The 922,746-nt window shown below is 69.3% G+C and carries 770 protein-coding genes, 1 tRNA gene, 15 pseudogenes and 1 riboswitch (2 of these 787 cut by a window edge); of the genes and pseudogenes, 438 read left to right on the plus strand and 348 right to left on the minus strand.

Annotation, left to right across the window (positions count from 1 at the left end; genetic code table 11):
• From trpB to ACQP2E_RS08130, 4 genes are all read left to right on the plus strand, one after another.
• Positions 1 to 1,079, plus strand: partial view of a tryptophan synthase subunit beta gene (trpB, locus tag ACQP2E_RS08115; RefSeq protein WP_433829428.1) — the 3' portion only. The gene continues 163 nt to the left of window position 1, outside the view; 1,079 of the gene's 1,242 nt are visible here — the last part of the coding sequence; the start codon falls outside the window, past its left edge; its stop codon occupies positions 1,077 to 1,079.
• Between the two features lie 29 nt (positions 1,080 to 1,108).
• The gene (trpA, locus tag ACQP2E_RS08120) at positions 1,109 to 1,915 is read left to right on the plus strand and encodes a tryptophan synthase subunit alpha (protein ID WP_433829430.1); all 807 of its coding nucleotides are present in this window, start codon (positions 1,109 to 1,111) and stop codon (positions 1,913 to 1,915) included.
• A 90-nt stretch (positions 1,916 to 2,005) separates the two neighbouring features.
• Positions 2,006 to 3,091: a prolipoprotein diacylglyceryl transferase gene (gene lgt, locus ACQP2E_RS08125; protein ID WP_433829432.1), complete on the plus strand. Its 1,086-nt coding sequence runs from the start codon at positions 2,006 to 2,008 to the stop codon at positions 3,089 to 3,091.
• 14 nt (positions 3,092 to 3,105) lie between these two features.
• Entirely contained in the window at positions 3,106 to 4,293 is a 1,188-nt protein-coding gene (locus tag ACQP2E_RS08130; protein WP_433829434.1) for an FAD-dependent oxidoreductase, read from the plus strand.
• Between the two features lie 1,518 nt (positions 4,294 to 5,811).
• Here the strand turns inward: ACQP2E_RS08130 and ACQP2E_RS08135 are convergent.
• Entirely contained in the window at positions 5,812 to 6,684 is an 873-nt protein-coding gene (locus ACQP2E_RS08135; RefSeq protein ID WP_433829436.1) for a GNAT family N-acetyltransferase, read from the minus strand.
• A gap of 204 nt (positions 6,685 to 6,888) precedes the next feature.
• On the opposite strand from ACQP2E_RS08135, the gene gltB reads away from it, so the two are divergent.
• The 4 genes from gltB to ACQP2E_RS08155 all read left to right on the plus strand — a co-directional run bounded on the left by gltB (position 6,889) and on the right by ACQP2E_RS08155 (position 15,538).
• A complete protein-coding gene (gene gltB / locus ACQP2E_RS08140) occupies positions 6,889 to 11,418 on the plus strand; it encodes a glutamate synthase large subunit (protein WP_433833836.1) in 4,530 nt (1,509 codons plus the stop codon).
• Positions 11,411 to 12,880, plus strand: a complete 1,470-nt coding sequence (locus tag ACQP2E_RS08145) for a glutamate synthase subunit beta (protein ID WP_433829438.1) — start codon at positions 11,411 to 11,413, stop codon at positions 12,878 to 12,880. Before gltB ends, ACQP2E_RS08145 begins: the two co-directional genes overlap by 8 nt.
• 346 nt (positions 12,881 to 13,226) lie before the next feature.
• Positions 13,227 to 14,663, plus strand: coding sequence for a pyruvate kinase (gene pyk / locus ACQP2E_RS08150; protein ID WP_433829440.1), 1,437 nt, complete (start codon positions 13,227 to 13,229; stop codon positions 14,661 to 14,663).
• Positions 14,660 to 15,538 carry an acyl-CoA thioesterase gene (locus ACQP2E_RS08155; protein ID WP_433829442.1) on the plus strand — a complete coding sequence of 293 codons (879 nt, stop codon included), beginning with the start codon at positions 14,660 to 14,662 and terminating at the stop codon, positions 15,536 to 15,538. Before pyk ends, ACQP2E_RS08155 begins: the two co-directional genes overlap by 4 nt.
• A 117-nt stretch (positions 15,539 to 15,655) precedes the next feature.
• On the opposite strand, the gene ACQP2E_RS08160 is transcribed toward ACQP2E_RS08155, so the two are convergent.
• Entirely contained in the window at positions 15,656 to 16,543 is an 888-nt protein-coding gene (locus ACQP2E_RS08160; protein ID WP_433829444.1) for an HdeD family acid-resistance protein, read from the minus strand.
• Positions 16,544 to 16,809: 266 nt separating this feature from the next.
• Positions 16,810 to 16,883, minus strand: a tRNA-Leu gene (locus ACQP2E_RS08165).
• 179 nt (positions 16,884 to 17,062) lie between these two features.
• Between ACQP2E_RS08165 and ACQP2E_RS08170 the strand changes: the two genes are divergently transcribed.
• The 5 genes from ACQP2E_RS08170 (at position 17,063) to ACQP2E_RS08190 (ending at position 22,009) form a co-directional block, all read left to right on the plus strand.
• Positions 17,063 to 17,677 carry an ANTAR domain-containing response regulator gene (locus ACQP2E_RS08170; RefSeq protein ID WP_111648711.1) on the plus strand — a complete coding sequence of 205 codons (615 nt, stop codon included), beginning with the start codon at positions 17,063 to 17,065 and terminating at the stop codon, positions 17,675 to 17,677.
• A gap of 165 nt (positions 17,678 to 17,842) precedes the next feature.
• The gene (locus ACQP2E_RS08175; protein WP_433829447.1) at positions 17,843 to 19,132 is read left to right on the plus strand and encodes a branched-chain amino acid ABC transporter permease; all 1,290 of its coding nucleotides are present in this window, start codon (positions 17,843 to 17,845) and stop codon (positions 19,130 to 19,132) included.
• 10 nt (positions 19,133 to 19,142) lie between these two features.
• Positions 19,143 to 20,132, plus strand: coding sequence for a branched-chain amino acid ABC transporter permease (locus tag ACQP2E_RS08180; RefSeq protein WP_433829448.1), 990 nt, complete (start codon positions 19,143 to 19,145; stop codon positions 20,130 to 20,132).
• Positions 20,122 to 21,234 carry an ABC transporter ATP-binding protein gene (locus tag ACQP2E_RS08185; RefSeq protein WP_433829450.1) on the plus strand — a complete coding sequence of 371 codons (1,113 nt, stop codon included), beginning with the start codon at positions 20,122 to 20,124 and terminating at the stop codon, positions 21,232 to 21,234. The genes ACQP2E_RS08180 and ACQP2E_RS08185 overlap by 11 nt, the downstream gene beginning before the upstream one ends.
• Complete coding sequence (locus ACQP2E_RS08190; RefSeq protein ID WP_433829452.1) at positions 21,227 to 22,009, plus strand: ABC transporter ATP-binding protein; 783 nt, start codon at positions 21,227 to 21,229, stop codon at positions 22,007 to 22,009. The genes ACQP2E_RS08185 and ACQP2E_RS08190 overlap by 8 nt, the downstream gene beginning before the upstream one ends.
• Positions 22,010 to 23,184: 1,175 nt before the next feature.
• Here the strand turns inward: ACQP2E_RS08190 and ACQP2E_RS08195 are convergent.
• Positions 23,185 to 24,450, minus strand: a complete 1,266-nt coding sequence (locus ACQP2E_RS08195; protein WP_433829454.1) for an ABC transporter substrate-binding protein — start codon at positions 24,448 to 24,450, stop codon at positions 23,185 to 23,187.
• A gap of 228 nt (positions 24,451 to 24,678) precedes the next feature.
• Between ACQP2E_RS08195 and polA the strand changes: the two genes are divergently transcribed.
• Together polA and ACQP2E_RS08205 are read left to right on the plus strand one after the other, a co-directional pair.
• Complete coding sequence (gene polA, locus ACQP2E_RS08200) at positions 24,679 to 27,372, plus strand: DNA polymerase I (RefSeq protein ID WP_433829456.1); 2,694 nt, start codon at positions 24,679 to 24,681, stop codon at positions 27,370 to 27,372.
• A 156-nt stretch (positions 27,373 to 27,528) separates the two neighbouring features.
• On the plus strand, positions 27,529 to 27,927 hold the full coding sequence (locus ACQP2E_RS08205) for an ArsR/SmtB family transcription factor (protein ID WP_433829459.1): 399 nt from the start codon (positions 27,529 to 27,531) through the stop codon (positions 27,925 to 27,927).
• Here the strand turns inward: ACQP2E_RS08205 and ACQP2E_RS08210 are convergent.
• Both ACQP2E_RS08210 and ACQP2E_RS08215 read right to left on the minus strand, forming a co-directional pair.
• Positions 27,914 to 28,117: a DUF2945 domain-containing protein gene (locus ACQP2E_RS08210; RefSeq protein WP_433829461.1), complete on the minus strand. Its 204-nt coding sequence runs from the start codon at positions 28,115 to 28,117 to the stop codon at positions 27,914 to 27,916. The genes ACQP2E_RS08205 and ACQP2E_RS08210 overlap by 14 nt on opposite strands.
• A 25-nt stretch (positions 28,118 to 28,142) precedes the next feature.
• The gene (locus ACQP2E_RS08215; RefSeq protein ID WP_433833838.1) at positions 28,143 to 28,943 is read right to left on the minus strand and encodes a class I SAM-dependent methyltransferase; all 801 of its coding nucleotides are present in this window, start codon (positions 28,941 to 28,943) and stop codon (positions 28,143 to 28,145) included.
• 332 nt (positions 28,944 to 29,275) lie between these two features.
• Here ACQP2E_RS08215 and rpsA point away from each other — a divergent pair, with 332 nt between their 5' ends.
• From rpsA to uvrB, 3 genes are all read left to right on the plus strand, one after another.
• Positions 29,276 to 30,787, plus strand: a complete 1,512-nt coding sequence (gene rpsA / locus ACQP2E_RS08220) for a 30S ribosomal protein S1 (RefSeq protein WP_433829463.1) — start codon at positions 29,276 to 29,278, stop codon at positions 30,785 to 30,787.
• Positions 30,788 to 30,924: 137 nt separating this feature from the next.
• Positions 30,925 to 32,097, plus strand: a complete 1,173-nt coding sequence (gene coaE / locus ACQP2E_RS08225) for a dephospho-CoA kinase (protein WP_433829465.1) — start codon at positions 30,925 to 30,927, stop codon at positions 32,095 to 32,097.
• A gap of 364 nt (positions 32,098 to 32,461) precedes the next feature.
• Positions 32,462 to 34,579 (plus strand): excinuclease ABC subunit UvrB, encoded by a 2,118-nt coding sequence (gene uvrB / locus ACQP2E_RS08230; RefSeq protein ID WP_433829467.1) that lies wholly within the window; start codon positions 32,462 to 32,464, stop codon positions 34,577 to 34,579.
• Between the two features lie 11 nt (positions 34,580 to 34,590).
• Here uvrB and ACQP2E_RS08235 read toward each other — a convergent pair whose 3' ends face one another.
• On the minus strand, positions 34,591 to 34,920 hold the full coding sequence (locus tag ACQP2E_RS08235) for an antibiotic biosynthesis monooxygenase family protein (RefSeq protein ID WP_433829469.1): 330 nt from the start codon (positions 34,918 to 34,920) through the stop codon (positions 34,591 to 34,593).
• 506 nt (positions 34,921 to 35,426) lie between these two features.
• On the opposite strand from ACQP2E_RS08235, the gene ACQP2E_RS08240 reads away from it, so the two are divergent.
• On the plus strand, positions 35,427 to 36,422 hold the full coding sequence (locus tag ACQP2E_RS08240) for a TerC family protein (protein ID WP_433829471.1): 996 nt from the start codon (positions 35,427 to 35,429) through the stop codon (positions 36,420 to 36,422).
• Between the two features lie 1,439 nt (positions 36,423 to 37,861).
• Here ACQP2E_RS08240 and typA read toward each other — a convergent pair.
• The gene (gene typA, locus ACQP2E_RS08245) at positions 37,862 to 39,724 is read right to left on the minus strand and encodes a translational GTPase TypA (RefSeq protein ID WP_433829473.1); all 1,863 of its coding nucleotides are present in this window, start codon (positions 39,722 to 39,724) and stop codon (positions 37,862 to 37,864) included.
• Between the two features lie 150 nt (positions 39,725 to 39,874).
• Here typA and ACQP2E_RS08250 point away from each other — a divergent pair, with 150 nt between their 5' ends.
• On the plus strand, positions 39,875 to 40,681 hold the full coding sequence (locus ACQP2E_RS08250; RefSeq protein WP_433829475.1) for a transglycosylase SLT domain-containing protein: 807 nt from the start codon (positions 39,875 to 39,877) through the stop codon (positions 40,679 to 40,681).
• 185 nt (positions 40,682 to 40,866) lie between these two features.
• Positions 40,867 to 41,289: an uL11 family ribosomal protein gene (locus ACQP2E_RS08255; protein ID WP_433829477.1), complete on the plus strand. Its 423-nt coding sequence runs from the start codon at positions 40,867 to 40,869 to the stop codon at positions 41,287 to 41,289.
• A 48-nt stretch (positions 41,290 to 41,337) separates the two neighbouring features.
• Here the strand turns inward: ACQP2E_RS08255 and ACQP2E_RS08260 are convergent, their stop codons facing one another.
• Entirely contained in the window at positions 41,338 to 41,967 is a 630-nt protein-coding gene (locus ACQP2E_RS08260) for an ATP-dependent Clp protease proteolytic subunit (protein WP_433829479.1), read from the minus strand.
• A 218-nt stretch (positions 41,968 to 42,185) separates the two neighbouring features.
• On the opposite strand from ACQP2E_RS08260, the gene ACQP2E_RS08265 reads away from it, so the two are divergent.
• Complete coding sequence (locus tag ACQP2E_RS08265) at positions 42,186 to 42,899, plus strand: GntR family transcriptional regulator (RefSeq protein ID WP_433829481.1); 714 nt, start codon at positions 42,186 to 42,188, stop codon at positions 42,897 to 42,899.
• 231 nt (positions 42,900 to 43,130) lie between these two features.
• The gene (locus ACQP2E_RS08270) at positions 43,131 to 44,882 is read left to right on the plus strand and encodes a protein kinase domain-containing protein (protein WP_433829483.1); all 1,752 of its coding nucleotides are present in this window, start codon (positions 43,131 to 43,133) and stop codon (positions 44,880 to 44,882) included.
• Between the two features lie 8 nt (positions 44,883 to 44,890).
• Here the strand turns inward: ACQP2E_RS08270 and ACQP2E_RS08275 are convergent, their stop codons facing one another.
• The 3 genes from ACQP2E_RS08275 to ACQP2E_RS08285 all read right to left on the minus strand — a co-directional run bounded on the left by ACQP2E_RS08275 (position 44,891) and on the right by ACQP2E_RS08285 (position 47,051).
• On the minus strand, positions 44,891 to 45,286 hold the full coding sequence (locus ACQP2E_RS08275; RefSeq protein ID WP_433829485.1) for a roadblock/LC7 domain-containing protein: 396 nt from the start codon (positions 45,284 to 45,286) through the stop codon (positions 44,891 to 44,893).
• Positions 45,283 to 45,624, minus strand: a complete 342-nt coding sequence (locus tag ACQP2E_RS08280) for a hypothetical protein (protein WP_433833840.1) — start codon at positions 45,622 to 45,624, stop codon at positions 45,283 to 45,285. The genes ACQP2E_RS08275 and ACQP2E_RS08280 overlap by 4 nt, the downstream gene beginning before the upstream one ends.
• Positions 45,625 to 45,860: 236 nt before the next feature.
• Positions 45,861 to 47,051 carry a hypothetical protein gene (locus tag ACQP2E_RS08285; RefSeq protein ID WP_433829487.1) on the minus strand — a complete coding sequence of 397 codons (1,191 nt, stop codon included), beginning with the start codon at positions 47,049 to 47,051 and terminating at the stop codon, positions 45,861 to 45,863.
• Positions 47,052 to 47,198: 147 nt separating this feature from the next.
• On the opposite strand from ACQP2E_RS08285, the gene ACQP2E_RS08290 reads away from it, so the two are divergent.
• Genes ACQP2E_RS08290 through ACQP2E_RS08305 form a run of 4 tightly spaced genes read left to right on the plus strand, consistent with a single transcriptional unit; the run spans position 47,199 to position 50,717 of the window.
• Positions 47,199 to 48,716 (plus strand): NCS1 family nucleobase:cation symporter-1, encoded by a 1,518-nt coding sequence (locus ACQP2E_RS08290; protein WP_433829489.1) that lies wholly within the window; start codon positions 47,199 to 47,201, stop codon positions 48,714 to 48,716.
• Positions 48,717 to 48,754: 38 nt separating this feature from the next.
• A complete protein-coding gene (locus ACQP2E_RS08295; protein WP_433829491.1) occupies positions 48,755 to 49,498 on the plus strand; it encodes an aspartate/glutamate racemase family protein in 744 nt (247 codons plus the stop codon).
• The gene (locus tag ACQP2E_RS08300) at positions 49,495 to 50,016 is read left to right on the plus strand and encodes a SigE family RNA polymerase sigma factor (protein WP_433829493.1); all 522 of its coding nucleotides are present in this window, start codon (positions 49,495 to 49,497) and stop codon (positions 50,014 to 50,016) included. Before ACQP2E_RS08295 ends, ACQP2E_RS08300 begins: the two co-directional genes overlap by 4 nt.
• Positions 50,013 to 50,717: a hypothetical protein gene (locus ACQP2E_RS08305; protein ID WP_433829495.1), complete on the plus strand. Its 705-nt coding sequence runs from the start codon at positions 50,013 to 50,015 to the stop codon at positions 50,715 to 50,717. Before ACQP2E_RS08300 ends, ACQP2E_RS08305 begins: the two co-directional genes overlap by 4 nt.
• Before the next feature lie 69 nt (positions 50,718 to 50,786).
• On the opposite strand, the gene ACQP2E_RS08310 is transcribed toward ACQP2E_RS08305, so the two are convergent.
• Positions 50,787 to 51,383: an MBL fold metallo-hydrolase gene (locus ACQP2E_RS08310; RefSeq protein ID WP_433829498.1), complete on the minus strand. Its 597-nt coding sequence runs from the start codon at positions 51,381 to 51,383 to the stop codon at positions 50,787 to 50,789.
• Positions 51,380 to 52,078, minus strand: coding sequence for a maleylpyruvate isomerase family mycothiol-dependent enzyme (locus tag ACQP2E_RS08315; RefSeq protein ID WP_433829500.1), 699 nt, complete (start codon positions 52,076 to 52,078; stop codon positions 51,380 to 51,382). The genes ACQP2E_RS08310 and ACQP2E_RS08315 overlap by 4 nt, the downstream gene beginning before the upstream one ends.
• 170 nt (positions 52,079 to 52,248) lie before the next feature.
• On the opposite strand from ACQP2E_RS08315, the gene rsgA reads away from it, so the two are divergent.
• From rsgA to ACQP2E_RS08380, 13 genes are all read left to right on the plus strand, one after another.
• Entirely contained in the window at positions 52,249 to 53,256 is a 1,008-nt protein-coding gene (rsgA, locus tag ACQP2E_RS08320; protein ID WP_433829502.1) for a ribosome small subunit-dependent GTPase A, read from the plus strand.
• A 21-nt stretch (positions 53,257 to 53,277) separates the two neighbouring features.
• Positions 53,278 to 55,083 carry a hypothetical protein gene (locus ACQP2E_RS08325; protein WP_433829504.1) on the plus strand — a complete coding sequence of 602 codons (1,806 nt, stop codon included), beginning with the start codon at positions 53,278 to 53,280 and terminating at the stop codon, positions 55,081 to 55,083.
• Positions 55,084 to 55,213: 130 nt separating this feature from the next.
• On the plus strand, positions 55,214 to 58,153 hold the full coding sequence (gene uvrA, locus ACQP2E_RS08330; protein ID WP_433829506.1) for an excinuclease ABC subunit UvrA: 2,940 nt from the start codon (positions 55,214 to 55,216) through the stop codon (positions 58,151 to 58,153).
• A 178-nt stretch (positions 58,154 to 58,331) separates the two neighbouring features.
• Positions 58,332 to 58,868: a Rieske (2Fe-2S) protein gene (locus ACQP2E_RS08335; RefSeq protein ID WP_433829508.1), complete on the plus strand. Its 537-nt coding sequence runs from the start codon at positions 58,332 to 58,334 to the stop codon at positions 58,866 to 58,868.
• 97 nt (positions 58,869 to 58,965) lie between these two features.
• Positions 58,966 to 60,891 (plus strand): excinuclease ABC subunit UvrC, encoded by a 1,926-nt coding sequence (gene uvrC, locus ACQP2E_RS08340; protein WP_433829510.1) that lies wholly within the window; start codon positions 58,966 to 58,968, stop codon positions 60,889 to 60,891.
• A gap of 68 nt (positions 60,892 to 60,959) precedes the next feature.
• Complete coding sequence (gene rapZ / locus ACQP2E_RS08345; protein ID WP_433829512.1) at positions 60,960 to 61,895, plus strand: RNase adapter RapZ; 936 nt, start codon at positions 60,960 to 60,962, stop codon at positions 61,893 to 61,895.
• Positions 61,892 to 62,884 carry a gluconeogenesis factor YvcK family protein gene (locus tag ACQP2E_RS08350; RefSeq protein WP_433829515.1) on the plus strand — a complete coding sequence of 331 codons (993 nt, stop codon included), beginning with the start codon at positions 61,892 to 61,894 and terminating at the stop codon, positions 62,882 to 62,884. The genes rapZ and ACQP2E_RS08350 overlap by 4 nt, the downstream gene beginning before the upstream one ends.
• Positions 62,885 to 62,941: 57 nt before the next feature.
• Positions 62,942 to 63,922: a DNA-binding protein WhiA gene (gene whiA, locus ACQP2E_RS08355; RefSeq protein WP_111650180.1), complete on the plus strand. Its 981-nt coding sequence runs from the start codon at positions 62,942 to 62,944 to the stop codon at positions 63,920 to 63,922.
• 292 nt (positions 63,923 to 64,214) lie between these two features.
• Complete coding sequence (gene gap / locus ACQP2E_RS08360; protein ID WP_433829518.1) at positions 64,215 to 65,213, plus strand: type I glyceraldehyde-3-phosphate dehydrogenase; 999 nt, start codon at positions 64,215 to 64,217, stop codon at positions 65,211 to 65,213.
• Positions 65,213 to 66,415 carry a phosphoglycerate kinase gene (locus ACQP2E_RS08365; protein WP_433833842.1) on the plus strand — a complete coding sequence of 401 codons (1,203 nt, stop codon included), beginning with the start codon at positions 65,213 to 65,215 and terminating at the stop codon, positions 66,413 to 66,415. Before gap ends, ACQP2E_RS08365 begins: the two co-directional genes overlap by 1 nt.
• Positions 66,415 to 67,203 (plus strand): triose-phosphate isomerase, encoded by a 789-nt coding sequence (tpiA, locus tag ACQP2E_RS08370; protein WP_433829520.1) that lies wholly within the window; start codon positions 66,415 to 66,417, stop codon positions 67,201 to 67,203. Before ACQP2E_RS08365 ends, tpiA begins: the two co-directional genes overlap by 1 nt.
• 104 nt (positions 67,204 to 67,307) lie before the next feature.
• Complete coding sequence (secG, locus tag ACQP2E_RS08375; RefSeq protein ID WP_111650252.1) at positions 67,308 to 67,562, plus strand: preprotein translocase subunit SecG; 255 nt, start codon at positions 67,308 to 67,310, stop codon at positions 67,560 to 67,562.
• Positions 67,563 to 67,694: 132 nt separating this feature from the next.
• Entirely contained in the window at positions 67,695 to 68,039 is a 345-nt protein-coding gene (locus ACQP2E_RS08380; protein WP_111650251.1) for an RNA polymerase-binding protein RbpA, read from the plus strand.
• A 53-nt stretch (positions 68,040 to 68,092) separates the two neighbouring features.
• On the opposite strand, the gene ACQP2E_RS08385 is transcribed toward ACQP2E_RS08380, so the two are convergent.
• From ACQP2E_RS08385 to tkt, 6 genes are all read right to left on the minus strand, one after another.
• Positions 68,093 to 68,701, minus strand: coding sequence for a GNAT family N-acetyltransferase (locus ACQP2E_RS08385; protein WP_433829523.1), 609 nt, complete (start codon positions 68,699 to 68,701; stop codon positions 68,093 to 68,095).
• A 39-nt stretch (positions 68,702 to 68,740) separates the two neighbouring features.
• A complete protein-coding gene (pgl, locus tag ACQP2E_RS08390) occupies positions 68,741 to 69,460 on the minus strand; it encodes a 6-phosphogluconolactonase (RefSeq protein WP_433829525.1) in 720 nt (239 codons plus the stop codon).
• A 73-nt stretch (positions 69,461 to 69,533) separates the two neighbouring features.
• The gene (locus tag ACQP2E_RS08395; RefSeq protein WP_433829527.1) at positions 69,534 to 70,520 is read right to left on the minus strand and encodes a glucose-6-phosphate dehydrogenase assembly protein OpcA; all 987 of its coding nucleotides are present in this window, start codon (positions 70,518 to 70,520) and stop codon (positions 69,534 to 69,536) included.
• A complete protein-coding gene (zwf, locus tag ACQP2E_RS08400) occupies positions 70,517 to 72,034 on the minus strand; it encodes a glucose-6-phosphate dehydrogenase (RefSeq protein ID WP_433829529.1) in 1,518 nt (505 codons plus the stop codon). Before zwf ends, ACQP2E_RS08395 begins: the two co-directional genes overlap by 4 nt.
• Positions 72,035 to 72,112: 78 nt before the next feature.
• Positions 72,113 to 73,249, minus strand: coding sequence for a transaldolase (gene tal / locus ACQP2E_RS08405; RefSeq protein WP_433829531.1), 1,137 nt, complete (start codon positions 73,247 to 73,249; stop codon positions 72,113 to 72,115).
• Between the two features lie 20 nt (positions 73,250 to 73,269).
• Entirely contained in the window at positions 73,270 to 75,309 is a 2,040-nt protein-coding gene (gene tkt, locus ACQP2E_RS08410) for a transketolase (RefSeq protein WP_433833844.1), read from the minus strand.
• Positions 75,310 to 75,648: 339 nt separating this feature from the next.
• On the opposite strand from tkt, the gene ACQP2E_RS08415 reads away from it, so the two are divergent.
• The 3 genes from ACQP2E_RS08415 to ACQP2E_RS08425 all read left to right on the plus strand — a co-directional run bounded on the left by ACQP2E_RS08415 (position 75,649) and on the right by ACQP2E_RS08425 (position 77,982).
• Positions 75,649 to 76,578, plus strand: a complete 930-nt coding sequence (locus ACQP2E_RS08415) for a heme o synthase (RefSeq protein WP_433833846.1) — start codon at positions 75,649 to 75,651, stop codon at positions 76,576 to 76,578.
• Between the two features lie 216 nt (positions 76,579 to 76,794).
• Complete coding sequence (locus tag ACQP2E_RS08420) at positions 76,795 to 77,088, plus strand: hypothetical protein (RefSeq protein WP_111650170.1); 294 nt, start codon at positions 76,795 to 76,797, stop codon at positions 77,086 to 77,088.
• Positions 77,089 to 77,982 carry an ATP-grasp domain-containing protein gene (locus ACQP2E_RS08425; protein WP_433829534.1) on the plus strand — a complete coding sequence of 298 codons (894 nt, stop codon included), beginning with the start codon at positions 77,089 to 77,091 and terminating at the stop codon, positions 77,980 to 77,982. It begins immediately after the preceding gene.
• Between the two features lie 762 nt (positions 77,983 to 78,744).
• Here the strand turns inward: ACQP2E_RS08425 and ACQP2E_RS08430 are convergent.
• Positions 78,745 to 79,680 carry a COX15/CtaA family protein gene (locus ACQP2E_RS08430; RefSeq protein WP_433829536.1) on the minus strand — a complete coding sequence of 312 codons (936 nt, stop codon included), beginning with the start codon at positions 79,678 to 79,680 and terminating at the stop codon, positions 78,745 to 78,747.
• Between the two features lie 115 nt (positions 79,681 to 79,795).
• On the opposite strand from ACQP2E_RS08430, the gene ACQP2E_RS08435 reads away from it, so the two are divergent.
• From ACQP2E_RS08435 to ACQP2E_RS08475, 9 genes and pseudogenes are all read left to right on the plus strand, one after another.
• Positions 79,796 to 80,524, plus strand: a complete 729-nt coding sequence (locus tag ACQP2E_RS08435; protein WP_433829538.1) for a helix-turn-helix transcriptional regulator — start codon at positions 79,796 to 79,798, stop codon at positions 80,522 to 80,524.
• Positions 80,521 to 81,942, plus strand: coding sequence for a Fe-S cluster assembly protein SufB (gene sufB, locus ACQP2E_RS08440; protein WP_433829540.1), 1,422 nt, complete (start codon positions 80,521 to 80,523; stop codon positions 81,940 to 81,942). Before ACQP2E_RS08435 ends, sufB begins: the two co-directional genes overlap by 4 nt.
• Positions 81,943 to 81,983: 41 nt before the next feature.
• Positions 81,984 to 83,111: a Fe-S cluster assembly protein SufD gene (gene sufD, locus ACQP2E_RS08445; protein WP_433829542.1), complete on the plus strand. Its 1,128-nt coding sequence runs from the start codon at positions 81,984 to 81,986 to the stop codon at positions 83,109 to 83,111.
• Complete coding sequence (locus ACQP2E_RS08450; protein WP_433829544.1) at positions 83,111 to 83,443, plus strand: Rieske (2Fe-2S) protein; 333 nt, start codon at positions 83,111 to 83,113, stop codon at positions 83,441 to 83,443. Before sufD ends, ACQP2E_RS08450 begins: the two co-directional genes overlap by 1 nt.
• Complete coding sequence (sufC, locus tag ACQP2E_RS08455; RefSeq protein ID WP_433829546.1) at positions 83,440 to 84,198, plus strand: Fe-S cluster assembly ATPase SufC; 759 nt, start codon at positions 83,440 to 83,442, stop codon at positions 84,196 to 84,198. The genes ACQP2E_RS08450 and sufC overlap by 4 nt, the downstream gene beginning before the upstream one ends.
• Before the next feature lie 9 nt (positions 84,199 to 84,207).
• Positions 84,208 to 85,437 carry a cysteine desulfurase gene (locus ACQP2E_RS08460; RefSeq protein WP_433829548.1) on the plus strand — a complete coding sequence of 410 codons (1,230 nt, stop codon included), beginning with the start codon at positions 84,208 to 84,210 and terminating at the stop codon, positions 85,435 to 85,437.
• Complete coding sequence (gene sufU / locus ACQP2E_RS08465; RefSeq protein ID WP_433833848.1) at positions 85,434 to 85,889, plus strand: Fe-S cluster assembly sulfur transfer protein SufU; 456 nt, start codon at positions 85,434 to 85,436, stop codon at positions 85,887 to 85,889. The genes ACQP2E_RS08460 and sufU overlap by 4 nt, the downstream gene beginning before the upstream one ends.
• 194 nt (positions 85,890 to 86,083) lie before the next feature.
• Positions 86,084 to 86,491 (plus strand): annotated as a pseudogene (locus ACQP2E_RS08470) (metal-sulfur cluster assembly factor); the annotation flags it as partial.
• 73 nt (positions 86,492 to 86,564) lie between these two features.
• On the plus strand, positions 86,565 to 87,299 hold the full coding sequence (locus tag ACQP2E_RS08475; RefSeq protein ID WP_433829550.1) for a maleylpyruvate isomerase family mycothiol-dependent enzyme: 735 nt from the start codon (positions 86,565 to 86,567) through the stop codon (positions 87,297 to 87,299).
• On the opposite strand, the gene ACQP2E_RS08480 is transcribed toward ACQP2E_RS08475, so the two are convergent.
• From ACQP2E_RS08480 to ACQP2E_RS08495, 4 genes are all read right to left on the minus strand, one after another.
• On the minus strand, positions 87,296 to 88,237 hold the full coding sequence (locus ACQP2E_RS08480) for an alpha/beta fold hydrolase (protein ID WP_433829552.1): 942 nt from the start codon (positions 88,235 to 88,237) through the stop codon (positions 87,296 to 87,298). The two genes, ACQP2E_RS08475 and ACQP2E_RS08480, sit on opposite strands and share 4 nt — an antisense overlap.
• Positions 88,238 to 88,270: 33 nt before the next feature.
• On the minus strand, positions 88,271 to 89,539 hold the full coding sequence (locus tag ACQP2E_RS08485; RefSeq protein WP_433829554.1) for an MFS transporter: 1,269 nt from the start codon (positions 89,537 to 89,539) through the stop codon (positions 88,271 to 88,273).
• A complete protein-coding gene (locus tag ACQP2E_RS08490) occupies positions 89,512 to 90,024 on the minus strand; it encodes an ArsR/SmtB family transcription factor (RefSeq protein ID WP_433829556.1) in 513 nt (170 codons plus the stop codon). Before ACQP2E_RS08490 ends, ACQP2E_RS08485 begins: the two co-directional genes overlap by 28 nt.
• A 61-nt stretch (positions 90,025 to 90,085) precedes the next feature.
• Positions 90,086 to 90,775 (minus strand): histidine phosphatase family protein, encoded by a 690-nt coding sequence (locus tag ACQP2E_RS08495; protein WP_433829558.1) that lies wholly within the window; start codon positions 90,773 to 90,775, stop codon positions 90,086 to 90,088.
• A gap of 751 nt (positions 90,776 to 91,526) precedes the next feature.
• Between ACQP2E_RS08495 and ACQP2E_RS08500 the strand changes: the two genes are divergently transcribed.
• Positions 91,527 to 92,159, plus strand: coding sequence for a LysE family transporter (locus ACQP2E_RS08500; RefSeq protein WP_433829560.1), 633 nt, complete (start codon positions 91,527 to 91,529; stop codon positions 92,157 to 92,159).
• Between the two features lie 5 nt (positions 92,160 to 92,164).
• Positions 92,165 to 92,797, plus strand: a complete 633-nt coding sequence (locus tag ACQP2E_RS08505) for an acVLRF1 family peptidyl-tRNA hydrolase (protein ID WP_433829562.1) — start codon at positions 92,165 to 92,167, stop codon at positions 92,795 to 92,797.
• A 27-nt stretch (positions 92,798 to 92,824) separates the two neighbouring features.
• Here the strand turns inward: ACQP2E_RS08505 and ypfJ are convergent, their stop codons facing one another.
• Positions 92,825 to 93,733, minus strand: coding sequence for a KPN_02809 family neutral zinc metallopeptidase (gene ypfJ, locus ACQP2E_RS08510; RefSeq protein ID WP_433829564.1), 909 nt, complete (start codon positions 93,731 to 93,733; stop codon positions 92,825 to 92,827).
• A 203-nt stretch (positions 93,734 to 93,936) separates the two neighbouring features.
• On the opposite strand from ypfJ, the gene ACQP2E_RS08515 reads away from it, so the two are divergent.
• The 5 genes from ACQP2E_RS08515 to ACQP2E_RS08535 all read left to right on the plus strand — a co-directional run bounded on the left by ACQP2E_RS08515 (position 93,937) and on the right by ACQP2E_RS08535 (position 99,188).
• Entirely contained in the window at positions 93,937 to 95,541 is a 1,605-nt protein-coding gene (locus tag ACQP2E_RS08515) for an ABC-F family ATP-binding cassette domain-containing protein (RefSeq protein ID WP_433829566.1), read from the plus strand.
• 444 nt (positions 95,542 to 95,985) lie between these two features.
• Entirely contained in the window at positions 95,986 to 96,213 is a 228-nt protein-coding gene (locus ACQP2E_RS08520; protein ID WP_014441759.1) for a helix-turn-helix domain-containing protein, read from the plus strand.
• Entirely contained in the window at positions 96,210 to 96,998 is a 789-nt protein-coding gene (locus ACQP2E_RS08525; RefSeq protein ID WP_433829570.1) for an enoyl-CoA hydratase/isomerase family protein, read from the plus strand. Before ACQP2E_RS08520 ends, ACQP2E_RS08525 begins: the two co-directional genes overlap by 4 nt.
• An 88-nt stretch (positions 96,999 to 97,086) precedes the next feature.
• Positions 97,087 to 98,973, plus strand: a complete 1,887-nt coding sequence (locus ACQP2E_RS08530) for an ABC transporter ATP-binding protein (RefSeq protein WP_433829572.1) — start codon at positions 97,087 to 97,089, stop codon at positions 98,971 to 98,973.
• On the plus strand, positions 98,970 to 99,188 hold the full coding sequence (locus ACQP2E_RS08535) for a hypothetical protein (RefSeq protein WP_433829574.1): 219 nt from the start codon (positions 98,970 to 98,972) through the stop codon (positions 99,186 to 99,188). The genes ACQP2E_RS08530 and ACQP2E_RS08535 overlap by 4 nt, the downstream gene beginning before the upstream one ends.
• A gap of 23 nt (positions 99,189 to 99,211) precedes the next feature.
• Here ACQP2E_RS08535 and ACQP2E_RS08540 read toward each other — a convergent pair whose 3' ends face one another.
• From ACQP2E_RS08540 to ACQP2E_RS08565, 6 genes are all read right to left on the minus strand, one after another.
• Entirely contained in the window at positions 99,212 to 99,610 is a 399-nt protein-coding gene (locus ACQP2E_RS08540; protein ID WP_433829576.1) for a TA system VapC family ribonuclease toxin, read from the minus strand.
• Positions 99,607 to 99,834 carry a hypothetical protein gene (locus ACQP2E_RS08545; protein WP_433829578.1) on the minus strand — a complete coding sequence of 76 codons (228 nt, stop codon included), beginning with the start codon at positions 99,832 to 99,834 and terminating at the stop codon, positions 99,607 to 99,609. Before ACQP2E_RS08545 ends, ACQP2E_RS08540 begins: the two co-directional genes overlap by 4 nt.
• Positions 99,835 to 99,907: 73 nt before the next feature.
• A complete protein-coding gene (gene mug, locus ACQP2E_RS08550) occupies positions 99,908 to 100,450 on the minus strand; it encodes a G/U mismatch-specific DNA glycosylase (protein WP_433829580.1) in 543 nt (180 codons plus the stop codon).
• A complete protein-coding gene (locus ACQP2E_RS08555; RefSeq protein WP_433829582.1) occupies positions 100,447 to 101,208 on the minus strand; it encodes an SDR family oxidoreductase in 762 nt (253 codons plus the stop codon). The genes mug and ACQP2E_RS08555 overlap by 4 nt, the downstream gene beginning before the upstream one ends.
• Before the next feature lie 99 nt (positions 101,209 to 101,307).
• Positions 101,308 to 102,087 carry a prepilin peptidase gene (locus ACQP2E_RS08560; protein WP_433829584.1) on the minus strand — a complete coding sequence of 260 codons (780 nt, stop codon included), beginning with the start codon at positions 102,085 to 102,087 and terminating at the stop codon, positions 101,308 to 101,310.
• A 235-nt stretch (positions 102,088 to 102,322) separates the two neighbouring features.
• On the minus strand, positions 102,323 to 102,901 hold the full coding sequence (locus tag ACQP2E_RS08565) for a TetR/AcrR family transcriptional regulator (RefSeq protein ID WP_111650147.1): 579 nt from the start codon (positions 102,899 to 102,901) through the stop codon (positions 102,323 to 102,325).
• 152 nt (positions 102,902 to 103,053) lie between these two features.
• On the opposite strand from ACQP2E_RS08565, the gene ACQP2E_RS08570 reads away from it, so the two are divergent.
• On the plus strand, positions 103,054 to 103,701 hold the full coding sequence (locus ACQP2E_RS08570; RefSeq protein WP_111650146.1) for an HAD family hydrolase: 648 nt from the start codon (positions 103,054 to 103,056) through the stop codon (positions 103,699 to 103,701).
• A 150-nt stretch (positions 103,702 to 103,851) separates the two neighbouring features.
• The gene (locus ACQP2E_RS08575; RefSeq protein WP_433829587.1) at positions 103,852 to 104,751 is read left to right on the plus strand and encodes a serine protein kinase RIO; all 900 of its coding nucleotides are present in this window, start codon (positions 103,852 to 103,854) and stop codon (positions 104,749 to 104,751) included.
• A 250-nt stretch (positions 104,752 to 105,001) separates the two neighbouring features.
• On the opposite strand, the gene ACQP2E_RS08580 is transcribed toward ACQP2E_RS08575, so the two are convergent.
• A complete protein-coding gene (locus tag ACQP2E_RS08580; RefSeq protein WP_433829589.1) occupies positions 105,002 to 105,247 on the minus strand; it encodes a DUF2630 family protein in 246 nt (81 codons plus the stop codon).
• A gap of 581 nt (positions 105,248 to 105,828) precedes the next feature.
• Here ACQP2E_RS08580 and ACQP2E_RS08585 point away from each other — a divergent pair.
• Positions 105,829 to 106,491, plus strand: a complete 663-nt coding sequence (locus ACQP2E_RS08585) for a tetratricopeptide repeat protein (protein ID WP_433829591.1) — start codon at positions 105,829 to 105,831, stop codon at positions 106,489 to 106,491.
• 25 nt (positions 106,492 to 106,516) lie between these two features.
• Here ACQP2E_RS08585 and acnA read toward each other — a convergent pair whose 3' ends face one another.
• A complete protein-coding gene (gene acnA / locus ACQP2E_RS08590) occupies positions 106,517 to 109,303 on the minus strand; it encodes an aconitate hydratase AcnA (protein WP_433829593.1) in 2,787 nt (928 codons plus the stop codon).
• Positions 109,304 to 109,493: 190 nt separating this feature from the next.
• Between acnA and ACQP2E_RS08595 the strand changes: the two genes are divergently transcribed.
• The 4 genes from ACQP2E_RS08595 to ACQP2E_RS08610 all read left to right on the plus strand — a co-directional run bounded on the left by ACQP2E_RS08595 (position 109,494) and on the right by ACQP2E_RS08610 (position 114,607).
• On the plus strand, positions 109,494 to 109,883 hold the full coding sequence (locus ACQP2E_RS08595) for a hypothetical protein (protein WP_433829595.1): 390 nt from the start codon (positions 109,494 to 109,496) through the stop codon (positions 109,881 to 109,883).
• Between the two features lie 24 nt (positions 109,884 to 109,907).
• A complete protein-coding gene (gene pulA / locus ACQP2E_RS08600) occupies positions 109,908 to 113,120 on the plus strand; it encodes a pullulanase-type alpha-1,6-glucosidase (RefSeq protein ID WP_433829597.1) in 3,213 nt (1,070 codons plus the stop codon).
• Positions 113,121 to 113,125: 5 nt separating this feature from the next.
• A complete protein-coding gene (locus tag ACQP2E_RS08605; RefSeq protein WP_433829599.1) occupies positions 113,126 to 114,040 on the plus strand; it encodes a DUF6891 domain-containing protein in 915 nt (304 codons plus the stop codon).
• A 63-nt stretch (positions 114,041 to 114,103) separates the two neighbouring features.
• Positions 114,104 to 114,607, plus strand: coding sequence for a hypothetical protein (locus ACQP2E_RS08610; protein ID WP_433829601.1), 504 nt, complete (start codon positions 114,104 to 114,106; stop codon positions 114,605 to 114,607).
• Here the strand turns inward: ACQP2E_RS08610 and ACQP2E_RS08615 are convergent.
• From ACQP2E_RS08615 to ACQP2E_RS08630, 4 genes are all read right to left on the minus strand, one after another.
• Positions 114,595 to 115,356 carry an alpha/beta hydrolase gene (locus tag ACQP2E_RS08615; RefSeq protein WP_433829603.1) on the minus strand — a complete coding sequence of 254 codons (762 nt, stop codon included), beginning with the start codon at positions 115,354 to 115,356 and terminating at the stop codon, positions 114,595 to 114,597. The two genes, ACQP2E_RS08610 and ACQP2E_RS08615, sit on opposite strands and share 13 nt — an antisense overlap.
• Before the next feature lie 62 nt (positions 115,357 to 115,418).
• Positions 115,419 to 118,085: an NB-ARC domain-containing protein gene (locus ACQP2E_RS08620; protein WP_433829605.1), complete on the minus strand. Its 2,667-nt coding sequence runs from the start codon at positions 118,083 to 118,085 to the stop codon at positions 115,419 to 115,421.
• A 46-nt stretch (positions 118,086 to 118,131) separates the two neighbouring features.
• Entirely contained in the window at positions 118,132 to 119,583 is a 1,452-nt protein-coding gene (locus tag ACQP2E_RS08625) for an aminopeptidase P family protein (RefSeq protein ID WP_433829607.1), read from the minus strand.
• A 186-nt stretch (positions 119,584 to 119,769) separates the two neighbouring features.
• A complete protein-coding gene (locus tag ACQP2E_RS08630) occupies positions 119,770 to 120,429 on the minus strand; it encodes a superoxide dismutase family protein (protein ID WP_433829609.1) in 660 nt (219 codons plus the stop codon).
• Positions 120,430 to 120,683: 254 nt separating this feature from the next.
• Between ACQP2E_RS08630 and ACQP2E_RS08635 the strand changes: the two genes are divergently transcribed.
• Together ACQP2E_RS08635 and ACQP2E_RS08640 are read left to right on the plus strand one after the other, a co-directional pair.
• Complete coding sequence (locus ACQP2E_RS08635) at positions 120,684 to 121,124, plus strand: hypothetical protein (protein ID WP_433829611.1); 441 nt, start codon at positions 120,684 to 120,686, stop codon at positions 121,122 to 121,124.
• A 191-nt stretch (positions 121,125 to 121,315) separates the two neighbouring features.
• A complete protein-coding gene (locus ACQP2E_RS08640; RefSeq protein WP_433829613.1) occupies positions 121,316 to 122,254 on the plus strand; it encodes a carbohydrate kinase family protein in 939 nt (312 codons plus the stop codon).
• Here ACQP2E_RS08640 and ACQP2E_RS08645 read toward each other — a convergent pair.
• The 4 genes from ACQP2E_RS08645 to ACQP2E_RS08660 are packed head-to-tail and all read right to left on the minus strand — an operon-like array spanning position 122,229 to position 124,933.
• The gene (locus ACQP2E_RS08645; RefSeq protein WP_433829615.1) at positions 122,229 to 122,627 is read right to left on the minus strand and encodes a thioesterase family protein; all 399 of its coding nucleotides are present in this window, start codon (positions 122,625 to 122,627) and stop codon (positions 122,229 to 122,231) included. The two genes, ACQP2E_RS08640 and ACQP2E_RS08645, sit on opposite strands and share 26 nt — an antisense overlap.
• An 18-nt stretch (positions 122,628 to 122,645) precedes the next feature.
• The gene (locus tag ACQP2E_RS08650) at positions 122,646 to 124,178 is read right to left on the minus strand and encodes a PH domain-containing protein (RefSeq protein ID WP_433833850.1); all 1,533 of its coding nucleotides are present in this window, start codon (positions 124,176 to 124,178) and stop codon (positions 122,646 to 122,648) included.
• A gap of 11 nt (positions 124,179 to 124,189) precedes the next feature.
• Positions 124,190 to 124,702, minus strand: a complete 513-nt coding sequence (locus tag ACQP2E_RS08655) for a PH domain-containing protein (protein WP_433829617.1) — start codon at positions 124,700 to 124,702, stop codon at positions 124,190 to 124,192.
• Between the two features lie 9 nt (positions 124,703 to 124,711).
• The gene (locus tag ACQP2E_RS08660; protein WP_433829619.1) at positions 124,712 to 124,933 is read right to left on the minus strand and encodes a hypothetical protein; all 222 of its coding nucleotides are present in this window, start codon (positions 124,931 to 124,933) and stop codon (positions 124,712 to 124,714) included.
• 349 nt (positions 124,934 to 125,282) lie between these two features.
• Between ACQP2E_RS08660 and ACQP2E_RS08665 the strand changes: the two are divergent.
• The 3 genes and pseudogenes from ACQP2E_RS08665 to ACQP2E_RS08675 all read left to right on the plus strand — a co-directional run.
• A pseudogene (locus tag ACQP2E_RS08665) lies at positions 125,283 to 126,320 on the plus strand (AAA family ATPase); the annotation flags it as partial.
• A gap of 392 nt (positions 126,321 to 126,712) precedes the next feature.
• Entirely contained in the window at positions 126,713 to 127,732 is a 1,020-nt protein-coding gene (locus tag ACQP2E_RS08670) for a DUF58 domain-containing protein (RefSeq protein WP_433833852.1), read from the plus strand.
• Entirely contained in the window at positions 127,729 to 128,679 is a 951-nt protein-coding gene (locus tag ACQP2E_RS08675) for a VWA domain-containing protein (RefSeq protein WP_433829621.1), read from the plus strand. Before ACQP2E_RS08670 ends, ACQP2E_RS08675 begins: the two co-directional genes overlap by 4 nt.
• A 384-nt stretch (positions 128,680 to 129,063) precedes the next feature.
• On the opposite strand, the gene ACQP2E_RS08680 is transcribed toward ACQP2E_RS08675, so the two are convergent.
• Positions 129,064 to 129,726, minus strand: a complete 663-nt coding sequence (locus tag ACQP2E_RS08680; protein WP_433829623.1) for a response regulator — start codon at positions 129,724 to 129,726, stop codon at positions 129,064 to 129,066.
• Positions 129,723 to 130,940 (minus strand): sensor histidine kinase, encoded by a 1,218-nt coding sequence (locus tag ACQP2E_RS08685; protein ID WP_433829625.1) that lies wholly within the window; start codon positions 130,938 to 130,940, stop codon positions 129,723 to 129,725. The genes ACQP2E_RS08680 and ACQP2E_RS08685 overlap by 4 nt, the downstream gene beginning before the upstream one ends.
• Before the next feature lie 96 nt (positions 130,941 to 131,036).
• Here ACQP2E_RS08685 and ACQP2E_RS08690 point away from each other — a divergent pair, with 96 nt between their 5' ends.
• The 6 genes from ACQP2E_RS08690 to ACQP2E_RS08715 are packed head-to-tail and all read left to right on the plus strand — an operon-like array spanning position 131,037 to position 137,193.
• A complete protein-coding gene (locus ACQP2E_RS08690) occupies positions 131,037 to 131,741 on the plus strand; it encodes a beta-ketoacyl-ACP reductase (RefSeq protein WP_433829627.1) in 705 nt (234 codons plus the stop codon).
• Positions 131,742 to 131,773: 32 nt separating this feature from the next.
• Complete coding sequence (gene fabI, locus ACQP2E_RS08695) at positions 131,774 to 132,541, plus strand: enoyl-ACP reductase FabI (protein WP_111650128.1); 768 nt, start codon at positions 131,774 to 131,776, stop codon at positions 132,539 to 132,541.
• Positions 132,542 to 132,561: 20 nt separating this feature from the next.
• Entirely contained in the window at positions 132,562 to 133,590 is a 1,029-nt protein-coding gene (locus tag ACQP2E_RS08700) for a ferrochelatase (protein WP_433829630.1), read from the plus strand.
• On the plus strand, positions 133,590 to 134,369 hold the full coding sequence (locus tag ACQP2E_RS08705; RefSeq protein WP_433829632.1) for an HAD-IIA family hydrolase: 780 nt from the start codon (positions 133,590 to 133,592) through the stop codon (positions 134,367 to 134,369). The genes ACQP2E_RS08700 and ACQP2E_RS08705 overlap by 1 nt, the downstream gene beginning before the upstream one ends.
• A gap of 35 nt (positions 134,370 to 134,404) precedes the next feature.
• Complete coding sequence (locus ACQP2E_RS08710) at positions 134,405 to 134,980, plus strand: hypothetical protein (RefSeq protein ID WP_433829634.1); 576 nt, start codon at positions 134,405 to 134,407, stop codon at positions 134,978 to 134,980.
• The gene (locus ACQP2E_RS08715) at positions 134,977 to 137,193 is read left to right on the plus strand and encodes an RCC1 domain-containing protein (RefSeq protein WP_433829636.1); all 2,217 of its coding nucleotides are present in this window, start codon (positions 134,977 to 134,979) and stop codon (positions 137,191 to 137,193) included. Before ACQP2E_RS08710 ends, ACQP2E_RS08715 begins: the two co-directional genes overlap by 4 nt.
• Here ACQP2E_RS08715 and ACQP2E_RS08720 read toward each other — a convergent pair.
• Complete coding sequence (locus ACQP2E_RS08720) at positions 137,178 to 137,696, minus strand: signal peptidase I (protein WP_433829638.1); 519 nt, start codon at positions 137,694 to 137,696, stop codon at positions 137,178 to 137,180. The two genes, ACQP2E_RS08715 and ACQP2E_RS08720, sit on opposite strands and share 16 nt — an antisense overlap.
• A gap of 79 nt (positions 137,697 to 137,775) precedes the next feature.
• Here ACQP2E_RS08720 and ACQP2E_RS08725 point away from each other — a divergent pair, with 79 nt between their 5' ends.
• Positions 137,776 to 138,429: a hypothetical protein gene (locus ACQP2E_RS08725; protein WP_433829640.1), complete on the plus strand. Its 654-nt coding sequence runs from the start codon at positions 137,776 to 137,778 to the stop codon at positions 138,427 to 138,429.
• A gap of 30 nt (positions 138,430 to 138,459) precedes the next feature.
• Positions 138,460 to 138,870 (plus strand): NUDIX hydrolase, encoded by a 411-nt coding sequence (locus ACQP2E_RS08730; RefSeq protein ID WP_433829642.1) that lies wholly within the window; start codon positions 138,460 to 138,462, stop codon positions 138,868 to 138,870.
• Positions 138,871 to 138,872: 2 nt separating this feature from the next.
• On the opposite strand, the gene ACQP2E_RS08735 is transcribed toward ACQP2E_RS08730, so the two are convergent.
• Positions 138,873 to 139,364, minus strand: coding sequence for an NUDIX domain-containing protein (locus ACQP2E_RS08735; RefSeq protein ID WP_433829644.1), 492 nt, complete (start codon positions 139,362 to 139,364; stop codon positions 138,873 to 138,875).
• Positions 139,365 to 139,368: 4 nt separating this feature from the next.
• On the minus strand, positions 139,369 to 140,151 hold the full coding sequence (locus ACQP2E_RS08740) for a hypothetical protein (RefSeq protein WP_433829646.1): 783 nt from the start codon (positions 140,149 to 140,151) through the stop codon (positions 139,369 to 139,371).
• A 90-nt stretch (positions 140,152 to 140,241) separates the two neighbouring features.
• Here ACQP2E_RS08740 and ACQP2E_RS08745 point away from each other — a divergent pair, with 90 nt between their 5' ends.
• Positions 140,242 to 141,048, plus strand: a complete 807-nt coding sequence (locus ACQP2E_RS08745; RefSeq protein WP_433829648.1) for a DUF3097 domain-containing protein — start codon at positions 140,242 to 140,244, stop codon at positions 141,046 to 141,048.
• On the opposite strand, the gene ACQP2E_RS08750 is transcribed toward ACQP2E_RS08745, so the two are convergent.
• Positions 141,029 to 142,330 (minus strand): PLP-dependent aminotransferase family protein, encoded by a 1,302-nt coding sequence (locus ACQP2E_RS08750; protein ID WP_433829650.1) that lies wholly within the window; start codon positions 142,328 to 142,330, stop codon positions 141,029 to 141,031. The two genes, ACQP2E_RS08745 and ACQP2E_RS08750, sit on opposite strands and share 20 nt — an antisense overlap.
• Positions 142,331 to 142,812: 482 nt before the next feature.
• Here ACQP2E_RS08750 and ACQP2E_RS08755 point away from each other — a divergent pair.
• Both ACQP2E_RS08755 and ACQP2E_RS08760 read left to right on the plus strand, forming a co-directional pair.
• Positions 142,813 to 143,040, plus strand: a pseudogene (locus tag ACQP2E_RS08755) (hypothetical protein); the annotation flags it as partial.
• A 178-nt stretch (positions 143,041 to 143,218) separates the two neighbouring features.
• Positions 143,219 to 143,767 carry an EamA family transporter gene (locus tag ACQP2E_RS08760; RefSeq protein WP_433833854.1) on the plus strand — a complete coding sequence of 183 codons (549 nt, stop codon included), beginning with the start codon at positions 143,219 to 143,221 and terminating at the stop codon, positions 143,765 to 143,767.
• A 1,077-nt stretch (positions 143,768 to 144,844) separates the two neighbouring features.
• On the opposite strand, the gene ACQP2E_RS08765 is transcribed toward ACQP2E_RS08760, so the two are convergent.
• The gene (locus tag ACQP2E_RS08765) at positions 144,845 to 146,149 is read right to left on the minus strand and encodes a serine hydrolase domain-containing protein (protein ID WP_433829652.1); all 1,305 of its coding nucleotides are present in this window, start codon (positions 146,147 to 146,149) and stop codon (positions 144,845 to 144,847) included.
• A gap of 110 nt (positions 146,150 to 146,259) precedes the next feature.
• On the opposite strand from ACQP2E_RS08765, the gene ACQP2E_RS08770 reads away from it, so the two are divergent.
• The 5 genes from ACQP2E_RS08770 to ACQP2E_RS08790 all read left to right on the plus strand — a co-directional run bounded on the left by ACQP2E_RS08770 (position 146,260) and on the right by ACQP2E_RS08790 (position 152,089).
• Entirely contained in the window at positions 146,260 to 146,709 is a 450-nt protein-coding gene (locus ACQP2E_RS08770; RefSeq protein ID WP_433829654.1) for an NfeD family protein, read from the plus strand.
• Between the two features lie 30 nt (positions 146,710 to 146,739).
• A complete protein-coding gene (locus ACQP2E_RS08775; protein ID WP_433829656.1) occupies positions 146,740 to 147,861 on the plus strand; it encodes an SPFH domain-containing protein in 1,122 nt (373 codons plus the stop codon).
• A 224-nt stretch (positions 147,862 to 148,085) separates the two neighbouring features.
• Entirely contained in the window at positions 148,086 to 148,763 is a 678-nt protein-coding gene (locus tag ACQP2E_RS08780) for a hypothetical protein (RefSeq protein ID WP_433829658.1), read from the plus strand.
• A gap of 100 nt (positions 148,764 to 148,863) precedes the next feature.
• Complete coding sequence (locus tag ACQP2E_RS08785; protein ID WP_433829660.1) at positions 148,864 to 149,658, plus strand: TrmH family RNA methyltransferase; 795 nt, start codon at positions 148,864 to 148,866, stop codon at positions 149,656 to 149,658.
• A gap of 319 nt (positions 149,659 to 149,977) precedes the next feature.
• On the plus strand, positions 149,978 to 152,089 hold the full coding sequence (locus ACQP2E_RS08790) for a flavohemoprotein (protein WP_433829662.1): 2,112 nt from the start codon (positions 149,978 to 149,980) through the stop codon (positions 152,087 to 152,089).
• A 47-nt stretch (positions 152,090 to 152,136) separates the two neighbouring features.
• On the opposite strand, the gene ACQP2E_RS08795 is transcribed toward ACQP2E_RS08790, so the two are convergent.
• Genes ACQP2E_RS08795 through ACQP2E_RS08805 form a run of 3 tightly spaced genes read right to left on the minus strand, consistent with a single transcriptional unit; the run spans position 152,137 to position 154,876 of the window.
• The gene (locus ACQP2E_RS08795; RefSeq protein WP_433829664.1) at positions 152,137 to 152,499 is read right to left on the minus strand and encodes a signal peptidase I; all 363 of its coding nucleotides are present in this window, start codon (positions 152,497 to 152,499) and stop codon (positions 152,137 to 152,139) included.
• An 11-nt stretch (positions 152,500 to 152,510) separates the two neighbouring features.
• A complete protein-coding gene (locus ACQP2E_RS08800) occupies positions 152,511 to 153,581 on the minus strand; it encodes a serine hydrolase domain-containing protein (protein WP_433829666.1) in 1,071 nt (356 codons plus the stop codon).
• A 2-nt stretch (positions 153,582 to 153,583) separates the two neighbouring features.
• Complete coding sequence (locus tag ACQP2E_RS08805; protein ID WP_433833856.1) at positions 153,584 to 154,876, minus strand: hypothetical protein; 1,293 nt, start codon at positions 154,874 to 154,876, stop codon at positions 153,584 to 153,586.
• Between the two features lie 118 nt (positions 154,877 to 154,994).
• Between ACQP2E_RS08805 and murD the strand changes: the two genes are divergently transcribed.
• The 10 genes from murD to metH all read left to right on the plus strand — a co-directional run bounded on the left by murD (position 154,995) and on the right by metH (position 170,099).
• Positions 154,995 to 156,347, plus strand: a complete 1,353-nt coding sequence (murD, locus tag ACQP2E_RS08810; RefSeq protein ID WP_433829668.1) for a UDP-N-acetylmuramoyl-L-alanine--D-glutamate ligase — start codon at positions 154,995 to 154,997, stop codon at positions 156,345 to 156,347.
• An 808-nt stretch (positions 156,348 to 157,155) separates the two neighbouring features.
• Positions 157,156 to 158,166, plus strand: a complete 1,011-nt coding sequence (locus tag ACQP2E_RS08815) for a MurR/RpiR family transcriptional regulator (protein ID WP_433829670.1) — start codon at positions 157,156 to 157,158, stop codon at positions 158,164 to 158,166.
• A 37-nt stretch (positions 158,167 to 158,203) separates the two neighbouring features.
• Complete coding sequence (locus ACQP2E_RS08820; protein WP_433829672.1) at positions 158,204 to 159,517, plus strand: extracellular solute-binding protein; 1,314 nt, start codon at positions 158,204 to 158,206, stop codon at positions 159,515 to 159,517.
• Positions 159,518 to 159,578: 61 nt separating this feature from the next.
• Entirely contained in the window at positions 159,579 to 160,553 is a 975-nt protein-coding gene (locus tag ACQP2E_RS08825) for a carbohydrate ABC transporter permease (protein ID WP_433829674.1), read from the plus strand.
• A complete protein-coding gene (locus ACQP2E_RS08830) occupies positions 160,553 to 161,410 on the plus strand; it encodes a carbohydrate ABC transporter permease (protein ID WP_433829676.1) in 858 nt (285 codons plus the stop codon). The genes ACQP2E_RS08825 and ACQP2E_RS08830 overlap by 1 nt, the downstream gene beginning before the upstream one ends.
• A gap of 19 nt (positions 161,411 to 161,429) precedes the next feature.
• On the plus strand, positions 161,430 to 162,866 hold the full coding sequence (ngcE, locus tag ACQP2E_RS08835; protein WP_433829678.1) for an N-acetylglucosamine/diacetylchitobiose ABC transporter substrate-binding protein: 1,437 nt from the start codon (positions 161,430 to 161,432) through the stop codon (positions 162,864 to 162,866).
• Positions 162,867 to 162,887: 21 nt separating this feature from the next.
• The gene (locus ACQP2E_RS08840; protein WP_433829680.1) at positions 162,888 to 163,787 is read left to right on the plus strand and encodes a carbohydrate ABC transporter permease; all 900 of its coding nucleotides are present in this window, start codon (positions 162,888 to 162,890) and stop codon (positions 163,785 to 163,787) included.
• Complete coding sequence (locus ACQP2E_RS08845) at positions 163,787 to 164,689, plus strand: carbohydrate ABC transporter permease (RefSeq protein WP_433829682.1); 903 nt, start codon at positions 163,787 to 163,789, stop codon at positions 164,687 to 164,689. Before ACQP2E_RS08840 ends, ACQP2E_RS08845 begins: the two co-directional genes overlap by 1 nt.
• 34 nt (positions 164,690 to 164,723) lie before the next feature.
• Entirely contained in the window at positions 164,724 to 166,358 is a 1,635-nt protein-coding gene (locus ACQP2E_RS08850; RefSeq protein WP_433829684.1) for a bifunctional 3'-5' exonuclease/DNA polymerase, read from the plus strand.
• 111 nt (positions 166,359 to 166,469) lie between these two features.
• Complete coding sequence (gene metH / locus ACQP2E_RS08855; protein WP_433829686.1) at positions 166,470 to 170,099, plus strand: methionine synthase; 3,630 nt, start codon at positions 166,470 to 166,472, stop codon at positions 170,097 to 170,099.
• Here metH and ACQP2E_RS08860 read toward each other — a convergent pair.
• The 3 genes from ACQP2E_RS08860 to ACQP2E_RS08870 all read right to left on the minus strand — a co-directional run bounded on the left by ACQP2E_RS08860 (position 170,084) and on the right by ACQP2E_RS08870 (position 172,700).
• Positions 170,084 to 170,788, minus strand: a complete 705-nt coding sequence (locus ACQP2E_RS08860) for a helix-turn-helix domain-containing protein (protein WP_433829688.1) — start codon at positions 170,786 to 170,788, stop codon at positions 170,084 to 170,086. The genes metH and ACQP2E_RS08860 overlap by 16 nt on opposite strands.
• A 557-nt stretch (positions 170,789 to 171,345) precedes the next feature.
• On the minus strand, positions 171,346 to 172,167 hold the full coding sequence (locus ACQP2E_RS08865) for a metal-dependent hydrolase (RefSeq protein ID WP_433829690.1): 822 nt from the start codon (positions 172,165 to 172,167) through the stop codon (positions 171,346 to 171,348).
• 110 nt (positions 172,168 to 172,277) lie between these two features.
• On the minus strand, positions 172,278 to 172,700 hold the full coding sequence (locus ACQP2E_RS08870; RefSeq protein ID WP_433829692.1) for a DUF1707 domain-containing protein: 423 nt from the start codon (positions 172,698 to 172,700) through the stop codon (positions 172,278 to 172,280).
• A 217-nt stretch (positions 172,701 to 172,917) separates the two neighbouring features.
• Between ACQP2E_RS08870 and ACQP2E_RS08875 the strand changes: the two genes are divergently transcribed.
• Positions 172,918 to 174,267, plus strand: a complete 1,350-nt coding sequence (locus ACQP2E_RS08875; RefSeq protein WP_433829694.1) for a sensor histidine kinase — start codon at positions 172,918 to 172,920, stop codon at positions 174,265 to 174,267.
• Positions 174,268 to 174,280: 13 nt separating this feature from the next.
• Positions 174,281 to 174,961: a response regulator gene (locus ACQP2E_RS08880; RefSeq protein WP_433829696.1), complete on the plus strand. Its 681-nt coding sequence runs from the start codon at positions 174,281 to 174,283 to the stop codon at positions 174,959 to 174,961.
• A 7-nt stretch (positions 174,962 to 174,968) separates the two neighbouring features.
• On the opposite strand, the gene ACQP2E_RS08885 is transcribed toward ACQP2E_RS08880, so the two are convergent.
• A complete protein-coding gene (locus ACQP2E_RS08885; RefSeq protein WP_433829698.1) occupies positions 174,969 to 175,463 on the minus strand; it encodes an NUDIX hydrolase in 495 nt (164 codons plus the stop codon).
• 123 nt (positions 175,464 to 175,586) lie between these two features.
• Here ACQP2E_RS08885 and ACQP2E_RS08890 point away from each other — a divergent pair, with 123 nt between their 5' ends.
• The 4 genes from ACQP2E_RS08890 (at position 175,587) to ACQP2E_RS08905 (ending at position 180,452) form a co-directional block, all read left to right on the plus strand.
• Positions 175,587 to 178,211 carry an MGH1-like glycoside hydrolase domain-containing protein gene (locus ACQP2E_RS08890; protein WP_433829700.1) on the plus strand — a complete coding sequence of 875 codons (2,625 nt, stop codon included), beginning with the start codon at positions 175,587 to 175,589 and terminating at the stop codon, positions 178,209 to 178,211.
• Between the two features lie 45 nt (positions 178,212 to 178,256).
• Entirely contained in the window at positions 178,257 to 178,793 is a 537-nt protein-coding gene (locus ACQP2E_RS08895; protein ID WP_111650084.1) for a SigE family RNA polymerase sigma factor, read from the plus strand.
• A complete protein-coding gene (locus ACQP2E_RS08900) occupies positions 178,780 to 179,964 on the plus strand; it encodes a hypothetical protein (RefSeq protein WP_433829702.1) in 1,185 nt (394 codons plus the stop codon). Before ACQP2E_RS08895 ends, ACQP2E_RS08900 begins: the two co-directional genes overlap by 14 nt.
• A gap of 62 nt (positions 179,965 to 180,026) precedes the next feature.
• Complete coding sequence (locus ACQP2E_RS08905; protein ID WP_433829704.1) at positions 180,027 to 180,452, plus strand: VOC family protein; 426 nt, start codon at positions 180,027 to 180,029, stop codon at positions 180,450 to 180,452.
• A 5-nt stretch (positions 180,453 to 180,457) separates the two neighbouring features.
• Here the strand turns inward: ACQP2E_RS08905 and ACQP2E_RS08910 are convergent, their stop codons facing one another.
• From ACQP2E_RS08910 to ACQP2E_RS08925, 4 genes are all read right to left on the minus strand, one after another.
• The gene (locus ACQP2E_RS08910; protein WP_111650081.1) at positions 180,458 to 180,730 is read right to left on the minus strand and encodes a hypothetical protein; all 273 of its coding nucleotides are present in this window, start codon (positions 180,728 to 180,730) and stop codon (positions 180,458 to 180,460) included.
• Positions 180,731 to 181,016: 286 nt separating this feature from the next.
• On the minus strand, positions 181,017 to 181,979 hold the full coding sequence (locus tag ACQP2E_RS08915; RefSeq protein ID WP_433829707.1) for a DUF559 domain-containing protein: 963 nt from the start codon (positions 181,977 to 181,979) through the stop codon (positions 181,017 to 181,019).
• Positions 181,980 to 182,537: 558 nt separating this feature from the next.
• Positions 182,538 to 184,319, minus strand: a complete 1,782-nt coding sequence (locus ACQP2E_RS08920; protein ID WP_433829709.1) for an anthranilate synthase family protein — start codon at positions 184,317 to 184,319, stop codon at positions 182,538 to 182,540.
• A gap of 221 nt (positions 184,320 to 184,540) precedes the next feature.
• A complete protein-coding gene (locus tag ACQP2E_RS08925) occupies positions 184,541 to 184,771 on the minus strand; it encodes a hypothetical protein (RefSeq protein ID WP_433829711.1) in 231 nt (76 codons plus the stop codon).
• 217 nt (positions 184,772 to 184,988) lie between these two features.
• Here ACQP2E_RS08925 and ACQP2E_RS08930 point away from each other — a divergent pair, with 217 nt between their 5' ends.
• Complete coding sequence (locus ACQP2E_RS08930) at positions 184,989 to 185,363, plus strand: response regulator transcription factor (protein ID WP_433829715.1); 375 nt, start codon at positions 184,989 to 184,991, stop codon at positions 185,361 to 185,363.
• A 759-nt stretch (positions 185,364 to 186,122) separates the two neighbouring features.
• On the opposite strand, the gene ACQP2E_RS08935 is transcribed toward ACQP2E_RS08930, so the two are convergent.
• Positions 186,123 to 188,345, minus strand: a complete 2,223-nt coding sequence (locus tag ACQP2E_RS08935) for a glycoside hydrolase family 3 C-terminal domain-containing protein (RefSeq protein ID WP_433829716.1) — start codon at positions 188,343 to 188,345, stop codon at positions 186,123 to 186,125.
• Between the two features lie 128 nt (positions 188,346 to 188,473).
• Here ACQP2E_RS08935 and ACQP2E_RS08940 point away from each other — a divergent pair, with 128 nt between their 5' ends.
• On the plus strand, positions 188,474 to 189,085 hold the full coding sequence (locus tag ACQP2E_RS08940) for a TetR/AcrR family transcriptional regulator (RefSeq protein ID WP_433829717.1): 612 nt from the start codon (positions 188,474 to 188,476) through the stop codon (positions 189,083 to 189,085).
• Between the two features lie 20 nt (positions 189,086 to 189,105).
• On the opposite strand, the gene ACQP2E_RS08945 is transcribed toward ACQP2E_RS08940, so the two are convergent.
• A complete protein-coding gene (locus tag ACQP2E_RS08945) occupies positions 189,106 to 190,347 on the minus strand; it encodes an NYN domain-containing protein (protein ID WP_433829718.1) in 1,242 nt (413 codons plus the stop codon).
• A 233-nt stretch (positions 190,348 to 190,580) separates the two neighbouring features.
• On the opposite strand from ACQP2E_RS08945, the gene ACQP2E_RS08950 reads away from it, so the two are divergent.
• The gene (locus tag ACQP2E_RS08950) at positions 190,581 to 191,066 is read left to right on the plus strand and encodes a hypothetical protein (protein WP_433829721.1); all 486 of its coding nucleotides are present in this window, start codon (positions 190,581 to 190,583) and stop codon (positions 191,064 to 191,066) included.
• A 28-nt stretch (positions 191,067 to 191,094) separates the two neighbouring features.
• Here the strand turns inward: ACQP2E_RS08950 and ACQP2E_RS08955 are convergent, their stop codons facing one another.
• On the minus strand, positions 191,095 to 193,191 hold the full coding sequence (locus ACQP2E_RS08955) for a sigma-70 family RNA polymerase sigma factor (protein WP_433829724.1): 2,097 nt from the start codon (positions 193,189 to 193,191) through the stop codon (positions 191,095 to 191,097).
• A 179-nt stretch (positions 193,192 to 193,370) separates the two neighbouring features.
• Between ACQP2E_RS08955 and ACQP2E_RS08960 the strand changes: the two genes are divergently transcribed.
• From ACQP2E_RS08960 to ACQP2E_RS08975, 4 genes are all read left to right on the plus strand, one after another.
• Positions 193,371 to 194,801, plus strand: coding sequence for a DNA polymerase IV (locus ACQP2E_RS08960; protein ID WP_433829726.1), 1,431 nt, complete (start codon positions 193,371 to 193,373; stop codon positions 194,799 to 194,801).
• 607 nt (positions 194,802 to 195,408) lie between these two features.
• Positions 195,409 to 197,157: an aa3-type cytochrome oxidase subunit I gene (ctaD, locus tag ACQP2E_RS08965; protein WP_433829728.1), complete on the plus strand. Its 1,749-nt coding sequence runs from the start codon at positions 195,409 to 195,411 to the stop codon at positions 197,155 to 197,157.
• A gap of 137 nt (positions 197,158 to 197,294) precedes the next feature.
• Entirely contained in the window at positions 197,295 to 198,743 is a 1,449-nt protein-coding gene (locus tag ACQP2E_RS08970) for a hypothetical protein (protein WP_433829730.1), read from the plus strand.
• A 105-nt stretch (positions 198,744 to 198,848) separates the two neighbouring features.
• Entirely contained in the window at positions 198,849 to 199,418 is a 570-nt protein-coding gene (locus ACQP2E_RS08975) for a TetR family transcriptional regulator (RefSeq protein WP_433829732.1), read from the plus strand.
• A gap of 253 nt (positions 199,419 to 199,671) precedes the next feature.
• On the opposite strand, the pseudogene ACQP2E_RS08980 reads toward ACQP2E_RS08975, so the two are convergent.
• Positions 199,672 to 200,004: pseudogene (locus ACQP2E_RS08980) on the minus strand (GtrA family protein); the annotation flags it as partial.
• Between the two features lie 258 nt (positions 200,005 to 200,262).
• On the opposite strand from ACQP2E_RS08980, the gene ACQP2E_RS08985 reads away from it, so the two are divergent.
• Both ACQP2E_RS08985 and ACQP2E_RS08990 read left to right on the plus strand, forming a co-directional pair.
• A complete protein-coding gene (locus ACQP2E_RS08985; RefSeq protein ID WP_433829734.1) occupies positions 200,263 to 201,453 on the plus strand; it encodes an amidohydrolase in 1,191 nt (396 codons plus the stop codon).
• A 100-nt stretch (positions 201,454 to 201,553) separates the two neighbouring features.
• Positions 201,554 to 201,991, plus strand: a complete 438-nt coding sequence (locus ACQP2E_RS08990; protein ID WP_433829736.1) for a chemotaxis protein CheW — start codon at positions 201,554 to 201,556, stop codon at positions 201,989 to 201,991.
• Between the two features lie 13 nt (positions 201,992 to 202,004).
• On the opposite strand, the gene ACQP2E_RS08995 is transcribed toward ACQP2E_RS08990, so the two are convergent.
• From ACQP2E_RS08995 to ACQP2E_RS09045, 11 genes are all read right to left on the minus strand, one after another.
• Positions 202,005 to 202,928, minus strand: a complete 924-nt coding sequence (locus ACQP2E_RS08995) for an NAD-dependent epimerase/dehydratase family protein (RefSeq protein WP_433829738.1) — start codon at positions 202,926 to 202,928, stop codon at positions 202,005 to 202,007.
• Positions 202,929 to 202,959: 31 nt separating this feature from the next.
• A complete protein-coding gene (locus ACQP2E_RS09000; protein WP_433829740.1) occupies positions 202,960 to 204,042 on the minus strand; it encodes a cytochrome P450 in 1,083 nt (360 codons plus the stop codon).
• The gene (locus ACQP2E_RS09005; RefSeq protein ID WP_433829742.1) at positions 204,039 to 204,803 is read right to left on the minus strand and encodes a glycosyltransferase family 2 protein; all 765 of its coding nucleotides are present in this window, start codon (positions 204,801 to 204,803) and stop codon (positions 204,039 to 204,041) included. The genes ACQP2E_RS09000 and ACQP2E_RS09005 overlap by 4 nt, the downstream gene beginning before the upstream one ends.
• Complete coding sequence (locus tag ACQP2E_RS09010) at positions 204,800 to 206,266, minus strand: class I adenylate-forming enzyme family protein (protein WP_433829744.1); 1,467 nt, start codon at positions 206,264 to 206,266, stop codon at positions 204,800 to 204,802. The genes ACQP2E_RS09005 and ACQP2E_RS09010 overlap by 4 nt, the downstream gene beginning before the upstream one ends.
• Positions 206,263 to 207,003 carry a glycosyltransferase family 2 protein gene (locus ACQP2E_RS09015; RefSeq protein ID WP_433829746.1) on the minus strand — a complete coding sequence of 247 codons (741 nt, stop codon included), beginning with the start codon at positions 207,001 to 207,003 and terminating at the stop codon, positions 206,263 to 206,265. Before ACQP2E_RS09015 ends, ACQP2E_RS09010 begins: the two co-directional genes overlap by 4 nt.
• A complete protein-coding gene (locus ACQP2E_RS09020) occupies positions 207,000 to 207,980 on the minus strand; it encodes a 3-oxoacyl-ACP synthase III family protein (protein ID WP_433829748.1) in 981 nt (326 codons plus the stop codon). The genes ACQP2E_RS09015 and ACQP2E_RS09020 overlap by 4 nt, the downstream gene beginning before the upstream one ends.
• 144 nt (positions 207,981 to 208,124) lie before the next feature.
• A complete protein-coding gene (locus tag ACQP2E_RS09025) occupies positions 208,125 to 209,801 on the minus strand; it encodes a protein kinase domain-containing protein (protein ID WP_433829750.1) in 1,677 nt (558 codons plus the stop codon).
• Positions 209,802 to 211,537: 1,736 nt separating this feature from the next.
• Positions 211,538 to 213,085 carry a hypothetical protein gene (locus ACQP2E_RS09030; RefSeq protein WP_433829752.1) on the minus strand — a complete coding sequence of 516 codons (1,548 nt, stop codon included), beginning with the start codon at positions 213,083 to 213,085 and terminating at the stop codon, positions 211,538 to 211,540.
• The gene (locus tag ACQP2E_RS09035) at positions 213,082 to 214,458 is read right to left on the minus strand and encodes a glycosyltransferase (RefSeq protein ID WP_433829754.1); all 1,377 of its coding nucleotides are present in this window, start codon (positions 214,456 to 214,458) and stop codon (positions 213,082 to 213,084) included. Before ACQP2E_RS09035 ends, ACQP2E_RS09030 begins: the two co-directional genes overlap by 4 nt.
• Positions 214,455 to 216,434: a glycosyltransferase gene (locus ACQP2E_RS09040; protein WP_433829756.1), complete on the minus strand. Its 1,980-nt coding sequence runs from the start codon at positions 216,432 to 216,434 to the stop codon at positions 214,455 to 214,457. Before ACQP2E_RS09040 ends, ACQP2E_RS09035 begins: the two co-directional genes overlap by 4 nt.
• A 64-nt stretch (positions 216,435 to 216,498) precedes the next feature.
• Entirely contained in the window at positions 216,499 to 219,945 is a 3,447-nt protein-coding gene (locus ACQP2E_RS09045; RefSeq protein ID WP_433829758.1) for a PA14 domain-containing protein, read from the minus strand.
• Between the two features lie 407 nt (positions 219,946 to 220,352).
• Between ACQP2E_RS09045 and ACQP2E_RS09050 the strand changes: the two genes are divergently transcribed.
• The gene (locus ACQP2E_RS09050) at positions 220,353 to 220,907 is read left to right on the plus strand and encodes a TetR/AcrR family transcriptional regulator (RefSeq protein WP_433829760.1); all 555 of its coding nucleotides are present in this window, start codon (positions 220,353 to 220,355) and stop codon (positions 220,905 to 220,907) included.
• Between the two features lie 9 nt (positions 220,908 to 220,916).
• Here ACQP2E_RS09050 and ACQP2E_RS09055 read toward each other — a convergent pair whose 3' ends face one another.
• Positions 220,917 to 221,459 (minus strand): TetR/AcrR family transcriptional regulator, encoded by a 543-nt coding sequence (locus tag ACQP2E_RS09055; protein WP_433829762.1) that lies wholly within the window; start codon positions 221,457 to 221,459, stop codon positions 220,917 to 220,919.
• Positions 221,460 to 221,551: 92 nt separating this feature from the next.
• Between ACQP2E_RS09055 and ACQP2E_RS09060 the strand changes: the two genes are divergently transcribed.
• From ACQP2E_RS09060 to ACQP2E_RS09125, 14 genes and pseudogenes are all read left to right on the plus strand, one after another.
• Positions 221,552 to 223,153 (plus strand): FAD-dependent oxidoreductase, encoded by a 1,602-nt coding sequence (locus tag ACQP2E_RS09060; RefSeq protein WP_433829764.1) that lies wholly within the window; start codon positions 221,552 to 221,554, stop codon positions 223,151 to 223,153.
• A 57-nt stretch (positions 223,154 to 223,210) separates the two neighbouring features.
• Positions 223,211 to 224,512, plus strand: coding sequence for a hemolysin family protein (locus tag ACQP2E_RS09065; protein WP_433829766.1), 1,302 nt, complete (start codon positions 223,211 to 223,213; stop codon positions 224,510 to 224,512).
• A gap of 136 nt (positions 224,513 to 224,648) precedes the next feature.
• Positions 224,649 to 225,887: an SLC13 family permease gene (locus tag ACQP2E_RS09070; protein WP_433829768.1), complete on the plus strand. Its 1,239-nt coding sequence runs from the start codon at positions 224,649 to 224,651 to the stop codon at positions 225,885 to 225,887.
• Positions 225,888 to 227,610: 1,723 nt separating this feature from the next.
• Positions 227,611 to 227,700, plus strand: a complete 90-nt coding sequence (gene kdpF, locus ACQP2E_RS09075; protein WP_433829770.1) for a K(+)-transporting ATPase subunit F — start codon at positions 227,611 to 227,613, stop codon at positions 227,698 to 227,700.
• On the plus strand, positions 227,700 to 229,346 hold the full coding sequence (gene kdpA / locus ACQP2E_RS09080) for a potassium-transporting ATPase subunit KdpA (protein WP_433829772.1): 1,647 nt from the start codon (positions 227,700 to 227,702) through the stop codon (positions 229,344 to 229,346). Before kdpF ends, kdpA begins: the two co-directional genes overlap by 1 nt.
• Positions 229,343 to 231,433, plus strand: coding sequence for a potassium-transporting ATPase subunit KdpB (gene kdpB / locus ACQP2E_RS09085; protein ID WP_433829774.1), 2,091 nt, complete (start codon positions 229,343 to 229,345; stop codon positions 231,431 to 231,433). Before kdpA ends, kdpB begins: the two co-directional genes overlap by 4 nt.
• A 5-nt stretch (positions 231,434 to 231,438) precedes the next feature.
• Positions 231,439 to 232,263, plus strand: a complete 825-nt coding sequence (locus ACQP2E_RS09090; protein ID WP_433829776.1) for a potassium-transporting ATPase subunit C — start codon at positions 231,439 to 231,441, stop codon at positions 232,261 to 232,263.
• Between the two features lie 6 nt (positions 232,264 to 232,269).
• Complete coding sequence (locus ACQP2E_RS09095) at positions 232,270 to 234,750, plus strand: DUF4118 domain-containing protein (RefSeq protein ID WP_433829778.1); 2,481 nt, start codon at positions 232,270 to 232,272, stop codon at positions 234,748 to 234,750.
• A gap of 22 nt (positions 234,751 to 234,772) precedes the next feature.
• Positions 234,773 to 236,134: pseudogene (locus tag ACQP2E_RS09100) on the plus strand (sensor histidine kinase); the annotation flags it as partial.
• Positions 236,131 to 236,796, plus strand: coding sequence for a response regulator (locus ACQP2E_RS09105; RefSeq protein ID WP_433829780.1), 666 nt, complete (start codon positions 236,131 to 236,133; stop codon positions 236,794 to 236,796). The pseudogene ACQP2E_RS09100 and the gene ACQP2E_RS09105, both read left to right, overlap by 4 nt.
• A gap of 59 nt (positions 236,797 to 236,855) precedes the next feature.
• Positions 236,856 to 238,406: a methyl-accepting chemotaxis protein gene (locus tag ACQP2E_RS09110; protein ID WP_433829782.1), complete on the plus strand. Its 1,551-nt coding sequence runs from the start codon at positions 236,856 to 236,858 to the stop codon at positions 238,404 to 238,406.
• Positions 238,407 to 238,485: 79 nt separating this feature from the next.
• Positions 238,486 to 239,601, plus strand: a complete 1,116-nt coding sequence (locus tag ACQP2E_RS09115) for a WD40/YVTN/BNR-like repeat-containing protein (RefSeq protein ID WP_433829784.1) — start codon at positions 238,486 to 238,488, stop codon at positions 239,599 to 239,601.
• A complete protein-coding gene (locus tag ACQP2E_RS09120; RefSeq protein ID WP_433829786.1) occupies positions 239,598 to 239,894 on the plus strand; it encodes a MoaD/ThiS family protein in 297 nt (98 codons plus the stop codon). Before ACQP2E_RS09115 ends, ACQP2E_RS09120 begins: the two co-directional genes overlap by 4 nt.
• 929 nt (positions 239,895 to 240,823) lie before the next feature.
• Positions 240,824 to 241,372: a TetR family transcriptional regulator gene (locus tag ACQP2E_RS09125; protein ID WP_433829788.1), complete on the plus strand. Its 549-nt coding sequence runs from the start codon at positions 240,824 to 240,826 to the stop codon at positions 241,370 to 241,372.
• A 512-nt stretch (positions 241,373 to 241,884) separates the two neighbouring features.
• Here ACQP2E_RS09125 and ACQP2E_RS09130 read toward each other — a convergent pair.
• The gene (locus ACQP2E_RS09130) at positions 241,885 to 242,883 is read right to left on the minus strand and encodes an SDR family NAD(P)-dependent oxidoreductase (RefSeq protein ID WP_433829790.1); all 999 of its coding nucleotides are present in this window, start codon (positions 242,881 to 242,883) and stop codon (positions 241,885 to 241,887) included.
• Between the two features lie 157 nt (positions 242,884 to 243,040).
• Here ACQP2E_RS09130 and ACQP2E_RS09135 point away from each other — a divergent pair, with 157 nt between their 5' ends.
• From ACQP2E_RS09135 to ACQP2E_RS09180, 10 genes are all read left to right on the plus strand, one after another.
• On the plus strand, positions 243,041 to 245,020 hold the full coding sequence (locus tag ACQP2E_RS09135; RefSeq protein ID WP_433829792.1) for an MDR family MFS transporter: 1,980 nt from the start codon (positions 243,041 to 243,043) through the stop codon (positions 245,018 to 245,020).
• A gap of 29 nt (positions 245,021 to 245,049) precedes the next feature.
• Positions 245,050 to 246,255 carry a hypothetical protein gene (locus tag ACQP2E_RS09140; RefSeq protein WP_433829794.1) on the plus strand — a complete coding sequence of 402 codons (1,206 nt, stop codon included), beginning with the start codon at positions 245,050 to 245,052 and terminating at the stop codon, positions 246,253 to 246,255.
• Between the two features lie 52 nt (positions 246,256 to 246,307).
• Positions 246,308 to 248,572 carry an FdhF/YdeP family oxidoreductase gene (locus tag ACQP2E_RS09145; protein WP_433829796.1) on the plus strand — a complete coding sequence of 755 codons (2,265 nt, stop codon included), beginning with the start codon at positions 246,308 to 246,310 and terminating at the stop codon, positions 248,570 to 248,572.
• Between the two features lie 98 nt (positions 248,573 to 248,670).
• Positions 248,671 to 249,693, plus strand: coding sequence for an ABC transporter substrate-binding protein (locus ACQP2E_RS09150; RefSeq protein ID WP_433829798.1), 1,023 nt, complete (start codon positions 248,671 to 248,673; stop codon positions 249,691 to 249,693).
• Positions 249,694 to 249,697: 4 nt separating this feature from the next.
• A complete protein-coding gene (locus tag ACQP2E_RS09155) occupies positions 249,698 to 250,447 on the plus strand; it encodes an ABC transporter permease (protein ID WP_433829800.1) in 750 nt (249 codons plus the stop codon).
• Positions 250,440 to 251,222 (plus strand): ABC transporter ATP-binding protein, encoded by a 783-nt coding sequence (locus ACQP2E_RS09160; protein WP_433829802.1) that lies wholly within the window; start codon positions 250,440 to 250,442, stop codon positions 251,220 to 251,222. Before ACQP2E_RS09155 ends, ACQP2E_RS09160 begins: the two co-directional genes overlap by 8 nt.
• Positions 251,219 to 252,139, plus strand: a complete 921-nt coding sequence (locus ACQP2E_RS09165; protein WP_433829804.1) for an ABC transporter substrate-binding protein — start codon at positions 251,219 to 251,221, stop codon at positions 252,137 to 252,139. The genes ACQP2E_RS09160 and ACQP2E_RS09165 overlap by 4 nt, the downstream gene beginning before the upstream one ends.
• Positions 252,136 to 253,470, plus strand: coding sequence for a TIGR03618 family F420-dependent PPOX class oxidoreductase (locus ACQP2E_RS09170; RefSeq protein WP_433829806.1), 1,335 nt, complete (start codon positions 252,136 to 252,138; stop codon positions 253,468 to 253,470). Before ACQP2E_RS09165 ends, ACQP2E_RS09170 begins: the two co-directional genes overlap by 4 nt.
• Positions 253,467 to 254,024 (plus strand): dephospho-CoA kinase, encoded by a 558-nt coding sequence (locus ACQP2E_RS09175; RefSeq protein WP_433829808.1) that lies wholly within the window; start codon positions 253,467 to 253,469, stop codon positions 254,022 to 254,024. Before ACQP2E_RS09170 ends, ACQP2E_RS09175 begins: the two co-directional genes overlap by 4 nt.
• A 3-nt stretch (positions 254,025 to 254,027) precedes the next feature.
• Entirely contained in the window at positions 254,028 to 255,389 is a 1,362-nt protein-coding gene (locus ACQP2E_RS09180; protein ID WP_433829810.1) for an LLM class flavin-dependent oxidoreductase, read from the plus strand.
• Between the two features lie 127 nt (positions 255,390 to 255,516).
• Here ACQP2E_RS09180 and ACQP2E_RS09185 read toward each other — a convergent pair whose 3' ends face one another.
• The 8 genes from ACQP2E_RS09185 to ACQP2E_RS09220 form a co-directional block, all read right to left on the minus strand.
• Positions 255,517 to 257,013, minus strand: a complete 1,497-nt coding sequence (locus ACQP2E_RS09185) for a PstS family phosphate ABC transporter substrate-binding protein (protein WP_433829812.1) — start codon at positions 257,011 to 257,013, stop codon at positions 255,517 to 255,519.
• Positions 257,014 to 257,160: 147 nt separating this feature from the next.
• Complete coding sequence (locus ACQP2E_RS09190) at positions 257,161 to 258,096, minus strand: 1-phosphofructokinase family hexose kinase (RefSeq protein WP_433829814.1); 936 nt, start codon at positions 258,094 to 258,096, stop codon at positions 257,161 to 257,163.
• A 28-nt stretch (positions 258,097 to 258,124) separates the two neighbouring features.
• Positions 258,125 to 258,925, minus strand: coding sequence for a carbohydrate ABC transporter permease (locus ACQP2E_RS09195; protein WP_433829816.1), 801 nt, complete (start codon positions 258,923 to 258,925; stop codon positions 258,125 to 258,127).
• Entirely contained in the window at positions 258,922 to 259,788 is an 867-nt protein-coding gene (locus tag ACQP2E_RS09200; protein ID WP_433829818.1) for a carbohydrate ABC transporter permease, read from the minus strand. Before ACQP2E_RS09200 ends, ACQP2E_RS09195 begins: the two co-directional genes overlap by 4 nt.
• Positions 259,785 to 261,026, minus strand: a complete 1,242-nt coding sequence (locus ACQP2E_RS09205; protein ID WP_433829820.1) for an ABC transporter substrate-binding protein — start codon at positions 261,024 to 261,026, stop codon at positions 259,785 to 259,787. The genes ACQP2E_RS09200 and ACQP2E_RS09205 overlap by 4 nt, the downstream gene beginning before the upstream one ends.
• Before the next feature lie 13 nt (positions 261,027 to 261,039).
• Positions 261,040 to 262,146 (minus strand): LLM class flavin-dependent oxidoreductase, encoded by a 1,107-nt coding sequence (locus ACQP2E_RS09210; RefSeq protein WP_433829822.1) that lies wholly within the window; start codon positions 262,144 to 262,146, stop codon positions 261,040 to 261,042.
• A 61-nt stretch (positions 262,147 to 262,207) separates the two neighbouring features.
• The gene (locus ACQP2E_RS09215) at positions 262,208 to 264,361 is read right to left on the minus strand and encodes an ATP-binding protein (RefSeq protein WP_433829824.1); all 2,154 of its coding nucleotides are present in this window, start codon (positions 264,359 to 264,361) and stop codon (positions 262,208 to 262,210) included.
• A gap of 63 nt (positions 264,362 to 264,424) precedes the next feature.
• Complete coding sequence (locus ACQP2E_RS09220) at positions 264,425 to 264,853, minus strand: response regulator (protein ID WP_433829826.1); 429 nt, start codon at positions 264,851 to 264,853, stop codon at positions 264,425 to 264,427.
• Positions 264,854 to 265,011: 158 nt separating this feature from the next.
• On the opposite strand from ACQP2E_RS09220, the gene ACQP2E_RS09225 reads away from it, so the two are divergent.
• Complete coding sequence (locus tag ACQP2E_RS09225) at positions 265,012 to 267,240, plus strand: putative bifunctional diguanylate cyclase/phosphodiesterase (protein ID WP_433829828.1); 2,229 nt, start codon at positions 265,012 to 265,014, stop codon at positions 267,238 to 267,240.
• Here the strand turns inward: ACQP2E_RS09225 and ACQP2E_RS09230 are convergent.
• Positions 267,204 to 268,556 carry an NAD(P)/FAD-dependent oxidoreductase gene (locus ACQP2E_RS09230; protein WP_433829830.1) on the minus strand — a complete coding sequence of 451 codons (1,353 nt, stop codon included), beginning with the start codon at positions 268,554 to 268,556 and terminating at the stop codon, positions 267,204 to 267,206. The genes ACQP2E_RS09225 and ACQP2E_RS09230 overlap by 37 nt on opposite strands.
• Between ACQP2E_RS09230 and ACQP2E_RS09235 the strand changes: the two genes are divergently transcribed.
• Positions 268,464 to 268,679: a hypothetical protein gene (locus ACQP2E_RS09235; protein ID WP_433834294.1), complete on the plus strand. Its 216-nt coding sequence runs from the start codon at positions 268,464 to 268,466 to the stop codon at positions 268,677 to 268,679. The genes ACQP2E_RS09230 and ACQP2E_RS09235 overlap by 93 nt on opposite strands.
• Before the next feature lie 43 nt (positions 268,680 to 268,722).
• On the opposite strand, the gene ACQP2E_RS09240 is transcribed toward ACQP2E_RS09235, so the two are convergent.
• A complete protein-coding gene (locus ACQP2E_RS09240; protein WP_433829832.1) occupies positions 268,723 to 269,892 on the minus strand; it encodes a S8 family peptidase in 1,170 nt (389 codons plus the stop codon).
• Between the two features lie 166 nt (positions 269,893 to 270,058).
• Between ACQP2E_RS09240 and ACQP2E_RS09245 the strand changes: the two genes are divergently transcribed.
• The gene (locus tag ACQP2E_RS09245) at positions 270,059 to 272,092 is read left to right on the plus strand and encodes an ATP-binding protein (RefSeq protein ID WP_433829834.1); all 2,034 of its coding nucleotides are present in this window, start codon (positions 270,059 to 270,061) and stop codon (positions 272,090 to 272,092) included.
• Between the two features lie 104 nt (positions 272,093 to 272,196).
• Entirely contained in the window at positions 272,197 to 273,369 is a 1,173-nt protein-coding gene (locus ACQP2E_RS09250) for a GAF domain-containing sensor histidine kinase (RefSeq protein ID WP_433833858.1), read from the plus strand.
• A gap of 37 nt (positions 273,370 to 273,406) precedes the next feature.
• On the opposite strand, the gene ACQP2E_RS09255 is transcribed toward ACQP2E_RS09250, so the two are convergent.
• The 5 genes from ACQP2E_RS09255 to ACQP2E_RS09275 form a co-directional block, all read right to left on the minus strand.
• On the minus strand, positions 273,407 to 275,758 hold the full coding sequence (locus ACQP2E_RS09255; RefSeq protein WP_433829836.1) for a PAS domain S-box protein: 2,352 nt from the start codon (positions 275,756 to 275,758) through the stop codon (positions 273,407 to 273,409).
• 38 nt (positions 275,759 to 275,796) lie between these two features.
• The gene (locus tag ACQP2E_RS09260) at positions 275,797 to 276,402 is read right to left on the minus strand and encodes a hypothetical protein (protein ID WP_433829838.1); all 606 of its coding nucleotides are present in this window, start codon (positions 276,400 to 276,402) and stop codon (positions 275,797 to 275,799) included.
• A gap of 9 nt (positions 276,403 to 276,411) precedes the next feature.
• Positions 276,412 to 277,614, minus strand: a complete 1,203-nt coding sequence (locus ACQP2E_RS09265) for a GAF domain-containing sensor histidine kinase (RefSeq protein WP_433829840.1) — start codon at positions 277,612 to 277,614, stop codon at positions 276,412 to 276,414.
• Positions 277,611 to 279,701 (minus strand): ATP-binding protein, encoded by a 2,091-nt coding sequence (locus ACQP2E_RS09270; RefSeq protein WP_433829842.1) that lies wholly within the window; start codon positions 279,699 to 279,701, stop codon positions 277,611 to 277,613. The genes ACQP2E_RS09265 and ACQP2E_RS09270 overlap by 4 nt, the downstream gene beginning before the upstream one ends.
• A gap of 70 nt (positions 279,702 to 279,771) precedes the next feature.
• Positions 279,772 to 281,037, minus strand: a complete 1,266-nt coding sequence (locus tag ACQP2E_RS09275) for a pyridoxal phosphate-dependent aminotransferase (RefSeq protein ID WP_433829844.1) — start codon at positions 281,035 to 281,037, stop codon at positions 279,772 to 279,774.
• 161 nt (positions 281,038 to 281,198) lie between these two features.
• Between ACQP2E_RS09275 and ACQP2E_RS09280 the strand changes: the two genes are divergently transcribed.
• Genes ACQP2E_RS09280 through ACQP2E_RS09290 form a run of 3 tightly spaced genes read left to right on the plus strand, consistent with a single transcriptional unit; the run spans position 281,199 to position 282,662 of the window.
• On the plus strand, positions 281,199 to 281,696 hold the full coding sequence (locus ACQP2E_RS09280) for a DUF6069 family protein (RefSeq protein ID WP_433829846.1): 498 nt from the start codon (positions 281,199 to 281,201) through the stop codon (positions 281,694 to 281,696).
• A gap of 55 nt (positions 281,697 to 281,751) precedes the next feature.
• Entirely contained in the window at positions 281,752 to 282,222 is a 471-nt protein-coding gene (locus tag ACQP2E_RS09285) for a hypothetical protein (RefSeq protein ID WP_433829848.1), read from the plus strand.
• The gene (locus tag ACQP2E_RS09290; protein ID WP_433829850.1) at positions 282,219 to 282,662 is read left to right on the plus strand and encodes an RDD family protein; all 444 of its coding nucleotides are present in this window, start codon (positions 282,219 to 282,221) and stop codon (positions 282,660 to 282,662) included. The genes ACQP2E_RS09285 and ACQP2E_RS09290 overlap by 4 nt, the downstream gene beginning before the upstream one ends.
• Before the next feature lie 66 nt (positions 282,663 to 282,728).
• On the opposite strand, the gene ACQP2E_RS09295 is transcribed toward ACQP2E_RS09290, so the two are convergent.
• From ACQP2E_RS09295 to ACQP2E_RS09305, 3 genes are read right to left on the minus strand one after another with little or no spacing between them, the layout of a single operon-like run.
• Entirely contained in the window at positions 282,729 to 283,034 is a 306-nt protein-coding gene (locus ACQP2E_RS09295; RefSeq protein WP_433829852.1) for an SHOCT domain-containing protein, read from the minus strand.
• A gap of 5 nt (positions 283,035 to 283,039) precedes the next feature.
• The gene (locus ACQP2E_RS09300; RefSeq protein ID WP_433829854.1) at positions 283,040 to 283,504 is read right to left on the minus strand and encodes a DUF6325 family protein; all 465 of its coding nucleotides are present in this window, start codon (positions 283,502 to 283,504) and stop codon (positions 283,040 to 283,042) included.
• An 8-nt stretch (positions 283,505 to 283,512) separates the two neighbouring features.
• Positions 283,513 to 283,935 (minus strand): DUF6325 family protein, encoded by a 423-nt coding sequence (locus ACQP2E_RS09305; protein ID WP_433829856.1) that lies wholly within the window; start codon positions 283,933 to 283,935, stop codon positions 283,513 to 283,515.
• 124 nt (positions 283,936 to 284,059) lie between these two features.
• Between ACQP2E_RS09305 and ACQP2E_RS09310 the strand changes: the two genes are divergently transcribed.
• The gene (locus ACQP2E_RS09310; protein ID WP_433829858.1) at positions 284,060 to 285,469 is read left to right on the plus strand and encodes a hypothetical protein; all 1,410 of its coding nucleotides are present in this window, start codon (positions 284,060 to 284,062) and stop codon (positions 285,467 to 285,469) included.
• A 79-nt stretch (positions 285,470 to 285,548) separates the two neighbouring features.
• Here ACQP2E_RS09310 and ACQP2E_RS09315 read toward each other — a convergent pair whose 3' ends face one another.
• The 5 genes from ACQP2E_RS09315 to ACQP2E_RS09335 all read right to left on the minus strand — a co-directional run bounded on the left by ACQP2E_RS09315 (position 285,549) and on the right by ACQP2E_RS09335 (position 289,256).
• Positions 285,549 to 286,946: a DUF2252 domain-containing protein gene (locus ACQP2E_RS09315; protein WP_433829860.1), complete on the minus strand. Its 1,398-nt coding sequence runs from the start codon at positions 286,944 to 286,946 to the stop codon at positions 285,549 to 285,551.
• Positions 286,943 to 287,437 carry a DUF1269 domain-containing protein gene (locus tag ACQP2E_RS09320; protein WP_433829862.1) on the minus strand — a complete coding sequence of 165 codons (495 nt, stop codon included), beginning with the start codon at positions 287,435 to 287,437 and terminating at the stop codon, positions 286,943 to 286,945. The genes ACQP2E_RS09315 and ACQP2E_RS09320 overlap by 4 nt, the downstream gene beginning before the upstream one ends.
• A complete protein-coding gene (locus ACQP2E_RS09325; RefSeq protein ID WP_433829864.1) occupies positions 287,434 to 288,537 on the minus strand; it encodes an AI-2E family transporter in 1,104 nt (367 codons plus the stop codon). Before ACQP2E_RS09325 ends, ACQP2E_RS09320 begins: the two co-directional genes overlap by 4 nt.
• The gene (locus tag ACQP2E_RS09330; protein WP_433829866.1) at positions 288,521 to 288,967 is read right to left on the minus strand and encodes a DUF7144 family membrane protein; all 447 of its coding nucleotides are present in this window, start codon (positions 288,965 to 288,967) and stop codon (positions 288,521 to 288,523) included. Before ACQP2E_RS09330 ends, ACQP2E_RS09325 begins: the two co-directional genes overlap by 17 nt.
• A 91-nt stretch (positions 288,968 to 289,058) precedes the next feature.
• A complete protein-coding gene (locus ACQP2E_RS09335) occupies positions 289,059 to 289,256 on the minus strand; it encodes a hypothetical protein (RefSeq protein ID WP_433829868.1) in 198 nt (65 codons plus the stop codon).
• A gap of 225 nt (positions 289,257 to 289,481) precedes the next feature.
• Here ACQP2E_RS09335 and ACQP2E_RS09340 point away from each other — a divergent pair, with 225 nt between their 5' ends.
• The 6 genes from ACQP2E_RS09340 to ACQP2E_RS09365 all read left to right on the plus strand — a co-directional run bounded on the left by ACQP2E_RS09340 (position 289,482) and on the right by ACQP2E_RS09365 (position 301,766).
• Positions 289,482 to 289,976: a DUF1269 domain-containing protein gene (locus ACQP2E_RS09340; protein WP_433829870.1), complete on the plus strand. Its 495-nt coding sequence runs from the start codon at positions 289,482 to 289,484 to the stop codon at positions 289,974 to 289,976.
• Between the two features lie 101 nt (positions 289,977 to 290,077).
• Positions 290,078 to 291,784, plus strand: coding sequence for a SulP family inorganic anion transporter (locus ACQP2E_RS09345; RefSeq protein WP_433829872.1), 1,707 nt, complete (start codon positions 290,078 to 290,080; stop codon positions 291,782 to 291,784).
• Positions 291,785 to 291,806: 22 nt separating this feature from the next.
• Entirely contained in the window at positions 291,807 to 294,488 is a 2,682-nt protein-coding gene (locus ACQP2E_RS09350) for an MGH1-like glycoside hydrolase domain-containing protein (RefSeq protein ID WP_433829874.1), read from the plus strand.
• Positions 294,485 to 295,954, plus strand: a complete 1,470-nt coding sequence (locus ACQP2E_RS09355) for an alpha-amylase (protein ID WP_433829876.1) — start codon at positions 294,485 to 294,487, stop codon at positions 295,952 to 295,954. The genes ACQP2E_RS09350 and ACQP2E_RS09355 overlap by 4 nt, the downstream gene beginning before the upstream one ends.
• Positions 295,955 to 296,072: 118 nt before the next feature.
• The gene (locus ACQP2E_RS09360) at positions 296,073 to 298,736 is read left to right on the plus strand and encodes a LuxR C-terminal-related transcriptional regulator (protein WP_433833860.1); all 2,664 of its coding nucleotides are present in this window, start codon (positions 296,073 to 296,075) and stop codon (positions 298,734 to 298,736) included.
• Between the two features lie 501 nt (positions 298,737 to 299,237).
• Complete coding sequence (locus ACQP2E_RS09365; protein WP_433829878.1) at positions 299,238 to 301,766, plus strand: LuxR C-terminal-related transcriptional regulator; 2,529 nt, start codon at positions 299,238 to 299,240, stop codon at positions 301,764 to 301,766.
• On the opposite strand, the gene ACQP2E_RS09370 is transcribed toward ACQP2E_RS09365, so the two are convergent.
• A complete protein-coding gene (locus ACQP2E_RS09370) occupies positions 301,752 to 302,645 on the minus strand; it encodes a YihY/virulence factor BrkB family protein (RefSeq protein ID WP_433829880.1) in 894 nt (297 codons plus the stop codon). The two genes, ACQP2E_RS09365 and ACQP2E_RS09370, sit on opposite strands and share 15 nt — an antisense overlap.
• 85 nt (positions 302,646 to 302,730) lie before the next feature.
• On the opposite strand from ACQP2E_RS09370, the gene ACQP2E_RS09375 reads away from it, so the two are divergent.
• From ACQP2E_RS09375 to ACQP2E_RS09385, 3 genes are read left to right on the plus strand one after another with little or no spacing between them, the layout of a single operon-like run.
• Positions 302,731 to 304,698 carry a phage holin family protein gene (locus ACQP2E_RS09375; protein ID WP_433829882.1) on the plus strand — a complete coding sequence of 656 codons (1,968 nt, stop codon included), beginning with the start codon at positions 302,731 to 302,733 and terminating at the stop codon, positions 304,696 to 304,698.
• A 12-nt stretch (positions 304,699 to 304,710) separates the two neighbouring features.
• A complete protein-coding gene (locus tag ACQP2E_RS09380) occupies positions 304,711 to 305,547 on the plus strand; it encodes a class II glutamine amidotransferase (protein ID WP_433829884.1) in 837 nt (278 codons plus the stop codon).
• On the plus strand, positions 305,544 to 306,299 hold the full coding sequence (locus tag ACQP2E_RS09385) for a metallophosphoesterase family protein (RefSeq protein WP_433829886.1): 756 nt from the start codon (positions 305,544 to 305,546) through the stop codon (positions 306,297 to 306,299). Before ACQP2E_RS09380 ends, ACQP2E_RS09385 begins: the two co-directional genes overlap by 4 nt.
• Here ACQP2E_RS09385 and ACQP2E_RS09390 read toward each other — a convergent pair.
• A complete protein-coding gene (locus tag ACQP2E_RS09390) occupies positions 306,296 to 306,796 on the minus strand; it encodes a hypothetical protein (protein WP_433829888.1) in 501 nt (166 codons plus the stop codon). The two genes, ACQP2E_RS09385 and ACQP2E_RS09390, sit on opposite strands and share 4 nt — an antisense overlap.
• Positions 306,797 to 306,915: 119 nt before the next feature.
• Here ACQP2E_RS09390 and ACQP2E_RS09395 point away from each other — a divergent pair, with 119 nt between their 5' ends.
• Positions 306,916 to 307,464, plus strand: coding sequence for an Rv1733c family protein (locus tag ACQP2E_RS09395; protein WP_433829890.1), 549 nt, complete (start codon positions 306,916 to 306,918; stop codon positions 307,462 to 307,464).
• A gap of 14 nt (positions 307,465 to 307,478) precedes the next feature.
• On the plus strand, positions 307,479 to 309,002 hold the full coding sequence (locus tag ACQP2E_RS09400; RefSeq protein ID WP_433829892.1) for an MFS transporter: 1,524 nt from the start codon (positions 307,479 to 307,481) through the stop codon (positions 309,000 to 309,002).
• On the opposite strand, the gene ACQP2E_RS09405 is transcribed toward ACQP2E_RS09400, so the two are convergent.
• The 4 genes from ACQP2E_RS09405 to ACQP2E_RS09420 are packed head-to-tail and all read right to left on the minus strand — an operon-like array spanning position 308,975 to position 312,094.
• A complete protein-coding gene (locus tag ACQP2E_RS09405) occupies positions 308,975 to 309,916 on the minus strand; it encodes a YihY/virulence factor BrkB family protein (RefSeq protein WP_433829894.1) in 942 nt (313 codons plus the stop codon). The genes ACQP2E_RS09400 and ACQP2E_RS09405 overlap by 28 nt on opposite strands.
• Positions 309,913 to 310,326 (minus strand): DUF7144 family membrane protein, encoded by a 414-nt coding sequence (locus ACQP2E_RS09410; RefSeq protein WP_433829896.1) that lies wholly within the window; start codon positions 310,324 to 310,326, stop codon positions 309,913 to 309,915. Before ACQP2E_RS09410 ends, ACQP2E_RS09405 begins: the two co-directional genes overlap by 4 nt.
• Positions 310,326 to 310,736 (minus strand): hypothetical protein, encoded by a 411-nt coding sequence (locus ACQP2E_RS09415; RefSeq protein WP_433829898.1) that lies wholly within the window; start codon positions 310,734 to 310,736, stop codon positions 310,326 to 310,328. Before ACQP2E_RS09415 ends, ACQP2E_RS09410 begins: the two co-directional genes overlap by 1 nt.
• On the minus strand, positions 310,733 to 312,094 hold the full coding sequence (locus tag ACQP2E_RS09420; RefSeq protein WP_433829900.1) for a diacylglycerol/lipid kinase family protein: 1,362 nt from the start codon (positions 312,092 to 312,094) through the stop codon (positions 310,733 to 310,735). Before ACQP2E_RS09420 ends, ACQP2E_RS09415 begins: the two co-directional genes overlap by 4 nt.
• Positions 312,095 to 312,207: 113 nt before the next feature.
• On the opposite strand from ACQP2E_RS09420, the gene ACQP2E_RS09425 reads away from it, so the two are divergent.
• The 6 genes and pseudogenes from ACQP2E_RS09425 to ACQP2E_RS09450 all read left to right on the plus strand — a co-directional run.
• On the plus strand, positions 312,208 to 313,053 hold the full coding sequence (locus tag ACQP2E_RS09425; RefSeq protein ID WP_433829902.1) for a M48 family metallopeptidase: 846 nt from the start codon (positions 312,208 to 312,210) through the stop codon (positions 313,051 to 313,053).
• A gap of 80 nt (positions 313,054 to 313,133) precedes the next feature.
• Positions 313,134 to 313,913, plus strand: coding sequence for a polyphosphate kinase 2 (gene ppk2, locus ACQP2E_RS09430; RefSeq protein WP_433829904.1), 780 nt, complete (start codon positions 313,134 to 313,136; stop codon positions 313,911 to 313,913).
• A gap of 26 nt (positions 313,914 to 313,939) precedes the next feature.
• Complete coding sequence (locus ACQP2E_RS09435; RefSeq protein WP_433829906.1) at positions 313,940 to 314,182, plus strand: hypothetical protein; 243 nt, start codon at positions 313,940 to 313,942, stop codon at positions 314,180 to 314,182.
• Positions 314,179 to 314,838, plus strand: coding sequence for a potassium channel family protein (locus ACQP2E_RS09440; RefSeq protein ID WP_433829908.1), 660 nt, complete (start codon positions 314,179 to 314,181; stop codon positions 314,836 to 314,838). The genes ACQP2E_RS09435 and ACQP2E_RS09440 overlap by 4 nt, the downstream gene beginning before the upstream one ends.
• Positions 314,839 to 314,861: 23 nt before the next feature.
• Positions 314,862 to 315,056 (plus strand): annotated as a pseudogene (locus tag ACQP2E_RS09445) (DUF308 domain-containing protein); the annotation flags it as partial.
• A gap of 9 nt (positions 315,057 to 315,065) precedes the next feature.
• A pseudogene (locus tag ACQP2E_RS09450) lies at positions 315,066 to 315,407 on the plus strand (DUF308 domain-containing protein); the annotation flags it as partial.
• A gap of 60 nt (positions 315,408 to 315,467) precedes the next feature.
• On the opposite strand, the gene ACQP2E_RS09455 reads toward ACQP2E_RS09450, so the two are convergent.
• From ACQP2E_RS09455 to ACQP2E_RS09480, 6 genes are all read right to left on the minus strand, one after another.
• Positions 315,468 to 316,805: a dipeptidase gene (locus tag ACQP2E_RS09455; RefSeq protein ID WP_433829910.1), complete on the minus strand. Its 1,338-nt coding sequence runs from the start codon at positions 316,803 to 316,805 to the stop codon at positions 315,468 to 315,470.
• The gene (locus ACQP2E_RS09460) at positions 316,805 to 317,221 is read right to left on the minus strand and encodes a hypothetical protein (protein ID WP_433829912.1); all 417 of its coding nucleotides are present in this window, start codon (positions 317,219 to 317,221) and stop codon (positions 316,805 to 316,807) included. Before ACQP2E_RS09460 ends, ACQP2E_RS09455 begins: the two co-directional genes overlap by 1 nt.
• Entirely contained in the window at positions 317,218 to 318,654 is a 1,437-nt protein-coding gene (locus tag ACQP2E_RS09465) for an APC family permease (RefSeq protein WP_433829914.1), read from the minus strand. Before ACQP2E_RS09465 ends, ACQP2E_RS09460 begins: the two co-directional genes overlap by 4 nt.
• Positions 318,655 to 318,667: 13 nt before the next feature.
• Positions 318,668 to 319,156 (minus strand): DUF2231 domain-containing protein, encoded by a 489-nt coding sequence (locus tag ACQP2E_RS09470; RefSeq protein WP_433829916.1) that lies wholly within the window; start codon positions 319,154 to 319,156, stop codon positions 318,668 to 318,670.
• 71 nt (positions 319,157 to 319,227) lie between these two features.
• On the minus strand, positions 319,228 to 320,448 hold the full coding sequence (locus ACQP2E_RS09475) for a threonine/serine exporter family protein (protein ID WP_433829918.1): 1,221 nt from the start codon (positions 320,446 to 320,448) through the stop codon (positions 319,228 to 319,230).
• On the minus strand, positions 320,445 to 321,689 hold the full coding sequence (locus ACQP2E_RS09480) for a threonine/serine ThrE exporter family protein (protein WP_433829920.1): 1,245 nt from the start codon (positions 321,687 to 321,689) through the stop codon (positions 320,445 to 320,447). The genes ACQP2E_RS09475 and ACQP2E_RS09480 overlap by 4 nt, the downstream gene beginning before the upstream one ends.
• 100 nt (positions 321,690 to 321,789) lie before the next feature.
• Here ACQP2E_RS09480 and ACQP2E_RS09485 point away from each other — a divergent pair, with 100 nt between their 5' ends.
• The 3 genes from ACQP2E_RS09485 (at position 321,790) to ACQP2E_RS09495 (ending at position 327,056) form a co-directional block, all read left to right on the plus strand.
• A complete protein-coding gene (locus ACQP2E_RS09485; protein ID WP_433829922.1) occupies positions 321,790 to 323,298 on the plus strand; it encodes an MFS transporter in 1,509 nt (502 codons plus the stop codon).
• Entirely contained in the window at positions 323,295 to 324,404 is a 1,110-nt protein-coding gene (locus ACQP2E_RS09490) for a M24 family metallopeptidase (RefSeq protein WP_433829924.1), read from the plus strand. Before ACQP2E_RS09485 ends, ACQP2E_RS09490 begins: the two co-directional genes overlap by 4 nt.
• A 162-nt stretch (positions 324,405 to 324,566) precedes the next feature.
• Positions 324,567 to 327,056, plus strand: a complete 2,490-nt coding sequence (locus ACQP2E_RS09495; RefSeq protein WP_433829926.1) for a LuxR C-terminal-related transcriptional regulator — start codon at positions 324,567 to 324,569, stop codon at positions 327,054 to 327,056.
• Between the two features lie 7 nt (positions 327,057 to 327,063).
• Here the strand turns inward: ACQP2E_RS09495 and ACQP2E_RS09500 are convergent, their stop codons facing one another.
• Positions 327,064 to 328,806, minus strand: a complete 1,743-nt coding sequence (locus tag ACQP2E_RS09500) for an ABC transporter ATP-binding protein (RefSeq protein ID WP_433829928.1) — start codon at positions 328,804 to 328,806, stop codon at positions 327,064 to 327,066.
• Complete coding sequence (locus ACQP2E_RS09505) at positions 328,803 to 330,473, minus strand: ABC transporter ATP-binding protein (RefSeq protein WP_433829930.1); 1,671 nt, start codon at positions 330,471 to 330,473, stop codon at positions 328,803 to 328,805. Before ACQP2E_RS09505 ends, ACQP2E_RS09500 begins: the two co-directional genes overlap by 4 nt.
• Before the next feature lie 154 nt (positions 330,474 to 330,627).
• Here ACQP2E_RS09505 and ACQP2E_RS09510 point away from each other — a divergent pair, with 154 nt between their 5' ends.
• Positions 330,628 to 331,542 (plus strand): DUF559 domain-containing protein, encoded by a 915-nt coding sequence (locus tag ACQP2E_RS09510; protein ID WP_433829933.1) that lies wholly within the window; start codon positions 330,628 to 330,630, stop codon positions 331,540 to 331,542.
• A gap of 1,078 nt (positions 331,543 to 332,620) precedes the next feature.
• Here ACQP2E_RS09510 and ACQP2E_RS09515 read toward each other — a convergent pair.
• Positions 332,621 to 332,755: a hypothetical protein gene (locus ACQP2E_RS09515; RefSeq protein ID WP_433829935.1), complete on the minus strand. Its 135-nt coding sequence runs from the start codon at positions 332,753 to 332,755 to the stop codon at positions 332,621 to 332,623.
• Positions 332,756 to 332,991: 236 nt separating this feature from the next.
• Positions 332,992 to 334,770: an SIP domain-containing protein gene (locus tag ACQP2E_RS09520; protein ID WP_433829937.1), complete on the minus strand. Its 1,779-nt coding sequence runs from the start codon at positions 334,768 to 334,770 to the stop codon at positions 332,992 to 332,994.
• A gap of 141 nt (positions 334,771 to 334,911) precedes the next feature.
• Here ACQP2E_RS09520 and ACQP2E_RS09525 point away from each other — a divergent pair, with 141 nt between their 5' ends.
• Entirely contained in the window at positions 334,912 to 335,661 is a 750-nt protein-coding gene (locus tag ACQP2E_RS09525; RefSeq protein WP_433829939.1) for a helix-turn-helix domain-containing protein, read from the plus strand.
• The gene (locus ACQP2E_RS09530) at positions 335,639 to 336,448 is read left to right on the plus strand and encodes a siderophore-interacting protein (protein ID WP_433829941.1); all 810 of its coding nucleotides are present in this window, start codon (positions 335,639 to 335,641) and stop codon (positions 336,446 to 336,448) included. Before ACQP2E_RS09525 ends, ACQP2E_RS09530 begins: the two co-directional genes overlap by 23 nt.
• On the opposite strand, the gene ACQP2E_RS09535 is transcribed toward ACQP2E_RS09530, so the two are convergent.
• From ACQP2E_RS09535 to ACQP2E_RS09575, 9 genes are all read right to left on the minus strand, one after another.
• Complete coding sequence (locus tag ACQP2E_RS09535; RefSeq protein ID WP_433829943.1) at positions 336,411 to 338,048, minus strand: sensor histidine kinase; 1,638 nt, start codon at positions 338,046 to 338,048, stop codon at positions 336,411 to 336,413. The genes ACQP2E_RS09530 and ACQP2E_RS09535 overlap by 38 nt on opposite strands.
• Before the next feature lie 37 nt (positions 338,049 to 338,085).
• Entirely contained in the window at positions 338,086 to 338,985 is a 900-nt protein-coding gene (locus tag ACQP2E_RS09540; RefSeq protein ID WP_433829945.1) for a type II secretion system F family protein, read from the minus strand.
• Between the two features lie 3 nt (positions 338,986 to 338,988).
• Positions 338,989 to 339,951 carry a type II secretion system F family protein gene (locus tag ACQP2E_RS09545; RefSeq protein ID WP_433829947.1) on the minus strand — a complete coding sequence of 321 codons (963 nt, stop codon included), beginning with the start codon at positions 339,949 to 339,951 and terminating at the stop codon, positions 338,989 to 338,991.
• Positions 339,948 to 341,336: a CpaF family protein gene (locus tag ACQP2E_RS09550; protein ID WP_433829949.1), complete on the minus strand. Its 1,389-nt coding sequence runs from the start codon at positions 341,334 to 341,336 to the stop codon at positions 339,948 to 339,950. The genes ACQP2E_RS09545 and ACQP2E_RS09550 overlap by 4 nt, the downstream gene beginning before the upstream one ends.
• A complete protein-coding gene (locus ACQP2E_RS09555) occupies positions 341,336 to 342,508 on the minus strand; it encodes an AAA family ATPase (RefSeq protein ID WP_433829951.1) in 1,173 nt (390 codons plus the stop codon). Before ACQP2E_RS09555 ends, ACQP2E_RS09550 begins: the two co-directional genes overlap by 1 nt.
• Positions 342,505 to 343,344, minus strand: coding sequence for an RcpC/CpaB family pilus assembly protein (locus tag ACQP2E_RS09560; RefSeq protein ID WP_433829953.1), 840 nt, complete (start codon positions 343,342 to 343,344; stop codon positions 342,505 to 342,507). Before ACQP2E_RS09560 ends, ACQP2E_RS09555 begins: the two co-directional genes overlap by 4 nt.
• Before the next feature lie 57 nt (positions 343,345 to 343,401).
• Entirely contained in the window at positions 343,402 to 343,863 is a 462-nt protein-coding gene (locus ACQP2E_RS09565; protein ID WP_433829955.1) for a TadE/TadG family type IV pilus assembly protein, read from the minus strand.
• A gap of 19 nt (positions 343,864 to 343,882) precedes the next feature.
• Positions 343,883 to 344,062, minus strand: coding sequence for a Flp family type IVb pilin (locus ACQP2E_RS09570; RefSeq protein WP_433829957.1), 180 nt, complete (start codon positions 344,060 to 344,062; stop codon positions 343,883 to 343,885).
• 115 nt (positions 344,063 to 344,177) lie between these two features.
• A complete protein-coding gene (locus tag ACQP2E_RS09575; protein WP_111649970.1) occupies positions 344,178 to 344,588 on the minus strand; it encodes a response regulator in 411 nt (136 codons plus the stop codon).
• A gap of 224 nt (positions 344,589 to 344,812) precedes the next feature.
• On the opposite strand from ACQP2E_RS09575, the gene ACQP2E_RS09580 reads away from it, so the two are divergent.
• The gene (locus ACQP2E_RS09580; protein WP_433829960.1) at positions 344,813 to 345,760 is read left to right on the plus strand and encodes an NmrA/HSCARG family protein; all 948 of its coding nucleotides are present in this window, start codon (positions 344,813 to 344,815) and stop codon (positions 345,758 to 345,760) included.
• Positions 345,761 to 345,918: 158 nt separating this feature from the next.
• A complete protein-coding gene (locus ACQP2E_RS09585; RefSeq protein WP_433829962.1) occupies positions 345,919 to 346,494 on the plus strand; it encodes a GNAT family N-acetyltransferase in 576 nt (191 codons plus the stop codon).
• 715 nt (positions 346,495 to 347,209) lie between these two features.
• Here the strand turns inward: ACQP2E_RS09585 and ACQP2E_RS09590 are convergent.
• From ACQP2E_RS09590 to ACQP2E_RS09605, 4 genes are all read right to left on the minus strand, one after another.
• The gene (locus ACQP2E_RS09590; RefSeq protein WP_433829964.1) at positions 347,210 to 347,863 is read right to left on the minus strand and encodes a hypothetical protein; all 654 of its coding nucleotides are present in this window, start codon (positions 347,861 to 347,863) and stop codon (positions 347,210 to 347,212) included.
• 51 nt (positions 347,864 to 347,914) lie between these two features.
• Positions 347,915 to 349,207, minus strand: a complete 1,293-nt coding sequence (locus ACQP2E_RS09595; RefSeq protein WP_433829966.1) for a DUF4832 domain-containing protein — start codon at positions 349,205 to 349,207, stop codon at positions 347,915 to 347,917.
• An 8-nt stretch (positions 349,208 to 349,215) separates the two neighbouring features.
• The gene (locus tag ACQP2E_RS09600) at positions 349,216 to 351,738 is read right to left on the minus strand and encodes an HAD-IC family P-type ATPase (protein WP_433829968.1); all 2,523 of its coding nucleotides are present in this window, start codon (positions 351,736 to 351,738) and stop codon (positions 349,216 to 349,218) included.
• Positions 351,739 to 352,565: 827 nt separating this feature from the next.
• Positions 352,566 to 353,165, minus strand: a complete 600-nt coding sequence (locus ACQP2E_RS09605; protein WP_433829970.1) for a TetR/AcrR family transcriptional regulator C-terminal domain-containing protein — start codon at positions 353,163 to 353,165, stop codon at positions 352,566 to 352,568.
• Positions 353,166 to 353,585: 420 nt separating this feature from the next.
• Here ACQP2E_RS09605 and ACQP2E_RS09610 point away from each other — a divergent pair, with 420 nt between their 5' ends.
• On the plus strand, positions 353,586 to 354,554 hold the full coding sequence (locus ACQP2E_RS09610) for a glycosyltransferase family 2 protein (RefSeq protein ID WP_433829972.1): 969 nt from the start codon (positions 353,586 to 353,588) through the stop codon (positions 354,552 to 354,554).
• Between the two features lie 7 nt (positions 354,555 to 354,561).
• Positions 354,562 to 355,659 carry a glycosyltransferase gene (locus tag ACQP2E_RS09615; protein ID WP_433829974.1) on the plus strand — a complete coding sequence of 366 codons (1,098 nt, stop codon included), beginning with the start codon at positions 354,562 to 354,564 and terminating at the stop codon, positions 355,657 to 355,659.
• 790 nt (positions 355,660 to 356,449) lie between these two features.
• Here the strand turns inward: ACQP2E_RS09615 and ACQP2E_RS09620 are convergent.
• The 6 genes from ACQP2E_RS09620 to ACQP2E_RS09645 all read right to left on the minus strand — a co-directional run bounded on the left by ACQP2E_RS09620 (position 356,450) and on the right by ACQP2E_RS09645 (position 361,710).
• Positions 356,450 to 357,964, minus strand: a complete 1,515-nt coding sequence (locus tag ACQP2E_RS09620; RefSeq protein ID WP_433829976.1) for a hypothetical protein — start codon at positions 357,962 to 357,964, stop codon at positions 356,450 to 356,452.
• The gene (locus ACQP2E_RS09625) at positions 357,961 to 358,890 is read right to left on the minus strand and encodes a hypothetical protein (protein WP_433829978.1); all 930 of its coding nucleotides are present in this window, start codon (positions 358,888 to 358,890) and stop codon (positions 357,961 to 357,963) included. Before ACQP2E_RS09625 ends, ACQP2E_RS09620 begins: the two co-directional genes overlap by 4 nt.
• A gap of 50 nt (positions 358,891 to 358,940) precedes the next feature.
• Positions 358,941 to 359,249, minus strand: coding sequence for a DUF3349 domain-containing protein (locus ACQP2E_RS09630; protein WP_433829980.1), 309 nt, complete (start codon positions 359,247 to 359,249; stop codon positions 358,941 to 358,943).
• Between the two features lie 3 nt (positions 359,250 to 359,252).
• The gene (locus tag ACQP2E_RS09635; protein ID WP_433829982.1) at positions 359,253 to 359,567 is read right to left on the minus strand and encodes a hypothetical protein; all 315 of its coding nucleotides are present in this window, start codon (positions 359,565 to 359,567) and stop codon (positions 359,253 to 359,255) included.
• Positions 359,564 to 360,778 carry an anion permease gene (locus ACQP2E_RS09640; protein ID WP_433829984.1) on the minus strand — a complete coding sequence of 405 codons (1,215 nt, stop codon included), beginning with the start codon at positions 360,776 to 360,778 and terminating at the stop codon, positions 359,564 to 359,566. The genes ACQP2E_RS09635 and ACQP2E_RS09640 overlap by 4 nt, the downstream gene beginning before the upstream one ends.
• A 107-nt stretch (positions 360,779 to 360,885) precedes the next feature.
• Positions 360,886 to 361,710, minus strand: a complete 825-nt coding sequence (locus ACQP2E_RS09645; RefSeq protein WP_433829986.1) for an SGNH/GDSL hydrolase family protein — start codon at positions 361,708 to 361,710, stop codon at positions 360,886 to 360,888.
• Between the two features lie 58 nt (positions 361,711 to 361,768).
• On the opposite strand from ACQP2E_RS09645, the gene ACQP2E_RS09650 reads away from it, so the two are divergent.
• The 8 genes from ACQP2E_RS09650 (at position 361,769) to ACQP2E_RS09685 (ending at position 370,464) form a co-directional block, all read left to right on the plus strand.
• Entirely contained in the window at positions 361,769 to 362,068 is a 300-nt protein-coding gene (locus tag ACQP2E_RS09650) for a SelT/SelW/SelH family protein (protein ID WP_433833862.1), read from the plus strand.
• 34 nt (positions 362,069 to 362,102) lie between these two features.
• A complete protein-coding gene (locus tag ACQP2E_RS09655) occupies positions 362,103 to 363,179 on the plus strand; it encodes a calcium:proton antiporter (RefSeq protein WP_433829988.1) in 1,077 nt (358 codons plus the stop codon).
• Between the two features lie 512 nt (positions 363,180 to 363,691).
• The gene (locus ACQP2E_RS09660; protein ID WP_433829990.1) at positions 363,692 to 364,663 is read left to right on the plus strand and encodes a permease; all 972 of its coding nucleotides are present in this window, start codon (positions 363,692 to 363,694) and stop codon (positions 364,661 to 364,663) included.
• Complete coding sequence (locus ACQP2E_RS09665; protein WP_433829992.1) at positions 364,660 to 365,379, plus strand: TIGR03943 family putative permease subunit; 720 nt, start codon at positions 364,660 to 364,662, stop codon at positions 365,377 to 365,379. The genes ACQP2E_RS09660 and ACQP2E_RS09665 overlap by 4 nt, the downstream gene beginning before the upstream one ends.
• Positions 365,376 to 366,458, plus strand: a complete 1,083-nt coding sequence (locus ACQP2E_RS09670) for a hypothetical protein (RefSeq protein WP_433829994.1) — start codon at positions 365,376 to 365,378, stop codon at positions 366,456 to 366,458. Before ACQP2E_RS09665 ends, ACQP2E_RS09670 begins: the two co-directional genes overlap by 4 nt.
• A 90-nt stretch (positions 366,459 to 366,548) precedes the next feature.
• Complete coding sequence (locus ACQP2E_RS09675; RefSeq protein WP_433829996.1) at positions 366,549 to 368,012, plus strand: Y4yA family PLP-dependent enzyme; 1,464 nt, start codon at positions 366,549 to 366,551, stop codon at positions 368,010 to 368,012.
• Complete coding sequence (locus ACQP2E_RS09680; protein WP_433829998.1) at positions 368,009 to 369,313, plus strand: pyridoxal-phosphate dependent enzyme; 1,305 nt, start codon at positions 368,009 to 368,011, stop codon at positions 369,311 to 369,313. Before ACQP2E_RS09675 ends, ACQP2E_RS09680 begins: the two co-directional genes overlap by 4 nt.
• A gap of 41 nt (positions 369,314 to 369,354) precedes the next feature.
• Complete coding sequence (locus ACQP2E_RS09685; RefSeq protein ID WP_433830000.1) at positions 369,355 to 370,464, plus strand: aminotransferase class V-fold PLP-dependent enzyme; 1,110 nt, start codon at positions 369,355 to 369,357, stop codon at positions 370,462 to 370,464.
• Between the two features lie 692 nt (positions 370,465 to 371,156).
• Here the strand turns inward: ACQP2E_RS09685 and ACQP2E_RS09690 are convergent.
• Positions 371,157 to 371,498, minus strand: coding sequence for a hypothetical protein (locus ACQP2E_RS09690; protein WP_433834296.1), 342 nt, complete (start codon positions 371,496 to 371,498; stop codon positions 371,157 to 371,159).
• Between ACQP2E_RS09690 and ACQP2E_RS09695 the strand changes: the two genes are divergently transcribed.
• Genes ACQP2E_RS09695 through ACQP2E_RS09710 form a run of 4 tightly spaced genes read left to right on the plus strand, consistent with a single transcriptional unit; the run spans position 371,401 to position 374,378 of the window.
• The gene (locus ACQP2E_RS09695; protein ID WP_433833864.1) at positions 371,401 to 371,916 is read left to right on the plus strand and encodes a copper chaperone PCu(A)C; all 516 of its coding nucleotides are present in this window, start codon (positions 371,401 to 371,403) and stop codon (positions 371,914 to 371,916) included. The genes ACQP2E_RS09690 and ACQP2E_RS09695 overlap by 98 nt on opposite strands.
• Positions 371,913 to 373,085: a Dyp-type peroxidase gene (locus ACQP2E_RS09700; protein ID WP_433830002.1), complete on the plus strand. Its 1,173-nt coding sequence runs from the start codon at positions 371,913 to 371,915 to the stop codon at positions 373,083 to 373,085. Before ACQP2E_RS09695 ends, ACQP2E_RS09700 begins: the two co-directional genes overlap by 4 nt.
• A gap of 14 nt (positions 373,086 to 373,099) precedes the next feature.
• The gene (locus tag ACQP2E_RS09705) at positions 373,100 to 373,639 is read left to right on the plus strand and encodes a copper resistance protein CopC (RefSeq protein ID WP_433833866.1); all 540 of its coding nucleotides are present in this window, start codon (positions 373,100 to 373,102) and stop codon (positions 373,637 to 373,639) included.
• Positions 373,640 to 373,667: 28 nt separating this feature from the next.
• Positions 373,668 to 374,378 (plus strand): YcnI family copper-binding membrane protein, encoded by a 711-nt coding sequence (locus tag ACQP2E_RS09710; protein ID WP_433830004.1) that lies wholly within the window; start codon positions 373,668 to 373,670, stop codon positions 374,376 to 374,378.
• Between the two features lie 67 nt (positions 374,379 to 374,445).
• Here the strand turns inward: ACQP2E_RS09710 and ACQP2E_RS09715 are convergent, their stop codons facing one another.
• Both ACQP2E_RS09715 and ACQP2E_RS09720 read right to left on the minus strand, forming a co-directional pair.
• Complete coding sequence (locus ACQP2E_RS09715; RefSeq protein WP_433830006.1) at positions 374,446 to 375,006, minus strand: N-acetyltransferase family protein; 561 nt, start codon at positions 375,004 to 375,006, stop codon at positions 374,446 to 374,448.
• A gap of 85 nt (positions 375,007 to 375,091) precedes the next feature.
• Entirely contained in the window at positions 375,092 to 375,454 is a 363-nt protein-coding gene (locus ACQP2E_RS09720; RefSeq protein ID WP_433830008.1) for an MmcQ/YjbR family DNA-binding protein, read from the minus strand.
• A gap of 156 nt (positions 375,455 to 375,610) precedes the next feature.
• Here ACQP2E_RS09720 and ACQP2E_RS09725 point away from each other — a divergent pair, with 156 nt between their 5' ends.
• Positions 375,611 to 376,555, plus strand: a complete 945-nt coding sequence (locus ACQP2E_RS09725; protein ID WP_433830010.1) for a sulfite exporter TauE/SafE family protein — start codon at positions 375,611 to 375,613, stop codon at positions 376,553 to 376,555.
• 126 nt (positions 376,556 to 376,681) lie between these two features.
• Here ACQP2E_RS09725 and ACQP2E_RS09730 read toward each other — a convergent pair whose 3' ends face one another.
• Both ACQP2E_RS09730 and ACQP2E_RS09735 read right to left on the minus strand, forming a co-directional pair.
• The gene (locus tag ACQP2E_RS09730; RefSeq protein WP_433830012.1) at positions 376,682 to 377,677 is read right to left on the minus strand and encodes a ribonucleotide-diphosphate reductase subunit beta; all 996 of its coding nucleotides are present in this window, start codon (positions 377,675 to 377,677) and stop codon (positions 376,682 to 376,684) included.
• Entirely contained in the window at positions 377,677 to 380,091 is a 2,415-nt protein-coding gene (locus tag ACQP2E_RS09735) for a ribonucleoside-diphosphate reductase subunit alpha (protein ID WP_433830014.1), read from the minus strand. Before ACQP2E_RS09735 ends, ACQP2E_RS09730 begins: the two co-directional genes overlap by 1 nt.
• Before the next feature lie 120 nt (positions 380,092 to 380,211).
• A riboswitch (cobalamin riboswitch) is annotated at positions 380,212 to 380,426 on the minus strand.
• A gap of 178 nt (positions 380,427 to 380,604) precedes the next feature.
• Here ACQP2E_RS09735 and ACQP2E_RS09740 point away from each other — a divergent pair.
• Together ACQP2E_RS09740 and ACQP2E_RS09745 are read left to right on the plus strand one after the other, a co-directional pair.
• Positions 380,605 to 381,243: an RNA polymerase sigma factor gene (locus ACQP2E_RS09740; protein ID WP_433830016.1), complete on the plus strand. Its 639-nt coding sequence runs from the start codon at positions 380,605 to 380,607 to the stop codon at positions 381,241 to 381,243.
• Complete coding sequence (locus ACQP2E_RS09745; protein WP_433830018.1) at positions 381,240 to 382,190, plus strand: CU044_5270 family protein; 951 nt, start codon at positions 381,240 to 381,242, stop codon at positions 382,188 to 382,190. The genes ACQP2E_RS09740 and ACQP2E_RS09745 overlap by 4 nt, the downstream gene beginning before the upstream one ends.
• A gap of 43 nt (positions 382,191 to 382,233) precedes the next feature.
• On the opposite strand, the gene ACQP2E_RS09750 is transcribed toward ACQP2E_RS09745, so the two are convergent.
• Positions 382,234 to 383,157 (minus strand): diacylglycerol/lipid kinase family protein, encoded by a 924-nt coding sequence (locus ACQP2E_RS09750; RefSeq protein WP_433830020.1) that lies wholly within the window; start codon positions 383,155 to 383,157, stop codon positions 382,234 to 382,236.
• Positions 383,158 to 383,167: 10 nt separating this feature from the next.
• Positions 383,168 to 384,310, minus strand: coding sequence for a cytochrome P450 (locus ACQP2E_RS09755; RefSeq protein WP_433830022.1), 1,143 nt, complete (start codon positions 384,308 to 384,310; stop codon positions 383,168 to 383,170).
• 128 nt (positions 384,311 to 384,438) lie between these two features.
• Here ACQP2E_RS09755 and ACQP2E_RS09760 point away from each other — a divergent pair, with 128 nt between their 5' ends.
• Together ACQP2E_RS09760 and ACQP2E_RS09765 are read left to right on the plus strand one after the other, a co-directional pair.
• Complete coding sequence (locus ACQP2E_RS09760; protein WP_433830024.1) at positions 384,439 to 387,210, plus strand: BTAD domain-containing putative transcriptional regulator; 2,772 nt, start codon at positions 384,439 to 384,441, stop codon at positions 387,208 to 387,210.
• Complete coding sequence (locus ACQP2E_RS09765) at positions 387,207 to 388,271, plus strand: class I SAM-dependent methyltransferase (RefSeq protein WP_433830026.1); 1,065 nt, start codon at positions 387,207 to 387,209, stop codon at positions 388,269 to 388,271. Before ACQP2E_RS09760 ends, ACQP2E_RS09765 begins: the two co-directional genes overlap by 4 nt.
• On the opposite strand, the gene ACQP2E_RS09770 is transcribed toward ACQP2E_RS09765, so the two are convergent.
• The 3 genes from ACQP2E_RS09770 to ACQP2E_RS09780 form a co-directional block, all read right to left on the minus strand.
• Entirely contained in the window at positions 388,240 to 388,803 is a 564-nt protein-coding gene (locus ACQP2E_RS09770) for an MFS transporter (RefSeq protein WP_433830028.1), read from the minus strand. The genes ACQP2E_RS09765 and ACQP2E_RS09770 overlap by 32 nt on opposite strands.
• 67 nt (positions 388,804 to 388,870) lie before the next feature.
• Complete coding sequence (locus ACQP2E_RS09775) at positions 388,871 to 390,679, minus strand: VanW family protein (protein WP_433830030.1); 1,809 nt, start codon at positions 390,677 to 390,679, stop codon at positions 388,871 to 388,873.
• Between the two features lie 86 nt (positions 390,680 to 390,765).
• Entirely contained in the window at positions 390,766 to 392,790 is a 2,025-nt protein-coding gene (locus ACQP2E_RS09780; protein WP_433830032.1) for a response regulator, read from the minus strand.
• 94 nt (positions 392,791 to 392,884) lie between these two features.
• On the opposite strand from ACQP2E_RS09780, the gene ACQP2E_RS09785 reads away from it, so the two are divergent.
• Positions 392,885 to 396,106 (plus strand): PAS domain S-box protein, encoded by a 3,222-nt coding sequence (locus ACQP2E_RS09785; RefSeq protein ID WP_433830034.1) that lies wholly within the window; start codon positions 392,885 to 392,887, stop codon positions 396,104 to 396,106.
• On the opposite strand, the gene ACQP2E_RS09790 is transcribed toward ACQP2E_RS09785, so the two are convergent.
• On the minus strand, positions 396,095 to 397,069 hold the full coding sequence (locus ACQP2E_RS09790; protein ID WP_433830036.1) for a TerC/Alx family metal homeostasis membrane protein: 975 nt from the start codon (positions 397,067 to 397,069) through the stop codon (positions 396,095 to 396,097). The genes ACQP2E_RS09785 and ACQP2E_RS09790 overlap by 12 nt on opposite strands.
• A gap of 261 nt (positions 397,070 to 397,330) precedes the next feature.
• Between ACQP2E_RS09790 and ACQP2E_RS09795 the strand changes: the two genes are divergently transcribed.
• Positions 397,331 to 397,495, plus strand: a complete 165-nt coding sequence (locus ACQP2E_RS09795) for a hypothetical protein (protein WP_433830038.1) — start codon at positions 397,331 to 397,333, stop codon at positions 397,493 to 397,495.
• 44 nt (positions 397,496 to 397,539) lie between these two features.
• Here ACQP2E_RS09795 and ACQP2E_RS09800 read toward each other — a convergent pair whose 3' ends face one another.
• On the minus strand, positions 397,540 to 398,166 hold the full coding sequence (locus tag ACQP2E_RS09800) for an alpha/beta fold hydrolase (RefSeq protein WP_433830040.1): 627 nt from the start codon (positions 398,164 to 398,166) through the stop codon (positions 397,540 to 397,542).
• A 154-nt stretch (positions 398,167 to 398,320) separates the two neighbouring features.
• Between ACQP2E_RS09800 and ACQP2E_RS09805 the strand changes: the two genes are divergently transcribed.
• From ACQP2E_RS09805 to ACQP2E_RS09835, 7 genes are all read left to right on the plus strand, one after another.
• Positions 398,321 to 399,472: a diaminopimelate decarboxylase family protein gene (locus ACQP2E_RS09805; protein WP_433830042.1), complete on the plus strand. Its 1,152-nt coding sequence runs from the start codon at positions 398,321 to 398,323 to the stop codon at positions 399,470 to 399,472.
• A 67-nt stretch (positions 399,473 to 399,539) separates the two neighbouring features.
• Positions 399,540 to 400,673: a glycosyltransferase family 4 protein gene (locus ACQP2E_RS09810; protein WP_433830044.1), complete on the plus strand. Its 1,134-nt coding sequence runs from the start codon at positions 399,540 to 399,542 to the stop codon at positions 400,671 to 400,673.
• Positions 400,674 to 400,683: 10 nt separating this feature from the next.
• Positions 400,684 to 401,676 (plus strand): helix-turn-helix domain-containing protein, encoded by a 993-nt coding sequence (locus ACQP2E_RS09815; RefSeq protein WP_433830046.1) that lies wholly within the window; start codon positions 400,684 to 400,686, stop codon positions 401,674 to 401,676.
• Positions 401,677 to 402,762: 1,086 nt separating this feature from the next.
• Positions 402,763 to 405,567 (plus strand): LuxR C-terminal-related transcriptional regulator, encoded by a 2,805-nt coding sequence (locus tag ACQP2E_RS09820; protein ID WP_433830048.1) that lies wholly within the window; start codon positions 402,763 to 402,765, stop codon positions 405,565 to 405,567.
• Between the two features lie 10 nt (positions 405,568 to 405,577).
• Entirely contained in the window at positions 405,578 to 406,744 is a 1,167-nt protein-coding gene (locus ACQP2E_RS09825) for an alpha-amylase family protein (RefSeq protein WP_433830050.1), read from the plus strand.
• 54 nt (positions 406,745 to 406,798) lie between these two features.
• Complete coding sequence (locus ACQP2E_RS09830) at positions 406,799 to 407,287, plus strand: SigE family RNA polymerase sigma factor (RefSeq protein WP_433830052.1); 489 nt, start codon at positions 406,799 to 406,801, stop codon at positions 407,285 to 407,287.
• A complete protein-coding gene (locus tag ACQP2E_RS09835; RefSeq protein WP_433830054.1) occupies positions 407,284 to 408,321 on the plus strand; it encodes a hypothetical protein in 1,038 nt (345 codons plus the stop codon). Before ACQP2E_RS09830 ends, ACQP2E_RS09835 begins: the two co-directional genes overlap by 4 nt.
• Here ACQP2E_RS09835 and ACQP2E_RS09840 read toward each other — a convergent pair.
• Positions 408,318 to 409,148 (minus strand): hypothetical protein, encoded by an 831-nt coding sequence (locus tag ACQP2E_RS09840; RefSeq protein WP_433830056.1) that lies wholly within the window; start codon positions 409,146 to 409,148, stop codon positions 408,318 to 408,320. The two genes, ACQP2E_RS09835 and ACQP2E_RS09840, sit on opposite strands and share 4 nt — an antisense overlap.
• Before the next feature lie 114 nt (positions 409,149 to 409,262).
• Between ACQP2E_RS09840 and ACQP2E_RS09845 the strand changes: the two genes are divergently transcribed.
• The 4 genes from ACQP2E_RS09845 (at position 409,263) to ACQP2E_RS09860 (ending at position 416,236) form a co-directional block, all read left to right on the plus strand.
• Positions 409,263 to 409,859, plus strand: coding sequence for a TetR/AcrR family transcriptional regulator (locus ACQP2E_RS09845; RefSeq protein ID WP_433830058.1), 597 nt, complete (start codon positions 409,263 to 409,265; stop codon positions 409,857 to 409,859).
• Positions 409,860 to 409,876: 17 nt separating this feature from the next.
• Complete coding sequence (locus tag ACQP2E_RS09850) at positions 409,877 to 410,626, plus strand: MBL fold metallo-hydrolase (RefSeq protein ID WP_433830062.1); 750 nt, start codon at positions 409,877 to 409,879, stop codon at positions 410,624 to 410,626.
• 72 nt (positions 410,627 to 410,698) lie between these two features.
• Positions 410,699 to 415,789, plus strand: coding sequence for a diguanylate cyclase (locus tag ACQP2E_RS09855; RefSeq protein ID WP_433830064.1), 5,091 nt, complete (start codon positions 410,699 to 410,701; stop codon positions 415,787 to 415,789).
• A gap of 147 nt (positions 415,790 to 415,936) precedes the next feature.
• Positions 415,937 to 416,236 (plus strand): hypothetical protein, encoded by a 300-nt coding sequence (locus ACQP2E_RS09860; RefSeq protein ID WP_433830067.1) that lies wholly within the window; start codon positions 415,937 to 415,939, stop codon positions 416,234 to 416,236.
• Positions 416,237 to 416,248: 12 nt separating this feature from the next.
• On the opposite strand, the gene ACQP2E_RS09865 is transcribed toward ACQP2E_RS09860, so the two are convergent.
• On the minus strand, positions 416,249 to 417,031 hold the full coding sequence (locus tag ACQP2E_RS09865; RefSeq protein WP_433830069.1) for a M15 family metallopeptidase: 783 nt from the start codon (positions 417,029 to 417,031) through the stop codon (positions 416,249 to 416,251).
• Between the two features lie 996 nt (positions 417,032 to 418,027).
• Between ACQP2E_RS09865 and ACQP2E_RS09870 the strand changes: the two genes are divergently transcribed.
• Complete coding sequence (locus tag ACQP2E_RS09870; RefSeq protein ID WP_433830071.1) at positions 418,028 to 419,224, plus strand: FxsB family cyclophane-forming radical SAM/SPASM peptide maturase; 1,197 nt, start codon at positions 418,028 to 418,030, stop codon at positions 419,222 to 419,224.
• Here ACQP2E_RS09870 and ACQP2E_RS09875 read toward each other — a convergent pair.
• Positions 419,154 to 420,275: an AI-2E family transporter gene (locus ACQP2E_RS09875; protein WP_433830073.1), complete on the minus strand. Its 1,122-nt coding sequence runs from the start codon at positions 420,273 to 420,275 to the stop codon at positions 419,154 to 419,156. The genes ACQP2E_RS09870 and ACQP2E_RS09875 overlap by 71 nt on opposite strands.
• A gap of 81 nt (positions 420,276 to 420,356) precedes the next feature.
• Positions 420,357 to 421,406 carry a DUF3068 domain-containing protein gene (locus ACQP2E_RS09880; protein WP_433830075.1) on the minus strand — a complete coding sequence of 350 codons (1,050 nt, stop codon included), beginning with the start codon at positions 421,404 to 421,406 and terminating at the stop codon, positions 420,357 to 420,359.
• Between the two features lie 107 nt (positions 421,407 to 421,513).
• Here ACQP2E_RS09880 and ACQP2E_RS09885 point away from each other — a divergent pair, with 107 nt between their 5' ends.
• Positions 421,514 to 422,710, plus strand: a complete 1,197-nt coding sequence (locus tag ACQP2E_RS09885) for an acyltransferase family protein (protein WP_433830077.1) — start codon at positions 421,514 to 421,516, stop codon at positions 422,708 to 422,710.
• Here ACQP2E_RS09885 and ACQP2E_RS09890 read toward each other — a convergent pair.
• Positions 422,623 to 426,879: an alpha-(1->3)-arabinofuranosyltransferase domain-containing protein gene (locus tag ACQP2E_RS09890; protein ID WP_433830079.1), complete on the minus strand. Its 4,257-nt coding sequence runs from the start codon at positions 426,877 to 426,879 to the stop codon at positions 422,623 to 422,625. The genes ACQP2E_RS09885 and ACQP2E_RS09890 overlap by 88 nt on opposite strands.
• 156 nt (positions 426,880 to 427,035) lie before the next feature.
• Between ACQP2E_RS09890 and ACQP2E_RS09895 the strand changes: the two genes are divergently transcribed.
• The gene (locus ACQP2E_RS09895) at positions 427,036 to 428,202 is read left to right on the plus strand and encodes a glycosyltransferase family 4 protein (protein WP_433833868.1); all 1,167 of its coding nucleotides are present in this window, start codon (positions 427,036 to 427,038) and stop codon (positions 428,200 to 428,202) included.
• A gap of 54 nt (positions 428,203 to 428,256) precedes the next feature.
• Here ACQP2E_RS09895 and ACQP2E_RS09900 read toward each other — a convergent pair whose 3' ends face one another.
• Both ACQP2E_RS09900 and ACQP2E_RS09905 read right to left on the minus strand, forming a co-directional pair.
• Positions 428,257 to 428,433, minus strand: coding sequence for a hypothetical protein (locus ACQP2E_RS09900; protein WP_181557662.1), 177 nt, complete (start codon positions 428,431 to 428,433; stop codon positions 428,257 to 428,259).
• Positions 428,434 to 428,479: 46 nt separating this feature from the next.
• Positions 428,480 to 430,024, minus strand: coding sequence for a hypothetical protein (locus ACQP2E_RS09905; protein ID WP_433830082.1), 1,545 nt, complete (start codon positions 430,022 to 430,024; stop codon positions 428,480 to 428,482).
• A 121-nt stretch (positions 430,025 to 430,145) separates the two neighbouring features.
• On the opposite strand from ACQP2E_RS09905, the gene ACQP2E_RS09910 reads away from it, so the two are divergent.
• The 4 genes from ACQP2E_RS09910 to ACQP2E_RS09925 all read left to right on the plus strand — a co-directional run bounded on the left by ACQP2E_RS09910 (position 430,146) and on the right by ACQP2E_RS09925 (position 439,692).
• Positions 430,146 to 431,360 (plus strand): polysaccharide biosynthesis protein, encoded by a 1,215-nt coding sequence (locus ACQP2E_RS09910; protein ID WP_433830084.1) that lies wholly within the window; start codon positions 430,146 to 430,148, stop codon positions 431,358 to 431,360.
• Positions 431,361 to 431,389: 29 nt separating this feature from the next.
• Positions 431,390 to 433,861 (plus strand): fibronectin type III domain-containing protein, encoded by a 2,472-nt coding sequence (locus tag ACQP2E_RS09915; RefSeq protein WP_433833870.1) that lies wholly within the window; start codon positions 431,390 to 431,392, stop codon positions 433,859 to 433,861.
• Between the two features lie 47 nt (positions 433,862 to 433,908).
• On the plus strand, positions 433,909 to 435,669 hold the full coding sequence (locus tag ACQP2E_RS09920; RefSeq protein WP_433830086.1) for a putative bifunctional diguanylate cyclase/phosphodiesterase: 1,761 nt from the start codon (positions 433,909 to 433,911) through the stop codon (positions 435,667 to 435,669).
• Positions 435,670 to 435,750: 81 nt separating this feature from the next.
• Positions 435,751 to 439,692, plus strand: a complete 3,942-nt coding sequence (locus ACQP2E_RS09925; protein WP_433830088.1) for a molybdopterin-dependent oxidoreductase — start codon at positions 435,751 to 435,753, stop codon at positions 439,690 to 439,692.
• A gap of 1,358 nt (positions 439,693 to 441,050) precedes the next feature.
• Here ACQP2E_RS09925 and ACQP2E_RS09930 read toward each other — a convergent pair.
• Positions 441,051 to 441,404 carry a nucleotide pyrophosphohydrolase gene (locus ACQP2E_RS09930; protein ID WP_433830090.1) on the minus strand — a complete coding sequence of 118 codons (354 nt, stop codon included), beginning with the start codon at positions 441,402 to 441,404 and terminating at the stop codon, positions 441,051 to 441,053.
• Positions 441,405 to 441,428: 24 nt separating this feature from the next.
• Between ACQP2E_RS09930 and ACQP2E_RS09935 the strand changes: the two genes are divergently transcribed.
• The 15 genes from ACQP2E_RS09935 (at position 441,429) to ACQP2E_RS10005 (ending at position 458,393) form a co-directional block, all read left to right on the plus strand.
• Positions 441,429 to 442,232: an isocitrate lyase/PEP mutase family protein gene (locus ACQP2E_RS09935; RefSeq protein WP_433830092.1), complete on the plus strand. Its 804-nt coding sequence runs from the start codon at positions 441,429 to 441,431 to the stop codon at positions 442,230 to 442,232.
• 96 nt (positions 442,233 to 442,328) lie between these two features.
• Positions 442,329 to 442,625, plus strand: coding sequence for a hypothetical protein (locus ACQP2E_RS09940; protein WP_433830094.1), 297 nt, complete (start codon positions 442,329 to 442,331; stop codon positions 442,623 to 442,625).
• A 162-nt stretch (positions 442,626 to 442,787) separates the two neighbouring features.
• Positions 442,788 to 444,302: an ABC transporter substrate-binding protein gene (locus tag ACQP2E_RS09945; RefSeq protein WP_433830096.1), complete on the plus strand. Its 1,515-nt coding sequence runs from the start codon at positions 442,788 to 442,790 to the stop codon at positions 444,300 to 444,302.
• Positions 444,303 to 444,304: 2 nt separating this feature from the next.
• Positions 444,305 to 445,249 (plus strand): ABC transporter permease, encoded by a 945-nt coding sequence (locus ACQP2E_RS09950; RefSeq protein ID WP_433830098.1) that lies wholly within the window; start codon positions 444,305 to 444,307, stop codon positions 445,247 to 445,249.
• Complete coding sequence (locus tag ACQP2E_RS09955) at positions 445,246 to 446,040, plus strand: ABC transporter permease (RefSeq protein ID WP_433830100.1); 795 nt, start codon at positions 445,246 to 445,248, stop codon at positions 446,038 to 446,040. The genes ACQP2E_RS09950 and ACQP2E_RS09955 overlap by 4 nt, the downstream gene beginning before the upstream one ends.
• Entirely contained in the window at positions 446,037 to 446,849 is an 813-nt protein-coding gene (locus ACQP2E_RS09960; RefSeq protein WP_433830102.1) for an ABC transporter ATP-binding protein, read from the plus strand. Before ACQP2E_RS09955 ends, ACQP2E_RS09960 begins: the two co-directional genes overlap by 4 nt.
• The gene (locus tag ACQP2E_RS09965) at positions 446,846 to 447,628 is read left to right on the plus strand and encodes an ABC transporter ATP-binding protein (protein ID WP_433830104.1); all 783 of its coding nucleotides are present in this window, start codon (positions 446,846 to 446,848) and stop codon (positions 447,626 to 447,628) included. The genes ACQP2E_RS09960 and ACQP2E_RS09965 overlap by 4 nt, the downstream gene beginning before the upstream one ends.
• 16 nt (positions 447,629 to 447,644) lie before the next feature.
• Positions 447,645 to 448,241 (plus strand): TetR family transcriptional regulator C-terminal domain-containing protein, encoded by a 597-nt coding sequence (locus ACQP2E_RS09970; RefSeq protein ID WP_433830106.1) that lies wholly within the window; start codon positions 447,645 to 447,647, stop codon positions 448,239 to 448,241.
• Positions 448,238 to 449,287: an agmatine deiminase family protein gene (locus ACQP2E_RS09975; RefSeq protein ID WP_433830108.1), complete on the plus strand. Its 1,050-nt coding sequence runs from the start codon at positions 448,238 to 448,240 to the stop codon at positions 449,285 to 449,287. The genes ACQP2E_RS09970 and ACQP2E_RS09975 overlap by 4 nt, the downstream gene beginning before the upstream one ends.
• The gene (locus ACQP2E_RS09980) at positions 449,284 to 450,276 is read left to right on the plus strand and encodes a nitrilase-related carbon-nitrogen hydrolase (RefSeq protein WP_433830110.1); all 993 of its coding nucleotides are present in this window, start codon (positions 449,284 to 449,286) and stop codon (positions 450,274 to 450,276) included. The genes ACQP2E_RS09975 and ACQP2E_RS09980 overlap by 4 nt, the downstream gene beginning before the upstream one ends.
• Entirely contained in the window at positions 450,273 to 451,031 is a 759-nt protein-coding gene (gene ddaH / locus ACQP2E_RS09985) for a dimethylargininase (protein WP_433830112.1), read from the plus strand. Before ACQP2E_RS09980 ends, ddaH begins: the two co-directional genes overlap by 4 nt.
• The gene (locus ACQP2E_RS09990) at positions 451,028 to 452,596 is read left to right on the plus strand and encodes an amidohydrolase (protein ID WP_433830114.1); all 1,569 of its coding nucleotides are present in this window, start codon (positions 451,028 to 451,030) and stop codon (positions 452,594 to 452,596) included. The genes ddaH and ACQP2E_RS09990 overlap by 4 nt, the downstream gene beginning before the upstream one ends.
• Positions 452,597 to 454,102: 1,506 nt before the next feature.
• Entirely contained in the window at positions 454,103 to 455,404 is a 1,302-nt protein-coding gene (locus ACQP2E_RS09995; protein WP_433830116.1) for a hypothetical protein, read from the plus strand.
• A 35-nt stretch (positions 455,405 to 455,439) separates the two neighbouring features.
• A complete protein-coding gene (locus ACQP2E_RS10000) occupies positions 455,440 to 457,335 on the plus strand; it encodes a PAS domain-containing protein (RefSeq protein WP_433830118.1) in 1,896 nt (631 codons plus the stop codon).
• Between the two features lie 62 nt (positions 457,336 to 457,397).
• A complete protein-coding gene (locus tag ACQP2E_RS10005; protein WP_433830120.1) occupies positions 457,398 to 458,393 on the plus strand; it encodes a pectinesterase family protein in 996 nt (331 codons plus the stop codon).
• Between the two features lie 9 nt (positions 458,394 to 458,402).
• On the opposite strand, the gene ACQP2E_RS10010 is transcribed toward ACQP2E_RS10005, so the two are convergent.
• Positions 458,403 to 459,065, minus strand: a complete 663-nt coding sequence (locus ACQP2E_RS10010) for a PaaI family thioesterase (protein WP_433830122.1) — start codon at positions 459,063 to 459,065, stop codon at positions 458,403 to 458,405.
• 155 nt (positions 459,066 to 459,220) lie between these two features.
• Between ACQP2E_RS10010 and kstD (ACQP2E_RS10015) the strand changes: the two genes are divergently transcribed.
• Both kstD (ACQP2E_RS10015) and ACQP2E_RS10020 read left to right on the plus strand, forming a co-directional pair.
• Positions 459,221 to 460,897 carry a 3-oxosteroid 1-dehydrogenase gene (kstD, locus tag ACQP2E_RS10015; protein ID WP_433830124.1) on the plus strand — a complete coding sequence of 559 codons (1,677 nt, stop codon included), beginning with the start codon at positions 459,221 to 459,223 and terminating at the stop codon, positions 460,895 to 460,897.
• An 18-nt stretch (positions 460,898 to 460,915) separates the two neighbouring features.
• Positions 460,916 to 461,344, plus strand: coding sequence for a type II toxin-antitoxin system Rv0910 family toxin (locus ACQP2E_RS10020; RefSeq protein ID WP_433830126.1), 429 nt, complete (start codon positions 460,916 to 460,918; stop codon positions 461,342 to 461,344).
• On the opposite strand, the gene kstR is transcribed toward ACQP2E_RS10020, so the two are convergent.
• Positions 461,333 to 461,929, minus strand: a complete 597-nt coding sequence (kstR, locus tag ACQP2E_RS10025; RefSeq protein WP_433830128.1) for a cholesterol catabolism transcriptional regulator KstR — start codon at positions 461,927 to 461,929, stop codon at positions 461,333 to 461,335. The genes ACQP2E_RS10020 and kstR overlap by 12 nt on opposite strands.
• A 100-nt stretch (positions 461,930 to 462,029) precedes the next feature.
• Here kstR and ACQP2E_RS10030 point away from each other — a divergent pair, with 100 nt between their 5' ends.
• From ACQP2E_RS10030 to ACQP2E_RS10055, 6 genes and pseudogenes are all read left to right on the plus strand, one after another.
• Complete coding sequence (locus ACQP2E_RS10030) at positions 462,030 to 462,761, plus strand: acyl-CoA dehydrogenase family protein (protein WP_433830130.1); 732 nt, start codon at positions 462,030 to 462,032, stop codon at positions 462,759 to 462,761.
• Positions 462,742 to 463,869: an acyl-CoA dehydrogenase family protein gene (locus ACQP2E_RS10035; protein WP_433830132.1), complete on the plus strand. Its 1,128-nt coding sequence runs from the start codon at positions 462,742 to 462,744 to the stop codon at positions 463,867 to 463,869. The genes ACQP2E_RS10030 and ACQP2E_RS10035 overlap by 20 nt, the downstream gene beginning before the upstream one ends.
• Positions 463,866 to 464,729, plus strand: a pseudogene (locus ACQP2E_RS10040) (bifunctional MaoC family dehydratase N-terminal/OB-fold nucleic acid binding domain-containing protein); the annotation flags it as partial. The gene ACQP2E_RS10035 and the pseudogene ACQP2E_RS10040, both read left to right, overlap by 4 nt.
• 48 nt (positions 464,730 to 464,777) lie before the next feature.
• On the plus strand, positions 464,778 to 465,089 hold the full coding sequence (locus ACQP2E_RS10045) for a MaoC/PaaZ C-terminal domain-containing protein (RefSeq protein ID WP_433833872.1): 312 nt from the start codon (positions 464,778 to 464,780) through the stop codon (positions 465,087 to 465,089).
• Positions 465,086 to 466,225, plus strand: a complete 1,140-nt coding sequence (locus tag ACQP2E_RS10050) for a lipid-transfer protein (protein WP_433830134.1) — start codon at positions 465,086 to 465,088, stop codon at positions 466,223 to 466,225. Before ACQP2E_RS10045 ends, ACQP2E_RS10050 begins: the two co-directional genes overlap by 4 nt.
• A gap of 42 nt (positions 466,226 to 466,267) precedes the next feature.
• Positions 466,268 to 466,771, plus strand: coding sequence for an FBP domain-containing protein (locus ACQP2E_RS10055; RefSeq protein WP_433830136.1), 504 nt, complete (start codon positions 466,268 to 466,270; stop codon positions 466,769 to 466,771).
• A 472-nt stretch (positions 466,772 to 467,243) separates the two neighbouring features.
• Here the strand turns inward: ACQP2E_RS10055 and dmpG are convergent, their stop codons facing one another.
• The 3 genes from dmpG to ACQP2E_RS10070 are packed head-to-tail and all read right to left on the minus strand — an operon-like array spanning position 467,244 to position 469,995.
• Positions 467,244 to 468,257: a 4-hydroxy-2-oxovalerate aldolase gene (gene dmpG, locus ACQP2E_RS10060; RefSeq protein WP_433830138.1), complete on the minus strand. Its 1,014-nt coding sequence runs from the start codon at positions 468,255 to 468,257 to the stop codon at positions 467,244 to 467,246.
• Positions 468,254 to 469,117, minus strand: coding sequence for an acetaldehyde dehydrogenase (acetylating) (locus tag ACQP2E_RS10065; RefSeq protein WP_433830140.1), 864 nt, complete (start codon positions 469,115 to 469,117; stop codon positions 468,254 to 468,256). The genes dmpG and ACQP2E_RS10065 overlap by 4 nt, the downstream gene beginning before the upstream one ends.
• The gene (locus tag ACQP2E_RS10070; RefSeq protein WP_433830142.1) at positions 469,114 to 469,995 is read right to left on the minus strand and encodes a 2-keto-4-pentenoate hydratase; all 882 of its coding nucleotides are present in this window, start codon (positions 469,993 to 469,995) and stop codon (positions 469,114 to 469,116) included. The genes ACQP2E_RS10065 and ACQP2E_RS10070 overlap by 4 nt, the downstream gene beginning before the upstream one ends.
• Before the next feature lie 85 nt (positions 469,996 to 470,080).
• On the opposite strand from ACQP2E_RS10070, the gene kstD (ACQP2E_RS10075) reads away from it, so the two are divergent.
• Positions 470,081 to 471,637 (plus strand): 3-oxosteroid 1-dehydrogenase, encoded by a 1,557-nt coding sequence (gene kstD, locus ACQP2E_RS10075; RefSeq protein WP_433833874.1) that lies wholly within the window; start codon positions 470,081 to 470,083, stop codon positions 471,635 to 471,637.
• Between the two features lie 89 nt (positions 471,638 to 471,726).
• Here kstD (ACQP2E_RS10075) and ACQP2E_RS10080 read toward each other — a convergent pair whose 3' ends face one another.
• The 3 genes from ACQP2E_RS10080 to ACQP2E_RS10090 all read right to left on the minus strand — a co-directional run bounded on the left by ACQP2E_RS10080 (position 471,727) and on the right by ACQP2E_RS10090 (position 474,701).
• Positions 471,727 to 472,155 (minus strand): hypothetical protein, encoded by a 429-nt coding sequence (locus ACQP2E_RS10080; protein ID WP_433830144.1) that lies wholly within the window; start codon positions 472,153 to 472,155, stop codon positions 471,727 to 471,729.
• A gap of 261 nt (positions 472,156 to 472,416) precedes the next feature.
• Complete coding sequence (locus ACQP2E_RS10085; RefSeq protein WP_433830146.1) at positions 472,417 to 473,340, minus strand: flavin reductase family protein; 924 nt, start codon at positions 473,338 to 473,340, stop codon at positions 472,417 to 472,419.
• A 248-nt stretch (positions 473,341 to 473,588) separates the two neighbouring features.
• Positions 473,589 to 474,701 carry a Rieske 2Fe-2S domain-containing protein gene (locus tag ACQP2E_RS10090; protein WP_433830148.1) on the minus strand — a complete coding sequence of 371 codons (1,113 nt, stop codon included), beginning with the start codon at positions 474,699 to 474,701 and terminating at the stop codon, positions 473,589 to 473,591.
• Between the two features lie 106 nt (positions 474,702 to 474,807).
• Here ACQP2E_RS10090 and hsaA point away from each other — a divergent pair, with 106 nt between their 5' ends.
• The 4 genes from hsaA to hsaB are packed head-to-tail and all read left to right on the plus strand — an operon-like array spanning position 474,808 to position 478,226.
• Positions 474,808 to 475,974 carry a 3-hydroxy-9,10-secoandrosta-1,3,5(10)-triene-9,17-dione monooxygenase oxygenase subunit gene (gene hsaA, locus ACQP2E_RS10095; protein ID WP_433830150.1) on the plus strand — a complete coding sequence of 389 codons (1,167 nt, stop codon included), beginning with the start codon at positions 474,808 to 474,810 and terminating at the stop codon, positions 475,972 to 475,974.
• 4 nt (positions 475,975 to 475,978) lie between these two features.
• A complete protein-coding gene (gene hsaD, locus ACQP2E_RS10100; protein ID WP_433830152.1) occupies positions 475,979 to 476,776 on the plus strand; it encodes a 4,5:9,10-diseco-3-hydroxy-5,9,17-trioxoandrosta-1(10),2-diene-4-oate hydrolase in 798 nt (265 codons plus the stop codon).
• Positions 476,773 to 477,672 (plus strand): iron-dependent extradiol dioxygenase HsaC, encoded by a 900-nt coding sequence (gene hsaC / locus ACQP2E_RS10105; RefSeq protein WP_433830155.1) that lies wholly within the window; start codon positions 476,773 to 476,775, stop codon positions 477,670 to 477,672. The genes hsaD and hsaC overlap by 4 nt, the downstream gene beginning before the upstream one ends.
• On the plus strand, positions 477,669 to 478,226 hold the full coding sequence (gene hsaB / locus ACQP2E_RS10110) for a 3-hydroxy-9,10-secoandrosta-1,3,5(10)-triene-9,17-dione monooxygenase reductase subunit (protein WP_433830157.1): 558 nt from the start codon (positions 477,669 to 477,671) through the stop codon (positions 478,224 to 478,226). Before hsaC ends, hsaB begins: the two co-directional genes overlap by 4 nt.
• A 149-nt stretch (positions 478,227 to 478,375) precedes the next feature.
• Here hsaB and ACQP2E_RS10115 read toward each other — a convergent pair whose 3' ends face one another.
• Genes ACQP2E_RS10115 through ACQP2E_RS10140 form a run of 6 tightly spaced genes read right to left on the minus strand, consistent with a single transcriptional unit; the run spans position 478,376 to position 484,641 of the window.
• Positions 478,376 to 479,203 (minus strand): hypothetical protein, encoded by an 828-nt coding sequence (locus tag ACQP2E_RS10115; RefSeq protein ID WP_433830159.1) that lies wholly within the window; start codon positions 479,201 to 479,203, stop codon positions 478,376 to 478,378.
• 33 nt (positions 479,204 to 479,236) lie between these two features.
• Complete coding sequence (locus ACQP2E_RS10120) at positions 479,237 to 480,220, minus strand: acyl-CoA dehydrogenase family protein (protein WP_433830161.1); 984 nt, start codon at positions 480,218 to 480,220, stop codon at positions 479,237 to 479,239.
• A complete protein-coding gene (locus ACQP2E_RS10125) occupies positions 480,217 to 481,188 on the minus strand; it encodes an acyl-CoA dehydrogenase family protein (RefSeq protein ID WP_433830163.1) in 972 nt (323 codons plus the stop codon). Before ACQP2E_RS10125 ends, ACQP2E_RS10120 begins: the two co-directional genes overlap by 4 nt.
• Positions 481,185 to 482,318: an acyl-CoA dehydrogenase family protein gene (locus ACQP2E_RS10130; protein WP_433830165.1), complete on the minus strand. Its 1,134-nt coding sequence runs from the start codon at positions 482,316 to 482,318 to the stop codon at positions 481,185 to 481,187. The genes ACQP2E_RS10125 and ACQP2E_RS10130 overlap by 4 nt, the downstream gene beginning before the upstream one ends.
• A complete protein-coding gene (locus ACQP2E_RS10135) occupies positions 482,315 to 483,145 on the minus strand; it encodes an enoyl-CoA hydratase (RefSeq protein ID WP_433830167.1) in 831 nt (276 codons plus the stop codon). The genes ACQP2E_RS10130 and ACQP2E_RS10135 overlap by 4 nt, the downstream gene beginning before the upstream one ends.
• Positions 483,142 to 484,641 (minus strand): FadD3 family acyl-CoA ligase, encoded by a 1,500-nt coding sequence (locus ACQP2E_RS10140; protein WP_433830169.1) that lies wholly within the window; start codon positions 484,639 to 484,641, stop codon positions 483,142 to 483,144. Before ACQP2E_RS10140 ends, ACQP2E_RS10135 begins: the two co-directional genes overlap by 4 nt.
• A 45-nt stretch (positions 484,642 to 484,686) precedes the next feature.
• Between ACQP2E_RS10140 and ACQP2E_RS10145 the strand changes: the two genes are divergently transcribed.
• The 3 genes from ACQP2E_RS10145 to ACQP2E_RS10155 all read left to right on the plus strand — a co-directional run bounded on the left by ACQP2E_RS10145 (position 484,687) and on the right by ACQP2E_RS10155 (position 487,733).
• Positions 484,687 to 485,874, plus strand: coding sequence for an acyl-CoA dehydrogenase family protein (locus ACQP2E_RS10145; RefSeq protein WP_433830171.1), 1,188 nt, complete (start codon positions 484,687 to 484,689; stop codon positions 485,872 to 485,874).
• A complete protein-coding gene (locus ACQP2E_RS10150) occupies positions 485,871 to 486,641 on the plus strand; it encodes an SDR family oxidoreductase (protein ID WP_433830173.1) in 771 nt (256 codons plus the stop codon). Before ACQP2E_RS10145 ends, ACQP2E_RS10150 begins: the two co-directional genes overlap by 4 nt.
• Before the next feature lie 63 nt (positions 486,642 to 486,704).
• Positions 486,705 to 487,733, plus strand: a complete 1,029-nt coding sequence (locus ACQP2E_RS10155) for a DUF3068 domain-containing protein (RefSeq protein WP_433830175.1) — start codon at positions 486,705 to 486,707, stop codon at positions 487,731 to 487,733.
• 52 nt (positions 487,734 to 487,785) lie between these two features.
• Here ACQP2E_RS10155 and ACQP2E_RS10160 read toward each other — a convergent pair whose 3' ends face one another.
• Complete coding sequence (locus ACQP2E_RS10160) at positions 487,786 to 487,953, minus strand: hypothetical protein (RefSeq protein WP_433830177.1); 168 nt, start codon at positions 487,951 to 487,953, stop codon at positions 487,786 to 487,788.
• Between the two features lie 10 nt (positions 487,954 to 487,963).
• A complete protein-coding gene (locus ACQP2E_RS10165) occupies positions 487,964 to 489,070 on the minus strand; it encodes a steroid 3-ketoacyl-CoA thiolase (protein WP_433830179.1) in 1,107 nt (368 codons plus the stop codon).
• 102 nt (positions 489,071 to 489,172) lie between these two features.
• Between ACQP2E_RS10165 and ACQP2E_RS10170 the strand changes: the two genes are divergently transcribed.
• The 3 genes and pseudogenes from ACQP2E_RS10170 (at position 489,173) to ACQP2E_RS10180 (ending at position 491,178) form a co-directional block, all read left to right on the plus strand.
• Positions 489,173 to 490,393 carry a cytochrome P450 gene (locus ACQP2E_RS10170; RefSeq protein WP_433830182.1) on the plus strand — a complete coding sequence of 407 codons (1,221 nt, stop codon included), beginning with the start codon at positions 489,173 to 489,175 and terminating at the stop codon, positions 490,391 to 490,393.
• Positions 490,394 to 490,495: 102 nt separating this feature from the next.
• Positions 490,496 to 490,648: pseudogene (locus ACQP2E_RS10175) on the plus strand (hypothetical protein); the annotation flags it as partial.
• Between the two features lie 104 nt (positions 490,649 to 490,752).
• On the plus strand, positions 490,753 to 491,178 hold the full coding sequence (locus ACQP2E_RS10180; protein ID WP_433830184.1) for an AfsR/SARP family transcriptional regulator: 426 nt from the start codon (positions 490,753 to 490,755) through the stop codon (positions 491,176 to 491,178).
• 86 nt (positions 491,179 to 491,264) lie between these two features.
• Here ACQP2E_RS10180 and ACQP2E_RS10185 read toward each other — a convergent pair whose 3' ends face one another.
• From ACQP2E_RS10185 to ACQP2E_RS10210, 6 genes and pseudogenes are all read right to left on the minus strand, one after another.
• Positions 491,265 to 493,073 carry a S8 family serine peptidase gene (locus ACQP2E_RS10185; protein ID WP_433830186.1) on the minus strand — a complete coding sequence of 603 codons (1,809 nt, stop codon included), beginning with the start codon at positions 493,071 to 493,073 and terminating at the stop codon, positions 491,265 to 491,267.
• 34 nt (positions 493,074 to 493,107) lie between these two features.
• Positions 493,108 to 493,641: a hypothetical protein gene (locus ACQP2E_RS10190; protein WP_433830188.1), complete on the minus strand. Its 534-nt coding sequence runs from the start codon at positions 493,639 to 493,641 to the stop codon at positions 493,108 to 493,110.
• 122 nt (positions 493,642 to 493,763) lie between these two features.
• The gene (locus tag ACQP2E_RS10195) at positions 493,764 to 495,341 is read right to left on the minus strand and encodes a GMC family oxidoreductase N-terminal domain-containing protein (RefSeq protein WP_433833876.1); all 1,578 of its coding nucleotides are present in this window, start codon (positions 495,339 to 495,341) and stop codon (positions 493,764 to 493,766) included.
• 17 nt (positions 495,342 to 495,358) lie between these two features.
• A complete protein-coding gene (locus ACQP2E_RS10200; protein WP_433830190.1) occupies positions 495,359 to 496,510 on the minus strand; it encodes a thiolase domain-containing protein in 1,152 nt (383 codons plus the stop codon).
• Between the two features lie 62 nt (positions 496,511 to 496,572).
• A pseudogene (locus ACQP2E_RS10205) lies at positions 496,573 to 497,580 on the minus strand (lipid-transfer protein); the annotation flags it as partial.
• Positions 497,577 to 498,512 (minus strand): Zn-ribbon domain-containing OB-fold protein, encoded by a 936-nt coding sequence (locus ACQP2E_RS10210; protein WP_433830192.1) that lies wholly within the window; start codon positions 498,510 to 498,512, stop codon positions 497,577 to 497,579. The pseudogene ACQP2E_RS10205 and the gene ACQP2E_RS10210, both read right to left, overlap by 4 nt.
• 100 nt (positions 498,513 to 498,612) lie before the next feature.
• Here ACQP2E_RS10210 and ACQP2E_RS10215 point away from each other — a divergent pair, with 100 nt between their 5' ends.
• Complete coding sequence (locus ACQP2E_RS10215) at positions 498,613 to 500,154, plus strand: acyl-CoA synthetase (protein ID WP_433830194.1); 1,542 nt, start codon at positions 498,613 to 498,615, stop codon at positions 500,152 to 500,154.
• Here ACQP2E_RS10215 and ACQP2E_RS10220 read toward each other — a convergent pair.
• Complete coding sequence (locus tag ACQP2E_RS10220; protein WP_433830196.1) at positions 500,151 to 500,726, minus strand: TetR/AcrR family transcriptional regulator; 576 nt, start codon at positions 500,724 to 500,726, stop codon at positions 500,151 to 500,153. The two genes, ACQP2E_RS10215 and ACQP2E_RS10220, sit on opposite strands and share 4 nt — an antisense overlap.
• An 87-nt stretch (positions 500,727 to 500,813) precedes the next feature.
• On the opposite strand from ACQP2E_RS10220, the gene ACQP2E_RS10225 reads away from it, so the two are divergent.
• Positions 500,814 to 501,176, plus strand: coding sequence for a DUF4267 domain-containing protein (locus ACQP2E_RS10225; protein WP_433830198.1), 363 nt, complete (start codon positions 500,814 to 500,816; stop codon positions 501,174 to 501,176).
• Between the two features lie 48 nt (positions 501,177 to 501,224).
• Here ACQP2E_RS10225 and ACQP2E_RS10230 read toward each other — a convergent pair whose 3' ends face one another.
• The 3 genes from ACQP2E_RS10230 to ACQP2E_RS10240 form a co-directional block, all read right to left on the minus strand.
• Positions 501,225 to 501,923 (minus strand): hypothetical protein, encoded by a 699-nt coding sequence (locus tag ACQP2E_RS10230; protein ID WP_433830200.1) that lies wholly within the window; start codon positions 501,921 to 501,923, stop codon positions 501,225 to 501,227.
• 207 nt (positions 501,924 to 502,130) lie between these two features.
• Positions 502,131 to 502,739 (minus strand): hypothetical protein, encoded by a 609-nt coding sequence (locus ACQP2E_RS10235; RefSeq protein ID WP_433830202.1) that lies wholly within the window; start codon positions 502,737 to 502,739, stop codon positions 502,131 to 502,133.
• Positions 502,740 to 503,279: 540 nt separating this feature from the next.
• The gene (locus ACQP2E_RS10240; protein WP_433830204.1) at positions 503,280 to 504,212 is read right to left on the minus strand and encodes a TIGR03619 family F420-dependent LLM class oxidoreductase; all 933 of its coding nucleotides are present in this window, start codon (positions 504,210 to 504,212) and stop codon (positions 503,280 to 503,282) included.
• 205 nt (positions 504,213 to 504,417) lie between these two features.
• On the opposite strand from ACQP2E_RS10240, the gene ACQP2E_RS10245 reads away from it, so the two are divergent.
• Together ACQP2E_RS10245 and ACQP2E_RS10250 are read left to right on the plus strand one after the other, a co-directional pair.
• Positions 504,418 to 505,269, plus strand: a complete 852-nt coding sequence (locus ACQP2E_RS10245) for a hypothetical protein (protein ID WP_433830206.1) — start codon at positions 504,418 to 504,420, stop codon at positions 505,267 to 505,269.
• Between the two features lie 143 nt (positions 505,270 to 505,412).
• On the plus strand, positions 505,413 to 505,952 hold the full coding sequence (locus ACQP2E_RS10250; RefSeq protein WP_433830208.1) for a snapalysin family zinc-dependent metalloprotease: 540 nt from the start codon (positions 505,413 to 505,415) through the stop codon (positions 505,950 to 505,952).
• A 44-nt stretch (positions 505,953 to 505,996) separates the two neighbouring features.
• Here ACQP2E_RS10250 and ACQP2E_RS10255 read toward each other — a convergent pair whose 3' ends face one another.
• Positions 505,997 to 508,132 carry a hypothetical protein gene (locus ACQP2E_RS10255; RefSeq protein ID WP_433830210.1) on the minus strand — a complete coding sequence of 712 codons (2,136 nt, stop codon included), beginning with the start codon at positions 508,130 to 508,132 and terminating at the stop codon, positions 505,997 to 505,999.
• A gap of 179 nt (positions 508,133 to 508,311) precedes the next feature.
• Between ACQP2E_RS10255 and ACQP2E_RS10260 the strand changes: the two genes are divergently transcribed.
• Positions 508,312 to 508,896 (plus strand): GNAT family N-acetyltransferase, encoded by a 585-nt coding sequence (locus ACQP2E_RS10260; RefSeq protein WP_433830212.1) that lies wholly within the window; start codon positions 508,312 to 508,314, stop codon positions 508,894 to 508,896.
• Here the strand turns inward: ACQP2E_RS10260 and ACQP2E_RS10265 are convergent.
• Positions 508,803 to 509,639 carry a helix-turn-helix transcriptional regulator gene (locus tag ACQP2E_RS10265; RefSeq protein ID WP_433830214.1) on the minus strand — a complete coding sequence of 279 codons (837 nt, stop codon included), beginning with the start codon at positions 509,637 to 509,639 and terminating at the stop codon, positions 508,803 to 508,805. The two genes, ACQP2E_RS10260 and ACQP2E_RS10265, sit on opposite strands and share 94 nt — an antisense overlap.
• 103 nt (positions 509,640 to 509,742) lie before the next feature.
• Between ACQP2E_RS10265 and ACQP2E_RS10270 the strand changes: the two genes are divergently transcribed.
• From ACQP2E_RS10270 to ACQP2E_RS10300, 7 genes are all read left to right on the plus strand, one after another.
• Entirely contained in the window at positions 509,743 to 510,729 is a 987-nt protein-coding gene (locus ACQP2E_RS10270; protein ID WP_433830216.1) for an aldo/keto reductase, read from the plus strand.
• Between the two features lie 72 nt (positions 510,730 to 510,801).
• Positions 510,802 to 511,962 carry an eCIS core domain-containing protein gene (locus ACQP2E_RS10275; protein WP_433830218.1) on the plus strand — a complete coding sequence of 387 codons (1,161 nt, stop codon included), beginning with the start codon at positions 510,802 to 510,804 and terminating at the stop codon, positions 511,960 to 511,962.
• Positions 511,959 to 512,210, plus strand: coding sequence for a hypothetical protein (locus tag ACQP2E_RS10280; RefSeq protein ID WP_433830220.1), 252 nt, complete (start codon positions 511,959 to 511,961; stop codon positions 512,208 to 512,210). The genes ACQP2E_RS10275 and ACQP2E_RS10280 overlap by 4 nt, the downstream gene beginning before the upstream one ends.
• Before the next feature lie 82 nt (positions 512,211 to 512,292).
• Entirely contained in the window at positions 512,293 to 513,264 is a 972-nt protein-coding gene (locus ACQP2E_RS10285; protein WP_433830222.1) for a glycerophosphodiester phosphodiesterase family protein, read from the plus strand.
• A gap of 115 nt (positions 513,265 to 513,379) precedes the next feature.
• Positions 513,380 to 514,351, plus strand: a complete 972-nt coding sequence (locus ACQP2E_RS10290; RefSeq protein WP_433830224.1) for a hypothetical protein — start codon at positions 513,380 to 513,382, stop codon at positions 514,349 to 514,351.
• Positions 514,352 to 514,366: 15 nt separating this feature from the next.
• Positions 514,367 to 515,020: an alpha/beta hydrolase gene (locus ACQP2E_RS10295; RefSeq protein ID WP_433830226.1), complete on the plus strand. Its 654-nt coding sequence runs from the start codon at positions 514,367 to 514,369 to the stop codon at positions 515,018 to 515,020.
• The gene (locus ACQP2E_RS10300; protein ID WP_433830228.1) at positions 515,010 to 515,741 is read left to right on the plus strand and encodes a class I SAM-dependent methyltransferase; all 732 of its coding nucleotides are present in this window, start codon (positions 515,010 to 515,012) and stop codon (positions 515,739 to 515,741) included. Before ACQP2E_RS10295 ends, ACQP2E_RS10300 begins: the two co-directional genes overlap by 11 nt.
• A 20-nt stretch (positions 515,742 to 515,761) precedes the next feature.
• Here ACQP2E_RS10300 and ACQP2E_RS10305 read toward each other — a convergent pair whose 3' ends face one another.
• The 4 genes from ACQP2E_RS10305 to ACQP2E_RS10320 all read right to left on the minus strand — a co-directional run bounded on the left by ACQP2E_RS10305 (position 515,762) and on the right by ACQP2E_RS10320 (position 519,274).
• Positions 515,762 to 517,708, minus strand: a complete 1,947-nt coding sequence (locus ACQP2E_RS10305) for a hypothetical protein (RefSeq protein WP_433830230.1) — start codon at positions 517,706 to 517,708, stop codon at positions 515,762 to 515,764.
• Positions 517,709 to 517,796: 88 nt separating this feature from the next.
• A complete protein-coding gene (locus ACQP2E_RS10310) occupies positions 517,797 to 518,150 on the minus strand; it encodes a nuclear transport factor 2 family protein (protein ID WP_433830232.1) in 354 nt (117 codons plus the stop codon).
• Between the two features lie 13 nt (positions 518,151 to 518,163).
• Entirely contained in the window at positions 518,164 to 518,754 is a 591-nt protein-coding gene (locus tag ACQP2E_RS10315) for a DinB family protein (protein ID WP_433830234.1), read from the minus strand.
• A gap of 61 nt (positions 518,755 to 518,815) precedes the next feature.
• Entirely contained in the window at positions 518,816 to 519,274 is a 459-nt protein-coding gene (locus ACQP2E_RS10320; RefSeq protein ID WP_433830236.1) for an Lrp/AsnC family transcriptional regulator, read from the minus strand.
• A 79-nt stretch (positions 519,275 to 519,353) separates the two neighbouring features.
• Here ACQP2E_RS10320 and ACQP2E_RS10325 point away from each other — a divergent pair, with 79 nt between their 5' ends.
• Together ACQP2E_RS10325 and ACQP2E_RS10330 are read left to right on the plus strand one after the other, a co-directional pair.
• Positions 519,354 to 520,364 (plus strand): Glu/Leu/Phe/Val dehydrogenase dimerization domain-containing protein, encoded by a 1,011-nt coding sequence (locus ACQP2E_RS10325; protein WP_433830238.1) that lies wholly within the window; start codon positions 519,354 to 519,356, stop codon positions 520,362 to 520,364.
• Complete coding sequence (locus ACQP2E_RS10330) at positions 520,361 to 521,017, plus strand: HAD family hydrolase (RefSeq protein WP_433830240.1); 657 nt, start codon at positions 520,361 to 520,363, stop codon at positions 521,015 to 521,017. The genes ACQP2E_RS10325 and ACQP2E_RS10330 overlap by 4 nt, the downstream gene beginning before the upstream one ends.
• Positions 521,018 to 521,036: 19 nt before the next feature.
• Here the strand turns inward: ACQP2E_RS10330 and ACQP2E_RS10335 are convergent, their stop codons facing one another.
• The 4 genes from ACQP2E_RS10335 to ACQP2E_RS10350 form a co-directional block, all read right to left on the minus strand.
• Positions 521,037 to 521,213 carry a hypothetical protein gene (locus tag ACQP2E_RS10335; protein ID WP_433830242.1) on the minus strand — a complete coding sequence of 59 codons (177 nt, stop codon included), beginning with the start codon at positions 521,211 to 521,213 and terminating at the stop codon, positions 521,037 to 521,039.
• Positions 521,210 to 521,374 carry a hypothetical protein gene (locus ACQP2E_RS10340; RefSeq protein ID WP_433830244.1) on the minus strand — a complete coding sequence of 55 codons (165 nt, stop codon included), beginning with the start codon at positions 521,372 to 521,374 and terminating at the stop codon, positions 521,210 to 521,212. Before ACQP2E_RS10340 ends, ACQP2E_RS10335 begins: the two co-directional genes overlap by 4 nt.
• A 117-nt stretch (positions 521,375 to 521,491) precedes the next feature.
• Positions 521,492 to 522,115 carry a hypothetical protein gene (locus tag ACQP2E_RS10345; protein ID WP_433830246.1) on the minus strand — a complete coding sequence of 208 codons (624 nt, stop codon included), beginning with the start codon at positions 522,113 to 522,115 and terminating at the stop codon, positions 521,492 to 521,494.
• A gap of 69 nt (positions 522,116 to 522,184) precedes the next feature.
• Complete coding sequence (locus ACQP2E_RS10350) at positions 522,185 to 522,874, minus strand: hypothetical protein (RefSeq protein ID WP_433830248.1); 690 nt, start codon at positions 522,872 to 522,874, stop codon at positions 522,185 to 522,187.
• 370 nt (positions 522,875 to 523,244) lie between these two features.
• Here ACQP2E_RS10350 and ACQP2E_RS10355 point away from each other — a divergent pair, with 370 nt between their 5' ends.
• From ACQP2E_RS10355 to ACQP2E_RS10415, 13 genes are all read left to right on the plus strand, one after another.
• A complete protein-coding gene (locus ACQP2E_RS10355) occupies positions 523,245 to 523,499 on the plus strand; it encodes a hypothetical protein (protein ID WP_433830250.1) in 255 nt (84 codons plus the stop codon).
• A complete protein-coding gene (gene pstC / locus ACQP2E_RS10360; protein WP_433830252.1) occupies positions 523,496 to 524,509 on the plus strand; it encodes a phosphate ABC transporter permease subunit PstC in 1,014 nt (337 codons plus the stop codon). Before ACQP2E_RS10355 ends, pstC begins: the two co-directional genes overlap by 4 nt.
• On the plus strand, positions 524,509 to 525,684 hold the full coding sequence (gene pstA, locus ACQP2E_RS10365) for a phosphate ABC transporter permease PstA (RefSeq protein ID WP_433830254.1): 1,176 nt from the start codon (positions 524,509 to 524,511) through the stop codon (positions 525,682 to 525,684). The genes pstC and pstA overlap by 1 nt, the downstream gene beginning before the upstream one ends.
• Complete coding sequence (pstS, locus tag ACQP2E_RS10370) at positions 525,681 to 527,408, plus strand: phosphate ABC transporter substrate-binding protein PstS (protein WP_433830256.1); 1,728 nt, start codon at positions 525,681 to 525,683, stop codon at positions 527,406 to 527,408. Before pstA ends, pstS begins: the two co-directional genes overlap by 4 nt.
• Positions 527,405 to 529,924, plus strand: a complete 2,520-nt coding sequence (locus ACQP2E_RS10375; RefSeq protein ID WP_433830258.1) for a hypothetical protein — start codon at positions 527,405 to 527,407, stop codon at positions 529,922 to 529,924. Before pstS ends, ACQP2E_RS10375 begins: the two co-directional genes overlap by 4 nt.
• Positions 529,925 to 530,046: 122 nt before the next feature.
• Positions 530,047 to 531,024: a hypothetical protein gene (locus ACQP2E_RS10380; protein WP_433830260.1), complete on the plus strand. Its 978-nt coding sequence runs from the start codon at positions 530,047 to 530,049 to the stop codon at positions 531,022 to 531,024.
• Between the two features lie 21 nt (positions 531,025 to 531,045).
• The gene (locus ACQP2E_RS10385; RefSeq protein WP_433830262.1) at positions 531,046 to 532,605 is read left to right on the plus strand and encodes an Ig-like domain repeat protein; all 1,560 of its coding nucleotides are present in this window, start codon (positions 531,046 to 531,048) and stop codon (positions 532,603 to 532,605) included.
• Positions 532,606 to 532,665: 60 nt separating this feature from the next.
• Positions 532,666 to 533,649 (plus strand): WxL protein peptidoglycan domain-containing protein, encoded by a 984-nt coding sequence (locus ACQP2E_RS10390; RefSeq protein ID WP_433830264.1) that lies wholly within the window; start codon positions 532,666 to 532,668, stop codon positions 533,647 to 533,649.
• Entirely contained in the window at positions 533,636 to 534,013 is a 378-nt protein-coding gene (locus ACQP2E_RS10395) for a hypothetical protein (protein ID WP_433830266.1), read from the plus strand. The genes ACQP2E_RS10390 and ACQP2E_RS10395 overlap by 14 nt, the downstream gene beginning before the upstream one ends.
• Before the next feature lie 20 nt (positions 534,014 to 534,033).
• Positions 534,034 to 534,834, plus strand: coding sequence for a hypothetical protein (locus tag ACQP2E_RS10400; RefSeq protein WP_433830268.1), 801 nt, complete (start codon positions 534,034 to 534,036; stop codon positions 534,832 to 534,834).
• Positions 534,835 to 534,836: 2 nt separating this feature from the next.
• The gene (locus ACQP2E_RS10405) at positions 534,837 to 535,763 is read left to right on the plus strand and encodes a sortase (protein ID WP_433830270.1); all 927 of its coding nucleotides are present in this window, start codon (positions 534,837 to 534,839) and stop codon (positions 535,761 to 535,763) included.
• A gap of 25 nt (positions 535,764 to 535,788) precedes the next feature.
• Complete coding sequence (locus ACQP2E_RS10410) at positions 535,789 to 536,604, plus strand: phosphate ABC transporter ATP-binding protein (RefSeq protein WP_433830272.1); 816 nt, start codon at positions 535,789 to 535,791, stop codon at positions 536,602 to 536,604.
• A gap of 57 nt (positions 536,605 to 536,661) precedes the next feature.
• Positions 536,662 to 537,951 carry an alpha/beta hydrolase gene (locus tag ACQP2E_RS10415; protein WP_433830274.1) on the plus strand — a complete coding sequence of 430 codons (1,290 nt, stop codon included), beginning with the start codon at positions 536,662 to 536,664 and terminating at the stop codon, positions 537,949 to 537,951.
• A gap of 54 nt (positions 537,952 to 538,005) precedes the next feature.
• Here ACQP2E_RS10415 and ACQP2E_RS10420 read toward each other — a convergent pair whose 3' ends face one another.
• The gene (locus ACQP2E_RS10420; protein WP_433830276.1) at positions 538,006 to 538,698 is read right to left on the minus strand and encodes a hypothetical protein; all 693 of its coding nucleotides are present in this window, start codon (positions 538,696 to 538,698) and stop codon (positions 538,006 to 538,008) included.
• Between the two features lie 131 nt (positions 538,699 to 538,829).
• On the opposite strand from ACQP2E_RS10420, the gene ACQP2E_RS10425 reads away from it, so the two are divergent.
• Entirely contained in the window at positions 538,830 to 541,838 is a 3,009-nt protein-coding gene (locus ACQP2E_RS10425; protein WP_433830278.1) for a BTAD domain-containing putative transcriptional regulator, read from the plus strand.
• 28 nt (positions 541,839 to 541,866) lie between these two features.
• Here ACQP2E_RS10425 and ACQP2E_RS10430 read toward each other — a convergent pair whose 3' ends face one another.
• Positions 541,867 to 542,079 carry a hypothetical protein gene (locus tag ACQP2E_RS10430; RefSeq protein ID WP_433830280.1) on the minus strand — a complete coding sequence of 71 codons (213 nt, stop codon included), beginning with the start codon at positions 542,077 to 542,079 and terminating at the stop codon, positions 541,867 to 541,869.
• A 382-nt stretch (positions 542,080 to 542,461) separates the two neighbouring features.
• On the opposite strand from ACQP2E_RS10430, the gene ACQP2E_RS10435 reads away from it, so the two are divergent.
• Together ACQP2E_RS10435 and ACQP2E_RS10440 are read left to right on the plus strand one after the other, a co-directional pair.
• The gene (locus ACQP2E_RS10435; RefSeq protein WP_433830282.1) at positions 542,462 to 543,253 is read left to right on the plus strand and encodes a hypothetical protein; all 792 of its coding nucleotides are present in this window, start codon (positions 542,462 to 542,464) and stop codon (positions 543,251 to 543,253) included.
• Between the two features lie 21 nt (positions 543,254 to 543,274).
• Positions 543,275 to 543,586, plus strand: a complete 312-nt coding sequence (locus ACQP2E_RS10440; protein ID WP_433830284.1) for a hypothetical protein — start codon at positions 543,275 to 543,277, stop codon at positions 543,584 to 543,586.
• Here the strand turns inward: ACQP2E_RS10440 and ACQP2E_RS10445 are convergent.
• A complete protein-coding gene (locus ACQP2E_RS10445; RefSeq protein ID WP_433833878.1) occupies positions 543,575 to 544,732 on the minus strand; it encodes a lycopene cyclase family protein in 1,158 nt (385 codons plus the stop codon). The two genes, ACQP2E_RS10440 and ACQP2E_RS10445, sit on opposite strands and share 12 nt — an antisense overlap.
• Before the next feature lie 69 nt (positions 544,733 to 544,801).
• Here ACQP2E_RS10445 and ACQP2E_RS10450 point away from each other — a divergent pair, with 69 nt between their 5' ends.
• The 4 genes from ACQP2E_RS10450 to ACQP2E_RS10465 are packed head-to-tail and all read left to right on the plus strand — an operon-like array spanning position 544,802 to position 547,218.
• The gene (locus tag ACQP2E_RS10450) at positions 544,802 to 545,167 is read left to right on the plus strand and encodes a YbaB/EbfC family nucleoid-associated protein (protein WP_433830286.1); all 366 of its coding nucleotides are present in this window, start codon (positions 544,802 to 544,804) and stop codon (positions 545,165 to 545,167) included.
• Entirely contained in the window at positions 545,160 to 545,462 is a 303-nt protein-coding gene (locus ACQP2E_RS10455; protein WP_433830288.1) for a type VII secretion target, read from the plus strand. The genes ACQP2E_RS10450 and ACQP2E_RS10455 overlap by 8 nt, the downstream gene beginning before the upstream one ends.
• Complete coding sequence (locus ACQP2E_RS10460) at positions 545,459 to 546,748, plus strand: hypothetical protein (protein ID WP_433830290.1); 1,290 nt, start codon at positions 545,459 to 545,461, stop codon at positions 546,746 to 546,748. The genes ACQP2E_RS10455 and ACQP2E_RS10460 overlap by 4 nt, the downstream gene beginning before the upstream one ends.
• Before the next feature lie 8 nt (positions 546,749 to 546,756).
• Complete coding sequence (locus ACQP2E_RS10465; protein ID WP_433830292.1) at positions 546,757 to 547,218, plus strand: SitI3 family protein; 462 nt, start codon at positions 546,757 to 546,759, stop codon at positions 547,216 to 547,218.
• On the opposite strand, the gene ACQP2E_RS10470 is transcribed toward ACQP2E_RS10465, so the two are convergent.
• The gene (locus ACQP2E_RS10470; protein ID WP_433830294.1) at positions 547,213 to 547,782 is read right to left on the minus strand and encodes a TetR/AcrR family transcriptional regulator; all 570 of its coding nucleotides are present in this window, start codon (positions 547,780 to 547,782) and stop codon (positions 547,213 to 547,215) included. The two genes, ACQP2E_RS10465 and ACQP2E_RS10470, sit on opposite strands and share 6 nt — an antisense overlap.
• A 113-nt stretch (positions 547,783 to 547,895) precedes the next feature.
• Between ACQP2E_RS10470 and ACQP2E_RS10475 the strand changes: the two genes are divergently transcribed.
• Both ACQP2E_RS10475 and ACQP2E_RS10480 read left to right on the plus strand, forming a co-directional pair.
• Entirely contained in the window at positions 547,896 to 548,930 is a 1,035-nt protein-coding gene (locus ACQP2E_RS10475) for an aldo/keto reductase (protein WP_433830296.1), read from the plus strand.
• Positions 548,927 to 549,793, plus strand: coding sequence for an LLM class flavin-dependent oxidoreductase (locus ACQP2E_RS10480; RefSeq protein ID WP_433830298.1), 867 nt, complete (start codon positions 548,927 to 548,929; stop codon positions 549,791 to 549,793). Before ACQP2E_RS10475 ends, ACQP2E_RS10480 begins: the two co-directional genes overlap by 4 nt.
• Positions 549,794 to 549,797: 4 nt before the next feature.
• On the opposite strand, the gene ACQP2E_RS10485 is transcribed toward ACQP2E_RS10480, so the two are convergent.
• Positions 549,798 to 549,983, minus strand: a complete 186-nt coding sequence (locus ACQP2E_RS10485) for a hypothetical protein (RefSeq protein ID WP_433830300.1) — start codon at positions 549,981 to 549,983, stop codon at positions 549,798 to 549,800.
• Positions 549,984 to 550,165: 182 nt separating this feature from the next.
• On the opposite strand from ACQP2E_RS10485, the gene ACQP2E_RS10490 reads away from it, so the two are divergent.
• A complete protein-coding gene (locus ACQP2E_RS10490) occupies positions 550,166 to 550,444 on the plus strand; it encodes a hypothetical protein (RefSeq protein ID WP_433830302.1) in 279 nt (92 codons plus the stop codon).
• A 63-nt stretch (positions 550,445 to 550,507) separates the two neighbouring features.
• Positions 550,508 to 551,239 carry a lysoplasmalogenase family protein gene (locus ACQP2E_RS10495; protein WP_433830304.1) on the plus strand — a complete coding sequence of 244 codons (732 nt, stop codon included), beginning with the start codon at positions 550,508 to 550,510 and terminating at the stop codon, positions 551,237 to 551,239.
• Here ACQP2E_RS10495 and ACQP2E_RS10500 read toward each other — a convergent pair.
• Positions 551,132 to 552,334, minus strand: coding sequence for a S8 family peptidase (locus tag ACQP2E_RS10500; RefSeq protein WP_433830306.1), 1,203 nt, complete (start codon positions 552,332 to 552,334; stop codon positions 551,132 to 551,134). The two genes, ACQP2E_RS10495 and ACQP2E_RS10500, sit on opposite strands and share 108 nt — an antisense overlap.
• Before the next feature lie 169 nt (positions 552,335 to 552,503).
• On the opposite strand from ACQP2E_RS10500, the gene ACQP2E_RS10505 reads away from it, so the two are divergent.
• Positions 552,504 to 552,992 (plus strand): CAP domain-containing protein, encoded by a 489-nt coding sequence (locus ACQP2E_RS10505; protein ID WP_433830308.1) that lies wholly within the window; start codon positions 552,504 to 552,506, stop codon positions 552,990 to 552,992.
• Between the two features lie 130 nt (positions 552,993 to 553,122).
• On the opposite strand, the gene ACQP2E_RS10510 is transcribed toward ACQP2E_RS10505, so the two are convergent.
• Positions 553,123 to 564,549 (minus strand): amino acid adenylation domain-containing protein, encoded by an 11,427-nt coding sequence (locus tag ACQP2E_RS10510; protein ID WP_433830310.1) that lies wholly within the window; start codon positions 564,547 to 564,549, stop codon positions 553,123 to 553,125.
• A gap of 228 nt (positions 564,550 to 564,777) precedes the next feature.
• Between ACQP2E_RS10510 and ACQP2E_RS10515 the strand changes: the two genes are divergently transcribed.
• The 6 genes from ACQP2E_RS10515 (at position 564,778) to ACQP2E_RS10540 (ending at position 571,336) form a co-directional block, all read left to right on the plus strand.
• On the plus strand, positions 564,778 to 565,323 hold the full coding sequence (locus tag ACQP2E_RS10515; RefSeq protein ID WP_433830312.1) for a hypothetical protein: 546 nt from the start codon (positions 564,778 to 564,780) through the stop codon (positions 565,321 to 565,323).
• Between the two features lie 2 nt (positions 565,324 to 565,325).
• Entirely contained in the window at positions 565,326 to 565,988 is a 663-nt protein-coding gene (locus tag ACQP2E_RS10520; RefSeq protein WP_433833880.1) for a PIG-L deacetylase family protein, read from the plus strand.
• A gap of 8 nt (positions 565,989 to 565,996) precedes the next feature.
• Positions 565,997 to 567,418 carry a glycosyltransferase gene (locus ACQP2E_RS10525; protein WP_433830314.1) on the plus strand — a complete coding sequence of 474 codons (1,422 nt, stop codon included), beginning with the start codon at positions 565,997 to 565,999 and terminating at the stop codon, positions 567,416 to 567,418.
• A complete protein-coding gene (locus tag ACQP2E_RS10530) occupies positions 567,415 to 569,436 on the plus strand; it encodes an ATP-grasp domain-containing protein (RefSeq protein ID WP_433830316.1) in 2,022 nt (673 codons plus the stop codon). Before ACQP2E_RS10525 ends, ACQP2E_RS10530 begins: the two co-directional genes overlap by 4 nt.
• Positions 569,433 to 570,584 carry a non-hydrolyzing UDP-N-acetylglucosamine 2-epimerase gene (wecB, locus tag ACQP2E_RS10535; RefSeq protein WP_433830318.1) on the plus strand — a complete coding sequence of 384 codons (1,152 nt, stop codon included), beginning with the start codon at positions 569,433 to 569,435 and terminating at the stop codon, positions 570,582 to 570,584. Before ACQP2E_RS10530 ends, wecB begins: the two co-directional genes overlap by 4 nt.
• A gap of 83 nt (positions 570,585 to 570,667) precedes the next feature.
• A complete protein-coding gene (locus ACQP2E_RS10540) occupies positions 570,668 to 571,336 on the plus strand; it encodes an HAD family hydrolase (protein WP_433830320.1) in 669 nt (222 codons plus the stop codon).
• Here the strand turns inward: ACQP2E_RS10540 and ACQP2E_RS10545 are convergent.
• On the minus strand, positions 571,333 to 572,364 hold the full coding sequence (locus ACQP2E_RS10545) for a hypothetical protein (protein ID WP_433830322.1): 1,032 nt from the start codon (positions 572,362 to 572,364) through the stop codon (positions 571,333 to 571,335). The genes ACQP2E_RS10540 and ACQP2E_RS10545 overlap by 4 nt on opposite strands.
• Positions 572,365 to 572,930: 566 nt before the next feature.
• Here ACQP2E_RS10545 and ACQP2E_RS10550 point away from each other — a divergent pair.
• The 4 genes from ACQP2E_RS10550 to ACQP2E_RS10565 are packed head-to-tail and all read left to right on the plus strand — an operon-like array spanning position 572,931 to position 578,638.
• Positions 572,931 to 573,233, plus strand: coding sequence for a GNAT family N-acetyltransferase (locus ACQP2E_RS10550; RefSeq protein WP_433830324.1), 303 nt, complete (start codon positions 572,931 to 572,933; stop codon positions 573,231 to 573,233).
• Between the two features lie 57 nt (positions 573,234 to 573,290).
• Complete coding sequence (locus tag ACQP2E_RS10555; protein WP_433830326.1) at positions 573,291 to 575,504, plus strand: NACHT domain-containing protein; 2,214 nt, start codon at positions 573,291 to 573,293, stop codon at positions 575,502 to 575,504.
• Between the two features lie 32 nt (positions 575,505 to 575,536).
• The gene (locus ACQP2E_RS10560) at positions 575,537 to 577,726 is read left to right on the plus strand and encodes an NACHT domain-containing protein (protein WP_433830328.1); all 2,190 of its coding nucleotides are present in this window, start codon (positions 575,537 to 575,539) and stop codon (positions 577,724 to 577,726) included.
• Positions 577,727 to 577,786: 60 nt separating this feature from the next.
• Positions 577,787 to 578,638: a patatin-like phospholipase family protein gene (locus tag ACQP2E_RS10565; protein WP_433830330.1), complete on the plus strand. Its 852-nt coding sequence runs from the start codon at positions 577,787 to 577,789 to the stop codon at positions 578,636 to 578,638.
• Here the strand turns inward: ACQP2E_RS10565 and ACQP2E_RS10570 are convergent.
• A complete protein-coding gene (locus ACQP2E_RS10570; RefSeq protein WP_433830332.1) occupies positions 578,599 to 579,351 on the minus strand; it encodes a LamG domain-containing protein in 753 nt (250 codons plus the stop codon). The genes ACQP2E_RS10565 and ACQP2E_RS10570 overlap by 40 nt on opposite strands.
• A 76-nt stretch (positions 579,352 to 579,427) precedes the next feature.
• Positions 579,428 to 581,038, minus strand: coding sequence for a M28 family metallopeptidase (locus tag ACQP2E_RS10575; RefSeq protein ID WP_433830334.1), 1,611 nt, complete (start codon positions 581,036 to 581,038; stop codon positions 579,428 to 579,430).
• A gap of 113 nt (positions 581,039 to 581,151) precedes the next feature.
• Here ACQP2E_RS10575 and ACQP2E_RS10580 point away from each other — a divergent pair, with 113 nt between their 5' ends.
• Genes ACQP2E_RS10580 through ACQP2E_RS10595 form a run of 4 tightly spaced genes read left to right on the plus strand, consistent with a single transcriptional unit; the run spans position 581,152 to position 585,940 of the window.
• The gene (locus ACQP2E_RS10580; protein WP_433830336.1) at positions 581,152 to 582,951 is read left to right on the plus strand and encodes a Xaa-Pro dipeptidyl-peptidase; all 1,800 of its coding nucleotides are present in this window, start codon (positions 581,152 to 581,154) and stop codon (positions 582,949 to 582,951) included.
• A gap of 49 nt (positions 582,952 to 583,000) precedes the next feature.
• On the plus strand, positions 583,001 to 583,984 hold the full coding sequence (locus ACQP2E_RS10585; RefSeq protein WP_433833882.1) for a Bug family tripartite tricarboxylate transporter substrate binding protein: 984 nt from the start codon (positions 583,001 to 583,003) through the stop codon (positions 583,982 to 583,984).
• Complete coding sequence (locus ACQP2E_RS10590; RefSeq protein ID WP_433830338.1) at positions 583,981 to 584,445, plus strand: tripartite tricarboxylate transporter TctB family protein; 465 nt, start codon at positions 583,981 to 583,983, stop codon at positions 584,443 to 584,445. Before ACQP2E_RS10585 ends, ACQP2E_RS10590 begins: the two co-directional genes overlap by 4 nt.
• A gap of 1 nt (position 584,446) precedes the next feature.
• Complete coding sequence (locus ACQP2E_RS10595; protein ID WP_433830340.1) at positions 584,447 to 585,940, plus strand: tripartite tricarboxylate transporter permease; 1,494 nt, start codon at positions 584,447 to 584,449, stop codon at positions 585,938 to 585,940.
• On the opposite strand, the gene ACQP2E_RS10600 is transcribed toward ACQP2E_RS10595, so the two are convergent.
• The gene (locus tag ACQP2E_RS10600) at positions 585,882 to 586,478 is read right to left on the minus strand and encodes a DUF5947 family protein (protein ID WP_433830342.1); all 597 of its coding nucleotides are present in this window, start codon (positions 586,476 to 586,478) and stop codon (positions 585,882 to 585,884) included. The genes ACQP2E_RS10595 and ACQP2E_RS10600 overlap by 59 nt on opposite strands.
• A 123-nt stretch (positions 586,479 to 586,601) precedes the next feature.
• On the opposite strand from ACQP2E_RS10600, the gene ACQP2E_RS10605 reads away from it, so the two are divergent.
• Positions 586,602 to 589,808 carry an NACHT domain-containing protein gene (locus tag ACQP2E_RS10605; protein ID WP_433830344.1) on the plus strand — a complete coding sequence of 1,069 codons (3,207 nt, stop codon included), beginning with the start codon at positions 586,602 to 586,604 and terminating at the stop codon, positions 589,806 to 589,808.
• Between the two features lie 137 nt (positions 589,809 to 589,945).
• Here the strand turns inward: ACQP2E_RS10605 and ACQP2E_RS10610 are convergent, their stop codons facing one another.
• Positions 589,946 to 590,905, minus strand: coding sequence for a pectate lyase family protein (locus ACQP2E_RS10610; RefSeq protein ID WP_433830346.1), 960 nt, complete (start codon positions 590,903 to 590,905; stop codon positions 589,946 to 589,948).
• Between the two features lie 198 nt (positions 590,906 to 591,103).
• Here ACQP2E_RS10610 and ACQP2E_RS10615 point away from each other — a divergent pair, with 198 nt between their 5' ends.
• The 3 genes from ACQP2E_RS10615 (at position 591,104) to ACQP2E_RS10625 (ending at position 597,363) form a co-directional block, all read left to right on the plus strand.
• Entirely contained in the window at positions 591,104 to 592,438 is a 1,335-nt protein-coding gene (locus ACQP2E_RS10615; RefSeq protein ID WP_433830348.1) for a TrkH family potassium uptake protein, read from the plus strand.
• Positions 592,431 to 593,114 (plus strand): potassium channel family protein, encoded by a 684-nt coding sequence (locus tag ACQP2E_RS10620; RefSeq protein WP_433830350.1) that lies wholly within the window; start codon positions 592,431 to 592,433, stop codon positions 593,112 to 593,114. Before ACQP2E_RS10615 ends, ACQP2E_RS10620 begins: the two co-directional genes overlap by 8 nt.
• Positions 593,115 to 594,084: 970 nt before the next feature.
• Positions 594,085 to 597,363, plus strand: coding sequence for a BTAD domain-containing putative transcriptional regulator (locus ACQP2E_RS10625; protein ID WP_433830352.1), 3,279 nt, complete (start codon positions 594,085 to 594,087; stop codon positions 597,361 to 597,363).
• Here ACQP2E_RS10625 and ACQP2E_RS10630 read toward each other — a convergent pair.
• The 4 genes from ACQP2E_RS10630 to ACQP2E_RS10645 all read right to left on the minus strand — a co-directional run bounded on the left by ACQP2E_RS10630 (position 597,360) and on the right by ACQP2E_RS10645 (position 601,015).
• Entirely contained in the window at positions 597,360 to 598,193 is an 834-nt protein-coding gene (locus tag ACQP2E_RS10630) for an ABC transporter permease (protein WP_433830354.1), read from the minus strand. The genes ACQP2E_RS10625 and ACQP2E_RS10630 overlap by 4 nt on opposite strands.
• Positions 598,190 to 599,161, minus strand: a complete 972-nt coding sequence (locus ACQP2E_RS10635; RefSeq protein ID WP_433830356.1) for an ATP-binding cassette domain-containing protein — start codon at positions 599,159 to 599,161, stop codon at positions 598,190 to 598,192. Before ACQP2E_RS10635 ends, ACQP2E_RS10630 begins: the two co-directional genes overlap by 4 nt.
• A 54-nt stretch (positions 599,162 to 599,215) precedes the next feature.
• Entirely contained in the window at positions 599,216 to 600,085 is an 870-nt protein-coding gene (locus ACQP2E_RS10640) for a sulfotransferase domain-containing protein (RefSeq protein WP_433830358.1), read from the minus strand.
• A gap of 201 nt (positions 600,086 to 600,286) precedes the next feature.
• Positions 600,287 to 601,015: a crotonase/enoyl-CoA hydratase family protein gene (locus tag ACQP2E_RS10645; protein WP_433833884.1), complete on the minus strand. Its 729-nt coding sequence runs from the start codon at positions 601,013 to 601,015 to the stop codon at positions 600,287 to 600,289.
• Positions 601,016 to 601,130: 115 nt separating this feature from the next.
• Here ACQP2E_RS10645 and ACQP2E_RS10650 point away from each other — a divergent pair, with 115 nt between their 5' ends.
• Together ACQP2E_RS10650 and ACQP2E_RS10655 are read left to right on the plus strand one after the other, a co-directional pair.
• Positions 601,131 to 602,681: an acyl-CoA synthetase gene (locus ACQP2E_RS10650; RefSeq protein ID WP_433830360.1), complete on the plus strand. Its 1,551-nt coding sequence runs from the start codon at positions 601,131 to 601,133 to the stop codon at positions 602,679 to 602,681.
• Complete coding sequence (locus tag ACQP2E_RS10655; protein WP_433830362.1) at positions 602,671 to 603,762, plus strand: NAD(P)H-dependent flavin oxidoreductase; 1,092 nt, start codon at positions 602,671 to 602,673, stop codon at positions 603,760 to 603,762. Before ACQP2E_RS10650 ends, ACQP2E_RS10655 begins: the two co-directional genes overlap by 11 nt.
• 54 nt (positions 603,763 to 603,816) lie before the next feature.
• Here ACQP2E_RS10655 and ACQP2E_RS10660 read toward each other — a convergent pair whose 3' ends face one another.
• From ACQP2E_RS10660 to ACQP2E_RS10670, 3 genes are all read right to left on the minus strand, one after another.
• Positions 603,817 to 604,020 (minus strand): cold-shock protein, encoded by a 204-nt coding sequence (locus tag ACQP2E_RS10660; RefSeq protein WP_111647097.1) that lies wholly within the window; start codon positions 604,018 to 604,020, stop codon positions 603,817 to 603,819.
• A gap of 340 nt (positions 604,021 to 604,360) precedes the next feature.
• The gene (locus ACQP2E_RS10665; RefSeq protein ID WP_433830365.1) at positions 604,361 to 606,235 is read right to left on the minus strand and encodes an ABC transporter ATP-binding protein; all 1,875 of its coding nucleotides are present in this window, start codon (positions 606,233 to 606,235) and stop codon (positions 604,361 to 604,363) included.
• Between the two features lie 1,071 nt (positions 606,236 to 607,306).
• Positions 607,307 to 608,317, minus strand: coding sequence for an alcohol dehydrogenase catalytic domain-containing protein (locus ACQP2E_RS10670; RefSeq protein ID WP_433833886.1), 1,011 nt, complete (start codon positions 608,315 to 608,317; stop codon positions 607,307 to 607,309).
• Positions 608,318 to 608,396: 79 nt separating this feature from the next.
• Here ACQP2E_RS10670 and ACQP2E_RS10675 point away from each other — a divergent pair, with 79 nt between their 5' ends.
• The 3 genes from ACQP2E_RS10675 to ACQP2E_RS10685 are packed head-to-tail and all read left to right on the plus strand — an operon-like array spanning position 608,397 to position 611,419.
• Entirely contained in the window at positions 608,397 to 609,524 is a 1,128-nt protein-coding gene (locus tag ACQP2E_RS10675) for a hypothetical protein (protein ID WP_433830367.1), read from the plus strand.
• A gap of 3 nt (positions 609,525 to 609,527) precedes the next feature.
• Positions 609,528 to 610,298 (plus strand): SDR family oxidoreductase, encoded by a 771-nt coding sequence (locus tag ACQP2E_RS10680; protein ID WP_433830369.1) that lies wholly within the window; start codon positions 609,528 to 609,530, stop codon positions 610,296 to 610,298.
• Positions 610,298 to 611,419, plus strand: coding sequence for a sulfotransferase family protein (locus ACQP2E_RS10685; protein WP_433833888.1), 1,122 nt, complete (start codon positions 610,298 to 610,300; stop codon positions 611,417 to 611,419). Before ACQP2E_RS10680 ends, ACQP2E_RS10685 begins: the two co-directional genes overlap by 1 nt.
• A gap of 61 nt (positions 611,420 to 611,480) precedes the next feature.
• Here ACQP2E_RS10685 and ACQP2E_RS10690 read toward each other — a convergent pair whose 3' ends face one another.
• The 3 genes and pseudogenes from ACQP2E_RS10690 to ACQP2E_RS10700 all read right to left on the minus strand — a co-directional run bounded on the left by ACQP2E_RS10690 (position 611,481) and on the right by ACQP2E_RS10700 (position 614,058).
• Positions 611,481 to 612,350 carry a TIGR03619 family F420-dependent LLM class oxidoreductase gene (locus ACQP2E_RS10690; protein ID WP_433830371.1) on the minus strand — a complete coding sequence of 290 codons (870 nt, stop codon included), beginning with the start codon at positions 612,348 to 612,350 and terminating at the stop codon, positions 611,481 to 611,483.
• A pseudogene (locus ACQP2E_RS10695) lies at positions 612,347 to 612,754 on the minus strand (acyl-CoA dehydrogenase family protein); the annotation flags it as partial. The gene ACQP2E_RS10690 and the pseudogene ACQP2E_RS10695, both read right to left, overlap by 4 nt.
• A gap of 188 nt (positions 612,755 to 612,942) precedes the next feature.
• Positions 612,943 to 614,058 carry an acyl-CoA dehydrogenase family protein gene (locus ACQP2E_RS10700; protein WP_433830373.1) on the minus strand — a complete coding sequence of 372 codons (1,116 nt, stop codon included), beginning with the start codon at positions 614,056 to 614,058 and terminating at the stop codon, positions 612,943 to 612,945.
• 69 nt (positions 614,059 to 614,127) lie between these two features.
• Here ACQP2E_RS10700 and ACQP2E_RS10705 point away from each other — a divergent pair, with 69 nt between their 5' ends.
• On the plus strand, positions 614,128 to 615,249 hold the full coding sequence (locus tag ACQP2E_RS10705; RefSeq protein WP_433830375.1) for an acetyl-CoA C-acyltransferase: 1,122 nt from the start codon (positions 614,128 to 614,130) through the stop codon (positions 615,247 to 615,249).
• A gap of 1,380 nt (positions 615,250 to 616,629) precedes the next feature.
• On the opposite strand, the gene ACQP2E_RS10710 is transcribed toward ACQP2E_RS10705, so the two are convergent.
• The 4 genes from ACQP2E_RS10710 to ACQP2E_RS10725 are packed head-to-tail and all read right to left on the minus strand — an operon-like array spanning position 616,630 to position 619,917.
• A complete protein-coding gene (locus ACQP2E_RS10710) occupies positions 616,630 to 617,679 on the minus strand; it encodes an NAD(P)H-dependent flavin oxidoreductase (RefSeq protein ID WP_433830377.1) in 1,050 nt (349 codons plus the stop codon).
• On the minus strand, positions 617,676 to 618,362 hold the full coding sequence (locus ACQP2E_RS10715; RefSeq protein ID WP_433830379.1) for a CoA-transferase subunit beta: 687 nt from the start codon (positions 618,360 to 618,362) through the stop codon (positions 617,676 to 617,678). The genes ACQP2E_RS10710 and ACQP2E_RS10715 overlap by 4 nt, the downstream gene beginning before the upstream one ends.
• Positions 618,359 to 619,183: a CoA transferase subunit A gene (locus tag ACQP2E_RS10720; RefSeq protein ID WP_433830381.1), complete on the minus strand. Its 825-nt coding sequence runs from the start codon at positions 619,181 to 619,183 to the stop codon at positions 618,359 to 618,361. Before ACQP2E_RS10720 ends, ACQP2E_RS10715 begins: the two co-directional genes overlap by 4 nt.
• Positions 619,180 to 619,917, minus strand: a complete 738-nt coding sequence (locus ACQP2E_RS10725; protein ID WP_433830383.1) for an enoyl-CoA hydratase family protein — start codon at positions 619,915 to 619,917, stop codon at positions 619,180 to 619,182. Before ACQP2E_RS10725 ends, ACQP2E_RS10720 begins: the two co-directional genes overlap by 4 nt.
• A gap of 48 nt (positions 619,918 to 619,965) precedes the next feature.
• On the opposite strand from ACQP2E_RS10725, the gene ACQP2E_RS10730 reads away from it, so the two are divergent.
• The 3 genes from ACQP2E_RS10730 to ACQP2E_RS10740 are packed head-to-tail and all read left to right on the plus strand — an operon-like array spanning position 619,966 to position 623,282.
• Entirely contained in the window at positions 619,966 to 620,682 is a 717-nt protein-coding gene (locus ACQP2E_RS10730) for an SDR family oxidoreductase (protein ID WP_433830385.1), read from the plus strand.
• Positions 620,683 to 620,732: 50 nt separating this feature from the next.
• Positions 620,733 to 622,241, plus strand: a complete 1,509-nt coding sequence (locus ACQP2E_RS10735; RefSeq protein WP_433830387.1) for an aldehyde dehydrogenase family protein — start codon at positions 620,733 to 620,735, stop codon at positions 622,239 to 622,241.
• A 45-nt stretch (positions 622,242 to 622,286) separates the two neighbouring features.
• Positions 622,287 to 623,282 carry an MBL fold metallo-hydrolase gene (locus ACQP2E_RS10740; RefSeq protein ID WP_433830389.1) on the plus strand — a complete coding sequence of 332 codons (996 nt, stop codon included), beginning with the start codon at positions 622,287 to 622,289 and terminating at the stop codon, positions 623,280 to 623,282.
• Here ACQP2E_RS10740 and ACQP2E_RS10745 read toward each other — a convergent pair.
• The 5 genes from ACQP2E_RS10745 to ACQP2E_RS10765 form a co-directional block, all read right to left on the minus strand.
• On the minus strand, positions 623,268 to 623,864 hold the full coding sequence (locus tag ACQP2E_RS10745) for a TetR/AcrR family transcriptional regulator (protein WP_433830391.1): 597 nt from the start codon (positions 623,862 to 623,864) through the stop codon (positions 623,268 to 623,270). The genes ACQP2E_RS10740 and ACQP2E_RS10745 overlap by 15 nt on opposite strands.
• Before the next feature lie 11 nt (positions 623,865 to 623,875).
• Positions 623,876 to 624,328, minus strand: a complete 453-nt coding sequence (locus tag ACQP2E_RS10750; protein WP_433830393.1) for a pyridoxamine 5'-phosphate oxidase family protein — start codon at positions 624,326 to 624,328, stop codon at positions 623,876 to 623,878.
• Positions 624,325 to 625,236, minus strand: a complete 912-nt coding sequence (locus ACQP2E_RS10755) for an SDR family NAD(P)-dependent oxidoreductase (protein WP_433830395.1) — start codon at positions 625,234 to 625,236, stop codon at positions 624,325 to 624,327. Before ACQP2E_RS10755 ends, ACQP2E_RS10750 begins: the two co-directional genes overlap by 4 nt.
• A gap of 1 nt (position 625,237) precedes the next feature.
• Positions 625,238 to 625,990 (minus strand): glucose 1-dehydrogenase, encoded by a 753-nt coding sequence (locus ACQP2E_RS10760; protein ID WP_433830397.1) that lies wholly within the window; start codon positions 625,988 to 625,990, stop codon positions 625,238 to 625,240.
• A 69-nt stretch (positions 625,991 to 626,059) separates the two neighbouring features.
• Positions 626,060 to 626,650 (minus strand): TetR/AcrR family transcriptional regulator, encoded by a 591-nt coding sequence (locus ACQP2E_RS10765; protein WP_433830399.1) that lies wholly within the window; start codon positions 626,648 to 626,650, stop codon positions 626,060 to 626,062.
• Positions 626,651 to 626,740: 90 nt separating this feature from the next.
• Between ACQP2E_RS10765 and ACQP2E_RS10770 the strand changes: the two genes are divergently transcribed.
• Together ACQP2E_RS10770 and ACQP2E_RS10775 are read left to right on the plus strand one after the other, a co-directional pair.
• The gene (locus ACQP2E_RS10770) at positions 626,741 to 627,820 is read left to right on the plus strand and encodes a zinc-binding dehydrogenase (RefSeq protein WP_433830401.1); all 1,080 of its coding nucleotides are present in this window, start codon (positions 626,741 to 626,743) and stop codon (positions 627,818 to 627,820) included.
• The gene (locus tag ACQP2E_RS10775; protein WP_433830403.1) at positions 627,820 to 628,839 is read left to right on the plus strand and encodes an LLM class F420-dependent oxidoreductase; all 1,020 of its coding nucleotides are present in this window, start codon (positions 627,820 to 627,822) and stop codon (positions 628,837 to 628,839) included. The genes ACQP2E_RS10770 and ACQP2E_RS10775 overlap by 1 nt, the downstream gene beginning before the upstream one ends.
• Here ACQP2E_RS10775 and ACQP2E_RS10780 read toward each other — a convergent pair.
• Positions 628,836 to 629,474: a hypothetical protein gene (locus ACQP2E_RS10780; protein ID WP_433830405.1), complete on the minus strand. Its 639-nt coding sequence runs from the start codon at positions 629,472 to 629,474 to the stop codon at positions 628,836 to 628,838. The genes ACQP2E_RS10775 and ACQP2E_RS10780 overlap by 4 nt on opposite strands.
• A 112-nt stretch (positions 629,475 to 629,586) precedes the next feature.
• Between ACQP2E_RS10780 and ACQP2E_RS10785 the strand changes: the two genes are divergently transcribed.
• From ACQP2E_RS10785 to ACQP2E_RS10805, 5 genes are all read left to right on the plus strand, one after another.
• Positions 629,587 to 630,285 (plus strand): hypothetical protein, encoded by a 699-nt coding sequence (locus tag ACQP2E_RS10785; protein ID WP_433830407.1) that lies wholly within the window; start codon positions 629,587 to 629,589, stop codon positions 630,283 to 630,285.
• Between the two features lie 98 nt (positions 630,286 to 630,383).
• A complete protein-coding gene (locus ACQP2E_RS10790; protein ID WP_433830409.1) occupies positions 630,384 to 636,359 on the plus strand; it encodes a DUF7507 domain-containing protein in 5,976 nt (1,991 codons plus the stop codon).
• A 204-nt stretch (positions 636,360 to 636,563) separates the two neighbouring features.
• Entirely contained in the window at positions 636,564 to 638,030 is a 1,467-nt protein-coding gene (locus ACQP2E_RS10795; protein WP_433830411.1) for a lysyl oxidase family protein, read from the plus strand.
• A gap of 140 nt (positions 638,031 to 638,170) precedes the next feature.
• The gene (locus ACQP2E_RS10800) at positions 638,171 to 638,806 is read left to right on the plus strand and encodes a GntR family transcriptional regulator (RefSeq protein ID WP_433830413.1); all 636 of its coding nucleotides are present in this window, start codon (positions 638,171 to 638,173) and stop codon (positions 638,804 to 638,806) included.
• A 9-nt stretch (positions 638,807 to 638,815) separates the two neighbouring features.
• Positions 638,816 to 639,826 (plus strand): 1-aminocyclopropane-1-carboxylate deaminase, encoded by a 1,011-nt coding sequence (locus ACQP2E_RS10805; protein WP_433830415.1) that lies wholly within the window; start codon positions 638,816 to 638,818, stop codon positions 639,824 to 639,826.
• A gap of 3 nt (positions 639,827 to 639,829) precedes the next feature.
• Here ACQP2E_RS10805 and ACQP2E_RS10810 read toward each other — a convergent pair whose 3' ends face one another.
• From ACQP2E_RS10810 to ACQP2E_RS10820, 3 genes are all read right to left on the minus strand, one after another.
• Positions 639,830 to 640,195: a hypothetical protein gene (locus tag ACQP2E_RS10810; protein WP_433830417.1), complete on the minus strand. Its 366-nt coding sequence runs from the start codon at positions 640,193 to 640,195 to the stop codon at positions 639,830 to 639,832.
• Between the two features lie 126 nt (positions 640,196 to 640,321).
• On the minus strand, positions 640,322 to 640,804 hold the full coding sequence (locus ACQP2E_RS10815; protein ID WP_433830419.1) for a hypothetical protein: 483 nt from the start codon (positions 640,802 to 640,804) through the stop codon (positions 640,322 to 640,324).
• A gap of 151 nt (positions 640,805 to 640,955) precedes the next feature.
• Positions 640,956 to 644,684 carry a hypothetical protein gene (locus ACQP2E_RS10820; protein ID WP_433830421.1) on the minus strand — a complete coding sequence of 1,243 codons (3,729 nt, stop codon included), beginning with the start codon at positions 644,682 to 644,684 and terminating at the stop codon, positions 640,956 to 640,958.
• Positions 644,685 to 644,884: 200 nt separating this feature from the next.
• Here ACQP2E_RS10820 and ACQP2E_RS10825 point away from each other — a divergent pair, with 200 nt between their 5' ends.
• Together ACQP2E_RS10825 and ACQP2E_RS10830 are read left to right on the plus strand one after the other, a co-directional pair.
• Positions 644,885 to 645,895, plus strand: coding sequence for an intradiol ring-cleavage dioxygenase (locus ACQP2E_RS10825; protein WP_433830423.1), 1,011 nt, complete (start codon positions 644,885 to 644,887; stop codon positions 645,893 to 645,895).
• A 165-nt stretch (positions 645,896 to 646,060) separates the two neighbouring features.
• Positions 646,061 to 646,288 carry a hypothetical protein gene (locus ACQP2E_RS10830; RefSeq protein WP_433830425.1) on the plus strand — a complete coding sequence of 76 codons (228 nt, stop codon included), beginning with the start codon at positions 646,061 to 646,063 and terminating at the stop codon, positions 646,286 to 646,288.
• A gap of 9 nt (positions 646,289 to 646,297) precedes the next feature.
• Here the strand turns inward: ACQP2E_RS10830 and ACQP2E_RS10835 are convergent, their stop codons facing one another.
• Positions 646,298 to 646,795: a VOC family protein gene (locus ACQP2E_RS10835; protein WP_433830427.1), complete on the minus strand. Its 498-nt coding sequence runs from the start codon at positions 646,793 to 646,795 to the stop codon at positions 646,298 to 646,300.
• A gap of 1,353 nt (positions 646,796 to 648,148) precedes the next feature.
• On the opposite strand from ACQP2E_RS10835, the gene ACQP2E_RS10840 reads away from it, so the two are divergent.
• Positions 648,149 to 650,587 (plus strand): GH36-type glycosyl hydrolase domain-containing protein, encoded by a 2,439-nt coding sequence (locus tag ACQP2E_RS10840; RefSeq protein ID WP_433830429.1) that lies wholly within the window; start codon positions 648,149 to 648,151, stop codon positions 650,585 to 650,587.
• Positions 650,588 to 650,626: 39 nt separating this feature from the next.
• Here the strand turns inward: ACQP2E_RS10840 and ACQP2E_RS10845 are convergent, their stop codons facing one another.
• The gene (locus tag ACQP2E_RS10845) at positions 650,627 to 651,616 is read right to left on the minus strand and encodes an aldo/keto reductase (RefSeq protein WP_433830431.1); all 990 of its coding nucleotides are present in this window, start codon (positions 651,614 to 651,616) and stop codon (positions 650,627 to 650,629) included.
• A gap of 156 nt (positions 651,617 to 651,772) precedes the next feature.
• On the opposite strand from ACQP2E_RS10845, the gene ACQP2E_RS10850 reads away from it, so the two are divergent.
• The gene (locus tag ACQP2E_RS10850; RefSeq protein ID WP_433830432.1) at positions 651,773 to 652,645 is read left to right on the plus strand and encodes an alpha/beta fold hydrolase; all 873 of its coding nucleotides are present in this window, start codon (positions 651,773 to 651,775) and stop codon (positions 652,643 to 652,645) included.
• Here the strand turns inward: ACQP2E_RS10850 and ACQP2E_RS10855 are convergent.
• Together ACQP2E_RS10855 and ACQP2E_RS10860 are read right to left on the minus strand one after the other, a co-directional pair.
• The gene (locus ACQP2E_RS10855; RefSeq protein ID WP_433830434.1) at positions 652,640 to 653,593 is read right to left on the minus strand and encodes a TIGR03885 family FMN-dependent LLM class oxidoreductase; all 954 of its coding nucleotides are present in this window, start codon (positions 653,591 to 653,593) and stop codon (positions 652,640 to 652,642) included. The genes ACQP2E_RS10850 and ACQP2E_RS10855 overlap by 6 nt on opposite strands.
• 31 nt (positions 653,594 to 653,624) lie before the next feature.
• Entirely contained in the window at positions 653,625 to 654,782 is a 1,158-nt protein-coding gene (locus ACQP2E_RS10860) for a monooxygenase (protein WP_433830436.1), read from the minus strand.
• 594 nt (positions 654,783 to 655,376) lie between these two features.
• Between ACQP2E_RS10860 and ACQP2E_RS10865 the strand changes: the two genes are divergently transcribed.
• The gene (locus ACQP2E_RS10865) at positions 655,377 to 656,480 is read left to right on the plus strand and encodes a hypothetical protein (RefSeq protein ID WP_433830438.1); all 1,104 of its coding nucleotides are present in this window, start codon (positions 655,377 to 655,379) and stop codon (positions 656,478 to 656,480) included.
• Between the two features lie 38 nt (positions 656,481 to 656,518).
• On the opposite strand, the gene ACQP2E_RS10870 is transcribed toward ACQP2E_RS10865, so the two are convergent.
• Entirely contained in the window at positions 656,519 to 657,271 is a 753-nt protein-coding gene (locus tag ACQP2E_RS10870; protein WP_433830440.1) for an SGNH/GDSL hydrolase family protein, read from the minus strand.
• Positions 657,272 to 657,363: 92 nt separating this feature from the next.
• Between ACQP2E_RS10870 and ACQP2E_RS10875 the strand changes: the two genes are divergently transcribed.
• Positions 657,364 to 657,711: a hypothetical protein gene (locus ACQP2E_RS10875; RefSeq protein WP_433830442.1), complete on the plus strand. Its 348-nt coding sequence runs from the start codon at positions 657,364 to 657,366 to the stop codon at positions 657,709 to 657,711.
• A gap of 150 nt (positions 657,712 to 657,861) precedes the next feature.
• A complete protein-coding gene (locus ACQP2E_RS10880) occupies positions 657,862 to 658,551 on the plus strand; it encodes a DivIVA domain-containing protein (protein WP_433830444.1) in 690 nt (229 codons plus the stop codon).
• 46 nt (positions 658,552 to 658,597) lie between these two features.
• Here the strand turns inward: ACQP2E_RS10880 and ACQP2E_RS10885 are convergent, their stop codons facing one another.
• Both ACQP2E_RS10885 and ACQP2E_RS10890 read right to left on the minus strand, forming a co-directional pair.
• On the minus strand, positions 658,598 to 660,334 hold the full coding sequence (locus tag ACQP2E_RS10885; protein WP_433830446.1) for an acyl-CoA dehydrogenase family protein: 1,737 nt from the start codon (positions 660,332 to 660,334) through the stop codon (positions 658,598 to 658,600).
• 17 nt (positions 660,335 to 660,351) lie between these two features.
• Positions 660,352 to 660,897 carry a PadR family transcriptional regulator gene (locus tag ACQP2E_RS10890; RefSeq protein ID WP_433830448.1) on the minus strand — a complete coding sequence of 182 codons (546 nt, stop codon included), beginning with the start codon at positions 660,895 to 660,897 and terminating at the stop codon, positions 660,352 to 660,354.
• A 440-nt stretch (positions 660,898 to 661,337) separates the two neighbouring features.
• Between ACQP2E_RS10890 and ACQP2E_RS10895 the strand changes: the two genes are divergently transcribed.
• From ACQP2E_RS10895 to ACQP2E_RS10905, 3 genes are read left to right on the plus strand one after another with little or no spacing between them, the layout of a single operon-like run.
• Complete coding sequence (locus ACQP2E_RS10895; protein WP_433830450.1) at positions 661,338 to 662,849, plus strand: FAD-binding oxidoreductase; 1,512 nt, start codon at positions 661,338 to 661,340, stop codon at positions 662,847 to 662,849.
• A gap of 1 nt (position 662,850) precedes the next feature.
• The gene (locus ACQP2E_RS10900) at positions 662,851 to 663,672 is read left to right on the plus strand and encodes a carbohydrate kinase family protein (RefSeq protein ID WP_433830452.1); all 822 of its coding nucleotides are present in this window, start codon (positions 662,851 to 662,853) and stop codon (positions 663,670 to 663,672) included.
• Between the two features lie 19 nt (positions 663,673 to 663,691).
• Complete coding sequence (locus ACQP2E_RS10905; protein ID WP_433830454.1) at positions 663,692 to 664,189, plus strand: hypothetical protein; 498 nt, start codon at positions 663,692 to 663,694, stop codon at positions 664,187 to 664,189.
• Here ACQP2E_RS10905 and ACQP2E_RS10910 read toward each other — a convergent pair whose 3' ends face one another.
• Positions 664,190 to 664,609, minus strand: coding sequence for a nitroreductase family deazaflavin-dependent oxidoreductase (locus ACQP2E_RS10910; protein WP_433830456.1), 420 nt, complete (start codon positions 664,607 to 664,609; stop codon positions 664,190 to 664,192). It lies immediately after the preceding gene.
• 143 nt (positions 664,610 to 664,752) lie between these two features.
• Between ACQP2E_RS10910 and ACQP2E_RS10915 the strand changes: the two genes are divergently transcribed.
• The 3 genes from ACQP2E_RS10915 (at position 664,753) to ACQP2E_RS10925 (ending at position 669,098) form a co-directional block, all read left to right on the plus strand.
• Entirely contained in the window at positions 664,753 to 666,360 is a 1,608-nt protein-coding gene (locus ACQP2E_RS10915) for an ABC transporter transmembrane domain-containing protein (protein ID WP_433833890.1), read from the plus strand.
• Entirely contained in the window at positions 666,357 to 668,108 is a 1,752-nt protein-coding gene (locus ACQP2E_RS10920) for an ABC transporter ATP-binding protein (RefSeq protein ID WP_433830458.1), read from the plus strand. The genes ACQP2E_RS10915 and ACQP2E_RS10920 overlap by 4 nt, the downstream gene beginning before the upstream one ends.
• Positions 668,109 to 668,843: 735 nt before the next feature.
• On the plus strand, positions 668,844 to 669,098 hold the full coding sequence (locus tag ACQP2E_RS10925) for a hypothetical protein (protein WP_433830460.1): 255 nt from the start codon (positions 668,844 to 668,846) through the stop codon (positions 669,096 to 669,098).
• Positions 669,099 to 669,933: 835 nt separating this feature from the next.
• On the opposite strand, the gene ACQP2E_RS10930 is transcribed toward ACQP2E_RS10925, so the two are convergent.
• Both ACQP2E_RS10930 and ACQP2E_RS10935 read right to left on the minus strand, forming a co-directional pair.
• The gene (locus ACQP2E_RS10930) at positions 669,934 to 670,926 is read right to left on the minus strand and encodes a permease prefix domain 1-containing protein (protein ID WP_433830462.1); all 993 of its coding nucleotides are present in this window, start codon (positions 670,924 to 670,926) and stop codon (positions 669,934 to 669,936) included.
• Positions 670,923 to 671,264 carry a PadR family transcriptional regulator gene (locus ACQP2E_RS10935; protein WP_433830464.1) on the minus strand — a complete coding sequence of 114 codons (342 nt, stop codon included), beginning with the start codon at positions 671,262 to 671,264 and terminating at the stop codon, positions 670,923 to 670,925. The genes ACQP2E_RS10930 and ACQP2E_RS10935 overlap by 4 nt, the downstream gene beginning before the upstream one ends.
• 103 nt (positions 671,265 to 671,367) lie before the next feature.
• Between ACQP2E_RS10935 and ACQP2E_RS10940 the strand changes: the two genes are divergently transcribed.
• Entirely contained in the window at positions 671,368 to 672,018 is a 651-nt protein-coding gene (locus ACQP2E_RS10940; RefSeq protein ID WP_433830466.1) for a pyridoxine/pyridoxamine 5'-phosphate oxidase, read from the plus strand.
• Here the strand turns inward: ACQP2E_RS10940 and ACQP2E_RS10945 are convergent.
• Entirely contained in the window at positions 671,996 to 673,189 is a 1,194-nt protein-coding gene (locus ACQP2E_RS10945; RefSeq protein WP_433830468.1) for a macrolide family glycosyltransferase, read from the minus strand. The genes ACQP2E_RS10940 and ACQP2E_RS10945 overlap by 23 nt on opposite strands.
• Positions 673,190 to 673,287: 98 nt before the next feature.
• On the opposite strand from ACQP2E_RS10945, the gene ACQP2E_RS10950 reads away from it, so the two are divergent.
• Both ACQP2E_RS10950 and ACQP2E_RS10955 read left to right on the plus strand, forming a co-directional pair.
• The gene (locus ACQP2E_RS10950; protein ID WP_433830470.1) at positions 673,288 to 673,857 is read left to right on the plus strand and encodes a TetR/AcrR family transcriptional regulator; all 570 of its coding nucleotides are present in this window, start codon (positions 673,288 to 673,290) and stop codon (positions 673,855 to 673,857) included.
• Positions 673,854 to 675,023: an MFS transporter gene (locus ACQP2E_RS10955; protein ID WP_433830472.1), complete on the plus strand. Its 1,170-nt coding sequence runs from the start codon at positions 673,854 to 673,856 to the stop codon at positions 675,021 to 675,023. Before ACQP2E_RS10950 ends, ACQP2E_RS10955 begins: the two co-directional genes overlap by 4 nt.
• Here ACQP2E_RS10955 and ACQP2E_RS10960 read toward each other — a convergent pair.
• On the minus strand, positions 674,995 to 675,708 hold the full coding sequence (locus ACQP2E_RS10960) for a carbon-nitrogen hydrolase family protein (protein ID WP_433830474.1): 714 nt from the start codon (positions 675,706 to 675,708) through the stop codon (positions 674,995 to 674,997). The two genes, ACQP2E_RS10955 and ACQP2E_RS10960, sit on opposite strands and share 29 nt — an antisense overlap.
• A gap of 112 nt (positions 675,709 to 675,820) precedes the next feature.
• On the minus strand, positions 675,821 to 677,620 hold the full coding sequence (locus ACQP2E_RS10965) for a glycoside hydrolase family 15 protein (RefSeq protein WP_433830476.1): 1,800 nt from the start codon (positions 677,618 to 677,620) through the stop codon (positions 675,821 to 675,823).
• Between ACQP2E_RS10965 and ACQP2E_RS10970 the strand changes: the two genes are divergently transcribed.
• Positions 677,619 to 678,443, plus strand: coding sequence for an aminotransferase class IV (locus tag ACQP2E_RS10970; protein WP_433830478.1), 825 nt, complete (start codon positions 677,619 to 677,621; stop codon positions 678,441 to 678,443). The genes ACQP2E_RS10965 and ACQP2E_RS10970 overlap by 2 nt on opposite strands.
• A gap of 402 nt (positions 678,444 to 678,845) precedes the next feature.
• On the opposite strand, the gene ACQP2E_RS10975 is transcribed toward ACQP2E_RS10970, so the two are convergent.
• The 4 genes from ACQP2E_RS10975 to ACQP2E_RS10990 form a co-directional block, all read right to left on the minus strand.
• The gene (locus ACQP2E_RS10975) at positions 678,846 to 679,340 is read right to left on the minus strand and encodes a CAP domain-containing protein (RefSeq protein WP_433830480.1); all 495 of its coding nucleotides are present in this window, start codon (positions 679,338 to 679,340) and stop codon (positions 678,846 to 678,848) included.
• Between the two features lie 262 nt (positions 679,341 to 679,602).
• Complete coding sequence (locus ACQP2E_RS10980; protein WP_433830482.1) at positions 679,603 to 680,190, minus strand: TetR family transcriptional regulator; 588 nt, start codon at positions 680,188 to 680,190, stop codon at positions 679,603 to 679,605.
• Between the two features lie 35 nt (positions 680,191 to 680,225).
• Positions 680,226 to 681,674, minus strand: a complete 1,449-nt coding sequence (locus tag ACQP2E_RS10985) for an MFS transporter (RefSeq protein WP_433830484.1) — start codon at positions 681,672 to 681,674, stop codon at positions 680,226 to 680,228.
• Between the two features lie 31 nt (positions 681,675 to 681,705).
• Complete coding sequence (locus tag ACQP2E_RS10990) at positions 681,706 to 682,098, minus strand: RICIN domain-containing protein (RefSeq protein WP_433830486.1); 393 nt, start codon at positions 682,096 to 682,098, stop codon at positions 681,706 to 681,708.
• 450 nt (positions 682,099 to 682,548) lie between these two features.
• On the opposite strand from ACQP2E_RS10990, the gene ACQP2E_RS10995 reads away from it, so the two are divergent.
• Complete coding sequence (locus tag ACQP2E_RS10995; RefSeq protein WP_433830488.1) at positions 682,549 to 683,043, plus strand: CAP domain-containing protein; 495 nt, start codon at positions 682,549 to 682,551, stop codon at positions 683,041 to 683,043.
• A 282-nt stretch (positions 683,044 to 683,325) separates the two neighbouring features.
• Positions 683,326 to 683,484, plus strand: a complete 159-nt coding sequence (locus tag ACQP2E_RS11000; RefSeq protein WP_433830490.1) for a hypothetical protein — start codon at positions 683,326 to 683,328, stop codon at positions 683,482 to 683,484.
• Positions 683,485 to 683,487: 3 nt separating this feature from the next.
• Here the strand turns inward: ACQP2E_RS11000 and ACQP2E_RS11005 are convergent, their stop codons facing one another.
• The 8 genes from ACQP2E_RS11005 to ACQP2E_RS11040 all read right to left on the minus strand — a co-directional run bounded on the left by ACQP2E_RS11005 (position 683,488) and on the right by ACQP2E_RS11040 (position 692,864).
• Entirely contained in the window at positions 683,488 to 683,886 is a 399-nt protein-coding gene (locus ACQP2E_RS11005; RefSeq protein WP_433830492.1) for a hypothetical protein, read from the minus strand.
• A 93-nt stretch (positions 683,887 to 683,979) separates the two neighbouring features.
• Positions 683,980 to 684,771: an alpha/beta hydrolase gene (locus ACQP2E_RS11010; protein WP_433830494.1), complete on the minus strand. Its 792-nt coding sequence runs from the start codon at positions 684,769 to 684,771 to the stop codon at positions 683,980 to 683,982.
• Positions 684,768 to 685,601, minus strand: a complete 834-nt coding sequence (locus ACQP2E_RS11015) for an alpha/beta fold hydrolase (protein WP_433830496.1) — start codon at positions 685,599 to 685,601, stop codon at positions 684,768 to 684,770. The genes ACQP2E_RS11010 and ACQP2E_RS11015 overlap by 4 nt, the downstream gene beginning before the upstream one ends.
• The gene (locus tag ACQP2E_RS11020; RefSeq protein ID WP_433830498.1) at positions 685,598 to 686,428 is read right to left on the minus strand and encodes an alpha/beta fold hydrolase; all 831 of its coding nucleotides are present in this window, start codon (positions 686,426 to 686,428) and stop codon (positions 685,598 to 685,600) included. Before ACQP2E_RS11020 ends, ACQP2E_RS11015 begins: the two co-directional genes overlap by 4 nt.
• A gap of 102 nt (positions 686,429 to 686,530) precedes the next feature.
• Positions 686,531 to 688,762, minus strand: coding sequence for an ATP-binding protein (locus ACQP2E_RS11025; RefSeq protein WP_433830500.1), 2,232 nt, complete (start codon positions 688,760 to 688,762; stop codon positions 686,531 to 686,533).
• 44 nt (positions 688,763 to 688,806) lie between these two features.
• Positions 688,807 to 691,485 carry an AAA family ATPase gene (locus ACQP2E_RS11030; RefSeq protein WP_433830502.1) on the minus strand — a complete coding sequence of 893 codons (2,679 nt, stop codon included), beginning with the start codon at positions 691,483 to 691,485 and terminating at the stop codon, positions 688,807 to 688,809.
• Between the two features lie 34 nt (positions 691,486 to 691,519).
• On the minus strand, positions 691,520 to 692,368 hold the full coding sequence (locus tag ACQP2E_RS11035; protein WP_433830504.1) for a DMT family transporter: 849 nt from the start codon (positions 692,366 to 692,368) through the stop codon (positions 691,520 to 691,522).
• A gap of 112 nt (positions 692,369 to 692,480) precedes the next feature.
• Positions 692,481 to 692,864 carry an HPF/RaiA family ribosome-associated protein gene (locus ACQP2E_RS11040; RefSeq protein ID WP_433830506.1) on the minus strand — a complete coding sequence of 128 codons (384 nt, stop codon included), beginning with the start codon at positions 692,862 to 692,864 and terminating at the stop codon, positions 692,481 to 692,483.
• 205 nt (positions 692,865 to 693,069) lie between these two features.
• On the opposite strand from ACQP2E_RS11040, the gene ACQP2E_RS11045 reads away from it, so the two are divergent.
• Positions 693,070 to 693,297 carry a PAS domain S-box protein gene (locus ACQP2E_RS11045; RefSeq protein WP_433830508.1) on the plus strand — a complete coding sequence of 76 codons (228 nt, stop codon included), beginning with the start codon at positions 693,070 to 693,072 and terminating at the stop codon, positions 693,295 to 693,297.
• Between the two features lie 728 nt (positions 693,298 to 694,025).
• Here ACQP2E_RS11045 and ACQP2E_RS11050 read toward each other — a convergent pair.
• Positions 694,026 to 695,174 carry an acyl-CoA dehydrogenase family protein gene (locus tag ACQP2E_RS11050; RefSeq protein WP_433830510.1) on the minus strand — a complete coding sequence of 383 codons (1,149 nt, stop codon included), beginning with the start codon at positions 695,172 to 695,174 and terminating at the stop codon, positions 694,026 to 694,028.
• A 103-nt stretch (positions 695,175 to 695,277) separates the two neighbouring features.
• Here ACQP2E_RS11050 and ACQP2E_RS11055 point away from each other — a divergent pair, with 103 nt between their 5' ends.
• From ACQP2E_RS11055 to ACQP2E_RS11105, 11 genes are all read left to right on the plus strand, one after another.
• Entirely contained in the window at positions 695,278 to 697,002 is a 1,725-nt protein-coding gene (locus ACQP2E_RS11055) for an ABC transporter substrate-binding protein (protein WP_433830512.1), read from the plus strand.
• Positions 696,999 to 697,946: an ABC transporter permease gene (locus tag ACQP2E_RS11060; protein WP_433830514.1), complete on the plus strand. Its 948-nt coding sequence runs from the start codon at positions 696,999 to 697,001 to the stop codon at positions 697,944 to 697,946. The genes ACQP2E_RS11055 and ACQP2E_RS11060 overlap by 4 nt, the downstream gene beginning before the upstream one ends.
• Complete coding sequence (locus ACQP2E_RS11065; RefSeq protein ID WP_433830516.1) at positions 697,946 to 698,791, plus strand: ABC transporter permease; 846 nt, start codon at positions 697,946 to 697,948, stop codon at positions 698,789 to 698,791. Before ACQP2E_RS11060 ends, ACQP2E_RS11065 begins: the two co-directional genes overlap by 1 nt.
• Positions 698,788 to 700,395, plus strand: a complete 1,608-nt coding sequence (gene nikE, locus ACQP2E_RS11070) for a nickel ABC transporter ATP-binding protein NikE (RefSeq protein WP_433830518.1) — start codon at positions 698,788 to 698,790, stop codon at positions 700,393 to 700,395. Before ACQP2E_RS11065 ends, nikE begins: the two co-directional genes overlap by 4 nt.
• Positions 700,396 to 700,404: 9 nt before the next feature.
• Positions 700,405 to 701,613, plus strand: coding sequence for an LLM class flavin-dependent oxidoreductase (locus ACQP2E_RS11075; RefSeq protein ID WP_433830520.1), 1,209 nt, complete (start codon positions 700,405 to 700,407; stop codon positions 701,611 to 701,613).
• A complete protein-coding gene (locus ACQP2E_RS11080) occupies positions 701,610 to 702,533 on the plus strand; it encodes an LLM class flavin-dependent oxidoreductase (RefSeq protein ID WP_433830522.1) in 924 nt (307 codons plus the stop codon). The genes ACQP2E_RS11075 and ACQP2E_RS11080 overlap by 4 nt, the downstream gene beginning before the upstream one ends.
• Positions 702,530 to 703,729 (plus strand): acyl-CoA dehydrogenase family protein, encoded by a 1,200-nt coding sequence (locus ACQP2E_RS11085; protein WP_433830524.1) that lies wholly within the window; start codon positions 702,530 to 702,532, stop codon positions 703,727 to 703,729. The genes ACQP2E_RS11080 and ACQP2E_RS11085 overlap by 4 nt, the downstream gene beginning before the upstream one ends.
• 29 nt (positions 703,730 to 703,758) lie before the next feature.
• A complete protein-coding gene (locus tag ACQP2E_RS11090; RefSeq protein ID WP_433830526.1) occupies positions 703,759 to 704,721 on the plus strand; it encodes an aldo/keto reductase in 963 nt (320 codons plus the stop codon).
• Entirely contained in the window at positions 704,718 to 705,728 is a 1,011-nt protein-coding gene (locus ACQP2E_RS11095) for an LLM class flavin-dependent oxidoreductase (protein WP_433830528.1), read from the plus strand. Before ACQP2E_RS11090 ends, ACQP2E_RS11095 begins: the two co-directional genes overlap by 4 nt.
• Before the next feature lie 26 nt (positions 705,729 to 705,754).
• The gene (locus tag ACQP2E_RS11100) at positions 705,755 to 706,600 is read left to right on the plus strand and encodes an NtaA/DmoA family FMN-dependent monooxygenase (protein WP_433830530.1); all 846 of its coding nucleotides are present in this window, start codon (positions 705,755 to 705,757) and stop codon (positions 706,598 to 706,600) included.
• 126 nt (positions 706,601 to 706,726) lie between these two features.
• Complete coding sequence (locus ACQP2E_RS11105) at positions 706,727 to 707,392, plus strand: nitroreductase family protein (RefSeq protein ID WP_433830532.1); 666 nt, start codon at positions 706,727 to 706,729, stop codon at positions 707,390 to 707,392.
• On the opposite strand, the gene ACQP2E_RS11110 is transcribed toward ACQP2E_RS11105, so the two are convergent.
• Complete coding sequence (locus ACQP2E_RS11110; protein ID WP_433830534.1) at positions 707,347 to 710,511, minus strand: BTAD domain-containing putative transcriptional regulator; 3,165 nt, start codon at positions 710,509 to 710,511, stop codon at positions 707,347 to 707,349. The genes ACQP2E_RS11105 and ACQP2E_RS11110 overlap by 46 nt on opposite strands.
• Positions 710,512 to 710,689: 178 nt before the next feature.
• Between ACQP2E_RS11110 and ACQP2E_RS11115 the strand changes: the two genes are divergently transcribed.
• The 3 genes from ACQP2E_RS11115 (at position 710,690) to ACQP2E_RS11125 (ending at position 712,739) form a co-directional block, all read left to right on the plus strand.
• Positions 710,690 to 711,217 carry a DUF6817 domain-containing protein gene (locus tag ACQP2E_RS11115; protein WP_433830536.1) on the plus strand — a complete coding sequence of 176 codons (528 nt, stop codon included), beginning with the start codon at positions 710,690 to 710,692 and terminating at the stop codon, positions 711,215 to 711,217.
• A 68-nt stretch (positions 711,218 to 711,285) separates the two neighbouring features.
• Entirely contained in the window at positions 711,286 to 712,506 is a 1,221-nt protein-coding gene (locus tag ACQP2E_RS11120; protein ID WP_433830538.1) for a WXG100 family type VII secretion target, read from the plus strand.
• Between the two features lie 2 nt (positions 712,507 to 712,508).
• Positions 712,509 to 712,739 carry a hypothetical protein gene (locus ACQP2E_RS11125; protein ID WP_433830540.1) on the plus strand — a complete coding sequence of 77 codons (231 nt, stop codon included), beginning with the start codon at positions 712,509 to 712,511 and terminating at the stop codon, positions 712,737 to 712,739.
• A 3-nt stretch (positions 712,740 to 712,742) separates the two neighbouring features.
• Here the strand turns inward: ACQP2E_RS11125 and ACQP2E_RS11130 are convergent, their stop codons facing one another.
• Both ACQP2E_RS11130 and ACQP2E_RS11135 read right to left on the minus strand, forming a co-directional pair.
• Complete coding sequence (locus ACQP2E_RS11130; protein ID WP_433830542.1) at positions 712,743 to 714,332, minus strand: xylulokinase; 1,590 nt, start codon at positions 714,330 to 714,332, stop codon at positions 712,743 to 712,745.
• Positions 714,333 to 716,555, minus strand: coding sequence for an aminotransferase class III-fold pyridoxal phosphate-dependent enzyme (locus tag ACQP2E_RS11135; protein ID WP_433830544.1), 2,223 nt, complete (start codon positions 716,553 to 716,555; stop codon positions 714,333 to 714,335). It abuts the gene before it with no gap.
• 126 nt (positions 716,556 to 716,681) lie between these two features.
• Between ACQP2E_RS11135 and ACQP2E_RS11140 the strand changes: the two genes are divergently transcribed.
• The 6 genes from ACQP2E_RS11140 (at position 716,682) to ACQP2E_RS11165 (ending at position 723,707) form a co-directional block, all read left to right on the plus strand.
• Positions 716,682 to 717,824, plus strand: a complete 1,143-nt coding sequence (locus ACQP2E_RS11140; RefSeq protein ID WP_433830546.1) for a PucR family transcriptional regulator — start codon at positions 716,682 to 716,684, stop codon at positions 717,822 to 717,824.
• A 41-nt stretch (positions 717,825 to 717,865) separates the two neighbouring features.
• Positions 717,866 to 718,984, plus strand: a complete 1,119-nt coding sequence (locus ACQP2E_RS11145; RefSeq protein ID WP_433830548.1) for an FAD-dependent monooxygenase — start codon at positions 717,866 to 717,868, stop codon at positions 718,982 to 718,984.
• A gap of 74 nt (positions 718,985 to 719,058) precedes the next feature.
• Positions 719,059 to 720,885 (plus strand): diguanylate cyclase domain-containing protein, encoded by a 1,827-nt coding sequence (locus ACQP2E_RS11150; RefSeq protein WP_433830550.1) that lies wholly within the window; start codon positions 719,059 to 719,061, stop codon positions 720,883 to 720,885.
• A gap of 55 nt (positions 720,886 to 720,940) precedes the next feature.
• Positions 720,941 to 722,125 carry a cytochrome P450 gene (locus ACQP2E_RS11155; protein WP_433830552.1) on the plus strand — a complete coding sequence of 395 codons (1,185 nt, stop codon included), beginning with the start codon at positions 720,941 to 720,943 and terminating at the stop codon, positions 722,123 to 722,125.
• A 197-nt stretch (positions 722,126 to 722,322) separates the two neighbouring features.
• A complete protein-coding gene (locus tag ACQP2E_RS11160; RefSeq protein ID WP_433830554.1) occupies positions 722,323 to 723,141 on the plus strand; it encodes a slipin family protein in 819 nt (272 codons plus the stop codon).
• 200 nt (positions 723,142 to 723,341) lie between these two features.
• Positions 723,342 to 723,707, plus strand: a complete 366-nt coding sequence (locus ACQP2E_RS11165) for a DUF2203 domain-containing protein (RefSeq protein ID WP_433830556.1) — start codon at positions 723,342 to 723,344, stop codon at positions 723,705 to 723,707.
• A 1,659-nt stretch (positions 723,708 to 725,366) separates the two neighbouring features.
• Here ACQP2E_RS11165 and ACQP2E_RS11170 read toward each other — a convergent pair.
• From ACQP2E_RS11170 to idi, 4 genes are all read right to left on the minus strand, one after another.
• Positions 725,367 to 725,744 (minus strand): YccF domain-containing protein, encoded by a 378-nt coding sequence (locus tag ACQP2E_RS11170; RefSeq protein WP_433830558.1) that lies wholly within the window; start codon positions 725,742 to 725,744, stop codon positions 725,367 to 725,369.
• A 71-nt stretch (positions 725,745 to 725,815) separates the two neighbouring features.
• The gene (locus tag ACQP2E_RS11175; RefSeq protein WP_433830560.1) at positions 725,816 to 727,186 is read right to left on the minus strand and encodes a glycoside hydrolase family 43 protein; all 1,371 of its coding nucleotides are present in this window, start codon (positions 727,184 to 727,186) and stop codon (positions 725,816 to 725,818) included.
• Positions 727,183 to 728,031: a family 43 glycosylhydrolase gene (locus tag ACQP2E_RS11180; RefSeq protein ID WP_433830562.1), complete on the minus strand. Its 849-nt coding sequence runs from the start codon at positions 728,029 to 728,031 to the stop codon at positions 727,183 to 727,185. The genes ACQP2E_RS11175 and ACQP2E_RS11180 overlap by 4 nt, the downstream gene beginning before the upstream one ends.
• Before the next feature lie 188 nt (positions 728,032 to 728,219).
• Positions 728,220 to 728,885 (minus strand): isopentenyl-diphosphate Delta-isomerase, encoded by a 666-nt coding sequence (idi, locus tag ACQP2E_RS11185; RefSeq protein ID WP_433830564.1) that lies wholly within the window; start codon positions 728,883 to 728,885, stop codon positions 728,220 to 728,222.
• A gap of 333 nt (positions 728,886 to 729,218) precedes the next feature.
• Here idi and ACQP2E_RS11190 point away from each other — a divergent pair, with 333 nt between their 5' ends.
• Both ACQP2E_RS11190 and ACQP2E_RS11195 read left to right on the plus strand, forming a co-directional pair.
• Entirely contained in the window at positions 729,219 to 730,298 is a 1,080-nt protein-coding gene (locus tag ACQP2E_RS11190) for a tryptophan dimethylallyltransferase family protein (RefSeq protein ID WP_433830566.1), read from the plus strand.
• Entirely contained in the window at positions 730,288 to 731,676 is a 1,389-nt protein-coding gene (locus tag ACQP2E_RS11195; RefSeq protein WP_433830568.1) for a tryptophanase, read from the plus strand. Before ACQP2E_RS11190 ends, ACQP2E_RS11195 begins: the two co-directional genes overlap by 11 nt.
• Before the next feature lie 83 nt (positions 731,677 to 731,759).
• Here the strand turns inward: ACQP2E_RS11195 and ACQP2E_RS11200 are convergent, their stop codons facing one another.
• Genes ACQP2E_RS11200 through ACQP2E_RS11215 form a run of 4 tightly spaced genes read right to left on the minus strand, consistent with a single transcriptional unit; the run spans position 731,760 to position 735,361 of the window.
• Entirely contained in the window at positions 731,760 to 732,314 is a 555-nt protein-coding gene (locus tag ACQP2E_RS11200) for a GTP-binding protein (protein ID WP_433830570.1), read from the minus strand.
• Between the two features lie 8 nt (positions 732,315 to 732,322).
• On the minus strand, positions 732,323 to 732,688 hold the full coding sequence (locus tag ACQP2E_RS11205; RefSeq protein ID WP_433830572.1) for a DUF742 domain-containing protein: 366 nt from the start codon (positions 732,686 to 732,688) through the stop codon (positions 732,323 to 732,325).
• Positions 732,678 to 733,079: a roadblock/LC7 domain-containing protein gene (locus tag ACQP2E_RS11210; protein WP_111646991.1), complete on the minus strand. Its 402-nt coding sequence runs from the start codon at positions 733,077 to 733,079 to the stop codon at positions 732,678 to 732,680. The genes ACQP2E_RS11205 and ACQP2E_RS11210 overlap by 11 nt, the downstream gene beginning before the upstream one ends.
• Positions 733,076 to 735,361: a sensor histidine kinase gene (locus ACQP2E_RS11215; protein ID WP_433830574.1), complete on the minus strand. Its 2,286-nt coding sequence runs from the start codon at positions 735,359 to 735,361 to the stop codon at positions 733,076 to 733,078. The genes ACQP2E_RS11210 and ACQP2E_RS11215 overlap by 4 nt, the downstream gene beginning before the upstream one ends.
• Positions 735,362 to 735,752: 391 nt before the next feature.
• On the opposite strand from ACQP2E_RS11215, the gene ACQP2E_RS11220 reads away from it, so the two are divergent.
• The gene (locus tag ACQP2E_RS11220) at positions 735,753 to 736,721 is read left to right on the plus strand and encodes an anti-sigma factor RsbA family regulatory protein (protein WP_433833892.1); all 969 of its coding nucleotides are present in this window, start codon (positions 735,753 to 735,755) and stop codon (positions 736,719 to 736,721) included.
• On the opposite strand, the gene ACQP2E_RS11225 is transcribed toward ACQP2E_RS11220, so the two are convergent.
• The 3 genes from ACQP2E_RS11225 to ACQP2E_RS11235 are packed head-to-tail and all read right to left on the minus strand — an operon-like array spanning position 736,617 to position 740,430.
• On the minus strand, positions 736,617 to 737,090 hold the full coding sequence (locus tag ACQP2E_RS11225; protein ID WP_433830576.1) for a hypothetical protein: 474 nt from the start codon (positions 737,088 to 737,090) through the stop codon (positions 736,617 to 736,619). The two genes, ACQP2E_RS11220 and ACQP2E_RS11225, sit on opposite strands and share 105 nt — an antisense overlap.
• Entirely contained in the window at positions 737,078 to 738,988 is a 1,911-nt protein-coding gene (locus ACQP2E_RS11230; protein ID WP_433830578.1) for a primary-amine oxidase, read from the minus strand. Before ACQP2E_RS11230 ends, ACQP2E_RS11225 begins: the two co-directional genes overlap by 13 nt.
• Entirely contained in the window at positions 738,985 to 740,430 is a 1,446-nt protein-coding gene (locus ACQP2E_RS11235) for an APC family permease (protein ID WP_433830580.1), read from the minus strand. Before ACQP2E_RS11235 ends, ACQP2E_RS11230 begins: the two co-directional genes overlap by 4 nt.
• A 114-nt stretch (positions 740,431 to 740,544) precedes the next feature.
• Here ACQP2E_RS11235 and ACQP2E_RS11240 point away from each other — a divergent pair, with 114 nt between their 5' ends.
• Together ACQP2E_RS11240 and ACQP2E_RS11245 are read left to right on the plus strand one after the other, a co-directional pair.
• Positions 740,545 to 741,159 carry a TetR/AcrR family transcriptional regulator gene (locus tag ACQP2E_RS11240; protein WP_433830582.1) on the plus strand — a complete coding sequence of 205 codons (615 nt, stop codon included), beginning with the start codon at positions 740,545 to 740,547 and terminating at the stop codon, positions 741,157 to 741,159.
• A gap of 38 nt (positions 741,160 to 741,197) precedes the next feature.
• A complete protein-coding gene (locus tag ACQP2E_RS11245) occupies positions 741,198 to 741,533 on the plus strand; it encodes an STAS domain-containing protein (protein ID WP_433830584.1) in 336 nt (111 codons plus the stop codon).
• Here the strand turns inward: ACQP2E_RS11245 and ACQP2E_RS11250 are convergent.
• Both ACQP2E_RS11250 and ACQP2E_RS11255 read right to left on the minus strand, forming a co-directional pair.
• A complete protein-coding gene (locus tag ACQP2E_RS11250) occupies positions 741,530 to 743,191 on the minus strand; it encodes a DEAD/DEAH box helicase (protein ID WP_433830586.1) in 1,662 nt (553 codons plus the stop codon). The two genes, ACQP2E_RS11245 and ACQP2E_RS11250, sit on opposite strands and share 4 nt — an antisense overlap.
• Before the next feature lie 86 nt (positions 743,192 to 743,277).
• Positions 743,278 to 744,246, minus strand: coding sequence for an iron-containing redox enzyme family protein (locus ACQP2E_RS11255; RefSeq protein WP_433830588.1), 969 nt, complete (start codon positions 744,244 to 744,246; stop codon positions 743,278 to 743,280).
• Between the two features lie 76 nt (positions 744,247 to 744,322).
• Here ACQP2E_RS11255 and ACQP2E_RS11260 point away from each other — a divergent pair, with 76 nt between their 5' ends.
• A complete protein-coding gene (locus ACQP2E_RS11260) occupies positions 744,323 to 744,562 on the plus strand; it encodes a CDGSH iron-sulfur domain-containing protein (RefSeq protein WP_433830590.1) in 240 nt (79 codons plus the stop codon).
• On the opposite strand, the gene ACQP2E_RS11265 is transcribed toward ACQP2E_RS11260, so the two are convergent.
• Positions 744,536 to 745,123: a pentapeptide repeat-containing protein gene (locus tag ACQP2E_RS11265; protein WP_433830591.1), complete on the minus strand. Its 588-nt coding sequence runs from the start codon at positions 745,121 to 745,123 to the stop codon at positions 744,536 to 744,538. The genes ACQP2E_RS11260 and ACQP2E_RS11265 overlap by 27 nt on opposite strands.
• A 9-nt stretch (positions 745,124 to 745,132) precedes the next feature.
• Positions 745,133 to 746,137 (minus strand): LacI family DNA-binding transcriptional regulator, encoded by a 1,005-nt coding sequence (locus ACQP2E_RS11270; RefSeq protein ID WP_433830593.1) that lies wholly within the window; start codon positions 746,135 to 746,137, stop codon positions 745,133 to 745,135.
• A gap of 153 nt (positions 746,138 to 746,290) precedes the next feature.
• Here ACQP2E_RS11270 and ACQP2E_RS11275 point away from each other — a divergent pair, with 153 nt between their 5' ends.
• The 5 genes from ACQP2E_RS11275 to ACQP2E_RS11295 are packed head-to-tail and all read left to right on the plus strand — an operon-like array spanning position 746,291 to position 752,133.
• Positions 746,291 to 747,580 (plus strand): extracellular solute-binding protein, encoded by a 1,290-nt coding sequence (locus ACQP2E_RS11275; protein WP_433830595.1) that lies wholly within the window; start codon positions 746,291 to 746,293, stop codon positions 747,578 to 747,580.
• A 9-nt stretch (positions 747,581 to 747,589) separates the two neighbouring features.
• Positions 747,590 to 748,525, plus strand: coding sequence for a carbohydrate ABC transporter permease (locus ACQP2E_RS11280; RefSeq protein ID WP_433830597.1), 936 nt, complete (start codon positions 747,590 to 747,592; stop codon positions 748,523 to 748,525).
• The gene (locus ACQP2E_RS11285) at positions 748,522 to 749,352 is read left to right on the plus strand and encodes a carbohydrate ABC transporter permease (protein WP_433830599.1); all 831 of its coding nucleotides are present in this window, start codon (positions 748,522 to 748,524) and stop codon (positions 749,350 to 749,352) included. Before ACQP2E_RS11280 ends, ACQP2E_RS11285 begins: the two co-directional genes overlap by 4 nt.
• 13 nt (positions 749,353 to 749,365) lie before the next feature.
• The gene (locus tag ACQP2E_RS11290) at positions 749,366 to 750,598 is read left to right on the plus strand and encodes an ABC transporter ATP-binding protein (protein ID WP_433830601.1); all 1,233 of its coding nucleotides are present in this window, start codon (positions 749,366 to 749,368) and stop codon (positions 750,596 to 750,598) included.
• Positions 750,595 to 752,133 (plus strand): glycoside hydrolase family 13 protein, encoded by a 1,539-nt coding sequence (locus tag ACQP2E_RS11295; protein WP_433830603.1) that lies wholly within the window; start codon positions 750,595 to 750,597, stop codon positions 752,131 to 752,133. The genes ACQP2E_RS11290 and ACQP2E_RS11295 overlap by 4 nt, the downstream gene beginning before the upstream one ends.
• 35 nt (positions 752,134 to 752,168) lie before the next feature.
• Here the strand turns inward: ACQP2E_RS11295 and ACQP2E_RS11300 are convergent, their stop codons facing one another.
• From ACQP2E_RS11300 to ACQP2E_RS11310, 3 genes are read right to left on the minus strand one after another with little or no spacing between them, the layout of a single operon-like run.
• The gene (locus ACQP2E_RS11300; protein ID WP_433830605.1) at positions 752,169 to 752,807 is read right to left on the minus strand and encodes a MarC family protein; all 639 of its coding nucleotides are present in this window, start codon (positions 752,805 to 752,807) and stop codon (positions 752,169 to 752,171) included.
• Between the two features lies 1 nt (position 752,808).
• Positions 752,809 to 754,050 (minus strand): arginine deiminase, encoded by a 1,242-nt coding sequence (gene arcA / locus ACQP2E_RS11305; protein WP_433830607.1) that lies wholly within the window; start codon positions 754,048 to 754,050, stop codon positions 752,809 to 752,811.
• Between the two features lie 14 nt (positions 754,051 to 754,064).
• Complete coding sequence (locus tag ACQP2E_RS11310; RefSeq protein ID WP_433830609.1) at positions 754,065 to 755,465, minus strand: basic amino acid/polyamine antiporter; 1,401 nt, start codon at positions 755,463 to 755,465, stop codon at positions 754,065 to 754,067.
• A 458-nt stretch (positions 755,466 to 755,923) separates the two neighbouring features.
• Here ACQP2E_RS11310 and ACQP2E_RS11315 point away from each other — a divergent pair, with 458 nt between their 5' ends.
• Complete coding sequence (locus ACQP2E_RS11315) at positions 755,924 to 756,388, plus strand: ASCH domain-containing protein (RefSeq protein WP_433830611.1); 465 nt, start codon at positions 755,924 to 755,926, stop codon at positions 756,386 to 756,388.
• A gap of 91 nt (positions 756,389 to 756,479) precedes the next feature.
• Here the strand turns inward: ACQP2E_RS11315 and manD are convergent, their stop codons facing one another.
• The 8 genes from manD to ACQP2E_RS11355 all read right to left on the minus strand — a co-directional run bounded on the left by manD (position 756,480) and on the right by ACQP2E_RS11355 (position 763,962).
• A complete protein-coding gene (manD, locus tag ACQP2E_RS11320) occupies positions 756,480 to 757,688 on the minus strand; it encodes a D-mannonate dehydratase ManD (protein WP_433830613.1) in 1,209 nt (402 codons plus the stop codon).
• Positions 757,685 to 758,518, minus strand: a complete 834-nt coding sequence (locus ACQP2E_RS11325; RefSeq protein WP_433830617.1) for an ABC transporter permease — start codon at positions 758,516 to 758,518, stop codon at positions 757,685 to 757,687. The genes manD and ACQP2E_RS11325 overlap by 4 nt, the downstream gene beginning before the upstream one ends.
• Entirely contained in the window at positions 758,515 to 759,402 is an 888-nt protein-coding gene (locus ACQP2E_RS11330; protein WP_433830619.1) for an ABC transporter permease, read from the minus strand. The genes ACQP2E_RS11325 and ACQP2E_RS11330 overlap by 4 nt, the downstream gene beginning before the upstream one ends.
• A complete protein-coding gene (locus ACQP2E_RS11335) occupies positions 759,399 to 760,445 on the minus strand; it encodes an ABC transporter ATP-binding protein (RefSeq protein ID WP_433830621.1) in 1,047 nt (348 codons plus the stop codon). Before ACQP2E_RS11335 ends, ACQP2E_RS11330 begins: the two co-directional genes overlap by 4 nt.
• Entirely contained in the window at positions 760,442 to 761,518 is a 1,077-nt protein-coding gene (locus ACQP2E_RS11340) for an extracellular solute-binding protein (protein ID WP_433830622.1), read from the minus strand. The genes ACQP2E_RS11335 and ACQP2E_RS11340 overlap by 4 nt, the downstream gene beginning before the upstream one ends.
• A gap of 143 nt (positions 761,519 to 761,661) precedes the next feature.
• Positions 761,662 to 762,666: a LacI family DNA-binding transcriptional regulator gene (locus ACQP2E_RS11345; protein ID WP_433830624.1), complete on the minus strand. Its 1,005-nt coding sequence runs from the start codon at positions 762,664 to 762,666 to the stop codon at positions 761,662 to 761,664.
• Between the two features lie 79 nt (positions 762,667 to 762,745).
• Positions 762,746 to 763,612 carry a DUF1648 domain-containing protein gene (locus ACQP2E_RS11350; protein WP_433830626.1) on the minus strand — a complete coding sequence of 289 codons (867 nt, stop codon included), beginning with the start codon at positions 763,610 to 763,612 and terminating at the stop codon, positions 762,746 to 762,748.
• Entirely contained in the window at positions 763,609 to 763,962 is a 354-nt protein-coding gene (locus ACQP2E_RS11355; RefSeq protein WP_433830628.1) for a GntR family transcriptional regulator, read from the minus strand. The genes ACQP2E_RS11350 and ACQP2E_RS11355 overlap by 4 nt, the downstream gene beginning before the upstream one ends.
• Positions 763,963 to 764,530: 568 nt before the next feature.
• On the opposite strand from ACQP2E_RS11355, the gene ACQP2E_RS11360 reads away from it, so the two are divergent.
• Entirely contained in the window at positions 764,531 to 765,463 is a 933-nt protein-coding gene (locus tag ACQP2E_RS11360) for an ATP-binding protein (RefSeq protein WP_433830630.1), read from the plus strand.
• 12 nt (positions 765,464 to 765,475) lie between these two features.
• Positions 765,476 to 766,153 carry a hypothetical protein gene (locus ACQP2E_RS11365; protein ID WP_433830632.1) on the plus strand — a complete coding sequence of 226 codons (678 nt, stop codon included), beginning with the start codon at positions 765,476 to 765,478 and terminating at the stop codon, positions 766,151 to 766,153.
• Here the strand turns inward: ACQP2E_RS11365 and ACQP2E_RS11370 are convergent.
• Positions 766,150 to 767,268, minus strand: coding sequence for an acyl-CoA dehydrogenase family protein (locus ACQP2E_RS11370; protein WP_433830634.1), 1,119 nt, complete (start codon positions 767,266 to 767,268; stop codon positions 766,150 to 766,152). The genes ACQP2E_RS11365 and ACQP2E_RS11370 overlap by 4 nt on opposite strands.
• A 93-nt stretch (positions 767,269 to 767,361) precedes the next feature.
• On the opposite strand from ACQP2E_RS11370, the gene ACQP2E_RS11375 reads away from it, so the two are divergent.
• Positions 767,362 to 768,813 carry an aldehyde dehydrogenase family protein gene (locus ACQP2E_RS11375; RefSeq protein WP_433830636.1) on the plus strand — a complete coding sequence of 484 codons (1,452 nt, stop codon included), beginning with the start codon at positions 767,362 to 767,364 and terminating at the stop codon, positions 768,811 to 768,813.
• 7 nt (positions 768,814 to 768,820) lie between these two features.
• Here the strand turns inward: ACQP2E_RS11375 and ACQP2E_RS11380 are convergent, their stop codons facing one another.
• The gene (locus ACQP2E_RS11380; protein WP_433830638.1) at positions 768,821 to 769,474 is read right to left on the minus strand and encodes a GntR family transcriptional regulator; all 654 of its coding nucleotides are present in this window, start codon (positions 769,472 to 769,474) and stop codon (positions 768,821 to 768,823) included.
• Between the two features lie 53 nt (positions 769,475 to 769,527).
• Here ACQP2E_RS11380 and ACQP2E_RS11385 point away from each other — a divergent pair, with 53 nt between their 5' ends.
• Both ACQP2E_RS11385 and ACQP2E_RS11390 read left to right on the plus strand, forming a co-directional pair.
• Positions 769,528 to 770,418 carry an oxygenase MpaB family protein gene (locus ACQP2E_RS11385; RefSeq protein ID WP_433830640.1) on the plus strand — a complete coding sequence of 297 codons (891 nt, stop codon included), beginning with the start codon at positions 769,528 to 769,530 and terminating at the stop codon, positions 770,416 to 770,418.
• A 6-nt stretch (positions 770,419 to 770,424) separates the two neighbouring features.
• On the plus strand, positions 770,425 to 771,297 hold the full coding sequence (locus tag ACQP2E_RS11390) for an oxygenase MpaB family protein (RefSeq protein ID WP_433830642.1): 873 nt from the start codon (positions 770,425 to 770,427) through the stop codon (positions 771,295 to 771,297).
• Between the two features lie 95 nt (positions 771,298 to 771,392).
• Here ACQP2E_RS11390 and ACQP2E_RS11395 read toward each other — a convergent pair whose 3' ends face one another.
• Positions 771,393 to 772,448: an NAD(P)-dependent alcohol dehydrogenase gene (locus tag ACQP2E_RS11395; protein ID WP_433830644.1), complete on the minus strand. Its 1,056-nt coding sequence runs from the start codon at positions 772,446 to 772,448 to the stop codon at positions 771,393 to 771,395.
• A complete protein-coding gene (locus tag ACQP2E_RS11400) occupies positions 772,445 to 772,912 on the minus strand; it encodes a DUF4334 domain-containing protein (RefSeq protein ID WP_433830646.1) in 468 nt (155 codons plus the stop codon). The genes ACQP2E_RS11395 and ACQP2E_RS11400 overlap by 4 nt, the downstream gene beginning before the upstream one ends.
• 120 nt (positions 772,913 to 773,032) lie before the next feature.
• On the opposite strand from ACQP2E_RS11400, the gene ACQP2E_RS11405 reads away from it, so the two are divergent.
• Both ACQP2E_RS11405 and ACQP2E_RS11410 read left to right on the plus strand, forming a co-directional pair.
• On the plus strand, positions 773,033 to 774,403 hold the full coding sequence (locus ACQP2E_RS11405; RefSeq protein ID WP_433830648.1) for a cellulase family glycosylhydrolase: 1,371 nt from the start codon (positions 773,033 to 773,035) through the stop codon (positions 774,401 to 774,403).
• A 139-nt stretch (positions 774,404 to 774,542) separates the two neighbouring features.
• On the plus strand, positions 774,543 to 776,651 hold the full coding sequence (locus ACQP2E_RS11410) for a molybdopterin oxidoreductase family protein (RefSeq protein ID WP_433830650.1): 2,109 nt from the start codon (positions 774,543 to 774,545) through the stop codon (positions 776,649 to 776,651).
• 66 nt (positions 776,652 to 776,717) lie between these two features.
• Here ACQP2E_RS11410 and ACQP2E_RS11415 read toward each other — a convergent pair whose 3' ends face one another.
• Genes ACQP2E_RS11415 through ACQP2E_RS11430 form a run of 4 tightly spaced genes read right to left on the minus strand, consistent with a single transcriptional unit; the run spans position 776,718 to position 784,256 of the window.
• The gene (locus ACQP2E_RS11415; RefSeq protein WP_433830652.1) at positions 776,718 to 779,627 is read right to left on the minus strand and encodes an FtsX-like permease family protein; all 2,910 of its coding nucleotides are present in this window, start codon (positions 779,625 to 779,627) and stop codon (positions 776,718 to 776,720) included.
• The gene (locus tag ACQP2E_RS11420; RefSeq protein ID WP_433830654.1) at positions 779,624 to 782,731 is read right to left on the minus strand and encodes an FtsX-like permease family protein; all 3,108 of its coding nucleotides are present in this window, start codon (positions 782,729 to 782,731) and stop codon (positions 779,624 to 779,626) included. Before ACQP2E_RS11420 ends, ACQP2E_RS11415 begins: the two co-directional genes overlap by 4 nt.
• The gene (locus ACQP2E_RS11425; protein ID WP_433830656.1) at positions 782,728 to 783,399 is read right to left on the minus strand and encodes an ABC transporter ATP-binding protein; all 672 of its coding nucleotides are present in this window, start codon (positions 783,397 to 783,399) and stop codon (positions 782,728 to 782,730) included. Before ACQP2E_RS11425 ends, ACQP2E_RS11420 begins: the two co-directional genes overlap by 4 nt.
• Complete coding sequence (locus tag ACQP2E_RS11430) at positions 783,396 to 784,256, minus strand: ATP-binding cassette domain-containing protein (protein WP_433830658.1); 861 nt, start codon at positions 784,254 to 784,256, stop codon at positions 783,396 to 783,398. Before ACQP2E_RS11430 ends, ACQP2E_RS11425 begins: the two co-directional genes overlap by 4 nt.
• A 107-nt stretch (positions 784,257 to 784,363) precedes the next feature.
• On the opposite strand from ACQP2E_RS11430, the gene ACQP2E_RS11435 reads away from it, so the two are divergent.
• From ACQP2E_RS11435 to ACQP2E_RS11465, 7 genes and pseudogenes are all read left to right on the plus strand, one after another.
• A complete protein-coding gene (locus ACQP2E_RS11435; RefSeq protein ID WP_433830660.1) occupies positions 784,364 to 784,864 on the plus strand; it encodes a SigE family RNA polymerase sigma factor in 501 nt (166 codons plus the stop codon).
• Complete coding sequence (locus ACQP2E_RS11440; protein WP_433830662.1) at positions 784,861 to 785,856, plus strand: hypothetical protein; 996 nt, start codon at positions 784,861 to 784,863, stop codon at positions 785,854 to 785,856. The genes ACQP2E_RS11435 and ACQP2E_RS11440 overlap by 4 nt, the downstream gene beginning before the upstream one ends.
• An 80-nt stretch (positions 785,857 to 785,936) precedes the next feature.
• Complete coding sequence (locus ACQP2E_RS11445; RefSeq protein WP_433830664.1) at positions 785,937 to 786,923, plus strand: hypothetical protein; 987 nt, start codon at positions 785,937 to 785,939, stop codon at positions 786,921 to 786,923.
• Entirely contained in the window at positions 786,904 to 787,365 is a 462-nt protein-coding gene (locus ACQP2E_RS11450; RefSeq protein ID WP_433830666.1) for a hypothetical protein, read from the plus strand. The genes ACQP2E_RS11445 and ACQP2E_RS11450 overlap by 20 nt, the downstream gene beginning before the upstream one ends.
• Positions 787,362 to 787,730, plus strand: a complete 369-nt coding sequence (locus ACQP2E_RS11455) for a hypothetical protein (RefSeq protein WP_433830668.1) — start codon at positions 787,362 to 787,364, stop codon at positions 787,728 to 787,730. The genes ACQP2E_RS11450 and ACQP2E_RS11455 overlap by 4 nt, the downstream gene beginning before the upstream one ends.
• Before the next feature lie 564 nt (positions 787,731 to 788,294).
• Positions 788,295 to 789,653: a dihydrolipoyl dehydrogenase family protein gene (locus ACQP2E_RS11460; protein ID WP_433830670.1), complete on the plus strand. Its 1,359-nt coding sequence runs from the start codon at positions 788,295 to 788,297 to the stop codon at positions 789,651 to 789,653.
• Between the two features lie 297 nt (positions 789,654 to 789,950).
• A pseudogene (locus ACQP2E_RS11465) lies at positions 789,951 to 790,079 on the plus strand (ATP-binding cassette domain-containing protein); the annotation flags it as partial.
• A gap of 118 nt (positions 790,080 to 790,197) precedes the next feature.
• Here the strand turns inward: ACQP2E_RS11465 and ACQP2E_RS11470 are convergent.
• Positions 790,198 to 791,148 carry a LysR family transcriptional regulator gene (locus ACQP2E_RS11470; RefSeq protein WP_433830672.1) on the minus strand — a complete coding sequence of 317 codons (951 nt, stop codon included), beginning with the start codon at positions 791,146 to 791,148 and terminating at the stop codon, positions 790,198 to 790,200.
• A gap of 72 nt (positions 791,149 to 791,220) precedes the next feature.
• Between ACQP2E_RS11470 and ACQP2E_RS11475 the strand changes: the two genes are divergently transcribed.
• The 3 genes from ACQP2E_RS11475 to ACQP2E_RS11485 all read left to right on the plus strand — a co-directional run bounded on the left by ACQP2E_RS11475 (position 791,221) and on the right by ACQP2E_RS11485 (position 793,567).
• The gene (locus ACQP2E_RS11475) at positions 791,221 to 792,180 is read left to right on the plus strand and encodes a DMT family transporter (protein WP_433830674.1); all 960 of its coding nucleotides are present in this window, start codon (positions 791,221 to 791,223) and stop codon (positions 792,178 to 792,180) included.
• Between the two features lie 44 nt (positions 792,181 to 792,224).
• A complete protein-coding gene (locus tag ACQP2E_RS11480; RefSeq protein WP_433830676.1) occupies positions 792,225 to 792,863 on the plus strand; it encodes a GTP pyrophosphokinase in 639 nt (212 codons plus the stop codon).
• 149 nt (positions 792,864 to 793,012) lie between these two features.
• Entirely contained in the window at positions 793,013 to 793,567 is a 555-nt protein-coding gene (locus ACQP2E_RS11485; protein ID WP_433830678.1) for a hypothetical protein, read from the plus strand.
• Positions 793,568 to 793,630: 63 nt separating this feature from the next.
• Here the strand turns inward: ACQP2E_RS11485 and ACQP2E_RS11490 are convergent, their stop codons facing one another.
• Positions 793,631 to 794,134 carry a MarR family winged helix-turn-helix transcriptional regulator gene (locus tag ACQP2E_RS11490; protein WP_433830680.1) on the minus strand — a complete coding sequence of 168 codons (504 nt, stop codon included), beginning with the start codon at positions 794,132 to 794,134 and terminating at the stop codon, positions 793,631 to 793,633.
• Between the two features lie 70 nt (positions 794,135 to 794,204).
• Here ACQP2E_RS11490 and ACQP2E_RS11495 point away from each other — a divergent pair, with 70 nt between their 5' ends.
• Together ACQP2E_RS11495 and ACQP2E_RS11500 are read left to right on the plus strand one after the other, a co-directional pair.
• The gene (locus ACQP2E_RS11495) at positions 794,205 to 795,227 is read left to right on the plus strand and encodes an LLM class flavin-dependent oxidoreductase (RefSeq protein ID WP_433830682.1); all 1,023 of its coding nucleotides are present in this window, start codon (positions 794,205 to 794,207) and stop codon (positions 795,225 to 795,227) included.
• Positions 795,224 to 795,841: an NADPH-dependent F420 reductase gene (locus ACQP2E_RS11500; RefSeq protein WP_433830684.1), complete on the plus strand. Its 618-nt coding sequence runs from the start codon at positions 795,224 to 795,226 to the stop codon at positions 795,839 to 795,841. The genes ACQP2E_RS11495 and ACQP2E_RS11500 overlap by 4 nt, the downstream gene beginning before the upstream one ends.
• A 1-nt stretch (position 795,842) precedes the next feature.
• On the opposite strand, the gene ACQP2E_RS11505 is transcribed toward ACQP2E_RS11500, so the two are convergent.
• Complete coding sequence (locus tag ACQP2E_RS11505) at positions 795,843 to 797,012, minus strand: MFS transporter (RefSeq protein ID WP_433830686.1); 1,170 nt, start codon at positions 797,010 to 797,012, stop codon at positions 795,843 to 795,845.
• 1,201 nt (positions 797,013 to 798,213) lie between these two features.
• Here ACQP2E_RS11505 and ACQP2E_RS11510 point away from each other — a divergent pair.
• Positions 798,214 to 799,377, plus strand: a complete 1,164-nt coding sequence (locus ACQP2E_RS11510; protein ID WP_433830688.1) for a hypothetical protein — start codon at positions 798,214 to 798,216, stop codon at positions 799,375 to 799,377.
• Positions 799,378 to 799,389: 12 nt separating this feature from the next.
• Here ACQP2E_RS11510 and ACQP2E_RS11515 read toward each other — a convergent pair whose 3' ends face one another.
• The 4 genes from ACQP2E_RS11515 to ACQP2E_RS11530 form a co-directional block, all read right to left on the minus strand.
• Positions 799,390 to 799,755, minus strand: coding sequence for an Asp23/Gls24 family envelope stress response protein (locus tag ACQP2E_RS11515; RefSeq protein ID WP_433830690.1), 366 nt, complete (start codon positions 799,753 to 799,755; stop codon positions 799,390 to 799,392).
• A gap of 830 nt (positions 799,756 to 800,585) precedes the next feature.
• Positions 800,586 to 802,394, minus strand: a complete 1,809-nt coding sequence (locus tag ACQP2E_RS11520; protein ID WP_433830692.1) for a carbohydrate-binding module family 20 domain-containing protein — start codon at positions 802,392 to 802,394, stop codon at positions 800,586 to 800,588.
• 130 nt (positions 802,395 to 802,524) lie between these two features.
• Entirely contained in the window at positions 802,525 to 803,013 is a 489-nt protein-coding gene (locus tag ACQP2E_RS11525; RefSeq protein WP_433830694.1) for a hypothetical protein, read from the minus strand.
• A gap of 35 nt (positions 803,014 to 803,048) precedes the next feature.
• Positions 803,049 to 803,627, minus strand: coding sequence for a TetR/AcrR family transcriptional regulator (locus tag ACQP2E_RS11530; protein ID WP_433830696.1), 579 nt, complete (start codon positions 803,625 to 803,627; stop codon positions 803,049 to 803,051).
• Positions 803,628 to 803,710: 83 nt separating this feature from the next.
• On the opposite strand from ACQP2E_RS11530, the gene ACQP2E_RS11535 reads away from it, so the two are divergent.
• The 5 genes from ACQP2E_RS11535 (at position 803,711) to ACQP2E_RS11555 (ending at position 811,065) form a co-directional block, all read left to right on the plus strand.
• The gene (locus ACQP2E_RS11535) at positions 803,711 to 805,822 is read left to right on the plus strand and encodes an MMPL family transporter (protein WP_433830698.1); all 2,112 of its coding nucleotides are present in this window, start codon (positions 803,711 to 803,713) and stop codon (positions 805,820 to 805,822) included.
• A gap of 13 nt (positions 805,823 to 805,835) precedes the next feature.
• Positions 805,836 to 808,124: a WD40 repeat domain-containing protein gene (locus ACQP2E_RS11540; protein ID WP_433830700.1), complete on the plus strand. Its 2,289-nt coding sequence runs from the start codon at positions 805,836 to 805,838 to the stop codon at positions 808,122 to 808,124.
• On the plus strand, positions 808,121 to 809,638 hold the full coding sequence (locus tag ACQP2E_RS11545) for an NB-ARC domain-containing protein (protein WP_433830702.1): 1,518 nt from the start codon (positions 808,121 to 808,123) through the stop codon (positions 809,636 to 809,638). Before ACQP2E_RS11540 ends, ACQP2E_RS11545 begins: the two co-directional genes overlap by 4 nt.
• A 360-nt stretch (positions 809,639 to 809,998) precedes the next feature.
• A complete protein-coding gene (locus tag ACQP2E_RS11550; RefSeq protein WP_433830704.1) occupies positions 809,999 to 810,760 on the plus strand; it encodes an AzlC family ABC transporter permease in 762 nt (253 codons plus the stop codon).
• Entirely contained in the window at positions 810,757 to 811,065 is a 309-nt protein-coding gene (locus ACQP2E_RS11555; RefSeq protein WP_433830707.1) for an AzlD domain-containing protein, read from the plus strand. The genes ACQP2E_RS11550 and ACQP2E_RS11555 overlap by 4 nt, the downstream gene beginning before the upstream one ends.
• A gap of 71 nt (positions 811,066 to 811,136) precedes the next feature.
• Here ACQP2E_RS11555 and ACQP2E_RS11560 read toward each other — a convergent pair whose 3' ends face one another.
• On the minus strand, positions 811,137 to 811,883 hold the full coding sequence (locus ACQP2E_RS11560) for an alpha/beta hydrolase (protein WP_433830709.1): 747 nt from the start codon (positions 811,881 to 811,883) through the stop codon (positions 811,137 to 811,139).
• Positions 811,884 to 812,060: 177 nt separating this feature from the next.
• On the opposite strand from ACQP2E_RS11560, the gene ACQP2E_RS11565 reads away from it, so the two are divergent.
• Positions 812,061 to 814,502, plus strand: coding sequence for a M14 family zinc carboxypeptidase (locus ACQP2E_RS11565; protein WP_433830711.1), 2,442 nt, complete (start codon positions 812,061 to 812,063; stop codon positions 814,500 to 814,502).
• Between the two features lie 99 nt (positions 814,503 to 814,601).
• Complete coding sequence (locus ACQP2E_RS11570; RefSeq protein ID WP_433830713.1) at positions 814,602 to 814,958, plus strand: STAS domain-containing protein; 357 nt, start codon at positions 814,602 to 814,604, stop codon at positions 814,956 to 814,958.
• A gap of 33 nt (positions 814,959 to 814,991) precedes the next feature.
• Here the strand turns inward: ACQP2E_RS11570 and ACQP2E_RS11575 are convergent, their stop codons facing one another.
• The 3 genes from ACQP2E_RS11575 to ACQP2E_RS11585 all read right to left on the minus strand — a co-directional run bounded on the left by ACQP2E_RS11575 (position 814,992) and on the right by ACQP2E_RS11585 (position 816,824).
• Positions 814,992 to 815,171, minus strand: a complete 180-nt coding sequence (locus ACQP2E_RS11575) for a Flp family type IVb pilin (RefSeq protein WP_433830715.1) — start codon at positions 815,169 to 815,171, stop codon at positions 814,992 to 814,994.
• Positions 815,172 to 815,252: 81 nt separating this feature from the next.
• Positions 815,253 to 816,131 carry a serine hydrolase gene (locus ACQP2E_RS11580; RefSeq protein ID WP_433830717.1) on the minus strand — a complete coding sequence of 293 codons (879 nt, stop codon included), beginning with the start codon at positions 816,129 to 816,131 and terminating at the stop codon, positions 815,253 to 815,255.
• 102 nt (positions 816,132 to 816,233) lie between these two features.
• Positions 816,234 to 816,824, minus strand: coding sequence for a dihydrofolate reductase family protein (locus ACQP2E_RS11585; protein WP_433830719.1), 591 nt, complete (start codon positions 816,822 to 816,824; stop codon positions 816,234 to 816,236).
• An 82-nt stretch (positions 816,825 to 816,906) separates the two neighbouring features.
• On the opposite strand from ACQP2E_RS11585, the gene ACQP2E_RS11590 reads away from it, so the two are divergent.
• Complete coding sequence (locus ACQP2E_RS11590) at positions 816,907 to 817,464, plus strand: hypothetical protein (protein ID WP_433830721.1); 558 nt, start codon at positions 816,907 to 816,909, stop codon at positions 817,462 to 817,464.
• Positions 817,465 to 817,575: 111 nt separating this feature from the next.
• Positions 817,576 to 818,112 carry a hypothetical protein gene (locus ACQP2E_RS11595; RefSeq protein ID WP_433830723.1) on the plus strand — a complete coding sequence of 179 codons (537 nt, stop codon included), beginning with the start codon at positions 817,576 to 817,578 and terminating at the stop codon, positions 818,110 to 818,112.
• On the opposite strand, the gene ACQP2E_RS11600 is transcribed toward ACQP2E_RS11595, so the two are convergent.
• The 3 genes from ACQP2E_RS11600 to ACQP2E_RS11610 are packed head-to-tail and all read right to left on the minus strand — an operon-like array spanning position 818,092 to position 820,557.
• Positions 818,092 to 819,828: a tetratricopeptide repeat protein gene (locus ACQP2E_RS11600; RefSeq protein ID WP_433830725.1), complete on the minus strand. Its 1,737-nt coding sequence runs from the start codon at positions 819,826 to 819,828 to the stop codon at positions 818,092 to 818,094. The genes ACQP2E_RS11595 and ACQP2E_RS11600 overlap by 21 nt on opposite strands.
• A gap of 8 nt (positions 819,829 to 819,836) precedes the next feature.
• Positions 819,837 to 820,088 (minus strand): DUF4242 domain-containing protein, encoded by a 252-nt coding sequence (locus ACQP2E_RS11605; protein ID WP_433830727.1) that lies wholly within the window; start codon positions 820,086 to 820,088, stop codon positions 819,837 to 819,839.
• A 46-nt stretch (positions 820,089 to 820,134) separates the two neighbouring features.
• The gene (locus ACQP2E_RS11610; protein ID WP_433830729.1) at positions 820,135 to 820,557 is read right to left on the minus strand and encodes an OsmC family protein; all 423 of its coding nucleotides are present in this window, start codon (positions 820,555 to 820,557) and stop codon (positions 820,135 to 820,137) included.
• A gap of 1,108 nt (positions 820,558 to 821,665) precedes the next feature.
• Between ACQP2E_RS11610 and ACQP2E_RS11615 the strand changes: the two genes are divergently transcribed.
• Positions 821,666 to 822,031 carry a hypothetical protein gene (locus tag ACQP2E_RS11615; protein ID WP_433830731.1) on the plus strand — a complete coding sequence of 122 codons (366 nt, stop codon included), beginning with the start codon at positions 821,666 to 821,668 and terminating at the stop codon, positions 822,029 to 822,031.
• A gap of 62 nt (positions 822,032 to 822,093) precedes the next feature.
• Positions 822,094 to 822,972: an alpha/beta fold hydrolase gene (locus tag ACQP2E_RS11620; RefSeq protein ID WP_433830733.1), complete on the plus strand. Its 879-nt coding sequence runs from the start codon at positions 822,094 to 822,096 to the stop codon at positions 822,970 to 822,972.
• A 6-nt stretch (positions 822,973 to 822,978) separates the two neighbouring features.
• On the opposite strand, the gene ACQP2E_RS11625 is transcribed toward ACQP2E_RS11620, so the two are convergent.
• The 7 genes from ACQP2E_RS11625 to ACQP2E_RS11655 form a co-directional block, all read right to left on the minus strand.
• A complete protein-coding gene (locus tag ACQP2E_RS11625; RefSeq protein ID WP_433830735.1) occupies positions 822,979 to 823,815 on the minus strand; it encodes a hypothetical protein in 837 nt (278 codons plus the stop codon).
• Between the two features lie 11 nt (positions 823,816 to 823,826).
• On the minus strand, positions 823,827 to 827,747 hold the full coding sequence (gene fxsT / locus ACQP2E_RS11630; RefSeq protein ID WP_433830737.1) for an FxSxx-COOH system tetratricopeptide repeat protein: 3,921 nt from the start codon (positions 827,745 to 827,747) through the stop codon (positions 823,827 to 823,829).
• Positions 827,744 to 828,787: a hypothetical protein gene (locus ACQP2E_RS11635; RefSeq protein WP_433830739.1), complete on the minus strand. Its 1,044-nt coding sequence runs from the start codon at positions 828,785 to 828,787 to the stop codon at positions 827,744 to 827,746. Before ACQP2E_RS11635 ends, fxsT begins: the two co-directional genes overlap by 4 nt.
• Before the next feature lie 139 nt (positions 828,788 to 828,926).
• A complete protein-coding gene (locus tag ACQP2E_RS11640; RefSeq protein WP_433830741.1) occupies positions 828,927 to 829,721 on the minus strand; it encodes an aminoglycoside N(3)-acetyltransferase in 795 nt (264 codons plus the stop codon).
• Positions 829,718 to 832,039 carry an FxsB family cyclophane-forming radical SAM/SPASM peptide maturase gene (locus ACQP2E_RS11645; RefSeq protein WP_433830743.1) on the minus strand — a complete coding sequence of 774 codons (2,322 nt, stop codon included), beginning with the start codon at positions 832,037 to 832,039 and terminating at the stop codon, positions 829,718 to 829,720. Before ACQP2E_RS11645 ends, ACQP2E_RS11640 begins: the two co-directional genes overlap by 4 nt.
• Before the next feature lies 1 nt (position 832,040).
• A complete protein-coding gene (locus ACQP2E_RS11650; protein WP_433830745.1) occupies positions 832,041 to 832,214 on the minus strand; it encodes a hypothetical protein in 174 nt (57 codons plus the stop codon).
• Between the two features lie 224 nt (positions 832,215 to 832,438).
• Positions 832,439 to 833,365 (minus strand): DMT family transporter, encoded by a 927-nt coding sequence (locus ACQP2E_RS11655; RefSeq protein WP_433830747.1) that lies wholly within the window; start codon positions 833,363 to 833,365, stop codon positions 832,439 to 832,441.
• Between the two features lie 73 nt (positions 833,366 to 833,438).
• Between ACQP2E_RS11655 and ACQP2E_RS11660 the strand changes: the two genes are divergently transcribed.
• From ACQP2E_RS11660 to ACQP2E_RS11680, 5 genes are all read left to right on the plus strand, one after another.
• The gene (locus ACQP2E_RS11660) at positions 833,439 to 834,407 is read left to right on the plus strand and encodes a LysR family transcriptional regulator (protein ID WP_433830749.1); all 969 of its coding nucleotides are present in this window, start codon (positions 833,439 to 833,441) and stop codon (positions 834,405 to 834,407) included.
• On the plus strand, positions 834,379 to 834,921 hold the full coding sequence (locus tag ACQP2E_RS11665; RefSeq protein WP_433830751.1) for an HD domain-containing protein: 543 nt from the start codon (positions 834,379 to 834,381) through the stop codon (positions 834,919 to 834,921). The genes ACQP2E_RS11660 and ACQP2E_RS11665 overlap by 29 nt, the downstream gene beginning before the upstream one ends.
• 121 nt (positions 834,922 to 835,042) lie before the next feature.
• Positions 835,043 to 836,389, plus strand: coding sequence for an FAD-dependent oxidoreductase (locus ACQP2E_RS11670; protein WP_433830753.1), 1,347 nt, complete (start codon positions 835,043 to 835,045; stop codon positions 836,387 to 836,389).
• 135 nt (positions 836,390 to 836,524) lie between these two features.
• Positions 836,525 to 837,160: a TetR/AcrR family transcriptional regulator gene (locus ACQP2E_RS11675; RefSeq protein ID WP_433830755.1), complete on the plus strand. Its 636-nt coding sequence runs from the start codon at positions 836,525 to 836,527 to the stop codon at positions 837,158 to 837,160.
• Positions 837,157 to 837,603: an acyl-CoA thioesterase gene (locus ACQP2E_RS11680; protein ID WP_433830757.1), complete on the plus strand. Its 447-nt coding sequence runs from the start codon at positions 837,157 to 837,159 to the stop codon at positions 837,601 to 837,603. The genes ACQP2E_RS11675 and ACQP2E_RS11680 overlap by 4 nt, the downstream gene beginning before the upstream one ends.
• Before the next feature lie 67 nt (positions 837,604 to 837,670).
• Here ACQP2E_RS11680 and ACQP2E_RS11685 read toward each other — a convergent pair whose 3' ends face one another.
• Complete coding sequence (locus ACQP2E_RS11685; protein ID WP_433830759.1) at positions 837,671 to 839,290, minus strand: hypothetical protein; 1,620 nt, start codon at positions 839,288 to 839,290, stop codon at positions 837,671 to 837,673.
• A 965-nt stretch (positions 839,291 to 840,255) separates the two neighbouring features.
• Here ACQP2E_RS11685 and ACQP2E_RS11690 point away from each other — a divergent pair.
• A complete protein-coding gene (locus ACQP2E_RS11690; protein ID WP_433830761.1) occupies positions 840,256 to 840,777 on the plus strand; it encodes a hypothetical protein in 522 nt (173 codons plus the stop codon).
• Positions 840,774 to 841,403: a TetR family transcriptional regulator gene (locus ACQP2E_RS11695; RefSeq protein WP_433830763.1), complete on the plus strand. Its 630-nt coding sequence runs from the start codon at positions 840,774 to 840,776 to the stop codon at positions 841,401 to 841,403. The genes ACQP2E_RS11690 and ACQP2E_RS11695 overlap by 4 nt, the downstream gene beginning before the upstream one ends.
• A 46-nt stretch (positions 841,404 to 841,449) precedes the next feature.
• Here ACQP2E_RS11695 and ACQP2E_RS11700 read toward each other — a convergent pair whose 3' ends face one another.
• The 3 genes and pseudogenes from ACQP2E_RS11700 to ACQP2E_RS11710 all read right to left on the minus strand — a co-directional run bounded on the left by ACQP2E_RS11700 (position 841,450) and on the right by ACQP2E_RS11710 (position 842,346).
• Positions 841,450 to 841,746, minus strand: a complete 297-nt coding sequence (locus ACQP2E_RS11700) for a VOC family protein (RefSeq protein ID WP_433833894.1) — start codon at positions 841,744 to 841,746, stop codon at positions 841,450 to 841,452.
• Positions 841,735 to 841,824: pseudogene (locus ACQP2E_RS11705) on the minus strand (VOC family protein); the annotation flags it as partial. The pseudogene ACQP2E_RS11705 and the gene ACQP2E_RS11700, both read right to left, overlap by 12 nt.
• 9 nt (positions 841,825 to 841,833) lie before the next feature.
• Complete coding sequence (locus ACQP2E_RS11710; protein WP_433830765.1) at positions 841,834 to 842,346, minus strand: DUF1697 domain-containing protein; 513 nt, start codon at positions 842,344 to 842,346, stop codon at positions 841,834 to 841,836.
• A gap of 158 nt (positions 842,347 to 842,504) precedes the next feature.
• Between ACQP2E_RS11710 and ACQP2E_RS11715 the strand changes: the two genes are divergently transcribed.
• A complete protein-coding gene (locus tag ACQP2E_RS11715) occupies positions 842,505 to 842,999 on the plus strand; it encodes a CAP domain-containing protein (protein WP_433830488.1) in 495 nt (164 codons plus the stop codon).
• A 140-nt stretch (positions 843,000 to 843,139) separates the two neighbouring features.
• On the opposite strand, the gene ACQP2E_RS11720 is transcribed toward ACQP2E_RS11715, so the two are convergent.
• Genes ACQP2E_RS11720 through ACQP2E_RS11735 form a run of 4 tightly spaced genes read right to left on the minus strand, consistent with a single transcriptional unit; the run spans position 843,140 to position 845,700 of the window.
• On the minus strand, positions 843,140 to 843,889 hold the full coding sequence (locus ACQP2E_RS11720) for an SDR family oxidoreductase (RefSeq protein WP_433830767.1): 750 nt from the start codon (positions 843,887 to 843,889) through the stop codon (positions 843,140 to 843,142).
• Positions 843,890 to 843,936: 47 nt separating this feature from the next.
• Complete coding sequence (locus ACQP2E_RS11725; RefSeq protein WP_433830769.1) at positions 843,937 to 844,449, minus strand: hypothetical protein; 513 nt, start codon at positions 844,447 to 844,449, stop codon at positions 843,937 to 843,939.
• Entirely contained in the window at positions 844,449 to 844,769 is a 321-nt protein-coding gene (locus ACQP2E_RS11730; RefSeq protein WP_433830771.1) for a helix-turn-helix domain-containing protein, read from the minus strand. Before ACQP2E_RS11730 ends, ACQP2E_RS11725 begins: the two co-directional genes overlap by 1 nt.
• A gap of 25 nt (positions 844,770 to 844,794) precedes the next feature.
• Entirely contained in the window at positions 844,795 to 845,700 is a 906-nt protein-coding gene (locus tag ACQP2E_RS11735) for an SDR family oxidoreductase (protein ID WP_433830773.1), read from the minus strand.
• 1,550 nt (positions 845,701 to 847,250) lie between these two features.
• On the opposite strand from ACQP2E_RS11735, the gene ACQP2E_RS11740 reads away from it, so the two are divergent.
• From ACQP2E_RS11740 to ACQP2E_RS11750, 3 genes are all read left to right on the plus strand, one after another.
• Positions 847,251 to 848,006, plus strand: coding sequence for a 3-hydroxybutyrate dehydrogenase (locus ACQP2E_RS11740; RefSeq protein WP_433830775.1), 756 nt, complete (start codon positions 847,251 to 847,253; stop codon positions 848,004 to 848,006).
• Complete coding sequence (locus ACQP2E_RS11745) at positions 848,007 to 849,887, plus strand: helix-turn-helix domain-containing protein (protein ID WP_433830777.1); 1,881 nt, start codon at positions 848,007 to 848,009, stop codon at positions 849,885 to 849,887.
• Between the two features lie 106 nt (positions 849,888 to 849,993).
• Positions 849,994 to 851,346: an MFS transporter gene (locus tag ACQP2E_RS11750; RefSeq protein ID WP_433830779.1), complete on the plus strand. Its 1,353-nt coding sequence runs from the start codon at positions 849,994 to 849,996 to the stop codon at positions 851,344 to 851,346.
• Here the strand turns inward: ACQP2E_RS11750 and ACQP2E_RS11755 are convergent.
• A complete protein-coding gene (locus tag ACQP2E_RS11755) occupies positions 851,340 to 851,867 on the minus strand; it encodes a hypothetical protein (protein WP_433830781.1) in 528 nt (175 codons plus the stop codon). The two genes, ACQP2E_RS11750 and ACQP2E_RS11755, sit on opposite strands and share 7 nt — an antisense overlap.
• A gap of 48 nt (positions 851,868 to 851,915) precedes the next feature.
• Here ACQP2E_RS11755 and ACQP2E_RS11760 point away from each other — a divergent pair.
• The 6 genes and pseudogenes from ACQP2E_RS11760 to ACQP2E_RS11785 all read left to right on the plus strand — a co-directional run.
• A pseudogene (locus ACQP2E_RS11760) lies at positions 851,916 to 852,170 on the plus strand (redoxin domain-containing protein); the annotation flags it as partial.
• 71 nt (positions 852,171 to 852,241) lie between these two features.
• A complete protein-coding gene (locus ACQP2E_RS11765) occupies positions 852,242 to 854,383 on the plus strand; it encodes an MMPL family transporter (RefSeq protein WP_433830783.1) in 2,142 nt (713 codons plus the stop codon).
• 25 nt (positions 854,384 to 854,408) lie between these two features.
• Positions 854,409 to 855,308 (plus strand): AEC family transporter, encoded by a 900-nt coding sequence (locus ACQP2E_RS11770; protein ID WP_433830785.1) that lies wholly within the window; start codon positions 854,409 to 854,411, stop codon positions 855,306 to 855,308.
• A gap of 25 nt (positions 855,309 to 855,333) precedes the next feature.
• On the plus strand, positions 855,334 to 855,861 hold the full coding sequence (locus ACQP2E_RS11775; RefSeq protein WP_433830787.1) for a hypothetical protein: 528 nt from the start codon (positions 855,334 to 855,336) through the stop codon (positions 855,859 to 855,861).
• A 72-nt stretch (positions 855,862 to 855,933) separates the two neighbouring features.
• On the plus strand, positions 855,934 to 856,389 hold the full coding sequence (locus ACQP2E_RS11780; RefSeq protein WP_433830789.1) for a hypothetical protein: 456 nt from the start codon (positions 855,934 to 855,936) through the stop codon (positions 856,387 to 856,389).
• A gap of 248 nt (positions 856,390 to 856,637) precedes the next feature.
• Positions 856,638 to 858,140: a family 43 glycosylhydrolase gene (locus ACQP2E_RS11785; RefSeq protein ID WP_433830791.1), complete on the plus strand. Its 1,503-nt coding sequence runs from the start codon at positions 856,638 to 856,640 to the stop codon at positions 858,138 to 858,140.
• A 333-nt stretch (positions 858,141 to 858,473) separates the two neighbouring features.
• Here ACQP2E_RS11785 and ACQP2E_RS11790 read toward each other — a convergent pair whose 3' ends face one another.
• Complete coding sequence (locus tag ACQP2E_RS11790) at positions 858,474 to 860,033, minus strand: pectate lyase family protein (protein ID WP_433830793.1); 1,560 nt, start codon at positions 860,031 to 860,033, stop codon at positions 858,474 to 858,476.
• 326 nt (positions 860,034 to 860,359) lie between these two features.
• Between ACQP2E_RS11790 and ACQP2E_RS11795 the strand changes: the two genes are divergently transcribed.
• The gene (locus tag ACQP2E_RS11795; RefSeq protein ID WP_433830795.1) at positions 860,360 to 860,587 is read left to right on the plus strand and encodes a hypothetical protein; all 228 of its coding nucleotides are present in this window, start codon (positions 860,360 to 860,362) and stop codon (positions 860,585 to 860,587) included.
• Here the strand turns inward: ACQP2E_RS11795 and ACQP2E_RS11800 are convergent.
• From ACQP2E_RS11800 to ACQP2E_RS11810, 3 genes are read right to left on the minus strand one after another with little or no spacing between them, the layout of a single operon-like run.
• Positions 860,574 to 861,209 carry a nucleoside/nucleotide kinase family protein gene (locus tag ACQP2E_RS11800; protein ID WP_433830797.1) on the minus strand — a complete coding sequence of 212 codons (636 nt, stop codon included), beginning with the start codon at positions 861,207 to 861,209 and terminating at the stop codon, positions 860,574 to 860,576. The genes ACQP2E_RS11795 and ACQP2E_RS11800 overlap by 14 nt on opposite strands.
• Positions 861,206 to 862,072 (minus strand): sugar phosphate isomerase/epimerase family protein, encoded by an 867-nt coding sequence (locus ACQP2E_RS11805; RefSeq protein ID WP_433830799.1) that lies wholly within the window; start codon positions 862,070 to 862,072, stop codon positions 861,206 to 861,208. Before ACQP2E_RS11805 ends, ACQP2E_RS11800 begins: the two co-directional genes overlap by 4 nt.
• Positions 862,065 to 862,913 (minus strand): substrate-binding domain-containing protein, encoded by an 849-nt coding sequence (locus tag ACQP2E_RS11810; protein WP_433830801.1) that lies wholly within the window; start codon positions 862,911 to 862,913, stop codon positions 862,065 to 862,067. Before ACQP2E_RS11810 ends, ACQP2E_RS11805 begins: the two co-directional genes overlap by 8 nt.
• A gap of 125 nt (positions 862,914 to 863,038) precedes the next feature.
• On the opposite strand from ACQP2E_RS11810, the gene ACQP2E_RS11815 reads away from it, so the two are divergent.
• Positions 863,039 to 864,235 (plus strand): ROK family protein, encoded by a 1,197-nt coding sequence (locus ACQP2E_RS11815; protein ID WP_433833896.1) that lies wholly within the window; start codon positions 863,039 to 863,041, stop codon positions 864,233 to 864,235.
• A gap of 50 nt (positions 864,236 to 864,285) precedes the next feature.
• On the opposite strand, the gene ACQP2E_RS11820 is transcribed toward ACQP2E_RS11815, so the two are convergent.
• Genes ACQP2E_RS11820 through ACQP2E_RS11830 form a run of 3 tightly spaced genes read right to left on the minus strand, consistent with a single transcriptional unit; the run spans position 864,286 to position 868,465 of the window.
• Positions 864,286 to 866,340, minus strand: a complete 2,055-nt coding sequence (locus tag ACQP2E_RS11820; RefSeq protein ID WP_433830803.1) for a DUF3488 and transglutaminase-like domain-containing protein — start codon at positions 866,338 to 866,340, stop codon at positions 864,286 to 864,288.
• Positions 866,337 to 867,365, minus strand: a complete 1,029-nt coding sequence (locus ACQP2E_RS11825) for a DUF58 domain-containing protein (RefSeq protein WP_433830805.1) — start codon at positions 867,363 to 867,365, stop codon at positions 866,337 to 866,339. The genes ACQP2E_RS11820 and ACQP2E_RS11825 overlap by 4 nt, the downstream gene beginning before the upstream one ends.
• Positions 867,366 to 867,400: 35 nt before the next feature.
• Positions 867,401 to 868,465, minus strand: coding sequence for an AAA family ATPase (locus tag ACQP2E_RS11830; RefSeq protein ID WP_433830807.1), 1,065 nt, complete (start codon positions 868,463 to 868,465; stop codon positions 867,401 to 867,403).
• Positions 868,466 to 868,696: 231 nt separating this feature from the next.
• Between ACQP2E_RS11830 and ACQP2E_RS11835 the strand changes: the two genes are divergently transcribed.
• Both ACQP2E_RS11835 and ACQP2E_RS11840 read left to right on the plus strand, forming a co-directional pair.
• Entirely contained in the window at positions 868,697 to 870,442 is a 1,746-nt protein-coding gene (locus tag ACQP2E_RS11835; protein WP_433830809.1) for a hypothetical protein, read from the plus strand.
• 13 nt (positions 870,443 to 870,455) lie between these two features.
• Positions 870,456 to 871,034 (plus strand): hypothetical protein, encoded by a 579-nt coding sequence (locus tag ACQP2E_RS11840; RefSeq protein ID WP_433830811.1) that lies wholly within the window; start codon positions 870,456 to 870,458, stop codon positions 871,032 to 871,034.
• 12 nt (positions 871,035 to 871,046) lie between these two features.
• Here the strand turns inward: ACQP2E_RS11840 and ACQP2E_RS11845 are convergent, their stop codons facing one another.
• From ACQP2E_RS11845 to ACQP2E_RS11855, 3 genes are all read right to left on the minus strand, one after another.
• Positions 871,047 to 873,578, minus strand: a complete 2,532-nt coding sequence (locus ACQP2E_RS11845; protein ID WP_433830813.1) for a CHAT domain-containing protein — start codon at positions 873,576 to 873,578, stop codon at positions 871,047 to 871,049.
• A gap of 2 nt (positions 873,579 to 873,580) precedes the next feature.
• The gene (locus ACQP2E_RS11850; protein ID WP_433830815.1) at positions 873,581 to 873,934 is read right to left on the minus strand and encodes a hypothetical protein; all 354 of its coding nucleotides are present in this window, start codon (positions 873,932 to 873,934) and stop codon (positions 873,581 to 873,583) included.
• A gap of 194 nt (positions 873,935 to 874,128) precedes the next feature.
• Entirely contained in the window at positions 874,129 to 874,530 is a 402-nt protein-coding gene (locus ACQP2E_RS11855; RefSeq protein ID WP_433830817.1) for a hypothetical protein, read from the minus strand.
• 309 nt (positions 874,531 to 874,839) lie between these two features.
• Here ACQP2E_RS11855 and ACQP2E_RS11860 point away from each other — a divergent pair, with 309 nt between their 5' ends.
• The gene (locus ACQP2E_RS11860) at positions 874,840 to 880,287 is read left to right on the plus strand and encodes a carboxyl transferase domain-containing protein (RefSeq protein WP_433830819.1); all 5,448 of its coding nucleotides are present in this window, start codon (positions 874,840 to 874,842) and stop codon (positions 880,285 to 880,287) included.
• A gap of 63 nt (positions 880,288 to 880,350) precedes the next feature.
• The gene (locus ACQP2E_RS11865; RefSeq protein WP_433830821.1) at positions 880,351 to 882,561 is read left to right on the plus strand and encodes an ATP-binding protein; all 2,211 of its coding nucleotides are present in this window, start codon (positions 880,351 to 880,353) and stop codon (positions 882,559 to 882,561) included.
• On the opposite strand, the gene ACQP2E_RS11870 is transcribed toward ACQP2E_RS11865, so the two are convergent.
• From ACQP2E_RS11870 to ACQP2E_RS11880, 3 genes are all read right to left on the minus strand, one after another.
• On the minus strand, positions 882,483 to 882,935 hold the full coding sequence (locus ACQP2E_RS11870; protein WP_433830823.1) for a response regulator: 453 nt from the start codon (positions 882,933 to 882,935) through the stop codon (positions 882,483 to 882,485). The two genes, ACQP2E_RS11865 and ACQP2E_RS11870, sit on opposite strands and share 79 nt — an antisense overlap.
• Positions 882,932 to 884,599, minus strand: coding sequence for a PP2C family protein-serine/threonine phosphatase (locus ACQP2E_RS11875; RefSeq protein ID WP_433830825.1), 1,668 nt, complete (start codon positions 884,597 to 884,599; stop codon positions 882,932 to 882,934). Before ACQP2E_RS11875 ends, ACQP2E_RS11870 begins: the two co-directional genes overlap by 4 nt.
• A gap of 76 nt (positions 884,600 to 884,675) precedes the next feature.
• Entirely contained in the window at positions 884,676 to 885,920 is a 1,245-nt protein-coding gene (locus tag ACQP2E_RS11880; RefSeq protein ID WP_433830827.1) for a glycosyltransferase family 39 protein, read from the minus strand.
• Between the two features lie 176 nt (positions 885,921 to 886,096).
• Here ACQP2E_RS11880 and ACQP2E_RS11885 point away from each other — a divergent pair, with 176 nt between their 5' ends.
• Entirely contained in the window at positions 886,097 to 889,324 is a 3,228-nt protein-coding gene (locus tag ACQP2E_RS11885; RefSeq protein ID WP_433830829.1) for a S8 family serine peptidase, read from the plus strand.
• Positions 889,325 to 889,370: 46 nt separating this feature from the next.
• Here the strand turns inward: ACQP2E_RS11885 and ACQP2E_RS11890 are convergent, their stop codons facing one another.
• On the minus strand, positions 889,371 to 889,895 hold the full coding sequence (locus tag ACQP2E_RS11890) for a hypothetical protein (protein WP_433830831.1): 525 nt from the start codon (positions 889,893 to 889,895) through the stop codon (positions 889,371 to 889,373).
• A 205-nt stretch (positions 889,896 to 890,100) separates the two neighbouring features.
• Between ACQP2E_RS11890 and ACQP2E_RS11895 the strand changes: the two genes are divergently transcribed.
• Both ACQP2E_RS11895 and ACQP2E_RS11900 read left to right on the plus strand, forming a co-directional pair.
• The gene (locus ACQP2E_RS11895) at positions 890,101 to 891,354 is read left to right on the plus strand and encodes an exo-beta-N-acetylmuramidase NamZ family protein (RefSeq protein ID WP_433830833.1); all 1,254 of its coding nucleotides are present in this window, start codon (positions 890,101 to 890,103) and stop codon (positions 891,352 to 891,354) included.
• 361 nt (positions 891,355 to 891,715) lie between these two features.
• The gene (locus tag ACQP2E_RS11900) at positions 891,716 to 892,354 is read left to right on the plus strand and encodes a DUF6308 family protein (protein WP_433830835.1); all 639 of its coding nucleotides are present in this window, start codon (positions 891,716 to 891,718) and stop codon (positions 892,352 to 892,354) included.
• A gap of 16 nt (positions 892,355 to 892,370) precedes the next feature.
• Here the strand turns inward: ACQP2E_RS11900 and thyX are convergent, their stop codons facing one another.
• Positions 892,371 to 893,090, minus strand: a complete 720-nt coding sequence (gene thyX / locus ACQP2E_RS11905; RefSeq protein WP_433830837.1) for an FAD-dependent thymidylate synthase — start codon at positions 893,088 to 893,090, stop codon at positions 892,371 to 892,373.
• Between the two features lie 95 nt (positions 893,091 to 893,185).
• Here thyX and ACQP2E_RS11910 point away from each other — a divergent pair, with 95 nt between their 5' ends.
• The gene (locus ACQP2E_RS11910; protein ID WP_433830839.1) at positions 893,186 to 893,839 is read left to right on the plus strand and encodes a GOLPH3/VPS74 family protein; all 654 of its coding nucleotides are present in this window, start codon (positions 893,186 to 893,188) and stop codon (positions 893,837 to 893,839) included.
• Between the two features lie 16 nt (positions 893,840 to 893,855).
• Here ACQP2E_RS11910 and ACQP2E_RS11915 read toward each other — a convergent pair whose 3' ends face one another.
• The 3 genes from ACQP2E_RS11915 to gabT all read right to left on the minus strand — a co-directional run bounded on the left by ACQP2E_RS11915 (position 893,856) and on the right by gabT (position 898,058).
• The gene (locus ACQP2E_RS11915; RefSeq protein ID WP_433830841.1) at positions 893,856 to 895,313 is read right to left on the minus strand and encodes a cellulase family glycosylhydrolase; all 1,458 of its coding nucleotides are present in this window, start codon (positions 895,311 to 895,313) and stop codon (positions 893,856 to 893,858) included.
• 118 nt (positions 895,314 to 895,431) lie between these two features.
• The gene (locus tag ACQP2E_RS11920; protein WP_433830843.1) at positions 895,432 to 896,802 is read right to left on the minus strand and encodes an NAD-dependent succinate-semialdehyde dehydrogenase; all 1,371 of its coding nucleotides are present in this window, start codon (positions 896,800 to 896,802) and stop codon (positions 895,432 to 895,434) included.
• The gene (gabT, locus tag ACQP2E_RS11925) at positions 896,799 to 898,058 is read right to left on the minus strand and encodes a 4-aminobutyrate--2-oxoglutarate transaminase (RefSeq protein ID WP_433833898.1); all 1,260 of its coding nucleotides are present in this window, start codon (positions 898,056 to 898,058) and stop codon (positions 896,799 to 896,801) included. Before gabT ends, ACQP2E_RS11920 begins: the two co-directional genes overlap by 4 nt.
• Before the next feature lie 158 nt (positions 898,059 to 898,216).
• Between gabT and ACQP2E_RS11930 the strand changes: the two genes are divergently transcribed.
• Positions 898,217 to 899,062, plus strand: a complete 846-nt coding sequence (locus ACQP2E_RS11930) for a LysR family transcriptional regulator (RefSeq protein ID WP_433830845.1) — start codon at positions 898,217 to 898,219, stop codon at positions 899,060 to 899,062.
• Here the strand turns inward: ACQP2E_RS11930 and ACQP2E_RS11935 are convergent.
• Positions 899,055 to 899,408: a fibronectin type III-like domain-contianing protein gene (locus ACQP2E_RS11935; protein ID WP_433830847.1), complete on the minus strand. Its 354-nt coding sequence runs from the start codon at positions 899,406 to 899,408 to the stop codon at positions 899,055 to 899,057. The two genes, ACQP2E_RS11930 and ACQP2E_RS11935, sit on opposite strands and share 8 nt — an antisense overlap.
• A gap of 162 nt (positions 899,409 to 899,570) precedes the next feature.
• Between ACQP2E_RS11935 and ACQP2E_RS11940 the strand changes: the two genes are divergently transcribed.
• The 3 genes and pseudogenes from ACQP2E_RS11940 (at position 899,571) to ACQP2E_RS11950 (ending at position 900,808) form a co-directional block, all read left to right on the plus strand.
• A complete protein-coding gene (locus ACQP2E_RS11940; protein WP_433830849.1) occupies positions 899,571 to 899,744 on the plus strand; it encodes a hypothetical protein in 174 nt (57 codons plus the stop codon).
• 74 nt (positions 899,745 to 899,818) lie between these two features.
• Positions 899,819 to 900,043 (plus strand): LacI family DNA-binding transcriptional regulator, encoded by a 225-nt coding sequence (locus ACQP2E_RS11945; protein ID WP_433830851.1) that lies wholly within the window; start codon positions 899,819 to 899,821, stop codon positions 900,041 to 900,043.
• Positions 900,019 to 900,808 (plus strand): annotated as a pseudogene (locus ACQP2E_RS11950) (LacI family DNA-binding transcriptional regulator). The gene ACQP2E_RS11945 and the pseudogene ACQP2E_RS11950 overlap by 25 nt, the downstream one beginning before the upstream one ends.
• Here ACQP2E_RS11950 and ACQP2E_RS11955 read toward each other — a convergent pair.
• The gene (locus ACQP2E_RS11955; RefSeq protein WP_433830853.1) at positions 900,771 to 901,505 is read right to left on the minus strand and encodes an SDR family oxidoreductase; all 735 of its coding nucleotides are present in this window, start codon (positions 901,503 to 901,505) and stop codon (positions 900,771 to 900,773) included. The pseudogene ACQP2E_RS11950 and the gene ACQP2E_RS11955 sit on opposite strands and share 38 nt — an antisense overlap.
• A gap of 80 nt (positions 901,506 to 901,585) precedes the next feature.
• Between ACQP2E_RS11955 and ACQP2E_RS11960 the strand changes: the two genes are divergently transcribed.
• Positions 901,586 to 902,593: an aldose epimerase family protein gene (locus ACQP2E_RS11960; RefSeq protein WP_433830855.1), complete on the plus strand. Its 1,008-nt coding sequence runs from the start codon at positions 901,586 to 901,588 to the stop codon at positions 902,591 to 902,593.
• 269 nt (positions 902,594 to 902,862) lie between these two features.
• Here the strand turns inward: ACQP2E_RS11960 and ACQP2E_RS11965 are convergent, their stop codons facing one another.
• The 3 genes from ACQP2E_RS11965 to ACQP2E_RS11975 form a co-directional block, all read right to left on the minus strand.
• Positions 902,863 to 904,185, minus strand: coding sequence for a hypothetical protein (locus ACQP2E_RS11965; RefSeq protein WP_433825281.1), 1,323 nt, complete (start codon positions 904,183 to 904,185; stop codon positions 902,863 to 902,865).
• Between the two features lie 797 nt (positions 904,186 to 904,982).
• Positions 904,983 to 905,648, minus strand: a complete 666-nt coding sequence (locus ACQP2E_RS11970) for an HAD family hydrolase (protein WP_433830857.1) — start codon at positions 905,646 to 905,648, stop codon at positions 904,983 to 904,985.
• A gap of 11 nt (positions 905,649 to 905,659) precedes the next feature.
• On the minus strand, positions 905,660 to 906,364 hold the full coding sequence (locus tag ACQP2E_RS11975; RefSeq protein WP_433830859.1) for a mechanosensitive ion channel family protein: 705 nt from the start codon (positions 906,362 to 906,364) through the stop codon (positions 905,660 to 905,662).
• A 128-nt stretch (positions 906,365 to 906,492) separates the two neighbouring features.
• Here ACQP2E_RS11975 and ACQP2E_RS11980 point away from each other — a divergent pair, with 128 nt between their 5' ends.
• Positions 906,493 to 907,230: an alpha/beta fold hydrolase gene (locus ACQP2E_RS11980; protein ID WP_433830861.1), complete on the plus strand. Its 738-nt coding sequence runs from the start codon at positions 906,493 to 906,495 to the stop codon at positions 907,228 to 907,230.
• On the opposite strand, the gene ACQP2E_RS11985 is transcribed toward ACQP2E_RS11980, so the two are convergent.
• Positions 907,196 to 909,769, minus strand: coding sequence for a LuxR C-terminal-related transcriptional regulator (locus ACQP2E_RS11985; protein WP_433830863.1), 2,574 nt, complete (start codon positions 909,767 to 909,769; stop codon positions 907,196 to 907,198). The two genes, ACQP2E_RS11980 and ACQP2E_RS11985, sit on opposite strands and share 35 nt — an antisense overlap.
• A 3-nt stretch (positions 909,770 to 909,772) precedes the next feature.
• A complete protein-coding gene (locus ACQP2E_RS11990; RefSeq protein WP_433830865.1) occupies positions 909,773 to 912,337 on the minus strand; it encodes an AAA family ATPase in 2,565 nt (854 codons plus the stop codon).
• A gap of 210 nt (positions 912,338 to 912,547) precedes the next feature.
• Here ACQP2E_RS11990 and ACQP2E_RS11995 point away from each other — a divergent pair, with 210 nt between their 5' ends.
• The gene (locus ACQP2E_RS11995; protein WP_433830867.1) at positions 912,548 to 913,375 is read left to right on the plus strand and encodes an alpha/beta fold hydrolase; all 828 of its coding nucleotides are present in this window, start codon (positions 912,548 to 912,550) and stop codon (positions 913,373 to 913,375) included.
• Positions 913,376 to 913,393: 18 nt separating this feature from the next.
• On the opposite strand, the gene ACQP2E_RS12000 is transcribed toward ACQP2E_RS11995, so the two are convergent.
• On the minus strand, positions 913,394 to 913,834 hold the full coding sequence (locus tag ACQP2E_RS12000; RefSeq protein ID WP_433830869.1) for a hypothetical protein: 441 nt from the start codon (positions 913,832 to 913,834) through the stop codon (positions 913,394 to 913,396).
• A gap of 224 nt (positions 913,835 to 914,058) precedes the next feature.
• On the opposite strand from ACQP2E_RS12000, the gene ACQP2E_RS12005 reads away from it, so the two are divergent.
• The gene (locus ACQP2E_RS12005; protein WP_433830871.1) at positions 914,059 to 916,338 is read left to right on the plus strand and encodes a hypothetical protein; all 2,280 of its coding nucleotides are present in this window, start codon (positions 914,059 to 914,061) and stop codon (positions 916,336 to 916,338) included.
• Positions 916,339 to 916,444: 106 nt separating this feature from the next.
• Positions 916,445 to 917,386 (plus strand): fumarylacetoacetate hydrolase family protein, encoded by a 942-nt coding sequence (locus tag ACQP2E_RS12010; RefSeq protein WP_433830872.1) that lies wholly within the window; start codon positions 916,445 to 916,447, stop codon positions 917,384 to 917,386.
• 146 nt (positions 917,387 to 917,532) lie between these two features.
• On the opposite strand, the gene ACQP2E_RS12015 is transcribed toward ACQP2E_RS12010, so the two are convergent.
• Positions 917,533 to 918,420: an SDR family oxidoreductase gene (locus ACQP2E_RS12015; protein ID WP_433830874.1), complete on the minus strand. Its 888-nt coding sequence runs from the start codon at positions 918,418 to 918,420 to the stop codon at positions 917,533 to 917,535.
• Between the two features lie 85 nt (positions 918,421 to 918,505).
• Between ACQP2E_RS12015 and ACQP2E_RS12020 the strand changes: the two genes are divergently transcribed.
• Positions 918,506 to 919,057, plus strand: a complete 552-nt coding sequence (locus ACQP2E_RS12020) for a helix-turn-helix domain-containing protein (RefSeq protein ID WP_433830876.1) — start codon at positions 918,506 to 918,508, stop codon at positions 919,055 to 919,057.
• Positions 919,058 to 919,780: 723 nt separating this feature from the next.
• Here the strand turns inward: ACQP2E_RS12020 and ACQP2E_RS12025 are convergent.
• The gene (locus ACQP2E_RS12025; protein WP_433830878.1) at positions 919,781 to 920,464 is read right to left on the minus strand and encodes a hypothetical protein; all 684 of its coding nucleotides are present in this window, start codon (positions 920,462 to 920,464) and stop codon (positions 919,781 to 919,783) included.
• 171 nt (positions 920,465 to 920,635) lie between these two features.
• Between ACQP2E_RS12025 and amrS the strand changes: the two genes are divergently transcribed.
• Together amrS and ACQP2E_RS12035 are read left to right on the plus strand one after the other, a co-directional pair.
• Positions 920,636 to 921,646, plus strand: a complete 1,011-nt coding sequence (gene amrS / locus ACQP2E_RS12030; protein WP_433830880.1) for an AmmeMemoRadiSam system radical SAM enzyme — start codon at positions 920,636 to 920,638, stop codon at positions 921,644 to 921,646.
• A gap of 1 nt (position 921,647) precedes the next feature.
• Positions 921,648 to 921,857, plus strand: coding sequence for a radical SAM-modified peptide, FtsH ternary system-associated (locus ACQP2E_RS12035; protein WP_433830882.1), 210 nt, complete (start codon positions 921,648 to 921,650; stop codon positions 921,855 to 921,857).
• A 4-nt stretch (positions 921,858 to 921,861) separates the two neighbouring features.
• On the opposite strand, the gene ACQP2E_RS12040 is transcribed toward ACQP2E_RS12035, so the two are convergent.
• Positions 921,862 to 922,746, minus strand: the end of a protein-coding gene (locus ACQP2E_RS12040) for a hypothetical protein (protein WP_433830884.1). 2,196 nt of this gene lie beyond the right edge of the window; 885 of the gene's 3,081 nt are visible here — the last part of the coding sequence; its start codon lies off the right edge, out of view; the stop codon is at positions 921,862 to 921,864.

Consider the following 922,746-nt stretch of genomic DNA (forward strand, 5'->3'; position numbering starts at 1 on the left):
ACTACGCGGGTGTGCCGTCGCTGCTGTACCGGGCGACCCGGCTCTCCGAGAAGCTGGGCGCGGAGATCCTGCTGAAGCGGGAGGACCTGAACCACACCGGCGCGCACAAGGTGCGCAACGTGCTGGGCCAGGCGCTTCTCGCCAAGCGGATGGGCAAGCCCCGGGTGATCGCCGAGACCGGCGCAGGCCAGCACGGTGTCGCGAGCGCCACGGCGGCCGCGCTGCTCGACCTCGAGTGCGTGGTCTACATGGGTGAGATGGACACCGAGCGGCAGGCGCTGAACGTGGCGCGGATGCGGATGCTCGGCGCCACGGTCATCCCGGTGACGAACGGCTCGCGGACCCTCAAGGACGCGCTGAACGAAGCCCTCCGGGACTGGGTCACCACCGTCGACAGCACCCACTACCTGCTGGGCACCGCGGCCGGTCCGCACCCGTTCCCGGAGCTGGTCCGCGACTTCGTCGGCGGCATCGGCGTCGAGGCTCGGGCGCAGGTCCTGGAGATGAACGGCAAGCTGCCCGACGCGGTGGCCGCCTGTGTCGGTGGCGGCTCCAACGCGATCGGCATCTTCCACGCGTTCGTTCCCGATGAGGGCGTGCGTCTCTACGGCTTCGAGGCCGGCGGCGACGGCGTGGAGACCGGCCGGCACGCGGCGTCGATCACCGGTGGCTCGGTGGGTGTGCTGCACGGCAACCGGACCTACCTGCTCCAGGACGACGACGGCCAGACCATCGAGTCGCACTCGATCTCGGCAGGTCTTGACTACCCGGGCGTCGGACCGGAGCACGCCTGGCTGCACGACACCGGGCGGGCCGTTTACGAGCCGGTCACCGACGCGGAGGCGATGGCGGCGTTCACGCTGCTCTGCCGTACCGAAGGGATCATCCCGGCGATCGAGAGCGCGCACGCCCTGGCCGGGGCCGCGAAGATCGCGCCGCGGCTGCGCGCGGAGCTGGGCCGGACCCCGACCATCGTGGTCAACCTGTCCGGGCGCGGTGACAAGGACGTGCACACGGCGGGCGCCTACTTCGGCATCCTCGACCCGGTCGAGACGGTCGTCCCCGGGGAGAACACGTGAGCCCTGCTAGCCCCGCGGCGGAAAACAGAATGCAAAATCGCGGAATCGCCGACACCTTCGCCAAGGCGAAGTCGGAGAACCGGTCGGTGCTGGTCGGCTGCATGCCGGCCGGTTTCCCGACGGTCGACGACAGCATCGAGCAGATGATCGAGATGCACCGGGCCGGGTGCGACGTCATCGAGGTCGAGCTGCCGTACTCGGACCCGGTGATGGACGGCCCGGTGATTCAGAAGGCGAGCGACATCGCGCTCGCCAACGGTGTCCGCACCCGGGACACCCTGAAGATCATCGACGCGGTCTCGTCGGCCGGCGCCACAGTGGTGCTGATGACGTACTGGAACCCGATCGAGAAGTACGGTGTCGACGCGTTCGCCCGTGACCTCGCCGCGGCCGGCGCCACCGGGCTGATCACGCCCGACCTGATCCCGGACGAGGCGCAGGAGTGGATCGCGGCTTCGGACGCCCACAGGATCGACCGGACGTTCCTGGTCGCGCCGAGTTCGACCGACGAGCGGATCGCGATGACCGTGGCGAACTGCCGGGGCTTCGTCTACGCCACCGCCCTGATGGGTGTGACCGGCGCCCGTACCTCGGTGTCCTCGCAGGCGCCGGAGATCGTGGCCCGGATCCGCGAGGCCGACCCGGCCATCCCGATCGGTGTCGGTCTGGGTGTCGGCAACGGCAAGCAGGCCGCCGAGGTGGCCGCTTTCGCGGACGGTGTGATCGTCGGCAGCGCCCTGATCCGGTGCGTGCTGGAGGCTCCGGACCGGACCACCGGATTGGACCGGCTGCGAGCGCTCAGCGCCGAGCTCGCCGAGGGTGTCCGCACCCGCTGAGATCGTGCTGAGGAAGGGCCCGGTCTCTTTATCGAACTGGGCCCTGCCCGGGACTTCCCTTCCAGTTGAGCGCCGGTAGCGTGTGCACCCGTGAACATCGCCGCCATCCCCAGTCCCACGACATCCGTGTGGCATCTCGGCCCGTTCCCGGTGCGCGCGTACGCGCTCTGCATCATCGCCGGAATGGTCGTCGCCACACTCTTGATGGAGAAGCGCCTGCGTAACCGTGGCGTGGCGCCGTGGGTCTCGCTGGACATGGTGGTGTGGGCGGTGCCGTTCGGCATCGTCGGCGCCCGCGTCTACCACCTGATCACCTCGCCGCAGGACTACTTCGGCGCCGGTGGCGACCCGATCCGGGCTCTCTACATCTGGGAGGGCGGCCTCGGCATCTGGGGCGCGGTGATCGGCGGCGCCCTCGGCACCTGGATCGCGGCCCGGCAGATCGGCCTTCCGTTCAGCGTCTTCGCCGACGCGCTCGCCCCGGCGCTGCCGGTGGCCCAGGCGATCGGCCGGTTCGGCAACTGGTTCAACAACGAGCTGTACGGCAAGATCACCACGCTGCCCTGGGGCCTTGAGATCCACGAGATGGACTCGGCCAACCCGGGCCACGCCACCGTGATCGACGGTGAGCCGGTGACCAAACCGGATCTGTACCACCCGACCTTCCTCTACGAGGTCATCTGGGACCTGGGCGTCGCGGGCCTGGTCTGGCTGCTGGACCGGAGGTTCAAGTTCGGCAAGGGGCGGGCGTTCGCGCTTTACGTGATGGCGTACACCGCGGGTCGTGCCTGGATCGAGATCCTGCGGACCGACGAGGCCAACCACTTCTTCGGCGTACGCCTCAACGTCTTCACCGCGATCGTGCTGTTCGTCGCGGCGGCCATCTACTTCGTGGTGGCCAAGGGCCCCCGGGCGTACGTGGTGCCGATCGACGCGCCGGAGACCGAGGCGGAGAGCGCGGCCGAGGCGGCTACCGAGAACGCGGCTGGGAGCGACGTCTCGCAGGTCGACGTCGAGGCCGGCGCCAAGACCGGGACCGGGCCGAAGCTGCCGGTGGCCTATCAGGTGGTGAGCGAGGAACGGTTCCTGGAGTACCAGCGGACCGGCATCCTCCCGCCCGCGCCGGCGTCCGAGGAGCCGGTACCAGCGGCGTCCTCCGCCAAAGACGAGAACTGATCGCCGGGCCCGGCATGCGTACGGCCGTGGTGGTGGGCGCGGGTATGTCCGGGCTTGCCGCCGCGGGTGCGCTGTCCCGCTCCGGCTGGCAGGTCGTCGTCCTGGAACGGGCCGAGCGGGTGGTCGCGCCGCCCACCGCCGTGGTGCTCTGGCCGAACGGGCAACGAGCCCTGACGTCCCTCGACCCGGACGGCGGCTGGTCGGCGATCTGGTCGCCGCTGCCCGACGGGGGAGTGCGGCGCCCGGACGGCCAGTGGCTGGTGGCGCCGCGTACGCGCGCCGGCACCGGACCCGCGCCGGCCGCGGTCCATCTGGAGGACCTGTACGACGCGCTGATCGCCGGCCTCGGTGAGGGTGTGGAGATCCGGACCGGGTTCGAGGTGACCACCGTCGTCATCGGTCGCGGCACCCGGCCGGTGGTCGGAGACGGCCGGACCGTGATCGAGGCCGACCTCGTCGTCGGCGCGGACGGGATCGACAGCCGGGTGCGTGCCGTGGTGGCGCCGGAAGCGGTGGCCCTCGGTGCCGGCCTGGCCGCCTGGCAGGCGGTGATCCCCGGGTTTCGCACCCCCGATCTCGACGAGACTTTTGCCGGTGGGGAGACGCTCGGGGCTGGTTACCGCTTCGTCGCCGTCCCGCTCGGTGCCCGGGCCGCCGGTGTCGGCGGGGTCTACTGGGTTGCCACGGCTGCCGGCGCACCCCGGCCGGAGCCGGCGGTCACCCAGCTCGCCCTGCTGCGCCGCTGGTTCGCCGGCTGGCACGAGCCGATCGGCGCGCTGCTCGCGGCGACCCGCCCCGAGGATCTGATCCCGCAGGGTGTCCGGGAGCTGCGCCCGCTGCCGAGGGATTACGGGTTCCGGTCCGGTTCCGGTGGGGTCGTGCTGATCGGCGACGCCGCGCACGCCATGCCGCATCACCTCGGTCAGGGCGCCTGCCTGGCGTTCGAGGACGCCGCGACGCTGCGGACCCTGATGGTGGACGCCGAGCCGGGCGAGGGCCTGTGCACGGCGATCGAGTCGTACAGCCGGCTGCGCCGTCCGCGCACCACGACGGTGATCCGGCAGAACCGGCGGATGTCCGCGGTGGTGCAGGCACGCGGCCGGCTCGCGCTGCGGGCCCGGGACGCCGCGCTGAACCACATGCGCCCGAGAATCCTGGGCCGGACCCTCGACCCGGTCGCCGACTGGACCCCGCCGGACTAACCCTTCCCCACTCCCGCCAGCTCCCACCGCCGCCCGTCGTCGTCCCGTCGTCCCGCTGTCGCCCCCGTCGTCCCGCTGTCGCCCCCGTCGTGCCGCCGTCGTCCCCGCCGTCCCGCCCCTCGCCCCCCGCCGTCCCGCCCCTCGCCCCCCGCCGTCGTCCCCGCCGTCCCGGCGTGTGGTTTCGCGTGACCGAGCGAGACCGGTGTGTCGATTTAGGGTGCGCTCCGAGCTGTCCGAGCGCTCCGAGCCCAAAGTCGACACGCACATCGCGACTCGGCTGTCCGTGTCGACTTGAGGTTCGCATCGTGCCCTAAATCGACACGCTTCGTTGTTTGCTCGCGCGGTGGCGGTCGGCTGAGCGGTCCGCTCGCTGGCCGGGGTCCGCTTGACGGAGGGGCCGGGTCTGCTTGACGGAGGGGCCGGGTCTGCTTGACGGAGGGGCTGGCTAAATGGCCGGCGCCGCCGCGAGCCGCCGCCCAGCATCCCGCCGAGTGGCGCAACCCGGGGCCAAGCCGGGCACTCCGCGATCTTGGAAGCTTCGAGCTGCGGAGTGTTTCGCGCTGTCATGGCAAGGCAGGCCGGTAACCGATGTGTGGAGCATGGTGGTGCGTCCAGGCTCTGCCAGTTTCCAAGGTCGGCCGTGATGCCCGGCGGGTACGACCCGCAGAGCGACGAAACAGGTCGCCGGTGAACCGCAAATCGCCACGCTCCGCAGGGCGGCTCCACCGCAGCCTCGCCGCGTGTTGATTTGGGGTGCGATTCGAACCCGAAGTCGACACAGGCACCCGTTTTGTCGCGCGCGTGTCGGCATTGGGTGCGGATCGAACCCTAAATCAACACGCTGGGCCGTAAGTCGGCACGCTGGGCCGTAAGTCGGCACGCTGGGCCGTAAGTCGGCACGCTGGGCCGTAAGTCGGCGCGCTAGGCCGTAAGTCGACACGCTAGGCCCGGTCGTGCGGTCGTGCGGTCGTACGGTCGTGCGGTCGTGCGGGCGCGAAGCCGTTCTTGTCGAGCGGGAAACCGTTTTGAACCGTCCGTTACGACCGTCATTTCTACATAAATTGGCCTTCGTCCTATGCTGGCATGCAGCCAGAACCGTGGAACTTGTGAGTTTCGGGTCGGTCCGGGGGCGCAATCGCACACCGTCGTCGGCTCAGCGAATCGACCAGCAGGGTCAGCCGTGGCACCCTACCGGACTCGGTCCTGGGCATCGGCTCGACCGGCAGGATGCACGATTTCGATCGAGAGTGTCCCGGCCTGCGGAGCGCCCACCGCCAGATGGCGGAAAGCCGAGGGGTCGGGCCGGCTGTGCAACCGCACACCGTCGTCGATTCATCGCCTCGGGGGGCCGGCCCTGCAAGATCAGGATGCGGGACGGGATTTCACCCGATCGACACAGTCGGTGTGCGGAGCCCTAAGCTCGATCACTGTTCCGAACGGTAAGGATCATCGAGGGTTGAGGTGCTTACCGCGTACCAACTGGTGGGAACTGTGAGCGAGTCGCTGAGGCCTCTCACATCACAGCGGCAGAGCCGCTGGTTGCGCGATGCATGCCGTGCCCGCCCGGCGGAACCCGACGCGGGTGTAAAGGCGCGCCACGTCGTCGTCGCCTGCGGAGAGCAGCACGAGATCCACCCCGGAGGCCAGCAGCCGGCCGCTGAGAGTGGCGGTGAGCTGCGACGCGTACCCACGGTTGCGCGCCGACGGCAGGGTCGCGACCCCGACGATCTCGGCGACCGTGCTCACCCGCTGGCTGGTCGCGGTCGCGAGAATGCCCTCGGTGGGTGACTCGGCGACCGCGGTGAGGTAATCGCCGCTCTCGAGCATCGCGCGGACCTTATCCGCCTCTTTGTCGGTCAGTGGTTCGGCGGCGTCCCGTTCCGGAGGGCCAGCGCCGTCGATGACCAGGGTGTTCTCTGCCATCTCGAGCGAACTCCGGTATGCCGGCGCGCCGAAGCCGAGGCGGTTGACGGCGCGGGAAGCGCTCATGTCGGCGGCGAAGCTGGGCGCCAGCGGATCGAGGTACCGGATGGTGGCGCCGCGGATGGGCAGATCGGGTACGAGTGCCGCGGGCTCGAGCACCAGCAGGGGCGCCAAAAGCACGTCCAGTCCGGCGGAGCGGGCGATCGCGAGCAGGTCGGGGGCGGTCTCGTGGATCCACTCGAAGGTCTCCGGCACACCGAGCTCACGCTGCAGGCGGCGGGCGTCCATGATGTCGGCGGCCGAAGGGGTGTGCGAACCCAGTGTCGGGCGGGCATAGTAGGGCCAGCCCTCTCCCTCGCGGACGAAGAGAGTCAGCGAGCCGATCTCCTCGACCCGCGCCCAGGGGCGGGGCAAAGCGTCGTAGAACCGTTCGAGTCGGTCGAAGAGGCCGGAATCCACTGGCGCCATCGCGCGAGACTACCGGTCTCCGCACCGGCTGTGCTATTCAGTTCCTCCGCCTATCGGTGCGAGGTGTGATCAATCCGCATCTGGCGGAGATCAGTGTCTCTTAACGTAGACTCAAGAGACTTTGCAGGGCCGACGTCGTCCCGACCTCAGAATGAAACACCAGTGACGACAGGAGGCCCGGTGGCATATCCGCACCCCCAGGGGATGTACGACCCGGCATACGAGCGTGACGCCTGTGGTGTGGCCTTTGTTGCCGACATTCACGGACGTCGCTCCAATGACGTGGTCGCCAAGGGCCTTTCGGCGCTTATCCGTCTGGACCACCGGGGCGCGCGTGGCGCCGAGCAGAACACCGGCGACGGCGCCGGCATCATGATCCAGGTCCCGGACGAGTACTACCGCGCGGTTGCCGGCTTCGAGCTGCCGCCGGCGGGTTCCTACGCCGCCGGTCTGGTCTTCCTGCCGACCGACCCCGACGACGCCGCCCGGGCGATCAAGGTCTTCGAGAAGTACGTCCTCGTCGAGGGCGGCGAGGTTCTCGGCTGGCGTGACGTCCCGGTGGACCCGTCCGACCTGGGCGCCACCGCGGAGGACGCGCGCCCGGCGATCCGGCAGGTTTTCCTGGCCGCCGACCGGCTCAGCAACTCGGCCGCCGGCCCCGCCGGCGAGCGGCTGTCCGGCATCGAGCTGGACCGGGTGGCGTTCTGCATCCGCAAGCAGGCCGAGCGGGAGACGTCGCAGCGTGGTGTCGCGATGTACTTCCCGTCGCTGTCCTCGCGGACCATCACGTACAAGGGCATGCTCACGCCCGAGCAGCTGCCGGCGTTCTTCCCGGACCTGACCGACGAGCGGGTCGACAGCGCCATCGCGCTCGTCCACTCCCGGTTCTCCACGAACACGTTCCCGTCGTGGCCGCTGGCGCACCCGTACCGGCTGATCGCCCACAACGGTGAGATCAACACGATCCGGGGCAACAAGAACTGGATGGCCGCCCGTGAGGCGCTGCTGTCCTCGCCGAACATCCCGGGCAACATCAAGCGGCTCTTCCCGATCAACTCGCCGGAGGCGTCCGACTCGGCGAGCTTCGACGAGGTCCTGGAGCTGCTGCACCTGGCCGGTCGGAGCCTGCCGCACTCGGTGATGATGATGATCCCCGAGGCGTGGGAGAACGACGCCGAGATGGACCCGGCGCGCCGCGCGTTCTATCGGTTCCACGCGAGCCTCATCGAGCCGTGGGACGGCCCCGCCGCCGTGGCGTTCACCGACGGCACGGTCATCGGCGCGGTGCTGGACCGCAACGGTCTGCGCCCCGGCCGCTGGTGGCACACCGCCGACGGCCTCGTGGTGCTCGGCTCCGAGGCCGGCGTCATCGACTTCGCGCCGGACCAGGTGGTCGCCAAGGGCCGCCTCCAGCCCGGCAAGATGTTCCTGGTCGACACGACTGCCGGCCGGATCGTGCACGACGCCGAGATCAAGGCGGACCTGGCGGCCGCCGAGCCGTACGCGGACTGGCTGCACGCCGGTCTCATCGAGCTCGGTGACCTGCCCGCCCGTGAGCACGTGATCTACACGCACGACTCGGTGCTGCGCCGCCAGCAGGTCTTCGGGTACTCCGAGGAGGAGCTGAAGATCCTGGTCGCGCCGATGGCGCGGACCGGCGCCGAGCCGCTGGGCTCGATGGGCACCGACACGCCGATCTCGCCGCTGTCCACCCGGCCCCGGCTGCTGTTCGACTACTTCCACCAGCTGTTCGCGCAGGTGACGAACCCGCCGCTGGACGCCATCCGCGAGGAGCTGGTCACCAGCCTCTCGATGACGATCGGCCCCGAGGCCAACCTGCTCGACCCGGGCCCGGCGAGCTGTCGTCAGATCGTCCTGCCGTACCCGGTGATCGACAACGACGAGCTGGCGAAACTGCTCTCCATCGACGAGGACGGCGACCTGCCCGGCTTCAAGGCGGTACGGGTCTCCGGCCTGTACCCGCTGCGGGACGGCGCGGCCGGCATCAAGGCCCGCCTCACCCAGATCTGCCGGCACGTGTCCGAGGCGATCGAGGACGGCGTACGCATCCTCGTGCTGTCCGACCGCGACTCCAACGCTGATCTGGCGCCGATCCCGTCGTTGCTGCTCACCGCGGCTGTGCACCAGCACCTGGTTCGCGAGCAGACGCGTACCCAGGTCGCGCTGGTGGTCGAGTCCGGTGACTGCCGCGAGGTGCACCACGCGGCGACGCTGATCGGCTTCGGAGCGGCGGCGGTCAACCCGTACCTCGCCTTCGAGAGCGTGGACGACCTGATCGCGACCGGTGCGCTGGCCGGGATCGACCCGCGCAAGGCGGTCCGCAATTACGTCAAGGCGCTCGGCAAGGGCGTCTTGAAGATCATGTCCAAGATGGGCATCTCGACCGTCTCGTCGTACTGCGGCGCTCAGGTCTTCGAGGCTGTCGGCTTGGAGAACAAGCTGCTCCAGCGGTACTTCGCGGGCACCTCGGGGCGGATCGGCGGCGTTGGTCTGGCCGGGATCCATGCCGAGGTGAAGGCTCGCCACGAGAAGGCGTACCCGGCGAACGCGGCCGAGCGTGCGCACCGGCGTCTCGAGGTCGGCGGCGAGTACCAGTGGCGCCGCGAGGGTGAGCTGCACCTGTTCAACCCGGAGACGGTCTTCCTGCTCCAGCACGCGACGCGGTCCAAGCAGTACGACGTTTTCCGTAAATATACGGAAAAGGTGGACAAGCTCTCGGCGGAGGCCGGTCACCTGCGGGGTCTTTTCCGGTTCAAATCGGACCGGACACCCGTGGACATCAGCGAGGTCGAGTCCGCCACCGAGATCGTGAAGCGCTTCGCCACCGGCGCGATGAGCTACGGCTCGATCTCCGCCGAGTCGCACGAGACCCTCGCCATCGCGATGAACCGGATCGGCGGCAAGTCGAACACCGGTGAGGGCGGCGAGGACGTCGAGCGGCTGTACGACCCCGAACGCCGGTCGAGCGTCAAGCAGATCGCGTCCGGCCGCTTCGGCGTAACCAGCGAATACCTGGTCAACGCGGACGACCTGCAGATCAAGATGGCGCAGGGCGCGAAACCCGGCGAGGGTGGCCAGCTGCCCGGCAACAAGGTGTGGCCGTGGGTCGCCAAGACCCGGCACGCCACTCCTGGCGTCGGCCTGATCTCGCCGCCGCCGCACCACGACATCTACTCCATCGAGGACCTGGCCCAGCTGGTCCACGACCTCAAGATGGTGAACCCGCAGTCCCGGGTGCACGTGAAGCTGGTCTCCGAGATCGGTGTCGGCACTGTCGCGGCGGGTGTCGCGAAGCTGAAGGCCGACGTCATCCTGATCTCCGGTCACGACGGCGGCACCGGCGCGTCCCCGCTGAACTCGCTGAAGCACGCCGGCACCCCGTGGGAGCTCGGTCTCGCCGAGGCGCAGCAGACGCTGCTGCTCAACAAGCTGCGGGACCGGGTCACCGTGCAGGTCGACGGCCAGCTCAAGACCGGCCGGGACGTGGTGATCGCGGCGCTGCTCGGGGCCGAGGAGTTCGGTTTCGCCACGGCTCCGCTGATCGTCTCCGGCTGCATCATGATGCGGGTCTGTCACCTGGACACCTGTCCGGTCGGCATCGCCACGCAGAACCCGGTGCTGCGCGAGCGCTACACCGGTAAGCCGGAGTTCGTCGAGAACTTCTTCATGTTCCTCGCCGAGGAGGTCCGGGAGATCCTGGCCGAGCTCGGTTTCCGCACCATCGACGAGGCGATCGGCCAGGCCGAGATCCTCGACGTGGTCAAGGCGGTCGACCACTGGAAGGCGAAGGGCCTGGACCTGGCGCCGGTGCTCTACGTGCCGGAGTTGCCCGAGGGCGCGTCGCGCCGCGGTGTGGTGGCCCAGGACCACGGGCTGGACAAGGCCCTGGACAACGAGCTGATCGCGCTGGCCCAGCCGGCGCTCGTCGACGGCCTGCCGGTCCGTGCCGAGGTGCCCACCCGCAACGACCAGCGCAGCGTCGGCGCCATGCTGGGCGGCGAGGTCAGCCGCCGGTACGGCGGTAACGGCCTGCCCGACGACACCATCGCCTTCACCCTGCGGGGCACCGGCGGCCAGTCGTTCGGCGCGTTCCTGCCGCGTGGTGTGACGCTGCGGCTGATCGGCGACACGAACGACTACGTCGCGAAGGGCCTCTCCGGCGGACGGGTGATCGTGCGCCCGGCCGAGGACGCGCCGTTCGTCGCCGAGGAGAACACGATCGCCGGTAACACCATCCTGTACGGCGCCACCGGCGGCGAGATCTTCCTGCGCGGCCGGGTCGGCGAGCGCTTCGCGGTCCGCAACTCGGGCGGTTCGGCGGTTGTCGAGGGCGTCGGCGACCACGGCTGCGAGTACATGACCGGTGGTGTCGTGGTCGTGCTCGGCCCGACCGGGCGCAACTTCGCGGCCGGCATGAGCGGCGGCAAGGCGTTCCTGCTCGACCTCGACCAGTCGCTGGTCAACCCCGAGCTGGTGGACCTCGCCCCGCTGACCGACGACGAGCGCGAGGTGCTGCGCTCGCTCGTCGAGAAGCACCACGCGGAGACCGACTCGGCGGTGGCCGGCCGGTTGCTGAAGGACTGGTCGGCGTCGGCCGAGCGGTTCACCGCGGTGGTGCCGCGCGACTACAAGCGCGTGATGGAACTGATCAGGACCGCCGAGGCTGCCGGTCGCAATGTTGACGAGGCGGTCATGGGGGTCACCAGTGCCTGATCCGAACGGTTTCCTCCGCTACGAGCGGCAGCTCCCGAAACGCCGCCCGGTTCCGCTGCGGCTGATGGACTGGAAAGAGGTGTACCCGCCCGCGGGCGAGGAACTCATCCGCGACCAGGCCACCCGCTGCATGGACTGCGGCATCCCGTTCTGCCACGACGGCTGCCCGCTGGGCAACCGGATCCCGGACTGGAACGACCTGGTCCGTACCGGCAACTGGGAGTCGGCGATCGAGTCGCTGCACGCGACGAACAACTTCCCGGAGTTCACCGGCCGGCTCTGCCCGGCGCCGTGTGAGGCGGCCTGTGTGCTGGGCATCGCCGACGACCCGGTGACCATCAAGCAGGTCGAGGTGGAGATCGCCAACCACGCCTTCGCGCGTGGCCTGGTCCCGCAGCCGTCGCCGGTGGCGTCCGGCAAGTCGGTAGCGGTGGTCGGTTCCGGCCCGGCCGGCCTCGCGGCCGCCCAGCAGCTCGCGCGAGCCGGTCACTCGGTCACCGTCTACGAACGCGACGATCGCATCGGCGGTCTCATGCGGTACGGGATCCCGGACTTCAAGATCGAGAAAGACGTCATCGACACCCGGCTGGCGCAGATGGAGGCCGAGGGCGTCGTCTTCCAGGCCGGTGTCAACGTCGGCGTCGACATCACCGCCGATGACCTGCGGGAACGCTACGACGCGGTGCTGCTCGCGGCGGGCGCGCTGGCCGGCCGGGACACCCCGGAGACGCCGGGCCGCGAGCTGAACGGCGTGCACCTGGCGATGGAGCACCTGGTTCCCGCGAACCGGATCGTCGCCGGCCTGCAGGACAGCACGCCGATCGACGCCAAGGGCAAGCACGTGATCATCATCGGCGGCGGTGACACCGGTGCTGACTGCCTCGGCGTTGCCCACCGCCAGGGCGCCGCGTCGATCACCCAGCTCGACCAGTACCCGTTGCCGCCGGAGGCGCGTGCCGGCATCAAGGACCCGTGGCCGACCTGGCCGTTGATCCTGCGCAACTACGCCGCTCACGAAGAGGGCGGCGACCGCGTCTTCGGCGTGGCCGTGCAGGAGTTCGTCGGCGACGGAAACGGCAACCTCACCGCGATCCGGATCGCGGAAGTGCAGGTCCAGCGGATCGACGGCGTGCGCACGGTGGTCGTCACTCCCGGCTCGGAGCGCGAGTTGCGCGCCGACCTGGTCCTTCTCGCCATCGGATTCGAGGGTACGGAAGACCAGCCGCTGCTCTCCCAGTTCGGTCTGAACCGCACCCGGCGCAACGTGCTGGACGCGGATCGGAACTGGCAGACCGACGCCGAGGGCGTTTTCGTCGCCGGTGACATGCACAAGGGCGCTTCGCTGATCGTCTGGGCTATCGCCGAGGGCCGGGCGGCGGCCTCCGCCATCCACTCCTATCTGGGCGCGGCCGGCGAACTGCCGGCGCCGGTCCGGTCGGATTCGCAGCCGCTGTCGGTCTGAACGGTTTTTCGTAAACGGCCCGCCGCTTTTCGCGGCGGGCCGTTTTCCGTTCGTTGCGTTCGATGTGCGTCGATATCCAGCGGCTATTTTGCGTGTCGCCGAAGCAAATTCAAATATGGTTACCGAGCGTTAAGTTCGGCGGCCGTCCGGAGGCTCCTGGGAGGGGGTCGGGCATGTGCCGACGGGCGCCCGAGGCCGCCCGTTAGGCTGAACCCGCGGTCGCCGACGCCCGCCGGACGACGCAGCCTGCCCGTGGTGACATGGGCTGACCTCGCCGTCGACACCCGCAGTTCATGACGTTGCCGGGGGTCGGCCGCCGAGCCGACCGTGGAGAAGGACTAGCCTGATGGCCGTGACACGCCGCGTAAAGATCGTCTGCACGATGGGACCCGCCACCAAGTCTCCTGAGCGGATGCTCGGCTTGGTCGAGGCGGGCATGGACGTGGCCCGGATGAACTTCAGCCACGACACTCTCGAGAACCACAAGGAGATGTACGGCCTCGTCCGTGCCGCCGCGGAGAAGGCCGGCCGTGCCGTCGCCATCCTCGGTGACCTCCAGGGTCCGAAGATCCGGCTCGGCAAGTTCGCGGACGGACCGCACCGCTGGGAGACCGGCGACCGGGTCGTCATCACCAGCGAGGACATCCTCGGCACGCGGGAGCGCGTCTCCTGCACCTATACGAAGCTGCCGCACGAGGTCAAGGTCGGCGACCGTCTGCTGATCGACGACGGCAAGGTCGCGGTCGAGGTGACCGACGTCCAGGGTGAGGACATCCACGTCCTGGTCACCGAGGGCGGCCCGGTCAGCAACAACAAGGGCGTCTCGCTGCCGAACGTCGCGGTGAGTGTGCCCGCGCTCAGCGACAAGGACGAAGAGGACCTGCGCTTCGCGCTGAAGCTCGGCGTCGACCTGATCGCCCTCTCGTTCGTCCGCGCGCCGGAGGACATCAACCTCGTCCACAAGATCATGGACGAGGAGGGCCGCCGGGTCCCGGTCATCGCCAAGGTTGAAAAACCGGAAGCCGTGGAACATCTGGAAGCGATCGTTCTCGCCTTCGACGGCGTCATGGTCGCCCGTGGTGACCTCGGCGTCGAGCTCCCGCTGGACCAGGTCCCTCTGGTGCAGAAGCGTGCCGTGCAGCTGTGCCGGGAGAACGCGAAGCCGGTCATCGTCGCGACCCAGATGCTCGACTCGATGATCGAGAACTCGCGTCCGACCCGCGCCGAGGCGTCCGACGTGGCGAACGCGGTGCTCGACGGCACCGACGCCGTGATGCTCTCCGGTGAGACCTCGGTCGGTAAGTACCCGGTCCTCACGGTCAGCACGATGGCGAAGATCGTCACCACCACCGAGGCCGGTGGGATGGGCGTTCCGCGTCTGCAGCACGACCCGCGTACCCACGGTGGCGCACTGACCGTCGCCGCGTCGCAGATCGCGCGCAACATCGGCGCGAAGGCGCTGGTGGCGTTCTCGCAGACCGGTGACACCGTGCGCCGGCTCGCCCGCCTGCACTGCGACCTGCCGCTCTACGCGTTCACCCCGGTCTCCGAGGTGCGCAACACTCTCGCGCTGAGCTGGGGTGTCGACACCTTCCTGACCGACTTCGTCGAGCACACCGACGACATGTTCCGGCAGGTCGACGCGAAGATGCTGGGTCTCGGCCTGGCGAAGCCCGGCGACTACGTCGTCGTCGTGGCCGGCTCCCCGCCGAACGCGCCCGGCTCCACCAACACCCTGCGGGTGCACCAGCTCGGAACGCTCGTCGATCCGGCAACGGTGTGACCTTGCCGTTGCAGGGACAGGCCGCCGTCGACCAACTGCTGGATCTGCTGGATCTGCAGAAGGTCGACGCGGCCACCTTCGTCGGTGAGAGCCCGCAGACCGGTGCCCAGCGGGTGTTCGGCGGCCAGGTCGCCGGCCAGGCGCTGGTCGCCGCCGGGCGTACGGTCGACCCCGACCGGCTGGTCCACTCGCTGCACGGATACTTCGTGCGGCCGGGCGACCCGACCGTGCCGATCACCTTCACGGTCGAGCACATCCGGGACGGGCGGTCCTTCTCGGTACGCCGGTCGACGGCACAGCAGCACGGAAAGACGATCTTCTTCATGTCGGCGTCGTTCCAGGTGCCGGAGAAGGGGCTGGACCACCACACCCCGGCGCCCGAGGGTGTGCCCGCTCCGGAGGACGTCGCCACCATGCTCGACTGGGTGCAGCGTTACCCGGAGCGGATGGCGATGTTCAAGTCGTCCCCGCAGGCCGTCGACGTTCGCTACGTCGGCGTGCCCGGCTGGGTGCCGCCCGGTGACCGTGGTGCCGAGCCGCTGCAGCGGGTCTGGATGCGGATCAACGGCAAGCTGCCGGACGATCCGCTGATCCACGCCTGCGCGCTGACCTACGCGTCGGACCTGTCGCTGCTCGATGCGGTTCTCTCCACACATGGCGAGGTGTGGGGACCCGGTGGCGTGATCGGTGCGAGCCTGGACCACGCGCTCTGGCTGCACCGGCCGTTCCGTGCCGACGAGTGGTTCCTGTACGACAGTGTGAGCCCGTCCGCGAGCGGTTCCCGGGGCCTGGCGAGTGGGCGGATGTTCACCCGCGACGGCCGGCACATCGCCAGCGCCGTGCAGGAAGGCCTGCTCCGCAAGATCGGTGCCTGAGCGTTTCAGCCGCTTTTTGAGCACCCCGCCGGTGGTGGATCGCGGTCTGGCGACGGACCGCTGTGTGATCCATCAACCGGCGGGGCCGGGGACAGGCTCTTCTGCGGGTTGCCCGGCTTACGGGTTGCCCGGATGGTCGTCGCGCGACGACCGCCCGGCCGAGGCGCTCTCCGCGTCGGCAGCGATCTCCGGAGTGTCCGGGACCTGCGGCAGGTCGGTCTGATCAGGCTGTTTGGCTCCGGCGCGCGGCCCGGTGATGCCGGCCTGCACCAGCATCGCGTCAAGATCCGCAGTGGTACGCACGACGTGCTCGTGGTACGTGTCCCCGGGGATGTGGCCGACGCCGCCCGCGGGGTAGACCGACGGCAGATCCTTTTTCGTGGACGCGCCTTCCGGGGCTCGATGCCGGGCGCGTACCGGCGTGGCCTCGAAGTCGGCACGGCCGGCTGAATATCCGGTCAGGCCCTCCGACCGTTCCGGAGGCAGCTGCAGAACATCCTTGCGGGTGGTGTGCGCGACCTCCCGCAGCCGCAGCGAGGTGACCAGGTCAGCAACCGCGCGCAGCACCGCAAGGGCGCCGAGCGTCACGACGATCAGGTCGGTGCTGCGGGCGAACGGGCCGGCCGAGAAATATCCGAGACCGGTCTCCAGTACGCCGATCGTCACGACCAGGCTCCACACCCGGTCCGCGCCGCGGGTCATGATCCCGACGGCGACGTCCACGGCGCCGCGGACCATCAGGTACCACCCGGTCAGCGCCGCCGCCGTGGTGAAGGACGACTCGTCCGGGACCAGCACCGCCGCGCCGGTCGCCGCGAAGATCACGGTGAGTCCCGCGTTCAGCCACCAGGTCCGGGTGCCGGCGAGAGTGCGCAGCAACTCACAGACCGCCCCGAAGAGGATCATCGGTCCGGCCACCGTGGCGATGTCGGCGGGTTCCAGCCGCATCACCGCCCAGGCGATCGCCAGCCACGCCGCGCCGGCGAACATGAGGAATCCCCACATGCTCCCGCGTGCGACGGTGAGGGGCGAAGAACCGGACGACAACATGGGGCCTCCCGCTGCGACTGTCCCTGTCATGACAGCATCCGGTGCGTGCCGTGGCCCGGCGTTCGCCCAGATTCGCAGCTCGTCTTTAGCCCGGCTATTGCACGCCGGTAACGCGTCGGCTATCGCACGGAAATTGATGAGCGTGCGAAAAGGCGTACCCAAGAAGGGGTTTTGGTCAGGCGCCCTTAATCGGGCGTGACCAATATTTAACGCGGATTTTGTGCCCCCGGTGGGATTCGAACCCACACTGTATGGTGTTTGAGACCATCTTCTCTGCCGGTTGGAATACAGGGGCGAGACCGCTCATCTCGGCATGACTGAGGCTTCTCAGCATGACGTTGGGCAGCGTGACTGATCAGGACGTGGGATGGTCACGCCAGGATGAGTCTCCGACAGCCTACCTACTAGGCTTAGGGGGGCGACACCCACATACCCGGGTGTCGCGACATCGACGTTCTGGGAGTAGGGGTTTCCGTGGCCGACACGCAGGCTGGTGCCGAGCGCAAGCGGGTGCTCATCGCCGAGGACGAGGCGCTGATCCGGCTCGACCTCGCCGAGATGCTGGTCGAGGAGGGCTACGACGTCGTCGGCGAGGCCGGTGACGGGGAGACCGCGGTTCGCCTGGCCGAGGATCTGAAGCCGGACCTCGTGATCCTGGACATCAAGATGCCGATCATGGACGGCCTGGCCGCTGCCGAGCGGATCGCCGCGAAGCGGATCGCCCCGGTGGTCATGCTGACCGCTTTCAGTCAGCGGGAGCTCGTCGAGCGGGCCCGCGAGGCCGGCGCCATGGCGTACCTGGTGAAGCCGTTCCAGAAATCCGACCTCGTGCCGGCGATCGAGATCGCCCTCTCGCGGTACTCGGAGATCTCCGTCCTCGAGGCGGAGGTGGCCGGCCTGACCGACCGCCTCGAGACGCGCAAGTCCGTCGAGCGCGCCAAGGGCGAGCTGATGACGAAGTACTCGATGACCGAGCCGCAGGCTTTCAAGTGGATCCAGCGGACCGCGATGGATCACCGGATGACGATGCGCGAGGTCGCAGACCGGATCATCAAAGAGTCCGAGGGCGAGGCCGAACCCGCTGGTTAGAGGCTTGTCGAGCCACCGTTCCGATATTGGCTCTTGACCAAAGGTTGAGGCTCAGTAACGGCTTTGTTACGACCGGGTTCGACGCTCCTGAGCAGGCTATGATCCCCGCCAGTCCTTCGCGTGACGTATGGCGGGGATTTCTGCTGCTAAACACAAGGAGCATCGTTGCGTAGAGCCGTGATCATCTTCACGGCCGTTCTCGGATTCCTGTTCACTTCCCTGGGATTGGGTGCCACGAGCGCCTTGGCCGAGGGCGAGTCGTTACAGGGCACGTTGATCAATGCGGGCCAGCCAGTGGCCGGCGTGGTTATCAAGGTGGCGGAAGAGAGCGGCACTCCGGTCGGCGAGGCGACTTCGGACGCTCAAGGCAAGTGGTCGGTCCCCGTCCCTGCCGCGGGCACCTACAAGGTCGACCTCGACGCCGCGACCCTGCCTCAGGGCGTTGCTGTCACTACCGGCCGCACAAGCCTGACACTGAGCGTTTTCGAGGGCGCCGCACGTAACGTGCTGTTCCCGCTCGGCGCGGCAGCCGGTAGCCCCGGCGCCGACGAGCCTGCAGAGGGTGGCACCTCGCAGCTCGAGCGGGTGGCCGACCTCGTCTATACGGGAATCCATTTCGGTCTCATCATCGCGCTGGCGGCCCTGGGCCTCTCGCTGATCTTCGGAACCATGGGCCTCACGAACTTCGCCCACGGTGAGCTGATCACCTTCGGCGCGGTGGCGTGTTTCTTCATCAACGTGACGGCCAGCGTGCCGCTGGAGATCGCGGCGGTCATCGCCGTGGTGCTCGGTGGTCTGTTCGGTTACTTCCAGGACAGATTCTTCTGGGGCTGGCTGCGTAACCGCCGTACCGGCCTGATCGGCATGATGATCATCTCGATCGGTCTCGCGCTGATCCTGCGGTACCTGTTCCTCTATGTCTTCCGCGGCGACACCCGGCAGTTCGCGCAGTACGTCGCGCAGCCCGGCATGGACCTGGGCCTGATCTCGGTGGCGCCGAAGAACCTGGTCATGGACGGCATCGCGATCATCGTTCTGATCGTGGTCTCGCTGGCGCTGGTGAAGACCCGCCTCGGCAAGGCGACCCGCGCGGTCTCCACCAACCCGTCGCTCGCCGCTGCCTCCGGCATCAGCGTCGACTCGGTGATCCGGCTGGTCTGGACGATCGGTGGCGCGCTCGCCGCGCTCAGCGGCGTGATGCTCGCGATCTTCCAGGGCGTGAACTACCAGATGGGCTTCCAGATCCTGCTGCTGGTGTTCGCGGCCGTGACGCTCGGCGGCCTCGGAACCGCCTTCGGTGCCCTGCTGGGCAGCCTTGTCATCGGTCTCGCCACGCAGCTGTCGACGCTGTGGATCCCGACTGAGCTGAAGAACGTCGGCGCCCTCGCGGTGCTGATTGTGATCATCCTCGTGCGTCCCCAGGGCATCCTGGGCCGCCGCGAGCGGATCGGCTGAGGGGGGCCTGATGAACTGGGACATCATTTTCGGCGTCTCTCTGGAGTCGCTGATCAACGGCACGATGATCGCGTACGCACTGGCCGCGATCGGTCTGAACGTGCACTTCGGCTACACCGGCCTGCTGAACTTCGGTCAGTCGGCGTTCCTCGGCGTCGCGGCGTACGGTCTCGCGATGATGGTGTCGACCTTCGGCCTTCCGTTCTGGATCGGCATCGCGGTCGGCCTGCTCGGCGCGGTCGTGCTGGCACTGCTGCTCGGTATCCCGACGCTGCGCCTGCGCGCCGACTATCTGGCGATCGTGACGATCGCCGCCGCGGAAATCGTCCGCCTGCTCTTCCGTTCGGTCTCGCTGAGCGAGTGGACCGGTGGCTCCGACGGTCTGCAGCAGTTCTCCGACGACTTCTACGCGATGAACCCGTACAGCGGCTCGCTGGAATTCTGGAGCATCAGCTTCGACGAGCGTGAACTCTGGGTCATGACCGTCGGCTGGGTGCTCGTCGCGATCGCGCTGGCGATCGTGTTCCTGGCGATGCGCAGCCCGTGGGGCCGTGTCATCAAGGCCATCCGCGAGGACGAGGACGCCGTTCGCAGCCTCGGCAAGAACGTCGTGTCCTACAAGATGCAGTCGCTCATCCTCGGTGGTGTCCTCGGCTCGCTCGGTGGTTTCATCATCGCGCTGAAGAACGCGGCCGTGCAGCCGGACACCTACGGCACCGAGTTCACGTTCTACATGTACACGATCGTGATCCTCGGCGGCGCCGCTCGGGTCTTCGGCCCGGTCGTCGGCTCGATGATCTTCTGGTTCCTGCTCACGTTCGTCAACGCGCTGCTGCCGACGCTGATCTCGCAGGGTTACATCCCGACGTGGCTCATGGACGCGAACCAGGCGGGTGCGGTCGGCTACATCCTGGTGGGCCTCGGACTCGTACTCTTGCTGATTTTCCGTCCGCAGGGCATCTTCGGCGACAAGAAGGAGGTCATGCTCGATGGCCGATGACGTCACCGTTCCGCCCGGCGTGGCAAAGGCGCGCGCCGCGCTCAAGGACGTTCCGCACGAGCCCGGAGCGCCGAAGCAGGACCCGATCCTGGTCGCTGACTCCGTCGTGCGCCGCTTCGGCGGCCTCACCGCGGTCTCCGTCGACCACATCGAGATCCAGCGTGGCGCGATCACCGCACTGATCGGCCCCAACGGAGCCGGCAAGACGACGTTCTTCAACCTGCTGACCGGTTTCGATCGCCCCGACGAGGGCGACTGGAAGTTCAACGACAAGCCGCTCGCCGGCGTGCCCGCGCACAAGGTCGCCAAGCAGGGCATGGTCCGCACCTTCCAGCTCACCAAGGCGCTGTCCCGGCTCACGGTGATCGACAACATGCGCCTGGGCGGCACCGGCCAGAAAGGCGAGTCCTTCTGGAAATCGCTGATCCCGGGCATCTGGAAGAAGCAGGAACAGGAGATCACCGAGCGCGCCGACGAGCTGCTGGCGCGGTTCAAGCTCGACGCCAAGCGCGAGGACTTCGCGGGCAGCCTCTCCGGCGGCCAGCGCAAGCTGCTCGAAATGGCGCGGGCCCTGATGGTGCAGCCCGACATGGTCATGCTGGACGAGCCGATGGCCGGTGTTAACCCGGCGCTGACGCAGTCCCTGCTCGGCCACGTGAAGAGCCTGCGCGAGGACGGCATGACCGTGCTCTTCGTCGAGCACGACATGGACATGGTCCGCGACATCAGCGACTGGGTCATCGTCATGGGCCAGGGCAAGGTCATCGCCGAGGGCACGCCGGACACTGTCATGGCGGACCCGCGGGTGATCGACGCTTACCTGGGTTCGCACCACGACGGCACCGAGCACGACGCCGCCGAGGTGGCGGCCGAGGTTCCCGGCGCTGCTGATGTGTCCGGCGTTTCCGAGGTTCCCAGCGCTTCTGACGCTCCTGGCTCGTCTGATGCTCCTAGCGCTGCTGGGTCTCCTAGTGTCGCTGGGTCTTCTGGCGTTGCTGGGTCTTCTGGCGTTGCTGGGTCTCCCGGTGTTCGTGGCGTTCCTGACATTTCGGATAAGTCGGATTCTCCGGCTAAGCCGGAAGGGGGCAAGACCGATGAGTGACGCAACCTCCAGCAACGAGGTCGAGGGCCGCGGGGAGCACCTGGCCGCGGCCGAGGGCGCCCTGGTCCGCGTCGACGACGTGACCGCCGGCTACCTGCCCGGGGTCAACATTCTCAACGGCTGTGACCTGTACGCCAAAGAGGGCGAACTGGTCGGCATCATCGGCCCCAACGGCGCCGGCAAGTCGACCCTGCTCAAGTCCCTCTTCGGCCTGGTGACGGTCCGGTCCGGGCAGGTCACCCTGCGCGGCGAGCAGATCACCAACGTCAAGGCGAACAAGCTCGTCGCCAAGGGCATCGGCTTCGTGCCGCAGACCAACAACGTCTTCGGAACCCTCACCATCGAGGAAAACCTGGAGATGGGTACGTTCCTGCGGCCGAAGCGCTTCAAGGAACGCTTCGAGTTCGTGGCCGGCCTGTTCCCCGCCCTGGGCACCCGTCGCAAGCAGCGTGCGGGTTCCCTCTCCGGCGGCGAGCGGCAGATGGTCGCGATGGGCCGGGCCCTGATGATGGAGCCGTCGGTGCTGCTGCTCGACGAGCCGTCGGCGGGTTTGTCGCCGGCTATGCAGGACGAGGTCTTCTTCCGCACCAAGCAGATCAACGACACCGGCGTCACGGTCATCATGGTCGAGCAGAACGCCCGTCGCTGCCTGCAGATCTGCGACCGTGGTTACGTGCTGGACCAGGGGCGGAACGCGTACACCGCGTCCGGCCGTGACCTGATCCACGACCCGAAGGTGATCGAGCTGTACCTGGGGACCCTGGCCCGCGCCTGACCCCACCCCGCACAGCGAAGGCCCCGGAACGAAGTGGTTCCGGGGCCTTCCGCCGCCCGCCCGCCGCCCGCCCGCCGGCCCGCCGCCCGCCCGCCGGCCCGCCGCCCGCCCGCCGGCCCGCCGCCCGCCCGCCGGCCCGCCGCCCGCCCGCCGGCCCGCCGCCCGCCGCCGGCCCGCCGCCCGCCGCCGGCCCGCCGCCCGCCGCCGGCCCGCCGCCCGCCGCCGGCCGCCGGCCCGCCCGCCGCCGGCCCGCCCGCCGCCGGCCGCCCGCCGCCCTTTGCCCGCTGTGTCCGCCGTCCGCTGTGTCCCGCCCTCCGCCCGCCGTGCCCGCTGCCCGAGCCGTGGTGTCGTGCGTTCCCCGGCGCGATTTGGTGAGTTTGGGGTGGCTCGGGCGGCGGAAGCTCACTAGATCGGCTCCGAGTGTCCCGCCACCTGCGTGAACTTGTGAGGTTTGGGCAGGGGCGGCGGTACAAACTCACAAGATTTTCGCTGCCTGTGGCCGGTCGGCGGCACTCGTCTCATCGCAGTCTCACGGAGAGTGTGCGACTGCCGTCGGGGTCCGCCTGATCTTGGAGACCTGTGGGTGCTCTGGCCACCACAGGTTTCCGCGAAGCAGGAACTCCCCACCCTTGTGATGGCAACGCGTCACCGGGAGTGGTCGCGGGCCGCCTGAAGTCGACACGCTATGGCGGCCTGCTCCGAAACTCGTGCGTTTGCGGCCGATCGGACGGCTGAACCGCACAAGATCGCCTCTCGCGCCCGGCGCCTCCGCGACCTTGTGCGGTTTGGGCTGGGATGGCGGAGCAAGCTCACAAGATCTGTGACGGCAACGGGAGGGTTGCCTGCGGCCCGCAGCGGGTCGACAGCGGACTGCAGCGAGAGCGGCAGCGGGCGACAGCGCGGACGGCGGGGCGACAGCGGACTGCAGCGACAGCGCCTGCAGCGACAAGCGGCCTGCAGCGACAAGCGGCCTGCGGTGGGGCGACAGCGGACGGCAGCGGCGGGGAGCGACGGTGGGCGGCTTGGGAGCGGCGGCCGGGGCGGGGCGGGGTGGGGTGGAGGCGGGAGGGCTTTGGGCGTACCCAAGGGAGGGCTGCGGCAGGGGAAAAGGGCGAGGGCCCGGCCAATGGCCGGGCCCTCGCTGAGAAGGTGGTGCGAACTACAGGAGCGGGCTATCAGCCGTCGATCTTGCCGGTCTGGTAGGCGACGTTCTTGTAGGTGTTGTCGGCGCCGTACTGGTAGATGCCGATCGTGGCCTCGGCCGGGTCACCAGCGTCGTTCCACTCGACCGGACCGCTCACGCCGTCGTAGTCGATGTCCTTGCCGCCAGCGAGGGCTTCCTTGCACTGCTGGAAGGTGGTGCACTTCTCGCCACCCTTGGAGACTGCGGCCAGCTGCTTCGAGAACTCGGCGGGCGAGTCGCTCTTGGCGGCCTCGGCGGCCAGGGCGGTGAGGATGGTCGCGTCGTAGGACTCGGCCGAGTAGGAGAAGTCCTTCAGGGCCGGGTCGACCTCGAGCAGCTTCTTCTGGAAGTCGTCGCCGGCCTTGGCGCCCGGCAGGGTGCCCTTGGCGCCCTCGAAGGTGCCGTTCGGGAACTCGGAGCCGTAGTTCGACAGGTTGCCGTCGACGAAGTACCACTTCTTCGCCTTGGCGGTGAGGCCTGCCTCGACCAGCTTCGGAACGATCTTCTTGGTCTCGTCGAAGCCGATCAGGACGATCGCCGACGGGTTGGCCTGCTTGATCTTGCCGACCTCGGCCGAGAAGTCGGCGGCCTTCGGGTCGTAGACCTCTTCGGCGACGACCTGGCCGCCACCGCTCTCGATCGCGGCGCGGGCGCTCTTCGCGAGGCCGGTGCCGTACGCGTCCTGGAGGACGAGGAGGCCGACCGTGGCGTTGCCGTCGGCGACGACGAGGTCACCCAGGACGCGGCCCTGGAGGACGTCCGGCGGCGCGGTCCGGAAGTAGAGGCCCTTGTCGTTGTACGTGGTGAACTGGTCCGACGTGTTCGCCGGAGAGATCTGCACCACGCCCGCACCGGTGATCTTGTCGATCACGGAGAGGGACACCGAGGACGAGGCAGCGCCGATGATGGCGTCGACCTTCTCGGCGAGCAGCTTGTTCACCGACTGGCTGGCGATGTCGGTGGAGGTGTCGCCGGAGTCGGTGTCGCTGATGACGACGTCCTTACCGAGGACGCCACCGGCAGCGTTGATCTCCTTGGCGGCGAGGTCGACGCCGGCGAACTCGGGCGGGCCGAGGAACGCGAGGGAGCCGGTCTGCGGCAGCAGGGTGCCGATCTTCAGCACACCGTCGCCAGCAGCGGCCGCGGGGGCCGAGGACGAGCCGCTCTCGGGCTCATCGGAGTTCGAGCACGCGCCCAGGGCAAGGCAAGCGGCACCCAGCACGGCGACACTGCGCCATGCAAAGTTGCGGCGGATCATCAATTCTCCTTTGTCCAGCGCGGTGGGTGCGTTTGGTGGGCTCCCACTGCCATGACGCTGATGCTGTGGAAACTTAAGTGAGCAGACACCGTCTGCACTAGGGCTCGGGCAGGGCTGCAACAGGACAGTTGCCGTTCCGTAACCTTGAGCAAGTGTCAGACCATTCTCGGGTGACGGGTTCGGCGGCGCGTCCGGTGTTGTCGTACCCGGCGACTAGAGTCCAGGGACGTGAGCGATGACGCCCAGACTCCCCGCCTCCTGCTGCTCGACGGCCACTCTCTGGCTTACCGGGCTTATTTCGCGCTCCCGGTGGACAACTTCAGCACCGCCACCGGCCAGCCGACGAACGCTGTCTTCGGCTTCACCTCGATGCTCATCAACATGCTGCGCGACGAGAAGCCGACGCACATCGTGGTCGCCTTCGACCTCTCCCGGAAAAGCTTCCGCACCGAGAAGTACGCGGACTACAAGGCGGGCCGTTCCGAGACGCCCACGCCCTTCCTGGGCCAGGTCAGCCTGATCAAGGAGGTGCTCGAGGCGCTGCGCATCCCGGTCGTGGAGAAAGAGAACTACGAGGCCGACGACGTCATCGCCACCCTCGCCACCCAGGCACGCGACTCCGGCATGGAGGTGGTGATCTCGAGCGGTGACCGGGACGCCTTCCAGCTGGCCAGCGAGCACGTCACGATCCTCTACCCGGTCCGTGGCGTCTCCGAGGTTTGGCGGATGACCCCGGCGGCGATCGAGGCGAAATACTTCGTGCCGCCGAGCCTGTACCGCGACAAGGCCGCCCTGGTCGGCGAGGCCAGCGACAACCTGACCGGCGTGCCCGGCGTCGGTGACAAGACCGCGGCCAAGTGGATCAACGAGTTCGGCGGCCTCGACGGCATCATCGCCAACGTCGACAAGATCAAGGGTAAGGCCGGTGAGAGCCTGCGCGCCCACCTGGCCGAGGTGATGCGTAACTTCGACCTCAACCAGCTGGTCTGCGACCTAGAGCTGCCGCTGCGGCCGGAGGACGTGAAATGGGCGGGCTGGGACCGCGAGGCGGTGCACGCGGTCTTCGACGCGCTGGAGTTCCGGGTGCTGCGCGAGCGGCTCTACTCCTACCTCGACGCCGTCGAGCCGGAGGCTGAGTCCGGCTTCGACCTGGACGGCGCGATCCTGCCCACCGGCGCGGTGGCCGGCTGGCTGCGTGAGTTCGCCGGCACGGCGCCGGTCGGCGTCGCGGTCACCGGCCGGTTCGGCCGGGGCACGGGCGAGCTCACCGGCGTCGGCGTGGCCACGGCCGGCGGCAAGGCCGCCTGGTTCGACCCGGCGGCCCTGGACGAGAACGACGAGCGGGCCGTCGCCGCCTGGCTGGCCGAGCCCGGCCGGCCCAAGGTGGTGCACGACGCGAAACCCGCGCTGCTCGCGTTCCAGGCGCACGGCTGGGAGCTGGCCGGCGTCACCACCGACACCGCCCTCGCGGCGTACCTGGCGAAGCCCGATCAGCGTGCCTACGACCTGAACGACCTGGCCCTGCGTTACCTCAAGCGCGAGCTGCGGGTCGACGAGCCGGAGAACGCCCAGATCACCCTCTTCGACGGCCCGGACGACAAGGGCGCCGCCGAGATGAACCTGATGCTGCGCGCCCGGGCCACCCTCGACCTGGCCGACGTGATCACCGTCGAGCTGTCCCGTGACGGCGGCGAGTCGATGCAGATCCTCGGCGAGGTGGAGCAGCCGCTGTCGGTGGTGCTCGCCGCGATGGAGCGGCTCGGCATCGCCGCCGACACCGATTACCTGTCGGAGCTGGAGTCGCACTTCGCCGCCGAGGTGAAATCGGCGCAGCAGGCGGCACACGAGGTGGTCGGCCGGGAATTCAACCTGGGTTCGCCCAAGCAGCTCCAGGAGATCCTCTTCGTCGAGCGCAACCTGCCCAAGACCAAGAAGATCAAGTCCGGTTACACGACCGACGCGGACGCCCTGCAGAGCCTGTTCGCGCAGACCGGCGACCCGGTCCTGGCGCACCTGCTGCGCCACCGCGACGTGGCGAAACTGAAGTCCACTGTCGACGGCCTGCTCAAGTCGGTCTCCGACGACGGCCGCATCCACACCACCTTCAACCAGACGGTCGCCGCGACCGGCCGCCTCTCGTCGACAGATCCGAACCTGCAGAACATCCCCATCCGTACGGAAGAGGGCCGGCGCATCCGCCGCGCGTTCGTGGTGGGGCCGGGTCACGAGCAGCTGATGACCGCTGACTACAGCCAGATCGAGATGCGCATCATGGCGCACCTGTCCGGCGACGACGCGCTGATCGCCGCGTTCAACTCGGGCGCCGACTTCCACGCCGCCACCGCCTCGTCGGTCTTCCACGTCGGGCTCGACGAGGTCAGCGCCGACCAGCGCCGCAAGATCAAGGCGATGAACTACGGCCTGGCGTACGGATTGAGCGCTTTCGGCCTCTCCAACCAGCTCAGCATCTCCACCGAAGAGGCCCGCGCCCTGATGGACGAGTACTTCGAGCGCTTCGGCGGGGTGCGCGACTACCTGCAGGCCGTGGTGGTGCAGGCCGGCAAGGACGGTTACACCGCGACGATTCTCGGCCGCCGCCGTTACCTGCCCGACCTGAGCAGCGACAACCGGCAGCGCCGCGAGATGGCCCAGCGAATGGCGCTGAACGCGCCGATCCAGGGCTCCGCCGCGGACATCATCAAGATCGCGATGCTCCGGGTGGACGAGGCGCTGAAAGATTCCGGGCTCACGTCGCGGATGCTGCTCCAGGTCCACGACGAGCTGGTGTTCGAGGTGGCCGCCGGCGAGCGCGAGCAGCTCGAGGAGCTGGTCCGCCGGGAGATGGGCGGCGCGTTCCCGCTCTCGGTGCCGCTGGAGGTCTCGGTCGGCGCCGGCCGCGACTGGAACGGAGCCGACCACTAAATGCCGCTCTGCAGCGGACCCGGCCACTAAAGACCCGGCCACTAAAGACCCGGCCCCTAAAGGCCCGGCCGCTAAAGGCCGCTAAAGGCCGTGAAAAGAACGCCCGGACGGGTGGCAGGTACCGCGCACCTTGCGATGATCTGCCACCCTGGTCCGATGCCGAGTGGATCGATGTCGATGGAGATCGCCGTTGGTGACGAGGTCAGGCCTTCGCTGCTGATCTCGATCATCGCCCAGGTCGCCGGTGTCACGCTGGTGCGCGGCCCGCTGGAGACCGATCGGGCGTCCGTGCTCGCCGGCATGTTCAAGGCGCTCGGCGACCCGGTCCGGCTCCGGCTGCTCTCGATGATCGCCTCGACGCCGAAGGGCGAGATCTGCGTGTGCGACCTGAGCGGCGAGTTCGACCTGACCGGCCCGACGATCTCGCATCATCTGCGAATACTGCGCGAGGCCGGCCTCGTCGACTGCGACCGCCGTGGCACCTGGGTGTATTACCGGCCGGTTCCGGACGCTCTCACTCTTCTGGCTGACGTCCTGGACGTCAGCCCTTCTTGAGCGACTCCGGTTTGTGCACGGCCTCACGGCCGGTCTTGTCGCTCTTCACCTTGTACTGCGGCTCGTCCGGTGAGGCGGCCACGGTCCGGCCGGCGGCCTCGCTCCGCTTGGTGATCTTCTGCTCGACGGTGCCGTGCACGGTCTGGCCGTGGCTACGCCAGGTGACCTCGTCACCCTTCTTCGGGTTCATGCCATCCGGGATACCCGCCAGGGCATCAGGAAAACGGCAGGTCACAGACGAAGATGGCGGTGCCGGGAAAGAGCTTTCCGCGCAGCGGGCTCCACTGACCCCAGATCCCCTCGTGACCTTTCGGCCACTCCGGCTCGATCAGGTCGCGCAGCACGAAACCGGCCGCCACGATCTCCCGGATCCGGTCGCCGAGCGTCCGATGCTGTTCCAGATAGGTGACCTGGCCGTCGTCGTCGCGCTCGACGTACGGCGTGCGGTCGAAATACGAGTTCCGCACGGTGAGCCCGTCCTCGCCGGGTTCGTCCCAGAACGCCCACCGCATCGGGTGGGTCACCGAGAACACCCAGCTCCCGCCCGGCCGCAGCACCCGGGCCACCTCGCGCATGGCGGCGGCCGAATCGGCGACGAACGGGATCGCCCCGAAGGCGGTGCACACGATGTCGAACGCGTCGTCCCGGAACGGCAGGGCCATCGCGTCGGACTGGACCAGCGGGACGCGTACCCTGGTCTTGTCGGCGGCGAGAGCCGCGTGGCGCAACATGCCCGCGGAGAGGTCGATGGCGACCGGATGGGCGCCTTCCAGGCGCAACCACCGCGAGGCTGCCGCGGCGCCGGCTCCCAGTTCCAAGATCCTTTTCCCCGGTACGCGTCCCAGCAGGCGCGCGTCAGCCTCCCGGAGGCGTTCGGGGCACCAGACGAAGTCGGTGTCGCCGAGGAAGGCGCCGTGCTCGTCCTGATAGTCGTCGGCGTCGAGATCCCACCAGGAGCGGTTGGCCCGGCGGGCCTCCGTCTCGGTCACGTTCCCGGCGGCGGATGGGGAGGGGATCTCGATCACTCGGCAACGGTACGGCAGGCGTGGCGGCTGCCAGGAATCGGCCTATATCGGGCAGACTGGCCGGTTCTGACGCGACAATGTGCCGCGCTCCTCAGGAGGGCTTGCAACCTGTGGTAATGCGCACGGTAAGCTAGTCGATGCGCTCGCGGATCGTGTGCCTCGGCAGGGAGCAGGTTCCGTGGTCGCCGGTCTCGGCATGATCGACTGCATATGATCAGACTGCTCCACAGCTTGGTCGTCTCACTCGTTCGTGCAGGTCCCGGTGGCAGTTCCGCCGAGCGCGAGAGACACCACGAATCCATCCGTTCGGAGCAACTGTCCACATGACGAGCAGCATCGAGGCCACCTCGAGCGCCAACAGGGTCACCGTCGACGATCTCGGGTCCGAGGAAGCATTCCTCGCCGCCATCGACGAGACCATCAAGTACTTCAACGACGGCGACATTGTCGAAGGCACCGTCGTCAAGGTCGATCGGGACGAGGTCCTGCTCGACATCGGCTACAAGACCGAGGGTGTCATCCCCTCGCGCGAGTTGTCGATCAAGCATGACGTGGACCCTGCTGAAGTGGTGTCGGTCGGTGACCACATCGAAGCCCTCGTCCTCACCAAGGAGGACAAGGAAGGTCGCCTGATCCTCTCGAAGAAGCGCGCTCAGTACGAGCGGGCTTGGGGCACCATCGAGAAGATCAAGGAAGACGACGGCGTCGTCCGTGGTTCCGTCATCGAGGTGGTCAAGGGTGGCCTCATCCTCGACATCGGTCTCCGGGGCTTCCTCCCGGCGTCGCTGGTCGAGATGCGTCGTGTCCGGGACCTGCAGCCGTACGTCGGCCGCGAGCTCGAGGCGAAGATCATCGAGCTGGACAAGAACCGCAACAACGTGGTTCTGTCCCGCCGCGCCTGGCTCGAGCAGACGCAGTCCGAGGTTCGCACCGAGTTCCTCAACAAGCTGCAGAAGGGCCAGGTCCGCAAGGGCGTCGTGTCCTCGATCGTCAACTTCGGCGCCTTCGTCGACCTTGGCGGCGTGGACGGCCTCGTGCACGTCTCCGAGCTCTCCTGGAAGCACATCGACCACCCCTCCGAGGTTGTCGAGGTCGGCCAGGAGGTCGAGGTCGAGGTTCTCGACGTCGACCTGGACCGTGAGCGTGTCTCCCTGTCGCTGAAGGCGACCCAGGAGGACCCGTGGCGTCAGTTCGCCCGGACCCACGCGATCAACCAGATCGTCCCGGGTAAGGTCACCAAGCTCGTTCCGTTCGGCGCGTTCGTCCGCGTCGACGACGGCATCGAGGGTCTGGTGCACATCTCCGAGCTCGCCGAGCGTCACGTCGAGCTGCCCGAGCAGGTCGTCCAGGTTGGTTCGGACGTTCTGGTCAAGGTCATCGACATCGACCTCGAGCGTCGCCGGATCTCGCTGTCGCTCAAGCAGGCCAACGAGAACTTCGTTGAGGGCGAGGAGCACTTCGACCCGACCCTGTACGGCATGGCTGCCACGTACGACAACGAGGGCAACTACATCTACCCGGAGGGCTTCGACCCCGAGACGGGTGAGTGGCTCGAGGGCTTCGACAAGCAGCGCGAGGCGTGGGAGAAGCAGTACGCGGATGCCCGCGAGCGCTGGGAGGCCCACACCAAGCAGGTCCAGGCGAGCCGCGAGGCCGACGCCGAGGCCGCGCTCAACCCGGTTCCGGCCGGCGGCGTGACCTCTTCGTCCTCGTCGACTTCCTCGTCCACGAGCTCGTCGGCCCCGGCGCGCTCCGCCGAGGAGCCGGCCGGCACGCTGGCCACCGACGAGGCTCTCGCCGCTCTGCGCGAGAAGCTGGCCGGCGGCAAGAGCTGATCCTGGCTGGAGCTGTAGCCAACCGGTAGTACCCGGAAAGGCCGTCCCGACTCTGGTCGGGGCGGCCTTTCGCCATTCCCCGGATTTTCGGCGGCTGGACAGCGCTGTCGATCGAGCGCACCGGGATACTGGTTGCCATGCTGAGGGTGGGACTGACGGGTGGGATCGGCGCGGGCAAGAGTGCCGTGGCCCAGCGCTTCGCCGAGCGCGGTGCGGTGATCATCGATGCTGACGTTCTCGCCCGCGAGGTGGTCCAGCCCGGGACCGACGGGCTCGCGGCGATCGTGGCCGAATTCGGCACGGGCGTGCTCACCGCGGACGGTGACCTGGACCGGCCGGCGCTCGGTGCGAAGGTCTTCGGCGACGAGGCAGCCCGCCGGGCGCTTGAAGGGATCATCCATCCCCGGGTCCGGGAGCGCACGGCCGAGCTGACCCATGCGGCGCCACCGGACGCGATCGTGGTGAACGACGTTCCGCTTCTCGTCGAGGCGGGGCTTTCTCCGTCGTACCATCTGGTCGTTGTTGTTCTCGCGGACCGTGAGCTGCGCATGCTGCGACTGACCCGGTTGCGGGGCATGACGGTGGCGGAAGCCGCCGCCCGGATCGAGGCACAGACCGACGACGAGCGGCGCCGGGCAGCCGCTGATGTGGTCCTCCCGAACGACGCCGATCTTGATGATCTGCATGTCCGGGTGGATCGGTTGTGGCGGGACCGGATCGTCGAGTTCGAGCGCAATCTGCGCCTGGGTCGCGCGGCGCGGCGTCAGGATCTGCTGGTCACGCCTTCCGAGCCGGATTGGCCGGCGTTGGCCGCGCGGCTGATCGCCCGGATCCGGCACGGCCTCGGCGGTCAGCCCGACCTGCACCACATCGGGTCGACGGCGGTGCCAGGTCTTTCGGCGTCGAGGGTCATCGATCTCATGCTGAGCGTGCGGACCCTGGCCGAGGCGGACGCGCTCGCCGGGCGGCTCGGCGAGATCGGCTTCCCGCGCAGGTCGGGGGAGTGGTTCGACAACGCACGCGGTGTGCCCGGGATGACCTGGCCGAAGCGGTTGCACGGATGCGCCGACCCGGGTTACGAGGTGAACCTGCACGTGCGGGTTGCGGGGTCGCCGGGCTGGCGTTTCGCGTTGCTCATGCGTGATCATCTGCGCGCGGTGCCGGAGGCGCGAGACGCCTATGCCGCGGCCAAGGCCGCGTGGATGGCTTCATTCGAGGGGTACGCCGAAGCGAAGGAGCCGTGGTTCGACGAGGAGGCGCAGGCCGCGGACGACTGGGCCGGATCGGTCGGCTGGCAGCCGGGGCTTTGACGGGGTCTTCTGTCTGCCTTGTTTGACGGGGTCGTCTGTCTGCCTTGCTCGGTTGCGGGGTTCGTGGAGAAGCTCTCGCGGCGGCCGGTCTGCGCTGGGCGCGACCCACCGAGGGTGCGCTTGCCCGGGAGATCCCTTGGGGCGCATCGACCACGGTGCGGCACGGATGGACGTGATCCTTGACGGATGTGATCCACTCGGTCCTGCGGCCGCCGCGAGCGGCCTACCGGAACAAGGCTAGGCGGCCGGGTCAAGCGCGACAATGGCGCTGCTCGGGGCGGAATGTGCACCTACCGCACGCCGTCGTGACTCGCGTGCGGCGGCCGTGCCGGAACTTGTCATACCCCCGACGTACGGTGTGAACATGGCGCTCGACATCCCACGACTCGACGGCCGGTTCGAGGTCGTCAGCGAATTCCAGCCCGCGGGTGACCAGCCCGCCGCGATCGACGAGCTTGAGCGGCGGGTCCGCCGCGGCGATCTGAATACTGTGCTGCTCGGCGCCACCGGCACCGGCAAGAGCGCCACGACGGCCTGGCTCATCGAGCGGCTGCAACGGCCGGCGCTCGTGCTCGCGCCCAACAAGACGCTCTGTGCCCAGCTCGCCAAGGAGTTCCGCGAGCTGCTGCCGAACAACGCCGTCGAATACTTCGTGAGTTACTACGACTATTACCAGCCCGAGGCGTACATCGCCCAGAGCGACACCTACATCGAGAAAGACTCGTCGGTCAACGAGGAGGTGGAGCGCCTCCGGCACTCGGCCACCAGGTCACTGCTGACCCGGCGCGACACCATCGTGGTGGCGACGGTGAGCGCGATCTACGGCCTGGGCACCCCGCAGGAATACATCGAGACCGCCGTTCAGCTCAAGGTCGGCCAGGAGATCGAGCGGGACAAGCTGCTGCGCCGCCTGGTCGACATTCAATACACGCGAAACGACGTGGCGTTCCAGCGCGGCACATTCCGGGTCCGCGGCGACACGCTCGAAATCATCCCGGCTTATGAGGAGCTGGCTGTCCGGGTCGAGCTCTTCGGCGACGAGGTGGAGAAGCTCTACTACCTCCACCCGCTCACCGGCGAGGTGGTCCGTGAGGTCGACGAGCTGGTCATCTTCCCCGCGACGCACTACGTGGCCGGCGCGGAGCGGATGGAGCGGGCGATCCACGACATCGAGGCCGAGTTGGAGGAGCGGCTCGCCGAGTTCGAGCGGCAGGGCAAGCTCCTCGAGGCGCAGCGGCTGCGGATGCGGACCACCTATGACATCGAGATGATGCGCCAGGTCGGCTTCTGCAACGGCATCGAGAACTACTCGATGCACATGGACGGCCGGCAGCCCGGCGAGCCGGCTTACACCCTGCTCGACTACTTCCCGGATGACTTCGTCACCGTCATCGACGAGTCGCACGTGACGATCCCGCAGATCGGCGGGATGTACGAGGGCGACGCCTCCCGGAAACGGATCCTGATCGAGCACGGGTTCCGGCTGCCCAGCGCCGCCGACAACCGGCCGCTGCGCTTCGACGAGTTCCTCGACCGGGTCGGCCAGATGGTGTTCCTGTCGGCCACACCCGGTCCGTGGGAGCTGGAGAAAGCGCAGGGCGAGTTCGTCGAGCAGGTCATCCGCCCGACCGGCCTGGTCGACCCGCAGGTCGTGGTGAAACCCACGAAGGGCCAGATCGACGACCTGATGCACGAGATCAAGCTGCGCACCGAGAAAGACGAGCGGGTCCTGGTCACCACGCTGACCAAGAAGATGGCCGAGGACCTCACCGACTACCTCCTGGAGAACGGCATCCGGGTGCGTTACCTGCACTCCGAGGTCGACACGCTGCGCCGGGTCGAGCTGCTCAAGGAGCTGCGCAAGGGTGATTACGACGTGCTGGTCGGCATCAACCTGCTGCGCGAGGGCCTCGACCTGCCCGAGGTGTCGCTCGTCGCGATCCTCGACGCCGACAAGGAGGGCTTCCTGCGCAGCGGCCGCTCACTGATCCAGACCATCGGCCGCGCCGCGCGCAACGTCTCCGGCGAGGTCCATATGTACGCCGACAAGATCACCCCGTCGATGCGGAACGCGATCGACGAGACGGACCGGCGGCGCGACAAGCAGATCGCCCACAACGAGGCCAACGGCATCGTCCCGCAAGCCCTGCGGAAAAAGATCCACGACATCCTCGACGACATCTACCGCGAGGCCGAGGACACCGAGAACGCCGTCGGCGGCGCAATGGTCGGTGGCGGTGGCCGGCAGATGTCCCGGGGCAAGGCGCCGGTGCCGGAGACCAGGTCGAAAGCCCGGGCCGGCTCCGGCACGGCCCGGCCGGGGATGGCCCGTGCCGAGCTGGCTCAGCTGATCCAGGATCTCAGCGACCAGATGCTGGCCGCCGCTCGCGAGCTGCAGTTCGAGCTGGCCGCCCGCATCCGCGACGAGGTGCACGAGCTGAAAAAGGAGCTGCGTGGCATGGACATGGCCGGGGTGAAATAACGACCGGGCGATCAGCCTGCGAAGAAGTCGTGGTCCGGGTGGGCGCCGGCCGGAACCACATCCGTGAAGTACTCGGCCAGCGGCGGCTGCGCCAGCGCGCCCGCGATCAGCGCCCGCCACTGGGCGAACCGCTCGGTACGCCGGAAGTTGTGCTCCTGGTCGTCCAGGCTGTCCCACTCGACCAGGAGCAGGAACCGGGTGCTCGACTCGGTGCCTCGTTTCACGCGTACCGAACGGCAGCCTTGCGCGCCCGCGATCACCGGGCGGGCAAGGCGGTATGCCTCCAGGAAGTCGATGTCCCGGCCGGGCAGGACGTCGATCAGCGTGACTTCGAGAACCATGTTCGCAACTGTCCCATACGCGCAACATGGCTAGCTTACTAGGATGCCTTGCGGACTGTCAGGGTTCGCCCCGAAACTCGGAGTCACCGGGACTAGCCTTGAGGGAAGGCGACGGTGAAGGGGAATCTTCCAGGATGAGCGGTTTGGTACGCGAGTCCCGCCACTCTTAGGTCTCCCGGTGTGTAGATCCGGGACCGGATGCGCAACAATGGCTAACCGTGGGAGGGGAGTATTCCCCTGCTCCGGTGTCGTCAGCACGGAACGCCGTCCATCGGCGCGCCCGGGACCGGAGGTCGCGGATTCATCCGCGGCGGAAGAGACCTCCGACAGTCGCACGTCGCTGCTTCATTTGGGCACGAGTCTCGCTCCAGCGAGTCCCGGTGTCGGGTTCTGGTCATTCGTGACTCACTCACGAGTCTCGATCACAGAACTCGGGTACCTGTACTCGTAATGAGACGCGTACATGAGTGGATGCAGCGACGACCCGTGTCTGCCGGAGGTCCTCGTTGAACGTTCCTGTCTGGGTCTGGGTCGCCACCCTCGTCGCGCTGGTGGCCGTACTCGCCGTTGATCTTCTGATCATCGGGCGCAGACCACACGAACCCAGCATGAAGGAAGCGGGAACATGGGTCGGCTTCTATGTCGGCCTGGCGGTCCTCTTCGGTGCCGGTGTCTGGGCGACAGCGGGCGGACAGTACGCCGGTGAGTTCTACACCGGCTGGCTGACCGAGTACTCGCTGAGCGTCGACAACCTCTTCGTCTTCGTGATCATCATGGCCCGCTTCGCCGTGCCACGGCACCTGCAGCAGAAGGTGCTGCTGATCGGCATCGTGCTGGCGCTGCTGATGCGTGGCGCGTTCATCGCTGCCGGCGCCGCCCTGATCACACAGTTCTCCTGGGTCTTCTACATCTTCGGCGCATTCCTCGTCTACACCGCGATCACGCTGGTCAAGGGCGGCGAGAACGACGAGGAGGACTTCAAGGAGAACCTGCTCATCCGCTGGGCGAAGCGTGCCCTGCCGATCTCCTCGTCGTTCGGCGACGGCCGCTTCAGCGTGGTCACCGAGACCGGCAAGCGCCTCTTCACCCCGATGCTGATCGTGATGATCGCCATCGGCACCACCGACCTGATCTTCGCCCTGGACTCGATCCCGGCGATCTTCGGGATCACCAAGGAGCCGTACCTCGTCTTCACCGCGAACGTGTTCGCGCTGATGGGCCTGCGGCAGCTGTTCTTCCTGCTCGGTGGCCTGCTCCAGCGCCTGGTCTACCTCAACATCGGCCTGGCTGTGGTGCTCGCCTTCATCGGCGTGAAGCTCTTCCTCGAAGCCCTGCACACCAACACCCTGTCGTTCGTCAACGACGGGCACGGCTTCCACTGGGCGCCGGAGATCCCGATCTGGCTCTCCCTGCTGGTCATCCTGGGCACGCTAGGCATCGCCACCGCCGCCAGCCTGATCAAATCCTCCCGTGACCGGAAGAAAGACCTAATAAGCTCCTAAACCCCATTTGGGTACGACTAACAGCACCCCCACCGAGCCCGGCGACCACCCATCGCCGGGCTCGCGCCATCCACCCACCCGCCGTGTCCCGCCTGCCCGCGCCGCCTGCCCGCGCCGCCCGCGCCGCGCCGCCTGCCCGCGCCGCCCGCGCCGCGCCGCCCGCCTGCACGCCCGTCGATCTTGTTGCCTTGAACGGACACGGGCCCGCACAACTCACCAAGATCGCGGGGGAGGGGTGGGCTGACGTGGAGGGTTGGGCCGCAGGGCGGGTTGGGCTGCGGGGCGTGGTGGGGTGGGGTTGGCGGTGCCGCTCGCGCCGGATCTTGTGAGTTTCTGGCCGGGCTGCAGGCGCAAGCTCACAAGATCGCCGCGAATCCGACCGGCCCGCCGCTGCCTGCCGCGCTGGCGGACGGCGCTGCCGCCGCCGTCCGTCCGCCGTCCGTCCGCCGCTGGCCGTCACGGCCGTCGGCGCGGCTTGTTGCACTCGATCTAGGCGGCGGCTGCTCGCCTGGCAGCCCGGAGTCGCCACGGTTGCGGTGGAGGGTGGGCCGCGTGGCGGGGTGGGGTTGGCGGTGCCGCTCGCGCCGGATCTCGTGAGTTTCTGGCCGAATCGAGGGCTCTCGAGTTTCGCCAGTTCAGCATGCCGATGTGGCGCGGAGAGCCGGCTGATCACGGTCGGCTACGAGAACCGGGGTGACGGCCCACCGTGGGCTCGGAGCTACGTGACGCGGGGGACGGAAGCGCACGCACGCTCGGTGGGGCGTAGCCGGGGTCGCACAGTCGCGGTCCGTGTGACCTCACCACGGCCAGGGCGTTGACCCGGGCACACGATGGCGTTATGTGCGACCTGACCCACCCTGCGACAGGGTTCGCCGCGCGACAGGCCCCGGCCGGCCCGGCTGGTCCGGCTGGTGCGCAGCGCAGCCGGTCATCGGGCCGGTGCCGGTGTGGTTCCTCTACGAGATTCGGGCATCTCAGGCCATCTGGCACCAGTGAATCCTGCGTTCTGGCCGGCCAGAACAAAGCCGCAGATATCTGAGGCTCGTGCCACGGACCTGCCTGACCCGCGCGGCACCGGACGACCCGTGACCTACGGGCTCCGCACAAATGGCGAAAGTCGAGAGGGCTCACGCTCACAAGATTTCCGAAGGCGACCGTCTCAGGGCGAGCTAAGACGGTGGGCGCGCGCAAGAGTGGGCGAACGGCGAAGGCCCGCCCTGCGCTGGGATGCGCAGGGCGGGCCCTCGGGACGAGCTGACGAACTGGTCGAGCTGACTAGCTGGTCGAGCTGACTAGCTGGTCGAGCTGACGAACTGGTCGAGCTGACGAACTGGTCGAGCTGACGAACTGGTCGAGCTGACTAGCTGTTTTCGAGCTGACGAGCTGACTAGCTGGTCGAGCTGACGAACTGACTAGCTGGGCGAGCTGGGTCAGGTGGCTTACTGGTGCTTGCGGCGGGCTGCGGCGCGGCCTCGGGCGTTCTGGTCGAGGACTACCTTGCGGATGCGGATGGCGGTCGAGGTGACCTCGACGCACTCGTCCTCGCGGCAGAACTCCAGGGACTGCTCCAGGGACAGCTTGCGCGGCGGGATCACCTTTTCGGTGTTGTCCGCGCTCGCGGCACGCATGTTCGTGAGCTTCTTCTCCTTGGTGATGTTGACGTCCATGTCGTCCTCGCGAGAGTTCTCGCCGACGATCATGCCCTCGTACACCTCGGTGGTCGGCTCGACGAAGAGCTGGCCGCGCTCCTGCAGGTTGATCATCGCGAAGCCGGTGACGGCGCCGGCGCGGTCGGCGACCAGGGAGCCGTTCTGGCGGGTGCGGAGCTCGCCGAACCACGGCTCGTGGCGCTCGTAGAGGTGGTGCATGATGCCGGTGCCGCGAGTCTCGGTGAGGAACTCGGTACGGAAGCCGATCAGGCCACGCGCCGGGACCAGCCACTCCATGCGGAGCCAGCCGGTGCCGTGGTTGATCAGCTCTTCCATCCGGCCCTTGCGCGTGGACAGCAGCTGGGTGATGGCGCCCATGTACTCGTCGGGCGAGTCGATGGTGAGGCGCTCGACCGGCTCGTGGATCTTGCCGTCGATGGTCTTCGTGACCACCTGCGGCTTGCCGACGGTCAGCTCGTAGCCCTCGCGGCGCATCTGCTCGACCAGGATCGCCAGGGCCAGCTCACCACGGCCCTGCACCTCCCAGGCGTCCGGGCGCTCGGTGTTCAGGACGCGGAGCGAGACGTTACCGATCAGCTCCTTGTCCAGGCGGTCCTTCACCATGCGCGCGGTGACCTTGGAGCCCTTGACCCGGCCGACCAGCGGCGAAGTGTTGGTGCCGATCACCATCGAGATGGCCGGCTCGTCGACGCTGATCAGCGGCAGCGGGATCGGGGTCTCGGCGTCGGCGAGGGTCTCACCGATCATGATCTCCGGGATGCCGGCGACGGCCATGATGTCGCCGGGGCCGGCGCTCTCGGCCGGCTTGCGCTCGAGGCCCTCGGTGATCAGCAGCTCGGAGATGCGTACGTTGGAGATCGTGCCGTCGGTCTTGCACCAGGCCACGGTCTGGCCCTTACGGATGGTGCCCTCGTGCACGCGGCAGAGCGCGAGACGGCCGAGGAACGGCGACGCGTCGAGGTTGACGACGTGCGCCTGGAGCGGGGCACCCTCGGTGTACTGCGGGGCCGGGATGGTGTCGAGGATCGTGCTGAACAGCACGTCGAGGTTGTCGCTGTCCTCCGGGACGGTGCCGTCCTTCGGCTGGGTCAGCGAGGCGATGCCGTCACGGGCGCACGCGTAGACGATCGGGAACTCGATCTGGTGCTCGTCGGCGTCGAGGTCGAGGAAGAGTTCGTACGTCTCGTCGACGACCTCCTTGATCCGTGCGTCGGGACGGTCGACCTTGTTGATGATCAGGATGATCGGCAGCTTCGCGGCGAGGGCCTTGCGCAGCACGAAGCGGGTCTGCGGGAGCGGGCCCTCGGAGGCGTCCACGAGGAGGGCGACGCCGTCGACCATGGTGAGGCCGCGCTCGACCTCACCGCCGAAGTCGGCGTGGCCGGGGGTGTCGATGATGTTGATGGTGACGGGTTCGCCCTCGGTGGGCTGGTAGCTGATCGCCGTGTTCTTGGCGAGAATGGTGATGCCCTTTTCCCGCTCCAGGTCCATGGAGTCCATGACGCGGTCGGCCATCTCACCGCGCGCGTGGGACTGGCTGCCCTGGCGCAGCATGGCGTCGACCAGGGTGGTTTTGCCATGGTCGACGTGAGCGATGATGGCGACGTTGCGTAGGTCGGTGCGGGTCTGCATAGACCCATTGTCCCTGGCTCAGGTTGCCGTTAGGGACACGGGGTCAAGTCCCGGAACTTGTGGTCGTTTGGTCGGTTTTACGGTCTGCGCAAAACGCCATACTGCTGTTAGCGTCCACCTTCGATGTCTTTCGGGGGAAGGTTCTCATCGATGAAATCGGTGTTACGGACGCGTCTCGTGTGTGCTGCGGTGGTGCTGGTGGTCGCGGGCGGTTGCGGCCTGGCCGGAGCCTCGGAGGAGGACAAGGCGGTCGCGCCGGTTGCGGTCACGCCGTCGGTGACCGAGGAGTCCCCGGAGCCGGAGATCACCGACGATCCGGTGGGTGAGGAATCGCCGTCGCCCACGCCGAGCAAGACCTCGAAGAAGCCGAAGCCGAGCAAGACGTCGGCCACGCCGACCGAGGACCCGAACAACTTTCAGGCACCGGACTGCGCGGACTTCGAGGGCAAAGAGGTTTCCAAGGCCAAGGCGAAGGCGGCGCTGAACGCGGCCGCGACCAAGACGTACTGGCCGGGGTCGGCGCCGAAACTGAAGGTGCCGGCGGACCTGATCCGGGCGGTGTCGTGGCACGAGAGCGGCTGGACGTCGAACATCGTGAACTGCGACGGCGGGTTCGGGCTCATGCAGGTGATGCCGGAGACCGAGGAGTTCATCAACGAGCGTTTCGAGCAGTCGTACGACTCACACGCGTACAAGCAGAACGCCGTCGTCGGGGCGAATTACCTGGCGTGGCTGACCAAGGCGTTCGGTGACGCGTACTTCAAGAAGAACTACAGCCTGAGCCCGTCGAAGTGTAAATCGGACTCGTCGCTCTGCCTGCTGAACATGGTGATCGCCGGTTACAACATGGGCCGCGGCTCGGTCGACGAGGGTTACGCGAACGGCGAGCTGGTCAATCCGGACTACGTGAGCACGGTCCGCCACCTGATGCGCGACTGCTACTGCGACAGGTACTGAGCAGGGGCGGTCCCGGCATCGCCGGGGTCGCGAGCTACACTAGGTGTAGAACCCGAGACCCCCTTTGTTCCATCGTTTTGACCCTTGCGTCGAAGCGGTAGTAGGGTCTCGGGGTTGTCGTGTGTCGTTGATGCTGGCGAGCTGCGTTGTCTCGGCCCGCAGCTCACCCTAAGGAGCCTTACCCGATGCCTCCCAAGAAGAAGACCCATGAGGTAACCCTCGCGCTTGAGGCGGGTAACGCCGCGATGGTCGACCTCGGTAAGATGCTCGGCCCGACCGGTGCCAACATGCGTGCCGTCAAGGTTGAGTACGACGAGGCCACGTCGAAGAACCGCGGCGAGATCATTCCGGTCATCGTCTCGGTCTACGAGGACCGTAGCCACACGCTGGCGTACAAGACGCCGCCGACCAGCTTCCTCATCAAGAAGAGCCTGGGAATCCCGTCCGGCGCGGCCAACCCGCTCACCACGACCGTTGGCACGCTCAGTGCCACGCAGGTCAAGGAGATCGCGGAGCGCAAGCTGCCCGACCTCAACGCGAACGACCTCGATGCTGCCATCCAGATCGTCAAGGGCACTGCCCGGTCGATGGGTGTCAAGGTCGCCTGAAGCGCCTAGAAGAGAGCGGGTCCCGGCACTGCCGGGGCCCGCTCCTTTTTATCGCCCTTTCGGGGTGATCACTTCACCGATCAGGCCGTAATCCAGGGCCTCGGCGGCGCTCAGGCTGCGACCCGAGGACAGATCGTCCTCGACCCGGCTGCGCGGCTTGCCGGTCACCTCGGCGAGCCGGACCACCGCTTCCTCCAGCTCACGCAGGTGCTGCCCGGCTGCGGCGGCCACCTCGTCGGCCGTGCCGGTGACGCCGGCGGCCCGGGGCTCGGCCAGCTTGAACCGGGCGTGCCGATATGCCGCACGCTGATCCGCCGCGGCGAGTACGGCCAGGACCGCGCCGCCCGCCTCCGACGTGACGAGGGCGTGCACCGGAGCGGTCAGCGCGTCGATCACGTCGATGACCGACAGTGCGGCGCTCAGGTCGCCGGACGGGCTCGCCACGTGCAGGTGAATCGGGTCCGGCCCGGCCGAGTCGAGGGTTAGCAGCGCGGCCATCACGCCGGTCGCCGTCTCCGCTGTGAGCTGGCCGCGCAGCATCACGATGCGCTGGTCGAAGAGCCGCTCCTCCAGCCAGCCCGGCAGACCCGGCCCGTTGCCGGGCATGTGCGGCTGCCACTCGGGCTGTGGGTGCGGCGGCGGGAAACCCCACCGGTTCGGATCGTGTCGACCTTCCACCGCTACCTCCAGTGCTCGGGGGTTCTCGCCAGGGTAGCCACTGGCGGCGGGCATCGATGAGGGTTCCGCTGATGGCCGAACCGCCGAACCGCCGAACCGCCGGGCGCGTTGCCACGCGTGACGGCCGGGCGCGTTGCCACCGCGTGACGGCCGGGCGCGCTGCCACGTGCGACGACGGCCGAAACCTGCCGATAACCGGAGAGGGCTAGGGTCCGGCCATGTCCGGGCCCCGACGCCGATCGGCCCTGCTGGCGCGGCTTGCCGACCGGCCGGCCGGCAGCACGCAGAGCGTGATTCTCGACGATTTGCGCGCGATCATCCTGCACGGCGAGGTGCCACCCGGCTCGGCCATCCCCGTCGATGCGGTGGCTGCGGCGTTCAAGGTGAGCCGGATTCCCGTACGCGAGGCCCTGATGACGTTGATCGGGGAGGGTCTTGTCGATCACCGGCCGAACGGCGGTTATCGGGTCGCGATGCTGACGGCCCGCGAGTTCGGTGAGATCTACCTGATCCGCGAGGCTCTCGAATCGGCGGCGCTGCGTGCCGCTGTCGCCGGCGCCACCGACGAGGACGACGGCCAGGCCCGGAACGCGCTGCGAGCCCTCGATGCGGCGATCGAGGCCGACGACAGTGGTGCCGCCTACCACCGGGAGAGCCGGCGTTTCCACCTCGCGCTGATCGGGGCGTGCCGGATGGGCCGGTTGCTGCACATGCTGGAGTCGGCGTGGAACATGACCGAGCCGCTGCGGCCGATGTCGCACCTGACCGCCGCTGACCGGGAACTGCTGCACTCGGATCACGCCGGGATGCTCGCGGCGTTCCTGCGGCGGGACGAGGAGGCGCTCGCGCTGGTCTGCGCGGCGCATCACCACCGGCTCCAGGACTTCATCTCCGACCTGCCACAGCACACCGGCCTCTTCGCCGAGGAATAAAGCCGACGAGCACAAACCGACGAGCACACACCGACGAGCACAAACCGACGAGCACAAACCGACGAGCACAAACCGACGAGCACAAACCGACGAGCACAACGCCGACGAGTAAATCACACTGTCCACATTGTGGAATCAGGGCGCCCTTGAGCTGCGATTCCACCCGATAAACGAACGATTGACGGCGTCAGGAAACGATCCTTATCGAGCCGTGGCCGGTACGGTGCCGCAGTGCTTCCTTCGATCATCGCTGAGCGTTACCGCCTCACCGGCCGGATCGGCCAGGGCGGGATGGGCCGGGTCTGGGCGGCCCGCGACGAGCTGCTCGGACGCGACGTCGCGATCAAGGAGCTGGTCCCGCCACCGGGGCTGACCGAATCCGAACTGCGCACTCTGCGCGACCGCGCCATCCGCGAGGCGCGTGCCATCGCCCGGCTCGACCAGGCCAACGTGGTCCGCGTCCACGATGTCGTGTTCCACGCCGACGTGCCGTGGATCGTCATGGAGCTTGTTGAGTCCCGGTCGCTCTACCAGGTGGTCCGTGCCGAAGGTCCGATGGCGCCGGAGATGGCGGCCCGGATCGGTCTCGGTGTGCTCGCCGGCCTGCGCGCCGCGCACCGGGCGGGAATCCTGCACCGCGACGTGAAGCCCGGCAACGTCCTGCTCGCCCACGACGGCCGGGTGGTGCTGACCGATTTCGGTCTGGCCACGGCAGCCGGTGACTCCAGCATGACCAGCACCGGCGTGGTGCTCGGCTCACCGTCCTACCTGGCTCCGGAGCGCGCTCTCGACGGTGAGATCGGCCCGGCCGCCGACCTGTGGTCACTCGGTGCGACGCTCTACGCGGCCGTCGAGGGGCGTCCGCCCTACGACCGGTCGTCGCCGATGGCCACCCTCACTGCCCTCGCCACCGAGCTGCCGGCCCCTCCGGAGCGCGCCGGCTCGCTGCGCCCCGCGCTGATCGCGCTCCTCCAGAAGAACCCCGCCGAACGAGCCGACGCCGAGACAGCTCAGCGCCTCCTGGTCGCGGCCATGGTGGGTGCTCGCCCTGCGCCCCGCGCCGCCGCCTTTCAAGATCAAGAGCCGAGGGTACGCACAAAAGCCCCCGAAGTTCCGGAGGAGCAACCCGCGACCCGGCCGGCGGTCGCGTCGGAAGGTGGGGAGAGTCCGGAGGTCGCGGCCACGCTGTCAGAGGGCGCGGCTGATGCGGTTGTCGGGCTGACGTCCGTACCCAAAAAAAGCCGGAGGCGGACCGCTCTGCTTGCCGCCGCGGGGTTGATCGCGCTGGGACTTGCGGCTCAGCCGGTGGTGGGTGCGCTGGTCGGTGGGGATCCGGCGCCGGCCGAGGTCGTGCCGGGAGCGAATCCGCAGCCTGGAATTTCGGGGGCGGCCGGCGGGAGCGGGGCGACGATCGCGCCGGGCCCGGTGCCGTCATCTGTGCCGGTGAAAGCGGCAAATCCCGGAAAGTCCGGCCGGGTCCCGGCGCCGACCGTCAGCGGGGCGGCTGCCACCAGGACGACCGTGGCGGCGGCGACCACTACGGCGGGGAGCGGGACGGTCGTGACGACCGCGCCTGGAAAAGCCACCACCGCCACTGCCTCCAGCGCGACGACCGCGGCGACGGCGGTGGGGCGGGAGATCAAGAGCATGGGTACCGGGACCTGCCTGCAGGCCACCGCCGCCCGGGTCGTCCTGAACGCTTGCACGGGTGTGACCGAGCAACGTTTCAGCTTCCCGGGCGACGGCACGTTGCGGGTCGGTGGCCGATGTGTCCAGATCGGGGACTCCGGCGACGGCACGCTGCTGGAAACTGCCACCTGCACCGCCTCCGCCGCGCAGATGTTCACCTACAACAGCTCGTATGACCTGGTCAGCGAGTGGGCGGTGAAGTGCGTGGACGTGCCGGACGCGAGTACCGCGGACGGTGTGCGGGCGCAGATCTGGGAGTGCACCGGTGCGTCGCACCAGAAATGGAGCTACTGAGCCGGCCCCTATTGGGCAGTGCGCAGGTTCAGCAGGCCGGCGAGGCGGGCCAGAACCGGGCGGGCCTCCAGGTGCAGGCGGGCGATGTTGAGCCCGCCGTCGCCGATCACGGCAAGCAGTGCCAGGTCGCCGATCGCGTAGACCGACAGGTACCCGTTCTGGTTGTGGATCGTGACGTCCGCGAAGCCGCCCTGTTGAAGGACCGCGCCGGTGGTGCGGCTGATGCCGTGAGCGCCGGCTGCGAGGGCCGCAACGTCGTGCGGTTCCGGGCCCGAGGTGTTGTCGTGCAGGATGAGCAGGCCGTCGACGCCCGCCACCACGCAGCCCAGCACACCGGGAACCTGGTAACGCAGCGCGGCGAGCTCGGCGTAGACCGGCTTGTACAGGTCGCCGGGGGCCGTCATACGTCCAGGTCCCGCTCGATCTTGCGGAGCTGGTGACGGGCCAGGCCGAGGTTGGCGCGGGTCTTGTCCAGCGACACGTACAGGAAGAACGACTCACCGTGACGCTTGTTCTGGAGCAGGCGGATCAGGTGGTACTGCGAGTCGAGCGTGATCAGGATGTCCTCGATGCCGTCCTGAAGGCCGAGCATCTCGAGGGTGCGCACCTTGGCACGGATCACGTCGGTGTTGCCGGCCGCGGCGATGTTCATGTCCATCGTCTGACCGCCGCCGAGCACGCCCAGAGTGAGGCCGCTGGTGTAGTCCACGAGTGCCACACCGATCGCGCCCTCGATACCCATCGCTTCTTTCAGGGCAGTCTCGATATTCACTGCTGGTACTCCGTTTCGCTGGCGAGAGGGGGCCGCCGACATGATCGGCGGGCCCAACAGTGGCACGCGATATTTGCTCAAGCACTGAACTAAAGCCATCACGGGCCAACTGGTGTTGATCTCCGAGCGGTCGACCCCGGTGGGGGTCGCCCGAACGTCAGCGAACGCGGCGTGTCGACGGATGGACAGCCCTGGCCTTGCGTTTTCTAGAAGGACCGATGCCAGGTCAGCGTGAGATAGACGCTGAAAAATGTGGAGAAGAGGGCGAGCCCGCCGAGCACCACGTACGGCACGACGCGGTTGTGACTGCGGCGCATCGCGTAGACCACCGGCAGCAGGAGCGGGAAGGCCGGGATGAGCATCCGTGCCTTCGCCCAGTAGAACCAGTCGCCGGTCACCGCGATGAACACCACGACGCCGGCGTAGACCAGCAGCGGCCACGGCAGCCGCTCGCCGATCGCCACCACGAACAGCCCGACGGCCAGCAGCAGGACCAGGCTCACCTCGGTCAGTTCGAGCGAGATCCGGTTGTCGAGCAGCATGTTCGAGAACGTGGACAGGGTGTAGCCGCCGCCGTCGAAACCCATCTTCCAGGTCTCGTTCTGCACGTAGAAGTAGCCGTCGGCGCGGCCCAGCCGGATGCCGACCCAGGCCATGTACCCGACCAGGCCGAGCGGGGCGATCAGGCCGGCCGCCCAGGCCCGCCACTCCCGCGGGTTCCGGACCACCGCGACCAGCGCGGTCAGCACGACCGCGGCGATCACCGCGGCGCCGGTGGGCCGGGTCAGCCCGGCGAGCAGGCAGAGAACACCGGCGGTCAGCCAGTTCTTGCGCAGCGCGGCCAGCAGCGAACCGGCGGCCAGGGCGGTGAACAGCGGCTCGCTGTACCCCATCGAGAGCACGATGCCGTGCGGCACGACCGACCAGAGGCCGGCCAGCAGGATGCCGGTCATCCGGTCCCGCAGGTAGCTGCCGAGCGCGTACAGGGTGGCCGCCGCGGCCAGGCCGGTCGCCCAGGAGACCAGCAGCAGCGCCGTGCCGATCGAGACCGGCAGCACGAACGCGACGGCCGCCGACAGGCCCGGGTAGAGCGGGAAGAACGCCAGGTTCGACATCTCCGGAACACCCTTGCCGGTGAAGGAGATGACGGTGTCGTATCCATGCTCGGCGATGCCGGCGTACCACTTCGCGTCCCAGGCGAGCAGCAGGTCTCGCCAGGACGGCGTCTTCTCGTCGCGGCGCGCGTAGAAGATCAGCACGAGCACGTTGACGATACGCAATCCGGCGTACAGGGCCATCGCGGCGCCCGCGCCGGCCAGCCAGCGAACGGTCTGCGGGTGCAGCCGGGGCGCGGTGGACGCCGGAGCGCTGGCCGGCGCAACCTCGGTCGTCGTCACAGGTGGCGCTCCTTGCATCGGCGGTCATTCTCGCCGGGCACCGTACCCGGACCACCCGTCCGGGTGACAGTTGGGGAAGCTTTGGGAGATCGAAGATATACAGTTCCGCACATCCGGGTGAAACAGCGAATTCATAGCGTGACGGCCATGGCCGACACCATCCCCAGCACGCACCACGAGGACCTGGTCGAAGCCGCCGGCATGCCGGTCGGTAGCGGCGTCATCAAGCCTGAATACGATCCCCGCCTCACCAACGAGGACCTGGCTCCCCTGCGGAAGCAGACGTGGGGCTCCTACAACATTTTCGCGTTCTGGATGTCCGACGTGCACAGCGTCGGTGGGTACGTCACCGCCGGTTCGCTGTTCGCCCTGGGACTCTCCAGCTGGCAGGTGCTCGTCTCGCTGATCGTGGGCATCACGATCGTCTACTTCTTCTGCAACCTTGTCGCCAAACCGTCGCAGGCCACCGGCGTTCCGTACCCGGTGATCAACCGGGTGGCGTTCGGTGTGCTCGGCGCGAACGTGCCGGCCATCATCCGCGGCCTGATCGCGGTGGCCTGGTACGGCATCCAGACCTACCTCGCCTCGGCGGCGCTCGACGTCGTCGTCCTCAAGCTCTGGCCGTCGCTGCTGCCGTACGCCGATGTGAACCAGTACGGCTTCCTCGGGCTGCCGCTGCTCGGATGGTGCACGTACGCCGTGCTCTGGGTTCTCCAGGCCGCGGTGTTCTGGACCGGCATGGAGTCGATCCGGCGCTTCATCGACTTCTGCGGGCCCGCCGTTTACGTGGTGATGTTCGCGCTGACCGGTTACCTGATCTACAAGGCCGGCTGGGGCGCGATCGACCTGAACCTGGGTGACGTGGAATATCACGGCCTGGACGCGGTCCCGGTGATGCTCGGGGCGATCGCCCTGGTGGTGTCCTACTTCTCCGGGCCGATGCTGAACTTCGGTGACTTTTCGCGATATGGGAAGTCCTTTACCGCGGTAAAACGCGGTAACTTCCTCGGTCTCCCGGTCAACTTCCTGATGTTCAGCATCCTGACCGTGGTCACCGCGTCGCTGACCCTGCCGGTCTTCGGTGAGCTGATCACCGACCCGGTCGCGACCGTCGCGCGGATCGACAGCACGTTCGCGATCGTCCTCGGCGCGCTGACCTTCACCATCGCCACGATCGGCATCAACATCGTCGCGAACTTCATCTCGCCGGCCTTCGACTTCTCCAACGTCAGCCCGCAGAAGATCTCCTGGCGGGCCGGCGGCATGATCGCGGCGGTCGGCTCGGTGCTGATCACCCCGTGGAACCTCTACAACAACCCCGACGTCATCCACTACACGCTGGAAACCCTGGGCGCCTTCATCGGACCGCTGTTCGGTGTGCTGATCGCCGATTACTACCTGGTCCGCAAGCAGCAGGTCGACGTCGACGCGATGTTCACGATGAGCCCCACCGGCAAGTACTGGTACCGCAAGGGCTACCACCTGCCGGCGATCATCGCGACGGCGGTGGGCGCGGCGATCGCGATGATCCCGGTGCTCTGGACCGGCGGACCGGGCATGCACGACATCGCCCAGTACAGCTGGTTCATCGGCTGCGGCCTCGGTTTCGTGGTCTACCTGGGCCTCCTCAAGCGGCAGCCGGCCCCTGCGCTGATCAAATCCTGATGCTCATCCGGGTCATCAATCCCAACACCACGGCGTCGATGACCAGCCTGATCGAGGCGAGCGCCCGGGCCGTCGCCGGCCCGGGCGTCGTCGTCGAAGGGGTCACTCCGGCGATGGGTCCGGCCTCCATCGAGAGCCATTACGACGAGGCCCTCGCGGTGCCGGGCCTGCTCGCCGAGGTCGCCACGGGGGAGCGGGACGGCGCCGACGGTTACGTCATCGCCTGCTTCGGCGACCCCGGATTGGACGCGGCCCGGGAGATCGCCGCCGGCCCGGTGGTCGGCATCGCCGAGGCCGCGATGCATGCGGCAGCGTTGCTCGGTCGCGGTTTCAGCGTCGTCACAACCCTTTCCCGTACGCGCGGACGAGCGTCTGACCTAGCGCATCGTTATGTCGGGGCCGGCGCGTGCAAAGGCATCCATGCCTGTGAGATTCCGGTGCTCGAACTCGAGGACGATCCGACGGTTCTGCCTCGGGTGGCGGCGCTTGCCGCTCATGCCCTGGAGACGGATGGGTCCGACGTCATCGTGCTCGGCTGTGCCGGGATGGCGGATCTTTGTTCGGAACTTTCGGCTCGGTTGGGCGTACCCGTGATTGATGGTGTCGCGGCCGCGACCCTCATGGTCCAAGCGCTGGTCACGCTGGGTTTGGGCACGTCCAAGCGAGAGGAGTACGCGACGCCTCCGGCCAAGCGATACTCGGGAATACTCCACGGCTTCATGCAACCCGGCTCGAACGTGAGTCGTCATCCAGGCGTGAGAGCGAAGGAGGGGCTCGTGTGAAGAACGAGCGTGATGAGCAATTCCACCGCTTCGTGGCGGCGAAACGTGCCGGACTGGTGCGGACGGCCACTCTGCTGACGGCGGGCGACGCCCACCTGGCCGAGGATCTGGTCCAGTCGACGCTGACGAAACTGTACGTCGCCTGGCCGGCGTTCCAGCGGGCCGACAACCCGGACGGGTACGTGCGGCGCACACTGGTGAACGCGTTGACGGACGAGCGGCGTCGCTGGTGGCGCCGGCGGGAACGGACCATGGCCGAGCTGCCGGAACGGGCGGCCGCGGAGGTGCCGATCGGTGAGCTCTCGGACGGGCTGCGCGCGGCCCTGAAGGAGCTGCCACCACGGATGCGGGCGGCGTTGGTGTTCCGCTACTTCTACGACCTCGACGTCGCCGACACCGCCGATGCCCTCGGATGTTCCGAGGGAACGGTGAAGAGCCAGACCGCCCGAGCCCTCGACCGGCTCCGAGCGGTTCTCGGCACTCCACTGAACACTCCGTTGACCAGGAGCTTTTCATGACCGATCTCTATGACGGGCTGGAGCGTCTCGCCGGACCGGCAGCCGACCCGACCTCCGAGGTGATCCGGGCCGACCTGGCCCGGGGCCGTAGTGCCCTGCGCCGCCGCCGCCTCTTCCAGACCGGTGGGGCCTCCGCGTTCGCGGTCGCCGCCGTCGCCGCGGCTGTCGCGTTCGCCACTGCCGGAGCGGCGCCCGCCTCGGCGCCGCTCGCTGACGGGCCCGCGCCCGCGGTGAGTTCCGTGGTGCCCACCAAGCTGGTGCCCACCAAGCTGGTGGCGTACCAGGGTGAGCAGCCCGACGCGTTCGAGCTGGACCAGGTGCCGGAGGGCTGGATCCTGCAGGGCAACGACAACAGCGGTCTGGTGCTGGCGCCGGACGGGCCGCTCGCCGGCCCGTCCAGCGGTCCCGGCGAGGGCGCCAACAGCGACCCGCACAGCTTCGTCGGCAAGATCGCTGTGATGCTCCAGGACTCCGGCGCTCCGGCCGAGCTGGGCGGCAAGAAGGTCACCGTCGGTGAGAACACCGGTGTGCTGACCAAGATGCTCGACCAGACCGACGGGTGGGCGCTGTTCGTCCAGCTCCCCGACCAGGGTTACCTGGTGATCCAGGTCTGGGACAACCTGGGCTGGGGTGAGTCGCAGGTGCTGGAGTTCGCCGGTGGGATCCACGTGAACTCGAACGCGACGAAGAGCGTCGGCTGATCGTGTTCTGAGGGTTTGTCGCGGGAGACCGGAGCAGGTGAGATGCCCCGGTCTCCCGCTTTTTCATGTCTACCAGCCGCGCGCACGCCACTCGGCGAGCTGCGGGCGCTCGGCACCGAGCGTGGAGTCCTTGCCGTGGCCGGGATAGAAGATCGTGTCATCGCCGAACCGGCCGAAGATCTTGCTTTCCAGGTCATCCATGATTTCTTCATGATTTCGCGGGGTTGCCGTTTTCCCGTGCCCGCCGGGGAAGAGGCTGTCCCCGGTGAACAGGTGCTTGCCCTGGTAGGACAGCACGATCGAACCCGGCGTGTGCCCGACGATGTGGATCACGTCGAGGGTGGCGCCGCCCACCTCGACCACGTCGCCGTCGCGCAGCGTGCGGGTCACCACCGGGATGCCCTCGGCGTCGTCGACGTGCGCCAGCGACTCCGCCCCGGTGGCGAGGGTGATCTCCTCAAGCGCCTGCCAGTGATCCTGGTGCCGGTGCGTGGTCACCACGGCGCGCAGGCCGCCGGAGCCGATCAGGTCCTGCAGGGTGCCGGCGTCGTTCGCCGCGTCGATCAGGAGGCGTTCTCCGCCGTGTTCCAGCAGGTAGGCGTTGTTGTCCATCGGGCCGACCGACACCTTGGTCATGGTGAGGCCACCGCCGAGATCCGTGCTCATTTCCACCTCGCTGGCTTGGGTAGTTCACCGTCGGGAGCGACGGTCAGGTCTGTGCCGTCGGCTCGCCCGATCAGCCACCCGGCGAGCGACTTGGTCGGGCCGCCGATCACCAGGCTGCCGTCTCCGATCTTCAGCGGGTGCTCCAGGCCGAGTGGACGCAGCACCATGGCGGGCGCGTCGGACGGCGGCTGCGCCACGAATTCTCGCAGCAGGCGCAGCGCGAACGCGTCCGTCCACTCCTGCGCGGTGTAGTCGCGGGCCAGGTCGACGCGGTGCACCTCGACCTCGCGCAGCCTGCCCCACGGCACGCCGGCGGCGGACTGGCCGATCGCCGGCAGGTGCGTGAACCAGGCGGCGGCCGGCATCGAGGCGGCGGCGTCGGCGAACCGGTCGTGCGCGGCTCGCAGGTCGTCGATCTGCTCGGCCAGCGGGCGGCTGGAGCCGGACTCGATGGCCTCGTCACGGGCGGCGCGGCTCGGGTACAGCACACCTTCGGCACCGGTGCGCGCGGCGACCAGCAGGTTCGTCAGAGCGTCGGCGTTGCGGGCCAGGTGGGTCAGTACGTGCCCCACTGTCCAGCCGGGCAGCCCGGACGGCTCGGCGATCACGCCGTCGTCCCAGCTTTCCGCATCATGCAGCAGCGCTTCGGTGGACTCTTCCACGTCGGTCATCAGGACCAGCGGATCCATGGTCACGTGCCGACCCTATCGGAAATCGCTTTCGCCACGGTCACCGTGAACGTACCGTCGTTTCAGCCGCGTAGATCGATCGAATCCCAGCGGGGAGGTGAGGAACGTGCAGTTCGTCGATGTCGCGTTTTGTCACCCCGGGGGCCGCTGTACCCCACGACCGTAAAAGGATTCTCATGTCGTACGACCTGTCCCAGCTGGGCTGGGACGAGACTTTCGCATCCGCGTACCGGCCTTTCGACCGCGCCGACGCACTACCCGGGCGGGTTCTGCGTGCTGACCGAGGCGTCTGCACGGTGCTCACCGCGGCCGGCGCCACCCGCGCCAGCCTCGGCGGCAGCGTGCTGCTCGACGCCGCCCGCGACCCGGCGGGGCTGCCCTGTTCCGGTGACTGGGTGGTGCTGCGTCAGTGGCCGGACCGCCGGACCACACTTGAGCTGGTGCTGCCACGGCAGACCACGTTGATTCGGCGTACCGCCGACAAGGACTCCTCCGGGCAGGTCCTGGCGGCCAACATGGACGTCGTCGCGGTGGTCGAGCCGATCCACCCGGAACCCGACGACGGCCGTGTCGAACGTCTCCTGGCGCTCGCCTGGGAGTCCGGGGCCGAGCCGCTGCTGGTGCTCACCAAATGCGACACCACCCCCGACCCGGTCGCGATCGCCCGCCAGATGGCCGAGCTGGCACCCGGCGTGCCGGTGCTGCCGGTGAGCGTCCGCTCCGGCGCCGGCCTCGCCGAGCTCCGCGCGGCCGCGGCGGGCCGGACCCTGGCTCTGCTGGGCCGTTCCGGCGCCGGCAAGTCCACGCTGGTGAACGCGCTGGCCGGCGCCGCCGTGATGCCGGTGCAGACGATCCGGGACGCCGACGGCAAGGGGCGGCACACCACCGCCTATCGCAACCTGGTCACCCTGCCCGGCGGAGGTGCGGTGATCGACACACCGGGTATCAGAGGTGTGGGCCTCCTGAACACCGCCGACGGACTGGAACGGGCTTTCGCCGACATCATCGGACTGGCAGCACACTGCCGCTTCGACAACTGCCGGCACGAGACCGAACCAGCCTGTGCGGTGCAGGCGGCCCTGACCGGGGGAACATTGACGGCCCGCCGCCTGGCGAGCTGGCGCAAGCTGAACCACGAGGTGGCGGTGGAGAGCGCCCGCCGCTCCGCGCGGCTTGCTCGCTAGGGCTCTGGCACAATTCGGCCGGTGCGTGCGGCTGAAGAGATGATCGAGGAGCCGGTGTCGACCGCGGGGGAGGTTCCCGCGGCGACCGGGTCCTGGTGGGTCCGGCGGATCGATGTCTGGGTTCCGCTGGGTTACCTGCTGCTCGCCATCGTGGTGCTGATCCGGCTCTGGATCGACCCCAACGGGCGGGTGCTGGCCAGCAACGACGACGACCACGGCGTCTTTCTCTTCGTGCTGGCGCACGCCGACCGGGTGATCTTCGACGGGGCGTCGCCGTTCTTCAGCGATCGGCTGAACGCCCCCGTCGGGGTCAACATGATGGCGAACACGTCGATTCTGGCGCTGAGCCTGCCACTGGCGCCGATCACGCACTTCCTCGGCGCGGGCGTGTCGGTCGCGCTCCTGATCACTCTCGGCCTGGCCGGGACCGCGTACGCCTGGTACTGGGTCCTCTCCCGGCACCTGGTCCGCAGCCGGGCGGCCGCGGCCATCGGCGGCGCGTTCTGCGGCTTCGCGCCAACCATGGTGTCGCACGCGAACGGGCACGTGAACTTCGTCAACCAGTACGTGGTGCCGTTCATCGTCTGGCAGGTGCTGCGGCTGCGGGAGCCGGGCCGGGCGGTACGCGGCGGGATCATCCTGGGCCTGCTGATCGTGCTCCAGTGCTTCATCAACGAGGAGACGCTGCTCTTCACGGCGCTGACGCTCGGCGTGTTCGTGGTGGCGTACGCGGTCATGTCCTCCGACGAGGTTCGCGAGGTGTGTAAACGGTTCGTCGCCGGGCTCGGGGTCGCCGCCGCTACCGCCGGCGTGCTGCTGGCCTATCCGCTCTGGTACCAGTTCTTCGCCCCGGGCAACTACCACGGCCAGCCGTTCGAGCCGGACATGTACGTCACCGACCTGGCCTCGCTCGTCGGGTTCGCCCGGCAGTCGCTGGCCGGCAACGCGGCGCTGACCCGGACCATGAGCGTCAGCGCGACCGAGGACAACACGTTCTTCGGGCCGTTCGGGTTCGTGATGATCGTGGTGGCCGTGGTCATGGTGTGGCGGAACGTCGCTGCCCGTGCCGCCGGGATCGCCGGCCTGGTGCTGCTGCTGATGTCGTTCGGCCCGGTGCTGAAGGTGTTCGGTCACAACACCGGGATTCCGCTGCCGTTCGGCCTGATCAGCCATGTTCCGATCATCGACCTGGTCAGTGTGACGAGGTTCGCGATGGTGCCGGCGACGATCGTCGGGGTGCTGTTCGCGCTGGCCGCCGACAAAGTCCGTATTTATCCGGTTAAAAAGCGGAGGCTCTTCTGGATCGGCATGACGCTCGCGCTCGTGCCGCTGATTCCGAAGCCGCTGCCCGTCGTCGAAGGGCAGCCGTTGCCGGCGTTCCTCACCCAGGGGATCTACAAGGAGTACGTCGCGGACGATCGGACCCTGATCACCGTGCCGCTGCCGGAAGTCACCACCGGGCGTACCGGGATGCGCTGGGCGACCCTGATGAACTTGGACTACGCCACGCCGCGCGGATATTTCATGGGCCCGGTGAATCCGCCGGCCGACGACACCGGATCGTGGAACGCGCCCCGCCGCTTCACCTCCGACCTGCTCTGGCGGGTCCGGGAGTACGGTCAGGTGCCTCGTCTGACCGACGCCGACCGGGCCCGGATCACCGAGGACTTGATCTTCTGGCGAGCCGGGGTGATCGTCCTGGTGCCCGGGGGCCGCAATCCCGAGGCACAGCGTGCGGTGCTGGTCGACGCGCTCGGCGAACCGCGGTCAGCCGGTGGAGTGGAGTTCTGGGACATGCGGGGTCTGCCGGTTCCTCCGAAGGAGTGACCGCTCCGTCCCAGGGAATGACCGGGAATGTTCGCCATCTGCCAGGCGCTGAACCAGGGTCGGCAGAAAATGTCATACCCCCTGGCTAAAGTGTCTGCTCGACTCATACACCTGTACGGAGAGGCTGGCAGTGGCCGACCGACTGACTATTCGTGGCGCTCGCGAGCACAACCTGCGCGACGTCAACCTGGACCTGCCCCGCGACGCCATGATCGTCTTTACCGGCCTGTCCGGCTCGGGCAAGTCCAGCCTCGCCTTCGACACGATCTTCGCGGAGGGGCAGCGGCGGTACGTGGAGTCGCTGTCGTCGTACGCACGGCAGTTCCTCGGCCAGATGGACAAGCCCGACGTCGACTTCATCGAGGGCCTGTCCCCGGCCGTCTCGATCGATCAGAAATCGACAAACCGCAACCCGCGTTCGACCGTCGGCACCATCACCGAGGTCTACGACTACCTGCGCCTGCTCTTCGCCCGGGCCGGCACCCCGCACTGCCCGGTCTGCGGTGAGCGGATCAGCAAGCAGACACCGCAGCAGATCGTCGACCGGGTGCTCGCCATGGAGGAGGGCACCCGGTTCATGGTGCTCGCCCCGGTGGTCCGCGGCCGCAAGGGCGAATACATCGACCTCTTCGCCGAGCTCCAGTCCAAGGGCTTCGCCCGGGCCCGGGTCGACGGCACGGTGCACCCGCTGACCGAGCCGCCGAAGCTCAAGAAGCAGGAGAAGCACACCATCGAGGTGGTCGTCGACCGCCTCAGCGTCAAGTCGTCCAGCAAGCAGCGGCTCACCGACTCGGTGGAAGCCGCGCTCGGCCTGGCCGGCGGCATCGTCCTGCTCGACTTCGTCGACCTGCCGGAGGACGACCCGGAGCGGGAGCGGCGTTTCTCCGAGCACCTGGCCTGTCCGAACGATCACCCGCTCGCCATCGAGGACCTCGAGCCCCGGGTGTTCTCCTTCAACGCGCCGTACGGCGCGTGTCCCGAGTGCACCGGCCTCGGCACCAAGAAGGAGGTCGACCCCGAGCTGATCATCCCGGACGAGGAGGCCACACTCCGCGACGGCGCGATCCAGCCGTGGTCCGGCGGCTCGACCCAGGAATACTTCCTCCGCCTGCTCGAAGCGCTCGCCGACGCGGAGAAGTTCAGCGTCGACACACCCTGGCGGCAGCTCTCCAGCCGGGTGCAGAAAACCATCCTGCACGGCTCGGACGACCAGGTCCACGTCCGTTACCGCAACAAGTACGGCCGCGAGCGCTCCTACTACACCGGCTTCGAGGGCGTGGTGCAGTGGATCGAGCGCCGGCACAACGACACCGAGAGCGACTGGTCGCGCGACAAGTACGAGGGGTACATGCGCGACGTGCCCTGCAAGGTCTGCGGCGGCGCCCGGCTCAAGCCCGAGGTGCTCGCGGTGACCCTGGCCGGCAAGAGCATCGCCGAGGTCTGCAACCTCTCCGTCGGCGAGTGCGCCGAACTGCTGTCCGGCCTGGTTCTCGACGACCGGCAGAAGATGATCGCCGAGCGGGTGCTGAAGGAGATCAACGCCCGGCTGCGGTTCCTGGTCGACGTCGGCCTCGACTACCTGTCGCTGGACCGGGGTGCCGGCACGCTGTCCGGCGGTGAGGCGCAGCGCATCCGGCTCGCCACCCAGATCGGCTCCGGCCTGGTCGGCGTGCTCTACGTGCTGGACGAGCCGTCGATCGGCCTGCACCAGCGTGACAACCACCGGCTCATCGAGACGCTGGTCCGGCTCCGTAACCTCGGCAACACCCTGATCGTGGTGGAGCACGACGAGGACACCATCCGGACCGCCGACTGGATCGTCGACATCGGCCCCGGCGCCGGCGAGCACGGCGGCAAGATCGTGCACAGCGGCACCGTCGAGGGCCTGCTGGCGAACGAGGAGTCGCCCACCGGGGCCTACCTCTCCGGTCGCAAGTCGATCCCGATCCCGGCTTCCCGCCGCCCGCAGGAGGCCGGCCGCGAGGTGGTCGTGCACGGCGCCCGCGAGCACAACCTGCGCAACCTGACCGTCCCGTTCCCGCTGGGCCAGTTCATCGCGGTCACCGGCGTGAGCGGCTCGGGGAAGTCGACCCTGGTCAACGACATCCTGCACACGGTCCTGGCGAACCAGATCAACCGGGCGCGGCAGGTACCCGGCCGGCACACCAAGATCACCGGCATCGAGAACATCGACAAGGTCGTCGGCGTGGACCAGTCGCCGATCGGGCGTACGCCGCGGTCGAACCCGGCCACCTACACCGGTGTCTTCGATCACGTCCGCAAGCTCTTCGCGGAGACCGCCGAGGCGAAGGTCCGGGGCTATGGCCCGGGCCGCTTCTCCTTCAACGTGAAGGGCGGCCGCTGCGAGAACTGCTCCGGCGACGGCACCATCAAGATCGAGATGAACTTCCTGCCGGATGTCTACGTCCCCTGCGAGGTGTGCAAGGGCGCTCGGTACAACCGGGAGACCCTCGAGGTGCACTACAAGGGCAAGACCATCTCCGAGGTGCTGAACATGCCGATCGAGGAGGGCGCGGAGTTCTTCTCGGCGCTCCCGGCGATCCACCGGCACCTGAAGACGCTTGTCGACGTCGGCCTCGGTTACGTGCGGCTCGGCCAGCCGGCGACCACCCTTTCCGGCGGTGAGGCGCAGCGTGTGAAACTCGCCTCCGAGCTGCAGAAACGGTCCACCGGCCGGACCGTCTACGTTCTCGACGAGCCGACCACCGGCCTGCATTTCGAGGACATCCGCAAGCTGCTGATCGTGCTCAACGGCCTGGTCGACAAGGGCAACACGGTGATCACGATCGAGCACAACCTGGACGTCATCAAGACGGCCGACTGGCTGATCGACATGGGTCCGGAAGGCGGCCACAAGGGCGGCGTGGTGCTCGCCACCGGCACACCGGAGGAGATCGCCGAGGTCGCCGAGAGCCACACCGGGCAGTTCCTGCGTCCGGTGCTCGGGCTGGCCGGCAAGCCGAAAGGCGCTACCGCGGCGACCGGCCGGGCCGGAAAGGCGAACAGCCCGGCCCCGGCGCGCAAGTCGCGGGCCAAGGCGACCGTGTGATTTAGGAATTTCTTAGACGCCTCATAGCGAAGCCGCCCGGTCGGGAAACTAACCTCGGCCGGGCGGTCGTATGGGCATGATTTCGGTAGTGACGGTGAACTGATCAACTGCCCAGCCGCGTATCCAAGGGCGACTCCGCGTGATGGCGAGCGGAAATCCAGTACTGGGAGGGCTACACATGACCGACGTGCAGACGAGGACCGAGGCCACGACTCACCATGAGTGCGCCAGCGCCAGTGGTGCGACCTCGACGCGGCGCTGCATCCTGGTCGGCGCTGGAGCTCTCGGCGCCGGCGCGGTCCTGGCCGCTTGTGGCACCGACAGCAGCGGCACCAACCCGAACGGCACCGACTTCGACACCAACCCGGCGCCGGCCGGCAGCACCGCGGCCGGCAGCACGGACGGCGACACCGGCGACAGCGGCGGCAGCGCCACGGTCCTGGTGGCGGCGTCCGAGGTCGCTGTCGGCGGCGGCGTGATCACGAGCGACCTGGTGGTCACCCAGCCGACCGAGGGCACCTTCAAGGCCTTCAGCAAGGTCTGCACGCACCAGGGCTGCGAGGTCAGCGAGATCGCCGACGGGCAGATCATCTGCCGCTGCCACAACAGCTTCTTCTCGATCAAGGACGGCGCTCCGACGTCCGGGCCGGCTCAGCAGCCGCTCACCGAGACCAAGGTCGAGCTCGATGGCGACAACGTGGTGAAAGCCGCCTGATCGCGTGACGTGACAGGCCGGAGATCCGGCGCCGTGGCGGCGGCACCGGACCTCCGGTCGGGCAATTCTGTCAGTCCCAGGCACTACTGTTGGAGATGTGCCAGACCCGTCCACTTATCGTCCGGCTCCGGGTACCATCCCGGACGCCCCGGGTGTCTACCGCTTCCGCGACCCCGCCGGCCGGGTGATCTACGTCGGCAAGGCGAAAAGCCTGCGTAACCGGCTCAACTCCTACTTCGCCGACGTCTGGTCGCTGCACGCGCGCACCCAGCAGATGGTCACCACCGCCGCCAGTGTGGATTGGGTCACGGTCGGCACCGAGGTCGAGGCGCTCCAGCTGGAGTTCTCCTGGATCAAGGAGTTCGACCCCCGATTCAACGTCAAGTACCGCGACGACAAGTCGTACCCGTTTCTCGCCGTCACCCTCGACGAGGAGTACCCCCGCCTGCAGGTGATGCGGGGAGCCAAACGCAAGGGTGTCCGCTACTTCGGGCCGTACTCACACGCCTGGGCCATTCGCGAGACGCTCGACCTGCTGCTGCGGGTCTTCCCGGCGCGCACCTGCTCGACCGGCGTCTTCAAGCGGCACGGTCAGATCGGCCGGCCCTGCCTGCTGGGTTACATCGGCAAGTGCTCGGCGCCGTGCGTCGGCCAGGTCAGCGCCGAGCAGCACCGGGTCATCGTCGACGACTTCTGCGACTTCATGGCGGGCCGGACCGACGCGTTCGTGCGCCGGATGGAGCGCGACATGCTGCAGGCCTCCGAGGAGCTCGAGTTCGAGCGGGCGGCCCGGCTGCGTGACGACATCGCGGCGCTGCGCCGGGCGATGGAAAAGCAGACAGTGGTGCTCGGTGACGGCACCGACGCCGACGTGGTGGCCTTCGCCGAGGACCCGCTGGAAGCGGCCGTGCAGGTCTTCCACGTCCGGGACGGCCGGGTCCTCGGCCAGCGTGGCTGGGTGGTGGACAAGGTCGAGGACCTGAGCACCGGCGACCTGGTCCACCACTTCTGCACCCAGGTCTACGGCGGCGCCGAGGGGGAAAATGACGTTCCCCGCGAGCTGCTCGTGCCGGCCCTGCCGGACGACGCCGACGCGCTCGCCGACTGGCTCACCGAGCGGCGTGGCAGCCGGGCGAGCCTGCGGGTGCCGCAGCGCGGCGACAAGAAGTCGCTGATGGAGACGGTGGCGCGCAACGCCGCCGAGTCGCTGCAGCGGCACAAGCTGCGCCGGGCCGGCGACCTGACCACCCGCAACAAGGCCCTTGAGGAGATCGCCGAGGCGCTCGGCATGGAGACCGTGCCGCTGCGCATCGAGTGTTTCGACGTCTCGCAGATCCAGGGCACCGACGTGGTCGCCTCGATGGTGGTCTTCGAGGACGGCCTCGCCCGAAAGAGTGAGTACCGCCGCTTCGCGGTCCGCGGCGCCACCGACGATCTGTCGGCGATGAGCGAGGTGATGCGGCGCCGGTTCGCCCGTTTCAAAGCGCAGGAAGGCGCGAGTGTCCCGGACGACGCGGCCCCCGACTCGCTGCCCGGCGTCGATCCGCTCACCGGGAAACCGCGCCGGTTCGCGTACCCTCCGCAGCTTGTTGTCGTCGACGGCGGTCAGCCGCAGGTCAACGCGGTGGCCGCGGTCTTCTCCGAGCTGGGGATCACCGACGTCGCGCTGTGCGGGCTGGCCAAGCGGCTGGAGGAGGTGTGGCAGCCGGGTGAGGACTTCCCGGTCATCCTTCCGCGCACGTCCGAGTCGCTCTACCTTCTGCAGCGCATCCGTGACGAGGCACACCGGTTCGCCATCACGTTCCACCGGGAGAGGCGGTCCAAGCGGATGACGGCCTCCGCGCTGGATGACATCGCCGGCCTCGGCGACGTGCGGCGCAAAGCCCTGCTGCGGCATTTCGGCTCGCTGAAACGCCTGGCCGCCGCGACCCCGGAGGAGATCTCCGAGGTGCCCGGCATCGGACGTCGCACGGCCGAGACGGTTCTCGCCGCCCTCAACCCGCCAACCAACTCGGACCGGTAGCGGACAGGCTGTCCGGCGGTCGTCCAGGTGTCTCACGGCCTAGGATGTTGTGTCGCTCGTGCGATGCGATGACCGATGTGAAAACCGACGCGAGCGAACCGACGCGGGAGGCGTGCGTGGACGAGGTAGTGGAGCCCGATGAGGCCGGTACCGACCTGGTGGTGGTGACCGGACTCTCCGGCGGCGGGCGCAGCACGGTGGCCCGCGCACTGGAGAACGTCGGCTTCTACGTGGTCGACAACCTGCCGCAGGCGCTGATGCTGGAGATGGCGGAGCTGGCCTTCGCGGCGGGTGGCGCGGCACGGCGTACCGCGATGGTGCTCGACGTGCGCAGCCGGGCGTTCTCCACCGACCTGGCGGGCGCGGTCCGTGAGCTGAAGGAACGCGGCTTCGCGCCGCGCGTGGTGTTCGTCGACGCCGACGACGAGGTGCTGATCCGGCGCTTCGAGTCGGTGCGCCGCTCGCACCCGCTCCAGGGCGACGGACGGCTGGCCGACGGGATCGCGGCCGAGCGCAAGCTGCTCGAGGAGGCCCGTGACCAGGCCGACGTGATCATCGATACCAGTCACCTGAACGTGAACCAGCTCCGGCGCCGGGTCGAGGAGCTGTTCAGCGGCGACGACTCACGCCGGCTGCGGATCACCGTGCTGTCGTTCGGCTTCAAGTACGGCCTGCCGCCGGACGCCGACTACGTGCTGGACGCCCGGTTCCTGCCGAACCCGTTCTGGGTGCCGGAACTGCGCGAGCACACCGGCCTGGAGGAGGGCGTGAGCAACTACGTCCTGGGCCAGGAGGGCGCCGGCGAGTTCGTCGGCACCTACGCGGGCCTGATCGCGGCGACCGCACCGGGCTTCGAGCGCGAGGGCAAGCGGTACCTCACGGTCGCCATCGGCTGCACCGGCGGCAAGCACCGCAGTGTGGCGATAGCGGAGGAGCTGACCGCGCGGCTGTCGGGGATGCGGCTGTCCGCACACACCTCGCACCGCGATCTGGGGCGCGAGTGATCCGGGTTGTGGCGTTCGGCGGTGGGCACGGGCTGAGCGCCTCGTTGAAGGCGCTGCGGCACTGTTCCAGGGATCTCGACCTGGAGATCACCGCGATAGTGACGGTGGGTGACGACGGCGGTTCCAGCGGTCGCCTGCGGGTGGAGCGTGACGCGCTGCTGCCCCCGGGCGATCTGCGCCAGGCCCTCGCGGCGCTTGCTGACGATCACCCGACGGCTCGGCGTACGGCGAGTTTGATGCAGCACCGGTTCGCGGCGATGCCGTCCCAGCGCACCAAGCCTCCGGGGGAGCGGCGTGCTGACCGGTCGATGGACACCCTGGCCGGGCACGCGGTGGGCAACCTGCTGCTGCTCGGGTTGATAGAGATGCTCGGCGACCCGGTGCGGGCTCTGGACCACGCGGCCGAGATGGTCGGCGCGCAGGGCCGGGTCCTGCCGATGGCGCTGCACGCGGTCGGCATCGAGGCCGACGTGGTGGGCGCGGCGGGTGAGGCGACGACCGTCCGGGGACAACACGCCGTGGCCGTGGCCGACGGCCGGGTGAGCGCGCTGCGCCTCGTCCCGGAAAATCCGCCGGCCTGCCCGGACGCGATCGCCGCGGTCACCGCCGCCGACTGGTTGATCTTCGGCCCGGGTAGCTGGTACACCAGCGTGTTACCGCATCTGCTGGTGCCGGAACTCGCCGCGGCGATCGTGGCGAGCCCGGCCCGTCGCCTGGTCACGCTCAATCTGAGCGCCGACAAGGAGACGTCCGGTCTCTCCACGGCCGACCACCTGGCGGCGCTGCACTGGTACCTCCCGGAACTCCGGGTCGACACGGTGCTCGCCGACGCCAAGTGGGCGGGTGAACCGGAACCGGTGCGTGCGGCAGCGCTCGCCCTCGGAGCGGAACTGGTATTGGCACCCGTCGCCGTTGCGGACGGCAGCCCACGGCATGATCCTGAGTCGTTGAGCGTTGCACTGGTGCCAGTATTGGGCTCCGCTCGTTAGTTACTGGCGTAGTGCGGCACACACTCTTCAGATCCGGCGCATGAGGTGACTAGAACGATGGCGATGACGGCAGCGGTCAAGGACGAGCTGAGCCGGGTCGATGTTCCGAAGCCCTGCTGTCGCCGGGCTGAGATGGCAGCTCTGCTGCGTTTCGCCGGTGGCTTGCACATCGTTTCCGGCCGGGTGGTGGTCGAGGCGGAACTCGACACCGGCGCGGTGGCGCGGCGGCTGAGGCGCGAGATCTCGGATGTCTACGGGTACCAGAGCGAGGTGCACGTCCTCGCTTCGGGCGGCCTTCGCAAGGGCAGCCACTACATCGTGCGGATCGTCAAGGACGGCGAGGTACTGGCCCGCCAGACCGGCCTCCTGGACGTGCGGGGCCGCCCGGTGCGTGGCCTGCCGCAGCACGTGGTGAACGGCAACGTCTGCTGCTCGGTGGCTGCCTGGCGGGGCGCGTTCATGGCGCACGGCTCGCTCACCGAGCCGGGCCGCTCCAGCGCCCTGGAGATCACCTGCCCCGGACCGGAGGCGGCTCTCGCTCTGCGCGGTGCCGCCCGGCGCATCGGGATCACCGCGAAAGAGCGCGAGGTACGCGGCGTCGACCGCGTCGTGATCAAGGACGGCGACGCGATCGCGGCGCTGCTCACCCGGATCGGCGCGCACTCCAGCGTGCTGGCCTGGGAGGAGCGGAGGGTACGCCGTGAGGTCCGCGCCACAGCGAACCGGCTGGCCAACTTCGACGACGCGAACCTGCGCCGATCGGCGCGGGCAGCAGTGGCGGCGGCAGCCCGGGTCACCCGGGCCCTGGAGATCCTCGCCGATGACGCTCCGAACCACCTGACCTCGGCCGGTGCGCTGCGGCTGGAACACCGGCAGGCCTCGCTCGAGGAGCTCGGCGCGCTGGCCGACCCGCCGCTGACCAAGGACGCCATCGCCGGCCGGATCCGGCGGCTGCTGGCCCTGGCCGACAAGCGCGCCCGTGACTTGGGAATTCCCGACACCGAGGCAGCCGTCACTCCGGAAATGATGGCCTGTTAGACCGTCATGTGACCTTTGGCCCTGTCCGAACCGCTACCCAAATTAGGTAACGTTCAGGTCGCGGCCCCGCTGCCTGATGAATACCAGGTCTCGGATAGGGTCACTTCTGACGGCGACGGTGCCGGCAGTTCGGCCGAACCCCCCGCTGTGACGCGCCGCCAACTCCGGTTGCGGCGTTCCACGCTCCTTCGGGCGCGGCGGCCGGGCACCCTTGTGCCTGCCCTCCATTCGGCTGGCATGCAGACCCTCCGCCGGTCGCAAAATCCGGCGGACCGAAACGAGGAGACCACCTGTGACCATCCGGGTTGGCATCAACGGCTTCGGCCGTATCGGTCGTAACTTCTTCCGCGCGGTGCTGGCGTCCGGCGCCGACATCGAGATCGTCGGCGTGAACGACCTGACCGACAACGCCACTCTCGCCCACCTGCTGAAGTACGACAGCATCCTGGGCCGTCTCGGCCACGAGGTGAAGGCGTCCGCCGACGAGATCAGCGTCGGTGGCAAGTCGTTCAAGGCGTTCGCCGAGCGCGACCCGAACAACCTGCCCTGGGGCGACCTGGGCGCCGACGTCGTCATCGAGTCGACCGGCTTCTTCACCGACGCCACCAAGGCGAAGGCGCACATCGACAAGGGCGCCAAGAAGGTCATCATCTCGGCTCCGGCCAAGAACGAGGACATCACCATCGTCGTCGGCGTCAACGACAACCTCTACGACGCCGCGAAGCACAACATCATCTCGAACGCTTCGTGCACCACGAACTGCCTCGCCCCGATGGCGAAGGTCCTGAACGACACGATCGGGATCGAAAAGGGTCTGATGACCACGATCCACGCGTACACCCAGGACCAGAACCTGCAGGACGGCCCGCACAGCGACCTGCGTCGCGCCCGCGCCGCCGCGCTGAACATCGTGCCGACCTCGACCGGCGCCGCGAAGGCCGTCAGCCTGGTGCTGCCGGAGCTCAAGGGCAAGCTGGACGGCTTCGCGCTGCGGGTGCCGATCCCCACCGGCTCGGCCACCGACCTGACCTTCACGGCTTCCCGTGACACGTCGGTCGAAGAGGTCAACTCGGTGATCAAGGCGGCCGCCGAGGGTGCGCTCAAGGGCATCCTGGTCTACACCGAGGACCCGATCGTGTCGTCGGACATCGTCACCGACCCGGCCTCCTCGATCTTCGACGCCGGCCTCACCAAGGTCATCGGCAACCAGGTCAAGGTCGTTTCCTGGTACGACAACGAGTGGGGCTACTCGAACCGCCTCGTCGACCTGGTCAAGCTGGTCGGGGCCTGATTTTCTTGAAGACTCTCGACGACCTGCTCGGCGAGGGTGTCTCGGGTCGGCGCGTATTCGTGCGCGCCGACCTGAACGTCCCGTTCGACAAGGCCAACCCAGGCGTGATCAGTGACGACGGCCGCGCCCGCGCGGTACTGCCGACCCTGATCGCCCTGCGTGACGCGGGCGCTCGCGTGATCGTGGCGTCCCACCTGGGCCGCCCGAAGGGCGCGCCGGACCCGAAGTTCACTCTGGAGCCGGTCGCCACCCGTCTGGGTGAGCTGCTCGGGTCGCCGGTGGTCTTCGCGTCCGACACCGTCGGCTCCGACGCGCAGGCGAAGGTCGCGGCTCTGGCCGACGGCCAGGTCCTGCTGCTGGAGAACCTGCGGTTCAACGAGGGCGAGACCTCGAAGGACGACGCGGTTCGTGGCGCTTTCGCCGACGAGCTGGCGAAGTTCGCGGACTTCTACGTCGATGACGCTTTCGGTGCGGTGCACCGCAAGCACGCGTCGGTGTACGACGTACCGGCCCGGCTGCCGCACTTCGCCGGTGGACTCGTCCTCAAAGAGGTCGAGGTCCTGAAGAAGGTGTCCGAGAGTCCGGAGCAGCCCTACGTCGTCGTGCTCGGCGGCTCGAAGGTCTCCGACAAGCTCGCGGTGATCCAGGCGCTGCTGCCGAAGGTGGACAAGCTCCTCGTCGGTGGCGGCATGTGCTTCACGTTCCTCAAGGCGCAGGGCCACGAGGTGGGCAAGTCCCTCCTCGAGGCCGAGATGATCTCCGTGTGTGCCGATCTGCTGGAGCAGGCGGACGGCCGGATCGTCCTGCCCGTCGACGTCGTCGCGGCCACCGAGTTCTCGGCGGACGCCGAGCACGACGTCGTGGATGTCTCGGACATCCCGGCTGACCGGCTCGGCCTCGACATCGGCCCGAAGTCGACGGAGCTCTTCGCGTCGGCTGTCGCCGGTGCCAAGACGGTCTTCTGGAACGGCCCGATGGGCGTCTTCGAACTCGCTCCGTTCGCCGCCGGCACCCGCGGTGTCGCCGAGGCGATCACCAAGATCGACGGCTTCTCGGTCGTCGGTGGCGGCGACTCGGCCGCGGCGGTACGCACGCTCGGCCTGGACGAGACCGCGTTCGGCCACATCTCCACCGGCGGGGGCGCGTCCCTGGAGTACCTCGAAGGCAAGACGCTGCCGGGCGTCGCCGCACTGGAGAAGTGATGACGACCCCCCGTAAGCCGATCATTGCCGGCAACTGGAAGATGAACCTCAACCACTTCGAGGCGAATCTGCTCATCCAGAAGCTGGCCGCGAGCCTCACCCCGGCCCAGCTGGACGCGGTCGAGACCGTCGTGCTGCCGCCCTTCACCGACCTGCGCACCGTGCAGACCGCTGTGGACGGCGACAAGCTCGGCATCGCGTACGGCGCTCAGGACATCTCGCAGCACGCGTCCGGCGCGTACACCGGTGAGATCGCCGGCTCGATGCTGGCGAAGCTCGGCTGCACCTACGTGGTGATCGGGCACTCCGAGCGCCGCGAGTACCACAACGAGACCGACGAGCTGGTCAACGCGAAGATCAAGGCGGCTTTCACGGCCGGCCTGACCCCGATCTTCTGCGTCGGCGAGGGCCTGTCGGTGCGCGAGGAGTCCGCTCACGTGGGCCACTGCACCTCGCAGGTCGACGCGGGCCTCGACGGGCTCAAGGAAGACCAGATCAAGCAGATCGTCATCGCGTACGAGCCGGTCTGGGCGATCGGCACCGGCAAGACCGCCACGCCGGACGACGCGCAGGAGGTCTGCGGCGCGATCCGTGCGCGGCTGACCGAGAAGTACGGCGCGGACGTGGCCGACGCGGTCCGCATCCAGTACGGCGGCTCGGTCAAGGCGGGGAACATCGCCTCGATCATGGCGCAGCCGGATGTCGACGGTGCCCTGGTCGGTGGCGCGGCTCTGGACGCCGAGGGCTTCGCGGCCATCGTGCGCTTCCCGGAGCACGTTGCTCGCTGATCTCTGATCACATGCAGATCGCGCGTGCCCGGCCGTAACAAACGGCCGGGCACCCGCTATTGTGGGACCGCTTGCTGTGCCCTTCGAGAGGAATGAACCCGACCATGCCGATCGCGTTCGCTTACACGTTGATCGTGTTGCTGATCACCACCAGCATTCTGCTGACCCTGCTGATCCTGCTGCACCGGGGTAAGGGCGGCGGCATGTCGAGCATGTTCGGTGGCGGCGTCACCTCCAGCCTGGCCGGTTCCTCGGTGGCGGAGAAGAACCTGGATCGCTACACCGTTCTGGTGGGCATCATCTGGTTCGCCTGCATTGTCGGCCTCGGTTTCTGGCTCAAACTTCAGCTGGCTTCCTGACGGGCGCTCATAGTCGTACAATCTGCCGCGCGGCCGGTTTTTCCGGCCGCGCGGTTTTTTGTCCTCGCCGTCCGGTTTGACCAACCCCCGCCCGGGCGGCTCTTGAGGCCCCTCGAGACAGGAGTGACGTCCGTGTCCAGTGGCAGCGCTATCCGCGGCAGTCGTGTCGGGTCCAGCCCGATGCGGCCCGACGAGCGCACCGAACCCGCACCGCGCAGGCAGATCACGTATTTCTGCGCGGCCGGCCACGACAGCCAGATCTGGTTCGCGGCGGAGGCCGCGACCCCGGATACCTGGGACTGCCCTCGCTGCGGGCAGCCGGCCGGTCTCGACCGGTCGAACCCGCCGGGCCGGCTGCGCGCCGAGCCCTACAAGTCGCACCTCGCGTACGTGAAGGAGCGCCGCTCCGAGGAGGACGCCCAGGCGATCCTCGCCGAGGCGCTCGCCAAGCTGCGCCAGCGGCGCGGCGAGCGTTAGACAGACGCGGTTGAGGCCGGCCGCACGGGGGCGGCCGGCCCGATCAAGTCTGCTCAGCTCAGCGGTGACGTGTCGCGGCCCAGATAGAGGGCTCCGGCGTCCGGCACCTCGACGTCGTGGAAACCGAGGCGCTGGTAAAACGCGTAGGCGCCGTGGTTCTCCGGCGCCATCCCGAGGTGCACCCGCGAAACGCCGGCGGCTCGCAGCCCGTTCAGGAAAGCCGCCATCAGCTGCCGTCCGAGCCCCTTGCCCTGAGCCTGCGGCAGCAGGTCGATGTGCAGGTGCGCCGGATAGCCGGCCAGTTCCGGAATCAGCATCCGCTCCGGCTCATGATGCAGATCGAGCATCCCCTCGTCGCGGGGATCCCCGGCGACGAGACGGTCCACAGTGGCCGGAAGCCACTCGGCGCGGTACCACTCCACGAACGCTGCGGTGTCGGCCGTACCGAGGATGTAACCGATCGCGTTGCCCTCGCCGTCCTCGGCGACATGGGTGTGCTCCGGCTCGTGCACCACGTAGGGCACCGCCCAGATGTCCCCGAGCAGCCGATCCGAGCTGTACCGGCCGCGCGCGTCCTGCCCGGCGGCGCCGGTGCGCGCGCAGATGTCGTAGATCGCTTCGAGGTCGCTGGGCCGGTAGCTGCGGATCGTCACGGCCGTCATTCTAGGGAGAGGGCGCTGTGCGCCCTCTCCTCGCCACGCTCAGCGGATCTCTGACGCCGCTGCCCGGTCCAGCAGCCAGAGCGTCTTGCGTACGCCCACAGCGCTCCCAGCGGGCAGCGAAGCACCACCGTGGACAGCGCCGATCGGGGCGGCCTTGTCCGGTCCGGCGGCGATCAGCCACACCTCGTCGGCACTCCGGATCGTGGAGAGGGTCAGCGTCACCCGGGTGGGCGGCGGCTTCGGGCTGTCGAAGACCGCGGCCGCGCTCCCGGTCGCCTCCAGTCCCGGGTGGCCGGGGAACAGCGACGCCACGTGCCCGTCCTCGCCGACACCGAGCATCAGCACGTCGAACCGGGGGAGGGTGTCGCCGAGGACACCCGCGTACCGGGCGGCCGCGGCCACCGCGTCGTCGCCGTCCGGGCCGTCCGAGGCCGGCATCGCGTGCACCCGGGCCGGGTCGAGCGGCAGCTTGTCCAGTACCGCCTCGCGGGCCTGGGTCTCGTTGCGGTCCGGATCACCGGACGGCAGGAACCGCTCGTCGCCCCACCACAGGTCCACCCGGGACCAGTCGATCGCCGCGGCGGCGGGCAGGTCGCTGAGCGAGCGCAGCACCTTCGCCGCGACGCGCCCGCCGGTCAGCACCACGCCGGCCGTGCCGTGCACCGCCTGCGCGTCAATGATCTTGATGGCGAGCCGTGCCGCCACCGTCGACGCCAGGATGTCGGCGTCCGGAACAACCACGACCACGGTCTCACTCAATGAAGGTCTCCCCTATGCAGGGCCGCCCGCCGCGATGCGGCGGACGGCCCGGTGTCGAATTCTTGAACGATGATCAGGAAGCCGCACTGGCCGCGCGGGCGGCCAGTGCCGGGTCCTTCCAGACGTGTACGCGCATCGGCGCCCGCTGGCTCAGGTTCGGCACGCCGGCCATCGCGCTGAGAGCGTCCGCGTAGATCTGGTCGGCGTCGAGCCGGCGCAGTTCCTCGGCGAGCTCGTCACCGACGGCCCGCTTCGGCAGCGGCATGTACCGGTCCTCCTGGCCGGACCGGCTGAACAGCGCCGTGCCTTCCTCGCGGGTGACCCGTACAAAATCGCCGTTCTCGCACTGCAGTTCCACCGCGTGCAGGCGAGGTGACCGGTCGGTGTGCTCCAGCACCGGCTCGATGCCGAGGCGGGACTTGAGCCAGCCGAGCATCAGCCACGCGGTCGGGTCCTTCTCCGGCGCCACGATCCGGGCACCGGTAACCCGGGCGTCGGTCGAGTCGAACGCGCCGGCCACCAGCGTGCGCCACAGGGTGATCCGGGTCCAGGTCAGGTCGGTGTCACCGGGGGCGTAGTCCACGGCCCGCTGGCGCAGTGCGGCCACCGGGTCGGGGGACTGCGCGGCGTCGGTGATCCGGCGGTCCGCTACGACACCCAGGAAGTCGTTGGCGATCGAGTTCGGCGGTTCCTCGTGCCACCACGAGACGACCGGCACGTCCGGCGCCAGCAACGGCATGACCACTGACTCGGCGTGCAGGGCGAGACGGCCGTACATCCGCATGACGACCGCCTCGGCGGGGCCGAGGCGCCCGCCCACGACGATCTCCGCGTCCAGGCGGCTCCGGCCGTCCATGTCGGAGCGAACCACGATGAGCAGACGACACGGGTGTGCCGCCGCGGCGATGGTGGCTGCCGCTTCCGCCTCGCGTACCTTCTTCTCCTCGACCACCGCGATCAGGGTGAGTGCCAGGCCGGAGGCCACGCCGCCGGCACTGCGGCGTTCGGCGGCCAGGGCCTTCACTACCTCGTTGCCGGTGGTGTCCCAAAGGCCGATCATGCTCGCCTCCAAGCGCGGCCCTCGCGGGCCAGCATCTCGTCCGAGGCCCGCGGGCCCCACTCACCGGACCGGTACGGCTCCGGCGTGGTGCCGGCCCAGGCGGCCTCCAGCGGGTCGATGACCCGCCACGACTGCTCCACCTCGGCGGCGTCCGGGAAGAGCGTGCGGTCACCGATCAGTACGTCGAGCACGAGTCGCTCGTACGCCTCCGGGCTGGATTCGGTGAACGCCTCGCCGTACTGGAAGTCCATCGCGATGTCGCGGACCTCCATGGCGGTGCCCGGCACCTTGGAGCCGAATTTCAGCACCACGCCCTCGTCCGGCTGAACCCGGATGACGAGCTGGTTGTGACCCAGCATCTCCACGTCGGCCGGGTCGAACGGAAGGTGCGGCGCCTGCTTGAACAGGATCGCGATCTCGGAGACCCGCCGCGGCATCCGCTTGCCGACCCGGACGAAGAACGGGACGCCGGCCCAGCGCCGGTTCTGGATGCCGAGCCGGACCGCCGCGTACGTCTCGGTCGTGGAGTTCGGCGGGATGTTCGCCTCTTCCAGGTAACCGGGTGCGCGCTCGCCGGCGACCCAGCCGGACAGGTACTGCCCGCGGACCGAGCCCGTCGAGATGTCGGCCGGCAGACTGATCGCTTTCAGAACTTTGAGCTTCTCCGCCCGTACCTCTTGGGGGTCGAAGCTTGTCGGCTCTTCCATGCCGACCAGAGCGAGCAGCTGCAGAAGATGGTTCTGCAGTACGTCGCGTGCGGCGCCGGAGGCGTCGTAGAACGCCGCCCGGGAGCCGATGCCGACGTCCTCGGCCATGGTGATCTGGACACTGTCGACGTACTTGGAGTTCCAGACCGGTTCGAACAGGCTGTTCGCGAAGCGAAGGGCCAGGATGTTCTGAACCGTTTCCTTGCCCAGGTAGTGGTCGATCCGGTAGACCTCCTGCGGATTGAACACGTCGTCGACGAGTTCGTTCAAGGAGACCGCGGAAGCGAAGTCGTGGCCGAACGGCTTCTCCACGACGACCCGGCGCCAGCCACCGAGTTTCGCGTTGTCCGCGAGACCGGTGCGGTTGAGCTGATTGAGCACCAGCGGGAACGCCGCGGGCGGGATGGAGAAGTAGAAGGCCGTGTTGCCGGTGATGCCATTGCGCTCACGGAGATCATCGAGAGTCTCGGAGAGCTTGTCGAAGTCGTCGTCGTTGTCGAAAGAGCCGGGGACGAAGTGGAATTGACTGTTGAGTCGCTGCCAGACGTCCTCCCGCCAGGGCGTCCGGGCGCCCTTCTTGGCGGCGGCGTAGGCCAGCGACTCGAAGTCGCCGTCACCCCAGTCGGCGCGGGCGAAGCCGACGACCACGAAGCCAGGCGGTAGAAGACCGCGGTTGGCCAGGTCGTAGACGGCCGGGATGAGCTTTTTACGGGACAGGTCACCGGTGACCCCGAAGATCACCAGAGCGCAGGGCTCCGGAATCCGCGGAAGCCGACGGTCCTGTGCGGTACGCAGCGGATTACCCACGTTGCCATCCTGCCAAATTTTCGTCAGATGGAACGGCCTGTCGCGGGAGTCCCCGCGACAGGCCTCAAAAACCTCGGGTCAGGCAGCGTCGCTGGGGTTCTTGGCACCGCCGGCGGCGGCCTTCAGCGACTTGGTGACGCCTTCGAGCAGCTCGTTCCAGGCAGCCTCGAACTTCTCGACGCCCTCGTCCTCAAGGACCTTGAAGACGTCGGTGAGGTCGATTCCGGCCGCCGCGAGGTCGGTGAAGACCTGGTGAGCGTTCGCGAAATTCGCGGAGACGGTGTCGCCGCGGGTGGTGCCGTGGTCCTCGTACGCGAAGATGACCGACTCCGGCATGGTGTTGACCGTGCCGGGCGCGATCAGCTCCTCGACGTAGATGGTGTCGAGGAAGTCGGGGTTCTTCGTGCCGGTCGACGCCCAGAGCGGACGCTGCGGGTGGGCGCCGGCGTCGGCGAGGGCCTTCCAGCGGTCGCCGCCGAACACCTTGGTGTACGCCTCGTACGCCAGCTGAGCGTTGGCGATGGCCGCCTTGCCCTTGAGCGCCTTGGCCTCGTCCGAGCCGGCCTTGTCGAGCCGCTTGTCGATCTCGGTGTCCACGCGGGAGACGAAGAAGGACGCGACCGAGCCGATCTTGCTGAGGTCGTGGCCGTTCGCCTTCGCCTTCTCCAGGCCGGTCAGGAACGCCTCCATGACCGCCTCGTAGCGCTCGACCGAGAAGATCAGCGTGACGTTGACGCTGATGCCGTTCGCCAGCACCTCGGTGATGGCGGGCAGGCCGGCCAGCGTCGCCGGGATCTTGATGTAGAGGTTGGGGCGGTCCACCAGCCACCAGAGGGTCTTCGCCTCGGCGACCGTGGAGGCGGTCTCGTGCGCCTTGCGCGGGTCCACCTCGATGGAGATCCGGCCGTCGATGCCGTTCGAGGCGTCGTAGGTCGGGCGGAACACGTCAGCGGCCCAGCGGACGTCCTTGGCGGTCATCAGGCGGACGGCCTCCTCGACCGTCACACCCTGAACCGCGAGGTCGCGCAGCTGCTCGTCGTACGCGTCCGCGTCCGACAGCGCCTTCTGGAAGATGCTCGGGTTGGTGGTGACACCGACCACGTGCTGGTCACGGCGCAGCTTCTCCAGCGAACCGCTGGTCAGCCGTACCCGGGAGAGATCGTCGAGCCACACCGCAACGCCTTGCGCGGAGAGCTCAGCCAGCCTGTCCGTCATTTGCCTTGCTCCTTAAAGAATCAGTTGCCGGTCTTGTGGCCGGTGATCTCGCCGACCTTGGCGAGTGATGCGTTGGCCTTCGCGACGACGTTGTCGGGGGTGAAGCCGAACTGCTCGAAGAGGATCTTCGCCGGGGCGCTGGCGCCGTAGTGCTCGATGCTGACGGCCTCGCCGGCGTCACCGAGGATGCGGTCCCAGCTCATCCGGATGCCGGCCTCGACGGTGACGCGAGCCTTCACGCCACGCGGGAGAACCTGCTGCTGGTACGCGATGTCCTGCGCGTAGAACCACTCCTGACACGGCATCGAGACCACCCGGGTCGGGGTGCCCTCGGCCTCGAGGCGCTCCTGCGCGGTGAGCGCGATCGACACCTCGGAACCACTGGCGATCAGGATCACCTTGGGCTCGCCGGTCGACGCCTCGGACAGGATGTAACCGCCCTTGAGGGTGCCCTCGGCCGACGCGTACTTGGTGCGGTCGACGGTGGGCAGGTTCTGCCGGGACAGCGCGAGCGCGGTCGGGCGGTCCTTGTTCTCCAGGGCGCCACGCCACGCGTACGCGGTCTCGTTGGCGTCGGCCGGCCGGACCACGTCGAGGCCGACGATCGCGCGCAGCGCGGTCAGCGTCTCGATCGGCTGGTGCGTCGGGCCGTCCTCGCCGAGGCCGATCGAGTCGTGCGTCCACACGAACGTGACCGGCAGCTTCATCAGCGCGGACAGGCGGACCGAACCACGCATGTAGTCACTGAAGACCAGGAACGTGCCGCCGTACGGGCGGGTGCCGCCGTGCACCGCGATGCCGTTGAGGATCGAGCCCATGCCGTGCTCACGGATGCCGAAGTGCAGCGTGCGGCCGTACTCGTGGCCCGGGAACTCCTTGGTGGCGTACTCCGCCGGGATGAAGGACGGCTCGCCCTTCATCGTGGTGTTGTTGCTCTCCGCCAGGTCGGCGGAGCCGCCCCAGAGTTCGGGGAGCACCGGCGCGAGCGCCTCCAGGACCTTGCCGGACGCGGCGCGGGTGGCCAGGCCCTTCTCGTCCGCGGGGAAGACCGGGAGAGCGTCGAGCCAGCCCTCGGGCAGCGTGCGGGTGGCGAGACGCTCGAACAGCGCCTTGCCCTCGGCGTTGCCGGCGGCCCAGGCGTCGTACGCCTTGTCCCACTCGGCGTGCGCCGCCTTGCCGCGCTCGACGACCTGCTGCGCGTGCTTCACGACATCGTCGTCGATCGCGAACGGCTCGTCGGCGAAACCAAGGATCTTCTTGGTGGCGGAGATCTCGTCGGCGCCCAGCGCGGAGCCGTGGATCTTGCCGGTGTTCTGCTTCTTCGGCGCGGGGAAGCCGATGATCGTCTTGAGGACGATGAAGGACGGCTTGTCGGTCACCGCCTTGGCGGCCTGGATCGCGTTCCAGAGGGCCTCGACGTCCTCGTCGTAGCCGTTCTCGCCGCGCCAGTTCACGGTCTGGACGTGCCAGCCGTACGCCGCGTACCGGGCGCCGACGTCCTCGGACTTGGCGATCCGGGTGTCGTCCTCGATGGAGATCTCGTTGTCGTCGTAGATCACCGTGAGGTTGCCGAGCTTCTGCACCGATGCGATGGCGCTGGACTCGTGGCTGACACCCTCTTCGATGTCGCCGTCCGAGCAGAGCGCGTACACGTTGTGGTCGAACGGGGACTGGCCGGCGGCGGTGTCCGGGTCGAACAGACCGCGCTCGCGGCGGGCGGACATCGCCATGCCGACCGCGTTGCCGATGCCCTGGCCCAGCGGGCCGGTGGTGATCTCGACGCCGGGGGTGTGCCCGTACTCGGGGTGACCCGGAGTGAGCGAGTCCCACTGGCGAAGGGACTTCAGGTCATCCAGGGAGGTGCTGTATCCGTTGAGCAAGAGCTGTACGTAAAGCGTGAGGCTCGAGTGTCCGCAGGACAGCACGAAGCGGTCGCGTCCCGCCCACAGCGGATCCGTGGGGTCGTGCCGCATCACGCGGTTGAACAGCAGGTAGGCGGCCGGCGCCAGGCTCATAGCGGTGCCGGGGTGACCGTTGCCGGCCTTCTCCACGGCGTCCATGGCCAGCACCCGGCTGGTGTCCACCGCCTTGCGGTCGAGGTCGGACCAGTTGAGAGCGGGATCTGTGGCAGCCACGTCGGTTGTGCTCCTCGGGCAAAATAATGGAACCCTTTTCGGCTTGACCCTATCCAGTCGGGCTAAACACGTGCGCAGTGAACGCCCTAGGCACATACGCTGTGAGCGGACACGCCGGATCAAGTGGTGTGACCGTCTGCACCCGTACCGGGTGCCCCGAGCAGCGCAGACGACTGCGCGTAGGCTGTCCGGGCGAGCCGCTGGGTGAATACCCGGCAACGGCCGCGAAATAAAGCCGATGCCGGAAGGTGGCTGTCCGTGAGCATGATCACCGAGCGTCCCGTCCACCGACGGTCGCCCGGCGTGGCGGAGCACGCGCCACGTGACCGGATAGCGCTTCTCCGGGCGTACCTGGCGCTCACCAAGCCGCAGATCGTCGAGCTCCTTTTAGTAACCACCGTGCCGACCATGATGCTGGCCGCAGGCGGCTGGCCCGACCCCGTGACGTTCGCGGCGGTCCTGGTCGGAGGCGGTCTCGCGGGTGGCGGGGCGAGCGTCCTCAATTGCTACATCGACCGCGACATCGACCAGTTGATGCGGCGGACCAAACGCCGTCCACTGCCGGCGAACCAGCTCACGCCGCGTGCCGTGCTGATCTTCGGATTGACGCTGTCGGTCGTGTCGCTCGTGGTCATGGCGTTGCTCACCAACTGGCTCGCCACTGTCCTCACCGCAGCGTCGATCTTCTACTACGACGTGATCTACACGATGTGGCTGAAGCGCCGGACCCCGGCGAACACCTTCTGGGGTGGCGCCTGCGGTGCCGCGCCCGTGGTGATCGGCTGGGCCGCGGTGACCGGGTCCATCCCGCCGCTGGCCTGGGCGCTTTTCGCGGTTGTTTTCTTTTGGCAGATGCCGCACTTCTACGCGCTCGCGGTGAAGTACAAGGACGACTACGCGCGGGCCGGCATTCCGATGCTCCCCGTTGTCCGGTCGATGAGCAGGGTCAATTTCGAAATCCTGGTCTACACCGTCCTCACTGTGGTCGCCTCGCTCGCGGCCTGGCCGCTCGGTCTCGGACCGATCTACGGCGTGACCGCCATCGTGATGGGCCTCGTCTTCCTCGCCGAGGCGATCCGGCTCGTGGTCAAGACCCGGGCGGGTGACACGGTCAACCCGATGCGGCTGTTCCACTTGTCGATCACTTATCTGACCGTGGTCTTCATGGCGATCGCCGTCGACGCTCTCATCTAAGCGTCACCGTCCTGGTTTTCGTCGCACCGGATGTCCGGATTGTGATCAGTGTCAGTTACTGTCCGTCACTCGTTGGGTTGATATTGGTGGACCCGACAATTCGGACGTAATCAGCTCATAACAATGTCGCAGATTACGAAACCTGCTGGTAATTGGAGTCACAAAACAAGTCCGGAGTTACCCACGGGGCCTCCTTGCATGCCTAGGCTGCGACCTATGGCAGAAGGTTCCGTTACGACACTGACCCGCGAGATCAAGTCTTTCGCCGCCGAGCACGACGGCGCCAAGGCGGTGATCGAGTACGTCGGTAAGCGCGGCGCCCGCATCGTCCTCGTCGGAGAGGACGGCGAGTGGTCCGACCAGTTCGCCCAGGACACCGGTGTCGCTCGCGAGGCTTGCGAGCAGGCCGGCGTCGCCGTGGAGAACGAGTGGGAGCGGGAGCTCCTGGAGCAGATGCGGCCGAGCAACGACCTGTGGCGTTCGATGGCGCGCCGGAGCATGGCCCGCTGAATGAGCACCGCCCACCGGGTCGCACTCGTGACGTGCGCGACCTTTCCTGACCTCTGGGACGACGATCACCCCCTGCGCGACGCCTTGCGCGAGCGCGGGGTGATCGTCGAGGCGGTCCGCTGGGACGACGAGTCCGCGGACTGGTCCCGTTACGACCTCACGGTCATCCGCTCCCCGTGGGATTACGTGGCCCGCCACGACGAGTTCGTCGCCTGGGCGCACCGCGTGCCCCGGCTGGTGAACCCGGCCGGCATCGTCGAGTGGAACACCGACAAGGTCTACCTCCGCGACCTCGCCGCCGCCGGCATCCCGACCATCCCCACCGAGTTCGTCGCTCCGGGCCGGACCTGGAAACCGCCGGCCGAGGGCGAGTGGGTGGTCAAGCCGACGATCAGCGCCGGCAGCCAGGACACCGGCCGCTACGCGTTCCCGGCCCAGAGCGAGCAGGCATCAGCTCTGGTCGACCGCCTGCACGCGGCCGGCCGGACCGTGATGATCCAGCCCTATCTGCAGGCGGTCGACACGGCAGGCGAGACCGCGCTGCTCTGCACTCCGTCGGCGTCCGGCGAGCTGTCGTTCAGCCACGCCATCCGCAAGGGCCCCATGCTGACCGGCCCCGCCGACGGCACGATCAAGCCGGGCGACGAGACCATCACGCCTCGCGTGCCCTCCGAGGCCGAGCTGGAGGTGGCGGCCAACGTCCTGGCCGCGATCCCCGGCGGAACCTCGCAGCTCCTCTACGCCAGGGTCGACCTGATCCCCGGCCCGGACGGCACCCCCACGCTGATCGAGCTGGAACTCACCGAACCCAGCCTTTTCCTGCGCTCAGCCCCGGCAGCAGCCGCCCGCTTGGCCGACGCCATTTTGATACGGGTAACCGCACAGCTCTCGTGAGTCCCCCGCGAGCCCCGGCGGTGCCCCAGGCCGCAGCGCGCCTCTCGCGCCACGTCGCCGGCCACCCCAGCCCCGCCCCTCACCGCCGGCCTCCCGGCGCGGCCAGGCCGTGACGCGGCCGGGTCGCTGGTTCAGGTTCCTTCGCGCGGCGTGCGGTGAGTGCCAGGTCGGGCTGGCTCGCCAGGCGAGGTGGGCGCGCACTCGGGCCGTTGCGCCGTTCAGGCTGGGTGCAAGGTCGCGGCCGTAACGCGGGCGGCTTGCAACGCAAGGCTGCACCCGCGCCCCCCGGGTGGGCGGGTGTGGGCGAGCCGTAGGGCATGTAGGTCATCAGGCCGGATGATCTCGCTGGGCTACGGCTCGGGGTGGGGCTGGCGGGCTCAGCCGTAGCCGATGTAGGTCATCAGGCCGGATGATCTCGCTGGGCTACGGCTCGTCACTTCGGTGTGTGCGCTCATCGCCCTTCTGCGCTCAAGATCTCGGTTGCCGGGCGATGGCCCAAAATCTCGGCCGGCGTGGCCGGGACCATGCAAGCGGCTCGGGCGGCGCAACGGCCTGGATGCGCCCAGCCCGCATGGCGAGCCAGCTTGACCGGCACCGACCATGCCGCGCGAATGGGCCTGGCCCGGCGAGACGGTCACGTTACGGCCTGGCGCGCGGAAAGCCGGCGGCGACGTGTCGCGAGAGGCGCGCTGCGGCCTGGGGCACCGCCGGGGCTCGCGGGGGACTGACGAGAGCTGTGCGGTTACGCGTACTGAAAAAGGGTTAGGCGGTGACCGGTTCGTTGGCGGTGGGGTAGTCGGCGAGGTCTTTGGAAGGGTTTGCCGGTTTTAGCTCTGGGCGGGTGCGGAGGGACCAGAGGACGGCGAGGGTGGCTGTCCAGGTGATGGCGGCGCCGAGCATGTGGGCGGCGACCAGGAGGACGGGGAGGTGGGTGAAGTACTGGACGAAGCCGATGATGCCCTGACCGAATTCGACCAGGATCAGGACGCCTGCGGCGCGGATGGCCGGGGCGGGGGCGTTGATCGCGCGGAGGGCGAACCAGAGGGCGACCGAGAGGCCGATCAGGAGAAAGACCAGGTCGGCGTGGACCTGGGAGATGGCGGCGGGGTCGAGGCCGTTGCGTTTGGCGCCCTGGTCGCCGGCGTGCGGGCCGCTGCCGGTGACGATGACGCCGACGGTGATCACGGCGAGGCTGACCGTCGCGGTGATCCAGGCGAGGTGCCGGATCGGGGCCGGGACCAGCGGGATCGGCTTGCCGTCGCCCTCGTCGATGCGGCGCCAGAGGGCGTAGCAACCGGCGATCAGCGCGATCGAGAGCAGGAAGTGGATGCCCACGACCCACGGGTTGAGGTTGGTGAGGACCGTGATGCCGCCGACGATGCCCTGGCCGGGGATGCCGAGCGCGACCACGACGGAGAGCACGATCAGCGATTTGCGGCGCGGGCGGTTGAGCAGCGCGGCGAAGAACGTGGCGAACGCCAGGGCGACCAGGACGAAGGTGAGCAGGCGGTTGCCGAACTCGATCATCCCGTGGACGCCCATCTCGGACGTCGTCGTGTAGGAGTCGTCGGTGCATTTCGGCCATGTCGGGCAGCCGAGACCGGACCCGGTGAGCCGGACCGCGGCACCGGTGACGATCAGCGCGGCATTGGCGATCAGCGACGCGAGGGCCAGCGGGCGCAGCACGGAGTACTTCACCCGACGGATCGTACGCGCGAGGTACGACACGAATTTTGGCAGCTCCGGTCACCGGTGTGGTGGATCACCGGGGTTTGGTTTGCGGGCCCTCGCGGAAATACGTAACGTTGCCGTAGTGAAAAACGTGGTGCTGATACCGACGAGTGTGGTGGCGTCCGCCACCGCCTCGGACGGGCGCACCCGGGACCGTGTCGCCCGCCTGCTCCTGGAGCGTGGCGCGGCCACCGCGGCGGAGCTCGGAGCCGAGCTAGGCTTGAGCCCGGCCGCCATTCGCAAGCACCTCGACGCCATGCTCGCCGAGGATCTCGTCGAGACGCGCGAGCTACGCCAGGACAAGCCTCGTGGACGAGGCCGCCCGGCCAAGGCATTCGTTCTCACGGCCGCCGGCCGCGATGACCGCAACAACCCGCACCACTACGACGGCATCGCCACCGCCGCGCTGCGATGGATAGCCGAGCAGCACGGTCCGGAGGCATTGAGCGCGTTCGCAGCGGCCCAGGTCCAAGCGCTCGAGGAGCGTCTGCGAGCCGCGATACTGTCCGCCGGATCCGATCCGATGGCACGGGCCGAGGCACTCGCCGAGGCATTGACCGCCGAGGGTTACGCTGCCAGCGCGACCACGATCGCGTCCGGTGGGCAACTGTGCCAGCATCACTGCCCGGTGGCTCACGTGGCTGCCGAGTTTCCTCAGCTGTGCGACGCCGAGACCGAAGTCATCTCTCGGCTCGTCGGCACCCACGTCCAGCGTCTCGCCACCATCGCGCACGGTGACGGGGTGTGCACCACGCACATTCCCGGCACGCAGTACGCACCCACCGCAATCACGGTTAGGACAGATACATGACTGACCAGATCGTCACTCAGGAAGAGCACCTCGCCGCTCTGGGTCGGTACGAGTACGGCTGGGCCGACACCGACACCGCCGGTGCCACGGCGCAGCGCGGACTGTCCGAAGCTGTGGTGCGCAACATCTCGGCGCTGAAGAGCGAGCCCCAGTGGATGCTCGACCTGCGTCTGAAGGGTCTGCGGCTGTTCGACCGCAAGCCCATGCCGAACTGGGGCGCCGACCTCACCGGCATCGACTTCCAGAACATCAAGTACTTCGTGCGCTCCACCGAGAAGCAGGCCGCCACCTGGGACGACCTGCCGGCCGACATCAAGTCGACGTACGACAAGCTCGGCATCCCCGAGGCGGAGAAGCAGCGCCTGGTCTCCGGTGTCGCCGCGCAGTACGAGTCCGAGGTCGTCTACCACGCGATCCGTGAGGACCTGGAGCAGCAGGGCGTCCTCTTCCTGGACACCGACACCGCGCTGCGCGAGCACGAGGAACTCTTCAAGGAGTACTTCGGCACCGTCATCCCGGTCGGCGACAACAAGTTCGCCGCGCTGAACACCAGCGTGTGGTCCGGCGGCTCGTTCATCTACGTGCCGAAGGGTGTGCACGTCGACATCCCGCTGCAGGCGTACTTCCGGATCAACACCGAGAACATGGGCCAGTTCGAGCGGACGCTGATCATCGCCGACGAGGGCAGCTACATCCACTACGTCGAGGGCTGCACCGCCCCGATCTACTCGTCCGACTCGCTGCACTCCGCGGTCGTCGAGATCGTGGTGAAGAAGAACGCCCGCGTCCGGTACACGACGATCCAGAACTGGTCGAACAACGTCTACAACCTGGTCACCAAGCGCGCCACCTGTGAAGAGGGCGCGACCATGGAGTGGGTCGACGGCAACATCGGCTCCAAGGTGACGATGAAGTACCCGGCGGTCTACATGACCGGCGCGCACGCCAAGGGCGAGGTTCTCTCGATCGCCATGGCCGGCGAGGGTCAGCACCAGGACTCCGGCGCCAAGATGGTGCACGCCGCGCCGCACACCTCGTCGACGATCATCTCGAAGTCGATCGCCCGTGGTGGTGGCCGGACGTCGTACCGCGGCCTGGTCCAGGTGCTGGAAGGCTCGTCGAGCTCGAAGAGCACGGTCAAGTGCGACGCGCTCCTGGTCGACACGATCTCCCGCTCGGACACGTACCCGTACGTCGACATCCGCGAGGACGACGTGAACATGGGTCACGAGGCGACCGTCTCCAAGGTCAGCGAGGACCAGCTCTTCTACCTGATGAGCCGTGGCCTCACCGAGGACGAGGCGATGGCGATGATCGTGCGTGGCTTCATCGAGCCGATCGCCAAGGAGCTCCCGATGGAGTACGCCCTGGAGCTGAACCGCCTGATCGAGCTGCAGATGGAGGGTGCGGTCGGCTGACCGCACTTTTCAACGACTGACAGAGACTCTCAAAGGACGAGATGACAACCGAGGCCATCGCCCCGCCGAGCACCAAGTCGCAGGTGCTGCGCTCCTTCGACGTCACCGAATTCCCGGCACTGAACGGCCTGGAGGAGGAGTGGCGCTTCACCCCGCTCAAGCGGCTTGGTGACCTGGTCAAGGCCACGTCGCTGACCGGCGCGGCGCCGAGCGTCGAATTCGGCGACCTGCCGGCCGGCGTGACGGTCTCGACCGCCGACGACGTCGACCCGGTGCTCACGCCGTTCGACCGGGTCAGCGCGCTCGCGTACGGCTCGGCCGCCGGCGTCACCGTGATCGAGGTGGCGGCCGAGGCCGAGCCCGCCGAGGCCGTGGTGATCCGCCTGGTCGGCAAGGGCGGTGACGCCGCGGCGGCCCGCACCTTTGTGAAGGTGGGCAACTTCGCCAAGGCCACGATCGTGCTGGAGCAGTCCGGCTCGGTCACGCTCGCGGACAACATCGAGGTCGTGGTCGGCGACAGCGCCCAGCTGACGTTCATCACCCTCGCGGAGTGGGACCGCGACGCGGTCCAGGCCCAGCACGTCAAGATCCGGGTCGGCAAGGACGCGCACGTCCAGCACCTGCAGGTCACCCTTGGCGGAGATCTGGTACGCCAATTCACCAGCGTTGAGTACGCCGGGCGCGGTGGCGACGCCGAGCTTTTCGGGCTCTACTTCGCGACGGCCGGGCAGCACCAGGAGCACCGGCAGCTCGTTGACCACAGCGTTCCGGACTGCCGGAGCAACGTGGGTTACCGCGGCGCGCTGCAGGGCGCGTCGGCGCACACCGTCTGGGTCGGCGACGTGCTGATCCGGGCGACCGCGACCGGCACCGACACGTACGAGATCAACCGCAACCTCATCCTCACCGATGGGGCCCGGGCCGACTCGGTGCCGAACCTGGAGATCGAGACCGGTGAGGTCGCCGGTGCCGGGCACGCGAGCGCGACCGGTCGTTTCGACGACGAGCAGCTGTTCTACCTGATGGCCCGCGGCATCCCCGAGGGTGAGGCCCGCAAGCTGGTGGTTCGCGGCTTCTTCGCCGAGCTGATCAACAAGATCCCGGTCGAGGAGCTGCGTGAGCGCCTCGGTGACACCATCGAGGCTCGCCTGGTCGAGGCCGGTTCATAGTGGACTTCGAGTACGTCGGACCGGTGACCGACGTGGCCAAAGGCACCGCCCTCCAGGTGGAGGTCGACGGTGTCGAGGTCGCGGTCGTGCACGCCGACGACGACAACTTCTACGCGGTGCGTGACGAGTGCAGTCACGCCTCCGTGGCACTCTCCGAAGGGGAGGTGGACGGCTGCACTCTCGAGTGCTGGCTGCACGGCTCCCGCTTCGACCTGCGCACCGGTGAACCCTCCGGACCACCCGCCATCGATTCAGTGGCGGTCTACCCCGTCGAGATCCGCGACGGCGACATCTACGTTTCGACGACACCGAGTAATGGAGTAGATCCGTGAGCACCCTGGAGATCCGTGACCTGCAGGTTTCGGTGAAGCTGCCCGAGGGCCAGCTGAAGCCGATCCTGGCCGGTGTCGACCTCACCGTGAAAGCCGGCGAGACCCACGCGATCATGGGTCCGAACGGCTCCGGCAAGTCGACCCTGGCGTACTCCATCGCCGGACACCCGAAGTACGAGATCACCGGTGGTTCGGTCACCCTCGACGGCGTGGACGTGCACGAGCTGAGCGTCGACGAGCGCGCCCGGGCCGGTCTCTTCCTCGCGATGCAGTACCCGGTCGAGGTCCCCGGTGTCTCGGTGGCCAACTTCCTGCGTACCGCGAAGACCGCGATCGACGGCGAGGCGCCGAAGCTGCGTACCTGGGCCGGCGAGCTGCGCGGCGCCATGGAGAAGCTGCAGATGGACCCCGCGTTCGCGCAGCGCAACGTGAACGAGGGCTTCTCCGGTGGTGAGAAGAAGCGTCACGAGATCATGCAGCTCGAGCTGCTGAAGCCGAAGATCGCGATCCTCGACGAGACCGACTCCGGTCTCGACATCGACGCGCTGCGGATCGTCAGCGAGGGTGTGAACCGGGTCCGCGCGACCGGCACGACCGGCTTCCTGCTGATCACCCACTACACCCGGATCCTGCGCTACATCAAGCCGGACTTCGTGCACGTCTTCGTCGGCGGCAAGATCGTCGAAGAGGGCGGCCCGGAGCTGGCCGAGCGGCTCGAGGTCGAGGGTTACGAGAAGTTCCTGACCAAGGCCTGAGAGGTTTTGATGAGCTTCGACGTCGAGCAGGTCCGTAAGGACTTCCCGATCTTCGAGCGGGAGGTCAACGGCCACCCGCTGGTCTACTTGGACAGCGCCAACACCTCGCAGAAACCTGTGCAGGTGCTCGACGTCATGCGTGCGCACCAGGAGCGGTACAACGGCAACGTGTCCCGCTCCGTGCACACGCTCGGCACCGAGTCGACCGAGGCGTACGAGGGCGCGCGGGCTCGCATCGCCGCCTTCATCGGCGCGGGCAGCCCGGACGAGGTGGTCTTCACCAAGAACTCCACCGAGGCGCTGAACCTGGTCGCGCACTCGGCCGGGCAGCACCTGCGGCTCGGGCCGGGCGACGAGGTGGTGATCTCCGAGATGGAGCACCACTCGAACCTGGTTCCGTGGCAGCTGCTCTGTGAGCGGACCGGCGCGACCCTGCGCTGGTTCGGGATCACTGACGACGGCCGGCTCGACAAGACTGATCTTGACGCGCTGATCAACGAGCGCACCAAGATCGTGTCGCTGGTGCACATGTCCAATGTCTTGGGCACCATCAATGATTTTTCGGATATCTCCGTACGGACGCGGGAAGTCGGCGCCCTGCTGGTTCTCGACTGCTCGCAGTCCGTCCCGCACCTGCCGATCGACGTGCGGACCCTCGGCGCCGACCTGATCGCCTTCACCGGGCACAAGATGGCCGGCCCGACCGGCATCGGTGTGCTGTGGGGCCGGTTCGACCTTCTCGCGCAGCTGCCGCCGTTCCTCGGCGGCGGCTCGATGATCGAGACGGTCACCATGACGGGTACGACCTACGCCGCCCCGCCGGCCCGTTTCGAGGCCGGCACCCCGCCGATCACGCAGGCCATCGGCCTCGGTGCCGCGGTGGACTACCTGACCGGGCTGGGCATGGAGGCGATCCACCAGCACGAGCAGGCGATCACGGCGTACGCCTTGGACGCGCTGACCAGCATCAAGGGTGTGCGGATCTTCGGGCCGGCCACCACCGAGGGCCGGGGCGGAACGGTGTCGTTCGGCGTCGACGGGGTACACCCTCACGACGTGGGACAGATCCTCGACGCCCTCGGTGTCGAGGTGCGTGTCGGCCACCACTGCGCGCGGCCGGTCTGCTCCCGCTTCAGCGTTCCGGCGATGACGCGGGCCTCGTTCTACCTGTACACGACGACGGACGAGATCGATGCCCTGGCACGCGGTCTCGACCAGGTGCGGAAGGTGTTCGGCTGATGCTCGACGGGCTGTACCAGGAGATCATCCTCGATCACTACAAGCATCCGCACGGCAAGGGTCTGCGTGACCCGTTCGACGGGGAGGCGCACCACGTCAACCCGACGTGCGGCGACGAGATCACCGTGCGGGTCAACTCCGACTTGTCGGAAATTTCGTACGACGGCCTTGGGTGTTCGATCAGCCAGGCCTCGGCCTCGGTGCTGCACGAGCTGCTCCAGGGCCGGGACGCGGCGACGGCTTCGGAGATCCACCAGGCTTTCCTGGATCTGATGCAGGGCCGCGGCCAGATCGAGCCGGACGAGGAAGTGCTTGGCGACGGCATCGCGTTCGCCGGGGTCGCGAAGTTCCCGGCCCGGGTGAAGTGCGCGCTGCTGCCGTGGATGGCGTTCAAGGACGCGGCCGTGCGTGCCGGCGTTGACGTGGGCGTTGGCCCGGAGGTGAAGGCATGAGCGACAAGACCGATTCTGTCCAGACAGTTGCCACTGCGTACGGTTTTGCCGGCGACGCGGCTGCCGACGAGGTTCCGGGCTGGCTCGCCGACGAGCGCGCCGAAGCCGCCGAGGCCGGTGAGCCGGTCGCGGTTCCCGAGGCGAGCGTTTCGGCGGCTGCCGACGCCCCCGGTTCCGCTGAGCCCGCCGACGCCTCCGGTTCCACTGAGCCCGCTGATGTCGCCGGTTCCGCTGATGTCGCCGGTTCGGCTGCCGCCACGGACAAGGCGCCGGTTCGCAAGGCGACCCAGGACGAGGTCGAGGAAGCGATGAAGGACGTCGTCGACCCCGAGCTCGGCATCAACGTGGTTGACCTGGGCCTGGTCTACGGCACCCACGTCGACGACGACAACGTGGTCACCCTCGACATGACGCTGACGTCGGCGGCCTGCCCGCTGACCGACGTGATCGAGGACCAGACCCGGCAGGCGCTGACCACCGGCCCCGGTGGCGGGCTCGTGCAGGACTTCCGGATCAACTGGGTGTGGCTGCCGCCGTGGGGCCCCGACAAGATCACCGACGACGGGCGAGAGCAGTTGCGGGCTCTCGGCTTCAACGTCTGATTTCGTACGTCATTAGGGCGGTGCGCTGCGAAGCGCGCCGCCCTTTGTCGTACCCCGGTGGTAGAACCGGGGAATGGCATCGACACCGCCCTTTCCCGAGCTGCTGTCGCTGATCGAGTCACGGTCAGCCGCGCTGCGGGAGGCCGCCGACGACCTCACCGCCCCGGTCGCCGGCTGTCCCGGCTGGTCCGTGCGTGATCTGGTCCTGCACCTCGGCCACGTCCACCGCTTCTGGGCTTCCGCGGCCCGGGCCGGCGACCCGTCCGCTCCGCCGCCGCGGGACAGTGCCGTGCCGGGCGGCGACCTCCTGGACTGGTCGGCCGAGTCGACAGGGCTGTTGCTGGAGGCACTGCGCGCCGCCGGCCCGGAGGCGCCTTCCTGGGCCTGGTGGCCGGAGTCAGCCGCTCCGCACACGGTTCGCGCGGTGGCCCGTCACCAGGTGCAGGAGGCGGCCGTGCACGCGTTCGACGCGCAGGAGGCGCTCGGCAAACCGGAGCCGCTGCCCGCGGCGATCGCTGTCGACGGCGTGGGCGAGTTCCTCGAGGTCCCCCTGCGCTCACTCGGCGCGTGGCCGCACCGCCCGGCCCGCATCGAGTTTCAGGCCTTGGAGGGTCCGTCCTGGACGGTCGATCTGTCCCCGGCCGGGGTGACCGTCGGCCCGGCCGCCAGCGGCGACCCGGTCACCCGCCTGCAGGGGAAGGCGAGTGAGCTGGTGCTGGCGCTCTACCGCCGGATCGAGCTGACCGACATCCGGGTCGACGGTGACCGCGAGGTGGCCGACCAGCTCCGCGATTGGAGCAAGGTCTAGCGCTTGGCGGGATCCGCGAGAAAGGCGGTGAGGATCGGGTTCAGCAGGTCGGGGCGTTCCAGGTTGGGCAGGTGGCCGGCCCAGGAGAGTTCCTGGTGGCGGGCGTGCGGCAGGGTTTTCACGAGCTGGACGGCGATCTCGTGGAAATCGGGGAGGTCGTGCGCACCGGAGATCAGCAGGGTCGGCGCGGTGATCGAGGCGAAAGCGGCAGCCGGCTCGCGGTCGGCGTCTGACGCGGGCTTGGCGGGGGACTGCGCTGCGGCGTCCTGCGGCTCGTCTGCGGCCGACGCTGCGGCCTCGCTGGTGGTGTCGAGCGTTACAGCCCCGCTGGTGGTGTCGAGGGCTGCGGCCGCGCTGGTGGTGTCGAGGGCTGCGGCTGGCTGAGCTTCGGACTGCTCGGCGGGTGCTGCCTCTTCGGCGGCCAGCTGGACGTCGAAGGCGTTGCGTTGCATGGTGCGTACCAAAGATTTTTGGTCCTCGCCTGCCTCCGGGCCCAGCCAGAGGTTGACGTTGAGGTCGGTCGCGCCGGCTACGTCCCCGGCCTCCAGCAGAGTGTCCTCGCTGTCGCCGAACTCGCGCAGCGCGGCGCTCGGCTCGTGACCACGCAGCGCGGTGCAGAGCAGCGCGAGAGAGGCCACCCGGTCCGGCCAGCGGACCGCGAACTCGAGCGCGACCCGGCCGCCGCCGGACGCTGCGATGATCGCCGTGCGGGTGATGCCGAGGGAGTCGAGCAGGGCGGCCACGTCGTCGGCCTCGTCCCAGTCGGCGCCGATCGGAATCGGGGACTCGCCATAGCCGCGCAGGTCACACCGGACGACCTGGTGGCCGGCGGCGGTCAGCGCCGGGACCTGCGGGTCCCACATCCGGCGGTCGGCGACGGTCGAGTGGAGCAGGAGGACGGCCGGGCCGGTGCCGGAAATATCATGAGCTAAAAGCATTCGGCGACCCTATCCGGCATCTATCGACGGTTGTCAGACGGCTGCCACCGCTTTGCGGGCCGCCGGCTCGGCGCGGTCCAGGGCCTGCCACGCCGGGAAGACGAACGGGGCCGCGGTCACCGCGAGATATCCGATCGCGGCGAGCAGCGCCGCCGTTCGCAGCCCGAGCACGTCGGTCACCCAGCCGCCCAGCACGCCACCGAGCGGAATGCCCGCCCAGGACACCGAGATCAGCACGCTGAACACCCGGCCGTGCATGTGCGCCGGGATCCGCCGGTAGACCGCCGCCAGCAGGATCGGGTTCACTGTGGACATCAGCGCCCCGGAGATCGCCGCGGTGGTCAGCACGACCCAGACCTCGTTGGTGAACGCGAGTGCGATCAGCTGAGCCGGCCCGCCGACGAAAAAACAGATTCCGAACGTACGCCGCCGGGGCAGCCGTGGCGCGATGACGGTGTACAGGATGTTCCCGGCCACCGCACCGAGCCCGAACGCCGTGCCGACAACCCCGAGGGCTGCGGGTCCGTGCGGACCCTCACGAACCCACACGGGTACGAAAACCGTGGCGTACGCCTGATCGAACATGTTGGTCACGAAGAGCAGCGACATCACGCCGAGGATCAGCCGGTCGTCGCGGACGTACCGGAAACCGTTGCGCAGGGCGGCCCCGTACCCATGCTCCTCGGTCTCGTCGCAAGCGGCAGCGTCGGCGAAGCCGACACGCAGAAGCGCGCCGATCAGAACGGCCGCGACGCCGAAGGTCGCGGCGTCGAAGAGGAGCACGGTCGCCGGGTCGAAAGCGGCGATCAGCAGCCCGGCCAGCGGCAGCCCGACCAGGGTCGACGCGCGGGAGACACCGTCGTAGAGCGTGGTCCCGCGCTCGGTGGAGACGCCGGCCGCGGCGATCGTGCAGGGGAGAAGCGCGCGCTTGGCCGCGTCGCCGAACCCGCGCAGCGCGCCGGCGAGCGCGATCAGCGCGAGCAGGACGCCGAGGGAGGCGCTCTGATAGAACGCGAACAATGGGATGCCGGCGACCGCGAGCACACTTGCCGCGTCGGCCACCACGGCGGTGGGTCGCGGGCCGACCCGGTCGACGATCGGGCCGCCGATCAGGCCGGCGAGAATGTACGGAACCATCTCGGCGAACCCGGCCACCCCGGCAAGCAGGGCCGAATCGGTGCTGGTCAGGACCAGCCACGGCAGCGCCACGAAGGTGATCCGGCTGCCGAGCATCGAGATCCCCTCGGCGGCGAGGAGGACGACGAGCTGGCGATTCATCGGATTTGCGGGAACGACTGCCATTGGAACACCACCCTTCCGGTGTCCGTCGGCGCTTCCTCGCCGGGCTGGTCGGCCGGATAGTCGGCTAGCACTCCGTCAATGCGTACGAGCAGCTCAGCGGCCTGGGACGGGGTGAGCCGCAGCGCCCGGTTGCCGATGGTCACGCTGCCGCCCCACTCGTCGGGGACCATCCCGGCGACCGCCAGGAAGTCCTGCACCCGCTGAAAATCGGCTACCGCTTCCGCCCGCAAACCCACCGGCGCGTCCTCCGGAACGGTCGGCCGCCACCAGCGTTCCCGCCCGGGCCCGCGCCGTGGCTCCTCCTCGACGAAGCCATAACCGGCGAGCTGCCGCAGGTGATAACTGGTGGCGCCGGAACTCTCACCCAGAAGACCAGCCAGGCGCGTCGCGGTCGAGGCGCCCTGCTCACGCAGGACACGCAGGATGCGTACGCGCAAAGGGTGCGCGAGACCACGCAAGGACTGTGGGCCGAGGGTTGCGGGCATCATCCAAAGATAAGTTTGCAAATATACCTTTGCAAGATGGTCGTCTATGCATATCGAGCTTTCACGCCGGTGGCAAATGGTCGATCACGTTGTATCGGTCCAGGGTGAGGCGGCCGTCCTGGTCGGCGAAACGGCTGATCGACGCGTTGCGGACATAGCCCGACTCGGCTTCGACGGCGAGCACTTTGTCCCAGTCGAGATCCTCGACGACGGCTCGCATCATGAGCACGATCGAGTCGTGGGCGACCACGACCACCCGCTTTCCGTTCTGTTCGCGGCGCAGGTCGTCGAGGAACGAGGCGAGCCGGACCCGGATGTCGGCGAACGACTCGCCGGCCGGAGGGGCGTACTCGTATTCGCCCACCTCGGCACGCCGGTCCGCCTCGCCGGGAAAACGGGCGGCGACCGCGGCCCGGGTGAGCAGTTCCAGCTCACCCATGAGCCGATCGACGAGCCGGTTGTCGGTGCTCGGCTCGGGCAGATCCAGACCGGATGCCTCGGCGGCGATGCGCCAGGTCTCGCGAGCCCTCAGATATGGCGACGTGATCACCACCTGTGGCCGATTCTCCGGCGGGAGGGTGGCGATCCAGCGACCGAGAGCGGCGGCCTGCTCCTCGCCGGCGGGAGTGAGCGGAACCTCGGAGTCACGTCCGCTGAACTCCACCTCCAGAAGGCCCGCGGCGTCGGCGGCGGGAAAGGCGACGTTGGCCAGGCTCTGCCCGTGCCGGACCAGAATCAGCTCAGCGACCATGATCGGACCCTATCGAGGAAAGGGCGTTCCGGTCACGTTCCGAAACCAAGGAGAAGCATCACGTAATCAATGGTTGACGTACCGGCCGGGAACGAATCCGCATAGATCACTTGATCTCCGACGAGTCACCACCAGCGCCGCGCCGTCCGGCTGGCTGTCAGTGCTGTCAAGCTGCCCGGGAGGCAGCGCCGGGTGCCAGCCGGATCAGCCGAAGGGTGGGTCAGGTCGCACACAACGCCAACGTGTGCCCTGGTCCATGCCCTGGCCGTGCCGAAGTCGCACGAAACGCATCCGTGCGACCTCACCCACGCCGAACCGAGCGTTCCGTGCGACCCCAGCCACGTGCGACCCCAGCCACGTGCGACCCCAGCCACGTGCGACCCCAGCCACGTGCGGCCCCGGCTGGCTTGTGCTTGCGGTCGTCTTTCCGGCTCAGCGGCGACCGTGGGCGCGAGCCGGTCCCGGCCGGCTTGTGCTTGTGGTTGTGTTTGTGGCTCAACAGCGACCGCGAGCACAAGCCGTGCTCGGTCCGGCTTGTGCTCGGTTGCCGGCTGGCTCGTGGGTGGCCCGGGCCACGGCTGAAATCGGTGGCCGGGGCGCGGCTGAAATCGGTGGCCTCGGGGCTGGGTGGGGTTGATGATGGCGGCGTGAACGCGTCTGAGTCGTATACCGCTGTTTCTGCCGCCGCGGCCGATCGGGCTGGATGGCAGCAGGCGGCTGACCGGTGGGCGGCGGTGTTTCGGCAGTTGTCGTGAGCGGGGCGTTCCTCGCCGGTGTGATCGCCGGATATGGGATCGCTGTGCCGGTCGGTGCCATCGGGGTGCTGATCGCTGGGCTGAGCGCCCGTACGTCACTGCGGGTCGGTGCAGCCGCCGGGCTTGGCGCGGCCACCGCTGACGGGATCTATGCGCTGGTCGCCGTGGTCGGTGGTGCTGCCGTTGCGGCGGTGATCGCACCCTTCGCGACTCCGTTGCGGTGGGCCGGTGCCGTGATCCTGCTCGGGCTGGCCGGTTGGACCGCCTGGGGCGCATTACGCCACCGGGCCACGGCATCCCGGCGAGAGCCGATACGCCGGCCCGGGGTCGCTGAGGCGGGGCCGGGCAGGGCGCTTCGGGCGTACCTCGGGGTCCTTGCACTGACGCTGTTCAACCCGGCCACCGTGATCTATTTCGCGGCGCTGGTGCTCGGCAGTGGCGGCGCCGGAGGCGGCGTGTGGTTCGTGGCCGGTGCGTTTCTCGCTTCGGCGAGCTGGCAGTTGCTGATCGCCGGTGGTGGTTCGCTGATCGGGCGCGTCCTCACCGGCGAGCGCGGCCGTCTGATCACCGCCCTGACGTCCAGTGCCGTGATCGCGGTCCTGGCACTCCAGCTTCTGACCGTAGTCTGACAAGAATGGGCGAACGTGCGGCTGCCGGCGGCGGAAAATGGGTCGATGTCGCCCCGGAGCGCTTGCCGCGATGGCTGGAGAACTTCGGGACCCGGCATGGCGCGTACACGGAAATGGGTTTGACCCTGATCGCCGCTGACGGCGCGACGGCGACGCTGAGCGCGCCCCCGGGCGCCGGTCCGGCCGAGACGGTGGCCGAGCTGATGCGCGAAGCGCAAGCGAGCCGGCGGCTGGGTCTTCTCCTGGCGCGCAAAGGCGCGATTGCGGTAGGCATCGCCGACGGCCCTGACCTGGTGGCTTCCAAGGTGGACACCCACTATGTGCAAGGGCGGACAGCGGCCGGCGGCTGGTCGCAGCAGCGCTTCGCGCGTCGCCGTGACAATCAGGCAAGAGCAGCGGCTGCCGACGGCGCCGGCATCGTCGAGCGCATTCTGCTGCCCGAGGTACGATCATTGGCCGCCGTTGTCACCGGAGGAGATCGTTCGGCGGTCGAGTCCGTGCTGGCATTGCGACACCTGGCACCGATCGCCGCACTCCGGGCCGGACGCCTTCTGGATGTGCCCGAGCCGCGGCGCGCGATCCTGGTGGACGCTGTCGCCGCGGCTCGCGCCGTGCCGATCCTGATAAAAGAGGCGTGATAAAAGAGGCGTGATGAAGGAAAGCGCTTAGCTGACCGCACCGGCCTTGAAGGTGTCGCACTGCTTCGGGTCGCCACTGTCGTAACCGACCCGGAACCACTGCTGCCGCTGCGCGGACGTGCCGTGGGTGAACTCCTCCGGGTTGATGTCGCCGCCACCCTTCTTCTGCAGGGTGTCGTCGCCGATCTGGCCGGCCGCCTGGATGCCCTCCTGGATGTCCTGGTCGGTGAGGCTCGTGAAGATCTTGTCGCCGTCCTTGTCGGTGGTGGTCGAAGCGGCGTTCGCCCACGCGCCGGCGTAACAGTCGGCCTGCAGCTCCAGCTTCACCGACTCGGCGTTGGCCGAGCCCGGGTCGCGTTCCTGCCGGCGCCGCATCTCCGCCTCGGTGCCGAGCACGTCCTGCACGTGGTGGCCGTACTCGTGGGCCAGAACGTAGGGCTGCGCGAACTCGCCCGGCGCGCCGAGCTGCTTCGACAGAACCTCGTAGAAGGTCAGGTCGATGTAGACCTTGTCGTCGGCCGGGCAGTAGAACGGCCCGACGCCGGAGTCGGCCGAGCCGCACCCGGTGCTCACCTGATTGGAGAAGATGTGTGTGACGGCCGGCTTGTACTGCTCGCCGAAGGATTCCGGCAGCTGGTCGCGCCAGTACGCCTGGATCGAGGTGACGAAGAGCCCATTGCGGCATTCGAGCGCCTGGAGCTTCTGGTCGCCGGTGCACTGGCTCAGCGGGGTGCCCGCCGACGAGCCGCCGGTGTCACCGCCCATCGTGTTGATCCCGAAGTATCCGCCGACCAGCGCGATGACGAGGGTGACGACGATGCCGGCCAGGCCACCGCCACCGATGGGCAAGCCACCGATGCCGCCACCACCACCGCCGGATCCCCGGCCGTCCTCGACCTGACTGGTGTCGATGTCCGCACGTTCATTGAGTTCCATGTCGTCCTGCCTTCGCCACGGTTGCCCGGCGAGTACCCGATGATCTTGTGAACTAATCGAGTGGGAGCTGGACGCGACAGCCGAGTAGTATGGCCGCGTGCTGCTCTGCGAAGGCTGACCTGCCCCGCGCCGACCGTCCAGGAGGATGGCCGGCGCTTTATTGCGCCCTGAGTCAGCCCGATCACCCGAGAGCGAGAAGCATAATGATCACCGCCACCGGACTGGAACTTCGAGCCGGCGCCCGGATCCTGATCTCCCCGACGACCCTGCGTGTGCAGCCCGGCGACCGGATCGGCCTGGTCGGCCGCAACGGCGCCGGCAAGACCACCACGCTGAAGGTGCTGGCCGGCGAGGGCACCCCGTACGCGGGAACCGTCGAGACGACGAGTGAGATCGGTTACCTGCCGCAGGACCCGCGGACCGGCGATCTGAACGTGACCGGCCGGGACCGTGTCCTCTCCGCCCGCGGCCTGGACACGATCCTCGCCGAGATGCAGAAACTCGAGATCGAGCTCGAGGAGAGCGCCGACGACAAGCTGGTGCGCCGGTACGGCCAGCTGGAGGACCGGTTCTCCGCCCTGGGCGGGTACGGCGCCGAGGCCGAGGCAGCCCGCATCTGTGCGAACCTGGGCCTGCCCGACCGTGCCCTGGCGCAGACCATCGGCACCCTCTCCGGCGGTCAGCGTCGCCGGATCGAGCTGGCCCGCATCCTGTTCGCCAACTCCGGGCAGAACGGCAAGGGCATCCTGCTGCTCGACGAACCGACAAACCACCTCGACCAGGACTCGATCTCCTGGCTGCGCGGTTACATGGCGCAACACAAGGGCGGCCTCATCGTGATCAGCCACGACGTCGAGCTGCTCGACGCCGCGGTCAACAAGGTCTGGTACCTGGACGCGAACCGCTCGGTCGTCGACATGTACAACATGGGCTGGAAGACGTACCTGGAAGCCCGCGAGACCGACGAGCGCCGCCGCCGCCGGGAGCGGGCAAACGCGGAGAAGAAGGCCGGCGCCCTGATGGCGCAGGCCGACAAGATGCGGGCCAAGGCCACCAAGACCGTTGCCGCACAGAACATGGCGAAGCGTGCCGAGAAACTGCTCGGTGGTCTTGAGGAGACGCGTACCTCGGACAAGGTGGCGAAGGTCCGGTTCCCGAACCCGGCTCCCTGCGGCAAGACTCCGCTGACCGCGGCCGGCCTGTCGAAGTCGTACGGATCGCTGGAGATCTTCACCGACGTCGACGTGGCCGTGGACCGCGGATCCCGGGTCGCCATCCTCGGGCTCAACGGCGCCGGCAAGACCACTCTGCTGCGGATGCTCGGCGGCCTGCTGGCGCCGGACACCGGCGAGGTACGCCCGGGCCACGGCCTGCGGCTGGGTTATTACGCCCAGGAGCACGAGACCCTCGACGTGGACCGCACCATCCTCGAGCACATGCGCAGCGCCGCCTCCGAGCAGACCGACACCGAGCTGCGCAAGATCCTGGGTGCCTTCCTCTTCTCCGGTGACGACGTCGACAAGCCGGCCGGTGTGCTCTCCGGTGGTGAGAAGACCCGTCTGGCCCTGGCCACGCTGGTCTGCTCCGGCGCCAACGTGCTGCTGCTCGACGAGCCGACGAACAACCTCGACCCGGTGAGCCGCGAGCAGGTCCTCGACGCGATCGCCAATTACCCGGGCGCGATCGTCCTCGTCAGTCATGACGCCGGCTGTGTGCAGGCGCTCAAGCCGGACCGCGCGATCCTGCTGCCGGACGGCGACGAGGACTCGTGGAGCGACGACATGCTGGAGCTCGTCGAACTCGCCTGAGCCTCGATCGGGGTGAATCTCAGGATCAACTGCATCGTCAGTTGTCAACTGGTGCCCACACAGACAGTGCGATGTTCGGGCGTTTGTGAACAGGTCGGGCGCGTCCGGGATCGCGTCGAACCCGTTCGATCGTCACCCCTCGGAGCGATCACGCCACTCTCCGGAGCGGTCAAGGCTCCCACCTGCGGGTCGTCTCGATCGAGTGTTTTTGCAGGTGATCGATGGTCTTGGCGAGAGTGCCCGACGATCGCACGCGGACCTGAATTGCCTCGCGGGATGCTGCCGGCAAACTGTCTGACATTGATGCCTGTGGTAACCGTCAAGTTCCTGACAGTAACAAATGGGCACGTTCGCGAGCGCTAGATACCTGGCGCATGATCGTTGGAGACGGTGTAATAGGTGAGACCGTATCTGACCGCACTGTCTGCGACGTGAGGATTCAAGATGGCAGCCACTGGCACAGCTACCAGTACTGAGAAGGGTCGTCGAATCGTCGGTAGCGAGCGGCAGTCGCTCGCCAAAGACCTGGTGAAGCGATACACCTCGGGTGAGAGCATCCGAGCGCTGGCCGCTTCCACCGGAAGGTCCTACGGATTCGTGCACCGCGTGCTCACCGAATCAGGAGTTCAGTTGCGCCAGCGTGGCGGCGCCCGCCGCCGTAAGAAGGCGTGACGACTGGCAACGCCCCGCCTGCGACCGACGAGGTAGGCGTTCGCTACGAACAGGACGGGCCGGTTGCGACGGTGACGTTGTGCCGGCCCGATGTTCTCAATGCCCAGACTCCGTCCATGTGGACGGAGTTCGGCAACATTTCGAGGAAATTACCCGGCGACGTACGCGTCGTCATTGTGCAAGCCGAAGGTCGTGCCTTTTCGGCGGGCCTGGATCTGTCGGTGGCACGCGGTGACGGACATTCTTCACTGGCCACGCTGGCACAGTTGTCCGCCACCGAGTGCGCCGATCGGATTGCCGGCTTCCAGACCGCGTTCACGTGGTTGCGCAACCCGTCCATTGTGACTATCGCCGCCGTACAAGGACACGCGATCGGTGCCGGCTTCCAGTTGGCACTGAACTGCGACATGCGTGTTCTCGCCGACGACGCGAAGTTCTCGATGGCCGAGGTGACTCTCGGCCTGGTGCCCGATCTGGGCGGAACCAAACGGCTCACCGAGCTGGTCGGTCCGTCCCGGGCGCTGGAGATCTGCGTCACCGGCCGCCGGATTCCGGCGGACGAGGCGGACCGGATCGGCTTGGCCACCGCCGTGGTGCCCAGGGCCGAGCTGGACGGCGCGGTGTCCGATCTCGCCGCAGCGGTGCTCGCCGCCGATACCGGCGCGGTCACCGAAATCAAAGCCCTGCTCGCGGGCGCACCCCAGAGGTCGTACGCGGAGCAGGACCGAGCGGAGCGTGAGGCGCAGACGCGGCGCCTGCGCGACCTGCTCGGATCCGGGGAGTAACGCGGAATAGCGTCCTTACCTCCCGGGTTGTCGTACCCACGTGGCAGGCTCCTGCTGTCTCGTCGAGCGACGCCCCGGGAGGTGACGCATGTCCATGCCCAGTTGGACCGTGCTGCGCTCGATCCAGAACTCCGACCAGGTGAACCGTCACCAGGTCACACCCGGCACAGCGCGCCGGATCCTGGATTTCGCCCGGCCCTATCGGCGCGACATCGCGATCTTCCTGGTGACCGTCGTGATCGCGGCCGGCATCGGTGTCGCCACGCCGCTGCTCGCCGGCCACGTCATCAACGCGATCACCGGCGGCGGGCCCGAGGCGGCCGGCACGGTGGTGCGGCTCGCGCTGTTCATCGCCGGGCTGGCGGTCGCCGACGCGCTGCTGTCGCTGGCACAGAGGTGGTACTCGTCGCGGATCGGCGAGGGGATCATCCTCACCCTGCGGACCCGGGTCTTCGATCACGTGCAGCGGATGCCGTTGCAGTTCTTCACGCGTACTCAGACCGGCGCCCTGGTGAGCCGGCTCAACAACGACGTGGTGGGCGCGCAGCGGGCGTTCACGTCGACCCTGTCCGGGGTGCTGAGCAACGTCATCCAGCTGCTGCTGACGGCGGCCGTGATGTTCACCCTGTCCTGGCAGATCACCGTGTTGTCGCTGGTGCTGCTGCCGGTCTTCATCATCCCGGCGCGGCGGGTCGGCAAACGGCTCGCTGAGATCACCCGCGAGTCGTACAACCTCGACGCCAAGATGAACGCGACGATGACCGAGCGCTTCAACGTCTCCGGTGCGCTGCTCGTCAAGCTTTTCGGGCGCCCCGACGCGGAGGCCGCGCGGTTCGGTGACCGCGCCGAGAGGGTACGCGACATCGGCATCCAGCAGGCGATGTACGGCCGGACCTTCTTCGTGGCGATGCTGCTGGTCGCCTCGCTGGCCCAGGCCCTGACATACGGGCTGGGCGGCTGGCTGGCGGTGCAGGGCCAGGTCTCGGCCGGCACCGTCGTCACCCTGGCCCTGTTGCTCACCCGGCTCTACGGTCCGCTCACCGCCCTCAGCAACGTCCGGGTCGACGTGATGAGCGCGCTCGTCTCGTTCGACCGGGTCTTCGAGGTGCTCGACCTCGATCCCGGCATCACCGAGAAACCCGATGCCGCACCGATCCCGGCCGGCGCCGGGCGCATCGAGTTCCGCGGCGTCCAGTTCCGATATCCGAGCGCCGACCAGGTCTCGCTCGCCACCCTTGAGGACGTCACCACCCTCGACCAGCGGGAAAACGAACTGGTCCTCGGCGGCGTCGACTTCACCGTCGAGCCGGGCCGGATGGTCGCCCTGGTCGGCCCGTCCGGCGCCGGCAAATCCACCACCTCGATGCTGCTCTCCCGGGTCTACGACGTCTCCGGGGGCGCGGTCCTGATCGGCGGCGTCGACGTGCGCGACACCACCCTCGCGTCGCTGCGCGACACGATCGGGGTGGTCACCCAGGACTCCCACCTCTTCCACGAGACGATCGCCGAAAATCTTCGGTACGCGTCACCCGGCGCCAGCGACGAGCAGATGTGGGCCGCCCTCGACGGCGCCCAGGTCGGCGATCTGGTCCGCGCCCTGCCCGACGGGCTGGACACGGTCGTCGGCGAGCGTGGCTACCGATTCTCCGGTGGCGAGAAACAGCGCATCGCGATCGCCCGGATCCTGCTGAAACAGCCGTCGATCGTGGTGCTCGACGAGGCCACCGCGCACCTCGACAGCGAGTCCGAGGCCGCCGTGCAGCGGGCACTGGGCGAGGCGCTGCGGGGGCGGACCGCTGTGGTCATCGCGCACCGGCTGTCGACCATCCGGGACGCCGACGAGATCCTGGTCCTCGACCACGGCCGCATCGTGGAGCGCGGCCGGCACACCGAGCTGATGTCAGCCGGAGGGCTGTACGCCGACCTCTACCGAACCCAGTTCACCACCGACTCGCCGATCAGGGTGGGCCCATGACCGGTCTGCTGATCACCCTCGTGGTCGTCGCGGTGTTGCTCTACGGCTTCTGGCGGTTCGCCGGCTGGGCCCGAGGCAAGGGCATCGGTGGCGGCGTGATGGGCCCGATCGACGAGATGTGGCATCCGTCAGCCGACCGCTTCCGCCGCGAGACCGCGGTCCACGAGCAGCGCGTCCTCCCACCCCGCCCGGGCGACGACCTCAGCAACAACTGACCGGCCCCACCCGCCCACGGGAGTCACCGCACCGGCACGAGGTCAGCAACGTCGGAGTGCAGTTTTGCCAAGCCGTGGTCGAAAGTGGCGAGCCGGCCCTGTCGAACGCGGGCGAGGTGAGCCAGGTAAGCGTCAGTGACCTGGCGATGACCGATTACTCCGTCCATCAGGACGGCATCGAACGGCGCATCGTCTGCCCAGAACTCGTGGCGAGGCAGAACCATCAGAGCCGATATCAAGGTCTTGGCTGTCTGAGCTGGCTGCCCTTCCCGGAGAAGAAGCCGAACCAGGCTGCCCTGAGTAATGGGGCAGGTGGCTATCACCTCCGAGCTCGACGCGAACCATGTCTGCGCGGCGTGGTGATGAACATGATCGTCGACGAGAAGGGCGATCAACACATTGGCGTCGAGCAGAACGGTCACTGTTCGTCGTCCAATGCTCGAACGTCGTCCGTGGTGATCGTGGCACCAAGATGGACGGTCGGCAGGCCGGTCACCGCGCTGGTCGAGATCTCTCCGCTGATGCCCTGGCCGAGACCACGCCGCATCAGCATGGCGACTGTCTCGCTGAGCGAGCGGGAGGTATCCCGAGCGATCGATGACGCCTGGCGGTGCAGGTCGTCGGGAAGATCGATCGTTGTCCGCATCACTCCAAGCTACACCGCCGCATCATGATGCGGTGATGCATTCGGGCGTCGGCGTGCCGAAAGACCAAGTGTCCTAGCTCGTTGCTTCGCGGAGGCGCAGGAACTCGGTTATCAGGGCGGGGAGCTGGAAGTGGGCGTTGAGGCCGCTCGGGTTGGGCAGCACCCACACCGGGGTTCCGCCGATCTGGTCGGGTTGCGGGCCCAGCCGGGCTTTCGGTCTGCCGAACGCGGTGCGGTACGCGGTCACGCCCAGGATTGCCACGTGGGTTGGTTCGGTTACGCGTACCACATGGGTCAGGAGCTTGCCGCCTGCGATGAGCTCGACCGGCGAGAGTTCGTCGGCGCGGGCCGTGGCCCGCGCGACGACGTTGGTGATCCCGAGGCCCAGCGATGGCAGCAGGTGTTGTTCGGAGGGGTGCAGGAGCCGGTCGGTGAAGCCGGCGCCGTGCAGGGCCGGCCAGAAACGATTGCCGGGACGGGCGAAATGGTGGCCGGTCGCCGCGGAGTACAGGCTCGGGTTGATGCCGGAGAAGAGCACGCGCAGGTGCGGCCCGACGACATCGGGAATGGTCCGCCCGGCGGCAGCGGCGATCTCGTCGGCGGACGGCTTGTTCACAGCGTGCGCATCGAGCCGCCGTCGACGGTGACCGCTGTTCCGGTCACGTAGCTCGCGGCGGGGGAGAGCAGGAAGGCGGCTACGCGGCCGTACTCCGGGGGCTCGCCGATGCGGCGCAGCGGGATGGCGCCGGCCACCTGCGCTGTCGCGGACGCCGGGTCGTCGGCGGCCTCGAACAGCTCGCGGCTGCGGTCGGTCATGAAGCGGCCCGGCAGGATGCTGAGCACCCGTACGCCACGCGGGCCGAACTCGTCGGCCATGTCCTTCGCGACCATGGCGAGGCCCGGCCGCAGGCCGTTGGAGAGCCCGAGCCCGGCGAGCGGCGTCTTCACCGAGGTGGAGAGCACCAGACCGACCGCGCCACCCTCGGGCAGCGACGACGCGAACGTCCGGGCCGCACGGACCGAACCCAGGAAGACCGTGTCGAACGCTTGCCGCCACTGGTCGTCGGTCATGCTCGCGGCCGAACCGGGCGCCGGCCCGCCGACCGAGACCAGGGCGCCGTCGAGCCGCCCGAAACGTTCGAGAGCGGTGTCGACCAGCTCGCGTGGCGTACCCGGGTCGCTGAGGTCGGCGGCCACCCCGGCGGCGTGTTCCGGCCCGCCGAGATCGGCCACCGCGCCGGCGACGTGGTCCGCCGAGCGCGACGAGATCACCACCCGGGCGCCGTCGTCGACCAGCGCCTGCGCGGTGGCGAAGCCGAGACCGCGCGAGGCCCCGGTGAGGATGTAGACGCGTCCAGCCAACCCGAGATCCATGACTAGATCCTGCCACTCCCGGTCCGGTGGTGCTCCGCTCACTCGGTGTCACCTGTCCCTCGGAAGCGATCGCGGCAGGACCGGCCACAGGGGACGAACTCAACCCATCGGCCAGGCCAGCAGGGCCAGCATTGCCAGGGAACCGCCCACCAGGTACGGGCCCATCGCGATGTGGGCGTCCCGCTGCACCCGGCGGGTGAGCAGCAGGCCGGCCGCCACCAGGCCGCTGCCGAGGAACGCCAGGAACAGCACACCCAGCACGGTGCCCCAGCCCCACCAGCCGAACAGCGCCGCGATCGAGACCACCAGCTTCACGTCGCCGAGGCCGAGACCACGCGGCCCGAGCAGCAGGGCCGGCACGAGCAGCCCGGCACCGTACGCCAGCGCGCACAGCACCGACCGGCCCAGCGCGTCCCACTGCCCGCCGGTCGCCGCGGCGACCGTCTCCAGGACCAGCACCCCGGCCAGTGCGGCGCCGGTGAGCGGGTCGGGCAGCCGATGCACCCGCAGGTCGATGAAGAGCAGCGGCACGGCGCAGGCCACCCACCAGCCGATGGCGAACCCCATCGGCACCGACGGCGCGGCGAGGACGGCGAGCCCGGTGCCGATCACGGTGAGAACCTCGAGCAGGTACGGCGGCGCACCGAGCTGGGTGCCGCAGCCGCCGCATCGGCCCACCGGCAGCAGCGCCGACCCGGCGGCGGTGGCCGGGCGCAGCGGCAGGCCGCAGCCGGCACAGGCGGTCCGGACCGCGGCGCCGGGCTCGACCGCGTACCGGGCCGCCAGCAGGCGCAGACCGGGGGCGAGCGCCAGTAGCATCGCCGTGCGAGCCCGGTGCCGAGTTCCGGGCCCGGAGGCCTCGGCCGATCCGCGCCCCATCAGGTTGCCCACCCCGCTTCGAAGGACGTTACGGCGCTGATCGATTGGTGAACGACCTGTCATGGTGGGTCGCAGTCGATCCATGCTGCCGATGTGGCGTATCACTGTCGTGTCAGGACGTGTCGCAGCCAACCACATGAGTGCCACACCGTGCAGGCCGCGTCATCGGGGGAAGGGCCCAACGACGGACATCACGATGATCGGGGGGCACGGGTGAGTGGGAGGTCGTTCGCGCTCAGTGGCGGCGGACGGCCTCTTCTACCACGTCCAGGACGCGGGCCAGCTCGCCCGGCGGGCGGCCGGTCGCCAGGTGCAGGACCAGGCCGTCGTACGCCAGCTCCAGGAACTGGGTGAGCACCTCGACCGGCACGTCCTGGCGCAGCACCCCGGCGTCACGCTGACGCTCCAGGCGCTCCCGGGTGGCGTCGGCGATCGCGGCCGAGCGCTCCGCCCAGCGTTTCGCGAACGCGGGATCGGTCCGCAGCCGGTGCGCCACCTCCAGCTGGGTGCCGAGCCAGCCGGCCGTGTCGCCCTCGCTGCCGCCGGCCCGGGCCAGCAGGTCACGCATCACCTGGACGAGGCCGTTGCGGGTGACCGTCTCCACCATCGTGGCCGCGTCATCCTCGGCAACCGCGAGGAAGAGCGACTCCTTGTCACGAAAATGGTGGAAAATCGCTCCACGGGACATGCCCGTGGCCTCCTCGAGGCGGCGGACCGTGGCGCCCTCATATCCGAACCTCGCGAAACACGCGCGAGCCGCCGTGAGGATCTCGTGGCGGCGCGCGTCTAGCTGGTCCTGACTAACCCGGGGCACGCGCTGATCGTGTCATGGGGCGGTCAGGTCTTGCAATCCGTACGTACGGCTTTTTAAACGGGGGCATCGCTCGATCGGATGATGCGAATTCCGGGCTTTTGTTAACACTCCTGGACTGTCAGGTTTGGCAGCGCCTCACGTAAGGTGCCCGGGTGCCTCTAGTCTTCCTCGCTCTGGACGACACCCTGCTTGATCGCGGCGGTGCGTTCCGTCTGTGGGCTAAAGGCTTCATCGACGAGATAGCCGCGCCGCAGGAAGATCTCGACTGGCTGGTCTCCGTGGACGCCGACGGGCTGACCTCGCGGTGGGACCTCGCCGACCTGATCCGGGACCGCTACCAGCTACGAATCCCGTCCATCGATCTCGTGGACGAGCTCAACGTGGGACCGCAGGCGTTCGAGCGTCTCGATCCGATGGTGGGCTGTGCGCTCGAGATCGCCGGCGACGCGGGACTGATCCCCGTCGTGGTCACCAACGGTCCTGCCGAGCAGCAGGAGGCGCGCATTCGGCGTACCGGTCTGGACCGCTATGTTGCCGACTGGGTGATTTCGGAGCAGTGCGGGGTGAGCAAGCCGAACCCGAGAATCTTTGCGCTGGCCGCCCAGCGGGTCCGGATGCGCCTCGCCGGCGCGTGGGTGGTCGGCGACAGCCCGGAAGCGGACATCGGGGGCGCGGCCGCGATGGGCTTGCCGAGCGTGTGGCTGCACCGAGGCCGCGAGTGGGTGGACAGCAGGTTCGCCCCGACGAAGGTGGTCGGCAACGTGATCCAGGGGATCTCCGCGATCATGGCGACCCGCTGAATTAAATAGGTTGCGCGGGGCTCGGTACTTGAGGAGAGTCGTCCGCGTTGGTTATTCCGAGAGAGAGAAGGGGGTGGACACCGTGGCCGTCTTTGTGATGCCTGCCGTCCAGATATCCCTGTTTACTTCTTTCTCTGAGGAGACCCTCCAGTGCGCGAGCACTCGATGCGGCGTGGACGCCGCAAGTTCGACGACGACGAACCAGACTTTCTGAAGCGCGGCCGGCTGGAGCCGGCTCTGCACGAGGACCCCGACCTCCCCCCGACCGGCGATCGCTGGTCAACCTGGGATGGCGCTCTACACGGTCCAATTCCCAGACCCGATTGGGTACGCACGGAGCACGGCGCTGTCGACACCGAACTCGGCATCCTGAAAACCGGCAAGGAAGCCGACGTTTTCCTGGTCCGCCGGGCAGTGCCTGATTCCGGGCAGGTCTCACTGCTGGCCGCCAAGCGTTACCGCGACGGCGAGCACCGGCTGTTCCACCGCGACGCCGGATACCTGGAGGGCCGTCGCGTGCGGCGCTCCCGGGAGATGCGCGCCATGACCAATCGCACGGCGTTCGGCAAGGAAATGATCGCCGGGCAGTGGGCGGCCGCCGAGTTCGACGCGCTCGGCCGGCTGTGGCAGATCGGCCAGGAGAGTGGCCTGGTCTGCGTGCCGTACCCGGTCCAGCTCATCGGCACCGAAGTGATGCTCGAATTCATCGGCGACTGGGAGACCGGCGAGGCCGCACCCCGGCTGGCCCAGGTGCGGGCGAACCCGGACGAACTGGCCGACCTCTGGCGCCAGATGACCGACGCCCTGTCGGTCCTGGCCCGCGCCCAGGTCGCCCACGGCGACCTGTCGCCCTACAACACTCTGGTACGCGACGGACGACTCGTTCTCATCGACCTGCCCCAGATCGTCGACGTGATCGCCAACCCGCGCGGCGCCGAGTTCATCGCCCGTGACGTCAACAACGTGGCAGCGTGGTTCCGCTCCCGGGGCCTGCCGGTCGACCCGGAGGCCCTGATCGAACGCCTCCACTACGAGGCAGGCCTCCGCTGACCGCGCCGGCGTGCTCTCCGCAGCCCGGGCTGCCTCTCACACACGCGCCACGGTCCGGGGCGGCTGGGGCGCGCGCGTCATGGTCCGGCGTGGCGGCGGGGTGTTGTCTCCGGCTCGGGGCGGGGCCGGGGTGTTGTCTCCGGCTCGGGGCGGGGCCGGGGTGTTGTCTCCGGCTCGGGGCGGGGCCGGGCAGGCGTCCGGTTCCCGGTCCGCGGCCGCCGCGTCCACGGCGGCCGCGACCGGGGCCACGTCACTGGATGTAGCCCTCCACCTCGCTGACGGCGTGCGCCTGCTCGGAGTCCGGGTCGTTCCCGGCCGTGCGGGCCGCACGCCGGCGGCGCAGCAGGTCCCAGCACTGGTCCAGCGATTCCTCGAGATCCTTCAGCCGGGCGTGCTCCTCATCCGAGGAGATCGTGCCCTGGCTCAGCTGCTGGCGGAGCTGGTGCTCCTCGTCGACCAAACCGTGAATCCGGCTCAGCACCGTCTTGTCATCCATTCCCGAAGCCTATTCACCCCACCGCACCCCAGCCCCACCCACCCAGCGTGTTCCCCGCCATGCCGCGACCCGCCATGCCGCGCGAGCCGTAGCCCATGTAGGTCATCCGCCCCGATGACCTACATAAGCGACGGCTCGCTCTGCCAGCCACCCAGTCGCCCAGCCGTGCAGCCGCCCAGTCCAGCAGGTCCGACATGGCCGGCTTGCGCTTACGGTCGTGCTGCAACGTTTCAAGGCGACCGTGAGCGCCAGCCAGACCTGCCTGCGGCCCCGCGTCGCGCCCGCACTCACGCCGCGCAGGCCGCGCCCGCACTCGCGCGCCCGCACTCGCGCGCCCGCGCCCGCCCTCGCGCGCCCGCCCTCGCGCGGTCTGGGCCACTGACTGGATGCGACATGGATTTGACGGTGTTGATCGGTGTTTTTAGATTTCTGGCGTGGGCTGGATTCAGAGGTTGCGGCAGGCGGCCGGTGACGGGGGCGTGGGTACGCGCCGAGCGGTGGAAGCGGTCGATGATGCCGCGCGTGCTTTTCGGGTGGGTGATGCGGCGCGGGCGGCTGAGCGTGGGGGTGAGGCTGTCCGGATGCTGCGGGAACTCGTGGACGAAGGGGTGCGGGCGGCGGAGCCGGTGCTGGTGCGGGCGCTGGACAACCAGTCGGGTCATGTCGCTGTGCTCGGGCGTTCGGAGGACGCGCTCGCGCTCGCCGCTGAGGCCGCCGGGCTGGCCAGGGCTGATCCGGCGTGGGGGCAGTTGCTGGCTACCGCGTTGGTGACGCTTGCGAACCGGCTGGTGAAAGCGGGCCGGCTGGCGGAGGCGCTGGACGCAGAGCGGGAGGCTACCGGGATTGTCGAGGCTTATCCGGAGCCGGTTCTGGCGCGCGGGATGTCGGCTCTCGCGGCCGGGCTCGCTGAGGCCGGGGAGCATGCCGAGGCCGTGGTGATCAGCGAGCGGGCGCTGGCGATGTGGCGGACGCTGGCCGGGCGGGATCCCGGCGCGGACGAGCGGCTCGGGCAGTCGTTGAGCGAGCATGCTGATCGGCTCTATGAGCTGGGGCGCTGGGCCGACGCGGTGGAGCTGAGCGCTGAGTGTGTGTCGCATCATCGGCGGAGCGCCGAGCAGCAGCTCGCCGCTGACCTGCGGCGGCATGCGGTGTTCCTGGAGAAGGTGGGACGGGAGCACGAGGCGGCCGCGGCGGCGGAGGAAGCGGAGAAAGCGGAGAAAGCGGAAAGCCCCGCCTCGAAATGAGACGGGGCTTGCCGGGCAAAATCAATCAGCTGCGGAGCATCTTGCGCAGGACGTACTGCAGGATGCCGCCGTTGCGGTAGTAGTCCGCCTCGCCGGGGGTGTCGATCCGGACGACGGCGTCGAATTCGAGGCCGGTGTCCGTGGTGACCTTCACGGTACGCGGGGTGGTGCCGTTGTTGAGCTCGGTGACGCCGGTGAACGAGAAGGTCTCGGTGCCGGTGAGGCCGAGCGATTCGGCGTTCTGGCCCGCCGGGTACTGCAGCGGGAGCACGCCCATGCCGATCAGGTTCGAGCGGTGGATGCGCTCGTAGCTCTCGGCGATGACGGCGCGGACGCCGAGGAGCATGGTGCCCTTGGCCGCCCAGTCACGCGACGAGCCGGAGCCGTACTCCTTGCCGGCCAGGATGACCAGCGGGATGCCGGCTTCCTGGTACGCCACCGACGCGTCGAAGATCGTGGTCTGCTCGCCGGTCAGGTGGTTGACCGTGAAGCCGCCCTCGACATCGTTCAGCAGCTGGTTGCGCAGCCGGATGTTGGCGAACGTGCCACGGATCATGACCTCGTGGTTGCCGCGGCGCGAGCCGTAGCTGTTGAACTCGGCGCGCGGAACGCCGTGCTCGGCGAGGTACTTGCCGGCCGGGGAGTCCGCCTTGATCGAGCTGGCCGGCGAGATGTGGTCGGTGGTGACCGAGTCGCCGAGCTTCGCCAGCACGCGAGCGCCGGCGATGTCGTTCACCGGCGACGGGTCGGCCGACATGCCCTCGAAGTACGGGGGCTTCCGCACGTAGGTGGACTCGCTGTCCCACGCGAAGGTGTTGCCGGTCGGGGTGGGCAGCGACTGCCACTGCTCGTCGCCGGCGAAGACGTTCTGGTACGCCTGGCTGAAGCCCTCGGCGCCGATCGCCTGCGCGATGGTGTCGTCGATCTCCTTGGCGGACGGCCAGATCTCGTTGAGATAGACCGGCTTGCCGTCCGAACCCGTGCCGAGCGGCTCGGTGGTGATGTCGATGTCCATCGAGCCCGCCAGGGCGTACGCCACCACGAGCGGCGGGGACGCCAGGTAGTTCATCTTGACGTCCGGGTTGATCCGGCCCTCGAAGTTCCGGTTGCCGGAGAGGACGGACACCGCGGTCAGGTCGGCCTCGTTGATCGCGGCCGAGACCTCCTCGGGCAGCGGGCCCGAGTTGCCGATGCAGGTCGTGCAGCCGTAACCGACCAGGTTGAAACCGATCTTGTCCAGGTACGGCGTGAGGCCGGACCGGTCGTAGTAGTCGGAGACGACCTTGGAACCGGGCGCGAGGGTGGTCTTGACCCACGGCTTGCGGGTCAGGCCACGCTCGACGGCCTTTTTCGCGAGCAGCGCCGCACCGATCATGACCTGCGGGTTCGAGGTGTTCGTGCAGGAGGTGATGGCGGCGATGACAACGGCGCCGTGGTCGAGCTCGTACGTCACCCCGTCGTCACCCTTGACCACGGTGGGCTTCGAGGTGCGGCCGGTGGCACCGAGCGCGGCGCTGAAGGCGTGCGGCTTGTCGGCCTCGTCCTGGACGCCGTTGGCCGGGGCGTCGGAGGCAGGGAAGGACTCCTCGCTGGCCTCGTCAGCGTGACCGTGCGGCGCGGCGTAGGTCGGCAGCGCCTGCCGGAACGACTCCTTCGCGGAGGAGAGCAGCACCCGGTCCTGTGGACGCTTCGGGCCGGCCAGCGACGGAACGATCGTCGACAGGTCCAGCTCGAGCTTCTCCGAGTAGTCCGGCTCCGCGTTCGGGTCGAGCCACAGGCCCTGCCGCTTCGCGTACGCCTCGACGAGCGCGATCTCCTCTGCGGACCGCCCGGTCAGCTTGAGGTAGTCGATGGTCTGCTCGTCGATCGGGAAGATCGCCACGGTCGAGCCGTACTCCGGCGACATGTTGCCGATGGTGGCCCGGTTCGCCAGCGGCACGACGCTCACGCCGGGGCCGTAGAACTCGACGAACTTGCTGACCACACCGTGCTTGCGCAGCATCTCGGTGATGGTCAGGACCAGGTCGGTGGCGGTGGTGCCGGCCGGCGCCTCGCCGAACAGCTTGAAGCCGACGACCCGCGGGATCAGCATGCTGACCGGCTGGCCGAGCATCGCGGCCTCGGCCTCGATGCCGCCGACGCCCCAGCCCAGCACACCCAGGCCGTTGACCATCGTGGTGTGCGAGTCGGTGCCGACCACGGTGTCCGGGTACGCCTGCCCGTTGCGCTCCATGATCGTGCGAGCCAGGAACTCGATGTTGACCTGGTGCACGATGCCGGTGCCCGGCGGGACGACCTTGAACTCGTTGAACGCGGTCTGTCCCCAGCGCAGGAACTGGTAGCGCTCGCGGTTGCGCTGGTACTCCAGCTCCACGTTGCGCTGGAACGCGTCCTCGCGGCCGAACAGGTCGGCGATGACCGAGTGGTCGATGACCAGCTCGGCCGGCGCGAGCGGGTTGACCTTGGTGGGGTCGCCACCGAGGTCCTTTACCGCTTCACGCATGGTGGCCAGGTCGACCACGCAGGGAACGCCGGTGAAGTCCTGCATCAGCACCCGTGCCGGGGTGAACTGAATTTCGACACTCGGGTCGGCGTTCTGGTCCCAGCTGCCGAGCGCGTTGATGTGGTCGGCGGTGATGTTCGCGCCGTCCTCAGTGCGCAGCAGGTTCTCCAGGAGGATCTTCAAGGAGTAGGGCAGACGATCGTGCCCCTTCACCTTGTCGATCGTGAAAATCTCGTAGCTCGCGTCTCCGACGCGCAGCTCGCTCTTCGCACCAAAGGTGTCGAGGCTGGCCACCGTCTTCTCCTTCACACCCAGCGACTGGAAGTCAAGTCTTTCGCACCGAAAGGGCGACCTTCGGGTTAGGTAGGCCTAACTCTCGGTTCACGTCTTCTGTAAACCGTACGTCCGTCTTGCTAACTCTCGCAAGGCGGGGTCCACCTGCCGATCCTCTCAGCCCCGGCCGCGTTTGGGATTTTGGATAGATGGGCATACGCGCCGCATGACGGCACCGGTGCACACCGACGAGCTCACCGACTTCTTCGGACGTTACGGAGCGGCACTGACCACCGGCGATGTCGCGGCGATCGCCAATTGCCACGCACTGCCCGGACTGGTGGTCTCCGACTCGTACAGCTTCACGTTCAGCTCGCCCGCCGCTGTGGCGCTGTCGTTTCTCGGGGCCGCGCCCGCGTACCGCGAGCATCGGATCGTCGCGGCGCACGCGCAGCTGCTCGCCGTGCAGCAGCTCTCCAAGGCTCTCACGCTGGTGTCGGTCGAGTGGGAGTACCTGGACAACGAGGGTGGGGCGGTCCCCGGCGAGCGGTACCGGTATCTCATCCGCACCGGCGCGGACGGTCCGCTGATCACCACGGTCATCGCCACACGCTGAGCCGACCTCTGCGACCATGGTCCGGTGACGACGATCGAGATCACTGCGACCGCGATTGACCCGCCGCAGAGCCGGACCCGTCCGAAATGGCTCATCGTGCACTATCACCGGCCGGATGGTGATTATTCCGGCTGGTCGCTGCATGCCTGGGGCGACGTGGCCGACGAGATGGTCTATCCGGGTGGCGTGCCGTTCGACGGCGAGGACGCTCATGGCCGGTTCGCCTGGGTTCAGTTGGCGGACAACGCCGGTGAAGTCGGATTCTTGATCGTCCACCGTTTTGGCGCGAAAGACGTAGACGTCGATCGCTGGGTGGATATCTCGGAAAAGTCAGAGATCTGGATTACCGCCAACGATCGGCGCCTCCAAGATCCACCGCCGGCAGCTGACCAACCGGAAAACGTGGTCATTCACTACCGGCGACCTGACGGTGACTACAGCGGGTGGGGCCTGCACTGCTGGGAGGGCGTCCCGGTCAAGGACAAGACCCCTTGGGGTACGCCCATCGCACCGGCCCGCTTCGATGCCTTCGGCGCGGTTTTCGAGATCACGGTCCGCCCCGACGCCGCCGGCCTGCGTTTCGTCGTGCACCGCGGCGACGTCAAGGACCTGCCCGACGACCAGCGCCTGGACCTCACCATCGCCCGCGAGCTGTGGATGGTGGCCGGCGTGGCCGCCCCGGTCCGTCCCGATCTCGGAACGCTCGGCCCGGAGCTGGACCCGGCGCGGTCCTACGCCGTGTTCGTGGACCGCGGAACGATCGCCCTGCCGGACTGGTTCGCGGATCGCGGGGTTGCTTTCTCCGTGACCGGGCCGGATCAGGAACTGGCGCTGGTGCCCCGCCCCGGCGGGCTCTTCCAGGCGCAGAGCCGCCGGTTCCCGCACCTGCGCGCGTACCGTGCCTTCGCCATCCGCGAGATGGGCGACGCTGCCCTGGGCGACCTGCTCCGCGGCCGGCTTCTGGTGACCGGAACCGACGAGAACGGCGAGGTCACCGCACTGACCTCGGTCCAGCTGGCCGGCGTCCTCGACGACCTGTACGCGGACGCCGCCGACGCCGAGCTGGGCCTGACGTTCGGCGACGAGGACCGCCCGCAGTTGTCGGTCTGGGCGCCGACCGCCATCTCGGTGAAGCTGGAGCTCTTCCGCGAGCCCGATGACGAGCCCCGCGTCCTGCCGATGGACCGGGACCCGGTCACCGGCGTCTGGTCGATCGCGGCGAAGCGCAAGTGGCTCGGCCGCTACTACCGCTACCAGGTCGAGATCTGGCACCCGGCGGCCCAGCGGATCGTCACGACAAGCGTGACCGATCCGTACTCGGTCTCGCTCGCCGCCGACTCCACGCACAGTCAGCTCGTCGATCTCGGCGACCCGGCGCTGAAGCCGCCCGGCTGGGACCGGCTGGACAAGCCGCCGGCCGTGGCGCAGGCCCGGATGCAGATCGGCGAGGTCTCGGTCCGCGACTTCTCCATCTTCGACGCCTCGGTGCCCGCTGCCGAACGCGGAACCTTCGCGGCGTTCGCCCGGGACTCCTCGGACGGGATGCGGCACCTGCGGTCGCTCGCCGACGCCGGGCTCACCCACCTGCACCTGCTGCCGATCAACGACTTCGCCACCGTCCCGGACCGGCGCGCCGACCAGAAGGTGCCGGCCTGCGACCTGGCGTCGTTCCCGCCGGACTCGCCGGAGCAGCAGCAGGCCATCGCCGCGATCGCCGACGAGGACGGATACAACTGGGGTTACGACCCGTGGCACTGGACCACGCCGGAGGGCAGTTACACCACCGACCCGTCCGGTGCGGCACGGATCCTGGAGCTGCGCTCGGCGGTGGCCGCCCTCAACACGGCCGGGCTGCGCGTGGTCCTCGACGTGGTCTACAACCACACGATGGGCGATGGCCTGGACCGGTTCAGCGTCCTGGACCGGCTGGTGCCCGGTTACTACCACCGGCTGCTCGCCGACGGCAGCACCGCCGAGTCCACCTGCTGCCCGAACACCGCGACCGAGCACATGATGATGAGCAAGCTGGTCATCGACTCGCTGCTCACCTGGGCGGTGCACTACAAGATCGACGGATTCCGCTTCGACCTGATGGGCCATCACCCGCGCGCCAACATCCTGGAGGCGCGGATAGCTCTGGACCGGCTCGGCGAGCACGGCAGGGAGATCTGCCTGTACGGCGAGGGGTGGAACTTCGGCGAGGTCGCGTACGACGCGCGGTTCGCTCAGGCCACCCAGGTCAACATGGCCGGCACCGGGATCGGGACGTTCAACGACCGGCTCCGGGACGCGATCCGCGGCGGCGGCTCGTTCGGCGACGATCCCGGGGTGCGTGGCTTCGCGACCGGGCTCGGCGGGCACACCCCGCTCTGGCTGCACGACCAGATCAAGGTCGGGCTGTCCGGCGCCCTGGCGACCTATCGCCTCACGACCCACACCGGGGTCGAGCTCAGCGGGGCGCAGATCGACTACAACGGCTCACCCAGCGGTTACGCCCACGATCCGGGCGAGGCGATCAACTACGTGGACGCCCACGACAACGAGATTCTGTACGACGCGATGGCCTTCAAGCTGCCGGCCGGCATGGCCCCGCTGGACCGGGCCCGGATGCAGGTGCTCGCCCTGTCGCTGGTGGTGCTGAGCCAGGGCGCCGGTTTCGTGGCCCTCGGCAGCGAACGTCTGCGGTCGAAGTCGCTGGACCGCAACTCGTTCAACTCGGGTGACTGGTTCAACCAGATCCGCTGGGACCCGGCGCTCGGCAACGGTTTCGGGGTTGGCTTGCCGCCGTACTCCGACAACGGTGACAAGTGGTCGTTCGCGCGCCCGCTGCTGGCGTCGCCGGAGCTGATCCCGCCGGCCGACGTGATCGATCTGGCCGCCGAGCGGTACCGGGAGCTGCTGCGGATCCGCCGCTCGTCGCCGGTCTTCGGGCTGCCGACGGCCGACGAGGTGCAGCGCCGGCTCACCTTCCCGCTGAGCGGGTCGGCCGAGACGCCCGGCGTGATCGTGATGTCGCTCGACGCCACCGGGCTGGATTCGCCGTGGGCAACGATCGTGGTCGTCTTCAACGGCACCGAGGACGCCGCCGAGCAGCGGGTGCCGGATCTGCCGGTCCTGCGGCTGCATCCCGAGCTGGTCGAGTCGGCGGACCCGATCCTGCGTACGGCATCAGCCACCGCCGATCTGCTGAGCGTCCCACCCCGTTCCGTGGCGGTCTTCGTCAGTGACGCATCCTGATCGGCATGTCATCGGAGGAAACCGCCGGCGAATTTCTTCGTGTCGCCGTGGCCAGAGGCTGCTACGACTACGACACGCTCGTCGGCGACTGCGTCGACCACCTGGCCGGCGAGGGCGACCCGGAGACGATCCGCGCGCAGGCAGCGCGGCTCGCCGGGGTGCGGCTCGCCGAGCACCGGGACATCCAGGAAGGGTGGCCGGAGCGGACCGACAGCGACCGGCTGACCGACGCGTTCCGGGCGCTGGACCTGGCCGGGATCGTCGCGCGCGAGGACTTCGCCTGCTGCCAGAACTGTGGGGTTGCCGAGATCGGGGGAGAGGGCACGGGCCGCGGCTACGCCTTCTACCACCAGCAGGACGCGGAGAACGCTGTCGATTCCGGTGACCTGCGGATCGCATTCGGGCTGTTCGGCGCCCCGCCGACCGCGGAGATCGGCGAGGAGGTGGCGGCCGCGTTGCGGGCTGCTGGGCTGGACGTCTACTGGAACGGCTCGCCGAACGAACGGATCGGCGTCCGGCTGCGCTGGGCGCGGTGGCGGCACGGGCGGATGGCCGCGTACCCGGGCAACCCCGAACCCGACGGGCCGGCCACGCTCGACGTCTCCTACGAGAGCCTGCCGAACGGAACTCAGCAGGACCCCATCGGGATGACTCTGCCGGAGACGCTCGACGTGCTGCGGCGCTTGCCCACGCGTACCGAATCGTGGCTTTCCGCAGTGGGCCGGTCTGGCGGCATCGTGCAGATGCGCTGGGAGGACGGCCGCCTCTGGCTGGAGACCCCGGACGCCGAGGCGGCGGCATCGACCGGCAAACACGCGACCCTCGCCGAGGCGGAGCGGATGCTCACGGTGCTGTCCACCGAGGATCGGGTGGCGATCCGCGACCTGCCGGGTATCCGCAGCACCGGCTGGACAGAATGATGAGCTAGATTTCGGCGCGGTGGCCTGCCGACAGTCGGCGTGGCCCGCGAATCGGAGGTCCTGGTGCGGCTCGAGCGTGCCCTGTGCGCGTTGGTCCTGTTGTCTCTCGTCGGCGGTTGCACGTCGGACGAGAAGAAGCCGGAGTTCACGGATCCCGCGCAGTCCGCGTCGGCGGCGCCCGCTGGGGCTGCTCCGGCGTGGACCGAACCCACTGCCTACACCTACAAGCTGATCCGTGGCTGTGATGCGAACGCGCCTCTCGGCACCTATCAGGCCACGGTGACCGGCGGCGTCATCTCGGCGGCCGAGCGGGTGGACGCTCCGGTGGCTTCGCCGGCGCCCTCGGCCGAGGTCGATCTCGGCCCGGTGACCGGCGAGGAGGGCGAGGAGATCGAGGTACCGACCCTCGCCGAGCTGGTCGAGATGGCGCAGACGGCGAGCGAGGACGGCGCCGAGGTGGCGACCGAGTTCTCTCTTGACGATGGACATCCGACAAAGGTGACGATCAACGTGACGGACACGGCCGCGGGTGCCGAGTGCTGGATAGTTGACGACTACAAGGTCTGAAGCTCGGGGCTCAGGGCGGCGCGGAGGAACTCGCCGGCCTGAGCCGTCGCCGCGGTCACCGCGCTCGTGGCGCGAAGCGCGAAGTCGTGAATGATCCCCTGGTAACGGACCGCCGTGACCGGCACGCCTGTCGATCGCAGGGTGGCCGCGTACGCCTCACCCTCGGCCCGCAGCACGTCCGCCTCCGGGACGATGACCAGCGCCGGCGGCAGCCCGCTCAGCACGCCGGTGCCGGCCCGAGCCGGTTCGTCCCGGGGTGAGTCGGCGCGCAGCCAATGGCTGTGCTGCGAGTCGGTGTCGAACGACGCGTCGGTGACCGGGTAGTACAGCAGCTGCGCCTGGATCTCCGGCCCGCCGCGCTGCTTCGCCAGGACGGACAGCGCCGCCGTCATGTTGCCGCCGACCGAGTCACCGGCCACCGCGATCCGGGTGGCGTCCAGGTCGTGCAGGCAACCGTGCACGACGATCCAGTCCAGCGCGGCGTAGACCTGTTCGAGCGCGATCGGGTACCGCACGTCGGGGGCGTGGTCGTACTCGACGAAGACGATCGCGGCGCCGGAGCGGGCCGTCAGCTCCCGGACCAGCCCGTCATGCACGCCGGAGTCGCCGAAGACCCAGCCCGCGCCGTGCGTGTAGAGCACCACCGGCAGCGAGCCGGACGCACCGGCCGGCCGGTAGATCCGGATCCGCACCTCACCGGTCGGGCCGCCCGTGAAGCGAAGCTCCTGAACAGCTGATAGGTAGCTCATCGGGGTTCTCCTCGTCCTCGGACAGCCGGTCGAGGATGAGAAAACTCCGAGTCAGTGCACATTCAGTGCATCGCTGATGCACAAGCCTCCACCCGGGAGATCACCGCGTCGACCTCGTCGTCGCCCCAGACCACCCGGTAGATGTGCGAGTGCTGGGCGGCCGCCTGCCGGAACCCGGACACGACCGCGGACGCCCGGGCCGTGTCACCGAGGGCGAGCGTGGCCTCGGCGAGGATCGCGCTGGCCTGGAACGGCGTGAAGACCTCGGCCGGCGGGGCCAGGTCCAGGGCGGTCGAGGCGTACCGAACGGCTGCGGGATGATCGCCGAGGGCGAGTTTGATCTCGGCGAGTTTCACAGCGGTCTGCGCTGACATGTCCAGGACGTCGGCCTGGACGGCGAGCTCGTGGGCCTCCAGCGCGGCATCGGCGGCGCTGGCGAGGTCACCCTGGTCCTGCAGTTCGGAGCCGAGCGCGGCGAGGGCGAAGACCAGCACGCTCGGCTCGCCGCAGAGCTCGGCCGTGTCGACCGCCCGTTTCGCGTACATCAGGCGTTCCGAGGGCTCGGCCGTTGTCGACCAGGCCATGTTGCGCCACACCATGGCCTGCCCGGCCAGGTCGTCGATGCTTTCGTAGAGTTCCAGGGCCCGTTCCAGCCGGGACCGGAACCGACGCGGGTCGGTCGAGTGCAGCCCGATCGAGCTCTCCCGCAGCATCCCGGCTTCCAGGACCGGTTCGCCGAGCGACTGCGCGGCTTTCAACGCCCGCTCGGACTGCTCGGCCGAGTCAGCCGGCGGTTCCACCACGGCGCCCCGGGCGGCCCGCAGGTCGAGCACCATCTCGATGGCCTCGCGATGCCAGCGCCGGAGCAGCGCCAGGTCGATGACGGCGCGCAGGGTGACCTTCTCCCGCAGGTACCACTCCAGGGCGGCGGCGAAGTCGGCCGGCCGCTCGATCGTCATCCCGGCCGACGGCGGCCCGAGGTAGGTGACCTGCGGCCGCCCGAACATCAGGTACGAGTGCCGGATGCTTCGCACATAGTGCTCGACGAGGCGTTTCTCCGCCTCCAGCCGTTCGCCGGAGCTTTCCAGCAGCTCGTCGGCGTACGCGTGCAGCAGGTCGTGCATCGTGTACCGCCGCCCGTCCGCTTCGGTCAGCATGTTCGCCGCGCTCAACTCGGCGAGCAGCGACCGTGCTTTCGGACCGGCCCCGGCGATGCTTGCCGCCGACGCGATCGAGATCTCCGGCCCGGGGTGCACGGCGAGCAGCCGGAACAGCCGGGCCGCCGCCGGGCTGAGCGCTTCGTATGACCAGGAGAACGCGGATCGCACGTCGTCGCCGGACTCGCCCGTGGAGAGGGCGTCCAGTTCCAGTTCTTCGACGAACTCGCTGAGCCGCAGCTCCGGGCGTACCGCTGCATGGGCTGCCGCGATCGCGAGCGCGAGCGGAAGTCCCGCGCAGAACCGCACGAGGTCCTGGCTCGCCGCCGGCTCGGCGGCGAGCCGGGCCGAGCCGATCCGCTTGGCCAGCAGCTCGCTCGCGGCCTTGTCGCCGAGCCGGTTCACGTGCACGGGCCGGGCGCCTTCCCGGGCGACCAGGCCGGTCAGCCGGTTGCGGCTGGTCACGACGACGAGGCAGCCCGGTACGCCGGGCAGCAGCGGCCGGACCTGCTCGGAGTCGCGGGCGTTGTCCAGCAGCACGATCATCTTGCGGTCGGCGAGGGCGGACCGGAACCGGGCGGCCCGCGCGTCGAGGCCGGTGCCGCCGAGCGAGGCCAGCGAGACGCCGACCGATTCGAGCAGGGTGTTCAGCGCGTCGACCGGGTCGACGAGGCGGCCGCTCGGGTCGAAGCCGCGCAGGTTGAGATAGAGCTGACCGTCCGGGAAGCGCGGGGCGAGCCGGTGCGCCCAGTCCACGGCGACTGCCGTCTTGCCGACGCCACCCATGCCGCTGAGTACTACGATCGCAGCGCCGTTGGCCTGCGCGTCCAGGGCCGAGGTGAGGTCGTGGCGGGGCACGAACCCGGCGACCCGGCGGGGTAGCTGAACGGGCCGGTCCTCCTTCAACGCCAGGTGGTGTGCGGCGCGCAGCTCGACACCTGGATCGGCACCTAGTTCATCGGCGAGCCGGTGCCGCACCTCGTCGAAGAGCGCCAGGGCCTCGGCGCGGCGCCCGGAGAGCACCAGCAGCCGGATCAGCCGGGCCTGCAGCGGCTCGTGCAACGGCGCGGACGCCGCGATCCGCTGGACGCCGCTCAACGCGCCGGGATCATCGGCGGCGTCCACGGCGATCTGGATGCGTTCCTGGGCGAGCGCCACGAACAGTGGGTGCTCCAGCACTTCCGGGTCCAGCCCGGCGAACGGCGGCTCCTGCACGGTGTCCAGAGATAGCGGCCCTGATATGTCCGAAATATCTTGACTTATCGTGAGCCGATATCCCTCGCCGGCCGGATTCACCCAGTGGCCTGTCGTCCGGCTGGGCAGGTTCGGCTCGAACAGTCGGCGTACCTGCCCGACCAGCCGGTGCAGTTGATTGACCGCGCTCTGCGACGGCTCGGCGCCCCAGATCAGCTCGACCAGCTCGGTGATGCCGACGACACCACCGCGCGCGGCGAGCAGCGCGGCCAGCAGTACCCGCTGCCGGGGCGGTCCGATGTCGACCTCGACGCCGTCACGCCACATGCGGAGCCCGCCGTAGGCACGAAGCCTGACGGCGGGCTCGGGCGTGGTCATCCCACCACTCTGCCCAGCGCGAGCGCCGAGCAACAGGTCACAAAGGTCACAGCGGGAGCCGGGGACCCGCCTCGCGCTGCGACGCCAGCCACTGCTCGACCTCATCGGACGAGCGCGGCAGGCCGGCCGACAGGTTGCGGCAGCCGTCGCTGGTGACCAGGACGTCGTCCTCGATCCGGACGCCGACACCCTGCAGTTCGGCCGGGACCAGGTCGTCCTCGGCCTGGAAGTAGAGACCCGGCTCGACGGTCAGCACGTAGCCTTCCTTGAGCTCGCCGTCGCGGTACGACTCCTTGCGAGCGTTCGAGCAGTCGTGCACGTCGATGCCGAGCATGTGGCCGAAGCCGTGCAGCGTCCACCGGCGATAGACAGTGCTGTTCTCGCTCATCGCCTCGTCCACGCTGACCGGCAGCAGCCCGAGATCGTTCAGACCCTCGGCCAGCACCCGCATGCAGGTCTGGTGGATGTCCTTGAACTTCACACCGGGCCGGATCGCGTCCATACCGGCCTGCTGCGACGCGTGCACGATGTCGTAGACCTGGCGTTGCAACGGCGTGAACGTCCCGTTCACCGGCACCGTGCGGGTCACGTCAGCGGTGTAGAGGTTGTTGCCCTCGACACCCATGTCCATCAGCAGCAGTTCGCCGGGAGTGGTGACGCCGGTGTTGCGTACCCAATGAAGGATCGTGGCGTGCGGCCCGGAACCGACGATGGAGCTGTAACCAACGTCGTTGCCCTCGTGCCGTGCCCGCAGCCCGAACACGCCCTCCAGCAGCCGCTCCTTCACCGAGCGGTCGGCCGGGAGCACCCGCGCCACATCCTCGAAGCCGCGCACTGTCGCGTCGATCGCGGCCTGCAGCTGCCCGATCTCCCACTCGTCCTTGACCAGCTTCAGCTCGGAGATCACCCACGCCAGCTCGCGGTCGCGCGGCTTTTCCCGGTTCGGCTCGTAGGCGAGCACGGCACGGTCCACGTTCGCATCGAGGCCGCGCAGCACCCGGGTGCGCCCCGGCGCCGAACCGGCCAGCACCGTGCCGAGCTGCCCCAGCGACGCCGTGTCCACACCCAGCTCAGCCGACTTCTCGGCGAGGGTGTGCGTGCGGCCGACCCAGAGCTCACCGTTGCGGTCCCGGAAGAACCGATCGGTCTCCTTGGAGTTGCGCTCCCGCGTGAACAGCACCGCGTCGTGCCCCGAACCGGTCGGCAGCAGCACCAGCACGCTGTCCGGATCGCGGTCGCCGGTCAGATAGAAGAAGTCACTGCCGGGACGGAACGGGTAGTCGGTGTCGTTCGCCCGCACCTTCTCGTTGCCACTCGGAATGATCAGCGTCTCACCCGGGAACGCCTCGGAGAGCGCCGCCCGCCGCTTGGCGTAGTTGGGAACCTCCGGCAGCGGCGTCACCGCGAGCGGATCCTCCCGCCAGCCACTGCGCATGAACTGCAGAAACGCCTCCGGGAAATCCGGATCGTGCGACTCCGTCTTGGCTTGCTCGGCCATCTGAGGATGCCTCCGTTCTCGCTGGCTCGACGGTACAACCCCAGCGGTGCGCCCGGCAGGCGCGGTCACTTCCGCTCCTGCTTTTGCTCATACGCACGGACGGCTCTCGCTGTTTCGTGAAGGCCACCACGGCCACCGCAAGCAAAGGCATCGCACCCACGCCGTTGTTTCGCTGCCTTATCCGCCTTATCCGCGGCCCGGCTGGTTCACATAAGCCGGAACCGGATCCCGCGTGAGACAGGCCAGCCTCGCCCCAGCGGTCCCGGCCTCACCGTGCCCGGTGTGCGTTCCTTCAGCGTGCAGAACAAACGACCACGGCGGCCTCGCAGCGTCGAACCGCCACTGCTGCACACTGGTAGCCACGGCGGCCCCTTCGCTGTCCGTGGTGAGGTCCAGCCACACCTCATTGGCCGGATTCGCGTAGGCCGGGTCAACCGAAGGCTTCCCCGGCCCAGCAGCCGGATCAACCCGATGCTGATAGTGCGGCCCAGCCTCGGCGGGGTCAGCCGTACACGGGTTGTTGTGCAGATGAGCCCCGTACTTCCGCCCCGGAACCAGCCCGCTCACCGTGGCCTTGACGACCACTCCGCCCTTTTTCGCACTGACACTGACCTCGGCGGTGGCCCCGACCGGCACAGCGACAGCGTCATAGGTGACAGCCGTAGCCCCTTCCCGCCACTGCCGAAATGTCCCCGAGCTGACCGGCCCGGGCTCCAGCCCGGGCGCACCGTCCGGCACAGCCGAAACCGCCGACCCGGACACCTCAGGCGAGGCCGGAGTAGCCATCGCGCTGGCACAAGCCCCCAGCACAAGCGGAACCACCAAAACCACAAGTCGCAAATTCATCCCCAAAGTGTCGCAAAATCACCTATATAACTAGCACCGTCACCCCCCAAAGCCCCCCAACCGCCCCCCACAGGCCCCAGCCACCACCCCAGCTGCACGCCGCCGCAAGCCGCCAGTCCAGCTGCACGCCCCGCAAGCCGCCAGTCCAGCTGCACGCCAGGGCCGCCGTGGTGTTCAGCCAGCAGCCATGGGCGACAGCCACCCCGCGCCGGCTGTACGTCAGGGCCGCCGTAGCGTGCAGCTGGCAGCCGTGGGTGACAGCCACCCTGCGCTGGCTGTACGTCAGGGTCGCCGTGGTGTGCAGCTGGCAGCCGTGGGTGACGGCCGCTCTGCGCTGGCTGTACGTCAGGGTCGCCGTGGTGTGCAGCTGGCAGCCGTGGGTGACGGCCGCTCTGCGCTGGCTGTACGTCAGGGTCGCCGTGGTGTGCAGCTGGCAGCCGTGGGTGACGGCCGCTCTGCGCTGGCTGTACGTCAGGGTCGCCGTGGTGTGCAGCTGGCAGCCGTGGGTGACGGCCGCCCTGCGCTGGCTGTACGTCAGGGTCGCCGTGGTGTTCAGCTGGCAGCCGTGGGTGACGGCCGCCCTGCGCTGGCTGTACGTCAGGGCCGCCGTGGTGTTCAGCTGGCAGCCGTGGGTGACGGCCGCCCTGCGCTGGCTGTACGTCAGGGCCGCCGTGGTGTTCAGCTGGCAGCCGTGAGCGCCAGCCGCCCCGCTCTCGGCTTGGGCTTGTGGTCGTGCAGGCGCCGGAAACGCGACCTCAAGCGCAAGCCGCGGCCTCGCGCCGTTAGCCGGCTGCTTGTTGCGGCGGGGTTTTCGGAGCGCCGGGGACGCCGTGACTGGACGCCGTCCGGGGTGAGAGGCTGGCGCGGGACGGCAGAGGGGGCGGCTATGGGTTACGCGATGGTCATGGGTGAGGCGCTGATCGACCTGCTGGAGGCTGATGCCGGCGGTGAGCAGATCTACAAGCAGGCGATCGGTGGCGCGCCACTCAACGTCGCGGTCGGGGTGGCCCGGCTGGGCGGCGAGGTCACCTATGCCGGCTCGCTGAGCACCGACGTCCTCGGCGACCGCATATCAGCATTTATCCGAAATGCCGGAGTCAATGACCGCGGAGTCCGCCGTGTAACCGCCCCCACCACCCTCGCGGTCACCACCTTCGAAGGCGCCGAACCCACCTTCACGTTCTACGGCGAACCACCCAGCTACGCCCTCCTGGGCCCCGACGACCTGGACCAGCAAACCGTGGCGAACGCGAGCCTGCTCTACACCGGCTCGATCTGCCTGCTCCGGGAACCGTTCCGATCCGCGGCCAGAAAAGCGTGGCAGACAGCCGGACCCCTGAAGGTGTTCGACCCCAACGTCCGGCCGACCCTGCTGCCCGGCCCCGCCGCGATCACCGAGCTCCGAGCGCTGGTCGAGGAGTTCTTCGCCACCGCCGACCTGGTAAAACTCAGCCTGGCCGACGCAACGATCCTCTACGACGAACCGGACCCGGCAACCGCGGCCGAGCGGATCCGAGCGCTGGGAGCCAAGGCTGTGGTGGTCACCTGCGGATCAAAGGGCGCGTACACGGCGGCAGGCGACGGCGGCGTGATGCTGCCCGCCCCGACTGTGGCGGCCGTGGACGCGACCGGCGCGGGCGACTCGGTGATGGGGGCGCTGATCCGCCGCCTGCTGGACGAGGGCCGGCCGGAAAACCTGAACGACTGGCAACGCCACGTCCGCTTCGCGCTGGCCGTGGCCGGCCTGGTCTGTGAGCGCCCCGGTGGCGCCACCGCGATGCCGACCGGCCCCGAGCTGATTACCCGATGGGGCGCTCTGATCTAGAAATGAAGCTCTGCCGGTCCACCAAGATCCGCTCCACCCGCACCTCGGCCACGATCGCGCCCCGGTCCTGAACCGTCACATCGAAGACCAGCGTCCGCCCGTCCACCTTGGTCAGCGTCGCCGTGGCAGCAACGGTACGCCCCACCGGGGTGGGCGCGCGATGTTCGATCTCGGCCCGGCTGCCGACCGTGGTGACACCGCCGGGGATCTGCCGTGCGGTGGCGGCGACGGTGGCTGCTTCGGCGAGGGCGAGCAGCCGGGGCGTGCCCAGCACCGGCACGTCACCGGAGCCGATGGACTGCGCGGTGTCGGCGTCGGTGACGGTCAATTCGACTCGGGCGTTCATCCCCGGTGCGAACTCCGGAAACTCCATCCATACACCTTAGGACCCTCAGGCCGAGGGAACATGAGCCCGCGCCGCCCGAGCCCGAACCGCCAGCTGCTCGGCAAGCGCCCAAGCCTCGGCAAGATCTCGATCCCGAGCCACCCCGGACCGCCCACCGGCGGTATCGGCGTAAACGGTCGCCAGCCCCAACCTGCGCTGCAACGGCCCTTGAACGACCCGCACGCTCTGCAACCGTGCGTACGGAACCAGGCTCAACTCCCGCGTGACCCGCCCCTGCCGCGTGACGAACACGTCCGGCGTCAGGCCGGCGCCGTAGAACCGCAGGCCGATCGGGTGCAGCCAGCGCGCACGTGCCGGCGGCGGCGAGGTGGCGAGCGTACCCAGGTCGACGCCGGGAAGAACGGCCGCGACCAGCGAACGAGCGGTGGCGATGTCGCCGACCGGCATCAGCCGATCCGAGTTCTTGTCGTCACCGGGTTCCGGCCCGCTGTACCCGGCGATGTCCAGCCGCAGATTGAGCCACCGCGCCTTGCGCCACAGGAACGGCCAGATGACCCGCACGGTCTGCACCCGGAACAGCGGCACCACCTGGTTGCGCGTCTCGACCAGCCCGTAGTGCAGCACGAGTCGCCGGTCACGATCACGGCCAAGCTGGAAATCCCAGTCGCCGAGCACCCGCCGGATCGGCTGGAGCAGCACACCGGCCATCGCGGTCACGGTGCTGGCGATGCCGACGAACGTCCATGATCCCTCCATCACGAACTGCGTCACCACCCACGCGACACCGATCGGCAGGAAGAACGCCTGCGGCGTGAGCAACTGGCTGATCAGCAGGTCACGGTTGCGGACGCGATAGAGGGGGGCCTGCGCGGAGGTCACCGCGGCGGCCCCGGCCGCCGGCTCTGCGACACCTGCGCTTCCACCAGCTTGGGTACGCGCGGAGAGCGCGAGAAGCCGTTCCCGGAGCAGTCCCGCTTCCCGGACCGTGAGGTACGCCAGTGGCGCCTCGGTCTTGCCGCCGCCGACGACTTCGAGGCGGAGTTCGGCGAGCCCGGTGAGCTGGGCGAGCAGAGGCCGGCGCAGCTCGACGGACTGAAGCCGGTCGAGCGGGATGGCCCGGTTGCGCCGCCAGATCAGCCCTTCGGCGATCCGCAGTTCCCGGCCGATCACCTGGTACCCGGTGTTGTACCAGCCGATCACCGAGAAGATCACCACACCGACGGCGAGGATGGCCACGAGCATGGCGAAGTGCGTGGTCCCGAGCTGGGACAGCGTCTGCCAGGACAGCGCCGCGACGATCACCACGATGCTCTTGGCGCCGCTCAGCAACGGGCTGAGCGGATGCAACCGCTGCCGCGTCTCCAGCCCGGCAGCGGGGTCGGCCTGCCACCCCGGCGGCGGCCCACCCGCGACCGGATAACCAGGCGGCGGATAGCCGGGCGGATAGCCGGGAGGCGGCGCGGTGGCGTGCCAGCCGGGCGCACCCGGGAAATGCTCCGGATGAGGCCCGGGCGCGGCCGGCAGCGGCTGATGAGCCGGCCGGGGCTGGGAGTCCGGCGGGGGGACCGATGGGGGCAGGCCGGCGCTGGTCACAGGCCCTCGGCCCGGTCCTCGCCGAGGGCGGTCAACCGGTCACGCAGCCGGGACGCCTCCTCGGGTGGCAGACCCGGCACCCGGGCGTCACTGGCCGCCGCCGCGGTGTGCAGCTGCACGGTGGCCAGCCCGAACGCCCGCTCCAGCGGTCCCGCGGTGACGTCGACGTACTGCATCCGTGCGTACGGAACGATGGAGAGATGGCGCAGCAGCAGGCCGTGCCGGACCAGGAGGTCGTTGTCGCGTTCGGCATATCCCCAGGCGCGCACGGCACGCACGTGGACGACAGCACGCCAGGCGCCGAGCAGCAGGACCACGCCGATCCCGATGAGCCAGCCGGAGTGGCGGCCGAAGAACCAGGCGATGCCGAGGCCGGCGACGAGCACGGCGAGCCAGACGGCCAGGCCGATCAGCTCCACGACGATCAGTTTGGGGGAGACGGGGCGCCACTGAACCGTGTCGGGCCACGGTTCGAGGGCATCGACTGTGGTGCTGGGCGGCTCGCTCACATATGAAGCCTATGAGATGACCGCATCTCCTGCCGCCGTGAAGGGCGTGACCTCTCGCAGGAAGCGTCGCGCTTCGAGGAAGGCGCCGAGCGTCTCGCGGTGATCCGCGCAGGCCAGCCAGACTTTGCGGCGGTCCGGAGTGTGCAATTTCGGATTGTTCCAATGCAGCTGCCAGACCGCTGCGACACGGCAACCTTTGGCGGAGCACTGCGGGACGAGTTCCTCAACCATTCCGAGAGAACCTTTCGGAAGGGAGTATTAGCGCCGGGCGGCCACGGGGGAAGCCGCCCGGCGACAAGAGAAATGCTACACGCTCCAAATCCGCGTGGATCCACCCGGTGACCGTGCCCGATCCGGCGGATCGCGCAGAAAGATCAACACGTCCGGCCTCTTGCGCTCAGGGCTGCGGTCGTGGCTGGCAGCGGCGATGATGACGGGGAGGTGACAGCCCTGATGACCAGAATGGGCGAGCACGGCCGGAAGACTTCTTAGGAACCTCCCAGCCGTGTGGTGTTGTCTGTCGTGTAAGTCTTGAACGTCGGCATCCATGTCGGCGTATCACGACCGTTGTGGAGGACCGGTGTCCCAGCCGAGCATGCCCGAGACCGAGACCAGTCCCGGCGCCCTGGCGCCGGTCACGCCTGCCCAGGACGCTTCGCAGCTTGAGCGGGCCATGTTCGAGGTGAAACGGGTCATCGTCGGACAGGACCGGATGGTCGAGCGGATGTTCGTGGCGCTGCTGGCCCGCGGTCACTGCCTGATCGAGGGCGTTCCCGGCGTGGCCAAGACGCTGGCCGTGGAGACGCTGGCCAAGGTGGTCGGCGGTTCGTTCTCCCGGGTGCAGTTCACCCCTGACCTGGTCCCGGCCGACATCGTCGGCACCCGGATCTACCGGCAGTCGAGCGAGCAGTTCGACGTGGAGCTCGGCCCCGTCTTTGTGAACTTCCTGCTCGCCGACGAGATCAACCGGGCCCCGGCCAAGGTGCAGTCGGCGCTGCTCGAGGTGATGGCCGAGCACCAGGTGTCGATCGGCGGCAAGAGCCACGCGGTCCCCGACCCGTTCCTGGTGATGGCCACGCAGAACCCGATCGAGCAGGAGGGCGTCTACCCGCTGCCCGAGGCACAGCGTGACCGCTTCCTCATGAAGATCATCGTGGGTTACCCGACGGACACCGAGGAACGGGAGATCGTCTACCGGATGGGCGTGAGCGCGCCGGAGCCCAAACAGGTCTTCACCTCCGAGGACCTGCTCGCCCTGCAGCGCCGCGCCGACCAGGTCTTCGTGCACAACGCCCTTGTCGACTACACGGTCCGGCTGGTCCTGGCGACCCGCGCGCCGGCCCAGCACGGCATGCCCGACGTGGCCCAGCTGATTCAGTACGGCGCGAGCCCCCGTGCCTCGCTCGGCATCGTCCGCGCCACCCGGGCCCTGGCGCTGCTGCGCGGCCGTGACTACGCGCTGCCGCAGGACCTCCAGGACATCGCGCCGGACATTCTGCGGCACCGCCTGGTGCTCAGCTACGACGCGCTCGCCGACGACATCCCGGCCGACCACATCGTCGCCCGGATCATGCAGACCGTCCCGATGCCGTCGGTCGCGTCCCGCCAGGGCGCCAGCCCGAACGGCGGTCCCAACGGCGGTCCGAACGGCAACCACGGCGGCAACCTCAACGGTGGCTTCCCCGGTGGTCCGGCCGGCGGCTTCAACGGGCACGGCGCCCCGCAGATCCAGCCGACAAGCGGCGTCCCGGCGGCCGTCTTCGACCCCCGCCACCAGCAGCCCTACCCCCAGGCCCAGCCCGGCGGAGGCCAGCCCGGCGGAGGCCAGCCCGGCGGAGGCCAGCCCGGCGGAGGCCAGCCCGGCGGAGGCCAGCCCGGCGGAGGCCAGGCCGGCGGAGCACAGTTCGGTGGAGGCCAGCCCGGCGCGGCACCGCAGCCCGGCGGAGCGCAGCCCGGCCCGAACCCCGGCGATCAGAGCCCCGGCGGCCACCAGGCCGGCGGCCCGCAGGGCTGGCACGGCCAGCAGTGACCGCCCCGGGCCAGACGCCCGTCGCGCCGGACGAGTCGGCGCGGGCCGAGGCAGTCCTCGGCCGCCTCCAGCTGCTGGTCACCCGCAAACTCGACGGGCTGCTCCAAGGTGATTACGTCGGCCTGCTGCCCGGACCAGGCACCGAGGCCGGCGAGTCCCGGGAGTACCGCCCGGGCGACGACGTGCGCCGGATGGACTGGCCGGTCACGGCACGCACCACGCTGCCGCACGTGCGCCGCACGGTCGCCGACCGGGAACTCGAGACCTGGATGGCGATCGACCTCTCGGCCAGCCTTGACTTCGGCACGGCACGCTGGCTCAAGAGTGATCTGGTGATCGCCGCGGCCACCGCGATCACCCACCTCACCGCACGGGGCGGCAACCGGATCGGCGCGGTCGTCGGCACCGGTTCGGGCGTACCGCAGAAAAGCGAGAGCTGGTGGCGCCGTAAGGCGGCGACGGCGCCGAGCCAGCCGCCCAGCTCGCCGACGGTCCGGATGCCGGCGCGTCCCGGCCGCAAGGAGGCGCAGGGCCTGCTGCGGGCGATCGCGCGCACCCGCATCCAGCCCGGGCGTGCCGACCTGGGCGAGCTGATCGAGATGCTGAACCGGCCGCCGCGCCGTCGTGGCGTGGCCGTGGTGATCTCCGATTTCCTGGCGCCGGTGGAGTCCTGGGCTCGGCCGATGCGCAAGCTCGGCGTCCGGCACGACGTGCTGGCGATCGAGGTGGTCGATCCGCGAGAGTTGGAGCTGCCGGACGTCGGGGTGCTGACCCTGGCCGACCCCGAGTCCGGTGAGCTGCACGAGGTGCAGACCGCCGATCCGAAACTTCGGCAGCGTTACGCCGAGGCGGCCGGTGAGCAGCGGGCCGGCATTGCCCGCGCGCTGCGTGCCGGCGGCGCGGCCCACCTGCGGCTGCGCACCGACACCGACTGGCTGCTCGACATGGTCCGTTTCGTGGCGGCTCAACGCCACGCCCGCACCCGAGGGACCACACGATGATCCGTTTCCTGGAGCCGTGGTGGCTGCTGACGATCCTGCCGGTGATCGGCATGGCCGGCCTCTACGTCTGGCGGCAGTTCCGCAAACGCAATTACGCGATGCGGTTCACCAACGTCGACCTGCTACGCACCCTCGCGCCGAAAGGCCTGGGCTGGCGCCGGCACGTGTCGGCGGCCGCGTTCCTGCTGATGCTCGGCGCGCTGGCGGCGGCGACGGCCCGCCCGTCGGTCGACACCGAGCAGCCTCTGGAACGCGCCACGGTGATGCTCGCCATCGACGTGTCGCTCTCGATGCAGGCCGACGACGTGGCGCCGAGCCGTATCGAGGCCGCGCAGGAGGCGGCGAAAGCGTTCGTGAACGAGTTGCCGGCCACCTACAACCTGGGCCTGGTCTCGTTCGCGAAAGCGGCTAACGTGCTCGTCCCGCCGTCGAAGGACCGGTCAGCGGTGATCTCCGCGATCGACGGGCTGACGCTTGCTGAGGCGACCGCGACCGGTGAGGCCGTGTTCACGTCGCTGGACGCGATCCGCTCGGTGCCGTCGGACGGTGCGGACGGCGCCCCGCCGGCCCGGGTCGTGCTGCTCTCCGACGGTTACCGCACCTCGGGCCGGTCGATCGAGGACGCGGCGACCGCTGCCTCGCAGGCGAACGTGCCGGTGTCGACGATTGCGTTCGGCACCGACACCGGTGTGGTGGACATCCGCGGTTCGGTGCAGCGGGTGCCGGTGGACCGGCTGTCGTTGCAGGAGCTGGCGGAAAGCACCAAGGGCTACTTCTACGAGGCCGCCTCGGTGAGCGAACTCAAGCAGGTGTACGAGGACATGGGCAGTTCGATCGGCCACCGGACCGAACCGCGCGAGGTGACCCAGTGGTACGCCGGAGTCGGCCTGCTGCTCGGCCTGCTGGGCGCCGGCTTGAGCCTGCTCTGGACGTCGAGACTGCCCTAAGAGTTGTGGGCGAGAACGAAAAGCATTACCACCCACACCGACAGCAGGGTGAATCCGAGAGGTGCAACGAGGTTCTTCATGATCAACCTGCTTCCGCTGGCGACTGAGCGAAACTGAAACGCGCAGGTCACGGTCGCGGCCAAGCCCACATCCGGCGTCGCGGCGCAGGCGACGTTCGCCAGCTCGCCGATCAAGGCGGCGAACCGGTGGATGCAGGTGGGAGAAATCTGGTCAGCGGTCAGAAACGCTGACGAGCGTCCCGGCCACGACTAGGAGGATCGCTATCTCGCACAGCGATCACCTCCATAGCTCGTTCGGGCCCTGGGAACAGTGTGGGAGCGTACCCCTTAAGTCGCACCTAAGAAAATCGGGTCACTCGATCGGTTATTCCCCGGCCGCGACCAGGCCTGTTTCGTACGCGAGCACCACGGCCTGGGCCCGGTCGCGCAGGCCGAGCTTGCCGAGGATCCGGCCGATGTGCGTCTTCACTGTCTGCTCTGCGACGACCAGGTCAGTGGCGATCTCCTGGTTGGACCGGCCCCGGGCGATCAGCCGCAGCACGTCGGTCTCGCGCGGCGTCAGCGCGTTGAGCACGACCGGCCGCGGCCGGTTCGGGTGCGGCCGGGCGGCGAACTCGGCGATCAGCCTCCGGGTCACCGACGGAGCCAGCAACGCCTCGCCGGAGGCGACCACGCGTACCGCGTTGACCAGGTCGGCGGCGGGCGCGTCCTTGAGCAGGAAGCCGCTGGCGCCGGCGCGCAGCGCCTCGTAGACGTAATCGTCGAGATCGAACGTGGTGAGAATCAACACCCGGGGGCCGGCGGCCGCGTTTCCGCTCGTCAGCCGCCGGGTCGCCTCCAGGCCGTCCATCACCGGCATCCGGACATCCATGAGTACGACGTCCGGGGAGAGCCGGCGAACCTCGGTGACCGCGTCGGCGCCGTTCGCCGCGTCGCCGACGACGAGCAGGTCGGGCTGGGCGGCGAGCAGCGCGCCGAACCCCTGCCGGACCATCGCCTGGTCGTCAGCGATCAGAACCTTGATCATGCCGGCTCCTGCTGGCACGGGATTGTCGCCATGACCTGATAACCGCCCTCTCCATCCGGGCCGGCGGCCAGCTCGCCGCCGAGCAGCGCGACCCGTTCCCGCATGCCGACCAGGCCATGCCCGTCACCGACACCGGTATCCGCGGCCGCCACCGTCATCCTGTTGTGCACGCGCAACTCCAGCGAGGCCGCGTCAGCGCGAGCATCGAGCCGCACCGGGCCGCCAGGCGCGTGCCGCGCCGCGTTCGCAAGCGCTTCCTGCACGATGCGGTACGCCGTGAGCCCCACCGTCTCGGGCAGATCAGCGAGATCCTGGATCTCGGCGGACACCGGCAGCCCGGCTCGTTGCGCTGTCGTCACCAGGTCGGCGATCTGGGCGTACCCAGGCTGTGGCGCGGTGAGCGCCTGGTCCTGTTCCGCACGCAGCACGCCCAGCAGGCGCCGCATGTCGGTGAGCGCCTCCCGGGCCGCCGCCGCGATCGTGGTCAGCTCCTCGCGGGCCGCGTCCGGAAGACCCTCGATCCGGTACGGCGCGGTCTCCGCCTGCACCGCGATCATCGACATGTGGTGGGCCACCACGTCGTGCATCTCCCGGGCGATCCGGGCGCGTTCCTCGAGTACCGCTCGTTTGGCCCGTTCCAGCTCGTTGAGCTCGGACTGCTCGGCCAGCATCTCCCGGGTGCTGCGCCGGCGGGAGATGATGTCGCCGAGCGCGGCGACCACGGCGATCAGCAGCGCCGCGCCCCACGCGTTGGCATCCGGCGCGAAGATGAAGACCGGCACCACGGTGAGCGAGACCGCCCAGATGGTCACCAGCGACTCGTTCGTGGCGGCGAGCCGGAAGAGGACGACAAGCGCCCCGATGATCTGCACGGTGTTCCACGGCCAGGGCTCGTCCGGCTGCGCGCCGATCGTGCCGGCGAACAGCATCAGGAAGGCCAGCCGCCAGGCCAGCACCGGCCGCCGGTACGCGACCAGCACCGGCAGCACCGACCCGATCGCGACCAGCGCGGCGGCCGGGCCGTCCAGCCCACGGACCTGGGTCAGAAAATTGCCGGCGACCAGTCCGAGGCCGCCGAGCCCCAGCAGGAGCAGCGGCAACGCGTTCCGGAACCGCCGGCGCCGGGCCGGTGGCCTGCGGATCTCCTGTTTGAACGTTAGGTAAGTCAGCGGCCCCGTCACGCCACCGCCACTGCTGGGGCCGTTAGTCTCCATTCCCAGCAGGTTACGACGCTGCGCAGAGGCTGTCGTGACCCTGCGGTGCCACCCGGCACCCCCTACCTGGGTATGACCTCGTCGAAGGAGTGGGTTGTGGCTCGCACCGTTCTGGTGACCGGAGGAAACCGCGGCATCGGCCTGGCCATCGCGCAGGCGTTCGCCAAGCAGGGTGACCGTGTCGCCGTGACGCACCGCGGCTCGGGCGTGCCGGACGGCCTGTTCGGGGTGCAGTGCGACATCACCGACTCCTCGGCCGTCGACGCCGCCTTCACGTTCGTTGAGAACGAGCTGGGTCCGGTCGAGGTCCTCGTGGCGAACGCCGGCATCACCGACGACACGCTCCTGCTCCGGATGTCCGAGGAGCAGTTCGAGCGGGTCATCGACACCAACCTGACCGGCGCGTACCGCTGCGCGAAGCGGGCCAGCGGCAAGATGCTGCGCGCCAAGTGGGGTCGGATGATCTTCATTTCCTCGGTCGTCGGCCTGTACGGTGGCCCCGGACAGGTGAATTACGCGGCCAGTAAGGCCGGCCTGGTCGGCATGGCCCGCAGCATCACCCGCGAGCTGGGCACCCGCAACATCACCGCGAACGTGGTGGCGCCCGGCTTCATCGAGACCGAGATGACGGCCGTGCTGCCGGAGTCCCGCAAGGCAGAAATCATCAAGTCAGTCCCGGCCGGGCGCCTCGCGAGCGTGGACGAGGTCGCCGCCGCGGTGACCTTCCTGGCCAGTGACAGCGCGGCTTACATCTCGGGCGCCGTGCTGCCTGTCGACGGTGGCCTCGGAATGGGTCACTGATCAGCCCGGGAATTTCTTCAGGAGAGAATTACGTGTCTGGACTTCTGGCCGGAAAACGGCTGCTCATCACAGGTGTCATCACCGACGCCTCGATCGCCTTCTCGGCGGCGAAGGTCGCTCAGGAGAACGGCGCGACTGTGGTGCTGACCGGCTTCGGCCGGCTCTCGCTCGTCGAGCGGATCGCCAAGCGTCTGCCCGAGCCGGCCCCGGTGATCGAGCTCGACGTGACGAACCAGGAGCACCTGGACGGGCTGGCCGACAAGGTCCGCGAGCACGTCGACGGGCTCGACGGTGTGCTCCACTCGATCGGTTTTGCCCCGCAGAGCTGCCTCGGCGGCGGGTTCCTGGACGCTCCGTGGGATGACGTGGCAACGGCGCTGCACATCTCCACGTTCTCCTACAAGTCCCTCGCCATGGCGGCGCTGCCGCTGATGGGCCGGGGTGGCTCGGTCGTCGGCCTGACCTTCGACGCGACCAAGGCGTGGCCGGTCTACGACTGGATGGGCGTCGCGAAGGCCGGCCTGGAGTCCGCGAACCGGTACCTCGCGCTGCACCTCGGCAAGCAGGGCATCCGCAGCAATCTGGTCTCGGCCGGCCCGCTGCGCACGATGGCCGCCAAGTCGATCCCGGGCTTCTCGCAGTTCGAGGAGGCGTGGGCGGAGCGTTCGCCGCTCGGCTGGGACCTGAGCGACCCGGAGCCGACCGCGCGGGCCATTTGCGCTTTGCTCTCCGATTTCTTCCCGGCGACCACGGGTGAGGTTGTGCACGTCGACGGGGGTTACCACGCGCTTGGTGCGTGAGCCGGTGGCAGGATGGCTGGGTGGTATACGACGCCTTCGTCCTGCTCTCCTTCGGCGGGCCTGAGAAGCCCGATGACGTGATGCCGTTCCTGCGCAACGTGGTGCGCGGGCGCGGAGTTCCGGATGAGCGCCTCGTCGAGGTGGCAGAGCATTACATGCACTTCGGCGGGGTCTCCCCGATCAATCAGCAGAACCGTGACCTGCTGGCCGCGATCGACACCGAGTTCGCGGCGCACGGCATCAAACTGCCCACGTACTGGGGCAACCGCAACTGGCACCCGATGCTGGCCGACACCGTGGCGCAGATGCGCGACGACGGTGTCGAGACCGCGCTCGGCTTCGCCACCAGCGCGTACGGCGGTTACTCCTCCTGTAAGCAGTACTGGGAGGACATCGCGGCAGCGCGTAAGCACGTGGGCGACGGCGCTCCGAGAATCCTCAAGCTGCGCCAGTTCCACGATCACCCCGGTTTCGTGGAGCCGAACATCGAGTCGGTGCGCGACGCCCTGGCGCAACTCGACCCGGCTCGCCGCCGGACCACCCGGCTGGTCTTCACCGCCCACTCGATCCCGGTCAGCATGGCGAACACTGCCGGACCGACCGGCGGCCGGTACAACGCCCAGCTGGAGGAGACCGCCCGGCTGGTGCACGCCGCGGCCGCCGCCGACCTCGGTTACGACCTGGTCTGGCAGAGCCGTTCCGGCCCGCCGCAGGTTCCGTGGCTGGAGCCGGACATCAACGACCACCTGGAAGCGCTCGCCGAGAGGGGCGTGACCGACGTGGTGGTCAGCCCGATCGGATTCGTCTCCGACCACCTCGAAGTCATCTGGGACCTGGACAACGAGGCGAAGGACACCGCGGCCCGGCTCGGCCTCGGTTACGCCCGTGCCGCCACCCCCGGCGTCCACCCCCGGTTCGTCGCGATGGTGCGCGAGCTCGTCGGAGAACGTACCGCCGAGGCCCCGCACACCGGGCTCGGTACGCTCCCGACGTGGGACCTCTGTCCCACCGACTGCTGCACGCCCCCACAGCGACGAGGAGCCCCCTGATGAAGGAACGCAAGCGCATCGAGAGCTGGCTCACCGACATGGACGGCGTGCTGGTCCACGAGGGTGTGCCGGTACCGGGGGCGCCCGAGTTCGTGAACCGGATGAAGTCGTCCGGCAAGCCGTTCCTGATCCTCACCAACAACTCCATCTACACCCCTCGTGACCTGCAGGCCCGGCTCAACCGGATGGGCTTCGACGTCCCGGAGCAGTCGATCTGGACGGCCGCGCTGGCGACCGCGCAGTTCCTCTCCGACCAGCGGCCGGGCGGTACCGCGTACGTGATCGGCGAAGCCGGCCTGACCACCGCGATGCACGCCTCCGGTTACGTGCTCACCGAGTTCGAGCCGGACTACGTGGTCCTCGGCGAGACCCGGACCTACAGCTTCGAGGCGATAACCAAGGCGATCCGGCTGATCAACGGTGGCGCCAAGTTCATCTGCACGAACCCGGACGCCACCGGTCCGTCCAACGAGGGCCTGCTCCCGGCGGCCGGCTCGGTCGCCGCGATGATCTCCAAGGCGACAGGCGTGAAGCCGTACTTCGTCGGCAAGCCGAACCCGATGATGATGCGCTCCGCGCTGAACGCGATCGGCGCGCACAGCGAGACCACCGCGATGATCGGTGACCGGATGGACACCGACGTGCTCTGCGGCCTGGAGGCGGGTCTGGAGACGATCCTGGTGCTCACCGGGATCAGCAGCCGGATGGAGAGCGAGACCTATCCGTACCGTCCCTCGCGGATCGTGAACTCGGTGGCCGACCTCATCGAGGAGATCTAACTCAGCACTTCCACCCGTCGTCCGATCGGACCTATGTGATCGGGCGACGGGCTGTCCTCGCCGTCGGGCTGGTGGGCGGCCTCGCGATCAGCGGCGCGCTGGTGTGGCACTCCACCGGCGCGGTCTTCTCCGCCGCTACCAGCAACACCGGCAACCAGTGGCAGGCCGGCAAGGTCGTGATCGGCACCGGCACGTCGAGCGCGCTGTTCGCCCTCGGCGGCACCAACCTCAAGCCCGGCGACACCGGCACCCAGTGCATCACCGTGATCTACAGCGGGAACGTGCTGGCCACCGTGAAGATGTACGAGAGCGCGCAGTCCGGCAACCTCGCCCAGTACGTGCAGCTCACCGTCGACCGGGCGGACGGTGCCGGCGCGACCGACTGCAGCGACTTCGCCGCGCTCGCCAACCCGGCCACCGTCACGACCAGCTCCGACCTGGTCTGGCTGCGCACCAACGCCGGCACGTACGCCGACGGCCTGAGCCCCTGGACCGCCTCGGCCGCGACGACCAAGACCTACCGATTCCGGTACGCGCTGAGCAACTCCACGCCGAACTCGGTCCAGAACGAGACCGCGTCGGCCACGTTCGTCTGGGAGGCGCAGACATGAGCCGGCTGCTCGCTCTCGTGCTGCTCTTCGCGACCTGGACCGCGAACGTCTCCTGGACCGGCTCGGCGACCAGCGGCACCTTCCCGAACGGCCCGGTCGCGGTCTGGGGTTACCTGCTGGAGGGCGAGTCCGGGTATGGCGGCGCGGACCAGGGTTATCCGCTGCGCGTCGGCGTCACCACCTGGACCGCGGTTGCCGCCCGCGACGACCTGACCTGCGCCATCCAGACCGGCGACAGCCTGTACTGCTGGGGCGACAACGCGGACGGCCGGGTCGGCGTGAGCACCGCGAACAACATGGTGCCGGTTCCCACGGTGACCAGTGGCGCGTACGCCTCGGTGAGCGTCGGCGGCAAGGCCGTCTGCGCGATCGTGAAGACGGCCGCGACGCTCAGCTGCTGGGGAGCGAACGCCTCCGGCCAGCTCGGACTGGGTGACACCACCGGCCGGGCCACCCCGGCCACGCTGGGGGCGGCCACCTGGAATTCGGTGAGCGCCGGAGCCGAGTTCGCCTGTGGCGTGCACAAGGCCGACGACACCCTGTGGTGCTGGGGCAACAACGCGTCCGGCCAGCTCGGCCTGGGCAGCACGACGAACCAGACCAGCCCGGTGCAGGTCGGCTCAGCGACCTGGAGCCGGGTCACCGCCGGCGCCGATTTCGCCTGCGGCCTGCACAAGACCGACAGCACCCTGTGGTGCTGGGGCAGCAACGCCAACGGACGCCTCGGCATCGGCAGCACAACCACACAGACCAGCCCGGTGCAGGTCGGCTCGGCGGCGTGGACCACTGTCACGGCGGGGCACGAGTCGGCCTGCGGGATCCGGGACAGCGGCAGGCTGTTCTGCTGGGGACGCAACGGCAGCGGGCAGCTCGGTGTCGGCGACACCACCGATCGGACCGCGCCGGAACCGGTGGGCTCGGCGACCACCTGGACCTCGGTGCGGCCCGGCCGCGGGCACACCTGCGCGCTGCGCAGCACCACCGAGACCTGGTGCTGGGGGACCAGCGGGTCCGGTCAGCTCGGCAACGGCGACACCGCCACCCGGACCGCGCCGAAGGAGATCGTCGGGATGACCGGCTGGACCTCGCTGGCCTCCGGCACTGCGCACGGCTGCGGCCTGCGTACCGGCGGGATTCTGATGTGCTGGGGCGACAACGATCACGGGCAGCTCGGCCTGGAGCTGAAGAACCGGACGGCGAGCTTCAATCCGCGTACACCGGCGGGGCCGTTCACCATGCTGGCCGCCGGGGGATCGTTCGTCTGCGGGCTGCGCGCCGACCACACGCTGTGGTGCTGGGGTGCCAACAACCGGGGGCAGGTCGGCGCCGGGGATGTGATCTACCGGTTCGCGGCCACCCAGGTCGCCGGCGCGTGGGCGCACGTTTCGACCGGGTGGGACCACACCTGCGGGGTCACCACGGCCGGCGCCGGTTACTGCTGGGGACGGGACAACAACGGGCGCGGCGGATCCGGCGTCTTCCAGCCGGCCAGCAACGAGAACATCATGACGCCGCTGCTCGTCGCGGGCGGGCACACCTGGAGCCGGATGGGGCTGTCGGCGTACAACAGCTGCGGTATTCGTACCGATCAGAGTTTGTGGTGCTGGGGTTCGCCGAACAACGGGGCGCTCGGTGATGGCGTGACATACCTGAGCACGTACACCCGGCAGACCACGCCGGTGCAGACGGTGCCGCACAGCGCTACGTGGAGCACGGTCTCCGGCGGGGACTACTACCACTGCGGCCTGCGCACCGACGCCACGCTCTGGTGCTGGGGTCTCAACGACAAGGGGCAGATCGGCTCCGGCAGCGCGATCGCGGCCAACCCCACGCCGCTTCAGATCGCCGGGAGCTGGCGGGACATGTCCACCGGATATGACCACGCCTGCGCGATCAAGGCCGACCGCACGCTCTGGTGCTGGGGCGAGAACACCAGCGGTGAGCTGGGCCGGGGCGCCACCAGCACATCGGGGACGTCGCCGGGCCAGGTCGGCACGGACACCGACTGGGACACCGTGACGGCCGGCCGGGCGTTCACCTGCGCCCGCAAGACCGACTCCACGGTCTGGTGCTGGGGAATCAACAGCGAGGGCCAGCTCGGGGTCACCGCGGGGGCGCCGGCTACGCGTACCTCGCCGGCTCAGGTCGCCGGCGTCACCGCGAGCGCGATCTTCGCGCAGAACTACACCCAGACCGTCTATGCGTTCCTCTGACGCAGGTGGCGAGGCCGCCTTTTCACCGACCACCCCATGGGTACGAGGAAACAGAGCACCGTCACGACGAGAGCGGTGACCGCCAGACGCGGATAGTCGCGTTCCAGCCACCAGAGCATCGGCAGCCCGACGTACGGCACGCGCAGCCGGCCCATGCCGGTCACCGAGCCGGCCGGGATCGGGATGGAGTCGGCCGTACGATTGGCGTCGCCTTTCGTGACGAACCGCCCGTTCTCGGTGATCTGGGTGATCCGGTGCAGAATCGACCGGCCCGGCCGGTTCGGGTCGTGGAACCGGATCACGTAACCGACCGCGACGTCGTCCTCCGGCAGCGGCGAGGTGACCACGACGTCGCCCGCCTCGACGGCCGGGCTCATCGACCCGCTGATCACGACCGATGACGACCAGCCGAACAGCAGCGGGATCAGCGTCCAGAGCAGCAGCCCACCGGCGGCGGCCAGCAGGCCGACCGACAAGAGGGACAGCACGGCCTTGCGGGTCACAACCACCCGTTCGGCGCCTGTGAGATTTCCCTGAGCGGCGCCACCTCAAGTGCCGGGGTCGAACGCCGATCAAGGCGGCATGACGCAGAAGCACGGGCGCCACCGGATGACCACGGACCAGCGCGGCCTGAACGGTGGCCCGATCGCCGTGGCCGCTGCCCTCGCCGCCGGCCTGCTGATCAGTGGCTTCACCGTCTGGACCGCGTCTTCTGCCGCGTTCACCGGCAGCACCGACAACACCACCAACGAGTGGCACGCCGCCAAGGTGGCACTCACCGACAATGACGGCGGCGCCACCGCCATGTTCAACCAGACCCTGATGACGCCGCTCACCAGCGTCTCGAAGTGCATCGTGGTCACCTACAGCGGCGACGTCGCGCCGACCGGCAACGTGATGCTCTACGGCCTCGCGTCCAGCGTCAGCACCACGCCGAACCTCGCCCAGTACCTGAACCTGACCGTGCAGGTCGGCGACTACAGCTCGGCCGGTGCGGCCTTCGACTGCTCCGGCTTCGACCCGCTGAACGCCGCGACCACGATCTCCACGGGCACGACGCTCTACACGTTCCAGACCACCAAGACCACCTTCGCCAACGGCGTCGACACGACCTGGCACCCCGCGGCCGGCGACAGCAAGATGTTCAAGATCACGACCGTGCTCCAGGACAACAACGCCGCGAACGACAAGGACATCACCGGCGTGCCGTTCACCTGGGAGGTACAGCGCAGCTGACGCCGCCCGCCACTTGCTAGCGTCGCTCCCGTGCCTGAGCTGACAGAAGAGGTCGTCGCCGCCGCGTGGGTCTGTGTCCGTGATCGGCGCGTGCTGGTGGTACGCGCCGACGGGTCGGACGCTTTCTACTTGCCCGGCGGCAAACCGGAGCCGGGCGAGACGTACGCCGAGTCGGCGGCCCGGGAAGCCCTCGAAGAGGTGGGCATCCCGGTCGACCCGGCAGCCCTGCGCCCCTTCTCGACAATCGAGGCGCCCGCACACAACCGCCCGCCCGGCACCCGGGTCCGCCTGATCACCTTCATCTCCGACGCCCCGGGCGAACCAGCACCGGCCAACGAAATCACCGAACTGGCCTGGTTCACCTCAGCCGACACCGAGCGCTGCGCCCCCGCCATCCAGCTCCTGGTGGCCGAGCTGGTGGCGGCCTCGCTGATCGACTGACGTCAGCGGGTGGTGAACCAGCGGTTGGCCACGGCGGTGTGGATGCTGAAGCCGAGTTCGGCCGGGCCGTAGAGGACCTCGCGGCTCAAGGTCTCGCCGACTGCCGGTGGCGGCGGCAGCGCGGCGGCACTCGGTAACGCCGGTAGCAGGCCGAAGATCAGAATCGTTCCGTCCGGGGCGCTTACCGTGTCGTAAAGGCGTACCGAAGAAGGGTCTTGATCCAGACCTGTCTCCTCGCGCAGCTCGCGCGCCGCCGCGGCCTGCCATGTCTCGCCGACCTCGATGAATCCGCCCGGCAGGGCGAGCCGGCCCTCGGCCGGTGCGATGCCGCGCCGGACCACGAGAAGACCGGTGCCGACCGGCTGGACCGCGACGGCGACCGGGCTGGGGTTGCGATAGGTGACCTCGCTGCAGGCCGTGCAGTGCCGCGGCCACGGCTGTCCGGGCAGGAAGCGTGCCCCGCAGAACATGCAGTGTGCATGCCTGTCCTGCATGGGCTCAGGGTCGCAGCGGTGAGTTGCAGGCCGCCACCAGAGCCTGTCGGCAGGCGGCCGTGAGCGGTCGCAGCGCCGCATCGCGAGCCTGTGCCTCGAAACCGTTGACCGCGCCGCCCGGCGCGTTCGTCCCGGCGAGCGCCAGGACCTGGTCGAGGACGCTGGCGCGGGCGAACAGACGGCGCGAGCTCGGGTCGAAGCCGGGTGGCAGAGTCGCCGTGCTCTCCGGGCGGCGCAACGCCTGCAACGCGCCGGCCAGCTCGGGTTTCCACTGGGCCACGTCCAGTTTGGTGAGCGTCGCGGTCGCCTCGCCGAGGGCGGCGGTCAGCTCGGCCTCGGCCTCGGCAGCGCCCATCTGGAAGACCTGGCGGTGCTCGGGCGCCGGATGCACGCGCCACAGCACGGTCTCGAACTCCACGCCGGACCCCGACGTGTGCCGCCGGACCTCGGGCACCACGCCGAACTCGGGCGTCATCACCACTTCGCCGGCCAGCAGCGCGGCGCCGGTCAGCTCGCTCGGGCCGGGCAGGCCGCGTGGGTCGCCGGGCGCGGGCAGCACCAGCCGGATCTCGTCGGGGTGCAGTTTCGCGAAGATCGGCAAGGCTTTCGCGAGCGGCACGTCCGTCCAGGTGCCGGGCGCGTCGGCGACCAGGTGCTCCTCGCCGTCGGCGATCTCGTCGGCGAGGTCGTCGAACGGCGTGAGGCCGGCGCGCCAGGCGCGCACCCAGGCGACGAACCTGGTGGACCGGCGGGCGGAACGGATGGCCGCCCCAGTAGCGGGTGACATGCGAGCAAGGGTACGTGGCAGCACGGAAGCTTGTCTCGGCTCGGAGCGTCACCATCGGTGTGTTCGTGATCGCGGGTTACCGTGCGGGACATGTATGGGGAGGATGTGCTGGCGGGCAATTGGCGCCGCCGCAAGGTGATTCCGGAGGTGGACGCCGAACCCGATCTGGTAGTCGAGGACGCCGATTCGGGGTTCTGCGGCGCGGTGGTCGGCTTCGAGCTGGGCGCCGTGGTGCTGGAGGACCGGCACGGCAAACGCCGGAACTTCCCGCTCGCGCCAGGTGCTTTCCTGCTCGATGGTTCGCCGGTCACGCTGCGGAAACCGGCCGCCTCGCCGGTCGCGCCGCAGCGCCGGGTCACCGCCTCCGGCTCGATCGCGGTGGCCGGGGTGAAGGCGCAGGTCGCCAAGGCCAGCCGGATCTGGGTGGAGGGCATTCACGACGCCGCGCTTGTCGAGCGGATCTGGGGCGACGACCTGCGGATCGAAGGCGTCGTGGTGGAGCCGCTGGACGGCATCGACGATCTGGCCGCCGAGGTCACCCGGTTCCGCCCGGGCCCGGGACGCAGGCTCGGCGTGCTCGTCGACCACCTGGTGCCCGGCTCGAAGGAGAGCCGCATCGTGGCCGCGGTGAAGCATCCGGACGTGCTGGTGACCGGGCATCCGTACATCGACATCTGGCAGGCCGTGAAGCCGGAGCGGGTGGGTTTGCGGGCGTGGCCTGTCATTCCGCCGGGTCGTCCGTGGAAAGAGGGTGTCTGCGAGGCTGTCGGCGTGCGCGAGCCCGCTGACATGTGGCGGCGGATTCTCGGGTCGGTGCACAGTTACAAGGACGTCGAGACGCCGTTGATCAACTCGATGGAGCGGCTGATCGATTTCGTCACCGTGCTTGATGATTGATGGCCTTGCCGATTCGTTCGCCGGCCTCGGTCAGGCGGTCCGGAGGGTGGGCGGCGTAACCGATCACCAGGCCGGGCGGGCCAGGGCGCTGGCGGTGCCAGGAGAGCGGGTGGACCATCACACCTGTTCCGGCGATTTTCTCGGCCAGGGATGTGTCCGATTCTGAATGCTCGGGCAGCATCACCAGCAGATGCAGCCCGGCCGCGACGCCGGTCACTCGTGCGCCGGGCAGGTGGGTGCGCAGCGCGCTGAGCAAGGCGTCCCGGCGGAGGCGTTGCCGTGCCCGCACCGCGCGCAGATGCCGTTCGTAGACGCCGGTGGACAGCAGCTCGGCGAAGACCAGCTGCGGCAGGGCCGGATTGCCGAGATCGGTCGCGTGTTTCGCGGCGAGTAGGCCGGCCTGCATCCGGCGCGGGGCGATCATCCAGCCCAGACGCATCCCGGGAGCGAGCGATTTCGAGACGCTGCCCAGGTAGACGACCTTATCCGGTGCCGAACCCTGCAGCGCGGCGACCGGTGCCCGGTCATATCGGTGCTCCGCGTCGTAGTCGTCCTCGATGATCAGTCCCGGCCATTCGAGGAGGGCGCGGCGACGAGCCGGGCTGAGCACGACGCCGGTGGGGAACTGGTGCGCCGGTGTCAGCAAGGCGGCCTCGGCCGTTGTCTCGAACAGCTCGCCGACCCGCATCCCCTCGTCGTCAACCGGGATGCCGATGGGCCGCATCCCCCAGTACGCGAGCTGATCGGCGGCGCCGCGGGAGCCGGGGTCCTCCACAGCGATGTCTGCTTTTGATCGTTGTTGCGCGATCAATGCGAGCCCCTGCGCGACGCCCGCGCAGACAACTACGTCGTCCGCTTCGGCGCGGACCCCTCGGGTACGCCCCAACCAGCTCGCCAGTGCGAACCGCAGCCGTGTGACACCGCCCGGGTCGCCGTACCCGAGATCAGTTCCGGTCACCCGGTCCAGCACCGCGCGTTCCGCCCGCAGCCAGGCCGTGCGCGGGAACGCGGACAGGTCGGGTACGCCGGGGGAGAGGTTCAGGTCGATGCCGTCCGGAGTGGAGAGCGGCAGCCGCAACTGGTCGAGGGCGCGCCGCCGGTCGACGGCTTCCGGCCGGGTCTTCGGGGCGCCCCGGCCGGTGACCACGGTGCCGGAGCCGGTGCGGGCGGCGGCCAGCCCTTCGTCGGTGAGCCGCTGATAGGCCTGGACGACGACGCCCCGGGAGACCCTCAGCTCGCCGGCGAGCAGGCGGGTCGGTGGAAGCCGGTCCCCGGGGGTCAACCGGCCCGCGGTGATGGCCTCGCGGATGCCGTCGGTGAGCCAGGCGGTCAGCCCTTTGGCGGGCGCCGTCTCGGGGTGAAGCTGAAGGAAGTCAGAAATTGGTCCACCTCATCCCGCGCGGATTGGCCCTCGAAGCGGACCATAACGCGGCGCAGGATCGGCGGTGTGAAAGCGGTCCCCATTCTCGCCGGCGCGACCGGCATGGTGTTCGTAGGCGGAAGCGTCGCGGTTTCCGGGCATTTGACCGAGGCGCCGTTGTTCACGGTGCAGGCGCTGAGGTACGGGGTGGCGTGCTTGCTGCTGCTCGGCTGGGCCGGTTGGTCCTCGGCTGGCTGGGTCTCGGCTGGCCGGTCTTCTACTGGCCGGTCTTCTGCTGGCCGGTCTTCTGCTGGCCGGGTCTCTGCTGGTTGGCCCTTTGTTCGCTGGTCCTCTGCTCGACGCGTGCTGCGGGCCGCTGGGCTGCGCCGGCCGCGGGGTGCCGAATGGTTCTGGCTGCTCGGAGTCACCGGCACCGGCCTGCTGCTCTTCAACGTCGCCCTGGTCCACGGCGCCGCCCACGCCGAACCGGCCGTCCTCGGTGTCGCCGTAGCCTGCGTACCCATCCTGCTGGCGATCGCCGGCCCGACGCTGGAGGGCCGGGTTCCCGCCTCCCGGGCTCTCGCCTCTCGGGTTCCCGCCTCTCGGGTTCCCGCCTCTCGGGTTCCCGCCTCTCGGGTTCCCGCCTTCCGGGTTCCCGCCTTCCGGGTTCCCGCCTTTCGGGTGATCGCCGCCGCTGCCGTGGTCACCGCCGGCGCCGCCGTCGTCCAGGGCCTGGGCCGAGCCGACGCGACCGGGCTGGCCTGGGCATTCGTGACGTTCGTCTGCGAGGCCGCGTTCACCCTGCTCGCGGTGCCGCTGCTCGGCCGGCACGGCCCGCTGGGCGTATCCGTCCACACGACCTGGATGGCGGCCGTCCTGTTCGGGAGCGCCGGGGTGCTGCTCGAAGGACCAGCCGCCGCACTCGACCTGCACCCCACCGAACTCCTGGCCGGCGCCTATCTCGCCGTAGCGGTGACAGCGGTCGCGTTCCTGCTCTGGTACACCTGCGTCGCCCGTATCGGAGCAGGCCGGGCCGGGCTGCTGACCGGCCTAGCCCCGATCAGCGCCGCGATCGTCGGAATGACGCTGGGCGGCCCAGCACCACGACCACTGGTCTGGCTGGGCATCACAACGGTGGCGGTGGGACTCGGCCTGGGGTCGCCAGGGCGCAGCCAAGCCCCAGCCCACGAGCCACCCACCACACCACCACCGCCCCCACCACCACCGCCGCCCACCACGCCGCCGCCCACCACGCCGCCGCCCACTGCGCCAACGTCCGCTGGCGCGCCGCCGTCCGCTGGCGCGACGACACCGGCCACCGTTGCGCCGCCACTGTCCGCCGCCACTCGGATCTGGTGAGTTTGCGTCGCCCCTCGACTTTCGCCATTTGTGCGGAGCCCGTAGGTCACGGGTCGTCCGGTGCCGCGCGGGTCAGGCAGGTCGGTGGCACGAGCCTCAGATATTTGCGGCTTTGTTCTGGCCGGCCAGAACGCAGGATTCACTGGTGCCGGATGGCCTGAGATGCCCGAATCTCGTAGAGGAACCACGCCGGCACCGGCCCGATGACCGGCTGCGCTGCGCACCAGCCGGATCAGCCGGACCAGTCGGGCCGGCCGGACCAGTCGGGGCCTGTCGCGCGGCGAACCCTGTCGCAGGGTGGGTCAGGTCGCACGTAACGCCATCGTGTGCCCGGGTCAACGCCCTGGCCGTGGTGAGGTCACACGGACCGCAACTGTGCGACCCCGGCTACGCTCCACCGAGCGTGCGTGCGCTTCCGTCCACGCGTCACGTAGCTCCGAGCCCACGGTGGGCCGTCACCCCGGTTCTCGTAGCCGACCGTGATCAGCCGGCTCTCCGCGCCACATCGGCATGCTGAAATGGCGAAACTCGAGCGTCGCCCGAACAGCCGCAAAGTCACAAGATCGCGGGCAGAACTCCGCGCGGCGCCGGCCACCGCCCAGATTGTGTGAGCTTGTGCCGCCACCGATTGAATTCAAGACCCCCACCGAAAGCTCACAAGATCGGCGACACGGTCTCTCCTAGAGCTTGCCGGCTCAGCCCGGAATGGCCGAGCGCTGGCCGGCCAGCCGAGTCGCGAGCACACGCAAGGGGCCGGCAGCGGTGATCAGGCCGCACGAAGTACGTGTGTGAACTCCCGTCTCGGCCCTGGCGTGAATGAAATCGCACCGAGCGGTTGCGTGCGACCTGATCCACGCGGACCCCGCGATCGGTGCGCCCACATCCACGCCGATCGGTGGTTGCGTGCGACCTCGTCCCCCGCACCCCAACCGAAACCTCACAAGATCCGCAAAACCCCGAAAAAGATCCCGCAATAGCTACCGGAAAGCTCCCGCAAAAACTGCACAAAGCAGTGCCCCGCCGACGGTAATCCCCGCCGACGGTAATCCCCGCCGCGTCCAGCGAAAAACGGCTAAATCACGCCAAATGCTCCGGCGAACGGCGATAAACGAAGGTAGCGATATCCAACCCCTCCACCTGCCCGTCCCCACCCCGCAAAACCGCCATCACCTCACCCTCGTTGTTCCCCGCCACCCCCCGCCACCGATCCGGCGCCTCCCGTACAAACCGAGTCCGATGCCAAGGCCCACTCATCACCAGCGCCGAACCATCCGGCACCACCTCGTACTCATTCCCCATCCACCACCACCGCCCGCACACCTGCGCCGCCTCGCCGACCGGCACCACAGGCGGCCGCCACGCCGCAACCCCTTCCGGCTCGGCGTCGACAGCGACCGTCAGCGCCCGCAACGCCACCTCCCGGATGTGATCACCGGCCAGCCCGTAAGCGTTGGCAAACGCGATCACCCCCAACCGGGACCGGCGATGCACGGCCAGGTGCGCGACGTACCCCGGCATCGACCCGCCGTGCCCGACGAACACCCGCTCACCGACCCGGAACAGCTGCGGCCCCAGCCCGTGCCCCACCGTCCACGACTCCAGGTCGCCGATCACCACCGGCGCACACATCTCGTCGACGGTCTCCCGGGACAGCACACCCGGCGCCGGATCCGCGAGGAACCCGGCCCACTTGGCCATGTCGGTGACGGTCGACCACAACTGCCCGGCCGGCGCCATCGCGCCGGTGTCCGGCCGCGGCTCCTCGTGCAGCACCCCTCCAAGATCATGAACAACGTAACCCCGGGCATACGGCTCGACCGGCGCGTACGTCGTCCGCTTCATCCCCAGCGGATCGAGCACCCGCTTCCCGGCCAGCTCCGCCCAGCTCTGCCCGGTGACGCGTTCCAGGACAGCGCCGAGCAATCCGTACGCCAAATTCGAGTACCGGAACCGGCGAAACGGCGCTCCGGCCACCTTCTCGTACGTCAACCCGGCGAGCAGAGAATCCACGTCTCCACCGGGGTTCCGTTCCCACCACAACCCGTCCGGCTCGCGCTGCAACCCGGAGACGTGCCCGAGCAGCTGCCGCAGCGTCACACCGCCGATCGGTGTGCCGGGCAAATGCCGGTAGAGCAGGTCGTCCAGTCCGAAGAAGCCCTCGTCACGCAGCTGCATCACCAGCGTCGCTGTGATCGTCTTGGTGATCGATCCGAGGCGGTACTGCGTTTTCTGGTCCGGCCGGGGCTGCTCGCCCGCGGCGGCGAAGTGCAGCACGGCGCGGTCCCGGACGACTGCGAGGGCAAGTGACGGCACCCGGCCGGTGGACTGTGCACGGGCAGCGATCTCGTCGATCCGCCGGGCGGTCTCCGCAAGCAGCGACACAGTGGAACCTCTCGGAAGCAGGGGACTGACGGGTTTAACTGTTCGATGACGATTCGGCTACGCCAAATCGTCATGTGCCGCACGTGCGTCGGCGTGCCACGATCGGAGATGTGGAAGCCGTACTCTGGGTCGTTCTCGCCATCGCGCTGGTGATCGGCGAGGCCTTCACCGCGACGATTCTGGTCATTTTCTTCGCGGCCGGCGCCGCGGCTGCTGCCGTGGCGGCAGCTTTCGGCGCCCCGCTCCTACTACAGGTCGTCGTGTTCGCGGTGGTCTCCGGACTGTCGGTGGCGGCCGTCCGCCCGATCGTGATGCGGCACGCCCGCCCGGCGCTCGAGTCGGGGGACACCCCGTTCGGCATCGAGGCCATGGAGGGCGCCCGCGGCACGGTCGTGGACGAGGTCAGCGGCGTGAGCGGCATGATCAAGATAGATGGCGAGTTGTGGCAGGCGCGGTCCTGCGACGACAAGGAGAGTTTTCAGCCCGGCGAGCGGGTCCGCGTCGTCAAGCTCCGTGGCACCACCGCCATGGTGTGGCACGACGATCTCCCCGACGTCTAGTAACACCCATCGAACGATTTGAGAGGCGTCATGGAAGTCATCATCGCGGTCCTCGTCATAGTCATCGCCGTCCTGGCCGTGACCACTCTCGTGCGCTCGGTGCGGATCGTCCCGCAGCAGCGGATGGACGTCGTCGAGCGTCTCGGAAAATACAAGCGCACCCTGTCGCCCGGCCTGAACCTGCTGGTGCCGTTCGTCGACGCGGTCCGCACCAAGGTCGACATGCGCGAGCAGGTGGTCTCGTTCCCGCCGCAGCCCGTGATCACCTCGGACAACCTGGTCGTCTCGATCGACACGGTCCTCTACTTCAAGGTCGTCGACCCGGTCCGGGCCACCTACGAGATCTCCAACTTCCTCCAGGCGATCGAGCAGCTCACCGTCACGACGTTGCGTAACGTGATCGGCTCCCTTGACCTGGAGCGCGCGCTGACCAGCCGCGACCAGATCAACAAGCACCTGTCGAGCGTGCTCGACGAGACCACCGGCCGCTGGGGCATCAAGGTCACCCGCGTGGAGATCAAGGCGATCGAGCCGCCGCCGAGCATCCGCGACTCGATGGAGAAGCAGATGCGCGCCGAGCGGGAACGCCGCGCCACGATCCTCAACGCCGAGGGCCACAAGCAGGCCGCGATCCTCACTGCCGAGGGTGAGAAGCAGTCCCAGGTGCTGCGCGCCGACGGTGACCGGCAGGCCCGCATCCTGCAGGCCGAGGGCCAGGCCAAGGCGATCCGCACGGTCTTCGACGCGATCCACACGGCGAACCCGTCGCAGAAGGTCCTCGCCTACCAGTACCTCCAGGCGCTGCCGCAGATCGCCAACGGCTCCGCCAACAAGGTCTGGATCGTCCCGACCGAGCTCACCAAGGCCCTGGAAGGCTTGGGCGGTGCACTCGGTGGCCTGGCCGGCATGGTCGGTGACGTACCCAAGGCCTCTGTCGACTCGGGCGCCGTCGAGCGCGAGGCCGAGGCAGCCGCTGAGGCCGCCGCCGCTGAGGCCCAGCGTGTGAACGCCGAGGTCCGAGCCGCCGAAGCGGCAAGCGCGCCCCCGTCCGCCCTGCCCTCTTCGGCCGAGCCGCCGACCACCGAGTTGCCCCCGGCCGCAGCTCTCGGTGGCGCCGACTACTCGGCCAACAACCAGGCCGAGAAGGCCTGATCAAACCCGGTCGCCGGTCCCTCTCACGGGACCGGCGCCGGCCCTTTCCCGGGTACGCGCAAAGCCCTCACAAATCCCGGAGGCGTACCCACAATCTCGGCCGACTTATCCCATCTTTTGGTGATTAGGCACACAGTCTTCTGAGTTTTGACATGCTTCGCCTCAGGATTCCGACCGGTGCCCCCCGGCCGCTCGGCTCGTTGCCCAGGAAACAAGGCGGAGCCATGAGCATCAGCCAACGTCAGACCGCTAGCGGACGTCCACTCCGGGTCGCACCGGCGTGGGTCGGTTCGCCGAATCCGGCCGCCGGCATCGAATCGGACCATCACCTGCTGCCGGTACGCGAGGCAGTGTGGATCTGGTCCGTCCGCCGCTACGCCAGGCTGGCGCTGTGGGGCCTGCCGGTCGCCGCCGTGCTGTACGGCTGGCTCACCATCGGTGTGAACAGCGCACCCGGCCCGCTCGCCGTACGCTTGGTGGCCGGCTGGCTGGCAACGGTGGCGCTGATCGCCCTGGCCGGGCTGCTCGCCGGCTCGCGCACCCGGCGATGTGCGCTCGTCGGCCTGCTCGTGACGCTGGCCGGATCAACAACACTGGTTCCGCTGGCAGCGCTGCCGGCCGATGCCGTGGTGGAGAGCGCCCCGATCGTCACCGGCCACGTCCCGGCGCTGCTGGCCGGCGCCGGCGCGGTCACCGGTGCGGGCCTGCTGCTGCTGGGCTGGGCGGTTTTCCGATCCAAACTCGTGAACCCCGCCGATGGAATCCTGCTGATGCTCGCAGCGGTAGCCATCGGATCCGAGTCCTTCGTGCCGCTACCGATCCCCACGGTGGGCGCACTTCTGCTGCTGGCGGCCGGAATGGGCCTCGCGTGGACGGGCGGCCGCCTCCTCCCGAAGGCGTGAAACCCCGTCCGGCGCCGGACCAGTTCGCGATGATGGCGTCCGAGGCCGACCGGTCCTAGGTCCTGAGCCCTGGGTTCGGGCCCTGGAGCACAATGCCAAGGTGCCAGCTCTCACCATCACCAGCCCCGACGATCCGCGCATCGCTGACTACCGCGCTCTGACCGACGTCGAGTTGCGTACCAAGTGGGAGCCTCCCAACGGCCTGTTCATCGCCGAAGGCGAGCTGGTGATCCAGCGAGCACTGCGAGCCGGCTACGAGCTGCGCTCCGCCCTGGTCGACCAGAAACGCGCCGACCAGCTGACCGGCCTGCCGCCGGAGACCCCGCTCTACACAGCCCCCGCGCCGGTCCTGGAGTCGATCACCGGCTTCCACGTGCACCGAGGCATCCTGGCGTCCTTCCACCGCCGAGCCTTGACTCCGCTGCCCGAGCTGCTGGCAAACGCGAAACGCATCGCCGTCCTGGAGGACCTGAACACCCACACGAACCTGGGCGCCCTCTTCCGCAGCGCCGCCGCCCTGGGCATCGACGCGGTGGTCCTCTCCCCGAGCTGCGCAGACCCTCTCTATCGACGTGCGGTCCGGGTAAGCATGGGCGAGGTCTTCGCCATTCCGTACGCCAAGTCCGACGACTGGCCGCGAACCCTGACGGCGATCCGCGACGCGGGCTTCACCCTGCTGGCCCTGACCCCAGCCGACGACGCGATCCCGCTGCAGCAGCTGACCCCGGCGCAACGAGCCCGCCCTGCCCTGCTGCTGGGCGCCGAGGGCCCAGGCCTGACCCCGCACGCCCTCCTGACAAGCGACGCCCGAGTCTCCATCCCCATGCAAAACGGCGTCGACTCCCTGAACGTGGCCACAGCAGCGGCAATAGCCTTCTGGGAAATCTGCCGCTAACCCCCTCACGCCGCGCCGGGGCGGCAGCTCTCGCTGCGAGGCGTTGCCGCAAATCTTGTGCGGTTCAGCCGTCCCGCCGACCACAAACTCACCACTTCCCGGCGGCCGCCCGTCCCGGGATCTTGAGCGTTTTTCTCCAGCAGGGGGTTGAGGATCGCTCAAGATCCGTGGTGCGCCGGGCGGTATCGCGCCTCGGCTGCGTTGGCGGCCGGGTGGGCTGGTCCTGGCTTGGGGCTGGGGCTTGCTCCCGCCGGATATTTCCGGCACATCCGGCATATGGTGGGGGAGGATGTAACTAACTTTCTCGGAGGGTTTGTCAGTGTCGGCTGGTTCGGGACCGGGCTCCGACCCGCATCTGCTCGCGCTGCTGCGAGCGATCCGGTTGCGCCAGAACGCGCCGGACGCGGCCGCCGCAGGCACCAACGACACCGCCGCCGCGCTGTCCGAGATCGCCGCCCAGCATCGAACCGACCCCCAGCATCGAGCCGACCCCCAGCACTCCGCCGAGGGCCACACGGGAGAACTGCCCGAAAGCGGCCAGCCCCCGACGCCCGGCGCGGACCACCGCTCCAACACCCCCAGCGGCGCGAACTCCCCATCCGGATCCAGCGAGCCCGGCAAATCCAGCGCGCCCGGCAGGTCCACCGCTCCCGGTAAATCCAGCGCGCCCGGCAAATCCAGTGCACCCAGCGCCCCGGCCCGCCGTGGCACCTCGACCCCGGCCACCCTCTCCGACATTTACGAAATGTCAGTAGAGAGCGCCGACTTCGACCACGCCCACCACGCCCATCAGGCCGCCGCTGCCGTCCCCGGCTCCCCGAAGCCTGACGCCTCACCACTGGGAGGCGAATTGTCCCCCGAATCCCGCTTCCCCAACGAGCCCGGCGCCCACCCCCACCGCATCCATCCCACGCCGCCGCCCCGCTCTACCCCGCCGAATCGCCCGCCCGCCGATCGCCAAGGCGCGGGTCACCCCAACCCCAACTCTGAACTTCTCTGGCGCGGCGACCCCGCCACCACCCTGGGCCGCTCCAACCTGGGTGCGAACGCAGCGAAACCGGCCCGCCGTTCCGCTGCTCAGAAAGGCGTCTGGGGCGCGGCCGCCGGCCGGATCAACCCGATCACCGGCGTGAACCCTTCCGGCCCCGCGACACCCGCTCTGCCGGTGCCCGGGCTGGACGCCGTTCGGTCCATCGGTTCTCCAGGCACCGAGTTCCCTCAAGACCCTTCTTTGTACGCCTATCCGCCCCGAACCCCCCAGAATCCGCCCCCGAGACGAGCGGCCCCCGGCGTGGACGGCATGAACCCCGCCGACGACGCCGAGCTCCGTGACACCCAGCGGCTGCTGAGCACCAGTCTCACATTCGCCGGCGGCACCGAGGACGTGGCCGACCGGCTCTGGGTGGCGCTGTACCAGGCCCAACCCGACCTGCTGGCAAGCCTGCCCGGCACCGACAAGACCCAGCGCCTGCAACTGGCCCGGGCACTGACCTGGCTGGCCCACAATCTGGACAACCCGCCCCACGTGGTGTCCGGCTGCGGTGACCTGGGCGCCGCCCTCGCCGAATGCGGCGTCCAGTGGAACCAGCTCCAGCTCGTCGGCGCCGCCCTCGCTGAGGCGATGCGTGCCGGCATGGCGCCGGGCGCGTGGCGTCAGGACTTCGACCATGCGTGGCGCTGGACGTGGCAGCACACCTACGAATGGATCGTGCACGGCGGCACCCTCGCGGCCTATCAGCCCACGGCCTGGGGCGCCGAGGTGATCTCCCACGAGCTGCGCCGCCCCGACCTCGCCGTGATCCGGGTACGCCCCTTCATGCCGATGCCGTACCGCCCAGGCCAGTACGCCCGCGTCGAGGTGGCCGATCAGCCCGGAGTCTGGCGCCCGTTCTCCCTGGCCGGTGCCCCGCACCGGGACGAGACCCTGGAACTGCACGTCCGGGCGAGGTCGTCCACCGGCGTGAGCCACACACTCGTACACAAGACTCGCAAGGGTGACCACATCCGCCTGACCCGTGCGGAGGGCGACATGATGGTGCCGGAGGAGGCCGGGCGCGGCATCCTGATGATCGCCGGCGACACCGGTGTGGCCCCGATGAAGGCGATGCTCGCCCAGGTGGCGGCCACGGCGGACGCCCGCCCGGTGGTGTTGTTCTGGGGCGTACGCGATATTTCCGAATTGTACGACATTGATGACTTGTCGGCGATCGCCCTGCAGGCCCCGAAGGCGAAGGTGGTCCCGGTCGTCTCCGAGGGTAATCCGGGCCCGTACGCATATGGCCTGGTCACCGACGCGGTGGCGGCCTACGGCGAATGGTCCCGCCACGAGGTCTGCGTTGCCGGCCCGCCGCTGATGGTCGCCGCGACGACCGCCGCCCTGGAACACCTGCGAATCTCACCGGCCCGCATCCACCACGACCCACCGGACTGACCGGCCAGGAATCCGGGGCCGGCCAGGAATCAGGGGCCGGCCAGAAGTCAGGGGACGGCGTACCCCGCGATCGACGGCCACCGGACCGTCAGCACCACCGACTCCTCGGCGGCGAGCCAGTTGTGATCCACGCCCCGGCCCCAGACCACGTAGTCACCCTGCTTGTCGAGGACCACGGTGCGCTGCGGGAACTCCATGTGGAAGCAGCCACTGATCAGCACGAGCAGTGCGGTGCGCTCCTCACCGCGTACCCAAGCCGCCCGCCGATCGCCCTGGGGATGGCGACCCCACTTGATCTCGACATCCGTGCTGTGCCGCGCGTCGCCTTCCGGCTTGAAGTGCCCGAGCAGCCAGCCGCGGTCGGCAAGCGCATCCGGATCAGCGTTGCCGACATAGATCCCATCCGTCACGCCCGCCGACGCTACCCGCCCGCCAGGACGGCAATGAGCAGGGCGGGCACCTCCGGCGCCGCGCCCGTCGGGTACGCACAACGCTGCCGCGTGTAAGCGAACACGATCCCCCGCCCGGGATCCGCCAGGGCGTGCGCCCCCGAGGCGCCGCTGTGTCCGAAAGCGTTCACACTCAGCCCCGGGTACCGCAGGTGCTGGACCTCGAAGCCGAGGCCGAAGTGGCGGCGTTCACCGGTCACCCGGTCGAACCCGTCCGACGAGATCGTGGCGAACTCCGTGAGCGTGTGCCGGTCCACCAGCGGCCGCCCGCCGTCGACACCCCAGACCGCAGCCGCGTACATCCTGGCCAGGCCGCGAGCACTGGCGACACAGCCGCCGGAGACCGGGCCGCCGGCGCGTACCTCGGGCAGGTTGATCCAGGAGACCATGTCGGTGGGCGGGCTGGCGTGCAGGTTGAAGGCGATCTCGGTGAGGCTCCCGGCCGGCACCCGAATCCGCTGCGGCGGTGCGAGGACGGGCCGATAACGATCTGCCGAGGAAGAACCGAAGAAAACGTCCGTCCGAATCAGATCATTGAAGAGCGCCACCAGGGTACGCCCGGTCGCGTGCCGTACGACCTCGCCGAGCAGCGCCCCGATCGTGAAGGCGTGGTACCCGTACCCCGAACCGGGCCGCCAGTACGGCTCCTGACGCAACAACCGGCCCGCCATGGCCCGGTCGTCGCGCAGTTCGTCCGGGGTGAACCCGCCGTCCACCCCGATCAGCCCGGCCCGGTGCGCCAGCAGATCGCCCAGGGTCAGCTGGCCGAGGGTGAACTCGGGCCAGTACTCGACGACCCGCCGATCCAGGTCGAGCACACCGTCGGAGACGAGACGGGCCACGACCAGGTACGCCGCGCCCTTGCCCGCCGAGTAGACCCCGGTGAGCGCATCACCGCCGCCCGCGCCGTCCGTCCACAGGTCGGCGACGACACGTCCGCCGGACCACACCACGAGCTGCGAGCCGGGGTCTTCCGGCAACGCGGCGAGCGCGTCCGCCACGGGTGCGAACGCGTCGTCGGTGAAACCCCGTACCGAAAGCACCGTCAGCCGGCCTGGACCGCCTCGTCGAGGAGCTTGCGGTACGCGGGCGGAATGTGGTTCGGCCCGCCCGGCGTGAATACGGTGCTGTGCGAGGCGTCGTCCCAGGCCGAGCCGGGCACCGCGGCACGGAGCGCGACCAGCACCGGGGCGTCGTCGGTGAGCATCGAGAGGGCGACCAGGCACTCCTCGGCCTCGCCGACACATTCGAACGGCTTGTGCGCGCCGACGCCGAGCAGCTCCATGAAGCCGGGAACCTGAGCCTCGTCGGCGAACAGGTCGTGGCCGAAGATGCGCGCGAGCCGCTCGCGGGGCATGTGCGGCGCCATCGCGAGGAACACGAACCGGCACTTCGGACAGTCACCGCACCAGCGAGCCGTGGGGTCGTGAAGTTTAAACGCTTTGTTACAACTGGTAACGACATCGTCGTACGCTGTGTAACTGGCGAACAGCTGGGCGATGTGCAGCTCGGAAAGTGTGCGCAGCAGCGAGAAGTACGGGTCGGCGATGCCGGCGTACGCCGTGACCGCCGCACGCAGCAGCCCCTCGGCCTCGGCACCCTTGGACCACTGGTGGTTGACCTCGTGGCCGTTCCAGATCAGGTTCGGGTCGGAGGCGGAGCGCTCGTTCGACATCACCACCGGACCGAGGCCGTGCAGGACCGCGGTGGCGATCGCGATCAGTGAGTTGATCGCGGTGACCGGGATGTGCCCGTTCAGCGCGCCGGCTTTGTTCAGCTCGAACAGCCGCGGGTCGAGCTTGCGGCGGGCGGCCAGGGCCGGCAGGCCGGAGGCGGCGTTCACGTTCTTGATCACCGGGTTCGGGTTGACCGAGAACGGCACCGGGTCGAGCCCGGCAGCGCGCAGGATCTCCAGGGTGACGATCGAGTCCTTGCCACCACCGACGGCCGACAGCGGCCTTCCCGGCATCTCCGAAATTTCCGCATCGGGCGTCACGCCCGGCACCTCGACGACCAGCGACAACACGTGCGGCAGCTGGTTCCGATAGGCGTACTCAGCCAGCCCGTGCGTGTAAACGGCAGTGAAGAAGGCCGCGACCGCCGGCGGCACGGGACGAGGGGCCACCACCCGGGCGGGCGCGCCCACCTTGTAGTAGCTCACTCCCGCCACCACGTGCAGCAGGTCGAGCACCCGATGAAACGCGTCCGGGACCTCGCCCGGGAACGGCACCGGGAAGGTGATCGTCTCGGTGAAGCTCAGCGGCTCCGGACCGTCCAGCAGGTAGTCGAACGCCGCCACCCCGGTCGTGGGATCGAACGAGTACGAGGGGAAGCGCATGACGTCGAACTGCACCCGGGAACTCCTGTCTTGAGGCCGACGGGCAATATTAGTTCGGTCCCGCGAAGGGACACAGCGACCCGGCTTCCGGGTCAGCCGCCCGGTGAAGGGGAGAGACGTGCGCCTGGAGGATCTGCGTGGCCGCTCGGTCGCGGTCTGGGGCACCGGCCGTGAGGGCCGGGCCGCGGTGACCGCTATCGCGAAGCGCGGCCCCGCCCGGCTGATCGCCGTCGACGACAGCGCCAACTACCTCGCCACGCCGTGGGAGGACGCGTTCGCCGCGCTCGCGCCCCTGGCCGGTGGTGAGCACGCTCAGGCCGCCCTCTACACGGCCGATGTCGTGGTCCGGTCGCCCGGTGTGCCGCTGACCCACCCGTACCTTGTCGAGCTGCGCAACCGAGGCGTCACGGTGACCAGTGGCACCGCGCTGTGGATGGCGGCGAACGCCGCCAAGACCGTCGGCGTCACCGGCAGCAAGGGCAAGAGCACCACGTCCAGCCTGATCAGCCACCTCCTGGCCGCGGTCGGCCAACCCAACGCGTACGGCGGCAACATCGGCATCCCGCTGCTCGACCTGCCCGAATCTGATCTGTACGTGCTGGAGCTCTCCAGTTACCAGTGCGCGGACCTGTCGGACTCGCCGCGCGTCGCGGTGGTCACCTCCCTCTTCCCCGAGCACCTGGACTCGCACGGCAGCGAAGAAGCCTATTACCGCGACAAATTAAACCTCCTTGGGTACGGTCCAGAGCTCATCGTGGTGAACGCCGAGGACGAGCGGCTACGCGACGAGATCCGGCGGGTGATCGACTCCAGCGGCTTCCCGCCGGTGCCGGCGGCCGCCGAGGACTCCCGGTTCCGGGTCGAGGACGGCACCGTCTTCTGCAGCGACGAGCCGCTTTTCCCCAGGTCGGCGCTGACGTTGAAGGGCAAGCACAACGAGCGCAACCTGTCCGTGGCGCTCGCCGTCCTGGACGGTATGGGCGTGGACGTGGTCGGCCGGCGCGACGAGCTGGAGGCAGCGGTCCGCTCGTTCCGGGGCCTGCCGCACCGCCTCACCGAGATCGAGGACGCCTCCGGGCTGACGTTCGTCGACGACACCCTGTCGACAAGCCCGTACTCAGCGATCCACGCCATCGAAGCCTATGAGAACCGGCCACTCACCGTGCTCGTAGGCGGCGCCGACCGAGGCCTGGACTACGCACCGTTACGGGCGTTTCTGGAGCCCCGCACACTGACCGTGATCGGCCTCCCGGACAGCGGCCCCCGCATCCTGTCCGAGCTGGCCACCCTCCCGGGCGTGCGTACCCAGCTAGCCGAGGACCTGTTCGACGCGGTTCGCATCGCCCGCGAGGTGACGCCGGCCGGGGGAGTGGTCCTGCTGTCCCCGGCAGCCCCGAGCTACGGCCGCTTCCGCAACTTCGAACACCGCTCCGAAGCTTTCCTCCAAGCCATAACCGACACCACCAAATAACCCACCCACCCCCTCACCGGCCTCACCAGCCCCCGTCAGTCAGCCCCCACCAGCCCCCGTCAGTCAAGCCCCCACCAGCCCCCGTCAGTCAGCCCCCACCAGCCGCCCAGACCCGGCCGGCGCTGAGGGCTGCCGGCTGCACGCCACGGCGACCGTGAGCGTCAGCCGGGGGCGGAGCGGCGGGCGGTCTGGCTGGCGGCTGTGGTTGGCGGCTGTGGCTGGCGGCTGGACGTTGTGGCGGCCGTAAGCGTCAGCCCGGGCTTTGGGGTGCGGGTTCGTGGCGGGGAATCGGCGCGACGGCGGGCGGCTGGGGCGGCTCGGGCTGGACCCGGTTGGGCACTCTCCGTGATGGGTTGGCTCCGGAGGGGTGACCACTGACTCGGGCGGCGGCTGCATGATCGGCTGGGGTTGCAGGTGGCCGGCCTGGGCGGCGAAGGTTTTGTGGCTGCTTTTGGCCAGCCTCCGTCACGCGTACGAGAAATTTTTTGATTTTGTTTCCTGCGTGACGGTGAGGTTTCGGCGCGTCACGGAGATCGGCTGAACGGACTAGCTCGCGTAGGCCGAACGGGCTCAAGCCTATCGGTCGAAAAGGCTATGACAAAACGGGCGTTACGCGGACATGTGATGGCGGACACATCGTAAGGGTTATTTGCTGATTGATGGACGTCATCTGCCCTCTCCGAAACATCAGTTCATTGCCGCAGGTCAGGTAACGGTTTGAAAACTTCGACCACAGCCTTGACACAGGGGGCCGTTTAGTAAGAACTTTTACCGCGACAGTAAACAGTCCTTCCTGAAAGGGTGTCCGATGGCTGAGCCGGAGATGGACGGCATCGCGTGGAGCGCGACCGCCGACTCGCTGGTTCGCGACGCCCGCAACGGAAGCGACCGGGCCCACGCGAACGTGACGGTGCACAGGACGCCGAATGCGATCGGCGGGGACCACCCGTCGGACGGTGTTCTGCTGCGGGTGCGCTCGCTGCTGCCGGAGTTCACCGGCGCGCTGCAGCGAGTCGCCGAGCAGGTGCTCACCGACCCGGCCGCCGCATCGCGGGCCACCATCGTCGAGCTCGCCGAGCGCAGCGGAACGTCGCCCGCGACGGTGACCCGGTTCTGCCGCGCGGTGGGATTCGACGGTTACGCGGACCTTCGCCTCGGCATCGCGGCGGAGACCGGCCGGGCGCGCTCGGCCGGCTGGCACGTGGACATCGGCCGCGAGATCCAGCCGAACGATCCGCTGGAGCGGGTCCTAGGCCAGATCATGGCGGCCGACACCCGGGCCATGCACGACACCGCTTCGCTGCTCGATCTGAGCGAGGTGGAGAGGGCCGCGGTGGCGATCGCCGCCGCGCCTCGCGTGAACATCTTCGGCGCCAGCGGAAGTGCGCTGGTCGGCGAGGAGATGCAGTTCAGTCTGCACCGCATCGGCATCCCGGTGTGGGCTTGGACCGACGTGCACAACGGTCTGGCCAGCGCCGCGTTGTCCCGGCCCGGCGACGTCGCGCTCGGTATCTCGCACAGTGGCGAGACCGGCGAGACGATCGAGCTGCTCGCGGAAGCGAACAGCCGGGGCGCCACCACCATCGCGCTCACCAGCTTCCCACGCTCACCGCTGGCCGAGCTCGCCGACATCGTCCTGCTCACCGCCACACAAGCGACGACCTTCCGGCCGGACGCGCTCAGCGCCCGGCATCCCCAGCTGGTCGTCCTCGATCTTCTTTACGTCGCCGTCGCTCAACGGACCCACGAGCGCTCGCACGCGGCCTTCCAGCGCACCGCGAAAGCGGTGCACGGACATAAGGCCGCGAAAGACAGCTGAACCCTTCTCAAAATTGAAATTCCTTCCGGGAGGAAAAGTGAAGCGCAAGATTGCGGTGGCCGCGGCCCTCGCCGCGACGCTGTTCGGCGCCGCCGCGTGCGGCGGTTCGTCCGATTCCGATGAAGGCGCGACCTCGGCCAACGCCACGGTCGACGGCAAGGGCAAGACCCTCAAGGTCTGGCTCATGGTCGACGCCGAGACCGCGTGGAAGGGTGTCGTCGACGACGCCACCCAGCGGTTCACCGCCGCCACCGGCGCGCAGGTGAACGTCGAGTACCAGCAGTGGGCCAACCACCTCACCAAGCTGGACGCGACGCTGGCCGGCACCGACGTCCCGGACGTGGTCGAGCTCGGCAACACCGAGTTCTCCAAGTACGTCTTCAACGGCGGCTTCGCCGAGCTCAACAAGGGTGACTTCGAGAACTCGGACACCTGGCTGACCGGTCTCTCCGGCGCCTGCGAGCTGGACGGCAAGACCTACTGCGTGCCGTACTACGCCGGTGCCCGCGTGCTGATCTACCGCACCGACCTCTTCAAGGCGGCCGGCATCGCCGACGCCCCGAAGACGTACGCGGACTTCCTCTCGGCCGCCGACAAGCTGCAGACGGCGAACGCGAAGGACAAGAAGTTCAGCGCGTTCTACATGCCCGGCCAGTACTGGTACGCCGCGATGTCCTGGGTCAAGTCGAAGGGTGGCGAAATCGCCACCAAGGACGGCGACAAGTGGACCGGCCAGCTCTCCTCGCCGACCTCGCAGGCCGGCCTGCAGGAGTGGGTCGACGTCGTCAAGAAGTACTCGAAGGCTGACGTCACCAAGAACGAGAACGAGCAGGCGGGCATCTTCTCGCAGGGCTCGGGCGGCATGTTCTACGGCAACGGCTGGGAGCAGGGTTCGGCCGAGGAGGTCCGTAAGGACCCGAACGACCCGACCTCGCCGCTCGTCCCGACCAAGGTGAAGGGCAAGCTGGCCGCCGCGCCGATGCCGGAGATCCCCTCCTTCCTCGGTGGCTCGAACCTGGGCGTGACCCAGAAGAGCGAGAACAAGGAGCTGGCCGCGCAGTGGATCAAGGCCTTCACCGACGCCAAGTCGATGGAGGGCCTGATCAAGGCCAACGCGCTGCCGAACTCGACCGCGCTGCTGGACAAGGCCGCCGAGAACCCGGCGATCGCCACCGCCGCGCTCGCCGCGAAGTCGAGCTGGTTCCCGCCGAACGCCGAGAAGTGGGCCGACGTGGAGAAGGCCAGCATCCTGCAGACCATGCTGACCGACATCCTCACCGGTAAGAAGACGGTCGCCGACGGCGCCAAATGGGCCGACGAGCAGATCAACGCCACGCTCAACGAGGCCTGATTCGCCGCACCGCCCGCCTCGGTGCCAACCGGGGCGGGCGGTACGCCTGGAGGGATCACTGATGTACGCCGTCGAGACGCCGCCTTTGCAAAAAGAGCCGGTTCCGTCGCAGCCCCGGAGGGCGAACCGGGTTCGCCGCCGCAGCCAGCGTGAGGCTCGTACCGCCTGGTTGCTCTCCCTGCCCACGCTGCTGATCCTGGTCGCGCTGCTGGCTTACCCGCTGTACCGCATGATCGTTCTGTCGTTCCAGAACATGCGGCTGCGGGAACTGATCACCGGACTGACCCCGCCGTGGGTCGGCTTCGACCAGTACACGAAGGCGCTGACCGACGGTGTCTTCTGGGGTGTCGTGGCGCGTACCGCGGCCTTCACCGTCGTGAGCGTCACGATCTCGGTCCTGGTCGGCCTCGGCATCGCGCTGCTGATGCGCCGGGTGCACGCCAAGGTCCGGCTGTTCATGATGATCGCGATGATGTTCGTCTGGGCGCTGCCCCAGCTGGTCGCCGCGCAGGCGTTCCGCTGGCTGACCGACTCCGACTTCGGGGTCCTGAACTACCTGATCGACAAGATCCCCGGGGTGGACTTCGCGAACCACAGCTGGTTCGTCAACCCGTGGGAGGGCTGGGCCGTGATCACCACGCTGGTGGTCTGGGCCGGCATCCCGTTCCTGGCGATCTCGCTGAGCGCGGGGCTCACCCAGGTGCCGAAGGAGCTGCTCGAAGCGGCCACGGTCGACGGGGCCTCGTCCTGGCAGGCGCTGCGCAACATCACGCTGCCGATCCTGAAGCCGCTGCTGACCATCGTCACCACTCTTTCGGTGATCTGGAACTTCGGCCTCTTCACCCAGAACTGGGCACTGCGCGACAGTCATCCGGAACCGGTCTACCAGACCCTGGCGACGTACTCGTACACCCAGGCGTTCGGGCAGTCCCGGTACAGCTACGGCTCGGCGATCTCGGTGATCACCGTGCTGATCATGCTCGGCGTGATGGTGTTCTACATCCGCCAGATGTTCAAGATCGGAGAGGTGGACTGATGGCACGCCACGACGAGGGCGTCGTCACCGTCGGACGCAGCCGGGCCGGCACGATCGCGGCGAACGCCACCGGCATCATCTTCGGCGTACTCATGATCTTCCCGGTGTACTGGGTGCTGAACACGGCGTTCAAGCCGGACAGCGAGGTACGCAGCTTCACGCCGACGTTCCTGCCGCAGAGCCCGACCCTGGACAACTTCAGGTCGGCGCTGGGTGAGGAGCTCTTCATCCCCAGCATGATCAACGGCTTGATCATCACGGCCATGGCGGTCGCGGCCGCGCTGGTCGTCGGCTTCCTGGCGGCGCTCGCGATCGCCCGATTCAGCTTCTACGGCCGTAAGGCGATCATCCTGGTCGTCCTGGCCGTGCAGCTGGTCCCGTTCCTGGCGCTGCTCATCCCGCTGTTCCTGATGCTGCAGCGGGCTCAGCTCACCAACACCCTGCCCGGCGTGGCCCTGGTCTATCTGGTGCTGCTGCTGCCGTACACGGTGTGGACCCTGCGTGGATTCATCTCCGGCATCCCCCGGGAGCTGGACGAGGCCGCGATGATCGACGGCTGCACCCGGGCACAGGTGTTCTGGAAGATCATCCTTCCGCTCACCGGCCCCGGACTTGTCGCCACCAGTGTCTACGGGTTCATCCAGGCGTGGAACGAATTCATCATCATCAACACGCTGAACAGCCCGCAGAAACAGAACCTGATGGCCTGGCTGCTGTACAACCAGACCGAACGCGGTACCGCCTGGGGCCCCCTCATGGCCGGTGCGATCATCACGTCGATCCCCGTGGTGGTCTTCTTCTTGATCATTCAACGCAACATCGCTACAGGTCTGACGGCCGGCGCCGTCAAGGGTTGATTTCGAAGGGGTTTTCGTCATGTCGGACATAACAGGATCTGAACTCGACCGCCGTACCCTGCTCCGCCGCGCGGCCGCGGTCGGCATCGCTGCCACCCCGGCGGTGGGCATGCTCTCCGCCTGCGTCGGCGGCGGGGCTGACGAGGACACTCCCGAGCAGGCGACGGGTGAGAAGTCGGCGGACAACCCGCTCGGCATCGACCCGAAGACCGGCATCGAGATCGTGATCTTCGACGGTGGCCTCGGCACCAAGTACGCCACCGACGTGGACACCCCGCTGTACAACTCCAAGTGGCCGGACTCCAAGGTGACGTACTCCGCCACCCAGGAGGTCTCCACTGTCGTCCAGCCCCGGATCAACGCGGGCGACGCGCCCGACATGATCAACAACTCGGGCTCGAAGCTGATGGACTTCGGCGCGGTCGTCAACGCCGGCCAGGCGCAGGACCTCACCGAGCTGTTCGCCGCCCCGTCCTTCGACATCGCCGGCAAGACGGTCGCCGAGACGCTGGTGCCGGGCGCGATCGAGCAGGGCACGTACAACGGCAAGCCGTACGCGGTGAACTACGCGTACACGGTCTTCGGCCTCTGGTACAACAAGGCGCTGTTCACCAAGAACAACTGGACCGTGCCGGAGACCTGGGCCGACTTCACCGCCCTGCTCGCCAAGATCAAGGCCGCCGGCATCACGCCGTACGGCTACGCGGGCGCCAACGCGTCGTACTACCAGGTCCGGGCGATCCTGACCAGCGCCGGCAAGATCGGTGGCGAGCAGGTCCTCAAGGACATCGACAACCTGAAGGCCGGCGCCTGGAAGAACGACGCCATCGTCAAGGCTGCCGCTGCCTGGGCCGAGGTCGGCAAGACCTACCTGGACAAGAGCTTCCTCGGTCTCAAGCACACCGAGATCCAGCTCCGCCAGAACCAGGACAAGCTGGCCTTCTACCCGTGTGGCTCCTGGCTGGAGAACGAGCAGGCCAAGGACACCCCGCCGGGCTTCGAGTACGCGGTTGCCCCGTACCCGAGCGTGACCACCTCGGACGTCCTCCCGGCGGCCGCACTGAACGCCGCGGCCGGCGAGATCTACTTCGTCGCGGCCAAGGGCAAGAACCCGCGCGGTGGCATGGAGTACCTGCGCACGATGCTCTCCAAGGAGGCGGCGCTGGGCTTCACCAAGCTCACCAAGTCGCTTACCGTGGTGGCGGGCGCTGCCGACGGGGTGACCATCTCGCCCGGTCTGACCAGCGCGAACGACGCTGTCGGCAAGGCCGGCAAGGACATCTTCATGGGTTACCTGTTCGACACCTGGTACAAGAAGCTGGACGACGAGTCCCGCTCCGCGGCCAACGACCTGATGTTCAAGGATTACGACGCGCAGAAGTTCGCGGACCGGATGGAGGCTGCTTCCCAGGCGGTCGCCTCGGACACCTCGGTCACCAAGTTCACCCGCAGCTGATCTCAAGGTAGGTAGCGCGCCATGCGGCACGGCAAGTATCCCTTCATCATCGGCTTCCTTGCCGTGCCGGTGGCTCTGTACGCCACCTTTGTCGTCGCGGCGTACCTGCAGACGTTCCAGCTGGCCTTCACCAGCTGGTCCGGTCTGGGCCCGATCAAGTACATCGGCTTCGACAACTTCGAGCGGCTCTGGAACGACGACCTGTTCTGGCGCTCGGTCGGGCACAACCTGTACCTGCTGATCCTGCTGCCGATCATCACGATCGCGATCGCCCTGGTCTTCGCGTTCCTGTTGAACGCCGGCGGCGGCTCTCATGGCGGCCGGACCAGGGGCATCGCCGGCTCCAAGATCTACCGGGTGATCTTCTTCTTCCCGCAGCTGATGGCGCTCGCCATCGTCGCGGTGATCTTCGGCCGGGTGTTCTCCACCGACGAGAGCGGCATGCTCAACGGCCTCTTCCCGGCGTCCTGGTCGCCGTGGCTCTTCCTGGCCGACGAGCGGTGGGCGCTGACCTGCATCCTCGCCGTGATGGTGTGGCAGGCGGTCGGCTTCTACGTGGTGCTCTTCTCGGCCGGCATGGGCTCGATCGAGCAGGAGGTCTACGAGGCCGCGGCACTCGACGGCGCCAACCGGATCACGCTCTTCTTCAAGATCACGATCCCGCTGCTCTGGAACACCCTGCAGGTCGCCTGGGTCTACCTGGGTATTGCCGCGTTCGACGCGTTCGCGCTGGTCAACATCATGTCGGTGGACCGGGGTGGTCCGGACGGCGCAACCTCGGTGCTGTCGATGATGATCTACCGGAACGCCTTCGAGTACTCGCAGGCCGGTTACGCCTCGGCCCTCGGTGTGGCGCTCTTCTTCCTGACCCTGACGTTCGCCGCGCTGACCCTGCGGGTCACCCGGCGGGAGGCACACTGATGACTACCACTACTGATGCCCCCGCCGTTCCGGTCGCCGCTTCATCAGTTGAACGGAAAAAGCGCGAAATAAGCCCGCTTAACGGGCTTGCGCATATTGCTCTCTTCGCTTGGGCGGTCGCCACGGCCGGTCCGCTCATCTGGGTCATCCTGGCGTCCTTCAAGAGCAACACCGAGATCTTCCTGGGCAAGCCGTTCGCCCTGCCATCATCGTTCTCGTTCACGACGTACGTCAGCGCCTGGAACGAGGCCAACATCGGGCAGTACTTCCTGAACAGCGTCTTCGTCGTCGCCATCAGCACGGCCGGGACCATGCTGTTCGGCTCGATGGCGGCGTACGTGCTGGCCCGGTACCAGTTCAAGGGCAACCGGTTCCTGTACTACCTGTTCGTCTCCGGCCTGGCGTTCCCCACGTTCATGGCGATCACCCCGCTCTTCTTCATTCTCAAGAACCTCGGGCTGATCAACACGTTCACCGGGCTGATCCTGGTGTACATCGCGTATTCGCTGCCGTTCACCGTCTTCTTCCTGGCGGCGTTCTTCAAGTCGCTGCCGAACGAGATCGACGAGGCGGCCACCGTCGACGGCGCGTCGCACACCCGGAAGTTCTTCCAGATCATGATGCCGATGGCGAAGTCCGGCCTGGTCAGCATCACGATCTTCAACATCGTCGGCCAGTGGAATCAATATCTGTTGCCGGTCGCGATCATGCAGGGCGCCGGTGCCGACTCGAAGTGGGTGCTCACCCAGGGCATCGCGAACATCAGCGTGCAGGCCGGTTACCACGCCCAGTGGTCCACGCTGTTCGCCGCGCTCACCCTGACGATCCTGCCGATGATCGTGGTCTACGGGATCTTCCAGCGGCAGATCCAGGCGGGCCTCACCGCCGGCGCCGTGAAGTAAGAATTTTGTCGTACCGCGGGCGCAGAATGGCGGCGTGCTAGTAGCGGTACTCCCCGACGGTCGGCTGCAGGACCTGCGAGCCGACGGCGGGCCGGCCGGTCCACCTCACCAGGTGGCCGACCTGCCCGCGACCATGGCTGCCCGGGAGGCCGCTGACCAGCCTCGCTGGGTCTGGTCGTCCACCGCCGACATCTATCCGGCCCTGCTGCGGGCCGGGGTGCGGGTGGCCCGCTGCCACGATCTGGAGCTCACCGAGGCTCTGTTGCTCGGGCACGCGGGGCGCTGGGGCGAGCCACGGGGGGTCGCCGCGGTGCTCGCACGATCACGCGGCCTCCCGGCGCCACCCGATCCGCCACGTCACGGCGCCGAGCCGCCGGGCTTCGCCCAGGCAGCCCTCTTCGAAGCCGCCTCGGCGCCGGCCATGGAGATCCAAGACCTCCTTTTTGGGTACGCGTCACAGCAGCAACGCATCGCCGAGACCGAGCACCCCGGCCGCTTCCGGATGCTTGTCGCCGCCGAGTCGGCAGGCGCGCTGGTGGCCGCCGAGATGGGGCATGCCGGCCTGCCGTGGCGCGCCGACATCCACGACGAGCTGCTGCGTGAGCTGCTCGGGGCGCCGCAACCGGTCGGCCCGCCCCGCCGTCTCGCCGAGCTGACCGCGGACATCAACGCGGCGTTCGGCGTGCGCGGGCTGCACCCTGACTCGCCGGCCGAGGTGCTACGCGCGTTTGCCCGGGCCGGCATCCAGGTGCCCAACACGCGAGCCTGGGTGCTGCGCGAGGTGGACCACCCGGCGGTCGCCCCGCTGCTGGAATACAAGGAGCTCTACCGGATCTGGACGGCACACGGCTGGTCCTGGTGCGACGCCTGGGTGCGCGACGGCCGCTTCCGCCCTGAATACGTTCCCGGAGGCGTCGTCTCCGGCCGCTGGGCGGCCCGGGGCGGCGGCGCGCTGCAGGTCCCCAAGGTGGTCCGCCGCGGCGTGGTGGCCGATCCCGGCTGGCAGTTCGTGGTCGCCGACGCCGGCCAGCTGGAGCCCCGGGTGATGGCCGCGGTCTCCGGCGACGAGCGACTGGCCCAGGCGGCGGCCGCCGGCGACCTCTACGCCGCCCTGGCGGCCGACTCGTTCGGCGGCGACCGGGCCAAGGCGAAAATCGCGTTGCTCGGCGCGATGTACGGCCAGACCGGCGGCGACGCCATCCCGGCGCTCGCGGTGCTGCGCCGGCACTACCCGGTGGCCTTCGACTACGTGGAGGCAGCAGCGCGCACCGGGGAGACCGGCGGCCTGGTCCGGTCCTGGCTGGGCCGGACGTGCCCACCGGCGTTCGCCTCCCGGGACGCCGGCCTCGACCCGCCCGACGAGGCCGCGGTGCCACCGGGCCGGGCCCGGGGCCGATTCACCCGAAACTTCGTGATTCAGGCCACGGCGGCCGAGTGGGCACTCGTCCTGCTGGCGCTGCTGCGCACCGAGCTGGAGGGCACACCCGCCGAGCTCGTCCTTTTCGTGCACGACGAGGTCGTTGTGCACTGCCCGTCCGACCAGGCCCAGGACGTCGTGCGGGCGGTCCACGAGTGCGCGGCGCGGGCCGGCCGGATGCTGTTCGGGGACACCACGGTGCGTTTCCCCCTCGACGTCTCAGTGGTTGGTGCCTACGCCGATGCCAAGTGAAGAAGTGGGTATCGTTGACGGTCCGGCCGAGAGGCGCTGCAGCGGGCCCACCCGTCACGCTCGACCGGTGAAAACCGACAAGGGCGCCTCCGAACTACTCGGAGGTGTGTCGTGACTCAGAACGTCACCAAGCTGCGCGAACTACTCGCCGAGCGGATTCTGGTGCTGGACGGCGCATGGGGCACGATGCTCCAGGGCGCCAAGCTCACTCCGGCCGATTACCGCAACGAGCTGATCCCGGCCGACCACCCGAAAGACGTCACCGGCGACCCCGATCTGCTGATCCTGACCCGGCCGGACGTGATCCTCGACGTCCACCGGCAATACCTGGCGGCCGGCGCCGACATCACCACGACCAATACGTTCACCGCGACCAGCATCGCCCAGGCCGATTACGGTCTGGAGCACCTGGTCCGCGAGATGAACGTGCAGGGCGCCAAGCTGGCCCGGCAGGCCGCTGACGAGGCCTTCGAGCGTGACGGCCGGCCCCGGTTCGTCGCCGGCTCGATCGGCCCGCTCAACGTGACACTCTCGCTGTCGCCCCGCGTCGACGAGCCGGCGTACCGTGCTGTCACCTTCGACCAGGTCAAGGCCACCTACGAGGAGCAGATCTCGGCTCTCGTCGAGGGCGGCGTCGACCTGCTGCTCATCGAGACGATCTTCGACACGCTGAACGCGAAGGCCGCCGTCGCGGCTGCCCGGGAAGTCGCTCCGGAGATTCCGCTCTGGATCTCGGTGACGATCGTTGACCTTTCCGGGCGTACCCTCTCGGGCCAGACCGTCGAGGCCTTCTGGCGTTCGATCGAGCGGGCGAAACCGCTTGTCGTCGGTGTCAACTGCGCGCTCGGCGCAGCCGAGGCGCGCCCGCACGTGGCCGAGCTGGCCCGGCTCTCCGACGTCTACGTCGCCTCACATCCGAACGCGGGCCTGCCCAACGCCTTCGGCGGTTACGACGAGACCCCCGCGCAGACCTCCGCGCTGATCGCCGAGTTCGCCGAGGCCGGCCTGGTCAACATCGTCGGTGGCTGTTGCGGCACCACCCCGGCGCACATCGGCGCGATCGCCCAGGCCGTGCAGGGCACGCCGCCGCGGGTGATCGACCCGCCCGCGCCGACCACCCGGTTCAGTGGCCTGGAGCCGTTCGCGATCGGGCCGGACACCGGTTTCGTCATGATCGGCGAGCGGACCAACGTGACCGGCTCGGCCAAGTTCCGCCGGCTCATCGAGGCCGACAACTACCAGGCCGCCGTCGACGTGGCTCTGGAGCAGGTTCGCGGCGGCGCCAACCTGCTCGACGTCAACATGGACGCCGACCTGCTCGACAGCGAGCAGGCGATGACCACGTTCCTCAACCTGATCGCGACCGAGCCCGAGGTGGCCCGGATCCCGATCATGATCGACAGTTCGAAATGGAGCGTCCTCGAAGCCGGCCTCAAGTGCGTCCAGGGCAAGGGCGTGGTCAACTCGATCAGCCTGAAAGAGGGTCCGGAACCCTTTTTGGAGCACGCCCGGCGGATTCGTGACTTCGGCGCCGGCGTCGTCGTCATGGCCTTCGACGAGCAGGGCCAGGCGGACACCGCCGATCGCAAGGTCGCCATCTGCGGGCGGGCGTACGACCTGCTGGTCGAGGACGGCTTCGACCCGAACGACATCATCTTCGACCCCAACGTGCTCGCCGTCGCCACCGGCATCGCCGAGCACAACGGGTACGCGAAAGCGTTCATCGACGCCCTCCCGCGGATCAAGGAGCGCTGCCCGGGCGCCCGGACCAGCGGCGGCATCTCCAACCTGTCGTTCGCGTTCCGCGGCAACGACGTGGTCCGCGAGGCCATGCACTCGGCGTTCCTGTTCTACGCCGTGAAAGCCGGCCTGGACATGGGCATCGTCAACGCCGGCCAGCTCGCCGTCTACCAGGACATCCCGGCCGACCTGCTGGAACTCGTCGAGGACGTCCTCTTCGACCGCCGGGAGGACGCCACCGACCGGCTGGTCACGTTCGCCTCCACGGTCACCGGGACCGGCGCCAAGCGCGAGGTGGACCTCTCCTGGCGGGACGCCCCGGTCGGCGAGCGGCTCACCCACGCGCTGGTGCACGGCATCGTCGACTTCATCGAGGCGGACACCGAGGAGGCCCGGCAGCAGCTGCCCCGGCCGCTCGAAGTGATCGAGGGACCGCTGATGGACGGCATGAAGGTCGTCGGCGACCTCTTCGGCGCCGGCAAGATGTTCCTGCCCCAGGTGGTCAAGAGCGCCCGCGTGATGAAGCGTTCGGTCGCCTACCTCGAGCCGTACATGGAGGCCGAGAAAGAGCAGGCCCGCCTCGAAGGCCGCGTCCAGGCGGACCGCGGCCAGGGCAAGGTCGTGCTCGCCACGGTGAAGGGCGACGTGCACGACATCGGCAAGAACATCGTCGGCGTCGTGCTGGGCTGCAACAACTACGACGTCATCGACCTCGGCGTGATGGTGCCGGCCTCGAAGATCCTGGAGACCGCGCTCGCCGAGGGTGCCGACGTGATCGGCCTGTCCGGGCTGATCACCCCGTCGCTCGACGAGATGGTCGCGGTCGGCGCCGAGATGCAGCGCCGGGGGATGAGCCTGCCCCTGCTCATCGGCGGTGCGACCACGTCCAAGCAGCACACCGCGGTGCGGATCGCGCCGGCCTACGAGGGCTCCACGATCCATGTGCTGGACGCGTCCCGGGTCGTCGGCGTCGTCTCCAACCTGCTCGACCCGATCCGGGCCAAGACTCTCGACGAGGACAACCGGATCGAGCAGGAACGCCTCCGCATCCAGCACGAGCAGCGCCATTCGCAGCCGCTGCTCACCCTCGCCGAGGCGAGGGCGAACAGCGAGTCGGCCGACTTCAGAGAGCTGCCCACTCCCGCTTTCACCGGGGTACGCGAGGTCGCGCCGACAATCGCCGAACTGCGCCAGATGATCGACTGGCAGTTCCTGTTCCTGGCGTGGGAGCTGAAAGGCAAGTACCCGGCGATCCTTGACCAGCCGGTGGCCCGCGAGCTGTTCGACGATGCCAACACGCTGCTCGACCAGATCATCGCGGACGGCTCGTTCCAGGCCCGCGGCCGGTACGGCTTCTGGCCGGCCCACGCCGACGGCGACGACATCAAGCTGGACAACGGTTTCTCGTTCCCGATGCTGCGCCAGCAGACCGAAAAACCGGCCGGCCGCGCCAACCGCTGCCTGGCCGACTACATCGGGCCGGCCGGCTCGGGCGACCACCTCGGCGGCTTCGCGGTGGCGATCCACGGCGCCGACAAGCTCGCCAAGAAATACGAGGACCAGCAGGACGACTACCGCGCCATCATGGTCAAGGCGCTGGCCGACCGCCTGGCCGAGGCGTTCGCCGAGTACCTGCACCTCAAGGCCCGCCGCGACTGGTTCGAGCCGGACGCCAAGCCGCTCCTCGCCGACCTGCACGCCGAGCGTTTCCGCGGCATCCGCCCGGCCCTCGGCTACCCGGCCTGCCCGGACCACAGCGAGAAGAAGGAACTCTTCAAGCTCCTCGGCACCGACGCGATCGGCGTCCACCTCACCGAGTCGTTCGCGATGACCCCGGCCGCCGCGGTCAGCGGCCTGATCTTCGCCAGCCCGGACGCCAAGTACTTCACGGTCGGCCGCCTGGGCAAGGACCAGATCGAAGACTACGCGCTCCGTCGCGGCCTCCCGGTCGCCGAGGTGGAGCGCTGGCTCCGCCCCAACCTGGCCTATTCGAACGACTGACGCGCGGTGGTGGCGGACCTGCGACGCAGGTCCGCCACGTCAGGGTTGGTCTCCAGCAGCACGGTGAGCGGCACCACCGGCAGCTGATAACCGGTGACGGTGACAGTGAGGACGACCGGAAGCCGCGGCACGATCGAGATGCGCATCTCGATCAGCCCTCCCGCGAGCCAGCGCCGGGGCGCAGGATGATCGAGCCACGGGTTCTGGCCGACGTACTGGTGCAACCGATCGTCCCAGCGCGGCATCAAGATGGTCTCGAAAGCCCGCGAGGCACAATCGCTGTCACCCTCGGCGATCAGCAGATCGAGACGCCGAGGCCGAGCCGGCACACCCTGCGCCAACGCACTGAGTCGCCCCGCCACCGCGTGCGGCACCCCGTCAAGCCGCTTCCAGATTATGCCGGCACTCCGAACGAAGGCCTCCAGCTCAGCAGCCGCCTCAGCCCCGGTGAGAATGTCCCTGAGCCGAGGATCAGGCCGAGCCTCTGTCTCGGCGACAAGCCGGCTGCCCAGAACAGCGAACAGCGCCTCGACCCGCCCCAGCCGCAGATCCGTCACCCCGCGCTCCACCCGGGAAATCCACTGCTGACTGGTCCCGGCCGCGGCCGCGAGCTCCGCCTGACTCCACCGAGCGTCAAGCCGAGCAGCCTGCAGCAGCATCCCCACCCGCCGAGCCAACGCCTCACCCACAACCGACCCACCTCACCACCATCACCCGGCCCTTCGCCCTCGCCCTCGCCCTCGCCCGATCGTGCCGCTGCACCGCCCCCGCCTGCCGACTCTTTTGCCGGCCTGTGGATAACCGCGCCGTCCGCGCGTCCGCGCCGCCGTTCGCGCGTCCGCGCCGCCGTTCGCGCGTCCGCGCCGCCGTTCGTGCGTCCGCGCCGCCGTTCGTGCGTCCGCGCCGCCGTTTGTGCGTCCGCGCCGCCGTTTGTGCGTCCGCGCCGCCGTTCGTGCGTCCGCGCCGCCGTTCGTGCGTCCGCGCCGCCGTTTGTGCGTCCGCGCCGCCGTTTGTGCGTCCGCGCCGCCGTTCGTGCGTCCGCGCCGGCTATAACTCAAAAAGGCCTTACACCCACTGCGGGTGTGGTCACATCCGCGGTGGGTGTAGGGCCGAAAAGGAGTTAGGTCCGCGGCCCGGCGAGGGCCGCGAGTTCGCGCGGGCGGCGAGGCCAAGAGCGGTGGCCGATCAGCCCGGGCGGCGAGGCCAAGAGCGGCGGCCGATCAGCGCGGGCGGCGAGGTGGCGGTGTCAGCGGCTGGCCCAGACGTCCAGGTTGAGGCGTTCCAGGACGCCGGGGACGAACAGGCCGGCTATCGAGAGCAGAGAGATCACGGTGAAGGCGGTGCGGAGGACGATTACCTCCACCTTGCCGCCCACCCTGACCGCCATGCTGTTCGGGATGCCGACCATGCGCCACATCCGCCGGTTGATCGGAATCGGCCAGAGAATGGGTACGCCGTTCTTGGTGATCATGTCGCCGAGGATGTGGACGACGCAGCCTATGGCCACGGCCAGACCCAGGAGCGGATAGCCGCGGTCGCCCGGGAGGTTCGCGGCCGTGAACCAGGCGATGAACGCCGAGGCGAGGGTGACGATCACCCAGCCGGCGCGTTCGGCCCACTCGTCGAAGAGGCCGCGCAGCGCCAGACCTGCCATGAAGAAGACGATGCCGACCACCGCCCATTTTCCGTACGCGGTAGCCAGGGCCGTGGTGCCCCAGCCGATCAGCGCGCAGAACGGCAGGGTGTGGGTGAACGTGCGGTGCCCGTTGTCGCGGCGTGGGTCGCGGCTCAGTTTCGTCGCCGTGTAGACGCCGAGCGAGAATTTTTCGACCACCTCGGCGACGAACAGCGACGCGACGCCGAACGTGCGTGCGACCGTGGCGCCGCCCTGGTTCCGGGTGACCTTTCCGGACATGTCCAGGTCGGGCAGGAGTGCGCCGCCGGCGCAGACCGCCGTTCCGACCGCGACCTCGAGCGGTGACTGGCTGACGCCGGCGAACTGGGCGAGCGCCCAGCTACCCGCCAGCCAGGCGGCCGCGCCCGAAAGCGCGTGCGACGGTCCCATCATGTGTTTCGTCCCTCCCCGAACAAACTCGGCCACTCTGGCAGAGGGAGGGACGAAGATCAACGACCGTCGCGGCCACGTCGGGGTGGTGCCGGACACCCGACAACGGGTGGTCAGTGGACGCGGCCGTGCGCGTAGCTGTAGCGGAATTGATAGCGGCCATAACGGGCGTGCCGGACCAAGCCCATGACCAGGAACGCGATCGGAATGACTGGCCAGAAGAACTGCGCTCCGGAGAGCAGCCACAGTCCGGTCAGGACACCACCGATGATGAGGATGAAACTGGCGTGCCGCTGCAGCGATCGGCGTGTCGCGGCCCGCGCCTGCGGTGTGCGGGCCAGAGCGGCGCGGCCACCGTCGGGGAGATCTGAGGTGAGCGGCGCGAGCTCGTCGCGATAAATCGCCGCGTACGCCTTGGCGAGCCGTTCCTCCCCCTCGTTGAGATCGATCCGTCCCTCGGCCATCGAGGCACGCAGGATCTCGGCGACCTGTTCGCGTTCGGTGTCGGAGGTGCGGAGCCGGGTCCCGGGTTGCATGGGGTCTCCTCCTTGTCGGCCCGCCAGGCGGGTCGTTGTGATGGATTCAGCCTCCTCGCAACGGGGTTCCGGCGCGTCGGCCCGCGGGAGCATCCCGAGGGAGTGCCCGGGGTCTCCCGGCGTACGCGGCATACGCCCGGGGGAGTACGCGGGCCGACCCAGGTAGTAGGCCCGCGGGCCGACGCGCCGGCAGTGCCGATTGCCGTAGGTTCGCTGCATGAGGCATCCGGGCAGCCCGCGGCGATTCGCCGCCGATCGTGCTCCCCGGTCGCCCTGGGCGCGTCAGTCGTGGGCCGGCTACCCGGAGGACGGCTGGCCGCGGCCCCGGCCGCCGTGGGCGCGGCGCATGCACCGGCACTGGCCTCCCGGCGCCGTGATCGGCGCGGTGCTGTTCCACGTGCTCGGTGCCCGCGACTACACCGTTCACCTCGACTCCGCTCACGTCAGCAGCGGCGCGCTCGTCTACGGTCTGCTGCTCGTCGGCCCGCTCGCACTGTTCTGGCGGTGGCGCGCACCGGCCCGGGTCTTCGCCGTGGCGGCGGCCGGGTCGGTCGCCTTCGCCACGATCGCGTCACCCCACTGGACGTACGCGGTGGCCCCCCTCATCGCCCTGTTCAGCCTCTCCTTCGCCGGCCGGCACCGGACTGCGTTCGTCGCGGCGGGGCTGGCCGGGGCGGCGTACCTGGTGGTCACGCTCGTGCTGATGGGTCCGCTGGGCCTGCCCGGCACCCCACCGGGCCTGCGGGAGTCGCTGCTGCTCGTCGGTGGGCTCGGCGGGTCGGTGGTGGTCGGCGCGGTCGCGAAGTCGTACTCCGAACAGGTCGCCGCGATCGCGAAGGTCCGGCTGGAGCAGGCCCGGGCGCGAGAGGAACAGGAGCGCCGCCAGGCCTCCGAGGAACGGCTCCGGATCGCCCGGGAGCTGCACGACGTGCTCGGCCACCACCTCTCGCTGATCAACGTGCAGGCCGGCGTCGGGCTGCACCTGATGGACAGCCGCCCCGAGCAGGCCCGCGAGGCGCTGTCGGCGATCAAGACGGCGAGTTCGGAGGCGTTGCGTGAGGTGCGTTCGGTGCTCGGGGCGCTGCGCACCGACGGCGAGGCCGCGCCCCGGCAGCCGGTGCTCGGCCTGGCCCGGCTGGAAGACCTGACCGCCGACGCGGGGTTCCCGGTGCGGACCGTGATCCGCGGCGAACCCCGCGACCTGCCGGCCGAGGTGGACCGCGCGGCCTACCGGATCGTGCAGGAGGCACTGACCAACGTGCGCCGCCACGCTGCCGCCGGCCCGTCACCGGACGCCGAGGTGGCGGTGAGCTACCTGCCGTCCGCCCTGCACTTCTCCATCCGCAACAGCGGCCCACCGATTGACCCGCCCCCGGTCAACCCGGCAGAACGCGACAACCCGGCAGAACGCGACAACCCGGCAGAGCGGGCCGAGGCGGAGGAGCGGGGCAGCGGTATCGCTGGGATGCGGGCACGAGTGGAAAGCCTGGGTGGCCGCTTCGAGGCAGGCCGGCCTGCGGCGGGCGGTTTCCTGGTGTCAGTCGTGCTCCCGACGGGAGAGTCATGAGGGCGGGATGGGCATGATCTCGGTGGTTCTGGCGGACGATCAGGCACTGGTCCGGGCGGGCTTCCGGGCGCTGCTCGACGCGGAGCCGGACATCACGGTGGTGGGCGAGGCCGCCGACGGGCTGCAGGCTGTGAGCCTGGCTCGGGAGACCCGGGCGGACGTCGTGCTGATGGACATCCGGATGCCCGGCGTCGACGGCCTCGAGGCGACCCGCCGGATAGCCGCCGATCCGGAGCTGGCCGGCACCAAGGTGGTCATCCTGACCACGTTCGAGCTGGATGAGTACGTGTTCGAGGCGCTGCGGACCGGCGCTTCCGGGTTTCTGGTGAAAGACACCGAGCCGGTCGAGCTGCTGCGGGCCGTGCGTGTCGTCGCGGCCGGTGAGGCGCTGCTGTCGCCGAGCGTGACCCGGCGGGTGATCGGCGAGTTCGCGGCCGGCCCGGCCGTCCGTGGCCGGGCACCGGAGCCGTCCCGGCAGCTGGAGCAGCTGACCGATCGTGAACGGGAGGTGATGGTTCTGGTCGCCGAAGGCCTGTCGAACGACGAGATCGCCGGCCGCCTGATCATCAGCCCGGCCACGGCGAAAACACACGTGAGCCGGACGATGATCAAGTTGAGCGCCCGCGACCGGACCCAGCTGGTGGTGCTGGCTTACGAAGCCGGCCTGATCAGACCAGGCTGGCTCAGCAGCTGACCACGCTTCACCAGCCGGGGATGATGCCCTCGCCCGGTGCCGCGAACCAGGCGGGTGCCTGCTCGGGCAGGGCCGTCTGGATGCGGTGGTGTGCGTACGGGTTGAGCTCGGGCAGCGCGTCCAACGAGAACCAGCCGACCTGCAACGACTCCGAGTCGTTCACCCGGGCCTCGCCGCTCACGGCGCGGCAGCGGAACCAGGAGTTGACCATCTGGCACTGGTCGCCGTTGGTGTAGGTGACGTCGTGCAGGGCGATTCCGGCCAGGCGTTCGATTTTCACCTGGACGGCGGTCTCCTCCTCGACCTCGCGGATCACCGCGTCGGCCGGCTGTTCGCCGGGGTCCATGATGCCGGCGATCAGGGTCCACCGGGCGTTGTCGCTGCGCTGGTGCAGCAGGACCTCGCCGAGATCGTTGAAGACGACCGCGGTCACCGTCGGGAACATGATCAGGCCGGTGCCGACCTTGGCGCGCAGGTCGACCACGTAATCAGATGCAGGCACGACGCCGACCCTAGTCGGCGGGAGCGGGCATGCGATAAACCCCCGATCCGAACCACACTTGACACATCTACGTGACAGTCTCAGTGTGATCGACTTCGGACGAAGAGTTATTGGAGGGCGTAAGTGTCGGAGCGGGACCGGCTGGCTCAGGCGGACTCCGGTGAGCAGCCGTGGCGCGCATGGGGTCCCTACCTGGCCGAGCGTGCCTGGGGCACGGTTCGTGAGGATTACAGCGAACACGGCACAGCCTGGGATTACTTCCCGCACGATCACGCGCGCTCCCGTGCGTACCGATGGAACGAGGACGGCATGGCCGGCCTCTGCGACGACCGGCAGACGTTCGCCTTCGCGCTCGCGCTGTGGAACGGCGAGGACGCGATCCTCAAGGAACGGATGTTCGGCCTCGGCGGCGACGGCGGCAACCACGGCGAGGACGCCAAGGACTACTGGTGGTACCAGGACTCGACGCCCACCCACTCGTGGATGCGCTGGCGGTACCACTATCCGCAGGAGGAGTTCCCGTACGACCAGCTGGTCCGGGTCAACGGCCAGCGCTCCCGCAACGAGGGCGAGTACGAGCTGGTCGACACCGGCATCTTCGACCAGGACCGCTTCTGGGCGGTGACCGTCGACTACGCGAAGGCGTCGCCGACCGACGTCTGCATCGCGATCACCGTCTCCAATCGGGGCCCCGATCCGGCGACCCTGCACGTGCTGCCCAGCCTCTGGTTCCGCAACACCTGGTCGTGGGGCCTGCCGAACCGGACCGCGCCGACCATGGCGGGTACGCCGGGGCGGCTGGCCGGGACTCATCGATCGATCGGCCACATCACGCTCGACGGCGTCGACGAGGCGCCGGCGCTGATGTGCGACAACGAGACGAACTCGCAGCGGCTGTGGGGGCTGCCGGGGCGGTCGGCGTACCCGAAGGATGGGATCAACGATTTTCTGATCCACGACATGCCGACGGTGAATCCGCTCGGCACCGGAACTAAAGGCGCGCTTCACTACGAAATTTCCCTTAATTCGGGAGAAAGCCGGACAATTCGCCTGCGGCTCACGCAGAGCGACCGTCCGCTCGAAGCCGCCGACCTCGACGCCGGCTGGGACGACGTGATGCGTGCCCGCAAGGACGAGGCCGACCGGTTCTTCGACTCGGTGATCCCGGAAGCCGCCTCGGCCGAGGAGAAGCAGGTGGCCCGGCAGGCCATCGCCGGGCTGATGTGGGGCAAGCAGTTCTACCACTTCGACGTGAAGCAGTGGCTTGTCGGCGACCCGGCCAACTCGCCACCACCACCGGGCCGGCGCTACGGGCGCAACAACGGCTGGTGGCACATGAACAGCTTCGACGTGATCAGCATGCCGGACCCGTGGGAGTACCCCTGGTATGCCGCCTGGGACCTGGCCTTCCACTGCGTCAGCATCGCCCGTGTCGACCCCGGTTTCGCCAAGTCCCAGCTCCTGCTGCTGCTCCGCGAGTGGTACCTGCACCCCAACGGCCAGATTCCGGCGTACGAATGGTCGTTCGCTGACGTGAACCCGCCGGTGCACGCCTGGGCCGCGCTGCGCGTGTTCGAGATCGACGGCTCCCGGGACCACGACTTCCTGTCCCGGATCATGCATAAGCTGCTGCTCAACTTCACCTGGTGGGTCAACCGCAAGGACGTCGGCGGCAACAACGTCTTCGAGGGCGGCTTCCTCGGCCTGGACAACGTCGGCCCGTTCGACAGGTCGGCCGCGCTGCCCGTAGCCGGGGTGCTCGAACAGTCCGACGGCACGGGCTGGATGGCGATGTACGCACTCAACCTGCTCGACATGGCGATCATCCTGGCGCTGCACGATCGGGCGTACGAGGACATGGCCACGAAGTTCTTCGAGCACTTCACGTACATCGCCGAGGCCGCGTACCGGCAGGGGCTCTGGGACGACGAGGACAGCTTCTTCTACGACGTGCTGCGGCTGCCCGACGGGAACAAGGTGCCGTTGAAGGCCCGCTCGATCGTCGGCCTGCTGCCGCTCGCCGCCACCACCCGGCTCACCTCGGACACGCTGAACCGGCTGCCGTCGCTGAACTCGCGGGTGCGCTGGATGCTGCACACCCAGCGTGACTACGGCGACGTGATCAGCGCGCGGCGGCTCGGTGGCGCCGACCGGCGGCAGCAGCGGCTGCTCAGCATGGTCGGACAGGACCAGCTCCTACGAATATTGGCGAGGCTGCTCGACCCGGAGGAGTTCCTGTCGCCGTACGGTCTGCGTACCCTGTCCCGCTCTCACCTGGAGAAACCGTTCACGGTCTCGCTCGGCGGGTCGGATTTCACCGTCGGGTACGAGCCGGCCGAGAGCACGAGCGGGTTGTTCGGCGGCAACTCGAACTGGCGCGGGCCGGTCTGGATGCCGGTGAACTATCTGCTGGTGGAGGCGTTGCGGGAGTTCGCGTCGTTCTACGGCGAGGACCTGAAGGCGGAGTACCCGACCGGATCGCAGACGAAGATGCCGCTCGGCGAGATCGCCGACGACATGTCGCGGCGGTTGATCGCGTTGTTCCTGCCCGGCGCTGACGGGCGACGGCCGATCTACGGCGCGACCGACCTCTTCCAGACCCATCCGGACTGGAAGGATCTCATCGTCTTCCCCGAGTATTTCCACGGTGACAACGGCGCCGGCCTGGGAGCATGGCACCAGACCGGGTGGACCGCGCTCGTGATCGACCTCATTTTCGAATTGCACTCGAAACCCGTGCAACCTTAGAACCGGCTGCGACCGTTCCACCTCCGTCGAAGGAGGTAGCCGATCTTGAACGCCGAGGAAGAGGAAGGTTTTCGCCAGTTCGTAGCGGCCCAGCTGGGCCCGCTCCGGAAGCTGGCGTACCTCACCTGCGGTAACTGGCACACGGCTGAGGATGCCGTTGCCACCGCCCTGGCCAAGCTTTATCCGCGCTGGCGCAAGCTCGACCGGCCCGACCTGTACGCCAAGACCATGGTGTACCGGGCAGCGGTGGACGAGACCCGCCGGCCGTGGCGCCGGGAACGCTCCGCCGGGGACGCCATGCCGGATGTCGCCCTGCGCGACGACCCGGCCGCCGCCACTGACGAGCGGCTCCGGGTTCAGGTCGCGCTGCGCGCAGTGCCACGCAAGCAGCGTGCCGCGCTGATCCTCCGCTACTACCTCGGGCTCAGCCTGGAGGAAACCGCGGGAGTTCTGGGTGTCTCCGTCGGCACCGCCAAGAGCCAGACGTCGCGCGGGCTCAGCCGCCTGCGCGAAATTCTGGTAGCCGAAAAGATCGACCTACAGGTCGCGGAAATCGAGGAGTTGTCCCGTGCGGTTGCATGAGGTGGTGGATCTGGCGACGTCGGACGCGCCGCCGGACTCGAACACGGTTGATGAGATCGTCGGACGCGGCCGGCGGGTTCAGCGCCGTCGCCGCGCGGCTTTCGCCGGCGCGGGCGCGGCCCTCGCGGTGGTTGCGGTGACTGCGGCGGTCTCCGTTCCTTCGATCTTCGGGGGTACGGGACAGAGCACGGTGACGCCGCCCGCGGCCGCTCCCGGCAAGGTTGCCGCCGCCCCGGCCAACTGGGCCTTCCCGGAGGACCCGTTCACGTTCACTTTCGACGCGTTCGACGCCGGTCGCTGGCACGTTCAGGCGCCGATCGTCACGTCTACGGCGTACCAGATCGCTTCGGTTTATCTGGACGGCCGTGAGTCGAATGACAAGGCGGCGACCGATGAAGAGGTCGCCGCGATGAACGACAAGCTGGAGAAGCGCAAGAATGGCGAAGCCATTCCGGAGACTCCGTCGATCTACGCGTACCTGGTGCTCTACCGGCCCGGTGCGTTCGACCCGGCGAAGCTGGCCGGTGCCACGTCGCTCACGGTCGACGGCAAGAAGGCGTTCCAGACCGGCGGCGACGGCAACGGCGCGATGTTCCGCCGCGCCCTGGCCTGGGAGTACGCGCCGGACGCGTACGCCGTCCTGGAGAGCCACTCCAACGAGGAGATCGACCCGTCCGCCGACGAGATGCAGAAGATCGTCGCCGGTCTGAAGCCGTCCTCGTCGCCGGCCAAGGCGAAGCTGCCGTTCGAGCTGGACTACGTGCCGGCCGGATATCAGCCCGTCGAGACCGGTACAAACGCGATGTCCGGTCTCAACGGCATCGCGTCGGCACGGGACGGCAACTACGGTGGCGCGATCTTCTCGAAGACGCCGCCGGCCACGACCGGCCTCGTCGAGCCGTTCGGCGGCGCGGACGGCGAGGACCTGCCGGGCAGCTTCCAGATCTTCGTGGTGCCGCAGGCCAACTCGAACCAGACCACCGGCAACACGACGATCAAGTGCGGCAACGGTTTCTGCACGCACCGCAGCCCCGACGGCAAGACCAGCATTCAGGTCGCCAGCGGCGGACGCCTGTCCGACGCTGAGATGACCAAGGTGCTCAAGGGTCTGAAGCTGGCCGACGTCAAGAAGCCGTCGACCTGGTTCGACGCTTCGGACGCCCTCAAGTAAAAAGATCTGCTGAGTAACGGCCGGGCTTTCGCCCGGCCGTTACTTTTGGTGCAATGGCGGGCATGACGGAGATCAATGCCGACGCCCACATCCGCCTGGCGCGGCCGGTTCGGGACCTGGCCGCGGCCGAGCGTTTCTACGCCGGAGGGCTGGGGCTGGACGTGCTCTACCGGGGTTTCGCCAACGGACCCGGGGAGCACGACATCCTGATGGTCGGGCTGGCCGGGGCGGCGTGGCATCTGGAGCTGGTGCGTGCTCCGGTTCTTGACATCTCCGGGCACGATCTGCTGGTGATCTACCTGGGTGCCGTGCCGGTGCCCGATGCTCTTGTCGAGCGGATCGTCGCGGCGGGCGGAAACCGGGTGTCCGCCGGACCGTACTGGGACCGCTGGGGCGTGACGTTCGCCGACCCGGATGGTCATCGGGTGGTGCTTTCCACACGGAATTGGGCGAACACGCCTGCGGTGGCGTGCCCGCCCAAGGCCTAGTCGGCTCAGTTGGCCCGGCTCACGATTTCCTCGGCCACGTGGCGTAGCTGCTCGTGGTCGGGGTTGAATCCGGCGGCGATGTCCGGGTGCAACCCCGCCTTCGCCTGCTCGAGCAGCATCGTGGTGACCTGCTCGACGCTCTGCCCGTCGTACTGATGGGTGATCTTGGTAGTGGCGGCCTGAAGGGCCGAGCTGAGCTGGTCCTCGAGCGGACCGCGCAGCTTCTGCTCCACCGGGTTGAGCGAATACGGATCAAGAGTGACGTGCGGCTCAGCCAAGGCCCTCTCCTCGCCAGATCATGCTTCTCAGGTCTCGCTGCTGCTGTTGCTTCAGAGATGTCGCTGCGTCTGTTGCTTCAGAGATGGCGCTGCCTGTTGCTTCAAAAAATGTCGCTGCGCCGACCGTGTTCCCGCAGGCCCACGCCCGCAAACCAAGTCGAGGTCAGCCCCGCTCGCATGTCACCTCGAAGAATGAGGGCCGCCGGTTGCTGGTGTTACCGCCCCGCGGTTGGTCGTTGTGGTTCACGCGGCTGGTCGTTGTGGTTCATGCGGCTCGTGTTCTGGTTCATGCGGCTCGTCGCTCTGTTCGGGGGCCGCTCCAGCCGGCGGCTAGCAGGGCCGCCCGCACGTCGGCGGCCACCTCCTCGGGCCGGTGCCGGACCGCCCACCCGGGAAAACGCAACAGTCGCACCCCACTGATCGCGATCTCGTTCCCGGACCGCATGTCGGCATACCAGCCGCGTACCTCCATGTGCTGCGATCCGTCGATCTCCACCTGCACATCCCACGGTTCGAAGAACACATCCCGGTACCGCCGCCGCCCAGCACGATCCCGCCGTACTGCCTGCCGCGAGGGCTCAGGCAACCCGGCCCGCCGGCAGAGCCGCAGAAAATCCACCTCATAACCCGACTCCGACCCGCCACCCGCATCGACGAGAGCAGCAGCGATCACCGTCCGCCGCCGCAACCGCCGCCTGTTCTCAAGGACAGCCCACACCTCGTCCGCAGCGACAATCCGCTGCTGCAAAGCCGCCGCGATGATCGAAATAGCCACGGTGTCAGTGAGGGCCCACTGCCCAGCATCGACAAGAGATCGCCCAGGAATGGTGCATGGGACGGGCGCCGTGCGGCAGTAGTCGGCCGGGGTGAGGTACCGGCTGCTATGGACGATGACGTTCCACGGGGGATCCTTGTCGGTCATGTGTGCGGGAAGGATCGTGTGAATCGCCGCGACGTCGTCCGGCGCCCCCGGAAGCCGGAGGCCGAGCACACGCAGCGCGGTCACGCCGGAGAGAAGCGCGGGGCGACCGTTGCCCACGGCGAGACTCGCGATCCACCACTGCTGGATTTCGGTCACCGGTCCCGTATGAGTCAGGTAGACGCCGAGGTGCATCCGTTTCCATCGGCCCGATCCGACGCGGTGCCAGATGGCGCTCCCGGTGAGGTGGGCGCGGGCCTGCCGCCATGAGATCACACCGTGCTGGCGCTTGAGGATCGCTTCCAGGGGAACACCGTGGGCTGCTGTCATCGTGCCAGCATCCCGGTGCCGCAGCGCTCGCGGTAACCCCTGTGGACAGCGGCGCCCGAGCCGGGCGGAGCGCCTGTGGACAACGCCTGCAGGGTTGCGGGAGCAGCAGCGTAGTTGGAGGCACACCGAACGGGCGGACTGCGTGGACGAGGCCGCACAACAGTGCCGATCAGGGTGGATGAGGGCTCACGTAAGCCCTGCGTGTGCCCTGGTCAGCGCTATAGCGGTGATGAAGTCGCACATAGCGGTTCGGTGTGCCCTGGACCAGGTAGATGGATCATCGCTGTCTCCAGCCGAGACAAAAGCCCACGGTGTGCCCGGCTGCAGGCAGAACAAGAGCACACGGTGGTCCTTGGTGTTGGCGGGATGGCGGCACACGGTGGGCTTGGCGTCAGCCGGGATGGCGGCACACGGTGGGCTTGGCGTCAGCCGGGATGGCGGCACACTGTGGGCTGTGGCGCCGGTTGGACGGCGGCACACGGTGGGCCGCCGTCAAGGCGTAGGCCGGTGGTCCACGGTGAGGCTCTCGATCACCGTGGACCACCGGTACCTCTTTCGCTACCCGCTCACGATCGGGCTAATCACGTCCGCCAGCAATGGCGGCAACAGTTCTCGCAACACGTCCACGCCGTCCCGGCTCAGCACCGACTCCGGGTGGAACTGCACGCCCGCGAACCCCGCCCCGCGCAGCCCGTGGACCAGCCCGTCCACCGGATCGCACGCCAGCTCCACATTCGCCGCCACCCCCGGCGACGCGACGGCGGCGAAGCTTGAATAGAAGCCGACCCGGCGGACCGTTCCGAACAGGTCGATGTCGCGGGCCAGTCCCTGATACGGCGAGTCGCGGCGAACCAGCGACAACCCCAGCTCCGAAGCCAGCACCTGCTGGCCGAGGCAGACCGCGAAAAACGGCCGTTCCGTATCGAGCAGTGTCCGGACCAGCGCGTGCAGCGTCGCCATCTTTGGGTCGGAGAGGTCACCGGGATCGCCAGGGCCAGGGCCGACCACGACGAGGTCGGCGGGCGGGACCGGGGCTGACCACGGCACCACCGAAACACTCAGGCCGAGCGCTTTCAGCTGATGGGCGAGCATCGCGGTGAACGTGTCCTCGCCGTCCACGATCACGGCGGTCCGCCCGGTCAGCTCCGGGACCTCCAGTGCGCCCGGTTCCCGGGAGTCGAGCCAGAATCGGGCCAATTCGTCGTTGCGGGCGGCCAACAATGCCTGGGTTTCCGGGGACTGTTCGGTTTCGCGTACTGACGAAGAAGCGGAAGTGAAGGCACCCAGAATGCCCGCCGCCTTGGTGTGGGTCTCGGCGATTTCGCCGGCCGGCGTCGAATGCCGGACCAGCGTGGCACCGACAGGAATGCGCAGCGTGCCGTCGGGGGAGATCTCGGCGGTGCGGATCAGAATGGGCGCGTCGAGTGTCTGCCGGCCCGCCGAATCGTGGTCGAGAAGGGCGACGACGCCGGCATAATACCGGCGGCCACGCTGTTCGTGGCGGGCGATCACCCGGCAGGCGTTCTCGATCGGGCTGCCGGTGACGGTCGGTGCGAACATTGTTTCGCGGAGCACGTCACGCACGTCGAGGGAGCCGCGTCCGGCGAGCAGATATTCGGTGTGGGTGAGGTGGGCCATCTCTTTCAGGAATGGTCCGGCGACCTGCCCGCCGTGTTCGGCGACGGTGGCCATCATCTTGAGTTCCTCGTCGAGGACCATATAAAGCTCCTCGATCTCTTTGGGGTCACGCAGGAAATCGAGGATGGACCCGGATCCGTTGCGGAACGTGCCACTGATTGGATTCATCATGGTGATTCCATCAGCGACGCTGACGTGGCGTTCCGGCGTGGCGCCGACGAGCGTGCGGTCGCCGGTGTGCACCAGGAATGTCCAGTAGGTGCCCTGCTCGTTCGCGAGCAAACGGCCGAAGACAGCCCGTGCCGCCTCGACCGGATCGCCGTCGACGGTGCCGTTCCACACGCGGTGAATGACGAAATTGGCACCCTCGCCGCGCCCGATCTCGTCGCGCAGAACGCGTTCCACGATCGTTCCGTATTCGTCGTCGCTGATGTCGAATCCGCCGTCCCGCACGGTCAGATCGCCGGGCGGAAAGGTATCGAGCGGCTGCCGTTCGATGCTGTCGACGAGGAGGCATTCCAGCGGGGTACCGTCATCGACGCAGTCGAAACCGCGCTCGGCGATCTGTCGATAGGGGATCACCGCGAGAACGGGCCGGCCCGGCTCCAGCGGAATATCGGCGAGCGTTTCCACCGTGACGACATCACCGGTGAGCACTTCGACGTGGTCGGCGCCGTCGCGGTGAAGCAGGGCGAATGGCATGAGATCCTCGTTCCTCGGCGGGGCCGCTCACCGAGGACGGGCCACAGCAGAACGGCCGCCTCGGAGAGGCGGCCGCGGTAGCTGATTCAGCTCGCGATAAAGGGGCCGCCGGTCAGGCGGGCCACCACATCATTTTCGCGAGCATGGCGGAAAGCTTAAGGCCCGCGCGTTCCGCGCGCCAGAGGGTACGCACAATCGACCCCCGTGGTCACCGCCAGCAGTCACCCGAACGCGCGTCGGATGGCATTGCGAGCCCACCTCATCCGGTTGATCGCGCAGTCCGGGTGCTCGCCGAACTCCTGGGCGACCCGCTCGGCGCACCCGGTCGCTCCGAGCCGGTCCACCGTGGCGGTCACCGCCTCGCGGATCAGCTCCGGCGTCGGCTCCTGCGAGCGCTGCACATCCGAGGCGAAGAGCGCTTCGGAACGTTCGTCGTCGAGCAGTGCGTTCATCGGGTCCTCCCAGCCATCCGGTGGCGCTGCGGTTCATCGGCCGCGGTGTTCGGCTGATCCAGCACACCGCCGGGAAGATGCAACCCCGGCTCCTCCAGGTTGCCGCTGAGTTGCGCCGGCGTCGTCCCCTGTTCGTGCCTGCCGCCGGTCGCAGTTCCGACCCCCAGCCAGGTTTAACGCGATAAAGTCCAATAAAAGGGTCGAGGGGGGAACTGCCGTGACGACGGTCCTGGTGGCCGACGATGATGCCGACATCCGCGATCTGGTGGCTTTCAAGCTGGAACAGGCCGGTCTGGAGGTCATTACCGTCGGGGACGGGCAGGCCGCCGTGGACACGGCGCGCGCGCATCATCCGACCCTTGCCGTGCTCGACGTCTCGATGCCAGGTCTTTCCGGCATCGACGTCTGCCGAATGCTGCGGGCTGACGCCAGCACCGCCGACATGCTGATCATCATGCTGACCGCACGCGTCCAGGAACAGGACGTCGAGGGCGGCTTCAGCGCAGGCGCCGACGATTACGTGACGAAGCCGTTCAGCCCCCGCGAGCTGGTCTCCCGCATCCAGGCCTTACTGAGCCGAACCCGCACATAGAACGAGCCCCGCCCCACCCGCGATCTCGGCAAGCCCGGCCCGAATGCAAGCCGCTCGGGCTTCGTCATTTGTGGAGCGGTAGCGGTTCCCCGGTGCCAGGGTGCCGGGGGGGTACCGGGGTACCGGGGTGCCGGGGGTACCGGGGGTACCGGGGGTACCGGGGGTGCCGGGGTGCCGGGGTGGCGTGGCGGTTTCTCGGTGCGAGGTTCCGCCCGGAGATCTTGTGCGGTTCGGCCCGCCGATCGACCACAAGTGCACGAGTTCGCGGGACGGCCATCCGTGGCATGTCGATCCGGTTGATTTGGAAGCGTTGTGGTGACGCTCTGCCACCACAACGGGGTGGACGCGCCGGACCGTGAAGACTCGTGGGTGTCCTATGCCCCACAGATCTCTAAGGTCCGCCCAGCGCGGTGCCTCACAGTTCCGCCGTGGTGAACACGGAGCTTCACCGTTTCGACGTGGTGAACGCGAGCCTTCACCGTTTCGACGTGGTGAACGCGGTGCTTCACCGATCTTGTGGACTTCGGCGAACCGTTTGCGCGTAACTCCGCAAGATCGGCCAAGCCTGTTCGATCTTGCGGAGTTACGCGAGCACGTCTACGGGGAACTCCACAAGATCCAAGCCAAGCGGAGCGGGGCGGGAAGCGCCGGGCGGGCGGGAAGCGCCGGGCGTGCGGCGCGCCGGGCGGGAAGCGCCGGGCGGGAAGCGCCGGGCGGGGCAGCGGCCCGCGTGCCGGGAGCCGCCAGCGGCGCGTGTTGTCAGCTGTTGGCTTCTTTGACCAGGTTGTCCAGCTGCTCGGCGTGGAGTGGGCTGCCCGGGAAAGCGGCCATCCGGCTCAGCGGCAGGCTTCCCAGCATCATCATCATGGCCGGGTCGGCGGCCATGGCGGCCATCGGGCTGTCCGCGTCGCCGGCGGCCTCGGCTGCCGCGGCGGCGAAAGCGGCGCCCAGCAGTTCGGCGCCGCGGGGGTCGGCGAACCACTCGCCGACGCTGGACTCGACGGTCAGCGGCACCCGGGCGTCGTCGGCGGTGACGTCGACACTCACCTCGGCGCGGATGTCACGGGACGAGGCCCCGATGGACACCTGGTAGGCGCCGCCCTCGACCACCCAGCGGCCCAGCCGGGTCTCCCAGTACGCCAGGTCGGCCCGGTCGATCGTGAGCACCACCTCGACCGTCGCCCCGGCCTCGATCTCGGCGCTGGCGAACGCCTTCAGCTCGCGCGGCGCCCGGCGTACCGAGGAGCCGGGGAGCGACACGTAGGCCTGCACGACCTCGCGCCCGCTGCGGCCGCCGGTGTTGGTGACCGGGATGCGGACCTCGATGCCGGTCGCGGTGGCGACAGCGCTCGGGGCGCCGTAGCTGAACGTGGTGTACGACAGGCCGAAGCCGAACGGGTACGCCACCTCCTGCGAGCGGGCGTCGAAACCGCGGTAGCCCACGTGGATGCCCTCGCCGTACCGTACGTGGCTGTTCTCGCCGGGGAAGTCCAGGTAGGAGGGGTGGTCGGCGAGCTTCAGCGGGATCGTCTCGGCGAGCCGGCCGGACGGGTTGACCCGGCCGAAGAGCACGTCGGCGATGGCGCTGCCGCCGGCCTGGCCGAGCAGCCAGCCCTCGACCAGGGCCGGGACCGTCTCGTCCCACGGCTTCGTCGCGATGACCGCGCCGTTGGAGAGCACCACGATCGTCCGGGGGTTGGCGGCGGCGACCCGCTCGATCAGCGCGAGCTGGGAGGCCGGAAGGTCGAGCGAGTCGCGGTCGGCGCCCTCGGTCTCGTGCACGCTGCCGACGAAGACGACCGCCACGTCGCTGGCCCGCGCGGCCGTGACGGCCTCGGCCAGCAGAGCCTCGTCCGCCTCGGTGCCCTCGACCGGGTAACCCGGTGCGAACGTGACACCCGCGCTTGTCGACGACTGGATCTGGGTGAGCGCGTCGTCGAGCTGGGTGGGCGTGATCTGCGAGCTGCCGCCGCCCTGGTAACGCGGGGTGCGGGCGAACTCGCCGAGCACCGCGATCGACACGCCGGAATCAGCGAGCGGGAGCAGGCCGCCCTCGTTCTTCAGCAGCACGATCGCGCGGCCGGCGATCTCCCGGGCGAGAGCATGGTGCGCGGCAGCGTCGTAACCTCCCGCCGGGCGCTGCCCGGCCTTCTCGACCAGCTTTCGTACGCGCTCAGCGGACACCCGCAGCAACGCCGGATCGAGCTGCCCCGCCTCGACGGCGCCGACGAGCGCGGCGTCCCCCTCGGCGTCCGGCCCCGGCATGGTCAGGTCGAGCCCGGCCGCGACGGCCTTGACCCGGTCGACCACGGCGCCCCAGTCGGAGACGACCAGGCCCTCGAAGCCCCACTCGTCGCGCAGCACCTCGGTGAGCAGCCAGTGGTGCTCGCTCGCGTAGACCCCGTTGATCTTGTTGTAGGCGCACATGACGGTCCACGGCTGAGCCTGGGTGACGACCCGGTGGAAGGCGCGAAGGTAGATCTCGCGCAGCGTGCGCTCGTCGACGTCGGCGCTGACCCGCATGCGGTCGGTCTCCTGGCTGTTCACCGCGAAGTGCTTGAGCGACGCGCCGACGCCCTTGCTCTGCAGGCCGCGCACCCACTCGGTGGCGAGGACGCCGGTGAGGATCGGGTCCTCGGAGAAGTATTCAAAATTACGCCCGCCGAGCGGGCTGCGCTTGATGTTGACACCGGGGCCGAGCAGCACCGCCACGTCCTGTGCGCGGCACTCGTCGCCGAGCGCCTCGCCCATCCGGCGCAGCAGGCTGGGATCCCAGGTGGAGGCACTCGCGACAGCGGGCGGGAAGCAGGTGGCCGGGACGCCGGCGAGCAGGTCACCGCCGGAGGCCTGCATGCGCACACCGTGCGGGCCGTCGGTCACGGTGACCGCGGGCAGCCCGGCGGACTCGACCGCGCTGGTGTGCCAGAAGTCGCTGCCGCTGGTGATCGCCGCCTGGTCGGCGGTGCTGAGCTCGGAAGTCATGAGATCGAGGCTCCTAGAGGAGGCGGTACTTGAGAAGGTCTTACTGAGTACCTACTAGGTATTAATTAACTGGAAACATAGCCCCGCCGGCACCGGCGGAGCAAGGGGTTGCTGGTAGGAAAGACGCTGTGAAAACCCAGCCCATCCGCCGCGAGCGGGCCCGGCTGCCGGCCGCCGAGCGGCGCCGGCAGATCATCGAGGTCACGACCCGTCTGGTCGCCGAGCGCGGCTTCTGGGGGCTGTCGATGCAGGACGTCGCGGACGGCTGCGCGCTGACCGTTCCGGGCCTGCTGCACCACGTCGGCACCAAGGACAATCTGCTGATCGCGGTCCTGGAACACCGCGACGAGGTGGACACCCGCACGCTCGCCGAGGAGCTGGCCGTGCCGGTCGACCAGGTCTGGACCCCGGACGCCGGGATCACTCTGAGACAGGTCTGCCGAGCACTGGTCCGCCGCAACGCCGGCCAGCCGGAGATCGTCCGGCTGTTCGCCGTGCTGGAGGCCGAGTCGCTGGCGCCCGGCCACCCGGCGCATGGGTACTTCCAGGCTCGGCAGCGCAACACCCTGATGCTGCTGGCGAGCCTCGCGCCGGGCGGCGAGGTGGCCCGGTCCCGGCTGGCCGGCCAGGTGGTCGCCATGATGGACGGCCTCCAGATCCAGTGGCTGCGTGACCCGGCGTCGATCGACCTGGTCGACTCCTGGGAGTCGGCCGCGGAAAGTCTCTTCGCCGGTCGGTGAGACCCGAACCCGAGCAGGCCTCAGGCCTCTTTCGGCGCACCCAGCCATTCCCGCACCTCGGCGGACTCCTCGTCGGTCAGCGCGATGGAGGCCGCCTCGGCCCGGTTCAGCACGTTGTCGGCGAACGCGGTGGCGATCTCCTCGGCCACCGGTGGCGGCTGCCGGTAGAGCGGGGCCCCGCCGAACGCCGTACCCCGGGTGACGAAGGCGATCGAGGCGCGGCTCACGTCCACGCCGTTCTCGGCGAGCCGGTCGCGGGCCCACCGGGTCGCCTCGGTCAGGTTGAAGTGGTGGTCGGCCGCGTACTCGGCGAGGGCCTGGTAGACGTCCGGCCACATCTCCCGGGGCAGCCGGGGCAGGCTGAGCAGGGCGCTGAGACGGCCCACCGGCTCGGGCGCCGGACCGGAGCCGCCGGAGGACTCGGGCGGGTCGTGCCGGCTCTCGTCCCAGACGAAGTGGTTGGAGAACTTCGCGTGCGCCAGCCCGAGACTCTCCAGGCCGCGCACGAAGCCGCCGAAACCGAACCAGTTCGTCTCGTCCACGCTCGGGCCGAGCTGGCGGCGCAGATCGTGCGCGAGTGACGCCAGATTGAGCGGGGCGGTCGCCGCCTCGTACCGCCAGCGGACCAGGTCGCGGAACTGCTCGTAGGAGACCGGCGCCTCGGCGACCACCGCGGCCGGGCCCTCGGGCGGCTCCTCGTCGGTCTCGACCGGCTCACCCTGCACCAGTTCGAGCAGCTCCTGGCTGGTGATCAGGCGGTCGGCGACGGCCACGAACGCCTCCGCGGCGTCCGACGGCGAGACGATCGTGGTACGCCGATCGGAGCGCCGCAACCGCACCAGCAGCGGCGTCATGTCCGAGTCCCCCGAAGCGATCACGAACTCCTCGTAGACGACCGGGTCGGCCAGCGCGTCGACGGCGTCCACCACCATCCGGATGTCCGCCGCGTTCTTCGTGTGCGTCAGCCTCGGGCAGTCGATCACCTCGAAGCCGGCGTTCACGAAGAACGGCCGGAACTGGGAGTAGTAGAGGCGTGGCGGGCTGGCCGCCGGGTCCGGGTTCGGCACCCAGCCGCCCGGGTTCATGTAACAGCGGACCACGAGCCAGCGGCGCGGGCCGTCCACGGTCAGCGAGGCGGTCAGCCGGGCCAGCCATGCGGCCGGCTCCTTGGCGAACCGGATGGCCACGTCAGGGTCCTGTTTGATCAGGCCACTGAACACGTTGTCGAAGTCGAGATAGAGAGCCGCGCGTACCCGGGCCATGTCCGTGAACCTACCGTGCCTGGCCTGCTCGTGCCTCGGATCGCGCCGAGATGCGTGCCCCGAGCGTGACGCGACCGTGCCATCGCCGAAATCGCACACAGCGGGCGACCCAAGCCGGCGGAACCGTCGTTGACTGGGCGAGATCCAGGATCCGACTGGGCGAAACCCAGGACCCGACTGGGCGAAACCCAGGACCCGACTGGGCGAAACCCAGGACACGAACGGAGCGGCCGGTGCGACTCGGCGAGGTTCTCGACGTCATCGAGCGGCTGCTGACCGGATGCGGTCACCCCGAGATCGAGTCGATCCATCGGTACGGAACCGACCAGGCCGCCGGCGGCCCATCCCCGGCCGGCGTGCGGGTGCGGTGCGTCAGCGGCGCCGAGGCGTACCTCTGGGGTGCGATCTGGACCGGGGAGAACGCCCTGTCCACGCCGGCCGTGCTGCCGTGGCCGGCCCGGCCGGACCGGATCGCCGTGCTGGTCTGCCTGCTGCTCGACGCGGCCCGCCCGGCCGGGCTGAGCAGCTGGCAGCTGGTGGCACTGGACGGTCTCGGCCCGTCCGACGCGCGCGGCAAGGCACCCCGTGGCCTGCGGATCGTCGCGGCCGACGGCACATCGCTGCTGCTCCGGGCGACCGCGGCGGGTGCTCCGATGCCGGAGCCGGCCGATGACCCGTACCCCGGCTGGGCGATCCCGGAGACGCTCAGCGTGAGCTGAGCAGGGTCTTTGCTGTCAACAACGAAGATCAGCGGCCGGACATCGAGGCGCCGGATCCGTCGGTGGTGGCGAGGTATGTCGTGCCGGGCAGGCCGCCGCCGGCGCTGCGGGAGCCTTCGGCGGATGACGGGTCGGTGGATCGGAAGTCCGATTCTGACCAGCCGGAGTCCTGCCAGGAGTTGTTGTTCGCCTTGCCGCCCGACGACAGCGAGAACTCGCCCTGGTCGTTGCGGATCGCCACGTTGAGCCGCAGGATCGCCGGCGCCGTGGTCATCGCGAAGCCGAGGCCAGTGTTGCGGTACGCCGTGTTGTTGCCCAGTTCGATCGCCGCGGTGTTGCCCTCGTCGACGAACCCGTGACCGTTGTTGCCCCAGGCCGCGCTGTGCCGTACGCGGTGCGCGGCGGTGCTGGCCGGAGTGCCGCCGCCGAGCGCGAATCCGTTCGCGCCGTTGCCGAACGACCAGGTGTACTCGACCGTGACGGCCGAGTCGAAGGCGCCCAGGTTGACGCCGTCGCCGCCGTTGCGGAACGCCCGGTTGCCGCGCAACCGGTTGCCGTCGCCGTTGCCGAACTGGACCGCGAGGCCGGAGCCCCGGTTGTCGTAGAAGTCGCTGTCCAGGACCTGGTTCGCGGCCGTGCCGTCGTCGCGCAGCATCAGCCCGGAGCTACCGCTGCCGTGCACCGAGAGCCGCTGGAAGACGGTGTTCGTGCAGGCCAGGCAGGTGTACGCCTGATTGAGCGCCCCGGTGATCTCCAGGTCCCGGACCGTCCAGTACGACGACTCCTGGGTGATCGCCCATTTGTCGGCGGGAATGCCGGAGGCGTCGATCACCGCGCGTTCGCCGGCGTAACCGGTGAGCGTGACGCGCTTCGCCGCGGTGCCGCTCGTGGTGATCGAAATCGGGCTGGTCGGCCGGTAGGTGCCACCGCGTAGAGCGATCGTCTGACCCGGTTTCACGACCGCGACCGCCTTGGCGATCGACGCGTAGGGCCGGCCGGCGCTGCCGTCACCATCGTCCGAGCCGTTCGGCGCGACATAGATGTCGGCCGCGCTCTGCACGGGCGCGGCCGAGCTGGGACGGGAACTGGCGCTGGGTGACGAAGACGGCCGGGCCGACGCCGGGACCTGCGCGGACGGCGTGATCACCGGCAGCGGAGCCACAGCCGCCGGCGTCACCGGCTCGGCGGGCTGGTACAGCACCGCATAGGCAAATCCGCCACCCGCCGCCACGGTCACCGCCGTGGCCGCCACCAGCGCTTTGTTCTGCACCAGCGCGACCAGGCTCATCGCCACCGGCGGGGCGGCGGCCGGACCGCCGGCCTGCAACGCGGCGTGCACGGCTGCGGTGAGCGCAGCCGGCACCGGCAACAGCACGGCGCCGAGCAGCAGCCGTTCCGGCGCGACCATACCGGTCTGGTGGACATGGCATTTCGGGCAGTCGCGCACGTGCCGGGACAGGCGCTTGCGCCACAGCGAGTCGGCGGACCTGTCCCAGAACCGGATCGTGTCCGACAGCTCCGGGCACATCGGCCGGGCACGCAGCGCCCGCACGATGCCGCGCGCCAGGTCGAGCTGCGCCTTCATCCGCTGCACCCGGACCGCGGCGTGTTTCGGCTTCACCGCGAGCGCGGCGGCCAGCTCGGCCCGGCTCAGGTCTCCCCGGGCCTCCTGCCACCAGAGTCCGAGCAGCTCACGGTCGCTTTCTTCGAGCCAGCGGCCGGCTTCGGCGAGTTCCCGGCGCTGCTCGGCGACGACCAGCTCGGCGGTGGTCCGCTCGGCGAAGTCCCCGAGCGGGTCGGGCACGTCGACCGGTTCCGGGTGGCGGCGGGTCAGTGTCATCTTTCGCGACCGCAGGTACATCTGCACCCGCCGGTACGCGATCGCCACCAGCCACGAACGGAACCGGTCAGGGTCACGCAGCGAGCGCAGGCTGCGGATGGCCTGGAGCATGGTGTCCTGCACCAGGTCGTCGACGTCCGGGTGCCCGTTCAGAGCCCGGCCGATGATGTTGTAGATCAGCGGCAGGTGCGCGGTGATCAGCTGGTCGAGCGCGCCGACGCTGCCACCCTGCGCGGCACGGACAAGAGCGCTATCCGGTGCGGTCGCGATCTTACTCTCCGTCACCGCACGTCCTTCGCTGCTGGTCCTCGGCCGTTTCGCTGCTCACTCGCTGTAATATCGTGAGATCGAGCCGTATCGTGGCACAGCTTTTCCGGCGCTGTAAAGCGAGGCCGCCGCTTATATCCGGGAAGGGCCTGGTCGGCAGGCGTTTGTTGTCGTACCCCCGGCATAGGCTGCGGGTCGTGAGGGGCGAGCCGAGCATTCTGCACGTCGACCTCGACGCGATGTTCGCGGCGGTCGAGCAGCGCGACAAGGTGTCGCTGCGCGGCAAGCCCGTGGTTGTCGGCGGGGTCGCGGGCCGGGGTGTGGTGTCCACCGCGTCCTATGAGGCGAGGGTCTTCGGTGTGCGCTCGGCCATGCCGATGGCCCAGGCCCGGCGGCGCTTGCCGTCCGGGACGGCCTATCTCTCACCCCGCTTCGCGGCCTACAAGCGGACCAGTCAGGTGGTGATGGAGCTGCTCACCGGGCTGACGCCGCTCGTCGAGCAGGTGAGCATCGACGAGGCGTACCTCGACTTGGCCGCCGGAGGCCACGACCTCTCACCGCGCGGCGTCACCGAGCTCGCGCTGCGCCTCAAACGCGAGATCGCCGAGGCCACCGGCGGCGTGACCGGCTCGGTCGGCGTCGCCTCCTCCAAGCTCCTCGCCAAGATCGGCTCCGAGCTGCACAAACCCGACGGCCTGACGGTGGTCCCGGCAGGCGAGGAGCTCACGCTCCTGCACCCCCTGGCGGTGGGCGCGCTCGGCGGTGTCGGTCCCGCGACCGAGCAACGCCTGCACCGCTCCGGGGTACGCACGGTCGGCCAGCTCGCCGCGGTCCCGCTCGCCGACCTGGTCGACTGGTTCGGGGTGGCACACGGCAACGGCTTGTTCCGGCTGGCCCGCGCCGAGGACAACCGTGCCGTCGTCAGCGAGCGCGAGGCCAAGTCGGTGTCCGCCGAGGAGACGTTCGACGTCGACCTCACCGACCCGGTGCGCCTGCAGCGGGAGCTCGACCTGCTCTCCGCCCGGGTCGCCGGCCGCCTGCGCGACAGCGGGCTCAGCGGCCGGACCGTCAACATCAAGGTCCGGCATCCGGACTTCACGACGGTGACCCGGGCCCTGACCCGCGACCAGCCGACCGACGACGGCCGCCTGGTCGCGCAGCTGGCCCGGCGACTGCTGGCCGAGGTGAACACGACGGGCGGCGTCCGGCTGCTCGGTGTGGGCGTGTCGACGCTTGCCGACTTCGCGCAGGACGAGCTGTTCTCCCTGGACGAGTTGTTCTCCCAGGGCGAGTTGTTCTCCCAGGGCGAGTTGTTCTCCCCGGGCCGGCAGAGCGAGCGGTTCTCCCCGGAGCCGCAAACGCTGATCGAGCCGCCGTTGCCGGCGGCGGAGCCCGAGCCGGCGCCGGTCCCGGCCGCCAGCGAGGCCGGTTCGCGGGTGTGGCGGCCGGGACAGGACGTGCGGCACGAGGAGCATGGCGCCGGCTGGGTCTGGGGGAGTGGCCTGGGCCGGGTGACCGTCCGGTTCGAGGGTCCGCGCACCCTGCCCGGCCCGGTGCGCACGTTCGCCGTGGACGATCCGCTGCTGCACACCGCCGACCCACCGGACTGGACAGAGCCTGCCGCCTAAACACGCTGACCGGCTGTCAGCGCATTTCGTCGGTACGGTGTGGCACACACTGGACACTTACAGATCTTGGCGTCTTCCGGCCGCAGATTGTTACTCGCTGTCACAGCAACGCCGCCCGGTCGCCGTTGTGTGGAGCATCGCAGTGCCTCCAGGCACCACCGATTACCAAGATTCGCCGCGACGGCCATCAACCCAACACTCAGCGCGACCAAGCTAGGCCGGCGGCCCGCCGCTCAGCGCGACCAAAGACAGACCGCCGCCCCGCCGCTCAGCGCGACCAAAGACAGACCGCCGCACCACGCTAACCGCAGGCCGCCCGGCACTGCAGGCGGCGCCGCTGCGACTCACCTCCGACCAGACCGCGGCCCAAGCGACCAGCCATCACTGCGCGGGAGAGTCGCTGCAGCGTGTTGATTTCAGGGCGCGCGTCAATGGGCGGGGCCGACAGGGCGGTGCGCGGCGCGGTGGGGGGACGGTGGCCTTGGCGGGATGGCGGGCCGGGTTGTGCGGATGGTGCATGGCGCAGGGGGTTGATCCCTGCCGGTGAATGTGGCCGGGTTGGCAAGGCGCGCACCGCGGAGTACGAACAGTCCGGGAGGACATTTCGATGACCGCTGTTGCGCCTCGTCCTGTGCAGACCCGGCCGTGGCCGGTGCGGCGTCAGATCCGCGGCTCCTGGCTGGCCCGCACCATCCGCACCACCGACGCGAAGCAGATCGGGATCCTTTACCTGATCACCGCCTTCGCCTATTTCGTGGTGGGTGGCCTGATGGCGCTGATGATGCGCGCCGAGCTGGCCCGGCCAGGCATGCAGTTCCTCTCCCCGGAGCAGTACAACCAGCTCTTCACCATGCACGGCACGATCATGCTGCTGCTGTTCGCGACGCCGATCGTCTTCGCGTTCGCGAACTTCGTGGTCCCGATCCAGATCGGCGCGCCGGACGTGGCGTTCCCGAGGCTTAACGCGTTCGCGTACTGGCTGTACCTGTTCGGCGGGCTGATCGCGGTGGGCGGCTTCCTCACCCCGGGCGGCGCTGCCGACTTCGGCTGGACGGCGTACACACCGCTGAGCGGCGGTCAGCACTCGCCGGGTGTCGGCGGCAACATGTGGGTGGTCGGGCTGGCCATTTCCGGTCTCGGCACCATCCTCGGCGCGGTCAACATGATCACCACGATCATCTGTCTGCGCGCTCCCGGCATGACCATGTTCCGGATGCCGATCATGACGTGGAACATCCTGCTCACCAGCGTGCTGGTGGTGATGGTCTTCCCGTTCCTGGCGGCAACGCTCTTCGCTCTGGCCGCCGACCGGGTCCTCGGCGCGCAGGTCTTCAATGTGGAGACCGGCGGGCCGATGCTCTGGCAGCATCTGTTCTGGTTCTTCGGGCACCCCGAGGTCTACATCATCGCGCTGCCGTTCTTCGGCATCGTCACCGAGGTCATCCCGGTCTTCAGTCGCAAGCCGGTCTTCGGTTACAAGACGCTTGTCGCCGCCACCATCCTGATCACGACGTTGTCGATGAGCGTGTGGGCACACCACATGTTCGGCACCGGCCAGGTGTTGCTGCCGTTCTTCAGCCTGCTCAGCTACCTCATCGCGATCCCGACCGGGATGAAGTTCTTCGTCTGGATCGGCACCATGTGGCGCGGGCAGCTCAGCTTCGAGTCGCCGATGCTGTGGGCGATCGGGTTCATGGTCACGTTCCTGCTCGGCGGCCTGACCGGGGTGCTGCTCGCGTCGCCGCCGGTCGACTTCCATGTGCACGACAGCTACTTCGTGGTGGCCCACTTCCACTACGTGCTGTTCGGGACGATCGTGTTCGCGGTCTTCTCCGGCATCTACTTCTGGTTCCCGAAGATGTTCGGCCGAATGCTCGACGAGCGCCTCGCCAAGCTGCACTTCTGGCTGACCTTCATCGGCTTCCACATGACGTTCCTGGTGCAGCACTGGCTGGGCGCCGAAGGCATGCCACGGCGGTACGCGGACTACCTGGAGAGCGACGGCTTCACCTTCCTGAACATGCTCTCCACGATCGGCGCGTTCATCCTCGGAGTCGCAACGCTGCCGTTCATCTACAACGTGTGGAAGTCGTACAAAGCGGGCCCGGTGGTGACCGCGGACGACCCGTGGGGCCACGGCAACTCACTCGAGTGGGCTACTTCAAGCCCTCCGCCCTTGCGGAATTTCGATCGGATGCCGCGGATCCGTTCCGAGCGCCCGGCGTTCGACGCCAAGTTCCCGCAGCTAGCGGCCGGTGAACAGTCGGAGGCGGGACCGCCAGAGGGTGGCGCCCGCCCGCTGACCGAGGAATCCACGGGTGGGGCGAGCTATCCGGAGGACCGATCGGATCGTTGATTCCGACGGTGATGCGATGGTCTGTCCCTTTCGCCGCTATGCGCTCATGGTGAGTGGTCCCTGAGCCTGCCGTAGCTCACAAAGGGTGCATTGCGATGAGAGATCGGACATCTTCCCCACCCGGAGGGACGCACCACATGCCGATCGCTCGCCGCCACATCCCCCTGCCCCGCCGACGGAGTGCGGCCCAGTCCGCAGCAGCCGCCGTCGTGGTCGCACTCGCCGTTCCGGCGGTGCCCGCTGCGGCAGCGGCAGCGACGACGGACTGCACTGCCGGCCGGTTCACCGCCCGTTCGCAGGCCGACCTCGCCAAGATCACGGTCCTCGATCCGGGACCGCTGCACCGGGACCTGCCGTCGCTCGCCGACGTCCGGCTCGCTTCCTCCCGCGGTGAGGCGGACAGCAAGGGCAAGCCACACAAGACGGTCGCCTCCGCCCGGTACGCCGATGCGAAGCTGCTCGGCATCTCCGGCGGTCAGGCGTCCGCGATCTCCACGGCGCCGCGCAGCAAGGGGCCGGCCAGCGTCGACCTCGCCACGGCCGACATCGCCGGGCTCGCGACCGTCAGCGCCGGCACCGCCACGGCCGAGGCCACCTGGGAGGACGCGTACCGGTGCGGCAAGACCGGACCGCTCACCCGGTCGGCGACAATGCTCGCCGGGCTCTCGGTGCTCGGCGGCACGCACGGTGTTCCGGTGCTCAGCGTCATCGACCACCTGACCCACGCGTCGCGCAACACCAGCCTGCTCAAAATCGGTCCGAGCGGCTCCACCCAGAGCGCGACCGATCTCGTCCGGCTGAAGCACGGGCAGGTCGGCGTCCGCGCCGGCGCCGGTGTCGCCCTCGGTGACCTGAGCCTTTTCGCCGGCACCGAGCACGAGATCGGCATCAAGGTGGTCAACCAGCCGACGCTGGAGGTCGTCGCCGCGAGTGACCCGAAGAAGTCCACTGTCGACTACCGTCCGGCCGTGCTGGAGATCAGCTCCGGCGGCAAGTCGGTGAGCACCCTCGAAGATGCCGGCGCCGACGTCTCGCTGAGCCTCGCCGGGGAGGCCGACGCACTCGGCCTGGGAGGCGGAATCGGTCAGCACAAGACCTCCGCTCTCGAGGTCCGGCTCTCCCTCGGGCGGGCCACTTCGGACATCGGCAAGCGCACCGTCAGCGCCGAGGCCGCCTCGCTCCGCGTCGAGGTGAAGATCGGCAAGGCTCACGTGCTCGACCTCGCCCTCGGATTCCTCTCGGTCGCCGCGTGCGCTCCGGAAGCCGTGAAGCCGCCGCGCGATCGCGGCCACGACGGTTACACCCCGTCGCCGTCACCGTCGGCATCCTCACCCGCGGTCACCCGTCCGTCCTCGCCCGCTCCGTCCGCGCCGGCTTCCCGCTCGGCCTCGGCTTCGCCGTCGGCCTCGGTCAAGCCGGTCGCGCTGGGCGAGCCTCTTCCGAGCGGCGGGGGTACGGGCGGCGGCGCGCTCGCCCTGACCGGCGCCAACGTGGCTGTGCTCGGTATCGGGGGAATCGCGCTGGTGCTGTTCGGAGCGGTCGCGTTGCTCCTGGGCCGTCGCCGCCGGAGCGCCTCGGGGAGCTGATGCTCTGCTCCGGTGGCGCGTACCCCGGCCGGTCCGGCATCCAGCCCGGACCGGCCGGGGCCTCAGCCCTTACTGGCCGTTCCGTTCGTTACCTAGGATGGGATCGTGCTGCCGCAGAACATCCCGTCCCGGGACTCGATCCATCGGGCGGCGACCGAGCTTTTCGTCCGCGATGGTTACTCGGGCACTACGGTGCGTGGCATCGCCGCCGTCGCTGGGTGTGACCCTGCCCTGGTGATTCGCCACTTCGGATCCAAGGAAGGCCTCTTCCTCGCGACCATCTCGGTCTCCCAGGAGCTGCCGAGGATCCTGGCCGGGCCGATCGAGTCGATCGGGCGGGAGCTGGTCCGGTTCGTGCTCCGGGCCTCGGACACCCCGGCCGCCGGGGTCTACCGCGCGATGCTGACCGCGTCGGACCGCCCGGAGATCAAGGAGAAACTGCGGGCCTCGATGCACGACGTGTTCGTCGGTCCGCTCGCCGACCGGATCGGTGGTTCCTACCCCGAGCTGCGGGCCCGGCTTGTGGCGGCCCAGTTCGCCGGGCTGATCAACGCGTACTGGCTGGTCGCTGATCCGGTGCTGAGCTGCGCCGACCGGCCGGCGATCGTCGCGCTGTACGGAGACGCGATCCAGCGGCTGCTAGACAGTGCCGACCCCGTCGCCGGAGAAGCCTGAGCCCGGCCCGGTGCACCTTCGCCGGTTTGTCGCGCGATGAGGCCAGCTTGTCGCCCGATGAGGCCGGTTTGCCGCCCGATGAGATGGGCGTGCTCGGCGTGGCTGCCGGCCGCGGGTCGCGAAAATCGGCATCCTGTGCCGGCTCGTCCTGGGCCGGCTCGTCCTGGGCCGCCTCCTGGTGGCGGTGCTGGGCGAAGACCCAGCCGCGCAGCAGGACATATCGCAGGCCGCCGATCAGGCTCCCGGTGAGCGCCAGTATCAGCGCCTCTTCCAGGGAGTTCGGGTTCGGGCCGGCGATCCCGGCGAACCGCGGGGCGACAACGAGATTCGCCAGGTACACGGCGACCGACGTGAGGCCGGCCTCCCAGTGCAGCCGGCCGACCGCCGAGGTCTTCACGTTGAAGGTGACCCGCCGGTGCGCCTCGGTGTTCAACGGCGTGATCGCGAGAAGGGCGATCCAGCTCGCCCAGGTCGCCGGTACGGCAAAACGCACGGACACGTAGACGAGGGTCTGCAGAACCGTGCTGAGCGCGCCCACCAGCATGAACCAGAGCAGCTGGCGGGGCAGTGTGGCGAGCCGTGGCATGACTGAACGCTTTCGGACAGCGATGTTTACCGTCGTAGTGTCAACAACGTTGACGGCACCTGTCAACGTTGTTGACGGCGTGACGAGGCTTACGCGTACCCTCGACTCTTGATCATTTGAGTTTGATGTTTTGGCTGCTCAAGGGTGGTGTCCGCGGAGATGGTGTGCCTCGGGCGTAGCAACACTGCAACCTGTCTGTGATCGGACAGACGTGGGGCGGGCCGCGCGGGTACATAGCGAACGCCGGAGGGAGAGCGGATGAGCGCGAGCAGGTGGTACGGCACGGCCGGCGCCGCAATCGCCGAGTGGCAGGAGCAACTGATCAATCTCAGCCACAGCCTGCACGACGAGCCGGAGGTGGCCTTCGCTGAGCAGGCTTCGGCCGCCAAGCTGGCTGAGCTGATGCGGTCAGCCGGGTTCAAGGTCACCGAAGGCGCCGGTGATCTGCCGACCGCGCTCACCGCCGTGCACGGCGAGGGCGAGCTGACGATCGGGGTGTGCGCGGAGTACGACGCGCTGCCCGAAATCGGTCACGGCTGCGGCCACAACATCATCTGCGCGATCGCGGCGGGCGCGGCGATCGGGCTCCGGGCGGCGGCCGATCGGTACGGGTTCCGGGTCAAACTGATCGGTACGCCGGCCGAGGAGAGTGGTGGCGGCAAGCAGCTGCTGCTGGACCGTGGTGTGTTCGACGACGTCACGGTGGCGATGATGGCGCACCCCGGGTCGATCGACGCGGCAGGCGCTCGGGACAGCAGCCAGGCGTGCAGCCGGTTCGGCGTGACCTATCGCGGACATCCGGCCCATGCGGCGGGTGCGCCGTGGGACGGGGTGAACGCGGCGGACGCGGCCGTGGTGGCACAGGTGGCGATCGGTCTGCTGCGCCAGCAGGTGCCGCCGTCGAGCCGCGTCGCCGGATTTATCCGTCACGGCGGGTCGGTCACCAACATCATTCCGGAGCTGGCGGTGCTGGATTACGAGGTGCGCGCTCCCGACGCCGACAAGCTGGACGTGCTGCGGCAGCGGGTACATGACTGCTTCCGGGCCGGGGCGCTGGCGACCGGGGCCGAGGTGTCGTTCCAGCAGGCCGGGCCGGACTACCTTGAGCTGCGCAACGACCCGTGGCTGATCGGGTCCTACGGCGCGCACCTGCCCGATTTCGGCCGGACGGCAGTGGCGCTCCCGCCCGGCTTCAACAGCGCCTCGACGGACATGGGCAATATCAGTCACGTGATTCCGTCGATGCACCCGATGATCGGGCTGCGGGGTGCCACCGCGACAGCACACACGCGCGAGTTCGCGGTGTCCGCCCGCTCCGCCGCGGCCGACGAGGCCGCGATCGACGGCGCGAATCTGCTGGCCAGAGTGGGTATCGACCTGGCCAGGGACGCGGGGAGACGGGCGGGGTACGTGGCACTGAGAGCCAGCCACCGATCCGCACCCGATTGATCACACTGGAGCACTCGGCTCGGGCGGCCGATCGCCCGATGAGCCTGGTAATCCGTCGTGGCAAGTCGCCCGGTGGTCATGAACCCCCGGGGAGCCACATATGTCCAGTCGTCAGTTCGTCACCTTCGAGGTTGCCGGTCAGTTCTTCGGCGTGGACGTGGACGCCGTGCAGGAAGTGCTGTCGTACAGCGAGTACACGCCGGTGCCGCTGGCGCCGAACGCGGTCGGAGGGCTGTTCAACCTGCGCGGCCAGGTGATCGCCGCGGTGGACCTGCGTGTGCAGTTCGGGTTGCCGCGCCGGGACATGTCCGGTCTGGTGATGAACGTGATCGTGCGGTACGGCGACGAGCCGGTGAGCCTGCTGGTGGACCGCATCGGACAGGTCGCCGACCTGGACGCGGAGTTGTTCGAGGAGCCGCCGGCGACGCTGACCGGGCCGTCCCGGGCGCTGGTCACCGGCGCGTACAAGACCGAAGGCCGGCTGCTGCTGGTGCTGGACGTCGCCGAGTGCGTGAACACCGGCCGCGTCTCGGCCTAAGGATCGGGTCCGGTCAGGAAGTCGCGGAAGGTCCGGGCCGGGGTCCGGTCAGGAAGTCGTGGAAGGTCCGGGCCGGGGTCCAGTCCCGCGCTCGGGCTCGGGACGTGTCCAGGACCACCGGAACGGTCAGCTGTTCCAACGCGTACCGGGAAAGGGCCGGTGCGCGGCGGGTGCGGCGCGCGATCATGGCTGAGGCCCTCGCGGCCGCGCGGGCCAGGGTGATCGGCAGGTGCTGGACCGGTACGCCGCAGGCCGCGCTGACGATCTCGTCGCGCCGGTAAACGGGTGCGTCCGCGACGTTGTAGGCGCCGGGTGTCCAGTTTCGGGCAGCCAGGCACGCGTCGGCGAGGTTCTCCACGGCCGTCAGACTGAGCGGGATGTCCGGTCCGGGTAGCAGGACGCGGCCGCCGCGGACGGCTCGGCGCAGGCGGGGCAGCAGGTGCGGGTCGCCGGGGCCGTAAACCGCGCGCGGCCGCAGGATCACGGCGCCGGCCGCTGCGGCGAGACGTTCACCGGCGGCCTTGGTGCGACCATAAGCGGTCATGCCGCCGAGCGGGTGATCCTCGTGGATGGGCCCCGGCGTGGTCGGGGTGGCGTAGACGCTGGCGCTGCTCACCCAGATCAGCGTGCGGGTTCCGGTGGCTTGGAGCAGGCGGGCGGTGCCCGCCACGTTCACAGCGTGGAACGTTGCCTCGGCTGCGCGGCCTGGCGGTGGGTCACCGACGGCTGCGGCGAGATGCAGCACGAGATCGGTTCCGGTCAGATCGGGTGCGGTACGCGTGGCGTCCCAGTAACGGTGCTCGCCGGTCGGCCCCGGTCGCCGGCCCAGGCAGACCACCGTGGCGCCGGCGTCGGCGGCGGCAATCGCCACCGCGCTGCCGCAGAAGCCGCTCGCGCCGGTGACCGCGATCCGCAGTCCCCGAAGTGAGCCGGTCATCGAAGTGAGCCGGTCATCGAGTGGGAGCCGGTCATCGAGTGGGAGCCAGGATCAGCGAGGACCAGCCGGGCAGGGCGCTGTGCCGGTCCGCTTTGGCAGTGACCACTTTCGGTCGGTGAGGAGCCAGCGCCGCCAACGTGTCGGCCATCTGGGCACGGGCCAGGCGGGCGCCGGGGCAGGCGTGCGGGCCGACGCCGAAAACCAGTTGAGCCACGGCCGGCGGCGCCGGATCGGCCGGGTTCGGGTCGGTGCGGTGGGCGTCGACGGCGTGCCTGGACACCAGGACGAGGCGGTCGCCGGCTCGGATCGGGCAGCCGGCGACGGTGCCTGGCTCGGCGGCTACCCGGGGCAGGAGCGGCGTCGGGCTGGTGGCTCGCAGCAGCTCGGTGACCAGGGATTCCAGGGCGGTTTCCGGGTAGCGCCAGAGGTCCGCGTCGGCACACCAGGCCGCGGCGCGGGGGAGAGCGGCGACGGTCGTGTTGATCGCGGCCACCGCGAGCATGGCCGCCATCCCGCCGCCTCCGCTGATCAGGTTGTTGAGGTGGGTGGCCGCGGCCTCGGCTGCCCGGCGGGCGCCCGGGCGGGGGATGCCCGGCAGATGGTCCCGGGCTCCGGCCGCTGCGGCGGCTCGGGCGGCCGCTGCCAGTTCGCGGCCGTCGACGGTGAGACCCAGCATGGCGGCGGTGGTTGTTCCGGCAATGTCGGCGGCGATGTCCACCAGATCGATCGGGTGGCCTGCCGCCAGTGGGGCGAGGCGTTCGTCCAGCAGACCGGTCCAGATCGGACGGAGGCGCGCCACGCCCTCGGCGCTCAGCGAATCGGCCAGGTCGCGGCGGGTGGCGCGGTGGTCGTCGCCCTCCTGGTCGAAAAGCAGGCCGCCGCCGGTCAGCCGGCCCGCCGCGCCGCCGGTGGTGCCCTCGGCGGTCCGGTCCAGCGGTACCCGGAGCAGCCCGTCGAGGAAAGCGGCCCGGGAGTTCGCGATCACCGTGCTGCCGATCCGAGTCGCCGGGCGGCGACGGACGGCGGCGAGCAGCGCGAACAGAACGGGATGGCTGCTGAGATAGACCCGCCGGTCACGACGGCGGGCCCGGCGGATGGCGGACGAACGGGTCATCGGATGTGCACCGCGGCCGCTGCCGGCGGGCGCCAGCGCCGGTCCCAGTGCCAGAGCAGGGTTCGTTTCGGGCCCCACGCTCGCAGCCGGCGCAGGCTGGACTCGACCACCAGATCCTCGGCGCGGACTATCCGATCGGTGTGGCGTCTCGCCCGGTTGAGCAGGGTGACGTCCTCGGCGCCCGACTCCAGCGGTTCGCGTTCGGTGCCGCCGCAGCTCAGGTACAGCCAGGCGGTCATCGCCAGGTTGTGGCCGTGCACCAGGACGTACGGCGTGCGGAACGCGGGATCACGGTGAGCCCGCCGATATCGGCCGTAGACCGCGGCCAGCCGTACCGCGCCGGGGAAGACGACACGCTCCATCCAGGACGGCTGCTCGTCACGGCGGGGGACACTGCGGCCGCAGACCATGTCGGCGCCGCTTTCCAGGTACGCACGAGCGGTCGCCACCCAGTCCACGGCCGGCCGGCAGTCGGCGTCGGTGCGGGCCAGCATGGTGGCGCCGGTGGCGATCGCGTGCCGGAAACCGGTGTCGGCAGCGGTTCCGGCGCCCGGGGACGGCTCGGTGACGAGCTCCACCGGGAACCGGGACGTTGCGGCGAAGCGGCTCACCACCAGGGCGGTGTCGTCGGTGGACGCGTTGTCGACGACCACGAGGCGGAACCCGGTGTCGGACTGGGCAGCGAGCGCCGCCAGGGTGTCGCCGATCGACCCGGCCTCGTTGAACGCGGGCACGATCACCGCGAGACTCGGTGTGCTCATTCCCGTACCCCAAGAAGGCCGGCGGCGAGTCTCGCCGCCGCGACCCGGTCGGGTTTCTGGGAACGGCCGGAGAGCGGGATCTTGGTGAGGATGATGTGGTCGGGCCTGGCGGCGCCCATCCGGTCGAGGGGCTCGCGCAACGCCGCGCGGACGGCGGGCTGATCGGCGCGCAGACCGGTTTCGATCAGGGCGACAAGGGTTTCGTCGCCGTCGCCGGCCGGGACGCCGACCAGGACGGCGAGGGAGACGCCCGGTACGTGCAGGGATGGTTCGTAGAGGCCGGGATAGATGTTCTCGGCGCGGCGCAGGATCATGTCCTTGCGGCGGCCGGCGAGGACGACGCGGCGGTCGTCGAGGCGTGCCAGGTCGCCGGTCGCGACCCATTCGTGCGGCTCGGCGCCCAGGTATCGTTCGCAGACGCCGGCGCCCGCGAGATGCAGCTCCCCGGCGTCGTCGAGGCGGGCGCGCACGCCCGGCAACAGGTCGCCGACCAGGTCACCGGTCTCGACTCCGGTCTCGTCTCCGCTCTCCGTGAACGCCGTTTTCGCGGTCGCCTCGACGGCCGCGGCCGGGAACACCTCGGTCAATGCGTAGACGCACCAGGCCTGATCCGCCCCGGCTTCGCGTACCCGGCTCAGCAGCCGCGCGGTCACCGGCGCCGAGCCACTGTAGACGCGACCGGTGAAGCGCACGCCGGCGTCCAGCGCGGCCCGCAGCCGCGGCGGCGTCAGGTAGATCGCCTGCGGGCGCAGGCGGGTGATCTGCCGGGACAGTGAACGGCGGGCCGGCAGGGCGGCCGGCGCACCGGCGGCGAGCGTCGGCAGCATCACGAAGAACGTGCCGCCGATGACCGGCACACCGGGGCGGGGCTGAACCAGGTCGGTCACCGCTTGCAGACTGTTGGACAGGCCGGAGCGCGTGTGCACAACGGCCCGCGGGCTGCTGGTGGTGCCCGAGGTGAAGATGACGACCGCGTCGCCGTCACCGTCGAACGTCTTCGCCGTCCCGGTCACCAACTCCAGCGACGGCGCTGACCCGGGCAGACGCCGACCCACGGTCACGGTGGGCGCCAGCGAGGCGAGATCTGGCAGGGCGAGGCCGGCGCGGCGGGCGAGGGGTGCGGCCCAGCTCGCGACCGCTTGCGCGGCCGCGTCCGCGACGATCAATCTCGGTCGCGCCAGCGCGAGCCGGGCGGTGAGCACGTCAGGCCCGGCGTTCGGGTCCAGCACGGCGACCCGCAGACCGATTTTGTACGCGCTGAGCAACGTCGCCAAAGCCCGTGGCCCGGGACGCACCGCGACGCCGAGGGTGTCACCGGCGCGCAGGCCGTGTGCGTGCAGCGCGGCCGCGTACCGATCGCGCAGCTCGGCGAGATCGCCACGGGTGAGCGTACGACGGCCGGTGATCAGCGCGGGGGTGTCGTCGCCGGGCCGCAGGCCGGCGTTCAGCGCGTCGAGAGTCATCGCGGATCCGGGGTGAGCGGGCCGCTGCCGCGGTCGAGGTACCACTTCGCGGTCGCCAGAACGCCGTACGCCTTGATCCGCCGCGTCGAGTTCTCCACGACCATCGTTCTGCTGTGGACGATCGACGCGGTGGTCCGGCGTACCCGGTTCAGGAAGAGGCGGTCGGTGGGTGACGGGCGCCGGGGCATGCCGCCGCACGCCTCGTAGAGACGCGCCGTGATCGCCATGTTGTTGCCGGCGTGCATCCGGTACGGCGCCAGGTATTCGCCGCCGTGGTGTGCCGGGCGCAGCCGGCCGAAGAGCGCGGCCAGCGTGACCAGCCCGGCGAAGAATGCCCGGCCGGCGGGTCCGTGCTCGTCGCGGCGGGCGGTGATCCGGCCGCAGACCATCTCGGCGCCGCCGTCCAGCGCCGCACGCGCCGCGGCCACCCAGCCGGGTCGCGGGATGCAGTCCGCGTCGGTACGCACGATCAGCTCGGCCCCCGCCGCGATGGCATGCCGGAACCCGGTGTCGACCGCACACCCGACACCCTTTTCCGGCTCGGTGAGCACATGGGTCTCGAAGGGCGCGCACCCCATGAAGGCGCACACCGCCTCGGCCGTCGTGTCGGTGGATCCGTTGTCCACGACCAGCAGGGTGAACGCCGTGTCGGTCTGCGCCGCCAGGGCGTACAGGGTGGCGGTGATCCGGGCCGCCTCGTTGTACGCCGGAACGACCACCCAGAGCCGCGTGCTCACGACCGCTCCCAGACCATCGTCATCAGGCTGACGCCGCCACCGAGCCCGACCAGCAGCACCCGGTCACCGGGCTTGAGATCGGGGTGGACCCGGGCCAGCTGCACCCCGATGGTCGCGCTGGCCATGTTGCCGAGTCCGGTCACGGTGATCTCCAGCCTGTCCCGTGGCACGCCGGTGACCTCGACGAACCGGTCGAGGTACGGCAGCGTCACCTGATGCACGAGAATCTTGGCGTAATCGGTGTGCTCGAAACCGGTGCGGCTGCGTACCCGGTCGAGGATGCCGGCGCCGACCTTCTCGAAGACGCCGCGCAGCCGGTGGCCGTCGCCGGCGAAATAGGTGTGCTCGTCGCCGCGCGGATGCCGGGAGCCGCCGCCCGGGATGCCGCCGGCCGTCCAGTGCTCGGAGTACGTCTCGGAGTCGATGTCCAGGATGCCGCCACGCTCGACCGGCTCCAGCACGACTGCGGCGCCGGCATCGCCGAACGTGTAGCCGGCGAACGACCGCCGCGCCTCGGCCAGGTCAGCGGTGAGGCGCATCGCCCGCGACGGCGTCTCGCCGGTGACGACCAGGGCACGCCGGGCCCGGCCGGCCAGGATCATCGAGCGGGCCAGGTCGATGCCGTTCACGAAGCTGTTGCAGGCGTTGGTGACGTCGAGCGCGTGCGCCCGGCTGCCGAGCGAGGCCTGCAGGATGTGCGCGGTGGCCGGTTCCACCATGTCGCGGCTGGCCGAGGCGAACAGCAGCAGGTCGATGTCGAGCGGGTCGAGGTCGGCGCTGTGCAGGGCGGTTCGGGCGGCGTGCAGGCCCAGGGTCGACGCGTACTCGTCGGCGGCCGCGATCCGGCGCCGCTCGATGCCGGTGAGCCGGGCGAACAGGCCGCGCGGAAGCCGTGCCGAGACCTGTCGCTGCAGGTCGGCCGTGGTTACTTCGTGCTCCGGGAGGTATGAGCCCACCCCGGTTATGCCGACCCGCATCTGGTGCGCCAACCCCCGTCAGTTCTTTCAGGGGGTTATTGTGCGGGCCGCTGAGGAACATCGTCTATTCGGAACTCAGAACTTGTGAGGTTTGTCCGATAAGACGCCGCGGTATTTGCCGGCTCCTCAGGAGCGTGCGTCGCCTCACGCTGCGAACGTGGAGAGGACCACGGTGAGCTGAGGCAGCGCGGCATGCCACGCGTCGCGCGCGGTGCGCCATTCGATCAGGTACGCCTCGGCGCCGCTGGCCACCACCCGGCGCAGCCCGCGCATCGCGACCGAGTCGGGGTTCAGGAACGTGTACTCCCAGACCGCTCCGGTCTTGCCGGGCAGCGCTTCGATCCTCAACCGCCGGTACGCCGGGACCTGAATATCCTGTTCCTGAGCGAGCAGACCGGCCACCACATCGCCGGCCGGGCCGGCCCAGCGGCTGATCCGCAGCATCGTGCCGCCGCTCGGGTCGGCGAACGAGACCTCGCCGTCAGCGAGCGGGTCCGGCCGCCAGCCGTCCGGCACCGCGACCCGGAAGCCGCTCGGATCCGCCCACCAGCCGAACTCCTCGGGCAGCACCGAGGCGACCGCTGCGGCTGAGGAGACGGGCTGGCGAGCGCCGCCGTTTCCGCCGCGGGTGTTCGCGGCGACGGCGGCCAGCAGCGCCAGCAGGGTGATCACGGCGGCGGCGGCGGAGAGGCGGCGGCGCAACCAGGGCCGCCCGGCCTCCTCAACCTCGTCAACCGACCGCCCGAGCGGCATCGCCACCTGCGGTGTGGCCGGTTGTGTCTCGTGCGGTGCCGCGGGCTGCACGTCCTGCGATGCGGCCGGTTGTGTCTGGTGCGGTGTGGCGGGCTGTGGCTCGTGTGGTGTGGCGGGCTGTGGCTCCTGGTGCGGTGCGGCTTGGGCGACGCGTTCGGCGGCGGTGGCTTCGTGGGCGGGCTCCGGCAGGGCGGGGCGTGACCAGGTCGGTTTCCACCAGTTGCGGTCGAATTTCGAGCGTCGCACGCCGGCGACCTTGCGGAGTTTCGCCTCGACCTCGTGGACCCCGAGGCGGGTGGCCGGGTCGCGGCGGAGCAGGCCGGCCAGGAGCGGGGTGAGCGGACCGGCCTGCCGGGTCGGGTCGGGCTCGGTGTCGGCGAGGGCGCGCAGCACCCCGGTCGTACTGGAGCGCAGATAGGGTGGCCGGCCCTCCACCGCGTGATACAGCGTCGCGCCGAGCGACCACAGGTCCGACGCGACCGTGGAGGTGTGCTCGAAGAGGCGTTCCGGCGCGATGTACTTCGGTGAGCCGAGCACCACGCCGGCCTCGGTCAGCGCCTGGATGCCGGCCGACGTGACGGCAGGACCGAAATCGGTCAGCACGACACGACCGTCGTCGCCGATCAGCACGTTGCCCGGCTTGACGTCGAGATGCAGCACGCCGGCGTCGTTCGCGGCGGCGAGCGCGGCCAGCACGGCCAGGCCGATCTCGGCGACCCGGACGGGCGGCAGCGAACCCTCGGTCTCGACGATCTCCTGGAGCGAGCGGGATGGCACGTACTCCATGACGATCCATGGGCCGGCGTTGTCCTGGCAGACCTCAAGGGTGTGGATGAGGTTCGGGTGGCGTACCCGGGCAGCGGCCCTGGCCTCGTGAAACGCCCATTGGCGGACGACGTCGCGCTGCTCGGGGGAGAGCCCGTCGGGGACCGTGCACTGCTTGATGGCGACGTGACGCGCGACACCGGCACGATCGTCGGATGCGAGCCAGACGCGGCTCATCCCACCGTTGGCCAAGGGCCGGAGGATGCGATAGCGCCCGGCGACGACCTCTCCCAGCGGAACCATGCCGTCACCTCGGTTGTGGACGCTCACAAAAGCACTATCGACGCTACTGGACGGACGCGATCGTGCGACTGTCGGATTTCTGGTGATCCGAGACGATAGCGATCACTCGACCGGAGTGGACGGAAGGTGTGAACTCCCAGGGCTCGGTGACCCTAGGCAACCTCACGGTTATTCACTGTAATCAAACTCGGGCAACCCGAGAAGTGGCTGCGAGGGAAGATCATGCACGCACCTGGGCGGAGCCGGCATCAGCCGCCCGTCCTGATCTTTCGCGCTGCCCTGCTCACCGACGACTCCGCCGCTCGCGCGCTACACGGGTTGTTGACAGAAAATTCAACACTGTCCGCCCAATATGTGAGACGTCCGACCGGGCCCAGTCCGTCCGACCGCAGAAGTAGTTCCCAGGCGTGACCAAGCCACCACTGCCCGCTCCGGCTACTGCCGCCCGCTTCCACCACTGCCCGCTCCGACCACTGCCGCCCGCTTCCACCACTGCCCGCTCCGACCACTGCCGTTCCCGCCAGCGGCCGCTCCGACCACTGCCTGCTCCCGCTACTCCGATCGGCGAGCGCCCAGCCGGCACCCACCGTCCGCCGCGGCTCACGTCATCGGCCGGGACAGCGGCCCACGAAAGGGGCTGGCAACGGTGACGAGGCACCACGCAGTACTTCCGTGAGCTCCCATCACGCCCCTGGCGTAGATGAAGCCGCACGGAGCCGTTGCGTGCGCCCTCGGCTACGTGTCCACGCCGCTGCGTGCGCCCTGGTCCACGCGACCACTCCGTTGCGTGCGCCCTGGTCCAGGCTGATCACCTGAGATCCAGCAAACCGGCGCCGCGATAGGCGGCCAGCAGGGGGCCGGCGCATGCCGGAGGCTCGCGCAGAGACGCGAGCACACGCAACGCCCGCCCGCTCGCGCACCCGCCCGCTCGCGCACCCGCCCGCTCGCGCACCCGCCCGCTCGCGCACCCGCCCGCTCGCGCACCCGCCCGCTCGCGCACCCGCCCGCTCGCCCGCCCCGCTCGCCCACCCGCCCGCTCGCTCGCTCGCCAGGAGATGACAAAAGCACCAATTCTGCAAAAGTGAACGAAACGGCGGTGAGCGCGCGCGGAAGGCCTGCGTCGAGCTGGGAACGCACGCAAGACGCTCGTGCGTGCGCTCATTGCCCCGCTGATCATCTGGCGGCGATTTCCGTCGGCCGGACAGGAAGGGCGGGGATTGGGCGCCGGGTGTCCGGCGCGGCGACCGTTGGTGCTGCCCGGGCGCGGCCGGCTTGTGCTTGTGGTCGGCGGATGGTGGCTGGAGGCGACCGTTAGCGCTGGCTGGGTTGAGCTCGGCTGGCGCTTACGGCTGTCCGCTGTCATCTGTGGCGACCGTGTTGTGCAGCTCGAGGTGCGAGGTGCGAGGTGCGAGGTGCGGGGTGCGAGGTGCGGGGTGCGGGGTGCGGGGTGCGGGAACACGCAGGGGAGGGGAGGGGAGGGGAGGGGAGGGGAGGGGAGGTGTGGGGTGGGAGTGCGGGAGTGCAGGGGGAGGGGTGGGAGTGGGAGTGCGGGTGGCTGGCTCTCGCTGCTGTCCTGGCTGGGGGAGACGGCGGCGAGAGCCAGCTCGATCTTGTGGCGGTGGCGGTGGCGGGGTGGGTGGGTTGGCGGTGAGTGGGCACCGGTAGCGAGACGGGCCGGGCGGCCTTGAGGGGCAGGTGGTCGCTCAGGGTGTTACGCGAGCCTTGCGAAACGCGTACTAAAAGGGGGTTTTGACCAGGAACCATTCGACGCCGCCTTGAGCGTCGCGGTACGGGGTGGCGTTGTCGAGGGGGACCGGGGTGGGGCCGTAGCGGGCCAGGCGGACGGCGTCGGCGGAGCCGTCGGCGGAGATGAGGAGGTATTGGATGTTGTGGGCGGTGGGGTCGGCTACGGCGGCGGCGAAGTCGCGGTCGGGGGTTATGACGAATTGGTCCGGGTTGTCGCTGGCCAGGACTACGCCGAAGGCGTAGGCGACATCGGTCAGGACCGATCCGTCGGGGAGGTTCATGGAGTCCAGGTCCGCCGCTACCTGGGTGTTGATTCGGTGCAGGTCAGAAGTGTTGAAGCGGCCGCTCTCGGAGACCCACTGGGCCTCCTCGCGGGAGAGGTTGGAATCGGACAGGATGCTGAACATGGTGGGGTACGCCGCGAGTACCAGGACCAGGGATGCGGCGGTTATGAAACGCTGGCGGGCGTCGGCGATCAGGTGGGCGGCGAGCAGGACGGTGAGGGGGACCACCGCGATGTGGAAGCGCAGCCAGCCGAAGGACGTGCCGGAGAGGAACGCCATCGCGTCGAAGGCCAGGACTGAGCCGAGGACCGTGATCGGGGCGAGGATCGCCAGGTCGCGGCGGTGCCAGGCGAAGGCCAGCGCGGCTACCAGCAGGATCGCGGCGAAGGGTGCCAGGCCGGTCATCTGATGGCCCCAGTACGCGAGACGGCTGCCCAGATCGTCGCCGGTGACCGAGTCGATGTCCGCGGCGGATGTGCTGACCTGGGCCGAGTTGCCGTATTCCGAGGAGAACGTGGCGAACCACTGACCGACGATGATCTTGCTGGCGAGGGCCCAGAGCGCGACGGCGAGGAGGCCGGGCAGGCCGACGATCACGGCGTCGGTTCGGGCGAGGGCGCCGTTGCGGCCGCTGCGCCACCAGGTGATCGCGGTTACCAGGGCGGTCACGGCGGCCAGGGGCGCGAGGGCCTCGTAACGGGCGCCGTAGGAGAGGGCGAGGGCCAGGCCCAGCGGGACCAGTTGCTCGACGCGCTTCTCCACGAGCCAGAGGTGCAGCGAGCGGACCGCGAGCATCAGGGTGAAGAGGAAGCAGGCCTCGCTCATGCCGTTTCCGGCATAGAGGAGCGTCATCGGGTGCAGGGCGAAGGCCGCGGTGAGCGCGATCTGCAGCGCCCGATTGGCGACGATCCTCTGGATGACCGAGTGGAAGAGTCCGACCGTCGCGGTCATCAGCGCGGCCGAGGCCAGGACGGCCAGCAGCGATTCCTGGGTCAGCGCCGGGAACAGCAACGTCAGCGGCAGGAACGGGATCAGCAGCAGCGACGGCAGCGGGTTCCAGACGAAGCCGATCGCGGCCAGGTGCGGGTCGCGGCTGAAGATCGTGTAGTACGCGTTGGCGAGGCGGCTGCTGGAGTCGCCGGGCATCAGGTGGTTACGCCAGAACCAGATGGCGATGCCGAGGTAGAGGATGCCGGTGACCAGCACGACCACGTTGATCTTGCGGGTTTTGACCGGGGTGTCGACGAGCGTCATTTCGAGGCCTCCTGCAGGTGCAGCCCGTGGGTCGTCTTCTCCCAGTAGGAGGGTTTGACGACCAGCTGCCACGCGGCTTTGGCCCCGGCGAGGCTCATCATGGCCCAGTACAGCGGGGAGAGCAGTGCGGTGCCGAGCAGGTCCGGGCGGTCCATCGTGCGTACCGACAGGACGTTCAGGTAGATCACCGTGGCGTTCCCGAAGATCAGGCAGAACAGTCCGATGTAGTAGTACGGCGGGATGAAGATCTCCTCCATGATCGGCGGGCGGTCCAGGAACCACAGCAGCGTGGTGGCCCAGAGCACCGCGTTCAGCACCGCCGCCAGCGGAGTGCCACCGACGAAGAGGTTGAGACAGAGCAGCCCGCGCCAGCCGAGCTGACGGAACGTGGCTCGCGGCGAGCGCAGATGCACCAGCCAGGTCATCAGGTAGCCCTTGTACCAGCGGCTGCGCTGCTTGATCCAGTTGATGAAGTCGGAGTTCGCCTCCTCCAGCGTCACCGAGTGCAGCACGCCCACGCGATAACCGGAGCGCGCCAGCCGGATGCCGAGATCCGCGTCCTCGGTGACGTTGTAGGGATCCCAGGCGCCCAGCTCACGCAATTCTTTGGTACGGAAATGATTGCTGGTGCCGCCCAGTGGAATCGGCATCCGCAGCGCCACGAGTCCGGGGAGCAGGGAGCGGAACCAGGTGGCGTACTCCAGGGAGAACCAGCGGGTGATCCGGTTCTGGTCCACGTTGAAGTAACTCAGCTCGGCCTGCAGGCAGACGTAGTCGTTGCCGAGCCGGCGCAGCGCCACCACGGCCCGGCGCAGCTGGAGCGGATCCGGGATGTCCTCGGCGTCGTAGATCGTGACGAATTCGCCCCGGGCCTGTTCGAGGCCGACGTTGCACGCCTTCGGCTTCGTCTTCGGCTGGGACTCGGGCACCACCAGGATCCGGACGTGATCACCGCTGATCGAGGCCTCGGCCGCGTCGATGGTCTCCCGGTCGTCCTCTTCGAGGAGCAGGATCACTTCGAGCTTGTCGCGCGGGTACTCGAGGGCGCCGAGGTGGGTCATCAGCATGCCGATGACGCTGGGCTCGTTGTACGCCGGTACCAGCACGGTGTAGATCGGCAGCTCGTCGTCGGGGACGGCTCGGGCGTCCTCGTCGCTGACGCGTACCTGGTGTTCGCCGCGACCGGCGGCGTAGACCAGGACGACGCGGAAGATGATCGCGGCTCCGTAAGCGAGGGTCACGATCGCGACGATGGTCTGCAGGACGAGCATCGGGCGCAGGATCGCCGTGATGGCGATCAGCAGGAGGGCGACGACGAGGCCGATCTGCTGACGGCGGGTCAGGACGACGTGGGCGGAATGCGGGCCGTTCACAGGGTGCCTCCCGCGCTCAGGGCGACGGCGACCGTGCCAAGAGTGAGCAGAGCGAAGCGGGCTCGGGGTAGGAACATCGCGCTGTTTCCGCTTTTCATGGGGCTCCATCGAGCAATGAAGATCGTGATGGTGGCGGCGAGTGCCAGGTCGATGAAGATCGGTTTCTGCGCGATCCGGAACGCCTCCGGTCCGAAGAGCCGGCCGACGAGCAGGACCGCGAGGACCGCGCCGATGGTCACCGCGATCACCGTCACCGTTGCGGCGACGATGCGGACGAGCGCTGACCGGCTGAACCCGGAGATCACCACGGCGCTGATCACCAGGCAGGCGAGGGCGCCGAACAGGGCGAGGCCGGGGAGCTGGCCTCGTTGCAGCAGAAGGTCGTTGATGGACAGACCGTCCGCGCTGTTCACCGGTCCACCCGGCTGGCCGAGGGTTTGGATGATCGAGCCCAGTGCGTTGTCGACGGTGTTCCGGACGCTTTCGGAGCTGACCGCAGCGATCGGCAGGAGCAGCAGGACCCAGCGCAGCCGGGCCGCCGTGCGGGTGCCGACCAGCAGGATCGCGGCGCCACCGAGGTAGAAGAGCGCGGCTGCGGCTGTCGCGTCCGAGAAGATCAGCAGGGCGGCGGCCGCCACCATGCAGGCCGTCGCGATCAGGCCGTCGGTCTGCCGGTCGTGCACGTTCGGCTCGTGGTCCGCGGGCCGCAGCCGTCCGGCCACCAGCGCCACGGCCGCGGCCAGCGGGATGATCAGCGGAACCGTGTCACCACGCGTGTCGATGCCGGTCCAACCGGCCGTGAGCAGCGCCGGGAAGGCGACCGCGGTCAGCGCCAGCGCAAGCAGCAACCGGACCTGCGCGGTGCGCCGGACCGTGTTCATCAGATCGTTCGGCGTGCCGTAGACCCAGGACGTCGTCACCACGTACCGCAGCAGGAAGACCACCACGATGGCGAGCACGTTCGCACCCAGATAGTGCAGTCCGCCGAGCTGCACCAGAGCGAAGAGCAACCCCAGGTGTACGGGTGTCAGCGTGTTGTTGAGCAGCAGGAACCGGCCGAACCGGTGTCCTCGGGTCCGTTCGCCCGGTGGCATCACCAGGTTGTCCACGACCAGGAAGTTCCAGATGATCGCGACCTGCACGGCGAGGAACGCGGCGACCAGGTACGGCAGACCGGCCACCTCGCCGAGCGCCCAGAGCGCGGCCGAGTTCACCGCGGTGCCGGCCGCACCGGCGAGCGCGAAACCGAGAATCCGGCCGGTCGACGATCGCGGGTGACGCAGGGTGGCGACGCGCAGCCCGGCGAGGTGCCGCCCGTACCGCAACCCCTCCCGCAGCGATGCCTTGCTGTCACCGGCGGCGCGCGGCTGGAAGGTGTACGGGACCTCGGCGATCCGCTCGACCCGATTACGGACCAGCACTTCGAGCAGGATCTTGTAGCCGTCCGGGCGGAGCTCGTCCGGCCGGATCGCGTCGCGGCGGATCGCGAAGAAACCGCTCATCGGGTCGGTCACGGTCCGCAGCCGGCGCGGGAAGAGCACCTTGGCGGCCAGCCCGGTGGCGCGGGACGCGAACCGGCGGAACAGCCCGCCCAGCCCGTCGACCCGGCCGCGGTCGAGGTACCGGCTCGCCACCACGGCCTGTGCCGTCTCGTTGCGGCCGGCGGTGAGCAGGTCGGGCACGGTCTCCGGCGGGTGCTGGAGGTCGCCGTCCATCACCACGACCCAGGGCGCCTGCGCCGCGGCGAACCCGGCGGCCACCGCACCGCCGAGGCCGCCGTCACGGTGCCCGGCGGTGCGGTGCACGAGCCGGATGTCGTCGTCGGCAAGGGCGGCGATCACCTCCGGGGTGTCGTCGTCGCTGTCGTCGACGAAGACGATCTCGCCGGGCATCTCGCCGAGGGCGGTCCGGAGCCGTTCGACGAGGGGACCGACGTTGTCCGACTCGTTGCGGGTCGGTACGACGACACTGACCATGGGCGGTGCTTTGGTTTTCAGCGGGACTGGTGCGGTCGGTGCGACATCCACCATTGTCGTCTCCTCAGAGGACATTCTGGTTGAATCTGGCCAAGGCGCCGCCGCCTCGCTCGTAGAACTCGACGATTACGGTGTGCTCTCCCGCAGTGACCTCGATGTCAGCGGTGAACGTGGTGGGTGCGTGGTCGGACCAGCCGTCGACGACGGTCACGCCGTCGAGCAGCACCCGGATGCCGTCGTCGCCGGTCGCGCTGAACCGGTACGTGCCGGCCGCGTACTCGGCGGACCGGGTCCAGCGGGCCGACCAGCCGTCACCGGGCAGCGCCGGGTCGGGGCTGCCGGCGCCCCAGTCGAAGTTGACGTTCTCGTCCTGCCTCGTCGAGACAGGTGTGCCGGCCAGCTCGGTGCCGGCGAAGAACTCGGCGTCCCAGGTGTCGTCGGGTGCCACGTCACCGATCCGCTGGTATCCGAACTGGGCGATCGCGCCGCCGTCGTTCTCGTAGTACTCCACCCGGATCTGGTGTGTCCCGGAGAAGACCAGCCGGTCGGTGCTGAACGTGTCGTTCTGGTTGACCCACTTGTCGACGATCGGGACACCGTCCAGATAGACCCGGATGCCGTCGTCGCTGCGCCCGGAGAACCGGTAGACACCGGCCGGCAGCGTGTCGGTACGCGTCCACCGCGCCACGAAATGGTTCTCGTCGACGGCCGGATCGGGTGAGCCGCCACCCCAGTCGTTGCTGATCACCGAATCGGTACGGGTGAGATCCGGTGCCCGGGCCGGGATGGCCGGGGTGGCGGTGTTCCAGAACTCGGCCGCCCAGTCCGGTGGATCGGTCGCGTCGGCGGTCTGCCGGACGGCGAGTTTCGCCACGGCGTCACCGAAGTTCTCGTAGTACTCCATGACGATGGTGTGCGGGCCACCGCTGAGCAGGGTCGTCTCGGTGTTGACCCGGGCCGCCCCGTCCGCCCAGTCGTCGATCAGGCGCAGGCCGTCGACGGTGAGGCGTACTCCGTCGTCGGCGGTGGTGGTGAACTCGTACTCGCCGGGAGCGAGGCTCACGGTGCGGGTCCAGCGGGCCGCGAAGTGATCTGTCGCCGGGAGAGGCGAACCGGTTCCCCAGTCGTGGTCGACGGCCGGCTCGTTCCGGGTCAGCGCCGGTGCGGTCACCGGCAGGGTCGGCGACTCGTTCGCGCCGGTGATGTCCCAGTACTCGGCCTTCCAGGTGTCGGCCGGCTGGTCGATCGCGGCCACCCAGTCCAGTTTGGCCAGTGCCTCACCGCCCGCCTCGAAGTACTCCATAGTGATCGTGTGGGTGCCCGCGCCCAGGCCACCGACCCAGTCGTACGCGGTGCCGGACTGCCCGTTCCATTGATCGAGGACCAGTTCGCGGTCGATGTAGAGGCGTACGCCGTCGTCGGAGACAGTGGTGAACCGGTATCGGCCGCCGGCGAAGTACTGCTTCTTGGTCCACCGCACCGAGAACTCGTCGGCCGGCACGGCCGGATCAGGCTTTCCCGCACCCCAGATGAAGTCGATCGTGGGGTCGGAGCGGGTCAGCAACGGCGTACCGGCGAGGTTGCGGTTGCCGTAGAACGTGGCGGTGAACGCGGGGGAGGGCGCGTAGTTGGCCGTGAAGGTGGCCGCCTGTGCGGGTGTCACGATGGTGTGCCGGATGCCTTTGCCGTCCGACCAGCCGGTGAAGTGCAGGACGGTTCCGTCCTCGGTGGTGGCGGTCGGTGGGGCGTACACCTCGCGCTGGAAACCGACCACGCCGAGCCGCTCGTGCGGCGTCGTCTCCGGGATGCCGTCCAGATAGAGCGGCAGGCCCGGCGGGTTGGTGGTCAGGGTGAACGTGCTGGTCACCGGCCGGATGTTTATCGACTTGGTGGCGCTGAGCCCGTTCGCGTCGGTGGCCGTCGTGGTGATCCGGTACCAGGTGTCGGCCGAGGACTCACCGGTGACCGGGATGGTGAACTGGCCGGCCCGGCCGGTCAGCGGCCCGACGAACGGGTGGATGTGGGTGCCGTGGTGCAGCACCACGTTCGTCTTGATGTCGTTGTCGTCGAGGTCGAAGCCGGCCGCGTCAGTGGCGAACGAGTTGTAGGTGATCACGTCGCCGGCTCGGTATGTCGCGCCGTCGGCGGGGACCGCGATCCGGACCGTGGGGGGTATGCCGACCTGAATGATGATCGGGACAGCGGAGTTGGTGTTCCCCTCGCTGTCTCTGACGGTCAGGGTCGCTTGATAAACGCCAGTCTGGTTGTAGGTTTTTGTCGGATTTTTACTGACACTTGTTGTTTCATCGCCAAAATCCCACTCGAAGGTCAGGCCATCGCCGTCGGGATCACTGCTTCCCTCGCCTGAGAAGTGGACCGTCAGCGGGCTTCCCCCGCCTGTCACGTCTGATGACGCCACTGCGGTCGGCGCGTGATTGCCCAGGCTGTAGCTGACCTTGTAGAGCCGTCCCGGGATGAACGTGAGGTAGTAGAGCGAGCCGTCCGGCCCGACCTTCATGTCCACCACCGACCCGGCGGTGGCATCGAAGTCGGTCACGCTCGTGGCGTTGCCGGCCGCGTCCAGAACGGCGCGGCGGATGAAGCCCTTCGCGTAGTCGGCGAAGAAGAGATTGCCCTGGTACTCGGCGGGAAACTGGTCACCGCGGTAGATCGGTCCGCCGGTCGCGGCCGCACTTTCCCCGTTATGGGGGTAAACGTAAATGGGATCGGTGAAACCGGCACAGTTCGCGGCACACATGCCTTCTTTGAGCGGCCAGCCGTAGTTGCCGCCCTTGACGATGTGGTTGACCTCTTCCCAGGTGTAGTCGCCGACGTCGCCGCCGTAGAGCTGGCCGGTGAGGCTGTCGAACTGGAACCGCCAGGGGTTGCGGAACCCGTACGCCCAGATCGCCTGCTCCTTGCCGGCCTGGCCGTAGAACGGGTTGTCGGCCGGGATGGAGCCGTCCTTGTTGATCCGCAGGATCTTGCCGTGCGGGTTGCTGAGGACCTGGGCGTTGCTGGAGTAACCGTTGTCGCCGACCGCGAAGTACATCTTCCCGTCTGGTCCGAACCGGATGCTGCCACCGACGTGCAGCTGCTGGGAGAGTGACTCGGTCCGGAAGATCGTGTATGGCCCGTCGGTGCCCACGTCACCCGAGGCGTCGAAGCGAACCAGGCGATTGTGCAGGTCAAGCCCGGTGTAATAGAAGTAGACGTAGTGGTTGGCGACGCCGAAATCGGGGTCGAACGCGATGCCGATCAGTCCACGGTCGCCACTCGCCTCGCTCGGCAGGTCGGCAAACGGTGTAGCGAGCAGGTGACCGTTCTTGTAGATCCGGATCTTCCCGGACCGCTCCAGGATGAAGATCCGTCCGTCCGGGGCTATCTCGAAGCCCGATGGCTCGTTCAGGTCGGCGCCGATCACCAGCGAGGTCTGGAAGTCGGGCGGGGGAGCAGCGTAGGCCGGTGGTGGCTCGAGGAGTGTCGCTGCCAGCACAGCGACAATGATCATGATGATTCGCGTCCTCACGGTTCCCCCCAGTTTCGTCCGCGACTACCGAAACTAGAGGGCTGTCATTTCCGGGCAGGACCAGAACTCTGAATGGTGAATGACGCACTTGATTCCCGAGGATTTCCGGCTCGGGCTTTCCGTACCAAAGTGGACCGTCCCTGCGAAATAAATGGATCACGGAATTTCGTGATCCATTCCCGCTGCCGTTTCCGGCAGGTTATCGAATGGGAACGTCCAGGTAGGACCGCCGCCGATAGTGATCTTGTCGCCGGCCGGGTTGTCGTGGTGGCAGGTGCGGGCCGGCCGTGCCGCGGACCTTCCAGCGATGCCGGTTCCGAGAATATTGAGATGATGACATTCTCGTTACCGGCAAGTAACGTGACTCGTCGGTAGCTAAGGGGGTGCAGGTGCTGTATGGAGCCCCGATAACGCGTCGACGAGATGCCCAGCGCAACCGTGCGGCCATCCTCGAGGCGGCCAGCGAAGTGCTGACCCGCAGTGAGGGTGTCGCCCTGATGCCCGAGATCGCGCGCCGGGCCGGCGTCGGTCAGGCCACCCTTTACCGCCACTTCGCCGACCGGCACGCCCTGCTCGCCGGCGTCATCAGCCACCAGCTCGAACGGCTGGAGACACACGCCGCGCACACCGATTTCCGTACGCTGCTCCGCGAGACCCTGCACTCGCTGGTCTCGTTGCGCGGGCTGGTCAGCCTGGCCCGGCGGCTCGACCCGGCCGCCCAGGAGCGGTACCTGCATCGGGTCATCGCCGCGTTCACCGGGCCGCTGCGCCGGGCCCGTGACTGCGGGCATGTCCGGCCCGATCTGGAGCCCGGCGACCTCGCACTGCTCTTCGCGATGGTGCAGGGCGTCGCCGAGACCACCGCCGACGTGTCGATCGCCCGGGCCGCCGCTGATCGCTCGGTCGACCTGCTGCTGGAGGGTGTGTTCCGGCCGCTGGGCTGATCCGGCGTACTAACTCCGGTTGAGGCGCAAGGTGCGCAGCGAGGTCTTGAGCAGGTGGGTTTTGAGGGTTTCGTCGGGAAGGTCGGACAGGGACGACTCAGCGCCTGCCATCACCAGGCCGCCGGCCACCATGACGACCTCCACCCGGGCGGCCGGCGACGGGTCCGGGCCGGTCAGCAGCTCCACCAGCTCGGAGATCACCGTCATGGCCGGGTGCTGGCGGACTAGGCGGACCACCACCGGGTCGAAGCTCAGCACCGCCGAGAGCCGCCGGTGCTTCACCACCAGATCGACCACCGCGTCGAGGACGTGACGACGCCGGGACGCGGGGGTGCGGCGGCGCGCGGCCGAGGTGGCTATCGGGGTCAGGCTCGCCAGGACCGGGTCGATGACCGCAAGGACGATCTCCTCCTTCGTCGGGAACTGGTGGTAGACGGCGGCCTTCGTGACGCCCATCCGGTCGGCGATCATCTGCAGCGACGTGCCGCTCACGCCGTGTTCGGCGAAGAGATCCAGGGCTGCTGACAGGACCCTTTCCCGTGCGGTTCGCATCCGCGGATCGTACCCAGATCTTGTTTCTCGCCTAGCCGAGCGGCTAGGTTGCCGATCATCTGTGCAGTAGCCGATCGGCTAGGAGACGTAACGTGTCCGAAATCTTTGATCGCGAAGTTGACGTGCTCGTGGTGGGTACCGGGGCGGCGGGGCTGACCGCTGCCATCGCCGCGGCCGACGCGGGCGCGAAGGTCCTTGTCGTGGAGAGCACCGGCAAATGGGGCGGGACCACGGCGCTCAGCGGCGGCGGGCTGTGGATGCCGACGAATCCGCTGATCCGGGGCGAGGACTCGGTGGAGAAAGCGCTCACCTATATGCAGGAGGCGATCGGCGACGTCGGTCCGGCGAGCTCGCCCGAGCGGCGGCGGGCGTTCGTGGAGACCGTGCCCGAGGTCTTCGAGTTGCTGCGGAGCAAGGGTGTGCGGTGGGTGGCCTCGCACGACTACCCCGATTACTACCCGGACCGGCCGGGCGGCATGGTCGGGCGGGGCATCGAGGTCGAGCCGTTCGACACGAAGAAGCTCGGTGAGTGGTTCGAGACGTTCCGGGGGCGGGACAGCATGCCCGCGCCGCTGAAGACCGACGACGTGTGGCTGCTGTCGCGGGCCTGGTCGACGCCGAGCGGGTTCGTCCGGGGTGCTCAGTTCGTCTTCCGGACGCTGTTCGGACTGGCCACCGGCAAGCGGCTGTTCGGGATCGGGTCGGCGTTGACGGCGAGTTTGTTCACGATCGTTCGTGATCAGGGGACGCCGGTGTTGCTGAACACTGCTTTGACGGAGTTGATCGTGGAGGACGGCGCGATCGTCGGGGCGGTGGTCGGGTCAATTCGCGTTAAGACGCGAAATATCATCCTTGGTGCCGGCGGCTTCGCGCGCAACGCCGAGTGGCGGGAGAAGCACCACGGCACCCCGGGATTCACCTCCGCCGCCGACGGTGACCTCGGGGACCCGATCCGGCTCGCCGCCGAGGCGGGCGCGACACTCGACCTCATGGACGACGCCTGGTGGGGCGCCTCGGTGCCGCTGCCGGACGGGCATCACCAGTTCGTGCTGTCCGAGCGGTCGATGCCGTACAGCATCGTGGTGGATCAACAGGGTGACCGGTACACCAACGAGTCGGCCAGTTACATCGACTTCGGACACGCCATGCTGGAGCGGGGGAACGCGATCCCGAGCTGGCTGATCCTGGACACCCGGCACCGGCGGCGTTACCTGTTCAACGCGTTCCTGACCGGCACGAAGAAGCTGCGTGCGGCCGGTATCGTCCGGTCGGCGGACACGATCGAGGAGCTGGCGGTCCTCCTGTCGATGGACCCTTCCCGGTTGCGAAAGACGGTCGACCGCTTCAACGGCTTCGCCCGCAGCGGTGTCGACGAGGACTTCGGCCGGGGCCGGACCGTCTACGACAACTACTACGGTGACCCGTCCGTGAAGCCGAACCCGAACCTCGGCACGATCGAGAAAGGCCCGTTCACCGCTGTCCAGCTGGTCCCCGGTGACCTGGGTACGAAGGGCGGGCTCCGCACCGACGAGAATGGTGCCGTTGTGGGCGTTTCCGGCCTCTACGCGGCGGGCAACACCACCGCGTCAGTGATGGGCCGGACCTACCCGGGACCTGGTTCGACGATCGCGCCCGCAGTGGTGTTCGGGTACCGGGCGGGCCGGGCGGCGGCGACGAGCCTGGTCAACGGGTAACCTGAGACCTTCGCGAAGCGCCACGCCGGCGCGTGTGCGAAGACTTCGAAGGAGTTGATGTCCGCCGTGGGCGGATACGGGTGGCAAGTTGTCCTCGTCGTAGTGCTGGTGCTGCTCAACGCGGCCTTTTCCGGTAGCGAGATGGCTCTCATCTCGCTACGGGAGGGCCAGTTGCAGAGACTGGAGAGGCAGTCACGCACCGGGAGGACGCTCGCCAAACTGGCGCGGGATCCGAACCGGTTCCTGGCGACCATCCAGATCGGCATCACCCTCGCCGGCTTCCTGGCCTCGGCAGCCGCCGCGGTCTCCCTGGCCCAGCCGCTGATCAAGCCGCTGAGCTTCCTCGGTACGGCCGCCGACACGGTCGCGATCGTGCTCGTCACGATCGTCCTGACGTTCTTCACCCTGGTCATTGGCGAGCTGGCCCCGAAACGGATCGCGATGCAGCGCGCCGAGGGCTGGGCCACGCTCGTCGCCCGGCCGCTCGACATCATCGCGACGATGAGCCGGCCGGTGATCTGGCTGCTCGGCAAGACCACCGACCTGGTGGTCCGCCTGGCCGGCGTCGACCCGAACGCGAGTCGCGAAGAGGTCAGCACCGAAGAGATCCGCGACATGGTCGCTCAGCAGCAGGACTTCACGGCCGAGCAGCGCACCATCATCAGCGGCGCGTTCGAGATCGCCGACCGGATCCTGCGGGAGATCCTGGTGCCCCGCCGTGACGTGCTGATCCTGCCGGCCGAGACGCCGGCGGCGGAGGCTCTGGACAGGCTGGTCGCAGGCGGTCACTCGCGGGCGCCGGTGACCGGCCCGATGGGTCTCGACGACGTCCTCGGCGTGGTCCACCTGCGTGATCTGATCGGCGCGCAGGGCCCGGTCCGCGAGTTCATGTTCAACCCGCTGTTCCTGCCGGAAACGCTGAAGGTCTCCGACGCGATGCGCCAGCTGCGCTCCCAGCACCAGCAGTTCGCCATGGTGGTCGACGAGCGCGGTGCCATCGACGGCATCATCACGATGGAAGACCTGGTCGAAGAGGTCGTCGGCGAGATCTATGACGAGACCGACCGGGACGTGCAGTCGGTGATCCGCGAAGAGGACGGGACGATGCTGCTGCCCGGCACCTTCCCGATCCACGATCTCCCGGACATCGGCGTCGACATCGAGGAACTCGACGCCGGTGACTACACCACGGTCGCCGGCCTGGTCCTGGCCCGGCTCGGCCACATCCCGACCGAGACCGGCGAGACCGTCACGATCGACGGCCACACCGCCGAGGTCGTGGAGATCACCGGCCGGGCGATCACCCGGCTGCGGTTGCGCCCGCTGGCCGAGAAACCGTCCGAGGACGTAGCAGTCTGACGCTTCCGGCTGGGATGCATCATTTTTTTGGGTGGGTGCGTCTCTTTTCGGGCGGGTGTGTCATTTTCCGGCGGGTGTGTCGCGCGACGCATCCCGCCCGGTCGCGGTCCGGCTCGTCACGACCTAGGCTGCGCCGGTGTCCATGATCATCGCGTTGGTGCTGCTCGGCGCGGTGCTCGCGTTCGCGGTAGCGCGGCCCAGGGGGTTGCCCGAGGCCACCGCGGCGGTTCCCGCCGCGTTGCTGGCCGTCACCCTAGGCCTGGTCACTCCGGCTGCGGCTCTTTCCGAGGTACGGGAATTGGCACCGACAGTGGCATTCCTCGCCGCTGTTCTGGTTCTGGCGTACACGGCGGAGCGGCACGGTGTGTTCGGATACGTCGGAGCGGTGGTGGCCCGCTCGGGCAAAGGTCGGCCGCGCCGCCTGCTCGCCGCGGTATTCGGGGCGGCCGCGCTGACCACGGCCGTGCTCAGTCTGGACGCCACCGTGGTGCTGCTGACTCCGGTGGTCTTCGCCGTGGCGGCGCGGGCCGGGGTCATGCCGAAACCTCATGCGTACGCCTGCAACCACCTGGCGAACTCGGCGTCCCTGCTGCTGCCCGTGTCGAACCTGACGAACCTGCTGGCCTTCGCCGCCAGCGGCCTCACGTTCGCCGGTTTCGCCGCCCTGATGGCGGCGCCCTGGATCGCGGTGATCGCCGTCGAGTACCTGATTTTCCAGTTCTTCTTCGCCCGCGATCTCGACCTGCCGGCGTCGAAGGAACCGGAGCATCCGGGCCCGGCCCCGCGATACGCCCTGAGCGTCCTCGGCGTCACCCTCGCCGGGTTCGCGATCCTGCAGCCGCTCGGGGTGGAACCGGCCTGGGTAGCCGTCGCCGGCGCCGCCCTGATGGCGGTACCACTGCTGCGCCGCCGCACGATCAAGCCGGTCTCGCTGATCGTCGAGGCGCACCCGGCGTTCTGCGCGTTCGTACTGGCGCTGGGCGTGGTGGTTCTGGCAGTCCGCGACAACGGTCTTGGCCACTGGGTGGACAGGCTGGTGCCCCATCATGACGATCTGCTGAGCCTGCTCGGCGCGGCGGTACTGGCAGCCGTCCTGGCAAACCTGCTGAACAACCTGCCGGCGACATTGGTGCTGCTCCCGGCCGTGTCGTCATCGCCGGGGCTGCTGCTGGCGGTGCTGATCGGGGTGAACGTAGGCCCCAACCTCACCTACGTCGGCTCGCTGGCGACGCTGTTGTGGAGGCGCATCCTGCACGCGCGGGACGCGGCCCCGCGTACGTCGGAGTTCCTGCGACTCGGCGCGCTGACGGTGCCACTGGGCCTGGTGGCAGCGGTGACGGCCCTCTGGGCGGGCCTGCATTTGTCCGGCGTCTAACGGCCCGCCACTGCCGGAGACGCGGCAAGACAACCCGCTACGCCCAGCCCACCCGCCGATTCGGCCGCGGTAGGTCTGCGGTCGGTCCGCGGTCGGTCCGCGGTCGGTCCACGCGTCCACCGTTCGCGTGTTCGCGGCGGTCTGGTCGTCAGCGTGTTCGCTTGTTCGCGGCGGTCTGCTCGTCAGCGTATTCGCGTGTTCGCGTGTTCGCGGCGGTCTACTCGTCCGCCGTTCGTGGTCGTCGCGCTTTGCCCCGCTGAGCCGCCCCGCTGAGCCCCGCTGCGCCCCGCTCCGCCCCGCTGAGCCCCGCTCCGCTCTGTCTGGATCTTGTGGACTTCCCCGTAGACGTGTCCGCACAACTCCGCAAGATCGAAGAGGACTGGTCGATCTTGCGGGGCTCAGAACACTCGTGAGTCTCCAAGATCGGCACGTCCATCCGCTGTGGCGGCAGAGCGTCACGACAAAGCACGCCAACCACCCGAAACCGACGAGCCGCGGACGGCCGTCCCGCAAACTCGTGCACTCGTGGTCGATCAGCCGGCCAAACCGCACAAGATCTCCGCGCGGCTGCCGCGGCGGCACAAGCTCACAAGATTCACTCGTGACCGGCCGAAGCGAGCGCGCCACCGGCACCCGCGGCCGCACGAGCCGGCTACATCCCGGCCGGCGGCCCATCCCGGCCGGCGGCCCATCCCGGCCGGCGGCCCATCCCGGCCGGCGGCCGCAAGATTCACCCCAGTCGGCTGTCACGGCTGTCTCGGCGGCCGTGAAGCCGCAGTGGCAGCCAGCTTGTAGTAGATCTTGGGCTCGGGTCGTGCGGCTGTCGCTGAGGGCTGTCGGAAACTCCGCGAGGCAGTACTCGGCACCGGCTGGACAGCAATGGGTGAGTCATAGCGCGCCGGCACTTCGGCGACCGCTCGGCTCTGCCGTTGCGGTGCGCATGAGGCGGGTCGGGCGGGCGGTGGTAGCGGGGTGGCCGGGTGGCGAGACGCGGGCACACGTAGGCGGCTGGTGGCGGTGATCAGGCCGCACCGAGTGTGTCCGTGAGCTCCTGTCACGGTCCTGGCGTGGATGAGATCGCACCGAGGCGTTGCGTGCGACCTCACCCATCCGGATTGAGCGGTTCGTGCGACCTCACCCACGCACGGTGAGCGCCCGGCGGGAGGCTGCCCGCACCCAGGTGGATCGAGCCACGGGTGGCCATCGCACGCGGAGGCCTTGGGCAGGGGCGGTCAGCGCACGCGGAGAGCTTGGGCAGGGGCGGTCAGCGCACGCGGAACGGTGATGCGTCCGCTGACCGCCACTGCCTTGGCCTGTCCGGCCTCTGCCTGCCCTCGCCCCGAGCGACAGGCGGCGACAGGCGGCAACAGGCGGCAACAGGGGGCGACAGGCGGCGAACAGGTGGCGACAGGCGGCGAACAGGCGGCGACAGGCGGCGAACAGGCGGACGGAAGGCGGTGGGCTGGCGGGCCTGGTGGCAGGTGGGTGGGTGGCTGGTCGGGCCTGCTGCGGTACCGGCGTCAACAGGGTGTGAATAAGGGGGGCAGGGGCGTCTGCGTGGTGTGAACGGACCTGTCGACACCACGCCGCGCGGGATTTGCTTTGGGTGCAAGCAAAAAACCTCTCGACTCTGGAGTTCTCCCGTGGCTGATCTCGGGTTCGTCGTTCTCACGGTGGCGCTGTTCGCCGCGCTCACCGTGCTGATCCGGGCGGTCGAACGCTGATGAGCGCCGTCAACCTGGTCGGCCTGATCCTGGCCGTCGCTCTCGCTGTCTTTCTCGTGGTCGCCCTGCTCTTTCCGGAGAAGTTCTGATGGCCGGCTGGATATTCGTGCTGTCGCTGGTCGCCGCGATCGTGGTGGTGTACCGGCCGTTCGGCGACTACATGTACCGCGTGGTGACCGGAGCCCGGCACCACGCCGTGGAACGCACCGTCTACAAGGCTGTCGGCGTCGACCCTCAAGCCGGGCAGACCTGGGGTGTCTACGCACGAAGTGTGCTGGCGTTCTCGGCCGTGTCGCTGCTCTTCCTCTATCTGTTCCTGCGTGTGCAGGACAGGCTGTGGCTCTCCCTCGGGCTGCCCGCGGTCACCGACCACATCGCCTGGAACACCGCGGTCAGCTTCGTGACGAACACGAACTGGCAGGCGTACTCGGGTGAGTCCACGATGGGTCATCTGGTGCAGATGGCCGGGCTCACCGTGCAGAACTTCGTCTCGGCGAGCGTCGGCATCGCCGTCGCGGTGGCGCTGATGCGCGGGTTTGCGGCCCGCCGATCGAGTGAAATGGGCAACTTCTGGGTCGATCTGACCCGGATCACGCTGCGGATCCTGCTGCCGCTCTGCGTGCTCACGACGCTGATCTTCATGGTCGCGGGTGTGGTGCAGAACCTCTCCGGCGGCACCGACGTGACCACGCTGACCGGGGCCACCCAGCATGTCACCGGCGGCCCGGTCGCCTCCCAGGAGGCGATCAAGGAGCTGGGCACGAACGGCGGTGGGTTCTACAACGCCAACTCGGCTCACCCGTTCGAGAACCCGACGACCTGGACGAACTGGCTGCAGATCTTCCTGATCCTGCTGATCCCGTTCAGCCTGCCCCGGGTGTTCGGCCGGATGGTCGGGCAGAACCGGCAGGGTTATGCCATCGCCGCGGTGATGGCGATCCTCGCCATCGGCAGCATCGCCCTGACGGTCGCCTTCGAGAACCACGGCGGCGGTACGGTCCCGCAGGCGGTCGGCTCGGCCATGGAGGGCAAGGAGACCCGGTACGGCGTGACCGGCTCGGCTGTTTTCGCCGCTGCCACCACGCTGACCTCGACCGGTGCGGTGAACTCGTTCCACGACTCGTACACCGCGCTCGGCGGCATGATGCCGATCGTCAACATGATGCTCGGCGAGGTGGCGCCCGGCGGCACCGGTTCGGGTCTGTACGGCATGCTGATCCTCGCCGTGATCACGGTGTTCGTCGCCGGCCTGATGGTCGGCCGCACGCCGGAGTACCTCGGGAAGAAGATCGGCGCCCGCGAGATGAAGCTGGCGTCGCTGTACTTCCTGGTCACCCCGATCCTCGTGCTCGCCGGAACAGCGGTGGCTTTCGCCACCGGAAACAACACCACCGCGCTCAATGCCGGACCGCACGGCCTCTCCGAGGTTCTGTACGCCTTCACGAGCGCCGCCAACAACAACGGCTCTGCCTTCGCCGGCATCACGGTGAACACCGGATGGTGGGACACCTCGCTCGGACTCGCCATGCTGCTGGGCCGTTTCCTGCCGCTGATCCTGGTCCTCGCGCTGGCCGGCTCACTCGCCAGACAGCAGCCGGTGCCCGAGTCCGAGGGCACCCTCCCGACTCATCAGCCGCTCTTCATCGGCATGGTCGCCGGCGTGACGGTCGTGCTGGTCGCGCTCACCTTCCTCCCCGCTCTCGCTCTCGGACCCCTCGCGGAGGGCCTCTCATGACCGCCGTACTCGACAAGCCCGCCGCCGAACCCGGCGACGGAACAGCACAGAAGCCGGTCAAGGCCGGCCTGATCGACCCGAAGCAGTTCGGCAAGAGCCTGCCGGACGCGCTGCGCAAGCTCGACCCGCGCACCCTGTGGCGCAACCCGGTGATGTTCATCGTCGAGGTCGGCGCGGTCTTCACCACGGTGCTGTCGATCGCCGGCCCGAGCCTGTTCGCCTGGCTGATCACCGGCTGGCTCTGGCTTACGGTGATCTTCGCGAACCTCGCCGAGGCGGTCGCCGAGGGCCGGGGCAAGGCGCAGGCCGCCGCACTCCGATCGGCCAAACAGGACGCCGTCGCGATCCTGGCCGACGGCAAGGAGATCGCGGCCACCGAGCTCAAGCAGGGCGACGTGGTCGTGGTCGAGGCCGGCCAGACCATTCCCGGTGACGGCGACGTCATCGAGGGCATCGCCAGCGTCGACGAGTCGGCGATCACCGGCGAGTCGGCGCCGGTGATCCGGGAGTCCGGCGGTGACCGCTCGGCCGTCACCGGCGGCACGAAGGTGCTCAGCGACCGGATCGTCGTCCGGATCACCCAGAAGCCCGGCGAGAGCTTCGTCGACCGGATGATCGCCCTGGTCGAGGGCGCCAACCGGCAGAAGACGCCGAACGAGATCGCGCTGAACATCCTGCTCGCCGCGCTCACGGTGATCTTCCTGCTCGCGGTGGTGACGCTGCAGCCCCTGGCGATCTTCTCGAAGGCCTATCAGGCAGCGGCGCCGGACACCTCGGCCATCGACGGGAACGGCGTCACCGGCATCGTGCTCGTGTCGCTGCTGGTCTGTCTGATTCCGACCACGATCGGCGCACTGCTCTCGGCCATCGGCATCGCCGGCATGGACCGTCTCGTGCAGCGCAACGTGCTCGCCATGAGCGGCCGGGCCGTCGAGGCAGCCGGTGACGTGAGCACGCTGCTGCTCGACAAGACCGGCACGATCACTCTGGGAAATCGGCAGGCGTCCGAACTCGTACCCCTGAATGGTGTTGATCCGCAAGATCTCGCCGACGCGGCGCAACTGGCCAGCCTGGCTGATGAGACGCCCGAAGGGCGTTCGGTGGTGGTGCTCGCCAAGAACGAGTACGGAATCCGGGAGCGCGAGCCGGGGCTGATCGGCGAGGCGACGTTCGTGCCGTTCACCGCGCAGACTCGGATGAGCGGCGTGGACATCGGCGATCGCAGGATCCGTAAGGGTGCCGCGGCCGCGGTGATCAAGTGGACCGGGTCGTCGAGTGCCGAGGTGGACGCGATCGTCGGCCGGATCAGCGACCAGGGCGGCACACCGCTCGTGGTGGCCGAGAACGATCGGATCCTCGGCGTCATCCACCTCAAGGACGTGGTGAAGTCCGGGATGAAGGCGCGGTTCGACGAGATGCGCCGGATGGGCATCCGGACCGTGATGATCACCGGCGACAACCCGCGCACAGCGGCCGCGATCGCCGCCGAGGCCGGAGTCGACGACTTCCTCGCCGAGGCGACGCCGGAGGACAAGCTCGCGCTGATCAGGAAGGAACAGCAGGGCGGGCGCCTGGTCGCGATGACCGGGGACGGCACCAACGACGCGCCGGCCCTCGCGCAGGCGGACGTCGGCGTCGCGATGAACACCGGCACGTCGGCCGCGAAGGAGGCCGGCAACATGGTCGACCTCGACTCGGACCCGACCAAGCTGATCGAGATCGTGGAGATCGGCAAGCAGCTTCTGATCACCCGGGGCGCGCTCACCACGTTCTCGATCGCCAACGACATCGCCAAGTACTTCGCGATCATCCCGGCGATGTTCGCGGCGGTCTACCCGGGCCTGGACACGCTCAACGTCATGCGCCTGCACTCGCCGGGCTCGGCGATCCTGTCGGCGGTCGTCTTCAACGCCATCGTGATCGTCTTCCTGATCCCGCTCGCGCTGCGCGGAGTCCGGTACCGGCCGTCGTCGGCGAGCGCGCTGCTGCGCCGAAACCTGCTGGTTTACGGCCTCGGCGGTGTGATCGCGCCGTTCCTCGGCATCAAGCTCATCGACCTGTTCATCCAGCTCATCCCCGGGATCTGAACCTCATGAGAATTCCTTCATGGCTTGCTCAACACGTGGCCGCGCTGCGGGCGCTGCTCGTCTTCACCGTTCTGCTCGGCCTGGCTTACCCGCTGATCTTCGTGGGCGTCGCGAAAATACCCGGAATTTCCGATAAATCGGGTGACGTCACGCTGATCGGGCAGTCCTTCACCGACGCCGACGGCAACCCGATGACTCGCTATTTCCAGAGCCGGCCGTCAGCAGGTGGCTACGACCCCACCGCCACCGGCGCCAGCAACCTGGGTCCGGAGAGTGTCGTCGACACGCTGTCGGACGACGCCGAGGAGGCGGCACAGAGTCTGCTCACCCAGGTCTGTGCGCGCAGCCTCGCCATCGGCAAGCTGGAGGGTGTCGACGGCAACCGTCCGTTCTGCACGCCCGATGGGGTCGGCGCGGTCCTCGCGGTCTTCCACCGCGACGGCTTCACCGGCCCGATCACCCGGGTGGTCTCGGTCAACCAGACCGGTACCCCGTTCGTCGCGACCTACCAAGGGGTGACGGTGGAGCCGGCCAGGAACGGCGAGGACTACCAGGCCCTCGGCGGCGTGATCACCCCGATCCGCGGTGACGCCCCGGCCGAGCCGGCCGTCCCGGCGGACGCCGTGACCGCCAGCGGCAGCGGCCTCGACCCGCAGATCAGCCCGGCGTACGCCGAACTCCAGGCACCGCGGATCGCCCGGGAGCGGGGCATCAGCCTCGACCGGGTGCGGGAGCTGATCGGGCAGAACACCGACGGCCGGGCACTGGGCTTCATGGGCGAACCGGCGGTCAACGTGCTGAAGCTGAACCTCGCCTTGGACCAGCGGTAACCCGTCATGGCTCGCGGCGAACTGCGGATCTATCTCGGGGCGGCGCCCGGCGTCGGCAAGACGTACACGATGCTGGAAGAGGCGCACCGGCGCGCCGGGCGCGGCACCGACGTGGTCATCGCCTTGGTCGAGACGCACGGCCGCAAGCACACCGCCGCGATGATGGGCGACCTGGAGGTGGTGGCGCGCCGCGAGCTGAGCTATCGCGGCGCGGCCTTCGCCGAGATGGACCTCGACGCGGTGCTGGCCCGCCGGCCCGAGGTGGCCGTCGTCGACGAGCTGGCGCACACCAACGTGCCGGGCACCCGGAACCCGAAGCGCTGGCAGGACGTCCAGGAGCTGCTCGACGCCGGAATCGACGTGCTGACCACGGTGAACGTGCAGCACCTCGAATCGCTCAACGACGTGGTCGCCCGGATCACCGGGGTCGAGCAGCGGGAGACCGTGCCGGACTCGTTCGTCCGGGGCGCCGGCCAGGTCGAACTGGTCGACATGACCCCGGAGGCGCTGCGGCGGCGGATGGCACACGGAAACGTGTACCGGCCGGAGAAGGTCGACGCGGCGCTCGGGAACTATTTCCGTACCGGGAACCTGACCGCGCTGCGTGAGCTGGCCCTGCTCTGGCTCGCCGACAAGGTGGAGCAGCAGCTCGGCCAGTACCGGGCCGACCACGACATCGAAGCCACCTGGGAGACCCGGGAGCGGGTGGTGGTCGCGCTCACCGGCGGCCGGGAGGGTGACACGCTGATCCGGCGGGCCGCCCGGATCGCCGCCCGGGGCAAGGGCGCCGACCTGCTCGCCGTGCACGTGACCCGCAGTGACGGGCTGGCCGGCGCGAACCCGGCCGAGCTGGCCCGGCAGCGGGTGCTCGCCGAGAGCCTCGGCGGCACGTACCACCAGGTCGTCGGCGTCGACGTGGCACAGGCGCTGCTCGATTTCGCCAGGGGTGTGAACGCCACCCAGATCGTGCTCGGCGCGTCCAGCCGGGGCCGGCTCGCGCGGATGCTCGCGGCCGGCGTCGGAGTCACCACGATCGCCCGGTCCGGCTCGATCGACGTGCACCTGGTCCCGCACGAGCTGGCCGGCCGGGGCCGCCGCCGCGGTCCGCTGCCGCCCGCGCTGTCCCGGGGCCGGCGGATCGCCGGGTTCGTCACCGCGCTGCTCGGCCTGCCGCTGCTCACCGCCGCGCTGGAGGTGGGACCGGCCCTGCCGCTCGTCGACGACATCCTGCTCTTCCTGGTCGCTGTCGTCGGGGTCGCGCTCGTCGGCGGGCTGTGGCCGGCGCTTGTCGCCGCGGTCGGCGGTTCCCTGCTGCTGAACTGGTACTTCACCCCGCCGGTCGGCCGGTTCACCATCGCCGAGGGGCAGAACCTGCTCGCCCTGGTGATCTTCGTGGGGGTGGCGGTGGCGGTCAGCTGGGTGGTCGACACGGCGGCCCGGCGTACCCGGCAGGCGGCCCTGGCCTCGGCCGAGGCACAGACCCTGGCGACCGTGGCCGGCAGCGTACTGCGTGGTCAGCGGCCGCTGCTGGCACTGCTCGACCGGCTTCGCGAGACGTTCGCCCTAAACTCGGTGACGCTGCTGGAGGCAGGCGTAGCCGTCGCGTCCGTCGGTGATTCCCAGGGGCCGCCCGACGCCGAGGTCAAAGCCGACGACGACGTGCTGGTCCAGCTGCGCGGGCGCACTCTCGAAGCGTCCGACCGGCGGATCGTCGAGGCCTTCGCCGCCCAGGCCGCGGTCGCGTTGCGCCAGGAGCGCCTGGCCGCAGAGGCGGCCACCGCGAAACCCCTCGCCGAAGCGGATCGGTTGCGCACCGCGTTGCTCGCTGCCGTGAGCCACGACCTGCGTACGCCCCTGGCCTCCGCGAAGGCGTCGGTCGCCAGTCTCCGCAGCTCCGAGGTGGAGTTCGACGACGAGGACCGGGCCGAGTTGCTGGCCACCGCCGACGAGTCCCTCGACCGGCTGGATCGTCTGGTCGCGAACCTGCTCGACATGAGCCGGTTGCAGGCCGGAGCACTCGGGGTCAGTCCGGTCGAGGTGGGCGCCGAGGAAGTCGTACCCCTGGCTCTCGATGATCTCGGCCCGGAGGGCCGGACGGTGACCGTGCGTGTCCCGGAAGATCTCCCGATGTTGCACGCCGATCCCGGCCTGCTGGAGCGGATCCTGGTGAATCTGCTCGGCAACGCGCTGCGGTACAGCACGCCGGACGCGCCGCCGATGATCACCGGGAGCACGCACGGTGACACCGTGGAGTTGCGGGTCATCGATCATGGTCCGGGGATTCCGAGCGACCGGTGGGACGATGTGTTCCTGCCGTTCCAGCGGCTCGGCGACCGGGACAACCACACCGGCGTCGGGCTCGGGCTGGCGCTCTCCCGGGGACTGACCGAGGCGATGGGCGGCACACTGACGCCGGAGGAGACGCCGGGTGGCGGACTCACCATGATCTTGTCGCTGCCGATCGCCTTCCTCGGCCGGATGGAATGATCCATGCATGGTTCGCGAACGCGCCGCGGTGTCCCGGGGGAGGCAGGTCACCGGGTTCCTCACCGCCCTGATCGGGCTGCCGGCGCTCACCGGCCTGCTCGCCGCGCTGCCCGATCCGTCACTCGCCACCGACATCCTGCTGTTCCTGGTGGCGGTCGTCGGGGTGGCGCTGATCGGTGGGCTGTGGCCCGCGCTGGTCGCCGCGATCGGCGGTTCGCTGCTGCTGAACTGGTTCTTCACCCCGCCGTACGGGCATTTCCTGGTCGCCCAGCGGGAGAACCTGCTGGCGTTGGTGATCTTCGTGGGCGTCGCGGTCGCGGTGAGCTGGGTGGTCGACACCGCCGCGCGCCGGACCCTGGAGGCCGCGCGGGCGTCCGCCGAAGCACGGATGCTCGCCACGGTGGCCGGCAGTGTGCTGCACGGTGAGCGGCCGTTGCCGGCGTTGCTGGGCCGGCTGCGGGAGACGTTCGCGATGGACTCGGTGACGCTGCTGGACGCCGGTGAGGTGGTCGTGTCGGTAGGCGAGCCGGCCGGCCCGGCCGACGTCGAGGTCCGCGCCGATGGCGATGTCGTCGTTCAGTTCCGCGGGCGGACCCTGGAAGCGTCCGACCGGCGGATCGTGGAGGCCTTCGCCGCTCAGGCCGCTGTCGCGTTGCGCCAGGAACGGCTGGCCGCCGAGGCTGCCACGGCCAAGCCGCTCGCCGAGGCCAACAAGCTGCGGACCGCGTTGCTCGCTGCGGTGAGCCACGATCTGCGTACGCCTCTCGCGTCGGCGAAAGCGTCGGTGGCGTCGTTGCGCAGCTCCGAGGTGGAGTTCGACGACGAGGACCGGGCCGAGCTGCTGGCCACCGCCGACGAGTCGCTCGACAAACTGGGCCGGCTCGTGGCGAATCTGCTGGACATGAGCCGGTTGCAGGCCGGAGCACTCGGGGTGTCCGCCATCGAGGTCGGCGCCGAGGACCTCGTACCCCCGGCTCTTGATGATCTCGGCCCGGAGGGCCGGACGGTGACCGTGCGTGTCCCGGATGATCTCCCACCGCTGCACGTCGATCCTGGCCTGCTGGAGCGTGTGCTGGTGAATCTGCTGGCGAACGCGCTGCGTTACAGCCCGGAGGGCCGGCCGCCGATGATCACCGCGAGCGCGCACGGCGAGACCGTGGAGCTGCGGGTGATCGATCATGGGCCGGGCATTCCGGTGGACCGGTGGGACGATGTGTTCCTGCCGTTCCAGCGGCTCGGCGACCGGGACAACCACAGCGGCGTGGGGCTCGGCCTGGCGCTGTCCCGAGGCCTCACCGAGGCGATGAGCGGCACACTTACCCCTGAAGAGACCCCGGGAGGCGGCCTCACCATGATCATCTCTTTGCCCGCGGTCCCGGCATGATCCGGATCCTGGTTGTCGACGACGAGCCCCAGATCGTCCGGGCACTGCGGATCAACCTCAAGGCCCGAGGGTACGAGGTTGACACTGCACGGGATGGCGCCTCAGCACTGCATCTCGCCGCTCATCACCACCCTGACCTCGTCGTTCTCGACCTCGGCCTGCCCGACATGGAGGGCACCGAGGTGATCGGCGGCCTGCGCGGCTGGACCAACGTGCCGATCATCGTGCTCTCCGGGCGGGCCGACAGCACCGACAAGGTGGCGGCGCTCGACGCCGGCGCTGACGACTACGTGACCAAGCCGTTCGGCGTCGACGAGCTGCTCGCCCGGATCCGTGCCGTGACCCGGCGGATCCAGCCCGCTGACTCCTCTCCGGTTGTCAAGATCGGCGAATTCGTCGTCGATCTGTCGGACCGGTCGATCAGCCCGGACGTCCGGCTCACGCCGACCGAGTGGCAGCTGCTCGAACATCTGATCCGGCACCCCGGGAAGCTGATCACCCAGCGGGAGCTGCTGCACGACGTGTGGGGGCCGCAGTACCAGACCGAGACGAACTATCTGCGGCAGTACATGGCCCGGTTGCGCCGCAAGCTGGAGGCCGATCCGGCACGGCCGCAGCATTTGATCACGGAGCCCGGGATGGGGTATCGCTTCCGGCCTTAATCCGCTTCAGGCCGAGCCGATGGTAGGGATGGACCTGGCGACTTTCCCTGAGGAGACCCATGCGGTTGTTCGGTTCCCGTCAGGCGGCCCCCGAGGCCGCTCGCCCTGTGCCGCGGGACGTCGAGGCGCTGGAGGAGCTGGTCCTCGCTCTGGACAACGCGATCGACGAGAGCACCGCCTGGCGGATCACGGTGGCCAGCACTGTCGAGTCGTACGGCTTCGGGTACGGCGCGGTCTGGGTGCCGGAGGGCGGGCAGCTGCGCCTGATGCACGAGACCGGCCGGATCGCGCCGAAGATCCAGACCGCCGCCGGCGGTGTCACGCCGGGCCGGACCATCCCCGCGGACAGCGGGCTGGTGGGCAAAGCCTTCCGCAGCCGTCAGGCTGTCTACGCCGAGTCGCCCGAGGAGTGCGGCGACTGCCGGCGCGGGCAGGCCGCGTTCCAGAACGGCATGGTCGGCGCGGTGATCCTTCCGGTCGCCAAGGGCTCCGAGGTGCACGCGGTGCTGGAGTACTACTCGCCGGCGCCGCTGTACCTCGACGCGAACCGGCGGGAGAAGTTCACCGCCCTCGCCCGGATCGCCGAACGGGCCCGGGCCAGCGCGGTCGTCGCGGCCGAGCTGCGTCAGGTGGCCGACGACCGTACCGCCGTGACCACTGTCGTCACCAAGCTCGGCACGGCCGCGGACAGCCAGAGTGCGATCCGGACCGCCCTGGACAGCGTGCGCAGCGCATTCGGCTGGGCGTACGGATCGTATTGGGAGGTCGACCCGGACGAGAACGTGCTGAAGTTCCAGGTCGAGTCGGGATCGGCCGGCGACGAGTTCCGCCGGGTCACCCTGGCGGCCACGTTCGCCGAGGGTGTCGGGCTCTCCGGCCGCGCCTGGCGGGCCAAGGACCTGGTCTTCGTCCGCGACCTCGCCGAGATCACCGACTGCGTGCGGGCGCCCGCGGCGCAGCGGGCCGGCGTACGGTCCGGCGTCTGCTTCCCGATCATGAGCGGTGACCGGATCGTCGGCACCATGGACTTCTTCACCACCGAGTACATTGACCTCTCGCCGTCCCGGGCCGCCTCGTTGCGCAACGTGCAGCAGCTCGTCTCGCAGCGCCTGGACGTCCTGCGTGGCAGCGAACGGGCCGCCCAGAACGCCCGCGCCCTGCTCGACACCGTCGAGCGGCTGCGCAGCGCCAGCGGCGACGCCACATCGGTGGCCGAGCAGGCGGTCGACCGCGCCTCCGCGATGACCGCCGAGGTGGCCGCGCTCGGCCAGGCGTCCGCCGCGATCGGTGACGTCATCAAGATCATTGAGTCGATCGCCGAGCAGACGAACCTGCTGGCGCTCAACGCCACCATCGAGGCCGCCCGGGCGGGGGAGAGCGGCAAGGGCTTCGCCGTTGTGGCCGGCGAGGTCAAGGAGCTCGCCCGGGAGACCGCCGAGGCCACCAAGAAGGTCGCCGACCAGATCGCCGGCATCCAGGCCAGCGCCGAGACCGTCGCCGCGGGTATCCACACCACCAGCGAGACCATCGGCAAGATGGACAGTGTGCAGGCCAGCATGAACGATGTGCTTGCCGAGCAGGCGGAGATGGCTCGGGCGTTGCAAGGCTAACTCGTTCGATTCCCGGGCTGTCATGCGCGGTGCTTTGCGCCAGGATGTGTGTCGTACGGCACACCCGAGGGGAGCGAGCATGAGCGGTATTCGATTGCTGGTGGGCACCCGTAAAGGTGCTTTCATCCTGACATCTGATGGCGAGCGGAAGAAATGGGAGGTGAGCGGGCCGCACTTTCCGGGGTGGGAGATCTACCACGTGAACGGCTCGCCCGCCGACCCCAACCGGATCTGGGCCTCAGCGTCCGGTGGCTGGTTCGGCCAGGTCATCCACCGGTCCGACGACGGCGGCGTCACCTGGGAGCAGGTCGACCACGACTTCGCCTACCAGCCGCCGGTCGGAGATCATCTTTGGTACGACGGGACGTCGCGCCCGTGGGAGTTCAAACGGATCTGGCATATCGAGCCGTCCCGGACCGACCCCGACGTCGTGTACGCCGGAGCTGAGGACGCGGCTCTGTACAAGTCGACCGATGGTGGGCAGAAGTGGGTTGAGCTGGCCGGTCTGCGTACCCATGCCTCGGCTCCTCAATGGCAGCCCGGCGCTGGAGGCATGTGCCTGCACACCATCATTCTCGACCCGGTGAACCCGGACCGGATCTTCGTGGCGATCTCGGCGGCCGGCGCCTTCCGCAGTGACGACGGTGGCGTCAGCTGGCTGCCGATCAACAAAGGACTCGTCTCGGACGGCATCGCCGACCAGGACGCCGAGGTCGGGCATTGTGTGCACCGGCTCGCTCAGCATCCGTCCCGGCCGGACACGCTGTTCATGCAGAAGCATTGGGACGTGATGCGTACCGATGACGCCGGTGCCAACTGGCGTGAGGTCAGCGGTGACCTGCCGACCGACTTCGGATTTCCGATCGCGGTGCACGCGCACGAGCCGGAGACGATTTACGTCGTGCCTATCACGAGTGATTCGCTGCACTATGTGATGGACGGCAAGCTGCGGGTCTATCGCAGCCGGACCGGTGGGGATTCGTGGGAGCCGCTGACCAATGGGCTGCCGCAGGAGCACGTTTATGTGAACGTGCTGCGCGACGCCATGGCCGTCGACACACTCGACGAATGCGGCATCTACTTCGGAACCAGTGGCGGGCAGGTGTACGGGTCCTCGGACAGCGGGGATTCGTGGCGTGCTCTGGTGCGTGATCTGCCGCCGGTGCTGTCCGTGGAAGTGCAGGTGCTGCCGTGATCCGGGTGATCCTGCCGCCGCATCTGCGGACTCTGGCGAAGGTGGACCGGGAGGTCTCGGTTTCGGTTTCCTCGCCGGTTACTCAGCGGAGTGTGCTGGACGCGGTGGAGAAGGAATATCCGATGCTGCTCGGGACGATGCGGGATCGGAATACGGGGCGTCGCCGGCCCCTGGTGCGGTTTTTCGCCTGTGAAGAGGATTTGTCTAATGAGTCGCCGGATGCGGCTTTGCCGGAGCGGGTGGCTCAGGGGGAGGAGCCGTTCATGGTGGTGGGGGCCATGGCTGGTGGGTGATTTTTGATCTTTGCTTTTTGATCGGCGGCCGGGGTGGTTTCCCCGGCCGCCGGTGATTGTTCTCTGTGGTTATTCGATGGTGATTCCGAGGGCTGCCGGGGTTTCCGCGGGTGCCGGGGTTTCGGTGGGCGTCGGGGTTTCTGTTGCCGGCGGAGTGTCGGTTGTCGTCGGGGTTTCTGTTACGGCGGGGGTTGCCGATGCCGCTGGGGATTCGGTTACGGCCGGCGTTTCGGCTGCTGGAGTTTCTGTTGCTGCTGGAGTTTCTGTTGCAGCCGGGGTTTCTGTTGCAGCCGGAGTTTCTGTTGCGGCGGGGGTTTCTGTCGGTGCCGGTGTGCTGGTTTCGGCTGGGGCTGGGGTGTCGGTGGGCTCCGGAGTCGGTTCTCCGGGCGTGCCCGGTGCACTCGGCGCTGGGCCCGAGCCGCCTGGCATGGGGCCTTGATCGCCCGGAGTGCCTGGCCCGCCCTGGCCGCCCTGTCCGGTCTGTCCGCCCGGGCCGCTCTGTCCGCCGTGGAGGGGGCCGCCCGGCCATGCGGGTGAGCCGCTCTCGTATTCGACGTACAGGACATACAGCTTCCGTGCGCCCGCGAACTGTTGTTCACAATCGTGCTGGTCCCAGAACTCGAGGCGGGAGCCGAGCCTGCTGATCGCCTCGCAGGCCACCTTGGTCTCGTAGTGGCCGGCGACGCTCGGCGGGGCGTCCGGCGGCGGGTTTCCGGGCGATGCCAGGGCGGGACCGGCCCCGAACGTCGCACCCGCGAGGACGCCGAGACCGGCGATGGTCAGACTCCGTGTCGCCTTGCTCATGTCGAACCTTTCCACTTCCGTTGGTCATGACCCGGACAGCTGAGCACGGTTAATCCGAGAATTCTTCGCGTTCAGTGGGGTTTGGCCCCGAGGGGCAAATGTGTTTGACCGCCTACGATCGGGAGATGGTCAGACGGACCGGGGAAGCCACCCGCGAGGAGATCCGCACGGCGGCGACCCGCCTGTTCCGCGAGCGTGGTTTCGCCCGAACCTCGGTACGCGACATCGCCGCCCTCGCCAGCAGCAACCCGGCCTTGGTGATCCGGCACTTCGGTACGAAGGAATTGCTGTTCCTGGAGACCATGCATCTGACCATCGACGACGAGCCACTGCTGAACGTGCCGCCCGAGCAGCTGGGCGAACGCTTCATCGAACGCCTGCTGGCCGACGACGACATCCGCGGCGTGTACTTGGCGCTGGTCCGAGGCAGCAACGAGGCCCAGATCAAGGCCAGGCTGCAGGACATCCACGAGCACACGTTCGTAGGCCCGTTGAGGTCCAGGCTCGTCGGCGAGGACACCGACATCCGAGCCCGCCTGGCCGCAGCGGTGATCGGCGGGCTGTTGTACGCGCTCTGGGTGGTCGGCGACGAGGTCCTGGTGGCAGCCGACCCCCGCGAGCTGGTGGTCCGCTACGGATCCCTGCTCCAGCAGATCCTGACCCCACCAGCCTGAAACAGGCGCGCCAGCGGAATCCCGGCGTCCGCCGGCCGCCGCTGTGACGGCGGTGAGCGCACGCGAACGCTTATCGCGTGCGCGCCCCGCCCTGCCCGGCGAGCAGAGGGTCGACGGGGGTCGCATGGAGCGGCGTCGACGGGGTCGCATGGAGCGGCGTTGACGGGGGTCGCATGGAGCAGCGTTGACGGGGTCGCACGCAACGGCAACGTGTGCCCGCATCCCTGCCCTGGCCGTGATGAGGTCGCACGGATCGTCATTGTGCGACCTGGTCCAGGTCGATTCGGGCGATCGTGTGACCCCGCCTACGCGCCTCGGGCCCACGGTGTGCCCCGGCCAGCCCTCACGTGGCGCACGGTCGTTGCTGGGGTGGGTGCGGCCAAGGCGGGACGGGGGCGCACGGTGCGCCCGCGGCTGGCTTTTTGAGGGTGGGCGCGAGAACACCGTGCGCCCTGTTGGCCCCGTGCACCCCTGTCGGCCTCGGTCGGCCTCGGTCGGTCCCGGTTGGGGTGTTACTGGACTGACCAGCCTCCGTCGGAGGGGAGGATTACGCCGTTCAGGTTTACGCCGTCGTCGCTCAGTAGGAAGGTGATCGAGGCGGCCAGGTGTTCGGCCAGGGCTACCGGGGGGATCGTGCGCAGGTGGGGGCCGGTGCGGGCCAGGCCGTAGTCGGACTGGTTGCGGGGGACCATGCCGGTTGCCACGCCGCCCGGGGCTACCGCGTTGACGCGGATGCCCTCCGGGCCGTACATGAAGGCGGTGTTCTTCGTGATGCCGACGACCGCGTGCTTCGACGCCGTGTAGGCGACGCCGGCCGCGTTGCCGCGCAGGGCCGCTTCGGAGGCCACGTTGACGATCGAGCCGTTCTTCGCCTTCAGCATCGACGGGGCGACGGCGCGGGTCAGTTTGAAGACGCCGTCGACGTTCACGGCGAAGACGCGCTCCCAGACGGCGTCGGCGGTCTCGTGGATCGGGGTGAAGTCGTCGACCACGCCGGCCACGTTGGCGAGGCCGTCGATGCGGTCGCCGGCTGCCTCGATGATGCGGGCGACGTCGTCGGCCTTGGTGATGTCGGCGATCACCGGGATGACCGACGAGCCCAGACCGGCGGCGAGGTCGGTCAGACCCGCGGAGCTGATGTCCACGGCGACGACCCGGCCGCCCTCGCGGACGATGCGGGACGCGGTGGCCCGGCCGATGCCGGACGCGGCGCCGGTGACGATCACGGTCTTGCCGTCGAAGCGACCCGGCGTGATCTTCTCGCGCCAGCCGGTGCCGCCGTCGTCGGCGGGCGCCACGCCGCCGTTGACCGACAGCACCAGGTGGTCGACGGCCTCCTGCGGGATCTGGCCCTGGCTCATCGCGACCAGCTGCTGCAACGGCAGGCCGCGGGCCGGGGCGAGGCGGGACTCGTCGAAGTCACCGCCCTGGCCGAGCAGCGCGCGGATGGCGGGGCCGCCGTCCGGGTGGTCGAGCCACTCACCCACTGTGCTGGAAGCGCCAAGCGACATCTCGAATCCTCTCGATACAAGGCTGACCTGCGAAAACTCCGAAGTCAACTTAGTTTACTTCGACGAATTCGCCAAGACAGCCCCGGGATTTGCCAGGAGAGCCCCGGAATTCGCCAATAGCGCCCCGGGAGATCGGTGAGCGGGCCACGATCAAGAAATGCCCGTCCTGAGTCGTCGACAGGTCAATGTCGTCTTCGTCGCGATCCTGCTCGGGATGCTGCTGGCAGCCCTCGACCAGACGATCGTGTCCACCGCGCTGCCGACGATCGTGGCGGACCTCGGCGGCGCCGGGCACATGTCCTGGGTCGTCACGGCGTACCTGCTGGCCGAGACGATCGCGACGGTGCTGGCCGGCAAGTTCGGTGACCTCTTCGGCCGCAAGCTGGTCTTCCAGGTCAGCGCGGTGATCTTCGTGGCCGGCTCGGCGCTCTGCGGTCTCGTGCAGGACATGCTGATGCTGGTCGGCGCCCGCGCGATCCAGGGCATCGGCGCGGGCGGCCTCATGGTCACCGCGATGGCGTTGATCGCCGATGTCATCCCGCTACGCGAACGCGGCAAGTATCAGGGCGCGCTCGGCGCGGTCTTCGGCGTCACCACGGTGGTCGGGCCCACCCTGGGCGGGCTGTTCACCGACCACCTGAGCTGGCGCTGGGCGTTCTACATCAACGTGCCGATCGCGATCATCGTGATCGCGATGGCGGCCAAGGCCATCCCGTCGATCAAGGCCGGGGGCAAGCCGGTCATCGATTACGCCGGCATCGGCCTGATCGCGGCGGCCGCGACCACGATGATCCTGGCGCTGGAGTGGGGCGGCAGCGAGTACGCCTGGAGCTCCCCCACGATCATCGGAATGTTCGCCGGCTCGATAGCCCTGTTCGCCGCGTTCGTCGTCGTCGAGATGCGGGCGAGGGAACCGATGCTGCCGATGCGGCTGTTCCGCAACTCGGTCTTCTCGGTCTGCTCGACGCTCAGTTTCATCGTCGGGTTCGCGATGCTCGGCGCCATGACGTTCCTGCCCACCTATCTGCAGTACGTCGACGGTGTGACGGCGACCGGCTCCGGCGTACGGACGCTGCCCATGGTGGCCGGCCTCTTCATCATGTCGATCCTCTCCGGCAACGTGGTCAGCCGCACCGGCCGGTACAAGATGTTCCCGATCGCCGGCGGCGCCGTGATGACGGTCGGCCTGTACCTCATGTCGACGATGGGTACGACCACCAGCACCTGGCTCGAATCGCTGTACATGTTCATCCTGGGCGCCGGCATCGGCCTGTCCATGCAGGTGCTCACGATCGTCGTGCAGAACACCGTGCCCTACGCCGACCTCGGCACCGCCACCTCGGGTGTGACGTTCTTCCGTACCCTGGGAAGTTCGTTCGGAACGGCGATCTTCGGCACTCTGTACTCCAGCCGGCTGGAGGGTGAGCTGACCGGCGCGATCACCTCGACCGGGGTCGCACCGGCCGTGGCGCAGAGCCCGACCGCGCTCAACGCGCTCGACGACGCCCTGTCCGGGCCGATCATCGCGGCGTACGCGGACGCGATCAACTACGTCTTCCGCTGGGTCGTCCCGGTCGCGGTGCTCGGCTTCCTGGTGGCCTGGCTGCTCAAGGAGCTGCCGCTGCGGGACAGTGCCCGGGCCGCCGCGACCGACGTCGGCGAGGGCCTCGGCGCGCCCGCGACCGACGACCGGGTCAGCCAGCTGGAACGACAGATCAGCGACACCATGCGGCGGGCGCGCGACGACCGGACGATCATGGACGGCGTCCTGGCCGGCTCCGGCGCCGACGTCAACCCGTCGCAGGCGTGGGCGATCGGGCAGACGCACCTGCACGTGACCGCGAAGGGCAAGGCTGAGCTGCCGGCCATCGCCCGTCAGCATCGGATGCCCGCTGAAGTGCTGGAACCCACGTTCGAAGATCTTCGACAGGCCGGATATGCCCGGGTTGAGGGTGATCAAGTGCATCTGACCGAGGCCGGTCAGGAACAGTTCGAACGGGTCCGGCACGCGTGGCGCCAGTGGCTCGACACGAATCTGGACGACATCGCGCGCACCGATCCGGACGACAAGGTGTTGATCGACCAGGCGTTGAACAACATCGCCACCCGGCTGGTCGACGAGCACCGACCCGCTTGATCTAGGCCTTCGCAGGCTACTGTCCACCAATGGGATTGCTGGACAGGTTCGTCGGCTCACCGCAGCGCCGGTTCGCCCAGCTGGCCCTCCGGGTGGCCCGGGGGACTCCTGGGGTGGAGCGCGCGACCTACCGCGCGGACGAGTTCGCGATCGCGATCCATCGCACCGGCGGAGCCGGTCCGGCCCACCTCTATCTCTCGAACGTCTTCCGCGAGACCGCGGAAGCCACCCCGGCGGAACGCCGGGAGCGCCTGGAGCGTCTGGTCAAGCTCATGGCCGCGCCGCCGGCTGACGACACCTGGGAGACGGTACGCGCGAAGCTCCGCCCCGTGGTCCGCCCGGTCACGTTCGGCGCCGCCGGCCCGGTGGGGATGCGGCCGCCGCTGTCCCGGATGGCCATGCCGTTCCTGCGCGAGCTCGTGGTGATCGACGCACCGGACGCGATGGCGTACGTGATCCCGGACCGTCTCGACGAGTGGGGTGTCACGGCCGGCGACGTCTTCGAGGCGGCCCGGGAAAATTTGGCCGAGCTGGCCCGCCGCTCGCTGGCCCGTCCGTGGCCGGCCGGCCCGAGCCTGATCCGGATGCTCGACGACGGCGACGGGTACTTCACGTCGCTGCTGCTCCAGCCCGGCTGGCTGGCCGACGTCGGCGAGCGGATGGGCACACCGGTCCTGGCGTTCGCGCCGGACAACAACACGCTGCTGGTCAGCCCGCTGCCGGAGAACGAGGCGGACCAGCTCTACGCCGTCGTCGAGCGCGGTTTTCAGGAAGCGGTGCGCTACCTGTCGCCGGTCGGGTACGTCGCCGGACCCGGTGGGGTCTCGGTTCCGTACACGCCTGTGGCCGGGCATGTGCACTATCTGCCTGCCCGCCGGGCCGAAGCGGTGCTGGCCCTCACCGAGTACTCCAACCAGACCGACTGGCTCGCCGAGCAGTACGAGAAAGCCGGTGTCGACGTGCACGTGGGCCGGCTCATCGCGGTCGAGCCGCCCGACGGCGGACCGGCCGAGACGATCGCCACCTGGGTCGAGGGTGTCAGCACGCTGCTGCCCAGGGCCGATTCGGTGGCGTTCGCCCGCCCGGAGTCGGGCGTCGAGTTCCGGGTGCCGTGGCACCTGGTCGAGGAGCAGGCCGGCCTGAGCCCGGAACCGCTGCTGGCGCCGTCTCGGTACCGGGTGGAGGACTGGCCGCCGGCGAACGTGCTGAGCAGCCTGAAAGCTGACGAACTCTAAGCGTGCTCACCTCGGTTTGCCGGGTGCCACGACGCGGGGCCAGACTGGGGCCATGAGGCAAGAGGACGAGGACGCCCGGCTGCACGTCGGCCCTCCGGCCGACCGTGCGGCCGGCCTCAAGGCGGTCCGGCTGAGCTTGACGAATGCCGTACAGGAAATGGGTCTGCGCAAGACGGTGCGCAACCTGCGCACGCTGAATCAGCACGACGGTTTTGACTGTATGAGCTGCGCCTGGCCGGATCCGCAGGATCATCGGCACGCCGCCGAGTTCTGTGAGAACGGCGCGAAGGCGGTCTCCTGGGAGGGCACCCGCGACACGGCAGGACCGGAGTTCTTCGCGGCGCACCCGATCGCTGACCTCGCCGGGCGCACCGACCACTGGCTGGAGAAACAGGGCCGCCTCACCCACCCGATGGTCCGCCGCGACGGCGGTACGCACTACGAGCCGATCTCCTGGGGTGACGCCTTCGAGCTGATCGGCACCCACCTGAACGCGCTCGGCAGCCCGGACGAGGCCGCCTTCTACACCTCCGGCCGGGCCAGCAACGAGGCCGCGTTCGTCTACCAGCTGTTCTCCCGGGCCTTCGGGACGAACAATCTGCCGGACTGCTCGAACATGTGCCACGAGTCGACAGGTTCCGCGCTGATGCGCACGATCGGCGTCGGCAAGGGCTCGGTGACCCTGGAAGACCTGCACCAGGCCGACCTGATCGTGGTCTCCGGGCAGAACCCGGGCACCAATCACCCGCGGATGCTGACCGCCCTGGAGATCGCGAAGCGGGACGGCGCGAAGATCCTGGCGATCAACCCGCTGCCCGAGGCGGGCCTGCTGCGGTTCGACAACCCGCAGAAACCGCGCGGCCTGGCCGGGCACGGCACCGCCCTGGCCGACAAATTCCTGAAGATCCGGTCGAACGGTGATCTGGCGCTCTGGCAGGCGATCGGCCACCTGCTGTTGACGAAGAACGTTGCGGACGTCGACTTCATCGAGAGTTCCACGGTCGGCTTCGAGGCCTGGGCGGCGCACCTGAAAGAAGTCGACCAGGAGAAGATCGAAGCAGCCACCGGCCTGACCTGGGCCGAGATCGAGGAAGCCGCCGACATGCTGGCGGGCGCGAAACGGATCGTGCACTGCTGGGCGATGGGCATCACCCAGCACCGCAACGCCGTCGCCACGATCAAGGAGTTCGTCAACGTCGCGCTGCTCCAGGGCATGATCGGCAAGCCGGGCGCCGGCCTCTGCCCGGTGCGCGGGCACTCCAACGTGCAGGGCGACCGGAGCATGGGCATCTGGGAGAGGCCGCCGGCGGCGTTCCTCGACCGGATCCGCGACGAGTTCGGCTTCGAGCCGCCCCGCGAGCACGGCCACGACGCGGTCGACACGGTGAAGGCGTTCCGGGACGGCCGGGCGAAGGTCTTCGTGGCCCTCGGCGGCAACTTCGTCGGCGCGATGTCGGACACCGACGTGACCGCGGCGGCGATGCGCAGCGCCACGCTGACCGTGCAGATCTCCACGAAGCTGAACCGCAGCCACGTCGAGGCGGGGCACACCGCGCTCATCCTGCCGACTCTGGGCCGAACCGAAAAAGACCTGACCGGCGGCCGTGAGCAGCGCATCACCGTGGAGGACTCGATGTCCGCGGTGCACGCCTCGCGGGGGCGTTCGGAACCGGCCGGGCCGCTGCTGCGCTCGGAGGTCGACATCATCTGCCGGATGGCGGCGGCCACGCTGGGGGAGCGGCACGAGATTCCGTGGGCTGAATTCGCCGGCGACTACGAGCAGATCCGGGAGCGGATCGGCCGGGTGGTTCCGGGCTGCGACGACTACGCCACGAAGATCCGCAACGGCGGCTTCACGATGCCGCACCCGCCGCGCGACTCCCGGAATTTCCCGACGCTGGAAGGCAAGGCGGTCTTCACCGTCAGCCCGCTTGAGGTGATGACGGTTCCGCCCGGCCGGCTCGTGCTGCAGACGCTGCGGAGCCACGACCAGTTCAACACCACGATTTACGGGCTGGACGACCGCTATCGAGGGATTTATGCGGGCCGCCGGGTCGTCTTCATCAGCAAGGCCGACCTCGACGAGCTGGGCTTCGCGGACGGCGACACGGTGGACCTGGTCTCCGAGTGGGCCGACGGTGTCGAGCGCCGGGCCGCCCGGTTCCGGCTCGTCGAATACGACACCCCGAAGGGCTGTGTGGCCGCCTACTACCCGGAGACCAACTCGCTGGTTCCGCTGGAGTCACAGGCCGAGGAGAGCGGAACGCCCACGTCAAAGTGGGTCATCGTCCGACTTATTCCTATGGATTCGGTCTGATATGTGGGAACAGTGTGTAATGCCGGTCACTTAACCCTGGTAAGCGGTCACCCGGGTGAATAGGTTCCTGCGGTATCCACCGCACGGAGAGATCCCCCATGAACCTTCCGCTCACCCGGCGCCGCGCCCTGGCCGCCTTTGCCGCTGCTTCCGTCACCCTTGCCGCTGCCGCGTGCTCGTCGTCCTCGGACGAGACCACGACGACGGCAGACGGAAAGACGCTCACCAAGATCCAGGTCGCGCTGGACTGGACCCCGAACACCAACCACACCGGTCTCTACGTCGCCAAGGAGAAGGGCTACTTCGCCGCTCACGGCCTCGACGTCGAGATCGTCCAGCCGGGTGACGCCGACCCGTCCGCCCTGGTCGCCGCCGACAAGATCCCGTTCGCGATCAGCGCGCAGGAGTCGCTGACCCAGGCCCGGGCCGAGGGTGCACCGCTCGTCTCGATCGCCGCGATCATCCAGCACAACACGTCCGGTTTCGCGTCCCCGAAGGACCGCAATCTGACCAGCCCCAAGCAGTACGCCGGTAAGACGTACGGCGGCTGGGGTGGCCCCCTTGAGGAGCCGCTGCTCAAGGCCGTGGTCAGCAAGGACGGCGGTGACGCCTCGAAGATCAAGACCGTGAACGTGGGCGACGCCGACTTCTTCGCGGCCACCAAGAAGGGCATCGACTTCGAGTGGATCTTCTACGGCTGGACCGGCATCGAAGCCGAGCTGCGGGGTGAGCCGGTCAACATCCAGTACGTCAAGGACTACGACCCGGCGCTCGACTTCTACACGCCGATCCTGATCACCAACGAGAAGCAGATCGCGAACAACGCGGCGGTCGTCAAGGAATTCACCGCCGCCGTCTCCGAGGGGTACGGATACGCCGCCAAGAACGCGTCGGAGTCCGCGGAAATCCTGCTCAAGGCCGCGCCCGACCTGGACGCCGAACTGGTCAAGAAGAGCCAGGAGTGGCTGAGCCCGCGGTACCAGGACGACGCCGCCCGCTGGGGCGAGCAGAAGCCGGAGATCTGGACGAACTTCTCGGCGTGGCTGCTCGACCAGAAGGTCCTCAGCAAGGAGGTCGACGCGTCGAAGGCGTACACCAACGAATTCTTGCCGACGGCCTGAGAGCATGACGCTCCGCAAAGCGCTTCCCCCGGCGATCACAGTTCTGCTGCTGATCGCCGGGTGGCAGCTCTACACCACTCTCTCCGGGATCGACACGTGGCTGCTGCCGAGCCCCTCCGATATCTGGACGGCCGCCGCTGACCAGCGCGAGGCCCTTGCCCGGCACACGCTCGCCACGGCCGAACTCACCCTGTACGGCTTCGGCGCGGGCGTGGCCACCGGCCTGTTCGTCGCCGTCGTGCTGCACCTGCTCCCGGGCGTACGGGCGGCGATCTATCCGCTGCTGGTGATCAGCCAGAACGTGCCGACGATCGCGATCGCCCCGCTGCTGGTGGTCTGGCTCGGCTTCGGTATCGCGCCGAAGCTCGTCGTGATCATCCTGGTCTGCTTCTTCCCGGTCGCGGTCGCCACGCTCGACGGGCTCGGCCGCAGTGACGCGCTGATCGCCGACTACATGCTGATGAGCGGCGCGAACCGGCGGCAGCTCTTCACGAAGCTGCAGTGGCCGCACGCGCTGCCGACGATGTTCTCCGGTCTGAAGATCGCGGCCACCTACAGCGTGCTCGGCGCGATCATCGCGGAGTGGCTCGGCAGCGACAAGGGCATCGGCCAGTACATGATCATCCAGAAGTCGGCGTTCCGTGCCGACCGGTTGTTCGTGGCGATCGCCATCGTGGTGGTGCTGGCGCTGGTCGTTTTCGGTCTGGTCGTGCTGCTGGAGAAGCTGACAGTGAAGGGGCGCCGCCGTGACTGAAGCCGTCGGGACTGAAGCCGTCGTGACTGAAGCCGCCGTGACTGAGGCTGTGCGGGTGGCCGGCCTGAGCCACAGTTTCAAAAACCTAGATGTCTTGAAAAATGTTGACATAACGGTTCAGAAGGGCGAATTCGTCTCGATCGTCGGCCCATCCGGCTCCGGCAAGAGCACCCTCTTCCACCTGATCGGCGGTGTGCTCACCCCGACCGCCGGCACGATCGAGATCAACGGCGCGAAGGCGCGGCGTGGCCAGATCGGATATATGCCGCAACAACCGGCGTTGATGCCGTGGCGCACCATCGAGAAAAATGTCGTCCTGGCCCAGGAAATAGCCGGTAAAGCCGACATCGCGTTAGCCCGTGAGTGGCTCAGCAAAGTCGGCCTCGACGGCTTTGCTACGAAATATCCGCACGAACTCTCTGGCGGCATGCAACAACGGGTCGCCTTCCTCCGCGCCCTCCTCTCCGACCAGGAACTCCTCTGCCTCGACGAGCCGTTCAGCGCCCTCGACGCGATGACCCGCCTGGAGATGCACCGCTGGCTCCTGGACATCTGGGAAGGGAATCGGCGTGCGGTCCTCTTCGTGACCCACAACATCGAAGAGGCGCTGCTGCTCTCCGACACCGTCTACGTCTTCTCCAGCCGCCCGGCGACAGTGATCGAAAAAGTCACCGTGCCGTTCGGCCGTCCCCGCCGCGACGACGTCGTCGACGACCCCGATTTCGTCAAACTGCGCCGCCGCCTCACCGATCTGCTGACAGGTAGCCCTCGATGACCCTCACCCACGTCCGCGTGATGCTCGAATACTTCCACCCGTGGACCAACGCGGCCGGCCTCTACGTCGCCAGCCGCGAAGGCTGGTACCGCGACGCCGGTCTCGACGTCGAGCTGACCGTTTTCGATCCGCAGCGCGGCGACACCCTGGAACACCTGGCCCGCGGCGAGGTCCACCTGGGCGTCTTCCCGACCAACCGGCTGCTGGTCCGCAGCGCCGCCGGCCAGCCGCTGCACGCTGTCGCGTCGATCAACCACCGGGGCATGGAAACCATCCAGACCGTCGTCGGCCGCGGCATCACCCGGCCGCGTGATCTGGAGGGCAAGCGCCTCGCGCTGAATCCGACCCCGCGCGGCCTGGCGATGGTCCGGCACCTCGTGGCGGTCGACGGCGGCGACCCGGACGCGGTCATCCTCGTCGACAGCGGTTACCGCGAACTCAGCGCCGACGACATCGCGGCCGGCGAGGTAGACGCCACGTTCGGCGGTTACTGGGCCTGGGACGCGCTCTTCGCCCAGATCCCAGGTCCGGAAAGGATCACCTGGCCGGTCGACGAGATCGGCGCACCGCCGTACCACAGCTACCTGCTCGGCACCGGCCCTGCCGCGCTGGCCCCCGACGAACTCGCGGCGTTCCTGTCAGCGACCGAACGCGGTTACCGCACCGCCACCGAGCAGCCCGGACTGGCGCTGGAAATCCTGGACCGGGTCATCCCGTATTTCCCCCGGTCGATCCTGTCCCGCTCCCTGGAACTGATCGCGCCCACCTGGTGGCACGGCGACCGCTGGGGCGAGATCCGCCCCGACCTGATGGACCCCTACACCGACTGGCTCGCCGCCAACGCCATCCTCCCCGCCACCTTCGACTGGCGCCAGGCGGTCGCGACCCCCGCGGGGGTCCAGGCGGTGCCGCGATGACCAGCTTTCTGCTGGGTCCCGCTGCTTTATCAGTACGCGCAACGCAGGCTCCCGTGGTCATCCTCGATGCAACGGTGGAGCTTGCAAAGGCATTGCAGGACGGTGACCACAGGGCAGTCTCCGGGCTGGCCGGCTGGGCCGAGTCACACATCCCCGGCTCCCGGCACGCCGACCTGCTGCACGACCTGAGCGACCCGGGTTCCGGCCTGCACTTCACCCACCCCTCCGCCCCGGAGCTGGCAGCCCGGCTGGCAGCGCTGGGCGTCCGCCCCGACGTCCCGGTGGTCACCTACGACCGAGGCGACGGCATCTGGGCATCCCGCCTGTGGTGGCTGCTCGACTGGCTGGGGCTGGAAGCCTACGTTTTGGACGGCGGCCTGCAAGCGTGGCAAGAGGCCGGCCTCCCGGTGACCTCCTCCGAGCGTGTCGAGTTGGGGTTTGATCCGAACCCGGAATCGACACGGGCCGGGGGAAACGCCGGTGCGTGTGGAGTTGAGGTGCGGTCCGCGCCTGAAATCGACACGCGGGACGTGGCCTCGCGGTGGGTGGGGCGGGCCGAGATCGAGGAGTGGCTCGCCGGGCGGGTCGAGGCGAGTGTCGTCTGCGCGCTCAACCCGGAGGCGTTCGCCGGTGAGGTGCCGACCCGGTATTCGCGGCGCGGCCACATCCCCGGCACCGCGAACCTGCCGGCCCGCTCGCTGATCGGCGCGGACGGCACATTCCGGCCCGAACCCGAACTTCGCGAGGTCCTTGCCGACCTCCTTGCCGACCCGGCACCGATCTGGCTGTACTGCGGCGGCGGCATCTCGGCGACCACGCTCGGCCTGGCGCTGCGCGAACTCGGCCGTGACGACGTCGCCCTTTACGACGGCTCCCTCGAAGAGTGGTCCGCCGACCCGGCTCTGCCCATCGAACGGGGCCGGTCGGCTTCAGGTGCTGCGGTGATCCCGGACGAGGTCCGGGAGTTGATCGAGCGGCCCGAGTTCGCGGTGCTCTCGACCACCGAGCCGGACGGGCGAGCGCAGCTTTCCGTCATGTGGGCAGCCCTCGACGGCAACGATCTGGTGATGACCACCAAGGCGGGGCGGCGCAAGGTCCGCAACATCGAACGGGACCCCCGGGTCACCGTGCTGATCCACGACCGGCAGCGGCCCACCAGTTACGCCGAGATCCGCGGCGTCGCCCGGATCACCGCCGGCGACCCGGCCGGCCTGGTGCACCAGCTGGCCCGCCGTTACACCGGTGCCGACCACGTGATCCCCGACCCGGCACAGGAAGCCGGCCGGGTGATTCTGCGGATCACGCCGGAGAAGGTGCTGTTCCGGCCGTGACGACACCACTGGACGCCGCGGTCACCCGGGTTCTCGACTGGGCCGCCGGGCAACAGCCCTCGGCCGGGACGCGGAAGGTTCTCGCTGTCGAAGGGCGCTCCGGATCGGGCAAGACCACTCTCGCCCGGGCCGTCGGCGAGCGCCTCGGCGCGCCCCTGATCCACATGGACGATCTCTACGCCGGGTGGGACGGGCTCGAACGTGGTGTGACCGCGCTGCGGGACTGGGTTCTGGAACCGCTCGCCGAGGGCCGGCCCGCGGTCTGGCAGCGCTGGGACTGGGCGGCCGGCGAGTACACCGGGCACCATCCGGTTCCGGACGCCGACTGGCTCGTCGTCGAAGGCGTGGGAGCTGGCGGGCGCCTGCTTCGTGCGTACACATGCGGGGTTGTCTGGTTGGAGAGCCCCACCGCGGTGCGCAAGCAACGCGCCCTGGCCAGGGATGGTCAGACCTATGCGCCGCACTGGTCCCGGTGGGCGCGGCACGAGGACGCGTTCTACGCGACCGAGCAGGTTCGGGAGAGCGCTGACCTGCTGATTCTCACTGAGGAGTAACCCATGCGCATCCGCCTGAACGGCCTGCGGCAATCCACCCCCGGGCACACCGCGATCGGGCTCTGGCGGCATCCGGACAGTCAGGCTCATCGATATCGTGATCTGTCCTACTGGGTGGAGACCGCGCAGATCCTGGAACGCGGCAAGTTCGACGCGCTCTTCGTGGCGGATGCGCTCGGCCCGCTCGATGTCTATCAGGGCAGTGTCGACGCCGCGCTGCGCGACGGCATCCAGACACCGACCGACGATCCGTTGCTGCCGATCAGCGCGATGGCCGCCGCGACCCGCAATCTAGGCTTTTCGGTCACGGTCTCTTCGACGTACGAGCTTCCGTACGCGTTCGCCCGCAAGATGACGACGCTCGATCACCTGACCGGCGGCCGGATCGGGTGGAACATCGTGACGTCGGCGCTGGACAGCGCGGCCCGCAATCTCGGCCTGACGCGGCAGATGGCGCACGACGACAGGTATGCGATGGCCGAGGAGTTCATGGAGGTCGTCTACAAGCTGTGGGAGGGCAGCTGGGCCGACGACGCGGTCGTGCGCTCCGCTTCACGGGGTGTCTTCGTGGAACCGTCGCGAGTTCGGCCTATCGCTCATTCTGGGACTTATTACGATGTTCCGGGTATCGCGCTGTCCGAGCCGGGTGTGCTGCGCACGCCGGTGCTCTATCAGGCCGGAACGTCCCGGGTGGGTCGTGCGTTCGCCGGCCGGCACGCCGAAGGTGTCTTCCTCTCCGCCTATCTGCCGTCGATGGCACGCACCCTCGTCGACGGGGTCCGGGCCGAGGCCGTGGCGGCCGGGCGTGACCCGTCGTCGGTGAAGTTCTTCGCCATCGCCACCGTGATCGTGGCGGAGACCGACGCCGAGGCGCAGGCGAAGCTGGCCGACTATCAGCGATATGCGAGCGTCGAGGGCGCGCTGGCCCGGTGGAGCGCGCTCATGCACATCGACCTGTCGGCGCTGGATCTGGACAAGCCACTGGAGTACGTCGACACCGACGGGATCCGCGGCATGGTCGAACTGTTCACCACGCTCGACCCGTCGCGGACCTGGACGCCGCGCGCGATCGCCGAGTTCGTGGGCGTCGGCGGCGGTGGCCCGGTGATCGTCGGCAGTCCGGCCACGGTGGCCGGCGAGCTGGAACGCTGGGCCGAGGAGTCGGGTGTGGACGGCTTCAACATCGCCGACCCGGTCCCCCCGGTGACGTTCCGCGATTTCGTCGACCTGGCCGTGCCGGAGCTGCAGAGGCGAGGGCTCACGCGGACTTCGTACGAGGGCAGCACGCTGCGCGAGTCGTTCTACGGCGAGGGCGCGACCCGGGTCCGCGACGACCACCCGGCGGCGGCGTACCGCTTCCGCTGAGAGGTCCGCTCCGGCCGCCCGCATCCGCCGGCTCGTGGCTGGTGGTGTGTGTGTGGGAGCCGTCGTCCATGTAGGTCATTTCCGGCAATGATCTCTCTGGGCTACGGCTCGGTGGCGTTACGGGTGGTCAGGTGGGGTGGCAGAGGGCTGGATTGGCTAGTTCGGCGCACGGGCGGTTGCCGTGGGCCCGGAGGATGTCGGCGCCGACCTGGTTCGTCAGGTATCGCAGGAAGCTTGCGGTCAGGGACTCGGCGGGCGGCTCGCCGTACGTGTAGCCGTACTCGGTCTCCCAGAACGGGTAAGCGCCGTGGTCCGCCTCGGTGACCGTCGCGGGGTGGCCGCTGATCCGGACGATCGTCAGATCGTCGCGGCCGCCGGCCGCGCCCAGTTCGCTGTAGCCCAGCGCGCCCGGGGTGTCGGCGACCGCGCCGAGCACGTCCTCGGTGGAGTCGCGGGCGCAGCGGACCACGCCGGCCGGGGTGCCCGGGTCGCGGTTGCGGCAGTCGTCGGAGTTGCTGCCCGGTTCGCGTACGCCGGCCAGGACCCGGCGCTGGAACGCGTTGCGGGTGCCAGAACCCGGGTTCCGGCTGATCAGCCGGACCGGCTCGTCCGCGCCGCCGACCTGGTTCCAGTTGGTGATCTCGCCGCGGTACAGGGCTCGGACCTGGTCGAGGGTCAGGTCCCGCACGCCGGCGTCCGGGTGGGCGATCAGGGTGAACAGGAAGAACGCGATCGGGCGGGGGAGCAGGGCGGGCATGCCGTCCGGCTTCTCGCCGTCGGAGAATGCGATCACGTCGGGGCTCGCGGCCTTGTTCAGGGCGAGCAGGCCCTCGCCGCTGCCGCGCATGTCGAGATCGAAAGAGGCGCCGGGGCAGGCATCCCGGTACGCCGACACCGCCTGCGTAGCGATCGGCTCGAACGCGGTCGAGCCGACGACCCGGATCCGGCCGGTGGCGCAGTCCAGTGGCGCGCCGGTGTCGCTGCGCAGGAAGACCACGAGCTGCGCGATGACCAGCAGGACCAGGAAGCCGACCAGGGCCATGGCGCGTTTCGGGGTACCGGTGCGGCTCTGCGTCTCCTGGATCCGGCCACCGCGGACGCCACCCTTGATCCCGCCGATCACCACGGGCGCCGGGAAGATGCCCGGGTCGCTGCCGTTGCCGCCGGCGCGTTCCAGCGCGGCGAGGACCTTGTAGTGCGCGGACCGGTTGAGCGGTACCTTCGGCAGCTCGATGACGTCGCCACGGACCGCGAGGCCGGAGCCGTCCTGGAAGCTGGGCCGCAGGTAGTCGTCGCTGAGCTCGGTGACCACCATGCCGACCACCTGGCGGCCGGGGAAGCGGACCCGGATGCCGACCCGGTCGTCGTCGAGGACCGCGTAGTCCCGGGTGTCGATGTTGGTGGCGCCGTTGTTCTCGATCCGGAGCAGCACCAGGGTGGGGTCGTCGATCGGGACGTCGTCTCGCTGCAGTTCACGCAGGGCGCCGGCGTGCACGGTCTCGACCACGTCAGTGGCAGTGGTGTCCATCTGGACCCGGTATCCGAGTCGTTTGCGTCCTTTGACGACGAACTCGTAGATCGCGACGATGCCGGGAACCACCACACCCAGCGTCGCCAGGGCCACACTCCACCAGAACTCTATGCGGTCACGGTAGGACGCCAGAGTGGACAGTAAGACAAAGCCCCGATGAACAGACAGCCGTGTTGAGTTGATCGGAATCAACTCGACACATCCAGGTCAACAGGTTGACGGTCAACGCGATGCGTCACGTCAACCTGTGATCGGGGACAGCCTGACTCGCTTCGTCAGCTCGGCGATGGCCTCTTTGCGGCCGGTGCCGAGGCCGTGCCGTGTCACGTTGAGGGCGCCTGCTGCCGTCCCGGTGCGTACCGCCTCGTGGGGCTTGCCGCCTCGGGACAACACGGTCGCCACTCCCGCGGTCATCGAGTCGCCGGCGCCGCGGTGGTCGACCACCTGCAGCGAGGGCAGCTCGACGAGCAGCGGCTCGTCGTCGAGCAGGGCGATACCGGGCTGGCCGGCGCGGCTGATCAGTACTGCCCCGGCACCCTCTTTGCGCAGATCACGAGCGGTGTCGACGAGCGCCGAGACGCTGTCGTCACGGGCGCGGCCGGCGTCCAGCAGCTCCTCGTGGCTGACCTTGAGGAAGTCGACACCACCTTCGAGGACCGCGGTGAGGTGGTCGCCGGAGAGGTCGGCGATCACGGTGCCGCCGTGCGTGCCGAGGTCGGTGGCGAGCCGGCGGTACACGTCCGGCGCGACGACATCCGGGGATGCCGGGCCGCTCAGGATGCTGACCCGGGCACGCATTCCGGCGGCAAGCGTCGCCCCTGTCATCTCGTCGAGGTCGTGCCGGCCGAACGGGCTGCTGGCGTTTTCGGCGACCGTCGTCCGGGTGCCGTCGCGGCGGTCGTGCACGTACCAGCCGCTGCCGGACGAACGGCGTACCGTGCGTACCTCGATATTCTCGTCGCGCAGCAGGAGCGAGATGATCTCGCCGATCTCGCCCCCGACCGCAATACAGAGGGTGACCGATGCGCCGAGCGCAGCGCACATCCGGGCTTGCCAGATTCCCTGGCCACCGGGGTGGACGTGCAACTCCGGTTCGGCGGACTGTTGCTCTATGGTCACGGTCAGCTGTGGCACCGGTGCGAAGACCATGACGGTGCCTGGGTCGTCGGCGGGCATCAGGCACGACTACCCGCTCGACCCGGGATCAACCCTTCACGGCACCAGCTGTGATCCCCGCCACAAAATGACGCTGCAGGAACGCGTACGCCAGCACCATCGGCAGCGATGCGACGACCACACCGGTGAAGAGCAGCGGGTACTCCGTCAGGTACTCGCCCTGGAAGTCCAGAAGCGCCAGTGGAAGTGTCCGTTTGTCCGGGTCGTCGATGAAGAGCAACGGATAGAGCAGGTCGTTCCAGTGCATCACGATCAGGAAGATCGCGGTGGCGGCCAGCGATGGGTACGAGACCGGCACCGCGATCCTCCGGTACGACGCCCACGGACCGGCGCCGTCGAGTTCCGCGGCCTCGTAGAGTTCGGCCGGCAGCGTACGCATGAAGCCGGCCAGGATGAAGACCGCGACCGGCAGCGTCACCACGATGTTCACCAGGATCAGGCCGGTCAGACTGTTGCGCAGGCCGAGCCGTTCGAACTGCACGTACTGCGGGATCATGACGGCCTGTGCCGGAACCGCGAGCCCGGCCGCGAAGATCGCGAAGAGGATCCGGGACGGCCATCGCGGCAGCCGGGCCACCGCGAACGCGACGAGGCTGCCCAGCAGCAGGGTGACCGGCACCGAGATGGAGACCACGAACAGGCTGTTGCCCAGCACCCCGAGCATGTCCTGTTTGGTCAGCACGGTGGCGTAATTGTCGAGCGTCGGGTTCTCCGGCAGCCCGAACGGCGAGGCGAACAACTCGGGCGTGGTCTTGAAACTACCGCCGACGATCACCACGAGGGGCACGACGATCAGCAGGGCGTAGACCCCGAGGACGAAACGCCTCATCCGTGGACCATCCTCGCGGCGCGATTCTGCAGGAGCGTGACCGCCGCGATGGCGATCATGAAAACGACCGACTCGGCAGCCGCGTAACCGAGCTGCGAGTTCGCGAACGTCGTGTAGATCCGGGTGGCGAGCACGTCGAGCCCGGACCTCGGCGGGTTGCCGGCCAGACCCAAAACAAGATCAAAAGCTTTGAAGGACTGCAGACTTGTGTACGCGATGACGAGCGCGGTGGCCGGCGCGACCATCGGCCAGGTGACGTGCCGGAACTGCTGCCACCGGCCGGCGCCGTCGGTCTTCGCGGCGTCGTACAGCTCCTCCGGGATCTGGTTGATCCCGGCGATGTAGATGACCATCATCTGCCCGGCGTGGAACCAGACCTGCGCCACCGCGACCCAGAGGATCGCGGTGCCTTCGTTGCCGAGGTACGCGGACTGGAACCGGTCCAGCCCGACCGCGCCGAGCAGGCTGTTCGCGAGACCGAAGTTCGGGTCGTAGACGAACTTCCAGATGAACGCGACAGACACCGACGACAGCACGGTGGGCAGGAAGAACAGTGCCCGCAGCGCGGTCGAGGCGCGGCTGCGCGCGGCGAGCAGGACCGCGAGCAGCAGGGCCAGGGCGGTCTGCCCGACGACCACGGCCAGCAGAAACTTGAGGTTGTTGGTGAGCGCGTTGCGGAACAGGTCGTCGTCGCCGACAACGTCCGTGAGGTTCGACAGGCCCACGTCGTTGAACGTGGAGCTGTAACCGTCCCAGTCGGTGGTGGCGTACCGCAGACCCTGTACGGCGGGCAGCAGGAAGAACCCGCCGTACAGGATCAGGGCCGGAACCGCGAAGAGGAGGAGAGTGAGACGGGCTCTCATTTATTCTGGTCGATGACTTTCTGGGCGGCCTCGGCCGCCTCCTCCGGGCTCTTGCCGCCGGCGACCTGCACGGTGGCGTTCTCGACAGCGCCACGGACGTCGAGGTTGCTGAACTGGAAGCGCGGCGCCAGCGCGGTCTTCTTGGTCAGCCACGGCGCGAGCGCCTTGAGGTCGGCGTTGGTGTACTCGACACCCTTGACCGTCACGTGCTGCGAGGTGCCGTTGGCGTAGACGCCGGCCACCTCCGGGTCGGACAGGTGCTCGATCCAGGCGCGGGCGGCGTCCTGCTTGCCGGACTTGGCGTTCACGCCGAGGATGAACGTCGCGTTGAAGACGCCCTCGTACTTCGCCTTGTCCGCCGTCGTGGTGATCGGGGCGAGCAGGTCGATGCCGAAGGTGGCGCCGAGCTTGCGGACGCCGGCGACCTGGAACGAGCCGGTGCCGAGCAGGCCGGCCTTGCCCTGGGCGAACAGCGCCAGGGCCGCGTCGCTGCTGGTGCCGGTCGCACCGGTCTGGAAGTACGGCACGAGCTGCTGGTACTGCTTCAGCACGGTGAGGAACCAGTCGTCGGTGACCTTGTTCTCGCCGGTCTCGATCTTGCCGAGCGCGTCGTCGGTCGGCGCGTTGTTGACCACCATGACGTTGAGCAGCTGGCCGGCGTTCGCGGCGTCGCCACCCGGCCAGGCAAACGGGGTGACGCCTTGGCTCTTCAGCTTGTCGAGCAGCGACAGGAAGCCGTCCCAGTCCTTCGGCGCTTCACCGAAGCCGGCCTTGCTGATCAGGTCGGTGTTGGCGAGCGGGGTGTTGAAGACCAGTTGGTACGGGACACCGAGCTGCTTGCCGTCCTGAGCACCAGCGGTGATCAGGGCCGGCTCGTACTTCTGCACGAGCGCCTGCCCGGTCAGGTCGGCCCAGACGCCGGCCTTCGCGATGTCGAGGAACTGCGCGCCACGGAACGCGGTGAACGCGTCGCCGACGCTGCCGCCGCGCAGCTTCTGCAGCGCGGTGCTCTGGTAGTCGTTCGACGGCGAGATGTCCTGCCGGACCTTGGCGGCGGTGTAGCCGGCGATGATCTTCTCGAAGACCTCTTTGTCCTCGGCCCGCCAGTGAGCGAACGAGAGGGTGTCGTCGGACTTGGCGGAGTCCGATGAGGATGAGCCGCCCGGGCCGGCGCAGGCGGCCAGCAGGGAAGCGGCTCCGGCGCCGGTGGCGAGGCGGAGCAGGTCACGGCGGTTCATGTATTCAGTTCTCCTATGAAGGCGGGGAGGTCAGAAGGTTGCGCCGGCGCAGCTCGGGGATCAGGCCCTCGCCGGCGTGGTACGCCTCTTCCAGGTGCGGGTAACCGGAGAGGATGAACTCGTCGATGCCGAGGTCGTGGTACTCGGCGATCCGATCGGCGACCTCGGTGTGGCTGCCGACAAGGGCGGTTCCAGCGCCCGGGCGGACCAGGCCGATGCCCGCCCAGAGGTTCGGGTAGATCTCGAGGGCGTCGAGTTTGCCGCCGTGCAGGGCGAGCATCCGCTGCTGGCCGACCGAGTCGGCCTTGCCCAGCGAACTCTGCGCTTTCGCGATCTGCTCGGGGGTGAGCGCGTCCAGCATGGAGCGGGCGACGGCCCAGGCCTCCTCCGACGTGTCCCGGGTGATCACGTGCAGCCGGATGCCGAACCTGATCTCTCTTGATGAGAGGGCACGGACCGCGGCGATCTTCGCGGCCACCGCGGCCGGCGGCTCGCCCCAGGTCAGGTAGACGTCGGTGTGCTCGGCGGCGACGTCCAGAGCGGCCGGCGACGACCCTCCGAAGTAGATCGGCGGCTGGTCGAACCGGCGCGGGGCAAGGGCTCCGGCCACCTGGTAGTGCTTGCCGTCGAAGTCGTACGGGCCGTTCCACGCGCCGCGGACCACGCTGAGGAACTCGCCGGTGCGCTCGTAACGCTGGTCCTTGTCCAGCCAGTCGCCGAAACGCTGCTGCTCGGCCGCGTCGCCGCCGGTGACGATGTTGAGCATCAGCCGGCCGCCGGTGATTCGCTGGAACGTCGCGGCCATCTGGGCCGCTAGCGTCGGCGACAGCGAGCCGGGCCGGAACGCGACGAGAAACTTCAGGGTACGGGTGTGCTGGGCGATCGCTGCAGTGGTCAGCCAGGCGTCCTCGCACCAGGTGCCGGTCGGGGTGAGCACGCCGGTGAACCCGTTGCGCTCGGCGGCACGGGCGACGTCGATCAGGTACTCGATGTCGGGCTCGCGCAGCTGCTTTTCAAAAAGCGGATCGGTGTGAGTGCTGCGACCGCCGCGATCATCGACGCCGACGATCGACCGGCTGTCACCGGTCGTGGGGAGGAACCAATGCAGGACCACGGGCATGGCCGAGATATTGGCACAATTCCTATCGACCAACAAGGCGATCTAGATTATGTGCACGTGATCACACAACGCCCACAGGTATCGATGCGGCCAGACTTGTGGCCGGGAGCGTGAACGCGAAGATCGTGCCGCCACCCGGATTGGGCGCGGCTTCGATCCGGCCGCCGTGCCGTTCCACGATCCGCCGGCAGATGGCCAGGCCCAGGCCGGTTCCGGGGTGCCCGACGCCGTTGCTGGCCCGGTGGAAACTGTCGAAGACCAGGGCGTGCTCGCCGTCCGGGATGCCGATCCCGCGGTCCGCGACCTGGACGCGTACGTCGCCGTCCGGCTCGGCGCGCCCGGTGATGTCGATGCGGGGCGCCTGCCCCGGCGGGGTGTACTTGATCGCGTTGCCGACCAGGTTGTCGATCACCTGGCGGAGCAGGACCGGGTCGGCCTGCACCGGCGGCAGCGCGCCGACGAAGATGTCCGGCCGCAGGCTCGACCCGTCCGGGTTGTCGGTACGCGCGGTCACCACGTCGTCGACGAGCGACCGCAGGTTCACCTCGTTCAGCCGGAGCGTGGCGTCGCGGGCCGCCGCGTAGTCGAGGAGCTCGGTGATGAGCTGCTGCATCCGGAGCGCCCCGTTGATCACCTTCTCGGAACCGCGGCGGGCCTGGGCGAGGGCGGCCGCGTGGTGTCCGGCTTCCAGCTCGTCCAGGGCGTCGGTGATCAGCTCGGCGTATCCGCGTACCGAAGTGAGGGGTGATTTGAGGTCGTGCGCGACCACGCCGGCGAAACCGCGGAGCTCGATCTCGACGTTCTTACGTTCGGTGATGTCGTGGAAGACGGCGACCGCGCCGCGCTCACCGGCGGACGTCTCGATCGGCTGGGCCGACACGCTGATCACCCGGCCCTCCGGATGCTCCGGATGTCGGATGATCATCTCGATGTCCCGGCTGCTCTCGCCGCCGAGTGCCTTGACAAGGGGAATCTCGTCGGTCGCGAACGGGGTGACCCCGTCGATCTGGAACAGACCGTAATGGCCCTGCCAGGCCTCCACCCCGGCGTTCGGGTCCGCCCGGCCCAGCATCCGGATCGCCGCCGGGTTGTGCAGCAGGAACTTGCCGTCCGGGCCGATCACGCCGACGCCGTCGCTGATGCCGTCCATCACGGCGCTCAGCAGCTCGGCCTGCCGCCGGCTGGTGGTTTCGCCGGCACGCAGCTCGGCGGTGGCGGTCCGGACCTGTACGCGTGCCCGATCCCGGCTGGTGGCCAGCACCCAGACCAGGCTGGTCAGCACGCCGGTGAGCAGGAGGCCGCCGACGATCACCGCGAGCGGCAGGGCGCTGCGCACGCCGGGCAGGCTGGCGGCGTTCGCGGCGACACGCAGGGTCCAGATCTTGTCGGCCACCGGGATGTCCACCGCACGCTGCAGGTCACGTCGGCCGGCGCCGGCCGCGTCGAGCTCGGCGACCGCCAGCTCGCGCCGATCCGAGCGGGCCGCGACCAGCGTGAGGTCGAGCAGGCCCTGGCCGGCGAGCGCGAACGTGTCACCCATGAAGTTCTGCCCGCGTATGCCCAGCACCACCCAGCCGAGGAACCGCTGCTCCGATCCGCGATAGACCGGTGATGCCAGGATGAACGAGTTCTGCCGGCGTTCCGCGGGCAGGGCAATGTCGGTGAGCAGATGATAGGAATCGGACACGGCCACCTGGCCACTGCGGCGCGCGGCGTCCAGGGCGGACGCCGGGGCCTCGGCCTGTGCCAGGTCCAGTCCGCCCGCGGGCCGGGAGCCGTCCAGGGTGGTGCCGGTGACCACGAAGGCATGGTCGCCGTGGCCCCTCGGGTTCAGCACGAGATCCGTCATGCCGAGGTCGCGCCAGTGTTCCTGGAGGGCGGCCACGTCGTCGTCGCCGGAGGGGACCACCAGCACGATCAAGTTGGCCCCGGCCAGCCTCATCGTCTTCAGCGGTTGGGTGATCATGCCGAACTCGGGGCCGGTCAGCCTCTCCTGTCCGCCGGCACCGGCCGCCGTGCTGCGCAGGATGTCGACGTAGCGGCGGGTCTCGGTGCGTACCGCGTCGGCGGCCGCTGCGGTGCGCCGATCCATCTGCACCTCGGCGGCCGCCTCTTCACGCCGGGCCAGGGTGACGGACACGACCAGGGTGACGGCACAGCCGACGACCGCGACCAGCGCGCTGAGGACGGCGGCGCCCGGTCGCTTACGGCTCACACAGGTTTTATCGACGCGGTGCGGGGCATGCTGAGCGACCCAAAACGCGGGCCCCGGCGCTCGTCAGTGCCGGCGCGGTACCAGCCAGCCGACCTTGCGGACCAGGTCGGTGGTGTTCACCGGCTTCGGCAGGTACTCCTCCGCGCCGGAGACGAAAGCCAGGTCGATGTCGGTCTCGGTGGCACAGCCGCTCAGCATGATCACTGGGATCTCGGCGGTGGCCGGGTCGGCGTGCATCCGGTAACACACGCTCAGGCCGTCCATGCCGGGCATCGCGATGTCGAGCAGGACCAGGTCGGGACGGGTCTCGGCGACGAGAGTCAGCGCCGTGCACCCGTCCGGCGCGCAGACCGTCTGGTAACCGGCCATCTCCAGCTTGAAGCTGACCAGGTCCCGGATGCCCTCGTCGTCGTCGGCGACCAGCACGGTGGGCAGGTCGGTACGGAGGCGGGCCTGCGGGCGAACGGCGAGGGTGTCGATGATGGCCGTCATGCTGCTCCGATCGTCGAGCGGGCGGCGGCGCCGGAGCGTCGCCGAGGTGATCGGAGCTATCGGCGGTGACCCGGCCCACTCCAGGTAAATGTCGGTTGCCAGCTGGTTGCAGTGATTCCCCGTCGTCAGCAACCCGGTGGCACGGCCGATGGACGGGCATGACCAAGGTGTTCTACGGCGTTCTCGGCACGGCTCTGGCCGCTGTCCTCGGCGCGCTTCTGTTCGCCGGCGTGGATGCTCAGCAGGCCGCCGGCCCGGTGCTGATCGCCTTCGACCTGGTCTCGATGACGTTCGCGGTCCTCACCAGCCGCCGCCGCGACCTGCACCGGGGCACCCGCCGCGGGTGGCGCTGGATCGCCGCCGCGATGGGGACGCTGGTGATCGCCTCGGTCTGTTTCGCTGTCTTCAAGCACTGGAGCATGTTCCCGGCGCCCGGCGACGTGGTGCGGCTCGCCTTCGTGCCGGTGATGCTGACCGGGCTGCTGACCCTGCAACGGCGTGGCGGCGGTGGACGCTCCCAGCACAAGACGCTGCTCGACGTCGGTACCGTGGTCGCCGGTGGCGCGATGGTCATGTGGTACTTCGCGGTCGGCCCGCTGCTGGACGACGGTCGATCCAGTGGCGCCGCGGTGCTCGGCGCTCTCGCGTACCCCATCGGCGATCTTGTTTTGCTTTTTGGTGTGGCGCTGGTGCTCACCCAGGGCGCCGACCCGTCGGTGCGCCGGCCGTTGCGCCTGATCGCGGTGGCCCTGCTCTTCGAGATCTCCGGGAATCTCTACCTCGGTTTCCTGCGCGCCCACGACCAGTTGCAGGGCAGCACGCCGGCGAGCTGGCAGTTCGCCTGCTGGCTGGTCGGGCACGCGCTGATCGCCGCGTCCGCCTTCGAGCAGTTCCGGACGGCACGCGGCGAGCAGCCGGTGACCGGAACTGATCGCGAGCGGGTGGTCAATCGCCTGCCGTACCTCAGCGTCGGCCTCGCGCTGGCGCTCCTGACCGGCGCCGCGCTGCGCGCCGGGAAGCCGTCCTGGATCGGCCTGGTCCTCGGCTCGGTGGCGCTCACCGGTTTTGTGGTGGCCCGGCAGATCGTCGCGCTCCGCGAGAATCACGAGATGGCGGTGACCGACGGGCTCACCGGGCTGGCGAACCGGTCCCGGCTGGGCGATGCGCTCGGCCGCGCGCTGGCCCGATCGTCGCGCAACGGGCGAGCAGTGGGTGTGCTGCTTGCCGACCTGAACGGCTTCAAGGAGGTCAACGACACGCTGGGACACGCGGCCGGCGACCGGATGCTCGTCGAGTTCGCCGGGATGCTGCGCCGCTCGGTGCTCGGCAGCGACGTGGTGGGCCGGCTCGGCGGCGACGAGTTCGCCGTGGTGCTGCAGGACATAGGGTCGCGGGCGAACGCGGAGGCGGTGGTCCGCCGGCTGCTCCGCGAGATGGAGCTTCCGATCATGATCGACGACGTCGTGGTGCGTATCCAGGCGGCCGTCGGCATCGCGGTGGCGGAGCCCGGCGCGATGGACGCGGACGCGCTGCTGCGCCGCGCCGACGAGGCCATGTACGAGAACAAGCGGCGGATCAAGAGTGGCGTGCCCGGTGGCACCGAGGAGGAGGAAGACCTCGCGGCCGGCCTCTGGGGTGCCGCCGAGCGGGGTGAACTGCGCGTTCACTACCAGCCGGTGGTCGATCTGCCGACCGGCGAGATCAACGGGATGGAGGCGCTGGTCCGCTGGCAGCACCCGGAACGTGGCACGATCCCGCCCGGCGTCTTCATCCCGATCGCCGAGCGGACCGGCGCGATCGAGGAGATCGGCGCGTGGGTGCTGGCCGAGGCGTGCGCTCAGGTCGCCCGGTGGCGTGCCGGTGGGCGCCGCCTGCACCTCGGGGTGAACGCGTCACCGCGTCAGCTCACCGACGGTTTCGCCGACCAGGTGATCCGTACGCTCACCGCGACCGGCCTCCCGGCCACCGAGCTGATCATCGAGGTGACCGAGAGCGTGCAGGTGGAGAACCCGACAGTGGTGGCCGAGCTGCACCGGCTGCACGGCCACGGCGTGCGGATCGCCCTGGACGACTTCGGGACCGGGTACTCCACGTTGCGGTACCTGACCCAGCTGCCGATCGACATTCTCAAGATCGACCAGTCGTTCGTGGCGGTACTCAACGGCACCGCGAACGGCGCCGTGGTCACCGACACCGTGCTGCGGCTGGGCCGGATGATGAACCTCTCGACGATCGCCGAGGGTGTCGAGTCGGCGGAGCAGGCCACCGAACTGGTCGAGCTGGGTTGCCGGAGTGCTCAGGGTTACCACTTCGCGCGGCCGATGCCGGCCGCCGAGCTGGAGGCCCTGCTCTATCCGGCCGAGGTCAGCTCGGCCGCGTCTTCCTGATCCTTTTCGGCCATGGCCCTCACCGCGGCGCGGGCGTTGATCTGCTGACTGGTCACCGCCCGCTCGGACCGGCTCCGGCCGAGGAAGGCAACCGCCCAGCGGACCAGCGAGCTCGCCCGGTTGCGGCCCTTCGGCAGGTACGCCCAGTGCACCCCGAGCCAGAGCAACCAGCCGGCGAGCCCGCTCAGCCGTAGTCCGCGCAGGTCGGCGACCGCGGAGAACCGGGAGATCGTGGCGATGTTGCCCTTGTCGAAGTAGTGGAACGGCTTGCCGGTGGTCCTGCCCGCGAGGCGATCCCGGATGGTGCGGCCCACGTATCCGCCGCCCTGGATCGACACCTGGGCGACGCCGGGCAGCTTGCCGAGGCTCATCAGGTCGCCGACCACGAAGATCTCCGGGTGACCGGGAACGGTCAGGTCCGGCTCGACCATGATCCGGCCGGAACGGTCGGCCGGCGCACCGGTGGCGTCGGCGATGCGGCGGGCCAGCGGGGCGGCCGCGACACCGGCGCTCCAGATCTTGGTCATCGCGGTGATGCGCTCGGTTCCGGCGCTCGTCTGCACGTCCGCGCCGGTGGCGTCGATGTCCACGACCTTGGTACCGAGCCGGACGTCGACGCCGATCTTGCGGAGGCGCTTCTCGGCGGCGGCCGACGACTCGGGGGAGAAGGTCGGCAGCACCCGGTCGACCGCGTCGACGAGCACGATGCGGGCCTTCGCCGGGTCGATCCGGCGGTACTCGCCGGGCAGCGTGCGGCGGGCGATCTCGGCGATCTGCCCGGCCAGTTCCACGCCGGTCGGGCCGGCGCCGACGATGACGAAGGTGAGCCAGCGCTGGGCGGCGGCCGGGTCGGTGGCGAGTTCCGCCATCTCGAAGGCGGACATGATCCGGGCGCGCAGCTCGACCGCGTCGTCGATGTTCTTCAGGCCGGGGGCGAACTCGGCGAACCGGTCGTTGCCGAAGTACGACTGGGTGGTGCCGGCCGCGACGATCAGGGTGTCGTACGGGACCTGGTACGGCACCCCGTCCGGCGCGGTCGCGGTGACCGTGCGAGCGCCCGGGTCGACGTCGGTGACCCAGCCCTGCAGCACCTCGGTGTTCTGCTGACCGCGGAAGAACTCGCGGACCGGGGTAGCGACCTCGCCGGGGGAGAGCAGTCCGGTGGCGACCTGGTAGATCAGCGGCTCGAACACGTGGTGGTTGGTCCCGTTGAGGATCGTCACGTGCGCATCGGCCTTGCGCAGCGCGCGGGCGGCGTATTTACCGCCGAAGCCGGCTCCGACGATGACGACTCGGTGCTGTCCCTGTTCGGTCATCACTTCACGCTCCTTGTTCCACTTGATAAAACCGCGGAACAGGCGCCGGAAGTCCGTATCTCAGTGATGATGATGATCACCAAGGCCGGGTGTCACATCCGGTTTGGTCATCTCGTCGCGTGAAAAAGCCCGCCTTCTGAAGCAGAAGGCGGGCTGTCTCAAGACCTTACTGGACCACGAAGAGCAGGCGGTTCGGGGAGCCGGTGCCGGGGCTGGTCACCACGTTCGGGGTGGAGTTGGTGATCAGGGACGAGGCGACCTGAGCCGGCGTGTAGCTCGGATTGCGGGAGAGGGCCAGCGCCGCGGCACCCGCCACGTGCGGGGAGGCCATCGAGGTGCCGCTGATCGTGTTGGTGGCCGAGGTGCTGGTGTACCAGGCCGAGGTGATCGACGAGCCGGGAGCGAAGATGTCCAGCACGCTGCCGTAGTTCGAGTAGCTGGCGCGGGCATCGGTGCTGGTGGTGGCGCCGACGGTCAGTGCGGACGCGACGCGAGCCGGCGATGCGGTGGACGCGTTGGCGTTGGAGTTTCCGGCTGCGACGGCGTACGTGATACCGGAGGCGATCGAGCTGGCGACCGCGTTGTCCAGGGCGGTGCTGGCGCCGCCGCCGAGGCTCATGTTGGCGACAGCGGGCTTCACCGCGTTCGCGGTGACCCAGTTGACGCCCGCGATGACACCGGCCGTGGTGCCGCTGCCGGTGCAGCTGAGCACCCGGACGCCGACCAGCTTGACGGCCTTCGCCACGCCGTACGTGCTGCCGCCGACGGTGCCCGCGACGTGCGTGCCGTGGCCGTTGCAGTCGGTGGAGTTGCTGTCGCTGTCGACGAAGTCGTACCCGCTGACCGCACGGCCGCCGAACTGGCTGTGTGTGTTGAGGATGCCGGTGTCGATGATGTAGGCGGTGACGTTCGAGGCGGTGACCGGGTATGTGTACGTGGTGCTCAGCGGGCGGGCCCGCTGGTCGATCCGGTCGATGCCCCAGGTGGCGTTGGTCTGCGTGGCGGCCAGGGAGATCACCTGGTTCTGCTCGACGTACGCCACCTTCGAGTTGGCCGCGAGGCGCTTGGCCTGGGTCTCGGTCATGGTGGCCTCGAAGCCGTTGAGCGCCTTGCCGAAGCTGCGCTTCACTGTCGCGCCGTACGCCTTGGAGAGTGAGGCCTGCTGTGCGCCTGACTTGAGGACCACGATGTAGCTGCCGTCCACCGCGGTCGCGGAGCCGGCCAGCTTGATCTGTCCCAGCACCGGCGCCGCTGCCTCGGCCGGGGTCGCGGCAGCGACCGCACCCAGTGCGAACAGACCTGCGGCCAGGATGCGGCCGTGTCGTCGAATCGCCATCTTCGTTCCTCTCTCACGCCGCCGGCGAACGTCCCGGGGGGTATTGACGCTCGTCTCTCGGCTCTGGGGAAAGCCTAAACGTGAGTTCACTCCTCATCTATATATCGAAATAGCTATATCAGTTCAGAAGTCCGCCGTAGGTGCCGAACAGACAGGTGTGACGAGGATGTCCGTTCCGAGCACCGTGGGTTTCGCGGTGCTCTACCTGATCGCGCTCCTGGCCGGCCGGCTGACAGTGCTGACCGAGCTGGACGTGCCGGTGCTGTGGCCGGCCGCCGGGGTGGCGGCCGTGTGGCTGGTGATCCGTCGTGAGTCCCGATGGCGCTGGCTGGACATGGTGGTGCTCGCCGTCCTGACCGTGGCCGGCCTGGCGCCGACCGGGGTGGATCCGGTGGCGGCGGCGGTGCACGCCGGCGCGGCCGTGGCGGCCGGCATGACCTTCGCGGTGGTGACCGCCCGGCTGTTGCCCGGCGTCTGGGCCGGCGAGGACGGCGGGCGGCCGCTCTCCAGCCTCGACGACCTCGCCCGGATGCTGGTGGCCGCGATCGCCTCCTCGGCGGTGATGGCGTGCATCGACATGCTCGGTGACGGCCTGGCCGATTACCACAGCGGGATCACCATGTTCGGCATCCGGGTGGTCCGGGACACCGGCAGCATCCTGATCTTCGGGGTCGCGATCCAGCGCGCCTGGTACCTGCTGCGCGGGCAGCACCGGGTGTCGCTCGACCAGAACCGCGCGCTGGAGTGCCTCGCGATCTTCGTGGTCTCCGGCGGGGCGTATTACTACACGTTCGGGGTCAACCACCAGCTGCCGATCGGGTTCGCGCTGCTGCCGCTGACCGTGTGGGCGGCGATCCGGGTACCGACGGCGCTCGCCATCGGCCACTGCCTGATCTTCAGCTGCGTCGCCGCGGTCCTGACCCAGCACGGCTGGGGCCCGTACGCCGAGATCGCCGCACCGGACACCCGGGTCCTGGTGATCGACCTGTACGTCGCCATCCTGGCCGTCGTCGCGCTGGCCCTGGCGCTGAGCCGGGACGAGCGCAACGCCCTGATCGCCCGGCTGCAGGTCTCCGAGCAGGAGGCCACCGACAAGGCCGGGATGATGACCATGATCGTCAACTCGATGACCGAGGGCCTGGCCATCCTCGACCAGAACGGGCGGCTGGTGCTGCGCAACCCGGCGGCCGGCCGGCTGCTGGGCAGCGTCAACACGATCGCCGGCGGGGTGGCGCTCGGCAGCGACTACGGCTTCTTCCACCCGGACGGCACCCCGCTCGCCGACGCCGATCTTCCGTACGCCCGAGCCCTGGCCGGCGAGGAGGTGCCACCGATGGACGTGCTGGTCCGCAACGCCGCGGTGCCTGAAGGCCGGATCGTCCGGTTCAACGTGGCCCGCATCGCCATGAACCCGGACTCCCCGGCGCACGTGGTGGTCGTCTTCCACGACGTCACCGCGGACCGGCGGCACCGCGACGAGCTGATGTCGTTCGCCGGGCGGGTCGCGCACGACCTGCTCAACCCGCTCACCACGATCGAGGGCTGGGCCGAGGTCCTCGAACAGGAACTCGCCGGTTACAAGCCGGCCGAGCGGGTCACCCGGATCCAGCGGGCGTCGGCGCGGATGCGGACGTTCCTGAACGGCCTTCTCGCGTACACGGCGGCCCGGGACGGCAAGCTGATGCCGACCACGGTGAACCTGTCGCTGCTGCTCGGCGACATCGTGAACAGCCGGTACGACCAGGCGGACAGCACCGGCACGGCGCCGCCGTACTTCGAGATCGGCCAGATGGAGCCGGTCGAGGCGGACCCGGTCCTCATCCGGCAGCTGCTGGAGAACCTGATCGACAACGCGCTCGGGCCTACGCCGCCCGGTGTCACGCCGTACGTCAGCGTCTCCTGTCAGCCGGCGCGGAACGGGATGCTGCGCATCGACATCCTGGACAACGGCCTCGGATTGCTGCCGGGCCAGCGGCAGGAGGTCTTCACCAGCTTCCACAGCGGCCGGGACGAGCACGGCAACGGGCTGGAGCTGGCGGTCTGCAAGCGGATCGTGGAACGGCACGGCGGGACGATCGAGGCGATGGTCAATCCGTACGGCAGCGGAACCCGGATGTCGTTCACGCTGCCGGCGGGCCGTTCGGTCTATGCCCGCACGCTGGAGACCCAGTGGGCCGGCGGGCGTGCCCCGGCCCGCTAACCGGAAGGCACCCGGCCAGGGCCTCACACCCGCACGGCCGCGACCGACTCTTGAATGAGACAGCAGCACGTTGTGATGGGCGAAGGAGGGCCGAGTTGACGGACGTGTACCAGATCCTGGACACCCCGGTCGAGGACGACTTCGACGACATCGCGGCCCTCGCGGCCCAGCTGTGCGGGACGCCGATGGCGGCGATCAGCCTCGTCGACGGTGACCGCCTGTGGTTCAAGGCCCGGTTCGGCCACGACATCACCGAGACCCCGCTGGCCGGCTCGATGTGCGAGCGGGCGATCGAGGGTGACGAGGTCATGCAGGTCCTGGACGCCGTGCTCGACCCTCGGTTCGCCGGGCACCCGACCGTCATCGGCGTGCCGCACGTCCGGTTCTACGCCGGCGCACCGCTGGTCTCGCCGTCCGGGCAGCCGCTCGGCACGCTCTGCGTGGTCGGCCAGGAACCCGGTGAGCTCACCGCCGAGCAGTGTCAGAGCCTGCGAGCACTGGCCCGGCACGTCGTCTCGCAGATGGAGCTGCGGCGGTACGCCCGGGACATGCGTGACCTCACCGAGCGGCTGCGCGCCGCCGAGGAGGTCAAGGACGAGTTCATCTCCCGGGTCACCCACGAGTTGCGTACGCCGCTCAGCTCGATCCACGGATATCTGGAGGTCCTCGGCGACCCGGAGCTGCCGGCCGAGACCCGGGACGGCTTCCTGGCCCGGGTTCAGCGCAACTCCGACCGGCTGCTCAACCTGGTCGACGACATGCTTCTCGCCGCGCAGGCCGGGGCGGGCGACCGGGCCTTCCACAGGCGACCCACCGACCTGGCCGACCTGGCCGCCACCGCGGTCCGGCAGAACGAGGCGCTGATCGCCGCGAAGGGCCTGTCCGTGACGGTCCAGGCCGACGGGCCGGTCCTCGCCGACGTGGACGCCGTCCGGATCGGCCAGGCCCTGGCCCGGCTCGTTCTCAACGCGGTCAAGTTCACCGCCTGCGGTGCCATCACCGTCGGCGCGACCAGCCACGACGGCCGGGCCGAGCTGTGGGTACGCGACACCGGCGCCGGCATCAGCCCGACCGATCGGAGCCGGGTGCTCGCGCCGTTCCGGCGGGCCGGCTCCGCGGAAAGTGCCGAGGTGCAGGGCGCCGGTCTGGGCCTGACGATCGTCAAGGCGATCGTCGACGGGCACGACGGCGTGCTGCGCATCGACGGCGAGCCGGGCCACGGCACCACCGTCACCATCGAGCTGCCGGCGTCCTTCCGGAGGCCGGACACCTGGTGAAGCGCCAGCCCTCCCCAGGGTCAGGCGCTTTCCAGGGTCAGGCGCTTTCCAGGGTCAGGCAGAAGACGCTGCCGGCCGGGTCACCGGGCTGGTAACCGACCGAGCCACCATTCGCCTCGGCCAGGCTCGCCACGATGTGCAGTCCCAGCCCGTGGCCCTCGGCGCCGTTGTCGCCGGCCCGGGTGTACCGCTCGAACAGGTGGGCCCGCAGCTCCTCCGGGACCCCGGGACCCCGGTCGTGCACCGCGATCCGGGTGGACAGCTCCGCGGTCGTCACCTCGATCGCGGTCGCCCCGCCGCCGTACTTGCCCGCGTTGCTCAGGAAGTTGACCACGATCTGCCGCAGGTGTGCCGGGTTGACCAGCACCTCCGCCGACGGCGGGCAGGAGAGCGGCACCTGCTGATCGGCGGCGTCCAGCGCGTCGCGCAGCGCCTCGGCGAGGCGTACCCGGTGCCGATCGGTGCGCAACCGGGTCTCACTGAGCGTGCACATCGACAGCACGTTGTGCCGCAGCTCGTCGATCCGCCGGGCGGCGCTCATGATCTTCGCGGTGGATGCTTCGAGGGGCTTCGGCAGATCGCTCTCCACGAGCAGCTCGCCGTACCCGATGATCGACGTGAGCGGCGTGCCGATGTCGTGCGAGAGCATCCCCATGAGGTCGAGCTTGAGCAGGTTGGCGCGTTGCAGCTCACCGTTCGCCAGCTCCAGCTGGTTGTTGCGCTCGGCCAGCACGGCCTCGGCGGCGTCGCGTTCCCGCTGGGCACGCAACTGTTCGGTGACGTCCTGGATGACGCCGATCAGGTTCACCGGCACGCCGTCCGCGTCACGGACCAGGCGTACGCCGATGTGCACGTCGACCAGGTGCCCGTCGGCATGGACCAGGCGTTTGGTGCGTTCGTACGACTCCTGCTCCCCGGCGAAGAGGCGGGCTGTCATCAGCGTGCCCTCGGCCCTGTCGTCCGGGTGGGTGTAGTCCTCGTTGCGGCGGCCGATCAGCTGCTCCGGCGAGTACCCGATCATCCGGGCGTACGCCTCGTTCACGTGCTGGACCAGGCCGTCCAGCCCGACGATGGCCTGGCCGACGGTGGACTGGTGGAACTGCACCCGGAACTGCCGCTCGCTCGCCGCGAGCCGCTCCTCGGCGTGCCGCCGGCCGGTGATGTCGGTGCTCGTCTCGATCACCTCGTGGCCCGCGCCGCCTGAGTCGGGCCGGAGCACGTGCCGGCTCAGCACCACGATGGACCGCCCGTCGGAGCGGCGGTGGGTCACTTCACCTTCCCATCGGCCGTTCGCGGCGAGGGCCCGCTCGACCGCGGCGGCGCTACCGGGGAAGACCGTGGCGAGCAGACGATGGATGTTGCGGCCACGAGCGGCCGCGGCCGGCCACCCGTACATCTGCTCGGCGCCGGTGTTCCAGAAGCGGATGGTTCCGTCCGGGGCACGCACGATGATCGCGGCCGGGGCCGCGTCGATCAGCTCGGCCTGCCGGCGCAGCTCGATCTCCACGGCGTGACGTGCGCTGATGTCGTGCAGGAAGGCGTGGAAGACGAGCCGTCCGCTGTGCCGGGTGGCCTGCAGGGTGAACTCGACCGGGAACCGCCGGCCTTCCCGGTCGATCGCTGGGAGTTCGATGCGCTGCCCGGCCAGCTTCGACTCGCCGGTGGTGCGTACCCGGGTGAGGCCTCCGTAGTGCGCGTCCCGGTACTCCTCGGGGATGATCAGCGGCGCCAGGTCCTCGCCCACGGCCTCCTGCCGGGTACGCCCGAACAGCTTCGCGGCCGCCGGATTCCACTCCACGACGTGGCCGTCCGCGTCGATCGCGATGTACGCGTCCTGCGACACCTCCAGGATCCGCCGGACCACCGCTGAGGTCTCCTCGGCGTTCCGAGCCGCCCGGACCAGCTCGATCTCGGTCCCGACGGCCGCCGCGAGATCCTGCAGGACGGCCAGGTCCTCCGCCGACCAATCCCGGGGCTTGCCGTCGATGGCGCAGAACGAGCCGAGCACCTCCCCGTCCACCCGGATCGGCATCCCGGCGTACGCGATCACGCCGATCTCCGGGATGGCGAGGTTGTCCTTGAGCCGGTCGACCAGGCGCGCGTCGCTGACCACGAGAGGGGCGTCGTCGTCCACGACGTGCTGGCAGAACGAGTGCGACAGCGGGGTCTGCCCGAGATCGGCCCACGGCTGCGGCAGGCCGACCTGGCTGGCGAAGACCTGCCTGTCGTCGAGGACCAGCGACACCAGCGCGGTCGGACTGCCGAGCAGCCGGCTCGCGAGGCGGGTCAGCCGACCCAGGCCGGGCGGCTCCGGCATGTCGAGCACGCCGGTGCCACGAACGGCGGCCACACGCTCGGGGTCGCGCACCCGGCGCCGCGGTTCAGCCACGAGGATCAGATCGGTTGCGATCCGGTTGTTCTTAGCCCTTACGGGACCGCGCCCAGCATGGTGAGAACCCCGGTGAACAGGGCATGGGTGGCGTCCTGGTCGAGATGGCGGGCCTGCCAGCCCCGATGGTCGATGCCTTGGAGCACGCCGGCGGCTGTGGTGCGTACCGTGCGCAGCGTCGCGGGTGAGAGCAGCACCGCGGAGGTGCCGTCGGCGTGCGCCGCGCGCTCGGCGGCGCCGAGCGCCACCAGCGCCGCAGCGGCGCCGTTCAAGATCTGGGCGACATGCAGGCGGTCCCGGTCCAGGTTGAAGGCGGCCACGTGTACGGCAAGACCGAGGGCGGTGACCAGCCGTCCGGTCTCGTCGCCGCTGAGCACCGCGGGCATGGTGGCCGCGTCGTCCTCGGTGGCGGTGGCCCCGGCGCAGAAACCGTCGATCAGCTCACCGGCGATGCCGGCCGGGATCCGGATGTCGCTCAGCGCCGCCTCCGGGAACCGCCGTCCCAGCGCGGCCTCCACGGCGTCGCGGACGATGTAGTCAGGAACGACCTTGTTCTGCTCGCCCAAGCGGCGAAGGATCTCCTCGACGACATCGCCGAGGCTCATCGCGCCGGGCGGGTCCATCTGCTCACCGTAACGGTGCACGCCGGATCCTCAGCGGGCGCCGGGCAGCGAGATCCGGGCGCTGACACCGTCCGTTGTGTTGAGCACGACCAGATCGCCGTGATGTGCCCGCACGATGTTGCGGGCGATGGTCAGCCCCAGTCCCACGCCGGGCACGGCCAGCTCCCGGGCGTACCGGCCGCGGTAGAACCGGTCGAAGATCAGCGGCAGCTCGTCGGCCGGGATGCCGACGCCGCCGTCACGGACCTCGATGGCCGGTCGGGGTGCGGCCTCTATGCGTACCATGATCGGTTTTTCCGATGGGGTGAAGAAGAGCGCGTTGCGGAGCAACTGCTCGACCGCGTGGGCGAGGCGGGCGAGATCGGCGCGGACCGGGATCGGTTCGTACGCCGCTACGTCGACCGGGCCGCCGCGCAGCAGGATCAGCGGGCGGCAGGACGCGATCGCGGCCGCCACCACCGTGCTCAGATCGACAGTGCCGGCCGAGTCGGCGGGCGCCGGAAGTGGCGCCTCCCCGGGCCGGGTGCCGGACAGGATGTGGTCGACCATGTCGACGAGACGCCGGCCGTTGCGGTGGATCGGCTCGATCAGCCCGCGATAGTCCGCGAGACCCTCCTGGTCGCCGAGGATCTCCAGATAGCCCTGGATGATCGCGACCGGCGTACGCAGCTCGTGGGTGATCGTGGCGACCAGGTCCTCCTCGCGCAGCGCCGCGCGGGCCAGCTCGTCGCCGAGGTCGGCCATCCGCATCCGGCCGCGGACCGCGGACAGGTGCCCGGCGGCCTGCTTCGCGAACGTGACCAGGTTGTCCACCTGGCGGTCGCTGACATCGTGCGGCAGGGTGTCGACGACGCACATGGCGCCCAGCACGTGACCGTCCTCGTCGATCACCGGGGCACCGGCGTAAAACCGGATGCCCGGCTCACCGGCCACGTTGGCGTAGTCCGCGAAGCGGGAGTCCCGGGTGGCGTCCGGAACGATCAGCGGCGCCCGGGCCGGCACGACGTGCGCGCAGAACGACACGTCGAGCGGGGTCTGCTCCTCGGCCAGCCCGACCCGGCCGGCGAACCACTGCCGGTCCTCGTCGATCAGCGATACCGCGGAGATCGGGGTGTCGAACATGCCCGCCGCGAGGCGGGTGAGGTCGTCGAGGACCACGGGACGAGGCCGGTCGAGAACCTGGTACGACCGGAGAGCGGCCAGCCTGGCCAGTTCGTCCGGGTCTTTCATCATCGGAGCGGATCCCCCCACGACTGCTCTTCGGCCCGGGAAAAGCTGACCTGAGCGGATCCGGGAACGGGCGGGATCGTGAATGTGAATATCGATCCGCCGCCCGGGTCGTCATCGGCGCCGATCGTGCCGCCGTGCCGTTCCACGATGCGTTTGCAGATGGCCAGGCCCAGGCCGGTGCCGGCGTACTTGGCGGTCGGATGGGCCCGGTGGAAGTTGCCGAAGATCGCCTCGTGCTGCCCGGCCGGCACACCGATGCCGTTGTCCGCGATCCGGATCCGGACCAGGTCGTCGTCGGGCTCCGCGGTGACGGTGACCTCCGGCGTCACACCCGGCGCGGTGTACTTGACCGCGTTGCCGATCAGGTTGTCCAGCAGCTGCCGGATCAGGACCGGGTCGGCCTGCACCGTCGGCAGATCACCCACGGTGAACCGGGGCACCGGCAGGCCGGCCGCGATCGCCGCGTCCAGCCGGGCCACGGTCACCTCGGTGACCACCTGACCCAGATCGACCGGGACGGTCGCGACCGTCGCATCACGAGCCGTCGTGTACGCGAGAAGTCCGTCGATCAGCAACCGCATCCGGCCGGCCGCCCGGTGCACCCGGGCCAGACCGTCGCGCGCCTCGTCGACCTCCGGGCCGTCCGGCAGGGCCGCGAGCGCCTCACCGGCGAAGTCGCTGAAACCCTCGATCGTGGTGACCGGGTTGAGCAGGTCGTGCGCGACCACCCCGGCGAAGTTGGTCAGCTCGTCGCGGTGCCGGCGCTCAGCAGTCGCGTCGTGGAAGAGGATCACGGCGCTGCGCCGGCCGGCGCCGTCCTCCAGCGCGGCGGCCCGGACGCTGATCACCCGGCCCTCCGGCACGCCGGGGTTGCGGACCAGGATGTGCACGTCGTTCAGGTCCTCGCCGGCGAGCGCCCGGGTGTGCGGCATCTCGTGATTCTCCAGCGGCGTGCCGTCGAGGTGGAAGAAGCCGCCGGCCGGGCTGGTCTGACCACCGAGCAGCCGCACGGCCGCCGGATTGCGCAGCGTCACCCGGCCGTCGGCGTCGACCACCGCGAGGCCGTCCGCGGTCGAGTCGATGATCGCCCGGAGCAGCTCGGCGCGCTCGGACGCCTGTTCCCGCTGCTGGCCCAGCTCCGCCTTCTCGGCGGCGAGCTCGGCCAGCAGAGCGGACCGCTCGTCGCGGCCGAGGGCCAGGGAGAGCCCGATGACGGCGGTCAGCATCACGAAGAGCTGGGCGACGACCGCCCGGGACGCGTGATTGCCGATGTCCGCGAACGGCCCGGTCCCGTCCAGCGTGAAGAGCACCACGATGACACCGGCGAACAGGTTGTGGATCACCACGAAGGAGGTCGCCAGCCGGGTGCCGGCCCAGACCGTGACGCCGATCAGCAGAAACGCCAGCGGAAGCCCGTGGCTGTACGCGAACCCGGCCAGATAGGCGGCTGTCGAGCAGACGATCAGGGCGGCGTACTCGGCGATCTTGCGGCCCGGAACGCCCTTCAGCCACCTGAGGGAGTCCTGCCACGCGGCCGGACCGCGGGTCAGCCACGGGCCGAGGCAGAACCCGACCGCGCCGACCACCAGGATGCTCGCGGTGTTGCGGGACAGCCACACCGACGTCGTCGTCCACGAATAAGCACCGGTGACCAGCCAGACCACCGACGGGCCGACCGCGGCGCCGGCCACCGTGGCTCCGAACGCCGCGGCCATCAACGCCCACAGATCCGGTGGGCTGCGCAGCGGCTCGGTGCCGCCGGCGCCCCAGAGCCGGGGGCGCCAGCGGCCGATCAGGCTCACGAAAACGAAGGCCTGCGCCAGGTTGGCGGCCACGAAGATGACGGCCATCGGCGCGGAGGCCTTGGTCGCGGTGTTCACCGCTACCGTGATCAGGCCGAGGGCCACGGCGTCCGCCCAGCGCAGCGGGGAGTGCCGCTGCCGGCAGAACCAGATCGCCGCCACGCCGGCGGCCGGCCAGACCAGGCTCAGGTTGGCGTCGTCCATGACGGTGGCCCGCCCGGCGAAGGTCGCGAGCGCGTAGACAACCGCGAAGATCCCGGTGCGCGCCAGCGACCTGCGGTAGGTCATACCCCCGCCTTCCCGGAACCGATTCGTCCAGGGACTAATCGGCCGGAAAGGGGGCGAACTGAGCGTTGGGTCAGCTCACGGCAGCACGGCGGGCCGTGTACTCCGAGTCGCGACGGCCCGGGTACGGGACCAGGTTGTCCGGCTGCTCCTCGTACGAGGATTCGGCCCACCGGCGACCGGCCTGCTCCATCGGCTCGGCGTCGTAGACAGAGCGGTTGTGGAAGCGCTGGGCGTAATCCATCATGCCGTCGACAAGCCGGTCGACGTCGGCGGTCGGTCGTACCACGAGGCGCATGAACTGGCTGGTCATGCCGAGCTTGTTGCCGCACTCACGGGTCATGATGCCGTGGTTGGCGACCAGGTAGTCGCGCAACGCGACACCGGACCACTCGGTCGGCAGCTTCACCAGGAAGAAGTTGCCCTGTGACGGGAAGACGGTCAGGCCCGGGATGCGGCTCAGCTCGCGAGCCATCGACCGGCGGTCCCGGCTGAGCAGGCGCAGGCTCTCCTCGTACTCCATCTCGTGGTCGGAGATCATGTGAACGACCTTTTCCGCGAGCGAGTTGAGGTTCCACTTCGGCAGCATCTTTGCGATCTTCCCGGCGATGGCCGGGTTGGCGAGCATGTACCCGAAGCGGATGCCGTGCAGGCCGAAGTTCTTGCCGAGACTCTTCAGCACCACGGCGTTCGGCCGGATCACCGCGTCCGGGCCGACCGAGGGGTACCGCTCAGCGTCGGAGAAGTCGATGAACGACTCGTCGATCACGACCAGATCGAGGTCGCTGAGCGCGTCCATGAACCGGATCACGTCACGCCGCGGCAGGTAGTTGCCGTCCGGGTTGTTCACGTTGCAGACCACCGCGACCCGGGATTTGCGTTCCCGGATGAACTCCACATATTCCTCGAGGTCGAGCCGGAAGCCGTCACGCTCCTGCAGCGGGAACATGTCCACCCGCTTGCCGGTCTCCAGCGGCTGGTCGGTCCACCGGCCGAAGGTCGGGATCGGGATCGCCAGGCTCTCCTTCACCAGCAGGTGGTCGATCCAGGTGATCAGCTCGGTGGAGCCGTTCGCCATCGCCACCGTCTGCGGGTGCAGGTTGAGCACGCTGGCCAGCTTCTTCGTGATGGTGGCCGAGTCGCTCGGGTAGTACTTCAGGATGCTCTTCAGGTCCCGGGTGAGCTCGTCGAACATCTCCGGGGTGGGGAAGTACGGGTTGCACGGGATGCAGAAGTCGACGATCTCCGCACCCTCGCCGGCCGCTCGCGCCAGATCGAAGTAAGACGCGCTGTGCGATCCCTTGTGCAGGATCGACGTGTCGATACCGGTCCGTGCCACGGTTGTTCCTCCTCGATGACGGTCCCGCCCCCAACGCCACCAAGTACGGGGCCGGACCCGGATTCGTTCAGCGGGCGGTTGTTTCATCCACGCCGGATGAGGCGTGCGGTGACCTTCGCGATGAAGCTCGGGGCTGGTATCCCCGAGCTTCGGAGGACGGCATGACCGGCATGAACGCACCGCTCGATCCCACGCCGCGCCCGGTGGTGAACGGCGGCAAGCTCTGGGCCGGCGGCGCCGCGACCGCCGCCGTCGCCGCCCTGATCGCCGTGGCCGGCATTCTGCTCGGCCGCGGCCTCTTCGACATCGACGTGCTGGCGCCCAAGGGCGAGGGCACCTGGGGTGACGCGAGCACCGGCTGGTACGCGCTCGGCGCCGCCCTGGCCGCGCTGGTCGCCACCGGACTGGCGCACGTGCTGATCGTCACCACGCCACGGCCGATGCGGTTCTTCGGCTGGGTCGTCGGACTGAGCACGGTCGTGGCGGTGCTGGCGCCGTTCGTGACCGACGCTGATCTGCCCGTCCGGTTCTACACGGCCGGGCTCAATCTGCTGCTCGGCATCGCGATCGGTTCGCTGGTCGCCGGGGTGGCGCGATCCGCGACCATCCTGATTCCGCCCCGGCCCGCCGCGCGCCCGTACCCGCAGCAGTACCGCTGAGAGGCGCGACCGAGTTCTCGATCGCCAACCGTCGCCGTCCCGTGGGGAGCAGAGGATGAGCATGCCCGGCTTGCAGCAATTCGGGGACGTGGCGCTCGGCGCCGCGATCCGCGCCGGTGAGAGCACGGCCGGTGCGGTGGAGAGGCTGCGTGCTGCCGCCAGGCCGGGCGAGGCCCTGCGTCCCCAGGTCGGTGAGCTCCAGGAACTGCTGGCGGCGTTACGCCGGCGCGGTGAGGCCGAACGGCAACGGGGACAGGGCGCGCTGGGCCGCGCGGTGGACTCCGCGATGACCGCGATCGCCGAGAACCCGTTGGTGAACCGGATCGTCGACGTCCAGGTGGACCGGATGCTGGCGATCCTGGAGAAGGAGCCGGATCGGTTACGTGGCCTGGTACGCGGGCAGCGCGACACGGTTGTCGGTGAGATGGTCGGCAGGGTGCGCACCGGCGCGGCGGCCGGTGACGCGGCCGTGGACCGCCTCACGCTGCGGATGACCCGGCGCGGTGATACCGCCGAAACGACGTGAGCGGGTACGGAGGGCTGGTCAGCCGGGCGATGGCGTACGCGGCCGACGCGTTCCTCGTGGCCCTGCTGACCGGTGGCACCGCGACGGTGGTCGTGATGATCGCGTCGGTCGTCGGCGCCGAGGCGCGCGAGCTCAGCCGGATCGTCGTGTCGTCCTACGTGGTCTTCCTGCCGTCCGTGATGGCGATCTACTGCGCGCTGTTCTGGATGCTCGCCGGGCGCACGCCGGGAATGGCGATCCTCGGCCTGCGGGTGGTGCGGACCGACGGCCGGCCGGTGGGCTGGGTGTCCGCCCTGGTCCGGGGGCTGTTGCTGGCGTATCTCCCGGTGTTCGCGCTCTGGCTGATCGTGGATCGCCGGCATCAGGGGCTGCACGACAAGGTGGCCCGGACCACGGTGATCAGGGTGGCTTCGCACGAAGCACGTCCGGTCATCCGGTGATCCGGTGCTCCGGACGGAGAGAACCGGCCATCGTCACGGTGGCCGGTTCTCTGCGTCCGGGGACGCTCACTGGTTGAGGATGCGGGCCTTCTGTGCCTCGAACTCGGCGTCGGTCAGCACACCCTGTGCCCTGAGCTCGCCGAGCTTCTGCAGCTGCTCGATCCTCGCGCTCGTCGGGTCCAGCGGGGCCGCGACGGGTGCGGGCGCCGGCGCCGCGTACTGCGGTTGCTGCTCGTACTGCTGGCGCATCTCTTCTTCCTCGTTCTGACGGGACCAGCGGCCCGCCTGACGCCGGGAGACGCGGTTGGAGACCGCCGTCGCGGTGCCGGCGACGACCGCGGTCCGGGCCATTCCCCTCAGGAGACCTGGCATGCCGGTCACCGCCTTCCGAGTTCGGAGACCGCCGGCACGAACGCCGACTCGGTCTCGTCCAATGCCGCGAGCAGGGCCTGCACCGGGATCCGGCCGCCGGCCACGAGCTGGGCGCCGTTGCGGCGCAGGGTGACGGCGAGCGGCGCCGCCCAGGTGTTCTCGTAGACCAGGAGGACCGCGGCCGATCCGGCGGTGAGCACCGCGCCGACCTCGCGGAGGTCGTCGCCGCCGAGCATCCCCGATGCCGCGCCGTGGAACGCGCTGAGTTCGTCGAAGTCCAGGTCGCGGCCCTCGACCGCGGTCACCGTACCGTCCAGGTTCTTGCGTACGAACGCGATGTCGAGCACCCGGATGATGTGCCGATCCACCAGATCGAGCAGGAGCGGGAAGGCGGTGCCCTTCAGACTGCCGTCCGGGAACTCCACGCACAGGTAGTCGATCGGGCCCATCTCTTGCAGTTCGTCAACCATCGTTCTCCTCAGATCGTCGTGCCGGTCAGGACGCGGCTGTGCCCGGGAGCACCGGAGATGTGGGTCAGCGCCACGATGCTGCCCTGGGATGCGGCGACCGGGCCCGCGAGGTCGCGGACCCAGCGGTGTTCCAGAAGCACGGCGAGGGCATCGGTCTGTACGTCCACCATCGAGGCCACCTCGTCGATGTCCGATTCGGTGATCAGACCGGTCGCCAGCCGGGCCAGCCGGATCCGGTCGCCGCACAGGCCCGGAAGCTCGCTCAGCTCCACGGCGCACGCGCCGCCGGCCGCATCGGTGCGGACCACCAGAACGTCGACCACACGCATCTCCCCGGCAGCGGCAAGCCGGTTCAGCGTCGCGCGGACGCCGTCGCTCAGTTGGTCGGCGGGGAAGGACAAGACCATCAGTTCCAGCGGCCCGAATGCCATTGCCTCAGCGTGCGGGACCGGAGCTGGAGCTGGCTCACCCGCCGCGGATGAACCGAGTGCCAGATCGGCTGGTTCATCCGCGACGGGTGAGGTGTGGTGCACGGCGGTCCAGGAGGGTCGGGCCATGACGATCCCGGTTGACGACTCCGGCGTGCGATCCCAGGTCGCTGCTGGTGAGGCTCATCCCGTACCCGATGATCCGGAGGTCTTGCGCCTCAAGGCCGAGGTGGCCGCGTTGCGTTCCCAATTGGACGCACGTCCGCGGAAGCGGCGGACGGCCCGGACCATCCGCTCAGCCCTTGCCGCCGTGCTTGTCACGCTGGCCGCGTTCGCGCTGGTGACGAGCGTCGTGGGCCTGTGGGCAGCGCGCACGACACTGAACACCGATCGATGGGTGGCGACGGTCGCGCCGCTGCCGGAGGATCCGAAGGTCAACGCGGCGGTGGCCGAGTACGCCACCACCGAGGTCTTCGCTGTCGTCGACGTGGAGCAGCGGCTGCGGGAGGTGTTGCCGGCGCAGGCGGCGTTCGTGGCCGGGCCGATCGCCGGGCAGCTCCGCGAGCAGGTACGCAAGACCGTGCAGAACGTGCTCGGCAGCGACCGGTTCCAGGTGATCTGGGTATCGCTGAACCAGCAGCTCCATCAGCGCGCCCTGGCGGTGCTGGAAGGCCGGAGCGAGGTGGTGACGGCGGCCGGCGACAGCGTCCGGATCGACCTGTTGCCCCTGATCAATCAGGTGCTGCGGGAGTTGAGCGCGCAGTTGCCCACCCTGTTCGGCAAGACGGTGACGTTGCCCGACCTCAGCAGTGGGGAGATCCCGGCCAATCTGCGGTTGCGGATCGAGGAAGCGGTGGGCGTGACGCTTCCGGCGAATTTCGCGCAGTTCACCGTCTACGATTCCGGGCAGCTGTACGAGGCGCAGCAGGTAGTAGTCACAGCGAAACGCTATTTAGCGGGATTTGTCGCCCTGACACTTGTTTTGTTGATCGCCGCTTTCGTGGTGTCGCCCGGCCGCCGGCGGACGATGGCCCAGCTGGGATTGTGGCTGGTGATCGCCGCGGTGGCGATCACTGTCGTGCTCCGGGCGGTCCGGCGGGAAATCCTCGAAGCCGTTCCCGGCGGTGTCTATCGAGACGGTGCCGATGCGACCGTGACCACCGTGTTCAGCCTGCTCCGGGAGCGCGGTGTCCAGCTGATCGTCATCGGTGTGCTGCTGGCCCTGATCGGATACCTTGCCGGGCCGGGACGGCTTCCGGTGTGGTTGCGTGGTCAGGTCCGGCGCGGTGCGGCGGCCGGCTGGCAGGGTACGACGCGCGGCGCCCGGGTGGTGGCCGATCGCGGGCCCGGATTCGTGTACCGCAACCTCGACCCGGTGCGGATCGGCGGCGTGGTGGTGGCGGTGCTGGCCGCGCTGATCTGGTCGTCCTGGACCGGTCTGCTGGTGATCGTGATCCTGCTGGCGGCGTTCGAGGTCGCCGTGACGCTGACCGCCCGCCAGAACGGGTCCGCCGGACCGCCGGCGGCGACAGTGTGAGTTCGGCGCCACGCCCACTACGGATGTGGCTACACCCGCAATGGGTGTAGCCACATTGTCGATATGACGCCCCGGCGTCTCAGATGCCCGGCTGGCTGCTCAGCCGGCCCTCCTCGACCGCCTCGGCGAACGCCGCGTGGTCGCGTTCGGCCTGGTCCGCGTAGAGCTCGGCGTACGAGACGAGCGCCTCGTCGAACTTGTCGCTCGAACCGAGATAGGCGGCGATCGCGATCCGGTCGCCGCATCGGGCGTGTGCCCGGGCCAGGGTCCACGCGCAGAGCCCACCGTAGACGCGCATGCCGGTCGGGTCCATTTCCTCGACCACCGCGCCACCCTTCCAGTCGCGCAGCTGGCGCACGTAGAAGTCGCGGGTCTTGCCGTCGAAGCCGGAGATCCGGTGCCAGCCGAGGAAAATGTCGCTGGCCGCCTGCATGAGCCGCTGTCCTTCGACCACCCGCCGCCCCTCAGGCACGCCGTCATCTCCCGAGGACGACAGGACCGATCGGCCGGCCTCCTTCACCTGGAGCAACAGCGGATCCTCGTCGTCCCGGCCGGTCAGCAGCACGATCCAGCACCGGGTTCCGACACTGCCGACGCCGACCACCTTGCGAGCCAGGTCGACGAACTCGAACGCGTCGAACAGCCGCCGCCGGTCCTCGGCCAGGCTGTCCCGGAAACCGTCGAGCAGACCACGGATCTGGCTCTCCAGCTGCTTGCGGGCCAGGTCCGGAATCAGGTCCTGCACCGGGACCAGCAGCGGGGGATCGGCGACGATCCGGCGCTCGCCGTCGATCACGGTGGTCAGTTTGCGATAGGCCTGCAGGCTGGTCCGGGTGCGCGCCTTGGCGCCGGCCTTGGTGAGCCGGGCCAGCCGGCTCTTGCCGAGCTGGTCGCCGAACTGGGTCCGTAGCTCCTCGACGTCGGCGCGTGCGTACCAGAGGTCCAGTTCGCGCATCGCCGCGAACTCCGCCATCGCCTCCCGGTACCGCCGGGCGGCGAAACGGACCGCACCGGCGCGGTCCCGGCGCCGGAACCCGTTCGCCCGGCCGGCCAGCGCGATGCTCGTCACCAGGCGTTTCACGTCCCACTCGAACGGGCCGGGCGCGGTCTCGTCGAAGTCGTTGAGGTCGAACACGAGACGGCGCTCGGGTGAGGCGTACACCCCGAAGTTGAACATGTGTGCGTCACCGCACAGCTGGGTGATCAGCCCGGAGTGCGGCGCCGCGGCGAGGTCGGCGGCCATCACCCCGGCCGAGCCGCGCAGGAAAGCGAGTGCCGAGGCCGCCATCCGGGCGTGCCGGATCGGCAGCAGCTCCGGGACGCGATCCTCCTCCTCGGCGGTGAGCAGCGCGATCGGGTCCACCCTGTCGTCCGCCGCCGACCAGGCGGCGTGCGTCTTGAGCGGCGCGGCCTCGCGCGCGGCGCGGCCTGCTGCCGCGCGCGCCTCCGGATGGCGATTTTCGAGAGTACGCGTCATCGCGTGTGATCCCCGAACGTCTCGAGAAGGATCTCCTCCTCGCCTTCGGTCAGGTTTGTCGCGATCAGTTTGCTGTGCAGGCCGTGGAAACGTTCGCCGAGCCGGTCCAGGTTGCCGTCCCGGGTCACCACGAAGAGCGCGGACGTGCCCTCGGTGATCTGCGAGCGGATGCGTTCCAGCTCGTCGCGGCCGATGCCGGTGCCCTGCAGGGTCTTGTCCAGCGCGCCGATGCCCGCGCCGAGCACCCCGCCGGCGATCGGCACCAGAAAGAGGCCACCGATCACGATGCCCCAGAACGCGCCCCAGCCCGCGTGCCGGTACGTGCTCGAGTGCTCGTGCCGGGTCTCCGGCTTCTCGGCGCCTTTCGGCCAGGTGACCACCGCGTAATCGACGATCTTCACCAGGCCGTCGGCGGCGGCGTCGTGCAGGATCCGGGACATCTGTTCGGCGCGTCCCGGATCATCGAACTTCCATACCGTGAACGTGGTCATGACGTGCTCCTCAAAGGTTCGGGCGGGTGCGGTGACTCGCTGGAGAGCAGGACGTTCACCCAGCGGGTGGCCGGATCGATGTCGATCAGCAGGCCCTTGGCCAGCAGGGTCAGCGGGATCGCCAGCAGAGCGCCGAGCCCGCCCAGGACCCAGGCCCAGAAGATCAGGGAGAGGAATGAGACGGTGGCGGAGAGCCCGACCGCGTCGCCGACGATCTTCGGCTGGATCACCGACTGGATGACGAAATTGATCACGCAGTAGAGCGCGATCACGGCCAGCATCAGCTCGAGGCCACCCTGCAGCAGACCGAGCAGGGCCGGCGGGACCAGACCGACCACGAAGCCGATGTTGGGGATGTAGTTGGTGATGAACGAGAGCAGCCCCCAGAGCAGCGGCAGCGGCACGTCCAGGGCCCAGAGCGCCAGCGTGTCGATGACCGCCACGATCAGGCCGAAGACGGTGGACACCCACAGGTACCGCCGGGTGCCCTGAGCGAACGACCGGAACGCGCTGACGACCTGTGGGCGCTCGGTGTTCGTCGTCCGGAGCCGTTCCGGGAACGACACGGCGTCGAGGCACATGAAGAGCAGGCAGGCGAGCAGGAAGAACGTGCTCGACAGGGTGCCGGCGAGACCGCCGAGCAGGCCTTCGATCAAATTGACCACGGTGTTCGGGTCGGCTCCGGCCACCGCGTCCTGCAGCTGCGCCGCGCTGATCCCCAGCCCGCCGAGGCTCTGCACCAGGCTGTCGCGCAGCTCGGCGAACTGGGCGGCGTACTGCGGCATCATGTCGATCAGTTGCGCCACCGAGACGGCGAGAGCGGCGCCGAGGCCGATCAGGATCAGGTTGACCGTGATGATCATGGCGGTCACCGCCGCCCAGACCGGTGCGCCGTGCCCCCGCAGCCAGCCGGTGATCGGGCTGACCGTGACGGTCAGCATCAGCGCGAGGAAGACCGGGCCGATCAGGTCGGCGACGCCACGCATCCCGGCCACCACCACGACCATGCAGGCGGCTCCGAGCAGGACAATGACGCCACGGGGCAGGACCTCCCGCGTGAGGAGGGTCCTGCCCGGGCGGGCGTCAGTACCGGACCTCACGGCCGTGCACGGTGAGCGCGTAGATGACCAGGACGTCGAGGGCGATCACGATGGTGGACCAGATCGGGTACGCGGGCAGGAACGCCAGGTTCGCCAGTGCGCTGAACACGGCGATGACGATGCCGACCACACGAGCCCACATCTGTCCGTACAGGATGCCGAAGCCGGTGCCGAGCGTGATCCCGCCGATGATCAGGTGGGTCCACCCCCAGGCGCTGAAGTCCATCGGGATGACCAGGCCGGCGTTGGTGGTCACGTAGAAGTCGTCACGGAAGAGCGCGACGAGTCCCTCCACGATCTGGAACCCGCCGAGCATCAACAGCATGACGCCGGCGAACACCACCATCCCCACCCATCCGGAGGGCTGATGCCGCCCGGCCGGCGTGTACGGCGGATCCTCGTACGACCGTTTGGACTCTGTGTCCGTCATGCTCCATCTCCTAGTCAGAGGTGTTGCGGCTGGAGCTCCGATCGTCTTCCGCGGCGGCTGCCGGACACGCCATCCGTGGCGAATGAACTCCTCAGCGGACGCGGCTCAGGCAGACCACCTCGACGCCGGAGTCGTCCAGGCTGGTGAGCAGCCGTTCCAGGTCGCGGTCGGAGAGCCGGCCAAGGATCGTGCTGTGGGCCGGCATCGTGCGGAACCGCAGCCCGCGCAGTGCCATCCGCATCAGCGGGCCGAGAAAGCCGCGTACCCGGATCTCGAAATGCTCAGCCATGACCTGCTCCTTCTTCGTGCCGTTCGCTGGGCTTCCGACGGTCGCGCGGATCGCGTACCCATGCCTCGTCCGGCGGGGATGAACGGCGCGGAGCGCCGGAGGCCGGTGTGCGGCCGCCGCGGGAAGTCATCCGTGCGGAATGAGGAGAGCCGATCGCCGTCATGGCTCACTGGGTTGCAGACGCCGTGCCGCGCCGCGGCGGCACAGCACGAGAGGAGAACACTGATGTCAACTCTGGTCGCCATCGGGTATCCCGACGAGACCACGGCGACGGCGGCGTCGCTGGAAGCCGATCGGCTGGCGAAGGACCTGATCATCCAGCCGGATGCGATCGCCGTGATCATCCGAGATGCTCAGGGCAAGTACCACGTCACGACGAACCACCATCCCGTCGCCGGCGGCACCACCTGGGGGATGTTCTGGGGGCTGCTCTTCGGGATGCTCTTCTTCATCCCGGTGCTGGGCATGGCGATCGGCGCCGGACTGGGCGCGCTGACCGGCAAGCTCACCAAGAACGCCATCAGCAAGGAGTTCCAGAGCCGGATCCGCGAGGAGCTCCAGCCCGGCACGTCCGCCCTGTTCCTCATCGTCGAGGCGGTCACACCGGACAAGGCGGTGGAGGCGCTGAGCAAGTTCGGCGGCACCGTGATCAAGTCCTCGCTGTCCAAGGAGACCGAAGCCGAGCTGCAGGAAGCACTGCACGGAGGCGCGCAGCGGTAACGTTCGATCACGTCCGGACGCCGCCCGAAAACTTCGGGCGGCGTCCGTCGCGAATTTCTGAGGCCAGATCTTCTGGGGACGGATCTTCTTGAGGAGTGCGGATGGCAGCGGCGGACTGGATCCCGGGTCTGACGGCCGCACGCGAGTACCGGCCGGCCTGGCTGCCGAAAGACGTGCTGGCCGGCATCGTCCTGACCACGCTGCTGGTGCCGCAGGGCATGGCGTACGCCGAACTGGCCGGCCTGCCCGCGATCACCGGGCTGTACACGTCGATCCTGTGCCTGCTCGCGTACGCGGTCTTCGGCCCGTCCCGGGTCCTGGTCCTCGGCCCGGACTCCTCGCTCGGCCCGATGATCGCCGCGGTGATCCTGCCGATCGCCGCCTCGGACGGCGACCCGGCCAAGGCGGTCGCGCTGGCCTCGATGCTCGGCCTGCTGGTCGGTCTGTTCATGACGGTGGCCGGCGCGGCCAAGCTCGGCTTCATCGCCGACCTGCTGTCCCACCCGACGCAGCTCGGTTACGTCAACGGCCTGGCACTGACCATCCTGATCGGACAACTGCCGAAACTGTTCGGGTTCTCGACCGACGGTGACGGGCTGATCGCGGAGGCCACCGGGTTCGTCCACGGGGTCGCCGCCGGGGAGACCGTGCCCGCCTCCCTCGCGATCGGCGCCGGCGGCCTGCTCGTCATCCTGCTGCTCCAGCGCTGGGTGCCGAAGGTGCCGGGCATCCTGGTCGCGGTCCTCGGCGGGATCGCCGCGGTCACGTTGCTCGGCCTGACCGACAACGGCGTCGACGTGGTCGGCCCGCTGCCGCAGGGTTTCCCGCCGTTCGACATCCCGTCGGTGTCCTGGTCGGACCTGGGTCTGCTGGCCGCCGGCGCGCTCGGCATCACCCTGGTCTCGGTGACCGACACGATCTCCACGGCGTCGGCGTTCGCCGAGCGCAGCGGCCAGGAGGTCCGCGGCAACCAGGAGATGATCGGCATCGGGGCGGCCAACATCGCGTCCGGCTTCTTCCAGGGTTTCCCGGTCAGCACCAGCGGATCGCGTACGGCGGTGGCGTTCACCGCGGGTGCCCGCAGCCAGCTCACCGGCGTGGTCGGCGCCGGAGCGATCACGCTGATGCTCGTGCTGGCGCCGGGCCTGCTCGAGGACCTGCCGCAGCCGATGCTGGCCGCCGTGGTGATCGCGGCGTCACTGTCGCTTGCCGACCCGGCCGGGCTGCGCCGGCTGTGGCGGCAGCGGCGCATCGAGTTCGCCCTGGCGGTGGCGGCCTTCCTCGGCGTCGCGCTGCTCGGCGTGCTGCCCGGCATCCTGGTCGCGGTCGTGCTGTCGGTGCTCAACGTCTTTCGGCGGCTGTGGTGGCCGTACCGGGCGGTGCTGGGCCGGGCCGGCGGTGTGGACGGTTACCACGACCTGCGCGAGTTCCCGGACGCCGTCCAGATCCCGGGCCTGATGATGTTCCGCTTCGACGCGCCGCTGATCTTCGCGAACGCCCGGACCTTCCGTGAGGAGGTCCGGCATCTGGCACACACCGACCCCGCCCCGGAATGGATCCTGGTGGCCGCCGAGCCGATCACCGATGTCGACACCACGGCCGCGGACATGCTGGAGGATCTGGACGAGGAGCTGAACGCGGCCGGGATCTCGCTGGTCTTCGCGGAGATGAAGAGCCCGGTCCGGGAGAAGATCGACAGGTACGGCCTGACCCGCACGATCGATCCGGAGCACTTCTACCCGACCGTCGAGGACGCCGTCGCGGCGTTCCGCATGATTTCATCCCGCCCGGAGGAGCCCACCGCCTGACCACGGGCCGACTCTTCTCGGCATGGCCACCTCTCATACCGGCGCCGAGCATCGGCGCCTGCACGACGCCGACACAGGCACTGCGCCCTGGCGACGCTGGGGTCCGTACCTCAGCGAGCGGCAATGGGGCACCGTCCGCGAGGACTACAGCCAGGACCAGGACGCCTGGAACCATCTGACTCACGACCAGTCCCGCTCCCGGGCGTACCGATGGGGTGAGGACGGCATCGCCGGGTTCTGCGACGAGGAACAGTCGGTCTGCCTGGGGCTCGCCCTGTGGAACGGCCGCGACCCGATCCTCAAGGAGCGGTACTTCGGGCTGACCAACAGCGAGGGCAACCACGGCGAGGACGTCAAGGAGTACTGGTTCTACGTCGACGCGACGCCCACTCACTCGTACCAGAAGATGGTCTACAAGTATCCGCAGCGCGAGTTCCCCTACAACGACCTGGTCGCGACGAACGGCGGGCGGGGACGCGACGGCTTCGAGTACGAACTGATGGACACCGGGATCTTCGCCGACGACCGCTACTTCGACGTGGTGGTGGAGTACGCGAAGGACGGCCCGGAGGACATCCTGGCCCGGATCACCGTGCACAATCGCGGGCCGGCCGACGCCTCACTGCGGGTCCTGCCGTCGATCTGGTTCCGCAACACCTGGTCATGGGGGACCTCCGGGGGAGCACGGCCGGAGCTGCGCTCGGTGCCCGGCCGGTCGGCGGTCGAGGCCGTGCACGAGCGGACCGGAACCCGTTTCCTCTCCGTCGTGGGCGACCACCCGGTGCTCTTCACCGAGAACGAGACCGACGGCCCCTATCGCAAGGACGCTTTCCATCGGTACGTGATCAGCGGGGAGAAGGAAGCGGTGAACCCGGCGGAGACCGGCACCAAGGCCGCTTTCGACGTCGCTCTGGACGTGCCGGCCGGCGGATCCTCGGTCATCCGGCTGCGTTTCGGCGAGACCGTGGGTGATGTGCCGGCATCCGCGGTTGATCAGGTGATCGACCGGCGGATCGCCGAGGCCGACGAGTTCTACGCCGAGTGCTTCGCCCCAGCACTGACCGACGACGAGCGCCAGGTGGCCCGCCAGGCGATGGCCGGGATGCTCTGGAGCAAGCAGTACTTCGGTTACGACGTGGAACGCTGGCTCACCGAGCACGGCCGGGACCCGTTGCAGGCCCGCGACCTGCGCAACGGCGACTGGTTCCACATGATCTGCCACGACGTGATCTCGATGCCGGACAAGTGGGAGTACCCCTGGTTCGCGGCCTGGGACCTGGCCTTCCACACGATCGCTCTGAGCCTGGTCGACCTCGGTTTCGCCAAGAAGCAGCTGGACCTGCTGCTGAGCCGCCGTTACCTGCACCCGAGCGGGCAGATCCCGGCGTACGAATGGAACTTCAGCGACGTGAACCCGCCGGTGCACGCGTGGGCCACCGGCCTGGTCTACGACCTGGACAAGGCCCGCAACGGCGTCGGCGACCACGCCTGGCTGGAGTCGGTCTTCCACAAACTGGCGAAGAACTTCACCTGGTGGGTGAATCGCAAGGACCACGACGGCAACAACGTCTTCCAGGGCGGCTTCCTGGGGCTGGACAACATCGGCGTCTTCGACCGGAGCGCGCCGCTGCCCACCGGCGGATACCTGGACCAGGCGGACGGCACCGCGTGGATGGCGCTGTATTGCCAGAGCATGCTGAAGATCGCACTGGAGCTGTCCGAGACCGACCCGGTCTACGCCGAGCAGGCACAGGCGTACTTCGAGCACTTCGCCTGGATCGCGGTGGCGGTGAACCACGAGACCGGCAGCGCGACCATGTGGGACGAGGAGGACGGTTTCTTCTACGACCTGCTCCGGCTGCCCGGCGGCAGCGCGCAGCGGTTGCGGGTGCGCTCGCTGGTCGGCCTGCTGCCACTCGCCGCCGCCACCGTGTACGACCCGGCGCTGACCGCGCGGCACCCGCAGCTGCTCGACGGCATGCGGGACTTCATCGACCGCCATCCGAGCGTGAGTTCGGTGCTGATGCCGGGCCGGGTTCAGGGGCAGCGCGGTGAACATCTGCTGGCGCTCTTCGACGAGAGCCGCCTGCGCCGGATCCTGACCCGGATGCTCGACGAGAACGAGTTCCTCAGCCCGTACGGGATCCGCTCGCTCTCCCGGCACCACGCCGAGCACCCGTTCGAGTTCCGGGTGGGCGATCAGACGTACGGGGTCGGGTACCAGCCGGCCGAGTCGGACAGCGCGATGTTCGGCGGCAACTCCAACTGGCGCGGGCCGATCTGGTTCCCGGCCAACATCCTGATGATCCGGGCACTGCTCAACCTCTATCTCGCGTACGGCGACGACTTCACGATCGAGTGCCCGACCGGCTCCGGCGACGAGAAGAACCTGTTCGAGGTGGCCCGGGAACTCTCCGAGCGGCAGACCCGGATATTCCTGCCCGGCGCCGACGGCGATCGGCCCTGTTACGGTGGCCAGAAGGTCTTCGCCTCGGAGCACTGGCGGGATTTGATCCTTTTCTCGGAGTACTTCCACGGCGACAACGGCGCGGGTCTCGGCGCGGCCCACCAGACCGGCTGGACCGGGCTGGTCGCGCTCTTCCCCAACGTCTTCGCCGGGCTGGCCGGGACGGACCTGCTGGAACAGGGGATGGCCGGGATGCTGCACCAGCTTCCCGTGGTGGACACGGAGGAGTCGACATGAGCGGGTGGCCTTCTGCGCTGGCGATCTACGAGATCGACACGTGGCCGTGGCTGGAGGGTCTGAGCCGCCGGCTGGGCCGCACGGTCACCCTGGCCGAGGTGCCGGGCGAGATCTGGGACGAGGTAGCGGCCGACGGGCTGGACGCGGTCTGGCTGATGGGCGTCTGGGAGCGCAGCCCGGCCGGCCTGGCCCTGGCCCACGCGGACGAGAACCTGCAACGGGCCTTCCGGGAGGCGCTGCCGGACTTCACCCCGGACGACGTGACCGGTTCGCCGTACTGTGTGCGCCGGTACGCCGTCGACGACCGGCTCGGCGGCCGGGACGGGCTGGCGAAAGCGCGCGCCGAGCTGAACTCGCGGGGTCTGCGCCTGGTGCTCGACTACGTGCCGAACCACACCGCGCCGGATCACCCGGGGACCGTGGAGCACCCGGAGTGGTACATCGAGGGCACCCCGGAGGACCTCGCCGCCGATCCGGCGAGCTGGTTCACCACCGGTGGGCGGGTGCTGGCGCACGGCCGGGATCCGCTCTTCCCGGCCTGGCCGGACGTGGCCCAGCTGAACGCGTTCGCGCCCGGCCTGCGGGAGGCGACCGCGGCGGTGCTGATCGACATCGGCGAGCAGTGCGACGGGGTGCGCTGCGACATGGCCATGCTGCTCACCAACGAGATCTTCGCCCGCACCTGGGGCAGGTACGCCGGCCCGGCACCCAGCGAGGAGTTCTGGCCGTCGATCTTCGCGACGGTCCGGGCGGTCAACCCGGACCTGGTGCTGATCGCCGAGGCGTACTGGGACATGGAGTGGACGCTCCAGCAGCAGGGCTTCGACTTCTGTTACGACAAGCGGCTCTACGACCGGCTCGTGCACGAGAACGCCGACGCGGTCCGCACCCACCTCGCCGCCGGCCGCGATTACCAGGACCGGCTGATCCGCTTCCTGGAGAACCACGACGAGCCACGGGCCGCCACCACGATGCCGGGCGGCCGGGACCGCGCCGCGGCGATCGCGGTGGCGACGCTGCCCGGCGCGATCCTCTGGCACGACGGCCAGTTCGAGGGACGCCGGGCGCACCTTCCGGTCTTCCTGAACCGGTACCGCGACGAGCCGGCCGACCTGGGTCTGCGGGAGTTCTACCACCGGCTGCTCGCGCTGACCGCACCGCTGCGGCGGGGCGATTGGCGGTTGCTCGGCTGCGACGGCTGGCCGGACAACGCGTCACACCGTGACGTGCTGGCCTGGGCCTGGTACGACGACGACGCGCCCCGGCAGGTGATCGTGATCAACTTCGCGGCGCACGATTCGCAGGGCAACGTCCGGCTGCCCTGGCCGGCACTCGCCGGACGGGCCTGGCGGCTGACCAACCTGCTCGACGGCCGGGTTTTTGAACGCGACGGTGACGATCTCGTCGCGAACGGTCTCTTCGTGGACCTGCCACCGTGGGGAGCGCACGTCCTGACCGTGGAGTAACGGCTGCCACACCGAGGGTCACGACTATCCGATCCGGACGATGCGCGGGTGAGTCACCGCGACGAGTCTGTACGAGGAGATCGCACGGGGTCGGCCTTCGGAAGGACAACACGTGGTTATGGAATTGATCGCGGATCTGCCCGGAGCATCTGGTTTCGACGTGGACAGCTCGTTACTCGACTCCAAGTTCATGGTCCCGGCGGCGCCGCCGTTCATGGTGGCCCGGCCCGGCCTGCTGGACAGGGTGACCGAGGGCGTCCAAAGCTCGGTCACCCTGGTCACCGGACTGGCCGGCAGCGGCAAGACGCAGCTACTGGCATCCTGGGCGCGCAGCGGGGTGGTGGACTGGCCGATCGCCTGGATCACCTGTGAGCCCGGCGACGAGCAGCCCTCGGCCTTCTGGCCGTACATCATGGAGGGCCTTCGCCGTGCCGGCGTGGCCGTTCCCGCGTCGCCCGGCGGTGTGGCCGGCCGCGTCGCCCTGGGCCGGCTTGCCGCCGCGATCGACGAGCAGCCCACCCCGGTCGTCCTGGTCCTCGACGGGACCTCGCAGCTGGCCGGTCGCGACTGGGCGGTCGAGCTGGATTTCCTGATCAGTCATGTGCGCCGGCTGAGGGTGGTGCTGACCGGGCGATGGGATCCACCGCTGCCGATCTACCGGTACCGCCTCGCCGGGCAGCTCCGCGAGCTACGCACGGCCGACCTGGCGTTCAGCGCCACCGAGGCCGCCGAGCTGATGGAGTTGCACGGTGTCGATCTCGGCGTGCCGGAGCTCACCCTGCTGCTCGAGCACACCGAGGGCTGGGCCGCCGGCATCCGGCTCTGCGCCTGTGTGCTGCAGGGCAGCCCGGACGCGAAACGGATGGTGGACACGATCTCGGGAGGCGAGTCCACGATCGCCGAGTACTTCGTCGGCGAGGTGCTGCGCCTGCAGACGCCGGAGGTGCGGCGTTTCCTGCTGGAGACCAGCGTGCTGGACACCTTCACTCCGGCGCTCGCCGCAGCGGTCACCGACCGTTCCGACGCGAGCCGCCTGCTCTCCACCCTGACCAGGGAGAACGCGTTCATCCAACCGGTCGGTGAGGGCTCCGACCTGTACCGGTACCACCGGCTCTTCGCCGAGCTGCTGCGTGCGCAGCTGGTCTGGTCGGAGCCGGACGACGTGCCGCTGCTGCACACCCGGGCCGCGGCCTGGCTCTCCGAGCAGGGGCGGCTCGCGGAGGCGGTCGGTCACGCCGCGCAGGCCGGCGACTGGGGGTCGGCGGCGGCCATGGTGGTCGAGGACTACGCGGTGGGCAAGCTCGTGAGCGAAGGCAGCGCGGGCCGGCTGGGCGGATTCTTCACCGCCATGCCGGAGCACGTGGAGCTGCCGGAAGCGGTGATGGTCCAGGCCGCGATCGCCTACGGCGACGGGCGTCCGGACCGCGCGGCCGAGCTTCTCGCGTACGCCGGCAAGTTGCTTGCCGTGGACGGCAGCACCTGTGGCGACGGGCTCACCCTGACCGGCTTCCTCGTGCAGATCCTGCTCCTGGCCGGCGGCCCGGAATCGGAACGGGTGGGTGAGCTGGTCTCGGTCGCCGAGACATTCCTCGCCGTGGCGCCACCCGAGCGGCTGGCCCGGCACCCCGAGCTGCGCGTCCTTCTGCGAGCGGCGGAGGGCACCGCGCTGAACAACGCCGGCGCCGTCGAAGCGGCGGTCGACGTGCTGGCCGACGCGGCCGCGACGATCGTGCCCGGATGCGAGTCGATCCGGATCGACTGTCTCGGACAGCTGGCGCTGGTCGAGGCGTACCGGGGCCGGCTGGGCCGGGCGGAGCACGCCGCGCGGCAGGCCCTGGAACTCGCCGCCGACGCCGGGCTGGGTCGTGGCGAGCGGCCGGGCATCGCCGAGGTGGCTCTGGCCTGGGTCGCCCTGGAGCGATACGACATCGAGGCGGCCGACCGGCACCTGCGGGTGGCGCAGCCGCTGTGCGGCCCGGAGGCCGGCGCGCCCGCGATGTTCGGGTACGCCGTCGTGCGGGCCCGCCGCCTGCACACTCGTGGTGAGCTGCGCGGCGCGGTGAACACGTTGCGGGCCGCCGAGCAGTCCGGCGCCGGCATGGCCGCGCCGGCGTGGCTCGCCCGTGAGGTGCTGCTCGGCCAGGCGCGGCTGCTGATCGCGGGCGGCCGGGTGGAATCCGCCGCGGTGGTGCTGGAGCGCTGCTCCGATCCGGCCCTTCCGGACGTCGCTGTGGTGCGGGCCGCCCTCGTGATGAACCAGGGCGACAGGCAATCGGCGTTCGGCCTGGCCCGCGCCGTCGCGGATACCGCTGGGGTTCCGGCGCCGGTCGCCCTCGACGCCTGGTTGCTGCTCGCCGTGCTCGCGGCGCAGGACGAGGACGCGACGGACGCCCGGGAGGCGTTGCGGCGCGCGCTGCGGGTGGCCGCCGCCGAGAACCAGCGGCGCCCGGTGCACCAGGCCTGGGGTCAGCTGCGCCGGCTGATGCGCGACGACGACCGGCTGGCGGTGCAACTCGGCATGATCGGCGCGGTGCCGGGAGCCGCGCACACCGGCGCCGCCGCGGTGGTGGCGGCCGAGCCGGTGGTGGTGGAGGCGTTGAGCAAACGAGAGCTGGACGTCCTGAAGGGGATGGCCGCCATGCTCCCGACCGAGGAGATCGCCGCCTCGCTGTACGTCTCGGTCAACACGGTGAAGACGCACGTGCGGAGCATCCTGCGCAAGCTGTCGGCGTCCCGGCGCAACGAGGCGGTACGCCGGGCCCGCTCACTCAACCTGATCTGACCTGCGGGCCCGGCGCGGAGGCGCCTCATGCGGGCCGGATGAGAAACGGGCCGTGGCGATCTGCACTGTCGTTCGCCAAGTTGTATTTCCGACACTTCCGTAAACGTGCAACTTGCATGTTGAGCACTACGTTCGATGATTGGGCCAACACGAGGGGTTGCTGCTCGCGCACCCTCTGTGCTTCGGTTGCGGGGATAGGTTCGCAGGTGCTTCACCCTCCGTAATCCTCACGATCACTCCATCGGAGTCGCGGCGCGAATCCCCAGTGGACAGTGACGCTTCGTGTTGCAGGCGTGTCGGCGGCCGGCCGGCGCGAGGTGTAGCCCGCGGGCCAGGGCGGCGTTCACGAACAAGGCGTGGGGCAACAGGCGTTTCCGTCCGCGAAACGGAGTGCCGGAGGCCGCGCCACGCTGTGGGGGTGGTTACATGCCGGAACTGGCACGAATTGTTCATTCCATACCGAGGCCCGACCGATCCGTTCCACCACGGCCGCCGCAGGGCGTGTTATGGCGGCCACGTCTGACCGGCGCGCTCGACGCGGGCGTACGCCGGGCAGTCACGGTGATCTGTGCCGGGCCGGGCTGGGGCAAGACCGCGCTGGCCGCTTCGTGGGCCGGCAGCCGCTCCGTCTCCGAGCCGGTCGCCTGGCTCACGTGCGAGGACCGGCACAACGACCCGGCGGCGTTCTGGCCGGACCTGTTCATGGCGTTGCGCCTCGCCGGCGCGGACGGGTTGCCCGAGCCGGGCGACGATCCGGCTCTCCGCCGGTACCTGCTCGACGGGGTTCGCCGGCCCTTCGTCGTCGTCCTCGACGACCTGCAGGTGGTGACGGATCCGAGAACGCTGAACGGTCTGGCCGCGATCGTGCAGACCCTGCCCGAGCGGCTGCGTTTCGTGCTGATCAGCCGGACCGAGCCGGGTGTTCCGCTGCACCGGATCCGTGCCGCGGGGGAGCTGACCGAGATCGGCGCTCCGGCGCTCGCGTTCCGGATCGAGGAGGCGGCACAGTTGCTGGCGGCGCGGGGAAACCACCCGTCGATGGAAGAGGTGGCCTGCCGGGTCCGGAACACCGAGGGGTGGGGCGCCGGGCTGCGTCTGGGCCTGGAGGAGCCGGCCGGATCCGGCGGTGTCGCCGATGCGGTCGAGGATTATCTGGTCCGGGAGGTGCTGGCGGCCCAGCCGACGGGGCTCCGCGAATTCCTGCTGCGGACCAGCGTGCCGGACCGGATCTGCGGGGAACTCGCCGAGGCGCTCACCGGCCAGCGGTACGGCCACCGGACCCTGGAGCGGCTGGCCCAGGCGAACCTGTTCGTCGAACGCATCGGGCAGGGTCGCTGGTTTCGCTATCACGGCATGTTCCGTGCGGTCATGCGGCATCAGCTCGCCGTGGCCGAGCCGGAGCGGACGTCGCGGACTCATCTGCTGGCCGCCCAGTGGCACGCCGCGACCGGCAACGGGCTCACCGCGATCTCCCATGCCGCGTCCGGCGGTGACTGGGGACTCGTCGCCCGTCTCGTGGTCGACCGAGGGCTGCAGCTCTTCGCCTCGGCGGACCGGGAGGAGTTCTTTCAGATTCTCCGGCGAATCCCGGCGGACCACCTCACACAGAACGCCGAGCTGGCATTCTGTGCGGCGCTCCGGTCCTTCGCGGACGGTGACATCGCCGCGATGCCGCAGCGCATCGCCCGGGCCCGCGTTCTGCTCACCGGCCGCGGCCCCCGGTACCGCGCGGTGATCGATCTGGCCCTGAGCGTCCTGGAGAGCGGCGTGGTGATCCGCTGGCGGGGCGACATGCCGAGGCTGGTCGCGGTCGCCTCTCAGCTGCTCGACGACCTGACCACGCTGCGGTGGGACCAGGTGCCGGCTCGCCTGCAGTACCGGGCCATGATGCTCTGTCACAAGGGTGCCGGGCTGCTCTGGACCGGCCGGCTGGACCATGCCGAGCGTTTCCTCTGGGCCGCCGCGTCCGCTGCCCGGGCGTCCGGGGTTCCGATCGTCGAGATCAACGCGCTGGGGCACCTGTCCCTGCTGGCCTATCTGCAAGGCGCGTTGAACGCCGCGAGTGAGCACGCGACAGCCGCCATCGATCTGGCTCGCCGGATCGACGCGCGGAGCAGGCCGGGGTCCGCGATCGCGTACCTCACCCGGGCGCTGATCGAGGCCGAGCGAGGCCGCGACGCCGAGGCGGAGGATTCACTGCGCCAAGGGTCGCACTTGATCGGCGACGAACCGGAGGCCGCGACGGCCGTGGTGGTGGCGCTGGCCCGGGCACGGCTGCAGCTGGACCGCCGGGAGCCGCTCGCCGCCCGCGCGGTGCTGCACCGGGCCCGTGCCGAGGCCGGACCATATTTCGTGGCTCCGCTGCTGGACCGGCTGCTGGCTCTCGGAGCGGCCGAGGCCGGTCTGGCCCTCGGTGACCACGCCGCGGTCGTGGCCCGGTACGCACATCGCCCGGCCATCCCCGCGCTGCTCCCGGCCGAGCAGGTCTGCCTGGCCAGGGCGTACCTGCTCGCCGGTGACGAGACCGGCGCCGAACGGCTGCTGGCCCGGGTCCGTGAGGGCGCCGACCGGGTCGCGGCGGTCTCGGCCTGGATCGTCACGGCGCTCGCCGCTGACGCGAGAGGGCACGGCGGACGGGCCGGCGAGGCGCTGTCGCGGGCCCTGGCCGACGCGGAGCCGGAGCTGCTGCGGCAACCGTTCCACCGGTTCGACGCACCCCGCATGATGGTCCTGGCCGAGCGGCAACAGTGGCTGAGCGAAGCGCGGGGCCCGGGCCGGGACACCGTGCTCGCGGAGATCACCGGCGAGATCCCGATGATCGGCGGTACGCCGGCCGCCGGGCCGCTGAGCGAGCGGGAACTGGAGGTCCTGCAGTACCTGCCGACGGTCCTGACCGCCGGGGAGATCGCCGAGAACCTGGGTATCTCGGTGAACACGGTGAAGGCGCACATGCGCTCGATCTACCGGAAGCTCGGCGCCGGGCGGCGCCGCGAGGCCGTCGTCCTGTCCCGGCAGCTAGGCCTGCTCTGATTTGGCCCGCTCTGAATCGGCCTGCTCTGAATTGGCCCGATCCTCCGCGCGGCCGGCCAGCACACCGCCGGCCACCGCGCAGAGCAGCAGGCAGAACGAGAGCACGTAGAGCCAGCCGATGTAGGTGAAGGCCAGCCCGATCGTCCCGTACCGGTCGGCGCTGGACTGCAGCGCCCGGGGCAGGTAGACCGTGCCCACCTCACGGACGCCGATCATCGCAATCCCGAAGATCGCCGCGGAGAGCAGCAACCGGGCCCGGTGCAGCCCAGGACCGAGCAGGACGCGGGGCAGCAGGACGGCCAGCGACACGTCGGCCACCAGGGTCAGGACCACTCCGGAGACGTGCGGCGCGGGAAGCATGCCGCCGAGCCAGCCCAGCAGCCGGGCGCCGAGGACGAAGGCCACCAGCAGCAGGACCGCGCCGACCTGCCAGGCGGTCGCGACCGGCCCGGCCCGGCGCCCGCGCTCCGGCCAGATGGCCCGGTACGAGCGGGTCAGCGCCCGGGCCAGGCCGGTCGCCGAGATGATCACGATGAGGCTGCCGATCACGCCGAACGCGTTGCTACGGCTGCCGCTGAGCGCCTCGTCGATCAGCCGGGCGCTGCTGTCCGGAACCTGCAGCACCTCGTCCAGCTCGTCGCGCGCCCGGTTCCCGACGATCGCGCTCATCATGATCAGGAGTGGGAAGATCGAGGTGAAGGCCTGTGCCGCGAGGGTCATCGCGCGGTCGAAGATCTGCACCCGGAACAGCTCGCTCGCGGTGTGCAGCAGCACCGTGCCGGCCCGGTTCCCGAGGATCAGGGCCGCGCCGGGACGCAGCCGCCGCGGAATCGCGGCGAGCACGCTCCCGGGCGTGAAAGTGCGGTCCGGCTCGGTCACATCGTCATGGTCGGCGACCGGTCCGGGCTGAGCCTCATCCGGCACGGATGGGGTGACGCCGGATCCCGGACCCGAAACTGATCGCATGCCTGTCGCCGCCACCCTGACCACCGTCTGCCTCGGGGCCGCGGCGCTCGGCGTCACGATCGGGGTGATGCCCGGCATCAGCGCGGACAGCGGATGGGCGGTGCTCGCCGCGGCGGTCCTGCTCGGCCTGCTCGGCGCGGTGCTGCGCCCGGCCCTGGTCAGCGTCTTCGCCAGGATCGGCTGGGCCGGGGTGGTGGCCGGCTGGCTGATCGTGCAGGCCTGCCTGGTCTACGCCGCGTTGTGGCTGGTGCCCGGCGTGCACGTGGACGGTTTCTGGACGGCGTTCGGCGCGTCCTGGCTCGGAGCGATCCTGACCAGCGCCGGCCTCTGGGTGGTCACCGCCGGGCAGGCCGGCTCGGTCACCCAGCACCTGCTGCGGGTCAACAGGCGCTTCCGCCGCGACGTCGCACGCAGCGAGACGCCGGGCGTCATCATGATCCAGATCGATGGCCTGTCCGCGCCCCTGGCCCGCTGGGCCGTCGACGCCGGCAACCTGCCCACGCTCGGCCGCTGGTTGCGCTCCGGGAGCCACTCGCTCATGGAGTGGCACGCCCAGCTGCCGCCGACGACGCCGGCCAGCCAGGCAGGACTTCTGCACGGCGCGAGCGATCAGGTTCCGGCTTTCCGATGGTACGAGAAGACGACCGCCCGCCTCGTCGTGACGAACCGCCCCAAGGACAGCGCGCTCGTCGAATCCCGCAGCTCGGACGGCCGTGGGCTGCTCGCCGGTGGCGGCGTCAGTGTCAGCAACGTCTTCTCCGGCGACGCGGCCCTCTCGCTGCTGACCATGAGCACCGCCGGGTCGAACGCGCCGTCCCGGTACGTCAGCGCGTACCTGATCGATCCGTTCGGGCTGACCCGCTCGCTGATCCTGACCGTCGGCGAGATCGTCAAGGAGCTGTACCAGGCCCGCCGCCAGCGGCTGCGCGACGTGCAGCCGCGGATGCGCCGCCGGGGTTCCTACGTGCTGTTGCGGGGCGCCACCAACGTGCTGTTGCGCCACCTGAACCTGGCGATCCTCGCCGAGCAGATGATGCGCGGCGCGCCCTCCATCTTCTGTGACTTCGTGGACTACGACGAGATCGCCCACCACGCCGGACCGGCCCGGCCGGAGTCGCTGGCCGCGCTGGAAGGCATCGACGGCGTCCTCGCCACTCTCGAACAGGTCGCGGCGGCCGCGCCCCGGCCGTACCACTTCGTGGTCCTCTCCGATCACGGCCAGAGCCAGGGCGCCACCTTCGAACAGCGGTTCGGCCTGCGTCTGGAGGAGCTGATCGGCCGGCTCACCGCCGCCGGCGACGTGGTGGCGACCCGCGAGGACGAGCAGGAAGGACGTGCGCGCGCTCTGCGCGCCAGTCTCTCCCCACCAGACCACTCGGGTACGCGCGAAGCAGTCCCCCCGGACGTCCCGGAGATCGTCGTGGCGTCCTCCGGCAACCTGTCGCTCGTCTACCTGGCCCGCCTGCCCGGCCGGGTGAGCCTCGAAGTGATCGAGGAACGGCACCCGGCCCTGCTTCCCGGGCTCACCGGCCACCCCGGCGTCGGCTGGGTGATGGTCCGTTCCGACGAGCACGGCCCTGTCGTGCTGGGCCCGGCCGGCCGGCGCCGGCTGCGCGACGACCACGTCGACGGGCTCGACCCGCTGCTCGGGTTCGGCCCGCGCGCCGCCGACGACCTGCGCCGCCACGACGGCCTCGCGAACACCGGCGACCTGGTGATCAACAGCTGCTGGGATCCGGCCGCACAGGAGGTCGCCGCGTTCGAGGACCTGATCGGCTGCCACGGCGGACTGGGCGGCTGGCAGAACCGGCCGGTCCTGATCCACCCGCGGTCCTGGCGTACGCCGGCCGAGCTGGTCGGCGCCGACGCGGTCCACCGGCTGCTCCGAGGCTGGCTGGCCGGCACTCATCCGCCGGGGGTGAGCCCGGTGGCGCGGGTCGGCCACCACGATGAAACCCCGCGCTGAGAGGAACCCGTCATGTGCCGCTGGCTTGCCTATTCCGGTACGCCCATCAGGCTCGAGGAACTGCTCTACAAGCCGAACCATTCGCTGATCGACCAGAGCATGCACTCGAAGCTCGGGGTGGAGACCACGAACGGCGACGGCTTCGGGATCGGCTGGTACCCGGTCGACGAGCAGTCCCAGCCCGCGCTCCTGCGCGGCACCGGCCCGGCGTGGAGCGACACGAACCTGCGGGAGATCGCCCGATCGACGGTCTCGCCGCTCTTCCTGGCGCACATCCGGGCCAGCACCGGCACCGCGGTGCAGCAGACCAACTGCCACCCGTTCCGCTACGAGAACTGGCTCTGGCAGCACAACGGCGCCATCCACGACTTCGCCCGGCTCAAGCGGGACCTGGTCCTCGCGGTCGCGCCGGAGCTGTACCCGGCGATGACCGGATCCACCGACTCCGAGGTGATGTTCTACCTGGCGCTGACGTTCGGGCTGCGGGACCGGCCGGTCGCCGCGGTGGAACGGATGGCCGGCCTGGTCGAGTCGGTCGGCCGTGCCCACGGGGTCCCGAACCCGCTGCAGATGACCGTGGCGACCACCGACGGCGACAGCATCTGGTGCTACCGCTACTCGTCGGAAGGGCACAGCCGGTCGCTGTTCTACAGCACCGCGACCACCGCCCTGCAGACGCTCTACCCGGAGAACAAGCAGCTGGCCCGGCTCTCCGACGAGACCCGGCTGGTCGTCTCGGAGCCTCTCGGTGAGCTGGCGGGCGCCTGGCAGCCGGTGCCCGAGGCCAGTTACGGCGTGATCCAGAAGGGCGCGGACGAGCTCGGCCACTTCGAGCCGGCGGTGCCTTGAGCGTCGTCGTCGCGCACCTCTCCGACCTGCATCTGGGCGCTGACGACCCGCGCGCGGTGGAGAGCATCGTGGACGACGTCGCCCGGGCCCGGCCGGCACTCACCGTCGTCACCGGGGACAGCACCATGCGCGCCCGGACCGGCGAGTTCCGTCGCGTCCGGGAACTGCTCGACGCCCTGCCCGGCCCCCTGCTCACCGTCACCGGGAACCATGACCTGCCACTGGTGAGCTGGAGACGTGTGCTTCGACCGTACCGTCGCTATCGGAGATGGATGGACACGGACCTGGACCCGGACCGCCAGGTCTTGGGCCTCACCGCTCTGGGTTTGCAATCGATGCCGCGGTGGCGGTGGAAGAACGGGCGGGTGAGCGCCCGCCAGGCCGCGATGGTGGTCCGGGTGCTGGGCGGCGCGCCCGCCGGCGATCTGCGGCTGCTGGCGCTGCACCACCCGCCGCTCGCCATCGGGACCGCCCGGATCCTCGGCCGGGACAGGCTGCTCGACGCCATCCGCGCGGCTCGCGTCGACCTGGTGCTGGCCGGGCACACGCACGTGCCGGAGGTGCGCGCCTTCCGGCCCGGCGGACCGGTCTTCGTCGTGGCGGGCACCTCGGTCAGCCGGCGGACCCGGCATGACATCGGCTGCTCATGGAGCCTGATCAGCGCGCACGAGAGCGAGGTCGTGGTACGCGAGCGGTACCTGCGCGACGATCGCTGGGTGACCGGTCGCATCGTGACCGTCCCGAGGATCTAATGCAGCAGGGTTTTCAGGGCGATCAACGAGATGCCGAACATGCCGGCCACCGTGGTGGAGAGCAGTCGTTCCCAGGTGGTGAGGCGGCCGGCCGCGCCCATCAGCCAGCCACCCACGCAGAGCAGGATCGTGGTGCAGATCAGCGACAGGATCTCCGCGGTGACCAGTTGCGTGCCGACCAGCCGGGCGACCACCAGGACCAGCAGCGGCAGGGCCGACGCGGTGACGATCTCCCATCCGGTGGTGAGCTGTCTGCGGACCGTGTGCCAGGTCGGGCGGTGGCCTTCGTGGATGCGTTCGGCGACGATCCGGGAGTACCGTTCCGCCGCCCAGTAAATGGTGAGTGTGACCACCTCCGCCACCACGGCCGCGGCGGCTGTCTCCGGATGTGAGGCGACCAGGACCGCGGCGCCGACGATCAGCCCGTAGATCCCGGCCGCGGTCGCCTCCTCGTTCTCCCGGGCGATGCGGACCCGAAGTGGATTGGTGCCGGCCATGGAGCTCCCCTCGTCACGTCGAGACTCGCCTGAGCGAGGACGGAAGGCCTCGTCCGGCGGGGATGAATCACCCGCTGCGAATGGGGACGGCGCACGATCGGCTGGCGATGCTCATCGCCATGGGGAATCCGCTGCGCCGGCGTTCGGACCGGATCGAAAGCCTGATGGTCTTCACGCTGGTGATGGTCTTCCTTGCCGGTGCGCCGGCGCTCGGCTGGTGGTCCGGCCGGTCCAGCTACTTCTCCGACGTCCGCGCCGAGGAGTGGGAACGGACCCACATCTTCTCGGTACCGGCCGAGATCATCAGCGAGCCGGCGCCGCTCGGCGCGAGCGGGCCGGCCACCGCTGCCCCGCGCGCCGCCCAGGCACGCTGGACCGGGCCGGACGGTGGGCCGCACAGCGGACTCGTGCCGGTCGGGGCGGCGGCCCGGCTCGGCGACACGATCTCGGTCTGGGTGGACGACCGGGGACAGCTACGGGGACCTCCGGTCGACCGGGACCCGGTCGCGCAGGCAGTGATGGCCGGCGTGGCGACGATCCTCTGCCTTCTGGCGGCGCTCGCCGGGCTGCGGCGGATCGGCCTGGTCCTGCTCGACCGTCACCGGTCGCGGGTCTGGCAGCGCGAATGGCTCGAGGTCGGCCCCCGCTGGAGCCGGGACCGACGCTGATCTTTGGAGGCGAGATGGCAAGGTTCCCGGCACATCTACGGCAGGCGCTCATCGCGTTCGCGCTGGCGCAGTTCATCTGCAGCTTCGCCGGCTCGAACATGAATGTGATGATCACCGACATCAGCAAGGATCTGGGCACCACGGTCCAGGGCGTGCAGCTCGCCATCACCCTCTTCCTGCTGGTGATGGCCGCGCTGATGATTCCCGGCGGGAAGCTGACCGACCTGCTCGGCCGCAAGTGGTGCCTGGTCGCCGGGCTGATTCTGTTCGGTTCGGGCGCCTTGATCAGCTCGTTCGCGCAGGGGCTGCCCATGCTGATCATCGGGTACTCGGTCCTCGAAGGGGTCGGCACCGCGCTGCTGATCCCACCGGTCTACATCCTCACCACGCTGCTCTTCACCGGCGTCGCCGCGCGGGCCCGCGCCTTCGGCCTGATCAGCGCGATGGGCGGGGTGGGCGCCGTGGCCGGCCCGCTGATCGGTGGGTTCGTCGCATCGGCGATCGACTGGCGGGCCGCGTTCATCCTGCAGAGCCTCATCTGCCTGGTGATCGTGCTGCTCAGCCGCCGTGCCGTGCGGGACCCGCTGCCCGCCGACCGGTCCATGCCGTTCGACGTCGGCGGCGCCGTGCTCTCCGCGCTCGGGCTGATCCTGATCGTCAACGGCATCCTGCTGGCCGACGACAACGTGCTCGCGATGCTGGGCCTGCTGGTGGCCGGCGCGCTCGTGCTGACCTGGTTCTTCGTCTCGGTACGCGCCAAGGAACGAGCCGGCCGTGAGCCACTGCTCTCCCTGGAACTGTTCCGGAACCGGACCTCCAACCTCGGCCTGATCACCCAGAACACCCAGTGGCTCATGGTGATGGGCACGTCCTTCGTGGTGTCCACCTACCTGCAGGTGGTCAAGGGCTTCAACGCGATCGAGACCGGCGCGGTGTTCACGGCGACCACTGTCGGTGTGCTGCTCTCGTCACTGAGCGCCGAGCGGATGGCCCAGCGGCGGCCGCAGCGGACACTGGTCATGGGCGGCTTCCTGATCACCATCGCCGGCATCGCTCTGCTGCTGGTGGCCGGCGGCACCGCGGCCCGGGTGTGGGGGATGCTGCCCGGACTCTTCGTGATCGGTCTCGGCCTGGGCGCCATGCTGACCCCGTCGGTGAACATCGTGCAATCCGCCTTCCGGGAGGACCTGCAGGGTGAGATCTCCGGGCTGTCGCGCAGCGTCTCCAACCTCGGATCGTCGCTGGGTGCGGCGCTCACCGGCACGATCCTGGTCGCCGGGGTGTCCGGGGCGGCACCGGGGCGGGCGTACGTCTGGGCGATGGTCGCGGTGGCCGGCGCCGGGGTGATCGGGCTGGTGGCGGCGTACTTCCTGCCGCGAGACGTCCCGGCGCGACCGGAGGGCGCGCAGCCGGAGACCCCTGAGCCGACCGCTTCTCAACCGACCGCTTCTCAACCGACCGGTTCGCAGTCTTCCGGTTCGGAGTCTTCCGGTTCGCAGCCTTCCGGTTCTCAGTCTGAGGAGCCGCGCCTTGCGTAGATCATCTGATCGCCCGGCGTCCGCTCCTGCTCGCGGGCCAGCAACTCCATGGCCCGCAGGTCGGCGGGCGCCGGGCGAGCGGGGTCCAGCGCGCGGGGCCACAGCCGGGCATGCCGGACCACGGCGATCTCGGCGGCCAGCACGAGCACGTTGCTGAGCAGATAGAGCAGGGTGAACACGCCGGCCACGGTGGCGAACGCGCCGTAGACCCGGCCGGCCCGCCGGACGAGTTCGGGCAGCACTGTGGCGCCCAGGTTGAGCAGGGCGGTGACCGCCACCGCCCCGATCGCGGCGGCCGGCACGAGCCCGTTCAACGGCGCCCGGCGGACCAGCAGCAGCCGTGCGACGAGCAGCAGCACGCCGAAGGCGACCAGGCAGGACCCGAGCAGGGCGCCGGCACGGGAAAGCCACGGCAGCATCGGCACCGCGGCGACCGCGACGGTGAGCAGGCCGACGGCGACCGATCCGGTCAGGATGACGGCCAAGCCGGCGACGACCCGCAGGTATCGGGAGATCACCCCGCGCTCCCGGAACGGGACACCGGCGAGATGGTTGAGTGTCTCGTACGCCGAGGAGACCACCCCGGTGCCGGAGAAGACGAGTCCGATCACGCCGGCGATCAGAGCGACGTTAGACGATGATATTTCGGAAATCCCGGATTCGACCCCAGGCTGCAGCATCGGCGGCACGATCGCGGCGATCAACTCCTGCCGCAGCGCGGGCCGGCGGGACAGCACCTGCGTGACGATGGCGACGCCGAGCAGCACCGTCGGGAAGAGACTGAGGAACCCGTAGTAGGTGATCAGGGCGGCCTCGCGGACGCCCTGATCATCGAGGTACTTGCGGAACACCGCCCAGGGGAAACCCAGCGCGGCGTGCCGCCGTTGCAGGTCGTCGAGACGGCGGAGGATCACTTCCCCTGCGCGTCCGCCACCTCGGCGCCGTGCCGGGCCACCGCCCACATCACCAGGACGGACAGCACCAGCCCGACGCCCGACCAGACCGGGTGCACGGCCAGGAACAGGAAGTCGGCCAGGGCGATGAGCAGGGCGAGCTGGACCGCCACGATCCGAGCCCAGAGCTGTCCGAGGAACAGCGCGGTGCCGGTGATCACGGCGAGCGCCCCGAAGGCCATGTGCAGCCAGCCCAGCGCGGTCAGCGAGATTCCCAGCAGCTGATCGGAGCGGGTGCCGGCCAGCACGTCCGGGTTGACCAGGGCGACCGATCCGAGGAACAGGTGCACGGTGCCGAGCAGGACCAGGGCGATGCCGCCGAAGAGCACGAGGCCGACCCAGGCGGTGGCGCGGCTTTCCTCGACCTCCATCAGCAGGTCCCGCCGATCGCGTCGCGCAGGGCACGGGCGCTGTCACCGACCGCGGTGATCGCGCCACGGACCGCGGCGAACGTGGCGGCGCCCGGATCGGCTCGTGCGCCGTCGACGCTGGCGGACAGCTGGTCGACAGTGATACGCAACTGGTCGGCCTGCGGCTTGAACTGCGCCTGCGCGTCGAGGACGAGCTGGTTGAGCTGATTGAGGAGCTCGGCGACGTACGGGCGGACCGCGACGATGCCGTTCTCCGAGACGTTGGCGTTGCGGATCTGGGTCACCGTGTTCTGCACGGTCGCGAAGCTCTCGCACACCGCCGGAGCGTCCGATTCGGAACCGGCGCACCCGCTGGTGCCGAGGACCGCAGCCGCCAGGATCGCGGTGAGGAGCCCGGGGTTTCGTGTCATACCGCGATCGTGCCGTCGCCCGCGTGATCGTTCCTCACCCGCGCCGGATGAGGACGTGCCCTCCGGCCCGGCATGGCCAGCCGCCGCAGCCGTGTCCAGTCCATCTCGGGACGGGTCTCCGGTACGCCGGGCCGGGTACGCGGCACCCGGACCCGCAGCGCACCGGGCCGGATCGAGCAGCGCACCGGGGTCGGCAGGGAGACCGACTCACCGTCGATGCCGACCGGCACCTCCGGCCCGTCCGATTCGATCACCACCTGGCCGGTACGGCGTACGGTGAGCGACCTCGCCCGGCCCCGTCCGCTGATCAGCCCGGCGGCGTCGGCGGCGCCGCGCACGGTCACCGCGAGGACGCCGAGCACCCCGCCGTCGAGCCGGTATCGCCGGCCCAGACCGGCGATGTCGTCCGCGGCGTACGGGTTGTTGCTCACCAGCACCGCCTGCGGCCCGGCGACCGTCGTGCCGTCCACCGTGAGCCGGAGCCGATCCTGGAAACCGGTGAGCGCCTGCGGCAGCAGGTCCAGCGTCGTCCCGATCTTGTCGTCCCGGTATGCCGGGCTCCGCACGATCGCCGCGTAGGCACCGAACGAGGCGTTGTTCACGAACGTCCGGTCGCCGATCAGGCCCAGATCGATCCGGAGTTCCACGCCGTCGGTGAGCGCGTCCAGGCAGGCCGCCGGATTCTCCCGGTCCAGGCCGAGATCGAGCGCGAAGTGGTTGCGCGTACCCGCGGAGATCACCAGGAACGGCACGCCGTGTTCCGCGGCGATTCCCGCCACCAGGGCCTGGGTGCCGTCGCCGCCGGCGACACCGAGCAGGTCGGCTCCGTCGCGGATCGCCTGCCGGGCCACCTCGGCCACGTCCACCGCCGGTCCATCCAGGAGGAAGACCCGCGCGCCGAGCGCGCGAGCCCGCTCGGCCAGGCGGAAACGCTCCACCTTTCCGCCACCCGAGCGAGGATTCATGATCAGGTACGGGGACCGCGGCGCCGAGGTCTCGACAGGTTCCGGCGCACCGTCTCCGCCGGGCACCGCCAACGCCCTCCTACCGGCGGTCACGGCACCCGCCCAGAGCAGGCCGAAGACCACCACCACCCAGATCAGGTTCGCTCGTGCGAAGAGCACCGCGACGGTCAGCGGGGCGAGCACCACCACCATGCCGGCCAGCCAGCGCAGCAGCCCGCGGTGGGTGAGGAACCACCAGGCGGCGGCGAGCCCGGCGGCCGTGCCGATCGCGCCGGTCAGCACCAGCAGCAGGCTCGCCCGGAGCCCGGCGACCGTGAGCACGAGCAGCCCGGCCACGCCGGCGGTGAGAAACGAGAGTCGTGCCAGCCAGCGGTGCGAGCGGGATTCCAGCATGGATTCAGCGTCGCGGCCGCGGCCGGACCCGGCCTCATTCCAACGGGATGAGGTGCAAGCCCGCCGTCACGTTGGATCGTCGGCCGTCACCCCTCGCGGACAGGAGGCCCGTCGTGGCGAACGGCACCAGGTTGCGGCACCCCGCTGAACTTCCCTTCTACGTGTTCATGGTCGCCCTCAACCTGATCATCATCTGGTTGATCATCCAAGCCGCCGTCGTGGTGCCGTTCCTGCCGGAACGGTTCCAGGAATCGGGCTGGGCCACCGCTGTGCGATCGGCCCTCATCGGCCTGCTCCTGCTGGTACCCGGTCTGATCATCATCCGTGAGACGCAGCGCGCCTCGATCCGCGGCACGGCCGTCGAGCTGTCCTCGCGCCAGTACGGCGATCTGTATCGCACCGCCGACGAATTCGCCCACCGGCTCGGACTGTCCCGGCGTCCCACCATCTACCTCGGCAACGGCAACGGCACTCTGAACGCGTTCGCGGCGCAGGCGACCGGCCACGATTACGTGGTCCTCGCCAACGAGCTCTTCGTGAACCTGTACCAGAACAACCGGGAAGGTCTGCGGTTCATCCTCGGCCACGAGCTCGGGCACATCAAACTGCATCACGTCTCGCTCTGGTACCAGCTCTCGGTGGCGTACTCGGAACGGATCCCGCTGCTCGGCCCGGCGCTGTCCCGGCTGCGGGAGTACTCCTGCGACCGGCACGGCGCGCACCTCTGCCCGTCCGGCGCGACCGGCCTGGTCATCCTGGCGTCCGGCCGGCACACCGAGCACACCACCGACGTCGAGGAGCTGGTACGCCAGGGCCAGGCGCTCCGCGGTTTCTGGGTGGAGCTGGCGCAGCTGCCGCAGTCGCATCCGTTCACCGTCCGCCGCCTGGAACGGCTGTTCCGGCTGGGCCTGCTGCACGCCCGGGTGCGCGGCGAGGCCGAGTCGGGCAGGCCGGTCTGACCGCCCTCACCCCTGCGGGGTGACGTGCGGTGGGTCGATCCGGCACACGCTGTGACCACCGGCGAGGCGAGGAGAAGTGGATGGGGCACAAGGCTGACCGAGGACTACGTCCCTGGCAGGTCGAGTTGCTGAAACTTCAGGCTCACCTCGAGGCGCAGAAGCTCCGGATGATCGTCCTTTTCGAGGGGCGGGACGCGGCCGGCAAGGGCGGCGCCATCCGCCGGGTCACCCGGTTCATGAACGAGAAGCACTACCGGGTCGTCGCGCTCGGACGGCCGACCGAGGAGCAGCGCTCACAGTGGTATTTCCAGCGGTACGTGGCGCAGTTCCCGGCCGGCGGTGAGATGGTCCTGTTCGACCGGAGCTGGTACAACCGCGCGATGGTCGAACGGGTCTTCGGCTTCTGCAGTTCGAAGGAGTATCACGACTTCCTGCGCGGTGTGACCGGCTTCGAGAAAGACCTGGTCCGGCAGGGCACGATCCTGGTGAAGCTCTATTTCAGCGTCACCCGCGAGGTGCAGGCCGGCCGTTTCGAACGCCGCCGCAGCGACCCGCTGCGGCAGTGGAAGCTCAGTGAGATCGACCTGCAGGCCCAGGACCGATGGGACGACTTCACCATCGGAAAGTACGAGATGCTCCGGCGCATCAGCATCCGGCCCGCGCCGTGGCTGATCGTCCGCTCCAACCACAAGGGACGTGCCCGGCTCAACTCCATGAAGGTCATCCTCAACGCTGTCGACTACAAGGGACGCGACCGGACGCTGGACTTCGCGCCGGACCCGGAGATCGTCGTGGCCGGCGAGCAGGAGATCGCTCTGATGGAAGCCGAGCGCAGACATAGCGGCAAGTTCACCGGATAGCTGTCCGGCGGAGGGAGGGGCAGCTCATGCCCGACGCGACATACCAGGTGCGGGTCTCCGGAGTGATTCCCGCGAACGTCCTCGAAGAGTTACCGGATCTCACCGTCAGCGTCTCTCCACCGGAGACGATCCTGCACGGCTCGTTGCCCGACCAGTCGGCGGTGGTGGGCCTGATCTCCCGGATCCACGGGCTCGGTCTGCGGCTCATCGAGGTACGCAGGCTCCCGGCCGAGGATGATCCGGATGCGCCGCCGGGCATCGCACGTTGAGCACCCGGCCGGCGCGCGGCGGATACGGCGGCGTGCTCGTGATGATCCTGGCGACGTACCTCCTGGCGCTGGTCGCCGAGAATCGATGGCTGGTGGCGTTGCTGCTGTTCGTGCAGACCTTCACGGTCTGGCACCTGCTGCGGGTCGCCGGTGCCCGTGCGGGCTTCCGGCTCGCGGCGGGGCTGGTGTTCCTGCTCGCGCTGGTGGCGGCGGCGGTCAACATCCTGGCCCAGGAGTCGCCGCTGGTCGGGTGGACGTTCTTCGCGGCCAGCGCGCTCTACCTGCTCGCCCCGTACCCGATCGTGAGGGATCTGGGCCGCCGCGGGCGGGTCGACCGGCAGACGCTGCTCGGTGCGCTCGCCGCGTACCTGCTGATCGGGATGTCGTTCGGGTTCGCGTACGAGTGCATGGCCGTCCTGCAGCCCGGACCGCTGTTCGGCTCGGAGGGTGATCCGGGCCTCGCGGACGCCCTCTTCTTCAGCTTCGTCACGATGACCACGACCGGTTACGGCGACCTGGTCCCGGACGGGAACCCGGCGCAGAGCCTGGCCGTGCTGGAAGCGCTCATCGGCCAGCTCTTCCTGGTCACTGCGGTGGCGAAGGTGGTCGACAACTGGCGTCCCGGCAATTGGAGCGAGCCCGATAAGGCGGGCTGAAACCAACCGAAAGGAGAAACCGGATGGACAACTCCCGTTCCTGGTACTGGGCCCGGCTCGTGCTCGGGGTGGCCGCCGTCGTGGTGGGCATCGTCGCGTTCGCCTGGCCGTCGGCGACCCTCCGGGTGATCGGCTTCCTGTTCGGACTCAACCTGCTGCTGATGGGCGTGACCCGGATGCTGCTTCTGCTCTTCTACGCGCCGAACCATCCGGTGCTCTACCGGGTCCTCGGCATCCTGCTCAGCCTCCTGGTGGCCATCGTCGGTCTGCTGTGCCTGCGCAACATCGTCGCGTCGCTGGGCCTGATGCTGGTCCTGGTCGCGATCGGCTGGATGCTCGACGGTCTCGCCGAGATCTTCGTGGCGCTCGGCTCCGGCCGGGAGGGCGGCGGCTGGCGCATCGGGCTGGGCCTGGTGGCGGTACTCGCCGGAGTCGCGATCCTGGTCTGGCCCAACATCGGCCTCGGCGCTTTCCTGTTCATCGGCGCCACCTCGGTCATCTTCGTCGGGCTGCTTCTGGTGATCTCCGCTGTCTCGGGACTGCGCGGCGCGCGTACCGTGACCGCCTGAGCAGAGACGGAAAAGCGGGTCCGGCGCAGTTCGCGCCGGACCCGCTTCCTGCCCGTCCTCCTATCCGCGATATCGCTGGAGGAACCGGGCTTCGGCGAGCGCCAGACGGGCGATCTCACCGGGATCAACGCTTTCGTTCGGCGCGTGGATGAGTGCCAGCGGCTCCTCGACGCCCATCAGGATGATCTCCGCGTCCGGGTAGGTCGCGGCGAAGACATTGCACAGGGGAATCGAGCCGCCCTGCCCGAGAGTGGTCATCTCCCGGCCGAACGCCTCCAGCATCGCCGCGGACAACGCCCGGTACGCCGGCCCGCCGGTACGCGCCTCGAAAGGCTGCCCGATCGCTTCCGGCTCGACGGTCACCCGCACCCCCCACGGCGCCGCCGCGTGCAGGTGTGCGATCAACGCGTCCTGCGCCTTCACCGCATCGGTGCCGGGCGGCACCCGCAGGTTGAGCCGGGCACGGGAGCGCGGCTGGATCGCCGCGGCCGAGCCGACCACCGGCGGGCAGTCGAGGCCGAGCACGGTGACCGCCGGACGCGACCAGAGCATGTCGGAAACTGTTCCGTCGCCGAGCAAACCGGCCCCGTCGATCAGGCCGATGTCGGAACGGAATTGTTCGGGCGGGTACGGCGCACCCTGCCAGGTCTGATCATGCGCAAGCCCGGCGATCGTGGTGTTGCCGGCCGCGTCGCGCAGGGTGGACAGGATCTGGATCAGTGCGGCCAGGGCGTCCGGCGCGGCGCCGCCGAACATTCCGGAGTGCAGTTCGCCGTCCAGCGCCTCGACCGTCACCACCACGTTGACCAGCCCGCGCAGCGTGACCGTGGCGGCCGGTACGCCCACCGCGGCGTTGCCGGTGTCGCAGACCAGGATGGCGTCGGCGCGCAGCAGATCCGGGTTGTGCTCGACGAAGTCCTCGAGCCCTCCGGTGCCCTGCTCCTCGGAGCCCTCCACGATCAGCTTGAGGTTGACCGGCACGTCGTCGCCGAGGGCGCGCAACGCGGTGAGGTGCATGACGATGTTGCCCTTGCAGTCCGCGGCGCCCCGGCCGTACCAGCGGCCGTTCACCTCGGTCAGCGCGAACGGCGGGGTGTGCCACGCCTTCTCGTCCAGCGGCGGCTGCACGTCGTAATGGGCGTACAGCAGCACGGTCGGCGCGTCCGGTCCGGCGGTGAGCCGTTCGCCGTAGACGGCGTTGCTGCCGTCCGCGGTCGGCCGGAGCGAGAGGCCGGTGAAGCCGGCCTGAGCGAACCGGTCGACAACCCAGTTCGCCGCCTTCGCGCACTCCTCGGGTGGGTACTGCCGTGGGTCGGCGACCGAGGGGATGGCGACCAGCTCGCCCAGGTCGATGCGAGCCTGGCCCATCAGGGCGTCGATGCGATCGGCGAGGCTCATCACGCCACCTCCGCGAGCTTGAGGTCGTCGACGACATCCTGGAACCGATCGAGGTATTGCGGGCAGTAGACCTCGATGATCAGGAGCTGACCCTTGACGACCTTGTTGTCGGCGATGACCGGGCGCAGGCCCGGGCCGGCCGCGCCGTTGGTGAGCTGGCCGTAGAGGACGCCCCGGCGCAGCGCGCTGCCCGGGTCGAAACAGACCGCGCCGCCGTCGTCGCCGAGTGTCCGGACGATCTGGTCGGTGGTCGGCGTCCGCATCCCGGCCGCGGACATCGCGGTACGCAACTGGAGTGCTTTCGTGGTGGCGTCCTGCGTCTGTTTGGCCTCGCTCCAGCTGAGCACCGCGACGGCGCCGAGCACCAGGATCAGCAGGCCCGCGCAGACGTAGAGGACGGTGTTGTTCCTGGTCATGCCACGGCCTCCTCGGCGGGCTCGGTCTTCCAGGTCGGCTTGCGCAGCCGCAGGAAGAGGTACGGAACGAGCAGGCCCAGCCCGAGCGCGCCGCCGGCGACGACCGCCAGATAGACGCCGATGCTGCCGGAACCGAACTGCGACGGCGGGACGAAACCGATGAGCAGCGCGGCCAGCGACGCGGTGAAGCCGATCCCGCAGAGTCCGGTGAGCATCGGTGCGCGGTACCCGCGCGGGTGGTCCGGCTGGTTGCGCCGCAGTCGCACGGCGGCCACGAACATCAGCAGGTACATGATCAGGTAGACCTGGGTGGTGATCACCGAGAAGATCCAGTACGCGCTGGAGACGTCCGGGATGAACGCGTACGCCATCGCGATCGCGGTGGTGACCAGGCCCTGTGCGACCAGGATGTTCTGCTGCACGCCGTGCTTGTTGAGCCGCTGCAGCACCGGCGGCAGGTAACCCTCCTGGCGCGAGATCAGCAGCAGGCCTCGCGACGGTCCGGCCAGCCAGGTGAGCATGCCGCTCAGCGACGCGGCGACCAGCATGATCCCGAGGATCGGGGTGAGCCATTGCGAGCCGAAGGCAGCGAATACCGCGTCGAACGCCTGCATCACGCCGGCGGTCAGCGACAGCTGCTCGGCCGGCACCACCCAGCTGATCGCGAGCGCCGGCAGGATGAAGATGACCAGCACCAGGCCCACGGCCAGGAACATCGCGCGCGGGAACTCACTGCCCGGCTTGCGCAGCGAGGCCACGTGCACGGCGTTCATCTCCATGCCGGAGTACGACAGGAAATTGTTGACGATCAGCACGAGGCTGGACAGGCCGGCCCAGGCCGGCAGCAGGTTGCTCGTGGTCATCGGGGCGGCCGACTCGTTGCCCTGGCCGAGGAAGGCGACGCCCAGGATCACCAGCAGGGTGCCCGGGATCAGGGTTCCGATGATCAGCCCGGCGCTCGCCAGGCCGGCCACGCCACTGGTGCCGCGGGACGACACCCAGACGCCGGTCCAGTAACAGACCATGATCACGAGGGCGGTCCAGACGCCGCTGGCGGCCAGGTCCGGGTTGATGACGTACGCCAGGGTGCTCGCCACGAACCCGAGCAGGCTCGGGTAATAGAAGATCGTCATGGCGAACTGACACCAGACGGCGAGGAAGCCGAGCGGCTTGGACAACCCCTGGCTCACCCAGTTGTAGACGCCGCCCTCCCAGCCGGAGGCCAGCTCCGCCGAGACCAGGGCGGTCGGCAGGAGAAAGACCAGCGCCGGGATGACGTACAGAAAGATGCTTGCCAGACCATAAACCGCCATGGTCGGTGCCGGTCGGAGACTGGCCACCGAACTCGTCGTCATCAGCGCCAGCGCCACCCACGAGATGTACGCCACCACCGGTGCCTTGCGGGTTCTGGCCGTCGTATTGCTTGCGCTCACGCTGCCCTCCGATTCACACGGTTCGAGATCGTGTCCCGGCGGCATCATCGGCGTTTTTGAATGTGGCTCGCCTCATCCCCGGCGGGCGGTTCGGGTCGGTGAACCGGCCCCCGTACCAGTAGCCGACGACCGCGCCGGCCAGGCCGAGCACCTCGATGAACAGCAGTCCGCCGTCGGCCAGCCGGTCCTGGCTGCGTACCCGCATCAGGGTGAGCACCGCGAACCAGATCAGCACACCGACGTCGAGCAGCAGACTCAGGAAGGCGACCCGGGCGGCTTCCGGGCCACGGGCGGCGAACGCGTCGAAACCTGCGGCGAGCGCGGCGATCAATCCGCCGGCCAGGCCCGCGACCAGGTTCCAGAAGGCCAGGGTGCCGACAAGCGACGGCGCGCCGAGCAGGCTCGCCAGGTCGAAGATCAGGGCCATCGCGAAAAGGCCGAGCGGGAACATCAGCAGCAACGGCTGGACAGCGTGGCCACCCAGGCGGAGTCGGCTCTGCATGCGGCTGGCCCCCTGGCGTTCACCTGGTCACCGGACGCCCTCCAGCCTGACCCGCCGGCGCCGATCAGGCCTCACCCCGGGAGGGTGACAGCCGGACGCTTCCGGGTGACCAGGGCGGCGCCCACCAGCATTCCCACCGCTATCGCGGTGAGCAGGCCGACCATGTCGGACACCCCGGTCACGCCCTGCACCGGGTCGCCGCCGATCCAGCTCTCCAGCCCGCGCAGCCCGTGCGACCCGGGCGTGAGCACATAGAAGGCGCCGAGGTACAGCACGTACGCCGGAGGCGTACCGGGCCGGCGGCCCAGCCGCAGGGCCAGGACGGTCATCGCCACCGCGCCGGTGAACGTGCCGACCGGGTCGCCGAACGACCGGGTCGCCAGCTCGGTGACGGCGGCGGTCACCAGCACCAGGCCCAGTGCCCAGCCGAAATCGCGCGGCGCCATCGAGAACGTGAACATCACCCCGGCCGCGAACAGGACCCAGCCGCCCCAGACCAGCGCCGGTCCGAGATTGCCCGGCACCGGCACGTCGAACAGGGCGCTCGGCGGTACCCGCAGCAGCACGGTCGCGACCAGCGCGCCGAACGCGAGCACCAGCAGCACCGCGACGCTGTAGATCAGCCGGGCCGCGCCGGCCGTCATCCGGTTGGCGGCCAGCTCCAGTGCGCCCGCGGTGATCGCGTCACCCGGGATGAAATAGAACAGCGCCGGCACGATCAACTGGATCGGCCCGCCGTCGATCAGCCCCCGCTCGGACAGGGTGACCACGATGGCCGAGACCAGCAGGGACGCCACGAACGGCGAGATCAGCACGAGCCGGTGCCGCCCGGCAGTGCCGACCACGAGCAGCCCGACCAGCAGGCCGGTCAGCGCCGAGATGCCGACCTGCTGCCAGGTGGCCTGCACCGAGATGCCGAAACCGACGGTGAACGCGGTCAGCCCGGCCACCTGGACCGGCCGGCTCCAGCGGGGCGGCATCGCGCGGATCTCGGCGAGCCGGGCCGCGGCGGCGTCCACCGCCAGCCCGTTACCGATGGCGGCGAGCAGCTTCTTCCGTTCGGACACCTGGTCCAGCGGAGGCACGCCGGGTTCCCGGGCGTACGCAAGGGTGCGCTCGCCGACGGTGAGCAGCGCGGCGTCGGCGAAGAAGACCACCTCGACGTCGTGGCCGTACCGGGCGGCGACAGCCCGCACGACCTCCTCGCACTCCATGGTCCCCTCGAAGCTGGAGCTCAGCAGCCACTCGGTGAGCGGGCCGAGCAGGTCGAGGAGCTCCTCGGTCGTGGTCATAGAACCCTCCGCAGCCCGTGCTCGACGGCCCGGTAGACCGGATGCCCGCAGAGCACGCCGAGCGCGACCGCCAGCATCGAGGCGACAGCGGCGGTCAGGTCCTCCGAGCCGCGGATCGAGTCCTGACCCAGGTACTCGGTCATCCCGATCAGGGTCAGCGCGCCCGGCACCAGCAGCCAGAAACCCGGCAGGAACGAGACAAGCGCCGGTGGGCCGTGCGGTAATCGTTCGACCAGGTACGCGACGACGGTCAGCACCACCGCGCCGACGAATCCGCTCAGATAACCGCCGAGCAGCTGGTTGCCGAGGTACTGGCCGGTCCACCCGGCGAGAAGGACCAGGCAGAGCCAGCCCAGCGACCGGGGCGGCCCGGCCAGCATCAGGTAGTTGCCGAGCCCGACGACAAGCGTGCCGACCCACGGCGCCCACCAGCCGATCCCGTGCGGGGCGCCGGCCGGCCCGACCTCCGGCGGCGGCACGCCGATCGCCTGAGCCGCTCCGATCAGCCCGAACGTCAGGAGCAGGAGCTGCATGATCCCGGCGACGAGCCGGCTGGCCCCGGTCACCATCTCGTACGCGGAGAGCTCCACCACGGCCATGGTCAGCATGGCCCCGGGCAGGAACGTCGCGAGTGGCGCGACCATGGCCCGCAGGTCGGCGTCGATCCACCCGGAGCCGGCCAGCAGGAACGAGATCGACGCGACGGTGAACGCGGCGATCACCGGCATCAGCATCTGCAGGTTCTGCCAGCGTGCGCCGGCCAATTTGAAGACGCCGACCAGCACGCCGAAGAAGCCGGCGACAAGCAGGTCACCGCCGGTCGGCATCAGGATCATGCAGATGCCGACGGTGAGGATGGCGTGGCCGAGGACGCGTACCACCGGGCCGAAACGGGGCCGCATGGCGACCAGCTCGAGCACCCGCCGGGCGCCGTCGGCCGGATCGACCTCGCCGCGCTCGGCGGACCGCAGCAACTGGTACAGCGCGGCGGTCTGGTCCAGCCGCAGGCCGCCGCCGAGTTGCCGGGTCGGCTCCTGGGTCACCGGCCGGCCCGGCTCCAGCGACAACATCAGGAAGGTCGGGAAGACGCTGATCCGGGCCAGCGGCGCACCGTACGCCGTAGCGACCCGCAGCAGGTGCTCCTGGATCACGTTGACCGCCTCGCCGGCCGCGGTCAGTGCGCTGCCCAGATAAAGCAGCAGCTCGTGCAGTTCCTGGTCCCTCGTGATCGGTTCCGCCATCCGCGCACCTCCGCGTTCGGACGGTAGGTGATCGAGCAACGCTTGAAATCACCCGGCGCGAAGGATGCTCCGCCCGGTGTGCACGGCGACGCTGGATCACATGTCCACGACCGGAACCGACCGCGCTGCGGGACTCGGGGTGCTGCTGGCCGCCTGCGTCTCGGCTCTCGTGGTCAACGCGAACACCTCGGCCGTCACCATCCTGCTCCCGGCGATCAGTGCGGACCTCAGCGTCCCGGTCGACACGCTGCAGTGGGCGGTGACCGGGTACATGCTGGTCGGCGCCGCGGTGATCGTCACCTCCGGCGCGCTCGGCGACGTCTTCGGCCGCCGGAAGATCTTCCTCGGCGGCCTGATCCTCTTCGTCGCGTCCTGCGTCCTGATCGCACTGTCGGACGGCGCGGCCGGGGTGATCGCCGGTCGGATGATCCAGGGTGCTGCCGGATCCACGATCCTGGCCTGCGGAATGAGCCTGCTCTCGGTTGCGTCGTCGGGCGCCGCGCAGATGAAGGCCATCACGCTCTGGGGCGCCGCGTCGGCGATCGGCGCGGCGGCCGGACCGCTGATCGGCGGTGCGCTGGTCGGCGCGACCGGCTGGCAAGGGCTGTTCTGGCTGGACGCGGCGATCGCGGCGGCCTGCATCCCGCTGACGCTGTCGTCGGTGAGCGAGTCCCGGGACCCGAACCGGCCCCGGTCGATCGACATCCTCGGCACCGTCCTGGTCGCCGTCTTCCTGGTGCCGCTGGTCCTGGCGCTGAGCGAGAGCGGGGACTGGGGCTGGTTCTCGGTGCCGACGATCTCCTGCCTGGTGATCGCGGTCCTCGGCGCTGCCGGATTCGTCGCCGCCGAGCGGCGGGCCGCCGCGCCGCTTGTCGACCTGCGGCTGCTGCGCAACCGGGTGCTGGTCGGCTCGACGATCGCGATCCTGCTGGTCGCGGGCGTGCTCAACGCGCTGATGTACCTGTTCAGCCTCTACTTCCAGGATCCCGCCACGTTCGCCATGTCGCCGCTGGACGCGGGCGTCGCGACGTTACCGGCAGCGGCCGCGATGATCGCGGTGACGCCGCTGATCACCCCGTTCGCGGTCCGGATCGGCTCGCGCCAGGCGGTCGCCCTCGGGTTCGCGCTCGCCACCACCGGCGCGGTCGCCCTGATCTTCGTGACCGAGTCCTGGTCCTACTCCGCCTTCGTGCTCCCGATGATCGCGATCGCGGTCGGGCTCGGCGTCGCCAACGGGCCCGCCTCGTCCGCTTCCACCTCGGCCGTTCCGGACGACCAGGTCGGCCAGGCATCCGGCATCTCCAACATGGCCCGATATGTCGGCGGGTCGCTCGCTGTCGCGGGCGCCGCCACGGTCTCCAGCGGCGTGACCACCGGCCGGACCGCGGACGGAGCGTCCACCGCGGACGCGCTGGCGGCCGGCCTGGCGGGGGCATCCGTGCTGCTCGCCGTCATGTCGGTCGCCGGCGTGGCCCTCTGCGTCCTGCTGGGACGGCACCGCGGGGAGAAGACGACCGCCGTGCACCTGGCGGCGGCCGCGGCCGGCACCAGCCACACCATTCCCACCCGGCCGGTGCCGGTGCCGACCTCAGGAGGCGTACCAGGATGAGCTTCACGACCAAGGACTTCACCCGCCGGATGGAACGGGCGCTGTCGCAGGCCGCCGGCGCCGGGCTCACCGGCGTGCTCGTCACCCCCGGCCCCGACCTCGTCTACTTCCTCGGATATCAGCCCACCGCGATCACCGAGCGGATCACCATGCTGGTTCTCGACGCCGACCACGACCCGCACCTGATCGTCCCGGTGCTGGAACGCCCGGACGCCGAGGCCGCACCCGGCGCCGCGGCAGTCACCATCACCGACTGGGCGGACGGCTCCGATCCGTACGCCGCCACCGCCCGGCTGCTCGACCCGCAGGGCCGTTACGCGCTCTCCGACTCGGCCTGGGCCATGCACCTGCTCGGCCTGCAGGACGCGCTCCGCGAGACCCGGTACACCTCGATCACCGGCTCGCTGCCGATGCTGCGGGCGGTCAAGGACAACGACGAACTGGACCGGCTCGCTGCCGCCGGCGCGGCCGCGGACGCGGCCTACGAGCAGATCACGACGGTACGCTTCAGCGGCCGCACCGAGCGTGACGTAGGAACCGAGCTGGCCGGGCTGCTGCGCGAACACGGACACTCCCAGGTGGACTTCACGGTGGTCGGCTCCGGCCCGAACGGCGCGAACCCGCACCACGAGATGGGCGACCGGACGATCGCCGAGGGCGACATGGTGGTGCTCGACTTCGGCGGCCTCAAGGACGGGTACGGCTCGGACACCACCCGCACCGTGCACGTCGGCGAGCCGACCGCCGAGGAGCGCGAGGTCTTCGAGCTGGTGAAAGCGGCCCAGCAGGCCGGTTTCGAGGCGGTCCAGCCGGGCGTCGCCTGCCAGGACATCGACCGCGCCGCCCGCCGGGTGATCACCGGCGGTGGTTACGGGGAGTACTTCATCCACCGGACCGGGCACGGTATCGGGCTGACCACGCACGAGCCGCCGTACATGGTCGAGGGGGAGCGGCAGCCGATGGTGCCGGGGATGTGCTTCTCGATCGAGCCGGGCATCTATCTGCCAGGCCGGTTCGGCGTGCGGATCGAGGACATCGTGACGGTCACCGAGAACGCCGGCCGCCGCCTCAACAACACCAGTCACGACCTGCGAATCGTCGCGTGACCGCCATTGATCGTCGTATATGATCTTGTGTCGTCTAGCTGATGGTTTATGACCTGCTCTGATGCGACGATGACGCACTGTGCCGTTGGCGTGACGGCCGGGCCCCTCACCACCGAGAGCCGGTTTACGCGGTCGCGCCCCGAGTCGATCACGGGGTGAGCCATGAGTTCGACGGAACAACCTGCCATAGCCGAACCGCATCTGATACGCCCGCGCTTGCACGGGCTGCTCGACGACGGCGTGCAGAGAGGGGTGACGCTGGTCCGGGCCGGTCCGGGCTGGGGAAAGACCACGCTCGCGGCCGCCTGGGCGGCCCGGCGTCCCCAGCCGGTCGCCTGGCTGACGCTGCGCCGGCTGCACTCGACCGGACCGGCCTTCTGCTCGGCGGTCGCTGCGGCGCTGCACGCCGCGTTTCCACCGGCCTCGGTGCCCGGCAGGTTCGGGCACGTCTCCGACGAGACCGGGCTGCGCCGGCTCTGCGCCGGATTCGCCCGGCCGGTCCCGCTGGTTCTGGACGACCTCCAGGCCATCGACGGCTCGCCGGCCATGCGGTTGCTCGCCGCCCTGATCCGGCGGCAACCGGCCGGGCTGCGGTTCGTGCTGCTCGGCCGGACCGAGCCGGATCTGCCGCTGCACGTGCCGCGGTCGTCCGGCAGGCTGTTCCCGATCAGCACCGCCGACCTGCGGTTCGACGACCGCGAGGCGGCCGCGCTGATCGCCATGCTGCGGCCCGGCACCGTGACCGCGTCGTCCGGCGCGATCGTCGCGGCGGCCGAGGGCTGGCCGGTCGGCCTGCGCCTGGCCGCCGTCACACATGGCAACGACCCGGGCGAGGTGATCGGCGACTACCTGACCCGGGAGGTGATCGCGGGGCAGAACGCGGCGATCCGGCGGTTCCTGATGCGGACCAGCGTCGTGGACGAGGTGTCGCCGGAGCTCGCCGACGCGCTCACCGGCAGTACCGGGAGCCGGCGCGCGCTGGCCCTCCTGGAACGACGCACCGGTCTGGTGTCCGGATCCCGGTACCACGGTCAGCTGCGCGCCGAGCTGCGCCGGACGATGCGGCGGGAGGCGCCCGACGAGGTGGCCGAACTGCACCGCCTGGCCGCCCGCTGGTACGCCGGACAGCGGCGGGCCGCCGAGGCGTTACGGCACGCCGCGGAGGCGGAGGACTGGGATTATCTGAGCCACCTGGTCGTCGCCCTCGGACCCGGCATCGCCCTCTCCGCCCAGTGGCGCACGTTCGCCGAGGTGCTCCAGCGGATCCCGCCGGAGCTGCTGATCACCACCCCGGAGTTCGTCGTCTGCGCGGCGATCCAGACCGTGTTCGCCGGCGAGCACCGTGCCCTGCCGGGGCTGATCAGCCGGGCGCGGGAGCTGATGGCCGGCCGGTCGCCGGCCGAGCGCCTCGCCGTCGACCTCGCCGTCGACATGATGGAGGCGGGCGCCGTCATGCGCGTGACCGGGGACATGCCCGGAGTGGTGGCGGCCACCGGCGGCGTCCTGGCCCGGCTGCGCGACGCCGGCCCGATGACACTGCCGATCGTGCCGTACGTGCGCGTGACCGCGAAGATCAACAAGGGTCTCGCCCTGATGTGGCTGATCCGGCTCCAGGACGCGCACCGGTACCTGAGCGAAGGCCTGGCCGAAGCCCGTGACCTCGGCATGCCGCTCGCCGAGATCAACGCGGAGGGCCATCTCGCGCTGATCGCGTACTTCCGCGGATCCCTGCGCGAGGCCGAACGGCGTGCCTGCACGGCGTACGGCCAGGCCGAGATGATCGGCGCCACCGCAAGCATCCAGGTCACCGCGGCGTGCCTGGCCCTGGCCCTCGTCGAGGTCGAACGGGACCGGCATGCCGAGGCGCAGGTGGTGCTCCGCAACTCGCAACATTCCGCCGCCGACCCGCCGGAGGCCACACTGGCTGTGGTGTCGGTACTGGTCCGGGCTCATCTGGCGCTGGCGCTCGGTGATCCCGCGGCGGCCGCGGCCGTGCTGCGGCAGGCCCGCGACGACGCCGGACCGGCACTGCGAGCGCCGCTGATCGACCGCTGGCTGGACGCCGTGCAGAGCGAGATCGACCTCGCGCTCGGCGAACCCGCACGCGTTGTGGAACGGCTGGGCCAGGTGGCCGGGCTGTCCCCGGCCGAGCTGGTCCTCCTCGGGCGGGCCCGCCTCGCCCTCGGCCAGGGCGCGGAGGAGCTCAACCGGGTGCTCGCCGGCGCCGACCCGCTCGCCGCGGTCACCGCCGGGATCACCATCGCGCTGGCGGCCGAGGCCAGGGGTGAGGCGGCCAGGGGCGAGTCAGCCAGGAGCGAGGCGGCTCGTGTCGACGCGGCGCGCGGCGCGGCCGCAGCGGCCCGGGCCGTCGCGCTCGCCGCACAGGAGGGTGTCGCCCGGCCGTTCCGGATCCTGGGCGCGGAACATCTGCGCAAGCCGGAACCGGATGCGACCCTGGCCGAGCCGCTGACCGAACGCGAGATCGAGGTCCTCCAGTTCCTGCCCTCGGTGCTCACCGCCAGCGAGATCGCCACCGAGCTGGGAGTCTCGGTCAACACGATCAAGGCACACCTGAGGTCGATCTACCGGAAGCTGGGCGCGGCCCGCCGGCGCGAGGCGGTGACCCACGCGAACGGGCTGGGCCTGCTCTAGCTCGTTCTCAATTCGTCTGCCAGGCCTTCCACAGCTGGGCGTACCGGCCGCCGGCCGCCAGCAGCTGCTCGTGGCTGCCCTCCTCGGCGACCCGGCCCTCGTCCATGACCAGGATCCGGTCCGCCGCGGCCGCCTGGGTGAGCCGGTGCGCCACGATCAGCGTGGTCCGGCCCTCGGTCGCGGCGACCGCGGCCCGTTCCAGATCACGGGCGCCGGAACTGCCCGCCTCGGCGGTCGCCTCGTCCAGGACCGCCACGTCCGGGCCGGCCAGGATCAGCCGGGCCAGGGCGAGCTGCTGGGCCTGGCCGGCGGTCAGCCGGTGCCCGCCCTCGCCGACGTGGGTGGCGAGGCCGTCCGGCAGGGCGCGCAGCCAGCCGCCCGAGCCGGTCCGCTCCAGCGCGGCGGTCAGCTCGTCGTCGCTCGCGTCCGGCCGGGCCAGGCGCAGATCGTCGGCGAGCGGTCCGGTGAAGACGTGCACCTCCTGGCTGACCAGGGCGATTCGCCGCCGGGTCGCGGATTCCCCCAGGTCGGTCAGGGGTACGCCACCAAGCCGTACCGCCCCGTCAGAAGGCGGGATGATCCCGGCGGCGATGGCGGCCAGAGTGGTCTTGCCGGCGCCACTGGCACCGACCAGGGCCACCCGTTCCCCGGGCTCGAGGGTGAGCGTGACGCCGGCGAGGACCACCGGCCCGCCCTCGTAACGGTGTTCGGCGACGGTGACCTCGAGCCGTGCTCCACTCGGCTTGAGCGGCGCGGCCTCAGGAGGCAGCGGCAGCGACGCGACCCCGACCAGCCGGGCCAGGCTCGCCCCGGCCTGCAGCACGGTGTCCGCCTCCATCAGCAGCAGACCGATCGGGTTGAACAGCCGGTGGAAGTAGAGCGCCGCCGCGGTAGCCGCACCGACCGACGCCATGTCCTCGCGGACCAGCAGGAACCCGGCGATCAGCACGGCCGACAGCCCGACCAGCTCGGCCCGGTTGATCCGCGAGCTGAACCGGGTGTAGATGGTGAAGACGTCCAGCGCCAGATCACGGGTGACCTGCGACCGCTGCTCGATGAGATCCGTCTGCTCCCGCTCCCGCCGGTACGCGCGTACCGTCGCTGCTCCTTGCAGTGCCCCCGCCATGGCCTGCGCTCGTTCCGACGAGGCGACCCGCTCCTTGACGTAGTAGGGAACGGAGAGCGGGAGGTACCAGCGGAGCGCGAGGGCGTACCCGGGCGCGGCGGCGAGGCCGGCCAGGCCGAGCCGCCAGTCCAGGGCGAAGAGCCCGGCCGCGGTGAGCACGATGGACAGCAACGCGCCGACGAAGAGCGGCCCGCCACCGGTGATCGCGGTCGCGACCACAGCGACGTCGTCACCGGTACGCGCGACCAGATCCCCGGTGCCGACCCGCTCCAGCGTGGCCGACGGCAGGTGCAGCGCCCGGTCGACGACCCGTTCCCGCAGCCGGGCCAGCACGGTCTCACCGAGCCGGGCGAAGACCGCCGCCCCGGCCGCGGTCAGCAGACCACCGACGACCGCGGCAGCCGCGATGACGGCGACCCGGTACAGCAACTGTTCGGTTCCGGCGCCCGCGATCACGTCGTCGACGAGGCGGCCCAGCACCCACGGCGCGACCAGGCCGGTCGCCGACGCGCCGACCAGCAGGACCGCCGCGGCCGTGCTCAGACCGGGCAGCCGGGCGAACTCGGCCCGGGTCACCGCCCACGTCTCGCGGGCGGTGGCGGTGGGCAGAAGCGGCCGGCTCATCGGAGCACCATTTCCCGGTAACGCGGCTGCGCCGCGACAAGTTCGTCGTGGGTTCCCTCGGCGACCACCGTGCCGCCGTCCAGCACGGTGACCCGGTGTGCCGCCCGCAGCAGTGCCGGACTGCTGGTGATCACGATGGTGCCGCGCGGTGACTGCCCGCGTGCCTCGGCGAGCCGGTCCGCGATCAGCGCCTCGGTGACCGCGTCCACGGCGGTCGTCGGGTCGTGCAGGACCAGCACCGGGGGATCGGCGGCGAACGCCCGCGCGAGCGCGACCCGCTGCCGCTGGCCGCCGGAGAGGTTGGCGCCGCGTTCGACAAGCTCGTGGTCGAGACCTCCGGTCAGCACGTCTTCCGCCGCGGCCGCGTGCACCGCCGCCAGCAGCTCCTCGTCGGGGCGGTCGCCCAGGTTCTCCCTCAGCGACCCCTCGAACAGCGTCACGTTGTGGTGCTCCACCAGCACCACACCACGGGCCTCGGCGATGGCGAGGGTCTCCGCGGGCACGCCGTCGATGCGTACCGTTCCCTGGTATTCGTCCTTCGCCACATTGCCGGCGAGCAGGGCGAGCAGCGCCTCGGCGTCGCGCGGGTCGTAGGCGAGCACCCCGAGCACCTCACCGGCTCTCACGCTCAGGCCGAACCGCTGGAGTCCACCGTACGAAATGTCGTGAAGAACGACCCGGTCGGAAGCCGGCGCCGGAACGCGTCCTTCACCCGGCGTGATCGCCGGCGGCGCGTCGAGAACCTTCGACACGCGCCCGGCGGAAGCACGCGCGGTCGCGAACAGCTGCACGCACCAGCCGAGCGTCTGCACCGGCTCGGCGATGAACTGCGCAAGACCCACCACCGCGACCAGCTCACCGATCGTGATGTCACCGCGCAGCGCCAGCCAGCCGGCGACACCGGTGATGGCCGCGAGCAGCAGACCGTTCACCGCGGTGGTCAGGCCCAGATGCAGGCCCTTTGTATTCGCCGTCCGCAGCGTCTGCACCAGGGTGTGTTTGCTTGCCGCCGCGTAGCGCTCGGCGGCATGGTGCTGCGCGCCGATTCCGCGCAGCACCCGCAGGCCGGTCACCAGATCGACCGCTGTCGCGGTCGTTTCGGCAAGAGCCGCCTGCTGGGCGTCACTGCGGCGAGTGAGCAGCGGCGCAAGCCACTGCAACGCAAGAAGCGCCAGGGGTACGACTACCAGCACACCGATCCCGAGAGGCGGATCGACGACGATTAGTGCGACGGCGGAGACGAGCAACGCCGTGCACGCCGCCGCGGACAGCCCGACCGCCCGGATCGCGTCCACCGCGTGCTCGGTGTCACCGGCCGCCACACTGAGCAGCTCACCGTCACGCAGCCCGGTTTTGCGGCCACGCGGGTCCAGCGCCCGCTCGGCGATCTCCACCCGGAGCAGGTGCGCTTCCCGCTCAGCCGCCCCATAACTCAGCCGCGACCCGAACCGCCAGGCCATCGCCAGCACGGTGAACAACACGGTCAGCCCGGCCAGGGTCAGGACGAGCGCGCCGATGTCCGAAGTGGCCACGGCCCGGTCGATGACCAGCCCGATGACAACCGGCACCAGCGCCTCGGTGGCCTGATGCAGACAGAGCAGCGCCACCCCGCCGGCCAGGCGGCCGCGGTGGCGCTTGATCGCGCGAAGAAGCAGGCTTCGTTTCATGGTTAGGCCACCCTAACCAACAGGTCAGCGGGTCTTCCGCTCACAGTCTCTTTCGCCGTTGTCCTTTACCAAGCCGCACGTGGCTCTCGTTACCTGGCCGCAGTTGTCCACAGGGCACCCGGCGATCTCCTCCGGTTTCGGTCACCCTGTCCCGATGCCCGCACCACCCACGTCAGCCCCGTTCCGCGGCTCCGCCGCAATCACCGCAGGCCTCATCACCCGATCCCGGCTGCGAGGCGATGACTGGCGGCGTCTGTTACCGGATGTGTACGTCCGTCGTGAGCTGCCGATCGATCATCGGACCTGGTGCATCGCGGCCGGCCTGTTGCTGCCGGCCGGCGCGGCAATCGGGGGCCTCAGCGCCGCCTATCTCTGGGGAGCCGACCTGATCCGGCCCGATGCGCTCGTCTCGGTGGTGACTCCCCGCGACCGGAGGATCAGAGGCCACGGCCGAATGGTTCCGCACTACACGGTCCTCGACGAAGCCGACATGACGGTTCTAGGTTCGCCGGTGACGGCGCCTTTTGGTCCGCCGGTGACGGCGCCTCTTGGGCCGCCGGTCACGACGCCCGAGCGAACGGCGTTCGATCTGGCCCGCCGCCTCCGCCGCACCGAGGCTCTCGTAGCGGTCGACGCACTGGCCGGCACGGGTCGCCTGGACCTGCCGGCGCTATCCCAGATGGTCCGCGAACGCCGGCATTGGCCGAGAACCGCACAAGCGGAGGAAGTGATCCGCCTCGCCGACCCCCGCGCCGCATCCCCGATGGAGACGCGGCTGCGACTTCTCATCCACGACGCCGGCCTGCCCACGCCACAGCCTCAATACGAAGTACGCAACGATCACGGCCACCTGATCGGCCGAGTGGACCTGGGCTGGCACACGAAAAGGGTGGCCGCCGAATACGAGGGCGACCACCATCGCGACCGTGACCAGTTCCGCCACGACCTGGCCCGCGTCAACGAGCTACGGATGGCCGGCTGGATCGTGCTCCGCTTCACCGCCAACGACGTCCTCCGCAGCCCCCAGAAAACAGCCGCCATGATCGCCGCCGAACTAGCCCGCCACTGACCACCACAGCCCCCACACCGCCCAGCCGGTCGTAGCGCTCGGCCGGTTGTGGTGCTCAGCCGCCAGCCAAGCTGTCGCCCACGGCGACCATGACGTCAAGCAGGCCGTTCGGCTGTCGGCTGTCGGCTGTCGGCTGTCGCGTGCGGCTGCTGGCTGTCGCGCACGGCGACCGTAGCGTTAAGCCGGTCGGAGTGGGCTGGCGCTCAGGGTTGCTGGCTGTACGTGAGGGCGGCCGTGGTGTTAAGCCGGCAGCCGTGGATGACAGCTGGGTGGCCGGCTGAGTATCACGGTGACCACGGCGTTAAGCCGGTCGGAGTGGGCTGGCGCTCAGGGTTGCTGGCTGTACGTGAGGGCGGCCGTGGTGTTAAGCCGGCAGCCGTGGATGACAGCTGGGTGGCCGGCTGAGTATCACGGTGACCACGGCGTTAAGCCGGTCGGAGTGGGCTGGCGCTCAGGGTTGCTGGCTGTACGTGAGGGCGGCCGTGGTGTTAAGCCGGCAGCCGTGGATGACAGCTGGGTGGCCGGCTGAGTATCACGGTGACCACGGCGTTAAGCCGGTCGGAGTGGGCTGGCGCTCAGGGTTGCTGGCTGTACGTGAGGGCGGCCGTGGTGTTAAGCCGGCAGCCGTGGATGACAGCTGGGTGGCCGGCTGAGTATCACGGTGACCACGGCGTTAAGCCGGTCGGAGTGGGCTGGCGCTGACGGTTGCTGGCTGTACGTGAGGGCGGCCGTGGTGTTAAGCCGGCAGCCGTGGGCGACAGCCGGGTGGCCGGCTGAGCATCACGGCGACCAAAGCGTTAAGCCGGTCGGAGCGGTCTGCCACTCAGAGCTGCCGGCCGCCAGCCCGCCGGCTGCCAGCCCGCCGGCCGCGAGCCCGCCGGCTGCCAGCCCGCCGGCCGCGAGCCCGCCGGCTGCCAGCCCGCCGGCCGCGAGCCCGCCAGCTGCCAACCGCGAGCCGACCCCGCGTAGCTTGTGCTTGTGGTCGTGCGAGACCCGAAAACGCGACCACAAGGGCGACCCAGCCCCGCATACCTGGTCGCGTTGGTCCGCGGACTGCAACCGTGCGCGCCAGCCGAGCTCACGGCAGCACCGCACTCACCGCCTCGAGCACCCCCGGCCCACTCACCAGCACCCTGTCGTTGTGATCAGCCCTCTCGATCACCACGACCCGCACGAGACCCCCGGCCCGCGACGCCACCTCGGCACTCTGCACGCACCCAGCCGCAGCCCATCGGCGGTCTTCAATGTAACGGCGCTCACGCCAGGCGCGAGCGCCGGCGCCGGCCGCCCCGGAAACTAGATCAACTTCCGCTGCAACGACCACCCAGCAAGCAAGATCAAAAGCAGGGCCATCAGTACGCCGAGACCACGCCCCAAAAGCACTCGGCCCATCCCGTCATTCTCCGCATTCCCGCCCGCACCGCACGCAAAGACATTGCCGGACCCCGCTCAACCCGGCGTAACGTGCCAAACCCGGTGCGACCAGCCTATGTCGACGCTGGTCAGAACGCGGAACCCGGAATCACCGAGCAGTTCGCCGATCCGCGAAACGCTACGCCGGCCACTGCCGAACGCGGCCCGCATCAACAGATCCTGCTCGATATCCTCAAGCTCGTCATCATCATCGGCAGGCCGATATTCCTCGACCAGAACCACGTCGGCCCCGGCAGGCAGCGCCTGGGCGAATTCGGTCAGCAGATGCCCGGCGTCCTCATCGCTGAGCCAATCGAGCAGCCGCACCAGCAGATGAGTGGCCCCGGTTCGGACGGGCAGAGCGCCCGACGTGGCGACCAGTTCGACCCGCTCGGCAACCTCCGCGTCGAGAACCTGTTCGCGCAGCACGGCCAGCGCGGACGGCAGCGCAGCCACGGTCAGCGCGAGATGCGGATGTTCCCGGCCGATGGCGTTCAGCGCGGCACCCGCCGCATGCCCGGCAGCCAACAGAGCGGTCGACTCCGACCAGTCGTACGCAGTGATCAGTTTCGGAACCATCCAGATGGCCGCGTCCTCGACGGCGGCCCGGGCCGGACCGCCGAGGCCGGGTTCGCGTTCGAACAGCGAGCCCAGCGACTGCCCGGCGACCGCCCGCCCGGCGAGGCCGAGCAGTGCGAACTCCAGAACGGACGCCGGACCTTCCAGGTGGTACTCGTCCCCGTCGTCGAGCAGTTCTTCGCCGACCTCGGTGAGCCCGAATCCGCCGGCGTCGATGGTGAACACGTCGAGACCGGTCAGATAGGTCATCAGCAGTTCGAGAGCGCCCGCCTCCAGCCCGGTGGCGTCGGCCAGTGCGGTGAGCGTGTTCGTACCCCGGTCGACAAACCCGACGATGCCCAGCGTGACCGCCACCCGGATCGCCAGCCCCGGCGTGATCTCAGCGAGCTCATGAAGCCGCTCATGAGCGTCGTCACCGTCCTCGGCAACGGAGGCCGCCGCCGCAGGAGAAGCGGTCCGCTTCCAATACCCGGTGATCTCCACCTGCTCCGCCGGCAACCCGCGCTCCACCCGCAGATACCGCCGCAACGGCCGGATCGCCCCGGCCTCCCCGGCCACCCAGGCGAACACCCTCCCATCAGGCCACGGCATCGCCATGACCGCCTCGGCCAGCGTCATGAGACTTCCGTTGACCCACGTGACCTCGGCATCCGCCGCCGTCGGCAGCTCCTGCCACCGATCCATGTCGGTCACCTCGACGAAAACCCGCGCCCGGGTGCCCGCCGGCATCTCGCGCAGCCACCGCCGCAAGGCGGGCAGCGCGGTCTCGTCCCCGGCCGCGACGATCCAGTCGGCGCCGGCCGGGTGGCTCTGCGACATCTTCGGCCCGGCCATCCAGATGGTGTCGCCGGCAGCGGCGTTCTCGGCCCAGCTCGCGGCCGGCCCGGTGCCGTGCCGGACGAAGTCGAGGTCCACCTCGTCGGCGGTGACCCGGTGCGGCGTGTAGTCCTTCGCGATGGGACGGGCGTCGACCGGCCAGTCCAGGCTGGCGATGGCCTGCCTGGGCAGCACCGGCCGGTCGGCGCCCGGCGCCGCGAAGAAGAGCTTGACGTGGTCGTCGAAGCCAACACTCCGCAGCGCCGGCAGGTCCAGCCCGTCCCGGTGGAACGCTCCGAGCTGCGGGCCCCCGATCGTGACCCTGCGAGTGCCGTCGTTGATGTCGGCGACCCTCAGCACGGTCAACTCCCGCAGCACGATCGGAAACGTCACGGTGGTGCGCATGTTGCGGCTGGACACCAAGCGAGGGTACGGGTGACCGGGCACTCCCGATCCAAACGAGAAGCCGCTTCGTCATCCCCGCAGCACACTTAGGGTACCCTTACCCGCACTCGCCGGGTCCACAGCGGAAGGCGAACGCCCGAGACGGGGAGGAATGCCGTGACGGACACAGCTCTGCTGGACGCGGTTCTCGCCGAGTGGGGCCACGACCCACACACCCACGAGGAGCATCAGTTCCTCTACGTGCCACTCGGCCGGATCGTGGTGACCGCCGAGGGCGCCGAGCACGTGATCGAGGGCGCGTCCGGCCTGTGGATGCCGGCCGGCATCGAGCACAGCGCCCGCTTCGGCCCGGACGCCCTGGTCATCGCGGAGGAGTTCGACGCCGGGGAGAACCGGTTGCCGTACCGCGCGGCGACCGCGGTGGAGATGACACCACTGGCCCGGCGCAGCCTGCTCGCCCGGGCCCGGTCCGGTGACGAAGGGCTGGGCTGCCCCGAGCTCTTCGCGACCCTGGTGGCGCTGCGCGGCAGCCGGCTGCCGCTGCCCGAGCCGCAGAGCCGGATCCCGCGGGCGGTCGCCCGGCAGCTCACCGAACAGCCTGCCGACGCCCGGACCGCGGCCGAGTGGGCGTCGGTCTTCTTCACCAGCTCGACCAGCCTGCGCCGCGCCTTCCGGGCGGAGACCGGGCTGGCCTTCACCGAGTGGCGGACCCGGCTGCGGCTGAACCTGTCGCTGGACCTGCTCGCGAAAGGGAACCTGGTCGGCGCGGTCGCCGCTCGGGTCGGATTCACCAGCGCCAACGGTTACATCCTGGCGTTCCGCCGGCACTTCGGTGAGACGCCGGGCGCCTATCTCGCCCGCCACTGCCCCGGAGGTCCGTTCGATGTCCAACTACAAGATTCGTAAGCCGGTCGACCCGCATGTGCTCATGCTGGAGGTCACCGGCACCGAACGAATCTCGCCGAACATGGTCCGGGTGACCCTCGGCGGCGACGGACTCGACAGGTTCACGCCTCTCGGTTACGACCAGTGGTTCCGGCTCTTCCTGGCCCGCCCCGGCCAGGACACCTTGAAACTACCGACCAGAACATCAGGCCTTTGGTACGCCCAATACCTCGCAACCGCCAAGCAGAAGCGCCCCTACGTCCGGTGCTACACGGTCCGCGGCCACCGCCCCGGCGCGCTCGACGTCGATTTCGTGGTGCACGTGGACGCCGACGGCCACAGCGGCCCGGCCAGCTCGTTCGCCCTCTCCGCCAAGCCGGGGGAGCAGGTCGGCCTGCTCGATCAGGGCTGCGGTTACAACCCGCGGGCGGGCCACGAGTGGACACTGCTGGTCGCTGACGAGACCGGCCTGCCGGCCGTGGCCGGGGTCTGCGAGTCGTTGCCGGCCGACGCCAAGGGCATCGCGATCGTGGAGCTGCCGTCCCTGCGGGACAAACAGGACTTCCGGGTTCCCGAGGGTGTCGACCTGATCTGGGTGACCCGGGACGGCGCCGACGGGGTGCCGGGCACGCTCGCCCTCCAGGAACTCCAGCGCGTCGCATTCCCGGCCGGCGACGTCTACGCGTACCTGGTCGGTGAGTCGGCGCTGGCCACCGGCGCCCGCCGCCACCTCGTCGGTGAGCGGCAGGTGCCGAAGCAGAACATCGACTTCATCGGGTACTGGCGGCACGGTCACGCCGCAATGTGACAGTGATGGTCGTGCCGCCGAGAGGTGAGCCGTCCACCGTGATGGTGCCGTGATGACGCTCGACGATGCGCAGGCAGGTGGAGAGGCCGATACCGTGCCCCTTGCGGGCGGCCGGATCCACCTGCGCGAACATGTCGAAGACCCGCAACCGGTCGGCCGGCGGGATGCCCAAGCCGTTGTCCGACACGGTGATCTCCCAGCCGCCCGGGGTGGCCGTCCCGGCGATCTCGACCCGGGGCAGCCGGTCCGGGTGGCGGTACTTGATCGCGTTGTCGACCAGGTTCTGTAGTAGCTGCCGCAGCAGGGTCGGGTCGGCGTCCAGGCAGAGGTCGCCGTCGGTCACCACCTCGGCGCGCTGTGCGTCGATCAGGGTCCGCAGGTCGTCGGTGACGCCGCCGGCCACCTCGGCGAGGCGTACCGCGCCGAACGAGCAGGGCGCGTTGCCGGCCCGGGCGTAGAAGAGCAGCGCCTGCACCAGCTGCTGCATCCGGCCCATCGAGGTGGACGCGCCGGTCAGCCACTTGGCGGCCCGCTCGTCCAGCCGGTCGCCGTACAGCTGGCCCAGCAGTTCCAGATAACCGCTGGCGCTGGCGAGCGGGCGTACCAGGTCGTGGCTGACCGCTGCGGCGAAGCCCTCCAGCTCGTCGTTGGATCGCTGCAGCTCGGCCTGTGCCGCTTCGAGCTTGTGGCGGTGCGTCCGGTCGGCCGTCACGTCGGTCATCGCGATCACCGCGCCGATCCGCTCACCGGCGTCGCTGACGATGCTGCGGCCGTTCGCGACCAGGTTGATCAGTTCGCCGTCGACCGTACGCAGGACCATCTCGGCGTCGGTGACCACGTCCTCGTCGAGGGCGCGGCGCAGCGGGCGCTGGTCCTCGGGCAGCGGGGTGACACCGTCGGCGGCCAGGACCTCGCAGCGTTCGGCGACGATCCAGGGCGCCGCGTCCGGGTCGGCGGCGGCACCGCCCCAGTGCCGGGCAGCCCGGTTGAGCAGCGTCATCCGGCCCTGCGCGTCGGCGGCGGCGATGCCGACGTCGACCGATTCCAGCAGGCTCTCGGTGAACTTGCGGTTGCGCTCGGCCTCGGTGGCCAGCTTGCCGTTGAGCAGGGCCTGACGACGCCGCTCGAAGAGCCCGACGATCACCTGGGCCAGATCTTCGAGGCGTTGCAGCTGCCGCTCGCCGAGGACCTTCGGCACGGTGTCGAAGACACAAACCGTGCCGAGCGCGTACCCGTTGGGGGTGATCAGCGGCGCGGAGGCGTAGAAGCGGACGTCGGCGAGCCGGCCGTCCACCCACGGGTTGGTCGCGAAGACGTGGTGGCGGCTCGCGTCCGGCACGTGCATGATCTTGCCGTCCCGGAACGCGACAGCGCACATCGAGTCGTCGCGCGAGGTGTCGCAGCCGTCGAACCCGATCGTGGTGATCTGGCACTGCCGCGTCTCGTCGATCAGGTTGAGCGCCGCCGTCGGCACGTCGGCGATGGTCGCGGCGATCCTGATGACCGCGGAGAGCTCGTCGTCGGCGGGGTTGTCCAGCAGCCCGTACTCGTGCAGGGCAGCGACACGGGCCTGTTCGAGGTCGATCAGCGAGGTCGGCACGAGGGCAGTATCGGCGGGGCAAACCGCCACATGAGGATTACCCGAAGGCTCCGGACAGCTCCAGCACGGCCGGCCCGATGATGATCACGAAGATCGCCGGGAACATGCAGAACAGCACCGGGAAGAGCAGTTTCACCGGGATCTTCTGCGCCTGCTCCTCGGCCCGCTGCCGGCGGCGTACCCGCTGGTCCTGGGCGTGCTCACGGAGGATCGGCGCAACCGAGATGCCCAGGTCACCGGCCTGCACCAGCGCGGTGACCAGGCGTTTCAGGTCACGGACCGTGGTACGCCCGGACAACGAGCGCAGCGCCACGGTACGCGAGACACCGAGCCGCATCTCCTGGAGCACCCGGTGCATCTCGTCAGCCATCGGCCCGCGCATGGTCCGCGCCACCTGGTCCATCGCCGAGTCCAGGCCGAGACCAGCCTCGACGCCGATGACCAGCGCGTCCATCACGTCCGGCAGGCTGCGCTGGACCAGCTCCTGCCGCTTCACCCCGGCGTTGTTCACCAGCAGCTGCGGCAGCAGGCACCCGCCGACGAACCCGGCGATCGCACCGATCACCGAGCCGGGGTCGCCTTTCCAGGTGTCGCCGAGCGCCGAGCAGAACATCGCGAGACCGGCGGCAGCGATCGGCCGCATCCGGATCACCTTGGTCAGCGGCCAGTCCGGCGGGTTGCCGGCCCGGTCCAGGCCCCGGATCAGGCGTTCCCGGTCGCCGGGCGGACCGAGCATCGAGCCGATCCGGTAGAGCAGCCGGCTCATCGCCGACTCGTCCTTGTCGTCCTGCTCGTCTTTGTCGGGCGCGTCGCCGCGGGTGTACTTGGCCAGGGTCTTCAGGACCCGTTCGCGGCGCGGCGGCGGGATCAGCACCGCCGTGGCGGCCAGCCCGACCGCGAGGAGCAGGCTGATCAGCGCGACGATCAGGGCGGTCACGGGTCAGACCTCGACCTTGACGACCACACGCAGCCAGAGCGCGCCGAGCACCACGCCGGCCACCGCGACACCCAGCATGATCAACCCCGCCGTCTCGGTGACCAGCGGTTCCAGGTAACCCGGCTCAGTGAGGTAGATGGCGCCGCCGGAGACGATCGGCATCGCCGTCAGCACGTACGCCGAAACCCGGCCCTCACCGGAGAGCGCCCGTACGTGACGCTGCAGATAGGCACGCTCCCGCATGGTGTCCGCGGTGGTCTGCATGACGTCGACCAGGCTGCCGCCGACCTCCCTCTGCAGGCGCAGCGCCATGACCAGCCAGACCATCTCCGAGCTGTTCACCCGCTCGCCGATGCGTTCCAGCGCGTCCTCGAAGTTGCCACTGATCCGGGTCTCGGCCAGGGCGCGGCGCAGCTCGACGGCGACCGGGCCCTCGTCGTCGCGTACCGAAGCCTCGACGGACTGGTGCAGCGTGAAACCGGACCGCAGCGAACTGATCATGAGGCCCAGCGCGCCCGGCAGTTCGTCGGCAAACGTCTTCTCACGCCGCTTGATGAAGAACAGCAGGCCGCCGTTCGCGGCGAAGAAGCCCAGGATCAGCCCGATCGGCAGGGACAGGAAGAACCGGGTCAGGATGACGGCGGCCAGCCCGAGGACCGCGCCGGTCGCGAACCGGATGACCAGCCACTCGGTCGGTTTCAGCACGCCGCCGATCCGGTCCAGCAGGCCGGCGTCGCGTTCGGCCAGCCGGATCAGCGCCGGATATTTCAACGGATACTTGCCTGCCGCGTTCAGGATCCGGCGCAGCAGTGGGATCTTCACGTGCTCGCGGTGCACGGTGAAGAGCTTCAGCGCGGCGAGACGCCGCTGCATCGGCGTGCGGCCGAAGAGAAGATCAATGAGAAGGTACGCGGTAACGAACGCCGCGGTGACGGCGCAGATGATCGCTACCAGGAACGGGGTCACCTCCGGCGGCCCGCGAACATGGTGGCCGGCAGGGTCACGCCGTACATGGCGAGGGTGTCGGTGAAGTTCGGGCGTACGCCGGTCGGACGCAGGCCTCCGGTGCTGCCGGGTGTCTCGGCGCCGGCGTTCGGGTCGTACAGAAAAATGTCCTGAAGGGTGACGACCTCGCCTTCCATGCCCACCACCTCGGTGATGTGGGTGATCTTGCGGGTGCCGTCCTTGAAGCGGCTGACCTGCAGGATCATGTCGACCGCCGAGGCGATCTGGTCACGGATGGCGCGGCTCGGCAACTCCATGCCGGCCATCAGGACCATGGTCTCCAGGCGGGAGAGCGCGTCACGCGGCGTGTTCGCGTGCAGAGTGGTCAGTGACCCGTCGTGGCCGGTGTTCATGGCCTGCAACATGTCCAGCGCGGCGCCGTCGCGGACCTCGCCGACCACGATCCGGTCCGGCCGCATCCGCAGCGCGTTGCGGACCAGGTCGCGGGTGGTGATCGTGCCGCGGCCCTCGGAGTTTGCCGGGCGTGACTCCAGCCGGACCACATGCTCCTGGTCGAGCTGGAGTTCGGCGGCGTCCTCGACGGTGACGATGCGTTCGTCGGCCGGTACGAATCCGGAGAGGATGTTCAGGATCGTCGTCTTGCCGGAGCCGGTGCCGCCGCTCACCAGGACGTTGCGGCGGCCGCGCACGGCGGCGTCCAGGAACTCGGCGGCCTGCCGGGTCAGCGTTCCGTACGACAGCAGGTCGCCGACGGTCAGCGGCACCGAGGAGAACTTGCGGATCGTCAGCGACGACCCGTCCAGGGCGATCGGCGGCACGATGGCGTTGACCCGGCTGCCGTCCGGCAGGCGGGCGTCGACCATCGGGCTCGACTCGTCGACGCGCCGGCCGACCCGGGAACAGATCCGGTCGATGATCCGGCGCAGGTGGGACTCGTCGTCGAACTCGGCCGGCGCCTTCTCGAGCCGGCCGAACCGCTCCACGAAGATCAGATGCGGGCCGTTCACCATGACCTCGGTGACCGACTGGTCGCGCAGCAGCGACTCGATCGGCCCGTGCCCGAGCACCTCGTCGATGACCTCCCGGATGATCCGGGCCCGGTCGTTGCCGGACAGCGGTGTCTCCTCGCGGGCCAGCAGGTCGTTCAGGGCCTCCCGGACGCGGGCGTCGAGGTCGTCGCCGCCACTGCCGGGCGCGTTGCCGTACAGAGTGGGTCCGAGCTCGTCGGCGAGCTTGCGCTGCAGGCGCAGCCGCACCTCGTTGACCTGGTCGGTGGGTGGCCGGGCGCCGGCGGCGCGGTATCGGTCGGCGCCGGACTGGCCGCTGCCACCGCGTTCATCGGGTTCCTTGCCCTGTGCGGCGGCGAGACGGGCGGAGAGGCTCATCAACTCACCTTCTTCCAGTTGAAGAAGCGCCGCTGGCGCTGCGGCGCCGTCTCGACGCCGGCGCACCGGTCGGCGAGCTCCCGGATGGCCCGGCTGACCGGGTGCAGCGGGTCGGTCGCGGTGAGCGGCTCGCCCTGGTTGACCGAGACCGGCACGTCGCGACTGGACGGCACCTGCACGGCGAATCCCATGCCGACCGCTTCCTCGACGTCGGCGGGGGTGAGGCCGACCAGGGTGTTGGCCCGGTTGAAGACCAGCAGCCGGCGATCCTTCGGATAGTTGAGCAGGTCGAACATCTCGCCGGTGAGCCGCACCGACTTCAGGGTGGGCAGCTCGGGCGTGACGATCGGGACGTACCAGTCGGACATGTCGAGGGCGGCGAGGACCTGGTCGGTCACCACGGCCGGGGTGTCGACGACGATGAAGTCGTACAGCGGCCGGGCCACGTCGAGCAGCTCCACCACGAACTCGCGCCGGACGCCCTCGCCCTCGGCCGGGCTGGCCGGCGCGAGCAGCGCGTCCAGGCCTGGGCGTGCCGACGTGATGATCGAGCGAAGGCCCTGTTCGTCGAGGCGGCCGGCCATCGAGAGGCCGTCGGCGATGCTGCGGTCCGGCGCCAGCTTCATCATGATCGCGACGTCACCGAACTGAAGATCAAGATCCATGATCAGTACGCGTCGCCCGCCGCCCGCCAGCGCGACGGCCAGGTTGACCGCGACGACGCTGCGGCCACAACCACCCTTGCCGGCGAAAACGGTGATAACCCGCGCGTACGGCGCGGCGTCGGTGGCGCTGCGCATCGTGGTGCTCAGCGCTTTCGAAAGGTCGATCGAGCGGATCGTCGCGTCCCGGAGACCCTGCTGGTCCTTCTCCTCGACGATCTCGCGTACGCCGGAGCGCAGACACTGCAGCACGATGTCCGGCTCCAGGGTGTGCCGGATCAGCACCACCCCGATCAGCGGACGCTGAAGCCGCTGGTACGCGGTGAACATCAGCGCCTCGCCGAGGTCGACCGTCGCGCCGAGGATCACCAGAATCGTCTCGGGATAGCGCGGCAGATGCACCTCGAGTTCGGCCATGCTGGTCAGCACGGTGCAGCCGACCTCGCGGAACTGGGGTCCGATGACCTCGCGCCGGTCCTCGTCGGGCTCGACGTAAACGTAAAGGCTCATTCGAACAGTTCCTGCGAGTTGACCCACTCCCCGACGGTGGGTGTTGCTTTCGGTCCCAGAAGCGCCAGGTAGAGCGCGCACTGCTGGGTCGCGTGGATCAGTCGCTGCGCGTCGGTCGCGTCGACGGAGAGAGTCGCGACATATCGCTGGAGCGTCGTCGACGTGGTGCCGGGCGAGGTGTCGTACTTGCTGGTCGCCGACGGCGACGGTGACGCGTCGGCCGACGCCACGGCGGTGGCCGACGGGGTGGCCGGCGCCGGCGTGGCCGGCGTCGGCGCCTCGCCGATGGTGATCACTTTGGCGTCCGGCAGCAGCAGGCGGGTCCGCTTGTCCTGTTTGCCGTCGAGCTCGCCGCCCACGATGTCGAGCATGCAGGAGGCGTAGACGGCGACCGTGTCACCGGGTTCGAGGTCACCGGCGACCTGCGGCGCGACGCTGAGCGCGACGCTCACGGCGAGCCGGCCCTTGGGCACCTTGATCCGGCGGGTCGGTGATGGCGACGCCTTGACCGGTGACTGGAACAGCGGCCGCATCAGCAACTGGCTGCGCTCGAGCGGTGCGGTCAGCCGCAGCTTGTCCAGGTCGGGATCCCAGACGGTCAGAGCGCCGTCCGGCACGGTCTTCGCCGGGACCAGGATGCGCTCGGTGAGCCCTTTTTCCCGGATGGCCGAACCCAGCGTGTCCGCTGGGATGCGCTGCTTGGCCACCAGGACCCACAGGCCCTGGTTGCCACTGAGCGCACGGCGGTCGGCCGAGCGTGCGTACGAGAGGACTGCGGTACCGCTGATTCCGGCCAGCAGGAGCGCGGCGAGCAGGATGAGGATGCGCCGTCGCATATCTCCACCTTCTCAGGTGAAGGACGCCCGTTGAGGCTGATCAGGATTACCCGATGATCAGCCGATGCAGGCCATCACACCGGTGGCCTTGAGCGTGACGGGAGGGATGGTGTGGTTGCTCAGCCGCTTGATCATGCTGGTGAGCGGCGTGACGGGCTGGAACGGCCGGGTGATGGTCACGACCGAGTCGGAGCCCGCGACGGATGCGGAGGTGCAGAGGGTCGGCGTGGTCCCGTAGGTCAGGGTGACGCCGGCGCCCACGATGCTCTGCACCTTGTTCTTCACGTCGGTGGAGGTGCCGTTCAACGCTCCGAGGCGGGCACCTTCGCGGGCCGCCTCGGTCATCTGAATTTGTTGTTGCAGCATCCGGCCCATGTCGATGATCGAGAAGAGGATCAGTAGCAGGATCGGCAGGATGATCGCGAACTCGACGGCCGCGACGCCATCGTCCCCCCGGGCCGGCGACTTCGACGAAGCCGGCCCGAGACGGGGCGTGATGCGAGCGTGCGCGAACCTCATCGTTCGCCGTTGCCTTTCGTCAGATGGCGGCCATCAGCGTCGAGATCATCGCCACGATGTCCTGGCGGAGGTTCGTGACCGCGAGGATCAGGCCGCCGGCGATCAGTGCCGCGAGCAGTGAGTACTCGACGGCGGTCGCGCCCTCGTCCGACTTGTGAGCGGCGCGGATGTACGAGACGAGAACGTTGATGAACGCCATGGTGTGTTCCCCCGATGTCTGGCAGGCCGTCCGGCTTGGCGGCCTTGTGCCAGACTTATCGGGTCCCGGAGCCTCGGGTTTGAGAGCCACAAGGGTGCACCGGGTTGCGGATCGGCTATCGACTCGGCGTTGCCGTTCCCTGCGCCAGCACACTGCGCAGCATCCCTGCCAGGATGTCCGCGGTGTAAGGCTTCGTGATGAACGGTGAACCGGCCTTGATCAGGCCTTTCTTCACCGCTGTTGCCTCCGGGAGCCCCGACACGTACACCACTTTCATCTGTGGTCGTACGGCCGCGGCCGAGCGGGACAGCTCGCCGCCGGAGACTCCCGGCAGCCCTAGATCGGTGAGCAGCACGTCGATCGGGCCATCGTGCACCCGGCATTTCATCAGCGCGCTGACCGGGTCCTGTGCCGCGATGACCGAGAAGCCGCGTAACTCCAGCATCTGGGAGGTCACCTCGCGCAGGTCCTCGTCGTCCTCGACAAGCAGGACGACCGGACCTGTTCGTTCTGTCGGCTGCCACATCGTCGTTCCTCCTGGGACCTGCGTGAACCGGTCTCACGGACAACTTATCGATCCGGCCACCCCCAGCCGCCCGGAATGCCAAAACGCCGATCACCGATGACCTCCCCGGGCCACCGCCGGCCGAGTGTGACCGGCGCCTCAATCAATCGGGAATTATCGATGCCATGCCCAGGTTCCACGGATCAAGTCCTTAAGATTTGAACTTCTTTTCGAGGGTGGTTGACATGAGTGAGCAGAAGGTCATCGCGGTCGTCGGAGCTACCGGCTCGCAGGGTGGCGGTCTCGTCCGGGCGATCCTGGACGACCCCGACGGCGGCTACGCGGTACGCGCGCTGACCAGGGACGTCACCTCGCCGAAGGCGCAGGAGCTGGCCAAGCTCGGCGCCGAGGTGGTGCAGGCCGACAACTACGACGAGGAGAGCCTGGCGGCGGCGTTCGCCGGGGCGTACGGCGCTTATCTGGTGACGGATTTCTGGGCGCACATGTCGGCGGAGAAGGAGCTGCAGGAGGCCACCAACCTGGTCAACGCGGCCAAGCGGGCCGGTCTGCAGCACGTGATCTGGTCGACGCTGGAGGACACCCGGGACCACATCCCGGTCACCGACGACCGGATGCCGACGCTGCAGGGCACCTACAACGTCCCGCACTTCGACGCGAAGGCCGAGGCGGACGAGCTGTTCCGGGCGGCGGGTGTGCCGACCACGTTCCTGCGGACCACGTTCTACTGGGAGAACCTCGCTAACGGCTGGGGCGCCACCCGCGACGCGGACGGCGTGCTCACGCTCTCCCTGCCGATGGGCTCCAGCAAACTGGCCGGGATCGCGGTCGAGGACATCGGCCGGACCGCGTACGGAATCCTCAAGGCCGGCAGCGAGCTGGTCGGGCAGACCGTGCACATCGCCGGTGAGCACCTGACCGGCGAGCAGATCGCGGCGGGCCTCTCCCGGGCCGTCGGCGAGCCGGTCGTGTACCGCCCGCTGACCCACGACGCGTACCGCGGCCTGGGCTTCCCGGGCGCTGACGAGGCCGGCAACATGCTGCAGTACTACACCGAGTTCGAGGATTACTTCACCGGCGTCCGCGACCTGGACGCGGTCCGCGAGCTGAACCCGCGGCTGAAGACCTTCGACCAGTGGCTGGCGGCGAACGGGCACACCATCCCGACAGCGTGACGATGGAAGACGTCGTTGGGGCTGCCGCGCCGATTCCCGGTCCACCACAGCCGGGATCGGCGCGGCAGCCTGTCCGCAAGGCTAGCGCACGCCGGAACCCCAAGAACCTAGCCTCCTAGGATGCCCTGCGGGTTGTGCGGCGTTTAGAGTTCGAACTCGTGTCCCTTCCCGAGATCTCGCTGGCCACGCCGGCACACCGCGAACGCGTCGTGACCACTCTCGTCGCGGCCTTCCCCGACGACCCGGTGCTCCGTCATCTGTTCCCACGGGACTATCCCGAGCACGCCGCAGCGTTCTTCGGGCACCTCTTCGACAAGCGGGTCCACCAGAACTCGATCTGGATCGCGGGGGAGGGCTCATCAGCCGGCGCGGCGGTCGCGATCTGGGAACCACCCACCCTCACCGGCGCGACCCCCGCTCCGACCCTACCCATTTCGCTGCCGGCTTCGGAGATGGAGCGCATGCGAGAGTACGACGAAGCGGTGCACTCAGCCCTGCCGAAGGAACCGTTCTGGTACCTCGGCGTCCTCGGCACCCACCCCAACTGGACCGGCCGCCGCTGGGGCCACGCCCTGATGTCCGAGGGCCTGCGCAGAGCCGCCACCGACGGTTTCCCCGCAGTCCTGGAAACCAGCAAACCAGGCAACGTGGACATGTACCGCCGAGCCGGCTGGCAACTCTTCGCCCACATCACCACCCCGGTCCCCACCTGGATCATGCAACAACCCACCTAACCCCACCCACCCACCGAACCCAAGCCCCACCCTCCGCCCACCCCGCCACCGCACCCGCCGCCCGTCGCCTGACCCGCCCGGGCGCGGCTGGCTGCCCGCTCGGCTGGCGCTCACGGTCGCGTGTAAGCCGAAATAGCGACCGTAAGCACGAGCCGGTCCGGTCCGGCTTGTCTTTGTGGTCGCGCGGACGCGGCAAACGCGACCGCGAGCGCAAGCCGGCCCCGGCCTTGCCCCTGTTGATCTCGCCTGGTCCCTGATCCGCGACAGGAACGGTCGCTCGTCAGGATCTGCGGGCCGGAGCACTCGTCCCGCCGAATCGTCATCAGGAACCTCGCGAAATACCCTAAAACGACCGCCCGCAACGGCGGCCGCCGGGAAGTTGTGAGCTTCTGGCCGACCGGACGGCTGAACCGCACAAGATCTGTGGCAACGCCTCGCAGCGAGAGCTGCCGCCCCGCCCGAACCCGAAGCCGGCCCGCAGGATGGCGAATCTCGAGCGGGCTGAGATCGCCTGGATCGCGACCAGGAAAACGTGATAAGTCGGACTCGGCGACGGCGCCTGCGGTCACCCTCCCAACTGGCTGGCGCTCACGGCTGCCAGCTGTCGACAGCCGGCGACCATAAGCGCCAGCCGGTGGCCGTGAGCGACAGCCGGTGGCCGTGAGCGACAGCCGGTGGCCGTGAGCGACAGCCGGCGATTGAGGGCTTGGCTGGGTCAGGCCGGTTGGAGGGATCTGGAGGGTTGGGGGCGGGATGCTGTCAGCCACACCGTCAGGATCAGGGCTAGCTCGCCGAGGTTGCTCAGCCACAGGATCGACGCCCCGGCGCCGGCTGCTGCGAACATCGCCACGCCGCCCACCAGGAGCCACGGCCAGCGGGCTCGGGCCAGTAGGGCCGAGCCTACCCCGATCATGACGAGGATTGCGATGATGGCGGGGATCGGGGGGCCGTTCGCGGCGGCGTTCGTGTAGCGCAGGGTGTCGGCGTACCGGGTCGGCTCCAGTTCCAGCGTGACGATGTCGGCCCAGGCGCCGAGTGCGATCAGTGCCACGGTCAGCGCTCCGAAGACTGCGGGCGCGACTTGGCCGGCGAAGAAGCCGTATCGGCGGCCCAGCCCGACCGCCACCATGATCAGCAGCGGTACGAGCAGCGCGTGCGTGACGTAACGGGGGAGAGACAGCGCCTCCAGCAGGTCGCCGAAGCCCAGTGTGCTGCCGAGCGCCACGATCGCGTTGTCGTAGATCAGCGCGAGGATGACCAGCACCAGCAGGGTCAGCGTCCAGTCCGGATCCCGGCGGCGCAGGGTGATCACGAGAGCGAGCAGGACCACTTCGGCGACGACGATCAGTCCGAAGAGCGCGCTGACCATGAGCGGCATCCGTTTCGTTGGGGGAAACGCTGTTGCCCCAACGTAGACGGATCACCGCGTGACGGTCAATGTCGTGTTCAGCGCATTCGTGCCGTCCGCCTGCGACCAGACGCCGTCGTTGGCGAGCCGGATCGCGTACGCCGGGGTGGACGCGAGCCTGGCCGACGGGTCGGGCAGGCTCAGCGAGAGTGGGTAGGAGCCCAGTTTCGACGGGGCAGTGAACGACACACTCAAGGTGATCGACTTCCCCGGTGACCACGTCCGCAGATCAGCAGGGACAACCACCGCCGCGGACGAACCGACGAGCAGTTTCACCGGCCGATTCGCCGCCGGGGAGGCGTACCCGACGTTGGAGAGCGTGACGCGCGCGGTGACCTTGACCCCCGGCTTGGTGGTGGCGGGGAGGACCGCTGAGGTGAGCCGGATCCGATAGCCGAGATCGCGTGCCGCGGAAGCGAGGCCGTCGGCGCCCCACGAATCCAGCACGTCGGCGTTGAACGAGGGGTTCAGATAGGTCCAGTGGTAGGCCGCCATCTCGGCGCGGGCGTTCGCCCAGCCGGACCGGTTCGACACGGCGCAGGTCTCGCCGCCGACCAGGATGTTCTGCTTGGCGAGCCAGGCACGGTCGTCGCCGATGTAGGTGCCGTAGTCGGAGTCATCGGCCAGGAAGCAGTCGTTGTGGATGCCGACGCGGGCGTTGTCCGGGAGCAGCCTGCGCTTGTACTGCGGGGTACGCACCTGCACCGGCACGCTCGCCGGAGTGGCGGCGAGCAGCGCGGACAGCACCTGCTTGCGGTCCGACCAGTCGGTACGCGTGAAGTTCCGGGTGTAGTACCACTCGCCCCACCGGCCGATCAGGCCTGCCTGGACGGCCGTGATGATGTCGGCGTTCGCGGTGAGGACCGTGCCGAGCTGCCTGATGTGCTTGAGGACCCGGGCCAGTGGCGCGTCGGCGTCCGAGGTGGCGGTGTACGCGAACCGGACCACCATCTTCGCCCCGGCGGCCCGGGCGGCGGTGAAGTCGGCCCGGATCCGGTTCAGGTCGGCCGCCGAGATGGTGTCGGTGCCCTGGTACTTCTCCAGGTAGAAGATCCGGAAGACCAGGGTGTGCGCGTCGTCGACCCGGGCCTGCTCCAACGAGGCGGTGTCGAGCGGGACGTAACCGGTGCCGTCGGCGTACAGATGGGTCTCGGTGTAGGTGAAGAAGCCGCGCCCAGGGTTGGCGATCTCGGCGGTGGACGCGCTGAAAGCGCGGGTGACCGACGCGGGTTTGGTCGCGGCGCAGGCGGCGCCGGGAATGAGGACGGCAGCCGCGGCGGTGGCGGCGGTGAGAACCCTGAGCATGGCCCGAATTATCGGTGGGCTTTCTCCCGACCTGAGAGGTCCTCGAGGCCCAGCAACCGGTCGAACAGCCGGAACCGCAGCACGATCGTCAACGTGCCGTACCACAGCAGCAGCGCCGGCAGCACCACGAAGAACACCGGCTTGGACGGCCCGATCAACCCGAAGTACTGCCAGAAGACCGGTACGCAGAGGATCGCGCTGAACGTGATGCACAAGCCCAGCACCAGCAACGCCGGCCGGGTGTCACCGGTCGGCGCGGTCCACGCGGCGAACGCCTTGGACCGCGGCGCCAGGAACAGGATCAGCCCGAACGACGCGAAGCAGAAGAACGTGGAAAGCCCGGTCTGCGCCAGAATCGTGGCCGAGGCGGTGGTGAAGTCGGCGTCGATGCCGTAGGTGAGACCGGTGTAGCTCTCGAACTCGGAGATGATCTCGTGCGGTGTCCGGCGTCCTGAGTTGAAGCCCTTCACGATCATTTCGTAGAGGGCGGTGTAGACCATTGCTCCGAAGGTGGCCGTCACGACGGAGGCCGGGAGCACAAACCTAACGATATTTCGCAACATGTCCGGATCGGGCCGCGACGGCTTCGCCCAGAACGTCAGGAACACCGTCGGCACCCCGACCGTGAACATCGTCAGCCCGACCTGGGTAGGCGAGTACGGGAACCCCAGCCCCAGCATCGTGACCGTGAGAATCACCAGCCCCTGGCTGACCACCCGGGCGAGGAAAATGTACAACGAGATCCCGATCCCGTTGATGATCTTCCGGCCCTCCTGCTGAGCCGGTGGCAGCGCCGCGAACGAGTCCTCCACCAGCACGATGTCCGCGACGTCCTTGGTGACCGCGCTGCCGCTGCGCATCGCCACACCGATGTGCGCCTGCTTGAGCGCCCGGGCGTCGTTCACCCCGTCGCCGATCATCGCGACGTACCGGCCCTGCCGCCGCAGCGACCGCACGATCCGTTCCTTGTGCTCCGGCGCGACCCGGCCGAAGACCGCTGTCCGGGCCACGACCGCGTCCAGCGCCGCGTCCTCCAGGTCGTCGAGGGCCGCACCGGGGACCGGCTCCTCGGCGTCGATCCCGGCGCGGCGGGCGATCGCGGCGACCGTACGCGGATCGTCGCCGGAGAGGACCTTGAGCGACACACCCTCGGCGTGGAATCGCTGCACCGTCTCCACCACTTCGTCCCGCAGCTCGTCGGCCAGCGCCACCAATGCCACCGGAATGAGCATCGGCAGCTCCGGGTGGCCTTCGGCGTCACGCAGCCCGCCATCCTCGGCGCGGGCCAGCAACAGCACCCGCAGGCCGAGCCCGGTCCGTTCGGTGACCTCGGCGGCCGGTACCGGCGTACGCAGCCGATGCGCCAGCGAGTCCGGGGCGCCGAGCACCCAGGTGCCCTCGTCGGCGACGAGACCCGACCATCGCAGCGAGGAGGAGAACGGGACCTCGTCGCGTACCTCCCAGGGGTCACCCGGCAGCGCCGCGATCAGCGCGAGAGCCGTCAGGTTCGGCGTGGTCGCGTTGTGCGCGAGGCTGCCCAGCGCCGTGGAGACCTCGCCGTACTCGTGCCCGCCGAGCGGAACGATCTCCTCCAGGGTCAGCTGCCCGGTGGTCAGGGTGCCGGTCTTGTCGGTGCACACCACGTCCACGTTGCTGACCGACTCGACCGCGTTGACCTGCTGCACCAGCGCACCGTGCCGCGCGATCCGGACCGCACCGGCGGTATAGGCGAGGGCGATCAGGAAGAACAGCCCATAGGGTACGAGTCCGGACAGCACCGCGGTGATCTGCACGACCCGCAGAACGCTGAACCCCTCGATGGCGGCCTGCGCGATGATGGCGCCGCTCATCAGCGCGGTCAGCGCCATGACGAGCCGCACGATGAACTCGATCCGCCGCTGCAACGGCGTCTTGTCGGTGGTCGACCGCCGCGCCTCAGCGGTGAGCCGCCCGGCATAACTGTGTGCGCCGACATCGCGCGCCAGCTGATGCCCGTCCCCGGCCACACAGAGGCTGCCGGACCGCAGCTCGTCACCCGGATGCTTCACGACCGGGTCGCTCTCCCCGGTCAGCAGCGACTCGTCAGCTTCCAGCCGCCCGCCGTCCAGCAGCGGCCCATCCACCACGATCTGGTCGCCGGGCCGTACCCGCAGCACGTCCCCACGCACCACCAGGTCCGGAGCGATCTCCATCTCCTGACCGTCCCGGATCACCACCACCCCGGTGCGGTCCAGCAGCTGCAGCCGGTCCAGCTTGCGCTTCGCCCGAATCTCCTGCGCCGCGCTGATAATAGCGTTGATCAGGCCAAGCCCGACACTGATCAGCGCATCGCTGTACCGCTCCAGTGCCAGCAGCGCCGCACCGATCACAAAGAGAATGAGATTGAAGAACGAAAATACGTTCGTCCGCAGAATCTCGCCATAACTCCGCGACCCACCCTGCACCGCGGTGTTCGCCTCGCCACGACGCCGCCGCGCCTCAGCCTCAACCCCGGTCAGCCCTTCGGCCGGCGCGAGCATCACCTGTTCCATTCGATCGCCCCACCCCAAAGGTACATTCCGGACGCGACTTTTTGTACGCGTCACCCGACTTCACCAACCGCATCAACCACCTCCAGCCCCCTCGCCACCTGCGGCCCCTCCCTCCGGCGCCCACCCCACCACCCCCAGACCCCCGTCACCCCAAAACCCACCCCGCCCGTCCCCGGCCCCGTGCCGCGCCTGGCCCCGGCCCCGTGCCGCGCTTGGCCCCGCCTCGCTGCCGCGCGGAAAGGCCGGCGTGTCGATTTAGGGTTCAATCCACGCCCGAAATCGACACGCACACTGCGAATCGGCTGGCCGTGTCGACTAAGGGTTCGAATCACGCCCGAAATCAACACGCGTCGGTGGTTCGTTCACCCGTTGGTGCTCGTCGGCGGCGGCGGCGGCGGCCACGGGCTCGCGCGGCGGCGGCGGGGCTGAAGGCTCACTCATCGGTGCGGCCGTGGCTCGGGCGTTGCCGGCGACCAGCTTTGGTCGCTCTGTGTCTCGTGTCGGCGGCCATCACAGCAGATCTTGGTAACTGGCGGAGCATGGAGGCACCACGATGTTCCACACATCGGCGGCTCACCGGCAATGCCGTGACAGGGAGTAACAATCCGCAGCCAGAAGTCTCCAAGATCAGTCCGGCTGGTTCTCGCGGTCGTCTCAAGGCGCCCGAAGCAACCGTCGCAGCCGGCCAGCAAAGATCGAACGCCTCTGCGCCGGCGTTCCGTGCGCTGATCGCCCCTGGGCCGGCGTCCGGGCTGACTGGCAGTTACGGCCGGCCGGTGCTCGCGGTTGTTTCGGCGTGGATGCGGCAGCAGGGAAGCCCGGCTGGGTCAGATCTTGGTGGACAGGAGGTGGTCCATGCCGGCTATGAAGATCCGCAGGTCGAATTCGAGCTGGGCGTCGCCCGGCTGGAACTGGTTGGCCATCAGGCGGCGCGTCGTACGGTAATCCTCCGGCGGTGCCGTGGCCAGCGCCTCCTGGATCTCGGTGACCTGCGGGTGGACGCCGTAGCGGTCGATCATGATGGCGTCACGGGCCGAGGAGAAGACGAACTCGGCGATGAATCCGAGCGCCCGGGCCGCCTCCTGATCGTCGAAGCCGGCTGCCATCAGCGTTTCGGCCAGCCGTTCGGCCGGGGCCAGGCTGGAGAGTCCGCCGACCGGGACCCGGACGTACTCGAACAGCGCGCCGGTACGCACCATCGCGGCACGCATCGTCCTGGCGAAGTGCCGGGTGGCGTCGCGCCAGTCCGCGTCCGGTGGCGGTTCGTTCTCGCCCACCTCGGAGTGCAGGACGTTCAGAGCGACCAGTTCGAGCAGCCCGTCCCGGTCGCTGACATGGTAGTTCAGCGCTTTGCGGTCCACGCCGAGGCGCTCCGCGACGGCCTGCATGGTCAGCGTCGCCGGGTCCATGGTGCGGGCCTCGGCCACGATCCGATCCCGGCTGATCCGAGGCGGACGCCCGCGCCTGCGAGCCGGCCCTTCACTGCGGCGAGCCGGAGAAGCCGGCCCTTCAGCGCGGCGTCCCGAAGGACCCGGGGACGGTTCCTCTGAACTGGATGCCATATCGCCCGTTCGCCCCCTTGTTGCCGCCCGCCGGGGCACAGCATATTTCCCCCAGCGGGAAGTAAGCCACATCACCCTATTGACCTCGCGGTGACCTGCGCTTTAGTTTTCCCCCACGGGGAATTATTAACCCGGCCGTAACACACTCGGGGCCCGTCGAGAGGACCTTCCCGTGGCACCACCGCCCCGGCTTTCCGTTACGGACACGGCCTGAGGTACTGAGTTCGCTCAATGGTCGAGGGCTGTTTCCGCAGCCCTCGCCTTGGCTCCCTAACGTCGGCCCACATGCCGACCGATCCGGATGTCAGCGTCGTCATCCCGACGTGCAACCGACCGCAACTCGCCGCCCGCGCCGCCGAGTCCGCCCTCGGGCAGACCCACCACGACCTCGAAGTGATCGTCGTGGTCGACGGGCCGGACGACGCGACCGTCAAGGAACTGTCCGGCATCGGCGACCCCCGCCTGCGCGTCGTGGTGCTGCCCGAGCGGGGCAAAGCGCCGCGCGCCCGCAACATCGGCGCCCTGGAGGCGCGGGGGCGGTTCGTCGCACTGCTCGACGATGACGACGAGTGGCTACCCGTCAAGATCGAGACGCAGTTTGCGCTGGCGCGGGCCTCACACAAGAGGCTCCCCATCGTTGCCAGCCGCCTGATCAACCGAACCCCGCGCGCCGACTCCGTCATGCCCCGCCGGTTGCCCAGCCCGGGGGAGCCGCTCAGTGAGTACTTCACCGTGCGGCGCGGCCTCTTCTACGGCGACGGCTTCATCCAGACCTCGACGATCATGGCGCCGACCGAGCTGCTGCGGGCCGTCCCGTTCACCGTCGGGCTGCGCCGCCAGCAGGAGCTGGACTGGACGCTGCGGGCGATCCGCCACGAAGGCGTCGAGCTGATCTACGCACCGGAGCCGCTGGTGCTGTGGCATCAGGACGAGGACCGGCACCGGATCAGCCTGGAGATGCCGTACGAACAGCAGCTCGCCTGGCTGCGCGCCAACCGGGAGCTGTTCACGCCGCGCGCGTACGCCGCCTTCACGCTGAGCGTGCTCAGCTCGATGGCCGCGCCCGGCCGCGAGATGAAGCACTTCCGCGAGCTGCTCGCCGAGGCCCGCGGCCACGGCAAGCCCGGCGCGCTGGACTATCTGACCCACGCGCAGATCTGGGCGCTGCCGCCGGCGCTACGTGCCCGTCTCCGCGACCTGATCGTGGGCCGCCGGGATCAGCCCGCCGAGGCCCAGCCGGTCGATGTCCACTGAACCGCGAGTGACGATCTGGCGCAGCGCCCTGCTCGCCGGATCGGAGACCTTCATCCGCGGCCAGGGCGACGCCCTGACCCGATGGCGCCCGTCCTACCTGGGCGCCACCCGCACCGCATCACCGCTGTCCCGTGCCGACGACGTCATCACGTTCGCCGGCGATCCGCGTGCCTTCCTGCGGCTGCGCCTCACCGGCGACTCACCGCGACTGCGCCGCGCCCTGGCCCAGCAACGTCCCGATCTGGTACACGCCCACTTCGGCGGCGACGGCTGGCTGATCAGCGGAGCCGCCGGCTACTTAGGAAAGCCCCTGATAGTCACCGTGCACGGCCACGACGTCACCCGCCAGCCCGACGCTCCCGGCCTGCACGGCCTGCGCTACCGCCGCAATCTGCGCACCGTCTTCCACCGCGCCGCCCTGATCATCGCGGTCTCCGAGGTCATCCGCTCCCGGGCCATTGCCTGCGGCGCCGACCCGGAGAAGGTGCGCGTGCACTACACCGGCGTACCGGTCCCGGCCGCGCCGCCGGTGGTCCCGAAGCGCTGGGACGTAGCGTTCGTAGGCCGCCTCGTACCCAAAAAAGGCGTGGACGACCTGCTCACCGCCCTGTCCACGATGCAATCCCCGCGAGCCCTCTTCATCGGCGACGGTCCCCTGGAGCAGTCCCTGCGAGCCCGAGCCGAACAGCTGCGCCTCGACGCCACCTTCCTCGGCAGCCACCCACCCGAGATCGTCCAGCGCCACCTCGCCGAATCCCGCATGCTGGTAGCCCCGTCCAAAACCGCCCCCGACGGCGACACCGAAGGCCTGCCCACCACGATCCTGGAAGCCGCCGCCCTGGGCCTCCCGGTGGTGTCGACCCGCCACAGCGGAATTCCCGAAGCGGTCACCGACGGCGAGACCGGCCTGCTCTGCGGAGAGGGCGACCCGGCAGCTTTGGCGGCGGCGATGACCCACCTGCTCTCCGACGCCCAGCTCCGCCACCGCCTCGGCGCCCAGGCCCACCGCCGAGCCACAGCCGACTTCAACCTCACAACCCAAACCAAAAAGCTCGAATCCCTCTACGACGAGGCGACCACCCTCCCCCTTTCAATACGGAATTAGAACCCCCACAACCGCATCAACCACCTCAAGCCGCCCCAGCCCCCTGCGGCCCCTCCCGCCGGCGCCCCAAGGCGCCACCCCCGGCGCCCCCAAACCCGCCCAAAAACCACAAACCCAAGCCACCCGCCCGCGATCGTCCCCTCGGGGTCGCAGGGGGCGGCCGCTCGGGTTCCGCCATTCGTGGATCGCTAGCGGGCCCGGGGTGTTGTGCGGTTTCCCGGGGCAAGGTGCCGCTCGGAGATCTTGTGCGGTTTAGCCGGCTGATCGACCACAAGCACACGAGTTTGCGAGGCGGCCATCCGTGACATGCCGTTTTCGGGTGTTATGCGTGCTTTGTGGTGCTGCTCTGCCGCGACGGCGAGTGGACGGCAACGGATCTTGGAGAGTGGCGGGTGTTCTATGCCTACCGGTTTCCCAGGGTCGGCCAACGCGGTGCTTCACCGTTTCGACGTGGTGAACGGGGTGCTTCGCCGATCTTGTGGAGTTCGGCGAACCGTTTGCGCGTTACTCCGCAAGATCGGCCGGGCTTTGTTCGATCTTGCGGAGTTATGCGGACACGCCCGCGCGTAACTCCGCAAGATCGGCCACGCCTGCGCGTAACTCCGCAAGATCGGCCACGCCCGCGCGTAACTCCGCAAGATCGGCCACGCCTGTTCGATCTTGTGGAGTTGTGCGGGCACGTCTGCGGGGAAGTCCACAAGATCCAGGCAAAGCGGGCCGGGGCGGGCAGAGTGCGGGGCGGGGCAGAGCGCAGGATTTGGTGGATCGGGCTACTTTGGGCCGCGGGTGTTCAGGGTTTGCGGATTTGGTGTAGGGCTGTTCGGGCGGCCTTCTTGCCGGTGCGTAGCGCGCCTCGCACCGCCGTCGCTGCTCGGCCCGGGACGGTGCCCTTCAGCAGCGCGATGATCCGGTAGGCCCTGGCCAGTTCGGTGTCGCGGACGGCCAGCCTCTGCTCGTACCAATTGATCCTGGTCTGCGCCTCGCCCAGCTCTCGCGCCAGGCGGTCGTGAGCCGCCGCGACCTCGCGGAACGCCTCGACGCCGGGGCGGATCGCGGCGCCGCCGGCTGCCGCCTCGATGCCGGCCATGGCTTCGATCAGCTCGGCCAGGTCGCCGGGCGCCGCTTCGATGAAGTGCCGCAGCGCCGGACCCGGATCCTGGCTCTCGCCCAGCCCGAGATCGTGCAGCCGCCCGTCCTCGCCCACGACGATCTCGTCGGCGTCGATCCCGGCGAGCTCACCGCCCTGCCACGATGTCAGCAGCGACCGCAGCGCCGGCAGATCCCGGCCCCGCGCGGCGTCAAGCAGAGCATCGAGCAAATTCCACCCGGCGGGCACCGGCGACGGCGCGTCGAACAGGTTCCACCCGGCGGGCATCGGCGACGGCGCGCCGAGCGAGCTCCCGCCGGTCGGCGCCGACAACGGGCTGTCCGGCTTTGTGGCCTGCTGCGTCCAGCCCTGCGATGTCCGATTCAGATGATGGACCGGGCCTGATTCGGTCGCCAGCACCACCTCCGGCAGCGTCGCCTGCCCGCCCTTGGCGGCCAGCACGAACCAGCCGGGCGCAAGGTCCGCGGCCAGGTCACTGTTCAGCATTTGTACGGCAACCGGCCGCGGATCCGCCAGCACCGGCCCTTCCGGAGTACCCGCTCGACGCAGAGCCCCCGAGAAGAACCCGTGCAGCGAACGATCACCCAGAGCCGCAGAGCTGGCCAGCAGACGGGGTGACCGCGGCGAAGGATAGGCCGCGTAGTCCCGCAGCACGGACATCCCGGCGCCCACGATCCGCTCCCGTAACTGGGGGAGATTGGCAGGCGCCCCGCGATCGCCGCCATCCCAGTCGCCGGAGCCCGGCTCCTCGGACAGGGCCAGCAGGCGGTGCAGGCCGGCCGGGTTCTCGCGGCCGAGCAGCAACTGTCCGCCGGGCCGCAGCACCGCGAGCAGCGCCCCAAGACTGTCTTCCCAGGTCAGGCCGTCGCTTTCGGTCGTGACGGTCCGGTCCAGGCCGTCGAGGGCCAGCACCGTGTCGTACGCCGGAACAGCCGCGAGCTTCTCCAAACTGCCACAGCACACCTCGAAACCGGCGCGCGACGCATACCGCGCGGCCAGCGCTTCGGCGTCGGGCACACCGCGTACCAGGACGGTGATCTGCCGGGCCGGCACCGCGTCGATCAGCGGGAACGAGTGCGGCCCGACGATCAGCGTGTGACCGCGCGCCGCGGCGGCAAGCGTGGCCAGGGCGGCCCCGCCCGCCGGGTCGGTGTCGGACCAGTGCGGCATCTCGCCGCCGAGCAGAAGCGGGATCATGCGACAGCCTCAGGTTTACGCGGCGGGGAAGGCTCGCTCAGCAGGGAAGGGTCACCCGGCGGGGAAGGCTCGCTCGACGGGGAAAGCTCGCTCGGCGGGGAAGCGGAGCCGGACCATCCGAACAGCGCTCGCAACTCGGCCGGCGTCAGCAGCCGGTCAGCGCCGAGCTCGTCCACAGCGACGGCATGAGCCACCACCGGATCCACCCGCGTACCGTGCAGCGCGGCCCACTGCCTGCGGATCCGTTGCCGGCCGCCGAACAGGTCCTTTTCGTCGCGCAGCTGCATCGGGTCGCCGTACACGGCCGGCTCGCATCCGGCGAGCGCGCCGTAGAGGACCGCGCTGCACAGCCGATTCGACGCCACCCGCTCATGCCGCAGCAACTCGCCGAGCTGCCGGTCGAGGAAGCCGGGGTCGAGGTCTTTCCACCAGCCACCCCGATAACCGTGGCAGATCACCCGGAACCCGGCCCGCTCGTAACGGCGGCGAACCGCGGCGGTGCGGTACTCCTGCCAGTAGAGGCAGACCGTCACCGGCCCCGGTTCGGTGTCCTTGATGTCGGCGATCAGCCGGTCGTGGTCACCCTGGACGTGCTGGCCCTCCCAGCCGTGGAACGGGTACCAGATGGTGCCCTCGCGCGGCTCCGCCGGCGACGACAACGACGGCTGTGTCATGGCCAGCAGGTAGGCCAGGGGAGCGCCGGTGACGTGCACCCGACGCCGCCCCATCGACCAGGCACGGCGCCGGGTCCGCTCGCTCCAGACGAACGAGGGGACACCGGGCACGTACTCGTGGTCGGGCGCGAGGCCGTCCCCGATGTTCCAGCCGTGCTGAAGGTACCCGCGGATCCGGGGCGGATCACCCTGGAAACCGCAGTACCGGGCCATCACGTACGAGTGGCCGTAGTAGTGGTTGGCGTGGTGCACGACCCATCGAAACGTGCCGAGGCGTCCGCCACGAGAACGTGAGGCGTCCGTCAGTTGTCGGGTGGGTCGGCCAGTGGCCATCCACCGGCCGCCAGGTGCGCGGACACCCGTACGACGTCGTCCGGCGTGGCGTTCTGCAGGACCGTGGTGCTGATCATCTCTTCGATGTCCTGCGCGGTGATCGGCTCCGCGGACTGCGCGGCGAGGTCACGGGCGATGCCGCGTACCTCGTCCTCGCTGAGCGTGCGCCGCAGCAGCCCGAGCAGGACGACGTAGTCCCGCCGGGGAACGCCGTCGGGATATCCGGCGCGCAGCCACTCGACGGCCCGGGTCAGGAAGTTGGAACGGGAGTCGGCCATCGTTCAGTCCTTGGCGACCAGGGTCGGGTACACGTGCTCGAAGCTGAGCTCCTTGCCGAAGCCGGTCGCCACGATGAACGTGATGCCCAGGGCCACGCCGAGCAGCACCACGCCGAAGCAGGCGGCGGCACCGATCCGGCCGATCGGGTGCGGCCGCGGACCGGCGGATCCGGTCGCGTGCACCTCGGCGTCGCCGCCGGTTCCGTACGCCATCGAGCGGATCCCGAACGCGAAGATCGCGGGCAGTCCGGCGCCGATCAGGATGCCGATGAGCAGCACCTTCCAGGCGCTGTCCAGCGCCAGAGTCAGGTTGTTCATGCGTTTTCCTTCAAGGGAGCAGGGGCCGGAGCTGGCTGCCACTCGTCGTTGACGTTGTTGTGGTCGATCGGCGTGCGGCGCGAGTACTGGTACATGGCCGCGGCTCCGGCCAGCATCACCACGAAGATCGTGATCGCACCGGCGATGCCGCCGACCAGGTCGGCGATGAACCACATGAGCGCACCGGTCAGGCCGGCCGCGGGCAGGGTGATCATCCAGGCGGCGACCATCCGGCCGGCGACGGCCCAGCGGACCTGGGCACCCGGACGCCCGACGCCGCTGCCGAGGATCGAGCCGGTCGCGACCTGGGTGGTGGAGAGCGCGAAGCCGAGGTGGCTGGACGTGAGGATGACCGTGGCGGCCGCTGATTCGGCGGCGAAACCCTGCGGGGGCGCGATCTCGACGAGACCCTTGCCCAGGGTACGGATGATCCGCCAGCCACCGAGGTACGTTCCGAGGGCGATGGCGAGTGCGCAGCTCACGCGTACCCAAAGGGGGATGTCCTCGGTGTTGGACCACTCGCCGGCGGCGATCAACGCGAGGGTGATGACGCCCATGGTCTTCTGGGCGTCGTTGGTGCCGTGGGCGAGCGAGACCAGCGAGGCGCTGCCGATCTGTCCCCAGCGGAATCCGTTGTCGGTGAAGCGCGCCGCGACCCCGATCGTGATCTTGTAGATGATCCAGGTGCCGATGGCGGCCACCACGCCGGCGACCACCGGCGAGATGAGCGCCGGCAGGACCACCTTGCCGAGGACGCCGTCGAGCTTGCTGCCGTCGCCGGTCCACTTCACGCCGGCCCAGCCGAGGCCCGCGACGGTGGCGCCGATGATGCCGCCGAACAGCGCGTGTGAGGAACTGGACGGCAGTCCGAGCAGCCAGGTGAACAGGTTCCAGAAGATGCCGCCGATGACACCGGCCAGCACGATCACCAGCAGTGCGGTGCCGCCGTCGGCGAGCAGTTCTGGTTTGGGTGTGCCGTCCGAGTTCTGGATGTTGACGACGGCGTTGGTCACGGTCAGCGCCACCTCGATGGAGAGGAACGCGCCGACCAGATTGAGCACTGCTGACAGCAGCACGGCGACTTTCGGCCTCAGGGCCCCGGTTGCGATCGACGTCGCCATGGCGTTCGCCGTGTCGTGGAACCCGTTCGTGAAGTCGAAGCCGAGGGCAGTGATGACCACCAGGGTCAGGATCACGATTGTCTCGGTCACCCCTCGATGGTCATCCCGCCGCAGGAATTTTGCTCCATGGGAAAGCAAGAGTTATCCAGGCATTGCCATGCCTGGATAACTCTATTCATCGAACGCTCAGTTTATTCTCAGCCGGTCACGCTGAGCAGGACCTTTGCGTACGCCTTATAACCGTCCGCGTTCGGGTGGAAGGACTCCGACACGTCGTCGGCGACCGAGTGGATCCACGGCTCCTTCGTGCACGCCTCGTGGCCCGCGAAGATCACCCGAGCGTCCACGTAGGTGAATCCGGGATGCTTCGACACGGCCGCGGAGATCACCTCGGAGAGGGTGTCGGAGGCCTCGTTGAGCGTCTTGCGGCGCGCGTCGACGAGCGAGTCGCACTTGACCCCGTTGCCCGGGTCGGCGACCAGGTGCGGGTAACCGAGCACGTAGACCTTGGCGTTCGGCGCCTTCGCCCGGATCTCGGTGTAGAGGCCGTCGAGCCCGGTCGGCAAGGTCTTGTCCATCGTGTCGACAGCGAGCTTCACCGAGTCCGCGCAGGTCTTGTCGGAGCCGAGGACGCACTGCTGCAGGGTGGCGACGAACCCGGCGTCGTTGCCGCCGACGGTCACCGTCACGTACCCGGTCTTGTCGTTCAGCGCCGTGAGCTGACGGCTGCGGACCGTGCCGATCAGCGCGCCGCTGCAGGCGTTGTTCACGGTCGCGCCGAGCGCGGCAGTGCCCTTGTCCTCGATCCAGAGCTGCGGGTACGACTTGTCCTTGCTCTGCAGGCAGCTCGTGTCGACGTAGTCGCCGCCGCCGAGCCCCGCCGCGTACGAGTCACCGAGCGCCACGTAATCCCGGGCGACGACCGCCTGCACGGTCTCGGTGACCTTCTCGTCCGCGCCGCCGCTGCACCCGGTCACCGTGACCATGACCGCCATGCCGGCCGCGATCCAACCTCGCCTCACACCAACTCCTCATCGCCGTGTTCCGTGCACGATCATGCCGCAGGGATACTTCTTGACTGTGACACCACGTCTGGAGATCGAATACTGCACCCAGTGCCGCTGGCTGCTGCGCGCCGCCTGGACCGCGCAGGAGCTGCTCACCACGTTCGCCACCGACCTCGGCGAGGTGGCGCTGGTCCCGGGGATCGGCGGCGTCTTCGAGATCCGGCTGGACGGCGAGACGCTCTGGTCACGCAAGGCCGAGGGCGGGTTCCCGGAGCTGCCGGCGCTCAAGCGAATGGTCCGGGACCGCGTCGCGCCGGACCGAGACCTCGGACACAGTGACCGGAAAAAGCCCGAAATATCGGATGAGAGCTGAGCGCAACCGCCTCAACTTTGGCACTGTTGACTCGATGAGCCGTTGGAACGTCTATCTGCCGGTCCTGTCCGTCGCGGCATTGATCCTGACGTGGGGCCGCGATCTGCCGCCACCGGCCGTGGCCCTGGTCGCGGTGCTGCTCGGCGGCGCCGTGATGGCCGCCGTCCACCACGCCGAAGTCGTCGCCCACCGGGTCGATGAACCGTACGGATCGCTGATCCTCGCCGTCGCGGTCACCGTGATCGAGGTGGCGCTGATCGTCACCCTGATGATCAGCGGCGGGGAGAAGTCGCAGTCGCTCGCCCGGGACACCGTCTTCGCCGCCGTGATGATCACGGTCAACGGCATCATGGGCATCTCGCTGCTGGTCGGCGCGATCCGCCGGCGGATCGCGGTCTTCAACCCGGAGGGTACGGGCGGCGCGCTGGCCACCGTCGCGGCGATCGCCACGCTGAGCCTGGTGCTGCCCACGTTCACCACGAGCCGCGGCGGACCGCAGTTCTCGCCGGCCCAGCTCGGGTTCGCCGCTGTCGTCTCGCTCGGGCTCTACCTGCTGTTCGTGCTGGTGCAGACCCGCCGGCACCGGGACTACTTCATGCCGATCACCACCGAGGGAGAGGTGATCGACGCCGAGGAGCACGCCGAGGGCCCGTCCAGCCGCGACGCCCTGAACAGCCTCGGCCTGCTGCTGCTCGCCCTCGTCTCGGTGGTCGGCCTGGCGAAGGGCATCTCCCCGTCGATCGAGTCCGGCGTGGCGTCGGCCGGTCTGCCGCACGCCGTCGTCGGCGTGGTGATCGCCCTGCTCGTGCTGCTGCCGGAGACCATCGCGGCGGTACGCGCGGCCTCCCGCGACCGGATACAGACCAGCCTCAACCTGGCGCTCGGCTCCGCCATGGCCAGCATCGGCCTGACAATCCCGGCAATTGCCGCCGCGATGATCTGGCTGGAGGGCCCGCTGCTGCTCGGCCTCGGCGGCACCCAGATGGTCCTGCTCGTGCTGACCTTCGTGGTCGGAACGCTGACAGTGGTACCCGGCCGCGCCAACATCCTCCAGGGCGGCCTGCACCTCGGCCTGCTCGCGGTCTTCCTCTTCCTCGCGGCCAGCCCGTAACCCTCAGCACAGCCCAAACCCGCCCGTTCCCGCCAGCCGGCCATCGGGGCGTCCCGAGTTCCGGGGCGATGAACGCACGCGCAAGCGTTCTGTGTGCGCTCACCGCCCCCGCGGGCTGACCGATCGCGATGCTCGGGCGGTCCGCGAAATCCGACAAGCCCGCCGCTGACGAAGGCGACGGCGCACGTAACGCGTGATGTGGGTGGACCAGGTCGCACCCAACGACTCGGTGCGACTTCATCCACGCCAGGGCCGAGACCCAGGCACACGCAACCACTCCGTGTGACCCCATCAACGCTGCCGATCCTTTACGCGTGCCCTGGTCATGGGATGGAGGGGGCGGGCTTCATCAAGATCTTGAGCGGTGTCACACCCCAGAATGTGGAGGATCGCTCAAGATCCGTGAGGTAACTCGTTTCGGTCGCCGGCACCCAGCACTCCAGCCGCACCGCCCGCCGTGATCACCCGTTCGTGATCCGCGCTCCGGCACGGACGGCCGGTAAATTCGCACGGTGGCCGAAACCCAGACACTGGAACGACGCCGGGGGCTCGGCTCGGTGGAGTTTCTCGCCGCGCTCCTGATCCTTCTGGTGATCTTCCGAGGGCCGCTGTCCGGGCTCGTGGCGGGTGCCCGGCTGGAGGCCTGGACCACCGTGTTCGTCTCGGTGCTGGTCCAGGCCGTGCCGTTCCTGGTTTTCGGGGTACTGCTCTCGGCGATCATCGCGGTCTTCGTGCCGAGCTCGTTCTGGGCCCGGGCACTGCCGGAACAACCCGCACTCGCGGTGCCGGCGGCGAGCCTGGCCGGTGTGGTGCTGCCCGGCTGCGAGTGCGGCAGCGTGCCGGTCGCCGGGTCGCTGATCCGGCGCGGGGTCACCCCGGCCGCGGCGCTCGCGTTCCTGCTCGCCTCCCCGGCGATCAACCCGATCGTGCTGACCGCCACCGCCGTCGCCTTCCCCGGCAATCCGGAGATGGTCGTGGCCCGGGCCCTGGCCAGCCTCGCCGTCGCAGTCATGATGGGCTGGCTCTGGCTACGACTGGGCCGCGCCGACTGGATCCGGCTGCCGCATCAGCCGGACATCGCCGGCAAGGGCCGCGCCTTCTGGTCGGCCTGCCGGCACGACATGATCCACGCCGGCGGTTACCTGGTGGCCGGCGCCGCGGCCGCCGCCACGATCAGCGTGCTGGTGCCGGAGGCGTGGCTGCAGACCCTCGCGTCGAACCCGGTCCTGTCGATCCTGGCGCTCGCCGTTCTGGCCGTACTGTTGTCGATCTGCAGTGAGGCGGACGCCTTCGTCGCCGCGTCGCTGTCCCAGTTCTCGCTGACGTCGCGGCTGGTGTTCCTGGTGGTCGGCCCGATGGTCGACCTCAAGCTGATCGCCATGCAGACCGGCGTCTTCGGCCGTCGTTTCGCGTCCCGCTTCGCCCCGGCCACGTTCGCGCTCGCCGTCCTGGCCGGCTCACTCACCGGATGGATCCTGCTGTGAACAAGCAGGCCCAGGCAGTCGTCCTGCTGCTCTTCGGCGGCGCGATCCTCAAGGCGTCCTGGACCGATCTTTATCTGCGCTACGTCAAGGAGGGCCTGCGGCCCTTCCTCCTCCTGACGGGCGCCTTCCTGGTGGCCACGTCCCTCATGACCCTTTGGTACGAGTACCGGCCCGCAACTTCGCCCCAGGACGCCCCCGACGACGGGCATGGTCACGGGCATCACGAGCCTCGCGTCGGCTGGCTGCTCCTGCTCCCGGTGATCGGCCTGCTGCTGGTGGCGCCGCCGGCCCTCGGCGCATTCACTGCCGACCAGTCCGGGAGCCTGCCGGCCGCCGCCGAGTCCGACTACGGCCCGCTGCCGGAGGGCGATCCGGTCCCGGTGGGCCTGCTCGACTACGCGTCCCGCAGCATCTACGACGACGGGCGCAGCCTGACCGGCCGCCGCCTGGAGTTGACCGGCTTCGTCACCACCGGCCCGGATGGCGCCCCGATGCTGGCCCGCATCGTGGTGAGCTGCTGCGCCGCCGACGGCCGCCCGATCAAGGTGGGCCTGACGGGAGGCCCGGCCCTGGACGTCCCGTCCGGCACCTGGCTACGGGTGACCGGCAGGCACAGCCCGCAACGAACGAAGGACCCGGTCAACCAGGCAGACATCGCCTACCTGGAGGTCGAACAGTGGCAACCGATCACCCCGCCGAAGCAGCAGTACGAGTGACGCGGACAAGGGCTCCCCGCCTCGGCCTGATCGTCGCGCTGCTGTCCGCGGTGGCGCTGCTGGCCGGAGGCCTGCCGAGGCAGAAGGCCGCCGTGCCGCCGACCACAACCCGGCCCACCCTGGCGCAGGCGTGGCCGCAGGCCGCCCGCGCCGACCTTCGCGACCTGGGTCTGGACCCGCTGCTCTTCCTGGACGCGACAACCCCGGTCGGCACGGTCGAGACCAGCGACGGCCGATTCATCAACCTGCTCATCGAATATCGCGATAAATCGGGCGCGATAACCGGCGACGGGCGCCGGGAGCTGAGGCGTCTTCCCTCCAGCGCCCGCTTCGACAACCTCACCAAGGCCGGTGACCATCTGCTCTGGACCGAGACCTCGGAGGACGGCCGCACCGAGATCTGGGTCCTGGACACCAAAACCGGAAAAAGTCCGAAAAAGCTGACCTCGGACACCGGCAACATCCTGCTCTACGGCACCCAGTACGACCTCGTCGTCGCGGACAACCGGGTCCACTGGGCCGCAGCCGACGACGACAAGGCCACCGAGATCCGCTCGATTCCGCTGACCGGTGGCCCGGTGGACAAAAACACCGAGAAAGGCCAGTGGGCGCTCTCCGCCTGGCCGTGGCTCACCGACGACGTGGGCGGCCAGTCCGGCGAGATCCGGTTGCGCAACAGGGAAACCCGGGAAACGCGGACGATCACCGCCGGCCCCGCCGAATGGACCATGTGCAGCCCGGCCTGGTGCCGGGTCATGGTCAACTCTGCCGCCGGTCTGGCCCGCATCGACCTGATGCGCCCGGACGGCTCCGAGCGCCGGCGCATCGCCGGTCCCGGCACCCAGGCCGCGGTGAACGACGTCGCGGTGCTCGACCGTTTCGAGATCCTCTCCGAGCCGCGCCCGGACTCCGACCTCACCGGCACGGCCGGCCTGATCGTCCACGATGTCCGCACCGGAACGACGGTGACCCTCTCGGCCGCCGCCGACCTGGCCGCGAGCCGGGACGGAATGCTCTGGTGGTCGACCGGCAGCCGGGAGGCGACAGTGTGGCACACATTGGACCTCCGGACCGCGTGAGAAAACGCTCCGTATTCACTCTTTTGCGGAGAGTGGTTATGTCGGTTAGGTTGGGAACGCGCCGGAGAGACCTCCCCGGGAGTCGCCACGATGCTGTTCCTGAAACCGAGAATCGATCCGCTCACCCAAACCGTTCTCGATGACGGCGAACTGCTGGGACGACTGGTGGACGGCCTCGGCTCACCACTCAACGTGGTCCTTCCGCAGCGTGTCAGCGCGAACGTCGCCGCCTTCCGCGACGCGTACCGAAGGCATCGCCTCAACGGGCGGATCTATTTCGCACACAAGGCCAACCGCTCGTCGGCGTTGCTGCGGCAGTTCGCCGCGACCGAGGCCGGCGTCGACGTAGCCTCGGCGGGCGAGCTCCAGCACGCCCTCAGCGCCGGATTCACCCCCGACCGGATCATGGCGACCGGCCCGAAGACCCGCGAATACCTCTGGCTCGCCGCCCGCACCGGCGTGATCGTCAACGCCGACTCACCGGCTGAGCTGAGCGAGCTGGCTTCGCTGGTGGCAGCCTTCCGGCTGCCGAGGGCGCGGGCCATGGTGCGCCTGTCGCGCTTTCAATCCTCGGGGGTACGGGTCCAGAGCAGGCGCAGCCGCTTCGGGTTCGCGGCGGGGCTGCTCACCGAAACCTTGGACCTGCTCGGCAAACACGGTGACCACGTGGAGCTTGTCGGTGTCGCGTACCACCTGGACACGGTGGAGGTGCGGGAGAAGGCGGTGGCCCTGGAGGGCTGCCTCGCGGCGCTGGACGAGTGCCGTGCGCGGGGACTGCGCCCGTGGTCGCTGGACATCGGCGGCGGCTTCGGCGTGAACTACCTGGCCGACCCGGCCGAATGGGAGCGGTACACCTCCGAGCTGGCCCAGGCCGTGCTCGGCAACCGGCCGCCGCTGACCTGGGGCGGACATGGGTACGGGCTACGCGCCGAAGCCGGCACCCTGCGCGGCTCACTGGCCCTCTATCCCGCGTACCGCCCGGTCGCCGGCGCCGGCTACCTGGACACGCTGCTCGGCACCGAGGCACCGGACCGGCGCCGCCCGCTCGGCGAGCTGCTGCTGGACCACATGTACGACCTCGACGTCGAACCCGGCCGGGCCCTGCTCGACCAGTGCGGGCTGACCGTCGCCCGGGTGCTCGAAGTCCGCGACGACGGCGATGACGTGCTGGTGCGTCTGGACTGCAACGCCCGGGACGTGTCGGTGGAGGAGCACGGCGTACTCATGGACCCCGTACTCGTACCCCTGAGAAAGCCGGCGGCGAGTCGCCCAGAGGGAGTTTTCCTGCTCGGGAATTTGTGTCTGGAGTCGGACCTGATCACCCGGCGCAAGGTCTTTCTGCCGAGGCGGCCGGAGGCCGGCGACCTGCTGGCGTTCGTGAACACGGCCGGGTACCTGATGGATTTCACCGCGACCGAGGCGCTGCTGGCGCCGCAGGGCCGCAAGGTGGCCGTCGTCCGGGCCGGTGACGGAACGTGGTCGTGGCGTCTTGACGAGAACTACTGGCCGATCCATTCGCAGCCACCGCTCCACTCGCATCCGGAGGTTTCATGAAATATGACGACATCACGGAAGCCATCGGGAACACGCCGCTGGTCCGGATCGACCCCGAGGTGCATGGGCTGCGCAACATCGACCTCTACGCGAAGCTGGAGCTGCTCAACCCGTTCGGATCGGTGAAGGACCGGGCCTCGTGGAGCATGCTGCGCCCAATGCTCGGCGACGCGGTCCGGCGCGGCGACACCGTCGTCGAACTCTCCAGCGGCAACACCGCGAAAGCGCTCGCGCTGCTCGCCGGGATGTACGGCCTGCCGTTCCGCAGCGTCACCAACCGGATGAAGATCCCGGAGATCAAGGATCTCCTGCTGCTGCTCGGCGCGGAGATCGACGAGCTGCCCGGCCGGTCCGAGTGCCTCGACCCGGCGGACACCGACGACCCGCTCACCCGGATGTACCGCACGCTGCAGACCAGCGGCGAAGGGTACGTGCACACCGACCAGTACTTCAACGAGCGCAACGCCGACGCGCACTTCTCCGGCACCGGCCAGGAGATCGTCAAGGATCTGGACGGGCAGGCGCCTGATTACTTCGTCGCCTGCGTCGGCACGGCCGGCTCGTCGACCGGGGTGGCGCGGGCGCTGCGGGCACACGGGGCGGACACCACGATCGTCGGGCTGGTCGCCGCGAAGAGCGACTTCATCCCCGGCATCCGGACCATCGACGAGGTGCACGAGGTCGGCCTCTTCGATCCGGGCACGTATGACGCCATCGAGACGATCAGCGCGGACGAGGCGATCGACGGGCTGCTCACGCTGGTGCGGCGCTGCGGGACGCTGTCCGGGCCTACCGGGGGCGGGGCTTATCAGGGGGCGGTGCGCTATTTGCGTACGATTGATGGGTCTTTGACGTCGCGCCGGTCCGCGGTTTTCATCGTGTGTGATCGGGTGGAGAGCTACATCAGTTATCTGCGGGAGCGGCGGCCGGGTTTGTTCGGGAGGCCGGCGCGGGCGAACTCACTCGGGTCGCTGTCGGCTGATGAGATCGCCGAGGCGCCGTCGGTCTCGGTGGGTGCCTCGCTGGACGGGTGTCTCGTCATTGATCTGCGCAGCTCCTATGCCTATCAGGCACTGCACATCGACGGCTCGATCAACATCGGTGAGGACGTTTTCGAGACGATGCTGAGTGCCGGGTTGCCCTTCAGCCGGAGGCAGCGTGTGGTGCTGGTGTGTCCGGTGGGGGAGAAGTCGGCGGCTTTCGCGGCGCTGCTCACCCGGATGGGGCATCCGGACGCCCGGTCGCTGGCGGGTGGGATCATCGCTTGGCGGGATGCCGGGGCGCCGTTGGTGCGGGACTGAGCATGTCATCGTGGCACCGGGGGATACGGGCTCAGTTTCCGATGATCGTCGGGAATCCTGATATAGCTTATCTGGACAATGCGGCTACTTCGCAAAAGCCGCAGGCTGTGCTTGATGCCGCTTTTTCCTATTTGACTACTGAGAATGCTAATGCTGCTCGGGGGACGTATCCGTGGGCTAATCGGACTACGGCGCGTCTGGTATCGGCGGCTTCACGACTCCGGTCGTTCTTATCCGACTTTTCGGATATTTCGGGTGTGCACTTCGTCAGTGGGACCACCGAGGGGTTGCGTGCCGTGGCCCGGGACTGGCTGCTCCCACAGCTGCGTCCCGGCGACGAGATCCTGGTGCCGTTCGCCGACCACACCGCGAACCTGATGCCCTGGCAGGAGGCGGCTGCGCTGTCCGGGGCCACGGTCCGGGCTCTGCCGTACGACACGGCACACGATTACGCCACCCGCACGCTGGAGGTCGGCCCGCGTACCCGGCTGATCGCCGCCACCCATGTGCACCACGTGTACGGCAACGACATGAACGTGCACCGCCTGCGCGCCCTCGCCCCCGACGTGCCGATCTGCCTGGACGCCGCGCAGAGCTTCGGCCACCTGCCCCTGTCGGTGGCGTCGCTGGACGTGGACTTCGTGGTGTTCTCCGGCCACAAGGCGATGGCCCTGCCCGGAACCGGGGCGATCTGGTCCCGCAACACCCGAGGCCCGGCCTTCGTCCCGGCGGGCTGGAGCGGCTCACCCAACACCAGCGGCATCATCAGCCTGGCCGCCGCGATGGACTGGCTCGACGAGGCTGGCCTGTCCCGCATCGAGTCCTGGAACCGATCGCTGGGCGTGCGATTGACGTCGGGATTGTCGCGGTTGCCGGCGTTCGAGGTGCTGGGCTGCCAGCAGAGCCTGCTGGCAGATTCCCCGGTGCAGCAGCGGCACGGCATCGTGGCGTTCCGGCACCGCGAGATCAGCTCGAACGACCTGGGTTTCATCCTGGCGGCCGACGGGCTGCTGGTCCGCGCGGACGAGCACTGCCAGGCCCCCGAGGGCGAGAAGACGGCGTCGGTGAGGGCGAGTTTCCACGCCTACAACAGCGCCGACGAGGTAGACCGCCTGCTGAACACCCTGTCCCGCCTGCAGAAGAGTTCCTGACTGCCGGGTGCCGAGTTCCGCCGAGCTATAAGTGGCGTTAAGCCGGTTGGGGTTGGCTGTCGCTGAGGGCTGCCGGCTGTACGGGGTGGCGGCCGTGGTGTTCAGCCGGTTGGGGTTGGCTGTCGCTGAGGGCTGCCGGCTGCACGTGGTGGCGGCCGTGGTGTTCAGCTGGGTGGTTGCTGTTGGCCGCGAAGCACCCGCGTGACCATGAGCCCAAGCCGACCCTGCGGGCGATCGGCCCCGCAGAAAAGTCGGCCCTACGGGCGGTCTGCCCCGCGGAAAGTCGGCCCCCCGCGACCCGCCATAACCCGCCGGTCCCTGTCTGCCCTGCGGACAGTCGGCGCCGCGGGCGGGCGGTCGGCCGGGCGGATGGCCTTCGGGCTGTAGGCCTCGCGATCTAGGCGACTCGTGGCCGCTATTTGGGCAAAACTCACCAAGATCTCGACGAGCGAACCACCGTATCGGGGCGAACCGGACCCAGAGCACCGGTTCGAGCTGGCTGTCGCTGAGGGCTGCCGGCTGTACGTGGTAACGGCCGTGGCGTTATTCCGGTTGGGGTTGGCTGTCGCTTAGGGCTGCCGGCTGCACGTGGGGGCGGCCGTGGTGTTCAGCCGGTTGGGGTTGGCTGTCGCTTAGGGCTGCCGGCTGCACGTGGCGGCGGCCGTGGTGTTCAGCTGGGTGGTGGCTGTCGCTCAGGGCTGCCGGCTGTACGTGGCGGCGGCCGTGGCGTTCAGCCGGCCCTGGTCGACAGCTGGCTTCCGGGGGTGCTGGTGGTCGCGGCTCAAGTTGTCTGAAGTCTCGGGAACCAACCGGGTTCGGGCGGCGACTAACGGGCGATCCCGAGCACTGAGGAAGATGATGCTGACTGTCGCCCCGTCCCGCCGTACCCGCTCTGCCGTTGTCGCGGCAGTAGCCGCAGCGTTCGCTCTCAGCGGCCTGGCAGGCTGCACAAACAGCGAAGCCACCGAAGCCAGCAGCGGCACGAAAAGCAGCAGCGCAAACAGCAGCAGCACGAACAGCAGCGGAACCAGCACCCAAACCCTCACCGTGCGCGACCCCTGGGTCAAGGCCGCCGACACCGGCATGACCGCCGCCTTCGCCACTCTGGTCAACGACACCAAAGCCGACATCACCATCCAATCCGCCACCTCCCCCGCCTCGCCGATCGAGCTGCACACCATGGCGATGAAGGACGGCAAGATGGTCATGGAGCCCAAGGAAGGCGGCTTCGTGATCAAGGCCGGGGCCACCCACGAGCTCGCGCCCGGCGGCGACCACCTGATGCTGATGAGCCCGTCCGCCGCGGTCAAGCCGGGTGACGAGCTGGCGTTCACGCTCACTCTCGCGGGTGGTGGCACGGTCGCGTTCACCGCTGTCGCGAAGCCGTTCGCGGGCGCTCAGGAGAGCTACGACCCGGGCATGACCATGCCGGCCGCGAGCGCCCACTCGTGAGACTCGCGCGCCGCGCCCTACTCGCCGGAGGAGCGGTGGCCGGCCTCGGCGCAGCCGCCGCCGGCGGCGCGGCACTGGTGGTCCGGCCAGGCGACCCGGTGCCGGCTTCATTCCCCAGCGTGGGTACGGGTGAAGCGACCACCCCCTTCCACGGCAACCGCCAGGCCGGAGTCACCACGGAGCCTCCGGCGCATGCCGCGTTCGTGGCGTTCACGCTGAACCGGGGTTCCGGCCGCGACACCCTGCGCCGGATGCTGCGCCTGCTCACCGACGACGTGGCCCGCCTCACCCGGGGCGAGCCGGCTCTGGGTGATACGGACGCGCAGCTCGCTGTGCTGCCGGCCGCGCTGACCGTGACGTTCGGGTTCGGCCCGGGGCTCTACCGGGCCGCCGGGCTGACGTCGGCGGTGGCCGACCTGCCCGGTTTCTCGATCGATCGGCTTCAGGACCGCTGGTCCGGTGGTGACCTGCTGCTCCAGATCTGCGCCGATGACGCGCTGACCGTGACGCACGCCCAGCGGATGCTGATCAAGGATGCCCGGCCGTTCGCCGCGGTCCGCTGGGTGCAGCGCGGGTTCCGCCGCAGCCCGGGTGTGCACGCGGCCGGTTTCACCCAGCGCAACGTGTTCGGCCAGCTGGACGGCACGGCGAACCCGAAGGACGCGGCGATGGAGACCGCGGTCTGGGCGCCGGACGACAGCACCACAGTGGTGGTCCGCCGGATCCGCACCGAGATCGAGACGTGGGACCTGCTCAGCGTCGCGGACAAGGAGGCGGCGGTGGGCAGACGGATGGATTCCGGCGCGCCGCTGACCGGAACGGCCGAGCACGACGAGCCGGACTTCACTGCTGTCGACGACACCGGGCTGCCGGTGATGCCGGACTTCGCGCACGTGACCAGGGCACACATGACCGATCCGCGGTTCAAGATCCTGCGGCGGCCGTACAACTACGACGAGGCGCCGGACTCCGCGGGGCGACCCGACAGCGGGCTCATTTTCGCCTCGTACCAAGCTGACATCGCCCGCCAGTACCTGCCCATCCAACGGCGACTCGCTGAGAAGGACCTGTTGAACGAATGGACGACACCGATCGGATCCGCCGTTTTCGCCATCCCGCCCGGCTGCTCGGAGGGCGGGTGGATCGGCGAGCGGTTCCTCGACTCCTGATCGCGCTGGCCGCGATGGTCGCCGTGCTGCTGCCCGGCGCGCCGGCCTTCGCGCACAACGCGCTGACCGAGGCGACCCCGGCGAAGAACGCCGAACTGAAGAAGGCGCCGGACGGCGTCACGCTGAAGTTCCTGCAGAAGCTGAACCCGGATTACACGGTGATCTCGGTCAGCGACGCGGACAAGCAGAAGGTCGCCACGTCGGACCCGAAGATCGACGGCGCGACCGGGAGCGTGACGTTCGACGAGCTGCTCGCCAACGGCGTCTACACGGTCGCCTACCAGGTCGTCTCGACCGACGGCCACACGGTGAAGGGCTCGTACAAGTTCACCCTCGACGACCCGTCGTACGTGGCGCCGACAAGTGCGGCACCGTCCCTGTCGCCGTCGGCTGAGCCGGCTGCTCCGCCGGTCTCCGCGGCTCCGGCGGTCATCGATGCGGAGCCCGCAAGCGACTCCGGCTCGTCGTCCGCTCTGGCGTGGATCGCCGGCATCGCAGTCCTCGTTTTCGCCGGCCTGGCCGGTTTCCTGTTCGTCCGTCGCCGCAAGGCGTGATTTCCCTGAAGGCGTGAAAGGTCTCCTGATGAATACTGCAGTTCTCCGCCGTACCGCCGCCATTTCCGCCGTGGCGGCCGCTTTCGTGCTGGCCGTGGCTTCCCCCGCCGCCGCGCACGTGACGGTCAACCCGAGCACCGCGACCCAGGGTGGTTACACCAAGGTGTCGTTCCGGGTGCCGAACGAGAGTGACACGGCGTCGACCACGAAACTTGAGGTCAGCCTGCCGGCGGAAAGCCCGATCGGCTCGGTGTCGATCAAGCCGGTTCCGGGCTGGACCGCGGTCGCTGAGAAGACGAAGCTGACCACGCCGGTCGAGGTGCACGGCAGCCCGCTCACCGAGGCGGTCTCGAAGATCACCTGGACCGCCGCGAAGGACTCGGAGATCAAGCCGGGCACGTTCCAGGAGTTCGACGTCTCGCTCGGCCCGCTGCCGGAGACCGACCAGCTGGTCTTCAAGGCGCTGCAGACGTACTCCGACGGCAACATCGTGCGCTGGATCGACGAGCCCACCACCGACGGCACCGAGCCGGAACTCCCGGCCCCGGTCCTGAAGCTCACCGCTGCCGGCGCCGAGGCAACCAGCCCGTCGACCGCTGCCGTAGTCCCGGTCGCCGAGGAGTCGTCCGACGACACCAGCAGCGGCAGCTCCGCGTGGGGCATCGCCGGTTTGGTCGCCGGTCTGGCCGGCCTGATCCTGGGCCTGCTCGCCTACCGTAAGGCCGCTCAGAAGCCGTAAGGCCGTTGAGGAAAAGTCGTAAGGCTGTTTCCGGGCGCCGGTCTCCACGATCCGGCGCCCGAACCGCTCAGCGGGAGCTGCGCAGGGGGAGGGCTCGCACCAGCATTCGGTGGGAGCGCCAGCCGGGGAACGGCACCAGGTCGCCGACGTGCTGGAAGCGCATCCGCTGCAGCGCGTGCCAGACCCGGGTGTTCGTCTCGGTCACCGCGAGGGACACCCGCTCCTCGGAGCGGCTGTCCAGCAGTTCGGACATCATGCGTACGCCCAGCCGGTGCTTGCGGAACTCGGGCAGCACGAACGCCTCGCACACCGCGAAGGTGCGGCCCTCCCACTCGACGGCGAGTTCGGGGTCGGTCACGTCGGTGAGGTCACGCCACCACAGGGTGTCCGGCGGCAGCGGGCAGCCCATCACCGTTCCGGCGACCTGGCCGTCCACATAGCCGATCGCGGCTTCGAAGCCGGGCGCCTCGGCGGTCCAGCGCAGCCGGTCCTCCAGCGACGGGTCGCTGTGGTCGACCATGTGCAGATCGGCGGCGTGGACGCGCCGGTAGACGTCGGCCAGCACCTCCAGATCGACATGGCTGGTTATTTCCACGGCGCTCTTGACGCCGTCCACTTCCAGAGACATTGAAGCCTTCCCTTATTAGGTGAGGCTTACCTAATCAAACAGAAGTAGCACAGGCAACCCACAAGTAACATCTGGCAGCGAACGCTCAGTCGAGCGCGTCGGCGACCTCGGCCGGTGCCCGCATCCGCCAGGCGTCGGTGATCAGTTCTTCCAGGCGACTCGCCGAGACCTCGGGCAGGCGGAGCATCACGAGCGGCAGTCCGTCGTACCCAGATGTGGTGAAGAAGAGTGCGGGCTCGCCGAGCAGGAGCGCCTGTTTCTCGGCCTCGTCGCCCACGTAGAGGACTGCCACGTCGGTGCGGATCTCGCGCGGCTTTCCGGGCCTGCGTTCCGGGTACGACCAGACGAAACCCTTGTTCGCCACCCGGAAGTCGAATCCATCACTGTCGATCTCGACGGTCTCCGGGAGCGCCAGCGCGAGGCGGCGCACGTCATCAGCGTCAGCCATGCCCTCATCCTGCCATCAGTGAACGAACGCTTGCAGAGCGCCACCGTGACCTATAATCTCCGATCTACTAAATAGGAAATGCAGGCCACATGGGCAAGGCAGCCTTGTGGACAGTCCCAGCAGGTATCCACCCCATCCACCACTGGCGGTAGAGACATGCAGAAACTCCTCCTCCTGGCCCTCGTCGGGTTGGGCGCTCAGCTAGTCGACGGTTCGCTCGGCATGGCGTACGGCGTCACCTCGACCACACTCCTGCTCGCGATCGGCACGAACCCGGCTGCCGCGTCGGCCACCGTGCACCTCGCCGAGATCGGCACCACGCTGGTCTCCGGTTTCTCGCACTGGAAGTTCGGCAACGTCGACTGGAAGGTCGTCCTCAAGATCGGTGTGCCGGGCGCGTTCGGCGCCTTCGCCGGTGCGACGTTCCTGTCCAGCCTGTCGACCGAGACGGCAGCGCCGATCATGGCGCTCATCCTGCTGGTACTCGGCCTCTACGTGTTCGTGCGCTTCACCTTCCAAGGCCTGCCCAAGGGCAACCTCGGCAAGCCGCTGCGCAAGCGGTTCCTGGCGCCGCTCGGTGTCGTGGCCGGCTTCGTCGATGCCACCGGTGGCGGCGGCTGGGGCCCGGTCGGCACGCCGGCGATCCTGGCCAGCGGCCGGCTCGAACCCCGCAAGACGATCGGCTCGATCGACACCAGCGAGTTCCTCATCGCGGTCGCCGCGAGCCTCGGCTTCATCTGGGGTCTCAGCGACGAGAGCATCGATTACGGCTGGGTCCTGGCCCTGCTCATCGGTGGTGTGATCGCCGCGCCGATCGCGGCCTGGCTGGTCCGGCACATCCCGCCGCGGGTGCTCGGCGCCGCGGTCGGCGGTCTGATCATCCTGACCAACACCCGGTCCCTGCTGCGCAGCGACTGGATCGACGCGCCGGACGCGGTTCGCTACACGTTCTACGCGGTCATCTACCTGGCCTGGGCCGCGGCACTTGTCTACTCGATCAACCAGTACCGCAGCCACGCCGAGGAGGACCGCCGGATCATCGCCGAGGCGGAGGCCGCCGCGGCGGCCGGCGAGTCGCCCGACGAGAAGGCATCCGTTTAAGCGAACCGCACAGGACCGAAACGCCCCGGGAGCCGATCTCCCGGGGCGTTTCCTGTGCCGATCCCGATCTTGTTGATTTCGTCCGCCCCGTCTTCGTACAACTCAACAAGATCGCGGCGGGGTGGGTCAGAAGTCGTCGTCGAAGCTGACGCTCCCGGTCACGCCCACCTGGTACGCCGAGACGCGCCGCTCGAAGAAGTTCGACAGCTCCTGCACGTCCTGCAGTTCCATGAAGGCGAACGGGTTCTTGCTGCCGTACACCGGCGCGATGCCGAGCGCTTCGAGCCGCCGGTCCGCGACGTGCTGCAGGTACTCGCGCATGTCCGTGAGCGACATGCCGGAGACGCCCTGTTCGAGCAGGTCGGCGGCGAACTGGACCTCGCACTCGACGGCCTCGGAGAGCATGTCGCGGACCTGCTGCTCCATGTCCGCGTCGAACAGGTCCGGCTCCTCGGCGCGTACCTGGTCGACCACGTCGAACGCGAACGCCATGTGCATGCTCTCGTCGCGGAACACCCAGTTGGTGCCGGAGGCGAGACCCTGGAGCAGGCCGCGCGAGCGCAGGAAGTAGACGTACGCGAAGGCGCCGTAGAAGAACAGTCCCTCGATGCAGGCCGCGAAGCAGATCACGTTGAGCAGGAACGCCCGCCGGTGCTCCTTGGTCTCCAGCGTCCGCAGCTCGAAGACCGAGTCGATCCACTTGAAGCAGAACTCGGCCTTGCGGGCGATCGAGGGGATGTTGTCCACGGCGGCGAAGGCGGCTGCCCGTTCGTCGAGATCCGGGACGTACGTGTCCAGCAGGTTCAGATAGAACTGGACGTGCACGGCCTCCTCGAACAGCTGCCGCGACAGGTACAGGCGGCCTTCCGGGGAGTTGACGTGCTGGTACAGATTGAGCACCAGGTTGTTCGCCACGATGGTGTCACCGGTGGCGAAGAACGCGACAAGCCGCGACACCAGGTGCTGCTCGGCGGGCGAGAGCTTGGCCAGGTCGGCGAGGTCGCCGTGCAGGTCGACCTCCTCGACGGTCCAGGTGTTCTTGATGGCGTCCTTGAAACGGTCGAAGAAGTGCGGGTACTTCATCGGCCGCAGGGTCAGGTCCATTCCAGGGTCGAGCAGCATTACTGGCAGGCCTCACACGATTCGGGGTTTTCCAGGGAGCAGATCTCGGCCTCGGTCAGCGCCGGGATCAGCGACACCGGTGCGACCTGCACCGGTGCCACTGCCGGGGCGCTCACTGCGACGGTCGCCTGCTGGATGCGGGTCGCGGGGCGCGACCGCAGGTAGTAACTGGTCTTGAGGCCGGCCTTCCACGCGTACAGGTACATCGAGGAGACCTTGTTGATGGTCGGCGCGGCCATGAACAGGTTCAGCGACTGCGACTGGTCGATGTAGGGCGCGCGGGCGGCGGCCAGCTCGATCAAAGCCTTCTGCGGCAGCTCCCACGCGGTGCGGAACAGCTCACGGACCTCGGCCGGCAGCTCGTTGATGCCCTGCACCGATCCTTCAGCCCGCTTGATCGCCTCCCGGATCGGGGCCGTCCACAGTCCTCGGGCCTTCAATTCCCGTACCAGATAGGTGTTGATCTGAAGGAACTCGCCCGACATGGTCTCGCGCTTGAAGAGGTTGCTGACCTGCGGCTCGATGCATTCGTAGCAGCCGGCGATGGACGCGATCGTCGCCGTAGGCGCGATCGCGACGAGCAGTGAGTTACGCAGACCGCTGGTCGCGATCTTCGAGCGAAGAGCGTCCCAGCGCGCCGTCTGCGACGGCGTGACACCCCAGAGGTAAGGGTGCAGGTCACCCTTTGCGGCACGGGTTTCCGGGTACGCCGGATGGGGCCCGAACCGCTCAGCGAGAACAGCCGAGGACTCCAGGGCGGTCAGGAAGATCTCCTCCTGGACCCGGGTGGACAGTTCGCGAGCCTCGGCGGAGTCGAACGGCAGGCGCAGCATGAAAAACGCGTCCTGCAGCCCCATCAGGCCGAGGCCGACCGGCCGCCAGCGCGGGTTCGACTTCGCGGCCTGGTCGGACGGGTAGAAGTTGATGTCGATGACCCGGTCCAGGAACGTGACAGCGGTCCGCACCGTGGCCCGCAGCTTCTCCCAGTCCACACCGTCCGCGGTGACGTGCCCGCCGAGGTTGATCGAACCCAGATTGCAGACCGCGGTCTCGTCGTCCGAGTTGACTTCGAGGATCTCGGTGCACAGGTTCGACAGGTGGATCGTGTTGCCGGGCGCGCCGGTCTGGTTGCTGAGCCGGTTGGACGGGTCCTTGAACGTCATCCATCCGTTGCCGGTCTGCGCGAGGGTACGCATCATCCGGCCGTACAGATCGCGGGCCTTGACGGTTTTGACAGCTTTTTTCTCTGCTGCTTTATAAGCCGCGTCGAACTCGGCCCCGAAGAGGTCGGGCAGCTCAGGGGCATCCGACGGGTCGATGAGCGACCAGTCCTGGTCGGCCTCGACCCGGCGCATGAACTCGTCCGGGATCCAGTTCGCCAGGTTCAGGTTGTGGGTGCGGCGCGACTCCTCGCCGGTGTTGTCCCGCAGCTCCAGGAACTCCTCGATGTCCGGGTGCCACGGCTCCAGGTACACGCAGGCGGCGCCCTTGCGCCGGCCGCCCTGGTTGACCGCCGCCACACCCGCGTCGAGGGTCTTCAGGAACGGGACGATGCCGTTCGACCTGCCGTTGGTGCCGCGGATCAGCGCGCCCCGGCCGCGTACCCGTGACCAGGAGATGCCGATGCCGCCGGAGAACTTCGACAGCTTCGCGACCTGGTGGTACCGCTCGTAGATCGAGTCGAGCTCGTCCTTGGGGGAGTCGACAAGGAAGCACGACGACATCTGGGTGTGCCGTGTGCCGGAGTTGAACAGCGTTGGTGAGCTGGGAAGATAGGCCAGCGACGACATCAGGCGGTAGAAGCCGATCGTCTCGTCGACGTTCTGCGACAGGCCGCAGGCGACGCGCAGCAGCCAGTGCTGCGGAGTTTCGATGATCGTCCGCTTGGTGGGGTGCCGGAGGAGATATCGGTCGGCGACGGTGCGCAGTCCGAAGTACTCGAACTTCAGGTTGGCGTCGTCGTTGACGGCACTGTCGAGTTGTGCAGCATTTTTCGCGACAAATCCGGCTGTGTCGTCGCTGATCAAGCCCTCGTCGTGACCGAGCTTGATCGACTCGCTGAACGTCGTGACGCCCTCCTCGCTGACCTCCTTCTCGACGAAGGTGGCGAGCAGCCGGGCGGCCAGGCGCGAGTACTGCGGCTCCTCGCTGATCAGCTCGGCAGCCGTCTGGATCGACAGCTTGTCCAGCTCAGCGGTGGTCGCGCCGTCGTAGAGGCCGCTGATGGTCTTGGTGGCGACCCGCAGCGGGTCCACCTCGTCCAGGTCGGCGACCCAGCGCTCGACAGCGGTGACGATCTTGTTGACGTCGACCGGCTCGGTCTCGCCGTTGCGCTTGCGCACCTGCATGGCGTGCCGTCGCTGCTCCGGAACAGCGATCCTGTCCGGCACTGCTTTTTCCGGTGTGAGCGTCATGCCCTCTCCTCGCGCCCTCTCGACAGGTCGTCGGATGCGCAGGAGGACGCCGCCGGGCGCGCAGCAGCGGCCGGCTTCTGGCGTCGGCCGTCCCACGCGGCCTTCGACCGCCGCACACCGGTGGCGTGCGGCGCGCTGGCAGGTCTTCGGACTCGTGGGCGCGGCTTTTCCAGCCTCCTACTGGCCGTCGCTTCCCAGACCCTGGTGGATCCAGTGCTTCGTTGACGGCGGTCGTTCCCACTCACCGCTGCGGGGCAGTTCCGGTGTCGCACCGGATTCCCTCTTGCCTCGGGCGCGTCCTGACGGCCGCCCGAACCAGCTGCGTGAGACACCATATATGGAGGGCGTCAGAAACACGCAACCCCAGATGATGTGATCGGCGTGTCGGGTGATCTTGCTTATGGTCCCGCTGAAGATCCGGCGCGCCGAGTGGCGTCAACCGCACGGCACCCGATTCTTCAGAGGCTGACATTCCGGCGGGAACCCGCGGCGCCGAGCGGACAGGAACAGGGTGTGACTCAACAACTGCGTGCCCGGATCCGGGCCGGTGACACCGCCGCCTTCGGGCGGATGTTCGACGAACACGCGAGAGCCGTCTACCGCCATGCCGCCCGGGTGGACGGCGGGCACGCGGGCGCCGAGGACGTGGTGTCGCTGACCTTCCTGGAGGCCTGGCGGGTCCGGGACACGTTGCGGCCGGAGGGCGGCAGCGTGCTGCCGTGGCTGCTCGGCATCGCCACCAATGTCCTGCGCAACCGGCGCCGGGCCGCCAGGCGGCACCAGGCGGCGATGCTGCGGGTCCCGGTCGCCGCCAGCGTTCCGGACTTCGCCGACGAGGTGGTCGGCCGGCTGCACGACGGTGACCAGCTGGCCGCAGCTGCCGCCGCGCTGCGTGGCCTGCGGCGCCGGGAGCGGGAGGTCTTCCTGCTCTGTGTGTGGTCGCAGCTCGACTACGCGGCGGCGGCGGAGGCGCTCGGCATTCCGGTGGGCACGGTGCGGTCACGGCTGTCACGGGCCCGGACCCGGCTGCGCGCTCTGGCCGAGGCGGAGATGGCGCGCCCGAAAAACCAGGAGGAACCGGCCGCCGGCCCGGGACAGGTATGGGGTGACCGCGCCGCATCGGTCCGGTCCGTACAGGAGGATTACCGATGAACGACACGTCACCCCACCACGATGACCTGACCGAGCTGGCCCGTCTGCTGCCGCCGGCCGGTGACCCGCGGATGACCGCCGGGCGTCACCACGAGCTCAGAGCGCACCTTCTCGCTGAGATCGGCCCGGTGGCACCGGCTCCCCGCCGCCGCTGGGTGTTTGCCGCGGTGCCGATCGCGGCGGGTGTACTGGCCGTCGCGATCGCCGGTGGCTTTGCCCTGCGCTCGTCGTTGATGGGCGAGGGCTTCGAGACCGCTCCGGTGATCCAGGTGGTGCGGGGCGAGGCGGGTGCCGCCGCGTTCCTGGACCGGGTCGCGCTGATGGCCGCTGCCACGCCGGACATCGGGGTCGCCGCAGGCCAGTACGTGTACATCAAGAGCCGCGTCGCCTGGACCAGCGCAGGCGACGGCGAGGCGCCGAGGCTGGCCAAGGTTCATGATCGGGAGATCTGGTTGCCAGTTTCGGACGACGGCGACGGTTTGGTCGTGGAGCGCGGCAAACGGATCCGGCTCGAAGACGCGATCAGCAACGCGCGAGCCGCTGACCTTCCGACCGACCCGGACGTGCTGCTCGAGAAGATCTACAAGGACACCGCCGGGCAGGGCAACTCACGTGCCGGGAGGGCGTTCACGTTCATCGGGGACACCCTCGCCGAGTCGGTCCTGGATCCGGAACTCAACGCCGCGCTCTACCGGGCCGCCGCGAAGATCCCCGGGGTGGTGCTGGTGCCGGATTCGGTCGACGCCACCGGCCGGTCCGGCATCGCCGTCGCCTTCGTCGAGAGCGGCGAGCGTACCGAATGGATCTTCGACAGGGCGACGCTCGAATACCTCGGGGAGCGGAGCTACCTGGTCGAGGACACCGACGCCGGCCGAGCCGGCATGCTCACCGCGACTACCGCCGTCACCGGTCGCGCCGTGGTCGGCGAACTCGGCGAGCGGCCCTGAGCGGGCGCCGTCGCCCGGTGCCACGATCAGCCGGAAGGGCCCGCTAAAGATCCGGCGTGCCGGGTGGCGCCATGATGCGCAGCGCGTTCGCGTCGAGGGCGATCCGCAGCGGCGTCTGCCCGCACGGCTCGCCGTCGACCTCGACCGCCGCGGGCCGGTCGGTCTCCAGCCACAGCTCGTTCACCGCGAGGAACGGGCGCTCGTGCAGCGTGCGGCGATGGCCGGTCAGCGCGTTGCGCGCCGTCTCGCGCAACAGCTCCCTGCGGGTCGCCCCACCGACCGGGTACGCGACCAGAAGCCGATCGTCAGCGTGCGCGTCCGCGGTGATCGGCCGGCCGGCGTGGAAACCGCCGTTCGCCACGTATACCTGATGGGTGGTGAAGACGATCTCCCGGCCGTCCGCGCGTACCGTGGCGCGCAGCGGACGGTGCCGGGTCATCAGACCCAGCGCGGTGATCGGGTACGCGAGCCGGCCCAGCCGCTTCTTGAGCCTGCTCGGCACCTTCGTCATCACCTCGGCGGACAGCCCGATGCCCACGTGGTTGGTGAACGGCATGTCCCCGGCGATCCCCAGGTCCACATCGATCACCAGGCCCTCGGTCATCGTGGTGACAGCGGTGTCCAGGTCGGGCGGGATGCCGACGGTACGCGCGAAGTTGTTCGTCGTCCCGAGCGGCAGCAGGCCCAGTGCCATGTCGCGGTGCGCCAGCATCCGGCCGGCCGTGCTGATCGTGCCGTCGCCGCCGCCCGCCACGAGCAGGTCCGGCCCCAGGTCGATCGCCTGCTGGAGACTCTGCTCCAGGTCGCGTTCGACGGCGTACGCGCCGAGCAGCTTGAAGCCGGCGTTGAGCAGCCGGGCGTGTGCGTCCTGGTAGAACTGCCTGCCCCGCCGGGACTTGGCGTTCACCACCAGCACTGCCCGCCGCTCACGATGGATGTCCTCGGTCAGCTGCTGCTTCGTCCGCACGGGCAAGACCCTATCGTCCGCTGCTGGTGGTGAGCTGAATCGCTGCGTAGCCCCGGAGTACGAATGTCGGGTGGCGTACCGGCTCGGCGGCCAGCCGCAGGTTCGGGGCGTGCCGCAGCAGCGCGGTCAGGGCGGCCGACAACTCGATGCGGGCCAGCGGCGCGCCGAGGCAGAAATGCAGGCCCGCCCCGAAGCTCAGGTGCGGGTTCGGGTCCCGGCCCACGTCGAATCCGTCCGGGTCGGTGAACACCTCAGGATCCCGGTTCGCCGCCCCGATCAACGCCGCCACCTGGGCACCCTCACCGATCGTGATGCCGTCGATCACCACATCCCGGGCGGCGGTACGCACGAAGAGGTGCAACGGGGAGTCGTACCGAAGCATCTCCTCGATCGCGCTGGGCACCAGCGCGACGTTCGCACGCAGCCGGACCAGTTGATCGGGATGGCGCAGCAGCGCGACCACGCCGTTGCCGAGGCCGCTGACCGAGGCCTCGTGGCCGGCGTTGAGCAACAGAACCGCGGACGCGACCACCTCGTCCTCGGTCAGCCCGGCGCTGCTGAGGTGGCTGAGCAGGTCGGTCCGGTGGAGTCTTCGGAGGTAGTCGGCGAACTCCTCGCAGGCCGTGATCGCCGCGGCCTCGACCTCGGGAGTGCGGTTGACCTCATACATCCGCACGATCGCGGCGGACCACGGCCGCAGCCGGTGCCTGTCCGATTCCGGGATGCCGAGCAGCTTCGCGATGACGGTTACCGCGAGCGGCTCAGCCAGATCGTTGACCAGGTCGAACTCCGGTCCCGCGGCGGTCAGCAGGTTCTCCGCCGCCTCCTTGATCCGTGGCCGCAGCCGCTCGACGTGACCGCGATTGAACGCCTTGGCGGTCAGCGAGCGCAGCCGCGTGTGCACCGGCGGCTCGTTCTCCATCATCTGGTTGCGATGCAGCAGATTGAACGGTTCGAGAATGTCGGCCGGCTCGCGGTCGGTCCAGAACCGGCCCAGGTCACGGTCGCGCAGCACCGCGTTGACGGTCCGGTGGCTCGCCGCCAGCCAGCGCGAGGTGGGCGCGTGCCAGGCGAGCGGGGCGCGCTCCCGCAGCAGGGCGAGGCTTGGGTACGGGTCAGCGAGAAACCCGCCCGCCGCAAAGTCGATCTCCACCGGGGCAACGTAACGGGCCCGCGTTTCAGAAGGCGGCTCTTCCGGTGGCGGGTTGCCATGCGTGCCGTGTCTGTCGGGGAGTGGATAAGTGGTGGTCGCGGGATATCGCTCGCGGTGAGAATGGCTCGGTGGGGATTCGAGTCGGTGTGCTGGGGCCGGTCGCGCTGAGTCGTGACGGCCGGGACATCCCGCTGACCGGTGCGCCGCAACGGATCCTGCTGGCCCGGCTGGCGCTCGCCGGCGGGCGGCCCGTCGGAGTTCCGGAGCTGCTCGACGCCCTGTGGGACGGCGAACCGCCGGAGAACGCGATCGGCAATCTGCACAGTTACGTCTCCCGGCTCCGGCGGCACACCGGCGGCGACGTGATCCGCCGCGAGCCGGGCGGTTACCGGCTGGCCGGTGCCGAGATGGAAACCGACATCGTGCGGCAGCTCGTGGAGACCGCCCGCACCCAGTCACCCGGGCCGGCCGCGGCCACCCTCACCCAGGCTCTCGCCGTCTGGCGCGGTGACCCACTCGCTGACGTGTCCGACCGGCTCGTGTTCGCCCCGGAAATCGCCCGCCTCACCGAATGGCGGCGCCACCTGCGCGAGGAGTGCCTCGGCCTGCGCCTCGACGCGAGTCAGGCGGCCGAAGCACTCCCGGAGATCGAGGCCATCGCCACCGCGGAACCCCTGCGGGAGCGTCCCCAACTGCTCCTGGTGCGAGCCTTGCACGCGTCCGGGCGTACCCCGCAGGCGTTGACCGTGCTGAGCGCGTACCGAAGAAGGCTTGCGGAAAGCCACGGCCTTGACCCATCGCCTGCCTTGATCGAGATGCAGCGCAGGATCCTGGCGGAGGATCCGGAGCTGCGGCCGCAGGTGTCGCCCATGATCGTCAGGAGGGCGGCGGGCCGCTTCTTCGGACGCCGGACGGAGCTGGCCGCGATCCGCGAGGCGCTCGGCACCGACCGGGTGATCAGCCTGGTGGGACCGGGTGGCGTCGGCAAGACGCGGCTCATGACCGAGGCGCTGACCGGTGGCGAACTCGTCGTCGAACTCGCCGAACGTTCCGTCCCGGGCGACGTCGCGAGCGCGGTCGCCGGCGCGCTGGGGATGCGTGCCGCTCCGCGTGGCGGTGTCGCGGCCCTCGCCGAACGGATCGGCGCCGCACCCGCGGTGCTGGTCCTGGACAACTGCGAGCACCTTCTCGACGCGGTTCGCGACCTGGCCGGGGAGCTGGTGGCGCGCTGCCCGCGAGTGCGCGTCCTCGCGACGTCGCGGCGACGCCTGGACGTCGCGGGGGAGCGGGTCCTGCACATCGGCCCGCTGCCGGCTCCCGACCGGGTCGCTCTCTTCTGCGACCGCGCGGCCTTGCTGCGTGCCGATTTCCGAGACGACCTGCGTACGCGTGAACTCGCCGCACAGATCTGCGAACTGGTGGACGGCCTGCCGCTGGCCGTCGAGCTGGCCGCCCGGAGGGAGGCGGTGTTCGGGCTGGCGCATCTGCGGGATCGCCTCGGCGCGGGGCTGGACGTGCTGGACCCGGCCCGGGGCGGGGACCGGGCCACCGCGGTGTCGGCGACGGTCGAGTGGTCGTACCGTCTCCTGGATCCGGCGGCGCAACGCCTGCTGGACCGGCTCGCGGTGTGCCGGGGCGGATTCGGCATCGAGGCCCTGCCCTACTTCGGCGCCCACAACAGTGAGCGCCTGCTCGCCGAACTCGTCGACGCCTCGCTGATCAGCTGTGATCTGACCACCGACGAGCCTCGCTATCGGCTTCTGGAGACCGTTCGGCACGTCGGGCTGGGGCACCTGGACCCGGAGGGTGAGCGCGAGGCGCGCGCCGCGCACGCTCGCTGGATGCTCGACCTCGCCGCTGAGCTGGTCGGCCGCGGCCGCAACCGGGACCCGTGGACCACGCCGACATTCCGCCGCGAGACAGCGAACCTTCAGGAGGCCCTGGCCTGGCTGGGAACCGAGAACGGCGCTCTCCTCGCCGCCCACCTCGCGGTGATCAACTCGGACGCGCCCGATCCCGGTGTGACCGAGCAGCTGGTCGCCTGGAAACCGGCGGTCGTCGAGACCGGGAGCGACCTCCTGCGCGGCCTGGCCGCCGGGAACGCCGAGTGGCTGCGCGGCAACCTCGCCGAGGCGGATCGCCTGCTCACCGAGGTGATCAACAGGATGCCCGAGGACCATCCGCTTCGCTGGGGAGCGCTGATCGTCCGGATCTCCAACGGGATGTTCGCCGGCCGGGCCGCCGCGGTACGCGCCGACGCCGAGCTGATCGCCGCCGACCGGGGCGCGCCGCGGTGGGCACGGGCGACCGGGATCTGCTGCGCGGCGCTGATGGACGTCTACGCCGGCGACCCGCGGGCGGGGGTGGACTGGATGGAAGAACACGCGGCCTATCTGCGTACCGAAGGCCTTGATGGATTTGTGCCTTTCACCCGGGGTGAGCTGCTGGCCGGCAGCGATCCGGAAAGCGCGCTGACCTGGTACGACCGATCGATCGCGGCGAGTGAGCGGGTGAACCAGGTGTACACCGCGAACGTGGCCCGGGTGGCGCGGGCGGCCGTGCTGATCCGGCTCGGCCGGCGGGAGCAGGCTGTGGCCGCGTGCCGGGAGACGATCGTGGCGGTCCGCGACGTCAACATGACGGCTCAGCTCTGGACGATCCTGCGGCTGACCGCGGAGCTGCTGGGCGGCGAGGCGGGCTCCTACATCGTGCGGTCGGCGGACGAGGACCCGCTCGCCCCGGCGGTGATGGGACCTGATGTGGAGCGGCTGACCCGTCTGAGGGGCACCAGCACCGGAACCGGCGACCTGGCCACGGTCTGCGGTCACGCCCTGGATGAGCTGGCGAAACAGCGGCCGGCAAGGTTCCGGCAAGGGGCGGCCCGCACGGTGGACGCATGACGAATTCAACTCTTGACGAAGCCCGCGTCGAAGCGTTCACGGGCCGGTTGATCACCGATTTCGCGGGGGCGGCGAGCACCGCGATGACCGTGCTCGGCGACCGGCTCGGCCTGTACCGGGCGATGACCGGGCCGATCACCGCCGGTGAGCTCGCGCGAAAGACCGGCCTACATCCGAGGCTGGTCACCGAATGGCTCCGGCAGCAGGCCGTCTCCGGGTACGTGACCGTCGACGGCGACACGTTCGAGCTGCCCTTCGAGCACGCGCTGGCGCTGTCCGTGGTGGACTCGCCGGTGCATCTGGTGGCGGCCGGAGAGATCATCACGGGGTACTTCCAGTCCCTGGAGAACCTGGAGGCGGCGTTCCGTGGCGACGGCGGGCTCTCCGGCGACGAGGTGCCGGGCTGCACGTACCACGGCATCGAACGGTACTTCCGGACCGCGTACGTCAATCAGCTCGAACAGGTCTGGTTCCCCGCTGTTCCGGGGCTCGTCGACAAGCTGGCGGCCGGAGCCCGGATCGCCGACGTCGGTTGTGGACATGGTTTTGCCGGGCTGCTGATCGGGCGTACCTGGCCGTCCGCCACGGTGCTCGGCTTCGACAACCACGAGCCGTCGATCGCCACCGCCCGGGCCCGCGCCATCGAGGCGGGCAGCCCGGCGAACGTCTCCTTCCACGTGGCGGACTCGGCCACCATCGGCGGGCACGGGCCGTTCGACGTGGTGGTCTTCTTCGACGCCCTGCACGACATGGGTGACCCGGCGGCGGCGCTGCGGGCCGCGTACGCGTCACTGAACCCGGGCGGGATCGTGGTGGCGGTCGAGCCGTGGTCGGCGGACGACTGGACCACCACGATCGGGATGCCGATCACCCGGATCGGGTACGCCTCCTCGACCGCCCTCTGCACGCCGACGTCGCTGGGCCAGCCCGGCGCGTACGGCCTCGGCACCCTGGGCGGCCCGGCCGAACGCCTGCGGCTGCTCGCCGAGGCGGGGTTCACCGACCCGATCCTGGCCGCTGACACCGGGTTCAACCTGGTGGTGTCAGCGACAAAGCGTTAGGCGTCGCAGGCAGGTCTCGCCGGCTCTTCATCGGCCCGCTGAGCAGGATCAGCCCGCTCAGCGCCAGCCCGGACGTCATGCACCACAGGGCCGGCCGCACCCCGAGAGCCGAAGCCAGCGACCCAGCGATCAGCGCACCCACCGGAACCGCGCCCAGGTTGAGGAACTGCATGCTCACCAGCGTCCGGCCGAGCAGTTCCGGTGGCGTGTACTGCTGACGGAAGGCACCCTTCACCACGTTGCCGGCGACCACGCCGATCCCGATGACCAGCCCGCCGACGGCCAGCAGGGTCAGTCCGGCGCCCGGGCCGGTCATCGGGATCACCGACCCGAACGGCACCGACGCCCCCTCGCAGATCAGCATCGCCCGGGCCGTTCCGATCCGCCGGGCCAGCTGGGTGGCGACAACCGCGCCGACAACCCCGCCGCAGCTGATCGCCGCGATCAGGCCACCGACCACGCCGGGGTTGACGCCGACCTCCCGGACCAGGAAGACCACGAGCAGGCGCCAATCGCGACGCTGCCGAATCACCCCACCCGGGCCGGGAGCGTTATGGCCCAACCCGGATTGCGCCGAAAAGCGACCCCCAACTGGGCTGTCAGTCCTCGGCGGGGGGCCCGGGAGTCTCCGGCGACGCGCAGATGTAGTTCGGCTCGGCGTCGTATTTCCAGGTGAACTTCTCGCGCTTGACGACCTTGCCGTCGCGCTGGAACAGCCGGAACGCGTCCTGGGTGAAGCCCGGCAACCCGCCGGTGGCGATGCAACCCGGTCCGTCCGGCAGGGTGATCGTCTGCGGGGAGGTGAGGTTGCGGCGCTTGCTGTACTCGGTGGACACCTTGTCCCACACCTTGGTGCTCCACACCGAGACCGTGATGCTGTTGCTGGTCCACGCCGTGTCCAGCAGTACCCCGTGCGGACTGTCGTTCTTGAACCTGAAGTCCAGGTCCGGGTAGAAGATCGTGGACTCGATCACCGCCGGATAACGGTCGAAATAGTACGAGTGCGGCTTGTGCTCGACGTCCTCAAGGCCCGCGTAATACGTAGCGTTGAACAGCGTCGTGGTGAACTGCGAGACCCCGCCACCGACGCCCGGGGTCAGCTTGCCGCCGAGGATCACCGGCGCGTCCTTGTATCCCTGCTTGTAGCTGCGCTCGCCGGTGTGCTTGTTCAGCGAGAACGTCTCGCCGGGCAGCACCAGCGCGCCCTCCACCTGTTTCGCGGCCTGGACGATGTTCTGGCTGCGCGACGAGCCGAGCCCACCGGTGAACTTGGTGGTGAACGTCGAAATCTTCTCCTTGACGCCGAGCTTGCCCAGCGCGGCGGCGTCCACCGCGGGCTTGGCCTCGGTGACGGTCGCCACGATCGACCGCTCGCTCGTGCTGCGCAGCGCGGTCAGGATCTCCGGGCTCATGCCGGCCAGGTCGACGGCCGTACCCTCGGCTCCTTCGAGAATCGACGGCTTGCCGCCCTTGAGGCTGAAGCGTGCGTCGCGGGGTTTCGTCTCGAGTTTCGCGAGAGGTTTCGCGACGGCGGCGCGCAGCTTCTTGGCGTCCAGGCGGGGCTCGATCCTCCCGGCCTTGTCGGCGGTCAGGACCAGGCTTTTCGCGATGGCCGCCGGTGGCACGGTCAGGGTGCCCTTGTCCGAGGTGATGGTGAGCGGCCCGGACACGGCGGGTGCCGCCACCGTGGTGACGAGCTGGTCCACCTCGTCCGCGGTGGTCACCGGCTGCACCTCGACGAGCGGCACGGTCACCGCGGTGCTGGCCGGCCAGCTGGTCCGCACGATCTCGGCGGTTCGTGCCGGGTCGATGTCGCGGCCGGGCGACGGGTGCACGGCGCGCGGCTTGATCCCGTCGAAGACCACTGCCGGCTGGGTCATCGGGGCCCCGATCTTGCCGAGGGACTTGCGCAGGGCCGCGTCGAGCATCTCGGCGTCGACCGCGACGACCGGCGCGACCGCCCGCGAGCCGAACAGCGACGGGTTGCCCTTCGCGGCAGCGGCGATCGTGGCGTCGACGTCGACGACCAGGCCGACATCGGCCGGTTTCACCGAGGCGTCGCGCCCGTCGACGGTGACGGTGAGCGGCTCGGCGAGCCCTCTGGCAGCGGAGAGGTGGGCGCGCAATTCAACGGCGGCTTCGGTACGCCCAAGGCCCCCGAGCTTCGCCCCCAGAACCGTCACACCGAGCGGAATGTCCCCCCGGTAGGCCCAGGTGGCAGCCGCCCCCGCCCCGACGGCGAGCACCAGCACGGTCGCACCGGCGATGAGAACGCGCTTGCGCGAGGACGGCGGAACGGGCGCCGGCTCGGAACTGTCCAGGACGTCGTGGGTCGGCACGGCCTGCGACGGCAGGAAGACGGTAGGCGTCTCCTCGACGGTCGGCTGGCGATCACCTGCAGCGCTCACCGGGCGTCCTCCACGGCTCGGGCGGGTGACTGACACGCCGCCGGGCCACGGATGCTAGTTGATACTCGTTACCGCCAACCTGTCAGTCACCTGTGCGAGGTCGCATTCAGGGCACCTCGTACCGTACTGACCAGGGCTTCCCGGTCGAACGGCTTAGCCAGAATGGTGGACCCGGGTTCCAGGTTGTTGCCGTTCTCGTCGATCAGGGATTCGGCGAACCCGGACACGAAGACGATCGACAGGCTGGGCTGGCGCATCGCCGCCACCTTGGCCAGCTGCCGGCCGTTCATGCCCGGCATCACCACGTCGGTGACCAGGGCGGACACGTGACCGGGGTGCTGTTCGAGGATGCGCAGCGCCTCACCGGCGTCGGCCGCGGTCAGCACGTCGTACCCGGCGCCGGACAGTATCCGGGCGGAGACCTGCAGCACAGCGGACTCGTCGTCGACGAGCAGCAGCGTCTCGCCGCCCGTATTGTCCGGCGTGGCGGCTGACGGCGGTGGCGGTGGCGGCGCCTCGCTGACCAGGGCCGGCAGGGTGAACGTGGCGGTGGTGCCGTGGCCTTCGCGGGAGCGCAGGGTGAGCTGCCCACCGGCCTGGCTGATGATCCCGTGCGAGGTGGACAGCCCGAGCCCGGCGGTGCTGCCGGCCAGCTTCGTGCTGAAAAACGGCTCGAAGGCGCGGTCCAGGACGTGCTGCGGCATCCCGGTGCCGGTGTCGGTGAGGGAGACCGTGACGTTCTCGTCCTGCACCGACGTGATGATCGTCGCGGTGCCACCGGCCGGCATCGCCTCGGCGCTGTTGCGGACCAGACTGCGCAGCGCCTGAGCGATCTGTGCGGGGTCGGCCTTCACGTCGGGCAGCGACGGTTCGAGGTCGAGGATCAGTTCGACGTCCGGGCCGGCGGTCTCGCGCAGCGACGCGGTGTTGTCGCGCAGCAGCGTGTTCAGGTTGATCGCGGCGGGCTGGATGATCTCCCGGCGGCCGAAGGCGAGCAGCTGCGTGGTGAGCCCTTTGGCGCGTTCGCCGCCCTTGACGACGTGCTGCAGGTCGCCGATGAGCGACTCGGCGGTCTCGGCCGGCAGGGTGCCGTCCTCCAGGGCGTCGTTGATCGTCTCGATGGCCAGGTTGGTGTACCCGAGGATGGCGCCGAGGACGTTGTTGAAGTCGTGGGCGGTGCCGCCGGCCATCCGGCGCAGGCTGTCGAGGCGCTCGGCGTCGCGGTGCCGGGAGTCGTCCTGGCGGCGCAGGATCTCCTCGCGCAGCCGTTCCTCGGCGGAGACCAGGTCGGTGACGTCGTCGACCATCAGCACGCCGCCGGCGAGCCGGCCGTCATCGTCGTCGTGGATCTGCCGCAGGTGCAGGCGCAGCCGCCGGGTGGTCCCGTCGGGCCAGGCGATCCGGTGGTCGAACCGCAGTTCGGCGGTGTCTCCGGCGCCGTGCAGGAGGCTGAGGGCGGCGTCCTGCGCCGAGTCGTCGAGGCAGTCCAGCCAGCCGGCGCCGAGCAGACTCTCCTGCGGCATCTGCATGATCTGGGCGAGCCGCTCGTTGATGTAGTCCGCGGTGCCGTGGGTGTCCAGGATGCCGATGCCGACCGGGCTGGCGACGGCCATCGCCTCGAAGCGCCGTTCGGTGTCGTGCAGGGCGCGCACCTTCTCGATCAGCTTCGCGTTGACGGCGTGCAGGTGCGCCTGGGCGAACTCCTCGTCGGCGGCCGGCACGTCGAGCAGGACCGGGCCCTGTGCCAGCGCGGTGTCGACGGCTTCGAGCAGGGTGTGCGGGTCCTGGGAGCGCAGCACCACCTGGCTGACGCCGCAGGCCTCGGCGATCGGCCGGGTCTCCGGCTCCAGGTAGTTGGCGGTGTAGAAGATGACCGGCGCCTGCGCGGCCTGCCGGTCGGGGTCGGAGCGCAGCCGGTGTACGAGCTCCAGGCCGTCGATGCCGGGCATCAGCACGTCGGAGACGACGACGTCGGGGTGGTGGACGTGGGCGAGCCGGAGCGCGTCGGCACCGTCCCGTGCCTCGATGACGTCGTGGCCTCGATATCCGAGGAGCATCCGGACGATGTCCCGGTTGGCCGCCACGTCGTCGACGACCATCACTGTCGCCACGGCGTCTCCCTCATGATGTGTTGTTTGTCCGTAATAAGGCTAAAGCATGTAGGTTGATTCCGAATCACATTCGGCTTTCGAGGGGAGATGTGCCGTGGGCAAGGCCGGCTGGCTCCGGTACGCACTGGTGGCCGGCGGGATTGCCGGGGCAGGCGTGACGCTCGGTGGTGAGCTGCTGCGCCGAGCCGGCCGCCGGCTCGACCAGTACTTCTATCTGGCGGCCATCCTCGAGCAGACTGCCACGCCGGCTTTCGTGAAGAGCGCCAGCGGCAGATACCGGCTGGTCAGCGGCGCGTACGAGCGGCTGCACCGGGTTCCGCCGGGTGTCGCAGCCGGCCGGTTCGACCACGAGGTCCACCCGCCGGAGAAGCTCGCCGAGCACCGCCGCCGCGACCGGCTCGTCCTCGACTCGGACGGCCCGCTCGCCTTCGAGGACGAGGTCACCGACCACGACGGCGCCCGGCGGAGGTTCATCACCACCCTGTACGCGCTCCGCGACCGCCGTAACCGCCCGTACGCCATCTTCGGGGTGAGCAGCGAGGTCACCGAGTCGAACCGGGCCACCCGGCAGGCGGCCAGCGAGCGCCGCCTCCAGTCGCACATCAACGCCCGCCTCGCCGCGATCGTCGAGGCCTCCCAGGACGCGATCGTCAGCAAGGCCCTGGACGGCACGATCCGCACCTGGAACCCGGGCGCCGAGCGACTGTACGGCTACACAGCCGCCGAGATGGTCGGCAGCGACGTGACCCGCCTGCTGCCGCCGGACCGCAAGAACGAGGAACGGCAGCTGCTGGCCCGGGTCAACGCGGGCGAGGCGCTGAGCCGTTTCGAGACCCGCAGGCAGCGCAAGGACGGCAGCATCATCGAGGTCTCGCTGAGCATGGCCCCGATGCGCGACACCGACGACACGGTCATCGGTGTCTCCACGGTGGCGCACGACATCACGGCCCGGGTACGCGCCGAACAACGCCTCCGGCTGGAACGCGAACAGCTGGAAATGATCATGGGGGCGGCCAGCGACCCGTTCTTCACGATGGACGACGACGGCCTGATCTCCGAGTGGAACCGGCAGGCCGAGCACGTCTTCGGCTGGCCCCGCGACGAGATCATCGGACGCAACGTGTCCGACACCGTGCTGCCGCCGCGGTACCGCAACCCGCTGCGCCGGCTGCTCGACGGCCGCTGGGACTGGTTGCTGGACAGGCCCACCGAGATGGCCGCGACACACCGCGACGGGCACGAGATCCCGGTCGAACTGACCATGTGGCGGATCGGCCACGACGGCGGCGTGCACTTCCACGGATTCGTCCGCGACATCACGGCCCGCCGGCAGACCGAGCTGGCCCTGGCCGAGGCCCGTGACCAGGCGATCGAGACAGCCCGGCTGAAGTCGCAGTTCCTGGCCTCGATGAGCCACGAGATCCGTACCCCGATGAACGGCGTGATCGGCCTGACCGGCCTGCTGCTCGGATCCAGCCTCGACGAGAAACAGCGACGGTACGCCGAGGGCATCAGCTCTGCGGGCTCGACGCTGCTCGCCGTGATCAACGATGTTCTGGACTTCTCCAAACTGGAGGCCGGCAAGGTCCTGCTGGAGGAAGCGAACTTCGAGGTGGGCCGGCTGATCGACGACGTGGTCGCCCTGGTCGCGCCGCCGGACACCCGCGGCGGGGTGTCGGTCGGCGGTGGCTGTGACCCGCGGCTGCCACAGACCGTCTGCGGTGACCCGACGAAGCTGCGCCAGGTGCTGCTCAACCTGGCCGGCAACGCGGTCAAGTTCACCACCGAGGGCCGGGTGACGATCACCGCGAAGGTGGACGACCGGCAGAGCACCGGGCCGGACGCGGTGCCGATCCGGTTCGAGGTGCACGACACCGGCATCGGGATCGACGCCGACCAGCAGGAACAGCTCTTCGAGGCGTTCACCCAGGCCGACGCGGGCACCACCCGGCGGTTCGGCGGTACCGGGCTCGGCCTGGCCATCAGCCGGGACCTGGTGGAGCTGATGGGTGGCAGCATCGGGGTGGAGAGCGAACCGGGTTACGGCAGCACGTTCTGGTTCACTGTCACGTTGCGGACCGCCCGGGACGATCTGGACCTCTCCGAACGGCACTCGCTGGACGGCCTGCGGGTGCTCATCGTGGATCGCGACGAGAAGGACCGCGAGGTGCTGACCGACCAGCTCACCGGCTGGTCGATGCGGGCCGCGACGGCCGCCGACACCCGGAGCGCCGAGGTGGCGCTCAAGGAGGCGGCCGAGGCGGGCCGGCCGATCGACCTGGTCATCGTCGACATCGGAACGGCGCAGGAGGACGGCCTGGACGTGACCGGCATCGACCTGGCGCCACCCGGCGGTCCGCAGCCGAAGACGATTCTGCTGGCCGACGAGGCGCACCGGCTTCCCGGCGAGCCGGACCCGGAGCGGTACTCGGCGGCGTTCGCCAAGCCGCTACGCCAGTCACAGCTGTACGACGCCCTTGTCGGGGTGCTGGCCGACCGTGCCAACGATGCTGTCGTCGACGTGCCGGACCAGATGCTGAAGGACCGGGGACACCTGCTGCTCGTCGAGGACAACGAGATCAACCGGACGGTGGCGCTCGGCATCCTCGCGAACCTCGGATACAGCGCGGACGTCGCGGTCAACGGTGTGGAGGCGGTCGATCTCGCGTTCCGCCAGGACTACCTGGCGATCTTCATGGACTGCCTGATGCCGGAGATGGACGGGTACGCGGCCACCGCCGAGATCCGCCGCCGCGAGCCGGAGGGCCGGCATGTGCCGATCATCGCGCTGACTGCGAGCGCGCTCGCCGAGGACCGGGCCCGCTGTCTCGCCGCCGGGATGGACGCGCACATCGCCAAGCCGCTCATCCCGGGTGACGTCTCCACGGTCCTGGAGCGCTGGACCAGCCGGCTGCCGGAGCCGGACATCACCACGGTGATCGGCGAGATCGATCATCGGATGGATCAGCTCCGCGGACCGAACCCGGCCGCGACCGCCGCCGCGCTGGACGGGCTGCTCGGCACGCTGGCCGCGAAGATCCCCGAGCATCTGGACCGGATCGCGCAGGCGCTCGCCTTCGACGACGCCGACGAGCTGCGCTCCGAGGCGCACCAGCTCAAGGGCATCATGGCGAACCTCGGTGTGGCCGCTGCGACGCTCGCCTGCGGCCGGCTGGAGGACGACGCCCGCGCCCGTGATCTGGACGCGGCCGTCGCCTCGCTGTCGCACGCCCGCCCGCAGGTCGCCCTGGTCTGTGCGGCGGCGGCCCAGATCCGCCGCCGCTTCAGCGACCAGAAGGCCGGCTCAAACGTTTAGCGCGGCGCGTTTGTTCGCGATCAGGCTGGTCACGGTCACCGTGGCCAGGGTTACCGCGATCACCGCGAGCGACAGCTCGGTCGGGATGTCCGGCACCGCCGACGGCCAGAGCTTGTGCGCCCAGTGCAGCACCAGCTTCACCCCGATGAACGCGAGGATCACCGCGAGCCCGTAATCCAGGTGCCGCAGCTTGCCGAGAACGTTGCGCAGCACGAAATAGAGCGCCCGCAACCCGAGCAGCGCGAACATGTTTGTGGCGAACACCAGATAGGGATCCTCGGTCACCCCGTAAACGGCCGGAACCGAGTCGACCGCGAAGACCAGGTCGGTCACGAAGACGGCCACGACCACGAGCGCCAGCGGGGTCAGGGTACGGCGGCCGCCATCTTTGAAAGACAACCGGCCGCCGTGATAAACGCTGCTCACCGGCATGAGCCGGCGCAACAACCGCACGCTGCGCATGGTGTCGATGTCTACCTGATAGTCCTCGTCGCGCGCCGCGTCCCGCACCACCTTCACCGCGGTGGCCAGCAACGCCGCGCCGAACAGCAGGAACGCCCACGCCCCGGTCTGCAGCACCGCCGCACCGGCCGCGATGAAAACGGCGCGCAGCACGAGCGCACCGATGATGCCGTAGAGCAGGACCCGCTGCGCCAGCTCCGGCGGCACCGCGAATGCCGCGAGCAGCAGCATGAAAACGAACAGGTTGTCGACGGACAGGGATTTTTCGACGACCCAGCCCGTGTAGAACTCCATCGCGGGCTTTCTTCCGTACACCTGCCAGAGAATGACGCCGAACGCGGCCGGAAGCGCGAGATAAAAGAGTGACCAACCGACTGCCTCGCGCATTTTCACGTCGTGCGGGCGGTGCGTGATCGCGAAATCGGCGGCGAGCAATGCCAGCAGCACGGCAATGGTGATCGCCCAGAGTTGCGGGGACGCGATCGTGGACAGATGTGACACGTGGGGCCTCCTCGGACATGCGTCGAAGTCCGAGGTCTCCCTCACCCACCGCGGCACCGGCAGGCAGCGCACGAGGGCACACACGGGTGCCCGTGATGACCGCCACGCTTCAGATGGAGGTACTCCCCTCATGCACACCATAGGCAAATTCGGCCCCGAAGGGCATGCCAACCACCGGGTTCAGCGATTCCGGTTGACGGCCGGGCCGCCGCGCGCGACGGTTATTTCTCCAGCTAGCGAGCGGTACCGAGGAGGTTCCGCATGTTGCTCGACATTCTGGTCGGCGCGGTGGTGATGGTCTGTCTTTTGATCAGCAGCATCGCGCTTCTGCCGCCGCCGGCCCGCCACGGGCGCGGCCACGGCCACCATCGGGCCAGTTTCCATTTCCACTGGCCGCACTTCCACCTGCCTCATCGTCACAGCTGAATGCGCTGGGCGGGTTTCCGAGAAAAATCCGCCCAGCGTCTTCGCTACAGCAGCGCCCGCAGATTCGTCGCGAACGACGCCGGCGCGCTCAGATGCGGAAACCCGGCCCGCGAGACCTTGCGGTCCCGCTTCTTCTTGCCGAACCAGCTCCGGTACGAGTGAAGCAGGGCGACGTCTCGCCGAGGTACCGCGAACTGCCGGTAAAGCTCCGGAACCGCGTCCAGATCAGCCGTCGCGAGATGCTGCTCCACGGTCTCCGGCAGATCACCCGGTGGCTCGTCGACGGTCAGCACCGCCTTCGTCGCGTACTCCGCCGCGAACGCCTCGGCGAGCAGCGCCGACTCGCCGTGGCCGACCAGCACCGGCGCCCGGTGCAGATCCAGCCTGTTGATCAGCACGGCCAGATCGGCGGCGAGGGTGCTCAGGCCGTGGTCGCCACGCGGCGCGGAGTCGCCGTGCCCGGGCAGGTCGACGGCGAGCACGCTGCAGGTGCTGCCTCTGTTTTTGGACTGCCCCAGCTCAGCGGCCACCGGCCACCACATGGTGCGGTCGTAGAGCAGGCCGTGCAGCAGCACGACCGGCCGGCCGAACTGGCCCCAGCGGTCGTAGACGAGACGGTTCACCGGGGTTCCGTACGCATGGGTGGTGCGGCGGGGAGCTTGGGGATGCATGGCAGGGTGCTTCCTTGTCCGGGGGCGAACCAAACATGCGGATATACGGGCGCGGCGATCTTCCGTATCAACGACGTCAACACCGCTTCGGTCGCCGTCAACGTCGCGTATCGGTCCCTTCCCGCGCGTTTTCGCAGGCCGCACCGTCGAAGGCATGACACTTGCCGACATCCTTCCGACCCTCGGTTCGTCGCTGTCGCAGCGGCTGGACGCGGAGGTCTGGCCGGTCACCACCCGCTGGGGCATTCACGGTGGACTCGAGGTGGGCGGGATGAGCCTGTCCCGGCTCGTCGCCGATCACGGCACCCCGGTCCGCGTCCTCGACGAGACCGACGTGCGTGCCCGGGCCATCGGATACGCCGCCGCGTTCGGTCCCGGTGGCGCCTCCGGTGGCGCCTCCGGTGGCGCCTCCGGTGGCGCTTTCTACAGCGCCAAGGCCGGGCTCACCGTGACGATCGGCCGATGGATCGCCCAGGCCGGCCTCGGCTGCTATGTCACCTCCGCCGCCCAGCTCCGCACCGCCCTGCTCGCCGGGTTCAATCCCGGTGACCTGGTCCTCTGCTCGGCCGGCAAATCCATCGCCGACCTCGACGCGGCTTTCGCATGCGGCGCGAGCGTGGTGGTCGGTTCCGCCGCCGAGGCGGCAACGGTCGCCGGTCGCGCCCCTCACGGTCAGCGGGTCCTCTTGCGCGTGCTGCCCGCCGCACCCGGGCGACCGCATGGGTACGGGCTACGCCTCGGCACCTCGACAGCATTCTCCGCGCTCGACGTCGTCCTGTCCTCGACGCTGACCCTGACCGGGCTGGACTGCTCGCTGGGCCATCAGATCGCCCGCTTCGGCGCGTACGAAAGATGTCTGCGCGAGGCGATCGCCTTCATGGCCGTGATCCGGGCCCGGCGGGGTTTCCGGGTTCCGATGATCAATCTGGGCGGCGGGCACGCCGTGCCGTACCGCGACGGTGAGGACGGGCTGGCCCTCGGCGCGTTCGCGTCCCGGCTGCGCGCGGTCGCCCAGGTCACCGCGGAACGCTACGACCTGACGCCGCCGGCCGTGCGGGTGTCGCCGGGGCGGGCGCTGATCGCCCGTGCCGGGGTGACGGTTCTCGACTCCCGGCCCGAGGTGCCCTGCTGCCCCGTCGAGCACACCGTCGTGGAGTCGGGGAATCTCGTCGTGGTCGCCGGGACCGGGGCGTACCACCACGAGGACACGCCGTACGTGGGCCGGCCCGCGCTCGTGGGCGTCAACGGTGGCCGGGCCCGGACGCTTGTCCGCCGGGTCACCGTCACCGACCTGATGCACATTTGACCGGAGGTTCCGCTGGTGGTCATGAGGTTGTTGCCCGGCCGATCGCAGCTGAATCTTCGCTGTGAACATGCGCGTCGTGCTCGCCACAGAGTCGTTCCTTCCCGACGTCAACGGTGTCGCCAACTCGGTCGTGCGTATGGCCGAGCACCTGGTGCGCTCCGGTCATGAGCCGCTGGTCGTCGCCCCCGCTTTCTCCGGCGCCGATCTGCCCGCTCTCCCTTATCCCGTCGTGCGGGTGCCATCCGTACCCATGCCCGGCTACCCGCAACTGCGGCTCGGCCTGCCCGCCCCGGCGTTGCACGCCGCAATCCGGGGGCACGGGGCTGACGTGGTGCACCTCGCCAGCCCGTTCGTGCTCGGGGCGTGGGCGCAGGCCAGCGCCAAGACGCTGCGGCTGCCGTCGGTCGCGGTCTACCAGACGGACGTGGCGGCCTACGCCCGCGCGTACCGGGTACGGCTCACCGAGCGGATGGCGTGGCGGTGGATCCGGACCGTTCACAATGCGGCTACGCGTACCCTCGCTCCCTCGACCGAATCGGTGGCCGCGCTGGAAGCACACGGTGTGCGCCGGATTCATCTCTGGCGGCGCGGCGTCGACGACGTGCGTTTCCACCCGTCGCAGCGCAGCACGGCGATCCGCCGGGCCCTGGCCCCGAACGACGAGGTGCTCGTCGGCTTCGTCGGCCGGCTCGCCGCCGAGAAGGAGGTCGACCTGCTCGCAGGCGCGTCGTCGCTGAAAGGGGTACGCGTCGTCGTGGTCGGCGACGGGCCGCACGCCGGCTCGCTGCGGCGCGCGCTGCCGGACGCGGTCTTCCTCGGCGCCCGGCACGGCGCGCAGCTGGCCCGGATCTACGCGAGCCTTGACGTGTTCGCGCACACCGGGCCGTACGAGACGTTCGGCCAGACCGTGCAGGAGGCGATGGCGAGTGGCCTGCCCGTCGTCGCCCCGGCCGCCGGTGGGCCGCTCGATCTGGTCGGCCACGGGCTGACCGGTTATCTCGTACCGCCGCACGCCGGCGCCGGCTTCACCAGCGCGATCGCGGAGCTCGCGGGGGACCCGGCACTGCGCCTCGCGATGGGCGCGGCCGGCCGGGAAGCCGTCCGCGGACGTAGCTGGTCCGCCATCGGCGACGAGCTGATCGGCCACTATCAGGCCGCCCTGTCCGCTCCCGTTCTTTCTCCGGTGCCGGTGGTGGCTTAGTTTTTCCCTCATGGCGTACGTTCTCGACACCGCGGGCCTGCCCGCCGGCGACCGCGTGGAAGCCGTGCACACCGCGATGATGTACGCCTCCGCCCCCTGCCACGTGATCCACGAGGACCCGGCCCGTCCGGTCTACGCGCGGATGGGCGTGTGGGACCTCGGCGACGCCAACATCTTCACGCACCGATCCTCCGGGATCCGGCTGCTCCGGACGGCGAAACTGGCCCGCCAGGACGCCATGCCGGTGATCGCGCTGTCGGTCCAGCAGCGGTCGACAGGTTTCCTGGAGCAGGGTCGTGCCGGGCCTTTTGTCTGTGCGCGGGGTGAACTCCTCGGCGTCGACCTCTCCGCGGCCTACGACTACTCCTGGTCCGGCGACGGCGCCGCCGGCTGCCTGCAGATCCCGGTCGACCGCCTCGGCCTGCCCATCGACGTGATCCGCTCGGCGCTGGGCCGATTGCCGGCCAGCCCGCTGTACCGCCTGGTGACCACCCACATCACCGCCCTGTCCCAGAACCCGGACCGGATAACCAGCGACCAGTCGGCGGCCACGGTGGCAGCGGCCAGCATCGACCTGTGCCGAGCCCTGCTCGCCTCAGCAGCCCGCACCGACCGGCACTCTTCAGCGACGCGGGCGGTCCTGGCCGAGACGCTGCTGACCCAGATCCGGGCCTATGTCCGCCAGAACCTGTCCGACCCGGACCTGACCCCGGCCCGGATAGCCACAACCCACAACATTTCCCTGCGCCACCTCTACAAGCTCTGCGCCGACGCGGGCCTGAGCCTCGAACAGTGGATCATCACCGAGCGCCTGCAGGGCGCCCGCCACGACCTGCTCACCCCGGCCAACCGCACCCGCCCGATCGCGGCGATCGCGAGAGCCTGGGGTTTCCGAGACCCGACCCATTTCACACGGCGGTTCCGAGCCCGCTACAACTCAACCCCAAGCCAGCTGAGGGCCTCCTCAACCGAAGCCCGAACCCCCGGCGACCCGGTTCTCTAGCCAGGTCTCTTGATCGATTTTGGTGCTTGGGGTGCGCTTACACCAGGTTCGGGGTCGGGTTCCGCCATTGTGGAGCGGTCCGCGGGTCCGCGGGTCCGTGGCGGTGTGGCGGTGTGGCGGTTTCTCGGTACGAGGTGCCGCTCGGAGATCTTGTGCGGTTCGGCCGGCCGATCGACCACGAGTGCACGAGTTCGCGGGACGGCTATCCGTGGCGTGCCGGTTACGGGTGGTTTGAGAGCTTTGTGGTGTCGCTCTGCCGCCACGACAAGTGGACGGTGCCAGATCTTGAAGACTCGTGGGTGTTCTATGCCCACCGGTTTCCAAGGTTGGGCCAACGCGGTGCTTCCCTGTTTCGACGTGGTGACGTGGTGCTTCCCTGTTTCGACGTGGTGACGTGGTGCTTCCCCGTTCCGACGTGGTGACGCGGTGCTTCCCCGTTCCGACGTGGTGACGCGGTGCTTCACAGTTTCGACGTGGAGATGCGGAGCTTCACGGTTTCGGCGTGGTGAGTGTGGTGCTTCGTCGATCTTGTGGAGTTCGGCGAGCCGTTTGTGCGTAACTCCGCAAGATCGGCTGGGCGTGTTCGATCTTGTGGAGTTGTGCGGGCACGTCTGCGGGGAAGTCCACAAGATCCAGAACGAGCGGCGCGGGCGGGCAAGCGGCCCGGCGGGGCACGGCACGGCGGGGCGGGGCACGGCGGGGCGGGGCAGGCGGCACGGCGGGGCAGACGGCGAGGGCGGGGCAGACGGCGGGGGCGGGGCAAGCGGGGCAGGCGGCACGGCGGGGCAGGCGGCACGGCGGGGCAGACGGCGAGGGCGGGGCAAGCGGGGTAGGGCAGGACGGGGCGGGGCAGAGCGCGGGGCAGGCCGGGGCGGGGCGCTGGGTGGGGTGGCTGGCGGCGTTCAGCGAAGCGGCTCGGTTTCCTCCTCCTCGCTCGCCGGGTCTCGTCTGGTCGCCGTGACTGGGGTGGCATACCCGGATTCGACGGTCGATTTGGGTGTGGGTTTGAAGCGTGCACTCTCAGCCGAGGACGGTGCACTCACAGCACGTCTCGGCTGGGGTCGGCGCGGATAGCTTGCGGTAGTTATGAGGCTCTGGGGGAGAGCCGGGGAGAGTGCCGCGCTTCGGGAGTTGGCCGAAGGGCTGCGCTCGGGTCTCGGCGCAGCGTTGGTGTTGCGGGGCGGTCCGGGCGCCGGCAAGACCGCTCTGCTGGACGAGGCCGCCTCGAAACTGGGCACCGCCGCTGCCCCGAAACTGGGCACCGCCGCTGCCCCGAACCTGGGCACCGCCGCTGCCCCGAAACTGGGCACCGCTGCCCCGGCTTCTGGGGTACGGGTTTTGCGGGTGGATGGGGTCGAGGCGGAGCGGCGATTTCCGTTTGCCGCATTGCATCGGCTGCTCATTCCGCTGCTGGCCGGTTCGGACGGTGTGATGGCCGGGCTTCGGCGCGATCATCAGGACGCCCTCTACGCCGCCTGCGGTCTGAGCGACGGGCCGCCGGCCGGGGCCAGGGCCACCGGGCTGGCCACTGCCGCGCTGCTGGCCCGGGTCGCCCCGGTGCTCTGTCTCATCGACGATGCCGACCGGGCCGACCGGGAATCGCTCGAAGCCCTGGCCGCCTGCGAAGCCGCCGGCGTAGGGCTGGTGTTCGCGATACGCGGCGAACCGGGTCCGGTCGCCGGACTGCCGCTGATCGACATCGCCGGCCTGACCGAGAACGACGGTCTCGAACTGCTGCGTTCCGCCGTGGACGGACCGATCGACAGGCAGATCGCCGCTCGCCTGGTGGCCGCCACCAGCGGAAACCCGCTCGCGCTCCTCGAACTTTCCCGCGAGCTCACCGCCGGCCAGTTGACCGGCGCACACTCGCTGCCGGATCCGCTACCGCTCGGCGGCCGCCTGGCCGAACCCCATCTTGCCCGGGCGCGAACCCTCCCGGAATCCGCGCAGACCTGGCTCCTGCTGGCCGCGGCCGAACCCTGCGGCGATCTGCCCTACATCACGGCCGCCGCCCGGCGGCTCGGACTTGCTCCGCGCCCACCCGAAACGGCACGCGACTTTCACAAACCCTCTGCGAGGGCGGCTGTCTACCATGGAGCTACCGGGGTTCAGCGCCGTGCCGCCCACGCCGCCCTGGCCGCTGTCATCACCCGGCCGGACGACGCCGATCTGCGCGCCTGGCACCTGGCCGCCGCGAGCGTGGGCCCGGACGACGAGATCGCCGCGGAACTCGCCCGCACCGCGGATCGGGCCGGTCGCCGGGGTGGGCATGCCGCGCGGGTCACGTTCCTGATTCGCGCGGCCGAGATGAGCCGCAACGCCGCCGAGCGCCAGAAACACCTGCTCACCGCTGCGGAGACGGCCCTGGCCGCGGGCGCGCCCCGGCAGGCCCTCCGGCTCGCCGCAGACGCGAGCCCGAATGCGATCCACGACGCGCGCCCGAATGCGATCCACGACGCGCGCCACAACCAACTCACCCTCAGCGAGGCGACTCCAGCGACGATTGCCGATGGCAGGGCATTGATCGTACGCGCGAACGCCCTCGTGATGATCGGCAGCGAGAACGCGTACGCACAAGGGCCTGATCTGTGTCTGCGAGCCGCGCGCGCGTTCGGGGAGAAGGCGCCGCTCCTGGCTCGCGAAGCCCTGAGCGAAGCCGTGGATCATTTTGTCCGCGCAGGTCACCTGGCACCCGCCGGCACGGCGGCGGACATCGCGCAGGCCATCAAGAACACGATGCCGGAGAGCAGGAACCACGAGCTGCTGGCCGCGTTCGAGCTGCTCGTGGCCGAGGGCAATGAGCAGGCGCTTCCGGCGATCCGCCGGGCCGCGACGTCCCCGCTCGCCACCGGCATGAGTGTCAGCGTGCTCAGCACCCTGCTCTGGGACGCCGGCCTCAAACGCCGGCTCTGGCGCCGAGCCATCGACACCGCCCGGGAAACGGGGGAACAGCGGCAGCTGGTCGTGGCGCTGTACTGCCTCGCGACCGTGGAGGCCGAGCTCGGCCAGACCCGGGCCGCCACCGAGCTGCTCGCCGAGGCGGACATCGTACGAGGAGAGCTGGGCGGCACCGCGGAGCTGCGCCGGCTCCACCAGCATCCTGGGCTGGCCGCCTGGCGGGGCACGACCGGCGCGGACTTCGCCGAGGAGCTCGCGGCGGCGCATCGGCTCGGGGCGGGTTCGATCGTGTCGGTGATCCGGCGGGGGATCGTGCTGCTGGCGCTCGGCCGCGGCGATTACGCGCAGGCCAGCACGGTGGCCCGGGACGTGTTCGACACCGATGAGCTGGGACTGCACCCGCAGGTGCTGCCGGACCTGGTCGAGGCGGCCGTGCGCGGCGGGGATCGAGTCCTGGCCGGGCGAGCGTTCGCCGTCTTCGCACCCTTGGCGAGGGCGGCGGGCACGGACTGGGCGCGGGGGTTGCTGGCGCGTACCCAAGCCGTGCTGGCGTCTGCGGACCGTGCGGAACCGCTCTACCGTGAGGCGGTCGCTCTGCTTGACGGCTTGCCGGCGCGTGCCGATCTGGCTCGCGCGCATCTGCTGCACGGTGAGTGGCTGCGGCGGCAGCGCCGAAGGCGGGACGCGCGGGCTGCGCTGACCATCGCACGGGAGATGTTCGAGGTGATGGAGGCGGCCGGGTTCGCGAGCCGGGCCGCGCAGGAGCTGGAGGCCACCGGTGCCACCGTGGTGCGGAACCGGCCGGCCGGGCTGACCGCGCAGGAGCTGGCGATCGCGCGGCTCGCGGCCGCCGGAGCAACAAACGGTGAGATCGCGGCGCAGCTTTACCTGAGCGCGAACACTGTCGACTATCACCTGCGCAAGGTGTTCCGGAAGCTGGATGTGACATCCCGGCGGCAGCTGGAACCGGCGCTGCGGCGTGAGGTTGCGTAGGCTCGCGCAGGTGAACCCCTGGATCGACCACGCCATCTGGTGGCATGTCTACCCGCTCGGCTTCACCGGCGCCCTGCACGGGGACGGCAGGCTGACGAAGCTGATCGACTGGCTCGACTACCTCGTCGAGCTCGGCGCCAACGGGCTGCAGCTCGGCCCGATCTTCGCGTCCGAGTCGCATGGGTACGACACTGTCGACCACTTCCGCATCGACAGCCGCCTCGGCACCGAGGAGGACTTCGACGCCCTCGTCGCTGCCGCCCGTGACAAGGGTGTGCACATCCTGCTCGACGGCGTGTTCAACCACGTGGGCCGTGGTTTCGCGGCACCGGCGCACTGGTTGAAAGGCACCGCCTTCGAGGGCCATGACGCGCTCGTCGAGCTGAACCATGACGAGCCCGAGGTCGCCGACCACGTGGTCCGGGTGATGAACCACTGGCTCGATCGTGGGGCGTCCGGGTGGCGGCTGGACGCGGCTTATTCCGTACCCCCGCGGTTTTGGCGTGAGGTGCTGGCGCGTGTGCGCCCAGCGCATCCCGGCGCATGGTTTGTCGGTGAGGTGATCCACGGTGACTATCCGGGTTATCTGATGGAGAGCACCCTCGACGGGATCACCCAGTACGAACTCTGGAAAGCGACCTGGAGCAGCCTCAACGACGGAAATCTGTTCGAGCTGGCGTGGGCCGTCAAGCGGCATCAGGACGTGGTGGCCGCGGGTACGCCGATGACGTTCGTCGGCAATCACGACGTGACCCGGATCGCCAGCAAGCTGACCGACGAGCGGCATCTCGCACACGCGCTCGTGGTGCTGTTTACGCTGGGTGGCGTGCCGAGCGTGTATTACGGCGACGAGCAGGCGTATCGCGGGATCAAAGAGGATCGGGCCGGCGGGGATGACGACATTCGGCCGATATTTCCGGAAAATCCGGCAAGTCTATCCGAGCTGGGCCGGCCGGCTTTCGAGCTGCACCAGCGGTTGATCGGGATCCGCCGGCGGCATCCGTGGCTGGTGCGAGCCCGGACCGAGGTGACCGAGCTGACGAACACCACAGCGGTGCTGACATCGACCGATGGCGTGAACCGGCTGAGGGCCTACCTCAACATCGGCGACCATGAGCACAAATTTCCGGAAAAGTCGGTGGGGCCGCACGACTCGTTTGTCGACGAAATGAACTAAGCATTTCGCCCGATCCGCGCGTTGAAAGGACAACCGGATCCAGGGGGACGACGCATGACGTTCGAGGAGTTCGTGGCGGCACGGCTGGGCGCCCTGCTCAGATACGCGACCGTGCTCACCTTCGACCCGCACCACGCCGACGACATCGTCAGCGAGGTGCTGGTCCGGGCGTCCACCCGGTGGCGGCGGATCACCCGGATGGACCAGCCCGAGGCGTACGTCAAACGCATGATCGTCAACGAGTTCATCTCGGCCCGCCGCCGCTCGGCCCGGGTCGTGCCGATGAGCCACGAGCAGCTGGACAACGCCGCCGCCGGGGTCGACCCGCACGCCGGCCTGCCCGATCGTGACGCGTTGATGCGCCACGTGAGCGCCCTGCCCCGCAGGCAGAGGGCGGTGATCGCGCTGCGCTACTTCGAGGGGCACAGCGTCGACGAGATCGCCGACATTCTCGGTGTGCGGCCGTCGACCGTGCGGGTGCACGCGTCGCAGGCCCTGGCCCGGCTCCGGATGAACGTGACGACCGTGGGGGAGAACCGATGAACGACGACGTGCTGCACGGCCTGTTCACGGACGTCGCCGATCAGGCGCACGATCCGGCGACGCTGGGCCCGGCGATCCTCACCCGGGCACGGGTGCGCCGCCAGCGCCGGGGCCTGCTCGCGGCTGCCGGGACGACAGCGGTGCTGGGCGCCGCGACCGTGGCGGTCTGGCCGCGGCCTCGCGCCAGCGCTCCCGCGCCGGCCCTGGTCGCGCCACCTTCTTCTGCCGCGCCCTCACCCTTAATTCCCGGTGCGACGGTACGACTGAAGTACCGGCCGAGTTGGCTCCCGAAAGGTTTTGTCGAGGTGAGCCGGATAGCCGGCTCGATCTCGCAGACCCGCTCGTTCCAGCGGGGTGGTTCAGAGAGCCTGGAGCTCATCCACCTCTTCCTCAGCTCTTTTGGGAAGAACCCGTCGCCCAGCGGGAAACGCACCACGCTCGGCGGCCGGACGGCCTGGCTGGCGCGCAATCCCGACGATCAGACCCAGGTGACCCTCGACGTCGGCGACGGCCTGAAGCTGGGCATCGCCGTGGTCGACGCGGACGACCGGGCCGAGATCGCCAGGCACGTGGCCGCGAAGATCGTCGAGGACGGCTCCACGATGGCCGAGATCTCGCTCGCCTTCGGGTGGTTCCCGGAGCGTTTCTCCCGCGGCCAGCCCGAGGTGAGCATCGACGGCACGGCGAACTCGTGGACCGAGGTGCTGCGCTTGAAGGACGGCGATCGACTGCTGTTCGAAGTGGAACTGGGCCCGGATTACCCGCGTGTGGACGGCGGCGAGCGGACCACGCTGCGCGGCCGGTCCGCCTGGGTCTACGAGGGCGGCCACCCGGATCCGTTCTGCCCGCCGTCGACGGAGAAGCAGCAGATCACCTGCGGGGAGTCGGCCGCGCAGACCCGGGTCGAACTCGGCAAGGGCCGCATCCTGACGCTGCGCCAGGCCGCCGAGGACCTGGCCGCCGACGAGATGAAGCGCATGGTCACCGAGCTGCGTGTCGGGCCGGCGCCGGACACGAGCTGGCTGCCGGGCTAGAAGGTCTGGTCGCGGGGGAGGCTCGGCCGGTCGTCGGGGATCGGGTCGGGGAGATGGCCGTTGTCGGCGAGCCAGCGCTCGACAAGCGGCCAATACCAGACCGAGGTGCCCGGCTCGGGCGGCGGGAAGGCGGCGTGCGCCGCTCGCCAGCCGTCCGCCTCGGCGGGGCGTACCCGGGTGCGGTGCGCGATCTGATGCATCGTGACCAGCGCCGGATCGTCGGAGTCGCGCTGCTCGGCGCTGGCCCAGACACTGACGTCCGGTTCCTCCCAGCCGCGCGACGCAACCCCGGCCAGCAGCGGCGACGTGGTGCGCAGGCGTTCCCGGAGCAGCTCGCGGTTCGTCTCGATGGTGTCCCAGACGGCGGCGTTCGCGGCCCGGATGCTGCCGTACTCGCCGATGTGGCCGATGCCGTACGGGCGGGTGCCGACCTCGGCCCGCCAGGTGCCGCGCGGACCGGGTTTCACCGAGCCGCAGGTCATCGACGTGAACTCGGGGACCGCCACCGGCCGGCCGCAGTCCGACGCCAGGCGGCAGGCGGTGATCACCTCACCGAGCGGGGTGGGGCGGGAGTCGCGGTGCATGGCCGCCACGTGCACGGCGAGGCGGTCGGCCGGGTCGAGGCGTTGCCACCACAGTTCGCGTACCCGGTGGAGCAGGTCGTCCAGGGCGGGGACAACCACGGCGTGCGTACCGTCGGGGGCGGGCCGGTGGGCCACCGTGAGCGGATCCCGTTGCCGGGCCACCGCCGCCGTCAGGTCGCCGACCAGCCGGACGACGTGATCGGCGAGCCGCTGATCCTCGCCGGACGGAACACGCACAACCATCGATTCTCCTCCCCGTATCGAGAGCATGCCTGTCGGTGACGCCCCCGTCTGTCCCGGCGACTGTCGGGTGCGTAACACTTCTCCAACCTGTGGATCCGGTAACGGAGGTGGAAAGTGCCCAAAATTGTCGACCACGACCAGCGGCGGCTCGAGATCGTCGAGGCGTACCTGGCGGTGGTGACCCGCGATGGCCTGCCCGCGGCCACGAGCCGGGCCGTCGCGGCGGAGCTGGGTGTCGGCACCGGCGCGCTCTGGCACTACTTCGACGGATTCGACGCGGTGGCGGCCGGGGCGTACCAGCGGATCAGCGAACTGACCACGGAACGGATCGTGGAGGTCACCACCGGGCTGCGCGGGCTTGAGGCGTTCATCGTGATGCTGCGCGAGATCCTGCCGCTGGAGAAGAAGACCGTCGACGAGGCGTACGTGGTCGTCGGGTTCTGGGGGCGGCTCGCGGCGAACAAGCGGATCGCGGAGACGCAGGCCGACGTCGTCGACGAGTGGCGGGAGATGCTGCGCCGTCACCTCCAGGAGGCGATCGAGGACGGAACCCTGCTGCCGGAGACACCGATCGACGAGGTGATCGGTGTGGTGCTGACGATCGCGGTGGCCCAGCAGGTGCACGCCGTCACGGATTCCGAGCTGGCGGAGCCGTCCCGGCAGTTGAAGATGGTCGAGTTCTGCCTGCTTCCATGGCGCCCGGCGCGGTGAGCGGGTATTGATGGGAGATGGGTGACTTCAGGCTCAGCCGCAGGTTCGTCATCACGGGCGGCTCCGGTGTGTTCGGAGTGGCCGTCCTCAATACGCTGACCGGGTGTTCTTCTGATCCCGCTCCACCGGCACCGGCCGCATCATCTGCCGCGTCGCCGGCCGCTCCCGCCGGGAACGCGGTGGTCGGTGACTGGCAGCGGGTCAATCTCTCGTTCGTGTCGGTCTACCTGCTGATCCGTGGCAACGAGATCGCGGTGGTCGACACCGGCACCTCCAGCGCCCCGCCCGAGATCGAAGCCGGCCTCAAGGCGGCCGGCTTCGGCTGGGACGCCGTGAAGCACGTCATCGTCACGCACCGGCACCAGGACCACGCGGGTGGTCTCGCCGGCGTCGCGCCGGCGGCGATCAACGGCACGATCTACACCGGCGACGGTGAGGTCGCGGAGATCACCGCGAGCAAACCGCTCCAAGGCCTCAAGGACGGCGACGAGATCTTCGGACTCCAGATCATCGGAACGCCGGGACACACCCCCGGGCACATCTCGGTCTTCGAGCCGGCGACAGGTGTCCTGGTGACCGGCGACGCGCTGAACAACACCGGCGAGCTGACCGGGGCGAACCCGCAGTACACCGCGGACATGACCCAGGCGGCCGCCTCGGTGAAAAAGCTGGCCGGCCTCGATGTGAAAGCGATCCTGCCGGGCCACGGCGAGCCGCTGACCACCGGAGCCGCCGACGCGCTGCGCAAGCTGGCCGCCACGCTCTAACCGCGAAATATTCAGGTCCGACTGTTTCCGGCCGATCATCACAACGAACCCCGGATGTGAGTGAGTGTGTAGGTGACGCAGATTGGCCTGAACGACCTGGTCGTCGGGGAGGAACTCGGCCGGGGCGCTTTCACGATGGTGCACCGCGCCCGTCGAGGCGACGTGTCTTATGCGGTGAAGCGTCCCCTCGCCACGCCTGACGCGTACCCGGGGATCCGGGCCGTCTTCAACCGGGAAGCGGCCCTGCTGGCCTGCATCGACGACCCGGCTGTCGTTCGTGTGCACGCCGCCGGTGACCTCGACGGCATGCCGGCACTCGTGCTGGAGCAGATCCCCGGCGGCACGCTCGCCGACCTGATCGCCGGCGGCCTGCTCAGCCAGGAACGCGTCGTCGAGATCGCCGCTCAGCTGGCCCGCGGGCTGGCCGCCGCGCACCGGCTCGGCCTGGTGCACCGCGACATCAAACCCGGCAACATCATGGTCTCCGGCGACCGCCCGGCAAAGCTGATCGACTTCGGCCTGGCTCAGCTGGGCCAGGAAGCCCATGAGGACGAGGCGGTCGGCACCTTCCTGTACGCGGCGCCGGAGCAGTCCGGCATGCTGAAACGCCCGGTCGACGGCCGCTCCGACCTCTACTCGCTCGGCATCGTGCTCTTCGAGTGCCTGACCGGGCGGCTCCCGTTCGAGGCCGACGACGTCGGCGAGCTGCTGCGCCTGCACCTGACCGCGCCGATGCCGGACCTCGCCACGATGCGTCCCGGCGCCGACCCGGCCCTGGTCGCCGTCGTCGCCCGGCTGCTCGCGAAAGACCCCGACGACAGGTACCCGGACGCCGCCACGCTCCTCGCCGACCTGCGTGGCTGCCCCGGCGGCACGGCAGCCGAGCGCCCGGCCGTCACCGGCTGGCCGCTGATCGGCAGGGAACCCGAGACCGAGCGGCTGCGCCGGCGCTGGGAGCTGGCCCGGGGCGGCACCGGCGGGGTCACCGTGATTCGCGGCGGTGCGGGGTCGGGGCGTACCCGGCTGGCCGCCGAGGTGGCCGCCTGGGCCGCCGCTGACGGTGTGCCGGTGATGCGCGCGACCTGCCGGCCCGACGAGGCGACACCGCTCGCGGCCGCCCGGGAAGCCGTCGGGGGCTGGCTCGCCGAGGCCCGCCGCTTGCCGGAGACGCAGCGTCTCGCCGAGGAGTCCTCGGTGGTCGCCGGTCGCGGCCTGCTCGGCCGGTTCCTGGGCGAGGAGGGCGAAGGCGAGGGTGAGCACGCTCTCGCCGCAGCGGTCACCTTCGTCGGTGAGCTCGCCACCCGCTCCGGCGGGCTGCTGATCGCTGTCGACGACGCGCACGACCTCGACTCCGGCACCCGGGCACTGCTCGCCAAGCTCGCCGAAGAGCTGCCGACGCTGCCGGTGATGCTGCTGCTCACCGCGCCGGACGGCGCCGAGCTGCCGGACACCGCAGGCAGCCTCGAGGTGACCTGTACGCCGCTGCCCGAGCCCGCGGTCGCCGAGATGGTCGCGTCCCGGCTGCCCGGCGCCCAGGTGCCGGACGAGCTGGTTCGCCACGTCGTGGCCCGGACCGACGGCACACCCCTCGCCGTGGTCGGCCACCTGCTGCGGCTGCTCGACGCCGGCCTGATCAGCCCGCTCTGGGGTCACTGGCGGCTGGACACCGTCGGCGCCGACGCGCTGCCGGCCGCCGCCGACGTGCGTGACCTGCTCGCCGACCGGCTCACCCGGCTGCCCGGCGGCGCCCTCGACTGCCTCACCACGGCCGCCGTCGCCGGTGTGCGTTTCCGGCCAGAACCGTTGCTCGACCTCGGCGACGCCGACCAGGTGATGACCGCACTGACCGCAGGCGTCGACAGGCACGTCCTGGAACCCCGCCCCGGCGGCCGGTACGCCTTCGTCCACCCCCAGCTCCGTGACGTGCTGCTCGACCGGCTCGACCCGGCCGGCCTGCGGGCCCGGCACGCGGCGCTGGCCCGGGCGCTGGACCGGCTGCCTGACGGGATGCGGGACGAGGGTCACGCGTACGCGGTGGCCCGCCACTACCGCCGGGCCGGTGACGCGGCGCCCGCCGCCGACCGGCTGCGCGGGGTGGCGGCTGCCGGCCTGCGCGCCCTGGCCGACCAGGCGCCTGTCGAAGCCGTCGACTATCTCAGCGAGGCCGTCGGCGGCGATGCGTCCGCCGGTTACGAGCTGCTGCACCCGCTCGCTCAGGCGTACCTGCGATCCGGCCGTTACGACGACGCGGCCGCGACTCTGGACCGGGCGCTCGCGACCGAAACCGATCGGCTGCGGCGGGCTCGGCTGCTGACCACCCGGATCGAACTTCATCACACTCTCTGGGACGACGAGCGTGCCCTTGACGCGACCCGGGCGGCCCTCGCCGAGCTGCGCCGGCCTTTGCCCGGTGCGGGGCTTCTGGCTCTGCTCGCCGCACTGTTCGTGGCGTTCGGTGGTGGGGTCGTTCGGCGTACCAAATGGGGGTTTGGCACGGCACGGGGCCGCCGCCGGGAAACATCCGCTGCTCTGACCGCGGTTTTGGACGCCGGCGGCTATGCCGCCGCCATCGGTCTGAGGTTGCGCGAGGCGGGCACTCTCGCGCTGCGAGCGGTGTACGCGGTGAACCGGCTGGGCCCCTGCCCGGAATACGTCCGTGTCTACGCGCTGATCGGGTACGTCACCGCGGTGATCCACCTACGCGGCACGAGTGAGCGTTGCCTGCGCCAGGCGGCCCGTGTCGCCGACGAGCTCGGTGACCCGGCCCTGACCGCTTATGTCGAGTGGCTGCGCGGCTGCGCCCTGCTTTTCGGCGGTTACGACGACGGCACCGCCTGGGAGAAGGTGATCGCCCGGCACTCCCGCTGGTACTCGCCCGCCCAGATGATCCCCGGTTACGCGACGGTCGGCCTGCGGCTGCTGCTGCGCGGCTACACAGCGGAGAGCGAGAAGGAGTACGAACGCGCCCTGCGCCACCTCGGCGACCAGGACCAGGCGCTCGGCACGTCCCTCGGGATGCTCAGCGTGATGATCCCTTCCGGTCAGAGCCGCTTCGGCGATGCGGGCGCCGCGCTGAAGCGGCTGCGCGCCGCGTTCCCGGACGGCGCCGGGACACCCGTGCAGCGCGCCAACATGCTCACCGCCGCCTGCTGCTTCCTGCTCGAACAGGGCGAGGTCGGCGCCCAGCTGGAAGAGGTGCTCACCGAGTTCCACTCGCTCGGCCTGCGCGCCGCCGAGCTGATGCCGCAGCACAAATGGGTTTACGTCTACCAGGCGCACGCCCGGCTCATCCAGTTCCGGTACGCCCCGGACGCCGAGCGCTCCTCCCGATTGGAAACCGCCCGCAAGGCCGTCGCCGACCTGGGCAAGGTCGGCGGGACCCCGCTGCTGCGCGCGGTGCATCTGACCACGCGGGCGTCGCTGCACTACGTGGCGGGGGAGCACCAGCGCTGTCTCAAGGTCGCCGACGAGGCCGAGCTGAAGCTGCGCGGGCTGGACGCCCCGTTCATCCAGTACGAGGTGTTCCGGATCAGGGCGCGCGCCATGCGAGCCCTCGGCATGGCGAACGAATCCGAACGCCAGGCCCGGTACGCCCTCGCCATCGCCGCCCACCACGGCTGGGAACAGCGGCGCCGGCAGACCCGGACCGAGTTCGGTGTCGAGGAGGGGGCGGGGACGCATCGGCGTACCGTCGCGGAGCGCCGCCCCAGCGGCCGCAACCGGCATCTCGACGCCCTGCAACAGATCGGCGCGGCCGCCGCGACGATCCTCGACCCGCGGCAGCTGGCCCAGGTGGCGCTCGACGAGATGCTGCGGATCCTGGGGGCGGAGCGCGCCCTGTTCTTCCTGGTGGACTCCGACTCCGGAGAGCCGGTGCGCTATGCCGGCCGGGATGCCTCGGGCGAACTCGCCGACGACATCGCCTATGGGGCGACGCTGGTGCGGCGGGTCGCCGAAACGGGTGAGCCGCTGGTGGTGACCGGGACCGAGGAGGGCGCGGCGCTCGGCTCCCGTAGTGCCGTGGTGCACGGGCTGCGCAGCATCCTGGTCGCGCCGGTGCAGTTCAAGGGACGGCTGATCGCCGTCGTCTATCTGGACAGCCGCCTTGCCCGGGGAATCTTCACGGACGACGACGTCGCTGTTCTGACGGCGGTGACGAGTCACGTGGCGGTGTCGTTGGAGACGGCTCGGGCGGCACAGCTGCACTCGGCGGTGGAGGCGGCGCGTCAGCAGCAGGCGATGGCCGAGATGCTGCGGGCAAGCTTGGCGGAACTGACGACGATCCTGGAGCCGGACCGGGTCCTGCGCCAGCTGTTCGTGATCCTGCATGATCAGTTGGGCGCTGAGGCGGGGTGTTTGATCGGGCCGGGTGGGGATGTGCTGGACGTGTTCGGTGCATCGTCGCAGGCCGTGGTCGGGTTGCCATCGAACATTTCCGACATTTCGGATATTTCATTTCTTGACCCAGCGTTGGTGGCGGAGTTGCGCGAGCAACTCCTCGGAGGCTCGCCGGTGGCCCTGGCCGTCCCGTTGCAGGGCCGCGAATCCCCAGCCGGCCTGATCCTGCTGGGCGGCGCCACCCTCGACGACACCAGCCGCCAGGTGGCCGCCGCCCTGGCGACCCAGGGAATGACCGCGTACGAGAACGCCCGCCTCTTCAGCCGCGTCCAGGAGCTGGCCACCACCGACGAGCTCACGGGTCAGCACAATCGACGCCACTTCTACGCGATAGCCGGCGCCCTGGTGAACACCGCGGCCCGGCACGAGCGCCAACTGGCAGCGGCAATGCTCGACATCGACAAATTCAAGAACATCAACGACACGTACGGCCACGGCGTAGGCGACGAAGTGATCCGCACCGTGGCCGCCCGGGTCCGCTCGAAGCTCCGCACCTCAGACGTCCTGGGCCGCTACGGCGGCGAGGAGTTCGCCGTGGTCCTGCCCGACCACGAAGGCCAGGCAGCCGAACTCGCCGAGCGGGTCCGCGAGGTGGTGGGCGCCTCACCGGTGATGACCCAGGCCGGCCCGGTCGTGGTGACGATAAGCGTGGGCCTGGCGAGATTGGAGCCAGGCGACGCAAGCCTGGACGAGCTGCTGGCCAGGGCCGACCACGCCCTCTACCGAGCCAAGGAATCAGGCCGCAACAGAGTGATAAGCGCCTGACCGGTCCGGATCGGCTCGGTCTGGCAGACTGCCCTGGCGGCCGGCTCCGGCGAGGATGAACTCGAGGACCTGCGTCAGGTAGAGCTTCTGGCCCAGGACGTCTTCTCTCGATCGCTGGACGAGGAGTGGTTCAGCCTTCTTGCCAACGTGGCCGGTGCATTTCTGCTCTCCCCTGCGACCGTCCCGAACGAGCGGGGCAAGGCGATCACCTTGGTGACCACCAAGATCAGTACGACCGAAGGCATGCTGCTGGCCTGGTCCAAGGGCCACGACATGATGCCGGCCAAACCCGCGCGTGCCGCGGTGGCAGCAACGGTCCAGGGGTGGTTCGGGCCAGCGGTCCTGTCGCCCGGATATGCGGCCAGGGCGGGAGCAACGACAGAGGTCACTGCCAGACCCACGCCAACCGGCACCCCGGCATCAATCAGCGAGGAAAAGACCGTCTAGACATTCAGGTCATCACAGGTTCGTCGTGCTGAAGTGCATGTAGTCCTTCAACGACTTCCACCGCCCGCCCCAAGCGAACCCGTTCCCGGTGAACGCCTCCACCGCGCCGCCCTCATGCACCATCCCCGGCCAGTAGTTCTCCCGGGCCAGCCACTTCTCCGTATTCGGCGGATCCAGGTAGTCCCCCCGGATCATCGGGTTCTGCCGAGGATTCACGTCAACCGCGCGGCCATAAGAATGCTGCGACCACTTCGTAGTCCCCGCCACGAACCGGCACTCGTACCCACCGGTCAGAACAGAGCGATCCGTCAACCCGGGCATATTCACCGACGCCGGCTGCATCACCATGATCGGGAACCGCCACCGATACAGCTGCGCGAACGACCTCTGCGTCTGCGCCACCAGCGAACCGTGCATGATCAGGCTTCCGTTGTGCACCTTCCCCTGGAAGTCGATGTACCGCACCCAGATCCGCCGCAGCTCCTCGACCGGCACCGGACACTTGCGGCCCACGCTCCCGTTGGCCTCCTTCTCGGAGACCACTTCGGTACGCGTCCGGAACTCCGGGATCGGCGCCCTCGGAGCGGCAAGCCGCAGCATCCCGTCGGCCCGCAACCTGCTGTACGACCCCAGGCCGTTCCAGTCCCGCAGATCCGCGACCCGCACCCCGTGCCGCGAGGCGACAGCGGCCAGCGTCTCCCCGGGCTGGACCACGTGCGAAACGGAGGCCTCCGAGGCCGAAGCCGGAACAGCCGGGAAAAGGGCGAGCAGCGCCACTGACAGTGTTTTCCACACAGCTACCCAGGATCAGCATAAAAGCTGCCCAATATCACCATAAGCCTATTAAGTAACCAAAATCACACCAGCCTCAATTCTGTGGCAAGCCAGGGGCGTCACCGATCCTGACCAACCCGCGCCGGAGCGGGGGCGGTGAGCGCACGCCGCGCTCCTTGGGCCGCGAAGTCCCCCCACGGAGGCACGATGCGGCCCGCGCCGAGGCCAGGAACTGCCGGGACCAGGAACTGCCGGAGCCAGGCACTGCCGGGACCAGGGCCCACCGTGTGCTCCTGTTCGGGGTAACGAATCGATCGGGGTGGACGAAGTCGCACGCTTCCGGTCATCCGCGGAGATGAGGTCGCACGCAACGGCACTGTGCGATGTCATCCACGCCAGGGCCAAGACAGGAGCCCACCCATGCACTCCGTGGAGCCTGATCACCTCTGCCGGCCCGTTGCGTGTGCCCGCGTCTCCCCCTCAGCCGGCTCGAACTGCCCGCTCGGCCTGCCCGCTCGGCCTGCCCGCTCGGCCTGCCCGCTCGGCCTGCCGGCTCGGCCTGCCGGCTCGGCCTGCCGGCTCGGCCTGCCGGCTCGGCCTGCCGGCTCGGCCTGCCGGCTCGGCCTGCTCGCTCGGCCTGCTCGCTCGGCCTGCTCGCTCGGCCCGCTCGCCTGGCTAGGGCGAGTGCCGCGCCCGGATTCGACTCGGTGCGGCCGAGCGCTGGCGGCTGTGTCGATTTCGGGTGCGGATCGCGCCTCAAGTCGACACGGAACCCACGGTTTCCACCCTGTGTGTCGATTTCGGGTGCGGATCGAACCCGAACTCAACACGCTTCCAGGTGGTCACCCAAGCGCCAGGCCACCGCGCCACCAAACCACCGCGCCACCAAACCACCGCGCCGCCGGGCCACCAAACCACTGCTCCACCACGCTGCCGGCTCCGCCGCCGGGCACCCCGCCGGGCACCCCGCCGGGCACTCCGCCGGGAACGCGAGCATCACACACGTACCGTTGCCTGATGCTCTGGCCGTACCCCTCCCTCGACCTGACCCGGCTGAAAGCCGGCGGCTGGCGTCCCCAGCCGTTCCGAGAGTTCGTGCTCAAGGTCCACCAGCGCTGCAACCTCGCCTGCACGTACTGCTACGTCTACGAGTCACCCGACCGCAGCTGGCAGACCCGCCCGCGGATCATGAGCGACGACGTCTGGGCCGCGACCTCGGCGCGCATCGCGCAGCATGCCGCGACTCACGCTCTTTCCGGGGTACGCGTGATCCTGCACGGTGGCGAACCCCTGCTAGCCGGAGCGGCCAGTCTCCGGCACCACGTGGCGAAGCTGAAGAAAACCCTGCCCGACGGCTGCGAAGCAACGGTCACCATGCAGACCAACGGTGTCGGGCTCACCGAGCAGGCCCTCGACGAGCTGGCCGCCGAACAGATCCGGATCGGGGTGAGCGTCGACGGAACACCGGCCGACCACGACCGGAACCGGGTGTTCAAGAACGGCCGGGGCAGTTTCGCGGCGACCGAGAGGGCGCTGCACCTGCTGAAGAACCGGCGAGACCTCTACGCCGGCCTGCTCTGCACGATCGACCCGGCCACCGACCCGATCGAGACCTACGAGGCCCTGCGAAAGCACGACCCGCCCGCCATCGATCTGCTGCTGCCGCACGCGAACTGGGCGAGCCCACCCATCACCGACGCCGCCCGCTGGCTGATCGCCGTCTTCGACCACTGGTACCCGGCCCCGACGACCCGGATCCGGCTCTTCGAGGACATCATGAGCCTGCTGCTGGGCGGTTCCAGCGGCTCCGAGCAGGTCGGCTTGAGCCCGGTCGCCGTGGCCGTGGTCGAGTCCGACGGCGACATCGAGCAGGTCGACGCCCTGAAGACGGCGTACCCGGGTGCTTGCGCGACGGGCCGCAACGTACGCACGGACGCCTTCGACGACGTCCTGGAGCACCCCGGTGTGGCGGCCCGGCAGATCGGCGTCGAAGCGCTCGCCGACGGCTGCCGAGCCTGCCCGGTGCACCGGGTGTGTGGCGGCGGGCATTACGCCCACCGCTACCGGCCGGGCGACGGTTTCCGGAACCCCACTGTGTACTGCGCCGACATGCGCCGGCTGATCGAGCACATAGCGAAAAGGATCAAGCGGGATCTGGCTGCGGCTCGGGTTCAGCAGCGGGAGGGTCAGGAACGACCACCGGCTGATCGCTGAGCTGCTCCCGCGTATACGTCCAGATCACCGCGACGATAGCCGCCACCGGCACCGCCAGAAGCGCACCCACGATCCCGTAAAGACTGCTGCCGAGCGTCACCGCGAGTAGCACCACCGCGGCGTGCAGCCCGAGCCCGCGGCTCTGCACCATCGGCTGGAAGACGTTTCCTTCGAGCTGCTGCACGGCCACGATGATGGCGAGCACGATCAGCGCGTCGGTCCAGCCGTTCGACACGAGCGCGATCAGCACCGCGACGAAGCCGGCGAAGAGCGCGCCGACGATCGGCACGAACGCCGACACGAAGGTCAGCACGGCGAGCGGCAGCACCAGCGGCACGCCGACGATCCAGAGGCCGACACCGATGAAGACGGCGTCGAGCAGACCGACGAAGGCCTGTGAGCGTACGAACGAGCCCAGGGTGTTCCAGCTGCGGCTGGTGATCTCCGGGACGTCGGTGGAGAGACGGCCGGGCAGCTGCTGGGAGAGCCACGGCAGGAAACGCGGGCCGTCCTTGAGGAAGAAGAACATCAGGAACAGCGCCAGGATGGTGGTCACCAGGCCGTCAACGATGGTGTTCACGCCGGTCAGGGTGGCCGTGGCGATGTCGCCGATGCTGTTCTGGAGCCGGTCGATGGCGGTGTTGAGGGCCGAGTTCACCTGGTCGTCGCCGATGTTGAGCGGCGGGCCGGCCGCCCAGTCCCGGACGGTCTGGATGCCGTCGGCGACGCCGGTGGCGAGGGTGCCGGACTCGGAGGCCACCGGGACGATGATGCCGATCAGGGTGCCGACCGCCACGACCAGGAACAGGATCGTGACGAGTGAGGCGGCCAGCGCGGGTGGCCAGCCGTGCTTGCGCAGGAAACGGACCGGCGGCCAGGTCAGCGTGGTCAGCAGCAGCGCGACGACGAGCGGCCAGATGATCGACCAGGCGCTGCCGAGCAGCCGGAGCACCACCCAGGTCATCAGCAGCACGATCAGCAGTTGCAGCGAGATGAACGCCGATGTGCGCAGCGCGTGGCGCGACTTTCTGACGCTCAGAGTGGGGCCCATGTGATCACCCTAGGAATACGGAGCGAGTCCCGCACCCCCAGGGGTGCGGGACTCGCCGATGAAGCCGGTGATTCGTTCGGGTCAGGCGGAAACCTTGCCGTCCGAGTCCTCGCTGATTTCTTCGTGCCGGTGCTTGGCGGCGGCAGCCTGACGGCGGCCGGTGGTGACCATCCAGAGTCCGAGGACCAGGAGGATGGCACCGAGCACGACGACGCCGAGCGGGAGCCAGCGGCTGATCAGCAGCACCTGGCTCTTCGTGTCGGAGGTCGACTGCACGTTGTTGGTGACGGTGTCCTCGGTGTAGACGAAGTCACCGTTGAGCAGCTGAACCGGCGTGCCCACGTTCGGGACGAAGGTCTTGCGCTGCTGCTCCGACACCTTGATGAACTGACCAGTGGTCGGTTCCACCCAGATGGTGCGGGTGTTGCTGTAGTTCACCGTTCCCGCCGTGGCGGTAGGAGCGAACGCGCCGATCAGGGACGCCACGCGCTCGGAGGTGAAACCGAGGTCGGTCTCCGGGATCACCTGCTCGAACTTGTAGACCTCGAGGCCCTGGATGTCCTCGGTGCCCTTGTACTCGATCGGGAGCGCCTTGCGCAGGTCACGGTCGAAGTACTCGTAGTTCTTCTGCTCCGTGCCGAACGGGAACTTGTAGAGCTGGCCCTGGAAGCTGACCGACGCCGGGGTCTCGGTGTCGTTCAGTGCCTGGCCGTTCCACTCCACCGCCGAGGCGGTGTCGCGGTCGAGAGCGATCAGAGCCTCGTACTGGCTGATCATTTCGCTCTGCTCGACCCAGACGGTCGTGCCGAGCCCACGCCAGACGACCGAGTCGCCCTCACCGAACACGTCGTTGGTCGTGTCCGCGAGCGGCGAGATCTCGGTGGTCGACCGCAGCGTCCCCGACTTGATGGCGACCTCGGGCGTCGGAGCGCCCTTCGTGTAGAGGAACTGCGCGTTCGTGGCCTCGGCAACGCTCGGCCGCAGGCAGTCCTCGGTCACGGTTTTGGTGCACAATTTAAGGTCGTACGGCAGCCGGGCTACTGTCGGCGCGACATAGAACGCAAGCCCCGCGGCGATAACCACCGCGAAAACGCCGATGCCGAACAGCACGGCACCCAAGCGAGCTTTCACTGAACCTCCCCATCAGACGGCCGACCGCATTGCGCCAGAGGCGCCGTCGCCGATAATGACCGGAGGTTACTCGCCGGTTACATGGTTACGGAACCCTTGGACGGTACATGTCTGCACCGATTTCGACGGCTACACTGCAACGCCTCCCCGCCCTGGACGTGGTCCGGGTGATCGGCGCGCTCGCTGTGGTCGGGCACCACGTCGGATTCGCCACCGGTGTCAATACCGGTGGTGGTGCCTGGGGTGGCTGGCTTGCTCGTCTGGACTCCGGCGTCGCGGTGTTCTTCGTGCTCTCCGGGTTCCTGCTGTTCCGGCCGTGGGCGCAGGCCCAGACCACCGGCGGCCGGAAACCAACGACGGGCCGCTATCTCTGGCGACGCGTGATGCGCGTGCTTCCGGCGTACTGGGTGGCCGTGGTGGTGTGTCTGCTGCTGCTGGATCGCAACTCCGACGCCACCCGTGCCGACTGGATCCGCCACTTCACATTGACCCAGATCTACCAGAGCGCCGATCTGAGGCACGGCCTGAGCCAGACCTGGAGCCTCTGCACCGAGGTGGTCTTCTACCTGCTGCTGCCGATCATCGGTGCGCTGCTGACGGCCGGTCGGAAACGGACCGGGCGGCCGTGGGTGATCATCGTGGGTGGCAGCGTGGTCACCGCGGTGTGGGTGGCGCTGATCGGCGCGGGCGTGCTGTCACCGAGCCTGCACACGATGTGGCTGCCGGCGTACGGGCTGTGGTTCGGCGCCGGGATGCTGCTGGCCTCGGTCCACGTGTCGATCCGCAACGGCCTGCGGCCGCACTGGCGTTTCCTGGATGGGATCGCCGCGGCGCCGCTGGCCTGCTGGGCGGCGGCGCTGGCGGTCTACGCCATCGCCACGACCCCGATCGCCGGCCCGCTCGGACTGGGCGAGCCGACGGCCGGCCAGTTCGGCACCAAGATGGTCCTGTACACGCTGCTCGCGGTGTTGATCACCATCCCGCTGGCGTTCGGCCCGCAGACCCGGGCCAAGGAGCTGTTCAGCAGCTCCTCAGCCCGCTGGCTCGGCACCGTTTCGTACGGGATCTTCCTCTGGCACCCGTTCGTCCTGGAGATGTTCTACCAGGTCACCGGCCGTCCGGAGTTCACCGGCGGCTTCTGGGAGACGTACCTCGTGGTGGCGGGCGGCGGGACGGTGCTCGCCGCACTCAGCTTCTACATGATCGAGCGTCCGGCTCAGCGCTTCAGCCACCGCTGGCCGCGTCCGCGGCGCAGGATCACCGAGAGCCAGAGCAAGACCACCGCGGCGACCGCGGTGAGCTGAGGCAGCGCGGCGGTGTGCCCGCCGAGCGTCACCGCGTAATACCCGGCCGCCGTGAAGAGCACGACCGGTAGCAGCCAGCCGGCCAGGACACTGGTCCGGCTGAGCCGCCGCCGGTCGTGCTCGCCGAAGTACGGGCGTAGTACCCGGAACACGAGCACGGCCGCCGCACCGATCAGGGCCAGCCCGATCGCCGCGAACCCGCCGAAGACCACCAGGGCAGCACCGCCGAACAGCGCGGGTAGCAGGACGCCCCGGCGGCGCCGGGCGGCAGCCACCATGATCGGCAGGCCGCCGGACGGACGTCCCCGCCCGGCCAGGATCGCGACCACCGTGACGCCGGTCAGCAGCAGCGCACCGCCGCTGATCGCCGCGCCGTAGAGCCGGTCCGGATCGAAGCGCATGACCACCTCGCCGCTCGCGCCGGCCGGCACGAGCCAGGCCTGCTGCCAGCCGTCCACCACGATCGCCGGCAGGTCCTCGCCGTCGATGCTGGCGGCCCACCCCGTGTTGACGTTCTCGCGCAGCGCCAGGACCCGCTGGTTCGGGTACGCGTCCAGGACCACCCGCCGCTGCGTCGCCGACCAGGATTCGATCGTCAGCGGCGTACGCACACCGGTGGCCGCCGAGGCCACGGTGTCGTCGACGACCGGGCTGCCGCCGGCCTGCCCGCCGGAGGCGCTGGAGGCCTTGACCGGCGTCAGGATCACCTGGCTCGGCACGGACACGGCCGAGGCGGCCGCCACCACCCGGGTCACGCCTGCCGAGACCGGGATCGGGGTCCGCGCGGTGGAACCGCAGAGCCGCGTCTCCACCTCGCGCAGTTCGAGCAGGTCGCGCCGGCTGGCGATCATCGCGGTGTCGCGGGCGACGCCTTCGACGGTCACCTTCGGCCCGCTGCCGCAGCCCAGGTCCAGCTTGGTGGTCTGGCTGGCGCGCTGCGGCGCCTCGTCGGGCAGGGCGGTGAACTCGCCGACCGCGACCGGCAGGGTCCGCTGCACGTTGCGGTACGGGTCGTAGCTGTTCGCCCGCGCCGTGTCGGTGATCAGCACGGTGAGTTCGTCGGTCTTCATCGGCGGGTCGAACACCAGGGTGCCGCCCTCGTCGAGGAACCCGTCCCGCACGTCGTGGTCGCCGAGCGCGGTGACCTGCCAGGGCCGGGCCGCCGCGGTCGCCTCGGTGGTGGTCAGCTGGATCCCGTTGATCTGGCGTACCGCCGGCCAGGTCATCCGCAGCCAGGGCTTGGTGTCGCCGTCGGCGGCGTACCAGGCGGTGTCCGGGTCGCCGTCGGCGACCACACCGGGCCGGGTGGCCGGTTCGAGGACACCGACCGATGAGGTGGTGACCGTCGGGGTGATGTCCTTGGCGATGGACGCCTTGCCGCCGGCGTTCATCAGCTCGTTGAGCGCCGATCCGGCGCGCGGCCGGGCGGTGAGCTTGAGGTTGTATTGCGCGTCGACCGGCAGCGTGGTGGTCCGGTCGATCCGGGTGCCGTCCTCCGAGCCGCGGGCCAGGTCGCCGTTGCAGATCGGCCGGCCGTTGTCGAAGTAGCAGGCCGGGATCGCGGTGGCGAGCGAGAAGACCATGCTCGGGGCGACGCCGGCCACCGGGCTGTCCGGCACCACGAGGGTCCGTTCGGCCTTCACTCCGGGGATGTTGAGCTCGGCGATGCCGACGCCGCCGAACCCGATCCGCACGTCGCGCACGGCGTCGAACGAGATCCGGATCCGGTCGGTGAGCTTCGTCGGTTCGAGTTCGACGACCGCGCTGGTGCCGGAGACGTCCTGGGTGACCGGCAGGTTCTGGCCGGCGGTCACGGTGATCCTGGTGGGCACCGAGTCGCTGCCCAGGTCGAAGGTGAGCCCGATCTGCTCGACCCGCCGCTGGCTGGGCAGCCTCACCTCGAACCACTGCTCGGTCGCGATGGTGCCGGGCGCGGACCGCCACGAGGTTTCCCGGTCACCGTCGAGGGCCGCGAACGGCTGGTACGCGGGCCGTGACCCGGTGAGCGGCTGCGCCTGCGAATACGCGCTGGCCGCCGTGACCGACTTGATCCCGGAGTACCGGGCGACGGTCTCGTTGCCCTCACTCCAGCTGGGCAGGTAGTCACGGGCCGGCACGTCGAGAATCTGCTCGTCGGTGGCCTGCATGGTGGCCGACGCGCTGTCGTGCGACAGGCCGAACGCGACCTCCTTGCGGCGCAGCCCGTCGGTGAGCACCACCGGGCCGTTCGCGGTGTCCTCGGTACGGTCGCCGGCCAGCACGGTCGGGCCGGCCGGGAGCGCGCCGGCCGCCGACGCGGACAGGATCGACTCGGGCCCGCCGACCACCGTGGTGATCTGGCTCGAGTCGTACGCGACCACCGGGTCGACCTCGGCCTGGACCTCCCAGACCTCCAGCGTGCGGACCTTGGTGTTGAGCCCGTTGTCGACGTAGAGGCCGGGCAGGTGCCCGCCGCCGATGTACGGCCCGAACCCGGCGACCTGCCGCAGACCGGGTGAGCGGGCGAGCGCCTGCTTCACGATGACCGGCTGGGTCGCGCCGGAACGGCCGTAATCGAGGTCGGAGCGCAGCAGCAGGTAACGCACCCCGGAGCGGGCCAGGAAGTCGGCCAGCCCGGCGGAGCCGGCACCGGACGTCAGGGTCTGCTCGATCGAGTCGAGCACCCGGATCGTCTCCGGCGGGGTGAGCGGGATCGAGCTGCGCACACCCCAGCGCTTGTCCAGCAGCGGCTGGGTGATCTCGTCGCTCGGGTTGCCCCACAGGTATCGGGGGAACCGGGTTCCGGGGACGACCAGCACGTGTTCCTGGTCGAGGTTGCGGTTGAGCCAGCCGGAGGCCTGCTGCCAGTACTGCGGCACGCTCTGGAAGCTGCCCTGCGCGGCGAGACCACCGCCGAGCGCCGGGGCAGCCACGCCGCCGACCGCGATGAGGGCGACGCCGGCGACCACGACGGCACGCAGCTGGGCCGGCCGGATCTGGTTCCGGAACTGCGGCGCGGGTGCGGCCGCGGCGGCCCGGGCGAAGACGGTGAGCAGGTGGGCCATGCCGAGGATCAGTGGCAGCCGGACCACCACGTCGAACTTGTGCACGTTGCGCAGCGGCGCGCCGGCCCCGTCGAGGAACGTGCGCTGCGCCTCGGCGAACAGGCCGGAGACCGCGCCCACGTGACCGAGACCGACCATGGCGAGGCCGACCAGCAGGCCGGTGATCAGGAATCCGCGGTGCGGCATGCCGCGGCGGGCCAGCCCGGCGATGCCGAGCCCGGCGGCGACCAGGGTCGCGACGACCAGCGGCTGCTCGGTGGCGAGGCGCCAGCCGGCCGTCCAGGGCGCGCCGAACGAGCTGCTCAGGTACGCGTGCCAGTGCGAAGCCCCGCGCAGGACCGTCACCGTGTCGGTGGTCGAGGTGGTCACCGCGCCGGTCTCGATGTAATCCAGGAACGGCGGGCTGTACCGGCCGAGCAGCAGCAGTGGCACCACCCACCAGGCGGTGGCGCATCCGACCGCGACACCCCAGGCCAGCACTGCTTTGATCCGCAGCGAGAACGGGCGCAGCCCGAGCAGCCAGATGCCGGCGAGCGGGACCACGGCCAGCACAGCTGTTGCGTTGACACCACCGGCGCACGCCACCATCAGCGCGGACCGGGTCACCGCACGCAGCAGGGGAGCGCCGGTGGCGAGCCCGACCAGCGGGATCAGCACCCACGGCGCGATCGCGCTGGGCCACGCCTCGACCGAGATCGGGCCGAGCTCGGTGATCATGCGGGGGGAGAGGGCGAACGCGACGCCGGCGAAGAGCCGGGTCCAGGGCGAGCCGATGTTGAGCTTCTCGGCGAGCTTCACGACGCCGGTGCAGGCGACAGCCATCACGACGGCCCACCAGAGCCGCTGGATCACCCAGGCCGGGAGCCCGATGACCTTGCCGGCCAGGAAGAACGAGCCCATCGGCCAGAGGTATCCGTACGCCTGGTTCTGAAGCTGGCCGAACGTGCCGGCCGGATCCCAGACGTGCAGCGCGCGGGCCATCCATCCGGCGGGATCAACGGCCAGGTCGACCTTGGTGTCGATGACGATCTGTCCGGGATCCTGGAGAAACCCCAGCGCGGCCAGGCCGAGACAGACCGCCACCAGGCGCATCCGCCAGATCGAACGCTGATCAGCGCCGCCCACATCGGCAGTTTCAACGGTGTTTCGTGGGTGGCGCATGTTTCTCCCGTTCCGCCATTGCGGAGTCATCTGGCAACCCCATAGTGTGACGCGACCCGCGAATGCTACTCGCTAGTAGAGGTGATTGTGGACATACCGGCAGCCGCATCCCGGCACGTCATGTTCCTCAACTGGCGGGACACTCGTAACCCCCACGGTGGCGGATCCGAAGTCTACGTGGAGAAGATCGCCGGGGAACTTATCCGTCGGGGATATCGAGCGACGCTCTTCTGCGCAGCTCACGACGAGGGTCCGGCCGATGAGACGACCGCCGCTGGTCTGCGCGTGCTGCGCAGAGGCGGCAGGCACACGGTGTACCTCCGTGCCGCCCTCGCCTACCTTCTGGGCATGATCGGCATCGGCCCGCTGAGCCGGCGCCGGGGTGGCCGGCCGGACGTTCTGGTCGACGTCGGTAACGGTCTGCCATTTTTCTCGCCGCTCTGGAGCCGGCGTCCGGTCATCGCTCTCGTTCACCATGTGCACCGCGAGCAATGGCCGGTTGTGCTGACTCCGCGACTCGCGCGTATCGGGTGGTGGATCGAGTCGTGGCTGGCGCCGCGGCTCTACAGCCGCTGCCGGTACGTGACCGTTTCGGCCGCGACCCGCGACGAGCTGGCGGTCCTCGGCGTCGACCCGGAGCGCGTCACCATCGTGCACAACGGCACCCCGGAGATGGCCCCGGCAGCCCCGGTGGCGCGTACCCCTGAGCCCTCCCTCGTGGTGCTGGGCCGGCTCGTTCCGCACAAGCGGGTCGAGATGGCGCTGGACGCGGTGGCCGAGCTGCACCACGAGTTCCCCGGCTTGACACTTACTGTCGCCGGTCAGGGCTGGTGGGAGGACGAGCTGCGGGAGTACGCGGTGAAGCACGGCATCGCCGACCGGGTGCGGTTCGCCGGTTTCGTCAGCGACGAGGAGAAGCGCGTCCTGATGAGCGAGGCCTGGCTGGCGCTCACCCCCTCGCTCAAGGAGGGCTGGGGCCTCACGATCGTCGAGGCCGGCGCGGTGGGTACGCCGAACATCGCGATCCGCGGCGCCGGTGGCGTCGAGGAGTCCCTGGTCGACGGGCGTACCGGCCTGCTGGCCGACGACACACCCGACTTCATCGCGAAGACGCGGCTGCTGCTGGCCGACGACGCGCTGCGGGCCGAGATGGGCAGCGCCGCGCGGGCACACGCCGACTGCTTCACCTGGCCGTCGGCGGGGGAGAAATTCGCGGGCCTGATCGCCTCGCCGCGCGTGGTCCGGGCAGTCGACCGGCCCCGGCAGCGCACCCACACAGCGGGATAGAACCCAACGAAAAAGGTCCCGGCCAGCCGAGCTGCCGGGACCTTTTCGCGTGGCTCAGCGGCTGCCGTACACGCCCGACTGCAGGACGTCCTCGGACACCTTGGACTCGTCCACGCTGTTGGCGGTCGCGGTCGACGAACTGTTGAGCGTGTTCGCGAGTGCGGCCGTGCCGAGCGCGCCCAGCCCCAGGGCGACCACCCCGGCCAGAAGCAGCGGAAGGGCTCTGGTCATTCGGTAACTCCTCCTTGACGCGTGTGTGCTCTGCGTGCGCGGGACGCTACCACGTAGTAACTTCCGTGCGAAGAGTGTTCTCGTACAGGTCCAGATACGGACCGTCATACACGAGCCGTAAACCGGTCAGCGCGGCAGCCGGCACCTCAGCTTTCCCGGCGACCCGCTGCACCACGACCCAGCGAAGTCCGAGCGAGGCGAGCGGGGTCCCGGTTCGCAGGGCCTGTCGCGCCGCGGCGGCCCGGTGATCCTCACCGGTCACCACGATGTTCCCCACGACCAGCCGGTCGTCGGTCACCACGTCGGCGTCGAGATAGCGCGGCAGCGGATCGAGCACGGTTCGCCCGAGATTCCAGGAGTAGGTGTGATAGGCGGAGAGCGGCAGCGAGAGCACCGGACCGGGCGCGTCGCCGACCAGCCGCGCCACCACCGCGAAATCCGCCGGGTACGGCACCGGCCGCAGCCGGTTGACGGCCCCGAACGCCAGGTCCGGCTGGATCGCGACAGGCAGCAGCAGCGCACCGGCCAGCACCACCCGGCCCGCGAGACGATCACCCACCCGGATGGCGGCCCGCTCGGCGCCGAGCGCCATCGCGAGACAGAGCAGCAGAGCGTACGGAAGAACGAACTTCTGCCCGTCCCGCAGCAACCCCGCGCCGGGGACCGTGGCGACCAGCCACTCCAGAACCGTCCGCCCACCCGGCAGCAGCACGAACGCGGCCACCAGGAAACCACCGGCGGCCAGCACGAGCAGCCGGATCGCGGCGCCGGCCGGCCATCGGTCCCGCAGCGCCTTCGCGCCACCAAGAGCAAGAAGGAGAAGCGCCAGGGTTCCGGCCGGCGCGAGCACCGATTCGCGGCTGGGCAGGGTGGTCTGCGCGTTCCAGATGCCGCCGGTGCCGAGCAGCGAGCCCAGCGTGCCGCTCCAGTTCTCCGCGCGCGCCGCGAACGCCGCCACGCCGTCCGGATCACTGCGGGCTTCCGCGTCGGTCAGGGCGGCCGCCAGCAGCCAGGGTGTGTTCAGCAGCGCGACGCCGGCGATCGCCACCGCGGACAGCACACTGCGGCGAGCGGCCATCACCGCCGTGGTGACCAGCGCGAGCACGCCGCCGGTCGGTGTCACCGAGGCGAGCGCGCCGAAACCGAGCAGCGCGATCAGGGCCCGCCGGTCACCCTCCCGGACGCGCGTCGCGCTCCCGGCGATCCAGGGCAGGCTTGCGTACGCGAGAAGCAGCCCCCATTGCCCGAGCAGCAGCCGTTCAGCGAGGTACGGCGTCCAGGCGTACGCGACGGCCGCGACGAGCCGGGTGCCAGTGCGTTCGGCGGGGACCAGGCGGCCGGCGCCGATCGCGGCGAGCAGCAGCACCGCGGCCAGCACGACCCGCTGGAGCAGCCAGCCCGGCACGACCTGGGTGGCGAGCGAGACCAGCGCGTCCAGCGGCACGGCCCGGGGCAGCGTCGCGGACGGCGCGACCAGATCCCAGCGCAGCGGCTGCCTCGGCACGAACACCATGTCGTACGCCAGCAGGTAGCCGGGAGCGGCGAGCGGGGCCAGCACCAGCGCGGTGACGACGACGGCGGTGGCAGGCAACGCCAGCCGTCGCGGATCAGGCCGTCCCAGGGCGGGCCTCCTCAATCAAGATCGCGTCTCTAGCATGAGCGCGGCACGGCGACACCGTACACACAACGGGGACAGGAACAGGACAAGCAGGATGGCGAAGAGCAGCGGGATAGGAACGGCCGGACTGGCCGTCACCGGGGCGGGTGTGCTGGCCAACGCGCTGGCCTACGTCGTACCCCTGCTCGGTGCGCGGCAGCTGAGCCCGGCGGATCTCAGCGCGCTCGCCACCCTGCTCGCGATGACGGCGATCGCCGGGGTGGCCAGCACCGGACTGCAGATCGCCGTGGCCGTGCACCGCGCCCGGTCCGGGCCGGTGCCGACGGCCCGCTCCGCCTTGTACACCGTGCTCGGCACCGCCTGCGCCCTGCTGTTCGTCATGCCGATCGCGGTCGTCGTGCTGGACCTGCCGGCGCCCGCGACGGCGTTCGCCGCGATCTCCACGGTCGGCGTGGTCGCGGCCGGGCGCTGGCTTGGCGAGATGCAGGGCGACCAGCGGTTCCTGCCCTTGGCGGCGGGCATCGCGGTGGTCTCCGGCGGCCGGTACGGCGGCGTGGTGCTCGGCCTGGCCATCGGACTCGGGCTGACCATGTCGCTGCTGCTCGGGGCCGTCACCGCCGTGCTCGCACTGCCGGTCCTGCATCTGCTGGCGCGTCGTCCGGGCGTACCCAAGGAGGGTGCGGCTCTGCCGCTGCGGGCCGTGCTCACGGCAGGGGGAGCGACCCTCGCGATGCTCGTGGTCTCTTATGCCGATCTGCTGCTGGCCAGGCGTTTCCTGTCGCCGGAGTTGTCCGGCGCCTACGCTGTCGGCACCGTTCTGACGAAGGGCGCGCTCTGGGCGCCGCAGGTGGTCACCATTCTGGCGCTGCCCCGGCTGGCGCAGGGCAATCAGCGCACCCTGCGACTGGGGCTGCTCGTGGTCGGCGGCTGCGGCGTGTTCCTGGTTGCCGCGTCGGCGCTCGCCGGTGGGCTGGCATTCGGGCTGGCCGGCGGCCCGGACTATGTGGAGATGGGCCGGTACGCCTGGATTTTCGCGGCGACCGGCGCCTGCTACGGGCTGGTCTTCATGCTGATCAACGCTCAGGTCGCTGCCGAAGCCCGCTGGCCGTCTGCTCCGCTGTGGGTGGTGACGGCGTTGTTCGTACTCGGGACCTGGCTCTTTCTGCCGCACACCGTGCCTGGCATCGCGGCAGGTGCGCTCGGGGCCGCGGTGCTCGCGCTGGCCGCCACCGGAGCGCTGGTAGTGGCACGTGTCCGGACATCCGTTACCGAAGCGGAATCCAGTCATGAAAGTCTCTTCGTCGAGTAAAGGCGACGGGGGTCGGAGTTTTGGACAAGGTGACGCGCCGGGTGTTCGGTGGTCTCGTGGTGGCCGTGCTGATCGGCGGGACCGCGGCGGCGGCCACCTGGGGTGGCGAGGATCCACCCGAGGACGGCGGCGGGATTCCGGCCGAGCAGCTGACCGCGATGTTCCAGACCTACGGCGACACGTCGGGCACCTGGCTCGGCGCCGACCGCACGGCGTCGGTGAAGCTGCCGGACGGCCGGATCCTCTGGCTCTTCTCGGACACGTTCCTCGGCAAGCCCGGCGCGGACGGCTCCCGGCCGCGCACCTCCGGCCTGATCAACAGCTCGGCCATCGTGCAGACCGGCGCCGAGCTGGGTCCGCTGCGGTACGGCGGCACCTCGGCCGCGCCGACCTCGCTCGTCCCGGTCGGCAAGGACGCCGATTTCGCCTGGGTCGGCGACGCCGTGGTCACCGGCGAGTCGGTGCAGGTTCTGGTGAACAGGTACAAACGCTCCGGCGCCGGGCCGCTGGACCACCGGCTGACCGGCACCACACTTGCCACTTTCGGGCTTCCCGACCTCACCACCGGGCCGGTCCGGAACCTGCCGCTGGGCACCCGCATCTCGTGGGGCTCCGAGGTGATGCCGGACGGTGAGTTCACCTACGTCTACGGCACCGAGGTCACCAGCGACATGAAGTTCGCGCACGTGGCCCGGGTCCGCGGCACCGACCTGAACCAGACGTGGGAGTTCTGGACCGGCGCCGGCTGGACGGCCGCGGAGGACAAGTCCGCGCGGCTGATCAGCGGCGTCGGCACCAACTACGGCATGCGTAAGGTCGGCGACCGGTACGTCCTGGTCACCCACGAGAACAATCTGACGTTCAGCTCGGAGTTCGTGGCGTACACCGCGGAGTCGCCGACCGGGCCGTTCGGCGGGCCGCACTATCTGTTCACCGCGCCCGAGGTCGCCGACGGGCACATCGTCTACGACGCCGACCTGCACCCTGATCTGGCCCGGCCCGGCCGGCTGCTGGTCTCGTACAACGTGAACAACCTGGACGAGGCAGTCACCTACGGCGACGCCAGCATCTATCGCCCGCGATTCTTCGAGATCGGGTGGCCGCTCGACGGCTCATCGGACGAGGGCCCGGACGTGCCGGAGGGCCTGGCCGCCACACCGGACGGCGCCGGCGTCGCGAGCCTGGCCTGGCAGCCGGTCGACGGCGACGACATCACCTACCGCATCTACCGGCGCGACATCTCCGACGGACAGACCCATTTCGTACGCCTTGTCGAGACGCCGGGCGGCGCCACCAGTTTCCGTACCGACTTCCTGGTGAACGGCCACGACTACGAGTTCGCGGTGACCGCCGTCGACGACGACGGCGAGAGCGCCCTGTCCGCGCCGTCGACGATGCGGGCCACCGTGCCGCCGCCGTCCGCCCCGGCCGCGCCGCAGGTGCAGACCCTGCCGGACGGCCGGGTCACGGTGCGCTGGGAGTCGATCGCGTTCGTGCAGCTCTTCAAGATCTTCCATCGCGATACGACGAACGGCCAGGACAAGGCGGTATCGGCCGGCACCTACCCCGGCAAGAGCGCGACCATCGGCCCGCTGAGCTCCGGCCACGAGTACGAGATCACCCTGGTCGCCGTCGGCGGCGGCGGAGACAGCGAGCCGTCGGCGCCGGCCCGGGTCACCGCGATCGTCGCGAAACCGCCGGCGCCCGGGCAGCCCAGCGCCGAGGCCCGGTCCGACGGCTCGATCCGGATCGCCTGGCCGCAGGTGGCGCCCGGACTGTCCTACCAGGTGTTCCGGCGCGACCTCACGGACGGCGGTGACTACGGGCCGCCCGGCATCGCCGACGGCACCACGTTCGACACCGGGCGGCTGGTGCACGGCCACGAGTACGAGTTCACCGTCGCGGCCGTCAACTCCGGCGGGGTGGGTGAGCGGTCACCTTCGGTACGCGCCACCGCCGACCTGGCCGCGCCGGACGAGGCGCCGACCCGGCTCAAAGCCGACCCGGACGCCGGCCAGGTCGAGCTGACCTGGCGGACCACCGGCTCCGACTGGTACTGGGTCTTCCGCCGGGACCTGACCGCCGGCGAGCGCGAGTTCACCCGCGAGGAGATCGCGGTCGAGGGCACCAAGGCCACCGTGCACGGCCTCGTCGACGGGCATCAGTACGAGTTCACCGTCGCCGCGTTCAGCGACGGCGGCGTCGGCCCGCAGTCCAAGGCGGTGAAGGCCACGATCCCCTCGGCGCTGCCGACCGGTCTGTCCGCTCGCAGCGACGGACCCGGCGCGGTGATCGTGACCTGGAAAGAGACCAGGCCCGGGACGCTGTATCGGATCCAGGTGCGCGACGCGACCGCGGGGGAGCAGTGGCAGACCGACCCGTACCCGGTGAACGGCGACCGCTTCGACAAGACGATGCTGACCGGCGGCCATCGGTACGAGTTCCGGATTCAGCTCGCGGACGGGACCACATCGGATGCGGCCGGGGTAATGGTCAAGTAGGACGCGGCGTGCATAATTCGATGTCCATCGTCGTGCGGGGGTTCTGAATGGGTGAGCCGGCCCTCGCTGCGGCTTTTCCGGTGCCGGCGCTCGCTGATCTGGCGGTGCCCGCCGCGGTTGTCGACGCGGACACGGCGATGGGTGACATCGAAGGGCTCGTCCATGCCGACCCGGGAATGCTCGGTGTCGTCACGGTCGTGGACGGCGTCCATCACCTCGTCGCCCGCGCCCGTCTCGACGTGCTGCTGGCCGGTCGCCTCGGATATGGCCGGGCGCTGCTGCACCGGCGCCCGCTGCGGGCCGTCATCGGTGAGCCGGCCCTCGTCCTGCCCGCGGCGACGACCTGGGACGACGCGGCCCGGGTGGCGATCGGCCGCCCGGATCACCGCAAGTCGAACCCCGTCGTGGTCGCCTTCGACGACGGCGCCCTCGGGCTCGCCCCGGTCGGCCCGCTCGTCGAGTACCTCAGCGGCCGATACGCCGCGATGGCGTTCACCGACGAGCTGACCGGGCTCGGCAACCGCCGCCAGCTGGCTTCGCAGGGCGCGGTCTTATCGGGTGCGGTTTTGCCGGGTGCGCTGTTCCTGATCGACTTGAATCGCTTCAAGGAGATCAACGACGCTCTCGGGCACGCTCGTGGCGACGAGCTGTTGCGTCATGTGGCGTCCGCGTTGAGCGCGGCGTGCGCGCCGGCACCGGCATACCGCCTGGGCGGCGATGAGTTCGTGATCCTCACCGCCGGCGGATGGCCGGCAACGCCGCTCGCCGACGCCGGGCGGGATCTGCTGCGTGCCATCGAGGGGCCGTTTCACGTGGCCGGGGTGCCGATCACCGTCGAAGCCGCCGTCGGCATCGCCGAGGGTGCAGCCGGCCTCGACGAGGGTGCAGCCGGCCTTGACGAGGGTGCAGCCGGCCTCGACGAGGGTGCAGCCGGCCTTGACGAGCTCCTGGCCCGCGCCGACGCCGCCATGTACCTGGCCAAACGCGACCGCACCCGGGTCGAGGTCTGGGCCCGGGACACCGCCGTCGTCGGCGCCGCCGACCTGGGCATGGAGACCGACCTGCGCTCCGCCGTCGCCAACCAGGAGCTGGTGCTGCACTACCAGCCGCTGGTGTACGCCCGCTCCGGCCAGGTCGCGTCGTACGAGGCCCTGGTCCGCTGGGCACACCCGGAACGCGGCCTGCTGTCACCACGCTCGTTCCTGCCCCGCGCCGAACTCTCCGACGTCATCCACCCGCTCACCGAGGCGGTCCTCGCCGAAGCCGTCGGGCAGGCCGCGTGCTGGCACCGCGCCGGCCGGACCATGCCGATCGCGGTGAACCTGGCCGCGCCGGTGCTCGCCTCCGAGGGCATCGTCGCGATCGTGGAACGCCTGCTGGAACGCACTGGCCTGCCGCCCGAGGCGCTCATCGTCGAGGTCACCGAGAGCGCCGTGATGACCCGGCCGGACCAGAGCGCCGACCGCCTGAGGGCGATCCGGGCGATGGGCGTACGCATAGCGATGGACGATTTCGGCACCGGCTACACCTCGCTGGAGCTGCTCACCAGACTGCTGCTCGACGAGCTGAAACTGGACCGCTCGTTCGTCATGCGGGTGCACGAGCCACAGGAACGGGTGATCGTCGAAGCGGTGGCCAAGATGGCGCACGGCCTCGGCCTCACCCTGGTCGCCGAGGGTGTCGAGGACAGCCGGACCGCCGAAACCCTCGCCGGGATCGGCTTCGACCTGCTGCAGGGTTACCACTTCGGCCGCCCCGAACCGGCTGCGGCTCACAACCCGGTCCCGGGCATAGTGACGTCCGGGTAATCAGGTACACACGTCTCTGTTGACGGACCGGAAACCGCGGCTTGAAAGCGTGAACCCCGTCGAGCTTCGAAAGGGGTGCGTGTGCCTGCCGATCTGACCCAGGTGAAGACCGTGTGCGGGTACTGCGGCGTCGGTTGCGGCATCGTCCTCGAAGTGGAGGGCCGCCGGGTCCTCAAGGCCAGAGGCGACAAGGCGCACCCCGCCAACGCCGGACGACTCTGCACCAAGGGCGCCACCAGCCTCGAACTGCTCGCCGCGCCGGGCCGGCTGGACACCGGGCTGATCCGGCCCCGGCGTGGCGCCGAGCCCGAGCGCACCGGCGTCGACGCCGCCATCACCGAGACCGCCCGGCGGCTGCGCGCCATCATCGACGAGCACGGCCCGGACGCCTTCGCCATGTACGTCTCCGGTCAGATGACCCTGGAAGCGCAGTACCTGGCGAACAAGCTGGTCAAGGGCTATATCGGCACGAACAACATCGAGTCGAACTCGCGGCTGTGCATGGCGAGCGCCGGCACCGGGTACAAGCTGTCGCTCGGCGCCGACGGGCCGCCCGGATCGTACGACGACCTGGATCACGCCGATGTTTTCCTGGTGATCGGCTCGAACATGGCGGACTGCCACCCGATCCTGTTCCTGCGGATGATGGAACGGGTCAAGGCCGGCGCCAAGCTGATCGTGGTGGACCCGCGGCGAACGGCCACCGCTGAGAAATCGGATTTGTACCTGCAGATCAAGCCCGGCACCGACCTGGCGTTTCTGAACGGCCTGCTGCACCTTGTTCCTCGCGATGAGGAATTCATCGCGGCGCACACCACCGGCTGGGAGGCGATGCCACCGCTGCTCGCCGACTACCCGCCGGAGCGTGTCGAGGAGATCACCGGCATCCCGGCAGCGGACATCCGCACTGCCGCCGAGTGGATCGGCGCGGCCGGCAACTGGATGACGCTCTGGACGATGGGCCTCAACCAGAGCACCCACGGCACCTGGAGCACCAACGCCATCTGCGATCTGCACCTGGCTACCGGCGCGATCTGCCGTACCGGAAGTGGGCCTTTCTCTCTGACCGGGCAGCCGAACGCCATGGGTGGGCGAGAGATGGGTTATATGGGTCCGGGCCTGCCCGGACAGCGATCGGTGCTGGTCCCGGCCGACCGCGAGTTCACCGAGCGGGTCTGGGACGTGCCGGCAGGCACGCTGCGCACCGAGGTCGGCAAGGGCACTGTCGACATGTTCGAGCAGATGGCCGACGGCCGGATCAAGGCCTGCTGGATCGTCTGCACCAACCCGGTCGCGTCGGTCGGCAACCGCCGGACCGTGATCGCCGGCCTTGAGGCGGCCGAGCTCGTGATCACCCAGGACGCCTTCGCCGAGACCGAGACGAACGCCTATGCCGACATCGCCCTGCCCGCGGCGATGTGGTCGGAGACCGACGGCATCATGATCAATTCGGAACGCTCGCTCTCGCTGATCCACCCGGCCGCTGACGCGCCCGGCGCGGCCCTCCCCGACTGGCAGCTGATCGCGCGCGTCGCCGCCGAGATGGGTTACGCGGATGCCTTCACCTACGCCAGCGCCGCGGAGATCCTCGAAGAGATCAAAACCTTCACCAACCCACAGACCGGGTACGACCTGAGCGGTGTCACGTACGAACGTCTCAGCGATGGTCCGGTGCAGTGGCCGGCGGCGGTCGGCGGGCCGGACCGTAACCCGATCCGGTACCTCGACGCCGAGCGGGGACTGCGGTTCGCCACTCCGGACGGCAAGGCGGTCTTCCATGCCCGGCCGCACCTGGACGCCGCCGAGATGCCCGACGACGACTTCCCTTTCGTGCTGAACACCGGCCGTCTCCAGCATCAGTGGCACACCCTCACGAAGACCGGGAAGATCGCGAAGCTGACCAAGCTCAACCCGGGCCCGTTCGTCGAGATCCACCCGGACGACGCCGACCGGCACGGCATCGCCGCCGGCGACAAGGTGGAGATCGCGTCCCGGCGCGGGCGGGCCGTGCTGCCCGCGGTGCTCACCGACCGGGTCGCGCCGGGCAACTGCTTCGCGCCGTTCCACTGGAACGACCTGTTCGGCGAGTACGTCAGCGTCAACGCGGTGACCAGCGACGCGGTAGATCCGTTGTCCTTCCAGCCGGAGCTGAAGATCTGCGCGGTGTCGCTGACCAGGGTGGCCGCGCCGGATCCGGTCGCCGCTCTTCCGCTTCCGGTTGCTGTTCCCTTTGTCACGGCCGGTGGTCTGCACGAGATGCTGGGGCTCGACTCCGCGCCGCCGGTGCTCGACGACGACCAGCGGCGATATCTCGCTGGGTTCCTGGCCGGGGTGCCTGCGGGGCGTCCCGCTCCGCCGCTCCTGCCGGACAATGCGCCGTTCGACCGGGGTACGGCCATGTGGATCAACGGGTTGATGGCGGCGGCCGCCGCTTCTTCCGTACCCTCGCGGGAAAGGCCGGGAACCGCTCAGCCGGCGGCGGGCCGCCTGCAGATTCTCTGGGCGTCGCAGACCGGCAACGCCGAGGAATTCGCGCGCGAATTGGCCGGGCGGCTCGCGGTGACCGGGCGGCAGATCAGCGTTCTCGGAATGGATTCGGCCGCCGGTGAACTGCTCGAACCCGGCGCCGATCTGTTGTTGGTGACGAGCACTTTCGGCGACGGCGACGCCCCCGACAACGGCGCGGAATTCTGGCGATCGCTCGCCGACGCGGCAGCGCCACGCCTCGACGGCCGCCGGTACGCGGTGCTGGCATTCGGCGATTCCAGCTACGACGATTTCTGCGGGCACGGGCGCCGCCTCGACGAACGCCTCGCCGAGCTGGGCGCGGTACGCCTCGCACCACGCGCCGACTGCGAGCCGGATTTCTCCGACACCGCGACCGGCTGGCTGAATTCGGTCACAGCCGCACTCACCACCCCGCCGCCCGTGGCCCCGACGAAGGCCAAACCGCTGACGTCCACCCTGGCCGGGAACCGTTTGCTCAGCCTGCCCGGGTCGGCGAAAGAGGTACGCCGGTTCACGTTCGCCACCGAGGGCCGGCTGGACTATTCCGCGGGGGATGCGTTGGGCGTCTGGCCGGTCAACTGTCCGGATCTGGTCACCGAATGGCTGGCCCTGACCGGGCTGTCACGCTCGACCGAGGTCTCGTTGGGCATGACGCTCGGTGAGGCGTTGTCGAGCCACCTCGACATCACCCGCATCACCACCGACCTGCTGCGCTTCACCGCCGAGCGAGCCGGAGCCGCCCAGCTGAAGACCCTGCTCCGGCCGGACAACAAGGGCGAGCTGGCAAAGTGGACCTGGGGCCGCCAGATAGCCGACCTGTTGGCCGAACACCCGGTCACGGCGACCGCGGAGGAGTGGATCGGCGTCCTGAAACGCCTCCAGCCACGACTGTATTCGATCAGCTCGACACCACTTGTCGACCCGGACCGAGTGAGCCTGACAGTCTCCGTGGTCCGATATGGCCGGCGAAAGGGCGTCTGCTCCACCCACCTGGCAGACGCGCCGGCAGGCGCCGAGGTCCCGGTGTTCGTCCAGCGGGCCCCACACTTCCGCCCACCGTCAGACCCGTCCACCCCAATGATCATGATCGGTCCGGGCACGGGTGTCGCCCCGTTCGTAGGCTTCCTGCAGGAACGCCAGGCGACCGGAGCCACAGCCCCGAACTGGCTCTTTTTCGGCGAACAGCGCCGGGCGACAGATTTCTACTACGAGCAAGAGCTGTCAGCCTTGCAGGAGTCAGGCACCCTGACCCGCCTGGACCTGGCCTTCTCCCGCGACCAGCGGACCAAGATATACGTGCAGGACCGCATGCGAGAACAGGGCGCCCACCTGTGGTCCTGGCTCCAGGAAGGCGCCGTCCTCTACGTTTGCGGCGACGCCAGCCGAATGGCCCGGGACGTGGACCAGGCCCTGCACGACATAGCGGTGAACCACGGCCGCCTCTCCCCAGAGGCAGCAACCACCTACCTGAAACAGCTGACAACCGAAAAACGCTACCGCCGAGACATCTACTGACCCTCGCCGATCCTGTTGACTCCCAGCACGCCGCCATCACAAGACTCAGCGATTCCAACGGCCGGGTGAGCGTGACCGCGCACCACCCCGTCGGGCACCGGTCTCCCCGAGCCGGCGGCAGCCAACTCTCAACATCCCAACAACAGACCGGCAAGCACCCCACCCCACCCGACCTTGCCCTGCCTTGCGCCGCTCGGCTCGGCTTTGCGCCGCTCGGTTCGGCTTTGCGCCGCTCGGTTCGGCTTTGCGCCGCTCGGTTCGGCTTTGCGCCGCTCGGCTCGGCTTTGCGCCGCTCGGTTCGGCTTTGCGCCGCTCGGTTCGGCTTTGCGCCGCTCGGTTCGGCTTTGCGCCGCTCGGCTCGGCTTTGCGCCGCTCGGCTCGGCTTTGCGCCGCTCGGCTCGGCTTTGCGCCGCTCGGCTCGGCCTTGCGCCGCTCGGCCCGGCGCCGCTCCGCCTGGATCTTGTGGACTTCCCCGCAGACGTGCCCGCACAACTCCACAAGATCGAACAGGCCCAGCCGATCTTGCGGAGTTACGCACAAACGGCTCGCCGAACTCCACAAGATCCGCGAAGCACCACACTCACCACGCCGAAACCGTGAAGCTCCGCATCACCACGCCGAAACCGTGAAGCTCCGCATCACCACGCCGAAACCGTGAAGCTCCGCATCTCCACGCCGAAACCGTGAAGCACCGCGTCACCACGTCTGAACTGTGAAGCACCACGTCACCACATCGGGACTGTGAAGCACCGCGTTGGCCGAACCGTGGAGACCGGCGGGGCACAGAACACCCACGAGTCTCCAAGATCCGACACCGTCTACCCGCTGTCGTGACAGAGTTTCATCATAAAGCACGCAGAACATCCGAAATCGACATGCCACCAACGACCGCCCCGCAAAGTCGTGCACTCGTGGTCGATCAGCCGGCCAAACCGCACAAGATCTCCGAGCGGCACCCCGCCCCGAGAAATCGCTACGCCGCCCCGAGAGATCGCCAGGTCGCCCCGAGAGATCGCCAGGCCGCACCGAACCCGCTACCGCTCCACAAATGGCGTAACCCGAGCGGTCGGAAGTCGCCAAGATCGGCGCCCTCGGGAGGGCAACAACGCGAGGTGACGGCCCGCCCCGCCGTGCCCCGCCCCGCCGGATCTTGAGCTTTTGTCCACAGTCCAGGGTGGACAAAGGCTCAAGATCTCAGCGCGAACCGCTCTTGGCACGCCGAAATTGGCACTGGCCGGGCCGGCGAGCGATGGCGCCTGGGAGCAGTGCCGCCTGGGAGCAGTGCCGTCCGGGAGCAGTGCCGTCTGGGAGCAGTGCCATCCGGGAGCAGTGCCGTCCCGGGAGCAGTGGGAGGGTCGTCAGGGCTGGGGGATTTTGGTGGCTGAGCCCTTCGCGGCCTCCACCGTGTAACGCCTTCCCGCCTCACCCAGCTTGGACTCCGCCGCCTGCACCAGGTTCACGTCCAGCACATCCGCCAGCCGGACCAGATAGATCATCACGTCGCCCAGCTCGGCACGGACTCGCGGGCCCAGCACTGGATCGCTCATCACGGCCGCCGACTGCTCCGGTGTCAGCCACTGGAACTCGGCCAACAGCTCGCCCACCTCGCCGGCCAGTGCCATCGCCAAATTTTTCGGGGTGTGGAACTGTTCCCAGTCCCGCTCGGCGGCGAACGCCCGGACCTGTTCGGCGAGCGAGCGCAGAGTTGACACGGCGCAGAGCCTAACGTGAACGCCATGACGAACGTCCGCGAACGCTTCCGTGAGCTGCATCAGGCCGGCACCTTCATTCTTCCGAACCCGTGGGACGTCGGCTCCGCTCTGCTGCTCGAAAGCTACGGTTTCCCGGCTCTCGCCACCACCTCCTCCGGGTTGGCCGCCTCGCTCGGCAAGCTTGATCAGCAGGTCACCCGGGACGAGCTGGTCGCGCACGTGGCGGCGCTGACGGCGGCGGTGCGGATCCCGGTGAACGTGGACGCCGAGCGCTGCTTCGCCGACAGCGCGGACGGCATCGCCGAGACGGTCGATCTGCTCGCCGGGGCGGGCGCGGCCGGCATCTCGATCGAGGACTACGACCCGGCCACGGATCGGATCGAATCAGTGGAAATCAGCGCCGAGCGGGTGGCGGCGGCCGCGAGCGCGGCGGCTCGGCACGGCATCGTGCTCACCGCCCGCGCCGAGAACTTCCTGTACAGAGACACCGGAAACACCGACCTCGACGACACGATCGACCGCCTGCGGGCATACCGCGAAGCCGGCGCCGACGTGGTCTACGCCCCGGGCCTGCGTGAGCGGGACGACATCGGCCGGGTAGTGGAGTCGGTCGACGCCCCGGTAAACGTCCTGGCCGTGGCCGGCGGCCTGAGCGTCCCGCAGCTGACGGAGCTCGGCGTACGCCGGGTCTCGATCGGCGGCGGGCTGGCCTGGGTGGCATATGGGGCGTTACGGGACGCCGCCCGCGAACTGCTCGACTCGGGCACCACAGCCTTCAAGGCACGCGGGATCGCCGAGGAAGATTTGGAGAAGGCGTTCCGTCGCTAACAGCAGCTTGACATCGGGCAGCGCGGCGCGGATTCTTTCCCCTCCGGCGTGTTGACCTGCGGTTTCGCGCTGGTTGGACCACGGCGGAGGACTCTCATGGAACTGCACCCGGACGATCGTGACGAACTGCTGAACGGCAGTTCGCCGGTGGAGATGTGGCGGCGGAGCGAGCACGCGACCGAGGTCTCGGCCGAGCTGATGCGGCTGCACGGCGGGACGGTGCCGATGAGTGAGCTTCTCTGGCTGGGCGCCGAGTCGTTCCTGCCCCGGCAGTGGCAGGCGGGTCGCGCCACGGATCCGAAGGCGGCCGCCGCCGAGGTCTACGAGCGCTGGCGCCGGATTGAGCAGCGACGCCTCGAGAGACGCCAAGAAACCCCAGATCAAGACCAATAACGTACGCCGAAACGACCCGCGTCACCGTCCATGGTGGCGCGGGTCGCTGCGTTTCGTGGCCGTTAAACCCCCATGACGTTGCGCCACTTGATCTTCCCGGCGACGCGAACCCGCTCCTATTTTGATCGCAAGTTTGAACGCGACTCAAATTTTGAGGTGCCGATGAAGCGTCCTGCCATCACCGCCGCTCTAACCCTCGCTCTGCTCGCCTCGATCACCGCCTGCGGTGGCGGTGCCGGCTCAGCGGGCGGCGACTCCACCACCCCGAAGGCGGGCGGCACCCTCAACGTGGTCCGCTCGAACCCGTTCGAAGGCTTCGAACTCGACAAGGAGACGCTGAACTCCTCGTACCAGATCTCGCAGGCCGTGATCGAGCCGCTGATCCGGACCACCGAGGACGGCACCGGCCTCGAGCCGGGCCTCGCCGAGTCCTGGGAGTACAGCAAGGGCGACACCGTGCTGACGGTGAAACTGGACGCCGACGCGAAGTTCAGCGACGGCAAGCCGGTGACCGCTGCCGACGTGGCGTTCTCGGTGAAGACCTGGCAGGCGGGCGCGAACTACGGCGCCACCTACGCCAGCATCGCGAGCACCAAGGTCGTCGACGACAAGACCATCGAGCTGACCCTCGCGGCGCCGGACACCGCGCTTGCCGGGTTCCTCTCCTGGGCCACCGCGGGCGTCGTGCCGGAGGACTTCGGCGGGCGTACCGCCGCGGAGTACTGGCAGAAGCCGGTCGGCGCCGGCGCGTTCACCGTCTCGGAGTGGAGCGCCAACGGCCAGGTGGTGCTGACCAAGAACCCGGACTACTACCGCGACGGCGGCCCGTACCTCGACAAGATTGTCAGCACGTACGCGAGCGACCCCAACTCGATCACCCTGCAGATGCGCTCCGGTCAGCTCGACATGGCCGACGAGATCATGCCGGTGACCGCCGCGACGCTGCCGAAGGACCAGGTCAAGGCGCAGCCGCAGCACCTCACGCCGGTGCTGCTGATGAACACGAAGGACCCGGCGCTCGCCGACGCGGCAACCCGGCAGGCCATCGCGTACGCCATCGACTACGCCGCGATCAGCCAGAGCGCCCTCAAGGGATACGGCGTGGCACCGACCGGCGCCCTGCCCACGAACAGCCTGAACTGGGCCGCGCCGAGCCAGCCGTACTTCACGCTGGACACCGCCAAGTCCCAGGAGCTGCTCAAGAACGAGAAGAAGACGCTGAGTCTCGTCTACCCGAACGACCCCAGCTCCACGCTGATGGCCCAGATCATTCAGCAGAACCTGGCCGCCGTCGGCATCACCGTCGAACTGCAGTCCGCCGACAGCGCCACCGCCTTCGCCGCGGAGAGCAGCGGCGAGTACCAGCTGGGCATCTTCAGCTACAACGCGATCTCCCCGGACGTCGCCGACCCCGCCTGGTACGTGGCCGGCACCTCGACGATGTTCACCGGCCTGCCCGCCGATGACGCCATCGCCGCGCTCACTGATTACGCCGCCACCACCGACACGGCGAAGAAGAAGGCCGCCGTCACGAAACTCCAGGACATCTGGTTCGAGCAGGCCCCGTTCGTGGCCCTGGCGCACACCTCGGCTCTGGAGGGCCAGCGCGACGTGGTCCACGACGCCCACGTCACCCCGTGGGGCACCTACTACTTCGACACCGTCTGGAAGAACTGACGATGGGCCGGTACGCCTTCGTCGCCCGCCGCGCGATCAGCCTGATCCCGCTGCTGCTCGGCATCCTCTTCCTGGTCATGCTCCTGCTCAGCCTCGCGCCCGGCGACCCGGCACGGATGGTCGCCGGCCCGCGGGCCCCGGAGGCCGAGGTCGCCCGGATCGCCCACGAAATCGGCCTGGACCAGCCGATCTGGGAGAGGTACGCCCATTACGTGGTGCAGGTCGTCCAAGGCGACTTCGGCACCTCGTTCAAGACCGGTCAGCCCGTCGCCGACCAGATCGTTGCTCAGCTGCCCGTCACGCTGACCGTGGCGATCGCCGGTGTGCTGCTCGCCCTGCTGGTCACGGTCCCACTGGCGGTCCTGGCGGCGAAGCGTCCGGACGGCCCGGCGGACCACGTGATCCGGATCCTCGGCACGCTCGGTATCGGTCTGCCGACGTTCTGGGTCGCGATCATGGCGATCCGGCTGATCGCCCTGCCGACCGGCTGGTTCCCGGTGGCCGGCGTCGGCCCCGGCCCCGGCCAGTACGCCCTGGCGATGGTCCTGCCGTCCGTGGTGGTCGCGATCAGCATCACCGCCCCGATGATCCGCAGCCTGCGGGCCACCATGATCGACCTGCACGAGGCCGAGTTCGTGGTGGCCGCCCGCACCCTCGGATTCACCGGGCTGGCGCTGCTCCGGCAGTTCCAGCTCCGCAACGCGGTCCCGCCGCTCATCACGGTGACGGCCGCGCAGGCCGGATATGCCCTCTTCGGCACGGTCGTCGTCGAGGTCGCCTTCGGACTGCCCGGGATGGGCCAGGGCCTTGTCGTCGCGGCCAGCACCAGGGACTTCCCGCTGGTGCAGGGCTACGCCATCGTCTTCGCGGTCCTGGTGGTGGCGCTCTACCTGATCGCCGACGTGGTCAACGCGGCCGTCGACCCGAGAGTGAGGATCAGCGCATGAAGGGCCCGAAGCTCTGGATCGGCGCCGGCGTGGTGGGGCTCTACGTGCTGGCCGCGATCCTCGCGCCCTGGATCGCACCCCATGATCCACTCGCCCAGGATGTGGTCTCGGCCCTGCAGGGCCCGTCCGCGGCGCACCTGCTCGGCACCGACGAACTCGGCCGTGACCAGCTCAGCCGCATCCTGATGGCGGCCCGGATCGATCTGCCGGTCGCCGCGCTCGCCACTGTGCTGCCGTGTCTGCTCGGCACCGCGCTCGGCGTGATCTGCGGTTACTTCGGCGGCTGGTTCGACGCGATCGTGATGCGGATCAGCGACCTGCTCCAGGCGTTCCCGATGTACATCCTGATGATCGTCCTGGTGTTCAGTCTCGGTCCCGGTGTCCGATCCCTGCTGATCAGCTTCACCGCTGTGGGCTGGGTGGTCTACGCCCGCCTGGTCCGTGCCGAAGTGCTGCGGATCCGGCAGACCGAGTACGTCACGGCCGCGATCACGGCCGGCTTCGGTGCACCCCGGGTGATCGTCCGGCACGTCCTACCGAACACCCTGCGACAGACGCTCATCTATCTGACATCGGACCTGGTCTTCGCGGTGACCGCCCTCGCGGCGTTCTCGTTCCTCGGCTTCGGCATCCAGCAGCCCACCCCGGAGTGGGGCAGCATGATCGCCGCCGCCCAGCCGTACATCACCACGCAGGCACTTCTCACTGTCGTCCCGGGCCTGGTGATCACCGTGCTCGCCCTCGGATTCGCCCTGCTCGGCGATGCCCTTCAGGAGAGGAAACGAGCATGAGCGCCCTGAAGATCAAAGGCCTTTCCCTGGTACGCGCGGACGGCGTGACACTGGTCGACAACGTTGATCTCGCCCTCGCGCCTGGTGAGACCCTCGGCATCGTCGGCGAGTCCGGCAGCGGCAAGAGCCTGACCCTGCGTGCGATCCTCGGCATCCTCCCGGCCGGCATCACAGCGACCGGGGAGATCACCTGCACGGCACGGACGGCGATGGTCTTCCAGGAGCCGGCCACCGCTCTGAACCCGACGATGCGCGCCGGTGACCTGGTTGCCCGAGTCTGGCGGCGGCACCACCCGGGCCGATCAAAAGCGGACGCCCTGACCGCTGCCATCGAGCTGTTCGAGCAGGTCGGCATCGACCGTGCCGCCGATCGGCTGCGCGCCTGGCCGCACGAGCTCTCCGGTGGCATGCGGCAACGCGTGATGATCGCCGCCGCGCTGGCCGCGGAACCCGAGGTGCTGCTCTGCGACGAGCCCACCACGGCCCTCGATGTCCGGGTCCAGGCGCAGATCCTCGACCTGCTGCGTGACCTGATCGCCCGGCGGTCGATGGCGATGATCTTCGTGAGCCACGACCTGGCCGTGGTCGCCTCGGTCAGCGCGCGGCTGCTGGTGATGCGCCGCGGTGAGGTGGTCGAGACCGGCGTGCTCACTGAGGTCCTCGCGGCCCCGGCCCACGAGTACACCGCCGAGCTCCTCGCCGCCAACCTGGGCCGCCGGCTCCGGAGCGAGAGCCTGGGCCGCCGGCTCCGGAGCGAGAGCCTGGGCGGCCGGCTCCGGAACGAGAACCTGGGGAGTGTGACGCGATGAGCGCACTTCTGGAGATCGAGAACGTCACGGTCAGTTTCGGTCGTCGCAAGCACGCGATCACCGCTGTCGACAACGTGACCCTGCACATCGCGAAAGGCTCGGCGACCGGGATCGTCGGAGAATCCGGGTCGGGCAAGTCGACTCTCATGCGTACCGTATTGGGGTTGAACCGGCCGCAAGCCGGCAGCGTGCGTTTCCGTGGCGCCGAGCTCGGCGCCCGGCGCGACCTGGCCACGCGGCGTGCCATGCAGATGGTCTTCCAGGATCCGGGCACCACGCTCAACCCGGCCCGGACCGTCGGCTCGACTCTCGCGGAGATGCTGCGTGTGCACAGGGTGGTGCCGGCCGAGCTGGTCGACGCCCGGGTCGGCGAGCTGCTCGACCTCGTGCATCTGCCTGCCGAGATCCGCGAGGCCCGGCCGCACCGCCTCTCCGGCGGGCAGAAGCAGCGCGTCGCGATCGCCCGGGCTCTCGCGCTCGAACCCGAGTTGCTGATCGCCGACGAGGCGACGAGCGCGCTCGACGTGATCGTGCAGGCAGGTGTGCTCGACCTGCTCGCCGAGTTGCGCGCCAGCACCGGCGTCACGCTGATCTGTATCAGTCACGATCTTGATCTGGTTCGATATCTGTGCGACACCGCCGTGGTGATGCGCCACGGCCGGATCGTCGAGCAGGGGCCGATCGCCGAGCTGTTCGCGGCGCCGGCCGACCCGTACACCGCCGAACTGATCGCCGCGGCGCCCACACTGCCCGGCAGCACGGAGGAATCAGTCCGATGAGCACCAAGCAGGCCATGTGAGTACGAAAAGGCAGGGCAAGAAAGCGGAGATCGCCCGGGCGGCGATCCGGCCGCTGAGCGTCCAGGGGGTGCACAACGTCCGGCTCTCCGACATCGGCGCGAGCCTCGGTATGACCGGCGCTCACCTGCTCTACTACTTCGAGTCCAAGAACGACCTGTTCACGGCATCGATGCGGATCGTCGAGCAGGATCTGCGGACGCGGATCTACGCCGCTTTCGAGACCATGGAGTCCGGCCGGGAACGCTGGGAGTGGCTTCTCGACACCGGCGCACCCACCGGCCTGGACGACAGCGGACTGCTGCTCTGGCTGGGCGCCTGGAATGAGGCGGTGCACTCCGAGGACTTCCACAAGCTGATCACCGAGCTGGAAAGCGACTGGCAGGGCCTGCTTCGCGAGACACTTCGGTACGCGATCGGCCGCGGCGAACTGCCCGCCGACCTCGACGTCGACCCGATCGTCGAGGGGGTGTCGGCGCTGCTCGACGGCCTGACCATCCGGGTCGTGATCGGGTACCGCCCGCTCGACCACGACGCCGCCATGGCGATCGTCCGTCGCTTTGTCGATCCGCAGCTTCCCTGGAGAAACGCATGAAGCCGGGCAACGACCTGACGTGGCGGATGCCGGCCGAGACCGAACCGCACGAGCGGGCCTGGATGGCCTGGCCGTCGGCGGCGTACACGCTTGGCGACACAGCGTCCGACGCGGACGAGGCGTGGACGGCGTGGGCCGCTGTCGCCAACGCGGTGGCCGAGCACGAACCGCTGTCGATGCTGGTCACCGCCGAGGGACGGGCTGAGGCGCGGCGGCGTCTCGCCGGCGACATCGAGCTGCACGAGTGCGAGCTGGACGACGCCTGGTACCGGGACTCCGGCCCGACCTTCGTGGTCGGAGCGGCCGGGCTCGGTTCGGTGAACTGGGTCTTCAACGGCTGGGGACAGCAGGAGTGGGCGCGGTGGGAGTTCGACGCGTACGCCAGTGAGGTCGCCACCACCGCCAGCGGCGCGGTCCGGATCTCCTCGGCGCTGGTGAACGAGGGCGGTGGTCTGCACACCGACGGCGAGGGCACGTTCCTGATCACCGAGACCGTGCAGCTCGACCCGGAGCGGAACCCGGGCTGGACCAGGGCCGACGTGGAGGCCGAACTGGCCCGCACGGTCGGCGCCCGGAAGGTGATCTGGCTGCCCCGGGGGCTGACCCGGGACAGCGCCACCTACGGAACCCGGGGACACGTCGACATCGTCGCCACGTTCACGGCGCCGGGCGAGGTGCTGATCCACGACCAGCGCAGCGAGGAGCATCCGGATCACGCCGTGATGGCCGAGATCCGGGAAGTGCTGGCCGCATCAACAGACGCCGCCGGCCGTCCGTTGCGGCTCACCTCGTTGCCCGCTCCGAAGACGCTCACCGACGAGCACGGTTTCGTCGACTACAGCTACGTCAACCACTTCGCCGTGAACGGGGCCGTCATCGCCTGCTCGTTCGACGACCCGAACGACGACGAGGCCCTCGACGTCCTGGCCGGCGCGTACCCGGGCCGCACGATCATGCCGGTCGGCGCGCGGGTGCTGTTCGCCCGGGGCGGCGGCGTCCACTGCATCACCCAGCAACAACCCGCTCTTCCGGGAGGAAACGCATGAAGACCCTTGTCGCCTCGCGGTTGCCGTCGCCGGCCCGCGTCAGTTCCGAGGACCGGCCGCTGACCGTCGCGCTCGTGCAGACCCGCTGGCACGCCGACCCGGCCGAACATCTCGCCGTCCTGGACGACGGCATCGCCTCGGCCGCGGCCGCCGGTGCGAAAGTGGTGTTCCTGCCCGAGCTGACCCTGATGCGGTACCCCGCCGACACGGTTCCCACCGGCACACCGTCCGACCTGGCCGAAGACCTGGAGACTGGGCCGACCTGCACGTTCGCCGCCCGGGCCGCCGCCGAGCACGGGCTGTTCGTGCACGCGTCGCTCTACGAGAAGGCGGACGACGGCGACGGCCTCGGCTTCAACACGAGCATCCTGGTGGCGCCGGACGGGACGATTGTCGGCCGGACCCGGAAACTGCACATCCCCGTCACGGCGGGGTACTACGAGGACACCTATTTCCGGCCGGGCACGGGCGGTCACGCGTACCCTGTCTGGGAATTGGATCTTGAAGGCGCGCCGCGCCTGGGCATGCCGACCTGCTGGGACGAATGGTTCCCGGAAGTGGCTCGCGCCTATTCGCTTGGCGGGGCCGAGCTGCTCGCCTACCCGACCGCGATCGGCTCCGAGCCGGACCACCCGGATTTCGACACCGAGCCGCTGTGGCGGCAGGTGATCGTGGCGAACGGCATCGCCAACGGCCTCTTCATGGTCGTTCCGAACCGGTGGGGCAACGAAGGGCTGGTCACGTTCTACGGCTCGTCGTTCATCAGCGACCCCTACGGCCGGGTTCTGGTGCAGGCGCCTCGCGACGAGGACGCCGTGCTGGTCGCGACGCTCGACCTGGCACAGCGCACCGACTGGCTGACGCTGTTCCCGTTCCTGGCCACGCGCCGACCCGACACCTACGGCGCACTGACCGCCGCCGCCACTGATGTCGCCACCGATGTCGTCCCTGATGTCGCCACCGATGTCGCTTCCGAGGAGCTTTCATGAGTTACGTCCTGGTCCGGCCGCCTGCCGCGACCCTCGCCGACGGCGTCGTCACGTTCATCGAACGGCAGCCGCTCGACCTCGATCTCGCTCGCCGGCAGTGGGCCGGATATGTCGCCGCGCTGGAATCGAACGGCTGGCCCACGGTCAGCGTCGACATCGACGACACGCTGCCCGACTCGGTCTTCATCGAGGACGCCGTGGTGATCTTCGGTGACCTGGCCGTCGTCACCAACCCCGCCGAGCCGGCTCGCAACCCGGAGACGGTCGCGACCGAGAAGAAGATCCGCGAACTCGGCTTCGAGACGGCCACCATCACCGAGGGCACCCTCGACGGCGGCGACGTGCTCAAGGTCGGCACCACCGCGTACGTCGGCCTCACCGGCACCACCAACGAGGCCGCGGTCGGCCAGCTGCGCGGCCTGCTCGAACCGCGCGGCTGGACCGTCGTCGCGGTCCCGGTCACCAAGGCGCTGCACCTCAAGAGCGCGATCACCGCGCTCCCGGACGGCACGATCATCGGGTACGGGCCAGTGGTTGATGATCCGACGATCTTCCCGTCCTATCTGGAGGTGCCGGAGGAGCCCGGTGCTCATGTGGTGGTGCTTGATGCGTCGACCGTGCTGATGAGCTCGGCCGCGCCGGAGTCAGCTGCCATCTTCGAGGCACGGGGTCTGCGGGTCGTGGCTGTCGACATCAGCGAGTTCGAGAAGCTCGAGGGCTGCGTCACCTGTCTTTCGGTGCGGGTGCGCGGATGAGCGGGGTGCTGTTCGTCGCCCGGCGGATTCGTACCCTCGCTCAAGGGGACGTCACCGGTGTGCTCGTCCGCGACGGGGTGGTGGTCGCCGCAGGCGACGCGGCCGACCTGCGGGGATCCGCCTCCCGAGTGATCGACTACGGCGATGCGGTGATCACTCCCGGACTCGTCGACGGGCACAGCCACCCGGTCTCCGGGCTGTCGCTGACCGCCGGCGTGGACCTGACCGACGTGCTGGAGTTGCCGCTCGTCCGCGCGAAGCTGGAGGAGGCGCGTGCGGCGCTCGCGCCGGGGGAGTGGTTGCGGGCGTGGGCGCTCAACCCGGTCGTCTTCGGTACATCAGAGCCGTCGGCTGCAGCTCTCGGGCCGGTACTGGATGGGATTCCCGCTTATATCGTTCTTTATGATGCTCATTCGGCGATCGCGTCGCCTGCCGCGTTGCAGCTGGCCGGTGTGGTGGGTGCCCGCTCGTTCGCTTCCAGTTCCCGCGTCGCCGTCGACGCCGACGGGGTGCCGACCGGATACCTGCTCGAAGCCGAAGCCTCCGACCTGGTCGAACGGGTGATTCCTGCACCGTCAACGGCTGCGCAGGCGGCGTCGCTGCGAACGTTGCTGCGCGGGATGGCGGCGGTCGGATACACCGGGCTGCACGCCATGGACTTCCACGACCCGGCGCGCGAACTCGTCACGATGCTCGAAGAACAGGGCGACCTGCCGCTGCGGATCGGCTTCAACCCGATGCTCATGCCGGAGGATTCCTATCCGGATGTGGTCGCCCAGCTGGGACAGGGCGGCCGGCGCTGGCGGGTCGAAGGCATCAAGCTCGTCGTCGACGGAACCGTCGACGGCGGCACCGCCTGGCTGGAGTACGCGGACACCCGTGGCGAAGGCCTCTCCTCACTGTGGCGTGACTTCGACAGATTCCGTACGGTCGTGTCCGACCTGCACGCGGCGGGCGTCAACTGTGCCGTGCACGCGATCGGCGACCGTGCCGTCCGCGAAGTGCTGAACATCTTCGCGTCGCTCACGCCCGGCAGCGCCAGCCACCGCATCGAACACGTCGAGACCATCCCCGACGACCTGGTCAAACTCTTCGCCGACGGCGCCGCGGCGGCGAGCATGCAGCCGTTGCACTGCACGTGTTTCAACAACGCGGACCGGTCCGATTCGTGGTCCGTCCGGCTCGGCGACGTCCGGGTGGACCACGGCTTCCGCTGGAACGACATCCGGACGGCCGGTGGCGTGGTGGCGCTGGGCTCGGACTGGCCGATCGCGCCGTACGACCCGCGCTGGATCATGGCCGATGCCCGCTTGCGGCGCCGTTTCGACAGGCCGTCGGCACTGCCGATGCAGCCGGAGCAGGCGCTGACGGCGCTGCAGGTGCTGGAGGGTTTCACTACTCAGGCGGCACTGGCCTCGGGCGAGCAGGGCCATCGGGGCCGGATCGCACCGGGCTTCGACGCCGACTTCACGGTGTTCGGCGGGGATCCGGTCGACTGCGCTCCGGAGGAGTTGGCTCACCTGCCGGTCGTGGGAACCGTGGTGGCCGGCAGGCCCGTCGAGTAAGGCCGATTGCCGACGGGGTCAGAGCAGGCAAACGAGAGCACACGGTGGGCGCCCGTCCAGGGGCCAGGTGCCCGGTGATGGGGGCACACGGTGGGCTCCCGCCAGGTGCCCCGGTGACGGGGGCACACCGTGTGCTCCCGTCGGGTGCCCGGAGTTGGGGACACACGGTGCGTTCTCGTCAAGTGCCCGGCCCGCCAGGTGCCCGGTGATGGGGGCACACGGTGCGCTCCCGTCCGCGCTCAGAACACAGACCCGAATCCGACACGCCGCGCCGGTTTCGGTCGTATGTGTCGGGATTGGGGCATGTGGCATCGCCGCCGCTTTCGGGGTGGCGTGACGCTTTCTCGGCGCGGTGTGGTGGTTTCTCGGTGCGATGCCGCTCGGGGATCTTGTGCGGTTTGGCCGGCTGGTCGACCACGAGTGCACGAGTTTGCCGGGGCGGCCGTTCGTGGCGCGTCGATTTTGGGTGGTTTGGGAGCTATGGGGTGACGTTCTGCCACGATAGTGGGTGGACATGCCGGATCTTGGAGACTCGTGGGTGTTTCGTGCCCTACAGGCTTTCAAAGGTTCGGCCGACGTAGTGCTTCACGGTTCGGCGCGGTGATCGTGGTGCTTCACGGTTCCGGCGCGGTGATCGTGGTGCTTCACGGTTCGGCGCGTGAACGTAGTGCTACACAGTCCCGACGTGGTGAACGCGGTGCGCCGCGGATCTTGTGGAGTTCGGCGAACCGTTTGCGTGTAATTCCGCAAGATCGGCCACGCCTGTTCGATCTTGTGAAGTTGTGCGGGCACGTCTGCGGGGAAGTCCACAAGATCCAGGCAAAGCGGGGCGGGGCGGGACGTGCAGAGTGCGGGACGTGCAGAGTGCGGGGCGTGCAGAGTGCGGGGCGTGCAGAGTGCGGGGCGTGCAGAGTGCGGGGCGGGTTGGGGTGGGGCAGGGCGGAGAGCGTGGCGGGGACGTGGTGACGCGATGCTTCACGGTTTCGGCGTGGTGAACGTGGTGCGTCACGGATCTTGTGGAGTCCGGCGAACCGTTTGCGGCTAACTCCGCAAGATCGGCCACGCCTGTTCGATCTTGTGAAGTTGTGCGGACACGTCGGCGGGGAAGTTAACAAGATTCAGGCAGCGCAGCGCAGCGCGGCACAGCCGGCCTCATCAATCGATCGACGCAGCCATGGGCGTGCCTGGCAAGACGCACTCGAAAGACGGCGGTGTCGCCGTCGAAAGGTGCTGGGGGCGCCCCGGCTGGTGACGCCGATGCCGCGCACCTGTGAGCGGCGGCGGCACCAGAGTGGGCCGAGGGCACACCGAAGAGCGCCGCGGGCACGCCGACGGGCGCCACGGGCACACCCAAGAACGCCACGGGCACACCCAAGAACGCCACAGGCGCACCGAGCCCGCCCGCACCCCACCCCATCCCACCCTTTAACCCGAAATATCCGGTTTCTCGATAAATGGGATTCGAACGACTCACATTCACCCGGACATTTGCCGAATAGAAAGGGTGTGATTCCGGAACAGATCGGCGACTGGGTGTTGCACGAACTGCCCCGCCTGAACCGAGCGATCCTGCAGCACCACGCCTCACCCGAGCTACTGCACACCGAGGTCGGCGAGCACGTGCTGGACCACCTGCCGGAGGTCGCCCAGCTGACCCCGCTGCAGGCCCAGCAGCTCGTGGTGAACCTCGGTTTCGTCGGCGCCTCGGTGGCCCGGCACTACCAGGAGCACGCGCCGGGCGGGCCGACCCACCCCGACGACGCGTTCGCCGAGCTGGTGGCCGGGCCGCAGCGGATACCGTTCCGCGCGTACTTCGAGGCCCTGGCCGCGCACACCGGCACCGGGCACTACGAGCGGGACAGCTTCGCCTCGCTGGTGCGGTGGAACGTCGGGACGGTTCAGGTACGCCTCGACGAGGAGGTGTTGGGCGTTCTGCCCGGCGTCTTCGACGACGGCCGGATCCGCAGCTATACCGGCAGCCCCGGCGAGGAACGGTTCTTCCTGCTGGTCAAACAGGGTGAAGTGGTGGAGATGGCGGTCAACAACCTGCTCTGCCCGTTCACCCGGGAGAACGCCGGCCTGACCTGCGAGGACGCCCGCCATTCGGTACGCCTCGCCACCGACCTGCTCGACGCCCTGCGCCGCCTCATGGTCGACTTCGCGGCTCTGCCGCCCGAGCAGACCATGCCGGCCGAGCATTTCATGGACGTGTTCCGCCAGTTCGCCGCGCACTGGACCCTCGGCGACATCTCGCCGAGCGGCGCGCTCGACCCGGAGGCGCTGAAACGGGACTTCCTGCTCGGCCTCGCCGTGGAGGACTACGACAAGCAGGCCCGCCGGCTCTTCCCGGCCCTGCTCGCCGCCGAGCGCGAGGAGCTCAGCCGGCTGATGGACATGCCGACGCTGCCGGCGCGGCTGCTCGACGCGCTGGGCACCGACGAGCGCGACCTGCGCCTGCTCGACGAGCCCGACCTGCGCCGCCTGGTAGCGCGGCACCCCGCTCTGATCGACTGGTACCGGCTGCTCGCGATGCACGCCCGTGCGGCCGGCGCGCACCTGATGCTGAGCAAGAAGTTCCTGTTCAAGCCGCAGCGGTTGCGTGACGAGGCCGGTCTCGGCGACAAGGAGCTGGTGTCCAACCGGGCCGGCACGACAGGCATGACGGAGACGTTCCTCGAACGGCTTACCCGGGCCCGGCAGAATCATGCTCTCGCCGCACTAAGGCCGGTGATTACCAGCGAAAGAGCACATACCGGCCATCCGAAGGAGGTAGGTTCCGGTCGCGTGGTGGTGGAGCTGGCCGGTTGAGCGGGGGCGGGGTGAAGCCAGGTACGACGTCACCGTTGGCGGAGATCGGTCGTGACCAGCTGATGGCGCTGATCGACCACACGTCCGCGGTGATCTACATGCGCGATGCCGACGGCCGATACCTGCTGGTCAACCGGGAGTACGAACGCCTGTTCGGGCTGCGCCGCGAGAACATCGTGGGGCTCACCGACCACGACCTGTTCCCGCGTGACATCGCCGACGCGTTCCGGGAGAACGACCTGGAAGCGCTCGCCGGCGGTGTGCCGGTGCAGATGGAGGAGGAGGCGCCGGGCGAGGACGGCCCGCGCGCGTACATCACGGTGAAGTTCCCGCTGATCGATGCGGCCGGGCACGCGTACGCGGTAGCCGGCATCTCCACGGACATCACCAAGCGCAGCCGGGCCGAGGCGGCGCTGCGCGACAGCGAGGAACGGTTCCGCCTGCTGGCCGAGCACGCCCAGGACATCATCTTCCGGTACCGGCTGGAACCCGAGCCGGGCATGGAATACCTGAGCCGGGCGGTCGAGTCGATCACCGGCCGTCGTGCCGAGGAGTACTACGCAGACCCCCGGCTGATCCTGGACAGCGTCCTCCCCGAAGACCTGGCGCTCTTCGAGCAGTCCTGGCGGGCGCTGCGGACCGGCACCATCACGTTCCGGCTGCGCCGCCCGGACTCCGGGATCGTCTTCATCGAGCAGCGGGCCGGCCGGGTCACCGACGACGACGGCCGGGTGGTCGCGGTCGAGGGCATCCTGCGCGACGTCAGCGAGCGGATCGCCGCCGAGCGGGAGCGCAACGTGCTGGAACAGCAGCTGCGGCAGTCGGAACGGCTCGACTCGCTGGGTCAGCTGGCCGGCGGCATCGCGCACGACTTCAACAACATCCTCGCGGTCATCTCCGGGTACGCCGACATGCTCGCCGACGAGCTGGGGGAGGAACATCCCGGGCGCGCCGACGCGGCCGGGATCAAGCAGGCCGCGAACCGGGGCAGCGCGCTCACCCGCCAGCTGCTCATCTTCAGCCGTTCCGAGCCGTCCCGCCCCGAGGTGCTCGACCTGAACGAGGTCGCCGCGGACACCCAGCGGCTGCTGGCCCGTACCCTTGGCGAGGACATCGAGTTCGTCACCGACCTGGCGTCCGGGCTGCCTCCGGTGGTGATGGACCGCAGCAAGCTGGAGCAGGTGATGATGAACGCGGTGCTGAACTCGCGCGCCGCGATGCCGGACGGCGGCCGGCTCACCGTTGCCACGAGCCTGGAGCAGACCGCCGGCGGCGAGCGCCAGGTGTGCCTCTCGATCACCGACACCGGTTGCGGGATGCCGCCGGAGGTTCTCGCGCGGGCGTTCGAGCCGTTCTTCACCACCCGGGGCCGGGGCAGCGGCACCGGGCTGGGGCTGGCCACGGCGTACGGGGTGGTGACCGACGCGGGCGGCACCATCAGCCTGGAATCGGAGCAGAACCGGGGCACCACGCTGCGGGTTCGGCTGCCGGCGGGCACCGAGGCGGCGCCCGGGGTGAGCCCGGCCGCGCCGGCCGCGCCGGCCCGTTCCGGCCACGGCCGCAAGGTCTTCGTGGTGGAGGACGAGGAAGCGGTCCGGGCCATCGTCTGCCGCCTGCTCGGCAAGGCCGGGTACGAGGTCGCGTCCGCCCCGCATCCGCAGGAGGCGCTGCGGATGTACCGCGAGGAGGGCCTCACGTTCGACATGCTGCTCAGCGACGTGATCATGCCCGGGATGTCGGGCACCCAGCTCGCCGCCGAGCTGCGCAAAGATCGGCCGGACCTGCCGGTGCTGTTCATGTCGGGTTACACGAGCGGCCCGGCGCCGGGCGGGCAGGCCATCCCGGAGGACGCCCCGCTGATCCACAAGCCGTTCGACTCGCAGACGCTGCTCAACGAAGTGCACAGTCTGCTGGCCCAACGCATCCATTGACATGAATTTTGTTGCAGTCGTACCGTGCGCGAGCCATCAGTGAAGAGCGCCGGAGGCCGACCATGCGCAGACGTTCGTTTCTCGCCCTTCCCGCAGCGGCCGCGGTGCTGCCGGCACCCCGGCGGACGAGACTGACGGTGGCTGCCGACGGCTCCGGCGACCACACGAGCGTGCAGGCCGCGATCGACGCCGTCCCGGCCGGCGAGCCCGCCGTCATCGGCATCCGCCCCGGCACATACCTCGGCCAGGTGATCATCCCGGCGGCCAAACCGCTGATCGAGCTGCGCGGGCTCGGCCGCTCACCGTCCGACGTGGTGATCGCCGACGATCGGGCCAACGGCACCCTGAAACCGGACGGCACGCCGTGGGGCACGTCGGGCAGCGCCTCGGTCACCGTGGACGGCGCCGGCCTGCGCGTCACCGGCCTGACCTTCGCGAACCTCTTCGACGAGGCCGCCCATCCGGAGATCACCAACCGGCAGGCGGTCGCCGTGCTGACCCGCGCCGACAAGCTGGTGTTCGACCGGGTTCGCTTCCTCGGCAACCAGGACACCCTCTATGTCAACGGAGGCCGGGCCTACTTCCGGGACTGTTACGTCGAGGGCGACGTCGACTTCATCTTCGGCCGGGCCACCGCCGCCTTCGAGCGCTGCCACATCCACTCGCTGAACCGGGGCAGCACCCCGAACGGGTACGTCACCGCACCCAGCACCCTGCGGACCAACCCGTACGGACTGCTCTTCCACCGGTCCCGGTTCACCTCCGACGCACCCGGCGGAACCGTCTTCCTGGGCCGGCCGTGGCACCCCGGTCAGGATCCCGAGGCGATCGGGCAGACGATCATCCGGGAGTCGTGGATCGGCGCGCACATCCCGGCGGCGCCGTGGACCGACTTCGGGGTGTGGCCCTGGGAGGAGGCCCGGTTCGCCGAGTACCGCAACGTCGGCCCGGGCGCGACGGTCACCGCCGACCGCCCGCAACTCACCGATGAGGAAGCGGTCGCGTACACAGTGGACGCCGCGCTGCGCGGCGCCGATGGGTGGAGCCCGTGCGGCTGATGCAAGAGGTCAGCTCGCCCGCGGCCGCATCACCGGGCCGAACAGTCGCTGCGCCTGCTCCGCGCGCAGCGCCACGAACAACCCGGTAGCCGTCACCAGCGCCTCGTCCGGCCGCTCGGCCGTCGCTATCGCTCCGACCGCCGTCACCCGCCGGCCCTCGACCTGCGAGACCTCAGCGGTCAGGCGCAGGGCCGTCATCAAAGGCACAGGCTTTCGGTACGCCGTATCGAGCCGAACCGTCATCCCCGGATTACCGGACGACGTGACCGCGTGCCCGAGCATCTGGTCGAGCAGCATCGCGCTGACGCCTCCGTGCGCGTACATCGGCGGGCCCTCGTAGGCCAGGCCGAGCGTGCAGGTGCCGACCGCCACGCCGGCGCTGCTCTCGATGTGCACCGGTGGGGCGAGGGCGCTGCCGCGGCCGATCACCGGGTTGTACATCCGGACGCCGCCCAGCAGATCGTCGGCGGCGGCCACCTCGCTGCGGGTCCGGATCCGTTCACCCAGTGGACCGGTGGCCTGCCGGATCCGTTCGGCGGCCCGGCGCAGCTCGTCGGTGGGCGCCTCGGTCGCCGTGGCGTGCTCGATCAGCAGCCGTAGCGCGTCACCCAGATCGCTGATCGCCTCGCGCCGCTCCAGCAGCCGGTCGATGGATTGAAGCCTATCGGTCACGTGGTCTCCCGGGCGCCAGCAGAAGCACAGCCGAACAGAATCAGGTTCTACCAAGCGAACCCCGCCGAACACGTGTGCACCTAGTGAATCATCTCACACTGCTATAACCTGTTCTAGTTATTGCCGCCCCATCACGAGCCGGTAAAGGGGACGTCATGGAAGAGTTCGACGTGGTCGTGGTGGGCGCCGGCGCGGCAGGCATGACAGCCGCCCTCACGGCCGCCCGCAGTGGACTCAGCACCATCGTCCTGGAGAAGGCGCCGGTCTTCGGCGGCTCCGCGGCCCGGTCCGGCGCGGGCATCTGGGTGCCGAACAACGACGTCCTGCTCGCCGCCGGCGTTCCGGACACGTTCACGAAAGCCGACACCTACATGGCCGCAGTGGTCGGCCCCGAGGTGCCGGTGGCCAAACGGCAGGCGTTCCTGCGGGCCGGCCCGCCGGCGATCGCTTTCATCCAGCGCTGGTCGCCGCTGCGTTTCCGCTGGATGGAGGGTTATTCGGACTATTACCCGGAGCTGCCCGGCGGGATGCCGAACGGCCGCTCGATCGAGCCGGTGGCGCTCGACGCGAACATCCTGGGCGCCGAATACGCGAACCTGAACCCCTCCTATCTGCCCACACCGCCCAGCACCGTCGTCTACGACATCGACTACCGATGGCTGGCTCTGATCGCGCGCCATCCGCGGGGTGTCGCGGTCGCCACCGAGATCGTCTGGCGTTACCTCCAGCTCGCCGCGCAGGGCCAGAAACCGATCACCATGGGCCAGGCCCTCGCCGGTGGCCTGCGGGCCGGCCTGCTCGCCGCCGACGTGCCGGTCCGGCTGAACACCCCGCTGGTCGATCTCCACGTGGAGAACGGCCGGGTGGCCGGCGTGATCGCGCTCGTCGGCGGCACCGAGACACTCATTCGTGCCCGCCGCGGCGTGATGATCGGCAGCGGCGGGTTCGAGCACAACGAGCGGATGCGCAAGCAGTTCCAGGACGAGCCGATCGGCACGGCCTGGACGGTCGGCGCCGCGTCGAACACCGGCGACGGCATCGAGGCGGGCGAGCGCGCCGGCGCCGGCCTCGCCCTGATGGACGACGCCTGGTGGGGCCCGATGATCCCGCTGCCCGAGGGGCCGTACTTCTGCCTCTCCGAGCGGACGCTGCCGGGCAACATCTTCGTCGACGGCACCGGCAGGCGGTTCGTCAACGAGGCCGCGCCGTACAGCGACGTCGTCCACACGATGTACGCCGGTGACCACTTCCCAGCCTGGATGATCACCGACCAGGAGTACCGGAACCGCTACCTCTTCAAGGAGACAGCGCCACTCCTGCCGTACCCGCAGGCCTGGTACGACAGCGGCGCCCTGGTCAAGGACTGGACCATCACCGGGCTGGCCGGCAAGATCGGCGTACCGGCGGCGGCGTTGCGCGCCACGCTCGACCGGTTCAACGGCCAGGCCCGCGCCGGCCGGGACACCGACTTCCATCGGGGCGACAGCGCCTATGACGCGTACTTCGCCGACCCGACGAACCGGCCCAGCCCGTGCCTCGCGCCGGTCGGCCTCCCGCCCTTCTACGCCTTCAAGATCGTGCCGGGTGACCTCGGTACGAAAGGCGGCCTGACCACCGACGTCCAATCCCGCGTCCTGCGCCCGGACGGCTCAGCGATCCCCGGGCTGTACGCGGCCGGAAACGCGTCGGCAGCCGTGATGGGTCACAGCTACGCCGGCGCCGGTTCCACCCTCGGCCCGGCGATGACCTTCGGGTACCTGGCCGGAAAAGACCTGGCCGGAAAAGACCTGGCCGGAAAAGACCTGGCCGGAAAAGACCTGGCAGCAAGCTAGACAAACAGGAGGAACGTCATGCCCAAGGTCAGCGTGTCGACCGTGACGAAGGCAAACCCGGAGCAGATCTGGGCCGTGCTGGTGGACCCGAGCCGCACCCCCGAGTGGAACGCCATGCACCAGGGCTTCACCGGCGACGTGCCGGCCACCCTGACCGAGGGCGCTCAGTACAGGCAGAAGGTGAAGCTCATGGGCATGCCCGCGGACATGGCCTGGAAAGTGGTCACCGCGGACGGTAAGACCCTGGAGCAGGCCGGCGACGGCCCGATGGGTGTGAAGGCGAAGAACCGCTTCCAGCTGGAACCGGCCGAGGGCGGCACCCAGGTCACGTACGACATGGAGTTCCTCGGCCCGGCGCTCAACGGCCCGATGGCCGCCATGCTGGAGAAGCAGGCCGGCCCCGCCGCCAAACAGGCCCTCGACAAGCTGACAGGTCTAGTGGAGTAACAACCTCGTCGCCAGCTCCAGGTGATTGACGACGTCGTTCGCCGACGCGCGGCGGGTCACCCAGGCCACCAGGTTCGACAGCCACACGTCACCGATCACCCGGGCTTTGGCGCGGTCGTCCGCAGTCGGCTCGCCGTCGTGCATGGCCCGGGTGAACATGTCCTCCATGAGCCGCGCCACCGCGTTGACCTCGGCACTCGCGGACGGGTCGGCGAACATGAAGGCCCGGGTCATCGCCTCGGCGAGCATTGGGTCACGCTGCAGCGCGCCGGTCACCCGGGTGAGGACGTAGAGCGTGCGGTCATAGGGCGTGTCGCCCGGGATCGGCTTGCGGTTCAGCTTGTCCTGGATCGCCTCGAGCTCCAGCGCGAGCGCGGAGACCAGCAGATGGATCTTCGAGGGGAAGTAGCGATAGAGCGTGCCGAGAGCGACCTCGGCCTTTTCCGCCACCGTGCGCATCTGCACGGCGTCGTAACCGCCCTTCGACGCCAGCGCGAGCGTGGCCTCCAGGATCCGGCGGCGCCGATCACGCTGCGCGGCCGAACCCTGCTCGACATCAGTGGTACTCGTTCTCGCTGTCGCCATCGTGCCCCTTCCGCAGTGAATCAAGCCTAGCAACGGCGCGTTGCGTACCTGTGTCACCCATCGGTGGCGCACTCAAACTGAAACATGTTCTAATCCGAGTATGGATTTCCGCCCGGACGAGACGCAGAAGGCGATCAGCCGGCTCGCCGCCGAGGTGGTCGCCGGGTCGGACACTCCGGAGCGTCTCTGGAAAGACCTTGGCCAGGCCGGCCTGCTCACTCTCGGTGCACCGGAGGGCGACGGCGGCGCCGGGCTAGGTATCTTCGAGACCACCCTCGTGCTCACCGAGATCGGCCGCCACGCGGCCACCACCCCGGCCATCCAGATCCTTGGCGACTCGGTCACCCTCGTTCCCGACCATGGGGTACGCCTTGACGGCCCCTACCTCCACGAACAGCACCCTTTCGCGATAGCGGCGGCGTGTGCCCTGGCCGACGGAGCACTGGCCGGCGCCCTGGATCTGACCGCCGGGCACATCCGCACCCGGCACCAGTTCGGCAAGCCGCTCGCCACGTTCCAGGCCGTCGCCCAGCAGATCGCCGACGTCTACATCGCCAGCCGCACCCTGCACCTGGCAGTGCTCACCGCATGCTGGCGGCTCGGCACCGGCCGGCCCGCCGGTGAGGACCTCGCGGTCGCCGCGCAGTGGCTCACCGCCGAGGCGCCGCCGGCCATCCGCACCTGTCATCACCTGCACGGCGGTCTCGGCCTGATGATCGATTACCCGCTGCACCGGCACACCACGATGATCCGCGACATGGTCCGGTTCCTCGGTGGCGCCGAGCAGACGCTGACGACGTTGGGGGAGCACTGTGTTCCTCGATCTCACTGATTCCCAGCGGGAACTACGTGAGGAGCTTCGTGCGTACATGGGCAGGCTCTTGACCGTGGCGCAACGCGCCGATCTCGCCCGGGAACGGCATGGACGCGCGCATCGGGAGCTGGTGGCGCGCCTGGGCCGCGACGGGTGGCTCGGGCTGGGCTTCCCGGCGGAGTACGGCGGGCGGGGGCTCGGGCCGGCCGAGCAGCAGATCTTCGTGAACGAGGCGGCGCGCGCTGATGTGCCGCTGCCCGCCGTCACGTTGCAGACCGTCGCGCCGACCCTGCTGGCGCACGGCACCCAGGCGCAGCGTGACCGATTTCTGCCACCGATTCTCGCCGGGGAGCTGCACTTCTCGATCGGCTACACAGAGCCTGAGTCCGGGACTGATCTGGCCTCGCTGAGCACCCGGGCGGTTCGCGACGGCGCGTACTATGCCGTCGACGGGACGAAGACGTTCACCACCGGCGCGCACGACGCGGATTTTCTTTGGCTGGCGTGCCGCACCGATCCGGACGCGCCCCGGCATCGTGGGCTGTCGATCCTGATCGTCGACACGTCCGATCCTGGTTATTCGTGGACACCGCTGATCACCTATGACGGTGCTCATCACGTGAACACTGTGCATTTGAGTGATGTGCGGGTGCCCGCCGAGATGCTTGTCGGTGCGGAGAACGACGGGTGGCGGCTGATCACCGCGCAGCTCAATCATGAACGCGTGATGCTCGGTCCGGCCGGGCGATTGGGTGCGCTTTTCGATTCGGTACGCGATTGGGCGTACCGAAGCGGGAGCGTGACCCACCCGGAGGTCCGCCGCGCGCTGAGCGCGAGTTTCGCGGCGCTGCGTGTGAATGAGTTGCTGAATGGGCAGATCGCCGGCGGCGAGCCGAATCCGGCCGACGCTTCCGCCACCAAGGTTTTCGCCTCGGAACGGCTGTTGCGGATCGGCAACGAGCTGGCCGAGGTCGTCGCCCGGTTCGGCGGTGATCCGGAACTGCTGGAGTGGCTGGACCTGCAGAACAAGCGGAACCTCGTGCTGACGTTCGGCGGCGGCGTGAACGAGGTGCAACGGGAGATCATCGCTGGTGCGGGTCTTGGCCTGCCGCGAGTGCCGAGGTGAGTTCTGTGCAGGATGTGATCGCGCGATTGCTGGCGGCGGGGGATTCGGAATCGCGGATCGGACGGGATCCGGTCAATTTGCCGATGATCCGGAATTGGCTGGAGGCAATGGGTGATCGCCATCCGGGTTATCAGGCGGTCGCGCCGCCCGCGATGATTCAGGTCTGGACGATGCGCGGTCTTTCTCCGAGGGCTGCCGATCCGTTGCAGGAGATGTCGGCCGTGCTGGACGAGGCGGGTTTCCCCAATGTCGTCGCCACCGATTCCGAGCAGGTTTATCACCGTTATCTGCGGGTTGGTGAAGAGGTTTCGGTGCGGAGCCGGTTGGAGTCGGTGACTGGTCCTAAACGGACATCGCTGGGGGAGGGGTGGTTCGTCACGACGGTCAGCACGTGGTTCTGTGGCGACGAGCCGGTGGCGACGATGACGTTCCGGATCCTGAAATATCGCCCTGGCTCGCCCGGCGCCGTCTCTCCTGCGCCGCTCGGCACCGTCTCTCCTGCGCCGCTCGCGCCGGTGATCACGCTGGACACCGCGTTCTTCTGGGACGGCATCGCCGCTGGTGAGCTGCGAATTCAGCGTTGCGGGGAGTGCGGGGCGCTGCGGCACCCGCCCGGACCGGCCTGTCCGCGATGCGGTGCGGCGAAACAGGAGCACACGGTGGCCTCCGGTCTCGGCACGATTCACAGCTTCGTGGTGCACCACCATCCGCCGATTCCGGGGCGGCGGACGCCGTTCGTGATCGGGCTGATCGACCTGGCCGAGGGGGTCCGGATGGTCGGCGAGGTGCGCGGGCCACGGCCGGTGAGTATCGGTGATCCGGTTCGGGTGTTCTTCGACGGCGGGCTGCCCGTCTGGCGCCCCGATCTGCCGATCTTGGATTCTTGGACGGTCGATGTCACCCCCACGATGATCATCAGCACCGCGCTGGCGACCAGGGATTTCCAGGACGTGCATCATGATCGCGACGCCGCGGCCCGGCGGGGTAATCCAGATATTTTCGTCAATATCCTGACGACGACTGGGCTTGTTCAGCGGTACGTCACCGATCATCTGCCGGATGCTGCCGTGCGAGGCATCTCGATCCGGCTCGGCACACCCTGTTACGCCGGCGACACGCTCACCTTCACCGGCACCGTGCTCTCCGAGCGTGAGATCGCCGTCGTCGGCCGGACCGCCCGTGGCGTTCACGTCACCGGCACGGTCACGGTGGCGTCATGATCAGCGGCACCTGCGCGATCGCCGGGATCGGCGCCACCGAGTTCTCCAAGGACTCCGGCCGCAGCGAGTTGCGTCTCGCCGTCGAGGCAGTGCGTGCCGCGCTCGACGACGCCGGCCTGCGGCCGTCCGACGTCTCCGGCCTGGTCACGTTCGGCATGGACAACAACCCCGAGATCGCCGTCGCGCGCGAGCTGGGGATGGGCGAGTTGCGCTTCCTGAGCCGGATCGGGTACGGGGGCGGAGCCGCCTGTGCGGTAGTCCAGCAAGCAGTCCTCGCGGTCACGGCCGGCCTGGCCGACGTCGTGGTCTGCTACCGCGCTCTCAACGAACGGTCCGGCCGCCGGTTCGGCCGGGCGATCGCCTCCCCGGACCCGGACTCCGGCTGGCACCACCCGATGGGGCTGGCCACCCCGGCCGCGATGGTCGCGATGGTGGCCCAGCGGTACCTGCACGACTACGGCGCCGCCCCCGACGACTTCGGCCGGGTTGCCGTGGCGATGCGCCGGCACGCGTCCACAAACCCGTACGCCTGGTTCCACGGCCGGCCGATCACGCTCGACGAGCACCGGGCGTCCCGGTGGATCTCCGAACCGCTGCGGCTGCTGGACTGCTGCCAGGAGAGCGACGGCGCGGTGGCCCTGGTGGTGACCTCGGTTTCCCGGGCGCGTGATCTTCCGCAACGTCCCGCCGTGATCAGCGCGGCGGCGCAGGGGAGTGGCCCGGACCAGTTCGTGATGACCAGCTACTACCGGCCTCAGGTGGCGGCACTGCCGGAGATGGGAGTGGTGGCGGCACAGCTCTGGCAGCAATCCGGTTACGTGGCGTCCGATACCCGCACAGCCATTCTGTACGACCACTTCACTCCGTACGTATTGATGCAGTTGGAAGAACTTGGGTTCTGTGGCCGTGGCGAGGCGCGGCATTTTGTCGCGGACAGCGGGATCGAGCTCGGCGGCCGGCTCCCGGTGAACCCGCACGGCGGCCAGCTCGGCGAGGCCTACATCCACGGCATGAACGGCATCACCGAAGCCGTCCGGCAGGTACGCGGCACCGCGGTCAACCAGGTGCCCGGCGACGGCCCGGTGCTGGTCACGGCCGGTACCGGAGTGCCCACCAGCGGCCTGGTGCTCGCCTAAAACGAGTGGTCGAGGGATCTTGCGTGAGCTAGGTTCGCGCGCATGCGACCACTCGACGAGAAGGTGATCAGAGATTCCTTCATCAACTGCAGCAAGGGTGAAGCCAGCCGGATCAAGCTACCGGCCGGTTTCACCTCCGTACCCTGGGCTGACCTGGACTTTCTCAGCTGGACCGACCCGGGCGCACCGCAGCGGGCCCTCCTGGTGATCCCGGGCGCTGACCGTCTTTCCGGGCTCGTGCTCCGGCGGCCGGAATCGGTCAAGGCGTCCGCGATGCGCGCCAGCATGTGCCAGGTCTGCCTGACCGAGCACGGCGCCGGCGGGGTGGTGCTCTTCGTGGCGCCGCTGGCCGGCCCGTCCGGTAGGCGCGGCAACACGGTGGGCATCTACATCTGCGCCGACCTGGGCTGCTCGCTGTACCTGCGCGGCAAGCGCCAGCCGAAGATGCGCCTGGTACGCCGTGAGGAGACGCTCACCCTCGACGAACGCATCGACCGGGCGACGAAGAACCTGGCCGCGTTCACCGACCGGGTGGCGGCAGGCTGATGTCGATCCTGGCGGAGGTAGACCGTACAAGACTCGGCCCCGCTCAAGCGGGGCCAAACAGCTTCCCCTGATAATCACCGCTGCTGCCCGACCGAACGCCTTCCCCAAACCGCCTTCACCCACCCCATGCCCGCGCCGGCGTCTGTGCCCGCGCCGGCGTCTGTGCCCGCGCTTTGGTCTCGTTTCGCGCCGCAACTCGATACAGCTGGGGTCGGCACCTGCCTGCGTGTCGAGTTCGGGTGCCAGCCGGCGGGCGGAAGGCGATGCGGGCTGACCTTGTGAGCTTTTGCCGCGACCACAACCTCACAAGATCTGCGAACAACGCCAGCTCCGAACAACGCCAGCTCTGTGCAACGCCAGCTCTGTGCAACGCCAGCTCTGTGCAAACGCCAGCTCTGTGCAACGCCAGCTCTGTGCAACGCCAGTTCCGTGCAACGACCCGCCGCGGCCCAACCCCCGCGGATTGCCGGGCTTAGCTTGGCGCGGCTGCCAGCTCCCTCGCTATCGCGATCAACTGGTCCTCCTGGCCGCCCACCAACCGGCGCTCGCCAGCGCGTACCAAGATCTCCGCCCCCGACACCCCGTAACGCTCGGCCAGCGAATACGCATGCAACAAGAAGCTCGAATAAACCCCGGCGTACCCCATGATCAAAGCCATCCGGTCCAACCGGCATTCATCCGGCATCACCGGCCTGACCACTTCTTCCGCGGCGTCCACGATGGCGAAGAAATCCACGCCCGTCTCGATCCCGAGTTTGTCGCAGACCCCCACGAAAGCCTCGACCGGCGTGTTTCCCGCGCCCGCCCCGAAGCGCCTCGTGGACCCGTCGATCTGTTGAGCGCCGGCGCGGACCGCCAGGATCGAGTTTGCCACGCCGAGCCCGAGGTTCTCGTGGCCGTGGAAACCGACCTGGGCGTCGTTCCCCACCGCGGAGACCAGCGCCGACACCCGATCGCTGACCTGGTCGAGCACCAGCGCCCCCGCCGAGTCGACCACGTAGACGCACTGACAGCCGGCATCCGCCATTATCCGGGCCTGACGCGCCAGCACGGAAGGCGTGACGGAGTGGGACATCATCAGGAACCCGACCGTCTCCAGCCCCAGGTCCCGGGCCAGCCCGAAGTGCTGCACCGAGATGTCGGCCTCGGTGCAGTGGGTGGCGATCCGGCAGACCGTCGCGCCGTTCCCGGCGGCGGCCCGGATGTCGTCGATGACGCCGACGCCGGGAAGCATCAGAAACGCGATCTTCGCTCGTGAAGCCGCTGCCACCGCGACCTTGATCAGCTCCTGCTCGGGCGTGTGGCTCAGTCCGTAGGTGAACGACGACCCGCCCAGCCCGTCGCCGTGTGTCACCTCGATGACCGGGATCCCGGCGGCGTCCAGGGCGGACACGACGTCGCGTACCTCGCCGGTGGTGAACTGGTGCCGTTTGGCGTGCGAGCCGTCCCGCAGCGTCGAGTCGGTGATCCTGATCGAGGTCGTCATCGCGCCAGCTCCTCGGCCACCCGGACGGCGGCAGCGGTCATGATGTCCAGGTTCCCAGCATAATTCGGCAAATAGTCGCCAGAACCGGATATTTCGACGAACACCCCGACCCGCAACACCGATCCGACCACATCGAACTGCGGCTCGTCCAGCAATCGATATCCCGGCACATATCGGGCGACGTCCGAGGCCATCTCCACAATCGACTTCACCACGACCGCCCGATCCACCGACGGCGGAACAGCACAGAAAATCGTATCCCGCATCACCAGCGGAGGCTCAGCCGGATTCAAGACAATTATCGCTTTACCCCGTTCCGCGCCACCGATCGTTTCCAGTCCCCGGCTGGTTGTCCGGGTGAATTCGTCGATGTTCGCCCGGGTACCAGGGCCCGCCGATTTCGAAGCGACCGTCGCGACGATCTCCGCATAGGAAACCGGCGCCACCCGCGAAACAGCGAACACTATCGGAATGGTCGCCTGACCGCCACAGGTGATCAAATTCAGATTCAGTGCATCCCGATGGTCACCGAGATTCACCGACGGCACCACGGCCGGGCCCACCGCTGCGGGAGTAAGATCAATCGCCCTGATGCCGGCGGCGGCGTACAGCGAAGAATTCGCCCGATGCACGGTCGCCGAAGTCGCCTCGAACACGATGTCCGGCAGCGGATCAAGCGAGGTAATCCATTCGGCCCCGCCGGAACTCGTCGCCAGCCCGGCGTCGGCCGCCCGCGCAAGCCCCGGACTCGACGGATCGATCCCGGCCATCCACCGAGGCGCGATCACCGGTGAACGCAGAAGCTTGTACATCAGGTCGGTCCCGATATTTCCCGACCCGACGATAGCCGCTGTCTTCATGGTTCCCCCACAAACGCCAGCCGCACCGATCCGAGCCCACTGAACTCCGCCCGGAACGAGTCCCCGGGCCGCACATCCACCGCCCGCGCGCAGGCCCCCGGCATGATCAGATGCCCGGCCCGCAGCCGGACCCCGAATCCCGCGACGGTCCGGGCCAGCCACGCGACAGCGATCACCGGATCACCAAGAACGGCGTCGGACCGGCCCTCCGCCACCGGTTCGTCACCGCGATAAAGAACCGCGACGATGCCGCGAGAATCAAGAGACGGTACGCGCGAAGCCCCCACCACAAACCCGGCAGACGAAGCATTGTCAGCGATCGTGTCCCCAAGCCCGATCCGCCAGTCTTCGATCCGGCTGTCGATCAACTCGATGGACGGCGCGAAGGCCTCGGTGGCGTCAAGAACATCCTGTTCGGTGCAGTCCCGGCCGGGCAGATCCGCCCCGAGCAGAAACGCCACCTCGATCTCGACGCGCGGATAGCAATACCGGCGAGCGTCCACAGGCGAATCCTCGTGGAGCCGCATGCCTTCCAGGAGATGACCGTAATCGGGCTCGTCGACACCCATCATCTCCTGCATGGCCGCCGACGACAGGCCCACTTTGTGCCCGACAACCCGATCCGGCCGCCGGCTGACATTCAACAGCTGAATCCGGTAAGCGTCAGCCGCCGTCAGCCCGGGCCAGTCCCGGGTGATCGGCGGAATGGGCACCCGATCTCGCTCAGCTGTCCACAATCGGTCAGCGATCACCCGGCATTCATCATCAGTGAGCATTTGCACCCCCCAGGAGCAAAGCAGCAGCCGCCCGGTACAGCGTCGAGTCACAGATCCGCCGCCGTAGCGATCCACCAGCAACGCGTGCCGGGCTGCGCGCACCCGATGGCGCCCCGGAGCTTGATAACTATAACCTGTTCTAGTGAGAGAATTCGATGTCGTCGTGGTTGGTAGCGGCGCGGCCGGGATGACCGCGGCGCTCACCGCGGCCCGGCGCGGACTGACCACGATCGTGGTGGAGAAGGCGCCGCTCTTCGGCGGTTCGACGGCTCGTTCCGGCGGCGGCCTGTGGCTGCCCGGCAACGAGGTGTTGAGAGACCACAGCGGTGACGCAGCCGTTTATCTCGCGCACGTCGCCGGGCCGGACGTCCCGGTCGCCCGGCAGAAAGCGTTCCTCACGCACGGCCCCGACATGCTGGCGCTGGTCCGCGCGCACACGCCGCTCGATTTCACCTGGGTGCCGGGTTACCCGGACTATCACCCGGAAGCGCCGGGTGGCCTGGCGCGTGGGCGTACCGTCGAACCTCGCCCGCTGGATGCCCGCATCGCCGGACCGGATCTGAAAGATCTCGCACCGCCCTACCTCGCGGCGCCGAACGGGATGGCCGTGACCGCTGTTGATTACCGTTGGCTCTCGCTGGGCCTGCGGCATCCCCGCGCGGTCGCCACCGCGATCCGGCTCGCCGCTGTGACCGCCGCTGACCGATTCCGGCGCCGCCGCAAGCTCACCATGGGTCAGGCGCTCGCCGCCGGCCTGCGGGCCGGCTTGCGCGCCGCCGGCGTCGAGGTCCTTCTTGGTACGCCGATGAGCGACCTGATCGTCGACAGCAACCGGGTGATCGGGGTCCGCTGCGGCGAGGAGGAACTGCTCGCCCGGCGCGGGGTGCTTCTGGCGAGCGGCGGTTTCGATCACAACGAGCGGATGCGCCGCCAGTTCCAGAACATCGGCACCGAGTGGACGGTCGGCGCCACGGGCAACACCGGCGACGGCATCGAAGCGGGCCGGCGACTCGGCGCCGCGCTCGACCTGATGGACGAGGCCTGGTGGGGGCCGTCCATCCCACTGCCCAGCGGGCCGTACTTCTGCCTGGCCGAACGCAACCTGCCCGGCAGCCTCGTGGTCGACCGTTCTGGGAGCCGTTACCTCAACGAGTCAGCACCGTACGTCGAGGCCGTCCACACCATGCTCGGCCCGCCCGCACACCTGCCGTCGTGGCTGGTCACCGACCAGAGCTACCGCGATCGATACGTTTTCGCCGGCCGCGCCCCGCGTACCCAGTTGCCCCGCCGCTGGTTCGACGCCGGCATCGCGTACCGCGCGGACACCCTGGAAGACCTGGCTGTTGCGATCGGCGTCCCGCCCGAGGCGCTACGTTCCACCGTGGAGCGTTTCAACGATTTCGCCCGCGACGGCCACGACGGCGACTTCGGCCGCGGCGAGTCCGCCTACGACCGTTACTACGGCGATCCCCGCCAGCGCCCGAACCCGTGTCTCGGTGCCCTTTCCAAGGCCCCCTTCTACGCGTTCTCCCTGGTCCCCGGCGACCTCGGCACAAAAGGTGGCCTCCGCACCGACGAACGCGCCCGGGTCCTGCACTCCACCGGCGCGCTGATCCCCGGCCTCTACGCGGCCGGCAACACCTCGGCAACGGTGATGGGCCGCGGCTACGCGGGCGCCGGAGCAACACTGGGCCCGGCCATGACATTCGGATACATAGCCGCGCTGGACATGGCCGGGTCGTGAAGCCAGCCCGGGCGCCGAGACATACATTTCGATCCCGTCATTACTGTGCGGTTTCGGTAAGCGAATTCTCGGGGCAGGTTCGTGGATTTTCAAACATTTCTTGATCTGAAGATCGGGCGCTTGTTGTCGTTGATGCCGGGTTGGTTGCGGACGATGGAGGTATGGCGCAGCTCTCCTTTTTTCCGACGAGGCATCTCCGGGATCGGACGCTGCGCCGTAATTATTCGGCCGCGGCCGAGGAGTTCCGGCGGGAGCACGAGCGGCATCGTTCGTGGGGCTTGACGCAACGACATGCCCGGCGCCTCCGTCAACTGCACGCCCGCGACACCGCCGACACCGCCGACAGCGCCGAGACCGGCGACACCCGCGACACCGGCGACACCCGCGACAACTGTCTGCCCGCACCACCAGCCGAAACCGATCCGAGCGACAGCACCGCAGCCACTCCACCAGGAAAAACTTTCAGCGCGTGCACCCAGACGCCCACCATGGCCGCAACAGCCGAAGCCCTGGGACATGAAGAACCGAAGCAGGCAGCCCGAGACCGCCGATCCGCCGCGATCACCACAGCCGATCCGGCACCCGCCGATCCGGCATCCGCCGGGCTCTCCGATTCAATCCGGTCACCCGCTTTACACAAACCCGAATGCGGCCCCGGGGACCGCAGACCCGGGCGCGTCCTTCGCATCGCGATCGATAGGCAGAATCAAAGCCACCCGAAACAGCGCGGCCCTCCCTATGCGAATGCGAAGGCAACGCCAACATCCGCGCCGATTCGTTCAGAAGTAGGTGATCGAGACCGTTGGGGTTCGGGGGATTGCCTGGCAGGCCAGGATGTAGTTCTCGGCGAAGTCCTCCTCATCGAGGATCTCGTTGTGGAGCAGGTCCACCTCGCCGCCGGTCAGGCGGACCGCGCAGGCGCCGCACTGGCCTTGGCGGCAGGAGAACGGCGGGTTCAGGCCGGCGTCGATCAGCACGTCGAGCAGGCGGCTGCCGGCCGGCCAGGGGAGGGTGTGGGTCTGGCCGTCGATGGCGACCTCGATCGACGAGTCGATGTCGCCGACCGGCTCGATCTCGAAGCGTTCGATCCTGATGCGCGCGGCGGGGACGCCGGCCAGCTGCAACGCCTTCTCCGCGACCGCGACAAACGGTTCCGGGCCACAGACGAACGCTGCGCGATCACGGTACGGAATGAGCAACGGCGCAAGCCCGTCCGCGGTGGGCAGCCCTTGCGTGCGATCGAGCCAATGCGTCACCGGGAGAAGCCGGTCCAGCTCGTCCCGGAAGATGATCGAGTCGGCGTCGCGGTTCGCGTACAGAAGAAAGGCCTGGCCGCGGAGGGCCTTGATGATTCCCATGATCGGGGTGATGCCGGAGCCGCCGGCGAGCAGCAGCAGGTCGTCGTCGAGCGTCGACGGGGTGAACGTGCCGGCCGGCGCCGAGCACTCGATCCGATCGCCGGGCCGCACGTGATCACAGATCCAGTTCGAGACCGCGCCGCCGCGCACTCGTTTGACAGTGATTTTCGGCAGCGAGGACGCAAAGGGTGAGCTGGACAGCGAATAACACCGTGCACCAACCGGTGTCCGCACTGTCAGATATTGCCCCGGCTGATAGGAGAACGACGCGTCAAGAACCAGCGAGCACGCCTCCGCAGTCTCTATGATCACCGAAACAACCGAAATATCCGAAAAATCGGGCAACTAGCTCACCTCCAATCGCCCCTCGCGCACCGCCCGATCAATGCTCGCCCTAAGATCGGGGCAGGTCGGAACCAGCGCTGGAGGCCGCCCGCCGGCAGCATCGAGAAGCCGGGAACACCCACCCGCCGGCCACTGCACGCTCGTCTGCATGGCACTGCGTTTGCCGGCCAGAACCGACGCCCCGCACCGGTCACAGCCGATTTTCTTCAAGCCGCCGGTCAGATAGGAATCCCGTTCCGGAGATGACTTCATGAGGCCTGCGCGGCCTGATTGGCGGCGACCTCGGCCTCCCAGGTCTCCACCGCCCGGGTGGTGTCCACCTCGAACTCGTACCGCGCCGTCATGTCGTCGGTGACATCAGCGACGTCCACATAGAACTGTTCGTACCACCGCCGCAGCTGGTAAACCGGCCCGTCCTCGGCGCAGAGCAGCGGATTGTCGATGCGTGACTTGTTCTGCCAGATCTGCACGTCCTGCAGGAATCCGACGCCGACCCCTTCGGCGAACTTGGCGGCGGCCCGGGAGGCCTGCTCGGTGGTGAGCCCTGGCAGCCGCTTCACGATCACGCCCCATTGCAGGACGAACGAGGTCGGCGAGACCGGATAGTGGCAGTTGATCAGAACCGACTCGACCTCGATGCCGTGCCAGGTGTTGTAGAGGTAATCGATCATGTAGGACGGCCCGTAGTAGGCCGCCTCGGACCGCAGCGTGGTGTCCCCGGACTGGCTGGCCGTGATCGGCACGTCCGGGCGTGGCCGGGTGTTCAGGAACTGGGCCGCCACGTGGCCCTCCAGAACGTTCTTGAAGAACGTCGGGAAAGCGAAGTGGATGTAGAAGAAGTGCGCCATGTCGACCACGTTGTCGATGACCTCCCGGCAGTTCGCCCCGTCGATGCGCACCGAGTCCCAGGTCCACGAACTCCACTCGTCGGAGAAAGCACCGTCGATCCGGGGTATCGCCACCTCCGGCGGCGGTGAACCACCCTGTGGATCGTTCCAGACGAAGAGCTGCCGGTTCTCCTCACAGGTGATCCAGGATCGGGTACGCGCGCGCAGCGGCACGCGATGTGCGTACGGAACAGCCTCGCAACGACCGTCGCCGCGCCACCGCCAGTCATGGAAGGGGCAGGCGATGGTGTCGCCCTTGATCGTCCCCATGGTGAGATCGCCGCCCATGTGCCGGCAGTAACCGTCGAGCACGTGCAGCTCACCGCTGGAATCGGCGAAGACCACGAGCTTCGTGCCGAACGCCTGGATCGGGTGCGGCTGCCCGTCGCGGAACGAGTCCGCCAGCCCGAGGCAGTGCCAGCCGCGGGCGAACCTGGCCGGAGCGGTTCCTGTGTCGATAAGGCGAGGTTGCATGGCATCGACCTCCGGAGGATCTGGTCGGTCATGTAGAACGTGTTCTACTATAGGCGCCACGCCGAGAGAGAGCCAAACACCGAGCCGAAGACCTGGGAGGCATCTCATGGAAGCGGTACTTGACGCGGTCCGGGAACTGTTACCGGTTCTTCGCGAGCGAGCCCAGGACACCGAGGACCGTCGAGCCCTCGATCCAGAAATGGTGAAGTCGCTCGCCGAGACCGGCTTCTTCCGTCTCCTGCAACCGTCCCGTTTCGACGGCTTCGAAGCGCATCCCCTCACGTTCCTGACCGGCGTACGCGAGATCGCCTCGGCGTGCGGCTCCACCGGCTGGGTCGCCTCGGTGGTCGGCGTGCACAACTGGCAGCTCGGCCTCTTCCCGGACCGTGCCCAGCAGGACGTCTGGGCACCGGACCCGAGCACCCGGCTGTCGTCGTCCTACGCACCCACCGGCAAGATCACCGCGGTCGACGGTGGTTACCGGGTGACCGGCCGCTGGAGCTTCTCGTCCGGTTGTGATCACGCCACCTGGGTGCTGCTCGGCGGCATCGTCCCGTCCGGCGACGACGGCACACCGGCTGATTTCCGCACGTTCCTGCTGCCGATCAGCGATTACCGGATCGAGGACGTCTGGAACACCGTCGGCCTGCGCGGCACCGGCAGCAACGACATCGTTGTCGACAACGCGTTCGTGCCCGGATATCGATCGTTGAGCTTCAACGACACGTCCCGCCTGCGCTGCCCCGGCCAGGAGCAGAACCCGGGCCCGCTCTACCGGATCCCCTACGCGTCGATCTTCTCCTACGCGATCACCACACCGCTGATCGGGATGGCCACCGGCGCGTACCGGGCGCATGTCGACTACACCCGCGAGCGTGTCCGGGCCGCCTATGCCGGGGTCCGCGCCGCTGAGGATCCGCATTCCCAGGTCCGGGTCGCGGAGGCGGCGAGCGATGTCGATGCCGCCTGGCTGGCCCTGCGGGCCAATATGACCGAGCTGATGGATCTGGTCACCGCGGGCGAGAAACTTCCGATCTCGTTGCGCTTGCGCATCCGGCGCGACCAGGTACGCGGAACCGAACTCTCCATCCGGGCCGTCGACCGCCTCTTCGAGAACTCCGGCGGCCGGGCGCTCGCTGTCGGCACCCCGATCCAGCGGTTCTGGCGCGACGCGCACGCCGGCCGGGTCCATGCCATCAACGACCCGGAGCGCGCACTGTCCATGTTCGGTCGCGGCGAGTTCGGCCTGCCGCTCAACGACGCAATGGTGTGATCTGATGCTGGCTTTCTCCCGCGAGGGCGCGGGCTCACCGGTGGTCCTTCTCCACGGAGGCGGCCCCGGCGCGTCCGCCAAGAGCAATTTCGAGCGTACGATCCCCGCGCTGGCCCCGCATTTCGACGTGCTCGCCGTCGACCAGCCGGGATACGGCGGCTCGCTCGGTGACCCGATCACCGGGCAGTACTTCACGGTCGCCGCAGACCGCCTCGCCGACCTGCTGGACAAGCTCGGCATCGACCGGGTCGACCTGATCGGCAACTCGCTGGGCGGTGGCACAGCCGTACGATTCGCCCTCGATTTTCCGGAGCGCGCCCGTCGCCTGCTGCTGATGGGCCCCGGCGGTCTGAGCCTCAACGTGTTCTCCGCCGATCCGACCGAGGGCGTGAAACGCCTGGGCGCTTTCGGTCGTGACCCGAGCCGGGAGAAGCTCGCGGCATTCCTGCGCACGTTGGTCTTCGACCCGTCGCTGATCACGTCCGCGCTGATCGACGAGCGCTTCGAGGCGGCCTCCGCGCCGGCCGCGCTGCGGGCCATGGGCGAGATGGGCGCGTCCTTCGCCCGTTTCCCCGAGGAAGGTCTGCTCTGGCGGGACGCCCATCGGATACAGCACGAGACGCTTCTTGTCTGGGGCCGGGAGGACCGGGTCAACCCGCTCGACGGCGCGCTCGTCGCGCTGAAACTGCTGCGTAACGCCCGGCTGCACGTCTTCGGCGGCTGCGGGCACTGGGCACACCTGGAGAAATTCGACGAGTTCAACCGCCTGGCCATCGACTTCCTCACCAAGGAGGACTCGTGAGTCTCATCCGTTCTCTCGGCTACCTGCGGGTCGAGTCGACCGACGTGCCCGCCTGGCAGGAGTTCGGCACCAAGGTGCTGGGGATGGCGCTGGGCCGAGGGCCGGCTCCCGATTCTGTCTATCTGCGCATGGACGAGTTACCGGCCCGCATCGTGGTGACTCCCGGTTCCAAGGACCGTCTGGTGGCCACCGGATGGGAGCTGGCGGATTTTTCGGCATTGGCTCGTCTGCGTGACGCCCTGGAATCCGCCGGGGTAGCCGTCAAACCGGTCGACGACCTTGCCGACCGCCGGGTGGCCGAAGCGATCACCGTCGACGACCCGTCCGGGAACAGGCTGGAGTTCTTCTGCGGCGCGGCCCTGGACACCCGGCCGTTCGCGTCGCCGTACGGCACCACGTTCGTCACCGGCGAGCAGGGCATGGGCCACGCCGTGCTGCCGGCCACCGACGACGCGGCCTCGTTGCGCTTCTACACCGAACTCCTCGGCTTCCGGCTGCGCGACTCGATGCGGCTGCATCCTGAGATGATCGGACTGCCGCCGTCCGGCAAGCCGCTCTGGATGCGCTTCCTCGGCTGCGGCCCGCGCCACCACAGCATCGCCTTCGCACCGATTCCGGCACCGACCGGCTTGATCCACCTGATGACGGAGACCGCGTCGATCGACGACGTGGGCCGCGCCATCGATCGCTGCGGCCGCCACAAAGCCCCGATGATCTCGACCCTGGGCCGGCATGCCAACGACGAGATGATCTCGTTCTACGTGCGTACGCCGAGCGGTTTCGACATCGAGTACGGATATGGCGGCCTGACCGTCGACGACCCGGCCTGGGTGGCCCGCGAGACGACCTCGCACAGTGTCTGGGGCCATCGCTTCTTCGGCGGCGGCGAGCATTGACCCTCTCGGTGTCCATCGATCCCCGTCGTTTCCGCCGCGTGTTCGGGCACTTCTGCACCGGCGTCACGGTGATGACCACGGCCGACCACGAGGGCCCGGCAGGTTTCGCCTGCCAGGCCTTCGCCCCGCTGTCGCTGGACCCACCCCTGGTCCTGTTCTGCGTACGCTCCGCCTCCCGGACGGGCCGCCGGATCCGGGCCGCCGGCTTTTTCGCGGTGAACGTCCTGGCCGACGACCAGCGCGACCTCTCCCGCCTCTTCGGCAGCCCGGGAGGCGACCACTTCACCGAGGGCGCCTGGTCACCGGCCCCGTCCGGCGCGCCAATCCTGACGGGCGCCCTGACCTGGGCCGATTGCCAGATCGAAGCGGTCCACCCGGGCGGCGACCACGTCATAGTGGTGGGCCGGGTGACAGCCTTGGGGGAGTGCCGCGACACCCCTCCGCTGGTCTTCCATCGGGGCCGCTACACAGCGACGGTGGCGGTCTCCCCCCACGAAACCCCCGAGGTGGTCGACACCCTCCTCTCCTGGCCCCGCCACAACGACTGGATCTGACCCAACCCGCCCAGCCGCTCGGCCAGCCGGCCGAAAATGGCTGGCCGTCCGTCCGACGGGCAATGTCGTTTTATGTCCCACACCCATTGTGGGTGTGGCTACACCCACAATGGGTGTGCCACGTGAAAAGCACATAGGTCCCGGAGTGGCTAACGGCGCCGGTGCCGATGCCGCAGCACGCAGGCCCGTCCCCAGCTGATCAGGCCGAGGACGATCAGAAGCTTGAAGTACACGTATCCGTCCCACGGCGCCCCCGGCACATCCGGTGGGATCGCCGCGGCAGGGTGAAGCAGTTCCGAGACCACCGCCGCCGTCGGCAGTGCCAGCAGCACGCCCCCGGCCCAGGCGGACTTGTTCCACGGCCGGAGGCCGACGTGCCCGGCGGTGAACATCAGCGCCGCCGACCCGCCGAGCAGCAGCCCGGCGACGCCGCCGGCCAGCGCCAGCTCCCGTACCGGGGCCGGCTCGGGATGCTGGAACACGATTCCCTCGCCGCCGTACCGGGTGTCGTGGAAGACGGCCATCTCCACACCGTGCCGGCGGGCAGTCACGAACTCCACCGTCTGACCGTCGCTGATCCGTTCGACACCGGAGTTCGGCAGGATCCGCCAGCCGGTCCGCGCCAGCGTTTCGCGAACCGCCGCGACGTCCGGCACCGGAACGCTCACCAGCACCGACCCACCGTCGTACTCGTCATCGCTGATCAGCCGGGTCACCCAGGCAGGCATCTGGTCGCCGAAGGTCACGTCCCACCGTTCGATCTCACCGATCACCGCCCCCGGCAGCACCTCACCGACGATCTCCGTCGCCTGCTGGTCACTGGGCAGCGGACCGGCGTTCCGCCATCCCACCCACGCACCGGCCGAGGCCAGCGCACCCGCGCACACCACCGCCACCCAGGCCACCGCACCCCAGCGAGCCACCCGGCGCCACATCCGGTGGCCGACATGTCGCACATCCGCAGCAGAAGCCAGCATGCGCGCACCCTAGATCAATTACGAAGATTGAGATCAGGCCAAGAGGGCTTCGGCCACCCGGTTCAGGTGCTGCTGGGGTGAGCCGAACAGCTGGGCCGCATCCCACGCCCGCCGCAGGTAAAGGTGTGCGTCGTGTTCCCAGGTGATGGCTATTCCGCCGTGTACCTGGACCATCTCGGCGGCAACCTCGCGGAACGTCTCGGAGCACCACACCTTCGCTACAGCGGCCAGATGGCTGGCTTCCGGTGCGCTCGCCACCAGGGCTTCGGCGGCAGTCCAGCACGCGGATCGCGCGGCTTCGGTGCGGACGTGGCTCTCGGCCATCCGGTGCTGCAGGACCTGGAACGCTCCGATCGGCCGGCCGAACTGGACCCGGGTCTTGGCGTATTCGACGGTCAGCTCCAGCGCGCGCGAGGCGGCGCCGACCTGTTCGGCGGCGAGCGCCACACAAGCGACGTCCCGGAGCCGGTCAGCGGACACCGGTCCAAGACGCACGGCCACCGAGCCGGACAAAGCCGAGCCGGACAAAGCCGAGCCGGACAAAGCCGAGCCGGACAAGACCGCGCTGCGTTGCCGCGTCAGGTCCAGCGCCGGCAAGCCCCGCCGGGACTCGGGGTCGACTTGAAACAGCGACCCCTCGGACACCGCGACCAGATCGGTGAAGCCGTCGATCACCGTGCCGTCCCAGCTCACACCGACGATTCGTTCGCCGGAACAGACCTCCGGGAGCAGCCGGGCGCACACATTCGTATTGCCGGAGTCCAGCAACGCCTGAGTGCCCAGCAACCCGCCGAGCATCGGCGCCGGCGTCAGCGTCCGGCCCAGTTCCTCCAGCACGACGAGCGCTTCGAGCAGAGTCGCGCCGGAACCGCCCCACTGCTCCGGAATCGTCAGGCCGGCCACCCCGATCTCGGTGCAGAGCCGCTGCCACAGCCCGGTGCCATGACCGGACCGTGCCGAGGCCCCGGCCAGCATCTTGCGTACCGCCGACCGCAACGCGTCATGTTCCTCGCTCATTGTCCCCTCGCCAGTTCGGTCATCACGCGGGCCCGGTGTTGTCCGGGCGTACCCCAGCTCAGAGCCAGCACCCGCGCCTTTGTCAGCCATCGTTCGAGCCCGTGCTCCCGCGTGTACCCGATGGCCCCGTGAACCTGCAACGCCGCCCGAGCCGCCCGCTGCGCAGCCTCCGAACAGGCCACCTTCGCCGCTGACACATCCCGCCGCGCATTCCCATCGCCGTCCAGGGCGGCTGCGGCGGCGTACACGAGCGGCCGCGCGAACTCCAGCCCCACCGCCACATCCGCCAGCCGATGCTGCACAGCCTGGAACCGCCCGATCGGCCCGCCGAACTGCTGCCGGGTCCGCGCGTACCGAACCGAAGCCTCCAGCAGCGCCCGCCCCAGCCCCAGCAGCTGCGCCGCACAGACGAGCGCCCCGAGATTCAGCGCGCGCTCGACGACGGGGACGAGCGCCGGGCCTTCGGCCACGACGCTGCCGGGTGAGACCTCAGCGATCCGGCGCGTGCTGTCCATCGATGGGTACGCGTAACCGCCCCGCCCCATCCGAACCACGTCTCTGTCCGCACCAAGCACCAGACCAGCCGAGTCCCCATCAACGGCGAACGGCAGCCACGGCGGCGCGACAAGGCTGGCGACGATCCGGCCGGCGGCGAGTTCCGGCAGCCACTTCGCGGCGAACTGCTCGTCGCCGCACCCGGCGAGCAGCACCGGAACGGCGGCAATCGACTCGGCGACCGGCCCGGCGACGGCGTGATGCCCCAGTTCCTCAGCCGCCACCACCAGATCAGCAGCCGAGGCCCCGGCCCCACCGAACCGCTCCGGCACGGCAAGCCCGGTCACCCCGGTGGAGGCAAGCACACCCCAGCCCGGCGACGGCCCTCCTGCCGACGGCCCCCAAACCCCGGCGAGCGCGTCGTGCAGCGCCCCCGCGAACGCGGCCTGTTCCACCGACGGTGCGAGTCTCATCGCGTACCCATGTCCCGGGGAAGAGCAAGCACCCGCTGAGCGAGGATGTCGCGCTGGATCTCGTTGGTCCCGGCGTAGATCGAGCCCGCCAGGGCGAAGAGATATCCGGCCGTCCAGGCCGGATCGATCTCGGCGCCCGCACCGAGCACGTCAAGCGCTGTCTCGTGCAGCGCGATGTCCGTTTCCGACCAGAAGAGCTTCGTCGCGCTGGGCGGGATGGGCCGATCAAGCGAGAGATAGGCGCTCATCCGATAGGCCCGCGCCGCGATCCACGAGTCGGCAACCCGATCCCGCAGCGCACCGCCGGAGAAGTCCGAAGAATCGGTGGCGGACCACCACAAGGCCACCAACCGGTCGGCCGCCACGGTGAAGCGACCCGGACCACGCAGCGTGAGCCCTCGTTCGTGACCAGCAGTGCTCATCGCCACCCGCCAGCCGTCACCGGGCTCACCGATCACGTCCGAGTCCGGCACGAACACGTCGTCCAGGAAGATCTCGGCGAACCCGTGCGACCCGTCCAGCTGCTGGATCGGACGAACCGTCACACCCGGCGCCCGCAGGTCGAACATGAGATAGGTGAGCCCACGATGCCGCTCGGAGTCCGGCGAGCTACGGAACAGCCCGAACGCCCGGTCTGCGATCACCGCCCGTGAGCTCCACGTCTTCTGCCCGCTGAGCAGCCAGCCACCGTCGGCAGGAACGGCCCGCGACCGGATCGAGGCGAGATCACTGCCGGCGTCCGGTTCGGACCAGGCCTGCGCCCAGACCGTGCCGGCCCGGGCCATCGACGGCAGAATCCGCGCGCACTGTTCCGCGGTGCCGTGCGCGAGCAGGGTCGGCGCCAGCAGGAACAGGCCATTCTGTCCGATCCTGATCGGCGCGCCCGCTGCGTGGTACTCCTCATCAAAAAGCAGGGTGTGCAGTGGCGGAGCATCCCGGCCACCCAGCGAGGAAGGCCACGCCACCACCGCGAGCCCGGCGTCGAAAAGCTGCCGCTCCCAGGCGCGATGCGCGGCGTCACCGTCCGGTGTGTCCACACCGGGCAGTGGCTCGGACGGTACGTGCGCGGCCAGCCAGTCACGGGCCTCAGCGACGAACGCCGCCGCGGCCGGATCCAGATCGAGGTTCACCGGGCGGCCTTTTTCATGGCGGCCGCGTCCATCCCACCCAGGGAGTCCGCGCTGGTCTCGGCGTTGTGCGCGTGCGCGACATGATGCAGGCCGAAGACCGAGTCCATGCCGGCGCGCAGACCCATCTGGTCCTCGCAGAGATTGACGGCCCGTTTCGCCAGGGCCAGCCCGAACGGCGGCATCGTGGCGATCCGCCCGGCCAGCGCGAACGTCTCGTCCGCAAGGCGTTCCCGGGGCACGACCCGGTTGACCATGCCCACCTCGTAGGCGCGCTGTGCGGAGAACCGATCACCGGTGAAGAGCATTTCGCGGGCGAACCGCGGCCCGGCCACCCACGGATGCGCGAAGTACTCCACGCCGGGAATGCCCATCCGCAGCACCGGATCGGCGAAGAACGCGTCGTCGGCCGCCACGATCAGGTCGCAGACCCAGGCCAGCATCAGCCCGCCCGCCACGCAGGCGCCCTGCACCATCGCGATCGACGGTTTCGGGATCTCCCGCCAGCGGCGGCACATGCCCAGGTAGACCTCCAGCTCCCGGGCCATCCGCCGATCCGCGCCGGCTTTGTCGGTGTGGTCCCACCACTGCGCGGCCCGCCGGGTGAAGGACTCGTCGGCGTCGCGTTCCGGCGTGCCGATGTCGTGCCCGGCGGAGAAGTGGTCACCCGCGCCGGCCAGCACGATCACGGCGACGCCCGGGTCGTCGACGGCCCGGGTGAACGCGTCGTCGAGCGCATAGGTCATCGCCGAGTTCTGTGCGTTGCGGTACCGAGGCCGGTTCAAAGTGATCAGCGCGGCCCGGTCCCGCACCTCGTAGAGCACTGTCATCGCTCACTCCGCAACAGAAACTTGAGCACCTTGCCGGAGGCGTTGTGCGGCAACGACTCCCGCACATCCACCCGCCGCGGCACCTTGAATCCCGCGAGCCGCGCCCGGCAGAAACTGATCACTTCCCCAGGATCAAGATCAACCCCATTCCTGGGTACGACGAAAGCCCGCCCCACCTCACCGAGCCGCTCGTCGGCCACTCCCACGACGGCGGCCTCAGCGACCCCCGGCATCGAGGCGAGTGCCCGCTCGACCTCGGCCGGATAGACGTTGAACCCGCCACAGATGTACATGTCCTTGAGTCGATCGGTGATCGTCAGATAACCGCGCCCGTCCAGCCGCCCGACGTCCCCGGTGTGCAGCCACCCCTCAGCGTCGATCGCGGCGGCGGTCGCCTGCGGGTCGTCGAGATAACCAAGCATCACGTTGGGTCCCCGCAACAGAACCTCCCCGTCGTTGCCGGCGAGCCGCACCTCCATCCCGGCGGCGGCGCGGCCGCAGGTGGTGGCCACGGTCTCGTCGTCGTCACCGGGCCGGCACATCGTCGCGACGACGGCCTCGGTCAGCCCATAGGCCGTGAGCACCGTCCCGATGCCCAGCTCGGTGCGGATCCGAGCCACCAGCGCCGGCGGCACGGTGGCGGCGCCGGTCACGGCGAGCCGAAGCGACGACAGGTCCTGCTTCTCCCGCTCCGGGTGGTCGAGCAGCCCGATGTAGAGCGTCGGCGCGCCGGGCAACACCGTGATCCCCTCGGCGGCGATCAGCTCACCGGCCCGCCCCACGTCGAAGACCACCTGCGGGACGATCGTGGCCCCGGTCAGCAGGCAGGCCAGAATCCCCGCCTTGAGCCCGAAACTGTGGAAGAACGGGTTGATCGCCAGGTAGTTGTCCTCCGGTCGAAGCCCAGCTGTCGCACTCCACGAAGCCGCGACAGCCAGCGCCTGCCGGTGTGCGCTCATGGCACCTTTGCTGCGGCCCGTCGTGCCGGAGGTGAAGAGGATGTCACTGAGGTCGTCCGCGCGTACCCCCGCCGCTCGTGACTCCGCAAGCGCGACCGGCGCGGAAAGGCCGCGTCGCAGAAAGCTCGCCCACCCCTCATCGGCAAGGGTGACCGTCAGCGCGAGGTCGGCGGCGCTCAGCTCCGCCGAACGGTCCCTGCCCAGGAAAGAACCGGAAACGATCAGTGCCTTCGCGCCGCTGCGGGTGAGCACGTCGGCGGCCTCGACCGCTGTGTAGCGCGTGTTGATCGGCACCAGCGCGGCTCCCGCGCAGCTCGCGCCCAGCGCCGCGAAAACCCAGTGCGCCGTGTTCGGCGCCCAGATCGCCACCCGGTCGCCCGGCGAGATCCCGGACGCGATGAAGGCCCGGGCCGCCGCGAAGACCTCGTCCCGCAGCTCGGCGAACGTCCACCGGCCGGCAGCCGGATCCACCAGCGCCGGCGCCGGACCGAACTCGCGCGCCGCGCGGATCACCGCCGCCGGGATGGTCTGCTCCACCCAGGCCTCCCGAGGATTTACCAAGCAAGTGCTTGGTTCGGTAGGGTGAGCCTACGCGCGCTCCGGGAGGTGACGCCAGTGTCCGGCGATGAGGCGTTCCGCAACGAGATCAGGGATTGGCTCGCCGCCAACCTCACCGACGACCTGCGCGGCGCCGGTGGCCCCGGCCGCGAGAACGAGGCCTTCGCGCAGCGCCTCGCCTTCGCGCGCCGCCTCGCCGCCGCCGGATGGACCACGCTGGCCTGGCCGGTGGGTCACGGTGGGCGAGGCGCCTCCCTCGCGCGGCAGGTCATCTTCCACGAGGAGTACGCCCGAAGCGCCGCACCCAGCCGTGTCGACCACATCGGCACCACCATGGTCGGCCCGACCCTGATCGAGCTGGGCACACCTGAGCAGCAGCAACGCTTCCTGCCCAGGCTGGCGAGCGTCGACGAGCTGTGGTGCCAGGGTTATTCCGAGCCCGGCGCCGGCTCCGACCTGGCCGGTGTCACCACCCGCGCGCGGCTCGACGGCGACCAGTGGGTGCTCACCGGGCAAAAGGTGTGGACGTCACTGGCCCACGTGGCCGACTGGTGCTTCGTCCTGGCCCGCACGTCGCCGGCGGTCGAGGGGGAGTCACGCCACCGGGGACTGTCCTATCTGCTGGTGCCGATGCGGCAGCCCGGTGTCACGGTCCGGCCGATCCGGCAGTTGACCGGCGACAGCGAGTTCAACGAGGTGTTCTTCGACGACGCCCGCACCGATCGTGACCTGGTCGTCGGCAAACCCGGCGAGGGTTGGCGGGTGGCGATGGCGACGCTCGCCTACGAGCGGGGTGCTGCCACTGTCGGGCAGCAGATCGGGTTCCAGCGTGACCTCGACGATCTGGTCGCACTGGCCCGCAAGGCCGGCGCGGCCGCGGATCCCCTGTTGCGCACCCGGCTGGCCCGGGCGGCGGTCGACCTCACCGTGCTGAGGTCGCACACGGTGCGTACCCTCGCCGCGCCGTCACCGCCGCCGGCCAATCCCTCGGTGGTGAAGCTGCTCTGGACCCGCTGGCGGCAGGCGCTGGCCGAGCTGGCGATGGACGTGCTGGCATTCCAGGGATCGGAGGCGACCGCCGACGAGGTCGAGCGCTGGCAGCGGCTGTTCCTGTTCAGCCGGGCCGACACCATCTACGGCGGGTCCAGCGAGATCCAGCGAGGCATCGTGGCGGAGCGGGTCCTCGGTCTGCCGCGCGGGGATCGGCGGTGACGCCTCCGGCGGGCCGCTCGCTGCTCGGCGGCAAGGTCGTGGTCGTCACCGCGGCGGCCGGGGCGGGCATCGGCTCGGCTGTCGTGGCGCGCTGCCTGGAGGAGGGTGCGAGCGTCGTGATGAGCGACAGCCACGCCCGCCGGCTCGGCGAGGCGGCCGAACGCTTCGCCGGTGATCACCCGGGCCGGGTCTGGCCGGTGCCGTGCGACGTCACCGACGAGGCCGCCGTGCAGGAGCTGATCAACGCCGCGGCGGGGCAGTTCGGGCGGCTCGACGTGCTGGTCAACAACGCCGGCCTCGGCGGCAACCGGCCGGTCACCGAGATGGCCGACGGCGAGTGGTCCCGGGTTCTCGACGTCACGCTGACCGGCACGTTCCGCTGCACCCGGGCCGCGCTGCGCCGGATGAGCGAGCAGGGCACCGGCGGCGCCGTGGTGAACAACGCGTCGGTGCTCGGCTGGCGGGCGCAGGCCGGTCAGGCGCACTACGCGGCGGCGAAGGCCGGCGTCATGGCGTTCACCCGCTGCACCGCCCTGGAAGCAGCGGCCTTCGGGGTACGCGTCAACGCCGTCGCGCCGAGCCTGGCAGCGCACCCCTTCCTCGACCGGGTGATGGACGCCCGGGAGCTGGCCGAGCTGGCTGGCCGGGAAGCGTTCGGGCGGGCGGCCCAGCCGTGGGAGGTGGCGACAGTGGTGGCGTTCCTGGCCAGTGACTACGCGTCCTACCTGACCGGTGAGGTCATCTCGGTCAGCAGTCAGCGGGCGTAGGAGTCTTTCGCTCGTGGTTACGGGGCAGTAGATTGTAACGCGTTCTACTTTGTGGAGGACGCGATGAAGCGGCGGATCACAGGTGCGACACTCTTCGGGCTCGGCGTTCTGTGCCTGCTTCTGGCCGGCGCCCTGGCGTGGATAATCGTCCCCTCGCAGCGGAAGGTTCCCCTCGACCTGATCCCACCGGATGTTGTGGTGCAGGCCGACAGTGCCACGTTCGTGCAGGCCAAGGTCCTGCCTGACGGCTCTCCGCAGATCGCCGTGCAAACCGCGGGCCTGCGCAGCGCGACCGGCATCAAACCCGACTTCCAGGAAGCCGCCGATCTCAGTGGTGACCTGACCGACGACACTCTGATCTGGAACGTGTACCACGCGACGGACCGGACCGACACGGCCGAGCCGATCAACAGGTCGGAGAGCCGGATCGCGCTTGATCGCGTCTCCGGCGCGGCGGTGGATTGGGACGGGCAGTGCCACAGCGAGTCGGCGGGTGAGCCGTGTGCGGCGGGCAACGTCCACTTCGCCGGGCAGCTCTACCTCTTTCCGTTCGGCACCGAGAAGACGACGTACCAGTACTGGGACTCGACGCTGCACAGCGCGCTGCCGATGGAGTACCAGGCCGAGGAGAACTTCAACGGCCTGCCCACCTATCGCTTCCAGCAGCAGATCCCGCGGCAGACGGTCGAGATGGACCCGGCATCACTGAGCGGGCTGCTCGGGTTCCTCGCGCCGGACGCGACCACCGGCACCGTCTCCTACCAGGCCACCCGCACGCTCTGGGTGGAGCCGGAGACCGGCGCGATCGTCGGATATCGCGAACAGCAGCATCGCGAGCTCGCTCCGGACGTGGGCGCGCCGATCGTCATCTTCGACGCTGACCTTCAGTACGACGAGGCGACGCTGAACGCGGTGCACGACGAGGCGGCCGACGGTCGTACCCTTTTGATCCTTCTGGGTTTCTGGGCGCCGCTCGGCCTGCTCGTCCTGGGACTGGTGCTCGCGATCGTGGGTTTCGTGCTGGTGCGCGGCTCCAAGAAGGAGCACACACCGGCGCACGCGGCCGAGTCCGAGCCGGCGCCGGTCGGGTGAATCGAGAGTCCCGGTCGCGCCGAAGAAGCGCGACAGGCGCGACCGGGACCGATCAGCGAGAGCCGTAAAACGCCGGCGGGACCTGCGGTTCGGTGCCGGGCGTGTTCGCGGCGACCTCACCCGCCGTCGGGTTGAGCGCGGAGACCACCGCGGTCACGCCGATCGCCGCGAGCACGACGGCCGCCACCACGGCGGCTACCAGGTTCTTCAGCAGAAACATCGATCTCTCCTCACAGCCGCTCGAGAATGCTCGCTGTGGACATCGCGCCGCCGGCACACATCGTGATCAATGCGGTGCTGCCGCTCGAACGTTCCAGCTCGTGCAGGGCGGTGGTGATCAGCCGGGCCCCGGTGCTGCCGACCGGGTGGCCGAGCGCGATCGCGCCGCCGTTGACGTTGACCCGGGATTCGTCCGCGCGGTGCACCGCGAGCCAGGAGAGCACCACGCTGGCGAACGCCTCGTTCACCTCGAACAGGTCGACGTCGTCGATCTTCATGCCGGCTCTGGACAGGACCCGCTCGGTGGCGCTGATCGGCCCGTCCAGGTGGTAGTACGGTTCCGCGCCGACCAGGCACTGCGCGACGATCCGGGCGCGCGGCCTCAGGCCCAGCTCGCGGGCGCGGCCGGCGTCCATGAGCAGCACGGCGGCGGCGCCGTCGGAGATCTGCGAACTGGTGCCGGCGGTGTGCAGGCCGTCGGGGAGGACGGGTTTGAGGTTTCTCAGCCCGTCGAGCGTGGTCTCCCGCAGTCCCTGATCCCTGGTCGCACCGGCCACCGGGATCACCTCACGGTCGAAGCGGCCCTCATCCCAGGCGCGAGCCGCGTTCGCCTGCGAGCGGACACCGAACCGGTCGAGGGAGTCCCGGCTCAAACCCCTGCGGACCGCGATCCGCTCGGCCGCCACGAACTGATTCGGCAGGTCGATGTCCCAGCTCTCCGGCCGGGGCAGGCCCGCTTCGCCGAGGTTGGCGCGCAGCGGGACCCGGCTCATCGACTCGACGCCGCAGGCCATGCCGGTGCTGATCGCGTCGGCCGCGATCAGGGCGGCGATCAGATGGCTGGCCTGCTGGGCGGAGCCGCACTGGGCGTCGATCGTGGTGCAGCCGGTCTCGTGGGGGAGGCCGGCGTGCAGCCAGGCGGTGCGGGTGATGTTGCTGGACTGCTCGCCGCCCTGGGTGACGCAGCCGCCGATGGCCTGCTCCACATCGACCGGGTTTCTCTCCAGAAGCGCTTTCTGCGCGGCACCCAGGAGCGCGGCGGCGTGCAGGTCCGACAGCCATCCACCCCTGCGGCCGATCGGCGTGCGAACGGCATCGACGATCACCGGTACGCCCACGTCAATGCTCCTTCTAGAACGTGTTCTCGTCCTGAACCTACCATCCTCGATGAGTTACGTGTTTGAATCGGTAGAACCTGTTGCTGTAGTGCTGGAGGAGCCGTGGCCGAGCCGCGTACCCGTATCGACTTCACCGATCCGGACATCTACGTTCACGGCATCCCGCAGGCCGAGTTCGCCGAGGCCCGCACGCACGCGCCGGTCTGCTGGGTGCCGCAGGAACGAGGCAGCGCCGGGTTCGACGACGACGGTTACTGGGCGGTGACCCGGCATGCTGACGTGATGACCGTGTCCCGCGATTCCGACACGTACTCGAGCTGGGAGAAGACGGCGATCGTCCGGTTCGGAGCGGACATGACCCCGGACCGTCTGGAGATGCAGCGATACATCCTGCTCAACATGGATCCGCCGCAGCACACCCAGCACCGGTCGATCGTCTCGCGGGGTTTTACGCCACGGGCCGTCAACAGCCTGCGCAACGCACTTCAGGAGCGGGCCTCGCAGATCGTGGCGTCCGCCGGCGAGTCCGGCGACTTCGTCAACGAGATCGCCTGTGAGCTGCCCCTTCAGGCGATCGCCGAGCTGCTCGGCGTGCCTCAGGAAGACCGGCACGACGTCTTCAACTGGTCCAACGCCATGATCGGCCAGGATGACCCGGAGTTCAGCGACGGCAGCGACCCGATCGAGCCGGCGATGTCTCTGCTCTCCTACGCCATGACGATGGCCGAGGACCGCCAGACCTGTCCCCGCGACGACATCGTCACCACCCTGGTGAAAGCCGAGATCGACGGCACCCACCTGTCCACCGACGAGTTCGGATTCTTCGTGCTGATGCTCGCGGTGGCGGGCAACGAGACCACCCGCAACGCGATCTCGCACGGCATGCTCGCGTTCATGGAGCACCCGGAGCAGTGGGATCTCTATCGGTCAACCCGCCCGCGGACAGCCGTTGACGAGGTGGTCCGCTGGGGTAGCCCGATCAACGCCTTCCAGCGCACCGCGAAAGTCGACACGGTACTCAACGGCCAGCCCATCCGGGCAGGTCAGCGGGTTGCCATGTTTTACGGCTCGGCCAACTACGACGACGAGGTCTTCACCGACCCGCACCGCTTCGACATCACCCGCAGCCCCAACCCGCACCTGGGATTCGGCGGCAGCGGCGCGCACTTCTGCCTGGGCGCCAACCTCGCCAGGCTGGAAATCGACCTGATCTTCAACGCGATCGCCGACCAGATGCCCGGGATGACCCTCGCCGGTCAGGCCTCACGCCTGCGCTCCGGCTGGATCAACGGCATCAAGCACCTGCCGGTCAACTATCGCTGAGATAGCGTGGCCCTGGTGCACGACGGGCTGATCACTTTCGGCGTTCTCGGGCCGGTGATCGCCGAGGACGGACAGCGCCGGCCGATATCGCTCAAGGGTCCGATGCACCGCACCGTGCTGGCTCGGCTCCTGGTGGCCCGCCGCCGGGTCGTACCCATCAATGATCTTGTCGACGATCTCTGGGTCTCGCCGCCGGACGGCGCCATCGCCGCGGTCCGCACCTTCGTCGCGGCGCTTCGCCGTGCCATCGAGCCCGGCCGCCCAGCGCGGGCGCCGGCTACGTTGCTGGTCACCGAGGGCCTTGGGTACGCACTGAAAGCCGCCCCCGCCGACGTGGACGCCTGCGTTTCGAGCAGGCGGTGGCCGACGCCGGCCCGGCCGAGCCGTCCGCGGCGCTCGCCATCCTCGACGAGGCACTGGCCTGGTGGCGGGGCCCGGCGTACGCGGATTTCCCCGGCCTGGCCTGGCCGAGGGCGGACCGCTCGCGCCTGGCCGAACTCTGGCTGCAGGCCGTCGAACGCCGCGCACAGGCCCGCTTCGACCGCGGCCGCGCCGCCGACGCGGTGCCGGACCTGGACGCTCGCGGGTACGCCTCGAATCCGCGGTCGGGCTGCTGGGGAACCTCGCCGTCACCAATCGCGCGGAAACTCGACGATCCGGTGCTGCTGACGTTCGCTTCGCCTGAGGAGCGATCGCCGCCGGTGACAAACCGGCGATGCGCAGAGCGCGAGAAGCACTCACCCCGGCGGCGGGGGAGTGGGCCGGCGCGGCCAGCGGCCTGCTGACCCTGGGTCCGGTCGCCGACCATCTGGCAGCCCTGACATGAGAAAGGCCCGCCCCCTGGAGGGCGGGCCTTTCCACTACTACGAAATCAGCGCTTCCAGGTACGCGTCGCGGTCGTCCTGGTGTTGCCCACCTTGTCGACCGCCCGAATCTTGATCTTGAGTTTCTTTCCGTACTTACTGACCTTGATCTTGAAGGTGTACGGCTTGGACGCGTCCTTCTTGACCAGCTTGCCGTTGATGTAGAGCTCGACCCGGGCGATGCCGCTCGCGTCGCTGGCGGCCACCTTGACGGTCACCGTGCCCTTGACCTTCTTGCCGTTCTTCGGGGCACTCGTGATCTTCACGGTGGGCGCCTTGTTGTCGGCGATCACCCGGCGGTTGTAGGCGCCGTAGTTGCCGGCCTTGTCGAACACCCGCCACTGCAGGTTGACGTTGCCGCTGTACTTGCCGCTGTTGTATCGCAGCGAGTACGGCGCCGTGTTGTCCCGGCCGACCTGCTTGCCGTTGGCATACAGGATCGCGTGCGACAGCCCGGAGCCACCACTGTCCGACACCCCGGTCGCGGTCACCTGAACGGCGCCCCGGAACCGCTTGTTGTTACCCGGGTTCGTCCCGGTGATCCGCGGCGCGGTCGTGTCGATACTGGTCACTGCCCGTGCGGCGCGGATCTCGCCGTATTGGGAGAACCCGGTGATTTCCGTCGGCCGGGCGGTACGGGTCAGTGCGTTCACGAGGGCCGTGTTGCCGGCCTTCGGCGCCTTCGACTTCAGCAACGCGACCACTCCGGCGACCAGCGGCGATGATGCCGAGGTGCCGCAGAACTCCGCGTAGTCGTCGGCGGTCGACGCCGTGTTGAACCCGTCCAGGTTGGCGGCGGTCGTGCACCAGGGCGCGGCCACGTCGACCCAGCTCGGGCCGTAGTTGGACCCGAAGTAGTAGCCGTTGATGATGTCGACGTAGAGGTACCAGTCGCTGTCCGTATCGGTGCCGCCGACGCCGATCACGCCGGGGTACGCCGCCGGGTAGTGCAGCGTGCCGACCGCGTCGTTACCGGCCGACGCGATCACCAGTGAGCCCTTGCGCTGTGCGTACGCCACCGCGTCGCGCAGGGCGGCGACGTTGGCGGTGCCACCGAGCGAAGCGTTGATGATCTTCGCACCCTTGTCGGCCGCGTAGATGATGCCCGACGCAACAGTGCTCTGGTACCCGGAGCCCGCGCTGTCCAGCACCTTGATCGGAAGGATCTTGCAGGACCAGCAGACGCCGGCGATGCCCTTCCCGTTGTTGCCCTGCGCCGCGATGAGCGAGGCCACCGCGGTGCCGTGGCCGTTGTCGTCGGCCGCGTTCGTGTCCCTGTTGACGAAGTCGTAGCCGGGCAGCACCCGGCCGGTGATGTCGTTGAACGAGGTCACGCCGGTGTCGACCACCGCGACGGTCAGGCCGGAGCCGGTGGTGGTGCTCCACGCGTCCGGCACGGTGATCTGCGGAAGCTCGATCTGCTCCGAGTACAGCGGGTCGTTCGGCGTGACCCGGTCAGCCGTGACGACCGCGTCTTCCTCGACGTAGGTGACGCCTGCCGTCGCTCGCAGCTTTGCCGCGGCCTGGCCGGCCTCGGCGCGCGGCACCGAGACGATGCGGACACCGAGGCGGTCGAGCGCCGCGTTGCCGTTCGAGGCGAAGCCGAGTGACGAGGCGCTCGCGGACCCGCCGACGATCAGGTTCACCGTCGAGCTCTGCGGTGTCTTCGCACTGCGCGGGGTGGCCCCCGCCGCCGCGGCGGCCTGTTTGCGGGACTCGACGTCGGTGCCGTCGACCGCCGCGTGCGCGGCCGGTGCCGTGATGCCGGTCGCGACGAGCGCCGCCGGCAGAACCAGCCCGGCAGCGACGCGTTTCATGAGCGTGCCCAAATCGAACCCCCCGAATCGCCGATCATGGATGTTTCGATCCTATGTAGAGGAGGCGCGAATGGGACGAGGCGAACGGCCGCCTGCCCCTGTCGGAACGGGCCCTTGACTTCAGGCAGGCGGCGCACGGTTCCTGCAGGGTCACCCGTACCCCGCCGATCGTCACGACGAGGGCGCCGTTCGAGGCGTACGACCAGGCCAGCACTCCCGTGTACGCCGAGCACCGGGACCCGTTCGACCCGGACCAGACCTGGTTCGTGCTGTCCGCGTCCTCACCGTCCGAGTCGGCGTTGTCGTGCGACTCGGCGCTCCGGACCAGGTTGTTCGCCGGCCACTGGCTGTTCGGCGTGGTCGACAGAATCCGGGACAGCTGCAGACCGGTGTCCCTGTTGAACCGCGTGATCGTCCGTTCCAGGACGTTGTTGCTGCCACCGAGGAAGATCCCGTTGTCGCCGGCCCGCTCGACCACGACGCCGTACACCCGCCAGTAGTTGCCGTTCACCGCGAGCCCACGGTTCGCCGGGTCGTCGCTCTGCGCGGCGAAATTCAAGATCGGCACTTCACTGTGGTACGCGGAAAGAGTCTTGAGAGCACCGGCAGAACCGTTGTTCCCGGCCGTGATGGTGACCGTCTGCACAGGGCGTTGGAGGCTCGCTCGCTGCTGGTTTGTTGCAGAAATGGTCAGGCGTGTGCCGTCAGGAACTGATCCATGCACCGTTCCGCGTTGGCGGTGATGGTCAGCGCCGGGTTCGCCAGGGCCGCTGATCCCGGCAGCAGGGCGCCGTCGACGCAGTACAGGTTCGGGTACCCGTTGACCTTGCCGCCGAAGTCGGTGGCCTTGCCCATCACCAGGCCGCCCAGCGGGTGGTACGTGTTGCGCGAGCCCAGCCCCATGCCGGTGTTGCGGTCGTACGACGGCAGGCCGGTGAGCAGCGAGCCCTTGCTGCCCTCGGTGGCCCACCACAGCCGGGTCGCCAGGTCCCGGCCGGCCTTGTCGGCGGACGTCTCCATCTCCGCGTACGGCCAGTACACCTTCCCGGCGCCGGTGGCCGCGTCGTAACGGATCTCGCCGCGCTCGCTCGCCAGGCTGGTGATCAGGTGGGCCGTGGTGCTGGGCAGCCAGGATGGGATCGGCGCGGCTTCCCACGCCATCGCGGCCGGTGCGTACGGGTTCGAGTCGTCGTAGAAGCGGACGTTGCCGGGACCGCCCTGTGCGCTGCCGACGGTCTTGCGCAGGTTCAGCCGGGCGACCAGGAAGTCGCCGTTGTTGCCCCAGCCCTTGCCGACCTCGGCGCTGGTGAGCTTCGGCAGCCTGCCGCGCGCCTTCGACGTGAGCAGCAGCGACGTGGTGTTCAGCGAGCCGGCCGCGAGGAACAGGTAGTCGCTGACGAACGTCTTCGACGCGAGCACCGATCCGGTTTCGTCGATCTGCCGGGCGGCCACCTCGAAGCGATCAGAACCGGACACCTCGCGAACCTCGGTGACCTCGTGCAACGGCAGCACCGTGACGTTGCCGGTCTCCTCCGCCCACTTCAGATAGTTGTGGTCCACGCTGTTCTTGGCGCCGGAGTTGCTGCCGAACGGGCCCTCGCCGATCGTGTGGCACGTGACCACCCGGCCGGCCAGCTCGTCGCGCACGACGTCCCAGTTCACCCCGAACGGCACCGGCGACGCGGCGCGGCCGAACTCCGCCACGTACTGCAGCCAGCTTCTTGCTCCCGCGTACGAAGGATGGTTTTGAATGTCGCTCGGGATCGTCGCGGCGCCCAGGCTCTGTCGCGCGCGCGGCCAATAGGTGGCCTCGAAGTCGGAGTACGCCAGCTCGGCGGGGTAGACCCGCTCCCAGTCGGCGCGGCGCGGCTGCGGCAGGAACATGCCGATGACCAGGGAGCCGCCGCCGACGCCCGCGCCGCACATCACCTGGATCCCGTCGCCGACGTGCTTCTGGATCAGTCCGGCCCGGCGCTCGATGACCTTGCTGGTGTCCAGGCCGAGCGGCGGGCGGTCGCCGAACCACGCGCATCGCCAGTCCGGATTGCCGATCGTGCAGAACGTGGTGCCGGCGGCGTTCACGGTCCATCGCCGACCGCGTTCAAGAACGGTCACGGTCATCCCGGCCTGGGCGAGACGGTACGCGGCGACGGCTCCGCCGAAACCGCTGCCGATGATCAGCGCGGTCTTGCCTCGCAGCGCGGGGAGCGCGGGCAGCGTCCCGGCGGCGGCGAGCGCGCCGATCCGCAGCACGTTACGGCGAGTGATGTTCACGGTTGGCCCCTTCAGGGTTGCTGACCGACGACCCACATGGAGAAGAACTGAGATCCGCCCCCGTACGCGTGACCGAGCGCCGTCGCGGCGCCGGCCACCTGGTGTTCGCCCGCCCGGCCCATCACCTGCATGGCGGATTCGGCAAATCGGAGCAGCCCGGACGCGCCGATCGGGTTGGAGCAGAGGACACCGCCGGACGGGTTGACGGGAAGCCGCCCGCCGATCCGGGTCTCGCCGGACTCGGTGAGTTTCCAGCCCTGGCCAGGGCCGACGAAGCCCAGGTTCTCCAGCCACATCGGCTCGAACCAGGAGAACGGCACGTAGATCTCGGCGACGTCGATCTCGTCGAGCGGGTCCTTGATCCCGGCGGCGGTCCACAGCGCGTTCGCGGCCTCGACCCCGGCACGCGGGTTGACGTGGTCTTTTCCGGAGTAGAAGGTCGGCTCGGTGCGCATGGCGGTGGCTTTGATCCACGCGACCTGGTTGTCGCTGCGGCCGGCTGCCGCTTCGTCGCCGATCACCACGGCACAGGCGCCGTCCGACGACGGACATGTCTCGTCATAACGGATCGGGTCCCAGAGCATGCGGGATTCCCGTACCGACTCCAGGGTGATCTCCGGCTGCCGCAGGTGGGCGAACGGGTTGAGCGCTCCGTTCTGCCGATCCTTGACCGCGACCAGGGCGCCGATGTGGTCCGGAGCCTCGAATCTGCGGATATATGACCGGATGTGCGGCGCGAAGTACCCGCCGGCGCCCGCCCCGATCGGCGCGGTGAACGGCGGCTGGATCGACAGCGCCCACATGGCGTTCGACTCGGACTGCTTCTCGAAGGCCACCGCGAGCACCCGCCGATGCACACCGGCCCGGATCAGGCTGGTCGCCACGATCGCGGTGGCGCCGCCGACCGAGCCCGCGGTGTGCACGCGCAGTAGCGGCTTTCCGGCCGCGCCGATCGCGCCGGCCAGGAAGAGCTCCGGCATCATGACGCCTTCGAAGAGGTCCGGCGCTTTACCGAGCACGACCGCGTCGATCTGCGACCAGTCGGTGCCGGAATCGGTCAGGGCGCGGTCGATGGCCTCGCGGCAGAGCCCGGCCATCGAGACATCGATCCGCCGGGTGCGGTGATGAGTCTGCCCCGTGCCGAGCACGGCCGCGCGCCTCATCGTTCCGCCGCCATCTCTGCTGCGGTCTCGGCCGCGGTCTTCGACGCCGCCTCTGCGGCGGTCTCCGCTGCCGCGAGCACGCAGATCAGGTTCTGTTGAAGGGCTGGTCCGCTGGTCGCGTGCGCGGCTGCCGTCTCCGCCCGCCCCGACATGATTTCCTCGGCCGCAGCCCCGATCCGGGAGAGCCCGGCGGAGAACATCGCCTGGCCGTCGTCCCGAAGTATCCGGACTTGTCGCCCGGTGGGAAGCGCTGCCCGCAGCAGCAACTCCTGATGCGTGAACGGTGCGTGCAGCGCGACCACGTCCACCTCTCCGTCAAGCCCGGCATCGGCCGCCGCGAGCGCCGCCGACGGAACCGCGGTCAGATCCCGCTCGCCCAAACCCTGCGGGTCGATGCGGTGCGCGATCCCGGTGATCCACGCGGGCCGCGGCCGGCTTCGGTCAGCGCGGCGTCGGCGGGCTCGCTCGCCGACGGCGAGCACCACCGCCGCGGCACCGTCTTTCACCCGCGCCACGTCGTGCGCACGCAGCGGATTTCTGAGGTACGCCCGACCGAGCAACTCCTCGACCCCCGCCCCGGAATCCCGCGCCGCGACGGCGGCCATGTCCCGCTCGCTGAAGAGGCCGGCCTCCAGCGCGAGCCGCGCCTGCAACGCCGCCACACTGATCGAATCCGGCCACAGCGGCGCGACGGTATAGGGGTCCAGCTGCAGCGCGAGAACCCGGCTCAGGTCGCCGGCGCCGGCCTTGCCGAACCCGTACACCAGCGCGGTCTCCGCCTCGCCGGCCAGAATCTTGAGGTACGCCTCGTAGAGCGCCCACGCCGCGTCCATCTCCACGTGCGATTCGCTGATCGGTGGCACCGCGCCGATCGCGTCGACCGCGTTGACGAACGAGAACGCCCGCCCGGCCAGGTAGTCCGACGACCCGGAACACCAGAAGTCGATCTCCTGCCGCCCGAGCCCGGCCTGCGCCAGGGCCTGCTCGAAGACCGGAACCAGGGTCTCCACCCCACTCGTGGTGATCGACGAGTCCGAGCGGGCAAACCCGATCACCGCAACCTCGCTCATAAGTGCTCCGCATAGGACTCGTAAGCCGCGTCCGGTTCGCCGGTCGGCTCGAAGTGGGCGATGTTCTCCGGCGTGACCGACCAGTCGGAGCGGTCGCGCCAGACCGCGGCGACCCGCATACCCATCCGCACGTCGCCGGCGTCCAGGCCGAGCACCAGGTGCGGGATGGGAATGTCGGCGCCGTCCAGAAGCACCTGCGCCACGACGTACGGCGGGTCGAGGCGCTGGCCTGCGAACGGCACGTTGACCACGCAGAACGTGGTGACGGTTCCGCGGTCGGCGACGTCGACGATCTCACCGGGCGCCACTCCGTCGGCCGGGCAGACCCGCGGGGGGACGTAGACCTTGCGGCAGGCCGGGCACCGCTGGCCGATCAAGCGGCCGTCGGCGAGAGCCCGTAGGTAACGGTCCTCCTCGTCGGAGGTGGTGTGAAGGTAGTGCAGCCGGATCGGGGTGGTCATGATCTCGACGGGTGGTCCGGGCGACGTTTCTGATACCTCGCCCGGGATGGCCGTCGACTCCGTGCCCGGCTCGAAACACGCTATGTCGTTGATGTGCCCGGTCCGGGAGGGTGACCACTTCGCGCGTACCCGAAGGCCTGTCCGAATTTGATCTTGATCTTGAATGTCGACCGCGTGCAACAGCGCGGTGTCCGCGCCGTCGAGCCGGATCAGCGCCCACGCGAACGGCCTGCTCAGCGGCTGGCCCTCGATCGGCTGGTCGACCCACGTCCAGCTGATCACCGTGCCGGTGGGGGAGACTTCGACGAGGTCGGTGACCGGTTCGTGGGTGAGCGGGTCGAACTCGAGCGGCGGCACGTGCACGCGGCCGTCCGAGGTGCGGCCGCCGAGCACGCGCCCGTCCCGCAGCCCTGTCATGAACCGGCCCAGAACTGGCCCGAGCGAGCGGGTGTAATCGAAGGCGATCGTCATCGGCGCTTCCACGCCAAGAGTGAAACACGTTATAACTTTGACCGGCAAGCATGTAGCCGGGCTGCTTTCAAAGACTTGAAACGAGTTATAGAGTCTCGGCATGAACGGGATCGGGATGTGGACCGTTGCGCGTGAGTCCCCGCAGCGTGAGGCGATCGTGGAGCCGGGCGGCCGGACCCTCACCTACGGTGATCTCGCCGCCGAGGCGGACCGGATCGGCCGCGGCCTGCGCGCGGCCGGGCTCGGTGCTGACGACACCATCGCGCTGCTGATGCCCAACGGCGCCGACATCCTGATCATGTATTTCGCGGCGGTGCAGATCGGGCTTCACGTCGTACCCCTGAATTGGCATCTCACCGCGCCCGAGCTGGCATACATCCTCCGCGACAGCGGAGCGAAGGCGTTCGTCGCCGACGCACGCTTCGCGGACGCCGCGCTCGCCGCAGCGGACGAAGCGGACCTTCCGCCCACCTCCCGCTTCGCGGTCGGCGACATTCCGGGCTTTCTGCCTTCGCTCGCCCTCGGCGCGGGGGGATCCGGCAGACCAGAGCCGCGTACGCTCGGAGCGCTCATGGTCTATACGTCCGGTACGTCCGGCCGGCCGAAAGGTGTCCGCCGCCCGCTGCTCGGGCTGGACCCGGACGATGTGCCGCCGGTGTCACTCTGGTTCTTCGGCCTGTTCGGCCTGCGCCCGTTCGATGATCACGTGCATCTGTGCTGCTCGCCGCTGTACCACACGGCAGTGATGAACTTCGCTGTCATCTCGGTGCAGATGGGGCACCAGGTCGTGGTGATGGATCACTGGGATTCCGTTGATTTCCTACATTTGGTGGACCGTCATCGAGTCACTCACAGCCACATGGTGCCGACCCAGTTCCGCAGGCTGCTGACCGTTTCTGATCGCGGGCGCTTCGACATCTCCTCCATGCGCGCGATGATCCACGGCGCCGCGCCCTGCCCGCAGCCGGTCAAACAGGCGATGCTGGACTGGTGGGGGCCGGTGGTGATCGAGTACTACGCGGCCTCGGAGGGCGGCGGCACTCTGATCACTGCGCAGGAGTGGCTGGCGCGGCCGGGTTCGGTGGGACAGGCGTGGCCCGGTTCGCGGGTGCGGGTGCTCGACGACGACGGCAAGGATGCGCCGGAGCTGTCGCCCGGGCGGGTCTACCTGCAGATGGGTGACGCCACGTTCGAATATCACGGTGACGCCGAGAAAACCCGGGCGTCGTGGCGGGACCGCATGTTCACGGTTGGTGACATCGGCTACCTGGACGCCGACGGATACCTGTTCCTCTGCGACCGGGCCAGCGACGTGATCATCACCGGTGGCGTGAACGTCTACCCGGCCGAGATCGAGAACGAACTGAGCGGCCATCCGTCGGTGGCCGACGTGGCGGTGTTCGGCATCCCGCACGAGGAGTGGGGTGAGGAGATCAAGGCCGTCGTCGAGCCGGCCGACGGGGTGGTGGCCGGCCCGGAGCTGACAGCTTCGTTGCTGGATTTCCTGACGACCAGACTGGCCCGTTTCAAGATCCCACGGACCGTGGATTACGTGGAGAGGCTCCCACGCGACCCGAACGGGAAGCTGTACAAGCGTCTGCTCCGTGATCCCTATTGGTCGGGCCGCGACCGAGCCATCTAGTTTTTCGCGAAGCCGTCCACCAGTACTCCAAGCCGCCGCTCGTGGTCCTCGCGGCGCAGCCGGCCGCCGCGCATCAGTGTCATCAGCCCGTGCAGGCTTGCCCAGAACACCTCGGTCTGCGCGTCGATCTCCTCGTCGCCGACCACTGCTCGCACGGCCGCGCGTACCTCGCCGAACCCCTCCTGCAGCGGGGCCGGCGTCTCCAGGCTGGCGAACACCACATCGACGGCCCGGGTGAACATCGTTTCGTACAGCACCGGCCGTGCCTCCGCGAAGTGCGCGTACGCGGCGGCGACGGCGGCCAGTGCGGTGTGCGCATCGGGGGCGCCGGTGCGCGCGGCGCGCAGAGCGGCGGCCAGCTCGGCGAAGCCGTCGAGCGCCACGGCGGCCATGATGGCGTCCTTGCCCTTGAAGTGGCTGTAGAGAACCGGCTGGCTGTACTCGATCCGCTCGGCAAGCCGGCGCGTCGTGACGGCGTCCCAGCCTTCGGCCTCGGCGAACTCCCGGGCGGCCTCAACGATCAACCGCTCCCGGTCCAGCCGCTCGCGCTCCCGGCGCTCTCGAATAGACATGACAGCAATCCTAGCGCCGCTAGCCCTCGTGGCCAACGCGTGCTAGCGTCGAATGAAATCCTAGCGGCGCTAGAAAAGGAATTTGTCATGATCACTGTTGTCGCCTACGGGCTCGCCATCGTGCTCAACCTCTTCATCATTTTCATCGGAGCCAGGTTCTTGCTGGTGCCGGAAGCGGCAGCGGCGGGCTACGGCGTGCCGGCCACAGCGAGCGCGTATCTCACGGTCAAAGGCGTGCGCGACCTCACCTACGGCCTGGTCGGCCTGGCCCTGCTCGCCTCGGCCGGCGCGCCGGCCGAGGCGTGGTTCATGCTGGTGGTCGCCATCGCCCCGTTCGGCGACACCCTGATCGTCCTACGCCACGGCGGCACCAAGGCGGTAGCGTTCGGCATCCACTTCGCCACGGCGGTGACGGTGCTGATCAGCGCAGCCCTACTGTTCGCGCTCTGACCAGGGCTTGGCACGCGCGGAACTGACCGATTCCGGCAGGACCGTTGATCAGTTCGCCGGCTCGGTGAAGAAGCCCAGATGATCTGGCGCCAAACCGAGGCCGGGATGGGCCTCGTGCCATAGGAAGCCTGCTTCGGCGCTGCTCGGAGCATAGTGAAAGGGTTCGCCTCCGTGCCGGACCGGGATTTCTCTCCGGACGCCGTTGACCATCAGACCGACAAGCAGCTCCCAGTCCAGGTCACTGTGGCCCTGCGTAGCCGTGATCCTGATCGCGGCTTCTTCTCCGGGCTGCAGACGGATGCTGCCGCCCCGGGAAAGCCGGAACTCGCCACCGGATGTCGGAGTGCGCTGCAGCCAATCCAGAGGAATGTCGGTGGGCCGAGGTTCGTCGGTGAGGACGATGAAAGCACTTTCCGGCAGCGGGGATTCTTCCTTACCCGGCTTGGGGATGCAGCTGATCGGCACGACGTGCGTGGGTGCCCGCTCGGACAACAAGCGCGGCCGTAACGTCTTTACCTGAATATCGACAGGTGCTTTCGCGGTGATCTCAACCTGAATGTAAGAGAGGCCGGAATCGTATCCGCCCTGAGCGCGCAATGATTGACGTAATGCCGAGCAGTCGCGGGGCGCATCAACACTCCGAGGTACCTTCCCTGCCTCGAAGGCCATCGTGTCGTCTACGGTTTCCCCTGTACTGGGCGGGTCGAAATACTCGCCGGTGACCGAGATCATCTGGTCCGCCGTCAAGCTTGCCTCGCTGGCCGGTGACTGCCATTGCGAGGTGGTAACCGTCGATGGCCAGCCACCGTAACTTGCCGCGAAACTCGCGGCTCCCGTGACAATGAGGACCGCCGCTACAAGGAGACGCCGTTTCGGCCGCCGGCCTTCACCGGTTGAATCAGCCGGCGCTATTGTCGGCACAGCTCGTCGTACCCCTCCGTTCGGCACACGTCGCTAGTCACCGGTGGTGACCCAAGCCTGGTCAATCGGCTGGAATTCGTACTCCGCCTGGTAATTCGGTCTCTCCGGCGTAGTGCGAAACGACTGGCCGTCACCGGGAAGACTGATCGTCTGCGAAGCGCTGCCGGCCACCACATCCAGATCCAGTCGCCAGGTGCACAGATTCGCTCCCGGCCACACTTCAACCTTCAGAACGACCTGCTCGCCGGGCCCGAGGGTGATGTAGCGGCCGGCGAAATACGGCTCATGTGGACCCGCCCCTGGACCAGCCCGTCTCGCGACCGGTACGGCTTCGCCGAGGTCGAATGCAAGATTGACCGAGTCGGCACTGCCTTCCGCGCCGGGAATGGTCAGAAGCGTGCCGGAGAGCGGTCGCTGGCGACTGCTCACCGTCGCACGGATCTGGCGGATGACCACCGACGGGCTGTGTCTACCCTCCAGCGTCACATCCAGATGCGAGACCATTCCGGCACCACCACGGGCAAGTGCCCACCGCCGAGCGGCAGCAGGGGCCGCCGGGATCTGGGCGCGGTGAACAAGTCCCGGCACGATCAGCTGAGTGCCGTCCGCCGCGTACACATTGAAGTCGATGGAGGCCTTCACTGCCGGGCCCTCGGGTTGATATGAGTTCACCAGCCGAGCCGAGACTGCCCCGACCACAGCGACCGCGACGGTGGATGCGAGGAATGCGGCGACGCCGCGCAGGCGGCGGCCCTTCTCGGAAGGCGGTTCGGCCGCAGGTACTGAAGGCTGCTCCGCAGCCGGCCTAGGCCTGCGGCGCCTGCTCCGAAGACTCATATCGACACCTCAGGGTTTCCAGGACTGACGTCGGCAGCGCGCCTCGGTTGCGGCCGGATTCGGAAACCAGCCTGTCCACCGGGCGCGTAGCTCCGCCTGTTTTACCTGTGGTTCGCATGTGGGCAGACGGATTTGGTGTCGTTTTAATTCGAAAGAGAACGTGTTTGTTCCCGATGTCGGCAATGCGCTCACTGAAGAGCCGGTGAAGCACTCTTGAAGGCGCCAGGAATCGGTATTCGTCACCGCGAGATTCAGTGACATCGTGCACGGAAAGGCCGTAGGCCTCACGGATTCCCGAAGCTCCGGTGGGCGGTGCGCCGTCGAGCGCACCGCCCGCACCCCAGCTCAGGCGCCCGCTGCGCGCACCCTCTCGTGCAGCTCAGCCGCCCGGTCGATCAGCTCCGCGACGTCCTCGACCGCCGCCGGCAGCGTGACATAAACGTGGTCCGCGCCGGCCTCTGCCAAAGCCGCCACATCCTCCGCCAACTGCGCCACATTGCCCGCATAAGCAGGCCTCGGAACGGCCACCGACTCCGTCAGATCCAGGGTCCCGATCTGCACCGTGCAACTGATCGAAGCCGGGTCCCTTCCGGACTCCTGCGCCATCGCCCGCAATCCCGCCAGCGAATCCTTGACCTGTGAAGGCGTCACCCCGCTGGCCACCCAGCCGTCAGCGCGCCGGGCTACCCGTCGCAGAGCCCGCTCATTTCCGGCCCCGAGCAGAATCGGAATCTTCCGTACCGGCTTCGGCCCGACATCGGCCACCGAGACCTCGTAGTTCCGGGATTTGAAACTCACCGGATTGGGTCCCCACACCTCGGCCGCGACATCCAGGAACTCGTCCAGCGCACGGCCCCGCTCGGTCAGCGGAACGGCTCCGACCGCCGCGAACTCGTCCGGCGACCAGCCCGCGCCGAGGCCGGCGATGACTCGCCCGTCACTTGCCGCATCCAGCGTTGCCAATTCGCGCGCGAGCCGGAACGGCAAGTGCAACGGCACCACCAGAACCCCGGTCCCGAGCTCGATCCGCGACGTCACCGCAGCCGCCGTCGTCAATGTCACCAGCGCGTCAGCGACACCGCGATACCGTTCCGGCCAGGCCAGGTCCGGCACGTTGTACAGGCCATGGGAACCGCTCTGGTCCTCCGGCACGAGCACCCGTTCGAAAACCCACAGGCTGTCGAAGCCGATCTCCTCCATCGCCCGTGCCGCGGCGACAACGTCCTTGCCGGGAGTGAAATGCTGGAACTGGGGAAGGCTGACACCGAGTTTCACCATGCCCCAACAATTCCACAGAGGACACCCCTTTTGGGTACGCGTAACCGCCCCACCCGAGCATGGCGACGGGAGTCACACGACCCTGCCTGACGCCGGGCGGGCCCGGTGACCCGATCGAGGTGCCAGAGGTCGCCGCTCCTCGGTGGCAGTCGACGCAACCAGCGGCAATGCAGGTGGCCCGAGCCGGCCGTGAGAGGATTCGCCCATGGGAACTCAGCGCGTGAACGGCGATATCGAGGCGCGGGTCTCCGTTGCACAGGACCGGACGACCACCCCCGAGGCGCTCTACGAGCTGGCTTCCGACCCGTCGGCCCGGGTCCGCGCGGCGGTCGCGGCCCACCCGGATGCTCCGGCTGAGGCGCTGCGGCCCCTCGCCCGGGACCGCGACCGTGACGTTCGCGAAGCGGTCGCACGGAACCCCTCGGCCTCCCAGGGAAACCTGCTGCGCCTCGTCGGCGACGCGGACCGCTGGGTGCGCTGGGCTGTCGCGGCCAACCCGGCATGTGACTCCCGCATCCGCGGCGTGATGGCGAAGGCTCCGGACAAGGAACTCCGCGGCCTGCTCGCCGAGATGCCGGATCTCGAACCCCACCTGGCGGCGCTCCTCATCGAGGACGCCTCACCCGAGGTACGGGAACGGCTCGCCAGCCACAGCACCGATCCGGACGTCATCGCGGCTCTGATGCGCGACCGCACCCTGCGAGTGCGCAAGGGTGTCGCCGTCAACAAGCACACCACCGCCGAGCAGCGGCACACCCTGGCCCAGGACTCGTCGCCGGACGTCCGCGCCGCGCTGGTCCGGGCGGTGAAGCTGGACGAGGCGGATCTGCGGGATCTGCTGGACGACCGTTCCGCCGACGTCCGCCGCGCGATGGCCACCTCCGCTCTCACGCCCCAGCACATCCGGCAGGAGTTGGAGAACGACCCCGACGAGGCGGTCGCGGAAGACGCCCGCGGTTACCGAGGCCCGCAGGCCCCGAGCGAACCCGCGCGTCCGCCGCGCGCCGGCCGCCGCCCCGCCATTGGCAAGCGGTTCCCCGGCAAGACCACCCGCTAGCGGCGCCGGTCCCGCGTCGCGCCGGGCTGATCGAGGTGCGACTTCCGGTGATAGGGGAGTTTCAGTATGCCTGCAGTCATTGATGTACATCACTGAATGAGGGCAGCCTCGGGGGTACCCGTTCCCTATCCCCGGAGGAAGCCATGCTGCTCCGCAAACTTGCGGTGGCCCTCTTCGCCGTGCTCGCTGTCACCGGCGTCCAAGCGGTCACCGCCGCACCCGCCACCGCAGCGCCCCGAATCCTGTACTACGACGCCAGCCAGGCCCAGGAGTTCAAGGCCGTGGTGGCCCAGGGCGCCCAGATCTGGAACAACAGCGTCGCCAACGTACGCCTCGAGCCCGTCCCGTCCGGGCGTACTCCCAACATCCGCGTCTACGCCGACAACGGCTGGCCCCGCGCCTACACGCAGTCACTCGGCAACGGTTACTGGTACATGGGCCGCCAGGCCGTCAACCAGGGCTACTACCAGCCGCGGATCGCCGCCCACGAGTTCGGCCACCTGCTCGGCCTCCCCGACCGGCGTACCGGCCTGTGCACCGACCTGATGTCCGGCAGCAGCGCCCCGGTCAGCTGCACCAACCCCAACCCGAGCAGCACCGAGGCCCGAACCGTCAACAACAACTTCGCGACCGCGCTGACCACCGGCGCCCGCGTCTACACCTGGGCCGGTAGCGCGTCCTGACGGCCACGGCCGTACGGCGAACGGTTCGCCGTACGGCCGTATCCTCATGACGTCTTCAGCCTGCCCGGGAACCCGTAGTACGCGTCCCAGATGTCGGTGAAGAACGAGTGGCACTGGTCGAGCGCGCCGGCGTAGTAGTCCTTGCCGCCACCGCCGCCACCGTCGTTGATGCCCTTCGCCGCCACACTGCCGTCCGAGTTGACGGTGTAGACCGGGCCGCCGGAGTCGCCTCCGCGCGTACACCAGCCGGTCTTGTTCTTGCTCATCACGATGCCGCGCGTCCAGTAGCCACTGGACTTCACGTTGCCGCCGGCTGACTTGACCGTCCAGCCACAGATCTCACCGGAGAACGAGCCGCCGGTGCAGAACTTGTCGCCGGCCTGCGACCGCCGGTGCCACATGGACTTCACCGGAGCGCTCGTCGTGCTGCTGGCGTTGCCGCGGTAGATCCGCGCCGCCGTGCCGCTGGTGGCCGGCACCACTGCCATGTCACCGCGGTACACGCTCTGACCCTGCAGTTTCACCGTGCCGTTGGTGTAGTTCTCGCGCGTGTTGTTGTTCACGATGCTGCCGATGGCCTGACCCTGGTTGGTGTACACGTAGCCGCCTGTGGGATAGCAGTGCCCGGCGGTGAGCAGGCCCTGCTGCGTCGTGCTGATGTTCCAGGCGAAGGCGGTCGTGCAGTGGCTGTTGGCGGTGCGGACACGCGCGCCACCGTAGTACGGCAGGTTGTCGGCGAGCCTGCCAACCTGGGCGGTGACCTGCGGATTCGCCTCGGTGATCAGCTCCACTCGATCGCCGAACAGGTCCTCCAGGGCCTGCGCGGCCGGGCTGGTCACGTCGCCCATCGTGATCGCGACCCGTCCGGTCTCGCGGTCCACGTCGGTCTTCCACACGTCGGCCGCGGCGATCGCCGGAGTGTTGTCGACAGCGTTCTGCACCTGCTCGCGCAGAACTTCGGTCTCGGCGCGGCTCAGTGCGACGGTGTTTGTCGCCATGTCGACGCCCGCCACGTTGCTCTGGCCCTCGACCGCGGATTCCTCGGCCTTGTTCTCCTCGGGCTCGCCGGTGGTCGGTGTGGTCTGCAGGGTTCCATTGGAGAGAGCCTCGGCCTTCTCCGCGGCCTCGTCGGTGACCACGTCGACGACGATGGCGCCGCCTTCGACGTCCGGGTAACCGAAGTCCTCCGGGTTGCCCTCGGCCAGCTGGTCGTAGGTGCCGAGCGCGTCGCGCAGCTCGTCCGGGACCGGTTCGTTGAGCTCGTCGGCGTCGATGATGACCACGCCCTTGTTCACCGCGAACTCACACCACGACGTCCACGGCCCCTGGCCGTTGGCGGAGACACCCCGGGTACGCCAGCGGTAGGAGCCGCCGTCGGCGAGCTTCCCGGCCGGTACCGTCACCGACGCGACAGTGCCGGAGGCCTGGTTCGCCGACGCGGCCGTCAGCAGGGCCGTGCCGTCGAGTTTCGTCAGTTCGAAGTCGGCGCGAACCGGCGTACCCGAAGGGTCGTCGACAGTGACGTTCAGTCCTGGGGTGACATTGTCGATGGCCGGGCGGTTCGCGCCGGTGCTGCAGGACGAGCCCTCGTCGAGTGACGGGTCGGTCACGCTGACACCCACGCTGTAGGTGACGTCGATGTACGGCGCCTTCGCCGCGTCGGTGTAGTACCGCGACCAGAACTGTTTGTACTGGCTGAAATCGGCCTCGTCGACCGCCCGCAGGCCCATCGTCGGCGTGCTGACCTTCTCCTGGGCGGCGCGTTTGACGAAGCTCGTCACGTCCGCCGTGACAGCGGTGTCCGAGCAGCTCGTCGCGGTGGCGGTGGTCTCCAGGTGCTGCCAGGCCGGCTGTACGTCCCAGGACGTGCCGGCCGTGAACGCTCCGGTGGTCCAGATCTCCCACGGCGTCGCTGCGCACGAGGTCGAGTACGGGTTGTGGAAGTGGGCCGTCGCCGACTCGATCCGCTTGTTCTGCAGCGCGGACGCGTCCCAGGACAGGAACGAACGGGCGGTGAAACCCTCGTAGGCGCTGCCCAGGAAAACCGAGTCGGCGCTCGGCCAGCCGGTCGGATAACCGGTGACCGCCGAGGTGTTGTCGAGACTGGAGATCCGCAGCACCTGGGTGGCCGCGGCCTGCGCCGTGGTGGCAGGCAGTACGGCGGCTATGGTGACCGCCATCATCAAGCTGGTTGCGGCAGCAAGGCCGCGTACTTTCCCCCGTGTGAACCGAGACACTTCACCCTCACGTCTACAGGCTCGATCCCGATGTGATCGAGCGCGAACTATATAGACGATCTTGTTGATGAGGGATCGTGAAAGCAATCCACCGTTCGGTGGTCGACCTGGGAGGGAACACCATGAACACCCCAACCGGCACCCTGAGGCTGACGTTCGCCGAAATGACCGAAAGTGATCTCGACGACCTCGCCGCCCTGCTCGGCGACCCGGAGGTCATGCGTTACTACCCGCGCCCGAAATCCCGGTACGAGGCTGAGAACTGGATCACCTGGAACCAGGACCTCTATCAGCGCGCCGGCTTCGGCCTCTGGGTGATTCGATCCCGCGAGACCGGCGAGTTCCTCGGTGACTGCGGCCTCACCCCCCAGCAGGTCGACGGCGTCACCGAGACCGAGATCGGCTATCACGTACGCGCGGACAGACAACGCCTCGGGTACGCCACCGAAGCCGCCACCGCCTGCCGTGACCACGCTCGCCAAGTCCTCGGCGTGAACCGGCTCATCGCGATCATCGACTCCGCGAACGAACCGTCCCAGCGGGTAGCCGAGAAGATCGGCATGCACCACGAGCACGACACCGTTTACGGCGCTGCCCGGCAGCCGGTACGGATCTACACCGAGAACTCCTCGACCCCCACCACCCGCAGCAACGCCAGCCGTTCCCGGGTGTCGTCGTCAGCCGGCGTCAGCACCAGCAACAGCTGACCCAGATCTGGCGTCACCAGCGTCTCGCAGTCCATCGTCAACCGGCCCACCCGCGGATGCAGGAACGACTTGCGGTCGGCGCGACGCACCTTCACCTCGTGATCGGCCCACAACCGGCGGAACTCGTCGCTGACCGCCAGCAACCGCTTGACCAGGCGTTCCACCTCGGGCTCGCCGGCCCGGCGACCGGCCACCGCCCGCAGATCAGCCACCATCTGGCGGCTGCGGTGCTCCATGTCCTCTTCCGAGAGCACGGCGCGCGCGTCCGGCTCGGTGAACCATCGGTACGCCAGGTAGCGCCGATCCCCGGTGAACCTGGTGTGATCCCCGTTCATCAGCTCGGCCGGCCGATTCTGCGCCAGCACCTCACCGAGGTCGGACATCACGAGGGCCGGAGTGTCCCCGAGCAGATCCAGCATCCGCAGCAACCCGGCCCGAGCCTGCCGCGCGGTCCCGGCCCCGAGCGGCGCCTGATGCCCGGCCAGATGGAACAGGTGAGCCCGCTCGTCGTCCGACAACCGCAGCGCCCGCGCCAGCGCGCCGAGCAGCTGCGCCGACGGCTGACTGCTGCGCCCCTGCTCCAGCCGCACCACGTAATCCACCGAGATCCCGGCGAGCCGCGCCACCTCTTCCCGGCGCAGCCCCGCCGTGCGCCGGCGTGGCCCGTCGACGAGGCCGACCTCGGCCGGACGGATCGCCTCACGGCGGCGGCGCAGGAAATCGGCGAGCTGGTCACGCTGCATGAGCCCATCGTGCCCCGGCGGGAGAACGCGCAGCCAGGGAGTGCCGCTCCCACGATGAGCGCTCCTCTCCCGTACCCCGGAAATCCGGCGCACGGTGAGAGCCATGAAGACACGAACTCTGGGAAATACCGGCCCGGCCGTCTCCGCTCTGGGCCTCGGCGCGATGGCGATGTCCGGAACGTATGGCCCGTCGGACCGGGACGAGAGCATCAAGACCGTGCACGCCGCCCTCGACGCGGGTGTCACGCTGATCGACACCGGCGACTTCTACGGCATGGGCCACAACGAGCTGCTGCTCGCCGAAGCACTCCGCGGCCGAAACCGTGACAGCTACCAGCTGAGCGTCAAGTTCGGCATGCTCCGCGGCCCGGGCCACGAGTTCGGCGGCACCGACGGCCGTCCCGAAGCGGTCAAGAACTTCCTGGCCTACTCGCTGAACCGCCTCGGCGTCGACCACATCGACATCTACCGCCCCGCCCGCCTCGACCCGAACGTCCCGATCGAGGACACCGTCGGCGCCATCAAGGAGATGATCGACGCCGGATATGTCCGCCACGTCGGCCTCTCCGAGGTCAACGCCGCGACGATCCGCCGGGCCCACGCGGTCCACCCCGTCGCCGACCTGCAGATCGAGTACTCCCTGATCTCCCGCGCCGTCGAGACCGACATCCTGCCCACCCTGCGCGAGCTGGGCATCGGCCTGACCGCGTACGGCGTCCTGAGCCGCGGCCTGATCTCCGGCAACTGGACCCCGGGCCGCGCCGACGACCCCCGCAACCACAGTCCCCGCTTCGCCACCGGCAACGTCGAACACAACCTGTCGCTCGTCGACGCCCTGCGCAACCTCGCTTCAGCGAAAGGCTGCACGGTTGCCCAGCTGGCGATCGCCTGGGTAGCCGCCCAGGGCGACGACATCGTCCCGCTGGTCGGAGCCCGCTCCCGCACCCGCCTGACCGAGGCCCTGCCCGCCCTGGACGTCCAGCTGACCGCCGACGACCTCACCGACATCGAGAAAACCATCCCGGCCGGCTCAGCCCACGGCGACCGCTACCCAACACCCTTCATGTCCTCCCTCGGCACCGGCAACTGACCCCGGACGCCGCCGAACCCGCCGATCCGCATAGGTGTACATCGCTCTGAGAGAGCGATGGGGGTACGTCAGATGGAAGTCGCCGGGATCGGCCTGGCCGAAGACGCTCAGCAGCTCGCCGCGGGCATCCGCAGCCAGAACTGGGTGGACAGTGCCATCGGAGGCGTCGGCGTATCCCTCGAAGGGCTGTCCCTGGCCGTTGACCCTCTCGGCACCGTGGCCAGCTGGGGCGTCGCCTGGCTCATGGAACATGTCCGACCCCTGCAGCAGGCTCTCGACCACCTGGCCGGTGACGCCGACGATGTCACCGCGCAAGCCGCAACCTGGGCGAACGTCGCCGCGCTCACCGCGGCGGCGCACCAGGAACATGCAGACCACGTTCGTACGCAGACTGCAGGCTGGTCAGGCGCGGCCGGCGACGCGTACCGCGCCCACGCCACGGAGAACCTCGCCGTGCTCGACGGCATCGCGGCGGCAACGGGTGGCATCGCGTCGGCGGTGGAGGGGGCGGGCCTGGTGGTTGGTCTGGTCCGCGAGATCGTCCGCGACCTGATCGCCAACTTCATCGCGACTCTGGCTGTCCGCCTGCCGCAATGGCTTGCCATGGAAGGGATCACGCTCGGCATCGCGACGCCCGTTGTGGCGGGCCAGGTATCCGCGCTCGTCCTGAAGTGGGCCAACAAGATTCAACACTTCATCCGAGGTCTGCTCGGTAGTCTCCGCCGTTTGAAAACTATGATTGACCGCCTGGGTGAGGTCCTCAACAACCTGCGAACATTGGCAGGAAGCGTCGCCCGATCCGCACCGGTCAATCGTTCCGAGGCCGGGCAGTTCTTCAGTAAGAGCCGGGTGCGCACCAACCGTGACGTGCTGGAGAACGGCTCGGGCACCCCGATGACGCTGGAGAACATTCACGCGACCGCCGAGCGAATGGGAATCGATCTTGGCGACGTCGATATCGTCATCATCTCCGACGCGGAGGAGATCCGGTACCTGGATTACATGGACGCGGGCGCCTACACGCCATCGGAACGCAATGGAGCCCAGATTCGCTTCGGCCCGGCCAGCTTCGCGGATCCGGATAGCCTGGCGGCGACCATCGCGCACGAACATACTCACGTCCAACAGCAGCGCAGCGGCGAACACCTGTGGCGCGTGCTGCGTGACCTCGAGGACGAGGCGTACGCGAGTGAATTACCGGCCCTGGAGCTCTATCGGAGGGAGCAGCCGTGACAGCCACCCGTTTCCAGATCAACGAGGTGTTCGACATCGCGGCGCGTGCCGGCCTACTGGTTGTCGGAAGCGCTGACGTGGACTTCACCGGGGTGCCGCGCCTGCGCGACGAGCTGACCGGCCACCCGATCACCATCCTCGGCGTCGACTTCCCGACCCCGCGAACCCTGCGCACCGGCGAGACGATCCTCGTAGTTGACCGCGCCGACGCGGGCTATGCCACCACCGGACGGATCTGGGCCGCCTGAGATTCGACCGACACCACGTCGCGGCGGCGCTGCGTACGCTCAATGGCCTCGGAAAGCGCAAGCATTGCGACCGGCTGGCAGGATGTCCGGGGTGTCGAAGGTCGTGAGGCGGCTGCGGATTCCGCTCGTTGTGCTGCTCGTCGCCGTCGCGGGACTGTGGCTCGGCAACAACTCGACGCTGGTGACCAGCGATGACGAGCCATTGCTGCTGGCGCATCGCGGCCTTGCGCAGACCTTCGACGTCTCGCGGGTGCAGGCTGACACGTGCACCGCGCAGGTGATTCTGCCGCCGGAACACGCCTATCTGGAGAACACCCTCGACTCGATGCGGGCCGCGTTCGACGCCGGCGCCGACGTGGTCGAATTCGACGTGAAGCTGACCCGCGACGGCCAGCTCGCGGTTTTCCATGACGCCGTGCTCGAATGCCGCACCGACACGACCGGAACCGTCGCCGAACACACCATGAACGAGCTGCGCAAACTTGACATCGGCTACGGCTATACGGCCGACGGGGGCGCCACCTATCCATTCCGCGGAAAGGGCGTCGGCCTGATGCCGGCGGCCCCCGAGGTTCTGGACGCGTTCGCCGGCCGCGAGCTGCTGATCCACCTCAAGAATGACAATTCCGCGGACGGCGAGGCGCTGGCCGAACTGCTCGCTGAACGGCCTCACCAGCAGCTGACCGTCTATGGCGAGGACACCGCAGTCGCCGCTTTCCACACGGCGCTGCCCGAGGTCCGGGCGACATCAAAAGCAATGATGAAGAACTGCCTGCTCCGGTACGAGTCAACAGGCTGGACCGGCCACGTCCCCGACGCCTGCCGCAACACCCAACTGCACCTGCCGGCCCGTTACGGCCGCTGGCTGTGGGGCTGGCCGAACCGTTTCGCCAATCGCATGGCCGAAGCCGGCACCAGAGTCATCCTGGTGGCCGACGGAGGCGACTATTCCGCAGGCTTCGACACCCCGGAAACCCTGCGACAAATCCCCAAGAACTGGCCCGGCGGCATCTGGACCAACCGCATAGACGTCGCAGCACCCCTGACCAGCTGAGTGGGGATGTACCGCCGAGTGGCAGGCGCCGGTCACTCCGCGATCTTGGCGACTTCTGGCCATGGAGCCTTACTCGCGCCGAGTTTTGTCGGACTGCGGAACTAACATCCGCCGCATGATTGAGGAGTTGGTCAGGCGGGCCGCCGTCGATGACGATGTGGCGGTGGAGGAGCTGGCGGAGATTGCGGACGCTGCTCCGGGTGAGCTCACCCCTCATCACGGCCTCATGCTCGACCTCGATCTGCTGTGGCCGGCGAAACTGTTCCGGGCCGCCGATGACGTGACGGTGCGGCGCCTCGTCGAGCAGGTTGACGATGGGCAGGGGCAGGGGCAGGGGCAGGGGCAGGGGCGGCTCAACCGCCTGCTGCTCGTCCTGGCACACAGCGGACATCCGCTCGCTGAGCAGGCCCTGCGCCGCTGGTTCACGTCCCCGCCGCCCGGGGCCGACGAGCTTCATGCCGGGTCGCTCGCCTACGCGCTCGAGGGCGGCTGGACGGTCGACACGGACGGCAGGCGGCGGGAGTTGTGCGGGGACACCGCCTACGAGTGGCTGCTGCGTGAGTCGGCAGGGGAGCCGACCGGTGCGACCTGCCCGTGGTGCACGTCGCCGCTGTGGGTGGCCGCCGACCTCGACGTCGATGCTGATCCGGCGGTGCGGGCTGCTCTGGCGCACACCGGCTGGTCCGGGCGCCTTGTTGTCGAGACCTGTCACTTCTGTGCGTGCTACGCGACGCTGTTCAGCAAGGTCAGCCCGGATGGCGGGTCGAGCTGGTGGGCCGGCAACACGCCGCCGGGCTACCTGCCCAAGGACGCCGGCCCAGAGGATCCGCCCGCACTGCTGCCGGTGGCGGGTCCGGTCCGGGCGAGCCCGTACCAGGGCAGCGCCTGGAGCGAGGGCGGGTCGACGCTGGGTGGGCGGCCCGACTGGATTCAGGACGCGGACCATCCGGAGTGCCCCGGGTGCGGTCAGCCGATGGACTACCTGGGTCTGATCGGTGGCGCGGACATCGACGACGGGGAGGGTGCGTACTACCTGCACCTGCACCAGCAGTGCGGGTTCGCGGCGGTGAATTACCAGCAGAGCTGAGGGTACGGAGAAAGCGTGGCCACTTTCGTTCTGATTCACGGCGCTGGTGATGCCGGCTGGTACTGGCATCTCGTCGAGGCCGAACTGCGGGCGCGACGGTTCGACACCGTGGCGCCGGATCTGCCCTGTGACGACGACACGGCCGGCCTGGCCGACTACGCGGACGCCGTGGCCGCGGCCGTCGGAGGCCGTACGGATCTGATCGTTGTCGGACAGTCGCTCGGCGGATTCACCGCGCCGCTCGTCAGCGAGCGGGTGACCGGGGCCGTGACGCTGATCGTGCTGGTCGCGCCGATGATCCCGGCACCGGGGGAGGCGCCCGCCGACTACTGGGCGAACACCGGCTGGGATCGGGAAGAGCGAAAGCAGCACGACGACCTGTTCTATCAGGACGTTGCGCCGGAGCTGGCCGCCGAGGCGTGGAAACGGGGCCGGGACCAGTCCGAGGCCCGGCTGCGGGAACCGTCGCCGTTGAAGGCCTGGCCCGATGTGCCCACCCGGGTGCTGGCCTGCCGTGATGATCGGTTGCTGCCTGTCGGGTTCGTGCGGCGGGTGGCCCGGGAGCGTCTGGGCATCACCCCGGACGAGATCGACGGCGGGCACACGCCGGCGCTGAGCCGCCCCCGGGAGCTGGCGGACCGTCTCGAGGGATACGCGGATGAACGTTGACTACGACGCTGAGCTGCGACTGCACCACCAAGCGCTCCGCAAGGCCTGGGGTGTCCGACCCGGCGACCACATCCTCGACATCGGCTGCGGGGCGGGGCGTACCACTCGCGACGCCGCAAACGCAGCCGGGGACGGGAGCGCACTGGGCGTCGACATCTCAGGGCCGGCCATCGAAAAAGCCCGGGCAGCAGGCGACGCCGGAAATGTCACCTTCGAGCAGGCCGACGCACAGACCCACGCCTTCCCACCGGAACTCTTCGACCTGGTGATCAGCCGGTTCGGCACGATGTTCTTCGCCGACCCGGTCGCCGCGTTCACCAACATCGCCCGCGCCCTGCGGCCCGCCGGACGACTCGTGATGATGGTCTGGCAGGACGGCGAACTCAACGAGTGGCGTGTCGCCATCCGCCGAGCCCTCGCCGGATCCGTCAGATCGGGCGGCCCGAACGCCTTCTCCCTGGCCGATCCCGCGACGGTGAAAGAGATCCTCGCCGCCGCCGGGTTCACCGATATCACCTTCGCCGATGTGCACGAACCGGTCTTCTACGGCCCGGATGTCGACGCCGCGCTCGACTGGGTCCGGGGTTTCGCGTACACCGGCGACGCCCTGACCGACCCGGCCGTGACCGAGCGCCTCCGCGACATGCTGGCCGAGCACCGCCGCGAAGACGGAGTCTGGCTGGACTCCCGAGCCTGGATCATCACGGCACGGAAAGGCTGATCACGGCACGGAAAGGCTGATCACCGCGAGTAGAAGTGCGACTTCTCGGTAAGAATTCGCCGGCAGTCCGCCAGCAACCTCTCGTCCTCGTTGACCTCGTCGAAACCCTGACCGAGATTGCTCAGATTGTGCCGGAGTGGGATCGCCAGCTCAGCCTTGGCGAACCGGCTGCCGTACGCCAGCATCCCGGTCTCCACCCACAGCCGCGCGATCCCGGGCCGCAGATGCGGCGAAGCCTCCCAGACCGGCCCCAGCTTCCGCACGCTGCTCGGGTTCCCGGTGATCCGCCACAGCGCACCGGCGGCGGCCGCCGCCACATCACCCCGCGTCGACCGCCCCTTGACCAGGCGATTCAGCACACCCGCCCGGCCCAGCGCCCGCGAGTTCAGCTCGGCGAGGCCGTCAATGGCCGCGACCGCATGCGGCGACCCCGCGAGATAGCGGTCATAAACGGTCGCCGCGGCCTCCGCATCCCCGGCCACGAACCAGATCGCCCGCGCGGCCGCCAATGCGAGATCCGGCTCCTCGCTGCTCAACAGCGTGCGAATCTCCGCAGCCCGCGACAGCGACGCCCGGCCGGTCAGTGTCAGCCGAGCCAAACCGGTCACGTCGAGCGGTTCGGCCACCAGATAGTCCGCCGCCTCCTGCGGAACGGCGGCGATCAACGCGTCCAGCAACCCGGCTCGATAGATCTCGGTCGACCAGTCCTGCTTCACGCTCCGCAGCACCCGGCGCAGCGTACGACCCAGCCCACGAGCCCGAACCCCGTACCCGGCGATGTATCGGTGCAGGTCACGCGTGTGCGGCGCGTCGTCGAGCAGCCGCTCCAGGATCGGCAGCACCCGCGGGTCACCCAGCCGGGCCAGGATGTCCAGTGCCGGGATCAACTCGCCCTGGTGGATGTACGGCTTAGCGCCCGACAACGTCTCCCACACCGCGTCAGCGGCCGGTCGAGCCACCTCGCCGATGCCCTGCAGCAGCCGCAACGCCGCCGCCCTGACCTGCGCGTCCTTGTCGAACAGCAGGTCAGCGGCCCGGTCGACGAGCTGCCCGTACGGTCCACGCAGACGCTGGACCAGCGACCGCGCCTCGTGCAGCGCGTCCTGCCGGGCATCCCAGGCATCCATGTCGAGCATCTCGTGCAGAAGTTCCAGATGCGCGGTCACGTCGTCGCGATAGCCGGCCCGCACCGCACCGACCACCTGGTGATAGCCGGGCGTCCACTGCCGGGTCGCCATCCGCGCGCCGGCCAGCAGCGGCCCGGCGATCTCACCGACCGGTTCGGGTTCGCGGTTGAGACCTTCGCGGTACGCCGCGAGCAGCGTCTGCCGGGCGCGGCCGGTGTCGAACGGCGGCGGGTTGTAGAGCGCCATCATCTCGGTGAGAGCACTGATGCGTACGCGCAGATCGTCATCGGTGTCAGCGACCGACGCGAGCCACACCTTGGTCAGCTCGTACCCGCCGCCGACCGCGCCGGTGATCACGCTGGTCCGCAGCAGCATGAGCCGCACACCCGGATCCGGCTCCTCGGCGAACCGCTCCCACAGATCCCCGGTCGGGTTGGTGATCAGGCGATAGACGGCGCGGACCGTGTAAGCGGCCGCCTCCCGCACCACCGGATCCTCATCCACCAGCAGATCGGACAAACCACCCCGCTCGGCGAGGAGTCGTTTTGCGCTGAGGGTGCGCCCGGCCATCTGCCAGGTCCGGTCGGCGCCCGCGAGGTCACCGACCAGGCGCAGGATCTCGCCGCGTAACGGCTGCGCCGGATCGGTGACCAGGTCGAGCAGGAACGGCAGCGCCGAGACCACCCACTGACGTACGTCCTCCCCGTCGGGGGCGAGCCGATAAAGATCACGCAGGGTGGTGGGGTCGCCGCCGGCCAGGCCGGAGAGCAGACGGGGTACGGCTGACCCCTGCTCCAGCGAGGACCAGTCGATGTCGTGCAACCCTGCGAGCGCGGCCATGCCGTAGATCATGGTGGCCAGGGGCGTTCGGTTTCAATTCCCGTAACGGGTTGGTGTCGATCACCCCTCGGTGTTATGCCACTCGGTGTTATGCCACGAAGATCGTTACGAGCTCGCTGATCCGGCCGTCACGAACCGTGATGATGTCGATGCCGCGCACCGCCGGTTCACCCGCCGGGCCGAACGACCAGGCGAGCGCTCCGCGGTCCGGTCCGGCGTACCGATGTCCGTCCTCGGCGAAGACGAAGTCCGCCGGCACCTTTTCCAGCAGCCCTCGCGCTTTCTCCTCCAGGGCGTCCCAGCCCCGGACGGTCTCCTCCGGGTCGATGAACGCGACGTCCTCGGTGTAGATCCGCTCGATCGCGGCCCGCCGGGCGGATGCGTCCCGGTTGCCGAAGACGTCGGTCAGGTTGGCGGCCAGCAGTTCGATCACAGTGCTCATACCCTTGATGATCTCAGTCCTGGCGGAACTGGGCGGCCGCCGCTTCCAGGCGGTCGTGGTAGCCGGACCACCACTGCTGGTCCTCATCGGGCAGGTTGTTCCGGATCCGGCCGAGCCCGGCGGAGCCGTCGATGAGCTCGCGGACCAGGTCGGCGTGGCCGGCGTGCCGGTGCGTCTCGGCGGTGACGTGCACCAGGATGCGATGCAGCGAGGCCACCTGCCGTTCCTCCGGCCACCACGGGACCCGGCCCCGGGCGTCCAGGTCGAGCGCCTCGATCGTCGCGTCCGAGTGGGCCCACACCCGGCGGTAGAGCGCGATGATGTCGTCCCGCTTCTCCTCCGGGGTGGCCCACATGTCGGCGTTCGGCTCGGCGTCCTCATCCATCCACGGCATCGGCTCGTGCAGCGGCCGCCCGAATGTCTCGCCGAAGTAACCGCCCTCGACACCAGCACTGTGTTTGACCAGCCCGAGCAGGTTGGTGCCGGTCGGCACGAGAGGCCGGCGAATGTCGTATTCCGACAAGCCTTCCAGCTTCCACACCAGAGCGTCACGGGCCTCCTGCAGGTATTGCCGAAGGTCACCTTTGGGATCGAACGAAGTCATGCCGAGCAGCATGCCACCACCCCCTGACAGCTCCACCGCAATAGCGGCCCGCGGAGCCGGGTCAGGGGTCCAGCGGCTCGATGACCTGCTTGTGGGCGTGCTGGTAGATCACCGAGGAGCGGAATCCGACGATCTCCCGCCGCCCGCTGAACTTGTCCATCACGAACGAGTGCAGCGCGTCCACGCTCGGCACCGCCACGTGCACCTGGAAGTCGTCGCCGCCGGTCAGCACGATCACCGACAGGACTTCGGGCAGGCTCATCGCGTACGTCTTGAAGTTCTCGATGACCGTCCTGCTCAGTGGCCTGACCTGGAGGTGCAGCAGCGCCTGGACGCCGCGGTTCAGTGCCGCCAGGCTGATCTCGGCGTGATAGCCGGTGATCACCCCGCGCTCGCGCAATGACCGTACCCGCTCCAGGCAGGTGGACGGCGCGATCCCGACCGCCCGGGCCAGCTCGCGGTTGGTCTGCCGTGCATCAACCTGCAAAAGCTCCACGATCGCCGCATCAAGTTCGTCCACGACCGGAATTTAACGCTTTTCTCCGAACGACGTTCGTCAGAAGCCGATCATGCCCGGCCAGATGTCTACCGTCCGGGGCATGGAGCACGAAAACATCGTCATCAGGCGCGGCACCCGATCCCGCCTCCCGATCATCGTCGCGGTGCACTCCACCGCCCTCGGCCAGGCCATCGGCGGTTGCCGGCTCGCGCACTACCCGCACTGGCGGGACGGCCTCACCGACGCCCTGCGCCTCTCCGCCGCGATGTCCGACAAAGCGGCCCTGGCCGGCCTGCCCAACGGTGGCGGCAAGACCGTCGTGGCGCTGCCACCCGGCCGTACCCTCGACCAGGCTGAGCGACGCGACGTGCTGTACGACGTCGGCGACGTGATCGCCTCCCTGGACGGCGGGTACGCGACCGGCCCGGACGTCGGCACCGGCCCGGACGACATGGTCACCATCGCCGAGCGCACTCCGTACGCGTTCTGCCGCCCCGTCTCCGCGGGCGGCAGTGGCGACTCGTCGGTGCACACCGCCGCCGGTGTCCTCGCCGCCCCGCGAGCCGTCTGCGCGGAGCGGTTCGGCTCACCCGACCTCGGCGGCCGCAGTTTCGCCGTGCTGGGCCTGGGCCGGGTCGGCACGCATGTGCTGCGCCTGCTGGCTCAGGAGAAGGCCACGCTGGTCGCCGCCGACATCGACGAAAGTCGCCGCGCGGACGCCGGTGACGCCACCTGGGTGACCCCGCAGGAATGCCTGACCGCCGACGTCGACGTGCTGGTCCCGTCCGCACTCGGCGGCCTGTTCACCCCGGCAACCGTGCCGCACCTGCGCTGCGCCGCGATCGCCGGACCTGCCAACAACCAGCTCGACGAACCCGCCACCGCTGCGCTTCTGCACGATCGCGGCATCCTCTGGGCGCCGGACTTCGTGGTCAGCGCCGGCGGCATCATCCACGCCACCGCGGTCGAGCTGCACCACGAGACGTCCGAGCAGGCCGGCGCGCGCGTCGAAGCCATCGCCGGCACACTCACCGAAATCCTGCGAACCACCGGCTCGACACCTCTGGCGGCCGCCCGGGCCAAGGCCCGCCGGCGGATGATGGGCGAATGACGCGTGGAGTGGTCTTCTTCGATGTGGACGGAACGCTCGTCCCAGGGATCAGCAGCGGACAACACCTCGCCGACCGCCTCGGCCACGCCGACCTCTGCCGCGAGGCCGAAGCCGGTTACGACGACGGCACCCTCACCAACCAGGAAGCCTCCGTCGTCGACGCCCGGGGCTGGGCCGCCTGGACCCCGTCCGACGTGCGCGAATTCCTCACCTCACTGCCGCTCGTCGACGGCATTGCCGAAACGCTCGCCTGGTGCCGCGCCCACGACCTGCTCCCGGTCGTCACCACACTCGCGTGGGACCCGGTCGGCGCCTACCTCTGTGACCGATTCGGATTCGCCCGCTCCTGCGGCCCGAGCCTGGAGGTCATCGACGGCGCCTACACCGGCAAGGTGGCCAGCCACCTCGACGAATACGGCAAACGAGACTTCGCCCTGAGCGTCGCCGCCGAGCTGAACATCGACCGAAGCAACTGCGCAGCCATCGGCGACAGCCGCTCCGACCTGCCCCTTTTCGCGGTCGCGGGCCTGGCGATCGCCTTCAACGGCGACCGGTCAGCCCGAGCAGCAGCCCACACCAGCGCCACCGGCACCGACCTGCGGGCCGTCATCCCCCCGCTGACCACCTGGCAAGACCGATTCCACTCACCCTGAGCCTCCCGCTGACGCTCCCTCATGGGTACGCACGAAGCGATACGCACTCAACCAGTTGATCCGGACCAGGGGTCGACCACAGCGATGCGGTATCGAGGGGGCCTGCTGCGGAGATGCGCTGCATCCATTCAATTACCGAGCGGGCCGGCTGGGCGCGCATCAGCTCCGACACGACATTGGTGTCGAGGACGATCATTCGCGAAGATCCGCCGCTCGTGGCCGGGTGGACCGCGCCGGAAGGTCGAGGTCGGCGCCGCCGGGACCGGAGAATCGGTCGGTCAGCGCGCTGAACAGGTCAGCCTGGGGCGTCTCCTCGGTCACGGCGTCGTCCAGGTCATCGATGCTCAGGGCCGCCATCTGCTTACCTCCTCATGCCGCCGCTAGCTGGAGCCCATGCTAACGCCGCAGGCGCCTGGTCCTTCTGGCAGTCGGATTGCTCCTACTGACGGAAGAACCAGGCGCTGAGGAGCAGGGCTACTTCGCCGCGACCTTCATGACCATCGTCGGCGCGTTGCGGGCGTGCTCGGTGGTCCATCGCGCCGCCACCTTGAAGACGTCGACGTCCATCACCTCGTGGCCGGCGGAGTGCTGGTACGCGTGCTTTTCCGCCTTCTTGACCAGGCGGATCACGTCGGAGACCGAGCCCGGGTGCTCGCGGCAGATCCGCACGGCGACCCGGAACTGGCGGTCGGTGACCGGGATCAGGTATTCGCGCATGCCGGCCTGCCAGGCCTTCGGGTGCACGATGTAACCGCCGGGCAGATTGCCGGGGCCGCCGATCGGGTCGAGCACCGACAGCTTGTTGACGTGGGTCGGGGTGCCGGCCATCGCCATGTATCCGAGGCCGCCGAGAGCGATCGCGACCACGATCCCGACGGCGAGCAGCGGGCTGCCGGTGCCGGCGGTGAGGATCACGCCGAGCACCAGCAGGATCATCCCGCCGGCCACCATGATCGGGCTGCCGCCGGCGCTGTTCGTGCTCGCACCGCGGTACGCGTCATCCATGCACTTGTCCATCACGCTGTTGAGCAGCTCGTCCTGGGGCTGCCAGCGATCGTCGCGCATCGGCACGAGGCGTGCTGAAGGCTCGTCATTCATCGGGTGGATTCCTTTCCGTCCGCAACGAGCCCATGAATCGGCCGCGCTGCGGGCGGGTGTAGGAATCTGCTAGGCGAGAAGTGATTCGCGCATCTGTTTGCCCGGGTTCCACTGCCCGACGAACCGGCTGATCGCCGGGTCGAGCACGTCGACGCTGGCGTTGGAGCGCATCTGCTCGCGGACCGGCGGCGGGAGCGGGGGCGGGTCGCCCATCTCGTTGCGCAGGACCGTGGCCGTGGTGATCAGCCCGGCGGCCAGTTCGGCGCCGTTCACGTCGACGAGCACCCGGCCGTACTGCCAGCCGGCCACGGTCAGGTCGAGCAGCTCGAAGACGTGGGCGAGCACCGGTTCGGGGTCGGTTACGCGTACCGTCTGGCGCGCTTGTGCGCCCACGGCCGTGACCGCCGCGCTGACCTGGATGTATGGGTGCAGGGGTTGGCCGAACAGGGGCGAGCGCAGTCGTTTGCCGGCGTTCTTCCAGAGCGTGCGGTAATTGGTGCGATCCGCGACGAGTCCCAGGTCAGCGGCCTGGAGCACCACCGAGGAGTGTGCGCCCTCGGCGAACTCGCGCAGGATCTCGCCGGCCACCAGGACACCGTCGTCGCCGTCGAGCAGTTCGCGTATCTCGGCTGCCTGATCCGCGTAGCGGGTGGTCAGGTGGGTGCCGAATCGTTGCTGAACGTCCTGCAGCAATTGCTGTTGCAGGGCGGGATCGTGCTGGACGCGCCGCTTTCGCAGCCCGAGCCGGAGAAACCGCATGTCGCCTCGCCTCACCGCTTGCCGAACGCAGCAAATGTTAGTCGAGGTCCATCAGGTCGTTGTGGATCAGGGCCTGATGTCGCGGATCGGCGGTTCCGCCCTAAAGATCAACTAGCCGGAAGTCGCACGTTAACGGCCCTTTCCGCGATCTCGGACGCCTGCGCTGCGTCTGCTGTTAACCGTCTGTGTATCGACTGTGTACGGAGGCACACAACCGTGTGCAATCGCACGCGCGGCGTGTGTCTCCACCATCAGACGAGGCGGAACTGTGGCTGCGGCACGTTTCGGATTTCTCCGTAGTCGATCGAGCGACTTTGTCAGCTGGCGACTGCTCACCACCAACAACCGGGACCTGGGCCGAGCGCCCACGATGTTCCCTGACATCGACTCCTGCCGGGCTGCCGCCCGCTGGACGCAGCAGCATGCCGCCGAGCTGAGTGTCACGATTGTGCGCTCCGGCGCCACCGCCTGGCGCTGGCGGATGGAGGCGGCCGGCGGCGCCGTCGTCGCGGTCGCCAGCCGTGATTACCAGCGCCGCATCCAGGCTGCTCAGGCCGCCGCCGTCGTGCTCGGCCTGCTGGCCGGCGCCGAGCTCGGCGAAATGCCGGTCCGGGTCCGGGTATGACCACCACGCTCCTCAAGCCGGCCGCGGCCGCGGTTGCCGAGCAGCGCCGCAGGTTGCGGCCTTCCGGCGGCGCGGACCGCGCCTACCGCGTCGTGCTGCGGCTGGCCGGCGCCGGCGTGCTCCTTCTGATGACGCTTGTCGGCGCGTTCCTGTTCGACAAGGCAGCCGATGCGCTCAGCATCGCCGGCTGGTCGTTCTTGACCACCGAGAAGTGGGAGCCCGACTCCGGCAACTTCGGCATCGCCGCGGTGCTCACCGGAACCGTCCTGATCGCCGGGGTGGCGATCGGCATCGCGGTGCCGCTGGCCATCGGCATGGCTCTTTACGTGTCCGAATATGCCCCGCGCGGCCTTCGCCCGGCCCTGATCGGCCTCGTCGACCTGATGGCGGCCGTGCCCAGCGTCGTCTACGGCCTCTGGGGGTTCGCCTTCCTGCAAGGACACGTCATCGGCCTGGCGCGCTGGCTGGCCACCTACCTGTCCTGGATCCCGCTCTTCGAGGTCACCGGCTCGGATCCGCGCGACCCGCTGGCGACCGAAACCGTCTATACCTCGTCGACGTTCATCGCGGGCATGGTCGTCGCCATGATGATCGCCCCGGTGATCTGCTCGATCATGCGCGAGGCGTTCTCGCAGGCGCCGATCGGCGAGCGTGAGGGCGCTTTCGCGCTCGGCGCCACCCGCTGGGGCATGATCCGTTCGGTGGTCCTGCCGTTCGGCCGCGGCGGCATGATCGGCGGCACGATGCTCGGCCTGGGCCGCGCGCTCGGCGAGACCATCGCGGTCTACCTGATCATCTCGCCGGTCTTCTCGATCCAGCCGCACATTCTGCAGAACGGCGCCAACTCGGTCTCCGCGCTGATCGCGCTGCGATACGGCGAGGCCGGCCCGGTCGCGCTCTCCGCCCTGATGGCTGCCGGCGTCGCGCTGTTCCTGATGACCCTGGTCGTCAACTTCGGCGCCGGGATCATCGTTGCCCGCAGCCGCTCCGGCGCCGAAAGCGAGGCGTGATGACCGTTCCAGATCAAGATCAAATTCCTGAGGTACGCCGAAACACCGCGACTCTGCGGTCCGAGGACGTTCTCACCGCAATCGGCGCCGCCGTGGCCGCTGTCTGCCTGACCGCCCTGATCTTCTACTGGATCGCCCCGTTCTCCGGCGCCCTCGGATTCGTGGTCGTCGCGTTCCTGGCCTTCCTCGCCCTGTACGCCGTCCTGCTCTGGCTCGACGGCGACGGGCCCTCGGTCCGCGACCGGCTGGTCTCCGCGATCGTGCACGGCCTGGCCGCCCTGCTGCTCGTCGCGTTGGTCTTCGTCGTCAGCTTCACGCTGATCAAGGGCTTCAGCGCGCTGGCGCACCCGAACTTCTTCACCGCGGATCTGAGCGTCACCGGCCCGCTCGCCCCGCTCACCGAGGGCGGCGGCCTGCACGCCCTGGTCGGCACCCTGGAACAGATCGGCCTGGCGCTGCTCATCACGATCCCGGTCGGCCTGCTCTGCGCGCTGTTCCTCTCCGAGCTGCGCGGCCCGTTCCCCCGGCTGGTGCGTACCGTCGTCGAGGCGATGACGGCCCTGCCGTCGATCGTCGCCGGGCTGTTCATCTACGCGACGGTCCTGCTGATCTTCGGCTTCGAGCCGTCCGGCTTCGCCGCGTCCCTGGCGATCAGCGTGATGATGCTGCCGATCATGATCCGGGCGGCCGATGTGGTGCTGCGGCTCGTGCCCGGGCACCTCAAGGAGGCGTCGTACGCGCTCGGCTCCAGCCGGTGGCGTACCGCCTGGACAGTGGTGCTGCCCACCGCCCGGCCGGGCCTGGCCACCGCGATCATCCTGGCCACCGCCCGTGGCATCGGCGAGACCTCGCCGGTGCTGCTCACCGCCGGTTACACCAAGGCGCTCAACACCGACGCCTTCCACGATCCGCAGGTCTCCCTGCCGCTGGCCACCTTCATGTTGATCAAATCGCCGGAACCGAATGTGGTGGCCCGGGGTTACGGCACCGCCGCCCTGCTGATGGTCCTGGTCCTGCTGTTGTTCGTCATCGCCCGCCTGGTCGGCGGCCGCGGACCGCAGGAGCTGACCCCGCGACAGCGCCGGGCCCGGGCCCGCGCGTCGGCCAGGGACTTCGCCCGCTTCCAACGGATGGAAGCCCGCCGCACGCCCGCACCAGGAGATGAGAACCCGTGAAAACGCTGTTGCGTGCCGTCTGTTCGGCAGTGACGGTGCTGGCGATCCTCGCCATCAACCCACTGCCGGCATCCGCGGCCTACGTGCCGATCACCGGCTCCGGCTCCACCTGGAGCATGAACGCCATCGAGCAGTGGACCTCCAACGTCCAGCAGTACGGCATGCGCATCGACTACTCCGGCGGCGGCTCCACCTTCGGCCGCAACCAGTTCGCCAGTGGTCTGACCGACTTCGGCGTTTCGGAGATCCCGTACGGCAAGGACGACGGCGCCGCCAGTGAGGCCCGGCCGAAGTTCCCGTTCGCGTACATGCCGATCGTCGCCGGCGGCACCGCGTTCATGTACAACCTGGAGATCGGCGGCCGGAAGGTCACCAACCTGCGGCTGTCCGGTGACACGGTGGCGAAGATCTTCACGAACGTGATCACCAACTGGAGCGACCCGGCGATCAAAGCCGACAACCCCGGTCTCACGCTGCCGGCCCGCAAGATCGTCCCGGTGGTCCGGTCCGACGGCTCCGGCACCACGGCGCAGCTCACCACCTGGATGAGCAGCCAGCACGCGAGTGTGTGGAACGCGTACTGCGCGAAGGCCGGCCGGTCCAACCCGTGCGGCGTGACCAGCATCTACCCGTTGTTGCAGGGCAGCGCCATGACCGCACAGTCCGGGTCGCAGAACGTCGCCGGTTACGTGGCACAGCCCTCCAGCGTCGGCGCGATCACGTATGTCGAGTACTCGTACGCCCGGAACCTGAAGTTCCCGGTCGCGAAGATCCGCAACGCGAAGGACTTCTACGTCGAGCCGACCTATCAGTCGGTCGCGGTGGCGCTGATGGCCGCGAAGATCAACACGGACAAGAGTTCGCCGGACTATCTCACCCAGGATCTGCAGCCGGTCTACACGTACAACGACGCGCGTACCTATCCGCTGTCGAGCTACAGCTACATGCTGATCCCGGTCGACGAGGAGAACGCCCGCTTCAAGAAGAGCAAGGGCAAGACCCTCGGCGACTTCTCCTACTACTTCCTCTGCGAGGGCCAGCAGCAGGCCGACGATCTCGGGTATTCACCGCTGCCGATCAACCTGGTCAAGGCCGGTCTCGAACAGGTCAAGCGGATCCCCGGGGTGGACAGCCAGGCCGTCGACATCAAGAAGTGCAACAACCCGACGTTCTCCTCGGACGGCACCAACACCCTTGCGAAGAAGGCCCCGTACCCGCCGGCCTGCGACAAGGCCGGAAACACCCAGTGCGGCACCGGCACCGGCGGCGCGCCTCAGGACACACCGACCACCGGCGGTGGAGGCAACACCGGCGGAGGCGGGACCAACAACGGCGGCGGATCGACCGGAGGGGGCGGTTCCACCGGCGGTGGCGGGACGACAGGCGGCACCCCGACCACCGGCGCGACCAGCGGATCCCCGACAGGCGGCACGGGAACAGGCACCGGAACCGGCACTCCGGCCGGCGGCGCGGCACCGGTGGTCGACCCGGACACCGGTCAGGTCGTCTCCGGTGGCGGAGCCGGCGCCGGCACCGGTCAGCTCGCCGGTGACAACACCGCCCTGGCCGTGCCGGTCACGGTCGGCGTCCAGCTCGACCCCACCCTCAAGACGGTCCTCATCGGTCTGGCCTGCGCCCTGCTCGTCGGGCTGACCGTCGGCCCGCCGCTGATAGCCCGCCGATTCAACAGCGGAGACCGGTTCGGAAACGGTGACCGCCGATGACACCACGACGCATCAGCGCCGCCGTGCTGGCGACCGCTCTGGCCGTACTCTCGGGTCTGGTCTTTCTGCAGGACACCCAGCCTGCCGCAGCCGCGGGATCCGCGGTGACCGTGTCCGGAGCCGGCGAGTACGCCGACCTCAAGGTCACCGTCGCGCAGACCACCAACCTGATCAACCAGGTCGTCAACGTCACCTGGACCGGCGGCAAGCCCACCGCCGACAGCGCCGTGCACACCGACTACCTGCAGATCATGCAGTGCTGGGGTGATGCCGCGACCGGGCCGGCTCGCGAGCAGTGCCAGTTCGGCACGCTCTACACCGACGCCCGCGGCGGCTCCTGGACCGGATCACGCCAGGTCACCTACGCGCCGTACTGCTCGCCCGAGAACGAGAAGGCGAAGACCTGCCCGGCCGGCCTGCGCGACCCCCTCGAAACGATCAAGATGCCGTCGACGGGTGACCCGCAGTTCGTGCCGTTCACCTCCTACGACGGCACCACCTCGGACGGCAAGGAGTACTTCGACGCGACCACCACGAACGAGATCCCGTACGGCCGGACCGGTGGTGACGGCGCCGGCGGGGAGTTCTTCGAGGTGCAGACCCTCGCCGAGGCGCCCGGCCTGGGCTGCGGCGAGCTGCTGGCCGACGGCACCGGCCGCTCGTGCTGGCTGGTCGTCGTCCCGCGCGGCGCCACCGAGGTGGACGGCACCACCGGCGACGCCAAACCGCACCGCTGGCTCGACTCGTCACCGCTGAGCGCCACCAACTGGGCGCATCGCATCGCCGTACCCCTGAAGTTCCAGCCGATCGGCCGGGCCTGCCCGCTCGGCAGCGCCGAGCGCCGCACGGTGGGCGCCGAGGCGATCAGCGAGGCGATCCTGCGCTGGCAGCCCGCGCTCTGCGCCGGCAGCGGCACCACCCGCGTCTTCGGGTTCTCGCAGACCACCGACGAGCTGGCCCGCGACCGGCTCGCCGCGACCGACCCGGGCCTCGTCTTCGTCAACCGCCCGGCCACTCCGGACCCGGCCAGACCCGAGCTGTACGCGCCGGTCGCCGTCTCCGGGCTGACCATCGCGATGAACATCGACTGGCAGTCCGGCCTCGGTGCGAGTGCGGAGCAGCAGCTCAACGAGGGCAAACGCCTGCCCGACATCAAGCTCACCCCGCGCCTGGTCGCCAAGCTGCTGACACAGACCTACCCGGCCGGCGCCGACGCGAAGCACGCCCCGGTGGCGGAGAACCCGTTCGGGCTCAGCTACGACGAGGAGTTCCGCGAGCTGAACCCGGACTGGATCCCGGACGACAAGGACAACGACGCCAGCGGCAACCTGCTCCCGCTCTCCTTCGGCGACGCCCTGGTGGGTGTCGGGCAGACCGACATGGCCACCCAGCTCTGGGAGTGGATCCTCACCGATGCCGAGGCGAAAGCGTTCCTGACCGGCACGCCCGACAAGTGGGGCACCAAGGTCAACCCGGTCTACTCAGGCCTGAAGTGGCCACAGACCACCTTCCCGAAGAGCGATCTGTACTGCACCAAGCTCGCCAGTGACGCCGGCCAGCTGCTCGACTGGTGCACGCTCGACATGCACCCGTACGCCAACAACATGCACGACGCGGCCCGCTCGGCCAGCCGCGGTGACACCCTGGTCCGCAACGCCACCGCCCGCGACAACGTCGGCGCGGTGATCGGCTGGAAGAAGGGCGCGCCGCAGTCTCCCGGCAAGCGTTCGGTGCTCGCCGTCACCGACGTCGCGACCGCCGAGCGGTACGGCCTGCCGATGGTCAAGCTCCGCAACGCCGCGGGCGAGTTCGTCGCGCCCACCACGGCCAGCCTCCTCGCCGGGGTGGGCGCGATGACCGAGTCGAAGACCGTCGAGGGCGTCCTGTCACCGAACCCGGCGACAACCGACGCCGCCGCGTACCCGCTCACCTCGGTTCTGTACGCCGGGACCGTCCCGTCCGCGATCACCGAAGAGGCCGGCAAGGACTACGCCGACCTGCTGCGATACGCCGCCGGCAACGGGCAGACCCCTGGTGTCGAGCCGGGCACCCTGCCGTTCGGATATGCGCCGCTGCCGGACAGCCTGCGTGCACGGACCCGTGAGATGGCGACGACCCTCGACAAGACGGCCGGTGTTCCCCTGCCGTCGCCGGCCACCACCACCGCGACACCCAGGCCGGTCACCACCACGACCAACGCCGCCGTGGTGGCCACGACGGCGACCGCCACCGTGACATCGCCGGCCACCGCGGCACCGACCACGGCCAGTGCCACCGCCACCACGCCGGCCGCCGGCGCGCCGCCGGTCGCGGCCGTGCCCACCCCGAAACCGGCTGGTCACGGCTCTGCCGTCCCGGTCGCGGAAACCCGGATCACCCCCGCCAGCCCGCTCGGCAACCTGCGGTACGGCCTGGTCGCCGCGATCGTCGTCGGCACCGTGGCCGCCCTGGCGGGACCGATTTTGCTCAGGATCTCCCGGTCCCGAACCATCTCCCGGTCCCGAACCAGGAGATGACAAACGTCCGTGGCCAGGAGCGGTCACTCCTGGCCACGGCTGGGTGCTGCGGTAACGAGCCGCCGCACCTCGGCGGCCGGACGCCAGTCCGGCCGGCAATCGCAGAGAAAAGGATAGCCGCAGTGCGAAACAAACGGATCCTGGCAGCAGTCGGGGCCGGGTTGGTCGCGGCGCTTGTCGTGGCCGGCTCGCCGGCTCAGGCCGACCCCTCGGGCACGCCCACCTACCGTCAGCTCGCCGGCGTCGGCTCGGACACCACCGAGGGCGTCATGAACGGGTTGTCCGATGTCGTCCTCGGCACCGACGGCAGCAAGCTGATCGGCTCCTACGACGCGTTCGGTTCCACCTCCATCACGCCGAAGGAAGGCTGCACCATCAATCGGCCCGCCGGTTCCGGTGCCGGTGTGACCGCCCTGGTCGCGTCGATCGACGCGAACAACGGCTGCCTCGACTTCGCCCGTTCCTCCAGCAACAACGCCTCTTCGTACGCGGGTAAGAACCTCACCTACGTACCGTTCGCTGTCGACGCGGTCACCTACGCGGTCCGCTCGGACAGCGCGATCTCCCGCAAGCTGACCAAGGCGAACCTGACCACCATCTACAACTGCGCGGCCGGCGCCAACTACAAGCCGCTGCTGCCGCAGTACGGCTCGGGAACCCGCAGCTTCTTCCTCAAGTCGCTGGGCTTCACCGACGCCGCGAACTTCACCAGCACCGCCGGCCACACCTGCATCGGCGAGGCCGACTCGACCGGCAAGGCGTTGCAGGAGAACAACGGCACGCTGCTGAGCGACGCCAAGCACGTGGCGCCGTACTCGATCGCGATGTACCTGGCGCAGACCACCAACGTGGTCGCCGACGTGCACGGCAAGACCGTGCTCGGCCAGCTCGACGGCATCGCGCCGACCGTGCTGAACACCGCCTCCACCATGTCGCGCGACGTCTACAACGTGGTGCCGACCGGCAAGCTCACCACCGCGCCGTACGCCGAGGTCTTCGTCGGCCCGTCGTCGAAGGTCTGCGCCAACGCCAACACGATCAAGAAGTACGGCTTCGCGCCGCACAACTCGTGTGGCGACACCACCCTGCGGACCCCGTAACCAGAAGGCGAGACAGATCCCATGAAGATCAAGACCTACGCCGCCGGTGCCGCGCTGGCCGCCACCGCCGCGGTCGTCATCTGCTCACCGGCCGCCCAGGCCGCCGGCCCGAACGGCACCTGGACCGCCGACCCGGCCACCGGCACCGACGTGACCGCGCCGAGGGTCATCACCTCGACCGGCTGCGCCACCGAGTCGAACGCCTACCTGGCCAAGCTGTACGGCCCGAACGGCTTCGAGGACGGCGTCGTCGTCACCCCGACGCAGGACCCGAACTTCTCCACGTCGGCCGGCTTCCCGGTCCAGGTCGAGAACAGCTTCAAGGACGTCGCCACCGACCTGGGCACCACGATCGTGGCGGGCAAGTACGACCTGATCGTGAGCTGCGTGGACAACTTCTCCCTGGAGGAGTTCGCCACGTTCAGCGGTTCGTTCTGGTTCACCTCGCCGACCGCGTACCAGACGACCGACCCGAACCAGTCCGAGTCGTCGACGACCAGCCTGACGGTCAGCCCGTCCGGCACGGTCACCGCCGGCACCCCGGTCACCCTCAAGGCGACCGTCGCGCCGGCCACCGCGACCGGCACCGTCCAGTTCAAGGACGGCGCGGCCAACCTCGGTGACGCGGTCGCCGTGAGCGGCGGCGTCGCCGAGCTGACCACTGCGGCCCTGGCCGCCGGCGACCACCCGATCACCGCGGTGTTCACCAGCACCAAGGCCGGCGTCAGCGGATCCACCTCGGCGGCCGCCACCCTCAAGGTCGAGGCCGCCCAGGCGCAGAACACCACGACGGCCCTGGTCGTCAACCCGCAGGGCTCGGCCGAGCAGTACAAGGACGTCACCCTGACCGCCACGGTCAGCCCGTCCACGGCGGCCGGCAAGGTCCAGTTCACCGACGGCGGCAAGAACATCGGCGCCCCGGTGACCGTCGCGGGTGGCTCGGCCACCTTCACCACGAGCAGCCTCGACGCGGGCGACCACTCGCTGACCGCCCGCTTCGTGCCGGCCAGCGCCGCCCAGTACGCCGGTTCCGAGTCGGCGAACGTGTCCCTGACGGTCACCCCGTTCAAGGGCGCCAGCGGCTCGCAGACCATCTCCACCACCGTGGAGAGCGGCGCGCTCACGATCAGCGTCGAGAACAACAACCCGGTCGTGCTGCCCACCCCGCAGCTTGCCACCGACGCCTCCAAGCTCACCACCGGCGGCACCCTCAACGCCCTGACCGTCACCGACCTGCGGGCCGGTAACTTCGGCTGGAACGTCTCCGGCCAGGTCTCCGACTTCAGCGACGGCTCCAGCCACGGCATCAACGCCGCGAACCTCGGTTGGTCGCCGAAGGTTCTCGACAAGTCGCCGTCGCAGTCCGTCACCGCGGGCGCCAAGGTCGACCCGGCCGACGCGATCGCGCCCGGCGCGACCGCGCCGTCCGGCCGTGGCCTCGCCAGCAGCCGGACCCTCGCCACCGCCGGTGCCGGTGCGGGCGTGGGCACGGCTCACGTGAACGCCGACGTCTCGCTGCAGGTCCCGACCACGACCGTGGCCGGCACCTACACCGCGACACTCACCATCACCGCCATCTGATGTTCCGCGGGGCGGCCTCCGGGCCGTCCCGCACCCCTCTTCTTCGCTAGGACGGTTTCCATGCGGCGTGCGGCTTCGGCAGTGCTCGGCATCCTTCTCGGCCTGGGCTTGGCCTCTCCCGGCGCCGCAGCCCCCAGCAACGGCAGCGGCCGGGCCACCTTCGGTGTCCGGCCCACCGGCAAGGACGCCCCGGACGACCGGCCCACCTTCTCCTACGCAGCCACCCCCGGCGGCGTGTTCCAGGACCAGGTGGAGATCTCCAACGCCGGTACCGCGCCGATCAGACTGAAGGTGTACGCCAGCGACGCCTTCACCACCCCGACCGGCGGTTTCGACGTGCTCGCCGCCGGCGGCAGGTCCGACGACGCCGGTTCCTGGCTGAAGATCTCGCGCGGCTCGGTCGACGTGCCCGCCCGTGGCCGTGTCGTCGTCCCGTTCACCCTCACCATCCCGGCGACCGCCACTCCCGGCGACCACAGCGCCGGCATCGTCGCGTCGCTCGCCACCACCCAGAAGGACGCCAAGGGCAACCAGGTCGCCGTCGACCAGCGCGTCGGCACCCGGGTCTACCTGCGGATCAGCGGCGCCCTGGAACCACGGCTCACCGTCGAGAAGCTGACCGCGACGTACCACCCGAACGGCAACCCGCTGCGCTCCGGCCGCACCACCCTGACCTACCGGGTACGCAACACCGGCAACGTCCGCCTCGGCGCCGCCCAGCAGGTCACCGTCCGCACCCTGTGGGGTGGTGAACGCAAGGCGACCGGCGTCGCCGACGTGCCGGAGATCCTGCCCGGCGACGAGGTCACCATCACCGCCGAGATCAACGGCGCGCTGCCCGCCGTGTGGCTGACCGGCGCGGTGCACGCCGACCCGGTGCCCCAGCCCGGCGACCAGAAACTGGCTCTCACCGCTGTCACCCGGGAACGCGGCTTCTGGGCCGTCCCGTGGATCCTGCTCGGCATCGTGGCCGGTCTCGCCCTGCTGGTCACCGGCGGCCTCTATCTGCGGCGCCGCCGCCGGACCAGCCATGCTGCTGGCTGAGCTGGCCCTGGCCGGGACTTTGGGGTTCACCCCGGCGGCCAGCATCGACACCGCCGCGATCGTGATGACGACCTCGGCCGGCTGCCCCGCGCCCGCCGACAGCTTCCACGCTGTCGCGCGCGGGCACGGGTTCCCGGCCGACGGGCAGATCGTCACCGCGCCGACGGCAGCCGGCCTGTCCCGGACCAGCGCTTTCGACGTGTACTTCGCGCAGACCATGAAGGACTTCGCGGCCGACAACCACACCACGACGCTTGCGCCGGGCGTCGAAACGCCGGGAAACACCGGTTGGATCGCCGCCGGCATCGCCACCGTCCTGCTCTCCTTCGAGGCTGGGCGCCGCTTCGGACGCCGACGTCCGTGACCTCCTGGAAGGGAAACCGCATGCTCCGCACCGTCCGCGCCTGGCTCGGCTCGGCCGCGCTCATCCTCGGCGCCGCCACCATGACGGCCGGTCTGGCGCTGCCGGCCAGCGCCGCCGACACCCCCGGGACCCTCACCTTCGACCGGGCCACCGGTACCGACGTGGAGGCCCCCGAGGTCCGCACCTCGGGACCCTGCCCGGTCACCAGCAACCGGTACAACGCGTACCTGACCGGCCCGGGCGCGTTCGCCGAGGGATATCTGATCACCGCCACCCAGGACGTCGGCTTCTCCGCCACCGAGGCCTTCGACGTGCAGCTGGAGAGCAGTTTCAAGGACGCCGCCACCGAGCTGGGCACCACCATCCTCGCCGGCGATTACCTGGTCACCGTCTACTGCGTCGACGACTTCTCGCTCGAACGGTTCGCCAGCTTCACCGGCGGCGTCACGTTCACCACGCCGACCACGTTCGTCACCGGAACCAGTCCGTCGGCCTCGGCGTCCCCGAGCGCGAGTGCCAGCGTGAGCCCGTCCGAGTCTCCGTCGGCAGAACCCTCCGAATCTCCGTCCGAATATCCCTCCGAGACGCCCTCGGCCAGCCCGTCCGCACCGGCGAGCGAGAGCCCCAGCCCGGCACCGTCGGTGAGCACCGCGAACACCACCAGCCCGGACGCCACCTTCACCCCGGCGCCGGTCGCGGCCGCCTTGCCGGTCACCGGACCGCCGGCCGGCAGCATCATGATGGTCGGCATCATGCTCCTGGTCGGCGGCTTCATGCTCGTCGCCCTCGGCCGCCGCGCACCGGACACCACCCCATGGTGACGATGACCGCCCCGGTGGCGCCGGCCACGCCGGCGCCACCGCAGAAACCTCCGCGGCGCGAGCCCTCCGGTCCGCTTCCAGGTTCTTTTCCGGTACGCCTGACCGGCACCGCCCTGACCATCCTCGCGGCCGCCCTGCTCGGATTCGCCGCCCAGCTCACCGTCCTCGGGGCACTCAGTCACGACCGCGCGCAGAAGGTCGCCTACGCCAGCTTCCGGTCCGAGCTGGCCCTGGCGACCGCACCGATCACGCACGTCGACGCGGACGGCAACGCGCTCGCCTCCGGAACCGCGATCGCGATCCTCGACATCCCCGCCATCGACGTGAACGAGATCGTCTTCGAGGGCACCGCCGGCAACGTGCTCGCCGACGGGCCCGGTCACCGGCGGGACACGGTCCTGCCCGGCCAGGCCGGTGTCAGCGTCCTGATGGGCCGCCGGGCCGCGTACGGCGGACCGTTCGCGCGCATCACCGAGCTGGCCGGCGGCGACCGGATCACCGTCATCACCGGTCAGGGCGAGCACGTGTACGAGGTGATCGGCGTACGCCGGGCCGGCGAACCCCAGCCGCCTGCCCCGGCCGCCGGGGCGGGCCGGCTCACGCTGACGACTGCCGACGGTGGCGCGTACCTGCCCAGCGACGTGCTGCGTGTCGACGCCGACCTGAAATCCACTGTGCAGCAGACGCCACCGCTCGCGGTTTCGTCGCAGCTGCTGCCGAAGCCGGAGCAGGTCATGGCGATCGACCCGATCGCACTGGTCCCGCTGGTGCTCTGGGGTCAGCTGCTGGTCGCGGCGAGTCTCGGTGTCGCGTGGATCCGGCAGCGCCTGAGCCCCTGGCACGCGTGGCTGATCGGTCTTCCCGTACTCGGTCTTCTTGGTCTTCTCGTGGCGGGCGAAGCCGCCCGCCTGCTACCGAACCTGCTCTGACGCTTTGCGACGCCTGGAGATATCGATGACCGAAACAGCCCTCATGCCGCAACCCTCGGATTTCGGCGCACCGGCCCTCGAAGCGCACGCGATCTCCGCCTGGTTCGGCGATCGCAAGGTCCTCGACCGGGTCTCGCTCGCCATGCCCGCGCGCATGGTGACGGCGCTGATCGGCCCCTCCGGCTGCGGCAAGTCCACGTTCCTGCGGATCCTGAACCGGATGCACGAGCTGGTGCCCAGCGCCTCGCTCGCCGGCGAGGTACGCCTCGACGGCGCCGACATCTACGACACCGCCGTGAAGGTCACCGAGGCCCGCCGCCGGATCGGCATGGTGTTCCAGAAGCCGAACCCGTTCCCGGCCATGTCGATCTACGACAACGTGGTGGCCGGCCTGAAACTCACCGGCACCCGCGTCTCCCGGTCCGGCCGCGACCAGCTCGTCGAGGAGAGCCTCAGCCGCGCCGGCCTGTGGAAAGAGGTCCGTGACCGGCTCCGGCAGCCCGGCGGCGCCCTGTCCGGCGGCCAGCAGCAGCGGCTCTGCATCGCCCGTTCGCTCGCCGTGCGGCCCGAGGTGCTGCTGATGGACGAGCCGTGCTCGGCGCTCGACCCGACCTCGACCCGCCGCATCGAGGAGACGATCACCGAGCTGGCCTCCGAGGTCACCATCGTGATCGTCACCCACAACATGCAGCAGGCCGCCCGGGTGTCCCAGCAGTGCGCGTTCTTCCTGGCCGAGCAGGGCACGCCCGGGCACATCGTCGAGGCCGGCGACACGACCCAGATGTTCGGCGCGCCTGTCGACCCGCGGACGGCTGATTACGTGAACGGCCGCTTCGGGTGACGCCGGTGGTTTTTGCACCTAGAGTGCGATAACCACCGTCATCAATCGGGAGGGTCAGTGTTGATACCCCGCCGAAAACTGTTCGCCCTGCTCACCGGTGTCGTCCTCGGCGCCGGGAGCCTGTCCGCACCTGCCGTTGCGTCGGTCAAGGAGGAGCCGAGGCCGGTCGTCTTCGTCCACGGCAGCGCCGGCTCCGCCATGCAGTTCCGTACCCAGGCCAAACGCCTGGCCAGCAACGGGTACCCGGCACGATTCATCGAGGCACACGAGTACGACTCGCCGAACGTGGCCACGATCCTGCCGCAGATCTACGCCGGCCTCGACGCCCGCATCGATCGGCTGCTCGCCGCGTCCGGCGCCGACCGGGTCGACCTGCTGGCGCACTCGCTGGGCACCTTCGTGATCCAGGGCTATCTGAACAGCTCGCCGGCGCGGGCCGCCCGGGTCGCCCACTACGTCAACCTCGACGGGCGTACCGCCACCGCGCTGCCCGGCGGGGTGCCCACCCTGGCGATCTGGGGTGAGGGCGACCCGGCCCGGGCCGTCACCGGCGCCACCAACGTCGCGCTGCCGGACCAGTCACACACCCAGACCGTCTCGTCCGTGGAGACGTTCCGGGCGTTCTACCGGTTCTTCACCGGCCGCGATCCGCGTACCGTGAAAATCACTGCCGATCGGCATCCGCAGATCTCCGGCCGGGCCGTCCTGTTCCCGAGCAACGCCGGTGTGGCGGGCGCGACCGTTGAGGCGTACCCACTCCATCCGTTGAACGGCAGCCGCCTGTCGAAGCGACCCGCGCACGTGCGGGAGGTCGGCGCCGACGGCGTCTTCGCGCCGATCCCGGTCAACCCCCGGGCACGGTACGAACTCGCCCTGGTCCGTCCCGGCCAGGCGGTGCACCACTTCTACTTCGAGCCGTTCCAGCGCACCGACACCTTCGTACGCCTGCTCACCAGCAACCCGGGCGAGGGCATCGGCGCCCTGGTGGACATCAGCGAACGGCACACGGCCCTGACGTTCCAGCGCCAGAAGGAGTGGTGGGGTGCCGAGGGCGACAGCCTGTTCGTGAACGGCCACAACATCCTGAACGGTGCCAACGCGCCCCGGACCAAGCGGGTCATCGGCATCTTCGCGTTCGACAACGGCAGCGACGCGGTCACCGATCTGACCGCGCCGCTGCCGGAGTTCTTCGCCATCACCTTCATGACCGGAATCGATTACTACATCCCGGCCGGCCGGACCGTCTCGATCGTCGCGAAGTCCCGCGGCGACGGATACACCTATCTGCCGGTGCCCGCCTGGAGATCCAGCGAGCACCGGGTGAGCATCGAGATCGACGACAACTGACGTTCCCCTGACCGGCCGCGCTGTGCCCTCGGCGGCACAGCGCGGCCGGGTTGATCAGTTGAGGCCCTTGGCGTCGATGACCAGTTCCTCGACGTGGGTCTTGCCCTTGTTCCACTTGCCGACCTTGTGCATCAGGTACGCGAACGTGGTGCCCGGCTCCCAGATGATCGTCGTGCTGCCGCTGGCACTGCCCGACTTCTTCACGGTGAGCCGCATCTTGGTCGCGGACAGCACCTCGGCCTCGATCGCGCCGGTGGACTTGCCGGCCGCCGCGAACGACTCGGCGATCACGGCCTCGACGACCACCCAGATCGTCGAGACGATCCGGCCGTCACCGCCCTCCTGCGCGAGGAACTTCCGCGCCTTCACGGCGTCCTTGTTCAACAGCTCCTGCAGCGGCCCCTCGTCGATCACGAACTTGGCGAGCTTGAGCTTCGCCGACTTGGCGCGCTCGTACGAGAACGACGCCGTCCCCGACGCGGCGGCGGTGAAGTACTTCAGGCCGGCGTCGGCCTCGACCTCGGCCTTGGCCTGGCGCTCCCACACCACGTCCGCGGTCGTGACGTAATGGACCCGGCCCTTGAGCAGCGCCCGGTCGACGTGATCGGTGACGTTCAGGCTGGCCTTCGTACCCAGCGGGTCCTCTTTCTCGCCGTAGGAGCACATCACGATGTCTTCCGACTTGTCCCGGAAGTACCTCTCGCCGTTGTGGACGAAGGTGTGCTTGGCGACGCGTGACTCGGACATTTCAACCTCCTGTTGATGGGCTGCGCCGAGCTTCGCGGGCCGCCGTTAGCGGTCCGTTAGCCACGGACCCGTCAGTCGCCTAAGCGACTCGTCCGTTGTCCTGCGGCACCTGCTGGATGCCTGATGGGTGAGTGCGACTTCCCGGCGGGCCACCACGGGCGATCAGCGGCGAGATCCTGCGTACCCGCCTGATCGACCGCCTCGCCGCGCGCTGGGACGTGCCGGTCACCACCGTCGTGGCCGGTCCCGGATTCGGCAAATCCACCGCGCTGGCCCAGGCGACCCGCCTGCACGCCGCCGATCCGCGCGGCCTGGAGGCGTGGGTGACCTGCGAACCCGGCGACGAGGACGCCCGCCGGCTGTCCGCCGCGATCTGCCGCGCGTTCGCCGTCGACACCCCGGCGGTCAGCCCGCTCGACGCGGTGCTGGAGGCGCTGCGGTCCGCGTCGCCGATCGAGACGTGCCTCATCCTCGACGACTGCCACGAGATCCCGCCCGGGTCGTCCGGGCAGCGCCTGATCACCGACCTGGTGGCCGGCCTGCCGATCGGCGCGCATCTGGTGCTGAGCGGCAGGCGACTGCCGTCGGCACGCCTGCACGCCGCCGACCTTCTCGACGGCGTTCTCGAAGCCGACCTCGCGTTCGACGCGGGCGAGCTCGATCAGGCAGCCCGGCACGCCGAACGTCCCGCCGCCGACGTCGCCGGGCTCGGCGGATGGCCGGCCCTGGTACGCCTCACCCTGGCCGCCCCGGCCGGAGTTGCCCGCGACTACCTGTGGGAGGAGGTGATCAGCGCCCTCTCCCCGGGTGATCGGGACGCGCTGCTGTGCCTCGCGGTCCTCGGCTCGGCCGACACCGCCACGCTGGGCTCGCTCGCGCCGGTGCCGCTGGAGCTCGATCGGATTCCGCTGGTGTCCCGGTTCGGTGCGGGGGAGTTCCGCGCCCATCCGCTGTGGAACGATGCCCTGGTCAGGCTGATGCCCGCCGACCAGGTCGCGTCGGTCCGGGCCCGCGCCGCCGACCTGCTGCTGGAACGCGGTGACGCCCTGCGCGCCGGCAGCATCGCGATCGCGGCCGGTGACGTGGCGCTGCTGGACCGCGCGTCGGTGGTGCTCGTCGCGTCGACGCTGGCGACGTTTCCGCAGGACACCGGGGTGCGATGGCTCGCCGCCGTGCCGGAGGTCATGCACGACCGGCCAGGGTTGCGGTTGCTGACCGCTGCCACGCGCTACGCGTCGCGCGCTGACGACGCGTTCGTCGACGACATGGCGCTGAATCACGAGGATCCGCGGGTGAAGACGGTCGCGTTGAGCCTCGCGACGATCGCCGCGCACGCCCGGGGCGACGAGAACCGGCTCGGCGCGCTCTTCCAGGAGTCCCTCGACCTGGCCGGCGCGGAGCGCGAACCCACGCTCCGGCTGCTGATGGCCGGGGTGCGCGGCGCGATCTTCGAGCTGATGGGCTCGATCGACGACGCGTTGGCGCTGCTCGAAGACTTGCCACCGGACGATGTGGATCAACAGCCCGGCAAGATCATCGTACGGTTCCACGTCTATCTCCTGCTGCTTGCCGGACGCGCCGACGAGGCCGCCGTGATCGCCCAGACGTACCTGGCGAACTCGCCCTACGCCCACGTCCGCCGGATGCCGCAGTTCGCCCGCTGGATGGCCGGCGACCCCCGCGACCTGCTGCCCTCCGCCCACGACGCGAGCCACCCCGCTCACCTGCCCGAATCCGACGCCAACGACAGGTACCGCGTCAACTTCCTGGCCTTCGCGGCCGTCGTCGCCGCCTCCCTCGGCGACCGGCCCGCCCTCGATCACGTGTCGGCCCAGCTGGACGCGAGCGGCCTCGGCGCGGACACCCGGGACGCCGCGATGCTGGCCACCGCCTCCGCGGCCCGCGCCGTACTCGACGGCGACGAACAGGCTGCCACCGCCGAGATCGCCGATTTCATCGCCGATCACCCCCTCGACGATCCGGTCGCCCAGGTGCATTTGCGGCGCTTTCTCGGGTACGCGTATGTGCTCTCACCACAGGCGCGAGAACTGTGGGACGCGGAGCCGCTGGGTCCGGCGCATCAACGGGTCCGGGAGGCTGCTCGCCTGCTGCTGGCGGGCCGGGCCGGCCGCCTGACGTCGACCGGCGACGTCACACCGGAGACCGTGCTGATCGCGTTGCCGCTGCCCTGGTCGGTGGAGCTGGCCGCGCACGCGACTGCGGCCGGCCTGGCCTTCGGCCGCCGCCTGATGCAGTGGCTGGCCGATCACCTGGGCAGACGAGCCCACGAGGCGCTGCTCCTCGTTCAGGCGCGACCGGCTGTGGCGGCCGGTGCCCGCCGGCTGCTCGCGGAGGTTCCGGCGCAGCCGGCGGGACGTGCCCGGGTCGAGGTGCTCGGACCGCTGCGGGTCGTGGTCGACGGCAGACCGGTCGAGCTGCGCCGCCGCCGGGTCCGCCAGCTGCTGTGCGTGCTCGCCGCCCACGAGGAGATGGACCGCGAGCGCCTGATGGACCTGCTCTGGCCCGACCTGGACCCGGCCGCGGCCGCCCGGAACCTGCGCGTCACCCTCACCTATCTCCGCCAGGCCCTCGGCCCGGACCACCTGCGATGCGATCGTTCCTGGGTCCGGCTGGCCCGCTCGGCGGCACTCACCGTGGACCTGGCCGAACTGCGCGACCACCTCGACGAGGCACGTCGCGCCCGGCAGCGCGGCGACCCGGCCGCGGTCGACGGCGCACTCGCCGCGGCCCTGCGACTCTGGCGGGGCGAGCCTCTGCCAGACCTGCCGACGGCCGACTCCACCGCGGACTCACTGCTCGCCGAGCTGACCGAGGCGGCGCTCACCCTGGGGGAGCGCAGGCTGGCCCAGGGCGACACCACGGCCGCCGCCGACCTGGCCCGCCGCGCGATGGCCGCCGAACCGTACGCCGAACGCGCCATGCGACTGTTGCTCGCGGTCGAGACCCAGCGCCGGGACCCAGCCGCATTGCGCCGCACGGTCTCCCAGGTACGCCAGACACTGAGCGCCCTGAACGCACCCCCCGAACAAGCAACCCGCATCGTCCTGCGCCAGGCCGAACTCGCCGCCCGGCCAAGCCTTCGCCCGCGCGGTGCCGCCCTGGTCGAGCACGTGCTCTAGCGACCGAATCCGTTCAACCAGCCCGGTGCTACACCGCCACGCCAACCCCGCCACCGCAGGACCGGCTCGACGCGATCCTGACCTCCTTCAGCACCCGCCGCTCGATCGAGACCCGGCCCCCGGCGAGAAACCGTCGGCGCTCGATCCGGACCGCTCCAAGCTGTCCCGCCTCGCCGACCTCGACTCGCTGATCGAGCTGCATGGGCACATCCGGGCGGTCAATCCCGACCTCGACGTCCACTACATCAGCGCCCGGGACTCACGCATGATGTCTTCCGTCCGAAAAACGCCGATTACCTCGCGCAGAACTTCGTCGGTGACACGTACAGTCTGCTCTTCAAGGTTCAGGTGCTGACCGGCGGCGGCGCCGCCACTCCGGACTGGACCGCGCCGGACACCGTCCTGCACTCCGGGCCGGAGGGATAGGAACATGCCGGGCCAGGTGTCGATTGTCGACGCCTGCGAACCCCACCACGGAGGACATGCCGCAGCCGGGTAACAGGGCGACTGATCAGTTTGGCAGAGGAAAAGCGAAACCCGATCGGCTCTGCTCTCGTTATGACGCGTAGCGAAAGTCAAGATCTTCGCGCCCCATTCCCCACCCGTTGATCCCGGAGCGGACGATGCCAGCCCATCTTGATGCCGCGGAACTCCACCACGGATCTCACCGCCGCCTGCTGCGCGACGAGAAACTGCCATGGGGCAAACCGTTCGCGAGGCTCGACGCGATCATGGTGCCGACGGTGCGGCCGGTCGATTCACTCCGTCATGTCATGCAGGTCGGCCGTTTGATCGACTGTCCGGTGGTCGTGTTCTGCAGCGGATCCGCATCGGCCGCGAGCGCGCATCAGATGGCCGAGGAACTCGGTGCCGCCGTATTGGCCATCGACGTTCACCGGCCGCTTGCCAGCACGCTGCCGCGGTTCGCCACCGATCAGCTTCTGCGGGCGAACGGATTCGGCAGTGACAGCGACCTCAGCCTCAAACGAAATCTGGGACTCGCGCTGGCTCGGGGTTCGAGCTGGCGGCGGGTGCTTTTTCTCGACGACGACATCGCGGTGGAAGACCCGATGCAGCTGCACCACGCGGCCGGACTGGTTGATCACTATCGGGCTGTCGGGCTCGAGAACCACGGCTTCGAGGACAACTCGGTCGTGTGTCACGCGTACCGCCAGGCACACGGGAAGCAGGAGAGCTTCATCGGTGGCGGCGCGATGATCGTCGACGCGAGCCAGACCACGTCGTTCAACCCGAACATCTACAACGAGGACTGGTTCTTCCTGCTCGGCGACGGCACGCCGATCCTGGTCGCGCGAGCGGGTGCGATGAGTCAGCGGATATTCGACCCGTTCGCCGATCCGGAACGAGCCCGGCGCGAGGAACTCGGCGACACCCTGGCCGAGGGATTGTTCTAGCTGCTGGATTCGGGACAACGGGTGGACATCGCCGGCCGGTTGTCCTGGGCCGAAATCCTGGATCGCCGCCGGCGCTTCATCGAGTTGCTGATCGTGTCGAACTCGGACGAGCAGATCCGCCGCTGCCTGGAGGTGGCACGCGAACGCAGCTACGAGATCAAGCCGGGACTCTGTCAGCGGTTCATCGAGTCGTGGGAGGCCGATCTGGAGCGGTGGCGGGAATTCCTGAGCTGGCTGCCGGTCACCGACAATCCGGAGAAATTCCTCCACGAAGTCAATCTGACCGATTACGTCCGCTTCTCCGAGGCGTACTGGCGGCGCTCACCCGGCTGACCGATGCCGGAGATTTCGCACCGCTGACCGCGCCATCGGAACCAGCGGCGTCGACCCCATCAGCGCCAACTCCTCCGCCGGCGACGTCCGCCCATCCAGGAACCGCAACACCCGATCCGGCGGATTGCGCAGGAACAACCGCTCGAAGAACTCCGGCGCCGACACCAGCCCGCTGTCCCACGCGTGCAGCGCCACCGAGTCCATCCACAGATGTCGACGCGGATAGGCGGCATCCGGCACCGGGTCACGACCGGTTCTGATCAGCTCGGCGATCTGCGTGGCCTGCCGCCGCATCGCCGAGAACGTGTACCCCGTCGACGGCCGCGTCGCCCCGCCCGCCGTCCCGATCCGCACGACGCGCGCCGACGGCCTCCGCTCGAACGGCGCATCCGTCATCGGAATCGCACCGTCCTCAACCTCGTCAACAATCACATTCCCCACCCCCAACTGCCTTGCGTACGCACGAAGCGCCACGTCATAGGCAGAATCCCCGAGCCGGCGGGGCGAGAACTCGGTGTACTCGATGAGCGCGGTGTTCGCACTGGTCGGCAGCACGTACCCGAAGGACACCCCGTGAGCCGGCTGCGGAGTCCGGAAGTCCATCAGAACGGCCGACTCCGGATCGAAGACCGGGGTCTCGGAGCGCACCCACCACCCGCGGAAATGCTGAAGCCAGAAGGTACGGCCGGGCCTCGCGGGCTTGACCGGCCGTGAATCGAGCACCCAGCGCGCCCGGAGAACCGAGGTCCCGCCGTCGTCGAGGACGTCGACGGAGGAACCGTTGTCAACGAGATCGCCGACGTTCGCGACGACGGTGTGCGTGGTGAGACGGCCGGCCGCGTCGGCCGCGAGCGCGAAGATCGGCTCGGACCGGACCATGGCGTAACGCATCGGGCTGAGATCGAGCCGCTGCTTCTTCCCGGACGGCCCGAAAAGATCGACCCCGGCCCACTGCGCGTCCAGAACCGGATCGAGCTCATCAGTCGCGCCGGTCCAGAAAGCCCAGGTCCGGCGCTTGGAATCGGTCGCGTCCATCCCGGCCGGGTCAATGACGGCGACCCGCAACGGCGTCGTCAGCGCCGACAGCACCAGCGCCGCGGCGCCGCCGAACCCGACAAGTGCGAGATCAACCTCCACCGGCCTCAGAATACGCACCGCCCGTGATGAACCGGGCGCACGGCCCACGGGTACGCCACGGGGAAGGGGGTGGCTGTAGTGAGAGACATCGATGCGGCCGACGAGTGGCTGGAGAGCTGGACCGCGCGCATCGACGCGCAGGCCGCACGCGCGGCGCAACTCGCGCAGCGGGTGGCTGGGCTCAGCGCGCAGGCGCGAGGCCATTACGCGACCGTCACCGTGGGCGCGAACGGCCAGGTCACCAGCCTTTCCCTGGATTCGCAGATGTACGAGTTGAGCCCCGACGAATTGAGCTCGGAGATCCTGGCCGTGATGCGGTCCGCCCAGCGATCACTCGTCACGCTGGTGTCCGACGAGGTCCGGGACACCGTCGGCGCCGATTCCGAGACGGGCCGGGCGGTGGTCGACGGATTCACCAGCCGATTCGGAGAAGAAGATGGCTGAATTCGTGGATCTGCCGGTCGAATCGGTCATCCGGCACGCGTCGGCGGTCGAGGGGGTCGCCGATGCCGTACGCACGGCCCGCTCCGCAGTGAGCCAGGTATCGATGGATCCCGGCGCCTACGGAATGCTGTGCGGGTTCCTGCCGGCAATCCTGTCCGGCGTTTTCGAGGTGGCCGTGGTCGCCATGAACGGCAGCGCCGAGGCGTTGCAGGAGACCGCGCTGAATGTGAAATCGGCGGTCAGCTCCTTCCAGAGCACCGACGATTTCTCGGCCGGTGAGATCAGGTCACCGTGACCGCCCCGGTCTCCAGCGTCGCTCCGGTTTCCGGCCTGGGCCTTGTCGACGACGCCCGCCAGATCGCCTCGGGCATCCAGAACGGCAGCTGGATCGACGCGTCACTAGGTGGCGTAGGCGTCTCGCTGGAGGCGTTGTCCCTGGTCCTGGACCCGCTCGGCAGCCTGGTCAGCTGGGGCGTCGGCTGGCTGCTGGAGCACGTGTCGGTGCTGCGCGAGGCCCTGGACCAGCTGGCCGGCAACGCCTCAGCGGTGTCGGCCCAGGCAGCGCAGTGGCAACAGGTGCCATCGGCGATGGCGGCGGCCCGGCAGTCCTACCTGGCCGGCATCGAAGCAGACACGGCGACCTGGGCCGGCGACGCGGCCGAGGCGTACCGCACGCACGCCGCCGCGCAGCTGGCGGCGATGGACGGCGTCGGGGTCGCGGCAGGCGGGATCGCTTCAGCAGTCGAGGGTACGGGCCTGCTGGTAGCCCTGGTCCGCGAAATAGTCCGCGACCTGATCGCCGACTTCGTGGCAACGCTGGCGGTGAGACTGCCGCAGTGGCTGGCAATGGAGGGCTTGACGCTCGGGGTGGCAACACCGTTCGTGGCGAGCCAGGTGGCAAGCCTGGTAGCCAAATGGGCCAACCGAATCCAGCACTTCATCCGAGGCCTACTCTCCAGCCTCCGCCGCCTCCTCCCGAAAACCGACGACCTGCGCAGAATCTTCGAGTGGCTAAGAGATCAGCTGGCCAAGCTAGCCCGAAAATCCCCGACCGATGGCCGGTTCAACAACTCCGCCGATCCTGCACCTGCTGGTGGCGGTGGTTCTGGCGGACTCACCAGCAAGGGTTCCGGAGGCGCTGGCGCCGGGCCGACTGCTCCCTCGCTGCCACCTGATCCGACGCGAAAGCCGCGAGGGGACAGGACGATAGCGCACCCCACCAAGGTGAAGGCGCTGCCGTTGCGACGCGAGAACGAATCGGCGGACCTGCTCGCACAGAAGGGCTTCGACGTCGAGCAGAACCCTGAGGGGAAGCCCAACCGGAAGAATCCCGACTACAAAGTCGAGGGAGAATACTTCGACTGTTACGCGCCGCAGACGGACAGCCTGGACAACATTCGAACCAAACTGAGTGACAAGGTCGCGAAGCAGGCCGAACGTCTCGTCCTCTACATGGATGACACGCCGCGGACCACCGACGATGTCGCCGACATGCTTCGGCGTAAGCCGATTGCCGGCCTCAAGGAGATTATGGTCGTGCAGGACGGAAGAGTTGTGCCCTTCTATCCCTTCAAAGAGTGAAGGCTGCCATGGCGATCGAGTACGACCTGCGCAGTGATGCGGACCTGGATGCCGGTGAACTGCTGGCCTTCTTCGCGGAGGCCATCGGCAGCGCTGTCGTCCGCGATGGTGCTGCCTTCCGCGAGGGCATGTATGTGACGCCCGATCGAGTCCCCGAGGAAGACGACGACCCGACGGTGGGTTGGTTCGGATTCAAACACCGCTCCACGACGACATTCCGGTTCAGCAACCAGGCGGATGTCGCAACGACAGAGCACAACACCGCCGTCATGGTCGGCGCGGTTCTGGCCTTCTTCCATCGATATGACGTCCACGGCGTTCTGCTTTTCAACGGGGAAGTCGTCGTCATTCAGCGTTTGACGGACCGCGTATCGGTCGCCGACGACTGGGCGGAGTGGCTGGACGGCGGCGAGGTGGCAGCTCTGATCGCCGGTCAATCCGTCCACCCGCTGGCGCAGCCGCTCCTATGATCGCCCCTCGCCTCGCAGCCCTTTGATCAGGAGGCTGACCAGGCGGCGGGCGTCGTAGCGCTCATCATCGCGTACACCGGCGCACAGATTCCCGACGCCGCGCATGACCTCATAGCCCGAGACCTCCACGCGGATCTCGCCTGACGCCCGGGCTGCCGCCAGCAACTCCTCGCAGACCGGCAGCAGGCGTGTCAGGAACAAGCCGTGCAGCGACGTGAAAGCCGCGTCGTCGGACTGCAAGGCCTCGGCCAGGCCGTGTTTCGTGACCAGGAAGTCGACGAACAGGTCGATCCAGCGAGCCAGGGCGAAGTGTGGGGACTCGCTGGTCGCCAGCAGCCGCGGGCCTGCCTCGGCGCATGCCTCGATTTGATGGCGGTAGACGGCGACGATCAGGTCGGCACGCGTCGGGAAGTGGCGGTAGATCGTGCCCACGCCCACGCCCGCCGTCGTGGCGATGTCGCGGACCGGGACGTTCACCCCGGACGTCACGAAGGCTGCCGCGGCCGCCTCCAGCAAGGTCTGCTCGTTGCGGCGTGCGTCGGCCCGCTTTCTCGCCTCAGCCACGTATGTCTCCTCCGTCACGCCGGTTGCTAAACGGAACAGCGTTCCGTATGTTGGTTAACGGAACGGGGTTCCGGTTGGGCTCACAGCATGACAGATCATCAGGAGGAACGGCTATGCAGTACCGCACCCTAGGTCGCACCGGTGTGCAGGTCAGCACCCTCGTGCTCGGCGCCATGAACTTCGGGAAGATCGGCAACACCACGCAGGCCGACGCCACCGCGATCGTCGACGCCGCCCTCGAAGCCGGGATCAACATGATCGACACGGCTGACATGTACGGCGCCGGCGGCTCCGAGGAGATGGTCGGCAAGGCCATCGCCGGCCGCCGCGACGACATCGTGCTCGCCACCAAGGCGACCATGCCGATGGGGGAGGAGCGCAACCACCGGGGCAGCTCCCGCCGCTGGCTGTTCACCGCCCTCGACGACAGCCTGCGCCGGCTCGGTGTCGATCACGTCGATCTCTTCCAGATCCACCGCTGGGACCCGCTGACCAGCGACGAGGAGACCCTGTCGGCGCTGACCGACCTGCAGCGCGCCGGCAAGATCCGATCCTTCGGATCGTCCACCTTCCCCGCCTACCGCATCGTCCAGGCGCGGTGGGCGGCGCGCGACAACCACATTCCTGGGTACGCCACCGAGCAGCCCAGTTATTCGATCCTGCAACGTGGCATCGAGGCACACGTGCTGCCGGTGACCCAGGAGTACGGCATGGGCGTGCTCGCCTGGAGCCCGCTCGCGTCCGGCTGGCTCTCCGGGGCCGTCCGCGCCGGGCAGGAGATCACCACGAGCCGTTCGACGATCCTGCCGGAGCGTTTCGACCTGACCAACGCGTCCAACCGTGCCCGCCTCGACGCTGTCGAGCAGCTGGTGAAGGTCGCCGACGAGGCCGGGCTGACCCTGATCCAGCTGGCGCTCGGCTTCGTGACGGCACACCCCGCCGTGACGAGTGCGATCATCGGCCCGCGCACCCTTGATCACTTGCGGTCACAGGTTGCCGCCGCCGACACGGTGCTCACCGCCGACGTGCTGGACGCGATCGACACGATCGTCGCTCCGGGCACCGACCTGGCCCCGCAGGAGAAGTTCGACACGCCCCCGGCGCTGCTCGACAGCTCGCTGCGGCGTCGCGCCGGAGGAACCCGATGACACCCAGTTTCGGCATCATGACCGCCCCGATGAACGTCGACTACCAGGACATCCTGCGGGTCTGGCGGGAAGCCGACGACATCGTCGAGATCGAGCACGCGTGGCTGTTCGACCACCTCATGCCGATCGGAGGCGACCCGCTCGGTCCCGCGTACGAAGGCTGGTCCTTGCTCGCGGCCATGGCCGCGCAGAGCCGGCGGCTACGTCTGGGGTTGCTCGTGAGCAGTAATCGTTTCCGGCCACCGGCCATGCTCGCGAAGATCGCCGCGACCGTCGACGTCGTCTCCGGCGGCCGGCTCGACTTCGGCATCGGCGCCGGCTCGCGGCCCAGTCACCCTTTGGCGAGGCGAGAGTACGACGGACACGGTCTGCCCTATCACGACTTCACGCACTCGGTGGATGCCCTGGCCGAGGCCTGCACGGTCATCCGGCGTTTGTGGACCTCGCCCGAGCCGTTCGACTTCAACGGCGAGTATGTGCAGCTCACCGGCGCGTTCGGCAACCCGAAGCCGATCCAGCGGCCGCACCCACCGATCGTCATCGGCGGCCGATCGAGCGCCCTGCTCCGCGTCGTCGCCGAGCATGCCGACGTGTGGAACATCCCGGGCGGCAACCTGCCCGACGCGGTCAGCCGCAGCGCCCTGCTGGACCGCTACTGCACCGAGATCGGCCGCGACCCGGCCGCGATCACGCGGTCGATCCACCTGCCGGTGGACTACGAACGGCCCGCAGACACCCGCGCCGCGATCAGCGAGGCGGTGAGCGCGGGCTTCGGACACGTGGTGCTCGGCCTGCCGGCGCCATACCCGGCCAAGGCCGCCCGCTGGGTCACCGACGAGCTGATCACCCCGGCGACCGGATGATCGCTCACATCAAGTGGATCTCGACGTCGAATCCGTCTGCCAGCACCAGCGAGAAAGCCTCCAGCGAGACGCCGACGCCGACGCTGCCCAGCGACGCGTCCACCCAGCTGCTGTCGCGGATGCCGGCGACGGTCTCGTAGACGTCCTGCACCAGGCCCGGCCCGGCCGTGGCGGCCAGCGGGCTCGTCACGGCTTCCTCCCAGGGTGGCTCCTCTGCCTGGGTGTACCGATTCGGCCGGGGTGCGGTTCAAGGCCGGTGACTTCGCCGCAGGCCGCTCGCGCCACGATTCTGGGGCTGGGGAACGACACGCAGTGGACGGTCGCGAACAAGAATGTGGGTTGATCCACAGATGCACGGGCAAACTTGTAGATGTGAACTGGCTCGAATTCACCCTGCTGCACGCGGAAACGCCGCGTACCGTCCACGTCGACGGTGCGGAGGTCGGCCCCTGCCTCGTGAAAGAGCGGGTGATCTTCTGCCCGCCGGATACGGTCGTCGCGCCGGGCACCCGGGTCACCCTGCCCGGCGGGCATGCCGTCCGGGTACGCAACGCCGTCTTCATGGACGCCTGCGGCACCGGCCTGCCCGAGCACTGGCAGCTGGACGTCGAGGCGGATCGTTACTGCCACGCCGGCCGCAGAAGGGTGTGAGAAGAGCGGGTGAACCGGACATTAACAACTGGTTGGACCTGTTGACTGGCACTCGGTGACGCCATGAGGATGCCCGCCATGATGCGGGTTACGGCGGGTTCGAACCTGCCGCTGAAATTGTTCGCTGTGGTCGCTGTCGTGGAAGTCGCGGCCGTGACCCTCGGCGTGCCCGCGTTGCAGTGGATCACGAGACCGCTACTGGTCCCGTTGCTGATCTGGTTCCTGATCAGAAAACGACAGCCCGACATGGTTGTCTATGCGCTGGCCTTCGCCGCCGCCGGTGAGATCGCTCTGCTGATCCCGAACCGGGGTGGCCTGCTCACCGGCATGGCCTTCTTCCTCGGCACCCTGATCTGCCTCACGCTCGCCTTCCTGAACCGGGCGAAGCCGCTCCCGGCCCCGTCCGCGTTCTTCGCGCTGCTGGCCGTCTCGGGCAATGCGCTTTTCGGTGACCAGTGGGGTGCTTTGCGCGTACCCATGCTGGTTTATAGCCTCGCGCTGGCCGCAATGGCCGCGGCAGCGGCAGGGGTCTCGTCGTTTATTGCGGCTGGTGGGGCACTTTTCCTGGTTTCTGATGTCTTGACGATGCTCCCCAACGACGATGTGAAACCGGTGGCTGTTGCGCTGCATGCGGCCGCGCTCGCCCTGATCGTGGCAGGGTGGGCGCGGCCGCAGGACTGGCCGGGATCAGAACGCGGCGGTGCAGAGCAGCCGATTCGGCGATCCCGAACCTGGGCTGGTCACGACGCCGGTGGTCGCGTTGCTGACGATGGCGCTGTGTACCTGAGCAGGTGAATCCGTGGGATGGGTCGCGAGGTGGAGCGCGGCCGCTCCGGCGACATGTGGCGACGCCATCGACGTGCCGCTGATCGTGTTGGTGGCGGAATCGCTGGTGTTCCACGCCGACGGGATGTTGATGCCGGGCGCGAAGACGTCGACGCAGGTCCCGCGGTTGGCCCAGGACGGTTTCGCGTCGTTCGTGTTGGTGGCCGAGACGGTGATGGCGGCGCCGACGCGGGCCGGTGACTGGGTGCAGGCGTCGAGCGCGAACAGGCCGAGGAATCCGTTTCCGGCCGCGATCGCGTAACTGACCCCGGACGCGATCGACGCGCTGACCGCGTTGTCCAGGGCGGTGTCGGCGCTGCCACCGAGGCTCATGTTGGCGACCGCGGGCTTGACGGCGTTCGCGGTGACCCACTCGATACCGGCCACCACCTGCGCGGTCGTTCCGCTGCCCTCGCAGTCGAGCACCCGCACGCCGACCAGTTGGACACCCTTGGCGACACCGTAGGCGCTGCCGCCGACCGTTCCCGCGACGTGTGTGCCGTGCCCGTTGCAGTCGTCCGCCGTCCCGCCGTCGACCGCGTCGAATCCGCTGGTCGCGCGGGTGCCGAAGTCCTGGTGGGTGGTCCGGATCCCGGTGTCGATGATGTAGGCGCGCACGTTCGACGCGGTCGTGCTGTACGTATAGGCCGCGTTCACCGGCCGGTTACGCTGATCGATGCGGTCCAGACCGTAGGACGGCGGGTTCGCCTGCGTGTCCGAGATCCGGTGGACCACGTTGGGCTGCACGAACGCGACGTCCGGGTCGGCAGCCACCTGCCGCGCCTTGCGCTCCGTCATGCTCGCCGCAAAACCGTTCAAGACCTTCTGGTACGCGTGAAGCACTGTCGTGTCGTGTTCCGCGGCAACGGTGCTTGCCACCTTGCCGGACTTCAGCACCACGATGTAGCTCCCGGGCACCACCTCGGCGCCGGGCACCGCGCGTACGTCGGCTTCGGCGGGCGCCGCCTGGGCGCCTGTCGCTTCGGCGGGCGCCGCCTGGGCGCCTGTCGTGAGCCCGAAGAGCGCGAGTGCGGTAGCGGTGGAGACAGCGAGGATCCTTCTCATCTGTTTCTCCCAACGTCGGGTGTGCAGACGCTAACACTCCGCATTTATATCTGTGAATGCTTCTGCAACCCGATGGCGACCGGTGCACTCCCGGTCGGTGATCCAGCGGGGGTGAGCGCGGCCGAACTGAAGGGTGTAACCGCGAGACATCAACGAGAGGGTCAACTCCTTGCGCAACGCTCTTCGCCGCTTCGCCCTGGCCGCCCTCATCGCCCCGGCCGCCATCGGCGCCGCTCTGATGATCGCGTCCCCGGCCGAGGCCGCGCCGAAGGCGTCCGAGGTGTCCCTGCAGGCCGAGATCAACCGCCTCGTCGACGCCGAGCGCACCGCGAACGGCTGCGCCGCACTGACCGTGAACGACCAGCTCACCGACGCCGCCCGCAACCACAGCGGCTGGATGGCGCAGACCGGCGAGTTCTCGCACACCGGCAAGGCCGGCTCCGACTTCTACGCCCGGGCCACCGAGGCCGGGTACGCCACGCCGGCCGCCGAGAACATCGCGTGGGGTTACCGCTCCGCCGAGCAGGTCGTCGCCAGCTGGATGAAGAGCCCGGGCCACCGCGCCAACATCCTGAACTGCGCGAACACCACCGTTGGCGTCGGCGCGGTCTACGCCGAGAGCGGCACCCCGTACTACACCCAGAACTTCGGCTCTTGATCTTTTGCTGAGCCGATATACCCGCGATGCCCCAGCCGATCCCCCTGCGGCTGGGGCATCGCTGTGTCCGGTTGCGCGGAGTTCCGGTTCTGGAGGCTGGTCCTCCACAACTGGGATCCGCGGGTCGGTCTCACTCGGGCGCGGTCATCGGGCCGAGCCTGGTGCCGAGCAGGTGCAGTGGGGCGGCCTGGACGGCGGCCTTGGTCAGGGCGTCCCAATATGCGGCTGCCTGGTGCGGCTCGACCGGGCCCAGCACTGGTGGCAGGCCGTCGGCGGCGGCGTGCAGCAACGACTCCAGCTGGCAGGAAGCGATGGTGCCGGGCAGGCTGAACTGGGCGGACGGCAGGCCCGCTGCGACCTCCCGGGTTGACGGGCCGCAGTCCAGGAGGCCGCCGCCGACGATCAGGACGTCGCCTCGGTCGCGCATCCGGGCCAGGGCTTTCGCCGTGTCGAAGCAGTGCGGGAACGAGTCGTCGACGACGATCGTTCCCGGCCGCAGGCGGTCGACGTCGATGGTGCCGGGGCCGCCGCTGGTCGCCGCGATGATGACGTCCGCGCGATAGACCTCGTCGGGTGCCGCCGGTGTCGCCGTGACGATCTCGGCTGTCATGCCTGGGTTGGCTGTCAGGCTCGGGTTGGCTTCCATGCTCGGGTTGGCTTCCATGCTCGGGTTGGCTTCCATGCCCGGGTTGGATTTCAGGCTCGCTTCGGCGGCCAGTGCCGTCATTCGGTTTGTCGCCGCGGGCAGGTCGCAGAGGATCAGGCCTGCCGGGGTTGCCGGGCCGCGGTCCAGCAGCAGCTTCAGGGAGGAGCTGCCGATCGAGCCCACGCCGACCACCGCCACGACGCAGTCGGAGAGTTTGCGGTTGTGGGCTTCGAGGGCGGCCAGGGTGGTGCGGACCACCGAGGCGGCTGTGACCGCGTGACCGATCGTGATCTGTGCTGTGGAGCGGACCAGTTCGGCGACCGCCGTTCCGTAGCCGGTGTGTGCGGGGATCATTCCGGCCAGGGAGACGGTTCGGGCGCCTAGGCCTGCGGCGATGTCGACAGCGGCTGCGGTTTGCTCGGCCAGACCGATTTTGCCCAGCCCGCCGGTTTGGCCCAGTTCGTCGGCGAAGCGGGGGATGCAGATGAAGCCGGATCGGCCGAGGGGGGTTTCGACGGTTTCCAGCAACCGGGGTGTGCCCTCCGGGAAGAGCATTGTCCTGATTGTTTCCCGGTCGAGGGTGGGGAGCTTTGCGCGTACCGAAGAAGGGATCAATTGGCTGAGCTGCGCGGGAGCGGGGAGGTAACCGATCAGCGCGGCATCGAGGGGCGGCCGCAGCTCGGAGCGAAGCTCCGACGCGAGCCGGTCGAGAGTCGTGGCCGGAAGCCGGCCGCGCAGGGTGAGGCGCAGGCCGCCGTCGAGGGGACGGGCCGCGAGCAGGACGTCCGTCCCGGGCGGCACGGTCAGCTCGGAATCGGCATCGTCCCAGGTCAGACGCAATGTCTCGCCGCGCAGCGGACCCAGCGCGTCGAAGTCGAGATAGGTCAGGAAATAGGGCCATCCAGTGGGCGCGACGAAGGTTCGGGTGCGGGCATCCTCGATGGATTCACCGCGACGCGCCGTGACCGCTGTCGCACATGGTCCGAAGATCCGGGCCAGGTCCGGGAGCGCGTGATCACGACCGGTCACGGCCACGCCGATCACCGGCTCCGGCGAGCCGGTCACCCTGATCAGACAGCGACGGTACGCACGGAGCAGGGTCGGGAACGGCACCCGGCTCGTGACCGAAAGTGACACGGTCGAAAGGTCGCCTGGGGTGAACGGGCCGCGCTCGACGATCTCCGGGGTGAGGGCGTCGAGCAGCCGCACGTAATCCCGGAAGCTTGATCGCAGCGGCGGCAGCGACTGGCCGTCGTAGACCGCGAACAGCTCTCTGACCAGCAGTGCGACGCTGTATCCGTCGCCGATCAGGTGGTGCGCGTGCATGATCAGCACGTGCTCCTCGGGGGCGATCCGCAGCAGGCGCAGTCGCAGCAGCGGCCAGGTTGACGGGTCGAAGCGGTGCAGGCGTTCGGCCGCGAGTTCGTCGGAGAGTGAGCCCGGCTCCGGCTCGTAACCGACAGTGAGCTGGCCGGGGGCGGGGAGTTCGTACTGAGTGGGAGGCCGGGCGTTCGGGTTGAAGGTGGTTCGGAGCATGGGGTGGCGTTCGACCAGGGTGTTTACCGCTTGCTGGAAGCGGGGGAGGTCGAGTGGCCCGTGCAGGCGGGGTGCGGCCAGCCAGGTGGAGGGTGCGCCTAATGCGTCCGAGAGTAAATAGCCGCGCTGACTGGCAGTGAGGGAAAATTCTTTCCTTTTAGATCCTTCCCCGGTTTCAGGTTTTTGTTCGGTTTCAGGTTTTTGTTCGGCGGCGGTCGCGGGCTCGGTCGCGTCGATCGCCGCGGCTAATGCGGCGAGGGTGCGGTGCCGGTAGATCACCGTCGGGCGCGGCAGGGCCGGGATGACCGCCTCCAAACGGGCGAACATGTCGAGCGCGCCGATCGAGTCCCCGCCGAGCGCGAAGTAATCGTCGTCGCGATCGATTTCGGTCAGGCCGAGTTGTTCACGCCAGATCGCGGCGAGGATCTCCTCGGTGCGGCCGGCTATGCCGGTGAGTTCGCGTCCAACCGGCGCAGGCAGGCGCACCTTGCCGGTGGGCGACAACGGCAGCGCGGCGACGATCTCGAAGCGGGACGGGACGAGGTACGCCGGCAGCGACTCGCCGAGGAACGCCCGCAGCTCGGCCGGCTCGACGTGGTCGCGGGGCTGCACCCAGGCGGTGAGACGGCCGGCCTCGACGCGAACGGCGCAGCTGTCCACAGCCGGGTGCTGGCGCAGGGCGGCCGTCACTTCACCGGGCTCGATCCGGTATCCGTGGAGTTTCACCTGGTCATCGACGCGACCACGGAACCACAGGACACCGGAGGCATCCTGGACCGCGCGGTCGCCACTGCGGTACCAGCGCCTGCCGTCGCGTTCGATGAACCGTTCGGCGGTCTGCTCCGGGTCGTCGAGATAACCGGCGGCCACGCCGATGCCGCCGATGTGCAGTTCGCCGGCCTCGCCGGGTGCGCACGGCCGGCCGTCGTCACCGATCACCTCGACGACCGTGCCGCCGATGGGCCGGCCGATCGGGAGGCGGGTCACGTCGTCGGCGGGGCGTTCGGTGATCTCGTGGAAGGTGGCGTTGATCGTGGTCTCGGTCGGTCCATAGAGGTTGGTGATCCTCTGGCCGGATCCTAATCGGTCGAACCATCGGCGGACGTGGGCGGGGGAGAGCTCCTCGCCGCCGACGTGGGCGAGTCTGAGCGCCAGGCTTGCCGATTTTTTAGGGTTCAACGGTGCTTTTTCGGCAGCGCTGAGCAGGCGCTCCCACAGGGTCGGCACTGAGCTCCAGACGGTGACCCGGTCGCGGGCCAGCCGGTCGAGCAGCACGGCCGGGTCACGCACGGTGTCGTTGTCCCAGGCCACGATGGTCGCGCCGACGAGCAGGGGTGCGAGCAGCTGCCGCACCGAGGCGTCGAAGCAGATCGAAGCAGTCTGCGCGAGTCGATCCCCGGCGTGGTAACCGAACTCGCTGATCGCCCAGTCCAGGTAGTTCGCCATCGAACGGTGGGTGATCGGCACACCCTTGGGGCGGCCGGTCGAACCCGAGGTGAAGATGACGTACGCGGTGTCGTCCGGCTGCGTACCGGCCTTCGGGGGTGTGGCCAGGGGTGCGCTCCGGGTGTCCACGAGCGTGAAGCCGCGCGGGGCCGTCGCGCGCGTCGACGAGTCGCAGACGACGACGCTCGCAGTCGAACGCCGGAGCTGGTCGGCCAGGCGAGCCGGCGGGTGGGAGGCGTCGAGGGGTACCCAGGCGGCGTTCGCCTTGAGGATCGCCAGCAGGCCGATGACGGTTTCGCTGCCGCGCCCGGTGAGCAGGCCGATTCGCGCTCGCTGCGAGGGGGAGCCGGTTGATCGCGGGGAGGTGGCGGCGGCTGATCGCGGGGTCGTGGAAGCGGCTGATCGCGGGGTCGTGGCGGCGGCTGATCGCGGGGTCGTGGAAGCGGCTGATCGCGGCGCTGTGGTGGCGATGATGGTGGCTAGTTTGGCGGCCAGCCGGTCGGAGGCCAGATCGAGGTCGAGATAGGAGAGCGGGCGGCCGTCGGTGAGCACCGCGATGGCGTCGGGGGTGCGGTGGCATTGAGAGCGGATCCGCTCGACGACCGAGGCCGACCAGGGCCCACGGTGTGCCGGCGATTCGGTTGATCGGGGCCCACCGTGTGCCCGTGTCTCGGTTGATCGGGGCCCACCGTGTGCCCGTGTCTCGGTTGATCGGGGCCCACCGTGTGCCCCGATCAAGGCTGCCGCCGCCCCCGACCCGAGCCCACTGTGTGCCCCGATCAGGCTTGCCGCCTCGCCCGCCCCAGGCCCACCGTGTGCCCCCGTCCCTCCGGATTCGGCTAGGGCGACCACCTCCGCCAGATGCTCCGCCGCGAACCCCTCCACCCTCTCCGCCCCGAAAAGCCCACCCGGCCAATTCCACGAGAAATGCAGAGCCCCGTGCGCCTCAAAACACACAAGCCCGAGCCGGGTAGCCGCCGAAGCCGTCCCCGCGACCGTACCCACCACCTGATCAACAGCGGTCACCCCAGCCGACGGGAATCGAGCGAAACTGAAGCTGGCCGGACTGGCCGTTCGAGGCCCGCTCCCATCCGAAGCAAGCAACCGAGCCAGGTCCACGGTCGACACCGAGCCATGCTGCTCACTGACCAGCCACAAATCCCGGAGACGCCCCGCCAGAACGGCAGCTGGCTCGTCCGGATCAACCACGACCAGCACCGGCAACGTGTCAGCGAACGGACCCACCATCCTGTCCATTCCGGTCAGCCGCGCGTTCCGTCCGGCACGGGCGATCTGCACCGGCACGGCTGCCTGCCCGGACCACCGCGACAAACACCGCACATAGGCCGCGAGCAACAAATGGAACAGCGACACCCCGGACTCCCGCGCCCGTGAGGAAAGCCGTGCCGTCAGCCCCGGATCAGCCGAGACCTGATGCACCGCATATGGCGGCCGAGGCTCGGCCTCACCGTCGAACGGCAACGCCAGCGCCGGATATCCGGCCAGCGCCGCACGCCAGTACTCCAGATCAGCACCCACCGGTCCAGCACCCGCCCGTCCAGCACCCGCCGGTCCATCACCCACCCGTCCAGCACCCGCCGGTCCATCACCCACCCGTCCAGCACCCGCCGGTCCAGCACCCTCCGAACCAGCACGAAGAGCCTCGTGGTCAGCGAACGTAGCTGTCAGCGCCGCACCCGGCTCCGCCCCCGCATAGATCGACCACAACTCGTCACCGAGAACCGCGAGACTGAACCCGTCGAGCGCCGCATGATGCGCCACCACGATCAGATGCGCCAGCTCCGGACCCTCCACCGCGAGCACCGCGCGAACCGGCGCCTCCCGCGTCAGGTCGATCGTCCGATTCCGCAGCTCAGCGTCGAGCGCCTCCACCGGCCCGTCCAGCTCGGTGACCGAGAACCACGTCGCCTTCCCGGCAGCCTCGAATCGCTGCCCACCCTCGCTGAACCTCACCCGCAACATCGGATGACGCTGTTCCAGCGCCACAAAAGCACCCCGCAGCCGCTCCAGCTCGACCGGCCCGGTCACCCTTTGCCTGACGTACGCGTAAGCCGGCACCTCCGGATAGAGCAGACCCGACGTGACAAACGCCCGCTGCACCGGACTGAGCGGGAACTCGTCCGGCGCGGCGAGATGACGGGCCAGCTCGTCAACCGTGCGATGCTCGAAGAAGAGCGTGGTCGACAGCGTCCGCCCGAGCCGCTCCTCAAGTTCCTTGACCAGGTCGACAGCGGTGAGCGAGTCCAGCCCGAGCGACAGAAACGGCTCGCCCAGCCCGATCGCCGCCGGCTCCCGCTCCAGCGGCCCACCAAGCAGGTCCCGCAGAATCGCGACAATCTCGTCATACCCACCACCGCCATATCCGTGCTGACCCACCTCACGCCCCGCAGGGTGAGCTGGGCTGCCGTCACCCTCCGACCGAGATTCGCCCGACAAGTCGGATATGTGCTCTCGGGCAACGGGATCGGATGCGACCAGAGCACGGGATGACAGGGGCGCCGAGCCGCTCGCCGGAATCTCGACGAGAACCTGCGCCGACTCCAGACCGGCTGCCTCCCACAGCAGCTCAGGCACCTGCGACACCGGAACCGAGCCGCCGATGCCCGCGGCCAGGCCGCCGCCAGCCAGGGCCGGAAGGTTGACCGCGACGAAGCGGCGGCCGGCCGCTCGCTGCGCCGCCGCGAACGAGTCGAGGAACGCGTTGGCGGCCACGTAGTCGCCGATCGCGCCGGCCAGGCCCGGGACCACCGAGGAGACCGACGACAACAGTACGAACAGGGTCCGCTGATCAGGGATCGCCTCAGCCAGCAGCCGGGTGCCCTCCACCTTGGACGCGATGGCGGTCTCGATCTCGCCGGCCGGCTTCGCGCGCAGGCTGCCCGGCCGGACCGCCCCGGCCGCCTGCACCACCACGTCGAACGACCGGCCCGCCACGAGCGCGGCCACGTCGGCTTCGACGGCGACGTCGGCCACCCGGTATTCGGCTTTCGCGCCGAGTTCGCGTAGCTCAACCAGAAGCTCGACCGGTTCTGCGGACCGGCCCGCCAGCAGCAACGACGGCCGTCCACGGCGGGCGAGGTCCCGGGCGATCTCCGAACCGGCCGCGCCCGCGCCGCCCACGATCAGATAGCCGCCGTCCGGCGGCAACGCGACCGGCTCCTGCGCGGATGCCGGCGCGAACGTACGCTCCCATCTCCGGCCGTCACGCCAGGCGACGATCGAAATCGGTCCGGGCGGTGGCGGGGCTGCCGACTCCAACTCGATCGCCGCCCGGCGCTGCTCCTCGGAATCGGCAGTGCAGAGGTCGATGAGGCGTACCCCGAGGTGTTGATTCTCGTCGGCCCACGCCATCGCGAGGCCGAGCCGGAGCGCCTGGGCCGGGTCGTGGGGTTCGGTGCCGACGCGGAAGGCGTTCTCGGTGACGACCAGCAGGTGCCCGCTCGAGGCCTCCCGCAACGATCTTCCCGGCTGGCTCTCACGGCTGTCTCGGAGCGCCGGAGACAGCAGTGAGCGCCAGCCGGGTCCCCGCAGCACGTGAACAGGCCCGGTCGGCGACGAGGCGGCCGGCGACGAGGCGGGCTGTCCGGTTTCGATCCAGGCGGGCGTGGCGAACGCGACCGGCGGTGTGATCCAGTAGCGGCGGCGCTGAAACGGGTACGTCGGCAGCGGAACCCGTCGGCTCCCGGCATCAAGACGTGTCCGATTCAGAACAGCCCCGAGCTGCCACAGCTCAGCGGCGGCCTCCAGCAGCCCTCTGACGCTGAAGCCGGCGGCAACCACCGAACCACCCCCAGCCGGCACCCCGATCCCACCGCCCGCTGCTGGGGAACCACCCGTTTCGGCCGCACCACCCGCTTCGGCCGCACCACCCGCTGCGACCCCGCCGCCCGTCCCGAAACTGACAAACGTGTCATAACCCTCGGCCAGCAGTCGTCCCCCGAGGTCATCGAGGGTCTCGCCGCCATCCGCGCTGAACGAAGGTATTTCCGCAGGTCGTTCCGCATGAGCGAGACCCGGCGCGGCCGAGGCGAGGAGAACCGCCTGTGCCGGGGTCAGCGCTCCGGCGACGACGGCGGCGGTCAGCTTGCCCACGCCGTGACCGGCGACGGCGTCCGGGCGTACTCCGAAAGCGCGCAACTGCATCGCCTGCCCGACCCCCAGCGCGACCGCGACCGGCGCGGCGACCTCGTCGCGGGACAGCTCGTCGGCGGGGATGTCCGATTCGGTACACCAGGCGACAAGCGTGCGCCCACCGATCAGACCAGCGGCAGCGGACATTTCGTCCAGCGCCGCCCGGAACTCGGCCCCCGACCCATAAAGATCCGCACCCCGCCCCGGCGCCAGAGCACCCCGCCCTGGCGCCAGAGCACCTCGCCCGCTCAGGCTGTTTTGCCCGCTCACGGCGCCGGCTCCGGCGAAGAGGAACGCGACGCGGGGGGCGCGGCCTGTGCGCGGCGCGGGCTTCGCTGCGGCGAGGCGCGCGGCGAGATCGCCTTCAGAGACGAGAGCCATGCGGTACGGGTGATCGTCGCGAGCGGTCGACGCTGTACCGCAGACGTCGTGTTCGCGCAGCTCAGGGTGGTTTCGCAGATGATCGGCCAGGTCGGCGGCCGCGGCGGACAGGGCTTTCGGTGACCGCGCGGAGATCGTGAGCAGACGAGGCTCGTCCGGCAGCGATGATGTGGTGGCGAATTCTCCCGCCGGGGGAGCTGCCAGGACCGCGTGAGCGTTGGTGCCGCCGAAGCCGAAGCTGTTGATGGCGGCCAGCGGCCCGGTCCAGCTGCGGCGTTCGGTGAGAACCTCGAAGCCGGCGGCGGACAGGTCGAAGCGTTGCGACGGTTCGTGGTGGTGCAGCGACGGCGGCAGCTCGCGGTGCTGGAAGGCGAGGACCACCTTGAGCAGTGCCGGCATGGCGGCGGCATTGAGCAGATGACCGATATTGGACTTCACCGAGCCGATCAGGCGTGGCTCGCCGCCGGGCCGGGGCGGGAACGCGTAGGCCAGCGATCGCGCCTCGATCGGGTCGCCTACCGGGGTGCCGGTGCCATGCGCCTCGATATAGGTGACGTGGTCGGGATTTATGCCCATCTGCCGGTACGGCCGGGCCACCGCCTCGCGCTGCCGCATCGGGTTCGGAGCCATCAGGCTGAGCGAGCGGCCGTCGTTGTTCACGGCCGTACCCTTGACCAGCGCGAGCACCCGATCATCGTCGGCGCTGCCGAGGCGCGTCAGCACGATCACCGCACCGCCCTCGCCCGGCACGAACCCGTCCGCGTCCTCGGCGAACGCCCGGCACCGCCCGGTCGGTGAGAGCGCCTGCGCCCCGGCGAGCAGGGAGTGACCGGTATCGGTCAGATTCAGGTTGACCCCGCCGACGATCGCGATGTCGCAGTCACTGGCGGCCAGGCTGAGCCGTGCGAGATGCAGCGCTACCAGTGCCGACGAACAGGCGGTGTCGATCGCGAGCGCCGGCCCGTGCAGGTCGAGCAGGTGGGCGACGCGGGCGGCGGTGAGGTTGCGAAGGCTGCCGGTGAGAGCGTGCGCCCCGGCCGGCGGCGGTGTGGGCATCACGTCGCGAACGAGTTCCGGATATCCGGACTCACCAACGGCCGCGAAGACACCGATCCGGCGGGCGTGCCGGCGGGGTCCGGCGTAACCGGCGCGTTCCAGGGCTTCGTGGGCCAGCTCCAGGAAGATCCGGGCGTGCGGGTCGAGGTAACGCGCCTCGGTGTCACCGATTTCGAAGTAGCCGGCGTCGAAGAGCGACGGATCGGCGAGGAATGCGCCGTGGCCGTCCCAGCGCTCGGCCCGGGTGACCGAGTCCCGGCCGTTGACCAGGTTCTCCCAGAACTGCTCAGGCGTGTCCGCACCCGGAAACCGGCACGCCATCCCGATGATCGCCAGGTCATCGCCGCCGGCGTGGGCTTCGGTGGTCCGATCCTGGGTGGTGGGTGCCGGCGCCGACATCAAGAGGTCGGTCAGGGCGGGGATGGTCGCGCCGTCGCGCAGTAGTGCCGGGTCGAGGTCCCGGCCGAGCGCGTCCTCCAACTCGGCGAGAACCTCCATGGCCGCCAGCGACGATCCGCCGATCGCCAGGAACCGGTCGCCCGGCCCGATCGTCTCCGGCTCGACCCGCAGCACCCGCGCCCACACACCCCGGACCAACCGCTCCATCCCAGCCCGCGACCCCAAAGCCCCGGACCCCAGAGCCCCGGACCCCGAAGCCCGGCTTGCGCTCCCGGCCGTGGGAGAGCGCTCCGCGGAACCCTGAGCACCAGCCGGCCCAGCCGGCCCAGCCGGCCCAGCCGCGCCAGCCGCGCCGGCCGGCCCAGCCGGTGGCGTCGACAGGGATGTGAGGAGGCGGTCGCGCAGCGGGACGCGGCGTAGCTTTCCGCTTGTTGTCCGGGCGAACGCGCCCCGGGGGACCACCTCGACCCGGACCTCGTCGTACCCCAGTGCCTCTGCCACCCGGCGCCGGACCAGCTCGGTCACCCCGGGATCGGCCCGGAGCGCCGGTGCCGCCACGAAAACCGCGACCACCTCGCGCCCGCTGTTCGGATCGGTGGCGCCCACGACGGCTACCGGGCCGGTGCCGAGGCCCGGGGTCGCGGCCGCCACTTCTTCCAGGTCGGCCGCGTGGAAGTTGCGGCCGTGGACGAACAGCACGTCCTTCTGCCGGCCGCTGATCACCAGCCGGCCGTCGCGCAGGAAGCCGATGTCGCCGGTGCGCAGCCAGTTTCCGTCGAAGGCCGCAGCGGTGGCCGCTGGGTCACGGTGGTAGCCGCGCGTCACGTTCGGCCCACTGACCTGCACCTCTCCCACCAGGCCGTCCTCCAGCGGGGAGCCGGACTCGTCGACGACGCGGATCGCGCATTCGGGGATCGGAAAGCCGACGTCCATGAACGAGACGCCCGAGGTGGCCGCGACAGCCACGCCCCGGGACAACGCCGCCCGGCTCACCACCACCGGTACCGCCACCTCGCCCATCGGCGGGAACGCGACCGCCACCGTGGCCTCGGCCAGGCCGTACACCGGAGCGAGCGCCGACGCCGCCAGCCCGGCGCGAGCCATCTTCGATGCGAACGCCTGCCACACCGCCGGGGAGATCGGCTCCGCGCCCACCATCACGAAGCGCACGCTGCGCAGATCCAGCCCGTCGAGCGCGGAGTCCGGCACCCGGCGCAGGACCAGCGCCAGGGCGAAGTTCGCCGCCGACAGGATCGTGGCCCGGTGCCGGGCGGCGACCGTCAGCCATTCCAGCGGCCGCTTCGCGAACGCCATCGGGCTGATCCGTACCTGCCGGCAGCCGACGAAAACCGGCGTCAGGTGCGTGCCGATCAGGCCCATGTCGTGGAAGTACGGCATCCAGGTCACGACCACGTCCGACGGCCCGGCCCCGCAGGCTCGCACGGCCTGGGACAGGTTCGCCACCACGTTGCGGTGGGTCAGCTCGACACCCTTGGGCGTCCCGGTGCTGCCCGACGAGAATTGCAGAAACGCCAGGTCGCCGGGGGAGACCTCAACCGGCGCCGGTAGCGGCTCGGACGCCCGCAGAGCGGACAGCGAAAAGCGGCGCGCATCGGGAAGAACGTCGTCGCCGGCCAAGGCCGGCGACGACAGGTGACGCCAGACGGCGGCCAGGCGTTCCGGTTCCGGCGGCAACGGCACGGGTACGACTCCGGCCAGCACCGCCCCCCAGAACAACGGCAGGAACTCGTGGCTCTCCGACGCCACCACCAGCAGCGGATCCCCGGCGGACAACCCGGCGGCCCGCAGCCCACCCGCTACCCGCAGGGCGTCAGCCAGCAAATCGCGGTAAGTCACGAAATGTTCTGAGGACCCCACGTGCACCACGCCCTCGTCGGGTGCATCCGTGGCGGCCCTGACGAGGATATCGGTGAGCGTCATGGCCGCAGACGTTACCGAAGATCATCAACGGTGCTCGTTCGCGCGTACCCAGAGATCGGAGGCCGAAGGCGAAGCCGAGGCCGAATCGCGCATTCGGCTGAAACGGCGGGTGAAATCGGCACACCCTTACAGATAGGTGCAACCCGTCCGCTACTCAGGCGGGCCAGGGGGAGGCCGATGGGTACGACGCGCCACCCGGCGTGTCCGGCAGACCTGCGGAGGTAACCCATGCGTCTTGTGCCCCAGTCTCTGCGGCGGCGCCGCGCGCTGCTTGCAGCGTCCGGAGCGGCACTGGTCGCGGCGATCGCGACCGTTCTCGTGCTGAACTCCACGCCGGCCGCGGCCACCTGGCAGACGTTCTCCGGCACGCCGACCTGCGACTGCGTCGTGCAGGACAGCAAGACGAATACCTACCGCGCGGTGTTCGGGTACGTCAGCAACAGCAGCTCGACCGGCAAGATCGCCGCTGGTGACAACAACAAGGTCGTGCTCAGCAGCAACTCCAGCACCGACGCGAAGGTCACCACGCGTTTCGAGCCGGGCACCCACAAGGCATCGTTCGCGACCGGCTGGATCTCCAAGGACACCCAGGCCACCTGGAAGGTCGGCGGCAAGAACGTCACCGCGAACTGGAACAAGCCGACCTGCGGCAGGGACGTCAGCCTGCCGGCCGGCGGTAACGGCTCCGGTCCGCTGATCGCTCTGATCATCGCGGGCCTGGTAGGCGGTGGAATCTACCTGTGGCGTATGCGTCGCACGGCGGCCCAGCCGTGACGATGCGCAGCGTCCTGGCCATCGGCGCGCACCCCGACGACATCGAGCTCGGCTGTGGCGGCACCCTCGCCGCCCACCGGGCCGCCGGCGACAAGGTCACCATGCTCGTGGTGACCGGTGGGCAGAACGGTCCCGGTCTGGTCGACGGCCGGCGTGCCGAGGCCGAGGCCGCCGCCCGCAGCCTGGACTGCCTGCTGATCTGGGGCAGCCTGGTCGACTGCGAGGTCAGCCCGGACGCCGCCACGGTGTCGCTGATCGAGCGGGCGATCCGTGAGGCGGAGGCGGACGTGGTCTACGTGCACGCGCCGGACGACTCGCACCAGGACCATCGGGCCGTCGCCGCGGCCACCATGTCGGCGACCCGGCACAGCCGGCGCATCCTGCACTACCGCAGCCCGTCCACCATCCGTTTCGAGCCGACCGTGTACGTCGACATCTCGGCTCACCTGGACCGCAAGATCAATGCGTTGGCCTGTCACCGCAGTCAGGTCGAGTCGTCAGCGATGGTCGACCCGGAAGTGGTGTCCGCCTCGGCCCGGCACTTCGGCGCGCAGGCCCGGGTGCGGTTCGCGGAAGCATTCATGCCGGCGAGGTTCGTCTGGGACCTGGCACCGCCGATAGTCCTGCCGCAGCAGACCTCGCTTGCCGAGATGGCCGCCGCGTGATCAGCGGCGTGGCGTCCCCCTCCGCACGAAGAGGGGGGCGCCATCGCCGCGCACCAGAAAACTTCCGTGGTGGCCTGCTCACCCATGCCCTGGTCCTCCTCGCGGCGTTCGCGCTGTTCGGGGTGGATCGGACGCTGGGCTGGATCGCGACGGTGCTCAACATCGTGTTCCTGCTCTTCTTCTTCCGGCATCTCGCGTTCGCGGTCTCGGCGGCCCGGTGGGCCGAACGGGATCTGGACGCACCCGTGATCGGCATCGCGACCTACACCCCCTCGATCGCCGTGCTGATCGCGTGCAAGGACGAGGAACTCGTGGTCGACGGCATGGTCGCGGCCATGCTCGACCTCTCCTATCCACCCGACCGGCTCACCGTCGTGGTGGTGGACGACGCCTCCACCGACGGCACCGGCGCGAAACTCGACGCCTGGCACGCGGCCAATCCCCGGCTGCGGGTGCTGCACCGCGAGCCCGGCGCCGGCGGCGGCAAGTCCGGCGCCCTCAACGATGCTCTCGCCCTGGTCGACGCGGAGATCGCGGTCATCTTCGACGCCGACCATCAACCCGAGTCGAGCGTTCTGCGCCGGCTCGTCCGCCATTTCCGGGACCCGCGGGTCGGTGCGGTGATGGGGCGCTGCGTCGTTCGCAACGGGGTGGAGTCGAACCTCGCGTCGACCATCTTCATCGACTATCTGTCGGGTTATCTGGTCAACGAGTACGGGCGGCAGGCGCTTTTCGAACTGCCCGCCTATGGTGGCGCGAACTGCGCTGTGCGTACCGACCTGATCCGAGGGCTGGGCGGGTGGAATCCGCACACGGTGACCGAGGACACCGACCTCACGCTGCGGTTGCTGCTCGACGGTTACCGCGTCCGGTACGACTCCACGGCCGTTGATTTCGAAGAAGCCGTTCTCTCCAACAGCCGGTTCTGGCGGCAGCGGTACCGGTGGGCTCGCGGGCATCAGAAGTGCCTGCGCGATTACTGGTTGCCGGTGCTGCGAACCCGTTTTCTCAGCCCGATGGAGAAGCTGGAGACCATTCTTTTCCTCTGGGTCTATCACGTGCCGGTTCTGTGCGGCCTGGGCCTGGTACTGATCGGGCTGCGCGCGTTCGGGATCGGCGGGTCGTCGTTCATCCAGATGATCGCGCTGTCGGCGCTGCTGTTCGCCGGGCCGTTCACCGAGCTGGCCGTCGGTCTGGTGCTCGGCCGGGTGTCCCGCAAGGCCGTGTGGATGCTTGTCGGATTCATCCCCGCGTTCGGGATGTCGATTCTGACCGCGTCGAAGGCGTATTTCGACGGGATGTGGGGGACGACCTACACCTGGTCCAAGACAGCGCGATCGGGAGCGACGAGCGCGTTGGTTTTGCCGCCTATGAGCGACATTTCTGAAATGTCGCCTTTAAACCCGGATAACCCGCGAGTCGCCGCATGACGCTCGTCGCCCGCCGGCTCGATCATGCCCTGCACGACCGGGCCCGCCGCCGCCTCGTACGCTCCGGCACCGCCCGCCGCCGCCAGCTCGTCATCGTCGAGATGCTGCTCGCGGTGGCCGGTTGCATAGCCGGATACACGCTCTTCATCGACTGGGCCCGGCACTTCGAGGTACGCGTCTGCGAGCAGATCATCCTCGCCATGGGCGTCGACCGGATCTCCGCCGCCCTCGGTGACAGCTTCATCGTCTTCGGACCCGGGTTCGAGCCGGTGACCGCACAGATGACCGGCTCCTGCTCGATCCTGTCGAGCGTCCTTGCCCTCGCCGCGCTCGCCGTCATCGTGCTGCGCGAACGCTCCCAGGTGCTGCTCGGGTTCGTCGTCGCGAGCGTATTCGTGCTCGCCGCCAATCAGGTCCGGCTGCTCCTGTCACTGCTGGCCGGACGCTACTTCGCCGTGGACGCGCTGGTCTTCTTCCACGACTGGATCGGCGCGGTCATCAATTTCGCCTACACCCTGATCGGACTGCTCATCATGATCGGAATGACGATGTACGACGCTCAGCGTGCCGAACAGGACCACACCGGCCGGCACACCGCGGACCGGCCCGAGGCGTGGGCGCGTCCCGGGCTCGGGCACCGTGTGCCGCTCGCCGACAGTGAAGCACCGACCGTACCGAAGGTGCCGAAGGTCCAGGTCGCGGCGTTCCTGCACCGCAAGATCCTGCCGCGGGCGCTGTCCGTGCGCCTGGCCCGCCGCCGCGAGCGCACCCGCGTCGATTACCGGGTCGGCCACGAGAACGCCGCCCGCCGCGCCGCCATCGTCCGTGAACTCGCCGCGAAAGGTCTCGGCGTGCACACCGCCACGCTGCTCGCGGTCGCCACTCACGAGACCGACATCGGCGTGCTCGACGCGCTCGCCGACGCCGTCGCGGCCCGCCAGTGGGAGCCCGTCGCCAATGCCGACGTCATCGCGCTGCGGTTGTGGGCTCGGGCCTGGCTCATGCGTACCCCGGCTGTTGATGTTGATCTTGAAAAGGAGAGCGGGCGCCTGATCGCGGTGACCGGCGCCGGCGGTCCTGCCGGAGTGGCGGTGATCCAGGCGCTGCGCAAGGCCGGCGACGCGGTTCTCGCCCTCGACGCCAACCCCGACGGGGTCGGTCTCCGTCTCGCGACCCACTCTGCGGTGCTTCCCCGAGCAGACCAGCCAGGGTACGCGGAAAGCCTGCTCAGCATCCTCGCCGAACACCGTCCCGGTGCGCTGGTGTGCACGGTCGCCGAGGAGTATCACGCGCTCACGCCGCTCGTCGGTCACCTCGACGAGCTGGGCGTCCGCACCTGGCTGCCCGATCCGGCGTCCGCCGAGACCTGCCTCGACAAGGTCGCTTTCGCCACCGCCCTGCACGCCGCCGGGGTGCCGCACCCGGCCACCGCCTGGACCGCCGACACCGCCGGCCTCGTCCCCGGACCGTGGGTGGTGAAACCGGCCCGCGGCCGGGGCAGCCGCGACGTCGTCCTCGTCGACAACCCGGCCGACCTGCCGCACGCGTTCTTCTCGGTGCCCGGCGCGATCGTGCAGACCCGCCTGGCCGGCCAGGAGTTCACCGCCGACGCGCTGGTCGCCCGGGACGGCCGGATGGTGGCCTGCGTACCCCGCTGGCGCGACGAGACCCGCGGCGGCATCTCGGTACGCGGCACCACGTTCGCTTCGGCGACCGTCACCGACGTGGTGGCCGCCACCCTGCGCGCCGTCGGGCACAGCGGCCCCGCCAACGTGCAAGGTTTCGTCGATGTCACCGGCGCCGTCACCATCGTCGAGGTCAACCCGCGATTTTCCGGCGGTCTGCCGCTGACCCTCGCGGCCGGCGCCGACGTGGTCAGCGCCTATGTGGCCGGGATCCTCGATCCGGCTGCCGAAATGCCGGCTCTGGAGTTCCAGCCGGGAGTGCGCATGGCGCGATATTTCAGCGAAGTCTTCTACACCTCCTCCTCTCTCGAAATGGTGGGTGCGGCCCGATGAGCCTCCGCAAGATCCTCGTCCCGTTCGGTACCCGGCCCGAAGTCATCAAGCTCGCACCGGTGGTCGCCGCGTTGCGTGCGCACGGGCACACGGTGATCGCCGTGGACACCGGGCAGCACACCGATGCCGTGATGGCCGGTGACGTGCAGCGCGACCTCGGGCTGACGCCGGACATCCGGCTGACGCTGCCGTCCGGTGGTAATCGGCTCGGAGCGGTGCTGGAGGGTGCTGACGGTGTCCTTGACTCCTCGCGTCCGGACCTTGTGCTTGCTCTCGGGGACACGCACACCGTTCCTGCCTATGCCCTCGCGGCCCGGGCCGCCGGAGTGCCGTTCGCGCACCTCGAAGCCGGCCTGCGCAGCTTCAACCCGCGCAGCCTGGAAGAGGTCAACCGGCGGGTCGCCGCCGCTGTCGCCCAGCTGCACTTCGCGCCGACCGGCCGGGCCGCCGGATTCCTCGCCGAGGAGGGTGTCGACGCCGACCGGATCTTCATCGTCGGCAACCCGGTCATCGACGCGCTGCGGCAGCGCGGGATCAGCCCGGTGCCGCCGGCCGACCGTACCGGCGTGCTCGTCACGGCCCACCGTGCCACGAACGTCGACGACCCGGAACGCCTCAGCCGTCTCATCGACGTCGTGGCCCGGCTCGCCGACATCGGGCCGGTCCGCTTCCCGATCCATCCGCGTACCGGCGCCCGCCTGGCCGAATTCGGTCTCGCCGAACGTCTCGCCTCGGTCGGCGGCGTGACGTGCGAGGACCCGCTGCCGTACGACGATCTGCTGCGGGAACTCGCCCTGAGCCGGGTCGTGGTCACCGACTCCGGCGGGCTTCAGGAGGAGGCGTCGTACCTCGGCGTACCGGTCGTCGTGCTGCGCCGCTCGACACCGCGCTGGGAAGGCGTGGAGACCGGAACCTCGGTGCTCACCGGCATCACCAGCGACGAAGAGGCCGACCGTGCCGTTGCTGCCGCGCACCGGCTCAGCCAGCCGCTGATGCTCGCGCACATTGCCGCGCTGCCCTGCCCGTACGGCGACGGCAACACCGGCACCCGGGTCGCCGACTTGCTCGCCGACCCGGCGGTCGAAGCGCTGCTCCGCCTGGACGAGCCCGACTACACCGATGGGCCACTGCCCTGGGCTCTGGCGTGACCGCTTTTGATCGGCCCGCTTCAGATCGGCCCGCTTCAGATCGGCCCGCTTCAGATCGGCCCGCTTTTGATCGGCCCGCGGCTGTGGTAGTCGATCTGGACGACACGCTGTATCCGCAGGCGTCGTACCTCTACGGCGCGGCCCGCGCGGTGGGCCGCGCCGGCGCCGCGGCCGGCCTCGACCCGGTCCGCCTCGCCCGCGCGGTCCGCCGCCAGCTGATCGCCGGGTCGGATCGAGGCGGGACGATCGATCGCGCCCTTCATGGGTACGGATTACCGCCCGTCGAAGTGGCAACACTGGTGCCGGTCCTGGTGGCGGCGTTCACCGGCTATCGACCGAGGCGGCTGCCCCTGTTCCCCGGTGCGGCCGCGGCGCTGGCATCGATCGCGGCTTCCTACCCGGTCGCGTGCCTGACCGACGGCAACCCCCTGATCCAGCGGGCGAAGCTGGCCGCCGTGGGGTTGTCCGATTCCTTCACCGCCGTGGTGATCACCGACGAGCTGGGCGGCCGGTCCTTCCGCAAGCCCCACCCGGAGGGCCTGCGCTCGGCCGCAGCGGCGCTCGGGTTCCCGCCGGCGGACCTGGTGATGATCGGCGACCGCCCGGGCAAGGACATGGCGGTCGCCGAGGCGTTGGGCGCTCAGTCGATCCGGGTACGTACCGGCGAGTACGCCGACGCCCCGGACGACCCCGCCGCGACGGCAGTGGTCACCGACCTGCCCGAGGCGGCGGCCCTGCTGCTTTCGCTCTAGGGGGTCCACTCCGGGCTGTGGGCCAGCTTGTACCCCTGGACGAAGCCGTTGTCGACGTTGCCGAGGAAGAAGGCCCAGGCGACCGTGCCGCCGGCGTAGGGGCCGATCTCGGCGAAGACCTCGCGGGCCTCGGCGCGCCGGTTCGACATCATGTAGTACAGCGCCAGCCAGTTGCGGCAGGTCATGCCACGGCCCGGCGCCGGCGTACCGGCCCGCCACTTCTGCGCCCAGGCGTCCAGCTCCATCTGCACCTCGCGGGTCTGCAGGTAGTTCGCCGTGTCCGCGACGGACTGGCCGGTGGCCTTGTCCCAGCTGAACTCGCGCATCGCGTACTCGAAATGCGCGACGAACGGCACCATCACCGTGTTGGATCCCGGCGGCGCGGCGGCGGCTGCCTCACGTGCCGCGGCGAACATCTGCTCGTGCGAACCGAACCACTTCTCACAGAGCAGGTTCACCAGTGTCAGGTGCAGCTCGAAGTGGTGCGGAGCGCGCCGCCGGGCCTCGGCCAGCACCTGCCGGAACTGCTCGGAGTGCACCTGGCCCGCACCGAACATCGCGTCCAGCAGCAGGATGAACGGCGTCGGGTCGTCCGGCCCGGCCAGCGCGATCGCCCGCTGACTGACCTGGCCGGCCGCCGCCGACAATTCCGCGTACGCCTGAAACTGCGCCTGACTGGTCTGGTTCGCCGGGGCGCTGCCACGCGCCTCGCCGGCCCGCTCCAGCAGCATCGCCGCGTGCAGCATGACCGCGGCCGGATCGGCCGGCGCAGCCCGCAGCCAGTCGATCAGCCACCGGTCGTTCGCCGCGGCGGCGTCACTCAACAGCATGATCCGCCGCGACCGCAGCTCCCAGTCGGCACCGGCGGCCGCCACCACGTCGCGAGCGGCACCCCAGTCACCCACAGCCACCCGGCTGCGCGCGGCCCGCAGCTCGTGGTCGTCCATGGCGGGGTCATGGTCACGCCCGGGCACGCTCACCTGAGGGCGGGCCGGCTTGGACTCACGACGAAGAAAGCGCGACAGCATCGCAAGATCTTAAGACCACGCGCCCGGCCACCCCGCTGCGCCGCCACCCGCCCGCCCGTCCCGCTGGGCTGCCGCCTGCCCGCCCGTCGCGCTGGGCCGCCGTCCGCCCGGCCGTCGCGCTGGGCCGCCGCTCCGCTGGGAGCTGGGGCGCTCGGGGTGCGTGGACGGGAGCGCACAGATGGCCGATTCAGGGTGGACGCGGTCGCACGGATGCGCGATTCAGCGTTGACGCGGTCGCACGGTTGCGGTCTGTGTGACTCCACCACGGCCAGGGCGTGGACCAGGGCACACGGTGGCCTTATGTGCGACCTGACCCACCCCGCACCCCACCCTGCGTGTTGATTTTGGGTGCGATCCGCGCCCAACGCCGACACTCCCCACCACAAAACAGCTGCCCGTGTCGACTTCAGGTTCGAATCGCGCCCTAAATCGACACGCATCGGGGCTGCGGCCGAGTGGCCGGCGCCGGCGGGTCCGGCTGGGCCTCAACGCGGGGTGTGCGGAATCGCTCACGATCTGCCGAGGATGCCAGGTGAGTGGCGTACCCGCTCTGGTTGGATGGGCGGGTGAGTATCACCGTGACTGACGCGCCGGAGCGGGAGCGCTTCGAGGCGCGTGACGAGGACGGCAACCTTGCCGGATTCGTCACCTACCAGCTGACCGGCCCGATCATCGTCTACACGCACACCGAGGTCGACCCGTCCTTCGAGGGCAAGGGCGTCGGCGGCACCCTGGCCCGCGCCGTGATGGACGACGCCAAGGCCAGGAGCCGGACCGTGGTGCCGATCTGCCCCTTCATCAGCGGCTGGCTGGAGAAACACCCGGAGTACAACGACCTGGTCGCCAGATCCACCCGAAAGGTCAAATAGGACCGAGCCGGGATCTGCGAGAATCGGTGACCCCCCCGTCGTTGGTGGAGCCGCCGCATGATCCGTGCCGTCCTTCGATTCCTCCAGGCCGCGCTGGTCACCGTCGCGGGCCTGGTCGTTGTGCCGATCGCGGTCAATATCGAGACTGGCGGAGACGCTCCGGCCTGGCTGAGTCCGTACATCGGCTGGCTCTGGCCGGTTGCGCTCCTCTGTGTTCTTCTGGTGGCGGTCCTCGAGTTCCTGGCCCGCTGGGAGGGCCGGCCGGTCAAGCCGATCTCGTCGCTGCACCCGGACGATCCGCAGAACGCGCCGCTGGCTCTCGCGCAGGTCACCCACTACATCGAGGGGCGGCAGAAGGGCGCGCTCGACGAGAAGGTCCGGCTCGCGCTCGCCCTGGACGAACGCCCGGCGTCGGTACGCCAGACCGTCCACCTGGTGCAGCGGATCAGCGGTGCCGAGTTTCACCTGTCGCACGACCGCGGCATCGTGGACGTCTTCGACGAGATGTCCGGCTCCCTGCTGATTCTCGGCGCACCGGGCGCGGGCAAGACGACGTTGCTGCTCGACCTGGCCAAGGTGCTCGCCGCACGGGCCGACGAGGCCCGGATCCCGGTCGTGCTCGACCTCGCCGATTGGTCCCGGTCGGCAACTGGTCGCTGGTGGTACTACCGCGGGGTTCAGGACGAGCCGCGCGAACTCGGGCAGTGGCTTCTCGGCGCGCTCAGACAGCGGTACGGGATTCCGATCTCGGTGGGCCGTGCTTGGCTGGAAACCGACCGGCTGATCCTGCTTCTGGACGGCCTGGACGAGGTTCGGACGTCACATCGGGACCGATGCGTCGAAGAGATCAACAAGCTTCAGGAACGGCTTAATGCCAAACATGTAGTGGTGTGCAGCCGAGAAGCCGATTACGACCTGCTTGCCGGCCGGCTGCGACTTCAGGGCGCCGTGTCGATCCGGCCGCTCACCCGCGAGCAGGTGAGGAAGTACTTCGACGCCATCAGCCCCTTCTTCGCCCGCACGGTCGACGCGTTGCACCGCGACAGCGAACTGTGGGATCTGCTGACCACACCGCTGATGCTGAACATCATGGCCCTGGCCCAGAGTGACGGCGCTCTGCCGGAGGCCACCGGCGACGCTGATCCGGCAGCCAGGCGGGGCCGCATCTTCGACGCGTACCTCGTCGAGGTTCTGGCGCGGCGCAGGCCTGGCCGGTCAGGCACGTCGGAGCACGTGTTGCGGGCACTGGCACTGCTTGCCAGAGGATCGGTCAACGCCGACGCCGGAGTCCGGATCGTGGTACCTGACGACAAGAACATGAGTCAGGTCGCCAGCCCTTCCGCGAACGCGTGCGCGGCCGAGCGAATCTTCCCGATCACGTACATCGTCTGTGTGTCCCTGTCGACTGCCGCCTTGGCCGCGTTCGCCGCCGGGCTGGTCGCGCTGTTCGTCGGAGTATTCATGTCGTTCGTGCTCATCGGGAACGCTGCCGGCGCGAACTGGAGTGCCGCTCGCGTCCTGCGTCCTGCGGTGATGCTGCTCGTCAACCTGCTGATAGCGGTGCTGATCGCCGGCGTGCTTCTGGCGGTGACGACTGCTGCTGGGTGGATCGAGCCGGCATCCGACCTCACCCTCGTGGTCCTGCTGGCTATCGCGGTCGTCGCGAACGTGGCTGTGCGGTGGGCCGATGGCGGCTCGTCGGACCTGCCGCCGATCGCGTTCCCCTTGGCGGGCGGCGTGCTGGCGCTGGGTCTCGTGCTGGCCGCCGGCGTTCCCGGTGCGGGCATCCTCGCCTGGGTGATCGGCTTTACCGGAGCGTTGCTCCTGCTCGGGCTCTGCTTCCCGTTCCTGGCAGGCTGGACGGGCGACGACTCCCGGGGATCGCTCGGATGGCCGCAGTCCTTGTTCGGGGTTCTCTGTGCCGCCGGAGCGCTGCTCCCGGCGATCCTCCTCACCTCGTCATGGCTCGGTCACCTGGGCGCGGTAGTCGTGGGCTTGGCCCTTGGCGTGACGATGGCGGTGTTACCCGGATTGGCGTTGGCGGCGTGGTTGGTCCCGCCCGCCCTGTTCGTCGCGTCGTACTCGGTCGGTGATCCGGTGCCGTGGCGTGCCTCGTTCCTGGCCTTCGCCGCCGATCGCAGCATCCTCACCCGGGCCGAGAACGAGTACCGCTTCATCCACCTGCTGATCCGCGACCACCTGGCCGCCTGCGACCCGGACCTTCTTGCGACCGCCGTCGACAGACGACGTGCCGAGCTCGGACCTGTCTGAGGGGGGCTGGCATGGGCCGTGACGTTCTTCGCATGCTTCAGATCGCGTTCGGCGCGGTCGCCAGCCTGCTCGTGGTGCCGGTGGCGGTGAACGTCGGCACCAGTGGCGACGCGCCGCCGTGGCTGAAGCCGTTCATCAACTGGCTCTGGCCGGTTGCGATCGTCTGCGTGGCCGTGGTGATCTTCCTGGAGTTCCTCTCCAGGCGCGACGGCCGCCCGGCGGGGCTGATCTCGGCGCGGCACCCGGAGGACGCCCGCAACGCGCCGCGTGCCCTTGCGCAGATCTCGCACTACATCCAGGGCCGGCGGAAGGGCGCACTGGACGAGAAGGTGCGACTCGCGCTCGCTCTGGACGAGCGGCCCGAGACGGTACGGCAGACAGTGCATCTGGTACAGCGGATCAGTGGGCACGAGTTCCAGCTGTCGCCCGGGCACGGCGTCACGACCGTGTTCGACGAGATGGACGGCTCACTGCTGATCCTGGGTGCTCCCGGCGCCGGCAAGACGACGTTGCTGCTGGACCTGGCGGCGGCGCTGGCCGCGCGGGCCGACCAGTCACGGATCCCGGTCGTCGTGGACCTGGCCGACTGGTCCCGATCCGGCGCCACCCGACTGTCGATCTTGCGGGGCGGTGAGGCCGAGCCACGTGAATTCGCCGAGTGGCTGCTGGTCTCACTCAACAAGCGCTATCAGATCCCCATCGCGGTCGGGCGGTCCTGGTTGGCCACGGACCGCTTGATTCTGCTTCTGGACGGCCTGGACGAGGTTCGGGAGTCGCACCGCGACCGCTGTGTCACCGAGATCAACAAGCTCCAGGAGGAGCAGCAGGCCACCCGGGTTGTGGTGTGCAGCCGTGAGGCCGACTACGAGCGGCTCGCCGGGCGCCTGCGCCTGCAGGGTGCGGTGTCGATCCGGCCGCTGACCCGTGAGCAGGTGATGGACTACTTCGACACGGTCAGTCCGTACTTCGCCAGGACGGTCGAGGCGCTGCATGCCGACGACGAGCTGTGGGATCTGCTGACGACGCCACTGATGCTGAACATCCTCGCTCTGGCACAGCGTGACAGTCCGCTGTCGGCGCTTCCCGGCGAGAAATCCGAACCCGTCGTCCGGCGAGGGCGGGTGTTCGACGCCTATCTCGTCGAGGTGCTGTCCCGCCGACGGTACGACCAGGTCAGTTCGGCGGAACGTGTCCTGCACGCGTTACGCAACCTGGCAAATGGTTCCGTCGTGACCTCATCCGGAGTCCGGATCGTGATTCCTACGGAAAGTAATGCGGACAAACTCATGAGCCCCGCCGGGTCCGTCTGCGCGATCGAGATCTACGTGCCCTTCGTCTGGACGGTCGGGGCGGCGTCCGTCTCCGTGGCTCTCGCGGTTTGTGGGCAGGGCCTGATCGCGTTCGTGTTCGGCGTTGCCTTGGCGGCATTACCACTCTGGGGACGATTCGGTTCCGCCTGGAGATCGGCCCGGATCCGGAGTGGCTGGGTGTTCGCCGTGAGCCTCCTCGCGCTGGCGATACTCGTCGGCGGTGTCATGTACGCGGGTGTGGCAATCATGGGACGGATCAGCTCGGCTTCCCCGGCCTGGGTAGCGGCGAACCTGGTGGCGATCGGCATTCTGTCGATGGCATTGGTGCTTCTGGTTGAGCGCGACGACTGGCTGTGGGGTCTGCTCTGCCCCGGAGTCGCAGTCGTGTTCGCTGGTCTCATCCTCACATTCGGGGTCTCCCGTGAGGCACTGACCATGTGCGGTATCGGATTCGCCGTGATGTGGGTATTCGGTAGCGTACTTATCACTTTTAGCAATATTTCTTTGCCGGGGACTTCCGCACGCGGTAACGGCCCGGCGCTGGTCATCGCTCTTGGGTGTTTGGCCGCCGGTTTCGTCCCACCGCTCATGGTCGCTGAGTACTGGTCCGGGTCGATCATCGCGGCCATCGCTGGATTCGTGGCCGGACTGGTGATGGCTCTCGTTCCCAGCGTTCTGGTCGGCGGTGTGTTCGTCAGATCGGCGGCCGGCCTGGTGCTGCATGTGGCAGGTGATCTGGTGCCGTGGCGTCGCCGCTTTCTCGCCTTCGCTGTCGATCGCAGCATTCTCGTCGAGGCCGACGGCGAATACCGCTTCGTTCACCTGCTCATCCGGGACCACCTCGCCGCCTGTGATCCGGACCGGTTGGCGGTGGCTGTGGAGAAGCGGCGTACCGCGCTCGGGCTTGCTTGACACGATGGGGCTGGACACACGCGCTTGCTTCAGCAAGCAGGCCCGTCGCAGGGTGTGGGGATGGACGTGGAAGAGACGCCGGAGATCAAGATCGGGCTGGCCCTCGGGGGTGGCTCGGTGCGTGGTGCCGCGCATGTCGGGGTGCTGGAGGTGCTCGACCGGGCCGGGCTGGAGCCTTCGGTGATCGCCGGGACCAGTGCGGGCGCTCTGGTGGGGGCTCTGTACGCCGCCGGGCAGGCTCCGTCGGAGATTCTCAAGCTGGCGCAGACGTTGCGATGGGCGCGGCTGGTGCGCCCGGGGCGTACCCGGAAGGCGCTCTTTGAGACGAGCAAGCTGGGTGTCTTTCTGGAGGCGGCGCTCGGTAATGCCACGTTCGAGGATCTGAAGCTGCCGTTCGCGGCGGTCAGCTGTGATCTGGCCACCGGTGCTGAGGTGGTCATGCGGGCGGGGTCGGTGGCTCAGGCCGTGATGGCCAGCGCTGCCGTGCCCGGTGTGTTTCCGCCGGTGGATCGGGACGGGTTGATGCTTGTCGACGGTTCGCTCGTCAACATCGTGCCGGCCGGGGTGGCTCGGCGGCTCGGTGCGGACATCGTGGTGGCGGTCGACGTGTCCGGGCCGCTGCCTCGGCGGCCTCCGGCCACCATTCTGCACATCATGGTGGCCGTCTCCACGCTGCAGCCCGGTGGCATCCACAACCTGGCGAGCGATGCTGACCTGGTGCTCAGCCCGGACGTCGACGGGTACGCGTTCTGGGAACTGTCCCGCATCCCGGAGTTCGAAGAGGCCGGGCAGGCCGCGGCGGAGGAGGCGTTGCCGCTGCTGCGAGCGCTGAAGGATGCCGCGGCGGCCCGCAAGCTGTGGGAGAGAAGCCGTCAGCCGACCGCTACCCAGGCGTCGTCGAGCATGCCGTGAAACTGGTCGTTGTTGCCGAAGGCGCTCTTGCCGCCGAGGCTCAGCGGCTCGTCGTTGACCACTGACAGGCCGGCCGGGATCGTGACCGAGCCGTGCGCGGCCCGGTCGACGTAGACGGCCAGGTTCACCCTGTTGCGGCGGCATTCGATCGCGTGCCACTTGTCGTCGGCGACGCTCACGTCGGCCAGGACCAGGTGGATCGTGCTGCCGGCGACCAGGGCGCAGCTGGGGTGGCCGGACTTGCCGTCGATCTGGAGCTTGTACTGGCTGCCCTCGGTGGAGTAGCCCTTCTGCAGGACGTTCTGTCCCTTGCTGGTGCCGTTCGGCGCGAGCCGCACCGACGCGCCGAACCGGAACGGGCGGCCGGCCGGGTTGAGGTCGGCGGTCGTGGTGGCCTGCAGCGCCAGGCGGGGACACGGGGACTTGCGGCATCGGGCCGGGAACTGGATGGCCTGACCGGCGTCACGGGCGACCAGATCCGGTGTGGCGCCGTAGCCGATGATCGGGGTGAGTACGTGCCCTTTACCGGATGTGTCGGCCAAGAACTGGGGGCCGTCGAACGAGTAGCTGGCCACGACGACCGGAGGAGGCGCGGCGACCCAGAACGCCGCGCCGGAGCGCTGCGTCCGGGCGGCCGTCGTGGCGGCTATCAGCGATGCCAATGCGAGCAGTACCCCGGACAGCAGGAGAGGGCGGGGTGGAATGCGATACACGTACCATCAACGCTCTGAAGATGGACAAGGCAGCGGGCCGCAGCGAATCGCTGCGGCCCGCGCCCGTCAGTAAGAACTAAGAAAGCGGGTGGCCGGGGCCGTCGCCGCCGTCGGTGGTGACGAACGTGCCTTGCGGACCCGCCGGAGCGGGCAGCGTGACAGGCTTGCCGGGAACCTTCTTGCCGGGAACGCCGTTCACCGACTCGGTCGAGAACGCGAAGGTGAGCTGGGCGAAAGCGATCAGATCGCTGTTGATCTCCAGCGCTTTGTAGTCAAGGTTGCCGATGTCGTCGCAGGCGATGTGGTAACACGGGTCGAACGACTCACCGGCGACACCACCCCAGATGGCCTGCTGCTCCTCGGTCTTGACCACCTCGGCGCCGGTGAAGAGACCGCCGGACGGGATGCCCGCCTCGATGAACGCCTGGTAATCACTGCGGCCGGAGAACTCGGCGTCGTCGTAGGGCTGACCCTTCCAGGTGTAGTACGACTCGTAGAGATCCTCGATCGCGGTCGAGCCGGGCGGGACCACGACCGGGGCCGGGAACGACGACTCGTCGGCGTCGTACACCTGGAAGATGTAGTTCGGCGAACCGACCATGTCGTAGTTCAGGTACAGCGCGATCCGGTCACGCTCGGCCTGGGTGAGTTCCTCGACGTACGCTGACGAGCCGATCAAGCCCAGCTCCTCCGCGCCCCACCAGGCGAAACGGATCGTGTTCTGCGGCTTGACCTTGGCGAGCTGCAGCGCCGTCTCCAGGATCGCGGCCGATCCGGATCCGTTGTCGTTGATGCCCGGGCCCTCGGTCTCGCTGTCCAGGTGTGCTCCGGCGAAAACCACGTTGTTGCGATTCTTGCCGGGCAGCTCAGCGATCACATTCACGTCGGTACGCGTCTCCGAAGGCAGGATCCGCACGTGCGCGGTCGAGCCGGCCTGCGCCAGGGCGACGCCGTTGGCGAAGCTGCCACCGACCACCGGGATGGTGATGCCGTGGTCCTCGCCGAGCGTGCCGACGATCAGCGCCTCACGTGTCGGGTCGTTGCCCTGGTTGAAGATCACCACGGCCTCGGCGCCGGCCGCCTCGGCGTTCGCCGCCTTGATGGCGAACGAGCAGGCCACCCCCTCCGGGGTGGTGCCGCCGCGCTGGATCAGCGCGATGTCGCTGGGCCCGCTGAAGTCGAGGCCGGTGAAGTCGGCGGCGGAGCAGCCGCTGGTGCTGGCACGGTCGCCGGTCAGGTTGATGTCGACCGGGATGACCGGGCCGGTCACGTCGCCGGGCGCGCTGTTGGTGAACGCTCCGGTGGGATATTCCGCGTTCACCGGGGTGAGCTGCTGCAGCAGCGACGGGTAGACGAAGTTGAACTCGAACGGGTCGAGCGTGACCCGGTAACCGGCCTTCTTGAGCAGGCCGGACACGTAACGGACGCTGTTCGCGTAACCCTCGGTGCCGGCCGCGCGGGTGCCGGGGTAGTAGGCGTCGTCGTTCTTCTCGGCGATCTTCTGGAACTTCTTCAGGTGACCGAGCACGCCGTCGAGCGTGACGCACGTGAGCAGTTCGGCGTAGGTGTCGTTTGCCTGATTGCCGCAGGAATTCCCATGGCCGTGACCGCCGGCGACGGCGGCGGTGCCTGGGACGAGCACGAGCATCGTGGCGGTGGTGACCGCCGCGAACAACCTCAGCTTCATCTCATCTCCTGTCCACATCGGATCACCGCTGAACCTAGACGATGGTGATGATCGATGCAGCGGGTCGATCGGTCAGACTCCCGTTGATCGATCAGCGACGATATAGTGCGGCGATGCGACTCGTCCTGGCGGCACTCGTGGCTGTGTTCGGCGCCGTGGTGGCTCCCGCCGCGCCTGCAATGGCTGTTGATCCCGGCACCCAGCCGATCCACGACTACGCCTCGGCGGTCCGTGAGCGGGTGTGGGTGCAGACCGCCGTCGACAGCGACAGTGACGGCAAGCCGGACCGGGTCGCCGTGCGGATCATCCGGCCCGCGGTCGGTTTCAAGGTGCCGGTCATCTTCCAGGCCAGCCCGTACTACGCCGGACTCAACGACGTGCCGAACCACGACGACATCGACCGCGACGGCGGCCTCACCGTCGGGTCCACAGCGGTCGCCGACCGGGCGCAGAACATCACCTTCGCCGGGTACCTGGACAACTACTTCGTCCCGCGCGGATACGCCGTGGTCTTCGCCGACAGCCTCGGCACCGGTGACTCCGAGGGCTGCCCGACCTCGGGCGGGCGCAACGAGACCCTCGGCGCGAAGGCCGTGGTCGACTGGCTGAACGGGCGGGCGCCCGGGTTCGACTCACTGGGCAACCCGGTCTCCGCGGGCTGGTCGACCGGGCGGACCGGCATGATCGGGGTCTCCTACAACGGCACCCTGCCGAACGCGGTCGCCGCGACCGGTGTGAAGGGCCTGGAGACGATCGTCCCGATCGCCGCGATCTCCAGCTGGTACGACTACTACCGCGCCAACGGTGGTGTCGTCGCACCCGGCGGATTCCAGGGCGAGGACACCGACGTGCTCGCGAAGGCGGTACTGACCAGGGAGAACCCGGAACTGTGTGCTGACGTGATGGCCGACCTGGAGCGCGAGCAGGACCGGGAGACCGGCGATTACAGCGCTTACTGGGCCGAGCGCGATTATCTGCGCGACGCGAACAAGGTCCGGGCCAGCGTCCTGCTCGTGCACGGCCTGCACGACGACAACGTGCGCACGCTCCAGGCCGGTCAGTGGTGGGACGCGCTTTCCGCGCGCGGCGTGCCTCGCAAGATCTGGTTGCATCAGGCCGGGCACACCGACCCCTTCAACGTACGCCGGCAGCAGTGGCTCTCCACGCTCCACCGCTGGTTCGACCAGTGGCTCTACAAGATCGACACGGGCATCATGCGGGAGCCGATCGCCGACGTGGAGACCTCACCCGGCGTCTGGCAGACCTCGTCCCGCTGGCCGCTGACCGGGTTCACCAGCTCACTGCGGCTCGGTGACGGGACGCTCGGTGGTGGCTGGTCGCACGGGCGGCAGACCTTCGTGGACGACCCGTCCCGCACGGCCGCTGACCTGGTGGCTCCGGCCGGTGCCGACCCGAACCGGCTGGCGTACCTGAGCACGCCGCTGACCCGTGCGACCCGGGTCTCCGGGACGCCGGCGGTCACCGTCCGCGCCGACCTGGCCGGGGACTCGCCGTACCTCACCGCGCTGCTCGTCGACTACGGCGTCGCGGATCGGTTCGCCGGCCTGCGTACCCTGCCCACCCAGGACTGCGTCGGCCCCGGCATCGAGGGTGACCCGGGCTGCTTCAACCAGCGGGAGTACGTGACCGCCTCCACGCCGTTCGAGATCGTCTCCACGGGCTGGCTGGACGTCCGGAACCGGTTCTCGCCGTCGCGTACCGTGCCGATCGAGGCGGGGAAGGCGTACACGTTCCACTGGGACCTCCAGTCGACCGACCACGTCTTCGCACCGGGACACCGGATCGGGCTGGTGCTGATCTCGACCGAGCGCGATCACACACTGCGCTACCCGGCCGGGACCGTCGTCGGTGTGAAGCCGAGCCTGTCCAGCCTCCAGATCCGCCTCAGCTGAAACCCCTCGACATGCGCCGCGGTCACCGTCCGCCCACACTGGAACCGTGATGCGCAGAGCATTGCCCTACCTCGCGGCGGTGCTGGCCACCGTGCTTCTGGCCGGCACGTCCTCGTGGGGGGACGACGACGCCGTGGCGGGGGACTTTCTCGACGGGCGGCAGCTGCGGCTGATGGCGCCGGCCGCCCCCGGTGGTGGCTGGGATCAGACGTCGCGGGAGATGCAGACGGCGCTGCGGGACATGGTCGGGCGTACCGAGGTCTACAACGTGGCGGGCGCCGGCGGGACGATCGGGCTCAGCCAGTTCGAGCGGTACCAGGGTGACGCCACCCAGCTCATGGTGATGGGTTTTGTGATGCTCGGCGCGATCGAGAGCAACGACTCGCCGGTCACCCTCGCCGAGACCACCCCGATCGCACGGCTCACCACCGATTACGAGGTCATCGTGGTGCCCGCCAGGTCTTCGGTACGCGGGCTGCCCGATCTGGTGGAACGGATGCGGCGCAACCTCGGGTCGGTCTCGTTCGCCGGTGGTTCGGCGGGCGGCGCCGAGCAGATCCTCACCGGGCTGATCGCCGACGCGATCGGTGAGGACCCGGCCGGCGTCAACTACGTCGCGCACTCCGGCGGCGGCGAGGCGCTGGCCACGCTGCTGTCCGGGCGGGCCACCGCCGGCCTCTCCGGTGTCTCCGAGCTGGAGGGTCAGATCAAGGCCGGTACGGTACGCCCCCTCGCGGTGTCCAGCACGGAACGGCTGCCCAGCCTGCCCGGTGTGCCCACGCTGAAGGAGGCGGGCGTCGACGTGGAACTGGCTAACTGGCGCGGGGTGGTCGCGCCCGCCGGGATCCGGCCCGCCGACGAACGCGCCTTGGAAGACCTCATGGTGCGGATGGCACAGAGCGCCGCCTGGCGGGAGACGCTGCAGCGGCGTGGCTGGGGCGACGCGACGCTGACCGGGCCGGCGTTCGACGGGTTCCTCGGCGAGGAGCAGAAGACGGTACAGGACGTCCTGGTCAAGATGGGCCTGGCATGACCGAACCCGATCAGGCACGCGCCTCGTTTTTACTCGGTTCGATCATGGCGCTCGGCGCCGTCGTGGTGCTTGTCGACGCGGCCCGTCTGCGTGACTCCGAGGAGGCGGTCGGGCCGGCCGCCGCGCCGATGCTGATCGGGACACTTCTCGGCGTGCTCGGCGGTGTGCTCGCGTGGCAGGGTGCGCGCTCCGTGCGTACCGTGGCTGGCCCGGAAAAGGGAGAACGGCGCCTCTGGCGCCTCGCCGCGCTGGTGGTCACGCTTGTCGCGTTCGCCTTTGTCCTTCCGATCTTCGGGTACGTGCTGAGCTCGGCGGCGTTGTTCACCGCGGCCGCCCTGCTGCTCGGCGCCCCGCATCCCGCCCGGGTCGTCGCCTACGGGTGGACGCTCGCCGCGGTCGCCTTCCTGATCTTCGACCGGCTGATCGGGCTGAGCCTGCCCGCGGGGCCGTGGGGATTCTGAGATGGACGACCTGCTGACCGGTTTTGCCCAGGCGCTGACGCCGGGCAACCTGCTCTGGGCGCTGATCGGCGTCACCATCGGCACCGCCGTCGGCGTGCTGCCCGGCATCGGCCCGGCGCTCACCGTGGCCTTGCTGCTGCCGATCACTTTCCGACTCGAACCGGCAGCCGCCCTGATCATGTTCGCCGGCATCTACTACGGCGGTATGTACGGCGGATCGACCACCTCGATCCTGCTGAACACACCCGGCGAGAGCTCTTCGGTGGCAACCGCCCTGGAAGGCAACAAGATGGCCCGCGCCGGACGTGGCGCGGCAGCTCTCGCCACCGCCGCGATCGGCAGCTTCGTGGCCGGCACGATCGGCACCGTCGCGCTCACCGCTGCCGCGCCCCTGGTCGCCGACATCGCGATCGGTTTCGGACCGCCGGAGTACGTCGCGCTGATGGCGGTCGCGTTCGTGACGGTCAGCGCCATGCTCGGGCCGAGCCTGCTGCGCGGCGGCGCGAGCCTGGTCATCGGTGCCGCCGTCGGCCTGATCGGGATCGACACGCTCACCGGGCAGCCGAGGCTCACGTTCGGCGTGCCGTCCCTGCTCGACGGCATCGACGTGGTGATCGTCGTGGTGGCCCTGTTCGCGCTGAGTGAGACGTTCGCGCACGTCCTGGAGGGCACCGGGCGTAGCGGGGTCGAGCCGGTACAGGGCGCGCCGATGCTGTCCCGCGCCGATTTCCGCAGGTCATGGCCGGCGTGGCTACGCGGCACCGCCCTTGGCTTCCCGATCGGAAGCCTGCCGGCCGGCGGGGCCGAGGTGCCGACGTTCCTGAGCTACAGCCTGGAGCGGCGGCTGTCGAAGCATCCCGAGGAGTTCGGGCACGGCGCGATCGAGGGCGTCGCGGGGCCGGAAGCGGCGAACAACGCGGCGGCGGCCGGGGTGCTCGTCCCGCTGCTGACGATCGGGCTGCCGACGTCGGCCACCGCCGCGGTGATCCTCACGGCGTTCCAGTCCTACGGCTTGCAGCCGGGGCCGCAGCTGTTCACCGAGTCCGGTGACCTGGTGTGGGCGCTGATCGCCAGTCTCTACATCGGTAACGTGCTGCTGCTCGTGCTGAACCTGCCGCTGGTGAAGGTGTGGGCGCGGCTGCTCACCATTCCGGCGTACGGAATCTATGCGGGTGTCCTGCTCTTCGCCTGCCTCGGCACGTTCGCGGCGGGCGGGACCATCGCCGATCTCGTGGTGCTGACGGTCCTCGGGCTGGTCGGGCTGCTGATGCGGCAGGCGGGTGTGCCGGTCGCGCCGGCGATCGTCGGGCTGATCCTGGCGCCGCTCGCTGAGCAGCAGCTGCGGCGGGCGCTGTCACTGTCCGACGGGGATTGGACGGTGCTGATCTCCAGCCCGCTGACCGTGATCCTGTGGTTGATCGTGGTGGCGGCGCTGGTCATTCCTTTGTTGCTACGGCTTTTGCGGCGACGCTCAGCTTCGCAAAAAACATCGTGAGGCTTCCTCTGGTGGCCTGCGCGCCGTCGAAGCCACGCCAGCTCGTCCGCAGCAGGCCGGCCAGCTCGTAACAGGCGTCGATCGGAACCAGGAAAGCACCGGCCCGGCGGATGATCAGTGCCTCCACACCCGGCCGCAGCGCCGCGAACGCCGGATGCCGCCCGGTTATCCGCTCCCACACGGTGACGGGCAGGTCGTGCTCGACCACCCGGTCCGGCGCCGGACCGGACACCAGCAAACGCTCCTCGGTACGCCACAGGAACGCCAGCCCGGCCGGAACATCCAGCTCGTCCCACGTCTCCCGGTCCACCACCTCGCCGGGCAACTCCAGGAAGCGATCGGGAACCGGCCGCAAACCGCCGGGGTTCTCATGGCAATCAGCGCAACCGCAGACGAGAGATCGCTCAGAGAGGTCGACGAGATGCCGGCCGCCGGTCGCTGTTCTGGTCAAGCAGACGCCGCAGCGAGGACCGCCACGCTGCCGGGGGATCTGCCGCTTGATCGTCCGCAGCACGGGTTTCGAGGTCATCGAGGTCATCGAGGTCTCCTGAGCGACGGATGTGGCCCACAGGCTAAACGCCCGGCGAGGACGTTCCGCAAGGCTGACCACACCATCGGATGAGTTAACCGCTGGCTCGCGCACCGTCCATATAGTGTGCGGATGGCTGCCGGGTTGAGCTACAACGACGCACTGAAACTGCTCGGCGGCTCCGGCCCGCTCATGAAGATCGCTGACAACGTGCTGGGCGGCGCGCTCTCCGTCGCCACCGCGGGCGGCAGCGAAGCTGCCATCGGCCTCTTCGATGCCAAGACCGAGGCGATCCGGCTCGGCCACCTGCTCACCAACAAGATCACAGACTTGGTACGCGGACAGAGCCGCTACAACCGCAGCCAGCGCCTGCACGCCGCCCACGGTGTCCTGGTCGTCACGGCGTTCTTCGAGGTCCTCGACCGTGACTCCTCTCGTATTGATCAGATCGCCTCCGTGGCGGCGACGGAAACACCTGTCGACGGCTGGCAGGCCATGCTGCTCGCGGCCCCGATCCCCGGCCCCGGCCCGGACGTCAGCTACGACGAGTTGCTGGACCGCCTGACCACCTGGTACGCGGCACGCACCTCGTTCGACTGGCTCCCGGCGCTGGCCGTCGCCCGTTACGAGGAGCACGTCCGCCGCCTCGTCGAGGAGGTGCCGGAGTTCGCGATCTGGATGCGCCATCATCACGGCCGGGCCGCCTCCCGGGGACTCGAAGCCCTGGAAGCCACCCTCCTCACTGTCACCTCGTACCGTGATCCGGCCCGCCACCGTGCCGCGCTGGCTCTCGCGTACCGCGCCGACCTCGGGCGGCCGATCCTCGGCGGGGACACCGGTGAGCTGTCGATGCCTAGCCTCGGTGGCGCGTACCTGGATCCGCGCTTCCGGGTGAAGCCCGCCGGACCGGGCGCCCGTCCGGCCCAGGAGGACTGGTGGGACACCAGGGTGGCGACCGACTTCGCCGGTTTCCTGGCCACCTATCTGACCACTCCGCAGTCGGTGGAGGCGCCGCTGCTGCTGCTCGGGCACCCCGGCGCCGGCAAGTCGTCGCTCACCCGGATCCTCGCGGCCCGGCTGCCCGCGAGCGACTATCTCGTGGTCCGCGTCGTGCTGCGCGAGGTACCCGCCGAGGCGGAGATCCAGGACCAGATCGAGATCGCCCTGCGCGCCGCCATCGGCGAGACGGTGGCCTGGGCCGACGTGGCCCGGGACGCCGACGCCGCGATGCCGGTCATCCTGCTCGACGGTTTCGACGAGTTGTTGCAGGCCACCGGCATCCACCAGTCCGATTACCTGCAGCGGGTGGCGGCCTTCCAGCAGCGGGAGGCCGCGCTGGGCCGCCCGGCCGCCGTGATGGTCACCAGCCGGGTGGCGGTCGCCGACCGGGCCCGGCTCCCGTCCGGCAGCCTCGCCGTCCGCCTCGAACCCTTCGACGCCGCCCAGCTGGAACGCTGGCTGGCCACCTGGAACCACGCCAACGCGGGTTACTGGCAGGCCACCGGCCGCGACCCGCTCACCCTGGACGTGGTCAGGCGATACCCGGATCTCGCCGAACAGCCGCTGCTCCTGCTGATGCTGGCCCTCTACGACGCGGACGACAACGTCATCCAGCGTGCCGGGGAGGCCCTCGGCACCGGTCAGCTCTACGAGCGCCTGCTGCACAAGTTCGCCGAGCGTGAGGTCCGCCGCCTGCACCGCAACCAGCTCGACTCGGCGATCCCCGGCCTGGTCGAGGACGAGCTGCTACGGCTGTCCGTGGTGGCGTTCGCGATGTTCCACCGGCTGCGCCTGTGGGTCACCACCGACGAGCTGGACAGCGACCTCGCCGGCCTCGGCCTGCAACCCCAGCGGGCGCAGACCCAGGCGTTTCGCGGCCCGCTCACCGCGGGCCAGGAGATGGTCGGTCGCTTCTTCTTCATCCAGAAGGCGCAGGCTCAGCGCGACGACAAGACCTTGCAGACGTACGAGTTCCTGCATGCGACGTTCGGCGAGTACCTGGTCGCCCGGCTGGTGGTGCAGGCGCTGACCGATGCGGCAGCCCGATCTCGTGCCCGAACCTTGACCCTGGGCGCCGGTGCCGAGGACGACCTGCTGCAGTCGTTGCTCGGCTACACACCCCTGTGCGCCCGCGCCACGGTCCTGCCGTTCACCGCGGAACTGCTGATCGGCTCGGCCGGCGTCAGTTCGGCTGGCGTCCGTGAGTGGATCGTGGAACGCCTGCGGATGGCGGTGACCAGGCCGGGCCATACGCCGCGCGCCTACCAGCCGATCGACAAGCGGGCCGATCACTGGATGGCGACGTATTCGTTCAACCTGACCATGCTGGCGCTGGCGTGCGGGGGCGAGCTGCGCGCCTCGGAGCTGTTCCTGCACGCGAAGGACCCGGCGGGCTGGCTCCGCGACCAGACGCTGATGTGGCGAGTCGCCGTCCCGGGCAGCATGTTCCTCGACGCCATGGAAACAATCACCGTCACCCGGACCTGGACAGCTGACGAACGCCGCGACCTGGTCCTGAAGGGCACGGCGTCCGAGGGTGAGGTCCGGGCTGACGCCCTCTGGGTGCACGGCCTGCGCCCGAGCTCGGCGCTGCGTGTTTCGGACCCGGGGACCGCACTCGCGGGCTCCTTCACGCTGGACCCGGCCCTGGTGTCGATGCAGATGAGCAGCGCACTGAGCGACGACCTGCTGCGGCACAGCCTGGAACCGATGCTGAAGCGGATGCCGGACGAGGTGACCGGCCTCGTCTTCCACGGCCCGGACGACGCGGAGTCCCCAGCACACAGCCTGCTCAACCTCTGGCTGACGTCATCGCTGTACGAGCCGTCGCTGCGGCGCGCCTACGAGCGCGCGTTGACAGCCGCGCTGAGCCGGGATCTGGCGACCGACGCGGGAGCCGACGGCATCGGCCTGGTGCTGCGGTTGCTGGCCGCCGACGCCAGCCGATTGCCGGCGGCGGACGTAGTGAACCTGGTGGACCATATCTGGGACACCAAGGAGACCTTCCACGCCCGTGATTTCGCCTTGGCCGTGGTCTGTCTGCTGCGGGCTCATGGATGGCGGTCCGCGAACGGCGAACGGCTTCTCCGCGGTTTGCTCCCGGTCGTGGTCACGGTCGGTAAAGAATTCTCGCCCGCCGATTGTCTGCAATTGATGGACGCCTTCTTGTGGGCCGAGCCGGCAACCATGGTCAGGCCGGCCTGGGACGCGATCGAGAAGCGTCTCGCCGGGCCGGATATCCGTTCACGGCTCGAGGCCGACGGGGATCTCGCGGCCCGCATCGCCACGGCCCGCGCCCGCCTCAATGATCGCTTCGAGGGCGGGCCCGCCTCCGTGTGAGTCTGTGGCCGGCGTGGCGCCTCAAGCTCACAAGATCTGCGATGGTGGGTGATGAGGAATCCCGCTGGGACGAGCTCGCCCTCCCCGGCGAGGAATCCGGGAAGGGCGAGCTGTTGGGGGACGGGTCGACAAAGGAGTTACAGGCTGATCCGGCCGGCCCCGGCATTCGCCGTCACGATGGACTTCACGTTCGCGGGGGCGTCCGCCGTGTACGAATACGGGATCGACGCCACCGAACCACCGGTCTGACCACTACCCGAGTTGACCAGCAGGTTGTTGCGGGCGACGAGCGTACCGGCATCCGACGAGCCCTCGCCCAGGTGGAACGGGTCGTCGACGCCTTCGAACGAGTTCGCCTCGACGAGCACCCCGGCGCCCTCGGTGGACGCCACGCCGTACCCGGAGTTGTTGTAGTAGTAGTTGTTGTAGACGTGCACCGGGTTGCCGAAACGCACCCGCGGGTGGCGCTGCGTCGACGCGTCGAACCAGTTGTGGTGGTACGTCACGCGCAGGTGGCCGACGTCCTGGCCGGCGTTGCTGTCGCTGTGGCCGAGCAGCATCGATTTGTCGTGGTTGAATACCCGGTTCCACGAGACGGTGATGAAATCGGAGCCGCGTTTGATGTCGACCGCGCCGTCGTACCCGTTGCTGAAGCTGTTGTGGTCGACCCAGATGTTGGTGGCCGACTCCTGCACGTTGATCGCGTCGTCGTTCCAGTTCCGGAATGAGAGGTTGCGGATGATGACGTTACGGTCACCGTTGATGTTGAATCCGCAGCCGACAATCGCGGCGCCGGAGTTGCCGATGATCGTCTTGTTGGACCGGACGCGCAGCATGCCGCTGCAGCTGATCGTTCCGGACACCCGGATGTTTGCGGCCGACGTCGAGGCCAGCGCCGTGGTCAGCGTGGATGCGCTGGTCACAGTTGTGGTGGCGGCGCTGCCGCCTCCGGTGGTGCCGCCGTTCTGAGTGGCCCATCCGACCAGGTCGGTGATCGCGAAGGTCTGCACCGGCGCGGCGGTGGCCCCGCTGATCAGAACGAACGGCAAAGCGAGCGGTAAAGCGGCAGCGGCAAGCCGGGGGATTCTGCCTAGCATTTGGTACCTCAATTCCAAATCTCGATCCGCATCGGGGAATACGGATCATGGGGACGTGGGGAGCGCTCCCGAGGCCTAGAAAAACATAGGTGCACATGGATGTGAAGAGAAATCCGTTTGCAGGTTTTTTGCAACAACCCGGTAGGGTTCGGTCGTTCCTGGCAGGCGTCCAGGCGCTGCACCAGCAATAATCTTCCGGTGCGTTCACCCTGGCAGCATCCGGCGCGGATCGTTCCGCTCGCCTTCCTCGGCGCGATCGCGATCGGCACCGCGTTGATGATGCTGCCGGCCGCCCGCGCCGAGCCCGGCCACGCCCCGTTCGTCACCGCGCTCTTCACCGCAGCGTCCGCGGTCTGCGTCACCGGCCTGGCCGTGGTGGACACCCCGACGTACTGGACGACGTTCGGTCACGTGCTGCTGACCGTGTTGTCGCAGATCGGCGGCTTCGGCATCATGACCCTGGCCACCCTGCTCAGCCTGCTCGTCTCGCGCCGCCTCGGCCTGCGTGGCCGCCTGATGGCCCAGGCCGAGAGCGCCGGCCTGGCCGGCGGCAACATCGCCGCCGTCCTGCGCCGGGTCGCGATGGTCATGCTCGTCTGCGAAGGCGCCATCTCCGTCGTGCTCACCCTGCGTTTCTGGCTCGGGTACGACTACCCGCTGGGCAAAGCGATCTGGTACGCGGTCTTCCACGCTGTGCAGGCCTTCAACAACGCCGGATTCGCGCTGTACCCGGACAGTCTCATCCGGTTTGTGAGCGACCCGTGGATCTGCCTGCCGCTGGCGTTCGGCGTACTGGGGGGCTCGATCGGTTTTCCGGTGCTGTTCGAGCTGTTCCGCGAGTGGCGGACGCCGAAGTGCTGGTCGACCCACACGTTCCTGACCGTGACCGGCAGCCTGCTGCTGAGCGTCTTCGGCTTCGTCACGTTCCTGGCGATGGAGTGGCGCAACCCGGGGACGCTCGGCCCGCTCGATCTCCCGGCGAAGATGCTCACCGCGTTCACCCAGGACATCATGACCCGCTCGGGCGGCTTCAACAGCGTCGACCTGGGTCGGCTGAACAGCGAGACGATCGCCGTCACCACCGGCCTGATGTTCATCGGTGGCGGCAGCGCGAGCACCGCCGGCGGCATCAAGCTGACGACGTTCCTGCTGCTGGCGTACGTGATCTGGGCCGAGATCCGCGGTGAGCCGGACGTCGTGGTCCGCAAGCGCCGGATCGCCGAGGAGACACAGCGGCAGGCCATGACCGTGGCGCTGATGGGTGTGGCCCTGGTCGGCACCGGTACCGTCGTGCTGGACGCGCTGACCGAGAACGTTCCGTTCGACCGGGCCCTCTTCGAGGTCACCTCGGCGTTCGCGACCGTCGGGTTGAGTACCGGCATCACGCCCAGCCTGCCGCCGTCCGCCCAGGTCGTACTGGTCGTACTGATGTTCTGCGGCCGGGTCGGCACGATCGCGGTCGGCACCGCGATCGCGCTGAACACCCGCCGCCGCCTCTATCGCTACCCGGAGGAGAGACCCCTAGTTGGCTGAGAAACGCGCCGATAAAGAGAAGCCCGCAGGTACCAACGTCGCGGTGATCGGCCTGGGTCGATTCGGCGGCTCGGTCGCCGAGGCTCTGCTCGACCTCGGCTACGAAGTGCTCGGCGTCGACAGCGACCCGCGCATCGTGCTCGACTGGTCGGACCGGCTCACCCAGGTGGTGGAGGCCGACTCGACCGACGAGGACGCGCTGCGCCAGCTCGGCATCCAGGACTTCCCGCGCGCCGTCGTCGGCATCGGCACCAACCTGGAGACGAGCGTGCTGACCGTGCTCGCCCTCGCCGAGCTGGGTGTCCCGGAGATCTGGGCGAAAGCGACAAGCGTCAAACACGGCAAGATCCTCTCCCAGGTCGGCGCCGACCACGTCATCTATCCCGAGTCCGAGATGGGTGAGCGCGTCGCGCACCTGATCAGCGGCCGGATGCTCGACTACATCGAGTTCGACGACGGCTTCGCCATCGCCAAGGTCCGTGCGCCGCAGGGCTCCGGGGGACGAACCCTCGCGCAGCTCGCGCTGCGCACCAAGTGGGGGGTCACGGTGGTCGGCACGAAACGGCCCGGCGAGGATTTCGTGTACGCCCGGCCGGAGACCGCCGTCCCGGAAGGCGCCGTCCTGATCGTGGCCGGCGACACCGAGAAGGTGGAGGCCTACGCGGCCGAGAACTGACCCAGCCGGCCAGGCCCAATCCGGTCCGTCCAAGGCCACCTCGTGCCGCCCCGCCCGGGATCTTGTTGAGTTGGGGGTTTGCCATTTGTGGAGCGCTGGCGGGTTCGGGGCAGGCGTGGCGGCGTGGCGGCGCGGTGGCGTGGCGGCGTGGCGGCGTGGTGGCGTGGTGGTTCCTCAGGGCGAGGCGCCGCTCGGAGATCTTGTGCGGTTTAGCCGACTGATCGACCAAGAGCGCACGAGTTTGCGGGCCGGCTACCCGTGGCATGTCGGTCTCGGGTGGTCGGCGCGCTTTGTGGTAACGCTCTGCTACCACAGCGGTTGGCCCACCGGATCTTGGAGACTGGTGGGTGTTCTATGCACCACTGGTTTCCAAGGTTCGGCCAACGCAGTGCTTCACAGTTCGGCGTGGTGATCGCAGTACTTCACGGTTTCGGCGTGGTGAACGCGGTGCTCCACAGATCTTGTGGAGTTCGGCGAACCGTTTGCGCGTAACTCCGCAAGATCGGCCGAGCGTGGCGTGGTGAGTGCGGCGCTTTACGGATCTTGTGAAGTTGGGTGAGCCGTTTGCGTGTTACTCCGCAAGATCGGCCGAGCGTGGCGTGGTGAGTGCGGTGCTTTACGGATCTTGTGGAGTTGGGTGAGCCGTTTGCGTGTTACTCCGCAAGATCGGCCGAGCGTGGCGTGGCGAGTGCGGCGCTTTACGGATCTTGTGGAGTTCGGCGAACCGTTTGCGCGTAACTCCGCAAGATCGGCCGAGCGTGGCGTGGTGAACGCGGTGCTTCACGGATCTTGTGGATTTGTGCGGACACGTCTGCGGGGAAAGTCCACAAGATCCAGGTCGAGCGGGGCGGGGCGCGGCGGCGGTGGCGGCGGCGGCGGTTGTGGGTGGCGGTGGTGGTGGGTTGTTGGTGGGGGAGTTGTGACGGGGTTGATTTGGGATCGGTCGGCAGGGCGCGAGAGGATCGGAGTCGTGAGCGAGAACGGGGACCGCGGTGAACTGCGGGTGGCGCTGCTTGGTGCGCTGAGCGTGCGCCGCGGCGACGCCGACGTGCCGCTGCCCGGCGCCCGGATTCGGGGCCTGCTGGTCCGGCTCGCGCTGGCCGGTGGGCGTCCGGTCACCCCGGCGCAGCTCACCGACGCGCTCTGGCCTGACGACCGGCCCTCCGACCCGGCCAACGCCCTGCAGTCGCTGGTGTCCCGGCTGCGGCGGTTGCTCGGCGCCGGTGACGCGGTGACTCAGACCGAGGGCGGGTACCGTCTCGCGGTCGCCGCCACGGACGTGGACGTCACACGGTTCGACCGGCTCGCCGTCACCGGCCGGGAACGGCTGCGCGCCGGCGATCCGGCCGGCGCCATCGTTGCGCTCGGCGAGGCTGTCGCGTTGCTGCGCGGTCCGATCGCCGCCGAGCTGGCCGAGGTGGTCCCGGCCCAGGCCACCCGGATCGCCCGGACGGTCGTGGACACCACCGCCGACCTGGCCGAGGCCGAGATCGCCGTGGGCCACCCGGAACGGGCCGGCGCCCGCCTCACCGCGCTGCTCGCCGAGCACCCGCTCGACGAACGGCTGGCCGCCCTGCTGATCGACGCCCTGGCCGCGCAGGGCCGGCAGGCCGACGCGCTCGCCGTGTACGAGCGGATCCGCGCTGACCTCGCCGAGCACCTGGGCGCCGACCCCGGAGCCGCCCTGCGGGATCGGCACCTCCGGCTGCTGAGGGGTGCCTCACACGGAACGCGAAAAAGCGTACCCACGGAAAGCGGGAGGGAAGCGCCTGGCGCGCCCCCGACGAATTTGCCCGCGCCCCTGACCAGCTTCATCGGGCGTGATCACGACCTGGCACGGGTGGACGACCTGCTCGCGGCCGGGCGTCTGGTGACCGTGCTGGGGCCGGGCGGGGCGGGCAAGACGCGGCTCGCGCTGGAAGCGGCCCGGCGGCGCGGCGGTGGATATCGCGACGGCGCCTGGCTGATCGACCTCGCGTCGGTGACCGAGCCGGCCAAGGTCGGCGCCGCTGTGGTGGCCGCGGCCGGGCTGCGCGGATCGGCGCTGTTCGAGACGGCGAACCGGGTTCGCGCCGACCGTGACGACCTGGACGTGCTCGCCGACCGGCTCAACGGGCGGGAGATCCTGTTCGTGGTCGACAACTGCGAGCACCTGATCGACGCGGTGGCCCACCTGATCAGCGCGCTGCTGGTCCGCTGCCCGAGCCTGCGGATCCTCGCCACCAGCAGGGAACCGCTCGCGATCGACGGCGAGTCACTCGTACCCCTGGGTCCTCTCGAACTGCCCCCGGCGGACGCCGGACCGGAGCGGGCTGCGCAGGCACCGGCGGTCCGGCTCTTCGCCGAGCGGGCCGGAGCGGTCCGGCCGGGATTCACGATCGACGCCGGGACCGTCGGCGACATCGTCCAGATCGTCCGTGGCCTGGACGGCCTGCCGCTGGCGCTGGAACTGGCCGCGGCCCGGCTGCGCACCCTCGCGCTGCCGGACCTCGCGGCCGGACTGTCCGACCGGTTCCGGCTGCTCACGACCGGGAGCAGGACCGCGCAGCCGAGGCACCGCACGCTGCGCGCGGTGATCGCCTGGAGCTGGAACCTGCTCTCCGAGGACGAGCGGACCCTCGCCGAGCGGATCGCGGTGCTGCCCGGCGGCGTCACCGCACGATCGGCGGCCGCGGTGATCGGCGGTAGTACGGCGGTGATCGGCGGTAGCACGCAGGACGCCGCCGACCTGCTCGCCGGGCTGGTCGACCGGTCGCTGCTGCAGCTAGCGCCGGACGGTGGCCGGTACCGGATGCTGGAGACGCTGCGCGAGTACGGCATCGAACGCCTCACCGAGCAGGGCATCCTGGCCGACGTCCGGGACCTGGCCGCGCGGCACCTGTCGGTGCTGGTCGCCGAGCAGGACCCGGTGCTGCGCGGCGCGGACCAGATCGGCGCCCTCGCCGTGCTGCGCGCCGAGTACGACAACATCCTCGCGGCTCTGCGCCACCTCTGCGATTCAGGGAACGCACCGGACGCTGTCCGCCTCGCGTTGGATCTCTGCTGGTACTGGCAGATGTTCGGCCGGGAGGCCGACGCCGGTTACTGGCTGACCGAAGCGCTCGCCGTCCCCGGCGATGCCGACCCGCTGCACGTCGACCTCGCCGAGGCGGTACTGGTCCTGAACCGGACCGGGCGGGAACCGCAGCACCTGACCGAGACGAACACTCAGCGCAAGGCCAGGGTGCGTTACCTCGCCGACCGGCTGCTGCGGCACGGCGAGCTGCCCGGACCACAGGGCGTGATCGCCGTGGTGATGCTGTACTACGCCGGCGAGAACGAGATCGCCGACGCGCGGATCAACCGGCTGGTCGACGGCGACGACCCGTGGATCAGCGCGCTGGCCCGGATGTTCCGGGCGCAGATCGCCGAGAACAACGGTGACCTGGTTCGCCTCGCCGCCGACGTGACGGCGTCCCTCGACGGGTTCCGCGCTGTCGGCGACCGCTGGGGCCAGGCCACCGTGCTGCCGCTGCGCGCCCTGATGCGGCAGTACGAAGGAGACCTCGACGGCGCGCTCGCCGACCTGACCGCGGCCCGGGCGCTGGCCCGTCAGTTCGGTGCCATGGACCTGGCCGACGAGGTCTTCATCGAGCTGCGCTGGGCCGACCTGCATCTGCGCCGCGGGGAACCGGAGCAGGCCGCGATCGCGGTCGCCGCGGCCCGGGCCGGCGCCGAGCGCTCCGACTCGATGGAGATGGCGCTGCTGGTCGACGCGCTCGAAGCCGGGATGCTGATCTCGCAGGACCAGCTCGGCCGGGCCGAGGAGTTGCTGGATCGCGCGAGCCGCGGCCTGGGCATCGGCGAGAACGTCCTGCCGCTGATGGGCGGTGACCACGGCGCCGCGATCATCGGCTCGGTCCGCGCTTCGCTCGCCATTCGCAAGAACGACCCGGAGACCGCGGAGAAGGAGCTCAAGAGCGCCTATGTGGCGGCGGTCGAGACCGAGGACATGCCGATACTGGCCATGGTCGCCGTCGCCGCGGCCGGTCTGGCGGCGCACCGGGCCCAGTACCGGGACGCGGCGGTCCTGCTCGGGGCCGCGGCACGGTTGCGGGGGTCGCACGACAGTACCGACCTGAACATCATCAAGGTGACAGGGTGGGCCCGAGCCGGGCTGGGTGACGCCGGGTTCAGTGAGGCGTACGCGGCCGGTTGGACTCTGGAGTCCCCGGCCGCGCTCACCCAAGTGGATCCGTCGCTGCTCTAGGCGCGCTTCGCGTAGGCCCGCAGGGCCAGCGGGACGAAGACCAGCAGCAGGCCCGCCATCCAGGCGAGGGTCTGTACGAGGTCCCCGGCGACCGGACCGCCGACCAGCAGGCCGCGGATCGCGCCGACCAGCGGTGTGATCGGGTTGACGGCCACGAACGCCTGCAGCCAGCCGGGCAGCGTCTCCGATGAGACGAACACGTTGGAGCCGAACGTCAGCGGCAGCACCAGCAGGAACATGATGCCCTGCACCGCGCCCGAGGTACGCGCCAGCATGCCGACCCACACCGAGATCCAGCAGAAGCAGAGCCCGAACCCGATCGACAGCGCCACCGCGGCGATCGCCGGGACCACGCCGGTCTCGACCCGGAAGCCCATGATCGTGCCGAACGACAGCATCACCACGCAGACCGTCAGGTACCGGATGACGTCGGCGAGCACCGCGCCGACAAGCGGCGCCGACCGGGAGATCGGCAGTGATCGGAACCGGTCGAAGACACCCTTCTCGATGTCCGCGTTCAGGTTCTGGCCGAGCGCCACGCCACCCATGGCGAGCGACTGCGCCAGCATGCCCGGCAGCAGGAACTGCAGGTAGGCGTGCCGGTCGCCGTCCGCGATCGCCCCGCCGAACAGGTACGTGAACAGCAACAGGAAGATCACCGGCTGGATCGTGACGTCGATCAGCGCTTCCGGTGTGCGGATCGTCTTGATCAGGCTCCGCTGTGCGAGAGCGCCGCTGTGCCGGATCAGCGCCGGCAAGCCGCGTTTAAGACGATCGGGCGCGGCGCTGTGCTGGGTGACGGTCGTGGGTGTCACGGTCTGCGTGCTCATACCAGTTCCTCCGTCTTCGTCCGGCCGGTGAGGGTGTGGAAGACCTCGTCCAGGCTCGGCAGGTGCAGTGCGAGTTCGGTGACTTCGATTTCGTATCGGGTGAGCTGGGCGATCGCGCCGGCCAGCGCGGCGTCGCCGGTGACCGGCACGCTCGCGGCGCCCGGGCGGGAACCCGCTGCCTCGTCCCGTACCGCTGTCATGCCCGGTGCCGCGACGGCGTCCAGCACCTGGAGCACCTCGGGCAGGCGGGACTGGTCGGCCGGGCGTACCCGCAGGGTCTGACCGCCGACGCGCCGCTTCAGCCCGTCCGGGGTGTCGTGCGCGATCACCTTGCCGTGGTTCACCACCACGATCTCGTCGGCGAGCGCGTCCGCCTCCTCCAGATATTGAGTGGTCAGCAGCACGCTGGCGCCGCTGGCGACCTGGTTGCGCACCACGCCCCACATGTCCTCGCGCTTGGCCGGGTCGAGGCCGGTCGTCGGCTCGTCCAGGAAGATCACTTCCGGTCGGCCGACCAGGCTCGCCGCCAGGTCGAGACGGCGGCGCATGCCACCGGAGTACGTCTTCGCCGGCCGCTGCCCGGCCTCCGCCAGGTCGAACCAGGCCAGCAGCTCGTCAGCCCGCTGCCGCGCGGCCTTGCCGGTCATGTCCAGCAGGCGACCGATCAGGACCAGATTCTGTACGCCGGTGAGGTCCTCGTCGACCGACGCGTACTGTCCCGTCAGGCCGACCACCCGGCGGACGTCCTGTGGCCGTTTGAGCACGTCGATGCCGGCCACGAAGGCGCTGCCCTCGTCCGGGCGCAGCAGCGTGGCCAGCACGCGTACCGCGGTGGTCTTGCCGGCGCCGTTCGGGCCGAGCACGCCGAGCACGGTGCCCCGGCGCATCGCCAGGTCGACGCCGTCCAGCGCCTGTGTCTTGCCGAATCGTTTGCGCAGCCCCTCGGCGCGCACCACCAAATCTTCCATGCCTCGAGATTGCGGTGCGGCGCTGTCATGGGCCGCACACGACGCTGTCCTGGGTCAGCCGGCGCTGTCAGCGACCTGGTATCCGAGGCGCGCGACCAGTTTGGCGCCGGCCGCGGCGTCGAACGCGTGCTGGATGTCGTCGTCGAAGTGGTTGCGCCAGTCGCCGGCCTCGCCCTTGCGGTAGTGCGAGACCTCGCCGGCGCCCTTTTTCCCGCTCATGCTGGAGAAGCTGTAGCGATCCAGCAGCGTCTCCAGTTCCGGGCGGGGGATGGTGATGCCGCAGTGCCGCATCAGCCGGTCCATCTCCTCGATCTGCTTGATCCCGGTGAGGTCTTCGTACTTGACCAGGCGGACGGCCTCGTCGTCCGGCGCCAGCACCCAGGACCGCAGCGCGTTGAACCGGCCCTTTTTCGCGAGGTCGTCGATCAGGAAGAGCAGGCCCTCCTTTTTCGGCAGGCCGCGCAGCACCTTACGGACCTCGGCGACGTCGCCCATCGGGCCGTGCGAGTCCCTGGTCGAGAAATAGCTGGAGACGACCATGTCCCGGGGGTCGCGCAGCACGAAGAACGCGCGGTACCGCGCGGGCTTCGGGATCTCGTCGAAGCGTTTCCTGGAGAAGAAGAGTGACAACGCGACACGGTTCGGCGGGCACACGCGAGGATCGCGCCAGTCGTAATACCGCGGATCGTAGGTGAGTAATCCGGAGTGTCGGTAAACGATCGGATCGCTGAAAATCGACTTGACCCACTGGCTCGCCGTTTTACGCACGGCACAGTGATAGACGTTGACGTAATCACAGCGCTCGACCACCGGCACGGTCAGCCGGAGCCGGGCATTGTGACCCTCAAGCATCACCCGGCGAGCGCGAACCCGCAGGTGATTGGGGGTGTTCTGCTTGGCGAACATGACAGCGCGATTGAGCATTGGTCCAGTCCCGTGTCCTTTACCGCGGCACGTTGTTCCGGGGACTTTACAACAAGATCGATCAAGTTACTACAGATGAGTTAACGAGCCGTTTACAGGCGTGTCGGACATTGACCGGTAACGCTCAGCCGCTTTACAGGGTGTGCACAGCCAGAATTGGTACGGACGTGAATGTTTCTTGCGCAACGGGAAAGATTTGCGTCAGCGGCCGTGAAAGGTCGGAGGGCGCTTCTCGATGAAGGCCTTCGGCCCCTCCTTGGCGTCCTCGCTGGTGAAGACCCGCATGCCGATCTTCGACTCGATGGCGAACGCCTCGTCCTCCGGCAGGCCCTCGGTCTCCCGGATGGTTCGCAGGATGGCCTGCACCGCCAGAGGCCCGTTGCCGGCGATCACCGTGCCGATCTCGAGGGCGCGGGCCAGTGCCGTCCCGTCCGGCACCACGTGGCCGATCAGGCCGGCTGACAGGGCCTCGGCCGCGGTCAGGTGCCGGCCGGTCAGCAACAGGTCGGCGGCGACCGTGTACGGCAACTGGCGGGGCAGCCGGACCGCCGAGCCGCCCAGCGGGAACAGCCCCCAGCGTGCCTCGGACACACCGAACCGGGCGCTCTCACCCGCCACCCGGATGTCGGTGGCCTGCAGGATCTCGGTGCCGCCGGCGACCGCCGGCCCCTCGACGGCGGCGATCAGCGGCTTGGTCAGCCGCCGGCCCTTGAGCAGGGCGTCGATCCGGGAGAGGTCCTGATCGCGGAACTGGTCGCCGGGGTGTGCGGCGGTCATCGCGCGCAGGTCGGCGCCGGCGCAGAACGCCCCGCCGGCCCCGGTGAGGATCGCGACCCGGATGGCCGGGTCGGCATCCACCCTGTCCCAGGCGTCGCGCATCACGGCCATCATTTCGGCGGAGAGCGCGTTGCGCGCCTGCGGCCGGTTCATCGTGACGATCAGAATCGGTCCGCGCTGCTCGACGAGGGCGTCCACGGAGGTTCCTTCCGGAAAGGCGGGACAACTGAGCCTTGCCCGAAACGATAACAGGTTCTACTTTCTGATGATGGCGGCCAATATAGCGGACCTGTTCGAGCATGCGGTCGACGCCTTCCCCGACCGTGTCGCGGTGGCCTGCGGCGAGCGTGAGATGACCTACACGGAGCTGGAGGAGACCGCCAACCGTCTGGCCCATTTCCTGCGAAATCAAGGAGTGGGCACGGGCGCCCACGTCGGTCTTTACGCGGGCAACTCGATCGAGGCCGTGGTGGCCATGATCGCCGTGTACAAGCTCCGTGCCGTGGTCGTCAACGTCAACTACCGGTACGTCGAGAACGAGTTGCAGTATCTCTTCCAGGACGCGGAGCTGACCGCGTTGATCCATGACCCGGAATATGCCGGAAAAGTGGCAAACGTGGATTCGCCCGGCGTGCTCGTCCAACTCGGTGTCACCGACTTCTCGGCCGAGGATCCGGAACGCGACTTCGGCGAGCGCGACGGCGGCGACATCTACCTGCTCTACACCGGAGGAACCACCGGCTATCCCAAAGGCGTGATCTGGCGCCACGAGGACGTCTGGCGCGTTCTCGGCGGCGGCATCGACTTCATGTCCGGCGTCCCGCTCGACGACGAATGGGCGCAGAGCACCCGGGACATGCCCCCGATGACCCGGTTCTGCCTGGCCCCGCTCATCCACGGCAACGCGCAGTGGGCCGCGCTCGCCGCACTCTTCTCCGGCGACTCCGTGGTGGTCCTGCCACACTTCGACCCGGAGGAGGTGTGGCGCACGATCGAGCGACGCCAGGTCAACGTGGTGGTGCTGATCGGTGACGCGATGGCCCGGCCGATCATCGAGGCGTACCTGGCCGGCAGGTACGACGGCTCGTCGCTCGTGGCGATCTCGTCGAGTGCCGCGCTCTTCTCACCGTCGGTGAAGCGGCAATACCTGGAAGCGTTACCGAACGTCATGGTCACCGATGCGATCGGCTCCTCCGAGACCGGGTTCGCGGGGTTGGGCATCGTCGCCGACGTGGAGGGTGGCGCGGTCGACGGTCCCCGGGTGATGCCCGGCCCGGACACGATCGTCATCGACGAGCACGGCCGCAAGGCGGCACCCGGCGTGATCGGCCGGCTGGCCCGTGGCGGGCACGTGCCGCTCGGTTACCACAAGGATCCAGACAAGACGAAAGCTCTGCTCACCGAGGTCGACGGGAAGCGTTACGCGATACCCGGGGACCTCGCACGCATCGAGGACGACGGCACCATCACCCTGCTCGGCCGAGGCAACACCTGCGTCAACACCGGCGGCGAGAAGGTCTTCCCGGAAGAGGTGGAGGGCGCGCTGAAAGCGCACCCGGGCGTCTTCGACGCCCTCGTCATCGGAGCTCCGGACGATCGCCTCGGCCAGCGGGTGGTCGCCCTCGTGCAGACCAGGTCAGGGGTACGCGTAAACCTCGCCGACCTGGACAGTCACGTAAGGCAACGCGTCGCCGGCTACAAAGTGCCCCGCGACGTCTGGCTGGTCGACCGGATAGCCCGCACGATCAGCGGCAAAGCCGACTACCGCTGGGCCCACGAGTACGCGAGAACCCACGAAGGACAGAAAAGTGCGGACTGACCTCTGCGAGCGTCTCGGCATCGACGTCCCGATCGTCGGCTTCAGCCCGTCCGAGCACGTCGTCGCGGCGATCAGCCGGGCCGGCGGACTCGGCGTGCTCGGCTGTGTCCGGTTCAACGACGCCGACGAGCTGGACCGCGTCCTGACCTGGCTGGACACCGAACTCGACGGCCGCCCGTACGGGGTGGACATCGTCATGCCGGGCCGGGTGCCGACCGAGGGGACCCCGTCCGACCTCGGGAGACTGATCCCGGACGGCCATCGGGAGTTTGTCGAGCGGACTCTGCTGCGCCTCGGCGTGCCACCGCTGGGCGTGGACGAGTCACGGCGGGCGGGCGTCCTCGGGTGGCTGCACTCGGTTGCGCGTACCCATGTGGAAGTCGCACTGACGCACGCACCGCGACTCATCGCCAATGCTCTTGGCCCGCCTCCGCCGGACGTGATCGCCCAGGCCAAGTCGCACGGCCTGGTCGTGGCCGCGTTGGCGGGCCGTGCGGATCACGCGCGCAGCCATCTCGCCGGTGGCGTCGACATCGTGGTGGCGCAGGGGTACGAAGCGGGCGGGCACACCGGTGAGATCGGCAGCATGGTGCTGGTCCCGGAGGTGGTCGACGCGGTCGGGCCGGACGTGCCGGTGCTGGCGGCGGGTGGCATCGGCAGTGGCCGGCAGATCGCCGCGGCGCTCGCGCTCGGTGCTCGCGGCGTGTGGATGGGTTCGGTGTGGCTGGGCACGGCGGAGTATCAGAGCACGCCGGCGTTGCGGGACGCGCTGCTCCAGGCCGGTTCGAGCGACACGGTCCGGACCCGGATCTACACGGGTAAGCCGGCCCGGCTGCTGCGCAACCGCTGGACGAGCGCGTGGGAGGACCCGGAGGCGCCGAAAACGCTGCCGATGCCGTTGCAGAACCTGCTGGTGTCGCCGGCGCACGATCGGCTGATGGAATCCGGGGATCCCAGCGTGGTGCCGATGCCGGTGGGGCAGATCGTCGGACGGATGAACGCTGTCCGGCCGGTGGCCGATGTCATGTCCGAACTGGTCACTGAGGCGGACGAGACCCTGGCTCGACTGGCCAAACTTTAGGGGGACACATCGGCGCGGCGTCACCGGCAGGGGAGGCGCCGCGCCGGTGTGAGATCAGAGCGGGCGGATGTTTTCCGCCTGCAGGCCGCGCTGGCCCTGCGTCACGTCGAACTCGACGCGCTGGTTCTCGTCGAGGCTACGGAAGCCGGAGGAGGCGATGGCCGAGAAGTGCGCGAATACGTCGGCGCCGCCGCCATCCTGCGCGATGAAGCCGAAACCCTTGTCGCTGTTGAACCACTTCACGGTACCGGTAACCATCAGATTCTCCCTGCAATCAAGACGAAAAAGGCCCGACGGGATCGATACCCATCAGGCGTCAAGAACGTCTTCGGAAATCAAAGTGCAACTCGGGCCAAGGTATCACAGAATATTGGCCCGCACGATTTTGACCTGCTCGATCCCGCCTGCGATGACCCGCTGAACCAGTCGACCCGCCGCAGGCGGGAAAATCGAGACGCGCACGGTAAGCGTCGAAGAAGATCAAAGGAAAATTCGAGCCCGTGCGCCGAGCGATCACGAGAAAATATCAAGTTCGCTGCGCTGACCGTAGCACGAATCCGAATTTTCCCTGGTGACTTGCATCATTCGGGCTGATGGATCAGGCGGTTGCCGCCGACTCACTGAACTGGGTTCGATGCAGCTCTTGATAACGGCCTCCGGCGGCCAGCAACTCGGTGTGCGTACCGCGTTCGACTACCTTGCCGCCCTCGATCACCAGGATCTGATCGGCCGCGCGGACCGTCGACAGCCGGTGGGCGATGACGACAGCGGTACGGCCGGCGAGCGCCTCACCGAGGGCCTCCTGCACCGCCAGCTCCGATGTCGAGTCGAGGTGCGCGGTCGCCTCGTCGAGGACCACGACCCGGGGTTTCGCCAGCAGCAGGCGGGCGATCGTGAGCCGCTGCCGTTCGCCGCCGGACAGCCGATATCCGCGTTCGCCGATCACCGTGTCGAGGCCGTCGGGCAGCGCCTCGACCAGGTCGGCGATGCGGGCCCGGCGCAGCGCGTCCCACAGTTCCTGCTCGGTGGCCTCGGGGCGGGCGAGCAGGAGGTTGGCGCGTACCGACTCGTGGAAGAGGTGCCCGTCCTGGGTGACCATGCCGAGGGTCTGCCGCAACGACGCGGCCGTGAGGTCGCGGACGTCGACGCCGGCGAGGCGTACCGAACCGTGATCGGCGTCGTAGAGCCGGGGTAGCAGCGACGCCATCGTCGACTTGCCGGCGCCGGACGAGCCGACCAGGGCGATCATCTGACCTGGTTCGGCGCGGAACGAGACCTCGTGCAGCACCTCGACTCCACCCCGTGTATCGAGGGTGGCGACCTCTTCGAGGGAGGCCAGGGACACCTTGTCGGCGCTCGGATAGGCGAACCGCACCGCGTCGAACTCCACCGCGACCGGGCCGTCCGGCACCTCCCGGGCGTCCGGTTTCTCCTCGATCAACGGCTTCAGGTCGAGGACCTCGAAGACGCGCTCGAAGCTGACCAGCGCGCTCATCACCTCGACGCGGGCGCTCGCCAGCGAGGTGAGCGGGGCGTAGAGCCTGGTCAGCAGGATGGCCAGGGCCACCACGGCGCCTGGTTCGAGCTGGCCGCGCAGCGCGTAGACCCCGCCGAGGCCGTAGACCAGCGCGATCGCGAGTCCGGATACCGAGACCAGGGCGGTCATGAAGATCCACTGGGCCATCGCTGTGCGTACCCCGATGTCCCTGACCCGCCGCGCCCGCGCGGCGAACTCGGCCGATTCGGCGCCCGGCCTGCCGAACAGCTTGACAAGCGTCGCGCCCGGCGCCGAAAAACGTTCCGTCATCTGCGTGTTCATGGCCGCGTTGTGATCAGCGGCCTCCCGTTCCATCTTCGCCAGCCGCCGGCCCATCCGCCGCGCCGGAAACACGAAGATCGGCAGCAGCGCGAGCGACAACAGCGTGATCTGCCACGAGATCCCGATCATCACAACGAGGGTCAGCGCCAGCCCGACCAGATTGCCGACCACACCGGACAGCGTGTCGCTGAACGCCCGCTGCGCCCCGATCACATCATTGTTCAATCGGCTGACCAGCGCGCCCGTCCGCGTCCGGGTGAAGAACGCGACAGGCATCTTCTGCACATGGTCGAAAACCGCGGTCCGCAGATCCAGAATCAGCCCCTCACCGATCCCGGCGGACAGCCACCGTTGCACCAGCCCGAGCCCGGATTCGGTCAGCGAGATCACCCCGATTGCCACCGCAAGCAGAACGACAAGCTTCGCGTCATCACCGCCGACAATGGCGTTCACCACCCGCCCGGCAAGCACCGGCGTGGCAACAGCCAGCGCGGCCGTCACCACGCTCAATAACAGAAAGCCGGTGAGCGCACGCCGATGCGGCCGTGCGAACCGCGCGATCCGCTTCAACGTCGCCATCGAAAACGGTCGCCGCTCATCCTGCTGATTCATGGCGTGATACATCGAACTCCACGCCGCCATCTCAAGACTCATGTCAGTCCTCCCCGACACGAACCTCTCACTTAACGTGAGGTTCAAGTCAAACCCTTTTTCGGGTACGCGCAACGCCAGGCCCCGTGCCACGCCGCCCCTGACGCCCGTCCCCCCGGCGCACCCCGCCGCCGGCCCCGGCGCCCCCACAGCCGGACCCAACGTGATCAGCATCCACACATCTCGATGCAGCGCGAAAGCGACGCCCGTCTGGCCGGCGCAAGCGGTCACCCGGAGCTGGGCGGCATCCGGGCGCGTGGCGGGATCCGGGCGCGCCGCAGCATGGGGGTACGTGGCAGCATCGGGGCGTGCGGCGGGATCCGGGCGTGCGGCCGGCTTACGCTCCCGGTCGCATTCCCGCGTCCGCGCGACCGTAAGCGCAAGCCGACTTCGAGGTTCTGGCGGGGCGGAAGCTCTCGCTCGCGGCGAGGCGTTGCCGCAGATCTTGTGCGGTTCAGCCGTCCCTCGGGTTTCGCCATTTGTGGAGCGGTAGCGGGTACGCGGCGGCGTGCCGGTTTCTTTGGCGCGAGGTGCCGCTCCGGAGATCTTGTGAGGTTTGGCCGGCGGATCGACCGCGAGTGCACGAGTTTGCGGGACGGCCATCCGTGGCATGTCGAATTCGGGTGGTTGACGAGCGTTGTGGTCACGCACTGCCACCACAGCAGGTGAACAGTGCCGGATCTTGGAAACTCGTGGGTGCTCTATGCCCCACAGGTCTCCAAGGTTCGGCCGGCGCGGTGCTTCACAGTTCGGCGTGGTGAACGCGGTGCTTCACAGTTCGGCGTGGTGAACGCGGTGCTGCAACGTCCGACGTGGTGACGCGGTGCTTCACCGATCTTGTGGAGTTCGGCGAGGCGTTTGCGCGTAACTCCGCAAGATCGGCCGGGCCTTTTCGATCTTGTGGAGTTGTGTGGACACGTCTGCGGGGAAGTCCACAAGATCCAGGCCGAGCAGAGCAGAACGGCGCGGCGCGGCGCGGCGCGGCGCGGGGTGGTGGCTCACTGTGTGCTCGTGGTTCGGTGGGGTGGTGGCTCACCCGGCCTGCCAGTAGCTGCCGTCGAGCTGCGGGGCCGGCTATCGCATGGTGATGACGGCTCGGGCGGTCAGGGTGCCGGCGGCCAGGTGCTCGTAGGCGGTGGTGATCTGGTCGAAGGGGAACAGTGAGACCTCGTTGCGGATCAGGCCGGCCTGGGCCAGGGCTATCACCTCGCGCGCGTCGGCTATCGAGGAGCCCTGGAACGTGAAGACCTCGCCGTCCCGGGGCAGGGCGCCGAACCACGGCCGGGTGAACGTGCCGCCCGCCGAGCCGATCAGGCCGTAAGCGCCGCCCGGGCGGACGGCTTTGAGCCCGGCGGTGATGGTGTCGTCGGTGCCGACGAAATCGAGGACGGCGTCGGCGTCGCAGCGGCGGGGGACATCGGGCGAAACCGTGTGGGCGCCCACCGAGGTCGCGTACGAACGGCGGGCCGGCAGCGGATCGACGGCGATCACCGAGGCCGCCGTCAACGCGCGCAGGAACTGCACGGCGAACGCGCCCAGGCCTCCCGCCCCGATCACCACGACCGTTCCGGCGGGGCTGATCCGGGGGATCGCCCGGCGCACGGCGTGGTAGGCGGTTGCTCCGGCGTCGGTCAGCGGACCGGCCGTGAGCGGGTCGAGACTGCCCAGCCTCAGCAGGTCACGCTTCGTGGCGAGCACGAACGATGCCAGGCCGCCGTCTCTCCCGTACCCTCGCCCGCTGAGACCGGCCATGCAGTTGCTGTCGCGTCCCCGCAGGCAGAAGTCGCACTCCCCGCAGGATGCGGGGGAGACGAGCGCGACCGGCTCACCCAGGGTGACGTCGCCGGGGAGCACGCCGGAACCGAGCGCGGCGACCCGGCCGGCGGTCTCGTGGCCGAGAGTGAACGGCATCCGCCAGCCCATTTTCTCGCCGGCGGCCTGCGGGATGTGCGGCATGGTGAGGTCGGAGCGGCACAGGCCGCAGCCGGCCACGCTGATCAGAATCTGCCCCGGGCCGGGTGACGGGACTTCGGCGGTGGTGGTCTGCGGCTGGGCACCCCAGCCGGTCATCCGATAGGCGCGCATCGACTCCACTGGAACACGTTATCGCAGTATCGAGCAGCTATGTTGACCCGATATTAGAACTCGTTCTACCGTGAGGATCGTGCTTACGAAGCCGTTCGCCGACGCCATCCGGACCGCCGAGCAGATCATCACGAGCGCGCCGCACGTCAGCGGCGAGCAGGACCTCGCCGAGGGATACGACTACCTGGCCGGCAGCATTCGCGGCGCGCTGCAGATGGCCTGGGCCTATGAAAAGGACAACCCCTGTTTTGTACGCTCCACCGGACCCTGGACCAAGATGGGACTGGATAATCCGGACACGCTGTACTTCCACGCGTGGCTGCGTGACGACGCCGAATACCTCGTGACCGGCGTGCGCGGCACCACCGCCGACCTGAGTTTCCAGACCCTCGACGGCGATTATTCGCCGGTTGACGTGCCGGGCAGTCTGTCCGCTTTCGACGATCGGGAGCTGACGATCGGCGTCGATGGGGCGTACCGGCTGAGGCTCGGACCGGCGCCGAAAGCCGCGATGCTGGTGGTTCGCGAGGTTTTCAGCGACTGGGACGCGGAGCGGCCCGGGATGCTGCGGATCGAGCGCGCTGATCGGATCGGTTCGGCGCCGCCGCCGGTCACCCTGGAGAAGAACACTCGACGGTACGGAGTAGCCGGCAAGATCCTGGTCAGCCGGTTGACGACATTCCTGGCGTTCGCCGAGCGATTCTATCTCGGACTGCCGGTCAACACGCTGACGCCACCACGGGTGACTCCGGGCGGGCTGTCCACGCAGTACTCGTCGGTGGGCCACTACGACCTTGACGACGATCAGGCCATGGTCGTCACGGTTCCCGCGTCGGACGCGCCCTACCAGGGGATTCAGCTCGGGAGCATGTGGTACATCTCGCTCGACTACATCAACCACCAGACCAGCCTCACCCGGGACCAGGCGCACGTCGATCCGGACGGGCTGATCCGCTTCGTGATCAGCGAGCGCGATCCCGGTGTGGCGAACTGGCTGGAGCGGACCGGCCATCGCCGTGGATACGTGCAGCTGCGCTGGCAGCGGCTGTCCCGGGCGCTGACCGCCGAGGACGGACCCCGGGTCGACATCGTGGCCGTCGACGACCTGCCCAAACAGCTGCCGTTCTTCGAGCCGATCAGCGCCGAGGCGTGGCGGGCGCGGATCGCCGCACGGCAGGCTTCGACCGCTGCCCGGATGCTGGGGTGAGTCGTGCTGCTCGCGGAGAAGGTGGTCGTGGTCGCCGGGGTCGGGCCGGGTCTGGGGCAGGAGATCGCTGTCCGGGCCGCGCGGCAGGGGGCTGATCTGGTGCTGGCGGCGCGTACCGAGCCGGTGCTGGCGGAGGTCGCCGGGAAAGTGGTGGCGGCTGGGCGGCGAGCGGTTGTCGTTCCAGTCGACCTCGCCGTGGAGACGTCGGCCTTGGTGGACGCGGTGATGGGCGAATTCGGTCGTGTGGATGTGCTGGTGCACAACGCGTTCTCGATGCCGCCGATGCGGGGGCTGCTGAAAACAGATTTGCCGGAAATTTCGCGGAGTTTCGACGTTAATGTGGTTGCGGCGCTGCGGACCGTGCGGTTGCTTGCCCCGGCGCTCATGGAGTCCCGTGGCTCGGTCGTCATCGTCAACTCGGCGGTGTTGCGGCACTCGCGGAAGCCCTTCGGACCGTACAAGATCGGCAAGGCCGCGCTGCTCGCCGTGGCGCAGAACCTGGCGAGTGAGCTGGGGCCGTCCGGCGTACGCGTCAACTCGGTCGCGCCGGGCTGGATCTGGGCCGACACGCTGCGGACCTGGTTCGAATACCTGGCGTCCCAGCGGGGTGTCCCGGCCCAGACGATCTACGACGAGACGGCTGCCACGACGGATCTGCGGCGGCTGCCCGAACCCGGTGACGTGGCGGACGCGATTCTGTTCCTCGCCTCGGATCTGGCCCGGGGGATCACCGGTCAATGTCTCGACGTGAATTGCGGGGAGTTCCACCATTGATTGCCAACGATCGTACCGACGTCGGGACCGTGGACGACCTGCAGGCGTCGGCTGTGCGGATGACGGGGCTCGACGATTTCGGGGACTCGGGTTATCGGGACGGGCTGGGGGTGCTGCTTTCGGCGTACCGAAATGAAGCGGCCTTGACCCCCGCGGGGAGCAAGCGAACCCGGCAGCTGTTGCGCGGTGCTCTTGTCTCGCGGTTGCTGAGTGAGGGGGCGTGGCGGCAGTACCCGGCCTTTTCGCAAGCGCCTGTGGAGCGGCCGATTTTCGTGACCGGCCTGCCGCGGACCGGAACCACGGCGCTGCATCGGCTGCTCGCCGCGGATCCCGCCCATCAAGGGCTGGAATTGTGGCTCACCGAGGTGCCGCAGCCACGCCCACCTCGGGATTCGTGGCCGTCGCATCCGGTCTACGCGCTGTTGCGGGACGCCTATCTGTCGCATTCCGAATTCAACGGGGTGCATCACCTCGGCCCGGATCAGGTGGAGGAGTGCTGGCGGCTGCTCTGCCAGTCGATGACGTCGGTGTCGTTCGAGTGCACCGCCTTCATTCCGTCGTATTCGTCGTGGCTTTCCACGCAGGACTGGGTTTCTGCATATCAGCGGCATCGCCGCAATCTTCAGCTGATCGGGCTGAACGATCCGGGCCGGCGCTGGGTGCTGAAGAACCCCAGCCACCTGTTCGCCCTGGACGCGCTTCTCGCGGTGTATCCCGACGCGATAGTGATTCAGACCCACCGCGATCCGCGGGCGGCGATCGGCTCGGTGTGCAGTCTGAACGCTGTCGCTTCGACGGGGTGGTCAACGGTCTTCGAGGGGCCGGTGCTGGGGCGCGCTCAGCTTTCGTTGTGGTCGCGGGGCTTACAGTCTTTCCGGGAGGCCAGGGCGCGCCACGACCCGTCGCATTTCATCGATGTCCGGTACGAGGATTTCGTGACGGATCCGCTGGGGACGGTGGCGGCGATCTATGCGCGGCTCGGGGCCGGGTTGAGCGACGAGGCCCGGGCCGCGATGGCCGCGTCGCATGCCGGCGCGGGTAAGCCTTCCCACGCTTATGACCTGGCGACATACGGGTTGACGCCGGCCGAGGTGGACAAGGCGTTCGGCTCACGGGAATAGGTAGATCTTGTCGAGCTTCCCGAACACGGGGCCGCTCAAAGTCGACAAGATCGACGAGCGATCAGATCTTGGTTATCACCTCGTCGGCGAAGTGGTGCAGGGCGTCCTGTTTCACCTGCAGCGGCGCGTCGAAGCCGGCTCGATGGGTGACCCAGGGGACCACGATCGCGTCGGTGACGCCGATGTCGGCCTGGCGGCGGTAACCGTCCAGGCCGAACTGGTCGACGCAGACGGCCTGGATCTCGAACGGGGCATCGGCCCGGCCGTACTCCGCGCGCAGCACCCCGAGGCGGTCGATCACCTCGCGCAGGTCGGCCAGGCGCATCATCGCCGACGACCAGCCGTCGCCGATGCGGGCGGCGCGGCGCAGGGCCGGCTCGGTGTGGCCGCCCACGTAGAACGGGACCGGCTCGGCCGGCGCCGGGCTCATCCGGAGCTTCTCGAACGCGAAATGTTTCCCGGAGTACGAGACCATCCCGCCGCCCAGGATCAGCTTCAGGACCTCGATCGCCTCGTCGGCGCGGGCGCCGCGGTCACGGAACGGCGTACCGCACCATTGCGACTCCTCGGGTGACCAGCCGAGGCCGACGCCCAGGCCGAAGCGGTTGCTGGTCAGGTTCGCCACCGAGTTGACCTGGCGGGCCAGCAGTACCGGGTTGCGCGGGTCGAGCTTGAGCACCTGCGTGTAGAACCTGATCGTGCTGGTCACGGCCCCCATCGCGGCGGCGGCGACCATCGGGTCGGCCCAGGGCGTGTCCGCGTCCCAGAACCGCCGTCCGTCCGGTGTGTACGGGTACGACCCTTCGGTGTGCTCGGCGAAGAAGATCGAGTCGGGCAGAGCGATCGACGTGAACCCGCACTCCTCGGCTGTCACAGCGAGTGACGTCAGCTGATCGAGAGGGCTCAGGGCTATACCGAGGGTGAATTTCATCCGATCTCCTCCGCGAGGGCGAGCAGGTGTGCTGTTGCCCCGCCGAAACGGAACTCGTGCTCCTTGGCGGCCAGGAAGTGCCGGTGCAGCGGGTACTCCAGGTCGAGGCCGGTGCCGCCGTGCACGTGGACCGCGGTGTGCAGCACACGATGACCGGCCTCGGCTGCCCAGAACCCCGCCGTCGCGATCTCGGCGGTCGCCGGCGGGTCGTTCTCCAGGCGCCAGACCGCCTGCCAGAGCGCCACCCGTAGCGCCTCGACGTCGATGTAGGCGTCGGCGAGACGCTGGGAAACGGCCTGGAAAGAACCGATCGGCCGGCCGAACTGCACCCTTTCACTGGCGTGCCGGGCCGTCATTTCCAGGGCCTTTTCAACAACGCCGAGTTGATAGGCGGCCGAACTCACCACGTCGTCGGGCAGCTCGATGCGAGCGGCATGGCGGCCGAGCTCGACGAGAATGGCACAGCGCTCGGTCAACCCGTACCCGGCGTCGTTGGCCTCGAAAAGGAGGTCGCGACCGGAAGTCGCGAGATCGCGGGTGAGTGCCGCGGCCTCGCGCGCGGTCTCCGGCAGGGTGAAGTCCATCGGAGCTCCTATCGCCGGACCGGCAGGCCGAGTGCGCCGGCCGCGATGATGTCACGCTGCACCTCATTGGCACCGCCACCGAAAGTCAAAATCAAAGACGCGCGATACATTCGTTCCACCCGATCGGTCACGGCCTTTTCGGGTACGCGTCCCGGAGCCGAAAGAACCTCGGTAAGAAGCCGATAAACCTCGATGGCGAGTTCGGTACCGTATACCTTTCCGGCGGACGCGTCGACGGGCGACAATGTGCCGGACGCGACCCGCCAGTTGAACAGCTTCAATACCTCGACCTTGGCATGCACCCGGGCCAGGTGAAGCCTGATCCATTCCCGTTCGAACCGGCCGGTCTCCTTCGCCGCGTGCACGACCTCGCGCAACGACCGCTGGAGCGGCGCCGCCGAGGTGAGCGCGACCCGTTCGTGGTTGAGCTGATCGGTGATCAGCTGCCAGCCGCGGTTCTCCTCGCCGACCAGCGCGGTGATCGGCACCCGGACGTTGTCGTAGTAGGTCGCGCTCGTGGTCGGCCCGGCCACCGTCCGCACCGGAGTCCAGGAGAAACCGGGCGCGTCGGTCGGCACGACCAGGATCGACAGGCCCTTGTGGCGGGGTGCGTCCGGATCGGTGCGGCAGGCCAGCCAGACATAGTCCGCATACCGGATCAGGCTGGTCCACATCTTCTGCCCGTTGATCACGTAGGAGTCGCCGTCCCGGGTCGCCCGGGTACGCAACGACGCCAGATCGGTGCCCGCGCCGGGCTCGGAATAGCCGATCGAGAAGTGCAGCTCGCCGGCGGCAATTCTCGGCAGCAGATCGGATTTCTGCTGGTCGTTGCCGTGCCTAGCGATCGTCGGCCCGACCGTGTAGAGCGTCAGGAACGGCACCGGCACCCCGGCAAGCGCCGCCTCGTCCGTGAAGATCAACTGCTCCACCCGGTCCAGGCCGTCCATCGCCAGCCATCCGTCGTGGCCCAGCTGCCGGACCACCTCCCGGTACGCCTCTCCGTCGCCGTATTCGCCGTCCGGGTCGTCGAGGGCTTTGCGCCGAGCCGGGGTCATCAGATCGGCGAAGTAGGACCGTAGTCGCAGGCGCAGCTTCTCCTGCTCCGGTGTGTATCCGACGTGCACGTCCCACCCCGCAGCGCTAGATTAGAACACGTTCTACAAGTAGACCGAGGAGTCGGGGAGGCGTCAACAGTGGACGCGTATCTGGTCGGCGCGGTGCGCAGCCCGATCGGCCGTCGAGGCGGGTCGCTTTCCGCGGTGCACCCGGCTGACCTGGCCGGACAGGTGATCGTCTCGTTGCTGGAGCGGTCCGGCGCCGATCCGGACGTTGTCGACGACGTGATCCTCGGGTGTGTCGACACGCTCGGCCCGCAGTCCGGTGACATCGCCCGGACGGCGTGGCTGGCGGCCGGTCTTCCGGAACACGTTCCTGGTGTCACCGTTGATCGGCAGTGCGGGTCGGGGCAGCAGGCCGTGCACTTCGCGGCCCAGGCGGTGGCGAGCGGTTCGGCCGATCTGGTGGTGGCCGGTGGGGTGCAGAGCATGAGCCGGGTGCCGATCGGCAGTGCGATGGGGGAGGAGGGGCCCTATCGGGGGTCGGCGGGATGGGTGCTTCGGTACGGCTCGCAGGAGGTCGACCAGTTCCGCAGCGCCGACGACATCGCGGCGAAGTGGAGTCTGCACCGTTCTGAACTGGAGGAATACGCGCTGGAAAGCCATCGCCGGGCGGTCGCCGCGATCGACAGTGGAGTGCTGAAAGCCGAAATATCCGGAATCGGGGTGGACGAGTGTCCGCGTCGCGACACCGATCGCGTCCGGATGGCGGCTCTCGCACCGCTTCGCGACGGGGGTGTCACCACGGCCGCCACTTCCAGCCAGCTTGCCGATGGCGCTGCCGCCCTCCTGGTCGCCAGCTCGCTCGCGGTTCGTCGATACGGGCTGCGGCCCCGGGCTCGGATCAAGCACCTTTCGGTACGCGGTGACGACCCCGTCCTGATGCTGACGGCCCCGATCGCGGCAACGGCGCACGCCCTGAGCCGAGCCGACCTCAAAATATCCGATATATCGAGATTTGAGGTCAACGAGGCCTTCGCCAGCGTGGCACTCGCCTGGCTGCGCGAAACCGCCGCCGACCCCGAACGCACCAACATCAACGGCGGCGCGCTGGCCCACGGCCACCCGCTGGGCGCAACCGGCGCAAAACTGCTGGTCAGCATGGTGCATGAGCTGGAGCGCTGCGAAGGCCGCTACGGCCTGGTCACCATGTGCGAGGGCGGCGGCCAAGCGAACGCGACAATCATCGAACGCTGTTAGCTCGCACCCGCCCGTGGCTGGTCCAGCCGGCTCTCAGCGCTGTCCTGCGGGCGGTGGAACAGCGCCGACAGCCAGCTCGTGTCGACCAGCCGACCACCAAGCACCGTCCCACAACCGTTTTCACAACACCGACCACCAGCCGCCCCGCCGACCAGCCGATCCCGCCGACCAGCCGATCCCGCCGACCCGGCCGGGCTGCCGGGCCAGTCGGGCTGCCGGGCTGCCGGGCTGCCGGGCCAGTCGGGCTGCCGGGCTGCCCCGGCCAGTCGGGCTGCCCTGGCCAGTCGGGCTGCCCTGGCCAGTCGGGCTGCCCTGGCCAGTCGGGCTGCCCCGGCCAGTCGGGCTGCCCCGGCCAGTCGGGCTGCCCCGGCCAGTCGGTCCAGCTGGGGCTCGGTGAGTCCAAGATTCGGTCCGGCTGGTTGTCGTCGCTGACTCCTGCTGGCTACCGCCTCGGCGTCCCCGGGAAGCCGGCGGACAGAGGGCCGCCGAGGGGCATGAGCTGGACACTCCGCGATCGTGGAGACTTCTGGCTGCAGAGTGTTGCTCACTGTCACAGCGAGGTCGGCCGGTCGCCGATGTGTGGAGCATGGTGGTGCCTCCAGGCCCCACCCGCCACCAAGATCGGCCCGCGATGCCCGTAAGCGTGACACGGAGAGCGACGAAACGGGCCGCCGGTGAACCGCGGACCGTCGTTCCGCCGGTATCTCCGCCGCAGCCCCAAAATGGCGTGTTGATTTAGGGTGCGATTCGAACCTGAAGTCGACACGAAGCAGCCGTTTCGTGGCGTGCGTGTCGGTACTGGGCGCGGATCGCACCCTAAACCAACACGCTCGGCCCGAAGCCGACACACTTGGGCCCGAAGTCGACACGGTCAGCCCGAAGTCGACACGGTCAGCCCGAAGTCGACACGGTCAGCCCGAAGTCGACACGGTCAGCCCGAAGTCGACACACTCGGGCCCGAAGCCGAAAACGGTCAGCCCGAAGTCGACACGGTCAGCCCGAAGTCGACACACTCGGGCCCGAAGCCGAAAACGGTCAGCCCGAAGCCGACACGGTCAGCCCTAAGTCGACACACTCGGGCCCTAAGTCGACACGCTGGGCCCCGGTCGTGATGTGGTGAGCCTTTACCGGCGACGTATGCCGTGGAAAGTGATGGAACGGCCGCGAAGTCGCGCCGACGACTACCCCAAGTTCTGATCTTGTGAGTTCCGGGTCGGTCCGACGGCGTAACCGCACACCGTTGCCGACTCCGCCATTTCACCAGCGTGAGGCAGCAGTGACGGCCAGCCGAAGTGGATCTCGCGCACCTGGCCGGGACCCGGGAGGCCGGCCGGCGCACACCGAACGCCAGCGCGTGCGCTCACCCGCTCAGGCGGCGAGTCAGCCGGTGGACGGGAGGCGGATCAGGGCCTCGTCCGCTTCCTGCATGATTCGGTTGAGCAGGGTCGCGCACGACGGCAGATCGGCGATTACTCCGGTGACCTGGCCGGCGGGCATTACTCCGTACTCTGGGTGGCCTTTGACCATCGCTGTGCGTAACAGGATCGGGGTGCTCGCGGCGCGCATGGTTTGCGCCCAGCTCATCTCACGCCCGTGCCGCGCGCTTCGCCCGGCAGCCAGCAGTTGCGGCCAACTAAGGCCGGCTAGGCGGCGAAACGCGACCGCGTGCCTGGTCGCGCGCAGCAGCGCGCTCACCCTTCCCGATTTTTCCAGCCCTTTGATGTACGCGGTGAGCAGCACCCGATGCGGCACACCGTCGACTTCGGTGGTGACGATCGTGCCGGTCACGCCGGCGTCGAGGTAAAGCTGTTTCACGGCGTCGGGCACCGGGCTGTCGGTGGTGAGCAGGAAGCGGGTTCCCATGGCGATGCCGGCGGCGCCGTACGCGAGAGCGGCGACCAGGCCCCGCCCGTCGAAGAAGCCGCCGGCCGCCACGACGGGGATGTCCACGGCGTCGACGACCTGCGGCAGCAGCAGGGTGGTCGGCACCGGACCGGTGTGCCCGCCGCCCTCGCCGCCCTGGACGAGGACCGCGTCGACTCCCCAGGCCGCAACTTTTTCGGCGTGCCGGCGGGCGCCGACCGACGGCATGGTCAGCACGCCGTGGTCGGCGCATTTGCGCACCAACGACCGGGACGGGGCCAGGGCGAACGAGGCGAGGCGCACGTTTTCCCTGATCAGCAGGTCGATGCGCTCGCCGGCGTCGGGCATGTCGGCGCGGATGTTCACACCGAATGGCGCGTCGGTCCGCTCCTTGACGCAGCGAATCGCCGCTTCCAGCGCAGGCAGGCTCATGGAGGCGGACGCGATGATGCCGAAACCGCCGGCGTTGCCGACCGCTGAGACCAGGCCGGCCCCGGCCACGTACCCCATGCCGGTCTGCACGATGGGGTGCCGGCAGCCGAGCAGATCGGTGAGCGGGGTTTTCATCGTTCCCGCTGGCTGCCGGGGTCGAGGCGGTCGCGGATCAGGGTGAGTTCGGCAGAGGTCGGGTCCCGGGTGACCGGCACGGCGGGGGAGGGGATCGTCAGCGGGAAACCGGTCGCGGCGACGACCTCGCCGACGCTCACGCCGGGGTGGGTGGAGCGCAACCGCATCGAGCGGTCCGGTGTGGCGAAGTCGAGGACGGCCAGGTCGGTGACGACGACCCGGATCTCGTGGGCGCCGCGGTCGCCGCCGATGCCGGAGACCATGTCGACCTTGTCGACGAAGACCCGCGGTGAGTGGCGTGGCACCCAGTAACTGGTGGTGTGGTTGATCGTGTTGCCGGGGGCGCCGCGTACGCCGAGTAGTTGCCGCCTCGGCCGCTCCCAGTCACCGATGCAGGAAATGTTGGAGTTGCCGAACCGGTCGAGCTGGCTGGCGCCCATCATCACGTGCCGGGTGCCGGCGGCAACCGTGGCGAACACCTGGCGATAGGGCAGCCAGCCCTCGGCGGCGCCGTCCCGGAGCAGGGTGGCCTCGCCGTCGGTGACCAGGAGGTCCGGTGCGAACGTGAGCTGGGCGAGGCGGGCGCCGAGGTGCGGGATCAGCCCGGCGGAACTGGCGAGGACCGCGCCGTCACCACGCCAGGCTTCGGCGCAGGCCACCACGCAGGTCTCGGCCCGGGTCATCGGGTTATCGCTTTCTGATAGTCGGACTCGTCGCCGTCGAGGTAGCGGGATCGGAACGTGTTCCAGTCGGTGGTGGCGTACTCCCGCTGGAAGATCTCGTCGCGCCCGTAGTCGGGGACGCAGCTGGTGAAGTGCGCGCCGTGCGGTGTTTCGACGACGGCGTCGACCATCGATCGGTTGGTCAGCAGGGTCTGCGGGGGACCGCTCTCGATCAGCTCAGCGGTGCTCAACAGACGCTCGCAGGACAGGAACCGGCGTTTCGCGGCGAGGCAGAACAGGTCGTCGAAGTACGGGTCCGGCCCGAGGTAACGGCCGTTGCCGCCCGCGTCGGCCCGGTTCAGGTGGATCAGCGCCACGTCGAGGTGAACGGCCGGCATGGCAACGAGCTCGGTGCCGTCGTGGTAGGGCGACCGGACCGTCTTCAGCCCCGGGTTGACGCGCATCACGTCGGAGCCGACGCCGGCGCGGATCGGCAGGAACGGGAGCCGGTTGGCCGCCGCCAGCAGGCCCCAGTAGAGCATTCCCTCGTCATATTCGGTCAATGCGATATTCCCGGCTTTCCGGGCGAGGCCGAAATGTGGTTCAAGAGGGATGCTGTCCAGCGACACGAAGCCGGTGACCACCCGGCCGACGCACCCGGCGGCGGTCAGCAGACCGACGTCGGGACCGCCGTAACCGACGATCGTGAGGTCCCGGCGTCCGGCCCGGACCAGCGCCCGGACCAGCGCCATCGGCTTGCGCCGGGACCCCCATCCGCCGATCCCGACGGTCATCCCGTCCCGGATCTCGTCGACGATCTCGGTCATTGTCGCGACGGTCATCGGCCCTCCACGAAGCGCCGGCGGGCGCGGTCTCCGGCGCCGTTGAGGTTGAGCTCGAAGGTGAAGCCCTGCTCGAACCGGTAGGAGCGCTTCACGTCCATCGGATCGATGCCGTTCAGCGATGCCTTTGCCGCCCGGATCACCACCGGGTCCTTGCCGGCGATCTCGGCCGCCAACCGCCGGGCAGCGGCACGCAGCTGATCAGGCGGAACCACGTCCAGGACGGTGCCGAACCCGTGCAGCAGAGAAGCGGGGACCGTCCGGCAGGTGTAGACCATCGTGCGCATCAGCTGGTGCGGCACCAGCCGGGCCAGGTGGGTGGCCGCGCCGAGCGCCCCACGATCGACCTCGGGAAGCCCGAAGACCGCGTCGTCCGAGGCGATCACCAGGTCGGCGTTGCCGGCCAGCCCGACCCCGCCGCCCAGGCAGAACCCGTGCACCGCGGTGATCACCGGCACCGGGCAGTCGTAGACGGCGGCGAACGCGGCAGCGCACCCCCGATTGGCCGCGATGAGCGCATCGTGGCCCTCGGTGCGCTGCATCTCCTTGATGTCCACGCCGGCGCAGAACCCGCGCCCCTCGGCCGCGATCAGCACCACCCGGGTGCCCGAATCAGCGCCTGCCGCGGCGACCGCGCCGGCGAGCGTCAGCCACCCGTCGGCCGGAACCGCATTTACCGGCGGGAAGTCGATGATCACCTCGGCGACCGCGCCGCGGTGCAGCCGCACACCCATGCCGGGACTCTAACCTAGCGCTTGCTTGGGTAGCTAGGATCGAACTTCATGGACGCCCTCGACTTCACCGGCCGCTCGGTCGTCGTCACCGGTGGCACCCGCGGCATCGGCGCCGCCATCGCCCGGGCCTTCCGTGCCGCCGGAGCGCGGGTGCTGGTCTGCGGGCGAAATCAGCCGGATGTCACTGATGACTACTTCCGGGCCGACGTCCGCGATCCCTACCAGGCGGCGGCGCTGATCTCCGAGGCGGTGCGGCGGCACGGCCGGCTCGACGTGGTGGTCAACAACGCCGGCGGCAGCCCGCAGGTCTTCGCCGACGTCGCCTCGCCCCGGCTGCACGCCAAGGTCATCGAGCTGAACCTGATCGCGCCGCTGCATGTGGCCCAGGCGGCAAACGCGGTGATGTGTGATCAGCCCGGCGGCGGCGTCATCCTCATGATCGGCAGCGTCAGCGGGGTCCGTCCCTCTCCGGGGACCGCCGCCTACGGCGCTGCCAAAGCCGGCCTGCTCCATCTCGCCGCGTCCCTCGCTGTCGAGTGGGGCCCGAGGGTACGCGTGAACACCCTCGTCGTCGGTCCGGTCGGCGACGACGCGGCGGCCGCCGAGACGGTGGCCATGGGCCGCGCGGCCGCACCCGAGGACGTGGCCGGCGCCTGCCTGCTCCTGGCGTCGCCACTGGCCGGATATGTCAGCGGCGCCGCCCTCGCGGTCCACGGCGGCGGCGAGTGGCCGGCCTATCTGGCGGAGCTCCGCACGCGGGCGTAGTCTCCGCAGAAAGCAGAAACTAGAACACGTTCCAGTGGAGGTGTGCGGGCATGGTCCTCTCCATCAAGGCGAAGCGCGACGAACTCGGCATCACCACGGGCGAGTTGCTCATCGGCGGCGTCTGGCGCCCGGCCGCCGACGGCCGCACCTGGATCCACCCGCATCCGGCCACCGGCGAGGAGGTCGGCGCGTTCGCCGTCGCCACACCTGAGGACGTGGACGCCGCGGTGCGCGCGGCTCGCACGGCGTTCGACGAGGGGCCGTGGCCGCGTACCCGGGCCAAGGAGCGCATCCGGGTGCTGCGCCGGATCGCCGACGCCATCCGCGCTGACGCCACCGGCCTGCAGGCCACGCAGGCCCTGGACAACGGGGTGCCGATCAGCTTCGGCGAGACGTACGCCATGTCGATGGAGTGTGTCGCCGACATCTTCGACCACCATGCCGGCTGGGTGGACAAGCTCGGCGGTGAGACGCTGCCCGGTTATCAGGGCGGCGAGCACATGGTGCTCACCCTGCGCGAACCGGTCGGCGTGGTCGCCGCGGTCATCCCGTGGAACGGCCCGCTGCTGCTCGCCGCGCAGAAACTGGCCCCGGCCCTGGCGGCCGGCTGCACGGTGGTGCTCAAGCCGTCGGAGTACGCGACGTTCTCGGCGCTGCGGCTCGCGAGGATCGTCGAGGCGGCGGGGCTGCCCGAGGGTGTTTTCAACGTGGTGACCGGCCCCGGCGAGCCGACCGGCGAGGCCCTGATCAACCACCCGCTCGTCGACAAGGTCACGTTCACCGGCAGCCGCGCGATCGGGCGGCGGGTGCTCGCCGCAGCGGCCGGCGGGGTGAAACGGACCAGTCTGGAGCTCGGCGGCAAGAGCCCGTCGCTGGTCTTCGCCGACGCCGACGTCTACGCGGCCGCCACCACCACGATGGGCATGGTCACGCTCGGGTTGTCCGGCCAGGCGTGTGTGGCGCACTCCCGGGCGCTGGTGCATCGCGACGTCTACGACGAGTTCCTCGCCATCGTCGAGGCGATGGCGGCGCTTGTCACCTACGGCGACCCGTTCCATCCGGAGACAACGGCTTCGCCACTGATCAACGAGCGCCAGATGAATCGGGTCCTCGGGTACATCGAGCAGGGCCAGGCCGAGGGGGCACGCCTCGTGGTCGGTGGCGGGCGGCCGGACGGCGAGCTGGCGAGCGGCAACTTCGTCGCGCCGACCGTCTTCGCCGACGTCAGCAACGACGCCACCATCGCCCGGGAGGAGATCTTCGGCCCGGTCCTGGCCGTGGTGCCGTTCACCGGCGAGGACGAGGCGGTGCGGCTCGCCAACGACACCACGTACGGGCTGGCCGCCACGGTCTGGACCAACGACGTGAAGCGGGCGATGCGGCTTGCCCGGGCCGTGCGCGCCGGGACGGTCGGTGTCAACGGATACCAGCTGGAGCCGCACGTGGCGTTCGGCGGGTTCGGGCAGTCCGGCCTGGGCCGGGAGGGTGGTCGCACGTCGATCGAGGCGTACACCGAGCTCAAGACCGTGCTCATCCCCATCACCGACGAGATGATGTAGCCTTCCCTTCCTAGACGACACTCGTCTAGGAAAGGTGGGGCAGCAGTGGAGAAGCTTGCCGGCGGGCTCGTCTCGATCGAGGTGCCGATTCCGGACAACCCGCTGCGCTACACGCTGTCCTACCTGATCCCCGGCGACCACGGCATGGTCGTGGTCGACCCCGGCTGGGACAGCGACGCCGGCTGGAACGCGCTTGTCGGAGGTCTTGCCGAGGCCGGCGCCGCCCCGGCCGACGTCACCGGTGTGGTGCTCACCCACGTGCATCCCGATCACCACGGACTGACCGCCCGGCTGCGGGACGCCTCCGGCGCGTGGATCGCCATGCACCCGGCCGAGCGCGCCTCGATGCTGCGCGACCGGGAGACCGCCCCGAGCCACGCACTCGGCGCCTGGATGCGCGGCCTGCGGGTGCCGGACGCCGAGGTCGACGACCTGCTCGGCACGTTCGGCGCCGCCGTCGACTCGCACTTCGCGCCGATGGCGGACGCCACCGTGCTCCTCGACGACGGCGACTTCGTGCCGCTGCCCGGTCGCCGGCTCCAGGCCGTCTGGACGCCCGGGCACACACCAGGCCACCTGTGCCTGCTCGAACCGGACGCCCAGGTGCTGCTCACCGGTGACCACGTGCTGCCCCGGATCAGCCCCAACATCGGCCTCTCGCTGACCGGTGGCGACCCGCTCACCGACTATCTCGCGTCGCTGGAGAAGGTGGCGGCCTACGACGCGTGCGAGGCACTGCCTGGGCACGAGCACCGGTTCCGCGGAATCGCGGCCAGGGCTGCGGCCTTGGACGCCCACCACCGGGATCGCTGCGACGAGATCGTCGAGGTGGTCGGGCGCCTCGACCAGCCGACGATCTGGGAGCTGGCAGCCGCACTGACCTGGTCCCGGCCGTGGGAGAAGATCGGCCCGATGAAGGTGGGCGCGATCGCCGAGACCGCCGCCCACGTCGAGCTGCTGGTGAAAGCCGGCCGTCTGACCTGGGACCGGTCGGGCACCCGGCTGCTCAGCCCGGCGGTGGCGGGATTACCGGGTCACTGACTTCAGGACGAAGTCGACCAGCTCTTCGGCGTAGCGGTCGGCGCCGGCTTTCACCTGGTCGCGCAGGTGGGCCGGTGCCACCAGGGCGTGGTTGAGCGCGCCGCCGCTGATCGTGTCGAGCAGCAGGGTCACGCTGGTGTCCGCGCCGAGCTGGCCGCGGTCGATGCCACGCCGCACGATCGCGCGGGCGGCCACGGCCTGCGACTGGAGGAATCGGTCCAGGTGCTCCTGGCCGGCCGGGACACTCGCCGCTTCGACGGTCAGCCGCAGCACGGCGCCGCCGTCCTCACCGAGGAACGCGTTCAGCACCTGCCGGGCGAGGGCGACCAGGTCGTCGCGTACCGAGCCGGTGTCGATGTCCTTGACCCCGGAAAGCCTGCTCGCCAGAGCGGCGACCAGCAGCGCTTCCTTGTTGGGCCAGCGCAGGTAGATCGAGGCCTTGCCGACGCCGGCGCGCCGGGCCACCGCGTCGACCGAGAAGCCGGACCAGCCCTGCGTGCCGAACAGCTCGGCCGCGGCCCGGGTGATCCGGTCGTCGACCTCGGGGTCGCGCGGCCGCCCGGCCTGGGTTCCAGCAGACATGGTGGAAGACGTTAGCCGAGCAGCTTGCGATGATCCCAGCTGGCGATGCGTACCGGCTCCACGATGTATGCGGCCCGCTTGCGCGCGGCATGCGAGACGTACGCGTCGAGCGCGTCAGCCGGCACGTCCGGCATCCGGGCCGCGATGAGCCGGCCGACAGCGGTGACGCCGTCGAGATCGTCGATGCGCCGTGCTTCGCCGGACACCTGCACGCCGCGCAGCTCGAAGTAGTCCTCACCCTCCTCGACCAGGCAGGTCAGCCGGGGATCGCGGTCCAGGTTCCGGGCCTTCTGCGCGGCTCGGTAGGTCCAGAACGCGATCCGGCCGCCGGTGAGCCCGAAGAACATCGTGACCAGGTGCGGTGTGCCGTCCGGGTTGATCGTGGCGAGCTGCATCTTCCTCGCCGACGACAGGAGACCGATCTGCTCGTCGTCCGTCATCGACACCGTCTCGCGCTGTTTCACCGTGTCTCCCCGCCGAAACCGATTGTGGTATCGGCCAACGGTAATGTCTGCTCGCACACGAAGCCCGGTTTCGGCGGCACCTCGGTGAAGACCGTGCTCAGCGCGGCCTCGACCTCGTGCGGCGTCCACTCGCCGGTCGCGGCCCGGAACACCGCGCGCACGGTCGGCGGCCCGAGCACTGCCACGACGCCGCCATGCACGACGAACACCTCACCGGTGATCCGGTCGCCGGCCGGTCCGGCCAGGTGCAGCACGAGCGGGGTCACGTGCCGGGGCGCCATCGGGTCTTTTCCGTCCGGCGGCGGGCCCATCAGGTCGCCGGTCATCGCGGTGCGGGCTCGGGGACAGATGGCGTTCGCGCGTACCCCATAGGGAGCGCAACCACGCGCTGTCGCCAGCGTCAGTGCGACGATGCCGCCTTTGGCGGCAGCGTAATTCGCCTGCCCGGCGGAACCGAGCAGGAAGGCCTCCGAGGCCGTGTTGATGATTCTTGCGTACGCCGGACGGCCCTCCCGCTTGCTCGTGTCCCGCCAGTGCGCGGTGGCCAGCCGGGTGGTCAGGAAGTGTCCGCGCAGGTGCACCCGGATCACGGTGTCCCACTCCTGCTCGCTCATCGCGAAGACCATCCGGTCACGCAGCACGCCGGCGTTGTTGACCAGCACGCCGAGCCCACCGAACGTCCCGATCGCCGTGCTGAGCAGCGCCTGCGCGGTCGACCACTCGCCGATGTCGCCGGGGCAGGCGACCGCCTCGCCGCCGTTCTTGCGGATGTTCTCCATCGTCTCGTCCAGCGCCGGACCGGGCAGATCGTTGAGCACGACCCGGTATCCGGCCGCGGCGAGGGCGGTGGCCTCGGCCGCGCCGAGTCCCTGCCCGGCGCCCGTGACGATGGCGACCTCGCCGCTCATCTCAGTAACCCGGTCCGCTGAGCAGGCCGCCGTCGGCGAGGAACTCGGCGCCGGTGGTGTACGACGACTCGTCGGAAGCCAGGAACGCGACCAGACGGGAGATCTCCACCGGCTCGGCGAACCGGGCGATCGGCAGTGCCTTGAGGAAACCGCTGCCGTCCACACCGGTCATGGTCCGCGCGGCGGCCAGGGCCATCGAGGTCATCACGCCACCCGGGTGCACCGAGTTGACCCGGATGCCGAACGGGCCGAGCTCCTGCGCGGCCGAGCGGGTCAGGCCACGCACCCCGAACTTGCTGGCGCTGTACGCCGAAAGCCCGGCCGCGCCGGCGATGCCCTCGATCGACGAGATGTTGACGATCGAGCCGCCGCCGGCGTCGCGCATCGGCGGCACGACCTGGCGGACGCCGAGCCAGGAGCCGACCAGGTTGACGTCGATGACGTGCCGGAACTCGTCCGGATCCATCTCGGCGACCGGGCCGTGCCGCAGGATCCCGGCGTTGTTCACCAGGATGTCGATCTTCCCGAAGGCGGTTGTCGCCGCCTCCACCGCCGCCGCCCAGTCGCCGGCGCTTGTCACGTCGTGCCGGACGAACACGCCACCGACCTCGTCGGCGACCCGGCGCCCTTTCTCTTCCAGCACATCACCGATCACCACGCGGGCGCCCTCGGCCACGAAGTGCCGGGCATGCGCCTTGCCCATGCCCCGCGCCCCACCGGTGATCAGTGCGACCTTGCCGTCGAGCCGCCCCATCGCGCCCCCTGCCGATTGGAAACCAAACGCTTGCTTGGTCCTGACGGTAGACCGGCGCGGCGCGCGGCGCTACGGCCGTGCGGTGATGCCGTCGAAGAGCAGGCGCAAGAGGCCGTCGACGATCTGGCCATCGGTCCAGGCGTTCGTCGATTGGGCCCAGGACGTCGGCATCCAGAGGATGTCGCGCAGCAGCCGGTAGGTCAGGCGGGTGTCCAGGTCGGACCGGAACAGCCCGGCCTGTTTGCCGCGGTCCAGCTGGACGGTCCAGGTGTGCTCGATCTCCTTCATGGCGGTCCGCAGGTACCCGAACCGCGGCTGCGCGCTGAAGTAGGTCCAGTCGTTCTGCAGCATCGTCAGCGCCGCCCGGTGCCGGCTCAGGGTGGCCGTGCTGGACCGGACGATCTCCTCGATCGCCGCCCGGGGATCCTCGATCACCGCCGCCGCGCGATAACCGGCGAGCACGTCGTCGAGGAACGCGCTGAGCAGCTCGTCGCCGATCGACTCCTTCGAGTCGAAGTGGTGGTACAGGCTGCCGGACAGGATCCCGGCAGCGTCCGCGATCTCGCGCACCGTGGTGGCCCGGAAGCCCTTCTCGGCGAAGAGGTCGCCGGCGAGCTGGACCAGGTGCGTACGCCGCTCGGAGTTTTTCGGGGTCGTCACCAGTCCCATTATGCGTGGCGCCCAAACGCTTGCTTGGTACCACCCTCGCCGATAGCGTAGAACGCGTTCTACTTTCGAGGGGGTGGCGGGATGCGCGCGGCGGTTCTGCACACGATCGGCGACGAGAAGCTCGACATCCGGGACGACGTGAGCGTCCTCGGCCCCGGCCCCGGCGAGGTGCACCTGCGGGTCCGCGCCTCCGGTGTCTGCCACTCCGACCTGTCCGCGCTCAACGGCGGCCTGCCGCAGCCGGTCCCGGCCGTGCTCGGCCACGAGGCAGCCGGTGACGTGATCGCCGTCGGCGCCGGCGTGGAGGACCTGGCGCCCGGCGACCGGATCGCGGTGAACTGGCTGCCCTCCTGCGGGGTCTGTGCGCACTGCCTGTGCGGCGAGACTTATCTCTGCATGACCCACGTGATGGCCGGTTACGTGATGCCGCGCTTCATGGCCGGCGAGCTGCCGATCTTCGGAATGGCCGGCTGCGGCGCGTTCGCCGAGGAGATGGTGGTGCCCCGGGCCGGCGCTGTGAAGATCGCCGGCGACGTGCCCTACGAGGTCGCGGCCCTGGTCGGCTGCGGTGTCACCACCGGTGTCGGCGCGGTCATCAACACGGCGAAGGTGCGGCCCGGCGATACCGTCGTGATCATCGGCTGCGGTGGCGTGGGCATCGCCGCGGTGCAGGGCGCCCGGGTGGCCGGCGCGGCCGTGATCGTCGCGGTCGACACCGTGCCGGCCCGGCACGAGGCGGCCCTGCGCTTCGGCGCCACCCACAGCTGTGATCCGGACTCGCTGGGCGACCTGTCCGCCGAGCTCACCGGCGGTGATGGGTTCGACTATGCGTTCGACGTGGTGGCCGCGCCGCAGACGCTGCGCGCCGCGTGGACGGCCTGCCGTCGCGGCGGGACCGTCGTGGTGGTCGGTGCCGGTCGCGCCGACCAGTTCGTCGAGTTCAGCCCGTTCGAGCTGCTCTTCGAGAGCAAGACGATAGTGCCGTCGCTCTACGGCTCGGCGGAGCCGCACCGGGACTTCGGCCGTCTGCTCGCCCTGTGGCGGGCCGGCCGGCTCGACATCGAGGGCATGATCAGCCGCCGGCTCCGGCTGGACCAGGTCGGTGACGCGCTGACCAGCCTGGGCAGCGGTGATGTGATCCGCCAGGTGATCGTGCACTGATGCGACTAGGCATTCAGATCGGTTACAGCGGTGAGGGCTTCGCGGACGCGGTCGACGAGGTCGTTGAGTTCGAGGAGGCCGGGGCCGAGCTGGTCGTGGTCCCGGAGGCGTACAGCTTCGACGCGGTCAGCCAGCTCGGTTATCTCGCGGCCCGGACCCGGCGGATGGCGCTGGCCTCCGGGGTGATGCAGCTCTACACCCGGACGCCGACGCTGACAGCGATGACCGCGGCCGGGATCGACTACGTGTCCGGCGGGCGGTTCTCCCTCGGGCTCGGCGTCTCCGGACCCCAGGTGATCGAGGGGTTCCACGGGGTGCGGTACGACGCTCCGGTCGCGCGTACCCGGGAGGTGGTCGAGATCTGCCGGCGGGTGTGGCGGCGGGAGAGGCTGGTTTTCGAGGGCGAGCACTACCGGGTGCCGCTGCCGGGGGACTACGCGAAACCGCTCAAGCTGATCAATCGCCCGGTCCGGGAGCGGATCCCGGTCCTGCTGGCCGCGATGGGTCCGCGCAACGTCGCACTGGCCGCCGAGATCGCCGAGGGATGGCAGGCGCTGTTCTTCGACCCGCGTGCGGCCGGCCGGGTCTTCGGGGACGCTCTGGCCGACGGACTGTCCCGTCGCGACACCGCGCTCGGACCGTTGGACGTGTCGGTTCCCGTACCCTTTGGGCTTGGTGAGGTGTCGTTGAGCGCGCATCGCGCGCAGCTCGCGCTTTATCTCGGTGGGATGGGTGCGCGGGGGCGGAACTTCTCCAACGACCTGATCAAACGGTACGGGTACCCGGCCGAGGCCTCGCTGATCCAGGATCTGTTCCTCAGTGGCCGGCGGGCCGAGGCGGCGGCGGCCGTTCCGGACGATCTCGTGGCGGCGACGTCGCTGGTGGGCCGGCCTGATCAGGTGCGGCGGCGGCTCGACGAACTGGCAGCCGCGGGAGTGACGACGCTGCTGGTGTCGCCACTGGCCGCGACCAGGGCCGAGCGGGTGAAAGACGTGGCACTGCTCAGGGACATGCTCTAGAAGAAATCGCCGTCGAAGATGTCCGGGCCTCCTCCGCCGCCGTGGTGACCCATTCCCATCAGCGAGTCGAGCAGCAGCATGCCGCCGATCGTGCCCGCGCCGGCCGCCAACGCCGTCTTCCACCAGGGCGTGGAATACCAGCCGGCCGGCATCGGGCGGCCGTTCTGGTAACCGCCCGGGTAGTAGTACGGCGTCGCCGAGGAGTGCTGCGGGCCGACCCGGTAACCGTTCATCTCGTGCTCGTTCGTGACCGTCCCGGCTTCGGCCGCGGCGAGCGCCGGCAGCTCCGGGCCCGGGTCCAGGCCGAGGGTGATCCGGGCCGCCCGGACGTACGCGAGACCTTCGAGGGCACTCTCCCGGGCCAGCCGATACTGGGTGACCGTTCGTGCCTGGGAGAGCTGGGCGCCGGCGGCCTGGTGACGTTCGGTCGCGTCGACCAGGGCCTGGCGGGCAACGTCGCCGTCGGCCTGCAGGTTCAGCAGCTGGCCGCCGAGGCGCTCGTACCATCTGCTCGCGTCGGCGCGGGCATCCGCGAGGAACTCGTCGCCGCGTGCCACCCGGGTGCGCCGGCCACCACCGTTGACCAGGACCATGACACCGGCGCCGAGCAGGATCAGAAGCAGCAGAATCATCATGGAATCGATGGTGGGCGCGCGATCTGAGCGCCCGCCGTCGGCTGTCTGTGAGCGGTCTATGAGCCTCCGAATTTCCCGGATTGCCCGGAAAAGCCCGCTTAGGGTGGGGCGCATGAGAATGTTGACGAAAATTGCCGCCTCGCTGACCGCCGGGGTGGTGGCCGGGTTGGCCTTTTCCGCTCCCGCCGTGGCCGCGCCGGCGAAGCTCGCGGACGGGCTGCTCACCGAGAAGGACCTGCCCAAGGGCAAGGGATGGGCGGCGTTCGACGCCGAGGTGATGGGCGCCGGTCTGCTGCCCGGGCTGATCGACCCGAACTCGCTGGGCGGGGACCCGTGCAAGGTGCCGGACGTGCCGCCGCTCAAGGATCTGCTGGCCCCGGCGACGACTCAGCCGGTGGCACCCCGGACCGCCGGCAAGGTGAAGCTCGAACTCGCCGCCTTCATGAAGGGCGCCGACGGCCCGATGCTGCTCCAGACGCTCGCCGGCACCGGCAAGAAGGCTGCCCACGATCTCGTCGACGGCACCCGGGACATGCTCAAGCGCTGCCCGACCGTGAAGAGCGGCAACCTCAGGATGGAGATGTCGGCGCTGAAGGCGTTCCCGAAGGTCGGCGACGACTCGCAGGCCATCTCGGTGATCGTCACGCTCAAGGACGGCAACTTCGAGATCGCCGTACCCGGCAAGCTTGTCGCCGTGGCGCAGGACGACGTCTACGCGACAGTGGCGCTTGTCGGCTCCGAGGAGCCGGAGACCGCCGAGCTGAAGAAGCTCACGAAGCGTGCCCTGAAGAAGCTCGACAAGGCGCTCTGATCCGTCCGGGCCCGGCTCCTTACAGGCTGCCGGGCCCCGGCGGACCAATACCACCAAAACAACCATGAAAAGCACTCTTACGGCATAACGTCCCGAACGTGAAAGGAGTCGCGCCGTTAGGCGTCGCCGTCCTGCTGGGTACGTTGTTCCTGCTTTTACCGGGTGTGGAAACGACAGTGCCGGCACGCGCCGCGCAGACCACCTGTCCCGCACCGGTGACGATCGCGAACGGTGACTTCGAGGCGCCGGTGATCGCCGCGAACTCGATGTCGCTGATCGCCGAGGGCCCGGACATGCCCGGCTGGAAGACCACCGCCCCGGACAAGGTGTTCGAGCTGTGGCGCGAGGTCCGGCAGACCTTCACCTCCGCCTCCGGCAACCAGTTCGTCGAGCTCAACGCCAACTACGTCTCCCAGCTGTACCAGGACCTGCCGACCACGCCCGGCCAGACGCTGCGCTGGGAGCTGCGGCACCGCGGCCGGCTCGGCACCGACGTGATGGCCACCAAGATCGGGCCGCCCGGCGGCACCCTGGTCCAGCAGGGCTCGCTGATCACCGACGGCTCCGCGGCGTGGGGGACCTGGTCCGGCATCTATACCGTGCCGGCCGGGCAGACCGTCTCCCGGTTCGCGTTCGATTCGATCTCGGCGGCGCAGAACAAGCCGACGTACGGCAACTTCCTCGACGGCATCTCGTTCGGCAACTCGCCCTGCCTGGTCAGCACGACCTCGGTCTCCGCCGGGTCGGGCAACGTCGGCGACGTGCTCACCTACACCGTCAACGCCTCCAACCAGGGCGGCAACCCGGCGAAGAACGTGATCTTCACGGACGACCTGCCGGCCGGGGTGACGTTCGTGCCCGGCTCGATCAAGACGATCACCGGCTCCAGCTCGACGACGGTTTCCGACGCGGCCGACTCCGACACCGGCGAGTACGACGCGGCTTCGCGTACCGTCCGGGTCCGTGCCGGAACCGGCGCGGGCGCGAGCTCCGGTGGTCAGCTCCCGGTGACCGAGTCACGATCCTTCAGCTACCAGGTACGCGTGACCTCGGCGGCCGCCGCCTCGACGATCAGCAACGCGGCCGCCGTCTCCTACCTCGACGCGCTCACCAGCACGACGGTGACCTCGACCTCCAGCACTGCCGGGACGACCATCGCGTCCGCCGCCGACCTCGCCGTCACCGCCGCGGTGGTCGCACCCGGCACGATCGCCGGCTCGCCCGCCGCCACCGTGCTCACCGTGCTCAACAAGGGCCCGAACACGGCGAACACCGTGCAGGTGAGCTCGGTGATCCCGTTCGGCATCATCGGAATCGGCGCCACGTCGCCGCAGGGCACCTGCACCGTCTCCGGTTACGTGGCGACCTGCGACATACCCTCACTGGCCGCCGGGGCCACCGCCACCATGAACATCACCGGCACCGTCATACCCCAGGCCACCCCGGGTGTCCAGGCAACCCTGACGGCGTCGGCGACCAGCGCCACGTACGAGATCAGTCAGGCCGACAACGCCACGTCGGTGAGTTCCACGGTCGCCACGCACACCGACCTTCGGGTGGTTCAGGCGTACACACCCGCGGTGCCGGTCGCCGGAACCACCGTGACCTACACCGCGACAGTGACCAACAACGGTCCCTCGACGGCTCGCGACATCATGCTGACCGACCCGATCGTCACCGGGTCCACGTTCATCAGTGCCACCCCCTCGGCCGGCACGTGTGCGCTCGCCGCGGCCACCCGCACGGTCGAGTGCACCCTGCCCACCACCGATCCGGGCGTCTCGCGCACCGTCACCATCGTGGTGCAGCTCGACTCCAGCGGCACCGGCGCTGTCAACAACGCCGTCTCGGTCAGCTCGTCGACACCCGAGACCGACATCACCGACAACAACTACTCGGTGCAGTCGGCCGGCACCGCCGAGGCCGACGTCGGCGTGCAGCTCACCATCGGCGCGACCAGCGCCAAACCGGGTGACACCGTGCCGTTCACGCTGACCGTCACCAACAACGGCCCGTCGGCGGCGACGAACGTCTCGTTCAACACGGTCGTGCCGGTCGGGTTCACCGTGAACCGGCCCTCGTCGCAGTACTGCACCGCCAGCGCCTGCACGTTGCCGCTGCTGCCGGCGCAGTCGCCGTACAACGTCGTGCGGATCTCCGGCACCGTCACCGTCGGCGCCAACGCGGCAGCCGGCCCGCAGCGGGCCGGCACCACGGTCATCTCGCCGACCACCGACCCGAGCTCGGCGAACGACACCTCGGTCGTCCTGTTCACCATCGAACTCGAAGCCGACCTGACGGTGAGCCAGGTGATCACCAACGACACCGACACCACTCAGCCGCTGATCGCCGGGCACAACGCCAAAGGTGTCGTCACGGTCGGCAACGACGGTCCCACCCGGGCCGAGGGTGTCGTGCTGCGCCAGGCCATCCCGGCCGGCCGGCCCATCCCGGTAGCCACCCAGAGCGGCGGGACCTGCGCCTTCCAAGGCTCCGGCGCGCCCGGCACGGTCACCGCCGACGGCGGTATCTACGTCTGCACCCGGCCGTCGCTCGCCACCTCGGCCAGCTGGCAGATCGAGTTCGCCGGGGTGCTGCTGTCGGCGTCGTACTCGGCAACGGTGTACTCGCGTACCGCCACGGTCTCGGCGTCCAGCACCGACCCGGACGGCTCGGACAACAGCGTCACCACCACCCGGACCGTCGAGCACCGCTCCGACCTGCGCGTCACCAAGTCGGTCAGCCCCACCGCGGTGGTGCAGAGCGACCAGCTGACCTTCACGATCCGGGTACGCAACTTCGGGCCGTCCGACGCCACCAGCGTGATGGTGCGCGAGGACGCCGACGCCGGCCTGGTCCTGCTCACCGGCACACCCAGCGCCGGCAGTTACGACGCGGGCGTCAGCATCTGGTCGATTCCGCAGATCACGGCCGGCGCCGCCGCCGAACAGCTGCTGCTCACCGCGAGCGCGCAGGGTTTCGGCTCGCTCTCCAACTCCAGCCGGATCATCGCGTCGAGCAGCACCGATCCGGACACCAGTGACAACGCCGATTCGGCGACCGTCACCGTCACGGCGGCCGCGCCGGTGCTCACCCTCGAGGTGCTCACCACGCTCTCCTCGGGCTCGGCGGTCGGCGCCGCCGCCAACGACACGATCAGTTACCAATACAAGATCACCAACACCGGCAACCTGACCATGAGCAGCCTGTCGGTCAGCGGCACCCGCGGCGGCGCCGGCAACTGCGGCGGCGTCACCAGCCTCGCCCCGGCCGCCGTCGTCACCTGCACGGCCGCCAGCAGCTATCTCGTCACCTCGGCGGACATCACCGCCGGCACCCCGATCAGCGACACGGCAACCGCGAAAGCCCAAGCCCCGATCAACATCGAACCCATTGCGTACGCCCAGACGACCGCCAGTGTCCCGGTAGTGGTCGCCGTCCCGTCGCTGACCGCCGTGGTCACCGCCACCGTCAGCACGGTCAGCCGCCAGAACGCGGCGGCCGCCGGCGACCGCATCGACTACGCGTACGCGGTCACCAACAACGGCAACGTCAACATGGACAGCATCGCGGTCACCGACACCCGGGTCGCACCGGTCAGCTGCCCGCAGAGCACCCTGGTCATCGGCGCCACGATGACCTGCACCATCTCGCCCGCCAACCGGTACCCGGTCACCCCGGCCGACCTCGACACCGGCGGGGCCATCACCAGCTCGGCCACGGTCACCGGCATACCCAGTGGTGCCACGACAGTCAGGACGTACGGGCCGTACAGCGCCTCCGTCACGCTCGCCGTCCCGGCGCCGGCGCTCGCGGTCGTGGTTACCCCGGTCGCGGCGGCCACCGTCGGCGTGGGCGACACCATCGGGTACACGTATGTCGTCACCAACAACGGCAATGTCACCCTCGGCAACCTCACGGTCAGCGACTCCAAGGTCTCCGGCGTCACCTGCCCGGCCACTGTCGCCGCCGGCGCCACCGTGCCCTGCCAGTCCGTCGCCCCGTACCTCGTCAGCCAGGACGACGTCGACGCCGATCGGCCCGTGTCCAACGACGCCATCGTCGCCGGAACGAGCGTGGCGCCCGGCGCCGCGGTCGCCATCGCCGAGGGCGGATCGTCGGTCCCCGTGGTCGGATCCACGCCGCTGCTGACCCTGGCCGTCACCACCAGCGTCAGCCCCGGAGCCCACCAGAGCGGCGTCACCCTCGGCGACCTCGTCGACTCCGAGTACCACGTCCGCAACACCGGCAACGTCACGATGTCCGGCATCTCCGTCACCGACACCCTCGGCGGCGCCGCCTCCTGCCCCTCCACCAGCCTGGCTGTCGGCGCGGACATGGACTGCGACGCGACGACGTACACCGTCCGGCAGATCGACGTCGACACCGGCGGCACCCTGACCGGCGCCGTGCAGCTGCGCGGCCGGACAGCCACCCAGAGCACGGCGAGCCTCCAGGCCACCGCGCCGGTCACCGTGCCGATCGCGCCGGGCACGTCCCGCCTCACCCTCACCGGCCAGGCGCTGGTCACCCCCGACAGCCACCGCAACGGCGTCGAACATGGCGACACCATCGGGTACGAGTACACGGTCACCAACCCCGGCACCGTCACCATGAGTGACGTTGTCGTCGAGGACACCCGGCTCGGCGCCGCGAGCTGCACCCACGACACGCTGGCACCCGGTGGCTCGATGACCTGCCGCTCGCTGGCCCGCTACACCGTGACCGTCCTCGATGTCGCCGCCGGTGGCCAGGTCCGCAACCGGGCGGCGGTCACCGGGCGAAGCGGGGGACAGAACCGCACGTACGGGCCCATCGAGATCGGCGTGCCCGTCCTGGTCAGCGAACCCGCCCTGGTGGTACGCACCACGACGACCGTCACCCCGGCCGCGCACCACGACGCGGCCGAGATCGGCGACACCATCACGTACACCCACGAGGTGATCAACTCGGGGAACCAGCCGGTGACCGGCATCGCCGTCGCCTCCACGCGGGTCGGCCCGGTCAGGTGCCCGCTGGACAGCCTTGCCGTGCGGGAGAGCATGACCTGCACCAGTGGGGTCTACCGGGTCACCCAGGGTGACATCGACGCGGCCACCGCCATCCTCGACCAGGTCACGGTTGTCGGCAACGCCCCGTCGGAGACGTCGTTCGGGCCGTTCACGGTCAGCGTCGGGGTGGCCGATCCGTTGCCCGCGCTGCGGCTGCGGATGTGGGCGTCGATCATCGGGTCGGCTTCGGAGGCCGGGGACGTCGCGGTGCTCGCCGCCACGTCCGCCGACATCGGTGACACCGTGCGGTACCGGTACCAGGTCACCAATGCCGGCAACGTCACCGTTCGCGCCCTGACCGTCACCGACTCCCGGGCCGGATCGGTGACCTGCGCCGACACCCGGCTTGCCGTGGGGGTGTCGACGACCTGTACCGCTGATCGGGCGTACCAGGTCACCCAGGACGACATCGACAACAGCCGGCCGGTCGACGCCCGCGCCACCGCCGCCGGGCTGTGGTCCACCACCGACCGGGGCGTCGGCTCGAACAGCGCCGAGACGACGGTGCCGGTCGTCGCGGCCCGGCCGAAACTGACCGCCGACCAGAAGGCCACCTGGACCGACGTGGACGGCGACGGCAAACTCGGTGTGCCCGACGACGTGGTCTCCACCATCGCCGTGCGCAACGAAGGCAACGTCACGCTCGTCAACGTACGCGTCACCGGCCTGCCGGCGAAGGTGACCTGCCCCGCCACCCGGCTCGCCCCGGGCCGGACGGTCACCTGCAAGTCCGGCGTCTACCACCTGACCGAACACGACGTGGCCAGCGGACGGCACACGTACGAGGTGCTGGTCACCGGCGATCGGACGGCAGCGGCAGCCGATCCGGTGGAGGCCACGGCGCCGTCGACGGTCGTCGTACCCTCGGAAGATCCGCAAGCGGGACCGGATGACCCACCCGGCACCGTTCCGGTGACCGGCGGCTCTGCCGCCATGTTCCTCGCCGGATTCGCGATGATTCTGGCCGGCGTCGCGTTGCTCCTGGTCACCCGCCGATCGCGCCCTGAGTCCACAGTCGGCTGACCTCCCGGGTCCGTGCCAACGTTCGTGACCTCACAGGAGTTTCACAGACGGTGCGGTGGGATCTGTGCCACGAGGCCGGTGCGAAACCGGCCGACCGGCATGGGGGGAACAGATGACACACCCGAGGAGACGGAGGCCGATCGCGGTCGTCGCGGTGGGCGCGCTACTGCTCACGGGCGCCGGCGTGAGCGCGGCGGAAGCGCGGTGGCACCTCCGCCGCTGTCCTTCGTGGCCGCCGCCAAGACCGTGACCGCCGAGCGGTACGCCGACGGCGACGACGTCTACGTGTACTTCGACCTCGGCCTGCACGTGATCGCGGGCAAGGACCCGTTCGAGATCCGTGCCACCCGCAAGGGTTACGACTCGCCGATCGTCGCGACCCGCACCGTCGTGAAGAACGGCAAGAGGACCCAGGCGGTACTGCCGCTCGGCACGGTCCGTGACTTCACCGGGCTCAAGGACTTCACCACGATCACCATCACCGACAAGGCGGGGAAGGTGGTCACCAGTTACAAGACGGCGTTCTGCGCGAACTCGTACTCGTCCGGGCGTACCCGGCGGGACGCGCCGGCCACGAACCCGTACCCGACCCGGTGCGGCGGGGAGAACCCGTTCACGCTCGGCGCGGTCTGGGGTATCCAGGCGGGCTGGGACGCCGCGGTGCCGGACCAGCCGAACAGCACGACGCTGGCAAAGCTGAAGGCCGGCAAGTACACGGCGACCGCGACGGTGAACGCGAAGTACACCAAGCTGTTCGGGATTCCGGCGAAGCAGGCCAGCGCGAAGGTGGCGCTGAACGTGGTAGACGTGAAGTTCTCCTCCTTCGCCAAGAAGAAGCCGGCCGCGCCGGCTGCCGGGGTGCACGATCTGCACCACGGTGAAGGGGACGCCAGCCGGCAGGTCTCCTCGTTCCTGCCCGAGTTCCGTGCCGCTGCGGCCCGCCCGAAGACGGTCAAGACCGTCCCGGCCGGTCCGAAGCCCGACCTCAAGTCGCTTCCCGCATGGGGCATCTCGCTCTCCGAGGGCGTCAACGAGAAGACCGGCAAGCCGGACGGCAAGACGTACGTCAACTTCGGCGCCACTGTCTGGAACGCCGGCACCTCGCCGCTGCTGGTCGACGGCTTCCGCCGGACCGGCACCGAGGTGATGGATGCGTACCAGTACTTCTTCGACGCCAAGGGCAAGCAGGTCGGCTCCAAGGCCGCCGGAACCATGCAGTGGGACCCGCGTGAGGGCCACCTGCACTGGCACTTCACCGACTTCGCCCAGTACAACCTGCTCGCCGCGGACAAGAAGCTCGTCGTGCACAGCGGCAAGGAGGCGTTCTGCCTGGCCAACACCGACGCCGTCGACTACACGATCAAGGGCGCGAAGTGGCGGCCGGACAACACCGATCTCGCGACGTCGTGCGGTGCCAACACCGTCGTCGCGGTGCGGGAGGTCCTGGACATCGGCAACGGTGACACGTACAGCCAGGACCGGCCGGGCCAGTCCTTCGACATCACCAAGCTGAAGAACGGCACCTACTACATCCAGGTGCTCGCCAACCCGTCGAAGAAGCTCGCCGAGACCAGCACCACGAACAACTCGGCGCTGCGCAAGATCGTGATCGGCGGCACGGCCACGAAGCGCACCCTGACCGTCCCGAAGGTCAACGGCATCACCGGCTGACACGTTTCTACAGTTGCCGCCCCGCCCCGCCTCCGAATGGGGCGGGGCGGGTGCGTTGCCGGGAAGGCAGCCGCACCCTGCTCGTTTGGCTCCAACACCGGGGTTGCCCTCGGGCGTGATTGGTATCTAACATTTCAGTTGTGGAGACGGTGGGACGGCATCTGTTGCGGGACGCGGCTTACGGGCGGCTGCTCGGCGCCATCGTCGACGGCACGCTCGCTCCCGGCGCCGCGCTGCGGCCCGACGATCTGGCCGAGCGGCTCGGTCTCTCCCGGGCTCCGATCCGTGAGGCGCTGGCCCGGCTCGCCGGTGAGGGGCTCGTCGAGACGAAGCCGCAGAGTTACACCCGGGTCACCGAGGTGGTCGCCAAGGACGTCGAGGACGCGGCGGCTGTGGTCGGCGCGATGCACGGTCTTGCCGTCCTCTCGATTGCCTCGACATTGACCCCTGACCAGGTGGAACGCATGCGGGAGGCGAACGCCAGGTTTGCCGCCGCCGTCGCCGATGGCGACGTCGAGGCGGCCTTGACCGCCGACGACGAGGTGCACGCGATCCCGCTGCGTGCTTACGGCAATGCCGCGGCCACCGGCACCGTCGATCGATACACCCCTTTGGTACGCCGAGCCGAGCGCCTGCTTTTCACCTCAGCACAAGCCTCCCGCTCGGTGCGGCTGCACGACGAACTCATCGAAGCCCTGGCCACGCGCGACGAGGCGCGGGCCGTCGAGGTCAACTCGACCATCTGGGGCCATCTGCACCACAGCGTCACGTTCTGAGGAGTTCGCATGTCGCTCGCCGATTTCCCCCGCCACCCGCTGCTGTTCGGCCCGTCACCGGTGCACCGCCTCGATCGGCTGACCAGGCATCTCGGCGGCGCGGCCGTCTGGGCCAAGCGGGAGGACTGCAACTCCGGTATCGCGTACGGCGGCAACAAGACCCGCAAGCTGGAATATCTCGTCGCGGACGCGCTCGCGCGGGGTGCCGACACGCTCGTCTCGATCGGCGGGGTGCAGTCGAACCACACCCGGCAGGTCGCGGCCGTCGCCGCGGCCACCGGCCTGAAGTGCGTGCTGGTGCAGGAGAGCTGGGTGGACTGGCCGGACAGCGTCTACGACAAGGTCGGCAACATCCTGATCAGCCGGCTCGCCGGCGCGGACGTCCGGCTGGTGAAGGCCGGTTTCGGCATCGGCTTCAAGGAGAGCTGGGACGCGGCCATCGCCGAGGTCACGGCCGGCGGGGGTACGCCCTACGCCATCCCGGCCGGCGCGTCGGACCATCGCCTCGGCGGGCTCGGCTTCGCGAACTGGGCGTACGAAGTGATCGAGCAGGAGCGTGCGCTGGACGTCTTCTTCGACACGATCATCGTGTGCTCGGTGACCGGCAGCACCCAGGCCGGCATGATCGCCGGGTTCGCGGCCGCCGGTGGACGCCCGCGCCGGGTGATCGGGATCGACGGCTCGGCCAAGCCGGTGGAGACGCGTGACCAGGTGGCGCGGATCGCGCGGGCCACGGCCTCGCTGATCGGCGTCGAGCGGGACCTGACCGAGGACGAGATCATCCTGGACGAGCGGTACCACGGCGGTGTCTACGGCATCCCGGACACCGCGACGCTCGACGCGATGAAGCTGGCGGCCCGGACCGAGGGCATGGTGACCGACCCGGTTTACGAGGGCAAGTCGATGGCCGGGCTGATCGACCTGGTCGGCCGTGGTGAGATCGCCCGGGACTCGAACGTGCTTTACGCGCACCTCGGCGGACAGCCGGCGCTCAACGCGTACGCGGGTCTTTTCTCCTGAAAGTTACTCGGACCAGAAGACTTCGACGTGGGTGTGGTCCTCCGGGTCGGTGACACAGCGGAACTCGGCGCCGGGGATCGCAAGACCCGCCTCGGCGGGCGTGAGCGACTCGCGCACGACGGTGTCGACCTCCTCGGTGCCGTCGTACGCGTGGAGGCGGAGCTCCACCCGATAGACGTCAGCCTTGTGGGTGTCCGAGATTGATTGGACCGTGGCTATGCAGGGGCGCCCGTCGCTGATCTCGCCCTGGTCGAACTGGTCGACGTCGATGAGGCGGCTGACCAGCCAGGTGATGCCGCTGACCACGCCGAGCAACACGGCGACGATGCTCGCGGGGAGCATCCAGCCGAAGTGAAGCCTTCTCCTCATGCACGTTCTCCCCGGTGTCGCCGCGATTCCCGGCCTTGATCGGGCGGCGGCTGGAGCGTATCCGCCTTACCTGGAGGAAACCTTCGCGTCGCCTGCCGGTCCCCCTCGAATCGGCAGGCGACGCGCTCAGGCGCGGGTGACCACCGCGTGGTCGAGGACGCGCAGGCCGGGTGGCAGGCTCTTGAGCCCGGTCGCGGACTCGTCGTTTGCCTGCCTGGTCTGGAAGTCGGCGAAGTCGCCGGTCTCAGCCGGGCCGGTCAGATAGAGGTAGAGCGTGTACTGGCCCTTCTCCTTGGGGTTGCCGAGCGGGACATCTTCGAACGACCAGCCGCCGTCGTTCACCGTGCAGATGCCGATCGGGTACCAGAGCCCGTCGGACCGGACCACCAGCCAGAGATCGTTGTCGGCCGGGAGGTTCGCCGCCGTGCCTTCGGCGTCGATCGTTGCCGCTGTCGTGTTGTGCTGCGGGGCGGACGGGTTGCTGAAGGACGACTGGGGCCGCCTCCAGTCGAGCCAGAAGCCCTTGACCACCGGGACGGCCGCGACGAGCGCGGCGACCGCGGCGACGAGCGCGATCGTCAGGTTGATCTTGTCAGCGCGACTCCACATCGAATCTCCCCATCTGGACGGGGGCGGCCGGACGTTGCCGCATCCGACCGCCTGCCGCGCAATCCAACCCAGCCGGGGAGATCTCCAGGTAGGGGTTCCGGACTGGCCGGACAACCCCGGATCAGGTCCCGGACAACTCCGGACGCCCGGATCAGCAGGGCGCGGTGTAGGGATCGCCGGGTACGTACTGCTCCCATTCCTGCCGGGTCACCGGTTCGCCGGCGGTGGCGCACACCCAGGCGGACACCCTTCCGGGATCGAGCTCCCACAGCCGGATACGGGCGTCCTGGCCGGCCGAGACCAGCGTGTGCCCGTCCGCGGCGAAAGCCACCGTCCGAGCAGGCTCGGACAGCCCGCGCAGGATCATCGATGGAGTGCGTTCCGTGACGTCGTCCCAGACCAGGATCGTGCGGTCCGCCGAGGCGGCCGCGAGGGTATGTCCATCAGGAGCGAAGGCGACCCAGTAGACGTTCGCGCCGGCCCCGGTCAGCATCCCGGCGTCTCGCACGATCTCCGAACCGGTGACGTCCCACAGCCGGACGCTGCGGTCGGCGCTCCCGGCCGCGAGGTACCGACTGTCCGCGCTGAAGGCGACGCTGTACACGTATCCGCCGAATCCGCCTAGGTCGGCACCGCGTTGCCGGGGCCGGGCCGGGTCGCTGAGGTCGACGAGCCGGACGGTGTTGGCCGTGGTGCCGATCGCCAGCGACCGCCCGTCCGGGCTGATCGCCACGGAGTAGACGATCGCGCTGCCCAAGCCGATGCTCGCGATGGCCCGCCCGTCTCCGCGTGTGTCCCAGATCTTCACGGTCCGGTCCTGGCCACCGGCGACGACATGATCACCGCCGGGGCTGAAGGCGACGGTCTCGACGAGGTCGGCAAGGCCGGTCAGCGGCACCCCGGCACGCCGGGGCCGGGCCGGGTCGCTGACGTCCCAGAGATGTACCGGCCCGGTTCGGGTGCCGATGGCGAGCAGCCTTCCATCAGGGCTCAGGGCGGTGGTGCCGGCGTAGGGAACGTCGTCATCGGTGCTGGTCAGGACGGGTCCGATGGGCGCTGGGCGACGAGGGTCGGTGATGTCGGCGAGCCGGGTCGCCCGGTCCTTGGAGGCCGCGGCGGCGACGATCGGGGTGTTCGTACCCCGGCTGACCCCGGCCGCCACGTTGAAGATCGTTCCGCCGGCGCCGCCCAGGCTGGGCTCGCCGGCGCGCCACACCCGCACCGTCGCGTCGCCGCTGCCGGCGACGACGCTGTCGCCGGCACCGAAAGCGATCGAGGTGAGTTGCGCGGGACCGGTGAGGGTCGCGGCAGGCGCGCCGGTTCCGGCTTCCCAGCTGCTGATCGTACGATCGGAGGCCGCCGCCGCCACGATTGTTCCGTCTTTGCTGAACGCGACCGCGTTGATCCAGCTCGACGGGCCGGCCAATGGAGCGAGACGTGCTGCGGGCCGGGCCGGATCGGTGATGTTCCAGAGCCGTACCGTCTGATCCCGGCTGCCTGAGGCGATCGTCCGGCTGTCCGGGCTGAACGCGACAGCGGTGACGTCACCCTCGTGCCCGGCCAGCGTCACCGGAGCGCCGCCTGCTGCCGGCCACAGCCGGACCTCTGCTCCCTGGCCGGCGGCGAGGACCCGGCCGTCCGGGCTGAAGGCTATCGAGGTGACCGGGAGACGAGTGGTCTCGCCGGTTTCCAGGGACGGGAGCGCGGTGCCGCCGGACCAGCGCCAGATCCGGCCGTCGGCGGAACCGGCGGCGATCGTCCGGCCGTCCGGGCTGTACGCGACCGAGTACACGGTCGCCGACGGCCCGGTCAGCGGCGGCAGCGGCACCGCCCGTGTGGTGTCGGTGATGTCCCATCGGTGCAGCGCTCCCTCGCTGCCGGCCGCCACCAGGGTGCGGCCGTCGGGGCTGAAGGCGACCGTGTACACGGTTCCGGACGGCCCGGTCAGCGCCTCACCGAGGGTGGTCAGGGGCCCGCCGGGTCCGCCGTCGCGCCACAACCGGACGGTTCCGCCGGCGCTGCCCGCCGCGATCACCGACTCGCCGGGCGCGACCGCCACCGCCTGTACCTCGCCGGCGAAGCCGCCGAGCCGGGTAGCCGCTGGTCCGGCGTACGCCTGGAGCAGGCTGGCCCGGGCCTCCGGTGTCGGTGTGAGCCGGTACGCGGCCAGGCTCAGTTGCATGGCGAGCGGAGCGTCCGTCTCGCGCAGTGTGTCCGCGCGTCCGGCGAGCAGGCGGCTGACCGCGTCACGGCGCTGCTCGTCGCCGAGGGCACGCTGACGCTCGACCTCCCCGCGGCGATCGAGGGCGTAACCGGTGGACAGCAGCAGGGTCAAGGAGAGCACGCTGAGCGTGGCCACGGTCCGGCGCAGCACGGTCGTGCGGCGCCGTGCGTGCCGCTCACCGGCGGCGAGGAAGTCGCTGACCTGCGCTGTCGGGTCGGCGCGCGGCCCGGATGCCCAGCTCTGCGCTGCTGCCAGGCGAGTGCCTTGGTAGAGGTCCTCGGGGTGCCGTCCGTCCCGGTCCCAGGCCTTCGCGGCGGCGATGACCTGGGCGCGGATCAGCAGGCTGTTACGGTCGGCGTCGAGCCAGTCGCGCAGCTGCGGCCAGCCGGTGATCAGTGCTTCGTGGCTTACTTCGATGTATCTCTCACCGGCGGTGAGGAGCCGGGCATCGACGAACTCGCGGACGATGTCGTCCACGATCACCGGGTCGCCGACCTCGGCGGAAAGGCTGTCACGGCTGAGTCGCCGACGGGTGTCCGGCGAGTCCGGGTGCAGATGCACGAGGCTGAGGAAGAGCCGTCTCGCGAGTTCCTGCTGGTGAGCGTCGAGCCCCAGGTACACCGTGTCGGCCGTGTTCGCGACGGCGCCGTGGATGCCGCGGGTCTCGCGGTACGCCGCGACGGTGAGCTCCCCGCCGGCGATCTTCCAGGTGCTGAGCAGCGCGTGCGAGAGCATCGGCAGCACGCCGGGTCCGCCGATGGCCTCCCTGACGATGAGTTCGACCAGCCCGTCCTCGGGCTTCACACCCACCCGCTCAGCCGGCCTCCGGATGACCTGCCGCAACTCGTCGGCATCGAGGGGGCCGACGGTGATCTGACCGTCCCGGATCGCGTCGACCATGCCGCGGTGACCGAGCAACTGGTCGTAGAAGTCCGCGCGCAGGCCGAGCACCACGACCGCACCGCCGGGCGGATTCGCCAGGTCGTGCACGCCGGCCAGGTAGCGGTCCTGTTGGTCTTCGGTGAACGCGTTCGTGAAGATCTCCTCGAATTGGTCGATCACCACGAGTCGCCGCCCCGGCTCACCGGCCGTGGATGGTTCCGGCTTGTCCACAGGGGTTCGCACCGAGATGGTCACCGGCTCGCCGGCAAGCGCCGGAATCACCCCGGCGCGCAGCAACGAGGACTTCCCCGACCCGGACGGGCCAACCACGATCAGGATTCCGCCACCGTTCTCCCAGAGCTCACGGATCCGGTCGAGGATCTGCCGGGTCAGCGTCTCGCGGCCGAAGAAGAGCTCGGCGTGGGCTGCCTCGAAGGCCTCCAGCCCCCGGTACGGTTCCCGCGCCGTGCGGCGCGGTCCGGCCTTCAGGCGTACGCGTCGCCAGGCGGCCAGCCACTCGTCCGTGTCCGTGACGCCGAGGACCTCGAGCAGCGCTGCGAAGAGGGCAGCGCTCTGTGGCCCGGGCAGCGATGTGCCGCTGACCCAGTCACCCACCGTGCTGTGTCCCGGCTGGGTACCGAGGCCCGGTTCCGCGATGAGCCAGGCATCGTCGGAGACCTCGCGGACGGTCCGTCCGGTGTGTTGCCACAGCTCCCGCAGGTGCTTGCGTAACTCGGCGGCGGTGCGGATCTCGGCGGGGTCGATACCGGGCACGCGGTCATTATCGACAATCGACGGTTTCGCGTCGGTCCTCTGTCGCGTTTCGGATACCGGCGTTGACCGGCTTCCCTGTCGGCCGGACACTTCCATGTCGGCCGGACGCTTCCATGTCGGCTGGACAGAGGTGGCATAGGGCATTCATAGACTCCGCTGTTTGCATGGTTCCCAAGCAATCGGCACATTGCGGAGGAAACGTGAGTTCAACTTTTCAGGGTCGTCGGCTTCCTAATCCGGACGAGGAGGTGTTCGACCAGGGGCTGGGGTTCGACCTCGGCACACTGATGGGACGGCGCAACGTCCTGCGCGCGTTCGGGGCCGGTGCGGTCGCGTTCGGGCTCGCGGCGTGCGGTGATTCGTCGTCCTCGACCTCGTCGGCTGCCACCTCGTCCACGGCGACCACGTCGTCGGGGGAGATTCCGGACGAGACCGCGGGGCCGTACCCCGGCGACGGATCGAACGGTCCGGACGTTCTCGAACAGAGCGGGATCGTTCGCAGCGACATCCGGTCCAGTTTCGGCGATGCCAGTGGCACTGCTGAAGGCGTACCCATGTCGCTTGAATTGACGATCAAGGACCTGGCGAACGGCGGGGCTGCGTTTGCCGGTGTGGCTGTCTACGTGTGGCACTGTGACCGCGCCGGTCTGTACTCGATGTACTCCGAAGGGGTCACCGAGGAGAATTATCTGCGCGGCGTCCAGATCACCGACGACTCGGGCACGGTGTCGTTCACCAGCATCTTCCCGGCGTGTTACACCGGGCGCTGGCCGCACATCCACTTCGAGGTGTACCCGACCGAGGCCGACATCACGGACTCGACGAAGGCGATCGCCACCTCGCAGGTCGCGCTTCCCAAGGACGTCTGCGACACGGTCTACAAGGAGACCGGGTACGAGGCCTCGGTGGCGAACCTGGCGCAGGTGACCCTGGACAACGACAACGTGTTCGGCGACGACGGTGGCGCCAGCCAGCTGGGCACCGCGACCGGCGACGTGAGCAGCGGATATGCGGTTTCGCTGTCGGTCGGGGTGGACACGCGCACGACGCCGACCGGTGGCGCTGCCCCGGCCGGTGGCGGCGGGCAACCGGGCGGGACGCCGCCGTCGGGCGCGCCGGGTGGTGGTGGCCCGGGCGGGACGCCGCCGTCGGGTGCTCCGGGTGGCGGCGGTCCGGGTGGGGCGCCGCCGTCGGGTGCGCCGGCGGCCTGAGGTCCGTTGTCCTTGCTGAAGCGCCGCGTGGAGATTGGCTCCGCGCGGCGCTTTTGCTGTGGCGCTTTGGTGTGGGCGCCTTGGTGTGGCGCCTTTCGCTCGGTGTGGCGCTTTCACTGCCGAAAGTCGTTCGCGTTCGGACAGTGCGGTCGTGATGATGCGGTGATGACCAATGTGCCTGAGGGCTTCACATATCGCGTCCGGAAGAACGGCGACATCGAGGTGCTGCATCATGGGCGGCCGGCGGCGGTGCTCCGGGGTGCCGCAGCGCAGCGATTCCTCGTCGACGTCGACCTTGAGGATCCGCAGGAGTTGATGGCGCGGCTGACCGGGAACTACAAGCATGGCAACGAGCGAATGGCCCGCAACCATCCGCGCAATCGCCGGCGCTGAACGGGCAGCTCAGAGGACCTTCGTGCCGTACATTTCGCCGAGGGGGTCGGCGATGAGTTCGATGCGGGCGCCGTCCGGGTCCTGGAAGTAGACGGAGACGCCGCTGTGAACGGTGTGGTCCACGCCTGCCTGGGCCAGCCGGGCGACCAGCTCGTCCCAGCGAGCCGGGTCGACCGAGATGGCCATGTGGTGCAGCCCGCCGAGGACTTCGGCGTACGGGCCCAGGTTCAGGCCGGGGAGGTCGAAGAACGCCAGAAGGTTGCCGTTGCCGATGTCGAAGAAGAAGTGCGAGGAGCCGGGGTAATCGCGGTTCTCGATCAGCTCGGTCAGGGGGAACCCGAGCAGGTCCTGGTAGAAGCGGACGGTCGTCTCCACGTCGCTGCTGATCAGGGCGGTGTGGTGCAGACCGCGGGCGGTGGAGGCCGGACGGTCCGCGGCGGGGATCAGATGCGTCTCGCGGATGCGGTGGCGGTCGGCTTCGAACTTGGCGAGGTCGGTGTCGCTCATGGTTCCTGAGCTTGCCATGCGTCGAGACAGGCAGACACGACTCTCGGGCGCGGCCCTGCACAGCCCTGGGGTGGCGTGACGACCGCCACTGTGAGGCCGGGGCCACTTCTCTGTTTAAGAGAGGTGGCTTTGGTGCACAGTGATGTGCAACTTACCGGAGGGCGGCGGTCATGGTCGTAGTCGTGGTGTTCGCAGCGGCGTTGGTGCTCGGGGTCGGCTCCGCGCGAGCGATGTGGCCGGACGAGCTGGACAACTGACGGGCCGCGGGTTCGCCGGGCTCGGCCAGGCCACCCGATTCACGGCCGAACAGCTGCGGGCCGCGAGCCGCGGGGTCCGATACCCGGCAAACGCCGCTTGACCAGAGCTTGCCTTGATTGCGACGGCGCAGGGCTCGCATGCCGCCCGCGACGACGGCGCGCCCGGCCCGACGTCTCTCGGTCGCCGGATCCGTGGTGATCCGGGACGGCTCCCGGGCCGCGCACGTGGAGCACACGATGGCCCTGCATGGACCCCGGTTCGTCCTCCCGGCCCACATGGGGTCTGCGCCTCAACGCCGCCGAAAGTGCGAACGCACGCGACCGGGACACCGGGAGCACGAAGCGTCCTCCACGGGGCGACGTCGCCGAACTGCGAGCGCACGCGGCCGAGACGAGGGCGCACGGAAGCGCCGCCCAGCGGTGATGATGGCCCACGTAGCAGGTGTGTGCGTTGGCGTCTCGGCTATGGCGTGGATGAAGGCGCACGGAGCGGTTCCGTGTGACCCGGTCCACGTCGCTCGGGGCCGAGAGCTTCGCAGGGTCCCGAGGGCCCCGGCCAGGCGGCCAGCGCCGACCAGCGCACACGGAACCCGTGGCCCTCCGCGACGACAACAGCGGAAAGAGCCTGCGGCACCGAAAACGCTCGGGCCGGGCCACGCTCGGGCCGGGCCACGCTCGCGCCGGGCCACGCTCGCGCCCGCGTCGTTGCCGCGCTCGCGCCTTGGCGGCGCAGAACGCGAAAATTCGGTGACCGCGGCACGCTCGGGCCGAAATGCGGGCAGGACTTGCCACGATCTGGACCGGGTGACGCGCGAGCGGGCGGCACGCCGGCAGGCGGCACGCGTGGCGGATAGCGCGCCGGGCAGACCGCGCGTGGCGGATAGCGCGCCGGGCAGACCGCGCGTGGCAAATTGCTCGCTGGGCAGATTGCGCGTGGCGGATAGCTCGCTGCGCAGACTGCGCGGGTGGTGGGTGCGGAATCGGCCCGCTTTCGGAATATAGACAGATCTCGTTCAACATCGTTACGGCGCGGTAAAATGAAGCATGTGGGAGCGCTCCCAGAACGCGCTCTCAAGCCGACCCGCAGGAGGACCTGTTGCGTTACGGGCACTTCGATGACGACAAGCGCGAGTACGTGATCGACCGGCCGGACACGCCGCTGCCGTGGATCAACTACCTCGGCACCGACGCGTACTTCGGGATCATCTCCAACACCGCCGGCGGGTACTCGTTCTATCGCGACGCCAAACTGCGGCGGCTCACCCGCTACCGGTACAACAACGCGCCCCTCGACGTCGGCGGACGTTACGTCTACGTCCGCGACGACGAGACCGGCGACTATTGGTCACCCTCCTGGCAACCCACCCGAGAGAAAGAGCTGACCGGGTACGAATGCCGGCACGGCCTGTCCTACACGAAGATCGCTTCGGCCCGGGGCGGCATCGCGGCCGAGACGCTGTACTTCGCGCCGCTGGGTGAGAGCCTCGAGGTGTGGCGGGTGCGGGTGACGAACACCCGGGACACCCCGGCCGAGCTGTCGCTGTTCTCCTCGGTCGAGTTCTGCCTGTGGGACGCGCAGGACGACGCCACGAACTACCAGCGCAACTACTCGATCGGTCAGGTCGAGGTCGAGGACGGCGTGATCTACCACAAGACCGAGTACCGGGAGCGGCGCGACCACTTCGCGTACTTCGCCTGCTCGGAGCCGTTGACCGGGTTCGACACGTCACGGGACGCTTTTCTCGGTCCTTATCGAGGGTACGACCGGCCGGCTGCCGTGGAGAACGGCGCGGCAAGTGACTCGATCGCGCACGGCTGGCAGCCGATCGGCAGCCACCACGTCAAGCTGGCGCTCGCGCCCGGCGAGACTCGTGAGGTCGAGTTCGTGCTGGGGTACGCGGAGAACCCGAAGGACGCCAAGTTCGACCCGCCGGGATCGCAGACGCTGAACAAGTCCCGGGTCAAGCCGGTGATCGAGCGGTGGCTGCGGCCGGAGACGGTCGAGCAGGGGTTCACCGAGTTGACGACCTACTGGGACGGGCTGCTCGGACAGCTCCAGGTCAGGACCCCGGACGGCGACACCGACCGGATGGTGAACATCTGGAACGCGTACCAATGTCTTGTCACCTTCAACATGAGCCGCTCCGCCTCGGGGTACGAGTCGGGGATCGGCCGTGGCATGGGGTTCCGCGACTCGAACCAGGACCTGCTCGGCTTCGTGCACATGGTTCCGGAGCGGGCGCGGCAGCGGATCCTGGACATCGCTGCCACCCAGAAGGAGACCGGCGGCGCGTACCACCAGTACCAGCCGCTGACGAAGCGCGGCAACAACGACATCGGCGAGGGTTTCAACGACGACCCGCTGTGGCTGATCCTGGGCGTGGCCGCGTACGTGAAGGAGACCGGTGACACCGGGCTGCTGGACGAGGCGGTGCCGTTCGACAACGCGGCCGGCAGCGAGGAGCCGCTCTACGAGCACCTGCGCCGGTCCCTGCGGTACACCCTGGAACGGCTGGGCCCGCACGGGCTGCCGCTGATCGGCCGGGCCGACTGGAACGACTGCCTGAACCTGAACTGCTTCTCCGACACTCCGGGTGAGCCGTTCCAGACCACCGAGAACGCCCACGGCGGGGTCGCCGAGTCGGTGTTCATCGCCGGTCTCTTCGTGCTGGCCGCCAAGGAGCTGGCCGGTATCGCCGCGCTGCGGGAGCTGGACGGCGAGGAGGTCTACTACCGGGCCGCTGCCGAGAAGATGGCCGGCACGGTCGCCGAGCACGGCTGGGACGGCGCGTGGTTCCGGCGGGCGTACGACTTCCACGGCAACGTGATCGGGTCAGGGGAGAACGACGAGGGGCAGATATTCATCGAGCCGCAGGGCATCTGCGTGCTCGGCGGGGTCGGCCTGGACGACGGCCTGGCGGCGAAAGCCCTGGACAGTGTGGCGGAGCGGCTCGCCACCCCGCACGGCATCGTGCTCCAGCAGCCGGCCTACTCGGGGTACCGCATCGAGCTCGGCGAGATCTCGTCGTACCCGCCCGGGTACAAGGAGAACGCCGGGATCTTCTGCCACACCAACCCGTGGATCATGATCGCCGAGGCGATGACCGGCAACGGTGACCGCGCGTTCGACTACTACCAGCGGCTCAACCCGTCGGCGCGGGAGTCGATCAGCGAGGTGCACCGCTGCGAGCCGTACGTGTACGCGCAGATGATCGCCGGCAAGGACGCCCCGACCCACGGCGAGGCGAAGAACTCCTGGCTCTCCGGCACCGCCGCCTGGAACTTCGTGGCGATCACGCAGTGGATCCTCGGCATCCGCCCCGATTTCACCGGCCTGCGGGTCGACCCGGTCCTGCCCGGCGGCTGGACGGGATTCGAGGCGACCCGCAGGTTCCGTGGCGCCACCTACGAGATTTCGGTGCGGGCCGGCGACCGAGTCACCCACCTGGAGATCGACGGCGCCCGCGTCGAGGGAAACCTGATCCCCCTGGCGGAGCCGGGCGCCGTCGTCAAGGTCACGGCGTTCAGCGAGTGAAAGCGCCGGGGTGCGCGCTCGCCGGCGGGCGCCCCGGCCTCACCGTAGCTCCGATGAGGGCACGGGGATGTCGTCGGCCAGCAGCCAGGCGTTGGCGAGGTCGCGCCAGAGGCCGTCCGGAATCGGCAGCCGCGCCATCGCCGCCGCGTCGGCCACCTCCTCCGCCGACCGCATCCCGACCAGCACCGACGTGACCGCAGGGTGGGCGAGGGGGAACTGCATCGCGGCCGCCCGCAGCGGCACGCCGTGCCGCTCGCAGAGCCGGGCCATCGCCTGCGCGCGGGCTGCGATCTCGGGCGCCGCCTGCCGGTACTCGTAGATCTTGGTGTTCCAGGGGTCGGCCAGCACACCGGAATTGAAGACGCCGCCGACGATCACCGAGACGCCCCGGCGTTCACATTCGGGCAGCAGGTCGGCCAAGCCGGATTGGTCGAGCAGCGAATAACGGCCGGCGAGCAGCACACAGTCGAGAAGGCCGGTGCGAACGAATTCGGTCAGCATCCGGGATTGATTCATCCCAGCGGAAACCGCCCGGATCACGCCGTCCTTGCGCAGGCCGGCGAGCACCGGCAGAGCGCCGGCCAGCGCCTCGTCAAAATGGGAATCCGGGTCGTGCAGATGAAGAACGTCGATCCGGTCCAGGCCGAGACGATTCAGGCTTTCTTCGTACGCGCTCCGAGTCCCCTCAGCGGTGAAATCGAAGACCGGGGTGCAACCGGTGGGTTCGGCCCAGATATCCGGTTCTGGCGGGCCGGCCCGGGGCACCAAACGCCTGCCGACTTTCGTCGAGAGCGTGAAATCGGAGCGTTTTCGCAGTGCCGCGCCGGCCCTGCGTTCCGACAATCCGGCGCCGTAGAGCGGCGCGGTATCGAAGAAACGCACCCCCAGCCGCCAGGCCGTATCGATCGCCTCCACTGCGGCCTCGTCACCGACCGGGGTGAACAGACCCCCGATCGGAGCCAGACCCATGCCGAGCCGGGTGACCGTGACGCCGGAGGCGCCGAACTCCACATTCTCGAACGGATCCACTCCAGTTGTTTAACGGTGATCGATGTCCGGGTCAACCGCTGGCGGGACGCTGCGTACATATTCCGTCGCAATCGGTCGATGAATCGGCCCCGGTATGAGCACCCCGCACCGGCCGAAGATCCGCTGCGCGGGTGACCGACGTGATAGGCAGTGAGGATGAAACCGCGCCGCTATCCGGTTCCGGCCCCTGTCACCGAGGGGGATCTGACGATCTGGCGTGACGCCGTCGTCGGCGAGGTGAGCGGATTCCGGCCGCTCATGCTTGACGTTTTCCGGCCGGCGGGTGACGACAAACGCCCCCTGATCGTCTGGATTCACGGCGGCGCGTGGCGCAAAGGCAGCAATAAAGGCGAGGCAGTCGCCCAGGTTCCCGACCATCTGGTGAAAGCCGGGTACGCGGTGGCCAGGGTGACGTACCGGCTCAGTGGCGAGGCGCGGTTCCCCGCGCAGCTGCACGATGTGAAAGCGGCCGTCCGCTGGCTGCGTCAGCACGCCACCGAGCTGGGTGTCGACCCGGCGCGGTTCGGTGTGTGGGGCGAATCGGCCGGCGGGCATCTCGCCGCCATGGTGGCGCTGACCGGCAAGGACCCGGAGCTGGCCGGCGACGTCGGGGTCTCCGGCCCGTCCGACTCGGTGGCGGCCGCCGTGGTCTGGTACGGCCCGTCGAACCTGCTCAGCATGGCCTCGCAGAACCACCCGGACGGCCTGCAGGACCACGACGACCCGGAGTCGCCGGAGAGCCGCCTGATCGGCGGGCCGGTGCAGGAGCTGCCCAAGGAGGCGGCGGCGGCCAGCCCGGTCACCTACGTGACCGAATCGGCGCCGCCGATCCTGCTGGTGCACGGCGACGAGGACCGCATCGTGCCGGTGGGGCAGAGCATCGAGCTGCAGCAGCGGCTCGCCGAGGCGGGCACCCAGGTCGAGCTGCGGATCGTGGCGGGCGCCGATCACTGCCTGATCGGCGCCGACCTCGGTCCGGAGGTGAGCGCGTCGATCGCCCATCTTGACGGCGTACTCAAGAAGTCATAGACGGGGCAGGACCTTCGCGCCGAAGGTCTCCACGAACGGCCCGAGATCCTGACCCACGTGGTGCAGATAGATGCGGTCGAAACCGAGCGCCGCATAGCCCTTGAGCCAGTCGACGTGCTTCTCCAGGTCGGCGGAGATGTTGACCGACTCCCTGACCTGGTCGACCGTCACGTTCGCGGAGATCAGGTCGAATTCCTCGGCGGTGGCGGTGTCCCAGCAGACCGGCGGCTTGAAGATGTTGCTGCGCCACTGGTGGTGGGCGATCTCCTCGGCCTCGGTCTCGGTCGGCGCCCAGCTCAGATGGACCTGAAGGGCGATCGGGCCACGACCGCCGGCGCCCCGGTACGCCGAGATCATCTCGCGCAGGTGCTCCTCCGGCGCGTTCACCGTCACCAGGCCGTCGGCCCACTCGGCACACCAGCGAGCGGTCTTCACACTGATCGCCGCGCCGATCAGCGGCGGCGTCGCCTCCGGCCGGGTCCAGAGTCGCGCCCGATCGACGGTGATCAGGCCGTCGCGGGACACCTCCTCACCGGCCAGCAGGTCGCGGATCACGTCGACGCTCTCGCGCAGCCGGGCGTTGCGGACGTCCTTGCGCGGCCACTCGCCGCCGACCACGTGTTCGTTGCTGAACTCGCCGGAGCCCAGCGCGGTCCAGAACCGGCCCGGGTACATCGAGCCGAGCGTGCCGATCGCCTGCGCGATGATCGCCGGGTGGTAGCGGTGTCCGGGCGCGTTCACCACGCCGAACGACAGGTTCGTCGCCTGCAGCGCGGCGCCCAGCCAGGACCAGGCGAAACCCGACTGACCCTGGCGTTCGCTCCACGGCGAGAAATGGTCGGAACACATCGCCGCTTGGAAGCCGGCGCGTTCGGCGGCGATCACCGCCTGAAGGAGGTCACCGGGTGGGATCTGCTCGTGCGAGGCGTGGATGCCGTACTCCGTCATGCCTTCCTCGTACCCCAGCGAAGTGCCTTCACTAACCCGGTGCCATCACCAGGATCCCGAGACACATCTCGTCGCTGGTGCCCTCACCCCACACCACATAGCGCGACGGCAGCGTCTTGAGCTGCGGCAGCTGCTTGCGCAGCAGCGCGTCATGCGTACAGGTAACCCGGACTATGTCACCCTGAGCGACTTTCACCGGCTTTTTCAGGGGTACGAGTGACTGGTTGTCGAAGTCGTAGGCAGGTACATCGAGAACCGTTGTCGCTTTCGGTGTGCCCGGGTTCAGTTCGACCTTGATCGACCGGCCGAGCAGGTGCATGTGCCCCGCCGCCATGTAGATCGTCCCGGCCTCACCGACCGGCTGGTCGCAGTGCTGGGTGTTGCCCGCCTTCGGGGCCTGCCCGCCGTTGCACCACTGGTTGAGCTGCTCGACGGTCTCGGCTGACTCGGCGCCGAACCGTTTCGCCACGTCGGCGATCGCGGTTTCCCGGTCGCAGAGCGGTCCGCTGCCACCGGGCTCGCAGGGCAGTTCGATCGGCGCCTGCGCCAGCGCGGTCTCCAGCGGCTTGAGACCGGAGTCGCCGGCCGCGAGCCGCATCTTCATGCCGGACTGGTCGGCGCCGCTGGTGTTGAGCAGGTTGTAGTGCACCTGCATGATCAATTTGCTGCCGGGCGGCATGACGAAGCCGAACCCGTCCGGCATCAGGGTCTCGCCGGCGCCCGGGGCCCAGTGCGCCACCCACGCGGTCTGCCCCTGCACGCCGGAGTCGCCGAAGCAGGTCCAGCCCTCGCCGGTGCTTTCCTGATCGACTTTTTCGGCCTCGGTGGCCTGCTCCGGGTCGACCCGGTAGAAGATCGCGTGGTGCACGATCGCCTCGTTCTGCGGCAGGAACTGGCTGCCGGTCAGGTACGCGGGCTCGGTCAGCTGCGGATCGACCAGGAAGCACCGGTACTCGTCGGTGCCGCCGTTCGGCGCGGCCGGCGTGTAGGGCTGATCCAGCCCGACGTCGACGAACCGCTCGCCGTCACGCAGGGGTGAGGGGGGCGGCGCCGAGCCGCCGGTATGGCCGGCATGGCTGCTCGCCGCGGGTGCCGCGGGCTGCTCTGCCTCTGGGCCGGCCGCGCAGGCCGCCGTTCCCAGCAGCAGTGCGGTGACGGCGAGGGCTAGCGCAGGACGGGTGGATCTCATACGGGCCTCCCCGGGGCCAGGTTACGAGACCACCTCATCCTCCCGAACTGGTCATGATCGATGTATCCGTGACAACCCGGAAAAAGCGCCCCTTAGGGGTGGACCGGTAAAGGTTCCTTGGTAATTGTTCGCTTTGTGTTTGGGAGCGCGACCAGTAAGGTCGTCAATCGCGCATTATCGACTATTGCCGAAGCGCAATTTAAGCCGCCCATAATCAAAAATTGAAACTTACGAGGAAAAGACATGCGAACGTACGGTCGCGGCCGTCGGCTGATCGCGGGGGCGATCGCTGTGCTGGCGTTGGGTGCGTGCTCACCGGGCACTCCGCAGGCGGAGGGTGTCGCGGTCAACTCGACGCTAGACCCCGCTTCACCTGGGACAACAGGAGCAAGCGCGGTTCCGGGAGGCGTCCCGGTCAGTGGTGCGGCGAATCCGTCGGCCGGCCCTGGCGGCTCGGTGGGCGCGAGTGCGGGCGCCAGTGCCAGTGCCAGTGCCAGTGCCGGCGCGAGTGCCGGCGCGAGTGCCGGCGCCGCCGCCACCTCGGGGAAATGCGCTCGCCCGGCCTCGGCCGCTCCGAAATCCGCAATCACCGACGTGAAGCTGCCGAATTCCGTCATCGGATACGGCTCCGAAGGTGACACCGAAAAGCTTCCGCTCGCCATTGCGGCCCGTCCCGACGGCACCTCCTGGCTGGCCTGGATGGGCACGAACGGCAAGGTCAACCTCGGCAAGCTCGGCTGCGACGACAAGCTGACCGGCACACCCACCAGCTTCACCGGCATCGATCTGCAGGATGTGGCCGCCGACGCGACCGGCGGTGTGCTGCTGCTGACCCGCAAGGGCACCTGCGGCGACGGGCCGCTCTGCGGCGGCGAGTCCAGCCCGTGCAACACCATGCACATGGTCCGGTTCGACAACAACGGCAAGCTGGTCTGGGAGCGCCAGGTCACCAACCTGACCGGCGGCAAGCAGGGGTACGACGACGGCGCCCGGTTCATCTGGTGGTACCAGCATCACGGACGGCTCGCGACCGACGGCAAGAACTGGGCGGCCTACTTCGGCGTCGCCATCACCGTGCAGAACGGCAGCTGCGTCGACGTGCACGAGGGGGACCGGATGCAGGTCGTCTCCGCGAACGGCAAGCTCGTCAGCGGGCACGCCGACGCGTTCGAGGTGGGCTGCAGCCACGCCTGGACGTCACGGATCGTCTGGGACCCGAGGACGAAGAAGTTCGTGACGGTCTGCGCCACCGACAACGAATGCCGGATCGCCCAGCCCGACCCCTATCGAACGGTCGCGGCCGGTACCTGTGACGGCAGCCTCTTCAACGGTGACGTGGTGCTCGCCAAGAGCAAGGGTTACTGGGCGGCGTGGAGCCAGGGCGGCTCGGTGCGGCTGGAGAAGTTCAGCACCGGCACGTCGACCAGCACGGTCAAGACCGGCGCTTCGGCCGCGCACCCGCATCTGGTCGGTTACGGCACTGGGCGGATGCTGCTGGCCTGGCAGTCCGGGTCGTCGATGGCCGTTCAGGCGTACGACTCGAGTACCGGCTCGACCGTCGGTGCGAAGCTGACGGTCAAGGTGAAGGACCACGCCTACCAGGCGTTCAAGGCGTACTCCGACGGCAGCGTGGCCTATCCGGCCGCCGGCAGCGGCAGCACGTCGGTGAAGATCGCGCGAGTCCTGCCGATCGGCTGACGTACGGGGAGGCGCCTTCCGAAGAAGGCGCCTCCCCGTCACGCGGTGATCGGTGTCCAGTCGACGTACTTGCCGCTGCGGTTGTCGCCCGAGGACCGCCCGCGCAGGCGCCGGTTGATCCACGGCAGCACGTGCTCCCGGTAATAGCGCACCTCGGCCGCCAGGCTCTTCGTCCCGGCCGGGTCCGGCGCCACCACGTGCGCCTCGGTCGGGTAACCCAGCGCGTTCAGCACCACGCCGGCGACCCGGCGGTGGCCGTTCGTGTTCAGGTGCAGCCGGTCGCCCGACCAGTACTGCGGCTTCTGGATCTCCTTGTCGTGGAACATGTCCACGAACGTCAGGTCGTACTTGCCGACGAACGCGGAGACCGCGTTGGTCAGCGCCTCACCCTTCGGCCTCATCCGGCTGCCCATCGGCAGGTGCCCGGACGGGTCGGCGCCGCTGAGCAGCAGCACCCGCACGCCGGCGTCGAGGCACCGGCGCACCGCCTGCTCGGTCATCTCGACGAGACGAGCCATGTCGTTGCCCGGACGCATCATGTCGTTGCCTCCGCCGTTGAGCGACAGCAGCGTCGGCGGCGGTGACAGGGACAGGGCGGCGTCCAGCTGCTCCGTGACGATCGGCTCCAGAAGCCGGCCACGGATCGCCAGGTTCGCGTACTCGATGGGTTTTCCCTCGCCGGCGGCGATGCCGGCCGCGACCAGATCCGCCCAGCCGCGCTCGCTGCCGTCAGGCAGCGTGCCGCCCAGTCCCTCGGTGAAGCTGTCACCGATGGCGACGTACCTCGTCATAACCCACTCCCGCGTTGTTGATCAGCTCTGACGCTACCCGGCGGGGGACCCCGAGTGATCGTTCAGGACGTGTCCTGGCAAGCTTTGCGGCCGTGGAAGCTCTCCGGTTGGTTCTCCTCTTCATTCACCTCGTCGGATTCGCGCTGCTGCTCGGCGGCGGTGTCGCGACGCTGCTTTCCGGCAAGATCCGGATCAGCAAGCCGGTGCTCTGGGGCTCGATCATCCAGCTGGTCAGCGGCCTCGGGCTGGCCGCGCCGCTGCGCGGTGGCGGCGACGACGAGCCGGACCCGGTCAAGCTGGGCGTGAAGTTGCTCGTAGCGATACTCATCTTCATCATGGTCTTCATCCCGCGGAAGCGGGACGAGCTCAACAAGGGCCACTTCATCGGCATCATCACGCTTACCGTGGTGAATGCGGCGGTAGCGGTCTTCTGGCGCTGAGCGCATACGGGGAAGGCAACACTGGCCGGCGGCGCGTACCCTCGATCGGGCAGCCGGCGACCCACGTGATCATGCCCACGGCGCGGCCACAGGGCGGTTGCGTAGGATTTCGGGTCGCACGACCGCAACTGACGCAAGCCAAGGAGCACGATGCCGCTCACTCCCGCTGACATTCACAATGTCGCCTTCAAGAAACCCCCGATCGGCAAGCGGGGTTACGACGAGGAGGAGGTCGACGCGTTCCTGGACGAGGTGGAGCAGGAGCTGATCCGTCTCATCGACGAGAACGGCGCTCTGCGTGACCAGGCCCAGCGCGGCGGCGGCGCCCCACCGAACGCGGCTTCGACGATGGTGCTCAACAACGAGTTCGCCGAGCTCGCCTCCCAGCTGGAGCGCCTGCAGGAGGCGCGCGCCCGCGCCGAGCAGAACGCGCGCAACATGCAGTCCCAGCTCGAGCGCGCCCGCTCCGAGGCGTCCAGCCAGAGCCAGGCCCTGGTGCCGGTCGATGACGACCGCAACTCGCGGGTGCTGATGATGGCGCAGCGCACCGCCGACGAGCACATGCGTGACGCCCAGCGCGAGTCCGACTCGGTGCTCACCGGCGCACAGAACAAGGCTGAGCAGCTGATGAGCGACGCCCAGCTCAAAGCCAGCACGATAGAGAGCGACGCGCGGCGCAACCACGCCGAGGCGATGGACAGCATCGTCGAGAAGCGTGCCGCCCTGCTCGACGAGATCGACCGGCTGGCCCAGCTCGCGCAGAGTTACCAGGGCGCGCTGACCAACCACGTCCAGCAGCAGCTGATGGATCTGACCAGCGCCCCCGACGGCGCGGTCTGACGGTCATGCTTTGCCCGGGGCTCTCAACGCCCCGGGCAAAACTTCTTTAAGGCCGCATTTCGTACGCGCCGACGAGCGACAGAACCTGGTCCCAGATCCGGCCGGTGCGCTCCGCGTCGACAACCGGGCGCAGCACCTGTGACAACGCCCACTGAGCCTGGGCCTCGGTCGTCGCCGACTTCCCGTGCAGCTCGGTGGCGTACGCCGAGAAGTCCTGGACCAGGATCCCGAAGATCTCGTCGAGGATGTCGGTCTGGTTTCCGGTTTTCTCGGCTTTTCCAGCCATTTCGGTGTTTCCGGCGTTTTCCAAGATTAGCTGGCCGTAGACGACAAGCGCGAACAGCTGGCCCACCGCGATCAGGAAGTCCAGGTCGCCCTGCTGCGACTCGTCCGGCGCGTGCTTGAGGAGCAGCTCGCAGAGGCCGTCGGCCTGCTGGCGGAACCGGGCCACGTTCGGAATGCTCGCGTGCGCGTCGTACACCGTGCGCCAGTCGTGGAACTGGATCTGCCCGAGACCCCGCGCCGGACCCTGCCGGAACAGGAACTCGTCGTCGGCGTCGTCCTGCCGGGCCGGCACCGGCTCGTACACCGCCGGCTTGAACAGGTAGTTCGGCATGAACTTCAGGATCAGGGCGAGGTTCACGTGGACCGTACCCTCAAGTTTGGGAAGTCCCCGGATGTCCTTGGCGGCCTTGTCGAAGTAGGTGTCCGCCTCGAAGCCCTTCGCCGCGATCACGTCCCAGAGCAGGTCGATGACCTTCTCGCCCTCGGTGGTGACCTTCATCTTGGTCATCGGGTTGAAGAGCAGATAACGGCGGTCGTCCGGCCCAGCCGAGCGGAAATAGTCCACCGCCCGATCGGCGAAGAGCTTCATTGCCACAAGCCTTGTGTACGCGTCGGTCAGCTCCCGCCGCACGTGCGGGAACGCGGTCACCGGTTTGCCGTACAGCATCCGGCGGTGCGCGTGGGTGACCGCCTCGTACATGGCGTGCTCGCTGATGCCGATCGCGGCCGTGCACAGGTTGAACTTGCCGATGTTCACCGTGTTCAGCGCGGCGTCGAACGCGGCCTTGCCGGTGTGCAGCACGTCCTGCTCACGCACCGGGTAGTCGTCGAGCCGGAACTCGCTGACGAACATCTGCGAGTTCACCACGTTCTTCACGAGGTGATAATTCGGGTGCCGGCTGTCGGCGGCGAAGAACACGTACCCCTCGGGGCCCTCGATGTCGGACCGGCGGCCGAAGACGCTGACCAGGCCCGCGACGTTACCGTTGCCGATGTAGTACTTGCTGCCGGAAGCGGTGAAGCCGTCCTGCCCGGCGGTCGGCGTCAGGACCATGTCGGTGGCGTAGATGTCGGCGCCGTGGCTGCGCTCGGAGAGCCCGAACGCCATCACGTGGCCGTCCCGGAGCAGCTGCGCGGCGTGCTCGCGGGCTTGCGCGTTGGCGCTCTGCCAGACCGGGCCGAGGCCGAGGACGGTGACCTGCCAGGTGTACCAGTAGTTGAGGCCGTAGAAGCCGAGGATCTCGCTGAGTGCCACGTTGCGGGCGGTGTCCCAGCGGGTGCCGTCGTCACCGCCGTCGGCGGTCGGCGTCAGAAATTTCGCGAAAAGTCCCTCTTTGCCGACGAATTCTAGGAAGTCCGCGTACCACTCGCGATCGATGTACGTGTTGAGCAGCGCCTTCTTGCCACGCTCCTCGAAGAAGTCGATCGTGGCGCGCAGCAGGCGGCGGGTCTCCGGGTCGAAGTGCGCCGGGTCATAGGTGTGCGGGTTGAACAACACTGTTCTGTACTTTCCTCTCAGATTTTTCGCAGCGTCTCGAGGACGTCGTCGAGCCAGTCGAGCAGCATCCGCTCGTAGGCGATTCCGCCTCGCAGCACCACGTGCTGCAGCCGTTGCCCGGTGTCCAGGTCGGTGTCGTCCGGGAAGTCGCGTTTCTCGCCGGTCAGGTACCGGTTCAGTGTCGCCTCGTGGTCGGCCCGATATCGCACGACCTCGGTGATCAGCGCGGTCCGCCCGGCGTCGTCGTCGAAGGCCGCCCCGCGAATCTTCACGGCCAGCTCGTGCCGGACCGCCTCGGGCTGCACCGGCTCCCGGAGCCACCCGACCAGCTGGTCACGCCCGGAGCCGGTGACCGAGTAGGCCCGTTTGTCCGGCCGGCCATCCTGCCCGATCTCCTGGGAACTCACCCACCCGTCGGTCTCCATCCGCTTGAGCACGCGGTAGATCTGCTGGTGCGTCGCCGTCCAGAACCGCCCGATCGACCGCTCGAACCGCCGCGCCAGCTCGTAGCCCGACCCGGGCTGTTCCAGCAGCGAAACCAGAATCGCGTGCTCCAAGGCCATGCCCCCATCCTGCTATGCAACAAGTTGCATAGCAAGACCATCCCGCCGGTACGCGAACCGGCTCCCTCCCGCGCGGTTCCTTTCCCGCGTGGTTGCTTTCCGCCCGGTGTCCTCCCGCCCGGATCCGGCTCGGATCCGGCTCGGGTGGCTCTGGCGTGGGTGGGGTCGCAACCTGATCCGCCCTGCGGCCGGTCTCGCGAGGGCGCCGGTGTCGGGTCGGCCGGGCTGGCCGGTGCGGCGATGGCTTCGTGCGGACCTGGTGAGTTTGTGCCCGCGGGCCGACCAGAAGCTCACGAGATCTCGGAGCGTTGCCTCGGCCGGTGAGGGTTTCGCCGTCGCCGGGCGCTTGTGGGAGCGGCGCGGAAAATGATCAGCGGCGGTTGCGTGGGTGCTTTGGGCGGATATGACACGATATGGTGATGCTTTTGTCTCGTCGGGCTGTGTTGGGGGCGGGGGCCGCTGCTCTCACCGGCGCGGCTGTTCAGCCTGCTCGGGCTGATGGGCTCGCGTCGACCGACCGCCTGGGGGACGGGCTGGTCCGCCGCGGCGGACCGGCCGGTGCGGGCCTGCGCCGGCCGGTGCCGCGGCCTGGTGGCGGCCGGTTGTCCACGCCTGACTGGGTGGCTCTCGCCGCCTCGCTCGACGGGAGTCTCGAGCTTCCGGACACCGCGCTCTACGAGCAGATCCGGCAGCTCGCCGACCCCCGTTTCGATCAGGTTCGCCCGCCGGCGATCGCGCGCGTCGCGCATGCCGCCGATGTCGCCGAGGTGGTGCGGTTCGCGCGCGCGGCCCGCATCGCCGTCGTGACGCGTGGGGGCGGGCACTCCTACGTCGGGGCGTCCACCTCGGCCGGCGGCGTCGTGCTCGACCTGCGCGGGATCCAGGACGTGCGGTACGACTGGGGGAGCGGCACCGCGACGGTCGGCGGCGGCGCGCGGCTCGGTGACGTCTACGACCGGCTCGGTGCGGCCGGGCGGTCGATCCCCTCGGGGTCGTGCGGTTCGGTCGGGATCAGCGGGATCACCCTCGGTGGTGGGATCGGCATGGCGGCCTCGGCGTACGGGCTGACGTGTGACGCCGTCGTCGAAGCGGAGGTGGTGACCGCCGACGGGAGTACGCGGGCGGTGGACGCGCAGCGGGAGCGGGACCTGTTCTGGGCGTTGCGCGGTGGTGGTGGCGGCCAGTTCGGGGTGGTGACCGGCTGGCGGATGCGCACCCACCGGGTCACCACGACCGGGACGTTCGTCCTGAACTATCCCTGGGGTGAGGCCGCCCGGGTAGCCGCCGGCTGGCAGGCGCGGCTCGCCACGGCACCCGACGAGACCTGGTCGACCTGTCAGTTCGCGTCCGACCGGAACGGGCGATTGAGCGTACGCATCTCGGGGGTTGTCCTGGAGGGTGACCCGGACGCGGAGGCCGCGGAGATCGCTCGGGCGGTGGGGCGTGAGCCCGCGCTCGCGAAGCTGGAGCGCCGCGCTCACCTGGACGTCCTGCACGATCGCGCGGGGGAGGCGCGGCGCGGGACGGAGCTCGCCGGTAGTGAGATCTTTCGATGGGCTCTGCCGGAGCCGGCGATCGCCGAACTTCTCGCCACGGTGGAGCGGCGGGCTCGGGCGCGCAAGCCCGGAGTGGCGAAGTTCAAGCGGCTGACCGGTGCGGCCGGGCGGGTGCCGACGGACGCGACCGCGTTCCCGTGGCGGGGCGCGCACACCATGCTGCAGTGGCTGGTGCTGCCCGGAAGCACCGATCCGGCAGCCGTCCAGGATGGTTACGCGTGGATCGAATCCGGTCACCGGGTGATGAGCCGCTGGTCGGCAGGCCGGTACGTCAACTATCTGGAGCCGAGTCCGGCGGTGCTGCCCCGCTATTACGGATCGAGCTTTTCGCGGCTGCGCTGGATCCGGGCCACGGTGGACCCGCAGTCGCTGTTCCGGTCACCGTACGCTCTCTGAGATGCAGCGTGTCCTGATCTCCGGCCCGGCCTCCTGGAACCTCATGATCCATCTTGCGGCGTTTCCGCGCCCGGAGCCGCACCAGGTCTTCGCCGACTGGCATCACGAGGCGATCGGTGGGACCTCGGCGGGGAAAGCCCTGAACCTGGCCCGGCTGGGTGTGCCGGTCACGCTGCTGACGGTGGTGGGCGACGACGAGCCGGGCCGGCGGATCAGGGCGGCGCTCGACGGGATCGACCTGTTGGTCACCCCCAGCGCGAACGGCTCCGAGCGGCACACCAACCTGATGGACGGAAACGGCCAGCGGCTCTCGATCTACCTGAACCTGCCGTCGATCGAGGGTGAACCGGCCGTGCCGGCGCTGGACGAGGTCGACGTGGTCGTCGCCGACCTGGCCGAAATCAGTCGTCCGGTCCTGCGCGCCGCCCGCGCCGCAGGCAAGGAGATCTGGACCGACCTGCACGACTGGGACACCGAGAGCGAGTACCAGCGCGAGTTCGCCGAGACCGCCGACGTGATCTTCGCGAGCGCCGACCGGCTGCCCGACCCGGTCGTCTTCATGCGCGACCGGATCGATGCCGGTGCGCGCCTCGTGGTCTGCACGTTCGGCGCGGAGGGTGCGATGGCGCTGGAACGCGGCGCCGACCCGATCCACGTCCCCGCCGAGCGGGTCGACGAGGTCGTGGACACCAACGGTGCCGGGGACGCGTTCGTCGCCGGTGTCCTGGCCGGACGGCTGCGCGGGATCCCGCTGCCGGAATGCCTGCGGGAGGGCGCTCGCGCAGGCGCCGCGGCGGTCCGCTCCCGCGAACTCGCTGGCTGAGATCTCCTACACTCGCGGCGTGCGATTCGATCGACGCGCGTTGCGCGCCTCCGTCGCGGTGGTCGCGGTGGGCGGCGCGCTCACTCTGGGTGTTCTTGCGGGGGTACGGTGGACAGCCGCCGGTGAGCCGCTGACGATCACCCCTCCGGCCGGTGCCGACGAGCGGCTGCCCGAGGGCGGTTACGAGCCGGTGATCGACAACGAGGCCTCGGACGTTCACCGCACGCTGGAGAGCGACCGTGGTTCGGCCGAGGTCGGCACCTACGCCGTGCCGCCCGCGACCACCTGGGACGACGTGTCGTCCGTGGTGGCCGGGCAGCTCGGCGAGGGCTGGCAGCGGTTCGGCGACTGCGCCGACACCGGCAAGCGGGTGATCACCTGCCGCTGGGAGGAACCGTCCCGATGGTGGCCGCGATCGGTGCAGGTCGTGCTGATGCGGCCGCCGGCCGACCGGTCGAAGGACGACTTCGTCTGGCCGGACAACAAGTTCCTGATCATCGGGGCCGGCCGGGGCTGATCAGGCTCGTTCGAGCACCACGACCGGGATCTCCCGGTCGGTCTTCTTCTGGTACTCGTCGTAGTCCGGCCACGCCTCGGCCATCTTCGCCCACATCTCCGGTTTCTCGGCCGGGGTCGCCACCCGCGCCGTCGCGGCGAACCGCTCACCCTTGATCTGGACCTCGACCGCGGGGTCGGCCTCCAGGTTCACGAACCAGGCCGGAGGCGCGTCGGTGCCACCTTTCGAGGCCACCACCAGGTACGCGTCGCCGTGCTCGCGGAAGATCAGCGCGTGCGAGCGCTCCTCGCCCGTCTTCCGTCCCGTGGTGAAGAGAATCAGGATCGTGGTGCCGTTGCGCCAGTAGAAACCTTCCTCGCCGTCGGTCTCCAGGTAACGCGCAACGTGCGGGGCGCCGTGCAGATCGATCGCAGATGTCATGATCTGACCCTACCCAGCCGTGCGATGTGACCCACATAAAAAGGGATGACAAGCCCCAGGGGCAATGTTGCAGCATCAATGTCGTGGATGCGCGCGGACCGGGACGATTTCTGTGGTGGCTGGCTCGGCAGTGCCGGGGGTGGGTGGCGCTCGGCGCGTTGTTCGGGTCACTGTGGTTCGTCAGTCTGGCCCTCACGCCGTACCTCATCTCGCAGGCCGTTGATCGCGGCCTGGGGCCGCGTGACCTGAGCGCGCTGCTTCCCTGGGTCGCGGCGGTTTTGATCCTGGGTGTGGCCAGCGCCGGGCTGGGGATCATGCGGCATCGCAGCATGACCAAGCTGCGGCTGAAAGCCGCGCTGCTCACCGTCGACATGGTGATGACGCACGCCACCCGGCTCGGGTCCGCGCTGCCGCGCCGGGTCACCGCGGGCGAGGTGGTGACGATCGGGATCTCCGACGTGTGGACGATCGGCCGGGCGATGAACGTCGGCGGTGTCGGTGTTGCCGCGACGCTGGCGTGTCTCGTGGTGGCGACGCTGCTGTTCCGCACGTCGCCGCCGCTCGCCGTCGTGGTGCTGATCGGTGTGCCGGTGTTCGCGCTGATCGTCGGGCCGCTGCTGGGGCGTACCCAGAAGGCCGGCGCGCGGTACCGGCAGGCGCAGGGCGAGCTGAACGCGCGACTCGTCGACGTGCTCGGCGGCCTGCGGATTCTCAACGGGCTCGGCGGCAAGGAGACGCATCTGCGCCGTTACGAGGGCCAGTCGGCGCGGGTGCGCGAGCTCGGTTACCGGGTGGGCCTCCCGGCCGGCTGGATCGGCGCGCTCGGTGACGGCCTGCCGCTGGTCTTCCTCGGGGTGGTGACGTGGCTGGCCGCGCGGCTCACGGCCGCGGGCTCGCTCACCGTCGGTGAGCTGATCGCGGTGTACGGGTACACGGCCATGCTCGTCATTCCGGTGAATGTGCTGATCTTCTGCGGTTTCGACATCACCCACGGTCTGGTGGCGGCCCGGCGGGTGACCGAGTTCCTGCGGCTGCCCGCCGACGATCCGTCCGGGGTGTCCCCGCCGGACGAGCCGGCGGTGCTGCACGACCCGGTCTCCGGTGTCTCCGCCGCGCCGGGCAGGTTCACCGCGCTGGTCGCCGACAACCCGTCCGACGCGGTGGCGGTGATCGATCGGCTGGGTTCCTATGGTGTTTCGGCGGCGTCCTGGGGATCGGTGCTGCTCAGTGACATCGCCCAGCCTCTGGTGCGATCCCGGATCCTGGTCGCGGAGAACGACGCCGCCCTGTTCGCCGGGTCGCTGCGCGAGATCGTCGCCGGGCGCGACGAGCCGGACGACGATCGGGTCCGTGCCGCCATCGGGGTGGCGGTCGCGGGTGACATCGCCGCCGATCTCGCCCGGCCGGTCGACTGGGGTGGCCGCAACCTCTCCGGCGGTCAGCGGCAGCGGCTGCGGCTGGCCCGGGCGCTGCACGCCGACCCGGAGATGCTGCTCGCCGTCGAGCCGACGTCGGCCGTGGACGCGCAGACCGAGGCCGCCATCGCGGAACGTCTCGTGGCGGCTCGTGCCGGGCGCGGGACGCTCGTGGCGACCACTTCTCCGGTGCTGCTGGCGCGGGCCGACGAGGTGGTCCACCTGGTCGGCGGGCAGGTCGCGGGTTGTGGCACGCATGCCGGGCTGCTGGCCGGCTCGCCGGGTTATCGGGCCCTGGTGACCAGGGTCTTCGACGCTTTCGAGGGGGACGTGTGAGCGCCGTGCTGCCAGTCGCCGGCAACCGTGAGGTCGGGCGGGCCGCGCTGCTGCTGCTCGCCGCCGATCGGCGTGCCGTCGCCACGATGATCTTCCTCAGCTCGCTGGCGGCGGTCGCCGGGCTCGGAGCGCCGTGGCTGCTCGGCCAGGTGATCGACACGGTGACCTCGGGTGGCGGTGGCCGCCGGGTGGACCTGCTGGCGGCCGGCGTGCTGGCCTGCGCGGTGGTGCAGACGGTACTGGCGCGGTTCGCGCTCACCGTCGGATACCGGTTCGGGGAGCGGACGGCGGCCCGCATCCGCGAAGGGTTCCTGCGCCGGGCCCTGGCCCTGCCGGCTTCGGTGGTGGAGCGGGTGCCCGCCGGTGACCTGGCCGCCCGGGGCAGCACCGATGTCGACACGGTCGCCACGACACTGCGCGACGTCCTGCCGAAAGTGTTCATCAGCTTCGTCCAGGTGCTGTTCATCGTGGCCGCCGTGCTGGTGCTCGACCCGCTGCTCGGACTGGCCGGCGTGCTCGGGCTGTCGGGCATCTGGTTCTGCGTGCGGTGGTACCTGCGGGTGGCGCGGGACGCGTACCTGGCCGAGGGCGCGGCCAACTCGCGCCTCGCCGAAGAGCTCGCGGCGACCACGGCCGGTGCGCGTACTGTCGAAGCATTCGAACTGGCCGGCCGCCGCCTCGCCGCCGGTGATGTCGCGATCGCCGACACCCGCCGCACCCGGCTGGCCACGCTCGCCCTGCGCAGCGTCTTCTTCCCGCTGGTCGAGACGTCGTACGCGATCCCGACCGTGCTGGTTCTGCTGCTCGGCGGGGTGCTGTACATCGACGGCCATGCCAGTCTCGGCACTGTCGCGGCGGCGGTGCTCTATCTGCGGCAGCTCGTCAACCCGCTGGACACGATCCTGCTCTGGGTCGAGCAGTTGCAGAGCAGCAGCGCGTCGTTCGCCCGGGTCGAGGGGATCGGGTCGCTGTCCGCCTCGGACCCGGTCTCCTCGTCAGCCGTCCCTTCCGGTGATCGGATCGAGGTTCGCGGGGTGCGGTACTTCTACGAACCCGGCCGGGACGTTCTGCACGACGTCGATCTGACCGTGCGACCCGGGGAGCGGCTCGCGATCGTCGGGCTCTCCGGCGCCGGGAAATCCACGCTCGGCCGGTTGATCGCCGGGGTGGACCGGCCTACCGCGGGTTCCGTGAAGGTCGGTGGGGTGCCGATCGCGGATCTCGGCCCTGATCAGTTGCGCCGTCAGGTCGTTCTGGTCACCCAGGAACACCACGTGTTCCGTGAGACCCTGCGGGACAACCTGATGGTGGCCGCCCCTGATGAGGCGTTGCGCCGTGCGCTGGCCACGGTCGGCGCGGACTGGGCCGGCGACCTCGACCGTGACCTGGGGGAGGAGCCGCTGGACGGTGCTCAGGCACAGCAGCTGGCGCTGGCACGGGTGCTGCTGGCCGACCCGCACACGGTGATCCTGGACGAGGCCACGGCGCTGCTGGATCCGAGGGCTGCGCGTACCGCGGAGCGCGCACTGGCAGCGGTTCTGCACGAGCGGACGGTGATCGCGATCGCGCACCGGCTGCAGACGGCTCACGACGCTGACCGGGTGGCGGTGATGGAGGACGGGCGGATCATCGAGCTGGGCACGCACGACGATCTGGTGGCGGCGGATGGGTCCTACGCGGCCTTGTGGAGAACGTGGCACAGCACACCGTCGATCCACGGAGATCAGCTGACAGCCCCGAACCAGTAACCGAAGTAGAGCGACTACCCGATCCGTCGCGGCGCCGGGTGCGTCGTGGTGTCGCGGTGCCGGGCCGTCGCGGTGCGGGGCCGTCGCGTCGCGGGGCCGTCGCGGTGTCGCGGCGAGGCGGTGTCGGGGGCCGCGCCGGGCCGGGCCATGTTGCGGCGAGGCGGTGTGGGGGGCCGCGCCGGGCGGGGCGGTGTCGCGTGCGGTGCGAGGCGGGGGCGAGGCGGGGCCGGGGTGTTGGGTGCTGCGGTGCCGGGTGCTGTTCCGTGCCGGCCGTGCCATGGGTGCGTGACCTTTTCCGGCGGCCTGGGTGTCGTAGTGCGGTCGGCTGGTGCCTGTGGTCATGCGGTGGGCTGGTGCCTGTGGTCATGCGGTGGGCTGGTGCTTGTGTCGTGTGGGGCCGAAATGCGACCGTGAGCGCGAGCCGGGACTGTGCCGCTAGTTGGCAGGCTGGGGATCGCTCACGATCCGGGTGGGCCCGCCTGGGGCTGTGCTGGATCTTGAGTGATTGTTGACCACTCGAGTTTCGCCAGTTCAGCATGCCGATGTGGCGCGGAGAGCCGGCTGATCACGGTCGGCTACGAGAACCGGGGTGACGGCCCACCGTGGGCTCGGAGCTACGTGACGCGTGGACGGAAGCGCACGCACGCTCGGTGGGGCGTAGCCGGGGTCGCACAGTTGCGGTCCGTGTGACCTCACCACGGCCAGGGCGTTGACCCGGGCACACGATGGCGTTACGTGCGACCTGACCCACCCTGCGACAGGGTTCGCCGCGCGACAGGCCCCGACTGGTCCGGCCGGCCCGACTGGTCCGGCCGGCCCGACTGGTCCGGCCGGCCCGACTGGTCCGGCTGGCCCGACTGGTCCGGCTGGCCCGACTGGTCCGGCTGGTCCGGCTGGTGCGGCTGGTGCGCAGCGCAGCCGGTCATCGGGCTGGTGCCGGTGTGGTTCCTCTACGAGATTCGGGCATCTCAGGCCATCCGGCACCAGTGAATCCTGCGTTCTGGCCGGCCAGAACAAAGCCGCAAATATCTGAGGCTCGTGCCACGGAACTGCCTGACCCGCGCCGCACCGGACGACCCGTGACCTACGGGCTCCGCACAATGGCGAAAGTCGAGTTGACCACATGGGGTGGAGGATCGCTCAAGATCTCGGGGTGATCAGGCGCCCCGGGCAGTTGTTGGCTGTTCCCTGCCGTTGGGAGTCTCCCGTGCGCGGATCTTGAGCGATTTCCGACCCCAGGGACTGAACAGACCCCAGGGGGTGCAGGATCGCTCAAGATCCGGGTCACCGGTGCGCGTTGATGGGCCGCCGGCCGCGGTGGCGGCGGTGGGTCGCGGTGGCCGCGGTGGCGGCGGTGGGTCGCGCTGGCCGCGATGGCGGCGGTGGGTCGCTGGGCCCTGCGTACCGCTGAAGACCTCGACCGGCGGCAGGCGCCTCTGATGGCGCGCCAGCCGCTGGTAGGTCCCGGCCCAGGTTCCCGCTGGGATCGCGGGGGAGTGCCTGGGTTGTCTGGTTACCCGCTGCCATCACCACGGTGGACGCCGGTGGCTGTCCGGGCAGGGCTGACCAGAATTGTGGACAACGCACCGCCTGGCAGAGCGGGCTCCCACGCCACGATGACGGAAGCCGGGCGGCCCCGAATCGCCACGATCGCGAAGGTGACAACGCGAAGTGCTCGCTGCCGGATCGGCAGCGAGCACTTTCGGGAACTACGGAGCGGGGAGAGCGGTCCAAGCGCCGAGCGGTCCAAGCGGTCCAAGCGGTCCAAGCGGTCCAAGCGGTCCAAGCGCCGAACGGACCACGCGCCGAGCGGAAGGCGGGAGGGTTAGATCGGGTTGGTGTATTCGCGGCCTGTGCCCGGGACCTTGGCCGGGATGCCTCGGCGAGACCGCTCTGTCTTGACCGCCACCTCGATCACGTCGTAAGCCGCGCCGATCACCGCGATGGCGATGATGATGCCGGTCAGCCAGTTGAGCGGCTCGACCGTGCCCCAATCCAATGTGGACATCCACTCCGGGTTGAAGAAGCGCTCGGTCGCCAGCAGCCACACCGCGGGAGCCGTGAACAGCACCGCCAGCACGGCGTTCACCGCGGTCACCGTGTGGGTCCAGGCGCCCTTGCGGAAGAGCCAGATCGCATAACCCACCTCGAGCAGCAGGACCACGATCAGGAACGGCCACCAGAAGGTCCAGTTGTCCGGGTTCAGAACCGGCACGTCGGTGAAGGTGAACTGCTGCAGGACCAGCGCGACGATCAGCAGCACCGGCCAGATGATGGCGGTCGCCAGCTCGCCGATGCTGATGGCGCGGGGTTCGTAACGAGGCAGGTCGGTCAGGTTCCACCCGCGGCGGTTGGAGCCGGGCAGCTCGTCGTGGGCCACGCCGGTGCGCTCCAGCAGGGCGAAGATCGCGGTGGTCCAGAAGGCCATGTGCGCCCCGACGGTGATCAGGGTGCTGACGGCGGTGCCGATCGCGGTGCCGATCGACGGGTCGTCCAGGGTGCGCAGCGTGGTGAGCGCCACGACCACGATCGGCAGGACGATCGTGAGCAGCATCTTCAGCACCCGCCACCAGACTCCGAAGAGTTCCGGACCGATCAGGTACTGCTTACGGTCGGCGTACCCATCAGCGAGGTGGTCGGGGTCGCCCAGCTCAAGCAGCGTCTCCTCGATGGCCGCCTCCGGCGGTGAGCCGCCGGCCACCCGGGCCTCGACCGCGTCTTCGATGGACGTGCGCAGCTCGCGGTCGATGTCGGTGCGCTGCTGCTCGGGGATGCGGCGCAGGACGGTGTAGACGTAGCGGTCGATGAGGGTGGTCACTTGTCGCCCCTTGAGTCGAGATCGGTCACTGCCTTGTCGAGCCGCGTCCACTCCTCGCGCAGGGCGGCCGCGATCGCGTCGCCCTGCGGTGTGGTCCGGTAGAACTTGCGCGGCCTTGCCTCGTCGGTGTTCCACGCGCTGGTCAGCAGGCCCTGGGCCTCCAGGCGCCGCAGCAGGGGGTAGAGCGTGTTTGCCTCCACCTCGAAACCGGCCGCGCTCAGTGTTTCGAGCAGCGAGTATCCGTAGCCCGGCGTCTGCAGGACGGTGAGACTCGCAACGACGACCGTGCCGCGGCGCAACTCCTGCAGGTGAGTGGAGAGCGTCGCATCCGTTGTCATGTGAGAAACGATAGTGTGTGCCGCACACTATGGCAAGCCACACGACATTGCCTCAGCCAGTTTGTTTAACCCGGCAATCTGGACGCGCCGCTAAGCTCGGCCGGTGAGCATTCGTCATTTGCTGCGTGGCCTGCCCGTTCTCGCCGGTCCGCTGCCGTCGTTCGACGCCGGCGACGCGCCGGACGACCCTCGCGAGCTGTTCGTGACGTGGCTGACCGAGGCGGTCGAGGCCGGTGTCCGGGAGCCGCACGTCGTGACTCTGGCGACGGCCGGCGCCGATGGCCGGCCGGACACGCGCGTACTGATGCTCAAGGAGCTCGACGATCGTGGCTGGCTGTTCGCCACCGGCGCGAGCAGCGCCAAAGGGCGCCAGCTCGCGGAAAACCCGTGGGGCGCGCTCAATTTCCATTGGCGTGAGCAGGGGAGACAGATCAGGGTACGCGGAACCGCCACCCCACTGGACGCACAGCTCGGTGCCGCCGATTTCCTGTCCCGCCCGGACATCTCACGGGCGGCGAGCCTGGCGGGCCGGCAGAGCGCGGTCCTTGCCGGCCCGGAAGAGCTGGAGCGAGCCCTCGCGGCGGCCGAGCAACGCGTGCGGGACGATCCCGGCGTCATCGCCGAGGACTACACGGTCTACGTCGTGGCGCCGGTCAGCGTCGAGTTCTGGCAGGGTGACGCTGACCGGCGCCACGTGCGGTTGCACTATCGCCGCGAGAGCGACGGGTGGATCAAGGAGCGGCTCTGGCCGTGAAGCCATCGAGCGCCGCGAGAATCAGGTCGGCGGCACGATCGGCGCCGCCCTCCGCGCGTACCCTCGCCTTGATCGTGGCGGACTGAGCCGGCGCCGAGCCGGCGAGCAGGTCCAGCAGGGTTTTCCGGAGTTCGGCGGCGGTGACCGTGGCGGAGTCGATGACCGTCGCGACGCCCAGTTCGGCCAGCTGGGCGGCGTTGGCGAACTGGTCGGCGGCCTGCGGAGCGGCGATCATCGGGGTGCCGGCCCAGAGCCCCTCGCTGCTGCCGCCCATCCCGGCGTGGGTGAGGAACGCGTCGGCCTGATCGAGGATCGCCAGTTGCGGGACCCACGGGTGCACCTCGACGCTGTCCGGGATGCCGCCGAGGGTCGCCGGGTCGACGTGCTTGCCGATCTGGAGCACGGTGTGCCAGCCGGGCAGATCGCCGAAGGCGGTGAGGCAGCGCCGGTAGAAGTCGGCGTGGTCGGTGAAGGCGGAGCCGAGCGAGACCAGCAGGACGTTCTCGGCCGAGGGCGGCCGGGTCCAGGTGCCCTGGTGGGAGCGATCGCCGAAGATCGGGCCGACAAAATCGACGACAGTCGGGTCCACCCGGTCGGCGTGGGGCTGGAGGGCGCGCGGGATGAGTGCGAGAGCGCGCGGCGTCCGGCCCTGGAACGCCATGCTGTCGGTGACCGAGGAGCCCTCCGCGGTGAGCCACTCGGTGAACCGGCGGTAGTAGCCGGCGCCGCGCGGATCGGACCGCATCGCCTCGATCATCGGTGCCATCTCCGTCTCGTATCCCTCCCAGGCCACGAATGTGGACGAGAGCTGGATCGCGGGGATGCCCCACTGCTCGCCGAGCAGCCGGGCCGGTGCGCCGGCGATGTCGTAGAGGAACAGGTCGGGGCGATCGCCGGTGTAGGCCTCGCGCAGCTGCGGGAGCATCGCGATGGCGTCGTCGAGGAAGAGTGTGAGCTGCTCGATCGGATCGTCGGTCCAGACGTCGTCGGTGGTGGGCAGCGTTGATCGGTACGGCTTCAGGGTCGCCCCGGTGGACTCGATGACCTCGGCGAACGAAGCGTCGTTCGCATAGGTGAGCCGATGGCCGCGGCTCGCGAGGGTACGCACGATCTCCAGGCTCGGGTTGACGTGCCCGTGTGCGGGGATGCTGACGACGGCGATGTGCGGCATGAGGCCCTCCAGCGGAAGTCAATGAGACGAGACGTATCGTCTCGCTAAAACAGGCGAGCGTCAAGACGAGACGTTGCGTCTCGCTGTAGAGTTCTCCTATGACCGCCGATCCCGCCCGGCGCAGCGAGCGTTCCCGCCGCGCGATTCTGGCCGCCGCCCTCGAACTGCTCGCCGAGACGGGGTACTCCGACCTGACCATCGAGGCGATCGCGGCCCGGGCCGGAGTCGGCAAACAGACCATCTACCGCTGGTGGCGCGGCAAGGGCGCGATCATCCTGGACGCGCTGATCGACGCGACCGCCTCCGCCGAAGCCCTCGTCCTGCCGGACACCGGCGACCTGGAGACCGACCTGCGGACCGTCATGCGGGCCACGGTCGCCGAGTTCGCCGACCCGAAGCTGTCGGCGACCACCCGGGCTCTCACCATCGAGACGCTCAACGACGAGAAACTCGCTGAGCAGGTCCGCGACCAGCTGCTGCGCCCTCAGCTCGACGCCGTGAAAGACCGGCTAGCGAAAGGCCCGATCCGCGCCGGCGTCGATCTTGATCAGGCCGTCGAGCTGCTCTTCGGCCCGCTGTACCACCGCTGGCTGCTGCGGACCGGGCCGCTCACCGACGAATATGCCGACGGCGTGGTGCAGCTGGCGATCACCGCGATCAAGCCGTGACGGGCGCCGACGGGCTCACGCTCCGGCAGCTCGGTCCCACCGTCTACCTGCCGTCCGGCGTCTACTCGATCGGCACCGGCGCGATCGCGCCCGTCCTCGCGCTCTCCGCCACCGAGCTCGGCGCGTCCTTCGCGGTGGCCGCGGTCGTCGCCGGCATGGTCGGTGTCGGTCAGATCCTCGGCGCGGTGCCGGCCGGCGTGCTGGTGTCCCGGATCGGTGAGCGCCGGACCATGCTGCTCGGTAGCTCCCTGGCCGTGCCGGCGCTGCTGGCCTGCGTGTTCGCGGGGCACGTGCTGCTGCTCGCGGTGGCCGTCATGCTTGTCGGGCTGACCGCCGCGGCGTGGGGTGTGGCCCGGCACGCGTACATGACCGAGGCGGTGCGGCCGGAGCTGCGGGCCCGTGCCATGTCGACGCTCGGTGGCGTGGGCCGGATCGGCACGTTTCTCGGACCGTTCGCGGGGTCGGTAGCCGTACACCTGATGGGTTTGAAGGGTGCGTATCTCGTCGCGCTGGGCGCGGCAGTGATCGCGAGCGTCCTGCTGCTCGCGCTGCCGGAGGTGCCGCATGATCGGCCGGTGTTCTCCGGCGCCGCGCCCGCGCTGCGCGACGTGATTCGCGACAACGCCCGCACGCTGCGCACTCTCGGTCTGGCGGTGCTGCTGGTCGGTGCGTTGCGGGCGTCGCGGCAGACGATCCTGCCGCTCTGGGGCGCGTCGCTCGGACTGGAGCCGGCGACCATCGCGCTGATCTACGGCATTTCCGGCGGGGTGGACATGCTGCTGTTCTATCCGGCCGGGAAGCTGATGGATCTGTACGGCCGGCGGTCCGCGGCGGTGCCGGCGATGGCGCTGCTCGGTCTCGCGTTCGCGGTGCTGCCGCTGGCGAGCGGGGTGGCCGGGCTGGCCGCCGCCGGGGTGCTGATGGGCATCGGCAACGGGCTCAGCGCCGGGCTGGTCATGACGGTCGGCGCGGACGTGTCACCGGCGGCCGGGCGGGCGCAGTTCCTCGGGGTGTGGAGGGTCTGCGCCGATCTCGGTGCCGGTGGCGGGCCGCTGCTGATCGGGGTGGTGACGGCGGTGGCCTCGCTGACGGCGTCCGCTGTGGTGGTCGGCGCGGCCGGCCTGCTGGCCGCCGGCCTCATGCATCGGTGGCTCGCGAAACAGTAGCGACCGCGAACTCGCCTGGGAAAACCCCGGCCTCGGCGATCAGCTCACCCTGGGTGGACCAGATGCCGGAGCGCCCAGAGGTACGGTCGAAGCCGCCCCCGGTCGGGCCGGCGAACGCGGCCGTGGCCACCCACACCCCGTGATCCGCGGCGACCCGGCGGGCCCGATCCCCGTGCACGTGCGCCTCGTGGTCGTGGTGCACCACGCCTGCCACGTAACCGTCGATGCCCAGCGCCGCGGTCCGTTCCGCGTGCTCCGGGATCCCGGTGTCCCGGCAGACGGCCAGCCCGAGCCGCCAGCCGTCGACGTCGAGGACCGCCGGCTCGCCCGGCTTGAACGACTCCGCCTCGCTGCCGTGCAGGTAGACCTTGCCGTAGACGACGCGGGCCCCGCCGCCGTCGACCGCGAGCACGCCGATCCACGGACCCGGCACCGGCGCGCCGACCAGGGCGATCGTCGACGTTTCCGCACAGGCCTCGACGATCGGGGCGAGCCTCGGGTCGTCCGGTTCGACCACGGCGGCGTCCAGTTCGTACCCGGCGAGGGACATCTCCGGGAAGACCACCACCCGGGCGCCGGCGGCCCGGATCGCCGCGGCGTGCGCCACCGCGTTCGCCGCGACGGCATGGGGGCTGGTCAGCGGCTGGGCCACCGCGATGGTCAGGCTCTGCGAGAATGTCTCCACTTCCCGAAAATACCTGGGAACCCTTTCGACGGGCTGCGCGTGTACTGGTCATGACGGCGGCGGCAGCCCACCTGTCAGATTTATCCGTTAAATCAGTCAGCGCTTTCAGGTTCTAGCGCAGTCCCTCTTTTGCCCTCGCTTCGGTCGGGGCCAGCGCGCTGCTCAGCGTTCTCGCCGTGTCGATCAGCGGGACGTGGCTGAAGGCCTGCGGGAAGTTGCCGACCAGGCGGCCCGCGTCGGTGTCGTACTCCTCGGACAGCAGGCCCACGTCGTTGCGCAGCGCGAGCAGCCGCTCGAACGTCTCCCGGGCCTCGTCGTGCCGTCCCATCAGCGCGTAGTTGTCGGCCAGCCAGAACGTGCAGGCCAGGAACGCGCCTTCGCCGGGTGGCAGCCCGTCCACGTCGGTGTCCGGGTGCTGGGTGTACCGCTGCACGAACCCGTCGACCAGCAGGTGCTCCTCGATCGCGGCGACCGTGCCGATCACCCGTTCGTCGTCGGCCGGCAGGAATCCGACGAGCGGCACCATCAGCAGCGAGGCGTCCAGCTCCTCCGAGCCGTAGAACTGGGTGAACGTCCTGCGCTCGGTGTCGTACCCCTTCTCCAGGATGTCGTTGCGGATCTCGTCGCGCAGCCGGCGCCACCGGTCCACCGGGCCGTCCAGGGCGAACTCCTCGACCGCCTTCACCGCGCGGTCGGCTGCTACCCACGCCATCAGCTTGGAGTGGGTGAACTGCTTCGAGCCGCCGCGGACCTCCCAGATGCCCTCATCCGGGTCCATCCAGTGCTCCTCGACGAACTCCATCAGCTTCACCTGCAGCCCCCAGGCCGGGTCGTCCGCCTTCAACCCGGCTCGCCGGCCCTGGTGCAGGGCGTCCATCACCTCGCCGTAGACGTCCAGCTGGAACTGCTCGGCCGCCGCGTTGCCGATCCGGACCGGGTTGCCGTCGTAACCGGTCAGCCAGTCCGCCGTGTACTCGTCGAGGCGGCGCTCGCCGGCTACCCCGTACATGATCTGCAGTTCTGAGGGGTTGCCGGCGATGGCGCGCAGCAGCCATTTGCGCCAGGCCGTGGCCTCGCTCTGGAAACCGGAGAACAGCAGCGATTGCAGCGTGATCGTGGCGTCGCGCAGCCAGCAGAACCGGTAGTCCCAGTTGCGCACCCCGCCGAGTTTCTCCGGCAGGCTCGTGGTCGCGGCCGCCACGATGCCACCGGTGGGTGCGTACGTGAGAGCTTTCAAAGTCAACAGCGAGCGTACGACGGCGTCGCGCCACTCGCCCTCGTACGTGCACGCGGAGATCCAGCCGCGCCAGTAGCCCTCGGTCACGCCGAGCTGGTGAACCGGATCGGTCGGCTCCGGCGCGGTCAGGTGCGACGGGCGCCAGGTCAGGGTGAAGGGGATGGTGTCGCCCGCGCGTACCGTGAAGTTCGCGTGGGTGGCGAGGTTCTCCCCGCGGGTCTCCACCGGGGTGCTCAGCCAGACCGCGTCCGGGCCGGCGACCGCCACCAGGTCGTTCTGCTCCTTGTAGACCCACGGGATCACGTGGCCGTAATCGAAGCGCAGGCGCAGGACCATGCTCATGTCGACTTCGCCGCGGACGCCCTCGACGAGCCGGATCACGGAGGGCGACTCGGTGCGGGGTGGCATGAAGTCGATGAGGCGCACCAGACCGGTCGGTGTCTCGAACTCCGTCTCCAGCACGAGGGTCTCGTCGCGGTAGCGTCTTCTCGCGGTCGACTCGCCTTCCGGCGCGATCGTCCAGTGCCCGTTCTCCTCGTCGCCGAGCAGCGCCGCGAAGATGGCGCCCGAGTCGAATCTCGGCACGCACAGCCAGTCGATCGACCCGTTCCGGCCGACCAGGGCTGACGTCTGTGTGTCCGCGATGATCGCGTAGTCCTCGATCGGGAGAGCCATGACCAGTGTCTTTACCCAGAAGTGCCAGGATGACACGGTGACGCTTGTGGAGATCAACGGCTCGTCTGCCGGCATCGAGGTCGTGCACAGGGCCGCTACCTGGAACTATGGCCACTACACCTCGATGCAGGTCCGCGACGGCGCGGTCGCCGGGCTCTCGCTGCACCTTGCCCGGCTGCGCGACGGGTCGGCGGCGTTGTTTCCCTCCGCGGCTTTCGATTCCGCAGCGGTGCCGTCGCTGATCGGCCACGCTCTCTCCGGCAGACGAGACGCCTCCGTGCGCGTCGCGGTTCTGCCACACAAGGACTTCGAGGGTACGGACGTGATGGTGTCCGTTTCCGATCCGGTTCCCGACGATGACCGTCCGCCGTTGCGGGTGCGTTCGGTGGCTTACCGGCGGGAGCTCCCGCACGTGAAGCACATGGCGACGATGGGGCTGACCTACCACACCCTGGCCGCGCGGGCCGCCGGTTTCGACGACGTGCTTTTTCTTGGTGACGGCGGTCTGGTGCTGGAGGGCTCGGTCTGGAACGCGGTGTTCTTCGACGGCGAGGCCGTGGTCTGGCCCGAGGCGCCGATGCTGGAGGGGATCACCATGCAGGTGCTGCGGTCGCGGCTCGAAGCGCTCGGCATTTCGTCGGTCAGCCGTCCGGTGCTGGCCGGCGATCTGGCGGGCCTGCGGGGAGCGGCCACGACGAACTCGCACTATCCGGGCCAGCCGATCACGTCTGTCGACGACGTGGCCTTCCCGGGGTCCGAGGAGTTGAGCGCGCTCTTGCGGAACGCCTGGAAGAGCGTGACGTGGGAGCCGTTGCTCGACTAGGGGGTCCAGGGCCGGTCGGCGGGCGTGTGTGGTTTTGGGCTCTGCGCTTCGGGCTCCGGGCTTCGGGCTCCGGGCTTCGGGCCTCCGGCTTCGGGCCTCCGGCTTCGGGCCTCGGGCCTCGGGCTTCGCGCTTGGCGCCCAAAGTCGACACGCACACCGCTAATTGGCTGTCCGTGTTGAGTTGAGGTGCGGATTGTGCCCTAAATCAACATGCTTCGGTGCTTCGCTCGCTCGGCGGTGGCTGACCGCCGGTGCTGCGGGCTCGGCTTGGCGTGAACCGGGTGGGTTTGTGGTCGAGGGGCGGCCGAACCGCCCAAGATCGGCGCGGGGCGGGGTGTTGGAGGGATGCGGCGATGCCCCAGCCGCAGGGGGATCGGCTGGGGCATCGCGGGTCTTGGTTCCTCAGTAACCGAAGTCCTGGGTGTAGTAGGGGGTGCCGTTGGCGGAGTAGACGGCGCCGACGCCGACGGTCTTGGACTTGCAGTTGACGATGTTGGTGCGGTGGCCTGGGCTCTTCATCCAGCCGTTGACGACCTGGGCGGCGGTGCGGTATCCGTAGGCGACGTTCTCGGCGGACGGGCTGGTGTAGCCGGCGGCCTTGGCGCGGGCGACGAAGTTGGAGTTGCCGCGGCCGGTGTGCGAGAAGGTGCCGGTCTGGGCCATGAAGGCGCTGTGGCCGCGGGCGGCGACGGTGAGCTTGGCGTCGACCTTGAGCGCGGCACAGCCGTTCGAAACCCGCTGAATGTTGATGAGGCGGTTGATCTCGTTCTGCAGGACGGTCTCGCTGGTCTTCGCCGGCGCCGCCTGGGCGGGGCTGACAGACATCGTGGCGAGGCCGAGGGCGGCCGGGGCGATGAGGGCAGCGGCCAGGGCGAAGCGGCGAAGAGCGTTGCGCAAGAGGTCCCTTTCGGCAGGTCAATGTTGCTTGCGCTGTTCTCTTCGGCCCTGCCCGAGCCCGCTGGATCACCGAGCTGGTGCGTGTCGGTCACCGTCGGGTTGCCAGAAATCCGGCTGAACGCTGCGGCCGCCGCAGGTGACAGCCGGGGGCCGTGACGTTGAGCCGGGGGCCGTGGTGTGCAGCCGCTTCCGACCGGCTTAACGCTGCGGCCGCCGTGGACGACAGCTGGGGGCAGTGGTGTTCAGCTGGTGGGTGGGGGTTTCAGGGGGACCAGGGGAGGGACTGCCACAAGGACGGCTGGTGGGTCAGTTGGATCAGGCGCTTCTCCAGCTCGCGGTATTCCGGGCCGTGGACCGAACTGCCCCACAGCGGCGCGCTGCTCACCCCGTCTGCCGCTGAGGTCACCAGGGTCATCACGTCGAGGGGGAGGCCGTCCGCCTCCAGCTCGGCGGTCAGCGCCGCCGTGTCGGCGTCGACCAGGGACGCCACGGCCGGGACCGTGGACAGCTGACTGATCAGTGCGATCGAGCGCCGCAGCGCCGCCTCGTCGGACGGCGGCGCGAGCAGGGCACGAATGTATGCCCTGGTGAACCGGCCGGGAGACACGTCGGCGGGGTCCAGGCGGCTCTCGATGTCGGCGTGGAAGGCGGCCAGCAGGCTTCGGGCCAGTTCCAGCAGCAGCTCTTCCTTGCTGGCGAAGTGGTAGATCAGGCCACCCTTGGACACGCCGGCGTGGCGGGCGATGTCGTCCAGCGAGGCGTTGAGGCCGCGCGTGCGGACAACTTCGCCCGCTGACTCCAGCAGCGCACGCCGGGTGTCCTCGGGTGATCTACCAGCAGTTCGTCCCATTTGTCCCAACTTCATACCAGGCCGGAAAAGTGAGCCTAACGGGACGGGATCAACCGCCACGCGACCACGGCCGCCACGAACATCAGGCCGGCCGCTACCAGTGACGTCGCCTGCATCGCGTACAGAAAGGCGTCCTTCGCGGATTGGATCAGTGTCGCGTCGCGTACCGGGTCCAGTACCCGCAGCGCCGAGCCGAGCGAGTCCGAGGCCGCCGCTGACGAGGGCAATCCCAGCGTCGACCGGTACACCGAGGTCAGCAGCGAACCCAGCACCGCGATGCCGAGCACGACGCCGAGCTCGTTCGCCGTCTCGGTCACCGCTGACACGGAGCCCGCTTTCCGGGGCGGCGCGGCCGAGATGATCGCGTCGCCGGCCAGGGTCATCGACAGGCCGACCCCGAGGCCGACCGGAACAAGACAGAGCGCTAACCACCCGTACCAAGGCTGGCTCGCCGCAGGCGCGACGAGAGCGAGACCCGCGGCAGCGACGGCGAGTGAGGCGGCGATGGCGCGGCCGCGACCCAGGCGGGTGATGGCGATGCCGACGAGGGCCACCACGACCATCGATGCGATGGTGGCGGGTAGTTCGGCGAGGCCGGCTTGCAGAGGAGTGAAGCCGCGGGCGAACTGGAGGTACTGCGAAAAGAAGAAGAGCAGTCCGACCAGGCCGAAGATGGAGATGACGTTGGCGGCGACCGCGCCGGAGAAGGCCGGGCTGCGGAACAGGTCGACGTCGAGCATCGGGTTGGGAAGGCGGCGCTGGCGGCGTACGAAGAGCCAGCCGGCCAGCAGGCCGACCGCTGCGAGCGGCCATGCGGAAAGGTGGGTGATCGCGAAGACGATCGGCACCACCGCGAGCATCGACAGGAACGCCGACGGCCAGTCGAAACGGCCGGGATTCGGGTCGCGCGACTCGGGGAGCAGAAAGATCCCGGAGACGACCAGGACCACCATGACCGGCACGTTGATCAGGAAGACCGAGCCCCACCAGAAGTGTTCGAGCAGAAATCCGCCGACCATCGGCCCGGCCGCCGAGCCGGCGCCGAACGCGGCCGACCAGACGGCGATGGCCCGGGTGCGTTCGGCGTCGTCCGGGAAGATGTTGCGGATCAGCGAGAGCGTCGACGGCATCAGCGTGGCGCCGGCGACGCCGAGCAGCAGGCGGGCGATGATCAGCTCTTCCGCGCTGGTGGCGAACGCGGCGAGCAGCGAGACCGCGCCGAACAGCACCGAGCCGGCCAGCAGGATGCGCTTGCGGCCGATCCGGTCAGCGAGGTTGCCCATCAGCGCGAGCAGGCCGGCCAGGGCGAGCGAGTAGATGTCGCCGATCCAGATGACCTGCTCAGCGGTGGGGGACAGGCTCTCGGTCAGGGACGGCACCGCGAGCGCGAGCACCGTCCCGTCGATCGAGAGGAGCAGGACCGCCGCGGACAGCACCCCGAGGGCCGCCCAGCGGCGGTTCTTGACCGTGACCGTCTGACTCATGCCGGTACTGTACCGACCAGTCGGTAAAGTTTCACCGGGTTGTCGCGGTGATCACTGCCCATCGTTGATTGCCGCCCGAGGTCGGCTGCCACAGCGCGACAGTCGTGCCATCGGCGGTCGCCTCGCCCGGCACGTCGAGCAGCCGCCGCGCCGCCACATTGATCAGCGTGTAGGTGCCGTCGCCGGTAGTCGACAGCGTCCACAACGCCCCATCGTCCCTACTGCCTGGGGCCTCGACCACCACCACGCCGTTGCGCACCGCCAGCCGCTGCCCGGTCGCGGCATTGCTGATGACGTAGCGCTCCTGGCTGCTCAGACCGTTTCCGATCGCTGCGAACGTCCAGCGCTGCTCGATCGACGAACCATCGGTGGTCCGGATGGCGGCTTTGCCGCCGGCCGGCACGAGGCTGCGGCCGCTTTGCACCCCTTGGAGACGGTACGCGGAACCGGCGCTGACGTGGCTCGTAGCCGATGACGAGACGCCACTGATCAGGAGGTGGAACCACGGCGGCGAATTGCTGAACGCCTCCCATCGCGTGACCCTGTCCTTGATCTGGTCGACCCACCAGCGCTGGTTCGGGTCGGCGTCGAAGGTCCAATGGGCCGGGTCGCCGGGGTTCCACCAGTTCTTGTCGGTGGGCCGTACTGCTGCGGCGCCCGCCAGAATCCGGGCACCGCGCCGCCGGGCCGCAGGTAGTCGGTCACGGTCGGCGCGTTCCCGCCGCCGATGTTGAAGCGGGCCGATTCGTCCAACCCTTCACGGCTCCGTCGGCAACCCGACGGTGACCGACACGCACCAGCTCGGTGATCCAGCGGGCTCGGGCAGGGCCGAAGAGAACAGCGCAAGCAACATTGACCTGCCGAAAGGGACCTCTTGCGCAACGCTCTTCGCCGCTTCGCCCTGGCCGCTGCTCTCATCGCCCCGGCCGCCCTCGGCCTCGCCACGATGTCTGTCAGTCCCGCCCAGGCGGCGCCGGCGAAGACCAGCGAGACCGTCCTGCAGAACGAGATCAACCGCCTGATCAACATTCAGCGGGTTTCGAACGGCTGTGCCGCGCTGAAGGTCGACGCCAAGCTGACCGTCGCCGCCCGCGGCCACAGCGCCTTCATGGCCCAGACCGGGAAGTTCTCGCACACCGGCCGTGGCAACTCGAACTTCGTGGCCCGCGCCAAGGCCGCCGGCTACACCAGCCCGTCCGCCGAGAACGTCGCCTACGGATACCGCACCGCCGCCCAGGTCGTCAACGGCTGGATGAAGAGCCCCGGCCACCGCACCAACATCGTCAACTGCAAGTCCAAGACCGTCGGCGTCGGCGCCGTCTACTCCGCCAACGGCACCCCCTACTACACCCAGGACTTCGGCTACTGAAGCCACTGACCCCCTGCACGACCAGCGATGCCCCAGCCGATCCCCCTGCGGCTGGGGCATCGCCGCGTCGTCACGGAGTGCGAGCATCCCGGCGTGGTAAAGCCCGGACCATGCGCGCCGGTCACCGCCAGAGAAACGCCGCTGGCGAAGCGCCCGCCGGGCCAGTGCCACAGGCCCCATGCATCGCCAGCGGTCTCTCATTGCGGGAAAATGCATCGCCAGTCTTGGATGCTTCGGGAAGCGTGAGCGCTGACCGCAGCAGCTCGCGACAGGAGCAAGATCATGCAGCACTGGCAGGACGTGACCGCGTTCTTCGTGCCCGGGTACAACCGGAACCCCAAGCAGCGCACCACCCGTTACCGCTCATCCCGGGAAGACGCCGCACGCAGCCTGCGCCGGGAGGACCAACGCCTCACGCGCAGCTCCGACAACCCAGGATAAACGCTAGTTCGGAGTGAACAGGCCCTGCAGGCCGACGATGATCGCGATCACTCCGAAAATGGCGAGCAGCAGAGCCCGGCCGGACAGGACACCCTGTCCGGACGGGTTCTCGCCGCCGGCGGTCAGCGCCTGGCGGCCGGTCAGGCGGTCCCAGAGCAGGATCACGCCGACCGCGATGCCGACCACCTCGAAGTGGAAGACGTGCGGGCCGGAGAACAAGTGCACGATCAGGTAATAGCCGCCGGTGATCAGGGCCAGGAGCCCGACCAGCCATGCCCACGGTGCGATCTTGTCGGTGAACCGGCCGATCGGGTTGCCGACGTTTGGCAGGCCCCGGAACAGCGGCACCGCGAGCAGCAGCCCGCCCAGAATGTTGGCGATGTCGAGCAGCAGCGCGATCACGGTGCGGATCCTCCCGGGTGACGTTGTTGGGAGCGTACCCATGAGGATCTTCGCAGAAACTCAGGTGGCGCCCGGAGGCGCCACCCTCGCAGGTCACGCGTGCTTGAGCGCCCATTCGACGGCGTAATCGGCGACCGCTTCCCAGCCCGGCTCGGCGCAGGTCCAGTGTGAGCGGTCCGGGAACTCGTGGTACTCGGTGATCGTGCCCGGCGCCTTGTAGTGGCTGGCGTTCGACTTGTTCACCGACGGCGGCATGATGTGGTCCTTGCCGCCGCCGATGAACAGCAGCGGGGCCCGGGCGGCGTTGTGGTAATCGACCCAGGTCTCCTGCTTGCCCGGCTTGAAGTTGGCGATCAGGCCGTAGGCCCAGACCCAGCTGCCCGGCGCCGGGATCGCGTAGCGTTCGTACGCTTCCAGCGCCGCGTCCTCACCCAGCGTGTTGGTGAACGCGTAGTGGAACTGCTCGGCGGTGAAGCCGGCCGCCTCGTGTCGCTTCGCCGGGTTGTTCAGGATCGGGAAGAGTGACTTGAGCTGCGACGGCGGGGTGACCCGGATGCCTTCCGTCGGCGCCGAGTCGATGACCACACCCGCGGCGCCGTGCCCCCGGTCGAGCAGCAGCTGGGTGAGGGTACCCCCGAAGGAATGCCCGATAAGAATTGGTTTCTCCGGTAAATCCGATAAAACGGATTCAAGGTGCGCCACCGTCTCCGGCACCGTCAGCGAAGCGATCACCGACGGATCAGCCCGCAGCGCCTCCACCTCGACCTCAAAACCGGGGTACGCCGGCGCCAGCACCGTGTGCCCCTGAGCCCGCAGATAAGGGATCCACTGCTCCCAGCTACGGGGCGTGACCCACAACCCGTGGATCAGAACGATCGTGCTCATGCGGCGTATCCGTTCAGGAAGGTGAGCAGGTCGTTGCCGAGCTGCTCCTTGTGGGTGTCGGTGATGCCATGCGGCGCGCCCGGATAAACGATCAAGTCAGAGCCCTTGACCAGCGCCGCCGACGCCTTGCCGCCCACCTCGAACGGCACGACCTGGTCATCGTCACCGTGGATCACCAGAGTCGGCACATCAAAAGCAGCGAGGTCGTCACGGAAATCAGTGGCCGAGAACGCGGCGATCGACTCGTACGCGTTGCGGTGCCCGGCCGCCATCGACTGCAGCCAGAAGGCGTCCCGGATGCCCTGCGCGACCGAGGCACCCTCCCGGTTGTTGCCGAAGAACGGCCCGTCGGCGAGGTCCTTGTAAAGCTGCGACCGATCGGCGAGCGACCCGGCCCGGATGCCGTCGAAAACGGACAGCGGCACCCCGCCCGGGTTGTCGTCGCGGAGCACCATCAGCGGTGGCACCGCCGAGACGAGCACGGCCTGCGCGACCCGAGAGGTGCCGTGCCGGCCGATGTACCGGCTGATCTCGCCGCCGCCGGTGGAGAAGCCGACCAGAGTGACCTCTCGAAGATCAAGAGACTCCAGCAGAGACGAAAGGTCGTCCGCGTACGTGTCCATCTCGTTGCCGTGCCAGGTCTGCGTGGAACGGCCGTGCCCGCGCCGGTCGTGCGCGATGACCCGGTACCCGTTGTCGGCGAGGAAGAGCTGCTGTGCCTCCCAGCTGTCCGAGTTGAGCGGCCAGCCGTGGCTGAGCACTACCGGCCGGCCCGCACCCCAGTCCTTGTAGAAGATGTCCGTACCGTCGGGGGTGGTCACGAAGCTCATCGGGCGGCCTTCTTGATCAGGTCGGCGGCGGCACGGGGCTGGGAGATCATCGCGACGTGCGACGCCTTCACCTCGACGGTGTACGAGCCGGCGCGCTTGGCCATGAACCGCTGCAGGGCCGGCGGGATCAGGTTGTCCTCCTTGGCGACCAGGAAGAACGACGGGATCGTCGTCCACGCGGGCGCGCCGGACGGCGACTGCAGGGTGGAGGCGTCGCCGGGCCGCTGGGTCGCCCACAGCACGTCGGTCGTGGAACGCGGCAGGTCACCGGCGAAGATGGTGCGGAACACGTCCTTCTTGACGTATCCGTCGTACCCGCCGTCCCACTTCCGGAAGTCGATCGAGGTGGCCGGATCGAGCAGGCTACCGTCGAACTGGGCGGTCAGGTGGCCCACGTCCTCACCGGCGGCCGGCGCGAACGCCGCGATGTAGACCAGCGCCTTCACGTTCGGGTTGCCGGTTGCCGCGTTGGTGATCACGAAGCCGCCGTACGAGTGCCCGACCAGCACGATCGGCCCGGTGATCGTGGCGAGGAACGACGCGATGTATGCCGCGTCGGAGGCGACGCCACGCAGCGGGTTGGCCGGCGCGAACACCGTGTAGCCATCGCCGGTCAGCCGCTTGATCACATCGGACCATCCGGCGGCGTCCGCGAACGCGCCGTGCACCAGGACGATCGTCGGCTTCGGACCTTTGCCATGAAGACCGGCAGCCTGAGTCGCGGCAGTCTGAGCCGCGGCGGGCGTGCCGGTGGCGGCGGCCGCGGCGCCGGCGGCCACCGCGGCCGCGGTGCCGAGGACAACTCTGCGGGAAACGGGAGAAGACATAAAGATCAAAGGCCTTTCATGGGTACGACCTGACTGGCCGCACTCCGAGCCAACCAACACCGCCCGCGACAGGCCATGCAGGACGACCGGCAGAACTTCGTTTCAGCTGTTCAGCGCGGCGAGCGCGGACCGCACCTTGCGGCTGACCCGGTCCTCGGCCACGCTCTGGAACAGCACCAGCGCCCGCTTCAGGTCGTTGCGGGCTTCGGTGGCGGCGCCCATCCCGGCTCGTGCCATGCCGAGCGCGAGGTGCACGTTGCCGAGGGCGCCCGGTTCGCCGTACGCGACAGCGAAGGGCATCGCCAGGTCAGCCTCGGCGACCGCCTCCTCCCAGCGGCCCATCTCGACGAGGGCCTGCGCGGCTGACGTCCGGGCGACGAGGGTGGCGTTCAGCGCGGGGCGGGGTGACACCGGGCGTACCGAGACCTCCCGCAGCGTCGACCGGAACTCGGCGAGCGCTTCGGCGTGCCGGCCCAGCGCCAGCAGCGTCAGCCCGACGCCCTGGAACAGCTGGATGTAACCGTCGTGGTCACCGACCCGGTCGGCGAGCCGCTGGGCCTGCCGGTACGCCTCCAGCGCCTCCTCGAAACGGTCGCTGAACCGCCAGGCCATGGCCGCGTACTGCAGCGCCCACGCCTCCTCCTTGATGTCACCGATCTGCACGGCGAGCCGGCGCGCGTCAAGAGCCGCCCGTAAACCCTCGTCGAGCCGGCGGACACAGGCGGTGGCCGCCCAGGAGAAGTAGTTGAGGTGGACCACCGCGAGCTGCCGGTCGGGCAGCCGGGCCGCGGCGTCCCGGGACCGGCCGTAGACCTCGTACCAGCCGGGCCAGGTGACCATCGTGTCGGAGAACCAGTGCAGGGCCTCGGCCACGTCCACCACGAGGTGATCCTCGGTCACCAGCCGCAGCGCGCCCAGCCAGTTCGCGGCCTCGGCCTGCAGCCAGCCGCCCGCCTCTTCCAGGGTGGCGAGCGGCACCGAACCGCTCCAGCCGTCCGGCAATGCTCCGTACCCGGGCTCGAACCAGCGGCCGGCCACGATCGTGGTCTCCAGCAGCCAGCGGACCATCCGGGTACGCGTAGCCGCCCGCGAACCGGCCGGCTCCTCGGCCCGCAGCCGTTCGGTGGCGAAGAGGCGGATCAGGTCGTGGAACCGGTAACGATCGGAACCCTCGTGCTGGAGCAGCCCCAGCTCGACCAGCTCGTCGAGACGGTCCGACGCGTCGTCCGGGTCCGATCCGGTCAGCACCGCGGCCAGCGGCGCCGCGAAATCGGCGCCGGGCACGTGCGCGAGCCGCCGGAACAGCGCCCGCCCCTCGCCGGAGAGCTGCGCGTGCGACAGCGCGAACGCGGCCGCCACCCCGGTGTCGCCGGTGTGCAGGTTCGCGAGGCGCCGGTCGGCGTCGGCGAGCCGCGCCACCAGGGTGCCGACCGTCCATCCCGGCCGGTTCGCCAGCCGGGTGCCGGCGATCCGCAGGGCGAGCGGCAGATGACCGCAGAGCCGGGACACCGCGTCGACGTCACCGGCCGACGCCGGGTCGCCCGCCTGCCCGGCGATCGCCCGCAGCAGCGCGGCCGACTCGGCCAGGTCGAGCGGGGCCAGCGCGGTGCGCAGCACCCCCTCCAGGCCGCCGAGCAGCCGCCGGCTGGTCACCACGACCAGCCCGGCGCCCGCACCGGGCAGCAGCGGGCGTACCTGAGCCTCGTCCGCCGCGTTGTCGAGCACCAGCAGGCATCGCCGGTCGCGCAGGGTCGCCCGTAGCTGGCTGCACCGCTCGTCGTCGGTGGAGCCGATCCGGCGTGGGTTCACCTCCAGGGCCTTGAGCAGCTTGGTCGCGGCCTCGCCGGCGGTCGGCGGGTCCTCGTCGACACCGCGCAGGTCCACGTAGAGGCAGCCGTCCGGGAACTGCTCGCGCAGCATCTCGGTGACCCGGACGGCGAACGCGGTCTTGCCGATGCCCGGTTGCCCGTGCACCACGACGACCGGCACCGGGTCGGTGCGCGTACCGGCCGTGGCAGCCTGCCGGACCAGGTCGAGCTCGGCGGCGCGGCCCACGAAGTCGGCGACCGGCCGCGGCGGCTCGCAGAGGCGAGGCCGTTCCCCGGCGGTGTGCATCCGCAACGCCCGGGCGTCCTCCTCCAGCCGCGCCCGCTCCGCGCCGGTCACCCTGAGCGCTTCGGCGAGCGCGGCGAGGGTACGCGGCTGAGGCGCCCGGATATGACCGCGCTCCATGTCGCTGATGGCACGCACACTGACCCCGGCCGACTCGGACAGCTGCTCCATCGTCAGCCCGGCGCCCCGCCGAAGCTCGCGAAGGCGATCACCTAAAGGCATGCACCGAACCTACGAGCCGGTGCCCGCTGCTCGCGTACGTAGAACTATGTAATCCGCAGCGCCCGGGCCAGTTCGCTGCGCGACGTGATGCCCAGTTTCGGGTAGACCCGGGAGAGATGCGTGGTGACCGTGCGCGGCGACAGGAACAGCCGTTCCGCGATGTCCCGGTTGCTCAGCCCGACGGCTGCCAGCCGGGCGATCTGCGTCTCCTGAGGAGTGAGTTCGGCGGCGGTCTCGGCGGGTTTGCGCAACGACTCGCCGGAGGCGCGCAGCTCGGCCCGGGACCGCTCGGCCCAGGCCGTGGCACCGAGCGCGTCGAACGTGGTGGCCGCGGCCCGCAGCAACGGCCGTGACTCGGCCGGCTTACGGCGGCGGCGCAGCCAGGACCCGTACGCGTGCCGGCGGCGCGCCTGCTCGAACGGCCAGCCCGGCAGGTCCTCGCCGACCGCTTTCTCCCAGCCCTCGGCGCTGTCCTCCAGCACCGCCCGCGCGTACCCGAGACCGGCCAGCAGCGCCGGCGCCTGGGACTGCTCGCCGATCGGGGACAGCCGCTCGACCAGCCGCCGCAGCTGCGCGAGCGAGCCACTGCCGGCCGCCGCCTCGGCCAGGTGCGCCACCAGGTAGAACCCGGTGTGCAGGTGGTACGAGTGATCGGCCGGATCGAAGACCCGGCTCAACTCGCGGAACGCCTCGTCCGGCCGTCCCGCGCCGAGCGCCGCGATGCCCCGGATCTGATGCACTCCGGCGAGCAGCGGGTTACGCCCGTACGGCAGCAGCACAGCCTCGGTGGCGGCGGCACGTTCCTCGGCGGCGGTCACGTTGCCGCGCAGCGCCTCCGCGGTCCCGGCCGCGGTCCAGGCGGCCGGCAGCCAGTTCGGCTCACCGATCTCCCGGGCCAGCGCCTCACCCTCGGGGAGCAGCGCCAGCGCGGTACGCACGTCCCCGGCGTGCACCGCGGGCATCGCGTGGCAGATCAGCGCCCGGTAGAGCACGCCGAGCCGGCCCTGTGCCCGGCAGCCGACAGCGGCGACGGCATGCAGCTCACACGCCATCGGTGCGTCGCCGATCGCGGACGCGCCGAGCCCGAGCTGATAGGCGGCATAGGGATCGGCGCCACCGGCGATCAGCAGTTCACCGATTCGTCGCCGGGCCAGCTCACCGTGGGTGATCGGTGCGATCAGCCCCAGGAAGCCGGGCAGCTGCTGGTCCGGTGAGATGTCCATCAGCTGCTCGATCGCCACGGCCAGCCGCTGGACGGCGGCCGGCTCGCCTTCGGAGAAGTGGGCGCGCAGGGCGATGGTGTCGAGCAGTTGTACGGCCCGGGTCACCTCGCCGGCCGCCGTGAGTGTGTCGAGTGCGTCCGCGAAACTGGTCAGCCACTCGGTGCCGGTGAAGCGGGTGCCGTGATAGGTCTCCAGGCGTAGGTCGTAGACGGCGCGATCACCCCGGCTGAGCTCGTGCGCCCGGATCTCACCGATCAAGCGGCCGACAGCCACGTTGTCGCCCTGTTCGGAGGCCATGTCCGCGGCGGACAGCAGGCGGTGGCCACGGGCGGCGGGATCCTCACTGAGCCGCGCGGCCTGCTCGAACGCCATCATCGCGATGCCGGCGGCCTGCCGGTGCCTCGCCTGCGAAGCGGTCTCGGTCAGCTGCCGCGCCAGCGACTCGTCGGGGGCGTCCGCGGCGGCGGCCTGGTGCCAGACGCTGCGTTCCGGATTCGTGGCGAGCGCTTCGGCCAGGGCCGCGTGCGCCCGCCGCCGCTGCATCGCGGTCGCCGAGTGATAGAGCGCGGACCGCAGCAACGGATGCCGGAACTCCACCCGGCCCTGCTCGTCGACGTGCACGAGCCGGGTGGCCAGCGCCGGGTCGATGTCCTCGTGGCGGACCGCTCGCGGTTCCACCAGGCGGCACGCGCGCACGATCTCGTCCAGGTCGTCGCCGTCGTCCAGGGCGGCCACCAGTAGCAGCGAACGGGTCACCGGTGGCATCTCGGCGACCAGGCCGGAGAACGTGCGCTCCAGCCGTTCGCTCAGCGGCAGCCGGCTCGGCAGGATCGCCACGCTGCCGGAACGCAGCGCCGCCTCACCCAGTTCCACCAGGCCGAGCGGGTTGCCCCGGGCGGCCAGCAGCACCTGCGTCGCCAGGCGATCGGCCAGCCCCGGCGCTGCCCTCTCCAGCAGGGCTGCTGAGTCGTCCCTGGTCAGCGCTTCCAGGCGTACCTCGGGAAGTCCCGCACCGGAAAGCCGGCGGTTGACGTCGCGGCCGTCGCGGGCGGTGAGAAGCATTACCGCGCGGTCGGCGCGCAAGCGCCGCGCGACGAACGCCAGAGCCTCCCAGCTGGCCTCGTCCAGCCACTGAAGGTCCTCGACCGTGATCAGCACCGGGGTGTCGTCGGCGGCAAGCACGTCGAGCAGCGCGGCCGCGGCACGGAACGGCAGCGTGTCCGGTGATCCGAGGATCTCCACGGCCGCTCCGGCCACGTCCGGCGCGGCGCGCAGCAGACGATGCAGGCTCGCGTACGGAATGTGCACCTCGGCCTGGACCCCGGCGGTGCCGAGCACCCGCAGGCCCCGGCCGGCGGCCTGTTCGGCGGCGTGCTCGAGCAGCGTCGACTTGCCGATCCCGGCCTCGCCGCGCAGCACCAGAGCGCCGCCGTCGCCTGTCGCCGCGCCGTCGAGAAGGGTCGCCAGCGCGTTGATTTCCGTTCGGCGGCCCAGGATCACCTGAACATCCTAGTGATGCCGCGCTTGCGGACGGTCAGCCCGGCGGACGCCTCCGGAAGGTTGTGCCGCGCGACACAGCCACCCCGGCCAGGCAGAGAACGCCTCCGGCGAGGGTGAGCCAGCCGGGCACCTCGCCGAGCAGCAGCCAGGACAGCAGCACCACCACGGCCGGGACCGCGTAGGTCGTCGAGCCCATCTTGCCGGCGGTCGTCCGGGCCAGCGCGTACGCCCATGTGGTGAACGCGATCGCGGTCGGGAAGACGCCCAGGTAGATCACGTTGAGGGTGGCACTGAGCGGCGCCGCGCGTACGTCGGAGATCAGCTGTCCGGCGAACGGGAGGCACGCCACCGCGCCGATCACCGCGCCGAACGTGGTGGCCTGCAACGCGCTCGCGTGCCGCAGGGCCGGTTTCTGGGCGACCACGCCGGCCGCGTACGTGATGGCCGCGACCAGGCAGAGCAGCACCCCGAGCACCGGGGAGTGCCCGCCGCCGGACATCGACAGGCCGACCACCACCGTGCCGGCGAAGCTCACCGCGATGCCGGCCAGCAGTTTCGGCGGGAAACCCTCGCCGAGGAACACCCCGGCGAGCAGCGCCATCACGGCCGGGCCGACGTTGACCACGAGTGCGGCGGTGCCGGCGTCGACGAGTTCCTCACCCCAGTTCAGCGCGACCATGTAAAGGCCGAACCAGAGCACTCCGGAGATCACGATGCCGGGCCAGGCCGCGCGCGCCGGCAGGCCCTGCCGGCGCAGCACCAGGAAGATCAGCAGTACCAGCGCACCGGTCAGCAACCGGCCCAGCGCGAGCGAACCGGGGGAGAAGTACGGGGCGGCGGCCCGGATCCCGACGAACGCGGACGCCCACAGGACGACCGTCACGGAAGCAGCCGCGACAGCCCTCCCGGGAACTGTTTTTTCTGGCACAGGGACGGACCGCTCGGACAGCATGTGCGTAGCAAACCCTGTCCGGCGGCCCGTCGGCTAGCGGGAATCAGACCTCGAGGTCGGCCACGTCCGGCGTGGGGACCTCGCGCAGGTGGCGGTTGTGCCGCGGCTCCTGCTTGGTCTTCGAGTCGTTGAGCTTGCGGCGCAGGTCGTCGCGGGCGTCCATGACGGCGGCGTGCAGGTCTTCCTCGGACGAGGTCGTGACGATCTCGTCGCGCCCGGAGATCCGGCAGATCAGCGAGACGTGCTGGCCCTTCCCGCCGCGCTCTTTCACCGAAAGCTCCAGATCCGTGGCGTCCGCGTGGAATCCGGCGAGCCGGCTGTCCAGCGTGCTGAACAGCTCGGTGATCCAGTTGCGGTCACCCTGCGAGAAACCGGCGCCCAGGCGCAGGCACTCCTCGATGGTGGCCGGGTTGGCGACAGCAGTCATCAGAACTCCTCGATCCGGCGAAACGGGACGTAATCCTCGTACCCCCGGAGATCGCGTTCGAATCAGCCTTCCCCGAAGAAAGCGCCGGACCCGGTGGCCGGGATTACGCTGCTGGTATCCACAGGCGGGGAAAGGCACGCGGGCCATGAAGCTTTCTCCACGGGCATCCGGCGTGCTGGTGGGGTCGCTTTCGGCGTACACAATCATGGCCGCCGGTGTCATGATCAGATGGACCATCGATCGCCGCCGCAGGCGGCAGCCCTCTGAGCAGGAGATGCTCGCGGCGATCGTGGAGCAGTCGTCCGACGCGGTGATTTCCTGCGATCTGGGCGGGATTGTCACGTCGTGGAATTCCGGCGCCGAGCGGATTTACGGCTATCGCGCGGACGAGGTGATCGGCAAGCCGCTCACCGACCCCGGATCTTTCCTGTGAGCTTTCGCCAAATGTCCCGCGGGGTCGAAGCACTGGTCACTCACAGCCACCTCCGACGAGACCCGAGGCACCGGCGGCCAACCGCTGCCGCGCGGGTGAACCGCTGCCGCAGCGTGTTGATTTCGGGTGCGATGCGAGCCTCAAGTCGACACGAACAGGCGCTTCACGGGCTGCGTGTCGACATTGGGCGCGAAGCGCACCCGAAATCAACACACCAGCCCAGCGCCGGCGTGACCTTGGGTCATGGTTCCCGCCGTCGGTTGGCGGAAGCCTCTCTCCAGCGGCCGTCCTGCCCGTCAAGTCGGATAAATCCGCATCAGTCGGCGCTGGCCTTCGAGACCTTGTCGAGGACGGGTCACTCCCCGGGCAGAACTTGCCAAGATCGCGGCGTGCGGCGTGCGGCGTGCGGCGTGCGGCGTGCGGCGTGCGGCGTGCGGGCGGGGCGCGCGGGCGGGGCGCGCGTGCGGGCGGGGCGTGCGGGGCGTGCGGGCGGGGCGCGCGTGCGGGCGGGGCGTGCGGGGCGGGCGGGGCGCGCGTGCGGGCGGGGCGTGCGGGGCGGGCGGGCGGGGCGGGCGGTATATCGGACAGAGTGCTACACCCATTGTGGGTGTAGCCACACCCGCAATGGGTGTAGCGCTTTTTTAGGAACATCGCCCCGCCCTGTGTGGGCCGCCCGATCGGGCGGCCGCGGCCGCGGCCGCGGCGCGGGGAGCGGCCGCTGGGGGAGGTCATGAGGGGGCGTTTGCGTAGAAGGCGAGCTGCGCGGAACGGACGGCTGCTGACTGGCCTTGGACGAGCGCGAAGAGCGCGTTGCGCGCATGCAGTTGCGCGGTGTCGTCGCCGGAGATGCCGTGCCCGGATCGCGCCGCGAGCAGAGCGCGTGTCAGCGTGCCGAGCGCCTCGCCGGACGCGACCTTGAGAGCGAGCCGCTCATCGATGCGATAGGGCCCGCCACCTGCCGCGGCAGCCTCGTCGGCCAGGCTGTAGGCCTCCGCGCGCAGGCGCGCGATCCGCGGGATCCAGCTTGCTGCCACCGCTCGCGCCTGTGGGTCGCTCGCGCTCTTCAATTCCTTGAGTACGCGCAAAGCCAGCCCGAAATGGTGCGGACGCGCGTCACTGGCGGTGCCGATGTCGGCGTGCCGCCACGCGCCGATGCTCTGCGTGCCGAGCACGTCCTCCTCGGGCACGTCGATCGCGTCGAGCCGGACCCGTTCGGTGCGGCTGCCGCTGACCGCGCCGAGTCGCAGCGGTTCGCCCCGGGTCCGTGAACTGACCGGCACGAGGGCGGTCACGACCGTGTTCGTGCTCGCCTCCACAGCCGACACGGTGAGCGCTTCGTTGAGCCCCCAGCCGCTGACCCAGCTGATCGTCCCGTCGAAAACCCAGCCCTTCGGCGTGCGGGTCGCCGCGATGTAGTGATCGGGAAACCGCCGCACGTCGCTGATCCCGGCGCCGAGCAGCACCCGCCCGCGCAGCACCCGCTCAACAAGCGCCCCGGGAGAAGCCGCCCCGCTGGGAGAAGCAGCCGCGCTGGGAGAAGCAGCCGCGCTGGGAGAAGCAGCCGCGCCGGGAGAAGCGGGCGCGCCGGCAGAAAAAGCGGGATGAGCAGCGGCGAGCCGGCCGACCAGCGGCGCGTGCTGCGCCCAGACGAGCCACGTGTTGAAGCAGGCCCCCGCGATGATCTCGTGGACCCGGCGGTCGTCAGCGATGCCCAGCCCGGCGCCGCCGTACTCAGCGGGCGCCAGGTGGTTGAGCGCGCCGAGTTGTGCCAGGTCGTCGATGGTCCGCGCCGGCACTCCGATCTGGTCGGTCTTCAGCGCGGCCGGCTCCAGAACCCGCCCGGCGTACTCCTCGATCCGGTCGACAAAAGTCGCCATCGATTCCCCTCTTATGTCTCAGGTCACAGTTGAATCCTACCGGCCCTATAGGGAATATAGTTTAACCCGGCACCGGGGCCCCCTCCGAGCACAGGAGTGATCCATGTCCGACCTCCGAAGTTCCATTGAAAACTCTGAATCCCACCGAAAGCGATGGCCCTGGGTCGCCGGCGTCGCCGTTCTCGCCGTTCTTCTCGCCGGCGGCATCGGATTCGCCGTCACCCGCGATGGATCCACCGGTGAAGCCGCCGCCGGCGACGGCCAGCCGGTACGCGGCGGCACCCTGCAGTTCGCCCTGATCGACTACCAGCGCAGCCCCGACCCGCAGCTCGGCACCAACTACGCCGAGTCGCTGATCGGCAACAACGTCACCGACAAGCTGACCTGGCAGGACCCGGACACCGGTGAGATCACCCCGTGGCTCGCCGAGTCCTGGGAGTACAACACCGACCTGACGCAGTTCACCTTCCACCTGCGCAAGGACGTCACGTTCAGCGATGGCACGCCGTTCGACTCGGCCGTCGTGAAGGCGAACTTCGACCAGTACGTGCACGGCGACGACAAGCTCGGCATCAACCCGAACGGCGCGGTCCTGCTGCCCGGATACGTCGAGACGCAGACCCCGGACGCGTACACCGCGGTGGTGAAATTCGCGAAGCCGCTCGCCAGCTTCCTGCAGGCGTCCTCCTTCACCGCGAACGCGCAGCCCGGCTTCCTGTCGCTGTCCACGCTGGCCCGCAGCGCCGAGGAGCGCACCGACCCGACGAAGGTGATCGGCACCGGGCCGTTCGTCTACGAGTCGTGGGAGGAGCAGGTCAAGACGGTGCTGGTGAAGCGCAAGGGCTACAACTGGGCGCCGCCGTCGATCAAGCACGAGGGCGAGGCGTACCTCGACAAGGTCGTCTTCAACACGATTCCTGAGGCCAGTGTGCGTACCGGGTCGCTCGCGTCCGGCACCATCGACGCCACTCTGGATGTCGGGACCACCGACGAGAAGCCGCTGAAGGATCAGGGCTTCACCATCATCTCGCGGAGCGTCTCCGGCACCGCCATCTACTTCAACTTCAACTCGCAGCTCTTCCCGACCAACGACATCGCGGTCCGCAAGGCCATTCAGCTGGGCTGGGACCGGTCGGCCGTCGAGAAGACGGTGCTCACCGACTCGTACTCGATCGCCACGTCGATCCTGAACAAGTCGGTGCAGGGTTACGCCGATTACAGCGGCTCGGTGCTGAAGTACGACCCGGCCGCGGCCACGAAGCTGCTCGACGACGCCGGCTGGAAGCCCGGCGCGGACGGGATCCGGGTGAAGGACGGCAAGCGTCTCGTGGTCAAGCTGCTCGGCATCAGCAACCTGGTGGCGAACAAACCGGCGTACGAGTCGGTGCAGCAGGACCTTTCGAAGATCGGCATCGACCTGCAGCTGACCGTGGTGCCGATCCCGGACTACACGGCTCTGATCGCCAAGGCGAAGACTGACTTCAACGCCACCGCCGCGAACCGTTCCCGCAACGACGCCGCCGCGCTGAACCTGGTCTACAACCCGAACCTGGGCAACAACAGCTACCTCGCACAGGGCGCCTCCACCGGCATCGACGTCAGCGAGGTCACCACCGCGCTGGACAACCTGGAGACCACGCTCGACCCGGCCAAGCGCAACGAGTACGCCAAGGTCGCCCAGGATCTGCTGCTCGAGAAGTACGCGCTCACCAACCCGATCTACAACCCGTCACAGGTGATCGCGCACGCGGACTACGTGCACGACATCATCTTCGACGCCCAGTCCCGTAACCACTTCGTCGACGCCTGGAAGAGCAACGGGAAATGATCCGCTACGTGGCCCTGAAGGTGGGTCGGGCGGTGTTCGTGGTCTGGGCCGCGTTCACGGTCACGTTCGTCCTGCTCTTCGTCCTGCCCGCCAATCCGGTCGACCTGCTCTTCGATCCCACCGAGCTGAACAGCATCCCGCCCGAGGTCCGCGCACAGGTCGCTGAGAACTACGGCTTCAACAAGCCCGTTCTGCTCCAGTACGCGGACCGGCTCGGCCACGCGCTGACCGGCGACTTCGGCAACTCGGTGCAGTCCGGCCGGCCGGTCATCGCGGCGATCCTGGACGTGCTGCCGAGCACGCTGATCCTGGCGTCGGCGGCGCTCGTCCTGGCGACCCTGATCGCCTTCGCGATCGCGCTGGTCGCCACGGCGACCCGGCGGCCGTGGCTGCGCAACCTGGTCGAGGCGCTGCCGTCCGGAGCGGTCTCGGTGCCGGTCTTCCTGTCCGGCATCCTGATCCTGCAGGTCTTCTCGTTCCAGCTGGGCTGGTTCCCGTCGTTCGGCGACAACGGCGTGCAGAGTCTGATCCTGCCTCTGATCACCCTCGCGGTCCCGGTGGCCGGACCGATCGCGCAACTGCTGGTACGCAGTTTCGCGACCGAGTTCGGCGCCGGGTACGTGACGACGAGCTGGGCCAAGGGCGCCACCCGCGGCCGGATCATCGTGCACGACGTGTTCCGCAACGCCGGCCTGCCGGCGCTGACCATCGCGGGTGTCACGTTCGGCAACCTGATCGCCGGCTCGGTCATCACCGAGACGGTATTCGCCCGGCGGGGCCTCGGCCGGATGACCCAGACCGCGATCAACACCCTGGACGTCCCGCTGGTCGCCGGGATCGTGGTGCTCGTGGCGGTCACCTTCGCCCTGATCAACCTGACGGTCGACCTGATCTATCCGGTGCTGGACCCGCGGCTGCGGGCAAGCCTGACGGCAGGTGTGTGATGACGGCTATCGCATTGACCCTCAAAAAGCCGATATTTCCGACAAAGCTGGCCTGGCAGCCCATCCTCGTCCTGTCCTGGATCATTGTGCTCACCGTCATCGGATGGGCGATTTTTCCCAGCCTCTTCACGGACTACAGCCCCTACGCCGGCGACCCCACCGCCAGCTTCGCCCCGCCGAGCGCCGAACACTGGTTCGGCACCGACCGCCTGGGCCGCGATCTCTTCGCCCGAACCGTTTACGGCTCGCGAACAACCCTGACAGCGACCCTGCTGGCAGTAATGATCGCGTTTGGCATCGGCGCCCTGGTTGGTCTCACCGCCGGATTCGCCGGCGGCTTCACCGACACCGCGATCATGCGAGTGGTCGACGTCTTCCTGGCCATCCCGAGCCTGCTCCTGGCGATGGTGGTGGTCTCCGTCCTCGGCTACTCGACGAACAACATCGCCCTCGCGGTCGGCATCTCGGCGATCGCCGCGTTCGCCAGGGTGATGCGGGCGCAGGTGCTCACCGTGGTCAACCAGGACTACGTGAAGGCCGCGTACGGGCTCGGCGTCGGCCGGCTCGGCGTCATGCTGCGCCACGTCGTGCCGAACTCGCTCAGCTCGGTGATCGCCCTGGCCGCGCTGGAGATCGGCACCGGCGTGCTGGCCGTCGCCTCGCTGGGCTTCCTCGGTTACGGCGCGCCACCACCACAGCCCGAGTGGGGCCTGCTGGTGGCGGAGGGCCGCGATTACGTGGCGGTCCACCCGTGGGCGTCGATCCTGCCCGGCCTGGCCCTCGCGATCGTCGTGATCGCCACCCACCGGATCAGCACGTCGTTCCGAAAGGAGCACCGGCGATGAGCGAGCCTCTGCTGTCCATCAAGGATCTGTCCATCGAATACCGCACCGGGCACCACCACACGTCGGCGGTGAAAATGACCAGTCTCGACGTCGAGCCCGGCGAGTTCGTTTCGCTGGTCGGCGAGTCCGGCTCCGGCAAGACCACGCTGATACACGGCGCGCTCGGCCTGCTCCCGGCCGAGGCCCGGATCCGGTCCGGCTCGATCGCGTACTCCGACGTCGACGTGACCGGCTGGAACGACCGCAAGATGGCCCTGGTCCGCGGCAATTACGTCGGCTTCATTCCGCAGGACCCGAACACCTCGCTCAACCCGGTCAAGAAGATCGGCCCGCAGGTCATCGAGGCGGTCCGGCTCAACCACCCGAAGAGCAAGGACTTCCTGGAAGCCGCTCTGGAGAGCCTGCGCACCGCCGGTCTCGCCGACGCCGAACGCGTCTTCCATCAATACCCGCACGAGCTCAGCGGCGGCATGAAACAGCGCGCCCTGATTGCCATCGCCCTGGCCGGCCAACCGAAGATCATCGTTGCGGACGAGCCGACGAGCGCCCTCGACGTCACCGTACAGAAGCGCATCCTCGACCATCTGGTGAGCCTGCGCGAACGTCTCGGCATCGGCATTCTGCTGGTCACCCACGATCTCGGCGTCGCGCTGGAGCGCTCCGATCGCATCCTGGTCATGCAACACGGCGTCATCGTCGAACAGAGTCCGGTCGACGAGATCCTTCGCGATGCGAAGAGCGAATACACCCGCCGGTTGCTCGCCGCCGCCCCCTCCCGCCACGCGGGACGCCTTCTTCCCACCGCAGGGGTACGGGTTACCGAGCCGGCAGCCCAGCCAGAGGTGCTGACCGCCGACGGGCTCACCAAGACGTACCGCCTGCGCGGACGGGCCCGGTTGACCGCACTCGGCAACGCCGGGCTGACCGTGCGGCAGGGCACCACGCACGCGATCGTCGGCGAGTCCGGCGCCGGCAAGTCGACACTGGCGAGCATCCTGGCCGGGTTCACCACAGCCGACGCCGGCACAGTGCGGCTCGGCGACACCGAACTGACCGGGCTGCGCCGCGGGCAGTTGCGCGAGATCCGGCGTGATCTGCAGTTCGTCTTCCAGAACCCGTTCACCTCGCTGGACCCGCGGTTCACCGTACGCAGGCTGATCGCCGAACCGCTGAAAGCGTTCGGCCTGCCCGCCGGTGACCGGGTCAGCGAGCTGCTGGCCGCGGTTGCCCTGAACGACAGCTACCTCGACCGGCTGCCCGGCCAGCTCTCCGGCGGGCAGCGGCAACGGGTCGCGATCGCCCGGGCGCTCGCGATCGACCCACGGATCCTGGTGCTCGACGAGGCGGTCAGCGCGCTCGACGTGTCGGTGCAGGCCCAGATCCTGCAGCTGCTCGTCGACCTGCAGGCCGAACTCGGTCTCAGCTACGTCTTCGTGACCCACGACCTCGGCGTGGTCCGCCTGATCGCCGACGACGTGACGGTGATGAAGGACGGCGCCGTGCTGGAGACCGGCCCGGTCGCCGGCGTCTTCGCCGATCCCCGGCACGAGTACACCCGGCAGTTGCTGGACGCGATCCCGGGCGCCCGGGTCGCGCGGGTCTGAGGAGCCATCGTGCTGCACATCAACGTCAACATCCTGAACGCCGGTGTGTTCGGCGGCTCGTGGCGGTTCCCCGGCATCGACGGCCTCGGCGCGTACACGATCGAGCACTACACCGCGATCGCGAAGAAGGCCGAACAGGCCAAGCTCGACGCCGTCTTCCTGGCCGACGGCCCGGTGCTGGACCCCAGCGTCCGGCACCGCCCCGGCAACAACCTGGAGCCGACAACCGTGCTGGCCCGGATCGCCGCCCAGACGCAGCGGATCGGGCTGATCGGCACCCTGTCGTCGTCCTACAACGACCCGGTGGAGCTGGCTCGCCGGCTCGGCGACCTGGATCACGTCTCCGGCGGCCGGTTCGGCTGGAACGTGGTGACCACGGCCGGCCCGAGCGCGGCCCGCAACTTCGGCCGGGCCGGCGAACCCGAGCACTCCTGGCGCTATCGCCGGGCCGCGAGCTTCACCGCGCAGGTCGTCGCCGCCTGGGCGAACCGCACCGAGCTGGCCTCACCGCAGGGCCGCCCGGTCGTGGTGCAGGCCGGCGGCTCCAGCGCCGGCAAACGCCTGGCCGCCCAGGTCGGCGAGGTGATCTTCTCAGCCGACCAGGACCTGGAGCACGCCCGGGCGTTCCGCCGCGAGTTGCGAGCACGAGCCGCCGGCTTCGGCCGCCGGCCCGACGAGATCGTCGTCCTGCCCGGTCTCTCCACCGTCGTCGGCAGCACCGAGGCCGAGGCCCGCAAACGCCGCGAGGTCCTCGACGACCTGCTGCCGGACGCGTACGCACGAGGCCGCCTCGCCGGCCAGCTGGGCATCTCGCTCGACGGCCTCTCCGACGACGAGCCGATCCCCGCCGAGCTGCTCGTCGACCCGGACGAGGCCGGTGGTTCGCAGACGTTCTACCGGGTGGTCAAGGAGATCATCGACCGGGACCAGCCGACGCTCGGCCAGCTGCTGAAACGGCTCTCCGGCGGTGGCGGGCACCGGATCGTCACCGGCACACCCGAGCAGATCGCCGACGACATCGAGACCTGGTACCGCGCCGGAGCCGCGGACGGCTTCAACGTGATGCCCGACGTGCTGCCGGCCGGATTCGACGACTTCGCCGACCACGTCGTGCCGGAGCTGCAACGACGCGGCCTGTTCCGCACCGAGTACGACGCGGCCACCCTGCGCGGCCACCTCGGTCTCGGCCTGCCCGCACTACCGGAGGTGGTCTCATGAGCACGATCGTCCAGCTCGCTCTCGGGGTCGGAGGGCCCGGCCTGCCGTCGCTCGCCGACGCCGGCGACATCGCGGCGGCCGCCGCCGAGGCCGGTGTCGCGGCGATCCGCCTCGCCGACCAGTCACCGGCCGGGCGTGCCCTCGACCCGACCGTGGTGGCCGCCTATCTGGCCGGGCTGCACGCCGGCATCGGCTTCCTGCCGGTCGTGCCGACCACCGGGAACGCGCCGTACAACGCGGCCCGCCGCCTGCTGTCGCTGGACCGCGCGACCGGCGGCCGCGCCGGGGTCGTGCTGCGGCCCGGCGGCGGCGACGAGGTGAGCGAGGCAAGCGTCCCCGACCCGGGCGCGACCGACCCGGCCCGGCGCTGGACCGAGTACGCCCGGGTGCTCACCCAGCTCTGGGAATCCTTCCCCAACAAGGCGCTGCTCGGTGACCAGCAGGCCGGCGTGGTCGCCGACGACACGCTGATCCGGCCGATCGCGCACGAGGGCGAGTTCTACCGGGTCGCCGGGCCGCTCGACGGGCCGTCGTCGGTGCAGGGCCGGCCGGTGATCGTCGCTGACCTGGGCACGCTCGACGTGACAGCGGTCGCGGCCTCGGCCGACGTGGTCGTCGTGGACCGTACCCAGGCCGCCGGCGTGGACGCGGTGCTCAGTCAGGCGCTGCGGCTGGCCGGCCGGGACCGCAGCGAGGTGGCCCTGCTCGGCCGCATCCCGGTGAACCGGGGCGACGCGGTCGCCGGTGGACTGCCCGCCCGGCTGCGCGCCTGGGCCGACGAGCAGCTGCTCGACGGCTTCGAGCTGGTCCCGCAGGGCGGCCCGGACCACGTGATCGCGATCCTGCGAGCCCTCGAACCCCGTCCGCAGGCCCCGACGTTGCGCGCGGCTTATGGGCTGCGGGAAGGAGCTCTGGTATGACCGCCGAGCTGATCGACGTGGCGTACAGCGTCGAGGGGATCCGGGACGGTGCCGAGCCGATCCTGCGGCGGCTGGCCGCCGGGGCGCGGGACCGGGAACTGACCCGCAGCTACGCGTTCCGTGAGGTCGCCGAGCTGGCCGAGCAGCGGATCACGCTGACCGGGATCGCGAAGGCGGACGGCGGTGCGGGCGGAACCCTGCGCGACGTGGCCGACCTGATCATCGCGATCGCGCGGGCCGACTCCAACGTGGCGCAGGCGCTGCGTTCCAGCTTCCTGACCGCCAACCAGGTCGCGTCGCGTCCCGACCTCGTGCATCGCGCGGTCACCCTGCGCCGGCTGCGCGCCGGTGACCTGTTCGCCGGCACCAACAACGAGCGCACCGGCGGGGCCAACGGAACGATCAACACGACGCTGCGCCGCGACGGCGACGGATACCTGGTCGACGGCGAGAAGTACTACTCGACCGGCGGGCTCTACGCGAACTGGTTCACCGGCTCGGCCCGCGACGAGAACGGCGCGATCTACACGGTCACCGTCCCGGTCGACCGTGACGGCGTGCGGCGCCTCGACGACTTCGACGCGGTCGGCCAGCGGCTCACCGCCAGCGGCACCACCCGCCTCACCGGGGTACGGGTCGCCGCCGACGAGGTGGCGCTGCGGGACAACTCCACCCTGGACAGCCCGTGGCTCGGGTCGTTCGCCCAGCTCTACCTGGCCGCCGTGCAGGCCGGGATCGCCGCCGCCGCTCTCGACGACGCCGTCTGGTTCGGCCGCGAACGGGCCCGGCCGATCAAGCACAGCAGCGCCGCGGCAAGCGTCGACGACCCCTATGTGCGGCACGTCGTGGGGGAGATCGGCGCGAAGGCCCATGCCGCTCGGGCTGTCGTCCTTCTCGCGGCTGAGCAGCTTCACGGCGTACCCGGGCTGGAAGGGAAAGCGGCGCGTGCCGCGGGCGCGGACGCTGCGGTGAGTGTCGCGCAGACCGGCGTGATCGCGGCCGAGAGCGCGCTGCGCGCCGCCGAGCTGATCTTCGACGTGGGTGGTGGCTCGGCGACGAACCGGGATCTCGCGTTCGACAGGCACTGGCGCAACGCGCGGACCGTGGCGAACCACAACCCGCGCGACTGGAAGGCGGCGGTCGCCGGCGCTTACCACCTGACCGGCCAGGAACCGCCGGCCACCGGTCTCTTCTGACAACCGTCCGCCCTGCGAAGGAGCCGTTCGTGAGTGCCATCCCTTACCGCCGTGCCGGAAAATCCGGACTCGACCTGTCCGCGTTCGCCTTCGGGCTGTGGCAGAAGTTCGGCACCGACTACTCGTACGACAACCAGCGCGCCATCCTGCTGCACGCGTTCGAACTGGGCATCACGCATTTCGACAACGCCGACCGGTACGGCCCGCCGCACCGGGCCGCGCAGAAGCTCTTCGGCGAGGTGCTGCGCAAGGACCTCGCGGCACACCGGGACGAGTTGATCCTCTCCACGAAGGCGGGCAACCCGATCGGGGCCAGCCCGTACCTTCAGGGCGGCTCCCGCAAGTCGCTGCTCGGCTCGCTCGACCACAGCCTGCGTGACCTGGGCACCGATTACGTCGACATCTTCTACCACCACCGGGCCGACACCTCGACCCCGCTGGAGGAGACGGTCGGCGCGCTGTCCGACGCGGTCCGCCAGGGCAAGGCGCTCTACATCGGCATCTCCAACTACCCGACCTCTCTTTCCCAGGAGATCTCGCGGCTCCTGCGGGCAGCAGGCGTGCCGCTGCTCGTGCACCAGCCGCGGTACTCCATCTTCGACCGCAGCCGGGAGGAGGACGGGCTGCTCGACCTGGCCGCCGAGGACGGCTTCGGGGTGGTGGTCTACTCGCCGCTGGCACAGGGCCTGCTCACCGACAAGTACCTGGACGGCATCCCTGCCGACGCCCGGGCGCAGAACAGCGCGTTCCTGTCGCCGGACGCCATCACCGACGAGTACCGGGAGAAGGCCCGCGCGCTCAACAAGCTCGCCGCCGAGCGCGGCCAGTCCCTCGCCCAGCTCGCCTTGCAGTGGGTGCTGCGCCGCACCGAGGTCACCGCGGCGCTGATCGGCGCGAGCTCGCCGGCGCAGCTCGACCACAATGTGCGGGCGCTCGACTTCCCGGCGTTCACCGACGACGAGCTGGCGTTGATCGACGAGCATTCGCGATGAGCCTCCGCCTCGGCTTTCTGCTGCATCTCGACGGCGACCTGCCTCCGGCGGTCGCCTATCGACAGGCCATCGAGCTGTTCGTCGCGGCCGAGGGGCTCGGGTACGACTCCGGCTGGGTGATCCACCGGCACTTCCGGCAGGGAAAGGAGCACGTCTCCGCCCCGCTCGTGGTGCTGGCCGCGATCGCCGAGCACACCCGGCGGATCCGGCTCGGCACCGGCGTGCTCGTGCTGCCGCTGGAGGACCCGTTGAAGGTGGCCGAGGACGCGGCCACCCTCGACGAACTCTCCGGCGGGCGGCTCGAACTCGGCGTCGGCTCCGGGCCGTTCCCCGGCGCGTGGGAGGCCTTCGGCCGTGATCTCGGCGAGCGGCACCGGCTCTTCGACGCCTCGGTGGCCCGGCTGCACGAGGTGCTCGACGGGGTGCCGCTGAACAGTCTCGGTGAGGTGCTGCACCCGCCGGGCAGGGGAGTCCGCGAACGCCTGTGGCAGGCCACCTCCAGCGATCCGGCCGTGGCGCACGCGGCGGCCGCGGCCGCCGGCAAGGCCGGTGACGGCCTGCAACTCTCTCGCGCGAGCGCGTGGCGGGGCGGTTCGGTCTCCGCGGCGCGTGCTGTCGCTGAGGCGCAGCAGCGGCAGGCGTCGTGGATCGCGAGTTACCGGGCCGCGTCGGCCGTCCCTCGGGTCCAGGTCTCCCGGGCGGTGTATCCGCATCCGTCCTATGACGAGGCGGTCCGGCTGGTCACGCCGGGGGTGCGGCGCTGGCAGTCCTGGAACTCCGCCGCGTCCGGCCTCTCCGTCGCCGATTACCTCGTCGCCGACCACGCCCTGCTCGGCCCGCCCGAGGCGATCGCCGCGTCGCTGCTCGACGACCCGGCGCTGCGCGAGTCCACCGACCTGCTGGTCAGCTTCGTGCCCGGCGTACCGGATTTCGACGAGCACCTGCGGCTGCTCACCACCACGGCGCGTGACCTCGCGCCCCTGCTCGGCTGGAGGCCAGCGTTGTGACCGGCTTTCACCTCAACATCTCCCTGATGACGCCAGGCCATTTCCGGTACGCGTGGCGGCTGCCGCACCGGGATCCGCTCGCCTATCTGGACATCGACCACTTCGCCCGGCTGGTCCGGATCGCCGAGGACGCCAAGATCGACGCGGTCTTCCTGGGCGACGGTCCGGCTCTGCGCGGCGAGATCGAGGACGCACCGGGTACCGGATTGGACCCGCTCGTGCTGCTCGGTCATCTGGCGGCGCTGACCTCGTCGCTCGGTGTGGTGATCACCAGCTCGACCACGTACAACTCGCCGTACAACCTGGCTCGGCGTTTTCAGGCACTGGATCACGTGACTCGCGGGCGAGCGGCGGTCAACATCGTCACCACCGGGACGCCGGCCGCGGCGGCCAACTTCGGGCTTTCCCAGCATCCGTCCCGCGAGGACCGGTATCGGCGGGCGCACGAGTTCTTGGACGTGGTCACCGGGCTGTGGGACGGCTGGGATCCAGGGGCCATCGTGGCTGACAAGGCCACCGGGCGTTATGGCGTACCCGAGAAGATCCGTCGCCTTGATCATGAGGGTGAGTTCTTCGCGGTAGCGGGACCACTCCCGGTGCCGGCGGGCTCGCAGGGCCGGCCGGTGATCGTCCAAGCCGGTGGGTCGGAGGGCGGGTTGTCGCTGGCCGCGCGCTATGCGGACGTGGTTTTCACGGTGGCGCAGACAGTGGAGAAGGCTGTCGCTTTCCGCGCTGATATCCGCGCGCGGGCGGCTGCAGCCGGCCGTTCGTTGAGGTCTCGCTGGGCGTGGTGGTGCTGGTCGCCGCGACGTCGGAGGAGGCGGAGGTGCGCGCGCAGGAGCTGTATGCGACATTGCCGATCGATTCGTTGACTGCGGTGCTCTTATCCAATCTGGGGTTGCCACCGGGCTCCTTCGGGCCGGACGATCCGATTTCGGCTGCCGATTTGCCGGCGGAGATTCCAGACAATTCGTTTTCGGCAGGAGGTTTCGCCCCTGATGCCCTTCACCGCCCGTTACGGAGTTCCCTTCTCGGGTCTTTCCAATGAAGTCCTGGCCGCCCAGCTGACCCGGCGATCGGTCCGCAAGTTCGGCCCGCGCGATGTCACCGAGGACGAGCTGACCACGCTGGTGGCGGCCGCGCAGTCCGCACCGACCTCGTCCAACCTGCAGTTCGACAAGGTGATCCAGGTGTTCGTGATGGTCATCGCGCCGGTCACGATCGGGATGCTGGTGCGTGCGCTGGCACCGGCGGTGGCGGACCGGCTCAGCCGCCCGGTGCGGGTGCTGTCGCTGCTGGTTCTCGTCTCGGTGGTGGCCCTCGTCCTGCACGCCCAGCGCGAGCATCTCGGCGAGTACTTCGTCGAGGTCGGGCCGGCCGCGCTGGTCTTCAACCTTCTCAGCCTGCTGGCTGGATATTGCGTGCCGCGGCTGATCGGCGTCGACCATGCCTCGGCCCTCGCCGCCGGTTTCGAGATCGGCATTCACAACACCGCGCTCGCCATGACTGTCGCGCTGAGCCCGGCGCTGCTGAACAACGCCGAGATGGCTGTTCCGGCCGTGGTCTACGGCATCGTCATGTTCTTCACAGCACTCGGGTTCGGCTGGCTGAGCAGTCGTCAGAGTTCGGCGAGGAACTTCGCGGCGCGGCCCGCGAACAGATAGGACTCGCGGTCGGTGGCGAGTTCGTGCGCGGACTCGGCGGCGGCGCGGACCACGTCGGCGGGTTCACCCTGTGCCTGCAGCAGCCGTGCCCGCAGCAGCAGGACCAGTCCTTCGGCGTACCGCTGGCCGTAGGATTCGAGGGCCTGGCCGGCCCGGTTGAGGGCGATGCCGGCCTTGTCCGGAACCCCGGCGGCCAGCCACATGTCCGCGATCAGCGCGTGGTGGTACGCGACACCCCACCGCGGCGGGTCCACGAGCGTCGCGTCCAGGAGCTGTTCGGCTTCGGCCGCGACACCTGCCGGGTCGTCGCCGGTGAGAGCCCGGGCCCAGTACCAGTTCAGGCGTACGTAATGCTCCTGCTGGACCGCGGCGCGGCCGGTCCCGACGGCGATCCACCGGTTGATCGTGCGGATCACCCAGGCCGCGTCACCGGCCATCGACGCGATGATGGTGACGTAGTACGCCCAGGTGGCGACCGCGTACGGGTCCTCGGGGCCGTTCCAGTCGTCGATCATGGCGCCGGCCGTGGCGACGTCACCGTGCATCGCGGTGAGAACGGCTCGCCAGCCGGGCCACTCGCCGGAGACGTCCCGCCGGATCGGGGTCTCGCTGTGCGGCGAGACAACCTCGTCGAGCAGGGCGCGGTCGTTGCCGGTGAAGCACCGGTGGGCCTCGCCGATGTTGCCGATGTCCCATTGGTGGAGGCCCCACGCCTGCCTGCCGTAGACCTGAACCACCGGATCCGCCGAGGCCCGCCCCTGCTCCGCCAGCCGGCGGACCAGACGCTCACGGTCCCATTCCAGGAATGTGTACGCCCCGAAGAGGCGGGCGAACAGGAGACCGGCGGCGTCGACATCCCGGCCGAGCTGTCGTGCCAGGACTTCGGCGCGTTCGAGCAGGTCGAACGTCGTACCCCCGAAGCCGGCTTGCCGGCGTGGCGCGATGGCAAGCAGCGAGAGTGCGGAGAGTTCCGCCTCCGGGAGCCCCGCGATCCGGGCAATTCGCGCGGCCGATTCCAGATGCCGGTCAGCGGCAGCGAACGCAAGCTTTGCGGCCGCCCTGCGCCCGGCGCGCTTCAACACCTCCACGGTACGCACGGAGCTGGCGAGCGGACCGGCGGCCCGCAGGTGGTAAGCGAGCCGTTCGATGACGGCGTCGTCATCCGCGTGGCCGTCCTCAAGAGCGTCCGCGATCCGCAGGTGCAGCCGCGCCGCCCGCTGATGTGCCGTCGTCTCGGTGATCGACTCGCGAACGATGTCGTGCGCGAAGCGCCACGAGAACAGGCCGTCCGGCCCGGCCTCCAGCAGGCCGAGCGTACGCAGCGGCTCCACCAGTTCCAGGCACTCGGCGACGTCGACGCCGGTGGCACGGGCCAGCAGTTCGAGGTCGACCTCACGTCCGACGAGCGCCGCGACCTGCAGCAGGTCGCGAACGCTGTCGTCAAGACCGGCCATCCGGGCGCGCACGACATCGCGCACGGTGGTCGGCACCCCGGCGCGAGCGGCGGCGTCCTCGTCGCCGAGAGCACCGCGGTCGCGCAGCAGCCGGGACAGTTCGCGGACGAAGAACGGATTGCCTGCGGTACGCGCATGAATGGCGCCGGCGACGTCCGAGCCGGGCTCGTGGCCGGTCTGGCGGCGGACCAGCTCCGCCACGTCGATCATGCTGAGCGGGCCGAGCCGGAGGCGGCGGTGGCTGGGCAGCCGGCTGGCTGCCGCGAGCACCCGGGAGAGGTCGGATCCGGGCGTCGGCGCACGATCCCGCAGAGCGCCGATGATCGCTATGCCGGCCGGCAACCGGCCCGCCAGATGGCCGAACAGCTGCAGTGAGGCCGCATCGGCCCACTGGAGGTCGTCGACGACGAGCAGCAGCGGCCGTTCCGCGGAAGCCTGCCCGAACACCGCGACGACCTGCTCGAACAGGCGGAACTGGGCGCGGCCGCCGGAGCGCGGTGGCGAGGTGTCGTCCTGCCGCGACTCCAGAATGGTGCCGAGCTCGCCGGCCAGCCACTTCTCCCGGGCCGGCGCGGGCAGGCTGTCGAGGACGGCGGTGAGCGCCTGCTCCCAGGGCCACATCGACGGTGTGCCGTCACCCTCCAGACAGGACGCCCAGACGACGAGCGCACCCTGCTGGTCGGCGACCTCCGCGGCCTCACCCAGCAGCAGTGTCTTGCCGGTGCCCGGTTCACCTTCGACGATGCCGAGCCCGGACCGGCCGTCGACGGCCTGCTCGATGACGTACCGCAGGACGCTGAGTTCCTCGCCCCGGCCGACCATGTCCGAGGGCTGCCCGACCGGCGGCGTGTCGTCCACCGGCTCCGGGTTGTCCGGGGTCTGCCTCAGCACCCGCAGGCGCGCGGCCTGCAACGCCGGGCCGGGGTCGATGCCGAGTTCCTCACTCAGGCGCGCGCTCACCGCTTGGAACGCGGACAGCGCTTCCGCCTGCCGGCCGGCAGCGCCGAGCGCGGTGATGAGACCGGCCTGCACGGGTTCGTGGAATGGCGCGAGCGACGCGGCCAGCTGCAACGCCGGGATCACCCGTTCCGGCCGGCGCAGCGACACGGCCAGATCGGCCGCTGTCGTACACGCGGCGTGGAACTCGTCGTCGAGCGCGGCCAGGATCGGAACGCTGGCCGCACCGGGGAACAGCCCGTCACCCACCCGGCCCTGCCAGAGGTGCAGCGCCTCGACGTAGTGGTCGAGCGCCACGGTGCGAGCGCCCTCGGCAAGCGCGGCCGAGGCGGCCTCGACCTGGTGCCGGAACGCGACGAGGTCCAGCGTGCCGGGCCCGGCGTGGAACACGTACGCGTTCCCGCGCCGATGCAGATAGCTGCCGGCCGCCCGGACCGGAAGCTCGGGCTCCAGCGTGCGCCGCAATGCCCCGACGTACTTCTGGATGACATTGAGGGCGCTGAACGGAACGCTTCCTGCCCAGATCAGATCGATGAGCTCGGTGGTGCTGACCGGGCGGCCCGCGGCAGCCAGGAGCAGCACCAGCAACTGAGCCTGCTGCCGTGGCCCGGCGTCCAGCTCGACGCCGTCACGCCACAATCGCAACGGACCGAGGATCCGCAGCCGCACCGAACCCGCGTCCACCGGCGAATGCCCTGGCACAGCCACGCCTGCCGACTCCCCGACGAGAGAATGTGTGTCCTGAGTCTAGCGGTGGCACCTGCGCTCACCGCTACGGCGATCTGGCCGCCGCGATGCGGGCGGCGCCCGGATTGCCACGTAGTGTGATCCAGCGCTCACTCGGCGGGACAGAACATCGATGGTGTTGCTTCTAGGGTGAATGAGCATGAGCGATGACATCGATGTGCGGGCATGGTTGCAGGAGCGCGGCGCCGACACGGTGAAACATCCGGGCGGAACCCTCTACAAGCACCTCTGCCGGGTCTCCGACCGCCTCGCCGACCTCGGCCACAGTCCGCAGGTGCAGGCGGCCGGGTTGACCCACGCGGCGTACGGAACTGACGGGTTTGATCTGGCCCTGCTCTTCTGGCAGGAACGCGACGAGCTGCGAGGACTCGTCGGCGCGGAGGCCGAGGAACTGGTCTACCTCTACGGCTCCTGCGACCGGGACCGCAGCTGGCCGCGGCTCGCCGAGACGGGTGAGGTGACGAACCGCTTCACCGGCGCGATGAGCAGCCTGAAGGGCGAGCAGTTACAGGTCTTCGTCGACCTGACCGCGGTGAACGAGCTGGACGTCATCGACAAGGACCCGTCGATCCTGGCCCGCAACCGGACGTTCTTCACCGAGCTGTTCACGGCCTGGTCGAAGGTGGCATCGGAGCCGGTGGCCAAGGAGATGCGGCTGGCCCTCTGAACCGTGCCAGGCGGATCGCTGTAGCTGAAGGTGGCTGACGACCGCGGGCCGGGGAGAGGTGAGCGCCGATGCAGGCTCTGCTGGAGGACGCTCAACGGGTCAGCAGCGGCATTCACGACAACAGCTGGGTCGACGGAACCCTCGGCGCGGTCGGTGGCAGCCTCGATGCGCTCGGCATGGCGATCGATCCGCTGGGTACGCTGGCCGCATGGGGCGTGGGCTGGTTGATCGAGCACGTCAGGCCGCTGCAGGAGGCGTTGGACTGGCTTGCCGGCAAGCCGGACGAGATCGCCGCGCAGGCCGGAACCTGGCAGGGTGTCGCGGAGTCGATCGGTGTCGCCCGCGAGCAGTACACGAGCGCGGTCGCAGCTGAGACGGCCGGCTGGTTCGGCGCGGCGGCCGGCGCCTACCGGGAACACGCCGCGGACCAGCTGACAGCACTGGACAGTCTCGCAACGGTGACCAGGGCGATCTCATATGCGGTCGAGGGCGCCGGTCTCCTGGTCGGCCTGGTACGCGACATCGTGCGTGACCTGATCGCTCAGTTCATCGCGACGCTCGCCGTCCGATTGCCGCAGTGGCTGGCGGCCGAAGGGCTGACCCTCGGTATCGCGACTCCGGTGGTCGCCGCCCAGGTCACCGGGCTGGTCTCCCGATGGGCGAACAGGATCCAAGGCTTCCTGCGCGCGTTGGTGAGCAGCCTGCGCCGGCTCAACGACAGGCTCGACGAGCTGGTCGGGGTCCTCGGCCGGCTCAGCAGGACGGCACGGGACACCGCAGTGCCGGCTCCGCAGCGCCCTAGTCCTCGCATCCATGGCGGCCACTCCACCCGGCCGAGGAATGTGTACGAGTTCGAGCAGCAATACGCCTGGGCCGACAACGCCTATGCCAGCATCCGGGCCGACCCGGACGCCGACGTGATCGCGAACAGGCTGACTGGCGTCTCGCGCCTGGACGGCTCCACCGGTTTCAGCAGGCAGGAGATCGAGCAGATCCGGCAGCACATCTTCTTCGAGGAGCATCCGCTGTCCGACTACGACGGCGGTGTAGTTCAGCAACGTTACGACGCGAGCCCGGACATGGCCGAGGCCTGGCTGCGGCTACGTTCCGGCCGGCATCTGCCGGAGGACGTCGCCCTGCTGGAGCACGAGCTGGCGGAGTCGCGCCACTACCGTGCCCATCCCGGTTCCACCTACGAGGACGCGCACGCTGCGGCCAACGAGGTGTCCAACTGGCAGAATCAGATTCCCAGCCCGACGTACGAGGACCATGCGATGCCCTGGAGGTGACCGTGGGAATGATGGTGACCGGCCGCAAGGTGTCGGAGACACCGGACGAGGTTCGATACGAGTTCGGGCTCGATCGGCGATTCGATCGGGTCCTGACCATCGACAAGGCGAGCTGGGAGGTCAGCCCGGAGGACGGGCAGCTCGACACGGCCGCGGGCGCGGTCGTCTCGAAGATCAAGAAGGCGTGGCGGGAACAGGGTGAGTTCCCGCCCGGCGTTCTCTTCGCGAGCTGACCGTCAGGAGCCTTTGTTCAGGCGCCGGTAAACCGGCGCCAACTGCCTGTGCAGGCGCGTGTAGATCGCGAATATCTCGTCATAACGAGCCTGGTCCGCCCCCGGCGAGAACACCTCGTTGTTCTGCGCCAGCTCCGAGATGTCGGAGAACTCGATCAGCCCCGCTCCGACCGCCCCGATCCACCCCGCGCCCCGCGCGTTCACCAGCACCGGGCGCGGATCCCGGCGGATCTCCACCCCCAGCACGTCAGCGAAGATCTGGCACCACGACGACGACCGTGCCGCGCCGCCGGTGATCACCAGTGAGGACATCGGCGCCCCGAGGAAGCGATTCACCGCCCCGGTCATCCACCGCGTGTTGAGCGCCACCCCCTCGAAAACCGCGCGCAGCAAATCGGACCGCGTCGTTTCCAGAGAGATGTTCAAGAATCCGGCCCGCAGATGCGGATCGTCGACCGGCGCGCGCTCGCCGTACAGCCACGGCATGTACAGAACACCGTCAGAACCGGCCGGCACCGACGGAATGATTTTGTCGAAGGCGTCGAAGATGGTGCCTTCGTCGCGGCTCACATGCCCCGCCGAAACCAGCGGATCGTCGAACTCCACGATCTTGTCGCGCAGCCAGGTCAGATTCGCCCCGGCGGTGGCCTGCAGCGCCGTCATCAGATAGCGATCCGGAATGGCGCACGGAATCGACGCGATCCCGGCGACCACATCGGTCTTCTTCCGCGGAACGTGCGCCGCGATCCACGACGACGTGCCCAGATAAAGGTGGGCCTCGTTGTCCCGGACCGTTCCGGCGCCGATCGCCGCGGCCGTGTTGTCGATGGCGCCGGCCACCACCTGCACCGACTGCGGGAGCCCGAGGTGATCGGCAGCGCTGGGGGCAAGCGTGCCGATCACCTCGGTGCATGTGACGATCGGCGGGAACTTGTCCCGGTCGATCCCGCTGGCGGCGACCAGTGACGGCGCGTATTGAATCGCGTCCGCTTTCCGGTTGTCGGTGACCCACGAGGTGAGGATCGAATCGACGGTCGCGACCGTGCGGCCGGTGAGCTTCAGATTGATCCAGTCAAGGACATTCAGGAACGTCTTCGTCCGCTCATAGATGTCAGGCATCTCGTCGCGGATGAAAAGCATGTGCGCCGCCGGATCCTTGCCGGTCACCGAGGGCATGCCTCCGGTCAGGCGCAACCAGCGCACGATCTTCAAGAGCGACATTCCTTGGTACGCCGGAAAACCCGCGAACTGACGCCGCAGATGCCCCGCCCCCCGCATGTCGAGCCACGTCACGCACTGGGTCAGCGGCTCACCGTCCGCATCCACGGCGATCGTGCCCTCGCCCTGGGTGGAGGAGCAGATGGTGGTGACCGCGCGCAGGTGCTCCGGGTGGTCGCGGCCGAGATCGGCGACGACCTCGGCGAGCGCGTCCCACCAGGCGACCGGGTCCTGTTCGGCGCCGCCGCCGGGCAGCACCCGCAGCGGCACCGGTCGTTCGGCCCAGCCGGTGACGGTTCCGTCGGGGGAGACCAGGGCCGCCTTCATCCCCGAGGTTCCGAGGTCGATCGCCAGGACCTGAGGGGCTAGGACCATTCAGACCCCCTCGACCAGCGCGAAGACCTGGTCGAAACGGGACAGCGCGTCGTCGATGACCTCGTCGGTGTCGGCCATCGACGTGTACATCCGCGACCCGGCGAGCGTGATGATGCCGTGCGCGGCGTACGCGGCGCCCATCTGCTCCATCAGCGTCTTGCGGCCCTTGTTCTCCTTGAGCAGCTTCACCGGGTTACGCATGTCGAGCAGCATCACGCCGCTGCATTCGAGGTGCACGATCGAGCCCTGGTTGTAGGCGACGTACGGCAGACCGTACTTGTCGATCAGCTTCTGCAGGCCGCGGGTGAGCCGGTCGCCGGCGCGACCCGCGATGACCGGGGCGTTGGTGCGGGCCATCTCCTGGATCGCGAAGTACCCGGCCGCGCAGGACAGCGGGTTGGCCGAGAGGGTGCCGCCGACCTGGATGTGCGCGCCGCTCTTGCCGTCGAGCCCGGAGCCGAAGACGCTCATCACCGCGGCCTTGCCGCCGACGCCGCCGGCCATCGGGTAACCGCCGGAGACGGCCTTACCGAAAACGGTCAGGTCGGGGGTGACGCCGAAGTAACCGGCCGCGCCGCCGAGCCCGGTCCGGAAACCGGTGACCACCTCGTCGAAGATCAGCATCGCGCCGAATTCGTCGCAGAGCTTCCGGACGGCCGCGTTGTATCCGTACGGCACCGGGCGGGTGCCGGACTCCGGGCCGAGCGGTTCGACGATCACGGCAGCGGTGCCGCCACGCAGACGGTTTTCGATCAGCTTGCGCTTCAGCGTTCCCAGATCATGAGGAAAAGCTTCCCGGGTACGCCCGGTCGCGCCCCACGGGATGCCCTTCGCGTTCATCCGGAAGCTTCCCGGCACCCGTAGGCCGTAGACCACCGTGTCGGACCAGCCGTGGTACGCGCCGCCGACCTTGATGACCATCTTCTTGCCGGTGTGCGCACGGGCTGCCCGGACCGCCGCCATCACGGCCTCGGTGCCGGAACCGAGCGACCGGTACATCTCGATGTGCGGCATGTACTTGTTGATGATCTCGGCGAGCTTGAGCTCGTACTCATGGAAGAGGCCGGTGACCGGCCCGCTCTCCTTGACCACCGCGGCGACCTGCTCGTTGACCGGGGCGTAGTTGCTGCCCAGGATCGTCGGGCCGCCGGCCTGCAGGAAGTCGATGTAGACGTTGCCGTCGCGGTCGGTGAGGTGCGCGCCCTCGGCCTTGTCCACGGCGAGCGGGAACGGGTAGTTGAACGCCAGGTTGTGCTGGACACCGCCGGGGATGCGCTTCTTGGCCCGCTCGGTGATCTCCTTGCTGGCCGTGCACTTGGTCTCGAAGTAGTTCAGCGTGTCGAGCAGCGCGTCGTGCCGCAGCCCGCGCAGCGGCTGCGAGACCAGCGCCTTCAGCCGGCGCATGGTGTCGTCGACGTCGAGGTACTCGGTGATCATGTAGCCGAGGTCCGGCGATGCGGTTTCAGTGGCCGGCTGCGCCACCGCGGCGGCGCTGGGCGGTTCCTCGTCAGCGGGAACCCGGACCGGCTCGACCGCGTCGACGATCTGCGAGGCGATCCGCTTCTCGTCCTTCTTCAGCTTGCCGAAGGCGATCTCGCGGATCGTCGACGGGATCGTGTAGACCTTGCCGGCCTCCGACGTCAGCGCCATCAGGTACGCGATCGACACCTTTTCCAGCAGCGCCATGTTGAACACCGCGCGGCCCGGGTCGGTGCCCACCGCGACCACGCCGTGGTTCGCGATGATGAAAGCGTTGTCCCCGCTCACGACCTTCTTCTGGACGTTCTTCGCCAGGAAGCCGGTGCCGGACGGCGCATAATCGATGATCGCGACCTCGCGGCCCAGGAACCGCACCTGCTCGTCGGTCAGCGCCGGGATCGGCTTGCGCAGGAACGCCAGGGCCGAGGCGTACGGCTGGTGGGTGTGCACGATCGCGTTGACGTCGGGCCGCGACTTGTAGATGTTCGCGTGCATCCCGCACTCGATCGACGGCACGAGCCCGCCGGCGCCGCCGAGATCCGGCACGTGCTTGCCGTTGAAGTCGACGACGCAGATGTCCTCGTCGCGCATCTTGTCGTAGTCGTAGTTGCTCGGCGTGACCGCGTAGAGATCATGACCCGGGATACGCACCGAGACGTTGCCCTCGGTCGCCTTGAGATATCCGCGTTCGAGCATCGTCCGGCACATGTCGACCACGTGGCGGCGGGACAACTGGTGTTTCACGGGCGGTGTCCGATCGGAGGGGGCGGTGTGACCAGCACCATCGTCGTCGCGACAACAGCACAGTTCACCGTCTTCCAGCCAGCAAGATGCGACCGTACCTTTATCACCGGGTGACAAAATCCAGGGATGGAAACACCCTGGCAACGCTTGTCCGTTGATCTCGCGCCGGCGATGCGCCCCCGGCTGCCCGCCACGGTCCAGGCGATCGCCGACACAGCGGCGACCGCGTTGCAGGGTGACGGCGGCGCGAAGTTCGAGCGCGACGTGCGTACCGCCGTGCAGGTGGCCCTCGACCGGTTCCTGGACCTGGCCGGTACCGCCGAGCCGGCGCTGCCGCCAGGGATCCGGGAGGTCTTCGTGGCGCTCGGCGCCGCCGAGGCCCGGGAGAACCGCGGGCCGGAGATGCTGCTCGGCGCGCTGCGCACGGCGGCCCGGCTGATGCTGCGGACCGCGTCCGAGTCGCTCGCGGCACTGCGTCCGATCACCGTCGACGAGCTGATCGACCTGACCGACGCGACGAGCGCCTACGTCGACGAGCTCGCCGCGGCCTGCACCGACGGCCTGGCCCGGCAGTTGCGCGAGCAGGCCGGCGAGGGCGACCGCCGCCGCCGGCAGATGGCCGACCTGCTGCTGCGTGGCGGCGCGCCGCCCGACCTGGCCCGGGACGCGGCGGCCGGCATCGGCTGGCTCAGCCTCGACCTGGTCGTCCCGGTGCTGCTGCCACCGGACCAGGCCCGCGACGCCCGGTTCCGGTTCGGTGCTGACGGCGTGGTCGCCGAACGCGGCCGTGACGCGGTCCTGTTGCTGCGGGCCGGCCCGCGCGCCGAGCGGGTCGCGCTCACCGAGGCGCTGCGCGGCCGGGAAGCGGTGGTCGGCCCGGCCCTGGCCTGGTCCGAGACCCCGGAGGCGGTCCGCCTCGCCGAACGCACCGCGGAGCTGGTCAAACCCGTGCCTGACGCCGGCCCGGTCTTCGCCGACGACCATTTCGCGGCTCTCGCGCTGCGGGGGGTGACCGGCGCGCTCGCCGTGCTCGCCGCGCGCCGCCTCGCGCCCCTCGCGGGGCTCAAGGCAGGCCAGCGCGATCAGCTTCTGGTCACCCTGGAGAGCTGGTTGCGGCATTGGGGATCGCGTACGGCAGTGGCCGCCGAGCTGTTCGTGCATCCGCAGACCGTCAGCTACCGGTTGAACCGTCTCCGGGATCTGCTCGGTGACGATCTGGACGATCCCGACACGCGGTTCGAGCTGCTGCTGGTGCTGACCCGTCGTTGATCTGCCAGAAAACGGTCGGACTCTGCTCTATTGTCTCCAAAATGGATAATTCCGTTCTTGTGGTCGGTGGTGGGATCGCCGGCCTGGCACTGGCCCGGGCACTCCGCGAGCGGGACATCCCGGTGGAGATCGCCGAGCGTTCCGTCCCCGGCGCCGGCACCGCGGGGCTGGCGATCAACCTGCCGGGCAACGCGATCACCGCGCTCACCGCCCTCGGCGTCGGCGACGGCCTGCGGAAACTGGGCCGGCCCACCCGCCGCCGGGAATACCGCTCCACCCGCGACCGCCTGCTCTTCGCCGTCGACGAAGACGAGTTCTGGGGTGACGACGCGCAGCCGCGGTGCGTACCCAGGAAAGATCTCCTGGCGCTCCTCGGCGACGGCCTGGACGATGCGATGCGCTCGCCCGCCGCCGTGCGTGAGGTGCGTCCGGCGCGAGCCGGCGCCGAAGCGGCCTTCGACACCGACGAGATGCAGACGTACGCGTTCATGGCCGGCGCCGACGGGGTCCACTCGGTCGTCCGGGCCAGCGTCTTCGGCGGCGGGAGCACCCGCGAGTCGCTGCTCAGCGCCGCCAGCTGGCGATTCATGGCGCCGAACCCGGGCGTCGACTGCTGGACGGTCTGGTCCGGCGCCGGCGGCGCGTTCCTGCTCATCCCGGTGGACGATCACGAGGTGTACGGGTACGCGTCCGGCATCCGCGGCGGCCCGATCGGCGCCGAGCCGTCCTGGCTGCACGAGACGTTCCGCGATTACCCCGATCCGGTTCGCGCCGTCCTGGCGCACATCGAGAAGGACCCGGGCACGCTGTACCACTCGCCGATCGAGGAGGTACGCGCCACGTCCTGGGCGTCCGGCCGCTGCGTGCTCGTCGGCGACGCCGCGCACGCCACCGCGCCGGTCTGGGCGCAGGGTGCGGCCCTGGCCGTCGAGGACGCGCTGGTCCTGGCGAACGTGCTGGCCGCCGGCGACTGGGACACGGCCGGCGCGCGGTACGAGGCGAAACGCCGTGCCCGGGTGGCCCACGTGCGGACCGCGACCGACCGGTTCGCCAAGGCGGCCGGCCTGCCGGCCTGGCTGCGCAACCCGCTGATGCCGGTGATCGGCCCCCGCGTCTACCGGGGAGCGTACGAATCCCTGCGAACCGTCGACCTGAAGTGAGAGTGATTAGACGGTTTTATTCAGGTTAGCCGGATAGTTACCGACAAGCGTTGGGGCGGCGGAGGAGGTTTGCCTTGAGCGCTGGTCGGGAGCAGGACCACGGCGGTTCCTTCGCTGTGCCCTCCTCGGACGCGTCCGACCTCGCCGCGACCCGATGGATGCGCGGTGCCTTCGCCAGCTTCTACGTGATCCTCGCGATCACCAACTTCGTCATGCTCGACGGGTACGCGCGGGTCTCCACGACCGTGCTCGCCGCGCTGACCGCCGGGCTGCTCGTCATCGCGGCGATCCCGCTGCCGCGCCGCTGGGGGCAACCCGACTGGGGCGACCACCTCGGTTACGTGCCGGTGCTCGACGGGGTGGCCCAGGTCGCGATCACCGGGCAGATCCACTACACCACCACGCTGATGCTCACGCTCGTCGGCATCGCGGTCGTACTGCGCTATCACCGGACGTTTCTGGCCGCGACCACGCTCGGCTGCGCCGGCTGGGCGGCGGGTGTCGTCTGGGTGCCCGGGCTGCGCGGCGACGAGCTCGGGTACTGGGCCGTGCAGCTCGGGATCTCCGGTCTGGTCGCGATCATCCTGAACGAGGCGCTGCGTCGCCGGCAGCGGCAGCTGCGCAACGCCCGCGACGAGATCTCCGCGGTCGCCGACCGGTTCGGCAGCCTGTTCCACGCCTCGCCGTCCGGCATCGCCATCGTTGACGAGCAGGGTGTGATCGCCGCCGCCAACCAGGCCTTCTGCGACCTGGTTGGCCGGTCGGCCGACGAGCTCGTCGGCTCTGCCTGCTCGGCGTACCAACCGGGTGAGGACTCCACCGAGCAGCGTTTCGAGCGACCGGACGGCACCGTTCGCTGGGTCTGGTCGACCGTCGGGCACAGTTCGACCTGGACCCTGATCCAGCTCCAGGACGTCACCGACCGGCACCTCGCCGAGCAGGCCGTCCGGGACTCGGACCGGCTGCTCGCCGCGGTCTCGCTCGCCGCCCGGCGGATCCGCACCGGCGAGGACGCCCGCAACACGATCATCGGCGCGATCCGGGACCTCGCCGAGGCGGACAGCGTCAGCCTGATGGAACCCAGCGGCACCGAGGCGCTCTTCGTCACCGGCGCGCTCGGCGCCCAGGTGCTCGGGACCCGGATCCCGCTCGACGGCACCTCGATGACCTCGCGCGTTTTCACCGACGGGCAGCCGGTCTTCCTCGAGGACGCGACAGTCGACCCGCGCGTCTCCCCGGCCCTGTTGAAGATGGTCGACGGCCGGTCGATGCTGTGGCAGCCGGTGATCGCCGACGGTGCCGTGCTGGCCGTCCTGGTGGTCGGCTGGCGCAGCCGCGTCGCGTCGGTCAGCGACCACCGGGCCCGTGCCGTCGCCATGCTCGCCGACGAGACGGCCCTCGCCATGGAGCACGAGCGGCTGCTGCGCCGGCTCGAGCAGATGGCGTTCACCGACACCCTGACCGGCCTGCCCAACCGCCGGGCCTGGCAGGAACGGCTGGCGACGCTGTTCGCCCGAGGCCGCACGATCACCGTGGCGATCGCCGACCTGGACCGGTTCAAGCGGTACAACGACACCCACGGACACGTGGCCGGTGACGAGTTGCTGCAGCGCGCGGCGGTGGCGTTCGCCGGCGAGCTGCACGGCGACGACGTGATCGCCCGATGGGGTGGCGAGGAGTTCGTGATCGCCCTGCACGGCGCGGCCGCTTTCGCGACCCTGGAACGGGTCCGGCTCGCGACGCCGGACGACGAGACATGCAGCATCGGGTACGCGGTATGGGACGGCGTGGAGTCGCCGCAACAACTCCTGGAACGTGCCGACCAGGCGCTGTACGCCGCCAAGAACGGCGGCCGCAACGTGGTGCAGGCGGCGCCGGAGCCGGCGATCGTGCCATCCTGAGCTTTTTCTGATTCCCTGCATTGACGTCTGTCGCTGTCATGGGCAGGCTCCGAAGATGGACACCGACCTGCCGGAGTACCCGTTCGCGCAGCCCGCGGCCCTGGAGCCGCCCCCGCAGTGGTCCGAGCTCCGCGCCGGATGCCCGGTGGCTTCGGTACGCCTGGCGAGCGGCGACCAGGCGTTGCTGCTGACCCGGTACGCCGACGTGCGGCAGGTTCTCAGCGATCCCCGGTTCACCCGGCAGCTCGACGCCGACGGCGCGGCCCGGGTCACCTCTCAGGAGTCGGGTGGGGTGTTCGGTGCCGAGCAGTCGAGCATGACGCCGACCGGCGAGGCGCACCAGCGATGGCGGCGCCTGGTCGGCCGCTGGTTCACCGTGAAGCGGATGGTCGCGATGGAACCGCGGATCGCGGCGATGGCGGAGCGGCTGATCTCCGGCTTCGGGCCCGGCCCGGTCGACCTGGTCAAGGCGTACGCGTTTCCCCTGCCGGTCTGGGTCATCTGCGACATGCTCGGCGTGCCGGACAGTGACCGGGACCGGTTCGCGTACTGGTCGGACACGATGCTGAGCCTCACCCGGTACGGTCAGGAGGAGATCAACGCGGCGCAGCTGGAGTTCGGCGAATATCTCTGGGCGCACATCGAGGCGACCCGGGCGAACCCCGGCGACGACCTGATCAGCGACCTCGTGACGAACGACGAGCTGTCCACGCTGGAGCTGCTCGGCACCGCGCAGGGGCTGCTGATCGCCGGCCACGAGACCACGGCCAACATGATCGGCAAGATGGTGGCGATGCTGCTGGCCGACCGGTCGCGGTGGGAGCGGCTGCTGGCGGATCGGGCGCTGGTGCGTACCGCCGTCGAGGAGGCGCTGCGGTTCGACGCGAACCCGGGGTTCGGCATGCCTCGGTACATCACCGAGGACATCGAGGTGAGCGGCGTGAAACTGGCCGCCGGCACTACGGTGATCAACAGCATGGCGGCGGCCAACCGGGACGAGTCGGCGTTCGAGCACGCCGATGACATGGATCTGGCGCGCCGGCCCAACCCGCATCTGGCTTTCGGCGCGGGTCCGCATTCGTGTATCGGGCAGGCTCTTGCGCGTACCGAAATGCAGGTGGCGCTGATCGCGCTGCTGGACCGGCTCCCGGGTTTACGCCTCGACGGTCCCGCGGAGGAGTTGCCGCGCCGCGAGGGTCTGATCGTCGGTGGCCTGGAGAGGGTCATGGTCCGCTGGTGATATTGCGTTGTGCGGACTGACCGAGGTTTGTCATCCTCTGGGTGGCCCCGGCGGTTTCAGAAGCGAGTCCTTTCGCAACGGACGCATTGGCGCTCAAACCACGCTCGTCCGGCTGCCTTCTAGGCGACCGATCCTTCACATCGGATCCGCTGCGGGGCCACCCTAAGCTTTCTGCATATCCCATTATGAGGTGAAAAATGTCCACCAACCGCGAGGTGATCATCCGCAGTGGATTCCGTGGTCTGAAGTACGTCGACGGCCGGTTCGAGCAGGTGCTGGAAGCGGGCCGTTACGAGCTGCCGCGCCGGCGTGCCCTGGGCCGCCGGGTGCCCCGTGTCGACATCGCCCTGGTCGACCTGCGCGAGCGCGAGCTCAACATCAAGGGCCAGGAGATCCTGACGGCCGACAAGGTCGCGGTCCGGGTCAACATCATCACTCACTTCCGGGTCACCGACCCGGTCGCCGCCGTGGAGCGGGTCGCCGACTACGCCGACCGCGTCTACAGCGACGTGCAGCTCGCCGCCCGCCGGTCGCTGGCGTCCATGTCGCTCGAAGCGATCCTGACCAACCGCAACCAGCTCAGCGAGGACATCCTGCGCGACGTCGAGGGCGTCTCCGCCGGGTACGGCGTCGAGATCATCCGTGCGGACGTGAAGGACCTGGTCTTCCCGGGCAACCTGCAGGACGTGATGAACCGGGTGCTCACTGCCCAGCGGCTGGCCGAGGCGCAGATGGTCGAGGCGCGTACCCGGGCCGAGCGAGAGGCTCTGGAGGCGACGTCGCGGGCCGAGACCACCCGGCGTACCGCCGAGGCCGACGCCGCCGCGAAGCGGATCCGTGCCGATGCCGAGGTCGACGCGCTGCGCCGGCTCGCCGAGGCCGCTGAGGCGTACGCGCAGCACCCGGCCCTGCTGCGGCTGCGCGAGCTGGAGACGCTGGGCGCGCTCGGTGCGAACGCGGAGGCCCGGCTGTACATCGGGTTCGACAAGCACGTCTCGCTTTCCGAGACGCCATAACATCGGTGTGATGGTCAGTCCGTGATCTACCGCGTCCCGGCCGCCGATGGATAGCGTCCGACCAGAACGGAAGCGGCGATCGCCGCGACCGCTTCTGATCGGTCGCGTGGCCACCGTCGCGCACCGAGTCCCCTACGCACGGGCCGGCCACGGCGCACCCACCGTGGCCGCCTGCGCGGGGTTTGACAGACTCTTCCCTCATGGGGTTGTTCACGCTCGACCAGGCCCGCTCCGAGCTGACGCGGCTGCGCCCGGTGCTGGATGAGATCGTGTCCGTCCGCGCCGACCTGGTTGAGCTCACCGCTGCGCTGGCTCCGGGTGGTGAGCCCACCGACCTGGGCGGTCTGCCGGAGCGCAAGGCCGCGGAGGCCCGGCTCAACGAGCTGATGACCGAGGTCCAGGAGACCGGCGCCGAGCTCAAGGGCGTGGCGCCGCTGCTTGTCGACTTCCCCGCTGATCTTGGTGGCGTCCCGGTGCTGCTCTGCTGGCTGGAAGGCGACACCGATCTCGCGTGGTATCACCGCGCCGATCTGGGCTTCGCAGGCCGCCGCCGCCTCACTGACTGATTTCGATCCCCCGCTGCGGCTTTCCGGGGACAACCCTCCGCCTTAGCCGAACAGACGCTCAACCCCGGCCGGCCTCTAGGTGCCGGGGCGTCGGGTGCCGAGCGTCGCGCGCGGGTGCCGCGCGCCGGGTGCCGAGCGTCGGGTGCCGAGCGTCGGGTGCCGAGCGTCGGGTGCCGAGCGTCGGGTGCCGAGCGTCGCGCGTCGGGTGCCGAGCGTCGCGCGTCGGCGCTGGGCGGCGGGCGGCGGGCGGCGGGTGTGACGCTGGGGCGGCCCGCGACGGCGGGCCACCCCAGGCGAGTCACTTCTTCTTGGACTTCTTGTCCTATTTCTTGTCCTTCTTCGACTTCTTCGCCATGAGATGCCTCCCCTCGCCGGTGAGTGCCACTGCTTGCCCGCTGTTAACCGTAGGTCCACTCAGGTGCCATGTCACTGTCGGCAAGATGAACTAACTGTGGGTAATGACATCTTCAGGTCAACACCGCTGACCTGCTATCACGCGCGTTATAGCGTCCCGTGGCTGTCTCCAAAAGACACTCCAGAGAGCATTCGTAGCCACCAGTGGCAGGCAGGTGCGCCAACCTCGTGAGTTTGTGGCTGGCGCAGCGGCACTAGACTTTTGCCATTTGCGGTCCCGCCCGGCGACCGGGCCCATCGCTTGAAAACTGGTGACCCTGCGGATCCGCCAAACCGACGCGATTTCCCGACGCAGACCGCGATCAGCCACGACGCAAGATTCACCGCCATGCCGGGCGCCGACGCCATCCGCCGCGGGCACCCCACCCCACGCCGCGCTGCTCTGCGCCGCGCTGCCCCGCGCCGCGCCGTTCTGCCCCGCGCCGCGCCGCGCCGCGCCGCGCCGCGCCGCGCCGCGCCGCGCCGCTCTGCTCGGCCTGGATCTTGTGGAATTCCCCGCAGACGTGTCCACACAACTCCACAAGATCGAAAAGGCCCAGCCGATCTTGCGGAGTTACGCGCAAACGGCTCGCCGAACTCCACAAGATCCGAAAAACTCCGCGCCACCACGTCGGACGTGCAGCACCGCGTTCACCACGTCGGAACTCTGAAGCACCGCCTTCACTACGTCGAAATTGTGAAGCACCGCGTCGGCCGAACCTTGGAGACCTGTGGGTCAGGGAACAGGGCATGGAACACCCACGAGCCTCCAAGATCCGGCACGTCCACCTGCTGTAGTGGCAGAGCTTCGCCACAGCGCTCACCAACCACCCGAAACCGACATGCCATGGGTGGCTGTCATGCAATCTCGTGCACTCGCGGTCGATCAGCCGGCCAAACCGCACAAGATCTCCGAGCGGCACCTCGCCCCAAGAAACCGGCACGCCGCCGCGAACCCGCTACCGCTCCACAAATGGCGAAACCCGAGCGGTCGGCCAGGCGGCACAAGCTCACAAGATCCACTCCGGCTGGCCCCCACGGTCGTCTCAAAGCCCGTGAAACAGCCGTAGAGCCAGCCGGACACGATCTTGCGCCGGCACCCCGCCCGGTCGGCCCGCCCGGCCCGGCTGCTCTGGCCCCGCCCGGCAAGGTCCGGCCCGCCCGGCAAGGTCCGGCCCGCCCGGCAAGGTCCGGCCGGCCCGCTCGGTCTGGCCGGGGCGGGACGGATCGCGTCGGCTTGGGGTGGCTTTGGGTGTGTCTCGGCTGTTAGGGGACGTCAATGATGTTTCGGCCTAGGGGCCACAGGGCGGCCGGGACCAGTTTGAAGTTGGCGATGCCGAACGGGATGCCGATGAGCGTGACGCACTGGGCGACGCCCGCTGCGATGTGGCCGAGCGCCAGCCACCACCCGAACAGAACAAGCCACAGGATGTTCGCCAGGCCGGACGCCACCCCCGCACCCGGATCGTCGACGATGGTGCGGCCGAAGGGCCACGCCGAATAAATTGCCAGGCGCAGCGACGCCACGCCGAATGGGATCGTGACGATCAGGATGAAGCTGATCAGGGCGGCCAGTGCGTACGCCAGCGCCAGCGCCCAGCCGAAGAAGATGAACCAGAGCACGTTGAGGATCAAGCGGATCACCTCTACAGCGTGACGTACCCGTGCCACCCTCTGTCATTGCCGCGGTAGTAGGAGCAGTAGAAAGAGAGGGATCAGTAACCCACGCGGAAAGTCGCGTCCTGCTTCGTGGCCGCCGCTGACGAGCTGGTGATCGGGTCGATCCGCAGCACGTACCCGGAATGCCGCAGATAGCGATCCGGGAAGTTGTGCGACCGGAACGACGTCCAGCCGGAGTCGGCCCAGCCGGCCACCCGGTGGAACGTGGCGTCGCCGGCGAACGTGCTGGTCCCGTCGTTGGCCGCCAGTACGATCGCGTAGTTCGAGTGCCGCAGGTACCGGTCCGGGTAGTTGACCGACCGGAACGACACCCCGGCCGGGTCGGCGAGGCCGGGCACCAGGGTCCACATCTGATCCTGGTACGGGTCGAACGGGTACGTGTCGATCCGCCCGACACTGTTCGCATGCCTGATGTACCGGTCCGGATAGTTGTAGGACTTGACCCGGTTCCAGGCCGGTGTGCCCCAGCGGGTGGTCAGCGCGGACATCTCGGCCGCGGTGATCGGCGTGATGCCGGGGTGCTTGGAGTTCAGCGGCTGGGTGTAGAGCCGATCGTTGAGCAACGACCACGATCCACCGGCGACGTTCGTGGACTGCCAGCAGAAGAACCGGCCGTTGGGGCTCCAGGTGTCGCCCCACATGTGCCACGTCTCGGCCGTGTTCGACTTGACGATCTGCGGCGCCTCGACACCCCGGCCCGGCGTGATCGCGCCGGTGTAGACCGAGAAGCTGCCGGGGTTGACGGAAGTGGATCGCGTGCCCAGTAAACTACTGTTCGTATTATTTTTGTAGTACATGTAGTTCACACCACCGACTGTCACGAAATTTCCGTCGATGGCGTCGTAACCGGGGTCGAAGAAGACCTGGCCGGTCGTGGCGGTGACGAAATCAGTGGTGTAGCTGACCATCAGCACATTGCGACCGCCGACCACCGACGAGTAAACCACCGCGTATTGGCTCCGGGCCGGGTCCCAGACCGCCTCGGGCGCCCATGCGTGGGTCGCCAGCGAGTGCACCTTCAGCAGCCGGTACCCGGTGAACGTGCGCAGGTCAGGGGAGTCCCAGACGTGCAGATGCTGACTTTGGTACGCCCAGTCGGTGCCGTTCAGGTCGGTCGCCAGGACCACGAATCCGCCGGTCTGCTTGCGCAGGATGAACGGGTCACGCAGCCCGCCGCTGCCGAGCGTGGGTGTGGCGACCGGGGCGTTCTGGTTCAGCGGGGTCCAGTTCAGCCCGTCGCCGCTGACCGCCAGATGCACGCGGTAACTGGCACCGGCCATCGTCGGTGACTCGGTGAAGTACGCCATGGCGTACCCGGAATAGGTCGCGGCCCTGGCCGCGCCGGGCAGAATGAGCGCCCCGGCGGTCGCGCCTCCGAGCGCCGCGAGAAGGTCGCGGCGTTTCACTTCGCTGTCGCTGTTCCGTGGCGGCAGCCGGAGCAGCCGACGGCGCTCAGGCCGGTCCAGGTGTTGAGGTCGGAGCTGGTCGCGGTCCAGACACCACCGTTTGTGTACTTGTCGACGTAGATGCGCCAGCTGCCGTTGTCCAGCTTGACCAGGGACGGTCCCTCGTAACCGGAGGTCCAGAGGTTGCCCCGGTTGATCCAGCCCTCGTACAGGTTGGCCGTGGTGGTCCAGTGCTCGATGTACTTGGTGGTCTCGTTCTTGGTGAACGCGTGCCAGGTGCTGCCGGATTTCACGACGAACGTGTCGATGTGGTTGGTGCCCAGGCCCCACATCTGCGACGGCCCGCTCCAGCTGGTCAGCGCGGTGTTCTGGGCCGTGTAGACGTACGGCCGGAAGCACCAGGCGCAGGCGGTGGATGCCACGCTGGTGATGACCCGGACGACGCCGTTCTCGACGTAGAACTCCGGGGCCCAGGTGTAGTTCGCCCCCGAGATGCCGGCCGGAATGCTGGTGACGTTGGTCCAGGACGTCAGGTTGGTGCTGGTCGCGATGGTGAAGTAGGTCGAGTTCGTGGTCCAGGACTGGACCGTGTACGCGATGTAGTAGCGCCCGTTGTACTTCAGGATGCTCGGGTCGCGCAGCACACCGGTCGGCCCGCGGAAGTTGGTGTCGGACAGGACGCTGTACGACGTGCCGCCGTTTGTCGACTGGTAGACCCAGAGCTCCTGGTCGGCGGCGCCGTCACCCTTGAAGGTGGCGTAGATCAGGGTGGTGGCGGCCGAGGCGGGCTGCGGTGCGATGAGGGCGCCGAGAACTAGCGCGAGAAAGGCAGTCAGAAGTCTCATGTGAGCCTCCGATGGGGGAGCGAGCGTTAACAGCTCAGAGGACGAGTGTCTGGCCCGCGGCGTGGACGGCGACGAGGGCAGCGAAGGCGGCAAGCGCCGCTACAGACAGCAGACGTACGAGTTTCCAGGGCATCGGGAGAGTCCCATCGTCTCGTGTTTCGTCCATGTTAACGATCACACGACGACTGTCAATGTCTTGGAAAGACCACCACAGGGCGGGCCGCCTTCGGCAGGCCGGCCGGGTCGCCGGCGGGCCACTGCGCGGGCACCTCGCCGAGCGCCGTCAGCTCCGCGATCTGGAGCCGGCACCACGGGGAGAACGTCTCGTCGGACGCCTCGGCGCGGAACGAGTCCCACGTCGTCCAGCGGGTCGCCTCGACCTCGTCCGGGTTCGGGTCGGGCTCCGCGCTGACGGTGGCGTAGAAGACCGGGCACATCTCGTTCTCCACGACGCCGTGCAGCTCCGCGCGGTATCGGAACGCCGGCAGCACCAGACGGACCTCGTCGAGGGTGAGCCCCAGCTCGAACGAGGCGCGCCGGCGGACCGCGTCGGTCATCGCCTCACCCTGCGCCGGATGGCCGCAGACGCTGTTCGTCCAGATGCCCGGCCAGGTCTTCTTGCTCAGCGCTCGCTGGGACACCAGAAAACGGCCGGAAGAATCGAAAATATAACAGGAGAACGCGAGGTGAAGCGGCGTCGAATCGGTATGAACTGTTTGTTTGTCCGCAACGCCGACAGCCGTGCCGGATTCGTCGAGCAAAATGACATGTTCCACGGTCTTACCTGTTCTTGCGGAGAAAAAGAACGTCCGGCAACTGCAGATTAACTGGTGTTCGAGAGATCCGCCAGACACGGAGAGTAGTTAGTTAACACAGTGGAGCATGACCGGTTCTGTCACGTTGCACCCCAAGGCATCCGGTACCTCCGGGCTTCCGTCGAAGATCATCTATCGAGTACGCTCCGTGCATCCTGAGAGGTTCTCACCTTGTTTCCGGCCGGGTGCGGATCACCTCAGGTAATTGCGCGTTAACCATTGCGGACTGTTACTTCCGTCCACTGTGATCTATGTCGCACTCGACTAAACGCGTTGATCCAATTAACGATTAGTGGCAGAGAAACAGGGTTGGTCGGCCGCGGGGGGCGGGCGACCGGGCGGCCGGCGGGCTGCCGGATAACAGGGGTCGAGATGCAGGACGTGTCTGTTTTTGATCACCTCGGCGGTCAGATACGCCGGCTCTGCGACGTTGTCGGGATCGATCCCGCTACGCCGGTGGAGCTCCTTTCCGAACTGCTCGGCGCACACGGTTCACGACCGCTGGACGCGCCGCCCGCATGGCCCTCCGACGTCGCCGACGACCACACGCCGATCGAGTTCTCCATTGCGTACAACGACAGCGAACCGCCCGCTCTGCGCATTCTCGCGGAGGCGTTCGGCACCACCCCGGGGGTACGCGCGAACGCCCTCGCCACCTACGACTTCCTGCGCGCCCAGGCGGAGCGCTACGGCCTCTCGACGCGCCGGCTCGAAGCGGTACGCGACCTGTTCGCCACCGAGACGCCACAGGGCGACTTCGTGCTCTGGCTGTCGCTGGTGTTCCGCAGCGGGCACCCGCCCGAGTTCAAGGTCTACTTCAACCCTGAGGTTCACGGTGCGGAGCGCTCGCCGGATCTGGTGGCGCGTGCGCTCGACCGGCTCGGCCTCGGTTCCGCGTACCAAATGATGGTGGGCCAGGCCATCCGCCCGGGTGAGCTGGGCCGCAAAGATCGGCTGACGTTCTTCGCTCTTGATCTTCAGGACGGGCCGCAGGCCCGGGTGAAGCTGTACATCTCGCACCATGACGCGCAAGCGGGCGACGTGGCCCGCGCCGCCTCGGTGGTGGACGGCGTCGATCCCGGGCAGGTGGCCGAGTTCTGTGAGAGGGCCGGGCGAGCCGGGCGATTCGCCGGGCGGCCGCTGGTCGGCAGTTACACGATCACGCAGGGCGCCGAGCGGCCTAATGGTTACAGCATCTACGTGCCGATCCGCAGCTATGTCGCGGACGACCAGGAGGCCCGGGAGCGGGTACTGCCGCTGCTCGAACGCTACCGATTCGATCCGGCGATGCTCGACAAGGCGATCGCGGCGGTCACCAGCCGGTCGCTGGACAGTGGCGTCGGCCTGATCGCGCACGTCTCGCTGAGGCTCGGCCCGCCGCGGCCGGGCATGACCGTGTACCTGTCGTCCGAGGCATATCAGGTTTTCGAAGGAGCGTCCCTTGTCCGCTGACCACATACCGCTGCCGCCGCCGTACCGGATCAAGGTGGTCGAGCCGATCCCGTTCCTCACCCCGGAGCAGCGCCGGGAGGCCATCGAGGCGGCCGGGTACAACCCGTTCAACCTGCGGTCCGACCAGATCACCGTGGACCTGCTGTCGGACTCCGGCACCGGCGCCACGTCGTCCGCGCAGGAGGCGGCAGCGGCGATGGGCGACGAGTCCTATGCGGGTGCGCGCTCCTGGTTCCGGTTCCGGGACGAGGTCGCCGACCTGACCGGGTACCCGCATCTGCTGCCGGTGCACCAGGGCCGGGCCGGTGAGCGGATCCTGTTCTCCAGCCTGCTGTCGCCGGGGCAGATCTGCGTCAGCAACACGCACTTCGACACGACACACGCGAACGTTGAGATTGCCGGCGCGACCGCCCTTGACCTGCCTTGCCGGGAGGCTCGCGATCTTGACTCGGCCGAGCCGTTCAAGGGCAACATCGACCTGGAGGCGCTCGAAGAGGTTCTGAGCGGCCCGGACGGGTCGCGGGTCGGACTGGTGCTCATGACGATCACCAACAACGGGCTCGGCGCGCAGCCGGTCTCGATGGCCAACCTGGAGGCCGTACAGGCGCTCTGCCAGCAGTTCCGGGTGCCGTTCTTCCTGGACGCGGCCCGGTTCGCGGAGAACGCGTGGCTGGTGCGGCAGCGAGAGCCCGGCTATCAGGACTGGACGCCCCGGCAGATCGCCACGCGTGCGTTTCAGCTGGCCGACGGCTGCCTGATCAGCCTGAAGAAGGACGGGCTCACCGCGATCGGCGGCCTCATCGGCCTGCGCGACGAGGCGCTCTTCGCCCAGTGCGAGGCGAACCTGATCGCCACCGAAGGGTTCTCCACGTACGGCGGTCTCTCCGGCCGTGATCTGGAGCGGCTCGCTGTCGGTCTGCGCGAGGTCGTCGACCCGGCGTACCTGGCCTCGCGGGCCGCTCAGACGGCCGCTCTGGCCCGGATGATCAACGATGCCGGGGTGGACACCATCCAGCCCGCCGGCGTCCACGCGCTCTATCTGAACGCCGGTCGTCTGCTGCCGCACCTGTCGCCGAGTGAGTTTCCGGGGCATTCGCTCGGGTGCCAGATGTACCTGGACGGCGGGATCCGGGTGGCCGAGCTGGGGTCGCTCTATCTCGGCGAGCTCGACGACTCCTATCAGGTCGTCGAGCCGGCGCCGTTCGAGCTGGTGCGGCTGGCGATCCCGCGGCGGGTTTACACGGCTGAGCACTTCGAGTACGTCGCCGCGGTGCTCGGGGCGATCGCGAAGGACCCGGAGCGGATTCGCGGTTACCGGATCGTGTCGGCGCCGCCGCTGTTGCGCCACTTCAAGGTCCGCCTGACGCCGATCGGATAGATCAGGCCTGAGGATCGTGTCCGGCTGGCTCGCACGGCTGTCTCACGCTCGTCGAGACAACCATGCGAGCCAGCCGGACACCATCAGGCCGCCTGGGGGAGGCGGGACATCGCGTGCCGGACCAGGGCGATCAGCGCCAGCTTGCTGGACGACCGGTCACGCGCGTCGAGCCAGACCAGCGGCACCTCCGGGCCCAGCTCCATCGCCGACCGGATCTCGTCGTCCGTGTACTCGCACTCGCCGAAGAACTGGTTCACCGCCGCCACGAACGGAATGCCGCGCCGCTCGAAGTAGTCCACCGCGGGGAAGCTGGTGTCCAGCCTCCGGGTGTCGACAAGCACGATCGCGCCGACCGCGCCCTCGGCGAGCTCGTCCCACATGAACCAGAAGCGGTCCTGTCCCGGTGTACCGAACAAATACAGCACTACATCCGGACTTATCGTGATGCGCCCGAAATCCAGCGCCACCGTCGTGTGCGTCTTGGACTCGACGCCTGTCACGTCGTCGATCCCGACACTGGCCGACGTCAGGAGCTCTTCGGTGGTCAGCGGCGTGATCTCGCTGACCGAGCTGACCAAGGTCGTCTTGCCGGTGCCGAAGCCACCCGCTATGACGATCTTGACCGATGTGCGATTCACCTTGTCTCCTACAGCCGTTCGAGGCCGGCCAGGACTGCGTTGAGCAGCCGCATGTCGACGACTTTGTGTTGCGCGGGAGCGCCGCTGTCCAGGTATCCCTGTTCGAGCAGCACGTCGACCATCACCTTCACGATGGTCAGCGGGATGTGCAGGTAGGCGCCGATCTCCGCGATCGAGATCCAGCCGCCGCAGCGGTTGAGGATCTGGAGATACTCGGGTTCCAGCCGGCTCGAGTCGACCGGAACCGCGATCACCTGGGTGGCCAGGTCCAGGTTGGTGTCACGAGGGCTGGTCCGTCCGTTGACCAGGACGTACAACGGAACGAACCGGCCGGCCGCGGTCTCGTCGTCGCCGTCCCAGGCCTCACCCGTCATTACTGCGGGCCGGGGCGCTCAGGTAATCGCCGATCCGGGCGACCAGCCGGCTCACCTCGTAGGCGACCATGCCCATGTCGACGTCCTGCTCACAGAGGACCGCGAGGCGGGCGTTCTGCCCGGCCGCCGCGATGAACAGCGTGTGCTCGCCGTACTCGATCACAACCTGCTGGACCGGCCCGCTCTTGAAGTGGCGGCCGGTGCCGGCGGCGACGCTGTACATCGAGGACGCGCCGGCCGCGAGAATCTCCGCGAGGTCCTGCTGCATCGACGTGGACTTCTGGACGATCAGCCCGTCGGTGGAGAGCACGACCACGGAGACGACCTGCGGGACCTCGACGAGGTCGTCCAACATCCAGGGCAGATCGATGGAAGATGTCGGGTTGGTCATTCGTCCCTGCCTTGCTCAGCGGTGGTTTCTGTTTCGTTGTTGGCTGCTTGGCCTTCGGCCCAGCCGCGCTGGTAGCGCGCGAACCGGTTGCGGACGTCATCCGGCGAGCGCGGCGCGAGCACCTGCTCCGGCTCCTCGTCGACGGTTTCCCGCAGGCCGGGCGCGAGGTGCTGCTGAGGACGTCGCTGCGGCAGCGGCGGCTTACTGCCTGGTCGCCCTGCTTCTTTTGTACGCGTTTCGCTGGGAGCCGACGCCTCTTCCGGTACCGCTGTCGCCGGTACCGCTATGTCCGGTGCAGGTGTCATCTGTCGAGGCCGTTCCAGCACCGCGACCGGGGCGGCAGCCGGTGCGGCTTCCTCCCGGGCGGGCGGAACGGCGGGGGTGACCGGCGCCGACACCGCACCGGTGTCCTCGTCCGGCTCGCTGTTGTGGATCAGCAGTCGTTCCGGCAACAGCACGATCGCGAGCAGGCCGCCGTACGCCGATCGCCGCAGGCTGACCTGCAGGCCCTCCCGCTTGGCCAGCTCGGCCACCACGTAGAGGCCGACCTGCGAGCCGTCCTTCAGCTCGGTCACCTCGGGGGTGGGCGCGGTCGCGAGCAGCGTGTTGGCCCGGTCGATCGCCTCCTGGCTCATGCCGACGCCGGCGTCCTCGATCTCCACGGCGACGCCGTGCTGTGCCCGGCTCGACGTGACCCAGACCGTGGTGCCGGGCGGGGAGAAGGCGAGGGCGTTGTCCAGCAGTTCCGCCATCAGGTGGATGACCTCGGCGACCGCGTACCCGACGAGCGCCACGTCGGTGGCGCCGCGCAGGTTGATCCGCTGGTAGTCGCGGGCCTCGGCGAACGACGCGAGCAGTACCCGGCGCAGCGGCACCGGCTTGGAGAACCGCCGTCCGATCTGCCCGCCGGCGAGGATGACCAGGTTCTCCAGGAAGCGCCGGGTCTGGTTGAGCTGGTGGTGGATGTCGAAGAGGTGGGTCAGCAGCTTCTCGTCGCCGATCTGGCCCTGCAGGTCCTCGATCACCTTGAGGCCGCGCTGCAGCGGGCGCTGCGGGCGGCGGGCGACACCCATCAGCATCGCGGTGCCGGCGGCGCGGGCCTTCGCCTCGTCGACGGCGGCTTCCGCGGCGACCGTCAGTGAGCGGTGGATGACATCGGCGACCTGGCCGATCTCGTCGCTGCCGTAATCGGTGGCGGCGAACTCGGTCTCCAGGTCCACCGGCTCGCGTTTGCGCAGCCGGGCCATGACGGCCGGCAGGTGGGTGTCGACCAGTGCGCCGGCGTCGGTGCCCAGCCGGGACAGGCGGGTCGACAGGGCGCGGTCGACCAGGACCGCGGACGAGCGCAGCGCCCAGAGGATGACACCGATCGAGATGGCGAGCGCCACGAGACTGCCGAGCAGCGCGGTGAGCAGCTGGTTGTTACCGGTGCGCAGGGTACGCGCGGACACCTGGTCGGCTTCGTCGATGGTGAGGTCGACGAGGCTCTGCGACACGGTGCCGGTGATCATCGCCCAGCGGTCCCGGTTGACCGTCACCCCGTTCGGCACGCCCTTTTTCCAGGGTGCGCTCGCGATGATGGAGTTCTCCGCGCCTTCCAGGTCGTTCCAGGCGCTGCTCGCCTCCATGGTCTGCAGCCGCTCGCGGACGGTCGGCTCCAGGTGGTCCCGGATGTTGTCCAGCTCGAACCGGTACGCGCCGACCAGCCGGACGAACTCCAGGTGGTCGGCGCGGCCGAGCGCCTTCGCGGCGAACGCGCCGTCCATCGTCGACGCGGCGCGCGACATCAGGTCACTGGCCTTGAACATCTCGACGGACGTGACACCGCCGAGTGCCGCTGTCGCGTCCGGGGTGATCCGCGCCTGGATGTCGAACAGCGTGGTGGCGGCGTCGAGCAGCTCGTTGTAGACGTCGTACGCGCGGCCCGGGGTGGTCGACCTGGCGTCGATCGAGCTGCGCGTGGCCGGCAGCTGGTCGAGGTAACCGACCAGGGTCTGCCACTGGTTCTTGATCGAGTCGGGGGCCTGGCTGAGCGCGCCGGGCGCCACCTCGCGCAGCTCGGTGAGCTGGCCGTCAGTGGTGCGGCGCTGTTCGAGCAGCGAGTTCAGATTTGTCGACGGCCGGGCCAGGTACGCGACACTGAGCCGCCGCTCCTGCTGGATCGAGGAGAGGGCGGAGACGGCCGGGATCGAGACGTCCCGTACCGAGATCGCGACCGCGCGGTTGTAGAAGCCCTGGAAGATCAGGTAGCCGGAGGCGGCGAACCAGATCAAGAGGGCCACGACACTGGGTACGAGGACCAGTCGGACGACGCGTCGTTTGATCGACTGCTGACGTCGGGAGCGCCTCAGGGGTGCGGTCGACTGGTCGGCCGGTGTGGGCGCCAACGTGAATCCAATCTGGGCAGCAGAAAGCACCGACCGGCGGGCGTTTTCTCCACCCCACCGACGTGCGTGCAAACCGTAGCGTCGTGACTTGATCTTCGCCAGCGAAGGAACCTCCACTTTCGCCCGTTTGCATCCGTGTTTCGGCAGGTCAGTGCGATGCGCGCGACACGTAAATTCTTCATGTACGGCTGACGTGATCCAGAGTGGAACCGCTGGAGGGTGAACTTCCGATATCCGGTGATTCGCCGAGTACCCTGAGGCGCGGATGGAGGGGCACGTGAACTCGATGACCGGCCCGGACGTAATCACCGGCGTGAGCCCGATGATCAGTGCGACTGCTGAGTTCGATCACCCAGGTCTGCTGTACCGCACGCCCGCCGAGTACCGGCAGGGCACGGCCGCCTTCGCGCGGGCCGCGGTCGCCGCCGGTGACGCGGTGCTGGTGGCCGTACCGGGCGGCAACCTGGCGATGCTCCGGGACGAGCTGGCCGGCCTCGGCGCGGCGGTCCGGTTCGCCGACATGGCGGTGGACGGCCGCAACCCCGGCCGGATCATCCCGTGTGTGCTGCTGGCGTTCGCCGCCGAGCACGCCGGGCGCCGGGTGTCGATCATCGGCGAGCCGGTCTGGCCGGGCCGGTCCACCGTGGAATACCCCGCCTGCGCGGCCCACGAGGCGATGATCAACGCGGTGTTCGCCGGCCGGGACGCCGCGATCCTCTGCCCCTACGACGCGTCCGAGCTGGACCAGGAGCGGCTGCACGACGCGTGGCGCACCCACCCCGTGATGATCGTCGGCGGCGCCCGCCGGCCGAGCCCGTGGTACGCGGACCCGTACCGGACCGCCGAGGGCTTCAACCAGCCGCTGCCGGAGGTCCCGTCGCAAGCCGGCACGCTGTCGTTCACCCAGGTGGCCCAGCTGTCGCGGGTCCGCCGGTTCGTCGCGGCCCGGGCGAGCGCGGCCGGTCTGCCGGCCGAGCGCGCCGACGACCTGACCATCGCGCTGAACGAGCTGGCCGAGAACAGCCTGGCCCACACCGGCGCCGGCGCGGCGATCAGCGTCTGGGCCGAGGCCGGCATGCTGGTCTGCCAGGTCGACGACGCCGGGCACCTGGCCGACCCGCTCGCCGGCCGCATCCCGCCGGGGCCCAGCTCAGAGGGCGGCCGCGGGCTGATCCTGGCGCACCAGCTCTGCGACCTGGTGCGCATCCACGCCCGCCCGGACGGCACCAGCATCCGTGTCCACATGAGCCTGTGACAGCAGCCGCAGGGCGAGCTGGAGCACCGGCACGGCGAGCAGCGCCAGCGGCATCCCGGTGACCAGGTGCAGCACGGCCATCACCGCGCCGGTGCCGAGCGTGTCCTGCCACGCGCCCCGGTCGGCAGGCCGCCGCCACAGGTGGACCGCGCACCGCACGCAGACCAGCGCCAGAAGCGCCATGCCGGCCAGCAGCACCGGCTCATGCCCGGCGTGCCCGGCGTGCCCGGGGTGCCCGGGGTGCCCGGCGTGCCCGGGGTGCCCGGGGTGCCCGGCGTGCCCGGCCGCCAGCACCAGGTGACCGACGGTCCCCACGATGCCGGCGGCCGCGGCGAGGCGTCCCGCGACGACCGGGTTCAGGCGCAGCATGATCCGGACGGCTTGACCACGGACGGGACGTCCAGGGTCGGGTTGCGGTCGAAGAAACCGTCCGGCGTCAGCGTGAACCCGGCGTAGTCGACCGGCATGATCGGCCAGTCCTCCAGCCTCGGGAAATGCGTGAGGCCGAACGTGTGCCAGACGACCAGGTCCTGTCCGTCGACGTCGCGCCCGGCGGCGGCGTACGCGGGCAGCCCAGCACCACCGGGGTGCTGGTTGACCACGTCGCCGGCCGCCCACAGCTCCTCGGGCGCGTACCGCGTCACCCACAGGCTCTTCGTGGCGAACCCGGCCCGGGCCACCGCGGACGACGACGGGTCGGCCATCAGCAACGGCCCCTCGTGCGGGTGCAGGACGTAGGAGGGCGCCCCGCCCATCCGGTTGCGCGTGGAGCTGCTGGAGATCCGCCACACCCGGCCGGCCTCCGGCGCCGACACGCGCGAGCCCTCCTGCGACAGCCGGGTGATCGTACGGGTCAGGGCGTTGCCCCAGGGGTTCTCGGCGGAGACCGGGACGCGCGCGACGTCGATCTCGTCGACGGTGTTCGCGACGCCGTCGACAGTCATGTCCAGGCGGGCGCAGAACAGGTGCTGGTGCGCCGGCGCACCGAGACCTGGCGCGATCTCGGTGGCGTACGGGTAGTCGCCGCCCGGATGCCCCGAGGTGAAGACGATGCCGGTCGCCTTCGCCTCCAGTTCGATCTTGCCGTCCAGGTAGAGGTACCAGTAGAAGCCGTAGTCGTAGTTGCCGACCGTGACGAAGAAGCTGACCACCAGACGGCGCTGCCGGCGGGTCTCCTTCGTGCCGGAGAAGCCGTCGCTGTGCTTCCACAGCACGCCGAAGTCCTCCTCGTGGATGCAGATCGCGTTGGGGATGACCTTGGCCTGGCCGAGGTCGTCGACGACGGTGGCGGATCGGTAGACGATCTCGCCGAGGCAGTCGCAGCCGAGTTCCAGGGAGTTCGCGAGCCGGCCGAACTGGTACTCGCCGACGTCGAAGTAGTTCTGCCACGCGTGCGTCGGCGACGGGTCGCCGTAGTTGACCACCATCTCGCTCACCGACGCGCGGTAGACGATCGGCCGCTCCGCGAAGCTCAGCTGGTGCAGGGTGAGGCCCTCACGCCCGTTGAAGCCGAGCCGCACGCTCCAGCCCTCCCAGGACAGCACGTCGCCGTCGAGGGTGAAGCTGACGCCGTCCGGCTGGGTGATCGCGATCGGCTTCAGGGTGGTCCGCAGCGGTCCGCGCACCGCCGGATCGGTGTAGTCGCCGGACTCGGCCGGCACGTCGGTGTGTCCGGTGTCGATCAGCCGGAGGATCTTGCGGTTGGTCAGGTCGACGTGCGCCACGACGCCGTCGATCGGGTGCGCCCAGCACGAGTCGGCCGGGTGGTCCTGCCGGAACGCCAGGACTCGGGTCATGCGCACGCCGGCCTCATCGGCGTACCCGAAGACGCCCGCGCTGAGCGCGACGATCCGCACCTGATCGAGATCGGTCACGCCGCGCGCCGCGAGAGCGGCGACGTAGGCCGCGTCGGCCTTGCAGATCTGCTCGGCCACCACGAAGTCCTCGTCGAGGCTCGGTGCCACGCCGTCCCGTGCCGGGTCCAGTTCCTTCGCGGTGACCAGCAGTGGAGCGTCCAGGTCGGTGACGTCCACGACGACGTCGGTGACCGTTCCGGCAGCGAGATCGGTGATCAGCGCCGAGATCTCACGCCGCGCCCGATCGCCGGGACGGTGGGCGAGAACAACCTCCTTCTCGGGTTCGCGCAGTAGCACGTACGACAGCCTGATGCTCTCGCCGGCGATGCCGGCTTGCGCGAGTGCGGTCTGGAGCGCGCCGATCTCACCTACGGTGAGCGGCGTCAGTGGGTGGTCGATCTTGGTGCTCATGCGCGATCTCTTTCAGGGGTACGGGTGGGAGCCGGCCGTTTGTGATCAGCGACCGGGGTGTTCGTGCTGACCGAGACGGCGAGACCGATGAACAGGGCCACCAGTGGCGCGGCGGCCAGCGAGAGGTTGAGCGCGGACGACGTCGAGCCGGTGAGCGCGTCCATGTTGGTGATCGCGGTCCAGCCGACGACGACCAGCCCGATCAGGCTCAGCACCGGAGCCGCGACGGTGTGCCAGATCCGCCGGTCGAGGCGGGTGCGGGCGAAGAACACCACCACCGAGACCGAGGCGAGCAGGAAGAGCAGCATGATGCCGAGCGCGCCGGTCGACGAGACCCAGGTGAAGATCTGGGTGAGCGGGTCCCAGCCGAGCGCGAGCCAGATGCCGAGCAGGACCAGCGAGATCACCGAGACGACGACCGACGCGACGTACGGCGAGCGGTGCGTGCCGTGGGTGGCGGACAGGCGGGCCGGGATGAGCCCGCCCCGGCCGAGCGAGTGCAGATAGCGCGCCACCACGTTGTGGAACGAGATCACGCAGGCGAACAGGCTGGTGACGATCAGGACGGCGATCGTGTCGGCCAGCCAGGTGCCGACGTAACTGGCCGCTGTCGCCGGGACCAGGTCGCCGGCGCCGAGGTGCTCCAGCGCCGCCGACCGCACGTCGCCGGTGCCCCAGGCGAGCACCAGCACCCAGGTAGCGAGGGTGTAGAAGACCCCGATGCCGATCACCGCGGCGTACGTGGCCCGGGGGATCGTGCGATGCGGGTCGCGCGCCTCGTCCCGGAAGATCGCGGTTGACTCGAAGCCGCTGTAACCGCCGAACGCCATCAGGATGCCGAGACCGAGCGGCCCGGCCGAGAAGACCGACGGGCGGAACGAGTCGAGGTTGATGCCGTGCGCGCCGCCCTTCGCCAGGACGGCGACCGACAGCACGACGATGACCAGCACTTCGAGGACCAGCAGGACGCCGAGGACCTTGGCGGAGAGGTCGATGTCGCGGTACCCGAGATAGCCGGTCACCGCGATCGCGGCGAGCGTCCACAGCCACCACGGCGTCTCCGGCCCGCCGAACGTGGTGATCAGCCCGGTCGTGGCGAAACCCAGGTACGCGAAGATCGCGGTCTGGATCGCGAGATAGGTGAAGAGGGCCAGGAAGGCGGCCGCGGTGCCGGCGTGCTTGCCGAGTCCCGCGCCGACGAACGAGTAGAACGCCCCGGCGTCCTTGATGTGCCGGGCCATCGCGGTGAAACCGACGGCGAAGAGCAGCAGGATCACGCCGGCGAGCAGGTAGTTGGCGGGGATGCCGCCGCCGTTTGTCAGGGCTATGCCGATCGGGCTGGCCATCACGACGGTGAGCGGCGCCGCCGCTGCCACCACCATGAAGACGATCGCCGCCGGTCCGAGACGGCCGGAGAGACGGGGGCCGGGTTCTGTTGTCATCAACGCTCCTACGCTTTATTGAGCGGGTGCTCGATAAAGTTATTGAGCGTTTGCTCGAAATAGATGACATGATCATTTCGATCAAGTAACCCGTGCCCGGTAGCGTGGGCAGCCGTGCCGAAGATTGTCGATCACGAAGCCCGCCGGACCGAGATCGTCGAGGCGTTCCTGACCGTCGTGGCCCGCGACGGGATGCCCGCCGCGACAAGCCGTGCGACAGCGGCCGAGCTGGGCGTCGGCACCGGCGCACTCTGGCACTACTTCGACGGGTTCGACGACGTGGCGGCGGCCGCGTACCAGCGGATCGCGGAGCGGACCAACGCCCGGCTCGCCGCGTCCACGGCCGGCCGGCGCGGGCTCGACGCCGTGCACGCCATGCTGCGCGAGATCTACCCGCTGGAGAAGGAGACCGTCGACGAGGCGTACGTGGTGGTCGGCTTCTGGGGGCGTCTCGCCGCCAACGAGCGGATCGGCGCCGGGCAGGATGTCGCCGACCACTGGAGCGTGCTGGTCCGGGACCACCTGGCCGAGGCGGTCCAGGACGGCGAACTGGTGCCGGAGACCCCGGTCGACGACGTGAGCGACGTCCTGTTCGCGGTCGGCATGGGCCAGCAGGCATTCGCGGTCATGCGTTCACCGTTGTCCGCGCCGGCCCGCCAGCTCTCGCTCATCGAGCACTGTCTTATACCGTGGCGCACACCGGGTTTCGCTCGTTCCCACGATGGGTAGAGTGCGCCCGCCCGCCGGAACTGATGGAGGAAACGTCGATGGACTGGACGATCGAACGAGAGGGCGACACCCTCGTTCTCTCCCCGGAAGGCGACCTGGACGTGGCGAACGCCGCTGTCCTGCGTCAGGTGTTCCAGCAGGTGCTGGACCGGCGTGACTGCAGCCAGCTGATCGTCGACATGAGCCAGGTGACGTTCCTCGACTCGTCCGCCCTCGGCGTGCTGGTGGCGGCCCGCCGTGCCGCCACCGCGCAGAACGTCACGCTGCTGCTGCGCGACCCCGGCCCGATGGTCCGGATGGTCCTCGAGGTGACGAACCTCCAGCACCTGTTCGCCGGGGATCAGACCGTCGAGCAGGCCGCGGACAAGAGCTAGGGGCGGCGCTGGTCCTTGTCGCGGTCGCGGCGGGCCAGCACCTTACGGCCCCGGATCGACGCGTGCCGCAACGCGGTGATGACCTCGTCGGCCGCGTCGGCCGGTACCTCCACCAGCGAGAACTTGTCGGCGATCTCGATGGCGCCGATGTCGCGGCCACTGAGCCGGGTCTCCCCGGTGATCGCGCCGACCAGGTCCTGCGGGCGGATCCGGTTGCTGCGGCCGGAGTTGATGAACAGCCGGGTGGTGTGACCGCCCCGCGCGGCGCCGCGCCCGGTCGGCCGGACGGTGTCGCGGCGCTCCCGCTCGGGGCGCAGCGCGGTCTCCGGGATGTCCTGCTCGTCGTCGAGGTCGCCGCCGTTCAGCTCGTGGGCCAGCTTCACCGCGGCGAGCGCGACCTCCATCACGTCGAACTCGTCGGTGAGCGTCTCGACGACCACGCGGAAGCGGTCCAGGTCGTCGGTGAGCAGGCTCTCCTGCAGCGCGGCGCGGGTCATCTCCAGCTTGCGGGTACGCAGATCGGCCACGGTCGGCACCTTCTGCAGCAGGATCCGCTGCCCGGTGGTCCGCTCCACGGCTTTGAGCATGCGGTGCTCGCGCGGCTCGGCCAGGGTGATCGCGACGCCCTCACGCCCGGCCCGGCCCACCCGGCCGATCCGGTGCACGTACGTCTCCGGCGCGGCCGGCAGGCTGTAGTTCACCACGTGGCTCAGCCGGTCGATGTCCAGGCCACGGGCCGCCACGTCGGTGGCGACGAGCAGGTCGGCCCGGCCGTCGCGGAGCCGGTTGACCACCCGGTCGCGGTGTTCCTGGCTCATCCCGCCGTGCAGCGCCTCGGCCCGCTGGCCGCGGCCGTTCAGCGTCTCGGTGAGCTGGTCGACCTCCTCGCGGGTCCGGCAGAAGACGATCGCGGCGGTCGGTGACTCCACGTCCAGCACGCGGCCCAGGGCGGCGGGCTTGTGCGGGCGGGCCACCACGTAGGCGCTCTGCCGGACCAGCGGCGCGCTGCCCGGCTCCGGCTCGGCGCGGCCCATCTGGATGCGGACCGGCTCGGTCAGGTGGCGCCGCGCGATGGCGTCGATGCGGCCCGGCATGGTCGCCGAGAAGAGCACGGTCTGCCGATCGTCGGGCGTCTCCACCAGGATCGCCTCGATGTCCTCGGCGAAGCCCATGTCGAGCATCTCGTCGGCCTCGTCGAGGACGACGGTCCGCACGGCGCTCAGGTCGAGGGTGCCCCGGGAGATGTGGTCGAGGGCGCGGCCCGGTGTGGCGACCACCACGTCGACGCCGCGGTCCAGGGCCTGCAGCTGCCGGCCGATCGGCTGGCCGCCGTAGATCGGGACGACCCGGGCACCGAGGTCGCGGCCGTACCGGTGGAAGGCCTGGGAGACCTGCATGGCCAGCTCGCGGGTCGGCACCAGGACCAGGGCGGCCGGGCTCTTCGCGGAGCGGCCGGCGTCGAGCAGCTGCAGGACCGGCAGGGCGAACGCCGCGGTCTTGCCGGTGCCGGTCGCCGCCTGCCCGAGCAGGTCACTGCCGGCGAGCAGCGGAGGAATGGCCTCGGCCTGGATCGGGGTGGGTTCCTCGTAACCGAGATCGGCGAGAGGCTTGAGAAGTTCGGGGCGCAATTGCAGGTCGGCGAAGCCGGACACGGTCATGCAAATCTCCTGTGATCGGGCTCAACCGGCGTGCTGTTGTTCCTTCCAGTATGTCGGCTGACCGCGAGACGCTTGCGAGCAGGCGTTCATCCACCGGTTCCGGCCAGGCTTTTCTCTTGCCAGGACGCCAGCATGCTCGCCGCCCAGACAGTGTCCAGGGCCAGCGCGCAGCGGGCACCGAAGAGTACGTCGCCGGCCAGCTCCGGCTCGGCCCGCGCGAACGACCCGGCCAGGTCGTGCGCGGCGATCTGCTCGTGCACCGCGTCGGCCTCGACGTGCTCGTCGTAGAACGCGGTCGCCTCGGCATCCCCGCCGAGCCGGCGCAGCCCGTTGCCGTACGACCGGTTCGGGGCTGTCGACGTCATCTCGTACGCCGCGAGATGTCCGATGATCATTCCCCGGTTCCGGCGGTGCAGGCCGAACAGCGACATGAGGTTGTTGTTCGCGAGCGTCTCGGCGCGGGCCGTGTCCACGTACCCGCCGTACGTGGTGTCCAGGCCGAACCAGTTCATCGTCTTGGTGAACAGCTCCTGGTGCATTCTCGGGGCGCGTCCGTTGCCGTACTCGTCGATCTGGATCTCGATGAGCGCTGCTTTCGCCGCTCCGGCGAGCCGGGGGATGGCCCAGGTGTGCGGGTCGGCCTCCTTCAGGTGGTACACCGACCGCTCCGCGACGAATTCCCGGAACTGCTCGTGAGTCGCCCGGCCGCGCAGATATCCGGAGAGCGAGGGCCCGTCGTCGGCGTCGGCGAGCTCGCGCAGCCGCTGCGGGACCGTCGCCGGGTCGACCGGTTCCGGCGGGCCTGCCAGGTCGCGCAGCGCCGCCATGAAGCGTTCCTCGGCGACCGCCCGCAGGCGCAGAACGCCCGGGTTCCACTCCCAGCTGTCGTCCACGCCGTCCCATCCGCGGTACGCCAGTTCGTAGCAGACGAACAGCGTGAGGTGCAGGTCGCCGTCGTCGTCGAGGACCGGCCGGGCCGGCAGCTCGGTGCTCCGGCCGGACAGGACGTCGATCAGGGCGGCCGACACCGGGCCACGTGCGGACGGAAGTTTCATGGTCACAAGCTTCCCTGGGAGCACATGGTCAAACGATCGGTTTCAGCCGTCACCCGCAGGGCATTCGTCAGACGTGATGGCTGACATCGTTCCTTACGAAGACGGCCCGCTGATCGTGCGCGGGGACTTCGAGCTGCACACCCCGGATGGTCAGCGGATCGACCCCGGGCGCGGGACGGTCGCGCTGTGCCGCTGCGGGCGCTCCGCCGTGAAGCCGTTCTGCGACGGGACTCACAAGGCGGTCCGGTTCAAGGCCGGCTCCGGGCGGGAGACCCCGGCGCCCCGGGTCTCAGTCGCGGATCAGCAGCCCCAGTGACATCGCGATCGCGACCGACTGCTCGACGGTGATGACCGCGTCGCGTACCGAAGTCTCGGTGGGGTTGAGGGTGGAGATGTCGGAGCCTCGCAGGTCGCAGCCGGTGAGATCGGCGGCGGTCAGGGTGGCGCCGGAGAGATCGAGGTCGCGCAGCGTGCCGTTCCGGCATTTCGCGCCGGTCAGGTCGGCCTCGCGCATCCGCACGCCGGTCAGGGTGGCGCTGCTCAGGTCGGCGCGGATCAGGCTGGTGAAGGACCAGTCGCCGCCGTCGACAGTGGTGATGTCGAACGAGCAGCGCTCGAAATGGCTGCCGACCGTCTTGCAGTTCGTGAACGTGGCGTCGAAGAAGTTGCAGTTCACGAACGTGCAGTTCAGGTACGCCACGTCGGTCTGCTGCGAGCAGTTGAAGCGGGCGTCACGGAACACGCAGCCGTCGAACTCGACGCCGGTCAGGTCGGTCTCGCAGAGGTCGAGGCCGGAGAACTCGGTCCGCTCGTGCCGGGCGAGCTTGCCGGTCCCGGCGTCCCAGTCCCGGGTCGTGACGATGCTGCGCGCTGTCATGGGCTGAGCTTAGGCAACCTTCGGTGGCCCGGTGGACCCGCGCACGACGAGCCGGGTCGCCACGGTGATGCCGGGGTCGGTGGCCGCGCCGCTGAGCAGGCCGAGCACCACCTGGCCGGCGAGCGCGCCCTGGTCGCGGACCGGCTGGGCCACGGTGGTGAGATCGGTCAGCTCGGCGAGCGGGTGGTCGTCGATGCCGATCACCGAGATGTCCTCGGGCACGCGCAGACCGGCCCGGCGGATCGTGCGGAGCGCGCCGAGTGCCACCTCGTCGGAGTGCGCGTAGACCGCGGTGGGTGGCTCGCGCAGGCTGAGCAGCTCGGCCATCGCCTCGGCGCCGGCGGCACCGCCCCACGGGACCGTGACGGCCAGGTCCGGATCGGCCGGCAGGCCCGCGTCGGCGAGCGCCGCGTGGTACGCCCGGGAGCGCCCCGCCCGGATCGGCCAGCCCGGCTGCCCGGGGTCGTTCGTGGCGATCATGGCGATCCGCCGGTGGCCGAGGAAGAGCAGGTGGTTGACCGCCTGGCGACCGGCCACCATGTCGTCGATCGAGACGAACGGGTACGGCTCGATCTGTCCGCCGGCCGCAACGATGTGCACGCCCATCATCTCGAGGCGTTCCCGCTCGGGCCGGGCGACCGGCATCCCGAGGACCACGACGGCGTCGACCTTGCGCCGGGCCGGCAGCCGCTCGAAGAACCTCCGCCGGTCGGCGGCGTCGCCGACGTGGTAGACCAGCACATCCTTGTCGGCCTCGCGCAGCACCGACTCGAGACCGTCCAGCAGCGCGCCGAAGAACCAGCGGGACAGATGCGGGACCACGACCGCGATGCGGTCGGTGACACCGCCGGCCAGGCGGGACGCTTCCGGGGAGACGACGTACGCCAACTCGGCGGCGGCGTCCAGCACGCGCGCTCTGGTGGCCGGCGCCACGTGCGGATGGTCGCTGAGCGCGCGGGAGGCGGTGGCCATCGACACGCCGGCCAGGCGTGCCACGTCGGCCATGTTGACCATCGCTCCACTTTAGTCGTGGAAGCGATTCCAGCATCCCCTGGGAGTAGGAATCGCAGATAACGCTGACTCTCTTGACATGAGACCTGCGTCACATGAACGGTGGTTTCTGGAAGCGATTCCAAGGTCCACCTTCAGCGACGAAGGGATGGCACCGTGCTGCACAGAAATTCTGCCGCCGCCCTCCTCCTCCTGACAGCCTCGGTGCTGGCCGGGTGCGGCGGCGGGACCGGTGATGCGAAGACACTGACCTACTACATCGCCGACGCCGCCCAGCAGGACGTGGCGCAGCGATGCGCCGCCGAGTCCGGCGGCGCCTACGACTTCAACATCCAGCGCCTGCCGAACAACGCGGCCGGTGGCCGTGAGCAGCTGCTGCGCCGGCTCGCCGCCGAGGATCGATCGCTGGACATCGTGAGCGTCGACCCGCCGTTCATGGCAGAGTTCGCCAACGCCGGTTTCCTGCGGCCGTTCACCGGCGCCGAACGGCAGGAATTCTCCGACGGCGTTCTCAAAGGACCCCTGGAGCAGTCGACGTTCCGTGACGAGCTGTGGTCCGCGCCGCTCTACGGCAACACCCAGCTGCTGTGGTACCGCAAGTCGGTGCTGCAGAAAGCCGGCGTCGACCCGTCAGCCGGCCCGGTCACCTGGGACCAGCTGATCCGCGGCGCCGAGCAGGCCGGGGTGACCCTCGCCGCGCAGGGCCGGCGCAACGAGAGCCTGATGGTCTGGGTCAACGCCCTGGTGGTGTCGGCCGGCGGGACCATCCTGGCGGAGGGTTCCGAGGATCTCCCGGCCAACCAGGTCCGTGGCGAGCTGGACAGCCCGGCCGGAGAGGCCGCGGTCAAGGTCATGCACGACCTCGCGGTCTCGCCGGCCGCGCCGGCCGGGCTCAGCACCGCCGGCGAGGAGGACTCCCGGGCCGCCTTCCAGGCCGCCGACGGCGGCTTCATGGTCAATTGGCCGTACGTGTGGGCGGCGTTCGACTCGGCCATCGAGGAGGGCTCGCTGCCGGCCGGTTGGAAGGACGACATCGGCTGGGCCGCCTACCCTCAGGTCAACGCCGGGACCCCGGGCGCGCCCCCGTCCGGCGGGCTGGGGTTGTCGGTGAGCGCGTTCAGCACCCGCGCCGACCTCGCGGTCGAGGCGATCCGCTGCCTCGCCTCGGCGCAGAGCCAGAAGGAATTCATGATCACGGCCGGTAACCCGGCGGCGCTCGGCGCGGTCTTCGACGACCAGGAGATCCGGGACATGTTCCCGATGGCCGACGAGATCCGGACCGGCATGGACACCGCGACACCCCGGCCGGTCAGTCCGTACTACGGCGACGTCACCGGCTCCATCCAGGCCGGTTTCCACCCGCCGGACGCGCTCGACCCGGCGGCCACCCCTCGAGAGGCGAACCAGTTGCTCGAGGACGTCCTGTCCAACAAACGGCTGATCTGAGGAGGGGCGATGGCCGTGTCCACCGTGGCGAAGCCCGTACCCAAGGCACGCCGAGCGAAGATCACCGACCGTACGCGTAAGGAACGCAACCTGGGCTGGATGCTTGCCGGCCCGGCGTTCCTGGCGATGGTGCTGGTGACCGGGTACCCGATCCTCAACGCGCTCTGGCTCTCCCTGTTCGACTACCGGCTCACCGACCCGGCCGGGCGCGAGTTCATCGGGCTCGGCAACTACGCGATGATCCTGACCGACGGGCTGTTCTGGCGGCAGTTCGGCGTCACCTCGCTGATCACCGTGGTCACCGTGGCGATCGAGCTGGTCCTCGGCTTCGCCCTGGCCATGGTGATGCACCGGGCGCTGCACCTGCGGACCCCGCTGCGCACCGCGATCCTGGTGCCCTACGGGATCATCACGGTCGTCTCCGCGTACGCCTGGGCGTACGCGTTCAGCAACACCTATGGCTTTGTGAACCCGCTGCTCGGCCTCGGTGACTTCGACTGGTTCGGCGGCACCTGGCCGGCGCTGTTCACGGTCTGCGTCGCGGAGATCTGGAAGACCACGCCGTTCATGTCGCTGCTGCTGCTCGCCGGGCTCGCGCAGATCCCGGAGGACTATCTGGAAGCGGCGAAGGTCGACGGCGCCCGGGCCTGGCAGCGGGTGAAACGGGTGATCCTGCCGAACATGAAGGCCGCGATCATGGTGGCGTTGCTGTTCCGGACCCTGGACGCGTTCCGGATCTTCGACAGCGTCTTCATCATGACGGCCGGCGCGCAGGGCACCGAGACGCTGTCCTTCCTCGCCTATCGGCAGACCATCAGCCGGGTCATGATCGGGCTCGGCTCGGCGGTCAGCGTCATCCTCGCGATCCTCGTCGTCCTGATCGCTTTCCTGTTCATCAAGGTGTTCCGCACCGACCTGTCGCAGGCGAGGGGTGATCGCAAGTGAAGGTGAGCCGCCGGACACAGGTCTACTGGATCGTGGGCGCTCTCGCGGTCATCGCGTACGCGCTGATCCCGGTCTTCTGGATCGTCTCGCTCTCCTTCAAGGAGGGTGACGACATCACCAACAACTCGTTCCTGCCCACCGTGTGGAGCTGGGCGAACTACCGGACCGTCTTCGCGTCCGACCTGTTCACCACGGCGCTGCGCAACTCGGTCGGTATGGCGATCATCGCCACCACCATCTCGGTCGTGCTCGCCACCCTCGCCGCGTACGCCATCTCCCGCCTGGAGTTCCCCGGCAAGCGCCTGGTCCTCGGGGTGGCCCTGGCCATCACGGTGTTCCCGGTGATCGCGATCGCCACGCCCCTGTTCAACCTGTGGCGCACGATCGGCCTCTACGACACGTGGCTCGGGCTGATCATTCCGTACCTTTCCTATTCGCTGCCGCTCGCCGTCTACGTCCTGGCGGCGTTCTTCCGGGAGATCCCCTGGGAGATGGAGCAGGCCGCCCAGGTCGACGGCGCCACCGCCTGGCAGGCGTTCCGCAGGGTGATCGTCCCGCTGGCCTCGCCCGGTGTGTTCACCGCGGCGATCCTGACCTTCTTCGCGGTCTGGAACGACTTCGTCTTCGGCATCACCCTCACCTCCAGCGAGGCCGCCCGTCCCGTCCCCGCGGCCCTCGCGTTCTTCCAGGGCGCCTCGCAGTTCTCCCAGCCGACCGCGCCGATCGCAGCGGCCGCGGTGGTCGTCACCATCCCCGTGGTGATCCTCGTGCTGCTGTTCCAACGCAAGATCGTGGCCGGTCTGACGTCCGGCGCCGTGAAGGGCTGAAAGGAGTTCGAGCATGGCTGCCATCGAGATGCGCAACATCGTGAAGGAGTACGGCGACGGCTTCAAGGCCGTCAACGACGTCAGCCTCGACATCGCGGACGGTGAGTTCATGATCCTGGTCGGGCCGTCCGGCTGCGGGAAATCCACATTGCTCCGGATGATCGTCGGTCTGGAGGACATCACCTCCGGCGACATGCTGATCGGCGGCGACCGGGTCAACGAGAAAGCGCCCCGCGACCGCAACCTCTCCATGGTCTTCCAGAACTACGCGCTCTATCCGCACCTGACCGTCTTCGAGAACATCGCGTTCCCCCTGCGACTGAACAAGAAGATCAAAGAAGAAGAGATACAGACCCGGGTACGCGACGCCGCCTCGATGCTGGAGCTCGACGAGCACCTGGACCGCAAGCCGGCCAACCTCTCCGGCGGGCAGCGGCAGCGGGTCGCGATGGGCCGGGCCATCGTCCGGCGGGTCAATGCGTTCCTCTTCGACGAGCCGCTGTCCAACCTGGACGCCAAACTGCGGGGCCAGATGCGTACCGAGATCTCCCGGATGCAGCGCCGGCTCGGCACCACCACGGTGTACGTCACGCACGACCAGACCGAGGCGATGACCCTCGGCGACCGGGTCGCGGTGCTGCGCCGCGGCCTGCTCCAGCAGGTCGCGTCACCCCGTGAGCTGTACGAGCAGCCGGTCAACATGTTCGTGGCCGGCTTCATCGGTTCCCCGCCGATGAACTTCATGCCCGCGGTCGTCTCGGGCGACCGGCTGACCCTGCCGTTCCTGGAGGCCGACGTGCCGGCCACCGCGGCCGGCAAGGTCACCGACGGGCAGCTGCTGATCGCCGGCCTGCGTCCCGAGCACTTCGAGGACGCCCGCCTGCTCGACCCGGCGAAACGGGAGCGCGGCGTGACGTTCCGGGCGCCTGTCGACGTCACCGAGTGGCTCGGCGACTCGCAGTACGCGTACATCCCGTTCGAGTCCAACCCGGAAGTGGCCGAGCAACTCGCGAAGCTCGCCGCCGAACTGGACAGCGAGGCGCTGCGCAGCCAGCTGATCATTTCGATCGACGCGATGAGCCGGCTGCGGGAGAACCACGAGGCCGAGTTCTGGGCGGACACCACCCGGATGCACCTGTTCGATCCGCGTACCGGGGAGAACCTGACCCGGGACGAGGAGGCCGCCGCCGACCTGGCCCGGTTCGAGCAGGAGGAGCTGCGCGAACGGATGGAGAAGACTCCGTGACCTGGTGGCGTGACGCCGTCATCTACCAGGTCTACGTGTGGAGTTTCGCCGACTCGAACGGCGACGGGATCGGTGACCTGCCCGGTGTCCGGTCCCGTCTGCCCTACCTGCGCTCGCTCGGCGTCGACGCGGTCTGGCTCAACCCGTTCTACCCGTCGCCGCAGGCCGACAACGGGTACGACGTGGCCGACCACCGCGACGTGGACCCGCGTTTCGGGACTCTCGCCGACGCCGAGGCGCTGATCGAGGACGCCCACCGGCTCGGCCTGCGGGTGATCCTCGACCTGGTGCCGAACCACACCTCCGATCGGCACCCCTGGTTCCGGGCGGCGTTGGACACGCCGCCCGGCAGCCGGGAACGGGCCCGGTACCTGTTCCGCGACGGTCCGCGCAGCGACCAGCCGCCGAACAACTGGATCAGCGCGTTCGGCGGCCGCGCCTGGAGCCGGGCCGGCGGCCAGTGGTACCTGCACCTGTTCGCCCCCGAGCAGCCCGACCTGGACTGGACGAACGACGAGGTCCGCGCCGAGTTCCGGGACATCCTGCGGTTCTGGTTCGACCGGGGCGCCGACGGGTTCCGGGTCGACGTGGCGCACGGCCTCGCCAAAGATCCGCAGATGCCCGACGTGGACTCGCTCACCACCGGCGCCGCCCCGGAAGGACATCCGCACTGGGATCTGGACGAGGTGCACGACGTCTACCGGGAATGGCGGGCGCTCGCGGACGCGTACCCAGGGGAAAGGGTTTTTGTCGGGGAGATCTGGGTGCAGAGTCCGGAGCGGCTCGCCCGATATCTGCGACCGGACGAGCTGCACACGGCGTTCAACTTCACGTTCCTCTCCGCGACGTGGACGGCGGAGGCGCTGCGGACGGCGATCGACGAGAGTCTGCGGTCGCTGCGGGCGGTCGGCGCCCCGGCCACCTGGGTGCTGTCCAATCACGACGTGACCAGGCACGTCACTCGTTACGGCGGAGGCGAGGCAGGGGTACGCCGAGCGCGCGCCGCCGCGTTGCTGATGCTCGCGCTGCCCGGCGGTGCCTACGTCTACCAGGGTGAGGAACTCGGCCTGCCGGAAGTGCTGGATCTGCCGGACGAGGCGCGGCGGGACCCGACGTTCTTCCGCAGCGGCGGCACCGATCCCGGGCGGGACGGCTGCCGCGTGCCGCTGCCCTGGTCGGGGGAGTCACCGTCGTACGGATTCGGGCCGGGCGAGAAGTCGTGGCTGCCCCAGCCGGACCAGTGGGCCGGCCTGACCGTGGAGCGGCAGAGCGATGACCCGGAGTCGATGTTGCGGCTCTACCGGGCGGCGTTGCGCCAGCGGCGGCTGCTGCCGGCGCTCGGTGACGGGGAGATGGAGTGGATCCCGGCTGCTCCGGGTGTGCTGGCCTTTCGCCGGGAGCCCGGGTTCGTCTGCATGGTCAACGTGGGGGATTCGCCGGCGCCGTTGCCGGTTGATCTCTCGGTGGTGCTGGCGAGCTCGCCGTTCGACGGGCCGTTGCTGCCGGGGGCGACGGCGGTGTGGTTCAGGTCTTAGCTGTTCAGCCGGGCGACGGCGGTGTGGTTCAGGTCTTAGCTGTTCAGCCGGGCGGTCACCAGGTCGGTGAAGCCGTTCGCCAGCAGGATCACCGCGATGGCGGTCAGCAGGATGCCGGCCACCCGGTCCAGGATCGCCGACGTCTCCAAGGAGATTCGGCGTTCGACGTGTCCGGAGAGATAGAGCGTCACGCCGGTGACGATTCCGTAGGCGAGCGCCGCGACCGACAGCCAGAGCCGTCCGGTGACGTCGCCGGCGTCGGCTGAGGCCGCCACGCCGAACGCGAAGGTGGTGCCACCGACGGTCAGCGGGAAGGTGAGCGGCGTGAAGAGAGGATTCTTCCGTTTTATCACCTCTTCTTCGGGCGTTTCTGTCGGCGGTGCCGTTTCTCCCGCGCCGCGCATCAGCGGCACCGCTGCCAGGATCAGCGCGATACCACCCGTCGCGGTCAGTGCCGCAGTGCTGATGCCGAGCAACTCCAGCAGCGGCTCGCCCACCCAGACCGCGATCAGCACGAACACCAGCGCGTTCAGGGCCAGCCCGAGCGCGAGCCGCAGCTGCTCGGCGTGCGTGTAACCGCGGACGTAGGGCAGATAGGAACTCAGCGCCGCGACCGGGCTGTAGAGCGCGAACAACGCCAGAAAGAAGACCAGCGCCTCGTATGTAAAGGACATGTCAGAAGTCGACGGCGTCACGGATCAGCGGGCACGTCATGCAGTGCCCGCCACCCCGGCCCCGGCCCAGCTCCGCGCCGACGATCGTGATGACCTCCACGCCGGCGCGGCGCAGCAGCGTGTTGGTGGTGGTGTTCCGGTCGTAGGTGAAGACGACGCCCGGTGCGACGGCCACCGCGTTGTTCCCGCTGTCCCACTGCTGGCGTTCGGACGCGTACACATCACCGCCGGTCTCGATGACCCGCAGCGCCTTGAGACCGAGCGACTCGGCCACCACCTCGGTGAACTTGCGGTCGCCCTCGTCGACGACGTCCACCCCGGGCTCCCGGTCGGAGGGGTAGAGGCTGAACGTGTGCACCGCGTCCATGATGGTCGGATACAGGGTGACGATGTCCCGGTCGGCGAAGGTGAAGACCGTGTCCAGGTGCATGGCCGCCCGCAGCTTCGGCATCCCGGCCACCACCACCCGCTCGGCCGCGCCGGCAGCGAACAGCGACGCCGCCACCTGGGTGATCGCCTGCCGTGACGTCCGCTCGCTCATGCCGACGAGGACCACGCCGTTACCGACCGGCATGACGTCGCCGCCCTCGAACGTGGACAGCCCCCACTCCTGCTCCGGGTCGCCCCACCACACCGTGGCGCCCTTGAAGTCCGGGTGGAACGTATAGATCGCCTTCATCAGCAGCGTCTCGTCGTGCCGGGCCGGCCAGTACAGCGGGTTCAGCGTCACCCCGCCGTACAGCCAGCACGTGGTGTCCCGGGTGTACAGCGTGTTCGGCAGCGGCGGCATCAGATATTCGCGGGCGCCGGTCGCCTCTCGGGCCAGCGCCACGTACCCGGAGCGGAAGTCGTCCGGCAGGTCGCTTGTCGCCAGCCCGCCGATCAGGAACTCGGCCAGCTCACGGGGCTTCAGCTCGTCGAGGAACGCCCGGGTGTCGGTGACCAGCCCGAGACCCACCTCGTTCGCCACGATCTTGCGGTCCAGCAGCCACGACTTCGCCTCCGGGATGGCCACCGTCTCGGCGAGCAGCTCGTGCAGCTCCACCACCTCGACGCCGCGGCCGCGCAGCTTGTTCACGAAGTCGCCGTGGTCGCGCTGGGCGTTCTCCACCCACATCACGTCGTCGAAGAGCAGGTCGTCGGAGTTGGTCGGGGTGAGCCTGCGGTGCGCCAGACCGGGTGCACAGACCAGAACCTTGCGGAGCTGTCCGACTTCCGAGTACACGCCGAGGTTGGTGGACATGGGAATGGCCCCCTTCAGATGGAAATCCAGCCCGCGGCGAGCGCGGTGATGCCGGCGATCGCGCCGATCACGGAGACGGCGAGGATGACGAGTTCCCGGCCGGAGAACAGCTCCCGGCCCTGCTCGCGACGTGCCTTGACGAACAGCAGGGTTGCCGGGGCGTAGACGATGAACGAGACGAGCAGGAACTTCGGCCCGGCCGCGACCAGCAGGAAGATCGTGTAGACCACGGCGAGCACGGCTATGAGTTTCTCGCCGGATTTCTCGGCGATTCGCAAGGCATAACCGGCGGCGAGCAGGAACGGGATCAGGCTCAGCGCGCTGGTCAGATCAAGCGCGAAGTTGAACGCGTCCGACGAGAAATACGTGACGATCAGGACGAACTGCACCAGGATGCTGGTCAGCAGCAGGGCGTTGAACGGCACGTCACCGGTCCGGGTGCGGCCCAGGAACCGCGGCATGTCGTCGTCCTTCGCCGCCACGTACAGCACCTCGGCGGCCATCAGCGTCCAGGCCAGATAGGCGCCGAGCACCGAGACGATCAGGCCGACGCTGACGAACGCCATGCCCCATCCGCCTACGGCGGCTTCCAGAACCCCGCCCATCGAGGGCTGGCGGAGCTGCGCGATCTCGGTGGCCGGGAGGATTCCGTACGACACGATGGTGACCGACGCGAACACCGCGAACACGCTGACGAACCCGAGAATCGTGGCCCGCCCGACATCCTGCCGCCGCGCTGCATGCCGTGAGTACACACTCGCGCCCTCGACACCGAGGAACACGAACACGGTCACCAGCATCGTGCCCTTGACCTGCTCGAACAGCGAACCATAATCGGTGCCGCCGCGCAGATTGCCAGCGAAGACCGCAGGATCAAGAGCAAAAAGAGCAAGAAGGACAAAGACAATGATGGGTACGACTTTGGCAATCGTCACGATCCGGTTCAGCACCGCCGCGTCCTTCACACCACGCTGCACCAGATAGAAGAAGAGCCAGATGCCGGCGGTGGAGCACAGCACCGACAGCAACGTGTCACCCTCACCGAACGCCGGCGCCACAGCCCCGACGGTCGACATGATCAGAACCCAGTACGTCACGTTCCCGACGCAGGCACTCGCCCAGTACCCGAACGCCGAGAAGAACCCGAGATACTCGCCGAAACCCGCTTTCGCGTACGCGTAAACACCGGCATCGAGGTCAGGTTTGCGCATCGCCAGGGTCTGAAAGACGAACGCCAGCATCAACATGCCGGCCCCGGCGATCGTCCACGCGATCAGCGCCCCGACGACACCGGTCTCCTCGGCGAACCGTCGCGGCAGCGAGAACACACCCGCACCGACCATGCCACCCACGACCATCGAGGTCATCGTCAGCAGAGTCAGCTTCTGGGTGGTCGATGTCTGGGTAGCCGTCACAGCTCAGGACGCTAGATTCACCAGGCCCCCCGCTGACTCATCCTTTTCGGATGATTCCCGCTCGCCGGCCCGCTCCCGTTGGCTGTCGTTCATGGCGACCGTGAGCGACAGCCGGATTCTGCCGGCCGGCCTTCAGCTCGCCTGGGCGCGCACTCGCCGCGCGGATGAGGGCACACACAATCCCATCGTGGGGTCTCAGCTACGCCACGGCCGTGTCCCGGGCACACGAAGCGCATCCGTGTGCTCCTGGCTACGCGAGTTCGAGCCTCCGTGTGCCTTCGTCCAGGTCGGGGAAGGCGTCCGCCCGGCCTGTGTCCGCCCGGCCTGTGTCCGCCCGGCCTGTGTCCGCCCGGTCTGCGCCAGGAGCCGACCCGTCGGATCGAGCCGACCCGTCGGATCGAGCCGACCCGTCGGATCGAGCCGACCCGTCGGATCGGGGGTTTGGCAGGATGGGCGGCATGTCTGCACCCCTCGACGTAGAGGCCGCCGCGAAGTTCTGGGTCGCCTCCAGCCTGACCGGCGAATACACCGTCGAACGCTTCGGCGACTCAGCAGAGATGGCCGATGCCCTGCTGGCTCTGGTGATCGATGGCCGCAAGCGCGCGACAGCGTCACTGGCCCGGCAGTTCGGGGACGAGCCGCTGCCGAGGATCGGCGTGCACTGGATCGTCTGCGACGGGGTCGGCCGGCCGCGGGTGGTGCTGCGCACGGTCGAGTTGCGGATGGGCTCGTTCGCCAGCGTGACGGACGAGTTCGCCTACGCCGAGGGCGAGAATGACCGGACTCGCGATGGTTGGATGGCCGCCCACCGCGACTACTTCACCCGAGTCTGCGCAGCTGAGGGCACCCCGTTCGACGAGGAGCGGGAGGAGACCCTCTTCGAGCGTTTCCAGGTGGTCTACCCGCCCGACCTTGCCGACTGATCCCGACTCCCGGCGACACTCAACTCCCCAAAGCGCCCACCGTGGGAAGTAATGAGCACGAGAACCATCCGGGCGGTGTGTACGCCGTCTCCTACCAGCTGTGCATCGTTCCGTCTTCCAGGCGATTGACCGGAAGCGACGCCGGGCGATACGGATATCTCGCCGCCAGCTCCTCGTTGATGTCCACCCCCAGGCCGGGCTCCTCGGACGGATGCAGGTATCCGCCGGCGAAGTGGTAGCCGTGCGGGAAGACCTCGTCGGTCTCCGGGGTATGGCGCATGTACTCCTGGAGGCCGAAGTTCGGGATCGCCACGTCCACGTGCAGCGCCGCCGCCATGCACACCGGGGAAAGATCCGTCGCGCCGTGCGAGCCGCTGCGGACGTGATAGAGCGCCGCCAGGTCGAAGATGCGGCGCAGGTGGGTTATCCCGCCCGCGTGCACGACCGTCGTCCTGATGTAGTCGATGAGCTGCGACGTTATCAACTCCTGGCAGTCCCAGATCGAGTTGAACACTTCGCCGACCGCGATCGGGGTCGTGGTGTGCTGCCGGATCAGCCGGAAGCCCTCCTGCAGCTCGGCCGGGACCGGGTCCTCGATCCAGGTCAGCGCGTAGGGCTCCAGCGAACGGCCCAGCCGCGCGGCCTCGATCGGGGTCAGCCGGTGGTGCACGTCGTGGAGGAGCTTCAGCGTCGGGCCGAACTCGGCGCGGACCTCGGCGAAGACCTTGGGTACGTGCTCGAGATAGTGGGCCGTGGACCAGATGTTCTCGGTCGGCAGCGCGGCGTCGGCCGGCTCGTAGAACATCTTGTCGCCGCCGACACCGTAGGTCGACTCCAGTCCGGGGATGCCGGTCTGCACGCGGACGGCGCGATAGCCGAGCGCCACATACGACGAAATTTCCGACAGGACGGACTCGACGTCGTCCGCGTTCGCGTGGCCATAAACGGTCACGCCCTCACGGGATCTCCCGCCCAGCAACTGATACACCGGCAGTCCGGCCACCTTGCCTTTGATGTCCCACAACGCTGTGTCGACCGCCGCGATCGCGGTCATCGTCACCGGCCCTCGGCGCCAATACGCGCCCTTGTACAGGAATTGCCAGATGTCCTCGATCCGGGACGGATCACGGCCGATCAGCGCCGGCACCACGTGGTCCTCCAGATAGGACGCGACGGACAGTTCCCGTCCGTTCAGCGTGGCATCCCCAACCCCGGTGACCCCTTCGTCGGTCACGATCTTCAGGGTCACGAAATTGCGGCCTGGGCAGGTGACGATCACCCGTGCTTCGACGATTCTCACTCCGGATCCTCCTTGACCCGTGCGACCAACTGGGTGGGATTGACGAACCGTAGGGCCACGACCAGCAGCGTCAGCATCATCACGCAGTAGATGACGGCCATCGCGTCCACCGACTGCTGTGCGCGGATGCCCGCCGCCGACATCGAGTAGAAGAGCGCCACGACGAGGGTCTGCGAATCCGGCCCGGCGGTCAGAAATGTCAGCTCGAACATGCCGACCGTGCGGACCACCACGAGGATCACCGACGCCAGGATGCCGGGAATCAGCAGCGGGGCGAGGATCCGATGGAAGACATGACGGGTACGCGCACCACACATCCGCGCCGCCCGTTCCACCGCCGGGTCGATCTGCTCGATGAACGGCGTCATGGTGAGGATGACGAACGGGATCGACGGCACCAGATTGGCGAGTACGACACCGGAGAGGTGACCCGCCAGGCCGTACTTGTAGAGCACCGTGGCGAGCGGGATGCCATAGGTGATCGGGGGCATCAGGATCGGCAGCAGGAACAGCAGGTACAGAATCCGGCTGCCCGGAAAGGAACGCCGGGCCAGCACATAAGCGGCCGGCACCCCGACCAGCACCGAGATGCCGGCGACGAGCAGGCAGACGATCAGCGTCACCGTGAGAACCGGGAACAGGGTGAATTCGTCCCACGCCTGGCCGTACCAATCGGTGGTGTACGCCTCGGGCAGCCACGAGTCGAACCAGCGCAGCCCGAACGAATTGACCACGACCGAACCGATGATGCCGGTCAGGAAGACGAAGAAGACGGTGACCGTGCCCCACACGAGCCAGGCGGCGGGTGAGGCGACAATGGAGCGCCTCATCCTTTCCCTCCCGCGGTCGAGCCGGTGTAGAGCAGGCCCCGCAATCCGAGCACGATCGCGATGACAACGAGTTCGACGGCGCCCATGATGATCGCGGCGGCCGACGCGCCGGCATAGTCGTATCGGACGTATGCCGCCTCATAGGCCGCGATCGAGATGACCCGGGTGCTGCCGGACGGGTCGCCGACCAGGATCGCCGACGGAAAGACGCTGAACGCGAGCACGAACGTCAGGCAGAACGTGGTGGCGAGTCCCGGCGCGAGCAGCGGAAGCGTGATCCGGAAAAACCTCTGGCGCCAGCCGGCGCCGAGCGTCGCGGCCGCGCGTTCCAGGCTCGGATCGATGCCGGACAGGTACGACAGAACAAGCAGAAAAGCAAACGGGAAGCCCGTGATGACGAGCGAGAAGAACACGCCCCAGTAATTGTTGGTGAGCCGCACCGGAGCGTCGGTCAGCCCTGCCGTCATGAGGAACCGGTTGAACCACCCGGCCGGCCCGAGAAAGTTGAGCAGGCCTTCGGCGGTCAGCACGGTCCCGAGCGTGATCGGTACGACGAGAATCGTGGTGAGCAGCCGTTTGCCACGGAACCGCCCGCGCATTCGATAGGCGATCGGCACCGACGCGACGACGTTGAGCAGCGCCGCCGGCAGCGCGATGACGAGCGTTGTCCCGATCGTGTCCCGCTGGTACGCGTCAGCGAAGAACGCCTGGTAGGCCGCGAGCACACCACCCTCGGCAGGCTGAAGTGACACCGCGATCCCGTACCCGAACGGGTAGATGAACAGCGCCACGACGAACACCGTGGCCGGCACGAGCAGCAGCATCTGCCGGTCCACGCCGCGTTCGGCGAGCCGGTGCCGGACAGCGACGGTAGCGGCTGTCATGGCGCGTCCGAACCGAATATGAGCAGCCGATCCGCCGGAAAGCCCACTCTCACCTTGTCGCCGACGGAAAGCCGCGTGCCGGTACGCAGATGCAGCATCAGCCCGTCGTCGGTGCGCGCCTCGACGGTGAATTCCCGGCCCTGATATTCGACGACGTCCACGGTCGCCTCCAGATCGCCGTCGAGACGGATGTCCTCGGGACGGATCGCCGCCACCACCGGATCACCGTCGTTCACCGACTCGATCGGTGTCCCTTTCACGCGTACCCCGGAAGGGTCCAGAAGGAGGGAGGCGCCGCTGGAAGCGCGCCCCGGCAGGAGATTGCGGTAGCCCATGAAATCGGCGACGTGCCGATTGGCGGGGCGGGTGTGCACCTCCTCCGGCGTGCCGATCTGCTGCACCCGGCCGGCACGGAGCACCACGAGACGATCGGAGAGCGAAAGGGCCTCCTCCTGATCGTGCGTGACATAAACGGTGGTGAGGCCGAGTGATTGGTGCAGGCGGCGGATCTCGGTACGCATCTCCAGGCGCAGTTTCGCGTCGAGGTTGGAGAGCGGTTCGTCCATCAGGACCAGCGACGGTTCGATGACGACGGCACGGGCGATGGCGACGCGTTGCTGCTGGCCGCCGGAGAGCTGGCCGGGCAGTTTCGCCGCGTGTTCCTCGAGGTGCACGAGGCGGATCGCGTCGGTGGTCCGGCGGCGCGTCTCGGCGCGAGCCACGCCGTGCATCTGCAGACCGAAGGACACATTCTTCTGGACGGACATGTGCGGGAAGAGGGCGTAGTTCTGGAAGACCATTCCGAAACCGCGTCGCTCCGGTGGCAGCGTGTCCAGCCGGACGTCATCGCGCCAGATGCTGCCGGCGGTGAGCGGCAGCAGACCGGCCAGGCAGTTCAACGCGGTCGACTTTCCGCAGCCGGAGGGGCCCAGCAGGGCGATGAACTCGCCCCGCTGGATCTCCAGACTCAGTTCGCTCAGCGCGTCGACGCCGGCGAACTGCCTGGTCACGCCGTCCAGGCGCAGCCGCTCGAAGCGTGTCACTTCTTGACCTTCGAACCGCCGATTTCACGGTCCCAGCGGTCGAATGCGGCAACCAGGGATTTCGCGTCGAGCGGCACTTCCAGGGGGTTGTTCGCGATGAGATCGGTGTACTCCGGCCGCCCGTATTCGAAGATCGCCTGCTGGCTCTCCTGCGGCGCCATGGTCAGCGGCACGTCCTTGATTGCCGGGCCGGGGAAGAAATAGCCCTTGTCGTACGCCTTGGCCTGCTGTTCCGGGGTGAGCATCGAGGCGAGCAGGGAGAGGACGGCTGCCTGCTTGTCGGTCGACACACCCTTCGGCACGACGGCGTAATGCGCGTCGGTCACCCAATGGAACCCTTCCAGGGTGCCGATCTTCGCCTCTTTCGGGACGGTACCGAGCACCCGCGGGTTGATGTCCCAGCCGGTCGTCGAAAGGATGATTTTCGCCGAGCCGTTGGCCAAATTCTTCATCGTCTCGCTGGTGCTGGACGGGTACAGGGTGATCTGCGCGTCGAGTTCCTTCAGGAACGCCCAGGTTTTGTCCCAGCCGCCCTCCGGGTCCTTCGGGTCGCTGTCACCGAGCAGGTACGGCAGACCCATCAGGAACGTGCGGCCCGGCCCGGAGTTCGACGGGCGGGCATATTGGACGGCCCCCGGGTTGGCCTTCGCGAAATCGAGCAGTTCCTGCGCGTTCTTCGGTGGGCTCGGCACCTTGCCGGGCAGGTATTCGATGAGCGGCCCGGACGGGTAATAGGTGACCGTCACGCCGTTGTCGCCGGCGAGTTCCTGCATGGCGGCGGCGCCGGGCAGATAGGCCGCCATTCCGGTGAGCCGGCTCGCGTGGGCGGGCAGTAGCGGCAGCCAGAGGCCCTGATCAATTCCGGCCGCGAGGCCGTCGACGCCGGTGAGCACCAGGTCGATGTCGACCCGGTTCGCGTCCTGCTGCGCCTTGATCTTGCCGACCAGCTCGGGAGCGGTGGCCTTGGTGTAGGTGACCTTCTCGACCACGTCGGAGTTCTTCGCCACGAAGTCGTCGATCATGCCCTGGGTGAGCTGGAGGTTCCCGGCCACGTCCAGGACGTTCAGGGTCACCGCCTTCGTGGGTTTGTCGGGTACGGGTCCGTCGGTGCCGGTTGCACCCCCATCGGATTCTGGGGGACTGCACGCGGCCAGGGATAACGTGATGATCGCAGCGAGACTGAGAGTGACCTTTCCTTTCATGGCCTTCTCCTGTGTCAGAGGTGTGCGGGCCCGGTGGAGGCACGCACGATGAGCTGAGTAGGCGTTCGCTTGTGCGGCGGCTTGCGGCCTTCGTCGTTCTTGAGCAGCTCGTCGTTCTTGAGGAGCTCAAGGAACAGATCGACCCCCGTGCGGCCGATCTGTTCCTTGGCGATCGCGACCGTGGTCAGCGCGGGCGTGACCAGGCCGGCGAGCAGGATGTCGTCGAAACCGACCACGCTGATCCGCTCCGGCACCGCGATCTCCCGCGCCCGGAACCGGTTGAGCAGACCGAGCGCGACCAGGTCGTTGTAGGCGATCACGGCGGTGACCGGCGACGCGGCGACCAGGTCGGCGACGGCAGCGCCGCCGTCCACCGTCGGCGCCACGTTGCCGGCCTCGATCAATTCCATGTCGTACGTGCTGGTGGCCGAACGAAGGCCGCGCAGCCGATCACGGTTCGACCAGGACGTGCGGGGCCCGGCCACGTACGCGACCCGGCGGTGCCCCAGAGCGTGCAGATGCCCGATCGCCTGGCGCATGCCGTCCGCGCTGTCCGCGGTCACCGAGGGGAACGGGGTGACCCGCCGGTTCAGCACCACGATCGGGGTGTGGCCGGCGAACGCGCGTAACTCCTCGTCGCCGGCCCGGGGTGAGCAGAGCAGGAACCCGTCGACCTGCTTGGCGAGAGCCCGGATCAGCGGCACTTCGAGCGCCGGGTCCTCGTCGGTGTCGCTGAGGAAGACGGCGTAGTCGAACCGCCGGGCCTGGGTCTGTATCGCCTTCACCACGCTGGGGAAGAACGGGTTCGCCAGGTCCGGCAGCACCACGCCGATGTTCGCGGTCCGGCCGGTGATCAGGCCGCGGGCCGCGCGGTTCGGGTAGTAACCCAGATCGCTCGCGGCCCGCTCGACCCGCTCGCGGGTCTCCGGCCTGACCTGCTCGGGTTTCGCCAGGGCCCGGCAGACCGAGGACGCCGAGACACCGGCGAGCCGGGCCACGTCCTTGATGGTCGCCGCCATGGCGGACCCCCTGATCATTTATGACAATCGATCGGTGGGGCCAGTCTGGAATCGTTTTCAGGAAATTGTCAAGGCGTTGTCAGTTGGTGCTGTTCGCCCGCAAACCGTTGATCAGGGCGGCAGGTGTGCGCGGGTCGTCGAGGGTCACCGCGAACCGGCGGCCGTCACGCAGCTGGAGCACCAGTCCCGGCCCGCCGCGCAGGACGAGCGCGCTGCTGCCTGGCTTCACCCGGTAACCCCAGCCACCCCACTCGATCGGATTGATCTCGGCGACCTCGGCGCCGGTGATCTCGTCGAGCGCGATCCGCTTGAACGCGAAGCCACCGACCGCGGTGGTCAGGCGCAGACCCCGCCGGTCCACGGTCACCCGGAGCAGCGACCGCAGGGTGGTGCTCCACGCCGCCCGCTCGGTCGGTCCGAGAGCGAGCGCGTCCACCGGCTCCTGTGCGGGCACGTCGATCCGAGGCGCACGCCCGGCGATCAGCCACACCGCCAGCCCCCAGGCCAGGCCAATCGCGAGATAGCCGAAACGCCAGCCCGGGCGCGGGTCGGTCGAGTCGGCAAGCGCCGCGGTCGCGGTGGCAACCCAGACCCCGGTCGCGGCCCCGGCGACAGCGCCGGCTCCGATCACCGAGGTACGCCCAGCGGCGACCCGCCGCACGTCCCGCGCCGGGTCGTCAGTGGTCTTCCCGCCCGCTGAGTCGTTCGCGCTCCTGAATGCCGATGCGGTCACGGCGGCAGCCACCAGGGCGACCATGCCGGCCAGCACCCCGGCGATCAGTGTGCCCACCCAGAACCCGGTCGCCGAGCTGAATCCGTTTGCTGCTCCCGAGCCGTTCCAATGCGTGGCGATCCGATCCGGCAGATCACTCAGCCAGGTCCCGGTCCCCGCCGTCGCGGCCACCGGCAGCCACACCGCCGCCGCAGCGGCCCACAGTCGTCTCATGGTCGTGCCCCCTTAACGATCTCCAACATCTCCGTCTCGCCGAGGCCCTGTTTCCGGGCCTCTCGCACGAATTGCCGCGCCAGCTCCGCCAGCCGCAGCCGGGCCGCGTCGGCGTCACCTCGGACCACCGCGCCCCGGCCCCGGCGCAACTCGATCAACTCTTCGTCGCGGAGCCGGCCGTACGCCCGCAGCACGGTGTGCAGGTTGACGTCGAGCACCTCGGCCAGCTCCCGGGCGGCGGGCAGCCGCTCACCGGCGGCCAGCTCGCCACGCATGATCCCGCCACGCACCTGAGCGGCGATCTGATCGGCAAGCGGCTCGGCAGCCGCCACGTCCACGCGGAACAACATGTTTGCATACTACTATAACAACTATACTCGTCAATCCCGACCAGCACAGCGCGGCACAGCGCGGCTCGACGGTGGGGCGAGGCGCGGTGGGGTGGGGCGCGGTGGGGTGGGGCGAGGCGCAGGCGGCGGCGCGGGGTGGGAGGTAATGCGATTCGCATGCCACACCCACTGCGGGTGTGGACACACCCGCAGTGGGTGTAGGACCGAAAAAGGTTATAGCCCTGGGCGCTCCGGCGCGGCGAACGAGCGCCCCGGCTGCGGGCGAGCGAGCACTCGTCGGCTGCTGGGCGACGTGGGGTGGGGCGATGCTGGGCGACGTGGGGCTGGGCGAGGGGCGACGTGGGGCTGGGCGAGGGGCGACGTGGGGCTGGGCGAGGGGCGACGTGGGGCTGGGCGAGGGGCGACGTGGGGCGACGTGGGGCTGGGAGCGGGAAGCGGGCGGGGTGGGCAGGGGATGGGGGTGGGGGTGGGGCAGGGGCGGGCGGGTATTGGCGTATGTCGACGCCACGATGAGTGGGTTGGGGCGAAGGTGGTTGCGGGGGAGGGTTACGCCACTACTCTGTTGAAAATGAAAATCGCTTTTACGGGCAAGGGTGGCAGTGGCAAGAGCACCCTGGCTGCCCTCTTCGTCGGGCACCTGCGGGCCACCGGGCAGCGTGTCCTCGCGATCGACGCGGACGTCAACGTGCACCTCGCGCCGCTGCTCGGCGTGGACGCGGGCGCTGAGACCGCCCTGTCGCACCCGGACAACGTGCGCCGCGTGCGTACCCATCTGCTCGGCAGCAATCCCCGGGTGGCCGGCGTCGAGCACTTCGTGGCGACCACCCCGCCGGGGCCGGGTTCGCACCTGGTCACTCTCGACGAGACGGATCCCGTCCTCGCCGGGCACGCCACGAGGCTGGACGAGGCGGCGCATGTGCTGCACGTCGGCACCTACGAGGCGAAGGACATCGGCTCCGGGTGTTATCACGGGCACCTGGCGATCCTGGAGAACCTGCTCTCGCACATCAGCCTCGAACAGCATGACTGGGTGGTCTGCGACATGGTGGCCGGCACCGACGCGTTCGCGAACTCGCTGCACGCCCAGTTCGACGTGATCGTGGTGGTCGCCGAGCCAACACCCGAGTCGGTGTCGGTGGCGCGGCGTTACCGGGAGCTGGCCGAGGCGGCCGGGGTCGGCGACGTGGTCGCGGTGGTGGGCAACAAGGTCGCCGACGACACCGACCGCGACTATCTGGCCCGGGAACTGGGTGGCGAGCCCCTCGCCACGCTGACCAACCAGGCCGGTCTGCGGCGGGCCCGGCAGGCCGGTGTGCCGCCCCGGCCCGCCGATCTCGACGACGACGGAGCGCTCACCGCGATCGCCGCGCACGCCCGTGGCCGGGAGATGCCCGGGGAACGGCGGGATGCTTTGATGCGTACCCTCCATTTGCGAATGGCGCAGAAAGGGTGGGTGCGCAGCGCCCACGGTGACGTCAGCACGCAGCTGGCGGAGGTTTGACAGGATCGAGCGGTGAAGATCTGGGGCGTGGCGCGGATCCTGGTCGTCCTGCTGTGGATCGCCGGTGCCGCACTGACCTGGTGGACCACCCCGCGTGAGGTGAGTTACGAGCGTGCGCTCGCCGCGGTGAGCAGCGGCGAGGTGCGCGATTACGAGTGGGGCTTCAGCTGGAACGACAGCAGTGACCGCTGGTTCGAGCCCAAGACGCTGAGCCGGAAGGGTAATGCCGCGCCGTGGTTCGTCTGGCGCACCAGCGACCAGCGGGTGTACTGGACGGACACCTCGCTCGCCGCCGTCGATCAGGAGTCCGTGGTCATCGACGGCGCTCCGCACGGCGGCGGCGCGGCACCCATCGCGCGGCAACTCGTCCAGCAACCCCAGTCGGACGTGCTGGTTCCGTGGAGCAGCTGGCTTCAGGGGATCAGCCTCGTGCTCGCCCTCACCTCGCTCGTCGTGGTGATCAGTGGGCCGGCGCCGGTGCGGGGGACGCGGTGGTACTGGTTCTGGATGGTCGCGCTGATTCCGTACGGAATCGGTCTGGCCTTCTGGCTCTTCCGTGACCGCCCGTGGGCGAGCGCCGAGCCGGATCCCGCGAAGGAGCGGGATCGCGGCTGGTTCGGCATCGTCACGGCGATCCTGGCGAACCTCGGGATCACGCTCGTTCTGCTGCTTTTGGCATCGGTTTTCTAGAGGCCGTAGGTTTTGCCGATGATGTCCCGCTGGATCTCGCTGGTCCCGCCGTAGATCGTCGACACGAGGGTGGCGCGGACGTGCCGTTCCATGTCGTATTCGGTCGCGTACCCGTAACCGCCCATCATCTGCATGCCCGCGAGGGCGACCTCGCGGGCCACCTCGGTGGTCTTGAGTTTGACCATCGAGCTCTCCCGGGGCAGCACCCGTGACGGATCGCGATCGACCAGCTCGGCGGTGCGGCGCACCAGCAGGCGGCAGCACTCGATCTCGGTGGCCAGGTCGGCGATCCGGTGCCGGAGCACCTGGAACGTGCCGATCGGGCGGCCGAACTGCCTGCGCTCCTTGATGTACGCGAGTGTGTCGTCGAACGCGCGCTGTGCGGTGCCGAGCATCAGGCCGGCGAGGATGAGCCGTTCCACGTTGAGGCCGGCCATCAGCTGCCACCAGCCCTTGCCGGCCGTGCCGACCACCGCGTCGGCCGGCACCCGGCAATCGGTGAAGTAGAGGTCGTTGACCTCCCTGCCGCCCATCGTGTCGATGCCGCTGATCCGCAGGCCGGGGGTGTCGGCCGGAACGAGCAGCATGGTCAGCCCCTGGTGCTCGCCGGGTGCGCCGCCGGTGCGGGCGACCAGCAGGATCGCGTCGGCGAAGTGCGCGTTGGAGATCCAGGTCTTCTGCCCGTTGATCACGTAGCCGTCGTCGTCGGCGACTGCCCGGCAGGACAGGTTGGCGACGTCGGAGCCGGCTTCCGGTTCGGACATGGCGATCGAGTACGAGCGGCCGCCGGTGAACCCGCCGAGCACGGCCTTCTTCTGCTCGTCGGACCCGGAACGGGCGACCGCGGCGGCCACGATCGCGGACACCGGGAACCCGCCGACCGGCAGTAGCCCGTACCCGATCTGTTCGAGGAAGAGAACGGTGCCGGTCATGCTCTCGACGGCGCCCTCGATCCAGCCGAGATCGGCCATCTGCTGGTAGGTGCCCTGGTGATGGGCGTGGCGGCCGCTGTCGGTGAGCGCGTCGCGCTGCTCCCGGGTGCCGGCCTGGCGTTTCGCGAACTCGGCGACCGCCTCCGTGAAGGCGCGTTGCTCGTCGGTCAGATCGATAGCCATGTCAATCTCTCCCGAAGATTCGTGCAGGTAGCGACGGGTATTGACAGTGAAAGTAACATATCAAATATCAAATCTGCGGTCGGAGGCACTACGATGGCCACCCTGCGTTCCTTGAATCCCACGACAGCCGAGCTGCTGGGGGAGTACGAGATCGCCGACGCGAAAACGGTTGAGGAAGCCGTCGCCGAGGCCCGGATCGCCGCGGAGTGGTGGTCCGGTCTCGCGGCCGGCGCCCGGCGTGATCGGCTGCTGACATGGAAGCGGGCGATCGCGGCCGGGTCCGACGAACTCGCGACGCTGATCCACGAGGAGACCGGCAAGCCGGTCGGCGACGCGCTGCTCGAGGTGATGCTCGCGGTCGAGCATCTGAACTGGGCCGCGCACAACGCCGGCACGGTGCTGCGCCGCCGCCGGGTTCGCAGCGGCACGCTCGCCGCCGACCAGGCCGCCGCTCTGGAATACCGGCCGCTCGGTGTGATCGGTGTGATCGGCCCGTGGAACTACCCGGTTTATACGCCGCTCGGCTCCGTCTCCTATGCGCTCGCCGCCGGCAACGCGGTGGTCTTCAAACCCAGTGAGCACACGCCGGGCGTCGGCGTCTGGCTTGCGCGGGCGTGGGCCACGGCCGTGCCCGAGCACCCGGTGCTCCAGGTCGTCGTGGGGGACGGGACAACCGGCGCGGCCCTTGTCGGCGCCACCCCTGACAAGATCGCTTTCACCGGATCGGCGGCCACCGCGCGGCTGGTCATGGCGGCGTGCGCGCGGTCGCTCACGCCGATCGTGGTGGAGGGCGGCGGCAAGGACGCGATGATCGTCGCGGCCGACGCTGATCTTGAGGTGGCCGCCCGGGCCGCCGCCTTCGGTGGTTTTGGCAACGCCGGCCAGACCTGTGCCGGGGTCGAGAGGGTCTATGTGGAGCGGGCCGTCTACCAGGACTTCCTGCAGCGCTTGGCGGACCTCGCCGGGAACGTGAAGACCGATGCGTACGGTCCGATGACCACCCCCGAGCAACCCGAGATCGTCCGTGCGCACGTCACCGACGCCCTGGCAGCCGGTGGGCGTGCCGTGGTCGGTGGCGTCGAGTCGATCCGCGAGCCCTATGTGACGCCGGTGCTGCTCGCCGAGGTGCCGGAGGAGAGCGCCGCGGTGACCGAGGAGACGTTCGGCCCGACGCTCGTGGTCAACCCGGTCGCCGATCTGGCGGAGGCGGTGCGGCTCACCAACGCGTCGAAGTACGGCCTGGCCGCCTCGATCTTCACTGCCGACACGAAACGAGCCGCCGCGCTCGCCCGGCAGATCCGAACCGGCGCTGTCTCGATCAACTCGGTGCTCGGGTTCGCCGGGGTGCCGTCACTGCCGTTCGGCGGGGTGGGTGACTCCGGGTTCGGCCGGATCCACGGCGCCGACGGGTTGCGCGAGTTCAGCCGGGCCCAGGCCGTGACGTGGCGCCGGTTCGCGCCGCTGATCGACCTGATGCGCCTGGACCGGGACCCGGTGGCGCTGGACCGGGCCCGCAAACTGTTCCGGTTCCGTCACGCCCGATGATCCGTTTTCACTCCCAGAGGCCGAGGTCGTCCAGGTGCTTCACCAGCAGCTGGGCGCCGTCGGTGAAGTGCCTGGTCATCACGGTCCGGGCGGCGGCGCCGTCGCCCGAGCCGAACGCCACGAGCAGCGCCTCGTGATCCTCCACCATGCCGGCTCGCCAGCCCGGGTCGGCGGCGTAGAACCGGGCCGGCGTGTACCGCGTCGCCGTGTGCAGGAACCAGCTCAGCTTCCGGGCGTCCGCGATCAGATTGATCGCCCGGTGGAACTCGAACTCGAGCCGCTCGATCTCATCGGTACGCCGGGCGCGGGCCAGCGCCTTGTTCTTCAGGGTGATCTCGGCCAGTTGCAGCCCGGTGATCCGCTCCGCGACCCGGCCGGCCAGCTCGGCGGCGATGTCGCCCTGCAGCTGGAAGACGTCGAGCACGTCCTGTTTCGACAGGGGCGACACCACGTACCCTTTGCGGGGTTCGAGTTCGACCATGTCCTCACCGCGCAACGTCAGCAGGGCCTCGCGCACCGGCGTGATGCTGACGCCGAGCTGCGCGGCGACCTCTTCGAGGCGGATCCGGGCGCCTGGCCGCAGGTCACCCGACATGATCCGGCCGCGCAGGGTGGCAGCGACCTCCTCCGACAATTGGGGCCGCTCAGCAGGAATCACCACGGCGTGACGGTACGGCGTTGCGGTATCAAATATCAAATCTGGAGGCGCGTGGCATGACCCGCCGTTACGAGAACGCCAAACGCATCGCGGCGCTCGATCCGGAACGCGATCACCTGGAGATCTATCAGATCTCGTCCGGCCTCGACTTCCCGTGGGACTACACCCGGGCTCTGGAGTTCGCGCTGTTCCGCACGTACTGCGTACCGAGCATTTCCGCGCTGCTCGCCGCCACCGGCGAATTTCGCGACCGGCCGCAGAAACGGTATGACGACACCGCTCTGCTGATGGCCGAGATAGCCGCGCACGGATACGACTCGCCGCGCGGCAAAGAGGCCCTGAAAGTGGTCAACCGGGCGCACGGCCGCTACGCGATCAGCAACAACGACATGCTCTACGTGCTCTCCACCTTCATCTACGACCCGCTCGACTGGCTCGACCGGTACGGCTGGCGGCCACTGCACGTCAACGAACGCCTCGCCGCGTTCCATTACTACAGCGAGGTCGGGCGCCGGATGGGCATCCGCGACATCCCGGCCGGTTTCGAGGCTTTCAAGGCTTTCAAGGCCGCTTATGAAAAAACGAATTTCGTCTACTCCGGCACGAACCGGAAAATCGGCGAATACACCGTCGAACTGTTCGCCGGATGGTTCCCGTCATTCCTGCGCCCCGCCGCGCGCCTCGGCGTCCGCGGCATGCTCGACGAAGCGATGCTGCGTGCCTTCGGCTTCCAACCCGCGCCGCGCTGGGTGCCCGCACTCGCCGAGGCGAGCCTCAAGGCCCGAGCCGCCGGCGTACGCCTGCTGCCACCGCGCCGCATCAGCAGACTTGCCGTCGAGCCGGGCAACCGCACGTACCCCGGCTATCCGGACGGCATCAACGTCTCCGACCTGGGTCCGCCACCCGCACCGGCCGATCTGCCCGCCGAGCACCTGCGTCGTGGGTGATCGCTCATGGGCGTGCGACGGGGTTCAGTGGCGTGGAGGTACTTCGGCGACGCGCGCAACATGCTGCTGGGACCGCAGATCCTGGTGCTTCAGGTGGCGCACCCGGTCGTCGGCGCCGGGGTGCTGGAGCATTCGAACTATCGCGACGACCCGTGGCGGCGGCTCGTGCGTACCTTCTTGTCGCTCTCCACGATCGTGTACGGAGGCGAGCGCGGCGCCGCCTCCGAGGCGGCCCGTCTGCGTGCGCTGCACCGCGAGATCAAGGGGATCGACGCGGCCGGCCGGCGGTACCACGCGCTGAACCCGGAGGCGTACCTCTGGGTGCATGCCACGCTGGTGCAGGGTGGTGTCGAGGCGCACCGGATCTTCGGCAAGCCACTCACGCCCGAGCAGATCGAGGAGTACTACGCGGACATGCGCGAGGTCGGCCTCGTGCTCGGCCTGCGCGAGCATCACCTGCCGGTGGACTGGGCGGCGTTCCAGGACTATTACGCACACGGGCTGGTGACGCGGCTCGAGGACAACCAGGCGGTCCACGACGTGATCGAGAGCGTCCACCGGTTGAAGAAGCCGTTCCGCTGGATACCGGGCCCGCTCTGGTGGCCGGTCGCCGTCCTGGCCGGCCGGATCGCCGGCCTGGTAACCGCCGGCACTCTGCCGCCGCTGCTGCGCGAGCGGTTCGGCATGACCTGGACGCCGGGTCAGGAGCGCAGGCTGCGCCGATTCACCCGCCTGGTCCGCGTGCTGATGGCGCTGGTGATCCCGCCGCTGCGGATCGCCGGCGCGGTGGCCGCCGCCGCATGGACCGTCCGGGCCGGTGAGCCGGCCCGGGAGCAGAGCTCGGGCGGGACGGCTCAGCCGGCCGGCGCGGGCCAGTAGGGCCGGGCGCCGGTGAGCACATCCCCGGAGCCGCTGCTGAGCCGGGCGTTGCAGGAGGCCGCGCCGCCGAAAAGTTCCGTACGCTCGGAATCGACTTATCGGTCCATCAGCAGGACCGGCTTGATGGTTCGGCCGGCGAGGGCGTCCTGGGCAGCGGTCTCGATGGCGGCGAACGGGTACTCGGTGACGATCTTTTCGAGTGGCAGCTTCATATCGATGAGCTGGGGGATGAAGGTCGCCGGATCGGCGTCGCCCTCGATCACGCCGCGGATCCGGATTCCGTTCGCCATCACGGTCATGATGTCGAACGCGGCGGATCCGCCCATGCCGACCAGCGCGAGGGTGCCCCGGCGGCGCAGCGAGCCGATCGCCCGCTCGATCGCGTCCGGGCGGCCGGTCGTGTCGATGGCGTACTGAGCGCCGCCTCCGGTGAGCGCTCGCAGTGCCTCGACCAGGTCAGGGGTGGTCGGATCGAGGGTTTCGGCCGCACCCAGTTCGCTGGCGAGGTCGCGTCGCGCGGGGATCGGGTCGACGGCGAAGACGGTGGCGCCCTGGACGACGGCGGCCATCATGGCGCTCAGACCGACGCTGCCGGCGCCGAAGACGACCAGGGTGACGCCGGGGCCTGCTTCGAGGACGTTGAGGACCGTGCCGGCGCCGGTCTGCACGCCGCAGCCGAGCGGGGCGGCGAGGGCCGGCGGGAAGTCGGCTGGGATCTTGACGGTGTTGCTCTCGTGGGTGAGCGCATAGGTGGCGAAGCTGGATTGGCCGAAGAAGCCGCTGTAGCTCTTGGTGATGGCACCGGAGCGGCCGCCTCGCGTGTTCAGGTCGCTGCGCTCGCAGTACGGCCGGTTGTTTGATGAACATTCCGGACAGTTGCCGCAGCTCCGGTAGCTCAGGCAGACCGTGTCACCGGGCGCCACCGAACTGATCTCCGCGCCGACGGCCTCGACCACGCCGGTGCCCTCGTGGCCGAAGACCATCGGCAGTCGTTGCTGCGGCCATGCGCGGCGCATCGTGAGGTCGGTGTGGCAGATGCCGGCCGCAGTGATCCGGACCAGGATCTCGTCCGGGCGGGGCTCGTCGATCTCGACGTCATGCAGGGTGAACGGCCCGCCGGGGGCCTCGACGAGGGCAGCCCGCGCCTTCACTCGATCTCCTTGGTCAGCAGGAAGTAGTAGTGCCGGCCGTCGTCGGCCATCACACCCTTGCCGTTCATCACTCCGAGCACGGTCTCGTCGTCGACCCGCTTGAAGTGGTCGAGGATGGGCCGGCCGTCGTAGACCATCGTCGCGGTCGGCTCGCCGCGGAACTCCACGGTCCAGAGGCTGGCGCCGCCCTTGGCGAAGTCGATGTTGGCGTACTTGTTGCCGTCGTCGTCCAGGCAGACCAGCGGGGTGACGTCGGTCAGCGAGGCGAACGTCTTGCCGTGCCAGCGGACCCGCGCGAGGTTGCCCTCGAAGGGGTGGCCGCTGACGAACTCGCTGCCTTTCCAGGCGCCGAGCATCTCCTCGGGCCGGATGGTTTCCAGGGTGGTCCAGAGCTGGTCGAGCTCGTCCGGGCTGACTTTTCCGCCGTGGGTTCGGATCTCGTCGATGCGGCCGCGTGCGTCCATTGTCGTGTACCTCCTGTTGACACTCTGCCAACAGGCGTGTGTTGCCAACAAGTTAATGACATGAGTCAATGAGTCTGGGAGCGCTCCCAATTGCTCCGCCCCTTTCCCCGAAGGTGGATCATGAAGAAAACCCTCGGGGCCGCCATCCTCGCGGCCCTCATCCCCCTGTTCTTCTTCGTGCAGCCCGCGTACGCCGCGACCGGCCTGCACGTCAGCGGAACCGACATCGTCGAGGCGAACGGACAGAAGTTCGTGATGCGCGGCGTCAACCACATGCACACCTGGTACGCAGGGCAGACCCAGTCGTTCGCGGACATCAAGGCGGCCGGGGCCAATACGGTTCGCGTCGTGCTCAGCGGTGGCCGCTGGACCGCGAACACCGCCGCCGACGTGCAGAACGTGATCGACCTCTGCAAGGCGAACAAGCTGATCTGCGTGCTGGAGAACCACGACACCACCGGGTACGGCGAGGACGCTGCCGCGTACACCCTGGACCAGGCGGTGAACTACTGGGTCGGGTTGAAGAGCGTGCTCACCGGCCAGGAGGACTACGTCGTCATCAACATCGGCAACGAGCCGATCGGCAACACCAACCCGGGACAGTGGACCGCCGCCACCGCCGCCGCGATCCAGAAGATGCGCAGCAACGGATTCCAGCACCTGTTGATGGTCGACGGGCCCAACTGGGGACAGGACTGGCAGTACACCATGCGGGACAACGCGCAGGTTGTACTTGACGCGGACAGTCAGCACAACACGGTGCTGTCGATTCATATGTACGCGGTTTTCAACACGTCAACGTCGATCGTGAACTACCTGGACACGTTCAAGAACAACGGCTGGCCGCTGGTGATCGGCGAGTTCGGCTGGCGGTTCGACTCCAGCCAGGTGGATCACGAGACGCTGCTGTCCGAGGCGGTGGCTCGCGATCTGGGATATCTGGGCTGGTCGTGGGCCGGCAACACGGATCCGATCCTGGACATGGCGGTCGGCTTCGACCCGGACAACCTGAGCACCTGGGGTGAGCGGATCTTCAACGGCGCGAACGGGATCAAGGCGACCGCCCGGGAAGCGTCGATCTTCGGCGGGGTGACCCCGTCGCCGTCGTCGCCGTCCCCTTCCGTGAGCTCGTCGCCGTCTCCTTCGGCCAGCACGTCGCCGTCTCCCTCGGCCAGTACGCCGCCGTCCTCTGCCGGTTGTGCTGCCGTCTATGCGGTGACCGGGCAGTGGCAGGGCGGCTTCCAGGCGGACGTCAAGGTGACCGCCGGGACCGCGGCGATCAACGGCTGGACCCTCACTTGGACGTTCGCCAACGGGCAGAAGGTCAGCAACGCCTGGAGCGCTGATGTGACGAGCAGCGGGCCGGCCGTGACCGCGCGCAACGCGAGTTGGAACGGCAAGCTCGCGGCCGGCGCCACGACGTCGTTCGGCTTCCTCGGATCGTGGACCGGCACCAACGCGGTTCCGGCGGTGACCTGCACGGCTTCGTAAACCACCGATCTTGGTGCATTCGTGGCAGGATACCGGCCAGTAACAGAAGGCCAGTAACTCGGAGGGCCGGTGTCCTGCCATGCGAACCGCGTACCGAACCTGTCCGCTCTGTGAGGCTGCTTGCGGCCTGGAACTGACAGTGAGCGAGGATCGCGTCGTCGCCGCGCGCGGCGACCGTGACCACGTGTTCAGCCACGGTTTCGTCTGTCCGAAAGGCGCCACGTTCGGGCAGCTCACCGGCGATCCGGACCGGCTGCGGCAGCCGCTCGTGCGCCGCGACGGCCGGCATGTCGAGGTCAGCTGGGACGAGGCGTTCGCCGTCGTCGAGGCCGGTCTGCGGCCGCTGCTGGAGAGGCACGGGCGCAACGCGCTCGCGATCTACCTCGGCAACCCGAACGCGCACACGATGGCCGGCGGCCTCTACGTCACGCCGATGATCAAAGCGGCCGGCACCCGCAACGTCTTCTCCGCCAGCACCGTCGACCAGATGCCCAAGCACGTCTCCAGCGGCTATCTGTTCGGCCACCCGCTGACCATTCCGGTGCCCGATGTGGATCGCACCGACTTCCTGCTGATCCTCGGCGCCAACCCGTGGGAGTCGAACGGCAGCCTCGCCACCGCCGCCGATTTCCCCGGCCGGCTCACGGCGATCCAGGCTCGCGGCGGCCGCTTCGTGGTCGTCGATCCACGCCGCACCCGCACTGCCGAACACGCCGACGAGCACCTGTTCATCCGGCCCGGCACCGACGCGTACCTGCTCTTCGGCATCGTCCACACGCTCTTCGGCGAAGGGCTCGTCAACCTGCGCGACCTCGCCGGGCACGTGACCGGGATCGATCAGGTGCGTGCGCTCGCCGCCGGCTTTGATCCGGACAAGGTCGCGGCCGCCTGCGGCGTGCCGGCCGAGCGGGTGCGAGATCTGGCACGGCAGCTCGCGCTTTCCGAGAAGGCAGCGGTGTACGGAAGAATCGGCACCTGCACCGTCGAATTCGGCACCCTGACGAGCTGGCTCGTCGACGTGATCAACGTGCTGACCGGGAACCTCGATCGTCCCGGCGGGGCGATGTTCCCGCTCGCTGCGCACGTGCGGCCGTCGCGCTCGTCCTCCGGTTTCACGGTGGGCCGGTGGCACAGCCGGGTTCGCGGATTCCCCGAGGTCAAGGGGGAGCTGCCGGTCGCCACGCTCGCCGACGAGATCGAGACACCGGGTGAGGGGCAGGTCCGCGCGTTCCTCACCGTCGCCGGGAACCCGGTGCTGTCGACGCCGAACAGCGGCCGTCTGGACCGGGCGCTGGGCGGACTCGAGTTCATGGTCAGCGTCGACCCGTACCTGAACGAGACGACACGGCACGCCGACGTGGTGCTGCCGCCGCTCGAAGCCACCAGCAAGGGGCATTTCGACTTCTCTTTCCTCGGGTTCGCGGTGCGCAACTTCGCGGCGTACTCCCCGCCGGTTCTTCCGCCCGTTGGTATCGACGAGTGTGACATTCTGGCCCGGCTGATCGTGGTGCTGACCGGCGCTTTTCCGGACCCTGATGCCGTACACGAGCACCTGCTCACGCAGGCGCTGGAACGCTCCGGCTTCGCGCAATCCAGAGATTTGGTACGCGGGGACGGCCCGGCCGAACGACTTCTTGACGTGGCGGTGCGCTCCGGTGCGTACGGTGATCAATTCGGTGAGCGTCCCGGCGGCCTCTCGCTGGAACGGCTGCTGGAGAACCCGCACGGCATCGACCTCGGCCCGCTGCAACCGCGTATCCCGGAGATCCTGAAAACTCCGAGCGGCACGATCGAGTTGTGCGTGCCGCAGCTGGCCGAGGAGGCCGCGCGGCTGCTCGCTTCGCCGGTCCCCTCCGACGGCCAACTCGTCCTGATCGGGCGGCGGCATCTGCGGTCCAACAACAGCTGGATGCACAACGTGCCCGCCCTGGTGAAAGGACGCGACCGGTGCACGCTGCAGGTCAACCCGGTGGACGCGGCGCGGCTGGCGCTCGGTGACGGCGACGAGGCGCAGGTGACGTCCCGGGCCGGGTCGCTGACGGCGCGTGTCGAGGTGACCGACCGGGTGATGCCGGGCGTGGTGAGCCTGCCGCACGGGTGGGGGCATTCCCTGCCGGGCGTACGCATGTCGGTGGCAGCCGAGCACCCGGGCGTCAACTCCAACCTGCTCACCGACGAGCTGGTGATCGACCCGCTGTCCGGCAACAGCGTCCTGAACGGCATCCCGGTCGACATCAAACCCCTCTGAACACCGAATCCAGCTGTCGCCCACGGCCGCCGGCTGTCGCGTATGGCGGCCGTGGTGTTCAGCCGGTTAGGTGCCTACGCGGAGGACTTCGCTCAGGTGTTGGCGGCGGCGGAGGGCGGACTCGGCCGGGGCCACTGTCAGGGCCACCACCAGGAACGACGTGGAGACCAGGATCAGCGCCGGCCACGGCAGGTGGACGGATGGGTTCGCGGACTGGCCGGTCAGCAGGCGTAGCGCCAGCGGGCCCAATGTCTGCCAGGCCATCCCCAGCCCCAGCGCCGGGCCCGCGACCGCAGCAACCACCGCGAGCGGAAGCAGCTCGGCCGTCGCGACCCGGCGGGCGTCGCGGGGCCGCAGTCCGATGGTCCGTAGCCGGGTAAGCGTCTGCCAGCGCTCCGGCGCGGTGGCCGCCGCGCTGAGCGCGAACCCGAGCAGTCCGAGCGCGAGCATCACTACGGCCGAGGCCCACGCCAGCCGGAGAAGGCCGGCGACCAGGGGAGCGTCGTGCCGTTCCCGCAGGATCTCGGTGCGGATCACGGCGTCACCGGCCACCCCGCTGGTGGTGATCGCCTGCGCGGCGCCGGGGCCGGTGGCCCAGATCGTGTCCGGTTCGGCGGTCATTCCGGCGGCGGCGAGGGCGTTCGCGTCGACAAGGACCACGTCGGGAGCGCCGCCGATCGCGGGAGCCGTTCCGACGGCGACGAGAGCCACGGCGGGTGCGTCGTCACGGAGCAGCTGAAGCTTCATCCCGACCCGCATGCCGCCATCAGACGACAGAACCAGCGCAGGAACAGGAAACTCCCCATCCGACATTCCCGATTTGTCGGGCAGGGTGGAGGGCACGACTGAAGGCACGACCGAGGGCGAGACCGGCGACGTCAGCCTCGCCAGCGCCTCGCCATCCGGGAGTGGCGTGTCCGCCAGCAGTTCCCGGAACGCCGCCGTGTCCACGATCACCAGGCGCGGCGACACCGTGACCTCCGCCGCCACGATTCGCGCGCCGTCAACGACCTGACCAGCCACAACATGCAAGACACCACTCTGCCCAGCGAGCCGCCGCACCAGCTCGGACGAAGCCGACGACTCCGACCCCGACGGCGACCCCGACCCCGACGGCGACGACGACGGCGACGATGGCGATGGCGATGGCGATGGCGATGGCGAATCCAGCGCGAGGTCCAGCCGCGCCTCCGCCCCGACTGTCCGCCACGCCCCGTCGCGCAACCCCGCCTCCACCGTGCCCGCCACGGTAAACGCGAACACCGGCAACCCCGCCGCCACCACCATCGTGACCAGCGGCAACACCCGCCCTGCGGTCTCCGATACCCGGGATGCCCCGAAGACCGCGAGCGGCCGCGCCGACCGTACCGCCCACCGCAGCGCAATTCCGGCACCCACCGGTGCCAACCGCAACAGGATCAGGGCACCTGCCAGAACCCCGAGCGTGGGCGCGGCCGCCGGTAACGCGACAGCAGCACCAGGCGAAACTCCACGCTGGTGAAGCGCCGCGAACGCCGCCGCGACCACCACGAGAACCGCGAGTTCTCCCGCGACCCGGCGCATCTGGGCGGTGCGTGCGATCCGCCGCCGGGCGCTGCGGTTGGCGGGCGCGCGGCGGTCGCGGGTCGCGCGTGCGGCGGCGATCACCGCGAGCACCGGCCCGGCCAGGACGGCCGCGAGCACCACCGGCATCACCGCGACCACTGCGGCAACCCCGAAAACAGGCTGCGGGCCGTTGCCGCTCACGCTTTCCGAGACGAGCGTACGCGCAACAGCGAGCCCGATCCCGGCAGAGACCAGCGTGACCGTGGCCGACTCGATGACCAGCTCGATCGCGAGGACGGGCAGTCCGGTGCCGCGTTGCCGGGCCACCGCCAGCGCCGGGGTGCGGCGGTGCACCAGCAGGCCGGCGGCCAGCAGCAGGACCAGCACGGCAACCGTGAGCACCGCGATGAGCAGCACGGATGCCTGCGCGGAGGCAGCGTTCACCTGTGCGCGCACGTCGCGGAGCACCGCGTCGAGCTGGGTGTTCCAGGTCGAGGCGGTGTCGAACGAGCTGGACGACGCGGACGTGGCCTTGAGCGTCACCGCGGTCGCGGCGATCCGGTCGGCGGATTCCCAGGTCAGAACGTCGGGGTCGGGGCTGAACCAGACGGTGCGACTGGTGTCGTCGGGTCCGAACGCGAGCCGCGCGTCGGGCAGCGACGCAGCGGAGAGCAGGCCACCGAATCGGGTGCTGCCGAGGCCGTCCGCGCCGGTCACCGGTTCGAGCAGCCAGGGCGCGAGCCGCCACGCCGGGTCGGCCGGGTCAGTGGGCCGGAACACGCCGCTGACCACGACGTCCTTCGTGTTACCTTTCTCGTCGGCGACCGGGATGTGGTCACCGGGCTCGGCGTCGAACGCCGCGGCCGCCGTCTCGGACAGCCCGATCGACACGGTCCAGGGCGGCCCGGACGGCGACACCTCGGGGAAGCCCTCCTCGGTGGGTCCGGGTTCGCCCCCGGTGAGCCAGGTGACGGCCGGCCCGCCGTCGCGGGACAGGTATCCGAGCCGCAGCGTCCGCAGCACGCTCCCGTCGGTGACCTTGAGGGTGGGCGTGGTGACCCCGGCGACCGGCGGGAGCAGCGCCGCGCGCAGGCCGCCGCCGAGCTCGTCGAGGGCACGTTCCCGCAGCGCCGTGACGTCCTCGGCGAGCCGCGGCATCCGGATCCGGCCGGTCTCGCCGTCGTCCGGTTCCCAGCGGGCGGTCACTGTCACGTCAGCGGCGCTGCCGGCCCGGCGTACGGCGTCCCGGACGGCGTCGTCAGCGGTCGACCGCAGCAGCGACGGCACCGCCCCGGCCAGCGCGGACACCACGGCGACCACGACAGCGGTGAGCAGAAGCGGGCCGGCGTCGGCTCGCGCCCGCCCCCGCACGCTGGGCCAGTGCAGGATCGGCCAGTGCAGGATCGGCCAGTGCAGGATCGGGAGCTTCATGAGGCGACTCGCAGGTGGGCGGCGTCGGCGCGGCGGGACTGCACGAGCACGACGGTGGCGACCGCGATCAGCGCGGCGGCGAGCAGGGCGAACAGCAGTCCGGCCTGCGCCGGCCAGGGCCACATCGGAACCACGCCGGGCACCGGGGCGGCGCCGGTTTCCGAGCGTACGAGCAGGGGCGCGACGATCCAGGCGGACAGCGCTCCGACGGCCGCGCCGGCCGCCCAGAGCGGGAGCAGGACCACCATGTGCTGGCCGAGCAGGGTGCTGCGGATCTCGCGACGGGTCATGCCGAGGCCGCGCAGCCGGGCCACTTCGAGGGCGCGGGCCTGCAGGTCGCAGGTGACGTGCAGGAGCACGCCGGCGAGCAGCAGCAGGGCGGCCGCCGGTACGAGCAGCCGCAGCACGGCCGGCAGCCCGGCGGGCACCGGCCCGGCGGTGAGCCGGTCGGTCTCGCCGGCCCGGGTGACGGCCGTGCCCAGGTGCAGGCCGGTCAGGTCGGTGCGGACCGGGTCGCCGACCCACCACGCGTCCACCGGCGAACCGAGGTCGCCGCGAACGGCCAGGGCCCGGGAGAGGGTGTCCAGGTCGGCGAGCAGGGCAGCGCCACCGGGTGCGGACGGCACCGCCGGCACCAGGTCGGCCACCGTGATCGGTACCGCGGTCAGTCCGATGGTCAGATCCAGCCGGCCACCCACCCGTACCCCCAGGTCGTCGGCGAAGCCGGCGGAGACCGCGACCGGAACCGGTCCGGGGTCGGGAAACGCGGTCGCGACCAGGGTGCGGGCCGCTTCCGGCGGGCCGCCGAGCTGAACGGTTCCGGTCATCCGCAGCCCGCTCGCGCCGGTAGTGACGGCCGGATCGGTGAGCTGCTCGGCGGACGGCGCCGCCGAGGTGGCGGTCCACTTCTCCGAGGCAGGCGTGGTGCCCGGGATGGTCAGGGTCACGGCGATGTCACTGGTTCCCGTCGCGTCCCAGGCGATGGCGTCACCGGTCACCGGGACGGCGACCGCGATGACGCGTACCCCGGAAGGCGGATCGCACGCGCTCAGCTGGTGTGGTCGCGCGTCGAGGGTGACCGGCGCGGTCGCGCAGGTGGTACGCAGGCCGGTCGCGTCCTCGAGGAGGAGTTCCGGGGTCACCGAGAGGTGAGCGCCGGAGCTCGCGGTGCCGGTGAGAGTGGGCGTACCGGTGAGAGGGAGGCCGTCGGCGTGGGCCGGAGCGGCGAGGTTCGCGCCCACGTCTGCCCAGGTACGGCCGTTGTCGAGACGGCCGCGCAGCAGTGCGCCGGCCCGGTCGGTGTCGACCGCGACCAGGCGGGGAGCGGAGCCGGCACCGCCAAGCCATTGACCGACGGCGACTCCCCGGTCGACGGCGGGGCTGACCGTTCCGCCTGTCGCGGCCGCCACCGCGGCGCCCTGGCCGGCTGCCGGTGGCTGGGTGAGCGCGAGGGTGAGGTCGGTGCCGACGGCGAGGGCGGCCTGGTCGCGCTGCGAGCGTTCCCAGGTGGCGTCCAGGGCGATGCCGAACGTCGCGGACGCGCAGGCCAGGGTGACCAGCAGCCCGGCCGCGGTGGCCTGCGGGCGGCGGGCCGCCTCGAACGCGGCGAGGGGCAGCGGGAGGCTGTTCGCGCGGCGGGCGAAGCGGTCGGCCAGCGCGAGCGCGGGCGGCGCGAGACGCAGCGCCAGGGCCGCGCCGGCGATGAGCAGCAGCGCCGGCGCCAGGACCCGGACCACGTCGGGGCCGCCGGAGTCACCGGTGGGCTGGGCGCGCAGCTGCCACCAGCCGCCGGCCGCGAGCGCGACCAGCAGGACGTCGGCGCCGGAGCGGGCCAGCAGGTCGCGGCGGGTCCGTTCGTCAGTAGCCGGCGCGGACCGCAGACCGGAAACGATCAGCATGACGGCGAGGGCGGCGGCGCCGGCCGCGATGGTGAGCACCTGGACGATGGTGATCGCCGGCGCGGATGCCAGCCCCGCGCTACCGAGCGGTGGCAGACGGGTGAGCGCGGCGTGCAGCAGCGCGGACGCCGGAATCGCTGCCGCGATGGAGAGCAGCGCGAGCGCGGCGGCCTCGACGGCGGCCACCCCGGCGAGCTGGCCGCGGCCCGCGCCGAACGACGAGAGCAGCGCGGACTCGCCGGCGCGCAGCTCGGTGGTGAGGCGGCCGGCCAGCGACAGCGCGGTGGCGGTGAGCACCGCGCCGAGGACCGCGACGGCGAGCACCGCCGCGCTGGTGACCTGCTGCTGGTGCTGCGACGACTGGAGCACCGAGGGCAGCTCGGAGGCGACCCGCTCGATGCGTACCCGCTCGCCGAGGACCCGGGCCAGGCGGCGATCGGCGGTGCGCACGTTCGCCGTGACGGCGTCCAGGTCGGACAGTCGGGGCGCGGACAGGTCCGGCACCGCGGTGATCTCCAGCCGGTCGAGCGTGGAGCCGGTGGCGAGCAGGTCGTCCCAGCCGACCAGGAACGGGCCGTACGCGCGGGAGTCACGCAGCGAACTCGTGTCCCGGTACGCCGGGTCGAATCCGGCGCCGGCCAGGGGATCACGGTCCCAGCCGGTGCCGGCCAGTGGGCGTACCACCCCGACAATCGTGACGGTCAGCGCCGGTGCGGGGTCGCGGGCGAGTTCGGGGCCGAGGCGTACCCGACTGCCGGTGGTGACGCCGAGCTGCCGCGCCGTGGTCTCCAGCACGACGCCCTCGCCCGGCGCGGCGGGCCAGCGCCCGTCGGCGAGCTCGGCGCTGGCGGGCAGGTCCTGGACGGCGGAGAGATAACCGGCGGAGTCCTTCGACAGTGATCGCAGCACACTGGAGGCCCGCCCGTCGGTGCGGACGCCGAACGGGGCCAGCGACGTGGTCAGCAGGTCCCGGGTGTCCGCCGCGACCCCGGCGGCGTCCGCACCCAGAACCGTCACGTTGTACGCCGTGACCTCGGCATTCTCGCCCGTCACCCGGGACGCCGCCACCTCCAGGGCCCGGTCCGCGGTACGCGTGACGAGCAGCGCGCAGGTGCCGAGCAGAGTGGCGCCGAGCGACACGATGGCGACCAGGACGGCGAGGAGCTGCCACTGCGCCCGTGCCCGCCCGAGGAGCAGCCCGGTCACTCGGTGATCCGGCCGTCGTTGATCCGGATCACCCGATCGGCGAGCGCCATCATGATCGGGTCGTGGGTCGAGATGAGCGCGGTGACGCCCTCGGACTCGACCACCCCGCGCAGCAGCGCCATCACCGCTCGGCCGGTGTCGGCGTCGAGCTGGCCGGTCGGTTCGTCGGCGATCAGCAGCCGCGGCGACGCGGCCAGCGCGCGGGCGATCGCGACCCGCTGCTGCTGGCCGCCGGAGAGCTCACCGGGCCGCTGCCCGGCGTGGTCGCCGAGCCCGACCAGGTCGAGCAGCAGGGCGACCCGGCGTTCGCGCTCGGCCGCCGGCGTGCGCGCCAGCCGCAGCGGCGCGCCCACGTTCTCGGCGGCGGACAGGACCGGGATCAGGCCGAACGTCTGGAAGACGTACGCCACCTTCTCCCGGCGCAGCCGCGACAGGCCGTCCTCGTCGAGGGCGGTCACCTCGGCGCCGTCGACGTGCACGGTGCCGGTGTCCGGGCGGTCCAGGCCGCCGATCACGTTGAGCAGTGTGGTCTTGCCGGATCCGGAGCGCCCGACCAGGGCGACCATGGTGCCCGGCGCGACGTCGAAGCTGACGTCCTGGAGGGCGTGCACGGCGTTTGCCCCGGCGCCGAAGGTGCGCGTGACTGCTTTCACCCGTAACAGGGTCATTCCGCACCCTGGATCGTGATGTGGTCGGCCTCCAGGGCCAGCCGTACCCGGCGGGTGAGGTCGAGGGCCTCGCGGTACTCGCGGGGGATCTGTACGCGGCCGGCGCGGTCCATCACGGCGTACTCCTCGGCGATCACCTGGGTGTCGCCGTTCTCGGCGGTCGCGGTGCGGCGCAGCACCTCGCTGCTGGTCCGGCCGTCGCGGATCGCCACCGTGCGCTCCACCTGGCCGCTCACCGACGGATCGTGGGTGACCACCACGACGGTGACCCCGAACTCCCGGTTGACGTGGCGCAGCGCCTCGAACACCTCGGCCGACGTGGTGGTGTCCAGCTCACCGGTCGGCTCGTCGGCGAGCAGCACCCGCGGCCGGTTGGCGAGCGCCACCGCGATCGCGACCCGCTGCTGCTGACCGCCGGACATCTGGGACGGACGCCGGTCGGCGCAGTCGGCGATGCCGAGCGTCTCGAGAAGCTCACCGGCGCGTTCGCGCCGGTCTCGCTTCGGCATCCGGGCGGCCGCCATCGGCAGGTCGATCACCTGCTTGGCCGAAAGGTACGGAACCAGGTTGCTCGCCGTCTGCTGCCGGACGAACCCGACCGTCTGCCTGCGGTACCGCACCCGGTCGGCGCGTGACATGGACAGCAGGTCCCAGGTGTCGACGTGCGCGCGGCCGGCGGTGGGCGCGTCGATGCCGGCCAGGATGGAGAGCAGCGTGGACTTGCCGGAACCGGACGCGCCGACCACAGCGATCATCTCGCCGGCGTCGACCGACAGATCGAGACCTTGCAGAGCCTGTACCTCGATCGAGCCGGTCTGATAGATCCGGACCAGGCTCTCGCAGAGGATCAACGACATATTTCCCCCCGTACGGATCTTGAGCCTGCCTTTCCTACTCCTGTTTGCCGTGCCTTGTAAACATGTCCGGTCGCCTGGCTCGTCTTTCATGGTGAGGGGGGAAATTCATGCGGAGCGGCTTCGAGGAGTACGTGAAAGCGCGTGGCGACGCCTTGCGCCGATTCGCCTATCTGCTGTGCGGCGACCGGCATCTCGGCGAGGATCTCGTGCAGGAAGTGCTGGTCAAAGCCTATCGGCGATGGCATCGCATCGAGGCTGATCAGCCCGACAGTTATTTGCGGACCGCTCTGGTGCGTTCGCACGTGAGCTGGTTGCGCCGCCGATCCAGTGGGGAGCGGCTCGGCGCGGTCGCGGAGGACCGGGCGATCGCCGGTGACATGGCCGACGAGCAGGCGATCCGGGCCGATCTGTGGACCCGGCTCGGGCTGCTGAGCCGGGCGCAGCGGGCCGTCCTGGTGCTGCGTTACTACGAAGACCTCGACGACAAACAGATCGCCGAGGTGCTGCGCTGCTCGCCGGCGACTGTCCGGGTGCACGCCGCGCGCGGCCTGTCGCGACTGCGGGCCGAGCTGATCCCGTCCGTTACCGGGGAAGGAGCTTCGTCGTGAGTCTGGAAGATGATCTGCGGATCGCCCTGCACGAGCACGCCGCCGAGCCGGCGCCTCAGCGTGATCTCTGGGCGGGCGTCAGCTCCGGGGTCCGCCGTGACCGGCGCCGCCGTGCGGTCCTGGCCACCGGCGCGGCCGTCGTGGCGATCACGGCGGTGGCCACGGTGCCGGCTATCCTCGCCGCTCGCGACGACCGGTCGGCGCCGATCATGCCGGCCACACCGGTGCCGTCCGTGCCGTCGGTTCCGGCTGTCGACTGGGTGTGGCCGATCCCGGCCGAGCAGCTCTTTCCGCGCGAGCCCGGCTGGGTGCCCGGCGGCCTGGGCGAGCCGACCGCGACGGTGATGGGCGCGAACAGGCTGCTGCACTACGAGCAGGGCGAGTCGGTCCTGGAGGCCGAGGTCGGGCCGATCGAGCCGTCCTGGGAGTCCGAGGGCGAGGAGGACCACGCCGCCGACGTGGGCGGGCGGCCGGCGACCGTGCGGACCGCGTCGAGCTTCGACGGTTCGAAACCGGGCGAGCAGTTCGTCGGAGTCCGGTGGCGGGTGGCCGCCGGTGACTGGATGCAGGTGCTGAGCTGGGGCGACCGCGACGAGGACGAGATCCTGCGGTTCGCCCACGAGCTGAAACCGGGCAGCGGGCCGGGCGTGCCGGACGATCTCGCGTTCGCGCTGGTGCCGTCCGGGTTCAGCGTGCAGCACCAGAGCGAGGGCAGTCTCTGCATGGCAGCACCCGCGGTGGTCGCGTCGGAGCGCCAGCCGTCCGGTCTCTGCGCCTATGTGGTCGACGAGCCCTATCAGCCACTGGCCGAGGCCGGCCCGGAGCACGTGACGGTCGCCGGCCGCCCGGCCACCTACTACGCGGACCCGGCTCGGGTCGACGTGGATCTGGGCGGCGGCAAGACGCTGAACATCACCTGGGACGCGGAGGCGATCCCGCTCACCCGAGAGGAGGCCTTGCGCTTCGCTGAAGGGGTGACCGTCCGAGGCTGATCAGCCGATGTGGATGGTCGTGGAGACGCTGTTACCTTGCCCGCATCCGAGATCAATTCGGCCGGGGCGGGGAGTGGCGGGTGCCGGAATTCTGGGAAGCCGTGGGACAGCGCTGGCAGGCCGCGGTCGACGCGGCCGGCGACGTCCCGGACGGGCGGCTGGTCACCGAGGAACTACGCAGACGGGACCGTCGGGAGTTGTCCGGGACCATCGCGATCACGGGTTACCGCGGTGCGGGCAAGACCGTGCTGCGTGACGGTCTGCTCAACCGGATCGAGCAGAACTACGTTCCGCCGCCGAAGAGCCTTGTCGACGAACTGCATCGGTTCACCCTGGAGCGAGGCCGGGACCTGCGGCGGATGGGCCTGGTGGTCGTCCCGGGACAGTCGTCGGCCGACCGGAGCGATTCGCTCGCGCGGATCTTCGATCCCCGGCGGGAGATCGCCCCGGCCGGCGTGATCCACGTCGTGTGCTGGGGACACAACACGATCGACTCGGTGCAGGACCGCCGGACGATTCGTAAGGAGATCGAGGCGAGCGGGCGCGAGTTCGACCTCGGTGCGCTGCAGGACTGGAACCGGCAGGCGGAGCTGGAGGAGTTCCGGCAGGTCGCCGAGCACGTCGGCGGGGTCTGGGGCCGCAATTCGACACCGTGGCTGATCATCGCGGTGGCGCAGTCCCATCTGTACTGGAACGCGATCGAACGGGCCGCCCACCACTACGTGCCGGGCTGGCCCGATCCGGACGAGAAGAAACCGGGCCAGCCTGTGCCGGGCCAGCCTGTGCCGGGCCAGCCTGTGCCGGGCCAGCTTGGGCGGGGCCACTCTGTGCCGGGCCGGGAGCCGGAGCCTGAGTCGGAGTTCCGGCAGGATCTGCGCGGCCTGGTGGAGGACATGCGGACCCGTGGGCAGACCCGGATCGCGGTCCTGCCGCTGGCCAGCTATCCCAATGACTACCGGTTCGACAACATCCGGATCAAGTCCGGTCTCGGGGCCGCGGAGGGCCGCAACCTGATGGGTACGTTCGCCACGACGCTGGGGGAGTTCTGTGACCTCGGAACGCGATAGCGAATCGGCGCTGACCACCGGCGAGGAATTCGACGAGGCCCTCGACCGTGCCGAGCTGCTGCTGCGGGGGATCCAGGAGATGCGCCTGGCGGTGGCCAGGATTCGCCTGGGACAGTTTTCCGTGGCAGCGGGCGGTGCCCTCGCAGGCGGGCTTCTGGCGGCCGCCGGCGTCGTGGCGGACGTGATCGCCGTCGGGGGTTTCCTCACGGTGCTCACCGGGATTCTCGTGGGCGCCCTTCTGTCGTTTCTTCGTGTCTTTCTGGTGGGGCCGTTGCTGCCCCGGATCCGCCGGGATGAACGGACCATGATCGAGCTGGTGGACACGTTGCGGGAGCTCTTTCCGCATCTGTCCCGCCGGGAGCAGTGGAGCGACCTGAGGCGCTATCTGGTCCGCACCCGGCTCGAACAATTCCCGGTCGGCGCGAAGGACGTGACCCGGTGAACGCCGCGCCGGGCACCACCCGATCGGAGCGACGGTGGACCTGGGCCGGTCGTGCCGCCGACGCGTCAGCACTGGTCCAGCTGGCCTGGAACGCCGTCCGGCTGGTCACCGCGCCGGTGCTGGCCGGCGTGTGGCTGGCCTCGGTGGACAGCGTGGGCCTGGCACTGCTGGCCGGTGGCGTGGCAGCGGCCGTTTTCGGAGCGGCCTACCTGATCTGGGCCTGGAAGAAGCGCGGCGACCCGTACCTGGCCTGTGATGCCCGCGCGAACCGGCGGGTGACGTTGTGGCTGCGTGCGGGTGCCGGAGTCGCGGCGGCCGGGTTGGTCACGGTGGGCGTCGCGGTGGTGCTGCTGGCCCGGGGGTAAGCCAGGGACTTCCCCTGGGGCGATGCCGGTGCCCGGCGAGCGATCGTGTTCATGCGGATGCCGGACGGCATCGGCGAGCGCACGGAGGTTGAGAACGATGGTGGATTACCAGGTCGAGATCGTGGTCCTGCCGGTGCACCTGGTCGCCGATGACATCGTGGCCGCCCACGACGACCTGGTTGCCAAGGGTGTCGACGTGAGCGACGTCTTCCACGACGCCGGTGGCGTGTTTCACCACGCCGGCACGGACGCGCGTCTCGCCGGGCCACACCCGGACCGGCAGACCTACGGCTCGTGGCTGTCGTTCGCCGACCCGGACGGCAACCAGTTCTTCGTCCAGGAGGTGACGAAGCGCCTGCCCGGGCGGGTCAGCCAGGTCGTCTACAGCTCGGCCGGCGAGGTCGAGCAGGCGCTGCGGGACGCCGCGATCGCGCACGGCAAGCACGAGGCCGAGGTGCTGGGCGGCAAGCACGACGAGGACTGGCCGGCCTGGTACGCGGCGTACATGGCCGAGGCTGCGGGGCTGGGCGCCGGAACCGGCGCCGCGAGCGAGACGATAGGACCATGCGAACTTTTGATGTGGTGGTTGTCGGCGCCGGCCCCGGTGGCGAAGTCGCGGCCGGATACCTGGCTCAGGCCGGGCTCAGCGTCGCGGTGGTCGAGGGTGACAAGGTCGGCGGCGAGTGCTCCTTCTACGCCTGCATTCCGTCCAAGTCCCTGCTCCGGCCGGGTGAGCTCGTCGCGCAGGCCGGTCGCACCCCCGGCGTGACCGGTGCGACGCTCGACGTCCCGGCCGTCCTCGCCTACCGGGACACGCTGATCGGCAACCTCGACGACGCCGGCCAGGTGCCGTGGCTGCTCGATCGCGGCATCGAAGTGATCCGGGGCTGGGGCAAGCTGGTCGGCGAACGCCGGCTCGTCGTGACGAAAGACGGCGAGCAGGAAACCATCGAGGTGCGGAAAGCGGTGATCCTCGCCGGTGGCACCCGGGCCACCCTGCCGCCGATCGACGGGCTCGCCGAGGCGAACCCGTGGACCAACCGGGAGGCCACGACCGCCCAGGAGATCCCGGAGTCGCTGGTGATCATCGGCGCGGGCGTGGTCGGCACCGAGATGGCACAGGCCTACACGTCGCTGGGCGCACACGTCACGCTGATCGGCAACGTGCTGCCCCGCGAGGAGGGCTTCGCCGGCGAGCAGGTCAGCGCGGCGTTGCGGGAACAGGGCGCGGACATTCGTACGGGCGTGCGGGCCGTGTCGGTCACGCGTACCGACAAGGAAGTGACCGTGACGCTCAGCGATGGCGCGGCAGTGAGCGCGAGGGAGGTCCTGGTCGCGGCCGGGCGCAGCCCGCAGAGCGCCGGACTGGGGCTGGAGAGCGTCGGGATCGCCACGAGTGGATATGTGGCGGTCGACGAGCGGATGCGGGTGGCGGGCAGCGAGTGGCTGTACGCGATCGGCGACGTGAACGGGAAAGCGCTGTTCACGCACATGGCGAAGTACCAGGCCGGCATCGCGGCCGCGGAGATCCTCGGCCGGAGCATCGTGACCGAGCACCTCGCCGACGGGCCCGGATCGCCGCGGGTGATCTTCACGGAGCCGCAGGTGGCGGCCGTGGGTTACACGGTGGCGGGCGCCGCCGAGGCCGGGCTGAACGTCCGGGTGGTCGACGTGGACACCGACGGTAACGCGGGCGGGTCGTTCGCCGGTGGCATCGGCGGGACTGCGCGGTTCCTGGTCGACCAGGACCGGGACGTTCTGGTCGGCGTCACGATCACCGGTGCGGACGTCGCTGACTTCCTGCAGGCCGCCACGATCGCGATCGTCGGCGAGGTGCCGGTGCGGCGGCTGCGGCACGCGGTGCCGGCGTTCCCGACCCGCAGCGAGCTCTGGCTGAAGTTCCACGACGCGCTGGGAGTCTGATGCCGGTCCGCACGCTCACGCCCAGGGTGAGCAGACCCGCTCGCGGATCACGGCCGCCGAGATCCGCGAGCGGGGCGTGGACTCGACGAGCCGACTGACAACCTCGACCGCCCGGCCCGCGACCGGCTCGTCGCGGTCCTGGACCGGCTGCCTGCTGCTGGTCAGCCACGACCGGGAGCTGCTCGACGAGGTGGACCGGATCGCGGCGCTGGTTGCCGGGGAGATCCGCTGGTACGGCGGCGCCTACAGCGAATACGAGGAAGCGCTGCGCGGGGAGCGGGAGGTCGCCGAGCGGGAGGTTTCGACGCCGATTTCCATATTCGCGGGCCGGAGCGGATCGCGTCGACCGGGCCGAACGGTGTCGGGAAATCGACGCTGCTGCGGCTGATCAGCGGCGCCGACCAGACCGCCTACCTCTCCCAGCGTGATGGTTGCGCCGGGAGAATCGGCGCGGCGATGCCCGCGAACAATTGCGCGCGGCGCACGACGCATTCACCAGCATGGGCGCGACCGGCTTCGCCGACCGCGCCGGCCGGGAGCTGCATCAAACGGTGCAGTTGCCCTGACTCGTCATTGGCCGACTCGATCCCGCGCTTTCATCGGCGACCCTGAGTGCTGATGTTGACGCGATCTCGCGCAACGCATTCAGCACGGTCCGCGCCGCCGCCCGATGCAACGTCTCCGGCCTGGTCAACACGTCAATGTGTCGTCCGGCCGGCAGATCAGCCAGTGGACGCAACACCAACCGTGGATCGGCGACGCTCGTATAACCGGGCAACAACGCCAGTCCACCACCGGCCGCCACCACGGCTGCCGCGACGGTGAACTCGTTGATGCGATGCACCACGTCCAGCGGCCGCCCCGCCGTCGCCGCGATCGCGGTCAGCACACCCTGCAGCGGGAACCCGTCATGGACACTGATCCACTGTTCCGTACTGACATCAGCCGCGGTCAGCTCCGCCCGCCCGGCCAGTCGATGACCTGCGGGCATCGCGATGTACAGCGGCTCGTAGACCAGTGGCGCCACCGTCACCCGGTCAACCGGCCAGGGCGGATCGTGGGCGAGCCGGTGCGCGACCACCAGGTCGTAATCAGCGACGAGCGCCGGAAAGTCGGCGTGCGCCACGTCCTGATCCGAACACCGCACCGCCGGCTCGCCGGCGCTGATCAAAGCCGGGAAGTACGCCAGCGCCGCGCTGTGGAACGCCGCCACCGTCACCGGCGCGGCCGGGTCCTCCAGGTACGCGTCCACCACCCGGTCGGCGCGGTCCATCGCCGTCCAGATCTCCGCTGCTGCCTCGGCGAGCGCTCGGCCCGCGCCGGTCAGCACAAGACGACGGCCCTGGCGCTCGGTCAGTGGAACCCGCGCGGACCGCTGCAAGACCTTGAGCTGCTGGGAAACCGCTGACGGCGTGATGTGCAGGGCCTCGGCGACGGCCGCGACGCTGCCCCGGTCGCCCAGCTCGCGCAACAGGCGCAGGTGATGCAAATCCATTAGGTATGACTACACCATTGGTTCAGAATCTCGTCCCTGGACTTCATCCGCGACACCCCGCAGGCTCGACACGTGCTCAAGGACCTCCCGCTGCTGGCCGTCGCGATCGTTTGGGGCAGCAGCTACCTCACCGCCAAGGACCTGACGGTCGCCGGCGGCGTGCTGGCCCTGCTCGCGCTCCGTTATCTGATCTCCGCTGCCGCGATGCTGCCGGTGCTCGCGATCCGCCGGCCGCGCCGGCCCAGCCGGCGCGAGATCGCGGTCGGCACGCTGCTGGGACTCACGCAAGCTTTGGTGCTCGCTTTCGAGACGTACGGGGTAGCGCACACGTCCGCGACCAACGCCGGTGTCCTGATCAGCCTGACGATCCTGCTCACACCGACGCTCGAAGGCGTCATCGGGCGACGTTTCCTGCCACCGGGCTTCTTCGTGGCCGCCGCCGTGGCGGTTGGGGGAGTGGTGCTGCTTGTCGCCGGCCCGGGCCTGCGGGCGCCGTCGGCCGGGGACGCGTTGATCCTGGTGGCGGCGATGATCCGGGCCGTGCACGTGACGCTTTCCGGTCATCTCGCTCGTGGCCGGGACTACGACACGGTCACGCTGACCACCGTGCAGACGGTCGTCGGGGCGGTGCTGTTCACTGCGGCCGCCGGTCCAACGCTGTTCACCGCGGCCGCCGGTCCGACGCTGGGTGCGGCCGTCTCCGCGTACGGAAGAAATCAGTGGCTCGCGGTGACCTATCTGGCGCTGGGTTGCAGTGTCTTCGCCTTCCTCGTGCAGCTGTGGGCGATCCGCCGGACGTCGGCGGCGCGGGCGTCGCTGCTGCTCGGCACCGAGCCGGTGTGGGCGGTTCTGATCGGGGTGGGGCTGGGCGGGGAGCACCTGACCTGGTTAACCCTCGCCGGGATCGCGCTGGTGCTCGGCGGAACCTTCGCGGGGCAGCGGGTGGAGGCAAACGTACGCCGGGAGCTGCGGAAACCGATAGGTTCGGTGGAGTGGCAACCTCGCGTCCCGGAGAAGATGACGGGCAGTTAGTGCCGCATGGCACCGGGCAGGTGCCTGAGGTGCTCCATGAGCACATGTCCGATCTGAATCACTTCCTGATGGTGTACCGGTTCGGGCTCGCGGAGATCAACACCAAGCTGGACATCCTGGCCGAGGAACTCGCACACCACGGGACCGGCAATCCGATCGAGCACATCCGGCCGCGGCTCAAGACGCCGGCAAGCATTTCCGCGAAAGCGCGCCGCATCGGCTGCCCGCTCACGTACACCGACTTGCGGCAGCGGATCCGTGACATCGCCGGGATGCGAGTGGTGTGCGGGTTCGTCTCGGACGTCTACACCGTTGCGGAGATGCTGACCCGGCAGCCCGACGTTCAACTCGTGCTGACCAAGGACTACATCCAGAACCCGAAGCCGAACGGGTACCGCAGCCTCCACCTGCTCGTGGAGATCCCGGTCTTCATGTCGGACCGGATGGTGTCGGTGCCGGTCGAGGTGCAGTTGCGGACCGTGGCGATGGATTTCTGGGCCAGCCTGGAGCACAAGATCTACTACAAGCACAGCCCGCAGGTGCCGGCCCGGCTGCGCGATGAGCTGACGGCGGCGGCCAACGACGCGGCGCGACTGGATGAGCGGATGGAGCTGCTGCACCGGGAGATCCACGGTGGCCCGCCGCCGGTTCGGCCATCCGCCGGCCATTCGTCTGCAAGATGATTCACATCTTGCAAGAGCTTGCAATCTGATCGATTCACCCTAGGCTATGCGTGCCTCCCTCCACTGGGGAGGATCCATGCCTGACCGTCTGCCTTCGTTAACACGAAATTTACGGATAAGGCTGGATCCTTATGGATTCCAGGAGTGCTATGCGTTCGATCAGCAAGATGTTCCTCGCGCTGCTTGTCGGCCTCGCCGGCGTGCTGGCCATGATCACCCCGGCCAGCGCCTCACCCCCGCCGCCCACCCAGCTGGGCGGGCTCGACATCGGCGCGTACTGCCGCTCGATCGGGTACGCCGACGCGACACTGGCCGGCTCGACCGCGTACGACTGGAAGTGTGTCGCCGACGGTCGTGAAGGTGACCTGGCGTTCGACGCGGCCTGCCGCTGGGCGTACGGGAACGAGTACATCGTCGACCGCATCGACGACTTCTACGACCCGACCTCGGTGTCGTGCTGGTCGGTGCAGCCGGACGTGGTCACGCCGAACTTCGAGACGTACTGCACCGGGCTGGGATACAGCGGAGCCGCGCTGCTCGGGACCACGGTCTACGACTGGCACTGCGTGCAGTACAGCCGGGCCGGCCCGACCTACTACGACATCAATGTGGCGACCGCCTGCTCCACGCTGACGTCCGGGTACGCCCGCCTCGACCGATTCGCCAACTTCTACGACACGTCCAGCTGGCAGTGCCGAGTCTGAACAGGTCGTGATCCCTGGGCCGCAACCGCCACGACCGGTTGTGGCTCAGGGGTGGAGTCTCGCCTATCTGCTGATCCGAGGTGTCCGGCGTACCGCTGCCGAGTCGCCGGACCGACCCAGATGGCTGCCGAGCGCTGCGGCGATCTCGGCGGCGGCGGTGAGTTGCGCGGGGGTGAGCGCGTCGACGAAGAGTTCGCGGATCGCGCGCAGGTGCGGGATCGTGGCGGCGTCAAAAGCGGATTTGCCGGCCGGCTGAAGTACTGCCTCGGCGCCTCGGCTGTCGGTCAGGCACTCCTCGCGGCGGATCAGGCCGCGGCGGTCCATCCGGCCCAGGTGGTGGGACAGGCGGCTGCGTTCCCAGCCGATGTGTGCTGCCAGATCGGATGATCGCAATCGGCCAGCAGGCGCCTCGGCCAGCGCCAGCAGCACCGCATAGTCTCCCGGCGACAATCCGGAGTCCGCCTGCAGCCGCGCGCTGATGCGGCCGCGCAGCAGGTCGGTCATCTCGATGAAGTCCCGCCACGTGCTCAATTCGTCGCGAGCGGGGAGCTTGCGTCCGCCGGGCATAAACACCCACCTCCGGTAGTTGACGTGTCCATCATACTTTGCTGACACGTCAATTACACGGGAGGAAGCCATGATCCTGGGCCTCGACACGTTCGGTGACGTGCCGGAGAGCGACTCCGGCACACTCGTCTCGCACGCCGCCGCGATTCGGCAGGTGGTCGATGAGGCGGTGCTCGCCGACGAGCTCGGCGTGGACGCGATCGCGCTCGGCGAGCATCACCGTCCGGAGTACTCGATCTCCACGCCGGAGACCGTTCTGGCCGGCATCGCGGCGCTCACCAAGCGGATCAAGCTGGGATCCGGCGTCACCGTGCTCAGTTCGGACGACCCGGTGCGGGTGCATCAGCGGTTCGCCACCGTCGACGCGATCTCCCGGGGACGCGCCGAGGTGATCCTCGGACGCGGGTCGTTCACCGAGTCGTTCCCGCTCTTCGGGTACGACATGAGTCAGTACGACCTGCTCTTCGAGGAGAAGCTCGACCTGTTCGTGAAGCTCCTCGACGAGAAGCCGGTGAGCTGGAACGGTCAGACTCGGCCGGCGCTCGTGGACGCCGAGGTGTTCCCGAAGACCGAGAGCGGCCGTCTCACCACCTGGGTCGGTGTGGGTGGCTCGCCGCAGTCGGTGGTGCGCACCGCCCAGCACGGGCTACCGCTCATGCTCGCGATCATCGGCGGTCAGCCGTCGCGCTTCGCGCCCTACGTCGACCTCTACCGGCGGGCCGCTGAGCAGCTCGGCACGGTCGCGCATCCGGTCGGGATGCACTCGCCGGGCTTCATCGCGGACACCGATGACCTGGCCAAGGAGATCTACTACCCGCACTACAAGGTCCAGCGTGACCGGATCGGCGCGCTGCGCGGATGGCCGCCGCTGCGCAAGACCGAATTCGACGCGGAGGTCGAGCACGGCTCGCTCTACATCGGGTCGCCGGAAACGGTCGCCCGCAAGATCGCCAGCGGTGCCGGGTCGCTCGGTGTCGGCCGGTTCGACCTGATCTACACGGCGGGGGCTCAGCCGGTCAGCGCCCGGATGCGGGCCGTCGAGTTGTTCGGGGCTAAGGTCGCTCCGATGGTCAGGGAGATGATGGCGGAATGACGACGATTGGCATTCTCGGCGCCGGGAAACTCGGCACCGTTCTGGCGCGGCTCGCCGTCGGTGCCGGTCACGAAGTGCTGGTGGCGGGATCCGGCGATCCGGCGAAGATTCGCCTGATCGTCCAGGTGCTGATTCCGGGCGCGACCGCGGTTTCCGCCGCCGAGGCGGCAGAGCGGTCGGACATCGTCATTCTCGCCCTTCCGCTCGGCAAATATCAGACGGTTCCGGTCGGGGAACTGCGCGGAAAACTGGTCATCGACGCGATGAACTACTGGTGGGAGGTCGACGGCGTCCGCGACGACTTCGGCTCGTCGAGCGCCCTGGTGCAGGCGTTCCTGCCGGACTCCCGGGTGGTGAAAGCGTTCAACCACATGGGTTACCACGACCTTGACGAGTCGGGCCGGCCCGCCGGAACCGCCGGCCGAAAGGCCATCGCGATCGCCGGCGACGATGCGGACGGCCTCGCCGCTACCGCGGCATTGGTCGAGGCCTTCGGATTCGATGCGGTGATTGCCGGGTCGCTTTCCGACGGCGTACGCATGGAGCCCGGAACGCCATTGTTCGGAGCCAACGAGGACGCGGCAACAGTGCGGGAAATGCTCGCAGCGGCGTGACTCATCGGCGTCTTTCCTGGCCGGCAGCGGCTCCCGCAGCCGTCTGCAGAGTCGCAAATCCGGCCACCAGAATCAGCGACGCGGTCCAGCCGCCGGTCTGCTCGGCCAGCAGACCGGCGAGGAACGGGCCGCTGGCCGCCAGCAGGTAACCCAGCGACTGGGCCATTCCGGACAGCCGCGTCGTCTCGGCGTGGTCGCGCCCGCCGAGGCTGATCAGGGTGAGCGCGGTGACCAGCGCCGCGCCCTGACCGAGTCCGGCTATCCCGGCCCAGACCACGGCGAGGGCCGGGGCAGCCAGCAGACCGAAGATCGCCAGCAGGACCGGCAGACTCGCGACGACCGCTCCGGCCGAGCGCCTCCCCGGGTCACGCAGCAGAAACGGGATCGCGAGCCCGCCGAGAATGCCCATGCCCTGAAAGAGGAAGAGGTGCAGCCCGGCGGTCCGCTCGGAAATCCCGCCGTCGATCTCGATCGTCGGTAGCCACGTCACCAGCACATAGAACGTGGTCGACTGCAACCCCATGAACGCCATGATCAGCCAAGCATGCGGCTGCCGCCAGACGCTCACCGCGCCCTCGGTCCTCGCCGCGTTCCCGGCCGATGCGGCGCTCGCCTGGGTCTCGGCCTGTGTGGCGCTCGACCGGGTTCGCGGCAGCCAGATCACCGCCACCACCAGCGCGAGCAGCGACCATATGCTCAGCGCGAGCCGCCAGTCGGCCAGCCCGGCGATCGGCACGGCCAGCGCGGAGGCGGTCGCGGCAGCGAGGGTGATGAACGCCGTGTAGATCCCGGTCGCGCGCGACACATTCCCCGCGTAATCCCGCTTCACCATCGCCGGAACCAGGACATTCCCCACCGCGATGGCACAGCCGATCACAACGGTTCCGGCCCAGAGGCCGACACTTCCTGTGTACGCGCGAACGACTCCGCCGGCAGCCAGCACCAGTAGTGCGGCAAGCACCGCCCGCTCCGTCCCGAGCCGGCGCGCGAGACGATGCACCTGCGGGGAGACCAGTGCGAACGCGAGCAGCGGCAGCGCGCCGAGCAGCCCTTGGGCGGCCTCGCCGAGCTGTTCGTCAGCGCTGATCTGCGGCAGAAGCGGCCCGACCGCGGTGATCGCCGGCCGCAGACAGAGCGCGACAAGAAAGACGGTCGCAGTCAACACGATCACTTTCTACACCCAAAATGATCACCGCGCTGAGCAGCCGCATAGCAGCGTTCCTGGCACAGTCCCCGTTCCTTCCGGCCCGGCACGGCGGCCGGCCGAGACAGGGCCACACGCAAAAGGCCGGCAGAGGTGATGAGGTCACACAGAGCGCGTGTGTGAGCTTCCGTCCCGGCCCCGGCGTTGATGAGGTCGCACAATGGCGTTACGTGCGACCCCATCCACGCCGCCTGAAGCAGTCATTTGCTGACAAAAGTAGTCATTCGGCGTGGGCGGCGATACATACGAGAGTGAGGGGCTGCGCGCGAGGCGGTGTGTGTGGCTTTGAGCTGGAGCGCGCCAGGATCGGAGGCAGACGGGCATCCGCTTCCAACCAATCTCGCGAACTTCTCACCCTCGGGTTTCGCCATTTGTAGAGCGGTAGCGGCATCGTGGCGTCGTGGCGGTCTCTCGGTGCGAGGTGCCGCTCCCAGATCTTGTGCGGTTCGGCCGGCCGATCGACCACAAGTGCACGAGTTTGCGGGACGGCCGTCCGTGGCATGTCGGTTTCGAGTGGTTTGGCGAGTGTTGTGGTAACGCTCCGCCACCACAGCAGGTGGACAGTGCCGGATCTTGGAGACTCGTGGGTGTTCTATGCCAGGTGCACTATGCCCAAAGGTCTCCAAGATTCGGCTAACGCGTGCCTCACAGTTCCGACGTGGTGAACGCGGTGCTTCACGACGCGGTGACGTGGTGACGTGGTGACGTGGTGACGTGGTGACGTGGTGACGTGGTGACGTGGTGCTTCGCCGATCTTGTGGAGTTCGGCGAGCCGTTTGCGCGTAATTCCGCAAGATCGGCCGGGGCCTTTTCGATCTTGTGGAGTTGCGCGGACACGTCTGCGGGGAAGTCCACAAGATCCAGACCGAGCAGAGCGGCGCGGGGCACAGCTGAGAGCGCGGGGTGGGGCAGAGCTCGGGGTGGGGCAGAGCGCGGGGTGGGGTGCCTGCGGCGGAGCATCGGCACCCGGCATAGCAGGGAATCTTGCGTCGCGGCTGATCGCGGTCTGTATTTGGGACACCGCGCAGCCTGCCGGGTCCGACTCCTTCAGCCTAGCCTCCTAGGATGCTCGAGGCGCGGTGAGGCGGATCGCGGCATCGGCACAGCGGGCATTGCGCACCGCCAAAGCAGGAGCACGGCTGCGGAAGCGGAAGGGCCGGGTAGCTGGGTGGGCGGGATCTTGGGGGTGGGGGAGGGATGTTGGGGGCCGGATACTGTGCAACACATGGTGTTTCCGGCCGTTGTGCTTGCTGGTTTGATCGGGGCCGTGCCCCTGGCTGTCCCCTCCATCAGCGGTGGGGCGACGGTTCCGGTCGCTGCGGTGCGGGCTTCCGAGCGGCTGTGTGAGATCAAGGACGACCGGCTCAATGAGATCTCTGGGCTGCTCACCGACGGCGACGGCTATGTGGTGGTCAATGACGGGGCTGATGATCCGGACGGGCGGCGGATCTTTTTTCTCGATCGGAAGTGCAAGGTTGTCCGGACGGTGAAGTATCCGTCGCGGCCCCGGGACACCGAGGATCTGGCTCGAGGACCGGACCAGACCGTCTGGGTCGGTGACATCGGGGACAACAGCGGCAGCCGGGAGACGATCGGGTTGTGGCGGCTCTCGCTCGGGGCCAAGTCGCCCAAGCTATTCCGGCTCTCCTACCCCGATGGGGCGCACGACGCGGAGGCCCTGCTGATCTCTGGGGACGGTACGCCCGTGGTGATCACCAAGGATCCGGTGACGGCGGGGATCTATGTTCCGGACGGTGAGCTTCGCTCGGGGAAGGCCACGCCGCTGCGGCGGGCCGGGGACTTCGGGATCCCGGTGACGAGTACCAGCAACCCGTTCGGCTTCCCCGGACGACTGGTGATCACGGGTGCCGCTGTGAACGCCGGCCGGACGCGCGCTGTGCTCCGGACGTACTCGGACGCTTTTGAATTTGATGTCACGCAGGGTGACGTGGTTGCGGCCTTGACCGGTGGTAGTTCCCGGACGGTCGCGCTGCCGGACGAGCCGCAGGGCGAGTCGATCGCCTACAGCGCCGATGGATCCGCCCTGCTCACGGTCTCCGAGGGGAAAAATGCGCCGATTCGGAGCTATCCGCTGACCGGGCAGCCGGCCGATGCGCCCCAGGCCGAGACGCCATCCCCGGTGGAGGCAACGAAGACGGTGGAGGCAACGCAGGGTGCAACGGCCGTGCGGGGCGAAACCTCGCCGGCGGAGACGCGTGGGGCGCGCGCGGTTTCTCGGGAACTTCCGTTCGGCGCGATTGCCGCCGCAGCCGTCATGATCATTGCGGGCGCCGCGCTGGGCCTGCTGATAGCGCGACGCCGTCGTTCCTGAACGCGAGGACCGTTACTCGGGGTGGAGGCGGATGTCGTCGACCTTGACGTCTACGTTGCTGACGTGGAGGCCGTAGTTCTCGACCGCCGCGATCACTGCGGTCCGCACGGCTGCGGTCACCTCGGAGACGACCTTGCCGGCCGCGATCACCAGGACCACGGTGATTTCGACGTCGAGTCCGTCCACGCTGGCCGTGACGCCGCGGGTCGCGTCGCCGACCTTGTCCAGGCCGATCTTGTCGAGGACCGAGTTGAAGAAGCGGGCCACGTCGCCGCCGAGCTCGTCGACACCGGGTACCGAGCGGGCGGCCGCCGCGGCGAGTTTTTCGACCACCTCGCGCTCGAAGTGGGTCTGCCCGCGATAGGCGGCAACCTCCACGACTTCGGCGCCCCCATGTGCGGGGGGCACGGGCGAGACCGATGCAGGCAGAAAGATCTCCTGTGTACGGTCCGCGCGGAACTCGCCGTCGTCGTTCATTTGCGTCCCTCATGTGGTGCCGTCCGGAGCCACGTGAGCCTACTAGAGATCTTTCGTGGTCGAACTCCACTCCGGTTCGCCGGGCGATGGCTGTTGACCCAGCTCGTTGAGATCTGGGTGGGTTCTGGCTGCTATGCGGGCGATCGGGTATCGCCATTTGTGGCGCGGTCGTGGGCTCGGGGTGGCGGAGTGGCGTGGCGGCGCGGAGGAGTGGCGTGGCGGCGTGGCGGTTTCTTGAGGTGCAGCTGGGAGATCTTGTGCGGTTTGGCCGGTTGGTCGACCACGAGTGCACGAGTTTGCGGGACGGCCGTTCGTGGCATGGTGATTTCGGGTGTTTTAGGAGTTTGTGGTGACGCTCTGCCGGCCCCAGCGGGTGGGCGGTTCCGGCGTGGTGAACGCGGTGCTTCGCCGATCTTGTGGAGTTCGGTGAGCCGTTTGCGCGTTAGTCCGCAAGATCGGCTGGGACTGTTCGATCTTGTGGAGTTGTGCGGGCACGTCTGCGGGGAAGTCCACAAGATCCAGACCGAGCAGAGCGGCGCGGCGCGGCGCGGCGCGGCGCGGCGCGGGGCGCGGCAGAGGGCAGAGCGGCGTGAGGCAGAGCGGCAGAGGGCAGAGCGGCGTGGGGCAGAGCGGCGCGGGATGCCCCGTGGGAGCTTGGGTGCGATGTCCTCCGGGGCTGTGCGCGGTGGCCGCCCGCGGGAGGCGGGCGGCCCGTTGTGCGTACCCGGTGGTCAGCTGCGGAAGGTGTCGCTCAGGGTGAGGGAGCCGGTGGCCGGGACGGTGGCGGTTCGGTTGGCGCCGGATTCCCAGGTGACGGTGCCGTCGCTGTTCTTGCGGAGGTATTTGTATTCGAAGCTGGTTCCGGCGGGCAGTGCGACAGTGCCGGTCCAGACCGGGTAGGTAGCGGAGGAGAGGGCTACCGCGCTCGCCGGCGTCCAGTTGCCGAGGGCGGACTGATTGCCGGTCACGAAGATGTTCTGACCGAGAGTGGTCGTCGCGGTTACCCCGAAACGAGCCCCGGCGGACGTGGAAGCCGACGGCGACGCGGAAGCGGAAACCGAAGCCGACGGTGCCGGCGAGGAGGGGGAGGTCGTGGTCGGGCTGACACCGCCGGTCGCGCCGACGTAGAGAGCCACCGCCTCGCCTGCCGGGATCGTCGCCGTGAACTGGCCTGCTGCGTTGACCGTGTAGGAAACGCCGCTGCATCCGCCGCCGGAGACCGGGTCGCCGTGCTGGACGTCGCAGTACGAACCGGCCGGCAGCGACGTCTGGAAGGTACGCGTCAGCGAGCTGGTCTCGTGGTTGATCGCGACGTAACCCTTGCTGCCGCGTCCGAAAGCGATCTGGTCGGCGCCGTTGCTCCACCAGTTGGTGACGGCGGTGCCGGCGACGTTGTTGCGGAAGCCGACCATGTTGCCGACCTGGCGCCAGGCGTGCTGGCACTTCCAGCCGTCGGTGTAGCAGGCGTTGACCGTGCCGCCGTTGGGCGGTCCGGCGTCGTGGTCGGTGAACTCGTAACCGGAGTTGACGTCCGGAGCGCCGTACGGCCAGGCCAGGGTGAAGACCTGCGCGAGGGTGTACGCGGACCCGTTCTTGTAACTGAGCGTGTCGCCACCGCGCTCGGTGTCGTGGTTGTCGACGAAGACGGCCGCCTGGTTGCTCGGCAGGTAACCCCACGAGGCGCCGAAGTTCGACAGGTAGGCGAGGTTCTCGCTGAGGAACACCCGCTTGAGGTCGCGGGCGAACCGGAATTCCTGCACGTCGCCGGTGCCGGTGTACTCGGTCGGCTGGACGGCCTCGCCGGAGCCGAAGATGACCTCCTGCTTCCAGTACGCGCCGGTGTTGGAGAGCTTCGACTTGATGCCGGCCAGATCGGCGGCGGACATGTGCTTGGCCGCGTCGACCCGGAATCCGTCGACACCGAGTGACGACAGGTCGTTGAGGTAGGCGGCGATCGTGGAACGCACGTAGTCGCTGCCGGTGTTCAGGTCGGAGAGGTTGACCAGCTCGCAGTCCTGCACGTTGGCCCGGCTGGTGTAATCGGTGATGGCCGCCCGGCAGGAGTGGAAGTCGGCGTCGGAGTAGTACCCGGGGTAGTTGTACTTCGAGTACGACGTGCCACCGGTTCCGGTGCCGGAGCCCGCGCTCATGTGGTTGATCACCGTGTCGGCGATGACCTTCACGCCTGCGGCGTGACAGGCGTTGATCATGGAGATGAAGGCGTTCCGGTCACCCAGACGACCAGCGATCTTGTACGAGACCGGCTGGTACGACGTCCACCACTGGCTCCCTTGGATGTGCTCCTGCGGGGGCGAGACCTGGACGAACCCGTACCCGAGCGGGCCGAGCCGGTTGGTGCATTCGGTGGCGATCGAGGCGAACTTCCACTCGAACATCACGGCGGTGACGTCCTTGCTGCCCGGCGGGGCGGCATAGGCGTCGGGGCCGTTGACGAGGGACGCGACGCCGAAACCGCCGAGTCCGAGGGCGAGGGTGGTAGCGGCGAGGACGGAGGCGAGACGACTGCGGGGACGAGTCACGGGGATCTCCTGCGAGAGATGGGGGATGTCTTGCTGCAACAGGAGTGAAACTTTCTGAAAATACTTGCGACAAAAATAGGGGCCGGTCACTCTCCCGTCAAGGGAGTGACCGGCGCCGACGCCTGCTGTTTCAGGAGCGACTGTCCTTTCGCGCCTGCCGCCGCCTGCCGGAAGCCCGGGTCGAGGCGGCACGTTTGCGCAGATCCGGTGAGTTCGGACGGCGGTCGATGAGCTGCGGTGCCGGTTTCTGCGCCTTCTGCCGCTTCGGCGCAGCAACGGGCGGCGGATCCGCCTTCAAGCGCTCGGTCTCGTACGCCTCGGCGCTGGCCTGCGCCACGAGGGACAGTTGCCGGCTCACGGTGGCGAGCAGGCCCTCGAAGATCTCGGCCTTGTACCGCCGGCGGGCGTTCTGCGCGTGCGCCTTACCCCGGCCGCCGGCCTCCTCGACACGGGTCGCGGCCCGTCGCCGGTACGCCTTCACGTACTTGGTCCGGGCTCGCCGCACCCGGTTGTGCAGATCGATCAGGGCGTCCTCGTCCAGCCCGGCGATGCGGCCCGGTTCGGTCTCCCGGACGAGGGCGAGTTCGTTTTCGGTCAGTGATCCCAGCAGCGCGTCCATCCAGCGACGCTAGGAGCCTTTTTGTCCGGCCCGCCTCATCCCGGCGGGGTGAGATATCCGAGCAGGGCTCGTTTGAGCTCGGTCACCAGGGCGGCGCGTTCCGGCTCGGCGGCGGCCACGATGGACGGCATCAGCGCCGCGACGATCTGCACGGCGACCATCGCGGTACGCCGTACGTCCGGCTCGGGCAGTCCGGGAAATTTGAGGCTCACCAAGGCGGCGACCCGGCCGCTGACCGCCTGGTGCAGCGGCTGGGCTCCGGCAATCGTCCCGGCGCCGATCAGCACCTTCGCCCCGGGGTTCGCCACGTTGAACGCGACCAGGGGATCCACGACCCGGTCGAGCAGATCGGGCAGCGGCAGGGCGGCCGCTTCGCTCGGGTCGAACGCTGTCGCGTGCGCCTCGCGCATCTGCTCCAGCAGCCGCCGGGAGAGCGCCTCGGCGATCGCCTCCTTGTTCGGGAAGTACTGGTAGAGGGAGCCGGGCGAGATTCCGGCGCGTGCCGCGATCGCGTTTGTCGAGGTCCGGTCGTACCCGGCCTCGGCGAACAGCGCGAGCGCGGCGTCCAGGATCTCGGCGATGCGGCGCTCGCCGCGGGCCTGTCGCCGGACCATCGGCACCTCCGTTGCTAATACGAGCGGTCGCTCGTATTCTCGATTTTGCGAGTGATGACTCGTAATTCTAGGGGGTGGTCCCTGTGCTCTTCCGCCGACGCCGCTTGATCCTGATGATCGCGGCCCTGCTCACCGCCGGTCTGGCGGTCCTCGCCGCCGGGGCGACGAGTTCTCTGGTGCTCAGCCGCTGGGAGGCGCCGGGCAGCGAATCCGTCGAGGTGCAGCAGCTGCTCGAACGCGACTTCGGCACCGGCAACGCGAACCTGGTCCTGCTGGTGACCGGTGTCGTCGACGATCCGGCGGTGGTCGCCGCCGCGAGCGAGGTCGCCGGCTCATTGAAAAGCGAGCCGGGCGTCGCTGACGTCTGGTCCTATTGGTCACGGGATCGGGACCCGGCGATGCGCAGCGCCGACTTCACGAGCGGGTTGATCTTGGCGCATGTTCAGGGCGACGCGACCGCCGCGCGCGAGAGGATCCGCGAACACCTGCTGCCCGCCTACACCCGCGACACCGGCGTCATCACTGTCGCCGTCGGTGGCTCCGAAGCGGTCTCCGCCCAGGTCAGCGAGTGGGCCACCCGCGACTTCCTGCGCGCCGAGCTGCTGATCGTCCCGGTGATGATCGTGCTGCTGGTGCTCCTCTACCGCCGGGTCCGGCTTGCCCTGCTCACCCTCGGCGTCGGCCTGATCGCGGTGATCGGCACCCTCGCCGGACTACGGATCCTGACCGGGTTCACCGAGGTCGCCACGTTCGCCGCCAACATCACCCTGGTGATGGGGATCGGACTCGGCATCGACTACAGCCTGTTCGTCATCGCCCGCTTCCGCGAGGAGATCATCGGGGGCGCGGCGGTGCCGCACGCGATCGCCACGACGGTACGCACCGCCGGCCGCACCGTCGTCTTCAGCGGCCTGACTGTGGCGGCTTCGCTGTCCGCCCTGCTTGTCTTCCCGTTCCCGTTCCTGCGCTCGTTCGCCTATGCCGGGATCCTCGTGGTGCTGTTCGCCGTGCTCGCGGCGCTGACCGTGCTGCCGGCGGCATTGAGCGTTCTCGGACACCGGGCGCTGCGGCGGGGCAGCGCGCGGCAGGGCGTGTTCTGGGCGCGTACCGCCGGGCTGGTGATGCGGCGTCCGGTTCTGTTCAGCGTGCTGGGCCTGGTGATCGTTGGGGTTCTCGGTGCTCCGGCGCTCGGGTTGCGGATCGGGCTGCCGGACGATCGGGTGCTTCCGGTGGAGGCGTCGACGCGGCAGACGTACGACGTGATGCGGGCCGCCTTCGACACCGAGCCGCAGGACGCGCTGCACATCGTGGTCAGCGGTGAGGTGTCCGCGGATTACGCATCCGGCATCTCCGAGATATCGGGGATCGCGCAGGTCAACTCGTCGGCCGGAGTCTTCGTCGGCGGCGTTCGCGTCAAGGACGTCCCCGACCCGCAACGGTTCACCGGGGACAAGGGTGGCAGGCTCGAAGCGATACCCACCCACGCCGTCCTCACCGGCACCGGCGTGCCGGAACTCGTCGAGGCGGTGCGCGCCCTCCGGTCGGAGTACCCGATGGTCCTGGTCGGTGGTTTTCCCGCCGAACTCACCGATTTCCGGGCCATGCTCACGTCTCGGATCCCGCAGGTCGCGGTGCTGCTGCTCGGCATCTCGTTCGCCGTGTTGTTCGCGATGTCGCGCAGCCTGCTGCTGCCGATCAAGGCGACCGTCCTGAACCTGCTCAGCCTGGCCGTGATGTTCGGCGTGCTCGTCGTGGTCTTCCAGAACGGCGCGTTCGCCTCGGTGCTGGGGTTCACGCCGATCGGCACCCTCGACCCGGCGTTCCCGATCCTGATGTTCTGCGTCGCCTACGGCCTGTCGATGGATTACGAGGTGTTCCTGCTCTCCCGGATCAAGGAGAGATACGACGCGACAGGTGACAACACCCGCGCCGTGACCGAAGGCCTGCAGCGCAGCGCCCCGCTGGTGACCGCCGCCGCGACGATCCTGGCGGTGTCGTTCGCCCTCTACGCGACAGGCGACGTCATGTACCTGCAGATGGTCGGTGTCGGCACCGCCGTGGCGATTTTCATCGACGCGACGATCATCCGGGCCATCCTGGTACCGGCCCTGATGAAACTCGCCGGCCGGGCGAACTGGTGGCCGTCGCGCCGCACCGAAAATCGATTGCCGGACCTGGTTAAAGTTTCGCGATGATGAAAGTTCTGGATTGATCGACTCCGAGCGGCTCGACCGCGCTCTCAGTGGCACGCCCCGGGTCATCGGCCTCGTCGGCCCGCCCGGTCCCGACCGCACCGCGCTGGCCCGCGACGCCGTCCAGCGGTTCCCCGGCGCCGGCTGGATCACTCTCGCCGGGTGGCCGCCCGAACCGGACTGGATGCACTGGCCGGACACCCCGGAAGCGGCTGACCTCACCCTCCAGATCGTCCGCACGCTGCGGTCCTGGGACGGCGATCTGCCGGTTCGCGAGCCGGTAGCCGCCGAACGCGCGGCCGCCGAACTCGCCGCCGCCAGCAACGGCCGCCTGCTCGTTGTCGACGGCGTGCGCACCGCCGAACAGGTCGCGATGTTCGACGCGTTCAGTCTGCGTGGCCGCCTCCTGCTGATCACCGAGAAGGCGTCGCTGCTGCCCCGAGGCGCCGTCGTGGTCTGGGGTCCGCCGTCCTCCGCATTCGCTTTTCCGCAAATCGCTGCCGACCCTCTCGACCCTCTCGACCCTTTCGACCCTCTCGACCCTCTCGACCTGGATCCGGGCTGGATCTGCCGGCGTCTCGCCGAGGAGGGCGCTCCCGCACTCGCCGTCGATCTGGCGATCGCCTGGGCCGCCGAGCCCAACCCCGCGCTGGTCACCCTGGCACGCACACTCCGGGCCGAGGAGATCAACTTCGCAGGGGTACGCACCCCGAGCACCCTGGCAGCGCTCATCACCGGGCGTCTGGGGCTTCCCGGGCCGGTGCCGCCGCCCTGTCTGGTGAACAGGTGGCCACCGCCTGGCCGATTCGGATCAGCGCTGGTCCGAAGAATCATGATCGACCGGAGCCTCGTCGCCCTAGCCGTCACCAAGGGCAGCATGTGGACGGCCGACGGCGGCGCCGAGATCGCACAGTGGGATCCGCTCGCGGGCCGCCGGCTGCGCCGGTTGACCCTGGAGGGTGTCCGGATCACCGGTCTGCTGCCCGCGCCGGACGACTCCTGGATCGCGATCAGCTTGCGTTCCGGGCTCGGCCGGGTGGACAGCGTTTCTGAGGTCGACAGCGCTTTTGGGGTCAGCCTGGTCGACCCGGTCACCCGCGAGGTGCGCGGCCTGATCCCCGGCGACGTCGTGGCTGCCGCACCCGACGGAAGCTGGCTCGCGGTCGGCGACCAGCGAGGCGAGGTCCGCGTCCACGACACCGCCACCTTCGAACAGCTCCAGCTCATCGCGGCACACTGGGCCCGGATCACTGCGCTGGCCGTGGCGCCGGACGGTTCCTGGCTGGCCAGCGCCGGAGAGGACGGCACGGTCCGGATCACCGACGTACGCACCGGCCGGCCCCGCCGAGCCCTCGCCGTCCCGAAAGTCACCCGGCTGGCCGTCGACCCGCGCGGGAAGTGGCTCGCGGCGGCCGGCCCGTACGGCGTACACCTGATCGACCCGGCACGCGGCAGCAACCGCCGCATCCATCCCGGCGGCGGCACCGTCCACGATCTCGTGACGGGCGGCTCATGGCTGGCCGCCGCCTATGAGGGGCTGGGCGTGCTGGTCTTCGACGGCCCGGATCTCCGGCACACCCTGCCGGTCGAGGTGGCCCATCACACCCGGCTCGCGTCGGCACCGGACGGTTCGTGGCTGGCGGCCGGTTACCCGATGCGGATCTGGGACACGGCCACCGGCGTTCGCCGCCCCGGATTCCCGGCAGGCACCTGGAGTTCCCAGGCGGTCGCACCGGACGGCACCTGGCTGGCCGCCCACGTCGGCAGCGACGTGCTGATCCTCGACCTGACGACAGCCGCAGCCGCCGGCCCCAGCCCCGTCGACCCCAGCCCCGTCGACCCCAGCCCCGTCGACCCCCGCCACGCCGACCCCCGCCACGCCGACCCGGTCCAGCAGCTCGCGGCAGGCACATCCTGGCTGGCCACCCGCGCTCCCGGCGGCACAGTGAGCTTCTGGGACCCGGCCAACGGCCGCAGCCTGCCCACCGATCCCGAGGCCGGCGACGTCGATTTCGCGTCCACGCCGCCCGTTGTGCTCGCCGAGAACATCCGCGCGGACCACGGCGACCGCGAGATCGCCGCCACCGCCCTCTCCCCGGACGGACGATGGCTGGCGGTCCTCAGCCACCACCCGGTCCGCGGCTTGGCACCCCAGCTCCGGATCTATGACCACCGGTCCGCCACCCTGGCAGCGACGATGCCGGCGATCGACGGCCCGGCCGGTTGCCGCTGGAGCCCCGACGGCACCGGCGTGTTCCTCTGGGGCGACGGCGGCCTGCACGGCTTCACCTGGGTGACGCCATGACGACCACGACCGCTACCCGCCTGGCCGAGGCGCTCGCCGGGAACGCCAGGGTGATCGGCCTGGTCGGCCCACCGGGCTCCGGCCGTACCACCCTCGCGCGGCGGGTCTGCGCGCAGATCGCCGGGTCCGGGCGCTTCCGTACCGGAGCTGTCTGGGTCGAGCTCGGCACACCGGCCGAGCCGCCGGCCGGCCTGCCGTGGACCGACTCACCCGCTGCCGCGGACCTGGCCGTCCGCCTGGTCCAGATCATCCAGCAGCTCGGCGGCGAAGAGCTGGAACCGGCCGACCCGGTACAGGCCGTCACGGAGCTGGCCCGGATGAGATCCGGTGTCCTGTTCGTGGTCGACGACCTGCGCGACGCCGAGCAGGCGGCGATCTTCCGCCCGTCCCGGTTCGACCGGGACTGCCTGCTGCTGATCACCGCCGACGCGTCGCTGCTGCCGCCGAACACCGTGGTGATCGAGATGGGGCCGATGAGCCGCGACGAGTCCGTGGCGCTGATCAGCCGGGTGGTCCGCTGTCCGAGCCGGTTCGACGACCGGCTGGCCGCGCGCTGCGGCGACCTGCCCCTGGCGATGGTGCTGGCCGGTCACATCTTCGAACGCGTACATCGGCTCACGTCCAGTCATGAGAACGCGGACCGGGCGGTTCCGTCCGGCGGCCCCGATCCGATCGGGGAGTCCGTCGAGGTCCTGCTGCAACTGCTGCCGCCCCTGGTGGCCGGCCGTTTCCGGGCTCTCGGCGTCTTTCCGGCCGGACGCGACGTTCCGCTCGTGGCGGCACGGCTGTTGTGGGGGACCAGCCGCGGCGACACCCACCTGATCCTTCATGAACTCGCCGGCGCCGGCCTGATCGACGACTACCACCCCGAGACCGGCCTGTTCCGCCTGCACGAGGCGATCCATCCGCGCCTGGCCCGTCCGCACGACGCATATCTCGATCTTCTCGATCCGGGTGACGGCCGCTGGTGGCGGCTGCCGGAGGAATTGCCGTTCCTGGCCGCGACGCTGGCGTCGCAGCTGGCCGCCGCCGGGCGTACCGAGGAACTCAACCGCCTGGTCACCGACGCGCGCTGGGTGATGCGCCGGCTCTCCGACGGCGGCCCTCCGGCGCTCGCGGCCGATCTGGTGACCGCTCTGGTGAACGGTGAAACCCCAGCTCCGGGGGTGGTCACCCTGCTGCGGACGCTGCTCACCCTGCCGGGCTGGGCCGGGCCGATCCTCGCGGCGCACGACGGCAGCTGGCTGGCCGGCCTGACCCGGCAGGTCCTCGGGTTGGACACCGCACCCGGCGGCAGCCGGATCGCCGTGCTCAGTAACCGCGACGACCACGGCTCACCAGGTCTGCCCCGCTCGGCAAGTGAACTCCGCGTCTACGACCTGGACTCCGGCCGGGTCGTGGCGCGGACACGGATACCCGGTGGAGACTCCGGATGCCGCTGGAGCCCGGACGGCACAGCGGTGTTCGTGTGGGGCGGCTCCGGTCTGCACGCCGTCAACCTGGTCACCGCCTGACCGATCTTCCCGGCCGGTTATCACTGCCGCCCCTGCTGGCTAATTCCGATGTATGGAACACGGCGGGGCCTCCAGGCTCTGCCCCGCCGCAGCCCGGGTGCGTGTTGATTTAGGGTGCGATTCGGACCTGTAGTCAACACGAGCAGCCGTTCCGCGGCGCGCGTGTCGGCATTGGGTGCGGAATGAACCTTTAATCAACACGCTGGGCCTGAGTCGACCCACGCGGTTGCGCGGTCGTGGTCCTGTTCTGGCCGGTGCCCGCCACTTTGGTCACGAGTCTCGGCGGCGGGGTCAGCAGTGAGAGCCAGCCGAAAGTGGGCTCGGGGTGCGGATCCGGCCGGAATCGGTACGGTCGAAGGGGTGGAGACCGCGCGGCAGCGATTCACCGGGGGCATGCGGGTCGGGGCCGGGCTGGCCGCCGCGGCGTTCGTGCTGGCGATCACGTTCGGGGCTACCGCCAAGGATCAGGGGTGGAGTGCGCTTGCCGCGATCGGCGCCTCGGTGCTCATTTTCTCCGGGTCGGCGCAGTTCACCCTGCTCGCGGCGCTGGCCGGCAGCGGCGGTGCCGGGCCGGCTGTTGGTGCGGCGCTACTGATCAATGGGCGGTTCCTGCCGATGGGCCTGGCTGTCGGGCCGAGTCTGTCCGGTGGGCGGTTTCGGCGGGCGTTGCAGGGACAGGCCGTGGTGGACGGGTCGTGGGTGGCCGCCCACCTGGGCGGCGGCCGGTTCGACAGGTGGCGGATGTTCGGCGCGACGATCGTGCAGTGGCCGGCGTGGGTGGCCGGCACCGCGATCGGGGTGGTCGGCGCGCCCTCGGCGGATCTGGTCGAGCGGCTCGGGCTGGACGTGGTGTTCCCGGCGTTCTTCCTGGTCCTGCTGCTCGACGAGATGAAGCCCCGGGAAGAGCGGCCGGCGAGGATCGCGCTCGCGGCGATCATCGGCGCGGTGGTCGCGGCCGCCCTGCTCTGGTGGGTGCCCGCGGGCATCGCGCTGCTCGGGGCGACGGTGGGCGCGCTGGCCGGCCTGCGCACCCGGACACCAGCCCCGACCGCGCCGGCCGACCAGGCTCCGATCGCCCAAGACCCGAGCGACCAGGCTCCGATCGAGGAGGCGCGGGGATGATGCTCTGGCTGGCGATCCTTGCCGTGGCAGCGGGCAGCTTCGCGCTGAAAGCAGCAGGCCCGGCCCTGCTCGGCGACCGTGACCTTCCGCCCTGGAGTGTCGGCGTCATCGCCCTTCTGGCGCCGGCCCTGCTGGCGGCGCTGATCGTCGTCGAGGTGCTGGGCCGCCGCTGGGCCGGCCTCGACGGGACAGTCCTGGTCGCGCTGGCCGCGGTCGTCGTCGCCCGGCTGCTCAAGGTTCCGATGCTCCTGGCCGTGCTGCTCGGCGTCCTGACCGCAGCAGCTTTGCGAGCCCTCATCGGCTAGTGCTCGTGGTCGCCCGAAACCACTGTCGCCCGAAACCACTGTCGAGCGACCGCGAGCGCAAGCCGGAGCGGTCAGAGCTTCGTGCGTACCCAAGAAGTGGTGATCTCGGCCAGGGCGTCCAGGCTTTCGTAGAAAGCGTGCGTCGCGCCGGGGATGACCACCACCTCCGAACCGGGCGGCAGCAGGTGCCGGCCGGCTTCGGTGATCGCCGCGAGGACCTGTTCCTGCTCGCCGGTGTCGCCGTGGATCACCAGGATCGGCACCTTCACCGCGCCGAGCAACTCCTCCTGGGTGCCGGTGGCGCCCAGCCTCGGATGCTGCCGGTTCACCACCACGTGGGTGCGCACCGCCGAGCCCTCGATGGGCAGGTGGACGTCCTCGTCGCGGTACCAGGCCTCGGTCTGTTCCGGGGAGAAGAACGGGTACGGGCGATCGCCCTGGCCCGCGCCGGTGAGCGCTCCGGTCAGCACCAGCGTCACGACGCGCGGCCGGTCCGGCGCGATCCGTAGCGCCACCGCTGAGCCGAGGCTCTGCCCGTGCAGGATCTGCCGGGTGTAACCGAGCGAGTCCAGGTGGTCCAGGGCTGCCGAGGCGTCCTGGAGCAGCTCGTCACCGTCGATCACGCCGCCGGCCGACTCGCCGAAACCGCTGAAGTCGATCCGCAGCACCGCGTGGCCGAGCTTGGCATATTCGAAAGCCAGCCGGTCGAAGCGGCCGCCGGCGCGACGGTCGGAGAGGAAGCCGTGCAGCAACAGGACGGCGGTGTCCCCGCTGCCCGGAACGAAGTCGTAGGCGAGCCGCCGGTCGAGGAAAGTCATCAGATCCCCAGGTGAGAGCGAAGAGTCGTACCTTCGTAATCTTTACGGTAGACGCCGAGCCGTTGCAGGTGGAGCCGTAGAGGGCTGGTGACGGCGAAGCGTATATCCTATCTAAAACATAGGCAATGTGTGTTTGAACATTGACGATCGTGGCTGTCCACATCGACCATGGCGATCATGTTGCGAAGACTCGCCGTCTCCACCGCGGTAGCCGTCCTCGTCGTCACCGGCTGGAACGCTCCCGCCCATGCCGACGCGCTGCCTGCCGTACCGCCGAGGGCCACCCCGATCGGCGACATCACCGGTTACCCCCGCCAGAACGTGCTCCCGGTTTGGCCGGACAACCCCGACGACGCCTCGATCCCGATCGGCGTCATCGCGTACGACGACATCGCGCCGAAGCTCAACGCCCTCCAGGCAGACAGCGACCGGGTCTCCGCCCGGGTCGCCGGAAAGTCGTCCGGCGGATACGACCTCTACGTGGTCACCGTGACCGCGCCCGAGTCCCGGTCCGAAGCCCAGAAGCAGGAACGCTGGAAGCGCCTCATCGAGGACGACCCGGTCCGGGCGCGCAGCGACAAGCAGCTGCTGCGCGACTACAAGACGCCGCTGTTCGTCAACGCCAACATCCACGGCAACGAGTGGGAGGGCACCGACGCGGCGCTGCGGGTCATCTCGGAGTACGCGTCGAGCACCGACCCCGCCGTCGCGTCGCTGCTCCAGCGCAACCGGCTGGTCTTCAACATCACGTCCAACCCGGACGGCCGGGTCGCCGGGACGCGGGCCAACAGCGCCGGTTACGACCTCAACCGCGACCTCACGATCGTCTCGCAGCCGGAGACGAACCTGATCCGGGAACTCGCCGTCGACGTCAAGCCGATCATCACGCTCGACCTGCACGGGTACGTCAGCCCCACCCTGCTGCACCCGAGCACCCCGCCGCACAACGTCAACAACGAATACGACCTCTTCATCAAGCACGCTCTGCCGAACGCTCTCGGCATCGAGCAGGGCCTCAAAGACCTTGGGTACGCGGAAACGCAGAGCGCCCGCATCCCGTTCCGTGACGACGAACCGGGTGTCTGGGACGACTTCCCGCCGATCTACGTACCGTCGTTCTCGCTGTTGCAGTCGAGCATCCCGTACACGATCGAGGCGCCGCTGAACCCGCGCGGCAACCTCACGCCCGCCGAGAAGCTGCGCCGCTCGGGCATCAACACCGACGTGCACGAGGTGGCGATCAAGAAGTCCCTGGAGTACATCCAGGCCAACCGCAACCAGGTCATCTACGACCAGGCCGAGGTGTACCGCCGGGGCTGGGCCGGCGAGCCGCAGCGCGACATCCCGGACGAGTACGTGCCCGGCTGGGGCCCCGAGGACGACTACCGCACCGTCTTCCCCCGCTCGTACGTGATCCCGGCCGGCGACCGTCAGCATTCGCCGGCCGCCGCCGCACGGCTCGTCGACCTGCTGATCGGCAGTGGCGGCCGGGTGTGGCAGGCGTCCTCGTCGTTCCGGGCGGACGGGAAGTCGTACCCGGCCGGCTCCTATGTCATCGATCTTCACCAGCCGAAACGCGGCATCGTGAACTCGCTCCTCGAACCGGGCGCCGACATCACCGACCGGGTCTCCGACCTGTACGCCGGACCGGCCGGCTGGAGTCAGGGCCTGACCTGGGGCGCGACGGTCGACACCCTGTGGGACTCGCTGCCCCGGACCCGGCTTACCCGGGTCTACGACGGGGTGGCGCGTGGCTCGTACCCGCCCGGCCGCGTCTCCTATGCGCTCGACATCCAGGACGCGACCGATCTGCGTGCCGTCAACGACCTGCTCGCCGGGGGCGCGCGGGTTTATCGGCTGGCCGACGGCTCGGTGGTCGTACCGTGGTCGCCGTCGTCGCAGGCCTTGATCAAGTCTGCTGTCCGTCAGCATGGAGTTTCCTTTGCCGCGGCGCCGAAGCGCTGGTCGGGCACGCTGCTCGACGAGGTCGTGGTCGGGTACGTCGGCGGCGTCGAGGTCCGGGACACCCTCGCGGACACCGGGTTCGCGGCGCGTGCGGTGTCGGCTTCCACGCTCGCGACGTCGCTGACCGGCGACGTGGACGTGCTGCTGGTGGCGAGCACGCTGAACCCGGCGACGCTGACCGCGGAGAACAAGGCGGCGCTCGACGCGTACCTGGCCCGTGGTGGTGGCGTGGTCGGCGTGGACACCGCCGGGCCGGCGTTCAGCACCGCGGCCGGGCTGCTCACCGCCGTCGCACACTCCGGGGCGAGCCTGGCCAGCGGCGTGGTCAACGTCGTCAACAACGGCGGGCCGGTCACATCCGGTGCGATCCCGCACTCGTTCATCGCCCAGCCGGTCTGGTACACCGGCCTCGGTGCGGACGTGACGGTCGAGCAGTCGTACGCCGCCGACCCGCTGCTGGCGGGCTGGTGGGCGCCGGCGTCCAACGGAACCGGCGGCCAGGACCAGGCGGCCGGGCAGGCCTCGATCGTGCGTAGCACGACGGCGGCGGGCAACCCGGTGGTGCTGATCGGCACCGACCCGATCTGGAGGCTGCACGCGAAGGGCCTGCAGTCCCAGCTGGGCCGGGCGCTGATCTGGGCCTCGCAGAGCTGACGCTTCGGTCACTCGGGAGAGAGGGGCACCTGACCAGGCGTCCCTCTTTCCCGGGATGCTCGGGATGCCGATTCCGATATTTGCTGGTAGACAATTATCGTGCCGGACGACTACTTCACGATCACCCGGGCGCCGGCCACCCCCGGGACGGTCCGGCTGCTCTTCAGCGGCGACCTCGACATGGGCAGCCGGGCGGACATCCAGGAGGCCCTGCGGGCCGCGGTGACCGACGCGCGGGTCCTCGAACCCGCGTCCAGCGGAGGCGCGGGTGAGGGCTCACGGATCGTCATCGACCTGCGAGGCGTCCGCTTCATCGATTCCGAGGCGATAGCCGCGATCCTCGACGGCTACGTGGCCGCCGAGGCCGTCGGCGTTGACTTCCGCCTGGCCGGAGCCCTGGGCATAGTCCGCCGCGTCTTCGACGTCATCGGCCTCCAGCACCTCTTCGAGTCCTGACCGCCGTTCACGCGCTTTCGGGTCCGGGAGCTGTCAGATCGCGGCGATCAGGCTGTCGATCATGGTCTTGATGTCGTCGCGGAGGGCGGTCACCGCGACGATCAGGCCGCCCGCGATCAGGGCTGCCAGCAGGGAGTACTCGACGGCGGTGGCGCCCTCGTCGGAGGAGGTCGCGGTGCGCAGGTACGCGATGAGGACCTTGAACTGCTCCACGAGAGGCTCCTTTTCGGTGACGACGTGTTCGGTGCGCCGCCTTGAATCGGTCGCCCGCCGTCCCGCTTGAGAATCCGGCCCCTAGTACTTCAAATACTGACGGGTCATCTTGGCGACCTTCTCGACGAGTTTGATGCCGCTCTCCTGGGACGCGTTGTCGTGGGACAGGACGGCCACCGACACGTCCACCTCGTCGGACGTGATCCGCCCGATCGAGTTGACCACCCACTTGCCGCCGTCGGCCGTCCGCGTGTCCCACCCGTTCTTCACGCTCGCCGTCTCGCCGGCCTTGGCGATCACCGGCACACCCCAGTCCTGCGCTTCGTCGACCGTGGTCATCAGATCCAGAGCGGTCTCGCGGGACTCGTCGTCGAGAGGTCCTTCCTCGTCGTCGAGCTGGGTCAGCAGCTTCACCTGATCACCGGCAGTGGTCCGGGTAAGCCCCCAGTGCACGTCGATGGCGGTCTTGGTCAAGCCGAGGCGTTTATTGCACTGGGTGACCGCCGCCTTCCCGCCGATCCGCTGGAACAGCGATGTCGTGGCGTTGTTGTCGCTGAGCCGGATCATCGGTTTCGCCAGCGACAGCTCCCGGCTCGACGGCTCCCGGTCGGCGTCCTGCGCCTTGAGCAGCATGCAGGCGAGAATGTCCGCCTTCACGATGCTGGCGGTGTCGAACTTCTCCGAACCCCGATATTGGTACGTCTCGCCGGTCTTCGCGTCGAGCACGGCGACCGAGAACTCGGGCGACGAGGCCGCCACCTTCGTCAGCGCCGCGTCGAGTTTCTTGACCCGCGCGGCCCGTTCGGCAGCGGCGAGTTCCTCGGGGCTGGGACCGGTCGGCGAGGGCGAGACAAACGCGGTCACCGACGGCGAGGAACCGGAACCCAGACCGGAATAGATCAGACCCCCGCCACCGATCATCACACCGGCCGCCACCACCGGAATCAGCAAACGACGCACCCGTGCATCCTGCCTAACTCTGCGAACCGCCCGTTCCCGGGGTCCCCGGACGAGGAACCACAGGCAGGTACGTGCGCCGGACCCAGATCGTTGAACGGCGTGTCATTGCACCGAGGCGGCTCCCCGATCCGTGGAATAGCGCAGCACCACGACGCCGCTCGGCAGCGGGGTGGCGTCGGTCAGGGTGAGGTGGTGCGGGTGGAAACCGGCCGACGCCAAGGCGATGCCGGAGCCGGCGATCACCGGGTTCAGCTTGATCACCAGCTCGTCGATGGCCGGCAGCAGCGCGCCCGCGAGGCTGCCGCCCCCGGCGAGCCAGATGTCGCGGCCGGGCTCCTGCTTGAGCTTTTCGGCGAACGCCACCGGATCGTCGGCGACGATCCGCACCGCCGGGTCCGGCGACGCGGTCATGGTGCGCGAGAACACAACCTGGCGCAGGTGCGCGTACGGGCTGGTCACGCCCTCGGCGAGGGCCGGCTCGTAGGTGCCCCGGCCCATCAGCACGGTGTCGAACGACTGGTTGGGCACGGTGATGCCGAGCGCGCCGCGGATGTGAGTGGGCACCGTCTCCGGATATCGCTCGAGCATGTACGCCATGACGTCGTCATGCAGCACGAAGAAATCCCACGACCCGTCCGGCGCGGCGATGAACCCGTCGACGGTGGCGGCGACGAAGTACACGAGCTTGCGCATCTGGTCCTCCCGACCGTTACGACTGTCGCGGTCAAAGCTACGGCGGGCGACCCGGCTGCCGCGGCGTGGCATCATGCGCGGCATGGAAATTTTGCCGGGGCTCGGAACCCCCCTGGTTCAGATCGGGGAGAGCCGTGAGGTCGTCGAGTGCAAGCTCGGCACGCCCGTTCACCCCGGGCGGCTCGACCGGGCCGTCTACCAGACCTCGCCGATGCTGGTGCTGTCGTACACCGACATCGAAACGGTCGAAATCGTGGAGATCGCGTACTCCGGGGACGGCGGTGAGGAGGCGTGGTTCGACGGTGTGCAGCTGACGTACCGGTTCCTCGACGACGTGGTGGCCGACCTCGCGGCCCGCGGGCACCGGGCCGAGCCGATCGACATCGGGTACCGCTTCGAGCCCGGCTTCGCGCTCTTCTCGGTGGGTTCGCGCAGCCCCCGCGACCTGGACCCGGCCGCCGACGAAGACGACCCGCGCCGGATCTGCGAGGGTGTGCTGGTGGCGCCGTTCGACTACTTCGACGCTCCCGACGAGGAAGAGGTCGAGCAGTACATCCGTGACCGGATCGAGGCGGCCGGGCTGAGCGGCCCGGAGGCCGAGGAGTTGCGGGACTTCCTGAAGCAGAGCTTCGGCGGCTGAAACTTTCCACCGCTGCAAGAGTTGCGGTGCGATTGCCAACGGCGGGCACCTCTCAACCGGAGGCGCGGGGGGCCGACTCCCGGGGCACGAACCCCGACGTTGGGAGCCGGCATGCCCAGCAAGACACGTACTCGCGCCAGCGAGACACGCAAGCAGATCCTCGGCGTGGCCGCCATCGTCACCGGCACCGCGGTGGCGTTCGGCGGGCTGGGCGCGTTCGCCGTCGACAGGTACACCACCGACCGGGTGTGCACCGACATGGTCAAGCTGGCGACCGGCGACGTGAAGCCGCAGACCGAGGCCGAGGCGCAGCCCGACGCGACGCAGCTGGCTGACCTGCGTGCGGAGCTGGACCGTACCCAGAGCCGGTTGCTCTTCAACGCCGACCTGCGGACGGCGGTGCGGGGCTTCTCGGCCGACATGGTCCAGGTGGAGCAGGTGGTCAACGACCTGGCCCGGTTCACCGCGGTCGCGAAGAGCGGTGAGACCACCACCGAGCAGGCCCAGGCCCAGGTCGACCTGGCGAAGAACTCGATCGCCGTGCTGCGGTCGATGGACGGCCACGTCCGTCAGGCCCAGGTCGCCTGCGGGCAGGTGCCGGTCGGCATCCCCGCGGTCCAGGAAAAGCTAAGCCTGCTGAACACCTGACAGCGCGTTGATGCCCGGGCTGCGGATACCGGTGCGCGCCGTCAGACGCCGCAAGTCGTCGATCCACGCCGGCGCCTCCGGACGGCCGTGCCGCAGGCCAAGTTCGCACTGCGCGTCAAGAATGTGCGCGTCGAGCCAGACATAGGGGTCAGCCAACCGGTTCGACCGCGTCCGCGCCTCGCTGAGCAGCGCGAACGCCTGCTCGGTGTCGCCGCGCGCCTCGGCCGCCAGCGCCAGCGAGCGCGCCGCCGTCCCCTCCCAGCAGGGATCACCGAGCCGGCACGCACGCGCGAACGCCTGCCGCGACACCCGCTCAGCGGCCTCCACGTCACCGGCCGCGAGGTGGACCTCGCCACGCAGCGCCTGCGGCCACGGCAGAAAAGCCAGCCAATGGTCACCCTGAGCGATCTCCTCCGACCTCGCGAGATGCGCGGCCGCAAGATCAAGATCATTCAGGAGCAGATGTACGCGTCCCAGCATGGACAACGCGTATGCCCCGGTACGCGGATCGTCGGCGGAGCCAGCCAGGTTGATCGCCTTTTCGAGCAGGACACCGGCTTCGGAGAACTCGCCGCGGTCGCTGTGCACAGCACCGAGGTAGGTGGTGATCCGGGCTGTGGCCGCCGGGGAACCCTCGGCCGCCGCGAGCGCGCCGGTGAGCCAGTGGTGCGCCCTGTCGTAACGGCCACGCAGGAAATCCACGTACCCAATCTCTGCTCTGGCCTGCGCCGACGCGGCCTGATCGGTCGTCGCGAGAGCGAGCCGGTCGGCTTCGTGGAGGGTCGCCAGACCCTCCTCGTCCATGCCGCGCAGCGAATGGACCAGCGCCTCGGCCAACCGGAGCCGGGCTGTCAGGCGAAGATGGTGTCTGGTGTCGGTACTCGCGGCTCGCTGGTCGTTCTTGTCCGGGAGCTGGTCGGCCAGGCGGACCGCCGCGCGCAGGGACCGGACTCCGGCGTCGACCGCGCCGGCCGCCACCGCCGCGGCGCCGGACTCCACGATCGCCTCGACCGACGCTTCGTCGGCGGGCTCGTCGGGTTCCCGGCGGATCTCGCGCATCGCCTGCTCGACAGCGATGCCGGGCAGCACGCCGAGCTCGTCGCGGAACAGCTCGGTGACCGCCGCGAACTGCCGTTTCGCTGCCACGTCGTCGCCGGCCAGCCGGTAGAGCCGGATCACCAGCGCCTGATGGTTCTCATCGAGCGGATTCATCGCGGCGGCCCGCAGGGCCAGGTCACGGGCCGCATCAAGCTCGCCCCCGGCGAGCCGGCCCAGCGCGGCCTCGTGCAGCATCGCCTCGGACGCGGCAGCGACCCGGCGCCGCTCGGAGAGCAGCCACGACTCGAACGCGGGCGCACCCCGGACCTCGATCCCGTCGAGCAGCTCCGCGCCGAGCCCCGGCAGCCGCACCGCCGACGTCCACGAGCCATAACTGAGCACGTGAACATCGACGACCGCGTCATCCGGCAGGCGCAGCGTCACCGGATCGCCGTCCACCGGCACACCCAGGCAGCGGCGGATCTCGGTGAGCCCCCAGCGCAGCGCCCGCAGCGGATCCTGTGCCCCGGGATAGAGCATCCCGGCGAGCCGGCCCCGGGTCGGCGGCCGGTCACCGAGCAGCAGACAGGCCAGCAGCGCCCAGCTCTTGCGGCTGCGCACCTGGTAACCGGCCTGGTCGACATGCGGCCGGCCGAGCAGGTGCACAGTGAGCGCCACGGGTCCTGTCAGCCTTTCGCGGTGATCGGGTAGATCTCGTCGGCGACCAGGCCGTGCGCCTTGGCGTGCACGGTGTTCGCCGCCTCGGCGTCGGGCGCGTCGACCAGGCAGAAGATCTTCCCGGCGTCCTCGTCGACCCAGTACTTCAGGTAGTTGACGCCGTACTCACCCTGGGTGGCAAGGTCTTTCTCGTGGGCGGCGGCTACGTCAGAGCCCGTCACTCCGCCTTCGACGTGGTGGATGTCCATGAACAACGGCATTGGTTCGCACTCCTTGGTGGCCCGGGCGTTTCCCGGGCTGCCTCCATCAGAGCGGGCCGGCGTTTGACGCGCCGTTTGACGGCTTTCTGATCACCGGTGCGCCTGCCCGGATGGCGCGCGGGATCTCGGCGATCTCGTCCACCCGGGCGAGCAGGCCGGTCAGAACGCCGTCGTCGCCGGGGGAGTCGAGCTCCACGGTGTAGGCGATGCCGGTCGACGTCCAGGTTGTCGTGTCGAAGGCGCCGGCGGCGGTTACGCGTACCCCAGAAAGGTGGATGCCGAGGCCCGCGGCCTCGCGGTAGAGATCGTTGAGGACGCAGCCGGCCGCGGAGAGATGAAGCAGATGGGCGCCGGTGAAGTCGGCCCGGACGGTCACGCCCGCCTCAGTCCATCGGTGCGGGAAGCGGACAGCGCCCTCGCCGGTGTCCTGAAACGAGCCGGCGCTGACTACAACCCCGAACTGATCCATCCATTCAGCTTAGACAAACTCCCGGCGGTGGCCGGCACGTCGGGGTTGGCAAGAAATCGTCGGGGTTGGCAAGAAATCGTCGGAGCAGGCAGCGATGCCGAGAGCCCACGGTGTGCCCGCGGCGACGCTCGGAGGGTGTCTTGCGCGCTGTGCACGCGCTCACCGCTCCTGCTCGCCGGGCGCGCCTGTCGCGGCGCGGTTTGCCCGTCGCGGGCTGGTTGTGGGGGCGCTGTGTCGTGGGTGGTTGGGAGCGCTGACCCCGCTGGTCGATTCGCGGAGTCGACGACGGTGTGCGGTTGCGCCATCGGACCAGCCGGAAACTCACAAGATTTAGAACGCGGGTGGTCGTTGGCGCGGCTTTGTGGCCGTTTCGTCATATTTATGGCATGCGTCACCTGTGAGTTCCGGACGGCACCGCGGACCCTGCTACCGAGACTCATGACCAAGTGGCGGGCACCGGCCACTCCACCGCAGAAAGGGCCAACGACCGCACGACCACGGCCAGCGTGTTGATTTAGGGTCCAGCGTGTTGACGTAGCTTCCGGTGTGTTGATTTAGGGTTCAAACCGCACCCAATTCCGTCACGCACACCGCGAAACGGTTGCTGCGTGTTGACTTCAGGTTCGAATCGCACCCGAAGTCAACACGCGGGGGGTCTGCATAGCGGAAACGCTGTCTGTGTGTTGACTTCAGGTTTGAATCGCACCCTAAATCAACACGCATCGGGGCTGCGGCTGGCCGCCCGGTTCGCGGGGGGCCGGGGGCCCCTTTCGTTGCTCGCGTGTCGTGCCCGCGGGCATCCGGGGCAGATCTTGGTGACTGGCGGTGCTTGGAGGCCCCAGCATGTTCCACACATCGGCGGTCGGCCTGTCTCGTCGTAACCGTGCGTGACACTCCGCCGCCAGGGTCTCCGAGAATCGCGGAAGGGCCGGTTCGTGCCACTTGGCGGGACGCTGGGCGCCGGCGTGAGGGGCGCCGGCGTGAGGGGCGCCGGCGTGAGGGGCGCCGGCTTGCGGGGCGCTGCTTGCGGGGCGCCGGCGTGAGGGGCGCTGCTTGCGGGGCGTTGCTTGCGGGGCGCTGGTCCGGGCCCATCCGGCGCCACAGGGCGGTGCCGGATGGGCCCGAGCCGCCGACCGCAAGCCCTCGCGATCGTTGCCGAGGCGTCCGTTGCCTGATCGCCACGCTGGACGGTCTGGGCCGGACCGGCCCGATCGTGGTGGCCGGCAGCCTGCTCACCGACGACACCCCGGTCCGCGACGGACTGCTCGGCGTCCTCCGGGCGCGCGGCACGTTTCCGCTGATCAGCCGCGATCCGGCGGTCGCGGCGGCCTGGCTGGCCCGGCCCGGCCGGTCCGCGGCCACGCACGCCGCCATGCACGCCGCCATGCACGCCGCCATGCACGCCGCCATGCACGCCGCCACGCGCGCCGCCACGCGCGCCGCCATGCACGCCGCCATGCTGGGCGCCGGATGACGTCACGGATTGTCGCGCGGCGATTACCATCGATGGAGCGCGGGCCGCTTCGCGCGTCGGGGATGAGGGTTGCCTTGGTGACACGGTTCGAGGTCGGCGTCGGCTCCAGGGTTCTCGCGGTTCAGGTGTCCGGCGCATCCGACGGGATTCCGGTGTTCCTGCTGCACGGCACCCCCGGCTCGGGCTCCGGTCCTCGTCCCCGCAGCAGCGTGCTCTACCGGCAGGGCATTCAGTTGATCAGTTACGACCGCCCGGGTTACGGCGGCTCCACCCGGTTGCCGAACCGGCGGGTCATCGACGCCGCCACCGACGTGCGGGCCATCGCCGACCGGCTGGAGATCAAGCGGTTCGCCGTGGTGGGCCGCTCCGGCGGCGGCCCGCACGCGCTGGCATGCGCCGCCGTGCTGCCGCACCGGGTCGCCCGGGCCGCTGTCCTGGTCGGACTCGCGCCCTGGGAGGCGGCCGACCTCAATTGGTACGAGGGCATGGCCGACGAGAACGCCAGCAAGCACGTCGCGGCCGACCGCGGCACCGCGGAGATGATGCACGAGCTGCGAGCACTGGCCGAGCAGACCGCCGCCGACCCGAAAAGCCTCCTGGAAGAGCTGCGTTCCCAGATGTCCGCGCCCGACCTGCGGTTCATGCAGAGCGTGCTGTACCGGCGTCTGCTGGTGAAGAGCTACGCGGACGCGCTGCGCGACGGGCCGTACGGCTGGCTCGACGACATCGTGGCGTTCCGCCGCGAGTGGGGCTTCGCCCTGGACACGATCGTGCCGCCGGTCCGGCTCTGGCACGGCGCGCACGACACGTTCTCGCCGGCCAGCCACAGCCGATGGCTGGCGCAGCGGATACCGCGGTCGGAGGTGCACGTGCAGCACGACGCGGCCCACTTCGGGGCCATGGAGGTGCTGCCGAGGATCCTCAGCTGGCTCGCGGCCTGAGGCCGGTCACGGAGAATCCGGGCCGGCTGGTAGCTGCCGTGCCTCGGCGGCGAACGCCTCGAGCTCGCCGCAGAGCTGCAGCAGATGGTCGACGCTGTGCAGATGGACGATGGCGGCGTTGCGCAGGCGGGTCGCCCGGTTCGCGTTGGGCACACCCCGGGCCAGCTCCTGATGCCCGGTGGACATGATCTGCCGCTGATGCCGGAGCGCGTTCTCCAGTTCGTTCCAGATCCGTTCGAACCGGGCCGACTCCTCGGTCGGCTCACCGTTGCGGACGCGTTCGCTGAGCAGCGCGCGCAGATGGTTGCCGTCGATCCGCAGCGGCGTCACCACCCGCTCGTAGAAGAGCCACTGCTGGCTGTCCATGTGAGCCTGGAGCAGATGGGCCGACTCCAGAGCACGCGCCGGATCGGCGAGTCTGCCGTTGACCACCCGGGCCGCTTCCACGAAGGCGTTCGTCGAGGCGCTCACCTCCTGGACCAGGTCCTGGACGTAGTCGCTGGTGATGCGTACCGAGGCGGTCAGCTGTTCGAGCGCCGCATCGTACCGGGTCTCCAGCCGGACCCGCTCCAGCTCCTTCACCTGGTACTCGGCCAGCCGCGCGATGATCACCAGAGCCAGTGGCAGCGCCAGCAGCCCGCAGATCAGCTCGGCCAGGATGTTCGTGACGAACTGCAGGCTGCCCCACCGGTTCTGCACATCCGCCGTGATCGCCAGGATCACCGCGACGCCGCCGAGACCCCACACCCAGTACGTGAACCGGCGCAGCACCGGCGGCGCGGTACGCCACGCCGAGGAGATCAGCGACGGGATGGTGCTCTCGGTGTTCTCCCTGACCGCCATGGGTGCCGTCCCTAGAACTGGTGGGGGTCGATGATCCGGTACAGGTACCGGCGCCGGTCGAGACCGCTGACGATCGGATGCGTTCCGCCGAGCCGGAGGACGACCCGCTCGCGAAGCGCGGCGAGCCGGTCGTCGGCGCTCTCGATGCCGAGCACCTCCTCGATGAGGGCGAGGTTCGCCTCGTGCCGGAAGGTGTTCGGGTGCTCGGGCCCGAACACCCGCCGGATGTCGCCGGCGATCGCCAGCAGGGTCTCGCGTGCCGTCTCCGGCCCGGTGCCGCCCTCGGCCTCCTCGGCCTCGCAGATCGCCAGGTTCATCTGCGCCGACAGCGTGTACGGGTGGTCCGGCCGCAGCACCTCGATCATCTCCGGGACCGTGGGCCGGATCCACGCCCGGGATTTCGGCAGGTCGCCGAGCCTGCGTTCGGCGATGGCCAGGTCGTTGCGGCACACGAGCGTGTACGGGTGCCGGTCGCCGAGCGTGCGCTTCCAGAACGTGTGGATCTCCAGCAGCTCGGACACCGCCTGCGCGCCCTCCCCGGCGCTGTGCAGGGTGAGCGCACGGCTGAACCGGCAGCTCACCGTCTCCGGGTTCTTGTCGCCGAACAGCAGTAGGAGCCGGTCGTACGCCTCGTGGTGCAGCTGGAGCGCCTCGTCGATCCGGCCGATGCTGCGCAACGAGACCGCGTAGTTCGACTTCGTCGTGAGCGTCGACCGGGAATCCGGCCCGCGGGTCTCCAGCAGATCGTCGAGGGTCTGCTTGAGCAGGGCGGCGGACCGGTCGAAGTCGCCCGCGTCGCGCCAGTCCCGGGCCAGGCAGGCGGCCGTGCCGAGGGTCCAGAGATTGGTCTCGCCGTTGACCTCACGGCGGCGCAGCCACGCCTCCTCGTCGTGCTGGCCGGCCAGCTGGAACTGGCCCATCATCCGGTAGGAGACCGCGAGATTGTTCTGCGCGGCGAGGGTACGCGGGAAGTTGTCGCCGTACTGGTCCTGCCAGGCGCGATAGGTGACCTTGTCGATCTCGAGCGACTCGGGGTAACGGCCCAGACCGCGCAGGTCGGCCGCGTAACTGCCACGGGTCATCAGGGTGTGCGGATGGTCCGGGCCCAGCAGCCGTTCCTGCTCGGCCAGCACCCGCTCGTCCAGTTCGTGGGAGGCCGTGAACTCACCGAGGTCGCGCAGCAGGTTGGCCAGGTTGAACTGGAGCTGGAGCAGCTGCTGGAGCAGCACGCCGGCCTGTTCCGGGTCGGTGGTGGCGTCCAGCTGCTCCTGCCAGATCCGGCTGACCCGCTCGGCCGGGCCCCGGCCGGTCACCGGGTCACCCTGGACGTAGTAGTACCGGATGCGGTCGACGACCAGCCGGCGTACCGACTCGTCGGTGCTGTTCACCGCGTCCGAGGCCTCCAGGTGCGGCCAGAGCATGCGGAAACGCGGCCAGTGCTCCGGTTCCTCGACCTCGCCCTCGGGGCGTGCCTTGGCGAGCACCTGATGCACCTGCCGCCGGGCCTCGGCCCGCTCCTCGTCGGTCATCCGGTCCCGGACGGCGTCCTGCACCACCTGGTGGATCAGGATCTGGCCGCTGCGGTCGGCGTTGCCCGGAGAGCTGGGCCGCTGGTCCAGCCGGAGCAGCGCCAGCCGGTTGATCTGCTGGACCAGCGCGCCGCGCAGCATCCGCTCGGAGACGGCCGAGTTGTGCGGCTTGAGGAATTCCGCCATCTGGTCGCTGTAGACCAGATCGAGCGAGATCTCCGGCGCCAGCACGCTGCACAGCTGGAAGAGCCGGTACGCCGCCCGGTCCCGTTCCCGCAGCCGGTTCAGCGACAGGTCCCAGGTCCGTGCGATGGGCCGGCCGGCGGTGTCGACGAGCGCGGCGCTCGGTCCCTCCGCCTGGATCAGTTCGAGGTACTGCTCGACCGGGGTGTTCGACTCGTCGAGCAGGGCGGCGGCCGCGGCGATCGCGATCGGAAGATCGTCGAGCTGTTCCGCGACGAGGCCGGCGTCGTGCTCCTCGATGCCCCGGACCCGCTGCATCAGGTGATCGATGCTCTCGGCCCGGGTGAAGACGTCGACCTGCACCGGCTGGGTCTGATCGCCCCAGGCGATGTTCCGCGAGGTGATCAGGACGTGCGCGGTCCCGTGCGGCAGGTAGTCGAGGATCGCGTCGGGCTCCTCGGCGTTGTCCAGGATCAGCAGATAGCGTCGCTTGTCCCGGCTGAGCTCCTGGACGACGGCCCGGGCGAACTCCCGGCCGGGCTGCTCGGACTGCAGGTGCAGCCGCCCGCCGAGCTCACGCAAGGCGTTCTGCAGATTCTCCTCGGTGTCGGCCTTCAACCAGGCCACCACGTCGTACGCGGCGCGGTACCGGTGTGCGTACTCCAGGGCCATCTGGGTCTTGCCGACGCCGCCCATGCCCTGGAGGCTGACCGCCTGGGTGCCGAAGAGCACCACGGCCGTCCCGGAGCGCAGCCGCCCGCGCAGGTCGCGCAGCCCGGCTTCGCGCCCGGTGAAACGGGCGTTGCGGGCCGGCAGGTTCACCACCAGGTCGGGCTCCTCGCCGGGGTACCGCGGCGAGCCGGCCAGCACGACGTCCAGATCGACGGCGGGCCGGCCGATCAGCTTCAGGATCTCCTCGGCCGCGGCGCTGCCGCCGAGCCCGGCGACGAACGCCGAGTTGGCCGCCGGGATGCTCCGCCACGGGGTGATGTCGGCCGTGTAGATCGCCCGCAGTCCCGGATCAGGGGTGAGCGCGCCCGCCGCGCCGGTGAAGTAGTCGGCGCCCTCGGCCCTGGAGATGATCTTCAGGTGCTGGGCGTTCAGCGGCGAGTCCTTCTCCCCGCCGTCGTCGTCCGGAGCGTGCACGACCCGGAGCCCCGCGGCGAGCAGGACGTGTTCCACCCACTCCAGCCACACCTGGTCGAGACCGGAGCCGGAGAGCAGCACGGTGTCGGCCTCGGAGAACGGCTTACGCTCGAACCGCGTGATGATCTGCTGGCGCAGGCTCGCGTTCATCGGCGGCAGCGTGGTGACCCGCCCCTCGGTGATGTGCGAGGCCAGCGCCTCGTACGCGCTGAGCAGCGTCCCGCGGGCGCCCGGCGCGTCACCGAAGGTCGCCAGCGTCTCCTCGTACGCGTAATACGCCTGGTACGGCACCTCGACACCGTGCCAGTACGCCCGCCGCCGCCCCTCGTCGAGACCGTTCGGCAGGTCGGCGAATTCCCGCATCGCGACCGTGCGCCCGATGTCGGCCTTACGCTTCTCGGCCGGGTCCACCCGCATCGGCACGGGCAGCACCCGGATGTTGCGGGGGCTGTGCAGCTGCCGTGCCATCCGGGCCGCACCCTCGATGCCCTGCTCGCTGAAGGTGAAGCAGTCCACCAGCACGTCCGGCAGGTGCCCGGTGCAGATCCCGGCGATGTCGCTGTGCCCGGTCCGGCTGTCGATCAGCGTGAAGTCGTAGCGATCCTTCATGTCGGCGCGCATCGCGTCGAAGAACCGGCCACCGCCCCGATCCTCGTAGAACTCGTCCCACTTGATCTGGCTCAGCCCGCCGTCGTACGCCGGGTTCTGCCGGCCGGCGGAGAGGAAGTCGAGGGTGCCGCCGTCCTGGAAGTGCTCCCACTCCAGCGAGAAGGAGTGCTGCTGGACGCTGGCGTAACCGCCGAGCAGGGCGGGATCCCAGTTCTCCTCGGACGAGTCCCACTCGTACCGGTTGATCATGTCGACGACGCCGCCGGTGCTGGCCAGGAATCGCAGGTCCATGAAGGGCGCGAAGTATCGGTGCAGGCCGGGTGACTCGAGGTCCCAGTCGACGGCGAGGACCCGGTGGCCGTTCGCCGCAAGGATCCAGGCGATGTTGGCCAGGGCCATCGTGCGGCCGGTGCCGCCCTTGTAGGAGTAGAACGTGACGACCTGTCCGTTGCGCCCTCTGCTCATGGCAAGTCCTCCCACGGTCCTCGCGAACGCCTGCTGCGAAGGAAGTTCCGGCGGGCCTTGGTGACCGCCTCGTCGATGGCTCGCTGAAGTTCCGGTGCGTCCCGGGCGATCTGCACGCCGTTGCGCGTCATGGCTCTGGCCCGGGCGGCCAGATCGTGTGCCCGGACGGCGCCCTCCGGGCGGATCACCATCACCACGGTCATCCACGGCGGCATGTCCCGGAGGATCCGTTCGGTGATCGAGCGGGCGTTCGGATCGTCGAGCACCGCGGAGTCGAGCAGCAGGACACCGGCCGACTCGTGGAACCCGTTGGCGGTGCCCGGCGCCGCCGGGGCGAGCACGATCTCGGGCAGCAGCGACAGCCGCTGTGCGGCGTGCCGGGCATGGTCGGTCACCCAGCCCGTGTCGGTGCCGAACGGCGACCAGTCGACGCCGCGCCCGTGCGGCCGGACCACCGTGATCAGGAATCGTGCCGCCGGTGACCGGGCGGGCATCGGCAGCGCCGGCCGGCTGCGGATCCAGAGCGGCACCTGGTCGGGGTCCTCGGCGGCGGACACCACGCGGTCCGCAAGCTCCTCGATGATCTGCCGCAGCTCCGCGGTGTACGCGCTGAGCCGGCAGATCGAGACCATCCCGTACTCCGCGTACTCCTGGACCGAGGCACCCAGCGAGGTGGCCTGGGCGAGGCCGTTGACCCGGCGTGCCGGGAGGTGCGGCTCCCAGAGGACCGGGTGCACGAAGGGCGGCTCGTCGGAGTCGTTGAGACGGTGCAGCCGGTTGCCGAAGTCGGCCGGTGGCTCGTGCAGGAACTCCCGGCTGTAGAGCGGGACGAGCACCCGGACCTGGGGGATTCCGGTCTCCAGCGCCCGGCGGGCGTCGCCGGCGGTGGGGAAGTAGATCGAGCCGCGGCGCAGGCCGTGCGGCGGGTCGGCGCGGCGCTGAACCTCAAGGTCGAGCCGGTGATAGAACCCCTCGACCCACTGGTTCGGGACCGACGTGCGCGCATGGATCAGCGCGAAGTACAGGTCGGGCGCCGGCACGGTCGGTATCCGATCAAGGAGCCCGGAGGCCGGGCAGGTTTTCCTCAATGCGCACGTTCGCTCCGATCCCCGATCCAGTTACGACCCGGAGTTCAGCGTAATCGCCCGGTTCCACTGTGTCACCGACGGAGATCGATGCTCAGCTGCGATTGCTGGTGAACCATTCCTCGGCCTGATCCACCGCCGGCACCAGCGGGACCAGATGAGCCTCCGCGTCACCCACCCGGCCGGTGGTCGCCCAGGGCTGCCGGAGAAGATCACGTCCCGCCTCGCCGAAGTCGCTGTCGTCGAGCTTCAGCGCCTCGAACCGCTCTATCCGGCGCTGACCGTTCTCGGTCACGAAGCAGGAGTACTCCATGATCTTCGCGGGCTGCGGAAGCCGGTACTCGGCGAGGTGCAGCGCCGTGCACTTCTCCATGCCGATGCCGAGCAGCAGAATCGAGGCCTCGGCCTGGTAGAGCGCACCCAGCGGCGACCGCTCACCAAGGTGGCAGTCGAGATCATGCGTCGTGACGATGGCCGACGCCGCGGGTCCGAGCGCGGCGAAGGACGTCTGCGGGTGCGCGCTGCGCAGCGCTCCGGGATGTGACCGGACATGCTCAGCGAACACACCGACTCCGTACGACGCCGTGGTGGCCGGATCGAAGCCCGGCATGCCGTCCTCGTAACGGGCGCGCTCGTCCGCGGTCATGCCGGCCGTCGCAGCCCGGTACACCGGGCTGGTCAGGGAGTTGTTCGGGGTATGGGTGGGCACCACGACCGTCCCCTCGGAGCCGGACACCTCACGGATCGCGGCGAGCAGCGTGGACACGCCACCGTCGATCCAGCCGATCCGGCGCATCGAGCAGTGCACCAGCACCGGACCGCCCTCGGCGAGGCCGAGGGCGCTCAGGTCGGCGACGAGATTGTCCTGGGTGACGGCCCGCCCGCTCACGAGTCCCAGGACTCCACGGCGTCGGCCATCCGGTCGACGAAATCCACCCCGAGCGGCGTCAGCGCGTTCGAACGGCGGAGCGCGGCGGTCGCGTCGACGGTCCAGCCGTGGTGTTTCGCGTACATCTCGGGGGCTCGCGGGTCGCTGCCGATGCGCCGCCGCCACACGTCGGCGACCGCGGCATGGGCATGAACGCGAGGCAGGACGGCCTCGACAGGGCTGGGCTCGGGTTGCCAGCCGACGGTGATCCGGGCGCCCGGCTCGCTGTCGTACAGGTCGCAGAGGTCGAGCAGCGCGTTCACCTTGGCCTGCTGGAACTCTTCGACGAGCAGGATCGCGAGTTCGGCCGGACCGGTCAGGGCGGCGGCCACCGACCCGAACGCGTCGGCGGCGGTGTCCGCCCGCGGCGTACCGGCCGGGTCCTGTCGCAGCGGTGTGATCACCCGGAGGGCGGTACGCATCGCCGGCGCGTACTCCGGCAGCTCGGTGACGATGAGCCGCCACGCCTCGGCCAGCGTGTCACGCCACTGCCCGGCGGTGTGCTCGTCGAGCGGGGCCGCCGGTGTCCAGCCGTGGCAGTCACGCGCGGGGTCGCTGTCCTCGAGGCGGACACCCCAGCCGCCGAGGGTGAGGTGCCGTGCCGGCCGCCAGACCGCTGTCGCGCCCGGCTGGGCCAGGTCGACGGTGATCACCCGGTCGGGTCCGCTGAGCCACAGCTTTCCCTGGTCCACCGAGATCCGGGCGGGCGCGGTCACCTCGTCCGGCCAGTACAGGGTGCCGGCGGTGGGCAGCACGACCACCCCGCGCTCGATGCGCACGTCGGTCTCGACCGGCACGCCCGCATGCACCGCCGCGGCGGCGGCGAGACCGCCGACATAGGACAGCCGCTCGGGCTCGGCGCCGGCGCGGAGCAGGCCGACGGCCCAGGCGCGAACGTACGGATGGGCCAGCACGCGGCGCACCGCTGCCGGGTCGGCGTTCTCCACCTCGACGAGCGCGTCCCAGCCGGCAGCGGGACCATGCTGGTCGATCGCCGCGGACACCAGCGCACGGGTGACGGCCAGCTGTTGCTCGGCGAGCCAGCTGATCGTCGCCTCGTCACCGAAGCCGGAGGCGATCTGGGCCACCAGGCCCGTGAGCACCGCGCTGGTGTCCTCCGGTTTGACGCCCGCGCCGTGCAGCCGGCTCTCCTCGTTGGTCCGATCGATCAGGACACGCAGGTCGGCGCAGTACGCGGACGGATTGTCGAATCCGGAGCCGGTGCGGAAACGGTGGGCGTACAGGCCGCCGGCGCACTGCTGCAGGACGGGGCACTCCCGGCAGATGGCACTGAGGTCGCGGACGCCGTTCTGCCGCAGTGCGATCGGGGCGAGCCGGGAGACGTCGTCGACCGTGTGGGTCAGCACGCTCAGCCCGGTCGCCGGCGCGCCGTCGTACGCGGTCTTCACCGAGTCGGCCTGCTCGTACTGCCCGTCGGTCTCGATGACGACCATGTCGACGGAGTCCGCGCCGAGCTGCTCGCTGCCGCTGGGCCCGCCGTTCGCGGTGGAGTGCAGCCCGTCGAAGAGCCGGATCCGCATCGGCCGGCCGTCGGCAAGCCAGCGCCGGTGAATGGCGGAGAGCCACGTCGCGTACGGCGTGGGGTCGTCGCCGAGCCGTAACGGCGGGCTGTCCCAGGTGGCGTGCGGAAGCAGGAAATCAACCTGCGGTGGCCGCTCGGCGAGCAGCGCCTCGTAAACCCGTTCGGGGGAATTGCGGATGTCGATGGTGCAGAGGATGCCGGCGAACAGTTCCCGGTAGTCCGGGCTTCGCAGCAACGTCAGCGCGGCACGTACCTGGTCGAAACTGCCGGCGCCGTTGGCGAAACGGCGGTGCCGGTCGTTGGCGGCACGGTACCCGTCGAGCGAGACACCCACCCGGACGCCGTGCTTCCGGAGGACGTCACCCATCTCCGGGTTGAAACGCACGCCGTTCGTCTGCATCATCAGAGTGAGCCGGGTCACCGCCTCGATCGGCGCGCGGACCTGACTCAGCAGCTCGTCCATCCGGGCGGGCCCGAGAAGCAGGGGCTCACCGCCATGCAGCACGACCCGGACCTGTGGGAGCCGCCACGCGGCGGCATGCTCGGCGATCCGGCGGGCGGCGGCCCGGGCGATGTCCCGCGACATCGCCTTCGGTTTCGTCCGCCAGCTCTGGTCGGCGTGCTCGTACACATAACAGTGATCGCACGAGAGGTCGCACCGGCCGTGAACCTTGAGGATGAACTGGCTCAGCGGATGAGGTTCGCCGCCGGGCCCGTCACCCGCCGGGCCGGGCATGTCAGTGTGCGGACTGGAAAGCGTTGACGTCCAGCCGTCGGAGGAGCGACTCTTTGTCCACGATTCGCCGCACGACCCGGTCGGCCTGCTCGGCCCGGATCTCCCGCAGCGGAGTCTCCTTGATGATGGCCAGCGGCCCGACCAGAGTGTCCATGGTCGCGACTTCGGTGTTCACGATATCTCCAGGTCGTATCAGGTTTCGAGGTCTCGCGGCCGGCCTGCGCTGAGTCAACGAGAGCTGAGCCGTTTTGGTTCCGGTTGGGTCTCGTGTGACAACGACCGCCTCGCACCGACACGAATGCCGCCGAAATCGCCATCCGTAATCATGTCACAGCCCTCCTAACCCAGTTGGATGATACGGAAGGATCTTCATAGGCGTAATCAACGCCACCTCACGGTTTAGACAAGCTCACTCGATAGCGTTTGCCGCGATGCGGTGTGCGTCCGCATTGACCAATTTCGGCGCCTCGTTTGGAGGATGACAACTGACGAGAGAACCAGCAGCCCACCGGCCAGCTGGGTGATCGTCAGCGACTCGTGCAGCAGCACCGCCGCCAGCACCGTCGTCACCACGGGCTCGAAGGTGGACAGGATCGCCGCCGCGGACGGACCCGTCCGGCGCAGACCAGTGAAGAACGCCAGGATCGGCAGCACCGTCGAGACGATCACGATGCAGCCCAGCCAGAACCAGCCCGTGGCGCCGAAACCGAGGCCGACCCCGCCGCTGAGCAGCGCTTTGCCTGCCAGCGCCGTCGCCGCTCCGGTCAGCACCAGCGTGGTCAGCAGCAGCGGCGGCATCCGCCGCACCACCCGGTCCGAGCAGAGGATGTACACGGTGTAGGTGACCGCCGACGCGAACGCCAGGATCACCCCGATCGGATCGATGGCCACGCCGCCCGCGCCGAGCAGCACCAGCAGCACTCCGGCGGACGCGGCGAGCAGCGCGGCGACCTTGGCGGGCGTCAGCCGGTCGCGGCCGAGCGCCACGGCCGTCACCGTGACCAGCAGCGGATACAGGTAGAAGACCAGCGACAGCAGCGACGCGTCCATCCGGTGCAGCGCTTCGAAATACAGGCTCGCCTGGGCCGCGTACCCAAGGGCGCCGAGAGCGAGTGCCGCGGCCAGGAGCTTGCCGGGGGTCTTGATCTTCCGTTGCGTAAGACGGTCTCGCCGGATGGCGAGGAATGCGGCCATGACCACCGCTGCCAGACCGAAACGGATCAGCAGCAGCGCGCTGGGGGAGACACCGGCTTCGAACGCGAGCTTGCCGAAGATGCCCAGCGCGCCGAAGCAGACCGCAGAGACGAGGCAGAGAACGGGACCCATGACTCCGAGCTTTGCGCCGCTGACTCGTCAGGTCCAGTGATGATTCGTGGAGCTGATTGGTTAGGGTTTATGCATGGTCACGCTCGATCTGCGCCGGCTGCGCTTCCTCCGCGAATTCCAAGTGCGTGGCACGCTGGGCGCGGTCGCGACGGCCCTCGGTTACAGCCCGTCGGCAATCTCGCAGCAGCTGACGCTGCTCGAGAAGGAGGTGGGCGCCACGCTCTTCGAGAAGTCCGGGCGCGGCGTGCGCCTCACGGACGCGGGTCGCCTTCTGGCGAGCCACGCGGAGGTCCTTCTCACTGCCGCCGATGCGGCAGTGGCGGACCTCGCGGCCCAGACCGATTTTGTACGCGGAACCGTCCGCGTGAGCGGCCTCCAGTCCGCCGCCCGCCGCCTCTTGGTCCCGGCGGTCGCGAGGCTGACGCTGTCCTCGCCGGGCATCCGTGCCGAGGTGCGCGAGCTGGAGGTCGAGCAGGCACTGCCGGAGCTGCGCCTCGGCTCGGTCGACCTGCTGATCAGCGATGAGTACGACGGCCATCCCCGCCCGCGCCCGGCCGGCCTGCGGTTCGCACTGCTGCACACCGAGCCGCTGAAACTGGTGCTGCCGGTCGCGCATCCGCTCGCCGCCGCAGGCACGCCGGTGCCGATCGCGGCGCTGCGCGACGAGGTCTGGGCCACCTCCGACCCGGGGACCGGTCACCACGCCATGGTGGTCGGCAGCTGCCGCTCCCTGGGCGGGTTCGACCCTGATCTGCGGCACCGCTGTTACGACGCGGAGGTGCAGCTGGAGCTGGTCCGCCGGGCCGGCGCGGTGGCGTTGCTGCCGCTGCTGACCCTGCCCGCCTCCGACCCGGCAGTGGCGTTTCGCGACGTGGCCGAGCAGAGTCTGGGGCGGCGGCTCTATGTGGTCACCCGGGAGGGCCCGGAGGCGCCGGCCCTGACCGCCTTTCTCGCGGCTCTGGGCGACGTGGCATCTTCTCCAGGTGACTCCGACCGAGACCCAGATCCGCGAGATGCACCGGCAGGCCGCGCCGAGCCGTGAGGCGTTCGACTCGGTGTGGACGCATTGTCAGATCGTCTGGGCGGTCGCTGCGCAACTGGCCGGCTCTTCCGATGACCTCGATGTCGACCTGGTGCGGGCCGGCTGCCTGCTGCACGACATCGGGGTCTACCGGCTCGCTCCGGACGACAACTACGTCCGGCACGGCGTCCTGGGGGAGGAGCTGCTGCGCGAACTGGGCCTGCCGGACGTGCTCTCCCGGTTCTGTTCGCATCACACCGGCGTCGGGATCACCGCCGAGGACGTGGTCCGGCAGGGGCTGCCGCTGGCGCCGGCCGATTACCTCGCCGAGACCGCCGAGGAACGTCTCGTGATGTATGCGGACAAATTCCACAGCAAATCGACGCCGCCGTCGTTCGTGACCACTGACACATTTATGTCGTCGGTGAAGCGCTTCGGACCGGACAAGCCCGCCCGTTTCAGCGCGCTCACCAGCGAGTTTGGCCAGCCTAACCTTAGTCTTCTGATAGGCGAGTTCGGCCATTCTGTCCGCTGATCAGCCGGTTCGGGCCCATGAGATCGACTTGATCTCAACCTAGGTTCAAGTTTTAGAGTCTTGACGGTTTCCTGTCGATCATCGGCGTGGCCGGACTCAAGCGCGAGTGAGGGATTTACCTATGGATCGCCCCCTGCGGGTTGCTGTCATCGGTGCGGGACCGGCCGGCATCTACGCCGCCGATCACCTGATCAAGGCTTCGGAAACGGTCACCGTCGACATTTTCGACAAACTTCCCACCCCCTACGGCCTGATTCGGTACGGCGTGGCGCCCGACCACCCGCGGATCAAGGAGATCGTCAACGCGCTCACCCGGATCCTGAACAACGAGCGGATCCGCTTCATCGGCAACGTCGAGTACGGCACCGACGTGAAGCCCGAGGAGCTCAGCCGCTTCTACGACGCCACGATCATCGCGTCCGGCGCGGAGAAGGACCGGGCGCTCGACATCCCCGGCATCGAGCTCAACGGCAGTTACGGCGCCGCTGACTTCGCCTCCTGGTACAACGGGCACCCCGACGTGGCGCGCGAGTGGCCGCTCGAAGCCACCGAGGTCGCCGTCATCGGCGCCGGCAACGTGGCCGTCGACGTCGCCCGGATCCTCGCGAAGACCGCCGACGAGCTGCTGGTCACCGAGATCCCGGACAACGTGTACCAGGGTCTGAAGGCCAGCCCGGTCACCGACGTCCACCTGTTCTCCCGGCGCGGCCCGGCGCAGGTCAAGTTCACCCCGCTGGAGCTGCGCGAGCTCGACCACTCGCCGAACGTCGAGGTGATCGTCCACCCCGAGGGCATCGAATTCGACGAGGGCAGCCTCCAGGCGATGCGCGACACCCGGCACGTCAAGATGTGCGTCGACATCCTGCAGAACTGGGCCGTCCGTGACCCGCGGGACCGTCCGCGCCGCCTGCACCTGTACTTCCTCCAGGCCCCGGTCGAGGTGCTCGGTGCGGACGGCAAGGTGGTCGGTCTGCGTACCGAGACCCAGGAACTGACCGGCGACGGCTGGGTCCGTGGCACCGGCGAGTTCACCGACTGGCCGGTGCAGGCCGTGTACCGCGCCGTCGGGTACCTCAGCACCGCGCTGCCCGACCTGCCGTTCGACACCAAGACCGGCACCATCCCGCACGACGCCGGCCGGATCCTCGACCTCGACGGTGAGCACATCCCCGGCATGTACGTCACCGGCTGGATCAAGCGCGGCCCGGTCGGCCTGATCGGCCACACCAAGGGTGACGCCGGCGAGACCGTTCAGAGCCTGCTCGCCGACACCGACAAGCTGCCGGCGCCGGTCGAGCCGTCCCCGTCGGCGGTCCTGGACTACCTGCGCTCGCGCGACGTCGACTTCACCGACTGGGAGGGCTGGCAGAAGCTGGACGCCCACGAGATCACCCTCGGTGAGCCGCACGGCCGCAAGCGCGTCAAGGTCGTCGCCCGCGACGAGATGACCAACATCTGCAACGGCTGATCTTTTCGGCTTCCAGGGCCCGGCGTGCCTCGCACGCCGGGCCCTGCTGTGTGGTGGCCCTGCTGTGTGGTGGCCCTGTTGTGTTGTGGCACTGATTATATTTACGAACGGTCGGTCGTTTTGTAGGGTCGGGGTATGACTCAGGACGGCCGGCTGATCCGGGGCGAGCGGACCCGCACCGCCGTGCTCGATCAGGCGTTGCTGCTCGCCACCGTGAACGGGCTCGACGGCCTGTCGCTCAGCCAGGTCGCCGACGCGCTCGGCGTCAGCAAGTCCGGCCTCTTCGCGCACTGGCGGTCGAAAGAGGCGCTCCAGCTCGCCGTGATCGACCACGCCCGGGCGCAGTGGACCGCGCTGGTGATCGGGCCGGCCCGATCAGCGCCGGCCGGCGTGCGGCGGCTGTGGGCCGTGCACGACAGCCGGCTCGCCTTCTACGAGTCCCGGGTCCTGCCCGGCGGCTGCTTCTTCGCGAACGCGCACTTCGAGTTCAACGCCCGGCCCGGCGTGATCCGCGATCGGCTCGCCGCCGAACTGCGCGACTGGATGGCCTTCCTGACCAGGACAGCCGCCGACGCGGTCACCCTCGGGGAGGTGCGTGCTGACGTGGATCCTGGCGGTCTCGCGTACCAAACGGAGTCTCTGGGGATCTGCGCCGTCATGCAGGCGCCGGTCTTCGGGACGGGACCGACGTTCCACCGCGCCCGCCAAGCCCTGCTCGAACACCTGCACTCGATCGTCACCGACCCCACGACTCTCCCGGAGCTGACATGACCGCCGCGCTTTCCGCTGTTTCCTTCGGGGATGTGGTGCACGTCCCCGTCCACTTCGACGACCTGGACGCCATGGGGATGCTGCACAATTCCCGGTACGCGGTGCTGGTCGAACGCGCCATCTCCCTCTGGTGGGCCGAGCGGGGCGTCTCGTTCTCCGGCGGCCGCCCGACCACACCGGACGCGTTCAACGTGGTCCGGGAGTACGGCATCACCTTCAACCGCCCGGTCCTCGGCACCGGCAACGTGACGGTCCACTTCTGGCTGGAGAAGCTCGGCACGTCGAGCGCGGCCTACCGCTTCCGGGTCACCTCCACCGACGGCGAGACGGTGTTCGCCGAGGGCCGCCGGGTGAACGTCCGCCTGGACCCGGCCACCATGCGCCCGTCCCCGTGGACCGACCACGCCCGCTCCTTGGCGGCCACCATCCTGCAGCCCAGCTGAGCCGGAGCCTTTCCGGCGGGCCACGGTCCGAGGGCGGCCAGCGGTTGCCGCGCCCCGGTTGTCGCCGCTATTTGGCGAACCTCTGCGTCACGTAGTCCTTTTCGGTCACGCAGCCGAGCACCCTTGCCGTCCAGGCGCAGGTTTCGGTGCGGACGTCGTACGCCGCGCCCAGCTCCACCGGTGCGTCGCCCACGTGCTGGCCGGACAGCGACTCATCGATCGGCTTTTCGGTGAAGATGTGGCCGAAGCGGAGCATGTTGCCCGAGTCGATCCTGGCCACCGAGCCCGGGTGGGTCCAGGACGTCGCGCCCTTGTCATCGAGCAGGGTCGTGTTCGTCTCGCTCTGCACGATCACCGTGTTCCCGATCGGGAAGACCCGGATTATGCCGGTCAGCGCGGCACTTTCCCAGGCGGCCGCGCCGGTCAGCGACAGCCGGACCACGGTCTGCTCCTTCGCGCCGCCGACGGTTTTCACGAAGCAGACCAGGTCGTCGCCGCACGGGGCCAGGCCGGTCAATTCGGTGTCGGGCTCGGCGGTGTAGAGCAGGTTCGGGCTGCCCGTCGTCAGGTCGTAGGCGACCACGCGCTGAACGTTTCCGGACTCACGGATGATCAGCTGGCCGTTGTGGGCGTACACCTCATCGTCGGCGACGGCGCCGGTCTGCCAGCTCTTGCCGACGGTGCCGGAGCTCATGTCGACCAGGCGTACCGAATGGTCGGCGTTGATCTGCACGAGCCGCTGGTCGGTGAAGGCGGGGCTGAACGGCCGGCCGCGGCCGCTGCTCGGACCGGTGAGGTCCTCGGGTGCGCTGATCGGGAGCGTCCGGGTGCCGGTGTCCGAGAGGTCCGGCAGGCGCCAGAGCTCGCTGCCGGTCGCCGCGTCCAGGCCGATCAGCTGGTGGCCGGCCACGTCGACGTGCACGGCCACGTCCTTGCCGTAGATCATCTGGTCGTCCGTGCCGAGCAGGATGTCCCAGAGGAGCTGGCCCTGTTCCGAGCCGAGCACCACGGTTCGTTTCGGGGTGGCCTTCACCCCGGTGGTGCCGGTGATCATCACGCCCCAGGGGAGCGCCATCATGCCGGTCCAGCGCTTCGCGGTGCCGGCCGCCGTGCTGCTCCAGAACGGCTGCGGCGAGTGGCCGTCGATCGCGGTCACCCCGACGGCGCCTTTCGTGTCGGAGCTCGCGAAGTAGATCCGGTCGCCCGACACGGTGGCGTCCGACCAGGCCGAACTCACCGGCACGACGGGCGAGAAGTGCTGACCCTCGGTGAGCCGTTCGAAATCGAGCGCCGGATAACGCGGCCAGAAATAGACGATCGCCGCCGTCGCCACCGCCAGCACCACTGTCATCAGCGACGCGAGCAGGACGACGAGCCAGGTTCGGCGGCGCGGCTTCCGCGCCGCCGGTTTTTCCGGTGGGTACGCGTAATGCCCGTCAACCGGAGTGTTGAAGCCCGCCGCGTGTCCGGCCCAAGGGTCGACCGGGTCACCGTAAGGCTGATCAGCCCGGGCCATCACGGTCGACGGCCCAGGATCAGCAGCCGGCGCGACACCGGAAGCAAACGCGACTGCGGCCCGAGCCTCCTCCGGCTTGTCCGGCTCCTCGGGCTTGCCCGGAGCTGGTGATTCGTCCGGAATCGGAGACTCCTCCTGATCCTTTTTGTCCCCCGCCACCGGATCAGACATGCCGCGCCTTTCACGTTCACATTCAACTGGTCCGCCATGCTACCCAGCCGCCGGTTTCAGAGGAGTGCCGACGCGACTTGAGCAGTCGCTCAAAACCGTCTACCGTTCCATCTTGAGCGACTGCTTAAAAGGAGTTCGCAACGGGGGAGGTTGATCGTGGAAGGTGTTCGATTCCGGCCGGCGAACGTCATACTGGCCGCGATCATCGTGGTTTTCGGGGTGGTGCTCTTCTGGGCCACCGTGCGATCCGGGCGGACCAACAGCGCGCTGCTGTTCGTCGTGCTGCCGATCGCCGTCGCGGCCGGGCTGGCGCTGTCGCCGGCAAGAGCACGCACGGCCGGTCTTCCGGCTCACCACGATCAGCCTGCTGCTGGCGGCCGTGGCGTTGCACGAAGGAGCGATCTGCGTCGTGCTCGCCGCGCCGCTGGTGTACGCCGTCGCCCACGGCATCACCGCCCTGGTCCGCGGGTTCGGCGGAAACCCGGCGCTGCGGGTGCTGCTCCCGATCCCGCTGCTGCTCACCGGCGTGGAGGGCGTGCAGCCGGAGTGGCGGGTCAACCCCGATCAATCGGTACGCGTGACCCGGGACATCGCGGCCGACCCGGCCACGCTGCCGGCCCTGCTCGCCGCGGGTCCGCAGCCGTTGGACGCCCGTCCGCTGGTGCTGAGCCTGCTCGGCGTACCGGTGCCGGAGCACGTGCACGGCAGCGGCCTGGCACCCGCCGGCCGCCGCCGGCTGATCCCGCGGGTTCTGCTCCAGGTAGGCCTCTTCGCGGTGCTGCTGCTCTGGCTGATCCCGAGCGTGGCTTTCTCCCTCGGTGACGGCGGCTGGGAGCATATTTCCGGACAATGGTTTATATACCTGCAAGCCGGCTTCCTCATTGCGGTGCCTGCGCTCGCGGCGGTGCGAGTTCGCCCTGCGTGGCGGCGGGACGCCGTTCCCCTGGGATCCGCCGGTCCGGCTCGTGACCAGCGGACCCTATGCCTATATCGCCAACCCGATGCAGGTCAGCGCGATTCTCCTGCTCCTCTCGCTCGCGGTCGCGACCCGCAGCGCGAGCCTGGCGTTCGCCGCGCTGAGCGGGGCGGCTTTCGCCACCGGACTGGCCAAGGTCTCCGAAGATGCGCAATTGGTGGGGCCACGCACGCGTCCCGCCTCGATGATCGTGCCCGGGCGGCTCTGGCTCGACGACGACTGCGGCCCGTGCGCGGCGGTGCGGGACCGGCTCGCCGGCACATCGCTGAGTCTCGAGTCAGCGTCCGCGTTTCCCGGCCCGACACTGTGGCGCGCTCGTTATGAGGCGGATGACGGGCACACCGCTTCGGGTGTTGCCGCCGTGGCTCGGGGCATCGAGCACTGTGGGTTGCTTTACGCGTACCCAAGCTGGTTTTTGCTGCTCCCGGGCCTGGACCGGCTCGCCCAGCTGGTGACCGACGCCCTGATCGCGCCGCCGCACCCAGCGGTGGAGAAGAATGGCGTGCGATGAGCGGGGACACGAAACAGCGACTGGTCGAGGGCGCGCTGGCAGCGATGCGCGAGCACGGCGTGGCGGGAGCGTCTGCACGCACGATCGCGGCCGCGGCGGGGGTGAATCAGGCGCTCGTCTTCTATCACTACGGCTCGGTCGACGAGTTGCTCGGCGCGGCCTGTCAGGAAGCAACCCGGCAGCGGGTCGGCGCGTTCGCGGACCGGTTTGCCGCGGTCGGTTCGCTGCGTGAGTTGTTGCAGGTGGGACGGGATTTGCATGCGACCGAGCTGGCACAGGGAAATGTGTCGGTGCTGGCCCAGCTGCTCGCGGCCGCGCAGACCGGTGATCGGCTCGCGGCGCCGACGGCTGCTGCTTTTCAACTGTGGACCGACGAGATCGAGGCGGTTCTGAACCGGTTGCTGGCGGATTCGCCGGTGGCCGAGGTGGCTGACATCCAGGGGCTGTCCCGGGCGGTGGCGGCGGCTTTCGTGGGGGTCGAGCTGTATGAGGGCATCGATCCGGAGGGTGCGCAGCGGGCCCTCGAAGCCCTCGACCAGCTGGCGGTGCTGGTCGAGGTGGTGGACGAGCTGGGGCCGCTGGCCCGTCGGGCGCTGAAGTCACGGATCAAGAAGGCGCGGTCCTGAGCTTTTTGGTGGCGTCTCCGAGTCCTGAGCTTTTCGGCGGCGGCTCTCAGTCCAGGCAGAATTCGTTGCCCTCGATGTCCTGCATGTTCAGGCAGGACTCGTTCTCGTCGTCGGCGAGCAGCAGCTGGCCCCGGGTCGCGCCCAGGGGTAGCAGGCGGGCGCACTCGGCCTCCAGCGCGGCCAGGCGCTCCGCGCCGACGAGGCCGGTGCCGACCCGCACGTCGAGGTGCACGCGGTTCTTGACGAACTTGCCCTCGGGGACGCGCTGGAAATAGAGCCTCGGGCCTGCACCGGTGGGGTCGACGCACGCGACCGTGGTGTTTTTCGCCAGCACGTAACCCAGGGCCTCGCACCAGAAGCGGGCCACCCGCTCCGGGTCCGCGCAGTCGAAGGTGACCTGGAACTCTTTGACCTCTGGCATCGGTCCGTTTTACATCAGGGCGAGGATCTTCTCCACCGTGTTCCAGTTGCGCATGGTTGCCGGTGGCGTCTTGATCTTGCCAAGCGCCTTGATCAGTGGGCTGTCGCGCATGCCGTACGGGCACCAGATGTACGTCTCGGCGCCGTCCACGACATAACGCTCCTCGCCGTCGGTGACTCCGTCGAACGGTGCCGAGGCATCCTTCGCGAACGACACGAAGTAGCGGGAGCCGTCGTTCGCCACGTCGCCGAGCGGGTTGTGTGCCACGACCCGGGCCAGCTCGTCGCGGCTGCGCAGGATCACGTCGGAGAAGAAGCCGAACCGTTCCTCGATCAGCTGCTCCAGAGCGGGGGCCAGCTTGGCGGCGGGGAGATCGGAGCCGAGCACCACGTTGCCGCTCTGCAGAAGGGTGGTGACGTTCGTGTAGCCGGCCTCGGTCAGTGTCGTTTTGAGGTCGGCCATCGCGATGCGCCGGTTCTTGCCGAGATTGATCCCGCGGAGCAGGACCGCATAGCTAGCCATCCCGCTATTTAATCCGGTTGTGGCCACTATCGGTCGTGTCTGGCCTCGATCGTCGGCAACCATACGGTGACCGACACGCACCAGCTCGGTGATCCAGCGGGCTCGGGCAGGGCCGAAGAGAACAGCGCAAGCAACATTGACCTGCCGAAAGGGACCTCTTGCGCAACGCTCTTCGCCGCTTTGCCCTGGCCGCTGCCCTCATCGCCCCGGCCGCCCTCGGCCTCGCCACGATGTCTGTCAGCCCCGCCCAGGCGGCGCCGGCGAAGACCAGCGAGACCGTCCTGCAGAACGAGATCAACCGCCTCATCAACATTCAGCGGGTTTCGAACGGCTGTGCCGCGCTGAAGGTCGACGCCAAGCTCACCGTCGCCGCCCGCGGCCACAGCGCCTTCATGGCCCAGACCGGGAAGTTCTCGCACACCGGCCGCGGCAACTCCAACTTCGTCGCCCGCGCCAAGGCCGCCGGCTACACCAGCCCGTCCGCCGAGAACGTCGCCTACGGATACCGCACCGCCGCCCAGGTCGTCAACGGCTGGATGAAGAGCCCGGGCCACCGCACCAACATCGTCAACTGCAAGTCCAAGACCGTCGGCGTCGGCGCCGTCTACTCCGCCAACGGCACCCCCTACTACACCCAGGACTTCGGCTACTGAAGCCACTGACCCCCTGCACGACCAGCGATGCCCCAGCCGATCCCCCTGCGGCTGGGGCATCGCCGTGTGCCGCATGGTGTGTTTCCTCTCCAGGGACCGCTCCACACGTCAGGCCGGACCGCGCGGCACCGAGGCGCTGATCAGCTCTCCTGGGCGGCCTTCCACTTCGCGTAGCTGAGCTCGCCCAGCGTCGCGTCCGGGCCGGGGACCAGCGTGGTCTCCTCCAGCAGGGCGCCGAAATAGCGGGCCTCCGGGTCGGCGAGGACCTCGCGCGGGTCGCCGAGGCGGGACAGTCCGGCCCGGAAGAACTCGTCCATCCGGAACTGTTCCGGGCCCGCCACCTCGATCGTCGCGTTCAACGGGGCGCCCACCGACGTCCGGCCCACCGCTGCCGCCACGTCATCACTCGCGATCGGCTGGAACAGCACCGGCGCGAACCGGACCACGTCGCCGTCGGTGGCGGCCGCCACCATGGCCTTCGCGAACTCGAAGAACTGGGTGGCGTGCACGATCGAGTACGGGACCCCGGACTTCTGGATCAGCTGTTCCTGGACCAGTTTGGCCCGGAAATACCCGCTCTCCTGCAGCTTCTCGGTGCCGACGACGGAGAGCGCCACGTAGTGCTTCACCCCCGCGGCAGCCGACGCCTCCAGAAGGTTGCTGGTGGACGTACGGAAGAACGAGAGCACGTCGTCGTCGGCGAACGAGGGCGAGTTCGAGACGTCGATGACCACGTCGGCGCCGGTGAGCACGTCGGCGAGGCCCTCGCCGGTGATCGTGTCGACGCCGGTGTTCGGAGCCGCGGCGACCGCCGTGTGCCCATGCGCACCGAGCCGCGCCACGACCTTGGAGCCGATCAGACCGGTGCCGCCGATGACCACAACCTTCATGATGGGAACCTCCGTGCGATCCGGGCGACCCTGTGCCATCCCGTTCGTCAGCCAAGACCGGATGGCGTGAGGCTTTGTGACAGCTGGAGGAGGAGAAGTTTCTCGGCGCTCGCGGATCCGGGCGTCGCCGTGTAGACGACGAGCCGTTGTGACTGGTCAGGATCGATGAGCTGCTGGCAGTTGAGCTCCAGCGGGCCGAGCGTCGGGTGCACCAGCTGCTTGACGCCGCAATACCTCCCGGCCACCGGGTGCTGCCGCCATAAATCCGAAAAATCAGCGCTTGTCGCCAGCAGGGCCGTCACTATCGCGCCGGCCCGCGAGCCCGGACCGTCCCGCAGGAAGGAGGCGTGCAGGTCGGCGACGATGAGCCGGTCCTCGTCCGGATGCATCAGCCGGGTGGCGGGATCGGTGAACCAGCGGTAGTGCATGCTGCGCGCCAGCCCGGTGTGCGTACTGAGATCACCGAGCAGCGCCACCGACAGCGGCGTCTGCAGCAGGGTCTCGCCCAGGTGGCTGACCACCTGGGCGGCCGAGTCCCGCAGCCCGTCGAAGATCCGCATCATGCCCGGGTTGACGTGATCGGAATCGGCCGTTCTCGGCGGTGTCGCGTACCCGCCCAGCTGGAAGAGGTGTGGTCGCGCTCCTCCATCGAGAGACGCAGGCCGCGGGCGAGTGCGCCGAGCATCTGCTCGGACGGGTGCGGGCCGCGCGGCTGTTCGAGCCGGCTGTAGTAGTCGATCGACATGTCGCTGAGCACCGCGATCTCCTCGCGGCGCAGCCCCTTCGTCCGCCGCCGCTGCCCGCGCGGAAGCCCGACGTCCTCGGGCTGCAACGCTTCCCGGCGGCTGCGCAGATAGTCGGCGAGCCGAGCACGATCCACTTCAAAACCCCTTCTTGGGTACGCGCTAAAGGACGACTTTCATTGACCAATCCCAGAGACGGGCCGCTGATTCCGGGTCCCGTGCCGACCGATAGATCGCCAGTTCAGCGGGTCCGCCGGTGAACTGGCCGATCCCGTCCGGGCCGTACAAGCGTCCTCCCATCGCTGCCGGGCTGGCGGCCGCGTAGAGAGCCGGCAGCACACCCTGCTCCACCCCGTGAACCAGGACACCCCACCCGGCCAGCCTCTTCATGATCGCCTCGTGCGGCGCGGGCTTGGCGCGGCCCAGGTTCGGCCCGGCCGCATAAAGCCCGGTCAGCGTGGTCCCGGGGTGTGCCGCGTTGCTCACCACACCCAGCTTGCGCCGATCCAGTTCGAGCGCGAAGAGCAAATTCGCCAGCTTCGACTGCCCGTACGCGCGGACCGCCGAATACTTCCGCTCGCCCTGCATGTCGGCCCAGTTCAGTGTGGCCTGCCGAGCCGCGCTGCTGGTCATCGTCGTGACCCGCCCGCTCTGCAGCAGCGGCAACAGCCGGGTGGTCAGTGCCACGTGCCCCAGATAGTTCGTACCGAACTGCAGCTCGAACCCGTCGACGGTCACCTGCCTCACCGGCGGCGCCATCACACCGGCGTTGTTGATCAGGATGTCGAGCGGCCGGCCCTCGGCGAGCAGCCCGTCCGCCATCTCGGCGATCGAGCGCAGCGACGCGAGATCCATCGTTCGCAGCGAGACCCGGGCGCCGGGAACCTCGCGTCGAATGCGATCCAGTGCCGATTGTCCGCGGGCTTCGTCGCGTACCCCAAGAAGAACCTCCGCACCCGCGGCCGCAAGCCGCGTCGCGAGGCCCAGCCCAAGCCCGCTGCTCGCGCCGGTCACGAACGCAAGCCGGCCGGCGAGAACAGGCATCGGGGAGATAGTCACTGTGTCCATGCCCCAAAGCTGCCGCGCACGAATCCGCCCAACCATGCCCTGCGAATACATGGCTCCCGCACCGCCGTCACAGCGAGCGGTGGCCGGCGCGGCAAGCGGCCCGGCGGGAGGCCCACGGTGTGCTCGCTTCCCGGTTGGCCGGGGGCGCACGGTGTGCTCTGGTTTCGGTTGGGCGGGGGCGCACGGTGTGCTCTGGTTTCGGTTGGGCGGGGGCGCACGGTGTGCTCTGGTTTCGGTTGGGCGGGGGCGCGCGGTGTGCTCTGGTTTCGGTTGGGCGGGGGCGCGCGGTGTGCTCGGGTTTCGGTTGGCCGGGGGCGCGCGGTGTGCTCCGGTTTCGGTTGGGCGGGGGCGCACGGTGTGCTCCGGTTTCGGTTGGGAAGCGCGGCTGCGTTCGCCGTACTTGGCGGCTCGGAGTCACCTGGCGCGTGGACGGGAGCGCACGCATGCCCGGTGTGGCGTAGATGGGGTCGCACGGTTGCGGTCTGTGTGGCTTCATCATCGCCAGGGCGTGGATACGAGCCCACGGTGGCGTTGTGTGCGACCTGATCCACGCCACGAGGGGGTCCGGCTAGCTCCCTGTGCTGCTTCGGGCGCCGTGTGACAGCCCTGACAGCACTGACAGCACTGACAGCACTGACAGCACTGACAGCCAGCACACGCCTTCACGCGCCCCGGCTTCCCGATCTTGTCGAACCCCCGATATCGGCGTGATGCACATCAACGAGATCAATAGCCAGTGTCGACCTCTCTGCCGCAGACCCCCACCCGCCCCGCGCTCTGCCCCGCCCCGCGCTCTGCCCTGCCGCCCTGCTCTGCCCCGAGTCGCGCTGCACTGCTCGGTCTGGATCTTGTGGACTTTTCCGCAGACGTGTCCGCGTAACTCCGCAAGATCGAATAGGCTCGGTCGATCTTGCGGAGTTACGCGCAAACGGTTCGCCGAAGTCCACAAGATCGGTGAAGCGCCGCGTTCGCCACGTCGGAACTGTGAGCTCCGCGTTCGCCAGGCCACGCGAAATCGGCATGCCACCGACGGCCGTCCCGCGAACTCGTGCACTCGTGGTCGATTGGCCGGCTGAACTGCACAAGATCTCCGAGCGGCGCCTCGCATCGAGAAGCCGTCACCCCGTCACCCCGTCACCCCGTCACCCCGTCACCCCGTCACCCCGTCACCCCGTCACCCCGTCACCCCGTCACCCCGTCACCCCGTCACCCCGTCACCCCGTCACCCCGTCACCCCGTCACCCCGTCACCCCGTCACCCCTTCACCCCGTCACCCCTTCACCCCGTGACGCCGTCACGTCGCCGCTTCGCGCCGGCGGAAACCGAGTGAGGGCTATGGACCCCACGGATCTCCACGGATACGCGACAGACCCACGCACCGTGTACCCGCTGCACCGCTCGACCACCGGCACAAGCCTGCCGGGGCGGCGGGTCCGCGGCGTCCGGTTCGCGAAGCCGATGCCGATGTGTTCTGGCGGTACATGGGTGGTGGGTACGGCGTGGGGCTGGCGCACATATGGATGTGCGTGGTTCGCTCGTAGGGTGGGGTCATGGTGGTCAACCTCGATCTCGGTGGGCGGGTCGCTCTCGTGACCGGTGCGGGTAGCGGCATCGGGCGAGCCTGTGCCGTGCGGCTCGCGCGGGCCGGGGCGACCGTGCTGGTTGCTGATGTGGACGACGGCTCGGCCAAGGAGGTCGCCGGTCGGATCGGGGGCCGGGCGGTCGTTGCTGATCTGTCCCGGCCGGAGAGCGCCGACGACATCGATGCCGCCGTGGACGTGCTGGTCAACAACGCGGGGCTGCAGCACGTCGCCGCGTTGACCGAGTTTCCGCCGGAGCGGTTCGCCTATCTGCAGCGGGTCATGGTGGAGGCGCCGTTCCGGCTGGTGCGGCGGGTGCTGCCGCATATGTACGCCCAGAACTGGGGCCGCGTCGTCAACATCTCCTCGGTACACGGGCTGATCGCCTCGCCGTATAAATCGGCATATGTCACCGCCAAGCACGGCCTTGAAGGGCTGTCGAAAACGGTCGCGCTGGAAGGCGCCGAACATGGCGTCACGTCGAACTGTGTGGAGCCGGCATTTGTTCGCACGCCGCTTGTCGACAAGCAGATCGCCGACCAGGCCCGGATGCACGGCATACCGGAGGAGCAGGTCGTCGAGCAGATCATGTTGGAACGGGCCGCGATCAAGCGGCTGATCGCGCCGGAGGAGGTCGCCGAGCTGGTGGCCTATCTGTGCACGCCGGCCGCCGACCTGATCACCGGTGCGTCGATACCGATCGACGGTGGATGGACCGCGCACTAGATGGCCGGGGAGTTTCTGGAGCTGCTGGCCCGCGAGGCCGCCCTTGTCGAGTTCGAACGGCCGGTGGTGGCCGCGCGGACCGCCGGCGCGCCCGATCTCGACGATCTGGAGCGGGCGAAAGTGCTCGCGCTGCGGGTCCGTGCGCTGCTGGAACGCCGGCGGCGGCGTGAGGAGGAGCTGTCCGCGCTCTACGACACGGCCGGTGACCTGGCCGGGCTGCGCGACGTGGACGCGGTGCTGCGGGCCATCGTGCACCGGGTTCGCACGCTGCTCGGCGTCGACGTCTCCTATCTGACGCTCAACGACGCCGAGCGCGGCGACACCTACATGCGGATCACCGACGGGTCGGTCGCGGCCAGCTTTCAGCAGCTCAGGCTGCCTCCGGGGGCCGGGCTGGGTGGGCTCGTCGCGCTCACCGGCACGCCGTACGCGACAGCGAACTATCCGACCGATCCCCGGTTTCAGCACACCACCGAGATCGACGAAGGGGTTGCTGACGAAGGGCTTGTCGCGATTCTCGGCGTACCGTTGCGGCTGGGATCGGCAGTGATCGGTGTGTTGTTCGCGGCGAATCGCGCCGAACGGCCGTTCGCCCGCGAAGAGGTCGCGTTGCTGTCCTCGCTGGCGGCGCATGCCGCCGTCGCGCTGGACACGGCCCGCCTGCTCAGCGAGACACAGACGGCGCTCGCCGAACTCTCTGCCGCCAACGCGGTGATCCAGGCGCACAGCGAGTCGGTGGAACGCGCCGCCGACGCCCACGACCGGATGACCGCTGTCGTTCTGCGCGGCGGGGGAGTGGACGACGTTGCCGCTGACCTGGTCGGTGTCCTCGACGGCGCCCTCGTGGTGATCGACGCGCAGGGCCGCACGGTCGCCACCGCGCACACGCCAGGCTCAGCGGCCGACCTTCCCGACCCCGCGGGGGTCGAGGCGGGTGAGGCGGTGGCGGCTTCCCGGTCCGAGGGGCGCAGCGTACGCCGGGACGGCCTGGTCATCGCCGCAGTAGTAGCCGGCGCCGACAACCTCGGCGCGCTGCTGTTTCGTCCCGGCCGCACACTCACCGGGGCCGACCAGCGGATTCTCGAGCGGGCCGCACAGATCACGGCGTTGCTGCTGTTGTTCCGGCGTACCGTCGCCGACGCCGAGGCGCAGGTTCGCGGCGACCTGCTCGACGACCTGATCAGCCGGCCGGTGCGCGAGCCCGACGCGGTCCGATCCAGGGCGGCACGGCTCGGGCTCGACGTCGACGCGCCGTACGTCGTGGTCGCGGCGGGCGACGACAGCGGCGAAGGGCTGCGCCAGCGGGCGGCGTCGTGGGCGCGGACGTTCGCCGCGAATCGGCGAGGGCTCGCGGTGATGCTTCAAGGACGGGTGGCGCTGCTGCTGCCCGGGGAGGATCCGGCCGGTACCGCGAAACTGGTGGCCGGGGAGTTGACGCGTACCCTCGGGCAGGCTGTCACGGCGGGCGGAGCTGGACCCGCACGCGGCGCCGAAGGCGTCGCCGGCGCTTACCGTGAGGCCGGGCAGTGCCTTGACGCGCTCATCGCTCTCGGCCGCGCCGGAAGCGGCGCTTGCGCCGGTGACCTGGGATTCGTCGGGCTGTTGCTCGGGGATGGACGCGACGTGGCCGGGTTCGTGCGGCGTGCGGCCGGGCCGGTGATCGACTATGACGAGCGGCGGGGGACCGCGCTGATCCGCACGCTCGAAGCATATTTCGAGGCGAGCGGCGGGCTGGCGAAGGCCGCCGAATCGCTGCATGTGCACGTCAACACGGTGACCCAGCGGCTGGATCGCGTCGCGCAGCTGCTCGGCGACGACTGGGACCAGCCGAGCCGCGTCCTCGACCTGCAGCTGGCGCTGCGACTGCACCGGCTGCGCTGAAGCCACATACCGGCGGGCCTCAATGTGTGGGCGCGATCCATGGGTTCTCGGGCGGGACGAACGTAACGTCCCGTTAACACCTGGCTGATCGCCCGAGAGGAGCAGCATGTCCACCACCGCCACACCCGAGACGGACGCTCGGCGTGCACCCATCGTCAAAGTCGTCTTCGCGTCACTGGTCGGCACCGCTGTCGAGTGGTACGACTTCTTCCTCTACGGATCGGCTGCCGCGCTCATCTTCGGCACCCTGTTCTTCCCCAAGTCCGATCCGGTCACCGGCACCCTGCTGGCGTTCGGCACGTACGCCCTCGGCTTCGTGGCCCGCCCGCTCGGTGGTGTCGTCTTCGGACACTTCGGCGATCGGCTCGGCCGCAAGAAGATGCTTGTCGTCTCGCTCATGCTGATGGGTCTCGCGACCGTCGCGATCGGACTGCTGCCGACGTACGCGACGATCGGCATCGCCGCGCCGATCCTGCTCCTGACCTGCCGGCTGTTGCAGGGCTTCGCAGTCGGCGGCGAGTGGGGTGGCGCCGTGCTGATGGCGGCCGAACACGGTGATGACGCCCGTCGCGGATTCTGGTCGTCCTGGCCGCAGGCCGGCGTGGCGCTCGGCAACCTGCTCGCCACCGGCGTGCTCTGGATCCTCGCGCTGGTGCAGTCCGACGAGGCGTTCGAGTCGTGGGGCTGGCGGATCCCGTTCCTGCTCAGCGCGGTCCTGGTGCTGGTCGGCCTCTGGGTACGGCTGACCGTGGAGGAGTCGTCGATCTTCAAGCAGGCGCAGGAGCAGCTGTCGTTGAAAAAGAAAGATCATCAACCGCTGCTCGAAGTGATCCGCCGATACCCCCGGGAGATCCTGCTCGCGATGGGCATGCGGCTGGCCGAGAACATCTCGTACTACCTGGTCACGGTCATCTCGATCACGTACCTGACGACGTTCGCCGGCGACGCCTCGGACAAGGGGATGATCCTCAGTGCGCTGCTGATCGGCTCCGCGGTCCAGTTCTTCGTCATCCCGCTGCTCGGCGGGCTCTCCGACCGGGTGGGCCGCCGCCCGCTCTACCTGACCGGCGCGGCCGGCATCGCGATCTGGATGTACTTCTTCTTCGACCTGATCGGCAGCCGCTCCGAGCCGCTGATCATCCTGGCGATCCTGGTGGGGTTGCTCCTGCACGCGCTGATGTACGCACCCCAGGCCGCGTTCTTCTCCGAGCTGTTCGGCACGTCGGTGCGGTACACGGGCGCCTCGGTCGGTTATCAGCTCGCGTCGATCCTGGCCGGAGCGCTGGCCCCGATCATCGCGCTGCGGCTGCTGGGCGACGTCGAGAATCCCAACACGACGGCCGTGGCGATCTACATGACTGTCGCGTCAGTGCTGACCATCGTGGCGGTGCTGCTGGCGAAGGAGACGGCGCGGACGTCGCTTCGGCACGACCGTACCCTCGAAGAGCCGGATCACTGAGCCGGCGCCGTCTCTTTCTCGGCCAACGGCAGTTCGCGCAGGTTGCGGACCGGGGAGAAGACCCGGAACAGCGGGGCGCAGAGCGTCACCGCGCCGAAGAGGAACAGCGTGGTCCGGGCGCCCAGGGGCCCGGCCAGCGCGCCGGCGATCAGGCCGCCGATCGGGATCGCGCCCCAGGACACGAATCGGACGGTTGCGATCACCCGGGACAGCATTTCCGGCGGGCTGACGATCAGCCGGTAGGCCGCGTGCGTACCGGAGTTCAGGCTGTTGCGGGCCTGCAACTGCTCGGCCGGGACGATCTCCGGGAGGAACGTCTGGTTCGCGACGGCGAACAGCACGTTCGCGAAGCTGATCACCAGGGACGCGAAATAGCCCGCCGCCGCGATCAGGCCCATCTCGAACGCCGACGCGTGCAGGACGGTGAGCGCGGTCAGCGGCAGCGCCACGCCACCGACCGCCGAGCCGAGACCGCTCGCCGTGCCGGCGGTCCACCATCGCCAGAACACAGTAAGTTTCATATGGGAACGCACTATGGTCGTCAGCGTGAAACGGGTCGACCTCGCGGACGCGTGCTCTACTGCTTCCCGGGCGCGTTCGTACCCGGCGCGCAGGGCTATCCGCCGTACTGGTCGGACATCCCCGGAGCGGCAGGGTGCACGCTGGAGTCGCTGACCTACGCCGCCCGTTTCGACGCCTTCACCGCCGCCGGTGCGACCGTGCGAGGTGTGAGCACCCAGCGCCCCGACCAGCTCGCGGCCTTCGCCGAGCACGCCGGCCTGCCGTTCCCGCTGCTCTCCGACCAGGATCAGAAGCTGGCGGCCCGGTCGACGAGATGCTGCGGCTGGTCCAGGATCGCGCTCAGTAGTGCGGATCGGTTGCCGAACGGTTGTTTGTGGCAACCCTGTTGTATCGGCTGGGCCGGTTCTCGTTCCGCCGGCGCAAGCTGACCCTCGCGGGCTGGGTACTGCTGCTCATTGCCTTCGGGGTCGGTGCGGCCACGCTGTCCGCGCCCACCACCAGTGCGTTCTCCATCCCGGGCACCGAGTCGTTCCGGGCCATGGAGGTGATCGCCGAGAAGTTCGGCGCGAGCTCGGACAACGCCTCGGCGAAGGTCGTCTACACCTCGTCGGCAGGGCTGACCGACGCCGAACTGGAGCCGGCCGTCACCGCGTTGAAGAAGCTGGCGACGGTGGCCGACCCGGTGTACTCCTCGAACAAGCAGACCGCGTACGTGACAGTCACCTACGACGTGCCCGTCACCGATGTGAGCATCGCGGAGCGGGAGGAGCTGATCGCCGCCGGGCGGACCGGCGGTGTCGCCGCCGAATTCTCCGGCGAGGTCACCGAGACCGTCGAGGAGAGCCACGCCTCCGAGGCGCTCGGCATCATCGTGGCCGCGTTCGTCCTGCTGATCACGTTCGGCTCGCTGGTCGCGGCCGGCCTGCCGCTGGTCACCGCGATCGTCGGGGTGGGCGTCGGGATGCTCGGCATCGAGATCGCGACCGGCTTCTTCGACCTGTCCAGCTCCACCTCGGCGCTCGCCACGATGCTCGGCCTCGCGGTCGGCATCGACTACGCGCTGTTCGTCGTCTCCCGGTACCGGCACGAGATCGCCACCGGCCGCGCCGGCGAGGAGGCGGCCGGTCGCGCCGTCGGCACCGCCGGTTCCGCTGTCGTCTTCGCCGGCCTCACCGTGATCATCGCGCTGGTCGCACTCTCGGTGACCGGCGTCCCGTTCCTCACCGCGATGGGTGTGGCAGCGGCCTTTACCGTCGGTGTCGCCGTGCTGATCACGCTGAGCCTGGTCCCGGCCGTTCTCGGCTTCGCCGGCATGCGGATCCTGCCGCGCAAGCACCGCGCCGACCCGGCGGCCGTGGAGCACCACGCGAAGGTGCCGTTCGGCGAGATGTGGGCGCGCAACGTGCTCCGGCACCGCTGGATCGCGCTTGTCCTCTCGCTCGTGATGATCGGCGCGGTGGCTCTGCCGGCAATGGATCTGCGGCTCGCGCTTCCCGACGACAGCACCGCGGCCGAGGACTCCACCCAGCGCAAGGCGTACGACCAGCTGGCCGCCGGGTTCGGCGCCGGATTCAACGGCCCACTGATCGTCGTGATCGAAGCGGGCGCCGGCGCTGCCCAGGCAGCGGCGATCCAGGCGCAGCAGCTGATTGGCGACCTCGACGACGTGGTGACGGTCAGCGATCCGGTCGCCAACGGGTCCGGGGACACCGCGATGCTCACTGTCATCCCGGACAGCGGCGCGACAAGCGAAGCGACGAAGGATCTGGTGCACGACATCCGCGCGCACTCACTCGTCGGCGCGACGATGGCGGTCACCGGCGCCACGGCGGTCAACATCGATGTGTCGGAGAAGCTCACCAATGCTCTGATTCCGTACCTGGCAATTGTTGTCGGTCTGGCCTTTGTGCTGCTCATGCTGGTGTTTCGCAGCATCCTGGTGCCGCTCAAGGCGACGATCGGGTTCCTGCTGTCGGTGGCTGCCGCGTTCGGCGCGCTCGTCGCGGTCTTCCAGAAGGGCCATCTGGCCGGCCTGATCGGGCTGGAGACGACCGGGCCCCTCGTCAGCATCATGCCGATCTTCCTGATCGGGATCCTTTTCGGTCTCGCGATGGACTACGAGGTCTTCCTGGTGACGCGTACCAGGGAGGAGTACGTGCACGGCGCCGCGCCCGACGATTCGGTGATCAGCGGCATGAGGCACGGCGCGCGGGTGGTCACCGCGGCCGCGCTGATCATGATGAGCGTGTTCGCCGGCTTCATCCTGGCCGCCGACACGATCATCAAATCGCTCGGTTTCGCCCTCGCGTTCGGCGTGGCCGTCGACGCGTTCCTGGTCCGGATGACCATCGTGCCGGCGGTGTTGTCGCTGTTCGGCCGGGCCGCGTGGTGGCTGCCCGGCTGGCTCGACCGGGTCCTGCCGAACGTCGATGTCGAGGGTGAGGAGCTCACCCGCCGTCTGCGCGAGGAGTCCCGGCCGGACTCCGGGAGTGAGATTCCGGCCGCAGCGGCCTGACCCGGGTCTGTGAAACCGTGCGACGGTGTCCAACGCGCTGTCCGGGTTTCTCCTTCTCGCGGTCATCGTCCTGATCGGCTGGGTTCTGCGCCGTTGGGGACGGTTGCCGGAGAACGCGGAGGCGGTGCTGGGCCGGCTCGCGTACACCGCCCTCGCGCCCTGCCTGCTGTTCGAAGGCACCGTCAACGCCGACCTGCACCTGCTGATCAGCGGCCCGCTGCTGGTGTCGACACTCGCCGCGGTCATCTGCTTCGCGATCTTCGCGCTGATCTTTTTCAGACGTGATCGCTCGATCCGCATCCTCGGCGCGCTCTGCGGCGGGTACACCAACGCGAACTACATCGGCATTCCCGTCGCCACCTACGTCCTCGGTGACGCCTCGCTGGTCATCCCCATCGTCCTGCTGCAGCTGCTGATCATCACTCCGCTCGCACTGATGCTGCTGGAGGCACGCGGCTCCCTGCGGTCCGCGCTGTCAGGACCCGCGGCAAACCCGCTGGTCGCGGCGGTCACCCTGGGTGCATTGGTCAACATCACCGGGGTACGCGTACCGAGCGCGCTCCTCGACCCGATCGTCACCGTCGGTCAGGCGGCGGTGCCGGTGGTCCTGATCGCGTTCGGCATGTCGTTGTCCGGCCGCCGGGTGCTCGCGCCGGGTCCTGACCGGGTGCCCACGGTGGTGGCCGTGACGCTGAAGCTGCTGGTCATGCCGGCCGTGGCGGCCCTGCTGGCGGTGGCGCTGCGCCTGCCGGAGTCGTCGGTCTACACGGTGACCGTGCTGGCCGCGCTGCCGGCCGCGCAGAACCTGTATCTCTACGCCCAGCGCGCCGAGACGCCGCTGATCCTGGTCCGGGACGCCATCTTCCTGTCCACAGTGCTCTGCCTCCCGGTGATGCTGCTGATCACGCTGTTGAGCAATCGGTGAGCGTTCGCATGAAATGATCGTGGCCGTGTCCCGGAAGCGATTGATCGTGGTGGTTGTGGTGGCCGTTGCCCTGGCCGCCGGGCTCGGCGCCTGGTGGGCGCGGCCACGGGTTGCCGAGGGCAGCCTCATCGGCGCCGGCGACGGCATGACCTGGGCGAACGACGGGGTCGAAGACACCCGGATGCTGGTTCGAGGGCGGCAGACCGGGCCGGTCACCGCCACGTTCAGCATCCGCAACGACGGACGCCTGCCGTTCTCCGTGGAGGGCCTGGATGTCTCCGATGAGGGAGACTGGCTCGCTCAGCAGACGGTCACATTCGTCGCGGGTCTGCCCGGCGACGACCCCACGGTGAAGCCGGTCGACCGGATCACCCTCGGCCGGGGCGAGGAGGCGACCGTGAACTGGTCGATGGACATGTCATCCGCCGAGTCGCTCGGCGAGGGCGACATCGTGGAGATCGACGCTCTCCGGTTCCGCTTGAGCTGGCTGGGCCTTCCCCGCACCGGGGAGCTGCTCCTCGACCAGCCGATCACCTTCGTCGGCCCGATATAACACCGAGGAGCCGGCCGCTTCATTGCGCGGCGCGTCGACGATCCCTATCTTGCCGCCGATCTGACCGCGGACGTGTTCCTGCTGGTCATCGACTCAGCGCACACCTATCGCCCGGAGCGGGGCAGTGTCGTCGGCTGGATGTTCGGTGTGGCGTACAACGTCCTGGCCGCCGGACGGCGGCGCGCGCGCCGGGAGATGGCCGCGACCCGGCGAATAGCCGGGCGGCGGCTGCTCGAACCCGCCGGCATCGCCCGCATCGAGGAACGCATCGATGCCGAGAACGCCGCCCGCGAGATCCACCGGGCGCTGCGACGTCCCCGGCCCGACGGGCCGGCTGCTGGAACTCGTCGCCGTCGACGGTCTCGCCGTGACCGAGGCGGCGGCCGCGGGACCCGGAAGGGCTGGAGGCACGGATCGAGGCGTTCGGACTGGTCGACTGGGCGCCGCTGGCGAGCGAGGACCACTACTTCAAGGTGCATCCCGAGTACGTCGGGCCGGGGCAGACCTTCGTCTCCACCGTACAGATGAAGAAGGGTGACCAGCGCGCTGCGATCAGGCTGGCGAATGGGCCGGTCGCAGCGTGCGACCCGGTGCCCGGAGATCTCGTCCCGGTTCGACGCTGACGAATGTTCGCGTTGACACGGATTGCCACGAACTGCGGGATCTGACTCACGAGAGCGCTAACATTTATCGATTTTTTCTGGGATGTTACGAGCAACCTTCGCGGCCCTCCCAGCCACTTGGGTTGCAACCGTCCTCATGGAAGGAACATCCCCATGTCCCTTGCGATACCCCGCCGTCTCCGGGCGGGTCTCGTCGTCATCCTCATGGTCGCCGCGGCGCTCACCGCGGTCGTCCTCCAGCCGCGGAAGAGCGAGGCGGCTGTCGCGTTCACCAACCCGGTCGCCCAGGCGCCGTACGGCGCCGACCCCTGGATGGGGTACGACAACGGCTACTACTATGTGGCCGCTACGACCTGGAACTCGCAGGTCGTGATCAAGCGGGCAACGTCGGTGGCGGCGCTGCCCGGCGCCACCGAGAACGTCGTCTACACCGGGACGGCCGCCGCCAGCTGCTGCAACGTGTGGGCGCCGTCGATGCACAAGCTGACCGGCCCGAACGGGACCCGCTGGTACCTCTACTACTCGGCAGGAACCACCGCCTGCTGTGACGGTCAGCGCTCGTTCGTGCTGGAGAGTTCGGGCACCAGCCCGTTGGGGCCGTACACGTTCAAGGGCCAGCTCAACGTCCAGGCGAACAACGGCTGGGCGATCGACGGCAGCGTCGCGACGATCAACGGAGCGAACTACTTCCTCTATTCGTCCTGGGTCGGCGACCTGCAGAGCCTGTTCATCGCGCCGATGAGCAACCCGTGGACGGTTTCCGCGTACGGAACCCGGATCTCCTACCCGACGCACGACTGGGAGAAGGTCGGCGGCAACACCGAGGAGGGCCCGTACATTCTGCAGCGCAACGGGCAGACGTTCCTGACGTTCTCAGCCAGCTCCTGCAACACCCCCGACTACAAGATCGGCATGCTGACCCTGACCGGCAGCAACCCTCTGGCCGCATCGTCGTGGACGAAGAAGAGCACGCCGCTCTTCCAGCGCAGCGATGCCAACAGCGTGTACGGCCCTGGCCACCACTCGTTCTTCACCTCACCGGACGGCAGTGAGACGTGGATGGCGTACCACGCGAACGAGACCACCGCGCAGGGCTGCGGCGCCACCCGCACGACCCGGATCAAGAAGGTGAGCTGGAACTCCGACGGCACGCCGAACCTCGGCACCCCGGACAAACTCTCCACGTCGCTGACCGCGCCGGCCGGTGACCCGGGTGGCACCGTGTCGTTCCCGGTTTCCGGCACCCGTTATCGGCTCGTCAACCAGGCCAGCGGCAAGGTCCTCGACGCGCAGAACTGCGGCACCGCCAACGGGACCGCGATTCAGCAGTGGACGTCGCTCGGCAATGCCTGCCAGCAGTGGACGTTCACGAAGACGACAAGCAACTACTACCGGATCACCAACGCCAACAGCGGCACGGTCCTCGACTCGGTGAACTGCGGCGCTGCGAACGGGACGGCCCTTGATCTGTGGGCGTCGCTGGGCAACGCCTGCCAGGAGTGGAGCGTGACCCCGATCAGCGGCGGCTACCTGATCGCCAACCGGGGCAACGGCCTGGTCCTCGACGTGACGAACTGCGGCACCGGCGACGGCGTGGCAGTCCGCCAATGGACGTCCCTGGGCAACGCCTGCCAGCAGTGGAACATCGTGGCGTAACCAGCGGCTGGCAGCGCTCCCTCGCATCATCAGATCTTGTGGAGTTCCCCGAACCGTTTGCGGGGAACTCCACAAGATCGAACGACCGCCGCAGATCTTGTGCGGTTCAGCCGTTCCGTCGGCCGCAAACTCACAACTTGCCGGTGGTCGCCGGTGCGGTCGGTCGTTTTAGGGTGGTTCGCGAGGTCGCGGGTGACGCGTTGTCCCCACGTTCGTGGATGGTGCTGGCTTTGTGGAGACCTGTGGGGGTCAGAGCATCCACCGGACGATTCGGCGGGGTGCTGTGCGTCGACCCGCCCAGCAGTGGCCGGGCGGGTCGGCGAGTGGGGTTGGTCAGGAGGCGTAGGTTTCGAACTCGCCTACTCTGGGCGTACCCGAGGCGCTGTTGATTTTGAATGTGATCTTGGTGGTGGATGTCGCGGTGAAGGAGATGACTCCGGAGCCGGATCCGCTGGTCAGGACCGCACCGGTGGAGCCGTTGAGCACCTGGTACGCACCGATCGCGCCGCCGCCGCTGGTCTCACGAATGTTGATGCGCGAGATCGTCTTGGCGGTGTCCCACTTGATCGAGATGTCACCGGTGGTGCCGTTGGGTGACCAGTACGTGGCGAGGTTGGCGTCGCGGACGTTGCCGTAACTCGTGCCGTTCGCCTTGCTGGAGCCGTCCGATCCGGCGCCGATGCTCAGGTTGGTGCCGGACGGCTGGGACGGGGTGGCCGACGGCGAGGACGGCGGGGGAGTGGACGGCGACGCTGACGCCGACGGCGACGACGACGGGGGAGTGGACGGCTGGGACGTCGTCGAACACGTCCCGGTCGACGTCTTGATCCCCTTGTTCGCGCCGGCCGTCAGCGCCACGATCGACGGCACGCACGAGGCGTTGTCCAGCGTGTACGAGTACGGCACGCTCACGCTCGTGTTAGACACCGGGTTCGGACCGGCCGGGTTGTTGTCGGTCCCCGGCGACGACCACGTCACGTTGTCGAAGATGTTGCCGCTGACCTGCCAATACCCTGCCGCGTCGGTGTAGAACGTGCCGAGCACGTCCTTCGAGTCCTCGAAGTAGTTGTTGTCCACCTTGGCGCGGGCGCCGGCCCGGGAGTTGATCCCGGACTCGTTCAGCGAGACGTAGTGGTTGTTGTAGATGTGCGCGATCCCGCCCCGCAGCAACGGCGTACGCGAGTCGATGTTCTCGTACTTGTTGTGGTGGAACGTGATGTTCCCGCTGCCGGTGTCGGTCTCGCTCGACCCGATGAGCCCGCCGCGTCCGGAGTTGCGCAGGATGGCGTAGGACAGCGTCACGTACTCGACGTCGTTCTTCAGGTCGAACAGGCCGTCGAAGCCCTCCGACTCGCCGCCGGACGCCTCCAGCGTGACGTGGTCCACCCAGACGTTACGGACCGTGCTCTCCATGCCGATGGCGTCGCCGCCGTTGGACGTGGGTGAGCCGGACTTCTTGACGTTCCGCACCGTCACGTTCTGGATGATGATGTTGCTGGAGTCCCGGATGTGGATGCCGAGCTGGTCGAAGACCGCCCCGCCGCCCACTCCGATGATGGTGACGTTGCTGATCTCCTTGAGCTCGATCACCCCGGCCGCGGTGTTGCAGCTGCTGCCGGAGACCTTCGCCGTGTTGCCGTGGTTGATGGTGCCCTCGACCTCGATGGTGATCGGGGTGCTGGCGCTGGCCCGGGTGCAGAGGGCGGTGTGGATCGCGGTGCCGGTGGTGGCCCGGACGGTCGTCCCGCCGTTGCCGCCGGTGGTGCCGCCGTTCGCGGCCGCGAATCCGGTGGCGTTGCCGACGGCCGCCGCGTTCGCCTGGGCCAGGGGGAGGGCCAGGGCGGCGGCGGCAACCACGCCCGTGCCGATGCTGATCGCAAGTGCTCGTTTCATGCATGCCTCACTCAAGCTTGGGGATGTCGTCGAGGTGCAGGAAAGCGCTTTCCTGACGAACGATAGAAGCGCATCGATTAACCCGCAAGAAACATCCGGGCCAATCTAGTTGCAGGTTTGTTGTCGTCGTCGGCTGGTCGATCCACCCTCGGATGCGGTGATCCTCCCCGCCGCGGGCGCCACCCCCCCGCTCAAGGCCACCACGAGCGGCAAGTGCATCGACGTGCCGGCTGGTTCGGCCCGCCTCGGCGTCCAGTTGCAGCAGTGGGGCTGCGTGGCCTCACGGACCACCGGTGTCGCGGGCGGCTCGACCGTCACGGTGACCAGTGCCCTCCGCGCTGGACAGCGCGCTGCAGGCCGCCGGCGCCCGCATCATCAAGATCTCCGGAACGATCGCTCTGACCGGCATGCACCGGGTGGCCTCGAACAAGACCATCCAGGGCGCAGGCTCCAGCTCAGGTCTCAGCGGCGGTGGACTCACCCTCGATCTTGGGCTTGCCGCACACCCTGCTTGTGCGGCACTCGAAAAGCCAGGCCGCGTCAGCAGTCGCTGAGGATCGGGTGGTTCAGCTCGGCGGTGACCACCAGGTCGGCTCGGGTGCGGGTGGCCTCGACCAGCATGGCGTTGTGTTCGTCGGTGCCCTCGGCCCAGGCGATCGCGTCGGCGGCGTCCTTGCCGAACATCATGTGGCGGCGGACCAGGCGGCGCATGCGTTCGCCGGAGTCCAGGTCGACGTACCAGATCTCGTCGAACAGCTCGCGCGCGGCGGACCAGCGCGGATCGTCGAGCAGCAGGTAGTTCCCCTCGCTGACGATCAGCCTGGTCGCGGGGAACACCGGGATCGACCCGGCGATCGGCTGCTCGAGTGTGCGCTCGAAGCTTGGTGCGTACAGAATCTCGTCCTGATCCTGGCGGAAGCGGCGCAGCAAGGCCGCGTACCCGAAAGCGTCGAAGGTCTCGGGCGCGCCTTTGCGCGACCGGAGGCCGAGGCGGTCGAGCTCGATGTCGGCCAGGTGGAAGCCATCCATCGGCACGTGCGCGACCCCCTCGCCGAGCGATCTGATCAGCGCTTCGGCGAGGGTGGTCTTGCCGGCGCCGGGCGGGCCGGTGATGCCGAGGACCGCGCGGCGGCCGTTGCCGGTCAGCGCACGGGCCCGGTCCAGCAGGTGGTTCATCGTGGGTACGCCGAGAGCATGGTGGCGATGTACGCGCGGGCGTGCCGAGCCAGGTCCTCGCCGTCGGTCCAGAGGTTCCGCCAGATCGCCAGGTCGTTGGAGAGGCCCTCCATGACGACAGCGGACGAGAACGACTCGAACGTGATCGGGCCGGTGTATCCGATGTCGCCGAGCGCGTGGAAGAACGCCGTGAAGTCGAGGTGCCCGGAGCCGAGGTATCCACGGTGGTTCTCACCGATGTGCACGTACCCGAGGCGGTCGCCGACCTCCAGCACCGGGCGTACGAAATCGTCCTCTTCGATGTTCATGTGGTACGTGTCGAGGTGGATCAGCACGTTGTCCTCGCCGATGTCGTCGGCCAGACGCAGCGCGTCGTGTGCGGTGTTGATGACGTTGGTCTCGTAACGGTTGCAGATCTCCAGGCCGAGGGTCATTCGCCGGCTGCGGGCCTCTTTGGCGAGCTGCCGCAGAACGGTGATCACGTTGTTGCGCCCGGTCCCGGTGAGTGGCGCGCTGTATTTGCCGAGGGCGCTGTAGAGGGCGCCGGTGAAGATTCTTCCGCCGAGGCCATTGGTGAGTTCCAGCGAGTCATGCAACAGATTTTCGCCTTTTTTCACGATATCGAGGTCGTCGCTGGACACGTCGGCGTCGAACGCCAGCCCGCGTGAACAGGCGACCTGCAAGCCCGCGTCATCAAGCGCTGCCCGCGCATCGGCAACATCCAGATTCAACGAGTCATGCAGCGACAATTCCAGCAGGTCGAACCCGGCAAGCTTGCTCTGCGCCACCGCGTGCCGGACCGACGCCGGCGACGTGTCACCCGTCCAGACCAGAGCGTGCACACCGATCGGATTCTCAGCCATTCTTAGCTCCCGTGATCAGGGCGACGATCTCTTCGCCGCTGGTTTCCTCGGTGCGGCGCCCGCCGGCACAACGGCCGGCGCGCATCACCTGACCGGTCTTGCCGGCGGTGGCGACCGCGCGGGCCACGCCGAGGCCCATGTCGTCGTTGGCGACGAAGAATCCGGCGAGATCCGGCTGGGCGCGCAGGATGTTGGTGGCCTGGGTGAGCGCTTCCTGGCGTTCCCAGTTCGCCGCGACCGTCTGAACGAGGTCGAGCTTGCCGGTGACCGCGGTGCTGAATCCTTCGACGCGGGCGCCGGAGGTGACGTCACCGGCGGTGCCGCCGATGGCGGCGACCTTGCCGCCGCCGGGCAGCAGGGTCAGCATCTGCTCACCGGCTTTCTGCCCCGCCGAGACGTTGTTGGTGCCGATGTACGTGGCCGGGGTCGCGCCGGCCGCCTTCGCCGCCTCGGCGTCCACCGGGCTGTCGATGTTGACGATCGTCTTCTTCTGCGCGGCGAGCTGCGCGATGCCCTGGATCAGGTTGGTGCCGGAGATCGGGTTGACGATGTAGCAGCCGAAGTCCTGCCCGGCCAGGCCGGTGAGTTTGTCGGCCTGCCCGGTGGTGTCGCTGATCGAGTTGGCGGCCTGCACGGTGACGGTGGTCCCGGACGTCGTGGCCTGGTCGTTGATGCCCGCTTCCATGCTCTGGAAGAACGGGTTGTCGAGACCCTTGATGACCGCGGCGACCTTCGCGTCGCCGCCGGCGGTCGTGCCTTCATCGCCCGAGCCGCAGGCCGAGACGAGTACGAGGGCGGCGACGGTGGATCCGGCCGCTATGCACCGACGGGTTCTACCCATGGGAGGGGTCCTGTCTATGTGTCGTTGGGGTTACGTCGATTGAACGGCCGACTTATGACGACTGTCAAGCAAAAGTTGGCGACCTTTCGATTAGTGGATGAACGTAATAGGATCGCGACGTGTCCATGACCGCGTCGCCCCTAGCCGTCGCAGCCGGTCCCGGCGACGTCCTGCAGCTCTTCCGGACCCAGCCGACCCTCACCCGCGCCGACGTGATGGCGCAGACCGGGCTGTCCCGCTCCACCGTCAACCAGCGGCTCGACGCGCTGCTCAGCGCCGCCCTGGTGGTGCCCAGCGGCGAGGGCGCGCCCACCGGCGGCCGACCGGCCAGCCGGTTCGCGTTCAACAGCGACCGCGGGGTGCTGCTGGTCGCGGACATCGGGGCGACCGGCATGCGCATCGCCCTGTGCAACCTGCGCGGCGAGGTACGCCACGAGCGCGATCAGGACATCGACGTCGCCGATGGCCCGTCGCCCGTGCTCACTGCCGTGGACGTCGCGTTCCGGGCGCTGCTGGCATCGGCGGGCTGCGACCCGGCCGACGTGCACGGCATCGGCATCGACGTCCCCGGCCCGGTCGACTTCGACAGCGGCCAGGTGGTCAGCCCGCCGATAATGAGTGGCTGGGACCGATACGACATCCCGGCCTGGTTCACCGGCCGCTACGACTGCCCGGTCCTGGTCGACAAGGACGTCAACGCGATGGCCGTGGGCGAGCACCGCAGCGTCCACCCGCACGTACGCCAGCTCCTGATGATCAAAGCAGGCACCGGCATCGGCGCCGGCATGATCATCGACGGCGGCGTCTACCGAGGCGCCGACGGCGCAGCCGGCGACATCGGCCACATCCAGCTCTCCGTCTCCGACCTCTCGGGTACGGACGCGCCGGTCTGCCGCTGCGGCAACGCCGGCTGCGTCGAGGCGTACGCGGGTGGCTGGGCCCTGGTCCGCGACCTGAACTCTGCTGGACGCAGCGTGCGTACCGTCTCCGACGCGGTCGCCCTGATCCGCACCGGCGACGTGACAGCGGTTCGGCTGGCCCGCCGGGCAGGCCGCATCCTCGGCCACGCCATCGCCGACTCGGTGAGCCTGCTCAACCCGAGCGTGGTCGTGGTCGGCGGCCAGCTCGCCGGGATCGAGGAGCAGCTGTTCGCGGGCATCCGCGAGATGGTCTACCGCCGCTCACTACCGCTGGCGACCAGAAAACTGACCATCGTCGCGACGACGCTCGGCCCCCGCTCCGGCCTGGTAGGCATGGCCCTCCTGCTGGCCGACAGCATCTTCGCGGCCCCAAGGGTGGAGACCCTGATCGCTCGCCAGTGATCCCACCGCTCCGTCCTGAGCCGGACGCGACGAGAACGGCGATTCAGACATCACCGCCGGATTGGGAGCCGGAAGAGATACCGGAGCCTTTCGCGACGAGTCCGGGAGCGCCGCAATGCTCGACGGACGACTGCCGCTGACTGCCAGGCCGCCCCAGCATCGTCCTGGGAACATGGGAACGGGCTGTACAGTGCCTGATCGGCCAAAAGTGCCAGTTGCGCACCGGCGACGTTCGCCTCGCTGCTGCGCGCGGTGATCACCTCGTACAGCATGCCTGGAGTGAGCGTGCGAGAAGGGGCCTCGGTAATTGGCGCACACTGCCCGAGTACATCGCGCCAAGCTCTGATGACCTGCTGATCCGGTGTTCCGCCACGGTGCCGCCACCAGAAGCGCCGAACGGGGGGCGCGATCAGCACGATGCCGAGCGAAAATACTGCGGCGATCAGGATGATGAGCGCCAGAGGCCAGATCCTGCCGACGTCGGCACGGTCAGCGACCGGTGCGGCGGGATCCAAGGCGACCGTGGGAGGCGGGTCGTTCAGGTCGGGCGGTGGCTGTTCGGCGGGCGGTGGTGGCGCTTCGGCGGTGGTCGCGGGTGGGGTCGGGTCGTACGTCACCCAACCGGCGGCGACATATTTCAGCTGGACCCAGACACGTGCGTCGCGCCCGCGCACATTGACTGTCCCTGCCGTATCATGCGTAGACGCCGCGAAGCCGACGACGAGGCGTGCGGGGATTCCCAGTTGTCGCATGGCGAGAGCGAACGCGACAGCGAACTGGACGGTGGTGCCGGGTCGTCCTCCGATGAGAAACCCGGCCATGGCGGCGGCGCCCGCTGTGCTCGGGATGCCGGTGACGTTACGCCGATGATTGCGGAGGTACCACAGGACCGCACCGGCGCTTTGGGCCGCCGGCATTCCGGCGCGCAGCGGCGCCTGGCGCAGGAGTGCGCTCACGTCATCGCGAAGAATCTCCGGCACGGCCAGCTCGTCGGAAGTCCCGGCAGCCGCTGGTTCGCTCTTGGTGGGGATCGGTTCGAGCGAGGCCAGGGAGGTCACTTGGTAGCGAGTGCCGGGTCCGGGCGGTTTCGTGGCGAGCAGAACACCATCGGAGGCGTCTACCGCACCGACCGCCCCGCTGACGCGTACGGGACGGTCCGCAGCCGGCAGATAGAGGCAGTCAAGCTCCCGGATCTCGATCCGTTGTTGGACTGTGGCTTCCCGTATCGGGCCGGAGTTTGGGGGTACTCCCAGGCCTGCGGCGCTGAAGGTTGCTGATGACGTCCAGGTTTGGCTGTCGTAGCGGTCCAAGACTGCGAGGCGCCATTGCCGGACGGGTCCTGCCTCGGCAGTGAACAGGACGTCCTCGGGTGGAGCAGAGAGCCAGCCACCTACCTGGTCCAGTAGATCAACCTGCATGGAAATCCCGGCAGATCGTGAAAACCAGTCACGAGGATCGTTGCGGTCGGCCGCGGTTCGGTTCGGCAGCCACCATAGGGGAACCGCAGCGACCACAACCGCGAGAAATGCTGCTGCGCTGCGGGCACGACTGTAGAGCGCGACTCGTCGGACATTGCCGGCGATCAAGAGCCCGACTGCGGCCATGCCCAGCAGAAGTGACGTCCGGTGCGCGGCGCCCAGACCCGATGCGACGACTCCGAGTACACCCACGGCGGCAGATGGGAGTAGCGACTCGAGTCCACCGGGCCGGCGCTGGAGCAGGACGGCCGTCGCTGCGGCGGCGGCAGCGGTCCACAATGTCGCGATCAGCGCCAGGTGCGGCGGCAACGGGAGCGTCAGCCGTAGCAGGTCACCGGGGCCGTCCCGGACGACCGTGGCGATTCGGGCCCAGCCGTCCGCGCCGGTCGAGGTTGCGAGGTCGACCGGCTGGCGCAGGACGGCGATCGACACGATTGGCCCCGCCAGCACAGTGGGGACGGCGAGCAGGTGCCGCGGGTACAGGATTGCGACGGCAACTGCGGTGAGCGATACGGCCAGGCTGATCCCGGCTGACGGTTCGAAAGCCGGCGCGAAGGTGAGCCCGGCACCAGAGGCGGCTGCTACAGTCGCCAGCCGGCCGACGACGTCGACCCGATAGGAAGTCATCGGTGGTTCCACCGCTGCCACGCGGCGGCCGCCTCGTCCAGGCTAGTGATGACCAGGTCCTCGCCGCCGGTTTGAATGTCCGATCGCCGGCTGGTGAACGCGAGGATCGGGCCGTGGGGCGAGTACGCCCGTCGCAGTTCGGCCACCCTGCGGGGGTCGGCCGTCACCACAGCGGTGACTGGGCGGCCAAGGGGCGATGCCGTGGTCCCCGCTGGTCGTGCGGCCACGGTGAGCAGAGCCTCGTCGGCGCTCTCGGGCCCATAGACCTGGTCCACGCCGTCGAGGACGAGATCTGCACCGGCCCGGACGAACGACTGGGCGAGATCGACAGCGCATTCGAAGGCCTCGTCATGCTCCCGCGCCGATTCCGGAGAAGGCGGCCCTCCAAGGAAATGTGGATCAAGCACGATGACATGTTCCTCGACGACAGCAGGGGCGAACTGCCGAACGTAAAGCCCGTCGTCGGAGGCGCGAGCGGACGCGGCCCAGTCGATGTGCCGGATGTCGTCACCGGGTTCGTACTCGCGGAGCCCGGCGAAGGCCATTCCTGCTCGGAACATGGCCGATGCGGGGCGGCCGTCCCGGTCGTCGGAGGTGGTTTCCGGCAGCTGCTCCAGCGGCACGTGATGTGGTCGTACGGTAATGGTGACAGACCCGCCGGTGAAGGTGACCTTTCGCTTCCATAAGGCGAGAGGTCCGAGGTCCAGCACTTGGTCGATCGTGAATCGTACCCGGCCTCGGTGAAGCGGCGGTGACTTTCGGTGAAGCGGTCTGCCGGTGGGCAGCGGGATCGTCACAATATCTTCGGCGATGCGCAGCCGGGCGATGCCCCGTCCAGTGGTTGTAACTCCGATCATCATGGTGCCGCCGCGCACCGTTTCGTGCGCGTCACAGGTTATCTCTATGTGCAACGGACTACGGGAACGCAGCTGTGCGGGGAAGCCGAGGACCAGGAGGGTAGCGCCCGTCACGGCTAGAGCAAGGGCCACCGGGTAGCCGTACAGGAGCCAGCCCACCAGCGACATCAGGGAGCAGATCGCGAGCGCGACTCCGTTGGCGGTCACGTCCCGAACCGTCTCGGGCGTACCGTCGCCGGGTGCGCGGTGTGATCCTGCGGTACACGGACGTCGTCGATGATGCGGGTCATCATGTCCCGCTGGGCATCGGCAGTGCTCCGGGCTCCTGAGAGGACGATGCGGTGGGCGAGGACGTCTACGGCGATTTCTCGGATGTCGTCTGGACGGAGGAATGGCTCACCCCGTATGCGGCCGGTGCCTAACTCCCTCTCCCAGCGCAGCAATGCATTGACCCGCGACGCACGCAGAAGTTCCGCGCTGGCTCGTGGACTGGCGCCCAGGGCCACTTCGGGGCTATTCCGGGTGGCGTCGATGACGTCCAGCAGATAGTCGTAGACCGAGTCGGCAACCGGGAGGCGAGACGCGTACTCGGCCATGGCGCGTAGCTGCCTGGCCGGAATGCCGCGTTCTGGAGTGACGCTGGCCGGCGTGCCCCAGACGAGGCTGCCCTGCGCCTTGAGCATCTCGCGAGCCGGATTACGATCGGGATAACCGAGCGTGAGGCGCATCAGGAAGCGGTCGAGTTGAGCCTCGGGCAGCGGGTATGTGCCCAGGGTCTCCTGCGGGTTCTGCGTTCCGATGACCATGAACGGGTCGGGCAGTCGCTGTTCGTGCCGGAATGCCGTCACCCTGCGTTCCTGCATTGCTTCCAGCATGGCTGACTGGGTGCGGGGCGCACAGCGGTTGATCTCATCGAAAAGGACAATGTTCGCGACCACCGGTCCGGGGCGGAACGTGAATTCACCGGTCTCCCGGTCGTAGATCGAGTTGCCGATGATGTCACTGGGCAACAGGTCCGGGGTCCCTTGGATCCGGGAGGTGGTCGCGTCTTCGACTGCTCCGGCCAGAGCGCGGGCGAGGGTGGTTTTTCCGACACCGGGAACGTCGTCGAGCAGAAGATGTCCGCCGGCGACAAGACAGATCAGGGACCGCTGCACCTGCTTGTGCTTGCCGAACACCTCGCGCTCGAGAGCTTGGGTCAGATGGGTGAAAGCCTGGGAGAACGCTTCGAGTTCAGGGAGGCGTGCCGGTACTTCGTCGGTCTGCATCCTGTCTCCGGTCCGTTGGCGGATCGACGCGGGTGACATTAGCGCCCAGTTCCGGAGATGTGACTGGTTGTCATTCGAATGGTGTCCCATGTGGCCTGTTCGACCAGTGGCTGTCCAACTGTTCCGGTCGACTGATCCTCCACTCGGATCTCCGGAATCGACTCAAATGGCGGCGGCGTCCTGTATGGGTTCAGCCGTAAAGTCCTCAGCCAGTGAGGTGACCGATTGATCATGAACAATTATTCCAAGTATTTGCGCGGCGGCCACGTCACGACCATCGGAGTCCTGGTGAGCGTTCCACTCCTGCTTGCCGCCGCGGTGCTGTGGTCAGGGAAGCCGCCGCCCGCACTCCCGGTATACGAGGCCGCAACGATGTGGTTGGTCTCGCCTGCAGGGCAACTAGTCCATGCGAACGGACTGGTGGCGGCGCCGGGAGCGCAGATCATCGACGCGGTGGAATTTCCTGCGGCAAGGTCCGGAGCACAGGTGATGCGTGCCGCCGGTGCTCTCGTCGCCGCATCATCCGGTAGTCAGGTCAGTCTCATCGACACTCGGACTCATCAGACCGTGGGGTCACGGCGGATCGCTGCGTCGGAGCTCGCCTCGGACGGATCACGGATCTACCGCATTGGCGACAATGACGTGACCGTCTTGGACAGTGAGCGGCTGGCGCCGGCTGCGGTGCATCGGATAGCGGCGCGCAAGTGGTCCACCTCGGAGGATGCCCTTTATCTTCTGCGGTACGACGGGGGAGTGGTACGGATCAACGAGGATGGAGCTGAGTTCGCCGGAACGACGGACGGAGGCGCTACGGCTCTGTTGGATCGTCTCCCTGACGGGGTGGCCGCGTACGACCCCGGAAGTGGCATCGTTTCCCTCATAAGGGGGATTTCGTCAGCTGGGGCCATTCATGCGCTTGCAGGGGGATCCGCTTTTGGCGCGTCCCCGGACGGCCGGAGCGTCGCCGTCGTCACCGGACGGACCCTGCACGTGACGACGCCGCATGGTGACTTTGAGTCGCAGCTCGGTTTCGCGCCCGGAACCGATCCGCCGGTGATCCTCGGTCGGTCCGTTTATCTGGCCGACCCAGATGCCGGGCGGATTCAGGTATTCCGGACATTACCGGGACTTCCGCGAGGTGTGCAACTTGATTTCGGGTCTTCCGGGCGGATTCGTCTCGTGACGCATCGTGGCCGCGATTCCATATGGTTCGACGATGTCAGCGGGCGGGTCGCCTTTGCGATCCATGGCGGTCAGGCTCGCAAGATCGAGAAGTATGCGGCACGCCCGGACCGGCCAACGCCGCCCCGCACGTCCACCACAACCCGGCCGACGGCGACTGCTCGCCCGGGAACCGAACCGCCTGTCGAGAGCCCACGGGGCACGTCCCGGGCAAGTCGGCCGACGACTCTGCCGGCATCGAACCCACCGCCCAGCACAAGCAGCAGACCGTCGCCGGCCGTGAGCAGGACACCGTCGCCGGCCAATAGCCGATCGGTCTCGCCCAGCCCATCCTCCACAACTAGTCGGGCGCCGTCACCGAGCGCGTCCCGCACACCGAGCAGGTCTCCGTCACCGTTACCCAGCACCGATCCGCGTGAAGACTGCGGTGGCCGGGAAACCGCCCTGGAAGTGCGTGACGCTTCGTCGACTGGGCCACGCCCCCGCATTGAGGTGACGGTCTGCGAGCCGGCTTCCGGCGGCGACGAGTACTGGATCGTCAGTCGTAACGACGAAGGACTCTGGTTCGCCAAACAATTGATCGACGAGCGGCGAATCTATCGTATTCAGCTCCGTCACGGATCCGGGGAGCCGGGCCAGACTCGCGAGTTCCTGATCGTGGCCGGTCGTTCCAGCGGGGCACGTTCCTGGCTGCAGCGGAATTTAGAAGCGGACATCGGCGACCAGCCGTTCGACCGCGCAGATCTCCCCGGAGGCACGGACATCGTCTCCGCAGGTGTCTCATCCACATCCTGAAAGTGAGAACCGAATGAACGCATATCGCATCCGGCCCGCCGTCATGACCGCCGGGTTTCTGGCCGTACTCTGTGCTCTCGCCGGCTGCCCGTCAGGGAACGGCGACACCGGCGCGCAGCAAGTGTCCACATCATCGGAGCCCGCCGTCTCTGCGGCGCAGCCCACGCCCTCGACCGGGCAGCTCCCCGAGGGCGCAGTGGAGTTGGACTCACCAAAAGACGAGGCCGAGGTGAAACGGTGCGAGATCTTCAAGGGCCGGGCCAACCTGCCGGATGACAAGACGATCATCATCGGAGTTCGCAACAAGGACAACCACAATCCGGAACGATATTTCGAGGCGGTCACTGATTGGGAATACCCCGAGGACCTCGACTCCTGGACCGGCATGCAGTGGTTCGGTGACGCGGACAGCGCCGTTGGGCAGAGCTTCCGGGTAGAGGTCTTGATCGTTGACCTCGAACTCGCCCGGAGCATGAACAGGCAGGCGAAGGAGAAGGGCTGGCACTCACCGGAGAATCCCGATGGGGCCGAGGTGGCAGCTCACATCGATCTCGACCGGGTCAAAGGCGCAGGCCCGAAGGAGTGCAGCTGATCAGCAGCGCGCTCAGCACGCAGATACCCGTTTCTGGTCGACCCGTACCTGTGCGGCGCGCCGCAAGTCATTGATCGGGATCTGACTGTCGAAGTTCCCTTCCGCAGTGCTCTGTGCCTCGCGAATCGCTTCGACCTCACCCACCAGTACGTAAATGTCGTGCTCCTGATCGCGGGCGCCGCCTCCCGCCACCTTCGCGCTCCATGCGCGCCGGCTCGCCTGAGTCTCGGGATCGTCGACCAGATAGTAGAAAAACGGTGTGCCGTCCTTGCGGACCTGCCGGATCGCGGCCATGAGCGTTTGCCCGGGGGCGAGTCCTTCCACGGTTCCTTGCAGGAGGATGCAGCCATCGACGCGGGCACCCTCCGTCGGTGAGGTGATGACGACACCGGTGGCCACCGGATCGTTCAGCCACGGCGGCTCGGTGGCTTCCGGAGCAGGCTTGACAGCGGCGGTGGTCGTAGCCGGATTGTTCGTCGGCGTCGCGGGCCCAGCCTGGTAGGGGTCAGTCGTCCGGCCGTTCGCCCACACCACCGCCGTGATGATCAGAGTGCAAGCGAGTAACGCGCTTGCGGTGATCGTCCCCCGTCGTACGTCTCTTCTCAGGCGCGTCGCAGTCGGCTGCGATGTCTGTGGGTAATCGAGTTCGCGTTCGTGCCTGGTGACCTCGGGGGGCACCGTGCCGATCGATCCTGGTTCCCGTTCCTCCGGGCCGTGCACGGTTACCGTCGCGGACCCGGACTCCGCCGGGGCCGGGTGGTCGGCAACCGGGCGCAGACGGTCGGCGAACGGGTGGAGGAGATAGCGTGACGAGCCGAAGGTGGCCCGGGCGAGCTCGGGTTCTTCGGCACGTGATGTGACCACGACCCACGACTTGCCCCCGAGCAGATGCTTGAGGAAGCGATGGAGTTCGGCCCTGTCGGGCAGACCGTTGTCGCCGCTGTCCAGGATCAAGAGGTATTGATGGGCGCGTAGGTGGTTCGCGACCCGCTCCATCTGCACGTTCCAGGAAGACTCGTGAAAAGATTGGAATTCGGATCCCGAGAAGAGAGCCGACGCAATGTCGCGCACGATGGCGCGGGTTGACAAAGCTGGGTCATCGAGGGGAATCGTCACTGCCTGCTTGGCGAGTCCGGTACGCAGCCACCACCAGCGCAACAGTTCCGTGGTGAAGGCTGTCTTACCGGCGCCAGCGGCTCCGTGGATCAGAATCTCGTTGGGGGCACCCGGGCGCAGCAGCATTCGTTCGACGGCGAAAACGTCGGAGTCCCGGCCGGTGATCGCGTGCGGTTCCGGCCCAGCGTCGGCCCGTTCTGCGTAGTGCTCCTCAAGCTCCTGCTTCGTCATGGTCGGAAACTCCAGGCGTACTGTCTCCGCCTGTTGGAAGATGACCGGCACGAGCCAGTCCTCCAGTCGCACTCTCCGATTGAGTTGGTCCACCCGCATCGGGTTGAAGAGAAGCTCTCGCCGGGCCTCCTTGACAGCCTGAGCTGGGTTCTTGCCGCCGGCCATCGCACGGTAGAAGACAGGCATGGCCTGCTCCGCGGCCAGCGGCGTCACCGCATACGCCATCCCCACCGCCACCGGAACTCCGGCGGCACAGAGACGTTCGGCGAGGCTGGAGTCGTTGCTGGGGCCCTTTGCTGACTGGCAGGAATTGAGCACGGCCACCGGAATCCGATGCCGTGCAAGTAATTCCGCCACGGCATCGGCCGGCACCGGGCCTGCCGTTCCGTCGGTATCGGTCTCGAAGAGGAGATAGGCGTCCTCGTCGTCGAGGCCCTTGTGCGGCGGGAGCGGCTCGGCTGATCCTGGCAGTTCCTGCAATCGGCGCGGGGTCGATACGATGCCGTGTGCGTCGAAGTGGATGGCCTGATACCAGCCAGGGCCGCGGCGGGGATCCTCATTGACGTTGTGGAGGTGCTGTTCCAGCGCTCGCCAGGTACCTGGTCGTACGAGATCGACCCGAAACGGTTGGTCGGAGTTCCACGACTCGGCGAGCAGGACCCGGGTGACCGTGCGGTAATTGAGATCATCCGCTCCGTATGGCCGAGCCGGCACCACGAGCACGTTCAAGGAGGCCCGAGCGCCGTCGGTTGTCCACATGATCCGAGGATCACGAGCCCGCCGTTGGACCGGAATCATCACTGACAGCGGCTCTCCGAAGTCCGGGTGCCGCAACGCCTCCCAGTGCAGCCGGTGGAATTTGAGGTTACCGGTGATGAGGAGGCGGCAGTCGGCGAAGGCGCGTCGCCGGTACTGCTCCAGTTCCAGGCCGACGTCGGTTCGGCCGAACAGTTGCTGGAACAGCTCTACTCCGTACTTCCGCAGTTCGTCTACGGCCTCCTGCCGTCGTTCGTTGCGCCCGGGAGCGGACGCCAGTGATTTCTCGAAGTACCAGCTGAGGAGATCTTCGGTGCCCGCACGCGCAGGGTCTCTGATCTCTACCGTGAACTCGCGTTCACGATTGAAGCGGAGACTCACCTGGAATCGGCCATCGCCACGATCTCGTAGTTCGCTGACGTCGATGATGATGTCGACCATGATCAGGCTGATTGTTGTTCGTCGCTGATCGGCGTCTTCTTCATGACGAACACGGTCCGCAGGTTGTCATCGGTCGTTTCCTCGACCGCGGCGACATCGTCACCCGCCAGTGGCCGGCACTTGCGGTAGAGCCGGGTCACAAGTTCGATCAGGACGGTGCTGCCCACATTGACTGCCAGTGGGATGACTACGAACTCGACGATCTGTGGAAAGTCGTAATGGGTCGGTGTCGAGCGATGAACCTCTGGTGAGGCGTCCATCAAGGCTTTGGCCTCGGTGTCATTCTCCCAGGCGTCGGCAATCTCACGAGCGTCGACTCCCAAGTCGGCGGCGAGTACCAGTTGGACCTCAACCACGATAACTTCCCTTCGCCGGGCGTGCTCGAGCAACGTCCGTCCATCGTGCCCGGCGTCCGGTGAGCACGACATCACCCGACGCGGCGATCAAAGTTTGGCCGTAGGTCGGTATCGATGAACCTCCAGACCGTCGGTTATGGCCGTTACGACCGTAGGACGACCAGGGGGGGCCAGACTCGTGTGGGCCCGGGGTGTTAGTGGTCCAGAGGAATATCGCCGTACGGCTCGTCGCGGTGTCGGGTGACGGTGGTGGCCTGGCGCAGCGGGACTTGGTCCTGGCAGTGATCGGACCCGAATTCCCCAGGATCGAGGCGGCCGTGGCTGCGGTTGTACAGCAGGCGGACGGCCAGGTCGAGGTAGGGCCGGTGGGTGGTGTTCCGGTAAAACTCGACCAGCGCCGATTCGGGCTCGGACGGCCGGGCGGCTGGTCCGTTCCGGTGACCGAAGTGACGGGTGACCCGAAGGGCCTCACCGAAGGCCTCGAAAGTGGCCTGCCAGTCGCCGAGGAGGCCGCCTGGGGTGAACCGCGCCGCGTCGGCGGGCAGGGACCGGGGCGGACGGCGGCTGACTGGTGGGAGGACGGGACCCTGATTCATCGGGCGCTCCTCAGCCGACACGAAAATGCCGAAAACGTTTTCGCTAGGTTTGAGATCCGCCTCTCGCCTCGTTAACGGGCTGATCGCATGGCCGTCGATGAAACGCCGGAGGACGCATAGAGTCGGAGGGTGGCGACAGTCGTTGAATCTGACGCGGGGGGCGCTTTCAAGGAATGTCCTACTAACGAGTAGGCAAGAAATTCGAGGGCCTTCCGGCGGGCACGGTTTACTACAGTCCGGACCGGTCGTCACCAGCTCGGGTCGAGCAGGCCGCCGGCCGATGCCAGGAAAGAGAAAGGGTTCGATTCGGTGTTCCGTCGTATCGTGATCGTCAACCGTGGTGAGGCGGCCATGCGCCTCATCCACGCGGCCAGAGACCTGTCCGCGGAGACCGGGACTCCGATCGAAACCGTCGCGCTGTTCACCGACGTCGACCGGCACGCCACGTTCGTGCGCGAGGCCGACGTCGCTTACGACCTGGGCCCGGCGGCCGCCCGGCCGTACCTGGACCTGAAGGTTCTGGAGCGGGCACTGGTGGAGACCAAGGCCGACGCCGCCTGGGTCGGCTGGGGCTTCGTCGCCGAGGACCCGGCGTTCGCCGAGCTCTGTGAGCGGGTCGGCGTGACGTTCGTCGGGCCCAGCCCGGACGCGATGCGCAAGCTCGGCGACAAGATCGGCTCGAAGCTGATCGCCGAGGAGGTCGGCGTCCCGGTGGCGCCGTGGAGCCGTGGCGAGGTCGCCACCCTGGAAGCAGCGAAGGAAGCCGCCGAGCAGATCGGTTACCCGCTGATGCTCAAGGCCACCGCCGGTGGCGGCGGGCGCGGCATCCGGGTGGTCCGCAGCGCCGACGAGCTGACCGACGTCTACGAGCGCACCAGCCAGGAAGCGGCCCGTGCCTTCGGCAGCGGCATCGTGTTCCTGGAGCGCCTGGTCACCGGCGCCCGGCACGTCGAGGTCCAGGTCATCGCGGACGGCCAGGGCACCGCGTGGGCGCTCGGCGTCCGGGACTGCTCGGTGCAGCGGCGCAACCAGAAGGTCATCGAGGAGTCGGCGTCGCCGGTCCTCAGCGCTGAGCGGTCCGCCGAGCTGAAGGCCTCCGCCGAGCGGCTCGCCGTCGCGGTCGGTTACCGCGGCGCCGCCACCGTCGAGTTCCTTTACCACCCCGGCGACGACCTGCTCGCCTTTCTGGAAGTCAACACCCGCCTCCAGGTGGAGCACCCGATCACCGAGGCGACCACCGGGTTCGACCTGGTCAAGGCCCAGCTCTGGGTCGCCTCCGGCAACCGTCTGGAGGGTGAGCCGCCGGTCGAGCGCGGCCACGCCATTGAGGCCCGGCTCAACGCCGAGGACCCGGACCGTGACTTCGCGCCGGCACCGGGCCGGATCGCCCGCCTCGACCTGCCCGCCGGCCCCGGAATCCGGGTCGACACCGGCGTGAGCGAGGGCGACACCATCGCCGCCGACTTCGACTCGATGATTGCCAAGATCATTGCGTACGGGCGGGACCGCGACGAGGCTCTCGGGCGGCTGCGCCGGGCGATGACCGAGACCATGGTGGTCATCGAGGGCGGTGCCACCAACAAGAGCTTCGTCCTCGACCTGCTGCACCAGCCCGAGGTGATCGACGCGAGCGCCGACACCGGCTGGATCGACCGGGTACGCGGAGAGGGCCGCCTCGTCTCCAACCGGCACTCCGCCGTCGCGCTGACCGCCGCGGCCATCGAGGTCTACCAGGAGGAGGAGCAGGCCGAGCAGAAACGGCTGCTCTCCACCGCGTTCGGTGGCCGCCCGCAGGTGCAGCACGAGAGCGGACGCCCGCTCGACCTGAAGCTGCGCGGTGTCACGTACCGGGTGCGGGTGGCCCGGGTCGGACCGCAGCGCTTCCGGGTCGGCATCGATTCGGGCGCCGAGGAGCGGGTCGCCGACGTCGAGCTGGACCGCTTCGACCGGCACACCGGCCAGATCCGGGTCAACGGCGTCCGCTACCGGCTGCTCACCGGCACCCACAAGTCCACACACGTGGTCGAGGTCGACGGCGTCACCCACCGGATCAGCCGGGACGAGGGCGGCGTGCTGCGCTCCCCGATGCCGGCGCTTGTCGTCGCCACCCCGCTGGAGGTCGGCGCCGAGGTCGAGGCCGGTGCGCCGGTGCTCGTCCTCGAGGCCATGAAGATGGAGGCGGTGCTCCGCGCCCCGTTCAAGGGCCGGCTCAAGGAACTCGTCGTCTCGGTCGGCAGCAAGGTCGACGCGGGCGCGCCGCTGCTGCGCCTGGAGCCGATCGCGGCCGACGAGGCGGAGGAAGCCGAGGTCGTCGAGGCCGTCGAGCTGGACCTGCCGGCCGAGCCGGGTGAGGGCTCGGCTCGCGAGCGTGCCGTCCGGGGACACCGTGACCTGCGCAGCCTGCTGCTCGGCTTCGACGCCGACCCGCACGACAACCGGCGGGTGCTCGGTGACTATGTCGCGGCGCGTACCGCGGCGGTGTCGAGCGGCGCGCGGCCGCTCGCCGAGGAACTCGACCTGCTGGAGGTCTTCGCCGACCTCGCCGAGCTGAGCCGCAACCGCGCGGCCGGCGACGAGAGCGGCGGCGACAGCCGGGTGCACAGCCCCCGGGAGTACTTCCACACCTACCTGCAGAGCCTCGACGTGGAGCGGGCCGGGCTGCCCGAGACGTTCAAGGCGAAGCTGAGCAAGGCGTTCGGCCACTACGGGGTCACCGAGCTGGATCGGACGCCGGAGCTCGAAGCCGCGGTGTTCCGGATCTTCCTGGCCCAGCAGCGGGCCGCCAGCGACGCGAACGTCGTCGCGACGCTGCTGCGCTCCTGGCTGCGGGAGCCGCCGCCGGACGGCGCGCTGCACGAACCGGCCGGTCTCGCGCTGGAGCGGGTCATCTCGGCGACCCAGGTCCGGTTCCCGGTCCTCGCCGACCTGGCCCGTGGCGTGGTGTTCGCCTGGTTCGGCCAGCCGCTGCTGCGCCGCAACCGTGCCCTGGTCTACGCCGGGATCCGCAAGCACCTGCGTCATCTGGACGCCAACCCGGCCGCGCCGGACCGCGCCGAGCGGATCGCCGAGATGGTCCGCAGCACCGAGCCGCTGATCCGGCTGCTCGGCCAGCGGCTCGGCCGCCCGGCCGACAACTCGGTGATGCTCGAGGTGCTGACCCGCCGCTACTACGGCAACAAGGGCCTCATCGGCGTGCAGACCCGGGAGGTGGCCGGCTGCGCGTTCGTGGTGGCCGAGCGCACCGACCTGCGGGTGGTCTCCTCGGCGGTGCGGTACGAGGAGTTGAGCAACGCCCTGAGCGGGCTGGCCGACCTGGCCCGTGCCGGTGACGTCGTCGCCGACGTCTACCTCGGGTGGGAGAGCCAGCCGTCCTCCGCCGACGAGATGGCGGCCGCTCTGCACGAGGTGGTCGGCGCCGCGACGCTGCCGGAGCAGGTACGCCGGATCACCATCGCGGTGGCCGGACGGCACGGCGCGGTGGCGCATCACCACTTCACGTTCCGGCCCGCCGGTGACGGGATGGCCGAGGAGCGGCTGATCCGTGGCCTGCATCCGTACATCGCGACCCGTCTCCAGCTGGAGCGGCTCTCGAAGTTCGAGCTGACCCGCCTGCCGTCGGTCGACGAGGAGGTTCACCTCTTCCAGGCGGTGGCCCGGGAGAACCAGTCCGACCAGCGTCTCGTCGCGCTCGCCCAGGTACGCGACCTCACCGAGTTCCGCGATCACGAGGGCCGTCTGGTGGCCCTGCCGACCGCCGAGGATGTGGTGGCCAGCTGCCTCGACTCGATCCGGCGGGTGCAGTCGCAGCGTCCGGCGAAGTCGGCGTTCAAGGGCAACCGGATCGTCATCCACGTCTGGCCGGCGATCGAGCTGACCGTGGCCGAGCTCAACATGATCGCCCAGCGGCTGGCGCCGAGGGCGGCGGGCGCCGGCCTTTCGGAGATCCTGTTCATCGGGCGGCAGCGTGACGCCGGCGCGCTCAGCAAGATCGCCCTGCGGATCGCGTTCGGGCCGACCGGCCGCCCCGAGTTCTCGGTGGGCGCGCCACCGGTCGAGCCGGTCGAGCCGCTCGACGACTACCAGCAGAAGGTGCAGCGGGCCGCGGCACGCAACACGGTCTACCCGTACGAACTGACCGGGATGCTCGGCGAGTTCGTCGAGCACGACCTGGACGCGGAGAACGTGCTGGTCCCGGTGGACCGGCCGAAGGGCCGCAACTCCGCGGCGATCGTCGCCGGTGTCGTCACGACCCGGACCATCCGGCACCCGGAGGGTGTCACCCGGGTCCTGCTGCTCGGCGACCCGACCAAGGCGCTCGGCGCGCTCTCCGAGCCGGAGTGCCGCCGGATCATCGCGGCTCTCGACCTGGCCGCCGCCAAGAACGTCCCGCTGGAGTGGTACGCCCTCTCCGCCGGCGCCCGGATCTCGATGGAGTCCGGCACCGAGAACATGGACTGGGTGGCCGCCGCGCTCAAGCGGATCGTCGAGTTCACCCAGGACGGCGGTGAGATCAACATCGTGGTGGCCGGTATCAACGTCGGCGCCCAGCCGTACTGGAACGCCGAGGCCACGATGCTGATGCACACCAAGGGCATCCTGGTGATGACGCCGGACTCGGCGATGGTGCTGACCGGCAAGCAGTCGCTGGACTTCTCCGGTGGCGTCTCCGCCGAGGACAACTTCGGCATCGGCGGGTACGACCGGGTGATGGGCCCGAACGGTCAGGCGCAGTACTGGGCGCCGGACCTGGTGGCGGCCACCGCGGTGCTGATGTCGCACTACGACCACACCTACGTCGCTCCGGGCGAGAGCGGGCCCCGGCGGGTGTCCACCACCGACCCGATCGGCCGGGACATCCGCGACTTCCCGCACACGGTGGCCGGCAGCGACTTCACCACGGTCGGCGAGATCTTCTCGGCCGTGTCGAACCCGGACCGCAAGAAGCCCTTCGACATCCGTACGGTCATGCGTGCCGTCTCCGACCAGGACCACCCGGTCCTGGAGCGCTGGGCCGGCATGGCCGACGCGGAGACGGCAGTGGTGCAGGACGTGCACCTCGGCGGCATCCCGGTCTGCCTGCTCGGCATCGAGTCGCAGTCGGTGACCCGGCGGGGCTTCCCGCCCACCGACGGCCCGGACACCTACACGGCGGGCACGCTGTTCCCCCGCTCGTCGAAGAAGGCGGCGCGGGCGATCAACGCGGCGTCCGGCAACCGGCCGCTCGTCGTGCTGGCGAACCTCTCCGGCTTCGACGGCTCGCCGGAGTCGATGCGCAAGCTCCAGCTGGAGTACGGCGCGGAGATCGGCCGGGGCATCGTCAACTTCCGGGGCCCGATCGTCTTCTGCGTGATCTCCCGGTACCACGGCGGCGCGTTCGTGGTCTTCTCGAAGGCGCTGAACGAGAACATGACCGTGCTCGCGGTGAACGGCTCGTTCGCCTCGGTGCTCGGTGGCGCCCCGGCCGCGGCCGTGGTGTTCGCCGGGGATGTGAACGCGCGTACGGCGGCTGACGCCCGGGTGCGTGACCTGGAGACGCGGGCTGCTCAGGCGACCGGCACGGAGCGCAGCGCGCTGCTGGCCGAGCTGGACGGTCTGCGGTCGTCGGTGCGTTCGGAGAAGCTGAACGAGGTGGCCGCCGAGTTCGACCGGGTGCACAGCATCCAGCGCGCGGTCGAGGTCGGCTCGGTGGACGCGGTGATCGAGGCGGCCGAGCTGCGGCCGCGGATCATCGAGGCGATCGAGTCCGGTCTGCGGTGACTCTCGCGGGGGCACCGGCCGTTACCGGCCGGTGCCCTCACCGCGAAAGCTAAGGTCAGGCAGATGAACCAATGGCTGCCCGATCGGGTCGTCGCGGCCGAACGCGAGGTCGACGACACCTTCGACGTCTCCGCGTGTGTGCGGGAGCCGATCCACAAGCTGGGTGGCGTCCAGTCGTACGGCGCCCTGGTCGGCGTGCGGGACGGCAAGGTCGTGGTGGCCAGCGAGAACGCCGGGACCGTGCTGGGTGCGCCCGAGCCTCGCGGCGCGGTGACCCGGTTGCTCACCGACTGGCAGATGGCGACGCTTGCCGCGCTCGCGGACGCCGACACCGGGCAGACCGCGACGATGCCGGTCGAGCTGGGCGGCGTGGGCGGCGGCCGCCGTTTCGACGTGACGGTGCACCGTGCCGACGGGCTGCTGGTGCTGGAGTTCGAGCCGGCCAGCCCGGCGGGGGAGTTCGCTTCGGCGTACGCGCCGGTCCGGCAGGCCCTGGTCCGGCTGCAGCGGGCCGGCACCGTCGCCGAGGCCTGCCAGAAGGCGGTCCGGGAGATCCGGGCGATCACCGGGTACGACCGGGTGGTGGCGTACCGGTTCGAGTCGGCGGACGGCCCGGGCGAGGTGATCGCCGAGGAGGTGTCGGCGGGCTGGGAGCCGTGGCTGGGGCTGTGGTTCCCGGCGACCGACATCCCGCCGCAGGCGCGCCGGCTGTACGAGCACAACTGGATCCGGGTGATCGCCGACGTCGAGGACGAGACCGCGAGGCTGGTGCCGGAGGTGCTGCCGGACACCGGTGAGCCGCTCGACCTGTCGATGTCGGTTCTGCGTACCGTCTCGGATTTTCATCTGGAGTACCTGCGCAACATCGAGGTGACCTCGTCGATGTCGGTGTCGCTGCTCTCCGGCGGCCGGCTGTGGGGTCTGATCGCCTGCCACGGGCGCGTCCGCAAGGAGCTGAGCCCGCCGGTCCGGTCGGCCTGCGAGTTCTTCGGGGTGGCGCTGTCGTTGCAGCTCGCGTCGTTGCGCGAGCACGACGTGACGTCGGCCCGGGAACGGTCCCGTCAGGTGATCGCCGAGCTGCTCGCTGGCGAGCCGTTGCGGCCGGCCGGGCTGAAGGACCTGATGGATTGCGACGCCGTGCTGGTGCGTTCCGGCGGGGATCTGACGGTGTACGGCGACGGGCTGGGGCCGCAGGCGGCGGCCGCCCTGCTGGCGGCGCTGCCGGACACGACCGCCGGGGAGATCTGGAGCAGCGAGTGCCTGGCCGACGACCTGCCCGGCATGACCGGGAACGGGCCGGCCGGCGCGCTCGCGCTGCGCTCCGGCGCCGAGGGTGACGTGGTGGTCTGGGTACGCGGAGAGCGCACCGTCGCCCGCCGCTGGGCAACCGACCCGAGCCGGCCGATCACGGTGGGCCCGCACGGCCGCCGCCTGACCCCGCGCGGCTCGACCGCGGTGTTCCTGGCGTCGGTACGCGGCCACAGCATGCCCTGGTCGACGACCGATCTCGTGATGGCGGCCGAGCTGGGCCGGGCGATGATGGCCTCGGTCCTGGCGAACGCGCGCCGGCTGTCGGCGCTGAACACCGAGCTGTCCCGCAGCAACGTCGACCTGGACTCGTTCGCGCACGCGGCGGCCCACGACCTGAAGGAGCCGTTGCGCGGCATCGCCAACACGGCGACCTTCATCGTCGAGGACGCCGAGGGCATGGACGAGGTGACAACCCGCCGCCTGGAGTCCATCCAGCGGCTGGCCGAGCGGATGGACGAGCTGCTCAACGCGTTGCTTTACTACTCACGGCTGGGCCGCACCGAGGTGCAGAGCGAAACGGTCGGGCTGCGCGACGCCGCACTGCGCGCCTTGGAGGTGGCCGGGCCGAGGCTGCGCGAGGTCGACGTCGAGGTGATCCTGCCGGACCCGGCCGTCACCGTGCACGCCGACCCGATGATGTTCGACCAGGTGCTGATCAACCTGCTGGTCAACGCGGCGAAGTACGCCCAGCAGGAACCGCCGCGCCGGGTCGAGATCGGCGTCGACGACGGGTTCTTCGTCCGGGACAACGGCATCGGCATGCCCGCCCACCTGCGCGAACAGGCGTTCCAGCTGTTCCGCCGGCTGCATCCGCCGACCGGGCCGCAGGACGGCTCGGGCGCCGGCCTGGCGATCGTGCGCCGGATCGTGGAGCGGCACGGCGGTCAGGTCTGGGCCGAGGACTCCCCGGGCGGCGGCACGACGGTGCGAGCGACGTTCCCGGAACGGCGCGACCCCCAGTAATCCAGGGTCCGGCTCAGCACGCTCTGGAACAGCGCGAAGTTGAGCGGCTTGTAGATGTAGCTGTCGGCGCCGGCCGCGTAACAGGCGTCCGCCTCGGCCTGCTCCTCCGACGAGGTGAACACCACGAGGGTGAGCCCGGCCAGGTGCGGCAGCGCCCGGACGTGCCGGACCACGTCGAGTCCGCTCTCCCCGGGCATGTTGAGGTCGAGCAGGACCATGCCGGGCAGGTCCGCACCGGGTTCGGTGAGCCGGGGAAGCACCTCGCTGCCGGAGCGGAAGAACTCCATGCGTACCCCGGGATGTGACCTGCCGATCGCTCGGGCGATCGCCTCGGCGTCCTCCGGTGAGTCCTCCACCACGAACAGATCGGTCACGGCAGCTCCACCCGGATGGCCAGCACGGCGATGTCGTCGGCGCGCGCGTCGCCGAAAGCGGCCGCCGCCCTGCTCAGCTCGTTGACGAGGGTCTCCACGGGCGCGTCGCGGAGCTTGTCGAGGGTCTCGGTGAGGGCGTTGTCCTCGAACATCCGGCCCTGCGGGTCCCGGCTCTCGGTCAGCCCGTCCGTGAAGATCACCAGGGTGTCGCCGGGCGTCAGGCGTACCCGGGACCTGCCGAATCGCGGCTCCGGCAGGATGCCGAGCGGCACGCCACCGCCCCGGCCGCGTCGTGGCGGGGCGTCGCGCCGCAGCAGGATCGGGGCCGGATGCCCGGCGGACAGCCACTGCACGTCGAAGTTCCCCGACCCTCCGGAGCCGCGAACACCGGATGAACCGGCCGGGCGCAGCATGGCGACGCCGGCCGTGACGAACCGCCAGGAGCCGTCGAGCCGCAGCCGGGCGTTGAGGCGGCTCATCGCCCGCGACGCCGGAAGCCGTTCGTCGACCAGGGCAGCCAGGGTGTGCCGGGCCATCCCGGTCAGCGCCGCCGCGTCCACCCCACGGCCGCAGACGTCACCGATCAGCGCGGCCACCGTGCCGTCGTCGCGGACCACCACGTCGTAGAAGTCGCCGCCGACCTCCAGATGCTGGTCGCCGACGGCGTAGGACGCGGCGATCGACAGGCCCTCGACGGACGGCAGGCGGGACGGCAGCAGGTGGCGCTGCAGGGTCATGATCTCGTCGCGCCGCTGCTCGTACAGTGTGCTGTTGTCGATCGCGAGAGCGGCCCGGTCCGCGATGTCGCGCAGGAACGCGACAGGCGGGATCCGGTCCGGCTCCCTGTCGAACAGGAAGATCAGCACACCGATCACCCGGCCACGGGCACGCAGCACCTGCGGGTTCATCACCCGGGCGTCGAAGTCCGGGCTGCCGGAGGCGGCCTCCAGCGCGAGGGCCGAGAGCCGGTCCACCGTGGCCGGGTCGGCAAGCATCGCGGACAGCCGCCGCATGTCGACGTGCACCGAGCTGCGCAGCACCGGTTTGCCGCCGTCGTAGACGTACACGAGGCAGCCCTCGGCGATCGCCGGGACCGCCATCCGGGGGATCCGGTTCATCGTCTGTGTGGTGTCGAGGACCGCGTCCATCTGCAGCGACGCCTCGGCGAGCAGCGCGTCCCGGATGTGCTGCTGCTGTTTCAGCCGCCCAGCGGCGAGCCGGCGCAGCGCCTCCCGGGTCACGTCGACGACCTGCGCGAGCCGTCCGGCGAGCAGTGTGGTGTCCGCGGTGTCGTCGATGAGCAGCATGAACGTCCCGGACGGCTCACCGCCGGCATCGAGGTGCGCCTTCAGCACCCGGGTCACGCCGAGCGCGCGCAGATCCGCGTCCGCCGCGATCTCGGTGCCGCACGATGCGCCGAGGCGCCTCGCGACCTCGCGCCACTCACCCTCAAGATCAATCCCGGCCCAGCGGTACGCGACAACGGCCCCGTCGGGTCCGTGCCGAAGCCCCCAGACACCGGTGACCCCGGGCTGGTCGAGCAGCGGTGGGAGCACGAGTCCGGCCAGCTCGTCCCGGACGCCGATCATGGCTACCGAGGTCCACATGGCGTGCAGCGTGCGCGCCCAGTCCTCGCCGTCGCCGGAGCTGTTGCCGGACGCCACCACCCCGCGGTCCCCTCCTGCTCGACGTCGTCGCTGCGTCGAGTATCCATCACCCCACCAGGTCTCTGGTCAGCTCTCAGATCGCCTGGCCGCTGATGAACGGGAGCCATCCGGCGTACCAGCCGGAGAGGATCCCGAGCGTCACCAGCAGGATCCCGGCATTGCGGTTCGACATCCTGGACATCGCCAGAGCCGGCACCAGCAGCACCGTGAAAGCGGGCAGCAGGTGCCGGCTCATCATCGAGATGTGCGCGTGCGAGCCGACCGCGAGCACGAACGTGGCCACCGCGTAGACCGAGAGCACCCAGGGCGCCTTGTTCGCGATCAGCATGACCATCAGCAGGATGAACCCGAACAGCACCAGCACGTTCAGCACCCGGATCGGCTTGGTGGCGTCCTCGCTGTTGCCGAGCATCACGTCCCAGACCAGCTTGGTGGTCGACTCGCCGTAATCCCACCAGGCGCCGAACGTGTTGCTGTGCACCTCGAAGTACTTGCTGATGCCGCCGACCTTGCTCCCGGCGTAACCCACGTAGGCGAGCAGACCGGCCGGGGCGATCAGCATCGCCGCGTACGGCCGCCAGCCGTCCTTGCGCTGGATCGCGGCGATGAGGGCGGCCAGACCGACCACGCCGATCAATGCGGCCGCGGTCGGGCGGCTCAGGCCGCTCAGCCCGGCGAGCAGTCCGGCGAGCAGCCAGCGCTGTTTGAGCACGGCATAGAGCGCCCAGGCGGAGAGCGCGGTGAACAGCGACTCGCTGAACCCGCCGTTCTGAGTGAGTGCGGCGGGCGCGACCGCCCAGGCGGCGACCAGCATGATCCCGACCCGATGGTCGTGGACGTGCCGGCCGATCAGATAGAGGCCCCACGCCGCGGCCACGGCCGAGATCGCCGAGACGATCAGGCAGGCCGTCATCGGTGAGATGAACGGCAGGGCCGCGAACGGCCGGGCCAGCCACGGGTACAGCGGGAAGAACATCAGGCGGTTCAGGTACGGCACGCCGTTCTCGTCCACCGCGCCGACCGGGCCTTCGACACCCTGGCCGGCGATCAGCATGTACCACCGGGCGTCCCAGGAGAACAGCGCGTCCATCGACGAGGTGTAACCACGCCACTGGTTGGTCGAGCCGTCCGGGTACACCTGCTTGGCGGGGTCCTGGGCGTACGCGTACCGGGCCAGGATCGCCATGAACTCCAGGCTGAGCAGACGCAGGAAGATGTAGACGCCGATGGCCGGGATCGCGTCCCGGACCGCCGTCCGCCAGCCCTTCGCCGCGGGCTCGGCGCCGACATCGGCCGGAGTCACGTTCGTAATGGTCATGAGCCCTTCCCCGCGTTCCTGCTCCCGCCGGGAGACTAGACGATTTCGCCCGTATGGGAAGGCCCGACGCGGAAGACGTCGACGGTCATGTATTGCATGCATCTGCGATCGTCGATCGCGAACCGGGACCGTCCCGGCACGGGAGGCATCGCATGCATCGAAGACTGCCCGCATTGATGACCAGTTCTCTCCTGGCTTTGGGGCTGTTGTCAGCCCCAGCGGCAGCAGCCGAAAAACCGTTACAGCTGGAAAAATCAGGGCAGAAGGCCGTCGCCCTGATCACCGGTGACCGCGTCACCGTGAACGGCAAGATCGCCTCGGTCCACCCCGGCCCGGGCCGCGAGAAGATCACCTTCGCGAGCTACCTCGACGCCGGGCACCGCTACGTCATCCCGTCCGACGCACAGGGCCTGCTGAAGGCCGGCCGCCTGGACAAGCGGCTCTTCGACGTCACCGGGCTGGCGGCGCTCAAGAGTGGCGGCGAACTGCCCCTGCTCGTCACGTACCCCGACGCCGGCGCGTCGCGAGCCCGTTCCGCGCTGACCGCTGGGGACGCGCGGGTCACTCGCGATCTGTCGGCGCTGGACACCCTCGCGGTCCGGGCGGATGTCGAAGGCCGCGCGAGCATCTGGTCGTCGATCACCGCCGGCCCGGAGACCGCCCGCACCCTGCGTGCCGGCGTCTCGAAGGTCTGGCTGGACGGGCGTCGTCAGGTCAGCCTGGATCGCAGCGTGGCGCAGATCGGCGCGCCGGCCGCGTACCAGGCAGGGTTCGACGGCACCGGCGTGACAGTGGCGGTGCTGGACACCGGCATCGACGCGACCCACCCGGACCTGTCCGGCCAGATCGCCGCGTCGGAGAACTTCACCACCGAGCCGAGCACCGACGACATCGTCGGCCACGGCACCCACGTCGCCTCGACGATCGCCGGCACCGGTGCCGCGTCCGGTGGCAAGTACAAGGGTGTTGCTCCGGGCGCGAAGCTCGCGATCGGCAAGGTCTGCGAGACGTTCGGGTGTGAGGAGTCGGCGATCCTGGCCGGCATGATCTGGGCGGCCGACCGGGCGCCCGTGGTCAACCTCAGCCTCGGTGGCGGCGACACCCCGGAGGTCGACCCTCTGGAGCAGGCCGTTGAGGATCTGACCGCGCAGAAGAACACGCTCTTCGTGATCGCGGCCGGTAACGCGTACGACCGGGGGACCATCGGTTCGCCGTCGTCCGCCGACGCGGCCCTGTCGGTCGGCGCCGTCGACCGTGAGGACCAGGTCGCCGACTTCTCCAGCAAGGGCCCGCGTACCGGTGACGGCGCGCTCAAGCCGGACATCACCGCGCCGGGCGTGGACATCGTCGCGGCGAAGGCCGTCAACGGCGAGATCGGCGACCCGGCCGAGGACGGTTACGTCGCCCTCTCCGGCACGTCGATGGCGACGCCGCACGTCGCCGGCGCTGCCGCGCTGCTGGTCCAGCAGCACCCGGACTGGTCGTCGTCGCTGCGCAAGAACACGCTGATCGCCTCGGCCAAGCCGACCGCGGACACCAACGCCTACGACCAGGGCGCCGGGCGGGTCGACGTGGCCCGCCAGATCACCCAGACGGTCACTGTCGACGAGGGCAGCCTCAGCTTCGGTGTACAGGCGTGGCCGCACGACGACGATCAGCCGATCACGCGTACCGCTACCTACCGTAACGTCGGCACCGCGCCGGTCACCCTCGCGCTGACCGTCTCGGGCGCGCCGTTCACGGTTGCCGCGAGCAGCCTGACGGTTCCGGCCGGTGGCACCGCGTCGACCACGGTCACCGCCACCACCAGCGCAACCCTTCCGGAGGGCGAGCTGGGCGGTTACCTCACGGCCGTCGCCGCTTCCGGGGTACGCGTGAGCACCGCCCTCGGTGTCGTCAACGAGGTGGAGAGTTACGACGTCACGGTGAACGTCACCGGTCGTGACGGCCAGCCGAACGAGGACTCCCTCACGGTGCTGGTCGGCCTGGACAACTTCGCCTCGATCGACGTCTTCGGCTCGGGCACGGTCCGCGTCCCGAAGGGCCGGTACGGCACCTTCTCCTGGGTCCCCCAGGGCGAGGAGTCGACCTCGATGCTGACCGAGACCGAGCTGGTCGTGGACAAGGCCAAGACTCTCACGGTCGACGCCCGCAAGGCGAAGCCGATCAAGGTGACTCCGCCGCAGAAGAACGCCGCCACGGTGCTGGCCGCCCTGAACGCCGAGTGGTCCACCGACGACGGCGGCGGTTACGGCGCCAGCCTGCTGGGTGACACCTTCAGCTCGCTCTTCGCTGCTCCGCTGTCGAAGGTGTCCAAGCCGTTCTTCGTCGCCTCGGTCAACGCGTCGTTCGCAGCGCTGGATGCCGAGGGAACCGTCCGCAACAGCCCGTACACCACCGACCTCGCGTACTTCAACGAAGGCCGGATGTTCAACGGGCTGACCAAGGAACCCAAGCTCCGTGACCTGGCGGCCATCAAGGCGTCGTACGGCGTCGAGGCCACCGGCGTCGACGGTGTGAAGGGCAACTCGGCACGGTACTCGGAGAACAGCGGCGGCTGGACCACGTTCATCCCGTTCAGCCTGCCGTTCCAGCGCACCGAGTACGTGAACCCGGGCGTCGACTGGTCGGGCGAGTTCCACCAGCAGCTGCCGGTGAACGAGGAGGGCTGGTCCGACTGGCTCGACGAGGCGATCAGCGCTCCCCAGAAGTACAAGGCCGGTCGCACGTACCAGCAGCAGTGGAACCGGGCCGTGGTCGGCCCGAACGTCACCCAGCCGCCGTACGCGCCGTACTGGGTGACGCGTACCAGTGACGTGATCATCGCCAACGTGCCGTTGCACGGTGACGGTGCCGGGCACCCCGGTTTCGCGTACACGTCGGAGTTCACGTCGAAGCTGTACCGGGGCTCGACCCTGGTCGGCGAGGGCACCGAGTTCGAGGTGCCGCCGGGCCGGGCCACGTACCGTCTGGAGCAAGCGGCCAAGCGCGGCGCGCCGCACACCCTCTCCACCGAGGTGAGCGGCGTGTGGACCTTCAAGTCCGGGCACGTGGACGGCGAGCTTTACGAGAACTTCGAGCGGCTCCCGCTGCACACGGTCCGCTTCGCACCCGCCGTCAACGCGAAGAACGCGGCGCCGGCCGGCAAGAAGTTCGAGATCCCGGTCATCGTCGAGCACCAGCCGGGCGTCAAGGTCGGCAAGGTCAAGTCGGTGCAGGCCGAGGTTTCCTACAACGACGGCAAGACCTGGCAGAAGGCCGGGTTGCGCGGGTCCGGCGACAAGCGCCTCGCGACCGTCCAGCACCCCAAGGGCAAGGGCTTCGTCTCGCTGCGGGTCTCCGCATCGGACACGGCCGGCAACACGGTCACCCAGACCGTGATCCGCGCCTACGGCCTGAGCTGATCCCCGGCAAGGGCCGGGCCCTCGCGGCCCGGCCCTTGCCGCCGGTCTATCGGTCGGTGCGATCGTCCGGCAGGAACTTGTCGAGCAAGCCGCGCCAGGTGGTGTCCTTGTTCATGTCGGCGCACTTCCACCACATGCGTTCGTCGTCAGCGCAGTCAGCCTGTTTGTCCTCGGGCGTGCTGTCCTCGCCGTCGGCTTCGCTCGGCGGATTCACCGGGCGTCCGATGACCGGCACGTCGGGAACCGGCCATGACTCGTCGGCGACGATTTCCTCCGCGTTCGGGAGCTCGCCGGTCTTGGTCCAATTGGTGAACCAATCCTGAAGTTGGTCGCCGGAGCCCTTGGTAACTTTCACCGGCCCCGGCTGCGTCGGTTCCTGAGCCGGGGTCTCCGGTGGACAGTAGGAACCTCCAGGATAGGCGGAACACAGTTCGATTTTCGCCGGCGTACAGAACTCGGAACTCGGATTCTCCGTGCAGAAGTCCGGGCTCGGAGCTGCGGTCGCCGGTGTCGCCGAGAAGGTGACGGCCAGCCCGGCAGTGACCGCTGCGACGGACAGAATCCGTTTCATTTCTCCTCCAGCTGTGTCCAGAAATGGCGATTCCAAACATCGGTTGGGCTCAGCGTAGGGCCGGCCGATCGATCGGGTGGCGCATCAGGAAAGCCAAGAAAAGTCAGTCCTTCGGCGGCGGGAATCGGGGGAGGAAACGACCCGCTACGGGACTTCGGGCCGGTATTAGTTCGGTACCCGTACCCGGAGAACAGGCGGAAGAAGAATGCGTCGCCGGACCCTCATCGCTGCTGCCGGCGTAGCCGGCGCCGCTCTGGCAAATGCTCAGCCGGCTGGTGCCGCGCCCAGGAACGGGCGGGCCGCGGTACGGACCGGTTTGGATCAGCTGGCGGCGGAGGACTGGGCGCGATTGCGCGGCGAGACCGTCGGAGTGGTCTCCAACCTGACGGCTGTCGACCGCGAATACCGGCACCTCGTGGACCGGATGCACGCGGCCGGTGTGCGAATCGGCGGGATCTTCGGGCCGGAGCACGGGTTCCGAGGGTCGACGCGCGTCGGTGGGGATTCCGGGATGGATGCCCGGACCGGGCTGAAGGTGTACGACGCCTACCGGGTCACCCATGATCAATGGGCCGCTCTGTTCACCGAGGCCGGTGTCCGGACCGTGGTCTTCGACATCCAGGATGTGGGCGCCCGGTTCTACACCTACATCTGGACGTTGTACGACTCGATGGTCGCGGCGGCCCGGCTCGGCCTGCGCTACGTCGTGCTGGACCGTCCGAATCCGATCGGCGGCCGGGCGTTCGGGCCGATGCTGAAACCTGGCTTCACGTCCGGCGTCGGACTGAAAGAGATCGTCCAGCAGCACGGCATGACGGTGGGGGAGCTGGCCCGGTTCTACAACGGCGAGTTTCTGACCACGCCGGCCCGCCTCGAAGTGGTGGCCTGCGAAGGCTGGCACGGCGGCCTGTTCGCCGCGGACACCGACGTGCCCTGGGTGATGCCCAGCCCGAACATGCCGACGCCGGACACGGCGGCTGTCTATCCAGGAACGTGCCTGTTCGAAGGGGTCGCGTCGATCTCCGAGGGCCGCGGCACCACCCGTCCGTTCGAGATCTCCGGCAGCCCGTCGCTGGATTACCGCTGGCGGGACAAGGTGGCGGCACACGCGTTGCCCGGCGTGGCGCTGCGCGAGGCCTACTTCGTGCCGGTCACCAGCAAGTTCACCGAACAGCTCTGCGGCGGCATCGAGCTGAAGGTGACAGACGCGTCCGCTTTCGACCCCATCCGAACCGCCGTGGCGATGCTGGTGGAGGCCCGCAAGCTGCCCGGTTTCGCCTGGCGTGACGACAACCCGGGCCGCCCACCCTTCGCCGACCTGCTGTTCGGCTCCGACGTCGCCCGCACCATGATCGACGCAGCCGCCTCGGTGACCGACATCGTGGCCTCGTGGCAGGACGACCTGGCCGCTTTCACCAAGCGAAGGCAGCCCTATCTCCTCTATCCCCGACCCCGATAGTGGCGGTGGCGGTGGCGGTGGCGGCGGTGGCGGTGGCGTGGCATCGGCTGGTCGTGGTGGTCGGCGGGGAGCACTCGCAATGACGCGGTTCACGTGGACGAAGGCACATGTAAGGCGTGGTCCGCGTGGATGAGGTCGCACGTAACGGCGACGTGCGACCTCATCCACGCCAGGGTCGAGACGCGAGCACACGCATGCGTTCGGTGGTCCCTGATCACCGCTGCCAGCCCCGCTGCGTGTGCCCCCGTCCTCGCCTCGCCGCCCGCCTGGCTCCACGACCCGACCCCGTCGCGCCGCAGCAGGTTCCCACGCCCGGGGCGATCTTATTGATCAAGCCGCGGGCGATGGGCACTATGTGATCATGACGTTCACCCTGCCTGAGGCCCTCCGCAACCCTGACGACGAAGCTGCGCTCAGGCTGCTGCGTCGTTACTACGGCGACCCGGTCACCGGCGCCGGCGCGGCCATTGGCGCAGCCTTCGATGACTGGGACAGCACGGGTACGCGATTGGCGGATGCGGACCGGTTCGTCGCCGACGACCTGGTGGCGGTCAGTCTGTTGTCGGTCCGCGTGCCCGGCGCGGCAGCGGTCGTGCTGTTACGTGACCGTGCGGACGAATTCGCGGAGCTTCTCGGTGCGATCGGCCCGGACCGTGATCTGGTGGACGAGGCCGAACCACTCACCGACGACAAGTGGCCCGGCTGGCGTCTCCAAGCGGCTCTGCGCACGATCGACGGCATTGACACCACCATCGCGACGAAGTTGATCGCACGGAAACGGCCACGCTTGCGGCCGATCTGGGACCGCGTGGTCGCCGAGGTGACCGGTGCTCGTAAACACCAGTGGGAACCGTTGCGCGCGAAGCTTCAAGAAGACGATCGATCTCTGCAACGTCGATTGATTGGCCTGCATGCGAAGGCCGGCCTGCCCGAGCAGGTGTCACCGCTTCGGATCTTTGATGTCATCGCGTGGCGGGAGGGTAAGGACCGCGGCCTGTGAGCGGGCGCTCGCCGGGTCAGGGGGCGACGCGGCCGTGCTTCTCGAAGGCGGCGTGGGTCAGCGGCATCAGGGCTGCCCACTCGGCTTCCATGCGTTCGGCGACCATTTCGATCTCGCGCTGGGGGAAGGACGGGACCTTCGCGTTCTCCCGCTTCGTGCGCAGGGACAGGAAGTGCATCAGCGAGCGGGCGTTGCACGTCGCGTACATCGAGGAGAAGAGGCCGACCGGGAGGACCGCGCGGGCCACCTCGCGGGCGATGCCGGCGGCAAGCATGTCCTGGTAGGCGTCGTAGGACTGCCGATACGCGGACTCCATCGCCTGCACGGCACCGGCATGCTGCTCGGCTGTGCCGTCGCTGAACTCGTACTTGCCGGGGCGTCCGTGTTGCACGAGCGCCCGGTCCGGCGCCGGGGTGTAGAAGACCGGCTCCAGCTCGCGGTACCGGCCGCTCTCCTCGTTGTACGACCAGCCGGCCCGGTGCCGGTGGAACTCGCGGAAAACGAAGATCGGAGCCTGGACCAGGAAGGTCATCGAGTTGTGCTCGAACGGCGTGCCGTGCCGGTCACGCATCAGGTAGTTGATCAGGCCGGTCGACTTCTCCGGGTCCCGGTCGAGTTCCTCGATCGAGGCCTCGCCGGCCGTCGAGACCCGGGCCGCGAAGAGCACGTCGGCGTCACCGGCCGCGCTGCGGACCAGGGTGACCGTCACGTCGGAACGGAATACGGGAGGCGTCACGATCCGTGATGCTGCCACATCGCGGGGTCTTAACCTGGTGGACACCCTGCGCCGATACCGTTCAACCCTCGCTGTCGACCCAAGGGCTGAACGCCATGACATCGCCACAGCAGCTACCGCCCGCCGACGACCTCTACCTGGCCGCGCACGACGGCATCGGTGGCCGGATGCTGGTCTCGGGGCACGTGCTCGGGATCGGTCTCGGCGCCGCGCTTCTCGGTGAGCTGATGTTCTGGCGCCGCATCCAGCTCACCAGCGAAAGCTCTCTGCAGGTGATCGACGCGCAGCCCACCACCGACGCGGCGACCGCGGCGGTCCTGCGCAGGCTCGTGGAGTCACCCGGGCCGCACGGCCTCCGGCAGTGGATCATGCACCTCTCCACCGGGCTCGCCACCGGCCTGATCGAGCACCGGTTGACGGCCGCGGGGGTGCTGCGCCGGGAGACCAAACGGCGGCTGCTCAGCACGAACACGTCACTGGTCTTCGCGGACCCGCTCAGCCCCGGGCAGCCGGCCATCCGGATCCGTACCCGGCTCTCCTACAACGAGTCGCTGGAGATACCCGACCTGATGCTGGCCGGGCTCTTCCTCGCGACCGGCCTGGACCAGCTCGTCTTCGACACGCTGAACCCGCGGGACCGGGCCCGGCTGTCCGACCAGTTCCGCCGCAACCTGCCGCAGCCACTGCACCACCTGGTGTCCTGGACCCGCACGGTCGCGGCGGAAAGCGCCACGGTCGGCATCAGCTGAAAGCCCCGCCGGGACGTCAGCTGACCGCCACGTCGTCGAACCACACGGTTCCGGTGTTGTCTCCGGACTTCAGGTGCAGCTGCACGGCGGCCGCGTTCGCCGGCGCCACCGTGTCCACCACCAGCTTCGTCCAGCTGGTGTTGCCGGCCGGCAGGCGGTTCGAGGTGGTCTGGCTCAGCCACTTGCCCTCGGCGTCGAACCAGCTCAGCGCGATCTCGGTGGTACCGGTCGCGTTCACACCCCGGGCGTACGCCTCGGCCCGCCATTTGTAACCGGCCTGCACCGGCGTGATCGGCGAGGTGACCAGCGACGGCAGGCCGGCCGCCGTACGCGTGGTGTCGGAGAACCGCGCCGAGTACTTCCCGTTGCGCGGCATGTCGGTGGTGATCTCGGCAGTGCCGGCCTGCGGGAGGTTGTCGCGCCACGGCGAGTTGGCGACCGAGGACTCGAAGCCCAGGTTCAGGAAACTGTTCGGGGTGGTCCCGGTCGTCCAGGCGGTACGGACCACGTCAGCGGCGAGCTTCGCGGTGCCGTCAGCCCGGTAAAGGCCGAACTTGTACTGGGCCGGGATCGTCGACACGTTGGAGTGACTCGGGATCGCGGTGTCCGAGAAGTCGTTGAGCGTCCACGGAGCGACCGAGCCGACCCCGGCCTCCTTGGCGGCGCGGAAGACCCGGGCGAAGTACGCGGCCTGTTCACCTTCGGCGCCGCCGACGCTGCTGACACCGGTCTCACCGATCACCACGGGTGCGGGGGAGACGGCGGCCTTCGCTTTGCGGATCTCGGAGAGGGACCGCTCCGAGTTCCCGTAGAAGTGGAAGTCGTAGTAGTCGAGCGGCGTCGAGGTCAGCGACGACTTGATCTTCGCCATGCCGGCGGCGCCGGTGCTGCCGTCGACCGAGAGGGTCAGCGGCATGGCGGGCGCGGCGGCCCGGATCGCCGGGATGACCTTGCGGACCCAGGTGACCGCGGCCGCGTCGGAGGGCTGGAACTCGTTCTTCAGCTCGACGGCGATGACCTGCGGGTCGTTCGCGTACGGCGCGAGGACCGTCTTCGCCCAGCTGATGCTGTTCGCGACGTCGCCGTAACCGGCCCACCAGTCGAACAGGGTCATCTTCACGGTGAGGCCGTGCGAGGCGGCGATGCTGAGGAACTTGCGCAGCCGCTCGGTGTAGGCCGACGACGGCTTCGGGTACCCGAACGTCTCCGGGAAGACGATGACGCGGACGTTGTCGGCGCCGAGCGCGGCGGCCTTCGCCAGGTCCTTGTCGATTTTGGTCGCGTCGAAGTTGGTCCACATCGCCGACCAGCCCGCGTCCGACGGGTAGTAGTTGATGCTTTTCGCCGACTGCACCGAGGCCATCCGGCCGGCGAGGGTGGGCGCGGCGGCCTGCGCGGGCGACGCGGCGAACACACTGCCGAGCATAAGCGTCGTCGAAACCAGAATGGTGGCGCCAAGCCGTGCGCGGGTCATCAGGAGATCGAGGCCTTCCGTCGAGTCCAAATCATTCGGTCGGACTCTTATCGGCGACCCGCGCACGGTTAACAGATTCCAGTTGATGGCATTGCGGTTGCAGTCGGGTAGTCCCGGCTCAAGAGGGCCAATCCACGCTCAGGTACCGCGTCTCCTGGAATTCGCGCAGCCCGTCACGCGCGCCTTCACGACCGAGCCCGCTCTGCTTCATCCCGCCGAACGGCGCCGACGGGTCGGAGACCAGCCCGCGGTTGATGCCGATCATGCCCGCCTCGATCGACTCACCGAGACGGATGGCGCGGGCCAGGTCGCCGGCGAAGACGTAGGCGGCCAGCCCGTACTCGGTCGCGTTCACCTGCTCGATCAGCGCGTCCTCGTCGGTCCAGGTGGTGATCGGCGCGACCGGGCCGAAGATCTCCTCCGGCAGGTTCGGCGCGTCCACCAGGACGGTCGGCGGATAGAAGTGCCCGGCGGCCTCCGGGACGTGGGCGCGGTGCGTGATCCGGGCGCCGGCTTCGATCAGCTTCTCGACCGTACGGGTAACCCGGCGCACCGCGTTCTCGCTGATCAGTGGGCCGATGGCGGAGCCGTCCGCGGCTGCGCCGACCGTCAGCTTCTCCACTGCCGTACCGAACTTCGCGAGAAATTCGTCGGCGACGGCGGCGTGCACGAAGAACCGGTTCGCCGCGGTGCAGGCCTGCCCGCCGTTGCGGAACTTGGCGATCATCGCGCCGGCCACGGCGGCGTCCAGGTCGGCGTCCTCGGTGACGATGAACGGCGCGTTCCCGCCGAGCTCCATCGAGGAGTTGACCACCCGGTCGGCGGCCTGGCGCAGCAGCACCCGGCCGATCCCGGTGCTGCCGGTGAAGGAGATCTTGCGGACTCGCTGGTCGGCGAGCCACGCGCCGACCACGCCGGGCGCGTCGGTGGTGGTGACCACGGTGACCACGCCGTCCGGCAGGCCGGCCTCGGTGAGCAGCCGGTTGATCGCGAGCGCGGTCAGCGGGGTCTCGGCGGCCGGCTTCACCACGGCGGTGCAACCGGCGGCGAGCGCCGGGCCGATCTTGCGGGTGATCATCGCGGCCGGGAAGTTCCACGGCGTGACCAGTGCGGCCACACCCACCGGGCCGTGGCTCACCAGGGTGCGTGAGCCACCGGCGGGGGCTTCGCCGTAGTCGCCGCCGGGGCGTACCGCCTCCTCGGCGAACCAGCGGAAGAACTCGGCCGCGTAGGTGACCTCGCCGGCCGCGTCGACCAGGGACTTGCCGTTCTCCCGGCTGATCAGCTGGGCGAGCTCGTCGCGGTCGCGCAGCATCAGCTCGAACGTGTGGTGCAGGATCTCCGAACGGCGCCGGGGAGCGGTCCGCGACCAGCCGCGGAACGCGCCGGCGGCGGCGTCGACCGCCTGCCGTGCCTCGTCGAGTCCCTGGTCGGGCAGGTCGGCGATGGTTTCCAGGGTGGCCGGGTCGATGACCGGGAACGTGCTCATCGGTGCGCCTCCAGGGCCTCGGCCAGAACGTCGAACGCGTCGTTCAGCAGGTCGTCGCTGATCGTGAGCGGGGGCAGGAACCGCAGCACGTTGCCGTAGGTCCCGCAGGTCAGCACGATCACGCCGTGCTGGTGTGCGAAACGGGCGACGTCGCGGGCCAGGCGAGGATCGGGCTCGTTGCCGCCGGGGCGTACCAGCTCGACAGCGATCATGGCGCCGCGTCCGCGTACATCTCCCAATCGGACGTCTTGGGCCGCCAAGCGCGACAGGCGCTCCTTGATCAGGTTTTCGATCTTCGCCGCCCGGGCGACCAGGCCTTCTTCCTCGATCGTCTCGATCGCGGCCAGAGCCGCGGCGCAGGCGATCGGGTTGCCGCCGTAGGTGCCACCCAGGCCACCCTCGTGCGCGGCGTTCATGATCTCGGCGCGGCCGGTGACGGCGGAGAGCGGAAGGCCGCCGGCGATGCCCTTCGCGGTCACGATCAGATCGGGTACGACGTTCTCGTGCTCACTGGCGAACAGATCACCGGTGCGGGCGAAGCCGGTCTGCACCTCGTCGGCGACGAAGACGACACCGCTGGCCCGGCACCACGCGGCGAGCGCCGGAAGGAAGCCCGGCGCCGGCTCGATGAAGCCGCCCTCACCCTGAATCGGCTCGATCACCAGGGCGGCCAGGTTGTCCGCGCCGATCTGCTTCTCGATCTGGTCGATGGCCCGCGCGGCGGCTGCGGCACCATCGAGGTGACCGTCCCGGTAGGGGTAGGAACCGGGCGCCCGGTAGACCTCCGGCGCGAACGGCCCGAACGTGTGCTTGTACGGCTTGTTCTTCGCCGTCATCGCCAGCGTCAGGTTGGTCCGCCCGTGGTACGCGTGATCAAAAACGACCACCGCGTCCCGCCGCGTGTAGGCGCGTGCGATCTTCACGGCATTCTCGACGGCCTCGGCGCCGGAGTTGAACAGCGCGGTCCGCTTCTCGTGGTCACCGGGGGTGAGCGCGTTCAGCTTCTCCGCGACAGCGACATATCCGTCGTACGGAGTGACCATGAAGCAGGTGTGCGTGAACGCCGCGACCTGCTCGGTGACCGCCGCGACGACCCGCGGGGCGCTGGCGCCGACGCTGGTCACGGCGATGCCGGAGCCCAGGTCGATCAGCTGGTTGCCGTCGACGTCAACGAGGATGCCGTCGCCGGCCCGCGCCGCGAAGACCGGCATCGTGGTGCCGACGCCGTCGGCGACCGCCGAGGTCTTGCGTTCCATGAGGGCGCGGGAGCGCGGTCCCGGCAGTTCGGTGACGAGAAGGCGTTTGTTCACAAACGAAGTCTCGGGGTTTTGACCTATGCTCGTCCAACACCCGTTGAGCTGCATCAAGATGCCTCGGAGGCATAGATTTGGAGCTGCGCCACCTACGCTATTTCGTGGCGATCGCCGAGGCCGGCACGGTGAGCGGCGCGGCCGGTCGGCTGCACGTCACCCAGCCGTCCCTCTCCCGGCAACTGCGCCAGCTCGAACGCGAACTCGGCGTCGACCTGTTCGATCTGGTCGGGCGGCGGCTCTCGCTGTCAGCGGCCGGGCGGACGCTGTTGCCGCTGGCCCGGGACGTGCTCGGCCGGGCTGACGCGCTGCGGGTGGCCGCCGCCTTCCACGCGCAGGGCCGGCTCGCCCGGCTCACCATCGGGGCGCCGGCGGTCACGCTTACCGACGTGGTGGCTCCGTTCATCGCCGGGCTGGCGGCCGACGATCCGAACATCGACGTACTCGGCGCGGATGGTCTCTCTCCGGCGGAAACGCTCCGGCTCGGAGCGGACCTTGCCATCGGAACGGCGCATGCGACTGATCCGTTCCGGTCTTTGGCATTGGCGGTGTTGCCGGTGTGGGCCTATGTCCCGCCATCACATCGCTGGGCCGGCCGGGGGTCGGTGGCGCTGGCTGATCTGCTGGGGGAGCCGCTGATCGTGCTGCCGCCGAGCACCACCGCCCGGCAGGCGTTGCAGAGCGCCATGCCGGATTTTTCAAACTTCATCGAGGCGGCCAACGGGACCGTGGCCCAAGCCCTCGCGGCGGCCGGCCGGGGGATCGCCATCGCTTCGGACGACCCCCGGTTCGGTCTGGTTCCGCTCGCCGTCGATCTTGGAGATCGCCGGCTCAGCATCCGCCTCGTGGCGGTCTGGGACGCACGGCACGCGGCGGCCGGCACCATCGAGCAGTTCGCCGGCCGCCTCGGCCTCTTCGTGCGTCGCCGTTACGACGCGCCCGCTAGTTGATGCGGATCGTCTCTCTCTCCGGCAGCGACCGGGACGACGAGCCGACCGACACCGTGTACTTACCGGCCGCCGTGCGCCACGCGTCCCTCCCGCTGTCCCAGTAGGACAGCGGGTGATCCGCTGACTTCTCCCGGATCTTTACGGTGACCGTCTTGGAAGCACCAGGTGCCAGCTTCGACTGACTGAATCCGACCAGTCGCTTGCCCGGCTCGCCGGTCGACGACGGGAGGGGCAGATAGACCTGGCTGGTTTCGGTGCCGGTGCGGTCGCCGGTGTTGCTGCTGCAGGCGTCCTCGGCGCTGATCCCGGACGAGTCCGGCGTGTTCGACGCGGTGGCGCCGATCACCGCGATCGTGGTGCTCTCCCCGGTCCTGCCGCGTCGATCTGTCCGCTGGTGATCGTGTGTCCTGCTTGATCCGCTCCGGGGTGCAGTAGATCGGCCGGTTCAGCTCCTGGTCCAGGCCGGCCTTGATCGACGGCCCGGTGGAGCACCGCGAAGAAGTCGGACATGACGGCCTACGCCCTGGCGATCTGTTTCGGTCTGCTCGCTTCCGAGCAGCGGGCACACGCCGGTGCCCGGCTGGCCCAGCTCGGCGCCGGCCGCGCCCGGTTACCGGTCGCTGCTCATCCGGGGCCGGCCGAGGACCCGGTGCGGCCGTTGCCGCCGCGCCAACGGTTCTGAATGTCTCCCCGTACGCTTTGATCGGATCTTGAATTTTGGAGAGGACGGCGGTGGCCCGCGCTACGATCCGGGACGTGGCCGGCGTTTCCGACGGCATGGTCAGCAACACGCTGAACCGGCCGCACCTGGTCAACGCCGAGACCCGGGAACGGGTCCGGCAGGCCGTGGAAGCCGTCGGGTACGTGCCGACGCGGCGGCCCGCGCCCTGCGGGTCGGCCGCAGCCGCACCATCGGGCTGGTCGTCCTGGACTTCTGCAACCCGTTCTTCGCCGAGGTGGCGGCCGGTGCCGAGCAGGTAGCCACCGATGCCGGTGCCGACGTGGCGCTGTTCAACACCGGCATCGGCCGGCATGCCCGGGAGAGCCGGCTGCTGCACCGCCTTGCCGAACGCCGGCTCGACGGGCTGATCATCACGCCCAACGACGTCGACGATCCGCTGCTCGCGGTCATCGAGGAGCGGGGTACGCCGGTGGTCGTTCTCGCCCGCGAGGTGCCGAGCCGCCGCCGCAGCGCGGTACGCAGCGACGACGTGCTCGGCGGCGAGCTGGCGGCACGGCACCTGCTCGAAAACGGTCACCAGCATCTCGCGTACGCCGGGTGGCGGCACGACGAGCGGTACATCGGTGCCGTCCATGCCACCGGCGCGGCCGGTGCCCGGCTCACCAGGATCGGCACCGCGAGTGACGGCTTCGCCGCCGGGCTCGCCGCCGGTGAGCGCCTCACCGCGCTGCCGGCCGAGAACCGGCCCAGCGCGGTGTTCTGCGCGAACGACCTGATCGCCACCGGTCTCGTGCAGTCGGTGACGCACCGGGGCCTGCGGATCCCGGCGGATCTCGCGGTGGTCGGTCGACGACACCGACCTGGCCAGCGCGGCCTGCGCCGTCGGGCTGACAAGCGTGCACCAGCCGGCCGCCGAGATCGGCCGGGCCGCTGTCCGCCTGGTCCTGGACGAGATGAACAACCCGGTGCGGGTGGCTCAGGACGTCGTTTTCGCCCCGGAGCTGGTGGTCCGGGAGTCGACCGGACCTATTTTGTCAGCCAGTCGCGGTACGACGTCCGGGTGATCACGGCACCTTCCTTGGCGATCAGGACGTCGCCCTTCATGGCGGCGAACATGCCGGCGCCCGGATCGGTGACCACCGTGCGGTTGTCGCCGTGGGCGGCCAGCGTGATCCGGCCCAGGTCGTCAAGGCCGAACGTCTCCGGCCCGGCGATGTCGCGGATCCCGTTCAGCGGTGCGCCGGTGGCGACGTCGGCCACCGCCTGGGCAACGTCCGCTGCGGCGATCGGCTGGATCGGGGTGGCCGGCAGACGGACCGTGTTCTCGTCGGCGGTCCAGGACAGCACCGCATCCATGAACTCGAAGAACTGGGTGGCGCGGACGATCGAGTACGGCACCGGGCCCGCTTCGAGGAGCTCCTCCTGGAGGACCTTGGCGCGGTAGTAGTCGAGGTCCGGCACCTGGTCGACGCCGACAATCGACAGGATGACCGCGTGGCCCACCTGCGCCGTGCCCGCCTCACTGAGCAGGTTCTCCATGGTCGTACGGAAGAAGGCGGGGGAGGCGTCGTCGAAGGTCGGCGAGTTGGTCAGGTTGACCACGACGTCGGCGCCGGCGAGTGCTTCCGGCAGGCCCGCGCCGGTGAGCAGGTTCAGTCCGGTCGAGGTGGAGTGTGGGACGGCCTGGTGGCCCTGCGCCTGGAGGATCGTGACGACCTGGGAGCCGATGAGGCCGGTGCCACCGATGACTGAGATCTTCATGCAAGCTAGGACAGGGTGGCCCGCTGGTTTGTGACAGCGCTGGTTACTCGATGCCGGCGGCTTGGGTAAGATCCGTCGGCATGTCGGCCGACCAGTACGAATTGACCAACTCGAATGGAATGCGCGTTCAAGTCCTCGGATATGGCGGGATCATCCAGTCCGTCGAGGTTCCGGACCGGGACGGCGTCCTCGCGAACGTCGCGCTGGGGTTCGCCGACGTGCAGGGGTACGTGGATCACCCGGGGCCGTATTTCGGGGCGATCATCGGCCGGTTCGGCAACCGGATCGCCAAAGGACAATTCACGCTGGACGGGGTCACCTATTCGGTGCCGCTCAACAACGGTCCGAACAGTCTGCACGGTGGACTTTCCGGATTTGACCGGCAAATCTGGAAATGTCGGGAGGTTGAGGGTGGTTTTGCCCTTAGCCACGTCAGCCCGGATGGTGATCAGGGCTACCCCGGCGAGCTGTCGGTGACGGTCACGTACACGCTGACAGGTGACAACGCCCTGCGGATCGACTACGAGGCGGTCACGGATGCGCCGACCGTGGTGAACCTGACGAACCACAGCTACTTCAACCTGGCCGGCGCCGGTTCCGGGGATGTCTACGGTCACCTCATGCAGATCCACGCCGACGGCTTCCTGCCGGTGGACGCGGGGCTGATCCCGACCGGCGAGATCGCCTCGGTCGACGGCACCGCGATGGACTTCCGCGAGCCGATCGCCATCGGCGCCCGAATCCGCAGCGACGAGGAACAGCTGCTGCTGGGCGGTGGATACGACCACAATTGGGTGCTCCGAGGCGCAGGGCTGCGCGAGGTTGCCCGGGTGGTCGAGCCCGTGCACGGCCGGACGCTGACCGTGCTGACCACCGAACCGGGCGTCCAGTTCTACTCCGGCAACTTCCTGACCGGCACCTTCGCGGGCGCGGGCGGAGCGGCGTACCGCCAGGGCGACGGATTCGCCCTGGAGACCCAGCACTTCCCGGACTCCCCGAACCACCCCGCATTCCCGTCGACAACCCTGCTTCCCGGCAGCACCTACACCTCCACCACCATCTACCACTTCGCCACAACCAACGAATAACCCGCGCCGCCGCGCCGCCGCGCCGCCGCACCGCCGCACCGCCGCGCCGCCGCACCGCCGCGCCGCCGCACCGCCGCGCCGCCGCACCGCCGCGCCGCCGCACCGCCGCGCCGCCGCACCGCCGCGCCGCCGCACCGCCGCACCGCCGCACCGCCGCGCCGCGCCGCCCGCGAGCCCCTCCCTGCCCGCTGGCGATCCTCTCCATTGCGCGATCTTGAGCGATTTCCAACCCCCAGGAGTCTTCTTCTTGGTTTGTTGGGATGTGGTTGTCAAGTTTTGGTTCGGGTGGTTTTCCGGAGGTATTTGGTGGCGTTGTAGGCGGTGGTGATGGCGATGACTTCGGTGTGGGCGGCGTCGCCGCGGGAGTGTAGGCGCCGGTCGGTGCGGAGCAGGTGCGCGAAGACGGGTTCGATCATCGGGCTGCGGCGGGTGTAGAGCTGCTGGTCGGTGTCGCTGTCTTTGCTGGTCACGCCAGTTAGTGGGATGCCGGTGATGGTCGCGGGTACTGCGGGGGCGAGGAAAGCGCCGTCGGCGAGGTGGTGGCCGAAGGGCTCGATGATCCCGGCTTGGCGGCAGGTGCCGGCAGCGGCGGTGAGGTTGGGCAGCAGCCCGTGGGCGTCGTTGCCGTGTTGCGACAGCAGCCCGGCGATGATGAACTGTCCGCTGATCACGGTGATGGTCAGTAGCCAGCCGAGAATCCAGGCGGGTGTGTTCGCTTTGCCTTTCAGGATCCGGGCGGACCGGTCGGTGAGGTTGGCCCGGGCGGCCGGGCCGTCGCGAGCGGTACCGGAGCCGGCCTGGGCTTGAGTGAGCCGGCTCCGAGCCCGGGCCAGAGCCTGCTGCTTGCCGCGGATACGGATGTGCTGCTCGGGCAGACACGGCGGCCCGCCGCGCGGCGGCTGCCCGGCGGCGGCTCGCGCTTGATAGGTGTCGTACTTGTCCTGCTGGCGGCGGGTCATCTCGGCCAGTTCAGCGGTATGCCGATCGACGCGGGCCTGCCAACGGGTGATCTGCTCGTCATGTCGTGCGGCCGCCGGCCGTCCGCGTTCGCGGGCCTCGGCCTCGGCCTGTTCCAGACGCCGTAACCGGACCAGCAGCAACTGCTCCGCGCGGATCATCTCTGCGTAGCCGTGCTCGAGGAACCTCGCCAGATCAGGATCGTCGAGCATGTCCTGACGGCGTTGCTGCAACCCGGCCAGCTCACGACGCGCCGCGTCGATACGGGTAGTGATCAGCGGGGCCGTCATCGTCTTCGACAACGCGGCCGGCGCGATCACCGGAGTGCTATCCGTCGCGGTCACCGATACATCGACCAGTCCCGCCTGACCAGAGACCCTGATCAGCGAGTCCGCGACCGTCTGCCAGCCCCGGCGATGACCTTGCACGAACCGGCGCAGACACGCCGCCGACGGCACCTGCTCGCGCTGCCACACCACCCGCAACGACGCTTGTTCCCGACACGCCCGGGCCATGTCCTGCGGACTACGCCACTGCCGGCGGTAACACCACCACACCGTGACCAGCATCAACCGCGGGTCATACGGCAACCCGCCCACCCCATCAGCCCGGTAATCCTGCTCGAACCCCGACATGTCAACACGCTGCGCCAACGCGAGAAACCGGAAGATCTCCGGATCCGCCCACCCCCGCACCTGCTCAGACACCGGCTGCTCAGGCCCACGAAAACGACGTCCCATACCTGCCGCTCTACGCCCTCACACCCACCACTTCCCACCCCACCACCCCAACGAGGGACCCGAAACCACCCCAACAAGGCATCGACAACAACCCCACCAGCCCTCAAGAAGAAGACTCCAGAGGGTCAAGGATCGCTCAAGATCCACGGTGGCACCCCGGCAGCCCTCGCCGGGCACCCGAACTCGACACGCAACAGCAGCGCTGCTCGTGTCGAGGCCACCCGTCCGCGAGCCGCGTGCGGGACGCTGGATCTTGGCCGGCTGACTGCCATAGCTGCCTCGCGGCGCTTCACGCAGCCGTGAGCGCCAGCCGGCCCGGCCCTGCGCCGCCGGGCCCGGCCCTGCGCCGCCCGGCCCGGCCCTGCGCCGCCCGGCCCGGCCCTGCGCCGCCCGGCCCGGCCCGCCCCGCCCGGCCCGGCCCGGCCCGGCCCGGCAATGCCCCGCCCCGCCCGGCCCGGCCCTGCGCGGCCCGGCCCTGCGCGGACCGGCCCTGCGCGGCCCGGCCCGGCCATGCCCCGCCCCGCCCGGCTCGGTCCTGAGCCGCCCGTCCCCGCGCTGTCCGGCCCGGCCCGGCGCCGCCTGGCTCCCGCCCGGCCCGGCGCCGCGCCGGCTGCCGCCCGGTCCTGCGCCGTCCCTGGCTGAGCTGGACGCGGCGGCCTGGGCAGTTCTGTTGATCTCGCGTGACCGGCAGGTCAGGCCTGTAGCAGCTTCGGCAGGTCGTCCATGCTGGTGAAGATGTGGGTGGCGCCGACCGTGAGCAGCGCCTGCGGCTCGTGGTGGGCGAGGCTGTCGGGCGGGCAGTACCCGTACACCGTGGCGCCGGCGGCCACTCCGGCGCGGACACCGGCGGGGGTGTCCTCGATGACGGCTGTGTGTGCCGGGTCGACGCCGAGGGCGGCCGCGGCGGCCAGGTAGACGTCCGGGGCCGGCTTGCTGCGTGGCATCTCCATGCCGCTGAAGACCTTGCCGGCGAACGCGTCGGCCAGGCCCACCTTGGTCAGCTGAAGATCGATCTTGGGGCGATCGGCACCGCTCGCGCAGGCCACCTTACCGTTGAAGATCCGGCTGATCTCGTGGACGGCGGACACCGCACCGGGGATCGCCTCCAGGTCGAGGGCGAGGGCCTCGTTGCGGCGGCGGCGGAACTCGCCGATCCACTCGTCGGTCACCACGAACCCGGTGTTGGCGAGGATCACCCCGGCCTCGTCGGTGAGGGCGCGGCCGACGAAGAGTGTGAAGCCCTCCGATTCGGTGAGCTCCCAGCCCAGGTCGCGGAGCATCGCGCGGAGCACACGGTTGGTGATCCGCTCGGAATCGACGAGGACACCGTCACAGTCGAAGAGCACAGCTTGGAACATGACCATGACCCTCACACACCGTCGGTGTCCTGATGGCGGCGGGTGCTCTCGGCGGAGGCGCCTGCCACAACGACGGCAAGATCGGCGCCGGCTGGGGAAGCGCCCTCCTGAAACGCAGGCGGGGGCCACTCTCCGTCGAACGGGCCGACCGCTGACGCCATGAGCTGCGAGTTCGGGATGTTCAGCGGCCCATCGTCGGTGTCCAGCACCGTGTAGAGCAGCCCCGCCGACACGATCACGCCGACGTGCGGACCGTTCAGCGCGCCCGTCATCACCCGGATCCGGCGGCCCGGCACATAGGGCCGGGCGAAGAGCAGGACCAGCCCGGCGAAGAGGTTGCCGAGCACCGGCTGGGCGGCCAGGCCGACGATGATGCCGGTCACCGCGCCGCCGACCAGCAGATGTTCCAGGCCGACGCCGAGCATGTCGCACACCGTGCTGATCACCAGGACGTATCCGGCCAGCTGCACCAGCAGCCGCAGTGGTGTGCCGGCCTCGTTGCCGGCCCGGGCCACCGCGATGCGGTGCACCTCACGGGCGGCCGACCGGGTCGCGAGCATCCCGAAGAGGGCCACCAGCAGGGCGGATCCGTATCGGATCGTCGGCGTGCCGGTCTGCGTACCGACGATGAGCGCGACCAGGGCGCCCAGGCCGAATATCACCGCCCGGCGGAAATCGGGACGGATGTGCTCCTCGATCAGCCGCTTGCGCCACATCGTGCCGGCTCCTCCGAAAGCTGTGGATCTTGCGGAAGAGAGTAACGAGCAGTCGTCTGACGGACGGCAGCGCGGTCGTGAGGCTGAAGGATCGGAAGCACAGGAACGAAAAATCGGAGGAAAATCCCATGTCGACCACTCCCACCGTCGTGCTCGTGCACGGCGCGTTCGCCGACGCGTCCAGCTACGCGAAGCTCATCCCGGAACTGCTCGACAGCGGCGTCACGGTCGTCGCCCCGGCCGTGCCGAACCGCAGCCTGACCGGTGACGCCGCCTACATCGCCTCGGTGGTCCGGCAGATCGACGGCCCGGTCCTGCTCGTCGGGCACTCCTACGGCGGCGCGGTGATCACCGTGGCCGGTGCCGAGGAGAACGTCGCGGGCCTCGTCTACCTGTCCGGTTATGCCCTCGCCCAGGGTGAGAGCCTCGGCGAGCTGCAGGGCGGCTTCCCCGACTCGGACCTCGCGGCGGCGCTGGTCTACACGAAGTTCCCGGTACCGGGCGAGGACGACGGCACTGACGTGTCGGTCGACATCGAGAAGTTCCCGTCCGTTTTCGCCCACGACGTCGACCCGGCGCTGGCCCGCGTTCTCGCGGTGTCGCAGCGTCCGCTCGCCGCGTTCGCGTTCGGCGAGCCGGCGCCGTTCGCGGCCTGGAAGACCAAACCGTCGTGGGGCATCGTGTCCAGTTCGGATCACACCATCAATCCGGACGTCGAGCGTTTCGGTTACCAGCGGGCCGGCGCGAAGGTCACCGAGATCGACTCCTCGCACCTCGTGATGCTCTCCCACCCGAAAGAGGTCGCGGACATCATCCGGGAGGCGCTTTCGGTCACGACAGGTTTCCGAGCTGGTGCCGACGACTGATTCCGGTCTTGCGGTAGACCCGGGACAGGTGGGTGCCGACGGTCCGCGCCGAGATGAACAGCTGCTCGGCGATCGCGCGGTTGCTCAAACCCTGCGCGGCCAGCGCGGCCACCTGCCTCTCCTGCGGCGTCAGCGCCGCCGGGCCGTCGTCCGTCGAGGTCGCACCCACCGCGATCTCGCGGGCGGCAAGCTCGGCGGCGCCTCTCGCGCCCAGTTTCGCAAAGACCTTTCCCGCGTACGCGAGAACGACCCGAGCCTCCCGCGGACTGCGGTGCCGGCGTAACCAGACGCCGTAATGCAGGTGCGCGAGCGCCCGTTCGTAAGGGTATTCGCTGTCGACGGTGGCTTTCCGGAACAGTTCTTCGCTGTCACTTTCGGACAGCACGGCTTCGCTGAGATCGATCAAAATCGTCATCCGGGCGCTCGGCTCGGCCCCGGCCGCCTCACGGACCCGCGCCACCACCGTGCGGGCGTCGGCCTGCTGACCGCAGCGGACCGCCGTGACGGCCAGCTCGGCCACCCCGCGCGACGACAGGTACGGGTGCAGCGGCCGCCCGTCCACATCGAACATCGACCGCAGATATCGGTAACCGTTCTCCTGGTCGCCGCCGTCCGCCGAGGCCAATCCGGCGGCGCGCAGCAGCCGCACGTGCGAGGCCCGGTTGCCCTGGATGTCGAGCCGTTCCCAGGTTTCCCGGGCCATGGTCAGCGCTGCCTCGCTGTCGCCGCGCAGCGCGTGCAGCAGGGCCCGCAGCGCGGCGAGGGTGACCCGCATCGCCGGCAGGCCGACGGCCTGGCGGGGCTCGGCGTACCAGTCGGCCGACTCCCACTCGCCGGCGTCGATCATGGCGCTGATCAGCGACGGCAGTGTCCCGAAGCCCGGCGACGCGGCCGGGTCGTCAGCGAACGAACTGCGTAACAGTCCGGCCGCCAGCGCGACCCGGTCCTCCGCCACGGCAATCGCGCCGAGCAGGGCGAGCCGTTGCCGGTCGGCCGAGGTCAGAGGGGTGCCGGGTGCCGGCACGACGGCGGTTTCGAGCAGTTCCCGCGCGGTGTGCGCGGCCGGGTCGATCACCTGCTGGGCGTAGGCGGCGATGGCACGATCGGGTTCGTCACCGGCCGCCGCCAGCAACTGGGTGAGGCCGCGGCGGTGCTCCTCGTCGCAGGTGACCCACGCGATCTGGGCGGCGATCAGGGCGAGACGCGCGACATCGGCCGGGTTCGCCGGTGGGCCCGCGCGCAGCGCGGCCATGATGATTCCGTACGCCTCATGCGGCCGGCCGGCCCAGTGCATCGCGGTGGCGGCCGGGCGGGCCGCGGCGGCGAGTACGTCCGGGTCGTCGGTGAGCCGCCACACCTGGGCGTGCAGTTCGGCCGTCCACGCGGTGTCCCGCAGGTCACGGGCGTCGGCGACGGCCCGGGTGAGCCGCCGGGCCGCGGCCTGCGGTGACGGGGAACGGTCGGCGGACTGCTGCATGGCGGCGGTGGCCTCATATCGTTGCCCGCGCCGGCGGAAGATCGCGGCGGCCTGCTCCAGCGCGGTGGCGACCTGCTCGTCCGGGCCGGAGCCGGCGGCGGCGAGCTGGATCGCCTGGTGCTCGGGGCGGTCGGCGAACGCGGCGGCGAGATCGTGGTGGACGCGGCGTCGCAGATGCGCGGAGGCATAGCGGTAAGCGGCCTCAGCGGCGAGCGGATGGCTGAAACGGATCAGGGCGCCGGAGCGGGTGATCAGTCCGGCGTGCTCGGCCGGTTCCCAGACCTCCTCGGTGATCGCGGCTGCCCGGGCCAGGCGGGGAGCGTCGGTGGGGAAGCCGGCCGCGGCGGCGTAGAGCAACAGGGTGCGTACCGGGGTCGGGAGCCCGGCCAGGGCGTCGGTGAACTCGGCGAGCAGGCCGCCGGCCGGAGACGCGGTGCTGCCGAACTCGATGAGCGCGGCCGGATTGCCGGCGGACCGGTGCAGGATCGTGGCCCGGTCGCGCGCCGAGGGGGAGCGGTCGCGTTCGTCGAGCAGCCGGGCCGCGTCCTCCGGGCCGAGCGGGGGCAGCGTGAGCAGCGGCAGCGCGGCGAGGGCGTCCGGTGGCGGGGTCCGGCCGGCGGCGAGGACGGCCACGTTCGGATCGTCCGGCAGCGCCGCGAGGGCGTCCTCGCCCAGGTTGTGCACGTCGTCGGCGACGATCAGGATCGGGATCTTCGCGGCTACCGCGGTCACGGCCGAGCGGACGACGGCGGGCAGTTCGCCCGGATCCGGTGGCGGCAGGTCCGTTTCCAGGCCGAGGAGCGCGAGTGCCGGGCCGCCGGTCTGCGCCGGCAGGGCGGCGAGATCGTGGCGGATGGCGAGCAGCAGCTGCCGCAGTGGCCACGGACCGGGACCGCCGCGCAGCACGAGGACCCGCCGGCCGGCGTCACGCGCGGCGCCCGCCGCCGCCGCGAGCAGCGCGGACTTGCCCGCACCGCGAGGGCCGGAGATGAACAGCGAGCCCGTGAGGTGGCTGATCCGGGACAGCTCGGCATCCCGGCCGATCAGCAGTGAGAACGGCATCCGTCAGCTTTCGATCAGGGCGCGGAGCTGGTGGCGACTGCCGACGCCCAGCTCCGCATAGATCCGGTACAGGTGGGAGCCGACCGTGCGGGGTGAGAGGAACAGCTTCTCGGCGATCTGCCGGTTGCTCATCCCGGCGGCCGCCATCCGGGCGATCATCTGCTTCTGCGCGGTGAGCGCGGCGAACGCGTCCGCCTCGGGTTCCGGCTCGCCGGCCGCGCGCAGGCCGACCGGCAGGCCACGGCGGGCCTGCTCGGCGTGGCCTTCGGCGCCGAGCCGCAGGAACGTGTCCCGGGCCGCGAGCAGATGCGGGCGCGCGTCGTGCAGGCGTCGCCGTCCGCGCAGCCAGAGGCCGAGATTGAGCTGGGCCTCGGCGTACTCAAGGGGCCATCGCAGGGCGCGCTGCGGGTCGGCGAGGGCGCGCTGGAAGTGCTCCTCGGCGCGGCCGGTTTCGTCGAGCAGAGCTTCGGCGTGGGCCAGGAGCATGGTCATCCGGCTGGTGGTGTTCCCCGCCGCGGATGTGGCGAGTCGCAGGACCGTCATGGCCTCGGCGCGGTTGCCGGTGGTCGCGGCGGTCAGGGCGAGCTGCGGCAGGCTGCGGGGCCCGAGGAAGTAGTGCCGGGGTGTTCCGTCGGTGTCCCACAGGCTGCGGAAGCGCTGGTAGGCCAGCGGGTAGTCGCCGGCGGACAGGGCGGTGAGGGCGGACGCCCGCTGCTGGAGGTTGCCGATCAGTGTGGTGTCCGGCGGATCGGCGGGGGCCTCGGTGGGCGTACCCACGTGGCGCAGTGAGTGAAGGACGGACCGGAGGGCCGGCAGGACCGAACCCAGGACCGGGACGCGGATCTCGGCGGACTGCTCGGCGGCGTCCATCAGGCGGTCGGCCTCGGTCCATTTCCCGGCGTCGATCAGCGCGACGATCAGCATCGGGAAGGAGCCGAGGACGGCACCGTGGGCGCCGTACTGCGTACCCATGTCCCAGAGTGAGCGGAGCTCGGCGGCCGCTTTCGCGGAGTCGTCGATCAGGAACGCGACGATGCCGGTGAGCAGCGTGCCGGTGAGCAGCGTGCCAGTGAGCAGCGTGCCGGTGGTGCCCTCGCCGGTGATCGGGCCGGGGGTGAAGGTGGCCGGGTCGGCGATCGCGAGGATGGCGTCGCGGGTGAGCTGGTCCTCGGGTCCGGTGCCGGCCGGGAGCATGCTCGGCAACTGCTCGCGGTGAGCGGGGTCGCCGGAGTGCAGAGCCGCCGCGGCCACCGCAAGGGTGATCTGGCTCGCGCGGGCGCCGTCGCGGGCGGCCTGGGCAGCGATGTCGAAGGCCTGCCACGGCCGGCACAGGTGGACCAGGGCGTAACCGGCGCCGGCGGCGGCCATGCCGGTCACGTCCGGATCGGTGGTCAGGGCGACGGATTTCTGGTAGAGCCGGATCGTCCACTCCGGATCGCCGCTGCGGTGGGCGGCGAAGACGGCCCGGGCGTATCGCCGCGCGGCGGCCTCGTCGTCGGCGCTGCGCTCGGCCGCGGACTGCAGAGCCCCGGCGGCGGCCAGGTAATCGCTGCGCGCGAGTGAGCCGGCGGCGGCCGTTTCCAGAGCGGCGGCCACCTTCTCGTCGCGGCCCGGGTTGCCCTCGGCCAGGTGCCGGGCCCGGTGGTACGGGTCGTCGGTCGCGGCCGCCAGATTGCGGTGCGCCCGGGCCACGTCGTCCGGGGTCTCGACGACGGTGCAGGAGGCCCGGTACAGCGGGTGCCGGAAGTGGGACTGCCCGTCGCGGACGGCGATCAGCCCGGCCTGCTCGGCCGGGGCCCAGTGACGCAGGTCCAGGGACATGCCGGCGGCTCGGGTCAGGGTGCCGATGTGCTCGGGGTCGCCGGCCAGGGCCGCGTGCAGCAGCAGCCACCGGGTCGCCGGGGGAAGCGCGCGGATGGCGTCCGGGAATTCCGGGGGGAGGTGCTCGCCGGCGTCGGCCAGCACTCGAAGAGCCAGCGGGTTGCCCTCGGCGCGGCGCAGGATCTCGGCGCGGTTGTGGCTCCCGGACGTCGGCGTCAGCGTGTCGAGCAGCCGGGCCGCCGCCTCCTCGGGGAGCGGGCCGATGTCGTAGCGGGACAGACCAGGGATCGGCGGCGTGTCGTCGCGGGCGGCGAGCAGCATGACGATGCGCTCGGTGGAGGTGTTGCTCAGCGCGGTGGCGAGGGTGCGCAGGGACGCCTCGTCGGAGCGGTGGATGTCGTCGGCCACGATCAGGGCTGGGCCGTCCTGGGCCAGCCGGTCGAAGGTGAGCAGTAGCGCTGTCACCAGTGCTGGCTCGTCGAGTTCGGCCGGATGCCGGCGTAGGTGGTGTGGCAGGTCGGATTTATCGTCTTTCAACAGCGTGGACAGCAGCGCGGATGGGGTCACGCGCCGGACCAGATAACCGCGGCGGAGTGCGTCGTCCGCGGCAGCCTCCAGCAGTGCTGTCTTTCCCACGCCGGCCGCGCCGCGGAGCAGCAGCGACGCCGGCCCGTGCCCGGCAGCGCCGACGGCCGCGGTGAGGTCGGCCAGCTCCCGCGCCCGGCCGATCAGTTCCACGCCGCCCATTTTCCGCCTGCCCCCCGTGTGAAGGAACAGTCCACTACCCGGATGTGAGATACGCCAGGCAGAAAACATGAAGATTAAAGGTTCTGCGTGACGCTCGTCGCTGTTGGTACGCGAGCAGTCATTCGACGGATGGCACCCCCTGCCGCAGCGGGCAGTTTGGAGTTCGAGCGATGCGGGACGGCCGCAGCGACATCCGGCGAGGAGCCAGCCATGCCTTTCATCACCACTGACGACGGCACCGAGATCTTCTACAAGGACTGGGGCAACAAGGACGCCCAGCCGATCATCTTCAGCCACGGCTGGCCGCTGAGCAGCGACGCGTGGGACGTCGAGATGAAGCTTGCCGCCGACAACGGGTTCCGGGCCATCGCCCACGACCGCCGCGGGCACGGCCGGTCGACGCAGACCTATTTCGGCAACGACATGGACACCTACGCCGCCGACCTGGACGCCCTGGTGCGCGCCCTGGACCTGCGTGACATCATCCTGGTCGGCCACTCGACAGGTGGTGGCGAGGTGGTCCGGTTCGCCGCGACGCACGGCGTCGGACGCGTTGCGAAGATCGCCACGGCCGGTGCGGTCCCGCCGATCATGGTGAAGTCGGAGAGCAACCCGCAAGGCACGCCGATCGAGGTGTTCGACGGGATCCGGGCCGGCGTCCTCGCTGACCGCTCGCAGTTCTTCAAGGACCTTTCCGAGCCCTTCTTCGGTACGAACCGGCCCGGCTCGACGATCTCCCAGGGCCAGCGTGACCAGTTCTGGCGGCTCGGCATGCAGGCCGGCTTCGCCGCGGTCTACGACTGCGTGAAGCAGTTCTCCGAGACCGACTTCACCGCCGACCTGCAGAAGCTCGACGTCCCGATCTTCATCGCGCAGGGTGACGACGATCAGATCGTGCCGCCGGCCGCTGCCTCCGAGAAGGCCATCAAGCTGGTCAAGAACGGCACCCTGAAGCTGTACCCGGGTGGGCCGCACGGTATCGCGGGCGAGTACCAGCAGGAGCTGGACAAGGACCTGCTCGAGTTCTGGCTGAGCTGACTCAAGCCGGGCTGACGGTCACCGGTGGTAACGAGAGACGACGTCCCGTAGCCGTCGGCCGTCTTCGCGGACGAACAGGCCGCGAATCTCGGTGAACGGGTTGCTGCCCGGCGGAACGTCGTCCTCGTACCCCGCCTCGGGGTCCTCGGGGAGCTGGACGAACGGGGTCTTCGGCTGATCCGGGTGGGTGGGCACGACCGGATTGCGGTACCACGACGTGCCGCAGTTCCGGTTCTGCACCTCACCGAGGTACCAGGCCGGGACCGTCACCACCGGCTCGTCCTCGGCGGCGAGCAGATCGTCCCAGCCGGCGAACCGCTCGCGGAGCAGCTGTTCGAGGCGGTCCAGCGAGTCGATCGAGAAGTCCCACTGCTGCCCGGTATCCCGGGACCAGGACGGGAAAGCAGCCTCCTGGCTCGCCAGCCAGGTGTTCAGCCTCGGGTTGTCCGCCCAGCTCATGCCGCACCCCGTCGTTGCTCGGTTGTCGTTCGGTTGTTGTTCGGTCGTTGCTCGGTAACGAAACGATATCCATAGAAGTCGATTGACCGTATCGGGCTGCGCCGATACGGTCCCGTTCCATATGGTGCCACAGGCGCCGGGAACCAGACGACTACAAACGGGGAGGCATCCGGCGTTTCGCTCGCCTTTCGAAGTCTTCTGGGCCTCCCTGGACGGGGATCCTGATGAGCAACCCCAGACCCGCGATGCGCGCGCGCCTGCTGATGCGAAGCCTGGCCGCTGCCGTCTGCGCGGCCGTGCTGGCGTTCGGCGCGGTGCCTGTCGCCGCCGCTCCCGCGCCGCTGCCGTTCACCGGGCAGCGATGCGACAAGAAATTCGACCTCTCCGGCCCGCCGTCGAAACCGAACACCATTCCGGTCGGTGACGCGAGCCGGGTCAAGGCGGACTGGGACACGTACGACTACACCAACCAGCGGCAGGCGATGGACGGCCTGCCCGCACCCACGGCCAAGGACATCGCGGACGCCGGTGAAGACCCGAGCGTCTGGCAAGAGGGCGACAAGCGCAAGGTCTACGCCAGTTACAACCGGCGGCAGAGCAGCACGAACCCGTACACCGGCTCGTTCAAGGACTGGCTCAACGACGCGTACATCGAGAACGCCGCCCGCAACTCCCGCGGCGCCGCGTTCGGCGAGAAGATCGCCCGCGACTTCAACATGACCGGCGCGCACTGGCTCTGCGAAGTTCAGATCAAGGACGCCAGCGGCAAGGTCATTCGTACGTACGACGCGGTGAACACGAAAACCAAGGAGTTCGTCGAGTTCAAGTCCGGCGGGGCGCACTCGGGTGGACAGATCCCCGGTGACCGCGCGGTGCTCAAGGACAGCCGGTTCGCCGAGTACAAGCTCCGGTACGTCTTCGGCCAGGAGCAGGAGAAGAAGACGACCACGGCGCTGCGGAACCTCGGCAAGGCCGTCGGCAACACTCCGGAAGGGCTGGCCCGGGTCACGGCGTACGAGCACCGGTCCACCCCGGTCGCACGGTTCACGCCGGGGCAGTACACGAAGTTCGACCCGCTCCTGAACCCGGCCTCGTCGGCCGGCCAGGGTGCCCGCGGTGGCCTCAACGACATGCTCAACCAGTCGAAGCCGACGCCCGAGACGATGCGTCAGCAGATGGAGCGGATCCGGCAGGGTGACCCGGCCGGCCAGCGTCTGCGCGGCCCTGGCGGCGTCGACTTCTCCACCCTGGAGCTGCGCTTCGTCGGTGCGCCGGCCAAGGGTGAGGGACTGAACTACTCGTTCTCCGCCAAGAAGATGCCCGACCCGGACGAGAACCCGGGGTACGGCGGCGAGGAGAAGGCTCAGCTGATCTCCGATTCGTTCTTCACCTGGCTGGCGCTGACGCCGGAGAAGTTCTGGGTGAACCTCAACCCGGACGAGCCCAACCGGATCATGGACAGCACGTTCGGCAAGACCGACGCCGGACGGGTGCTGCTCGAGGCCGACCTGAAGATGAAGCAGGACTTCGCCCAGGCGATGAACCCGGAGAAGGCGCTCGGCAAGAAGTTCTGGGACGCCACCCAGCTGAAGGACGGGCTGCCCTGCCTGCACAGCATCCGCAACTGGATCGAGCCGGCGCCCGCGCAGGTCCGCGAGCAGGACGGCGGCATCTACATCCTGGACGCGCCGCTGAAGCTCAGCTCGGTGCCGCAGGAGTTCACCGTGCAGCCGCCCGGCGAGGCGTGCAAGCCGACCGAGTCGCAGATCAAGCACAACCAGGAGGTCGTCGAGGAGCTGATCGTTCCCGAGGTCGAGCGCCTGATCAACAACGATCCGGCGTACGCCGACCTGCGCCGGGTCTACACCTCCCGGGTCGCGGCCGAGTGGATCCGCCTCCAGGACGCGAAGAAGGCCACCGACTACCGGTCGATCATCAACAGCGACAACGTGGCGAAATGGCCGATCCGCGGCGAGAAGTGGGACTTCAACGAGACCTGGCAGCGGTACCTGAAGTCGTACAAGGAGGGTGACTACGAGTTCGAGTGGGAGGCCGGCGGCAAGGTCTACATCTACACGATGGGCGGCGTCGACTTCTCCAAGGCGCCGAAGAAGAACGTCACGAAGCAGGTGTTCACGGCGAAGCACCAGTACCTGCCGCGCAGCACCGAGACGTCGGTGAAGGCGATGACCGACGACGCCGAGAGCGACGAGATCCTGCTTCTCGGCGGCAACACGGACGCGAAGCCGACGGTGCCGCCGTCCTCCGAGCCGGGTGACGGTTCCGGCGGCGGCGATGGCTCCGATGACGGCGACGACGGCGACGACGACGGTGACGCGACTGCCACGCCGACGCCCGGTGGCGACGACAACGCCGGCGGCCTCCCGATCACCGGCGACAGCGTGCCGGTGCCGGTGCTGATCTCGGTGGCGATCGCCCTGATCGCCGTGGGCGCGGGCCTGGTCCTCTGGGCCCGCCGCCGTAGGCGCACGTTCGTGAGCTGACCAGCATCAACGAGCGGCGGCACCACCCGGTGCCGCCGCTCACCATCTTTCATCGCTGCCTTCCCTGCTGCTCGCGCGTTGATCCGGTGAGCGGGAGGGGTGCGGCGTGCGGGTGGGTGTGGCGGACGGGCGGGTGGTCGGGTGGGATCCTTCGACCGGGGCTTGGGTGGTGGTCGGGGAGGACCTGCTGGGCTTTCTCGGTGGCGGGAGTTCGGCCATCCGGGAAGCTGAGGGTGCCTTCGGTGACCCGTACCGAAAAGAGAGCGTGAGCGGACCGGCCGGGCTGCCGATGGAAGCAGCCTCGCTGCGGTGTTTTGGTCTTTGGGAATCGCACATGGTCAATGGTGCTCGGGGGCTGGTCGCCGCTTTCGCCTCGCCGGGGGTGCGCAGGGTCGCCAAGGTCTTTGAATCGGTTACCGGCAATGTGTTGCCGGCCATGCGGCCGAAGGCGAACTATTACCGGGATCCGCAGTTCTACATGGGTAATCACCGTTCGATGATCCCGGACGGCGCGACGCTCGGCTGGCCCTCGTTCGCCGAGGTTCTCGATTTCGAGCTGGAGTTCGGGATCGTGATCGCCAAGCCGGTGAAGGACTGCGACGCCGCTGAGGGGCGGGCGGCGATCGGCGGGTTCGTGATTTTCAACGACTGGACCGCGCGGGACACGCAGTGGGACGACACGCGGCGCGGAACGTTCGGCGGCGTGGTCAAGGCTAAGACGTTCGCCAATGCGATGTCAGCGATCGTGGTGACCGCGGACGAGGTGTTGCCGCGCTGGCGTGAGCTCACCGGAAGAGTCGTCGTGAATGGCGAGAACTGGGGAGAAGGTACGACGAAAGACCCGATGTTCGATCTGGGCGCGGTGGTCAAATACGCGGCCCGCGGGGAGTGGCTGTTGCCCGGTGATGTGCTGGGCAGCGGGACCATACCGGGCCTCTGCGGTCTGGAGATGGGCCGTTTCCCGCGGCCGGGCGACGAGGTCCGGCTCGAACTCGATCTGGCCGCCGGCGCTCCGATCACCCTCACCAATCGGATCGGCGGGACCTGATCAGTCAGTTTCGGAGAAGCGCCGGTCACGCTTCCAGCCCTGGCGTGACCGGCATGAACAAGTGGATTCGACAGGCTCACCGCTGGCTCGCGATCGCCTTCACGGCGACGGTCATGCCGTACCGGGCTAAACGGAAGACGGCCTGATCACGCGTTCTGGTACGCGCCCGCGATGATGTCCTCGACAAGTGTCGGCCCGGTGGGATCCCAGCCGTACGCCGCCCGGGTGATCTCACTCGACGCGCTCATGTCCAGGGCGAAGAACCGCCCGAGGAAACCGAAATGCTCCACCGCGTCCTCGGGCGCGACCGACTTGACCGGCAGATCCAGCGATTGCCCGATCGCCTCGGCGATCTGCCGGCTCGACACCGCCTCCTCGGCGACGGCGTGCAGACGGGTGCCGGCCGGTGCCTGCTCGAGACCGATTCTGACCAGCCGCGCCGCGTCGTCGACGTGCACCGCGGACCACGCCGACGACCCGTCGCCGACATAACCGGCGAACCCGGTACGCCGGGCGGCGGCCACCAGGATGGCGATGAACCCGTGGTCGCCGGTGCCGTGCACGGTGGGGGCGAAGCGTGCCGCGATCGCGTGCACACCCAGCTCGAACGCCCGGTTCTCGGCACCGCCGCGCGGCGAGTCCAGCCCGACGAACGGCGACGGGTCGTTCTCGGTGGACGGCCGGCCCTGGGCGAGCGCGGCCAGCCCGGACGCGAACACGAACGGCTTGCCGGTGCCGGCGAGCGCCCCGGCGATGGCTTCGACAGAGGCCCGCTCGGCCCGGTTCGACTCGGCCGGGTTGGCCCAGTCGTGCTTGTTGGCGAGGTTGACCACGGCATCGGCCTCGGTGGCGCCGCGCCGCAGGGCGTCCAGGTCGTCGAGGTCGCCGCGCAGCACCGCCGCGCCCTTGCCCTGCAGAGTTGCCGCGGCGGCATCCGACCGCGCCAGGCCGGTCACGTCGTGGCCTGCCCTCAGCAACTCGTCGACGGTGTGCGAGCCGATCCAACCGCTTGCTCCGGTGACGAACACGCGCATGGCGTGCCTCCCTTACCCATGATGTCAGTGACTGACATGACGCTACACCCTGATGTCAGCTTCTGACATCACTATGATGCGGATCATGGGAAGATGGCAGGGCGGCGCGGCGGATCGCCTCAAGGAGGCGGCACTCACTCTTTTCCAAAGCCATGGGTACGACGGAACGACGGTCGCTGAGATCGCGGCAGCGGCCGGGGTCACCGAGCGCACGTTCTTCCGCCACTTCGCCGACAAGCGTGAGGTGCTGTTCTTCGACCAGGACGCGTTCGAGGGAGTGTTCCTGTCGGCCCTGCCGGCGTCCGGCGCCCCGATGGAGCTGGTCACGGCCGTGCTCGCCGGTGCCGCCTCACTCTTCCCCGACGAGCGCCGCCCGTGGTCACGCGCCCGGCAGGCGGTGATCGCCGCCAACGTGGCATTGCAGGAGCGCGAGCTGCTGAAGATGTCGCTCCTCGCGGTGGCGCTGACCCGCGCCCTGACCGAACGCGGCATCGACCCGGTCGGCGCGGCGCTGGCCGCCGAAGCGGGGGTGGCGGTGTTCCGCACGGCGTTCGCGGCCTGGATCGCGGACGGCGAGGAGCGCCCCTTCCCGGAAATACAGACCGAGGTCCTGAACCGCCTGCGCGCCCTGCTCTGAGCTACGCCTCGCCGGGGAGCCTGCACCCGCTCCGCTCTGGCCGGCCCCGCTCCGCCCCGTCCCGCCTGCTGTGCCCGCCCGGCCTCGATCTTGTGGACTTCTCCGCAGACGTCTCCACGTGATTCCGCAAGATCGAACAGGCCCAGTCGATCTTGCGGAGTTACGCGCAAACGGTTCGCCGAACTCCACAAGATCGGCGAAGCATCGCGTTCACCACGTCGAGACTGTGAAGCACCGCGTTCGCCACGTCTTCAAGATCCGGCATGTCCACCCGTTGTGCTGGCAGAGCGTCACCACAACCCTCGCAGACCACCCGAAACCGACGTGCCACCGGTGGCCGTCTCGCAAACTCGTGCATTGGTGGTCGATCAGCCGGCCGAACTGCACAAGATCTCCAAGCGGCGCCTCGCACCGAGAAACCGCCAAGCCGCCCCGCCCGAACCCGAGGCCGGCCTGCGGGATGGCAAGACTCGAGCGGTGGAGAATCGCTCAAGATCGCGGGCGAGACGAGACGAGACGAGGCGGGGCAAGGCGAGACGAGGCGGGGCAAGGCGGGGCAAGGCGGGGCGAGGGGGGCGAGGGGGCAAGGCGGGGCAAGGCGGGGCGAGGGGGGCGAGGGGGCGAGGCGGGGCGAGGAGGAGGCGGGGACGGACCGGGCTGGCGCGTTGGCGGGCTGGCTGGTGTGTGAGCGGGGCTCCTCCGCAGGCCCCGTTCGCGGGTGGGTTACTCGTAACAGTTCTGGTTGTCGTGTTCCAGGAACAGTTCGGCGACCTTGCTGTCGGTGAAGTGGAAGCGGTAGTGGACCTTGTCGCCATCGTCGCCGGCGGCCCAGGCGCGGCCGTTGCCGCTGTCCAGTGTGTCGTCGACGCCGCCCGCGAGCAGGTCGTCGTAGGCGCTCTTCACCTGCTTCAGCGTGCTGCCGATGCGGATGCCCTCCGGGGTGGTGAGCCGGCCGTAGGCGGGGATCGAGATGACTCCGAGGTCCGGCGAGTGCACGACGGAACCCGCGTCCGGCGAGGCCTTGAGTACTGACGCGCCGCATCCGGGCGATGATCCGCCTTCGTAATTCGTGATCAGCCCGGTCGCCTTCGCCTGCGCGACCGTCATCCCGATCGTGAGCTTGCCCAGCCCGGCCGGCCCGAACACGAGCCGCGACGAAGAAGACGAGGGCTCGGGCGACGGCGAAGAAGGAGGAACAGGCGGCGAAGAGGAAGGAACAGACGACGGCGAAGAAGAAGGAACAGACGACGGCGAAGAAGAAGGGGAAGAAGCAGGCGGGGAAGAAACAGGGGACGAGACCGCGCCGACCGGCGTGGCCTGCCCGTCCAGACGCTCCGGGGACGAGGCACACCCGGCCGTCACCACAAGCCCTGCCGCCACTCCGAGAACCGAGATCATACGTCGCATCGAGGTGCCTTTCTTTTCGCTGAGGGTCGGTCCTCAGGTGTGATGCGTCGCGAGTGGACTCGGTTCGCGTGCGGAAGTCAGCTGGCACGAAACCGGTAGACGTGCGCCATCTGAACAAGGACAGCACGTCGGGGGATGCCACCGCTGCCCGTACCTTGTCAGGATTGGATCGTGCAGTGGACCCGCGCGACCCTTTACACCAAGCGCGGCGACCGGATCCGCTGTGACCTGTGTCCACTTCGCTGCATGCTGAAGGACGGCGAGGCCGGCGTCTGTGCCGTGCGCAGGCGAAACGGTGACCGGATGGAGACCGCGACCTTCGCCTCCACGATTCAGCACGTCGACGCGAACGAGCGCAAACCCTTCTTCCACTTCCGGCCTGGCGGCCGCAGCCTCACCCTCGCGGCCCCAGGCTGCACTTTCGCGTGCGGTTACTGCATCAATCACCGCCTTTCCCAGTACGGAAGAGAGGACTCCGTCGCCTGGACCGCACAACCGGTCGATCCGGCCGAGGTGGTGGGCCGGGCCGTCGCCGAGCAGGCCGACATCTGTTTCTCCTACACCGAGCCGTCGCTCTCGCTGGAGCTGACCGAGGCGATCGCGGCGCTGGCCCGGCCGGCCGGCGTGAAGGTGCTCTGGAAATCGAATGGCTTCCTCACTCCGGAAGCGGTCGAGCGGGCCGCCGCCGTGGTCGACGCGGTGAACATCGACATCAAGGCCGCCGAGACCGGGCCGCACCATCGGCTCACCGGCGCCCCGCTGGAACCGGTGCTGGAGACGGTCCGGGAGTTCGCCCGGCGCGGTGTCTGGGTCGAGGTGACCACGCCGCTGATCCCCGGCACCAGCGCGGACCCGGGCCAGCTGGCCACCATCGCGCGGTTCGTCGCCTCGGTGAACACCAGCATGCCGTGGCACCTGGTGCGGTTCACCCCGACGTTTCGGATGCCTGACGATGCGCCTACCACCCCGGCGACGCTTGTCGGCGCGGTCGCGATCGGGCGCGAGGCCGGCCTCCGGCATGTGTACGTGGAGCGGGCTCTCGGCGACGAGGGCCGGGCCACCTACTGCCCGGGGTGCGGCGAGACGGTCGTGCGCCGGGGGATCTGGCGGCTGGAGCACTCCGAGATCCAAGAGGGACGGTGTGGCCGGTGCGGCTCACCGATCGAAGGACGGTGGAACTGACGTGACCCGTTACGAGGGTGTCGAGGACCTGCCCGATCTGATCGACGCTTCGGAGTACTCCGAGCATCCCGAGGGCGACCTGATCCGGCTGCGGATCTCGGTCACCCCGGACGGCGTCGAGGTGCTCGGCGACGGCATGCGTCCTGAGGTCCTGGAAGCGCTGCTGGAGTCCCTGGAACCGGAGACCATCGAGCAGATGTGGTGCGGCTGACCAGCTAGGCCGCTCGTAAGACCCTGGTCAGGACCCACCGCAGCGTCGCTGCCGACGGGGTCGTGCTGATCAGGTGCCGGCCGGATCGGCGGGCGAGTGCCCGCGTGCCGCCGCGCGGATAAGCCACCGTGATGGTCTGCAGGTGCGGTACCCGCAGCGGCGCCTGGAACGGGTGGGTCAGCAGCACGACCAGCGGCGGCGTGCCCATGCCGTCGGTCAGCCCGGACAGCAGCGAGGTAACCGTCTGCGCCGCCTCGGCGGTGCGCGGCGGGCGTACCGAACGGGCCGTCCAGATCCGCAGCAGGTCGGCGGGCTCGTCGAGCGCGGTCATCGCGGAGGGTTCGCCGAGCGGCACGAGCAGGCACCGCCGGCGGTACTCGATCATCGAGCCGGCCAGCAGATGCGCGCAGGTCCGCAGCGTGATGCCGACCTGGCCGTGCGCGGCGGGTGTGTCGTCGAGGACGATCACGGCGGAGCGCGGTTCCGGTGGGAGCCGGCCGCTGCGGGTGCGGTACAGCAGGTTGCCCTCGGCGTACTGCATCTCGAAGACGTCCTGGTCCAGGGCGAGCAGCGTCGGCAGCAGCCGGTTGAAGCGGCCGTGCCGGGCCAGGCCGGCCCGTTCCTCGCCGGTGCCGCCGCCTTCGGCCCGCCCGTGCCCGGACACGTCCAGGCGTACGCTCAGAAGCCGCAGCTCGCGCGCGCCCAGCGGCGCGAGATGGGCGCGCAGGCCGCGCATCCGCACCGGCAGGGTCGGGTCGTCGGCGACCGCGCGGGGGCCGAGCAGCCGCAGCAGCGTCATGGTGCGTTCGTCGATGTCGCCGAGCACCCGGGCCAGGTCGGAGATCGGCGGCGCGGGGGAGTCCGGCTCGACGGTGACGCCGAGCAGCAC

Origin of the sequence: Actinoplanes sp. CA-015351, assembly GCF_050955685.1 — a bacterium.
In the GTDB taxonomy this organism is placed as follows: domain Bacteria; phylum Actinomycetota; class Actinomycetes; order Mycobacteriales; family Micromonosporaceae; genus Actinoplanes.

Excerpts from the sequence above, each read along its gene's own strand:
- trpA (WP_433829430.1), top strand. The coding sequence starts at position 1,109 with ATGCAAAATCGCGGAATCGCCGACACCTTCGCCAAGGCGAAGTCGGAG.
- ACQP2E_RS08130 (WP_433829434.1), top strand. The coding sequence starts at position 3,106 with ATGCGTACGGCCGTGGTGGTGGGCGCGGGTATGTCCGGGCTTGCCGCC.
- ACQP2E_RS08135 (WP_433829436.1), bottom strand. The coding sequence starts at position 6,684 with ATGGCGCCAGTGGATTCCGGCCTCTTCGACCGACTCGAACGGTTCTAC.
- gltB (WP_433833836.1), top strand. The coding sequence starts at position 6,889 with ATGTACGACCCGGCATACGAGCGTGACGCCTGTGGTGTGGCCTTTGTT.
- pyk (WP_433829440.1), top strand. The coding sequence starts at position 13,227 with ATGGCCGTGACACGCCGCGTAAAGATCGTCTGCACGATGGGACCCGCC.
- ACQP2E_RS08160 (WP_433829444.1), bottom strand. The coding sequence starts at position 16,543 with ATGTGGGGATTCCTCATGTTCGCCGGCGCGGCGTGGCTGGCGATCGCC.
- ACQP2E_RS08180 (WP_433829448.1), top strand. The coding sequence starts at position 19,143 with ATGAACTGGGACATCATTTTCGGCGTCTCTCTGGAGTCGCTGATCAAC.
- ACQP2E_RS08185 (WP_433829450.1), top strand. The coding sequence starts at position 20,122 with ATGGCCGATGACGTCACCGTTCCGCCCGGCGTGGCAAAGGCGCGCGCC.
- ACQP2E_RS08190 (WP_433829452.1), top strand. The coding sequence starts at position 21,227 with ATGAGTGACGCAACCTCCAGCAACGAGGTCGAGGGCCGCGGGGAGCAC.
- ACQP2E_RS08195 (WP_433829454.1), bottom strand. The coding sequence starts at position 24,450 with ATGATCCGCCGCAACTTTGCATGGCGCAGTGTCGCCGTGCTGGGTGCC.
- ACQP2E_RS08205 (WP_433829459.1), top strand. The coding sequence starts at position 27,529 with ATGCCGAGTGGATCGATGTCGATGGAGATCGCCGTTGGTGACGAGGTC.
- ACQP2E_RS08210 (WP_433829461.1), bottom strand. The coding sequence starts at position 28,117 with ATGAACCCGAAGAAGGGTGACGAGGTCACCTGGCGTAGCCACGGCCAG.
- rpsA (WP_433829463.1), top strand. The coding sequence starts at position 29,276 with ATGACGAGCAGCATCGAGGCCACCTCGAGCGCCAACAGGGTCACCGTC.
- coaE (WP_433829465.1), top strand. The coding sequence starts at position 30,925 with ATGCTGAGGGTGGGACTGACGGGTGGGATCGGCGCGGGCAAGAGTGCC.
- uvrB (WP_433829467.1), top strand. The coding sequence starts at position 32,462 with ATGGCGCTCGACATCCCACGACTCGACGGCCGGTTCGAGGTCGTCAGC.
- ACQP2E_RS08235 (WP_433829469.1), bottom strand. The coding sequence starts at position 34,920 with ATGGTTCTCGAAGTCACGCTGATCGACGTCCTGCCCGGCCGGGACATC.
- typA (WP_433829473.1), bottom strand. The coding sequence starts at position 39,724 with ATGCAGACCCGCACCGACCTACGCAACGTCGCCATCATCGCTCACGTC.
- ACQP2E_RS08250 (WP_433829475.1), top strand. The coding sequence starts at position 39,875 with ATGAAATCGGTGTTACGGACGCGTCTCGTGTGTGCTGCGGTGGTGCTG.
- ACQP2E_RS08255 (WP_433829477.1), top strand. The coding sequence starts at position 40,867 with ATGCCTCCCAAGAAGAAGACCCATGAGGTAACCCTCGCGCTTGAGGCG.
- ACQP2E_RS08265 (WP_433829481.1), top strand. The coding sequence starts at position 42,186 with ATGTCCGGGCCCCGACGCCGATCGGCCCTGCTGGCGCGGCTTGCCGAC.
- ACQP2E_RS08275 (WP_433829485.1), bottom strand. The coding sequence starts at position 45,286 with ATGACGGCCCCCGGCGACCTGTACAAGCCGGTCTACGCCGAGCTCGCC.
- ACQP2E_RS08280 (WP_433833840.1), bottom strand. The coding sequence starts at position 45,624 with ATGGGTATCGAGGGCGCGATCGGTGTGGCACTCGTGGACTACACCAGC.
- ACQP2E_RS08290 (WP_433829489.1), top strand. The coding sequence starts at position 47,199 with ATGGCCGACACCATCCCCAGCACGCACCACGAGGACCTGGTCGAAGCC.
- ACQP2E_RS08295 (WP_433829491.1), top strand. The coding sequence starts at position 48,755 with ATGACCAGCCTGATCGAGGCGAGCGCCCGGGCCGTCGCCGGCCCGGGC.
- ACQP2E_RS08305 (WP_433829495.1), top strand. The coding sequence starts at position 50,013 with ATGACCGATCTCTATGACGGGCTGGAGCGTCTCGCCGGACCGGCAGCC.
- ACQP2E_RS08310 (WP_433829498.1), bottom strand. The coding sequence starts at position 51,383 with ATGAGCACGGATCTCGGCGGTGGCCTCACCATGACCAAGGTGTCGGTC.
- rsgA (WP_433829502.1), top strand. The coding sequence starts at position 52,249 with ATGTCGTACGACCTGTCCCAGCTGGGCTGGGACGAGACTTTCGCATCC.
- ACQP2E_RS08335 (WP_433829508.1), top strand. The coding sequence starts at position 58,332 with ATGACCGACGTGCAGACGAGGACCGAGGCCACGACTCACCATGAGTGC.
- rapZ (WP_433829512.1), top strand. The coding sequence starts at position 60,960 with ATGACCGATGTGAAAACCGACGCGAGCGAACCGACGCGGGAGGCGTGC.
- whiA (WP_111650180.1), top strand. The coding sequence starts at position 62,942 with ATGGCGATGACGGCAGCGGTCAAGGACGAGCTGAGCCGGGTCGATGTT.
- tpiA (WP_433829520.1), top strand. The coding sequence starts at position 66,415 with ATGACGACCCCCCGTAAGCCGATCATTGCCGGCAACTGGAAGATGAAC.
- secG (WP_111650252.1), top strand. The coding sequence starts at position 67,308 with ATGCCGATCGCGTTCGCTTACACGTTGATCGTGTTGCTGATCACCACC.
- ACQP2E_RS08385 (WP_433829523.1), bottom strand. The coding sequence starts at position 68,701 with ATGACGGCCGTGACGATCCGCAGCTACCGGCCCAGCGACCTCGAAGCG.
- ACQP2E_RS08395 (WP_433829527.1), bottom strand. The coding sequence starts at position 70,520 with ATGATCGGCCTTTGGGACACCACCGGCAACGAGGTAGTGAAGGCCCTG.
- tal (WP_433829531.1), bottom strand. The coding sequence starts at position 73,249 with ATGACGGACAGGCTGGCTGAGCTCTCCGCGCAAGGCGTTGCGGTGTGG.
- tkt (WP_433833844.1), bottom strand. The coding sequence starts at position 75,309 with ATGGACGCCGTGGAGAAGGCCGGCAACGGTCACCCCGGCACCGCTATG.
- ACQP2E_RS08415 (WP_433833846.1), top strand. The coding sequence starts at position 75,649 with ATGATCACCGAGCGTCCCGTCCACCGACGGTCGCCCGGCGTGGCGGAG.
- ACQP2E_RS08420 (WP_111650170.1), top strand. The coding sequence starts at position 76,795 with ATGGCAGAAGGTTCCGTTACGACACTGACCCGCGAGATCAAGTCTTTC.
- ACQP2E_RS08425 (WP_433829534.1), top strand. The coding sequence starts at position 77,089 with ATGAGCACCGCCCACCGGGTCGCACTCGTGACGTGCGCGACCTTTCCT.
- sufB (WP_433829540.1), top strand. The coding sequence starts at position 80,521 with ATGACTGACCAGATCGTCACTCAGGAAGAGCACCTCGCCGCTCTGGGT.
- sufD (WP_433829542.1), top strand. The coding sequence starts at position 81,984 with ATGACAACCGAGGCCATCGCCCCGCCGAGCACCAAGTCGCAGGTGCTG.
- ACQP2E_RS08460 (WP_433829548.1), top strand. The coding sequence starts at position 84,208 with ATGAGCTTCGACGTCGAGCAGGTCCGTAAGGACTTCCCGATCTTCGAG.
- ACQP2E_RS08475 (WP_433829550.1), top strand. The coding sequence starts at position 86,565 with ATGGCATCGACACCGCCCTTTCCCGAGCTGCTGTCGCTGATCGAGTCA.
- ACQP2E_RS08480 (WP_433829552.1), bottom strand. The coding sequence starts at position 88,237 with ATGCTTTTAGCTCATGATATTTCCGGCACCGGCCCGGCCGTCCTCCTG.
- ACQP2E_RS08485 (WP_433829554.1), bottom strand. The coding sequence starts at position 89,539 with ATGGCAGTCGTTCCCGCAAATCCGATGAATCGCCAGCTCGTCGTCCTC.
- ACQP2E_RS08490 (WP_433829556.1), bottom strand. The coding sequence starts at position 90,024 with ATGCCCGCAACCCTCGGCCCACAGTCCTTGCGTGGTCTCGCGCACCCT.
- ACQP2E_RS08495 (WP_433829558.1), bottom strand. The coding sequence starts at position 90,775 with ATGGTCGCTGAGCTGATTCTGGTCCGGCACGGGCAGAGCCTGGCCAAC.
- ACQP2E_RS08505 (WP_433829562.1), top strand. The coding sequence starts at position 92,165 with ATGGGCGAACGTGCGGCTGCCGGCGGCGGAAAATGGGTCGATGTCGCC.
- ypfJ (WP_433829564.1), bottom strand. The coding sequence starts at position 93,733 with ATGGAACTCAATGAACGTGCGGACATCGACACCAGTCAGGTCGAGGAC.
- ACQP2E_RS08515 (WP_433829566.1), top strand. The coding sequence starts at position 93,937 with ATGATCACCGCCACCGGACTGGAACTTCGAGCCGGCGCCCGGATCCTG.
- ACQP2E_RS08520 (WP_014441759.1), top strand. The coding sequence starts at position 95,986 with ATGGCAGCCACTGGCACAGCTACCAGTACTGAGAAGGGTCGTCGAATC.
- ACQP2E_RS08530 (WP_433829572.1), top strand. The coding sequence starts at position 97,087 with ATGTCCATGCCCAGTTGGACCGTGCTGCGCTCGATCCAGAACTCCGAC.
- ACQP2E_RS08535 (WP_433829574.1), top strand. The coding sequence starts at position 98,970 with ATGACCGGTCTGCTGATCACCCTCGTGGTCGTCGCGGTGTTGCTCTAC.
- ACQP2E_RS08545 (WP_433829578.1), bottom strand. The coding sequence starts at position 99,834 with ATGCGGACAACGATCGATCTTCCCGACGACCTGCACCGCCAGGCGTCA.
- ACQP2E_RS08555 (WP_433829582.1), bottom strand. The coding sequence starts at position 101,208 with ATGGATCTCGGGTTGGCTGGACGCGTCTACATCCTCACCGGGGCCTCG.
- ACQP2E_RS08560 (WP_433829584.1), bottom strand. The coding sequence starts at position 102,087 with ATGGGGCGCGGATCGGCCGAGGCCTCCGGGCCCGGAACTCGGCACCGG.
- ACQP2E_RS08580 (WP_433829589.1), bottom strand. The coding sequence starts at position 105,247 with ATGGATGACAAGACGGTGCTGAGCCGGATTCACGGTTTGGTCGACGAG.
- ACQP2E_RS08585 (WP_433829591.1), top strand. The coding sequence starts at position 105,829 with ATGCTGCGGGAACTCGTGGACGAAGGGGTGCGGGCGGCGGAGCCGGTG.
- ACQP2E_RS08595 (WP_433829595.1), top strand. The coding sequence starts at position 109,494 with ATGACGGCACCGGTGCACACCGACGAGCTCACCGACTTCTTCGGACGT.
- ACQP2E_RS08605 (WP_433829599.1), top strand. The coding sequence starts at position 113,126 with ATGTCATCGGAGGAAACCGCCGGCGAATTTCTTCGTGTCGCCGTGGCC.
- ACQP2E_RS08615 (WP_433829603.1), bottom strand. The coding sequence starts at position 115,356 with ATGAGCTACCTATCAGCTGTTCAGGAGCTTCGCTTCACGGGCGGCCCG.
- ACQP2E_RS08620 (WP_433829605.1), bottom strand. The coding sequence starts at position 118,085 with ATGACCACGCCCGAGCCCGCCGTCAGGCTTCGTGCCTACGGCGGGCTC.
- ACQP2E_RS08625 (WP_433829607.1), bottom strand. The coding sequence starts at position 119,583 with ATGGCCGAGCAAGCCAAGACGGAGTCGCACGATCCGGATTTCCCGGAG.
- ACQP2E_RS08630 (WP_433829609.1), bottom strand. The coding sequence starts at position 120,429 with ATGAATTTGCGACTTGTGGTTTTGGTGGTTCCGCTTGTGCTGGGGGCT.
- ACQP2E_RS08640 (WP_433829613.1), top strand. The coding sequence starts at position 121,316 with ATGGGTTACGCGATGGTCATGGGTGAGGCGCTGATCGACCTGCTGGAG.
- ACQP2E_RS08645 (WP_433829615.1), bottom strand. The coding sequence starts at position 122,627 with ATGGAGTTTCCGGAGTTCGCACCGGGGATGAACGCCCGAGTCGAATTG.
- ACQP2E_RS08660 (WP_433829619.1), bottom strand. The coding sequence starts at position 124,933 with ATGGTTGAGGAACTCGTCCCGCAGTGCTCCGCCAAAGGTTGCCGTGTC.
- ACQP2E_RS08675 (WP_433829621.1), top strand. The coding sequence starts at position 127,729 with ATGATCCGTTTCCTGGAGCCGTGGTGGCTGCTGACGATCCTGCCGGTG.
- ACQP2E_RS08680 (WP_433829623.1), bottom strand. The coding sequence starts at position 129,726 with ATGATCAAGGTTCTGATCGCTGACGACCAGGCGATGGTCCGGCAGGGG.
- ACQP2E_RS08685 (WP_433829625.1), bottom strand. The coding sequence starts at position 130,940 with ATGGAGACTAACGGCCCCAGCAGTGGCGGTGGCGTGACGGGGCCGCTG.
- ACQP2E_RS08705 (WP_433829632.1), top strand. The coding sequence starts at position 133,590 with ATGAAGGAACGCAAGCGCATCGAGAGCTGGCTCACCGACATGGACGGC.
- ACQP2E_RS08715 (WP_433829636.1), top strand. The coding sequence starts at position 134,977 with ATGAGCCGGCTGCTCGCTCTCGTGCTGCTCTTCGCGACCTGGACCGCG.
- ACQP2E_RS08725 (WP_433829640.1), top strand. The coding sequence starts at position 137,776 with ATGACGCAGAAGCACGGGCGCCACCGGATGACCACGGACCAGCGCGGC.
- ACQP2E_RS08735 (WP_433829644.1), bottom strand. The coding sequence starts at position 139,364 with ATGCAGGACAGGCATGCACACTGCATGTTCTGCGGGGCACGCTTCCTG.
- ACQP2E_RS08740 (WP_433829646.1), bottom strand. The coding sequence starts at position 140,151 with ATGTCACCCGCTACTGGGGCGGCCATCCGTTCCGCCCGCCGGTCCACC.
- ACQP2E_RS08745 (WP_433829648.1), top strand. The coding sequence starts at position 140,242 with ATGTATGGGGAGGATGTGCTGGCGGGCAATTGGCGCCGCCGCAAGGTG.
- ACQP2E_RS08775 (WP_433829656.1), top strand. The coding sequence starts at position 146,740 with ATGGAAGTCATCATCGCGGTCCTCGTCATAGTCATCGCCGTCCTGGCC.
- ACQP2E_RS08780 (WP_433829658.1), top strand. The coding sequence starts at position 148,086 with ATGAGCATCAGCCAACGTCAGACCGCTAGCGGACGTCCACTCCGGGTC.
- ACQP2E_RS08805 (WP_433833856.1), bottom strand. The coding sequence starts at position 154,876 with ATGCGCTTCCCCTCGTACTCGTTCGATCCCACGACCGGGGTGGCGGCG.
- ACQP2E_RS08815 (WP_433829670.1), top strand. The coding sequence starts at position 157,156 with ATGGCTGAGCCGGAGATGGACGGCATCGCGTGGAGCGCGACCGCCGAC.
- ACQP2E_RS08825 (WP_433829674.1), top strand. The coding sequence starts at position 159,579 with ATGTACGCCGTCGAGACGCCGCCTTTGCAAAAAGAGCCGGTTCCGTCG.
- ACQP2E_RS08830 (WP_433829676.1), top strand. The coding sequence starts at position 160,553 with ATGGCACGCCACGACGAGGGCGTCGTCACCGTCGGACGCAGCCGGGCC.
- ngcE (WP_433829678.1), top strand. The coding sequence starts at position 161,430 with ATGTCGGACATAACAGGATCTGAACTCGACCGCCGTACCCTGCTCCGC.
- ACQP2E_RS08840 (WP_433829680.1), top strand. The coding sequence starts at position 162,888 with ATGCGGCACGGCAAGTATCCCTTCATCATCGGCTTCCTTGCCGTGCCG.
- ACQP2E_RS08845 (WP_433829682.1), top strand. The coding sequence starts at position 163,787 with ATGACTACCACTACTGATGCCCCCGCCGTTCCGGTCGCCGCTTCATCA.
- ACQP2E_RS08865 (WP_433829690.1), bottom strand. The coding sequence starts at position 172,167 with ATGATGGGACCGTCGCACGCGCTTTCGGGCGCGGCCGCCTGGCTGGCG.
- ACQP2E_RS08870 (WP_433829692.1), bottom strand. The coding sequence starts at position 172,700 with ATGCAACCCGGGACCCGGCTCCGCACCTCCGACACCGAACGCGAACAG.
- ACQP2E_RS08875 (WP_433829694.1), top strand. The coding sequence starts at position 172,918 with ATGAGGCATCCGGGCAGCCCGCGGCGATTCGCCGCCGATCGTGCTCCC.
- ACQP2E_RS08880 (WP_433829696.1), top strand. The coding sequence starts at position 174,281 with ATGATCTCGGTGGTTCTGGCGGACGATCAGGCACTGGTCCGGGCGGGC.
- ACQP2E_RS08905 (WP_433829704.1), top strand. The coding sequence starts at position 180,027 with ATGACGGAGATCAATGCCGACGCCCACATCCGCCTGGCGCGGCCGGTT.
- ACQP2E_RS08915 (WP_433829707.1), bottom strand. The coding sequence starts at position 181,979 with ATGACAGCAGCCCACGGTGTTCCCCTGGAAGCGATCCTCAAGCGCCAG.
- ACQP2E_RS08920 (WP_433829709.1), bottom strand. The coding sequence starts at position 184,319 with ATGCCATTCGCCCTGCTTCACCGCGACGGCGCCGACCACGTCGAAGTG.
- ACQP2E_RS08925 (WP_433829711.1), bottom strand. The coding sequence starts at position 184,771 with ATGAACGCACTGCTCGACGACGAACGTTCCGAAGCGCTCTTCGCCTCG.
- ACQP2E_RS08935 (WP_433829716.1), bottom strand. The coding sequence starts at position 188,345 with ATGACTTCCGAGCTCAGCACCGCCGACCAGGCGGCGATCACCAGCGGC.
- ACQP2E_RS08945 (WP_433829718.1), bottom strand. The coding sequence starts at position 190,347 with ATGGCCCGGGTACGCGCGGCTCTCTATCTCGACTTCGACAACGTGTTC.
- ctaD (WP_433829728.1), top strand. The coding sequence starts at position 195,409 with ATGACCGCTGTTGCGCCTCGTCCTGTGCAGACCCGGCCGTGGCCGGTG.
- ACQP2E_RS08970 (WP_433829730.1), top strand. The coding sequence starts at position 197,295 with ATGCCGATCGCTCGCCGCCACATCCCCCTGCCCCGCCGACGGAGTGCG.
- ACQP2E_RS08985 (WP_433829734.1), top strand. The coding sequence starts at position 200,263 with ATGAGCGCGAGCAGGTGGTACGGCACGGCCGGCGCCGCAATCGCCGAG.
- ACQP2E_RS08990 (WP_433829736.1), top strand. The coding sequence starts at position 201,554 with ATGTCCAGTCGTCAGTTCGTCACCTTCGAGGTTGCCGGTCAGTTCTTC.
- ACQP2E_RS08995 (WP_433829738.1), bottom strand. The coding sequence starts at position 202,928 with ATGACCGGCTCACTTCGGGGACTGCGGATCGCGGTCACCGGCGCGAGC.
- ACQP2E_RS09000 (WP_433829740.1), bottom strand. The coding sequence starts at position 204,042 with ATGACCCGTTCGTCCGCCATCCGCCGGGCCCGCCGTCGTGACCGGCGG.
- ACQP2E_RS09005 (WP_433829742.1), bottom strand. The coding sequence starts at position 204,803 with ATGAGCACACCGAGTCTCGCGGTGATCGTGCCCGCGTTCAACGAGGCC.
- ACQP2E_RS09010 (WP_433829744.1), bottom strand. The coding sequence starts at position 206,266 with ATGACTCTCGACGCGCTGAACGCCGGCCTGCGGCCCGGCGACGACACC.
- ACQP2E_RS09020 (WP_433829748.1), bottom strand. The coding sequence starts at position 207,980 with ATGCGGGTCGGCATAACCGGGGTGGGCTCATACCTCCCGGAGCACGAA.
- ACQP2E_RS09025 (WP_433829750.1), bottom strand. The coding sequence starts at position 209,801 with ATGGTTCCGCTGGGAGAGGTCGTCGCCGGGCGCTATCGCATCCTCCGG.
- ACQP2E_RS09030 (WP_433829752.1), bottom strand. The coding sequence starts at position 213,085 with ATGACGCTCGTCGACACCCCGGTCAAAACCCGCAAGATCAACGTGGTC.
- ACQP2E_RS09040 (WP_433829756.1), bottom strand. The coding sequence starts at position 216,434 with ATGGTCAGTGTCGTCGTACCGACCCGCAACGAGTCGGACAACGTCGGT.
- ACQP2E_RS09045 (WP_433829758.1), bottom strand. The coding sequence starts at position 219,945 with ATGATCATTGTCGCTGTGCTGGCAGCGACACTCCTCGAGCCACCACCG.
- ACQP2E_RS09055 (WP_433829762.1), bottom strand. The coding sequence starts at position 221,459 with ATGCGAACCGCACGGGAAAGGGTCCTGTCAGCAGCCCTGGATCTCTTC.
- ACQP2E_RS09065 (WP_433829766.1), top strand. The coding sequence starts at position 223,211 with ATGTCCGCCGTGGGCGGATACGGGTGGCAAGTTGTCCTCGTCGTAGTG.
- kdpF (WP_433829770.1), top strand. The coding sequence starts at position 227,611 with ATGAGCGCCGTCAACCTGGTCGGCCTGATCCTGGCCGTCGCTCTCGCT.
- kdpA (WP_433829772.1), top strand. The coding sequence starts at position 227,700 with ATGGCCGGCTGGATATTCGTGCTGTCGCTGGTCGCCGCGATCGTGGTG.
- kdpB (WP_433829774.1), top strand. The coding sequence starts at position 229,343 with ATGACCGCCGTACTCGACAAGCCCGCCGCCGAACCCGGCGACGGAACA.
- ACQP2E_RS09090 (WP_433829776.1), top strand. The coding sequence starts at position 231,439 with ATGAGAATTCCTTCATGGCTTGCTCAACACGTGGCCGCGCTGCGGGCG.
- ACQP2E_RS09095 (WP_433829778.1), top strand. The coding sequence starts at position 232,270 with ATGGCTCGCGGCGAACTGCGGATCTATCTCGGGGCGGCGCCCGGCGTC.
- ACQP2E_RS09105 (WP_433829780.1), top strand. The coding sequence starts at position 236,131 with ATGATCCGGATCCTGGTTGTCGACGACGAGCCCCAGATCGTCCGGGCA.
- ACQP2E_RS09110 (WP_433829782.1), top strand. The coding sequence starts at position 236,856 with ATGCGGTTGTTCGGTTCCCGTCAGGCGGCCCCCGAGGCCGCTCGCCCT.
- ACQP2E_RS09115 (WP_433829784.1), top strand. The coding sequence starts at position 238,486 with ATGAGCGGTATTCGATTGCTGGTGGGCACCCGTAAAGGTGCTTTCATC.
- ACQP2E_RS09125 (WP_433829788.1), top strand. The coding sequence starts at position 240,824 with ATGGTCAGACGGACCGGGGAAGCCACCCGCGAGGAGATCCGCACGGCG.
- ACQP2E_RS09130 (WP_433829790.1), bottom strand. The coding sequence starts at position 242,883 with ATGTCGCTTGGCGCTTCCAGCACAGTGGGTGAGTGGCTCGACCACCCG.
- ACQP2E_RS09135 (WP_433829792.1), top strand. The coding sequence starts at position 243,041 with ATGCCCGTCCTGAGTCGTCGACAGGTCAATGTCGTCTTCGTCGCGATC.
- ACQP2E_RS09140 (WP_433829794.1), top strand. The coding sequence starts at position 245,050 with ATGGGATTGCTGGACAGGTTCGTCGGCTCACCGCAGCGCCGGTTCGCC.
- ACQP2E_RS09145 (WP_433829796.1), top strand. The coding sequence starts at position 246,308 with ATGAGGCAAGAGGACGAGGACGCCCGGCTGCACGTCGGCCCTCCGGCC.
- ACQP2E_RS09150 (WP_433829798.1), top strand. The coding sequence starts at position 248,671 with ATGAACCTTCCGCTCACCCGGCGCCGCGCCCTGGCCGCCTTTGCCGCT.
- ACQP2E_RS09155 (WP_433829800.1), top strand. The coding sequence starts at position 249,698 with ATGACGCTCCGCAAAGCGCTTCCCCCGGCGATCACAGTTCTGCTGCTG.
- ACQP2E_RS09165 (WP_433829804.1), top strand. The coding sequence starts at position 251,219 with ATGACCCTCACCCACGTCCGCGTGATGCTCGAATACTTCCACCCGTGG.
- ACQP2E_RS09170 (WP_433829806.1), top strand. The coding sequence starts at position 252,136 with ATGACCAGCTTTCTGCTGGGTCCCGCTGCTTTATCAGTACGCGCAACG.
- ACQP2E_RS09180 (WP_433829810.1), top strand. The coding sequence starts at position 254,028 with ATGCGCATCCGCCTGAACGGCCTGCGGCAATCCACCCCCGGGCACACC.
- ACQP2E_RS09190 (WP_433829814.1), bottom strand. The coding sequence starts at position 258,096 with ATGCCCGCCGACGACCCAGGCACCGTCATGGTCTTCGCACCGGTGCCA.
- ACQP2E_RS09195 (WP_433829816.1), bottom strand. The coding sequence starts at position 258,925 with ATGAGGCGTTTCGTCCTCGGGGTCTACGCCCTGCTGATCGTCGTGCCC.
- ACQP2E_RS09200 (WP_433829818.1), bottom strand. The coding sequence starts at position 259,788 with ATGAGAGCCCGTCTCACTCTCCTCCTCTTCGCGGTTCCGGCCCTGATC.
- ACQP2E_RS09205 (WP_433829820.1), bottom strand. The coding sequence starts at position 261,026 with ATGAACCGCCGTGACCTGCTCCGCCTCGCCACCGGCGCCGGAGCCGCT.
- ACQP2E_RS09210 (WP_433829822.1), bottom strand. The coding sequence starts at position 262,146 with ATGCCCGTGGTCCTGCATTGGTTCCTCCCCACGACCGGTGACAGCCGG.
- ACQP2E_RS09220 (WP_433829826.1), bottom strand. The coding sequence starts at position 264,853 with ATGACGGCCATCATCGACACCCTCGCCGTTCGCCCGCAGGCCCGCCTC.
- ACQP2E_RS09225 (WP_433829828.1), top strand. The coding sequence starts at position 265,012 with ATGACCAAGGTGTTCTACGGCGTTCTCGGCACGGCTCTGGCCGCTGTC.
- ACQP2E_RS09230 (WP_433829830.1), bottom strand. The coding sequence starts at position 268,556 with ATGACCGAACAGGGACAGCACCGAGTCGTCATCGTCGGAGCCGGCTTC.
- ACQP2E_RS09240 (WP_433829832.1), bottom strand. The coding sequence starts at position 269,892 with ATGGCGATTCGACGACACGGCCGCATCCTGGCCGCAGGTCTGTTCGCA.
- ACQP2E_RS09245 (WP_433829834.1), top strand. The coding sequence starts at position 270,059 with ATGTCCGTTCCGAGCACCGTGGGTTTCGCGGTGCTCTACCTGATCGCG.
- ACQP2E_RS09265 (WP_433829840.1), bottom strand. The coding sequence starts at position 277,614 with ATGATGAAAGACCCGGACGAACTGGCCAGGCTGGCCGCTCTCCGGTCG.
- ACQP2E_RS09270 (WP_433829842.1), bottom strand. The coding sequence starts at position 279,701 with ATGACCTACCGCAGGTCGCTGGCGCGCACCGGGATCTTCGCGGTTGTC.
- ACQP2E_RS09280 (WP_433829846.1), top strand. The coding sequence starts at position 281,199 with ATGACCGGCATGAACGCACCGCTCGATCCCACGCCGCGCCCGGTGGTG.
- ACQP2E_RS09285 (WP_433829848.1), top strand. The coding sequence starts at position 281,752 with ATGAGCATGCCCGGCTTGCAGCAATTCGGGGACGTGGCGCTCGGCGCC.
- ACQP2E_RS09295 (WP_433829852.1), bottom strand. The coding sequence starts at position 283,034 with ATGCCAGGTCTCCTGAGGGGAATGGCCCGGACCGCGGTCGTCGCCGGC.
- ACQP2E_RS09300 (WP_433829854.1), bottom strand. The coding sequence starts at position 283,504 with ATGGTTGACGAACTGCAAGAGATGGGCCCGATCGACTACCTGTGCGTG.
- ACQP2E_RS09305 (WP_433829856.1), bottom strand. The coding sequence starts at position 283,935 with ATGGCATTCGGGCCGCTGGAACTGATGGTCTTGTCCTTCCCCGCCGAC.
- ACQP2E_RS09310 (WP_433829858.1), top strand. The coding sequence starts at position 284,060 with ATGACGATCCCGGTTGACGACTCCGGCGTGCGATCCCAGGTCGCTGCT.
- ACQP2E_RS09315 (WP_433829860.1), bottom strand. The coding sequence starts at position 286,946 with ATGACGCGTACTCTCGAAAATCGCCATCCGGAGGCGCGCGCGGCAGCA.
- ACQP2E_RS09320 (WP_433829862.1), bottom strand. The coding sequence starts at position 287,437 with ATGACCACGTTCACGGTATGGAAGTTCGATGATCCGGGACGCGCCGAA.
- ACQP2E_RS09330 (WP_433829866.1), bottom strand. The coding sequence starts at position 288,967 with ATGACGGACACAGAGTCCAAACGGTCGTACGAGGATCCGCCGTACACG.
- ACQP2E_RS09335 (WP_433829868.1), bottom strand. The coding sequence starts at position 289,256 with ATGGCTGAGCATTTCGAGATCCGGGTACGCGGCTTTCTCGGCCCGCTG.
- ACQP2E_RS09340 (WP_433829870.1), top strand. The coding sequence starts at position 289,482 with ATGTCAACTCTGGTCGCCATCGGGTATCCCGACGAGACCACGGCGACG.
- ACQP2E_RS09345 (WP_433829872.1), top strand. The coding sequence starts at position 290,078 with ATGGCAGCGGCGGACTGGATCCCGGGTCTGACGGCCGCACGCGAGTAC.
- ACQP2E_RS09350 (WP_433829874.1), top strand. The coding sequence starts at position 291,807 with ATGGCCACCTCTCATACCGGCGCCGAGCATCGGCGCCTGCACGACGCC.
- ACQP2E_RS09355 (WP_433829876.1), top strand. The coding sequence starts at position 294,485 with ATGAGCGGGTGGCCTTCTGCGCTGGCGATCTACGAGATCGACACGTGG.
- ACQP2E_RS09360 (WP_433833860.1), top strand. The coding sequence starts at position 296,073 with ATGGAATTGATCGCGGATCTGCCCGGAGCATCTGGTTTCGACGTGGAC.
- ACQP2E_RS09375 (WP_433829882.1), top strand. The coding sequence starts at position 302,731 with ATGCCTGTCGCCGCCACCCTGACCACCGTCTGCCTCGGGGCCGCGGCG.
- ACQP2E_RS09380 (WP_433829884.1), top strand. The coding sequence starts at position 304,711 with ATGTGCCGCTGGCTTGCCTATTCCGGTACGCCCATCAGGCTCGAGGAA.
- ACQP2E_RS09390 (WP_433829888.1), bottom strand. The coding sequence starts at position 306,796 with ATGGCCGGCACCAATCCACTTCGGGTCCGCATCGCCCGGGAGAACGAG.
- ACQP2E_RS09395 (WP_433829890.1), top strand. The coding sequence starts at position 306,916 with ATGGGGAATCCGCTGCGCCGGCGTTCGGACCGGATCGAAAGCCTGATG.
- ACQP2E_RS09400 (WP_433829892.1), top strand. The coding sequence starts at position 307,479 with ATGGCAAGGTTCCCGGCACATCTACGGCAGGCGCTCATCGCGTTCGCG.
- ACQP2E_RS09410 (WP_433829896.1), bottom strand. The coding sequence starts at position 310,326 with ATGGAGGTCGAGGAAAGCCGCGCCACCGCCTGGGTCGGCCTCGTGCTC.
- ACQP2E_RS09415 (WP_433829898.1), bottom strand. The coding sequence starts at position 310,736 with ATGACACGAAACCCCGGGCTCCTCACCGCGATCCTGGCGGCTGCGGTC.
- ACQP2E_RS09420 (WP_433829900.1), bottom strand. The coding sequence starts at position 312,094 with ATGCTGGAATCCCGCTCGCACCGCTGGCTGGCACGACTCTCGTTTCTC.
- ppk2 (WP_433829904.1), top strand. The coding sequence starts at position 313,134 with ATGGGGCACAAGGCTGACCGAGGACTACGTCCCTGGCAGGTCGAGTTG.
- ACQP2E_RS09435 (WP_433829906.1), top strand. The coding sequence starts at position 313,940 with ATGCCCGACGCGACATACCAGGTGCGGGTCTCCGGAGTGATTCCCGCG.
- ACQP2E_RS09455 (WP_433829910.1), bottom strand. The coding sequence starts at position 316,805 with ATGAGCCTCGCCGATCGCATCGACGCCCTGATGGGCCAGGCTCGCATC.
- ACQP2E_RS09460 (WP_433829912.1), bottom strand. The coding sequence starts at position 317,221 with ATGACCAGGAACAACACCGTCCTCTACGTCTGCGCGGGCCTGCTGATC.
- ACQP2E_RS09470 (WP_433829916.1), bottom strand. The coding sequence starts at position 319,156 with ATGCAGAGCCGACTCCGCCTGGGTGGCCACGCTGTCCAGCCGTTGCTG.
- ACQP2E_RS09475 (WP_433829918.1), bottom strand. The coding sequence starts at position 320,448 with ATGACCACGACCGAGGAGCTCCTCGACCTGCTCGGCCCGCTCACCGAG.
- ACQP2E_RS09480 (WP_433829920.1), bottom strand. The coding sequence starts at position 321,689 with ATGGCGGAACCGATCACGAGGGACCAGGAACTGCACGAGCTGCTGCTT.
- ACQP2E_RS09485 (WP_433829922.1), top strand. The coding sequence starts at position 321,790 with ATGTCCACGACCGGAACCGACCGCGCTGCGGGACTCGGGGTGCTGCTG.
- ACQP2E_RS09490 (WP_433829924.1), top strand. The coding sequence starts at position 323,295 with ATGAGCTTCACGACCAAGGACTTCACCCGCCGGATGGAACGGGCGCTG.
- ACQP2E_RS09495 (WP_433829926.1), top strand. The coding sequence starts at position 324,567 with ATGAGTTCGACGGAACAACCTGCCATAGCCGAACCGCATCTGATACGC.
- ACQP2E_RS09500 (WP_433829928.1), bottom strand. The coding sequence starts at position 328,806 with ATGAGCCGGCCGCTTCTGCCCACCGCCACCGCCCGCGAGACGTGGGCG.
- ACQP2E_RS09505 (WP_433829930.1), bottom strand. The coding sequence starts at position 330,473 with ATGAAACGAAGCCTGCTTCTTCGCGCGATCAAGCGCCACCGCGGCCGC.
- ACQP2E_RS09510 (WP_433829933.1), top strand. The coding sequence starts at position 330,628 with ATGCCCGCACCACCCACGTCAGCCCCGTTCCGCGGCTCCGCCGCAATC.
- ACQP2E_RS09530 (WP_433829941.1), top strand. The coding sequence starts at position 335,639 with ATGTCCAACTACAAGATTCGTAAGCCGGTCGACCCGCATGTGCTCATG.
- ACQP2E_RS09550 (WP_433829949.1), bottom strand. The coding sequence starts at position 341,336 with ATGAGCCTCTCCGCCCGTCTCGCCGCCGCACAGGGCAAGGAACCCGAT.
- ACQP2E_RS09555 (WP_433829951.1), bottom strand. The coding sequence starts at position 342,508 with ATGAGCCTTTACGTTTACGTCGAGCCCGACGAGGACCGGCGCGAGGTC.
- ACQP2E_RS09560 (WP_433829953.1), bottom strand. The coding sequence starts at position 343,344 with ATGCGACGGCGCATCCTCATCCTGCTCGCCGCGCTCCTGCTGGCCGGA.
- ACQP2E_RS09565 (WP_433829955.1), bottom strand. The coding sequence starts at position 343,863 with ATGAGGTTCGCGCACGCTCGCATCACGCCCCGTCTCGGGCCGGCTTCG.
- ACQP2E_RS09570 (WP_433829957.1), bottom strand. The coding sequence starts at position 344,062 with ATGGCGTTCATCAACGTTCTCGTCTCGTACATCCGCGCCGCTCACAAG.
- ACQP2E_RS09575 (WP_111649970.1), bottom strand. The coding sequence starts at position 344,588 with ATGTGGCAGCCGACAGAACGAACAGGTCCGGTCGTCCTGCTTGTCGAG.
- ACQP2E_RS09580 (WP_433829960.1), top strand. The coding sequence starts at position 344,813 with ATGAGTGAGCAGAAGGTCATCGCGGTCGTCGGAGCTACCGGCTCGCAG.
- ACQP2E_RS09590 (WP_433829964.1), bottom strand. The coding sequence starts at position 347,863 with ATGGTCAGCGCGCTCTTCGGACTGATCGTCGTCGCCGAAGTGGTCCTG.
- ACQP2E_RS09595 (WP_433829966.1), bottom strand. The coding sequence starts at position 349,207 with ATGCTCAGGGTTCTCACCGCCGCCACCGCCGCGGCTGCCGTCCTCATT.
- ACQP2E_RS09600 (WP_433829968.1), bottom strand. The coding sequence starts at position 351,738 with ATGGAACAGGTGATGCTCGCGCCGGCCGAAGGGCTGACCGGGGTTGAG.
- ACQP2E_RS09610 (WP_433829972.1), top strand. The coding sequence starts at position 353,586 with ATGCCGACCGATCCGGATGTCAGCGTCGTCATCCCGACGTGCAACCGA.
- ACQP2E_RS09620 (WP_433829976.1), bottom strand. The coding sequence starts at position 357,964 with ATGATCCCGCTTCTGCTCGGCGGCGAGATGCCGCACTGGTCCGACACC.
- ACQP2E_RS09630 (WP_433829980.1), bottom strand. The coding sequence starts at position 359,249 with ATGGCCGACTCCCGTTCCAACTTCCTGACCCGGGCCGTCGAGTGGCTG.
- ACQP2E_RS09635 (WP_433829982.1), bottom strand. The coding sequence starts at position 359,567 with ATGAACAACCTGACTCTGGCGCTGGACAGCGCCTGGAAGGTGCTGCTC.
- ACQP2E_RS09655 (WP_433829988.1), top strand. The coding sequence starts at position 362,103 with ATGAGCCGTTGGAACGTCTATCTGCCGGTCCTGTCCGTCGCGGCATTG.
- ACQP2E_RS09675 (WP_433829996.1), top strand. The coding sequence starts at position 366,549 with ATGCTGTTCCTGAAACCGAGAATCGATCCGCTCACCCAAACCGTTCTC.
- ACQP2E_RS09680 (WP_433829998.1), top strand. The coding sequence starts at position 368,009 with ATGAAATATGACGACATCACGGAAGCCATCGGGAACACGCCGCTGGTC.
- ACQP2E_RS09685 (WP_433830000.1), top strand. The coding sequence starts at position 369,355 with ATGATCGTCGGGAATCCTGATATAGCTTATCTGGACAATGCGGCTACT.
- ACQP2E_RS09705 (WP_433833866.1), top strand. The coding sequence starts at position 373,100 with ATGGTCGCCGTGCTGCTGCCCGGCGCGCCGGCCTTCGCGCACAACGCG.
- ACQP2E_RS09710 (WP_433830004.1), top strand. The coding sequence starts at position 373,668 with ATGAATACTGCAGTTCTCCGCCGTACCGCCGCCATTTCCGCCGTGGCG.
- ACQP2E_RS09715 (WP_433830006.1), bottom strand. The coding sequence starts at position 375,006 with ATGTCTCTGGAAGTGGACGGCGTCAAGAGCGCCGTGGAAATAACCAGC.
- ACQP2E_RS09720 (WP_433830008.1), bottom strand. The coding sequence starts at position 375,454 with ATGGCTGACGCTGATGACGTGCGCCGCCTCGCGCTGGCGCTCCCGGAG.
- ACQP2E_RS09725 (WP_433830010.1), top strand. The coding sequence starts at position 375,611 with ATGCAGAAACTCCTCCTCCTGGCCCTCGTCGGGTTGGGCGCTCAGCTA.
- ACQP2E_RS09730 (WP_433830012.1), bottom strand. The coding sequence starts at position 377,677 with ATGCTGCTCGACCCTGGAATGGACCTGACCCTGCGGCCGATGAAGTAC.
- ACQP2E_RS09735 (WP_433830014.1), bottom strand. The coding sequence starts at position 380,091 with ATGACGCTCACACCGGAAAAAGCAGTGCCGGACAGGATCGCTGTTCCG.
- ACQP2E_RS09745 (WP_433830018.1), top strand. The coding sequence starts at position 381,240 with ATGAACGACACGTCACCCCACCACGATGACCTGACCGAGCTGGCCCGT.
- ACQP2E_RS09765 (WP_433830026.1), top strand. The coding sequence starts at position 387,207 with ATGACGAATTCAACTCTTGACGAAGCCCGCGTCGAAGCGTTCACGGGC.
- ACQP2E_RS09795 (WP_433830038.1), top strand. The coding sequence starts at position 397,331 with ATGTTGCTCGACATTCTGGTCGGCGCGGTGGTGATGGTCTGTCTTTTG.
- ACQP2E_RS09800 (WP_433830040.1), bottom strand. The coding sequence starts at position 398,166 with ATGCATCCCCAAGCTCCCCGCCGCACCACCCATGCGTACGGAACCCCG.
- ACQP2E_RS09805 (WP_433830042.1), top strand. The coding sequence starts at position 398,321 with ATGACACTTGCCGACATCCTTCCGACCCTCGGTTCGTCGCTGTCGCAG.
- ACQP2E_RS09810 (WP_433830044.1), top strand. The coding sequence starts at position 399,540 with ATGCGCGTCGTGCTCGCCACAGAGTCGTTCCTTCCCGACGTCAACGGT.
- ACQP2E_RS09815 (WP_433830046.1), top strand. The coding sequence starts at position 400,684 with ATGGCGTACGTTCTCGACACCGCGGGCCTGCCCGCCGGCGACCGCGTG.
- ACQP2E_RS09820 (WP_433830048.1), top strand. The coding sequence starts at position 402,763 with ATGAGGCTCTGGGGGAGAGCCGGGGAGAGTGCCGCGCTTCGGGAGTTG.
- ACQP2E_RS09830 (WP_433830052.1), top strand. The coding sequence starts at position 406,799 with ATGACGTTCGAGGAGTTCGTGGCGGCACGGCTGGGCGCCCTGCTCAGA.
- ACQP2E_RS09835 (WP_433830054.1), top strand. The coding sequence starts at position 407,284 with ATGAACGACGACGTGCTGCACGGCCTGTTCACGGACGTCGCCGATCAG.
- ACQP2E_RS09840 (WP_433830056.1), bottom strand. The coding sequence starts at position 409,148 with ATGGTTGTGCGTGTTCCGTCCGGCGAGGATCAGCGGCTCGCCGATCAC.
- ACQP2E_RS09850 (WP_433830062.1), top strand. The coding sequence starts at position 409,877 with ATGGGTGACTTCAGGCTCAGCCGCAGGTTCGTCATCACGGGCGGCTCC.
- ACQP2E_RS09870 (WP_433830071.1), top strand. The coding sequence starts at position 418,028 with ATGCTCTGGCCGTACCCCTCCCTCGACCTGACCCGGCTGAAAGCCGGC.
- ACQP2E_RS09875 (WP_433830073.1), bottom strand. The coding sequence starts at position 420,275 with ATGGGCCCCACTCTGAGCGTCAGAAAGTCGCGCCACGCGCTGCGCACA.
- ACQP2E_RS09885 (WP_433830077.1), top strand. The coding sequence starts at position 421,514 with ATGTCTGCACCGATTTCGACGGCTACACTGCAACGCCTCCCCGCCCTG.
- ACQP2E_RS09895 (WP_433833868.1), top strand. The coding sequence starts at position 427,036 with ATGTTCCTCAACTGGCGGGACACTCGTAACCCCCACGGTGGCGGATCC.
- ACQP2E_RS09900 (WP_181557662.1), bottom strand. The coding sequence starts at position 428,433 with ATGACCAGAGCCCTTCCGCTGCTTCTGGCCGGGGTGGTCGCCCTGGGG.
- ACQP2E_RS09910 (WP_433830084.1), top strand. The coding sequence starts at position 430,146 with ATGGCGAAGAGCAGCGGGATAGGAACGGCCGGACTGGCCGTCACCGGG.
- ACQP2E_RS09920 (WP_433830086.1), top strand. The coding sequence starts at position 433,909 with ATGGGTGAGCCGGCCCTCGCTGCGGCTTTTCCGGTGCCGGCGCTCGCT.
- ACQP2E_RS09935 (WP_433830092.1), top strand. The coding sequence starts at position 441,429 with ATGACGAACGTCCGCGAACGCTTCCGTGAGCTGCATCAGGCCGGCACC.
- ACQP2E_RS09940 (WP_433830094.1), top strand. The coding sequence starts at position 442,329 with ATGGAACTGCACCCGGACGATCGTGACGAACTGCTGAACGGCAGTTCG.
- ACQP2E_RS09945 (WP_433830096.1), top strand. The coding sequence starts at position 442,788 with ATGAAGCGTCCTGCCATCACCGCCGCTCTAACCCTCGCTCTGCTCGCC.
- ACQP2E_RS09950 (WP_433830098.1), top strand. The coding sequence starts at position 444,305 with ATGGGCCGGTACGCCTTCGTCGCCCGCCGCGCGATCAGCCTGATCCCG.
- ACQP2E_RS09955 (WP_433830100.1), top strand. The coding sequence starts at position 445,246 with ATGAAGGGCCCGAAGCTCTGGATCGGCGCCGGCGTGGTGGGGCTCTAC.
- ACQP2E_RS09960 (WP_433830102.1), top strand. The coding sequence starts at position 446,037 with ATGAGCGCCCTGAAGATCAAAGGCCTTTCCCTGGTACGCGCGGACGGC.
- ACQP2E_RS09965 (WP_433830104.1), top strand. The coding sequence starts at position 446,846 with ATGAGCGCACTTCTGGAGATCGAGAACGTCACGGTCAGTTTCGGTCGT.
- ACQP2E_RS09975 (WP_433830108.1), top strand. The coding sequence starts at position 448,238 with ATGAAGCCGGGCAACGACCTGACGTGGCGGATGCCGGCCGAGACCGAA.
- ACQP2E_RS09980 (WP_433830110.1), top strand. The coding sequence starts at position 449,284 with ATGAAGACCCTTGTCGCCTCGCGGTTGCCGTCGCCGGCCCGCGTCAGT.
- ddaH (WP_433830112.1), top strand. The coding sequence starts at position 450,273 with ATGAGTTACGTCCTGGTCCGGCCGCCTGCCGCGACCCTCGCCGACGGC.
- ACQP2E_RS09990 (WP_433830114.1), top strand. The coding sequence starts at position 451,028 with ATGAGCGGGGTGCTGTTCGTCGCCCGGCGGATTCGTACCCTCGCTCAA.
- ACQP2E_RS10005 (WP_433830120.1), top strand. The coding sequence starts at position 457,398 with ATGCGCAGACGTTCGTTTCTCGCCCTTCCCGCAGCGGCCGCGGTGCTG.
- kstD (WP_433830124.1), top strand. The coding sequence starts at position 459,221 with ATGGAAGAGTTCGACGTGGTCGTGGTGGGCGCCGGCGCGGCAGGCATG.
- ACQP2E_RS10020 (WP_433830126.1), top strand. The coding sequence starts at position 460,916 with ATGCCCAAGGTCAGCGTGTCGACCGTGACGAAGGCAAACCCGGAGCAG.
- kstR (WP_433830128.1), bottom strand. The coding sequence starts at position 461,929 with ATGGCGACAGCGAGAACGAGTACCACTGATGTCGAGCAGGGTTCGGCC.
- ACQP2E_RS10030 (WP_433830130.1), top strand. The coding sequence starts at position 462,030 with ATGGATTTCCGCCCGGACGAGACGCAGAAGGCGATCAGCCGGCTCGCC.
- ACQP2E_RS10045 (WP_433833872.1), top strand. The coding sequence starts at position 464,778 with ATGATCATCAGCACCGCGCTGGCGACCAGGGATTTCCAGGACGTGCAT.
- ACQP2E_RS10050 (WP_433830134.1), top strand. The coding sequence starts at position 465,086 with ATGATCAGCGGCACCTGCGCGATCGCCGGGATCGGCGCCACCGAGTTC.
- ACQP2E_RS10055 (WP_433830136.1), top strand. The coding sequence starts at position 466,268 with ATGCGACCACTCGACGAGAAGGTGATCAGAGATTCCTTCATCAACTGC.
- dmpG (WP_433830138.1), bottom strand. The coding sequence starts at position 468,257 with ATGACGACCTCGATCAGGATCACCGACTCGACGCTGCGGGACGGCTCG.
- ACQP2E_RS10065 (WP_433830140.1), bottom strand. The coding sequence starts at position 469,117 with ATGAAGACAGCGGCTATCGTCGGGTCGGGAAATATCGGGACCGACCTG.
- kstD (WP_433833874.1), top strand. The coding sequence starts at position 470,081 with ATGACCGCGGCGCTCACCGCGGCCCGGCGCGGACTGACCACGATCGTG.
- ACQP2E_RS10080 (WP_433830144.1), bottom strand. The coding sequence starts at position 472,155 with ATGTCCCAGGGCTTCGGCTGTTGCGGCCATGGTGGGCGTCTGGGTGCA.
- ACQP2E_RS10090 (WP_433830148.1), bottom strand. The coding sequence starts at position 474,701 with ATGCAACCTCGCCTTATCGACACAGGAACCGCTCCGGCCAGGTTCGCC.
- hsaA (WP_433830150.1), top strand. The coding sequence starts at position 474,808 with ATGGAAGCGGTACTTGACGCGGTCCGGGAACTGTTACCGGTTCTTCGC.
- hsaD (WP_433830152.1), top strand. The coding sequence starts at position 475,979 with ATGCTGGCTTTCTCCCGCGAGGGCGCGGGCTCACCGGTGGTCCTTCTC.
- ACQP2E_RS10115 (WP_433830159.1), bottom strand. The coding sequence starts at position 479,203 with ATGCTGGCTTCTGCTGCGGATGTGCGACATGTCGGCCACCGGATGTGG.
- ACQP2E_RS10120 (WP_433830161.1), bottom strand. The coding sequence starts at position 480,220 with ATGAGCGAGGAACATGACGCGTTGCGGTCGGCGGTACGCAAGATGCTG.
- ACQP2E_RS10125 (WP_433830163.1), bottom strand. The coding sequence starts at position 481,188 with ATGAGACTCGCACCGTCGGTGGAACAGGCCGCGTTCGCGGGGGCGCTG.
- ACQP2E_RS10135 (WP_433830167.1), bottom strand. The coding sequence starts at position 483,145 with ATGACAGTGCTCTACGAGGTGCGGGACCGGGCCGCGCTGATCACTTTG.
- ACQP2E_RS10155 (WP_433830175.1), top strand. The coding sequence starts at position 486,705 with ATGAAGCGGCGGATCACAGGTGCGACACTCTTCGGGCTCGGCGTTCTG.
- ACQP2E_RS10160 (WP_433830177.1), bottom strand. The coding sequence starts at position 487,953 with ATGTTTCTGCTGAAGAACCTGGTAGCCGCCGTGGTGGCGGCCGTCGTG.
- ACQP2E_RS10185 (WP_433830186.1), bottom strand. The coding sequence starts at position 493,073 with ATGAAACGCGTCGCTGCCGGGCTGGTTCTGCCGGCGGCGCTCGTCGCG.
- ACQP2E_RS10200 (WP_433830190.1), bottom strand. The coding sequence starts at position 496,510 with ATGAGGCGCGCGGCCGTGCTCGGCACGGGGCAGACTCATCACCGCACC.
- ACQP2E_RS10210 (WP_433830192.1), bottom strand. The coding sequence starts at position 498,512 with ATGACGATCGCCTTCGATTACACCCGCTCGCTCGGGCCAGTTCTGGGC.
- ACQP2E_RS10215 (WP_433830194.1), top strand. The coding sequence starts at position 498,613 with ATGAACGGGATCGGGATGTGGACCGTTGCGCGTGAGTCCCCGCAGCGT.
- ACQP2E_RS10220 (WP_433830196.1), bottom strand. The coding sequence starts at position 500,726 with ATGTCTATTCGAGAGCGCCGGGAGCGCGAGCGGCTGGACCGGGAGCGG.
- ACQP2E_RS10225 (WP_433830198.1), top strand. The coding sequence starts at position 500,814 with ATGATCACTGTTGTCGCCTACGGGCTCGCCATCGTGCTCAACCTCTTC.
- ACQP2E_RS10240 (WP_433830204.1), bottom strand. The coding sequence starts at position 504,212 with ATGGTGAAACTCGGTGTCAGCCTTCCCCAGTTCCAGCATTTCACTCCC.
- ACQP2E_RS10245 (WP_433830206.1), top strand. The coding sequence starts at position 504,418 with ATGGGAACTCAGCGCGTGAACGGCGATATCGAGGCGCGGGTCTCCGTT.
- ACQP2E_RS10250 (WP_433830208.1), top strand. The coding sequence starts at position 505,413 with ATGCTGCTCCGCAAACTTGCGGTGGCCCTCTTCGCCGTGCTCGCTGTC.
- ACQP2E_RS10255 (WP_433830210.1), bottom strand. The coding sequence starts at position 508,132 with ATGGCGGTCACCATAGCCGCCGTACTGCCTGCCACCACGGCGCAGGCC.
- ACQP2E_RS10260 (WP_433830212.1), top strand. The coding sequence starts at position 508,312 with ATGAACACCCCAACCGGCACCCTGAGGCTGACGTTCGCCGAAATGACC.
- ACQP2E_RS10265 (WP_433830214.1), bottom strand. The coding sequence starts at position 509,639 with ATGCAGCGTGACCAGCTCGCCGATTTCCTGCGCCGCCGCCGTGAGGCG.
- ACQP2E_RS10270 (WP_433830216.1), top strand. The coding sequence starts at position 509,743 with ATGAAGACACGAACTCTGGGAAATACCGGCCCGGCCGTCTCCGCTCTG.
- ACQP2E_RS10275 (WP_433830218.1), top strand. The coding sequence starts at position 510,802 with ATGGAAGTCGCCGGGATCGGCCTGGCCGAAGACGCTCAGCAGCTCGCC.
- ACQP2E_RS10285 (WP_433830222.1), top strand. The coding sequence starts at position 512,293 with ATGTCCGGGGTGTCGAAGGTCGTGAGGCGGCTGCGGATTCCGCTCGTT.
- ACQP2E_RS10290 (WP_433830224.1), top strand. The coding sequence starts at position 513,380 with ATGATTGAGGAGTTGGTCAGGCGGGCCGCCGTCGATGACGATGTGGCG.
- ACQP2E_RS10300 (WP_433830228.1), top strand. The coding sequence starts at position 515,010 with ATGAACGTTGACTACGACGCTGAGCTGCGACTGCACCACCAAGCGCTC.
- ACQP2E_RS10305 (WP_433830230.1), bottom strand. The coding sequence starts at position 517,708 with ATGGCCGCGCTCGCAGGGTTGCACGACATCGACTGGTCCTCGCTGGAG.
- ACQP2E_RS10310 (WP_433830232.1), bottom strand. The coding sequence starts at position 518,150 with ATGAGCACTGTGATCGAACTGCTGGCCGCCAACCTGACCGACGTCTTC.
- ACQP2E_RS10315 (WP_433830234.1), bottom strand. The coding sequence starts at position 518,754 with ATGACTTCGTTCGATCCCAAAGGTGACCTTCGGCAATACCTGCAGGAG.
- ACQP2E_RS10325 (WP_433830238.1), top strand. The coding sequence starts at position 519,354 with ATGGAGCACGAAAACATCGTCATCAGGCGCGGCACCCGATCCCGCCTC.
- ACQP2E_RS10330 (WP_433830240.1), top strand. The coding sequence starts at position 520,361 with ATGACGCGTGGAGTGGTCTTCTTCGATGTGGACGGAACGCTCGTCCCA.
- ACQP2E_RS10335 (WP_433830242.1), bottom strand. The coding sequence starts at position 521,213 with ATGATCGTCCTCGACACCAATGTCGTGTCGGAGCTGATGCGCGCCCAG.
- ACQP2E_RS10340 (WP_433830244.1), bottom strand. The coding sequence starts at position 521,374 with ATGGCGGCCCTGAGCATCGATGACCTGGACGACGCCGTGACCGAGGAG.
- ACQP2E_RS10345 (WP_433830246.1), bottom strand. The coding sequence starts at position 522,115 with ATGAATGACGAGCCTTCAGCACGCCTCGTGCCGATGCGCGACGATCGC.
- ACQP2E_RS10350 (WP_433830248.1), bottom strand. The coding sequence starts at position 522,874 with ATGCGGTTTCTCCGGCTCGGGCTGCGAAAGCGGCGCGTCCAGCACGAT.
- ACQP2E_RS10355 (WP_433830250.1), top strand. The coding sequence starts at position 523,245 with ATGTTCCCTGACATCGACTCCTGCCGGGCTGCCGCCCGCTGGACGCAG.
- pstC (WP_433830252.1), top strand. The coding sequence starts at position 523,496 with ATGACCACCACGCTCCTCAAGCCGGCCGCGGCCGCGGTTGCCGAGCAG.
- pstA (WP_433830254.1), top strand. The coding sequence starts at position 524,509 with ATGACCGTTCCAGATCAAGATCAAATTCCTGAGGTACGCCGAAACACC.
- ACQP2E_RS10375 (WP_433830258.1), top strand. The coding sequence starts at position 527,405 with ATGACACCACGACGCATCAGCGCCGCCGTGCTGGCGACCGCTCTGGCC.
- ACQP2E_RS10385 (WP_433830262.1), top strand. The coding sequence starts at position 531,046 with ATGAAGATCAAGACCTACGCCGCCGGTGCCGCGCTGGCCGCCACCGCC.
- ACQP2E_RS10390 (WP_433830264.1), top strand. The coding sequence starts at position 532,666 with ATGCGGCGTGCGGCTTCGGCAGTGCTCGGCATCCTTCTCGGCCTGGGC.
- ACQP2E_RS10395 (WP_433830266.1), top strand. The coding sequence starts at position 533,636 with ATGCTGCTGGCTGAGCTGGCCCTGGCCGGGACTTTGGGGTTCACCCCG.
- ACQP2E_RS10400 (WP_433830268.1), top strand. The coding sequence starts at position 534,034 with ATGCTCCGCACCGTCCGCGCCTGGCTCGGCTCGGCCGCGCTCATCCTC.
- ACQP2E_RS10405 (WP_433830270.1), top strand. The coding sequence starts at position 534,837 with ATGACCGCCCCGGTGGCGCCGGCCACGCCGGCGCCACCGCAGAAACCT.
- ACQP2E_RS10410 (WP_433830272.1), top strand. The coding sequence starts at position 535,789 with ATGACCGAAACAGCCCTCATGCCGCAACCCTCGGATTTCGGCGCACCG.
- ACQP2E_RS10420 (WP_433830276.1), bottom strand. The coding sequence starts at position 538,698 with ATGTCCGAGTCACGCGTCGCCAAGCACACCTTCGTCCACAACGGCGAG.
- ACQP2E_RS10435 (WP_433830282.1), top strand. The coding sequence starts at position 542,462 with ATGCCAGCCCATCTTGATGCCGCGGAACTCCACCACGGATCTCACCGC.
- ACQP2E_RS10455 (WP_433830288.1), top strand. The coding sequence starts at position 545,160 with ATGGCTGAATTCGTGGATCTGCCGGTCGAATCGGTCATCCGGCACGCG.
- ACQP2E_RS10465 (WP_433830292.1), top strand. The coding sequence starts at position 546,757 with ATGGCGATCGAGTACGACCTGCGCAGTGATGCGGACCTGGATGCCGGT.
- ACQP2E_RS10475 (WP_433830296.1), top strand. The coding sequence starts at position 547,896 with ATGCAGTACCGCACCCTAGGTCGCACCGGTGTGCAGGTCAGCACCCTC.
- ACQP2E_RS10480 (WP_433830298.1), top strand. The coding sequence starts at position 548,927 with ATGACACCCAGTTTCGGCATCATGACCGCCCCGATGAACGTCGACTAC.
- ACQP2E_RS10495 (WP_433830304.1), top strand. The coding sequence starts at position 550,508 with ATGAGGATGCCCGCCATGATGCGGGTTACGGCGGGTTCGAACCTGCCG.
- ACQP2E_RS10500 (WP_433830306.1), bottom strand. The coding sequence starts at position 552,334 with ATGAGAAGGATCCTCGCTGTCTCCACCGCTACCGCACTCGCGCTCTTC.
- ACQP2E_RS10510 (WP_433830310.1), bottom strand. The coding sequence starts at position 564,549 with ATGACGCTCACCGATATCCTCGTCAGGGCCGCCACGGATGCACCCGAC.
- ACQP2E_RS10515 (WP_433830312.1), top strand. The coding sequence starts at position 564,778 with ATGCGTCTTGTGCCCCAGTCTCTGCGGCGGCGCCGCGCGCTGCTTGCA.
- ACQP2E_RS10520 (WP_433833880.1), top strand. The coding sequence starts at position 565,326 with ATGCGCAGCGTCCTGGCCATCGGCGCGCACCCCGACGACATCGAGCTC.
- ACQP2E_RS10530 (WP_433830316.1), top strand. The coding sequence starts at position 567,415 with ATGACGCTCGTCGCCCGCCGGCTCGATCATGCCCTGCACGACCGGGCC.
- wecB (WP_433830318.1), top strand. The coding sequence starts at position 569,433 with ATGAGCCTCCGCAAGATCCTCGTCCCGTTCGGTACCCGGCCCGAAGTC.
- ACQP2E_RS10545 (WP_433830322.1), bottom strand. The coding sequence starts at position 572,364 with ATGCTGTCGCGCTTTCTTCGTCGTGAGTCCAAGCCGGCCCGCCCTCAG.
- ACQP2E_RS10555 (WP_433830326.1), top strand. The coding sequence starts at position 573,291 with ATGATCCGTGCCGTCCTTCGATTCCTCCAGGCCGCGCTGGTCACCGTC.
- ACQP2E_RS10560 (WP_433830328.1), top strand. The coding sequence starts at position 575,537 with ATGCTTCAGATCGCGTTCGGCGCGGTCGCCAGCCTGCTCGTGGTGCCG.
- ACQP2E_RS10565 (WP_433830330.1), top strand. The coding sequence starts at position 577,787 with ATGGACGTGGAAGAGACGCCGGAGATCAAGATCGGGCTGGCCCTCGGG.
- ACQP2E_RS10575 (WP_433830334.1), bottom strand. The coding sequence starts at position 581,038 with ATGAAGCTGAGGTTGTTCGCGGCGGTCACCACCGCCACGATGCTCGTG.
- ACQP2E_RS10580 (WP_433830336.1), top strand. The coding sequence starts at position 581,152 with ATGCGACTCGTCCTGGCGGCACTCGTGGCTGTGTTCGGCGCCGTGGTG.
- ACQP2E_RS10585 (WP_433833882.1), top strand. The coding sequence starts at position 583,001 with ATGCGCAGAGCATTGCCCTACCTCGCGGCGGTGCTGGCCACCGTGCTT.
- ACQP2E_RS10590 (WP_433830338.1), top strand. The coding sequence starts at position 583,981 with ATGACCGAACCCGATCAGGCACGCGCCTCGTTTTTACTCGGTTCGATC.
- ACQP2E_RS10595 (WP_433830340.1), top strand. The coding sequence starts at position 584,447 with ATGGACGACCTGCTGACCGGTTTTGCCCAGGCGCTGACGCCGGGCAAC.
- ACQP2E_RS10600 (WP_433830342.1), bottom strand. The coding sequence starts at position 586,478 with ATGACCTCGATGACCTCGAAACCCGTGCTGCGGACGATCAAGCGGCAG.
- ACQP2E_RS10605 (WP_433830344.1), top strand. The coding sequence starts at position 586,602 with ATGGCTGCCGGGTTGAGCTACAACGACGCACTGAAACTGCTCGGCGGC.
- ACQP2E_RS10610 (WP_433830346.1), bottom strand. The coding sequence starts at position 590,905 with ATGCTAGGCAGAATCCCCCGGCTTGCCGCTGCCGCTTTACCGCTCGCT.
- ACQP2E_RS10630 (WP_433830354.1), bottom strand. The coding sequence starts at position 598,193 with ATGAGCACGCAGACCGTGACACCCACGACCGTCACCCAGCACAGCGCC.
- ACQP2E_RS10635 (WP_433830356.1), bottom strand. The coding sequence starts at position 599,161 with ATGGAAGATTTGGTGGTGCGCGCCGAGGGGCTGCGCAAACGATTCGGC.
- ACQP2E_RS10640 (WP_433830358.1), bottom strand. The coding sequence starts at position 600,085 with ATGCTCAATCGCGCTGTCATGTTCGCCAAGCAGAACACCCCCAATCAC.
- ACQP2E_RS10645 (WP_433833884.1), bottom strand. The coding sequence starts at position 601,015 with ATGAACCGGCCGCAGGCGCGCAACGCGCTCTCCGCCGAAATGATGGCC.
- ACQP2E_RS10650 (WP_433830360.1), top strand. The coding sequence starts at position 601,131 with ATGGCGGCCAATATAGCGGACCTGTTCGAGCATGCGGTCGACGCCTTC.
- ACQP2E_RS10660 (WP_111647097.1), bottom strand. The coding sequence starts at position 604,020 with ATGGTTACCGGTACCGTGAAGTGGTTCAACAGCGACAAGGGTTTCGGC.
- ACQP2E_RS10665 (WP_433830365.1), bottom strand. The coding sequence starts at position 606,235 with ATGAGTCTTGAGATGGCGGCGTGGAGTTCGATGTATCACGCCATGAAT.
- ACQP2E_RS10670 (WP_433833886.1), bottom strand. The coding sequence starts at position 608,317 with ATGCGCGCCTATCGGATGACCGGCTGGGGTGCCCAGCCGCAGACCACC.
- ACQP2E_RS10690 (WP_433830371.1), bottom strand. The coding sequence starts at position 612,350 with ATGAAATTCACCCTCGGTATAGCCCTGAGCCCTCTCGATCAGCTGACG.
- ACQP2E_RS10710 (WP_433830377.1), bottom strand. The coding sequence starts at position 617,679 with ATGAAAACCCCGCTCACCGATCTGCTCGGCTGCCGGCACCCCATCGTG.
- ACQP2E_RS10715 (WP_433830379.1), bottom strand. The coding sequence starts at position 618,362 with ATGACCCGGGCCGAGACCTGCGTGGTGGCCTGCGCCGAAGCCTGGCGT.
- ACQP2E_RS10720 (WP_433830381.1), bottom strand. The coding sequence starts at position 619,183 with ATGACCGTCGCGACAATGACCGAGATCGTCGACGAGATCCGGGACGGG.
- ACQP2E_RS10725 (WP_433830383.1), bottom strand. The coding sequence starts at position 619,917 with ATGGGTGTGCGGCTGCACCGCGGCGCGGTCGCCGAGGTGATCATCGAC.
- ACQP2E_RS10730 (WP_433830385.1), top strand. The coding sequence starts at position 619,966 with ATGGACGCCCTCGACTTCACCGGCCGCTCGGTCGTCGTCACCGGTGGC.
- ACQP2E_RS10735 (WP_433830387.1), top strand. The coding sequence starts at position 620,733 with ATGGTCCTCTCCATCAAGGCGAAGCGCGACGAACTCGGCATCACCACG.
- ACQP2E_RS10745 (WP_433830391.1), bottom strand. The coding sequence starts at position 623,864 with ATGTCTGCTGGAACCCAGGCCGGGCGGCCGCGCGACCCCGAGGTCGAC.
- ACQP2E_RS10755 (WP_433830395.1), bottom strand. The coding sequence starts at position 625,236 with ATGAGCGGCGAGGTCGCCATCGTCACGGGCGCCGGGCAGGGACTCGGC.
- ACQP2E_RS10760 (WP_433830397.1), bottom strand. The coding sequence starts at position 625,990 with ATGGGGCGGCTCGACGGCAAGGTCGCACTGATCACCGGTGGGGCGCGG.
- ACQP2E_RS10770 (WP_433830401.1), top strand. The coding sequence starts at position 626,741 with ATGCGCGCGGCGGTTCTGCACACGATCGGCGACGAGAAGCTCGACATC.
- ACQP2E_RS10775 (WP_433830403.1), top strand. The coding sequence starts at position 627,820 with ATGCGACTAGGCATTCAGATCGGTTACAGCGGTGAGGGCTTCGCGGAC.
- ACQP2E_RS10780 (WP_433830405.1), bottom strand. The coding sequence starts at position 629,474 with ATGATGATTCTGCTGCTTCTGATCCTGCTCGGCGCCGGTGTCATGGTC.
- ACQP2E_RS10785 (WP_433830407.1), top strand. The coding sequence starts at position 629,587 with ATGAGAATGTTGACGAAAATTGCCGCCTCGCTGACCGCCGGGGTGGTG.
- ACQP2E_RS10805 (WP_433830415.1), top strand. The coding sequence starts at position 638,816 with ATGTCGCTCGCCGATTTCCCCCGCCACCCGCTGCTGTTCGGCCCGTCA.
- ACQP2E_RS10810 (WP_433830417.1), bottom strand. The coding sequence starts at position 640,195 with ATGAGGAGAAGGCTTCACTTCGGCTGGATGCTCCCCGCGAGCATCGTC.
- ACQP2E_RS10815 (WP_433830419.1), bottom strand. The coding sequence starts at position 640,804 with ATGTGGAGTCGCGCTGACAAGATCAACCTGACGATCGCGCTCGTCGCC.
- ACQP2E_RS10830 (WP_433830425.1), top strand. The coding sequence starts at position 646,061 with ATGACCAATGTGCCTGAGGGCTTCACATATCGCGTCCGGAAGAACGGC.
- ACQP2E_RS10835 (WP_433830427.1), bottom strand. The coding sequence starts at position 646,795 with ATGAGCGACACCGACCTCGCCAAGTTCGAAGCCGACCGCCACCGCATC.
- ACQP2E_RS10850 (WP_433830432.1), top strand. The coding sequence starts at position 651,773 with ATGAAACCGCGCCGCTATCCGGTTCCGGCCCCTGTCACCGAGGGGGAT.
- ACQP2E_RS10855 (WP_433830434.1), bottom strand. The coding sequence starts at position 653,593 with ATGACGGAGTACGGCATCCACGCCTCGCACGAGCAGATCCCACCCGGT.
- ACQP2E_RS10860 (WP_433830436.1), bottom strand. The coding sequence starts at position 654,782 with ATGAGATCCACCCGTCCTGCGCTAGCCCTCGCCGTCACCGCACTGCTG.
- ACQP2E_RS10870 (WP_433830440.1), bottom strand. The coding sequence starts at position 657,271 with ATGACGAGGTACGTCGCCATCGGTGACAGCTTCACCGAGGGACTGGGC.
- ACQP2E_RS10880 (WP_433830444.1), top strand. The coding sequence starts at position 657,862 with ATGCCGCTCACTCCCGCTGACATTCACAATGTCGCCTTCAAGAAACCC.
- ACQP2E_RS10890 (WP_433830448.1), bottom strand. The coding sequence starts at position 660,897 with ATGGCCTTGGAGCACGCGATTCTGGTTTCGCTGCTGGAACAGCCCGGG.
- ACQP2E_RS10900 (WP_433830452.1), top strand. The coding sequence starts at position 662,851 with ATGCAGCGTGTCCTGATCTCCGGCCCGGCCTCCTGGAACCTCATGATC.
- ACQP2E_RS10910 (WP_433830456.1), bottom strand. The coding sequence starts at position 664,609 with ATGACATCTGCGATCGATCTGCACGGCGCCCCGCACGTTGCGCGTTAC.
- ACQP2E_RS10935 (WP_433830464.1), bottom strand. The coding sequence starts at position 671,264 with ATGACAACGGATGCGACGCTCTCCACTCACCTGCAGGAGTTGCGCCGC.
- ACQP2E_RS10945 (WP_433830468.1), bottom strand. The coding sequence starts at position 673,189 with ATGCCGCACATCGCCGTCGTCAGCATCCCCGCACACGGGCACGTCAAC.
- ACQP2E_RS10950 (WP_433830470.1), top strand. The coding sequence starts at position 673,288 with ATGACCGCCGATCCCGCCCGGCGCAGCGAGCGTTCCCGCCGCGCGATT.
- ACQP2E_RS10970 (WP_433830478.1), top strand. The coding sequence starts at position 677,619 with ATGACCAGTGTCTTTACCCAGAAGTGCCAGGATGACACGGTGACGCTT.
- ACQP2E_RS10965 (WP_433830476.1), bottom strand. The coding sequence starts at position 677,620 with ATGGCTCTCCCGATCGAGGACTACGCGATCATCGCGGACACACAGACG.
- ACQP2E_RS10980 (WP_433830482.1), bottom strand. The coding sequence starts at position 680,190 with ATGGGACGAACTGCTGGTAGATCACCCGAGGACACCCGGCGTGCGCTG.
- ACQP2E_RS10985 (WP_433830484.1), bottom strand. The coding sequence starts at position 681,674 with ATGAGTCAGACGGTCACGGTCAAGAACCGCCGCTGGGCGGCCCTCGGG.
- ACQP2E_RS11000 (WP_433830490.1), top strand. The coding sequence starts at position 683,326 with ATGCAGCACTGGCAGGACGTGACCGCGTTCTTCGTGCCCGGGTACAAC.
- ACQP2E_RS11010 (WP_433830494.1), bottom strand. The coding sequence starts at position 684,771 with ATGAGCACGATCGTTCTGATCCACGGGTTGTGGGTCACGCCCCGTAGC.
- ACQP2E_RS11015 (WP_433830496.1), bottom strand. The coding sequence starts at position 685,601 with ATGAGCTTCGTGACCACCCCCGACGGTACGGACATCTTCTACAAGGAC.
- ACQP2E_RS11020 (WP_433830498.1), bottom strand. The coding sequence starts at position 686,428 with ATGTCTTCTCCCGTTTCCCGCAGAGTTGTCCTCGGCACCGCGGCCGCG.
- ACQP2E_RS11025 (WP_433830500.1), bottom strand. The coding sequence starts at position 688,762 with ATGCCTTTAGGTGATCGCCTTCGCGAGCTTCGGCGGGGCGCCGGGCTG.
- ACQP2E_RS11040 (WP_433830506.1), bottom strand. The coding sequence starts at position 692,864 with ATGACTGCTGTCGCCAACCCGGCCACCATCGAGGAGTGCCTGCGCCTG.
- ACQP2E_RS11045 (WP_433830508.1), top strand. The coding sequence starts at position 693,070 with ATGGCCGCCGGTGTCATGATCAGATGGACCATCGATCGCCGCCGCAGG.
- ACQP2E_RS11050 (WP_433830510.1), bottom strand. The coding sequence starts at position 695,174 with ATGGCGACTTTTGTCGACCGGATCGAGGAGTACGCCGGGCGGGTTCTG.
- ACQP2E_RS11055 (WP_433830512.1), top strand. The coding sequence starts at position 695,278 with ATGTCCGACCTCCGAAGTTCCATTGAAAACTCTGAATCCCACCGAAAG.
- ACQP2E_RS11060 (WP_433830514.1), top strand. The coding sequence starts at position 696,999 with ATGATCCGCTACGTGGCCCTGAAGGTGGGTCGGGCGGTGTTCGTGGTC.
- ACQP2E_RS11065 (WP_433830516.1), top strand. The coding sequence starts at position 697,946 with ATGACGGCTATCGCATTGACCCTCAAAAAGCCGATATTTCCGACAAAG.
- nikE (WP_433830518.1), top strand. The coding sequence starts at position 698,788 with ATGAGCGAGCCTCTGCTGTCCATCAAGGATCTGTCCATCGAATACCGC.
- ACQP2E_RS11080 (WP_433830522.1), top strand. The coding sequence starts at position 701,610 with ATGAGCACGATCGTCCAGCTCGCTCTCGGGGTCGGAGGGCCCGGCCTG.
- ACQP2E_RS11085 (WP_433830524.1), top strand. The coding sequence starts at position 702,530 with ATGACCGCCGAGCTGATCGACGTGGCGTACAGCGTCGAGGGGATCCGG.
- ACQP2E_RS11095 (WP_433830528.1), top strand. The coding sequence starts at position 704,718 with ATGAGCCTCCGCCTCGGCTTTCTGCTGCATCTCGACGGCGACCTGCCT.
- ACQP2E_RS11100 (WP_433830530.1), top strand. The coding sequence starts at position 705,755 with ATGACGCCAGGCCATTTCCGGTACGCGTGGCGGCTGCCGCACCGGGAT.
- ACQP2E_RS11105 (WP_433830532.1), top strand. The coding sequence starts at position 706,727 with ATGCCCTTCACCGCCCGTTACGGAGTTCCCTTCTCGGGTCTTTCCAAT.
- ACQP2E_RS11115 (WP_433830536.1), top strand. The coding sequence starts at position 710,690 with ATGAGCGATGACATCGATGTGCGGGCATGGTTGCAGGAGCGCGGCGCC.
- ACQP2E_RS11120 (WP_433830538.1), top strand. The coding sequence starts at position 711,286 with ATGCAGGCTCTGCTGGAGGACGCTCAACGGGTCAGCAGCGGCATTCAC.
- ACQP2E_RS11130 (WP_433830542.1), bottom strand. The coding sequence starts at position 714,332 with ATGGTCCTAGCCCCTCAGGTCCTGGCGATCGACCTCGGAACCTCGGGG.
- ACQP2E_RS11140 (WP_433830546.1), top strand. The coding sequence starts at position 716,682 with ATGGAAACACCCTGGCAACGCTTGTCCGTTGATCTCGCGCCGGCGATG.
- ACQP2E_RS11145 (WP_433830548.1), top strand. The coding sequence starts at position 717,866 with ATGGATAATTCCGTTCTTGTGGTCGGTGGTGGGATCGCCGGCCTGGCA.
- ACQP2E_RS11155 (WP_433830552.1), top strand. The coding sequence starts at position 720,941 with ATGGACACCGACCTGCCGGAGTACCCGTTCGCGCAGCCCGCGGCCCTG.
- ACQP2E_RS11160 (WP_433830554.1), top strand. The coding sequence starts at position 722,323 with ATGTCCACCAACCGCGAGGTGATCATCCGCAGTGGATTCCGTGGTCTG.
- ACQP2E_RS11165 (WP_433830556.1), top strand. The coding sequence starts at position 723,342 with ATGGGGTTGTTCACGCTCGACCAGGCCCGCTCCGAGCTGACGCGGCTG.
- ACQP2E_RS11180 (WP_433830562.1), bottom strand. The coding sequence starts at position 728,031 with ATGAGACTTCTGACTGCCTTTCTCGCGCTAGTTCTCGGCGCCCTCATC.
- ACQP2E_RS11190 (WP_433830566.1), top strand. The coding sequence starts at position 729,219 with ATGCAGGACGTGTCTGTTTTTGATCACCTCGGCGGTCAGATACGCCGG.
- ACQP2E_RS11205 (WP_433830572.1), bottom strand. The coding sequence starts at position 732,688 with ATGACGGGTGAGGCCTGGGACGGCGACGACGAGACCGCGGCCGGCCGG.
- ACQP2E_RS11210 (WP_111646991.1), bottom strand. The coding sequence starts at position 733,079 with ATGACCAACCCGACATCTTCCATCGATCTGCCCTGGATGTTGGACGAC.
- ACQP2E_RS11220 (WP_433833892.1), top strand. The coding sequence starts at position 735,753 with ATGACCGGCCCGGACGTAATCACCGGCGTGAGCCCGATGATCAGTGCG.
- ACQP2E_RS11225 (WP_433830576.1), bottom strand. The coding sequence starts at position 737,090 with ATGCTGCGCCTGAACCCGGTCGTCGCGGGACGCCTCGCCGCGGCCGCC.
- ACQP2E_RS11230 (WP_433830578.1), bottom strand. The coding sequence starts at position 738,988 with ATGAGCACCAAGATCGACCACCCACTGACGCCGCTCACCGTAGGTGAG.
- ACQP2E_RS11235 (WP_433830580.1), bottom strand. The coding sequence starts at position 740,430 with ATGACAACAGAACCCGGCCCCCGTCTCTCCGGCCGTCTCGGACCGGCG.
- ACQP2E_RS11245 (WP_433830584.1), top strand. The coding sequence starts at position 741,198 with ATGGACTGGACGATCGAACGAGAGGGCGACACCCTCGTTCTCTCCCCG.
- ACQP2E_RS11250 (WP_433830586.1), bottom strand. The coding sequence starts at position 743,191 with ATGACCGTGTCCGGCTTCGCCGACCTGCAATTGCGCCCCGAACTTCTC.
- ACQP2E_RS11255 (WP_433830588.1), bottom strand. The coding sequence starts at position 744,246 with ATGAAACTTCCGTCCGCACGTGGCCCGGTGTCGGCCGCCCTGATCGAC.
- ACQP2E_RS11260 (WP_433830590.1), top strand. The coding sequence starts at position 744,323 with ATGGCTGACATCGTTCCTTACGAAGACGGCCCGCTGATCGTGCGCGGG.
- ACQP2E_RS11265 (WP_433830591.1), bottom strand. The coding sequence starts at position 745,123 with ATGACAGCGCGCAGCATCGTCACGACCCGGGACTGGGACGCCGGGACC.
- ACQP2E_RS11270 (WP_433830593.1), bottom strand. The coding sequence starts at position 746,137 with ATGGTCAACATGGCCGACGTGGCACGCCTGGCCGGCGTGTCGATGGCC.
- ACQP2E_RS11280 (WP_433830597.1), top strand. The coding sequence starts at position 747,590 with ATGGCCGTGTCCACCGTGGCGAAGCCCGTACCCAAGGCACGCCGAGCG.
- ACQP2E_RS11290 (WP_433830601.1), top strand. The coding sequence starts at position 749,366 with ATGGCTGCCATCGAGATGCGCAACATCGTGAAGGAGTACGGCGACGGC.
- ACQP2E_RS11300 (WP_433830605.1), bottom strand. The coding sequence starts at position 752,807 with ATGTCCTTTACATACGAGGCGCTGGTCTTCTTTCTGGCGTTGTTCGCG.
- arcA (WP_433830607.1), bottom strand. The coding sequence starts at position 754,050 with ATGTCCACCAACCTCGGCGTGTACTCGGAAGTCGGACAGCTCCGCAAG.
- ACQP2E_RS11315 (WP_433830611.1), top strand. The coding sequence starts at position 755,924 with ATGTCTGCACCCCTCGACGTAGAGGCCGCCGCGAAGTTCTGGGTCGCC.
- ACQP2E_RS11325 (WP_433830617.1), bottom strand. The coding sequence starts at position 758,518 with ATGAGGCGCTCCATTGTCGCCTCACCCGCCGCCTGGCTCGTGTGGGGC.
- ACQP2E_RS11330 (WP_433830619.1), bottom strand. The coding sequence starts at position 759,402 with ATGACAGCCGCTACCGTCGCTGTCCGGCACCGGCTCGCCGAACGCGGC.
- ACQP2E_RS11345 (WP_433830624.1), bottom strand. The coding sequence starts at position 762,666 with ATGGCGGCGACCATCAAGGACGTGGCCCGGCTCGCCGGTGTCTCGGCG.
- ACQP2E_RS11350 (WP_433830626.1), bottom strand. The coding sequence starts at position 763,612 with ATGAGACGACTGTGGGCCGCTGCGGCGGCGGTGTGGCTGCCGGTGGCC.
- ACQP2E_RS11355 (WP_433830628.1), bottom strand. The coding sequence starts at position 763,962 with ATGTTGTTCCGCGTGGACGTGGCGGCTGCCGAGCCGCTTGCCGATCAG.
- ACQP2E_RS11360 (WP_433830630.1), top strand. The coding sequence starts at position 764,531 with ATGAAAATCGCTTTTACGGGCAAGGGTGGCAGTGGCAAGAGCACCCTG.
- ACQP2E_RS11370 (WP_433830634.1), bottom strand. The coding sequence starts at position 767,268 with ATGGCTATCGATCTGACCGACGAGCAACGCGCCTTCACGGAGGCGGTC.
- ACQP2E_RS11375 (WP_433830636.1), top strand. The coding sequence starts at position 767,362 with ATGGCCACCCTGCGTTCCTTGAATCCCACGACAGCCGAGCTGCTGGGG.
- ACQP2E_RS11385 (WP_433830640.1), top strand. The coding sequence starts at position 769,528 with ATGACCCGCCGTTACGAGAACGCCAAACGCATCGCGGCGCTCGATCCG.
- ACQP2E_RS11390 (WP_433830642.1), top strand. The coding sequence starts at position 770,425 with ATGGGCGTGCGACGGGGTTCAGTGGCGTGGAGGTACTTCGGCGACGCG.
- ACQP2E_RS11400 (WP_433830646.1), bottom strand. The coding sequence starts at position 772,912 with ATGGACGCACGCGGCCGCATCGACGAGATCCGAACCCACGGCGGAAAA.
- ACQP2E_RS11405 (WP_433830648.1), top strand. The coding sequence starts at position 773,033 with ATGAAGAAAACCCTCGGGGCCGCCATCCTCGCGGCCCTCATCCCCCTG.
- ACQP2E_RS11415 (WP_433830652.1), bottom strand. The coding sequence starts at position 779,627 with ATGAAGCTCCCGATCCTGCACTGGCCGATCCTGCACTGGCCGATCCTG.
- ACQP2E_RS11425 (WP_433830656.1), bottom strand. The coding sequence starts at position 783,399 with ATGACCCTGTTACGGGTGAAAGCAGTCACGCGCACCTTCGGCGCCGGG.
- ACQP2E_RS11430 (WP_433830658.1), bottom strand. The coding sequence starts at position 784,256 with ATGTCGTTGATCCTCTGCGAGAGCCTGGTCCGGATCTATCAGACCGGC.
- ACQP2E_RS11435 (WP_433830660.1), top strand. The coding sequence starts at position 784,364 with ATGCGGAGCGGCTTCGAGGAGTACGTGAAAGCGCGTGGCGACGCCTTG.
- ACQP2E_RS11460 (WP_433830670.1), top strand. The coding sequence starts at position 788,295 with ATGCGAACTTTTGATGTGGTGGTTGTCGGCGCCGGCCCCGGTGGCGAA.
- ACQP2E_RS11470 (WP_433830672.1), bottom strand. The coding sequence starts at position 791,148 with ATGGATTTGCATCACCTGCGCCTGTTGCGCGAGCTGGGCGACCGGGGC.
- ACQP2E_RS11480 (WP_433830676.1), top strand. The coding sequence starts at position 792,225 with ATGTCCGATCTGAATCACTTCCTGATGGTGTACCGGTTCGGGCTCGCG.
- ACQP2E_RS11485 (WP_433830678.1), top strand. The coding sequence starts at position 793,013 with ATGCGTTCGATCAGCAAGATGTTCCTCGCGCTGCTTGTCGGCCTCGCC.
- ACQP2E_RS11490 (WP_433830680.1), bottom strand. The coding sequence starts at position 794,134 with ATGCCCGGCGGACGCAAGCTCCCCGCTCGCGACGAATTGAGCACGTGG.
- ACQP2E_RS11495 (WP_433830682.1), top strand. The coding sequence starts at position 794,205 with ATGATCCTGGGCCTCGACACGTTCGGTGACGTGCCGGAGAGCGACTCC.
- ACQP2E_RS11500 (WP_433830684.1), top strand. The coding sequence starts at position 795,224 with ATGACGACGATTGGCATTCTCGGCGCCGGGAAACTCGGCACCGTTCTG.
- ACQP2E_RS11525 (WP_433830694.1), bottom strand. The coding sequence starts at position 803,013 with ATGGACGCGCTGCTGGGATCACTGACCGAAAACGAACTCGCCCTCGTC.
- ACQP2E_RS11530 (WP_433830696.1), bottom strand. The coding sequence starts at position 803,627 with ATGGTCCGGCGACAGGCCCGCGGCGAGCGCCGCATCGCCGAGATCCTG.
- ACQP2E_RS11545 (WP_433830702.1), top strand. The coding sequence starts at position 808,121 with ATGACGACCACGACCGCTACCCGCCTGGCCGAGGCGCTCGCCGGGAAC.
- ACQP2E_RS11555 (WP_433830707.1), top strand. The coding sequence starts at position 810,757 with ATGATGCTCTGGCTGGCGATCCTTGCCGTGGCAGCGGGCAGCTTCGCG.
- ACQP2E_RS11560 (WP_433830709.1), bottom strand. The coding sequence starts at position 811,883 with ATGACTTTCCTCGACCGGCGGCTCGCCTACGACTTCGTTCCGGGCAGC.
- ACQP2E_RS11565 (WP_433830711.1), top strand. The coding sequence starts at position 812,061 with ATGTTGCGAAGACTCGCCGTCTCCACCGCGGTAGCCGTCCTCGTCGTC.
- ACQP2E_RS11585 (WP_433830719.1), bottom strand. The coding sequence starts at position 816,824 with ATGCGCAAGCTCGTGTACTTCGTCGCCGCCACCGTCGACGGGTTCATC.
- ACQP2E_RS11590 (WP_433830721.1), top strand. The coding sequence starts at position 816,907 with ATGGAAATTTTGCCGGGGCTCGGAACCCCCCTGGTTCAGATCGGGGAG.
- ACQP2E_RS11595 (WP_433830723.1), top strand. The coding sequence starts at position 817,576 with ATGCCCAGCAAGACACGTACTCGCGCCAGCGAGACACGCAAGCAGATC.
- ACQP2E_RS11605 (WP_433830727.1), bottom strand. The coding sequence starts at position 820,088 with ATGCCGTTGTTCATGGACATCCACCACGTCGAAGGCGGAGTGACGGGC.
- ACQP2E_RS11610 (WP_433830729.1), bottom strand. The coding sequence starts at position 820,557 with ATGGATCAGTTCGGGGTTGTAGTCAGCGCCGGCTCGTTTCAGGACACC.
- ACQP2E_RS11620 (WP_433830733.1), top strand. The coding sequence starts at position 822,094 with ATGAGGGTTGCCTTGGTGACACGGTTCGAGGTCGGCGTCGGCTCCAGG.
- ACQP2E_RS11625 (WP_433830735.1), bottom strand. The coding sequence starts at position 823,815 with ATGGCGGTCAGGGAGAACACCGAGAGCACCATCCCGTCGCTGATCTCC.
- fxsT (WP_433830737.1), bottom strand. The coding sequence starts at position 827,747 with ATGAGCAGAGGGCGCAACGGACAGGTCGTCACGTTCTACTCCTACAAG.
- ACQP2E_RS11645 (WP_433830743.1), bottom strand. The coding sequence starts at position 832,039 with ATGCCCGGCCCGGCGGGTGACGGGCCCGGCGGCGAACCTCATCCGCTG.
- ACQP2E_RS11655 (WP_433830747.1), bottom strand. The coding sequence starts at position 833,365 with ATGGGTCCCGTTCTCTGCCTCGTCTCTGCGGTCTGCTTCGGCGCGCTG.
- ACQP2E_RS11660 (WP_433830749.1), top strand. The coding sequence starts at position 833,439 with ATGGTCACGCTCGATCTGCGCCGGCTGCGCTTCCTCCGCGAATTCCAA.
- ACQP2E_RS11665 (WP_433830751.1), top strand. The coding sequence starts at position 834,379 with ATGCACCGGCAGGCCGCGCCGAGCCGTGAGGCGTTCGACTCGGTGTGG.
- ACQP2E_RS11670 (WP_433830753.1), top strand. The coding sequence starts at position 835,043 with ATGGATCGCCCCCTGCGGGTTGCTGTCATCGGTGCGGGACCGGCCGGC.
- ACQP2E_RS11675 (WP_433830755.1), top strand. The coding sequence starts at position 836,525 with ATGACTCAGGACGGCCGGCTGATCCGGGGCGAGCGGACCCGCACCGCC.
- ACQP2E_RS11680 (WP_433830757.1), top strand. The coding sequence starts at position 837,157 with ATGACCGCCGCGCTTTCCGCTGTTTCCTTCGGGGATGTGGTGCACGTC.
- ACQP2E_RS11685 (WP_433830759.1), bottom strand. The coding sequence starts at position 839,290 with ATGTCTGATCCGGTGGCGGGGGACAAAAAGGATCAGGAGGAGTCTCCG.
- ACQP2E_RS11695 (WP_433830763.1), top strand. The coding sequence starts at position 840,774 with ATGAGCGGGGACACGAAACAGCGACTGGTCGAGGGCGCGCTGGCAGCG.
- ACQP2E_RS11710 (WP_433830765.1), bottom strand. The coding sequence starts at position 842,346 with ATGGCTAGCTATGCGGTCCTGCTCCGCGGGATCAATCTCGGCAAGAAC.
- ACQP2E_RS11720 (WP_433830767.1), bottom strand. The coding sequence starts at position 843,889 with ATGAAGGTTGTGGTCATCGGCGGCACCGGTCTGATCGGCTCCAAGGTC.
- ACQP2E_RS11725 (WP_433830769.1), bottom strand. The coding sequence starts at position 844,449 with ATGCGGATCTTCGACGGGCTGCGGGACTCGGCCGCCCAGGTGGTCAGC.
- ACQP2E_RS11735 (WP_433830773.1), bottom strand. The coding sequence starts at position 845,700 with ATGGACACAGTGACTATCTCCCCGATGCCTGTTCTCGCCGGCCGGCTT.
- ACQP2E_RS11740 (WP_433830775.1), top strand. The coding sequence starts at position 847,251 with ATGGTGGTCAACCTCGATCTCGGTGGGCGGGTCGCTCTCGTGACCGGT.
- ACQP2E_RS11745 (WP_433830777.1), top strand. The coding sequence starts at position 848,007 with ATGGCCGGGGAGTTTCTGGAGCTGCTGGCCCGCGAGGCCGCCCTTGTC.
- ACQP2E_RS11750 (WP_433830779.1), top strand. The coding sequence starts at position 849,994 with ATGTCCACCACCGCCACACCCGAGACGGACGCTCGGCGTGCACCCATC.
- ACQP2E_RS11755 (WP_433830781.1), bottom strand. The coding sequence starts at position 851,867 with ATGAAACTTACTGTGTTCTGGCGATGGTGGACCGCCGGCACGGCGAGC.
- ACQP2E_RS11785 (WP_433830791.1), top strand. The coding sequence starts at position 856,638 with ATGTCCCTTGCGATACCCCGCCGTCTCCGGGCGGGTCTCGTCGTCATC.
- ACQP2E_RS11790 (WP_433830793.1), bottom strand. The coding sequence starts at position 860,033 with ATGAAACGAGCACTTGCGATCAGCATCGGCACGGGCGTGGTTGCCGCC.
- ACQP2E_RS11800 (WP_433830797.1), bottom strand. The coding sequence starts at position 861,209 with ATGAACCACCTGCTGGACCGGGCCCGTGCGCTGACCGGCAACGGCCGC.
- ACQP2E_RS11805 (WP_433830799.1), bottom strand. The coding sequence starts at position 862,072 with ATGGCTGAGAATCCGATCGGTGTGCACGCTCTGGTCTGGACGGGTGAC.
- ACQP2E_RS11810 (WP_433830801.1), bottom strand. The coding sequence starts at position 862,913 with ATGGGTAGAACCCGTCGGTGCATAGCGGCCGGATCCACCGTCGCCGCC.
- ACQP2E_RS11815 (WP_433833896.1), top strand. The coding sequence starts at position 863,039 with ATGACCGCGTCGCCCCTAGCCGTCGCAGCCGGTCCCGGCGACGTCCTG.
- ACQP2E_RS11820 (WP_433830803.1), bottom strand. The coding sequence starts at position 866,340 with ATGACTTCCTATCGGGTCGACGTCGTCGGCCGGCTGGCGACTGTAGCA.
- ACQP2E_RS11825 (WP_433830805.1), bottom strand. The coding sequence starts at position 867,365 with ATGTCGCTGGTGGGCTGGCTCCTGTACGGCTACCCGGTGGCCCTTGCT.
- ACQP2E_RS11830 (WP_433830807.1), bottom strand. The coding sequence starts at position 868,465 with ATGCAGACCGACGAAGTACCGGCACGCCTCCCTGAACTCGAAGCGTTC.
- ACQP2E_RS11835 (WP_433830809.1), top strand. The coding sequence starts at position 868,697 with ATGAACAATTATTCCAAGTATTTGCGCGGCGGCCACGTCACGACCATC.
- ACQP2E_RS11840 (WP_433830811.1), top strand. The coding sequence starts at position 870,456 with ATGAACGCATATCGCATCCGGCCCGCCGTCATGACCGCCGGGTTTCTG.
- ACQP2E_RS11845 (WP_433830813.1), bottom strand. The coding sequence starts at position 873,578 with ATGGTCGACATCATCATCGACGTCAGCGAACTACGAGATCGTGGCGAT.
- ACQP2E_RS11855 (WP_433830817.1), bottom strand. The coding sequence starts at position 874,530 with ATGAATCAGGGTCCCGTCCTCCCACCAGTCAGCCGCCGTCCGCCCCGG.
- ACQP2E_RS11865 (WP_433830821.1), top strand. The coding sequence starts at position 880,351 with ATGAACCAATGGCTGCCCGATCGGGTCGTCGCGGCCGAACGCGAGGTC.
- ACQP2E_RS11880 (WP_433830827.1), bottom strand. The coding sequence starts at position 885,920 with ATGACCATTACGAACGTGACTCCGGCCGATGTCGGCGCCGAGCCCGCG.
- ACQP2E_RS11885 (WP_433830829.1), top strand. The coding sequence starts at position 886,097 with ATGACCAGTTCTCTCCTGGCTTTGGGGCTGTTGTCAGCCCCAGCGGCA.
- ACQP2E_RS11890 (WP_433830831.1), bottom strand. The coding sequence starts at position 889,895 with ATGAAACGGATTCTGTCCGTCGCAGCGGTCACTGCCGGGCTGGCCGTC.
- ACQP2E_RS11895 (WP_433830833.1), top strand. The coding sequence starts at position 890,101 with ATGCGTCGCCGGACCCTCATCGCTGCTGCCGGCGTAGCCGGCGCCGCT.
- ACQP2E_RS11900 (WP_433830835.1), top strand. The coding sequence starts at position 891,716 with ATGACGTTCACCCTGCCTGAGGCCCTCCGCAACCCTGACGACGAAGCT.
- ACQP2E_RS11910 (WP_433830839.1), top strand. The coding sequence starts at position 893,186 with ATGACATCGCCACAGCAGCTACCGCCCGCCGACGACCTCTACCTGGCC.
- ACQP2E_RS11915 (WP_433830841.1), bottom strand. The coding sequence starts at position 895,313 with ATGACCCGCGCACGGCTTGGCGCCACCATTCTGGTTTCGACGACGCTT.
- ACQP2E_RS11920 (WP_433830843.1), bottom strand. The coding sequence starts at position 896,802 with ATGAGCACGTTCCCGGTCATCGACCCGGCCACCCTGGAAACCATCGCC.
- gabT (WP_433833898.1), bottom strand. The coding sequence starts at position 898,058 with ATGGAACGCAAGACCTCGGCGGTCGCCGACGGCGTCGGCACCACGATG.
- ACQP2E_RS11940 (WP_433830849.1), top strand. The coding sequence starts at position 899,571 with ATGACGGCCTACGCCCTGGCGATCTGTTTCGGTCTGCTCGCTTCCGAG.
- ACQP2E_RS11955 (WP_433830853.1), bottom strand. The coding sequence starts at position 901,505 with ATGAAGATCTCAGTCATCGGTGGCACCGGCCTCATCGGCTCCCAGGTC.
- ACQP2E_RS11960 (WP_433830855.1), top strand. The coding sequence starts at position 901,586 with ATGTCGGCCGACCAGTACGAATTGACCAACTCGAATGGAATGCGCGTT.
- ACQP2E_RS11965 (WP_433825281.1), bottom strand. The coding sequence starts at position 904,185 with ATGTCGGGGTTCGAGCAGGATTACCGGGCTGATGGGGTGGGCGGGTTG.
- ACQP2E_RS11970 (WP_433830857.1), bottom strand. The coding sequence starts at position 905,648 with ATGTTCCAAGCTGTGCTCTTCGACTGTGACGGTGTCCTCGTCGATTCC.
- ACQP2E_RS11975 (WP_433830859.1), bottom strand. The coding sequence starts at position 906,364 with ATGTGGCGCAAGCGGCTGATCGAGGAGCACATCCGTCCCGATTTCCGC.
- ACQP2E_RS11980 (WP_433830861.1), top strand. The coding sequence starts at position 906,493 with ATGTCGACCACTCCCACCGTCGTGCTCGTGCACGGCGCGTTCGCCGAC.
- ACQP2E_RS11985 (WP_433830863.1), bottom strand. The coding sequence starts at position 909,769 with ATGCCGTTCTCACTGCTGATCGGCCGGGATGCCGAGCTGTCCCGGATC.
- ACQP2E_RS11990 (WP_433830865.1), bottom strand. The coding sequence starts at position 912,337 with ATGGGCGGCGTGGAACTGATCGGCCGGGCGCGGGAGCTGGCCGACCTC.
- ACQP2E_RS11995 (WP_433830867.1), top strand. The coding sequence starts at position 912,548 with ATGCCTTTCATCACCACTGACGACGGCACCGAGATCTTCTACAAGGAC.
- ACQP2E_RS12000 (WP_433830869.1), bottom strand. The coding sequence starts at position 913,834 with ATGAGCTGGGCGGACAACCCGAGGCTGAACACCTGGCTGGCGAGCCAG.
- ACQP2E_RS12005 (WP_433830871.1), top strand. The coding sequence starts at position 914,059 with ATGAGCAACCCCAGACCCGCGATGCGCGCGCGCCTGCTGATGCGAAGC.
- ACQP2E_RS12015 (WP_433830874.1), bottom strand. The coding sequence starts at position 918,420 with ATGCGCGTGTTCGTCACCGGAGCAAGCGGTTGGATCGGCTCGCACACC.
- ACQP2E_RS12020 (WP_433830876.1), top strand. The coding sequence starts at position 918,506 with ATGGGAAGATGGCAGGGCGGCGCGGCGGATCGCCTCAAGGAGGCGGCA.
- ACQP2E_RS12025 (WP_433830878.1), bottom strand. The coding sequence starts at position 920,464 with ATGCGACGTATGATCTCGGTTCTCGGAGTGGCGGCAGGGCTTGTGGTG.